The following is a 915258-nucleotide window of genomic DNA, read 5'->3' as shown; positions in this document are numbered from 1 at the left end:
ACTGCCGTCCCATCCCGGAAACGGTGGTGGCGGTGGTGGTGGGGTCGAGGTACTCCCAGTCGCGGGCGAGTACGGCGCCGATCAGCGCCCGGGTGTCGCGGTGGGCGTGTTCGGCCCAGATGGCGGCGAGGGTGGGCACGACGACGCCGGGGTGGCCGTCGAGGAGCACGAACCGGGCGTGTACGAGGTGGGGGTTGGCGGGGTCGGTGGTGCCGACGAAGCAGGGGGTGTTCACGAGACAGGACTCCTTACCGGGATGGGGTTTTCGGGGACGTCGGATGCGAGCTGGTGGCGGCGCCGGAGGGGGCCGTGACGGCCGGGGGCCGTGGCAGGCCGTGCGAGCGGCGGGTGCGGGATCGTGCCGTGGCCGCGGTGCAGGCACGGCTGTGGCAGCGCCGCGTCGTGGCAGGCGCTGCGGGCGTGCGGCGGTAGGCGCGGGGGCGCGTTCGGGGGCCCGTTCCTGGGCCCGTTGAGGGCGGGGCCTGCTGGCGGTGGCGACCGCCGTGGGTTGTTACGGCTGGTCGTGCTTTGTGGTGGGCGGCCAGGGGGCGGGCTTGGCGCGCCAGCCGAAGATCGGGTCGGTGGTTTCGACCGATCCGCAGCGGGTGCAGCGGACGTAGGTGTCCTCGCCGTAGCCGGCCATGGACGGCACCTCGTCGCCGACGACCTCGTCGACCGCCCCGCACACCCGGCAGCGGATCGACGCGCCGTCGGGCCCGCACACGCCGAAGATCGGCTCGTCGTCGGCGTCCGGCGGCGCCTGCGGGCCGGTCATGCCGTGTCCGGGCGGGCGCCGCCCTGCAGGTGCCCGGCGGTGGCGGCCAGCAGCGCGGTCAGCCCGCAGTAGGTGGCGGGGACGTCCTGCGTGTCTGGTCGGTCATCGACGAGCAGCACGGGGTGGTCCTCGCCGCGCGGGCGGGTGAGCTGGTAGACGCGGCCGTCGACGTCGACGGCGTCGATGCGGCGGGCCTGCCGTGGCTGACCGTCGGTGGTGAGGATGTCGTCGTAGCAGGTGGCCCAGGCCAGCAGACGCGCGTCGGGTGTGGTCGCCCGGATCAGCCGGAGGATGGTGTTGAGGGTGGTCCGGTAGGGCGTGGGTGTGTGTGGGTGGTGAAGGCCGGCGGCGAGGCGGTGCAGCAGCGCGGGCAGGCCGGTCGGTTCGGTGAGCAGGTCGTCGCGGCGCAGCGGGAACTCCAGGCTGCGCATCTCGCGCATGGGTGCCGGTCCGGCGGTGTGCAGGGGCCGGTCGTGGATGAGCAGCAGCGTCGCGGGCTGGCCCCAGCCCAGCGCGTCGGCGTCGGCGTCGACGGCCAGGAGGCAACCGGCGAGGGTGCGCACAGCGGGGATGGACAACACGGGGATCTCCCTTGTCAGGGGCAGGAAGGGGAAGGACCCCGCAGCCGGCGGCTGCGGGGTCCATCTGGGTCGGCTGGATCAGCGGTGGTCGCGCCGGTGGAGGCGCGGCGCAGTGGTCGGCACTGGCGGCCGGGGCGAACATGCACGCCGGCTACCTGCTGGTCGCCGCAGTCCATTGGTGTCGGAGCAGGCGAAGGGTGCTGGTCTGTCCGAAGGAAACTGCGGCGGTCGGCGGGGGCCGGTCAGCGGTAGTGGCGGTCGCGGCTGCGCCGCTGCGGCGGTGTGCCGCGGGGGCAGTAGGCGCATACGCCACCGCCTGAGCCTTTGGCCTGGTACATGGCGGTGTCGGCTTCGGCGAGCAGCTGTCGGGGGTTGGCGTGCGGGTCGCGGGTGTGGGTGTAGCCGACCGAGGCGGCGACGGGGATGTCGCCGGTGCCCACGCGGATCGGGGCGCCGACGATGACCTGCCAGGCGGCGTGGGCCGCGTCGGCGGTGTCGTCGTCATCGCCGGACACGAGCAGGGCGAACTCGTCGCCGGAGAGCCGTGCCGCGACCAGCACCGGGGTGGGCAGGTTGGCCAGGAGCCGGCCGACCTGCTCCAGCAGGACGTTGCCGGTGTCGTGGCCGAGGGTGTCGTTGACGGCCTTGAACCGGTCGAGGTCGAGCAGCACCACCCCGACCGGGGTGCGGTCGGCGAGGGCGGCGCGTAGGCGGGTGAGGAACAGCCGCCGGTTGGGCAGGCCGGTGATCTCGTCGTGGCTGGCCTCGTACCGGGCCGTCTGGAGGGCTTGCTGCTGCCACCAGAGCAGGGCGCCGGTGAGGGACAGGCCGGCGAGGATCCCGCCGGCGGCGATAGCGGTCGTGTGCAGGATGGGAGACACTCGAAACGCTCCTTGTATGCGAAGGAGCACCGGGGGCGGGCGTGAGGCGACCAAACTTCGACGCCCGCCCTCGGGCTGCCTGACAGGTGGAGTCACTGACCGCCGATGGCGGGGGCGAGTTGGTACGTGGCCGGGCGCTCGACGGTCTGCACGGCCTGGCCGTCGGCGACGAGCTTCGTTGCGGCGTTGGCGACGGCTCCTGCGCTGGCCTTGGCCGCGCCGGTGCCGACGTTCGCGGCGTCGATGAGCCGGCACAGCTCACCGGTCTTGTAGGCCCGGTCGGGGTGCGCCTCGAGGATGTCCAGGATCGCTCCGCGTAGCGACCCGCCGATGCGGCGCGACCCGCCCGAAGATTCGTTGCGCGGTGGGCGGGCAGCTTCGGGATCGTCCGGCGGCGTCGAGGGGGCGGGGCCGGCTGGCGGGTCACCGGCGAGGGCGCCGTCAGGCTCCGGCGTGGCCTGCGCGTCCGGATCGGTCTGCGGTGGTGCAGGCGGGCTGGGGTTGGCCGGGGTGTCTGCCGCCTGGGCGGCAGGGAGTGCGTCGCCGTCCTGGCTCGGCTCCTGCGCGACCTCCTGGGTGGCGGCCGGGTCGGGTGCGTTCGCTGCGGGTTGCGGCGTGGCGGTTGCGGCGCGGCCGGCGTCGGTGAGTCGCCACAGCGTGCGGCCGTCGTCGGTGCGGAACCGCTCGGCCTGTCCCGATCCTTCCCAGGCGCGCAGCTTGGGCGTGGTGGTGGAGTAGCCGAGTCCGGCGTGCTCGGCGACCGTCGCGGCGGTGGCCTCGCCGAGTTCGGCCAGCGCCGCCAGCACCTTGAACGCACTGTGCGCGGGGATGTTCTCCGATGGCGTGTCGGTCATGGGCGCGTTTCCTTTCGTCGTGTGGTTCCTGCGGGTTGAGGTCCGCGCACTGATCCACGCTTCGGCCGCCGCGGTGATCAAGTGCTCGGACCGGATCTCGGGACGATGGCCCTCCCGCGCCGCCAGCGACCGGCATCGGCCTGTCGGCCCGGCACGGGGCGGGCGCGCCGGCTGGGGGTGGCTACGGGCGGGCGCCGGTGAGGCGGTGGGTGGGGCAGACGAGGGCGTGTTTTGCCAGTGGCAGGACGTCCTCCAGCCGGAGCCACAAGCGGGTCGACATCAGTCGACATTTCCTGCCAAAAAGTGGCGGAAGAGGAATAGAGGGGCCTGTTGCAGGCCGGACTGGCGGGGGCGCCCCACGCCCGGGGCGCCCGGCGCAGGTGGTGTCGACACACCAGCGGTGGGAGTGGCCGGCGCGATGTGGCCACAGCATTGGGGGTGCGAGGTGCTGTCGCGCTCAGGCCCGGTCATGGCGGGGAGCGCCGCACGACGGCGGGACAACGCCTGGTGTTCCCCAGGGATGTGGGGAAGCGGAGGGCGCCGTCCCGCCGGCGAGCCGATCGTGGCCTTAGAGGGCGACGGCGATGAGCCGCTGGTCGGGTGCGAGGGTGGCGAGGTGGCGCAGGGCCTGCTCGATGTAGGTGGTGCGGTCGGCGAGGGCGTCGCTGGCGGGGGTGAGTTCACGGCCGTCGGCGGTGAGCATGGCGTCGCCGACCACGGCGGTGGCGGCGCTGTAGTGCTGGTACGCGAGGGCGCCCGCCTGGTACATCTCCAGCTCCCCGATACCGGGTTGGCCGGGTCCAGGGTTGGCGGCGGCGTGCAGGCGCATGGCCTGCACGCGGGGCTGGGCGTGGAAGTCCGCGACCGCGCTGCCGTGGGGGTAGCGGTCGGGGTTGGCGAGGTGGCGGGCCTCGAAGGCGGGCCATCCGGTGGCGGGTCGGGTGCCGTGGACGGCCTGTTGCCAGATCTGATGGCGGATGCCGGCGCCGACCGCGGCGGCGTGGCGCATACCGACCAGGTCGAGCAGGTCGACCCGACCGCCGGCGCAGAGCGCGGGTGCGCCCTTGCGCAGGCCGATGAGATGGTGGCGCTGCCAGCGCCGCAGGCCGGGCGCGGCCCAGAAGCGGGCGGTGAGGGCGCCGGGAACGCCGAAGTGCGTGGCGAGCTGCCCGGTGGCGAGGGCCTCCTGGGGGACGTCGTCGGGCAGGCACACGATCATCGTCTGGATGGTCGGGGCCGGCGTGGCGATCGGCTGTGGGGCGGGCCGTCGGGCAGCGGCTGCCGGCACCGGCTTGACGAGGGATGGGCCGGGCCGAACGGGGGTCGGCGTGGCCGGCACGCGGCTGCCGTGACGGGTCAGCGGGGTGCCGTTGACGGTCTGGGCCATGGGGGTTCCTCCTTGAGTCGGGCGCGTCAGAGCGCGCACAAGTGACCGGCCCACCAGGTGCATGGGTCGGTTCAGGGCAGACAAGGCAGAAGTGGCGCGGATGGTGCGGGTGGTTGGTGCGACCTGGGGGCCGCCGCGCGGGGCGCGTGCCGACCGGCCGTAGCGGGTGGGCGCAGCGAACCGCATTGGCGCGGCGAGGGATCCCTACAGGTGGGACCGAACCGGGTGAAGCGATTTGTGGGGTGTGGTGTTGTCGACGACGGTAGCGGCCGGTTCTGTCAGCGCGCATGGTGCCCGTGTCCGCCGGAAAGTGGCGCTGACCTGGGCTGTCAGACCCAAGGGAACCGCGTAGGCGAGGTGGGGCTTGCGGGAGTGTCAGACTCGGTCGGCCTGTCAGCCGGCTCTATCGCCTGTCAGATGCGGGTCTGCGCTTGCGGGGACGAGGCAGTGACCTCCGCTGTCAGGCCGTGAGCCGGTAGAGGGATTACTGGTCGGGGTTGTCGGCGAAGCGGTGGGGATTCGTCGCGGGGTTGTCGGGCCCGTGGTCGCAGGGCAGCTCGTGCAGCCAGCGGCGCGGGCCGGGGTCGGTGCTCAGCGTCCACGCCGGGCCGGCCGGGTGCTCGTCCTGCACGCCCGTGGCCACGGGCATGACGGTGGGCACACCGGCGAGCGCGCGCAGCAGGTTGGTCTCCCGGCGGCGGCTGGGCACCCGCAGCAGGACCGGGTAACGAGGTCCGAACTCGGCGAGGCGTTCGTAGCCGCGCAGCTTGCGCAACACCGTGCTCAGGGGTTCGGTGCCGTTGTCATGTTCGAGGAAAAACCCCACGGTGCGGCCGCCGGCGCACCAGATGCCGTGAGCGTCGGGGCGGATGCCGGCGATGGCGTAGGCGGCGGTGGCGTGCTGCTCGGACCACCACCGCGCCAGCCGGGCATGCGGGTCGGTGCGCGCGTAGGCGATGAGGTCGATGAACAGCTGGTTGGTGCCGAGCAGGTGGCGCAGTTTGCGGCTGCCGACGATGCGTTCGGTGCGCTCGATGCTGCTGCGTGGCGGCCGGGCGTTGGCCCGGTCCGGGTCGGTGTAGGTGGTGGGGTGCACGAGCAGGCCGAGCGGGCCGAGGGCGTAGAGGTGCTGCGTGTCGCCGGTGGTGATGTCGACGAACCGGCTGACCGCGTCGATCGCGTGCAGGGTGGCCAGCCGTAGCAGCGCTGAGCGGCGGGAGGTGAACAGGGCCTGGGCGATCTGGTCGGTGGACAGCACGTAGTGCTCGGCGAGCCAGGCGAGGAGCTGGCGGTCGCGGCTGGTCAGCCGGCGAAGGTTGTCCAAGCGGGCGCGCCGGCTGCCGAAGCTGGAGGCACGCCGACGGTGGGCCAGCGGGCCAGGGTCGAGCGACGGACGGTCGGAGAAAGCACGGTCGGAGGAAGCACGGTCGGGGTGAGAAGGCTGGGAGGGCATGAGTAGATGTCCTTCAAGGTCGAGGCGGTGGGAGCCGGATGGATCGCAGGCTGAAAGAGGTACGCGGAGATTCCCTCAGGGGATGAGGAGAGGTCCCCTCTGTGGAGGGGTGTCTGGGAACGGCGTCGGGCTGACGGGTGACTGCCAGCGGCCGTGTGCAGCACGGACAGACCCACACCCCGAGACCTGTCAGCGGTGATGAACGACCAGTGGTGAAGGGCGGGCGAAGGGCCGACGGAAGGGGTGAAGCAAGAGGCCATCGAGAAGGGCTGGCAGCTGCCGCAGTGGTTCTGACAGGTCGTGCAGCTTCGGGAGTTTGCCGGCGCCGCCATGACGGCCAGAACTGGCCCTACTAGCAAGTGGGAGCTACCTGCGCACCTGGTGATTGCCGTTACTGCCGGCCCACGCCGGCATCCACGATCAGTACGATCGCGCGGGTGAGCGAGAACCTGCACCCTGTCCGCCGGGTCAGCGTGGGCGACCTTAGCGCCGATATCGACGAGGAGCTTGCGCCGATTATCGAGGTCATCTGGCATCTGGGGCTGACGACGTGGAGCTGTTGCCAGAATGCGGGCGAGAGCAACGCCGACTGGCCGGAGCAATTGCCGCACATGGCCCCGGTCATCGCCGCGCAAGTGGGGTGGGCTTACATCGACTTTCCGATCGACGACGGCTTGGCGTTCCTGACTGCGCTCGCCCAAGCCGGCCCTCGCGACGCCTTCTACCTGCGGATGACGCACTGGGCAGCACCGGACTCATGGCACGTGTCCGCCCGGCCGATGGACCGGGCAACCTTCGACCAGTCGCGCGAGTCACAGTTCGAACTACGGCTCCTGTTGATCCGCTTTCCGAGCTGCGACCGCGAGGAGATGCTGCGTCGGCTGACCGCCTATGGGGCAGGCCGACTCACGCCGCCAGGGCCGATCGACCGGTCAAGCATGACTGCCAGACACTTAGCATGATCGCGCGCCTTCAGGCATCCGGACCCACGCCTGCTGTGCGTGGTTGACGAACAGTCCTGTGACCGCGCACGCGGTCTGCAGCAGATCCGCACCGGATCTTCGGGCCAGACCGGCCATTTTGTGATCTGATGCGCACCCAGCTCTCTCGCGGCTAACGGGTAGGTTGGCGCGGTGCGGATCGGTGCCTGCCAGACCCGGGAGATCCTCGGTGAGGTGGACGCGGCAGTGACGGTCGTCCAGGACTTCGCGGACCGGGCTGACGCGGCGGGGGTTGAACTGCTGCTGTTCCCGGAGTGCTTCCTGCAGGGCTATCTGGTCACGGGTCAGCATGTGCACCGCCACGCATTTGACGTGCGTTCGACGGAGTTCGCCGCGGTGTTGGCACGGCTGGCCGGCATCCGGCAGATGCTCGTGCTCGGCATGATCGAGCGGTGGCGGGGCCGGTACTACAACACGGCGCTGGTCGTCACGGGCGGTCGAGTGGTAGGCGAGTATCGCAAGACCTTCCTGACCGGCGGAGAGTCGGTGTTCACCGCGGGCGACACCTACCCGGTGTTCACCCACGAGGGTGTGCGATTCGGCATCAACATCTGCTACGACACGCAGTTCCCGGAAGCAGCGGCCGCGGTGGCGGCGGGTGGGGCGCAGGTGTTGCTGGTGCCGGCGCAGAACATGATGCGCCGCGAGAGGGCACTCTGGTGGCAGGCCCGGCACAACGAGATCCGCGCGCGACGGGTCCAGGAGACGGGCATGTGGCTGATCTCCGCCGACGTCACCGGCGAACGTGACGAGTCCCGGATCGGGCTGGGCCCGACCTGCGTCATTGACCCAGTCGGCCAAGTGGTGGCGCAAGTCCGCACGGGGACGACCGGAATGGCCACCATCGAGATCGACCCGCCGTAAGCCGCCCACCACCGACTTCGTTCCACTCGGCTCGCGGCACTTGAGGGCGCATCAATGGCTGGGCCGCCTCAGCCGTCCGGCTGGTAACACTTGCGCAACACCACAGTTTCTAGTCCACGCTCGACGCATGATGGTTGATGACTTTTCCGAGGTAAAGCGACGCATCCGGGACCACCAAGGCGAGAAGTTCTATACCCGGACCGGACTGCCTATGACCTACGCGGTCGATGGCGACCAGATCAAGGTCAGCCGGGCAAAGCCATGGTTGTCCATGGACGGAGCGAGGCGAATCTGGGCCATGGGCCCTGAAGCCACCCTTACTGACGTTGACCAGCGGATCACCGGACGTGCGTACCTATTCGCCATCCTCCGCGACCCTCGGATCCGGTCCGTTGGGTAACGTGGGCTCATAGCGTGCCGGCCTACGCGCAACGCGGCAATAGCGGATGTTGTCGATCCGATCGCGGCGGGTGATCCTCATCTGGATCGCCGGCTTGGCGTCCGCGGGCGCCGCCCATGTCAGGATCTCGCGTGTGCATACCCATGACTGGCTGAACACGGCGGATCGCTTCGCTCCCGGTCGTGAGCTGTTCCGGTCACGCCGCATGTTCCGGTTGTGGGCGCAGACGGTCAGCCATGGCCAACTCCTGCTGCGCTCGCCGCGGTCGTCTGACCATCCAACCCGCGTCGACGTGCTGTTCAAGCCGGTGTCAGCGCAGAAGGTCCGCTGGAGCTACGACGGGTTGGTGATCCGCTGTCCCAGCAGCGAGGAGCGGGAACGCATTCAGCAGCAGATGCCCGGTGGCTTGCTAGGCGTGGATGACCGGGTGTTCGCGCTGGAAACGGCGGACTCGCTGGATTGGGTCGTGGCGATGGCTGTCGGGTGGCACGAGGATGACGACCCCGGCGACATCAGCCGTTTCGTCTGGCTTGACCAAGGCCGCAAGCCGGTGGTGCAGCGGCCGTTGGATGGAGTCGACGGCGGCCTCAGTCGCGGCCTCGCCTCCTTGGAGGAGGTCCTCGCCGCGGTGCGGGCGGGCCACCGGCCAACGGACATCGCGGACCCGCAGCACGCCTACCTGCACGTCGTCATGGTCAGGATCAGTTGGCCTGGTCAGAGTGGCACCGTTGCGCCGGTTGGGGCGTTCCTCACCCGGCAGGCCGCCGACGCCTACCTAGCATCGCGGCATCCAGTCGAGGGTGCCGAGTTCTACGTGGAGGCCGTGCCGCTCAGCTTCTAGCCCGCCTCGCAGCTTGATCTGTGATCCAGCGGCAGTTGCCTGGCGATCGAACGCTCAGCGGCAAATGAGGATGGTCGGGCAGGACGGCAGCGGGGGAAAACCAAATGGTGGGCGGTCCGCGTCGGGCATGATGCGGCCGTGAACCACGACAGCGACCGCGCACCTCTCGGCGTTGATAACCCGGCATCTGCTCAGTTCGAGGAGCGGGTGTGGTCATGGGTGAGGTCCCGGGAAGAACAGGAAGAACGGGTGCGGCACGCCCGCATGCTTGTCGGTCTCCGGCTGGCAGCGGTGCGCTACTTCGACATCGACTACTTCCGCGAGGAGATCGCGGCGAACCAGGCCGGCCCACGGGAGATCACGGACGACGCGGAGTGGCGCGATCCGATCTGGAGCTGCCCTGGGTTCGACTCCGCCGACTACGGCATCGAGTTGGAGATGCTGGGTGGCCGGGTGTTCTCGGTGACGTGGGATCCACCGGGTATGCGTGAGGGCATTGGGATGCGCGAGGTGCCTCTGCGCGGTACGGGAGTGAGCGTCGACGCCGACGTCGCCGTCTGGGACGTCAGTCAGCGCAGCGAATGGCGGCGCTTCATCGGAGCGGAGGTCACCGATGTCGGGTTGCACTACCTGCCGTGGGAGGACGGCCACCTCAGCGGATTCTGGTGTCCTCGGATCAGCCTGCTGTTCGGCATCGCCCACGTTGAGCTGTTGCTGGGGGAAGGCGGACCGGAGGGACAGCTGCGCCCGTCGGCCGACAACGTTGCGGTGCTGTTCGACCCGGTTGAGCTTCCGGCGTGGGAGCAGTCGGCGCCCTGACCGGAGATGATCCGCTGACAACCCCAGTGCCCTCATCGCGGCTAGAACAGTGAGCCGCTAGAACGCCTACGGCAGGAATTCGCGGAAGTGCTCGGCCACCAGACTCGCCACGGCTTGAGCGGCACGGGATCCGTCGACCTCAATGACGCGAATGTTCAGCCGCCTAGCGTTGCGGACTGCGTCTTCGGCGATCAATCGGTCGCGCGCGATCCGGTTTTGCTGGGCGAGTTGGGGGTCGCTGACGTTGCGTTGGAGGGCGCCGGCGCGTGGTAGCTGACGGAGCTGGTACTGCCGAAACTCCTCCGTGGGCACCATGACGACCATGCGCTGCGTCGAGGACGTGAGGGGCGCGACGAGTTCCGGACGCAGTCCCCACCCGTCGACGATGATCGGGTGCGGCGACACGAGGGCGCGGAGGTCGTCCTGGACGTACTCAAAGCGCTCAACGAAGATCTTGAGGGCCTGGTCGACGGCCTGCTCGACTGTCGATCGGATCCTCATGCTTTCCGCGTCGGGCTCGGTGGGGGTCTCACCGCGGCGTAGTTGCCGGGCTGTCCGGCGGTCCTGATGGCCTCGGGCGTCGTGGTAGTCGTAGTGGTAGTGGGTAAGGCCGTACTGCTCGGCGAGGATCCCCGCGACAGTGGATTTGCCGGCCCACTGGCCACCTCCGATCCAGAGGGCACGTTGCAGGGTCGTGAAAGGGTCCCATTGCATGGTGAAAGCGTGAACCGGGCGTCAGTCAAGATCAAGTCTTGTTCTTCCTGACCAATACTGATTATCTATCTGTAGGCGACGAGAACACTCCGTTGGCTGCTACTGACGTCAGTTGGTGGAACTCACTCAACTCGGCAGATCCGGTCGTTGCCACCAGTCAAGGTCGACGCCCTGTCCGCGGCAGATCAGCGCACCCGGCGTCCGCCGCCGCTGGCGACCGAGCTGCCGACCGTTGTGACTGTGCGTTATGGAGATGGGCGTTGGCTCGACTTGCGGTTGGGTCACCTTAGCCGTTCGGGTTTGGTGGTCTGAAGTTGTTAGACCGATCCCCGCCCTGTCAGGGCTTGCCTGTGTCCCGTTTCGGCCGGGTCTTGCGGACGTCCTCTGGGTTGGTGGAGTAGCGGTCGACGAGCTTGTCGATGGCGCTGACGTCCTGCTGTTGAACAGCTGCTGCGGCCTGGTGACGGATGGCGGTTGCTTCGCCAGCGACGGGTCGGGGTGGGCGTGTCTTGAGGGTGAAGGCGGGAGTCTGTCGGCCGTTGACGACAAGCCGTGCGGCGGCGGTGTAGGCGTCGAGGTGGGTCAGGTCGTGCTCGTCGAGTTCGGGCAGGGTGTGACGGGCCAGGACGCGGGCGTCTTCGGGCGCGCATGAGAAGTAGATTTTGTTGCGGGCGTTGGCGGAGACGGCGGCGAGTAGGTCTTTCGGGAACTGGGCTAGGTCTTGGTGGGAGAGGACTAGTGACAGTCTGTACTTGCGGGCTTCGGCGAGCATCGTGTCGAGGCTGTTGGCGAGGGTGAGGAAGTTCTGCGCCTCGTCGATGATCAGCGTGGCGTCGCGGCGCTCGTCGGGGGCGATTCTGGCGCGGGCGGTGGCGGCCTGCCACACCTGCGCCAGGACGAGGGAGCCGAGCAGTTTGCTGGTGTCCTCGCCGAGTTGGCCCTTGGGGATGCGCACGAGCAGTGCTCCGCCGTCGAGGACCTTGCCCATGTCGAAGCTGGAGCGCGGGTAGCGCATGGTGCGTTTGACGAAGTCTCGTAGCAGGAACGCGCGCAGCCGGGCGAGGACGGGTCCGATGACCTGGGAGCGCAGGGCGGGGTTGAGCTCGTCGTACCACTGCCAGAAGCCGGACAGGCCGGCCGGGTCGTCGAGGTCGACGGTCATGGCCGAGCGGAACTGTTTGCTGTTGAGCAGGGGTGGGATGTGTTGCAGGGTGACGTTGGCGTGCCGCAGCAGGGTCAGGCAGGCCACCCGCATCACGTCGTCCATGCGGGGTCCCCACGCTTTGGAGAAGATGTTCCCGAAGATCGATACGAGGTTGTCCACGACGAGGTCGGGGTCGTCGCCGGACAGGGGGTTGAGGGTGGGCGGGTTGGGCTGGTCGGGGTCGAACAGCACCACCCGATCGGCGACGGAGGCGGGTAGCCGGTCCAGGATGTCCAGGACCAGGTCGCCGTGGGGGTCGATGACCACGGTGCCGCGGCCGGCGGTGATGTCGTCGACGGCCATGTTGACCAGCAGTGTGGTTTTCCCGCTGCCGGTAGAGCCGACGACGTGCAGGTGGTAGCGGGCGTCGGGGACCAGCAGGGCGACGCCGTGGCCGCCGACCTGCGCGTCGCCGATCATCTTCGTGCCGCGCCCGCCCGTGGGCACGGCGATCGGGGCGGGCATGGACTTGGCCCGTGCCCGGTCGAGGCCCGGCACGGCCAGGTCTCGGGGGAGGGCGGCGAGGGCGGCGAGTTCCGGGGTGGAGGTGAGGAACCCGGCGCCGAGGCGGCGCTGGGCGAGGACGGCGGCGGGTTGGGGCATGCGGGTGCGGTGAGTGAGGCGGTTGCGGCCGGAGTAGACCGCGAAGGATGAGGCGATGGTGTCGGCGATGCCGCGCAGCCGAGGCTGCTGGTCGGTGCTCGCGCGCTGGGTGTCCTTGCCGATGGCGTAGCGCACGGCGGTCTCCCACAGCGGGTGGGCGGTCTTGTCGAGGATGGCTCGCACGTCGCGTTCCACTGCTGGGTCCCGCCGCTGGCCTGCGGCGGCGGGTCGGGCGGGGCTGGAGGTGTGGCCGGGCAGGAACAGCTCGACGAGCCAGAGCAGGGGCTCGGCAGGGTTGATGGTGGGGATGGCGGTCTTGCCGTCGCGCAGCCTGGCGGCGGCCCGCCGGGCGCGCGACACGCGGCGGGGTGCGGCGGGGCGGGCGAGGACCTGCACGCAGGCGTACTCGTCGGCCCGCAGTTGGGAGCCGGCGGACATCAGCGCCCGCAGCGGGTCGTTGTCGTGGTCGGTGTGCAACGGCAGCCATTCGGCGGCGGTGGGCAGCAGGTGCCCGCCCACCGCCGCCGGCACGTCCACGGGCATTGGCGGTGGGGGTGTTTCGTCGGTGGTGCAGGCAGCGCCCGGCCAGGCGGCGCGGACGGCGGCCTCGACGGCGCCGGGCGGGACGGTGCCGGGCACCCACACGGAGATGAGCAGTCGCCGCCCGGTCCAGGTGTACTGCCACACCACGTGGGGGCTGCCGTAGAGCCAGCGGCGGCGCCGGGACGGGGTGAGGATTCCGGTCAGGTTCGCCCACAGGGCTTGTGCGCTGTGCGGATCCACCTCTGGCGGCGGAGCGATCGTCACCATGCGGGCGCCGTCGGCGTGCCGGCGGTGCCGCCACAGGGCGAGCAGGCTGCGGCCGGACACGTAGGCGACCAGCGCGCCGGCGGCCACGGCGAGCAGCCAGGGCCGCTGCGCGGCCCATCCCGCGCCGTCGATGACGTAACGGGTGGGCACAATCGGGGGTACCACGACAGCGGCGCCCGGCTCCGAAGGGCCGGGCGCTGGTACAGGCAACGTGGGTATGGGCAGGCACGATGAGTTCAACTTTTCTTCCTTTTGTCATCGAGACGTGCTGGCTGAGATGGGATCGACCGGAGGGCGCCCCTGCGTGGCGTCGAACCCGGCCTGCGACCATGCCGGCCTCCTCAGCGAGTTCTCGCTGCGGCCAGGTTGCTCACCGGTCGGCTGAGGGGCGGCTTCCGCCTCCGGTTGCTGGCATGCTGGCAGCCGTGCATGAGACGGTTCGATTGGCCGGGTCCATCGCCGCCCACGGCATCTGGAGCGTCTCCGACGGTGAGACATTGGTGCCGCTGTTCGGGTATGAACAGGCCGACGGCAGTCGAGGCATGGACCGCTTCGTCCTCGAGGACGGCACCGTTTACGCGCGAGCTGCCGAGGAGCGGTTGCAAGGGAACCAGCACGGGTCCGCGGCGTCTGCGCAGCACGCGAACGCCCCGGCACCGTACTTGCCGTCGTCAACGGTCGGTCATGGCCGCGTAAAGCGACAGGGGCGGGACCAGACCTCCGGGGGTCGGGGAGGGATTCGGTTGTCCCGCCCCTGTCCCCTTTGGACGCTCGCACCCGCATCCGCCGTATCTGCGCCGGCGGCCCGTGTGCCGTTACATTGGGGCGCGTTGGTCCTGGGCCGGCCGGGTCATGACGCGTAGTGCGTCCTGTGGTGCAGCTCGGTGTAGGTAGTCCCGTCGCATCTGGCGCCGCGTCCGCCGGCAGTGCCGGCAGGCCCATGGCAGCAGCCAGATCCTGCCGCAGCTCCAGCAGGGCCAGCGGGAGGTGGGTGCCATGACCTGCACCGTAGCTCTGTAATGTGAAGGCCACGATAAGTCACCCTGGTGGCGGCGGCAGGGGCGTTGGATCTGCTGGCCCTAATTTTTCCTGTCGTCGTCGTACCGGGTGCCCTGGGATTCCAACCGGGCCCGCACCTCGGCCTCGTGCGCGTTGGCCACAAGCATGTCGGCGCCGGCCGCCTTCAGCAGCTCCGCTGTCGGGCCGCTGATGTTGTGCGGGTCGGCCATCGCCACGCCGGCCTGTATGCCGAGCAGCCGCGGGTTGGTGGTCACCGCGCGAACCGCGGCGACGGCCTGGTCCCGGGGCGCATCCCGGTGGTGCCGTGCCCGTACCGGCCGGCGACCCCGGTCAGCTCGGCCATCATGATCCGCTGCCGTTGCCGCAGCCCAGGCACATGCACCATCCGACGACCGTACCCAGGGACGCGCACCATGCGCTCCTGATGCCCACGGTAGACCATCGTCTGGACGGCGGCGATGAGGCCGAAATACAGGACGACCGGGATCGCCACGAACACCGCGTGAAGCGGTTGGTGCTTGTCGCCGAACCGGGTGGTGTACGCCTCGGCCGTCAGCAGGATCAGCGGGATGAGCACGACGGCCGAGATCCAGATGAACGTGAAGAGCTGGGCGTCATAAATCGTTCTCCTCGTCGTCGAGGGCGGCCAGGTCAGCCGGGCGGGTGGTGCAGAGCTGGTGCTCGGTGTCGGAGGCGATGGCCTCGAAGCTGGTCCGGTTGGTGCCGGAGATCAGCAGACCGGTGCCGACGCGGGCCGCGAGCAGGAGCCGCCGTTCGCCGGCGGTGAGGCCGAACGCGTCGCCGATGGCGTCGATGGCCTGCGGGGCCTGCTTGAGCAGCACCTGGGTGGCGGCGTTCGCGACGACGGCCTGGCCGAGGTCGGTGCCGAGCACGTCGGCGACGTCCTGGGTGATGACGGTCAGGCCGGCGTGGCGCTTGCGGGCGGCTTTGGACATGCGGAACAGGAACCGGGCTCCTTCGCCGTCGCGCATGAGCAGCCACGCCTCGTCCACCACCACGAGGCGGCGGGCGGGCAGCCGGCTGGGGGCGTCGACCTGCCGCCAGATCGCGTCGAGGGCGATCAGGGTGCCGACGCCGCGCAGCTCGTCGGGAAGGTGCCGCAGCGACCACACCACGAGGTGCCCGTCGGGGCGGATGGTGCTCGGCCCGTCGAACAGGTCCGAGAACGACCCGTGCACCCACGGGGCGAGGCGGGCGGCGAGCTGCCGAGCGGCGGGGTCGGTGTCTGCGTGCAGCCGGTCGGCGAGGTCGCGCAGGAGCGGGGCGGGCCGGTGGTGGGTGGCGGGGTCGGCGGTGATGCCCGCCGCCCGGTAGACGGCCAGGATCGCCCGGTCCAGGGCGGCCCGCTCCGCCGGGGGCGGCTGCTGGCCGAGCAGCACCGCGATGAGGGTGTGCAGGAACAGGCCTCGGCGGGTGAGTACGTCGGGGCGGGTGTCCCCGGCGGGCAGGTCGAAGGGGTTGACCTTCACCCCGGCCACGCCGAGGCGGACCACGGTCCCGCCGACGGCGTCGGCGAGGCGCGGGTATTCGTCTTCGGGGTCGATGACGGCGACCTGCACCTGCTGGTAGAGGTTGCGCAGGATCTCCAGCTTCACGAAGTAGCTCTTGCCGGCACCCGAGCGGGCCAGGACCACGCAGTTGTGGTTCTCCTGCGCCCAGCGGTCCCACCAGACGATGCCGCCGGAGTCCGGGTTGACGCCGTAGAGGATGCCGCCCTCGGCGGGCGGGTCGCCGGGCAGCGGCGCGGGCAGGTCCGCCGACGCGAGGGGGAACGCGGCGGCGAGGGCTTGGGTGTCCATGGTGCGGCGCATCTGCAGTAGGTCCGTGGCCAGGGGCAGGGTGGTGGTCCAGCCGGCGAGGTGCCGCCAGGTGGCCGGCTGCACCTCGATCAGCGTCGACGCGGCGGCGGCTTTCACCTGCGCGCACGCGTCGCGCAGTTCGTCTTCGGTGCGGGCGTGCACGGTCAGGTACAGGCCGACGCGGAACAGCTTCGCCACGCCGCGGGCGAGTCGGTGGGCGAGGTCGGCGGCGTCGTCGGCGGCGGCGTCCACGTAGGGGTCGGACAGCTTGCCGGCCTCGGCGTCAGCTCGGCGCGAGGACTCGAAGCGGGCGCGCTGGTGGCGCAACCGGGACGCGGCGACCGGGGCGGGCAGCGGTTCGATGTGTAATGCCAGGTCGAGGCGGCCCGGCCAGGACAGCAGGGGCTCCAGCCAGGCCGGGCCGACCTCGGCGGGGTAGCCGGTGACGACGAGGGTCGCGGCGTAGCCGTCGCCGACGCGCAGCATCCGCGGGGTCACCTCGACCGAGGCGGGAGCGACGGTGGCCGCCAGCGTAGAGGGCTGGCGGCCACCGCTGGTGGGCGTGCGGGAACGGGTGCGGGCTTTCATCGGGGGCGCTTCTTTCTGTCGGTGTGGATGTCCGGCCCGGTGATGACGGTGTCGGGCGCGGCGAGACCCCCGGGTCGAGGCGGGCGGTAGGGGTCGGCGGCGGCGGCGATCGCCGCCGTCACCGCCGCCCCGTCGAGAGCCCGGGTGCTCACGCCGAGCCCGGACAGGGCGCGGACGGTGTCGTCGGCGCGGCGGCGCGCGGCGTGCTCGCCCCGCTCGCCCGCGCCGGTGCGGGTGACGATGAGGACCTGCCGGCGCAGCGGATCCCTGCCGGTGGCGAGGTCGTCGAGGAAACGGGCGTGGTCGGCTGCCGCGTCGGCCAGCGCCGGGTGCGCCCAGGCGTCCGCCGCGGTGGCGAGGGTGCGGGCGGCCGAGTGCAGGTCCACCGGCTGCGCGGACACGACGATCTGCGTGGGCGTGGACAGGCTGTTGAGCCAGCGGCCGAAGGTGTCGACCAGGGCGGCCTGCTCGTCGGGAGTGCGCAGGGCCAGGTTGACGTTGGTGGCGGCGACCATCGCCGCTCGCGTTGCGCCGAGGCGGATCTCCCCGCCGTCGTCGATGGCGTCGGCGGGCAGTTTCAGCGGCGCCGGCAGCATCACCGGCGTCTTCGGTGCCTGGACCCAGTCGGGGGTTTTCGACGTTGTGTCGGTGGTCGACAGCGCCCGAGGTGCCCGCCAGTGGCGGACGGCGGCGAGCAGCCACACGTCCAGGGACAGCCCGTCCCGGCGGCCGACCGCGACACCGAAGACCAGCCCGCCGACGACGACGGCGGCGCCGACGAGCACCGGCACCGGCACGACGGTGTGCAGGCTCTGCCAGGCGCCGTAGAAGACGACGGCGGCGACGGCGAGGATCGCCAGCTGCCGGAAGGTCAGCCCGTAGGCCACCTTGTCGGGGGCGTCCACGTCGGCGGGCATCCGCGTCCGACCGGTGTGCTCGTTCATCGGCCCACCGCCCGAAGGCCCCGGCCGAGGCCAGGAACCGCGCGGGTGACCTGCTGCACCAGGATCACCCGCACCGCGGCGCCGACGATGTTCGCACCACCGCCGCCGCTAGGCGTCGAGACGAAGCGGCGCATCAGGGCAGGCACCCGCAGGGTGGTCCACAGCATGACCATCACCACGAACAGGTTGATCACCCCGCCCGGGTCGACCGGCAGGCCGAGCACGGGCAGCAAATTGTCGGGGTCGGTGAGCATCCACTGCCCGGCGTACAGGGTGAAACCCTGCACCACCGGCACCGCCAGGACGCCGGCATACGACTTCCACCACAGGCGGGCGACCGGGTCGGTCTGCGGCAGCGCGTGACACGCCAGCGCCAGAGGGGCGAAGGCGGTCAGGACGAGCACGACGGCGAAGCGGACGATCACGCTGAACGCGGTGCCGGCCAGCAGCACGGCGATGATCGCCACGCAGATCACGAACAGCAGCACCGCGGTCTCGTCCTGCCCGGCGGCGATGTGCGTCTTGATCGCCCGCAGCGCGCCGTCGCTGTCACCCTCGCCGGTGGTGAGCGCGGCGGTGAGGGCGTTGGCGAGGTCGATGAGCATGCCGCACCACAGCTGGGAGAAGTGCGCGGCGACGAACCCCACGATCAGGCGCGGGAGAAGGTCTTTGATCGTGTAGCGGGATCGTTCGTCGCCGCCGGCGGTCATGGTGAGCACCCCGGCGGCGACGAAGGCCAGGACGAATACGGTGTCCACGACGAGCACCGAACGGCCGGTCAGGGCCTGCACCTGCGGCAGGGCGGTGACGTTCGGGGTGATCAGCAGCGCGCTGCTGATCACCCCGATCAGCGCGTCCAGGGCCGCGAGGATCGCCGCCGCCAGCCAGTCCAGGATCTGGTCCAGCAGGAAGCCCATGGTCAGCCCCCAACGATGCCCTGAACGACCTGCAACAGGACAGGCGCGAGGACGGCCAGGCCGTAGCCGACCAGGGCGTTGCGCAGCGCGCCCTTGGCCTTGTCGACCTGCGCGGGGTCACCCCCGGCGGTCGCCCAGTAAACGCCGGCCAGGACGAGGAACAGGGTGGCCAGCGCGGCGAGGATGCCGACCAGCCACACCCGCAGGTTGTTGATCACCACTGGCAGCGAGTTCGCCGCCAGCACGGCAACGCCAGAGTCGGCGTGAGCGGCGGTGGGCACCGACAGCAACAGCAGCACCGCGCCGGTGACCGCGGCGACGCGGCCGACCGGGCGGGCGGTACGGGAGCGGGTGAGGGCACGAAGACGTGCCGGAGTGTGGGACATGGGCGGTTTCACCTCCGGCCCCACCCCATGCCAGGGGTGGGGCGTCGAAACGGCGGTCAGGGGCCGCCGCCGGGCGCGAGAGGCAGGGACGTCATCGAGCCGCGACAGGTCCTCGGGAGGAGCACGTCCTCCCTGTCGGGTGTGGCGGGTATCGGTGAGGTGTCAGCGCACCAAGACGGCGCGGCACCCGAGGCGCCCGGCTCGCGCAGCCCCAACCTCGGGGCCCGGCGGCGGGCGAAACCCCCACGAGCGCCTCGTGCGGCGCCGCGGGAAAAGTTCCGCACCCTCAAACCGGCGTTTGTCAGCTCTGCCGGACACCCCTGGACCTGACACGGGTCTGGCAACGCCGCCGCACATCTCAAAAGACCAGCCCAGACGCCACCGCAGCACGGACGCGTCGCGCTGCTGACAGCCTGGGCCGCCGACTGTCAGTTCTGACGAACCGGCGGTGGCGTCCCATGCCAGACCTCGGCAAGGTCTTCAGGCTCTGACAACCCTTGACATCCGGGCCACCGGAGAGTGCGCCCGACGGCTGGGTAGGCATGCGTCGGATCACCGGGTCCCGCGCCGCATCCGCGATCTGGCTCGGCCGTACCGCCTCCCACAGCTCAACCCGGCCGCGGCCCAATCCGGCGGCTGCCTCGCAGCGTCGCAAGCTTCGCGGCAGCGGGATGAGATGACTGTCGGCGTACGGCTCATCCTGCCCAACCGGGTACGGCCGAACGTGCACAGGTCTGAAGCGACGCTCAACGATTGACTAAGGCGGTCCGGCACCTGTGCGATCGATCCGGCCATCGCCTTTTGCGGCGAACACTGTCCGAGCCAGGCCGAGATCGTGATTACTGAATGCAACTTACCTTGCACTGAAGTGGCTGCGAATCGCGGCAGAAGCGGACACTACAGGGGGGCAGGATAAGATCGACCGGTGCTGGATCGGGGTTCGCGAGGCGACACCGGTCACCTACATGGGGCGGCGGATGCTACCGAAGGGGCTATCCATGGCCATTGGTAGCGAGCAACGCCGTCGAGAACGCAAGCCCCGCGTCGAGGAGCTGTTCGCCAGCCAGCAGGTCGAAGCCGCGCTCGACCTATTGCACCTGATGGATATGGCGTGGCACGACTGCTACGGCCCGCGGGAACTGGAGGTGCCGCCTGCCGTGCTTGACGATGTTCTGCTGCTGGCAGATGGTGATCTCGCGGTCTTGATAAATGGCTCGTGAGGCCGTTATTGACTTCCGTGATGTCCGGATCGCCGCTGACGCGAAACGCGCGAAGAGCAAGTAGCGGTCTGCGACGCGGTCCGATCGAGGAAGTTGGGCTTTGTCCATCGGCGCATCTGCCCAAAGTGGGCGTCACATTCGATCAGCCGTCAGCTGCACGGTCTGCGGCATGTGCGGATGCCGGTAACGACATGATCCGGGAGATCGATCGCTGGGAGGCCGGCTGCGAATTGTCCCGCACCCGGTACTTCCCCATGCTTGCCGGGTGGCCGATCTTGATTTCTTCGTCGACATCGTGGTCGGGTGGTGCTGTGGTGGGCGTGGGCCCTGACAGGCTCCGGACGAGCGCCCGTAAACTCAGGGCGGCTATCGACGGTCACGACGACGCTCACACCTGCAGCGGTCTGGCCCCGCCCGGTCGGCGAAGTGACAGATGCATTGACATCTTGGGGCAGTAGGTCATGCTCGCGTACACGATGGAGAAGAACAGGGGCATGTCCCGGCGTCCAGAACGTGGGAGGGCGCGATGACGCGCTTTTCCGACAATGCGTCTGCAGGGGGCCGTTCCATAGCTGCCCATGCGATCAGCGGCGTCGTCTTCACCGGCGACCTGAGTTCTGTTGTATCCTCACGGCAGTTACCTCTTCCCGCGCCGGCCGATGTGGAGATCCCGTACGGTCTGAGCAATCTCCCGCAGTCGGCAGCCCGACTCTTTGTCGGTCGTTACGACGCCATGCGAGAGCTCACCGACGCCCTGCGCGGAGAGCCGGGGTCCACGGTCGCCATTCATTCCGTTCGAGGCCTCGACGGGGTCGGCAAGAGCGAGCTGGCGCTGCAGTACGCGCTCAGGTCACAGGACCGCTACCGCGTCACGTGGTGGATTTCGGCGAGATCCGCCGAAAGCGTCGAATTAGGGCTTGCGACGCTGGCACAACACCTCACCCTAGGATCGGTTAGCGGCCGAGCGACCAGTGAGGCTGCTGGCTGGGCAGTCGCCTGGCTGCGGTCACACGGTGGGTGGCTGCTGATCCTCGACGATGTGCAGCATCCAGAGGACATCGGATTGCTCCAAGGCTTGCTGAGCTCTAGCGGTGATCTCTTGATTACCTCGCGACGTGGTGACCTCGGCGTTGCCGATCGCACGCTGGAACTGGACGTGCTGCGGCCAGTGGATTCCAGGGACTTGCTGCGACATTCGGCCGACCAATCTGGCTCCGACGACGTAGATGAGTTGGCGGCGGCGCTGGGTCATCTTCCGCTGGCGTTGAACCAGGCGGCGGCGTACCTGGCCGGCACGGGAGTCTCCGTCGCGGCCTATCTGCGGCAGTTGCGCTCGCTCCCGTTGCGGGTTGAGGCCGGACCAGCGGCCTTCACGCCGGCTCTGTCGATCACGCTGGACACCGTCCGGTCGCAGGAACCCTTCGCTCTGGAAGTCCTTGGGCTGCTTGCCTGCCTCGCTCCCGAGAATCTGCCCCGGCTCGTCGTCTATGGGTACGGTGACGACCTCGACCGGGTCGATCGAGCATTGGATGTGCTCGCGTTCTTCTCGCTGCTGACCATCGACGCCGAGTTCGTCCGAGTGCATCCGGCCGTCCATGCCGTCATCAGGGACCTGGTACGCGAGGGCGCAATGTTCCCCGCGTCCTGGAACGAATGGGTAACACAAGCCGTGCGCCTGCTGCGGCGCATCGTGCCGTTCGGAGATCCCCGGGAAGAGCTCGCGTCCTGGCAACGGTGGAAGCAACTGATTCCCCACGTTGTCGCTGTCACTGATAGCTGGCCGCCGAATGCCGGCATCACCTCAGACTTAAGCGTTCTGCTCAGACGAGCCGCCCTGTTTGCGGCGACGCAGGGCTGGTACCGACAGGCCACCGCCCTCGCCCGCAAGTCGCTGAAGACGATCGCAACGGATGCCGAGGTGGCGGACGACGTCGCCGATCTCGCCTCCTACCTGCGGTCGCTGGGTCGTCACGATGAGCTTGCGGAGTTGCTACGCAAGACACCGAGCGTTTCCGTGGACCCGCCTGTTCAGGATCGCACGGATGTATTGGCGTCCTCTGTCCCTATAGGCGAGCCCGACCATGTATTCGGCCGGTCCGACGTCGCTGCCGAACTGAGTGACCGCGCCGACACGCTCCAAGAACTCGGCCACAACGATGAAGTGCTGTCGCTTCGGCAACGTGCCCTGGCCATCACCGAGGAGATCCTTGGATTTGACCACCCCGATGTCGCCAAGCGGCTCAGCGCGCTGGGGGCCACACTGCGAGAACTCGGCCGCGCCAGCGATGCACTCCCGCTGCTGCAACGGGCGCTGGTCATCACGGAGATGGCTTTCGGACCCGACCACCCACAGGTGGCGGCGCGACTGAATGATCTTGCGTCCGCCTTGACCGACCTGGGCCGGGTCGCGGAGGCCTTACCGCTACAGCAAAGGGCGCTGGTCATCGCCGAAGAGGCGTTCACCGACGACCACCCCGCCATCGCGGACGCCCTCGCCAATATCGCGGCCATCCTCACCGACCTCGGACGCCCCGCCGAGGCCATCCCGCTACAAAGCCGCGCCGTCGCGATCCTCGAAGGGGCGCTCGGCCCGACTCACCCGGACCTCGCGGCCGCTCTCAACAACCTCGCCACCGTGCTCCGAGCGACCGGTCGCATCGACGAGGCTCTGCCCCTGCAGCAGCGGGCACTGGCGCTCACGGCCGGAGCGCTTGGGCCCGATCATCCGCAGGTGGCCAGTCGACTCAGCAACCTGGCCTCCTCCCTGCGCGCCCTCGGCCGAATCGATGAAGCGATCTCTCTGCAGGAGCGGGCACTGGCGATCACGGAGCGGACCCTCGGTGCCGACCATCCCGACATGGCAGTACGCCTCGGCAACCTGGCCATCATGCTGCTCGATGCTGGTCAGGTTGAGAAGTCGCTGGCGTACCAGCAGCGGGCACTCGACATCACTGAACGCGCGCTGGGTCCAGACCATCCCGGTGTAGCGACGCGACTCGGCGGGCTCTCGGCCGCCTTGGCCGCGCAGGGCCGACATGCCGAGGCGCTGAGGCCCTTACGGCGAGCCCTAGGCATCATCGAGTCTTCGCTAGGCCCGGATCACCCAGAGGTCGCCGTCGCTCTGACCGACCTCGCCGGGACGCTCAACGCCTTGGGTCGCGACGTGGAAGCCACGCCGCTGCAACAGCGGGCATTGGAGATCGCTGAGGCGCAGCTCGGGCCGAACCATCCCTACGTCGCTACCCTCTCGGAGAACCTGGCGACGACCTTGATCCACTGTGGGCGGCTTGACGAGGGTCTCAGGTTGCGGCAACGAGTGCTGGCAATAACGGAGGCGACGCTCGGACCCAATCATTTGGAGGTCGCCCTGGCCCTGCACCGGCTCGGTATGACGCTGTCCGCGCTCGGCCGGCTCGAAGAGGGGATGGCCGCTGACGCGCGCGCGAACGGTATTCTGGAGCGGGGCGAGGCACGGCACGCCGGCGGCTCGGGAGCCCGCGGTGACGGATGACCCGAGCAACGAACTATTCCGCCTCTTCATGCGGCAGTTGGATCTCGCTGAGATCGCTATCCGGACGTGGCCGCAGAGCGCGGACGGGGGCATTCAGTCGGAGTTTCACCACCGCCTGATGCAGGTTCTCAACATTGAGCAGTTGAGGGTCACGGCCTCATCAATCAACCTACAGAGCGCACAGGAGGTCACCGTGGAGGGCGACAGCTTCAGCCACATCGGCTCGGGGGCCACAATCGTCAACCGCAGCACGCTGACGAATTCGCTAAATTCGGTCAAGGAATCGGCGGGCGAGGACGTCGCGGCGGCTCTGGCTGAGCTGGCCGACCTGGTCGAGAAGTCCGGCAACGCCGACGCGACCGACAACTTCAACGCGTTGTCCGCGGAGCTAGAGCGCCCAGAGCCGAAGAAGAGCTTACTCAAGAGCTTTTGGAACGGCATCACGTCGGCGCTGGGGCCAATCACCCAGCTGGTCGAGATTGGGGACAAGCTTTCCAAGGTGTTCGTCTAGCAGAATCCGTTGACAGTTGACGATCTTAGCCTGGAGCTCATCTGGCAGGCGAGAGCGGCCGCTGCTGGATCAGCGATGGTCTGTGACGAGCACGCTCATCGGCAAAAGCGGATGCATCGCCATGCCGATGGCGCATCTGCTTCGTCACGGAACGTCACGACGGCCACCGACACCGACACTACCCATGGGTCCCGCTGAAGCACGCTGGTCGGCTCGGGGGGCGGTTAGAGGTGGAGATTTCTCGCTCTCATCTTAACGTCCGTCTACACGACGCTGTGCATGTTCGTCTGTACCTGGCTGGGCACGTTGGCTCGTACCCCAACAATGACAGCAGTGGCGGGGTCCGACCGTCATGGTCGGACCCCGCCTTACGGATGTCATGCAGGTCAGGCAGCGGCGGCTGCCGGGGACGCCGTCCGCCTGAGCCGGGTGGTGACGCGGCCGGTGCGGGTCCGGATGCGGTGCACAGACTGGTTCTGCAGGTACTCGCGGGTCTTGGGGGACACGACGCTGGTGAGCAGTCCCTTGGCCAGGGCGTCGGCGAGGCGTTCGTCGATGCCGTTCATCCGCTTGCGTAGCGCGTCGACGGTGATGCCCAGACGCGCGGCGATGGGCTCGATCGCCCGCTGCCCGAGCCGCAGGTCGATGTAGGGGTCCAGGTCGGTGTGCTCGAGTAGGCCGAGGCGGGCGGCGCGGCGAACGAGCAGGTCGGGGTGGCCGTAGGGGACGTGCGGGATGCGGGGGCCGGTGAGGTGCTCCACGTGCTCCACCGGCACCGCGCTGCCCGTGCGGCGCAGCAGTTCGTGTCCGGCCCGCCAGCCGGCCATGCACAGCGCCGCGTGCGGGGCGGGCTTGGCCAGATCGACGCGGTCGCGCAGAGCGGTGAGGAACCCGGTGAGGATCTCCGCGTCGAGGTCGGCGGCGTCACCGGACCAACCGGCGTGCAGTCGGCCGGCGTGGCGGCGCAGCGCGGGCATCGCCATCGCCACCGCCGCGATGACCCAGGACGGTCCGTCCAGGCGGGCGCGGCGGACCAGATCCCGCCACACCGCGTCACGCGCGGTGTAGGCGCGGGGATGGCGCAGCAGCCAATCCCGCAGCGCCGGGAGTGTCATGACCCCGCCCGGCAAGCCGGTGTCAGGGCCGAGGGTGTCCAGGTCGAGTGTCATCGGGTCGGGGCCGGTGGTCAGCGCCGCGAAAGCGGCGTCGACGGCGTCCAGCGGCGAGTCGGGCCAGTCCGGGTTGGACACGGTCATGTCCACACACTCCCTGTAGAAGAAGGTCGTCGATGACGCGCCGAGGTGGTGCCACCCCCGGCGCGGAAGACATCGATTGCGCCACGGCGACCTCGCAGACCTCTGACAGCCCAGGCCAACGCCCCGATGACACCGTGTCCGCCCGCCCACGTGCCGACCTGGCAGACACCGGCGGCCACCGGCACCGACTCTGACAGCGGGCTAACAAACTGGCCTTGACCTGCGCGTTGACACCACCCAGTCCGGTGGTGACACCAGCCGCGCCGGCGGATCTGACAGCTGGCCGCGTCCGTCAGAGGGGTCTGAAGTGGTATGACAACCCCGCCGTGACGCCACGGCGGTGTCTGACAAGCCTGCCGCTGTCAGACGCCGCCAACCTGACGGCGGCACCGGTGTCTGTCACGGCGGCACTTCCGGCGGCGGACCGCGATCTGACAGTGGCACCGCCGGATGACACGACGTCGCGGCGCTGTCATCGACAACACTGCGTGACCGCGCCAGACCTGACACGCAGGCCCTGGCGCGACGCCGCGCCGGTCTGACAGCGCGGTCCACGCACCAATGTCATCGGCATCCGTCGTTGCGCCGGGCAGGGGATGCCCGTCACCTTCCGTCACAATGAGCGGCGACGACGGCCCCGGGGCCGGTCTGACCGCATCGCAGCGCCTGCGGGCGGGGCCGGCACGGTGGTGCTGTCAGACCTCTGTCAGGCCGGGGGGTGTCCGCCAGAGCTGACAAGTGCCGGTTTGAGGGGTGTCAGCGCATCACGGCGCGGCGTGGAGCCCACATCCAGATGAGCGAGCACACGCCGCAGCACCACCCCGACCCTGCCCAGCCCGTGGACCCGCACGACGTCGACCCGACCCTGATTGACCTTGTCGCCGGCGACCCGCCCGTGCCGGTCACCGTGTGGCGCACCGCCCGCGGCCCGGCCGACGCCGGCCGCACCATCGGCGCCCGACTGGCCTACCGGCTCGTCGCCGCCTACAGCCGCCCCGGCGAGGCCGTCGTCGACCTCACCGGCGACCACGCCCTGACCGCCGTCTGCGCGGCCGGCGCACGTCGGCACCACCCGGGCTGGTTCACCGACGCGTCCAGCCTGATCATCGGGCCGGCCACCCCACCGTCCCGCCCGGACCCGGCCGCCCTGCCCGACGACAGCAGGGGCGACCTGCCGGACATGCGCACGTGGTTCGGCGACGATCTCACCGACCCCGACCTGCCCGCAGACGAGGCCACCACCTATCCCGGTCGCACGTCGCTGGCGGAGGCGACCAGTCTGGTCGTGGCCTGCTGGCCCCTGGACGCGGCCGACGCGACCAACCGGGTCCGGCTGGCGTGGCTGCTGACCGCGTGCGCGCGCCTGCTGCGCCCCGGCGGCTGCCTCGTCCTCGTCGTCACCGTGCCGGCCAGCATGGTCGGGCCGGAGGACTTCACCCCGGTGGCCACCGCCGCCGCAGCTGCCGGCCTGGGCTACCTGCAGCACATCGTCGCCGTCGCCGCCGACACCGACGGCGACGCCTTCGTCTACCACGTCACCGCCGAGGAACTGCTCGCCCTCGCTCAGCAGACCGGCGAGCAGCAGTGGTCGGTGGCACACCTGCGGGTACACGCCGACCTGCTCGTGTTCAGCCAGCAGCCCGACCAGCCGCGGCGCCCGCGGCGGCAGGAAGGCGGCAACCGTGACTGAGCACGAGCACGTCCACCCGGAGCAGAACCCGTGCCACCCCAGCCCGCCCGGATGCCTGCGTTCCCATCGAACCGAGCCGGATCCCGACGGGCTGTCGGTGTGGGCGACCGCCCAACGCACCGGCCCGGTGCAGCGCCGCGGCCGGTACGTGGCCGAGTCGGTCAAGCACCCCGCCCGGATGCTCCCGGCCATCGCCGCGCACGCCGTGCACGCCTACACCCAGCCCGGGGACCTGGTCCTCGACCCGATGTGCGGGATCGGCACCACCCTCGTCGAGGCCGTCCACGCCGGCCGCGACGCCATCGGAGTGGAATACGAGTCCCGCTGGTCCGACATCGCGGACGCCAACATCACCCACGCCCACAGCCAGGGCGCTACCGGCCGCGCCTCGGTGATCCGCGGGGACGCCACCCGCATCCGGTCCCTGCTGCCCGCCGCACTCACCGGGCAGGTCACCCTCGTGGTCACCTCACCGCCGTACGGGCCAACCGTGCACGGCCTCGTCCGGCCAGGCGCGGACGGGGTGACGAAGTACGACAACGCCTACAACGACGGCACCGACCGCGGGAACCTCGCCTACCGGGACCTCACCGGGCTCACCGACGGCTTCGAACAGATCCTCACCGGCTGCGGGACCCTGCTGCGCCCCGGCGGCACCGTCGTGGTCACCGCCAGGCCGTGGCGCAAGAACGGCCAGCTTGTCGACCTGCCCTCCGCCGTGATCGCCGCCGGCACCCGCGCCGGCCTGATCCCCACCGAGCGGTGCGTCGCCCTCCTCGCGGCCGTCCGCGACGGGCACCTCGTCGCGCGCCCGTCGTTCTTCCAACTCCAAGCCGTGCGCAAGGCCCGCACCGCAGGCATCCCTTTGCACTTGATCACCCACGAAGACGTGCTCATCTTCCGACGACCGGCAACCTCCGTGAGTTCCGGCGAGCTGACGGGTGCCCCAGGCGAAACCAGAGGCCAGAGGGGCTCGTCCGGCCGAGCCGTTGCCAAGGATCCGGGGGAGGGAGGTTGAATACCGCCCCACCGGGCTGCTCATCGGATCCCTGTGCACCGGCTACGGCGGCCTCGACCTGGCCGCCGAGCTGGTGCTCAGCGGCCGGCTCGCGTGGTACGCCGAAACCGACCGACACGCCCGCACCGTCTGCGAACACCACTGGCCGCACGTACCCAACCTCGGCGACATCCGCACCATCCACTGGAAAACCGTCGCGCCCGTCGACGTCCTCACCGCGGGGTTCCCCTGCCAGGACATCTCCAACGCCGGCAAACGCGCCGGCATCACCGGACCCCACTCCAGCGTCTGGCACCACATCACCGCAGCCCATCGCCTACTTCGACCACCGCTCGTGTTCGTGGAGAACGTCGCCGCCCTGCGCCGGCGCGGACTCGACGTCGTCCACGCCGACCTGGCCGCGCTCGGGTACGACACGAGCTCGCAATGCCTACGCGCCTCCGACATCGGCGCACCCCACCAACGCGACCGACTGTTCCTCCTCGCCACCCACGGGGGAGAGGGTGCGAACACTGCCCACGCCGTGCGCCCGTGACGGCAAAGGCCCCGGCCACCAGCACGGCCTGCCCGACCTCATCGAACCCACCGGCACCCGCCACCACCTCCTGCCCACACCCCGGGCCACCGACACCGGCACACCAGGCCGCCGCCCCGGCAACGGCTTCCGCCCGCCGCTGTCCCACGTCCTCCTGCCCACCCCCAGAGCCAGCGACGGACAGAAAGGCTGCCCCGGACAACGCGGCTCCCACGGTGACCTCACCCTGCCGTCGGCCGCCGTCCGCCTCCCGCAGCGCCTCCTCCCCACGCCTCAGGCCTCCGATTCCCACGGATCCGGCCGCCACGGCGACGGCGGCACCGACCTGCGCACCACCATCACCGAACTGACCCCCCACCGCCTCGGCGTCGCCGACGAAACCCGATGGGGGATCTACGCCACCGCCATCGCCCGCTGGGAACTCCTGACCGGCCGGCCCGTACCCGCCCCTACCCAACCCGGTCAGCACGGCAAACCGGTGCTCGCACCGCCGTTCGTGGAGTGGCTCATGGGCCTACCCGACCGGTGGGTCACCGACCCCACGCTCGGCCTGCCCCGCACCGCCGCGCTGCGCGTCCTCGGCAACGGCGTCGTCCCCGCCCAAGCGGCGGCCGCCCTGCGCCTCCTGCTCCGCTACCACACCTAACCCCTGCTGGCCCGCGGTGGCTCGTCGCGGGCCCAGCCACACGCTGGCCGCGGCGAGCCACCCCACACCCGCGCCTCGACCGAGAAACCGACAACACCCCCGGGAGCCCACCGTTGCCTGCCAACTCGCCCCGAGCCCGACGCCAGATGCCGCCCGCCACCCCGGCGCCCAACCACCGAGCCGCCCATTACGACGACCCGGACCCTCGCCTGTACACCCCCGCCGAGGCCGCCGCGCTGCTGCGCGTCTCGGAATCCTGGCTTCGCCGCCGCGCCGGCCGCCGCCAAATCCCCTGCACCTTCCTCGGCAAACACCTGCGCTTCTCCGCCGCCGACCTCGCCGCCATCATCGCCGCCGCCGCAGAACCGGCCACCGGGCGCCGCCCCAACCGGCGACGCCGGCGACCGCCGACCACCACCGACTTGCCCCGCGCCGAAAGTCACGCGTCCATCACCGACGCATCGCACCCGCACCGAACGGAGTAACCCCATGGCCTGGGTGGAAAAACGCGGCACCACGTTCCGCGTCCGCCTCCGCATGCCCGACGGCACCGTCACCACCGACTCGGTCCACGACGTGCGCGCCGACGCCGTCATCCGCGCCAAAGAAATCGACGTCGAAGTCGCCCGCGACACCTTCATCGACCCCCGCGGCGGACGCATCCCCCTCGCAGAGTGGGTGCCCATCTGGGAGTCAACCCACCAGGCGTCTCCCGCCACCTGGGCCGCCTACCGCAGCCACCTGCGGCTGCACATCCTGCCCACCCTCGGCTCGCTGCCCCTGGTCGACATTCGTCGCCAGCACATCAAGACCCTCGCCGTCGTCCTCGGCAAACGCCTGTCACCTCGGTCCGTCACCGACGTGATCATGGTCCTGTCGATGATCCTGCAAGAAGCGGTCGAAGACCGACGGCTTCCCTTCAACCCCTGCCGAGGAATCCGCATCCCGAAAGGCATCCGCGCCGAACGCCCTCACGCCACCGCCGAACAGGTCGCCGCCATCGTCGCCCGCCAAGCCCGACCATCCGACGGCCTGATGATCCTCACCGCCGCCTACACCGGCATGCGCTGGGGCGAGATCGCCGGCCTGCACCGAGACAACGTCGACCTCACCCTCGGCAGCATCTACGTCCACCCCGACGTCGGCGCCCTGCACGAAGTGGAAGGCAAGCTCTACCTCGGCCCACCCAAGACCAACGACTCCGTCCGCCACATCCGGCTACCCCGCTTCCTCACCAACCTCCTCGCCACCCACCTCGCCGAACACCCCCACAACACCGTCTTCCCCGGCGCCCGCGGCTACCACCAACGCCGCTCCAACTTCAACCGCCGCGCCTGGACCCCAGCCGTCGCGGGCGATTCCAAGCAAGGTATCCCGCCGATCCTGCCCGGCATGCACTTCCACGACCTCCGCCACACCCACAAGACATGGCTCATCGAAGACGGCATCCCCGAAATCGCACAAGCCCGCCGCCTCGGACACCGCCTCGCCGGCGTAAGAGGCATCTACAGCCACGTCACCGAACCAATGATCACCAACCTGGTCGATGCGCTACAGCGCCGTTGGGAAACCACCCACCCCAAAAGCCCCGACACGACCGTCCGCTGGCTGCGCCTAGTCGCCTGAAGGTCAGCGAGGTCGAAGGCGGAGCCAGCGGACGCGCGCTCCATCCGCCGCGCCTGTTGCACGGCTGGTGGCGCCCGGGCGGCCCGTTACCATGATCGGCCTGTCATGCACGCCGAGGACGTGTCAGTCGGGGCTGCCTCACCGGCTCGAACTGCCCGCCCCCAGTCGCCGGCGGGCGCCACGGCCACTGCCACCTACTACAGCCCCGCCGGCGCTGGAGCCGACTTCGCGCCCGCGCAATGCGGCTCCTGTCACCGCTTCCTGGAGGCTGACCCCCTCGCCGTCGGCCAGGGCCCGGAACCAGTACATCTGACGTCGCCGTCGAAGGTCGCGGTCGTACAGCTGCTCGTGACTGCCTATCCAGGCGGTTCGACACCTTGCTGCATTCCGTCCCGGCGATTCGATCTCAAACACGCACGGTCGGCGGCAGGTGAGAACGCATGGACCGTGAGGCTGAGCAGCTAGCAGACCACCGTACGCGCGGTGATTCCCCTACCGATCCAACCGTCTGCGTACGGCTTGCTCAGCGTTGCGCGAAGGTGGTACCTGGTGTGACATGCAGGAAAATATCGAATGGGCGGAAGTAACCGACTCATCTTGGAAGGCCGAGTTTTCCCGGGAGGAGGACGACCTCCTGATTCGGTTCATCGGTCGCTGTCCACGCTGCGAGCACCTGACGTCGACCGATGTGCCGAAGCTGATACCTGGCACGCCAGCCCTGCGCGGCGATATCGAGGAGTTCACGATGTTCTGCGCGTGCGGCCATCCGCACCCGAACCGCCCTGACGGCGACAACAGTTGTGGCGCCTACTGGTTGTTCGAGGCCGAGCTGTGAGTACGTCGCCTCGGCTGCAGCGCCGCCTCAGTATCGATGACAAGCGGTGGGCGCAGCGGGCAAACAACCTGCAGTTCCAGGAGCTGGAGCACGTACGGGCGACGGCGCAGCAGTGGCGCGTCGGTTTGGGTGCACTGACGACACTGCTCTCGGTCAGCTCGGTGATCGCTGCGCCGAACTTGGCCGACCAACTGACCAGCGGCTGGCGCCTGCTCGTCGGCGCGCTGGCCTTCGCCGGCCTACTGGTCCTGCTGTATGGCACCTCGGAGGCGATGCGGGGTGCGTTCGGCCTGCCCGACTCCGCGACGGCCATGACTGGGGAACGGCTGCGCGCGTGGGAGTCCGCGCAAGCGCGGGCTGGCGTGCGCGCCCTGCGGAAGGCGCGCGCAGGCTGCCTGTGCGGCATCTTGCTGCTGATCGTGGCAGCGGTCGCCGGATTCGCGGCGGCGTCCGCCGCCGGCGGCCAGCTCGTCGAAGTGCAGTCCTCGTCGGCGACCTATTGTGGACGCCTTCGCGATGGCACCGCCGAAACGGTCACGGTGGTGGCCCGGAACGGGTCAGTGCACACCGTCGCGTTGGCCGACCTCATCGCAATCAAGCCGGCCTCAGCGTGCTGAGAGGCCTTTTCCGATAGACGCGAGTTGGAGTCTTCGGACCTTTCGGGGTGCTCCGGTGGGTTTCAGCGCGGGGTACGGTTCCCGCTGTGTGGCTCTACATCGCTGCCTGGACGATCATCGTTTTGGTCTCGTGGAGGCTCTTCGCGAAGCGCAAGCTGCTCTGGTTGCTGCTGGCCGGCGCTGCGCTCTACTTCCTTCACTGGGAACTCGTCCTGCTAGGCCCGGTCCTGCACCTGCTTTTGCGGCTTGTGCAGATGTCGCTTCGCACCGGCCGGATCGAGGCGCCGCAACCGAGACTGCGGCGCTGGCAGGCGATGCGCCATCCAAGAACGATCCGGCTGATCCGTCGAGGTGACCGGCTCCTGCAGCGCTTCAATCCGCAGGAGGCACTCGTCTGGTACCGGCGTGCGGTGGAGTCCGATCCGCCGATAGATTTGCTGGCGACCGCGACGGTGCGGTGCTCCGCGGCGCTCGAGGCGCAAGGCGATCTCCAAGAGGCACTCGATACTGCGATCAGGGCAGAACGACTCGCGCGAGAGTATCCGGAGCTCAAGTCTGCGGTCACGCCGGCTGCCAGGTTCCAGCAGGCCGTCGTGCTCGGGCAAATTGGACGGTCCGAGGAGTCCGTCACACACTTAGAGGCGGTCGAGTCGACGACGGGCGTGGACCCGTTCCTGAAGGCCCGCGCGACGATTCTTCGAAGTGAAAACCTTGTCCGGGCGGGGAAGGCCGCGGAGGCCACCCGGATGCTTGAGGCAGCCGGGAGAGCGGGAGACTTCCGCCGCTCCCGGCGCCTCACTACCACGTACTGGCTGGCGTTGTCGGCTGCCAAGGAGGCGGCCGGAGACTTCGGCGGCGCCGAAACGGCAGCCGACGAGGCCACCGAGGCGATCGAGTCCGAGTATCTCCTCCCAGCAAGTGCGACCAGCGTGGTAATCAGCAACGTCCACCGCCTTGTAGAGGCGGAGATCGAACTGTCGGCTCCGCTCGTCCGGCAGGCTCAGCTACGGATGGCCAAGGGGGACACCGACCTGATCGAGGACAAGATCGGTTTCCGCCATTCCCGATCCGCAGGTCGCGCCGCCCTCGCCGGTGGTGACCTGCTGGGCGGGGCACGGGCAGCATTGGTACTCAGCCAGGCCGCGCTGCAGGAGGGCCGGCCGGATGTGGCCGAGTGGTACAGCTCCCGCGCGCTGGTCGCGCTCCACCGGTCTCGCTATCTTCTCCGCTCGCAAGCACACCGCCACTCCTGGACCCGCGCTACGGGCGACGCGGCGGCCGTGCTGCTCGAGGCAACCGCTATGCGGGACCACGGCGCGCTGCTTGAGATCATCGAGTCGCTGCGCCTGCAGGCGCTGCCCGGTACCACGGCTGACAACGAGTACGCAGCGGGTGAGCTACCGCTGGCGACAGCGACCGCCGTGTCGCTCGGCCCAAGCCCGCGCACCACGCTCGGACGCCTCACCGCCGTGGACCGGCAGGTGATCAGCATCCGTGAGACGGGCGAGAAGATCGCGTCCGGCTCAGCCACCTGGTTTGGGTTGTGGGTTTCCGGCGACCGGCTGTACTGGGGCGTGAGCGAGCCGGCCGGCGACGGTTTCGGCGGGTGGATACCGTTCGATGCGAACGCGCCCGCCCGCGCGGCGCTTCGATTGCTCCACGACGCCCTGCCGATCGCCCGGCCGAGGGAGGCCCCCGTAATCAGCACCCGCCGTGCCGCCCAGGGACCGCTGAGTACGACATGGACAGCGGAGAGAGACTTGATCCGCCAGGTGAGCGACGCGCTCCTCCCGACACGGCTGCGCGAGCACCTGCGAACCGGAGCGCCGGGTAGCCGGCCCTGCCTTGTGATCGCACCGCCGGCCGAACTGGCGCATGTGCCGTGGGGCCTGCTACACGTCGCCGACGACGACCGACGGGTTGTCGAGGTGGCCGACTGGACGCTCGCACCGTCGGTATCCCTTCTGGACCGCGTGCTGACCCGCAGATCACCGCGCACCACGGGCCTTGGTGTCGCCGTCCTCGATCCCACGGGCGGCGAGACGTCCGTCCGTGGCCAGAAGGCACCGCTGACCGCCGCCCAAAAGCTGAAATCCGACATCCCCGCCACCGCAACGGTCCTCACCGGGCCGTGGGACGGCACCTCGCCGGCCGCCACCCGACAGAACCTCTCCGACGCGCTGCGGGCCCTCGGTTCCGATCGCGCCGCGTTCTTCGCATGCCACTGCAGTCGCGCGCCGGTCGGCCTGTCCGCCCAGAGCAGCCTCCTGCTCACCTCGACGCCCGAGGAGGCCGGCGACGCGACACTCTCCGCCCAGGATTTGCTCACCGACTCGGCCATGGATCCCGCGTTCCCCATCCCCAGCGAGGTAGTGCTTTCCACCTGCGACTCCGCAGGTGCCTCGACGGCCGCAGGCGGTGAGTGGTTGTCCGTCGGGCCGGCCGCGCTGTGGGCCGGCGCAAGCGCTGTCGTTGTATCGCTCTTCCCGGTCTTCGACAACCACCGGCTCGACGCGCATCTCGTACAGCAGGCCGCCGACCCCGGGCGCACCACGACGCTCGCCTGCCACCTCCTAGACTTCCAGCGCAAGGCTCTCGCCGCGTGGCGCGACGGCGACGGCGATGCCGCGCCGCTGTGGTGGGCCGGTTACGCGCCACTCGGTCACCTCTATATCTCCGACGAGCCCCCGGCCCGCCGAGCGCCTCGCGCCGCCAGCGCTACCGTGGCAGGGCCGCAACCTGCGATCACGCTGTCTGCGGAAGCGGTCCGGTTCATCGAGGAGGCCGGGTCGATCTACGAGATGATCCGGCCCAAGATCGTCACCACGCTAGACGTGGCGGCCGAGTGGATGAGCGACAACGACGAAGATGCGTGGAACGGCACCGTTGCCGCAACCATGCAGAACCTCTTTGCCGCAGACGTGCTTCCCGTCGATCTGCTGCGCGACGCGACGCTCGGGCCGATCCGCGCCTGGGAGGCGCGGCGGCCGCACCCGATGGCTGGCGCGCTGTCGGAGTCGTTCGTGAAGGTCATCGAGGAAACGGCGGCGGCAGTGTCGGCTCGGGGCCGTCTGGTCATCCAGCCGGAGGACCTTGTGCTCACGCTCCTCAATGCACCGACACCTGCCCGTGGGCTCTTCCGCGTGCTGCGGTACGGCCGACGGGCGCAGGTCGTCAACGGACTAACGGTGAGCGCCGACTGGTGTAGCCCGTACCGATGGACTTCCCTCGGCAAGATCATGTTCAGCAAACCTGAGCGGCTGGAGTCGATCGCAGCCCTCGGTCTCACGCCGCCCGAACCGGAGCACGGCACCAGGAATCCGGACGACCGCCAGCGCACATCATTCACATTTTCTACGGGCCGGTGGACGTAACCCGCCCCGCCATGCAATGAGTACGTTCGGCGAACAGTAGAGCTTGCCGTGTGTCGACGAGTTGGATGCCCGCCGAGGACCGGTACCCGGGCCAGGAGGCCCTACCGCCGCAGCGGCCCTGGCGAGGACGATCGAGCTGCGGCGGTGCGCCGTCGCCCGACTCTCGTCGTGCTGCGCCACTGATTAGCGGCGTGGCGCCGGCGCACTGTCGATGTCGATGCGTTCCCGCACGTCCGAGTCGGCGCAGCGTCCTGCGGACGGAAAGTCGTCAAGTGATTGCCGGCTCGGCGTTCAGGCGGGATCCCGCGACGACCTCGCTGACTTCTGCGCGATCGGGGCCTAGAATTTGGGTGTGGCCATCCTCATGCTCGATACCAACCTGTGGTCGTACCTGGCCACCGAGACCGCTGCGGATAAGCTTGACGCAACGCTCGCAAAGGCTGGCCACAAGGTTGTCGTTCCTCCCCTTATGCTCCGAGAAGTTCTCGACACTCCAGATGCGGCCAAGCGCGATGCGACAGTCCGGCTGATGTGCCATCGTGCGTGGAAGAAGCTGCCTAGCGAAATCGACCTCGAGGCTGAGCAACTGACAACCGAGATCAGGCGCCTAAGGCCCGAATGGCTTCGAGCCATTCCAAAAACTGACCGCTTGCACAGCTTCCGTGACTACTGGTCAAAGGTATATTGGCGCGAAGCAGTGCAGAAGACCAACGAGGTCATAGCGCGGAAGAATGCTTCCGAGCTCGGCGATAAGACGGCCGCAGAGATAGCGCGTGTTCAGGCGGCGAACAAGGCTGCGAATGCGTCCTGGCCATTCGCCCCGGTGGACTTCCGAGTTGCAGCTTTGTCGGCAGTCACAGCTGAGGACCATCCAAACCCCGACCCGGGCGCGAAGCTCGGCTGGCCGCCAGATACGCCGGTGCTACTGTGGCGTGTAAACACTCGCGATGTCTGGTGGTATCAGCTTATTCGGGAGACTGGAGTGGCTATAATGAGGGGCGAAGACACCACAGTCACCGACTTCCTTGGCGCTTATGTCGACGTGCGAGCGATGGTTTCTGACCGGGCGTCTTTCAATCGTTTTTTTCTCTTTGAGATGCAGCCGTGGCGGGTGTCCCGGCAATGGTGGCGTGGCACGCTTGAGATCCTGTAGCTCACAGGCAAACTGGGTCCCGGCAACCCTGCTGATGCCGCGCATGCCTCGAACCTACCTGACTGTGATTACTTTATGACCGCCGACCGCCGGCTTGCCAACATGCTGATCGGTGCTACCAAGTCTCCTGAGGCGCCAGCGGGTGGGGCAGCGGTACTGGTGCAGCATGCTCCGGACGGGTGGCTGGCGTCCCTTCAGCGCGCGTTGTCAAACCTGCCGCACCGCAGGCGGCCAACGCCTGCGGTGGTCGTGCCGCTTCAGAGAGAGCGAGGCGGCAGCCTGGAGAGCTGTGACGAGACGACAGGACAAAGGGAGGGGGTTGATTCAGCAGGCATCGGGCCGAAGCGATCTCCACTGCGGAAGGGAGCCTTCATCACGTCGGTTGACGGTGATGCAGCCTTGATGACTCGATCCGGCGTTCCGATAGTCGAGCGGGTTCACGTGCATCTAACCGACCGAACGCAGGGTAAACCAGCCTACGCTCGATCAGCTCCCTTCTATGGCGAAATGTGGCTGGATCAGGGTGAGCTATCGTCCGATGCGCTTAAGCGCGATCCTAGATGCAGCTTGCATTGGTTGGGACTCGAGGTGACAGCCCCGGATGAAGCGGCAGTGCTGGTGCGAGTCCATTCATGGAGCGAGAATGGCCGACGCGCGCAGTTGGTGGGCGAAGGGTCTCTCACCCCAAGTATAAAGTGACCATCTTGTCCCTGGAACCGTCCGGAACCCCGTGGTCAGTTTTCAGCCGGAGCCGACATGAATATGCACCGATACGCCCGGTGAGAACGCCGGCAAACATGTTCGTCCTGCGATGGCCTGGGCTGGGAAAAATGCCCGTTCGCGCGCGGTCGGGAACTTGGCTGAGGTGGTGCTGATGCCCACGAGCGATGTCTGCTGGGCGTCCTCCCGCGAGATGCCGCCGGGGACGCAGGTATACGGCGGTGCGGGACGGGGTCAAACGAACGGCACCTCTCTGTGTCAAGTCGTCGGCAACAGAGAGGTCTCCGTGTCCGTGATCATGGTGCGATAGACGACGTCGGCGAGACGTCGTTTGAGGCAGCGCATGGCTTCTTTGTGGGTCTTCCCGCCCGCGCGTTTGCGCTGGTAATACTCCTTGCCGGGGCTCGGCCGCTGGGTCTGGGTAATGGCCATGACGTGGAGGGCATAGTTCAGCTGACGATCACCGGCTCGCGAGAGCCGGTGCCGCTGGACGTCACCGGACGACACTTCTATCGGTGCAACGCCGCAGAACGAAGCAGACGCCGAGCTCGAACGGAACCGGTTTACGGCACCGGTTCGCGCGAGGATCTTCGCGGCGAGAACATCGCCGATGCCGTGCAGCTGTGTCAGGGTGGTGCCGCTGGCCGCGACCGCGGCACTGAGCGTGGCCGTGGCATCGGTGATGCGCCGGTCCAGCCGGCGTAGCTCACTGAGCAGCTCGACGGCGAGCTGCCGCAGCGTCCGCGCGAGGACTGTGCGGGGTCGGATGCTGCGCAGGGCGGCAGCCGCCGCATCCGCGGTCAGCCGGCGCGGCAGACCGGAGGAACGAGCTGGGCGAGCAGGGCATGCATCCTGTTGACCGTCTGGGTCCGGGCGCGGACCAGGTCGTCGCGGTGCTCAGTCAACGCTCGCAGAGCCGCGATGGCCTCGTCGATCACGGCGGTGTTCAACCGCGTAGCGGTCAAGACGGCGATGCCCACCGACAAGGCATCCGCCTCGTCAGTCTTGCGACCGTGGCCGGCGGACAGTAGGCGGACCCGGCGGGCAAGTTTCGCGGGCACGTTGACGGCCTCTACGCCGTCGACGGCCAGCCGCGTGGTCAACGGGGCGCCGAGTCCAGCGGCACCTTCGATCGCCCAGACCGCGTCCGGCCAGCGGCGGGAGAAGCGGCGTAGCTGCCGGTAGCCGTCTCGGTTGACCGCAACGCGGATCGACGCCAGCGGCTGGAGCCGAGCGTCTACCGCGACGGCGGTCCAGGACGCCTTGTGCGGATCGATCGCGATGACAACCTGAGCAGAGGCCAGGGTAGAGGTGGAGGTCACGCGTTCTCCTCATGAGAGCCGAAAATGGGGGGTGCTTGGCTCCGGCGAGGAGGACAGACCAACTTCGGGCTAAACAGACCTCTCTCGAGCCACTCTCGCCGGCGGCCGTGGCCGGGACGCAGGCCGTTCAGCAGCCAGCCCGTAGGCGGCAGGTGTAACTCGAGCGATCCCAACCACGACCTCGAAGATCATGGCTGCAGACCACGATCTCCATCAACGACCAAACAAGTTGGAGACCTCTCTGTTGCCGACGAACTTGACACAGAAAGGTGCCGTTCGTCTTACAGTCCCGCGTCCGGGACGACGGCGGTTGCCGGAGGACAGCGCGACACACGGTGAGGATGTCCGTGATGCGCTGCTGTGCCAATTGGGGAAGCCCCTGATGGTCCAGTCCGCTGACCGAGATGATCTCCTTGAGTTGAGTGGCGTGCGTCCCGTGGTCGTAGCGTCTTGTCCTTGCAGCCGGCCGGCAATGGGAGCCGTCTGGTGATCAGGCCAGTGATTTGGCATCACTTGAGGTCTTTGGCCCGGTGGGTGGCGACGAGGCGGATCGGGCCGGACTGTGGGGCCCCAGTGACCGCCCCGCGTTGGTGACCCCTCGGTCAGCGAGACGAGAACCGCCGGCCACCACGTGTCGATCGTGTGGGCCGGCCGGTTGGTTCTCACGTATGTTCGCCTGCGCGCAGGCGTCGTTAGAACCCGCCCCCTCCTTGACGGCGTACCGCAGCATAGACATCGCCCGCGGCGAGCACGGGATCGCCCGCGCGAGCGGTCTGAGTCAGCTGATGGCTCAACCACGTCGACGACCAGGTTGGACAAATTAGAAAAGACTTCCTCCAGGAGTCGCGGAACCACGGCGCAGATGATCACGACCGTCGATAGTCGCGACAAATTATGCGACAGACCGGTTCGTCCGTACCTACCTGGGCACCTCGTCCCTCGATTCGTGCAGCAGAACCCGCCGCTTGAATAGGTAAAACAGCTACGAAGGCCGGTCCGTTCGGACGGCGCTCGTACTTCCTTCTGCCCTCCATGCTTGAACCAGTTCCAATCTTAGCCAGAGAGGGTCTTGAGTGGCCTCTTCCGTTGGCGATGCCGCGAAGGCCGCGGCGGTGATTGCTGCTGTGGCAGTGGCCGGTGCGATGAACGGTTCTGCCGGTTCTGCCCTCTTGTCGCAGATCGACGACCCCGGGCTCGAGGCCGCGACGTCCTCCCTCATGGAGCTTACGGGCAACGCGATCGAGGCGCATGCGTCTGAGGTCCGTAGGCAGGACGAGGTCAGCGAGGACATTCAGGGCCTCGATGAGTCGAATTTGGCATTTTTGGGGCTTACGCCGCCGGGTTCTACCTCGACCGCCGGTGGCCGCTCGGAGGTTACGGAGGACTGTTGACAACGGGCACGGATCTGGACCGGTTCCGCCTGCTCGGCTACGGGCTGGTCGTCGGCGCCGTCGACTGGGCACTGATCCAGGTGGCGCCCCCGTTCGCACCCCGCCGCTGGCTCGCCGCATTGCTGACGGTCGGCGTGGCCTTCGGGCCTGTCATCGCGCTGATGGGAGTTTCAGGATGAGCGGTGTGCGGAGGCTCGGCACGCATCACGGAGGAGGCGTCGATGGTTGATCCCGGCTTCATCTTTTATCAGCAGCAGATCGCGGCTATGGCCGCGCAGGCGCAGGCGCGGGCGCAGGCCGATACGGAGGCAGGCTTACTTCTCCTGCAGCAGCAGTCGTCGATGACCATCCCACCGAGCGACGAGGAGAGCTGAACCGATGACGAAATTCGCGATATTCTACGTTACGCGTGCCAATTACAAAGCGGTCGAGCTTCCCAACGGCGAGGTGAAGAAGGCGCCTACTGGCCAAGCTGATTTGTTCATGCGCGAGTGGTGGGAAAAGAACGAGTCTGAGGTGCTACGTAAACACCTGCGCTCGGAGCTCGAGCAGTGGGAGTCTCAGTTGCGAGGCTGGAGAGCCGGCAGCCGCGTGGACGAGGGGAAGGGGCGCCTGTACCGAGGAGGTCCTCGGATGGAAGTCTCATTCATCACCCTTCCCAACGGGCAGCGTGAGACGGTCGAGCGAATGAGAGTCGACGAGGCAATCAAGGAAGCCTTCACAAAGCTTCATCCAAAGCCGACGCCGGTCGACGAAGAGCTGAATAAGGCATACAGACAGTGGGAGACCAAAGCTTCAGTGAATAATGTCCGCTCGTGGTCTGCGGGGTTCGTTGAGGACGGACGCGAGTCGGAGGTGGACATCGGTATGCCGACCGCCTGGTCGTGTGGTCTACCGGCAAAGGAGATCGTCCAACAGCTCGATTTGCTCGCCGCTGATGGATGGAAGCTCGTCCATGTCTCAGAGGACAGAGGCATCTACCGCGGAGCGGACGCCAGTACGGACTCCTCGCCGACGACGGTCAGGTACATGCTTCAGCGGACGACATAGCTTCGCGTCTGAGAGCGTTTCAGGCCAAGCGCAGTGATCCGCGCGTGTCCGGCCATCTCCGAGCCGCAGTCCCAGATCAGCGACCGCGCGATCTGCGGCGGTAGCTTCACGGCCGCCGCGATCACCGTGTCCCCGACGGTCAGCGCGTCCCGGCCGGTCAGCGCGAGAAGGACCACGAACCGGGAGGTGTGCTCGGCCAGGGCCGCCACCGCGGTCTTACCCGCCTTCCCAATGGACAGGCCCTCCCAGGGCCCGGGGACCTGCCGGCCTTCGACCTCGGCCGGGCGTTCATCGATGTAGCGGGGGCTCGCGGATCCGTGGCGCCGGCGCCGGACGGGCACGACCACGGCGGGGCGTGCCGCCGGTTCGCAGGCGGATCAGCTCTCGCCGTGCATGTCGCGCCGCTCGGCGAGCTACTGAGCCGGTGAAAGAATCATGCGGCCACACCACCATGAGCTACGGGCCAGAAGGTGTTGTGGCTTCCACTGACGAGCTTGGTTCACGCGTGGCTGAGGGCCAGCTCGACGGGTTGTTGACGGGGCCAGCCGAGGACCTGGGAGAAGCATTGAACAGGCGAACGATCAAAATCTATCTCGACGGCATCGAGCCGGACGACTATGCCCACGTGGCCAACGCTGTGTGGATGCTGCTCAGGGCGACATCTCACAGCTATGCAGTTGAACCAGATGACGAGACGCAGCCTGCGGAGCTCGACAAGGCTTGGGACAGCTACAGCGATGTCTCGTATGAGCACGGAGCGCTCCGCGGCACAGAACAGAACCTGCGTGGGCGACCGGGTTTGATTGCCTGCCAAGACCACGTCGAAAGCCAGACCGGCTAAATGGCCCCCTGGGCCAAGGACTCTTCCGACTGAGACATGGGAGCAAGAAATGGTGAAGCGCCGGCAGCGAGCACCCATGGCGTGATCCGACGACGGTCCTGGCCAGCACGGCGTTCCGGTCGCCGACTGCCGCCGGGCGGGACCACGTCCGGCGATGCGTCGAAGAGTGGCCCTCGCTGCTCGTGGCCTTCGACATCGACGGCCAAGAGACCGGTCGCTTGCTCCGCCCAGTCCGACCTTGGCTGTTCTGCAGGCAGGAAGCGCTCGACATCGAGCTGGTGCGCTGTCATCAAAGCCGGTGCCGAGCGCCAAAGGGTGTGAATCCGCACCTGCTTGCCAACGAGGGCTGGGCCTTGACCCTGGATCTTGGACACGTGGAATCCAGCGCCTGCTGGGGGAAGCGAGAATCCAAGCATGGCCGGCAAGAACTACACGGAGGTGAACCGCCCCGGGTTCTGTGGAGACCTCAGCTGTTGGCTCCAACCACCTCGCGGGGCTGGGGTTGAGCGTAGAACATCGATTCGTATTCGGCCGGTGGGACGTGCCCGGTGGCGGAGTGCAGGCGCTGGTTGTTGTACCAGTCGATCCACTCGGCGGTGGCCAGTTCGACTTGGGCGAGGCTGCGCCACGGGCCGCGGGGTTTGATCAGCTCGGTCTTGTAGAGGCCGATGGTGGACTCCATCAACGCGTTGTCCAGGGCATCGCCGACGCTGCCGATCGAGGCGTCGATACCGGCGTCGAGCAGGTGGGTGGTGAACCGGAACGACGTGTACTGGCTGCCCGCGTCGCTGTGATGGACCAGTCCCGCCCCGACCGGCTGGCCGGCGCGGTCGCGGCGCCACAGCCCCATGTCCACCGCTGCGAGGACCAGCGGGGCTCGTTTGTTCGTGGCCGCGGATCAACCCACGATCGCCCTGGAGTAGACGTCGACGACGAACGCCACATAGACCACGCCGGACCAGGCCGCGACGTGGGTGAAGTCCGCGACCCAGCACCGGTTCGGCCGGGCGGCGGTGAAGTCCCGGTTGAGTAGATCGGCGGCCCGTTCATGCCCCCGGATCGGGGGTGGTGGTGCGGATCTTCTGCCACGCACGACACCGGCCAGGCCGGCGTCACGCATCAACCGCTCGACCGTACACCGGGCCGTCGGAGGCCCCTGGCGGCGCAGCTCATGCCAGATCTTGCGGGCTCCGTAGACGCCGTAGTTCGCCGAGTGAACCTGGCCGATGACTTCCGTCAGCTGCGCATCGCGCACCTGCCGCTTCGACGGTCGACGCTTCTTGGCCGCCCAGTAACCGCTCGGGGTGATCTGCAGCCCGTGCCGGCGCAGCACGCGACAGATCGGCTCGACTCCACCGAAGCGGTCCCGATGCTCGTCAACGAAACTCACGAGCGTGTCGTAGGCCGGTCGAGCTCGGCCGCGAAGAAAGCCGACGCGGCCTTCAAAATCTCATTCGCCCGCCGCAACTCGGCGTTCTCCCGCCGCAGCCGCTTCAACTCCGCCGATTCCTCCGACGTCACCCCCGGCCGCTGGCTGTCGTCCACCTGCGCCTGACGGACTCACTTCCGCAACGTCTCGGCCGTGCCGATCCCCAACCGGGCCGCCACCGCCGTGATCGCCGCCCAGTCCGACTCGTAGTTTGGCCGCACCTCCGCGACCATCCGCACCGCCCGCTCCCGCAACTCCTGCGGATACGGCTTCGTTCCAGCCATCTCTCGATCCTTCCCAAGCGGGGAAGTCTCTACCAGATCCGGGGCGGTTCACCCGCCGCGCGTTGACACCGAAGGAGTTGGAGGAGATCAACGTGGTGGCCGGCAGCAGCGGCAATGACGTTGTCCTCAATGCCCTTTTGTTGCACGTGCACACCGAGACCGCTTGCCGGCGCGGCGGGCCCTCGCCCTACGACTCGTCGACCTGGACCGCACGAACGGGCTCGTGCGCTTGACCGAGAAGAACGGCGTCGTGCGGTGGCAGCCGATCACCCTCGACCTCGCCGAGCACCTGCACGAACACGCCCAGGCCCGCGGTGCCGCCCTGCCCATCGACCGGCTACCGCAACGGCCAGCCGATCAGCAGCCGCCGCTACGACCACCTTGGCGCGCGCTGTCCGAGCACCCATCTTGGGTCCGGGCCTCCTTCAGCCCTCGTATCCGCCGGCCATTACCGTTGATCACACCTCGGGGTCGAGTTGGCGTTCGAGGATGGTCTGGGTGATCGAGGGGCGGTCCCAGAGGGCGAGGAGTTCGTTAGCGATGGCCACGATCGGAAGTGGGTGTCGGTTGCCGTGCGCCTCGATGGCCGCCGCCGACAGGCTGCGCGGGACGGCGCCGGCATCGAGGAGAACGCGCCACTCCTCCGGCCCGAGTTCCAAATACTCCAGCCCGCTCAGCTTGGCGATCTCCAGCGGGTCGGCGAGCGTGCCGGGGTAGGCGGTGAGCGTCCGCAGGCGGGGCAGCCCGGTGATGGGGTTGAGGCTGAGCGGCTCACCGTCCCAGACGCCGATGCTCAGGACCTCCAGCGTGGGATGGGCGGCGGCCTGGACGCTTGTCAGGCTCCGGATGCTGACTCTGGCCACGGCCGGCGGCTGGTCCTCGCGGTGGCTGGCGTGCCAGTTACTGCGCCGATGCATCACCAGGTCGGTGAGGGAGTCGGCGAGCAGGCTGGCGCCGATGTTCTGCTCGTGGTCGAGCATGATGATCTGTCCCACGTGTCCGCGCGGGCCTGGTGTCAGGTCGACTGCGATCCGGTCGCCGCCGCCGTTGTCGCCGAAGGCGATCCAGCCGGGCGAGCCGACCACCCCCTGCACCGCGGCGTCGGGCGGGGTGACGACCGCCTCCGTTGCCGCGAACCGCCACGGGCATGGACGGGATGGCGCATCGACGATGCACAGCTCGTCGAGCGGGAAGAGTTCGCAGCCGACCGCACGCGCGACGCGCTCCGCTGCCGCGTAGTCGTCACCCCAGTCCTGCCACCGCCCCCTCGTCACCCGGTAGAGCGCCTTGAGCTCGTCGGGCAACGCAACGCCGAGGCGCGCTTCCGCAGCAGCGATCTCCGCCTCGGTGGCGCCGGTGGCGCCGGGGATCCGCTCGCGGAGCGTCTGCTCCAGTAACGCCGGATCCACGGACGGGGCCGGCGCCGCCCCGGGCGCCAGATTGGGAGAGCGGCGCCAGGGCTCTGGGACGGCGCCCTCGACCAGGAGGAGCGAACCCGGGTACGGCCCGATGCCGGCCTCTACGGCGGGGCCGAAAGTGAGCAGGTAGAGCACCGTCCGCCCGGTCGCCGACATCTCCACCACGAACGAGATGCTGTCGAGACCGACGTCGGCCAGCGCGCTCTGCACCCGCTCCACCGCGTCGACCTCGTCCTGCATGTCCTCGACCTGGAAGGCTCGACCGGGCGGCGGGAACCGCGCCGGCAGCGGCAGACTCCACGCACGGTGGCCGATCTGTCCCGCCAGGTAGCCGCCGGGGACGGCGAGGCCCTCCGCGTTACCCGCCCGCAAAAGCCTCAGCAGCGGCTCCCAAGTAGCGAAATCACGGATTGAGGGCAACGCTGGCCTCCCGCCGCTCAGGGATCGTGGTGAAGGTGAGTATCACGGAACCACCACCCTATGGGCGGCTCTCTGTGAGCCAAGCACACCGGCCCTGCACCGCCTGCTGGTCGCGGCGCCCGCCACGCCGGCATCACCGTGGTGCTGCTGTTCCCCCGAGCCACGCTGCCCGCGAGTTAACTCACCTCGATGTGCTGGGCGCGGTCCTAGCCGTTCGCCCATTCGGGGATCGATTAGCGGACCGTCCTCGCGGGTCCAGGTCCAGCCGTTGAACTCACGGGAAACGTGTTTACCAGCCCCCCTCTTGGCCGGTGAGTTCTTCGGGAAGACCGAAGGTGTCAACTCGAGGGTTCACTCGGCCGGCCCCTGGGCTTAGGGCTAGTTGTAGGAACCAGCACGGGTATGGCACGGGGTGGCAGCTGCTCCTGCGTCAGCGGGATGGACTCCCGGATCAGCTTGAACAGGTAGCTGTTCACCCCACCCTGCTCTGGTGCCGATCGTCCGCGACCTGCCATCCGTCATTCCTACATTGATCGGGAGCCGCTCACGACCCGTCTTCGTCAGTTGGCTTCGGGAGTGGGCATGCTGCTGGGTGGCGCGTTCTGCGGCGAGTCTGCGACGATGCGGCGCGGTGCGGGCGGTTCAGCAGATGGGGTCAGCGATGCAAAGCCGGGTGATGTGCTTCAGCTATGACGAGGCAACGCGTCTCTGCCGGTCGCCGGAAGGCCCTGTGGAGCTCAGTCTCCTGACGCATGGCGCAAGCAGCATCAAGCTGAGCCAGGTCACGGGCGCTGTGGTCGGCGGAGGCATGTGATGGACCCGCAGGCATCTCTCCGCTCCGAGTTCGAGCAGATGTTTCGTCAGCTCGCTGTCGACGTGGCCCGCGACGTTCTTGAAAATGCCAGGCCGCACATCGTGAGGTGGGTGAGTGAGCAGGCGATTCCGGCTGTGGCCTCGGCGATCCCGGCTGTCGGATCGGCTGTGGCATCGGCCATCCCGGCGGTGGGATCGGCGGTGGCGTCTGTCGCGACGTCAGCCTGGAGGACGCTGGCCAGCATCGGTAGCGCTGACGACCAGGTCGTCCGGGTAGAGGCGACGATTGGCCCGGTCGAAGCGGCGCGGCCAGTGGAGTCTGCGCCTGCAGAAGCGTCGTACGACGTGGTGGCCGTGCTCGAAGCACACCGGGCCGGGATGAGCAAGGCCGAAGCGCGGCGGCGCATCGTCGCAACCTTGGCGGCGAGACTGTTTGCGGATGATCAGCTGCAGCTGGTTCGTGACGTGGAGAGCGAGAATGGCAGCGACACGAGAGAGTTGACCAGCGCGGTGGTGACGCTCACGGAGCAGCAGCTTGGGCGGGGCGTCCAGTTGATGCTCGAAGCGACGCCGTCGTTGCTCAGCGAGCAGTCGTTGAGCGACCTTCGGAACATTCTCGAAGCCTGATGACCCTCGTCTTGTTCGTCTTGCATGCGGGACAGGTGTCGGGGCTTGGCGCTCTAGCAGCCTGCGTTCCCTGAGCGACCGTCGGCGAGGACGGTGGAGGTGGCGCGTTGTTGGTGTGCCGTCGGCCACGCTGGCCACGTCCTGAAAGCGCAAGCCCACCAGGGGGAGTCCGGACCGCCATTGCGGTCAGCGTCAGCGACGCGCAGCGGACCCACTTGCAGTCGGGCGGCTGGATTTGGGCTGCCATCATAGCCACGTGTTGTCCTGGACCCGGCCGTATGAGGATCCGATGCGGCTCTTCACCGGCACACTGGCGGTGCTCGGTACGTTGTTTTTCGCGTTCGTCGCCTTCCAGGTGGCCGCCCACTGGCAGCAGGTTCCGTTGGCTGCGGTGTTGGCCTTCGCTGGATTCGCGGCGGTATGGCTCACCTTCGCATGGCGGTTTCACCGCACTGCGCTCGTGGTCAGCCGATCGGGGGTTCGGGTGCGCTGGCTGTGGCGAACCCGCACGATCGTGTGGGAGCAGGTTCGAGGGTTCCACAGCGGTCCCGATTGGCTGGTGCCGGAGCGGCTCTGGTTGCAGCTCTGCGACGGAACCAAGGTTCGGACGCCGGTCCGGAGGCGCCGCGCCAGCGTAAACCGCCTTCGCGACGGCGGCACGGTTCTCGCATCAGAACGTTACGAGGAGCTGCTTGCCGACCTCGCGAGCCGGAAGGCGGGCGTACCTCGTTAAGCGCCCGTTGGTTGCACTGGCCGACCTTCGACAGCAACGGCTACAGCAACCGGCCCAGACGAGGATGGTCGCCAGCGGCCGGGCGCGGACAGTCGCCCGAGGTCGCGGACGGACCCGCTGGACGACGTGCTCAGAACTTGCAAGCGACGGGTCTAGCGCAACCGGCGACGGGGGTTCGGCAGAGCAGCGACACTCGGCGTGTGATCGACATGCGAGAGGTGGAGGCGCCGTTTTCGCGGGTGCGCCTGGCTGGCGGGTGCCCGGAGGGAGCGGTCTGGGAGCTGCGGGACCCGGTGCAAGCGAGGCGGCAACCGCGTCACAGCTGAGGACTCGGCACCGCCCGTCCAGCGTCAACCCAGGCACCGGCCTGCGCGACGGGGACCGCGACCGCCGATCGGATGCCGCAGGCCTCGGGCCCCGAGATTGGGGGAGCAGGTTGGGAGCAGGCGGATGCATTGAACGGCGTTGAACAGCCTCCAACCGCACTGAGCGGCGCTCAACTGCACCCACTATGACCTGCGGGTTCCCGTTCTCGCAGGTCATAGTCGGTGCGGCGTCCTGCTTCACACGGAGTGCTCAGCAACATTGGGCAGCAGACGACGGCAATCTATGTCGCCTGGTAGGTGAGTATCCGCAGCTCAGGGTGGTAAGGAGCTGCTGGATGGCGTGGCCTTGCATGTGGGTGCAGGTTGGGAGCAGCTTGGCGAAGTAGTCACCGCGTCCGAAGTGCTCACCGAGGCCGGACAAGGGGAGGCGCGCTGACCTGCGGCGATGTGGGCGAGCGGGCCGACTTGACCTCCCAGAGAAGACCGAAGTGGTCAGGCTTCACTGCTACTCGCCTGGCTGGTGCCGGCTGTCGTCCTAGGGCCGCTGACGCCACTCAAGAAGATCTTGCTGCATCGACGTGAGGCTCTGGGCGCTCACGTGCTGGCGCCGGCCTGGATCCCGACAAATGAGACTCGAATCTCACCGGCATCGCTTCTGATCAGGGCCTTTCTGCGCGGTGATCTCTTCGGCGGACTCGAAGGCGTCAACTCCGGTGCATTACACGACTGCTCCGGCAACGTCCTGATCTGCTGAGGACCGTGCATGACCCGGGTGGACGAAGACGTTCGACCGCGCCTTGGTTCAGGCCCTCCAGCAGGTGTCGGCTCGGCCACCGTATGACGAACGCCTTTGCTTGCTGCGTCACGGCGTTGAGGGAAAGATCAGCCGGCGTGAGCTTCCTCGATCGCTACCTGCGCGGTGAACATGATCAAGTTTGGGCCGACCTGCGGGGGCTGGGGCCAGAGGTCTGCGACGTGGCATACCTCGCCGACGCCCGGGGCGTGGCCGAGGAGACGATGCGCCGAGTGCGCCACAACGTCGAGGTGCTCCGGACACGCCTCGACCAAGCCGGCTACCGCTTCAAGGATCCGCCTCGTCACCGTCCGTTCCCACTGTCGTCGGGTGGCTCGCCTCGTACCCGTGGGCGGGCCTGCGTTAGGCAGACTGTCCCGGCTGACCGCATGAGGCGGGAATCGAGGGAGCGGGTTGGGAGCAGCCGGGTGCACTGAACGGTGTTGAACTGCACTCAACGGCACCGAAAGGCGCTCAACGGCGTACGCCGCGACCTGCTGTCTTGCGTTTTCGCAGGTCAGAGCGGGCTGAGCGTCCTGCTTCACACGGAGTGCTGCGCGGTTTCATGCAGTGGTCGGCGGTGATCTATGTTCCTGGTAGGGGAGTATGCGCAGGTCACGGCGGTAAGGAGTCGCTGGACGGGTCGGCCTTCCAAGTGGGAGCAGTTTGGGTGCAGGTTGGCGAAGTGGTCGCCGCGCCCGAAGTGGTCACCGAGGCCGGGCAGAGCGGAGGGCTTTGACCTGCGATGATGCGAGCGAGCGGTCCGGCGTGACCTCCCAGAGAAGAGCGAAGAGGTCAGCCTTCGCTGCTCCTCGCCTGGCCGGTGCCGGCTGTCGTCGTGGAGCCCGCTGACCTCATCAAGAGGGTCGTGCGGCATCGACGTACGGCTTTGGGCCGGCCGTGTTGCTGGGGGTATAGATCCCGGGGGCTGATACTCGAATCCCACCAGCAACCTCCTGGCCAGGGCTTCTTGCTTGGTGACCTCTTCGGCGTACCCGAAAGCGTCAGCACCGGCGGCTCCGCTCTGTAGCCCGGCGAGGTCCGCTCATGCCGATGTCAGGGCGCCGCACCCTCAAGCAGAATGCCTTGCCGATCACACGCCGCGCATCGCTGGCACGCCCACCACGCTTGGTCTTCGCCCTCTTCGACGTAGCACGCCTCTTGTAAATCGCTGCCGCATGAGCACTCCGTGCCAAGCGGCGTCCGGTGCAGGTGGTGGCCGACGTGCCCTGGACGGTCGCGCTCGAGTGACTGGTCCCTCCGGGTGATCCGCTCGTTTGCCCGACCGCGAGCGCGGGCCGCCATCCGCGCTTCCCATCCTTCGTCCACGTCTTCACCGTAGCCACCGCCAGCGGCCGGCATCTCACTCACCGCTCGGAAGGCGGCCGGTATCCGGATCTGCCGCAGATAGTGAGAGCTGCGCCGTGCCCGTGCCCGTGCGCGGTGCTGAGGTGAGTGAAGTGACCCCTATCGGCCGGACAGAGACTCCGAGAAACCCGGGAACATCATGGACACATCTTGCCTGGATGGGCCATTTGCCAGGCTATGCCCACCTCACTAGGTTGCTTGGGGTAGCGGTGGCGACACCGTTGGCCTCTGTACTGATAGCTGGCACCTGGATTGGGGTGGGTCGTGGAGGACGAGGCGATCATTCCCTCTCGAGACGACGACATGGTGCGGTCGGTCGGCCGCAGGCTCATCGATCTAGGGTTTGGTCACGGCGGCTCGCTACTTGTCCCTGGCAGACGGGCGTGGGCGCAGGAGACCGTGCAGCAGCTGTTCCGCGCCTACAACGAGCGCCCGGACGAGGGCTCTGATGCGTTCCTGGTCAAGTTGCAACGGCAGCTCGACGACGCCTCCGATGAGGTCAAGCTGCTGGTAGCGGAGTTGTTGACCCTGCAGGCGCTTCCACTGAGCAACCTCACCCCGGTAACCAAGCGCCGACGTGTCGAGGCAGTGCTGGCCTGGATGCGCACGCCTGCGATCGTCCCGGAGCCGGTCCTGGCCGCTTTCCAGCAGAGAACCTGGAACGGGGGGACCGGCGCCCACACGATGTTGTGGAAGTGGCTGGCCGACGCCGTCGAGTTTCTCCTGGCCTGGTGGGCCCTGCCTGAGCAACAGCGCGCTCTCGCTCTGAGCGACCCCTGGGTGTGGCAGGAGATTGTGTACCAGAGGAAGCTGATGCCCTCGTTGCGAGAGGCGCTGCTCTACCTCGCGTTCCCCACACACTTCTTGCCGATCGTCAACGTGGCCCACAAGCGGGCGATCCGCGACGCGTTCGCTCCGGGCGCCGCAGTGACGCCGACGCAAGACCTCAACAGAGACCTGTTCCACATCACCACACAGGTGCAGAAGCAGGTCGGTGAGCAGCGAGTCGACTTCTACCGGCCGCCGTTTGCGAGTCAGTGGAAGCCACCACCGCAGGGCCGGCGTGCCTGGCTCGTCCGGTCCCGGGCGAGTGAAGACGTGCTCAACCAGTGGAAGAGCAACCAGGTGGTCTCGCTGGCGGCCACCCGCATCGGCCAGGTGCCCGCGGGATCAGAGCGACCCGCTGTGCGGTCAGCCGTGGAGGCCGGGTTCGGTCATTTGGACTACGCCGGGCGGCTCGTGCTCGCCACCGAGTACCACGCGTTCCTGTCGATGATGAACGTCGAGGACATCGTGGCGACAGTGGTCAACGACGAGCTGCATCTCGGCGTGATCGATGGAGCGCCGGACTACGTCTTCGACGGAGACGATCTGCTGCTGGTCAGACCGGTGCAGTGGGTGGCGATTGACCCGGTTCCGGTGGACACCCTCCCAGCGCCCCTTCCAGCGGAGCTGGACCAACAGGGTCTCGTCGTTGACCTGACCGGTGCGCTGGAGGCGCTCACGGGTCTGATCGAGGAGGTGGTTGAGCCTGCCGGCGTCGAGGCGGATGGCATCAGCCGTGGCAGCCAGGCCCCGCACACTGTTTCTGCGTGGCCGCCGGCTACCGGCGACCTCGCCGATCGCCTGAACCTTCCTCAAGAGTGGTTGCAGAAGCTGCTCGATCTGTGGCAGGAGCGGTCCCAAGTCGTCCTCTTCGGCCCGCCTGGGACGGGCAAGACGTTCATTGCCCAGGCGGTGGCTAGACACATCGCAGAACGGGATGCGATCCGGCTGGTCCAATTCCATCCCTCGTACGCCTACGAGGACTTCTTCGAAGGCTTCCGGCCCGTTGAGGGCGCAGATGGCGCGGCGGTGGGCTTCGCCAAGGTTCCCGGACCGCTTCGGGAGATCGCCGCAGCAGCTAAGGAGAACCCGAGCAAGCCGCACGTCTTGATCATCGACGAGATCAATCGCGCCAACCTCGCGAAGGTCTTCGGAGAGCTGTACTTCCTCCTGGAGTATCGGCAGGCCACCGTCCGCCTTCAGTACTCGCCGGCGGAGGCGTTCAACCTGCCACCAAACGTCTTGCTCCTCGGCACGATGAACACCGCCGACCGGTCGATCGCGCTGGTGGATGCCGCCATTCGCCGCCGCTTCGCATTCGTCGAGTTACACCCGGACGAGGAACCGGTCTCGTCGGTGCTGCACGCGTGGCTGAAGAAGCAGGGCAAGGCCGATGACGAACGCCCTGCCCTGCTGGGTGCCCTCAACGCGGCGATCGGGACCGCTGACCACGACTTCAAGATCGGCCCTTCCTACTTCATGCGCCCCACTGCCGAGCATGTCGACGGCCTGACACGGATTTGGGACCACGACCTCCTGCCGCTACTCGAGGAGCACTACGCGGGACGGCTATCACGCACAGCGGTCCGCAGCCGGTTCGGGCTGTCAGCTATCCGCACGGCTATCGCCACACAAAGGGCCCCTATTCGACGGGTCGGCGACGACACCGAGGCTGCGCGCGTCACCGTCCCAGCCCAGAATGCCGACGTCTCCGGGAGCCCGGCGTGAACACCAGCACACCGGGGTCCATCGTCCTCACCGAGGTCGGATCCAAGGCGGTCGTGCTGGCACTGGACGACCACCAGGTCGCCGCTCTGCGTGCCGCGAACCTCGTTACCGTGAGCCCTGCCGCCGGCGGCCAATGGAAGATCAAGGCAGGCCGAAAGGTCGGGGCAATCCGTGTCGGCAATCTCGAGGTCGAAGTGACGCCGAAGGTCGGCCTTGCCAACATGCTCTTCTTCCTCGGCTATGCGACCAACCCCGGATTCCGCCCGGAAGACGTGGCCGGCGTCCCCACCACCGGACTCTGGCCGGCCCTGGCCACATCACTGATCCGCTACACCCGTCGCGCACTCGCCTCCGGTCCGCTGCACGGGTATGCCACCGTCGACGACGCCCTGCCGCTCGTACGCGGACGAATCCGGTTCGGCGACCACGCGGCCGCACGCCCCGGCGTGCCGCTTCCGGTCGAGGTGCGGTACGACGACTACAGCAATGACATCCCGGAGAACCGTCTCCTGCGCACCGCCGTACAACGCATGCTGACCGTGCCGCGGCTGCGCGACGCCGATCAGGCTGATCTGACCGAGCTGGATGCCCGCCTGGCCGGGGTGCGCGTACTACCGCAAGGAACTCCGCTGCCCGTGTGGCGCCCGAGCCGGCTCAACGCCCGATACGCCCCGGCGCTGCGCCTCAGCGAGCTGATTGTGCAGCACTGCTCTGCTGACCCCGGCGTCGGCCGCTATGCCATCGCAGCCTTCGTCGTCAACATGGAGAAGGTCTTCGAAGCGTTCATCGGCGTGGCCCTACGCGAGGCGCTGTCTACCTGCGGTGGCCACACCGAGACACCTGGTATATGGATGCTCGACGCAGGGCAGAGCATCCGGATCGAACCCGATGTCCTGCACATCATCGACGGACGACCGGTGGCCGTCTTCGACGCCAAGTACAAGATCGAGCCAGGGGCAGGGAAGCCGACCAACCCCGACGTCTACCAGATGCTCGCGTACTGCACTGCGTTGAACCTGCGCAGCGGTTGGATTCTTTACGCCCAAGGCACTGAACCGGCCACGACATGGCGTGTCCGCAACACCAACACCACCATCGGCTACCGACCACTCAACCTGCGCCAACCGCCGGAGCAACTCCTGCAGGACGTTAAGCATCTCGCCGACCTCGCCATGCGCGAGGCTGCTGTATCCGCATGATCACCGGCGCGTAAGTCGGGCCCTTCAGCCCGCCTCGGTGAAGTGTGCTGCTCATCGTTAACGACCGGGCGCAGCCCGGCCATGCGGGTGCCGACCAGCGCGATGGAGTGGGCGTCGGTGGCGTCGGTCCTGCGGCCCTGCCCGGTGGCGAACACCCGCGCCCAGGCGGCCAGCTTCGGCGAGACGTCCGCAATCTGCTCACCGTCGGGCAGTAGCCGGTTGGCGATGTGCGAGCCGATGCCCTGGCAGCCCTCGATTGCCCAGACCCGGTTCGGCCACTGCTTGGCGTACTTCCTCGTCGCTGTGTAGCCGTCCCGGCCGGTGTCGAACCGGCCGCCGACGACGGTCTCGTCGCCGACGATCACCACGATCGTGGCAGAGCGCTTGTGCGGGTTGCCTCTCCCCGCCCTTGGGGCGGCACTCGGGACTGCGCAGGCCGGTTGCAAGCCACACGACCAGCGTGGGCAGCCGATGTGAGAGCGACAGCCCGGGCGCCTCGACCCAAGCCTGACCGGGTAACGGTCGTAGGTCAAGGAAACAAGTAGCCGATGTGCGGTCACCGCTTGGTGTGGTCGCTTCGTATGGTGTGATCGCCTCCGTGATGGCGTGGAACCCGGCAGCGTACGAGATCCTTGGCGGTTCCGAGGGGCGGGTAGAGGCAAGTGTCGAACTGGCCGCGCTGGAAGGATGGATTGAAGGGCGGCTGCCAGAGGCGGTCCGTGAGTGGTACCTGCTCGGCGGTGACCGGCGCCTGGCCTCGATCAGCTGCAACCTGGTCACGCGGACACAAGACTTCACGAGCCAGACGACCATCCGGTTCCTTGCGTCTGGGTACCTGCTGTTGGAGACGGACAGTCAGCACTGCTGCAGGTGGGTGGTGGGAATTTCTGCTACTCACAGCAACCCACCTGTCTACCTGATCGATCCGGACGACGACGCTTGCGCATCGCGAAGCTGCTACGCCGGCACGTTCTCCGACTACACCTTCACCGCTGCCTGGGACGTGGCGCTCTGGAACGGCGAGGTTTCGGCCGACTTCGACCACCCACTGCCTGCAGGTGCGCTCGACGCCTTGAAGACTCGGCTCACCCTGCTTCCGACAACGCATGGTTGGGCTATGAACCAGAATTGCGACGCGGTGTACCGATTCGAAGGGTCGGCGAAAGTCGCCGTGGCCGTCCAGGGAGGTGCCGCCCTGTGGAGTGCGATTGCGGCTCCCTCCATCGCCACGCGCAGAGCCTTCGCATCGCTTGTCGGTGCCACGCTGGAAGGCTGAACCAGGGCTGGGGCGCGCCAGCGATGCGGCCGTGTCGTAGTTGTGCGCCTCTGCGTGTGTCCCTCTATCAGTCCGGAGCCGTCCTGCTCTCTGGAAGATCAATCTCAGCTGCGCCAAGCTGACCTGGGCCTCCTGCTTGGTGACCTCTTCGGCGCGCCCGAAGTGGCCTACGAGGTAGCTCAGGGGCTTGGGTCGCTGATAGCAGCTGGGCAGGCGGGCGCCGCGGTTGCAGCATGCCGGCCTACAGGCGTCTGCGCGGCCCGCCCGTCTGGCTGGGTTGCAATGCCACCTGCGGGGGTCTGTGCTGATCGCGGCCCGGTGCGGTGATGGGCACCGGAGCGATGGCCTCGTACGGGATGTGGGCTCCGAGTGGCCGGCCGAGCCATCTCGGTGGCAGTCCTGCGTTGATAGCGAGGCGGTCGTCCATCGCCGTCCACACGACCATGTCTAGCAGCCGGAGGTCGGCGATCAGAGGGCGCTGTTGTCCTGGCTGCTCTGCCGCTAGCTCGGGCACGGTCGCCGCAACCTCCGCTCGTAGTTGAGCCAGCGTGCCGGGGTGGTCGCGGAGGTACGCCGCCATCGCTCGCACGATCGCGGAGATCCGCTCTTGGCGATTGAGGCCGAACCGCTGAACCTTGAGGCTGAGGTCGTCACGCTGGTAGCCGAAGGCCATTCCGACGTAGCCGTCCAGCACGGGTATGGCCCTAGGTCGGTACAGCGCGGCGAGCTTGGTGATCCTCGGGGCCCACGCGCCGTCGAACCCGAACTGGCACGCGTGGATGACCGCGTTCAGCTGGTCGTCAGGGAGGTGATGCAGATCCTGTTCTGCTGGGATGCGACTGATTCGGTGGGCGAACTCGCGTCGGCGCATGAGGTCGAAGTCGGCGATCTGCTTGAGTTCGATCCGGCCGTTGAGGGCGTTGGCGAACAACAGCGACCAGGTGGAGACTTCGTCGAGTAGGCCCGCCGACCGGGCGCCGATGCCAGCCAGGTCGTAGACGGCCCACCCACTGTGTTGTGACGTGCAGTACGCCAGGATCCTGTTCGCCGCATCGTCGATCGGGACCGGAGGCAGGACGTCTCCGGGGAAGCCCGCCGTTACGTCGATGACCACCGCAGTTGTCATGGGCGGCACCGTACCGGCTAGGGAAGCGGTCAGTCAGCCCCCTGCCCGATCACGCTGCCGTCTCTGCCTGAGGATCTTCAGACGAAGCGACAGGCGATCTCTTCGGCAAGATGTCCGGCCGATAGGCGCCACTTCAAAGGCCCTGATACCGATCTGTCACGCAAGTACCAGGACCGGACAGGTACCGGTCTTCAGTCCCAGAAGTTGAACAGCAGCTCGCCGAGGGTGGTCGGCTTCCAGTAGCCGATCTGGTGGTGCTCGCCGGGGTCGAGAGAGTTCAGGTCGACCTGTGCCAGAGAGGTCTGTAGCTGGTCGACGGTGAGGACCTGGGCGTCGGTCAGGTTGGTGATGGCGGCGGCGAGGTCAGGGTGGTCGACGAACGTGACGGTGACGTCGCCGTTAGCGTGGGGACAGGCGAAGGCGATGAACGGCAGCGTGGTGTGCCGCAGCACCGCAATGTGGAGCGGCGGGTCGGTGATATCGACTGTGTGAAAGCTCGGCGTGACGCCAGCAGGAGCGACGCCGGCGACGGTGGCGTCGATGGCGCGGGCAGCGTGCTGACAGATGCCGGCGAAGACTCTGGGGTCCGCTTGGCCGCTGGGTGGCGGGTTGAAGCCGGTGGCTCCGGGCGGCAGCTTCATGGTCGGGCTCCGTGGTCGTCGCGGTCGGTGCAGGCTAGCCGACGCTGTCGTGGAGGTTGGGGCTTGCGGGCCTTGGACCGGGCGATGGGCTTGCTGGACGTGCCAGGCACTTCCGTGAGGGGCCGGTCGCCGTCGTGAACGCGGAAGGAGGAGTCGGCGTTTTCGACGGTGACGGTCCGACCGGCGTGGCCGCCGCAGACGGTAGCGCCGAGAGTGGTTGGGCGTTCGAGGGCCTGCAGCCGGCCGGGCGCTGCGGCTGCTGGCGCGTCGCTGTACTTGTTGTGGCTCGGGTGCCGGGGGTGAGTGGCGGTCTGGCGGGGCGGGCGTCACGGATACGGGACCTGCTTCGGGTGAAGTGAGCATCCCCATCTGGCCGCTGATCGTGCGGTCATGCGGGAGTCCCAATCACGTAGCCCATGTCTTTGCCGACTCGGCGGGATTGCCGGGGAGAGGAGCCTGGCAGGTCACCAAGTGTTGGCTGGTAGTGCCATCATGGCCCCGTGATCACCCTCGAAACGGAGCCTCGATGAGCACTTACACCGACCCACTTATCGACGGCGCAACCCCAATGAGCGCGTACGAGGGGCAGGTATGGGACACGCTCAACGAGCACTGGCAGCGCCGCAACAACCGCCGTGGTCTGCCGAACTGGGCGAGCACCGCGCTCGATCGCACGGGTGAGGTCACCCGAAACGCCGTAAGCCGAGCTACGGACGCTGTGCCAGAGGCGGTCATGGAACCGATACGTCGCGCAGGCGACGCGGTCGCAAGCAAGGCCATGCGGCCGGCTCTCGAAGCCACTGCAGCGATACTCGAGCTGGTCAACGACTGGGCCCTGGAACTCAACGACCCGAAGAGCATCGAGAAGCTCGCCCGCAAGCGTGGCCTCGAACTCAACAGTTTCACCGAACTGCGGCAGCAGGACCTCAAGGTCTGCGACCGGCTCCTGACCCTCAACAACCTCAAGTGGCGGACCGCCGGCGCGTTCGAAGGTGGCGCCATGGGCCTGCTGGCAATGGTGCCCGTCGCCGGAATCCCCGTCGCGATGACAGCGGATATCCTCGTCATCCAGGTCCTCAGCACGTCAATCGCATCGCGCATCGCGTACTCCTACGGCTACGACGCCAAGGACCCCGCCGAACAGGCCTTCATCCAACGCCTAGTGCGCCGGTCTTTCATGGCGCAGGCGGCCAAGGCCAAGCCGTTGCGTGAGACCGCACGGGCGGCGAACGCGGCCAAGGTACGCATAAACTGGTCATCCAAGCTTCGCGCGGACCATCGCCTCCTGGCCGCCCTTGAGAAGCTGATGCAGCAGCTGGGCCCGGCCGGCTCCACGGTCGCAGTTAAGGACGTCGCCAAGGTCGTGCCGTTTGTGGGTGTCCTCATTGGTGCTGGCATGAATTCCGCGATCCTCGGCAGCGTGGCGGCCGACGCCCAGCGGTACTGCCAGACTCGGTTCCTGTGCGACAAGTATGGGCTTCCGCTGCCGGCCGCGCTGGCGATCAACCAGGGCGACGCTGACCTCCGAGGCGACGCCACGTAAGTGATCGCCGCTGGGTCCAGGATGCCAGCGTCTGTGGGTCCCTACTTGCGGGCGACCAGCGGCGCCCCGTCCGGTCGTGCTTCGTCGTTCTGGGAGACGGGGCGTGAGGAGCATCGGAACCAACATGCGCTCAACTACCGCGAGCCGCGCAGGCTCCCCCGACGGCCTCGTTGAAATGTCTCTATGCTGCTGCGATGCAACCCCGCTTGATCAACCAGGTGTGGCTGCCCGGCATTCGGCAAGTTGCGCAGGCAACCGGCTTTGGCTGGGCGGTCACCGAGTCCGCCAGCTTCACCGTGAACCTGTTCGACCACGACCTGCGTCGCGTGGCGCGATTTCCGGTGCCTCTCGACGACCCGCGGATGAACGTCGGTGCCACTGGCCAGCTCGTCGCAGCGGGCGATAAGCACCAGATTGTTGTTCTTGACCACAACGGCGTAGTTCAATGGCGTAGCAGCTGGGATCGGCTCGGCGGCGGTGCCACCGTCGGCGCCGGCTTCGACCTGGACGGCGACGACATCCTCTGGGTCCGTCTGGCCGGCACCAAGGAACTTGTCGCCATCCACGCCGCGACCGGCAAGGAGATCCACCGCACGCCGCTGCCCGGCCCCGGAGCTGCCTGGTTCGTGCACGGTCCCACGAAGACCTGGACCGGCTTGACGCTGCCCCATCCCGAGTCGGCTGCCTCCATGCTCATCGGTCTTGACGCCGAACAAATCGTGTTGCGACCGCTGGCCGGTGACGACCTCGCCGGTTTCAGCCCAGCAGGCGACCGCTATCTGACCACGGCATTCGACGGTTTCCTGTCCGTCCGCAACGTCGCCACCGACAACGTGATCGCGGAGCGACACCTTGAGGACCTGCCGGACACGCCACCGGGCTGGCGATACGTGGATCGAGCCGTGTTCCTCACCGACGAACTGATCCTGATCGCTGTCAGCCCCGCAGATCCGCCGGACTACGCCGAAGGCCATCTACTGCTATCGGCGCGCAGGCTGAGATGCCGTTCTCAGATGCGATACCCGCACCCCCACAGATTCGGCTCCATCCACCCTGCACAGCAGCCAGGCCGATGGCTCACCCGCCATCATGAGGAGGACCTGCTTCGGCTGTGGCAGCTCGACGGTCGCCTCGACGATGAGCCGCTGCCGGGCCAAATCGCGCTGCTCTGACCGCACAACGCTGCGCCGGCCAGGCCCGTTCGTGGGGAACGCCGGACGCAAGGATCTACCGCTGAGTGCGCGCGGATCAGCCGATGTGCGGATGCGGAGGTCGGGCCTGGCTGGGGTCAGTCACAGCAGGCCGCGCTCGCGTAGCCGGGCGAGCCGGTCCGGCGGCAGGCAGTCGGCCAGGTTCCGCTCCAGGTCGACCAGCTCAAGGTCGACCGGGTACACCACGAAGTCGTCGGCGACTGGCAGTGTGTCCGACCAGTCGCGGAGGTTGAGCCGAGCCGCCACCGCGCACAACAGTCGCCGTCCCACCTCGGCTCCGGGGGCGGCATCGAGGTCGCCGGCGTCGAGCAGGGCGAGCTCTTGTCGTACCAGCCGCACCGGTCCTGCGTCGTCGAGGTCGACGTCGGTACTGGCCTCGAAGTCGGCCGGCGACCATGCTGCCCGGGCGTCCATCGCCGCCAGAGCGGCACGCTCGTCCTCAGCGGCCCCGTGGACCTCGAAGGACAGCACGTCCGATCGGTAGTAGCTCAGCGCGACGCAGGCGGCGGGGCCGCCGATCGCCAGCCGCGCCACGGCGTCCGGAATCAGCCTGACGAATGCATCTTCGATGGTGCGGCACGCCGCTTCGAGGTCGAATCCGGCCGGCGGCCGCTCATAGCGCACCTCGGACCGACGGCCCATGACCTCGACGACGCGGACCAGGCCGCGGTCGTCGTGCTCCGCCGTCAGTACCGAAAGTGCCCGGCCGTCGTGCTCGATCTCGACGCGGCTGATCCGCCCATCGGTGTATGCGTACGACTCCCGCCCCGAGCCGCCCCGCGCGACCGTGTCGGCCGAGCGCATCAACCCGTTCACGAAGCGGTACTCGTGCAGGTAGACGGGCCCGTCCGTATCGAAGTGCGCCGCCTCGACCACGTCGCCGTTGTGGCCGACGAACGTCTCGTAGTACAGGTGGCCGTGAAGAAAGCCGCTGTACTCCTCGATCACCACCGCGCGGCCCTCGGCGTCGAACCCGATGCGCAGAACATCCCGATCCAGCGGCGGTCTGGCATCCAATCGGCGGCCAGCCTTGAGCAGGTCCCGTTCGAAGTGCAACGGACGAAGATCAAGGCCCGGCCAGGTGTACCAGTCCCAACGCCCGACGAGCGCGGTCGCCGCTCTCTTCCGGGAGTCGTACTCGCCAGTGAGCCGGGCGAACCGCGCAGCAAGATCGGACACCTTCGGGATGCTACTGGTCGCCTCGCTGGACTGGCCGCCGCGCACATCCGGATCTGCCGCGGGGCCGTCCGCCGCGCAGCGTCACGATCGCTTGAGGCTGGCGCCGTCTGGTCACGTCGATGACAGGGCAGGGGACGCGCTGATTGCGGCCGTCGACGCGCGTCGGCCGTCTCGGATGGCTGCCGTCCGTGATGTGCGTCGTTGCCCTCTTTCCTCTGGCTCGGGCGTCGACGACCTGTCGAGCAGGGCGCCCAGTTGATTGGCGGATTCGTCGGTCAGGCGATAGACGCCTTGGAGGCTGACGGGGCGCTCGAGACGGCCGTCGACGACGTACTTCAGGGTGCGCTGCTCTCCGCGTCGGTTGCGCCAGGTCAGCGCGCTGAGCAGGTCGCCGGGGATGGCGACGTCGAAGCGAATTGGTGTCGCTTCGACGTGTATCGGGCTCGCCCCACATCCATTGGCGCCGAGCATCGACCAGGCGTCGTGACCCGGATAGGACGGGTCACGCCATGTTGTTGGAGCGGCGCCGCAACAGTCACGCCGCTGCTTGTCGACGACGCGCAGGCGGCTCACCAGGTAGACCACGCATCGGTTGACATGCAGTGCGAAGACGTCGTCGCCGACACCGACGCTGGTCCAGCTGGGAAGAGACTGGTGCACCCCGCTGAACGCCACCGGGGGCCGATCGCCGACTCGGTGCCGGCGTAGCTCCCGGCAGACGTCATGGGTCCACAAGGTGGTGAATGCAGTCGACATGGCCGTGATCATAAAAGCGGCGGCTGACAGTCCCGATCCATCGCGGCCACCCGCTGAGGCCGCTGTCCTGACCTTTTGCGCACTCGCCCTCGAACCCATCCGAATCTGCCGCTAACAAGGCACGGTGTCTGTGTGGACGACCGGTGACGGCCGGGGCCGGGGATCGGGGGAGCAGGTGGGGAGCGACGGGATGTACCAAACGGCATTGAACAGCGCACAACTGCAAAGAACGGCATCTGATCTCCTGAGCGCCCCTCGCAAGCAGTCCATCGTTCTGCGCGCGCCCGGCCTGGCGCCTGCCGTGATCCGTGATCAGAAGCCCATGAAGTTCGTTACGGAGAAGATTGATCCGGACTCCTCGCTGGCCGAGTACCTCGCGGCCATCAACTCCCGAGTCTTCTTCTGGGCCAACGCTGAGCGGCTGGACCGGCTGCGTCAAGCGAAGGAGTACCGCACCGAGGACCAAGTGGTCCTGCACGTCGACACCCGTGCCCTCGTCGAGCGACACGGCCCACGAATCGAACTCTGCCGGCTCAACTCCGGTGCCGTGACGCAGAAGAACCACCCCCTGCGGGGGCACCGATCCTGGCTGCCGATCGCCGACTACCCGTATGCCGATTACCGCCGCCGCTACGGCCGCCATGGCGCCCTGGTCGAGGTCACCGTATTGGACGCCGTCCCTGACATCGTCGACCTGACCGACAAAATCGAAGGCACTATCGGCTGAGGCCGACACCCATCGCGGCCACAGGACTGGATTGCGCTCTATCCGGCAGGCCGGTGCTCGTACACCTGCTCGGGCTCGGCCTTCACCAGCCCGCAGGAGCTTCCTCGTTGTCCGCGCCTCCATTGACCGGGACTGCGTCATCACTGCCGGTTGGCCAACATGACGGGGTGCCTGAGCTTGTGTGGGACGACGTCAAGAACTTCTTCGACCCGAACCTGATGGGTGCGTTGCCCGACGTGCGTGTCGAAGGTGCTTCGGTGGAGGACTGGCAGGCGGTGTTCGACCTGGTCCAGACGCAGGGCTGGAAGTGGGAGTACGCGATGAGTGATGTCGTCGTACCGCTCCCTTCAGCAACGGACGTGCTAGCGCGACTTACTGACGCTGAGCTGCCTATCTTGCGGGTGTGGCCGCTCCCTGGCGTCCTGGTCAACTTCTGGCCGTACTCTGCGGCCGAGATCGACTTCGACATTGACCTGCGGCAGTGGCAGGGCCAGGAGCGGCTGGACACGTTGTGTGGGTTCTTTGCGGCGATCGGGCGCAGGCTAGGCAAGCCGGTCTTGATGGCTCCCGAGGGCGATCGCCAGCACCCGATCCTCGGCTTCGACGTCGAGGCTGACCGGGTCATTCTGCTGGCCAGCCCTTGTGTACCCGAGTATGACTAAGGCGTTCCTGACGGGTGAGTATCTCCGTCAACAACCGTGCAGGTATTCGCCCATCAGCCCACCAGCCGGCCAGCAATCGTGGCTCGTGTCGTACTGGACGAAACTGGCCCAGCCACCGTGTTGCTCTGGCCGCAGGGCGCCGAGGACGGCCTCGAACGCAAACCCACGAGCAGCTGCTGGATGCGGTCGGTCAGGTTGGCGGGGAGATTGACTGTGACAAGCCGTTCCCGGCGCGTTCGCCTGCGGTGAAGGCTATCCGAACGTTGTGGGGACAACGGACGGCATGATCTGCACGGCTTTGAGGGCGGTACGGCCGTTGTCGTCCGCCCTCAGGCCGCGCAGGAGAGGGATGGCGCGCGCCAACCACTTGCAGGGCCGTTAGCCGAGCTACCTGCTCCCGTGGACTATCGAGGGCTATCGCGGCAGTACTGTGCGCGCCATGATCCGGAAAGCCATGACCGTAATGCCCCTTTGCCTGCTCTCCCTTACTGCTTGTAGCAGCAACGCCGACAAGCCGGAAGCCGCTCCGTCCTCGACATCGCCAGCTCCTGCCGCCAGCACGGCGTCGGATGCGGCGGCCAGCCCGATCGCTCAGGCCGCCGGCGAGGAGGCGGAGCTTCGCCAAGCGGTGGTGGCGTACTCGGACGCCTTCCTCGACGCGAAGCCTACGGTCGGCTACGAGCTGTTCTCGGCTAGGTGCAAGGAACGCGTGAGCCTCAGCGAGTTCACCGGCATGCTGACGGCCGCCAAGCAGATGTACGGCAAGGCGATGCCGATGCAAACCTTCGAGGCGCAGATCTCGGGTGATCTGGCCCGGGTGACGTACACCTACGACGTGCCTGCCCTGAACCAGAACAAGGAGCCGTGGGTGCGGGAAGACGGCAAGTGGAAGCAGGACGACTGCTGAGCCCTGCATCAAGTTCAGCGCGGTCAGCCGCGCCAGCCTGAGCGATAGTTGGCGAGGTTCCGGTGGTGGTCCATCGGCGAGGATTAACCGACCTCGATCTCCACTACCGGAACCGCAAACACCTCAGCGCCTGAGTGGCGGCGTCTCGGTCGGACTCGGCGACGGGGCTCCTCCCGTTGACCATGTCGCGTCAGATGACCCGAGCCGTTGTTGAAGGTCAGGTACCTGCCGCGGCTGACTGCTACCAGGCCTTTTCGCGGATCGGGGGCACGTCGAGGTCGCGCTCGCCGCCGTGGTGCTCGGCGAGGAGCCGCCGACAAACCGGACGCCAGGCGACGCGCTCCTACCGGTGGGGGAGTTGCGGTGGGACTGGAAGGTGCAGAGCTGGCAGCCGCAAAGGTTCGGGGCCTCAGCCGAGGGCTGCCGGTAGCAGCGAGTGCTGCATTTGGACCGAAACCCGCCCGTCGACTCGCGGAGTTGTCCACGCCGACCATCTAGCCATCTAAATCTGCCGCAGATACGGCGTGGCATTCGTGAGTTGGCGCGGGTGACAGCCGGGTCGCGGGAGCACATCGGGAACATGAGCCTGTCGGTCCGGCCATAGCCCTCAAGGTGCTCGGGCCAGCAGCCACGATAGGTTGCCGACAACCTGCAGGGCTCGGCCATCCCGGCTCGACGGCAGCAGCCCTGTGACGAGCCCGGGATCGGGGAGCAGGTTGGGAGCAACGGGGTCCACTGAACGGCCCTCAACCGCATTGAACGGCATACGATTGCAGGCAACTGCACCCACCCCTGCCTGCGGCTTCTCGTTTTCGCAGGTCAGAGTCGGTGCGGCGTCCTGCTTCACACGGAGTGCTCCGCGGTTTTGCGCAGCAGTCGCCAGCACTCTATGTCGCCTGGCAGGGGAGTATGCGCAGGTCCCGGCGGTAAGGAGCTGCTGGATGGCCTGGCCTTGCAAGTGGGAGCAGATTGGGTGCAGGTTGGCGAAGTGGTCACCACGCCCGAAGTGCTGCCCGGCACTGGACAGAGCCGAGGGCTTTGACCTGCGGTGATGTGGGCGAGCGGTCCCGCGTGACCTCCCAGAGAAGACCGAAGTGGTCAGTGTTGGCTGTTCCGCGCCTGGCTGCCGCAGCGTGTCGTCCTGGGCCCGCTGACCCGAGTCACCGGGGCCGTCCTCCATCGACGTGCGGCTCTAGCTCCGCCGTGGCAGAGCTGGTCAGGATTCCGGCAGCTGAGACTCGAATCCCACCGGCAACCCTCTGACCAGGGCTTTCTGCTCGGCGACCTCTTCGGCGAGCCCGAAGGTGCCAGCGTCCTTACGGTCGCTGGACATCTGCGCATCTCCTGATCTGCCGAGGGCGCGCCCGATCCTCAGCCCGTGGCCGTCCCCTGGTGCTGGCGGTGCTCGGCACGTTGCTTCAGGTTCAGTAACTGCCGTCGAGCCATGACCAGGTCACCGACGGACAGCCCGAGGGCGGCCCAGCGGGTCGTCTGCATGACGACCTTGAGCAGCAGGCGCGTGTTGTCCTGCTCCTGGGGCACGAGGCCGTAGGACATGAAGGCACCCATGATGGTGCCCGTCAGCTGTTTGCCGGGGTCGACCGAGACGATCAGCCGACGGCCCTGTTCGCTGTCATATCGCGCTGGTAGCCCGCGGGCCGGTCGGGATGGCCGCCTAGAGGTCGCCGGACGTGGCATCGCCGCAGCCGGTGAGGAGGCCGAGTTTTGCCCGTACGTCGGACGTCCTGGCTGGGTCGACAGTCTCCAGGATCGCCAGCGACTCGCTCCACGAGCGGCGGGCGTTTTCGGTCTCGCCGATGGCGGCGTGTGCGTCGCCCAGGTGATCCAGAACCTCCGCCTGGTCGAGGCGGGCGCCGACGGCGCGGAACAACCGGAGGGCACGCTGGTAGTGCGAGATCCCGCGCCGGTGGAGGTTGGCGCGGACGAGCGCGTAGCCGAGGCTGTCCCAGGTGTTCGCCTCACCCGCGGGATTGTCCAAACGGCGGTGCAGCGCCAGCGCGCGTCGGCAGTAGATCTGTGCGGCGACGATGTCGTCGAGCGTCGCATGGTACCAGCCGACCAGGTTCAGTGCCTCGGCGACACCGAGATCGTCACGCGCGGCGGCGGAGAGGACGAGCGCCTGCTCGGCATGGTGCAGCGACTCTCGGTGGTGATCGCGGGTCTCGTGCAGCCAGGCGATGTGTCGATGCGTCTGCGCCTGCCCCTCCCTGTCATCGACCTCAAGGTAGAGCGCGAAAGCCTTATTGAAGTGTCGTAACGCCTCGTCGTGGCGCCCGCCGCACGTGAAGGCGTGCGCGACGGACAGGTAGGCCCGGGCCTCTGCCGGGCGGTCGCCGAGGCGTTGCGTGGCGGCCAGCGCCGCCTGCTGGACGTGGACCTGCTCGTCGTGGAGCCCCTGTCGGTAGAGGTAGGTCTGCGCCGCTTGGGCCAGCAGCATGGCGTGGCGGTCGGATCCGAGCGCACCGGCGATGCTGACCGCCGTCATCAGCGTGGGCAGTTCGCTGGTGAACCAGGCGAACGCCTCTCCGATCGTCGTGATCAATTCGACCACTGTGCCCGGCCGCGCGACGGACAGCGGCAGCGGCTGCCGCTGCGGTCGCAGGACGGCCGCTGCCGCCGCCGCGGTGTGGAGGACGTGGTCGAGGGCCCGATGCACCGCCTCGATGCGTTCACTCTCGTCGAGGCGTTCGTGGGACAGCTCCGCGGCGTAGGCGGCGAGCAGGTCGTGCAGGAGGTATCGACCTTCGGCGCGCTCCGCCACCAGATGTGCCCGGACAAGCCGGGCCAGCAGCGACCCCACTCGGTCGGGTGGCAGCCCGGCCAGGCTGGCCGCGGCGGCAACCGTGATCTCCGGCGCCGGCCAGGCTCCGAGCAGGCAGAACAAGCGTGCCGACGCGGTGTCGAGGCCGGCATACGAGTCGGCAAGGACAGCGCGAAGGTTGGTGTCGGCGTCGTCGGCGGCGAGGAGGTCCAACCGCCTGCGGTCGTCAGCGAGCTGACTGGCAAAGGCGGACAGCGGGAAGGAGGGTTGTTGGACAGCGCGCGCTGCCACAAGCGCCAGCGCCAGCGGTAGCCGGGCACACCGCTGCGCGATGTGCGCGATGGCTTGTGGCTGCGCGTCGGCCCGCCCATCGTTCAGCCGCCGGCGGAGGAACTCGTGGCTCTCCTCGTCGCTGAAGGCGCCCAGACCCACCGGATGCGCCCCGTTGGCTGCGACGAGCCCGGTGAGCTGGTCACGGCTGGTCACGATCACCATGGTTGTGGGACTGCCCGGCAGTAGCGGACGTAGCTGGGCGACGTCGCGGGCGTTGTCCAACAGGACAAGAAGCCGCCGCCCGGCGAGCGTCATCCGGTAGAGGTCCCGCTGCGCGCCGGTGTCCGCCGGTATCCGCCCGGGCGGCACGCCGAGGGCATCCAGGAGACGGCGGATCGCATACGCGGGCTCGACCGCCGGCTGTCCCGCCGTGAAGCCGAGCAGGTCGATGTAGAGCTGACCGTCCGGGAAGCGCTGCCGGTTGCGGTGTGCCCAGTGCACCGCCAACGTCGTCTTGCCCACGCCGGGAGCACCGCTGACCAGGCAGATGGGTACCGCGGTAGGTTGCTCGACCGCCACCGTGGCGAGTAGGGCGTCCAGCCGGGCGAGCGGTTCGATGCGCCCGGTGAACCCGTACGCGTCCGGTGGAAGCAGCGCCGGCACGGATCGCCACGGCGCCGGCGTCGCCGGAAGGTGGTCATCCCGGTCCGGCTCTGGCGTACCGTTGGCGCCTTGCCGGACCTCGACATTGACGCTGTTTGCTGGTCGCGGCGCGTCCTGCCCGTCACCGTTCGCCTGGTGCCGTCCCGGGTGGACAGGATCCGACAGTTCGCCGACCATCTCGCGGGCGGCCCGCTGCCAGCGGTCCCGGTCCGGCTCGCTCAACCCCAGCGCGTCCGCCAGCGCACGCACCGTGCTGCCTCGGGGCGAGTGCACCCGGCCGGACTCGATCTCGCGTAGGTGTCGCACGCTCACACCGGCGCGGGCGGCGAGTTCCTCCTGAGTGAGGAGGGCTCGGGCCCGATGCGCCCGCAGCATCGAACCGAACATGACCTCCCCATCCGTCTGCGACGACCATACGGGAGCGAGGCACCGGCGAACCACCGCCAAAAAGCCGGTTAGCCGCCTGTCCCTGAATATCGATGGGTGTGAGAGTTGTGCCGACGGGCGGCGCGATCCGGGACACCAGCCGATCGCGGTGTGACCTGGTCTCCCGGAGGACCTCGACACGCAGATCGCAGGTCTTCTCCCGTCGAGCGAAGGGTGGCAGAGCCATCCGGAGAGGTGGCAAGTGTCCGAAGGGGACGCCGAATCAGGGACGCCCAATGGCGAGACCGCTCGACGGCTGCTCGGCATGGCGGCCGGCAGCCGGACCGGGTACGCCGGCCGCGCGCCGGAGAGCTGGACGGAGCCGACCCACGACAACGACAGGTGCAGGACGTCGTATCGGCCGAGCGACCGAGGGTCCCCGACTGGGGACGATCAAAAGGTGACGGGGGTGCTGGGACTGATGCCTGAGCCTGAACGACGAGGCAAGCAGCTGGGAGTTCATCATCGAGAGGTGGGCACGTGAAGCGCACAGGTAGGACGTTCATCGCGGCTGTGGCGGCGATGTTGTCGACCGCGGTAGGACTTGTCGCCACGCCGAGCGCGGCGCATGCAGAGGTGACCTGCACGTACTACCCCTACAAATGCGGGAAGGTGATCAACAATTCCGGCCGGACCATCCAGATTCGCTGGTACATCGACAACGTCGGATGGCACCAGGAATCGCTGGCCACCGGACATTTTCAAGGGGGATACGACGGCGATCCGAACACCAACGACATCGACGTCGATCAAGTGCAGGTCCCATCGGGCTGTGTGGCGAACGTCAGCGTCAGCAACAGCAACCTGAAGGTTTTCCCGATGGGCTGGGACAAGCTGAAAAGTGATCAAACTGTCACGGTGAACGGGTTCAGCTGTGGTGACGGGCGCGTCTACGCCTGGAACGAGCCCTGGAACGACTCCCTCGACCCGCCCACCAAGGCGTGCTCCTGGTTCGACGACGACCTCGACTGGGGGAACGACTGCGGCGTGTACGGTTTCCGGAACCTGGCCGGATCGGTCCAGAACAACAGTTCCCAGGGCAACAGTGTCAACTTCTACTTCCATGGCGGCTTCACCGGAGCCTGGGGATGCCTGGGCCCCGGCAGCGTCTGGCGCGACCTCAGGGCGAACCGCTTCAACCTCGGTCTCGGTCTCGACGGCTACAACAAGGCCATGTACCACGAGATCGCGTCGTCCAAGTGGGTCCGCGCCTGCGGGTAGGTGATGGACGGAGCCGGGCGGAAGCCTGGCTCCGTCATGCTTCCGACCGACCAGGTGAAGTTCGAGGTGAGCGCCCCGATCAGCGAGGTCCGGCTCAGGCACGCCGTTTCGACGGCGCGCGCTTGCACGGACACCAGCGCAGTCCGCACCAGCAGATGCCGACCGGGATGCGCAGGCTCTCGACATACCTGTAGTGGATGTGAAAGTTGTGCCGCTCCGGAGACAGGGCCAACGCGTGCGCCGTGGCGAGCGACGCCCGTTCCTTCTCGTCTGTGCAGCCACGCAGCGCCTTGGTGTGCCCGCGGGCCGTCTTCCGATGCCGAGGCTGCGCGAACGCCCGGTCGAGCGCGCGTAGCGCACCGCCCAGCGTGGTCCGGCTCGCGTAGATTCGATTGAGGCGCTCGCACGCCGGGTCGGGCAGCGTGTTGTACGGTGCGCGCTCCGGCTCGTCAGGGCCGTGCGGGAAGCCGTCCGCGATCTTGTGCACGTTGAGCAGGACGTCGCGCAGCGCAGCTTCCACCGTGGCTTCGCCGCCACCGAAGCGGACGGCGGTGCGGTCCGGTGGCCGCTCGGTCAGTGTGACCAGATGCGCCTGGTCGTACGGGTAGGCGACCGACGATCCCTCGTCTGCTATCCGCACACCCCAGTCGGTGAGCACCATGGTGGGAGTGCCGGATCGGGCGGCGTACCAAATGATCTCTTCGTTGGGAGGCATGTCGAACGACCTCCGCACGTTTCTCGACTCCCGGTGGGGTGCCGAGCGCGGCAGCCGCCGCAGCTGGGCGAAATTCTCCTGCCGGACGGCGTCGAGCAGGCTCTCCGGCGGCGGCGGGGAAACCGGCGGCAGGCGCTCGATCACCTCGGCCTGTAACGCCTGCACAGCCCGGCGCACGGCTGACGGCGAGTAGCCGCGCAGCATCAGGGTGAACCGCGGCTGTGCGGGCAGGTCGCCAGGCTCCAGGACCCGGGCGCCCGACTCCGCATCCGCCAAGGTCGCCTCGACGTCGGTCAGCCATTTGTCGACCTGGTCACAGGCATACCCGCGCAGGACGGGAGGCCCCAGCATCCGACCGGCCATGCGGACCGCGGACCGAGCCGACCCGGGCGGCTGTGCCTCAGGCTCCGCGATCACTCCCGGGTTGGGTGCGATCACGCACGCCGCGATCGTGTTGCTGTGCAGCTGCTGAGGCTCCTGGGTACTGCCCTGTCTGCGCAGCCGCCGACGGATCTCGTCGTAGACGGCCGGCAACGTCAGCACTTCCGACCGGGTAGGCGCACCGTGACGCAGCACATCGACGAGTTCCGCCGTGAACGCAGTGTTCCGCCCGTTGTGAGAGGTGGCGAGCGACGCTTGAGTCCAGCGCGACGAGGTGATGACGTAAATGCCCTCGATCTCGGTTTGCTGGGACAGGTCGGCGGGCGACATGGCCGGATCGGTCGCACGGCCGCTGAAGCAGGCGTCGAGGATCATCACCTGCTTCACGGATCCGGTGCTGTGCCGGCGCAGCACGCGGCCGACGTCCCGGTAACGGGTCGAGGTCAGCTCGGGGACAGCGGCTTGGGAGCCCTTGCTCGCCAGAAAGAGTTCGTCGTCACCGCGCAGGCCGTGCCCGGCAAAGTAGATCAGCAGCAGGTCCTCCGCCTGCTCGGCTGCATGCAGTAGCGCCTCGACGAACTTCTCCGGGTCAGGCTGGTGGAGCCGGCGGCACCGCTGCGGGCGGAACCCTGCGATGGCGGGATCGGTCAGTACCGCGAAGAGGTCATTGAGGTTGTTCTCCACGGCGGGCAGTGGCTCCAGGTGGTCGTATTCGCTCGTGCCGACGAGCAGCGCGTACGAGCGCCCGGGATCAAACGTGGCGCTCGGCATCGGCCGCGAGCTCCTTGGCTGCGAGTTCCATGCCCGCCCGCAGCAGCCGTTCGCCGTCGGCGGCCGTGGCCGTCTTCGCGTCGAAGGTCACGGTACGGGCCTCCAGGCTGATCTTCATGCTGACCTCGGTGCTGCCCTCTCGTGCGCGCTGAACCAAGTAGGCGGTGAGCGTCTGGGCCAGCGCCCCGATCATCGGTGCCACCGAGGTGACGACCATCACGACCTCGCCCGCGCTCATAGTGCCGGGCGGTGGCGGCGAGATCCGCCGGCTCAGGTATCCGCGAAGCGAGGGCTGGTCACGCAGCCAGTCCCAGAGCAGGTCAGCCTCGGACGGCTCGCCGTCAACGACTACCGAAGCATCCATGATCGACGGTTCCTTCCGCGCGAGATCGAGGACCGCAAAAACCCTAGTGGACATGCGCGGGCACCATCCGTCGGTGTCACCTTGCCGACACCCGGAGTGAGCAGTGTGTGGTGAGGGCGGCGAGGATGGCGGAGGCGGGCCATTGCTTGAGTCCGTCGCCGACGCGTAGGTGTTTGATGACTGCGCCGGTCATGAACCGGGTGAGTCCGAATCCGGCGGCGATCCCGAGCGGAGTGACGCCGAGGCCGAGCAGTAGGCCGGGGCCGCCGGCAGCTTCTACGAGGCCGATCAACTGGTATGTGCGCAGAGAGTGGCCGGTGCGCCGGGCTATGGCGGCGACCTGCGTGGAGCGGCCGAGGTGAAAGAGGCCGACGGCGGTGAACAAGGCGCTGGTTGAGCGATCACAACCCTCGAGGAGCAGATCGCCACCCGTTCGGAGCTGTTCCGCCGAGAGAATGCCGACGAATCACACGGGAAGCCCTCCGAGCAGGGCCTTCAGCTCGGTGAGCTCCTCGGCAGATCCGAAGGTGTCAGCCTTGGCGACCCCGGTTGCTAACCGTGCGGCGTCCGTTCAAGCCGATGAGCGGGCACTTGACCATGACCCGCAGCCAGCTGCGGTCCGACTTCCCCGACCGTACGCCGTGGGCCGTCACGGCGATCGAAGGGCTGCGCGGCCCCTGGCGGGCCGCCCTGATGCGCGGACGAGCTGGTGCGCCTCGAGGCGATCGTGATCGGCGGCTTCGCCGCGTCGATCCCAATCAGCTGTCCTTGCTGGCCGGGCCTGACCTGGCCTGGTCAGCCCCCCCGCGGCGGTACTACCCACCCGGCTCGGCGGTCGATCAGCCGCGCGCCGCGCGATGCTGGCCGCCGGGGCGCACTCGCCCGGTGAGTTGGGCCGTCGTCACTCGGCGTCGGACAGCTCCATTGCGACGTCGAGCTCGCGCAGCTTTGCCGGAGAGAGGACCCCGATCCGCTCGATCAGGTATTCCCCGCTGAGGGACAGCATCCAGGTGCAGAAAGTCTTCCCATCAATGGGGAGCGCCACTCGCACAACACCGTCCTCGGCGAGACCCTCCTGCGCCCCGAAGAAAACTTCGATGCCGATCGCCCGCACGTCCGGTCCAGCTGCCTCGACGACGCGGCGCCGCTCGTCGGCGTCGACCGCCTGCTCACCGGACATCAGCAGGAGCCCCTGCTTCTCGACCGGCGTGGCCGGGGCGACGATCTGCACCGCCCGGAACTCCGGCCCCGCACCATCCGACAGCAGCACGACGGGCCGCTCGTCATCGAGCTGTGCCCACCAGAGCTCGCCGCGTTCCATGCGCCGACGCTATCGCGCGAACGGGCTCCGTGAGACCGCAGCCGAGGTAGCGGGCGACGGTTCGTCCGACTGACGAGCGGGCTGTGGGAGCGGACCGGGAGCGAGTGAGTCTATCGGTCGCTGGCCGGGCGTCGACGCCAGCCAGGTCGGCTCGGGTAAGTGGCCACGATCTCTGACGAACGACCTGTAAGACGGCCCGTCTCAGCCTGGCTGCAGCAACCTGGTCACGGGCCCGGGATCGGGGGAGCAGGTTGGGAGCAACAGGGTGCACTGAACGGTCCCCAACCGCACCGCACGGCACCCGCCTGCACGCAACTGCACCCACCCCTGCCTGCGGCTTCGCGTTTTCGGAGGTCAGAGTTGGTGCAGCGTCCTGCTTCACACGGAGTGCTCCGCGGTTTTGTAGAGCGGTCGACCGGTCTCTATGCGACCTGGTAGGGGAGTATGCGCAGGTCACGACGGTAAGGAGCTGCTGGGCGGCCTGGCCTTGCAAGTGGGAGCAGATTGGGTGCAGGTTGGCGAAGTGGTCACCGCGCCCGAAGTGCTCACCGGCACTGGACAGAGCCGAGGCTTTGACCTGCGGTGATGTGGGCGAGCGGTCCGGTGTGACCTCCCAGAGAAGGCCGAAGTGGTCAGGGTTCGCTGCTCCCCGCCTGGTCGGTGCCGGCTGTCGACCTGAGGTTTGTCGGCGCTGATCACGAGGACCACGCTGCACCGATGTATGACTCTGGGTGCCGTCGTGGTGGCGTCGGTATGGATCCCGTGAGCTGAGATCCGAATCCCACCGGCAAACCTCTGAGCCGGGCTTCCTGAACGGTGACCACTTCAGGGCGCCCGAATACGTCCGGTGTACTTGGCGCCTGTGCCTCTGGGTCACCCGTTCGAAAGACCGGTGATTGGGCCAATGATCACATGGCTGCCCTGTCTTTGGCGTAGGGCCACGGGGGCATGTCGTCGAGGTCTTCGCCGGCTTCGGCTTTGATCCACCAGCCGGTGTTGTTGATGTAGTGGTCGAGCCACTCGGTAAGGCTGGGTGAGTCGGTCCACCAAGCGAGGTCAGGATCGCCGGGGTTAGGTTCGAACAGCAGCACGGTTCCTTCGTCGCTGCGGCAGTCGACACACGCGTACATGCCGCAGCCCCAGGTAAGGATCGGCAGGACGCCTTCTGGCCACGCCCACTCGGTGTCGGCGTGGTTGGTGCGGGCCTCGGTGTAGCAGTCGACTGCTTGCTCGGGTGTCGGCCCGTCGATCAGGCTGAGGAGTTGGTAGTCGGGGCCGAAGCCGCCGTTGGCGACATCCCGGTAGATCACCGCCAGCAGCGGGTGCAGCGGAAAGCCCAGGCGCTGTTCGGCTGCGGCGATCCTGGCTGGAGACAGCGGTGCGGGCAGGCCGGCCGGAAGCTGTAGCGCAGCCGCGTCCTCACTGGCGCGCTGGGTGAGGCGGGCCAGCAGCTGCGAGTAGGTCGTCACGGTGGCAGATCATGCCGCAGCGGTCCGACAGATCCTCGCAGGGTGCTGTCAGATCACCCTGGCAGGCCTTGGTCACGATCGTGACCAGCGATGCGGCGCCTGTCAGCCGCGTCAGGCCCTGACGGGTGAAAGACCGTCCCGGTTCGCCTATCCACCGCCGTAGGCGGTGTGAAGAACCGGAAGGGGAGGCCGGAGCCTCGCGGCTCCGTAGACTGCCGCGCCATGGGAGAGATCGTCACGCTCGGCGAAGTCCGGTGCCCGTCCGGCCAACTGATCATCGTCGACGGGGGAATGTTGGGCATGTGGTCAGGAAGCAGGCCTCCGAACGAGCTCGACCCACGCGGTCTGGGAATCACGGATCCGGACTTGCTGGCTGACGTTGCCGGGGCAGCGGACTACACGGTGGTCGGACCGGACGCGGAGCCAGCAGGGGCAACATTCCCGGTTCGGCCCGGAAGGTATCACTACGACATTCCCGCCTCGCGCGGCGAAAGTTGGGTAGAACGGTTCGGCAGTCACTGCTGGGAACATGGGTTGACGGCTGCGTGGGAGCGCTCCGAGCTGCAAGTGCCGCACCGTGAGCGGGCCCGCCGGTGCGCAGTCGAACGCCAGCCGGGGTTCAGAGTCTTCGGGATGCCCGCGGTGGCGGTGGACGGTCTTCCCGACAGCGCTGTCCTCGTGGAAGCGGAACGCTCTGACGGGCCGTGGGACGGCTGGTCACAGATGATTGTCCGGGTCCGCGACGCGCCCGTCGCCTCCACGGTCGACGTGGGCGCGGTCGGTGTTGACGCGGCCCGACTCGCCTTCGCCGACGCGGACGCCCTTGAGCTGTGGCGCCACGAGGAGCCGTTGGACGGCCTCGCCGACGTAGCGTTCTGGGGACTCGACGCGCCGGCGGCGGCCCAGGAATTCACCGGCGACCGACTGACCACACTGGGTGATGAGGGCAGCTACGGCTGGACAGACCTGCCGATCCGTTCGGCCCTGCGGCGGGCAATGACGGTGGAGGCCTGGCGCGACGCCGAGCCCGGCCGGAAGCTGGCGGTGGACTTCCGGCCACACTCCCACCACTGGCAGGTGATGCGCCAGGTACGGGCCAGCGACACGGAGAGCGGCACCCTGCCTCTCGGCGACGCGCAGATCCTGTACGCCATGACCAGCTGGGGCGATGGGATCTTCCCGGTCCAGGTCGACCGCGACGCTGACGGGCTCCTGCTCGCGGTCCGGGTTACCCTCGCCGAGAGCTGAACCGCGACGGCCAACAGCGCCGGGAGCGGATCGGGAGCAACCGAGCCTACCGGTCGCTGACCGAGCGTCGGCGCCAGCCAGGACGGCTCCGGCCAGCGCCCAGGGTCTCTGACGAACGACCTGCAGGACGGCGTGACGCGGCCTGGGGGCAGCAGCCCGGTCGCAAGCCCGTGGTTGGGGGAGCAGGTTGGGAGCAACAGGGTGCACTGAACGGCCCTGAACCGCACGGAACGGCAGCTGAGCGCACCCAACTGCACCCACCCCTGCCTGCGGCTTCGCGTTTTTGCAGGTCAGAGTCGGTGCAGCGTCCTGCTTCACACGGAGTGCTCAGCCGAATTGAGCAGCAGTCGACGGCACTCTATGTTGCCTGGAAGGGGGTATCCGCAGGTCAGGGCGGTAAGGGACCGCTGGGTGGCCTGGCCTTGCAGGTGGGTGCAGATTGGGTGCAGCACGGCGAAGTGGTCACCGCGCCCGAAGTGCTCAACGGAGCCAGGCAGGGCACAGCGTTCTGAGCTGCGGTGATGTGGGCGGACGGGTCGGTGTGACCTCCCAGAGGAGACCGAAGTGGTCAGGCTTCACTGCTACTCGCCTGGCTGGTGCCGGCTGTCGTCCTGGGGCCGCTGACGCCACTCAAGAAGATCTTGCCGCATCGACGTATGGCTCTGGGCGCTCCCGCGCTGGCGCCGGCATGGATCCCGACAAATGAGACTCGAATCTCACCAGCAACGCTCTGGACAGGGCTTCCTGCGCGGTGAGCTCTTCGGCGAACCCGAAGGCATCACATGTGGATGCCGGCTGCGGCGTGGCACCTTTGCGGCGTCGCTGTTCGCGTCGCGCGCCTGGGCCGTCTGCCGCGCAGCCATTGAGAGCCGTTCTAATCAGGGGAGTTTGTGACTCAGTGCGGGACAAGACCACCTACCGGGTCTTCGGGTGGTCTGGTCCCGGTCTCTTATCGTCAGGTGTGGCGCCGCTGAGCCGGTCGGCGAGGTACGCGCTGTGCTCGCTACGAAGGTCATCGGACGTATGCTGCCCGGATGAGGTTCACTTACAGCTCCCGGTTGTGATGGGACCGTACGGTGATTGATGGGGCAGAGCCACGGCGGCAAAGTGCCGAGGCCGTACTTAGCTGGCGGCTGCTGGAAGCGGTCCGGGGCATCGGCATCGAACGCGGCGCTGACCTGGTCTTGGAAGTCCTGTTCGTTCGATGGACAACGGCGGCGATGCGGCATCCTGCCAGAGGCGCGTGGTCTGAGCTGGCACTGGCTAGCCCGGAGCGGAAGGCCGAGCTGCTGCCGCGGCTGTTTCCGTTCGACGACACCGACGGGTGGCGGGTGGACCGGTCCGACTCGTTCTGCCTTGCCCTCGAAGAGTTGGTCAAGATCGTCGATCGGCTGGACGCCGCAGACCTCGATGGACTTCGCCGAACCGTGGCCGTGACCTTCGATGCGGTCCTCAACGCGCTGGAGGAACGAGGTGGCCACAGCAAAGCTGAGTTCGCCGAATTCACTACGCCGAGGTCCGTTGCCGAACTGCTCGCGGCACTGACGGTAGAGGCCGGCGACGACGTCCACGATCCAGCGTGCGGGTCGGGCAACATCCTGCTGGCGGCACACGCCAGCGCACCTGATGTCCGTGTAACCGGCAACGACGCGAACGCCCGCGCGGCGTTGAGAGCCCGGATGCGCCTCTACATCCATGACGTCTACCAGTGGGTCAACGTCGGGGACGCCTTCGAGGAGTTCGAACCCAGCAGCGCGGATGTGGTCCTTGCGCAGCCACCATGGGGCCTGCGCAAAGAGTACGACAGCAAGCGGCTGTTCGCTCGGTACCTCCAGGGAACCGAGACGGCCTCTCGCTCAGCCGTCACGCAACCAGGCGATCTGGCTTGGCTCGCTCTCGCCCTCGGCACCTTGAAAAGGGGTGGTCGGGCCGCGGTGGTCCTGACGCCCAACAGCGTCTTCCCGCCGCATACGGCGAGCCAAGAAGAACTTCTCGCCCGTGACGCCGTTGAGGCCATCATCTCGCTGCCTGGAGGGCTGTTCCGGCACACCGTCGTCCCCACGGTCATTTGGCTGCTGCGCAACGCCGCCACGAAGAAATGCCGGAACAAGGTGTTGTTCATCGATGCGGAGAGCACGATCGAGGCCACGGGCAAGGGGGAACTTGAGCTTCCGCCCCAGGCGATCGGAAAACTGGCCAGCCTTGTCCGTCGCTACCGGCAGACGGGCACTGTCGATGCTGATGGCTTCTTGGCACGCATCGTTCCGACGATTGACATCGACTGTCGTCAGGGGCTTCATCCTCGCCGGTTCCTCGACGACCCGCCTCCGGAAGCGGTCACTCACCCCGCGCCTGAGCGCACCATGCTCACCCAAATCCAGATCGCCAACTTCAAGGCGTTCGGGCCGAATGGGACCATCGACCTCGCACCACTGACCCTCCTGTACGGCGCAAACTCCGCCGGCAAGTCCAGCGTCATCCAGGCGATGTTGCTGCTCAAGCAGTCCATGGCACGTGACGGCCTCGTCACCCAAGGCCCGCTCGCCAATGCAGGAGGATTCCCGGCGGTGGTACACCAGCACGCTGCCGCCTGGGTTAGCTTGGGCCTGACCTATGGCGTGCTGCCCTCTTGGCTACCTCCTGAAGGGACGGTGGACCCGACCCTTTTGCGTACGGTCGCCTGGAGTTTCGCGACCGATACGCTGGCTTCGGGTGCTCTAAACACGACCAGGTTCGCTTTTGGCTCTCATGTATTGCAGTTTGATGCGGACGACAACCTTTTGCGTACCGATCTCGAGCACGCAGCGGAACTTTTTCGTGACATTGGCTTGGGCGCTCTGATCTACCCATTCAGCGAGGACCGTGCACGTGGTGACGTAGCCAAATGGCAGCGTAACCAGGAGAACAACGCCCGGCGTGCGCTACGGGCTCTCCGAACCGGAGGCTCCGATCTTCCACTTCGGCGCCATGGGCTTCTGCCCGGTCCGGAACCGCTCCTGTCACGATCCCTACAAGTGATGCCCGGTTTTCAGGACCACAACCTCGCCACCGCGTACGCCGGCAGGGTGGCCCGGATCGCCTCGGGGATCTCCTCAGAGGTCCAGCAACTGCTGGAAAGCCTGGTCTGGCTTGGACCGCTTCGTTCCGCGCCGAGACGCGTCTACGACCGCACGTCGACCGGCTCGGATCCCGGCGACGGGATGCATACCGCGATGTTCCTCTTCGACCACCTCAGCGCGGTCGAGCAGGTGAACGAGTGGATGGCTCGCCTCGAGGTGCCGTACTCGATGGAGGTGGTGCCGCTGAACAGCGGATACGCGGCAAATCTTGTGGGAGACCTCGTCACCATCGTACTGACCGACCAACGCTCCGGTGTTCGGGTTACCCCCGCCGACGTCGGTTTCGGCATCAGCCAGATTCTTCCGATCGTGGTGGAGCTACTGTCACGGCGGGAGTCGATTATCATGATTGAGCAGCCGGAGACCCATCTGCATCCCCGACTGCAGTCCCGGGTTGCCGACCTCTTCATCGAGACGGCACAGGCGGGCGGCCGCGGGAACCAGCTCATCATTGAGACCCACAGCGAGCACATCGTGCTGCGCCTGCAGCGGCGTATCCGTGAGGGGGTACTCGATGCAAGCGACGTGGCGGTCATCTACATCGACCAGGACGACCGGGGCCGCGCCGTCGTGCACCGGCTCCGGCTCGACTCCGAGGGAAACTTCGTGGACGAGTGGCCGCACGGATTTTTCGACGAGCGGCTCGATGACATGTTCGGAGCGTTCTAATGCACGCCCGCGTCGCTATCGCCTCGAACGCTCTGGACACCGCCGACCTGCCTCCCGCGGCAGCAGTGACCCTCCACCGCCTTCTACTCGATCGATTGCGGGCTTACGGGCGGCTTGCCTTCGCTAGCGATCCTGATGTCTCCGACCTGCTCTACGCGATCCGGAACGGTCCGGGGCTTCCTCCGGATGCTCGAAAACTGTGGAGTGAGGTGCTTGTGTCGTTTTACAAGCATAAGCGCATTTCCGTACAAAAGCCCAACACCACCCCGCTGGCCAATATCAAAGACATCGACGATCTTCGGGCACGGTGGAAGAGTGCCGCTGACGTCGCTGTTGTGGCCTCCGCATCCTGCTCGAAGCTTGGCGTGCCCGCGGACAAGGGTCTCCTGGCGATCCCCGGCCTAAGCCCCGATGTGGCCACCACGTACGGCGCCGCGTTCAGCCCAGCGATCGAGAGGTTTCGGAACCTTGCCGACGACGGATTCCTTCCTCACGGCAGCTCACGGAGCAGGTTCCAAACAGATGTGCTCGAGCCACTCGCCGCCGGGGCGCGCACGGCGACGATCGTCGACCGCTACTACTTCGCACGCCTTTGGCGAGCGACCACTGACCGCACCAGCAACGCGTCCGGGCACGTGGCTTGGATGCTCAGGCTTCTCGATGGAGTCATGGCCCCCGGCGCCGAGGTCCACATCATCGCTGACCGCTTCCTCCAAGCGCCATCGGTAGACGTCGACAACACCGCCGCGGCCCTGCTCGCAGCCTGGAGCCCCTCGCGCCCTGGCCGAATCTGCAAAGTGTCATTGAGCCTCACCAGAGGAACGTCTGCCCATCCATTCCCGCACGATCGACACATCAGGTTCAGCACCGGCGCCGCCATTCTACTCCCGTCGGGCTTCGACCGGTTCGAGCAACCGAACGTGACCGATGTCAACGGTGTCAACTGGGGCTATTGCTGGAAATCGGAGAAACTGGTTGCGCTGCAAGCGACGGAACAGCGAGCGGCAGCCCTGCCGCACAGCCGCGCCAAGGTCATCGAGCGGCCATGACTTTGAGCGGCGCCGAGAAAACCTTCAGGCCGGCGATTAGGCGTTCCGCCCAGACGACATCACTCTATGTCGCCTGGTAATGGACATCCTGATTGGGGGCATTCAGGTCTCGGGATGGCTCAGGACGGCGGTTGTCTCGACGGGCGTAGCGTAGCGCCGAGGAGCGCCAGCGCTGCGGGCCACCCGTCGACGAGGTGAGACCCATGATCAGCGTGTCGGAGCATCACGCTGCACGACTTATTGCCGATCGCGATGCGCCACGACCGCACGCAGGCGTTCTTGCGGCTGCTCGGCCGTGACGGCGAACGGTGGGGCCCTCATCCAGTACCTGCACACCTACCAGGGCGCGGAGCAGCCATCGATGAACGCCCGGTGGTCAGGTTGGGGGGTTGGCTGACAGAGGCCCTCCGGGAGCGGGTTGGAAGCTGCCGGATACGGTGACGCGGAGGCAGCGACCGCATGGCAGCTGATGGCTCGACACCGGCACATCCAGCAACCACATCGGTGCCGGCGTGGGCAGCAGCAGACCGTGTCCGCCGCTCAGCCGCCGGCGGTGTCGTAGGCTCCCCTCTGTGTCAAGACACCGTCGCGAGCGGGGTTCTAAGCTGGGTCGCGGCGGGTCCGGGAAGTGACTTCTCCGAAGAGCCGGCTTGGGGATGTGAGTTGGTCACGCTGGAGTCAGTAGTCGTTCCCCGGTGTCCTCCCGGGCCCGTCGCCACGGCTGCCGCGGCGTCGTTGATCATTCGCCGGTAGACGATGTCGGACAGGCGACGCTTCAGCGCGCGCATGGCTTCCATTGACGTCTTGCCGGAGGCTTTCTTCCGGTCGAAGTAGGCGCGTCCTTCGGTGGGGTTGCGCAGCTGGACGGTGGCCATGATGTGCAGCACCCGGTTGATCTGTCGGTTGCCGGCGCGGGAAAGCCGGTGGCGTACCTGCTCGCCGGAGGAGGCGTCGATGGGGGCGGTGCCGTTCCAGGAGGCGAAGTGGGCCCGGTTCGGGAACCGGGTGATGTCGCCGACCTCGACCAGCAGCCGGGCGGCGCCGGAGGGTCCGATGCCGTGCAGGTCCATCAACGTGGTGCCGGTGGAGGCCACCAGGTCCTTCAGTTCCTTGTCGGCTTCCTTGGAGCGTTGGTAGACCCGTTCGAGGTCACCGATCAGCTCCGCGGCGACCCGCCGGCGGGCCTTGCCGACCGCGTCACGGGGTCTGACCGTGGCCAGCAGTGCCTTGGCCTGGGCGGCGGACAGGCTCTTCTTCGCTCCGCCGGGGATCAGTTCCAGCAGCAGCTGGTGCAGCTGAGAGACCATCCGGGTGTGGTCCTCGCCGAGGGAGCGGCGCCGGTCGACCAGAATCCGTAGCAGAGCCAACTGCTCGTCGTTGACGACCGGGCGCAGTCCCGCCATCCGGGTGCCGACCAGCGCGACGGAGTGGGCGTCGGTGGCGTCGGTCTTGCGGCCCTGCCCGGTGGCGAACACCCGCGCCCGGGCCGACAACTTCGGTGGCACGTCGACGACCTGCTCGCCATCGGCCAGCAACCGGTTGGCGATATGCCGGCCGATACCCTGGCAGCCCTCGATCGCCCAAACCCGGTTCGGCCACTGCCTGGCGTACTTCCTCATCGCCGCATAGCCACCCCGGCCGGTGTCGAAGCGGCTCGCGCCGACGACGGTCTCGTCGCCGGCCATGACCTCGATCGTGGCGGAGCGCTTGTGCGGATCCATACCGATGACCACGCGATCCGACGTGACACTCAACAGGTCCTCCGATGCTCGATACCACCTGGTTCGTCGAGCCGGGAGGGCAACGCTACTTCGAGCAGAGCAAACCCCTCTTGAGCCTCTCCCCGCCCTGGCGGCGCCCGGGACTGCGCAGGCCAAATGAGAGCCACACCAGCGTGGGCAGCCGAAATGAGAGCGACAGCCCGGGCACCTCCACCGAAGCCTGGCCAGGCCACGGTCGTAGGTCAATGAAACAAGTAGCCGAATTGAGTGCACGTGACCATGCCGGCCAGGCGTGGCGCTTCACGCGAGGTTGAAGGTGGCCCCGGAAAGCGGCGAGGGTGGCCCCTAGGACGTTGAGCACGACGGCGTTGCGGACGTGTCCATGGCCGGACCATGCTTGAGGAAAGATCAGATTCCACCGTTCGATAAATCGGTGACCGGCCGATCGTCGCTTCCGATCAACGTGGTCAGCCCATTAGCGTCTGATGTCTCGATGGCGAGGAGCGGGGGCGCATGGCGGGGCAGTCCATCGATCCAGGCGAGCGGGCGGTGGCAGCGCGCCGGATCATCAAGCGCGGACGTAAGGAACGTGACCTCCCTAAAATCGAACAGGGCATTGCGGAGCTTCGCGCTCTCCTAAAGAACTACGGTTGGACCGACGGGGCCCGCCCGGTGCTGCTCGCGGATCTTGCCGAAGGCCTGATCGAACGGTCGGAGTTGACCCGTAGTCGAAAGGACGCGGCCGAGGCAGCGGGCATGATGCGCGAATCGCTCGACGGCGAGATGGACGACGAGATCCGCGCTCTCGGATTGTGGCAGCTGAATCTCGCGCACCGGCGCTGCTACGAGTTCGGCGGGCCGGTCTCGGAACTAGAGGCGGCCGACCTGGCCCTTCGAAAGCTGCAGGCCCTGGATGCGATGCCGCCGGCGATGGTCGCATCCGCCGTGGGTCTCCTGCGAGGGGAGTGGTACGCCGCAGTCCGGGACGTCAGCCTGCTGGATCCGGCGATCGACCTGCTTGCCGATTCGCTGCAGGAGGATCCGTCCAACGGCGCCATCCTCGCGCACCTCTTACAGTACCGAGTGGAACACTCAAGACGTCTGGAGGACGCGGACAGCCTGGTGGAGCTGTGCCAGAGCCTGCTGTCGGTCGACCGGCGCACGGCTTCGTTCTTCCTTGGATCAGCGTGCCGCCTGCGCTACGACATCACTCGACAGCCGGAGGACCTGGACGGCTCGGTGTCAGCCCTCCGCACCACGATCGACCTGTACCCGGAGCCTGAGGACGAGCAGGCCATGGCGATGTCTTTGCTGGTCCGGAGCCTGGTGGAGCGGTTCGATCACCGCGGGCAGCAGCACGATCTCACCGAGGCGCTAAGCGTCGCGGAGCGGGCCTGCACTATCCGCGTCGAGGATCCCGCGACCCGTGCCGGCGTGGAGACAAATCTGGCCCTCGCTTACACCGCCGCTCACGAGCGCACCGGCGACGTAAAGCATGCCCGGCAGGCCGAGCGGCTGCACCGCGCCGCGTTGACCGGCATCGGTGGGGGTGGACCCGAGCGGGCCGCGCTCACCATGAACATGGCCACCGAGATCGCAGACTCGGTTGCGGACACCAATGGCGAGGAAACCACCTCCGTGCTATGGGCCGGGCTACGGCAACGCCGGGCGAAGCGCCGGGATACCGGGCAGATCGATGAGGCAATCCGGCTGGCCCGGCAGGCGGTGGACATGCTGCCCGTGGGGCACCAGGAGCGCGCTGTCTACCAGTGCAACCTGTCGTCCATACTGCTGCGCCGCCATAAGCTCGCCGGCCGGACCGAGGACGTCACGGAGGCGGTACGACTGGCTCGGGAGGCCGCCGACGCGACCCGGGATCGCGGAGCCGCGAACGCCAGGGCACTCACCGCGCTGGGCTATGCCCTTCAGCGCGAAGGCCGGGCACCGCTGTCCGAGATCATCGCGTTGTGGCGGGCAGCGAGCGCCGAGACGAGCGCGCAGACGGAGGTGCGCCTGATGGCCTGCCGGATGTGGGCGCAAGCGCTGATGAAGTCGGACGATATCCCCGCTGCACTCGAGCCTTACACCGCTGCGGTCGACCTGTTCACCGAGCTGACCTGGGCCGGATCTGCGGCTGAGGACAGCGAGCACCGGATGGCGAACTGGCCCCACCTGGCGAACGACGCAGCAGCCTGCGCAGTCGCCGCCGACCAGCCGGAACGCGCGCTGGAGCTGCTGGAACGCGGCAGGGCGGTGCTCTGGTCGCAGACTTTGAACCTCAACGGCGACCTCGCCGACCTGCACGACCAGCGGCCCGCAGCGGCCATCAAGCTGGAACAGCTGTTCGGTCAACTGCGCGCGGACGGCGGCGACGTCGCCCGCCGGGCCGCCCTCTCAGACCAGATTACGGCCCTGGTCGGGGAGATCCGGACCGATCCGCGGTTCACTGATTTCCTCGGCACACCGTCGGCGAGCACGATCCGGGACGCGACAGCCGACGGCCCAATCGTGGTCATCAACGCGAGCATGTGGCGCTGCGACGCTCTTGTGGTGACCCCGGCCGGCGTCGAGGTCATCCCGCTGCCCGACGCCGGGCCGGCCGAGCTGGTCCGGCGGGCTCGGCAACACCTGGCGTCGGTGCTGGAGGAAGCTCGAAGCATGGAGCGGGACCTGACCGACCTGCTCGACTGGCTCTGGCACGCGGTTGGGCAGCCAGTCCTTGGCGCGCTGGGCGGCAGCCGACCGGGCCGGCTGTGGTGGTGCCCCACCGGGCTGTTTGCGATGCTGCCCCTGCACGCCGCGCAACCGCGCGACGGCTCGCCCGGCATGTTGGACCGCGTGGTCTCGTCGTACACCCCGACCGTGGCGGCGCTACGGCACAGCCGTGCGCCCCGGCCCGCGAAGCCGGCGTCACTAGTGGTGGTCTCGGTCGGCGACCTGCCCCGCCAAGAACTCAAGGGAGCGAAGGCCGAGGCGGCCGCGGTGGTGAGCGGGGCCGATCGCCCAGCGGAGTGGCTGGACTCCTCCGAGGCGACACCCGCCGCGGTGCTCGCCGCCCTGACCCACGCCTCTTGGAGCCACTTCTGCTGCCACGGCATTGTCCACCTGGAGAAACCGTCGCGCAGCGGCCTATTACTGGCAGGCGGCGAGCTGCTCTCCGTCGCCCGGCTGCGCGCCGCGCCAACCAGCGGCGAGTTCGCCTTCCTGTCGGCCTGCCACACCGCACTCGCCGGCGTCGCCAACACCGACGAGGCCATCACCCTGACCGCGGCACTCCAGTACGCCGGATGGCGGCAGGTCGTCGGCACCCTGTGGCCGCTCGACGACGCCGTCGCCGTCGACCTGGCCAAGCGCTTCTACGAGCAACTCGGCCAGCGGGCGGACGGTGCGCCGGACGCCGAGACCGCGCTGCACCGCTCGATCCGCTGGCTCCGCGAAACCCGTCCTGACGAGCCCAGCCTCTGGGCGAACCTGATCCACTTCGGTGCCTGACCCTAAGGAACACAGTGATCTCTGGACTTTGGCAAACTATCGCCCTCGGCGTCCTCGGCGCGTTCATCGCCGAGCTACTGCGGATCACCCCCGCCCTCAAGAAGAACAGGATCCCGACGGGCGGCGAGATAGCAGTCTCGGTCATCTACACGCTGCTCGGCGGCGGGGCCGCGCTGCTCGGTTGGGAGGAGCCGCAGCGCGCGTTCACCGTAGCGGTGTTGGGTGCTGCCTTCCCGCTGCTGTTCTCTAGCGCGGTCAGGGCGACCGCGCCCACCGGACGCACGCGCCGGGGAAACACCAGGCCGGCTGCCGAACTCGTGGACTACGCCGCCGGCCGGTTCTGAGTCCCTGGCGACTGCCTGACTGCTGCTACGTCGAGGTCAAGAATGGCCCGCCGTAACTACCTGCTGCCCCAGCGTTTCGCGATCCCGTGGACCAAGGGCGCCGAGAAGCGGGACCACCGGTCCTGAAGCCACCGCCCGGGCGCACGTCACCGCCGCGTTGGTGGCTGGGCTTACTGCCCTGCGGGAGCAGATCAACGTGCTGGAGGAGCAGATCGAGCTTCAGCTGCTGCAGCATCCCGACGCGGCAGTGTTCACGTCCCTGCCCCGTGCAGGGATTGTGCGAGCGGCGCGGCTCCTGGCGGAGATCGGTAGCGCCGCCTGTCATCCGCAGGATGCTGTGCTCCTGCCCGCCCCATTGCAGCGCAAGCCCGATCACCGGTCCATAATCGGACCCGCTCAGCGGCGGCTCGTGCTGCCACGGCGTCGCGGTCACTATAGTCGGCGGGCCGCCGACCAAGCCCTCGAACGGTCGAACACGTTCTTCGCCGTCGGCCGCGTCTTGGACACCGTACGGCTGTTGCACGGTGCCCTGGCGCGCCTGATCCGCGGCGATTCCGGGGTTCGGCTGGTCCACGCCACCCTCGCCACCGCCGAGGCGTACCAGCGGCTGCACCTGTACGCGGCGCCAACTCACCCTCCGGCAGCCGATCGACCTCGCAGCGGTCCGCCACCTGCTGACCGTCCGCTACCGGTGGAACGCCGACGATGTCGCCCACGAAGCGACTGGAGCACCTCATCGCCGACGACGTCGACCTCGCGCGGGAGAAGGTGACGATCGTCGACGACGAGCTGCCGGTCACCGTGCGGGACCTGCTGGCCCTACTGCGCGACAAGGCCACCGCCGCTGGCCCGACGACCCGCCGCCACGTGGCCACCACCGCGATCGGCAAGGCCGGCGGCGACACCGGCGTGCTCTGGATGGACCTGGTCGACCACGACGGCGCGACCCGGGGCGCCGTCACTGGTGTGAAAGGCAACGAAGACGCGGCCAGCTGCGGACCTTCGCCACCGGCGCCCGGGAGGCTGCCCGAAGTGCCCTCTACCTCGGTGACGGCGACGAGGCCGGGTACCTGGACTGGTCGGTGCGGACCTCCGGCGGCGGGCGGAACCTGGAGATCGGCGACGGCGCCGACGCGGTGGACTTCGACCTCAACCCCACCCAGATGCGGGAGCTGCACGACGCGCTCACCGTCACCATCACCGCCGACGACGTCGCCGACGCGCCCGGCGCCTACTGGCCCCAGGAGAACGACGAGCGGTACATCGACTGGTCGGACTACGAGTACGAGCGCGGCTTCAGCCTGGAGGCCGGCGACGGCACCCGCACGGTGAACCTGACCCTGACCATGAAGCAGTTGCGGGCATGGCGAGACCGGCTGGCCACCGAACTCAGCGACGGGTAACACGGTGGGCGTCACCAAAGCGGGGCGCAGCTGCTCATGGCGCGTCAGGTGACCCAAGGCTCGATTGTCCCTACCTACCCGCTCAGGTCCACGCCGGAAGCTCTGCCGCCCTGACTACCTTCGGTAGTGGCGCTTCGGTAAGGGTGCTTAAGGTCCTTGATGCTCACGCTTGAGGTCGGTTCTTTTCAGGCGCGCACGAACCCTCGCGAGTGCCTCGACGAGTAGCACGAATGGCCGTCCATATGAGATTCTCTGTGTGGCGGAAATACCGGTTAATCGGCCGCTACTCCCGAACCAATACCTCCTAAGGAGAGGCACTTGGCACTGCCGACCGCACCGACCAACCCTCAGGAACCCAACTCACGGGACGGTGAGCAGGAGGCTCTGCTGACGCTGACCATGGCGTCTGGCCTGCTGGAGCTTCTGAACAAGCTGGGTCCGGTTACGGGCTGGACCCCCATCCTGGCTGGAGTGGGGGCCCTGACCGTGGCGAGAACCTTGATCGTGCTCTGGCGGGAGCGTAACGATCGCTGATTCAGCCTAACTTCTAACTAGTTCCACTAGGGGGCCGCGATGCGGCCCCCTAGTTTTATATCATATGAGTTAGTGATTTCGGAAGAGCTGAGATGCGGCCACCGTGTCGCTGAACTTTTGTTGGCCGGCTCTAGATTAATTAGTTTTGAAAGTCCGGGGCGACGGTTCCTTTGCGGATCGCCTTTATTGATTTACGTGTGCAGTGAAAAGCTGCGCACGACAAGCGTTTAAAGCCTCCATTGCGTACGCCCGAAGACTCAGCGTCAGGCGAGGAAGGGCCGCGAGGCCGGGGGCCGGACGAGGCCGGGGTGAGGCCGGGGGCCGCGACGAGGCCGGGGTGAGGCCGGGGGCCGCGACGAGGCCGGGGTGAGGCCGGGGGCCGCGACGAGGCCGGGGTGAGGCCGGGGGCCGCGACGAGGCCGGGGTGAGGCCGGGGGCCGCGACGAGGCCGGGGTGAGGCCGGGGGCCGCGACGAGGCCGGGGTGAGGCCGAGTCGGGATGGGACCGGAGAGACAGGGACCGGGACCGGGACCGGAGAGATCGGGACCGGAGACCGCGGACCGGAGAGACCGGGACCGGAGACCGGAGGGACCGGAGACCGGAGGGACCGGAGACCGGAGGGACCGGAGACCGGAGGGACCGGAGACCGGAGCGGAGGTACCAGGACATGTCCATGGACACGTCCTCGCGGACACGTCCTCGCGGACATGTCCGTGCGGTCCGCGGTCCGCGGTCCGCGGTCCGCGGTCCAGGAGGACATGTCCGCGAGGACGTGTCCTCCTGGACCGTGTTCGCTCACGCGTCCACCGGTACCCCGACCGGCTCACTACCGCGGTACCGACCGGCTCACTACCGCGGTACCGACCGGCTCACTACCGCGGTACCGACCGGCTCACTACCGCGGTACCGACCGGCTCACTACTGCGGTACCGACCGACTCCCGGGGTACCGACCGACTTCCGGGGTACCGACCGACTTCCGTACCACCGGCACCGACCGACTCCCGGGGTATTGCTCGCCGCCTGGGCGTTCCGGCTGCTCGTTCCGCCTTGCTCCGGCTGCTCGTTCCGCCATTGCTCCGGCTGCTCGTTCCGCTCTGCTCCGGCTGCTCGTTCCGCCTTGCTCCGGCTGCTCGTTCCGCCTGTTCGTTCCGCCCTTCCGGCGCCAGCGGTACCCCGAGAGTCGGTCGGTACCGGTGGTACGGGAGTCGGTCGGTACCCCGGGAGTCGGTCGGTACCCCGGGAGTCGGTCGGTACCCCGGGAGTCGGTCGGTACCGCGGTAGTGAGCCGGTAGGTACCGCGGTAGTGAGCCGGTCGGGGTACCGGTGGACGCGTGAGCGAACACGGTCCAGGAGGACACGTCCTCGCGGACATGTCCTCCTGGACCGCGGACCGTGGACCGCGCGGACCGTGGACCGCGCGGACAGTGGACCGTGGACCGCGCGGACAGTGGACCGTGGACCGCGCGGACAGTGGACCGTGGACCGCGCGGACATGTCCGCGAGGACGTGTCCATGGACATGTCCTGGTACCTCCGCTCCGGTCTCCGGTCCCTCCGGTCTCCGGTCCCTCCGGTCTCCGGTCCCTCCGGTCTCCGGTCCCTCCGGTCTCCGGTCCCTCCGGTCTCCGGTCCCTCCGGTCTCCGGTCCCTCCGGTCCCGGTCCCGGTCTCTCCGGTCCGCGGTCTCCGGTCCCGATCTCTCCGGTCCCGGTCCCGGTCCCTGTCTCTCCGGTCCCATCCCGACTCGGCCTCACCCCGGCCTCGTCGCGGCCCCCGGCCTCACCCCGGCCTCGTCGCGGCCCCCGGCCTCACCCGGCCTCCCGGCCTCGCGGCCTCGCCTGGCCTCGCGGCCTCGCCTGGCCTCGCGGCCTCGCCTGGCCTCGCGGCCTCGCCTGGCCTCGCGGCCTCGCCTGGCCTCGCGGCCTCGCCCGGCCTCGCGGCCCCCGGCATGCGCCGCTTCCTCGCCTGACGCTGAATCTTCGGGCGCACGCGATCGAGCCCTAGACGCGTGGTGCACGAAGTTAATCGGCAAGCATGGTTACACGCACTACCACCAACTCCGGCATCGAGCACTCCAACGAGCCGCCGGCTTGCTCACCTTCATGACCATGACTCTTCTCTAGTCCTGACTTCGAGATCGATCGCAGGTGGCGGCGCGAAGCAGTAAGGCGGATCGGCTATCCCCCGGCATCGCTCTCAGTGTTAGGCCGGTGAGAGGCTTCAGGTGGAAGCCAGCCGGCTGCGCCGTCAGGTCGCCGCGACGACTGGGGCAGAGCATCTGCGGGCGCCCAGCGAGGCTGCCGTGCCGATGGCCCGACGCGGTGTGCTCCGACCCGGGCCGGCACTCCGATGGCTCGCCCCTGGGGCCGCCGCGCCGACACCGGCAGGAGTTGACCGCAGGCTGGGTGACAGGTGAGACGTCCTGAGGTCCCTCCCTCGACCGATCGCTAGGTGCCCTCTCGCCCCGACGGGCTAGGCCTGTTCGCCAAGAAGTGAGGATTCCTCATCTACACCTCGCAGGAGCTTATGTCCTTTTTGTATTCTTGGTCGAGTTTGCCCATCGCGGTATACGGATGTGACTTGCGTCACTGCCTCTCGCCGGTGGCTTGGGCTGGCTGAACCCTGAGGCGATGTGTCGCCGCTGTGACCCCAGCAGAAGTTACGGAGAGTGACCTCCGCCGCTTCCCCCCTCTTGTCCACCGCCTATCGCTCAGCACTCTGCGGTGGTTGCCGGTCATGCCCTCATAACTGATCTTATGCGCATCGATCCCGCGGACGTCGCCCTGGCTCTGGCGTGTCGGCATCCTGTTGATCGCTAGGGCTCTGACCACGAAGGTTCGCGGTGTTGGATGACACGCCGCCCGGGTTGGCTGACGGGCGGCGTCGCGGGCTTCAGGCTGTGGCGGCGGCAGAGCCCGTGCGGCGCTCGGCGGCTCAGGTAACCAGGAGGGATCGTGGCACCGCGATGAAAGTGGTCCAGCGCGATGGGGGAGCAGGTGTGAGGATGGGCGGGCCAAGCACCGTTGACCGGTCAGCAGAGCGGGTCTGCCCGGGGGCACCGCCGCTTAGGCGGCCCGCCGCGTAGGCCCTCTACTCACCAGGCGCGAGATCGCGCCGCAGCGACAAAAGATCTTGCACGACGGCAAGCAAGGAGTACCCGTGCACAAGATCCTCGGCCGTGACCCCGCGATCTTCCTCGCGGTCATCGCCGCGGCGATCAAGCTGATCGCCGCGTTCTTCATCGACCTGACCGCCGACCGGCAGGCAGTCCTCAACACCGTGGCGGCCGCTGCCGTCGGTGCTGCCGTCGCGTCCGTCGCCCGCAAGGAAGGCTAGCTCGCCGCCCTGCCGAGCTTCGCGCAGGCCGGACTCGCCGCGGGTGGTCGGCTTCGGCCTCGACATGAGTGCCGAGGACCAGGCCGTGCTCCTGAGCTCCGTCTCCGTCGTGCTCGCCATGTTCGAGCGGACGCAGATCACCGCGCCCGTGGCCCCTCACGGACACCGGGCCGACGCCGGCCGACCTCGACGTTCCGGCCGAGGGCACGGCGCTGCGCGAGTGACCGGAATGCGGCCGAATCCCGGCTAGTGGGCGGTTGATGTCGCGGGTACGGTGCCCCGCATGACCACACCTCCCCCCGCCGAGTTCCCTCCCCCCGCCGAGGTCCCACCGCCGGCCGCCGACGTGTCCACGCAGGCGCCGGCGACCGCGCCGAAGCGGAGCAAGCTGCCGATCGTCCTGGCCGCCGTCGCCGGTGCCATGGTGCTGATCGCCATCGCGATCGGCGGCACGTTGTGGTTCGTCGGCCGCGACGACCTCACCCAGGAGCAGGCTCAGCGGGAGTGCCGCACCGCGATGGAGCGGGAAGCCGACCAGCGCGCCGACCGCGTCGGCGGCGCCAGCGAGGGCGTGCTGATCTCGGTAACCGGGGTGGAGCTCCACGACACGTGGGAGACGGACAAGGGTTGGTCGGTCAACGGCACCGCCAGCATCACCATGACCACCGCGCTGATCGGTCAGACACCGACGTCGGTCGGCCTGACCTGCGAGGCCGTCGCGACGGACGACGGCGTACGCACCACCGTCAAAAACCGGCTCTGAAACCTACGCGAAGAGGCCGCCGCCTCCACCTGCTACGGGCGGGCGGAGGCGGCGGCCTCTTACGTTCATCCGATCTGACCCGGTGATCGGCCGGCCAACCGGGGGCGCTGTGACGGCGTGGGTCAGCTTGTCTGTTGTCAGCTGGCCTTGACGAGCGCCTCGGCGACTATCGAGCCGACAGCCAGTAGCCCGTTGGTGTTGGTCTTGCGGGTGCTGCCTCGGATGACCTCTGGCCCCAGGGACGAGTGCGGTCGGCTGGACCGGTCCGCGAGCGGCCCCTGCTGCGGGGGGCCGGTAGTGAACCGGCCGCTGGTCAGGGCGGCCGTGACTACGATCAAGGCGTGAGCAGGGGCGGCGAGGTGAGGTCCATTCTCCCGGCGCGGGACGGCCCGGCGCAGGAACAGTCAGAAGTCGAGCTGATCGGACGTATCGGGGAAGCGGCTCTGCTCGATGACTTCCTCGCCGGCAGCACGACCGGTGGTGCTGCCCTGCTGGTCTCGGGGGAGGCGGGTGCCGGTAAGACGGCGCTGTTGGACCTCGCCGCGCCGCGAGCGGCGACACGCGGATTCCGCGTCCTTCGCGCGGCGGGTGTTGAGTTCGAGTCGGAGATGAGTTACACCGGTCTGCTCCGGGTGCTCACCCCGCTGCTGGCCGGGCTCGATCGGCTGAGCCCGCCGCAGGAACAGGCGCTAAGTGTTGCGCTGGGGCTCACCGAGGGGCAGCCCCCGAGCCAGTTGGCGGTGGCGAACGCGACGCTGTCGCTGTTGCGGGACTCGGCGGTCGGCCAGCCACTGCTCCTGATCGTGGACGACCTGCCCTGGATCGACGCGGTCAGCGCCACGGTGCTCGCCTTCGTCGCCCGTCGACTCGCCGGTAGTCGGGTGGGTTTCCTCGCCGCCTTCAGGACGGGGGAAGGGGGCTGCTTCGAAGGCGCCGGACTCGACGAACTGGAGCTCAAGCCACTCGACGACGACGCCGCTGCCTGCCTGGTGACGATGCGATTCCCGGCCCTCAGCCGGCGGGCGCGTCAGATCGTCCTTGATCAGGCGGAGGGCAACCCGCTGGCGTTACTAGAGCTGCCCCGAGTGCTCAGCCAACCGCAGGGCGCGGAGGTGGCGCCAGGTCTTGCCGTCCTGCCGCTCAGCCAGCGCCTCAAGGGGACGTTCGCCGCACGGGTCAGCCAGCTCCCCGACAACACCCGCAAGGTGCTTCTGCTCGCCGCCCTCGAGGGCACCGGGGACATCGGCCTCCTCGATGCTGCCGCTGCTCGCGAAGGTGGGTTGAGCAGCCTCTCCCACGCCGAACGCGCCGAACTGGTGCATGTCGATATGAGCCGCTCGCGACTCGACTTCCGGCACCCCCTGGTCCGGTCTGCCGTCGTTCAGATGGCGAGCCCAGGCCAGCAACGCTCGGCACACGCGGCACTGGCGGAACACTTGCAGGACCAGCCGTACCGCCGGGCGATGCACCTGGCAGGGGCAACCGAGGGCAAGGACGAGTCCGTGGCGGGCCTCGTCGAAAGGGCCGCGGTGGAGATGCAGCGACGCGGCGACCCGGTGGGTGCGGTCACCGCACTACGCCGGGCTGCCGAGTTGAGCCCGCACGGCGGGGACGAGAGCCGGCGGCTTGCCCAGGCCGCCTATCTCCGCGCGGACGTGACCGGCGATCTGCGCGGAGTGCCCGAACTGCTGAACGACGCGCGGCGTGCCGACGCCGCCTCGACACAGTCCCTGGCCTCGGCTGTCGCGCTGTCCTCGCACCGACTTCACATCGACGGAGACGTTGATTCGGCGCACCGTACGGTGGTGGAGGCCATCGATGCACTTCCCGACCGTGACGCGCCGGACCAGACTCTCATCGAAGCTCTCTACTACCTGGTGGCAATCTCGTCGTTCGGTGCTCGTGACGAACTCTGGCGACCGGTCCACGTGGCGATCGACCGGCTCGGCCCGCGTGTCCCGGAATTCCTGGCGCTCCTCGCCACGACCTACGCTGACCCGGTTCGGCTCGCGGGGCCGATGCTCGGCCGACTCGACACGGCGGTCGCGCGTTTGACCAGCGACACCGACCCAGGTCACATCGTCCGGGTGGCGATCGCGGCGGGGTATGTCGATCGGTTGCCCGCCTGCCGCGGACCACTGTCCCGCGTGGTCGAGCACGGCCGGACCGGTGGGGCGATCACTGCCGCGATCCAAGCGCTCCTGCTGCTGGGCAATGACGCCTTCAGCGCCGGCGAGTGGGACAGGTCGACGCAGCTGTGCGGCGAGGGTCTCGAGCTGTGCGAGAGGCACGGCTACCGGCTGCTGGGCTGGCCGATCATGCACCAACGGGCGATGATCGCGGCCGCGCGAGGCGACACCGACGAAGCACTCGCCGTTGCCGACCAACTGGACACCTGGGCGACGCCGAGGCGGGTAGGCCTCGTCACCGCCTACGCATCGGGCATCAGAGCGCTGGCCGCCCTCGGGCGGGGCCAGGCCGACGAGGCGTTCCGGCACGCGAACGCCGTCAGCCCCGCGGGAACGCTCGCCTCGCACCTGCCGTACGCGATGTGGGCGATCCTCGACCTCGTCGACGCCGCCACCCTTGCCGGACGGCACCGCGAAGCGGCAGCGCACGCGGCCGCCGCCGAACGTGCCCGGCTCCGCGATATCTCGCCCCGCCTGGCGCTCATCGCCATCGGATCGTCAGCGATCGCCGCGCCCGACCACCGCAAGCGAGACCTGTTCGAGGAGGCACTCGCCGTGCCCGGCGCGGACCGCCATCCGTTCGAGTTCGCCCGGATCACGCTCTACCACGGCGAACACCTACGCAGGAGCAAGGCCGTCGAAGAGTCGCGAGAGCCCCTTGCCGCGGCCCGGCGCATCTTCCAGCGGCTAGGTGCCGAACCGTGGGCGCAGCGAGCAGGTCGTGAGATACGGGCGGCCGGACGCTCCACCGGCACCCAGCCGGCGGAGCGCGCCACGCTCACCGGGCAGCAGCGGGAGATCGCGCAACTCGCGGCGGCCGGACTCACCAACAAACAGATCGGTGAACGGCTGTTTCTCTCTTCCCGGACCGTGGGCACACACCTGTACCAGGTCTTTCCGAAGCTCGGCGTCACTTCTCGCGCCGAGCTTCGCGACGCACTGGCGAAGCTACCCTCGGATGACCGAGACAACTGACGGGACCGGATCGGCGAAGCTGCCGTCGGCCTCGTCGGACGTGACCGACAGCAGCCAGACGGCTGGTGTCAGGAGAGGCTGTGGTGACGGGTCCTGACGCCACCTCAGGTGGCGCCGGCAGCCGACTCATCGGGCGCGAGGCCGACGTCGGATCCCTTCGTGCGTTCGTCGACCGGGCCGTCTCCACCGGCAGTGCCCTCGTGCTGACGGGAGAGGCCGGGGTGGGTAAGACAGCGTTGCTGGAGTCGGCTTCCCAGCACGCGGCGGAAACCGGTACGAGAGTGTTGAGGGCGGCCGGGGCGCAGTTCGAGGCCGATCTGAGCTACGCGGGGCTCAACCAGCTCCTGTACCCCCTGCTCGACGACATCGGCCGGCTCGCCGCCGCGCACCGTGCGGCCCTGACCGTCGCCCTGGGTCTGAGCGGCGGATCACCCCCGGAGCCCCTGGCGCTGTCGAGAGCCGTGCTGGACCTGCTGCACCAGGCCGCCGGCGAGCGCGGACTGCTGATCGTGGTCGACGATCTTCCCTGGATCGACCGGGCGAGCTCGGTCACGCTCACGTCCATCGCTCACCGGCTGGCCGGCAGCAGGATCGCATTCCTCGCTGCGCGACGCTCCGGCGAGGAAGGGTTCTTCGATCGAACCGGCATCGACGAGTACGAGGTTGATCCACTGGACAACGCCGCGTCAGCCGCCCTGCTGACGGATCGGTTTCCCGCGCTGGCGGCCCCCGTTCGGCAACGCCTGGTAGCCGAGGCGCAGGGAAATCCGCTGGCACTTCTGGAGTTACCGGCATCGCTCACCGGCCCGCAACGCACCGCGCAGAATCGCCTGCCACCGCTCCTGCCCCTGAGCCGCCGACTCCAGAACATGTTCGCCTCAAGGATCGCGAACCTCCCAGCGCCAACCCGCCGCCTGCTGCTGACCGCCGTGCTCGACGGGACAGGAGACCTGGGCGTACTGGGCAGTGCTGCGGTCGGGCACCCTTCGGCGAATCTCGCGCCTGCCGAGCGGGCCCACCTGTTGCAGCTGGACCGCGACGAGAATCGACTGCTGTTCCGCCATCCGCTGACGCGATCCGCTGTTGTCCAACTCTCCACGAGCGAGGAGCGCCGAGAGGCGCACCGGTGGCTGGCAGACCACTACCAGGACCAGACTGATCGGCGGGCGTGGCATTTGGTGGAAGCTGCGGTGATGCCGGACCCGGAGGTCGCGTCCCTCCTGGAAGGAGTCGCAGACGCCACCCTCCAGCGTGGTGATGCGGTGGGCGCGGTCACCGCCCTGCTCCGCGCCGTCGACGTCAGTCCTCGCGGTCGCGAGCGGAGCCGCCGGACGGCCGAGGCCGCATATCTCGGGGCGAACATCACGGGTGACCTGCACCGGGCGACCCGACTGCTCGACGAGATTCGCCGCACCGACCCGGGGCGTGCGAGCTCAATGGCCTCAGCGATCGCTGCCTCGTCGCTACTGCTGAACGGTGACGGGGACGTCGACACGGCGCACCGGTTGCTCGTCGGCGCCCTGGAGATGGAGAGCGACGTCGATCTGGCTGAGGAGAAGAACCTCGTCGAGGCGTTGCACATGCTGCTACTGGTCTGCCTGTTCGGTGGCCGGCCGGAGTTGTACGCGCCCTTCGACGCCGCAGTCAGCCGACTCGGCTCCCGGACCCCCGAACTCCTCTGGATCACCAGCAGGACCGTCGCCGACCCGGCTCGTACCGCACCCGAAGCTCTTGACCGGCTCGACGCCATGCTCTCCGGCGTGGAGAGCGAGGTGAACCCGAGCCGGATCGTCCGGATCGGCATTGCCTGCGCCTACGTCGACCGGCTGGTCTCATGCCGCGCCGCATTGTGGCGAGTGGTGGAGAGCGGACGTACCGGTGGTGCGGTTGCCTCGGGGATCGAGGCATTGTTCCTGCTCGGCAACGATGGCTTCTTCGCGGGGGAGTGGGACCGGACCCTTGCCGCGATCGAGGAAGGTCTCGAACTGTGTGCCGACCACGGCTATCGGGTGCTGACCTGGCCCGGGGTTTTCCTGCGAGGGCTCATCCATGCTGCTCGGGGGCGGACGGACGTGGCGTCGTCGCTGGCCGACGAGATGACCGGCTGGGCCACCCCCCGGGGCGTTGCCCTGGTGCAGTGCTATGCCGCTCACGTGCGGGCGTTGGCGGCGTTCGGCGAAGGGGACGTCGAGGCCGCCTACCAGCACGCGGCTGCGGTCAGTCCCGCAGGAGTCCTGGCCTCCCACAACGCCCACGCGATGTGGCTCGTGCTGGACCTGACCGAGGCTGCCGCCCGGACGAACCGGCACCGGGAGGCCGCAGCGCACGCCGCCGCCGCACGCGAGGCGGGGATCGCCGCCATCTCCCCACGCCTGGCGCTGCTCGTGGCCGCCGCCGCGGCCGTCGCCGCTCCCGCTGGCCGGGATGTCGAGCTCTTCGAGGAGGCGCTCTCGGTGCCGGGCACGCAGCGCTGGCCCTTCGACCTGGCTCGGGTCCACCTGATCTACGGGGAACGTCTTCGTCGGATGAAGGCCACCACGGAAAGCCGACGGCATCTCACCCAGGCGCGCGAGACCTTCCAACGGCTGGAGGCAGAGCCATGGGTCGAGCGGGCCAGCGCCGAGCTGCGAGCCACCGGCCTGGCCATCCCCACTGGTGTGGCCACCCATCTCCCAGTGCTGACGCCCCAGCAACAGCAGATCGCCTTGCTCGCGGCGCGGGGCATGACGAACAAACAGATCGGCGCGCGGCTCGCTCTCTCCCCGCGCACCGTAGCCACCCATCTGTACCAGCTGTTCCCCAAGCTGGGTGTCACGTCTCGCGCCGGCCTGCGGGACGCCCTGACCGAGCTGTCGGCGAAAGAAATTGGCGAACGGCCGCGCGAGGGCGAATAGGCGGCCGAGCGCATACGGCTCAGACGAGCCCTGAAGTAGGACCGGTGCCTGCATGCGTAGGCGTGCGGCCGGCCGGGGGCCGGAAGTGTCTTCCCAGGGGGCCTGCCGAGATGCAAGTCAAATGACTGAATCGGCCATCACCACGCCGCCCTAGTGTCGTTGACGCGCCACGCGGTGGCGCTCAGAGACAGGAGAAACACAATGAGTGCAGATTCGACGGCGAAGAACGTCGTCCTCGTGCACGGTGGCTTCGTCGACGGGTCCGGCTGGCAGGGTGTGTACGACCAGCTCACCAAGGACGGCTTCAACGTCACCATCGTCCAGAACCCGACCATCTCACTTCAGGGGGACGTGGCCGCCACCCGCTGGGTCCTGGACTGCCAGGACGGCCCGGTCGTCCTCGTCGGCCACTCCTACGGGGGCGTCGTCATCAGTGAGGCCGGGAACCACCCCAACGTGGCCGCGCTGGTCTACATCGCGGCGTTCGCTCCCGACAAGGGGGAGTCGGTCCAGACCCTCATCGCCGACCCGCCGCCCGGCGCGCCGGTGCCGCCGATCCTGCCGCCCCGCGACGACTTCCTGCTGCTCGACCGAGAGAAGTTCGCCGGATCCTTCGCCGCCGACCTGCCCGCGCAGCAGGCCGCCTTCATGGCTGACTCACAGGTGCCGTGGGGCGTGGACGCCCTGAGCGGTCAGGTGACCGAGCCGGCCTGGCGCAACAAGCCGAGCTGGTACCTCGTCGCCACCGAGGACAAGATGATCCCGCCGCCCGCGCAGCGGGCCATGAGCGAGCGTACGGGCGCGACGGTGACGGAAGCCGCCGGAAGCCACTCGATCTACGTGTCCCAGCCCGCCGCGGTGGCCTCGCTGATCAAGGACGCGGCCAGCGGAGCGAACAGCCCGTCCTAGCTCGACGCCGGGGAGACCCTCGTCGCCCGATCTTGGATCGACGGCCCGACCAGGTCTCCCAGCCACCCCGGCACCTCGAGCCGGCTGAACAGCGGCTGCCGAGCCGGGGTCGATTCCTGCCCGCTCTGATTCTGCCCGTTCCGCGTACCTGATCAACTCGGCCGGTTCTCACTGGCCGGGGCGCCACGCTGCGCCCTCGCGTCGCCACCCCGATAAGAGAAAGATGGACAGACAATGAACCTTCGCCGTCTCCTGCGGCCTTCCGCCTGGATCGCAACCGCCGGTGCAGCCGTCGCTGTGGCAGGTGTACTCGCCTCGACGGCTTCCGCCGCGCCGATGCACCACTTCGGCTGGGGAAAGGACAAGCCCACGGTCGTGCTGGTGCACGGAGGCTTCGCCGACGCCACCAACAGTTGGAATGGGGTGGTGAAGCGGCTCCAGGACGAGGGCTACCCGGTCATGGCGCCGGCCAACCCCCTGCGCGGCCTTGCCACCGACGCGGCGTACCTCGCCAGCGTGCTGGACAGCATCGAGGGGCCGATCGTCCTGGTCGGCCACTCCTACGGCGGGGCCGTGATCACCAACGCGGCCGCCAACGACCCCGACGTCAAGGCCCTCGTCTACATCGCGGCCTTCGTGCCCGACAAGGGCGAGACGCTCGGAGAGTTGATCGGCAAGTACCCGGGTAGCGAGATCCAGCCCGCCCTGAACCACGTGCCCTTCCCCAACCCGGACGGCTCGACCGGCACGGACCTCTACATCCAGGCCGACAAGTTCCGCGACGTTTTCGCCGCCGACCTGCCGGAGTCGACCACCACGGTGATGTCCGCGACCCAGCGGCCGTTCAGCGCCCAGTCCTTCGCCGATCCGACGCAGGCGGCAGCGTGGCACACCATCCCGTCCTGGGGTCTGGTCGCCACCGCCGACAAGGCAATTCCGGCGGAGCTCGAGCGATTCGAGTACAAGCGGGCCGGCGCCCGCAAGGTGGTCGAGGTGAGCGGCGCATCGCACAGCGTCATGGCCAGCCAGCCCGGCGTGGTGACCAAGCTCATCGTCGAAGCGGCCAACGCCACCGACTGACCCGGCGGCATACGCCAGGTGCAGCTCAGGCGCTGCGACAGGTGCCGGCGGTCAGCCCAAGGACACCCTTGGGCTGACCGCCCCGCCGTCCGTTCACCGCCGCTGGTCGCTCACCCGCCGACCGCTCTCCTCAAAGGACGGGATGAGCCGGTCTGGTGCCGGCGGAAGGTCGTAACTCCCGGAATCGAGGTCGGTGAGGTCTCCGGCGGCGTTGATGAGGCCGATGTGTGAGAACGCCTGAGGGAAGTTGCCCAGGGCTTCCCCGCTGTACGGGTCGATCTGCTCGGCGAACAGGCCCAGGTCGTTGACCCGTTCGGCGAGCCGCTCAAAAAGCCGCCCGGCCCGGTCGCGCTCGCCGGTCAGCGCGAGGCAGCTGACCAGCCAGAACGAGCAGATCACGAAGCCGGCGGGGTCGCCCTCCCAGCGGCGTAGCAGCCCGTTGTGGGACAACCGATCCTCGATCAGCCGGATGGTGGAACGCATTCTCGGGTCATCGGCGGGAAGGAAGCCGACCAACGGCATCAGCAGCACCGACGCATCCAGCTCCTCGGTGTCGAACGCCGCGGTGAAGGCGGCGAGCCGGTCGCTCCAGCCCCGGGTCAGGACGGCTCGGCGTACCTCGTCCCGTGCCGCTGCCCACCTGGCGACGTCCGCCTCGGAGCCGAGGCGGGACCCGAAGCGTACGGCTCTGTCCAACGCCGTCCAGCACTGCACCTTCGAGGACACGTAGTGGCGTGCGGCGCCGCGTGCCTCCCACATCCCGGCGTCCGGCAGGTGCCAGTCCTGCTCGGCCCGCTCGATCATCGCGCGCAGCAGTTGGCGGACGTGCGGCGGCATCGGGTCGAGGTGCTCGCGCATCAGCCAGGCAGCGGCGAGCGCCTCACCGGGCACGTCGCTCTGACGCTGCTGCCAGGCGTCGTTGCCGACCATGACCGGGCGGCTGCCGGCGTAGCCGGCGAGGTGGTCGAGGTGGTGTTCGGTGAGGTCCCGTTCTCCCTCCACGCCGTACATGATCGGCACGATGCCCTCGTTGACGCCCATCGACCGCGCCAGCCACCCGATTTGCAGGTTGACCTCATCCGTGCACGCCACGCGCCAGAGCGCCTCCAGCGTGAAGCTGAAGTCGCGTACCCAGCCGTAGCGGTAGTCGTAGTTGCGCTCGCCGCCCAACTCCTCGGGCAGGGACATCGTCGGGGCGGCCACCATCGCGCCACTGGGCCGGTAGGTCATGCCCTGCACCACCAGCGCGCTGCGTAGTACCTGGTCCCGGTAGAGGCCACGGTAGTCGTGCAGACCCATGAAGGAGCGCCAGCCCGCGACGGCATTGTCGATCACCTGCTCGGCGTCGAGCATCGCCGGCGGGCCGGCACCGTAAGCCGGTGCGTACCCCACGGTGAAGCCACGCGTCTCGCCGGCCCGTACCGTGAACGACCCGGACGCCTCCCCGGCCTCGCACTCCAACGGGATGGTGGCGCGCAGATCCAGCCGGGCCGACGCGGCTATGGCGACCAGCGCGTCGTCCTGCCGCACCAGCTGGGCGGCCATCCGGCCGTACTCGAACCGTGGCCGATAGTGCAACCGGAGCCGAACCTCCCCGGAGAGCCCCCGCACCACCCGGGCCAGCACTCTCGGCGAGCGCAGGCCAACCTCGTGGCCCCGCGCGCCCGGTTCCAGGGCCAGCGCGTCGGTCACCGCCACGCTGCCGGTCGCGGTGGTGAAGACGGTACGGAGCACGAGCGTATCGGTCAGATAGGCACGCTCCGTGCTGAACCTACCGTCGGGACAGATCATCCAGTGCCCGGCGTCATCATCGAGCAGCCGGGCGAACACCGACGGAGCGTCGAACCGCGCCGGGCACCACCAGTTCACCGACCCATAGCGGTCCACCAGCACCGCACTGCGACCATCGGCCAGGAAGCCGTGGTCCGCGATCCGTCCGCACCCCATGGAACGGACTACCCGAGCGGAACGGAGTGACACCGCCATGCCGCGCCTCGAACCGCAGTCCAAGCGTGAGAGCACACCTGGCTTTGGCCGCCGGACCGGTCCTGCGGCCCATCGCCGGGTGGGGGCGTCGTGCTGGGCCGGTTCAACCGACGGGCGCCGGCACCCGGAACCCGGGGCCAGGACCGCAGGCCACCTGGCCATCGGGCCGATCGAGGTGACGAGCGTGACGGGGTCTGTCTCGACGCTGCCCCGGCGACCCCGAAGGCGGCGAAGGCGCCGTACGTGTCGCCGACGCGAGCCGCCGGGTCCACCACGGGTCCGCCGGGCACCACGCCGGCGAGGACGGCCACCTCGTCGTCGGCGGCCCCGAACGATCGTGGCGACGATCGTGGCGGAAATGGCCAGCGACCTGGAGGCGGTCAACGACCGCATCGCCGCAATCGAGCAGACCATCGCGGGCGTCGTCGCCGAGCACGAGCTGGGGGAGAACGTCACCAGCCTGCCCGGCATCGGCACCACCCTCGCCGCCGAGTTCCTCGCCCACGCCGGCACCCTCAGCATTTACCCCAGCGCTGCGGCACTCGCCGCGCACGCCGGGCTCGCACCCATCTCCCGGGACTCCGGCCGCCGGCAGGGCCACCAGGTACGACCCCACCGCTACCACCGCGGACTGCGCCGGGTGTTCAGCATGTCCAGCTCCGCCGCCCTGTCCCACTGCCCCAGATCACTTGCCTACTACGTAACAAATGGGATACGGGAAAGGGATCGAAGCTGCTGGTGTTGGTCTGATGCTGGAGCTGAGGGCAGCCGGTCCCCGCGCCCGGCTGGTTGACGCGGGGACCGGTGGTCGGTGGCCTGCGGCCGGGCTGCTCCACCTGCACGTGGCCGTGGCCAGCAGCCGGGCGGCGGCCTCGCCGACCACCTCAGCCTCCCCGCCGAGAGGTTGGCGCGCCGCAGCCGTCCATGTGGCTGTGGATAACTCTCGTGTCACCGTGGATAACGCCCTGATCATGTTCCGGTTGTGCTAGCGCCGGACTCGGCGCAAGGCTCCATGGAGTGGCGAATCTGCCGTCTTTGACTGGGTGGCAGTGTTGGCGGGGCATCAAATCCGGCTGTCGAGCGGTGGTACGTCGCCGAGGTCGAGGTCGAGGCGGGGGCGTCGGTAGCGGACGAGGTGGCGCCATCGGTGGTGCTCGTAGGCGGTGTCGACCTCGATCTCGGCGGCGACCGCGGGGAGGACCGGGGTGTAGGGGAGGGGTTGGGGCCGGTCGAGCTGCCCTGTCCAGGAGGCGGGCAGTGGTTGCGGCCACGGATGAGCGGTCCCGTCTGGTGTCGGGGTGTGAGGGGTGAGCAGGTCGATCAGTTCCGCGCGTTGGGCTGGCCGCAGGGGGTGAGTTCGGCCGGTGTAGCGGAGTCGTTCGTGCTCGTCGAGGCGGCCGAGCAGGAGGTTTCGGGATTTTGTCGTCGCGGTCAAACCCGCTTGACCAGGGCGGACGTCATTGGCGGCACCAGCAGGGTTGGTCCGAGTTCACCCTGGGCAGCGCCACGTCGGGCAGGTCATCGGCCTCGTCCGAGCCCGGGCGATCCTCCGCGCCATGCACGCGTGTCACGACCGGGTCCGAATTCGATGTCGTCGGTCGGCGGTTTGTCCTCCATGTCCGCCATCGCCAGTTCGATGCGTTCAGCGCGGATCCGTACATCGCGCCGTTCGCGTCGTTCCGCGACTTCGTCGCTCGGCTGACGTGGGCGCCCGTGTCCATTGCGGCTCATAGCGAGTGAGAGTCGCATCTCGGGGACAGTTCTTCAAGAGCCAACTGCTCGGCACGCCTCGCCACTCAGGGCGCCGGGCCTGGCGACCAGTCGACACCGCGGTACGTTCCATGTGTCAGCGCAGGGAAGGCGGGAACTACTAGAATCCGCGAGGATTGCGCCGTGACAAGGCGTATCCGCGATAGGAGCAGAGTTCCTGCCACGCCTCCTCATCTACCGCCGTGAAGTTTCTGCCTCTTGCTTGGCAGATTCTCCGCCAGCCACTGCTGCTCACCAGGCTTTCCGCATCGATAGAGCCGCTGTTGATCGCGTGCACGATCTCGCCGTCTGACGCCGACCCCAAATCCACTGATTTGTCCCTTCTATGCGCTTACCATTGGTGGGCCCGGTCTCCGTACGTGCTCAACGCGTGGTTCAAGAGGGCCGTGGCCAGCAGCTTCGGAGATTCTTCTATGGATCTCTTCAGCGGGCCATGGACGTCGTGGTCGGTCGTGCGTGACCGTCCGGCCGATGTGACGGGCAGCCGGACGATGGTCGCCCCGAGCCTGGCTACCTATCTAGGTGCCTTGTGTGAACCCGGAATTTGGCCACGTCGGAGGGTCGCCGCGACCCTCGTTGGACGCTGTACGGCCAATACAGCCGTGTTTTCGCCAACACGTAACGTGATTCGCCCGCTTTAACACCAGTCACCTAGAGTGGTGGCTCGACGGAATGATCGAGATCTGTCCCTGCATTCGGCTTGAACACACGCTTCTCGGCATGTCCGGGCACTCCGAGTGCTGCTGCTGGGTGGTCACGCTCCGCAGCGCGCGGATCGCGGCTACCTGTTAGCTGGTGGCACGACCGCAGCTCGGCCAGGCTTGGTCGAGGTGACCGGTGGGGTCGCTCTCATCGCGGCTGCCCACCGCAGGTTGGTGTGGCTCTCATCTGGCGTGCGCCCCCGCCGGTCACCGCGGCGGAGAGAGGCTCAAGAGGGGACTGCCCGGCCTGCTCAGGTCAAGCATCCGGCCACCATAAACCCCGGCTTCTGTCCGCGCTTCGCCCAGCGACAGCGCGACCAGCGGCATGTCCGGATGGTCGTCATGTCCCCTCACCGTCGCAGCCGGAGGCTGATCATTTGTAGTACCAAGATGCAGACGCTGTCGTCGCGTCAGGACCGGTTGGTGGACGTCCACCCCTGCTCGTGCAGCCTTTCGAACCCGTCGAGCAGCAGGTCGACCGCGAACTCGAACTCGAACTGGTCGTCACAGCTGTGGCCCACGACCGACGCTTCGTCGTGGGCGGCGGCCATGGCTATTTCCGCGATGTGGGGATACCTGCCTGCCATCTCGTGGAACATGGCTTCCTGCTTTTCCGGGTCGGCGGGTAGCGGTGAGGCGGGAAAGAGTTCCTGGGTGAATCCCCACACGCGGCTTCCTAGAACGTGCATCACATGGTGGGTGAGGTCGACGGAGAAGCCGCCGGCCCGGAACATCCCGACGATCGAGTTCAGGTAGTCCAGCACGACCGGGGTGGGCTGGGGACGCGACTCGATGACGCGCGACGCCCAGGGGTGTTGCAACAGAACTTTTCGGGCCGAAAGGATGCGCTGGCGGATCCCGACCTTCCAGTCGGTGCCGGAGACCGGTGGATCGATCTCGCCGACGACGACGTCGACCATCCCGTCGAGGAGCTGTTCCTTGTTGGCCACGTGCTTGTAGAGCGCCATCGGCACCACGCCCAACTCCTGGGCGAGGTTGCGCATACTCAGCGTTTCAATCCCGGCGTTGTCGGCGAGCGCGACGGCGGCGCGCAGCACGCGGTCCCGGTTGAGGGGGGCCCGGCGCGCCCCGTCCACCTGCTGGACCATCTCGACCGCCTTCCTTTTGGGCAGGTGTGGATCGACACCCCGCTCTTGACGGTGTACGGCGTACACTCTACTCTAACCGGTAGGTGTACGCCGTACACCTGCGTGTTTTGTCGAAGGGGCCGGCCTATCCATGGCCGGAATGAAGAAGGGACTCGTGGTGACCTCCTCTGCCCGAGAGTGGCTGGTGCCCGTAGGGCTGATCATGCTCAGCGCCGTTCCGGTGGTCGCCGGCGCCGCCCGGTTTGCGGAGCTCACCGGTGGTGCGACGATCACGCCGGACAACGCTCGGTTTTTCGCCTCGCCGGTACCCGTGCTGGTGCACATCGTCGGCGCCAGCCTGTACTGCATGCTGGGCGCGTTCCAGTTCGCCGGCGGCTTCCGCCGCCGCCGACCCGGCTGGCACCGCATGGCCGGGCGGGTGCTGATCCCCCTCGGGCTCGCCGCGGCACTGTCGGGCCTGTGGATGACGCTGTTCTATCCCCGCCCTCCCAGCGACGTCGAGCTCGTGACCGGCTTCCGGCTCCTATTCGGCTCGGCCATGGTCGGCTGTATCGTCCTCGGCTTCGCCGCCATCCGGCATCGGGACATCGCTGGTCACCGCGCCTGGATGGCCCGCGGCTACGCGATCGGCCTCGGGGCGGGTACTCAGGTCCTGACCCACCTGCCCTGGATTCTGCTGTTCGGTCAACCGGGTGGGCTCAGCCGGGCGCTGCTGATGCTCGCAGGCTGGGTGATCAACCTTGCCGTGATCGAATGGGCGCTCCGTAGGCGCCCGACCAAGCCAACCCGGACCGCGAAGGCATTACCGACTCGCGTGAGCGTTCTTGCCAACGAGTGAAGAAGAGACGCCTGGCTCTGAGCAACGCTCGGCCTTCAGCCAGCCAACTCATCGGCCCTCAGCCGACTACCGCCGACAATCATGAATGCGACAACGCCCGCTCATCGGCTACTTGTTTCATTGACCTACGACCGTGGCCTGGCCAGGCTTCGGTGGAGGTGCCCGGGCTGTCGCTCTCATTTCGGCTGCCCGCGCTGGTGTGGCTCTCATTTGGCCTGCGCAGTCCCGGGCGCCGCCAGGGCGGGGAGAGGCTCAAGAGGGGTTTGCTCTGCTCGAAGTAGCGTTGCCCTCCCGGCTCGACGAACCAGGTGGTATCGAGCATCGGAGGACCTGTTGAGTGCAACATCGGATCGCGTGGTCATCGGTATGGATCCGCACAAGCGCTCCGCCACGATCGAGGTCATGGCCGGCGACGAGACCGTCGTCGGCGCCGGCCGCTTCGACACCGGCCGGGGTGGCTATGCGGCGATGAGGAAGTACGCCATGCAGTGGCCGAACCGGGTTTGGGCGATCGAGGGCTGCCAGGGTATCGGCCGGCATATCGCCAACCGATTGCTGGCCGATGGCGAGCAGGTCGTCGACGTGCCACCGAAGTTGTCGGCCAGGGCGCGGGTGTTCGCCACCGGGCAGGGCCGCAAGACCGACGCCACCGACGCCCACTCCGTCGCGCTGGTCGGCACCCGGATGGCGGGACTGCGCCCGGTCGTCAACGACGAGCAGTTGGCTCTGCTACGGATTCTGGTCGACCGGCGCCGCTCCCTCGGCGAGGACCACACCCGGATGGTCTCTCAGCTGCACCAGCTGCTGCTGGAACTGATCCCCGGCGGAGCGAAGAACAACCGGGCCCACTTCGCCTCCTGGAACGGCACCGCCCCCATCGACGCCTCCTCCGGCGAGCAGGTACGCCACCGGCTTTCCCGCGCCGGCAACCGACAGATCAACCGGGTGCTGCACATCATGGCCACCGTCCAGCTGCGCAACCCCACCGAAGGACGCGCCTACTTCGACCGGAAGAAAGCCTCCGGCAAGACGTCAATGGAAGCCATGCGCGCGCTGAAGCGTCGCCTGTCCGACATCGTCTACCGGCGAATGATCAACGACGCCGCGGCAGCCGTGGCGGCGGGCCCGGGAGGACACCGGGGAACGACTACTGACTCCAGCGTGACCAACTCACATCCCCAAGCCGGCTCTTCGGAGAAGTCACTTCCCGGACCCGCCGCGACCCAGCTTAGAACCCCGCTCGCGACGGTGTCTTGACACAGAGGGGAGCCATGTCCGTGCGCTGACGGCGCCGACTTGCCGCAACTGCATAGCGCGCGGATCGCGGCATGAGCGTGTGGCGCGGGGGATCGAGCCGTGCCCGCCGCTCGGCGTTGGGATGCCGGCACGCTGTGGCCCTCAGCGTCCGGCGGTCAGTCCTCCGGGCCGCTGGGGCCAAACGCCTCCTCGATCATCTCCGCGTACTCGGTGTCGGTTGCGCCGCGCCACTCGCCGGTCGTCGGGTCCTGGACCAGCCACGGCTGGTACAGCGTGCCCTCGACCCACTTAGAGAACCAGTCAACGATCGTCATGTGCTGCGGGAACGTGCATGACACGCCGTCCGGGGCCGGGTTCGGGTCGTAGCCCCAGATCTGGCCGTCGGCGAGGTTGAGTTCACTGCTGATGCCGCAACCCCAGTCGCACAGAGTGAGGACACCGCCCTTGAGCCCGGTCAGCGCGTCCAAGCCGCCAGTTCGATGCCCGTCCCTAAGGCCGAGGAGACCGTAACCGGGGCCGAAGCCGCCGTTGCCGACCTCCAGGTAAAGCTGGCGCAGCAGCGATGGCAGCGACCGGCCGGCCAGTTCCTCGGCCTCCGCGACTGCGGCAGGCGGCGCGGGTCGGAGCGGCGCCAACCGGCTGGCTGGCACCTCGTCGATGTACCCGCCGACGGCGATCCGTCGGACCACCGCATCGAACACCTGGTCCTCTCTTGTCGACATGGCCCCGCAGCGTAGCCGCACGGTGTGCGATTCATCAGTCGGCCCGTCGGCTGGGCTCGCGCACTGCACTGAAATCGGCAGTTCCGGGCAGCGAGCAGCCAGCCCGATGTCACGTCGCGCGACGCACGGATCGCGGCATGAGCGGATGCTCAGGGTCAGGAATGCCTGAGCAGCTGCTCGCGACCGGTGCCTGGGTCGACAAGCATGAGTTGTGTCGGTCGGCCGTGGGAGACTCTCGCGCCATGAACGTTGACGAGTTTTGGGCGGTCGTGAAGTCGGCCGGGGCGGGACTCGATGGGCGGACCGGCGACGACGGTGAGGCCGTTGCCGCGGCACTGGTGACGCGCTTGGCCGCAACATCACCGGAGGGCATCCTCGAGTTCCAAGAGCTGTTCGATCAGCTCCATGGCGCCCTCTATCGCTGGGACGTGTGGGCGGCTGCGTACCTGATCGGCGGGGGATGCTCGGACGACAGCTTTATGGACTTCCGGGCGGGAGTCATCGCGCTCGGGCGTGAGTGGTACGAACGTGTGCTGGCCTCCCCTGACGGATTGGCTGACCATCCCGTGGTACGACAAGCGGCGGCCGAGGAAGACGACGGCGCGCTGTTCGCCGAGTCGGTGAACTACGTCGCCAGCGAGGCCTACGAGCAGGTCACGGGTGACGACCATGCCTTCTACGAAGCGATGAAGGCCCGCCAGCAAGTTGCGGTCGGCATCGACGAGGCCAGCGAGTCCGACATGGGTGAGGACTTCGACTTCGATGACGATGACGAGATGCGGCGTCGGCTGCCCCGGCTGGCCGAACTGTTCCTCGACCCCGCGGAGGATTGATTTCGGCGGCTGAGCCCGACGCTTGGGGACGGCGTGGCGAAGGCAGGACATAATCCTTTCGTGGTGAGTCGTTACTTTCGTCGCCGGTGGCATGAATCGCGGGGCGACGAGTTCGACATCTGGGGCTACGCGACGTACTACTTTGACGCCGCGGAGGATGGCTGGCCAGTGCGCCAGGTTGAGGTGTACGACTCGGGGCCTGTCCTGCGTTACGGGCCGGCTCACCGTGAGGACCGGTTCGGTGGCCTCGGGCAGGGGCAACTCGACGAGTTCGAAGAGTGGGCCGAGTGGGAAATTACGGCTGCGGAGTTCGAGCGGCAGTGGAACGAGTAGAGCACCTACTGTATGCGGGACAGCCCGTCTCGGCGCTCGCATCGCGGCAGATCCGGTCATTCATTTCGCGAGGCGGCCGCGTCGAGCACCCGCTGGATCAACTGGGTGGTTGAGATTCCTCCCGTGCGCCGAACGTAAGTGAGTTTCCCGGCTGCGGCAGCAGGCCCGTATACGAACTCGGCCCCCTCGGGCGACAAGTCGTCGCCGTGCACCACGGTGGTGATCCCGTGCTCGGCAAGAAACTCTTCGGTCAGTTGGAGCGGGGCGTCCTCAATCACCTCGTCGACGTACCTGCACGACTCGATCACGGCGACACGCTCGGCGAGGGTCATGATGGGACGACGCTTGTAGGAGGCTGCGGTGTCGTCGGACAGCACGCCGACGACCAGCCAGTCACCATGGCGGCGCGCCTGCCGGAGGAGCGACACGTGGCCCGCGTGGAACAGGTCTCCAACCATGTCGACGTAAACCCGCGATATGGCAGCCGCACCCACGTCTGGGTCCTCCACAACAACTCACCTGCTCCTTCGCCCACACCAGTCGCGGTCGCTCACCGTTCTACCGGACGAGACCGCCGAGGCGCGGACATCGGCAAGACCGAGTGCGTCTTGATCGACCGGCGGTGACTCTGCGTGACGCGCTGTCGGCGACATGTGCGGGCGCTGTCGGCCAGGCGCTGGCTGCTGACAGGGCGGCTGCACCGGTCATCCGGCCCGCGGTGGAGAATGACGTCCCGTGAGCGACTTCTACGTTTCGCTGATTCCGACCGACGTCAACTGGCAGCCGACCAGCGAAGCAGCCGCCGAGGCCGAAGCCTATGTCCGGCGAGTGTTTCCCGACCCGGACGGCGTCCAGCAGGACGTCACGGTCGAGTTCTACGACCGGATCACCGCGGTCGACGCGGGCGAGAACATCCAGCAGATCGCATGCCCGCGCTGCGATCGGGACATCCCGCTGGACTGGTACGAGGACCTTATCGAGCAGACCGAGGGCGAGTTCGACAGCCCGGATGTGACGGTTCCGTGCTGCGACACGGCAGTCGCGCTGGACACCCTGAAGTTCGACTGGCCCAGCGGCTTTGCTCGGTTCGAGATCGCAGTCGCCAACCCGGTTCGCGCAGAGTTCGCCGCCGATGAAGTCAGCGCGGTCGCAGCTATCCTGGGCCATCCGCTCCGGCAGGTCCTCGCGCACATCTAGCTGACGAGCCGCTTGCACTGCATGCCGCCTTGCACGGGCGGTCCGACTGGCATCGCCAGGATCGAACTGCTCCGTGCAAGCTGCGTTAATCAACTTGGTCGGGCTCGCAGTCGTCAGGACCGACGATCGCAGCCGGGAAGACTCCACCACTCGAGCTGAACGCCAACGCACTCAATTCGGCAGTTCCGGGCAGCGAGCAGCCAGCACCGATGTCACGTCGCGCGACGCACGGATCGCGGCATGAGCGTGCAGGTATCAGCGTCACCTCGTAGCGCTGATTGCCGCACTCGTCAGACCTCGGTGGCGGCGGGTGGAATGCTCCACCGCAGTACGGCCTTGCCGGCGACGTGCTCCAGAGTCAGCGGGTACACCTGCCCAAACGACCTGCCTGCTTTGAATCGCTGAAGTTCGCTCGGTGCCCAGCCGACACAAAGGATCGGGCAGCCGGCTACCTCGATCACTCCGGCGCCGAGGGGATCCTGCCAGCCGGCTCGCCATCCGAGATGGTGATGGCTGTGTAGGTCGACGGACGCCATGTGCTCGAAGTGCCCCCGCGCGGCCGCCCACCGGTTGATCGTCGCCGCTCGCTCGTGCGCGACTTCGACGGGTAGATCCAACCAGCCGTGCAGGCGGTTGGTGTGGAAGGCCGGAATCGGTTGCGCGCCGAAGTGCGCCCAGGCCTCCTCATCGCCTTTGCCCCAGATTCGCAGGTCGGCTAACCCGTCAACACTGCGCGCCGTCGGCAGGAAGCCGACCCATGAGTCGAGCGCAACCGCGTCGCCGATGACCATCCCGGACGGGTCCACGGGCAGATCACCCAGGACCACCGGTTCCTCTCCAGCTGACACCGCCGACCACGGCAGGTTTAGGTCGATTTCAATCGTGGCTATGGTGTCGATTGCCTCGTATGTACCGGGCCGGGTCCGCGCCGTCACCGTCAACGCTCCGGGTCCGGCGGGCACTGCGACCGCCTCGGCGAGCCAGTCCTGCAGGTGGGCGCCGCCCGCATCCGCCGCCCGCATCGCACGAGCCGACAACGGCTTCCCAAGGTCGGCCCACTGATCGAGAAACCCGCCGCAGGCCAGCACAACGGTCCGCGACGGCACCACCACCCGACGCAGTGCCACAGTCATCGACACGGAATCGTCACTGCTGTTCATCGCTCCCGATCATCACACCCCATGGGCCTTTGGGGCATCCGCTCATCGGCAGTTCCGGATGGCGAGCGGCAGCTCCAGCCGTCACGCTGCGTGCCGCGCGGATCGCGGCAAGAGAGTGCGCCGCGGGCGAAACGCCGCTGAAGATTCCCGTCGCCCTCTCTTCAGCCAGGTAGCGGAAAGAAATCACTGAGCGCGTCCCGAATGCTTTCCCCAGATCCGTGTGAGCGTCGCCGGCTTCCAAAGCTGCGACGATAAGCTTTCTGATCAGCATGGCGTCCGCGTCAGGGCCAGGTCTGACGGGCGGAACGCGGGTCGAAGGGATCGGCTGCGTCGCGGCGAGAGATTTCTCCGGGGCCGTGTCGATCCGCGGGCCGCTCGATCGACGTGTGGGTGCGAGGGCCGAGAGGCGGCCCCGCCGGACGAGGAGAACGCGATGCCAAAGTACATGCTGATCATGCGGGGCACCGATGAGTCGAACGCGGCCCTGATGGCCGGGTTCGAGGAGTTGGCGGCCTCGACTTACCAGTACATCGAGGACCTGGTCAAGGCCGGCGTGTTCGTCGCGGCCGAAGGGCTGGACGATGCGGGCCAGGGCGTCGTGGTCGACTTCAGCGGCGAGACCCCGGTGGTCACGGACGGGCCGTACGGAGAGACAAAGGAACTGTTCGGGGGCTACTTCCTGCTCGATGTCGCCTCGAAGCAGGAGGCGGTCGAGTGGGCCAAGCGGGTCCCGTCGGTCACCGGGTCGAAGATCGAGGTCCGGCGGGTGGCCGGCGACGACGAGATGCCGCAGGACACCGCGGGGTCCGTCGAGGAACGGGCCGGGAGCGAGAGCACCGGCCGGATCTGATGGGTACGGCCGACGTCGAGGCCGTCTGGCGGATCGAGTCGGCGCGGATCGTCGCCGCGCTGACCCGGTTCACCGGCGATTTCGGGCTGGCCGAGGACGCCGCCCAGGAGGCCGTGGCTGAGGCGCTGGTGTCGTGGCCGCTCGCCGCTCCTGCCAATCCGGCCGGCTGGCTGATGGCCACGGCCCGGCGGCGGGCGATCGACGCGATCCGCCGCCGGACCGCCCTGCAGGACCGATACGCCCTGCTGGCGACCGACCCGGTGGTCGACGAGGAAGTCGACCCCGACAGGATCGACGACGACATCCTGGCGCTGATGTTCGTCAGCTGCCACCCGGTGCTCTCCCCCGAGGCCCGGGTGGCGCTGACCCTGCGCGTGGTCGGCGGCCTGTCCACCGAACAGATCGCCCGCGCGTTCCTCGTACCCGTGCCGACCGTGCAGGCCCGCATCACCCGGGCGAAGAAGACGATCGCGGCGGCCGGGGTGCCGTTCGAGCTGCCGCCGGCCGGCGAGCGCCGGGAACGGCTGGGCGGCGTGCTCAGCGTTCTCTACGTGATCTTCACCGAGGGGTCGACGGCCACGTCGGGCCACCGGCTGCTAAGCCCCGGCGTCGCGTACGAGGCGATCCGGCTGGCCCGCACGCTGGCCGCGCTGCAGCCGGACGAGCCGGAGGTGCACGGCCTGCTCGCGCTGTGCGAGCTGACGGCCGCGCGCTTCCCGGCCCGGACCGGCCCGGATGGTTCGCCGATCCTGCTGGCGGACCAGGACCGGCGGCGGTGGGACTTCTCGGCGGTCCGCCGTGGGCTGGCCGCGCTGGCCAAGGCATCGGCTCGCGGGCTCGGCCCCTACGGCCTGCAGGCTGCGATCGCCGCCGCCCACGCGTCGGCGCCGTCGGTGGAGGCGACCGACTGGGACCGGATCGTGGTGCTCTACGAGGCGCTCGGCCGGGTCGCGCCCTCGCCGGTGGTCGAGCTCAACCGGGCCGTCGCCGTGGCCATGGCCTCGGGTCCGGCGCAAGCCCTGGCCATGGTGGACGAGCTGATCGCCTTGGACCGGCTCCCCGGTTCGCATCTGGTTCCGACCGTACGCGGTGAGCTGCTGGCCCGCCTCGGCCGGCGACCGGAGGCGCGCGCCGAGCTGGAGCTGGCGGCCCGGCTGTGCGCCAACCAGCGCGAACGCTCAGTGCTGCTGCGCAAGGCGGCCGCACTGGGCTGACTTCTCCAGCGCGGCCGGCCGGGATTCGAGCGCGGCCCGGATGCCGTCGATCGCGTCGGCCCCGACGGCCAGGCGCAGCGGCGGCTCCGCCATGCCGGCGACCGCGACGATCGCGTCGGCACAGGCAACACCCTTGCCGCCGCCTCAGGGGCCAGCACGCGAGAGCTGATGCACCGAATGGGCCACGGGAGTATGCGGGTGGCGTTTACCAGCACGCCACCCGCGAGCGGGATCGGGAGATCGCGGCGGCGATGGATCGCCGGATCGACAATCAACCTGGCCGACTGCGGGGCACGAAGCCCTCACGCCCTTCTCGGTGCGGGCCTACCGATCGGCCGAACGTCTTCGTGTCGCGTACCCGGCCTTGACCACTCGGCCGTACCGATCCAGCAGGAACCAAGGGTTGTTGTCCCGCACCCCGGAATTTGTCCAGACGCGGAATCCGGAGAGGGTGCGACTTACCCGTACCGGCTCTTGCCACGGCCAGCCCCTGCGGCTGCATTCCTGCTCCGCCGTCTGAAGTGACCCCCTGAGACCGGACACTTCCTGACTTGGCATCCTGCTGAGGGAGGAGGAAACCGCGTTGGCTCGACAGAGCAAGTACCCCGAGGAGTTCCGGCGTCAGGCCGCGGCGCTGGTGCTGGATTCCGGCCGCACGATCCGGGACGTGGGCCGGGAGTTGGGCGTCAACCACGAGACGCTGCGCAACTGGGTGGCCCAACTGCGCCAGGAACGCGACGGCGGCCAGTCGTCGTCGCCGCTCAGCGGCGATGAGCGTGCCGAGCTGCTGCGGTTGCGGCGGCAGGTGGCCCAGCTGGAGTTGGAGAAGGAGATCTTGAAAAAGCCGCGGTCTTCTTCGCACGCGAGACGGAGCGGTGAACCGGGCCGACGTGTATCGGTTCATCGACGCGGAGAAGACCACCTACCCGGTCCGTCTGCTCTGCCGGCTCCTCGGCGTCGGCCACAGCGCCTTCTACGACTGGCTTCGACAGGGACGCCAACGCGCCGCCGAGCGGAAACGTCACGACCTGCAGCGCGTCGAGGTCACCCGGCAGGCGTGGTCGGAGCACCGCGGCGTCTACGGCGCCCGACGGCTCACCGCCGAGCTGCACGAACGCGGCCACCGGTGGAACCGCAAGGCCGTGGCCCGGCTGATGCGTCTGGCCGGTATCGAAGGCGCCCATCGACGCCGGCGCGGAAAGCCCCGCCGCAAGGCCGCGTCGACCGCGACCGCGCCGGACCTGGTCCAGCGGCAGTTCACCGCGACCACACCCAACCGGTTGTGGGTCGCCGACATCTCCTACCTACGCACCTGGGAAGGATTCCTCTACCTGGCAGTGGTCGTCGACGCCTACTCCCGCCGCGTCGTCGGCTGGGCCATGGCCGATCACCTGCGCACCGAACTGATCCTCGACGCCGTCGGCATGGCCATCCAGCACCGCCGACCCGCCCGGGACCAGGTCATCCACCACTCGGACCGCGGGACGCAGTACACGTCGTTCGAGTTCGGCCGCACGTTGCGCTCCTGCGGCGTCCTCGCCTCGATGGGCTCCGTGGCCGACTGCTTCGATAACGCCCTGGCCGAGACGTTCTTCGCCACCTTGAAGACCGAGCTGGTCTACACCCGCGCCTGGCCCAGTCGCCACGAGCTGGAGATGGAGGTCTTCTCCTACATCGAGGGCTTCTACAACCCCCGCCGCCGGCACAGCCGTCTGGGTAACGTCAGCCCCGACACCTACGAAAAGATCCACCACGAGTCCCTAACAGACATCGAGGTGTCCGGCCGATAGGGGTCACTTCATGCCGCGATCCGCGCGTTGACCAGTCGCATGCCGGCGCACTCACCTGCCGTTCACCTTGGTGTCAGCAATACGGTCGCGCCTGCTGCGGTAAGCCGGTCGGCAAGCAGTTTCATCTCAGACGGTGTGCCAGTGATGCCGAGGCCGGTCAGCGCGGTGTATGCGCCGGCCGCTTCACTGATCGTGGCCCCGCCCTTCCGGAACGCCGCGAGGAGACGGACTCTCAGCCGGCCGCTGGCAGCCGGATCGGCTTGCAACCGGACCAGGCCGACACGGGCGATGAGCGCCTCCCGCACGATGCCGGGCATCTCACCCCAACCATCCACCTCCGCGGCTCTGCCGCACCCGCTACACCGAGTCGAGACTGCCCAGGCGAGCCTGTCCCCGTCGATCGTCTCTGTGACCTCACCAGCGGTCAGAGCGCCGCACTCCAGACACGACTCGATCAGTTCATGCCCGATCAACTCCACGTCGCCCACAGCCGTGACGGTAGCCGCAACGGCCGAGAGACAGATGCAGCGAAGGACGTAGAGCTCAGGCCGCGATGCGGCCCGCCGAAATGCTGAGCCTAGGTCCCTGGGACGGGCTGCTAGCTCTTCAGTGCAGCAGGTACGCGGTCAGCCGTTCGGCGAGTTGCTTCGGGTGGCTAGGCGCCATTGTGCGGCAATCGCCGATATCATCTGCGGCGATACCCGGCCGGCGGACACCCGACGCTGGATGTCCGCCAGGGAGAACTGGTCCTGGCGGGCGATGTGCACCGTCGTCGGCGCGTCCGGCCAGTCGTTCAGAGGCTACGGCTCGCTCCGATCGGCGCCGACCTGGTCCCGGCCGGCATGCCGCCTTCCGCTCCCCTGAAGGCGTGACTTCGTCGAGGGCTACGGGGTCGGACGGTGCACTGTAGGCATGTTGGGCGTCGGCAGGGCGCTGTCTGTGCGGTGCAGATAGCTGATGTCCGACGAACAACTCCCGGACGGCGGGCTTTGTTCGATGTATCGCTCGGTGCGAGGGAGTGGCACTTCGATGAGCTTGCCGTCGTACAGCATCCACAGGCCGAAGCAGTCGTCCTCCTCGTCGTGGATAAGCACCTGCACCGTCTCGGGGCGCGGCCAGGGGAGGGCCTGCAGGTACTCCAGTAGTTCAGCCCAGTGGTGTCGGTGGGTGAACTCGGCGGCCCAGCCGCGGCCGAACGTACCTGGCCATTGGCTCTCGATGGGTACGAAGGTGTTGTTCCACGGGCGTGTGCCGTCGTTGTCATGGGTTAGTGGGGCCATCACCTCATGGGCGTCGGCGGCCAGCACGACGACTTCCGCGAATCTGCTCACACCAGCATTCGATCTTGTGGGCGCGGTTACCGCAACTGCCTTGAGTCGGGTTGTGTGGCCCGCAGCGGCCGCGCCGAACGACTCCGTGCCACCCTCGTGCCAGTAGCCGGTGCGCTACAGGGGCATGAGCGGACACGAGCCGTGACCCACTCCTGCCGCCAGTGGCCGTTGCGGTCGTCCGCGACGCTGACCCTCGTCGTTGAGCGTTGGCGGTCAGCGGCACGAGTTCAGCGGTCCTGGCAGGGCGTACCAACGGCCGGCTTGCACTTCTCGCAGTTTGCCCAGCTGGGAAAGGTAGGAGCAGGCCGTCTGCAGGTCCTCAACGGAAGGGCGGGCGTCGGACTGTTCGTCCAGGAACCACTTGATGCGCCAGGCGTCGAACGCCTCGGCGTCGTCGACCAGGTCGACGTCGACCTGCTGGCCTTGCTCATCAGTCATGCGACAGCCTGCGCCGTGGACCGAGTACTCGATACCCGTGCTTGACTTGCCCTCCCGAGGCAGCGTTCGCGCGTGCCTGACTGCCGTCATCAGATCCAAGACGCAGTCGACGGCCGGGTAGGCGTCGAGCAAGCGCGACCGAATGCGCTCCAGGGCGGCGGCGTAGCGATGGACTGCCGCGATTGCTGCTTCAGTGCTCTCGTCCACATGATCAGTATGTCGGCACGTTGTGACTGAGCAGGGCCGTAGTGCCCCGTCGGGTATGTGGCGACCAGCGGTGGGCAGCCAACGATGTAGCGATGTCCTAGAGCGTGACCGGCATCCGCAGCCTCGGCGCTGAGCAACTTCAGATACCGAGTCGATGGCTGGGGCGCGCCAGCGATGGGACCGTGTCATAGGTGTGCGCCTCTGCGTGCGTCCCTCTATCAGTCCGGAGTCGTCCTGCTCTCTGGAAGATCAATCTCAGCTGCACCAGGTTGACCTGGGCCTCCTGCTTGGTGACCTCTTCGGCGCACCCAAAGTGGCCTCAGTTCCGCAGGGTTGTCAGGGTGGTTTGGAGGAACTCGGCGATGGTGGGTGCCAGTTCTTCGTCGACGAGGGGAGTTGGGTTGTCCGAGTAGCCGGTGATGTCGAGGTAGAGGTACAGGTTGCCCGCGAGGACGCGCAGGGTGTGCGTCCCGTCCTGGCCGTTGGCCGGTGGCTGGTGGGCCCAGTCGAGCGCGTCGACGTCGAGCGTCACCCCTGCCGGGCCGGTCGGAGTGAGGGAGGTGGGTTGGTGGGCTTGGTGGAAGTCGAGGGCCTGTTGGGCGGTGTCGTGACGTCGGATCCAGAGCGCGATGGTGCCACCCCGGCTCTTCTTTCCCGTACCAGCGGTGCGCAGGCTGCAGTAGGCGGTGCCGTTGTAAATCTGTTCGTCTGGGTAGCCGGGCAACAGATCACCCAGTCGGTCGTCGAACAGATCCAGCGGTAGCTTCCGGCAAAATCCCTCTCCCGGCGCCGGGTAGTCCGATTGTGCCGTCGCGGTGGTCGGCCGAGGCGTGGGGCGGGGCGGGTTGCCTCGCAGCCGGCGGATGCTTTCGGTCACGAAGGCGCTGGTGGCGGTGCGCAAGGTGGCGGCTGTCGGCGCTTCGGCGTTCTTGTCCCCGGCCCTGACCAGTACGGTCATCACGAGGTTCCGGTCGAGGACATGGGCGGTGAGTTCGGACGCGAAGCCGGAGTCGGCGTCCCGGTCCTGCCAGGCCAACTTGTCCACGTCGATGTCGGTGCCCGGTGACTCAGACGTGCTCTTGCCCTGGGTGCGAGTGCGGTGAGCGGCAGCGGCTGCCGCCGTGGTCGGGTAGGTGTACAACCACACCGCCACACCGCCGTACGGCGGGTCGTAATAGTCCGTGCCCTTCGTGGTGTCCAGATGGCACTCACCCATCAGCGTGTCGGTGAGACCGACCACCTCTACCGTCCCCCACGGGAGCTGCCAGGCACCGAAGTCCGTGTACCGATGGCCGACGTGCTGCTCCAGCAGTTGAAAGGGAAGAGTCCGGCAGATGCCATGCGACGGGTCGGCGTAGAGCGCCGGGGATTCCACCGATGGCGCGCCCGCGTCAGGAGTGGAACACGCGCCGGCGGCCAGCAGCGCGACCATTACCGCGGCCAGCGCGCGACGCCGCACATACACCTTCGTGCCACTCACCCGGGACCTCCGACGGTAGACGGTGAAGCGACACCCTACCGAGCGGGGCACCCGAAGTACGCCCGGCCTGCACCGTGGCGCGACCGACTGCCTAGTGGTGGGTGAGTTGGCGTTAGCGTGTCGCAGTCGGCGGGCGGCGGCCAGGACGCCGGCGGGATCTGTTCCCGGGTTGGCATCACCGTGCAGCAGCTGGCTGTCAGGATGTGACGGCCGGCGCGGCCACCGGCTGACGAGGTGAGGGAGGGCGTCGGCGTGGCGGTGGGGATCGGGGTCAGCGTCCTGGTCGGCGGCGAGCGTGTGGACCCGGCCGACGTGCTTGGTGCGGTGTCGCCGCTGGCGCACGGCGTCACCGTACGGAGGTCCGGGTCGGTCCTGCTGCTCACTGCCAACGAGGTTGGCTCGCTGGCGGCGCTCGCGGAGCCCCTTGCCGCCTGGTGGCAGGGTTACGGCCCGACCGAGGGCGACAGCGCTGTGGCTCTACGGTTCGCTGGCCAATACGGGGCGAGCGAAATGACGTACTGCCGCCCTGACCTGGCGGTAGAGATCGTGCGGGACACCATCCTCGTTGAAAGTGGTCCTGTTTACGGGCCTGGTGAGCGCCCAGGTGTGGTTCGCCGAGTGGGCGCCTGGCTGGTGCGACCGTTCCGGGTCGGCTTCACTGCGACGCAGGTGCAGGTGGTGGAGGAGCAGGGTGTTCTGACGGTGGCGCTGGCCGGCCGTGAATGGGACGACACACCGCGCTGCCTGGAGTTCCAGGCCTGCGATCCGACTTACGAGCATTACGACCCGGAGGACGACGAAGGCCTGTGCCTGGTCACCGAGGCACAGGCACCCGCTTGGAACGGACTGCGTGCGATTCGACTGGACCGGGGCTTACTACGCGTGCGGCTGACCCGAGAGGCGGCCACGGAACTGGGGCTGCGCTCGCCGGCGCTCAACGTTCGGCTTCGGCTCGAGCCGGCCGAACTGGCGGCACTGCGGGTAGGGCTCGGCAAATTCTTCGCGCTCACCGCGGCACACGCCAGCCCGAAGCTCAGCCTGGGCGATCCGAACGCGACCGACGACCTTTAGAGACCGACGACGCACGGTCGGCTCCGGGTAGCCAGGGCCTGCCGAGCGGCTGTAGGCAGCCGCGCTGGGAGCAACCGCGCCAGAGCAGTACCCTGCGCGGCGCTGCCCGGATCAGGTTTCGAGCCTGCGACCGTTCGCAGGCGGCTGCCAGATGTGGGGCGCTGGATTCCGGCTGCGATCATGGCCCTGTGACGTCCTGGACCCGGCCGTACAAGGACCCGATGCGGCTCTTCAGCGGCACATTCGCGATGGTGGGCACGCTGTTCTTCGCCTTCGTCGCGTTCCGGATGACCGCCGACCGGCAGAGGGTTCCGTTGGCTGCTGTGTCGGTATTCGTTGGATTCGCTGCGGTATGGCTCACTTTTGCGTGGCGGCTACACCGCACCGCGCTCGTGATCGATCAATGGAGGGTCCGGGTGCGCTGGCTGTGGCGAACGCGCACCCTTACGCGGGAGCAAGTCTGCGGGTTCCGCACCAAACCCGATTGGCTGGTCCCGGAGCGGCTCTGGTTACAGCTCTGCGACGGCACCATGGTCCGGACGCCTGTTCGGAGACGATGCGCCACCGCATACCGAGTTCACGACGGCGGCACCGTTCTCGCACATGAGCGCTACGAGGGGCTCCTTGCCGATCTGAAGAGGTGGATGGCACATGTTTCTCGCTGAGAGCTGACCGCGGCAGAATCAGCGCGGCGCCACGGTGTGCCGATCCGGAGGGTCGGCGAAAGTCGCCGTCACCGCCCTAGCGGTTGATCTGTCGTACCGTTCGCGTGTGACGGACGAGGACTTCACGATCAAGTTGACCAGAGACCAAGCGTTGGTGCTGTCGGACTGGCTCGATCGGATGATAGGCACGTCTGCGTTCGACGGCCTGGTGAATCAGGAGCGTGCGGTCTGGTCGCCGCTGTACAAGATCGCAGGGGCCCTCGAAAGCTCACTCGCCGAGATCTTCATGCCTGGTTACACCGATCGTCTCGATACTGCTCGGGAGCGGCTTCTGGACAGCCTCGGCGAGATTGGCAGGCCAGCGCCCTAGCAGGCATCGGCGGCACTCGCGCTCACGCATCCGTTTCCGCCGTTGGCCGAGACCGTGTCGTCACCTGACAAGGTTCGTAGTTGACCATAATCTAGCTTTCAGGTGACCAGTGTGTCCGTCGAGCGCGTAGGCAGGGTTCCATGACTATTCCGACAGGCCCGGGCGGTGAACCAGCGCGGAAGGTGGTCCCGCCGGCCAGCTTGCTCGCGGAGGCGGCACGGAACCCGGGGGGCTCGGTCGCCGAGATCGATCAGACGTTGATCAGCGACCCGAACGGCTACATCCCGGCGGAAGCCGTGCGGGGCGTGTGGAAGGTGGACGAAGAAGGCCAGCTCACCGGTGAGTTTCCGCCGAACCCGAAGTACGGGCCTGTGCGGGACGACTTCACCAGGCTCGTCAGCACTGGTCATTTCCTCGACTGGTTGGGAGACGATCCGGCCGAGACATTCCGGCAATCGGTCGCCGAGATCATCGATCAGCAGGTGCCGGGAGCGACGGTACGATGGATGAAGATCACCGACGAGCCACGATTCCTGACCGCCGGGCGGCGTGCTCCCGACGACCCGAGTAGCCTGATCTTGACCCGTGCCGCTCTGGCTGCGTCCTTCGCGATGGGAGTCGATTCTCCCTCTGGCCGCTACGAGCTCCTGTCGGGCGTCTACAGCATCGCAGTCGCAGGTCTTGACCGAGGCGAGCGGGCGCGCAGCCGAGTGTGGTTCGACCTGTGGGCGACGCTGGACGCGGCGGAACAACAACTACGTGACCGCATCGCCGAGGTCGCGTCACCGAGCTGATCCACCGAGACACCACGGGTCGGAGGGACAGCGAGACGACGTGAGCTGATCAGCCGCGACCATTCCGCCGCCGTGGGGCGCGGTGAGCCGTCGAGGGCATGTCACAGGAAGTGCCGCGGCGAGTTCATGCCAGCCGGAGCCAGCGGTTGTGAATGTCCTCGTAGCGCAGCGGGTCGACGGCGGCCGGGTCGTCGAGGAGGGTGACCAACAGGGCGCCGTTGGGGAGTCGGCGCGTGTGGGTGGCGACCTCGAGCAGCGGCGGTGGTGGCAGACGGTGGTCGGGGCCGAGGTAGGTCCACCAGCCGAGTTCAGCCGGCCACCCACCGGCCGGGTGCACGGCGTCGTGGATGCCCCGGTGCCAGATCTGATCACTGGACCATTCGTCGAGGACTCGGCCGACGTGGGCGTTGAGACGCTGCGCGACATCGAGCCACAAGCTGGTCAGGCGGCCGTGCAGCTCGCGGAAGGTGTCTGCCTCGGGCACCGGGCGGCGATAGGCAAAGCATGCGTCCAACGCCCAGACGAGGCGCCCGTCTTCCCAGTTGACGAAGATGTCGATGTCGTCGTTCGTCCACAACTGACCGTGCTCGGTGCCCGTCGCCATCGCGGCAAGCGCTATGTCGGGGTCCTTGACCGTGCGTAGGTCGGCGTCGGGCTTGGTGAACAGGTTGATGCGCCCATCGGGTCGCTGTGGGTGCAGGTTCCGCTCGGCCGCCAAGGCATACAACTGACGCATAGCCGATTCGGCCGCCACCGGTACGCGCAGTTCCCAGGTCCAGTCCGACCCCACGATCGCATAGTGTGCCGATCCGTCTCCAGCCGGAGCAAGCCGATCGCAAGATCCGGTCGTGCCGGCGCCCGCTGCCCTCGAAGCGACACCGGATGGCGCTACCGAGCAGCATCCTCATCTGCCGCCGACCGGGCGTCTCGCTGAGCAACCAGCTGCCGCGTCCGAGCCGAGCCGTGTAACAAACCCGGGTGCAGACCGAGGCCTCGACGTTGTTGCGTCCGGCGCGGCGGCTCAAGTCAGAGCGCTCGCAACGCCTGTGGGGCGACCTGACGTCCAGCGTCTGCGCGGCGCGTCTTTCAACGTGCCTACGGTGCTGTTCTTCAGTCTGAACGGCTATACACCCGCTGCCATCGAGTACGCCGATCAAGTTCGGATCGCGCTCTTCACGTTCGGCCCGGGTCTCGTGCCCTTTCCCGTCAACGACTTTGCGCAGCATCTGGCCCTTCTGGCCACTCCTGCCGCTGGGCCGAACACGTCGACGAGCATGGCCTTCGCTCCAGGGCTATGCAGAGCTGGATGGCGGGAGTGGAGCACGGCCGCCAAGATTGCCGCCGTGCTCGCCACCCCGGCTGTCGTCACTATCGCTGGTCCCGTGCTGTTCGCCGTCGGCCGGGAGGCGACGCGACGGTCAGCGCAAGAAGGGAGCGCCTTCGACGACGGTGTCGCTCAGCGACGAGCGATCGTCACGACCGCAGGAGTAGCCGGCACGATCATGCTGCTCTCGGTCGCAGTTCAGAACCTTGTTTGGGCCATCACGGGCGACGCACCAGCCGATGGATCACCCGGCTTCGGTGCGGTAGTCGGCGCCGGCGTTGGCCTCGCGATGGTCATTGCGCTGAACTTCGTAGCGCGTGCAGGGAAGCTGGCGTGGATTTGGGTTTCCCGGATGCTGTGGAATCCCCAACAGGAGACCGGCCCATCTGCGATGGGCTGAGCCGGCTGCCGGCCCAGATGCCCTCGCGAAGCGCGGGCGAGGCGGGTGCGTTGACCGAGGACGAGGCGTACGACGGACCCTGGGACGGCCCAGGTCCGTGTGTGGTTGGTTAGCATGCCCGGCGATGATGTTTCTCCTTCGCTCCCTGCGGCTACGCCGCGCCGCCCGTAGGCATTTCGGCTGGCAGAAGCTGCGCCCCACCCAGCTGCGCGCGATGCGCACGCTACTGGCCGGCCGCGACGCGCTGGTCGTGCTGCCCACTGGGGGCGGGAAGTCTGCTGTGTATCAGGTCCCCGCCACGCTGCTGCGCGGCCCCACGGTGGTGATCTCACCGCTGCTGGCATTGCAGCAGGATCAGGTCGGCAACCTCAATGACCGGGACGATCCGGCGTTGCGGGCGGTTCGGATCAGCTCAGCGGAGAGCCCGAGCAAGCAGGCGGCGGCGCTGGCCGAGCTGCGCTCGGGTGCTGCGAAGTTCCTGTTCATCACGCCGGAGCAGCTCACTTCGCCGGAGCGGCTGGCCGAGGTCCGCGCGCTGCGTCCGGCGCTGGTGGCGATTGACGAGGCGCACTGCATCTCGTCGTGGGGCCACGATTTTCGCCCTGACTACCTCACTCTCGGTCACCTTATCCGCGGCCTGGGCCGCCCGCCGGTGGTGGCGCTGACCGCCACGGCCTCGCCGCCGGTGCGCGAGGAAATCACCGCGCGGCTCGGCATGCGTAAGCCGCGGCTGGTGCTGTCCGGATTGGACCGTCCGAACCTTCTGGTGGCAGCGATGCACTGCCCCAGTGAGGACTACCGCTGGCGCAGGTTGCTCACCCTGCTCAAGGAGGCCGACCGGCCCGGCATCGTCTACGTGCCGACCCGGCGGGCCGCCGAGGAACTCGCCGAACGGCTGTCCGACGCGGGTTTTCCCGCGCAGGCCTATCACGGCGGCATGGCGGCCGGACTGCGGCACCGCCGTCACGAGGACTTCCTCGCCGACCGGGTGCCGATCATGGTCGCGACGTCGGCGTTCGGTATGGGCATCGACAAGCCGAACCTCCGCTGGGTGGCACATGTGGCGCTGCCCGACTCGCCGGACAGCTATCTGCAGGAGATCGGCCGGGCAGGGCGCGACGGTGAACCGGCCCGGGCGTTGCTGCTCTACCGAGCCGAGGACGTTGCCCTGCAACGCTTCTTCCACGGCGGCGCGCCTGAACCGGACGAGCTGCGAACGGTCGCCGCCGCCCTGCACAACGGCCCGTTGACGCGCACCGCGCTGGCAAAGGCCACCGGCCTGGGCCAGCGCAAGGTCGCCAGTCACATCAGTCTCCTCGAGCAGGTCGGCGCGGTGGCGACGGGGCCCCGGGGCGAACTCACGGTCGCGCCGTATGCGCCCCTGCCCGATCAGGCGGCTCGGGAGGCGCTGGCCGAGTACGCCCGCTATCAGGCCGGGCAGCGTTCGCGCACCGACATGATGCGCCGCTTCGCCGAGAGCCGGGGCTGCCGGATGCAGTCGCTGCTGGGCTATTTCGGAGAGCAGTTGAGCCGTCCGTGCGGGCACTGCGACAACTGCCACGGCGGCACATCGGAGGTGCTTCCGGACGACGGGCCGTACCCACTGCACAGCACCGTGCGGCACGCCACCTGGGGGTCAGGCATGGTCCTCGGGTACGAAAAGGACCGCATGACCGTGCTCTTCGACGACGTCGGCTACAAGACCCTGTCCGTCGCGGTCGTGCAGGCGCAGGGCCTGCTGGCACTCGACGCGAATGGCCGCTAACCGTGCAGCACGATGCCACCGCAGGTCCACGCCCCGCCCCCAGGCCCCAGCTGCCTGCGGACTCGCCGACGCTAACCAACACAGTTCAGACCACAACGACACGCGGTGCCATCAGCGGTTCCGAAAACAGCGGAGCACCACCGGAGCGCCACGTCCCCAAGTTTAGGAAGATCCGTCCCGGGGTCTGAAACCGACCAAGGTCGTGCCGCATTTCTGCTCGTCACGGCCTTGATCGTGAAATGCGCCCGAAGGGACTCGAACCCCTAACCTTCTGATCCTTAAAACGACGCCGATCAACCGCCTGCAGCGCCAGTATCCTGCTGCTTCCCTTCCTTCCGGGCCGAAGGCGGGTCGCAGTCGCGCAACCTCTGCTCGGTGGGTCGGTCATCGAATTCTGGCACCGCGTTCTGCAGTATTGCTTTTGCCTGAGTGGACGAGGGACGAACCAGGTCGCCACCGACTGGGCTGGCAGCGCAGGCTGGTTGCCGGGTCCATCAGCCGGCCGCGCGGATGTCGATGGGTTGAACCCGTAGCCCAGGCTGCGGGCGCCTACACCATAGGGCCACTTATGTCCGTACCCCTAGCCTGTGGCCAGCCGGCCCGGCCGGAGACTCTCGACCCCAAGTAAACCAATACGGAGGCCGGGAACCGCGCAATGAGCGCCCTCCCCGCCTCCGCATTGAGCAGAGCGTCTTTAGTTCAGAGCAGGCCCCCCAGGAGCTCGCCGTCCGCGCTGGCGTACGCGTCGCTGTGTACACCGACGTCACCCGTGACGCTGTCGAGGCCGTGCACGGTGCCGCCGAGGTCGCCGGTCACGTCGCTGACCAGGCCGGTGGCGCCGTACGCCGTGCCGCCGAGGTCGCCGGTCACGCCGCTGACGCCGAGTCCGCCGGCGGTGCTGTCGAGGGTGCCGCCCAGGTGGCCGGTCACACCGGTGAGGTCGAGTCCGCCGAGGGTGCTGGTCGCGCCGCTGAGCCCAAGTCCGTCGACGGTGGTGGCCGCGCTGACGCCGAGGCTGTCTTCGGAAAGCAAGGAGGTGATGCCCTGTACAGGAACGTAGTCGGAGACGAGCGGAACGATGTCCTGCACGTCGGCCGGGGTCACGTCGTTGAGGCCGGCGTTGTCCAGCGCCCCTTGCGGGTCCGCCTCGTACGCCGCTCGGGCGTCGACGTTCGTGAGCAGGCCGAGTACGAAGTCCTGCAGGCTCTGCGGCGACACCATGTCAGCGGCTGCGCCCATCTCGGCGGTCGACCCCGCGCTGGCGGTGGAGTCCACGTTGATGGTCGCGCTCGTATCGGCGGTTGCCTCCGTGTTGCCGGTCCAGTCGGCAGCAGAGGTCGGGTTCCCGTCGGCGGTCGAATTTGTGCTGGCGCTTGCACTCATGTTGCCGGTCTCCTCGATAGGTGTTGTTAGGACGTGTCAGACAACATCGCCCGGACCCGGGATCGACCGTAGGCCGAAGCGGCCGTATCGGACATCGGGGTTGCACCCCAGCCTTATCCGGCCGGGTTAGGGCATGGGTGGCGGTTGGCGTTAGGGGATTAAGGGCTCTTGCGACGAAATGCCGAGGGGTAGCGCCTGGATTAGGGCCGACAGCGGCTCGGCTTCCCATGACACTGGCGTTCGCCTGTCTCACGGGCGGCCCCGGGGCGATCGACTGACAGACGGTGACAGTCCGGAGGCCTTGCTACGAGGCCGTTGCGGCCATGCCGGCTCATGGAAACCGCTTCGTGGCATCCGCTGGTAGCTTCGCCACTGGCCCGACGCGGCACGCAGGGGTGAGCCTGTAAGCCCTGAGGGCTCGGCCCATCGGTCTGACCCGCCGTCCGCGCGGCCGATGCACCGGCTGTTCTTACCGAACGGCTGCTTGCTGGTCTACACCAGCCGCTGCTTCATCTGGTCCCAACGGGAGAGGGCTGCCGTCGTGCGCGGCAGCCGTGCGTGGATCTCGGCGACGTCGGAGCGCCACGCCCTCACGGTGACCATGTCTCGGTACAAGAAGGCGACGGTCGGATGCCATCGTGGCTCGTTACCGGTACCTGTGGGCCGGTTCGCGCCGGTTGCCGCGGTCGACTCGACCCAAGAGGTGCCGCGTATGCCTGCCTCGTTGATGTGCTGGTGATCGGCGGCGGGCTGGCGTTTGGCCGATGGCTGTTGCGCTTCAGCCGTCGGCGTCGATGTCCATTGGGAGGGGCTACTACCTCCGGCACGACGCAGGCATGACTCAATCCCCAGAGAGGGAGCTTCCATGCGTATCCGTCCACCGCTGGCCGTCGGGGCGGCCTTCGCCCTGGTCCTGACACTTACTCCATCGGTCGCTTCGGCCGTAGTCGATGTTGGGTCATCCGGTGTCGAGCGGCTCGATGTCCGCCGTACGTCGGACCCGGTGCGACCCACCGATGCCCAACTCGCCGCGGTAGGCAAGTTGAGCGCCGTCGCGGGCGCCGGTACCCGGGTCAGCTGGGACCGGCGGTTCGGGACGCCTCGGACGATCCGCAAGGACGGAGGCTGGCTCACCGGCCCGCGCTCCGGGAATGCGATCGCGGTGGCTCGGTCCTTCATTGACGCCAACCGCGACGCGTTCGGCCTCACGGCGGTGGACGTCGCGTCGCTGACCGTCGTGCGGGACCACGAACTCGTCGGCACCGGCACGCACGTGGTGAACTTCGCGCAGACGTACGCCGGCTTGCCGGCGGTGCGCGGCGGGCGCCTCGGCGTGGCCGTGACCAGCGACGGGAAGGTCCTCTCCTACGCCGGCAACTCCGCCCGCGGCGGGGCTCTCAACGCAGCGCACAAGCTGTCCGCCGGCCAGGCAGTAGAGGGGGTGGCCGGCAAGCTCGCCCCTGGGGTGGCCTACACGGCGCAGCCGACCGGTGACCGCGCAGGGTTCCAGGCCTTCGCCAAGGGCCCCTTCGCCGGTGAGTCCTACGTGCAGAAGGCGGCGTTCCCCACCCGCGACGGCGCCCGACCCGCCTACCGTGTCCTGTTCATCAAGGGCCTCGACGAGGCGTGGGACACGGTCGTGGACGCGGCGACCGGGGAGACGCTGTACCAGGCGTCCCTGGTGGCGCGCGACGCCGAAGGCACCGTCTACGAGAACTACCCGGGCGCGCCGGCCGGCGGGGCCCCGGTCATCAAGTCGTTCGGGCCGACCGCCCAGTCGCCGTCGGGATACGTCGACCCCACCGGCCTGGTGGGTATCGCCGGGCCGACGACCTTCGGCAACAACGCCAACACGTACGCGAACTACTCGAACTTCCTGGTCCCCGCCGACCAGGGGCCGCGCCCGGTGAGCCCCACCGCCCAGTTCAACTACGCCTACGCCGCCAACTGGGCGCGCAGCAACGGGCAGACGCTGCCGCCGAGCTACGTCCAGGACCTCGACTCGGCGGCGACGAACTTGTTCTGGCACCACAACCGCATCCACGATGAGTTCCGGGCGCTGGGCTTCACCGAGTCCGGTGGCAACTTCCAGGCCAACAACGGCGCCAGCGGCGGTCAGGGCGGCGATCCGGTCCTCGGGCTGGTGCATGCCGGCGCGGCCAGCGGCGGCGCACCCACCTACACCGGCCGGGACAACGCCTACATGCTCACCCTGCCCGACGGCATCCCGGCGTGGAGTGGCATGTTCCTGTGGGAGCCGATCAACGACACGTTTGAGGGGCCGTACTCGGACGGCAACTTCGACGCCTCCGTCATCGAGCACGAGTACGCGCACGGGCTGTCCAACCGGTACGTCAGCGGTGAGGACAACGCCCTCAACACCCACCAGTCCGGCTCCATGGGCGAGGGCTGGGGCGACTGGTACGCGCTGAACTACCTCTACGGCAAGAAACTCGCCACCACGGCAGTGGTCGGCCAGCACGCCACCGGCAACACCACACGCGGCATCCGCAACTGGAGCTACGACCAGAACCCCACCGGCTACGGCGACATCGGATACGACCTCGGTGGCGCCGAGGTCCACTCCGACGGCGAGATCTGGACGGCCACCCTGTGGGACCTGCGCAAGGCGCTGGTCGCCCGCTACGGCGAGGCGGCCGGTGGTGAGATGGCCGCGCGGCTGGTCACCGACGCGATGCCGCTGTCCCCGGCGGATCCGTCGTTCATCGACATGCGCGACGCGATCCGCACCGCGTTGGACAACCGCTACCACAGCAGGTCCGACTACGCCGCGCTCGTAGACGCGGTCTACGGTGCCTTCGCCAAGCGGGGTCTGGGCCTGCACGCCGCCACCGACGGCGGCGACGACACCGACCCCACCCCGTCGTACGAGCATCAGAACCCGGCCCGTAACGGCACCCTGAGCGGCACCGTCGTCAACGCCGCCACCGGCAAGCCGATCCCCGGCGCCCGGATCATTCTCGGCGCGTTCGAAGCGCGGGTCACTCCGCTGCGGACGTCGTCCGCCGATGGCGGGTTTTCCGCGCCGGTGTCCGCCGGCACCTACCCGGTGACCATCGCGGCCGAGGGTTTCGGCGCCCACACCTTCCCGAGCGTGAAGGTCACCGCCGGTCAGACCTCGGCGTTGCGGTTCGCGCTGGCACCCAACCTGGCCTCCGCCGCCAACGGCGCCACCATCGTCTCGGCCACCACGACCGGCGCCGCACGGCTGATCGACGACACCGAGGCCAGCAGCTGGAAGGCTGCCCGGGGCGCCGGCAACGCCGTGATCAAACTGGCCGCGCCGGCGCAGATCTCGTCGATCCAGGTCAGCGCCTTCACCACCTCCCGATTCGAGGGGCTGCGCGGATTCACCCTGCAGACCTCCACCGACGGAACGAACTGGCAGACCGCCCTGACCCGGGCCGAGGCGTTCGGCTACCAGGCGCCGCGCCCCACCGCGCCCGACCTGCACTACAAGCAGTTCACCCTGTCGAAGCCGGTGCAGGCGCAGTACGTGCGGTTCTGGGCCGACAGCGCGCTCGGCGAGACCAAGACGGACGTGCAGAGCGCCGAACTGCAGGTCTTCTCGAAGACCGTCACCGGGGTCGAGCCGCTGCCGCCGTCCCCGCCGGACGCGCCGGTGACCGACACCGGGATGATCGTCACGGGCAACCCGTCCACCGGCACGGCCGACGACGCCACCGGCGTGACCGCCACGGCGTTCAAGACGGCGTGTGCGGTGCCGCCGGCGCCGGCGCAGGGCGCGGACGGCTGGGTCACCAAGCTGCCGGACAGCTTCGGCGATGGGGCCCACGAGGCGCGCGTGCACAGCGACACCGCCACCGCGTACGACTTCGACCTGTACTTCTACGACGAGTCATGCACCCTGCTCGGCTCGGCGGCGTCCTCGGCCGCCGACGAGTCCGGCACGATCCCGAGCGGAACCCGGTACGTACTCACCCAGCTGTGGCTGGGCGCCGCGGTCCCGTTCACCCTCACCGCAACCGACACCAAATGAACTGACCACACCTCCGCCAGACCCCCGGGTACGGGATGGTGGCCGCCGGACAGCCGGCCGCCATCCCCCGGGCGGTCAGCGACAGAGGGCCCAGGCGAGGTTGCGCGCCGTTCCGCGCTGCCGCTTCACGAAGGGGGCTGGATGCTGTGACACCAACGCGTACGAGGTGGGTCGGGTCCGCACACGCCGGCGCCCTCGTCTTGCTGGCGGTGCTGTCCGGGGCGATGCCGCCGGCGGCGGCTGCATCGAGTGCCGCGGAAAGCGGATCACCGAATGCGGAGGCGCTGAGAGCAAACTGTGCCGCGTACCCGGGTGGAGCGACGACCTGCTCGGCGCAGGTTCCCAGCTTCGATGGCGCGCCGCTCGACGTGGATGTCACGCGGCCCATGTTCGGCACCGGTGACACCCATCCGTTGATCGTGCTGCTGCACGGCTTCGGCAACGACAAGCACGAGTGGGAGTCCACCTCGGATGTCGCCGACGGGGCGGACAAGTACCACTGGAACAACCACTGGCTGGCCGCGCACGGCTACTACGTGCTCACCTACACCGCCCGCGGCTTCCGCGACAACGGCCCGAGGGCCAGCTACCAGCCGTCAAGGGCTACCAGCCTTCCCGGACGGGGCCAAGGTCGTTCGTCCGGTAGGGCGCTCCACCTTGTCCCCGTCCGGGAAGGCTGGCAGGTCTACAACTGCCAGACGAGGAGATCCGCCCCGACAGCAGAGCGCCGTCGTCTCTCACATGCCGCCGCGCCGGATCATTTCGCTCCGAACAGCGCATCGACATCTACGAAGAGTCGCCTTGACGGAGAAGTGGGCTGGCCCTGGCCGGCATCAACTACCGCTCTGATCTCCTCAACCGTCTTACGGAGCTCTGTGGCTAAGGTCTGATCGAGCATCAGCGCAGGCAGGTCGGCAAGCAGTTCGTCGGCGTCCTTGACGAGTTCCGCCGCCGGGACGGGTACCTCATCTTGCAGGTCCTCGATCCATGCTTCCGGACCTCTGTACTCGATGAGGCGATGGCCCGTCGTGGCTTGATGGAGCCGCTCTGCGCGAAGTGCCAGCACGGCGTACCGACAGCCCCAGGAAAACACAGGTGCCCGAACGCCCATCATCATCGGCCTACTGTGCCACCTGGGGGACGGCGGCTGTACAGCCATCCGTACAGCCAAGCCCGCCCGCTGACGCCGACACTGCCGACAACAACGGACAGGCTGACCAGGAGCGAAGCCACCCGATCAGCCATCCGCGATCTTCTTCTGATTTCAAGGCCGGCGGCGCGCCTGATAGAACAGGCGGCGTGGAGATCGCCGAGTTGCGCCGAGCGCTGGACGACGTGTTCGACCAGGCCGTGGTGTACCACGCCTACACCAGCTACATGCGTGATTACGAGGTCATCGTTTACGCGACCGCCGACCCGATGACCGGCATCCAGCCGGCACACCTCCGATACCTCTTCAAGCACTGCGTGCAGGCCGAGGCGAGCACCGCCCTGAGCCCGGACGCCTGGCGCGAGTCGTTGGATGAACGGCTGACGGACCCAGAGATCGGGCCGGATCTCGACGGCTACGTGTGGGCAGTGAGATGGCAACCGCTCTATCCCGGGGCGGAACTGATCACCGACTCGCGGCGTGCGCAGGACTGGGCAGAACGAGTCGGGATCGACTTCCACGAGGTCCGCATCGAGATGAACGGCCACAACCTCACCCTGATCTTCAGCGAACTGGAGGTAACGGAGCTTCCCATCGGCTACACGCCCTATGTGGTTGCCGAGGACGACTAGCGAGATCTTGGGCAGGGTCAGGTGACCCCAGCTTGACCCCAGCGAAGCGCAACCGGCCGCCATCAAGAGAACATCGACGCAGAGGTGCGCCGAGGCGAGCGGGGGAGGAGCCGAGCTTGGACGCTCCTACGGATCAAATGCTCCCGATCGCGCAAACCTCCACCGATGCTCGGGACGACTTCGTGCCGGCGTTGGCACCGTGCTACCGCCATGGCTCAACGCCAGACATTAGGGGGAGGGCGGCTTCCCCGGTGGCCCCTCGCGACACGTTGTGCTCGGAAGTTGCCCGGCGAGTCGTCGGCACTGCTGGGCAGCGCCAACCATTGCGGGGGCACTGGTGGGCAGCGGATCCTGACGAGCGAGGATCGGATGCTCCGTGTGTGCTCCAGCGATCGGACCGACGGCGGCAGGTATCGGCGAGCACGGGAGGGCTCTCCTGAGCACTCGTGGGTATCCGCTGGCAGGTAAGCTATGGCCTCGCGCCCTCGTAGCTCAGGGGATAGAGCATCGGTTTCCTAAACCGAAGCCTATCGATCGGTGTGGCCGCGTGACCTGCTGTATCGACCGTCCTCTTTACTCATGTTGGGTCGCACCTGCCAAGTCTCTGCTCGGTCGGTCGATGTTCGTCGCTGTTGCCTTCTGCGTCGGGCCACGCACATCAATGCCGCTCATGGGGATATGGGATGTTCCTGGTCACCTCCTCCGCAGCCCAGTCGGAGAACTGACGTGCGACAGCCCGACGCGCGGTGTGCCAGACGTCGTCGTTGTCAGGTAGTTGTGCAACGTCATGCACACGTATTGCACGAGCCGCCGAGCCCGATGCTTTGTGGAAGATGTCACCTGCCTCGACCACGACCTGGAAAGCCCGGCTGCGATCGCTGACCGACTGCATGACCTGCCGGAGCGCCTTCGGGTCCCGAAGGAACAACTTCAAAGCCCGGGTCCCGGTCCCGTGGGTTCCCCCGACGCTAACGATCGTCTTGCCTTCGTCCAGCGCTTTGCGAGTGAAGAAGTTTGGCATCACGCTTATGAGCAGCCAATCGGTCGAAAGCCTGCCCTCGTTGTCAACTCGAGGGGCAAGGCGCCGTGTGGTCCGTACGTCCGTGCGAGCGACGAGTGGCCAGTTAGGCCTAGTCACCCATCCGTGGTCGGCAACTAGCCGCTGACAGGTGCCGTGCAGATCCCGTGGGTCCTCGTGCCATCTGTACGGCAGGTCGACTGTGTCTCCGACATATTCGAAGCCTGCGGCGCTGTGGATCCGGCGGTAGCCGAACGCCAGCCGGGCCAGCGGCGCCGCCTCGGGCGAGCCGATGACAACGAGATTACGTTCTAGCTGTGTTTCGAGTGTCTCAACCACTTCGAGGAGGTTGTGTTCCGCGCAGTAGGCAAGTGCCGGATCGGCGATGGCGCGGAACGCGGCTAGGTCGTCAGGGTGGTTGCCAGACAGCTCAAGCAGAGGATGCGAGTGCGGCATAACAAAGTCGTAGTCCTGCCGATAGTCGACGCGCAGTAGCTGGAGCGCCTCTTCCCGTTCCCTCCGCCGGCTTATCAACGTCCGGGCGAGTGGCTCGAGCTTGGGAAGCAGCAGACCGGCCGCCCGCCCTAACAGTGCTGAGCTGGCTACCTCCACCGTCTCTCCCTGCTTCGCTTCGTGGTGTCATGCGCAACGCGCTACTCGGACATCTGCCCTAGATCTTCCATTCCAGATCCGAAGCCCTCGCCAAAACTGTCGCGGGCCTTGGCTAGCGCGGTAGCGACCTCCTTGAATCGCCGCTCAGTCTTCGCCACGATCATGGGCGGGATTGACCGCGTATTCCGGGTAAGCGCAACCTTGTTGAACAGTTCTTCAAAGCCTCGATGGCCCAGGACAGTACCGTTTAGGGTGCCCACAACAGCGTCGGTTTTCGAACACATTAGGATGCCGATCGCGTCCCATGGGGCCTGTTCCCGAATGGTTACGGCGGCAGTTAGCCCCCCGGCAACAACGTAGGGCGTAACCGGATTGCCGCCGATCGTAAGAAACGACCATTGCGGCAGCTCGTGGACCAGCGATAACACTGAGCCTCTATCCTTGGGCTTGTAGCCGGTAAAGGCAATCGACGGAACGACCATCCCATTGTCAGGCTGACAGGACAGCAGGTAGGCGTCTTCGGACGACGTTCCGTACGTCGGACCAAAGGTCATGGGCTTGCCGTTTATCAGCGTGAACGTATGCGTTTGGTTTGCGATAATCGCGCTCTCGAGCTGGATCCGGCCAGCCGAGCGAGCTATAAACAGCATGGCGGCCACGCAGTAGCCTGCACGTATCATGGCCCACTGCGTTGAGCCGTCGAGCGGGTCGAGCACCAGCAGTCGCTCACCCGGATTCAGCTCCGGCGGAGGCTTCAAGCGCTCCTCGCCGATAATGTCAATGACCCTAAGGTCGCGGTAGGCCGGGTGGCGGCTAAAGGCGCGCCCGAACTCCACTTGGGCTTCCTCGTCGGCCTGGATTGGATCATCGCCCAGATGCAGTTCGCCCTCGGCGAGGAGCAGGCGCTTCCAGCCTCCGCTCGTCTCCAAGTGACGGAGAGTGCGCATCGCTGCTTGGCGCAGGGCGGACGCACCGATACGGGCGAGCTCGTCAGCCATCGATCACCCCCGAATGCTGGCGCTAAAGACTGTCGATTCCAGCCATCGTTAGGTCCAAATCAGCGTACAGCGCACCGGCCCCTTGGACGCAGACCCGAATGGTCACCGCTGATAATCATTCGACTCAAGCTCCAGTCCGGTTCGCGCGCGAACGTATCGCTTTACAGGCATTTACCCGAGTCGTGCGCGTGAAGTGTTAGCCGGCTGTCGCGGACGGAAGTGTTCGTTGTGTGACCTCCCGTCCTCTCGTCATCCTGACACTCACCCTGCTAGCGTAGAGACGCATGCTGAAGCCGAGAACGGAGGACGCCGATGGCATCGCGACTGACGAGTGTTCGCTTGGACGACGACACGTTGGACCGGCTACGCCTGGTCGCTGAGGTGAACGAAACCAACATCGCCGCCGAGGTACGAGAGGCCGTGCGACGGTACTTGGAGTCAGAGCTCGAGGCAGAGGACTTCCCCAGGCGCCTTGACGAGGCACATGCCCGGCAGCGTGCCGTGATGCGGAGGATTGTCTCGTCCATCGGCCGTCAGGATCCCTGAGAGCACCCTGGATCTACATGGATGACCAACGCGGGCTTGGCCCGTCGGGCTCGTAAATCTGGTTCTGGGCAGTGACGTCCGGATTTGGGGCGGCCGACGACGCCGGACGTGACCAGCCGTACCACGACGCCGACGCGTTCGCTGAAGGCGTGGCCCGCCAGCTTGACCTGGGAAACCACGTGCGGCGGCACGCCCAGCTCCATCAGCAGGGACACCCGGTCGAGGTCGAACAGGTCTGGTGCGTGGCTCAAGGGTCGGCGTTATGGCTCGGCCGTGGCGGGCGCGTCGGTGAGGTTGCGCTCCAGTTCGCGTGGCAGTAGCTGCCATGAGGTGTAGGTCGGGGTGCGGAAGTCCTTGTCGCCTGGTCGGGCGGTGGTGGGTCCAACACGCTCGAATCCAGCGGTGTCGTAGTCGATCCGCTTGAAGGTGGCGACGCGCCAACTGGCGCTGGCCCAGGGCGGCAGGGGAGTCCCGTCCAGCCGGAATGGCGTCTCGGGTTTGTCGGCGAGGGTGTCGAGTTCGGGTTGGGGCGGCAAGCGGGTGCCGGTGTAATCGAGGGCGACGAGGACGGGTGCGACGGAGTGCCGGTCGTCGTCGATGCGGGCAACCCGCAACAGCGTCAGATTGCCGTTGGCGGCGCGGTAGCTGAGCACATCGCCCGGTTGCAGGTCGGTGACGTGCCGGCTGGGACGGCGCACCTTCTTGCGCTGAGGCTGTGGGCCGGTCAGTTGTGCCCGTGCCTTGTTCAGGACGTCCCGGCGCTTGGCACTGAGGCGAGGGTTGTCCGACCACCTGGCCAAGTCGGCTCCGCTGTCGATGGCGGCGAGGGCGCGCTCGCGAACTCTGGGGTCGAGGCGGCCGAGCTTGGATTGAGTGACGGCCAAGGCCAGCCAGACTGAAGTGGCCTCGTCCGGGTCGTCGAGCGTGTCGGCGTAGGAGCCGAGCATGCGTTGGGTGGCCTCGTCGTCGTCCAGGCCGTCTTCGAGCATCTCTCGGTACTCGTCGCGCACGTCACATGCCGTGTCGTCGGAGAACAGGCCAGGCCCCCAGGCGCCCATGGTCACCCCCATTGCGTTCACGTGTCCGGCGCCTGGCCAACCTGCCACAGGTACGCCTTCCCGTCACCTGAGGCGGGCTGCCGGCGGTGCCGGCGGTGTCGGGCTCCACTTGATGCGTGACACATCGGCTTCACTTGACGCGTGACGGCTCCCGCATGATCGGTCGTCGCTGTTACATGGAGTTACTACTTGACCGGGCGGGAGCTCGATGGTCCGTCAGAGGACGCGGTCATTGGCATGTGCGTGTGTTGCAGTGTCAGGAGCCAATCCAGGTTGGTGTGCCGTTGTGGGTTGTTGTCGCTAGAACGGTGCAGCCCATCTCGTGTGCGGCGGCGGTGATGACGGCGCGGGCCGTGGCAGCGTCGTCCGGTGGGAACCCGACGCGGATCTGGTGGCCGTACGCGGTTTCGTAGGTCAATAGCCAGTCGCGGTCGACGGCCTTGAAGTGGTCCTGTCGCCCGTGTTCGCTCGTGAAGTTGCCACGGTCCGCCGTGGGGTGAGGGCAGTGCGGAGGATGCGCAGGCGTTCTTTGTACGGGGCGATTGCCGTCGGGTCGTGGTCGAGGGGCCAAACCGGCGGTGCGGGGACCAAAAACTTTTGGTGGTTTCCTACAAATGACGGGTGGGTGGTTCGGTGATAGCGCCATGGCGCTCCCGGTCGGCAGGCGGAAGGGTAACAACTACCGGGAGCCGTCGTCTCGTGGCGCGCACGCCATGGGTCTACCAAAAGGGGTCAATCGGGTGTTCAACCGTGTCGCCATCGTCAACCGTGGTGAGGCTGCCATGCGGCTCATCCACGCGGTCCGAGAGTTGGCTGCGGAGACCGGCGTCCCGATCGAGACCGTCGCCCTGTACACCGACGTCGACCGCACCGCGACCTTCGTGCGTGCGGCGGACATCGCCTACGATCTCGGTCCGGCGTCCGCCCGCCCGTACCTCAATCTGGTGGCGCTGGAGCGCGCGCTGACGGAGACCGGGGCCGACGCCGCGTGGGTCGGCTGGGGTTTCGTCGCCGAGGATCCGGCGTTCGCGGAGCTGTGCGAGAAGATCGGGGTCACCTTCGTCGGGCCGAGCGCGGAGGCCATGCGCCAGCTCGGCGACAAGATCGGCGCGAAGCTGATCGCCGAGGAGGTCGGTGTGCCGGTCGCGCCGTGGAGCCGCGGTGCCGTCGAGACTGTGGATGCCGCCCGGGCGGCGGCGGCCGAGATCGGCTACCCGCTGATGCTGAAGGCGACCGCGGGCGGTGGCGGGCGCGGCATCCGCGTGATCAGGAGCGAGGATGAGCTCGCCGACGCGTACGAGCGCACCAGTCAGGAGGCGGCGCGGGCGTTCGGCAGCGGCGTCGTGTTCCTGGAGCGCCTGGTCACCGGGGCCCGGCACGTTGAGGTCCAGGTGATCGCCGACGGGCAGGGCACCGCGTGGGCGCTCGGTGTCCGCGACTGCTCGGTGCAGCGACGCAACCAGAAGGTCATCGAGGAGTCGGCGTCGCCGGTGCTCAGCCCGGCGCAGGCGGCCGAGCTCAAGGCGTCGGCCGAACGGCTGGCCGTGGCGGTCGGTTACCGGGGTGCGGCGACCGTCGAGTTCCTGTACCACCCCGGCGACGGGGTGTTCGCGTTCCTCGAGGTCAACACCCGCCTGCAGGTCGAGCACCCGATCACCGAGTTGACCACCGGGTTCGATCTCGTCAAGGCGCAGCTGCACGTCGCCTCCGGTGGGCGACTCGACGGCGAGCCGCCGGCGGAGCGCGGGCACGCCATCGAGGCCCGGCTGAACGCCGAGGACCCCGACCGCGACTTCGCGCCGTCGCCGGGTCGGATCGCGCGGCTGGACCTGCCCACCGGCCCGGGGATCCGGGTGGACACCGGCGTCAGCGAGGGTGACACTATCCCGGCCAACTTCGACTCGATGATCGCCAAGATCATCGCGTACGGCCGCGACCGCCACGAGGCGCTCGGCAAGCTGCGCCGGGCGATGGCGAACACCACGGTGATCATCGAGGGTGGGGCGACGAACAAGAGCTTCGTCCTCGACCTGCTCGACCAGCCCGAGGTGATCGACGCCAGCGCGGACACCGGCTGGATCGACCGCGTCCGAGGCGAGGGCAGGCTCGTCGCGCACCGGCACTCCGCGGTCGCACTGGCCGCCGCCGCCATCGAGGCGTACGAGGAGGAGGAGCGCGTCGAGCGGCAGCGGCTGCTGTCGACGGCGTCCGGCGGCCGGCCGCAGGTGCAGCACCGCAGCGGCCGGCCGCTCGACCTCAAACTGCGCGGCGTCACCTACCGCATGCGCGTGGCGCGGGTCGGCGCGCACCGGTTCCGCGTCGGCATCGAAGCGGGCTCCGCCGTACGCACCGCCGACGTCGAACTTGACCGCTTCGACCGGCACACCGGCCACATCGTCGTCAACGGCTCCCGGTACCGCCTGCTCACCGGCACCCACGGGCCCACCCACCTGGTCGAGGTGGACGGCGTGACGCACCGGGTCAGCCGCGACGAGGGCGGCGTCGTCCGTTCCCCCATGCCCGCGCTGGTCGTCGCCACGCCACTGGAGGCCGGCGACGAGGTCGAGGCGGGCGCGCCGGTGCTGGTGCTCGAAGCCATGAAGATGGAGACGGTGCTGCGGGCGCCGTTCCGGGCGCGGCTGAAGGAGTGCGCCGTCTCCGTGGGCAGCCAGGTGGAGGCCGGTGCACCGCTGCTGCGGCTGGAGCCACTCACCGACGGCGCCGCCGAGACCGCGAGCGGCCCGGCCGCCGTTCCCGTCGAGCTGGACCTGCCCGCCGCGTCCGAGGACGTTCCGGCGTACCGGCGCAGCAGGCGCGGCCAGGAGGACCTGCGCGGCCTACTGCTCGGCTTCGACGTCGACCCGCACGACGACCGTCGAGTGCTCGACGATTACCTCACCGCGCGGCGGGCGGCCACCGAGGACGGCCACCGGCCCCTGGCCGAGGAGCTCGACCTGGTCACCGTGTTCGCCGACCTCACCGAACTGAGCCGCAACCGGCCGACGGGCGAGGACGGCGACGGCCACGTCTACAGCGCCCGCGAGTACTTCCACACATACCTGCAGAGCCTCGACATCGAACGGGCCGGCCTGCCCGGTTCGTTCCAGGCCAGGCTCGCCAAGGCGCTCGGGCACTACGGGGTCACCGACCTGGAGCGCTCTCCCGAGCTCGAAGCCGCCGTGTTCCGGATCTTCCTCGCCCAGCAACGGGCGTCCGCCGACGCCACGGTCGTCGCGACGCTGCTGCGCGCGTGGCTGCGGGAGCCGCCGCCGGACGAGACGCTGCGCGAGCCCGCCGGCCTCGCGCTGGAGCGGCTGGTGGCCGCGACGCAGGTCCGCTTCCCGGTGGTCGCCGACCTCGCCCGCGGCGTGGTGTTCGCCTGGTTCGCCCAGCCGCTGCTGCGCCGCAACCGCGCCCGCGTCTACGCCCAGGTCCGGGGCCACCTCCGGCACCTGGACGCGCACCCGGACGCGCCGGAGCGCGCCGAGCGCATCGCGGAGATGGTACGCAGCACCGAGCCGCTGGTCCGGCTGCTCGGCCAGCGGCTCGTGCGCGACCACCTCGACAACACGGTCATGCTCGAGGTGCTAACCCGGCGGTACTACGGCAACAAGGCGCTCACCAGCGTGCGTGCCCGCGAGGTCGCCGGCTGCAGGTTCGTGGTCGCCGAGCGCGCGGACTCCAGCGTGGTCTCCACCGCGGTGAGCTTCGACGCGCTGGGCAGCGCGCTGCGCGGGCTCGCCGAGCTCGCCAGTGACGAGGACGCCGTCGACGCCGACATCTACCTCGGCTGGGAGGACCAGCCGGAGGACTTCGACGCGATGGCTGCCGCGCTGCTCGAGGTCATCACCGCGCACCCGCTGCCGCGGGTCCGCAGGCTCACCACCACCGTCGCGGGTCGCGGCGGCGCGGTGATGCACCACCACTTCACCTTCCGCCCGTCGGGTACACAGATCACCGAGGACCGGCTGATCCGCGGCCTGCACCCGTACATCGCGCAGCGGATGCAGCTGGAGCGCTTGCACAAGTTCGACCTGACCCGGCTGTCGTCGTCGGACGAGGAGGTCTACCTCTTCCAGTGCGTGGCGCGGGAGAACCCGTCCGACGAGCGCCTCGTCGCGTTCGCCCAGGTGCGGGACCTGACCGAGCTGCGCGAGCAGGACGGTCGGCTGGTCGCGCTGCCGACCACCGAGGACGCCATCGCCGCCTGCCTCGACTCGATCCGCCGCGCCCAGTCGCGGCGACCGTCGAAGACGCGCTTCACCACCAACCGGATAGTGGTCTACGTCTGGCCGCCGAGTGAACTCACCCGCGAGGAGATGGAGATGATCGCCGGGCGCGTGCGCCCGACGACCGCGGGCGCCGGGCTGGAGGAGATCCTGTTCATCGCGCGGCAGCGCGACCGCCGGACCGGCGAGCTGACCAAGATCGCCGTACGGATCTCCTTCGACGCCGCGGGCGGCGCCGAGCTGACCGTCGGCGAACCGCCGGTCGAGCCCGTCGAGCCGCTCGACGAGTACCGGCTGAAGGTGCTGCGCGCGAGCAGCCGCAACACGATGTACCCGTACGAGCTGACCGGCCTGCTCGGGGACTTCGTCGAGCACGACCTCGACGACCACCACGCGCTGGTGCCGGTGGACCGGCCGAGGGGGCGCAACAGCGCCGCCATCGTCGCCGGGGTGGTCACCACGCCGACCGCACGGCATTCGCAGGGTGTCGCCCGCGTCGTGCTGCTCGGCGACCCAACGAAGTCGCTGGGCGCCCTGTCGGAGCCGGAGTGCCGGCGCGTGATCGCCGCGCTGAACCTGGCGGAGCGGATGCGGTTGCCGCTGGAGTGGTGGGCGCTGTCCGCCGGGGCCCGGATCTCCATGACCTCGGGCACCGAGAACATGGACTGGGTGGCCGCAGCACTCAAGCGGATCGTCGAGTTCACCCAGGACGGCGGTGAGATCAACATCGTCGTCGCGGGCATCAACGTCGGCGCGCAGCCGTACTGGAACGCCGAGGCGACGATGCTCATGCACACCCGAGGCGTCCTCGTGATGACGCCGGACTCGGCGATGGTGCTCACCGGCAAGCAGTCGCTCGACTTCTCCGGTGGGGTGTCCGCCGAGGACAACTTCGGCATCGGCGGCTACGACCGGGTGATGGGACCGAACGGGCAGGCGCAGTACTGGGCACCGAACCTGACCGCCGCGCGGGACGTGCTGATGTCGCACTACGACCACACGTACGTCGCGCCCGGCGAGGAAGCGCCGCGGCGGGCGAGCACCACCGACCCCGTGGACCGCGACATCTCCACCTTCCCGCACGACGTGCCGGGCAGCGCCTTCGGCACCGTCGGCGAGATCTTCTCCGCGGAGGCCAACCCGGAACGCAAGAAGCCGTTCGACATCCGGACCGTGATGCGGGCGCTCTCCGACCAGGACCACCCGGTGCTGGAGCGCTGGGCGGGCATGGCCGACGCGGAGACCGCGGTGGTGCAGGACGTACACCTCGGCGGCATCCCCGTGTGCCTGCTCGGCATCGAGTCACGAGCCGTGCCACGGCGCGGCTTCCCGCCCACCGACGGCCCGGACACCTACACGGCGGGAACGCTGTTCCCCCGGTCGTCGAAGAAGGCGGCGCGGGCGATCAACGCGGCCAGCGGCAACCGGCCGCTGGTGGTGCTGGCGAACCTGTCGGGCTTCGACGGCTCACCGGAGTCGATGCGCAAGCTGCAGTTGGAGTACGGCGCCGAGATCGGCCGGGCGATCGTAAACTTCCGCGGGCCCATCGTCTTCTGCGTGATCTCGCGGTACCACGGCGGCGCGTTCGTGGTGTTCTCGAAGGCGCTGAACCCGAACATGACCGTCCTCGCGCTGGAAGGCTCGTACGCCTCGGTCCTCGGCGGCGCCCCCGCCGCCGCCGTGGTGTTCTCCGCCGACGTCAACGCCCGCACGGCTGCCGACCCCCGGGTGCGGGACCTAGAGGCCCGCGCCGCGGCCGCGGCCGGCACCGCACGCGCCGCGTTGACCGCGGAACTCGACGAGCTGCGCTCCTCGGTGCGCGCGGAGAAGCTCGGCGAAGTCGCCACGGAGTTCGACCGCGTGCACAACATCCAGCGCGCCGTCGAGGTCGGCTCGGTGGACGCCGTCATCCGCGCCGCCGAGCTGCGTCCGCGCATCATCGACGCCATCGAGTCGCGGCTGCTTTGATGCCCTGCCCGGCCGGGGACCCACCAGGGAGTCCCCGGCCTGTAAGTCAATCATGAGCTGCGCCGCTCGGGCGTCCGCGAGGTGCTGGCCGCGGTGGGCCTGGCCGCATCCGCGGTCCGCTCGCTGGGGTCAGCCGCCTCCTGACGAGGACCTGGCAGAGCAACGGTTGCCTGAGACGCTGCTCGATCCGCGTCCGCAGGTTGACAACCTGCATCCCCTCTGATTCTGCCGCACGTGTGCCGCTCGCAACGGGTAGGCGCTGTGCTCGTCGGCCGGTAGATCAGCAGGCTGGCTGTAGGACCTGCTTGACCGCCTTTCGCGGTTGCCCTGCTCACGTGGCGGCCGCTCGTAACCTTCTGATTCGTAGCCTCGGCCGGACTGTCCGGCTCGGTGCGGAGGCTCGGTCGGCCCTGCGTCTGTCAACGGCGACGAAGCCTGTCCAACAGCGACCTTTGCCGCGGCGGTGGCGCGGGTGGTCCGCCAAGCGAGACGCTTCCATTGCCTGGCCACTCCTGGGATGCAGCGGTCAGATCCACTGCATGGTTAAGGGTCTCGTTTGGCATGCCTGGGGTTATGTAAACCAGCTGCGCCACGGAAACGCCAATTGTGAGTGGTCTGGTCTCGGCCGCTTCACGCATCATCAGGTATCTGGTCTCGACCAACCCGGCGACGTCTGAGCGGCATGCTGGGTCCACCCAAGCCGCGGTGATTAGCGCATAGAGCGCGGCTTCGGTAATCCAGTCCTCGACACCGTAGGCCAGCTCAATCAACATTTGTCGCCTGGTCGATGTCGGCCACGGTTGCTCCGGTCGATGATGCAGCAGGCCCAGGCAGCACCACGCCTGGATGTAGCGCTCCCACAACCCTGGCAGGCGACCCCATCGGCCTGCCGGCATCTGCGGCGGATGAACCATGCTAGCCAGCAGGTCCTCAGCCTCAATGTCTGCAAGCGGACCGGCCGCGTCATACATCATCGGCGGTGGCGCCCACGGCAGGCCGGCAAAGTGAGCTGCGATAGCGGCAGAACCAGCGGTGCTCGGCGGGTTCAACGCCGGCGACGCGTTGACACCGTCGAAGCGCCACTGCACGATGCCGGGCTTTGACGGTTTCCGCGGATCGGGCTGCCCGGGATCTCCCATAGCGATGACCGCCTTCGGCCACCAACGGCGGAAGGTGGTCAGGGCACTGGGCACCTCCATCGAGGAGATACCGAGCTCGCAAGGCATTGAGCGGGTCTTCGGGTCAGTCTGGGCGAGAATCTTGATGCACGACTCGGTGGCAGCCGGGACACGGCCGAGCCACGGCAAACCTTCGCAGCTGGTGACCAGCTTGAGACGTTCATGGCTTTGCGCTGGTTTGGCTCGTAGGCGATCAGCCAGAGCGATCAGGCTTGCCGCATTGATGTCTTCAGGCCTGTCGCCTCCCCCGTGAACGCGCAAGGCAACAGCTTAGGCCGCAGGCGGCCGGAGTGATCGACGTACAGGACAGAAGTACAGCAACGCGAGCGACCGCAGGAGCCGCGACGGGCCCGAACCGTGCCTTGCGATGTCGCACGGCACCGCACGAGACTGCGCCGCCGTGACCTACGGACCAGAAGGTGCCGCGTCAGCATAAAGTCAGCGAACGCTGTGCTGCGCGACCGACTCCAATGGTCACAGCCGGCATGACACCGAAGGCAGGACCACAGGGAACGACACCCGCTGGCACTGGCCGACAACGCCGACCAGGCTCCCCCCGACGGGGGTCGTCCCGTTGCTCGGCGGAGTCTCGCCGCAGGTTCCCGCGACTCTCTCAGGTTGACCTGGTGCGAAACAGGACCACCGCCGCAGCGAGGAGACAGCCCAGGTGGCAGGTCACGGTGGCAATGAGGAAGGGGAAGTACCACCACCCGTAGAGGTCGTGGGTGTACTGCTGGCGGGCGAGCTCGATTGGCGCGACGAGCGGCGTGCAGAAGACGATCACGATGATCAGCGCCGCGGCGGGTAGCGCCAGCCCGATGTGCTCGTTGTGGTGGGTCCACCCTCGGAGCAGGTAACCCAGCGCTGCGGTGGTGAGGAAGAGGGCGGCCAGGGCGTACCCGAGCAGGAACGGCAGCATGGACTGTTCACCGGCCCGCCGGTGAAGGGGAGCGCGCGGCCCTGCGACACCGCCGAGGCGAAGATCTCGTCCATCCGGGCGACGAGCACTCCGGTCACCACTACCGTCGTCCCGGCCAGAGCGGTCGCCAGCCAGACCAGTCCCAGGCCCAGCCGGCGGGCACGATGGGTGGGCGAAGGGGACACCGGTACGGTGGCGGGCACCGATCGACGCTAACAGGGCGGTGCGGGGTCCGCGATCACAAGCGCTCCGGGCCCGCCTCTTAGCTAGCTTGGCCTGCGTCCTGTGCTGGAGTGGGCCAGATTTGCACAAGCCATTCCTCGACCCCGCGGTAGTTGAGAGCCTTGCCGTGCAGAGCGGCGGCGCGGTCGCGGCCGCGGCGGTAGACCCTGGCCTGGTAGGTACCTGGACCGGGCAGGGGGATCTGTTCGCCGGCGAATACTGCCATAACCGACATAAACTGGAGGCTGCCGTCCTGGCTGTCGAAGTCGGACTCTTCGGCTTCCTCCCAACTCCCGGAGTCGGGAGGGGGTTCGCTTGGCCAAAGTTCCAGGACAACGGTGGGATAGAAGTCGGTGCCAGCAGAGCGGAAGAGTATCCCGCCTGCGGTGCCGACGAAGAGTCCACTGGTCAGTCGGTCGGCTTCTTGCAGTGGCGTGCCGACGTTGACGCTGTCGGACAGTTGGAACGTTCCAAACTCTACGTACGGTGAAACCTTGTAGCGTCTGGTGGGCTCGGCGGGCATACCACTCCTCAGGGTGGTGGTGGCGGCCGGTGGACGCCGGCCGCCACCACTCGGGTCGGTTAGCTCAGCCGGGCGGGTTGCCGCTGCGGTGGGCGGTGATCATCATGATCGCAGCGGTGGCGGCGGTCCCGGCGGCCAGCGTCGCCGGGTTGCCGGGGGCCATCGCGACGTTCTTCATGGTGGCGGGCGCGCTGCACTCCATGGTGGGGTGAGGGTGCAGGGGCCTGGCGCTGCCAGGCCCCTGCCGGTTGCCTGAGGACCATCCGCCGGGCCCATGACCCCCGTCGGGGGGAGCCGGATCCAACCTGCCGACCGTTGACGGTCGGTACCAAACCAGGTCGCCATGCAGGTCCCGGCCATCGCTCCTTGTCGTCAGAGACGGATCGTGATCGAGGATTTCGCTGCCTTCTTGCTGCCTCGCCCGACCCACGGCGAGATGGAGACGTATCCGGCGGGCGTCTGAGTGTTAGGAAGGGTCCCCTATACAAGGCCCAGCGTTAGCAGGGGACCCTTCCTTCACATCAGTCGCCGGCCGGCTCCTGTTCCTGCAGGTGGGTGCGCAGGTGTTCGCCCTCGATGTCGACCTTGGGCAGGGCCCGGTCGAGCCAGCGCGGTAGCCACCAGGCCTTGTCGCCGAGCAGGGACATGACGGCCGGGACGATCGTCATGCGGACCACGAACGCGTCGATCGCGACGCCGGTCGCGAGTGCGAAGCCCATCGACTTGATGGTCGGTTCGTCCATGAAGATGAAGCCGCTGAACACCGAGATCATGATGATCGCGGCGGCGGCGACCACCCGGGCGCCGTGGCCCATGCCGTTGATCGTCGCCTGCTGGGCGGTGTGGCCGTGGACGAAGTCTTCCCGCATCCGGGAGACCAGGAAGACCTCGTAGTCCATGGCGAGGCCGAACAGGATGCCGATCAGCAGGATCGGCAGGAAGCTGACCAGCGGACTGGGAGTGTCCAGGCCGACCAGGTCGGCGAGGTGGCCCTGCTGGAACACGGCCACGGTGAGCCCGAAGGTCGCGGTGGTGGTGAGCAGGAAGCCCAGCGCGGCCTTGACCGGCACCAGCAGCGAGCGGAACACCAGCATCAGCAGCAGCACCGACAGCCCGACCACCAGCAGCAGGTAGACCGGCAGCGCGTCGGAGAGCTTCTCGGAGACGTCGATGCCGATCGCGGTCCTGCCGGTGAGCAGCACGTCCGCGCCCTGGACGCCGCCGACCGCGTCCCGGATGTCGTGCACCAGGGTTTCGGTGGCAGGGTCAGTGGGCCCGGTCTTCGGCACCACACCGAGCAGCGCGGTACGGCCGTCGGGGCTGAACTGCGGCGGCGTCACCGCGAGGACGTTCTCGGTGCGCTGCACCAGGGCGGTGACCTGCGGGACGGCTGCCGCAGTGGCCTGCTGGTCGTCCCCGGCGACCACCACCGCGAGGCGGCCGGTGAAGCCCGGCCCGAAGCCCTCGCTGATCAGGTCGTTGGAGACCCGCGCCGGCGACCCGACCGGTTCGGTTCCGGCGTCCGGGAGCGCCAGCCGCATGTCGGACGCGGGCAGGGCGAGCGCGCCGAGCCCGACCAGGCTGACCAGGATGACGGGCAGCCGGAACCGGATCACCAGGCGCGCCCAGCGGAAGCCGAAGGTCGAGTGGTCCTGGGCCGGGGCCCCGCGATCCGCCGCGGCCGCGCTCTTCCCGCCGGCGGCCCGCTGCTTGCGGGAAAGCACGCGCCGGCCGGCGAAGCCGAGCAGGGCCGGCTGGAGGGTGAGCGCGACCAGGACGGCGACGGTGACCGTGCCGGCGGCGGCCAGACCCATGACGGTCAGGAACGGGACGCCCACCACCGCCAGGCCGGCCAGTGCGATGACCACCGTCATGCCGGCGAAGAGCACGGCCGAGCCGGCGGTACCCACCGCCCGGCCGACCGCCTCGTCCGGCGGCAGGCCGTCGAGCAGGTTCTGGCGGTAGCGGGAGGTGATGAAAAGCGAGTAGTCGATGCCGACCGCCAGGCCGAGCATCAGGGCGATGATCGGAGCGGTGGTGGTCAGCTCGACCACGCCGCTGAGCGCGAACAGGCCGGCCATGCCGACAGCGACGCCGATCAGCGCGTTCAGCATGGTCATTCCGGCCGCCACCAGCGATCCGAAGGTGATCACGAGGACGATCGCGGCTACCGCCACACCAATCGCCTCGGCCGAGCCGAACTCCGGCGCGGTGCGGATCACCTCACCGCCGGGGGCCACCTGCCAGCCCTGCGCCTCGGCCGCCGCGCCGACCTTCTCGAACGCGTCTCGCTGCTCGGCGGTGACCTGGTTGGCGCTCTCGGTGAACTGGACCTGGATCAGCGCGTACCGGCCGTCGGGGGTGACGGCCCGGGCGGTGAAGGGGTCCGTGGCGCCGACCACGCCGGGCAGCGTCGCGGCCTCCTGGGTGATCCCCTTGACCACCGCCTGGCCCTCCGGTGTGCCGAGCTGGCCGGCGGCCGGTGCCTTGACCGCGATCGTGCCGGTCGCGCCGCTGGCGGTGGGGAACTGTTCGGTGAGCAGGTCCTGCGCGCGCTGCGACTCGGTGCCGGGGATCGTGAGGTTGTTCGCCGTCGGGCCGCTCAGGGTCGCGGCGGCCAGGCCGAGACCGACGAGTAGGGCGAGCCAGAGCGCGACGACGAGCCGCCGCCGGCGCATCGAGCCCCGGCCGAGCCGGTAGAGCAGAGTCGCCATGATTTCGTGTCCTTCGTTATGGGTGGATGGTCAGTCGGCGGGCTCGAGCGCCCGGCGTAGCAGCGCCAGCAGTGCCTCGCGCAGTTCTCCGTCGGGTACGTCGATGAAAGTCGCCGGACGTCTCGGCGATCCCGGCGAGCACCACCCGCGCGGCGATGCGGGCGGCCGGGCGCTCGGGGTGCCCGGCCACCGCATCGATGAGCCGGTCGCCGATCCGTTGGATGGATCAGACGGCGCCCTGGGCAGTGCGGGTATGCGCCCGGTGGCGATAGGGGACTACGACGGCGGCGAGGAAGGCGAGCAGACATATCCCGCCGCCGACCCAGAGGGCGGTCACGTAGGCGTCCGCAGTGGGTAGTGTGGTGCCGGGAATGGTGGTGGCGGCGAGGACGGCGGTCGCGATGGCGGTGCCGATCGAGCCGCCGATCGAGCGCAGCGTCGAGTTGATGCTGTTGGCGACGCTGGTGCGCTCCGGGGTTACCGCGGTGTTCAGCAGTGCCGGCATCGCGCCGAACGACAGGCCGAGCCCGAGGCCGAGCAGGCCGGCGGCGACGTAGAACTGCCAATGCTGACCGTGGAAGCCCACTAGGAAGGCGAACGTGCCGGCCGCGACGACCATGCCGGCTGCCAGTGACCACTTCGGACCGACGCGCCGGATCAGCGTCGCCGCGAGCACGGCCGCGGTGAGCGTGCCGGCGGTGAGCGGCAGCAGCGTCAGCCCGGCCCCGAGCGCGTCGACACCGAAGCCGTACCCGAACCGGCTCGGCGTCTGCACGTACTGGAGCATCAGCACGAACGCACCGAACATGCCGGCACCGGCGAAGAAGCCGGTGACGTTGGCGCCCAGCACCACCGGGTTGCGCATCATGGTCATGTCGACCAACGGTTCACGGACCCGCCGCTCGACGAACACCCACGCGGCCAGCAGCACCAGGCCGCCGGCGAACAAGCCGAGCACCCTGCCGGAGCCCCAGCCCCAGATCGGGCCACGATTGATGCCGAGCACGACGCACACCAGACCGCCGGCCAGCGTCAGCGCGCCCCAGACGTCGACCGTGAACGACCTCGCTTTCTCCGGCAGCCTGATCAGCGCTGCGACGCCGAGCGCGCCGACGGCGGTGGCCGCCGCGGAGATCCAGAACATCCCCTGCGCGGTCACGCCCGCCTTCGTCATCAGCCCGGAGAACAGCAGGCCGGCGCCGGCGCCGATACCGCTCAGCGCGCTGAGCAACGCGAGGCTGGAGGACACCCGGTGAGCCGGGAAGATCGACCGCACGATCCCGATGGCCAGCGGCATCGCGGCGAAGCCCATGCCCTGCAGGGCCCGGCCGACCAGCACGATCGCCAGGGTGTGGGAGGAGGCCACCAGCACTGACCCGAGCGTGACCAGCCCGAGCGTTGCCAGCAGCACCCGCCTACGCCCCAGCGCGTCGCCGAGCGAGCCGAGGATCGGGGTAAACACGGCTGCGGACAGCAGGTTGACCGTAAGCACCCACGACACGCCAGACATGGACACATTCAGCGAGTCAGCCAGGCTCGGCAGGATCGGCATCACCAGGCTCTGCATCACAACGATGACGAACGTGGAGAGGGCAAGCACCAGCAGCACCGCAGCGGGGCGGCTGCCCGTGCGGGGCTGGTCGTCCGCGCGAGGGGGCAGCGCGAGCACGGTCCGGCTCTCGGTCATCTCGGAGCTCCTCTTGTAGTCACTTGACGACTTCGACGGTACGACCTAAGTCGTCAACTGACTACAAGACCTGCGGTGAGCAAGAGCACTTTCCTCTCACCTAATCCTGGGTAAAGTAGTCGTTTGACTACTTCGTTTCCTCGGGAGGCTGCCATGGACGCCGATCCCACGACCCGACACCGCCGCCGCGATGCTGCGGCGACCCGCGCAGCGCTGTTGCACGCGGCACGGTCGCTGATGGCCCGGCACGGTGTCGAAGGCACCAGCACGCGTGACGTGGCCGCTGCCGCCGGTGTCAACCAGACGCTGGTCTACCGCTACTTCGGCTCAAAGGAGAAGCTGTTCGCCGAGGCCGCCTGCGCTGGCGCGGAGTCACCCAACATCGTCACGAAAACCCCGCTGGCCGAGTTGCCACGCGCGCTGCTCGATCGTGCCCTCGACCTGACCCAGGCCGAGGAGTCCGGCGATCTGGCGGCACTCGTCGGCGCAGCCAACGACGAACACGTTCGCGCGGTCCTGCGGGACCGCATCGAAAAATCGTTCGGCGCGCTCGCCGCCCGCCTCGACGGCCCCGACGCGGACCTGCGCGCGGAACTGGTCGCCGCCATCCTGATAGGCGTCGGGCTCCTCCGCCACAAGATCGGGACCACCGCTACGTCGACCGCCGACCGCGAAACACTCGCCATCTACGTCGACCGCATGATGGCGACGCTCATACGGCCGTCACCCTGAGCCGCGCGGTTCACCCGAGGAATCGGCTGTCTGGAACAGTGGCAAGATCCGCCGCACATCACCCAGGCAATCGCGGGCCACTCTCGATGTCACCATGATGATCTGCGCAGGCCCGGGGCGTCGGCGTGGGCAGGGCAGGGTTGCGTCGACTGGTCAACGATGAACAGCTCGCCATGCGGCGGGTTCCGCAAGACCGCCGCCGGTCGCTCGGTGACGACCCCACTCAGATGAACCCAGCCGCGCCAGCTGCTGTTGAAGACCGAGCGTCACGGCGCATCGAGGCCCAGCGCGCACGGTCGGCGGCAGAAGCGCACACCTGGTCTCGGTCAGTGCGTGCAATCGAGCCGTCAGGCGTACGAGCGACGGCGCGGCTCCAGCAATTCGGTGACACGGCCACGGTCGAGCACTTCGATGAGTGCGTCTGTGCCGTGTTCGACCTTGACCGCTATCTCGTCCGGGTGCAGAGGGATCAGCGCGAGCAACGCGATTCGGATACCGCTGCGGACCGCGATCGTGCGAGCCTCGGGCGGTACCCGCAGCATCGGCGTAACGACGACTCCAGCGAACGGGGTGTCCGTAGCGTACGGCTGCGCGGGATCCCCGTTCGGCACGGAATGCCATTCGCCGATCCAGGTCCCGTACTCGTGCGGCAGCCGGGCCACCTGCTTGAGGACTCGCAGCGGCCAGCCGGCCGGGTCGTCGTCCAGCCCGGTCAGCCGAGTCAGCGGCCAGTCGGCCGGCAGGCAGAGCATCAGTTCGGCGTACGGGCTGACGCCATGGCCCTCGGGGACCGTCATCGGCAGCTCACTCATGCCAGACGTGATCAGCGTCCGATAGGGGCGTTCCTCGGTCGGTGCCACGACATAGACATGCACGCCGACCAGGTGCGCGCAATCTCGTGGTAGACGAACTCGACAGGCCCGAAGTGTTCCTCGATGTGCCGGTCGATGGCCTCGGCGAAGCCCTGCTGCGGCCCGTGCGCCGGTACGAACCCGTCATGCAACGGCTGATGGCGGAGGACTCCTGACCCGAGCGGCTCGTTCATGACGACGCAGCCTAGGCCACGATCCATCGAGGAGAAGACCTGAGTCACGCTCATCGGCCATGTCCGCACGGGAACCGCACCGAGGCTGACCGACGCAGCGTGACCGGTGTGCCGAGGCCCCAGTGCGCACGATCGGCGGCAGATCCGGATGTCGGGTGGGCGTTGAGTTCACCGTCGCATCAGGCGTTCGATCGTCCATTCGCCGAAAAGCGATCCCCACGGCAAGCCGCCGTCGCCATCATCAATGAAGGTCTCCGTCGGATCTGTGGCGCGCACTGACTGCCACAACGTCAGCACTGGGTCGTCGAGCACATCCAGCTCCAACTCGCCGACAAGTAAGGCCTGAAGCTGATCGAGATCGGGGTGACTCCGCCGCATTCCTTCCTCGAGCCAGGCTTGGGCTCTACGCATCTGGTCGAGGTCTCCGCCGCCGGAGAAACCGAGCAGGTCATGCCAGTTCGGCAACGCGACCATGGTGGCCAGAGTGATCGCCAAGCTCGATCCGATGAGGCCGGCGCTACCTTCCGAGTCCGCGTACAGGACGGGACGCGACGGCGCTTCCGTACCCACCAGAAAGAACCGCCCCGCCGTGCCGTCACATGCGATCACACACAGACTCACGCTCGAAGACAGCCGCGCCGTGGATCCGTCGACGGACGCCACATCCTCAACGTCAAACTCGACGAGCTCGCGCAAGACACCCGAGACCGATGGTGCTGCCGCAATCCTGCGGAGCAGCGAAATGTCGTCAAGCATCCGCAGAGGGTACAGCCGGCCGGCGAACTCAACTCGGCAGATCCGCTTGTCATGGTCGCTACGTTCCGGAGGCCATGTAGGCGGCGAGGATGTAGTTCGGGTGGCGGTCGAGGTTCTTGCGGGCGCGGTCGTAGCGCATGGTCGTGCGGGGATCGGCATGGCGGGCGGCGATCTGCACGTCGCGCAGGCTCACACCGGCGTAGGGCATGGTGGTGACGAAGGTGTGGCGAAGCATGTGCGGGTGCATCCTTGGCATCCGGATCCCGGCGCTGGCGGCGAGGTGCTTGAGCCGGCGGGTTGCGGCGTGCCGGTCCATTCGCGTCCCGAGGGTGTTGCGCAGGACCGGGCCGTCGAGGCGGCCGTCGACCGCGTGGTCTACGGCTCTGGCCACCGCGGGCGGGAGCGGGATGAGGACGACTTTGCCGCCCTTGCCGCGTACTCGCAGGACGCGGTGGCCGTGTTCCTCGCCGAGGTCGCTGATGTTGGCGCCGCAGGCTTCGAAGATCCGCAGCCCGAGCAGGCCGAGCATGGCGATCAGCGCGAAGTCGTTCGGGTTGGCCGACAGTCGTGCGGTGGTGATCAGGGCTTCGAACTGCAGGTGGCCGAGTCCGAGGGTGGGTGATTCGGGTGGCACCGTTGGTCTGCGGACGTAGTCGGCTGGTGAGTGCGGCAGGATGTCGTCGATGACGCAGACGCGGTAGAAGCCGACTACCACCGACAGTCGGCGGAAGACGGTCGAGGGCTGGAAGCGGCGTACGTCCTGCAGCCAGCGCACGTACCGCTCGATCTCCAAGCGCGCGGCCAACAGCGGATCCAGGTTCTGACTGGTGCACCAAGTTAGGAAGACGCGCAGGTCGGACTCGGTGTGTAGCCGCGTGTCACCACGGTACCGACCGAGGTAGGCAGAAACCGCCGCACGGAGAACGACACGATCAGGAGAGACGACACCGGGACCGGACGCGGGAAGGGTAGCCATACCTCACGGTGCGTTACCACTAACAGTCGCTGTCAACGCCCTCTGCGCGGCAGATCCGGTCATTCATTTCGCGAGGCGGCCGCGTCGAGCACCCGCTGGATCAACTGGGTGGTTGAGATTCCTCCCGTGCGCCGAACGTAAGTGAGTTTCCCGGCTGCTGCAGCGGGCCCGTATACGAACTCGGCCCCCTCGGGCGACAGGTCGTCGCCGTGCACCACGGTGGTGATCCCGTGCTCGGCAAGAAACTCTTCGGTCAGTTGGAGCGGGGCGTCCTCAATCACCTCGTCGACGTACCTGCACGACTCGATCACGGCGACACGCTCGGCGAGGGTCATGATGGGACGACGCTTGTAGGAGGCTGCGGTGTCGTCGGACAGCACGCCGACGACCAGCCAGTCACCATGGCGGCGCGCCTGCCGGAGGAGCGACACGTGGCCCGCGTGGAACAGGTCTCCAACCATGTCGACGTAAACCCGCGATATGGCAGCCGCACCCACGTCTGGGTCCTCCACAACAACTCACCTGCTCCTTCGCCCACACCAGTCGCGGTCGCTCACCGTTCTACCGGACGAGACCGCCGAGGCGCGGACATCGGCAAGACCGAGTGCGTCTTGATCGACCGGCGATGACTCTGCGTGACGCGCTGTCGGCGACATGTGCGGGCGCTGTCGGCCAGGCGCTGGCTGCTGACAGGGCGACTGCACCGGTCATCCGGCCCGCGGTCGAGAATGACGTCCCGTGAGCGACTTCTACGTTTCGCTGATTCCGACCGACGTCAACTGGCAGCCGACCAGCGAAGCAGCCGCCGAGGCCGAAGCCTATGTCCGGCGAGTGTTTCCCGACCCGGACGGCGTCCAGCAGGACGTCACGGTCGAGTTCTACGACCGGATCACCACGGCCGACGCGGGCGAGAACATCCAGCAGATCACATGCCCGCGCTGCGATCGGGACATCCCGCTGGACTGGTACGAGGACCTTATCGAGCAGACCGAGGGCGAGTTCGACAGCCCGGATGTGACGGTTCCGTGCTGCGACACGGCAGTCGCGCTGGACACCCTGAAGTTCGACTGGCCCAGTCGCAGCGCTGCCGGGTGGCGCAGATGTGGCTGGGGACGTGCCGGTGGTGGACCACGCCGAAGGAGGGGGCGGTGAAGGTGGCGAAGACGACCGGGTGCCGGCCTACCGATGCGGGGACGCCCTTGCCGCCGGTCAGGCCGCAGCGCACGACTTGGTAGGCGTCGCCCTGGTAGACCCAGGCGCAGTCGGGGCAGTGCGATTCGCGACGGTTGCCGCACGCCTTGTAGAGCGCCCGGTCGGGCAGGTCGTCGGTGTGCAGCCGGCTGGTGATGCGGCCGGTGTCTCTGTTGACGGCGGCGATGGTGCCGGTGAGGCGGATCGGGCGTGAGCAGCCACCGGCGGGGGCGGTGTGCTCCAGCCAGCCGGAGAACCCCGAGGTGGCGGCGCGGTGCAGGGCTTGGGCATCCCGGCCGACAGTGAGGTCGGGCCGGAACAGACTGAACGGGGTGGACACAACTTTCTCCTCACGCGGGGTGGCAGGGACGGGAGACGAAGCACCACCAGCTGTGGACGGCGGTCCGCTGGTGGTGTTCGTCGTGTCTCCTGGCACCGCCGAGAGGGCGGCTGACGCCGGAGGGCGGAATCGTGGTGGTGCCACTTCCCGCCGATCGTTTATGTCCTTTCGCATCGTGGACCTGATGAGTGGGCCGGCACGGGTGGGGAGCCTGGGATACCGGCATCCGGCGGGTTGCCGCAGGCCCCCACCCGTGGAAGCTCACGAATCCGGGCCATCGTGGACGGCAGTAGGCCGTCCTGGGCCACTCAACGGATTTGGGGGACCGGCGCAGCGGCCGGTGCGATCGAGAGCCGGCGGGACGTGGCCCGCGTCAGCGGCAGGAAGGCCGCTCGACATCTCCGACATCGAGTCCAGCGATCCGGCAGGAAGGCCGCGGTGGCGTGCTCGACGAGCGCCAGAGTAGCACCGGGTGTCGACACGTCAACCCGCCGTGACCCCGTCCGACGGAGGCGGACCGGCCGGCTGCCGGCCGATGTGGGAGGACTTTCTGTACATCTATCAAGGCGGCCCTGAACGGGCCGCACGCGCCGCCGCCAGGGCGCGCGGCCGGCTTGCTCGCTGGGGCTCGCGGCCGGCCGCGCCGAACGCCCGGCGGCTGGCGCGGACAGCGGGAAGCCCGTAGGGCCGCCGCAGAACGACAGACCGTTGATCGGTGGTGTGGTGGGCCGACAGCCGGCCGGGCCGCGCGGTTACGAGCCCGCGCGGCGTAGGGGAGCGCACGCCGACCGCGTCGGCGAGCTGGCGGCAATCGCGGGGGTGCGGTCACTGCGCCTCCGGCGGGGGCGCTCCGGCTCCAAGATGGCCGGGGCTCCGCCGGCGCGTCGCGGTCCGTGGGTGGTTGCGGTAGGCCATCCCGCCTGCCGTCGCCCCGGGGCAAGCCGAGCAGACCGCCGCCCGACCCGCCAGCGCCCTTACGAGCCGTCAAGGTCCGCTTGACGTGGCGGGCCGGGCGGTAGCCCGCTCCCCAGGAGGGCGGGTCGATGGCAGACAGTGAGGATGGTGGGGTGGGTCGCCGGGTTGGTCTGACTCACCGGCAGACCGACGTTGCTGTCCTGATCCCGATTCGTCGGCCGGCTCGGTGGCCCTCGGCAGCTGCATGTCACCGGTCAGGCGTCGTGACCTGATAGGAGCCTGTGCGAGAGGCGCCCCACCACTGTGTTGTCCGCATCGCCTGACCGGTGACGTGTCCACGTGTTCTCGACGCGACCGAGAAGGGCGGACCTCACCAGCATGGCAGCCAAGAAGCGATCTCTCATCGGTGGTGTCGACACCCACCGCGACACGCACCACGCCGCCGTCATCGACACCACCGGCGGGCTCCTGGCCGACGCCGAGTTCCCCGCGACCACCGCCGGCTACGCGGATCTGCTGGCCTGGATGCGCTCCTTCGGGCGGGTGACTGCCGTGGGCGTGGAGGGCACCGGCAGCTACGGCGCAGGCCTGGCCCGCTATCTGACCAGCAAGAAGATCGCCGTGATGGAGGTGGACCGGCCGGACCGCCGAGCCCGCCGCGCACAGGGCAAGTCCGACCCGATCGACGCTATCGCCGCCGCCCGGGCGACCCTTGCCGGCACCGCGATGGGCACGCCGAAGACCCGCACCGGACCGGTCGAGGCCATCCGCGCCTTGAGGGTCGCCCGCCGAGGAGCGGTCAAGGCCTGCACCGCCGCCTTGAATCAGATGCGCGGCCTGGTCGCCGCCGCCCCCGAACCTCTGCGAGCCCACCTGACCAGGATCAGCGCTGCCGTGCTGGTCAGCCGCTGCGCCGTACTTGCCTACGACCCGACCAAGCTCCACGACCCGCAGCACGCCACCGCCGCAGCCTTGGCCGGGCTCGCCCGCCGCGTCACCGCCCTCACCGAGGAGATCACCCTCCTCGACCGGCAGGTGACACCCATCGTCCGGAAAGCGGCACCCCGCACCACCGCCCTGTTCGGTGTCGGCCCCGATGTCGCCGCCCAGCTGCTCACCACCGCCGGCGACAACCCCGACCGGCTGCACTCCGAAGCCGCCCTCGCCCACCTCTGCGGCGCAGCACCCATCCCCGCCAGCTCCGGACGGGTGCGCCGCCACCGCCTGCACCGAGGAGGCGACCGCGGCGCCAACCACGCCCTGCACACCATCGCCCTCTGCCGCATGCGCTACGACCAGCGCACCCGCGCCTACCTGCACCGACGCATCACCGAAGGCCTCAGCAAGCAAGAGATCATCCGCTGCCTCAAGCGCTACATCGTCCGCGACGTCTACACCGCCCTACGCGCCGACTTCGCCGCCCTCGCCCCTTGACCTCCATAGGAGCATCGGGATGGAACACCTCACGGTGAATCACTGCCGTGTCGTATCTACTTCACCACCAGCTATGACCCGTGGGCGATCTACTCCTATAGGAGGGACGTGAGACCCAAACGAGTCGAAGTCCGGGCTTGGCCAGCGCGCCGGCCAAGCCGCCGCAGGTCACGCGGCCGGCCGTCTAAGTTTCGCTTCAACGTATGACCGTCTTGAAGGGGGATGGCCGACGGTAGGCACGGGTGCTTCTATGGCCGGCATGACCATGACTGACGGCCGGTCGACTGCGAAGCAGGTTGCTGGGATGGGCGTCTGGTCCCTGATCTTCGGCTTCGGTGACCTCCTGATTCAGCTTTGGACCGATGGCCATCATCCGTTTCAAGGGAAGCTCAGTTCGTGGGGGCTCGGCGAGGTCTTCTCGATGATGGGTGTCGCGCTTCTCTGCTGGGCCGTGTGGCTGCGTCGACAGCAACGCTGACAGCAATTGGCCGGGACGAGGACGACCACGGCCGGCGTCGCACGGACGATTGGCCGAGGCGGCAGACGGTCTGGCACGCAGGCAGACGAAGCGCCCAGAACTTACAAGCGAGAGGTCAGAGCCTGGCGGACGCGCCGGCTCCGGGCGGGGTCGACGAGGAGCAGGTCCAAGCCGTCACCAGGCCGTCGGAGGCCGAGCGTGAGCGACCAAGGACGACCACTGATGACGGCGTCTACCCAGGTGACAAGGCGTGATCGGCCCGATCACCAGGCCCGCCTGGCCTCGTTACCTGTAGTTGGTGAACCGCAGGGGCACCCAAGGCAGCGCCGCCCGCCATCCAACCAGTTCGAAGGCCCAAGCCGTGAGCACGGAGTGGACGAGCCGCTTGTCCTCGGTGAACGCTTGAAAATGGCTGTTTTCGTCACCCTCGCGGTACTCGACCTGGTATCCGTTTGCCGCGGTTCGGGCAACCTGCGCGAACGTCTGACCGGTGGCATCGGTGAGACGTTCCACGACGAGGAACTGTTCCTCGCCGCGCTCCATGTCCGACAGCAACTCGAACAGCAGATCCTCTGAGGGGTCGTGCCAGATCTGGCCGGACTCCATCGTGACGCGAAGCAGCGGAGCAGTCATGGCGGTAATGATCCAGGACCCCAGGTTGCCGGCGTGCCCGATTCGTGCCCGATGAAGGGGTGAACAGGGGCCAACAGCGGGCTCCAGCATGCCCGGCACCCGCAGCGCTGGAGCTTGTCGCGGGCAGCCACGCAGCTACTCGCTTTGCGGATCATGTGATTCCCAAGGTGAGGTTAGGCACCTGAGCTTCCCCCGGTAGCTTGGAGGACGATCTGCACGGCGGCTTGGGCGGGAGTCAGGTGCGTGGTGTCGACGACCTCGGCCTCGGCATGCAGCCACGTGCGCGCCGCCTCGGCGTAGGGCTCGAGGTACTTGAGACGGAACGGAGACGGAACAGGGTGTTCCCCCTCGATACGCCCGCGGAGGGTGTCTTCGTCAGCGTGGAGGACGAAGTGCCTTACCGGGATGGCATGTTGGGCGAGGCCCGTGCTGATTTCGCGCCAGTACTGCTCGACCAGGACAGTCATGGGTATCACCAGAGTGCCGCCGGTGTAGTCGAGCACGTGGCGGGCGGTCTCGACGACGAGCTGCCGCCACGGCGGCCAGTGCTGGAAGTTGTCCGTCTCGGGCAGCCCCGGCGTGATGGTCATGAGCGTCTCGCCGACCTTCTCGGCGTCGAATACCCGTGAATCCGGGATCAGTTGCTGCACGAGCGAGCTGGTCGTCGTCTTGCCCGCGCCGTGGGCGCCGTTGAGCCATACGATCACGGGACACATTAACGCGCGTGAGCAACCGGACGACCTGCCCAGGACTTGTAAGCGAGGCGTCAGGGTCCCGCCGGGCAGCCAAACGAACAGCCAAACCGGCGAGCATGAGCGGACGATCGCGAACCGGGGCGCCGTGTCGGGCACGAGGACCAAGCGGTGGACCAGCGCCGGGCCACACCGACTCGTAGATGAGTAGGTAGGAACGGCGTCCGCTCGCTCCTGCCATGGGGCACACAGGGGGCACAAGACACTGTCAAACGTCGTCAACCAGCCACCAACGATGGCGGCCCGAGTCGCCGTGTGAGCAGGGGTCGCCGGCCGTTGACGCGGGTGGCGGGACAACGGCTCTATGTTCCGCTTCAACGTCTGATTAGTGGCGCTGCCACGATCAACCGCTGCGTGGGGCGTACATGATGACGCCGACGCCGAGGAGGCAGATGGCTGCGCCGACGAGGTCGTAGCGGTCGGGGCGGAACTTGTCGACGACCATGCCCCATGCCAGGGAGCCGGCGACGAAGATGCCGCCGTAGGCGGCGAGGATGCGGCCGAAGTTCGGGTCGGGTTGGGAGGTGGCGACCTTGTCGAGCCGGGAACGTGGGCGACTGACGGGGGTACGGGCCTGACCGACTGCATGTGGGGTCTGTCCCTGCCGCCGGAGTACGGCTTGGATGACGGCGGCTACGCGACGTCCTACACGGAGGTCCAGGTGCCCAAGGGCGCCACTCGGATCGGCGGCGTGCCGGGCCGTGGATCAGCAGGGCGGCCCGATGGGCCCGGTCAGGGCACCAGCTTCGCCGTCAGGGTCGGTTCCAGGACGAGCATTTTCGAGAAGGCGCACCGGGCTCGGGCCTGTTCGGCCAGGTACTGGAAGACCTCCTGGGACATGCCCGGTGCCTTGGCCTCGACATCAAGATGTATCGCTGTGATCGCGGGGCGGCCGCGGTCGTCGTCGCCCATCGTCACCTCCGCGGTTGTGCTTATCGAGGCGACCTGCGAGCCCTCTTTGCCGGAGATGTTGGACAGCGCCTGGTTGTAGCAGGCGGCGTGCGCCGCCGCCAGTAGCTCTTCCGGGCATGCCCCGTCGGCCCCTTCGAACCGACTCGCGAAGGTGTACGGCACAGCGTTGAGTGTGTCGCTTGCGGTGGAGATCGTTCCGGAACCGCCGTGGAGTGTTCCATGCCAGTCCGACCGGCCGCTCACGATCGGCATCTCGTCATCCCTTCGCCTGGTGGGGCCGCCAGTGAGCCGAGCCGGTGGCGAACCTGCCGGCTGAGCGGTGCGGCTCTCGGCCAGCGTACGGTTGCTCGCGGCGGCGCCCGGTGGAAAGCGCGTCCGCGCTCCGGCTCGTACCGGCCACGTACGTGCGTCAGGGTGTTCCTCAGCCAATTCCCGGTATGGCGGCGCGGTGCCACGGTAGTTTTCTCGCGCGAGCGATCCGCCCGTGGCGCTTGGATCGACCCGCCTGCGGTGGCCTCGTGCTCCAGCCGCGGAGCGTCGGCAGAGTTTTAGGGCGAGATCCGGGGAGACACCGTGGCCTTCGAGGCGCTCACCGTACGCGATGAGGGTGCCGTGCTGTTCGCGGAGATCATGGCCCCACCCATGAATCTGCTCGGCCCTCCACTGGTTCGCGACCTGGTGTCGTTCATCCAACAGGCGGAGGCCGACGACAAGGTTCAGGTGCTCGTGTTCGCCAGCGCCGATCCCGACTACTTCATCCCGCACGTCGACGTCACCAAGATCAAGGAGTATCGGGACGAAGCGGCGAAGCTGGTCGGGGAGCCCTCGCTCGGGCTGATGTTCCGCCATCTCAGCGCCAGCCGGCTGGTCAGCATCGCCCAGATCGAAGGTCGCGTACGCGCTGCGGGCAGCGAGTTCGTGCTGGCCTGCGACATGCGCTTCGCCGCGCTGGAGTCGGCGGTCTTCGGTCAATTCGAGGCGTCGGTGGGAGCACCTCCCGGCGGAGGCGGAATGCAGCACCTGGCCCGTCTCCTGGGTCGTGGGCGGGCGCTTGAGGTCATGCTGAGCGCCGAGGACTACGACGCCGCGCTGGCCGAACGATACGGCTGGATCAACCGAGCGCTGCCCGCCGCCGAGCTGCGCGAATTCGTCAAGACGCTCGCCCACCGTATCGCCGCCTTCCCGCCGGCGGGCCGCGCCGCGGTCAAGGACCGGGTCAATGCGATCACGCTCGCGCCCGTCGATGAATTCCGCCGCGACTCCGATCTGTTCGGCGAAGGGATGCGAACACCCGAGGCGCAGCGCCAGGTCCAAGCCGCGGCGAAGGCAGGGTTCCAGACCCGGGACGCGGAGTTGGACTTGGCCCGCCTGCTGGGTCGGCTGGGCGGCTGATGCCGGGGCGGTGTTCCAGGGCAGGCCTGGGCAGATCGGCCTGGCTAACGGCCGGCGAACAGATAATCGACAAACGTGGGCGCCAGGTCGTCGTTGAGCGTCTCGGGCTGGAACACCACCCGGTGGACGATGGGCGTGAGGACGTGGTCGATCACGTCGTTGACGGCTAGCGTGCCGCCCGCCCGCTCGACCATCATGGTCACCTCGGCTTGGCGATTGCGCAGGGCAGTCCGAGTCGCGGCCACCCGCTGTAGCGATGCCGCCGCGCAGCAGGGCCGCGGCGCCCGGGTTGCGGAAGCACTCGATGAGTTCGTGCGCCCAGCGGGTCAGATCCTCGCGCAGGTCGCCGGGATCTGCGGCGTGCACACCGCTCGCAGGAGTCGAACGACCGGCGGCTCAGTATTCGTCGGTCAGCGCGTCCTACGCGGCGAGGCTGGCCTGTTGCACGACTGAACATATGCCGACATGCGGAACCAATCTGTGACTCATCATGCCAATACGACAGGCCGGCTGCCGGCGTTGTCGAGCCTCAGGACCTCAGTGATAGAACGGTCTCAAGACGTGAGTGACACTTCCGGCTAGCCGGGTGGTGACGGCGGTTCGGGTGGGCGTGCGCGGGCGCGCGCCGCGTCGGCAACGGCGATCCCGGTGAGGACTGCGATAGCGGCGATGGCAGTCACTAGCGGCGGCACGAGGAGCATCGGCGGTGCCAGGGCGGCCAGCGCGAGGACGCCGATCCACCGATCTCGGGACACACGGGCGAAGGTGGCGTATTCGAAGCCGGCACGACCGACCAGAAACAGCGCGGGTCCGCCGAGGATGACGGCGACCCAGGCTGGTTGGGTGTGTTCGGTTGGATGAGCGATGACGAGTTTGTCGCCGACGGCGGTGGCGACGATCCCGGCCAGCATGATCAGATGAGCGCCCGCCGCCGTTTGGGCAACGCGGTCCGGATTGCGGGCCGCTTCGATGGTGGCGGGCAACAGCTCCCCGGCCCGATGGATGTAGATCCGCCAGAACAGGGCCGTGCCGACGAACGACACCACGAACGCCGCCGTCCGATCGGCCGCGAAGCCGGTGCCACCGAGGGTCATCGTGGTGACCAGGATCAGCTCGCCGAGCGCGATGATGAAAACTTGCTGGTACCGCTCACCCAGGTGCTCAGCCACAATCGGAAACTGCGATATGGGCGAGCGACGCCGCCCCGGGGTCGAGTAGCGGAGGGCGGCGCCCGTGTAGTCCATGGCAACCGCCAGCGTCCACAGGACCGCGCGCCCCGTATCGGGCACGAGTGCGCCCGCGATCCACGGCACCGCCGAGACACCGAACCAGGACAGCACCTGGATGCTTCTGCCCTGCAACTCGTGACCACGCAAGGCGAGGACCAGGAAGAGTTGGCGGCCGACATGGATAGCGACGTACAGGCCAGCGAAGACCAAACCTCGCTCGCCGAACGCGTCAGGCAGCGCGACCACCATCACCAGGCTGCCGAGCATGGTCGCGGTGACCACCAGCTGAACTGCCGGCTGTTGCGGGGCGTACAGGTCGGTGACCCACACGGTGATGCTCCATATCCACCACATGGCCAACAGCAGCACCAGCGTCCGGAAGGCGCCGCTCCACCCGAGATCCTGGATCAGCCCTTGCGACAGCTCGGCGAGCGCGACGACGAACACCAGGTCGAAGAACAGCTCCAGGAAGTTCGCCCGCCGCGGATCCTCCGGCATCCGCAGGAACCTGACACTGCTCGTCATCATCCCGCCCGTTCTGCCGGCTTTATCCCAGGCCGCGACTGGCTGGACAAGATCTGGCCCCTGGTCACACATGCGGTACGGGCATGTTGGCACGAGGAGGTGTACCAGCTAGACGAGCGGTTCCGCGCTGCGACAGTCGATGACGGCGGCGCGGCCGTTGGCAGGTACCACCGGACCGGACCGGACGGTGGTTGGTGGTGGCAACGGCGGCCGCGGCTCTTGGTTGGCCACCGGACTGACGCTCTAGCGGATATCACTGGCCAGCCCGGTCGCTGATGCAAGATTTGGCCGGCGCCCGAACTGTCAGCTTGGGAATTGGACAAGATCAGGCCCCGGCGACCGCCGCGATCGCGGACGGCACTAGGCGGTAGTAGGCCCAGACGCCGCGCTTCTCGCGCTCGAGCAGGCCGGCCTCGGTGAGGATCCGAAGGTGATGACTCACGGTCGGCTGGGAGAGACCAAGCGGCGCGGTGAGGTCACTCACGGAGGCCTCGCCCTCCGGAGCGGACTGGATCAGACTGAGCAGTCGTAGCCGGGCCGGGTCGGCGAATGCCTTCAGCACTCCGGCGAGCCGCTCGGCATCGGCACGCTTGATCGGCTCGCCAGCAAGAGGCGAGGTAACAGGCGTAGCAGTTTTCGCAGCTCCCACGTCTTGCATCGTTTCACCAACACCATCAATAGGCCGGTGGAACCAGGACCGGGTCACCGTCCGTTCGCGGGTAGGGAGCAGTGTTAACTCGTCCCGGCCGTGTCCGCGCCGGGACGGGCCAGTGCCTGCGTCGGCCAGCGTGTCGGGATCTTGGGCCACTCGGCATGATGATCGGCGGACGGCCGGAGGTGCGAGCAGGCCCGGATCGTGTGACCTGGTGGTCGTCGGAGGTGGCCAGGCGGGCTTGGCGGCGCGCTACTACCTACGCTTCGGTTCCGGGCCCGACGGGCGGGCCGGCCAGTTCGTCGCGCATCGCGTGGAGGAGGCGGCGGTATTCGCCCTCCGTGCCGATCGCTGCCCGACGATCGGGGTGCGTCACGTAGTGCCGGATAGCGTCCGCGATGAACCAGGCGTGGACATTGTCGATGCGAAGCAGTCGCCGGCTCAGCACCAGGCCGCGGCGACGCACCAACTCGGGGCGGCCATAAGTAAGAGTCAGAGTGCCTGCCCGTACCGCAGGCCGATACGGATGACCAGGTGCTATTGCTTCCCACGGCACGCTCACCGATCCGGTCGGCTCCCGCCACCGTAGGCCCTCAGGGCGCAAGTGGACACCCAGTCCACGCCAGGCCCCAGTCAGGAGCAGGCCAGCCCCAGCCATCCAGAGGACGGCGAGAGCGGCCTTCTCGAGCAGATTGTCGTGCGACTTGGCCGAGACGACCAGCGAGCCAACGTGCCCTGAGGCCGCAAACGTAAACAGAAGGGCGGTAGCAACTACCGGGAAGCTAGGCGGCGTGCTGAAGGAGGACTCTTCCGGCCGCACGATGAAGACCGCCGGTCGCTGCGCCAGAGAAGTGACGATCAGCAGCACCAGCGAAATCACGACGGCTGCCAGGAGCCCGAAGAACGACAAATCACTTAGGGCTCCATCGCCCGGCGATGCGAACCATTGCCCTACCGGGTAGCCAGCAGACAGGGCCAGGGCAACCGCGAGGACTACCCGGTGGTGCCGGGTCACGGCGGCGAGGGATGCAGACACGCCGGCCAGAGTACGAGTGCCTCACTACAAAGTCTCCAGCCCCAATCGGCCAAGGTGTGCGCGGCGCCGACCGGCTCGGACGGCAGCATCAGAAGGGCGGTGCCGCTGCCTCGGCGGTGTCGCCGCGTGCGCGGCGGGTGTCGGCGACGCCCACCGTGGCCAGCACGACCAGGGCGCCCGCGGCGGCCAGCAGTGCGGGAACGTGGGGCAGGACCGGGGTCAGGGCGAGCAGGACCAGGATGGCGATCCAGCGGGACGGGGAAACCCGGGCGAAGACTTCGTATTCGAGGCGGGCCCGTCCGGCGAGGAACAGGACGGGTCCACCGATCACCACCGCGACCCAGGCGGGTCCGGGGTGCCCGCCGGGGTGCTCGATGACCAGTTCGTAGCCGATCGCCGTGGCGGTCAGACCGATCACCATGACGGCGTGGGTGTCGGCGGCGGAGCGGCCGATGGTTGCCGGGTGTCGGGCCTTGGCGACGGCCTCGCCGAGGATCTGCCCGGCCCGCTGGACGTAGATGCGCCACATGGCGATCGTGGTTGCCAGGGCCAGCGCGAAGGCGGTGGTGCGGCCGGGTCCGTGCGGGTCCATGCTGTAGGCGAAGCCGGCGACCAGGATCGTCTCGCCGAGAGCGACGAGGAAGAACTGTTGGTAGCGTTCGGCCAGGTGTTCGCCGGCGATGTCCCACTTCGACGTGGTGGAGCGGCCCAGCCCGGGCACCGGCCAGCCGGTCCGTACCGCCGCGTACTCGACGGCGAGCGCGCCGGCCCAGCAGATCACTCGTGGGGTGGTCGGCAGCAATGCCCCAACGATCCAGAGCACGCCGGTGGCGGTGAAGGTGATGGCCATGCGCAGTTTCAGCCGACGGTACGGATGCCGGCCGAGGGCGACGAGCAGGATCAGCGGCCGGGACAGCTGGCCGACCACATAGGCGATGGCGAACATCAAACCGGTCTGGCTGAACGCCCGCGGGATCGCCACGCCCATCACCATGCTGGCCACCAGCGCGGTGATCACTATCGCCTGCAGCCAGATGTGGTGCGGGTCGTAGCGGCTGGTGGTCCACGCCGTGCCCTGCCACACGCCCCAGAGTGCGAGCAGCAGCAGAAGTGTCTTCCCGCCGCCGGTGACGGCCATCCAGGCATGGCTGCCGCCGGGTTCCAGCGCGAGGTCCTCGAACGCACGCGCGGAGATGCGGGTCAGCGCGAACACGAAGACCAGGTCGAAGAACAACTCCAGGAACGTCGCGCCGCCGTATTCGCCGGCCATGGGCTCCAAGCGTCTTGTCGCCTTCGCCGCCACGATCAGCGCGTCGTTCCGTCGATGCAGCTCACAGAGCAGTCCTAGCACCATCGGCGGGCGTTCACGGGGTAAATGTGTGCCACCAGGTAGGAGTGCTTTCGTGCGTTACGAGCTGTATGCACGTTTCAACCGGTTAGGGTAATAGCGCGGTAGGTGAGGTGAGTTGGGGAGGGCTTGGGTGGACTCGTACCCCGCGGTGGAGGCCCACGGCCTGATTGGTGATCTTCAGACCGCGGCGCTGGTGGCGATGGACGGGACGCTGGACTGGTTCTGCGCCCCTCGGTTCGACTCGCCGAGCCTGTTCGGCGGGCTGCTTGATCGGCGCAAGGGCGGGCATTTCCAGGTGTCGCCGGATGGCGTCGAGTACGTGAGCAAGCAGTTGTACCTGCCCGGCACGGCGATCCTGATCACCCGCTTTCTCAGCGCGGACGGCGTGGGTGAGCTGGTGGATTTCATGCCGGTCGCGGGGGATCAGCCCACTGACCGCCACCGCCTGGTGCGGATGCTGCGGGTGGTCCGGGGCACGATGCGGTTCCGGGTCGACTGCCAACCCCGCTTCAACTACGGGCGGGATCCGCACGAGCTCGACGATTACCCCGAGGGGCACGTGTTCCGCAGCTCTGCGCTCTCCCTCACCACGAACATGGTTCGATACCCCGAAACCCGGCCGGGCGAGCAGGGAGTCCGGCGTGAGGAGGGGGGCTGGTGGGCGATCGCCACGCTGCGCGAGGGCGAGTCCGGGGGTGTCGTTCTGGAGACAGGAGTGTCGCCTGACCGGCCGCGCTTCTACACACCGGGCGAGGTGCAGGAGCTGCTGGAGCAGACCCGCGACTTCTGGCGGCGCTGGCTGGCCCGCTCCCGTTACACCGGCCGCTGGCGGGAAATGGTCGAGCGCTCCGCGATCACGCTCAAACTCATGACGTACGCGCCGACCGGCGCGCTGATCGCCGCCCCCACCGCCGGGCTGCCCGAGCAGATCGGCGGGGAACGCAACTGGGACTACCGCTACACCTGGATCCGCGACGCGACAATCTCGCTACACGCCCTGCTCGCCCTGGGCTTCACCGACGAAACGTGGCAGTACATGCACTGGGTCGACGACCGGGTCCGGGAGGCCAGGGTACGGGAGGTGCCGCTGCAGATCATGTACCGCGTCGACGGGTCACCCGATCTCAGCGAGGAGATGCTCGACCACCTCGAGGGATACCGGGGATCAGCACCCGTGCGGGTGGGCAACGGCGCCGCGAACCAGCTGCAACTCGACATTTACGGCGACCTACTCAACGGCCTCCACGAGGCCGACAGCCATGGTCTGCAGCTCTCTCGCCAATTGTGGCTGGACACCGTGCGACTGGTGGACTGGCTCTGCGAGCACTGGGACCAGCCCGAAGACGGGATCTGGGAAACCCGCGGTGGCCGCCGGGACTTCACCTACGGGCGCCTGATGTCCTGGGTAGCCCTGGACCGGGCGGTTCGCCTCGCGCAGGGACGCGGACGGCCGGCCGACACCGACCGGTGGGTGCGTGACCGGAACCAGATCTATGAACAGATCATGACGCGTGGCTTCCACCCCGGCCGCGGTGCCTTCGTGCAGCACTACGCGACCGACGTCCTGGACGCGTCGCTGCTCACCATGCCCTCGGTCGGATTCATCGCGCCGACCGACCCCATGTGGCAGTCAACGTTGCGAGCCATGGACGCCGAACTGGTCTCCGACAGCCTCGTCTACCGGTACGACCCGAAGGCCTCGCCCGACGGCCTGCCCGGCCAGGAGAGCACCTTCACCATGTGCACCTTCTGGTACGTCCGGGCTCTCGCGCAGTCCGGACGGCTCGAAGACGCCACGCTGACCCTAGAAAAAATGCTCACCTACAGCAGCCCCCTCGGCCTCTACTCAGAGGAAATCGCCCCCACCGGCGAGCAGACCGGCAACTTCCCGCAGGCGTTCAGCCACCTCTCTCTGATTGGCACCGCCGTGGACCTCGACCGCCTACTCGACGCCGCCCCCTGAGCCCGACGTAGCGATATCCGGGCGGAGACCGCAGCCAGCTCAGGCACCGACACCAACTTCGACACAGGCCCCGAGCGGTCCTGGTTGCAACTCGCAACCGCTTCAGACGGAGGAGTCCGGCCAATGGCCTTTACCTACTCGACCCTGAGGACGGAACTCAGCAGCGGCGTGCTGTGGGCCACGATCGACAACCCCGGCGTCTGAGCGAGGCGCGCCCCGTGACCATCGCACTTCTCGAAGGTCGTGCCCGGGGAGCGGGCGGCGAGTTCCTCTACGCCTGCGACATGCGCTTTGCATCGCTGGAGCGCGCCGTTATCGGACAGCCCGAGGTGGGAACAGGGGTCTTCCCCGGTGCCGGAGCGGTCCAGCACATCGTGCGGCTCGCAGGGCTGGGGCAGGCGATGCAGGTCATCCTGGCTGGCGAGGACGTCGACGCGCGAGAGGCGGAGCGGATCGGTCTGGTCAACCGGGCGCTCCCGGACGACGAGCTCATCGCGTATGTGAAGGCTCTCGCTGAGCGCATCGGCAGTTTCCCAGAGGCTGCGGTCCGCCTCGCCAAGCGCCGCATCAACGCCGCAGCACTGCCGGCGAAGGAGGACGTGCAGGTCGACTCGGGGTTCTTCCAGATCCTCGCCCGCGATGGCTCGAGCACGTCGCGCCTGGCGGCGCTCATGGAGCGAGGACTGCAGCAGCGCTCCCGCACGGAACTCGAGTTCGGCGCCGCGCTGGGCGAGCTCTGATCGCCATGAGTCCTTCCCCAGAGCCAACCAAGGGTCGGCCAGCTCCTCGATCAACTCCGCCAGGTGCTGACGGGAGATGCCCGGGAACACAGGCTGCCAGACAGCCGGTCGGGCCCAGCCAGGCGAGGGAACCACAACGTGCTCGCGCGTATCTCCCGACAATGCCGCCATCAATGCGCGCAGGAGTCGTCGCCATAACTGCCGGCGGCCCAGAGGGCTTATCGCGGGGCGTCAGCGCAGTGCAACCTCGCCCGCGTGGACGGCACGCATGGCGCGCTCGACGGTCTCCTGGTTTTCGCCGACCGGAGCCACGTAGCCGATGACCTCGCGTGCAGCGTCCTGCCCGAGCATTCGGGTGATCACCCACGTCGCGAGATACTGGGACGCCAGGCAGCCGCCCGCCGTAGCGATGTTCCCCTCGGCGTGGAACGGCGCGTCCAGCACGGTGACGTCGCAGGCTTCGACAAAGGGCCGGCTCGTCATGTCCGTGCAGGCGGGCATGCCATCGAGCAGCCCGAGCCGGGCGAGCACCAGGGCGCCGGAGCACTGCGCACCGATCAGCTGTCGCGACGGGTCGAGCAGCAGTCTGGAGATCAGCTGGTCGTCGGCGACCACCTCGCGTGCCTTCACCCCGCTACCGATCAGCACGACGTCGGCTTCGGTCACGAACTCCATCGGGCGCTGCCCGGTCACCTCGACGCCGTTCATCGACGTGACCACCGGCGTCGGCGTCGTGATGAAGGCCTCCAAGCCGTCCTTGCGGCACCGGTTGATCAGCGCGGAAGCGATGAAGCTGTCGAGCTCGTTGAACCCGTCGAAGGTCACCACGGCTACCTGCATCACAACTCCCTCACGTACGGCATCAGATGCCAGTCTGCCTGGCGCACCGGTTCAGGTCGGGAGCCAATCAGCGGCTGGTGGCATGCCTACCGCGCTCTGCGTTTCGAGTTCCGAGCCTGGGTGCCGTACGTACCGTCCAGCCGTTCGGTGAAGCATCACGGTGACGGTTGCGCGAACGGAACGCCTGGTGACTGTGTGGCTGCTGCGACGGGAGATCCGGGAGCTTGATCAATCTCAAGTTGGTGGTGACCAACATGGCCCACGGCTCGCTGCTACGAGGCTACCGAGCCCAGCGGTCCGCAGGGATTAGAACAGGCACTCACCGAGAGCGCAATCGTGCTCGCCCTCGTTAGACTTCGGGGCATGCCTGAACAGCCTCCACGCCCGAACGATCAGCCGCGCTGGCTGACTCCGGCGGAGCTGGAGACATGGCAGCAATTCGCCCTGATGTTGCACAAACTGCCCATTGCCCTGGAAGCGCAGCTGCAGCAGGACGCGGACCTTAGTTACGTCGAGTACTACGTCCTCGCTGGACTGGCCGACCAGCCGGGACACCGCATGCGCATGAGCGACCTGGCCGTCCTCGCCAACGCCGAGCTGTCCCGTCTCTCCCACATGATCAGCAGGCTGGAGCGCCGGGGTTTCGTCCGCCGCGAACCAGACCCCACCAATGGCCGCTACACCCACGCGATCCTGACCGAAGCCGGCTACGCCCGTCTCGTCGAGGCCGCCCCGGGGCACGTGGCCCGGGTACGCGACCTGGTCGTCGACGTTCTCGACCCCGCCGAGCTGGACAGCCTGCGCACCGCTGCCGAGAAGATCAGCGAGAGGATCGACCGCTGGGAGCAGCAGAACTGCCGCCGCACGGACACCGCCCCTCAGCTGCCACAGCGCAACGCCACGCCACGATGAGCTTCGATGGGAGCGAGGCCGGGCATCCGGGGTCCCGCATGCCATCGCCGCCGTGTCGCGACCCTGGCGTGGCATCTGCGGAAGCGGTCGCCTCGCAGGGACACTGACGCCGCGGCGCCTTTGGTCCCCGGCACCGACGGTCCGGAACGGAGCTTCGTCCCTGACAATGTCGCCGGTGAAGCTACCCGCATCAGCAAACAGACTGAGGGCCTGCTCACCCAGACCCATCCGTTGCTGGCACGGGCTCTGCGCCCACGCGTCCAGCATCCGGCAGGGCTGCTGATGCTCCAGCAGTTCAGCAGCCCTGCCAGGTGACCGCTTTGCGCCAGGCGCTGTTCGAGCGGCTATCTGCTCCGAGCAGCAGAGCCTCGGCGAGATCATGGAGATCGTCGCCGAGGGTCTTCAGCCGAACGAACTGCGGACCTGCCCTGACTCCGCTGAGCCACTCACTCAGGGAGCCGTGGGTGCGCGGCGTCCCGCCACGCTCCCACGACAGGTTTCGTCAGGGGGACCTGGTGCCTCAGTGGGTGACCACCGGCACCGCCACCTCGTCCTCGGCGCCCTCGCGGCCCGTACGGCCGACGTTGACCAGGGACAGGACGATCAGCGTGGCGAGCACCAGCATGCCGATGGCGAACCAGATGGCGGTGGTGTAGCCGTGCACCACGCCCTGCAGCTGGACCAGTCGCTGCTGCGGCCTCGTCGCGGGGCTGGCGATGTGGTCCTGGACGTACGAGGTCGTCACGGAGGCGGCGATCGTGTTCAGCAGGGCCGTGCCGATCGCGCCGCCCACCTGCTGCGAGGTGTTGATCATCGCGGAGGCGACACCGGCGTCCCGGGGCTCGACGCCCAGAGTGGCCAGGGACATGGCGGGCATGAACGTCATACCCATGCCGAGACCGAGCAGCGCCAGGGCCGGCAGGACGGTCGAGGCGTAGGACGAGCCGATCTCCAGCTGCGTCAGCAGGAACATGCCGGCCGCGGCTACCAGGAAGCCGGAGCCCATCAGGAACTGGGCCGGAAGGCGGGTCATCAGACGCGGCCCGATCTGCGTCGAGCCGACCGTCATGCCCGCCACCATCGGCAGGAAGCAGAACCCGCTCTTGACCGGCGAGTAGCCCTTCACGACCTGCAGGTAGTAGGTCAGGAACAGGAAAGTGCCGAAGATCGCGATAACCGCGATGCCGAGGGAGAGGTAGACGCCGCCGCGGTTGCGGTCGGTGACCACGCGCAGGGGCAGCAGCGGTGCCTTGACCCTGGCTTCGGTGACGACGAAGGCGAGTAGCAGGACCAGCGCCCCGCCGAACAGGGAGATGGTTGTGGTGTCGCCCCAGCCGTGGGACTCGGCGCGAGTGAAGCCGTAGACCAGCGAGACCAGGCCCAGGGTGGACAGGACGACGCCGGGGATGTCGAGCGGGGAGCGGTTGCGGCTACCCTCGGGCTCGCGGACGACGACGTAGGCGCCGGCCGCCGCGACGATCGCGAACGGGATGTTGACGAAGAACGTCCAGCGCCAGTCCAGGTACTCGGTGAGCACACCACCGAGGATGAAGCCGACGGCGCTGCCGCCGCCGGCGATCGCGCCGTAGATGCCGAACGCCCTGGCGCGCTCTTTGGCGTCCGTGAACATCACGGCGAGCAGCGAGAGCGCGGCGGGGGCGAGCAGGGCGCCGAAGACGCCCTGGAGGGCGCGGGCGCCGAACATCGTCGTGCCGGTGGTCGCCGCGCCGCCGAGCGCGGAGGCGGCGGCGAAACCGATCAGGCCTATGACGAAGGCGCGCTTGCGGCCCCACAGGTCGGCCATCCGGCCGCCGAACAGGAGCAGGCCGCCGAAGGCCAGGGCGTAGGCCGTGACGACCCACTGCCGGTCGCCGTCGGAGATGCCCAGGTCCTGCTGGGCGGAGGGCAGGGCGATGTTCACGATGGTGGCGTCGAGGACGACGATCAGCTGGGCGAGCGCGATGAAGACGAGTGCTTTCCACCGCTCGGCGTGCGCGTCGCCCGGAGCCTTGAAGGCTGTTCGAGACATAGAGGTATCCACTTCGGAACTTCGTGAGGAATGGGCTGGCTGAGGGTGACTGAGGACGTGCTTCGAAGGCTCGCCGCATCCGCGAAGGCCTCCTCCGCGGAGAAGGTGACATCTTTCCGGCGATACCCGCTCGCGTCGTCAGCACGCTAGGCGGCGCTCCGCCCCGGACCCCCACCCCGTACCTGGTCAGGGCGTGAGGTCGATGATGCGCACCGGCTGGTCTCGCTGACGGGCTGCCGCGTGGACAGGCATCCGCTGGGCCGACCGTCCTCGATCGGGGAGTTGGCGAAGGCTGCTACCTGGACGGGCCGACTCGGTGGGCGAGTTGTCAGCGGTAGCGATAGCCGGGGGAACTGTGCTCAGGCGGGCCAGTCCTGAAGCACCCACCGTACGTGCACATACGCTTCCGCTTCTCTGGGCTCAGACCTTCCGCAGATAGTGGGCTCGGTGCGGTCCCGGAACCTGAACCTGTCCGTTCCGTTCCGGGACACGCCCGCTCCGCCTGTCGCCGTGCCGTCGCCGTACAAGCCCGCACGGTGGCGATCCGACCTGCGTGGTGGCTCAGCGGCGACCGGCATCGCGGTTCCGCTGACCGGTGGTCAGGGCTTCCGGCGGCTGAAAGCTGAGATCAACACAGCGGCGACCGCGATGTGCATCAGCGCCAGGATCGTCTTGGCTGCCCCGGTTGCCTCGAAGCTGAACAGGGGCAGGAAAGATACCAACAACACCAACACGGCAAGGACGGTCCACACGACCGGTGCGCTGCGGGTGAACCGGTCCAGCAGCGCCCGCGCACCCCAGCCGAGCAGGCTGACGGCGAGCGTGAACGTGACGGTGAGCGGCAGGCCAACCACTGAGGGGGCCTGGCCGTTACGGGGATCGACACGCAGCTCGATACCCAGAATCTGGGCGGCCGTCCAGAGCAGCGCGGCGGCCAGGACGGCACCGCCGACCGTGAGAGCGCCGACGCGCAGCCGCGTGGTTGTCGGGGAGACGGAGGTGCTGGTCATCAGGGACTCCTTCATGGAACAAAGATGATCTTGCCGCGGGTGCGGTCGGACTCGGCGTCGCGGTGCACGGCGGCCAGGTCGGTGAGCGGACGGGACGCGGTGATGTCGACCCGGACGGTGCCGGCGTCGACGAGCGCGATCAGTGCGGCGAGGTGGCTGGTGTCGTTGCGGGCCGCGAAGTGCACCGCGTTGACCGGGGAGCCGGTGGGCACCTCGACCGCGATGGTGACGGACACGACGACGCCATCTGCCCGAGGATGAACGGTCCCGTCGCCTGCCTTTTGGTGGGCGAAGGCGTCAGACCCGGACCGTCTTGAGGGCGCGGGCCCAGGATTCCAGTTGGTCGAACAGGGTGGTCGCGGCGGCGTCGTGCTGCTCTCCCGGCTTGAAGGCGGAGAAGTTCTCGAAGTCCGTGAACAGCGAGAAGGACAGCTGCTGACGTACGTGGGCCAGCTGCAGTTCGCTGGCCACGCCCCGCAGGTGCTCGATGGCGCGAGTGCCGCCGAGAGAACCGTAGGAGACGAAGGCGGCGGCCTTGTTGTTCCACTCGCCGTACAGGTAGTCGATCGCGTTCTTGAGTACGGCGGAGGTGGAGTGGTTGTACTCGGGGGTCACGAAGATGTACCCGTCGAACTCGGCGATCTTGGTCGCCCATGCCTTGGTGTGCTCACCCTGGTACTGACCCATGGCCGGCGGAATGGCCTCGTCAAGGTGGGGCAGCGGGTAGTCGGCGAGGTCGACCAGCTCGTACTCGACGCCGGTGCGGGTGCCGGACCGGTCCACCACCCAGTCCGCGACCGCCTTGCCGTTGCGGCCGGGCCGGGTGCTGCCGAGGATGACGGCGATCTTCAGGTCGCTCATGCGGTTCTCTCCTTGATGGGCCGGCCGGTGCGAGGCCGAGCCGGCGGATGCGCGGCGGGCGCGGATGGTGGCGCTGAGCCACAGGTGCCGGCCTGCCATTACCCTTCACTTGAACGTTCAAGTCCTACCCTACCGCATCACTTGAACGTTCAAGTGTGAGCTGCGACTCGTGAGCGTTTGAGACGTTGCTTGTGCGAAGTGCCCAACACGGCGGGATTCGGGCAGGCTGAAGGGATGCACGTGGGCTCACGCGACTGCAACCGGGTCCGACGCCGGCCGATGTTCGACCGGATCGTCCCCGACGGCGTCCAGTGGCGCGACGGCACGGCACAGCACGTCGACGTCATCCTCTGGTGCACCGGCTTCCGGCCGGCGCTCGACCACCTGGCCCCGCTGCGGCTGCGCGGGCCCCGCGGCGGCATCGTCGCGGACGGCACCCGGGTGGTCGCAGATCCCCGGGTCCACCTGGTCGGCTACGGGCCGTCTGCGAGCACGGTCGGCGCGAACCGGGCCGGGCGGGCAGCGGTCCGCGAGCTGCGCGCGCTTCTGGCGGCGCCCGCCCCTGCCTGACCGGGTGGCGACGGTGGGTCCGTCTGTGGCGAGGGTCGGCGTCCGCCGAGGCGCCGCAGGGTCGCCCCGGCACGACCTGCTCGGCCGATCAGCGCCGTCCCTCGGCGCAGCACGACCGGTTCGACCGCACCAGAGCCCACCGCCACATCAGGGCCTGCGGGTACCCACCGGGCGGACTCCAGGGATGCAGCCTCAGGCCCACGCAGAGGGAGGCTGGCGCGCGTCAACTGCCTGCATGGCGTTAGTCGAGTTGACCGCCATGATCCCGTGGACGCGCGACGCCGCCGAGCGCGGCGGTCGACCCACGTCTGAGTCGCATGACATAGCATTTCATCAATGCGCCGGCCTAGCAGTTAACTTTGTTAAATGTGAACGCGCAGTAGTCTGTCAGCACTTGGTTCACCGCGTGAAGCAGGCTGCCGGGGGCGGCCGGGAGAGGATGGCGGCGGACGTGGACGCCAAACGCACCACCGTGCGCGACATGCGTCGTGCCAACCGGTCGGTCCTGCTCACCCGGATCTGGCTGGACGGCCCGCTGAGCCGGCACGAGCTGGGGCAGTCCACCGCGCTGAGCCTGGCCAGCGTGAGCAACCTGGTCGGCGAGATGATCGCCGAGGGCCTGGTCGAGGAGGCCGGCTTGGTCGAGTCCGACGGCGGGCGCCCGCGGGTGCTGCTGCGGGTCGCCCCCGGCTACGGCTACCTGGTCGGCGCCGACGTCGGCGAGACCCGGGTGCAGGTCGAACTCTTCGACCTGGCGATGACCGCCCTCGCCAAGGCGGAGTACCCGATCGCCGCCGCCGAGCCCGACCCCCGGCAGGTCACCGACCACCTGCTGCACGGTCTCACCGCGGTGATCGAGCAGGCCGGCATCGACCCGGCGGCGGTGCTCGGCTTCGGCGTCGCCGTCTCCGGCACCGTCGAGCGCGCCGCCGACGCCGTGGTGCACGCGCAGACCCTCGGCTGGGACGGCGTGCCACTCGGCGCCATGCTGCGCGCCGGCACCGACATCCCGGTGCACATTGACAACGGCGCGAAGACCCTCGGCCAGGCCGAGATGTGGTTCGGCGCCGGCCGCGGCGTCCAGCACGCGGTCGTTGCCCTGGTCGGCTCCGGCGTCGGGGCCTGCGTGGTGGCCGACGGCGTGGGCTACCGCGGCGCGCACAGCAGCGCCGGCGAGTGGGGGCACACCACCATCGTGTACGGGGGCCGCCGCTGCCGCTGCGGCAACCTCGGCTGCCTCGAGGCGTACGTCGGGGCGGAAGGGGTGCTTGACCGGTTCCGCCAGGCCAACCGTGGTCGCCCGGCGACCGGCGGCGACGAGGAGACCGCCTTCGGCGAGCTGCTGCGCGCCACCAGCCGCACCGCCGCCAAGGTGCTCGACGAGACGGTCGGCTACCTCGGCGCCGGGGTGGCGAACCTGGTGAACCTGTTCAACCCCGACCGGGTGGTGCTGGGCGGCTGGGCCGGCCTGGCCCTGGGCGAGCGCTACCTGCCGCAGATCCGCGAGGTCACCGCGCGGCACGCGCTGCGCCAGCCGTACGCCCAGACCTCGATCGAGCTGTGCCGGCTCGGACCGGACGCGGTCGCGATGGGCGCGGCCACCCTGCCGATGGCCCGGCTGCTGCGCCACGGCGGCGTGCCGCGCGAACCCGTCGCCCGGGTGGTCCCGGCGCAGGCGGCGCGGCGGCCCCGGACGCGGACCCGCTGAGCCACCGGGCCGGCGGCGGAGCGCCGCCGGCCCGGCCCCGGCTCAGGACGGGAGGTTCCACTTCTGGTTGGCCCCGCCGGTGCAGCTCCAGATCTGCGTCTTGGTGCCGTCGGCGGAGGTGTTGCCGGTGACGTCCAGGCACTTGTTCGCCTGCGGGTTCACCAGGTCCCGCGCGGCCGTCCAGGTCCACCGCTGGGCGGCGCTGCCGTTGCAGGTCCACAACTGCACCTTCGTGCCGTCGGCGGTGCCGCCCCCGGCCACGTCGAGGCACTTGCCCAGCGAGCGGAGGGTGCCGTCGGCGGCCCGGGTCCACTGCTGGTTCGCGCCGCCGGTGCAGCTCCAGATCTGCGCCGGCGTGCCGTCGGCGCTGGTGTTGTCGGTGACGTCGAGGCACTTGCCGCCGATGCCGGTGATCGGGCCGGTCGGCGTGCCGCCCCCGCCCGACTGGCTGCCGGACCAGGTGAACGTGGCGGTGGTGCGGGCCGGCAGGGTGTAGGTGAAGGACTGCCCGCCCCAGACCACCTTCACCGACTGGGCGGAGCTGCCGCCGTTGTGCGCCAGCAGCGCCTTGGTCCCGTCCGGGTTGCGGTACGCGACGTTCTGCACGGTGCCGTTGGCGGTGGAGTCGATCCGCACCGCCCCCGGCCGGACGAACTTGGTCAGGTGCCCGGTGGTGTAGTACTCGATCGTGTAGTCGACCTGGCCGGCGCGGGCGCCGCCCTCCTGCACGGTGATGAGGCCGGTGCAGGTGCCGCAGCCGCCGTTGTGCGGGCCCATGAACTGGTTGACCGCGAGGCTCCACTTCACCACGCTCCGGCTCCAGTTCCGGGCGTAGTTCACGATGTCGGCCATGTCCTCGTTGTGCTGGTTGGCGATCCAGGTGCCGCCGGAGTGCTCGGTGCTGAACTGCGGCACCGCCGGGTACTGGCTGTGCACCTGGCTGCCGACCGCCGGGTCACCCCAGTAGCCGTGCCAGGCGATGCCGCCGAAGAGCGGGTCGGTGCGGACCGCGCCGTCGGCGAGCAACCCGGAGCCGATGGTGCCGTAGTCGCCGTAGTTCCAGTCGTGCACGAGCACCTTGGTGGTGATGCCGGCGGCGCGGAACGCCGGGTAGACGAAGTTCTTGGTCAGCTCGACCAGGCCGGAGGAGTTCCAGCTCATCCCCGGGTAGTCCATCGCGGTGGGGTTGCCGGCCTGGCAGCAGTTCGGCTCGTTCTGCACCGAGAGGTAGTCGACCTTCACGCCCCGGGCCGCGTACGCCTGGATGGTCTTGACGAAGTACTGGGCGTAGGTGGCGTAGTACTCCCACTTGAGCCAGCCCATCTGGTCCATCCGGCCGTTGTCCTTCATCCAGCCGGGCGCGCTCCACGGCACCACCATCACCCGCAGCGCCGGATTGAGCTGCCGGGCCTGGGCGGTGAGCAGCTCGACATTCGTGTCGTAGCCGTTGGCCCCGAAGTCGTTCAGGTCGCAGCAGGTGTCGTCGAGCGAGACGTTGCCGGGCCGGGACAGGTCGGAGGCACCGATCGGGTTGCGCACGTAGGACAGGCCGATGCCGTCGGTGGGGCTGAACAGTTTGCGCATCACCTCGTCCCGGGTGGCCGCGCTCACCGGCCCGCCGCGTAGCAGGTACGCGGTGGTGTCGGTGATGGACGCCCCGGCGCCCTCGAACGGCTGGTACCGGGTGTTCTCGTCGACGGTGACGGTGTGCGCGGCGGCGGGGCTGCTGGCGGCGAAACTCAGCGGGCTCTGCTGCTGCAGGCCCCGGGTGACGGTCCGCCCGCCGGAGTCGGAGGTGGTGGTCAGCCAGACGTTGACGGTCTCGCCGGCGGCCTGCGCGGCCGGCGGCGGGGTGAGGGCGAGGGTGCTGGCCGCGAGGCAGAGCGCCAGGACGGCGCGGCCGGCGACCCGGGGAACGGTGGTGGGGGACACGGATGCTCCTTCCGGATAAATCGACATCCGTGAATGAGAAAACCCCTCGCACCTGCTTATGTCAAGACATGAAAAAGGTGGCCGGCGAGGCGCCCGGGCGCGGCGAGGCAGCCGCCCGGGAGGATCCCGCGCGGCCGCCCCGAGCGGCCGGTCAGCGCTCCCCGCGCACCCGCCGGACGGTGTCGCGGTACCACTGCGCGCTGCGCTTCGGCGTACGCCGCTGGGTGTCGTAGTCCACCCGGACTATGCCGAACCGCTTGTCGTAGCCGTACGCCCACTCGAAGTTGTCCAGCAGCGACCAGGCGAAGTAGCCACGCACGTCCGCGCCGGCCTGCCGGGCCCGGGCCACCGCCCGCAGGTGCTCGGTCAGGTACGCCACCCGGTCGTCATCGGCCACGAACCCGTCGGCGTCCGGCTTGTCGTCGAAGGCCGCCCCGTTCTCGGTGATCACCATGGGCACGCCCGGATAGTCCCGGTGCAGCCGGACCAGCAGCTCGGTGAAGGAGTCCGGCACGATCTCCCAGTCCATCGCGGTACGCGGCAGCTCCCGGCGGACGACCCGGCGCACCGGCCGGCCGTCGTCCTCCCGCTCCCGGCCCTGCTCGTCCACTCCCGAGTGCGCCTGCCCGAAGTAGTAGTTCACCCCGAGCACGTCGATCGGGGACGAGATGACCGCCAGGTCGCCGTCCTCGACCGGGATGCGCACCCCCTCGGCGGCCAGGTCTGCCACCACGTCCTCCGGATAGCGGCCGTGGAAGAGCGGGTCCAGGTAGATCCGGTGGCCCAGGCCGTCCGCCGCCCGAGCGGCGTCCCGGTCGGCGGGGCTGTCGGTGGCCGGGTCGGCGGTGGCCATGTTGAGGGTGATGCCCAGCTCGATCGGGCTGCCCGCCGCCGCGCGCAGCCGCTGCGTCGCCAGCCCGTGCCCGAGCAGCAGGTGGTGCGCGGCCGCGATCCCGGCGCCGAGGTCTCGCCGGCCCGGGGCGTGCAGGCCGTACGCGTACCCGAGCATCGCCGAGCACCACGGCTCGTTCAGCGTGGTCCAGGTCTTCACCCGGTCGCCGAGGGCGGCGAAGACCAGCTCCGCGTAGTCGGCGAAGCGGTGGGCGGTGTCCCGGTTCGGCCAGCCGCCCGCGTCCTCCAGCTCCTGCGGCAGGTCCCAGTGGTAGAGCGTCACCCACGGGTCGATCCCGCGGCCGAGCAGCTCGTCCACCAGGCGGTCGTAGAAGGCCAGCCCGGCCGGGTTCGCCGGCCCGCGCCCGCCCGGCTGCACCCGCGGCCAGGCCACCGAGAACCGGTAGGTGTCCAGGCCCAGGTCCGCGATGAGCGCGACGTCCTGCGGCATCCGGTGGTAGTGGTCGCAGGCCACGTCGCCGTGGTCACCGTTGGCCACCGCGCCCGGCACCCGGCAGAAGGTGTCCCAGATCGACGGCGTCCGGCCGTCCTCGGCCACCGCGCCCTCGATCTGGTACGACGAGGTCGCCACCCCCCACCGGAAGGCCGGCGGGAGGGTGTCGATCGGGTCGGCCTGCCCGTGCGACGACTCCAGCTCAGCGCGTCTGACGCCGCGCGGCGACCTGGAGCCGTCGGTGGTCGGGCTGGTGAGGTGGGTGTCCATGGTTCTCCTCGCGGTAGCGGGTCGTTCTGTCGGGCGGAGAGCGGGGGTCAGCGGGGTACCGGCGCGGCGACCGGGTGCAGCCAGCAGGCGACGTCCCGGCCCGGGTGGTCGTCGACGGGCGGGCCCAGCGCCGGCACCTTCTTGTCGCACGGGTCGAAGGCTTTCGGACAGCGCGGGTGGAACGCGCAGCCCTCCGGCATGGCCCGCAGGTCCGGCGGCGAGCCGGGGATGCCGGTCAGCTCGCGGCGCGGGCCGCGCAGCGCCGGGAAGGAGTGCAGCAACCCCTCCGTGTACGGGTGCAGGGCCCGCCGGTAGAGCTGCGCGGCGGGCGCCTCCTCGACGATCCGGCCGCCGTACATGATGGCGATCCGGTCGGAGAACTCGACCAGCAGCGACAGGTCGTGGGTGATGAAGAGCACCGCGAAGCCCAGCCGCTCCCGCAGCTCGGCGAGCTGGCCGAGGATCTGCCGCTGCATCACCACGTCCAGCGCGGTGGTCGGCTCGTCCATGATGACCACCTGCGGCTCCAGCGCCAGCGCCATGGCGATCATCACGCGTTGCCGCATGCCGCCGGAGAGTTGGTGCGGGTAGCTGTCCAGCCGGTCGGCGGCGATGCCGACCAGGCGGAGCAGGTCCCGCGCCCGGGCCAGCCGGCCCGCCGCGGTGCTCGTCGGGTCGTGCGCCTTGATGACGTCGAGCAGCTGGGTGGAGACCTTGTGCACCGGGTTGAGCGAGTTCATCGCGCCCTGGAACACGATCGAGGTCTCCGCCCAGCGGAACTTCCGCAGCTGCGCCGGAGTGAGGGTCAGCACGTCCACCGGCGGGCCGTCGACCGGGTGGTAGACCACCTGGCCGCCGCTGACCACCCCGGGCGGCGGCAGCAGCCGGGTCAGCCCGTACGCCAGGGTGGACTTGCCGCTGCCGCTCTCGCCGGCCAGCCCCAGCACCTCGCCCCGGTGCAGGGTCAGGTCGACGTCGCGGACGGCGTGCACCGCCGCGTCGCCGAGCCCGTAGTCGACCCGCAGTCCGCGGATCTCCAGCACCGGATCGCTCATCGCACAACGTCCTCTCGGGTGGTGGCAGCCCGTGGCGTCGGGACGGACGGGGTAGGGGCCAGCACGGGGGTGAAGCCGACCCGCATCCGCAAGGTGCGGCCGTCGGCGGTGCGGATCCGGGTCTTGCCGGCGCTGCGCAGCCGGGGGCTGACGAACTCGTCGATCCCGAAGTTGATCAGGGCGAGGGCGGTGCCGAGCAGCGCGATGGCCAGCCCGGCCGGGACGAACCACCACCAGGCGCCCTGCGCGAGGGCCTGCTGGCCCTGGGCCCAGAACAGGATGGTGCCCCAGTTCCAGGACGAGATCGACGAGATGCCGATGAAGGCCAGGGTGATCTCCGACATGACCGCGAAGATGACCGTGCCGACGAAGCCGGACGCGATGATGGCGGTGAGGTTGGGCAGGATCTCGAACAGGATGATCCGCCAGGTCCGCTCGCCGGTGGCCCGGGCCGCCTCGACGTAGTCACGGCGCCGCAGCGACAAAGTCTGGGCGCGTAGCACCCGGGCGCCCCAGGCCCACGAGGTGAAACCGATGATGAGCGCCACCAGCGTGTCGCTGGCCTGCTCGACGATCGACGTCACGATGATGATCAGCGGCAGCGCGGGGATGACCAGGAACACGTTGGACAGCGCCGACAGGCCCTCGTCGGCCGCCCCACCGATGTAGCCGGCCGTCACGCCGATGAGGATGGACAGGATCGTGGCCAGCACGCCGGCGACCAGGCCCACCACCATGACGCTGCGTGCGCCGACCAGGATCTGGCTGAAGATGTCCTGCCCGAGATGCGTGGTGCCGAACCAGTGCGTGGCCGACGGCGCCTGGAGCACGTCGCTGCTGCGCGCGTCCGGGTCGTACGGCGCCACCCACGGCCCGATCACCGCGAAGAGGCAGTAGACGCCCAGGATTACCAGCCCGGTGGCGGCCTTGGCGTTGGCGATGAACCGGAACCGGCGCCGCTTCGCCCGGCCCGGCGCGGCCGACGGCTGGGCCATCGCCCCCTGACCGGGGATGACCTGCTCGATGCTCGACGGTGAGATGGTCATCGCTCAGCTCTTTCGGGTCCGCGGGTCGAGAAGCAGGTACGCGACGTCGGCAAGCAGGTTCGCCACCAGCACGGATATCGTGATGATCAGGAAGATGCCCTGCATCAGCGGGTAGTCCTTCGCGCCGACGGCCTGGAACAGCTGGTAGCCGAGCCCGGGGTAGGAGAAGACGATCTCCACCAGCAGCGTGCCGCCGACGATGAACCCGAGCGACAGGGCGAAGCCCGAGACGTTGGGCAGCAGCGCGTTGCGGGCCGCGTAGCTGAGGGCGACCCGGCGCTCGGACAGCCCCTTCGCGTGGGCGACCGTGATGTAGTCCTCCGAGGAGACGGTGACCATCATGTTGCGCATGCTGAGGATCCACCCGCTCATCGAAGAGACCAGGATGGTGGCGGCGGGCAGGATGCTGTGCTGGATCGCGCTCGGGATGAAGTACTGGTCAAACGCCGGCACGAGGCCCGGCTCGTAGCCGCCGGAGGACGGGAAGAAGCTCCCCGGGCCGGCGAAGACGGCGATGGCGACGAGGCCCAACCAGAAGTACGGAATCGAGGACAGGAACGTGGTGGCCGGCAGCAGCCCGTCGACCCAGGAGCCGCGCCGCCAGCCGGCGCCGACGCCGAGCGCGGTGCCGAGGAGGAAGCTGATGATCGTGGTGATGCCGACCAGGCCGACCGTCCACGGCAGGCTGTCGCCGATCACCGTCGACACCGGCGCCGGGAAGAAGGTGAACGACAGCCCCAGGTCGCCGTGGAGGAGCTGTCCCCAGTAGTGCAGGTACTGCTCCCAGACGTTCTCGTTCGCGTCCAGCCCGAACAGCACGCGCAGCGACTCGATGGCGTCGGCGCTGATCCGGCCCTGGTTGCGCGAGATGAGGGACTGCACCGGGTCGCCCGGGACCAACCGCGGGATGAAGAAGTTGAGCGTGATGGCCGCCCATGCGGTGAACAGGTAGAAGGCCGTGCGCTGCAGGAGGAATCTCATCGGGTCTCCTCCAGGGTGGCGGTGTCGCCCCGCTCGAGCGCCGCCGGGGGCGGTGGCACGGCCGGGTCGGCGTCCGGCGCGGCGGAGCCGGGAGTGTCGGCGGCGACGGTGGCCGGGTCGTAGAGCCAGCAGGCCGCCCAGTGGCCGGGCCGGTCGCCGATGGTCAGCCGTGGCGGCAGGTCCGCCGTGCAGCGCCGCATGGCGTGCGGGCACCGGGGGTGGAACCGGCAGCCGGCGGGCGGGCTGATCAGGCTCGGCGGCTCGCCCTGACCACGGTCCTCCCCGGCCGCCGCGTCGACGCCGGCGCCGTCGCCGGTGATCCGCTCGGGGTCCGGCGCCGAATCGGTGAGCAGCCGGGTGTACGGGTGGGCCGGGTTCTGGGTGACGGTCTCGCTGTCGCCTCCCTCGACCATCCGGCCGGCGTACATCACGATCGTCTCGTCGGCGAAGTAGCGGGCCGAGGCGATGTCGTGCGTGATGTAGAGGATGGCGATGTTGAGCCGCTGCTTGAGGTCCTGCAGCAGGTTGAGCACGCCGAGGCGGATCGAGACGTCGAGCATGGAGACCGGCTCGTCGGCGAGGAGCACCTCCGGGTCGGCGCCGAGCGCCCGGGCGATGGCGACCCGCTGCCGCTGGCCGCCGGAGAGCTCGTGCGGGAAGGCGTCCAGGTAGCGCTCGGGCGGGGTGAGGCTGACCCGGGTGAGCAGCTTGCCGAGGGCCGCCTCCAGGTCCTCGGCGCTGCGCCCGGCGTTGCCGTGGATCCGCAGCGATCGGGTGAGGTGGTAGCGGACGGTGTGCACCGGGTTCAACGACGCGAACGGGTCCTGCAGGATCAGCTGGACCCGCCGCACGTACGACCGGAACGGACGACCGCCGCGCACCCTGGTCGACGTGCCGTGCAGGCGGAGGTCGCCGGCGGTGCGGGGGTAGAGCTGGGCCAGTAGCCGGGCCACTGTGGACTTGCCGGAGCCGGACTCCCCGACCAGCGCGGTCACCCGGCCGCGACGCAGCGCGAACGATACGTCGTCGACGGCGTGCACGACTGCCGGCGTCCGGGAGAAGAGGTCACGCAGCCGCCTGCGGACGGGGAAGTGCTTGGTCAGGCCGACGGCCTCCAGCACCACCTCGTCGGCCGGCGCCGCCGCGCTCTCGCTCAACGTCATGCCGAGTTCCTGTCTGGGATCGCGATGTCACGAACATCTGGTGCCGCCTCCCCGGCTGGCCGGGGCCGACCGGGGAGGCGGTGCCGGGGGTCAGCTACCGGCGGGCTTCAGGTGCAGGACCACGTCCAGCGCGTTGGGCTGCGTGGGCTGCATGGCGCCGTACGGGTCCGAGTCGTCGGGCCAGCCGGTCCAGTTCTTCGTGCTGTACGCGCCGCCGATGTTGTCCGCGCCGACCGGGATCATCGGCATCTGGTCGACGAAGACCTTCTGCAGCGTGCTCATCGCGGCGGTGCGGGCCGCCTCGTCGGTGGCGTTCGCGTAGGCGACCAGGGCGTCGGTCGCCTGCTTGTTGTTGAAGCGGCCGAAATTGCCCGCCGGGGAGGCGGTGCCGATCGGCTTGAGCTGCCGGCCGTCCATGATCGTCCGGTAGATGTCGTACGGCGTGGCGCCGCCCTCGGTCCACCGGAAGGTCGCCTCGAAGTTGCCCTGCTCGACGTTGCGGAACCAGGCGTCCTGGTTGGCCTTGTCGACCGTCGCGGCGATGCCGATCTTCGACAGGTTGTCCTTCACGATCTCGAGGCTGGTCTGGTAGTCGGACCACCCGGCCGGGTCGGTCAGCTTGATCGTGACGGCCTTGCCGGTCTTGTCCTTGAGGGTGTTGCCGTCGAGCTTGTAGCCGGCGCCGGTGAGCAGCGCCTTGGCGCCCTCGACGTCGACCTTGTGCTCCTGGCCCTTGAACTCCGAGGCGATGAACGCGTCACCAGCCGGGCTGGGCAGGCCGGTCACGCTCTTGACCAGCGGGTGGAAGTACCCGGCCTCGGCCGTGGTGAAGATGTCCTGGCGGTCGATGACCATGTTCATGGCCCGGCGCAGCGTCGGGTCGTCGAACGGCTTCTTCGTGGTGTTGAGGTAGAGGCCGTGGATGCCCAGGATCGCGGGCGCCCACATCTTGTGGTGCTCCTGGTCCTTGGCCACGAAGACGGTCTGGTAGTTGGGGATGAAGACGAAGCTCCACTCCGACTCGCCGTTGGCCAGCGCGGTGGTCTGCGCGCTGTTGTCGGTGTACGAGGTGTAGCGCAGCTCCTTGACCTTCGGCAGGTCCTGCCAGTAGCCACTGTCGCGCACCGCCAGGGTCATGCTGGCCGGGGTGAACGACTTCAGGGTGTACGGGCCGCTGCCGACCGGCTGCTTGACGGTGTCGGTCGTCGGGTCGCTGATCTTCTCCCAGATGTGCTTGGGCACGATCGGCACCCGCCACAGCACCTTCTGCTGGTTCACGAACTGCGGGCTGGCCATCTTGATGGTGACCTCGTTGCCGCTGGCGGTCGCGTCCGTGTAGGGCACGCCCTGGTCGTTGAGCGCCGGGTACTTCTTGACCAGGTTGTAGGTGAAGGCGACGTCCTCGGCGGTGACCTTCTGCCCGTCCGACCAGGTGGCGTTGTCTCGGATAGTGACCTTGACCGAGGTGTAGTCCGACGACCACTCGGCCTTGGTCGCCAGCCACGGCTTGAACGGGTCGGCCGGCTTCACCGGGTTCCACATCATCAGCGGCTCGAAGATCTGCCAGCGGTAGCCCAGCGAGGCTGCGGCGGACGTGGTGAGGAACGGGTTGTTGTTCTCGGCCTGCGGGCCGTTCGGCATGCCGACGTTCAGCACCGTGGCCGCCTGGCCGTTCTTCTTGTTCGCGTTCGGGCTGTCGCCGCACGCGGCGACGCCGGTGGCCATCGCGCCGGCCAGCGCGACGGCGAGGAACTGCCTTCTTCTCATGGAGGTCTCCCTCGGTGCTCCCGCAATCCTCGAGCGGGATGTGGTGGATGGAGGGTGTGCGGTGTTGCCACCGGTGGGCGCGGTGCTCCCGCCGGTGTGGGTGGTGGATACGGCGGTGGAGAGGTCAGGTGGCGCCGGTCGAGGCGCGGACGGTGAAGCTGGTGGGAATGACGGTCGGGGTGTCGGGCAGCGGCGTGCCGGCGAGGTGGGCGATGAGGGTGCGGGCGGCGGCCGCGCCCATCTCCCGCAACGGCTGGCGGACCGAGCTCAGCGGGGGGTGGGTGTGCCCGGCCAGGGGCAGGTCGTCGAAGCCGACCACCGCTACGTCGTCCGGGACCCGCCGGCCGGCGTCGCGCAGCGCCTGGAGCGCCCCGGCGGCGGAGAGGTCGTTGTGCGCGAAGACGGCGTCGAACGGCACGCCGTCGGCGAGCAGGCGTTCCACCGCGACCCGCCCGCACTCGAAGGTGAAGTCACCCTCCACGACGAGGGCGGGGTCGATGGGCAGGCCGGCGTCGGCGTAGCCATCCGCGAAGCCGGCCAGCCGCTCCCGGGTGCAGCCGAAGCGGCTCAGGCCGGTGACCACCAGCGGCCGGTTCCGCCCGTGCGCCAGCAGGTGCGCCGCCGCGGCTCGCGCGCCGGACTCGTTGGTGGTGCGCACCGACGGGAAGCCGGGCTGGTGGCCGCGGTCGTCGATGAGGATGACCGGCAGTCCGCGCTCGTGCAGCTCGGTGATGTAGTCGAGGGTGCCCTCCGGCTCGACCACGAGCAGGCCGTCGAAGGACTTCGCGGAGACCTGGGAGGCGAACCGCCGCATCGACTCGTCGCCGTGGGTGCAGGTGAACAGCAGCATGCCATACCCCTCGGCCTCGACCACGTCGGCCGCGCCCTGGAGCACCTCGCCCATCCAGGGCCAGGTCAGGGCGGGCACCAGCATGCCGACCACCCGGGTACGCCCGCGGGCCAGGCCGACCGCGCGGGCGCTCGGCACGTACCCGAGGGCGTTGATGACCGCGCGGACCCGGTCGGCGGTGCGGACGTGCACCTCGCCCTTGCCGTTGAGCACGCGCGACACCGTCGTCTTGCTCACCCCCGCGCGGGTGGCGACGTCGGCGATGGTGATCTGCACGTGACGCTCCCGGGTCGAAGGGTGAGGCGTTGTTCCGGAACCGGTTGCGGAAGCGGTTCCGTCGCAGTCAACCGAAGTGGCGCCGGTCACGTCAATAACGGGCGGATAACGAAACATAGCTAAGTTCGAAACCTGAAAAAAGTGCCTCTGTGCAGCGCGGTCGATCCGGGTTGTGGCCAGCGTCGATGCGAGGAAACCGGGTCGTCCGGGGCGTGCCGGCGCCTACCGTGATCCGATGACCGAACCGGCCGGCCTGGACCGGCTCGCCGCCTTCGCCGCTGCCTGACGTCCGCCAGGCGGGTCAGGTGGGCCGGGCGCGGGCGTAGACGTCGCCCGAGTTGGCCTCGTGGGGCAGCGCCCGTCCCGCTCCTGGCTCTGACCCTGCTCACCGCGGGTGCGGCGACCGCCGCGCCGGCCAGCGGACCACCCCAAACCGTGATCGTCGAGTTCGAGGCAACCCCGACGATCGCCGCCGCGCCCGGGCGCCGCACCGTTGACGCGCAGTCGGCCGACCGGGTACGCCAAGCCCGCGAGGCGGTCGGCAGCGCCGAGCGCGGCGTGACCGAAGCGGCCAAGCGCGCGCCGTTGACCGATCTGAGCGGGTACGCGAAGAAGTCCACTGCGAACGGTGACACAAGTTCGGGCCTCCGGCTGCGTTTGCGCATCGCTGCCCCGGGACCGACGCGCCAGCCAACATCCAGCCAGCGATTACCCCCTCAACTGTGAAGAGCCGGTAATGGTTCGTATCGCCCCGGTGACACGTACCCCAGCCTGCGGTACCCGATTACGAGGTTGGCCCCGATGCCTCGGGACGCACCGGTGATCACGGCGACCCGATTCACGAACGACGAAGCGGCACATCCCCCGCGATGTCCGAGATGTTCAAAGCATTCAGTAGCGGCGAGCCGAACCGGCACGATTGACGGATGAAGGCCCGGACCACCCTCGGCCGAGGTCATGCCAGAACGAGGAGCCCCATGACCAGCAATCCGATGGACGAGGTGCTCGGCCGGTGGAAGGCAGCATTTGACGACCATGATGTCGAGGCCATGGCCGACCTGTTCCACCCGGATGCCCTCTTCCTCGGCTTCGGCCCCGAGGTGCTCGTCGGCCGGCAGATGGTACGTGCCTACTACGACGCCGTACCCGACGATCGCAGCGCGGACGTGACCGTGTTGCACACCTACTCGATCGGCCAGGGGGCGGCTGGTGGTTTCGCCCACGTCGTTCTCCGCGATCCCACCGGCTGGGAAGCCCGGTGTACCTGTCCCTGGCCCTTCAGCTCAGCGCGGGTTCCTGGCGGATCCGTCAATACCACGTGTGCAGGATCGGCCCACAGCGCCGAAAACCGGAGGCGGGGCTTCAACGCCGGCGGCGTGCGTTCAGGCAACCGCCTCGATGATGCGCAGGTCGCGTTCGGCTCCGTCGTCGAGCACCCGGAGCGCCTGCTGGTAGGCGGGGCTGTTGTAGGCCGCGACCGCGGCGTCGACACTGTCGAACTCGATCAGCGTGGTGCGCTCCATGATTCCGGACTCGAACGCTCGAGCCGGAAGTCCCCGCGCCAGGAACCTGCCACCCGCGGCGCGCATCGCCGGCCCGGCCAGCTCAACGTAGGCGACCAGCTTCTTCTCGTCTCTGATCGACCGAAAGGTGTTGATCCAGTATGCCTTCGCCATCTTCTCTGTCTCCTGCTCGAGTACGGGGCAAGTAGAACCTGGGCCTTACTTGGCATGTAACACCAGGTGGGATCTGCTGCCTTCCCGGTTGCAGGTAACCGAACCGTAGGTTCGGTTGTGGGGACTGCGATTCGCCCTGCCGATCATGTCGCGGGCACCGGTGCTTCGGGCATGGGGCGAGGCGGCGCGTCACCCCGGCGCCGGAGCACCGCCGTCAACTGGGAAGTCGCGTGTTCCAGCCACAGCGACGCAAGCACCTGGTGACCGCGATGACTCGGGTGTACGCCGTCGGGCGCGACGCCGGCTGCGTCGCCGAGGGCGTTGAGGGCCGTGTCCGCCGGCACGAGCGCGGCGTCGTACTCCCGCGCGAGGCTCCGTACGATCGCGATCTTCGGTTCGAGATCGTTGCGCCAGGCGATCTGCTCCGCCCGAACCGGGAGCAGGAACGGCTCGATGAGCACGAGTCCGACCTGGTCGGCCGCGAGTGGCTCGAGCAGCGCGCGACAGTTCGTCTCGAAGTCCGCCGCCGGGGTGGGGTCGTCGCTGTCGTAGCGTCGCCAGGTGTCGTTGACGCCGACGAGAATGCTCACGAGCGTCGGCCGCGCCGCCAGCACATCTCGGTCCCACCTTTCGCGGAGATCGCGGCTCCGATCGCCGCTGATGCCGCGGTTGACCCAGTGCGCCTCGCTGCCCAGCGTCTCGGCGATCCGGCGCACGTATCCGTCGCCGAGCCCGGCCGGGTCTTCACGCCGCCCGCAGTCGGTGACGCTGTCGCCGGCGAAGAGGATGGTCGGCTTGTTCATGGAATCCTTTCGATGTCGATGAGCATCGCCTGCTGTGGGTTGAGCGTCGGCATGGGAACGCCGGCGCCCGCGAGCACGGCGCCGGAGAGTTCGATCGGGTGTTCGGCGGCGCGGGCCACCCACTCGGGGTCTCGCCCCTGGTGCCGGCTCGCCGCGCCGAGTTCCTCCCGGATGGCGACCCGGTAGCGGGCGGTGCGGTCGAGTCCGGGGAAGCGGACCCGGCCGGATTGACCGGCCGCGGAGCTCTGGAACCGCACCCAGGTGAACACGGCCCTCGAGCCGTCGCGGGCGACGGTGCCGTAGAGCGCGGTCGCGTCGTCAGCGAGGTCGGCGTTGACCACCCGTCCCGTGTGCAGGAGCGGCCGGATCTCCCGGTACAGCCGCGACCACGCGGCGATGGCCGCGAGTTCGCTGTCGCTGGCGGCGGTGAGGTCCTGCTCGATACCCGGGTGCGCCGTGAGCGACGCGACGAGCCGGAACGACAGGTCGGTCGTGCGGGAGGTGGTGTGGGCCCGGGCCGATCCGAGGTGCGAGCCGATCAGTTCCGGCGGCACGAGTGCCCGCGTCCACCGCTCGATCTGCACGCGTTCCACCGGGTCGTTGCAGTCCGAGGCCCACACCCGGTCGGTGCGGTCGAGGATGCCGAGATCGACCCGCCCGCCGCCGCCGGAACACGTCTCGATCTCCAGGCCCGGATGCCGTTCGCGCAGTTCGTCGAGGAGCCGGTAGAGCGCGAGCGTCTGCCGGCGGACGCCGGGCCGGTCGCCGCTCGCCTCGCGGCTGACCGCCTCGATCAGGTCGCGGTTGTGGTCCCACTTGAGGTAGTCGATCGAGTGCTCACGGACGAGAGCGTCGATGCGGGTGAGAAGGTATCCGTACGCCTCGGGGCGGGCGATGTCGAGCACGTACTGCTGCCTGGAGCTCGGCCCGAGACCGGCGCTCGGCCCGAGGATCCAGTCCGGATGCCGTTCAGCGAGCTCCGAGTCCAGGTTGACCATCTCGGGCTCGAACCAGAGCCCGAACTGCATGCCGTGGGAACGCACGACCTCGACGAACGGGCCGAGGCCGTCCGGCCACACGTCGCGGTCGACGAACCAGTCGCCGAGGCCGGCGTCGGCCTGGCGGCGGCGGTGGAACCAGCCGTCGTCGAGCACGATCCGCTCGACACCCACCTCGGCGGCTCGTTTCACGAGCTGGGTGAGCCGGTCGAGATCGTGGTCGAAGTAGACGGCCTCCCAGGTGTTCAGCACCAGCGGCCGGGGCGTCGAGGGGTGGTTCGGCCGGCTGCGCAGTCGGCGGTGCAGGCGATCCGCGAGGCCGTCGGTGCCGGCATCGGACCAGATGAACAGCACCGTCGGCGCCTCGTAGCGGTCGCCGTCGGCGAGCAGGACCTCACCCGAGCGCAGGCACTCACCCGCGCCGATGACGGCGGAGAACGCACCGGCTCCCTCGGGAAGGCGTTCGGCGAGGTAGCGCTGCTCGCCGCTCCACGCCAGGTGCATCGCCCAGACCTCGCCGTGGCCGAAACCGAACGACGGCGTGCCGGCGACGAGGAGATAGGGCGAGTCGTGTCCGGGCTTGCCGCGACGGGTGGCGCGGGCGTGCGTGCCGAACCCGAACGGCGTGCGCTGCGGGGCGCGCTCACGGCACCACTTCCCGGTGAAGTCGAGCAGCTCGGTGGCCCGTTCGGGCACGGGCATGAGGGCGAGGAGGCCGTCGAGCGTGTACGGGGCGCTGCCGGTCGACGGGTGGAGAGCGGCGTCGCGTTCGATGCTCATCCGCACGGCGAGCACGCCGAAGCGGTCCAGTTCGTAGACGAGCGAGGACCGGATGGCCGTCACCCGGTCGACGAATCCGAACTCGATCCTGCCGCCGACTCCGTCGTCGGGGACATCGATGTGATGCGATTCGAGCAGGGGCCGCGGGGTCGTCGCGTACCCCGCCGCGTTCCCCGACTGCGCGGCCGTGCCCGACCAGCCGTCGTACTCGCTCGGCCACACGGACAGGACCCGGGGTTCGTCGGGAGAGTTGTTGAGGATCGCGGGTTCCGCGGTGAGCCGAAGATCGTCCCCGTGGGCCTCCGTCGGGTCTCCGAGATCCGCCCCCCAGTGCAGGACTCGGGGGGTGGGATGACGCACCTCGACGATGAGGGCGGTGCCTCCGGCACGGAGGGCGAGTACGGCTTCGGCGCCGGAAAGCATGGGTCACGGCCTCCGTGGACGGTTACAAGTGAGTTACTTGACGCCGTAAATTAATCATGTTTAGTCTGGCGCGGCAAGCGCAGGACGAGATCGGGCACCTCGCCGCCGAGTCGGCACGACAGGTCGAACATGCGGGAGCAGGAAGACCAATGGCGCTCTTGGAATCAACGGCTCGCGACACGCGGCCACCGCAACAGGCGGCGCGGCGCCGTAGGGCGTTCCGCCGCCCGATCAACGCGAACTCCCCGGCCCACCGGGGCGACGCACGGCTCGCGTGGGTGCTCATCGCGCCCTCGTTCATCGGATTCGCCGTCTTCGCGGTCTACCCGACGCTCCGCGGCCTCTACCTGAGCTTCACCGACTTCCAGGTCCTCACCCCGCCCACCTGGGTCGGCCTGAACAACTACGTGAAGCTTGCGGACGACGAGGTCTTCTGGTCCTCGCTCGGCGTGACCGTCTACTTCGTCCTGCTCTCGGTGACCCTCAGCATGGCCGTGTCGGTCGTCACCGCGGCGGTGCTGCACCGCCTCACGTCCTCGACCGTCGTCCGCGGCCTCATCATTTTGCCCTTCCTCATCTCCGCGGTCGTCGCCGCGACCGTGTGGTCGTGGCTGCTCGACACCCAGCTCGGGATCGTCAACATCCTCATCGAGGCGCTCGGCGGCGACGGCGTACAGTTCCTGACCTCCCGCGGATGGGCGATCCCGTCGATCGCGCTCATCAACGTGTGGAAGCAGATGGGCTACACCTCGATCATCATCTTCGCCGGCCTGCAGACCATTCCGGCCACGGTCTACGAGGCCGGACGTATCGACGGGGCGAGCGAGCTGCAGATGTTCCGCCGACTCACGCTCCCCCTGCTGCGCCCGATCCTCGCCCTCGTGCTCGTGCTCAACGTCATCGGTGCGTTCCAGGTCTTCGACATCGTCCAGGTCACGACGAAGGGCGGCCCGGCCAACGCCTCGAACGTCCTGCAGATGTACATCTACAGCAAGGCGTTCGGCCAGTTCGACTTCGGCTACGCCTCCGCGATGTCCTTCGCCCTCTTCGCGATCCTCATCGTCATCACCTTCCTGCAGATGCGCCTGCTGCGCGCGAGCGAATCGGACACCAGCGAATGAGCACCTCCGCCACCCGTCGACGCCGCCTCACCACCGGTCGCGCCCTCGCCTGGGCGTACCTCATCGCCATCCTCTTCGTGACGATCTTCCCGTTCTACTGGATCCTGCGCACCGCGCTCTCCGACAACTACGCGCTCATGGCCAACCCGGCCTCGATCCTGCCCGTCGGCTTCACCTGGGGACCCTTCAAGCGGGTGCTGGGGCTCGCGACGACCGAGGAGTCCATCGCCGAGGGCGGCTCGGGCGCATCGGTCGAGATCGGCCACTTCCTCGTCAACTCCCTCATCTACGCCACGGTCTCGACGGCGCTCATCGTGTTCTTCTCCACGATCGCCGCGTACGCCTTCGCGCGCCTGCAATGGCGGGGCCGCGACTTCATGTTCAGCCTCTTCCTCACCGCGCTCATGGTTCCCGGCATCCTCACCCTGCTGCCGAACTTCGTGCTCGTGAAGGAACTCGGCCTGCTCAACACCTTCGCCGGGATGATCCTGCCCGGGGCGCTCTTCTCGGCCTTCAACATCTTCTTCCTCCGGCAGTTCATGCTCGGCCTGCCGACCGAGACCGAGGAGGCGGCCCTGCTCGACGGTGCCGGCCGGATCAGGATCCTCTTCGGCATCACCCTCCCGATGACCAGCGGACCCATGATCACCCTGTCGATCCTCGGGTTCATCGGGATGTGGAACGACTACTTCTGGCCGCTGCTCGTGACGAGCGACGAGTCGGTGCAACCGCTCACCCTCGCGCTGGCCGTGTTCAAGCAGTCGTCGCCGCAGGCCCAACCCGACTGGGCCGGACTGATGGCGGCGACGCTCGTCGCGGCCCTGCCGATGCTCGGGCTGTTCATGGTCTTCGGCAGGCGCATCGTCAACTCCATCGGCTTCTCGGGGATCAAGTGACAGCCGGGACCCTCCGCGTCGCCTGGCGGCAACCCGCACGCGACTGGGTCGAGGCCACGCCGCTGGGCAACGGCCGTCTCGGCGCGATGGTCTTCGGCGGCGCCCGCACCCGCATCCAGGTCAACGACGCGACCATCTGGTCGGGTCACCCCGACGGGCCGGCCCACGTGCTCGCCGACCTCGTCGCGCGCGGAGCCGGACCCGAACGCCTCGCCGAGATCCGCTCGGCGATCGACGCCGGGGACCTCCGACGCGCCGAAGCGCTCCTGATGAGTTTCGAGGGCCCGTACTCCCAGGAGTTCCTGCCCTTCGTCGACCTGGAACTCGAGACGCGCGGCGCGGCCGTCGCGGAAGGCCGGCCCGCCCGCGTCCTCGACCTCGACGAGGCGTACGTGACCGAACCGCTCGTGATCGACGGCGCTGCCGTCACGCGCCGCACCTTCGCCTCCGCGCCCGCCGGCTGCCTCTTCGTCGAGTACCTCGCCGACCGGCCGGTGCTCGACGTCGACCTGCGCCTGTCGACGCGCCTGCGCGAGGCGGGCCGCGACACCACCGCCACCGGCCTCACCCTCGACGTGCTCGCGCCGATCGACGGTGCCCCCCTGCACGAGCCCGCGGTGCAGCCGGCTCATCGCTACCTGTCCCCGCAAGCCGACGGCTTCGACCACTTCGCGACCGCGGCGCTCGCGCTGCGAAGCGACGGAACCCAGGGTTGCGCCGGCGACACCCTGCGGATCCGCGGGGCCAGCCGGCTGCTGATCGCACTGTCGACGTCGAGCAGGGCCGGACTGTGGTGGGCCGACCCCGACGGCGCCGACTGGCGGAGCTCCTCGCCGGAGGAGATCCGGGAGCGCGCCCGCTCGAACGTCACGGCCGCCCTGCGGCAGACGGCGCACGAGCGGTTCGCCGAGCATCTCGCCGACGTGCGCGAGCATGCCTCGGGGGCGCGCTTCGCGATCGGCGGCCGGCGCGCCGGCACCTGGGACGTCGAGCGCGACATCCTGCACGGCGACGACGAAGGCCTCCGGGCGACCGTGCTCGCCGAGTACGGCCGCTACCTGCTCGCCGCGTCGTCGCGCTCGGGCAGCCCCGCCGCGAACCTGCAGGGGATCTGGAACGACGAGCTCAGACCGCCGTGGTCGGCCAACTACACGATCAACATCAACACCCAGATGAACTACTGGGCCGCACCGATCGTCGGACTCGACGATTCGACCGAGCCGCTGACCGCGCTCGTGCGGCGCATCGCGAGCACCGGCTCCGACGTCGCGGCCCGCCTCTACGGTGCCCGTGGCTGGGTCGCCCACCACAACAGCGACCTCTGGGGCTGGAGCCTGCCGGTCGGCATGGGTCACGGCGCCCCGAGCTGGGCGATCTGGATGATGGGCGGCGTCTGGCTCACCCACAACCTCTGGGACCGCTACGAGTTCGCCGGCGACCGCGAGCTGCTGGAGCACACCGTCTGGCCGCTGATGCGCGGGGCGGCGCTGTTCTGCCTCGACTGGCTCGTCGACGACCCCGCGAGCGGCCAGCTGCGCACCATCCCCTCGACCTCGCCCGAGAACCTGTTCCTCGGCTCCGACGGACGGCCCGAAGCGCTCAGCGTCTCGACGACGACGGACCTCGCCCTCATCCGAGCGCTGTTCGCGCGCGCCCGATCGGCCATCGCCGTACTCGGCCTCGAAGACCCGCTCGACCGCGACCTCGCCGCCGCCCTCGAACGTCTCCCGGAGCTCAGGGTCGGCCCCGACGGCCGGCTGTGCGAGTGGTCGACCGATGTTGCGGAGGCGGACCCGCACCACCGGCACCTGTCTCCGCTCGTCGCGCTCTACCCGCTCGATCTCATCGATCCCGTCCGCACGCCTGAACTCGCCGAGGCGGCGCGCCGCTTCCTCGACGCCCGCGGACCCGGGGCGATGGGCTGGTCGTGGGCGTGGAAGATCGCGCTCCGAGCCCGGCTCGGCGACGCTGCCGAAGCCCGAGCGCTACTGCTCGAGGCGAGCACCGCGTTCGACCGCGACCACCGCCGGCTCGCCCCCGTCGACGGATCCGAGTGGGGCGGGCTCCTGCCGAACCTGTTCAGCACGCACCCGCCCTTCCAGATCGACGGCAACTACGGGTTCACGGCGGCGATCGCCGAGCTGCTCGTGCAGAGCCACCACGGCCGCATCCGGCTGCTGCCCGCACTGCCCGCGCAGTGGCCGAGCGGTCGGGTAGCCGGGTTGCGGGCACGCGGCGGGCTCGAGGTCGACCTCGTCTGGGCCGGCGGCGCCGTCGACAGCGCCGTGATCCGCGACGTTCGCGGCGCCCCCCACCGGGTCGTCGTCGAGCACGGCGACCGGCTGCTCGAACTCGACGTCCCGGCACACGGCGAGGTCTCGCTGCGGCCCGCCGAGCATCCCGCGCCCGACCTGACACCGCCGGCGGCAGCAGCGCAGCCGGCGCCGCAGACCCACCACACCCACCCCCACCCAACCGGGCGTCAGTGACGGCGCCCCGCCACCCATAGTGAGGAACTCGTGAAACCGAAGCGGATCGCGGCGGTGCTGGCGCTCGTCGCCTTGACCGTCACACTCACCGCCTGCTCGAAGGGCGAAGACTCCGGCAGCAGCAGCAGCGGCGGCACGGTCAACTGGTGGACCTGGGACGAGCGCCAGGCCGCCTCGTACCAGAAGTGCCTGCCCGGCTTCCAGCAGGCCAACCCCGGCATCACCGTCAAGATCTCCCAGTACGGCGTGGAGGACTACTTCACCAAGCTCACCGCCGGCTTCGTCTCGGGCGCGGCGCCCGACGCGTTCCAGAACAGCGTCCCCCTGCTGGGCGCCTACGCCGGGCAGAAGCAGATCCTGGCCCTCGACGACCAGATCAAGAAGACCGGGTACGACCTGTCGGTCTTCGACATCGGCGTCGACTCGTGGAAGTACACCGACGGCAAGCAGTACGGCATCCCGCTGGACTGGGCGGCCGCCGCGATCTACTTCAACAAGGACAAGGTCGCTGCGGCGGGCCTCACCGACGCCGACATCACGGGCATGACGTGGAACCCCGACGACGGCGGCACCTTCGACGACGTCGTCGCGCGCCTCACCGTCGACAAGAACGGCGTCCGCGGCGACCAACCCGGATTCGACAAGACCAAGGTGGCCACCTACGGCATCGGCAGCCTCGCCGCCGCTGACTTCAACGGGCAGACCTCGTGGAACCCGTTCGTGTCGACCCTCGGCTGGCGGCTCGGTGACAAGCCGGCCTGGCCGACCCGGTTCCCGTACGACAACCCCGACTTCGTCAAGACCCTGGAGTACGTGCGCGGTCTCGGCGAGCGCGGCCTGATGCCCAAGTTCGGGCAGCTGACGGTCGCGGGCAGCCAGCAGATCGGCTCGGGGTCGGTCGCCATGGTGCAGGGCGGCACGTGGGACGCCACCTCGATCACGAAGATCCCGGGCGCCAAGGTGGGCATCGCGCCGACGGTCAAGGGCCCCAAGGGGCGCTCGATGATCAGCAACTCGAACGCCAACAACATCTACGCCGGCACGAAGAACCTCGACGCGACCTGGAAGTGGGTCACGTACATGGGCTCGGAGGCCTGCCAGTCGGCCGCCGGCGCGGACGCGACGTTCCTGCCGTCGATCGCCAAGTCGCTCCAGGTCGCGGTCGACGCCCAGAAGGCGCAGGGGCTCGACCTGTCGGGCTTCGTCGCCGCACTCAACAACGGCGAGCTGTACCCGGCGCCGCCGACGGCCAACGGCCAGGAGCTCTCGGACACGATCCAGCCGATGTTCGAGGCGTACTTCAGCGGCGAACGCGACAAGGATGTGTTCACCGAGATGGCCACGAAGACCGAGAAGATCCTCGCCGAGTAACACCGATGCCGGGGCGGAGTCGACGCATGCCGGCTCCGCCCCGTTCGCTGACTACGATGGTGCCCGGACGACGCGCTACCACGCCCTGACCGGCGTCCGACCAAGAGGAATCCCGCAATGAACGACGCAGACGCCGCGGTCTCGCTGCTCCGAGGGGCGTCCGCGGCGGCGGCCGAGGTCTTCAGGAGCATCCTCACACGGGGCCCGATCAGCCGCATCGACATCGCCCGGCTCACCGGACTCTCGCAGGCGGCGGTCACCAAGGCGGTCGCACCACTCATCGAGGTCGGCCTCGTCTCCAACCAGCTCGACTCGCAGCGCGACGGGCAGCCGGGGCGGCCGGCGAACCCCCTCATGGTCGTCGCCGACTCACTGGTCTTCATCGGCATCAAGGTCAATGCCGACGAGATCGTCGGCGTCGCGACCGATCTGCCGACGAGCATCCTCGCCAGCGACCGGCGGCCACTGCACTCCACGGAGCTCGACGCCGTCGTCGAGGCCATCGAGGCGACCACGACCACACTCGTGGACACGCTCGGCGGGCGAGCCGAACGCATCTGCGCCGTCGGGGTCACCGTCTCCGGCGACGTCGACGCGCACAGCGGCGTCGTCCGCGAATCCGCGATCATGGGCTGGACCGAGGTGCCCCTCGCGAAGATCCTGACCGGCCGCCTCGACCGCGACGTCCTGGTCGAGAACGACGTCCGGGCCCTCACGATCGGCGAGCACTGGTTCGGCGTGGGCGTCGGCACCGCCTCGTTCGCGATCGTCACGATCGGTCGTGGCATCGGCAGCGGACTGCACGTCAACGGCGAGGTCGTCGAAGGCGCCTACGGCGTCGCGGGCGAGATCGGACACCTCCCGCTGACCTCACCTGACCGGATCTGCCCCTGCGGCCGCCGCGGCTGCGTCGAGGCTGTCGCCGGCACCCCCGCCATCGTCGCCGAGGTCGCGCGCGGACACGGCAGGGAACTGTCGATCGACGAGGTCCTCGACCTGGCGCACCGCGGTGACCCCGTCGCCGTACGGACGTTCGAGCAGGCGGCGACCGTGATCGGCACCGCGATCGCGACACTGGTCAACCTCGCCGGGCCCGAACTCGTCATCATCGGTGGCGAGGCGGTGAGCGACTTCGACCTCTTCGAGGCGCACCTGCGGGCCGCCTTCGCCGAGCACGCCTTCGGCGCGGCGGGCCGCTGCCGGATCGTCACGCGCCCGCACACCTTCGAGGACTGGGCGCGCGGCGCCGCGGCCTCGGCCATCGAGCGGCTGGTGGAGAACCGGATCTGAAACGCGGCCGGGTCCCGATCGGTGGGTCCGGCGCCGCCGCCGTCGTCAGCGGCCGGTTGCGATGGTGGCGTCCTCGGGGACCAGGACGACATCCAGTCGGCGGGGCCCGTGCACCCCCTCCACCCGGTTCAGCTCGATGTCGCTGGTCGCCGACGGGCCGGAGATCCAGGTCTGCGGTGCGCGTGGGTCGAGCCGGGCGACGGCCTCGGGCACCAGGCCCACGATCTGGCCGGTTCGGACCACGCAGATGTGCCGGTCGGGGACGAGCGTCAGCATCCGGCGCCCCTGGGTGGAACCGGCGTCCAGCACGATGGTGCCGGTGTCGGCCACCGCCACCGCGCAGCCGGTCAGCACGGCGTCCATGCCGTCGAGCTCGGCCGGCGACAGCGGGGGTGTGTCCCGGCGGACCTGCCCGGCGAAGCCGGTCAGCCAGTGCCCGGGGACGTCGGCGGGCACCGCGAGCCGGTCGACGCCGGCCAGCAGACGCGGAAGGGCATCAAGACCGTGGTGGACGACCGCGCGGTAGTCCACCAGCCGGTCGACGAACAGCTCGATCAGATCGACGGACTCGGCGACCCGGCGATAGCGGCGCGGCACGTCGACCGGCGTGGGCGCGTCGACCAGCGCCGCCCGCAGGCGGGCGAGGATGTCGTCTCGGGCGTTCACTGCTTCTCCCACCATTCCCGGAAGGTCTGCGGCGCGGGTAGCGGTGCGTCGCGCGACCGCGTCCACGCCGACGCCGGCCACGGCAGCCGGCGCAGGGTGCGGGCCCCGGCCCGCCGCTGCCGCCAGGTGCCCAGGGGGCCGGCGGCGCGGCGGGCGACCCGCAACGCGAGGGCCCACCGTCGTGGGCTGCGCATGAGCCACGAGAGGGTACGCATGGCCGTCTGTTCCGCCGCCGCGTGCGGTGCCTGTTGGCGCAGGTGGACGAGGATCTCCGGGATGTCGATCCTGACCGGGCAGACGTCGGCGCAGGCGCCGCAGAGCGTGGACGCGTACGGCAGCGAGGCGTTGTCGGCGACCCCGGTCAACTGCGGAGAGAGGATCGCCCCGATCGGACCCGGATACACCGACCCGTACGCGTGCCCACCGGCCCGCTCGTAGACCGGGCAGACGTTGAGGCAGGCGGAGCAGCGGATGCAGGACAGTGCCGATCGGCCGACCGGATCCGCCAGCACCGCCGACCGTCCGTTGTCGACGAGCACCACGTGCACCTCCTGCGGGCCGTCGCCCGGCGTGACCCCCGTCCACATCGACGTGTAGGGGTTCATCCGCTCCCCGGTCGAGGAGCGCGGGAGCAGTTGCAGGAAGACCTCCAGGTCGGCGAAGCTCGGCACCAGCTTCTCCACCCCGACGACGCTGATCAGGGTCTGCGGCAGGGTGAGGCACATCCGCCCGTTGCCCTCGGACTCCACCACCACCAGCGTGCCCGTGTCGGCGACCGCGAAGTTCGCCCCGGACACCGCGACCTTCGCCTCCAGGAACCGGCGCCGCAGGTGCTGGCGGGCCGCCTCGGCCAGCTCCCGCGGCTCCGCGCCGAGGTCGGCAGGGGCGTCGGCCATCCGGCGGCGGAAGATGTCCCGGATCTGCGCCCGGTTGTAGTGGATCGCGGGCACCAGGATGTGCGAGGGGGTGTCGTCGCCGAGCTGCACGATCAACTCGGCGAGGTCGGTCTCGTGGGCGGTGATGCCGGCCGCCGCCAGGGCCTCGTTGAGCTCGATCTCCTGGGTGGCCATGGACTTGACCTTCACCACCTCGTCGGCGCCGGCCGCGCGGGTCAGCTCGACCACGATCCGGCATGCCTCGACGGCGTCCCGCGCCCAGTGCACCCGGGCGCCGGCGGCCGTGGCCGCCGCCTCGAACCGTTCCAGCAGCTCGGGCAGCCGCCGCTGGACATCGGCCTTGATCGCCGCCCCGGCGTCGCGCAACGCCGCCCAGTCCGGGACCTCGTCGACGACCCGGGCCCGTTTGTCGCGGATCGTGCGGGTGGCCCGGTGCAGGTTGGCGCGCAGCTGGTCGTCGGCGAGGGCGCTCCGGGCGGCGGTCGGGAACGGCAACGGGGTGCGGATGCGGCCACCGCCGGTGGCCGGAACTCCGGCGGGGGTGGCGTGGTGGCTCACGCGTCGTCTCCCGTCATGGCGAGGATCTCGGCGTAGTGCATCGCCCGTACGCCGGAGCGGGCGCGGTCCAGGCCGCCGCCGATGTGGGCCAGGCACGAGTTGTCCGCCGCCGCGAGCACCGCCGCGCCGGTCTCGCGTACCCGGGCGCACTTGTCGGCCAGCATCGCGGTGGACACGGCTTCGTTCTTCACCGCGAAGGTGCCGCCGAAGCCGCAGCACTCGGTGGCGTCATCGAGTTCGACGAGGCGGATCTGCCGGACGTGGCGCAACAGGGTGAGCGGCTTGTCGCCCAGCCGCAGCATCCGCAGGCCGTGACAGGTCGGATGGTAGGTGACCGTCTGTGCGAACGCGGCGCCGACGTCGGTGACGCCGAGGACGTCCACCAGCAGCTCGGACAGTTCGTAGGTGCGGCCGGCGACGGAGGCCGCGGCCGGGTGCAGGCGCGGGTACTGCTCGCGGATCATGGCGGTGCACGAGCCGGACGGCACGACGACGGCGTCGTAGCCGTCGAAGGTGTCGGCGAAGCCGCGGACCAAGGGCACCGCGTCGTTCCGGTACCCGGTGTTGGCGTGCAGCTGACCGCAGCAGGTCTGCGCGGCCGGGAACTCGACGGTGTGACCGAGCCGCCGCAGGATGCGGGTGACGGCGATGCCGGTCTGCGGATAGGCGAGGTCGTTGACGCAGGTGATGAAGAGGGCGATGCGCACGGCGGGTCCTCGGGAAGTTCGGGGGTGGTCAGGGTGCGCTGCCCGCACCCGAGGCCGGCAGCCGGTCGAACGCGGGCAGGTGGCGCTCGCGGGCCGCGGTCAGGTGGGCCCGCATCGCCTCGGTGGCGCCGTCGGGGTCGCCAGCGGCGATGGCGGCGGCGATGCGCTGGTGCTCGGCGGCCGTCTTCGACGCGGTCGCGGCGGGGAAGTAGAGGCGGTGCAGGTGCAGGTGCGCGTGCAGGCGGGTGATCGCGTCGCGCAGCAGGGGACTGCCGGCAGCGTCCGCGACGAGGTCGTGGAACCGTGCGTCGAGGGCGGTGAAGGCGGCGTGGCGGCGGTAGTCCTCGCCGGCCTCCACGCCGACCGTCGCACCGGCCTCCGTGGAGATCCGCTCGCGGTCCGTGGCGCGCGCGTGCACCGCCGCCCGGCCGGCCGACGCGCCCTCGAGCAGGATGCGCATGTCGAACAGATCGTCGAACTCGGCCCTGCTCAACAGCGGGGTAGTGGTGTATCCGGACAGCGGCCGCTTGCGGACCAGCCCGTCGGACTCGAGACGGGCCAGGGCCTCCCGGACGGGGGTGGGGGAGACGTCGAGCTGCCGAGCGAGGACGTCGATGGTCACCCGTTCGCCCGGAGGCATCGTGTGGTCCATGATCAGCCCTTTGACGGCCTCGTAGACGTCCTCGGACAGGGTGAGCCGCCGGGCGGGGCGGATCCGGTCTCCGGCCTGGTGCGCCATCGCTTCTTCCGGCCCCCTTGACTTGGCTCGCGTTGAACGAGTAGACACTCTAACCGCGCAATATCCTATAGGAAATAGCCCGGGGAGGTCGGCGCGTGCAAGCCACCGAGAGAGTTCCTCTGGGGCGTACCGGCGTGACGGTGACCCGGTTGGGACTCGGGCTGGCACCGATCGGCGGGCTGTTCACCGCCGTCGGCGACGATATCGGCCGGGCCACCGTGGAGGCGGCCTGGGACCTCGGGCTGCGGTACTTCGACACCGCCCCGCTGTACGGGTGCGGGCTGTCGGAGCGCCGGGCCGGGACGGTGCTCGCCGGCCGGCCGCGCGACGAGTTCACCCTCTCCACCAAGGTCGGTCGCCTGCTCGTGCCCGACGGCCGCGACCGGCAGGAGTTCTGGGCGGAGTCGACCGACCTCGCCCCGGTCTTCGACTTCTCCGCGGCCGGGGTCCGCCGCTCCCACGCCGAGAGCCTGGAACGGCTGACGCTCGACCGGATCGACATCGCGCACATCCACGACCCGGACGACCACCTCACCGAGGCGATGACCGGCGCCTACCCGGCCCTCGCCGAGCTGCGCGACGCCGGCGAGATCGGTGCGGTCAGCGCCGGCATGAATCAGGCTCCTGGCCTGGTCACGCTGGTCCGGGAGGGCGACTTCGACTGCGTCATGCTCGCCGGCCGGTACACGCTTCTCGACCAGTCCGGCCTGGCGGAGCTGCTGCCGCTGTGCGCACGGCGGGGCGTCGCCGTCCTCGCCGCGGGCGTCTACAACTCCGGTCTCCTGGCCGACCCGCGCCCGGGCGCCCACTACGACTACGCCCCGGCCGACCGCACGCTCCTGGACCGGGCCGCCGCCATCCGCGCGGTGTGCGACCGGCACGGGGTACCGCTGCGGGCCGCGGCCATCCAGTTCCCGCTCGGACACCCGGCCGTCGCCAGCGTGGTGATCGGCGCCCGCGACCCGGGGCAGATCGCCGACAACGTGGCGATGTTCCAGTGGGACGTCCCCGGTGCGCTGTGGGCGGACCTGAAGGCCGAGGGGCTGCTGGCGGAGGAGGTGCCGACGCCGTGATCGTCGATGCCCACCACCACGTGTGGACCGCCGACTACCCCTGGCTCGCGGCACCCGGGCTGGAGCCGCTGCGCCGCGACTACACCCTCGGTGACCTCGCGCCCAGCCTGGCCGAGGCGGGTGTGACGGCGACGGTCCTGGTCGAGGCGGGCCGCTGCGACAGCGCCGAGACCGCCGAGTTCCTGGCCCTCGCCGCCGGCACGCCGTGGATCGCCGGCGTCGTCGGTTGGGCGTCGCTGACCGACCCCGCTCTCACCGCCACCCTGGCCGGCTACCGCGCCCTACCCGGCGGCGCCAAGCTGGTCGGCGTCCGCGACCAGGTGCAGGCCGTCACCGACCCGGACCATCTGGCCCGCTCCGACGTCCGGGCCGCCCTCACCGCCGTCGGCGCCGCCGGACTGACCGTCGACCTCATCGTCCACGTCGGACAGCTGCCCGGCTGCGCCGAGGCGGCCAGGGCCACCCCGGGCACCACCTTCGTCCTGGACCACCTCGGCAAGCCACCCGTCGCCGCGGGCGCCCACGCCCGCTGGCGGGCGGCCATCGCCCCGCTGGCCGCCTGCCCCAACGTCGTCGCCAAGCTGTCCGGCCTGCTCACCGAGGGCGGGCCCGGGTCCGGCCCGGACACCATCCGGCCCTACGTCGACACCGCGCTGGAGCTCTTCGGCCCCGAGCGGCTGATGCTCGGCTCCGACTGGCCGGTGTGCGAGCTGGTCACCACGTACGCGGGTGCCCTGGCGGCGCTCGACGCCTGCCTGGCGGAGCTGTCGCCGCACGAGCGGTCGGCGGTCAGGGCCGGCACCGCGATTCGCACCTACGCACTGGAGGTTGGTTCGTGAGAATCATGCGCGTCGGACCGGTGGGCCGGGAACGGCCGGTACGGTACGACGACGGTCACTACCTCGACCTGTCGCCGCTGACGGCCGACATCGACGCGACCTTTCTCGCCGGCGACGGACTGCGGCGGGCCCGCGAGGCCACCGACCTTCCGGAGATCGACGTCACCGGCCAGCGGATCGGCCCCCCGGTCGCCCGCCCCGGCGCGATCCTCTGCGTCGGGCAGAACTACGCGGCCCACGCCGCGGAATCCGGCTCGGTGCCACCGGAGCTGCCGATCGTGTTCTACAAGGCCCCCAACACGGTGGTCGGCCCGTACGACGACGTGCTGATTCCACGTGGGTCGACGAAGACCGACTGGGAGGTCGAACTGGCCGTGGTGATCGGCCGTCGGGCCCGCTATCTGTCCTCGCCCGACGAGGCGCTGGCCCACGTCGCCGGGTACGTGCTCTCCAACGACGTCTCCGAACGCGACTTCCAGCTCACCGTCTCCGGCGGGCAGTGGTCCAAGGGCAAGTCGTGCGAGACGTTCCAGCCGCTCGGGCCGTGGCTGGTCACCACCGACGAGGTGCCCGACCCGCAGGCGTTGCGCCTGCGCTCCTGGGTCAACGGCGAGCCCCGCCAGGACTCCACCACCAAAGACATGATCTTCGACGTCGCGTACCTGGTGTGGCACCTGTCCCAGTACACCGTGCTCGACCCGGGCGACGTGATCAATACCGGAACACCGCAGGGGGTGGCGCTGTCCGGCCGGTTCCCGTATCTGTCAGCCGGGGACGTGATGGAGGTCGAGATCGACGGTCTGGGCCGGCAGCGCAGCACTGTGCGGAGCGCCTGATGGCCCGGATCACCCGCGTCGACACGTACGACGTCCGGTTCCCCACCTCGCGGGAGCTCGACGGATCCGACGCCATGAACCCCGATCCCGACTACTCGGCGGCATACCTGGTGCTGCGCACCGACGACGGCCCGGACGGCCACGGCTTCACCTTCACCATCGGCCGCGGCAACGACATCTGCCGGGCGGCGATCGACGCTCTCGTCCCGTTCGTGGTGGGCCTGGACCCGGACGCCGTCGACCTGGGCGTGTTCGCCCGTTCCCTCACCCACGACTCGCAGCTGCGCTGGCTTGGCCCCGAGAAGGGAGTGGTGCACCTCGCCGCCGGCGCGGTCATCAACGCCATGTGGGACCTGGTCGCCAAGCGGGCCGGCAAGCCCGTCTGGCGGTACCTGGCCGAGCTCAGCCCCGAGCAGATCGTCGACCTGGTCGACTGGCGGTACCTCACCGACGCGCTGACCCCGGCGGAAGCCCTGCGGATCCTGCGTGCCGCCGAACCGGGCCGAGCCGGACGCGCGGCGATCCTGACCGAGCGCGGCTACCCCGCGTACACCACCTCGCCGGGCTGGCTCGGCTACGACGACGACAAGGTGGTACGGCTGGCCGGGCAGGCCGTCGCCGACGGGTTCACCCAGATCAAGCTCAAGGTGGGCGCCGACCGGGCCGACGACCTCCGGCGGCTCCGGGCGGCCCGGGCGGCGGTCGGGCCGGACATCCGCATCGCCGTGGACGCCAACCAGCGATGGGACGTGCCCGACGCGATCGCGTGGATGCGCGACTTGGCGCCCTACGACCCCTGGTGGATCGAGGAGCCCACGAGCCCCGACGACGTGCTCGGGCACGCCGCGATCCGGGCCGCGCTGGCCACCGCCGCGCCGTCGGGCGGGGCCATCCGGGTGGCCACCGGCGAGCACGTGCAGAACCGGGTGGTGTTCAAGCAACTGCTCCAGGCCGGGGCGGTGGACGTGGTGCAGATCGACGCCGCCCGGGTGGGTGGGGTGAACGAGAACGTGGCGATCCTGCTGCTCGCCGCGAAGTACGGCGTACCGGTCTGCCCGCACGCCGGGGGAGTCGGCCTGTGCGAACTGGTGCAGCACCTTTCGATGTTCGACTTCGTGGCCGTCTCCGGCAGCACCGACGACCGGGTCATCGAGCACGTCGGTCACCTGCACGAGCACTTCCGCACCCCGGTGGTGGTGCGCGACGGCCACTACCACGCGCCGACCGCACCCGGCTTCTCCGCCGAGATGCACCCCGACAGCCTCGCCCGGTACGCCTACCCGGACGGACCCGCGTGGGCCTGACCGACCTCGACCTCGCCACTGGCCGGGCGGCGGCGGGTCCGGCCGTCCACCGCGGAGACCCTGCCGGACCACTACTTCGAGCGGCTGGACCGTGACCGCTTCACCGCGGCGGTGCGGCGGCTCCGACGACTGCTGGGATGAGAAGGAGACGTTCATGACCTGTGACGGACTGGTCGCCGTGGTGACCGGGGGTGGTTCGGGGATCGGCCGCGCCTGCGCCGATGCGCTGCTCGCCGCGGGGGCCCGGGTGGTCGTGCTGGACCTGGACCCGTCAGGTGCGCCGTCCGGACCGGCGGTCCGCGCCGTGCGGGCCGACGTGGCGGACCGTGCCTCCCTGGCGGCCGGCATCGCCGCCGCCGTAAACGCCTTCGGCCGCCTGGACATCCTCGTCAACAACGCCGGCATCTCAGCGGTCGGCGCCGTCGAGGACAACGACGACGCCCAGTGGGCCCGCGTGCTGGACGTCAACGTCGCCGGCGTGGCCCGCACCAGCGCGGTCGCGCTGCCCCACCTTCGCCGGTCACCGGCGGCGGCCATCGTCAACGTGTCCTCCATCGCGGCGACCGCCGGCCTACCCCGCCGGGCGCTGTACTCCGCGTCCAAGGGCGCCGTGCACGCCCTCACCCTGGCCATGGCCGCAGATCTGATCGGCGACGGCGTACGGGTGAACTGCGTGGCGCCCGGCACGGTGGACACCCCCTGGGTCACCCGGCTGCTCGCCGGCGCGGATGACCCGGCCGCGGAGCGGCGGCTGCTCGCCGCGCGCCAGCCGACCGGCCGCCTGGTCAGCGCCGCGGAGGTCGCCGCGGCGGTGGTGTACCTCGCCTCACCCGCCGCGGGGGCGGTCACCGGGACGTCGCTCGCCGTCGACGGCGGCATGGCCGGTCTGCGGCTCCCGGCACGGCCCAGCTGAGCGGCCGGCGCCGGCGATCGGGGGTTCAGGCCGCCAGCAGGTCGCGCAGCCAGCGCAGGTGGATCGGTGGCTGGAACGTCGCCCCGCCCTCGTGCCCGTTGTACGGCCAGATCTGCAACTCCTTCGGGCCGGCGTAGTGGTTGTACGCGGCGAACACCGTGGACGGTGGGCACACGTCGTCCATCAGCGCGACCGAGTAGAGCGCCGGTGCGCTGGCCCGCGCCGCGAAGTGCACGCCGTCGAAGTAGCTCAGCGTGTGGAAGACCTGCTCGACCCGGTCGCGGTGCGTCGCGCAGAAGTCGGCCAGCTCCTGGTACGGGTGCGCGTCGGTGATCTCGGTGGCCCGCCGGAAGTGGGTCAGGAACGGCAGGTCGATGAGCGCGCCTCGTACCTGGGCGTGCAGGCCGGCCACCGCCTGCGCGATCCCACCGCCCTGGCTGGCACCGGCGACGATGATCCGGCTGCCGTCCACCTCCGGATGGCTGGCCGCCGCGTCCACCGCCCGTACCGCGTCGGTGAACAACCGGCGGTAGTAGTACTGCTCGGGGTCCAGCACGCCGCGGGTCAGTACCCCGCCGTGCTGCGGCGAGTCGCTGCCCGGCAGATCCACGGTGTCGCCGTCGCCCTGGCCGCGGGAGTCCATGACGAACACCGCGTACCCGGCCGCCGGCCACAGCAGCCACTCGTGGGGCCGGCCCCGGCCGCCGCCGTAGCCGATGAACTGCACGACGCACGGCAGTGGCCCGGCCACCTCCGCCGGGGTGAGGAACCAGCCGGCTACCCGCTGCCCGCCGGAGCCGCTGAACCGTACGTCGTGGACGTGCACCCGGGGTAGCAGGGCGTCGTACGGGGTGAACTCCGTCGCCAGGTCGTGCTCGGCGGCGGCGGAAAGCGTGGCGTGCCAGAACGCCTCGAAGTCCTCCGGCTCGGCGCGGTGCGGGAGGTAGGCGCGCAGCTCGGCGAGGGGCAGATCGAACAGGGCCACGGCGACGCCTTTCCTGCTGCTCGCTGCCGGGTACGTGCGCCCGGCAACCCGCACCGCCTCGGTCAGCGCCGGCGCGACTCCCCAGTGGACCGCACGGTGTCGTCCCTGGCGAGCGTGCGTGACGGGCTGGCTGAGCGTAGGACCCCCGCTGAACCGAAATCAATACTTGACGAAGTTAATTAATGAACCTAGGTTTCGGCTATGTTTCCCGAGACCGGCTTGGGCTCGCTCGCCGTCGCCCCGGCGGCAACGGCGGTGTTCACCGCCGTACTGACCGAAGGTCCATTGAGCCGGGTCAGTCTCGCGCGCCGGCTCGGGCTGTCCTCCGCCGCCGTCACCAAGGCCGCGCGCCCGCTCATCGACACGGGTTACCTGCATGAGTTGGCCGCGACCGAACGCACCGGTCCGGGCGCCGGACGCCCGGCCAGCCCGCTGGCCGTACGCGCGGACCGCGAATTCTTCGTCGGGGTGAAGATCACCGCCGACGAGCTGATCGGCGTCGTCTGCGACCTCCGTGCGGCGGTACGGGCCACGGCCCGCCGGCCGCTGGCCGCCCCCGACGTCGAGGCTGTCCTCACCGACCTCGGCCAGCTCGTCGACGGGCTGCTCGACGGCCCCGGCGACTACCGGGTCCGCACCCGCCGGCTGGGGCTCGCCATCTCCGGCGACGTGGACCGCACCACCGGGCTGGTCCGGTACTCACCGTTCCTGCAGTGGCGCAACGTCCCGCTCGGCCAACGCGTGGCCCGGATCACCGGACTCGCCGCCACGGTGGAGAACGACGTGAAGGCGCTGACCGCCGCTGAGCACTGGTTCGGCGAGGGAGTGGGCGCCGAGTCCTTCGCCCTCGTCACCGTGGGCACCGGCATCGGCTGCGGCCTGGTCGTCCACGGCCGACTGGTCTCCGGCTCGCACGGCGTGGCCGGCGAGATCGGCCACCTCGCCGTCGACGCCAACGGCCCGAGCTGCCACTGCGGTGGTCGCGGCTGCGTGGAGGCCATCGCCGGCACCCAGGCCATCGTCCGGCAGGCCCGGGAACGCACCGGTCGGCCCGAACTCACCATCGACGCCGCGGTGGCCCTGGCCCGCGCCGGTGACGAGCAGGTCGGTGCCGTCTTCGCCCGTGCCGGCAACGCGATCGGCTCCGGCATCGCGGCCGTGGCGAACCTCGTCGGCCCTGCCCGGATCGTCGTGTCTGGCGAGGGGCTGGCCGCCTACGACCTCTTCGAGGCGCACATCCGTACCGGCTTCGAACGCCAGGCGTTCGGCGCCGCCGCCCAGTGCCCGCTCTCCATCCGCCCGCTGCCCTTCGAGGAGTGGGCGCGCGGAGCGGCTGCCGTGAGCATCCAGTCGCTCGTCGTTCCCTGAACCATCGGCGTCAATCCGGCCCCCGGCCGGCCATATCGCAACAGGCACCACCCTCGGCCCCCACAACCAGGAGGTGTGACTGTGAAGTCACCGTTACGCACCACCGCGCAGCGAGTCGAACCGCCCACCCGGCGCGAGAGCCGGGTCCGCACCGGCGTGGCCCTCGCCGCCACCCTCGCGGTGGCCATCGGCGCGGGCGCGATCCCGGCGCAGGCTGCCGCACCCGGCGCGAAGACGCAGGCTGCCGCACCCGGTCCGAAGCCGAGCCCAGCGCCGAACAGCGCGGGGGCCGGCGCCACCACGAAGGACCCGTCGCCCGCCGACCGGGCGGCCGCGCAGAAGGCGGCCGCCGAGGCGGCGGCGCAGGGCGTCGCGGACCGCCCCTACCTGGGGTGGAGCAGTTGGAGCCTGCAGGCCACCAAGTACCCGGGGGTCAACCCGAACGGCCCCGCGAGCTGGCTGAACGAGGCCAACGTCCTCCAGCAGGCCGACGTGCTCGCCACGAAGCTCAAGCCCTACGGCTACGAGTACGTCAACATCGACGCCGGCTGGTCCACCAACTACCAATGGGAGCCCAACTTCGACGGGTACGCGCGCGAGATCGCCTCACCCGAGCGGTTCCCGCACGGCATGAAGTACGTCGCCGACGCCATCCACGCCAAGGGCCTCAAGGCCGGCATCTACCTGACCGTCGGGCTGAACAAGCCCCTGTACGGCGGCGGCACGGTGCCGATCTGGAACGCCCCCGGCTGCACCACCGCCGACATCGTCTACCCGGACCTGCGTACGACGAACGGCTGGGACGGGGCGTACAAGATCGATTTCTCGAAGCCCTGCGCCCAGAAGTACGTCGACTCGCAGGCACAGCTGATCGCCGACTGGGGCTATGACTTCCTCAAGTTCGACGGCGTCGGGCCGGGCTCGTTCCGCAGCGGCGACAACTACAACAACGTCGCGGACGTCGCCGCCTGGCACGCGGCCATCGCCAGGACCGGACGCCCGATCGAGTTCCTCCTGTCCTGGTCGCTCGACCGCAACTACGCCGCCGACTGGAAGCGGTACTCCAACGGCTGGCGGATCGACACCGACGTGGAGTGCTACTGCGACACCCTGGTGACCTGGAACAACTCCGTCAAGGTCCGGTGGGACAACGTACCCGGCTGGACGCCCTGGGCTGGCCCCGGCGGCTGGAACAACCTCGACTCCCTCAACGTCGGCAACGGCGAGATGGACGGCATCACCGAGGACGAGCGGCAGAGCTACATGACGCTGTGGGCGATCTCGGCGGCCCCGCTCTACATCGGTGACGACCTCACCAAGCTCGACGCGTACGGCCTCTCCCTGCTCACCAACCGCGAGGTGATCGCGATCGACCAGCAGGGCATCCCGGCCCGGCCGGTCACACCGACCGGCCCCGCGCAGGTCTGGGGAATGAAGAACGCCGACAACTCGTACACCGTCGCGCTGTTCAACATGGGCAGTCTCCCGGCTCAGGTCACCGCCAACTGGAGCAGCTTCGGCTTCGGTGGCACCGCCACTGTGCGTGATCTGTGGCGGCACGAGGAACTGGGCGTGCACAACGGCGCCATCTCGGCGACCCTACCGTCGCACGGCTCCCGGCTGTTCAAGGTCACCCCGACGGGTGTTGCCCCCAAGGTGGCCAGCTACGAGGCGGAGGCCAGCACGAACACCCTCGTTCGGGGCGCCTCGGTCGGCGGCTGTGCCAACTGCTCCGGCGGCGCGAAGGTCGGCAACCTCTACAACGGCGGCGCCCTGCGCATCAACGGCGTCACCGTGCCGAAGACGGGCACCTACCAGGTGAACATCCGCTACACCACGAACGACCCGCGCTCGGCGACCGTCTCGGCCAACGGCCAGAACGCCGTCACCCTGGCCTTCCCGCCCAGCGGTGGTTGGGACATCCCGGCCACCCTGACCGTAGCGATGCAGTTGCGTGCCGGTGCCAACACGATCGAGATCGACAGCACGACGCCGGTCTACTCACCCGACATCGACAAGATCGAGGTGCCGCTGACCGTTCGGTAGGCGCGGCTCGTCGTGGGGGCCGAAGCGGCAGTGCCGCCCCGGCCCCCACGCCATGTGTCGTGGTCCTGGCCGCCGCCGGCAGCCCATCCGGGGCATAACCGGGCGCCACGCTCTGTGACCGTGCCCATACGGGTAATGCTTGCCCGATCGGGCCACCGACGATTAACTTTGCTTCGTCAAGCAAGTAAACCAAGGGTAGACGTGGGCCTGGCTCCGGCAGTCTTGCGATCTCCGTGCGGCCGGACCCACGGCTTCCTCACCGTTCCGCCCATCCAGATGCCTATCGCGCCCCGTGTCGTTCAGGAGTCGGACATGATTTTTGGGCCAGCTCACCGCAGCTACCGCGACGAGCAGCACTGTCGATCGGCCCGGCGGCGGATCCGGGAGACGCTCGCGGTCCGCCGGGCCGCCGCAGCGGCCGGGCAGCGGAGCGTCGAACTACCCGACGAGGCGAAGCCGGCCGCATGACAAGGCGCGGCGTCAGGCTGCCGGCGCCGGATCGGTCGACCGGGCCGGCGGGCCGAACAGCGGCAGCAGCCGGTCCGCGTCGAGGTAGGTGGTGATGCCCCGCACCCGGTCGCCGGCCAGGTCCAGGATCACCAGCCCGAAGGCCCGGTGGACACCGTCGGGCCCCGGCCGGGTCTGCCAGTACGCCGGCGCGCCGTTCGCCGCGGTGGGCACCAGCCGCGAGCCCGCGCACGAGGCCGCCGGATCGGACAGCGCCTGCGCGATCCGGTCCCGGCCGTGCAGCCACCAGCGCAACGGCGGCATCGACATGGTCGCGTCGGCGTGCAGCAGCGCCACCAGAGCCGATACGTCGTGACGTTCGAACGCGGTGCAGTACCGGGTCAGCAGCTCGCGCTGGGCCGCGTCGGCGGGCCGGACCGGCTCCCCGGGGTCGGGGGCGACCGTGCGCAGGGTCGACCGGGCCCGCTGGAGCGCGCTGTTCACCGACGCGACGCTGGCCTCCAGCAGGTGCGCGACCTCGTCGGCCCGCCAGCAGAGCACGTCGCGCAGGATCAGCACGGCCCGCTGCCGCGGCGGCAGGTGTTGCAGCGCGGCCACGAACGCCAGCCGGATGCTCTCCCGCCGCAGCGCCTGCTCCGCCGGGTCGCCGTACCCGGGCAGCACCCGGTCGTCCGGGACCGGCTGGACCCACACGTGCTCCGGCGCCGGCGCCCCGAGCGCCGCACCGGCCTCGGCGGCGGGGCCGAGGTCCATCGCCCGCGCCCGGCGTTGCGCGCCGCGCAGCATGTCCAGGCAGACGTTCGTCGCGATCCGATAGGCCCAGGTCCGCAGCGACCCGCGGGCCGGGTCGTAGCGGTCGGCGGCCCGCCAGATGCGGGTCAACGTCTCCTGCACGGCGTCCTCGGCCTCGAAGCCGGAGCCGAGCATCCGGTAGCAGAAGCCGGTCAGCTCGGTGCGCAGCAGCTCGACCGCGACGTCGTCGGCGACCGTTCTCTCCCGCACCCGGCGACCATACGCCCACCGACCGATGAGTTTCGCGGGTCCGGCCCGTATCAGTGGCGAGGGCCCCGGCGGAGGGTGCCCCGCACTGGACGGGAGGAATCCGGATGACCGACGACGAAGTCCGCGCCGCGGTGGTGGCGGAACGGGCGGAACAGGTCGACCTGCTGGCGGCGCTGCCCGCCGACCGGTGGGACGCGCCGACGCTGTGCGAGGGGTGGCGGGTGCGGGAGGTCGTCGCGCACACCACGATGCCGTTCCGGACCTCGCTCGGGCGGGCCCTGATGGAGTTGGCGAGGGCGCGCGGGAACGTCAACCGGATGGCCGACCGCACCGCCCGCCGCGACGCCGCCGCGTTGTCGCCCGCGCAGTTGCTCGCGGCGCTGCGCGACAACGTCGCGCACCGGTGGACGCCGCCGGGCGGGGGCGTGCGCGGGGCGCTCTCCCACGACGTCATCCACGGCCTGGACATCACCGTCGGCCTCGGGCTGGACCGCCGCGTCCCACCGGAGCGGGTCGCCATGGTGCTGACCGGGATGTCGCCCCGCAACGTGGCGTTCTTCGGCACCGACCTGACCGGCGTCCAGCTCCGGGCGACCGACCTCGACTGGTGCCACGGCGAGGGCACACCCGTGCGCGGGCTCGCCCAGGATCTGTTGCTGGTCGTCTGCGGGCGCCGGCTCCCGGCCGGCCGGCTCGACGGCCCGACGGCGACCCGGTTCAGTCGGCGGGACCCGTAGCGGGCAGCGGCGCCTCGCCCCGCCCCGGCGCGTGCGGGGCGGGGCGTATCCCGTCGCCACCACGTCCGGCCATGGTCGACAATGGTGCGATGGACGATCGGGCGCTGGTGCGGCTGAGCAAGCGGATGTCACTGGTACTGCGCCACCAGCCCGGGAAGTTCGGCCTGGCGCCGGACCGGGCCGGCTGGGTCACCGTGGACGACCTGCTCGCCGCTCTGCGGATCGACCGCGCCGACCTCGACGCCGTCGTGGCCGGTAACGACAAGCAGCGCTTCGCCGTCGAGCGGGGCGCCGACGGGGTGGACCGGATCCGGGCCAGCCAGGGGCATTCCATCCCGGTCGACCTCCAGTTGGCGCCCACCGCGCCGCCGGAGCGCCTCTACCACGGCACCGGCGCGGCCGCGCTCGACTCGATCCGGGCCGGTGGCCTGCACCGGGGCGGGCGGCACCACGTACACCTCTCGCCGGACGTGGCGACGGCCCGGCGGGTCGGTGCCCGCCGCAGCGGGGCGGTGGTGGTGCTCACCGTCGACGCGGCGGCGATGGCCCGCGACGGGCACGTCTTCTACCGCAGCGCGAACGGGGTGTGGCTGACCGACGCGGTGCCCCCGGCCTACCTGGTCGCCTGACGCGCGTTCCGGGCCCGATCGGCCGCGACGCCCGCCGCGCCGGAATACCCTCGGAGGACGACCCGGAGGGAGCGGCATGAGCGGTCAGACCAGCCCGGGCACGATGCCCGCCGCCTTCTTCGGCCACGGCAACCCGATGAACGCTTTGGTGGTCAACCGGTACACCTCGGCCTGGCGGGCGTTCGGGCGAGCGGTGCCGCGCCCCCGGGCGATCCTGGTGGTCTCGGCGCACTGGTACATCGGCGCGACCGCCGTCACCGCGATGCCCCGCCCCCGCACGATCCACGACTTCTACGGCTTCCCCCCGCAGCTCTTCGACGTCGAGTACCCGGCCCCGGGCCTGCCCGAGCTGGCCGAGGAGATCAGCGACCTGGTGCATCCCACCTGGGTGGGCGCCGACGTGGACTCGTGGGGCATCGACCACGGCACCTGGTCGGTGCTGACCCACGCCTTTCCGGCGGCGGACATCCCGGTGGTGCAGCTGAGCATCAACGCGTTCAAGGGGCTGGACTACCACCTCGGGCTGGGCGCCCAGCTCGCGCCGCTGCGCGAGCGCGGGGTGCTCATCGTGGCCAGCGGCAACGTGGTGCACAACCTCGGCGGGGTGGATCCGCAGCGCGTCGACCAGGGCTTCGACTGGGCGCGGCGCTTCGACGACGCGGCCCGCGAGGTGATGCGGACCGAGCCCACCGAGGCGGCCCGGCTGGACGCCCACCGCGACTTCGGGTCGGCGGTGCCGACGCCGGACCACTTCATTCCGCTGCTCTATCTCGCCGGCATCGCCGGTGCGACCAGAACCCGGCCCGAGGTGCTGGTGGACGGGTACGCGTACGGGTCGCTGTCGATGACCGCGTACACGCTGGGGTTGGCCTGCCGGGGTGGCGACCAGCCGGCGGGCGCGCCGTCGCTGCCGGCCGACGTGCCGGCCGACTCGGCGAACATCTGACCCCGGCCGGCGTCAGCCCCGCGCCGGGCCCCCGGCCGGCGCGGACTCCGCCGGGGCGCGCACGCCGTCGACGAACAGCGCGACGAGCTGGTGGCCGACCTCGGTGAAGGTCAGCGGCCCGTCCGGGTGGAACCAGGTGTGGATGTTGCCCAGGGCGCTGAGGAAGGTGTGGGTGACCACGGTGGCGGAGACGTCGGCGCGGACCACGCCGGCCAGCTGGGCCTCGTGCACGAGGTCGCGGAACAGGTCGTGGTAGCGCCGGCGCTCCCGGCGGGTGGCCTCGGCGTGCTCGTCGTCGAGCAGGTGTGCCGAGCGGGCCCAGACGGTCAGCTCGGCCAGGTGTTCGGCGGTGTGCTCGACCACGTCGAGGGCCGCGGCGCGCAGCCGCTCCCCGACCGGCCCGTCGCCGGCCGCGATCTCGGCCAGCCGCCGGGTCTGCTCCGCGAGCAGTTCCCGGTAGATGCTCGTCAGCAGCTCGGACTTCGACCCGAACCAGTGGTACAGCGCCCCCTTGGTCACCTCCGCCGCCGCCACGATCTCCTGGACGCTGGTCGCCTCGTAGCCGCGCCGGGCGAACAGCTCGGTGGCGGCCGCGACGATGCTCTGCCGGGCCGACCCGCGGGGCGCCCGCCGCCGCTCGGGAGTGACGGCGGGCTCGGTCGCCACGGTCACCGCGACTCCAGCTGACGGCGGATCTCCCGGCGGGCCACGTCGCGTACGTGCACCTCGTCGGGGCCGTCGGCGATGCGCAGGGTACGGGCGCCCGCGTACATCGACGCGAGCGGGAAGTCGTCGGAGACGCCGGCCCCGCCGTGCACCTGGATGGCCCGGTCGAGCACCTCCAGCGCGACGCGGGGGGCGATCACCTTGATCGCGGCGATCTCGGTGCGGGCGGCCTTGGCGCCGTACCGGTCGATCATCCACGCCGCCTTGAGGGTGAGCAGCCGCGCCTGCTCGATCGCCATCCGCGACTCGGCGATCTGCTGCTGCACCACGCCCTGGCGGGCCAGTTCCTGACCGAAGGCGACCCGGGTGGTGGCGCGGCGCACCATCAGGCTCAGCGCCCGCTCGGCAAGGCCGATGGCGCGCATGCAGTGGTGGATGCGGCCGGGGCCGAGCCGGGCCTGGGCGAGGGCGAAGCCGCCGCCCTCCTCGCCGAGCAGGTGCGACGCCGGCACCCGGACGTCGGTGAAGACGACCTCGCCGTGGCCGTGCTGGTCGTGGTAGCCGAAGACGGGCAGCGAGCGCACCACCTCGACGCCGGGGGTGTCCACCGGGACCAGGATCATCGACTGCTGCCGGTGGGTGTCCGCCGACGGGTCGGTCTTGCCCATCACGATCATGACGGCGCAGCGCGGGTCGGCGATGCCGGTGGTCCACCACTTGCGGCCGTTGATGACGTACGAGTCGCCGTCGCGCTCGATGCGGGTGCGGACGTTGGTGGCGTCGCTGGAGGCCACGTCCGGCTCGGTCATCGCGAAGGCCGACCGGATCTCGCCGTCGAGCAGCGGGCGCAGCCAGCGCTCCTTCTGCTCGTCCGTGCCGAACATGTGCAGGATCTCCATGTTGCCGGTGTCCGGGGCGGCGCAGTTGACGGCCTCGGGGGCGAGCTCGATGGAGCGGCCGGTCAGCTCCGCGAGGGGGGCGTACTCCAGGTTGGTGAGTCCGGAGACGTCGGGCAGGAACAGGTTCCACAGCCCCCGGCGGCGCGCCTCGGCCTTGAGTTCCTCGACGATCGCGGGCAGGTGGTGGCGGCGGCCGGCCTCGGTGAGTTCGGCGCGCTGGGCCGCGTAGACCGGTTCGGCGGGGTAGACGTGGTCGTCCATGAACTCCTGGAGCCGCTTGAGGTACTCGGCGGACCGTGCGCTCGGTTCGAAGTCCATGGCTGTCTCCCCATTGACGGCTGTGTCGGCGGCTCGCTACCGTCGCCGGACGCCGAACATACCGGCTGGTCGGTATGGCGTCCAGAGCACCGTGACCGTGAGGAGCCCCAGGGTGAGCGTGATGGACCGGTTCCGCCTCGACGGGAAGGTCGCCGTCGTCACCGGCGCCTCCTCCGGCCTGGGGGTGTCGTTCGCCCGGGCACTCGCCGAGGCCGGCGCCGACGTCGTGCTCGGCGCCCGCCGCGTCGAGCGCCTGCCGGAGACGGGCAAGCTGGTCGAGGCGGCCGGCCGGCGGTACGCGTTCCGCGCCACCGACGTCAGCCGGCCCGAGGACTGCCAGGCGCTGGTCGCCACCGCCATCGAGCAGTTCGGTCGGGTGGACGTGCTGGTCAACAACGCCGGGGTCGGCACCGCCGTGCCCGCCTCCCGGGAGACCCCGGAGCAGTTCCGCTCGGTCGTCGACGTCAATTTGATGGGCAGCTACTGGATGGCCCAGGCGTTCGCCCGGGCGGCCACCGGCGGCGGTGCCATCGTCAACATCTCCAGCGTCATCGGCCTGCGCCCGGGCGGCATCCCGCAGGCCGCGTACGCCGCCAGCAAGGCCGGTGTCATCGGCCTGACCCGCGACCTGGCGGCACAGTGGACCGGCCGCAAGGGCATCCGGGTCAACTGCATCGCCCCCGGCTTCTTCGCCTCGGAGATGAGCGACCAGCTCGATCCGGGCACCTTCGAGATGGTCAAGGCGCTCGCCCCGGCCGGGCGGCTCGGCGAGCACGAGGAGCTCGCCGCCACGCTGATCTGGCTGGCCAGCGACGCCTCGTCGTACGTGACCGGAGTGACCGTGCCGGTCGACGGCGGCCTCGTCATGCCTTGACGCCCGAGGGCGGAGGGCGTAGACCGGCTGTCACGTTGCTCGATGTCCCAGCGACTCGCCGCACAGGAGGAGCACCGATGAGCTTCAACCTCGCGACCATCCTCCGGGAGCCCCGCCGGGCGCATCCCGACAAGCCGCTCTGCCACCTCGACCACCTGACCTTCAGCTACCGACAGGTGGACGAGATCTCCGGGCGGGTGGCCACGGCCCTGCTCGGGCTGGGCCTGCGCCGGGGCGACAAGGTGGCGGTGCAGCTGCCGAACGTGCCGCAGTTCCTCTTCGCCTACTTCGCCGTCCTCAAGGCGGGCCTGGTCATGGTGCCGCTGAATCCGCTGCTGCGCGCCGGTGAGGTCGCGTACCACCTGGCGGACTCCGACACCAAGGTCTTCATCACCTTCGAGCTGTTCGCGCAGGAGGCGGCCAAGGGGGCCGCCGAGGTCGAGGGCGTGACGACGTACGTGGTCAACCTGCCGGGCAGTGACCGGCGGCCCGACGGCACCCGGCACTTCGACGAGCTGTACGCGGCCGAGGACACCGGCGAGATCGCGCCGACGGACGCCGACGACACGGCCGTGCTGCTCTACACCAGCGGCACCACCGGCCGGCCCAAGGGCGCTGAGCTGACCCACTTCCAGCTCTACATGAACTGCACCGTCGGCGGCGAGCTGTTCGGCTTCCGCGACGACGACATCGGCCTGGCGGTCCTGCCGCTGTTCCACGTCTTCGGCCTCTCCAGCGTGCTCAACGTGGCCGTGCGCTACGGCGGCACCGTCGTGCTCGTGCCGCGCTTCGAGGTGGGGCCGGTGGTCGACGCCGTCGAGCGGCACCGGTGCACGATCTTCTCCGGCGTACCCACCATGTACTTCGCCCTGTTGCAGGCCGACCTCACCGGTCGGGACCTCTCCTCGCTGCGGGTCGGCGTCTCCGGCGGGGCGGCGATCCCCGGCGAGGTGATCCGGTCCTTCGAGGAGCGGTTCCCGGGCGTGGTGATCCTGGAGGGGTACGGGCTGTCGGAGACGGCCAGCACGACTACGTTCAACATCAGCGCAGAGCAGCGCAAGGTGCTCTCCATCGGCAAGCCGATCTGGGGCGTGGAGACCCGCATCGTCGACGACGCCGACCGGCCGCTGCCGCCCGGGCCCGAGCACGTCGGCGAGATCGTGGTCCGCGGCCACAACGTGATGAAGGGCTACTACAAGAACCCCGAGGCGACCGCCGAGGCGTTCCGTGGCGGCTGGTTCCACACCGGAGACCTGGCGTACGCCGACTCGGACGGCTACCTGTTCATCGTCGACCGCAAGAAGGACATGATCATCCGGGGTGGGTACAACGTCTACCCCCGGGAGGTCGAGGAGGTCCTGTACGCCCACCCGGCGGTCGTCGAGGCCGCGGTGCTCGGCCGCCCCGACGCCAAGCTGGGGGAGGAGGTCGTGGCGGTGCTCAGCCTCACGCCGGACGCCGAGGTGACGCCCGACGACCTGGTGGCGTACTGCCGGGAGCGGCTCGCCGCGTACAAGTACCCGCGGCAGGTCCGTATCGTCACCGAACTGCCGAAGGGCCCGACCGGCAAGCTGCTCAAGCGGGAACTGAAGAAGGACCTGCTGGAAACCCCTGCACAGCAAGTGCAATAGCTGCCCTCACCCGGGTCGGCAGCGACCCGGGCCGACCGACATTGTCCTGGTACGACCCGTCCACATCACAGCGTCGTAACGAGCCATTGACGGTCTCCGTGCTAAAAGTACACTCCCGGTGTAATAACCTCCGATGCTTCGCCCGAGTCGCACCGCGTTTTCCCCCGTCGCCGCGTCCCGTAAGAGGTGAAGATGAGCCCACCACCCACCGACACTGCCGCCGGCACGGACCTGGTCCTGCGCGACGTCGGCGTCCGGTTCGGCGGCCTGGTCGCACTGGACGGCGTCTCCCTGCGGGTGCCGCCCGGCCGGATCGTCGGCGTGATCGGTCCGAACGGCGCCGGGAAGACCACCCTGTTCAACGTGGTCTGCGGCTTCGTCCCGCCGACCAGCGGTTCGCTCACCCTCGACGGCCGGCCGTTCCGGCCGCGTCCGCACCGACTCACCCGCCTCGGCATCGCCCGCACGTTGCAGGGCGTCGGCCTCTTCCCCGGCCTCACCGTCGTCGAGAACGTTATGGCCGGCGCCAACCACGCCGCCCGGGCCGGCTTCACCACCGCCCTGTTCGGCCTGCCCCGCAGCGACCGCGACGAACGGCGGCTGCGCGAACAGGCCCTCGACCTGCTCACCGAGCTGGGCGTCGGGCGGCACGCCGCCGCCGCGCCCGGCACCCTGCCGTACGCGGTGCGCAAGCGGGTCGCCCTCGCCCGCGCCCTGATCGCCCGGCCCCGCCTGCTGCTGCTCGACGAGCCGGCCGGCGGGCTCGGCGCCGAGGACATCGACGAGCTGGCCGAGCTGATCACCGCGCTGCCCGGCCGGGCCGACGCCGCCTGCTCGATCATGCTCGTCGAGCACCACATGGATCTGGTCATGTCCGTGTGCCACGAGATCGTGGTGCTGGACTTCGGCAAGGTCATCGCCGCCGGCACCCCGGAGCAGGTCCGCGACGACCCGCTGGTGACCGAGGCGTACCTCGGCGCCGACGTCCCGGCCGGTGTCACCGGCACCGCCGAGGGTCCGGTGGTCGCGCCGTGAGCGCCATCCTGGCGGTCGACGGGCTCAGCTCCGGCTACGGCCCGGTGCCGGTGCTGCGCGACGTCACCTTCGAGGTGCCGACCGGGACCATCGCCGCCGTCCTGGGTGCCAACGGCGCCGGCAAGACCACCCTGCTGCGTACCCTGTCCGGCCTGCTGCGGCCCACCGCCGGCCAGGTCCGGTTCGACGGCGCGGACCTGCGCGGCGTCCGCGTCGAGGCGCTGGTGCGTCGCGGCCTGGCGCACGTACCGGAGGGCCGCGGCATCGTCGCCGAGCTGACCGTCGAGGAGAACCTGCGCCTCGGCGGGCTGTGGCGCCGCGACCGCGCCGACGCCCGGCGCGCCCAGGACGAGGTGTACGAGCTGTTCGAGCCGTTGGCCCGGCGGCGACGGCACGCCGGGCACCAGCTCTCCGGCGGGGAGCGGCAGATGCTCGCTCTCGGCCGGGCGCTGATCGCCCGGCCCCGGCTGCTGCTGCTCGACGAGCCGTCGCTCGGCCTGGCACCCCGGGTCACCGCGCAGATCATGGCGCTGCTGCGCCGGCTCTGCGACGACACCGGGCTGACCGTCCTGCTCGTTGAGCAGAACGTGCGCAGTGCCCTCTCCGTCGCCGACCAGGGCGTGGTCATGTCCCTGGGCCGCGTCGTCATGGCCACCCCGGCGGCACAGCTGCGCGAGGACGAGACGCTACGTCACGCGTACCTCGGGTTCTGACCCCCCACCCGTAGGAAGGATCCGCGCTTGGACCGGTTCTTGTTCCTCACCTTCGACGGACTGTCCACCGGCGCCGTCTACGCGGCGTTCGCCCTCGCCCTGGTGCTCATCTGGCGGGCCGCCCGTCTGGTCAACTTCGCGCAGGGCGCGATGGCGGTGACGACGGCCTACGTCGGCTACGCGGTCGCCTCCGCCACCGGTTCGTACTGGCTCGGCCTCGGCGCGGCCGTCCTCGCCGGCCTGGCGTTGGGTGCGCTCGTCGAGCGGGTGCTGATGCGTTTCGTCGGCCACGCCAATCCGCTCAACGACGTCATCGTCGCCCTCGGCCTGGTGCTGCTGATCCAGGCGGTGCTCGGCATGGTCTTCGGCAACGAGTACCGGCCGGCGGCCGCGCCGTTCGACACCGACGCCCTGTCGATCGGTGGGATCGCCGCGCTGTCCCCGTACGACCTGTGGGTCCTCGGCGCCGTCCTGGTGGTCGTGGTGCTGCTCGCGCTGCTGTTCACCCGTACGCCGATCGGCCTGCGGATGCGGGCCAGCGCCTTCGCACCCGAGGTGTCCCGGCTGCTCGGGGTGAACGTCAACCGGATGCTCACGGTCGGCTGGGCGCTGGCCGCCGCGGTCGGCGCCCTCGCCGGCATGCTGGTCATCCCCACCGGGCTGGGGCTGCACCCGCACGCGATGGACCTGGTCTTCGTCGTCGCGTTCACCGCCGCCGTCGTCGGCGGCCTGGACAGCCCGGTCGGGGCGGTGGTCGGCGGCCTGCTGGTCGGCCTGATCCTGTCCTACGTCACCGGCTACCTCGGCCCGGACACCACGCCGCTGGCCGTCCTCGTCCTGCTGCTGGCGGTCCTGCTGGTCCGCCCCGGCGGGCTCTTCTCCAGCGCGAGAGCGAGGCACGTGTGACCACCACCCAGCCCGACGTGTCCACGGCCGAACCGCCACCCGGCCGGCCGTCACCGCTGCGCCGGCTGCTGCCCGGCCCGCCGGACGCCGCCCCGGCGGGCGGCTCGACGCTGCTGCGCCATCTGGTCCCGGTCGTGCTCGCCGGCACGCTCGTCGTGCTGCTGACCAACCAGTTGCCGCCGTACCAGAACCTTCAGGTGGCCCGGGTCTGCGCGTTCCTCTGCGTCACCGCCGGCTACACCGTCCTGGTCGGCCTCAACGGCCAGCTCTCGCTCGGGCACGGCGCCCTGATGGCGACCGGCGCGTACACCGTCGCGCTGGTCCAGCGGGCCTTCGAGGCGCGTACGGTGCAGGGCCGGTGGATCCTGCCGCTGTCCCTGCTGGCCGCGGTCGCGGTGACCGCGGCGGCCGGGCTGGTCATCGGGCTGGCCGCCGCCCGGCTGCGCGGGCCGTACCTGGCCGGCGTGACCCTCACCGTCGCCACCCTGGTCCCGGCGATCACCACGATCTTCACCGGCGTCTTCAACGGCGAGCAGGGGCTGCGCTTCCCGGCGGAGACGCCACCGGCGTTCCTCGGCGCGTACTTCCAGCCGGAACGGTGGCTGGCCTGGATCGCGCTGCTCGCCGCGCTGCTGACCATGCTGCTGATGGCGAACCTGGTGCGCAGCCGGTTCGGCCGGTCGCTGCGCGCCGTCCGCGACGACGAGGTGGCCGCCCGGCTCTCCGGCATCCACGTCGCCCGCAACCAGGTGCTCGCCTTCGTGGTGAGCGCCGCCTGCGCCGGCCTGGGCGGGGGCGTGTACGCGGTGCTGACCGCCACCGTGGCCCCCGGCAAGTTCGCCCTCGACCTGTCGCTGTTCCTGCTGATGGCCATCGTGATCGGTGGGCTCGGCAGCCTCGCCGGGGCGGTCTGGGGAGCGGTCCTGCTGGTGGCCCTGCAGGACCTGCCGAGCCTCGTCAACGACACCTTCACGCTGCCGGCGGGCCTCGCCCAGCGGCTGGAGGGCAACCTGGCCCTCGCCGTGTTCGGTCTGATCCTCATCGTCGTCATGCTCGCGGCCCCGGGCGGCCTCCAGGGCGCCGCCCGCACGCTCACCGCACGTCTCCGGCCGGGCCGCCGGACCCCGCACCCCTGACTCCCTCGGTTCCACCCACCCCGCTTCGCACCCGCACCGGAATGGAGAACCATGCATCTGACCACACGCCGCGTACTCGCGGCCGCTGCCGGCCTCGCGCTCTTGGTCGGCGCGTCGGCCTGCGCCAACGACGAGCAGCAGGCGGCCGAGAACGTCCCGGGCGTCACCGACACCGAGGTCGTGATCGGCACCCACCAGCCACTCACCGGCCCCGCCGCGGCCGGCTACTCGAAGATCTCCGCCGCCACCAAGGCGTACTTCGAGCACGTCAACAGCAAGGGCGGCGTCAACGGCCGGAAGATCGTCTACAAGGTGATGGACGACGGCTACAACCCGGCGAACACCGACAACGTCGTCCGCAAGCTCGTCCTCGACGACAAGGTCTTCGCGCTCCTCGGCGGCCTTGGCACCCCCACCCACACCAACGTGCTGGAGTTCGTCAAGACGCAGAAGGTGCCCGACCTCTTCGTCTCCTCCGGCAGCCGCAACTGGAACCAGCCCGAGAAGTACCCGACCACCTTCGGCTGGCAGCCCGACTACACCGTCGAGGGCAAGATCCTCGCCACCTTCGTCAAGCAGCAGTTCCCCGGCCAGAAGGTGTGCCACTTCGGGCAGAACGACGACTTCGGCCGCGACTCCCTCGCCGGGGTGGAGAAGATCCTCGGGCCGGTGACCGCCAAGCAGACCTACACGCCCACCAATCCGCAGGTCGGGCCGGCGATCGGCGCGCTGAAGGCGGCCGGCTGCCAGGTGGTGATCTCGGCGAGCATCCCCGGCTTCACCGCGCTGGCCATGGGCCAGGCCGCCGGGCAGGGTTTCCGGGCGCAGTGGGTGGTGTCCAACGTGGGCGCCGACTACACCACGCTCTCCGGCCAGCTCGGCGACAAGAAGGTGATCCTCGAGGGCATGATCGCCGACAACTACCTGCCGATGGCCAACGACCAGAACGACCCGTGGATCCAGGCGTACACCAAGATCCACCAGCAGTACAACGCCGCCAACCCGATCGACGGCAACGCCGTCTACGGCTACTCGATGGCGTACACCTTCGTGCAGGCGCTGCTCGCGGCCGGCAAGGACCTGACCCGCGAGAAGCTCATCGAGGCGGTGCGCAAGGGCGGCTTCACCGGGCCGGGCCTCACCCCGTTCCGGTACAGCAAGGACGTCCACGCCGGCTACAGCGGCGTCCGGATGAACAAGGTGCAGAACGGCGTCCAGTCGTACTTCGGGCCGACCTACACCACCGACGACGGTGACGGCGCCGTCACCGAGCTGAGCGGTGCGCCGGCCGCGCCGCCGGCGGACGCGATCCCGACGACCTGATCCGCGACGCCACCGGCCACCGCGCCGGTCCGGCCCGGGCCGCCACCTGACGGTGGCGGCCCGGTTGTCGTCGCGGCGAACGCGGCACCCGGGCCTGGTCGACCACGTGCCGGTCGCTGTGGCCAACAGCTCGCACGTAGGGTGCGGATTGTCGCGCTGCGGGGTATCGGATCGGGGGTGGGGACGCCGTCCGAGTCCGGTTTGGCAGATGTCGATACACTGCCGGTGCAGATTTCTCCGCAACGGACAGGGGACGATCACATGATCGACGTGGCCGCCGACGGGCCGGCGCGGGTGGACGGGCGGTCGGCGCGCGCCGAGCGTACCCGCACCGCCATCGTCGACGCGCACCTGGCGCTGATCGACGAGGGGGACCTCCGGCCCACCGGGGAGCGCATCGCGGAACGCGCGGGGGTGTCGCTGCGTACCTTGTGGACCAACTTCAAGGACATGGAGACGCTGTTCGCCGCGACCGGCCGGCGGGTCAGCGAGCGGCAGGAGTCGATGGTCCGGCCGATCTCGCCGGAGCTGCCGCTCACCCGGCGGATCGGGGAGTTCAGCGCCCAGCGCGCCCGGATGCTGGAGGTGCTGGCGCCCTCGGCCCGCGCCTCCGCGCTGCGCGAGCCGTTCTCGCCGCAGCTGCGCCGCAACCGCGAGGGCAACATCGACCGGGTACGCGGCGAGATCGAGACCGTCTTCGGCCCGGAACTGGCGCACGCCGGGCCGGGACGCGAGCAGCTGCTCGACGCGCTGACCGTGGCGAGCACCTGGTCGGCCTGGTCGATGATGCGTGACGCGATGGGGCTGGACGTCGAGGCGGCGCGGGCCACCCTGACGCGGATCGTGGGCGCGCTGCTCGTCGACGCCATCGCCGCCGGGCTGCGGTGACCCACCGCGGCGTCTCCTCCTGGGTTGTCTGTCGAGATCGGGATGGTCCCCGGCCGGCGCCGCAGCCGTGCGGTGGAGACGTTGCGGCAGCGGTTGGCCGCCGTGGTGGTTGATCGCTACTGTGCCTCGGTGGCCCGTGCGCAGCTCTCCGCCGAGTTGGTGGTTGACGGTCGGGTTCCGCAGGCGTTGGCGCTGTCGCCGGACGGCAGGTGGGTCGCCTTCGTGGTCGCCCCGGTCGGGCGGGGCGGTGTTCACCCGGTCAGCGAACTCTGGGTCGCCGCCGTCGACGGGACCGGGTTGCCGCGACGATTGACCTCGGGTGAGGCGTACGATTCGGCGCCGCGGTGGGCTGCGGATTCGCTGTCGATCTACTTTCTCTCCGACCGGGCCGAGCGTGGCGCGGCGCAACTGCACCGGGTGGGGCTGGTCAACGGTGTCGTGGAGGCGGTCACGTCCTGGGCCGGTGGGGTGTCCGGTCACCTCCCGCTCGCCGATCCGGACCGTGTCGTGGTGATCGCAGCCGATGAACCGTCCGCCGAGGACGAACGTCGGGACCGGGAGCGGGACGACGCTCGGGTGTGGGGTGAACGCCTACTCCCGGACCGGCTGCGGCTGCTCGACGTACGGAGCCGGGAGGTTCGGACGCCGGACACGTTCGGCGATCGCCATGTCGTCGAGGTGGCCCAGCGGCCCGACGATGGACTGCTGGCGGTACTGACCTGGTCGACTCCCGACGTGGACCCGGGTCTGGTGGAGCCCGGGCTCCACCTGCTCGACCCGGACAGCGGCGTGACCCGGGACCTCGGCCCGGCTGCGGCCGGCGCGTCGTCGCTCGTCTGGTGGCCCGCCGACGATGGTTGGCACCTGGCATACGTCGCGACGACTCCGCCCGCTCTGGTGGGCGGACACGCGGTACTCGATGTCGCCGTGCCGGTGCGCGGGCCGGTGGGCGAACACCGAAACCTCACCGCCGGCATGACCGCCTGCCCGAGCAACCTGGTCCAGGTCGACGCCGGTCTGCCGCTGGTGCTGGTTGCCGACGGGCTCGACACCGCGATCCACCGGCTCGATCCAGCCGGGCCCACCCTCGTCGAGGTGTCCCGGGTCGACGGCCTCGCGACGTCGTTGACCACGAACCGGCACGGTGCCGTCGTCGCGGCGGTCGTCAGCACGTCCTACCAGCCCGGGAACGTCCACGCCGGCCCCACGGGCGAGCCGCTGACGCGGCTGACCGATCTCAGGCCCGAACTCCACGACATCCCCTGGGGTGTCCAGGAACGCCTGTCATACGCGGTGTCCGACGGGCTGGCCCTCGACGGCCTGCTGATCCTGCCCGCCGGCCGGTCCCACGAGGACGGGCCCTTTCCACTCGTGACACTCGTCCACGGCGGCCCGTACCACCGGCACGCCGACCGGCTCATGCTCGGCTGGGACCCGTCCGGCCAGTGGCTGGCGACCGCCGGCTACGCCGTGTTTCTGCCCAACCCGCGCGGCGGCCAAGGGCACGGCCACGACTTCGCCGTGCGCGTCGCCGGTGCGGTCGGCCTCGATGAGTGGACCGACATCTGCGCCGGCATCGACCTGCTCATCGCCGACGGCGTCGCGGACCCGGACCGCCTGGGGATCGGCGGCTGGAGCCACGGCGGGTTCATGGCCGCCTGGGCGGTCGGGCAGACCGACCGGTTCAAGGCCGCCGTGATGGGCGCCGGCATCAGCGACTGGGGAATGCTCGCCGCCACCGGAGAACTGGGCCGGTTCGAGTCGGCCCTCGGTGGTAGCAGCGGCTGGGAAGGAACGGGTCCACACCGTCACGACCGGCTCAGCCCGATCTCGTACGCCGCCAAGGTCCGCACGCCGGTGCTGATCCTGCACGGCGAGAACGACACGAACGTCCCGGTGTCACAGGCGGAGTTCTTCCACCGCGCGCTACGCAGGTTCGGAGTCGAGCACGAGTACGTCGTCTATCCCCGGGAGAACCACTCGATCCGCGAACGCAGCCATCAACTCGACGTGCTCCGCCGTACCCGCGCCTGGTTCGACCGGTGGCTCGGATGACCGACGTGTGGTCGCCTAGTGCTGTGACCACCTAGGTTCGCCGAGTTGGCGGCGTGCTGGGTGACGCTCGGCGGGTTCCAGCGGCGGAGACCCGCACCCGTTCCCAGCCGGCGTGGCTTGTAGGGCCCGGCCCCGTAGGTGAGGGTGGGGCCCGGGCCGGTGGGTTGATCGGTCCGCGAGTCTTGATCGCTGCCGCGTCTGTTGATTTGCTGGCCGACATGACTGAGCTCGGACCCGTCGCGTGGCCGCCTGAGCCGATCCGGACCGAGCGGCTCGTGCTCCGTGCGTCCGAGGCCGGGGACCGTTCGGCGTTCATCGAGCTGCTGGCGTCGCCGGAGGTGCACACCTACCTCGGCGGCCCCCGGCCGCGTGCCGAGCTTGAGCGCGAGATGCCCGGGGCGCCCGAGCGCTGGCCCGGGAGTTTCGTCGTCGATCTCGACGGGGCGATGATCGGCCAGATCCTGCTCAGGAGAGCAACCGGGCACCGCCGCCCGGCTGCCGCGGGAAAGGTCGATCTCGGCTACCTGTTCCTGCCGCGGGCGTGGGGATTCGGGTACGCCGCCGAGGCGTGCGCGGCAGCTCTCGACTGGTTCGACGGCGTCCTTCCCGGCGAGCCGGTGGTGCTCACCACCCAGACCGCCAACCTCGGCTCGATGCGCCTCGCGGCAAAGCTGGGGTTCACCGAGGTAGAGCGGTTCCGGGCCTGGGACGCCGAGCAGTGGCTCGGCCTGCGGTCCCCGGGCGAGCACGGGATGCCTGTCCGCCATGGGTGCCCTCCCACGCCGGTCCCGACGGAACCGCTGTCCACGGTACCGCCGGGACCGCCGGCTGATGCGCGATGAAGCCCCGCTGTCAGCCGCGCGCCGGGACCGCCTCGCGGGGCCCGGCCGGCCGCTGGTGGGCGCGGATCAGCTCGGCGTAGCGCAGCCCGCTGGCCTTGACCGTGCGCCGCTGGGTGGCGTAGTCGACGTGCACCAGACCGAAGCGCTTGTCGTAGCCGTACGCCCACTCGAAGTTGTCCAGCAGGGACCAGGCGAAGTAGCCGTCCAGCGGCACGCCACGCTCGCGCGCCGCCGCGCAGGCCGCCAGGTGCCCCTCCAGGTACGCGGTCCGCTCCGGGTCCTCGACCGTGCCCACGGCGGTGACCCGGTCGGGCCAGGCCGCGCCGCTCTCGGTGACCATGATCCGCGACGGGGCGTACTCCTCGCTGACCGCGACCAGCAGCTCCTCCAGCCCGGCCGGGTACGCCTCTCCAGGGCCGTCAAGCATGGCGACGTACAGTCGCCCGGGCGGCCGAGGAGGATGCGAGGTGGGGAGTGGAGCTGGTGCGAGCGACGAACCGGGGGCTCCGGCTGCGCAACCGGTCCACCCTGCTGACGAAGGTGTTCCTCGACGGCCCGCTGACCCGGCAGGACCTGGTGCGCAGCAGCGGGCTGAGTCAGCCCGCGGTGAGCAACGTCGTCGGTGACCTGATCGACGAGGGGCTGGTCGTCGAGGCGGGCGCCGCCTCCTCGGACGGGGGGCGGCCGAGCATGATGCTCCGGGTCGCGCCGGGATTCGCCGCCGTGATCGGCGTCGACGTGGGGGAGACCCGGGCCCGCGTCGAGCTCTTCGACCTGGCGATGACGCTGCTGGCCAGTAGCGAGTACCCACTGGACCCGGCCCGCACCGAGCCGGCCGCGGTGGCCGGTCACGTGCTGGCCGGCATCGAGGCGGTGACCACCCGGGCGGGGGTCGCGGCGGCCGACGTGCTCGGCGTCGGCATCGGCGTCTCCGGAGTGGTCGAGCAGGGCGCCCAGGCGGTCGTGCACGCCCAGGCCCTCGGGTGGGACCGGGTCCCGCTGCAACGACTGATCGCCGACGGCACCGACCTGCCGCTGCACCTCGACAACGGGGCCAAGACCCTCGGCCAGGCGGAGATGTGGTTCGGCGCCGGCCGGGGCGCCCGACACGCCGTGTTCGCGCTCGTCGGCTCCGGCGTCGGCGCGGCCGTGGTGACCAACGGGATCACCTACCGGGGGGCGTCCAGCAGCGCCGGCGAGTGGGGGCACACCACCCTGATGTACGGCGGCCGGAACTGTCGCTGCGGCGCCCGGGGCTGCCTGGAGGCGTACGTCGGGGCCGAGGCGATCATCGACCGTTACCGGGAGGCCCGCCGGGGCCGGCCGGTGCCCGGCGACGACGAGGAGTCCCAGCTCGCCGCGCTGGTCGACGCGGCGGCCACCTCGGCCACCGCCCGGCGGGTGCTCGACGAGACCGCCGGCTACCTCGGTGCCGGGGTGGCCAACCTGATCAACCTGTTCAATCCGGAGCGGGTGGTGCTCGGCGGCTGGGCCGCCGTGGCCCTCGGCGACCTGCTGCCGGCCATCCGGGCGGCCGCCGGCCGGCAGGCGCTGCGCCAGCCGTACGAGCAGGCGTCGATCCAGCTCGGTCGGCTGGGGGTGGACGCGGTGGCGTTGGGCGCGGCGACTCTGCCGATCGCCCGGCTGCTCGCCTCGGGCGGCGTACGGGACTGACCGTCACCGGGCCCGCTGGAGGGCGCGGCCAACCTCAGGTGTGGTACCAGCCCGCGCCGGACTCGTTGCGGGCCACCGCTGGTCCGCCGAGCGACGACGGGGGACCGGGGCGGCCTCGGGGGCCGCCCCGGTTCATCGACGCGCCCGGGACGGTGCGGTGGCGCGCCCGGTCATCTCGGGACCCACTCCCGCGCCCGATTCTGCTCCGGTCGGGGCGGTCGCGCGCTCGGCCAGCGGGCGACGTTGGCGCCCCGTCGCCCCGGCTGCGACGCCGGACGCCACATCGGGTGCACCAGCATTCCGTTCAACAGGGGGAAGCTGTCGCGCTCCAGGTACCCGTGCCGACCGTGCAGGGCGCGGTGGCCGTCGCTGAAGGTCTCCGCGTACGTCGGCAGGCCGAGCGTGTCCATCCACCGCTGACTGCCGGCGAGGATGCCGTCGGCCCGCGCGGCACGGTCCGGGCCGGGCGGCACCGCCAGGATCGCCAGGTGGTGGTGCGCCTCGGTGGGTCGGTGCGCGGCAAGGGCCTGTTCGAGGAGGAGGAAGCGTTCGTGGTCCCCGCCGCAGGCCAGCGCGAGCCGTTCCTCGTAGCGCGCGGGCGACGGGATGGGGCGGTAGCGGTGGAACCAGACGGTGGCCGCCGTGCCGCCGCGCAGCAGGAACACGTCGCCGACCAGCAGCGCGTGTTCGGTCCAGATCCGGGCCACGTCGGCCAGCACGACCGGCCTGCGCTGCTCGTCGGGGACCAGCCAGGCACCGAGCACGGTGGTGGCGAGACTGGCGGTGACAAGGTCGACGGTTCGGCCGACGTCGCACCAGCGGGCGCGAGCGACGGGCATGGGGTAGCTCATGGTGTGACTCCTGATCAAGATCATGATCGGGGTACGGCAGGCGCGACCGGCCGGTGGCCCGGTGTCACCAGGCGACGGTGTGGTCGGCGACGCGGGGCCCGCGTAGGGCCGTCAGTCCGGCGGACGCCGGAGCGGTGGGGGACAGGGACGCGCGGCCGGCGGCGACGGGCGGGAACGGGGTGGCGACGGCCGTCGCGGTCGGACCCGATCCGAGGCGACGGCGGCGCCGCCACGACGAGGTGAACCACGTCGCGTCGGCGGACGCCGTCAGGCGGGTCTGCTCCCCGGCCGGGGACAGCGGGACGGCAGCGGAACGGGAGTGTCCGGCCGGCAGAGCCGCCGCCCGGTGGCGGGCGGCGTCCAGGCGACCGTCGAGGCGTCGCCGGCGGGCTGGTGGACACCGCCGCCGGACACCACGCCGCTGGTGTCGGTGGCGGGCGCGCCGCGGTGCGGGATGAGGTCGGGTCGGACCGGGTGGCGCAGCGGATCGGTGCCGGCTTCCGCCGGCGCCCACGCGGCCGCCCTGGTCGGTGCCGGGCCGGCCAGGGCCGCGCCGGTCCGGGGTTGGCCGGTGGGCGGCGTCGTAGCGGATGGTGTCGGCGGGGCGGTCGTGGCGGATGGTCGCTCGACCGTGCCCGGCGCCCCGGGCGGCTGCCTGGCCGTGCCGTCCGCCCCGGGTGCCCGCTCGGCCGGCGGGGCGATCTCGGCCGGACGCAGCGCCCCCAGCACCGGCTCCAGCGGCCGAAGCACGGGCTCCAGCGGGTGGAGCACCGGCTTCAGCGGGTGGAGCACCGGCTTCAGCGGCTTGAGGACCGGGTGGGGGCCGCGCAGCAGCGGGTGGACCACGGGGGCCACGCCGCCGACGATGGGACCGGCGATCGGGTCGACCACCGGGGGTAGGGCGCCGAGGACGGGGCCGGCGACCGGGTCGAGTACGGCGGGCAGAGCGCCCACGACGGGGGTCGCCACCCGGTCGACGGCGTTGGTCGGCGGTGCCGCCACCCGGTCCCGCGGCGGCCGGCTCGTGCGCGCGGCCACGGTCTCCGGCGTTCCCGGGCGCGGCGGGACGGCTCGGGTCGGGCGGCCGGCGGGCGGCGATGTCCGGCGTTTCGGCGGCGGCGTCGCGTGGCGGGTGTCGGTCGCCGGGGACGACCCGGCCCGGGACGGCGGCGTGCCGCCCGGGTCGCCGCCGTCGTCGCCGGACCCGGTCCGGCGCGGGGGATCCGGGGTGTCGGCCGCCACCGAGGGCGGGATCCCCACCGGAGCGAGGGTGGCCTGGAGCAGGCCGGTCACGCCTCCGACGACCGCGTCCACCGTGACGACGGGCGGCGCGTCGGCGGCACGCGCGGACCGGTCGTCGCCCGCCTCGTAGCCGATCCAGGCGCAGGCGGCGGCGCCGAGCACGAGCCCGAGGCGCAGCGCGAGAGGCCCCAGCCGCCCGCTCCGCACGCCCATCGCCGCACCCCCGACCTCAGCCGTCCCCGAGGGCCGGCACCGGGCACTCTACCGAAAGCGCCGGTGCGGTGACAGAGAGCGTGCGGCGCGGCGCACAGGTTTGTGCCGCTGGTCAGGCCGACACCTCCCGGCCGCTGGGCAGGGGCGGCCGACCGGCGTCCATTTGGGAGTGGGGCGCCGGCAGGGCGCCGGTGGCTCGCCTCGGCGGGATGCGGTCGCCGGTGACGGCCGGCCCGGCCCACGGCGCGTCACCGGGGATCGGACCGTCGTCCACTGCGAACAGGTGTGCCGTCGCGGTGAGGTGCAGCAGGCGGGAGACGCAGCGGGGCGGTCGTCGCAGCGCCAGGCCGCCCGCCGCCTCGCGCAGCAGGCGGTCCGCCTCGACGAGGGCGCGTACCGCGTGCAGGTCGACGAAGCGGACCCCGGAGAGGTCCAGGACGACCCGGGGGGCGGGGCGGCGGGCGAGCTCCGCCACGAGGTCGACGAGCAGGTGCGCGTTGCTCATGTCCACCTCGCCGTGGACCGAGACCACCGTCAGCGGTCCCTCGTGCTCCCAGTCGAGCGACATCACCGGCGCGTCCGGCGCGGGGATGTCGCCGTCCGGGCGCCGGCTTCGGCCGTACGGCAGTTCCGTGGACATCGCGCCCCCTCGCGGGATTGGTCGGACTTCACGGCAGCGCGGTGCGGTGCCGGTCCTGGGCGCGTGTCTCGACCCGGCTCCGACGCTACCCCTCGCGGCCGATTTCCACACGTCACGGTGGGCGACCGCCCCCGGTGCCTGCGCCGACTCGGGCGACGGGACGTCGGCGCGGCGGGTAGGGTGCGAGGTGCCACGCCGCCCCGGTGCGAGGCCGCCACCGCGGCCCCGGGCACACGGCCGCCGCGCGCGGTCCGGGGACGGTCCGACCGAAGACCGACGCGGCGCGCGCCCGCCGCACCCGTGGGGTACGCCCCGTCGTGAAGGGCCCGTTCCATGGCACAGACTCCGCTGTCCCCGCAGGACGCCCTGGCCGAGCTCGGTCGGATCCGGCTCGACGAGGCCGGCGTCGACGAGGTGCTGCGCTCCGTCGCCGGGCTGGCCCGGCGCAGCATCCCCGGCGCCGCCGAGGTCTCCGTGACGCTGTTGCGGGACACCACCGCGCAGAGTGTGGCCACCACGGGCACACTCGCCCTCGAACTCGACGAAGTTCAGTACGAGCAGGGCCGGGGCCCGTGCCTGGACGCCTCGGTCAGCGGCGACGCGATCTCCGTGCCGGACACCGCCGACGAGGACCGGTGGCCGGTCTGGGCCGGCCGGGCCCGGGACGCCGGCGTCGGCAGCTCGCTGTCGATCGGGCTGCCCATCCAGGAGGCGGTGGTGGGCACCCTCAACGTCTACGGGCTGGCGACGCGCGCCTTCGACCGGGACGCGCAGGAGCTGGCGAAGACCTTCGCCGCGTACGCCGCCGTGGCCGTGGCCAACGCCCACCTGTACGAGAACGCCGCGACGCTGGCCGAGCAGATGCGCGCGGCGATGGAGAGCCGGGCGGTCATCGAGCAGGCCAAGGGCATCATCATGGGCGAACGGCGCTGCTCGGCCGACGAGGCGTTCGGGATCCTGGCGAAGCTGTCCCAGGACACCAACCGGCGGGTACGCGACGTCGCCGCGGTGCTCGTGGCGCGGGCCGAGGGACGCCCGGCTGAGCGGTGACTCAGCCCTCCGGGCGGGTCGACTGCCGGGGCGCCGCGCCACCCGCGGTGACCTGACGCACCAACGACTCGGCCACGTCGCGCACCTTGCGGTTGGAGTTCTGCGACACCTTGGCCAGGATCGCGAACGCCTCGTCCGCCGAGCACCGCCGCTGCCCCATGATGATCCCCTTCGCCTGCTCGATGACCGCCCGGCTGTGCATCGCCGACTGCATCTGCTGGGCGAGGGTGGCGGTGCTGTCGTAGAGGTGGGCGTTGGCCAGGGCGACCGCGGCGTGGTCGGCGAAGGTCTGCGCGGCCTCCGCCACCTCGTCGAACGCGCCCGGCCGGGTGCCGTAGACGTTCAACGCCCCGACCACCGCCTCCTGGATGGGCAGGCCGATCGACATCGAGCTGCCCGCGCCGGCCTCGCGCGCCCGCCGCGCCCACTCCGGCCACCGGCGCTCCGTCGCCATGTCCGCCACGATCATCACCGTGCCGGTCGTCGCCGCGTCCAGGCACGGGCCCCGACCCTGCTCGTACTGCCACTCGTCGAGGCGCAGCGCCAGGTCGCCGGTGTAGGCGGCGGTGGTGGCCTCGGTGCCGTGCACCAGCGTCACCGACACCTCCGCGGCCCCCGGGATGCCGTCCCGGGCGACCTGGGCGATCCGGGTCAGGACGGCGTCCAGCCCGGTCTCGTCGTAGCGGATCGTGCCCAGCTGGATGAAGGCCTCGGTCAGGTCGAGGGGGAACTGCGGCATGGCGTCTGACGTCCTTGCGAACCGGCGCAATCGTTCCGGCGGAGCCGGGGCAGCGCATGACGGGAACGGCCCACTCCCATCGGCCGCGGGTGCGGCTCCGCGGGGGCGGACCGGGGACCAGCGCCGCTGCTTGACGCTCGCTCGCGACGCCTGGCGGGGCGTCGGCTGCAGTGGTCCACTGTACCGCCCCCTCCGGTCGCGGCGACCCCCGGACCGTCCGGGCGTCGCTCGCCGGGCCGGCCGCCCGGACCTGCCCGCCGGGCGCTACCGCGCGGGCGGCGGGATGACCTGATCCCGTACGCCACGCGGTGCCGGCTGCGGGCGGTCACCCCCGACACCCGGGCGCGCGGCCCGTACCGCCCGGTCAGGCCAGCCGGATGCTGTTGCCCTCGACCGAGACGGCCGCCTCCGGCAGCGGCTGACCGGCCGGTCCGCTGCGCACCGAGCCGTCGGCGATGTCGAAGACGCTGTTGTGGCACGCGCAGACGATGGTGCGGTCGCGGACGGCGGTGACGGTGCAGCCCTGGTGGGTGCACTTCGCGGAGAACGCCTTGATGGTGCCCTCGGCGGGCTGGGTGACCACCACCCCCTGGGCGGCGAAGATCTTCCCGCCGCCGACGGGAATGTCCGCCACCGTGGCCAGCGGCGTCGCCGCTCCGCCCGCCGCGCCGGTCGCCTCGGGCGCCGGGGCCGCGGCCTCGCCGTACGTCTGGCAGCCGGTCAGCACGGCGGTGAGCCCCGCCGCGCCGGCCCCGGCCAGCATCGCCCGCCGGGACGGGCAGCCGGGATCGCGGTCGTCGACCATGTCCTCGCCTTCCTCTCGTACCTCAGGTGCCGACGCCGACCGTGGTGAAGTACCACAGCGACGAGGTCAGCCAGATGCCCATCAGGACGGTGAAGACCACCCCGCCGATCGCCGGCAGCACCCAGCCGGCCAGGCCCGGCCGGGGCAGGGCGAGCATCTTGGTGGTGAAGGCGCCGAAGAACAGACAGCCCAGCAGCGAGTGCAGCAGGGTGCGCGGGTCGTGGTCGGCGAAGCCCAGCGCGTAGAGGCAGTGCACCGCCACCGGCACGGTCAGCAGGAACGCGATCCGGCCCGACCAGCGGTGCGCGGTGCCCGCCCAGGACGGGGAGAACCCGCCCAGCCGGCCCCACATGGCCAGCGCGGAGAGCAACTGGAGGACGGCGAAGAACGCCGCGCCGCTGCCCAGCCACACCTTCACCGCCTGCGGGCCGGAGAAGCCGGCCAGGTTGACGGCGATGCCGGTCGGGGTGTGCAGCCGACCGTAGACGCCCGTGGCCACCGCGATGGCCGCGCCGACCAGCAACGGAACGAGCAGCGACGGCCGGGGCGCGCCGAAGGTGGCGGGCCGGTCCGGCGCGGGAACCGGGTCGAACCGTACGTGCACGACCGGCGTGGTGTCGTCGGCGGAGTCCGCGTCGACGCCGTGCCGGGGACCGATCCTCACTCCGCCGTCTCCGGATCGCCGGCCACCGGCTCGGCGGCGACGGTGCTGCCGTCGACGATGGTGGTGCCGAACGCCGGGTCGAGCGGCGGGGCCGGCGCCGGGGAGCCGTCGCGGGTGAGCACGCCGATCTGGGAGCCGTCCGGCAGCATGATCCAACCCCCGTCGACGCCGGCCCTGCGGGCCTGCGCGGTGGCCCGGTAGAGCACGGGCGCGGGCGTGGCGGCGGCCTTGGCGGTGAACCTCCACCGCTTGTCGCCGACGACCAGTTCGCCGGTGACGTCGCCGTCGCCGATCGTGCCGGTGAGGGTGGCGCCCTTCTTGCCGGTCAGCTTCAGCCGGCCGTCCGCGGCGGTGCCCCGCAGCCAGATCTCCAGCCGGCGGCCGTCGCAGACGTAGGCCACGGCCGTGCCCTTGGTGGCGGTGATGGCGATGGTGGCGCCGCTGTCGAGCCGGCCGGTCCAGTTCGCGGTGACCGGCGCGGCCGGGGCGGTGGTGGGAGCGCCGGGGCGGCCGCGCTGCTCGGACGGCTGCGCGGGCGGTTGCCCGGTCGGGTCGACCGGTGGTGTCGAGGGCGCGTCGGGCGGCGCCGTGGCGCTGGCCGAGGGGGTGATGGCGGCCGTCGGCTGGACCGTACGCGGCGCCGCCTGGGCGCTCATCGCGAACAGCACGGCGGCCGTCCCGGCCCCGGTCAGCAGGGTCAGCAACGGGGTGATGCGCTTCATGAGCAGCTCCCTTCACCCGGTCGTACGGTCCCGGGGCGCCGGTCGTTCAATCCGCGCGCCGATCCGTGGAGGCAATTCCGCGGGCACGGCCGGGAGCAGCCGCAGCGCCGGGTCCGCGGACCCGGGAGGGTGGGGCCGCGCTCAGGCCGGCCGGCGGGTGCTCTGCCGGACGATCAGCGGGGTGGCCAGCTCGATGCGGTGGCTGTCCAGCTCCTCGCCGGCGATCAGCGCGAGCAGCATCCGGGTCGCCATCCCGGCCATCTCGGTCAGCGGCTGGCGGACGGTGGTCAGCGGCGGGGCCGACCAGCGGGCGGCGTCCAGGTCGTCGAAGCCGACGATGCTCACGTCGTCGGGGACCCGCGCGCCGCGCTCGTAGAGCGCCTCGTAGGCGCCGAGGGCCATCTGGTCGGCGCAGGCGAAGACGGCGGTGGGCGGGCGGGAGAGGTCGAGCAGGGCGTTCATCTCCCGGTACCCGGACGGCGCGTTGAAGTCGCCGTGTCGGACGTAACCGGCGGGGATCTTGCGGCCCGCCGCGTTCATCGCGGCCCGGTAGCCGTCGACGCGGGCCCGGCTGCACGGCACGGTGGGCTGGCCGCCGATCACGGCGATCCGGTCGTGGCCGAGGCCGAGCAGATGCTCGGTGGCGGCGACGCCACCGGCCCAGTTCGTCGCGCCGACGGACGGGATGCCCGCGCCGGGCTGCCCGGCCGGATCGATGATGACCACCGGGATGCCCAGCTCGTCGAGTTGGCTCTGCTGGCTCGGGGAGAGGTCGGAGAGCACCAGCAGCACCCCGTCGCAGCGGCGGGCGGAGAGCTGCTCGATCCAGCGCCGGTCGGGGCGGGTGCGGTGCCGGCCGTGCACGGCGGAGACCACCACGCCCATGCCGGCCCGGTAGGCCAGCTCCTCGACGCCGTCGAGGATCTGCATCGCCCAGGGGCTGCCGAGGTCGCGGAAGACCAGGTCGATGAGGCCGGCGCCACCGGAGGAGGTGGCCCGCCGGGCCGTGTAGCCGCGCCGGTCGAGCAGGTCCTGCACCTTCTGCCGGGTGGTGGGCGCGACGTCCGGCCGGCCGTTGAGCACCTTCGAGACGGTGGGCACGGACACGCCGGCGGCGGCCGCGATCTCCGACAGGGTCGCCCGCTGGTCCGGCATGCCACTCTCCTCGGCGATCGATGTGCCCTGCCCTCGATCGTATCCCGAAAGTTTCGAAAACTGCGCACCGGCGTGTCCGATCCGTTAGATTCCGCTGCCGTTCCATCGACAGCCACCCCTTGACCCGATCTCGCGGCGCTGCCTAGTCTGCCTCGAAATCGAAACTTTCCCGAAACTTATCGAGGCATCCGGTCGGGCGCGGCCGGGTCGTGGAGAGGACGGTGATCGGCCATGCGTCGGCGCGATTTCCTGGGTGGTACGGCCGCAGCCCTGCTCAGCACCGGCGTGCTGGGCTCGCTCGCCGCGTGCGGCAACTCCGGACCGCGCGGGGGTGACCAGCTTCAGCTCTGGGCTCTGCAGGACGCCGAATACCAGAAGGTGGTCAAGCCCGCCATCGACGCCTACAACTCCGGCGCCGAGAACAAGATCCAGTTCACCACGTACGTCAACGACGCCTACAAGCAGAAGCTCCAGGTGGCGATGGGGTCGCCGCAGGCGCCGGACGTCTTCTTCAACTGGGGCGGCGGCAACCTCGCCCAGTTCGTCAAGGCCGGCCAGGTGGTCGACCTGACCGACCGGACGGCCGACCTGTCCGCCGCGTTCCTGCCGAGCGTGCTGTCGGTGGGGCAGGTCGACGGCCGGCAGTACGCCCTGCCGATGAACGGGATCCAGCCGGTGATCCTCTACTACCACAAGGGCGTCTTCGCCGCCGCCGGGCTCGAGCCGCCGAAGACGTACGACCAGCTGCTGGCCGTCATCGACGCGCTGAAGGCCAAGGGGGTCACCCCGATCGCGCTGCCCGGCTCGCAGGGCTGGACCGAACTGATGTACCTGGAGTACCTGCTGGACCGGGTGGGCGGGCCCGGCAAGTTCGCCGCGATCGCCGCCGGCACGGCCGGCGCCTGGTCGGACCCGGCGGTGGTGCGGGCCGCCACGATGTGCCAGGAGCTGGCGAAGCGGGGCGCGTTCGGCGCGAACTTCGCCTCGATCAACTACGACAACTCCGGCGCCTCCAAGCTCTTCGCCACCGGCAAGGCGGCCATGTTCCTCATGGGCAGCTGGGAGTACTCCACCCAGCTGACCAACAACCCGGCCTTCGTCAAGGACGGCAAGCTGGGCTGGCTGCCCTTCCCGACGGTCGCCGACGGCGCCGGCGACCCGACGGCGGTGGTCGGCAACCCGAGCAACTACTACTCGGTGTCGGCCAGCTCCAAGCACCCCGACACGGCGGTCGACTTCCTGAAGCGGACCCTGACCTCCGAGTCGTACGTCCAGGGGCTGATCGCCGCCGGGCAGGTGCCGGCGGTCAAGGGCGTGGAGACGAAGCTGGCCGGCACCCCGGGCGCCGAGTTCACCACCTTCACCTACCAGCTGGTGTCCGGCGCGTCGTCGTTCACCCAGTCCTGGGACCAGGCGCTGCCACCCTCGGTCGGCAGCGAACTGCTGACCAACCTGCAGAAGCTCTTCCTCTCCCAGCTCACCCCCGCCGACTTCGTCGCCGCGATGGGGAAGGCGCGGTGACCGCGGCCGTGCCGGCCCTCGGCCGGGCCCCGGCGGACCGGCGCCGGCACGGCCGGCCGGGCGCGCTCTGGGCGGTCCCCGCCGGGCTGTTCTTCACCGCCTTCGGGCTGGCGCCGATCCTGGTCGTGGCCTACCTCAGCCTGACCCGCTGGAACGGGCTCGGCGATCCGGTGTGGACCGGCCTGGACAACTGGCGGGCGCTGCGCGACGACGCCGACCTGACCCACGGGATCTGGACCACGCTGCTGCTGACGGCGCTGTGCTGGGTGGTGCAGACCCCGCTGGCGCTGCTGCTGGGCGTCTGGGCGGCGGCGCCGCAGCGCAACCGGGCGATCCTCTCGGCGGCCTTCTTCCTGCCCCTGCTGCTCTCCACCGCCGCGATCGCGCTCGCCTGGCTGTCCCTGCTGGACCCCAACTTCGGCGCCGCCGCGACGCTGGGGCCCTGGCTGGGCGCGCCCGACGGCAACCTGATCGGCGACCCGGACCGCGCGCTGTACGTGGTCGCCCTTGTCATCGCCTGGCAGTTCGTCCCGTTCCACACGCTGATCTACCAGGCCGCCGTCCGGCAGATCCCCGCGAGCCTCTACGAGGCCGCGGCCATCGACGGCGCCGACCGGGTACGCCAGTTCCGGTCGATCACCCTGCCGCTGCTGCGCCACACGATCGTCGCCTCCTCGGTGCTGATGATCGTCGGGTCGCTCACCTACTTCGAGACGATCCTGCTGCTCACCGGTGGCGGGCCGGGCACCGAGACCCGGGTGCTGCCGCTGCACATGTACATCAAGGGCTTCGTCGGTTTCGACATGGGCTACGCCAGCACGCTGTCGGTGCTGCTGGTGGCCGTCGGCACCGTGCTGTCGGTGCTGATCGTCCGCGCCACCGGCTACCACCGGATGGCCAGCGACCGGGAGGGCCTGTGAGACACCCGCAGTCCGTGCGGCCGGCGCCGCCGCCGACGCGCGGCACGCCCGCGCCGGCCACCACGGGGGTACGCGCCGACGAGCAGCCCGCCCCGGGCCGGGCGCGGGTCCGCGGGCCGGTGAACCTGCCGGCCGGGGTCGGGGCGACCCTGTGGCTGCTCGTGGTGGTGCTGCCGCTCTACTACATCCTGGTCACCAGCCTGCGCACCCCCGACGGCTACCTCAACGACGGCGCGCTGGCCCTGCCCGGGACGCTGACCCTCGACAACTACGGCCGGGTGCTGGGGCAGGGCTTCGCCCGGCTGCTGCTCAACAGCGCGGTGGTGACCGCCGCGACGATCGCGCTGGTGCTCGCGCTCGCGCTGCCCGCGGCGTACGCGATCGTGCGCGGCACGAGTCGGGCCGTGCGGGTCGGGTTCTCGCTCTTCCTGCTCGGCCTGGCCATCCCCGCCCAGGCCGTGGTCGTCCCGATCTACCTGATCATCACCCGGCTCCAGCTCTACGACTCGCTGCTGGCGATCATCCTGCCCACCGTGGCGTTCTCCCTGCCCATGTCGGTCGTCGTGCTCACCAGCACACTGCGCGACATCCCCGACGAGCTGTACGAGGCGATGACGGTCGATGGGGCCGGCCCGGCGCGCACCTTCACCCGGCTCGTCGTGCCGCTGGCCCGGCCCGGCCTGGTCAGCATCGGCATCTTCAGCGGGTTGGGCGCCTGGAACGGCTTCCTCTTCCCCCTCGTGCTCACCCAGAGCCCCGAGCAGCGGGTGCTGCCGCTCGGGCTGTGGAACTTCCAGAACCAGTTCGGCACCGACGTGCCCGGCCTGATGGCGCTGGTGGTGTTCTCCGCCCTGCCGGTGCTCACCCTCTACCTGTTCGGCCGGCGTCACCTGCTCGGCGGCCTCACCGCCGGCTTCGGCAAGTGACCCGCCCCCCACGAGGAGACTTCCCCATGACCAGCGGGGTAACCACGCCCACCACCACCCGTGTGATCCACAACCCGGTGCTGCCGGGCTTCCACCCCGACCCGTCCATCCTGCGGGTGGGGGAGGACTACTACCTGGCCACCTCGACGTTCGAGTGGTACCCAGGGGTGCGGCTGCACCACTCCCGGGACCTGGTCCACTGGCGACCGCTCGGCGGCATCCTCACCGAGCGCCGCCTGCTCGACCTCACCGGCGTCGGCGACTCCTGCGGCGTCTGGGCGCCCTGCCTGTCGTACGCGCACGGGCGGTTCCACCTCGTCTACACCGACGTGGCCAGCTTCGCCAGCGGCTACTGGGACCCGCAGAACTACGTGGTCACCGCGCCCGACATCACCGGCCCCTGGTCGGACCCGGTGGCCGTGCACGCGCACGGCTTCGACCCGTCGCTCTTTCACGACGACGACGGCAGCACCTGGCTGCTGGCCATGCGCGCGGACTGGCGTCCCGGGCGGGACTCGTTCGGCGGCATCGAGATCCAGCGGTACGACCCGGTGGCCGGGCGGCTCGTCGGCCCGCCCCGGCTGATCTTCGAGGGCACCACCGCCGGGGTCACCGAGGGGCCGCACCTCTACCGCCGCGACGGCTGGTACTACCTGCTCACCGCAGAGGGCGGCACGAGCTGGGAGCACCAGGCGACGGTGGCCCGCTCACGGTCGCTGTTCGGGCCGTACCGGCCGGACCCGGCGGGCCCGCTGATCAGCTCGTACGGCCGGCCCGAGCTGCGGTTGCAGAAGGCCGGCCACGGCAGCCTGGTCGAGACCGGCGACGGCCGGTGGTACCTGGCCCACCTCACCGGCCGCCCCTACACCCCGCTGGGCAACTGCGTGCTGGGCCGGGAGACCGCCCTGCAACCGGTCGAGTGGACCGCCGACGGGTGGCCCCGGGTGCGCGGGGGCGTACCGGCCGATGTGGTGGCCGCCCCCGACCTGCCGCCGGCGCTGTGGCCGGCGGAGCCGGCGACCGACCACTTCGACGCCCCCACCCTCGGGCCGGCCTGGTCCACCCTGCGCCGCCCGGCCACCCCGGACTGGGTCGACCTCGCCGCCCGCCCCTCCCACCTGCGGATCGTCGGCGGCCAGTCACCGGTCGGGCGGCACCGGCCCAGCCTGGTCGCCCGCCGGGTCACCGACCCGCGCTGCGCCCTGTCCACCGTGCTGGAGTTCCGGCCGGAGACGTTCCGCCAGCTGGCCGGGATCACCGGCTACTACAACAGCCGCAACTGGCACTACGCCTACGTGGGCCTCGACGACGCGGGGGAGCCGGTGCTGGAGGTGCTCAGCTGCGACTCCGGCCGGCGCACGGCGTACCCGGAGGCGACCGTGCGGCTGGGGCGGCGCGCGCGGATCGGGCTGCGGGTGGTCTTCGACGGGCCGGTCCTGCGGTTCTGGTACGACCTCGGCGACGGGTGGCGGCCCCTGTCACCCGTGCTCGACGCCACGATCCTCTCCGACGAGCACGCCGCCCGCGCGGTGGACGGCGAGCCGACGGGCTGGGGCTTCACCGGGGCGTTCGCCGGTCTCTGGGTGCAGGACATCGGCGCCGACGGCGGGTACGCCGACTTCGACTCGGCAACCTGGCACACCGGCGCGGCCGTCGACTGACCGAGGGACGCCCGCCACCGGGACACCCGGTCGGCGTGCCGGGTGCGGGCCGGCGCGCCGACCGGGGCGGGGCACCGTGCGGCGACGCCGGGCTCCGTGGTGGCTCAGCCGACGGGGACGGTGGCGGTGACGGTGGCCTGGTCGACGTCGCTGGTCCGGGCGGTGAACCGTAGCGTCCACTCGCCCCGGACCGGGAAGGTCACCTCCGCGCTGGCGTGGTGCGGTTCCGGCGTGTCGACCGGCACCCGGACCGGCTCCACGCCGGCCGCCGGCAGCGCCAGACTGACCGTCCACTCGACGACCGGCAGCGCCTGGCCCTGCGGGGTGTAGACGTAGGCGTGCAGTGAGTTCGGCCTCCCGACCCGCACCGGGTAGACGTCGAACTGCAAGGTGTACAGGCCGCTGGTCAGCGTCTGGGCGACCCCCTCCCGGCTGGCCCGGGCGGCCTCGGTGCCGTCCGTGCGGCCCGGCGGAGTCTGCACCAGCACGGCGCTGAGCGCCAGCACCAGCGCGGTGGCGACCAGTTCGACCCCCGCCGCCCGGCTGACCCGGCCCGGCCGGCCCGCCGCCAGCCCTCGGCGCACCAGGCGTCGCTGCCCGGCGGCGACCGCCAGCACCACGGCGAGCAGGGCGGCCTTGCCGCAGAGCAGCCGCCCGTACGTCGTGTCGAGCAGCGCGGCGGGCCGGCCGAGCTCCACCGCGGCCTGGGCGACGCCGCTGGCCACGAGCCAGCACACCGCGAGGGTGGCCAGCCGGGACCAGGCGGGCAGGACCCGGGCGCGCACCCGCTCGTGCAGGCCGGGCAGCAGGAACGCCACCAGGGTGAGCAGCCCGCCCGCCCAGACCGCCATCGCGGCCAGGTGCACCACGCCGACGGCGACACTGACCGGCGGCAGCGGCGCGGCCACCGGGTGCCCGGCCAACGGCCAGGTGGTCAGCGCGGCGACGCCGACCACCGCCAGCGTGACCCGCCGCCCCCGACCCGACCGGCCGGCCACGACGGCGGGCAGCAGCGCCGCGGCGACGCCGACCAGGGCCAGCCGGGCGCCCAGCACCGGGCCGACGTCGCTCGCACCCACCGCCCGCAGGTCGGCCGGGGACAGCTCACCGACCGGCGCTCCCACCATGTCCGCGGCCTGGGCCACCCACTGCCCGGCGGTGGCCACCACGACCAGGCCGAGCCCCGCCCAGGCGGCGACCACGACCGGGCGGCGGGAGCGCCGGCGCGGCCACATCCCGACGCCCAGCAGCACCGGACCGACGGCCAGCACCAGTCCCAGGTAGCCGACGTACCGGGCGGCCGGCGCCAGCGCGCCGCTGGTCCGGGTCCGACCGTCGGGCGGCGGGGGAGTCGCCGACGGGGCGCCGGCGGAGTAGGTGAAGCTGCCGGCCACCGGATGGCTGTCGGCCGAGATCACCCGGTAGCTGACCAGGTAGGTGCCGAGCGGCCGGTCGGGCACCCGGACCGGGATACGCAGGGTGCCGCCGCGCACCACCGGCTCACCCGTGTGGACCTTCCGCCCGTCCGGGCCGAGGACCTGCACCCGCCCCGCGACGGGGGACACCGGCTCGCTGAAGGTCACCATCACCTCCCGCGGCGGGGAACCGATCACCGCGTCGCGTACCGGGCTGGTGGCGACCAGCACGGCGTGGGCGGCGGCGGGCACGGGCGGCGTCAGCGGTACGGACAGCAGGGCGAGCAGCAGCCCCAGCAGCGCGGCGGTTCGGGTACGCACGACCAGTGGTTCGGATCGGACGGCCGTACGGTTCAACGCGGGCGCGTGCACCGGGGCCGGATCACCGGCCGTCGGCCCCGGCCGGCCGGCTCAACCGGTGCCGGAGGGCGAGTTGCAGGGCGAGCCGGGCGTCGGGATCGTCCAGCGCCGGGCCGAACAGCTCCCGCAGCCGGCGCATCCGGTACCGCACGGTCTGCGGGTGGGTGTGCAGCTCCTCGGCGACGGCGACCACCTGCCCCTGCCGGCGCAGCCAGCTGTGCAGCGTCTCGGCCAGCGCCTGCCAAGCGGCGGGCCGGACGCCGTCCAACGCGGCCAGCCCGACGGCGGACAGCCGGTCGGCGAGGCCCGGCTCCCACGCCATCAGCAGGGTCAGCAGGTGCTCGTCGCAACCGAGCGGCCCCGGTGGGAGCACGCCGTCGTGTTGCAGCGCCAGCGCCCGTCGGGAGAGCCGGTACGACAGCCGGGCCCGGCCCAGCTCGACGGTCGGCCCGAGCGCCGCCCGCCGGCCGGACAGCGCCTGCCGGGCGCTGGCCAGCCGTCCGGGCGTGCCCGGGTCGGGCAGGACGAGCCGTACCGCGTCGTCGATGACGGTGGCGATCGCGCCCCCGCCGATGGACCGCGCCAGGTGCTCGGCGTCGGTGCCGTCGACGCTGACCACGGCGACGCTGCGGGGCAGCGGCCAGCGGGCCGCGTCGGCCGCCGCGTGCAGCGCGCTCTCGGCCGGGGCCTCGGGCTGCACCAGCAGGGTGATCAGCCGGCGTCGGGTGGTTGCCCAGTCCTGCGCGGCGTCGCGCTGCTCGTCGAGGAACCCCTCCGCCGCCGCGCCGGCGAGGGCGTCGGCGAAGCCGAAGAGCGCACCGGCGATGACGTACAGGTCGCTCGGTGCCGGGCCGGACGGGCCGGCGTTCTCCACCAGGAAGGCCCAGATGTCCCGGGCGCCGAGGGTGAGGACGGTGCGCAGCGCGTCCACCCGGTGGCCCTCCCGGTACTCGGTGCGGCCGAGGGCGTGGAACACCGCCCGGGTGGCGGCGAGGTCGCGGCCCGGATCGGCGACCGCCTCGACGAACGCGTCGACGGCCGTCTCGACGCCGAGGGTGAGGCCCTGCCCCTGCCCGCCGGTGAGCGACCGGCCCTGCGCCCGCATCGCCGCGCGGACGGTCGCGAGGATCCGCCCGTGCAGGGGTGCCCGCAGCCCGCAGAGGTGCTCGCCGACCGTCGGCGGGAGGGCGGCGAGCCCCGGCTCGATGTCGATGAGCGCGTCGGACACGCTTCCGCCCCTCACTTTTGTCATCCGGGTTACAAAACCTACCCTGGATCTTGCGCGTGGACCGCCACCATCTTGGCAACCCCGTACGTAGCGTCGGTGGCATGGATACGGATGTCATCGTGATCGGCGCCGGGCTGGCCGGGCTGGTCGCCGCCGCCGAGGCCGCCGACGCGGGTCGGCGGGTGCTGCTGCTCGACCAGGAGCCCGCGCAGAACCTCGGCGGGCAGGCGTTCTGGTCGTTCGGCGGCCTCTTCCTGGTGGACTCGCCCGAGCAACGGCGGATGGGCATCCGCGACTCGGTCGAGCTGGCCTGGCAGGACTGGACGGGCAGCGCGGCCTTCGACCGGCCCGAGGACCACTGGCCGCGCCGCTGGGCCGAGGCGTACGTGAACTTCGCGGCCGGGGAGAAGCGGGCCTGGCTGCGGGAGATGGGCCACCGGGTCTTCCCGGTGGTCAGCTGGGCCGAGCGGGGCGGGGGAGCGGCCGACGGCCACGGCAACTCCGTACCCCGGTTCCACGTCACCTGGGGCACCGGCCCAGGCCTGGTCGAGCCGTTCGCCCGGCGCGTCCAGGACGCCGTCGCGCGCGGCCGGGTACGGCTGCTGTTCCGGCACCGGGTCGACGAACTCGTCACCGCCGGCGGCGTGGTCACCGGGGTACGCGGGACAGTCCTCGAACCCGACGACGCCCCGCGCGGCCACAGCACCTCGCGGGTGGCCGTCGGCGACTTCGCGTACGGCGCGCAGGCCGTGATCATCACCTCGGGCGGCATCGGCGGCAACCACGACCTCGTCCGGCGGGCCTGGCCAGCGCGGCTCGGCACGCCGCCGACCAGGATGGTCGCCGGGGTGCCCGCCCACGTCGACGGCCGGATGCTGGGCATCACCGAGGCCGCCGGCGGGCAGGTGATCAACCCGGACCGGATGTGGCACTACACCGAGGGCCTGCGCAACTGGGACCCGGTCTGGCCGGACCACGGCATCCGGATCCTGCCCGGCCCGTCGTCGCTGTGGCTCGACGCGACCGGCCGGCGCCTGCCTGCGCCGCTGTTCCCCGGCTTCGACACCCTCGCCACCCTGCGGCACCTGCGCGGAACGGGCCACGACTACAGCTGGTTCCTGCTCACCCAGAAGATCATCGAGAAGGAGTTCGCGCTGTCGGGCTCCGAGCAGAACCCGGACCTGACCAACCGCAGCGTCCGGCAGGTCCTGCAACGGGTCCGTCCCGGCGCGCCCGGCCCGGTCGAGGCGTTCAAGCGCCACGGCGCGGACTTCGTGGTCGCCGACACCCTGGAGGAGCTGGTCGACGGGATGAACGCGTTGGCGGCCGAGACCGGCGGCCCGCAGCTGGACGTCACGCCGCTGCGCCGGCTGGTCGAGGCGCGCGACCGCGACATCGCGCACCCGTACGGCAAGGACGCCCAGCTGCACGCCGTCCGGGGCGCCCGCCGGTACCGGGGCGACCGGCTGATCCGGGTCGCCACGCCGCACCGCCTGCTCGACCCGGCGGCGGGCCCGCTGATCGCCGTCCAGCTGCACGTGCTGACCCGCAAGACCCTCGGCGGGCTGCACACCGACCTCGCCGGCCGGGTGCTGCGCCCCGACGGCGAGCCGCTCGGCGGGGTGTACGCCGCCGGCGAGGTCGCCGGGTTCGGTGGCGGCGGCATGCACGGCTACAACGCCCTGGAGGGCACCTTCCTCGGTGGTTGCCTCTTCTCCGGGCGGACGGCCGGGCGGGCCGCCGCGGCTGCCGTCGCCTGACGAGTCACGCCGGTCGCGGGGCGGCCCGCCCCGCGAACGGCCGGCCGGCGCAACGCCGGGCGGAACGGACGGCGCCCGCCCCGGCCGGGACGGGCGCCGCGCGGTGTCGCTCCGGTCAGCTGGTGGGGAAGTTGTCCGGGGTACGGATCCGGTTGCGCATGAAGACGCCGGACTCGGTGAGCACGCCGGTGCCGGCGTACGTGCCGCCGTAGCAGGTGCCCGGCTTGAAGGCGGCGCTGCCCTCGTCGGCGTCGGAGTACGTCCAGTTGGCGTAGCTGATCTTCAGCCGGTCCAGCAGGTCCAGCCAGGCGGTGCTGCTGCCCGCGTCGACGGCCCCGCCGCCGGTGTAGGTGACCGTGCCGAACTCGGTGACGAACAGCGGCAGCCGGGCGGCGGCGCGCTCGACCTCGGCCCGGTAGTTGTCCCTGTGCGACGCGGCGTAGAAGTGGAACGCGTACATGACGTTGCTGGCGTTCACCGGGTTGTTGATCACCTCGGTGGAGTTGCCGCCCTCCGACACGCCCAGCGAGGACCAGGCCCGGGTGCCGACGATGACGATCGCGTCCGGGTCGTTGGCCCGGATCACCGGGATGACCTGTTCGGCGTAGTTCTTGATGGTCTGCCAGCTGACCCCGTTGGGCTCGTTGGCGATCTCGTAGATGACGTTGTTGCGGTTGGCGTTGCGGGCCGAGACGGCGGCGAAGAAGGTCTTGGCCCGGTCCAGGTTGTACATCGGGTCGCCGGGGGTCAGCGTATGGAAGTCGATCAGCGCGTACAGGCCCCGCTCACCGGCCTCGTCGACCAGCGTGTTGACCCGGTCGGTGAAGCCGCTCGGGTTGGTCTCGTAGCCGCCCTCCTGCACGTACATCGAGATCCGCAGCAGGTCCGCGCGCCAGTCGGTGGCGAGCGCGTCGAGGGACGCGTCGTTGTAGCACCGGGCGAACCACTGCAGGCCGTGGGTGCTCATGCCCCGTAGCTGGATCGGCCGGCCGTACTGGTTGCAGAGGTTCACCCCGCAGACCCGGAGCTGACCGTTGATCGCCACCGGCGTCTGGCCGACGGGCGGCGGCGTCGTCGGCGGGGGCGTGGTGGGCGGCGGCGTGGTCGGGGACGGCGGCGGGGTGGTGGGGGTCGTCGCGCCGGTGCAGACCGTGCCGTTGAGGGTGAACGACGTGGGCGCCGGGTTGCTGCCGGCCCAGCTGCCGTTGAAGCCGATGGTGGTGGACGCCCCGCTGGCCAGGGCGCCGTTCCAGCTCAGGCTCTGGGCGGTGACGGCCTGGCCGCTCTGCTGGTACGTCGCCGACCAGCCCTGCCCCACCCGCTGCCCGGCGTCCGGGAAGTTGAAGCCGAGGGTCCAGCCGTTGACCGCGTCCCCGAGGTTCTTGATCGTGATGTTGGCGGTGAACCCGCCGGTCCAGGAGCTGGTGGTGTAGGTGACGGCGCAGCCGGGTGCGGCCATCGCGTTGGCGACCGGCAGGAACGCCGACGCGCCGATGGTCAGTGCGGCCGCGGCACCGGCGGCGAGCAGGTGCCGCCGCGTCGGGCGGGGAATCTTCTGCATGGGACCGTCTCAATCTGTGCGGGGGTCGGGTGCGAGGTGGTGGTGCCCGGGTCGGCCGTGGACCGGATGGATGTGGTGCCCACACATCACCCACCGGTCGCAGGCGGTGCCCGGTGTCGCCTCGATGCCCGGACGAGGCTCGGGAGCGCTCCCATGGCAGCCTAGAGGCGTCCGCAACATCCTCGCAACATGTCGATACGTCGAAGTGTCCGGCGCGGGTCCGGCCGCCCGGCCGCCGGGTGCCGGCGCAGGCCGGCCCCGCACCCCGGTGAGCGGGGGAGCGGGGCCGGGGGAGCCGACCTCAGCGGCCCTGCAGGGACCGGACGTTGTCGCCGAAGGTCCAGCCCTTCGCGCCGTCCCAGTTCAGCGACCAGGTCATCAGCCCCTTCAGCCCGCCGCGGTAGGTGTTCCACGCCTGCGCCACCGACGACGGCGGCAGGTGGCCGCCGCCGGCACCGGGCTGCGCCGGCAGGCCGGGGACCTGCTTGTCGTACGGGACGCGGATCGTGGTGCCCTGGACGACCAGTCCGGTGTGGAGGCAGTCGGTCTGCGCGGTGAAGCCCTGCACGGTGCCCGCCGGGTAGGAGTCGCCGGAGCAGCCGTACATGCTGCCGTTGTAGTACTGCATGTTCAGCCACCAGAGCCGGCCGTTGTCGGCGTATCGCCTCACGATCGGCAGGTAAGCGCCCCAGATGGAGCCGTAGGTGACGCTGCCGCCGGTGACGTACGCGGTCTCCGGGGCCATGGTGAGGCCGAAGCCGGCCGGCATCTGGGCCAGCACCCCGTCGATGATCCGGATCAGGTTCGCCTGGGAGGGGGAGAGCCGGTTGATGTCGCCGCTGCCGGTCAGGCCGGTCTCGATGTCGATGTCGATGCCGTCGAAGTTGTACTTCTTCAGGATCGGCACCACCGTGGCGACGAACCGGTCGGCGACCGTCGTCGAGCTGAGGTCGATGCCGGCGGTGGCGCCGCCGATCGACAGCAGGATGGTCAGGCCGGCCGCCTTCGCCTGGCACATCTCGGCGGGGGTGGGCACCTTGACGGTGGTGTCCATGCCGTCCTCCCAGAGCACCGTGCCGTCGGCGCGGATCACCGGGAAGGCGGCGTTGACCACGTTGTAGCCGTGTCCGATGATCCGCGGGTCGGTGATCGGGATCCAGCCCAGCGGCGGGTGGACGCCGTTGGCGGCGCCGTCCCAGTTCTCCCAGTAGCCCTGCAGCACCTTGCCTGCCGGCCGGGGCTTGACCGCGCAGGTCGGCGTGCCGGGCGGCGGGGTGGTGGTCGGCGTCGCGGTCGGCGTCGGCGTCGGCGTCGGTGTGGGCGACGAGGTGCGGGTGGGCGTCGGCGTCGGTGTGGGCGTGCCGCCGCCGTCACAGGCACCGAGGTCCCGCCACAGCGCCGGCGTGGCGGCCGGGTTCCAGCCGGCGCCCGGCGGTGGCGTGTGGGTCACCAGGGCCTCGTAGCGCCGGCCCGCGTAGCTGACCTGGCTGCCTGCCGGGTAGGTGGTGCCTTCGGCCCAGGCGGGCGCGGTGCAGGCGACGGCCGCGACGTCGGTGGTGGCCGCGGCGAGCCCCTGCGTCGTCGGCAGGGCGGCGGCGGCCGTGGCCAGCGCCAGGCCGGTGGCCAGGGCGGTGAGTGCGGGTCGGAGTCGCATGACATACCTCCTCGTCGATGCGCGGGAGGCTATCAGTTAACTTTGTTAAATGTAAATGCCGCGATGTCTCGGCCCGTCAGGCGCGGCTGCGGACGAAGGTCTCCTCGCCCCACGACCCGTCGTCGGCCGTCAGCCGGATCACCAGCCGGTCACCGGCGCAGCGGTACGAGCCCTCCGAGTCCGCCATCACCGAGCTGATGTCCAGCTCCCGGCCGTCGACCCGCAGCAGGTTCACGTCGCCCGCGGTCACCCCGTCGCGCTGCCGGTACCGCCCGGCCCCGGCGGTCCACCGGTACGTCTGCGTGCCCCGCCGGACGTTGCGCACGGTGTGCCCGTTGAGGGAACCCTCGGCCACGGTCAGGTCGAACAGGTCCGTCGCGGTGCCGTCCACCCGGTACGCGCTGGCGAAGCCGGTCTCCGGGCCGCTGGCGAGATCCACGCTCGCGTCCTGTCGCAGTCCGGCCAGCGTGCCCAGCGGCGAGTCGGCGGCGACCGGGACGTGGTAGCGGCCGGCGGTGAGCCGCCACACCCCGACCAGGCAACCGTCCTGTCCGGTCACCGCCGCCCGCCCCGGCCCCCGGTACCCGCCGGCGACCGCCCCGGACGCGCCGAGCAGCACCACGACGGCGGCGCCGGCCAGCAGCCAGCGCCGGTGCCGGGTGCGCGCCGCCACGGCGAGCGCCGCCGTCACCGCGGCGCCGAGCGCCGCGGCCAGCGTCGCGAAGACCGGTGCGACGAGGAGGGCGTGACTGACCGCCCGGACGACGAGAACCCGCTCCGGAGGTCGGACACAGCTGAGGTCGGCGGCCGTGTCGAGGCAGGGCAACGCCGCCGTCACCGCCACCAGCACCGGCGCCAGCAGCAGCCCCGCCGTGCCGGCGGCGAGCAGGGCGTGCCAGACCGACAGCCGCCGGCCGGCCACGGCCGCGACCGCCACGGTCATCTCCACCAGCGTCACCGGCAGCAGGGTGTGACCCTCGACCAGCCCCCGCAGCGCCGCCGGCCCGAGGCCCGGGTCCCGGACCGCGACCGCGACGCCGGCCACCACCACTGGCAGCGCCGCCGCGCCGACGACTCCCGCGACCAAACCGAGCCGGATCGCCCGCCGGGTGGCGTGCCGGTTCGCCAGGACCGGGTACAGCGCGGCGGCCAGCGGCAGCGCCAGCAGGTACGGCGCCTGGTCGGCCAGCACGCGGACGTACCAGCCGAGGGTGTCCAGCAGGGTGAGCGCGGTGACCTGGTCGGGGTGGCCCTCCCGCGCCGCGAGCACCCGGGGCATGCTCAGCTCGGAGTCCGCCGACCACGCGCCCAGGACCAGGAACGACGCCACGAGGGCGGCGGTCAGCACGGTCGTGGCCACGGCGGCGCCGGCCCACGCCAGGCGGGTGCGGGTCGCGTCGTCCACGGGGACCCGGCGCAGGTGCGTGCGAGCGCCGAGGGCGACCCAGCGGCCGAGCAGGACGCCACCGGCGATCCCGAGCACGGCCCAGGTCAGCTCGACCCACCAGGCCGGCCGGTCGCTGGCGTACCCGGCCGACCAGGCCAGCCGGCGGCCGACGAGCAGCCCGGCGGCGAGCGCCGCGCCGAACAGGCCACCCCGGGACGCCCGGCCGCCACCGTGCCGCGCCCACCAGGCCGACCGCCACAGCGCGCCGGTGGTGACCAGGGCCAGCGGCGCGCCGAGCAGCAGGCCGACGAGGAACGCGCCGCCGGTGAGCGGATCGGGGCCGCCCAGGGTGCGCGGCAGGTGCGACATCAGGTCCAGCAGCGGCGGTGCGGCGATCCCGGCCGCCAGGCCGGCCCCCAGCGCCTCGACCGGGCGGGCGGCGACCCGGCGCGCCGGCCGGGCCAGCTCGTCGGCGCGGGCCCCGGCCAGCGGCTGGAACCGGAACACCGCGGCGAGGCGGGACCAGCGTCCGGCGCGGGTGCGGTCGGCCGCGAGCATCGCCCGGGCGGTCGCCGCGTCCACTCTGCTCAGCCGGGCGTCGGCGGCGAACTCCCGGGCCCGCAGCACCGACCAGGCCGACACCTGCACCACCAGCGCGAACACCGCCAACCGCCAGGCGTCCCCGAGCAGGTGCGTGGCCGGTACGGCGCCGGCGTAGTTGACCGCGACGGGGGCGAGCACGCCCAGCGGGAAGGCCCACGCCAACGCGATCGTCAACCGGGTCAGGTCCACGTCCGCGTTGCGCAGGTGGGCGAGTTCGTGCAGTACGACCGCCCGGAACACGCCGGGCGCCGTCCGGTGGGCGTGCACGAGCCCCAGGTCGAGCCGGACGTACCGGACGCCGAACGTGCCGAAGGTGTTGCCGCTGACCCGTGCCGACCTCGACACCACGAACGTCGGCGGCCGACGCAACCCCGCCTCGCGGACCAGGGCGGCCAGGTCCGCCCGCAACGCCTCGGTGCCCGGCATCCGGTCCAGCCGGCGCAGGTCGCGCCACCGGCGTTCGCACCACGGCGCGGCCAGGTAGATCGCCGCCGTCACGGCCGCCAGCACCGCCAGGCCGACGAGCATCTGGCGCACCACGTCGGCGTGCAGGGTGCCGAGGCACCGTTGCACCGCCGCGGCCGACTCCTCGTTGACCGTGCCCGCGCGCACGTCGATCGGCGGCGGAAACCGGCGCAGCCCGGTGACGCACTCGGCCCGTTCCCGGGTGAGCGCCGCGTCGATGAGCACCGTCTGCCAGCCGAACATGCTCGTCCCGACGACCGCGGTCACCACGGCGACGAAGCGGCCCAGGGCCGGTGAGGGCAGTGGCGGGGTCACCGCGGCGCGGCCGGCGCGGTGCGGCGTCGCCTCACTCACCGTCGGCGTTTCCGCCGTCCACCCCGAACCGCGCCACGAACGCGTCCCGCACTGCGGCGCGCAGCAGCGCCACCTGGTCCTCGGTGAGCGCCCAGCGCGGGTCGCGGGCGGCGGCGGTGACCGCCTCCTCGATGCGCAGCACCTGACCGGGGCGCAGCCGCACCGCCGGCAGCGCCGGCGCCTCGGCACCCGAGCGGCGGGCCCGCCACCGCCGGCCGAGCCGGCGCAGGCCGCCGCGCACCGCGTCGGTGGCGTGGCCCTGCGCCGCGTCGCGCAGCGCGGTGAGCGCGACACCGGTCAGCACCATGACGTACGGCAGCAGCGGCTCGACGGTCTCGTGGAACCCGCCGCCCCCGGCCTCACCGCCGCCCACCCGCACCAGGTCGCGCGGGTCGTCGCGCCAGCGGTCGGGGCGCCGCCGGTACGCCGGTTGCAGGAACACCAGCAGTGGCTCCTCCTCGGGGGCCACCGCCCGGATCGCCAGCCGGACGAGGTCCTCCTCCGTCCCGCCGCCCGAGACCTGGCTGGTCGGGTTCATGGTGATCGTGCCTCCCGGCCTGTCGGGTCGCCGCGCGCTCCGCCGGTCACGTTAGGAGCCACCCCCGCCGACCGCGATCAGCAATCAGACAGTCACCACCCGTCACCTCCCCCTCCTCGCCGCACCCGCCGTCCCCGCCGTGATCAAGAAGTTTGCGTCGGAATCAGCTCCGGACCCTGACGCAAACTTCTTGATCACCGAGGCGGGCGAGGCGCCTTTCGATCGCGCTGGGTGCGGGGTGAGGCCGGCCACGCCGGCCCGGCACCGCGTGGGGCGCGCTCGGGGTGCCGGTACGGTCGTCCGGGCGCGTCGCCCGCCCGCTCCGGTGGCGGCGGTGCCGCCGATCACTGTCGATCCCCGAAGGACGGTCACATGCGCGCCACCGTGATCCACGGCCCGAACGACATTCGCGTCGAGGAGGTCCCCGACGCCGGCGTGCGCCACCGGACCGACGCGGTCGTCCGGGTGGTCACCGCCTGCATCTGCGGCAGCGACCTGTGGGCGTACCGGGGGGTGGCCAGCCGCCAGCCGGGGCAGCGCATCGGCCACGAGTTCCTGGGCGTGGTGGAGGCCACCGGTGCCGAGGTGTCCTCGGTGCGCGTGGGTGACCTGGTGGTGGCCCCGTTCGTCTGGTCCGACGGCGTCTGCGACTTCTGCCGCGAGGGCCTGCCCACCTCCTGCCCGCACGGCGGGTTCTGGGGCGAGCCCGGCTCCGACGGCGGGCAGGGCGAGGCCGTCCGCGTCCCGTACGCCGACGGCACGCTGGTGCGGCTCCCCGCCGAGGCCGCCGGCGACGAGCAGCTGCTCACCGCGCTGCTGGCGCTGTCGGACGTGATGTCCACCGGTCACCACGCGGCGCTCGCCGCCCGGGTCCGCCCCGGCGCCACCGTCGCGGTCGTCGGCGACGGCGCGGTGGGGCTCTGCGGGGTGCTGGCCGCCCGGCGGCTCGGTGCCGAGCAGATCATCGCGCTGGGCCGGCACACCGCCCGCACCGACATCGCCCGAGCGTTCGGCGCCACCGACGTGGTCGCCGAGCGCGGCGACGCGGCGGTCGCCGCCGTCCGGGAGCTGACCAAGGGCCAGGGCGCGCACGCCGTGCTGGAGGCCGTCGGCACCGAGGAGTCCATGCGTACGGCGATCTCCATCGCCCGCGACGGTGGCGCGGTCGGCTACGTCGGGGTGCCGCACGGGGGCAGCGCCGGCGTGGACATCCGCCAGATGTTCGGCCGCAACGTCGCCCTCGGCGGCGGGGTCGCCCCGGCCCGCACCTACATCCCGGAGCTGCTCGCCGACGTGCTCGACGGCACCATCGACCCGTCGCCGGTCTTCGACCGGACCGTCACCCTCGACGGGGTGCCCGACGGCTACCGGGCGATGGACGAGCGCACCGCGCTGAAGGTCCGCATCACCTTCTGACCGCCACTACCGCCGGTGACGACGCCGCCTCTGGTGGGCGGCGTCCGCCGTACCGTACGGTGCTCGCCGTGACCGCAGACGATCACTCCTCGACCGGCCCCGTGGCCGTGCTCGCCAACCCGACCGCGGGCCGGGGCCGGCACCGTGGCCTGCTGCCCGCACTGCTGGAGCGGCTGGCCACCGCCGGCCGCCCGGTCGAGCTCCTGACGGCGGGTACCCCGGCCGAGGCGGAGGCGGCGTGCCACGCCGCGGTCGCCTGCGGCGCGGGCGCGCTGATCGCTGTGGGTGGCGACGGCACGGTCCACCGGGCGTTGCAGGCGGTCGCCGGTACGGCGGTGCCGTTCGGCCCGGTCCCGGCCGGCACCGGCAACGACTTCGCGGCCGACAGCGGCTTCCCGGCCGACCCGCTGGGCGCCGTCGAGGTGATCGCCGCCGCGCTGCGCGAGGGACGCACCCGGCCGGTCGACCTGGCCCGGATGACCGGAACGGACGGCGGCGACCGCTGGTACGGGGCGGTGCTCGCGGCGGGCTTCGACGCGATCGTCAACGAGCGGGCCAATCGGATGCGCTGGCCGCGCGGTCCCCGCCGCTACGACCTGGCGATCCTGATCGAGCTGGCCCGGCTGCGCCCGCGCCGCTACACGCTGCGCCTGGACGGCGAGGTGCACGAGCTGGACGCGGTGCTGGTGGCGGTCGGCAACGGCGCCAGCTACGGCGGCGGGATGCGGATCTGCCCGGACGCCGACCCCACCGACGGACTGCTGGACGTGGTGGTCGGCGGGCGGTTCGACCGGCGCACCCTGATGCGGGTCAAGCCGCGTATCTACCAGGGCACCCACGTGACGCACCCGCTGGTGCGCAGCTACCGGGCCCGCACGGTGGAGCTGGCCGCCGAGGGCATCACCACGTACGCCGACGGGGAACGCTCGCTCGACCTGCCGGTGCGGATCACCGCCGTGCCGGGGGCGGTGCGGTTGCTGCGCTGAGCTGTTCGTCCGTGCCGGTGTCCACCGGGCCGGCCGGTGCGGCGTCGGGGTGCTCCGGTCGGTCGGCGGTACGCGTCGCGCCGGCCCGCACGGCTCCGATGCTGGCGGCGACCACCAGGGCGATGGCGAGCACCTCCGTCACGTGCAGGTCCTGCCCGAGGACCAGCCAGCCGGCGAGCGCGGCGAGCGCCGGGCCGAGGCTCATCAGCACCGCGAAGGTCGAGGTGGCCAGCCGGCGCAGCGCCAGCAGTTCGAGGGTGTAGGGCAGCACCGAGGCGAGCAGCGCCAGCCCGGCGCCGAGCGCCAGCACGGCCGGGTGCCACAGCCGCGTCCCGGCGTCGGCCAGCCCGAACGGCAGGGTGAGCAGGGCCGCGACCGTCATGGCCAGGGCCAGCCCGTCGGCCCGGGGGAACCGGCCGCCGACCCGGGCCGAGCAGACGATGTACGCCGCCCAGAGCGCCCCCGCGCCCAGCGCCAGGCCGGCGCCGACCGGGTTCAGTCGGTCGAACCCGCCCTGGCCGAGCAGCGCCACCCCGGCCAGCGCCAGACCGGCCCAGCACCACGCGGTCCACCGGTGGGCGGTCAGCACCGACAGGGTGAGCGGCCCGAGCACCTCCAGGGTCACCGCCGGCCCCAGCGGGATCCGCTCGATGGCCTGGTAGAACACCGAGTTCATGCCGGCCAGGGCGAGCCCGAACAGGACCACCGACGCCCAGTCGCCCCGGCCGTAGCCCCGCAGCCGGGGCCGGCACACCAGCAGCATGAGCAGCGCGCCGACGGCCAGCCGCAGCGTGACCGTGCCGGCCACCCCGGCCCGGGGGAAGAGCAGCGCCGCGACCGCCGAGCCGAAGTGCACCGACAGCGCGCCGCCGAGCACCAGCCCGACCGCCCCCACCTGGCCGGTTCCCCAGCGTCGCAGGATGCGGGCGGGCGTCGACGGGCGGGCGTGGGAGTCCATTCCCGCGACGCTAGTGCGCCCACCGGACCGGCCCGCAGCCGGTGGCCGGTCGCGTGCAGGCCCCCACACCGGCGACGGCGCTCGCCGCCGCCCGGCCGGCTCACCATTTCGCCGACCTGGCGGTGTCCCGCGCCCTCGGAGACCGCGATGCCGGCGGCCGGCTCTCCATCTCGCCGACCTGGCGGTGTCCCGCGCCCTCGGGCACCGCCATGGCGGCGGCCGGCTCTCCATCTCGCCGACCTGGCGGTGTCCCGCGCCCTCGGGCACCGCCATGGCGGCTGCCGGCTCACCATTTCGCCGACCTGGCGGTGTCCCGCGCCCTCGGGCACCGCCATGGCGGCGGCCGGCTCACCATTTCGCCGACCTGGCGGCGTCCCGCGCCCTCGGACACCGCCATGCCGCCGTAGCGGGGTGGATCATGCCCGCGATCGGCGCCTGCCGCCTCGCTGACCCGGCGGTTGCCGCGCGCCTGAATCCCGCCACGCCGCCGGGGCGGAGTGCATCACGCTTGGCGGTCGGCGCCGGCGAGCCGGTCCAGCCATTCGGCGAGCAGCGCCCGCTCGGCCGGGGTGAGGTCGCCGGCCAGTTGCGGCAGCGCCGCCCGCAGCGCGACGGCGTGGCGGACCGGCCGGTCCGGTGGGCGGACGGCGCGGGCGGCGGGACTGTCGGCGCAGATCGCGGTGACGACCGCCTCCCGGGTGGCGACCGACAGGCCCGGGTCGCCGCCCTGGATCAGGGTGAGGGTGACGCCGCAGCTCGCCGCGTGGACCATCTCGGCCGCCCGGTCCACGTCGACGCGCAGCCGGCCCGCCTCGGCCACCCGCACGACGAGCTGGCGGAAGATGTCGGCCGCCACCCTGGCGGCAGTGGGGCGCGCGCCGGGGCGCGGGTCGCCGTACATCAGGGTGTGGAAGGCCGGGTTGGCGACGCCGAACCCGACGTGCATGTCCCAGCCCCGGCGCAGGTCGTCCACCGGGTCGTCGGCGGGTTCGTGGGCGGCCTGCGCGTGCAGGTGCGCGGCGAAGCCGTAGCTGGCGGCGGCGTCGAGCAGGCCGCGCAGGTCGCCGAACTGGCGGTAGATGGTGGGGGCCTGCACCCCGGCGGCGCGGCTCACCGCGCGGGTGGAGACCGCCGCCCGGCCGCCCTCGGCGAGCAGCGCGGCGGCGGCCCGCACGATCCGGTCCCGGGCCGACGTCTCGGTCACGATAGCGACGATAACCTCTCGGTGTTAGCGGCCGACGCTAACGTGATTATCAAGATCCTGTTAGCGCTGATATATCACCGCAGGTCAGTCGCGCAGCGCCAGGTCGAGCACCGCGCCGAGGCCGTTCTCCCGGCCCGGATCGGCGCAGGGCAGCACCAGCACCGCGCAGCCGGCGTTCACCGCGCCGGCGTCGGCCGGGGTGTCGCCCACCATCAGCGTCCGCTCCGGGTCCGCGCCCAGCATTCCGCAGGCGCGCAGGAAGATCCCCGGGTCCGGCTTGCAGCGCCCCACCTCGTACGACAGGGCGTACGCGTCGACCAGCCCGTCGAGACCCCAGGCGGCGAAGAGCGGCCGGATGTCGAAGCCGATGTTGCTCACCACCGCCACCTTCACCCCCGCCTTGTGCAGAGCGCCCAGGGTGGCCTCGACGCCCGGATAGGGCACCCAGCCCTCCGGGACCAGCAGCCGCTCGTAGAGCGCCTCGGCGAAGCCCTCGATGCCGGCGTCCACCGTCTCGGCCAGCCCGGTGTAGGCCCCCCGGTGCGCGTACGGGTAGAGGTCCCGGTCGGCCCAGAGCTCGGCCAGCCGCGGCGGCACCCGCGCCGGCAGCGGCCCGCCCGCCCGACCCGCGGTGAGCAGCCGGTCGGCCAGCGCGGTGGCGCGCATCCGCTCCAGCGTCACCCCGCAGGCGGCAGCCGCCTGGAGTACCCACTCGTGGGGTTCCTCCACCTGGGCCAGGGTGCCGTGGAAGTCGAACAGGACCGCCTCCACGGCGCGGCGGGGCGGACCCGGGCGGACGGCGTCGTCGGCGCCGCTCGGGACATGGGGCGGTTGGGCATGATCCGGCACGTCGTGCACCCTACCGACCCCCGCCGACCACCCCGGCGGACGGCCTTGGCGGGTAGCCGTGCGGAGTACGCACTAATCTTGAGGACATGTCGAGCCCCGCCGAGCGGTACGCCGCGGCGCGCCGCCGGGCCGCGCAGGCCTCCCAGTTCCCGGCGCTGGACGAGTTCGCCCTCGATCTGGGGTTCGATCTCGACGACTTCCAGCGTGAGGCGTGCCAGGCCCTGGAGCGGGGCAGCGGCGTGCTGGTCTGCGCTCCCACCGGCGCCGGCAAGACCGTCGTCGGCGAGTTCGCCGTACACCTGGCCCTGCAGGGGACGCCCGCGCGGCCGGCGGCGGCCGGCGGCGGCGAGCAGCCGCCCGCCCGGCGCAAGTGCTTCTACACCACGCCGATCAAGGCACTGTCCAACCAGAAGTACCACGACCTCGTCGACCGGTACGGCGCCGAACAGGTCGGCCTGCTCACCGGCGACAACGCGATCAACGGCGACGCCCCCGTGGTGGTGATGACCACCGAGGTGCTGCGCAACATGCTCTACGCCGGCTCGGCCACTCTGGAAGGCCTGGCCTACGTGGTGATGGACGAGGTGCACTACCTCGCCGACCGGTTCCGCGGCGGGGTCTGGGAAGAGGTGATCATCCACCTGCCCGCCTCGGTCACCCTGGTCTCGCTGTCGGCCACCGTCTCCAACGCCGAGGAGTTCGCCGACTGGCTGGTCACCGTGCGCGGTGAGACCGCGGTGGTGGTCAGCGAGCACCGGCCGGTGCCGCTGTGGCAGCACATGCTGGTCGGCAAGCGGATGTTCGACCTGTTCCACGACGCGGACGCGGCCCGCAAGCACGACGTGCACCCGGAGCTGCTGCGCTACACCCGCGACACGGTGCGCCGCCTGGAGCTGGGCGAGGGGCGCAGCGCCGGCCCCGGCGCCGGGCGGCGCGGTCCCCGCTGGCGCGGCCCGATGCGTCCGGACATCGTCGACCGGCTCGACCGCGAGGGGCTGCTCCCGGCGATCCTGTTCATCTTCAGCCGCGCCGGCTGCGCCGCCGCCGTGCAGCAGTGCCTCGCCGCCGGGCTGCGCCTCACCTCGCCCGAGGAGCGCGCCGAGATCCGCCGGGTGGTCGAGTCCCGGGTCACCGCCATCCCCGGCGAGGACCTGACGGTGCTGGGCTACTGGGAGTGGCTCGACGGGCTGGAGCGCGGCCTGGCCGCGCACCACGCCGGCATGCTGCCGGTGTTCAAGGAGGTCGTCGAGGAGCTGTTCGTCCGCGGCCTGGTCAAGGCGGTCTTCGCCACCGAGACCCTCGCGCTGGGCATCAACATGCCGGCCCGCTGCGTGGTGCTGGAACGGCTGGTCAAGTTCAACGGCGAGGCGCACGTCGACCTGACGCCGGGGGAGTACACGCAGCTCACCGGCCGGGCCGGCCGGCGCGGCATCGACGTCGAGGGGCACGCCGTCGTGGTGTGGTCCCCGGAGACCGACCCGCGGCACGTCGCCGGGCTCGCCTCCACCCGGACGTACCCGCTGCGCTCCAGCTTCCGGCCGTCGTACAACATGGCGGTCAACCTGGTCGGCACGGTGGGCGCGGAGCCCGCCCGGGCGCTGCTGGAGTCGTCGTTCGCGCAGTTCCAGGCGGACCGGTCGGTGGTCGGCCTGGCGCGGCAGGTGCAGCGCAACACCGAGACCATCGAGGCGTACGGCGTGGAGGCCGCCTGCCACCACGGCGACTTCGACGAGTACTTCGCGCTGCGGGTGGCGATCGCCGACCGCGAGCGGGCCATCGCCCGGCAGGGGCAGACCCAGCGCAAGGCGACGGCGGTCGCCTCGCTGGAGCGGCTGCGGGTCGGCGACGTGATCCGGGTGCCGTCGGGTCGGCGGGCCGGGCTGGCTGTCGTGCTCGACCCGGCCACCGGCGGCTTCGGCGAGCCGCGCCCGCTGGTGCTCACCCAGGACCGCTGGGCCGGCCGGGTCAGCCCCGGCGACTTCACGACTCCGGCGGAGGTGCTGGCCCGCATCCGGGTGCCCAAGCACTTCAACCACCGCTCCCCGGGTGCCCGGCGCGACCTCGCCGCCGAGGTCAGCGGCACCGGCCTGGACCGGCACGGCGGTCGCCGCGGCGGTCGCTCCCGGGAGGCCGCCGGCGAGGACCACCGGCTCAGCCAGCTCCGCACCGAGCTGCGCCACCACCCCTGCCACGCCTGCCCGGACCGGGAGGAGCACGCCCGCTGGGCGGAGCGGCGCCGCCGGCTGGAGAAGGACACCGAGGAGCTGCGCCAGCGGGTGGCCGGCCGGACCGGCTCGCTGGCCCGGACGTTCGACCGGATCGTCGCGCTGCTCACCGCCCGGGGCTACCTCTCCGCCGACGGCGGGGTCACCGACGCCGGTCGGATGCTCGGCCGGATCTGGACCGAGGCGGACCTGCTGGTCGCCGAGTGCCTGCGCCGGGGAGTCTGGGACGGGCTCTCCCCGGCCGAGCTGGCCGCCGCCGTCTCGGTGGTGGTCTTCGAGGCCCGCCGCGACGTCGACGAGCGGGCCTCACTGCCCCGCGGCCCGGTCGCCGACGCGGTCGACGAGACGCTCAAGCTGTGGGGGGAGATCGAGGCCGACGAGGCCGGCCGAGGTCTCACCGTCACCCGCGAGCCGGACCTCGGCTTCGCCTGGCCGATCTACCGCTGGGCCCGGGGCGAGGCGTTGGCCAAGGTGCTGGCCAGCGGGCACGAGATCGACGGGGAGATGCCCGCCGGCGACTTCGTGCGCTGGTCCCGGCAGGTCGTCGACCTGCTCGGTCAGCTCGCCGACTCCGGTGGCGCCTCGGCCGACCTGCGGTCCACCGCGCGGCAGGCGATCGCCGCCGTCAACCGAGGCGTGCTGGCGTACCACTTCTCCACATGAGACCCACCCCGCGGCGTCCGTCGCTCGTCCCGGCCCGCCCCGGCCGGTGGTCAGGGCCGGTCGGCGAGGGCGTCGACCAGCCGCCGGCAGGAGCCGGCCAGGTTCCACCGCTGCGCCAGCTCCAGCAGCCGCTCCGGCTGCGCGGGCGCCGTCGGCAACGCGGTGGGCAGCGCCGGCAGCGGTACGTCCCGGGCCACCTCCACCACCTTCGGCGCGACGGCCAGGTAGCCCCGGGCCGCGTCCAGCTTGGCGCGCAGCCCCGGCGCGAAGCCGGAACCGGGCTCGTCCAGCGCGGCGAGGATGCCGGCGAGGCCGCCGTACCGGTCGATCAGTCGGGCGGCCGTCTTCTCGCCCACCCCGGGCACGCCGGGCAGCCCGTCGCTCGGGTCGCCGCGCAGCGCGGCGAAGTCGGCGTACCGGTCGGCGGGCACCCCGTAGCGGGCGCGGACCGCCGCGTCGTCGCAGTCCTCCAGCTTGGCCACGCCCCGCCCGATGTAGAGCAGCCGCACCGGGCGCCCGTCGTCGACGAGCTGGAACAGGTCGCGGTCGCCGGAGACCACCTCCACCGGCGCGTCCTGGGTCACCGACAGCGTGCCGAGCACGTCGTCGGCCTCGTAGCCGGTCGCGCCGACCGCGGTGATGCCGATCGCCTCCAGCACGTCCAGGATCATCGGCACCTGCGGGGAGAGGGTGTCCGGCACCACCTCGCCGCCCTGCGGCGCGACCCGGTGCGCCTTGTACGACGGCAGCAGTTCCACCCGCCAGGCTGGCCGCCAGTCGTGGTCCAGCGCGCAGACCATCCGGTCGGGGCGGCGGGTGCGCACCAGTTGGGCGAGCATGTCGAGGAAGCCGCGGACGGCGTTGACCGGCTGGCCGTCCTCGGTCTTCGCGGCCGACTCGGGAATGCCGAAGTAGGCCCGGAAGTAGAGACTCGGCGCGTCGATCAGCAGGATCGGGGGTCGCTGTGCCACGCCCGACAGCCTGTCACAGCCCTACGACGGTGTGGGGACGTGGCGGGCCGCGCCGACCTGGTCGGCTCCGGTCCGGGCCCTTGCCGTCCCGCCGTGGCTCACCGCTCGTCGTCGTGGCGGTAGAGCGTCTCGCGGCGGGCCACGTACTGCAGGGCGTAGCTGGACAGCAGCAGCACGATCGCCAGCACCACCTCGACGCCGGCGAGGACGCCGTCGGCGACGGTCAGGCCGAGCCCGAGCAGCGCCAGCCCGAGCACGGCGAGGATGCCGGCGAGGAGCAACCGGCGACGCCGCCTGACCGCGCGCTCCTGCGCCACCGCGCCCCCTTCCGCCGACCGACTCCGGTCCAGGCTATCGGCGGTGATCGGCGGGCGGACCGATATTCGCCGCTGGCCGGGGCCGCAGCCGGCAGACAGGCGAACGACGAGAGTGTCGCCCTCCCGGGCGCTCAGCGGACGCCGACGACGTCCCGGTCCCCGGCCCGGTCGACCGGCAGGTCGGCGAAGTCGCGCAGCCGGCGTACGGGCGAGCGGAGCAGGGCCAGCGGCGCGCCCACCGCGGCGGCGGCGAAGACGAACAGGGTGCCCCGCGCGCCGACGACACCGGCGAGGGCGCCGGCGACCAGCCCGCCGACGGGGATCGCGCCCCAGGAGACGAAGCGGACGGTGGCCATCACCCGGGAGAGCAGCTCGGGCGGGCTGGCCGTCTGCCGGTAGGTGCGGGTGGTCACGCTGAGCACCACCACGCTGCCGGCGAAGACCACGTTGCCGACGGCGAACGCCAGGTACGCCGGCCAGCCCAGCCCGAGCGGGACGACGAACGCGCCGGCGACGGAAACCACGCAGGCGACCAGGACCGACCGGGCGGTGCCCCACCGGCTGGTGATCCACGGGGTCAGCGCGGCGCCCACCAGCGACCCGACGCCCTCCACGGCGAGCAGCACGCCGACCAGCACGGCCGGGGCGTGCAGCTCGCGGACGAGGTAGAGCGGGTAGATCGCGAGCTGCGCCCCGCAGACGAAGTTCACCGCGGTGGCGGTCCACATGGTCGGGCCCATCACCGGGTGACGGGTCACGTAGCGCCAGCCCTCGCCGATCATCTGGCGGATCGGGGGCCACCGGTCGGGGGCGTCCGCGCGGCGGGCCGGCAGCGAGCGCAGCAGCGCCGCGGAGACGAGGTAGCTTGCCGCGTCGACCAGCACCGTCGGCACCGCGCCGAGGGCCTGCACCGCGAGCCCGCCCAGCGCGGGGCCGCTGAGCTGGGTGGCGGCGTGGGTGGCCGAGGTCAGGCTGTTGCGGGCGTGCAGCTGCTCGCGGCCGACGATGGCCGGCAGGAAGGTGGAGTTGGCGACGTCGAAGAGCACGTTGGCGAAGCTGACCACCAGCGCCACCACGACCAGCTGGGCGACGGTCAGCCACCCCCACCACCAGGCCAGCGGGATGGACGCCACCGCGACGGCGCGGGCCAGGTCGGCGCCGACCTGCGCGCCGCGCAGCGGCAGCCGTTGCACGATGACCCCGGCGGGCAGCCCGATCACCAGCCAGGCCACGTAGCCGGCGGCGGCGACCAGGCCCATCTCGAAGGCGGTCGCGTCCAGCACGGTCAGCGCGGTCAGCGGCAGCGCCACCCCGCCGACCGCCGACCCGACCAGGCTGGTCGTGCCGGCGGCCCACCAGCGCCAGAACACCCCGGCTCCCTGCTCGACGGTCATGACCGTCAACCCCCGTCCCCGAGCCAGTGAGTTCCAATCTGGAACGGACTATAGTCGACGGCGGACCGAGCGAGGAGGTGGGTGGATGAGGCGGGCGGACCTCGCCGACGCCGACTGCGGCATCGCCCAGGCCCTCGGCGTGCTGGGCGACTGGTGGACCTTCCTGATCGTGCGCGACGTCGCCGGCGGCACCACCCGCTTCGACGCGCTCCAGCGCGAGCTGGGCGTCAGCCGCCGGGCACTGACCGAACGACTCGCCGCGCTGGTCGAGCACGGGGTGCTGCGCCGGGAGGCGTACTCGCACCACCCGCCGCGCTACGACTACCTGCTCACGCCGAAGGGGGAGGGGCTGCTGCCGGTCCTGGTCGCCCTGCAGGACTGGGGCAGCCGGCACGTGATGGGCGACGGGGCCCTCACCGCGACCGCGCGCGCCGACTCCGCCGAGGCCCGCCGGGTACGCCAGCTCGTCGGCCGCCGGCTGCCGGCGGGCACGCTGCCCCGGCACGACGGCGGCGACGAGCCGCCGGCCGTACCGGGCCGCTGGACGGTGCTCTACCTCTTCCCCGGCGCGTTCGCCCCCGGCGATCAGGGACTTCCGCCGGGCTGGGGGGACATCCCCGGCGCCATCGGGTGCACGCTGGAGGCCCGCACGTACGCCGACCGCCACGAGGTCATCCGGACCGCCGGCGCCGAGGTGCGCGGCGTGAGCACCCAGCGCCCCGACCAGTTGCGGGCCTTCGCCGAGTACGCCCGGCTGCCGTACCCGCTCCTGTCCGACCAGGACGGGCGGCTCGCGGCGGGGTTGCTGCTGCCGACGTTCCGGGTCGGTGGGGTGGACCGGTTCAAGCGGCTCACCCTGCTGGTCGACCCCGACGCCGTGGTCCGCGCGGTGCAGTACCCGGTGACCGACCCGGCCGGCTCGGTGGCGGAGATGGTGGAGCTGGTCCGGCGGTCGTGCGGCCACCCGTCGCCGCCGTGACCCGAGGCACACCCGACCAGCCGCAGCGCTCACTACGGCCCCGCCACGCCGACGCAGCTCACCCCGGTTCGCCGTCCGGTGCGGGCGGCTCGGGCAGTGTGCATACTTGCGCGGTTAATGTTGTCGCCAGGCAAGGGTTTCCCCCATGCCCGGCGGCTCGGCGATGGGGGCGAGTGGTGGTCGAACAGACGGTGCCGCGGCGACGCGAGACGGCGGGCAGTGCCGGCGGGCCGATGGCCGATCCGGGCCTGCGGCAGCTGCTGGCGGGCCTGACGGCGGTGCGGGACGGCGACTTCGGCACCCGGCTGCCCGAGGACGCCGACGGGCTGCTCGGCGAGATCGCCACCGTCTTCAACGGCATGGTGGACCAGTTGTCGCTGTTCACCTCCGAGGTGACCCGGGTGGCCCGGGAGGTCGGCACCGAGGGCCAGCTCGGCGGTCAGGCCGAGGTGCCCGGCGTCTCCGGCACCTGGAAGGACCTCACCGACTCGGTCAACGCGATGGCCGGCAACCTCACCGACCAGGTCCGCGACATCGCCGAGGTGGCCACGGCGGTGGCCCGGGGTGACCTGTCGCAGAAGATCACCGTCGACGTGCGCGGCGAGATCCTCGAACTGAAGATCACCATCAACACGATGGTGGACCAGTTGTCGTCGTTCGCCGACGAGGTCACCCGGGTCGCCCGGGAGGTGGGCAGCGAGGGCCGTCTCGGCGGTCAGGCCGAGGTGCCCGGTGTCGCCGGTACCTGGCGCGACCTCACCGACTCGGTGAACTTCATGGCCGGCAACCTGACCAGCCAGGTCCGCAACATCGCCCAGGTCACCACCGCCGTGGCCCGGGGTGACCTGTCGCAGAAGATCACCGTCGACGCCCGCGGTGAGATCCTGGAGCTCAAGAGCACCATCAACACGATGGTGGACCAGCTGTCGTCGTTCGCCGACGAGGTCACCCGGGTCGCCCGGGAGGTCGGCACCGACGGGCGGCTCGGCGGCCAGGCCCAGGTCAGCGGCGTCGCCGGCACCTGGCGCGACCTGACCGACTCGGTCAACTCGATGGCCGGCAACCTCACCGACCAGGTGCGTAGCATCGCCCAGGTGGCCACGGCGGTGGCCCGGGGTGACCTGTCGCAGAAGATCACCGTCACCGCGCACGGCGAGATCCTGGAGCTGAAGAGCACCATCAACACGATGGTGGACCAGCTGTCGTCGTTCGCGGACGAGGTCACCCGGGTCGCCCGGGAGGTGGGCACCGAGGGCCGCCTCGGCGGCCAGGCCGACGTGAAGGGCGTCTCCGGCACCTGGAAGGACCTCACCGAGTCGGTCAACGTGATGGCCGACAACCTCACCGCGCAGGTGCGCAGCATCGCGGAGGTCACCACCGCGGTCGCCAAGGGCGACCTGACGCAGAAGATCCGGGTCGACGCGCGGGGGGAGATCCTGGCGCTGAAGGAGACCATCAACACGATGGTCGACCAGCTCTCCGCGTTCGCCGACGAGGTGACCCGGGTGGCGCGCGAGGTCGGCACCGAGGGGCGGCTCGGCGGTCAGGCCCGGGTCTCCAACGTGGGCGGCACCTGGAAGGACCTGACCGACAACGTCAACGAGATGGCCAACAACCTCACCAACCAGGTGCGCTCGATCGCGCTGGTCGCCACCGCCGTCGCCCAGGGCGACCTGAGCCGGCAGATCACCGTCGAGGCCAAGGGTGAGGTCGCGGTCCTGGCCCAGACCATCAACACGATGGTCGGCACGCTGAGCGCGTTCGCCGACGAGGTGACCCGGGTGGCGCGCGAGGTGGGCACCGAGGGACGCCTCGGCGGTCAGGCCCGGGTGCCCAACGTCGCGGGCACCTGGAAGGACCTGACCGACAACGTCAACTCGATGGCGAACAACCTCACCGGCCAGGTTCGCAACATCGCCCAGGTCACCACGGCGGTGGCGCAGGGCGACCTGACCAAGAAGATCGACGTCGACGCCCGCGGCGAGATCCTGGAGCTGAAGACCACCATCAACACGATGGTCGACCAGCTCTCCAGCTTCGCCGCCGAGGTCACCCGGGTGGCCCGGGAGGTGGGCAGCGAGGGCCGCCTCGGCGGTCAGGCGGAGGTCGAGGGCGTCTCCGGCACCTGGAAGCGGCTCACCGAGAACGTCAACGAGCTGGCCGGCAACCTGACCCGCCAGGTGCGGGCGATCGCCGAGGTGACCAGCGCCGTCGCCACCGGCGACCTGACCCGGTCCATCACGGTGGACGCCCCGGGCGAGGTCGGCGAGCTGAAGGACAACATCAACTCGATGGTGGAGTCGCTGCGCGAGACCACCCGCACCAACCAGGAACAGGACTGGCTCAAGACCAACCTGGCCCGCATCTCCGGGCTCATGCAGGGCCACCGCGACCTCGAGGTGGTCGCCGGTCTGGTGATGAACGAGCTGGCGCCCCTGGTCTCCGCGCAGCTCGGCACGTTCCTGCTGGTCGATGACCTGTCCGAGGGCAAGGCGCTGCGGGTGGTCGGCGGCTACGGGCACGACGCCACCCGGCGCCGCTACGCCCTCGGCGACTCCCTCGTCGGGCAGGTGGCGGTGAGCAAGCGGGCCATCGTGGTCGACGCGGTGCCGGCCGACTACGTGACCGTCTCGTCCAGCCTGGGGGCCGCCGCCCCGCTGCACCTGGTGGTGCTGCCGGTGCTCTTCGAGGACCAGGTGCTCGGCGTCATCGAGCTGGCCAGCATGAGCCGGTTCACCGACACCCAGCGCGACTTCCTCGACCAGCTCACCGAGACCATCGGGGTGAACGTCAACACCATCGTGGCCAACGCCCGTACCGACATCCTGCTCACCGAGTCCCAGCGCCTCGCGGCCGAGCTGCGGACCCGGTCGGAGGAGCTGCAGGCCCGCTCCGAGGAGCTGCAGCGCTCCAACGCCGAACTGGAGGACAAGGCGGCGCTGCTCGCCCGGCAGAACCACGACATCGAGACGAAGAACTCCGAGATCGAGCAGGCCCGCCAGGAGCTGGAGGCGCGTGCCCAGCAGCTCGCGCTCGCCTCGAAGTACAAGTCCGAGTTCCTGGCCAACATGAGCCACGAGCTGCGTACCCCGCTGAACTCGCTGCTCATCCTGGCCCAGCTGCTCGCGCAGAACCCGAACCGCAACCTGACCAGCAAGCAGGTCGAGTACGCGACGGTGATCCACTCCGCCGGCACCGACCTGTTGCAGCTGATCAACGACATCCTCGACCTGTCGAAGGTCGAGGCCGGCAAGATGGACATCAACCCGGAGACGTTCGACCTGTCGGTCCTGCGCGACTACGTCGATGCCACCTTCCGCCCGTTGACCACGCCGCGCGGGCTGGAGCTGGACATCGTCACCGGCCCGGACGTGCCCACCACCCTGCACACCGACGAGCAGCGGCTGCGCCAGGTGCTGCGCAACCTGGTCTCCAACGCGGTCAAGTTCACCGAGCAGGGCAGCGTGCAGCTGCGCATCGAGCGGGCCCGGCCGGACGAGCTGCCCGGCGGCGTCGAGCCGGCGGAGACCGTCATCGCGTTCCGGGTCATCGACACCGGCATCGGCATCGCCGAGCAGCACCTGACCGCGATCTTCGACGCCTTCCAGCAGGCCGACGGCACCACCAGCCGCCGGTACGGGGGCACCGGCCTCGGTCTCTCCATCAGCCGCGAGATCGCCCACCTGCTGGGCGGCCGGATCACCGCGCAGAGCGTCCTGGGTCAGGGCAGCACCTTCACCCTCTACCTGCCGGCCACCGTCGTCGGACCGTACGGCGTCGAGGCCGTCGGCCCGGTCGGCGGCCACCTGGCCGGGCCGGCGGAGCCGGACACCTACCGGCGTACCGAGCAGCGGCGCCTGCTGGTGCTCGAGGGCCACGACAAGGGCCTGCTCACCATGCTGGCCCAGGGCGTCGCGGCGGGGCCGGCGGAGCACGCGGTCGACGTGTCCACGGCGGTGGACACGACGTCGGCGATCGAGGCGCTCAGCGCGCACCGGTACCACCTGCTGGTGCTGCACCTGGACATGTCCGTCGAGGGGACGGCCCTGCTCAAGGCGCTCGACGACCACCCGGACCTGCACCGCCTGCCGGTGCTGGCCTACCACGGGCAGCCGCTGACCGCCGGCCAGGAGACGTTGCTGCAGGCCATCGCCAAGGACCGGCCGCTGGAGGTGCTGCGCAGCCTGGACGACCTGCGCGAGCGGATCGCCCTGCACCTGTCGGCGGAGAGCCCCGACCGGGTCGTGCCGCTCACGCCCCCCACCGCCGACGCCACGCTGGCCGGGGACGCGTTCGCCGCGGCGCTGACCGGGCGTAAGGTCCTGGTCGTCGACGACGACGCCCGCAACGTCTTCGCGCTGACCAACATCCTGGAACTGCACGGCATCGACGTCGTCTACGCCGAGAACGGCCGCAAGGGCATCGAGACGCTGATGCGCCACGACGACATCGACCTGGTGCTGATGGACGTGATGATGCCGGAGATGGACGGGTACGCCGCCACGGCGGCGATCCGGGCCATGCCCCGCTACGCCGAGCTGCCGATCATCGCCGTCACCGCCAAGGCGATGCACGGCGACCGGGAGAAGAGCATCTCCTCGGGCGCCAGCGACTACGTCACCAAGCCGGTCGACGCCGACGACCTGCTGCACTGCATCCACCGCTGGCTCAGCAGCTGACGTCGCCGTCCGCCTCCCGGGACCCGGTGCCCCGGGAGGCGGACGTTTCCCCGACGCACCCGTCCGGCCCCGCGACCAGCGGTGACCCGGCCGCCGGTGCTGGGTGCGGCGCTGGTCGGGCTCGCGGTGACCGTCTGCCTGTGGTGGCTCTACTTCGACCACGTCGCGCCCGCCGCCGAGCGGACCCTCGACCGGTCGACGGGGGACCGCCGGGACCGGATCGCCAGCGACGCCTACAGCCTCTCCCACCTGCTGCTGGTCGTCGGCGTCATCTACGTCGCGCTCGGCGTCGAGGAGGTGCTGACCGTCGTGCACGGCGCGCCGCGGCCGCCGGGTCGATGAGCTGGTCCGGCGTCACCGCCCTGTACGGCGGGACGGCGCTGTTCCTGGTCGGGCGGCTGCTCTTCCTGCGGTTCTCCGCCTACCCGGTGCGCCGGGCCCAGGTGGCCCTCGTCGGCGTCATCCTGGCGCTGCTGCCGCTCGGTCGGGCCCTGCCCGCGGTGGCGGCGCTCGGCCTGCTCGCCGTGGTCCTCCTGGTCGCCGCCGTGTAGGAGCGGCGGCATCGGGCCCGGCCCGGGGCGGGTGGCTGGCGAACCGGCGACCGACTCCCGGGAGCGCCCAAACGACCGTTAAGCTGACGGGGTGGGAACCGCCGAACTGTATCCGCCCGACCGGCTGGTCGCCGCGCGCCGCGCCACCGCCGCCGCCGGCCTGGACGCGCTGCTTCTCACCCCCGGTTCCGACCTGCGCTACCTGACCGGCTACGACGCGCACGCGGGGGAGCGGCTGACCTGCCTGGTGCTCCCCGCCGAGGGCGAGCCGACCCTGATCGTCCCCACCCTGGAACGTCCGGCCGCCGAGGCGTCCCCGGCGCCGGCCACCGGCGTGCGCATCGTCGACCACGCCGACGGCACCGACCCGTACCCGCTGGTCACCGCCGCCCTCGGCGGACCGGTCGCGGCGGTCGGGCTGGCCGACCGGATGTGGGCCGAGCAGGTCCTCGGGCTGCGCGCCGCGCTGCCGGGGGCGACCCAGCGGCTCGCCGGGGAGGTGCTGCGCGAGTTGCGGGTGCGCAAGTCGCCCGCCGAGATCGCCGCCCTGGCGGAGGCGGGTGCCGCGATCGACGCGGTGCACGCCCGGATGGGTGAGTGGCTGCGGTCGGGGCGGACCGAGGCCGAGGTGGCCACCGACATCGCCGCGGCGATCCGCGCCGCCGGCCACGCGACCGTGGACTTCGTCATCGTCGCCGCCGGCCCGAACGGCGCCAGCCCGCACCACGGCACCTCGGACCGCCCGATCCAGGCCGGCGAACCCGTCGTCGTCGACATCGGCGGGACCATGCCCTCGGGTTACTGCTCCGACTCGACCCGCACCTACCTCGCCGGCGGACGCGCCCCGGCCGAGTTCACCGACTACTACCAGGTGCTGCAGACGGCGCAGCGCGCCGCCGTGGCCGCGGTCCGGCCCGGCGTCACCGCCGAGGCGGTCGACGCGGCCGCCCGCGAGCCGATCACCGCCGCCGGGTACGGCGACGCCTTCCTGCACCGCACCGGCCACGGCATCGGCCTGGACGGGCACGAGGAGCCGTACGTCGTCGCCGGCAACTCCCGGCCGTTGGAGCCCGGCATGGCGTTCTCCATCGAACCCGGCATCTACCTCGCGGGCCGACACGGCGCCCGCATCGAGGACATCGTCGTCTGCACAACGGACGGCGTGCACCGGCTCAACACCACCCCCACGGAGCTCATCGCGCTATGACTGTCGACCGGATCCTCCCCACCGACGAGGCCCACGACCTGCTCGACCTCGCCACCGAACTCGCCGACCGCGAGCTGGCCCCCCGGGCCGCCGGGTTCGAGGAGCGCGCCGAGTTCCCCCGGGAGGTGCTGCGCACCCTGGGCCGGGTCGGCCTGCTCGGCCTGCCCTACGCCGAGGAGTACGGCGGCGCCGCCCAGCCGTACGAGGTCTATCTCCAGGTGCTGGAGATCCTGGCCAGCCGCTGGCTCGCCGTGGCCGAGGCGGTCAGCGTGCACACCCTGTCCTGCTACCCGGTGGCCCAGTTCGGCAACGACGCCCAGCGCAAGCTGCTGCCCGACATGATCGGCGGGGAGCTGCTCGGGGCGTACTGCCTCTCCGAGCCGCAGGGTGGCTCGGACGCGGCGGCGATGACCACGAAGGCCGTCCGCGACGGTGACTCGTACGTCGTCTCCGGCACCAAGGCGTGGATCACGCACGCCCGGGTGGCGGACTTCTACAACATCTTCTGCCGCACCGGCGGCCCCGGCCCGAAGGGCATCTCCTGCCTGCTGGCCGACCGGAACACCCCGGGCCTGCACCCGCAGGCCGCCGAACGGACCATGGGCCTGCACGCCTCCCCGGTCGCGCAGATCGCCTTCGACGACGCCCGGGTGCCCGCCGACCGGCTGATCGGCGGCGAGGGCATGGGCTTCACCATCGCCATGTCGGCCCTGGACTCCGGCCGGCTCGGCATCGCCGCCTGCGCGGTCGGGCTGGCCCAGGCCGCCCTCGACTACGCGGTCGGCTACGCGAAGGAACGGCGGCAGTTCGGCCAGGCGATCATCGACTTCCAGGGGCTCGGCTTCAACCTCGCCGACCTGGCCACGCAGATCTCCGCCGCCCGGGCGCTGACGCTGGCCGCCGCCCGGCTGCGCGACGCCGGCCGGCCGTACTCGATCGAGGCGGCGAAGGCGAAGCTCTTCGCCACCGACGTGGCGATGCGGGTGACCACCGACGCGGTGCAGGTGCTCGGCGGCGCCGGCTACGTCGCCGACCACCCGGTGGAGCGGTACATGCGGGAGGCGAAGGTGCTCCAGATCGTCGAGGGCACCAACCAGATCCAGCGGCTGGTGATCTCCCGGGCGCTGGCGAAGGGCTAGCCTGTCCCGGTGACCTTCCCCCGGATCACCGTCGACCCCGAGGTGATGGGTGGCGCGCCCTGCGTGCGGCAGTCCCGGATCCCGGTGGCCACCCTGCTGGCCATGATGGCGGAGGGGATGTCCGTCACCGACATCCTCACCGACCTGCCCTTCCTCGACGAGGAGGACATGGCCGAGGTGCTGAACTACGCGGCCGATGCGGTGCGCGACCGGACGGCCCGCCCAGCGTGACCGCGGGCGGCCGGTCGTCGCACCCCGGGCTTCCACCCGGTAGGTTGCACGCCGTGGAGGAGATCGACCGCGCCATCGTCGCCGCGCTGACCGTTGACGGTCGGCTGTCGTACACGGATCTGGCGGAGAAGGTGGGGCTGTCGGTCTCCGCGGTGCACCAGCGGGTCCGCCGGCTGGAGCAGCGCGGGGTGATCAACGGCTACGCCGCCCGGGTCTCGTTCGAGGCGCTGGACCTGCCGCTGACCGCGTTCGTGGCGATCCGCCCGTTCGATCCGTCGCAGCCGGACGACGCGCCGGAGCGGCTGGCCCACCTGCCCGAGATCGACTCCTGCTACTCGGTGGCGGGGGAGGACTTCTACCTGCTGCTGGTGCGGGTGGCCGGCCCGGCCGACCTGGAGCGGGTGCTCCAGGAGATCCGCACCGCGGCCAACGTCACCACCCGCACCACGGTGGTGCTCTCCACCCCGTACGAGGGGCGACCGCCGAAGATCGACCTCGACCCGCGGACCCGGGTGCGGCCCCGCGCCAACGGCGAGGCCGGCTGAGCGGGCCGGTCAGCCGCCGTTCCAGCGGAGGATGACACGACGCCCGTGCTCGTGCCCGAGCACGGAGACCGTGGCGGTGTCCAGCCGGAGCTTCCCGCCGCCGGACGGGGGCAGCCCGATCCAGCGCGCGCCCACGACGCGCAGGCTGTGCGCGTGCCCGACCAGGGCGACGCTGCCCTGGTCGAGCAGGGGAACGACCCGGTCGAGCAACCGGTCGACCCGCTCGCCGATCTGTTCCGGCGTCTCTCCGCCGGGACAGCCGTCGGTCCAGATGTTCCACCGCGGGTCGTCCTGGTGGATGTCCACCGTGGTGCGGCCCTCGTACTCGCCGTAGTTCCACTCGACCAGGTCCTCGTCCACCTCGTCCACGGTGAGGCCGGCGAGCTGCGCGGTGGTCCGGGCGCGGGCCCGAGGGCTGGACAGCACCCGGGCGAACCGGCGGCCGACGAGCACCCCGCCGAGGGCGCGGGCCTGCCGCTCGCCGTCGGGGGTCAGCTCCAGATCGGTGTACGAGGTGTGTTGACGGCTGGCGCTCCAGGTGGTCTCGCCGTGCCGGACGAGGAGGATCTCGCTCATGCCCCCCAGTCAACCAGTACCGGACGCCGCCGGCCGGACAGTGACGAACCCACCTATTGTCCTAGGACGGCCTAGCGGGGGTGGCGTGACCGGCCGGGCCTCTGTAGCGGCGGCCGTTCGCTCGCGTCAGGCCGTTGCGGGCGGTCGAGCCAGTAGACAGAAGGCGGCCACAGCAGGTCGGCACGGGTGCCGCCTCCTGGCCGTCGCAGCGTGGGCTACGCGCGTCCGCTCCCGTTGCCCTGGGGTGGGGGACCGGCGGGCCAGGCCGATGCCGTGGCAGGGCTCGTGACCGCCGGCGGTGGCCTCTCGAGCGCATATCGGCGAGGTGGCGGTAACCGCCCTCCCGCAACACCCCCGTGTCGCCGACACGGAGTCGACCATGCCGATTCCAGCGGGCCGGCAGCCGTGCCCCCGGGCGGCCCAAGCCCACCTGGTGCGCCCGGCACGTTCATCGCGCCCCGCGACGCGCGCCAGGATGGCGCCGCGTAGGGCATCCCTCAAACCAGTATCCTAGGATGCCCTACGCGGCGCGACCCTGGTCACAGCCCAGCAGAGCCGCGACCAGGAGACGCACGGTTTCGGGCCCTGGTGACCGGGGAGGCACCGGGGAAGCGGGGCGGAGCGTCCCGCACACCGCCGGAGCAGCAGGAGGCGACATGAGCTTCACGGAGAAGGCGAAGAACAAGGCCCAGCAGCTCACCGGCGTCGCGAAGGAGCGGATCGGCGACATCACCGACAACGAGCCGTTGCGGGGCGAGGGCGCCACCGAGCAGAGCACCGCCCGGGCCCGGCAGACGGGCGGGGACCCCAGGGACGCCCGTCGCCGGGCGCGCGACACGTTCCGCTGACCCAGCACCTGACGAGCGGTCTCCGGGGGTGCCCCGGGGGCCGCTCGGTTAGCGTGGCGGGCGTGACGGTCGCCCGGTCCCTGCTGCTGTTCGCCCTGGCCGCGCTCGCCGAGATCGGCGGGGCGTGGCTGGTCTGGCAGGGCTGGCGGGAGCACCGCGGCCTGTGGTGGATCGCGGCCGGGGTGATCGCGCTGGGCTGCTACGGCTTCGTGGCCACCTTCCAGCCGGATCCGCACTTCGGCCGGATCCTGGCCGCGTACGGGGGTGTGTTCGTGGCGGGGTCGCTGGCCTGGGGAATGCTCGTGGACGGCTTCCGGCCGGACCGGTGGGACCTGGTCGGCGCGGCGATCTGCCTGGTCGGCGTCGCGGTCATCATGTACGCGCCCCGCGCCGGCTGACCCCTCCGCCCGTTGAACGATCCGCGAACGCCATCGCCCGGCACCCCGTGGCGCGGGTGCCGGGCGATGGCGGGGTCGGGTCAGTCGTCGCGGTGGGCGGACCACCACTGCTGGCCGGCCTCGGGCAGCGTGTCGATCGGGTCGTAGTAGGCGTAGCGCTTGTTGAGCGCCTCCAGGTCGGCGGACTCGATCGAGGTGCGGTAGTTCTTGGTCCAGTACGAGATGCCGCGTTCGCGGTCGTACTCGGTGAGCATGTGTACCCAGCGCTTGCCGACGAAGGGGACGTCGCAGACGATCCGCGGGGTGGCGTAGCCGGGCAGGTAGCCCATGATGTCGTGCTGGAGCTGCTGGGCGTGCCAGACGGGGACCCGCCAGTGCTCGGCGTTGGGGATCATGTCGCACATGTAGAAGTAGTACGGCAGGATGCCCGCCTCGCCCTGCAGGGCGAAGCAGAGGTCGAGCAGGTCGGGGGCGGTGGCGTTGACGCCGCGCATGAGCACGCCCTGGTTGCGTACGTCGCGGACGCCGACGTCGAGGGCGGTCTGGGCGGCCTTGGCGACCAGCGGGGTGATCGACTGGGCGTGGTTGACGTGGGTGTGGATGGCCAGGTTGACGCCGCGTCGGGCGGCGGTGCGGGCGACCCGCTCCAGGCCCTCGACGACGTCGTGCTGCAGCCAGTGCTGCGGCAGGCCCATCAGCGCCTTGGTGGCGAGCCGGATGTCGCGGACGGTCTCCAGTTCCAGCAGCCGCATCAGGTACGACTCGAGGTTGCGCCACGGCACGTTGGCCACGTCGCCGCCGGAGACCACGACGTCGCGGACGCCGGGGTGGGCCTTGAGGTAGGCGATGTGGGCGTCGTAGCGGTCGACGGGCTTGAGGGTGAGCTTGAGCTTGTCGACGGCGGGGGTGGAGTTGCCGACCAGGTCCATCCGGGTGCAGTGCCCGCAGTACTGCGGGCAGGTGGAGAGCAGCTCGGCGAGGACCTTGGTGGGGTAGCGGTGGGTGAGGCCCTCGGCGACCCACATGTCGTGCTCGTGCAGCGAGTCGCGGCTGGCGTACGGGTGTGACGGCCAGTCGGTGCGCCGGTCGGAGGCGACGGGGATCATGTAGCGCCGCACCGGGTCGGCGAGGAACGCCTCGGTGGTCATCGGGGCGAACGGGACCATGGTGTTGAGCATCTGCGGCGGCACCAGCATGGACATGGTCGCCAGGGCGCTCTGGTCGGCGGCGAGGTCGTCGTAGAAGGTCTCGTCGACGAGGTCGCCGAGGACGGTGCGCAGCTGCTTGATGTTCTTGACGCAGTTGACGCGCTGCCACTGGGCGTTCTCCCACTGGTCGCGGGTGACGTGGCGCCAGCCGGGGAAGCGGGTCCAGTCGGGTTCGACCAGGGGGCTGCGGCGGTATTCGTACGGCTGCCCGGCGGTCGGCGTCGCGACCGGGGCGTGACGGGGTTGAGGGATGGTCTCAACCGGTTGGGTCTGGGTCACGGCCCCTCCTCGGTGCGTGGTGGTGCAGATGATCAGCGGCCCGTAGGCTACTGGAAAATATCCGGTGAAGAAATTAGTCTGCCGGAAGTTTTCCCGCGATGCGAGCCCAGGCCGGGGCTTCACGCGGCTGACAGGGGAGGTCGGCGTGACGTCACCGGTGGGTCTGCACCGCGTTGTGGAACCGGCGGGGGTGCTGCCGCAGGCGGCGTGGCGGCTGGACGCCGACCCGCGGATCGCGCCGAACGAGGTGCGGATCCGGGTCGAGCGGCTGAACCTGGACGCGGCGAGCTTCCGGCAGTTGTCGGAGAAGCACGGCGGCGACGGGGAGAAGGTCCGCGCCGAGGTGCTGGAGATCATCGCCGCCCGGGGCAAGATGCAGAACCCGGTGACCGGGTCGGGCGGCATGCTGATCGGCACCGTGGAGGAGGTCGGCCGGCGGTCGCCGCTGGAGCTGACGGCCGGTGACCGGGTGGCGACGCTGGTGTCGCTGACCCTGACCCCGCTGACCATCCTCGACGGGCTGGCCCGCTGGGACGGGCGCAGCGAGCAGGTGCCGTGCGACGGGTACGCGATCCTGTTCGCCCGGTCGATCGCGGCGGTCCTCCCGGCGGACCTGCACCCGGAGCTGTCCCTGGCGGTGCTGGACGTGTGCGGGGCGCCGGCGCTGACCGGGCGGGTGGTTGCCGGGTACGTCGAGCAGCGGCGGAGTGCCGGTGACCCGACGCCGGTGACCGTGGCGGTGATCGGTGGGGCCGGCAAGAGCGGGTCGCTGTCCCTGGCGGCGGCGCGGCGGGCGGGCGCGGGTCGTACCGTCGGGGTGGTGCCGGTGGCGGCGGAGCGCGACGCGCTGACCGACGCCGGGCTGGCCTCGGTGGTCGCGTTGGCCGACGCCCGGGATCCGGTGGCGTTGTCGACGGCGGTGACGACGGCGCTGGGGGTGCCGGCGGACGTGACGGTGGTCTGCGTGGACGTGCCGGGTTGCGAGCACGGGGCGGTGCTGGCCACGGCGGACGGCGGCACGGTGATCTTCTTCTCGATGGCGACGAGCTTCGCGGCGGCGGCGTTGGGCGCGGAGGGCCTGGCGGCGGACGTGACGATGCTGGTGGGCAACGGCTACGTGCCGGGTCACGCCGAGCTGGCGCTGGGTCTGCTGCGGTCGGAGCCGGGGGTCCGCGCTCTGTTCGAGTCCCGGCTGACGGCAGACTGAGTGTCATGACGAACCCCTCGACTCTGTACCGCGGTGGCGTGCTGCACTGTCCGGCCGATCCGCGCGCGACGGCCCTGCTGGTGGCCGACGGCCGGATCGCCTGGTTGGGCGCGGACCGGGACGCGCCGGCCGCCGACCGGGTGGTGGAGCTGGACGGTGCGCTGGTGACGCCGGCGTTCGTGGACGCGCACGTGCACGCCACGGACACGGGGTTGGCGTTGTCGGGGTTGGACCTGTCCGGGGTGCGGTCGGCGGCGGGGCTGCTGGAGGCGGTGGCGGCGTTCGCGGCGGGGTTGCCGTCGGACGCGGTGGTGCTGGGGCACGGTTGGGACGAGTCGAACTGGCCGGTGCCGCAGTTGCCGGACGCGGCGGCGCTGGACCGGGCGGCCGGGGGTCGGCGGGTGTACCTGTCGCAGGCGTCGATCCATTCGGCGCTGGTGTCGGCGGCGCTGCTGGCGGCGTGTCCCGAGGCGGAGCGGGCGGCCGGGTACGACGCGTCGGGGTGGTTGCGTCGGGACGCGCACCACGTGGTGCGGGCGGCGGCGTTCGCGTCGGTGACGCGCCCGCAGCGGGTGGCGGCGCAGCGGACGGCGTTGGCGCACGCGGCGTCGTTGGGCATCGCGGCGGTGCACGAGTGCGGTGGTCCGGAGATCTCCGACGAGGAGGACTTCACCGGTCTGCTGGCGGTGTCGGGCGACGGGGTGCCGGAGGTGTACGGCTACTGGGGTGAGCTGCTGGGTGCGGCGCGGGCCCGGGAGTTGGGCGCGGTGGGTGCCGGTGGTGACCTGTTCGCCGACGGCGCGTTGGGGTCGCGGACGGCGCACGTGTCGTCGGCGTACCTGGACGGTGACGCGGGTTCGTGCGGGCACGGGTACGTCTCCGCGGACGAGGTGCGTGACCACCTGCTGGACTGTGCGGCGCACGGGATGCAGGGCGGGTTCCACGCGATCGGGGACGCGGCGATCTCGACGGTGTTGCAGGGGTTCGCGGCGGCGGCGGAGAAGCTGGGCACGGACCGGGTGCGGGCGGCGCGGCACCGGGTGGAGCACGCGGAGATCATGAACAAGCGGCTGATCGCCGGGTTCGTGGAGTACGGGATCGTGGCGAGCATGCAGCCGGCGTTCGACCGGTTGTGGGGTGGCGCGGGTCGGATGTACGAGTCGCGGTTGGGGTTGGACCGGTCGTTGGAGTCGAACCCGATGGGGGCGATGCACGCGGTCGGGGTGGCGTTGGCGTTCGGGTCGGATTCGCCGGTGACGCCGCTGGACCCGTGGGGTTCGGTGCGGGCGGCGGCGGCGCATCACAACCCGGTGCAGCGGATGAGTGCGCGGGCGGCGTTCGCGGCGCACACCCGGGGTGGCTGGCGGGCGGTGCACCTGGACAACGAGGGTGTGCTGGCGTTGGGGGCGCCGGCGACGTTCGCGGTGTGGTCGACGCCGGCGGGGGTGGAGCGGGGTCTGCCGGTGTTGCAGGCCGACGACCCGGAGCTGCGGGGTCCGCAGGATCCGACGCCGTTGCCGGTGTGCCGGCGCACGGTGCTGCGCGGTGAGGTCATCTATGAGGAAGGGTCTGCGTGAGCGAGCGAACCATCGAGGCGGCACGGGCGCGGGTCGCGCCGGCGAGTGGGGCCGGGGTGACGGCGTGACGGGCAAGCTCGACCTGGATCCGGTGCTGGTGGCGCGGGCGCGGGAGTTGGCGCGCCGGGCCGGGCAGCCGGTGGTGGATCTGGCGCGTAGCCACACGACGGTGTCGGTGGAGCGGGCGGTGTTGCGGCTGGCCGGGGTGACCGGCGCGGACCCGGACGGCATTCCGTGGGTGAACCGGCTGGTCGACGCGGTGGTCGCCGACGTCGGGTTGGGGCACGGGGTGGCGGCGCCGGTGTTCGACGCGCTGGCCCGGGAGCAGATCAGCGACGTGACGTTGCTGGCGCAGAAGGCGGCGGCCGGGTCGGTGCGGTTCCAGCAGCCTTCCGGGAAGGCGGCCACCGCCGCCCGGAAGGCGGCGCGCCGGGCGGTCGGGGCGGGCGTCCGGTTGATCGACCGGCGGCGCGCGGAGCGGGACCGGCTGGTGAAGCGGTACGGGGATCCGGCGCAGCGGCCGTGGATCTACCTGATCGTCGCGACCGGTGACATCTACGAGGACATCCCGCAGGCGCAGGCCGCGGCGCGGGCCGGCGCGGACGTCATCGCGGTGATCCGGTCGACGGGGCAGTCGCTGCTGGACTACGTGCCGGAGGGGGCGACCCGGGAGGGTTTCGCCGGCACGTACGCCACGCAGGAGAACTTCCGGTTGATGCGGGCGGCGTTGGACGAGACGTCGAAGGAGTTGGGCCGGTACGTGCGGCTGACGAACTACGCGTCGGGTCTGTGCATGCCGGAGATGGCGACCCTGGCCGGCCTGGAGCGGCTGGACATGATGCTCAACGACTCGATGTACGGGATCCTGTTCCGCGACATCAACCCGATCCGCACGTTCGTGGACCAGCGGTTCTCCCGGCAGGTGCACGCCCGGGCGGGGATCATCATCAATACCGGTGAGGACAACTACCTGACCACCGCCGACGCGGTGGACGAGGCGCACACGGTGACGGTGTCGCAGCTGCTCAACGAGTTCTTCGCGCACGAGGCGGGGTTGGCCGACTGGCAGTTGGGGCTGGGGCACGCGTTCGAGATCAACCCGGATCTGCCGGAGTCGTTCCGGCTGGAGTTGGCGCACGCGCTGTTGGCGCGGGAGTTGTTCCCGGACGCGCCGTTGAAGTGGATGCCGCCGACGAAGCACATGACCGGGGACGTGTTCCGCGGCAATCTGCTCGACGGGTTCTTCAACCTGGTGGGCACCATGACCGGGCAGGGCATCCTGCTGGTGGGGATGATGACCGAGGCGGTGGTGACGCCGTGGCTGTCGGACCGGGACATCGCCCTGCAGAACGTGCGGTACGTGCTGGGCGCGGCCGGTGGGTTGCACGAGGACTTCGTGCCGGCGCCGGGCGGGTTCATCCAGCAGCGCGCCAACCGGGTGCTGGGTGAGGCGCTGGACCTGCTGGAGCGCATCGGTGACCAGTCGCTGTTGACGGCGATCGCCGAGGGCACGTTCGGGATCATGAAGCGGCCCGCGGACCGGGGCAAGGGCCTGGCCGGGGTGGCCGCGCACGACGCCGACTACTACAACCCGGCCACCGAGATCCTGGAAGGGGACCGCGCGTGACGGCCGCGGCGGAGAAGAAGATCGTCCGGCCGTACGGGGACACCACCGGTGACGGCATGGTGCAGGTGTCGTTCACGTTGCCGGTGCCGCACGACAAGCGGGCCGAGGGCGCGGCGATCCAGCTGGCCAACAAGATGGGCATCGACCCGGCGATGCTGGTGCACGCCAAGCCGATGAGCGAGGGGTTCACCTTCTTCGTGGTGTACGGGCGGGTGAACCATCTGGTGGACCTTTCCGCGGTGCAGGTGGTGGAGCGGGACTTCCCGCTGCTGAGCGCCAAGGAGGTCAACGCGGTGGTGAAGCAGCGGTTGCGGCGCAAGCTGTCGGTGGTGGGGGCGTGCATCGGCACGGACGCGCACACCGTGGGCATCGACGCGATCCTCAACGTGAAGGGCATCGCGGGGGAGAAGGGCCTGGAGTACTACCGGGAGCTGAAGGTCACCAACCTCGGTGCGCAGGTCAGCGTGCCGGAGCTGGTGGAGGCGGCCCGGGTGGAGAAGGCCGACGCGGTGCTGGTGTCGCAGGTGGTGACGCAGCGCGACGCGCACCTGCACAACACGCGGGAGATGTCCGCGGCGTTCCGGGAGGCGATGCCGGCGGGGAAGCGGCCGCTGCTGATCGTGGGCGGGCCGCGGTTCGACGAGACGATGACCGGCGAGTTGGGCGTGGACCGGATCTTCGGCCGGGGCACCACCCCGGGTGAGGTGGCCAGCTACCTGGTGCACGCGCTGATCACGAACAAGAAGGCGAAGGCATGAGTGATTCCCGGGTCGGGCTGACCGTCACCCACCGGCGGTATGTGCCGTACTCGCACGCCCACTACGCGGGGAACCTGGTCGACGGGGCGTACGCGTTGGGGTTGTTCGGGGACGTGGCGACGGAGGTGTGCATCCGCACCGACGGCGACGAGGGGTTGTTCGCGTCGTATTCGGATGTGCAGTTCCGCAGCGCCATGCGGGCGGGGGACGTGTTGGAGGTGACGGCGACGGTGACCCGGGTGGGTACCCGCAGCCGCACGATCGACTTCGAGGCGCGGGTGGTGTGCCGGGGTCGTCCGGACCGGTCGGAGTCGGCGGCGGAGGTGCTGGACACGCCGATCGTGGCGGTCACCGCGACCGGCACCGTGGTCGTCCCGCCGCCGGCGTGACCCTCGCCGTCTGCGCCGACGTCGGGTCCACGTACACGAAGGTCGCGGTGGTGGACCTCGACGGCGCGGCGCTGGTCGCGGCGGCGTCCGCGCCGACCACGGTCGGCACGGACGTGCTGCACGGCCTGGACGCCGCGGTCGGCGCGGCCACCGCCGGGCTCAATGCCCGGGACCTGCCGTGGTACGTGTGCTCGTCGGCCGGTGGTGGGCTGCGCCTGGCGGTGGTGGGCTACGAGCCGCTGGTCACCGCGCAGGCCGGCCGGCGGGTGGGGTTGTCGGCGGGCGCGAACGTGGTGCATGTGGCCGCGGGCCGGCTCGGCGCGGCGGAGCTGACGGCGTTGCGGGCGGCCCGCCCGGACGTGGTGCTGCTGGTCGGTGGCACCGACGGTGGGGACGCCGAGGTGTTGACGCACAACGCGACCCGGTTGGCGAAGGCCCGCTGGCGGGTGCCGGTGGTGCTGGCCGGCAACGTCGCGGTCCGCGACGAGCTGTCCGCGGTGCTGGCCGGGGCGGGGGTCCCGGTGACGGCGGCGGACAACGTGCTGCCGCGCATCGGGGTGCTGGCCCCGGCGTCGGCGCGGGCGGCGATCCGCGAGGTGTTCCTGCGGCACGTCATCGGCGGCAAGCGGCTGTCGCGGGGCACCCGGTTCGCGCGGCTGGTGCGCGCGGCCACCCCGGACGCGGTGCTGACCGGGGTGGAGGTGCTCGCCGACACCCTGGGCGGTGACCTGGCGGTGGTGGACGTCGGTGGGGCCACCACCGACGTGTACTCGGTGCTCACCCCGGACGAGCGGGCCGACGGGCCGGGCCGGGAGGTCGCCGGGACGCTGTGGCGGGCCCGCACCGTCGAGGGGGACCTGGGGATGCGGTGGAGCGCGCCGGGGGTGGTGCGCGCCGCCGCGGAGGAACGCCTGCTCGCGGTGGGGGAGCAGGACGTTCTGCAGCGGGCGGCGGCGGTGCGGGCCGCCGACCCGGGGTTCCTGGCCGAATCCGGCGCGGAGCGGGCCGCCGACCGGCGGATCGCGGCGCTGGCCGCGACGGTGGCGCTGCGCCGGCACGCCCGGGGCGCGGCCACCGGGGAACGCGCCGGCCGGGACCTGCGGGACGTGCGGCTGATGGTGGGTTCCGGTGGGGTGCTGCGGCATGCGCCCGCCGCGGACGCCGCCGGGGTCCTCGCCGCGGTGCTGGCCGACCACGCCGGCGGGTGGCCGCTGCCCCGGGAGGCGCGCGCGGTGGTCGATGTGGACTATGTGCTGGCCGCCGGCGGGCTGCTCGCCGAGGACCATTCGGGGGCGGCGCGGGCGTTGCTGCGCCGGCATCTCGGCACGGATTGAGACGCGCCGACGCGACACGCCGTGTTGCAACACACGACTGGCCGGGGGTGGGTTGACAGCGGCGGGGGTGCAAGCCGTACCGTCTTTGAGTCCTACTACGGGAAGCGGCTGTTGTTCGCTTCGTCCCTTCGTCCGCTGGCCGAGCGACACGGTGCAACTCGTCGCGGCGGCCAGGTCCAGCGGGCGGGGGTCGGCGGGGCGGCGCGAACCGGCCGCGGTTACCGGTGTACGGGCAGGGTGAGAGGCACGGCCAGTAGACAACGGCCCGGCGGGGGCAGCCAGTCCGCGTCCGGTCGGTCCGAAGGTCGGCGCACCTCACTCTCGCCCCACCGGCCGGGGAGGGCCTGGGAGCATCGGGGCGCGGCGTATGCCGCGCCCCGATTTCTGTTCCCGCCCGTTCAGTTGTCCCGGGTGTAGGACTCCAGCAGGTCGGCCAGCCGGCGTGGCTGGCTCAACGCCAGCAGGTGCCCGCCGGGCAGCTCGTCGGGGCGCACACCGAGACGCTCGACGGCCAGGCGGCGCTGGAAGTCCGCCGGGAAGAACCGGTCGTCGCGGCCGGTCACCACCCGCGTCGGCACGTCCGGCCAGCGGCGCAGCGGGTTCGGCCCGACGAACACCGCCTCCGACTCCGGCTCGCCCGCGCCGTCGAGCAGCCGGGCGGTCACCTCGGCGGGCACGTCGTGGAAGAAGTCCACCGCCAGGTCGACGCCGGCGTGCGGGTCGCGGCCCTGCGCGGCGGCGTACGCGGCGCGGGCCGGGCCGTGGCCGGTGGCCGCCCACCAGTCCCCGGCGGTCTCACCCGGCGCGGGCACCATCGGGTTGAGCAGCACCAGCAGCCGCACCGCCGGATGGTCGGCGACCAGCGGGGCGGTGAACGCGCCCAGCGACTGCGCCACCAGCACCACCCGCGGGTGGGGGTCGACGGCGGCGCGGACCACGGCCGCGTACTCGGGCAGCGCGGCGTGCGGGTCGGCGGCGGGCAGCGCCACCGCCACCGCCTCCCGGCCCCGCCGGCGCAGCTCGTCGACCAGCAGGTGCCAGTAGTCGGCGCTGCCGCCGGCGCCGGGTATCAGCACGTACGTCACGGTCGGGGCGCTGTCATGCCGGTCACCCTGCCAGCCGGGTACGACACGACCCGGTCCGGCCGGCGGCAACCCCCTCCGCCGGCCGGGTAGCCTTCGGCGCGTGATCGTGGTGAGGTGCCGGTGACGACGCTCGACCGGGATGAGACCCGGGCCGCCGAGGTGGCCGGCCGCGCGGACGTACCGCGCGCGCTGCCGGTGCGGCTGGCCGTGCCCGCCGCCGTGCTCGCCGGCCTGGCGATGCTGCTGGCGTTCCCCCCGTACGGGGTGTGGCCGCTGGCCCCGGTGGGGGTGGCGCTGCTGGGCGCGGCGGCGCATCGGCGGCGGCTGCGCGCCGGCGCCGGCCTGGGCTTCCTGACCGGGGTGGCGCTGTTCGCGCCGATGCTGGAGTGGACCAACCTGCACACCGGCTACCTGCCGTGGGTGCTGCTGTCGCTGCTGCAGGCCGGCTACCTGGCGCTGCTCGGCGCCGCGACCGCGTGGGTGTCGCCGCTGGTCGACCGGCGCCGCTGGTCGTGGCCGGTGGTGACCGGGCTGCTCTGGGTGGCGCAGGAGGCGCTGCGCGACCGCACCCCGTTCGGCGGGTTCCCGTGGGGGCGGCTGGCGTTCAGCCAGGACACCTCCCCGCTGCTGCGGCTGGCCTGGCTCGGTGGCGCGCCGCTGGTGACGTTCGCCGTGGCGCTGACCGGTGGGCTGCTGCTCGCCGCCGGGTGGCGACGCTGGCCGGGCCGTGACCGGCGCGGCTGGGCGCCGGTGGCGCTGCTGGTGGCGTCGGCCCTGGCGCTGACCGGCGGGGCGCTGCTGGTGCCCACCGGCGCCGCCGGCACCGGCCGGACCGTCACCGTCGCGGTCGTGCAGGGCAACGTGCCCCGCCTCGGGTTGGACTTCAACGCCCAACGCCAGGCGGTGCTCAACAACCACGTCGACGCCACCCTGGAACTGGCCGCCGGGGTCGACGCCGGCACGCGGCCCCGCCCCGACCTGGTGGTGTGGCCGGAGAACTCCTCCGACATCGACCCGCTGCGCAACGCCGCCGCCGGGGAGCGGATCTCCCAGGCCGCCGACGCGATCGGCGCGCCGATCCTGGTCGGCGCGGTGCTGCTCGGCCCCGACCGGGGACAGGTGCGCAACGCGGGGATCCTGTGGCGCCCGGGCACCGGGGCGGACCTGTCCCAGCTGTACACCAAACGGCACCCCGTCCCGTTCGCCGAGTACGTGCCGCTGCGCACGATCGCCCGGATGGTCAGCAAGCAGGTCGACCTCGTCCGCAACGACTTCGTGCCCGGTGAGCGTCCCGGCGTGGTCCGGTCCGGGCCGGCGGTGCTCGGCGACGTGATCTGCTTCGAGGTCGCCTACGACGGCCTGGTGCGCGACACCGTCGACGGTGGGGCGCAGCTGCTGGTGGTGCAGACCAACAACGCCACCTTCGACGTCGCCGAGGCCCGCCAGCAGCTGGCGATGGTGCGGCTGCGGGCCGTCGAGCACGGCCGGGGCGCGTTGATGGCCTCCACGGTCGGGGTGTCCGGGTTCGTGACCCCCGACGGGCGGGTAAGCGGCGCCACCGGGTTCAACACCCGCGCGGTGGTGCTGCGTCAGATGGCGCTCGCCGACGGGCGTACCCCGGCCACCCGGGCGGGTGTGTGGCCGGAGCTGGCCCTGGCCGGGCTCGCGGTGGCGGTCCTGGTGGCCGCCGGCGGGCTGCGCCGCCGCCGGGAGGTCGACGCCGGTCGGTGAGGCCGGGGCAGCTGCGGAAGGGGTGCGGTGAGCGAGCCAGTGCCGGTGGGCCACCCCGGGGTGGGGCGCGTGCTGGTGGTGATCCCCACCTACAACGAGGCGGAGAACCTCCCCGACGTCGTCGCCCGGGTCCGCGTCGCCGCGCCGGCGGTGGACATCCTCGTCGCCGACGACAACAGCCCCGACGGCACCGGCGCCCTCGCCGAGGCGATGGCGGCCACCGACCCGCACGTCAACGTGCTGCACCGTCCCGGCAAGGAGGGTCTCGGCGCGGCGTACCTGGCCGGGTTCGGGTGGGCGCGCCGGCGCGGCTACGACGCGGTGGTGGAGATGGACGCCGACGGCTCGCACGCCCCGGAGGACCTGCCCGCCCTGCTGGCCGCCGCCCGTGACGCCGACGTGGTCATCGGCTCCCGGTGGACTCGCGGGGCGCGGGTGCTGAACTGGCCGCTGCGGCGGCTGCTGCTGTCGCGCTGCGGCAACCTGTACGCGCGGTTGGCGCTGGGCATGCCGGTCTCCGACGCCACCGGCGGCTACCGGGTGTACCGGTCGACGGCGCTGACGGCGATGGAGCTGGAGTCGGTCTGCTCGCAGGGCTACTCGTTCCAGGTGGAGCTGTCGCGGCTGGCGCACCGGGCCGGGGTGCGGATCGTGGAGGTGCCGATCACGTTCGCCGAACGGGAGCGCGGCGCGAGCAAGATGAGCCCGCTGATCGTGGCGGAGGCGCTGTGGCGGATCACCACCTGGGGGCTGCGGGACCGGCGGGCGGCGGCGTGGCCCGGCCGGCGGGTCGCGGGCCGGTGGCCGTGACGCCCGGGCGTGTCATGCTGGAGGGGCGGGGTTTCCGCCCCGTGTCCGGTTCACGGCGGCGTCGTCGACCGGGCGCCGCGCGACGCGGATGAGGTGAGATGCGCCGATACGTGAGGTTCGTGCCACCGGCCCTGCTGCTGGCGGTGGTGCTGGAGCTGGCGGTCTTCGTCGGGGTGGGCCGGGCGATCGGGTTCGGCTCGGCGGTGCTGCTGGTGTTCGCGGCGTCACTGCTCGGGCTGGTACTGCTGCGCCGGGAGGGGATGCGCGCCTGGCGCGGGTTCCGCTCGTCGGTGGAGGCCCGGCAGCCGCCCGGTCGGCAGGTCACCGACGGCCTGGTGGGGCTGCTGGGGGCGCTGCTGCTGGCCACCCCGGGCCTGGTCAGCGGCGTGGTGGGGCTGTTGCTGCTGGTGCCGCCGGTGCGCCGGCTGGCCCGCGCCGGGGTGCAACGTGCCGCCGAGCGCCGGGTGTCGTCGATGGTCGCCGGTGACCTGTTCGGCCCGCGCACCGTGCGGGTGCGCCGCGGCGCCAGCCGGCCCGCGTCGGAGCCGACGGTCGACGGGCAGGTCGTCGACGCGGGCCCGCCGCAGGTCGTCGACGGGGGTCGGGCCATCGAGGGTGAGATCGTCGAGCCACGCCGCCCCTGACACACATACGACGGCGCCCCCGGGAGATATCTCCCGGGGGCGCCGTTCGTCGTCAGGTGGAGCGCTCAGGCGCGGCCGCGGCGGGTACGGACCTCCTGCAGCCGCTCGGCGAGGATGTCCTCCAGCTCGGCGATGGAGCGCCGCTCCAGCAGCATGTCCCAGTGGGTACGCGGCGGCTTGGCCTTCTTCTGCTCCGGCTCGGTGCCGTCGACCAGCCGGGCGACGCTGCCGTCGAACTTGCACTCCCAGGTCGTGGGGACCTCGGCGTCGACAGCGAACGGCACCTCGAACTGGTGACCCTTGGCGCACAGGTACTCGCGGGTCTGACGCGGCGCGAGCTCCGTGTTGCGGTCGGATTCGTAGCTGACCGCGCCCAGCCGGCTACCGCGCAGCATACGCTCGCCCATGATCGACTTCCCCTCGTTCGTGGTGCTGGTCTACTCGTGTAACGGCCCGTCGCCCCCGCGGCATTCCCGCCCGGCTGGGTGATCCGGCCGGTGGCCCCTGCAAGGGTAACCGGCCACGGGCGAGACCCGGCGGGGTCGTCCCCGGCCGGGTCGAATCGGTGGAGTGTTTCGGCGCTCACCGGGGATGTTAGCCGCCCCATGTTGGGAGGAGGTGACGATGACCAGTGACACGCCGGTCGACGCCCGACCGCCGGGCGGGAAGACCTTCTTCGGCCATCCCCGCGCGCTGTCGACGCTGTTCCTCACCGAGATGTGGGAGCGGTTCAGCTTCTACGGCATGCGCGCCATCCTGGTGCTCTACCTGACCGCCGCGGTCGCCGAGGACGGCCTGGGCATGCGGGAGTCCACCGCCAACGCCGTCTATGGCACCTACAACGCCATGGTCTACCTAATGGCGCTGCCCGGCGGCTGGGTCGCCGACCGGTTGATCGGGGCCCGCCGCAGCGTGCTGTGGGGCGGCGTGGTCATCGCCGTCGGGCACTACGTGATGGCGATCCCCGCCCGGTGGAGCGTGTTCGCCGGGATGACCCTGATCGTGCTCGGCACCGGGCTGCTCAAACCCAACATCTCGACCATGGTCGGCTCGCTCTACGACCGCGACTCGCCCCGCCGCGACGCCGGCTTCTCCATCTTCTACATGGGCATCAACCTGGGCGCGTTCATCGCCCCGCTGGTCACCGGCTTCCTCGGCGAGAAGATCAACTGGCATTTGGGGTTCGGTGCCGCCGCGATCGGCATGACCTTCGGCGTGCTCCAGTACGTGCTGGGCCGGCGCAACCTCGGCGACGCCGGCGAGCGCCCCGCCGACCCGCTGCTGGGCGCCGACCGGCGCCGCGCGCTGACCCGCGTCGGAATCGGCGTCGTGGTGCTGCTGGTGGTGCTCGCCGCGCTCGCCCTGGCCGACCTGTTCACCGTCAACACCGTGGTCAACACCCTCACCGTCGCCACCGTGCTGATCACCATCGGCTATTTTGCGCGGATCATCACCGACCGGGAGATCAGCAACACCGAACGCAGCCGGATGAAGGCGTACCTGTGGCTGTTCGTCTTCGCCGCCGCCTTCTGGCTGATCTACGACCAGGCCGGATCGGTGCTGAACATCTTCGCCGCCGACCGGACCGACCGGGACGTGCTCGGCTTCACCTTCCCCGCCTCGTGGCTCCAGTCGGTCAACCCGATCCTGATCATCATCGGGGCGCCGCTGTTCGCCTGGCTCTGGCTGCGCCTGGGCCACCGGGTGTCCACGCCGGTGAAGTTCGCCGTCGGCCTGGTCCTCAACGGCCTGTCGTTCGTGCTGATGGCCGCCGCCGCGCAGGCCGCCGTCGGTGGGGACCTGGTCTCCCCGTGGTGGCTGGTCGCCGTGTACGCCATCCAGGTCGCCGGTGAGCTCTCGCTGAGCCCGGTGGGCCTGTCCGCCACCACCAAGCTCGCCCCGGTCAAGTACGCCAGCCAGATGATGGGCCTGTGGTTCCTCGCCACCGCCGTCGGCGACGCCATCGGCGGGCAGGTGGCCCGGCTCGCCGAGACCTGGCCCGAGCCGACCTACTTCCTCACCTTCGGCCTGGCCTCGGTCCTGCTCGGCCTCGGCGCGGTGATGTTCACCCGGCACATCTCCCGGCTGATGGCCGGCATCCACTGACCACGTCCGGCCGGCGCCCGGCGCCGCGCGGGGCCGCCCCGCGGCGCGTGGTGGGGATACGATCCGCGCCATGGCCCGCACCACAATCCACCCCGGCGCCTGCCCGCTGGACTGCCCGGACACCTGCACCTGGCAGCTCACCGTCACCGACGGCAGGGCGGTGGCGCTGCGCGGCGACCGGGACCACCCGTTCACCCGGGGCGCGCTGTGCGGCAAGGTCAACCGCTACCTCGACGCGGTCAACGGGCCCGACCGGCTCACCCGGCCGCTGGTGCGGGTCGGGCCCAAGGGCGTCGGGCCGGTGTCGTACCGGCCGGCGAGCTGGGACGAGGCGCTGCAACGGGTGGCGGCCGGGCTGCGTGCCACCATCGACGCCGACGGGCCGCAGGCGATCCTGCCGTACTACTTCGCCGGCACGATGGGCCTGGTGCAGGGCTGGACGATGGGGCCTCGGCTCTTCGCCCACCTGGGCGCGTCGCGGCTGCGCACCACCATCTGCACCGCCGCCGCCCGCGCCGCCCTCCAGTCGATCTACGGCGGGTCGGTCGGCTTCGAACCGGAGTCGATCGTGGACGCCCGGCTGATCGTGCTGTGGGGCGCGAACCTGCTCTCGACGAACCTGCACCACTGGCCGTTCGTGCAGGAGGCGCAGCGGCGCGGCGCGTATGTCGTGACGATCGACCCGCTGCGCACCGACACCGCCGCGCGCAGCGACGAGCACGTCGCGCCGCTGCCCGGCACCGACGCCGCCCTCGCGCTGGGGCTGATGCGCCACATCCGCGACCTCGGTGGCGTCGACCGGGAGTGGCGGGACGCGCACACCACCGGCGGGGAACGGCTCGACGCCCGCCTCGACGAGTGGCCGGTGGAACGCGCCGCCGCCGAGTGCGGTCTCGACGCCGACGTGCTGCGCCGGCTCGGCGCGCGGATCGCCGGCACCCGGCCCACCGCCATCCGGGTCGGGTTGGGCCTGCAACGGCACGCCGGCGCCGGCCAGGCCGTCCGGGCCATCGCCGCGATCCCGCTGCTGACCGGCGACTTCCGCTACCCGGGCGGCGGGGCGCTGGTCACCACCTCCGGGCACCACCGGATCGACCCCGACCGGGTGGCCCGCCCGGCCGACCTGCCCACCCCGCCGGCCCGCTCGATCAACATGAGCCGGCTCGCCGCCGCGCTGACCGGCGAGGCCGACCCGCCGGTCACCTCGCTGGTGGTGTTCGACGCCAACCCGGCCGCCACCGTCCCCGACCAGAACCGGCTGCGCGCCGGGCTGGGCCGGGCCGACCTGTTCACCGTGGTGCTGGAACAGCGCTGGACGGACACCTGCGACTGGGCCGACGTGGTGCTGCCGGCCACCATGCAGCCCGAACACCTCGACCTGCACACCTCCTACGGGCACCACTACGCGACGCTGAACCTGCCGGCGAGCACCCCGCCGGGGGAGGCGCTGCCGAACACGGAGATCTTCCGCCGCATCGCCGCCGCCCTCGGCCTGACCCATCCCCGGCTGCGCGACACCGACGAGGACCTGGCCCGGCAGCTGCTCGACGGCGCCGGGGTCGGCTTCGAGGAGTTGCGCGAGCACACCTACGCGCGGGCCACCGGCGTCGACGTCGGCGCCGCCCCGTACGCCAAGGGCGGCTTCCCCACCCGCGACGGGCGGGCCCGGTTCTACGACCCGCAGCTCACCGGGCAGGGCGTCGACCCGCTGATCGGCTACACCCCGCCGGTGGAGGCCGCCGACCCGCAGCTGGCGCGCCGGTTCCCGCTGGCGCTGATCTCCCCGGCCGGCCGGTTCCTGATGAACTCCACCTTCGCCTCGCTGCCGTGGCACCTCGACCGCACCGGCCCGCCCCGCATCCACCTGCACCCCGTCGACGCGGCGGCCCGGGGCCTGGCCGACGGCGACGCGGCGCGGGTGCACAACGACCGGGGCGCGTTCCTGGCCACCGTCGCGGTGGACGAGGCCACCCGGCCGGGGCTGGCGTTCACCTACAAGGCGTACTGGGCGCGGCTGAGCCCCGGCGGCAGCACCGTCAACGCGGTCACCGCCGTCCGCGACACCGACCTGGGTGGCGGGCCGACGTTCCACGACACCAGGGTGCAGGTCGAGGCCGCACCGGCCGAGGCACCGGCTCAGCCTGCCTGAGGCGGCGCGCCGAGCCGGGCCAGCGCGGCAGCCAGGTCGCTGACCTGGTCGGCGAGCTGCGCGGCCCGCCGCTGGGCGGCGTCCCGGTCGGCCTCGGCGGCGCGCAGCCGTACCTCGATCCCGGTCAGCTTGGCCTGCGCGGCGTCGCCGCCGCGGCGGGCCTCGGCCAGCTCGGCCGCCAGCGCGTCGCGCTGCGCGGCGGCCCCGGCGGCCTCCTCGCGGGCGCGGGCCGACACCGCGGCGGCCTCCTCGCGGGCGGCGTCGGCCGCCGCCCGCGCGGCGTCCCGGTCAGCGGCCGCGGCGGCGGCCTCCGCGTGCGCTCGCCGGGCCTGCTCGGCGTGCCGGTCGGCCTCGGTACGCGCCCGCTCCGCCTCGGTACGAGCCCGCGCCGCCTCGGCCGCGGCCCGCTCGGCCTGCCGCACCGCCTCTGCGGCGGCGGCGGTGGCCCGCTGGGCGTCGGCGCAAGCGGCGTCGCGTTCGACGGTCAGGTCGGCGGCGCGCTGCCGGTCGGTGTCCCGCTCGGCGCGCAGGCCGCGCAGCTCGTGGCGGGCGGCGTCGCGGTCCCGTTCGGCCTGGGCGCGCAGCGCCTCCGCGGCGCTGGCCTCGCGGCGGGCGACGTCCCGGTCCGCCTCGGCGCGGTCGGCGCGCTCCCGCGCGGCGGCGGTCCGCGCGTCGGCCTGCTCGGCGCGGGCCAAGGCGGCGTCACGGTCGGCGGCGGCGGCCCGGGCCTCCTGCCGGGCGCGGGTGGCCTCGGCGGCCGCGGTCTCGGCGTCCGTGCGGGCCTCGTCGCGCTCGGTGTGCGCCCGGGCGACGTCGGCGGCGGTCTCGGCGCGCAGCTGGGCGAGCTGGCGTTCCACCCCGGCCGGGGAGAGCTCGGCGTGCAGCGCCTCGGTCAGCGTCTCGACGATCTGGTCGAGCCGGTCCACCGCCTCCCAGGTGCGGGCCACCTGCCCCGGCAGGCCGGGGGCGGTGCGGTGCCGCATCCGGGAGTTACGGGAGGCCCGCTGGCAGGCGCCGTCGTTGTCCCGGCAGTAGCGGAACGGCCGGCCGGCGCCGACGCGCTGCGGCACGTCCCGTCCACAGTGGGCGCAGGGGCGGGTGTCGGCGGGGGCGGGCTGGGCGTCCATCGAGGCGGAAGTCTAGTGCCGGCGCCGGGACGGTCAGTTTCCGGCGCGGGCGGTGCGGTCCAGGGTGTAGCGGCGTTGCAGCAGCAGCGCCGCGAGCATCGCGGCGGCGGGCAGCAGCCCGAAGCCCCAGCGGATCGCGTCCAGCGCCGCGTCGGGCTGGGTGACGCTCTGCCCGGCGGTGGAGGCGACGAACCCGCCGGCGGCCAGGCAGAGCGCGTACGCCCAGGGGCCCAGCGCCGCGCCGGTGGCCTCGGTGGCCGTCCACACCCCGGTGTAGGTGCCGGCGGCGCCGGTGCCGGCGCGGATCACGTCGGGCACCATCGAGAACGGCAGCAGCTGCATGCCGGCGAAGGCCACCCCGAGCACCGCCACCGCGGCCACCAGCACCGGCAGCCCCGCCGGCCGGCCCACCGCCAGCACCAGCGACCCGGCGGCGAACGCGCCCTGCGCGCCCAGCAGCGCCCGCTGCTTGCCGACCCGACGGGCCACCGCCAGCCAGCCGGGGGTGACCAGCAGCGCCGGGGCGACGAACGCGGCCACCAGCACCGTGGTCAGGCCCGGGCGGCCCAGCTCGTACTCGGCGTAGTAGGGCACCCCGGCCAGCACCAGGTGGGTGGTGGTGGACATGGCCAGGTAGGCGGCGACCAGCCAGCGGAACTGCCGGTCGCGCAGGGCGGCGGCGAGCGCCCGCCAGCCGCCGGCGTGCGGGGCGGCGCTCGCGGCGGCGGCCCGGCGCAACCGGGCGATGCCGGCGACGCCGACCAGCATGGCGGCCAGCATCCCGGCGGCGAGCAGCACGCCCATCCGCTGGTAGCCGCCCCGGGTGGCGGCGTCCCCGCCGGCCAGCAGCGGGGCCAGCAGGCCGGAGACGAGGATGCCGAGCGTCAGCACCACCATCCGGAAGGCCATCAGCCGGGTCCGCTCGTGGTAGCCGATCCGCAGGTCGGCGGGGGTGGCCAGGTAGGGGACCTGGTAGGCGGCGAAGAGCAGGTTGCCGGCGACGAAGAGGACCGCGACCCAGGCGGCGGCGGGCGCGCCGGTCAGCCCGCCGGGCACCGCGAAGAGCGCCGCGAAGGCCACCGGCAGGGCGCAGCCGAGCAGCAGCAGCCGCCGCCGGTCGCCGCGGCGGGCCTGTTCGACGTCGCAGCGGTGCCCGACCCACGGGTGCAGCAGCACGTCGGCGACCTTGGGCAGCAGCAGCGCCAACCCGGCCAGCCAGGGGGCGACGGCCAGCACGTCGGTGAGGAAGTAGAGCAGCAGCAGGCCGGGCACGGTGACCCAGATGCCCATGCCGAGCGAGCCGGCGGCGAAGCCGAGCAGCGGACCGCGGGGCAGGGCCGCCGCGTCCGCGCTGGTCGGCTGCTGGTCGAGCCCGGTCATGCCGCGTCTCCTCCCGGCCAATCCAACGGATGCTGGATTGTAGGGGCACAATGGCCGGCATGACCATGCCCCGACGCCGCCCGGGCCGTCCCCGCCGTGACGAGACCCGGCAGACCCGTGAGGTGGTGCTCGCCGCGGCGACTGAGCTGTTCGCCCGACGGGGCTTCGATGCCGTCGGGCTCCGGGAGGTCGCCGCCGCCGCCGGCGTCGACGTGGCCACGGTCTCGCACCACACGGGTACGAAGGCGCAGCTCTACGACGCCTGCTTCGCGCGGGTGTTCGCCGCCGAGCGGGCGGCCCTGGAGGAGGCGACGGCGCGGGCCCGGGCGGCTCTGGACGCGGGGCCGGGCGAGGCGTTGCGGGCGCTGCACGAGCTGGTCGACGTGTTCGTGGACTTCCTGGAGGACCGGCCGGAGACCACCGCGCTGTGGCTGCGCCGCTGGTTGGAGCCGCAGCGTCACGCCGAGCTGGACGAGCGGTACGCGGCGCCGCTGTACCGGCTGGTCGCCGAGCTGCTCACCGCCGCCGCGGCGACCGGCGCGCTGGCCGAACCCACCCCGCACGTCACCGTGCGCAGCCTGGTCTGGGCGGTGCACGGGCACGTGGTGGCCCTGGCCGCCGGCGGCGGATCGCAGGCCCGCGAGCGCCGCGAGTTCCGCGCCTTCGTGCACCGCTTCCTCGACGGCCTGTACGGCTCTTGACGCGCGGCCCCACCCACGACCATTATCCGACAGTCGTTGGATTTGGCGGGGGAGGGGAGGCGGGGATGGGCGCACCACCGTCCGTAGCGGTGATCGGGGCGGGCGCGGCCGGGCTGGCCACCCTCAAGGCCCTCGCCGACGCCGGCGTGCCCGCGGTCTGCTTCGAGGCCGGCGACCGGGTCGGCGGCCTGTGGGTCTACGGGTCGCCCGGCTCACCGGCGTACCGGACGCTGCACCTGAACACCAGCAGGAGGCGGACCGAGTTCGCCGACCACCCGATGCCGGCGCACTGGCCCGACTATCCCGACCACACCCGGGTCGCCGACTGGCTCGCCGACTACGCCGACCGGTTCGGCCTGCACGAGGCGGTACGGCTGCGGCACACCGTCGACCGGGCCGTCCCCGAGGTCGGCGGCCGGTGGACCGTGCACGCCGACGGACCCGACGGGCCGGTCAGCGTCACCGTGGCCGCCGTGGTCGTCGCCAACGGGCACAACCGGGTGCCCAAGTCCCCGGGCCCGCCGCCACCGGGCACCTGCACCGCCCGGCAGCTGCACAGCCACGCCTACCGGGGGCCGGAACAGCTCGCCGGCCGCCGGGTGCTGGTCGTCGGCGGCGGCAACTCCGCGATGGACATCGCCGTCGACGCCTCGTACGCCGCCGCGCGCACCCTGCTGTCGCTGCGCCGCGGCGTGTGGGTGGTGCCCAAGCACCTGCTGGGCCGCCCGTCGGACACCCTCAACGGGGCGCTGGCCCGCCGGCTGCCGTGGCGGCTGCGCCAACGGATCAGCCAGACCATGCTCACCGCCACCGTCGGACCCCCGACCCGCTACGGCCTGCCCGCCCCCGCCCACGGCTTCCTCCAGGACCACCCCACCCTCTCCGACGGGCTGCTGTCCCGCCTCACCCACGGCGAGATCGAGGTACGCCCCGGCATCGCCGGCTTCGACGGCGACCGGGCCACCTTCACCGACGGCCGCGCCGACGAGGTCGACCTGGTGATCTGGTGCACCGGCTACCGGGTGGACCTCCCGTTCCTGGACCCGGCGCTGCTCGGCGACCGGCCGGACGCCCTGCCGCTGTACCGGCACGTCTTTCACCCCGACGTGCCCGGCCTGGCCTTCGTCGGGCTGATGCAGTCCACCGGGGCGGCGTTCCCGCTCGTCGAGGCGCAGGCCCGGCTGGTCGCCGCCCAGCTCGCCGGCACGTACGCGCTGCCCGACCCGGCCCGGCAGCACGCCGACATCCGGGCGGAGCTGCGCGCGGCGACCGACCGCTGGGGCGACCGCCGCCCGGCGATGCGCGTCGACTTCGACGCCTACCTCGCCCAGCTCGCCCGGGAACTCGACGAGGGCGCCCGCCGGGCCGCCGCCACCACCCGGGTGCCGGCGTGAGCGCGCTGGCCGGCCGCCGGGCGGTCGTCACCGGCGCGCACGGCACCTTCGGCCGGCAACTCTGCGCCGCGCTGCACGCCGCCGGGGCGCGGGTCGTCGGCGTCGACCGCTACCCGGGGGTTGCCGCCGGCGTGCCCGTCCTCGGCTGCGACCTGACCGACCCGGCCGCCGTGCCGCCCGCCGTACGCGCCGTCGTCGACCGCCTCGGCGGGCTGGACCTGCTGGTCAACAACGCCGGCGTCGGCGGCCCCGCCCCGGCGGAGCTGCCTCCCGACGAGACGGTCCGCCAGCAGCTGGAGGTGAACCTGCTCGCCGCCTGGCGGACCACCGCCGCCGCGCTGCCCGACCTGGTCGCCGCCCGCGGCCGGGTGATCTTCGTGGCCAGCCGGATGGCGGTGCTGCCGCTGCCCCTCGCCGCCGCGTACGGGGTGAGTAAGCGGGCCCTGGTCGCCTACGCCGACGCGCTGCGCCACGAGGTCGGCACCCACGTCGGTGTCAGCGTCGTCTACCCGAGCATGGTCGCCTCACCGATCCACGACAGCACCGCCGAGGCCGGTCTGTCGCTGGGCGGGGTGTCCCGGATGGAACCCGTCGAGGGCGTGGTGGCGGCGATCCTGCGGGCGGCCACCGCCCGCCGGGCGCCCCGCGACGTGGCCACCACGACCCGGGGTCGGCTGGAGATGGCCCTCGCCCGGCACGCGCCCGCGCTGGCCGACCGGATGGTGCGCCGTACCGTCGCGCGCCGGATCGCCGCCGGTGACCTCGATGCGGCGCCGCTGGCCGCCGGGATGGTCCGCCGGCACCGCGACGCCACCGGCTAGCGTGTGCCGGTGCCCGTCCCCTCGTACGTGACCCGGCTGCGCGCCCACATCGGCCACGACCTGCTCCTGCTGCCCGGGGTCAGCGGCGTGGTGCGCGACGCCGCCGGGCGGGTGCTGCTGGCCCGACGGGGCGACAACGGCCGCTGGTCGGTGCCCGCCGGCATCGTCGACCCGGGCGAGCAGCCGGCTGACGCCGTCGTACGGGAGGTCTTCGAGGAGACCGGCGTGCGGGTCCGGGTCGAGCGGGTCGGCGGCGTCGCCACCCACCCGGTGGTCTATCCCAACGGCGACGTCTGCGAGTACCTCAACGTGTGGTTCCGCTGCGCGCCGGTGGGCGGCGAGCCGCGCGCCGACGGCGACGAGTCGACCGAGGTGGGCTGGTTCGCCCCGGACGACCTGCCGGAGCTGGACGAGTGGGCGCGGCTGCGCATCGACACCGCGCTGCGCGAGGACGCCCCGACCTGGCACGCGCGGCCCGGCGAGCGGCACCCGGCGCTGCGCCGACCCGACGCCCTTTGAGGCTCAGGGCCAACCGTGCGGTTGGGGCGGGTCAGCCGGTGGCGACGGCGGCCCGGGAGCGGTCGGCGGCGATGCGCACCGCGAGGCCGGCCAGCACGGTGCCCATCACGTACCGCTGCGCCCGCGCCCAACCCGGCCGGCGGACCAGGAACGCCGACACCGAACCGGCGGTCAGCACGATCAGCGCGTTGACCGTCAGCGCGATCACGATCTGGGTCAGCCCGAGCAGCAGGCTCTGCACCGCCACGTGGCCGCGCGCCGGGTCGACGAACTGCGGCAGCAGCGACACGTACAGGATGGCGATCTTCGGGTTGAGCAGGTTGGTGACCAGGCCCATGGTGAACAGCCGGCGCGGCCGGTCCGGCGGCAGCGGCGTCGGGGTGAACGCCGATTGCCCGCCCGGGCGCAGCGTCCGCCAGGCCAGCCACAGCAGGTACGCCGCGCCGGCCAGCTTCACCGCCGTGTACAGCGGCGGCACCAGCACGAAGACCGTGGCGATGCCGGCCACCGCGGCGGCCAGGTAGACCAGGAAACCGACCGCCACCCCGAGCAGGGAGACCAACCCGGCGCGGCGGCCCTGGGTCACCGACCGGGACACCAGGTAGACCATGTTCGGCCCGGGCGTCAGCACCAGGCCGAGCGCCACCAGGCCGATCCCCACCAGCGCGCCCACCGTCACCATCGCCGCACCGCCCCTTTCGTGCCCGCCCCGACCCTACGCCGGGAACCGCTGCGCCGGGCGGACCGCATCTTTGCGCCGGCCCGTTCAGCGGTGACACTGCTGTGATGTCCGTCGTCCTGCGGGTGCCCGCCACCACGTCCACCGCCGAGCTGGTCCTGCGCCCGTGGCGCGACGACGACGTCGACGCGCTGCTCGAGATCTACCGCGATCCGGAACTGCGGGCGCGCACCCGGCACCCGCTGCACACCGCCGCCGACGCCCGCCGCTGGGTGGCGCGGCACCGACAGGGCTGGGCGGCCGGCCGCCGCTTCTGCTTCGCCGTCTGCGAGACGGACCCGGTCGACGGCGGGCAGCGGCTCGTCGCCTGCGTGCTGCTCAAGGACGTCACGCCGGGACGGCCGGACGCCGAGGTGGGCTACTGGACGGCCGCGGCGGCCCGGGGCCGCGGGGTGGCCTCGCGCGCGGTGGACGCGGTGAGCCGTTGGGCGTTCACCCGCTTCGCCGCCATCGGACTGACCCGGCTGGAGCTGCTGCACGAGGTCGACAACCCGGCGTCCTGCCGGGTGGCGGAGAAGAGCGGGTACCCGTTCGTGGAGGTGCTGCCCGCCCGGCCGCCGTACCCGGGTGACGGGCACCGCCACGTGCGCCGGCGGGACTGACCGTCTCGACGGTGCTCAGGCCGGCGGCGAGGCGGGCGGGCCGAGCAGCCGCAGCAGCAGGCGCGGCTCCCCGGGCCAGGCGGCGAGGAGCACCTCACGCGGCACCTGCCGGCCCGCGTAGCGCAGCGCGAGCGCGACCACCACGATGTCGTCCAGCGGGCCGATCACCGGCAGGAACTCCGGGATCAGGTCGATCGGGCTGGCCAGCCAAAGGCCCGCCACCACGATGGCGATCTTCGCCTTGCGGGGGACCCGGGGGTCGGCGCGCAGCCGTCGTACCGTGGTCAGACAGTCGGGGATGAACGCGGCCAGATCGCGCAGGATGCCCGGCGGCAACCGCCGGGCCAGCAGCACCAGCAGCGCCCAGCTGGCCAGCAGGCAGGTCACCGCCACAGCGAGCCCGATCAGCCAGTCCCGCACGCTGCCCTCCTCCGCCCCGCGTCGGCCCTGCCGGGAATCTACGCCCCGCCGCCGCCACCACCCGTCGGCGGGGAATGCCCGGCCGCGTCGGGGCGCTGAACCTCGGCGGTACGGGCGGATACGGTGGTTCGGGGAGGTGGGTGACGTGAGCAACGCGTGGGAAGCGGCGGTCGAGGCGCAGATCCGCACCGCCGTGGAGCGCGGCGACTTCGACAACCTGCCCGGCATGGGCAAGCCGATCCCGGGCCGCGGCGCCCCCTACGACGAGTCGTGGTGGATCAAGAGTTTCCTGGAGCGGGAGGCCCTGCCCAGCGATCTGCTGCTGCCGACGCCGCTGCAACTGCGCCGCCGGGTCGAGCAGGTCCCCGACGAGGTGCGTGACCTGCCCACCGAGGAGTCCGTCCGGGCGTACGTGGCGGCGCTGAACACCGAGATCGTGGCCTGGCTGCGCACCCCGACCGGCCCGCGGGTGGTGGTCCGGCCGGTCAACGTCGACGAGACGGTACGACGCTGGCGGGCCGACCGGGAACAGCGGTCGGCGGCTGTCGTGGCCGCTGCCACCGAACCGGCGACCACCGCCGGCCGGCCGGCCCGGCGCCGGCGCTGGCGTTTTCCGTGGCGGCGCTCGCGCTGACCCGGCCGCCGCTGCAGACGCTGCGCTGACCGGACTGCCGTCGCGGGCGCCCCCCGAGCCGCTGGTGGCCCGGGGGATCGCCCGGGCGGCCAGGCCTCCGTACGGGCTGGCCAGCACCGGCACGATGGTGGCGCCCATGCGGCGGTTCGGACGTCCGCTCCCGTCATGGTTTTCGTTGGGCTGACGGTGCCAGGAACCTCTGCAGCTCGCCAGCCAAGGAGCCTTGGCGGTTTATTGGATAACCGGTAATGACAATCCGGTAATTAGCCTGGACATAACGGGCAAAGCTGCGATGCATCATAATGTCTGTTCTGTTGATTCCTACCGACACGGTGGGTTTTTGGCACGCGGCGGAGCAGAATCACGCCAGCGACGTTCCAGGCCGGTCCACGGAGCTGGGTACGAGCCGGGCCACTGCTCGCCTCGCCGCGGTGGCAGACTGCACCGATGATCGACGAGGCAGGTGACGAGGACGCCCTGGACCGCAGCGGTTTCGTCCCGGCCGAGGGCGGTGAGTGGTGGGGGCTGTTGTTCGAGAACCCGACGCTAGGACTGGCACCGCAGCTGACCTGGGGCTTTCACTTCCCCTTTCAGCCGGTGTCCCGCGATCATGGGAGCAGCCCACTCACCCTGGACCTCGAGTGGCTGCCGATCCAGGCGGACGGGTGGCGCAGCATGGCAGGCCGGAGCGCCAGCAGCTCACGATTCGCCGAGCCGGGCGAGGCCAGCGTCTACTACTTCGCGCACCACCGCTATGAGGCGATCCACCTGCAGATACTGGAGCAGCGCGACCTGGCCATCCATGTCCGGGCGAACGTGTCCGGTGATCTGGACAGCCTGGGAGTCGAATCGGTCGCCGCGGACGCGTGGTTGCAGTTTGCCGGCATCACCGTGTCGCTGAGCGACACGGTGACCGCCGACGCGGCCCTCGCTCGGCTCAGCGAATTCAGCGACATCACCGGGCTGGCGCCTGCCGCCGTTCCCGGCGGGATCCACTTCCGGTTCGCTCCCTCTGCCCCAGTGGGATAGGTACGGCGGTGCGCAACGCGGAGTTCACCGACCCCCGCCTCGTCGCGGTCTACGACGTCGAGTGCCCGTGGGGCCCCGACGACGACTTCTTCCTCACCGAGGTCGGCGCCGACCCGACCGCCCGGGTGCTGGACCTCGGCTGCGGCACCGGCCGGCTGGCCCTGGCCCTGGCCGCCGCCGGACACACCGTCACCGGCGTCGACCCGGCCCGCGCCTCACTGGACGCGGCGCGCGCCAAGCCCGGCGCGGACCGGGTCACCTGGATCGAGGGCGGCGCGGAGGTACTGCCCGGCGGGGCGTACGACGTGGCGGTGATGACCAGCCACGTGGCGCAGTTCGTGGTGGACGACGACGAGTGGCGGCGGGTCCTCGCCGCGCTGCGTCGGGCGCTGCGTACGGGTGGCCGGCTGCTCTTCGACTCCCGGGATCCGGCCGACCGGCGCTGGGAGCGGTGGAACCCGGTCGACTCGCGCCGGTCGGTGCGCCTGCCGGACGGTTCCGTCGTGGTGACCTGGACCGAGGTGACCGACGCCGGGGACGGCGTCGTGCGGTTCACCCGGCACTTCGGCTTCTCCGACGGTGAGCTGCGCGGCGAGGCGGTGCTGCGGTTCCGCACCGAGGGGGAGTTGCGGGAGTCGCTGGCCGAGGCGGGTTTCCGGGTGCAGCGCATCCACGGTGGCTGGCAGGGGGAACCGGTGGGCGCGGGGAACGACGGCGAGTTCGTGGTGGCGGCGACGGCGATCTGACGCTCGGCTCAGCCGGCGTGGCGTACCTCCTGGTCCCAGATCTGGTCCCACGGGCGCCGCAGGCCCTGACAGAGCCAGATCGGGCCGCCGTTCTCGTCGTTGTCCACGTCGATGCACTGGTCGACCCGGCCGGCGAGGCTGACCTGCTCGAACCAGCCGCGTAGCTGGTCGGGGCGGTCCCAGCCGACCGCGATCACCACGTCGGCGTCGGCCGGTGGCCGCCCGAATTCGGCCATGCTGTTGTGCCCGGAGTAGGCGCGGGGCAGGTCGCGTGCGGGGCCGTAGCGGGCGACGGCGCCGGCCTCGCCGTAGTTGCCGGTGAGGATCACCGCGCGCTGCCGCTGCTCCGGCGGCAGGCCGCGGTGCACGGCGGCGAGCGAGTCGGCGAACGCCGGCCAGCCGATGGTCTCCCCGGCGTCGTAGTTGACCTCGACGACGAAGCCGGGCAGCCGGTCGGCGGGCAGCGTGGGCAGCAGCAGCACCGCGCTGCCGGTGACCGCGACGACAGCGGCGGCGGCCAGCAGGACCCGACGCGGCACGGTACGCACCCAGTCGGCGGTGACGACCGCACCGGCGGCGGCGAGCACCAGCAGCAGCGGCGCGTCGTAATAGCCCTTGCCGCCGGCCACCAGCACGATGCCGAACACCACCAGCCAGGCCCAGCCCAACGCCCGGTAGGCCCGCCACCGGGGGTGGCGCAGCAGGGCGACCAGCCCGGCGACCCAGATCGGCACCGCCATCGGGCTGATGATGAGCAGTTGCAGCACGACGGCGTCGAGGCGGCCGCTGTAGGAGCTGTCCCCGTCGGCGATCGACGAGGCGACCGCGAGTTGCGGGAAGTCGTGCGCGGCCTGCCAGGAGAGGTTCGGCGCGGCGAGCAGCGCGGCCAGCGCCACGCCGGCGAGCACCCACCGGTCGCGTAGCAGCCGGCGCGGCCCGGCGATCGCCACCCCGGCGAGCAGGCCCACGCCCAGCAGCGCGGGTAGCAGCTTGTTGAGCATCCCGACGCCGAGTACCGCGCCGAGGCCGAGCGCCCAGCGCGGGTCGCCGCGCAGCACCCGGACCGCGCAGTACGCCGCGGCCAGCCAGACCAGCAGGTCGACGGTGGTGGTGCTGAGCAGGTGCCCGGTGGCGAGGACGACGCCGGCCACCGCGGCGGTGCCCGCGGCGAGGAGCTGCCCGCCGCGTCCGGCGCCGAACTGGCGGGCCAGCGCCGCCACCAGCAGCACCGCGGCCCCGGCGATCAGCGCCGACGGGGTACGCAGCACGACGAGGTCGCCCGGGGCGAGGGTGTCCATCGCCCGGGCCAGGGCCGGGACGAGCGGCCCCTGGTCGACGTAGCCCCAGTCGAGGTGCCGGCCGCAGAGCAGGAAGTACAGCTCGTCGCGGTGGTAGCCGTACCGGTGGGCGAGCGCCGCCAGCACGACGGTGACGGCGCCGGCGACCAGCCACGGTCCCTTCGTGCGGGGTCCGGGTGGTGGCGGCCCGGCGGGAGTTGCCGCGTCCGGGCGGTCGGTGACGGGTACGGCCACGCTCCCATGGTGACGGCTCGGGTGCGTACCGCGCTGTCCCGGACCGGTCACGGTTCGGTGCCGTCGAACCCGGTTGGCGTCGCGGCGGGGCTGCGGTTAGCTTTGCCCCGATGCTGATCAGAGAGTTCACCGACGCCGACTGGCCGCAGGTGTGGTCGATCGTGCGGGAGGTCGTCGTCGCGGCCGACACCTTCGTCTACGACCCGGGGCTGACCGAGGAGTCGGCACGCGCCATGTGGGTGGAGGCACCGCCGGGGGTGACGGTGGTCGCCCTGGACGGGGACCGGGTCCTCGGCACGGCGAAGATCGGCCCGAACAAGCCGGGGCCGGGCGCGCACGTCGCCACGGCCAGTTTCATGGTGTCCGCCGCCGCGCGGGGTCGGGGCGTCGGCCGGGCGATGGTCGAGTACGCCCTGGACTGGGCGCGCCGGCAGGGGTACGCGGCGATGCAGTTCAACGCGGTGGCCGAGTCCAACACATGGGCGGTGGAGCTGTACCGGCGGCTCGGGTTCACGGTGATCGGCACCGTGCCGGAGGCGTTCGCGCTGCCGGACGGCAAGCGGGTCGGCCTGCACATCATGCACCGCTTCCTCTGAGCCCTGCGGCGGACGCCCGCGCGCCCTGCGGGGACACCCGCGCGGGCGCGGCGGTGCCAGGATGGGCCGATGAGCGATGAGCCGATCGACCTGGCGGTGGCGCTGGCCGGTTTCGACCAGCTGTGGAGCCCGCGAATCGTCACCCGGGTCAACGACTACGACGTACGGATCGCCAAGGTGGCCGGGGAGCACGTCTGGCACGTCCACGACCACACCGACGAGTTCTTCCTGGTCCTCGACGGCGAGCTGCGCATCGCGCTGCGCGACGGCGACGGCGAGCGGACGGTGGTGCTGCCCCGCGGCGCGGTGTACGTGGTGCCGCGCGGGACGTCGCACCGGCCGTCCTCGGTGGACGGGGCGTCCATCCTGATGTTCGAGCCGTCCGGCACGTCCAGTGTCGGGGACCGGCACGACGAGATCCCCGAGCACGTGGACGCCACCACCGGCCACGCGCTCTGACCGGTCAGCCCACCGTCGCCTCGGCCCGCTCCGGCGTCGGGGCGGCGGGCCAGGCCAGTCGCCGTACGCCCGGCACGGCGGCGGTGCCGGCGCAGGCGAGCGCGACCAGCAGCGCCGCCCCGGCCAGCGGCGCGGACGCGCCCCAGGCGCCGGCGGCGAGCGGGGCGACCGCGTAGCCGATCGGCATCGCGCCCAGCGACATCAGCCAGTCGTACGAGGTGACCCGGGCGAGCACCTCGGGCGCGAACTGCCCCTGCACGACGGTCTCCCAGATCGGGTTGAGGAAGCCGAGCGCGGTCAGCGCGAGGCAGTACGCGGCGATCACCGCCGGGGCGGGCGCCGCGGCGGCCAGCAACGCCAGCGGGACCGCGTACGTGGCCAGGGCGAGGTTGCCGACCAGGACGGGCCGGCGGGGCTGGAACCGGCCGGCCGCCAGCGAACCGGCCAGCATGCCGACGGCCCCGCCCTGGAGCATGAGCACCCACACGCCCTCGCCGCCGAGGCGGTCGACGGCGACCGCGGGGCCGAGGGTCATCAGCACGGCCGCGGCGCCGTTCCACACGCCGTGCCCGACCAGGCTGGTCCAGTACCAGTCGCGGGCACGCACCTCCCGCCAGCCGCGCACCAGGTCGGTGCCGAGGGAGCGGTGCGGCACCGGCACGTGCCGGACCCGGATCGCGGCCACCAGCAGGGCGCTGACGGCGAAGGAGATCCCGTCGAGGACGAACGCCCAGCCGGGGCCGGCCGCCCAGATCAGCAGGCCGGCCAAGGCGGGGCCGGCGAGCCGGCTGGCGTTGGCAGTCACCCCCAGCAGGGCGTTGGCGCGTTGCCGCCCGTCGGCCTCGACGGTGCCGGCGACCAGCGGCGCGGCGGTGGGGATGGCGAAGGCGGAGGCGGCGCCGCCGACCGCGGCGGCCACCGCCACATGGGTCAGCGACGGGGCGTCGGCGAGCAGTTGCACCCCGACCACGAGTTGGGCGGCGCAGCGCACCAGGTCGGTGGTCACGGCCACCCGTTGGGCGTGGAACCGGTCGGCCACCACGCCGCCCAGGGGCAGCAGGAGCAGCCGGGGGACCAGCGCGCAGGCCAGCACCAGGGCCAGCGAGCCGGTGGAGCCGGTCGCGCGGAGCACCGCCAGGGCTAGGGCGACCGGTACGACCGCGTCGCCCAGGCCGGAGACGGTACGGCTGAGGAACAGCAGCCGGAAGGAGCGTACGCGGAGGGGATGAGTCACGCCGACAACTTATTTCGACACCGAACATTTCGTCAACGAATATTTAGCTGTCGACGTACAGTGGCCGGCATGACGGCACGCGATCGCACCGATCGGCACATCGAGCGCTGGTTGCCCGTGCTGCCGGAACTCGACCCCGACGTCGAGGGGGCGGTCACCCGGATGTCCGTTCTCACCCGGCACCTGCGCACGGTGAAGGACCGCTCCCTCGCCGAGCTCGGCCTGCCCGCCCACGAGTACGACACCCTGCACGCCCTCGCCGGGCGGCGCGGCCGGGCCACCCCCGGCGAGCTGGCCGACGACATGGCGATGGCCCCCGCCTCGGTGACCGCCCGGCTCGACGCCCTGGAGCGACGCGGCTTCGTGCGGCGCATCCCGTCGACGGTGGACCGGCGCCGGGTCGACGTGGAGCTGACCGAGGCCGGGCACGCGGCCTGGCACGCGGCGATCGAGGTGATCGGCCAGGAGGAGCATCGCCTGCTCGGCGTGCTCACCCCGGACGAGCGCCGACTCCTGGCCGACCTGCTGCGGCGGGTCTCCCTGCACGCGGAACGCACCACCGGCTGAGCCGGAAAACGCCTGGCGTCGCCGGTGAGCCGGCTGGCAGGGTGGCCGGCATGACGGCCCAGGCTCTGGCGGGCGCCCTCGCCGACGACGTACGGCGACAGGTCTTCGCGGCGATCGTGCTCGGCGCCGCCGACGCGACGGTGGTGGCGGACCGCACCGGTCTGCCGACCCGGCAGGTGGTCACCGCGCTGCGGCGGCTGGTCGAGGCCGGGGTGATCGCCGACGCGGGCGGTGACCTGCGGGTCGACGTCGACCGGTTCCGCGAGGCCGCGCGGACGCCGGCGCCGGACCCCGCCGCGGAGGAACCGGCGGACCGGGTGCTGCGCACCTTCCTGCGCGACGGGGTGGTGGTGCGGCTGCCGGCGCAGCGCGGCCGGCGGCGGGTGCTGCTGGCCCACGTCGTGGTCGCGTTCGAGCCGGGCGTGCGCTACCCGGAACGGGCGGTCGACGAGATCCTGCGGCGCTGGTGCGACGGCGGCGGCTCGGATCACGTGACCCTGCGTCGCCACCTGGTGGACGAGCAGTTGCTCGCCCGTGAGCAGGGGATCTACTGGCGCATCGGGCCGTGACCGTCCGGGGCGCAAACCATCTGGTGCCGGACGGTGTTGTTAGCCTCGGGGCATGACCTCGCGCTCGCCCGGTGGCTCACCCGACCTGATGTTCCTGCTCTCCTGGGCGAGTCACGCGCTGATGGCGGAGCACGCCGCCGGCCTGGCCCGGCTGGGCATCTCCCCGCGCGCGCACTGCGTGCTGCTCAAGGCGCGGCCCGGGGGGCTCACCCAGCGGCAGATCGGCGAGCTGTGCGGGATCGACAAGACCACCATGGTGGTGACCCTGGACCAGTTGGAGGGCGCGGGCCTGGCCCGACGCCTGCCCTCGCCGAGCGACCGGCGGGCGCGGCTGGTCGAGGTGACCCCGGAGGGGGAGAAGGTCCTCGACGAGGCGCAGGAGATCGCCGGCCGGATCCAGCAGGACGTGCTGGCCACCCTGCCCGAGGCCGACCGCGCGGTGTTTCTGCGCTCGATCAGCGCCCTGGTCGGCGGTCGACTCGCCGGCGGCGGGGCCTGCGGCGTCCGCCCCGCCTGCTAGTCCCGAGTAGGATAGTTCCGAACGGAACTATCTGGTACGGTCGCACCTGTCTGGTTCCCGAGGAGCACGCATGACCGCGACCGCGCATCCCACCGCCACGACCCCGTCCCTGCGCCGCCGCGCCCTGGGCGTGGCCGTCACCGTCCTGACCTGCGTCGTGCTCTGGATCGTGGGCGCGGTCGCCGGGGTCGACTACACCGTCGAGAATCCCGGGCAGCCGGCGTTCGTCGTCGGCGTCGTGCCGGTCATCGTCTTCTCCCTCGGCTCGGCGCTGGTGGGCTGGGCCGGGCTGGTCCTGCTGGAGCGCTTCGCCGGCCGGCGGGCCACCGTCATCTGGATCGCGCTCGCGGTGCTGATCGCCCTGCTCTCCCTCGTCCCCGTCGTCGCCACCGAGGCGACCACCGGCGCCAAGGTGATGCTGGGGGCGATGCACCTGGCGGTCGCCGCGGTGCTGATCGCCTTTCTGCCCCGACGCGCCCGCTGACGATCGACGCATGGCGGCGGCGTCCCCACTTCGGGGACGCCGCCGCCGCGTCCCCGGCCAGGTTCCGTCGACGGAATTGCGTTGACCTCGGCGCGAGGATCGACGGGTGCGCACCACTGACCCGATGACCTGGACGGTGATGCCGGCCCGGCCCGCCGACCCCGACGCGGCGGAACTGCTGTGGCGGTACTTCGAGGAGATCGTCCGCCGCTACCACCGCCGGCCCGTCCGGCCCGGCGAGGTCGAGGCGGCGATGGTCGACTCACCCAGCGATGACCTCGTCCCGCCGACCGGGCTGCTGCTGGTGGCGTACCGCGCCGGCCGGCCCGCCGGCTGTGCCGGGTTGCGGCGGCGGCCCGGCTGGGCGGAACTGACCCGGGTCTTCGTCCACCCCGCCCACCGGGGCCACGGCGGCGGCGCCGCGCTGCTGGCCGGCGCCGAGCGGCACGCCCGGACGTTCGGCGCCGACCGGATCCGGCTGGACACCCGCGCCGACCTCGTCGAGGCCCGCGCCCTGTACGCCCGGCACGGCTACCGCGAGATCCCCGCCTACAACGACGACGTGTACGCCGAGCACTGGTTCGAGAAGGTCCTCTTGCGAGTTGACGCCGGGCGCGCGGCGCGCTAAATAGAGAAGAGGAAGTTGAGTCGTGCGGACTCAACTACGACACCTTCGGCCAGGAGAACCGAGGAGGCACGACAATGCTGATGCGTACCGACCCGTTCCGTGAGATCGACCGGCTCGCCGAGCAGCTGTTCGGCAGCACCAGCCGCCCCGCCGTCATGCACATGGACGCCTACCGCGACGGCGACCACTTCTACGCCGCGTTCGACCTGCCCGGCGTCGACCCCGACAGCATCGACTGCACCGTCGAGCGCAACGTGCTGACCGTCCGCGCCGAGCGGCGCCGCCCCACCGGCGACAACGTCGAGCTGGTCGCCGCCGAACGTCCGATGGGCACCTTCACCCGGCAGCTGTTCCTCGGCGACACCCTCGACGCCGACCGCCTCGATGCCGGGTACGACAACGGCGTGCTGACGCTGCGCATCCCGATCGCGGAGCGCGCCAAGCCGCGCCGGGTCACCGTCACCGCCGGCAGCAGCGGCAACGGACACAAGCAGCTCACCTCGTGACGGTGGATTCGCCGGTGGACGCGTGCGGCGCGTCCGCCGGCGCCGGATAGATGGCGGCCATCGCGTGGGCGCTGGCCGCCATCAGCTCCCGCAGCTCCGCCGGGGCGAGCACCTCCACCTGCGCACCCAGCTTCAGCAACTCGGTGTGCCCGTGCCGCACCGACTCGATCGGCACCGTCGTGTGCAGCCAGCCGTGCGCGTCCGGTGCGCCCGCCGCCGCCCGGGCCGCCCGGCTCATCGCCGGCGGGAAGACGTACGCCATGAACTCCAGCGCCGCGGCCGTGACCCGCACCCGGGCCTCGTCGCGGTAGACGCCGCGCTCGTACCGGTCGGTCCACTCCCGCCAGAAGGCGACCAGGTCGAAGTCGGCGGGCCGGTCGAACCGTTCGTCGCGCACGGTCAGCGCCAGGATGGCCGCGACCCGGTAGGTGCGGACCTGCTCCCCGGCCCGGGCCACCAGGTACCAGCGGCCGGCCTTGAGCACCACGCCCAGCGGCGCCAGCACCCGGCTCACCTCCCGGGGGCGCTTCCACCGCTGGTAGCGGAGATCGACCAGGCGTTCCTCCCAGATCGCCTCCGCCAGCGCGGTCAGGTGCGGGGTGGGTTCCGGGTCCCGGAACCAGCCGGGCGCGTCCAGGTGGAACCGCTGCCGGATCCGGTCACCCTGCTCGGCCAGGTCCGGCGGCAGGGCGGCGCGCAGCTTCAACTCCGCCGCCGTGAGGACCGCGCCGAGGCCCAGCTCCGCGGCCGGCCCGGGGACCCCGGCCAGGAACAGCGCCGCCGCCTCGTCGGAGGTCATCCCGGTCAGCCGGGTGCGGTAGCCGCCGAGCAGCCGGTAACCGCCGGCCGGGCCCCGGTCGGCGTACACCGGGACGCCGGAGGCGCCGAGCGCCTCGACGTCGCGGTAGACGGTACGCACCGAGACCTCCAGCGCCTCGGCGAGTTCCTGGGCGGTCATCCGCCCCCGGGCCTGCAGGAGCAGCAGCAGGGAGACCAGCCGGCTGGCGCGCACCCGACGACGGTAGCGCGCGCCACGGATCCGCTCGGGCGCGCCTCGTGGTCATTGGCCGCCGAGGCTGAGAGCCTTTTTCACATGCTGCGTTCTGACGTCCCGGTCCTGCCCCGCGCCTCGGCCCGGCCCGCCCTGCCGAGCGGGCCGGTCGACTTCACCGAGGCGTGGCTGCGCAACCGGCGGCTGTCGGAGCACACCCGCACCGCGTACCGGCGGGACATCGCCGGCTGGCTGGCCTGGTGCGCCGCCCGTGACCTGGACCCGCTGCACGCCAACTTCCTCGACGTCAACTCCTACGGCCGCGACCTGGAGGCCACCCTGGGCGCGCGGACCGGCCGGCCGCTGACCCCGGCGACCGTGGCCCGCAAGCTCTCCGCGCTCTCCAGCTGGTACGAGTTCCTGGTCAAGCTGCGGGCGGTGGAGGCGAACCCGGTCTCCGGCGCCGACCGGCCGCGCGTCGACCGGGACCACTCGGCCACCGTCGGGCTCACCCCGGAAGAGGTGGACGCGTTGCTGGCCGCCGCCGACACCGACACCGGCCCGACCGCCGCCCGCAACCGGGCCGCCATCGCCCTGCTCGCCGACCTCGGGCTGCGGGTGGGGGAGCTGGTCTCGCTGAACCTCGACGACCTGGGCGCCGAGCGGGGGCACCGCAGCGTGCGGTTCGTCGGCAAGGGCGGCAAGCCACGCCGTCGGGCGCTGACCCCCGGCACCGCGTACGCCGTGGACGCCTACCTGGCCGACCGGGCGGCGGCGCAGGGGGTGGGCGTGGAGCAGCTCACCGGCCCGCTGCTGGCCACGGCCACCGGCGGTCGACTCGACCGGCACTCGGTGTTCCGGCTGGTCCGCCGCCTGGCCCTGGCGGCCGGGATCCCGGCGGCGGCGAAGTTGTCGCCGCACTCGCTGCGGCACGCCTTCGCCACCACCGCCCGCGCCGAGGGCGTGCCGCTGGAGGACGTGCAGGACGCCATGGGTCACGCCGACCCGCGCACCACCCGCCGCTACGACCGGGACCGGCACAACCTCGACCGGGACCCGGCGTACGCGATCTGGGCGGCGCGGGCCCGCCGCCGCGGCTGACCGGTCCGTCCGCGCCGAGCGCGTGTCGGTCCCCGCTCGTACGGTGCGGGGATGCGACACGGACTGGAGATCTGCTGCGGCGGGCCGGACCTGACCGCATCCCTGCTGGTCGAGCTCGGCGAGCTGGCCGAACGCTCCGGCTGGGACGGGGTGTTCCTGGAGGACTACCTGATCCACCACGCCGGCGACGACCCGCCCACCTACGATCCGTGGCTGCTGCTGGCGGCGATCGCCGGGCGGACCGGGCGGATCCGGTTGGGCACCACGGTGACCGGGCTGCCCCGGCGGCGGCCGGCGAAGCTGGCCCGGGAGGTCCTCACCCTCGACCACCTCTCCGGCGGCCGGGCCGGTGTGGCGGTCGGCGTCGGTGACCCGGCCGACCGGGGGTGGGCGGCGTTCGGCGAGCCGACCGATCTGCGCCTGCGGGCCGCGATGCTCGACGAGGGCCTGGAGGTGCTGGTCGGGCTGCTGGGCGGGGAGCGGGTCGAGCACGTGGGGCCGCACTACCGGGCCGACGGGGTGACGCTGCGGCCGCCGCCGGTGCAGTCACCGAGGGTGCCGGTGTGGGTCGGCGGCAGCACCCAGGCCAAGGCGGTGCTGCGCCGGGCGGCCCGGGCGGACGGAATCGTGCCCTACAAGCTCACCGACACCGACGGCTGGTCCGACTTCACCCCCGACGAGGTGCGCGACCTGGTCGCCGCGCTGCCGGCGACGCGGGCCGACGGCGCGCCCTTCGACGTGGCGATCGGTGGCCGGCGACGCCGGGCCGACGAACGGGCCGAGCGCGCCTACCTGGCCGAGCTGGCCAACGCCGGCGCCACCTGGTGGCTGGAGTACGTCCCGGCCGGTGATCCCGCCCGGATGCGGGCGGCGGTCGCCCGTGGCCCACTGCGCTGAGCACGCGACGGGAAAGGACGCCCCGGCCGGGCCCCCGGACCCGGCCGGGACGGTGCGTCAGCCCTGCGGGCGAGGGCAGATGCAGAACGGCTGGCCCACCGGGTCGAGCAGCACCACCCAGCGCCCGTCACCCGGCTGGAACTCGGGCTTCGTCGCGCCCGCCGCCACGAACTCCTTCTCCGCGACGGTCAGGTCGTCGACGTACAGGTCGAGGTGGTAGCGCTTGGCGGAGGTCTCGTCGGGCCAGCGCGGCGGCTGGTAGCCGTCGACCCGGCCGAACCCGATCGAGACGCCGTCGGGCCTGTTGATCATGGCGTAGTCGGCTTCGCTGTGGGTGATCTCCCAGCCGAGGACGCGGTGGTAGAAGTCGGCGTGCGCGGCCGGGTCGGAGCTGTCCAGGTTGACCATGGCGAGGTCGGCGGTGACTGTCATGACCGCAAGGCTGCCGCAGGTACCTGACATCTTCTGGCAGGTTCAGTCGGCGTGCCGGCGACGGCGCTGGTTGTCGTGCTTGCGGACGGCGAAGTCGTACGCGTCGGCGAGCAGTTCCGAGACCAGTGCCCGGGTCGCCGGGCCGGGGTCGACCACGCACACCCAGTGCTGCGGGGCGTAGACCGGGTGCGGCAGCAGCGTGTCGGCGCGGGTGTGGTCGACGCCGGTCGGCGGCGTCGGGAACAACGACAGGTACCGCGCCCGGGTCAGCCCGATGTTGAGCCGCCACGCCCCCGGCCGGTCCAACGCCGAGGCGGCGTCGTAGTGGTCGCCGGTCACGATCGTGGCGAACGGCAGCCACCGGTCGGCGGGCAGGTCACCGAGCGGGTCGTAGACGAGGAACGCGTCGCCGCCGCCGTCGACGGCGGTGACTCCCTCGTACGAGTCGCAGATGTGTCGCTTCATCTCGTCGGCGTCCATAGCTTCAATTTTTTCATTGAAGCTCCTTGTGAAAGTTGAGCCGGACTTCGCGCTCGAAGCCCGGCTCAACCCTCAACTGCGGCGGCAACTCCTCAGCAGGCGGCCGGTACGACTCATCCGTGGCTCCTCCGAGGGGTGGGCGCCGACCGTAGACGGTGCCGTGGCGAATGCGACAGGGGGCGATGTTCCTGCGCGGACCGGACGGTGCGCATACGGTCGCAGGTGATGGGCGGTGAGCAGGCGTGGACCCGACCGGCCCGGCCCCGCCGGCCGGTACGCACCGGTCTGCTGCTGGGGGGTCTGACGATGGCGCTGTGCCTGGTCGGCGTGGCCGGGCTGGGCGCCTGGAACGTGCAGGTGGTGATGCAGGCCGGCGGCCCGGTGCGGGAGACCGCCGACGGCTTCTTCCGGGAGTTGTCCGCCGGGGAGGTCGACCGGGCGTACGACCGGCTCTGCGACCAGGCGCGCGGCCGGTGGAGCGAGGTCGGCTTCGCCGGCTGGGTGAAGACCCCGCCGGTGGTCAGCGGCTACGAGATCCTGGACGTGTCGGTGCGCACCAAGGCGGGCCGCCCGATCGGTGAGGTGACCGTCCGGGTCACCCGTGAGGGTGGGGCCGCCGAGGAACGCCGGCTGCCGGTGGTGAAGGAGGACGGCGAGTGGCGGGTCTGCGGGGACCCGTTCTAGCTCAGTTGTCGTCCACGGCACCCGGGTGGAGCCCGTCGGCCGAAGCTCGGCCGGGGAGATCCACCTCGACGGGCATGTCGACGCCGCCAGCGGGCTCGACACCATCGGCGGGCTCAGCTGCCCGGTCCACCGCCGGCGACGGCACCGCCGGCAGCTCGCCCTCCCGGTCCGGCGGCAGTTGCTCCTGTGGGTCGACAACCCGGTTGGGTTCCTCGACCGCATCCTCGCGGTTCTTTCTCTCCCTGGCATCTGACGCCACTTCTTCGACGGTCTCCGCGGCTGTCGTCGCGGTCCGTACGGCCTCCGGCAGCTTGTCGTCCGTCTTCTGCCAACCGAAGATGCTGGCCGCCGAGACCAGCAGTGCCCCGGCGGAGGCCGCCGCGACCTCGCCCGCCCGCTGCGCCCCGGCCTGCAACCGCTCCCGCAGCGACGCGTCGGCGGTCGCCGCCCGCTCCTCGGCCCGGTCCAGCGTCTCCGCCGTCTCCACCCGCGTGCCCGGACCTCTGGCCTCCCCCTCATCGCCCCGCTCGGGCGTCCGTTCCGCCCGGTCACGATCCTCGCCCCGCTCGTTGCCCTCGGAGCGTCGCTGGTCGCGGCGGTCGTCGTCGTCCGGCCCGTCGCCCACGTGCAGCGGGTCGTCCCAGCGTGGACCCATCTGTCACACCCTTCCGGCGTACCGGCCGGTGGCGAGGACCCGCATCGGCCATCGGCAGGCGGCGAAATGAGTGTCGACGGCCTCGGCGAGCCGGCCAGGCCAGGACGGGGTGTCGTACCCCGCCCCCACGGCCGTCTCGAGCACCGAGGGCGTGCGAGACCCGAAGGCAACGACCCGGCAGGCTGCCCGATCCCGCTGGTCGCTGTCGAACAACTCCGAGACGGCGGCGAACTGCTCGGTCACGGTACGGCCCGGGATCTCCACGCCGTACCGTCGCGCCCACTCGGGGCTTCGCGCGGAGCGTCCGGCTCCGGCCGCCGCTCCGGCCACCTCGGCCCGCAGGTCGTCGCGCAGCACCGCCCAGCGGTACGGGCGCGCCAGGAAGTCGGTCTCCTGCTCCGCGCAGTGCCCGCCGCCGAACACCGTCCAGTGCAGCGAGTCGACGACGTGCTTCACCAGCTCGTCAGGGTCGCACCGGCCCGACAGTTGCGCGGACCGCGCGGCGACCGCACCGTCGACCGCGTGCGACAGGGCGCACTCGCGCAGCCGTGCCGGCATCATGCGCAGGATCTGGATCAGCTCCGCGCGGAGGGCCGGGGTGGGCCAGCCGGTGAGGTGCCCCAGTACCGCCAGTTCGCCCCACAGCCCCAACCAGGGCAGGTCCGCCAGCAGCAGTTGCGCCCGGCGCATGTCGCGCAGGGTGCAGGGCTGGGCCAGGCAGGCAGCGCCGCAGCTGGCGCTGCGACGGCCGATGATCTCCGACGGGTCGGCGGTGACGGCCGGCGCGGCCGTCTCACGATCGGTTCCGTCCGGCACGCGTACGAGCACCGGGTGGTCCATGCCGTCGGTGAAGACCGCGCCGACACCGGGCGGCAGCGTCACGACGAACTCCGACTGACGTTCGGTGAGGTTGACCGTCGCGCCGACGGCGTCCCGGTCGTCCCGCGCGGGCAACCTGTGGATGACCTTCACGGCGGTGTTCTTGACGACGTCCGGGGCGAGCTTCTCCGGGATCTGCTCAGCGATCACCAGGCCCTCCCCGTACGCGCGGATCTCCGCCAGCAGGCCGGCGAACAGCTCCACCGCGTGCGCGGCCGGGCCCGGGCGGTCAGCGCGCCGCAGCAGCCGATGCGCCTCCTCGAAGACGCTCAGGTGTCGCAGGGTCACGGCGGCGGGGTGATCCTCCCGGCGTACCCGCACCCGCAGGTACTCGGTCAGCTGGATGAGCAGGACCCCCATGAGGAACGCCTTGTCCCGGTCGTCACCGACGTCCTCGATCTCGAAGACGACGTTCGAGTCCAGCAGGCGCGCGACGTCGATGGGGTGACCGCCCTCGAAGAAGCCGCCCGTCGTACCCAGCCGCAGGCTGGCCAACCTGACCCGGATGAAGCCGCGGACATTGTCGGCGACCTCGCGGCCGTACCCGATCTGGTCCACCACCTCCTCCGCCACCTGTTGCAGGTCACCCAGGGTCGGATAGCGCGGCCGGTGCCCGGGCAGCCGCGGCTCACCCAGGGCCAGGTCCCACCCGAGCTGTTCATACGAACGTGCCAGGGCGGCGCCGAGTACCTGGGGGAAGGGCTCGTCCGCGTCGAAGGCGGCGAGGAACAGGGCACGGACGAGGTCCGCGTGCGTCTGCAGCGGGAAGCCGGGCACCGGCCGCAGCGGGTTGAACCCCGCCGGCGGCGCCGTACCCTCGCCCGGACGGACCACGACGACGCTCGCCCGCCGCAGCCGGTTGGCCATCCGCCGGTACTCGGCCTTCGCCGGCTCGAGCACCAGCCAGGGCAGCCCCACCGCGGCGGCCTGTTCGAGCAGGTGCCGTACGGTCTGCGACTTGCCCGCCCCGGTCGCGCCGCAGACGAAGGTGTGCCGGTTGAGACTGCTCATCGGTACCCGCAACTCGTCGCCCACGTTGCCGTGCCGGTCGAGCACCACACCGATCGCCATCGACTCACCGCGGATTCGACGGTCCGTCCCGGCGTCGCCCACCGCCCGGGCGGCCACGGGCTGCCGTACCTCGACGGCGGTGGTCTCCGGGGTGACGTCGAACTCCGATCGGACGGTCAGGCGCACTCCGGGCACCTCCTCCGTCGGGGGGACCGCCAGCGCGGCGACCAGCGACGAGCTGCCGAGGAACGAGCCACCCGGGACCACGGGCCGTGGCCCCGGGGACCGGGCCGGTTCGCCGGTCACGGTGGCCAGTTCCGCCCGCCCGAGCAGGTCGGTCAGGTCGCCGGAGGCTCGGGTGGGCGCCAGGGCGTACGGCAGACCGTGCAGGTCGACCGACGCGCAGAGCAGGCCCGCCACGGCCGCGGCGGCCCCCGGCGTCGTACCGGCGGCCAACAGGTCGATCCGCCACCACCCGAGCGTCTCGGCGGCGGCCAGCTCCCGGTGCCGGCGCCCGAGTCGCAGGGCGCGTACCGCCTGGGTGGGCGACGAGCCCCGGGCCTTGGCGTCGCGTTCCTGAGCGGCGAGCTGCCGGGCCTGCTCCGCGACCTCCTCGGCGGGGACCGGGTCGGCGAGCAGCAGCCAGGCGAACGCGCCCTGCCAGACGCCGAGCAGGCAGTCGTCGAGCCGGGGGCGCAGGTCGGTGGCCGGATCCCGGTCGTCCCGCTCCTCGACCAAGCCGTCCGTCATCCCGACGAGCCGCGTCCAGCAGGGCAGCGCGTCGAGCACCGCTGTCAAGCCTCCCGCGGGGTAGGCCAGGCCGACCGAGCCGGCGAAGAGGCTGGACCGGTGCCGACCGGCAGCACCCGCGGCCACGGCAGCACCCGCGGCCTCGACACCGCCGCCGGTGAAGACGTGCACGCCGCTCTGCTCGTCCGGCCGGCACCAGCCGACGACGACGCGGCCACCGCCTCCGGTCGCGGCAGCCGCATGGTACGCCGCGACGACGGCGGCCAGCCGCTGCCGGCGCCCCGGATCACCGCGTGCCTGGCCCGTCAGCGGGGGCACCCGAGGCAGCTCCACGATCCGGTACGCCGTCACGTGGTCGAGCCAGCCGCGTATGTCCGACCGGGGCTCGGTCGGGGACGTCACCGCCAGTCCTCCGGGTAGTGCTCCTCGGCCCACTCGGACTCGTCGTCGTCGTCGTAGTCGGGGTGCGGTTGTCCGGGTATGTTCCGCGGCGGTGTGCCCGGCTCACCGGACAGGTAGACCGTCGCCTGCGCCGGGTCCGGGAGAGGCAGGTCCGGCAGTGGACCGGTGGTGACCCGAGGGAGGGAAATGATGTCCGGGTTGCACTCCACACTGCGTACCGACAGTTTTCCCGTGCCCTGCGTGACCTCGATCAGCGCATAGTCCGGCAGGTCCTGGAGGGTGCGTGGCTCGACCACGTACTCGTACGCCCGTTGCTCACTCTGGGACTCGTTCCAGTTCACACTGTCGGCGACCGTCCTGGTGTGGGTCCAGCTCCGGCCGACGCTGACCTGCTTTTTCCACAGGGCACCGCTGGTCTGGTCCGAGAATCCGACGCTGTTGCCCTGGGAGTGGGTCTGGCTGCCGCCGAGCGTACGGGTGAGCTGGCTGAGGACGAACGTGTGTTGCCGGCCGATGAAGTCGGCCGCTCGCGCGGCCTCCTCGTGGTTGCTCAGGCGCATGAACGCGACCACGTCCGCGCCCACGGCGCGGACCGCGGAGTCCCGCAGGTGACGGAACATCAGCACGAGTCGGACCCCGCGACGTGTGCACAGGTCGGTCAGCCGCTCGACGTGCCGGTGGCTGAGGTCGTCCGCGCCGGCGACGACCAACGGGCCGACGAACGGCTCTGCCGAGGTGAGCCGCTGGACCAACCCCTGCAACACCAGTTCCTTGAGCAGCTCGTCCCGGACGTTGTGCGCGGCGTTCTCGTAGACGAGGCAGGTCAACCCGGGTTTCCCCAGATCGTGCCGGCCCTGTCGCCGGTCGGTCGCGGCGAACAGTTCGCGCAACGGGTACAGATGTGACTCGATCCGTCGCAGGTTCGGGTGGGCCTGGCGCCGGACCTCGTCGGAGAAGAGCGAGTCGGTGATGTGCTCCCGCTCGACCTCGCTCAGCTCGGGGAAGTCGCCTGGCTCGTCGAGCAGGACGCTGACCGCCGCGGCGATCCGGTGGATCGTGACATCCTCGCCGAGCGCCCGGCAGACGGTCGACAGGATGCGGTCGTCCTGGGCCCGGTCGGCCCGTCGGCCGGCGGGGGCGTCGCCGTGCATCGCCTCGACGAGGCTGTCGACCAGAGCCCGTCCGTCCATCTGGGAGAAGAGCGTGGTCTCGCCCACCTGGTCGGGCAGTCGGACGGCGGTGACGTCGACGGAGGCCGCCCTGGCCAGCCAGACCAGCTCGTGGCAGGCGGCCTCGCCGGAGAAGTCCACGAGGGTCATCGCACCCCGGGTACGCAGCATCGAGGCGCCCATCACGGTCAGCACCGCCTCCCAGCCCCAGACGCTGCCGCCGACGATGTCGACCCGGCGAGTCGTCGGCGGCAGAAGCGCGGCCCCCCATTCGAGATAGCCGCTGACCCGCTCCCGCTCTTCGGCGTCGAACTGCTCGCGCAGCTCCTCCCACCACGCGCAATGGGCCTCGTAGCGCCGCAGCTGCTTCTCACGCTCCCGCTCCGGCCCAGCTTCCGCGTAGCGACTGTTGGACCAGCTGTGCCACGCGCCACCCACCATCACCGCGAGCCCTATCGCGAGGATGACGCGCAGGTCGGTGGACGGTCCCTGGCCCACGATCCCGAGACAGAGGAGAACCACCGTCACGCCGACGCCGATGCCGACCCATCGCCGCATCCGGTACCACTTGTCCACACCCGCCGCCGCGGCGTCGAAGAAGACCTCGTCCCGCACGGGTTCGAGGGTCGGGTACGGCTCGGGGAAGTGGTAGCGGTAGAGGTTCCGGTCGCGGAAGATCCAGCCGAGGCGTTCCCCCTCGACGAAGAGGAAGTCCAGGTACTTCGATCCGCCCGCGGAATCGGTCATCATTCACCTCGTGTGGTGAAGTGGGATTCGAAGCAGTATCCCGAATCGATGAATCGATGACCATAGTTCTCGCGGGCGCACCCTCAGCCCGTAATCGACGGGGGCAGCTGATCTGACCCCCGGGCCGGCCGTCGTCGGCGCGGCTAGGAGCGCGGGCCCAGGTCACCCGAGCGGTAGTGCCGCCGGCAGAGCACCTGGTAGCGCACGTCGGCGCTATCCGCGGTGTCGCCGATGACGACCTGCGCGCCCTCGCGGACCACCCGCCCGTCGACCACCCGGGCGTTGAGCAGCCCCTCCCGGCCGCACCAGCAGAGCACCTCGATCTGGATCCGGGCCACCTCGTCGGCCAGCTCGAACAGCCGCTGGGCGGCGGGGAAGAGGCAGGACCGGAAGTCGGTGGCCAGGCCGAAGGCGTACACGTCGACGTCGTAGCCGTCGACCAGCTCGGCCATCTGCTCGACGTGCTCGACGTTGTAGAAGGACGCCTCGTCGCAGATCAGGTAGTCGACGCGTACCCCCTCGGCCCAGGTGTCGCGGACCAGCTTCCGCAGGTCGAGGGAGTCGGTGACCTCGACGGCGGAGTGGGCCAGGCCGATGCGGCTGGTGACCTGCGGGCCCAGCGACCGGTCGATGCGGGTGGTGACCAGGCCGCGGCGGCCCTGCCGGGCGTGGTTGTAGTTCATCTGCAACGCCATGGTGGACTTGCCGCAGTCCATCGGCCCCCAGAAGAACTTCAGCGCGGCGGCGTGCAACGGCCGCCCGTCGACACCGCGGGCGGCGGCACAGCCGATGCCGTTCTCGTCCGGGCCCGGGAGCGGTCGGGCCAGGCAGGTGGGGGCGGCAGCGGCGTCGTCGGTCACGTCGGGGCAGCCTAGTCCATCGAGCCGCCCCGATCGGTTCGGCTCAGAGCACCTTCGGCGGGGTGTTGCCGGCCGCGAGGATGGCCCGGCGGATCGGCACGGCGGCCAGCAGCGCGAAGCCCAGCACGAAGAAGATCAGCAGGGAGACCAGGCCCACCCGGTAGGAGGCGGTGAGCTGGAACACCAGCCCGAAGGCGAGCGGCCCGAGCCAGCTGGTGCCCTTGTCGCTGATCTCGTAGAAGCCGTAGTACTCGCCCTCCTTGCCGGTGGGGATGAGCTGGCTGAACAGTGACCGGCTCAGCGCCTGGCTGCCGCCGAGGACCAGACCGATCGCCCCGCCGAGCGCCATGAACGGCAGCGGCGACTCGGCGGGCAGCCGGAACGCGGCGATGATCACGCCGATCCACAGCACCAGGGACAGCAGCACCGTCTTCCACGCGCCGATGCGCCGGGCCAGCGCGCCCAGGGCGAGCGCCCCGCCGAAGGCGAGGAACTGCACCAGCAGGATCGTCACGATCAGGGTGCTCTGCTCCAGCTTCAGCTCCTCGGTGCCGTACTGGCTGGCGAGGGTGATCACGGTCTGGATGCCGTCGTTGTAGACCAGGAAGGCGAGCAGGAAGAACAGCGTCAGCGGGTACGCCTTGACCTCGCGCAGGGTGCGGCCGAGCTGCCGGAAGCCGTCGGTGAGCACGTTGCCGCCGCCGGCCAGCGCCGCGGCGGTGGGGTGTTCGCGCAGCCAGCGCAGCGGCACCAGGGTGAACACCGCCCACCACACGCCGGCGGACACGATGGACCAGCGGGCCAGGTCCAGGGTGCGCTGCGGGTTGCCCTCCTCGCTGAGCACGGTCACCGCGACCAGGTTCAGCGCGAGCAGCAGCCCGCCGCCGAGGTAGCCGATGGCCCAGCCCCGGCTGGAGATGGCGTCGCGTTCGTCCGGGCCGCCGAGCTGCGGCAGGAACGAGTTGTAGACGACCACGGCCGCGCCGAAGGCGATGTTGGCGATGAGGAACAGCGCGCCGCCGAGCAGGTACCGCTCGCCGGTGACGAAGGCCATCGCGATGGTGGCCCCCGCGCCGGTGAACGCCGCGCCGGCGAGCAGCCGCTTCTTGTGCGTCGACCGGTCGGCGATCGCCCCGATGACCGGCAGCACGAAGACGGTGAGGAACACCGACAGCGAGATCAGGTACGGGTAGTAGGAGCCGGCGGCGACCCGGATGCCCAGCGGGTGCACGTACCCCTCGCAGCTGTCCGCGCCGAGTTCGCAGCCGGCGGCCAGCTCGGTGACGGTGGTGAGGAACGGGCCGAGGAAGACCGTGATGACGGTGGTCTGGAACGCCGAGTTGGCCCAGTCGTAGAGGTACCAGCCGCGGCGTTCGCGGCGGGTGCTCGCCGGCGGTGGGTCCTGCACCGCGGGGGTGACGGTCTCGGCCATGGGGTTCCTCGGTGTTCAGGCGGCCCAGTGGCCGCGGCTGCGGTAGACGTCGCGCAGCACGCCGACGTGATCGGTCATGATGCCATCCACCCCAAGATCAAGTAAGTCGTGCATCTCGGCAGGTTCGTCGATCGTCCAGACGTGCACCTGCAGCCCCAACCGGTGGCAGTAGGCGAGGAACCGCCGGTCCACCACCGGCACCCGCCCGTAGCGCGGCGGCACCTGGGCGGCCACCACCGACGGCGGCAGCCGCAGCCGCCACCCGTGCAGCGACGCCACCCGCAGCCGGGCCACCCCGCGCATGCCGAGGCTGGTCGCGATCCGACCCTCGGTCAGCGCCCGCAGCCGGATCAGCCGGGCGTCGCTGAACGAGGCCAGCAGCACCCGGCCGGCCGCGCCCGCCCGGGTCACCGTCTCGACCGTCGGCGTCACCCCGCCGTCGGACTTCACGTCGATGTTGAACCGCACCCGCGGCCACGCGGCCAGCACCTCGTCGAGCCGGGGTACGACCGCCGCCCCGCCGACGCGTACCGACGCCAGGTCCGCCCAGCGCAGGTCGGCGATGCGTCCCCGCTCGCCGGTGACCCGTTCCAGGGTGGCGTCGTGGAAGACCACGGCCACCCCGTCGGCGGTGCCGTGCACGTCGGTCTCGACGTACCGGTAGCCGAGGCCGACGGCCCGGGCGAACGCCTCGACGGTGTTCTCGTCGCCCTCGGCGGCCCCGCCGCGGTGGGCGAAGGCCAGCGGCGCGGGCGCGTCGAGGTAGCCGGATCGGGTCAGCACGCAGCGCAGTATGCCTCGCCCCGGTGGCCCGCGGACGACCGGCCGGCGAGCACCCCGTGTCGCCGGTCCGGCCACCCGGTACGGTGCCCTGCGACGTCGCGGCGCGCCCGCCGCGACCGGCGTGAGGCGGGGGAGACGCGTGCGGCCCAGCATCCTGTTCGTCACCGACCTGGCCTACCCGGCGCAGGGCCGCCGCTACGGCGACGAGGACGTCTTCCTGACCTCCCGGCTGCGCGAGGACTTCGACCTGGCGCTGTGCCATCCCCGCGACGCCGCCGCCCTGATGGACCGCTTCGACGCGGTGGTGGTCCGCAACAGCGGCCCGGTCCTGGCCTACCGGGAGGCGTACCAGGCGTTCCGCGCCGCCGCGCTGGCCGGGGGCGTGCGGGTGTACAACCCGCTGACCGGCCGGGGCGACATGGCGGGCAAGCGGTACCTGGTGGAGCTGACCGCCGCCGGCGAGCCGGTGATCCCGACCGTCGACCGGCTCGCCGACGTCGACCGGCTGCCGCCGACCGACGAGTACGTGGTCAAGCCGGTCGCCGGGGCGGACTCCGTCGGCCTGCGGTTCGTCGCGCGCGACCGGCTCGCCGAGGCGGTCGACGGGCAGTCGCTGATCCAGCCGCGGGTGCCCTTCCGGTACGAGGTGTCCTTCTACTTCGTCGACGACGCCTTCCAGTACGCCCTGCACGCCCCCGACCCGCGACGGCGCTGGGACCTGGCCCCGTACGCGCCGACCGGGGCGGACCTGGACTTCGCCCGCCGCTTCGTGCGCTGGAACACCCTCGCCCACGGCGTGCAGCGGGTGGACGCCTGCCGCACCGTCGACGGGGCGCTGCTGCTGGTGGAGCTGGAGGACCTCAACCCGTACCTGTCGCTGGACCTGGTCTCCGCCGACGTGCGGGACGGGTTCGTGGCGGCGCTGAGCGCCTCGCTGCGCCGCTTCCTGGCCGCCGGCTAGGGCGGGTCAGCGCAGCCAGCCGGAGGTCAGGTCGGTGACCGCCGTCCCGGCGAGGTCGGCCAGTTTCACCCGGACGAACTCCCGCGCCGTCGTGGAGGTCTGCGTGCGTGGCGACGGGGTCGGGCCGGTGACGGCCGCGACGACGACGGCGGCGGCGTCCGCCGGGGACTGCGCCGCCGCGAAAACCCTGGAGCTGCGGTCGAGGTACGTCCGCAGCGCCGGCCCGTACACCCCGGCCCGCTCGATGGCCCGGTCCCGGTCGACGCCGACGTTGGCGACGAACTCGCTGGCCACCGCGCCCGGTTCGATCACGGCGACGGTCACCCCGACGCCCGCCGCGACCGGCGCCAGGGACTCCATGAACCCCTCCACCGCGAACTTCGCCGCGCAGTACGCCTCGTTGAACGGCTGACCGACCACCCCGCCGACGCTGGTGACGGTCACCAGCCGACCCCGACAGGCCCGCAGGTGCGGCAGCGCGGCCCGGCTGACGTGCAGCACCCCGAAGAAGTTGACCTCCATGACGGCCCGTACGTCGTCGACGGTCTCCTGTTCCAGGGTGCCGACGTGCCCGGCTCCGGCGTTGTTGACCACGGCGTCGAGCCGCCCGTACGCGGCCACGGTCTCGGCCACGGCGGCGGCGGCCGCGTCGGCGTCGGTGACGTCGAGCCGGCGTACGTCGATCAGGTCGGCGACCCCGGCGGCGTCGGCGGCTTCGCGCAGCCGGTCGGCGCGACCCGGGTCGCGCATGGTGGCCACGGTGCGCCAGCCGGCGCGCGCGCAGCCCAGCGCGATCTCCAGCCCGATCCCGGTGGAGGTGCCGGTGACCAGCACCGTCTGCTCGCTCATGTCTGCCCTGCCTCTCCTGGTGGAACCCTGCGGGCAGGGTCTCACCGTTCGGGGCCGCGCGAGGGCAACTCCGGGTTGCCCGGCGCGGGGAGCGGACACTAGGGTCGATGTCGTGACTGCCGGGTCGGCCATGGGCCACGAGCGGACAGGGCACCCGGCCGGCGCGTGAGCCCCGGGTGGGCCCGAGGCCCGCCACGCGTGTGCTCCGCCCGTCGCCCTCGCCGCGACGGCTCCGCGATCCGCACCCACCACGGCTCGGGCCGTCGGTGCTGTCTGCTGCGCGTGCCGTCCGTCGACGTCCGCGTTCCCCGCTCTCTTCGCACCCACCGCGCCGCCGCGCGGCGCGCCCATCTGCCCGGAGTAGCCACACCGCATGCCGAACGACGTCAACACCCAGGTCATCGAGGAGTTCCGCGCCAACGCCGGCCGTGTCGGCGGCTGGTTCGAGGGCGCCCGACTGCTGTTGCTCACCACCAGCGGGGCGCGTACCGGCGCCCCGCACACCACCCCGCTGGGCTATCTGCCCGACGGCGACCGGGTCCTGGTGATCGCCTCCGCCGGGGGCGCGCCGCGGCACCCGCAGTGGTTCCGCAACCTGGTGGCCGACCCGCTGGTCACCGTGGAGGACGGGGTCTTCACCTACCGGGCCCGCGCCGAGGTGCTCCCCGACGCCGACCGGGACCGCGCCTTCGCCCGGGCCGCCGAGGCCGACCCGGGGTGGGCCGACTACCAGGACCGGGCGGGCCGTCGGCTGCCGGTGGTGGCGCTGGAGCCGCTGCCCGGCCCGCCGAGCCCGCCGCCCGGCCCCCCGGGCGCGGCGCTGATCGCCGTGCACGACGCGTTTCGCCACGAACTCGCCCTGATCCGGCAGGAGGTGGCGGCGGCAGGGCCGACGATCGGCGCGCAGCTGCGGGTGAACTGCCTGACCCTCTGCGAGGGGCTGCACGGGCACCACCAGCGCGAGGACGGGGGCCTCTTCGCCTGGCTGGCCAACGAGCGGCCGGATCTCGCCCCGGTGCTCGACCGCCTCGCCGCCGAGCACCGGGCGATGGCGGCGTTGCTGGACGAGTTGCGTGCCGTCCTGGCCACTCCCGCCGCCGACCGCGACGCGCTGGGCCAGGAGGTGGACCGCCTGACCGACCAGGTGCAGGCGCACCTGGCGTACGAGGAGGAGCAGCTGGTGCCGATCCTGAACGCCGCCGTCGGGTGACGTCGTCGCCGCCCGGCGGGGTCAGCCCGGCGGGCGGCGGCGGTGGGCGCGGCTGGTGTCGACGGGGCGGCCCGGGTCGACGTGGCGGGGGCGGTCCGGCTCGTCGAGGCGCAGCGGCACCAGGGTGTCGGTGATCGCGTCGATGATCCGGTCGGTGCCCCGGCGGGCGGCGCCGGGCGCGCCGTGGGCCAGGTCGTGCAGGTCCAGCGGGTCGCCGAAGCGCACCCGGATCACCGGTCGGCGCAGCAGCGACCGGGCGATGCCGGGCAGCATGCCCTGCGGCGTCCGGTAGGGCAGCACCTCGTGCGAGCCCCACTGGGCGACGGGAATGATCGGGGCGCCGCAGGCCAGGGCGAGCCGGGCGGCGCCGGTCTTGCCGCGTTCGGGCCACAGGCCCGGGTCCAGGCCGATGCGGCCCTCCGGGTAGACCAGCACCACCGAGCCGCGCGCCACCGCCACGGCGGCGTCGTCGAGGGCCCGGTGCACCCCGGCGGTGCCCCGGTCGACGCGCAGGTGCCCGGAGTGGCGCATCAGGGCCCCGATCACCGGGGCGCGGAAGAGCCCGCCGGTGGCCATGATCCGCGGGGCGACGCCGCGCACCTGGCAGGCCGCGGCGAGGACGACCGGGTCGAACGGGCTGATGTGGTTGGCGGCCAGGATCAGCGGGCCGCGGCGCAGCGCGGCCGGCACGTCGCCGCTGACCTCCAGCCGGGCCAGCAGGGCGACGAGGAGGCGGGCGAAGACCTGCGCGGCACGCCAGAACCGTGGCGGGCGCCAGGTGGCGGTCGGGGTGTCCATCAGTGCTGGATGGTCGCACGCCGGTGGGTGACGGTGGGCACCGATCCCGGGCCCTGCGGCAGAGGTGATCAGGGTCATTGGTCCCGGGGCGGGTCGGGACCCCCGGCCCTGCCCCAATCTCTACGACGCGCAGTAGTATTTACTACGTCTCGTAGTATGAACAGCTGGGGGTTACTGGTGGACGCGTTGGACGTCGCCCGCTGGCAGTTCGGTGTCACCACCGTCTACCACTTCCTATTCGTGCCGCTGACCATCGGCCTGTCGGTGCTGGTGGCCATCCTCCAGACGCTGTGGCACCGCACCGGCAACGAGCGCTACCTCAAGCTCACCAAGTTCTACGGCAAGCTCTTCCTGATCAACTTCGCGATGGGCGTGGTCACCGGCATCGTGCAGGAGTTCCAGTTCGGCATGAACTGGAGCGACTACTCCCGCTTCGTCGGCGACATCTTCGGCGCCCCCCTCGCGATCGAGGCGCTGGTCGCGTTCTTCCTGGAGTCGACCTTCATCGGCCTGTGGATCTTCGGCTGGGACCGGCTGCCCAAGCGGGCACACCTGGCCAGCATCTGGATCGCCGCGATCGGCACCAACCTCAGCGCCTACTTCATCCTCGCCGCGAACTCGTTCATGCAGAACCCGGTCGGCTACCGGATCAACCCCGACACCGGCCGCGCCGAACTCACCGACTTCGTCGCCGTGCTCACCAACAAGGTCGCGCTGATCACCTTCCCGCACACCCTGGCCGGCTCGTTCCTGGTCGCCGGCTCGCTGGTGGTCACCGTCGGGCTGTGGCACATGATGCGCAACCGCGACAGCGCCGACACCGGGGCGTACCGGTTCGCCACGAAGTTCGGCTCGTGGGTGGTGCTGGTCTCCGCCACCCTGGTCGTGATCACCGGCGACATCCAGGGCAAGATCATGACGCAGGTGCAGCCGATGAAGATGGCCGCCGCCGAGGGCCTCTACACCACCGAGAGCCCCGCCTCGTTCTCCGTGCTCACCGTCGGCAGCCTCGACGGCAGCCGCGAGCTCTTCGCCATCAAGATCCCGTACCTGCTGTCGTACCTGGGCACCGGCGACCCCAACGGCACCGTGCACGGCATCAACGACCTGCAGGCCCAGTACGCCAGCCAGTACGGCGCCGGCAGCTACACCCCGATCATCCCGGTCACCTACTGGAGCTTCCGCTTCATGATCGCCTTCGGGTTGGCCGCCGCCGCGATCGCCCTGCTGGTGCTCTGGTCGCAGCGCAAGGGCCGCACCCCCACCAGCCGCTGGCTGCTGCGCGCCGGCCTGGTCATGCCGGTGCTGCCCCTGCTCGCCAACTCCTTCGGCTGGATCTTCACCGAGATGGGCCGCCAGCCCTGGATCGTCTTCGGCGAGATGCTCACCCGCGACGGCGTGTCCCGCAGCGTCTCGCTGACCGAGGTGCTCACCTCGTTCACCGCCTTCACCCTGATCTACGCCACCCTCGCCGTCATCGAGTTCAAGCTGCTCGTCCGCTACGCCCGCGCCGGGGTGCCCGACCTCACCCCCGATCCCGCGATCGACGACAGCCGCGACGACGCCGAGCGCCCGCTCGCCTTCGCCTACTGACCCGGAGCCCACCGTGGAACTGACGACCGTCTGGTTTCTCCTCGTCGCCGTGCTCTTCACCGGCTACTTCATCCTCGAAGGCTTCGACTTCGGCGTCGGCATGCTGCTGCCCGTCCTCGGCCGCGACGACCGGGAACGCCGCGTCCTGATCAACACCATCGGCCCGGTCTGGGACGGCAACGAGGTCTGGCTGATCACCGCCGGCGGCGCCATGTTCGCCGCCTTCCCCGAGTGGTACGCCACCCTCTTCTCCGGCTTCTACCTGCCGCTGCTGCTGATCCTGCTCGCCCTGATCGCCCGGGGCGTGGCCTTCGAGTACCGGCACAAGCGCCCCGAGGCGTCCTGGAAGCGCCGCTGGGACACGGCGATCTTCGTCGGCTCCGTCGTACCGGCGGTGCTGTGGGGTGTCGCCTTCGCCAACATCCTGCGCGGCGTGCCGCTGGACGCCGACCACGAGTACGTCGGCGGCCTGGTCGACCTGCTGCACCCGTACGCGCTGCTCGGCGGGGTGACCACCGCGGCGCTGTTCCTCACCCACGGCGCGGTGTTCCTCGCCCTGAAGACCACCGGCGAGATCCGGCAGCGGGCCGGCGCGCTCGCCGTGCGCCTGGGCGTGGGCACCGCGGTCGCCGCGGTGGGGTTCCTGACCTGGACGCTGAGCATCCGCTCCAGCACCGCGGCCGTCGTGTTCGCCGTCGGCGCGGCCCTGGCCCTGCTCGGCGCGCTCGCCGCCGCCCGGGTGCGCCGGGAGGGCTGGGCGTTCACCGGCACCGCCGTGGCGATCGGCCTGGCCGTGGCGACCCTGTTCGCGGCGCTGTTCCCGAACGTGCTGCCCTCCACCCTGGACGCCGCCGGCACGCTCACCGCCACCAACGCCGCCTCCACCCCCTACACCCTCAAGATCATGACCTGGGTGGCGGTGGTCTTCACCCCGATCGTGCTGGCCTACCAGGGTTGGACGTACTGGGTGTTCCGCAAGCGGATCGGGGTAGTGAACATCCCGCAGCACTGAGAACCTGCGGGGGCGCGGGACGCGGGGCCGGGCGAGGGGGTCGCACCGGCCCCGCGGGCTGTTCCCCGCCGGAAAATCCGCCCACCCTCAAGATCCGCGCCGCTATGGTGGGCCGATGGCCAGCCCCCCGCACGTGCGTGAGCTCACCGTCGACGACCTCACCGACGCCTGGCACCTCGGTCGGCGCGCCTTCGGCTCCGACCCGCAACCGGCGCCGCACGCCACCGTCGCGGTGCCCGGCCTGACCCGCTACGGCGCCTTCGACGACACCGGCCGGCTCCTCGGCAAGGCCGTCGACCTGCACCACGAGCAGTGGTGGTCCGGGCGGGCCGTGCCCGCCGCCGACGTAGCCGGGGTCGCCGTCGCCCCCGAGGCCCGCGGCCGTGGCGTGGCCCGCGCCCTGCTCACCGGCCTGCTGCGCGGCGCCCACGACCGCGGCGCCGCCGTCAGCGCGCTGTTCCCCACCGTCACCGCCCCCTACCGCGCCTGCGGCTGGGACGTCGCCGGGGTGATGCGCACCGTCGACGTGCCCACGGTGGCGCTGCCCCGGCACCGCCCGGCCCCGCACCTGAACGTCCGCGCGGGCACGCCCGACGACATGCCGGCCGTCGTCGCCCTCTACGAACGCCTCGCCCGGGACCGGCGCGGGCTGCTCACCCGCCGCGGTGACCTCTTCGACCCGCACACCACCGCCGACACCCTGCCCTTCGACGGACTCACCCTCGTCGAGGACGACGGGCACCTGGTCGGCTACGCCAGCTGGGACCGCGGCCGCGGCTACGGCGACGACGCCGTGCTCACCGTCCACGACGTCCTGGCCACCACCGCCGACGCCGCCCGGGAACTCGTCGGCGTCCTCGCCAGCTGGCACAGCGTCACCCCGACCGTGCGGCTGCGCCTGCTCGACGGCGACGCCGTCAGCGCCCACCTGCCGCTGGAAGCCGTCCGCGAACACGAGCAGGAACCGTGGATGCACCGGCCCGTCGACGTCACCCGCGCCATCGCCGCCCGGGGCTGGCCCGCCCACACCCGCGGCACCGTCGAGTTCACCCTCACCGACGGGCTCGCCGAGTGGAACACCGGCACCTGGCGACTGGTGGTCGCCGACGGCGCCGCCGAGCTCACCCGCGTCACCGCCGAGGTCGACCTGCACCTGTCCGTACGCGGCTTCGCCCTGCTCTACAGCGGCGCCAGCACCGCCGCGTCCGTCGCCGACGCCGGCCTGCTGCACGCCACCGGCACCGACCCGCGCGCGCTGGACCTGCTGGCCGCCGGGGGAGCGGCGCACCTGCTCGACTACTTTTGAGCCCGACGGGCATCCCGGACGGCGCGAACGACGGCCGGGCCGCCCGCTGGGGGTGGCCCGGCCGCCGTGGTGTGGCGTCAGTGCGCGTGGTGGTAGGCGTGGACGACCGCGTGGCCCTTGCCGCGCGAGATCAGCCACCGGTTGACCGGGGTGGTCAGCACGAACGCCACCAGCAGCGCGAACGCCAGCGACGCCCAGAACACCCAGCTGGTCAGCCCCGCCTCCATGGCGCCGGGCACGGCGAGCATCACCGCGTTGTCGAGGATCTCCATCACCGCGATCGACACGGTGTCGGCGGCCAGCGCCACCTTCAGCGCGGTCCGCCCGTCCACGCCGGCGCGCAGCACGCCGCGCATGGTCAGCGCGTAGCCGAAGACGAACGCCAACGCGACCGCGAGGACGACGGTGGGCAGGGCGGACCAGCCCAGCGCCGTGCCGATGACCATCCCGAGCACCTCGCCGATCGCGCAGCCGGTCAGGCAGTGCAGGGTGGCCTGCGCGGCCATCGTCCATGACGTCGCCGCCGCCGCTGAGGCGGGCGGGTGGTGGCCGTGGCCGGCGGCGGCGGGCGGGTGGTGATGGGTTGCGTGGTCCATGACGGGACCTCCCTTCGATGCCACCGACCATACCCCCCAGGGGTATCAGTGGGAAGGGTCGGGTGAGTGAGCCCGGTGACAACACCACCGCTCGGCGACCGGCGGCCCTCGCCGCCTACTACCGGCGGCGCCGCACCCTCGCCGATGTGGGCCAGGATGCGGCGCGCCGCCGGTACCGGTCAGCGCGCCTCGCGCAACTCCGCCAGCCGTGCCTCGATCTCCGCCAGCTCCGCGCGCAGCTTCTCCGCCTGCTGCTCCGCCTCGGCCCGCTCCGCGGCCATGATCTGCTCCACCGCCTCGTGCACCCCGGGCACGTCGACCAGCGCCACCATCTTCAGCGCCTCCGCCGGCTTCACCACGTACGGCTTCGCCAGCGCCTTGGCGCCCTGCTGCGCCGCCACCGTCCACTCGCCGTCGGCGTACGCCAGGGTCACCGTCAGGCCCGCCGGGCCCTTCGGCTTCGCCGCCTTCACCGCCCGCCGGGCCGGCTTCGCCTCCACCTGCTGCTCCACCTTCGACTCCTCCCGACGCGGCGCCGGCACCCGGTCCAACACGAACTCCGGCTCCGCCGGCGCGGCCGGCGGCTGCTCCATCTGCGGCTCCGGCTTCGGCTCGGCCACCTTCCGCCCCGTGCCCCGGGGCGCCACCGCCACGTCGGCGGGGGAGAAGGGCAACTCGTCGCGGCCGAAGCGCACCACCACGAACTCCTCGGACACCTCGGGGTCGGTCAGCTCGACCACCTGGCCCACCTGCCCGGCGATCTGCCCCGCCGACGCCGTGAACACCACCTTGGGCTTCCGTCCGGCGGCCAACGCCTCCCGGATGCCGTGCACCTCGTCCTCGGACAAACCCTGGCCCGCCATGACAGCCCTCTTCCGTACATGTGTTTGACAGCTGTCTTGATACCAGCCGGCCCCGACAACCGGAAGATCAACCCCCCAGCGCGCGCAACGCCCCGTCCGCGTGCTCGTTCATCCCCAACTCGTTGTGGATCACCGCGAGCACCCGCCGGTCCGGTCCGATCACGAACGTCATCCGGCGCATGCTCAACGGCCCCAACGGCAACCGCCGCCGTACCCCGAATTGCTGCGCCACCACACCGTCGACATCCGACAGCAGCGGATAGTCGAACCCGTGCCGCCGGGCGAACTCCGCCTGCTTCTCCACCGGATCGCGGCTGATGCCCACCCGCTGCGCGCCCACCGCCGCGAACTCCGCCGCCAGATCCCGGAAGTGGCAGCTCTCCGCCGTGCAGCCCCGCGTCATCGCCGCCGGGTAGAAGAACAGCACCACCGGCCCCGCCGCGACCAGCTCCGACAGCCGCCGCGGCGTACCCGTCTGGTCGGGCAGCTCGAAATCCTCCACCAGGTCACCGACACCCACACCCACCGCGCACCTCCACCGATCGACCGACGACGCGCGGTGAGCCTAAGCGATCAGCCCCACACCCCGGCCACGTCGGCGGCAACCGCCTCGGCCTGCGCGAACCCCGCCCGCGCCGCGGCCGCCCGCCGCGCCGGATCCAGCACGTTGCGGCCGATCGCCGCCCGCGCCGCCCGATTCGGTGACACCACCGCCACCCGCGCCACCGACCGCAACGCCGCCACCTGCGCCGACAACCGCGGCATCGGCCCGAACCCCGACGTCACCGGCGCCAGCACCACCACCCGCTCCGCGCCCGCCGCCAGATCCGCGTTCACCACCGACCGCACCCCACCGTCGACGTACCGGCGATCCCCGATCGTCACCGGCGGCCACACCCCCGGCACCGCGCAGCTGGCCCCCACCGCGTCCACCAGCGACACCCCACTGGCCGCGTTGAACACCACGAACTCACCCGAGGTCGCGTCGACCGCCGTGACCAGCAACCGCCGCGCCGGCCACTGCCGCGCCGGCAACCGGGCCTCGATCACCGCCCGCCGCGACGCCTCCGACGGGGTACGCGCCGCCACCGCCATCGCCCCCACCCGCGCCCGGGCCCGCACCGCGTCCCGGGTACGACCACCCGCCCACACCAGCCGCGCCACCGCCGGCCACCCGAACCGCGCCGCCACCTCACCCGTCGGCGCCGCCAACTGCGCCTCGTACGACTCGCGCACCGGCCGCCCCGAACACAACTGCGCGCCCACCACCGACCCGGCCGACGTCCCCACCACCAGGTCCGCGTCCGCCAGCACCACCCCCCGCTGCGCCAGCCCCGCCAGCAGCCCCCACTCCCAGGCCACCCCGGTCACCCCGCCGCCACCCAGCACCAACGCCCGCGTCATGTGTGACCACCCTCTCCGTGACCGGCCCGTGCCCGAAACGGTAGCGTCGCCACCACACGGGGGCAGGGGAGCGGTCCATTGAATCCGGTCACGGTCATCACCGGCGGCAGCCGCGGCATCGGCGCCGCCGTCGCCCGCCGCCTCGCCCACGACGGCCACCACATCGCCATCGGCTACCGACGCGACCACGACGCCGCCGCCGCGGTGCTGGCCGACGTCCGCGCCCTCGGCCGCCAGGCCGTCGCCGTACCCGCCGACACCACCGACCCCGACCAGGTCGCCGGGCTCTTCGACGCCGCCGCCGACCTCGGCCCGCTCACCGGCCTGGTCAACAACGCCGGCGTCACCAGCCCCATCGGAGCCTTCACCGACCTGCGCCCCGACGACCTGCGCCACGTCGTCGACGTCAACCTCATCGGCTACGTCCTCTGCGCGCAGCAGGCCGCCCGCCGCCTCGACACCGGCGGCGCCATCGTCAACATCTCCTCCGCCGCCGCCACCCTCGGCAGCCCGGGGGAGTACATCCACTACGCCGCCGTCAAGGCCGCCACCGACACCCTCACCATCGGCCTGGCCAAGGAACTCGCCCCGCAGGGCATCCGGGTCAACGCCGTCGCCCCCGGCCTCATCCGCACCGACATCCACGCCCTGTCCGGCATGCCGGACCGCCCCGACCGCAACGCCGGCCGGGTGCCGATGGGCCGACCCGGCGAACCCGACGAGGTCGCCGGCGCCGTCGCCTGGCTGCTCGGCCCCGACGCCTCGTACACCACCGGCGCGGTGCTGCGGGTCGCCGGCGGCATGTGAGCCGAGCCCCGGAGCGACGTTCCCGGGCTTCGACGGTGCGGCGGTGTGCCGACGTCGAGTGCGGAAGGCATGCTGCCTCCTCTCCGAAGGAGGGGGAGGGGTAAAGCCGATTCGTGCCCCCACGCACGCTGCGCCCACACCCACGCGGCGTCCGACGGTCCATCCGCTGAGCCGAACGGCCACCCGGGACCAGTGCCTTCACCCTCATCCCGGGCCGCTGAGCGCCCGTCGTTGACTTAGGCAGGCATATGCCTGCATGATGGCCGGGTGAGTACCGACGCGAGCGGGATGGACTCGGCCTTCAAGGCACTGGCCGACCCCACCCGACGGCTCCTGCTCGACCGGCTGCGGGAGCAGAACGGCCAGACGCTGCGCGAGCTGTGCGAACACCTCGACATGGCACGCCAGTCAGCGACGCAGCACCTGGACATCCTGCAGCGGGCCAACCTCGTCACCGTCGTCCGACGCGGACGCGAACGACTGCACTACCTCAACCCCACCCCGATCCACGAAATCGAGCAGCGGTGGATCTCCTCGTTCGACAAACCCCGCCTGCAAGCGATCAGCGCCATCAAGAACCAGGCAGAGGAGTACGCCATGACCACCGAACCCACACCCGTGCCGACCTACGTCTACACCACCTACATCCGCGCCAGCGCCGAGCAGGTGTGGCAGGCCCTGACCGACGCAGACCTGACGGCGCGCTACTGGGGGCACGCCAACGTCTCGGACTGGCAGCCGGGCTCGGCCTGGGAGCACCGACGCGTCGACGGCTCAGGCGCCGTTGACGTCGTCGGTCAAGTGCTCAAGGTCGACCCCCCGACCCGCCTCGTCATCACCTTCGACGACGCCCCGGACGCCGAGGCGCCACGAGAACCGTCGGTCGTCACCTTTCTGGTCGAACCGCACCACGACATCGTCCGCCTCACCGTGACCCACGAGAACCTCGCCAACCTGGAGATGCTCGGCGGGATCTCCCGCGGCTGGCCGGCTGTGCTGGCGAACCTCAAGTCGCTGCTCGAGACCGGCGACGTCCTCCCACAGGCGCCGTGGGAGATGTCCCCGGCGCACACCTGAGCCGGCAGCCCAGCCACGCCAAGTAAGGAGACACATGGACACCACGCCGCTCCGGGACGCCTACCGCGCGCTGCTGGACGCCGCGGCGACAGTCGCCGGCTCCGGCGGTACGAGCCCCGTACCGCCGGCCGGCGAGTGGAACGCCGACCAGATCCTGGCGCACGTCGCCCTCGTCAACGCCGCCACCATCGCCGCCGCCTCCGCCGTCGCGGCGGGAGCGAACACGACGTACGACAACCGCATGGCGCTCGACACCTGGACCATCGAGCGCGTCATCACCCTCGCCCGCGGCAACGCAGGGCTCCGCGAGCGCATCCGCTGCCAAGGGGACGCCCTCTGCGCACTCGGCGGGCCGGGGCTGAGCGAGGCCGAACTCGACACCCCGGTGCCCACCCTGCTGCTGTCCAACGGCACCGTCCTGGTCGATCAGCCCCTACCGCTGAGGGACCTCATCGCCGGGCTCGCCGACGTGGAACTCCCCGGCCACACGCAACAGCTCCTGGCCCTCCTGCCGGCCGGCGTCGGGGCCGACGTCACGACGTAACATTCCCGCCGGACAGCCCAGCCACCGACCGGCGTCACGCCAACCCTCTGTCGCTCGTGACGGTGCGGCTGTCACCGGTGGCCGGGCGATCAGACGAGCTGTGGCGCGCGAGACTCGTGGGTCGGTTCGAGCGAGATGTGCGTGGACAGCGCGCGGAGGAAGTCGGGCGCGTCGAAGATCTGGCCGGCGGAGGCGACGCCGCTCGTCCTCGTTTGACCGCCGAGAATGCGACGGACCGCTTCGACCGCCAGCGGTGCGCTGATGGCGTAGATGTCCTGGCCGCTGGCGACGACCCGTCGCTGCGTGTCACCGGAGCGCACGATGACGTCGACGGTGAACGTCTGCGCGGACCGGCCGAGCTCGTCGACAGCGGTGGGTGCGGGTGTGCCCGGAGCGGCCAGGTCCCGGGCTGCGTCGGTGGTCATGTACGTGCGCACCTCGGGGATGGACAGGTGGCTGGGGACGGTGACGACGTCGGCCATCGTGAACTCGCCGAGGACGCTCCGGCGGCCCACCGGAGCGGGAAAGTCCCACTCCATCCTCGGCAGGTCGCGCTCGTCGACGTAGTACTCCAGCCGGCTACCGGTGTAGCGGACACGCTGGCCAGCGCGCCGTTCCCGCGAGACGGTGCCGGAGACGAGGGTCCCGGCCGTGGGGTGCCAACTGCTCAGCCCGTACGCGACGTGCGCCTCGTCGGCCGCCGTCCAGTCGCCCATCGCCGTCGTGACCAGCAGATCGCCGAGTCCGCCGAAGAAGGCCATCGCCGGGACCACCGCGACGCCCGCGGTCCGCGCGCGGTCGGTGAAGTGCGTGAACGTGTCGAGGTTCGCCTCGATCTCGGCCGCCACATCCACGTACGGGACCCCGGTGCGCAGGGCGGCCTCGATCACGGGGCCCGCGGTCGAGGCGAACGGGCCGGCGCAGTTGATGACGGCGGCTGCGCCCTTCAATGCGCGGTCGAGCGAGGCTGGATCGTCGACCGACGCCACCCGGTACTCGAGCCCCGGATGCGACGCCGCCAGCGCCTCGAGCTTGCCCGCGTCGCGGCCGAGGAGAAGCGGGACGAACCCGCGGTCGCGCAACTCCGTCACCACGAACCGCCCGGTGTGTCCGTACGCACCGAACACCGCCACCATCTGACTCGAACCCATCTGCAGTTCCCCTCAAAAGATCGACTGAGAAGATCCTCTCAGCGCGGCCACCCCCGCAGTAGTGTCTGGAACGCCATGCCCCATACAATTCCGGACATGGCCACTGTCGCGCTCGCCGCCACCGACGCGATGCTGCACTTCGAGCTCGCCATGGCCTGCGAAGTCTTCGTCCGCGACCCCTCCGGCCTGGCAGACCCGTGGTACGACCTCGTGGTCTGCGGCCCGGGCCCGGTCCGGATCGGCCGATTCCACATGGAACCCGACGACGGGTTGGACCGACTCGCCCGCGCCGACACCGTGATCATCCCGGCCGTGGAAGACATCGACGCCGACGTGCCACCCGACCTGCTCGACGCCGTCCGCGCGGCCCACGAGGCGGGCGCTCGGCTGGTCTCGCTGTGCACCGGCGCGTTCGTGCTGGCCGCCGCCGGGGTGCTGGACGGGCTGCGCGCGACCACCCACTGGGCCCACACCGAGGCGCTGGCCGCCCGCTATCCCCGGGTGAAGGTCGACCCGGACGTGCTCTACGTCGACAACGGCAACGTGCTCGCCTCGGCCGGCAAAGCCGCCGCGATCGACCTGTGCCTGCACCTGATCCGCCGCGACCACGGCTCGACGGTCGCCAACGCCGTCGCCCGCCGCCTGGTCGTGCCGCCGCATCGCGCCGGCGGCCAGGCCCAGTTCGTCACCACCCCGGTGCCCGCCCGCGACGACCATCCCCTTGCCAACCTGTTCCCCTGGGCGATGGAACGGCTCAACCGTCCGCTGACCGTGGAGGACCTGGCTCGCCAGGCGAACATGAGCTCGCGCAACCTGGCCCGCCACTTCAGGTCGGCGACAGGCACCACCCCGCTGCAGTGGCTGTCGACGCAGCGGATCCGCCGGGCCCAGGAGCTGCTGGAGAACACCGACAACAGCATCGACGTCATCGCCGAGGCGGCTGGCATGGGAACCGCCACGACGTTGCGCCGACACTTCCACCGCACCGTCGGTGTACCTCCGGACGCCTACCGTCGCACCTTCCGCAGCGCCGGGCCATCGTCACGATCGTGATCACCGTCCGGTCGGCGGCCTGACAGGGGGAGCGGTGCTCTCCTGCGCATTCACCCGGGTGGGAGCGGTGAGAACCCTGTGTGGACGGTGCCGACTCGCGGTCATGCTCCGGCGCATGGTGGGAGCTCGGTCTGTCTTCCGGCCGAACTCGTCGCAGAAGCACTGCGCGGTCTGCGATCTCTGACGACATGGCCACTCGGCGCCAGAACCGTGAAGGCAGCTCGACCCGACGCCGGCCAGGTCACTGCCACTGTGTGTCCTGATTCGATAATGTACATTATGTCAAGTAGTACTGGTGGGGGCCTCCTCCGGTAGGGCGGGCGGTGCTGTCGTAGGCCGTGGCGTCCCATGATCGGGTAGCAATTTCCGACGGGACACGCCGATGTGGCAGTCGGAAATTGCTATCCGATCATGAGAGCGGCAAAGGTCGGCCGGCTCAGCCCCGACGGAGAACCCCGGCATGTGCGCACGCGTCCACCAATGAGGGTCGCGTTGGGCGCGACATCATCGGCACTGCGCGTGCAGTGCGGCGGTGAGCCGAGCTGGTGTCCCCGAGTGCGCCACCCCCTTGGCTGGGACGGCCGCCTTGCGTCCGTGGTCATGCGCGGCTCCACCTCGGCCCGCCTTGCCTCGCAAGCTGCTCGCCGGTTACCGCGCCACCCGAGGGCCATCCGGTGCGCATCTCCCTGCGCCTGCGCCGCTCCCCTCTCTTCGCGGGCTAGCCGCAAACGCGAAAAGCCTGCATAATATGCCTTATGCATCATAAACAGGACGAATCGGTAGGGCAGCTCATCGAGGAGTTCCTGACAGCGCGGGCCACCCGCAAGCCCTCCCCCCACACGCTGGAGGCGTACCGGCGGGACCTGCGGGCGGTCGCCGCCCTGGTCGAGGGCGCCACTCCCCTCCCCCTCGACCAGGTGATGATCTCGGACCTCTCCCCCCGCGTCATGCGTGCCGCGTTCGCCCGGTTCGCTGCTCCCCGGGCGGCGTCCTCGGTGCACCGCGCCTGGTCCAGTTGGAACAGCTTCTTCACGTTCCTGGTGGCCGAGGGGGTGGTGGCCGGCAACCCGATGCCGGCGGTGGGCCGGCCGCGCGCCGCGCTCCCCCAGCCCAAGCCGTTGCGGGGCGAGGACACCCCGGAGGAGTTGCTCGCCTCGGTCGCTCGGGAGGACGGTCGGCAGCGGGACCCGTGGCCGGAGCGGGACGTGGCGGTGCTGGCGCTGGCGCTCTGCGCCGGGCTGCGCCTGTCTGAGCTGCTGGCGCTGCGGGTGTCGTCGCTGACCGGGCGGGCCGGCGAGCGGCGGGTCGACGTGGCCGGCAAGGGCGGCCGGCCGCGGGTGGTACCGGTCGAGCCGGAGCTGGACCGGGTGCTGGCGGCCTACCTGGACAGTCGGGCGCGGCGGTTCGGGTCGCGCAGCGTACGGCCGGATTCGCCGTTGCTGGTGGACCGGCGGGGTGAGCCGCTGCGCCGGGGTGGGCTGCAGTACCTGGTGGACTCCTGCTATCGGCGGGCGGGCATCGGTGACCGGGTGCCGCGCGGCGCGCGGCTGCACGCGTTGCGGCACACGTTCGCGACGCGGTTGGCCGAGGACGGGGCGAGCGCCGCGGAGATCATGCGGTTGCTGGGGCACGCGTCGTTGGCGTCGTCGCAGACGTACATCGAGGTGACGGCGGGTCAGCAGCGGGCGGCGGTGCGGTCGAACCGCACCAACCGCGCGCTGGCGGGGCTGGTGCCGCTGTCGTTCGATCCCGCGGGTTGACCGGGGCGTCGGGTCACAGGCCGGTGCAGGGGGTGCCGTCGATCGTGCAGCCTTCGGGTGCCTTGGTGCGCGGGTCCGGGTTGCGGACGTCGAAGGTGATGGTCTGCGACTGCCCGGCCGGCACGGGTGCGCCGGTGAAGGTGACGGCCTGACCGTCCTGCTGCCAGTTGGCCCCCTGGGCGTTGGTGACGGTGCCGCCCTCGGCCAGGGTGACGACGAGGGTCCAGCTCTTCGCCGCCGGGCCGTCCGGGTTGTCGAGCACCACCTGGCCGGAGTAGCCGAAGATTCGGGTGGCGGTGGTCTCGTAGCGGGCGGTCATGGCGGCGGCGCTCGGGGCGGCGGAGGTGGGTGTGCGCGACGGGGTGGCCGTGGGCGTCCGGCTGGGGCGCGCGGTGCTGCGAGCGGCGGCGGCGGACGAGGGCCGGGAGCTGCGGGTGGTCCGGGGCGCGGCGTTGTCGCTGGTGGCGCCGGCGGTGGGTGGTGGGGGCAGCGGGGCCGGTGCGGCGGTCTGGTCCGCGTCGCCGGGCAGCAGGGCCCAGAGGGCCGCGCCGGTGGCGAGGGTCGCCGCGGTGACCGCCGCGGCGATCGCCAGCCGGCGTCGGCGGTCGGCCGGTGCGGGTACGCGGCCGGACAGGACGATGGCGGGCAGCTCGGCGGTCGGCGGGTCCTCGCCGCGGCGCAGGTCGACCTGCTGGAAGGCGAGCCAGTCGAGGATGGCGGGGAGCCGTCCGGTCAGGGTCTGCTGGTAGTACCGCTCGCGGTGGTCGCGGTCCTCGGCGGGCCAGGTGCCGTGTTCCATGGTTTCCTCAACCGACAGTCGGCAGCCGTCGGCGGTGCGGGTGATGGTGCAGGTGAGCTGGGTGCGGCGGTCGCCTTCCTGGCACTGCAGGACGAGCAGCTCGGGTGCCCGCTGGTCGGTCACCTCGGCGTCGACGGCGGCGTGGAAGCCGGGCAGCCCCGCGGTGTGCAGCAGCAGCCGTTGCGGTGCCTGGGCGACCGTCTCGGTCTCGGTGAACCAGCGGCTGAGCAGCTGCGGGTTGGTCAATGCCTGCCAGACCCGGTCGCTGGGGTGCGACAGGTCGACCTGGGCGCTGATCTCGATCACGGCGAGACTGTACGGGTTGTGGTGGGTGGCCGCTGGGCGGGTGCCCGTCCTGACAGGATCGCCGGCGTACGGGTGGGTGCGGCGCGGGCGGATCTGGGGGTGGTGTCGGCGGTGGACCGGCGGCGGGCGGACGCGGTGCTGGCCTGGCTGCCCGGGTGGTGGGCGGTGGCGGATGCGATCCGCGCGGGCGGTGTGGCAGGCTGAGGGTGGACGCGACTGGCGGCACGGGGATGGGTGAACCATCGGGGAGCTCGTCGCGGGGGTCGACCGCCTGGGCCTCCGCGGACGAGGTGAGCCATGTCTGTTTCCGTTTCCCCGACGACTGCGACGGCCCGGCTGCTGCCCGGTAAGCCGGTGGCGGAGAAGATCCTGACCGAGGTCGCCGAGCAGGTGGCGGCGTTGCGCGCGGCGGGGGTGACGCCGGCGTTGGCGACGGTGCTGGTGGGTGACGACGACGCGAGCGCCGGGTACATCCGGATCAAGCAGCGGCAGGCGGCGGAGTTGGGTTTCGCGTCGCCGCACGTGCACCTGCCGGCGTCGGCCTCGCAGCAGGATCTGCACCGGGTGCTGGCGGATTTCAACGCCGACGCGGGGGTGCACGGGGTGCTGGTGCAGCATCCGATCCCCGGTCATCTGGACTACGACCGGGCGTTGGACGTCCTCGACCCGGACAAGGACGTCGACGGCATGCATCCGGTGAACATGGGCCGGTTGGCGTTGGGTCTGCCGGGGCCGTTGCCGTGTACGCCGGCGGGGATCGAGGCGTTGCTGGCGTACCACGGGGTGCCGGTGTCGGGTCGTGAGGTGGTGATCCTGGGTCGGGGGGCGACGCTGGGGCGGCCGTTGGCGATGCTGCTGGCGCAGAAGCGGCCGACGGCGAACGCGGCGGTGACGGTGGTGCACACCGGGGTGGCGGACTGGCCGCGGTACACGCGGCGGGCGGAGATCCTGGTGGCCGCGGCGGGGGTGCCGGGGATCGTGCGGCCGGAGCATGTGCGTCCGGGTGCGGTGGTCGTCGGTGGTGGGGTGCGCTACGAGGGGCGGCGGTTGCTGCCGGACGTGGACGAGTCGTGTGCCGAGGTGGCGGGGGCGATCACGCCGCGGGTCGGCGGGGTGGGTCCGACGACGGTGGCGATGTTGTTCCGCAACGCGGTGCGGGCGGCGCAGCGGGCCGTCGGGCAGGGCTGAGGCTGCGCGGCCGGGGCGGGGTCGGGTCGCCGCCGGGTCAGCCGAGGTCGACGACGAGGGGCCGGTGGTCGGAGATCGTCGACAGCGGTGTGTCGACGGCGGTGACCGGGGGCAGCCGGTCCAGGCCGTGCCGGTCGGCGAGGATGTGGTCGAGTTGCACGCGGGGCGCGGCGGCCGGGTAGGTGGGGCGGCGGCCCAGCGGCCGCCAGCCGCTGAGCAGCCGGGCGGCGCCGGCGGGCAGGTTGAGGTCGCCGAGCAGGATCCGCGGGGCGGGCAGGGTGCGCAGCGCGCGTACGACGCGGCGCAGCTGGTGGGCGTTCCAGCCGGGGACGAACGACAGGTGGGTGGCGGCGACGGTGAGCGGCCCGTGCGGGGTGTCGAGGATCGCGGCGAGCACGACGCGGGGTTCGTCGCGCAGCAGGACGAGGCCGCCGCCGGGGCCGGGTACGTAGATCGGGGACCGTACCGGGGCGGGGCGCAGCCGGGTGACCTGCCAGGAGCGGACGGGGTGTCGGCTGACCAGGCCGACGCCGTAGCAGGGTTCGCCGTGGCCGTCGTCGTCGTGGCGCAGGGGGCGGAACTGTTCGCCGGGGGTGCCGACGACGGCGGCGGCGAAGCGGTGTTCGGGGGCGTCGAGGGCGCGGGCGGCGATGGCGGTGAGGTCGAGGTTGCCGCTGCGGGACTGGTCCCGGTCGACCTCCTGCAGGGCGAGGATGTCGGCGTCGAGGGTCTGCACCGCGGCGGTGAGCCGGTCGGGGTCGACCAGGCCGTCGGTCAGGGAGCGGCCGTGCAGCAGGTTGAACGTCGCCAGGCGCACTCCTGCACCCTACGTCGCCGTGGCACAGTTGCCCGATGGTCAAGGCGTTGCTGTGTTCGATGCTGGTGTTCGTGGCGGTGGCCGCGGTGGGGCTGTGGTTGCGCCGCCGGCGCGGTCGGTGAGGGGGTCGCCGGCCGGTGAGGTCGGCCACAGGGTGACGCGGCGGGTCGGGGCGGGTGGGCAGAATGGCCGGCCGTGGATCCCCTGTCGCTGACCACCCTGCTCGCCGCGGCCGCGATGGCCGGTTGGGTCGACGCGGTCGTCGGTGGTGGCGGTCTGCTGCTGCTGCCGGCGCTGCTGGTGGCCGCGCCGGGGGTGCCGGTGGCGACGGCGTTGGGCACGAACAAGCTGGCCGCGATCTTCGGTACGTCGACGGCGGCGGTGACGTACGCCCGGCGTACGAAGATCGACTGGATGGTGGCGGGGCCGTCGGCGGGGCTGGCGGTGTGCTGCGCGGGTGTCGGGGCGGCGCTGGCGGGCGCGGTGCCGGCGGGGGCGTACCGGCCGGTGGTGCTGGCGGTGCTGGTGTCGGTGGCGTTGTTCGTGGTGTTCCGGCCCCGGTTGGGGGTGGTGGCGGTGCCGGCGCGGCGGACCCGGCTGCGGGTGGTCGCGGCGGTGGCGGTGGCCGGGGTGGGCATCGCCCTGTACGACGGTCTGATCGGCCCGGGTACGGGCACGTTCCTGGTGGTGGCGTTCACGGCGCTGGTGGGCGCGGACTTCGTGCACGGTTCGGCAATGGCGAAGGTGGTCAACGCGGGCACGAACCTGGGCGCGCTGGTGGTGTTCGCGGCCACCGGTCACGTGTGGTGGCTGCTGGGCGCGGCGATGGCGGTGTGCAACGTCGCCGGGGCGGCGGTGGGGGCGCGGATGGCGTTGCGCCGGGGCGCCGGGTTCGTGCGGATCGTGCTGCTGGTGGTGGTGTTGGCGCTGGTGGCGAAGCTCGGCTACGACCAGTGGCGGGCGGGTTGAGCGCCGTGACGGGAGGCTGACCCGATGCCGGTACGGGCCGAACACGACCGCGCCGCCCTGGCCGCGCTGCTGCGCCGCGATCCGGTGCTGCACGCCTACCAGCTGGGCGACCTGGACGACTTCTTCTGGCCGTACACGTCGTGGTTTCGTCGTGGCGACCAGGTGGCGCTGCTCTACCACGGGGTGACCCCGCCGGTGCTGCTCGCCTTCGCCGGGCCCGACGGCCGGCCGGAGCTGGCGGCGCTGCTGGCCGACCTGGCGCCGATGCTGCCCGCCCGCCTGTACGCGCACCTGTCCCCCGGCCTGGCGGAGGTGCTGGGCGGCTGGTTCGCCTTCGACCCGGCCGGGGCGCACCTGCGGATGGCGCTGACCGACCCGGCCCGGCTGGCCACGGTCACCCCGGCGGGCGAGGTGCTCGGTGAGGCCGACCTGCCGGCCCTGCGCGCGCTCTACGAGGTGGCGTATCCGGGCAACTGGTTCGATCCGCGGATGCTCGCCACCGGCCAGTACGTGGGGATCCGGCAGGCGGGTGAGCTGGTCGCGGTGGCCGGGGTGCACGTCTGGTCGCCCACCTACCGGGTGGCCGCGCTGGGCAACGTCACCACCCATCCCCGGGTACGCGGGCAGGGCCTGGCCGCCGCAGTGGTCGCCGCGCTGTGCGGGCGGCTGCGCGCCCACGTCGACCACGTCGCCCTCAACGTCAGGGCCGACAACGTCGCCGCCGTGCGGCTCTACCGACGGCTCGGCTTCACTCGGGTCGCCGAATACGGCGAGTACACGCTGACTGCGGCGACAGACAGCATGTCCAGCCGCCACGCCGGGTCAATAACCCGACCCTGACCTGGACCTGTGTCGGACGGGCCGGTGCCCCTCGGACCCCTAGCGTCTCCTGGCAGAGGCCGCGTCGTGACGCGGCGGAGCCGAAGGAGCACAGATGGCACTGACATCAGTACGGGGTCGAAGTCGGTTGGCGGTCCTCACCGCCGCCGTGGCGGCCCTGGTGACCGTGGCGGGCGCGCCGGCGCTCGCGGCGCCGGGCGTCGACCCGGCCGTCGTGGACCGCGACGCCGACCCGGGCACGAGCATCGACATCGCCAAGGTGGTCGCCACCCCGCCGATCCCGCCGAAGCCGGACGTGGTCCTGCTGGTCGACACGACCGGCAGCATGGGCACCGTCATCGGCGACGTGCAGGCCAACCTTCAGCAGGTCATCAACAACGTGCGGTCGGTGCAGCCGAGCGCGCAGTTCGCGGTGGCCTCCTACCGGGACGAGGGCGACGGCGCGGAGCTGTTCCGGGTCCGGCAGAACCTCACCGACGACGCGACCGCGCTGCAGAACGCGGTCAATGGGCTGTCGGCCGGCGGCGGCGGGGACACCCCCGAGGCGTGGGTGAACGGGCTGTTCCAGGTCTCCGACGGCGGGATCGCCTACCGCTCCGGCAGCAGCCGGATCGTGGTGCTCGTCGGCGACGCCCCCAGCCACGACCCGAGCGCCGGGCACACCCTGGCGCAGGCCACCGCGGCCCTGCAGGCCGACGAGGCGAAGGTGCTGGCGGTCAGCGTCAGCGGCGGAGGTGGTGGCCTGGACGTCAGCGGGCAGGCCAGCGCGGTGGTCGCCGCGACCGGCGGTCAGCTGGTCGGCAGCGCCCCGGAGACCGTCACCGACGCCATCCTCAGCGGGCTGCGGGACCTCGACGTCACCGTCACCCCGACGGTGACGTCCTGCGACCCGGGGCTGACCGTCACCTTCGACGCGGCCTCGCGTACCCAGCAGAGCGGCACGAACGTGCCGTTCGCCGAGACCATCGCGGTGGCCGGGAACGCCCCGCAGGGCGCCACCCTGCACTGCACGGTGGACTTCCTGCTCAACGGGCTTTCCGGTGGGCCGGCGTTCGTCGAGCAGATCAGCGTCACGGTCAACGACGTCACCCCGCCGGTGGTGGTCGTGGACGACCGGACCGTCGAGGCGACCAGCCCCGCCGGCGCGGTCATCACCTACCCGGCCTCGGCGACCGACAACGTCGACGGGCCGCTCACGCCGACGTGCGTGCCGCCGTCGGGCAGCACCTTCCCGCTCGGCGCCACCACGGTGACCTGCACCGCCACCGACGCGGCCGGCAACACCGGCAGCGACACCGCGACGATGCGGGTGGTCGACACCACCGCGCCGGCCACGGCGTGCGTGCCGACGAACAACCCGAGCGGGGAGAACATCCCCGGCTCGTACAACCCGGACGGCTTCTACCAGCTCACCTCGACCGACATCGTCGACACGGCGGTGGACGTCTACATCGGTGACAGCGCCGACCCGACGGTGAAGTTCGGTCCGTTCCCCGCCGGCACCAAGATCAAGCTGGTGCAGGCGCCGGGTGCCCAGTCCCGGGTCAAGGACGGCACCGGCGACGTCGACTACAAGGTGACCCTGCGCGGCGACGCGGTGATCACCGGCGTGGACAACTTCGGCAACAGCTCCACGGCGATCTGCCTGGTGGCCCCGCCGCCGAAGTGACCTGCGGCTGATCGGGTGCGGGGGCGGCCGTCGGCCGCCCCCGCGTCGTCAGCGGTGCCGGCTGGGCGAGTCGAACCGGCCGGCGCGGATCTCCCGCAGCGCCCGGCGGCGGACGTCCCCGGACAGGGTGTCGACGTAGAGGCGGCCGCGCAGGTGGTCGGTCTCGTGCTGCAACGCGCGGGCCAGGAAGCCGCTGCCGGAGATGGTCAGTGGTTCGCCGTGCCGGTCGGAGCCGTGCACGGTGGCGTGCATCGCCCGCCGGGTCGGGAAGTACAGCCCGGGGATGGACAGGCAGCCCTCGTCGTCGTCCTGCGACTCGTCGGACAGCTCGATCCGCGGGTTGATCATGTGTCCGCGGTGGCCGTCGGCGTCGTAGACGAACACCTGGGCGCTCACGCCGATCTGCGGCGCGGCCACGCCGGCCCGGCCGGGTGCGCCCAGCAGGGTGTCCATCAGGTCGTCGACCAGTTGCTGCAACTCGGCGTCGAAGCTGGTCACCGGTTCGCAGGCGGTGCGCAGGACGGGATCACCGATGATCCTGATGGGGCGTACGGTCATGCCGGAAAGGCTATCCGTGCGTCACGGCCGGCGGTGGCGCACCCCGGTTAGCGCTCGCCGACCAGGACGGCGACGCCGTCGAGGATGCGCGCCAGGCCGAACTCGAAGGCCCGCACGGGGTCGCCTGCCGCCTGGTACTCCTGTCCGGCGGCGGTGCCCACCCGGGCGGCGGTGGGGAACCGTCGCGGGTCCATCACCTTCTCCAGGTACGGCGCGTGCGCCCGCCACCACTGCTCGTCGGTCATGCCGGTGCGCTGCGCCGCCTGGGCGGCCTCCACCGCGCCGCGCACCGCGCCGTGGACGTACCCGTCGACGAGGGTGACCACGGCGTCCATCTCCAGGTCGGTCAGGCCGATGCCCTCGACCGCGCGCAGTTCGTACTCGTACTTGGCGGTGACGTTGGGGCCCAGGGGTGGGCGGGTGGTGGCGACCTGCAGCAGCCAGGGGTGGCGCAGGTAGAGCGCCCAGTTCTCCCGGGCGATCTGCTCCAGCCGGCCGCGCCAGCCGCCGGGGACCTCGGCGGGGCGGGCGGTCTCGCCGTAGACGGTGTCGAGCATGACGTCGAGCAGCTCGCCCTTGCCGGGCACGTGGGTGTAGAGCGACATGGTGCCGACCCCCAGGCGCTCGGCGACGCGGCGCATGGAGAGCGCGGCCAGTCCCTCGGTGTCGGCCACCTCGATGGCGGCTCGCACGATCCGGTCCACGCTCAGGTCGCCGCCCCGGCGGCTGGCCTTCTCGCTGGTGCGCCAGAGCAGGGCGAGGCTGCGCGCGGGGTCCCCGGTGCCGCTGTACTCGACGCTCATGCCGCCACCCTACCGACCCTCGTACCGTATGGTGTACGGTACGGCGCACGGTAACGGGGAGAGGGGCGTGCTCATGCGACGCGACGGACCGGTCATCGAGGCGGAGGGACTCCGCAAGCGCTACGGCGACACCGAGGCCCTGGCCGGGGTCGACCTGACCGTGGCCGGTGGCACGATCTGCGCGGTCCTCGGGCCCAACGGCGCCGGCAAGACCACCCTGGTGCGGATCCTGACCACCCTGCTGCGCGCCGACGCCGGCACCGCCCGGGTGGCCGGCCACGACGTGCGCCACCACCCCGACCGGGTCCGCGCCCACATCGGCCTGGTCGGCCAGCAGACCGCCGTCGACGAGGTGCTCGGCGGCCGGCAGAACCTGGTGCTCTTCGGCCGGCTGCACCACCTCTCCCCCGCCCGGGCCCGCGCCCGCGCCGACGAGCTGCTGGCCCGCTTCGGCCTCACCGACGCCGGCGACAAGCCGGTCGGGGCGTACTCCGGGGGGATGCGCCGCCGGCTGGACCTGGCCGCCGCGCTGATCCTCGACCCGCCCGTGCTGTTCCTCGACGAACCCACCACCGGCCTCGACCCGCGCGCCCGCGGCGACGTGCGCGACGCCGTCCGCGCGCTCGTCGCCGCCGGCACCACCGTCCTGCTCACCACCCAGTACCTGGAGGAGGCCGACCAGTTGGCCGACACGATCAGGGTCGTCGACCACGGCCGGGTCATCGCCGCCGGCAGCCCCGACGAACTCAAGTCCGACCTCGGCGGCGACCGGGTCGACGTGGTGCTGCACCACCCCGGCGACCTCGCCCGCGCCGCCGAGGTCATCGGTGCGGCCGCCGCCACCGCACCCCGCGTCGCCCCGGACGAGCTGCGGGTCAGCGTCACCACCACCGACCGGGTGAGCACCCTGGCGGCCGTGCTGCGCGCCCTGGCCGACGGGCGGCTGGAGGCGGCCGACGTGGCCGTGCGCCGACCCACCCTCGACGAGGTGTTCCTGCACCTCACCGCCGACCGGAACGAGGTGAGCGCGTGAGCACGCCGACCCTGGCGCTGCGCCGGGCCCGCTGGGCGCTCACCGACGCGGCCACCCTGACCGGGCGGGCCCTGGCCCACTGGGCGCGGCAACCCGGCCCGGTGATCGTCGCCCTGCTCTTCCCGGTGCTGCTGGTGCTGATGTTCGGCTACCTGCTCGGCGGGGCGATGGTGGTGCCCGGCGGTGGTGACTACAAGGAGTTCCTGCTGCCCGGCATGTTCGCCATGACCATGCTCTTTGGGGTGGAGGCCACCTACACGGCGGTGGCCACCGACGCCGCCCGCGGCGTCACCGACCGGTTCCGCTCCCTGCCGATGGCCCGCTCCGCGGTGGTCACCGGGCGGGCCGTCGCCGATCTGCTGCACGCCGTCGTCGCGCTGGCCGTCATGCTCGGCTGTGGCGCGCTGGTCGGCTGGCAGTGGCACCTCGGCGCCGGCCGGGCCCTCGCCGCCGTCGGGCTCCTGCTGCTGCTGCGCGCCGCGATGATCGTCCTCGGCATCCACCTGGCGCTGCTGCTGCGCGCGCCGGAGTCGGTGGCGGTACTGCAGATCCTGGTCTGGCCGCTGGGTTTCGCCTCCAACGTCTTCGTCGCCCCGGACACCATGCCCGGCTGGCTGGCCGCCGTCGCCCGGTGGAACCCGCTGTCGGCCACCGCGGCGGCCTGCCGGGAGCTGTTCGGCAACCCCGGCTGGGGCGGCGAGTCCTTCGCCGCGCAGCACGCCGTCGCCCTGGCGGTCGCCTGGCCACTGTTGCTGATCGCCGTCTGCGCACCGCTGGCCGTGCGCCGCTGGCGGAACCTGAGCAGGTGAGCACGCCGCCGCCGTGACCGGGACCGACCATCCGTGGTCGCGCGGTTCGACGGTGGTCGCCCCGCGCCCGTGCCCGGCGGCGACGACCGTGTGCGCCGGTCTCGTGCGCGTGGACCTGAATCGGCGCGGAGGACCGGGTGACCTCTCGCGACGCTGTCGAGCTGATGACGCCACCGGATCGCCCTGCCGGCGTGAGTCGTCCACGTCATCAGCTCGACAGCGTGCGCAGCTGCCCCCATGGGCGAGGTCTACGGCGTCCGCGCGCGCCCCCTGGGCGGCGGAGGCCGGCCACGGGCGGGGACCGGAGGCGCTCAGCCGGTGGCGAGCAGGGCGCGTACCGGGGCGGCCTTGGCCGCCGCCTCGGCGACCTCGGCGTCCGGGTCGCTGTCCCAGGTGATGCCCCCGCCGGCCCAGACGTGCAGCCGGTCGGCGTCGGCGGCCACGGTGCGGATGGTCAGACCCAGGTCGAGGCGACCCGGGCCGACCCAGCCCAACGCCCCCATGCTGGCGCCGCGCCCAACGGGCTCCAGGGCGGCGATCTCGGCCAGGGCGGCGAGCTTCGGCGCGCCGGTGACCGACCCGCCGGGGCAGGTCGCGCGCAGCAGGTCGGCCAGGCCCAGCCCGTCAGCCACCGCCGCGGACACGGTCGACTCGGCCTGCCACAGGTCGCACCAGCGGCGCACCGCGAACAGCTCGTCCACCCGCACCGACCCGGTGCGCGCCACCCGGGCCAGGTCGTTGCGTTCCAGGTCGACGATCATCACGTGCTCGGCGCGTTCCTTGGCCGAGGCGAGCAGTTCGCGACGTCCGGCCGCGGTGGCCGGGCGGGTGCCCTTGATCGGTCGGGTGATCACCCGACCGTCGGTCACCTCGACCAGGGTCTCCGGGGAGGCGCAGCCGATCGCCCAGCCGTCGCCGTGCAGGGTGCCGCCGTAGCGGGCGCCGGGCAGCGCGCCGAGCCGGGACAGCGCCGGTCGCGGGTCGCCGAGGTAGCGGGCGGCGGCGTGCCCGACGACGTTGACCTGGTACACGTCGCCGCGGGCGATGGCGGCGCGGACCGCGGTGACGGCGTCGGCGTGCTGCCGGGGGGTCCAGCTCTCCCGCCAGTCGCCCAGCCACCAGGCGGGGCCGGGCCGGGCGGTGCGCGCCGGGGCGGGCGGGGCGGTTGGGGACGGGTGGTGACCGTAAACGACCACGGCCAGCTCCGGCAGGGCCGGCGCCGGGGTGGGCGCGCCGCCTGCGGCGCCGATCATGCGGGCGCCGGCGGCGGCGGAGACGTACAGGGCGGCGCCGCAGACGCCGGTCGGCTGGTGGGTGGCGGGCCGGGCCAGGTCGGTCAGGTCGAGCCCGTGCGCGGCGAGGAACTGCTCGGCCAGCGTGGCTGGGTCGCCGCCGTCGGCCGGGCGCCACTCGTACCGGGCGCGTTCGACGAGCAGGCCGCGGCACGACGGCGGCGCGCCGGGTACGTCGATCAGCGGCCGTGGGAGCGTTTCCACGCCGGTCGGCCCATTCTTCCTCATCCGTTCAGTGGATTTCGGGTAAACATGACGGATGCCTGCTCGATTCCGCGCGCTCGACCTTGGTACTGTGCGTCACTGGTCATGTGAACCATGACACAGTGCCCCCACAGTCCGGAGAACCCGATGTGCCAGCACCAACCCACCTGCCCCTCCGCCGAGGCGACCGATCGCGAAGCCGCCCGCGTCATCGCCTGCTTCCGTGAGCAGGGCTGGAGCCTGCTCTGCAACGGTGTCATCGTCTTCGAGGACACCGGCGAACTGCTCCCCGACGGCAGCACCATCGCCCCGCACCGCGGGCCCGCCCGCCACGCTCTCGTCGCCTGATTCGACCACGCTCCGTCACAGGAGCAGGTCAACGGCACCAGGCTAGTCCCCCGGCCCGGGACCGCCCTCCCCAGGACCCACCGGCCGGGGCGGCACGACGTCCGCCCCGGCGCAGCGTACGGGTCACTCCTCGAAGGCCTCCGGCGACGGGCACGAGCAGACCAGGTTCCGGTCGCCGTACGCCCCGTCGATCCGCCGCACCGGCGGCCAGTACTTGCCCGCCCGGTCCACCCCGGCCGGGTACGCCCCGACCGACCGCGGGTACGGGTGCGGCCACGAGTCCCCGGCGACCATCGCCGCGGTGTGCGGGGCGTTGGCGAGCGGGTTGTCCCCCGCCGGCCACTCCCCGGCGCCCACCTTGTCGATCTCCGCGCGGATGGCGATCATCGCGTCGCAGAACCGGTCCAGCTCGGCCAGGTCCTCGCTCTCGGTCGGCTCGACCATCAGCGTCCCGGCCACCGGGAACGACATCGTCGGCGCGTGGAAGCCGTAGTCGATCAGCCGCTTGGCCACGTCGTCCACGCTCACCCCGGTGGCCTTCGTCAGCGGCCGCAGGTCCAGGATGCACTCGTGCGCCACCAGGCCCTTGTTGCCGGCGTACAGCACCGGGAAGTGGTTGCGCAGCCGCGCCGCCACGTAGTTCGCCGCCAGCACCGCCACCCCGGTCGCCCGGCTCAGCCCTTCGGCGCCCATCATCCGCAGGTACGCCCACGGGATCGGCAGGATCCCCGCCGAGCCGTACTTCGCGGCCGAGATCGCCGGCCGGCTGCCGACGTGCGCGCCCAGCGGGTCGCCGGGCAGGAACGGCGCCAGGTGCGCCCGCACCGCCACCGGACCCACCCCGGGGCCGCCACCGCCGTGCGGGATGCAGAACGTCTTGTGCAGGTTCAGGTGCGACACGTCCGCCCCGAACTTGCCGGGCTTGGCGAACCCGACCAGGGCGTTGAGGTTCGCCCCGTCGACGTACACCTGGCCGCCGGCGTCGTGCACCTTGGCGCACAGCGACGCGATGCCCGTCTCGTACACGCCGTGCGTCGACGGGTACGTCACCATGATCGCCGCCAGGGCGTCCCGGTGCTTGTCGATCTTCGCGTCGAGGTCGACCAGGTCGACGTTGCCGTCCGCGTCGCAGGCCACCACGACCACCCGCATGCCGGCCATCACCGCGCTCGCCGCGTTGGTGCCGTGCGCCGACGACGGGATCAGGCACACGTCGCGGTGCCCCGCGCCCCGGGAGGCGTGGTAGGAGCGGATGGCCAGCAGCCCCGCCAGCTCACCCTGCGAGCCGGCGTTGGGCTGCACGCTGACCGCGTCGTAGCCGGTCACCTCCGCCAGCCACGACTCCAACTGGCCGATCATGTCCCGGTAACCGGCGGTCTGCTCGTCCGGCGCGAACGGGTGCATGTGCGCGAACTCGGGCCAGGTGATCGCCTCCATCTCGGTGGTGGCGTTCAGCTTCATGGTGCACGAGCCCAGCGGGATCATGCCCCGGTCCAGCGCGTAGTCGAAGTCCGACAGCCGCCGCAGGTAGCGCAGCATCGCCGTCTCGGAGTGGTGGGTGCGGAACACCGGGTGGGTGAGGAAGTCGCTGGTGCGGGCCAGGGCCTCCGGCAGCGCCGCGTCGACGTCACCGTCGACCCCGTCGACGCCGAACGCCGCCCACACCGCCGCGAGGTGCTCGGCGGTGGTGGTCTCATCGCAGGAGATCCCCACCCGGTCGGCGTCGACCAGCCGCAGGTTGACCCGCCGCTCGGCGGCCGCCGCGACCACCTCGGCCGCCCGGCCCGGCACGGTCGCGGTGACGGTGTCGAAGAACGCGACGTCCGCGACCGGCACCCCGCCGGCGCGCAGCCCGGCCGCGAGCCGCGCCGCCATGTCGTGGGTACGCCGGGCGATCGCCCGCAGCCCGTCCGGGCCGTGGTACACGGCGTACATGCCGGCCATCACCGCCAGCAGCACCTGCGCGGTGCAGATGTTGCTGGTCGCCTTCTCCCGCCGGATGTGCTGCTCGCGGGTCTGCAACGCCAGCCGGTACGCCGGGTTGCCGTCGGCGTCGCGGGACACCCCGACCAGCCGGCCGGGCAGCATCCGCTCCAGACCCGAGCGGACGGCCAGGTAGCCGGCGTGCGGGCCGCCGAAGCCCATCGGCACCCCGAACCGCTGGGTGGTGCCCGCGGCGATGTCCACGCCGATCTCCCCCGGCGGGCGCAGCAGCGTCAACGCCAGCAGGTCCGCCGCGACGGTGACCAGCGCCCCCGCCGCGTGCGCCGCCGCCACCAGGGCGGCGTGGTCACGCACCGCGCCGGACGCGCCCGGGTACTGCAGGTGCAGGCCGAAGAACTCCGCCGGCAGCTCGTCGTGCTCGACGTCGAGCACCCGCACCTCGATGCCCAGCGGCTCGGCGCGGCTGGTGATCACCGCGATGGTCTGCGGCAGGGTGTCGGCGTCGACGACGTACACCGGGCTCTTGCTCTTGGACGCGCGGCGGGCGAGGGTCATCGCCTCGGCCGCGGCGGTGCCCTCGTCGAGCATCGAGGCGTTCGCGGTGGCCAGCCCGGTCAGGTCGGTGACCATGGTCTGGAAGTTCAGCAGCGCCTCCAGCCGGCCCTGGCTGATCTCCGGCTGGTACGGCGTGTACGCCGTGTACCAGGCCGGGTCCTCCAGCACGTTGCGGCGGATCACGGCGGGGGTGTGGGTGCCGTGGTAGCCCAGGCCGATCATCGACACGGCGACGGTGTTGCGGGCGGCCAGGGCGCGCAGCTCGGCGATCGCCTCCCGCTCGCTGGCCGGGTCGGGCAGGTCCAGGGTGCCGTGCCAGCGGATCACCTCGGGGATCGCCGCGTCCATCAGCTCGTCGATCGAGCCGTAGCCGACGGCCTCCAACATCCGGCGCTCGTCACCCGGATCGGGGCCGATGTGCCGGTCGGCGAACTTCTCTACGGTCATGCGCGGCGCTCCTGCGGGGGCGAGGTCGACAGGTCGGCCTCCCCCTGAGTCGCACCCGAAGGCGCTCCACAGTGCCTGCCCCCGCGGTCCTTTTGCCTGAGAGGTTCCGGGGAGGATATGCCCCTTCGGCGCCGCCCAATTGCCGTTTGGGCGGTCTCTCCCGCGTGGGTGGTACCGGCATGGTCAACGCTACCAGCGCCGGTGTTTCCCGCAGATGTCGTACCCCCCCGGGCAGCATCACCGGCACAGGGAGGTGTCATCGTGCACGAGCCAGCGACCCGACCGGAGGACCGGCCGCAGCCCACCCTGCGCAGCGGGGAGCTGGCGCTCACCTCCACCCGGCTCGACGACGGCGCCACCACCGCCGAGGTGGCCCGCCGCCAACCCGACGGCACCTGGCGTTGGGTGCTCGACCAGCCCCGCTTCGCCGTGCCACCGACGAGCTGACCGCCACCGGCGGCGGCACCGCCCGGGCTGAGCGCGGCACCGACGCGGCGCCCCGGGCTCGACGCGCCGCCGAGGCAGCGGCCCGGGTTCAGCGGCCCGCCGGCGTGGCGGCCGCCGGCACCGCACCGCCGGCCGGGCCGGCTGCCGGCACCCGCTCCGACAGGGGCGCGCCGGTGACCCGGTCGGCCAGCGCGGGCAGTAGCCGCCCCAGCGGCGCGTCGACGGTGATCGCCGCGTACCCGTCGCCGCGGGTCGGGCCCTGGTTGGCGATCACCACCGGGATGCCCAGTTTCGCCGCCCGCAGCACGAACCGCCGCCCCGACATCACCGTCAACGACGAGCCGAGCACCAGCAGCAGCCGCGCCGCGCCCACCATCGCGAAGCAGTGCGACACGCGCGGCGCCGGGACCGTCTCCCCGAAGAACACCACGTCCGGTTTCAGCATCCCGGTGCCGCAGAACGTGCAGTCGACCGTGCGGAACCCGGCCACCTGCTCGTCGGCGAGCTCCACGTCACCGTCGGGGTTGACCGCCCCGGCCGCCGCGTCGAACCCCGGGTTCGCCTCCCGCAGCCGGCGGTCCAGTTCCTCCCGCGAGGTGCGGTTGCCGCAGTCCAGGCACACCACCTCGTCGAGGCGGCCGTGCAGCTCCACCACCTGCGGGCTGCCCGCCGCCGTGTGCAGCCCGTCGACGTTCTGGGTGATCACCCCGTGGACCAGCCCGGCGTCCTGCAACCGGGCCACCGCCCGGTGCCCGTCGTTCGGCGCCGCCCGGGCGATCATCCGCCACCCCAGGTGGCTGCGCGCCCAGTACCGCCGCCGCGCCAGCGGGTCGCGGGTGAACGTCTGATAGGTCATCGGGCTGTGCCGGCGGGCCGCGCCGCTGGGCCCCCGGTAGTCGGGGATGCCCGACTCGGTGGACAGCCCCGCCCCGCTCAGCACCACGACACCACCACCGGCGACCAGGCCGGCCAGCGCGTCGATCGTCTCCGTCACCCGTCCATGCTGCCTCAGCGCCACCCCGGGCGGCGAGCGTAAGCCGGTGACCCTCGTCGCCGGCGGCTAGGTTGGCAGGTATGCGCGTCGTCATCGCCGGAGGCCACGGCAAGATCGCCCTCCTGCTGGAGCGGGAACTGGCCGGCAGGGGCGACCGCGCCGTCGGGCTGATCCGCAACCCCGACCACGCCGCCGCGCTGCGGGCCGTCGGCGCCCACCCCGTCCTGGCGGACCTGGAACACGCCGGCGTCGACGAGATCGCCGGGCACCTCGCCGGCGCCGACGCCGTGGTCTTCGCCGCCGGCGCCGGCCCCGGCAGCGGCGCCGCCCGCAAGGACACCGTCGACCGGGCCGCCGCCGTCCTGCTCGCCGACGCCGCCCAGGCTGCCGGGGTACGCCGCTACCTGCTCGTCTCCTCCATGGGGGTGGAGGACCCGCCGGCGCCCGGCAGGGACGAGGTGTGGGCGGCGTACCTGCGCGCCAAGAAGGCCGCCGAGGACGACCTGACCCGCCGCGACCTGGACTGGACGGTGCTGCGACCCGGCCGGCTCACCGACGACGCGCCCACCGGCCGCATCCACCTCGACCGGCGTGTCCCGCGCGGCGCGGTCACCCGCACCGACGTGGCCCGGGTCCTCGTCGCGCTGCTCTACCACCCGGGCAGCGCCGGCCGGATCCTGGAACTCGTCGACGGGGAGACCCCGATCGGCGAGGCCGTCGCCGCCGCCGGGCCGCCGCATCAGCCCCCTGCGTAACCGTCACCGGGAAGCCACGGCCCGGGCGGTGTCGCCGGCCCCGCCGCGCGGCTGGTCAGTCGAGGCAGAACTCGTTGCCCTCGGGGTCGGCCATCACGATGTGACCGGCACCGAGCGGGGGCGCCGGCTCGTGGCGCCTGAGCCGGGTGGCGCCGTGGCCGGTGAGCCGCTCGGCCTCCGCCTCCAGGGCCGCCATCCGCGCGTCGCCCTCGAGCCCGGGCGCGGCGCGCACATCGAGGTGCACGCGGTTCTTGGCCTGCTTGCCCTCCGGCACCCGCTGGAAGTACAGCCGCGGCCCGGAGCCCTCGGGGTCGACCACCGCGGAGGCGTCGTTGCGCCGCTCGGGCGGCACGCCCATCGCCTCCAGTGCCTGCTCCCACGACTGAAAGCCCCCGGGTGGGTCCTGCAACCGGTAGCCGAGGGTCTCGGCCCAGAAGGCCGCCAACGCGGCCGGGTCGGCGCAGTCGAAAGTGATCTGTACGTCGCGGGCCATCTCAGCTCGCCTCCTGTCGGGTCTGCCGGTAAGTGTGCCGGTAGAGGTCGCGGAGCAGGCACACCTCGGCCAGATGGTGGATCAGCTCGCGGTTGATGTGCAGCACCAGCGCTGCGAGCGGACGGTCGGCGTACGGTCCCTCCGCCTCACCGCACGGGCGGGCGAGGCCGGTTTCGCCGAGGGACTCCACCCCGGCCAGCCACGTGGCGTACTCCGTGTCGAGCTGGGCCAGCGCCGCGGCCGCGGTCGGGGCGTACGCGAACGACTGGTAGTCGGTGGGCGCGCGACCGAAGTGCGCGGCGTTGCGCACCGCGAGCACGCCGACGATGACGTGCCCGAGTCGCCAGGCGATCGTCGTGAACGGCGGCGGGTCGGGCTCCGGCATCGCGAAGTCGATGGTCATCGCGCCGGACCCGGCCTGCACCGGTGCGGCGCCGGTGCCGCGCGGGCGCACGCTCCAGCAGCCGGGTGTCGGCTCCCAGAAGTACTCGTCGTCCGTGAGCCCGTCGAGGCGATCGCGCAGCTGGGTGGTCCAGTGCCAGGCGAGCTGGTCCCGGAGCAGGGGATTCCAGTTCTGGTCGGTCATGGTGCCAGCCTCCCGCAGATAGCGGACAGGATCGTTCCGTGATTCATGCGACGATGGTCGGGTGACCGTCGAGGCGACGACCGAGCGGGTGCTGCGGTTACTGGCGATGCTGCAGCGGCGGCCGTCCTGGACCGCCGCCGAACTCGCCGCCGAGCTGAAGGTCACCGACCGCTCGGTGCGCCGCGACGTGGAGCGACTGCGCGCCCTGGGCTACCCCGTGCACGCGACGGCGGGCGTCGGCGGCGGCTACCAGCTCGGCGCGGGCACCCGGCTGCCGCCGCTGCTCCTCGACGACGAGGAGGCGATCGCGACGGCGGTCTCCCTGCGGATGGCGTCGGGCGGCACGGTCGCCGGGGCGGGCGAGGCGGCACTGCGGGCGCTCGCGAAGCTCGACCAGGTGATGCCGGCGCGGCTGCGCGCCGAGGTGCGGGCGGTGCACGGCGCCACCGACACCCTCGTCGGCCCCGGCGTGGAGATCGACGCGGAGCTGCTGGTGACGCTCGCGCGGGCCTGTCGCGACGCCGTGCGGGTGCGGTTCCGGTACGCCGGCCGCGACGGCGGGGAACGCGAGCGCACGGTCGAGCCGGTGCGGATGGTCACCACCGGCCGCCGCTGGTACCTGATGGCCCGGGACGTCGACCGCGACGACTGGCGCACCTTCCGGCTGGACCGGATGCACGAGGTGGTGGCGACGACCTGGCGCTTCCGGGCGAGGGAACATCCGGACCCGGTGGCCTACGTGCAGCGGTCCGTGACCGAGGCGCCGTACCGGTATCTCGCCCGGGTGCGGGTGCACGCCCGGCCCGACCGGGTGCGGGAGCTGGTGCCGCCCCAGGTGGGGCGCGTCGAGGACGACCGCGACGGGTGGTGCGTGCTCGTCGTCGGCGGGGACAACCTCGACTGGCTCGCCGCGCAGGTGGCCCGGCTGGGCTTCGAGGCGCAGGTGCTGGAGCCACCGGAGCTGCGGGAGGCCGCCGCCCTGCTCGCCCGCCGCCTCGCGGCGATGGCCGGGACCGGCTGACCGACCCCTGCGCGACAGCCCCGCGACAGCTAGCCGCCGAGGACGGCGCGCAGCTGGGCGCTCGCCCCGCCGGCCGCCGCCGCGTCGGCCCGCAGCTGCTCCGACTGCGCCGACAGGTGCGCCTGCCACCGGTCCAGCTGCTGCTGCGCCGCCGCCACCGCCGCCAGCGCCGCGGCGTGCCGCTCCTCCAGCTCCTGCAGCCGGCGCTGCACCTCCGGCGACGGCATACCCGCCGGCCCGACCGGCCCCACCGGCCCCGACGTGCTCAGGTCACCGGCGCGCCGGTGCGCCTCGGCGAGGATCTCGTCGGCCTGCCGGCGCGCGTCGGCGATGATCTCCGCGCCCTCGGCGCTGGCCTCACCGATCGTGCGGTTCGCCTCGTCCTGCGCCCGCATCGCCAGCTCCACCGCCATCGGATCCGGACCCTGCGGGGCGTTGCTCGGCAACGTGCCGTGCCGCAGCATCTCCACCTGGCTGAGCAGCCCGTGGTTCTCCCGCCGCTGCCGCTCCAACTCGTTGACCAGCAACGCGATCCGGTCGTCCGCCGTACGGATCACCACGGCGACCTCGTCGGCCGACAACCAGTGACTGCCCCGGAACCGCCGCGCCTCCAACATGGACAACTGGCGGGCCAGCTCTCCCTGGTCGGGCATGCCGGGCAAGGCGAGGCGGTCGGAGTGGTCGATGCTCATCGGGCACCTGTCCAGCTGAAGTCGCGCGGGGCAGCGTCGTCGGCCTCGGCGAGGGGCGGGTAGAGGGAGTGATCGTAACTCTCGGTCAGGATCTGCTCGGGCTGGACACCCGAGCGGGCCAGAATCGTGATCGTGTCCCGGGTCATCTCCGGGCTCCCGCAGACCAGCACCTCCGTGTCGGTCCACGGTCCCAACCGCACCGCCGTGTCGGCGGCCTTGCCGATCGCCCCCTGCCAACCCCACCCGATCTCCACCGTCGGCACGTACCGCAACCAGCTCGAGCCGCCGTTCTGCCACGCCGCCGCCGGAGGCATCGACGCCAACTGCGCCAACGCCTTGTCGTCGTACAGGTCGTCCGGGGTGCGACCCCCCACCACCAGCGTGGTGCGCCGCCCCTTGCCCTGCTGCAACGCCTCCACCACCGCCCGCAGCGGCGCCAGACCGGTGCCCCCCGCGATCAGCAGCAACGGCAGGTGCGGCGAACGGTCGTACGACGACAACGCCGTACCCGTCGGATGCCCCAACAGCAGCCGGTCCCCCGTGCGCAGCTTGCGCACCAGGTGGGTGGAGAACCGACCGGCGGCCCGCACGTGGAACTCGATCGTCCCGTCCGCCCGCGGCGCGTTCGCCGGCGACAGGTACCGCCAGGTCCGCAACTGCGGCACCTGCACCGGCAGCGACTGCCCCGGCAGGTAGTTGCACAGGTAGTTCGGACGGACCGTGAACACCGCGATGTCCGAGCGGCGCCGCTCCGCGCCCAGCACCTCCGCCTCCCAGTACGGCGGGGACGTCCGCTCCGCCTCCGCCGCCCCGGCGAGCATCAGCTTCGCCACCAGCTCGTACGCCGCCGCCCACTCCGCCTGCAACGCCGGCGTCCAGTACGGCCCGAGGAACCGCTCCAACGTCGCCAGCAGCGCCTGACCCACCCAGATGTAGTGCCGCTCCCCCAGCGCCACCGGGTTGCCCCGCTGGTCCTGGCCGTGGAACCGCCGGTGGTCCGCGCCCAACCGCTGCGCGAACGCCGTCAACGCCTGCGGGTCGTCCAGGTTGGTGATGATGTGGCCCAGCGCCTTGAGGAGCTTGTCCTCCTGGTACTGCATGTTCGTGGGGAACATCGACCGCGCCTCCGGCGCCACCACGAACAGCGTCGCGTAGAAGTACTTCGCCGCCTCCACACCGGCGGCCGAGAACTGCGTCCAACTCTGGCGCAGCGCCACGTTGTCCATGTTCCTCAGTCCTCCTGCACGCGGGCCGTGTCGTGACGCTCCCGAAGCGTCGTCTTCACCACGCCACTGGGGTCGTACACCCGGTCCGTTGGCCAGATGTTCGGGTTCGGCACCGCGGTGTCGTAGTAGCGGTGGTGCACCGCGTGCAACGCCGCCCACCCGACACTGCCGTTGAGCCACGACCAGTCACCGTGCACCGGCCGCCCCGCCCGCTCCTCCTGCGCACAGAACTTCATGAACAGCTCCGACTCGGTGTGCGGGTCCGACACCCGCACCCCCGCCAGCTTGAACGAGTGCAGCACCGCCTGGTTGATCACCAGCACCGCGTGCTCCCGCCACAGGGTGTCCTCGCGGCTGGTGTCCAAACCCAACCCGGCCGCCACCACCCGCAGCTGGTCGTACCGGTCCCGGTCGCCCATGTTGCGGGTGCCGATCTCGTCACCCAGGTAGTGGCCGTTGAACGGGGCGCAGCTGTAGTCCACCCCACCGATGCGCAGCCGCATGTTGCTGATCACCGGCAGGGCGTGCCACCGCAACATCAGATCCGCGAACCACGGATGCTCCGGATGCGACAGCGCGACCTCCCGCACCAGCTCCCGGGGCACGCTCACCACCGTCGGCTGCTCCTGCGCCGTCTCGATCACCCACGGCAGCAGGTCGAAGCGGCCCGGCACCGGCGGCGGCCGCCAACCCAACCGCCGCGCCGCCTCCGTCATCCCCACCTGCGCCGGGTCGCCCAGCACCGAACCGTCGTCGCGCCGGTGTCCGCAGTAGCGGATCAACTGGTCGTTCCAGATCCGCGCCCGCGGCCCCACCCCCGGCCGGTCCGGTGCGAACACCGTGACCACCGACTGGATCCGGCCGCCGTTGTCCCCCGCCGCCAGGTGCGCCGCCAACTCCTGCGCGATGCCCGCCACCGTCGTCACGTGCCGCCGGTCGCGGACCTTCAAGCCCGCCCACCGGATCCGGCCCACACAGCGCACCGACTGCCGCCACGCCACCTTCGCCCCGTACACCAGCTCGTCGCGGGTGTGCCGGTACGACCCGGTCAACGCGATCTCCTCGCGGGCCTCCGCCAACCGCGCCGCCAACCCCGGCAGCCGCCGCTCACCGTGGTACAGCTCCAGGAACTCCGCCGCCTCCGCGGCGATGTCCTCCGCGCGCTCCACGGCGGCACCGGCGCCCGCCGGCGCCCGGTGCGCCGGCGTACCGGTGACCGGACAGGAGGGTGCGGCATGGTCGGCGACAGCACTGCCGGCCCGTACGGAGCGGAGGCCGACATGGTGGTCAGTGTGCACTTCGGCTCGTTTCCCCGTCCTCTGGCAGGCCACGGCGCGACTCTCGCGCCGCCCCCACACATCAGCTCGGCACCACCCCACCAGCGGTCACTCACAGTGACGAGCCGGTGCCCTTGGTGATTGCCCTGGACAGGATTCCTGGGAACACCACAACTGTCAACAACACGACTCCAGGCGCGAGTGTGCACACCGGACAGTCGCCGCCGCCCGGCCTTACCGGCCAACGAAACCGGCCCGCCGGCACCCGACGATCAGAATCGATACGCCGTGTCGCAGGCGCGCAGCGGCGAACCGCCGCGCACCGCCACCGGCCGCGACACCACCTCAGGAAGGCAGACTCAGCCGGCCCGACGACGCGCCCGACGCGCCGCCAACTCGTCGCCCACCACATCCGACGCCGGCTCCGCGGGCTCCCCGCCACCGGGCGTCGCCGGCTCCGCCGGCAGGTGCGACAACGACCCCTGGATCTCCTTGAACGCGCCGCCGATCGCGATGCCGAACACGCCCTGGCCGCCCTGCAACAGGTCGACGACCTCCTCCGGCGACCGGCACTCGTACACCGTCGTGCCGTCCGAGATCAGCGTGATCCCCGCCAGGTCCTCCACGCCGCGCGACCGCAACGCCTCGATCGCCTTGCGAATGTTCTGCAGGGACACCCCGGCGTCCAGCAACCGCTTCACGACCTTCAACACCACCAGGTCGCGGAACGAGTACAACCGCTGCGTCCCCGAACCCGACGCGTCGCGCACGCTCGGCACCACCAGCGCCGTCCGCGCCCAGTAGTCCAACTGCCGGTAGCTGATCCCCACCGCGTGGCAGGCCGTCACACCCCGGTAACCAACCGAACCGTCACCGTCCGTGCCCACCGGCGACGACACCACACCCGGCTCGCCCCGCTCCACACCTGGCTCAGGATCCCGCGGCTCGTGCATCCCGACAACCTCCCCGTCAGTGCGGTGACACGTCGTTTCCGGGACGTGCACCCCTCGACACGGCAACCCTAGCGCCGCGCGCAGGGGTTACCGCGGAGGAACGGTCGCGACACGCCGCGCAGCGGCACGACGCACACCACACACACCCGGGACGTCACCCACAGTGACGCCCCGACAGAAAATGACCGGGGCTCGACCCTCAGCCGGCGAAATCCTCCGGACGCACCTGCTCCAGGAACTCGCGGAACTTCTCCACCTCGTCCTCCTGCTCGTCGGGAATCACGATCCCCGCCTCGCTGAGGACCTGCTCGGCACAACGAATCGGAGCACCCACCCGCAACGCCAACGCGATCGAATCGCTCGGCCGGGCCGACACCCGCACGCCGTCCCCGATCAGCAGATCGGCGTAGAAGACGTTCTCCTTCAACTCGGTGATCTCCACCGCCCGCAACGGCGCCTTCAACGCCGCCAGCACGTCCCGCAACAGATCATGCGTCAACGGCCGGGCCGGCTTGACCCCCTGCTGCTCGTAGGCGATCGCCGTCGCCTCCACCGCACCGATCCAGATCGGCAGGTAGCGGTCCCCCTCGACCTCCCTGAGCAGGACGATCGGCTGGTTGCTGGGCAGCTCCACCCGAACTCCGACCACGCTCAGCTCGCGCACCGCCGCCTCCGTGTCGTTGTCACCTACGCCCGCACCGCGCCCTTCCCTGCACGGTACACGGACCGCGACACGGTCGTCCCATGCGCACCAGCACCACGCCCCGGGCCGGAAAAGGGTTACCCCGGCAAGCCTACGACACGCTTCCCGGGGCAGATCTTTCCGCACGACACCTCGACGACCGGCTCACCGACCCAACGTCGAGCGCAACCCCACCCGCACCAACGCGGCATGCAACTGCTGCGACAGCGCCATCAACTCCCGCGCCGTCTCCGCCGCCCGCGCCCGCGCCGCCGGATCACTCTGCCGCGCCAACGGCGCCACCAACTGAGCGAACAGACCGACCTCACGATCCGCCGCCGACCGGTACGCCCGCAGGTGCCGCGGCTCCAACCCGTACGCCGCCAGACCCGCCACCGCCCGCGCGATGATCAACGCGTCCGCGTCGTACCAGCCCGGCGGATCCGACACCAGCACACCGAGGCGCTCCAACTCGGCCAACGTCGACTCGTCGACCCCGCTGTGCGCCACCAGATCCGCCCGCCCGAGTCGCACCTGCGACGACTCGGGCTCCTCCACCGCACGGCCCGGCACCTCACCACCCGGACCCACCGCCACCAACGTCGGCCGCTGCCGGCCCGGGCCGTCAGCACCGGCGTCCCACTCGGCCAACTGGTCACGGATCACCCGCAACGGCAGATACTGATCCCGCTGCGCGGTCAACACGAACCGCAGCCGGGCCACGTCGTCCCAGCTGTACTTCCGGTAACCCGCCGCCGTCCGCTGCGGCTCCACCAGACCCTCGGCCTCGAGGAACCGCAACTTCGAGATGGTGACGTCCGGGAACTCCGCCCGCAACTGCCCCAGCACCTCGCCGATGCTCATCAGCGGATGCGCACGGGCCGCACCGGGCGGCGAGGAAGCCGCAGGCTCGTTCACCCCCGGCCGGCCTCCTCCTCCGGGCGCGGACCGGCGATGAACACCACCCGGAACTTACCGATCTGCACCTCGTCACCATTGCTCAACGTGGCCGCCTCGACCCGCTCCCGGTTCACGTACGTGCCGTTGAGGCTGCCCACGTCCCGCACCGTGAACGTGCCACCGTCCCGGTGGAACTCCGCGTGCCGCCGCGACACCGTCACGTCGTCGAGGAAGATGTCACTGTCCGGGTGCCGGCCACTCGTGGTCACGTCATGGTCCAGCAGGAACCGGGCACCCGCGTTCGGGCCACGACGAACCACCAGCAGCGCCATTCCCGGCGGCAACGAGCCGGACATCCGGCTCGGCACCACATCGGTGTCCGGACCTTCCAGCACTTCGTCCAACGAACCGAGATTGAGCGTCGAAGTGACGTCGAGCGGGGGGAACTCGTCGCCTGGGCGCGTCATGGGACCACCTCACGGATCTGTTCGGTCAGCGTCGGGGTAATGGCGGGTCTGGCCGCCGGGCAGTCGCACACCCGGCGGCTGGCTCCCCGTGCCCGGGAAGGCAATTACACAACGCTCAACTATTGGGGTTCTCGGTCGACTGGGCGAGCCTAGCCAGCGCCGAAATGCAGGGCAACCGGACGCGCGGACAACACCCCCGCGCCCGGGCAGGGCAACACTCAGCTCTCGGTCAGCTCGCGGTACGCACCGGCGGTCAGCAAACCGTCCAGCGCCGACGGATCGTCCGGCGTGATCTCCAACAGCCAACCCGCACCGTACGGGTCCGTGTTGATCACCTCGGGCGTGTCGCCCAGCGCCTCGTTCCGCGCCGCCACCGTCCCGCTCACCGGGGCGTAGATCTCCGACACGCTCTTGGTCGACTCGATCTCACCCAGCGGCTCACCGGCCGCCACCACCGCACCCTCGTCGGGCAACTGGACGAACACGATGTCACCCAACGCGTCCTGCGCGAAGTGGGTGATGCCGACGCGGAGCGTGCCGCCGTCGGCGCCGACCACCCACTCGTGCTCGGCGGTGTAACGCAGATCCTCAGGAATCACCAGACGCGTCCTTCATCCATCGGTGCGCCGGAGGTGATCCGACGCGGCCGCGCCGGTCAGGAGACCGGACGGGCGTGTTCCAGCTTCATCGGCGCGTGCAGCGCCGAAACCTCGGCAACCCCACGCTCATCAACGTTCACGGTACCGCCGTCACCCGCGACCGATGCGGCCACCCCGCCCGGAATCTTCAGCGCCGTCTCCATCGTCTTCGGATCACCGATCACCGTGATCGTGAACGGACCCGACAACGACCGCCCGTCCACCACCAACGAGCCGCCCGGCCCGTCCAGGAAGTACGTCGACGCGATGATCCGCACCGGCGACCCGCCACTGCCGGAGATCTGCATCGCCTCCGCGCCCGCGCCCCGCAACTCCTGCACCGCGTCCAGGATCCGGTCCGCCCGGATCGGCTTGCCCGCACCCGGCCGGAACTCCACACTCAGCCCCGGACCCCGCGCCGGCAACGTCCCCGCCAGGATCCCCAGCTCGTCCGCCCGCCGCCGCGCCTCGTCCAACGCCGCCTGCCGACCCTGCTCACCCGAGCGCAACTGCCGCTGGCTCTCCTCCAGCGCCTCGATGTCCTGCTGGAGCCGTTTCTCCCGGGAATCCAGATCCGAGAAGATCCGGACCAGGTCCTCCTGCCGGGTCGCCGCCAGCGTCGGATCCGTCGACGTCGTCTTGAACTGCACCACCAGGGTGAACCCGAGCAACGCCAGCAACACCGTGATCATCACGCCCGCGGAGGTCCACCGGCGACCCGCCGGCACCGGGGCCACGGCCACCCGCTCAGCCTCGACGGGCTCCGGGTCGACGCGCTCCGGGTCGGCCTCGGGCCGTTCCGGGTCCACCTCGGCGGGGTCGGCCTCGATGCGCTGCGTCTCGGCCTCCTCCGCCGGCGGCGACGCCGGCGACTCCTGCCGCGCCGGCTCCTGCGCCGGCGGCACCAACGGACTCAACTCGTCCGGATCCGGGGCGTCCGGCCGGGGATCCGGCTCACCCGCCGGCCCCGACGGCCGGCGCGGCTCCGCCGGCTGCGGCCATCCCGTCCCGGTGTCGCGCTGCTCGTCGCTCATCGCCACAAACCTACGCCCGGAACAGGTGACGACGGATGGCAGCCACGTTGCCGAAGATCCGCACCCCGAGCACGACCACCACACCGGTGGAGAGCTGACCGCCCACCCCCAGCTGGTCACCCAGGTACACGATCAGACCCGCCACCAGCACGTTCGAGATGAACGACACCACGAACTGCTTGTCGTCGAAGATCCGGTCCAGCTTCGCCCGCACCCCGCCGAACACCGCGTCCAGCGCCGCCACCACCGCGATCGGCAGATACGGCTGCAACGCGGCGGGCACGGTCGGGTCCAGGTAGATCCCGAGAACCACACCGGCGAGCAGCGCCAGCACCGCGATCATCGGACACCTCCGGAGGGGCGGGGGGACGTACCCGAACCGGACGGCCCGGGACTCGCCGAACGGTCGCCCGAACCCGACGGCGACGGGCTCGGACTGACCGAAGGCTGCGCGTAGCGTAGCCGCGGCTCCGGCGCGGCCGGCAGGGTGAGGTCGTCCGCGTCCCGGACCTGGAAAGACAGGCCGGTCTCCTTCGCCACCCGCCGCATCAGGTACGCCGCCCGGCTCTCCTCGAACTTGTCGCGCATCGACCCCGGCCCGATCGCCGTCACCTCGTACGGGCTCGTCACCGGGCGGAAGTCCACCAGGATCGCCGCACCCGCCGACCGGATCGTCGACGTCGCCGTCAACCGCTGACCGTTGATCGCCACCGCCTCCGCACCGGAGGCCCACAGGTCGTTGGCCACCTTCTGCAGGTCGGTGTAGATCACCCGGGGCGGACCCGCGTCCGAGTCACCGGAGACCGCGTCGTCGTCCTTCGGCTCCGCGTCGGCCAGCCGGACCACCACCCCGTCGCCCCGTACCCGGCCCAGACCGGTCCCCGCCTCCAGGTTGCGCAACCGGGCCGCCTGCGAACCGCTCAGCGCGGCGTCACGCTGCCGACCCACCTCCTCGCGCAGCCGGTCCGCGCGGGCGGTCATCTCGTCGGTCTCGCTCTCCCGCTGCTTGATCTGCGCGATCAGGCCGGCGCGGGCCTGGCTGCGGCTCGGCTCCTCCGCCATCGTCTCCCGGTAGGCCACCGCGAACAGGAAACCGACCACCGCGATCACCACGACGCTCACCGCGCGCGCGGAGACGCCCCGCCACCCCGCCGGGGCCGGCGACTCCCGGCGCCGGGCGGCCGCGTCGGCGTAGCCCGGATCCAGCGGATTGCGGAACAGCTCGGTCAGGAAGTCAGGGGTGAAGGCCCGGGTGGTACGCCCACCGGAGTCCGGCGGCGCGCTCATGCCGCCGCTCCCCCGGAGCGGGCCCGCACGGACCGGACCAGCCGGGCCGCCTGCACCACGTACATGGCGCCGGCCACCCAGTAGAGCACCAGGCCCCACCAGGCCAGGCCCCAGCCGATCGCCCCGGCGGCGGTGGCCACCGACTCCGACGCGGTGCCCAGCAGCAGGATCGGGAAGGCGGCCAGCAGCAGGAAGGTGGCCGTCTTACCCACGTAGTGCACCGGCGGCGGGCCGTACCCGTGTCGGCGCAGCACCGCCAGCGAACCGACCAGCAACAGCTCCCGGGCCAGCAGCGCGGCGGTGAACTGCCACGGCACCACCTCGCGGGCGGTGAAGGCGAGCAGCGTCGCGAGGATGTAGAGCCGGTCGGCGAACGGGTCGAGCAGCTCGCCGAGGCGGCTGACCTGGCGGAGGCGCCGGGCGATCCACCCGTCGACCCAGTCGGTGGTGCCGCCGACGGCCAGCACCACGATCGCCGCCACGTCGGCCTCCACCACCAGGAACAGATAGAGGAACAGCGGGACGCCGAGCAGCCGGACGAAGCTGATCAGGTTCGGCAGGGTCAGCACCCGGTCGCCGACGGCGGTGCCGTCCGTGCCCTGCGGGTGCTCTGCCCGAGCCGGCCGACGCGACACCGAACCTCCTCCGCAGCACGGACCGGACGCCTCCTGGGCGCCTCGGCGGGACGTGCGCGCTGACGGGCCGGCCAGCGCCGGCGCCTCGGCGGCCCCGGGCTGGGGCCTCCCCTGATGCCGTCCCGGACGTGGTGGTCGTGGGCCGGCGAGTTGCCACTATATCGGGCTCACGTATCAGCCCTCGGGGGCTGCGCTCCCGTCGTTTCCGGCTGTTCGGTGTGTGGTGCGTCACCACGCGTAAGGCATCCTAGGACACTAGTGGAGCGCCGCTGTCTCCGTGCTCGGGTGAAGCGGGGTCAGGCGGTGCGTGCGGTGGTGGTGGTGTCGGGCTGCGTCGCCGCACCGGCCTCCACGGCCTGCGCGAAGGCCAGCAACGACAGCAGCAGGTCGTTCTGCGCCCGCGCCGGCATCCGGTCGAGGATCGCCTGCACGGCCTGGTGGCGCCGCTCCTTCAGCTCGCGCAGCAGGGTCTGGGCCGCGGCGGTGGGAACCAGCCGGACCTCCCGCCGGTCGCGCGGGTCGGCCACCCGGCGCAGCAGCCCGGTGGCCTCCAGCCGGTCGCAGAGCCGGCTGGCCGAGGAGGGTACGACGTCGAGCAGCTCCGCCAGCCGGTTCACGTTGGTGTCCGGCCGCGCGCTGATCAGGGCGAGCACCCGCAGCTGCGTCGGCGGGACGGTGACGTGGTGCCGCGAGGTGGCGGAGTCGAGCACACCGATCAGCGCCTCGGCGGCAGCATCGATCGCCGCGGCGAGATTCGGAGGTCGCTCCACCCGGTGCCCCCTGCGATTGTTCCGCTCGTACCCGGCTGCCGGCCTGCTACCGCTCGCCCTGACCGCTGACACCGACCCAGTCCAGACAGACGACGACGGCGTCGTCGCGCAGGTCCGCTTCGGCGTGATAGGCGAACAGTTCGCGCATCACGGTACCAACCGCCTCGGTCGCCGGCTGCAACCGCGTGGACCGCATCGACCGCGCCATCGCCCGCTCCCCGTACGCCTCCTGGCCGCCCGGCTGCGCGTCGTAGACGCCGTCGCTGACCACGAAGAGCCGGTCCCCCGGCTCCAGGTCGAACTCCTGCACGTCGTAGCGCGTCTCGGCGAACATGCCCAGCGGCAGCTGGCGGTCCAGTTCGATCGGCGTCACCGTGGCGCCGCGGACCCGCAGCAGGTGTGGCGAACCGGCGTCCACCGCGCGTACCCGACCGGTGACGGTGTCGACGGCGAGCAGCAAGGTGGCCACGTGCCGCCGGCCGCGGTGCTGGTAGTGGATGGTGTCCGAGGCCAGCTCGGCCTGCTCCACCAGCCCGCCGCCGGAGCGCCGGGCGTTGCGCATCGCGTTGACGGTCAACGTGGTCAGCAGGGCGGCGGACATGCCCGTGCCGGTCCCGTTGAGCACGGTGACGGTGAGCCGGTCCCCGTCGACGGACCAGTCGAAGTGGTCCCCGCCCACGCCGTACGCCGGCTCCAACTGGCCGGCCAGCAGGAACGCGTGGTGCCGCACGCTGCGTCCGGGCAGCAGGTCCCACTGCATCTCGGCGGCCATGCTGAGCCGTTCCCGGCGGCGGGCCCGACGGTACCGGTCGGTCTCCCGGTCGGCGGCGCGTAGCGCGGTGGCCAGCTCGTCGGCGACCTCGCCGATCGACGCCACCGTCTGCGCGTCCGCCGGCCCGGTCAGCTCGACCAGCAGCACCCCGAGCCGCTCCCCCCAGGCCGTCAGCGGCACCCAGACGCGGCAGTGCCCGTCGTCCCGGGCGTCCAGCACCGGCTGCTGGCTGCTGAAGCAGCGCTGCGCGACCCCCTGACAGGCCAGGAAGCCGGCGTCCGGCAGGTCGGGGTCGAGCACCGGCCAGAGCCCGGTGATCCGGTAGTCGGCCAGGAACACGTCGGTGCGTGCGGCGGCGAGGCGCGACCGGACGACCCGGTCCGCGGCCTCCACCAGCTGGTCCGGCGGGGCTGCGCGCAGCGCACGGGACACCGCTGCGGGCACGTCCGGCATGTTCGTCCTCCAGATATTCTTGCTGTAGGGCAAGCATCATACGGACGCGCGGCCGGACGCCGCACCGGCCGGGTCAGTCGGTGGGCTTGCCGGCCAGCCCGCCGTGGAACGCGTCCGGGACCGCGGCCGGCTCGCCCCGGGGCCGCCAGCGGGCGACCGGCACGACGCCCTCGGCCGTCGGCACCCATCGCCCGAGCAGCGGGGCGAACGACGCCGGGGTCCGCATCCGGAACTGCGGCCCCATCATCGCCAGCGCCTGCGGATACCCGGCCAGCTCCTCGCTGTCGAAGTCGAACGCCAGGAAGCTGCCCGGGGCCACCGCGTCGTAGAGCTCGTCGAGGGTCCGGGCCAGCGTCTCGTCGTCCAGGAACGCGGCCAGGCCGAGGAAGACCACGCCGACCGGTCTCCTCCCCCAGCCGGGCACGAAGCGGTGCAGCTGGGCCGGGTCGACGGTGCCGATGTCGGTGGCGTCGCCGTAGCCGTAGCCGGCGCGGTCGCTGCCGGCCAGGATGCGCTGCCCGAGCCGGATGGTGACCGGGTCGACGTCGGTGTAGAGGACGGTGGCGGCGGTGGCCACCTCGTGCACGTTGCCCTGGGTGGGCAGGCCGGCCCCGAAGACGAGGAAGCCGTCGACGCCGGCCTCGGCGACCGCCCCGACCGCCCGGCCGAGGAAGTCCCGCAGGTCCCGGAAGATCGCCGCGCACGGCCCGTACGCCTCCTCGAAGGCACGGGCCGCCGCCGCGTCCACCGGGAAGTGGTGCTCACCGCCCAACCAGAAGTCGATCATGCGCGCGGTGCTCGGCTGCTCCGGCTCAACCATCGACGGCGCTCCCTTCCGACGGGTGGGCGACAGCGTAGCGAGGCGACCGCCCTCGCGGTATCGCCCCGGCGACAGTCCCCGGGCCGCGATACTGGCCGCGGGCAGGAGGTGCGCGGCGGTGAACTCGGCGAACGGCGCGGCGGTGGTGGTGGGCGTGGACGGCTCGGAGCCGGCGCTGCGCGCCGTCCGGCTCGCCGCGGCGGAGGCGGCCCGCCGGCACCGGCCGCTGCGGGTGGTGCACGGGTTCATCTGGCCGCTGCTGCGGGTGCCCGTGGACCCGCTCGCCGGCGCCCCGCCCGGCGCCGGCCTGCGCCACCAGGCGGAGGAACTCGTCGCGCGGGCGGTCGCCGAGGCGGAGGCGGCCGTACCGGGGATCCGGGTGACCGGCGAGATCATCGACGGCGAGGCGTCGGCGGTGCTGCTCGGCGAGACACCCACCGCCGCACTGGTCGTACTCGGTGACCGCGGGCTGGGCGGCTTCGGGGCGCTGATCATCGGCTCGGTGGCGGTGCAGGTCGCCACGTACGCGCAGTGCCCGGTGCTGGTGGCGCGCGGCGAGGAACACGGCGGCGGCCCGGTGGTGGTCGGGGTGGACGGCTCCCCGGCGGCCCGGGAGGCCGTGGAGTTCGCCGCCGAGCAGGCCGACATCCGGGGCGCCGCGCTGCACGCGGTGCACGCCTACCGCCACCCGGCCTCCGGCGGCCCCGGCGACATGCAGCCGCTGGTCTACGACGAGTCCCAACTGCGCGCCGAGGAGAACCGGGTGCTCGTCGAGGCCCTCGCCGGCATCGGCGAGCGGTACCCCGACCTGCCGATCACCCGCGAGGTGGTGCGGGACCGGGCGGTCGCCGCGCTCACCGCCGCGTCCCGCCGGGCGCTGCTGGTGGTGGTCGGCGGTCGGGGGCGCGGCGAGCTGGCCGGGCTGCTGCTCGGCTCGGTGAGCCACGGGGTGCTGCACCACAGCGCCTGCCCGGTGGCCGTGGTGCGTACCCCGGACTGAGCGGTTGACCCGCCGGCAGACGGGTAGACGGCGCGGGTACGGCACGCGGTGACAGCGACCGAGGAGGCGGCGATGCCAGGACCACGGCCGGGAAGCAACGCGTACGACAAGGAACGCGCGCGCCTGCGCGACCTGATCGAGCAGTCGGGGCGGGCGGCGGACCAGGAGGCCAACCAGGTCGCCAACCGGATTCTGCAGGAGGATCGCGGCCAACGGGGCGTGGTCCGGGGGGAACGGACGTTCGGCCCGAAGGGTGAGCGCGAACCCGGCGATCCGAAGTGAGGACGTCGGGTGTGGTCGACGGGGCGATCGCCGGTGCGGTCGGCAGCGCCGCGTTGAACGTGGTCAGCTACCTGGACGTGGCGGTCCGGGCCCGACCGACGAGCAGCACCCCGGAGGAGACGGTCGGACGGCTCGCCGGTCTCGCGCACGTGGACCTGGGCCCCGAGGACCGGGCGGCAAACCGCCGCTCGGGCCTCGGGGCCGTCCTCGGCTACGCCGTGGGTATCGGGGCCGGCGCCGTGTTGGGGGCGCTCGCCGGGACCCGCCGGATGCCGCTGGCGGTGGGGACCGCGCTGCTCGGCGGCGCGACGATGGCCACCACGGACGCCTCGCTGGCCGTCCTGCGGATCAGCGACCCGCGCACCTGGCGCCGGTCCGACTGGATGGCCGACCTCGTGCCGCATCTGGCGTACGGAATGGCGGCCGCAGCCACCTTGAACCGGCTACGGCCGCCCTCCGCGCGGTGCGGTTAGCCCCGGTCGTCGCTCTCGTCGTCGGCGATCGGCTCACCGGCCGGGCCGTACGGCGAGACCTGCCCCTTCGGCACCGTCCGCCCCACGTCCGCGTTGGACGTGCCCTTGTTCAGCGGATGCCCGCCCGCGTGCGTGGCGGTCTTCCGGCTGTCCTGACTGGTGGAGCCCTTGGCGTTGCGGCGGAACTCCATCTGCTGCGGGTTCACCACGGGTCTCTCCTTCCGACGGGGTGCACGACCAGCAGGCCGCGCACCCCGCGGCTTACCCGCCGCCGTGGCGCACATTCGACCGGCGGCGGCCCGGCTGATCCGCCACAGGGTGGGTACTGCACGGTGATGGGGGACGACCGACGGGTGGCCCGGGCCCTGCTGGACCGACAGGGACGCACCTACGCCGAGGAGGCCGGCATCCGGCTGACCGACCGGCCGGGGCCGCTGTACCAACTGCTGGTGCTGGCCACCCTGTTGAGCACCCGGATCCGGGCGGGGGTGGCGCTCGCCGCCGCGCGGGAACTCTTCGCCGCCGGCTGGCGCACCCCGCAGGCGATGGAGGCGGCGAGCTGGCAGGAGCGGGTAGACGCGCTGGGGCGCGGGCACTACCGCCGCTACGACGAGCGGACCGCCACGATGCTCGGCACCGGCGCCCGGCTCTGCCTGGACCGCTGGCACGGCGACCTGCGCCGGCTGCACCGGGAGGCCGACGGCCAGCCGACCGCGCTGCGCCGGCTGCTCACCGAGTTCCCCGGCATCGGTCCGACCGGCGCGGACATCTTCCTGCGGGAGGCGCAGGAGGTCTGGCCGGACGTGCGCCCGTACGCCGACCGGCGGACCCTGACCGGGGCGAAGCGGCTCGGGCTGCCGGCGAACCCGCGCGGACTGGCCGGCCTGGTCGGCGAGGCGGACTTCGGCCGGCTCGCCTCGGCGCTGGTCCGGGTGGCCCTGGGCGAGGAGTCCGCGAGCGAGGTCAACCGGACGGCGGCGGCCCGGTGAGCGTCACTTGACCGGCTTGTCCCCCGGCTTGGTCAGGTTCCACACCAGCAGCGCGGCGGCCAGGGCGAGCAGCACCACCCCGCCGGAGATCCCGCCGCCCTCATCGGCGCTGCGCCCGGTGGCGCCGAAGTAGATCACCGCCAGTCCGGCGAGCACCGCCAGGAACGTCCGCATTCCTCGGTCCTTCACGTTCCGCACGGTACGGCGCGTTCCACCCCGGTACGGCGGTTTTCGCGACCGGTAACCCGTCCGGGTCACTCGGCCCGGCCGCCGGACGCCGGGCCGCGCAGCCGGACCCGCCGTACCGCCCGGTCGGCCACCTCGACCACCTCGACGGTGAGCCCGGGCAGCCGCACCGACTCCCCCGGCCCGTCTGGCAGCCGGCCCAGTCCGGCCAGGACCAGCCCGGCGACGGTGGTGTAGTCGCGCGGCAGCGGAAAGGCCAGCCGCACCCCCACGTCGGCCAGGTCGTGCAGCGGGAAGTCACCGGGGAGCACCAGTGCCCCGTCCGGCTCCCGCAGCACCCCGGAGACGTCCCGGTCGGTCTCGTCGTACAGCTCGCCGACGACCTCCTCCAGCAGGTCCTCCATGGTGATCAGGCCGTCGATGCCGCCGTACTCGTCGACCACCAGGGCGAGCTGTTCGTGGCGTTGCCGCAGCTGGCGCATGGCGTCGGCGACCGGCAGCGTGCCGGGCAGCAGCAGCGGCCGGCGGGCCCGCTGGCCGGCCGTGTCGCCGTGGCCGTCGACCAGGTCGCGGATGTGCACCATGCCCCGGACGTCGTCCAGCCCGCCCGGCCCCACGACCGGGGCGCGGGAGCGCCCGGTGGCGGCCATCCGGCGCATCGCCTCGGCCGCCGACAGCGAGGCGGGCAGCACCGTCACGTCCCGTCGGGGGACCAGGATCTCCCGCAGGGTACGGCCGGCGATGTCGAACGCCCCGGACAGGATCTCCCGCTGCTGCGCCGACAGCCCCCGTTGGCTGACCAGCATCTCCCGCAGCTCCTCCTCGGTCACCTCCTGCCGCTGTGCCCGCGGGTCCCCGCCGGCGAGCCGGACCAGCAGGTCGGTGGCGCGGCTGAGCAGCCAGATCGCCGGCCGGGACAGCCGGGCCAGCACGTCCAGCGGGGGTGCGCTCAGCAACGCCCACCGCTCCGCCCACTGCATCGCCAGCCGTTTCGGGGCCAGCTCTCCGACGACCAGGGTGACGAAGGTCAGCACCACGGTCACCAGCACCACGGCCACCGGCCGGGCCGCGCCGCCGAGGAAACCGAGCGGGCCGATCAGCGGCTGCGCCAGCGAGACGGCGGCGGCCGCCGAGGCGAGGAACCCGGCGAGGGTGATGCCGAGCTGGATGGTGGCCAGGTAGCGGTTCGGTTCCCGGGCCAGCCGGGCCAGCCGCGCTCCGGCCCGACCGGAGCGGCCCAGCTGGCGCAGCTGCGCCTCGCGCAGCGTCACCAGCGCCATCTCGCTGCCGGACAGGGCGGCGTTGATCAGCACCAGCACGGCGACCAGCGCGAGCTGCCCGAGCATGCCACCCCCTCCCAACCTGGCCCCTACTCAACCGCAGTGGCGTCGCCGGGGAGGCCGGGTCAGTCGTTTTCCAGGTCGTCGAGGGAGATGGCGTGGGTCATCAGCCAGCGGGCCAGCGCCGACATGCCGAACAGCCACAGCGGGGCCGACTCGGTGGTGCCGTTGGTGGCGAAGATCGCGAACCGCAGGTCCGGGGCCCGGTACGCCTCGATCCGCCAGCGGTGGTTCTTGTCCCGCCAGACCGCCGATGGGTCCATGGCGTCACGGTAGGCGACGCGGCGCCCGTCCCGGTGCGGCTTCGGGCCAGCCCGTGGCACCACCGCTGCCCCGCCGGGCCTGGTGGAGGTCAGGACGGGCGGCCGACCACCTCGCGGGCGTCGTCGGGCAGCCGGCGGGTGGCGCCGCGCCGGTCCAGCAGCTCGAGCAGCGGTACGGCGACCCGGCGGGTGGTGTCCAGCGCCTGCCGGGCGGCGCTGAGCGTGAACGGCTGCGGCAGCCCGGCCAGCACCCGGACCGCGTCGTCGAGCGCGCCGGGCAGCAGCACCACGTTCTCGGCCAGCCGCAGCAGCGCCCCGGCACGCACGGCAGCGCCGATCTCCCGGGGGCCCAGGCCGAGGGTGGCGAGGCGGTCCGCCTCGGGGGCGCGGAACGGGTGGTCGGCGTACTCGGCACGGACCCGCTGCACGGCCCGGGCCACCGGTGCGGGCAGCGCGTCGACCCCGGCGGCGGTGACCCGGCCGGCGCGCAGCGCCAGCGGCGGGCGGACCAGGGCCTCGACCAGCGCGCGGTCGGGCAGGTCGAGACGCCGGCGCAGCACCTCCACCGGGACGCCCGGGTCGAGCGGATGCTCGCGCGCGTACCGGGTGGTCTCCTCGGCCAGCCGGGTGGCCAGCCGCCGCCAGTGCTCGGGGTCGGCGAGCCAGTCGCCGGCGACCGGGGCGACGGTGGCCGGCACCCCCATCCGGGTCAGCTCCCCGGCGCGGACCAGCGCCCGGCGGCGCAGCTCCCCGGCGAGGTCGGGCCGCCCGTCGAGGTCGGCGAGGACGGCCGCCCGGGCCGCGGCGGCGCCGCGCCGGCGCAGCGGCGGTGGCGCCACGTCCAGCACCGTCACCCCGCCGCTGACGTGGTGCCGTCCGGGGTCGCGCAGCAGCGCCCGGTCGCCGACGAGCAGCGGCAGCGGCCGGGCCAGCCGCAGCCGGACGGTGTCGTGCCCGAGCGGGCGGACCCGGGCCGGCACGGCCGCCGAGCCCACGTGCACGGTGAGGGTGGCGGGCAGGTCGGCGGCCGGGTCGCCGACCAGCCGGACGTCGAGCAGGTCGGTGAGCCGGAAACGGCCGGGGGTGAGCAGCGCGTCGCCCCGGCCCAGCCGGTCCTTCGGCACGCCCCGCAGGTTGACCGCGACCCGGGCCACCGCGTCCACCCGGTCGTGGGCGGCGCCGAGGGAGTGCAGGCCGCGTACCCGGACCGGCTCGCCGGTGGCGGCCAGCTCCAGCTGGTCGCCGACCCGCAGCCGGCCGCCGCCGAGGGTGCCGGTCACCACGGTGCCGCTGCCCCGGATGGTGAAGGACCGGTCCACCCAGAGCCGCACCGGCACGTCCGGCGCGGGCGCCGGCAGGCGGGCGACCAGCCGGTCCAGGGCGGCGCGCAGCTCGGGCAGGCCCGCGCCGGTGACCGCGCTGACCGGTACCGCCTCCACCGCGCCGAGGCTGGTGGCGGCGAGCTCCGCCCGGGCCCGGGCCAGCGCCGGCGCCGGGTCGGCCAGGTCCGCGCGGGTCACCGCCAGCAGCCCGTACGACACCCCGAGCGCGTGCAGCGCGGCCAGGTGCTCGGCGGACTGCGGCATCCAGCCCTCGTCGGCGGCGACGATGACCAGCGCGGCCGGGACGGGCCCGACGCCGGCGAGCATGTTCGGCACGAAACGCTCGTGGCCGGGCACGTCGACGAAGGCGATGGTGCCGCCGGCGGGCAGCGTGGTCCAGGCGAAGCCGAGGTCGATGGTCATGCCCCGGCGGCGTTCCTCGGCCCACCGGTCGGGTTCCATCCCGGTCAATGCCCGGACCAGGGTCGACTTGCCGTGGTCGACGTGGCCGGCGGTGGCGACGACGTACATGTCAGCAGGCCGCCGGGACCCGCAGCACGGCGGCGCGCAGGGTGTCGTCGGCGGCCGGGGGGACGCAGCGCAGGTCCAGCAGGAGCCGGCCCCGCAGCACCCGGCCGAGCACCGGCGGCGCGCCGAGGCGCAGCGGCCCGGCGTACGCCTCGGGCAGGCTCAGCGCCCACGAGTCCAGCGTCACGCCGGGTGCGCCGCCACCGCCGACCACGGCGCTGCTCGGCACCACCTCGGCCTTGCAGCCGTCGGCGCCGAGCGCGTCGCGCAGCCGTTCGGCCCGCTCCCGCAGCCCGGCGGGGTCAGCGTGCAGGGCGGCCCGGGTGGGGGTGTCCGGGCCGTGCAGGGTGGCCGCCAGGGCGGCGAGGGTGAGCTTGTCGACCCGCAGCGCGCGGGCGAGGGGGTGCCGGCGCAGCCGCTCGACCAGCGCGGCGTCGCCGAGCAGCAACCCGGCCTGCGGCCCGCCGAGGAGCTTGTCGCCGCTGGCGGTGACCAGCGCCGCGCCGGCCCGCAGGGTGCTGGCGGCGTCCGGCTCGTCGGGCAGCAACGGGTCCGGCGCGAGCAGCCCGGAGCCGATGTCGGCCACCACCGGCACGCCGAGGGTGGCCAGCGCGCGGACCGGCACGGCCGAGGTGAAGCCGGTGACCAGGAAGTTCGACGGGTGCACCTTCAGCACGAAGCCGGTCGCCGGGCCGATCGCCGCCGCGTAGTCGGCCAGCGTGGTGCGGTTGGTGGTGCCGACCTCCCGCAGCCGGGCGCCGGTGCTCTCCAGCAGGTCCGGCAGGCGGAACCCGTCGCCGATCTCCACCAGTTCGCCCCGGCTCACCACGATCTCCGCGCCGGCGGCCAGGGCGGTGGCGGCGAGCACCAGCGCGGCGGCGCCGTTGTTCACCACGTGCACGGCCGCCGCGTCCGGCACCGCGGCGGCGAGCGCGTCCAGGGCGTCGCGTCCCCGCCGGGCGCGCCGTCCGGTGTGCAGGTCCAGCTCCACGTCCGTGTGCCCGGCGGCGGCGACGACCGCCTCGACGGCGGCGGCCGACAGTGGCGCCCGGCCGAGGTTGGTGTGCAGCACGACGCCGGTGGCGTTGAGCACCGCGCGGGGCGCCGGCGCGGGCAGCGCGGCGAGGACCTCGTCGGGTACCTGTTCGGGGGTGATGTCGCCGCGGCGGGCGCGCTCCTGGGCGCGACCCACGGCGGCCTTGACCCGGTCGCGGCCGAGGGTGGCGACCGCCGCGGCCAGGCGCGGGTCGGCGAGCAGGGTGTCGGTGCGCGGCACCCGCCGTCGTGGGTCGGCCGGCGCCTCGCCCATGCGCGTCATCTCTCCCCAGCGGTTTGGCGGAGACGGACGGGAATCGAACCCGCCTGACCCGGGTCCCGGGCCACACCGGTTTTGAAGACCGGGAGGGGCACCAGCCTCCTGAACGCCTCCGTTGAGGAGTCAACCACAGCCCTCGGCCCGTCGTGCGGCGAGCCTCAGCCTTCGCCGGCCTCCCGGCGGCGCACCCGCTCCCGCTGCGGCACGACCGTGTACTTCGGATCCCGCGCCGAGGCGACGCCGCCGTGGAAGATGCCGAACCGGGTGGCCACCGACGCGGCGAGCAGCGTCCCGCCGGAGAGCGCGGAGATCACCCGGCTGCGCCGGCCGACCAGCGCCCCAGCCACCCCGGCGGCGGTCAGCGCCCGCCCGGCGCGCAGCAACCGGCCCGCCCGGCCCGTGCGGTACGGCTCGCTGAGCAACCCGAGCCGGGTCTCCACCGAGTGCGAGCCGAGCAGTTCCAGCGCCGCGCCGGCCACGGCCATCCGCCGCGCCGGGCCGGCCTGCGCGCACGGCGCGGCGATCAGCCCCACGGCGGCGCCGCTGGCCAGTGCGCTGCCCGCGAAGATGGTCGGCAGTTCCGGGTACGCCTCGTGCCAGGACGGCACCGCCGTCCCGGCCAGCAGCACCCCGGTGTACGTGGCCAGGGCCGGCGCGGTGGCGGCGGCCGCCAGCCCGGCGGCCTGCCCGACCGGGGGCAGCACCTGGCGGGCCAGCCCGAGCACGCCCCGCTCGGGGAGCCAGGGCGCCGCCTCGGCGATCGCGGCCACGCCGGCGGCCGGCCCGAAGGCGCTCAGGATCCAGGTGCCCACCGACATCGGCGAGGTCGGCTTCGCGACCCGCAGCATGTGGTGGAAGCGGGACGGCCGCCCCAGGTCGTGGATCAGGAAGTACGCGCTGGCGGTGACCGCGCCCAGCGCGGTGATCCGGCCGGCGCGGCGCAACGCCGGGCGGCCGGTGAGCTGCCCGCCGGCGGCCAGCAGCGACGAGCCGGCGGCCAAGCCCCCGGTGAACAGGTACGCGGCGATGTCCCACCGCCACACCGGCACCTTGAGGATCGGCCGGCCGTAGTACGAGGTGAACTCGGCCTCCGGCACGCGCAGCTCCTCGCCGCCGCGCCCGGCCCGCCTGCGGCGAGCGCTGCGGGCGGTGTCCACCGGGGCCTGGTCAGGCCCTGCTGCCCGGCGGGCGTCCACGGCGGCCTGGTCCGGTGCGGGGGCGGGTCCGGACGTCATGGCGCCCGCACCGACCCGCCGCTGGTCGTCGCCCGGACCGCCGGGTTCCCCGGCGTTCGCCGCCAGCGGCTCGGAGCCGGCGGGCCCCACGCCGATCTTCGGCCCGTGGCCGCCCCGGTGGCCGGGACCGCCGAGGCGGCCGGGCCCCTGCGTCTCCAGCCGGTCGCGGAAGCGACGGAACAGCGAGCCGACGGGCGCGCGGTCCGGACTCACGACGAACCTCCGATGAACGCGGCGACGGCGGCCGCCGTCATGGCCAGCGCGGCCAGCCCGGCCCGCCTCCACATCTTCGGCAGGTCGCGGGTGGTCACCACCGGGTCCGGCGGCAGGCCGTACACCTCGGGCTCGTCGAGCAGCAGGAAGAACGCGCCGTCACCGCCGACGCCGTCGGTGGGGTCGTTGCCGTAGAGCCGCGCCTCCGGCACTCCCCGCTCGTGGAGTTGGGCCACCCGCCGCGCCGCCCGCTCCCGCAGCTCGTCCAGCGGTCCGAACTGGATCGACTCGGTGGGACAGGCCTGCGCGCAGGCGGGCGTCATGCCCGCGCCGAGGCGGTCGTAGCAGAGCGTGCACTTCCACGCCCGGCCGTCTCCCTTACGCTGGTCGATCACCCCGTACGGGCAGGCCGAGATGCAGTAGCCGCAGCCGTTGCAGATGTCCTCCTGGACCACCACCGTGCCGAACTCGGTGCGGAACAGCGAGCCGGTCGGGCAGACGTCCAGGCAGGCGGCGTGGGTGCAGTGCTTGCAGACGTCCGACATCATCAGCCAGCGGAAGTCGGTGCGCTCCTCGACGCCGGTGGACCGGCCGGGCGGCTGCGAACCGGGCATGCCGAGGAACTGGCCGACCGCACCTGTGCCGGTGCCGCGATCGGCGACGGTGGCCGGTGCCGCGGCGCCGTCGGCGGCCATCCGGGCGGCGGCGGAGGCCGAGCCCGGCGGCACGCCCGGGTCGGTGCCGGTCGGGTTGCCGGTGCCGGCGGCGACGGCCGCCGAGGACGCGCTGGCCGACCCGTCGGTCGGGGTGCCGGCGAACGGCGGGGTGCGGTGCCCGGCCGGGACGGGCTGCTCGATGAAGGCGACGTGCCGCCAGGAGTTGGCGGTCAGCGCGCCGGTGTTGTCGTACGACATGCCGAGCAGGTCGAACCCGGAGTCCGGTACTCCGTTCCACTCCTTGCAGGCCACCTCGCACGCCTTGCAGCCGATGCAGACGCTGGTGTCGGTGAAGAAACCCACCCGCGGGCCGGCGTCGACCCAGCCGGCGTCCGGGGCGGGGTCGAGGGGGCCGTAGAGGCTGTTGGCGTCAGGCATCGTCGACATCCTCCCCCTCGGCGGACGCCGGCGCCGGGGGGCGTACCCCGTCGGTCACGGTGGGCACCGACCGTCCCGGCACGATCCCGGCCCGCCGCTGGTAGTCGGCGACCAGGTCCCGCAGGGCCGGCCCGGTCGGCCGCCGCCCGGGCCGCACGTCGCAGGTGCCGACCTTGCTCTCCTGGATCAGTACGTTCGGGTCCAGGGTGATGCCGAACAGGTCGTTGGCCGAGTCGCCGGTCACCAGGCCCTCGAAGCCGAAGTGGTACGGCAGCCAGACCTGGTGGATCACCCGGCCGTCCACCCGCAGCGGGGTGAGCCGGTCGGTGACCAGCACCTTCGCCTCGATCACCGCCCGACCGCTGACCAGGTGCGCCCAGCCCAGGTGGGTCACCCCGACCTCGGCGGCCAGCTCCGGCGACACCTCGACGAACATCTCCGGCTGCAACTCGGCCAGCGGCCGCACCGTCCGGCTCATCCCGCCGGCCGTGTGGTGCTCGGTCAGCCGGCTCACCGTGAACACGTACGGGAAGACCTGGCTGTGCTCCTCGGGCGGACTCGGGTTCACCGAGTTCACCGGGTGGGCGTAGACCTTCCGGGTCGGGTTGGCCTGCTGGCCGTAGAGCGGGTTGCGCAGCGGCGACTCGGCCGGCTCGAAGTGCGTCGGCAGCGGACCGTCGAGCACCCCGCTCGGCGCGTACAGCCAGCCCTTGCCGTCGGGCTGCATGACGAACGGGTCGTCACCGGCGATCCCCGCCGGCCCGGACGCGCCCTCCGGCGGCCGGTACGTCGGCGGCTTGGTCTTCTCGAAGTCCGGCACGTCGTGGCCGGTCCACTCGCCCGCGTCCGGGTCCCACCAGACGTAGCGCTTGCGTTCGCTCCACGGGCGGCCCTGCGGATCGGCCGAGGCACGGTTGTACAGGGTGCGGCGGTTCGCCGGCCAGGCCCACCCCCACTCGGCGGCCACCCAGTCCTGCTCGTGCCGGGACTTCCGCCGGGCGGCCTGGTTGACCCCGTCGGCGTAGACGCCGGTGTAGATCCAGCAGCCGATGGCGGTGGACCCGTCGTCCCTGGCCTCGGCGAACGCGGACAGCGGGCGGCCGGTCGCCACGTCGTACCCGTTGATCTCGCGCAGCACCGCCTCGGCGCTGGGCTCGGCGTGCGGACCGTGCGTGGGATAGTCCCAGGTCAGGTCGAGCAGCGCCCGGTCCCGCGGCTGGTCCGAGTCGGCCAGCTTCTCCCGCAGCCGGCGGCCCAGGTGGTAGAAGAACCACAGCTCGGAGCGGGCGTCGCCCGGCGGGTCGAGCGCCTTCTCCCGCCACTGCAACAGTCGCTGCGTCTGGGTGAAGGTGCCCTCCTTCTCCACGTGCGAGGCGGCGGGCAGGAAGAACACCTCGGTGCGGCACTCCTGCGGCACGATCTCGCCGGTGGCGACCTCCGGGCCGTTCTTCCAGAAGGTCGCGCTTTCGATCATGAACAGGTCGCGGACGACCAGCCAGTCGAGGTTGGCCATGCCCAGGCGCTGGGCGCGGCCGTGCGCGGAGCCGACCGCCGGGTTCTGGCCGAGCAGGAAGTAGCCCTTGACCTTGCCGTCGATCATGTTCAGCACCTGCTGGTAGGTGCCGTGGTCGCCGGTCATCCGGGGCAGGTACCCGTAGCAGAAGTCGTTCTCCGGGGTCGCCGCGTCACCCCAGTACGCCTTGAGCAGGCTCGCCCCGAAGGCGCGCGCGTTGCCCCAGAAACCCTTCTGGCCGGGGTGCCGGATCCTGTCCACCCACTGGTCGAAGGTCGGGTGGGTGGCGTGGTGCGGCATCGGCAGGTAGCCGGGGAGCAGGTTGAACAGCGTCGGGATGTCGGTGGACCCCTGAATGCTGGCGTGCCCACGCAGCGCCAGGATCCCGCCGCCGGGCCGACCCATGTTGCCCAGCAGGAGCTGGATGATCGCGCCGGTGCGGATGTACTGCACGCCGACGCTGTGCTGGGTCCAGCCCACCGAGTAGATGAGCACCCCGGTGCGCTCCCGCCCGGAGTTCTCCGTCCAGGCGCGGGCCAGCTCCAGGAACTTCTCCTGCGGGATACCGCAGACCCGCTCCACCATCTCCGGCGTGTAGCGGGCGAAGTGCCGCTTGAGGATCTGGTAGACGCAGCGCGGGTGCTGCAACGTCTCGTCGCGCGGCACCTGACCGGCGACCTGCGCGCCGTGCGACTCGTGCCGCAGCCCGGCCGCGCTGTCCCGCTCCTTGGCGGTGTGCCCGCTGCCGGAGGAACTTTCGTGGCCCTCGTACTGCCAGCTGTCCTGCACGTAGCTGCTGGTCTCCGGATCGAACCCGGAGAAGAAGCCGTCACCGTCCTCGGCGTCGACGTACCGCTCGCTGACGATGGTGGCGGCGTTCGTGTACGCCAGCACGTACTCCCGGAAGTCGAGCTCGTTCTCCAGGATGTAGCGCACCACCCCGCCGAGCAGCGCGATGTCGGTGCCCGCGCGGATCGGCAGGTACGTGTCGGCCACGGCGCTGGTCCGGGTGAACCGGGGATCGACGTGGAACACCTTGGCGCCGCGTCGCTTGGCCTCCATCACCCACTGGAAGCCCACCGGGTGGGCCTCGGCCATGTTCGAGCCCTGGATGACGATGACGTCAGCGTTGGCGACGTCCTGCTGGAAGTCCGTCGCGCCACCGCGACCGAAGCTGGTCCCCAGACCGGGGACGGTGGCGGAGTGTCAAATCCGCGCCTGGTTCTCGATCTGGAGCGCCCCCATCGCCGTGAACAGCTTCTTGATGAGGTAGTTCTCCTCGTTGTCCAGCGTCGCCCCGCCCAGGCTGGAGATGCCCAGCGTCCGGTTGAGCGGCCGGCCCTCGCTGTCGACGTCCTCCCAGGTCTCCTCGCGGGCGGCGAGGATCCGGTCGGCGATCATGTCGAGCGCGGTGTCGAGCTCCAGGTCCTCCCACTCGGTGGCGTACGGCCGGCGGTAGCGGACCTTGGTCTGGCGCAGCGGGCTGGTCACCAGGCTCCTGCTGGCCGAACCCTTCGGGCAGAGCCGGCCGCGGGAGATCGGGCTGTCCGGGTCGCCCTCGATCTGGGTGACCCGACCGTCGGTGACGAACACCCGCTGCCCGCAGCCCACCGCGCAGTACGGGCAGACCGAGCGGGCCATGCTGTCCGCCGTCTCGGTGCGCGCGGTCAGCTCGGCGGAGCGGCCGGACTGCGCGGCGGCGCCCCGGCCCAGCGGGTCGGTGCCGGTGAGCTGCCGGTAGACCGGCCAGCCCTGGAGGAAGGTACGCACGCCCACGCTCGGCACCTCCTCCCCGACGCCGCGGAAGCTGACCTTCTGAACATAGGGCAGGACGGCAGGGTGCGCGAGCGATCCCCTCCGTGGGTACGAAACAGCGCCGCCCCCGGCCCTGGTGGGTCGGGGGCGGCGCTGGGGTGTCGGTATGCAGGTCGCCTCTCGGCGAGTGGCACATCGCGGCTCCAGCCGAACGGTATTCCGCGAAGGCAATTTAGGTGAGGCCCGGGGACACTGGACACACCGACACCTGACTCAACAGGCTACCCGGTCCGGGTCTTCCACCGGCTCTGGTGACGCGTGCCACTGCTTGCTGTTGCCTCGGTTCGTGGGTTGCGCTGGTCGGTGGGTGGGGGTGTGGCCCGCCGTGCCCGGCTCCGGGCGGTCAGGCTTGATCCCTGCGCCGGGCACGGCGGGCCACACCCCCGCCGCGGGCAACCTCCGCCCGGGCCTCGCCGCCCCCGAACCCGCACACCCCTCGACCACCCGCCGCCGCCTACCGCGCCGCGCTTCCCCGACCGATGCGTTCATCATGAGGTTGGCAGTGCTGAAGGAGATCAACTCCGCTGCCAACCTCATGGTCATCGCGGGTGGGTGTGGGTCTGGAAATGCCGCTGGCCGGCACCCCGGGTTCGGGGTGCCGGCCAGCGCGTCGTTCACGTGGTTCAGCTGTTCCAGTGCTTGGCGACCAGGTCGGCGGCCTGCTTCTCCCACTGGGCGTAGTGGTCCGGGTAGGCCGACACCTGCACGGTCTGCGCGGCCTCGGTCAGCGGCATGTCCTTCCAACCGTCGACCTGCTTCAGACCCTTCAGGAACGCCATCGTCGAGTACTCCGGGTCGGTGATCTGCTCAACCGTGCCCCAACCGCTGGACGGACGCTGCTGGAACAGGCCCTGCGAGTCGTGGTCGTTACGGGCACCCAGGTGACCCAGGTTCTCCAGCTTCGACTCCTGCAGGGCGGTGGCGATCGCGACCACGGCGGCCCGCTCGTCCATGCCCGACTTCTTCGTCGCCGCGATGATCGCCTTCACGTTGGCGGTCTGCTCGCTGTCCAGGGTGATGTGCGACTGCTTGCCCTGCACACCGTGCGGGATCAGCTTGCTCTTGTCCACACCCGGCTTGTCCGCCTGCACCACAGCAACCGGCTTGGCGTCGACCGGGTTGGCGTGGGCCTCGGTGACGGGGCCGGCGAAGACGCCACCGGCGAAAGCCAGACCAGCAATACCCAGAACGCTCTTACGCAGAATGGTGGTGTTCATCAGGATGGCTCCATTCGGGGGTCGGCGACGTGTCCAAGGGGGGTCGGACACGCGCAAGCACCACGACGGCGCTCAAAGAACTCAGGGGAACGTCTTCGTCCCGGCAGGCTTCGCGAGCGGGGGGCTCGGCGCCGGGTCCATGTGTAACGACCGGCGGCCCACCATCATTCCGGGGGCCCGCATCCCGGGCCGGCCACGCGTTCGGGCCAGGCCAGCGTGCTGCGGTCGTGCAGGTGATGTAACGACCCCGGGCCCGCCATCATTCCGGCGCCCCACACCCCGGGCGACCCAAGCGTTCGGGCCAGGCCAGCAGGGTGCTGCTGCGATCGTCCAGGTGATGTAACGACACCGGCCCGGCCACCATTCCACCGTCAGCGTGCCCCCGGTCACGGGACGCCCCACCACTTGCCGGCCCAGAGCCGGACATCCAGACACACCGAGCCGAGCCTGTAACCGGACATCCGGCACGCCGCGACCAGTCCGGTGCGCGACATCCGGGAACGCCGAGCCGGCCGGAACCGGACATCCCGACACGGCGAGCCACCGAACGGGCCAACCCCGCGCCTTGCCGCCCTCAATCCGCGGCCGCCCGCACTCACGGCACCGGCACCGGGCCAGCCCGCGAGGCGCACGGTTTGCGGCGTGTCGCGCGATCCCGCGCCCACGTTCCCCCGACACACCGCAAATCGCGGGGGCGGCGGCGTGGACCACGGGCAAAGCCGGGGCGACTCGCGTACCCGGCAGAGGTCACCGGGCGGCGCGGACCGTGCGGGACGGACGCGTCAGTAGGCGCGGGCACGGACCGTGCGGGACGAACGCGTCAGGCAGGTGCCGGCGGGGACCTTGGCCGCGCACTTGGGCGACCACCGACGGGGCGGCCAGCCCGAGGCGGTCGAGGCCGGCCTGCGTGGGCGGGTGTGATCGGTGCCGGAACGGGCGTGAGCGACCGGAGCGGGGGTGGTGGGATTCGGGGGCGCGAGGACGGGGGAAATGGGCGGAGGGCGGAATGCGGGCGGCCTGGTCGGCTGCGCGGGGCGGAGTCGGCGTTACCCTGACACCATGCAGGCCGTCGTCAGCACCGCGCCCCACCTGGCCCGCCCGGGCCGTCCCGCCGTGGTGGCGCGCACCCTGGCGGAGCTGGCCGGCCCCACCCGGGGCGTGGTGGAGCTGCCGGTGCGGTTGATGTGGAACGCCGACCGGACGTTCGACCTGGGTGACCCGGACCAGCTGCTCTGGATGTACGAGAACGTGCTGCGGGAGACCACCCGCGCCGAGGACCTGCGGCACCTGATCAACGGCCGGACGCTGCGGCGGGTGTGGCGGCGGCTGAACCTGCCCCGGGGTGTCCGGCAGGCGTGGGAGAGCCGGCACCGGGGTCTGCGTACCGCGTGAGCGGCCCCCACCTGCACGAGTTCTACCGGGAGGTTGCCCGGGTGGCGCTCACGGCGGCCGGGCCGCACCGGTTCGTGCTCGGCGGCGGAGTGGCCTGGGCCGCGCACGGGCTGGTCACCCGCCCCACCGAGGACGTCGACCTGTTCGCCGACGTGGAGGGCGCGGCGGCGGCCGCCGCCGCGGAGGTACGGGCGGCGCTGGAGCGCGCCGGGTTCGAGGTGGCCGACGCCGACCCGGACAATGACCTGGGCGGGCTGTTCGACGGCTTCGACCGGGACATGAAGGACTTCGTGGTCACCCGCGGCCCGAGGCGGATCCGGCTGAGCCTCGCCCGGCTCGACCGGTACCGCTCCCCCGTGGTGATGGACTTCGGCCCGGTGATGGACGTCCGCGACCTGGTGGCGAACAAGACCGCCGCGCTGGTCAACCGGCGCGAGGTCCGCGACTACATCGACGTGTCATCAGCCCTGGACCACTATCCGGTGGCCGAGCTGCTGGCGCTGGCCCGGCAGGTCGACCCGGCGCTGGACGACGACGACGTCCGGGAGGCGGGCCGCTACCTGGACCGGGTGCCGGACCAGCGGTTCACCCGCTACGGCCTGGACGCGGCGCGGATCGCCGAGGTCCGTCGCCGGCTGGCCGCCTGGCCCCGCTGACCGCGGCGACGGCCAGCGGGGCGCGCCGCGCTCACTTGGTGAAGCGGCCGCCGGTCACGCCGAGGATCTCGCCGGTGACGTAGCTGGACTCCTGCGAGGCGAAGAAGACGTACGCGGGGGCGAGCTCCGCCGGCTGGCCGGGTCGTCCCATCGGGGTGTCCGTGCCGAACTGCTTGACCTTCTCCTGCGGCATGGTGGCCGGGATGAGCGGCGTCCAGATCGGGCCGGGGGCCACCGCGTTGACCCGGATGCCCTTCTCGGCCAGCTGCGCGGCGAGCCCCTTGGTGAAGTTGGCGATTCCCGCCTTGGTGGTGGCGTAGTCGAGCAGCTGCGGTGACGGGTCGAAGGCCTGGATCGACGTGGTGTTGATGATCGTGGCGCCGTCGTCCATGTGCGGGATCGCCTCCTGGCACAGCCAGAACATGGCGTACAGGTTGGTCTTCAGGACCCGGTCGAACTGCGCGGTGCTGATGCCGGCGATGCCGTCGTCCTGGGACATCTGGTAGGCGGCGTTGTTCACCAGGATGTCGATGCCGCCCAGGTCGGCCAGGGTCCGCTTCACCAGCTCCCGGCAGTGGCCCTCGTCGGTGAGGTCGGTGCGCACCGCCATGCCCCGGCGGCCGGCCTCCTCGACCAGCCGCACCGTCTCCCGGGCGTCGGCGTCCTCCTCCTCGCTCAGGTAGGAGATGACCACGTCGGCACCCTCCCGGGCGAAGGCGATCGCCACCGCGCGGCCGATGCCGGAGTCACCGCCGGTGATCAGGGCCCGCTTGCCGGTCAGCCGGTCGCTGCCCCGGTACGACTCCTCGCCGTGGTCGGGCTTCGGGCCCATCTCGCCGGTCGCGCCGGGCGCGGACTGCTGCTGGGCGGGCTGGCCCTGCTGCTGGCCGTACTGCTCGGTGGGGTCCTGCTGGGTGTACTGGTCCTCGCTCACCGGTGCTCCTCGGGGTAGTTCGTCCGGCCTTCTGCTCGTCTGCCCTACCCGGCGGACCGGGCCGGAAACGAGAGCGACCGGCGCCCGGATGACCTCGGTGTTACGCGAGGGTGGCCGGCGGCGCTGATGGGGTGGAACACCTCGAGCCGCTGTGGCGGGAGTGACAGCGGCTCGTTATGGTGCGCAACGGCGCCCACGAGGCGCCTCACCCCCATTGGAAGGGCACCGCATGACCTCCTCCTCCGGCGCCTCGCGGCGCCAGGTGCTGGCCGTCGCCGCCGCCGCGGCGACCACCCCCCTGATCGCCGGCGCCCCCGCCCGGGCCGCCGAAGCGACGGGACCGAAGACCTGGGACCTGACCGTGCTCGGCACGTCGGACACGCACGGCAACGTCTACAACTGGGACTACTACAAGGACGCCGAGTACGACGACAGCAAGCACAACGACGTCGGCGTCGCCAAGCTGGCCACCCTGGTCAACCAGATCCGCGCCGAGCGCAAGGGCAAGGCCACCCTGGTCCTCGACGCCGGCGACACCATCCAGGGCACGCCGCTGGCCACCTACTACGCCAAGCAGGAGCCGATCACCACCAGCGGTGAGACGCACCCGATGGCGAACGCGATGAACATCCTGAAGTACGACGCGGTGACGCTGGGCAACCACGAGTTCAACTACGGCCTGCCGCTGCTGGCCACCTGGATCTCGCAGCTGGGCTTCCCGGCGCTCGCCGCCAACGCGGTCAACGCGGCCACCGGCAAGCCAGCCTACCTGCCGTACGTGATCAAGAAGGTCCGCCTCGGCGGCTGGGACTCCCCGACCATCAACGTCGGCATCCTCGGCCTCACCAACCCGGGCGTGGCGATCTGGGACAAGGGCAACGTCGAGGGCAAGCTGCTCTTCCCGGGCATGGTCGAGACCGCCGCCAAGTGGGTGCCGATCATGCGCGAGCGCGGCGCCGACCTGGTCATCATCTCGGCGCACGGCGGCGACAGCGGCACCTCCAGCTACGGCCCGGAGCTGCCGAACGAGAACCCGGTCACGCTGATCGCCCAGCAGGTCCCCGGCATCGACGCGATCCTCTTCGGCCACGCCCACGCCGAGGTGGTGGAGAAGTTCGTCACCAACACGGCGACCGGCGAGCAGGTGCTCACCGCCGAGCCGTCGAAGTGGGGCCAGCGGCTGACCCGGATGGACTTCACCGTCCAGAAGGTGCGCGGCACCTGGAAGGTGGTCACCAAGCGCGCCACCATGCTCAACACCAACACGGTGGTCGAGGACCCGGCGGTGCTCGCGGCCGTGCGCGGCCAGCACAGCAAGACCGTCGACTACGTCAACACGGTCGTCGCCCAGTCCTCCGAGGAGCTGTCGGCCGCCGAGTCCCGGTACAAGGACACCCCGATCCTGGACTTCATCAACCACGTCCAGACCGAGGTCGTCACCGCGGCGCTGGCCGGCACCTCGTACGCGTCGCTGCCGGTGCTGTCGATCGCCGCCCCGTTCAGCCGCACCGCGGTCTTCCCGCAGGGCGACGTGCGGATCCGCGACGTGGCCGGCCTCTACGTCTTCGACAACACCCTCGAGGCCGTGGTGCTCACCGGCGCCGAGGTGAAGGCGTACCTGGAGTTCTCGGCGAAGTACTTCCGCACCCTGCCGGTGGGCGCGGCCGTCGACCCGGCCACCATCAGCGACCCGGCCGTGCCGGACTACAACTACGACGTGATCTCGGGCGTCGACTACGACATCGACATCAGCAAGCCGGTCGGCCAGCGGATCACCCGCCTGGTGCTGGCGGGCACCGACACCCCGGTCGCCGACACCGCGCAGTTCGTCATCGCGGTGAACAACTACCGGCGCAGCGGTGGCGGCAACTTCCCCGGCATCGTCAAGACCCAGGTCTACAACGAGCAGCAGGAGATCCGCCAGCTGCTGATCGACTGGGCGCAGGCGAAGGGGACCATCGACCCGGCCGACTTCTACGTCCCGAACTGGAAGCTGGTGCGCGAGGGCGTGCCGGTCTTCTGAGCCGTACCACCGACACACGCGAACGGGCCGCGGGGATCGACCCCCGCGGCCCGTTCGCGTCCGGCCCCGCCCGCCGGTCGGGTCAGCCGCCCGGCCCGAGCCGGAGGTGCCACTCGTCGTCGTTGGTCGACTCGGGTCGGTCGCGGCGCGGATCGGTCTCGGTGAGCTCCACCCGCTCGTCGGGGCGGACCGCCGGCGGCAGCTCGCCGAAGCGCACGTGGCGGAGGAAGGCGTACTCCTCGTCGTCGAACGAGGTGGGCTCCGGGTCGCTCATGCCCGCATTGTGCCGCAGCCGGTCCAGCACCGCCGTCGCATCAATGACGCCCGCGCGGGTAAGCGCGCCGCCACTGGCGCCGGCGACGAGGTGGGGACGACATGCGCGCGGTACGGATGACCGCTCCGGGGGTGCTCGAACAGGTGGCGGTGCCCACCCCCACGCCGGGGCCGGGCGAGGTGCTGCTCGCCGTCGGCGCCGTCGGCGCCTGCCACTCCGACCTGCACGTCCTCGACGCGCCCGCCGGGTTCTTTCCCACGCCGATCACCCTGGGCCACGAGATCGCCGGCACGGTGGAGGCGCCCGGCGCGGGCGTCACCGGTTGGTCGCCCGGGGACCGGGCGGCGGTCTACGGGATCATCGGCTGCGGCCGCTGCCGGGCCTGCCTGCGCGGGCGGGAGAACCAGTGCCGCCAAGTGCCTCCCGGTGGCATCGGGCTCAGCCGGGACGGCGGGCTGGCCGAGTACGTGGTGGTACCCGCCTCCCGCCTGCTGCCCGTGGGCGGACTGGACCTGATCCAGGCCGCGCCGCTGACCGACGCCGGGCTGACCCCGTACCACGCCGTCGAACTGGCCCGCCCGGCGCTGCGACCGGGCACCTGCTGCGTGGTGATCGGCGTCGGCGGCCTCGGCCACATGGCGGTGCAGATCCTGGCGGCCACCACCGCGGTACAAATCGTCGCGGTGGACACCGACCTGGCCGCGCTGGACCTGGCCACCCGGATGGGGGCGCACCACGTGGTGCGGGCCGACCCGGACGCGGTCGACCGGATCCGGGAGATCGTCGGGTTCCCGCCGGACGGCGCCGACGTGGTGATCGACTGTGTCGGTGTCGACGCCACCCTGACCACCGCCCGCACCGTCGTAGCCACCGGCGGCCGGCTGCTGCTGGTCGGCCTCGGCGGCGGCACCCTGCCGGTGCGGCCCGTCGTCGACGCGCCACCCACCCTGCCGCTGGAGGTCAGCGTCGACATCCCGTTCTGGGGCACCCGCGCCGAACTCCAGGAGGTGATCGCCCTGGGTCAGCTCGGGCTGATCAGCGCCGAAGTGCAGACGTTCCCGCTGGATCGGGCGCCGGAGGCGTACGACCTGCTGCGCCGGGGCGAGATCCAGGGCCGGGCGGTCGTGGTGCCCTGACCGGGGGTGTCAGCCGGATCGGGTGGTCATCGGCTGGGCGGGGGCCGACGGCGTGCGCTGCCGTACCGGCGGGAGGCGGTCCAGCAGCGCCAGCCCGGCCCGGACGGGAGCCCGGGTCAGCGTCTGGTCGAAGCTGGCCCGGCCCTGGCAGAACCGGACGAACATCCCCCAGCCGGCCGGCGTCGCCAGCAGGGCGTGGAAGACGTCGGGCCGGCGTTCGAACACCTCCAGCAGCCGGTGCCCGGCCCGCATCGACGGGACCAGCTGCTCGGTCACGTCCCGCTCGTAGCCGGCCAGGTCACCGGCGGCGACCGCCGCGCCGGCCAGCGCCCCGGAGCGCAACGCGTAGCTGATCCCCTCCCGGCTCCACGGCTCCAGCAGGCCGGCCGCGTCGCCGGCGACCAGCACCCGGCCGTGCCGCAACGGCGATCCCTCCGCCCGGCAGCGGGTCAGGTGCCCGGAGTCGTGCTCGGCCGCCACCCCGGACAGGCCGAGCCGGTCCACGAAGCGGCGCAGGTACTCGCGGGTCCGCTCCCCCTCGCCGCGGGCGGCGATCACCCCCACCGTCAGGCTCGACCCCTTCGGGAACACCCAGGCGTACGAGCCGGGCACCGCTCCCCAGTCGAGCAGCAGCCGGCCGCGCCAGCGCCGCTGCTCGGCCGGCGGCACCGGCAGCTCCCGCTCCAGACCCAGATCCACCTGTCGGAAACGGACACCCACGTGCCGGGAGCTGACCCCCGAGGAACCGTCCGCGCCGACCACCGTCCGGGCGTGCACGGTCTGACCGTCGGCCAACCGTACGCGTACCCCGTCGGGGTCCTGGTCGATGCCGCGCACCGCGACGCCCTCGCGCAGCTCGGCCCCGGCGGCGACCGCCGCCGCGCGCAGCCGGTCGTCGAACTCGTCCCGGCGGACCATGGCCACCAGCGGGGTGCGGTGCCGGCGGGTGAAGGCGCGTCGCCCGTCCCGGGTGAAGGTCACCCGGTCGACCCGGTCGTGCGCGGGCACCTCGATGCGGCCCGCGACCGCCGTCAGCGAGGTGCCGATCAGGCCGCCGCCGCACGTCTTGTACCGGGGGTGCACGGCCCGGTCCAGCACCAGCGTGCGCACCCCCGCGCCGGCTGCGGCGTGGGCGGCGGAGAGCCCGGCGGGGCCGGCGCCGACGACGACGAGATCCCAGGTGATCACGGGCTCCACCCTAGGGCACCCCGGCGCGGCCGGCCGCTCACGACCGACCGATCGGGTGGGCATTGTCGGTCACCCGGCGGGTAAGCCGCGGTACCCAGACCGCCCGTGCGACGGGCGGGTCACGGCAAGGAGGTCACCATGCAGCAGGTACGTCTGTCGGATGCCGAGGTACGGGTGTACGACGCGGTCGCCACGCTGGAGGCGCGCGGCCAGGTGCCGTACCCCGACTCGATCGCCCAGGAGGCGGGGATGGCGGAGGAGGAGGTGCACGGGCCGTTGCACCTGCTCACCGAGAAGGACCTGCTGCACCGGGAGGACTCCCCGATGGCCGGGCTGGACTTCGGCCCACGGTGGTGTGCCCGCCAGATGGCGTGACCGGTTTGCCCGTCGGGGCGCCGGGTAGCGGTCGGTCATGGCTGATCGCCGGGCCGCCGTGACGGACGCGGGTGACCGACGCCGCTGGCAGGCCCTCGGCGTCGGGCTGGTCGCGGCGTTCATGACGCTGCTGGACGTCAGCATCGTCAACGTGGCCGTCCCGTCGATGGACCGGGCGCTGCACGCGAGCCCGAGCGACCTGCAGTGGGTGCTCTCCGGGTACGCGCTGACGTTCGGACTGATCCTGGTGCCCGCCGGTCGGTTCGGCGACGCCCGCGGGCGACGCACCGCCTTCGTGGTGGGCGTCGCCCTCTTCACGCTCACCAGCGCCCTCGCCGGCCTGGCCACCTCGCCCGCCTGGCTGGTCACCACCCGACTGCTCCAGGGCGCCGCCGCCGGGGTGGTCAACCCCCAGGTGACCGGCCTGATCCAGCAGCTGTTCCGGGGCGCCGAACGGGGTCGGGCCTTCGGTCTGCTCGGCGCGACCATCGGCATCTCCACCGCGGTCGGCCCGCTGCTCGGCGGGCTGCTCATCCAGCTCGGCGGCGAGGAGCACGGCTGGCGTTGGGTGTTCTTCGTCAACGTGCCGGTGGGCATCCTCGCGGTGGTGCTCGGCTGGCGGCTGCTGCCCGCCCGACCGGCCGGGCAGCCCGACCGGCACCGACTCGACCCGGTCGGTGTCCTGCTGCTCGGCGTCGGCGTGCTGCTCCTGCTGCTGCCGCTGGTGCAACGCGAGCAGTGGCAGAGCCCGTGGAAGTGGGCGCTCGTCCCGGCCGGCCTGGCGGTCCTGGTCGGCTTCGGCCTCTGGGAGCGCCGGTACGCCCGCCACCAGACGCCCCTGTTCGACCTGCGGCTGTTCCGGCTGCGCTCGTACACCCTCGGCGCGTTGATCGCGCTGGTCTACTTCGGCGGGTTCACCGCCATCTTCTTCATCTTCACGCTCTACCTGCAGAACGGTCTCGGCTACAGCCCGCTGATCGCCGGCCTGGCGATCACGCCGTTCGCCCTCGGCTCCGCACTCGCCTCGACGCTCGGCGGCCGGATCGTCAACCGCTTCGGCCGCCCGCTGGTCGGCATCGGGCTGGTCGTCGTGGTGATCGGCCTCGGCACGGTGGTGCTCGTGCTGCGCGGCTCGCCGCAGCACTCCGTACCGCTGCTGACCGCAGTGCCGCTGCTGGTGGCCGGACTGGGCAGCGGGCTGGTCATCACGCCGAACCAGACCCTCACCCTCGCCCAGGTGCCGGTGCCGCAGGCGGGCAGCGCGGCCGGGATGCTCCAGACCGGCCAGCGGATCGGCTCGGCGGCCGGGATCGCGGCGGTCGGGGCGATGTTCTTCTCCTCGCTCGCGAGCACGGGTGGGGACTGGGCCGCGGCGTTCCGGCACTCGTTGTTGCTGGCGGTGGGGGTGGTCGTGCTGGCGTTGGTGGCGGCGGGGGTGGACATCTGGCTGGGGCATCGGCGGGGTGACTCCGCCGGCTGATCGGTGGGTGATTTCGCTCCGCCGGATTGTCGGTGGGATTTCGCTGCCGCCGGCTGGTCGGTGGGTGGGGGTGTGGCCCGCCGTGCCCGGCTCCGGGCGGTCAGGCTTGATCCCTGCGCCGGTCACGGCGGGCCACACCCCCGCCGCGGGCAGCCTCCGCCCGGCCCTCGCCGCCCCGCACCCCCCGCCCGTCCGCCGTCGCCTACCTCACCGCGCCCCGCCGACCGGGATGCGTTGACCATGAGATTGGCAGCGGAGTGAATCTCCTCTACCGCTGCCAATTTCATGATCAACGCTCCGGTCGGGTCCGGTCCGGATCCGGTCGGACGGGTTCCGAGGGCGGAAACGCCGCTGGCCGGCACCCCGCTCGGGGGTGCCGGCCAGCGCGTCGTTCAGATGGGGTCAGCTGTTCCAGTGCTTGGCGACCAGGTCGGCGGCCTGCTTCTCCCACTGGGCGTAGTGGTCGGGGTAGGCCGAGACCTGCACGGTCTGCGCGGCCTTGGTCAGCGGCATGTCCTTCCAGCCGTCGACCTGCTTCAGACCCTTGAGGAACGCCATCGTGGAGTACTCGGGGTCGGTGATCTGCTCAACCGTGCCCCAACCCGACGACGGGCGCTGCTGGAACAGGCCCTGCGAGTCGTGGTCGTTACGGGCACCCAGGTGACCCAGGTTCTCCAGCTTCGACTCCTGCAGGCTGGTCGCGATCGCGACCACGGCGGCCCGCTCGTCCATGCCCGACTTCTTCGTCGCCGCGATGATCGCCTTCACGTTCTTCGTCTGCTCGCTGTCCAGGTCGATGTGCGACTGCTTGCCCTGCACACCGTGCGGGATCAGCTTGCCCTTGTCCACACCCGGCTTGTCCGCCTGCACCACCGCAACCGACTTCGCCTCAGCCGGGGCGGCGTGGGCCTCGGTCACCGGGCCGGCGAAGACGCCACCGGCGAAAGCCAGACCAGCAATACCCAGAACGCTCTTACGCAGAATGGTCGTGTTCATCAGGATGGCTCCATTCGGGGGTCGGCGACGTGTCCAAGGGGGGTCGGACACGCGCAAGCACCACGACGGCGCTCAAAGAACTCAGGGGGAAAGTCTCTGCCCGGCAGGCTTCGCGAGCGGGGGGCTCACGGCGCCGGGTCCATGTGTAACGACCGGCGGCCCACCATCATTCCGGGGCCCGGCATCCCGGGCCGGCCACGCGTTCGGGCCAGGCCAGCGGGGTGCTGCTGCGATCGTCCAGGTGATGTAACGACCCCGGCCCGGCCACCATTCCACCGCCAGGGTGCCCCCGAGCACCCGACTTGCGGAGCGATTCGCGCATAACCGGACGCCAAGCGCTCCGAAGATCGGACGCGCGGGGCGGCGAGGATCGGCCACCACATCGACCTGGGACACGGCGCGACGCGGACATCCGGCACAGACCCCAGCAATCGGGGATTCGCCGCAGCGCTGCACGAGCCGACGCCACGCGATTCGGACAGACGGCCCAGCCCGAACACTCGGCCCAGACCGCCCCAGCGGACCGCCCGGGGTTGCCAAGCCCAAACGGTCGGGCCACGCCGCCCCAGCCGACCACCCGGCCCAGACGTCGCGACCAGCCAGGATCTGGGCGGCAGGCACACGCGTCGCGACCGCCTATTTCCGGGCGGCCGCACCCTCCCCCACCGACGAGCGGAACACCATGGCCTGTCTCCAGAGGCGGGAGACAAGGTGACGTTCCACGGGTCGGCGGCGGGAGGTTGGTGGCCGGCGGTGACACCACCAGGCAGCGGATTTGTCGGTGCCGGCGGGCAAGCGGACGGGACGCGGCCAATTGGTCCACAAAGGATGCCGTTAACAAAGTGATCGTCGAACGGGAAAGCGAAACACAATGGAAAGACTGGCGAACAGTCGCCGCAGGGGGCAGCGGGAACGCGGTGGGTACCGGTAAACACATAGACCATGACCAACACCCTCGACCGCCGCACCCTCCTGCGCATGGCCGGCGCATCCGCCGGCACGGCCGTCCTCGCCGGCGCCACCCTTGCCGGCGCCGGTGCCGCCCACGCCTCCGGTGGCGCCTTCCTGCACGGCGTCGCCTCGGGCGATCCGCTGCCGGACGGCATCCTGCTTTGGACCCGGATCACCCCGACCCCCGACGCGACGCCCGGCTCCGGCGTGGGCCCCGACGTGGAGGTGAGCTGGCAGGTCGCCACCGACCCCGACTTCGTCACGGTGACCGCACAGGGCCAGCTGATGACCGGCCCCGCCCGCGACCACACGGTGAAGGTGGCGGTCTCCGGTCTGGCGCCGGCGACGACGTACTGGTACCGGTTCGGGTACGCCGGCGGATGGTCGCCGACGGGCCGGACCATGACCGCCCCGCCCACCGACGCGGCCATCGACCGGTTGCGGATGGGCGTGGTGTCCTGCGCGAACTGGGAGGCCGGCTACTTCGCGGCGTACCGGCGGCTGGCCGACCGGGGCGACCTGAACCTGGTGGTGCACCTCGGCGACTACCTGTACGAGTACGGCACCGGCCAGTTCGACGCGGGGGGCACGGTGATCCGCAAGGTCGAGCCGGCGCACGAGGTGCTGACCCTGGCGGACTACCGGATCCGGCACGGGCTCTACAAGTCCGACCCTGACCTGGCGGCGCTGCACGCCGCGCTGCCGTGGGTGATCACCTGGGACGACCACGAGGTGGCCAACGACGCCTGGTCGGGCGGGGCGGAGAACCACACCCCGTCCACGGAGGGCGCCTGGGCGGACCGGGTGGCCGCCGCGCGGCGGGCGTACCAGGAGTGGATGCCGGTGCGGATGGGCGAGGACGGCGCGATCTACCGGCGGTTCCGGTACGGGCAGCTCGCCGAGCTGTCCATGCTGGACCTGCGGACGTACCGCTCGCAGCAGGCCTCGGGCACGGCGGTGGACGACCCGCGGCGCACCGTCACCGGCGACGCCCAGATGACCTGGCTCAAGGCCGGCCTGGCCGCGTCGACGGCGCGCTGGAAGCTGGTCGGCAACCCGGTGATGATGGCGCGGGTCGACGTCGGCTCGCTGCCGGCGTGGCTGCTCGGGCCGCTCGGCACGCTGCTCGGCATCCCGCAGAACGGCGCGGTGCTCAACGCCGACCAGTGGGACGGCTACAACGCCGACCGCAACGAGCTGGTCGACCACCTGCGGGCGACCGGGACCCGCGACGTCGTCTTCCTCACCGGTGACATCCACACCTCGTGGGCGAACGAGGTGACCACGAAATCGACGGGGTTGTCCAACCCGGCCGCGGCCGAGTTCGTGGTGCCGTCGGTGACCAGCGACAACGTCAACGACTTCCTCAAGCTGCCGGCCGGCAATCCGCTGAGCGCCCTCGGCGCCGGGCTGATCCGGTCGACGAATCCGCACGTCAGGTGGACGGAGCTGGACGGGCACGGGTACGGCGTGCTGGAGGTGACGCCGCAGCACTGCCGGATGGACTGGTACCACCTGGCCGACCGGACCCGGGCCGGCAGCGCGAGCCGGTGGGTGGCCGGGTTCTCGGTGGGCGCGGGGTCGGCGAAGCTGCGCCGGGAGACCGCCCCGACGCTCTGAGCCGAAGGTACGCCCGCGAACGACGACCGGCCGGCCCCCGTGACGGGGACCGGCCGGTCGTGCTGCTCGTTCAGGAGGTCACCAGAGCTGCTGGACGATGTCCGCAGCCTGCTCCTCCCACTGCGCGTACGCGTACGGGAAGGCCGAGATCTGGACGGTCTGCGCCGCGGTGGTCAGCGGCAGGTCCTCCCAGCCGTGCACGTTCTTCAGTGCCTCGAAGAACGCCCGCGACGAGTACTCGGGGTCGGTGATCTCCTCCGGCGTACCCCAACCCGACGACGGGCGCTGCTGGAACAGCCCCTGCGAGTCGTGGTCGTTGTACGCGCCGAGGTGCCCCAGGTTGTAGAGCTTCGACTCCTGCAGCGAGGTGGCGATCCCGATCACCGCGCCGCGCTCCCCCACGCCGGTCTTCTTGGCCGTCTTGACGATGGCCTTGGCGTTGGCGAGCTGCTCGTCGTCCAGCGGGATGCGGGACTGCGCGCCCTCCACGCCGTGCGGGATGAGCTTGTCCTTGCCCGGCTTGCCGGTCGGGACCTTGCCGGTCGTGCTGCCGGTGGTCAGGCCCGACTCGACCGTGGCGCCCTGCCGGCTCTTGCCGGTGGCGAGGTCGATGGCGGCCACGGCCCCGGCGTGCGGTCCGCTGGTGACGGGGGCGGCCACAGCGGCGGGCCCGAACGCCAGGCCGCCGAGACAGGCGACGCCGGCGACCTTCAGTGCGGTGGTGCGGTTCTTCGCGATGGCGGGGAGCCATCGAGTGAAGTCGGCCTTCACGATGGTTGCCCTTTCGTCGTGTCGACGCGCTCGCTCAATGAGCGCCCCTCGGGGGGAACTACCTGGCCCGCCGGGGTTTGCCTACCGGCGGTTCTGGGGACACAACCAGGTTGACCTGTCGGGCATTCCGGAAATGCCAGGGGTCGCGGGGGCTGCGGCGCGGGTCACGCCGAGGATCGGAAGGCCGGCACCGAACCGGACGCCGGTCGCGAACGCGCTCGAACCGGACGCCAGCCCCAGGCGCGCGCCGAACCGGACACCACCCGCGAGCGCGCGCCGAACCGGACGTCAGACGCGGGGCCCGCCGAAACGGACGAGGACGTGCCAGAGCTGCTTGAGGTGCTGGAAGGTGTCGGCGGTCGGCCCCCGGTCCGCCCAGCGCTGCGGCTCGCGGACCACCGAGGCCGCCGCCCGGCCGATCAGCGCGGCGTCGACCGGCGCTCCCGGCGTACCGAACTCGGCGTGCACCCGGGCGGCCAGCACCGGGATGGCCGGTCCCCGGAAGTCCGGGTCGACGTCCTCGACGGGCAGCGCGAAGCCGGGGTGGAAGAGCAGCTCGATACCGCACCGGTGGGCGATCCGGGCCAGGACGCGCCCGGTGTCCGTGTCCTGGAACGAGGGGTCGACGACGATGGCCTCGACGTCCCGGGCCAGTTCGACGCCGCCGTGGACCTGCGCCTCGACGTAGTCGTCCAGGGCGCGGCCGGCGGACCCGGGCGCCCACGCCAGCCGCTCCCGTCGGCGCAGCAGCGTCGCGACGAGGCGCGCGGTGTCCATGCCGGCGACGCCCAGGCTGACCCCGGTGCCGGCGGTCGCCTCCAGCAGGGCGGCCAGCACCGGCTCGGCGACGTCGACCGTGCCGAAGTCCTTCGGCCCCAGGTGGCTGTCGCCGAAGCAGAACGTGGTCCGGGCCAGCACCTCGGGACGCAGCCGCAGGTGGCAGGAGCCGAAGCGGGGGCAGGCGCCGTCGGGGTGATCGAGCAGGTTCAACCCGCCGTAGACCGGTCGCTCGGCGGGGCGTACGCCGGGGGCCTGGTACGCACCGCCGAACATCGCCTCCTCCCAGCGGTCCCGGTCCCCGCCCGGGTACGCGGTGAGCCCGCCGTTGGAGATGCCGGTGACGAACTGGCTGCGGTAGCTCCCCTCCTCGGCGAGCACCTCGGCCACGGTGCGGCCATCGGCGATCAGTCGGTCGGGGTGGAAGTTGACGGTCAGCCCTCCCCCGGCGGCGATCGCCGCGATCAGCTGCTCGGGGTGGTGGCCGGCGCCGGACCCGGCGAGGTGCCGGGCGATGGTGGCCAGCGCGGTCGAGCGGTCCCGCAGCGCGACGGTGCGGACGTGGCGCAGCGCGGCGGACTGCGCCGGGGTGAGGGCGACGGGGCGGGTGGCGGCCGGCATGGGCAGCAGTATCGGCAGCGGCCGACGACCCGTCGACCCGTTTCGGGCCGCGTCAGCGCTCGCGATCGATGCCGAAGCCGTCGAGGGTGGCGCGGTCGTCGAGGTCCCGCAGCTCCTCAAAGAGGGTGAGCTGCAACCCGGCCGGCGCGTCGAGGCGCGAGTTGAGCGAGTGCCAGGGCGTCACGGTCGGCGGGGCGATCTCGATCGCGCCGGCGGCCACCAGCCGGGCGGTGGCGGCCGACGCGTCGTCCACCTCGAACGCCACCCGGATCTTCGGGGCCACCTGCCGGCCCACCTCGACCTCGTCGATCATGCGCTTCTGGGCCGGGTTGGCGATCTCGAGGGTGGCCCGGCCGGCGTCGAGGATCACCACGCGGGCGTCGCCGGCACCGGAGAACGCGGCCTGCTCCGGCAGGCCCAGGGCGTCGCGGAAGAAGGCGACCGCGGCCTCGTAGTCCTCGGCCTCCACCACCAGGCGCAGCTGTCGTACGGTCGGCGTTCGGTCGTCGGTGCTCACCCGGTCGATCCTAGAACCGCGGCTGTCCGGTCGTCGGCAGGGCCGGTCGCAGCGTCTAAACCATCTACATAGGACGCGTGGAGAGGTTCGGCGGCAGCGTGAACGGGGGCGGACCGTCGGCGTTGGGCGGTGCCGGGGCGCGGGCTAGAGTGGGGGCGCGCGGCGACCGGAAGGCGATGAGGGTGACTGCAAGCGCGGTGGTCGACCAGCTGCACCTGGGTGACCACATCTGCTGGGTGGACGACGACGAGACAGGCAGCCTGCACGCCGCCGGCCGCTTCGTCGCCAGCGGTCTCCGCCTCGGTCACAAGGTCGTCTGGTTCACCGACGGGGTTTCCCCGGCCGCCGTTCGCGCCCACCTCGACGGTGCGGGCGTGCCCACCGAGACCGCGCTGGCCGACGGCCAGCTGCGGATCGCGCCGGCGGTGGAGGGCTACGTCGCCGGGGGTCGGTTCACCCCGGACGAGATGATCGGCAACCTCACCACGGAGATCCTGCGGGCCCGTCGCGAGGACCGGGCGGGGGTACGCGTCGTCGGCGACATGGGCTGGGCGATCCGCCAGGGCATCTCCGTCGCCGACCTGGTCCGGTACGAGGCCGAGGTCAACCAGCTCTTCCTCGACGGCGAGGCCGCCGCGATGTGCCTGTACGACCGGCGGCTCTTCCCCGCCGAGTATCTGCTGCCGGCCACCGCCGCCCACCCCGCCACCGTGGGGCGCAACGCCGGCCGGGCCTGGGCGCCGATGCTGCGGGCGTACCGGACGCGGGACCCGCACGGACTACGCCTGGTGGGCGAGGTCGATCAGAGCAACCGGGGAGCCTTCGCCGCCATGCTCGACCACGTCACCGGTCCGGGCACCAACCAGCGGACGGCGGTGCTCGACGTCTCCGAGCTGCGCTTCGCCGACGTCGGCGCCGCGAGCGCGCTGGCCCGCGTCCGCCGCAACGCCCCCTCGCAGGTACGCCTGGTCGGCTGCCGCCCGGCGTTGACGCGGCTGCTCGACCTGGTCGACGGCGCCGCCCCCCGGCCACCGGCGTGACGGCCGCGGCGGCGACCGGGCCGATACCGGGGGGCCTGGTCCACGAGGGAGCGTTCTACCGGGACGCCGCGGAGTTGCTGGCGCTGACGGTGCCCTTCGTCCGGGACGGTCTGACCCGGGGGGAACCGGTGCTGGTGGCCGCCCCGGAGGACCGGCTGGCGCTGATCCGGGCCACCGTCGGCGCGGACGACGACCGGATCCGGTACGCCGACCTGGCCGTGCAGGGGCGCAACCCGGGGCGGATCATCCCGTGGGTGTTGCAGGCCTTCGTCGACCGGCATCCCGACCGCCGCGTGCGGATCGTCGGCGAGCCGGTGTGGGCGGAGCGTACCGAGCTGGAACAGCCGGCCTGCGCGCAGCACGACGCCTTGATCAACCTGGCGTTCGCCGAACGGGACGTCGCGATCCTCTGCCCGTACGACGTGTCGCGGCTCGCCCCCGCGGTGCTCGCGGACGCGTACCGCACCCACCCGGTGCTGGTCGACGGGGCCGGCCGGCGGCCCAGCCCCACCTTCGCGCCGGAGCAGGTCGTCGCCGGGCACAACAAGCCGCTGCCGGTCCCGGCCGAACCGGTCGCCGCGCTGCGCTACGACCTCGACACGCTGGCCGACGTGCGCCGCTTCGTCACCGGGCACGCGCAGGCCGCCGACCTGCACCCGGACCGGGTGGCCGACCTGCAGATCGCGGTGACCGAGCTGGCCACCAACAGCATCGCCCACGCCGGTGGCGGCGGTGTGGTCCACGTGTGGCGCACCGGTGAACACCTGGTGTGCGAGATCCACGACGGCGGCTGGCTGACCGATCCGCTCGCCGGCCGGCTGGCGCCCCGGCACGACGGCATCGGCGGGCGTGGTCTGGTCATCGTGCAGGCGCTCTGCGACCTGGTGCTGGTGCACACGACGCCGGCCGGCACCACCGTACGGCTGCACCTGCGCCTGGCGGGCGCGTGAGCGAGGCGTACGAGCTGCGGCCGGTCGGGCGGGTGGAGTCCCCGCTGACCGAGGCGGATCTCGCGCCGAAGCAGGGAGACGAGGGCGCGCCGGAGGCGTGGCTGGTCTTCTCCCCCGCCGTCGGCGCGGCCGTGCGCGACCTGCGGCCGGGCGCGGAGGTGCTGGTGCTGACCTGGCTGGACCGGGCCCGGCGGGACGTGCTGACCGTGCACCCGCGCGGCGACCGGAGCCGGCCGGAGACCGGGGTGTTCAGCACCCGCTCCCCGCACCGGCCCAACCCGATCGGGCTGCACCGGGTGCGGGTGCTGGCGGTCGACGGCCTGCGGGTGCGGGTCGCCGACCTGGAGGCCCTGGACGGCACGCCGGTGCTGGACGTCAAGCCGGTGCTGGCAGGGCCCGGGGAACGCTGAGCCGACCCCGGTGCCGGCGTCGGTCAGTGCCCCCGGGCCAGCCAGTCCGGCAGGTGCGGGGCCTCCGCGCCGATGGTGGTGTCGGCGCCGTGCCCGGTGTGCACCACGGTCTCCGGCGGCAGGGTGAGCAACCGGTCGCGGATCGACGCGACGATGGTGCCGAAGTCGCTGTACGAGCGGCCGGTGGCCCCGGGACCGCCGGCGAACAGGGTGTCGCCGGTGAAGACCGCGCCGAGGTCGGGGGCGTGGAAGCTGCACGCGCCGGGGCTGTGGCCGGGGGTGTGCAGGACCCGCAGGGTGGTGCCGGCGACGTCGATCCCCTGCCCGTCGGCGAGTGTCCCGTCGGGCGGCAGGTCGGGGTGGACCAGGTCCCACAGCACCCGGTCGGCGGGGTGCAGCAGCACCGGCGCTCCGGTGGCCTTCGCCAGCTCGGGAGCGACCCGTACGTGGTCGTCGTGGGCGTGGGTGGCCAGGACGGCGACGACCCGGCGGCCGGCGACCGCGCGCCGGATGGCGTCCACGTCGTGCGGGGCGTCGATCACCACGCACTCGGCGTCGTCACCGACCACCCAGACGTTGTTGTCGACGTCGAAGGTCTGGCCGTCGAGGGAGAAGGTGCCGGAGGTGACGGCATGGTCGACGCGGGCGGTCACGGGAACACCACCACCGAGCGCAGCACGTCGCCGTGGTGCATCCGGCGGAACGCCTCCTCGACCTGGTCCAGGGCGATCTCCTCGGTGACGAAGGCGTCCAGGTCGAGGCGGCCCTGCAGGTAGAGCTCGGTGAGCAGGGGGAAGTCCCGGCTGGGCAGGCAGTCGCCGTACCAGCTGGACTTGAGGGCGCCGCCCCGGCCGAAGACGTCCAGCAGGGGCAGCTCGACGGTCATCTCCGGGGTGGGCACCCCGACCAGCACCACCGTGCCGGCCAGGTCGCGGGCGTAGAACGCCTGCTTCCAGGTTCCCGGGCGGCCGACCGCGTCGATCACCACGTCGGCGCCGAACCCACCGGTGGCGGCGCGGATCGCCTCGACCGGGTCGTCCGCCGAGGCGTTGACGGTGTGGGTGGCGCCGAACCTGCGCGCCCACTCGAGCTTGCGGGCGTCGGTGTCCACCGCGATGATCGTCGTCGCGCCGGCGAGGGCCGCGCCGGCCACCGCGGCGTCGCCGACCCCGCCACAGCCGATCACGGCGACCGAGTCGCCCCGGGTGACCTGGCCGGTGTTCATCGCCGCGCCGAGCCCGGCCATCACTCCGCAGCCGAGCAGCCCGACGGCGGCGGGCCGGGCGGCGGGGTCGACCTTGGTGCACTGCCCGGCGTGGACCAGCGTCTTCTCCGCGAAGGCGCCGATGCCCAGCGCCGGGGCGAGCTCGGTGCCGTCGGTGAGGGTCATCTTCTGGGCGGCGTTGTGGGTGTTGAAGCAGTACCAGGGCCGCCCACGCCGGCAGGCCCGGCACACGCCGCAGACCGCCCGCCAGTTGAGCACCACGAAGTCGCCCGGCGCGACACCGGTGACCCCTTCTCCCACCTGCTCGACCACGCCGGCCGCCTCGTGGCCGAGCAGGAACGGGTACTCGTCGGTGATCCCGCCCTCCCGGTAGTGCAGGTCGGTGTGGCAGACCCCGCAGGAGCGCACCTTCACCACCGCCTCGCCGGGCCCCGGGTCGGGCACCACGATGGTGGTGACCTCGACCGGCGCGCCCTTGCGCCGCGACACGACTCCCCGGACTTCCTGGCTCACGGTGTCCTCCCGGCTGCGCGCACGATCATGCCTCTCGCGAACCTACCGCCGCGCAGGCTCGGGGACACAGCCCCACGCGGCGGGTTATCGCGGCCGATGCGGGGTAGGCGGGGGCACGATTCTCCGCGGGACGGGAGTGCACATGAAGCTCACGCATGCGCCGTTGCGGCTCATCATCGGCGCGTTCTTCCTCAATTCGGGGCTCGGCAAGCGGACGCTGGAGGGCGAGGCCGCCGAACAGCTGCACGGCATGGCCGCCGGGGCGCTCCCCCAGCTACGGCAGATCGACGCGGCCCGCTTCGCCCGGCTGCTGTCCGCCAGCGAGATCGCGCTGGGCGCCGCCCTGCTCACCCCGTTCGTGCCGTCCCTGCTGGGCGGGCTGGGACTGACCGCGTTCGGGGCCGGGCTGGTGCAGCTCTACGTGCGTACGCCCGGCCTGCGCGAGCCGGGCAGCCTCAAACCCACCCAGGCGGGCATCGGCATCGCCAAGGACTCGTGGCTGGTCGGCGCCGGCCTCACCCTCGTCCTGGACTCGCTCACCCACCGCCGGTTGGTCCGCTGACCGCCGCGCGCGGTCAGCGGCCGGCCACGCGCCCGACGGGTACGCCCTCGGCGGCCCGTTCGGCGGCGTGCCGGCGGCGGGCGGCGTTGCGGTAGCGCAGCACCTGGACCGCGCCGAGCGCCCAGAGCAGGTACTGCACGGCGAAGGCCCAGCGGTAGGCGTCCAGCGTCGGGGTCGCCTGTCCGGGCGGGCCGGCCAGGTCCAGCACGACGCCGACCGCGAGGATCAGCATGATCGAGGCGACGAACCCGCCGACGTTGACGATGCCGGTGGCGCTGCCGATCCGGTGCACCGGGTTGAAGGTGCGCGCGTAGTCGAACCCGATCACCGATCCGGGGCCGTTCACCGCCAGGACCAGCACCAGGACCACCAGCAGCCAGTGCGGCGCGCGCCCCGGCCAGGCCAGCACCACGGCCCAGACCGCGGCGGTGCCGGCGGTGATGGCGAAGACCACGACCGACCGGCGGAACGGGTGCCGCGCGCACAGGTGCGCGACGACCGGGCCGCTGAGCAGCGTTGCCACGGTCATCAGGGTGAGCAGGCCGGCCGCGGCGGTGGGTGACAGGCCCTGCCCCTGCACCAGGAACGGGTAGCCCCAGAGCAGCGCGAAGACCGCCCCGGAGAACTGGGTGACGAAGTGGGTCCACAGGCCCAGCCGGGTACCCGGCTGCGCCCAGGCGGCGGCGAGCTGCCGGCGTACGGTGGCGAGGTCGGGGGCGAGGGCGCCGGCGTGTTCGCGGTGCGGGGTGTCCCGGACGGCGGCGGCCACCATCAGCAGCACCGTCGCGCCGAGCGCGGCGGCGGTGAGGAAGGCCGGGGTCCAGCCGGCGTGGTGCAGCAGCGCCACCAGCGGCACCGCGCCGAGGATCGCCCCGAGCTGGCCGAGGGTGCCGGTGAGCTGCACCATCAGCGGGTTGCGCCGGCCGGGGAACCAGAACGCGACGATCCGCAGCACGCTGATGAAGGTCATCGCGTCACCGAGGCCGACCAGCACCCGGGCGGCCACGGCCAGCCGTACGTCGGTGGCGACGGCGAAGCAGAGCTGCCCGGCGACCATCAGCGCGCCGCCGACGAGCAGCAGCCGGCGGGAGCCGTACCGGTCCAGCAGCACCCCGACCGGCACCTGCATGGCCGCGTACACGGCCAGCTGCGCCACCGAGAAGGTGGCCAGGGCGGCGGCGTTGATGTCGAACCGGTGCGCGGCGTCGACGCCGGTCACCCCGAGCGAGCTGCGGTGGAACACGGCGGCCACGTACGCGCAGAGCGCGACCGCCCAGACCAGCGCGGCGGACCGGCGCGGGATGGCCGGGGCGGCGCTCACCGCAGGGACCGGAAGACGGTGGCGGCGCTGTCGATGTGCGCGCCGACGGCGTCGAGCCAGGCGTGCGGGTCGTCGCCGTCGAGGGCGGCGAGCTGGCCGGCGTGCTCGGTGAGCGCCACCCGGGCCCAGCCGGGCGAGAGCCGGAAGCTGGCCTCCCCCATCCGCAGCTGGCGGTCGCGCAGCCGGTGGTACAGCTCGGCGAGGATCTCGTTGCCGGCCGCCTCCACCACGCTGGCGTGGAAGGCCCGGTCGGCCTCCATCAGCGCGCGCAGGTCACCGGCGGCGTGGGCCGCGCGCATCCGGTCGAGCCAGTCGGCGAGCACCGGCCGCAGGGCGTGCCGCTGCGGCCAGACCCGCTCGGCGGCGTGCAGCTCGACCAGCCGCCGGGCCTCGACGACGTCGGTGATCTCGCGGGCGGAGACCGGCCGGACCAGCGCGCCGCGCTTGGGGTAGAGCGCGACCAGACCCTCGGCCTCGAGCCGCAGCAGCGCCTCGCGGACCGGGGTGCGGGAGACCCCGGCCGCCTCGGCGATCTCGCCCTCGCTGATCAGCGATCCGCCCGGATGGACCTGCTCCAGGATGGCCCGCTTGAGGTGGCGGTAGGCCCGTTCCGCGGCCGACGGCACGGCGGCGCGCGCCGGCGAGCTGGGATGCGTCATGTATCTATGATGCGTCCCTGTCCGGTGGGGTCGCTGTGGCGGGAGGGTCGCCGGTGGGGCGGGCCACAACCGGCCGGCAGGGCCGGCCGGATCAGGCGGTGTCGCCGCCGGCCGGGTCGAGCGCGATCAGGCCGTCGTCGCCGAGGCGGAACCGCGTCCGGTACGGCGCGCCGAGGCGGTCGGCCAACTCGGCGAGCCAGCGCGCCTCGTCGGGGGCCGCCGGCTCCAGCCGCATCCGGCGGACCCGCACCGGCACCAGGCGCAGCCCGGCCAGGCCGTCCGCGTCGAACGTGGGCAGGTACAGCGTCCGCAGTTCCGGACGGAACGACTCCTGCCCGCCGATCCCCTCGTAGTCGTCGATCAGGTCACCGCAGCCGTACAGGATCAGCCCACCCCGGTACGCCTCGATCGGCCGCGGGTGGTGCGAGGAGTGGCCGTGCACCAGGTGCACCCCGGCCGCCACCAGCCGGCGGGCGAAGCTCACCTGCTCCGCCGGCACCTGGTAACCCCAGTTCGATCCCCAGTGCACGGAGACCACCACCAGGTCACCCGGCCCGGCCTCGCCGGCCACCCGCTCGGCGAGCGCGTCGGCGGAGGCCTCGGTCGTCTCCGGCAGGTACGCCACCCCGGGCCGCCCCTCGGCCGCCGCCCACTGTGGCGGGACCCCGGCGGACGGGGCGCCCACCGACCAGAGCAGCAGCCGGCGGCCGCCCCCCAGGTCGATCCGGGCCGGCCGCCAGGCCTCCGCCGCGTCCCGGCCCGCGCCCGCCGGCGTGATGCCGACCCGGCGCAGCCCGTCGACGGTGTCGGTGAGCCCGTCCGGGCCGAAGTCGAGCACGTGGTTGTTGGCCAGTGCGCAGACGTCCAGCCGGGCGGCGCTGAGGCAGGCCAGGTTGTCCGGGTGCATCCGGTAGTGGATCTCCTTGCCGGGGGCGAACTCGCCCCGGCCGGTCACCGAGGTCTCCAGGTTGACGATCCGCACGTCCGGTCGCAGGTCGTCGAGCAGCCGCAACGCCTCCCCCCAGGGCCAGTCCGGCGGGACCGGGCGCGGGATGGGCCCGGCCGCCCGCTCGGCCAGCTCGACGTACCCGCGGGCGTCGCCCATCATCGGCTCCCGCAGCTCGGGCGGTCCCGGTCGTGGCAGGATCTGGTCGACGCCGCGACCGGTCATCACGTCGCCGCTGAGAAACAGGGTCACCTGGTCGCCGGGCATGACGCCAGCTTCCCCGCACCGGCGGCGTCGTACCCCGACCATGATGGGAATTGCACCCACGATTGCGTGAGTCACCCGGATCGGGGTACCAGGGCCGCCATGACGGCGGACGTGACAGTGGTGGTGGCCACCCGGAACCGGCGCGAGCAGCTGCTCGACGTGCTGCGCCGGCACTCCGGGCCGGTGATCGTGGTGGATAACAACTCCGACGACGGCACCCCGGAGGCGGTCTCGGCGGCCTTCCCCGAGGTACGGGTGGTACCGCTCGGCACCAACCTGGGCGCCGGCGCCGCCCGCAACGCCGGGGTGGCGCTGGCCCGTACCCCGTTCGTGGCCTTCGCCGACGACGACTCCTACTGGGTGCCGGAGGCGCTGGACCGGGCGGCGGAGATCCTGCGGGCGCACCCGCGTATCGGGCTGCTGACCGCCCAGGTGCGGGTCGGCGCGCAGTGTCGGCTCGACCCGGTCTCCGCCGCGATGGCGCGGGCGCCGCTGGGCACCCCGCCGGGCGCGCCGGGTCCGGCGGTGCTGGGCTTCCTGGCCTGCGCGGTGGTGCTGCGCCGCGCCGCGTTCACCCAGGTCGGCGGGTTCGCTAACCGGCTGGGGACGTATGGCGAGGAGGCGCTGCTGGCGATGGACCTGGCCGCCGCCGGCTGGCACCTGGCGTACGTGGACGAGCTGGTCGTGCACCACCTGCCGCTGCCGGCCGGTCGGGACCGGCGGGCCCGGCACCGGCAGGAGGCGCGCAACCGGGTGCTGACCGCGGCGCTGCGCCGGCCGTCCCGGGTGGTCGCCGGGGTGGTCCGCGAGACCTGGCGGGATCCGGAGCGCCGGGCCGGCCTGCTCGACGCGGCGCGACAGCTGGGCTGGGTGCTGCGGGAGCGCCGGCGGTTGCCGGCCGCCGTCGAGGCGGACCTGGCGGTGCTCGAAGGCGCCGCCGCGCCGCGGGTGCCCGCCCAGGGCGCACCGGTGGCGCGCGCGGTGCCGGCGCCGGCCGGCACGGAGGTCGGGTAACCCCCGCTCGGGCCGGCGCCGGTCCCGGTCAACCGGCCTCGGTCACCGCCGGCCGCTGCGAGGCGGCCTCGTCGGTGGGGTCGCCGGCCTCGGCCGCGGCCCAGAAGTCGACCAGCAGTCGGTGGAACTCCTCGGCCCGCTCGATCTGCGGCATGTGCCCGCAGTCGGTGAACAGGTGGGTCCGGGCCCGGGGCAGCCGGGCCCGCGCGGCGTCGAGGTGCCCGGCGGGGAGGATGAGATCCCGGTCGCCCCAGACGATCAGGGTCGGCACGTGGAGCCGGGAGACCTCGGTCAGCAGCTCCTCGCGCCACTGCGGGCGGACGCCCCGGAAGGTGCCCAGGTCGCGGCACGTCTCCAGCATCACCCGGGCGGTGTACGGCTGACGGGCCACCTCCAGGGCGTACGCGATCCGCTCCTCGGTGGCGAACGACGCGTCGTGGAAGAGGGCGCGCTCGACACGGCGGGCGAAGGACCGGTTGGGGCGCAGCAGCAGCCGGCCGAACGGGCGCAGGGAGAGCACCCGCAGGACGGCGGCGACCTCCTGGCCGAACCCGGCGCTGTTGATCAGCACGAGGCTGGCCACCCGGGCCGGCTCGGTCACGGCGAAGCGCATCGCGACGGCCCCGCCGAGCGAGTTGCCGACCAGATGCGCCGGCTGGTCGACGCCGACCGCGTCGAGGTAGTGCCCGACGAAGCGGCCCAGCGCCGGCAGGGTGCACGGCTCGGCCATCGGCAGCGAACCGCCGTACCCGGGCAGGTCGACGCTGTGCACCCGGAAGCCGCGGGCGAGCAGCTCGTGCTGCTCGGTGAAGTCGCGCAGGGTGCGGCCGATGCCGTGCAGCAGCACCACCGGCGGCCCGTCGCCGTCGACCCGGTGGCGCACCCGGCGCCCGTTCACCGTGACGTGCCGGGGGCGTGGGTCGGTCGTGGCGGTCATGCCCGCTCCCCCGTGGACAGCTCCGGCGTGGTCGCCGTCGGCGTTCGGCCGGCCTGGCGCGCCGGATCGGCGGCACCCCGGTTGAGCCCGGCCACCAGCACCCGGTGGTACGACGCGGGGGCGACCCGGGCCAGCAGGTCGGGCAGCTTCGCCGACCAGCCGATCAGCACCCGGCCGCGCCGCCGCTCGACGCCGCGCAGGATCACCTCGGCGGCCTTCGCGGGCGGGATGGAGAGCAGCTTCTCGAACTGCCGCAGCCCGGCCTCGTACTCCTCGGGTGCCACGCCGCTGCCGATCCGGGCGTTGCGGGCGATCCGGGTGGCGATGCCGCCGGGGTGCACCGAGGTCACCCCGATGCCGTCGTCGGCCAGCTCGTGGCGCAGCGCCTCGGTGAAGCCGCGCACGGCGAACTTGCTGGCCGAGTAGGCGGCCTGGCCGGCGGGGGCGATCAGTCCGAAGAGGCTGGAGACGTTGACCAGGTGGGCGCCGGGCTCGGCCTTGAGCGCCGGCAGCAGGGCGTGGGTCAACCGCACCACCGCCCGGAAGTTGATGTCGACCACCCAGTTGAACTCGTCGAGGGTGACCTGGTCGAACCGCCCGCCGAGGGCGACCCCGGCGTTGTTGACCAGCAGCCGGATCCGGGGGTGCCGGGCCCGGATCTCCTCGGCGACCCGGTCGGTGGCGGCCGGGTCGGCCAGGTCGACCAGGTGCGTGTCGACCTGGCGGTCGAGGTGCGCGGCGCGGATCGCCGCCGCCACCGTGTCGAGCCGGTCGGCGTCCCGGTCGAGCAGCACCAGGTCGGTGCCGCGCCGGGCCAGCCCGTGGGCGAGCGCCTCACCGATCCCGCTGGCGGCGCCGGTGACCACGGCGGTTCCGGCGGGGAAGACGAACCTTCGCACGGCGTTCTCCTTCTGCGGTGCGGGTGGTGGACCCCGGGTCAGGCGACCGGGGCGTCGGCGGTACGGGCGCCGGCGGCGACCGGCGTGGCGCGGGAGAACCGGATGCCCTCGTCGACCAGCCGCCCGCGCTTCATCAGCAGCACGTCGCGGGCGTAGTTCTGGTGCAGCCGCCAGGGGGCTCGGGCACCCTGCTTCGGCAGCGCGTCGACGCTGCGCAGCACGTACCCGGACTTCAGGTCGATCAGCGGCACCAGCGCGCCGGAGCCCGGCGCGACCGGGGTGACGACCTGCTGGCCGGTGCCGTCGAGGTGGCGCAGCAGCCGGCAGACGTAGGTGGCGACCAGGTCGGCCTTCAGGGTCCAGGAGGCGTTGGTGTAGCCGATCGTCATCGCGAAGTTCGGCACGCCGGAGAGCATCATCCCCTTGTACGCGACGGTCTGCGCGAGGTCGACGTCGACGCCGTCCACGGCGAGGGTCATCCCGCCGAGGGCGAGCAGGTTGAGCCCGGTGGCGGTGACGACGATGTCGGCGGGCAGCTCCTCGCCGGAGCCGAGCCGGACGCCGCGCTCGGTGAAGGTGTCGACGGTGTCGGTGACCACGGATGCCCGCCCGTCCCGCACCGCGTCGAACAGGTCACCGTCGGGAACCACGCAGAGCCGCTGGTCCCAGGGGTCGTAACGGGGCGAGAAGTGCCGGTCGACGTCGTAACCGGCCGGCAGGCGACCCTTGGCGGCCCGCAGCAGCAACGACCTGACCAGCTTGGGAGCGCGCCGGCTGAGCTGGAAGTTGACCGTGCCGAGCAGCACGTTCTTCCAGCGCACCACCGGGTACGCGGCCTTCGCCGGCAGCCAGCGCCGCAGCGCGTCGGCGACCACGTCGCGCGACGGCAGCGAGATGACGTACGTGGGTGAGCGCTGGAGCATGGTGACGTGTGCGGCGCGTTCGGCCATCGCGGGGACCAGGGTGACCGCCGTGGCGCCGCTACCGATCACCACCACCCGCTTGCCGGTGTAGTCCAGATCTTCCGGCCAGTGCTGCGGGTGCACCCGCTCCCCGCTGAACCGCTCGGCCCCGGGGAACTCGGGTGTGTAGCCGGCGTCGTAGCGGTAGTAGCCGGAGCAGGCGAAGAGGAACGCGCAGGTGAGGACGACGTCCTCGCCGGTGTCGTCGCGGTGCGCGTGGACGGTCCACCGGGCGCTCGCGCTGTCCCACTCGGAGCGCAGGACCCGGTGGTGGAAGCGGACGTGCTCCTCGACGCCGTACTCGCGGGCGGTCTCGCGCACGTAGCGGCGGATGGCGTCGCCGTCGGCGATGGCCTTCGGGTCGGTCCACGGCTTGAAGGAGTAGCCGAGGGTGAACATGTCCGAATCGGAGCGGATGCCCGGGTAGCGGAACAGGTCCCAGGTGCCGCCGATCGCGTCGCGGGCCTCGAGCACCGCGTACGTCTTGTCCGGACAGTTGCGCCGCAGATGGCAGGCCGCGCCGACGCCGGACAGGCCGGCTCCGACGATGAGCACGTCGACGTGGTCGGAGGCCATGGCAACTCCCTGGCTGAGGCGGTGGACGGACACTATCCACCACCGTCGACGCCCGTCAACACTCTGTCGAGAGCAATCGACACCCTGTCGAGCGCGTGTAACATCGGCGTTCATGACGACCGTCCGTACCTCCACCGGCGCCGCAGCCGGGCGCGGGCGGCGGGCCGGACGGTCCGCGGGCGACGACCGCGAGCTGGCCATCCTGGCCACCGCCGAGCGGCTGCTGGAGCAGCGCGCGTTCGGCGAGATCTCCATCGACGACCTGGCCCGCGGCGCGGGCATCTCCCGGCCGACCTTCTACTTCTACTTCCCCTCCAAGGACGCGGTGCTGCTCACCCTGCTGGACCGGGTCACCGAGGAGGCCGACACCGCCGCTGGTGACGTGCTGGTCCACCTCGCCGAGAACCCCCGGGCCCGGTGGCGGGAACTGATCAGCCGGTTCCACGCCACCTTCGGTGGCCACCGGGCCGTGGTGCTGGCCTGCGCCGAGGTACGCGGCACCAACGCCGAGGTGCGTCGGCTCTGGGCCCGGGTGCTGGAGCGCTGGGTGCAGGCGGTCGAGGCCGCCATCGAGGCGGAACGCCGCCGCGGCGCCGCCCCACCGGGCCTGCCCGCGCGGGACCTGGCGATCGCGCTGAACTCGATGAACGAGCGGGTCTGGTACGCGACCTTCGCCGGCGACGGGCCGGCCGTGGCCGAGCGGGACGTGGTGGACGTGCTGCTCGACGTCTGGCTCACCGGCATCTACCGCACGACGAGCCCCGCCGCCGGCTGACCCCGCGCCCGTTTGCGGCGGGTCGGGGTGTCCCCGCCGGCCGTCATCCCCACCCGCCGCAACCTGCGCCCACCCGGCCGGGCGGCACTCACGCCGGTCCGGGTCAGCGGCGCCGCCTGCGGGATCGGCGGGTGGCCGGGCGGGCCGGGCGCGGGCGGGGCACCCCGGCCGGGGCGGGCCTGGCCGGAACCGGCGGTGCGGCGTCGGCGAGGCCCTCCGACGAGGCGGCGTCGGCGGGCACTGCCGCGCGCCGGTCCTCGGTGATGTGTCGCCACCAGCCGCGCAGCCCGTCGCCGGTGCTCCCCTCGGTCAGGGTGCGGCCGATTCTCGCGGCGATGGCGGCCCCGCTGCCGACGCCGCCCATGCCGAGCAGCACGTCACCGTTGCCGATGTTGGCCAGTCCGGCGCCCGCGACGGCCAGCCCGGCGCCGACCAGCGCGACCCGGGACAGCAGGTCGCGGCGGGCGATGACGGCGACCCCGGAGACCGCGAGCATGACCGCCAGGACGATGAGCGCCGCCCCGACGAGGACGTCGTCGATGGCGATGTGGGCGACGCCCCACCCGGCCATGCCCGGCGCGCCGGCGACGAGCGTCAACCCGACCAGCACCTCGCGGCGGGCGAGGAAGGCCAGCAGGGCGGCGGTGCCGGCCAGCCCCACCAGTGTGACGGTCAGCCCGAGCAGCAGGTGCCCGTTGAACACGATGAGCAGACCCAGCCCGGTGATCATCAGGCCGACCCCCAGGCCGGCCGTCGCCAGCAGGGCATCGAGGTCGGCGATCAGGGCCAGCCCGATCGCCGCCGCGCCCACGCCGAAGCAGAGGCGGGCGACGGAGAGCGGCACGTCGGCCGACGTGGCGAGGCCCGCCACGCCCGGTGCCGCCAGCGCGACCCCGGTGGCGACGAAGGCGGCCCCCGCCAGCAGCCGCAGGGCGTCCTGCCGCGCGGGGATGAGCAGGGTGGCGGCGGTCACCGCGGCGGCGGCGAGGGTGGCCGGGGCGGCCCACCGGGGTTGGACGACGGCCACCAACGTGCCGGCGAAGGCCAGCGCGAGCCCCGTCCAGAGGGTCGCCCCGGCGAGCAGCGAGCCGGGTCGCTGACGCAGCCAGAGCGCGGCCAGCGCGAGCGCGACGACCAGCCCGGCGAGCGCGGCGACGAGGGCCACCCCGCGCAACTGCAGGGACCCGGCGAAGACGTCCTCGAACATGCCGAGCACGAAGGCGACCAGCGCGACGGCGCCCTGCCGGATCCGCCGGACCCAGGTGGGCGGGGTGGCGTCGGTGGAGTTGACCACGGCGTCCAGGATGGTCGACGGCCGCCGGCCCCGGTGGGCGGCACGCCGCCAGGCCGGCTGTCGTGCTCCGGACACCGGTCCGGCCGGGGTCTCAGCTCCCGCGCAGCGCCTGGCCGATGGTGGCGACGCCCTCGTCGATCTCGCTCGCGGTGTTCGCCGCGTAGCCGAGGACCAGGCCGGGCGAGTACGGGCGCTGCGCGTGCCAGGACAGCGGCTGGGTCTTGACGCCCCGGCGCAGCGTGGCGGCGGCGAGGTCGGCGTCGGGCAGGTCGCCGGCGAAGGTGACGGTCAGGTGCAGCCCGGCCGCCGCGCCGTGCACCGTGGCCCCCGGCAGGTACGCGGCGATCGCGCGGATCATCGCGTCCCGGCGGCGCACGTGCCGGCGGCGCAGCAGCCGCAGGTGCCGGTCCAGGTCGCCGGAGGTCATCAGCTCGGCCAGCACCAGTTGCGGCAGGACGGCGTTGCCGAGGTCCGCCATCCGCTTCGCCGCCACCAGGGCGTCGAAATGGCGCGGGGGCACCAGCACCCAGCCCACCCGCAGGGCGGGGGCCAACAGCTTGGAGACGCTGCCGGTGTAGCAGACCCGTTCGGGCAGCGCGCCGCGCAGGGCGGGCACGGGTGGGCGGTCGTACCGGTGCTCGGCGTCGTAGTCGTCCTCGAGGACCAGCCCGCCGCGCCGCGCCCAGTCGAGGAGCTGGCGCCGGCGGTCGCCGTGCAGCACCACGCCCGTCGGGAACTGGTGGGCCGGGGTGAGCAGGACGGCGGGATGACCGGCGGCGGCCAGTTCCCCGACCCGTAGCCCGTGCGCGTCGACCGCGACCGGCGGGGTGTCCAGCCGCCAGTTGCGCAGGTGCTGGCGGACGCCGAGCGAGCCCGGGTCCTCGACCGCGACGGTGTGCACGCCGTCGGCGTGCAGGACCTGGGCGAGCAGGCCGAGGGCCTGGGACACCCCGGCCACCACGACGACCTCCTCAGGTTCGGCGCGGATGCCCCGGGTCCGGGCCAGCCGCTGCGCCACCGCGAGCCGCAGCGCGGGAGCGCCGCGCGGGTCGCCGTACCCGAGGGCGGCGGCGTCGAGGCGGCGCAGCACCGCCCGTTCGGCGCGCAGCCAGGCCGCGCGGGGGAAGGCCGCCAGATCGGGTACGCCGGGCGTCAGGTCGATACGGGCGGGGGCGGCACGCAGCGCCTCGAAGATCTCGGTGCCGGGGGCCGGCCCGAACAGCGCCTCGGGCGGTGGCACTGCCGCCCTGGCCGGTGCCGCCGACGGGGTGGCCGGGGTGGCCACCACGACCGTGCCGGCGCGCCCCCGCCCGGCGACCTGCCCCTCCTCGGCCAGCCGCTGGTACGCCTCGGTGACCACGCCCCGGGACACGCCGAGCTCGTCGGCGAGCACCCGGCTGGCCGGCAGTCGCCCGCCCAGTGGGAGGCGGCCGTCGGCGATGGCGGCGCGCAGCCGCCCGGCCAGCCAGTCGGCCCGGCCGCCGGGTGGGGCGGCGCCGACGTCGAGCTGGAGGAAGTCCGATCCGGCGGTTATGGACTCGTCGGATGCTCTGGCTTTGGCCCTGTCCACCGGACCATTGTGGCCCCAGGGTGGAACCCGTGAGCATCGCGTTCCTGCTGGCCACGCTGGTCGTGGTCGCCACCCCGGGCACCGGGGTCGTCTACACCCTCTCCGCCGGACTGTCCCGGGGACGCCGCGCCGGGGTGATCGCCGCGTTCGGCTGCACGGTGGCCGTCGTGCCGCACCTGGCCGCGGCGTGCACCGGTCTCGCCGCGCTGCTGCACGCCAGCGCACCGGCGTTCCGCCTGGTCCAGTACCTCGGCGTCGGCTACCTGTTGTACCTGGCCTGGGCGACCTGGCGGGACCGCTCCGGCTTCGCGGCCGGCGACGCCGCCGCCCGCCCGGCGCATCGGGTGATCCTGTCGGCGGTACTGGTCAACCTGCTCAACCCCAAGCCGACCCTCTTCTTCGTGGCGTTCCTGCCGCAGTTCGTACCGGCCGGCGGGCCCGGCGCGACCGGCCGGATGCTGGCCCACGGGGCGGTGTTCATGCTGGTCACCTTCGGGGTGTTCGCCGCCTACGGCGGCTTCGCCGGCACGGTCCGCGACCGGGTGCTGGCCCGGCCCCGGCTGACCGACTGGCTGCGCCGCGCCTTCGCCGGGTCGTTCGTCGCGCTCGGCGTCTCCCTGCTGCTCGCCGAGAGATAGGAGTTCCATGCGTTTCCACCACGCCCCCGGCGTCCGGTCGGCGCATCCGACGCTGGTCGCCGGCGTACTGGCCGCCGACGGCGTCACCCCGGACGTCGCGGTGGACGAGCGGGTCGCGCACTTCGCCGGCCTGGCGCGGCAGCGGTTGGCCGGCGGCGCCGAGAGCGGATTCCCCGAGATCCGGGCCTGGCGGCGCGCCTTCGCCGCGATGGGACTGCCGCCGACCCGCTACCGGTGCGCCGCCGAGTCGCTGCTGCGCCGGTTCCGCCGGGACGGGGAACTGCCCCGGCTCCACCCGCTGGTCGACCTCTGCAACGCGGTGTCGCTCGCGTACGCGATTCCCGTCGCGGTGCTGGACGTGACGCGGATCGACGGTGACCTGGCCGTCCGGCCCGCCACCGGCGAGGAGGAGTACGTGACCCTCAGCGGGGACGTCGAGCGCCCGGAGCCCGGCGAGGTGGTCTTCGCCGACGGGGCGGGGCGGGCGCACTCCCGGCGGTGGACCCACCGGCAGAGCGGCTGGTCGGCGGTGCGCGACACGACCGGGACCGTACTCATCGTGGCCGAGGCGCTGCACGATTCGGCCGGCCGGGACGTGCCGGCGCTGCTGGACACCCTGACCGCGGAGCTGGCCGCCGGCTGGCAGGTCGACACGCGGGGCGCGGTGCTCACAGCCGCCGCACCGGCCGTCGACGTACCCGGCTGAGCGGGCCCCGGCCCGGACCAGGACGGCACGTCATCCGACGGCGGCGCCGATCGCTGCCCCGCCGCTTGCGGCGTGTCGCGGTATCCGGCCCTTGCGACGCCGCAATCCGCGTAGAGCCGGGTCAGCGACACCGCGACACACCGCGACACTCGGGCAGGGCCGGATGGGGACCCGGCAGCATGGTGGGGGCGCACCGACGCGGGGAGCCGGCCGCGACGCCGCGAGGACGCCACGGCCGGCCGCGCCCGGGTCAGGCCGTCTCGCCTGGCGCGAGGTAGCGGTAGCCGTCGCCGAGCGTCTCGGCGAACCAGCCGTTCACGCTGGCCAGGCCCCGCTCGTTGATCTGCGCGTCGTGGATCGGGTGGGTGCGTGCCGCCCCGACCGCACGGGCGAACCCGATCGCCTCGGTCAGCTTCAGCCAGGACGCCTGGGCCGGCACGAGCAGCGTCCGCACCGGCTGCCCGGGCAGGTGCAGGGAGTCACCCGGGTGGTAGACCTCGTCGTCCACGACGTACCCGAGGTTGGCGCAGTCGGGCTGGCCGTCGTGGATGGTGGCGTGCCGGCCACCCACCGCGGTGACCGCGAAGCCGGCGGCGGTGAACCGCTGTCCGGCCCGTACCCGCTGGACCGGCAGCGTGGGCAGGGCGGGCAGCTCGGCGCCCTCGGGCGCGAAGACCGGTACGCCGAGGCCGGCCAGCCGCAGCACGTCGATGTGGTCGGCGTGTTCGTGGGTGACCAGGACGGCGTCCGCGCCCACGAGAGCGGCCGGCTCGCTCCAGGTGCCGGGGTCGACGACGAGCACGCGACCGTCGTGTTCCAGGCGTACGCAGGCGTGAGTGTACTTCGTGATCCGCATCGGACGGACGCTACCGCAGCCCTGCTCGACGTCGCTGTCCGTGCCCCCAGCAGCACAGATTGATGTATTGACATCAAAAGGCAACCCGTCAGTAACATGCGTCACATCGGAGTACCGAGACCCCCGTCGACCGACGTCCGACCACCAGTTGGGCGTCGGTCCGCGCACACCCCCCTTCCCGCGCGGGCACCGAGAAAGACAGACGACCATGAGGACGTACATCAGCAGGTGGCTGTTCGCGGTGGCCGTGGCGGTCGCCGCCGTCGCCGTCGCACCCACCCCCGCCCAGGCCGCCGCGTACACCGCGTCGAGCAACCCGATCCTGTTCGTGCACGGCTGGAACAGCAGTGCCAGCACCTGGAACACGATGATCAGTCGGTTCCAGGCCGACGGCTGGCCGTCGAGCCGGCTGCGCGCCTTCTCCTACAACACCAGCCAGTCCAACGCCACCACCGCGCAGCAGGTCGGCCAGGAGGTCGACAAGCTGCTCGCCGGCACCGGCGCGACAAAGGTGGACATCGTCACCCACTCGATGGGCGGGCTCTCCTCCCGCTACTACCTGAAGAACCTCGGCGGCGGGGGCAAGGTGGACCGCTGGGTCTCCCTCGGCGGCCCGAACCACGGCACCAGCTCCGCCAACGCCTGCTACAGCACCGCCTGCACGGAGATGCGGGTCGGCTCGACCTTCCTGGCCACCCTCAACTCGGTGGACGAGACACCCGGCGTCCCGACGTACGGGACCTGGCGGTCGAACTGCGACGGCGTGATCAACCCCGTGGACAGCACGGTGCTCTCCGGGGCGAGCAACACGCTGGCGGGCTGCGTGGCACACAACAGCCTGCAGAGCAACGCCAGCATCTACGGCCAGGTGCGCGACTTCGTCAACCCGTGACGGCGGTGGCGGGGCTCTGCTCCGCAAGCCGGCGGCCCCCCGGGGTCAGCCTCGCTGCGGGCCGCCCTCGTCGTCCATGATCTCGTGGAACTCGGCCGGGGTGATCTCCCCCTCGCGCAGCCGCCGGGCGTTGGCGGCGAACTTCCCGATCGCCGCGCCCCGGGCGGACTCCCGCGTCGTCGGGGCTTCGTCGGGCTCGCCGTGCAGGCGGCGCAGCCCGTCGGCGAGCCGGGCGTCGGCGGCCGGACCGGTGCCCCAGTCGCGGGCCAGCTCGACGGTGCGGCCGAGGGTGTCGGCGCCGGGCCGTTCGGCGGCGAGAACGGCCCGCATCATGCGGTGGAACGTGACGGCCAGGGCGTCCGCGTCATCGGCGATCATGGGAGCACCGTAGCGTCCCGGTGCGACAGTTCCGGCCGCCGGACAGCCGTGGCGGGGGCATGATCGGGGGCATGGACCGAGGGCACCGCGCCGTCCCGCACACCGCCGACGTGCGGATCGAGGCGTGGGCGCCGGACCGGGAGGGCTGCCTGGCCGAGGCGGTCGCCGCGCTGGTGCAGACCTTCGTCGACACCACCGGCGCCCACCCGGACGGCGAGACGACGGTCGAGCTGCCGGCCGACCGGGACGAGGACCTGCTGGTGGGGATCCTCGACGAGGTGATCTTTCGGTTGGAGACCGAGGGCACGGTGCCGCTGGCCACCGAGGCGCAGCCGAGCGCCGACGGCCTGCGGGTGCGCTGGCACACCGTCGACACCGACGCGGTGGAGCTCGTCGGCGCGGTGCCGAAGGCGGTCTCGCTGCACGAGCTGCGGTTCGCCGGCACCGACTCCGGCTGGCGCTGCGCGGTGACGGTGGACGTCTGACCGGCTCAGCCCTTCACCACGCCGAGCGGCACCAGCCGGGCCACCTTCCGGCACAGGCCGGCACCCTCGGCCGCCGCCACCACGGCGGTGACGTCCTTGTATGCGGCCGGCATCTCCTCGCTGAGCCCGCGCCGGCTGGCGCCCCGCACCGCGATGTCCTGTGCCTCCAGCTCCCGGCGCGGGTCGTGCCCGCGGACCGCCTTGGTGGCCTGCTTGCGGCTCTGCACCCGGCCAGCGCCGTGGCAGGTTGACGCCCAGGCCGGCGAGCCGGCCACGCCGGTGAGCACGTACGAGCCGGTGCCCATCGAGCCGGGGATGAGCACTGGCTGGCCGACCGGGCGCAGGTCGTCGGGGAGGTCGGCGTGGCCCGGGGGCAGCGCCCGGGTGGCGCCCTTGCGGTGCACGCAGAGCGGCCGGGGCGTCCCGTCCACCTCGTGCGTCTCGATCTTGGCGAGGTTGTGCGAGATGTCGTACACCAGGCCGAGGTCGCAGCCGGTGACCCGGGCGAAGACCTGCCGGGCGGCGTGGGCGAGCAGTTGCCGGTTGGCCCGGGCGTAGTTGGCCGCGGCGGCCATCGCCCCCAGGTAGGCCCGGCCCTCGTGGGACGAGACCGGCGCGCAGGCCAGCTGCCGGTCGGGCACGTGGATGCCGTGCCCGGGCATCACCTTCTCCATCTCCCGGACGTAGTCCGTGCAGATCTGGTGGCCCAGCCCGCGCGAGCCGGAGTGGATCATGACGCAGACCTGGCCGGCGCGCAGCCCGAAGGCCCCCGCCACGGCCTCGTCGTAGACCTCCTCCACCGCCTGCACCTCGAGGAAGTGGTTGCCGGAGCCGAGGCTGCCCACCTGGCGGGCGCCGCGCTCCACCGCCCGCTCGCTCACCTGGGCCGGGTTCGCGTCGCCCACCGCGCCGTAGTCCTCGCAGCGGTCCAGGTCCCGCTGGACGCCGAAGCCGCGCTCGACGGCGTACCGGGAGCCGCCGCGGAGCACGGCGTCGAGCTCGGCCCGGTCGGTCAGGTGCCACACGGCGCCCTTGCCCATGCCGCGCGGGGTGGACTCGCTCAGGCCGTCCATCACGGCGTCCAGCCGCGGGCGCAGCGCGGCCCGGTCCAGGTCGGCGGCGAGCAGCCGCACCCCGCAGGAGATGTCGAAGCCGACCCCGCCGGGCGAGACCACTCCCCCGTCCTCGACGGCGGTGGCGGCGACCCCGCCGATCGGGAAGCCGTAGCCCCAGTGCACGTCCGGCATGGCGTAGGAGGCGCCGACGATGCCGGGCAGGGTGGCCACGTTCGCCACCTGCTCCAGCGACTTGTCCGCCCCGGCGTCCGGGAGCAGATCCCGGGACGCGAACACCACCCCCGGCACCCGCATCGGGTCATGCCGGTCGATGCGGAACCGGTACGGCGACTCCTCGACCAGGTCCATGACCCGCCGCCTACCCGGCGCGCGGCGCGGCACACCTGCCGGGATTGGGCCGACCCGGGCGGGGTAGTGCGCGAGCATGCCGCAGCGATACGAGAACTACCCGAAGGTCGCCATCGTCACCGGCGCGGACTCCGGCATCGGCAAGGCCTGCGCCGTCGCCCTCGCCCTCGCCGAGGCCGGCTACGACATCGGCATCACCTGGCACCGCGACCACGCGGGCGCGCAGCGCACCGCCGCAGAGGTCGGCGCCCTGGGCCGCCGCTGCGAGATCGCCGAGCTGGACCTGACCAGGCTGCCGGAGGCCGCCGCCGTCGTCGACGAGCTGGCCGACCGGCTCGACGGGATCGGCGTGCTGGTGAACAACGCCGGCACCGGGGCGTCCGCCCCGTTCGTCGACACCGGCTGGGAGCAGTGGCGCGAGGTGCTCGCGGTGGACCTGGACGGCCCGTTCCTCTGCTCGCAGCGGGCGGCCTGGCGGATGCGCGCCGCCGGGCGGGGCGGCCGGATCGTCAACATCACCAGCGTGCACGAGCACGCGCCCCGGGTCGGGTCGGCCGCGTACTGCGCGGCGAAGGGCGGGCTGGGCCTGCTCACCCGCGTCATGGCGCAGGAACTGGCCGCCGACGGGATCACCGTCAACGCGGTGGCCCCCGGCGAGATCTCCACCCCGATGACCGGCCAGGAGGACGTCGACCCGTTCACCGAGGACCGTCCGGGCGTACCGGTGGGCCGGCCCGGCGACGCGCGGGAGGTCGCCGCGGTGGTGGTGCTGCTCGCCTCGCCCGCCGCGGCGTACGTGACCGGCGCGTCCTGGCCGGTGGACGGCGGCATGCTGCTGATGGGCCCGCAGGCCGGCTCGCACCTGCGCTCGGACGACTGGCGCTCGGTCTGAATCATCCCTGCGGCCGGCCGGCCGGCCGGGCGGGCGGGCGACATGCGGCCGGCGCGGGCGGGTGGTCGGCAACACCGCGGCAACTCATGGGTCGGGCCGGAGACCATGTCGCGGCGGGCGGGCGCCCTCCCGGCGCGCGCCGACGCAGGTTGTCACACCTGACGTGCTCCGGGAGGCAGGTGGTGTAACAAATCGTGACGCTTCGCGTTCACACCGTCCACCTAGGGTTCTCGACGGCCCGGCCACACGACGGACGGGCCGTCCACCGACCCCGACCCGGGGTCCCGCAACGGAAGGACGTCACGATGCCCTTCGCCCGACGCGCCGCCGCCACGGCGGCCGCCCTCGCCGTCGCCCTACTGACCGCGCAGGCGGCCCTGCTCCCCCAGGCCGCCCAGGCCGCACCCCGATCCGGCCCGGAGACCCCGTCGGTGCTGCTGCTCGACATCGACCGGCCGGGCACCGCCGAGGACCGCTCGGCCGTGCTGGTCTGCGGACCGACCGGCGGCACCCACCCCGACGCGGCCGCCGCCTGCCGCACGCTGGCCCGCGTCGACGGCGACCTGTCCGCCCTGGCAGCCGACCCGGGCCCCTGCACCTTCGACTACGCGCCGGTCACGGTCCACGCCTGGGGGTTCTGGCAGGACCGGCCGGTGACCTGGTCGAAGTCGTACGAGAACCGGTGCCTGCTGCTGCGCGGCACCGGCGCCTTGTTCGCCTTCTGACCGGATCGGCGCGGCGCCCGTCCCTGGGGAACGGGCGTCGCGCCTTTCGGTCACGACACGAAGCCGAGACCGATCAGAGCCTCCCCCGGACGGCCCGGGCAGCCCGCTGGCGGACAATGGGGTACGCCGGCCCGGGCGACCCCGGTCCGGAGACGAACCAACCCCTGGGAGACCGGTCAGCGTGTCCGAAACACCCCGAGGCGGCACCGAGCTGCGCGCCGACTGCGCCCGCTGCGTCGGGTTGTGCTGCGTCGCCCCGGCCTTCGCCGCCTCGGCGGACTTCGCGCTGGACAAGCCCGCCGGCCAGCCCTGCCCGAACCTGGGCGCCGACTCGCGCTGCGGCATCCACCCCCAGCTGCGCGAGCGGGGCTTCCCCGGCTGCACCGTGTTCGACTGCTTCGGCGCCGGCCAGCACGTCACCCAGGTCACCTTCGGCGGGCGGGACTGGCGGGACGACCCGGCGACGGCGTCGGCCATGTTCGCCACCTTCGCCGTGGTGCGCCCGCTGCACGAGTTGCTCTGGTATCTCACCGAGGCGCTGGCGCTGACTCCGGCGGGGGCACTGCGCGACGAGCTGCGGGCGGCGGTGGAGGAGACCCGAGACCTCACCGGCGGCGGCGCCGACGCGCTGCGCGACCTGGACGTCGACGCGTACCGGGGGCGGATGAACCCGCTGCTGGTCCGGGCCAGCGAGCTGGCCCGGGCCGGCCACGACGGCGTCGACCGGCGGGGCGCGACGCTGCTCGGCGTCGACCTGCGCGGGGCGGACCTGGTGGCGGCGAACCTGCGCGGCGCGTGCCTGATCGGCGCGGACCTGCGCGGGGTGCGGCTGCGGCTGGCCGACCTCACGGGCGCGGACCTGCGCGGCGCCGACCTGCGCGGCACGGACCTGTCCGGCGCGTTGTTCCTGCACCAGTCGCAGCTCGACGCGGCCCGCGGCGACCGGCGCACCGTGCTGCCGCCCGCGCTGCGCCACCCGCCGCACTGGTCGGGGCTGGGCATCACCCCGGTCGGCCGTCCCCGCCCGGGCGGGGCCCGCGCCGCGGCCCGCCCGACCGGCCGGCGCAAGCGCGATCCCCGCCGCTGACCGGCGTGTTTGCCGGCCGGCCAGACGGGCAGGTAGGTCGGTATGACGGATGAACAGCGTTTCGACCGGGCCGACTCCGACGAACCGGACGGCACCCCCGCGTACGAGGCGTCGCTGCGCCCGCCGGGCGACTCGCTGCGCAGCACCGACGACACCGGCGACGACTTCGCGGACCTGCCCGCCGAGGAGCACCTCTCGGCTCGGGACACCAGCCGCGCCGGCTACGACGTGGACGCGGTGTCCGGCACGACCGACCCCTCCCAGGAGGAGGCGGTCAATCCCCCCACCGAGCGGTGACGGCGCCCCGACCCGGGTCGGGCCCGGCCGGCGGCGTCCGGCCGGGCTCGACGACGTAGCGGGACGGCGCGAGACGCCCGCGCGGATCATCGAGCTCTTCCTGGCCGACCTGACCGCCGCGCACGGCTCGGTACGCGGCTACGCCCGCGACGCGCTCGGCGTCGACGACGCCCTGGTCAGCGCCCTGCGCGAGCGCCTGCCGGAGCGCTGAGCGGCGCCGCCGCCCGCGCCTCGGTCATCCCCTTGTTGGCCAGCGCGTCGGCCCGCTCGTTCTCCGGGTGGCCGTTGTGCCCCTTGACCCACAGCCAGGTCACCTCGTGCCGGGCGCAGGCCGCCTCCAGCCGCTGCCACAGGTCGGCGTTCTTGACCGGCTGCTTCGCCGCTGTCAGCCAGCCGTTGCGCTTCCACGACGCCAGCCACCCGGTGATGCCGTTGCGCACGTAGGTGCTGTCGGTGTGCAGCCGCACGGTGACCGGTCGGGTCAGGCTCTCCAGCGCCCGGATGGCCGCGGTCAGCTCCATCCGGTTGTTGGTGGTCGGCGTCGCCTCGCCGCCGCACAGCTCCCGCTCGTGGCCGCCGTAGCGCAGCAGCGCGCCCCAGCCGCCCGGGCCGGGGTTGCCGCTGCACGCCCCGTCGGTCCAGATCTCCACGACCCTGCCGTCCGCCGCCTCCACCATGGCGCCGAACCTACCGGTGCCGCCCGTGGCCGGTCGGCGCGGGCGTCCCGGCGCGCCGCACCCGGTGCTCGACCGGCTCACCAAGTAGGTCGCCTCCACCACCCTGACCGCGCCGCTGCCGTGGGCGAACTCGGTGCTGCTCGACGGGGACGCCGTCGAGCAGCACCGGCGGCCGGACGGCCCGGACATCGCCGTGCTCGGCAGCGGCGAGCTGGTGCGGTCGCCGGCCCGCCCGCTGCGCGGCCGGGTGGTCGTGGCGACCTACGAGCCGGCCTGACCCGCCCGGTCCGGGGCCACGCCGACGGGCGCGGGGGCCGGCCCGGGGCGCAGCCGGGCGCGCAGCCGGCCGACGGCGTCACCGACCACCGCCGAGGTCATCGGCAGCAGCGGACTGGACCGCATCACCGCCAGGTCCTCCGCCGGGGTGGTGGCGCCGTCGAGGAAACGCAGCACCCGCTGCGCCGGGTTGCGGTCGAAGAGCCGGTCGAAGAACTCCGGGCCGCCGACCGCCCCACGGTCCAGCGCCCGCAGCGCGACGGCGTCCATCCACAGGTGCCGACGGGGGTACGCCGGCCGGGGCACGGGGGCCCGGCCGGCGGCCAGCGCCCGGGCCACGTCGTCGGCCTGCCGGTGCATGGCGGAGAAGGTGAACCCGGTTGACGGCCGGGTGGCCCCGCCGGCGGTGCCCAGCCGCACCACCCTCGGCGACGGCCGGCCCTCGAACGGGGCGTCGGTCATCGGGATCACCCCGTCCTCCACCTCCCGCACCCTCAACGCGGTCAGGTCGAGGCCGAGCAGGTCGGCGTAGCCGCGCAGCGCGGTGTCGTAGCCGGCGTCGGTCAGCCGGCGCGGGGAGAACTCGGTGTACTCGACCAGGGCGTACCGGTCGCTGACCGGCAGCACGTAGCCGAAGGAGACACCCCGGGCCGGTTGCGGGGTGCGGAAGTCCATCAGCACCGCCCGGCCCGGGTCGAACACCGGCCCGGGCGACTCCAGCCACCAGCCCCGGAAGTGCTGCAACCAGCTCGTCCGCCCCGCCCGCCGGGGCGGCCGGGGGCGGGAGTCCAGCACCCACCGGGCTTGCAGCAACGCCGCGCCGTCGGCGTCCCGGACGGTCACCGGCCCGCCGTCGTCGTCGAGGGCGCCGACCGCCGCGTCGACGCGGGTGGCGCCGAGGCGCCGCTCCGCCTCGGCGGCCCGCTCGTAGACCGGGGCGGAGCGCAGCATCGCGTACCGCAGCGGGGCGAGGTCGAGCCGGCGCCGCCCGGCCGGCGTGGTCACCTCCACCTGCCGCCAGCTCGCGCTGAGCATCGGCTCCAGGTCGGTGCCGGGCGTACCCCAGAACGCCCAGGTGCGGTCCTGGCCGCGCTTGCGCACCGGGTCCACCACGGCGATCCGCAGCCCACGCAGGTCGTGCCGGTCCAGCGCGGCGAGGACCAGGGAACCGGCGCCGCCACCGCCGACGACGGCCAGGTCGACGTTGTCCACCCGACCACGCTGTCACACCCCCGGCCCCCGCCGGGCGGAGCCCCCACGGCGCGCCACCCGGCCGGTACGGTGCCACGGCATGAGCAGCACCCCCGCCAACGCCCTCACCGCCCGCTGGGCCGCCCTGATCGACGACCGGCAGACCGTCCTGTCCGGCGCCGGGGCGTACCCGCTGCTGGCCCTGCTCGCCCGGCACGCGGCTGGTCCGGCCCGCGACGAGCTGTCCGCCGTCGCCCCCGACGCCACCCCCTACGACCTGGCCGCCTCCCCCACCACCCGGCTGGCGCTGGGCTTCTGGGCCCGACGCGAGCTGCGACTGAACCCGGCCTGGCTGCGCGCGGTCCCCGCGTCGATGCGGGGTGAGCTGACCGGCGACCGGGCCGTGGACCAGCCCGTGCTGGACCGCTGGGCGTCCACCCACACCGACGGGCAGATCCAGCAGATGCCGATCACGGTCACCCCGGACACGGCGCTGGTGCTGGCCAGCGCCCTGTCGGTGCTGACCGGCTGGGCGGCGCCCTTCCAGGAGGGCTGGTGCGAGCCCCGGCAGGGCCCCTGGCAGGGGCGGCGGCTGATCGGCCTGCACCGGTACGGCGGCGACCCCCGGGCGCTGCGGGTGGCCGACACCCCGGCCGGACCGGTGAGTCTGCTGACCGTCGCCGGTGAGGCGGACGTCGACGTGGTGCTGGCCCTCGGCGCCCCCGGACGCCCGGCCGGCGCCGTGCTGCCAGCCGCGATCCGCGCCCTCGCCGACGGCCCGACGCTCCCCGACACCGCCGGGCCGGGCGTCACCGAGGAGACCGTCGAGGCGTTCGACGACCGGCCGCAACTGGCCGTGCACACCGTCGCGTTCCGCGTCGACGCCGACCACGACCTGCTCGACCGCGCCGAGCTGTACGGGCTCGCCGCCGCCACCCGCCGCGACGCGGACAACTTCCCCGGCATCGCCCCGCTGCTCTACGTCTCCCAGGCCCGGCAGACCGTCACGGCCGAGTTCAGCGCCAACGGCTTCCGCGCCGCCGCCGTCACCGCCATCGCCATGGAACCCGGCTCCGCGCCACCCCGGCACCGCGTACGGGCACGGCGGGTCAGCCTCGACGTCGACCGCCCGTTCGGTTTCCTGGCCGTGCACCGCCACACCGGTCTGGTCCTCGTCGCCGGCTGGGTGACCGAGCCGACTCCCCGCTGACCGGACGGCACACCGGTCCGGGCCGGCGCGTAGGTTCGTACCGGCACAACCTGGAACCACCAGGGCACGGACGGGAAACCGGGGGGACACCATGGCGAACACACCGGCACCACTGCGGGTCGGACTGCTCGGCTACGGGCTGGCGGGCCAGGTCTTCCACGCCCCGCTGATCGCCGCGACCCCCGGGCTGCGGCTGGACGCCGTCGTCACCGGCAACCCGCAGCGGCAGGAGCAGGCCCGCAAGGACCACCCGGACGCCCGCGTCCTCGACGACGCCGACCGGCTGTGGGAGTCGGCGGACAGCCTCGACCTGGTCGTGGTGGCGACGCCGAACCGCACGCACGTGCCGATGGCCCGGGCCGCCGTCACGGCCGGGCTGGCCGTCGTGGTGGACAAGCCGCTGGCCGCCACCGCGGCGGAGGGCCGCGCCCTCATCGACGAGGCCGACCGGCGTGGCGTGCCGCTGACGGTGTTCCAGAACCGCCGCTGGGACGGCGACTTCCTGACCGCTCGCCGGCTGATCGCCGAGGGTGAGCTGGGCCGGGTCCTCCGCTTCGAGTCGCGGTTCGAGCGGTGGCGGCCGGCGATCAAGGAGGGCTGGCGGGAGAGCGCGGCCCCCGGCGAGGCCGGCGGCGCCCTCTTCGACCTCGGCGCCCACCTCGTCGACCAGGCGGTGCAGCTGTTCGGGCCGGTGCGCAGCGTGTACGCCGAGGTGAACCGGCGGCGGCCCGAGGCCCAGGTCGACGACGACGCCTTCGTGGCACTGACCCACACCGGGGGCGTCCACTCCCACCTCTGGATGAGCGCCGTGACCGCGCAGCTCGGGCCACGAATGCGCGTCCTCGGCGACCGCGCCGGCTGGACCAGCTACGGCCTGGACGTGCAGGAGGACGCACTGCGCGCCGGGGGCCGCCCGGACGCGCCGGGCTGGGGCGAGGTCCCCGCCGAGCGGTACGGCCGGCTCGGTGTCGACGGCGACCTGCGCCCGGTGCCCACCGAAGCGGGCCGCTACCAGGACTTCTACGCCCAGGTGGCGGCGGCGCTGCGGGACGGCACCCCGATGCCGGTCGACCCGCGCGACGCCGTCGCCACGGTGGAGCTGATCGAGCTGGCGCACCGCTCCGCGGAGCGCGGCGAGGTGCTGCCCGTCCCGGCCCGCTGACCGCTCAACCGATCCGGACGACCGGCTGCCGGTCGTCCGGGTCGGCGTACGCGGCGGCGACGGTGGCCCGGTCGAACACCCGCCAGGTGGCCGCGGACACCGCCACCGCCACCACGAACCCCACCCAGTAGGGCGCGGTCAGCCCGAACGTCGTGGCGATCACCCCGCCGAGCAGGGCACCCGCGCAGTTGCCGCCGGCGGCGATGAACAACGTCGTGCCGCCGACCCGCCCCTGCAACGCCGCCGGGGTCAGCCGCTGGCGCAGCGAGTTCGCGACCATGTTCCACAGGGCGCCGTGCACCCCGAAGGCGAACAGCGCCCCGCCGATCAGCCAGGCGCTCGTCGACGCCGCCAGGGCCAGGTGCAGGCCCGCCTCGACCAGCAGCCCGACCCGGATGGTCCAGGTGGCGCCGATCGCCGCGACCAGCCGGTCGCCGACCACCGCGCCGAGCAGCCCACCCACCGCCATGCAGGTGAACAGCAGCCCGTAGCCGACCGAGTCCAGACCCAGCCGCTCGGTGGCGAGCAGCACCAGCACCGCCAGCGCCGCGGTGAGGGTCAGGTTGAGCAGCCCGATCAGCACCGCCATGGTGCGCAGCAGCCGCTGCCCCAGCAGCCAGCGGAACCCCTCCCCGATCTCCGCCCGCACCGACCGCGCCGGCCGGCGCCCCGCGTCCTCCCCACCCCGGTACGTCCCGGCGACCAGCGCGACGAGCACCGCGCTGAGCGCGTACGTGCCGGCGTTGACCAGGAACGGGATGCTCTCGGCGACGAGGAAGAGGAACCCGCCGAGCGGACCGGCCAGCATCCCGTTCATCAGCGTGGTGCCGCCGCCCAGCCAGCCGTTGGCCCGCTCCAACCGGGCCCGGGGCACCACCGCCGGCAGCATCGCCTGGCTGGCCGAACGGAACACGATCTCGCCCGTGTTGATCACGAAGAGGACGACGTACAGCAGCACCACCCCGGCCCGGCCGGTCACCATCGCGCCGGTCAGCACCGCCAGGGCGGCCACCCGTACCCAGTCGATGACCACCATCAGCCGCCGCCGGTCGACCCGGTCCGCCAACACCCCGCCCGGCAGCGCGAACAGCAGCCAGGGCAGCCACGCCACCCCGGACGCCGCCGACACCACCAGCGGGTCGTCGGTGCGCGCCGCCACGTACAGCGGCGCCGCCACCGTGGCCATGCCACTGCCCAGCGCCGACATGGTGCTCGCCGCCCACAGCTTCGCGAACCGCCCGTCCCACCGCACCCCCGTCACGGCGAGGCAACCTACCAGCCCCGCGGGCGACGAATCCCCGTTGAGCGGCGGCGGTGGGATGTGCGACGGTTCGCCGGTGACCGACTACCGCACCCTCAACCGGGCCAACTGGGACGAGCGCGCCCCCGCCCACGCCGCGTCGCCCGACTACGCGGTGGAGCGCTTCGCCGCCGACCCGGCGTACCTGAGCGAGGTGGTCCGCTTCGACCTGCCCCGCCTCGGCGACGTGACCGGCCTGCGTGGCGTGCACCTGCAGTGCCACATCGGCACCGACACCGTCTCACTGCACCGGCTCGGCGCGCGGATGACCGGGCTGGACTTCTCCGGCGTCTCGCTGGCCCAGGCCCGCGCCCTGGCCGAGCGGGCCGACGCCGCCGTCGACTTCGTCGAGGCCGACGTCTACGACGCCCCCGCGGTGCTCGGTGTGGGCGGCTTCGACCTGGTGTACACCGGCGTCGGCGCGCTGTGCTGGCTGCCCGACATCCGCCGCTGGGCGGGCGTGGTCGCCGCGCTGCTGCGCCCCGGCGGCCGGCTCTTCCTGCGCGAGGGCCACCCGATGCTGTGGGCGCTGGACGAGACCCACCCGGACGGCCTGCTCGTGGTGGAGCACCCGTACTTCGAGCGGCCGGAACCGCTGGTCTGGGAGGAGCCGGGCACCTACGTCAGCACCGACGCCACGTTCCGGCACAACACCACCCACGAGTGGAACCACGGCCTCGGCGAGGTGGTCACCGCCCTGCTCGACGCCGGCCTCGACCTCACCATGCTCCAGGAGCACGACAGCGCGCCCTGGGACGCGCTGCCCGGCCGGCAGACCAAGGACGCCGACGGCGAGTGGCGGTTGGCCGACCGGCCGTGGCGGCTGGCGCAGACGTACACGCTCCAGGCGCGCAAGCGGTGACTCGCCCCGCACCGGGGCGGGTCCGCGACCGGCTCTGAGGACCCGGGGCGGGCATGGGACGATCCACCATGCCCGTCACCAACCCCTGGCTCGCCGGCCCCGCCCCCACCGCCCGCCTGGACCCCGAGCGCCTCGGCGAGCGGATCCTCAACCTGCTGTCGTCGCAGAACATGTGCGTGCTCGCCACCGCCGGTCCGGACGGCCCGCTGGCCACTCCGGTCCGCTACTTCCACCTCGATTTCGCGGTCATGTTCACCGCCGCGGCCACCTCGCCGAAGATGCGCAACATCGCGGCCGACCCACGGGTGTCGGTCGGGGTGTTCGCCCCGCTCGTCGGGCAGGCCAGCAGCCGCGGCGCGCAACTGTTCGGCCGGGCCCGGGTGCTGCACGAGGGCGACGCGGACTTCGCGCACTGGTGGCCAGCGGTGCGCTGGCAGTCCGACCACGCGGAGCGTGGACGGTCGTTGGACGAGCCACCGAGCGGGCCGCTGGTCGTCATCGAGGCCGACCGGATCGTCTACACCGAACACTGGCTGCGCCGCGACGGGTACGCCCCACGCCAGTTCTGGCGACGCGCACCTCGGTAGTTCCCGCAACGCCGGCCGGGCAGCTCGACCGGCCACGCCACGCTGGTCCCCCGCAGCATTTCTGTGGTCGGACCGGTCCGTCTGCCCGTCGCGTGATGCCTCACCACCCGTAGAGCATCCTAGGAGGCTAGCTGAATGGCATCGGTCGACGCGCAGACTGCTCGACGGCATCGCTGTCCGCAAGGGACGGACCCTGGGCAGCCGCTGCGACCGGACATCCACCCTCGCCGCCCCGAAGACCGCACTGGAGCGTCAACGGATGCGAAGCCCAACTTTGTCCACATCGCTACATCCACACCACGCCGCCTTCCTCGGGGCCGAGTTGCTGGTCGGCATCAGGTCGCTGTTGACACGGGCGAGCGGGTGGCTGCCAGACCCGGCTGCGGCACACGTCTGCCGCCATCCGGCCTCACCGAATCGTCGACCACAGTGGAGCGGCATGGGCCTGGACGTCAGCAACAGGGCCCGACCGTCCGGTAATACACCCTTGGCTCCGCCGTGCACCCGAAGGACCGCTTTCCGCGCCGCGACCGCCGCCCGCCGAGAAACCGGGCGACCCGGACAGCCCTTCCCACAAAGGGACGGGCCGCGCGGAAGGACGCTTCCCGCCGCAACGGGACGACCGGCACGAGCGGGTATGACCGGAAGGGCGTTGTGGGCGGTCCTGTGCGGGCATTTCCGCAGCTCCCCGGCGCGAGGGAAAACTCGTGACGGCAACGAAGATTTCTCATTTACGTCGGGCGCGACGCCCAACCCTCCTAGTGTTGGCCACACCGGTGCTAGTTACGGAGTTGGCCACCCGAACGACGTCCCACGCAGACAGCGGACGAAAAGTGAGGGAAGACGCGTATGAAGGCACAGTCAGTTCTCGTATCGACGGCGCTCGGCGTGGGACTCGGCACGCTTCTGCTCCCGACCGCCGCGCTCGCGCAGACCATCGTGTCACCGGCCACCACACCGGTCGGCGGGACGGTCGTACTCACCGCGACCACCTGCAACCCGAAGGCGGGCGACGCGATCTTCCGTGTCACCGGCCCGAACCGGGACCAGAACGTCCGCTCCACCACCGCCGCCGCCGGCGGCGGGCTGAGCGCGGAACTCTTCACCGCCGGCTTCACGCTCGGCACCTACACGGTGACCACCACGTGCGGTGACGGCAGTTCCGGCGGCAGCGCCACCTTCACCGTCACCCCGATCGGCGCGGCGCCGGCCGGTGGTGGTGGCGACGACGGCACCACCGGCCTGCTGGCCGCGGGCGGCGCGCTCGCCGGAGCCGCCGCGATCGGGGCGACCATCATGGTCCGCCGCCGACGCCGAGCGGCCGCGCCCGTCGCCTGACCCGTACCTCACACCATCCCTAGGACGGGGTGCCCGCACCGGCGCGACCGGGACGGGCACCCCGACCGCATCGCCGTGTCGCGGGAGGTGAGGCGATGGCCTTCGGCAGGTGGTTCACGCGTACCCGGGCGTCGGTGGCGGCGGTGACGGTGGCCGGCGCCGCCGGACTCAGCCTGATCACGGTGGGACTCACCGCGTCGCCGGCGGGGCCGCCACAGCCCGGCGTGGGCGCGCGCGGCGCCGACCGCAGCGGCTCCCCCGGGCCGGTGCTGCCCCGCTCGGAACCGGTCCGCATCGACATCCCGGCCATCGGCGTCCACGCCGACCTGGTGTCCGTCGCCGGCGACCCGAACGGCACCCTGGAGGTGCCGCCGCTGGACCGCCCCGCCGTCGCCGGCTGGTACCGGCCCGGGGTCAGCCCCGGTGAGGCCGGCAACGCCGTGATCGTCGGCCACGTCGACACCCGCGACGGCCCGGCGGTCTTCTTCAACCTGGGGCGGCTGCGGCCCGGTGACACCGTACGGGTCACCCGCGCCGACGGCCGGGCGGTGACGTTCGCGGTGGACGGCGTCGGGGCGTACCCGAAGCGGAGCTTTCCGACCGCGCTGGTCTACGGACCGGGCGGACCGGGCGCAGGGCTGCGGCTGGTGACCTGCGGCGGACGCTTCGACGAGCGCTCCCGCGACTACTCCGACAACATCGTCGTGCGGGCCACCGCCGTGGCCTGACCCACCACCACCGGCGGGAGCACCGCCGTACTACGGTGGGCCCCCAGATCGAGGGCGGCGGAGGTGGACGGTGGCGGCACGGCTCATTCCGCGACTGGGGTCGTTGGTCGACCGGGTGCTCGGCCGCGAGGCCGAGGCGTCCGCGCCGGCCCCGCGGCGGTCCAATCCGGACGCCGTGGTCGACTGCGCGGTGTACGTCAACGGTCGCCGGGAGCCCGGCCGCCCGCACTACGCCGAGGCGTACGCCCGCTCCCGGCGCGGCCGCAACGCCTTCGTCTGGCTGGGGCTGCACGACCCGGGCGCGGCGGTGATGGCGGCGGTCGGGCGCACCTTCGGCCTCGACGAACTCGTCGTGGAGCAGGCGCTCGCCGACGGGCACCGGCCCACCGTGCAGCGGCACGACGAGGTGACCCTGCTGGTGCTGCGCACCGCCAGCTACGTCGAGCACGCCGAGCTGACCGCGACCTCCGAGGTGATCGACACCGGGGACGTGATGGTCTTCCTGGGCGACCGGTTCGTCATCACCGTTCGGCACGGCGCCTCCGGCGCCCTGACCCCGGTCCGGCACGACATCGAGAGCCGCCCGACGATGCTGGCCGAGGGGCCGTGGGCGGTGGCGTACGCGGTGGCCGCCCGGATGGTCGACCTGTACCTGGAGGTCGCCGCCCACCTGGAGAAGGACCTGGAACGCGTCGAGGAGAGCGTGTTCGCCCGCGACCGGGGCGCCGACATCCAGCACATCTACCAGCTCAAGCGGGAGGTGGTGGAGTTCAAGCGGGCGGTGCTGCCGTTGCAGGAGCCGGTGCGCGCGCTGGTCTCCGACCGGGCCGGCGGGCCGCCGCCGGGGCTGCGCCGCTGGTTCGTCGACGTCGAGGGCCGGCTGAGCCGCGCGGTGGAGCGGGTCGCCGCGTACGACGAGCTGCTCAACTCGGTGCTCCAGTCCCGGCTCGCGCAGCTCGCCGTCGACCAGAACAACGACATGCGCAAGATCGCCGCGTGGGCCGCGATCGCCGCCACCCAGACCGCCGTGGCCGGCGTGTACGGCATGAACTTCACCCACATGCCCGAGCTGACCTGGCGGTACGGCTACGCCGGTGCCCTGCTGCTGATGGCGACCGCCGCGGTGGTCCTGCACCGGCTCTTCCGCCGCTCCGGCTGGCTCTGAGCCCTGCGCCCGCCCCGGCGGACGGGACGAGCGGGATCCGGGCCGGCTGAGGGCCGGCTCACGGCTCGGTGAGCGCGGCCAACTCCCGGTCCAGCAGCTCGGCGAGCCGGGCGACGCGGCCCGGGTCGCTGTCGACGGTGATGGCCCGGCTGGGCATCTCGACGGTCATCAGCAGGTACAGGTGCAGCCGGTAGAGCCCGAGCCGGCGGCGCACGCCCGGGTCGTCGAGGGGCACCGGCCCGCCCGCCGCCTGGTAGCCGCGCAGGAACGCGTCGTCCGGCTCGTCCTCGGCCCGGCGGAAGATCAGCGGTGAGACCAGGTCCAGCAAGGAGCCGCAGGTAGCGCGCCTCGGCGGCGGCGATCAGCCCCCGCTCTTGACGATCTCTTCGCCATAATGGACGGAGATTCCCTCCACGTTGCGCGCGGAACACGCGACGTCCGGGCGGATTCCTGCTTCCTCGCGCGGTGCCGGCACGAGTGCCGGTCTTACCTGCGCTCCACAGGCGCTTGAGTTGTCCCAGCGTCCCTGGGCCAACACGTTGATCGCCGCGTTGACGTCCCGGTCGTGGACGGCCCCGCATGGGCAGGTCCACGATCGGACGTTCAGCGGCTTGGGACCGTCGAGCCGGCCGCACGCCGAGCACGTCTGCGACGTGGGCGCGAACCGGTCGATCTTCGCGAAGGTGCGCCCGTACCGGGCGGCTTTGTACTCCAACATGCCCGTGAACGCTGCCCAACCGGCGTCGTGCACGGACTTCGCCAGCCTGGTCCGGCCGAGACCGACGACGCACAGGTCCTCGACGTACACCGCTTGGTTGTCGCGGATGATCCGTGTCGAGAGCTTGTGCTGCCAGTCGCGCCGGGTGTCAGCCAACCGGGCGTGCGCCTTCGCCACCTTGACGACGGCCTTCTTGCGGTTCTGACTGCCACGCTGTTTGCGGGACAGGTCTCGCTGCAACCGCTTGAGCTTGCGTGCGGCCCGGCGCAGGAACTTCGGGGCGGCCACCTTCGTACCGTCCGACAGCACCGCGAAGTGGGTCAGGCCCAAGTCGATGCCGATCTCGGAGTCCGCGACCGGAAGCGGCTCGTCGTTGCTCTGCACGACGAACGAGGCGAAGTACCGCCCGGCCGCGTCCCGGATCACTGTCACGGACGACGGGTCCGACGGGAGGTTGCGTGACCAGCGCACCTCGACGTCGCCGATCTTCGGCAGCCGCAGCCGGCCGTTGTCCAGCACCTTGAACCGGGCGTTGGCGGTGAACCGGATCGCCTGCCGGTTGTCCTTGCGCGAGCGGAACCGCGGCGGTGCCACCTTGCGACCCTTGCGCTTGCCCGACAGCGAGGCGAAGAAGTTGCGGTACGCCACATTCAGATCCGCGAGGGCCTGCTGCAGCACGACCGAGGAAACCTCACCCAGCCAGGCTCGCTCGGGCGTGGCCTTGGCCGCGGTGACCCGCTTGGACAACTCGGCGTCCGACAGATACGGCAGGCCCTCGGCCCGCGCGTCCTGCCGTGCGCGCAGGCCGTCGTTGAAAACCACCCGAGCGCACCCGAACGCCCGAGCCAGCGCTTGCCGCTGACTCGACGTCGGATAGACGCGGTAGTTGTAACGGAGCCGCACCCGCGCACCGTACCGTTGGTATGGCTGAACTCGAAGGTATCCGCACTGGTAGCCACTGCGTGTTCGCTCTGCACGCTCACTTGGTCTTCGTGACGAAGTACCGGCACAAGGTGTTCAGCGACGCGCACCTCGCCCGAATGCAGGAAATCATGCGGGCGGTGTGCGGCGACTTCGCAACTGGGCTGGTCGAGTTCAACGGCGAGAACAACCAGGCACGCGCCCCGTACCGGCCGCGCCCGGCGGACAGCGGCGGCACCGCCGCCCATAGGCTGTCCACCGTGATGTGGCAGCGGTACGTCGCGATCGGCGACAGCACGACCGAAGGGCTCGACGACCCGGACGACGCCGGCGGCTACCGGGGCTGGGCGGACCGGTTCGCCGAGGCGGTGGCCCGGGAGCAGGGCGGCCTGGAGTACGCCAACCTGGCCATCCGGGGGCGGACCACGGCCCGCATCCTCGCCGAGCAGCTGCCGGTGGCCCTCGACCTGGCGCCGGACCTGTGCACGGTGGTGGCCGGCATGAACGACGTGCTGCGTCCCTCGTTCGACGCGCGGCGGATCGCCGCGGACGTGGCGACGATGCAGCGGGCGCTGGTCGGCCAGGGCGCCACCGTGCTGACCTTCACGCTGCCCGATCCGGTGCCGGTGATGCCGCTGGCCCGCCCGCTGCGCGGCCGGGTGGTCATGCTCAACGCGGCGCTGCGGCGGGTCACCGCCGAGACCGGGGCAACCCTGCTGGACTTCGCCGCGCACCCGGTCGCCTCCGACCCCCGGCTGTGGAGCGAGGACCGGCTGCACGCCAACAGCGCCGGCCACGAGCGGATCGCCGCGGCGCTCGCGCACACCGCCGGCCTGTCCGGGTACGACGACTCGTGGACCCGACCCCTGGCGGTCGCACCCCGGCGACGCGGGCACGAGGTGCTCCGCACCGAGCTGGCCTGGACCCGGCGGCACCTGCTGCCGTGGCTGGCCCGGCACCTGCGCGGCCGCTCCTCGGGCGACAACCGGGTGGCGAAGCGCCCGGTGCCGCTGCCGGTCGAGCTGACCTGAGCGGACGGTCGGGGCGGCCGGGGTCGGCCCGCGCCGGCATGATGGGCCGGTGGACCGTAGCGAACGGGCGGCGCTGGCCGCCGAGACCGACCGGCTCGTCGCCGAGGGCCGGTACGGGCCGGTGCCGGCCGCCACCCTGCACCTGCCCGACGAGCCGCTGCCCGAGCCCGGCCCGGCGGGACCGTCCACGGTGGAGGTGACTGACGAGACGAGCCTCGCCGCCACCCGCCGGCTCGCCGGCACCGCCGACGGTCTGGTTGCCTGCCTCAACTTCGCCTCCGCGAAGAAACCCGGCGGCGGGTACGCCACCGGCGCGCACGCCCAGGAGGAGAGCCTGGCCCGATCCTCCGCCCTGGCCGCCAGCCTGCGGACGGCGCCGGAGTTCTACGCGTACCACCGGGCCCGGCCAGACCCGGTCTACTCCGACCGGGTCATCCACTCCCCCGACGTTCCGGTGTTCCGGGACGACTCGGGGCGGCTGATCGCGCCGTACCGGGTGGCCTTCCTGACCGCGGCGGCGCCGAACGCCGGCGCGCTGCGCGAGCCGGTCGACCTGCCCGGGGTGCTGCGACGCCGCGCCGGGCGGGTGCTCGGGGTGACGCTGGCGCACGGACACCGGCGGCTGGTGCTCGGCGCCTGGGGCTGCGGGGTGTTCCGCAACGACCCGCGCCAGGTCGCCGCCGCTTTCGCCGACCTGCTCGGGCCCGGCCGCCCGTACGCGGGCCGGTTCGACCTGGTGGTGTTCGCGGTGCCGGACCCGACGAACCGGGGCCCCTTCGCCGCGGCGTTCGGCTGACCGGTCAGCGGTCGATCGGCGGCCGGGTCCGGGCCCGCTTCAGCTCGAAGAACCCGTCGGTGCCGGCGACCAGCACCACCCCGTCCCAGAGCCGGCCGGCGTCCTCGCCACGCGGGATCGGCGCGACCACCGGCCCGAAGAACGCGGTACGCCGGCCGGCGTCGTCGGTGACATGGATGGTCGGGGTGCCGAGATCCTCGCCGACCGGCTCCAGGCCGGCGTGGTGGCTGGCCAGCAGCGCCTCGTCGTACGCGGTCGAGTCGGCCGCGTCGGCCAGCTCGACGGGCAGCCCCACCTCGGCCAGCGCCGCCCGGTAGAGGTCGAGCCCGATCGGCGCCCGGTCGTGGTGGATCCGGTTGCCCAGCGCGGTGTAGACGTCCCGCAGCACCTCCGGGCCGGCCTTCAGCTCCGCCGCCACCGCCACCCGCACCGGGCCCATGCCGGGCTTCAACCACTCCCGGTACCACTCCTCCAACCCCTCGCGGCCCTCGTTGAGCACGCTGAGGCTCATCACGTGGAAGCGCACCTCGACCGCGCGGACCCGTTCCACCTCCAGCAGCCAGCGGGAGGCGTTCCAGGCCCAGGGGCAGCGCGGGTCGAACCACATGTCGGCCGTCGTCATCGTCGTTCCGGTCCTTCCAGGATCTGGTCGTCCTTCGATCCTGGCCGGTGGACCGGCCCAGTGTGAGGGCCGATTTCCGGGTGATCGGCTGGGCCAATTGCGGCCAGCACGCCTATGGCCGCCGACCGGCCGCGGCAGCATGCCGCCTGAGCCCGGGGTGTCGGTTGCCGACGGCAGGCGCCCGGGCTGAGGTGGTCACCCGGCCGGCCGGTTCGATCCCGGATGTCCGGATTGAGTTCGGTGGTCGCCACCCGAATGTCCGGTCTGGCCTGCGGTGTCGGGTGGCCGGGGCCGGCCGGGGGTGGAATGGCCGGCGGGGCCGGGTCGTTGTACATGGCAGACCGCGGTGGCCCCCCGGCCCGGACGGTGAACCGGAGTGTCAGGCCCGGCGGAATGCCGGCCCGCACCGGTTGGTTACATCCCCCGGCACCACCCGAGCAGGCCCCCGGGCCTGTGGAATGCGGAGCCACCCGGGTTGGTTACATCCCCCGGCACCATGGGCCTCGGGCCTGTGGAATGCGCAGCCCGCCGGGCTGGTTACATCCTCCCGGACACCCGAGCAGAGCCCCTTTGTGCGGCCGCCGGGCAGATCCTCTTCTTTGACTTCCTTTCACGCGCAGCCGTCCCCCGGCGGTGTGTGCGTGTCCCCCGATCGAAAGGTGCACCCTCATGCGTACCGATCTGATCCGTAAGACCGTTCTGACCGCTGCCGGTGTTGCCGCGACCGCCGGTGGGATCGCCGGCCCGGCCCTCGCCGCGCACGCCGCCCCCACCCAGGGCGCCACCGCCTCGATGCAGACCGACCGGGGCAACGACCGTAAGCCGCACGGCGAGCGGGAGCTCAACGTGCGCTACGAGGCCCAGCCGAACTTCTACTACTGCGGCCCCTCGGCCACCCGCAACGCCCTGTCCGTGCAGGGCAAGGACATCGACGTCGACGCCGTGGCCAAGGAAATGGGCACCACCGAGGCCGGCACCAACAGCATCAACGACATCACCCCGGTACTGAACAAGGAGACCGGCAAGAAGGTCTACCGCTCGGTCGAGATCCGCGACAGCAAGGCCGACCGCAAGCAGACCGACAAGCTGCGCGCCGACGTCATCCGCACCATCGACGACGGCCGGGCCGTGGTCGCCAACATCGCCGGCACCGCCACCGACACCGACGGCACCACCCACTCCTTCGAAGGCGGGCACTACATCAGCGTCATCGGCTACCGCGACGGCGGCAAGACCGTCACCATCGCCGACTCGGCCAACCCCGACCAGGCCTCCTACCGGATGAGCATCGACAACCTCGCCGACTGGATCGCCACCCGCGGCTACTCCACCGCCTCCTGACCCACCGCACCACCGACAAGGGCCGGCCCCACCCGGGGCCGGCCCTTTCGTCGTCTCCGAGACGGCGCACCGGCAGCCGTCGACCGCGTGCCCCGGCTGCCGCTCTGCGCACCCGACCGGTGCGGCAGGATGGGTGCCGTGGCGAAACGTGGGGCCCGCCGGAGCGCGGCCGACGACCAGGACCGGCCGTGCCCGTGTGGCTCCGGCCTGCCGTACGCCGACTGCTGCGGCCCGGTGCACAGCGGCGAGGGCACGGCCGGGACGGCCGAGGCGCTGATGCGCTCCCGGTTCAGCGCCTTCGCCGTCGGTGACGCCGGGTACCTGCTGCGCAGCTGGCACTCCTCCACCCGGCCGGCCCGGCTGCGGCTGGACCCGGGCGAGCAGTGGACCCGCCTGGAGATCGTCGACACCGACCGGGGTGGCCTGTTCGACAGCACCGGCACCGTCGAGTTCCGCGCCCACTACCGCGAGGCCGGCCGGCCCGGGACGCTGCACGAGCGCAGCCGCTTCGTCCGGGAGGACGGTCAGTGGGTCTACCTCGACGCCCTGCCCGACTGAGCCGGCGCGACCTGCTCGCCCGCCGTGGCGCGGCTTGTTAACATGGCGTCGGCGCCGTCCCGCGCCTCACCTCCTTACCGGTGCTCACGCCACCGGCGTCGCGGAGGCAAAGGAGACCTCGAGTCTTCGGGGCGCCGTGCCACATGCCCGGGCAACGGCGGGTCGACGGGAGCGTGAGTCCCCACGACCGCGCCGTCGACAGGGAGCATGTGATGACGCGCCAGAAATCCTTCAAGTCCCGGGTCCGCACCCGGATGGACAAGACCGGCGAGAGCTACACCGCGGCCCGCCGGCACCTGCTGGCCGACGCCGTTGCGGCTGAACCGCCGACCGCGGCGCCCGCCGAAGCCACTCCCCCGGCCCCCGGATCGGGGGCGGCACAGGCCGACCGGATCTCCGACGCGTTGCTCCGGGAGCGCACCGGCCGCGGCTGGGACGAGTGGTTCGTTCTGCTGGACGAGTGGGGGGCGGTGCAGCGGACGCACACCGAGACGGCTCGCTGGCTGGTGACCGCCCACGAGGTGCCGGGCTGGTGGGCGCAGACCGTCACCGTCGGGTACGAGCAGGCGCGTGGCCTGCGCGCCCCCGGGCAGCGGCGCGGCGGCGGCTGGGAGGCGGGCGGCAGCCGGACGGTCGCCGTACCGGTGGACCGGCTGTTCGAGGCGTTCAGCGACGAGGGGCTGCGCCGGCGGTGGCTGCCCGACGTGGCGATCCGGGTACGCACGGCGACCCGGCCGAAGACCTTCCGCGCCGACTGGGAGGGCGGCCCGACCCGGATCGTGGTCGGTTTCGCGCCCAAGGGCGACACGAAGGCCACGGTGACCGTGGTGCACGAGAAACTCACCGACGCCGAGCAGGCGGCCGCGCTCAAGGCGTACTGGCGGGAACGGCTGGCCGCGCTCAAGCAGTTGCTGGAGTCCGGCGAGGCGGGGCGCTGAGCACCACGACCTCCGTCCACCTGCCGGGCTGACCGCAGGCCCGGTGACGGTCGTCCCCGTCACCGGGCCGGCCCGGTCAGCCGAAGGCCACCCGTTCCAGCCAGCGGTCGAGCAGCTTCGCGTCCCCGATCACCTCGACGCCCGCCGTGTCGACGGAGAGCCGGCCGTAGACCAGCAACAGCAGGTTGGTCAGCGGCCCGCGTACGGCCACGGCGGCCTTCTCGTGCGCCCGCCGCCAGGCGATCAGGTCGCCGGTGAGGTCCACCACCCACTCGGCGCCCAGCTCGGCCGGCGTATCGGTGGCGTGCAGGTGCAGCGTCCGGCCCGGGCCGAGCAGCTCCCGGCGGTGCGGGTGGAAGTCGAACATCTGCGGCAGCGCGCCCAGCTCCATCCACTCGTCGAGGGCGTCGACGGCGACCTCCTGCGGGACCGCCACGTCGACGCCGAGGGCGAGCGCGGCGTCGGCCCGGTGCACGAGCGTCTCGTGGGCGAACCGGCGCGCGAAGAACGCCGGGCTGCCCGGCCCGAGCGGGGTCCACACCCGCGCCGCCGGGCCGGCGTCGCGCAGCACCCCGGCCAGCTCGGCGGCTCCCTCGACCAGCCACGGCCCGACCACCGCCGGGTCCTCGTCGGCGTACGGCGACAGGTCACGGAAGTGGGTGTCCGACGGTGGCGTGGACGGCCGGGTACGGACGATCTCCGCGGCCCACCGCTGCCCGCCGCCGAGGTGCCGCACCAGCTGGCCCACGTTCCAGCCCGGGCAGGACGGGACGGCGACGGTCAGGTCGGCGCCGTCCAGATGCGACCGGAGCAGGTCGCTCTGCTGCACGATCTCCGCGCACCAACGGTCGTAGCTCACACCGGTCATCCGGCCACGCTAACCGCCGGCACCGACACGAGCCGCCCGCCGGGCCGTGCAGCGCGCCCGCTTTCCCGAGGCGCCCGACGGGTCGCGGACACCGCCCTTCCGCCCGGCCGAAGGCGCCCGCCGGCGCCGGCCACCCCGCCCTTCCGGCTTTGCCGCAGAGGCCCGCCAGGCAGTGGACGCCGCCGGCCTGGCCGCCTGGCCGAACCACCCGCCGGACGGTGGGCGCCGCCCGCTCCCCACGGCCGGAGGCGACCGCCAGGCCACCGGCGCGGCTGAAGGTGCAGGCGCGGTTCACGTCGGCGCGCCGCTGCGGCCGGCCACCGGCTCCCGCCGCAAACCGCCACGGCGGCCGTCGCGTGAGGCCACCAGCACGACCGCCACCAGCAGGTACGGCACGGCCGCCACCACGAAGGCGGCCCGGTTGCCGCCCACGGCGGCGACCAGGGCGTACCCGCCGTAGACGGCGATGATGGTTAGGTCGGTGGCCATGCCGGCGACCGAGGTGACGGTGGCCCGGCCCGGCCCGGTGATCCGCGCCTGGAGCCGGGCGTCGGCCAGCACCGTGGCCAGTTGGAAGGCGCAGAACGCGACACCGACCAGCACGAACCCCACCGGGTGGCGCAGTCCCGCCCCGGTGGCGAGCACGACGGCGGCCACGGCCAGCAGCGCGGCGTAGCCCCGGGTGCCCAGCCGCTCGGCCGGCGCCGCGAGCAGGCCACCCACGGTCACCCCGGCCCAGACGAGCAGGAGCAGCAGCGGCACGGTCGACTCGGCGACGCCGGTGTCCCGGGCCAGCAGCGGCGTGTACTCGTCGAGGGCGCCCCACACGGCGGCCACCGCCGGGACCAGCAGCAGCGCCCCGCGTACCCGTGGGTCGGCCCGGGCCTCGGCGAGACCGGCGCGCAGGGTCGCCGCCCAGCCCAGGTCGTCGCCCTCCTCCGCCGGCTCCGACGCGGCCGACCGGGCCGGACGGTGTTCGGGGAAGCGGGTGGCGACGGCGGCGGCGAGCAGGGTGGCCAGCACGCTGGCCGCGCCGACGGCCGGGTAGCCGCCGACGGCGAGCACCGGGCCGGCCAGGCCGATCGAGGCGAGCACGCCGAGCACCGCCGCGGTGCGCGCCCGGCCCATGGTGCGGGCGTAGCGGCCGGCGGCGCCGAGCCGGTCGAGTTCGGTGAAGACCAGCGCCTCCAGGGCGCCGGAGCCGAGCGCGCCGCCGGCTCCCCAGAGGACGAAGCCGAGGGCGAACGCCGGGTAGGACGGGGCCAGCACCCACAGGGCGTAGCCGGCGCCGGCGAGCAGCGGCGCGAGGCAGAGCAGCAGCCGGCGGGAGACCGCGTCGGCCCAGGCGCCGGAGGGCACCTCGAGCAGGATGCTGGTCGCCGACCAGACGACGAAGAGCGAGGAGATCTCGCCGATCGACAGGCCGGTGTCGCTGAACAGCAGCGCGTACACCGGGTAGAGCAGGACCATGTCCTGGAGGAACGCGTACCCGTAGAGGGTGGCCGCCAGGCGGCGGACGCCGGGCGGTGCTGCGGTGGTGACGATCATGAGGGCCTTTCCACGGGACCGGACGGACGCGGGACGTGCGGCGTCCGGGGTGGTCCGCGGTTGCGGCCCTCAGTTACGGATCAACATCGCCAGGTCATGGGCCGATGCTAGCGGCCACCGGCGGGCCTGGCGATCCCGTTTCGCGAGCGCACACGAACCGGGGTGGGACCCGTGCGGGTCCCACCCCGGTCGGTGGTCGTGCGGTCAGCGGCGCGTCGGGCCGCCGTCGACCGGCGGGATGACCATGGTGGCCTCGCTGTCGGCCGGCGCCGGCTCGTCGTGGGTGGCCGTCGCCTGCCGGGGCGGGGTGGCCGGCCGGGTCGCCTCCGACCCGCTGTACGGGGCGATCGGCTGGGTCAGGTCCGTCTCGTCGTAGCGGGACACCGCCTGGGTCCGGTCCGCGTCGGCGTCCCGGGGCACCACCTGGGTCCGGTCGGCGTCGTCGTCCCGGGGCACCGGCTGGGTCTGCTCCGACTCGCCGTACGGGGTGACCGGCGTGGCGAGGTGGGCCTGCACGTCCCGCTTGCCGGCCTGGTACGCCCGGGCGTGCGTGGCGATGAGCCGCGACTCCTCCTCGGCGCGGCTGAGCCAGGACTCCCAGCGGCTCTGCATCGGCCGGACCAGTCCGCCGCCGACCCCGACGACCAGGATGCCGCCGACGGTGGCGAGGACGGCGATCAGCACCGGGGTGGTGACGGCGGTGGCGACGCCGATCTGGTTGAGCGCGGCGATGATGCCCAGGCCGAGGATGAACACCGAGGCGATGGTGGCCAGCACCCGGCCGTAGGACAGGCCGCCGAGGGCGCTGCTGATGATGTCCTTCACGGCGTTGGCGATGGCCGCGGCGACCACCACGATGACGATCGCGACGAAGGCGCGGGGCAGCCAGGCGATGACCCCGGCGATCAGGTCGGAGATCGGGTTCGGTCCCCAGATGCCGAAGGCCAGTTGCAGGGTGACCAGCAGGATCCCGTAGTAGGCGAGCTTGGCGACGATGTCGCTGGCGTCGTACTTGGACCGGGCGAGCGCGGTCTTGATGCCACCCCGCTCGACGGCCTTGTCGAAGTGCACCCGCTCCAGGACCTTGTCCACGATCTTCAGTACGGCCTTGGCGATCAGCCAACCCACCACGAGGATCGCCACGAAGGCGACCGCCTTCGGCAGGAAGAGCATCACCGCGCGGAGGGCGTCACCCACCGCGTCGCCGAAGTTGTCTTTCATAGCTGCCCTCCACACGGAACGTCAGGTCGTCGGCCCCGACCTACCCGAACCCGCCGGTGGGGAAACTTTCACGCACCGCGACAGGCGTAGCTCACCTCCGCGCGGGCCTGATGCGGCGACGGGGAGACGATGTTGACGGTGGCCGTCTCGGTGGTGCTGCCGACCCCGTTGAACGCCCACTTCAACGACAGCGTGACGGTGCGCTGGCCCCAGCCGACCCGCTCGCTGAGCAGGGCACCGGGCGGGGAGCCGGAGCGCAGCCACTGGTACTCGATCACGCCGCTGCGGCCGTTGGTCCGCACGGTGGCGACCACGTCGACGGTGACGTCGCACCGGTCCCCGGCCGGCTGCGGCACCGCCACGGTCACCTCCCCGATCTCCAACGGGTCGAGCCGCTGCCACAGGTAGAAGCCGACGACGGCGACCAGCGCCACGGTGAGCAGGCCGGAGAGCACCGCCACCACCCGCCGCCAGAGGGGCCGCCGACGGCGCGGCGGGGACGCCGTCGGCCAAGCCGGCGCGGCGGGCGGCGTCGTGGGCACGCCGGGCCCGAACCGCACCTCACCGCCCGCCCCGGTCGGTCCGGCCGGCGAGGGTACGCCCCGACCCGTGGCCAGCGTGGCCGCGCTGGCCGGGGTGGTGCTGGCGTACGTCGCCTCGGTCGCGCCGAGCCGCACGGTCGAGTCGAGCGCGCCGGCGTCCACCGCTGGCCCGGTCGCGCCGAGGCGCGCGGTCCGGTCGGCGGCCCCGAGGTGCACGGTGGCGTCCGTGCCGCCGAGGTACGTGGTCTGGTCGGCGGTGCCGAGGTGCACGGTTGCGTCCGTGCCGCCGAGGTGCACGGTCCGGTCGCTCGCTCCCAGGTGGACGGTCTGGTCCACGACGCTGCGCGGGCTGCCGTGGCCCTCGCCGCCCAGGTGCACCGTCCGGTCCACCGATCCGAGCTGGACCGTCTCGGCGGCGCCCCCGAGCTGCACCGTCCGGTCCAGGTTCACGGTCCGGTCCAGGTTCACGGTGCCGTCCAGGTTCACGGTCCGGTCCAGGTTGACCGTGCCGTCCAGGTCGACGGTCCGGTCGGCCGGGCCGGGACGCCCGGTCGCGGCCAGGTGGACGGTGGGCTCGTCGTCGCCGGGCGGCGTCGCGCCCCGCTCCCCCGGCCTGGTCATCGGAGGTCACCTTTCGTCGGGAACTGTCGCACCGGCCGGCTCCTAGCCGGGGGTGCAGTACGAGGAGAGCGACACGTACACCGGCCCGGCCGGGTCGGCGGCGTTGCCGGCGACGTCGACGGCGACCACCTGGATCGGGATGCGGGTGCTGGACTTCGGCGCCGGCAGGTCACCGAGGGTGCCCCGGTAGACGCCCCGCCCGACGTGGGTCATGCCGATGGCGCGGGTGACGCCGCCGAGGGTGTAGCGGAAGCTCACCCGCAGGTCCTCGGCGCTGGTCCGGTCGTCGCTGGCGGTCGCGGTGACCGTGCTCGACCGGTTGCCGTAGGGACAGCCTCCGGGTTCGAGGAGGGTGGGGCTGGCGTCGAGCTTCCCGACGACGGGTGCCGTGGCGTCCGGTGGCGGCGGCGGGCTGGTCGACGCGCTGGGCGTCGGGCTCGCGCTGCGGGACCGGGTGGGCGTCGCGGTGGCCGACCGGGTCGGCGACGTCGTGGCGGTGGCCGACGCCGGGGCCGTCGGGGTCGGGCTGGGCGACACGGCGTCGATGGCGGGCGCGGCGGCCAACGGGCTGGGGCCGAGCGAGGTGAGGGCGGAGGCGCGCGGCGCGGCCGGGCCGTCGGCGAGGGTCAGCGCCGGCGCGTGCCGGGCGGCGTAGCTCAGGCCGGCGCCGCCGAGCAGCAGGGCGGCGACGAGGCCGGCACCGAGCAGTACGGCGCGGCCGGTCCCGCGCCGGGCGGCCGACCCCGTCTCGCCGAACGTGGTGCTGGCCAGGCTGGTGGCGCCGGCGGTGCCGTCGGGGAACGGGAAGAGCGCGGCGAGCAGCGCGGCCCGGCGGGCCAGCTCGGCCAGGCCCCGCTCCTCCCAGTCCGCGCCGTAGGCGTCCGCGGCGGTGCGTTCCAGCTCGGCGAGGAAGACCTCCGCCGGCTGCGGCCGGTCGGCGGGCTGCTTGGCCATGCCGTGGCGGAGCAGGTCGTGCACGGGTGGCGGGGCCGCCTCGGTGGGGATCGGCGCCTGCGCGTGCTGGGTCCGCAGGGTGATCAGGTTGCGCCCGTCGTACGGGGGGCGGCCGGTGAGGCACTCGTAGAAGGTGGCGGTGGCGGCGTAGATGTCGCAGGCCGGGCTGGCCGGCGCGCCGGTCCACTGTTCGGGGGCCATGTAGCGGGGGGTGCCGCTGACCGAGCCGCCGCCGTCCCGGCCGACCGGTACGGCGATGCCGAAGTCGGCCAGCTTGCTCTGCCCGTCGATGTCGACCAGCACGTTCTCGGGCTTGTAGTCGCGGTGCACGACGCCCCGGGCGTGCGCGGCGGCCAGCCCGGCGAGGGAGCCCTTGAGCACGCAGAGGGCCGCCTCGGGCTCGGTGGGGCCGTGGGCGCGCAGCATCTGCCGCAGGGACACCCCGTTGACCAGCTCCATCACAATGGCGGCGCCGTGCGGGGACTCGACGTACTCGTAGAGCCGGGAGATGTGCGGGTCCTCCACCTCGACGAGCAGCTGGGCCTCGTCGCGGAACGCGGTCCGGGTCGGGTCGTCGTCCACCGCGCTGGTCAGGTACTTGATGGCGACGGGGGTGCCGCTGGCGTCGTGGGTGGCCAGCAGGACGCGGCCGGACGCGCCGGCGCCGAGCTGCCGTACCGCCGTGTAGCCGGACAGCTGCCAGTCGGCGCTCACGCGGCGGCCTCCCCGGCCTGCGGGGAGCGGTCACGGGTCAGGGCCACGCTGATCATTCTCGTCACGGGGGGCGTCCGGTCCATCGGCGCAACGGTTGCTCCACCGCGTCCGGATGTCCGTGATGATGGATGGGTTTCGGTCAGAGGATTTGACGCGGGCCGTTCAGCGGTGCCCTTCCCGGCGGTGGCCGTCGCCGGGGACGCTCGGCACCGCCTCCGGCGCGTCGATCTGCTCCCCGGCGCCGCGGGCCAGCTTGTCGAAGAACCGGAGCAGTTCCACCGGGAACGGCATGACCAGGGTGCTGTTCTTCTCGGCCGCCACGTCCACCACCGTCTGCAACAGTCGCAGCTGGTAGGCGCCCGGGGTGTCGGCCATCGCCCGGGAGGCGTCGGCGAGCCGGCGGGACGCCTGGAACTCGCCGTCGGCGGCGATCACCCGGGCGCGACGTTCGCGTTCCGCCTCGGCCTGCCGCGACATGGACCGCTTCATCCCCTCCGGCAGCGAGACGTCCTTGACCTCGACCCGTTCGATGAGCAGTCCCCACGGCTTCTCGGTGGGCGCGTCGATCACCGCCTTCAACTCGGCGTTGATCCGGTCCCGGTCCCGCAGCAGGGTGTCGAGGTCGGCCTTGCCGATCACCGACCGCAGCGCGGTCTGGGCCACCTGGAGCACCGCCGATGGGTAGTCCCGCACGTTGACCAGCACCTTCACCGGGTCGACCACCCGGTAGTAGACGACCGCGTCGACCGTGAGGGTGACGTTGTCCCGGGTGATGACGCCCTGCGCGGGCACCCCGATCACCGTGGTCTGCATGCTGACCCGGACCATCCGGTCGGCGACCGGGATGATCAGGTGGAGACCGGGCTGCCGGATGCGGTCCAGCACCCGGCCGAAGCGGAAGACGACACCGCGCTGGTACTGCTGCACCATCCGGACGCTGAGCGCGAGCAGCAGCACGACGAGCGCGACGACGATGACCAGAGCGACGAACCCGGCGGCGGCTCCCATGACCCCCTCGTTCCCGGAGGCGCCCGCCTCCGGCGCCGCGCATACCCGATTCGGCGGGCGGCAGTCCTGCGCTGCGACCGTCCGCCACCGGCGCGCGCATCCGCCCGGTGGCGCGTGCGGTCCTGCGGATGTGGAGTACCCCGAGCCCGCCCTCGTCGTCGTGGATCTGCACGTGGTGGTGACCTGTGCGCCGTGCGCCGTGCCCGGTGCCCGGGTGCGGGGCTGCCTGGTGATCCGGGGAGTCGAACCCCGCGCTGCCCTCCGCGCGCCAGAAGGGGTGACCAGCTTGCAGCCGGTCGGGTGTGCACGCCTTCGCGACGACTACCTGCTCCACATCGGCCCGCCTACTCGCGCAGGTCGGCCTCCCAGTTGGTGCGCTGGATCAGCACGTCCAGCTCGCGCAGCTCCCGGGCCAGGCCGTCCGCGCGGCCGCGCAGGTCGGCCACCGGCAGCGCGGCGAGCATCTTCAGCTCCGACCGGAGCTGGCGTACCGCGTGGCCGCGCCCGCTACCGGCGGCGGCGTCGGCCGCGGCGGTGACGGCGGCGTGCCGCATCCGCAGTACGTCCCGGCGCGCCAGCGCGTCGGTCAGGGTGCCCACCCCGGGCACCTCGACGGCCGCGTTGGTGCGGTTGATCCGGCGGATCAGCGTCTCCAGCCGGCCGAGCACCTCGTCCAGTTCGTCGAGGAGCGCCCCGGCGTCCTCGGCGGGCGTCTCACCCTCCTGGAACCGGGCGTTGGCCGTGATCCGGCCGCGCAGCTGCTCGACCCGGCGGGTCCCGTCGGCGCGATCCGCCAGCGCCTCACCGAGCTTCACGTCGTACCTCCCCCGTCGACTGGATCAGCAGGATAGATGATCTAGCTGGCGCCGGCCGACCGGTTTTCCGGCCGGGGGGCGAACGGGCCCCGGCCGAGCCGCCGGCGGCCGATCGCAGCGATTGCCGGAACGGGCGCTGGCCTGCGGGGACGGGCACTAGCGTGAGGACGGAAGGGGAGCTGCAGGCTGGTGGCCGTCGAGCGACCGTCGGGACGTCGAGGAGTTGGTGTCGAGGTGGCGAAGTTCCTGTTGAAGTCGACCTACTCCGCCGCGGGGCTCAAGGGGCTGGTCGACGACGGTGGCACGAAGCGCGCCGAGGTCGTCCGGAAGATGATCGAGGAGGCCGGCGGGCGGATGGAGTCGATGCACTTCGCGTTCGCGGAGGACGACACCTACGTGTTGTGTGAGCTGCCGGACCACAAGACGGTGGCCGGGCTGGCAATCGCGATCGGCGCGACGGGCGGCCTGAGCGTCCAGATCACTCCGGTGCTGACTCCCGCCGAGGTCGACGAGGTGACCCGGATGAAGACCACGTACACACCCCCGGGTCAGTGACCGGCGGACAATGAGCTAGTCGGCGGACGGGCTTTCCCGCGGTACGAGGTCGGGCGCGACGTCGGCGATCCGCTGCCGCATCGACCTGCGGCCCAGGGCGGCCAGCGCCTCGTCGACGAGCCGGCTCAGCGGGTACGGCAGCTCCGCCTCGAACTGGCGGGCGGCGGCCGTGGTGGCGACCGATTCGGCGTCCAGCACGGGCAGCAGCGACTCGGCCCTCGGGGTGAGGTGGGCGATGCGCTGCCGGGCGTCCGCGCCGGGGCTGAGCGTGACCAGGCCCGCCTTCGCCAGCTGCGCGACGGTCTGGCTGGCGGCGGAGTGGGTCACCCCGGTCGCCTCGGCCAGCGCGCGGATCGACGCGGGGCCGTGCGCCGCCAACGTCCGGATCACCGGGGTGAACCGCGGCCGGAACCCGGGCAGCCCGAGGTCGGCGTAGACGGCGGCGACCTCGCCGTCGAGCAGGTCGAGCAGATGGCGCAGCCGGGTGCCGAGGAGTTCGGGGCCGGGCGGTCGGGCGGGCATGTGGGCTAATGTAACAGCGCTGTTGCATCTAGTCCCTGGGGAGGGCCCACGCATGGACGCGCGCTATCCGCCGATCGAGCCGTACGACCACGGCATGCTCGACGTCGGCGACGGCAACGCCGTGTACTGGGAGGTCTGTGGCAATCCCGACGGCAAGCCCGCGCTCGTCGTGCACGGCGGACCGGGCTCGGGGTGCGGCACCGGGGTCCGCCGGTTCTTCGACCCGGCGCGCTACCGGATCGTGCTGTTCGACCAGCGCGGCTGCGGGCGCAGCACCCCGCACGCCAGCGACCCGGCCACCGACCTGCGGCACAACACCACCCACCACCTGGTCGCCGACATGGAACGCCTGCGCGAGCACCTGGGCGTGCGGCGCTGGCTGCTGCACGGCGGGTCGTGGGGCTCGACCCTCATCCTGGCGTACGCGCAGCGGCACCCCGAGCGGGTGTCCGAGATCGTCATCAACGCGGTCACCAGCACCCGCCGCTCGGAGATCGACTGGCTCTACCGGGGCGTCGGCCGGTTCTTCCCCCAGCAGTGGGACCGCTTCCTCGCCGGCGCGCCCGGCACCCCACGCGACGGCGACGTCGTCGGCGCGTACGCCCGGCTGATGGCCGACCCGGACCCGGCGGTACGCGAGCGGGCCACCGTCGACTGGTGCGCCTGGGAGGACGCGGTCGTCTCCGGAGAGGCGGCCGTGACCAACCCGTACAGCGACCGCCCCTCGGCGGCCCGGACGGCAATGGTCCGCATCTGCTCGCACTACTTCGCCCACGGCGCCTGGCTGGAGGAGGGCGTCCTGCTGCGCGACGCGCACCGGCTCGCCGGGATTCCCGGGGTGCTGGTCCACGGCCGGCTCGACCTGAGCAGCCCGCTGGACACCGCCTGGCAGCTGCACCGGGCCTGGCCGGACTCCGAGCTGATCGTCGTCGAGCAGGCGGGGCACTTCGGCACCGACGAGACCCGGGGCCACGTGGTGCGCGCCCTCGACCGCTTCGCCACCGCCGGCTGACGCCGCCGGGCCCGCGCCACGGATCCACTCCCCGACGGCCTCCGGGGCCGCGGGCCACCTCGGGCACGTCGCGCCGGGCGGCCCACCGCAACGCCACGTCCGATCGCCGCCAGCGATCGGCGTCGCCCGCGCGCAGAGTCGGGTACGGCCGGGTGGACCGCACCGGCCGTGAGCGTTCGCGAAGGGCAGGACCATGCACGTCGTACCCGATCTGAAGGTGCTCTACTTCGGCACCCCTGTGGTGTTGATCAGCTCCCGGAACCCGGACGGGAGCGCCAACCTCGCGCCGATGTCGTCGGCGTGGTGGCTGAACCGGTCGGCCATGCTCGGCCTGGGCGACAGCGGCCAGACGACGGCCAACCTGCGGCGCGAGGGCGAGTGCGTGCTGAACCTGCCGTCCTCGGCGATGGTCGACGCGGTGGACCGGATCGCGCTGACCACCGGCCGGCCCGACGTACCGGAGCACAAGGCCGCCCAGGGCTACCGGTACGAGCCGGACAAGTTCGCCCTCGCCGGGCTGACCCGCCAGCCGTCGGACCTGGTCGCGCCGCCCCGGGTGGCGCAGTGCCCGATCCAGTTGGAGTGCCGGGTGGTCGCCTCGTACCCGTTCGGCGGGACGCCGTCGTCCGCCACCGCCTTCCAGGTGGAGGTGCTGCGCGCGCACGTCGAAGAGGACCTGGTCATCCCGGGCACGTCGTACGTGGACCCGCTGGGCTGGGATCCGCTGATCATGAAGTTCTGCGAGTTCTTCGGCGGTGGGCGCAACGTGCACCCGTCCCGGCTGGCCGAGGGCTGGCGGATGCCGCACGGGGGCCGGGTCGTGGCCCCGACGTCCTGACCTGCCGTCGTGACACGCCCGGATCATCCTGCGCGAGAGACCTCGCCGACCGGCTCGACGCCCCGGCGCTGCACGCCGCGCAGGTGACCGGGCTGGGCGCCACCCTGGACGGTTGTCGGCGGCGGTACATCGTGACGCCGCCGGCGCGCCGTCCGGGCACATCGGATCGACGCGGGGCTCTAGCGCCCGGGCCGGTCATGGCAATATCCTCCACTTCACGCGCGCACTTTGGAGTTCTCTTTCATCGCTGCCCCCTGGGCCACCGCCGGCCCGCCGAGGAGATGCCATGCACTTCGACCACCCTGAACTCGACCGTCGTACCCTGCTGCGGGCCGGCCTGGGCGCGGCGGCCGTCGCGGTCGTCGGGTCCGAACTGGCCTTTCCGGTCGCCGCGCAGGCCGATCCCGGCGCGGACCTCGACTGGATCTACAGCTGCGAGGAGTGGGGGGCCCGCCCGCCCGCCGACCCGCTGGTGATCAGCGCCATCCCCACCAACAAGATCATCGTGCACCACATGGCGTTCCCCAACGTCACGGACTACTCCGAGGCGCAGGCGATCAAGCTGGCTCGGGACTGCCAGAACCTGCACATGGACGGCAACCGCTGGTCCGACACCGGCCAGCACTTCACCATCAGCCGCGGCGGCTACGTGATGGAGGGGCGGCACGGCAGCCTGGAGCGGCTCCAGGCCGGCGACCGGCAGATGGTCTCGGCGCACTGCCCCGGCGAGAACGGCCGGTCGATCGGCATCGAGAACGAGGGCACCTACGTCACCGACACCCCGCCGGACGAGCTGCTCGACTCGCTGGTGAAGCTCTGCACCACCATCTGCCGCCAGTACGGCCTGCACGCCCACGACATCTTCGGTCACTGGGACTTCCGCACCACCCTCTGCCCGGGCGCGACGTTCTACCGGCTCTTCCCCGACGTGCGCCGCCGGGTGTTCGAGAAGCTCGGCACCGACCTCGCCGACGTGCCGGCCCGCCGCTGGCCGGACCTGTGGCGCTTCGTCGGCTCCCCGTCCGTCCGGGTCGCGCAGTACCTGTTGGCGTACCGCGGCTACGCCGTCACGCCGAACAGCGCCTTCGACGCCGCCACCGTGGCGGCCGTGCAGGACTGGCAGGCCCGCAACGGCATTCCGGTCGACATCGACGCCACCATCACCGGCCCCACCTGGGAGACCCTGGCGCCGGAGCTGGAGAAGGACGCGACCGGCCTGCCGGTCCAGGCGGTGCAGTTCATCCTCAACGTGAAGGGCTACGCCGACGTCGCCGTCACCGGCGAGTACGACCACGCGACGAAACTGGCCGTCCAGGACATCCAGCAGCTGCACGGGCTGCCGGACAACGGGAAGGTCAGCACCAGCACGTGGTGCGCGCTGGTCGGCGGGGTGGTGCGCCAGTCGTTCCGCCAGGACTGAGTACGCGACGGGGCGCATGCGGCGGCGACGGCAGCCGACCTAGTCTTGCTCGGGTGACCGCCGCCGCCCTGCACCGCGCTCTCACCGACCCCGGCCCACCACCGCTGCGAGCCCTGCCCGCCCCGGTCGCCGAACTCCTGTCCACCCTCGACGCGCCGCCGCGGCTCGCCGCGCACCTGCGCGCCGTGCACGATGTCGCCTGGCACCTGACCGCCGCCCTGGCAGACTGGTCCCCGCTGCTGGAGTTCGACCGGGCAGCCGTTCTCTTCGGCGCGGCCACCCACGACATCGGCAAGGTCGTCCACCCCGAGGAACTCTGCGGGCCCGGGTCGGCCCACGAGCCCGCCGGTCGGGAACTGCTGCTGCGCCACGGTGTCGACGCCGCGCTGGCCCGGTTCGCCGCGACCCACGCCGCCTGGCGGGGCGGCGACGTCGATCTCGACGACCTGCTGGTCAGCCTCGCCGACAAGGTCTGGAAGGGCAAGCGGGTGGCCGAGCTGGAACAGCTGGTGGTCAACCGGCTGGCCCGGGCCACCGGCAGCGAGCCGTGGCAGGCCTTCATGGACCTCGACGACATCCTGACCCGCCTCGCCGCCGACGCGGACCGACGGCTCGCCTTCCAGGCGAGTCACCCGGTGTAGGTACGAGCCCGTCGGTCCCTGTCGGGGCGGCGCCTGCTCCCCCGCGTCCATGCCGGTCCGCGTCCCGATCGGCGTGTACGCCGCCATCGCACCCCGGACGGGTGGGACGATGCGCTGGTCACCAAGTCACGGAGGGGTGCCATGGCTACCCAGCTCAACCCGTACCTCAACTTCGCCGGCAACGCACGCGAGGCGATGGAGTTCTACCAGCAGGTTTTCGGTGGGGACCTGTCGCTGACCACGTTCCGCGAGTTCGGCACCGAGGACCCGGCGATCGCCGACCAGGTCATGCACGCCCTGCTCCGGACGGCCCACGGCCACGTGCTGATGGCCTCCGACATGCCACCCGGCATGGAGATCCGACGCGGCAACGCCAACACGGTCAGCCTCAGCGGCGACGACGCCGACGAGCTGCGCCGCTGGTGGGAGCAGCTCTCCTCCGGCGGCGTGGTGAGCGTGCCGCTGGAGAAGCAGATGTGGGGCGACGAGTTCGGCCAGTGCGAGGACCGGTTCGGCACCCCGTGGATGGTCAACATCACCCAGGCGCAGGCCTGACCCGCAGCGCCGGGCCGAGGTAGCGCGCCCACCGGCTGTTTGGGCGGCAGCGGGATCGGAAAGTGTGGCGGGCATGAAGTGGGCCAGTCGAGCCGTACCCGTCGTCGCCGCCGCTCTCGCGGGCCTCGCCGCACGCGACGTCCTCCAGCGCGACCACGCGCTGCTGCGCAACTTCCCGGTGGTAGGCCGGGCGCGCTACCTGCTGGAGTCGATCGGGCCGGAGCTGCGGCAGTACATCGTCGCCGGCAACAACGAGGAGCGGCCGTTCACCCGCGACCAGCGGCGCTGGATCTACGCCTCGGCCAAGCAGGAGAACAACTACTTCGGCTTCGGCACGGACAACGACATCGAGTACACCCCCGGCTATCCGATCATCAAGCACCGCACCTTCGGCCGGGCCGTGCCGCCGTCGTCGCCGACGGCCGGGCACGACGTACGGCTGCCGGCGGCGAAGGTGCTCGGCGGGGCGCGGGGGCGGGCGCGGGCGTTCCGCCCGGAGTCGGTCGTCAACATTTCCGGGATGAGCTTCGGCTCGCTCTCCGGCAACGCGGTCACCGCGCTGAACAAGGGCGCGGCGCTGGCCGGTTGCCTGCAGAACACCGGCGAGGGTGGGCTGTCGCCGTACCACCGCAACGGCGGGGACCTGGTGTTCCAGATCGGCACGGCGTACTTCGGCTGCCGCGACGAACGCGGCCGGTTCAGCCTCGACAGGCTCAAGGACCTGGTGGCCGGCGCCCCCGTGCGGGCGTTGGAGGTCAAGCTCAGCCAGGGCGCCAAGCCCAGCCTGGGCGGGCTGCTGCCCGGGGCGAAGGTGTCCGCCGAGATCGCCGAGACCCGGGGCATCCCGCAGGGGCGGGACTGCGTCAGCCCGTCCCGGCACGCCGAGTTCTCCGACTGCGACAGCCTGCTGGACTGGGTGGAGCTGCTCGCCGCCGAGACCGGCCTGCCGGTGGGCATCAAGTCCGCCGTCGGTGACCTCGGCTTCTGGGAGGAGCTGACCACGCTGATGCGCGACACGGGGCGCGGCGTGGACTTCGTGACCGTGGACGGCGGCGAGGGCGGCACCGGCGCCGCGCCGCTGATCTTCACCGACTCGGTGTCGCTGCCGTTCCAGCAGGGCTTCGCCCGCGTCTACCGCACCTTCGCCGAGAAGGACCTGCACGAGCGGACGGTCTTCGTCGGGGCCGGCAAGCTGGGCCTGCCGGACAACGCCGTCGTCGCGTTCGCGCTCGGCTGCGACATGGTCAACGTCGGCCGGGAGGCGATGCTGGCGATCGGCTGCATCCAGGCGCAGAAGTGCCACACCGACACCTGCCCGACCGGCGTCGCCACCCAGAACCCGTGGCTCGCCCGGGGCCTGGATCCCACGTCGAAGTCGGTCCGCGCCGCCAACTACATCCGCACGCTGCGGCGGGACCTGGTGAAGGTGGCCGAGGCGTGCGGTGTCGAGCACCCCGGCCTGATCGACACCGACGCGGTGGAGATCCTGGACGGCCGGACCTCCTCCACCCCGCTGCGCGAGGTGTACGGCTACCGGCCCGAATGGGGGCGGCCATCGGCGGCCGACCGGGCGGAGATCGTCGCGCTGATGACCGGGGAGGCGCCGCAGGGCGGCAGCGCCCCGCCCTCGGCGACCGCGATGGGCTGACCGCTCACTCCTCGATCGCGCCGCCCACCGCCCGCAGGTGCTCGCGGAAGGTCAGCGACGGGTCCTCCGCCCGCCGGGCCAGGTACGCGCCGAAGCCCACCTGCGCCCGCAACGGCACACCGGCGCGGATCAGGTCGGCCTGCCGCCGCTCGGTGTCCCGGATCGACTCGGCCAGGTCGAACAGCTCCCCGACCCGCTCGGCCGGCACGAAGAGCACCCCGTCGTCGTCGCCGAGGACGACGTCGCCGGCGTCGACCGTCTGCTGCCCCACCTCGGCCGACGCCAGCGCCCCCGGGGGCCGGGCGTCGAGGCGCTGCGGGCCGGTGGGGATCGCGCCCAGGCTGAACACCGGCAGCCCGACGGCGCGGATGTCGGCGGTGTCCCGGTGCAGGCCCCAGACCACCACGCCGGCCAGGCCCGCGGCCTGCGCCTCCAGCACCACCAGGTCGCCGACGCAGCTCTCGTCGGCGCGCCCGCCGTTGTCGACGACGAGCACGTCGCCGGGCGACGCCCGGTCGATCGCCTCGAGGAAGATGTCGACGCTGCCGACGTGCCGGGCGGGCGTCACCCGGCCGGCGAGCCGCCCACCGGGCAGGACGGGTCGCACGGCAGCCGGCGCGCAGCGTACCGGCACCCCGGCGCGCAGGCAGGCGTCGGCGACGTGGGCGGTGGTCAGCACCGCGAACCGCCGGCGCAGGTCTGGGGCATCGACGTTCATTCCCCGACCGTAGTGCGCCCGGCCCGGCCCGGTGGCCGGCCACTTCCGTACTCGTGGACTGCTTCCGGCGGCCCTGGCGTCAGCGGCGGAAGGTCCGGTCGAGCAGGTCGAACAGGGCCGCCCAGTGCCGCTCGGTGGCCCGCTCGTCGTACGCCGGGGTGTCGGCCATCGTGTAGCCGTGGTGTGCGCCGGGGTAGACCTCGGAGCGGTGCCGGACGCCGGCCGTCGCCAGGGCCTTCGCCAGCGTCTCGATCTGCTCCGCGGTCATCGACCGGTCGTTGTCGGCGTGCCCGAAATACAGCTCGCCGATGACCGCGCCGACGGCCAGGTGCGGGCTGTCCGCCGCGTCGGTGACGATCCGGCCTGCGTGGAAGCTGGCCGCGGCGGCGAGCCGGTCCGGGTGCGCCTCGATCGCGCGCAGCGCAGTCGTCCCACCCATGCAGTACCCGGTGACGGCGGCCGGGCCGGGCGTCACGCCCGGCTGGGCGGCCAGGAAGTCGAGGTAGGCGGCGGTGTCCCGGGCCACCACGTCCGGGGTCAGCGCCGTGATCAGCGGCATCAGCCGGCCGAGGAGCGCGCCGCGCCGCTCCGGGTCGCCGAGGCCGGTCAGGTCGACCAGGGGTGCCCGGCCGGCGCGGTGGAACAGGTTCGGCACCAGCAGCACGTACCCCGCGGCGGCGATCCGCTGCGCCATCTCGGCCAGCCGGGGCCGCAGCCCGAACGCGTCCATGAAGAGCAGGACCGGCGGGAACGGGCCGTCCCCGTCCGGTCGGACCAGGTACGCGTCGGCGCCACCGCCGCTGGTCGGAACGTCCACGGTCGTCGTCCGCACGGGCAGCCTGTTCGTCGTCACGTCCCGACGCTACCCAAGGTGGCGCGTCGCCCGACGAAATAAGGTGGCCCGTCCCGTGCCACTCCGGCAGGATCCGGACCGATGCTGATCAGACGTGAGACCCCCGCCGACATCGCCGCCATCCACGCGGTGCACACCGCCGCGTTCGCCTCGGCGGACGCCCCGGACGCCGTACCCGTCGAGGCCCCGCTGGTCGACGCGCTGCGCGCCGACGACGGTTGGCTGCCCGCCCTCTCGCTGGTCGCCACCGACGCCGACGGGCAGGTCGTCGGGCACGTCGTCTGCACCCGGGGCACGGTGGCCGGCGCGCCGGTGGCGCTCGGCCTGGGCCCGCTCGGGGTGCTGCCCGGCTGGCAGCGCCGGGGCGTGGGGTCGGCGCTGATGCACGCGGTGCTCGGTGCGGCCGACGCGCTGGACGAGCCGCTGGTCGTGCTGCTCGGGCACCCGGAGTACTACCCGCGGTTCGGGTTCCGGCCGGCGGTCGACCTGGGCGTGACACCGCCCGGCCCGTGGGGTCCGCAGTACTTCATGGCCCGGCCGTTGAGCGCCTGGCGGCCCGACATCCAGGGCCCCTTCGCGTACGCGAAGCCCTTCGCCGACCTGTAGCGGCCTTCCCGCGCGCCCGCCGCTCGGGCATGCTGGGGTGATGGGAGAGGTGCTACCGATGCCCAGCTTCGGTGACCTGTTCACCGACACGCGGGGCGACGAGCGGACGATGCGGGTCAGCTACCACCCGGAACGCGGTGCCGTGGTGCTCTCACTGTGGAGCGGGCCCGTCTGCCGAGGCTCCTTCCGGCTGGCCGCCGACGACGTGGGCCGGCTGCGGGCCCTGCTCACCGCCATCGACGCGGACGCCGCGCGCCCGGCCGCCGGCTCGGGCGGCACGACGGCCACCGCCGGGGGCGAGGCCGCGGCGGAGGCCACGGAGGTCATCCAGACCGGCGACGTCTCGGGTACGGCTCACCGGGCGGCGCTGCCGATCCTGCCGGCGCCGCGGGTCGCCTAGCCCGAGGACAAGGGCGGCGTCCTCGACGTGGGGTGACTAGCATCCGCGGGATGTCGATCACGCCGAGGACGGTCCGGCTGCTCATGCCGGTGGCGGCGGCGCTCTTCCTCGGCGTGGCCCTGGCCATCCGAGCCGTCGACGACGGCGCGTTGCGGCAGTACTCCGGCACCGCCCTGTACGCGTCGATGGTGTGGGCGGGGGTGCTGTTCCTGTGGCCGCGAATGGCACCGGTGCCGGTCGGGGTGATCGCGATGCTGTTCTGCTGGATGGTGGAATGTGCGCAGCTGACCGGGGTGCCGGCGGAGTTGTCGGCGCGGAGTCTGGTCGCGCGGCTGGCGCTCGGGATCCAGTTCGATCCGGTCGATCTGCTCTGGTACCCGATCGGGGTGATCCCGCTGGCGGCACTGCACCGACTGGTGGCCGGTGGCGTCCCGCTCACGCCTCGCGGGCAGCGGGAGGGCTCTGCTCAAGGCGGTGCCAGGTCTGACTGATTGCCTGCCGGGACCGCACATCGGGTCGTCGGGAAGCTCAGGCCGGCCGAGCACCTGGCACAGCCGGCGGACCTGGCCGTCGTTCGACGAACAGGGCCGGCGGATGTCGGACCACGTACATACGCTGCCGGCCCGTGAGCATGAACGGGAACTGGTTGCGGGTCACCCCGGCCGAGCTGGCGCGCGCGAAGGACGATCTGGGCTGGGCGTACGACGTCGCGCAGGCGGCCATGGACGGTGCGGGCGAGCGCGTCGACGGCACCGGCAAGGCGTGGCACGCCTTCGACTTCCTGCTCGACCGGCAGGGCGTCGAGCTGCCGATCGTGTACGGGGCCGAGGCGTTCGTCGAGACGCCGGAGGCGGAGGACGAGGACGACGTCACGGAGGATTCCGAGCACGACTGGGGTTACGGGCCGCCCCGCTACCTGACCCCGGAGCAGGTGGCGGAGGCCGCCGCGACGCTCGGCGGTCTCACCGAGGACGACCTGAGCCGCGGCGTCGACCAGGCCGAGCTGGCGCGCGCCGACATCTACCCGCAGGTCTGGGACCGGCCGGACCAGCTGTCGTGGGTGACGCACCACCTGCCGTACGCGCAGCGTTTCTTCGCGGCGGCGGCGCGGGAGGGCGACGCCGTCATCTGCTGGCTCGATTAGGGACGGTCGCCGAACGTGCCGGACCGACGGTCAGGCCGGTCGGGTGGACCGTGCGGTCTCGTCGTGCTCCGTCGCCCCGGTGGTGGCGGTCAGCCAGGCGCGGATGTCGTCGCCGTGCTCGTCGAGGCCAGGCGGTGGCAGGTCGTAGCGGGGCGGGGTTTCGGAGAAGCCGATCGGGTGCCGGGCGCCGGGCACGCCGTTGACCGTGACCACCGGGTCGAGCCCGAGCTGCTCGGCCAGGGCGACGCCGCCGTCGACGGTGGTGATCGGGGCACACGGTACGCCTGCGGCGGTGAGGTCACGGAACCACTCGTCCCGGGTCCGCCGGGCCAACCGCGCCACCAGGAGCGGGCGCAGGGCGTCCCGGTGCACGGTGCGGTCCTGGTTGCGCCCGAACCGGGGGTCGTCGGCCAGCTGGGGCAGGCCGAGCACCTGGCACAGCCGGCGGAACTGGCCGTCGTTCCCGGCGATGACGACGAGGTCGCCGTCGGCGGTGGGCAACGGCTCGTACGGGAACAGGCTCGGGTGGGCGTTGCCCATCCGGTACGGGGCCGCGCCGCCGGCGACGTACCCGCTGGTGTGGTTGACCAGACCGGACAGCGCCGAGGAGAGCAGGTTTACCTCGACGTGCTGGCCGACGCCGGTGCGGGCCCGGTGGTGCAGGGCGGCGAGGATGCCGACCGCCGCATGCAGGCCGGCGATCACGTCGAACACGGCGACGCCGGCCTTGTACGGCGGACCGTCGGCGTCACCGGTGAGGCTCATCAGGCCCGACGCCGCCTGGACCATCAGGTCGTAGCCCGGCAGGTGCGCACCGGCGTCGGCGCCGAAGCCGCTGACGGAGGCGTAGACGATCCGGTCGTTGCCGGCCGCGACGCTGTCGTAGTCCAGGCCGAAGCGGCGCAGGCCACCGGGGCGGAAGTTCTCGATCATGACGTCGGCGCGGCGGGCGAGTTCCCGCGCGACGGCCAGGTCGTCGGGGTCGGCGAGGTCCAGCGCGATCGAGCGCTTGTTGCGGTTCACGCCGAGGTAGTAGGTGGAGACGCCCTCGCGCGCCGGCGGCGTCCAGGCCCGGGTGTCGTCCCCACCAGGCCCCTCCACCTTGATCACCTCGGCGCCGAGGTCGGCCAGGAGCATGGTCGCGTACGGCCCGGCGAGGATGCGCGAGAAGTCCGCGACGAGGACGCCGTCGAGCGGTCCGGCCCGCTGCTCCGCCATCACCACTCCCCTCCCCCGCCGTGGATGCCGCGCCCACGGCCTGGGTGCGCACCGGTGCCGCCCGTCGACCGGATGGAGGACACGATGGCACACCGAGGGTCCGTGCCGGCAGCGGAGCAGGACCAAGCCCAGTACGTCCAGCTCAAGCCGCTCGGGCTGCGCGGCGTCTTCGCCGGCGGACTGCTGGAACGCATCCCGGCCGCCTGCCCCCGGTACGCCCGACCGCCCCCGTGCCACCGCCGCCGGCCTGATCCGGACGCCGCGCTGAGCGGCGTGGACGGCAGCGTCGGCCGTCCGGCAGGGCGAATCCGGGGGGCGGCGGCCGGCGGGGTGCCGGCGACGCCGACCGGCCGGCGGCGTCAGGAGAGGGCGCGGGCCAGCTCGGTGCGGGAGCGGATGCCGAGCCGGTGGAAGATGTTGCGCAGGTGGTGGTCGACGGTGCGGGTGGAGAGGAACATCCGCGCGGCGATCTCCCGGTTCGTGGCGCCCTCGGCGACCAGTTGGGCGATCCGCAGCTGCTGCCCGGTCAGCAGTCGGGCCGCCGACGGGTCCGGCGCGCCGACCGACTCCCCGGCCGCCCGCAGCTCGGCGGCCGCCTGCTCCGCCCAGGTGCTCGCCCCGATCAGGGTGAACGCCTCCCGGGCGTCGTGCAGGTGCTCCCGCGCGTCCCGGGGTCGCCGGCTGCGCCGCAGCTCGCGGCCGAGCAGCAGCTCGGTGCGGGCCCGCTCGAACGCGCCGGCGTCGGCGGGGTGCAGCCGCAGCGCGGCCCGGAACTCGCGCTCGGCCTCGGCGCTGCCCCGGGGCGCGAGCAGGGCGTGGCAGCGCGCGGAGAGGGCCCGGCGGGACGGGCTCGCCGTGCTGCTGGCCCACCGGTCGAAGACCGCGAGCGCGGCGCCGGCCGCCGCCCGGTCTCCGCCGGCGGCGGCCGCCTCGACCAGGTACGGGGTGGCCATCACCTGGACGAGCACCTGCCCCCGGCCGGTGCCGGGTCGGGCCAGCGCGGTCAGCCGCGCCGCGGCGGCGGCGTGCCGACCGGCGGCCAGGTCGAGCACGGCCAGCGCCCACTGGGCGAGGGCGCGCGGCCGGCTGTGTCCGCCCGGGTTCTCGCCGATTTCGCGGATCCGGCGCAGGCTGGTGTCCCGGTCGGCGCGGACCGCGGCGAGCACCGCCAGCATGCCCAGGTGCACCCCGGCCCAGTTGTCCTGACCGGTGTCGCGGGCGATCCGCAGTCCCTCCCGCGAGGTGTCCGCCGCGGCGTCGTGCCGACCCAGCCAGTACTCGGCGGCCGCCCGCAGCTCCAGGGCGCGCGGCAGGGCGGACAGCTCCCCACGGTGGTGGGCCAGCTCGACGGCGCGCTCGGCGAGCCGGTGCGCCGCGGCGTCCACGGCCACCAGCAGGCCGGCCGCCGCCGCGCAGGTCAGCGCCGCCGGGGTGAGCGCCGGCCCGGCCAGATGTCCACCGAGGACCACCGCGCGGCGCAGCGCCGGCCCGGCCCGCTCGTGATCGCCGCGCAGCGTCGCCGCCACCCCGGCGACGTAGTCGCTCAGCAGTTCCGTCGCGGGTGGGTCGTCGGGGCGGCGCAGCTGCTCCGCCCGCCGGGCCACCTCGGCGTAGCGGTACTGGTCGCCGGAGAAGCAGACCGCCTCGCCGGCGCGGACCAGCGCGCCGAGGGCCAGCGCGCGGTCGGTGCCCGCCAGCGTGTCCGCGGCGGCCAGCAGCGCGGTCAGCGCGGACCGGGCGCGACCGCCGCGCAGGTCCAGCTCCCCGCGCAGCAGTGCGGCCCGCCCGGTCACGGTCGGCTCGGCGACGGCGGGAAGGTTTCTCAGCAGCAGGCGGGCGCGGTGGGACCGGCCGGCCGACCAGGCGTACCGTGCGGCGGCCACCAGCCGGGCGGCGGCGCGGGCCGGGTCGTCGGTGAGCTCGGCGGCGCGTTGCAGGGCCGCCGAGGCGGCGTCGCCGCCAACCCCGTCGTCCGCCGCGGCCTGCTCCAGCTCCGTGGCCAGGGCCGGGTCCTGGCCCTCCGCGGCGGCGGCGAGGTGCAGGGCCCGGCGCAGCCGCTGACCGGGACCGTCGAGCGCCCCGGCGAGCAGCAGGTGCGCGGCGCGCCGCTCGGCGAGTGGCGCGGCGCCGCGCACCATGGCGCGGGCCAGGGGCTGCGGGAAGGTGACCCGGCCCGGTTCGACGCGGAGCAGGCCGGCGAGTTCGGCCGGGGCGAGCGCCTCGACGCTCGTGCCGGCGGCCCGCGCCGCGCGGAGCAGGGTGCCCGGCTCGCCCTCCTCGTCGAGCGCGGCGAGCAGCAGGACGCGCCGGGTCTCGGCCGGCAGGTGCTCCAGGCGGCTCCGGTAGGCGCGGCCCAGCCCGCCGTCGGTCGGCGGCGCCGCGGGCGCCGGCTCCTCGCCCCGGCACTGGCCGGGGGTGAGCACGCCGGCGAGGTCGACCAGGGCCTGCGGGTTGCCCCCGGCGACCGCGCCGAGCACCGCCGCCACCGGCGGGGCCACCGGCTGTCCGGCCAGCCGGTCGGCGAGCAGCGCGGCGCTGGCGCGGTCGTCGAGCGGGCGGAGCCGGTGACCGGGTATTCCCCCGACGAAGGCGTCCGTCGCCGTGGTGAGCAGGACGGCCACCCGCAGGTGGCGCAGGCGCCGGGCGACGAACGCCAACACCTCCGCGGTCGGCTGGTCGCCCCGGTCGACGTCGTCCATCGTGCACAGCACGGGACGGTCCCGCGCGGCGGCGGCGAGCAGCCCGAGCACGGCCATGGACAGCGCCAGGCGCCGGTGGGCCGGGCATCCCGCGCCGGCCAGCGCGCGCCGCAGCACCCGTCGTTGCTGCTCGGGCAGCGTGCGGGCCCGGTCCAGCACCGGTTCCAGCAGCCGTTGCAGTCCCGCGTACGGCAGCGCCGCCTCCTCGGCGAGCCCGACGCCGGCCAGGACGGTGCACCCGTCGGCGTGCCGACGCGCGTAGTCGACCAGGGCGGTCCGGCCGGAGCCGGGCTCGCCCTGCAGCAGCAGCGCTCCCCCGCCGGCGGGCAGGTCGTTCAGCAGCCGCCGGATCGCGGCGCACTCGTCGTCGCGGCCCCGCAGTACGGTTAATTGCACTGTTGATGCAGTAACCATCCATCGAGTGTCACTTATCGGAAACCTGTTGGAAAGAGTTGACTGGTGCGCGCCTGTCCACTGGGCGGCGTCGTTCCCTTGGCCAGCAGGGATGCGCCCATCGCGAAATCACGACGGGCGGATGCACGCCGAGCGCCCGAGGCGAGTGAAGCGCACCTCCCGCCGGAATGACGGCGGATGTCGGCACTGCGAGTGCGTCTTCTGAGGTCTGCCGTTCACCGTCGAGCCGTTCCGACGTATCGGAACGGCGGCCGGCCGACGGGGAAGACCCAGCCGACTCGGCACCGGCGGGCAGGTCGGCTGGGGCCGGACATGGCGGGGCGGCCGCCGGTCGGCGGCCGCCCCGGGGAACGTCAGGCGCTCGGGCAGGTGTTGCGGTACTCCTCGATCGCCAGGCCGCTCGGGCCCGGGCAGAGGAACTGCTCGTAGCGGGTGTCGTTGTCGACGAACCGCTTCAACCAGGCCACCATCTGCCGGGCGGTGGGGGTGTTCACCGTCTGCGGGAAGAAGTGGCTCGCCCCGTTGAGCTCCAGGTAGGCCTTCTCCGACGAGGCCGGGATGCTGCTGTAGAACGGTTCCGAGTGCGATGAGACCGGCGCGACGGTGTCGCTCTCGCCGCCGATGATCAGCGTCGGCACCCGGACGTCGGTCCAGCTCTTGTCCAGGTTCCACGGGGCGAGCGGCACGGTGGCCTGCAGCGACGGCCGGGAGACGGCGGCCTCCAGGCTGCCCCCGCCGCCCATCGAGTGGCCGGCGACGGCCAGCCGGGTGCCGTCGATCCGGCTCCGCACCGAACTGCGCTGCACCAGGTAGTCGAGCGCGGCGAGCAGTTGCCGGCCCCGGCTGTCCGGCTGGTCGAGGCGGCTGTTGGTCTCGATGCCGATCACCACGAAGCCGTGCGAGGCGATCCGCGGACCGAGCCAGCTGATGCTGGACCAGGCGGCGGTGTAGCCGGGCGAGATCGCGATGGCCCCGAAGGTGCCCTCGCTGGTGCTGGTCGGGTAGTAGATGACTCCCCCGCCGAAGCCGGTCACGCTGAGCGAGGAGACGCTCTGCGACGCGGTGGCGAAGGGACCGCGGCTGGCCTCCAGGAGGGCGACGGTCGGGACGGGACCGCGCTCGTACGGGTTGTCGGCGGCCTGCGCGGCCGGCGCCGCGACCAGGCCGCCCACGGCGGCCAGGACGGCCGCCACGGCCAGACCGGCGGCGCGGACGGCGGAACGGGGACGGGTGGTGGTTGGTGATGACACGTCGGGCACTCCCTGCAGTCGGGGCATATCGACGTGGATCAGTGTTCGGTGGAGCGGGCGGCCCCCGCATCGGTGAAATCACCAGTCCCGTGGGCGGCGGAGAAGCTCCGGCGGCGCAACCCGGGGGCAGCTCGCGCCCGTGCGGGCGGCAGGCCGGTGACCGGCCGGGGAGACGGCCGATCCCGCCGGCGAGCCGGCCGGCCTACGCGGCGAGCGGGGCGGCCCCGGGGGCGGCTCCCGGTCGGAGCCACCCCCGGCGCGCGGTGGATCAGTTGTCCTGCCAGTGCTGCTGGGAGTTCGCGCCGAGGTAGCCGGCGACGATCCAGGTGCCGATGGCCGCGAGCGGACGGGCGGGAAGGCGCTGTTGCCCGCCGGGGGCGCCGGACGGCGAGGCGGTCAGCGCTCCTCGGCGTAGTGGGAGTGGACCGCCGGTTGGCCGGTGTAGTTAGGGCCCGCGCGGTCGTCGGCGCCGAGGAAACGGTACGGGAGGCGGACCTCGCGGCGGCCGGTGCGGCTGATCCGGCGGCGGCGGGAGTCGTAGGCGAAGCCGGCGTCGCGCAGCAGCGCGGTGAGGCGTCGCCCGGCGGGGCGCCCGTCGGCGAGCCGGATGCTGGACAGGTCCAGGTCGGCCACGAACCGGCCCTCGGGCGTCAGCCAGTCGGCGGCGCGGGCCAGGACGGCGAGCTTGTCCCCGACGTAGTGCAGTCCGTGCAGGCAGGTGATCAGGTCGAACGGCTGGTCCGGCGCCCAGGTGGCAACGGAGGCGCAGACCAGCCGCAGGTTCGCCGACGGTGTCGGCGCCGGGTCGAAGGCGTCCACCAGGTCGACCCCGACGAGGGTGCTGCGCTCGGTCAACCCGACCCGGCGCAGCTGCCCGGCCGCCTGGGTCAGCGCCCGGCCCGTACCGCAGCAGAGGTCCAGCCAGCCGGCGCTGGCGGCGGCGCCGGCGAGCCGGTCGGTGAGCACGTCGACGGGGTTGAAGCCCAGCTCCCGGGCGTAGCTGTTGACCCCGGCGAGCTGCCGTTCGCGGTTCATCGCGTTGTTGGCCACCACCGCCGACCGTTCCAGCGCCGCGGTGTCCAGCAGCGCGACGCCCGGCCGACGACCGACCGTCACGCCGTCATCCTCGGCTGGTCGGGCCCCACCGACGACCGGCGGGGATCGGCGGGCGGCGGCGGGAGTTGGCGGTCGTGCAGGCGGCTCAGCAGGGCCAGCGAGGTGATCGCGCCGACCAGCGCCAGGAACATGTCCCACTGGGTGTCCCAGACGTCGCCCTGGGTGGCGAGGAAGTCGTCCGCCGCCGAGCCCGCGACCACCGCCGACCACCACTCGAACATCTCGAACAGGGCGCTGAAGGCCAGGCAGGCGCAGACCGCGAGCGGCGCGAGCCACCGGCTGCCCCGCAACGGCGAGCGGCGGACCAGGATCTCGCGGACCAGGATGGCCGGCACAAAGCCCTGCGCGAAGTGGCCGAGCCGGTCGTACGGGTTGCGGGACACGTCGAACAGGTCCCGCACCCAGTTGCCCACCGGGGTACGCGCGTAGGTGTGGTGACCACCGACGATGAGGACGATCGCGTGCGCCGCGAGCAGGCAGCACAGCAGTGTGGTCAGTGGGAAGCGGCGCCAGGTGAGCAGCAGCACCGGGATCCCGACGATCACCCACACCGTCTCCAGCAGCCAGGTCAGCCGGTCGTACGGCCGGATGCCGGAGACGACCAGCGCGACGAGGACGACGCCCAGCAGCGCCGGCGGGAGGAGGGCACGTGCTCGGGTCACCGGCGACCGCCTGTTCGTGGCTGGCCGGGCCGGCCGGTCGCCGCCCGGGACGCCGACGATAGCAGCGGCCCGGCCGATCCGATCGGCCCCGAACCGTTCCCCGGCCCCACCTCGAACGGCCGGCCCGGGGCGCCGGACTCCCGCCCGGCCGGGTGGGTGATGGCCAGTTCGGCGGCCACCACCCCCCGCGATCAGGACCAGGTACCGCTCGGGTTCACGACAGCGGCCTCACCGCCGGTCGTCGCCCGCCGGCTGGTGCCGGTGCGGCCGGTTGCGGACGACGGCGAGCGCCAGGACGGCGGCGGCGAGGAAGACGACGCCGTTGACCCGCAGCCCGGCCTGCACGCCGGCGTTCAGGGACTCGGCGAGCGCCTGCCGCACCGGCCCGGGCGGCGTCGCGGTGTCGCTGGTGCCGGCGCGCACGGCCGCCTGCACGGCCGTCCGCGTGGACTCGGGTACGCCGTGGGCGGCGAGCCGGCCCGGCAGGTCGGCGATCAGCGTGGTGCTGAGCAGGGTACCCAGCAGCGACGCGCCCATCACGGCGCCGAACTGGCGGGCGGTGTTGACCGCCGCGGCGGCCATGCTCGCCTGCGGGGGCGCGACGCTGGCCAGCGCCGCCGCGGTGGCCGGCGCGGCGACCAGGCCGCAGGCGGCGCCGAAGAGCGCGAGCAGCGGCCAGCTCTGGCTGAACGGGGTGTCCGGGGTGTGGGTGGACAGGCCCAGGCTGGCCAGGCCGCCGAGCAGCAGGCCGAGGGTGAGCGGCGCCTTGAAGCCGGTGCGGCGGATCGCCTGACCGGCGGCGAAGGCGGTGACCGCGTAGAGGCCGAACAGCACCAGCATCCGCCAGCCGGTGTCGAGCGGGCTGAGCGCCTGGGCGCGTTCGTGGAAGAGCACCAGCAGGATCGACACGCCGGTGAAGCCGAACAGCGACACGGCGGCGACGAGCATGACGGCGCTGAAGGACGGCGACCGGAACAGCCGGACGTCCAGCATCGGCGCGGCGGTACGCAGCTCGACCACGACGAAGGCGACGAGCGCGGCGCCGGCGGTGAGCCACGCGGCCGCCACCGTCGGGCTGGTGTAGCCGTTACGACCGCCCTCGATCAGCCCGTAGACGGCGGCGGTGACGGCGAGCGTGCCCAGCAGCAGGCCGGGCAGGTCGACGCGGCTGGTGGCCTGGCGCGACTCGGCCACCCAGCGGGTGGTGACGGCGAGGGTGAGCAGACCGAGCACCACGCTGGACAGGAAGACGCCGTGCCAGTGGACGTGCGCCAGCAGCGTCCCGGCGATGAGCGGGCCCACCGACAGGCCGACGCCGGACGCCGCCGCCCAGGCGGTGATGACCTCGGTACGGCGGTGCGGGTCGGTGAACGTCACGCCGAGGATCGCCAGGCTGTTCGACAGGATCAGCGCCCCGCCCGCACCGGCCACGAGCTGTCCCGCGACGACCCAGCCGGGAGCGGTGGCCAGAGCGACCACGGCAGCTCCGGCCATCATGGCGCCGAGGCCGGCGCTGAACATCCGCTTGCGGCCGTACCGGCTGCCGAGCGTGCCGGCGGAGAGCACCAGGGCGGCCAGCACGAGGGTGTAGGCGCTGGGGATCCAGACCACGCTGGTCGGGTCGACCCGCAGGTCCCGCTGGATCGTGGTCAGCGCGGAGACGGTCGCGGTGAGGTGCAGGAACGTGACCATCGCACCCAGGCACATGGCGACGAGGGTCGCCGCGTGCGAACCACGGACGGTCGTCCGCCCGGTGGGCGCGGCGGCGGGCGTGGCGGGCGCCCGCCGACCCGTCGTGGCGGTCTGCTCTTCGGGCACAGCTACTCCTCGCAGAGGTGGAAGGGGTCGGCCGGACGGAGCCCGCCGGCGCGGGGTGGAGGGCGGTGTCCGGCTACGGCAGCTGCGGGTAGAGGGCCGCCACCCCGCCCGAGAGCCGGGCGAGCACGCCCCGGCTGACGTCGTCGGCGACGATCTCGTAGGCGTCCGCGGCCAGGTGGTCGACGGCGTACGCCGCCACGTCGGCCGGGTCGGCCTTGGGGGCGGTGACCGCCCGGGCCATGTCGGTGTCCATGAACCCCACGTGCAGGCCCGCGACGCGGATCTTCGCCGGGGCGAGCGTGAGTCGCAGCGAGTTGGTCAGGCCCCACTCGGCGGCCTTCGCCGCGACGTAGGCGCCATCGGTGGGCAGCGCGAACCAGGACAGCACGGACAACACGTTGAGGACGGTGCCGCCGCCGTTGCGCTCGATGACGGGGGCGAAGGCCCGCACCACGGAGAGGGTGCCGAGGTAGTGCGTCTCCATCTCCAGCCGGATCTGGTCCAGGTCGCCGGTGAGCAGGTCGGCACCGGTCGACGAGCCGGCGTTGTTCACCAGCAGGGTGACGTCGCCGGCGGTCGCCGCGGCCGCCGCCACGGACGCGGGGTCGGTGATGTCCAGTGCCAGCGGCCGGGCGCCCGGGAGGTCGATCAGGGCCGGGTTGCGGGCCGCCGCGTACACGGTGGCGCCCCGGGCGAGCAGCTCGCCGGCCAGGGCGCGGCCGAAGCCCCGGTTGGCGCCGGTGACCAGTGCCGTAGTGGTCGAGATGTCCATGAGGATCCTGTCTGTGAGATTCGCTGCGAGCGTCTGGCTTCTCCGTGGAAAAGTCAGCTCGCCCAGTGAAGCACTCTGACTAGCGTCAACGCAAGTCAGCCCGTACGCTGGGGCCATGCAGGATCTGCGGGACGATCGGGAGGCGTGGTCGATGACGAACTGCTCGATCGCGCGGGCCATGGACATCGTGGGCAGCAGATCGGCGATGCTGATCATGCGGGACGCGTTCCTCGGCACGCGCCGTTTCGACGACTTCGTCCGCCGGGTGGGCATCGGCGAGCCGGCGATGGCCGCCCGCCTACGGGAACTGGTCGGCGCCGGCCTGCTGGAACGGACGCCCTACCGCGAGCAGGGGCAGCGCACCCGGTACGAGTACCAGCTCACCCGCAAGGGGCGCGAGCTGCTGCCGGTGATCACCGCGCTCCGTCAGTGGGGGGACACCTGGGCAGCCGACGAGGCCGGCCCGCCGGTGCTGGCCACCCACCGCGACTGCGGCTGCCGGGTCCGCACCGTGCTCCGCTGCGAGCAGGGCCACGAGGTGGACCACGGCGACATCGCCCTCCTCGCCGGGCCGGGCCTGATCCCCCGGGACTAGACCCGCTGCGGGCGCGCACAGTCGGTGGTGCGCACCCGGGTCAGCCCTGGTCGTCGGTGAGGCGACGCTCGATGGTCACCGTCGTGCCGGAGGCGGTCGACATCAGCCGCACGTCGCCGAAGGCGTTCATCAGGGTGGCGCCGCGGCCGCGGTCCATCGCCGACCGCCGGTCCCGCCAGGTGCCGAAGTCGCGGACGGTGAGCCGGGCCGTGCCGGCGCCGACCTGGAGCTGGACCCGCACCTCGGGTCGGGTCGGCTGCTGCGCGTGCTCGACGGCGTTGTTGAACGCCTCGGACGCGGCCAGCAGGAGGTCCTGCACGACGTCGGGGTGCACGTGCAGCGCCTCCAGCGAGGTCCGCACGTCCCGCCGCATCGCCGAGGCGGAGGTGGCCTCCGAGGGGTAGCTCCATCCGGTGTCCACGACGGACGCCGTCCCGTGGCCGTTCGGAACTTGCACGGTGGTCGGCGCTCCGGCGGGGGCAGCGGCCCGCCGGGGGCCCGCTACCGGCTGACCGGGGACGGCCGGGGCCACGTCGGACATGGCCCCGTCCATCGTCCTGGCCGCCGCGGCCGCAGGATCCGCGGCCGCCCCCGCCTCGGCGGTATCGGTCAACGACGGCGAGGAGCCCGTGGCCGCCCCGGCGGGGGTCGCCTCGGCGGTACCGGTCAACGACGGCGTGGAGTCCATGGCCGCCCCGGCGGAGGAGGCCTCGACCGGGCCGGTGGCCGGCGGAGCAGGGCTCGGGGCCGCACTGATGGGACGGGTCGACCGCGGCGGCTCCGGACGGCCGTCCTCGGCGTCCGGTGTCCGCAGGCGCCGTCGCGCACCCTCCAGGGTGGCCCGTACCCGGGCGACGAGGTCGGCCGCGGTGAAGGGCTTGACCACGTAGTCGTCGGCGCCGAGGTCGAGGCCCTCGACGGCGGCGTCCGCGCCGGCGCGGGCGGAGAGCACCACCACCGGCAGCGCCCGGGTGTCCGGCTGTCCCCGCAGGGTGCGCACCAGGGCGAAGCCGTCGACCTCGGGCATCATCACGTCGGTCAGCACCAGGTCCGGCGGGTCCCGGCGGATCGCGTCGAGGGCCTGCCGACCGTTGCCGACCGTGTCCACCCGCCAGCCCTGTGCGGTCAGCAACCGGGCCAGGTACGCGCGCATGTCGGCGTTGTCGTCGGCCACCAGGATCCGCACGCCCCGCCCGTCGTCGGGCAGCGTCCCGGGCGACCCCTCCTCGGCCGACTCGGGCCGGACGGGGTCGGCCAGCCAACCGCTCGCCTCCTGTGCCACGGCGCGGGCGGTGTCACCGAGGTCGCTCGCCGCCACGGTGTCGTCCGTGCCGCGGTGCAGCGCCGACCAGGGCAGCGCGACGGTGAAGGTGCTGCCGCGCCCGAGCCGGCTGTCCACCCGGACGTCGCCGCCCTCGAGCCGGGCCAGCTCGCCGACCAGGGCCAACCCGATGCCGGTGCCCTCGTGGCTGCGGGAGCGGGCCCCGTCCACCCGGTGGAAGCGCTCGAACAGCCGGGGCATCTCCTCCTCGGCGATGCCCATGCCGGTGTCGGCGACGGTCAGCCGCAGCTCCGTGGGGTGGGCGTGCAGCCCGACGCTGATCCGCCCCACGAACGTGTGCTTCAGCGCGTTGGACAGCAGGTTGGTGACGATGCGCTCCCAGTTGGCCGGGTCGAGCGCCACCGGCCGGGGCAGCGGCGGGCAGTCCACCTCCAGGCGCAGCCCGGCGCGCTCCACCGCCGAGCGGAAGACACCGGCCAGCTCGGCGGTCAGCTCCGGCAGGTCCACCTGTTGCGCCCGGCTGCGGGCGCGCCCGGCCTCCAGGCTGGAGAAGGTCAGCAGGCTGTTGACGAGGGTGAGCAGCCGGGTGGCGTTGCGCCGGGCGGTGTCCACCCGTTCCCGCTGTTCCGGTGGCAGCGGGTGCCGTTCGTCGGCGAGAGCGTCGGTCAGCGGGCCGAGCATCAGCGTCAGCGGCGTACGGAACTCGTGGCTGACGTTGGTGAAGAAGCTGGTCTTGACGCGGTCGAGCTCGGCCAGGGCCTCGGCCCGGCGACGTTCCTCCTCGTACGCCCGGGCGTTGCGCATTGCGACGGCCACCTGCTGCGCCAGCAGGTGGAAGAACGACCGGTACGCCTCGTCCAGGGCGCGGCTGGGGCTGACCCCGGCCACCAGCACCCCGAGGGGCTGATCGGCCTCCGCAGAGGGCAGTGGCAGCGCCACGGCGGTGGCCACCGGCTCGTCGAACGCCCCGGCCGGCAGCGTCATCCACTGGGCGACCCCGTGGACCTCGGTGGTCGCTCCCCCGCCGGCGGCCCACAGCCCCCAGGCCGGGTCGCCGTCGACCACGACGTCGGGCAGCACCGCCGCCACCGGACCGTCACCGGTGCAGGCCACCCGGTGCAGCGCCGAGCCCTCCCGCAGGTAGATCGCGGCGAACGGTACGTCCAGCCGGTGCCCGCCGATCGCCTCGACCAGCCGGGCGCAGGTGCTGGTGACGTCCACCGTGCGACCGTCGCCGCGCACCGAGAGGTCCCGCAGCAGTCCCAACCGCCGTTCCCCGACCACCTGCTCGGTGACCTCGCTGCACACCGTGAAAACGCCGACGGTACGGCCGTCGTCGTCACGGGCCGGGGCGTGGGAGACGCTGAAGTAGGCCTCCTCCCGGTAGCCGGACCGGTCGAGGAGCAGCTGGAGGGCGGGCACCCAACTGGCCACGCCCGTCGCCATCGCGTCGTGGATCAGCGGCGCGAGCACGTCCCAGCCCTCGGCCAGGGTGGTCCGGACGTCGTCTCCGAGCGCACCCGGATGCTTGTCGCCGATCAGGGCCGAGTAGGCGTCGTTGTACAGCTGGGTGAACTGTTCGCCCCAGAGCAGCAGCATCGGGTACCGGGAGGACAGGACGATCCGCACGGCGGCGCGCAGGCTCTGCGGCCAGGACTGGACGGGGCCGAGCGGGGTGGCCGCCCAGTCGAGCCGGGCCATCAACCGCCCGGTGGCGCTGCCGCTGCCGAACAGCTCCTCGGTGGGGCTGGTCACGTTCGAATACACCTCATCGCCGTGCCCGTACCCCGTCGCCGGGCCCGCCGAACCTCGGTGCCCGGGACGGGGATCGCGCGCCCGGTCGCAGCGCGGCGCCCTCGGTCGGACGGCGCGCCGCCCGGCCGTTCGCCGCCGACCGCCAGCCGCCCCGCTCCGGCACTCACGCCCCCTCGATCGCCCGATCCTGATGCCACCGCGCGAGCAGGGGAAACGACCCCCCGAGCCGGAGCAAGGCCCCAGGTTACCGCCGCCCCGGGTCCCCGGCGAGCGGGCGACCGGGTGTCGCGACGGCGGCTTGGGGACGCGGGCGCGGTCCGGGTGACCGAGTGACGAAAGCCACGTCCTCGGGGTGACCGATCGGCGGCACCTGTCGTACCCGGCTGCGAGGCTCCCGCCGTGGAGATGACACTGCAGGTGACGATCGACTGCGCCGACCCCCGCCGGATGGTGGCGTTCTGGGCCGAGGCGCTGGGCTACGTGCCGGAGCCACCGCCGGGCGGCCACCGCACCTGGCGGGACTACTGGGCGGCGACGGGCGTGCCGGCGGAGGAGCTGCCCGAGGGGGCCGGTGACACCCCGGAGTCGGTCGTCGACCCGACCGGCCGGGGGCCACGCATCTGGTTCCAGCAGGTGCCCGAGCCCAAGGTGACCAAGAACCGGGTCCACCTCGATCTCAAGGTCGGCGGCGGCCGCACGGTCGACCTGAAGCTGCGCACCGAGCGGGTCGACGCGGTGGTCGACCGGGTCGTCCGGGCGGGGGCCACGATCCTGCGGACGATGGACGAGCCGGCGATGGACTACTACGCCGTGGTCCTGGGCGATCCCGAGGGCAACGAGTTCTGCGTCGTCTGACGGGTGTCGCGGCGGGAGGGCCGCCGGCCCGCCACCGTCGCGGCCCGTCCGCGTGCCGGAACGGGCGCCGCGGGTCAGGGCCGGCCGGGTCAGTCCCGGCGGTCCTCGTCGCCCGGCCCGACCACCTGGCGCTGCTCCAGGGCGTCCGCGGCGGTGGCGTCCTCGGGCAGGGAGGTCGACGGCAGCGCGTGCTCCCCCGGCACCGAGGCGCCCTGCTCGGCCAGGTCGGCCTCGGTGGCGTCCAGCGGTTGCGGTTCCGGCGGCTCGTCGGGCTGCCCCTCGTCGAGCAGCGGCTGGCGCTGCTCGACCGCGTCGGCCTCCGGCGGCACGTCGAACGGTCCATCGGTCATGCCGACGCTCCTCTCCCCCGCCGGTCCCTCGCGGGGCCGGCCTCGTGACGGCGGATCAGTCCGGCAACAGCCGCCGGAGGACGCCCTTTCCGGTGGCGCCCAGCCGGTACGACTGCACGAGGTACGAGCCGCAGACGATGTTCGCGCCGGCCAGCGCCGGCACGACGAACTGCGCCAGGCGCTGGCGCCGCTGCCACGTCGCGATCTCCGCCGGCGTCCCCGCGGCCGGCACCGTGGCGTCGTGCACCTCGAGGCGGTCGCCCCGCTGGTGCGCCGCCTCGGCCAGCTGACCGATCCGGTTGCCGCAGTAGGCCGAGTAGGCGGTGGCCAGGGCACCGGCGACCGTGATCCCCGCCTTCAACGCGCCCACCGTGCCGAATCCCTTCTGCAACGCGATGCGCCGTCCGCCGACCTGGGTCAGCCGCAACCCGGCGAGCAGGGTCGCGCCGATGCCGAGCCACTGCACCGGGCTGAACCGGTTCCAGGCGGACTCTGCGACCCGGATCCGGTCGATGCCCTGCTGCAGATCGCTCCCGGACTTGTTGACCCCGGCGACGCCCATGACGGTGCCGCCGAACCACAGCGCGGAGCCGACGTCGTGGACGGCCTGGGCGACGGCATGGTTGTCGGTCGCGGTCATCGTCATCCCGCACTCCTCCGCTCAACGGGCACGTTGCCCTTCGTCCCGATTGAAGCACTTTCGCCGGGGTCGCCATGCCGTGTTCCCCGACCACCGACCTCCGGGACAGCTCGCCCACGCGGGGCTGCCGGCGAGCGGTCAGCGCCCGGTCAGGCGGCGGGCCAGCGTTCGGCGCAGTTCGTCGATGCCGGCGCCGGTCAGCGCGGACGCCGGCACCGCGTCCGGGTACGCGCGGCACAGCGCGTCGACCCACTCCGGCGGCGCGATGTCGATCTTGTTGAGCACCAGCAGTTCCGGCACCTGGCCCGCGCCGATCTCGTGCAGCACGCCGTGCACGGTGGTGATCTGGCCGAACGCGTCGGGCGCGGACGCGTCCACCACGTGCATCGCCAGGTCGCTGCGGGTGACCTCGTCCAGAGTCGAGCGGAACGCGTCGACCAGTTGGTGCGGCAGGTGCCGGACGAACCCCACGGTGTCGGTGACGGTGTAGGTCAGCTCGCCGGTGCTGATCCGCCGTACCGTCGGGTCGAGGGTGGCGAAGAGGACGTCCTGCACCTGGGCGTCCGCACCGGTCATGCGGTTGAGCAGGGCGGACTTCCCGGCGTTGGTGTACCCGGTGATCGACACCGAGGGGATCTGGTTGCGCGCCCGCCGGCCCCGGGTGCGTTCCCGCCGCCGGGCCAGCTCGCCGGCGTTGCGCCGCAGCCGGGTGGCCCGCTGGCGCAGCGTCCGACGCTGGGTCTCCAGCCGCATCTCACCCGGTCCACGCACACCGATGCCGGCGCCGCCGGCGACCCGGCCGCCACCGACGCGGGACATCGACCGGCCGTCGCCGCGCAGCCGGGGCAACTGGTATGCGATCTGCGCCAGCTCCACCTGCACCCGGCCCTCGCTGGTGCGGGCGTGCTCGGCGAAGATGTCCAGGATCAGCGCGGTACGGTCCACCACCCGTACCCCGACCCGTTCCTCCAGGTTCCGCACCTGGCCGGGGCTCAGCTCACCGTCGGCGATGACCAGCTCGGCACCGGCGCGTTCGGTGGCGGCGGCCAGCTCGTCGACCTTGCCGGAGCCCAGGAAGGTGGCCGGATCCGGCTTCGGCCGGTGCTGCACCACCGCGTCGGCGACGTTGAGGCCGTCGGTGTCGGCGAGCCGTCGCAGCTCCGCCAGGGACACCTCACTGCCGGGGCCGTTGCCGCCGGCGCCGTCGTCCTCGCGCACCGCGACCAGCACCGCCGTCGGCCGTTGCCGGGCGGTCTCGGCTCCCGCACCGAGCAACCACGTACCCGCCATCGTCCACCTCACCTCGCCTCGCCTCGCGCCGGACTGCGGCCTACCCTGGCCGCCGCCGACCATGCCGCCGACGCCGCGCCCACCCCGGCCGTCAGGTCGCACCGAGGTCCGAATCCACCCAGGCCAGGACATCCGGCCGCACCCGCAGGTCAGCGAGCGGCCCAGGGAGCGGCCCGGGACGGAGCCGACCCGGGAAGAAGCCGCCCGGCACCCGGAGCGGCCGCGACCGGAGCGGTCCGGGAAGCTGGCGGGCTCCGGGCGGCGCCACGCGCCCGGAGCCCGCGCCGGTCATCGGGTCAGCAGCGCCCGGAGGGCCTTGACGACCTCGGCGGGCGCCTCCTCGGCCATGAAGTGCCCGCAGGAGACGGTGCGGTGGTGCAGGTCCGGCGCCCAGGCGCGCCACCGGCCGGCGGCGTCGAAGCCCAGCGCGGCGCCCCAGTCCTGCTGCAGGACGGTCACCGGCATGCGCAACTGCCGGCCGGCGGCGCGGTCGGCGGTGTCGTGCTCCACGTCGATGCCGGCGGACGCGCGGTAGTCGGCCACGATGGACGGGACGGCATCCCGGGACGCCGTCAGGTAGGCCGCCCGAACCTCGGCGGGGATGGCGTCGGGGTCCCGGGTCCAGATGTCGAGGAAGTGGCCGAAGAAGGCGTCCGGGCTGGCGGCGATGAGCTGCTCGGGCAGGCCGGGCGGCTGGGCCATCAGGTACAGGTGGAAGCCGACGGCGGCGGAGGTGCCGCGCAGGACGTCCCACATGTCCAGGGTCGGCAGGACGTCGAGCGCGGCCAGATGGGTGACCGCCTCGGGGTGGTCGAGGCCGGCCCGCACGGCGACCAGGGCACCGCGGTCGTGGCCGGCCAGGGCGAAGCGGTCGTGGCCCAGGGCGCGGGCGAGCGCGACGATGTCGTCGGCCATGGTGCGCTTGGCGTACACGTCCGGGCCGGTCGCCGCGGGCTTGTCGCTGGCGCCGTAGCCGCGCAGGTCGGGGCAGATGACGGTGTGGTCGGCGGCGAGGTCGGCGGCGACGTGCCGCCACATGAGGTGGGTCTGCGGGAAGCCGTGCACCAGCACGATCGGGCTGCCCGAGCCGCCGACCGCGGCGTGCAGGGCCACACCGTCGGCGACGGTGACGCGCTGATGATCGAATCCGTTGATCCTGGGGTTCACCGGGAACTCTCCTGCTCGTTCGGGTGTCCGTCGACCGGCCGGGGGCGGCGCCCCGTGACCGGTCCTCGGGATCGAGCCTGACCGGCGGCGATGAGCAGCGGATCAGCAGCGGATGAGTGCCCGGCCGCCGACCGGGGCCCGGCTCGGCGGTGCCTAGAGTGGGTGCCATGAGCTGGCGGGCGGGGGCACCGGCGGTGACGTTCGGCGTGCTGGGGCCCGTGCAGGCGATCGGCGCGGCCGGGCCCGTACCGCTGCGGGGTCCGCGCCATCGGGCCGTGCTGGCCCGCCTGCTGGTCGCGCGGGGCCAGGTGGTGTCGGTGGACCGGCTCGTCGGTGACCTCTGGGAGACGCCACCGGAGCAGGCGGTGGCGGCGGTCCGTACCTTCGTCGCCGATCTGCGCCGGGCCCTGGAGCCGGAACGGGCACCCCGCCAGCCGGCCCGGCTGCTGGTCACCGCGCCCCCCGGTTACGCGTTGCGCGCCGCCCCCGAGGCGGTGGACGCGTGGCGGTTCGAGGCGGCGGTCGCCGAGGCGGGCCGGCTGATCGGGGACGGCGACGCCGGCTCGGCGCTGGCCCGGCTGACCGACGCGCTCGCCTGCTGGCGCGGCCCGGCGTACGTGGAGTTCGCCGACCAGGGCTGGGCGCGCGCCGAGGTCACCCGGCTCGACGAGCTGCGGATGCTGGCGGTGGAACGCCGGGGTGAGGCGCTGCTGGCGCTGGGGCGGGCCGCCGAGGCCGCCGTCGAGCTGGAACAGCACGCCGCCGCGCAGCCGCTGCGCGAGGACGCCTGGCGGTTGTGGGCCACCGCCCTGTACCGGTCCGGTCGGCAGGGCGAGGCGCTGGCCGCGCTGCGCCGGGCCCGCGAGACCCTGGTGGCCGAGCTCGGCCTGGACCCCGGCCCCGGGCTGCGTCGCCTGGAGGCCGACATCCTCGCCCAGGCGCCGCACCTCGACCCGGCGCCGGCGGTGAGCAGGGCCGACGACGTCCCGGCGGCGGCGCCCGGCGGCGGCGGGGTGACGGCGGAGGCGCCGCGTACGTTCGTGGGCCGGCAGGAGGAGCAGGAGCTGCTGGGGGCCGCGGCCGCAACGGTGGCCCGGCACCGCCGGCCGGCCCTCGCCCTGGTCTCGGGCGGGGCGGGGGCGGGCAAGACGGCACTGGCCGAGGCGCTCACCCGGCGGCTGGCCGGCGACGGCTGGGCCACCGCCTGGGGACGCAGCCCGGAGTACGAGGGCGCGCCGGTGGCCTGGCCGTGGACCCAGATCACCCGGGCGCTGGCCGTCGCGGACCCGTCATCGGGCGGCCCGACGGAGGAGCCGGCGGTGGCCCGGTTCCGCCGGCACCGGGCCGCCGTCGACCTGCTCACCGCGTCGGCCGGCCGAGGACCGGTGCTGGTGGTCCTCGACGACCTGCACCGGGCCGACGAGGACACCCTCGACCTGCTGGCCGCGCTGTTCGCGGAACCGGAGCCGGTCACCGGTCCCGTCCTCGTCGTGGGTGCCTTCCGGTCCACCGGGATCGGCCCCGAGCTGACGGCCGCCCTGGCCCGCCTCGCCCGCAGCGAACCGGTCCGGGTCTACCTCGACGGTCTGGACGCACCGGCCACCGGCGAACTCGCCCGGGCGGTCGCCGGCCGGGACCTCGACCCGCCGACCGCCGACCTGATCCACCGCCGCAGCGGCGGCAACCCGTTCTACGTCCGGGAGCTGGCCCGGCTGCTCGCCGCGGAGGGCCCGGCGGCGCTGGAGACCGTCCCGCCCGGGGTCCGCGACGTCATCCGCCACCGCCTGGCACAGCTGCCCGGCCCCGCCCGCACGGTGGTGCAGCAGGCGGCCGTGCTCGGGCGCGACGTCGACCCGGACCTCCTGGCCGCGATGACCGGCGACGAGGCGGCCGTCCTGGACGCGCTGGACGACGCGGTGCGCGCCGGCGTCCTGACCGAGCAGGGCCCGACGGCGCGGTTGCGGTTCGCGCACATCCTGGTCCGGGACACGGTGTACGGCGACCTGTCGGCACCGCGCCGCAGCCGCTGGCACACCGCCGCCGGTGCCGCCCTCGAACGGCTGCACCCCGACGACGTCACCGCCCTCGCCCACCACTTCTCCCGAGCCGGGACGCGGACCGCCGCGCCGCGCGCCGCCCGGTACGCCACCGCCGCCGCCGAGCAGGCCGAACACCGCTCCCTGCCGCACCGGGCCGCCCGGCTGTGGCAGCAGGCGCTCGACGCCCACGAGCTCGCCGACGACGATCCGCACGGCCGGCTGCGGGCGCTGATGGGGCTGGGCCGCGCGCTCGCCGTCACCGGACACCTGGACCAGGCGCGCCGGCACCGGGGCGCGGCGCTCACCGCGGCCGAGCGGCTGGACGACCCCCGGGCGACCGCGGACGTCCTCGCGGCCTTCGAGGTGCCCGCGATCTGGACGCGCAACGACGACGACCGCCTCGCCCACCGCATCGTCGAGGCCGCCGGGCGCACCCTGGCCGCCCTGGGCGGGGACCGGCCGGCGGATCGCAGCCGCCTGTTGAGCACACTGGCGCTGGAGCTGCGCGGCGACACCACGGACCGGGGACACCGGGCCGCCGTGGAGGCGGAGGCGATCGCCCGGCGCCTGGCCGATCCGGCGCTGCTGGCGTTCGCCCTCAACGCCCGCTTCATGCACGCCTTCGCCCGCGCCGGCCTGGCCCCGCAGCGGGCGCGCATCGGCGCGGAACTGGTCGAGCTGGCCCGCGAGCACGAGCTGGTGACCTTCGAGGTGCTCGGGCACCTGGTCCTGCTCCAGGCCCGCTGCGCGCTCGCCGATTTCGACGCCGCCGACGCCCACGCCGCGGCCGCCGACCGCCTCGCCGAGCGGTACGAGCTGCCGCTGGTGGGCGTCTTCACCCGCTGGTACGCGGCGCTGCGCCTGGCCGTCGGCGGGCAGGTCGCCGCGGCCGAGGCCGCGTACCGGGCGGCCCACGCCCCACTTCCCGCTGCCGGGATGCCCGGCATGGAGAACGGGCTGCTCCCGCTCGCGCTGCTGTCGTTGCGCCTGCCGGAACCGGCCCCCGGCGACCGGCCGGCCGACATGCACGGGCCCGCCGACGAGGGGCAGCGCGCGGCCTGGGGACCGCACGAGCCCTGGGTCCGGCCGCTGGTCCTGCTCGCCGCCGGCCGCCGGGACGAGGCCGGCGCGGCGCTGGATGCCCTCCCGGAGTCGCCGCACGACCTGCTCCGCGAGGCGCGGCTGTGCCTCGCCGCCCGCGCCGCGCTCGCCCTCGGCGACCGCACCACCATGCGGTACGCGTACGCGGAGCTGCTGCCCGCCGCCGACGAGCTGGCCGGCGCGGGCAGCGGGGTCCTCACCCTCGGGCCGGTGGCCGGGCATCTCGCCGACCTCGCCACCGCGCTGGGCCGTCCCGACGAGGCCGCCGCCCATCGCCGCAAGGCCGCGGAGGTGGCCGCCCGAGCCCAACCACGAGCGATGACCGTCGATGGGGCGACCATCGACAGATATTGACGTTCTTGATACCGTGGCTGGCAATTATCTTCCCAGCGACGGGAGGTGGGCATGTCCCGACGAATCCTGCACGGAGTCGCCGTCCTGACCATCGGCACCGCGGTGGCCACGCTCGGCGCCGTGCCGGCGCAGGCCGATCCGGTGGTGCCCCGGCACGCCGTGGTCATCTGCCAGAGCGCCAGCTTCTACGACAACTACGACTCGGTCAGCGGCCCCTACGGCCTGAAGCGGGTCCTGCCCTACGGCAACAAGATCGGCCACACGCCCGGGGCGCACCCGGTCTACAACGGCTGGGCCGCGACCTTCGACTTCGGCCCCAACGACTGGGGCTACCTGCGTATCGAGTGCATCGGGGGGTACGACTCATGGTGAGCCGATCCGTCGCCCGCGCGGTGGCGACCGTGCTGGCGGGAACCGTCGCCCTCGTCGCCGCACCGGCCGCGGCGCACGCCGACACCGGCACGATCGGGCAGCGCGAGACGGTCTGCGCCGCCGACCTGTTCGTCCGCACCCAGCCCAACGGCGCCTGGATGGGCACCCTCTACCAGGGCCAGACCTTCCTCGTCGAGGGCCCGCGCAGCGGCGGCTACGTCTACGGCTTCGCCTACGGGCACATCAACCGCCGCGGCTGGGTCCAGGACGGCTGGTTCTGCTGATCCGGCGGAAAGTCCGCCCGGCGCGGCGCCCGTCGCCCGTACCGGCGTTCAGGTTCTCGTCGGTCGGCATGGTGGCAGCCGGAACGGGAAGGCCACGGTCGCCAGCAGGACACACAGGGTCCCGAGGTACGAGCGCGAGCACCCGCACCGGAGGGCGGAGCGATGAGCGAGACGACGGAGAAGGCGATCCTGGCCGGCGGCTGCTTCTGGGGGATGCAGGATCTCATCCGGAAACGCCCTGGCGTGCTCGCCACCAGGGTCGGTTACACCGGCGGGGACGTGCCGAACGCCACGTACTACAACCACGGTACGCATGCCGAGGCGATCGAGATCATCTACGACCCCGAGAAGCTGTCCTACCGGGATCTTCTCGAGTTCTTCTTCCAGGTGCACGACCCGACCACGAAGAATCGTCAGGGCGGCGACGTGGGAGTCAGCTACCGGTCGGCGATCTTCTACACCGACGAGCAGCAGCGGCAGGTCGCGGAGGACACGATCGCCGACGTCGACGCCTCCGGCCTGTGGCCGGGCAAGGTGGTCACCGAAGTCACTCCCGCCGGCCCGTTCTGGGAGGCCGAGCCGGAACACCAGGACTACCTGGAGCGCAATCCCGGTGGTTACACCTGCCACTTCGTCCGGCCGGACTGGAAGCTCCCCCGTCGAGGGGAGAAGGCCGCTTGACGATCTCTCCGCCCTAAAGGGCGAAGATTCCCTCCACGCTGCGCGTGGACCGCACAGCGTCGGGGCGGATTCCTGCTTCTCGGCGCGGTGCCGGCAGGGGTGCCGGTCTTACCTGCGCTCCACAGGCGTTTAGGCTCTCGGCGCGTCCCGCCGCGAGTATGTTTCTGGCCGCGTTGACGTCCCGGTCGTGGACGGCCCCGCACGGGCAGGTCCACGACCGGACGGACAGCGGCTTGGACCCGTCGATCCGGCCGCACGTCGAGCATGTCTGCGACGTGGGCAGGAACCGGTTGGTCTTCGCGAACGTCCGCCCGCGCCGGGCGGCCTTGTACTCCAACATCTGCACGAACTGCGCCCAGCCCGCGTCGTGCACCGATTTGGCCAGCCGGGTCCGGCCGAGACCGACGACGCACAGGTCCTCGACGTACACCGCTTGGTTGTCGCGGATGATCCGTGTCGAGAGCTGGTGCTGCCAGTCCCGCCGGCTGTCGGCCACCCGAGCGTGCGCGCGGGCGACCTTGACGACGGCCTTCTTGCGGTTGTTGCTGCCCCGCTGCTTTCGGGACAGGTCCTGCTGCAACCGGCGCAGCTTGCGGGCCGCCCGACGCAAGAACTTCGGGGCGGCGACCTTCTTGCCGTTGGACAGGACGGCGAAGTGGGTCAACCCGAGGTCGATGCCCACCTCGGCGTCGACCGCAGGCAGCGGGTCGTCGGCGGCGACCACAACGAACGAGGCGAAGTACCGACCAGCCGCGTCCCGGATGACCGTGACCGAGGTTGGTGCGGCCGGCAGAGGCCGGGACCAACGCACCGCAAGATCGCCGATCTTCGGCAACCTGAGCCGGCCGTTGTCGAGCATCTTGAACCGGGCATTCGCGGTGAACCGGATCGCCTGCCGGTTGTCCTTGCGGGACCGGAACCTCGGCGGGGCGACCTTGCGGCCCTGGCGCTTGCCACTGATCGAGGTGAAGAAGTTCCGGTACGCGACGTTAAGGTCCGCGAGGGCCTGCTGGAGCACCACCGCCGACACCTCTCCCAGCCAGTCCCGCTCAGGCGTCTGCTTGGCCTGGGTGATGACCCGCTTCGACAGGTCACCATCCGACAGGAACGCCTCGCCTGCCTCACGCGCCCGCTGGCGCGCACGCGCACCCTTGACCGTCCTGCGCCAGTACATCGAGCAGCAAGACCGTCCCGGTTAGAGCACGCTCGGGCCCGGCGGCCCTCCCGCGCGGGCCTTCACCCCGGCCCTAAAGGGCGGAGCACTGGCCCGCATCTTGGTAGCGGTCGGCTCTGCTCGCGCGGCTGGCCGGCGAACGACGGGCGCGGCCACCAGCGGCGCGGCTCGACGGGTGCGACCGGCCCGCCAACGCACCGTCACCGGGACGGCCGCGGGTCGGCTGGCGGGTCCGGGCGCAGCGAGGAGAGCAGCAGGTCGGCGAAGTGCGCGCCGACCTGCTCGCCGGTGAGCCGACCGTCGCCGCGGAACCACGCGCCGAGGTGGTGCACCGCGCCGAAGAAGTAGTCGACGGCCAGGTCGGCCGGCACGTCGGCGCGGAACGTCCCGGCGCGCTGGCCCTCCTCCACCAGCTCGCGGAAGCGTTCGTGGTACTCCCGGCGGGCCGCCCGCACCGCGCGCCGGCGGTCGGCCGACAGCAGATGCATCGACTGGAGGAAGATCGTGGCGTCGTCCAGGTTGGCGATCGCGGTGACCACCACGTCGGCGGCGGCCGCCCGCAGCCGCAGCGCCACCGGCTGGTCGCGGGCCATGATGGCCTCCAGGCGCTCGCGCTGCATGCGCAGCAGCCGCTGGTAGATCTCCTGGAGCAGGTCGTCCTTGGCGGCGAAGTAGTGGTACATCGCGCCCTTGGTGACCCCGGCGGCCTCGACGATCTCCTGCACCGAGGTCTTCTCGAAACCCTTCTCCGCGAACAGCCTGGTGGCGACCGCCAGCAGCCGCTGCGGCAGCGCCTCCCCGTCGCCCGTCCGACCCACCGGTGCCCCCGCCCTTCCGGGCCGCCCGCCGGCCCGGTGCGCCAGCGTACGCAAGGCGCCGCCGATCAGGCCGGCTGGACGCGCACCGGGATGCCGTTGAGCACGACGTTTCCGGAGAGCGGGTCGACGGCCGTCTCGTCGGTGAGCACGTTGGCGTTGACGCCGGCGTGGGCGCGGGCCACCGCCTGCCGGGTGCCGGGCACGTCGTGGCCCCACCCGTGCGGCAGGCTGACCACGCCCGGCATGGTGTCTGCGGTGACCTCCACGGCCACGACGAGCGAGCCGACCCGCGAGGTGACGCGGGCGTCCTCCCCCGTGGCCAGCCCGAGCTTCGCCGCGTCCTCGGGGTGCACCTGCAGGGTGCAGCGGTCGCGGCCCTTCACCAACGCCGGCACGTTGTGCATCCAGCTGTTGTTGGAGCGCAGGTGCCGGCGTCCGACCAGGACGAAGCCCTCCGGGGGCGCGTCGCGGGCGTCGCGCAGCCGGGCCACGTCGGCGGCGATCGGTGGCGGGCACAGCTCGACGGTGCCGCTCGGGGTGCGCAGCACCTCCGGCAGCCGCGGTCGCAGCGCCCCGAGGTCGACGCCGTGCGGGTGCTCCAGCAGCCGGGTCAGGGACAGCCCGTCCGGTCGCTGTCCGAACCGGTCGCCGTACGCGCCGAGCCGCAGCCGCGCGTCGAGCAGGCGTTCGGCCGGCCGGTTCCCGGCGACCAGCGCCCGCAGCTCCTCCGCCGGCCGGTCCAGTGCCTCGGCGGCGTCGGCGAGCACCTGGCCGAGCAGCTGTTCGTGCAGCCCCGCCGGGTCGGCGTCGGCGCCCTGCCCGGCGGCGATCAGCGTGAGTCGGGCGAGGATGTCGCACTCGTCGAGGCTGTCGGGCGCCAGCGGCAGGACGGGCGGCGAGTAGCTCGCGACGTTGCGCACGGAGAGGGTGAGGAACGCGAAGTCGTAGTGGCCGGCGCGGGCGGGGTCGGGTGGCGGCAGCACCACGTCCGCGTGCCGGGTGGTCTCGTTCAGGTACGGGTCGACGCTGACCATGAAGTCGAGCGAGGCGAGCGCGCGGTCCAGCCGGTCACTGTTGGCGGTGGAGAGCACCGGGTTGCCGGCGACGGTGATCAACGCCCGGATCCGGCCCTCCCCCGGCGTCTCGATCTCGTCGGCGAGGGTGGCGACCGGCAGCTCGCCCTTGACCTCGGGCAGGCCCCGCACCCGGCTGGCCCAGCGCCCGGTGCGGAACCCCTTGCCGGGGCCGGCGGCCCGGGTTCGCTGGTGGGCGGCGAGCGGGAACATCGCCCCGCCGGGCCGGTCCAGGTTGCCGGTCAGCACGTTGACCACGTCGACCAGCCAGCTGGTCAGCGTGCCGAACGCGACCGTGCAGGTGCCGACGCGGCCGTAGACGGCAGCGGTGGGGGCGGCCGCCAGTTCCCGGGCGAGCCGCCGGATGCGCGGCGCGGGCACCGCGCACCGGTCGGCCACCCGCTCGGGCGCGAACGCGGTGGCCAGCTCCCGGACGTCGGCCAGGCCGGTGACGTGTTCCGCCAGCCGGCCGAGCCGGACCAGGTTCTCGTCGAAGAGCGTGTGCACGAGGGCGAAGAGCAGCAGCGCGTCGGTGCCGGGCCGGATGGGCAGGTGCTCGTCGGCGGCCGCGGCGGTGCGGGTGCGCCGGGGGTCGACGACCAGGAACCGGCCGCCGCGGGCCTGCAACGCCCGCAGCCGGCCCGGGAAGTCGGGCGCGGTGCAGAGGCTGCCGTTGGACTCCCAGGGGTTGGCGCCGAGCAGCACCAGCAGGTCGGTGCGGTCGAGATCGGGTACCGGGATGGTGTTGGGGTCGCCGTACAGGTAGCCGGAGGAGACGTGCTTGGGCATCTGGTCGACGGTGCTGGCGGTGAAGACGTTGCGGGTGCCGAGCGCCCGCAGGAGCGGGCCGGCGTAGAGCCCGCCGGCCATCGTGTGCACGGTGGGGTTGCCGAGGTAGGCGGCGACCGCGTCGCGGCCGCCGGCCCGGGCGGCGGTCAGGCCGGCCTCGACGGCGGCGAACGCCTCGTCCCAGCCCACCTCGCGCAGCGTGCCGTCGACCCGCAGCAGTGGTCGGCGCAGGCGGTCCGGGTCGGCGAGGAGCTGCGGGAACGCGGCCCCCTTCGGGCAGACGAAGCCGTGGCTGAAGACGTGCTCGCGGTCGCCCCGGGCGTGCGTGACCCGGTCGTCGGCGATGGTCAGGGTCAGCCCGCAGGTCGCCTCGCAGAGCGGACAGGTGCGGTACGCGGTACGCGTCGCGGTCGTTCCCGGCATCGCGGGCCCCCTCGGGATGGAATACCGACTGGTCGGTATGGTGGCACGCCGGCGGATGGCTGTCATCCCCCGTGACCGGCCAGCGCGGGGCGCAGCGGGACAGGCACGCAGAGTGCGGCGGGCGGCCGAATTCGGCCACCTGCGCGCTGGCCAGGGCAGATGCGCCGTTTCGGGTATTGACGGTGATGTAACACACATCATTGAATGGCGGCGTGGCAGGGCCCCTCCGCGCAGCGGCCTCGACACGTACCACCGACATGGCCACCCCGACCGTTCGTGCTGCTGCCTCCTCAGGAGCCGTCGTCAGGGTGCGGTGGGCGGAGTGAACGAGCGCCGGCGAAGGATGCTGCTCACCGCGGCCTTGCACGTGGTCTCGCACGGCATCGCCGTCCTCTACTGCGTGATGACGCCCGGCGAGCCGCATCGGCCCCTGATGCTCGCCGCCTACAGCTGCGGGATGGCGTCCGGCGCCGTCGGCATCTGGGCGGCACGGACGGTGACCACGAAGGCCGCCGGCTACCGGGTCTCGTTCACCATCCTGCTGGTCACCATCGCCATGGCGGCGCTCGGCGCGTACTGCGACGGCGGGGCCGCCTCACCGGCCGCCCTGGGGTTCGTGACCACCACGGTGTTCGTGGCCACCTACACCCCGCACCTGCGGCTGATGATGGCGCTGGAGGCGCTCCTGCTCGCGTCGTACCTCGCCGTGGCCGCCCTCGGGCAACCGCCACGGCCCGGCCACGTCTTCCTCTACATGGCGGGCATGCTGGTCCTGATCTCGGTCTGCGGCGCGCAGACCCGGAAGCTGGCGCGGCAGCGGTCCCAGCTGCGCGCCCTGGCGGCGCTGGACCCGTTGACCGGCGCCCTGAACCGGCGCGGCCTGGCGGACTTCACCCAGCACCTGTTCCGCAGGTGCGGTCGCGCCGGCCCGGCCATGCTCTGCCTGGATCTCGACGACTTCAAGAGCGTCAACGACCGCCTCGGGCACGCCGCCGGCGACGAGTTGCTGAAGCAAACGGTGGCGGCGACGCGGGAGGTGCTGCGCCCCGAGGACGCTGTCGCCCGGGTCGGCGGCGACGAGTTCGTGGTCGTCCTCAGCGACGCCGACGAGGCGACGGTACGGACGGTGGCGGCCCGGATCGAGGCGGCGGTACGCCGGCACACCGGCGTCAGCATCGGCGCGGCGACCGCCCCGCACGACGGCGACACGCTGGAGACCCTGCTGCACGTGGCCGACCAGCGCCTCTACCGGGTGAAGCAGCGGCGCCGCGGCGGCGACCGGCCGCTCGACGGCCACGGACTGCTGTCCACCGACACCGTCGGCGCGTGACGCCGCCGGCCGGCCATCGCCGGGCCGGCTGACCGGGCGGGCTCGGGCGGGTCCGGGCGGGGTCCGGGCGCACAATAGGCAACCTTCTTGACAGATTTGTTAACCATCGACAAACTTCATCGCGAGAGCGCTCTCTCGCCCGCTCCGCCCGCCGCCCTCGCCGTACCCCGGGAGGACCCCCATGTCCCCATACCCGCGCGTGCTCGGCTCGTTCGCCGCCGCCCTCCTGCTCGTCGGCGCGGCGCCGGCGGCGGGCGTCGCCGGCCCGCCGGCCACCACCGCCCCCACCCACCGCGCCGCCCCGGCGGACCTCTCTCCGGGGCTGGTCGACGCGATGCGCCGCGACCTGGGTCTCACCGCCGCACAGGTGGGCGACCGCCTGCGCACCGAGGCCGCCGCCCCGGCGGTCGAGCGGCGCCTGCGCGCGAAGCTCGGCTCCACCTTCGCCGGCGCGTGGCTGCCCGCCGACGGGAAGCGCCTCACCGTGGCCGTCACCGATCCCGCGCTCGCCCCGGTGGTCCGCGCCGAGGGCGCCGACGTCACCGTCGCCGGCCGCAGCGAGAGCACGCTCGACGCGGTCAAACGGGCGCTGGACAGGCGACGCGCCAGGGCCGACTTCCGGGACATCCACGGCTGGCACGTCGACGTGGTCAGCAACAGCGTCGTCGTGACGGCCCGACCCGGCGCCACCGCCGCGGCCACCGCGTACGTCCGGGCCAGCGGCGTTCCCGCCGATGCCGTCCGGGTGGTCGCCTCCCCGGCCGCCCCGCGCCCGCTCTACGACATCCGCGGCGGCGACCAGTACGTCATCAACGGCAACACCCTGTGCTCGGTCGGCTTCGCGGTCGTCGGCGGGTTCGTCACGGCGGGCCACTGTGGACGCGCCGGCAGCCCGACCCTCGGCTTCAACAACGTCTCGCAGGGCACGTTCGCCGGCTCGTCGTTCCCCGGCGACGACTACGCCTGGGTACGCACCAACAGTTCCTGGACACCGCAGCCGTGGGTCAACAGCTACTCCGGCGGCAACGTGACCGTGGCCGGGTCGCAGGACGCGGCCATCGGCAGCTCGGTCTGCCGCTCCGGGCGCACCACCGGCTGGCGCTGCGGCACCATCCTCGGCCGCAACGAGACCGTCGTCTACCCGCAGGGAGCCGTGTCGGGGCTGAGCCGCAGCAACGCCTGCGCCGAGGGCGGCGACTCGGGCGGCGCGTGGATCTCGGGCAACCAGGCCCAGGGGGTGACCTCCGGCGGCTCCGGCAACTGCTCGTCCGGCGGCACCACCTGGTTCCAGCCGGTGAACGAGATCCTCGGGGTCTACGGGCTGTCGCTCGTCACCACCGGCGGCGGGCAGCGGATCGTCAGCAACTGGAACAACCGGTGCATCGACGTGCCGAACTCCAACTTCTCCGACGGCGTACCCCTGCAGACCTGGACCTGCAACGGCACCAGCGCGCAGGCCTGGACCTTCACCGGCGGGACGCTGCGGACCCAGAACAACAAGTGCATGGACGTGGCCTGGGGCTCCACCGCCAACGGCGCCACCATCCAGATCGCCAACTGCAGCGGCAACCCCGCCCAGCAGTTCGTCCTCTCCGCCGCCGGCGACCTGGTCAACCCCCAGGCCAACAAGTGCGTCGACATCACCGACTGGAACAACTCCGACGGCGCCCGCCTCCAACTGTGGGACTGCGCGGGCACCGCCAACCAGAAGTGGCGTCGCGGCTGACACCACCGCTCCCCCGGCGCGGCGGACACCCCCGACACCCCACCGATCCCGCCGCCGCGCCGGTCGCTTCTCCCCCCGGCGAACCCCCGACAGGTTCGCGCCCGTCCCGCAGGAGGTCCCATGTTCCCCATCCGCATCCGCCGCCGGCCACGCGCGCTCGCCCTCGCCGGCGCCGCGCTCGTCGCGGCCACGGTGGCCCTCGCCGTACCGGTCGACTCCCGCCCCGCCGAGGCGGCGATCGGCGGAATCACCTGGCAGGACGAATTCAACGCCGGGGCCGGCACCCCGGTCGACCAGAGCAGGTGGCGCTTCGACATCGGCGGCAGCGGCTGGGGCAACAACGAACGGCAGTACTACACCAACAGCACCAGCAACGCGGTGCACGACGGTCAGGGCAACCTGGTCATCACCGCGCGCCGGGAGAACCCGGCCAACTACCAGTGCCACTACGGCCGGTGCGAGTACACCTCGGCCCGGCTGCTCACCGCCGCCACCTTCACCCAGGCGTACGGCCGCTTCGAGGCCCGCATCAAGATCCCTCGGGGGCAGGGCATCTGGCCGGCGTTCTGGATGCTCGGCAACGACATGGGCAGCGTCGGCTGGCCGAACGCCGGCGAGATCGACATCATGGAGAACATCGGCCGGGAGCCCAACACCGTCTACGGCACCATCCACGGCCCGGGCTACTCCGGCGGGGGCGGGATCACCGGCAGCCGGACCATCGCCGCACCGCTCGCCGACGCCTTCCACACCTACCGGGTGGACTGGGAGCCGAACTCCATCATCTGGTACCTCGACGGCGTCGAGTACCACCGCGTCGACCCCGCCCGGCTCGGCGGCAACCGCTGGGTGTTCGACCACCCGTTCTTCATGATCCTGAACGTGGCGGTCGGCGGCAACTGGCCGGGCTACCCGGACGCGTCGACCCAGTTCCCGCAGCAGATGCTGGTGGACTACGTCCGGGTCTCCGGCTACACCTCCGGTGGCGGCCAGCCGGCGCCGGGGACCAGCCGGATCCGGGGCGCGGCGAGCGGTCGGTGCATCGACATCCCCGGCGCGAACCCGGTCGACGGGGCCAAGCTGCAGATCTGGGACTGCAACACCACCGCCGCGCAGGCGTGGACCTTCGCCGCCGACGGCACCCTGCGCGCCATGGGCAAGTGCATGGACCCGGCCTGGGCCGGCACGGCCAACGGCACCGAGGTCAACCTGGTGAGCTGCAACGGCAACCCGGCCCAACGCTTCACCCTCACCGCCGCGGGTGACCTGGTCAACCTCAGCGCCAACCGCTGCGTCGACGTACGCGACCGGGTCACCGCCAACGGCGGCAAGCTCCAACTGTGGGACTGCACCGGCGCCGCCAACCAGAAGTGGTCCCGCGCCTAGACCCGTCCCGCGCGACGTACCCCCATCCCCCACGCCCTTCGTCGGCCGGCCGCAACCCAGGTCGACGAGATGGTGCCCCGTCCCCACCATCGAGGAGTTTCCCGTGACCAACAGACGCTCGTGCCGGGCACGACTCGCCGCCGCCATCGGCGCGCTGGCGGCGCTCGTGCTCGCCGTACCCGTCACGCTCACCGCCACCCAGACCCGGGCGCTCGCCGTCGGCCCCGACCTGCTCCCCGTCACCGTCGCCAACAACACCGGCCGCAGCGAGGCGGTCCACCTCTACATCCTGGGCACCGACATCCGCCCCGGCGGCGGCCTCGGCTACGTCAACGCCGCCGGCGCGTTCACCCGCTGGCCCGCCGGCGGCATCCCACCGACCCCGGCGCCGGACGTGTCGATCGCCGGCCCGCCCAACGGCGGCAGCGTCACCGTCCGGATCCCGCGCTTCATCTCCGGGCGCATGTACTTCTCGTTCGGCCGCAAGCTCGACTTCCGCCTCACCCCGGACGGGGTCGTCCAGCCCGCGCCGTGGGCCGCCGGCGACCCGAACCGGGACATCCTCTTCGACTGGTCCGAGTTCACCTACAACGACGCCGGCCTCTGGTTGAACAGTTCGCAGGTGGACCAGTTCGCCGTGCCGCACGCCGTCGCCGTCACCAGCGGCAGCGGCGTCACCACGAAGACCGGCGAACTGCTGAACAACGGCCGGAACAACGTCATCAACGCCGTCAAGGCACAGCCGGCCTTCGCCCGGTCGGTCGTCACCCGCGCCGACGGCACCGTGCTGCGCGTACTCGCGCCGGGCAAAGCCATGGACGCCGGCCTGATGGACCCCGCCTACCTCGACTCGTACATCAGCTCGGCGTGGAACGCGTACACCAGCCGTACCCTCACGGTCGTGCCGCGCACCAACGAGCCGAACCGCCGGTTCTTCGGCCGCACCGTCGGCACCACCATGGTCTTCACCGACTCGTCCGGCGCCCAGGTGGCGACGGTCGCCAGGCCGACCACCGGCAACGTGTGGGGCTGCGACGGCGTCTTCAACGCCCCGAACACCCCGCCGTTCATCGAGCCGGAGATCAAGCGCACCCTCTGCACCGCGCTGAACCGCGGCACCCTCGGCCAGTTCGACACCGAGCCCCGGCTCGACGCCACCACCTTCTACAAGAACAGCGCCCCGAACCACTACTCCCGGATCATCCACGCCAACATGGCCGACGGTAAGGCGTACGGCTTCGCCTACGACGACGTCGGCGGCTTCGAGTCGCTGGTGCACAGCGGCGATCCCCGTTCGGCCGCCGTCACCCTGACGCCGTTCGGCGCCGGCGGCCCGACCGGGCCGCCGCCGACCACCCCGCCGGCCACCGGCGACCTGGTGGTCAGCAACTGGCACCAGAAGTGCGTCGACGTGCCCAACTGGAACTTCGCCGACGGCCAGCGGCTCATCGTCTGGGACTGCCACGGCGGCACCAACCAGCGCTGGGAGTTCGTCAGCGGCACCCTGCGCACCCAGAACAACAAGTGCATGGACGTCGCCTGGGGTTCCACCGCCAACGGCGCCGCCATCCAGATCGCGACCTGCTCCGGCAACCCGGCCCAGCAGTTCGTGCTCAGCGCGGCGGGTGACCTGGTCAACCCGCAGGCGAACAAGTGCGTGGACATCGCCGGCTGGAACCCGAACAACGACGCGGTGCTCCAGCTCTGGGAGTGCACCGGCGGCGCGAACCAGAAGTGGCGTCGCGGCTGACGGCGGCCTCCCGCGATCCGGCGGCGGCGGCCGACCCCTGGCCGCCGCCGCCACCTCTGCGCGACCGGCCGGGCGTCGACCGCCCCGGCCGGTCCGCTCCGATGTGGGCCCCGGTCGCGGGTCAGAGGGACTTCGCGACGTCCACCAGCTGGTCGAGCGCCGCGCCCCAGCCCTCGGTGAAGCCCATGTCCTCGTGCTGCTTGCGGGCCGAGGCGTCGGCGTGGATCGCCGTGGCGGTGTACCGCGTACCGGCGCCGTCCGGCGCGATGCGGACCACCGCGGTGAACGGGAAACCGTCCTCGGCGACCTGCGGGCGGAACCCCGGGCCCAGGGCGGAGGTGAACACCAGCGTCGAGCCCTCCTCGACCACCAGGATGCAGCCGTCGCTGGGGAACTCCTCACCCTCCGGCGAGCGCATGACGGTGTGGAACCGGCCGCCGGGCTGGAGGTCGATCTCGCAGGACGAGGTCGACCAGGGCTTCGGGGCGAACCAGCGCACGATCAGCTCGGGCGTGGTCCAGCACTTCCAGACCAGTTCCGGGGCGACGTCGACGGTGCGCTCCAGGACGAGGTCGAGCTCGGGGTTCGTGGTGTAGGCGGTCATGTCTGCTGCTCCTTCAGGTCGTAGAGAAGCGAATCGAGTTGATCGAGGCGGCGGGTCCAGAGCGCACGTTGCGCGGCCAGCCAGCTGTCGGCCAGCTCCAGCGACCGGGGCGCCAGGCGGTAGGTCCGCACCCGTCCCTTCTTCTCCGAGGTCACCAGGCCCGAGCGCTCGAGAACGCTCAGATGCTGGGTGAACGACGGCAGTGCCATCTCGAACGGACGCGCGAGGTCGCTGGTCGTGGCGGGGCCCCGGCCCAGGAGTTCGACGACGCGCCGGCGGGTGGGGTCCGACAACGCGTGGAACACGTCGTCCAGCGACGCGTCGACCGCGCCGCCACCGTCGCCGGAATACTTAGCCATCCACCTAAGTATGCGGGTGGAGGACGGCCAGGTCCATACCCGGGCGGAAGTCTGACCCTGATCGGTCCCACGGCATCGGTCACAGAGCTGCCGCGGCGGGCAGAGCGGTCGTACCGCCCGCTCCCGGCGCGGACACCACGTAGCGTCGATCGGGTGGAGGTGCTGCTGCGCGGCGGGCCGGGTGACGGCCAGGTCGTCCCCGGCGGCGGGGAGACCGTCCGGTGGCAGGCCTGCCTGTACGAGATCACCTCCGAGCGGGCCCACCGGCGTGGGCGTGACCTGCGGGTGTACCGGCACCGCGTCGACTGCTGCGAACCGTACGGCCGGGGCTCCGAGGACAGGTGCGAGTAGCGATCGGGCGAAGGGACCGGCTTCCAATTCGGCCCCCGGCCGGTCCTCGGCTGGCACAGTGGGTTGGTGGGAAACCGGTGGCGCGGACGACTGGGGCCGGCCGTCGGGATCGCTCCGGGCGCCCGGGTGGACCGGTTCGAGGTCTTCTTCGACCTGGTCTTCGTCTTCTCCTTCTTCATCATCACCCGGGCCACCGCCGCCAACATCACCGACCGGCAACTGCTGCACGCCATGCTCGTGCTGGCCGTGCTGTGGTGGTGCTGGGTGGTGCACAGCGTGGTGGCCACCCGGGTGCGGTTGGGCGAAGGCTTCGTCCCGGTGCTGATGGTCGCCGGGATGGCGGCGGTGTTCTGCTTCGCGTTGTCGCTGCCGCAGGCGTTCGACGACCCGAAACAGACGGCCGCCGGGCCGATCGTGGTGGCGATCAGTTACGTGGTGATCCGCGGGGTGCACCTGCTGCTGTACTGGCACGTCGCCAAGGAGCGGCCGGGCGAACGGCGACTGCTGTTGAAGTACTTCCCGGAGCTGCTGGCCAGCACCCTGCTGCTGCTGGGCGCCGCGCTGATCCCGCCGCAGATCGAGGACGCGGGCCGGGCCGCGATGGTACGGGACGGGCTCTGGATCAGCGTCGTCCTGCTCCAGTACGGCGGCGGCCTGGTCGCCGTCGCCTGGGGCTGGATGGTCACCTCCGCCGAACACTGGACGGAGCGCTACGACCTCATCCTGATCATCGCGCTGGGTGAGTCGATCATCTCCGTCGGCGTCGGCGGCAACCTCCTCGGCCAGCCGGTCACCTGGCCGGCGATCGCCGCGGCCGTGCTGGGCATCGTCTTCACCGCCGCCCTGTGGTGGGCGCACTACGACGTGGTCGCACCGGCCGCCCGGATCGCGCAGCACGTCGCGCAGGGGCGCGCCCGCGTGTCGATGGCCCGCGACGCGTACGCCTACCTGCACCTGGTGATGATCGCCGGGGTGATCCTGTTCGCCCTGGGGGCCGAGGAGATCGTGCGGCAGATCGCCGACCCGTCGATCCACCTCGCCGAGCCGACGCACGGTCCCGGCGTACCGCTGCTGTTCGGCGGGGTGATCTGCTACCTGTGCGCGGACATGCTGTTCCAGCTGCGCACCCTGCGCACCCTGTCCTGGAGCCGGGTCGGCACCGTGCTCGTGCTCACCGCCGCCATCCCGGTCGCGACGCACCTGCCGGGGTTGGCCGCCTTCGCCCTGCTGACCGCGATCTGCGTGGCGTTGGTGGCCGTCGAGGTGGTGGTGATGGCGGACGCGCGGCGGGCCCTGCGGCAGGCCGCCCTCAACGAGCGGGCGACCTACGAGAAGCACGAGGCCGACTGGCGCGCCCGCTGGCACGAACAGGCCGCCGACGAGCCACCGGCCTAGCGGGTGCGTCGCGGTCGGTGACCCGGCCGACGGCGTGCTCGACGAGGCGTCAGGTGGCGACGGCCACGGCGTGTTGCGGACGACGGTGTCTCCGCACCCGCCGGCCTGGCATGATCCAGCCATGCCGGTCAACCGTCGCTCGCTGCTCGGACTCGGGCTCTCCGCCGCCACCGCGGCGCTCGCCGGCTGCCGGGCGGCACCGCCGGCGGGCCACGCCGGCTCGTGGCGGACGCCGGGCGCGGCGGCCCCGGGCCAGGGCGCCGCCGCGGTCACCGGGCCGGTCGTCCGCACCTCCCCGGTCAGCCGGCGGCTGACCACCGTGCTCACCGGCTACCTGAAGCCGACCAGCCAGAACCCCGCCCACCCGATGTACGCCGGGGCGGTCGCGCTCGCGCTCAACGGCGGGCAGCCGTACGCCGAGGCGGCCGTCGGCGAGGCCCTGCGTTTCGGTGCCGGGCCGGTCCTCCTGCCCGCCGGCGAGCGGGTCCGGATGCGCACCGACTCCATCTTCGACCTCGCCTCGATCACCAAGGTCTACACGGCCATCCTCGCCCTGCGGCAGGTCGACAAGGGCCGACTCGACCTCGACGCGCCGGTGGTGAGCTACCTGCCGGAGTTCACCGGCGCCGGCAAGTCGGCCGTCACGGTGGCGATGCTGCTCGCGCACACCAGCGGGCTCCCGGTGGGTGCCTCGGTGACCGGCTACGCCACGCTGGCCGAGAAGTGGCGGGCCGTCCTGGCCACCCCGCTGGTCAGCGGGGCGATCCCGGGCCGGGTGTTCCGCTATTCGAGCGTCGGGCTGATGGTCGTGGGCAAGCTGGTGGAGAAGGTGACCGGCCAACGGCTCGACCAGGCGCTGAAGACCGAGCTGACCGAACCGCTCGGCCTGCGCTGGACCGGCTTCAACCCGAACACCTGGCTCAGCGCCACCGACCGGGCCACCCGGCTGGTCGCCACCGACGCGCGCTCCTCGCGGGGGCTGCTCCGGGGCGTGGTGCACGACGACGTGGCCAACCACCTGGGCGGCATCGCCGGGCACGCCGGCATCTTCAGCACCGCCCGGGAGGTCGCCGTCATCGGCCAGTTGCTGCTCGACGGCGGCACGTACGGCGGACAGCGGATCCTGGCCGAGAGCACCGTCCGCCGGATGCTGACCAACGCCAACGCCGGGCTGCCCGCCGTCGACCCGGAACGCCCGAACCGGACCGCCGACCACGGGCTCGGCGTGGTGCTGCACCAGCCGTGGTTCATGGGTCGGCTCAGCACCCCCACCACCTTCGGGCACACCGGCTTCACCGGCACGTCGCTGCTGGTGAGCCCCGCCCGCCGGACCGTCTTCGTGCTCCTCACCAACCGGGCCCACCCGAACTGGAGCTGGGCCAACCCCGATCCGGTGCGGGTCGCGACCGCCAGCGTCCTGGCCCGCCTGCCCATCCTGTCGGCCACCGGCACCAGATGACGGCGGCGCGCCGGTCCCGTCCCACCTCGCCGAGCGACGGGCGCCGCGGTCACTCGGGCAGGGTGACCGGCGGACCGAACCGGACCGGGACGCCGGGCGAATAGAGCACGCTGGCCGGCGGTCCCGCCGGCGGCGGCAACCCGGCGGCGGCGACCAGTTCGTCGTCCAGGCGCAGCAGCTCGGCCCGGTGCAGCGGCCAGCGGGGATGCCAGTTCGGCAGGTGCAGCGTGCGCCCGTACGCGCGGGTGTGCAGCCCCCAGCGGGCGGTGACGAAGTGCTCCAGCGGGGTCGGCTCGGCGATCGGCTCCCTCACCCGTACCACCATCCGGCTCGACGCTCCGACCGGGCCGGGCCAGCGCCGCCGGCACCGGTAGGTGTAGCGGTCACCGTCGCGGTCCAGCCGCATCGCCGACCACAGGTACGGCAGTCGCAGGGTCGCCCGGGCGACCAGCACCGGCACCAGCCGGGACGCGTCGAGCGAACGGAACACCACGGCCCGCCGGCCGGTGTGGTCGACCGAGTAGAGCCGGACGTTGGTCTCGGCGAAGCTGCCGAAGTACGGCACCCCCGGCCCGGTGCCGAGGCCCAGCCCCACCATCCGGAAACCGATCAGGCCGACGTAGCTGAGCCCGTCGAGCGTGTCCGGACGGGTGCCGGCGGGCAGCAGGGGCGCGACCAGCTCCGGCGCGACCGCCCAGTGCAGGAAGGTGAGGTGCTCCCAGCGCTGCCCCAGGATCGCCCGCCGGAACCGCTGCTGCGGGGCGCAGTCGACCGGCTCGATGTTCACCCACCCATCCTGCCCCGTCCCTCGGCCGGCGTAGCCTCCCCCGCCCGGCCGAGGATCGCCTGACTGTTGTCGATTGCCGGCGTTTCCGGGCCCGGTCCGGGCTACGGTCTTCCGGTGAGGGCTCGTACCCGCGCGGTGGAGGCACTCAAGGCTGATCCGGCCATGTCGTCGCTGCGCCGGTCGCTGGAGTCCTACTACGGCGATCCGGCGCGCGAGGCGGCGATGGACGAGTTCTACGCCCGCTTCGTCCGGCCCGGCGACGTGGTCTTCGACATCGGGGCCCACGTGGGCGACCGGACCGGCAGCTTCCGTCGCCTCGGGGCGCGCGTCGTGGCCGTGGAGCCGCAACAGCTGTGCGCGCGCGCCATCCGGCGCATCTACGCCGGGGAGGACGACGTCGTCGTCGTCGAGGCGGCCTGCGGAGCGGACGAGGGCAGCGTCCGGCTGCACGTCAACTCCCGCAATCCCACGGTGACCACGGCGTCCTCGCACTTCCTCCAGGCGGCGCACGGCGCGGGCGGCTGGGAGGACGAGGTGTGGGACGCCACGGTCGAGGTGGCCGCCACGACGCTCGACTCTTTGATCCGCCGTCACGGCACGCCGGCCTTCGTCAAGATCGATGTGGAGGGCTTCGAGGAGGCGGTGCTGGCGGGGCTGAGCCGCCCGCTGCCCGCGCTGTCCTTCGAGTTCACCACGATCGAGCGGGCCGTGGCGCGGCGCTGCGTCGCCCGCCTCACCGCGCTCGGCTTCGAGGCGTTCAACGTCGCGTTCGGCGACGAGATGGCCCTGGCCTTCGGGGAGTGGCTGTCGGCGCCGGAGCTGGCGGAGCGGCTCCGGTCGCTGCCCCACGAGGTCAACTCCGGGGACGTCTACTGCGTGGCGCCGACCGCCGGGTAGCGCCCGTGCGCCGCCTCCTCCCGAGGGAGGAGACCGGGCTCCGACCGCCGGCCGCAACCGGGGCCCGAGGTCGGGCGCGGCCCGACGACCGGTTCACGAGCATCTACAGGTATGACTACCTCGTTGCGCCGGGCGGCACACTGGCACCGCCCCATGATGGTCTTCGTCGCGGGGATGGCGGTGCTCGCCGTCGTCGCCGCGATCGGCATCGTCGCCGATTCCCGCGTCCTCACCGGCGTCCCGATCTGGCTCAAGCCGTTCAAGTTCGCCGTGTCTTTCGTGCTGTACGGCACCACCCTCGCCTGGATGCTCTCCCTGCTGCCGCGACGCAGCCGGACCGCGGAGCGGGCGGGCACGGTCACCGTCGCGATGTCGCTGGCCGAGATGGCGGTGATCGTCGGGCAGGTGCTGCGCGGCACGACCAGCCACTACAACGAGACGACCCCGCTGAACGCCGCGCTGTGGCAGGTGATGGGCGCGTCGATCATGGTGCTCTTCGTCGCGCACCTCGTCATCGGCATCGTGGTCCTGCGGCAGCCGATGGCGAACCGGGTCGCCCGGTACGCGGTCGGGTGGGGGCTCGGCCTGTCCCTGCTCGGCATGCTGGCGGCGATACCGATGGTGGTGCCCGGCCAGGACGTGGCGGCCGAGGGGATCGCCGGAGCGCACAGCGTGGGCCTACCGGACGGCGGACCCGGGCTCCCGCTGGTCGGCTGGAGCACCACCGGCGGGGACCTGCGGATCGGGCACTTCGTGGGGCTGCACGCCCTGCAGGCGCTGCCGATCCTGGCGATCCTGCTGAGCCGGCTCCTCGGGACGTGGCTGGACGAGCGCAGCCAGGTGCGGCTGGTGGTCGTCGCGGGCGCCGCCTACGGCGTACTCACGATGCTGTTGACCTGGCAGGCGCTGCGCGGACAGCCGCTGCTGCGGCCGGACGCCCTCACGCTGGCCGCCGCCGCGGCGCTGGTGGCCGCGACCGCGACCGCCGCCGCGTTGGTCCTCGTCCGCCGACGCCGCCCGGAACTGGCGCTGGCCGCATGACCGCGACGCTGTTCACCCTGACCTTCGCGCTGGCCGCGCCGTTCTGGGCGCTGATGCTGCTGCTGCCGCGCTGGTCCGGGACCGCCCGGATCATCTCGTCCCCGCTGATCGTGCTGCCGGTCCTGGTGAGCTACGCGCTGCTGGTGCTCCCGGCGCTCGCCGACGTGCTACCGGCCGTGACGGCGCCGACCCTGCCGGGGGTACGCGACCTGCTCGGCAGCGCCGACGGCGCGGCGGCGGCCTGGGCGCACATGGTCGGGTTCGACCTGTTCGTCGGCCGGTGGGCCTGGCTGGACGGTCGGGACCGGGGGGTGCCGGCGCTGGTGATGGCTCCGGTGCTGGTGCTGACGATCCTGCTCGGGCCGCTCGGGCTGGCCGCCTACCTCGCCGTCCGGGCGAGGTGGGCCCGGCCGGCGGTCGTTCCGGCCCGCGAGCCGCAGCGCCTAGGCTGACCCGGTGGGGTGGGTGGGACGGCTCTTCGACGCGCGCGACACGTTCGCGCGGATGCTGCTGCTCGACCTCAGCGGCGTCGGCTACCTGGTCTTCGGCGCCCACGCCGGACGCTCGCCGACGACCACACAGTGGAGCCTCGCGCTGGTCGCGTTCGCCGTCGGGCTGGTGTGCCACCGCCGGGCGCTGGTCAACCTGGTGGCGCAGGCCGCGCTGCTGGCGGTCGCCATCCAGCTCGTCGACGACACCACGATCAACCAGGTCGGTGCCAGCTGGGCCCTGTTGGAGCTGACCATGCGGGCGGACCGGCCGCGGATCATCTGGCTGGCCGCCGGGCTGCTGGCCGTGGTGGACCTGACCGACTCGATCGGCGACCCGTTCCGGCGGTTCCTCTCCGGCGTCTTCGGGCTGACCGTGGAGGTCGGCGTGCCGCTGCTGCTCGGCCTGGTCATCCGCACCACCCGAGAGCTCGGCCGGCAGGCCGAGGAGCGGGCGGCGGCCGAGCAGCGCCGGCGCGAGTCGGAGAGCCGCGCCGCCCGCGCGGACGAACGCAGCGCCATCGCCCGCGAGCTGCACGACGTGGTCGCGCATCACGTGGCGTCGATGGTGCTGCGGGTGGGCGTGGCCCGGCACGTGCTGACGGAGCTGGATCCGCGGGTGGGCGAGGTCTTCGACGACGTGCACGGCACGGGGACCGCCGCCCTGGCGGACCTGCGCCGGCTGGTCGCGGTCCTGCGCGACCCCGACGGGGTACGCGGTGACGCGGCGCTGACCGCGATCGAGCCGGCGGCGCTTCCGGCGGCACTCGGTGCGGCGGTCGACCGGGCCCGCCAGGCCGGTGTCACCGTGGAGGCCGACATCGACCCGGCGGTCGGTTCGCTCGACGCCGTCCGGGGCCTGGCGGTGTTGCGGCTGACCCAGGAGGCACTGACCAACGTGGCCAAACACGTCGGCACGTCCGCCCGGGCGCGCCTGGCGGTGTCGGTGGTCGACGGGGCCGTGCACTGGGAGGTCCGCGACGACGGGCGCGGCCGGGTGCCGGCGGCGGTACCGCCTGGCGGCGGCCACGGCATCACCGGCATGCGCGAGCGCGTCGAGGTCCTCGGCGGCCGGCTGGAGGCCGGCCCGACCGGCGCGGGCTGGCGGGTACGCACCGTGCTCCCGACCGCCGCGTCGACCGCTCCCCCCGGCCCGCCGATCCCCCGCGCCGGCTCGGCCGCACCGCACGAGACGGAGCTCGCATGATCCGCGTCCTGCTGGTCGACGACCAGCACCTCATCCGCGCGGGCCTGCGCATGCTCTGCGACGCCCAGCCCGACATCGAGGTCGTCGGCGAGGCCGACAACGGTCGCGACGCGATCACCCTCGCCGCGCGGCTGGTGCCCGACGTCGTCGTGATGGACCTGCGGATGCCGGGCGTCGACGGGATCACCGCGACCAGCCGGATCCTCGCCGACCGCCCCGCGACCCGCGTGCTGGTGCTCACCACCTTCGGCGACGACGACCACCTCTATCCGGCGCTGACCGCCGGCGCCTGCGGGTTCCTGCTCAAGGACGCGCCCCCGGCCGACCTGCTCGACGGCGTCCGCCGCGCCGCCGTGGGCGACAACCCGTTCAGCCAGGAGGTGCTGCAACGCCTGGTCCAGCGCGCGGTGCACGCCCGCCCCGAGACGCCGCAGCCGGCCCAGGGGCTGACGGCGCGCGAGCAGGACGTGCTGAACCTGGTCGCCGAGGGGTTGTCCAACACGGAGATCGCCGACCGGCTGCACATCGGCGTCACCACGGTGAAGACCCACATCACCAGCCTGATGACCAAGACCAACAGCCCCAACCGGGTACGCCTGGCCCTGTTCGCCCGCGGCGGCTGAGTGACGCCTGCGCAGGCTGGAAGCGCGCGCTGATCAGGCCAGGCGAGGAGGTGCCAAAGGATCTCCGGGTCGCTTTCCCGCTGGCCCGCGCGGTCGAAAGTCGCTTGCCGCGCACGGTGGGCTCCGGGATGGTGGTGTCCATGACGTTCTGACGGACAGCACCCCCTGCTCCAGGCCACCGCGGCGCCGACCGGCGCCGTCATGCCGCCCGTCCGTACCCTTCCGCGAGAAGCGAGCGTCCTTGTCTCAGCACCACTCCCGGCGGGAGTCCCTGCCGCCGTCCACCCCGGCCACCGTCACCGTGTTCGCCTCCCCCACGAGCTGGATCGAGTCGAATGCCCTCGCGCAGTGCCAGCAGGTGGCCGCCCTCGACGGCATGATCCACGTCGCCGGCATGCCGGACCTGCACCCGGGCAAGGGCGCCCCCATCGGCGCCGCCATGGCGTCGACCGTGTTGTATCCGTTCCTGGTGGGCTCCGACATCGGTTGCGGCATTGCCGTGTTTCCCATGAAGCTCAAGCGCGCCGCACCCGAGAAGCTCGCCGCCCGATTCCCCGACCTCGACCGCCCGCTGGACCCCGAGCGGGATGCCGACGACCCGGCCTGGGCCGTCGTGGAGGGCGACGTTCCCGCCGGTCACGTGGAGGGCCTCGGAACGGTCGGCCGGGGTAACCACTTCGTCGAGCTGGCGCGGATCGAGACCGTCTTCGAGCCGGGCCACGCGAGCCGTCTCGGGCTCGCCGCCGGCGACCTCGTTCTCATCGTCCACAGCGGTTCCCGAGGGCTGGGCGAGCGGATCCTGCGGGCGCACACCGAGGTCCACGGCGCGGGCGGCGCCCCTGATGCCGCGGCCTACCTGGCGATGCATGACGACGCCGTGCGCTGGGGTTCGCTCAACCGGCGGCTGATGGCGGCCCGGGTCGCCCACGCCCTGGGAGCGGAACCCACCGAGCCGATCGTCGATCAGTGCCACAACCTGGTCGAGGTCCGCGACGGGGTCTACCTGCACCGCAAGGGCGCGGCGCCGGGTGACGGCCGCGACGTGCTCATCGCCGGTACGCGAGGCACTTGCTCCTACCTCGTGGCCGCCCACGCCGGCCCGGATGCCAACCACTCAGTCGCCCACGGAGCGGGCCGCAAGATGTCCCGGGCGGACGCCCTGCGCCGGGGCCGGGCCAAGCACACCGTCGAGGAACTGCGCCGTACCCCGGTGGGGTCGCTGGTGGTGTGCGGGGACCGTCAACTGCTCTTCGAGGAGGCACCCACTGCCTACAAACGCATCGAGCAGGTGATCAGCGACCTCGTCGACCACGACCTGGCCACCCCCGTGGCCACCACGGTCCCCCTGGTCACCTACAAGACGCCCGACATCGGGTCCACGTCCCGACCGGACCGCCGGAACCACCGCCGTAAGCGGGGCCGGCCATGAGCGTCCACCTGCTCCTGTCCGCCGGGCGTGGCCCGCAGGAGTGCGCCTGGGCGCTAGCCCAGCTGCTGGGCCGTCTGACGGCCGACGCCACCCGGCAGAATCTGGTGACCCATCGGGTCCAGACCGTACCCGGGGACCGGCCCGGCACCTACCGGTCGGCAATGGTCGAGATCTCCGGCGCCGGCGCCGAGGCGTTCGCCGCCTCGTGGAGCGGAACCCTGTGCTGGCAGGCCCCCAGCCCCTACCGCGCGGACGCCGGCCGGAAGAACTGGTACGTCACCGTCCGACCGTGCCGGGTCGACAGCCCGGTCACGCCCTTCACGGAAGCAGATGTCGACATCGTCGCCTGCCGTACCGGCGGCCCCGGCGGTCAGCACCGCAACAAGGCCAGCACGGCGGTACGGGCGACCCACCGTCCCTCCGGCCTCGTCGTCGTGGTCGACACCGAGCGGCAGTTCAGCCTCAACCGCCGCATCGCCATCCAGCTGCTGCGCCAGCGCATCGAGCACGGCGACGAGACAGCGCGACGCGCCGCCACCACCGCCCGATGGCGCATCCACGACGAGCTCGTACGGGGCAACCCCACTCGCATCGAACGTCCGCATCCGTCCGGACAGGACACGGCCACACCGCATCGGCCACGCCAGCGACGGCGGCAGTCCGCACAGCCGCGCTCACCGCGGTAGGAACATCGCATCCGCCACCAACGGGATCGACAGAGCGGGAGCGGCGGTCAGGAGAAGCTGATGCGGGGCGGGTAAATGCAGCGGCGTGCCCATGCCCGCCCTCCGGGCCGGTTCCGGCACCGGAGGTCAGGATGAGCGGCTGTCACAGGTTGTGGCGGTCGTCGGCCGGCAGGCGAGGCGGTTCCGGCGGCTCGGGCGACTGGTCAGGCTGGCCAAGCTGCGCGACATGGGTCGGATCGAGGACCCGGGAGAGGAAGGAGCGGGTCCGTTCGTGCCGAGGCGCACCAAGCACCTCCTGCGGCGGCCCCTGCTCGACCACCACGCCGCCGTCCATGAACACGACCCGGTCGGCGACGTCCCGGGCGAACGCCATCTCGTGGGTGACCACCATCATCGTCATGCCGTCCTCGGCCAGCTTGCGCATGACGGTGAGCACGTCGCCGACCAGCTCCGGATCGAGCGCGGAGGTCGGCTCGTCGAAGAGCATCAGCTTGGGGTCCATCGACAGCGAGCGGGCGATCGCCGCCCGCTGCTGCTGCCCGCCGGAGAGCTGCGCCGGGAACGCGTCGGCCTTGTCGGTCAGGCCGACCCGCTCCAGGTTGTCCCGCGCGATCCGCTCGGCCTCGGCGCGACCGCGCCGGAGCACCCGGCGCTGGGCGATGGTGAGGTTGTTCAGCACGGTCAGATGCGGGAAGAGGTTGAACGACTGGAAGACCATGCCGATGCCGCGGCGGACCGAGTCGATCTCGACATCCGGGTCGGTCATCTCGACCCCGTTCACCCAGATCTTGCCGGCGGTCGGCTCCTCCAGCAGGTTGACGCACCGCAGCAGCGTCGACTTGCCGGACCCGGACGGCCCGATGACGCAGACCACCTCGCCGTGGCCGACCTCGAAGTCGATGCCCTTGAGCACTTCGAGCGGCCCGAAGGATTTGTGCAGGTCGCGGATCTCGACGGCGGGCCGGGGTTGGATAGTCGTCATGTGGGTCACCGAGCCTTGGCGTAGCGGAGTTCGAGGCGTCGTACCACCTGGGAGAGGGGCAGCGTGATGACCAGGTAGGCGAGGCCGGCCACCAGCAGCGGGGTGGCGTTCACCCGGTCGTTCAGCGTGTCCCGACCGAACTTGGTGACCTCGATGGTCTGCGCGGTCACACCGAGCACGTAGGCGAGCGACGAGTCCTTGGTCAGCAGGATGAGTTCGTTCGTGAGCGGCGGGATGACCACCCGGAACGCCTGCGGGATGACGATGGTGCGCATCGCCGTGAAGTGCGACATGCCGAGGGTGCGCGCCGCCTCCATCTGCCCCTTCGGCACGGCCTGGATGCCCGCCCGGATGGTCTCGGCCATGTACGCCGCAGCGGTCAGTCCGAGACCGATCGCGATCGAACCGAACACCCCGCCCGGAATCTCGCGCTCCGGGAAGGCGATGGGAATGCCGTACCCGACGAGAAAGAGCACCAGCAGCGCGGGCAGACCCCGGAACAGCTCGATGTACGCCGTCGCCACCCAGCGGTACGGAGCGATCCGGGACAACCGCATCAATGCGAGGACGGTGCCGAACACGAGGCCGAAGGCGAACGCACCCAACGTGTAGAGGATCGTGTTGCGCAGCGCGACGGTGATGATCGTCGGGAACATCGACTTGATGATGTCGACCCGGAAGAAGGCCTCCCGCAACCTGTCCCAGTCGGCGGCAAGAATCACCACCGCGATGATGGCGATGAAGGCCAGGTACTGGAGCCAGAGGGACAGCCGCTCTCGCTGGCGGCGTCGCAGCTTCACCGTTCGACGCTCCTTGACTGTGCGGGGGTTGCCGAGGCGGAGGGCGCGCGCCAGGCGCGCGCCCTCCTGCCGGGTGCTTGAATCACGCGTTCGGCAGCTTGCCGATCCACTTCTCGTAGATCTTGTCGTAGGTGCCGTCCTGCTTGGCCTTGGCGAGCACCTCGTTGATCTTCTTGAGCAGTTCCGGGTTGCCGTCCTTCTTCACCGAGAACCCGTACTGCTCGCCGGTGTCGAACTCGGCCGCCACCTCGAAGCCGCCGGCGTGCTCCTTGATGTACTCGGTCCAGACCGGCAGGTCGTTGATGGCGGCCTCGATCTGACCGTTGGCGAGGGCCTGCTGCAGGGCCGCGAGATCCTCGAACTCGACGAGCTGCAGGCCCTTCTCCGCCTCGAACTTGCGGGCGTAGTCGCGGCCCGTGGTCGCCGCCTGGACGCCTAGCTTCTTGCCCTTCAGGTCGTCGAGAGACTTGTACGACTTGCCGGTCTTGACCAGCATCGCCTGAGTTGCGTCGAAGTAGGGATCGGAGAAGTTCATCACCTTCTGCCGTTCCTCGGTGATCGTCATGCCGGCGGCGGCCGCGTCGCACTTGCCCGTGTTCAGGTCCTGGCCGGACTTGATCCCCTCGAACGGCGTGTCGACGATCGCCTGCTCGACGCCAAGTTCCTTGGCGACCAGGTCCATCACGTCGACGTCGAACCCGATCACCTTGCCGCTGCCATCCTTCGACTGGAAGGGCGCGTACGGCAGGTGGGTGCAGACGGTCAGCTTGCCCTTCTCGACGAGCTTGACCCCGCCTGCCTGGACCTCGCCCTCGTCCTTCTTGGCACATCCCGCGCTCACCGCGAGGGCGGCGATCGCCACGATCAAGCCAGCCTTACGGACTGCGCTGTGGAAAGTCACGCTGTGTCCCTCCGGTTCGGCGCCCGTATGACAGGCAGCCAGTGTTGGTGCAAAGACGATGTGACAGGCGACGGTACCTGATTCGGCAGGACGTACCTAGATCACGCCGGCTCTTGAGCCGATCCTGCAGTCGTCACGGTCAGTAAACCCCGGCATTAGGTATGAAACCGGGTGCCAGTGGGCGGCGCCAGCAGACCCGGTCATGCTCGGCCGGCACTTTCGCCTGCCCCGGTCAGGCCGCGTACCGGGCGGCGGGCGGCGGGCGGCGGGCGGCGGGCGCCATCGCCCGGTCCGCGGAGCGCCGCCACCGCCCCCGTCCCGCGTCTGCGCCGACCGCGGCGAGCACTTGCGCGGCCCGGGCCACCGGTGCCGCTGCGGTAACCCGCGCGAGGCCGCGGTGGGCTACCGGGCGGTCGCGCAGCTGCCGTCGGAGTCGGTGTTGCCGCCGAGGTCGACGATGCGCGCCCGGACGGCCCGGCAGTTGCCGGGACCACTTCGGCTGGTGTTTCCGCTGATCACGGAACCCTTCAGCTCCACCGCGCCGGGTCCGGACCGGTCCTCGGTACTCCCCGGCAGGTAGGCCAGGGAGATGTTGATACCGCCCCCGCCGTCCTCGGCGTAGTTCTCGGTCACCTCGGAGTCGACCACGGTGACGGTACGTACGCCGCGGACGTCAATGCCACCGCCCAGCCCGGCCAGTTCCCCCGGGCGGGTGGGGTCGTGCGGATTGCTGACCCTGTTGCGGGTGATCGTCGACCGCTCGACCAAGCCGACCGAGTCGAACCGCAGCCCGCCGGCCTCACCCGCCTCGTTGTCGTCCACCAGGCTGTCGCGCAGGGTGAAGGAGGTGAACGGGATGCTCTGGACCGCGCCTCCGAAGCGGGCGCTGTTGCCGGTGAGCCGGACCCGCTCCATCGTGAGGTCGGATGCGTTCAGCGCGGCGCCCCCGCCGTAGTAGTTGTAGACCGAGGCGACCGGGGCCGACACGCCGCCGGTAATGGTGAGGTCCGAGATGGTGGCCGGTCGCAGGACGGTGAAGACCCGGTCGAGCCGACCGCCGTCGATCACCGTTCGGTCCCGGCCGGCGCCCACGATGGTGGTGGGCTTGAAGATCTTCAGGTTGCCGTGCGCGGTGTCGGCGAGGGTGTAGTCGGTGAAGGCGCGGCCGGCCAGCGGCGGGATGCGCAGGGTGTACCGCCCGGCGGGGACCACGATGGTCGAGTCCGACTGTGCGTTGGCCTCCATCACCGCAGCGCGCAGCGTGCAGACGCCATCGGCGGTGCGGCACCGCCCGTCCCCGGGCGTCGGATCAGGAGCGTCGGAGGTGCTGTCCACTTCGAACCTCCCCGGCGGCGGGGTTACCGCGCTGCCCCAGGCGGGGGCGCCGGGGACGACGACGACGGTCAACGACAGGGTCAGTGCGCCCGCGGCCAACCGCGGCGCATTCATCAGGTTCTTCATGCGCCAATAGCTACCGCCGGGCAAGCCCGGTAAACGAGCGGAGAACCCCAAAGGGTGTGAAGCATCGCATCCGACCCGTTAACCATCGGTTCATCACGGTCCGCTATCCAGGCGACGTGGACCGCCGGGCACGGCTGCTCGCTGCCGTCGAGTGCAGTGGTGTGCACGCTGGGCTGGTGGCGTACCGCTGTCAACCGGTGGACGGGTCAACGGGCGGCGTCCGGGTGCCCCCGCATGCCGGAGCCGCCGGCGCTGCCACCGGAGGAGCCACCGGCCACGCCCGACCCGTCGTCCTCGGTGACCAGGTCCGGGCGTACGTCGGTGTCGTCCGGGGCCGGGACCTCGGTGTCCGCCTCCACCTGGACGAGGCGGGCCTGGCCGGCCTCGTTCTCGGCGTGCTCCGGATCGACCGGCAGCTCACCGTCCCGCGCCCTGTACCCCACGGCCGTCTCCCGTCGGTGGTGGATCTGTCCGGCGACGGCTACCCGCCGCCGTCGGGGCGAAACCTCACCCGCGGGGCTCCTGCCCGGATCCAGGCCCACCGGGCCGAGATCGAGGGGGCCGACGTCCCCGCCGAGCTGGTGCGGGTGCACCTTCGGAGAAAGAGTGGCCTTGGAAGCCGGAATGACCACTCATTCTCTGAAAGAGGGCGCCGGGAAGCGGCGGGTGTACGGGCGGCGCGAGCGGGTAGGCAGGCCCGCCCGACCGGCGGTACCCGTGCCCGGGGCGAATCGCGGATCAGGGGGTGGGCGCCGGTGAGCCGGGTCCGGAACCTGCGCGTCCGCCCCGACCTGCTGTACGTGGCGAGCGGGTGGAGCACCCTGGTCACCGACGTGCGCGGCCGGATCACCGGCGCCGACCCGCAGGGCTTCTTCGCGCGCAACACCCGGGTGCTCAGCGTCGAGCGGCTCACGATCGACGGCCGGGAACCGGTCGCGTTCAGCACCGCGAACGTGGGAGGTCACGCGCAACTGTCGTACGCCGAACTCGGCGACGGCGAGGCGCTGCCCGCGCAGGCGGCCTACCTGCTGACGGAACGCTTCGTCGGCGACGGGCTGCGCACCCGGCTGACCGTGGTCAGCTACGCCGCCCGGCCAATCACCCTGCCGGTGCGGATCCACCCCGCCGCCGACTTCGCGGACACCGGCGAGGCCGAAACGGGACGCCGCCGGCAGTTCGGCGACGTCGACCGGACGTGGGACCCGGCGCAGCGGGAACTGCTCCTGACCTACCTGCGCGACGACCTGGACCGGGCGGTGGCGATCCGGGTACGCGCCGACGCCCCCGTCCGGTACGTCGACGGCGCGCTCGCCGTCGAGGTCACGGTGCCGCCGGGTGGCAGCAGCCGGGTGGATCTCCTCGTCGAGCCGGTCTTCGACGGCGAGCGCCTGGTCGCTCCGCCACCGACGTTCACCGGCCCCACCGACGCCGCCACGGCCGCCGGCGCCCGCCTCGCCCGCGAGTTCACCCGGCTGAGCAGCAGCAACTTCGACGTCACGGCGGCCTGGCGGTGCGCGGTCGACGATCTGACCGTGCTGCCGCTCGGCGAACCGGCCGGGCCGACGGCGCCGATGGCCGGGTTGCCGATCTACCAGGAGATCTTCGGCCGGGACACGATGACCGCGTCGTGGCAGGCGCTGCTGGCCGGGCCGACGATGTTGGCGGACAGCCTGCGGCTCAACGCCCGCCACGTCGGGCAGCGCGTCGACGACCGGCGCGACGAGGAGCCGGGCAAACCGCTGCACGAGGCCCGCCTCGGCCCGGTGTCGGTGCTCGGGCTCGACCCGTTCACCCACTACCACGGCGACTGGTCCACGGCGCCGGACTTCCTGGTCTTCCTCGGGCAGTACCTGGCCTGGACCGGGGATCTGGACACGGTGCGGGAACTCCTGCCGACGGCGCACCGCGCCCTGGACTGGCTCGACCGGTACGGCGACCTGGACCGCGACGGCTTCCTGGAGTACCACTGCCGCGCCCCGTCCGGCCTGAAAAACCAGGGGTGGAAGGACTCGGACACCGCCATCGTCGACGAGCACGGGCAGGTGGTGCCGAACCCGATCGCGAGCAGCGAACTCCAGGCGTACTGGTACGCCGCGCTGCGGCACGCCGCCGTGGTGTTCGCCACGACGGGCCGGCCCGCCCTCGGCGCCAAGCTGGTGGCCCGGGCCCGCGCGTTGCGCCGCCGCTTCCACCGGGCCTACTGGATGCCCGATCAGGGCTGCTACGCGATGGCGCTCGGGCCGGACGGGCGGCAGGTGCGGTCGGTCAACTCCAACGACGGCCACCTGCTGACCACCGGCATCGTGCCGACCCGGGTCGCCGGCCTGGTCGCCCGCCGGCTGCTGGCGCCCGACATGTTCAGCGGCTGGGGGGTGCGCACCCTGTCGGCGGCGCATCCGGCGTACAACCCGTTCAGCTACCACCGGGGCAGCGTGTGGCCGGTGGAGGCGGGCACGATCGGTCTCGGCCTGGCCCGGTACGGCTGCTGGGCGCAGCTGCACCGGTTGGCGGAGGGGATGTTCGCCGCGGCGGCGCTCTTCGACGAGCACCGCCTGCCCGAGGTGCTCAGCGGCCTGCCCCGCGACGACGCCCATCCACATCCCGGCGTCTATCCCGACTCCTGCTCGCCCCAGGCGTGGTCCGCCAGCTCGGTGGTCGCGCTGGTCCAGGCGCTGCTGGCGCTGCGCCCGGCCGCACCACTGCGGACGATCTTCGTGGACCCCCACCTGCCGGAGTGGCTGCCGGACCTGACGCTGGAGGGCGTACAGGTGGGACGGGCCACCGTCGACCTCAGGGTGCGCCGCCGGCGCGGCGGACGCACGTCGATCCGGGTACGGGGCGATCGGCTGGCGGTGGTCCGCCGCCCGACGGTGCAGGCGACGGCCACCCGCCACCCCCGCTGTTGACCGCCGGTCCGCCGTCCACCCCCGTGAGTCGCGGGCCGCCGACGCCGGCTCAGATGGCGGTGGCCCTGGCGACCTTCCACTCGCCGTCGACCGGGACCAGGGTGAGCACCACCCGGTTCTGGTCGACCTTCTCCCCCGCCGTGTTCACGTTGCGCCGGTACTGGTTGAGGTACACCAGCAACTCGACCCGCTCGGTGGTCGCGGTCACCACACCCGTCGAGGACACCTCGGCCGCCACGACCGCCTGCTGCGCGGTGGCGGTCTGCTTCAACGCCGCGGTGGTCTGCGCGTACTCCTGCGCGAACGGGCCGGTGGCGAAGGTGCGGCCGTTGGCCACGCTGTCGTCGAACGCCCGGTAGTCGTAGGAGAAGATCGCCTTGGCGGCGGCGGGCGCGGTGGCCAGCGCCTGCCGTACGGCGGTGTCCCGCCGCTCGGCGCGGTGGTCACCCCACCAGGCGAGGCCGGTGACCGTGGCCGCCAGCGCGATCGCGACGGCCAGCGCCGGGACGAGCCGGAGCCGGGCGGGGCGCCACCGCCGGGCGCGCAGCCGCCGCGGAAATTCGACCAGGGTACGCACGGTTCCTCCCTCTCTCATCCGACGAACTGCAGGCGGGACACCAGCCACCGGCCGGAGTCCTGGTCGCGGACCATGTCCAGCTGGATGCGGTAGTGCGACAGCCGCCCCTGCGGGGCCTTGACGTTCTTGACGGTGGCGTCGACGGCCACCAGCACCACCGCGCGGCGGCGGTCCCCGGAGACGAGGCCGGCCCGCAGCACCGACCCGCGCGAGTCGACCTTGTTCTCCACCACCGCGGTACGCACCTGCGACTGGCCCCGGACGAACTCCTCCTTGAAGTCCCCGGTGGCCCCGGCCGTGATCCGTTGGGTGTCCCGGTCGACGCTGGCCGCGCTGACCGAGACGAAGTTGACGCTGGCCTGCTTCGCGGCGGCGAGGGCCTCCTGCCGGGCCTGGTCCGTGGCCTGGTGGACGTACCACCGGTGACCGGTGGTGCCGGCGGCGGCGAGCGTCGCGGCGAGCACGGCCACGAGCAGGCCGACCAGCAGCCGTCGGCGTCCCGTCGGCGCGTCCCCGGCCGCCTTCGCGGCACCGGCGTCCCCGGCTCCCTGCGGCGGGCCGTCCACGCTCGCCGGGTCGTCCCCGCCGGCCGGGTCCTCGAACTCCGCCGGGTCGTCGACCTCGGCCGGGTCCTCGACCGGCTCCCGGTCGAGGCGTTCCAGCAGGTCCTCGATCGGCGCCACCGATGTGGGCAGCTGGCGCGGGACGACCCGGCGCCGCGAGGCCCGACCCGGCACCCCGGGCTTCGCCCCCTTGATCACTTTCAACGTGTGGTCCCTCCGGGCCTGCATCGCCACCTCCTCCTTCGCGCCGGTCACGGGGTCACCCCGGCGAGCAGCAACTGCTTCCACGACTGGTCCCCGGCCATCCGGGACTGCCCGCCGGTCCCGCCGAACTGCAACGGTCGCCCGTCGGAGCCGAGCACCAGGCCGGTCGCCGGGTCGTACCCGCTCGTCTCGGCCGGTCCGGACGCCCCGGGCGCCGGTGCGGGTTCCCGACCCCCGGGTCGGGGCGCGTTGGCGGCACCGCGCACGCTGGCGCCGGCCGCCCGCTCCGCCGCGCTGCACCTGGTGCCGCCGCCCCGGTACACGCAGGACGGCGGGTCGTCGAGGTTGACGACCAGGCCGAGGTGGGCGGTGCCGTCGCCTGGGGTGACGGTGAAGCCGCCGGCGACGGCGATCGGGTACACCACCAGCAGGTGCTCGATGCCGGGCAGCCGCCGGGCCGCGATGCCGTTGACGGTCACCAGGTTGCCGAGCAGGGTGCCGACCGCCGGTTCCAGACCGCGCAGCAGAGCGACCAGCTCTTTCCCGGCGGGCGGTCCGGCGGCCAGCAGCCGGCGCAGGTCGGGGTCGGCGGCGCGGACGGTGGCCGCCAACTGGGCCAGGCCGGCCGCCCAGCGGCGCAGCGCCTCGGCCGACTCGGCCTGGGTGGTGAGCACGGTCCGCCCGTCCTCGATCAGCGCGAGCGTCTCCGGCAGCCGGGCGGACGCCTCGGCGAGCAGCAGGTCCCCGGCGTCGAGGATCCGGGCCAGCGCCTGCTCGTTGCCCTCGAAGGCGGTGCCCAGCTCGGTGATCAGCACGGTGAGGTCGTCGGGGTCGAGGGAGCGGACCAGGGCGTCGAGGTTGGTCAGCAGCGTCTCCGGGGCGAGCGGGAGACCCGTCCGGTTCGCCGGGATCACCGAGCCGCCGGCGAGGTACGGCCCGGTGTCGCGCTCCGGGCGCAGGTCGACGTACTGCTCGCCGACGGCGGAGCGCTGGGCCACCACGGCCCGCAGGTCGTCGGGCACCCGGACGTCGCGGCGCAGCCGCAGGTCGGCGCGGACCCCGTCGCCGCGCAGGGCGACCGCGGTGACCCGGCCGATCGGCACCCCCCGGTAGGTGACCGGGGCGTTCGGGAAGATGCCGCCGGCGCGGGCGAGGTCCAGGTGGACCAGGTAGCTGCCGCCGAACAGCCGGTCACCCAGCCCGACGTACTTGATCCCCACGTAGCCGACACCGAGGACGCTCACCAGCACGAAGGCCAGGACCTGCAACTTCGCGGTACGTCCGATCATGGCCGCAGTCCCCCTCCGAGCAGGTCCGGCAGGTCGCCGAGCTGTCCGGTCACCGCGCCGGTCACCGGCAGCACGCACGGCGCCGACAGGACGGTGCCGGCGGGCAGTTCGGTGCCGGCGGGGAAGGCCGTTCCCGGCGGCACCAGTCCCTTGGGCAGGATCAGCCCGCCGAGGGGCACCGTCGAGCCGGGCTTGAGCAGCACGCAGCCCTCGGGCAGCAGGCAGTCCTTCGGCGGTGTCCAGGTCGCCGGGAAGTCCTTCGGGTCCGGCAGGCACTCGGTGAGCGGCAGCCCCGGGAGCGGGCCCGTCCCGTCGCCGGGACGCGGGACGGTGGTCGAGCCGCCGGCGCTGGGCCGCCCCGGCGGGCGGGGCGCCGTCGGCGACGCGGCCCCCCGGGCCGGTGCCGGCGCGGCGGCGACCAGGTTCGCCAGGATCGAGGCCGAGTCCAGGTCGGCGGTGACGGAGAGGTTGACGAAGTCGCCGACGATCGCGCCGGTGACGTTCGGCGGGAACGGGAACGACAGCATGAAGTCCAGCGACTTCGGCAGGTCGTCGCCGGCGCGGACCAGCTGCTCCAGGATCGGTTGCAGCGCCCGGACGTCGGCCAGGGTGTCGTCGCGGCTGCGGTTGACCACCCGGGTGCCGACCTCGCCGAGTTCACCGAGGGCGGTCAGCGCCTCGGTCAGCTGGGCCCGCTGGCGGGCCAGGACGGTGATGCCGGGAGCGAGCGAATCCACCGCCTCGCCGAGCGTCTGCTTCTGGCGGGCGAGCCGGCCGCTGAGCCGGTCGAGGGCGTCGAGGGCGCGCACCAGGTCGGCCTTCTGCTTGTCCAGCCCGCCGATGAAGGTGTCGAGCTGACTCAGCGCGTCCCGGACGGCGGGTTCGCGCCCGTCGAGCGCGGCGCCGAGCTCCTGGTTGATGGTCCGCAGCTGCGCCAGCCCGCCACCGTTGAGCAGCAGCCCGAGAGCGGCGAGGACCTCCTCCACCTCGGCGCCGCGGGCGGTGCGGGACAACGGGATGACGTCGCCGTCGACGAGGCGGGCGCCGGCCGGGGCGGTGGGTGGCGCCGCGAGGGTCACGTACTTCTCACCCAGCAGGCTGCTCTGCCGCACGGCCGCGGTGGCGTTGGCGGGCAGGCGTACATCGGCGTCGACGCGCAGGGTGACCCGGGCGGTCCAGCCGGCGAGGGAGATCTTCTCGACGCTGCCGACGGTCACGTCGTCGACCTTGACGGCGGCCTGCGGCACCAGGTCGAGCACGTCGCTGAACTCGGCGGTGACGGCGTACCCGTCGCCCCTCGGGGCGCCGCCGGGCAGCGGCAGGTCGGCGAGCTCGGGCAGGCCGCACCCGGCCGGGAGCAGTGCCGCCAGCACCGCCCCGGCCAGGACGCGCAGCGTCCGGGCGGTCATGACACGCCCCGCAGGATGCCGCCCAGGGTCGGGTCGCTGGTGATGGTGGAGCCGCCCGGCGCCTGGTCGGGGTTCGGCGCACCGGGGGAGCTGATGGGAGGTCCCGGTGAGGACCCGCCGATCTCCGGGGCGCCGGGCGGCAGCTTGAGCAGCTTGCGCAGCTGGTCGGTCATGGGCAGCCCGCGGGAGTGCAGGGTCTGCGCCAGGGCGAGGCACTTCGCGGGCACCTCGGCCGCGGGGAGCTGGTCGACCATCAGCGAGCAGGCGAAGCTCGCCGGGTCGTACGGGCCCATCGCGTTGTCGCGGGTGTCCAGGGTGCCGGAACGGGGGTTGTAGGCGAGGTTCAGGTTGCTCAGGGCGAGCGGGGCGACGTCGAGGATGTCGATGACCGCCTGCTGCTGGCGGACCAGCACGCCGGTGATCTCCGTCAGCGCGGTGACGTTCGAGGTCAACGCGGTCTTGTTCTCCTTCACGAACGCGGTGACGTCGTCCAGCGCGGTGGCGAGGTTGCGCAGCGCGGCGGCCAGTTCGTCGCGGTCGCCGGCGAGCTGTTCGGCGACGTCGGCCAGCTGCCGGTTGAAGGCGCGCACCTGCTGGTCGCTGCGGGCCAGGGCGGTGGTGAAGCGTTGCAGGTTGGCCACCGAGCCGAACAGGTCCTGCCGGCCGTCGGCGAGGGTGGTCAGCGCCCGGGACAGGCCGTCGAGCGTGTCGTGCAGCTCCTGGCCGTTGCCCTCCAGGTTGGCGCGGCCGGTGGCGACCAGGTCGGACAGCGCCCCGTCGCGGTTGGCGCCGGTCGGGCCGAGGGTGCGGTTGAAGTCGTCGAGCGCCTGGTAGATGTCGTCGATCTCCATCGGCGCGGCGGTCCGCTCCAGCGGGATCTCCGCGCCGTCGGTGAGCGCGGCGCCGCCGGCGTAGGCGGGGGTGAGCTGCACGTACCGGTCGCTGACCACGCTGGGCGGGACGATCAGCGCCTGCGCGTCGGCGGGTACGGAGACCTCCGGGTCGTAGCGCATGGTGACCTTGACCGCGCGGCCCTGCGGGGTCACCGCGACCACCTCGCCGACCCGTACGCCCAGCACCCGCACGTCGGATCCCGGGTACACCCCGACGGCTCTGGTGAACCAGGCGACCACCTGCCGTGGGGGTGTGCCGTCGCGGAGGACGACCACGCCGGCGGCGACGGCGACCAGCAGGGCGGTGGCGACGGCGAGAGGGCGTCGCCAGCGTCGGATCGGACCGGGCATCAGCGGCCTCCCGTCGTCGGCACGTACGGCTGGAGCAGCCCGGAGACGTACGAGTCGAACCAGCGGCCGTTGCCGACCACGTTGGCGAACGCGGTGACGAACGGGCCCATCCGCTGGATGGTCCGTTCGAGGTCGTCCCGGTTGCGCTGCAGGATCGCGACGACCTCCCGCAGCTTCCGCAGCGCCGGGGCCAGCCGGGCGCGGTTGTCGGTGACCAGTCCGGAGAGCTGGGTGGCGAGGTCGTCGGTGCCGACGAGCAGCTTGTGGATGGCGTCGCGGCGCTTGCTCACCTCGCCCAGCAGCGCCTCGCCGTCGGCGACCAGCTTGCGGAACTCCTCGTCGCGGGTGGCGAGCACGGCGGTGACGTCGCGGGCCCGGGCGAGCAGCGCCCGCAGCTCGGCGTCGCGGTCGGCGACGGTGCGGGAGAGCCGGGAGAGCCCGACCAGGGAGGCGTTGACGCTGCCGGGGGTCTCGGCGAAGGTCTGCGACAGGGTGGTGAACGCGGCGGCGAGCTGGTCGGTGTCGACCTTGTCCAGGGTGTCGGCGAGCCCGGTGACCGCCTGCACCACGTCGAACGGCGCGGCGGTGCGGGCCAGCGGGATCTGGCTGCCCTCGCGCAGCCGTCCCGGCCCGGCCGGGGACAGCGCCAGGTACTTCTGGCCGAGCACCGTCTTGATCCGGATGGTGGCGCCGGTGTCGGTGCCGAGGCGGACGCTGTCGTCGTCCACCCGGAACCGGACCCGGACGTAGGGCGCCGTGTCGCGGGCCAGTTCCACGGCGGTCACCTTGCCCACCCGCACGCCGGCGACCCGCACCTCGCTGCCGGTGGCCAGGCCGCTGGCGTCGTGGAAGGCGGCCTGGTACGCCCGTCCGGTCAGCGCGGCCAGCCGGTCGAGCTGGAAGGCGCCCAGCAGCGCGGCGACGACCAGGGTCAGCCCGACGGCGCCGACGACGACGGGGTTGCGTTCGCGGAACGGTGTCACTGGCTGCCTCCGGTGGCACAGCGGGCGGCCGGGGCGCTGAAGGTGGGCAGGTCGAGGGGCGCCCGGCCGGTCACCGCCACGTTGCCGTCGAAGTCGCAGAGGTAGAAGTTGAACCACGAGCCGGTGGAGGCGACGCGGGTCAACTTCTCGTACCGCTCGGGCAGCCGCCCGAGGGTGCCGTCGATGACGGCGGCGTTGCGGTTGAGGTTGCCGGCGAGGTCGTCCAGGGCGCGGACGTCCGCGGCCAGCGGTGGTCGGACCTCCTCGAGCAGCGAGGCCGTGGCCGTGGTGAGCTCACCGAGGCTGACCAGCGACTCGCCGATGGCCTTGCGGTCGCCGGAGAGGCCGGAGACGAACTGCTGCAACTGGCTGATGCTCTGGTCGAGGTTGCGGTCGCGTTCGGCGAGCGTGGCCAGGACGCTGTTGAGGTTGGTGATCACCCGTCCGATGACGGCGTCCCGGTCGGCGAGGGTGTTGGTCAGCGAGGCGGTGCGTTGCAGCAGGCTGCTCACCGTGCCGCCCTCGCCCTGCAGCACCTGGATGATCTCGTAGGCGAGCTTGTTGACGTCCTCCGGGTTCAGCGCGGTGAACAGCGGCCGGAAGCCGTTGAACAGCACGGTGAGGTCCAGCGCGGGCGTGGTCTGGTCGAGCGGGATGAGCCCGTCGGCGCGCAGTGGCCGCCCCTCCCCCGGCCCCTCGCTCAGCGCCACGTACCGCTGGCCGACCAGGTTGCGGTAGCGGATCTTGGCACGGACGCTGGTGGCCACCGGTACGTCGGGGGTGACGGTGAGGGCCACCTCGGCGATGGTGTCGTCGACGACCCGGATGGTCCTGACCCGGCCGACCTTCACCCCGGCCACGCGGACGTCGTCGCCGGGGAGCAGCCCGGTGACGTCGGTGAACCGGGCGCGGTAGGTGACGCCGCCGGGTGGGAAGGCGCCGAGGGTCTGCGCGAGCAGGGCGGTCAGCGTCAGCGTCACAGCGGCGAAGACCAGCAGCTTCAGCAGGGGCGCGATCGTGCGGCCGCTCATCGGGCGTTCACCACCCCGCCGCGCAGCAGCGGTCCCCAGAGCAGGACCGCGATGTCGGGGACCTCCGCCGGCGGGGTGCCGGTGACGGCACCGACGAGCGGCTTGACCAGCGCGCGCTCCTCGGCGGTGGCGGCCCGGCCCATGGCCGGCGAGCCGATCCCGGGCAGGGCCGCGGCCGTGCCGACGGGCAGGGGGGTACGCGGGCGGGCGCCCTGGCGGTCGTACCCGTCGTTGACGGCCACCTCGGGCGCCGGCTGCGCCGGTCGGGGCAGACCGTGGCACCGCGGGCCGTCGTGCGCGCCGTAGACCGGCTCGTCGCGTCCCCGCTGGAACTTGCCGCCGTCGCGGGTGACCTCGAGGGTGATGTGCATCCGCCCGCCGGCGAAGACCTCCTCGACGCGGGGTTGCAGGGCGACCAGCCCGCGCATCAGGCAGGGGTACTCGGGGGCGTAGGTGGCGAGCAGCTCCAGCACCGGTCGGCTCACCTCGCCGAGCGCGATGAGCTGGTCGCCGTGCCGGTCCAGGAAGCCCCGGGTGACGTCGGCGGTGGCGGTGGTCTCGGCGAGGAACGCCGCCAGTTGGTCGCGCTGGTCGACGACGGTGCGGGCGGTGACGGTCACGTCGCGCAGCAGGGCGAGCAGGTCGGGCAGCGCGACGTCGTAGCTGTCCAGCACGACGGCCAGCTTCCGGACGTCCTCGGCGATGGTCGGCATGGCCGGGTTGAGTTCCCGCAGGTAGGCGTCGAGCCGGGTGATGTTCGCGCCGAGCTGCTCGCCGCGCCCCTCGAGCGCGGTCGAAAGGGCACCCAGCGTCACGGCGAGCTGTTCCGGTCGCACCGCCTGCAGCAGCGGCAGCGCCTGGTCGAGGACCCGTTCCAGCTCCACCGCGGTACGGCTGCGGTCCTGCTGGATGACGGCGCCGTCGCGGATCGGCGGCGCGGTGCCGCCGGTGGGCGGGACGAGTTCGACGTACCGCTCGCCGAAGAGGGTCTTCGGCAGCAGCCGCGCGCTGACGTCGGCGGGGATCAGCGGCGTGGTACGCGGGTCCAGCGCGAGCCGGATGGCCGCGCCGGCGCCGGTGCTGCCGACCGAGCGCACCTCGCCGACGACGACTCCGCGTACCTTGACGTCGGCGCCCTCGTTGAGCTGGAGCCCGGCCCGGTCGGCCCGCAGCGTGACCCAGGCGACCGGGGTGAACGCCTTGCGGTACTGCAGCACGGAGCCGGTCAGCGCCGCGGTCAGCACGGCGATGAAGACGATGCCGAGAATGCGATGTCTCATGCTCACCCCGCGATCCGGACGGTGGTGGTCGCGCCCCAGATGGCCAGCGACAGGAAGAAGTCGACGATGTTGACCGCGACGATCGCGAGCCGGACGGCTCGCCCGACGGCGACGCCGACGCCGGCGGGTCCGCCGCTCGCGGTGTAGCCGTAGTAGCAGTGCACCAGCACCACGATCACGCTGAAGACCAGCACCTTGCCGAAGGACCAGAGCACGTCGACCGGGGGCAGGAACAGGTGGAAGTAGTAGTCGTAGGTGCCGGCGGACTGTCCGAAGTAGCCGACGGCGATGGTGCGGGTGGCGAGGTAGCTGGAGAGCAGGCCGATGACGTACAGCGGGATCACCGCGATGAAGCCGGCGATCATGCGGGTGGTGACCAGGAAGGGCAGGGAGGGCACGCCCATCACCTCCAGGGCGTCCACCTCCTCGGAGATCCGCATGGCGCCGAGCTGGGCGGTGAATCCGCAGCCGACGGTGGCCGACAGCGCCAGCGCCGCCACCAGCGGCGAGATCTCCCGGGTGTTGAAGTACGCCGAGACGAAGCCGGTGAACGCGCTGCTGCCGATCTGGTTGAGCGCCTGGTAGCCCTGGAGTCCGACCTCGGTGCCGGTGAAGAAGGTCAGGAAGCAGATGACGCCGACGGTGCCGCCGACCACAGCCAGGGCGCCGGAGCCGAAGCTGACCTCGGCCAGCAGCCGGATCACCTCCCGCTTGTACCGGCGGACGGTCCGGGGCGCCCACGCCACGGCACGCAGGTAGAAGGCGAGCTGGCCGCCCAGGTCGTCGAGGTACCGCAGCACCGCCATGTCAGCTCCCCTTCTGCGGTACGACCTGGAAGTACACGGCCGTGACGAGGAAGTTCAGCGCGAACAGCAGCATGAAGGTGATCACCACGCTCTGGTTGACCGCGTCGCCGACCCCCTTCGGCCCGCCCCGCGCGGTCATGCCCTTGTAGCAGGCGACGAGCGCGGCGGCGGCGCCGAAGAGCAGCGCCTTGACCTCGCCCACCAGCAGGTCCGGCAGCTGCCCGAGGGCCTGGAAGCTGGCCAGGTACGCGCCGGGCGTGCCGCCCTGCATGACCACGTTGAACAGGTAGCCGCCGGTCACGCCGACCACGCTGACCAGGCCGTTGAGCAGGACGGCGACCAGCATCGAGGCGAGCACGCGCGGCACCACCAGGCGCTGGATCGGGTCGATGCCGAGCACCTGCATCGCGTCGAGTTCCTCGCGGATCTTGCGGGAGCCGAGGTCGGCGCAGATGGCCGAGCCCCCGGCGCCGGCGATGATCAGCGCGGTGACGATCGGGCCGGCCTCGCGGACCACCGCGAGCACCGACGCGGCCCCGGTGAACGACTGCGCGCCGAGCTGCCGGACCAGCGAGCCGAGTTGCAGGGCGATGACCGCGCCGAAGGGGATGGAGACCAGCGCCGCCGGCAGGATCGACACCGAGCTGATGAACCAGGCCTGCTGCACGAACTCGCGGACCTGCACCGGCCGGCGCCCCAGGCTGCGCAGGGTGTCCAGGCAGAACGCGAAGAACTCGCCGGTGGCGCGGACGGCGGTGACGGGGGCGCTCATCCGGCCACCTCCCGGTGCCGCCGCCTGTCGGCGGCGAGCTCCCGGCCCAGCTCGATGGTCGGCTGCGCGGCGTCACGACGGCCCTCGAAGGAGCCGGGTGGCGGGATGACGCCGTTGTCCCGGCACCACTGCCCCGGTGGCCGCTCGGCCTGGCGGGGCAGCCCGTCCGAGGGGGGCAGCTGCAACGGGATGGGCGGCAACGGGGGCAGTTCGGCGCCGGCGTCCGCCTCGGCCTGCAACTCCTCGGCGTCCTTCTCCTCGGCCATCCCGATCGGGCCGACGCGCTGGGCGTTGAGGAACTGCCGGACCACCGGCTCGGTGCTGGACAGCAGCATCTCCCGCGGCCCGAACATGGCCAGGTGCCCGTGATAGATCAGGCCGATGTTGTCCGGCACCGTACGCGCGGTGTTGATGTCGTGCGTGACGATCAGGAACGTCGCCCTGGTGCGCTGGTTGAGGTCGACGATGAGCTGATTGAGGTACGCGGTGCGCACCGGGTCCAGCCCGGAGTCGGGCTCGTCGAACAGGACGATGCGGGGGTCGAGCACCAGCGCCCGGGCCAGCCCGGCCCGCTTGCGCATGCCGCCGGAGATCTCCCCGGGGAGCTTCTTCTCGGCGCCGACCAGGCCGACCATGTCGAGCTTCTCGTTGACCACGTCGCGAATCTGCGACTCGGACTTGCGGGTGTGCTCCCGCAGCGGGAACGCCACGTTGTCGTAGATGGTCATCGAGCCGAACAGCGCGCCGTCCTGGAACAGCACGCCGAACAGCTTGCGCACCTCGTACAACGCGCGTTCGGAGAGCCGGGGCAGGTCCTTGCCCTCGATCCAGATCGAACCGGCGTCGGGCCGCAGCAGCCCCACCAGGGTCTTGAGGAACACCGACTTGCCGGTGCCGGACGGACCCAGCAGCACGGAGATCTCGCCCGCCGGCAGGGTCAGGCTGATGTCCGACCAGACCGGCTGGCCACCGAAGGACTTGGTCAGTCCCTGCACGGCCACTTCGACACCCATGCGCCCTCCCTCCGTCGACATCAGTGACATCGGGCCGGCCGAACAGAACGCAACACACTTCTTTCCGCACGCCGGCAGCGACAGAGGGTGACCTATGCAAAGTGGCCCGCGTCTGGATAGCGTGCCGTTAACCCACCGGTAACGAAGGTGCCTCGCAATCCATGACCACAGCGATCGAGCCAGAGCTCGTCCGCCGGGCCGCCGATGGCGACCCGAGGGCGGTGTCGGCCCTGCTCACCGACGTACGGCCGGGGCTCGTCCGCTACTGCCGGGCTCGGCTGGGCCGCGTCGGCGGGGCGTACACCACCGCCGACGACGTCGCGCAGGAGGTCTGCCTGGCGGTGCTGAAGGCCCTGCCCCGCTACCGGGAGCAGGGCAAGCCGTTCTCGGCGTTCGTCTTCGCCGTCGCCGCGCACAAGGTCGCCGACGCCCAGCGGGCGGCGGTGCGCGACTCCGCCGTCACCATGACCGACACCCCGGTGGAGCACCCGGACGCGGCGCCGGGTCCGGAGCAGCAGGCCGTCGCCACCGACCTGGCCCGCCGGCTGTCGGTGCTGTTGCAGCGGCTGCCCGACGTCCAGCGGGAGATCATCACGCTCCGGGTGGCGGTCGGCCTGACCGCCGAGGAGGTGGGCACCATCCTCGGCATGTCGGCGGCGGCCGTCCGGGTGGCCCAGTCCCGGGCCCTCGCCCGGCTCCGTACCCTTGCGGGCAGCGGACTTGACGAGGTGGCGGCATGACCAGGCACGAGCCGGACAGCGGCGAGCAACTGGACCTCGGCACGGTCACCCGCGACGACCTGCTCCTCGACGCTCTCGGGCGGGGCGAGGAGGGCACCGACGGCGACGACCTCGCGGCCCTGCTCGCCGCCTGGCGGGCCGACGTCACCGCCGACGTCGACGAGACCGGAACGAGCAGCGGGCTGCTCGTGGCCGGGACGGACGCCGGCCGGCGGGCCGGGGCCGACCTCCCCACCGGGCCGGTCCGCGTCGGCAGCACTCGGTCACGCCGACCCCGGCCGTGGGCGCTGCGGCTGGCGGCCGCCGTGGCCGCCGTCCTCGTGCTGGCGACGGGACTGGGGGTGGGCAGCAAGAACGCCGGGCCGACGAGCCCGCTGTGGTCGTTGACCAAGGTCCTGCATCCCGAGCAGGCTGCGGTGCGCACCGTCGAGCAGAGCATCGCCCGCGCCCGCGACGCCGTCGCCGCCGGCCGGCTCGACGACGCCCGACACTGGGTCGACCAGGCCCAACAGGACCTGACCTCGGTCACCGACCCCGCCGACGCGGCCCGGCTGCGCGCCGAGATCGACGCTGTCCTGCGCGACCTGGCGGCGGCGAGCTGCCCCGGCTGGCCCCGGTGTGCCCCGCCTGCGCCGCCCGCGCCGGCCGCCTCGACGACCGGTAGTTCCCCGAGCGCTCCGGCCCCGGCTCCACCCCCGACCGCCCCGGCGTCGCCGCCGTCGGCGCGGCCCTCGCCGCGGCCCAGCTCCGGATCCGGGCTCCTGCCGTCGCTGCCGTCACTGCCGAAGCTTCCCCTGCCGCCGGCGCCGAGCCCGCCGGCGCCGAGCCCGTCGCTGCTGCCGCCACTGCCGGGGCTGCCGCTGCCCACCGGGGACCTGCTCGGCTGACCGTCCGGGACGGCGCGGGCCGGCGCGGCGTCGTGCCACCCGGCCGGGTCGGTCGGTCACGGCAACGGATCGGCGCTGCACACCGGCCGGCCACCGCCCCGGCCGACCCGACCGGCTTCCGCAGCCACCACCTCGTGCGCCGGCGGCGCCGGCCGCCGGGCGGGGGCCCTCGTGCGCACGTGCGGGGCGCGGTCCGTGACCTGGTACCGGCCGGTGACTCCGCCGCCCGACGTCCGCACCTGACACCGCCTCGTCGCGGAGGCCAGCGGGGACGGTGGACGGCACCTGACCAGCCGAGCGCGGTGGTCACCCAGAAAATGATGTTGCGCTCTGACCGTTGCACGCGATCTACAGACATGGCATCGACGCGACCGGCCCGGAACCGGCACGACAGGCATGCGGTGGCACGACCACCGGCTGATCGACCACGGTCGACCCGTACGCCTGCCGTCATCGCGCAGGCCCCCCGGTCCTGCGCGGCCTCGGACAGGGTGGTGGCGCGGTGCGAAAAGCCTCAGATCGGTCGTACGGCGTTGCCACCATCAGGGAACGGTGGTTGACTGCTGCACCGTGTCAGAAACCCTGATTACCGATAGGTCTGCTATTTCGTGAAAGACGACGAGATGTCCACAGTGACGGCACCGCATCGTCGACGCATGACGTGGCGGCAGCGAGCGGCCCGGTGGCTCGATCCCGCGCTCGCGCAGGCGGACACCGCCGCGGCGAGCCCACCCCCACCCGAGAACCACGCGGAGGACCTCTGGCCGGCGATCTGCGACCAGTTCGCGCTGCGCATCCTCGCCTCGGCGTACCAGATGGGCAGCCACCTCGAAGCCGTGGAGACCGACGAGCAGGACCCGGAACGGCTCGAACGGCTCTACCGCATCGACCACGCGAACACCCGCATCCGCCGCCACGCGGAGAACCTCCAGGTGCTGCTGGGCCGCCGGGTCGAAGACGCCAGCCCGCAGACCGTCACCCTGGTCGACGTGGTCCGGGCCGCCTCCTCGGCCATCGAGCACTACCCCCGGGTCCGGGTCGGACACGTCGTGGGCCTGGGCGTCGTCGAGTTCGCCGCCGACGACGTCATCCGGGTGCTCACCGAACTGCTCGACAACGCGACCCGCTTCTCGCCGCCCACGTCGTCGGTGGTCGTCTCCGCCTACGTCACCGAGGACGGCAGCGTGCTGCTCCGGGCCGAGGACGCCGGCGTGGGCATCGACCCGGGCCAGCTACCGCAGCTCAACGCCATGCTGGCCGGCACCGCGCCGGCACCGGCCACCGGTAACCCCGCGGCCCACCTGGGCCTGCTTGTCGTCGCGCACCTGTCGCGCGCCCACCAGCTGCGGGTCAACCTCACCGCCCGCCCCTCGGGCGGCACCACCGCGACGGTGCTGATCCCCGGATTCCTGCTCTGCGAGGTGGCGCCCCCCGCCCGGCCGGGGCCCGCCGGCACCGCGCCGACGACGGCGGGCGGCCGGCCACCCGTCTGGGCCGGGATCCCGCAAGGGAGCGCGCAGATGTCCAGGTCCGACGACAGCAGGCATGCCCCGACGGTGCGCCTGGCCACCCTCCTCGATGCCGCGCCGACCGGCGACGGCCCGGCCCCGGACACCCGCCCGGCGGAGCCGGCCGGCGGCCTGCCCCGCCGGGTACGCGAGAGCGTACGTGGGCAGACTCCCTCGCCCGGGGCGCACCGCCCGCCGCCACCGGGTACGGCACCCCAGCCCTCGGCTCCAGCGCCCGGCGGGTCTGCCTGGCCCGATGAGACAGCCGACTTCGCCGCCGGGGTCGGCGACGCCCGACCAGCCACCCTCGACGAAGGACATCCCTGATGACCGCACCGCTCGACGCACGCCACCAGCAGGTCGCCGGCCAGAGCCCGCCGGACTGCGCCTGGCTGGTCCGCCAGTTCGCCGACGACGTACCCGGCGTCACCCACGCAGTGCTCGTCTCCCTCGACGGACTCCAGCTCGCCGCGTCCGGTCGGGTGCCCCGCGACCTCGGCGACCAGCTCGCCGCCCTGACCTCCGGCCTGCTCAGCATCGCCGACCGCAGCGCCGCCCTGCTCGACCTGGGGCCGTCGGAGTACCTGACGGTCCGGCTGCCCCACGGGCACCTGCTGTTCATGCGGGTGGGCGAGTCGGCGGGCCTGGCCGTGGCCGCCACGGCCGGCTGCGACCTCCGCGTCGTCGCCTACCGGATGACGCAGTTCGTCGGAGCCGTCCGGCACGCGCTCACCCCGCAGGTCCGTAGCGAGTTGCACCGCCACACCGCCGGCCGGCCGGCCCGCTGACCGTCCCGGAGCCCAAGGAGGTCTCCACCATGCCCACCCCGTACTGGAAGGTGCGGCCCTACGTCCTCACCGGCGGGCGCACCCGCACCCGGCAGCACCTGCTGGTGCACACCCTGGTGTCGGTGCCGTACTACGACGCCGTGTTCGCCTCGGGCCTGCTGCCGGAGCCCCGTTCGCTCTACGAGCACGCCCGCACGACCCGGTCGGTCGCCGAGCTGTCCGCCGTCTGCGGCATGTCGCTGGGGGTGACCCGGGTGGTCGTCGACGACCTCGCCGCGACCGACCGACTGTGCATCCACGGCGACACCGCCGCCTCCCCGTTCGACCACCGCCTTCTGGAGAGACTCCGCGATGGCCTCCGTCAGCTCGCCTGAGCACCCCCTGCCGACCTCGGCGAAGATCGTCATTGCCGGCGGCTTCGGGGTCGGCAAGACGACGTGCGTGCAGTCCATCTCGGAGATTCCGCCGATCAACACCGAGGCGTGGATGACGGCGGCGAGCGAGACCGTGGACCGGCTCGATCCGGGGATCGACAAGACGACCACCACCGTGGCGATGGACTTCGGCCGGCTGACGATCGGCGGGGACCTGGTGCTGTACCTGTTCGGCACGCCCGGCCAGCCCCGGTTCTGGCCGATGTGGGACGACCTGTGTCGCGGCGCGGTGGGCGCCCTCGTCCTGGCCGACACCCGACGCCTGGAGGCGTCCTTCCCCGCGGTCAACTACTTCGAGCAGGACACCGACCTGCCGTTCGTGGTCTGCGTCAACCTGTTCGACGGCGTGCTCACCCACCGCCTGGACGACGTCCGGGAGGCCCTCGGACTGTCCGCCCACGTTCCCCTGGTCGCCTGCGACGTCCGGGACCCCTCGTCGGTCGCGCGGGCCCTGGTGACGGTCGTGGAACACACCATGGCCAGCACCGCCGGCGCGGTCCGGTAGCTCACCCACCTGGAGGTACAGATGCGCAGAATCCTGATCGTCGGGGCCGGTCAGTCCGGGCTGCAGCTCGGACTCGGCCTGCTCGCCGAGGGCTACGACGTGACCATCATGTCGGCCCGTACGCCCGAGGAGATCCGCCGTGGCTGGGTGATGAGCACACAGGCCATGTTCGCCGCCGCCCTGCACACCGAACGCCGGTACGGCCTGGATCTCTGGACGGAGCAGACGCCGCAGATCCAGGGGCTGCACGTGTCGCTGTCCGCGCCGCCCGGCGAGCGGGCCCTGCGCGTCCCCTGCCCGCTGGACGACCCCGCGCAGAGCACCGACCAGCGGCTGAAGATGGCCGCCTGGCTGGAGCTGTTCGAGCAGCGGGGCGGCACCGTGCACTACCAGGGCGTGACCACGGCCGACCTGGACGGGCTGACCCGGCTCGGCCGCTACGACCTGACCGTCGTGGCGGCCGGCAAGGGCGATCTGGTGGGTGTCTTCGACCGTGACCCGCAGCGGTCGGTCTACGCGACGCCGCAGCGCGGGTTGGCCGTCGCGTACGTGCACGGTATGACGCCGGACCCGCTGTGGCCGCAGCCGCACGTCAGCTTCAACGCGGTGCCCGGGCTCGGGGAACTCTTCGTCATTCCCGCGCTCACCCTGTCCGGACCGTGCGACATCCTGTTCTGGGAGGCGGTGCCGGGCGGGCCGCTGGACCTGTGGCAGGAGCGGCGGGATCCGGCCGAGCACCTCAGGCTGACCTTGGAGCTGACCCGGCAGTACACGCCGTGGATCCACGAGCGGTGCGCCCGGGTGGAGTTGACCGACGGGCGGGCCACCCTGTCCGGCCGGTACACCCCCACGGTGCGCCACCCGGTCGGCGAACTCCCCTCGGGCGGCGCCGTCCTCGGCATGGCCGACGTGGTGATCGCCAACGACCCCATCACCGGCCAGGGCAGCAACACCGCCGCGAAGTGCGCCGACGCGTACCTGCGGTCGATCCTGGAGCGCGCCGACCAGCCCTTCGACACGCAGTGGATGGAGCGGACGTTCGAGCGGTTCTGGGCCGACACCGGCCAGGCGGTCACCCACTGGACGAACGCCATGCTTCAGCCGCTGCCCCCACACGTGCAGCAGATCCTCGCCACCGCCGCGACCAGTCCGGCGATCGCCCGCCGGTTCGCCTACGGCTTCTGCGACCCCAACGACCTGGACGACTGGTTCATGGCGCCGGACCGCGCGGAGCAGTACCTGGCCGCGGTGGCCGTCGGCTGACCCGCCCCCACGCCCGGCCGGCGCCGGTCGGCCGCGCGGCGGCGCGCCGAGGGGATCCACCGTCGCCGGCCGGCCCGGGTACGACCGGGGGCCGGCGTCGGTCAGGGCCCGTGTGGCAGGGGCTCGGCCAGGGCCCGGAGGTCCGCCGGCAGTTGCACCATGGCGTCCTCGAACTCCCGGTGTCCGACCACCCGGTGCAGGGTCTGCAGGACTGCCCGCACGCCCCGTTCGGCGACTCCGCGGTCCACCCCGGCGCGGTCGGCCACCCGACGCAGGAACTCGTCGTAGCCGAACGCCTCCGGATCCTCCGTGCCCTTGATCAGCAACGGGCTCAGCTCGTCGGCGAGGTGGCCGGCCAGGGCCCCGGCCTGGCCGCCACTGATCCGCTGCGTGAGGGTGCCGAGGGTGGCCTCGGTCAGGGATCGCGCCGTGTCCGGCGGTACGCCCGCCCGTGCGGCGACCTTCTCGACGAACTTCAGCTCAGCCATGCGACGTCCTTCCCCGTGGCGAGGCAGCGTGGCTACCCGCGGCCACCGTCGGCAAACGCTCCGCCGCCGGCGCCCGGTGGCCGGGCTCGATTGGTGTTTTTGCTCCTTTTCTGTCATTTGCTCGGAAGGTGTCTTGTTCCTGAACAGCGGCGAAGCCGCCTCCTCGACAGTCGAGAGGGGACATCCGGACGTCGCTCGACTCGCCCTTCAGCCTCCGGCGGCTGCCCGTCCGAGGCCGCTCGCACCACGTCTGACCAGCACTTATGTCAGATCCCATCAGTTGGGGCGACCGGAAACGGGTGGTATGACTAGAGGTGTCGACCACCGATGGCGCTCGTCGTCACACCCCCGGCACAGCAGCGGGTGCCACCCGGGCAGCGTGGTCGTACGCCTCCGACGACCGCTCCCGACGGGGTACCCGCATCGACCTCAGGGAGTTGCCGTGCAGAGCATGCGAATCTGGCGCAACCGGCGACCGTTCGAGAACGCCGTCCTGGTCACCGCGCCCGTGTGCGGGCTCCTGCTGATCATCCTCAACGTGCGCCCACCCTCGGTGGAGATGGCGATGCCGCGACCGATCCGGATCGGCTGGGAACTGGGCCTGATCGTCGTCGGGCTGGGCGGCCTGCTCGGCCTGACCTGGCCGGGACGGGTCTCCACCGCTCTCGGCATCGAACTGGCGGCGATGCTCCTGCTGGGCACCCTCGCCGGGATGTACTCCGTCGCCCTGATGGTGATGTCCGGCCGGATGGCGATCGCCGCGACGTCGTTCATCACCGCGGTCGCGGTGGGTTCGTGGTGGCGCGCCACGGAGATCCTGCTCGACCTGCGGAGGCTGATCCGCAAGATCGACGTGGACAGCGGCAACTGTCCCACCGGTGGCCGACGATGACACCGCCGGCCGACACCAGCACCGCCCCGCAGTGGGTGCAGGTCGTCCTGTCCGTGCTCGGCGTGCTCGGCGGCGCCAGCGGCCTGGCCGCCATCGCCGCCGTCGTGGCTCAACGCGGCAAGTTCAAGGCGGAGGCGGCGGACATGCTCACCGACGCGGCACTGACCCTCGTGCAACCGATGCGCGTGCGGGTTGCGGAGCTGGAGGCGGAGGCACAGGCGGCCCGCGAGCAGCTGAGGACGGCCCGGGAACAGACGGAGCGGGCGACGGCCACGCTCAGCGACCTGCACGCGATGCTCGACCGCTGGTACGCGCTCATCTTCGCCCCCGACGCCACGCTGCGGTCGATCCGCAGCGCCGTCCGGGAGGACCGCCGCCGGCGTGGCGCACAGTGGGACCGGGGGCCCGACCCGACGCGCCGCCGACCCTGAGGGCGACCGCCGACGGGGCCGGCCGGAGTCCAGAGTCGACCGGCGCCGTCGATCCGGGGCCGACGCTGATCCGGTGCCGTCAGCCCGGCCGCGGCGTCATCGCGGGTCGTCCTCGGCGGGCGGGTGCGGCTCGGCGGTCGCGCCGCCGACGACGGGTGGGCCGGCGACGGCGTCCAGGCACGCGGTCACGGTGGCGGTGACGCCGTCGACCCCTCGGGTGAGCAGCAGGCCCTCGCTCAGCCGGTGGGCCAGCCACAGGCCCCGTCCCCCGGCGACGTCGACGGGGGGCAGCCGCACCGGCAGACCTGACGCGGTCGCCCCGTGGTCGCTGACCTCGCAGATCAGCACGTCGTCCTGACGCCGCAGGTCGAGGTGGCCGTGGCCGCCGCCGTGGCGCACCGCGTTGGTGGCCAGTTCGTGCACGGCGAGAACGAAGTCGTAGCCCTCGTCGCCGACGAGTCCGGCGCCACTGACCGCCGTTCGCAACCGGTGCCGCAGGGCGGTCACGGTGGCGGCGGTGAAGTCCTCGGACATGAGCACGGACGCCGCGGTCGGCCGGGGGCTCACCAGCCCCGGGTCGAAAGCCGCAGCATCGTCGTTCACGCTCGCAGGTTACCCACGGTGGAAATTTCCGCGACCGTTGCGAGAAGGCAACTACCCGGGGTGATCCTCGTCCAGGAACTCGTCGATCATCGGGGCCAGCCAGTCGGCGCGGTGCGGGATGGTGGTGTGGGTGGTGCCGGGCAGGATGGCCAGGCGGCAGGCCGGCAGGCCGGTCAGGTCCCCGGCCACCGCCCCGCCGAGCAGCCGGAACATCCGCACGGCGTGCTCGGGCTGGACGATGTCCGAGTCGGCCAGCACGATCATGGTGGGCGCGGCCAGCGCGCGGATCTGCTCGGGCGTCCACTGCGGCAGGTTCGCGTCCAGGACCTTCATCTTGGTGACCAGGTTGGCCCAGCCGGCCGGGTCGGGCGCGGTGCGCAGGTACTCCTCGTGGAACTCCGAGCCGTGCAGGTGTTCCGGTTGCAGGTCCTGGATGCCGTCCAGCAGTCCCGGGTGCAGGCCGGCGTCGTCGAAGCTCACCGAGGCGAGCACCAGCCGCCCGACCCGGTCGGCGTGGTCGGTGCCGAGGCGCAGCGCGACCGCCGCGCCCATGCTCCAGCCGAACAGGTCCGCCCGTTCGACACCGAGGCGGTCGAGCAGTTCGACCACGTCGGCGGCGAAGTTCTCCACCGTCAGCGGACGGTCGATGTCCGGGGTGCGACCGTGTGCCTGCAGCTCGATCGCGATCACCCGCCGGCTCTTCGCCAGCAGCGGCAGGATCCTGCCGAACGAGGTGTCGATGCCGGAGAGCGCGCCGTGGACGAGGACGACCGGGCGGCCCTCGCCGGTGCCGTGTTCTTCGTGGTGGATGTCCATGTGCCCACGGTGGACCACGGCGCTTACGGTCCCCTTCAGATCGCCTTCGCGTCGATAGGATGGCCGCCGTGCAGTTCGGGGTGCTCGGGCCGCTCGCCGTCAGCACCGATACCGGCGAGCCGGTCGTCGTACCCGGCACCAAGGTGCGGGTGCTGCTGGCCGACCTGCTGGCCCACCGTAACCAGGTGGTCTCGGCGGATCGCCTGATCGACGACCTGTGGGGTGAGGACGTCCCGGCCAATCCGGCCGGCGCCCTCCAGGTGCGGGTGTCCCAGCTGCGTAAGGCGCTCAACGACGCCGAGCCGGGCGCGCGCGAGCTGGTCGAGTCACGGCCGCCCGGTTACCTGCTGCGGACCGGCGCGGTGGACGCCGACCGGTTCGCCGAGCTGGCCACCGCCACCGACGTGGACCGGCTGACCGCCGCCCTCGCGCTGTGGCGCGGCGACGCGTACGCCGACGTGGCCGACGCCGAGTTCGCCCGCGCCGAGGCCACCCGCCTGGCCGAGCAGCGCCTCGTGGTGCACGAACGGCTCGCCGACGCCCGGATGGCCCGCGGCGAACACGACCTGGTCGCCGCCGACCTGGCCGAGCTGGTCGCCCGGCACCCGCTGCGCGAGGGGCTGCGGGCGTTGCAGATGCGCGCGCTCTACGCGGCCGGTCGCACCTCCGAGGCCCTGGACAGCTACGCCGACCTGCGCGACCGGCTCGTTGACGAGCTGGGCCTCGACCCGGGGCCGGAGCTGGTCGCCCTGCACCGCAGGATCCTCGAACAGGACGCCGGCCTGAGCGCGCCGCCGAAGGCCGCGATCATCCGGAACAGCCTGCCGGCCCGGCTCGACGGGCTGGTCGGACGGGCCGAGGCGCTGACCGAGCTGCGCGCCCTGCTCCCACAACAGCGGCTGGTCACGCTGGTCGGGCCGGGCGGGGTCGGCAAGACCCGGCTGGCCACCGAGGCCGCCCGCGAGCTGGTCCTCCCGGACGGCGCCCACCTGGTGGAGCTGGCGCCGCTGCCGGTCGGCGACCCGCGCGTCGCCGACGAGGTGCTCGGGGCGTTGGACCTGCGCGAGGCGGCGGGCGCCAGCGTGTCCGCCGTCGACCGGCTGTCCGCGGTGCTCCGGCACCGGCAGCTGCTGCTCGTGCTGGACAACTGCGAGCACGTCATCGAGCCGGTCGCCGCGCTGGTCGCCCGGCTGCTGCGGGACGCGCCGGGCGTCACCGTGCTGGCCACCAGCCGGGAACCGCTCGGTCTCACCGGTGAGCTGCTCTGGGAGGTGCCGCCGCTGGCCGTACCCGAGCACGACCGGGACCTCGACGCGGTCCGGCGCTCGGCCGCGGCCCGGCTGTTCGCCGCCCGCGCCGCCGCGCAGCACCGCGGCTTCCACCTCGACGAGCGGACCGCGCCGGCGGTGGCGCAGCTCTGCCGCCGGCTGGACGGCCTGCCGCTGGCCCTCGAACTGGCCGCGACCCGGGTACGCGCGCTCGGCGTGCAGGGCGTGGTGGACCGGCTCGACGACCGGTTCCGGCTGCTCGCCACCGCGCAGCGGGACATGCCACCACGGCAGCGCACGCTGACCGCGGTGATCGGCTGGAGCTGGGACCTGCTGGCCGAGGCCGACCGCCGGGTGCTGGCCCGGCTCGCGGTGTTCAGCGACGGCTGCACGCCCGACGCGGCCGAGCAGGTGTGCCGGACCGACCTCGACGCGCTGGCCCGGCTGGTGGACCGGTCGCTGGTGGTGGTGGTGGACGACTCGGGCGCGAGCCCCCGCTACCGGCTGCTGGAGTCGGTCGCCGCGTTCTGCCTGGAACGTCTGGAGGACGCCGACGACGTCCGGGCGCGGCACGCGGCGTACTACACCGACCTGGCCGAACGCGCCGACCCGGAGCTGCGCGGCGCCGACCAGCAGGAGTGGCTGGCCCGGCTCGACGCCGAGACGGCGAACCTGCGCTCGGCGCTTGCCCACGGCGGCGGGCTGCGCCTGGCGGTCGCGCTGAGCTGGTACTGGTTCCTGCGCGGCCGGCTCACCGAGGCGCGGCGGGCGCTGGCGATGCGGGGCGACCCGGCCGAGGAGGCGCGCGCCGCGCCGTGGCGGGCCGGGTTCGCGGTGTTGCAGGGCGAACCGTTCGCGCCGGACGACCTGCGCGCCGCCCTGGCCGGCGACCCCGACGGCCGGGCGACGTGGTTCGTCGCGAACGCGGTCATCGATCGCAGCGACCTGACCCTGGCGGCGGAGCTGCTGCCCGCCACGGTCGACGACCCCTGGACCGAGGCGGCGGTGCTCAGCTCGCGGGCCAAGCTCGCCCACGCCACCGGCGACCTGGCCACACTGGAGCACGCCGGTACCCGCAGTGCGGCGTTGTTCGCGCAGGTCGGCGACCGCTGGGGCCGGTTGCAGGCGACCGACTGGGTGGGCGGCCTGGCCGAGATGCGCGGCGAGCACGAGCGCGCCGCGGCCCTGCACCGGGAGGGGCTGCGCTGGGCCGAGGAGCTGTCGCTCTGGCCCGAGGTAGGCAGCAAGCTGTCCTGGCTGGCCTGGCTGGCGGTGCAGACCCGCGACTACGCGCAGGGCCGGGAGCTGGCCGAACGCGCGTACCAGCTGGCGGTGGAGCAGGACGCGCCGAACGCGATGATCTTCGCGGAGATCGGCCTCGGCCTGGCCGCCCGCCGCGACGGCAAGCTCGACGTGGCCGTCACGCACCTGACGCGCCTCGCCGAGCAGGGCCGCCGCGAGACGCAGCCCGCGCTGTACCTGCCGATGGTCCTGGTGGAGCTGGGCCACGCGGCCGAGCAGAACGGCGACCCGGCCGCCGCTTTGGCCCTGCACGTCGAAGCGTTCGACGCCGCGCAGGCGATGGAGTCACCGCGCGACGCCGTCAACGCGCTGGAGGGGATGGCCTCGGCGGTGCGTCCGCCCGAGGTCGCGGCCCGCCTGCTGGGCGCCGCGGCCGCCGCGCGGGAGGCCGCCCGGTCCCCGGCCGCGCCGGCGGAGCGCGACGAGACCGACCGGGTGACGGTACGGCTGGTCGCCGCCCTCGGCCGGGAGCGCTTCGACGCGCTGGTCACCGAGGGCGGCAAGCTGGGCCCGGGCGAGGCCCGGGCCCAGCTGAAGAGCGCGTCCGTCAGTGGGCCACCTTCGGCCGGTACGAGGCGATGATCACGCCGCTGCGCTGGACCTTCGTGTCGACCAGCTCGAACGACGCCTTGAAGTCCTTCAGCGGTGCGGTCACGCTGTCGCCGCCCTCCAGCACCGGGTGGATCCAGAACCGGACCTCGTCCAGCAGGCCGGCCGCGATCAGCTGGGTGGTGACCGAGCCGAAGCCGTACTGGAGGATGGCCTTGCCCTCCTGCGCCTTGAGCCGGGTCACCTCCTCGATCAGGTCGCCCTGCAGCACCTCGCTGTTCTTCCAGGTCGGGTCGGTCAGGGTGGTCGAGGCGACGTACTTCTTGACGTTGTTGAAGTAGGCGGCGCCGGTGCTCGGGTCGCTCTCGTCCCGGGTCGGCCAGGCGGCGGACATGCCGTCGTACGTGATCCGACCCATCAGCAGCGCGTCGGCCTCGTTGGTCTGCCCGGCGGCGAAGGCGGCGGCCTCCTCGTCGAAGTACGGCATGGTCCACATGGGGTTCTCGATGACGCCGTCGAGGGTGATGTAGGTCGAGTTGATGAGCTTGCGCATCGGGATCTCCTGGCTGTCGTTGGTGCTCTCCGGTGACACCCAGAACATTGCCGGATCCCGCTTACGATTCGCTTCAGGCGCCCTTACGCACGCCCGACGACTTCCCCCGCCGGGGCGGGATTGCTTCGCGCCGGACCGGGTAGCCCGCCGGACAGTCCCGCCGAAGCGGAGGCACCCATGCCGATCACCCCGGAGACCGCCCGACCGCACGAGCAGCCGGAGGAGAACTCCCGGCACGGCCGGCTGAGCGTACGACCGGGTCCACCGGTCGCCGCCACGGGCCGCACCGGCCTGGTGTCGTTCGACGCACCGGACGGTGAGCTGGTCGCCCAGGCCTACGTGCCGGCGCCGGCGGACGGCTGCCCGTACCGGCTGGCCCTGCTGCTGCACGGCGCCGGCGGGTCACCCCGGCAGGCCCTGGAGCTGATGCTGCCGGTCGCCGACGACCAACGCCTGCTGCTCGTCGCGCCGCAGTCCGCCGCGGCGACCTGGGACATGATCGGGGTCGGCTTCGGCCCCGACGTACGGCGGATCGACCGGGTGCTCCAGGAGATCGTCACCGGCTACCCGATCGCCGGCATGCTGATCGGCGGGTTCTCCGACGGCGCGTCGTACGCGCTGTCGATCGGACTCATCAACGGCGACGTCTTCGACGCCGTCCTGGCCTTCTCCCCCGGCTTCGCCGCCCCGCTGATCACCCACGGCACGCCGCGCGTCTACATCTCGCACGGCACCGCCGACCGGGTGCTGCCGATCGACCGGTGCAGCCGGACCCTCGTGCCGCGCCTGCAGACCCTCGGCTACGACGTCACCTACGACGAGTTCGACGGTGGGCACGACGTACCCGAGGCCACCGTGCGCCGGGCGGTGGCCTGGCTGGAGCCGGCCGCCTGACGCGCCGGCGGTCGCCACCCGCCCCCACCTGCGTCGGGACCACGCCGGCGGCGGTCAGCAGCGGCCAGGTCGCCGCCCGGTTTCCCGGCGCCGAACATCGGGCTGTCGCGCCGGGCGCGACGTTCGCCGGCGAGGTGGCATCATGTGCGCGAACCGGCCGACTGCTCCGCGCGGGGAAGGATGAGCTGCCCTATGGCGCGCTTCGAGGCGACGACGTCCACCGAACCCGGGCGGGCGGTGGTGCGGCTCGCCGGTGAGTGCGATCTCGCCGCCCGGGAGGAGCTCACGGCCGCGCTGCTGGGCGCCGTGGCCGGTGCCCAGGTCGTGCTGGTCGACGCGGGGGCGCTCGACTTCCTCGACTCCACCGGCATCCACGGCCTGGTCACCGCCCACCACGCGGCCCGCGCGGCCGGCGGCCGGCTGTACGTGGTCAACGCCCGCGGGCACGTCGCGAACGTCCTGGCGATCACCGGCGTCGCCGACCTGCTGCGACCGCCCACCGACGACGGTGTGGACCCGCGGTGACGGCCCGCCGGCCGGTGGAGGACGACGATGTCTGACCGTCCCGCCACCCCGTCCTCCGCCGTCGCCACAATGCCGTACGCGCACGCCGACGACCTGGCGCACGTCCGCGAGTTCGTCTGTTCCCGGGCCCTGGCCCGGGGGTTGCCGGCCGCCCGGGTGGAGCTGCTCGCGCTGGCGGTCAGCGAACTGGCGACCAACACGTTGCAGCACACCCACGGGGGCGGCCTGGTGCGGGTGTGGGCCGAGGCGGGCCAGCTCGTCTGTGACGTCGTCGATCAGGGCGGACCGCGCACGGTGGCCCGCGAGATGCCCACCGCCGAGGCGATCCGTGGTCGGGGGCTGGCGATCGTCGCCCGGATCTGCGACGAGATCGCCGTCGAGCCGACCCCGGCCGGGACGGTGGTGCGGCTCCGGTTCCGCCTCTGAGGACGGGTCAGCGCAGTACGCGCACGGCCAGGGTGCAGATGTCGTCCTCCGGGCTGGGCTGGTGCAGCACCTCGCGCAGCCGCGGCAGGGTCTGTGCGTCGGGGTCACGGGAGAGGTCGGACAGTGTCCGCATCACCGGGCCGAGCAGGTCGACCGTGTCGCCGACCCGGCGTTCCACCAGCCCGTCGGTGTAGAAGAGCAGCAGGTCGTCGCCGCGCAGCCGTGGGGTGACGACCGGGTAGGTCGAGTCGGCGTCGGCGCCCAGCAGCATGCCCGCGGGCCGGTCGAGTTCGGCGGTCGTCCCGCCGCGCGCCAGCAACGGGGGCAGGTGGCCCGCCTGCGCCCAGGACAGCGACCGGGTCGCCGGGTCGTAGACGGCGACCACCGCGGTCGCGGTGATCTTCAGCTGACCACAGAGCCGGTTCATGTGCCCGAGCAGCGCCCCGGGGTCCCGGATGCCGATCGAGAGCCAGGCGACCAGCGCGAACCGCAGGTGCGCCATCCCGCTGGCCGCCTCCAGGCCGTGCCCGGCGACGTCGCCGACGGCGAGCGCGACCAGCCCGTCGGGCAACGTCTGCGCGTGGTACCAGTCACCGCCGACCTGCACGGCGCTCTCCGCCGGCAGGTAGCCGACCAGCACCTCGAGGCCGGCCAACGGGACCGGCTCACGGGGCACCGGCTGGATCAGGTTCTGCAACTGCCGGGCCAGGCGGTGCTCCGCCAGCGCCGTCAGCTCCCGGGTGTGCAGCTGGTCGCTGAGCCGCTCGATGGCGGTACGCGAGTCCACCCGGGCCGTCACGTCCTGCACCACGGCGTAGATCTTCACCGGCGCGCCGTCGGCGTCCCGGGCGACGTCGGAGAGGATGCGCAGGTACTTCACCGACGAGCCCGCCCGGAAGCGCACCGTCACGTCCGACGCCGCACCGCTGTCCAACGTCTGCCAGGCGGCCTCCCGCAACCCGTGGTCGTCGGGGACGATCGCCGCGGACTGCTCGGCCCGCGACAGCGGTCCCAGCGAAGGATCACGCTCGAAGATCCGGTACATGCCGGGCGACCACTCGCTGAGCCCGGTGATCAGGTCGTACTCCGCCCAGCCGAGGCTGCCCAGCAGCTCGGTACGCTCCATCCGACGCTGGTGCTCGTCGAGCCGCTCCCACCACACCAGCAGGCCGCCCAGCACCCGCTGCACGCTGATGTCGAACAGCGAGTCGGCGACCACACCGGCCTGCTTGCCCTCGTACCGGAAGTCCGGCACCCGGGCCGGCACGCCGCTGGCCAGCACCTGGTGGTACGTCTGCCACAGCACGCCGCCGACCATGCCGGGATAGAGCGCGCTGAGCAGCCCGCCCACCCGCCCGGCCCCCCGGCCGTAGACGTCGCGACCCTGTTCGCTGGTGGCGGCCACGCGGAAGTCGACGACCTCACCGTCCTGGGTCACCGGCAGCAGCCAGCTGCACCCGGACGGCATCGCCGCCAGCACCTGCCGCACCGCCGCCACGATCGGGTCGTCCACCGACCACGTCACCACCTCGGCATGCCCGGCCCGCACGCCCTCGTCCGCCATGCGAGCAGCGTAACGATCCCTTCCCGGGGACAGCGGTCCCGGCGACCCTTGGCCGGCGCGGGTCGCGGCAGGTCGTCCCGGCCCCACGGCGATCCGCCTGAGCGGTGTGCATCCCGCTATTTGCTGCCCGCTGCAATTGCCAGTCTTTGGCAACAAGTTCGCCTCAGCTCTCGACAGCCCCTCTCTCGGTAACTAACGTCTGGGTCATGACTCCTTACCAACTTGACGTGCGGGCATGGCAGGAGAGCTGGGACCGGCAGCAGGAGGCGTACCTGCCGGACCGGGAACACCGCTTCGCCGCGCTGCTCGACGCCGCCGACGCCGTCGCCGGCGATGGACCGCTGCGACTGCTGGATCTCGCCGGCGGCACCGGCTCGATCAGCCTGCGCGCCCTCGCCCGCCACCCGGACGCGCAGGTCACCCTGGTCGACCTCGACCCGGTCCTGCTCACGATCGCCGAGGCCTCCCTGGCCGGCCGCGCCACCGTCGTCACCGCCGACCTCAACCATCCCGACTGGACGGCCGCGCTCCCCCACCACGGGTACGACGCGGTGCTCACCGCCACCGCCCTGCACTGGCTCGACGGCCCCCGCCTGGCCACCCTGTACGGCGAGATCCGCGCCGCGCTGCGCCCCGGCGGCGTGTTCGTCAACGCCGACCACATGCCCGACGACGCCCTGCCCACGCTGACCGCCCGGCTGGCCGACCGCGCCCGGCAGCGGCGGACGGCCCGCCATGCCGCCGGGGCGGCCCAGTCGTGGAGCGGGTGGTGGGAGCAGGCCGCCGAGGATCCGGCCCTCGGGCCACTGGTGGAGAAGCGGCGACAGGTCTACCCGACCGGGCACAGTCCGGAGTGGAACCCGCCGGTGGACTGGCACCTGGCGGCGTTGCGCGCCGCCGGCTTCAGCGAGGTCGGCGTGCTCTGGCGCAACGGCGCGGACGCCGCCGTGGCCGCCCTGGCCTGACCGGCCGCTTTTGGGGCCCGGGCCACCTCACCTGGCACCGATGACGACCACCCGCGCCCAGTCCGGCGGCGAGTCCGGCACGTAGTCGGGATTCTCCTCGTCCACCGGCCGGGCGCGGGGAAACAACCCCACCACCGTCCGGCACGACGGCCGCGAGGTCGGCCAGGGCGTCTGACCGTCGGTCAGCACCACGACGACGTCCGGTCGGGGCCGGCTCCGCAGGGCCCGGGCGAAACCCGTCCGCAGGTCCGTTCCCCCGCCGCCCACCAGCGGGATGTCCTCGGCGCGGCACAGCGGATGCACGACCCGGGCCGCCGCGTCGCAGGGCAGCACGCTGACCAGGTCCCGCCGCCCGCCCACGGCCCGGGAGATCGCGGCGACCTCCAGCAGCGCGCTGCCCAGTTCGGCGTCACTGACCGACCCCGACGTGTCGATCACCACGCAGACCCGAGGGGGCGTGCGCCGCAGGCTCGGCAGGATGGCGCCGGGCGCGCCACCGTCACCCTGTCCGGCGTCGCCGCCCGCATCCGGCCGACTTTTATTGCGCCGTAATATTGACGTGCCCTGATGGGATTGGGAAGGATTCCTTACCGGGACGAGGGCGGTCCCGCACCGAGAGGGTGCGGGCGGCCGACTCCCGTAGGGAGGCACCACATGAGTTCATGCTGGCGCAGCCGCGTCGCACTCGTCGGAACCGTCGCCCTGGCCGCATCGCTGCTGCCGGCGTCGTCCGCTTCGGCCGCGAGCACCCAGACCGTCACCGTCGCCGCGGACCGGTCGGTCCAGACCGTCGGCGAGGGTGGCCGGGCGGAGGTCACCGTCGCGGTGACCACGTCGGACGGACGCCCGTTGGCGGCCCCGACGACCGTCCGCTACACCACGGGCAGCGGCACTGCCACCGCCGGTGCCGACTACGCCCCCGTCGCCGGCGCACTGACCTTTCCGGCCGGCAGCCGGCCCGGCACCGCCCGGCCGATCACCGTCACCGTCCACGGCGACCGGACCGCCGAGACGGCCGAGACCATCCCACTGACGCTCGCCACGGGCTCCACCGGCGCCACCGTCGGCGGTCAGCCGGTCCTGGTGGTCAACGCGCACGGCCTGCCGTACCTCGACCGGAGGCTGCCGGTCGACCGGCGCGTCGCCGACCTGCTCGGCCGGATGACGGTCGAGGAGAAGATCGGCCAGATGACCCAGGCCGAGCGGGCCGCCGTCGCCGCCGATCCCACGCTGGTCGCGCAGTGGCGGCTCGGTTCCGTGCTCTCCGGCGGCGGCTCGACGCCCGCCACCAACACCCCCGCCGCCTGGGTCGACATGGTCAACGAGTTCCAGGCCCAGGCGCTGAGCACCCGACTGCAGATCCCGATGATCTACGGCATCGACGCCGTGCACGGGCACGGCAACGTGCACGGAGCCACCGTCTTCCCGCACAACGTCGGCCTCGGGGCCACCCGCGACCCCGCCCTGGTGGAGCGGATCGGCCACGCCACCGCAACCGAGGTGCGGGCGACCGGCATCCCGTGGAACTTCGCTCCGTGCGTGTGCGTCTCCCGCGACGAGCGGTGGGGGCGCAGCTACGAGAGCGTCGGCGAGGACCCCGCGCTGGTCATCCCGATGGAAACCGTCATCGACGGCCTGCAGGGGCGCCGCGCCGGCCAGCTCGACGACGCCGACCGGGTGCTGGCCACCGCCAAGCACTACGCCGGCGACGGCGACACCGACTACGACGAGGCCACCGCGGCCGCCAACGAGGGCAAGCCGTGGTGGGAGCAGCGGTACCCCATCGACCAGGGCGTGACCGTGACCGACCGCGCCCACTTCGCCCGGACCGACCTCTCGCCCTACGGTCCCGCCCTCTGGCGACACGACGTCGGCAGCGTGATGCCCTCCTTCTCCAGCGTGGACTGGACCGAGGACGGCCTCGGCAACCCGACCAAGATGCACGCCAACCGGGAGCTGATCACCGACGTCCTGAAGGGCCGGATGGGCTTCGACGGGTTCCTGATCTCCGACTGGGAGGGCATCCACCAGATTCCCGACCCGGCCGAGCCGACCAACACCGGCCTGACCGCGTACAAGGTCCGGGTCGGCGTGAATGCCGGCACCGACATGTTCATGGAACCGAACACCGCCCCGCAGTTCGAAGAGCTGCTCCTGGCCGAGGTGACCGCCGGCCGGGTCAGCACGGCCCGCCTCGACGACGCCGTGCGGCGCATCCTGCGCAAGAAGTTCGAGCTCGGGCTCTTCGAGCAGCCGTACGCCTCGGCGGCGAACGTCGACCAGGTCGGCAGCGCGAAGCACCGGGCGATCGGTCGGGACGCGGTGGCGAAGTCACAGGTGCTGCTGAAGAACGCCGGGCGGGCGCTGCCGCTGCGCCGCGACGCCAACCTGTACGTCGCCGGTCGCAACGCCGACGACATCGGCAACCAGGCCGGCGGCTGGACGATCACCTGGCAGGGCCAGTCGGGCGACCTCATCCCCGGCACCACGATCCTGGAGGGCATCCGGCAGGTGGCGCCGCAGGCCCGGGTCACCTACAGCGCGGACGCCTCCGCGCCCACCGCCGGCGCCGACGTGGGCGTGGTGGTGGTCGGCGAGACGCCGTACGCCGAGGGGTACGGCGACGTCGGCGGCCCGGAGTGCGGCTGGTGCTCGACGCCCCAGCAGGAGGAGAAGTCGCTGCGCCTGCAGCCCGCCGACCAGGCCGTGATCGACAAGGTCTGCGCCGAGATCGAGACGTGCGTCGTCCTCGTGGTCTCCGGACGGCCGCAGATCGTGACGGACCAGCTCGGCAAGATCGACGCCCTGGTGGCGTCGTGGCTGCCCGGCAGCGAGGGTGCCGGTGTCGCCGACGTCCTCTTCGGCCGGCGGCCCTTCACCGGCCGCCTCCCGGTGACGTGGCCGCGCAGCGAGGCCCAGGTGCCGATCAACGTCGGCGACCGGGACTACCAGCCGCTGTACCCGTTCGGCTGGGGACTGCGCACCGACCACGGCCGGTCGGGGCTGGCGGCCGTGGCCGACCAGCGGCCGGAGCTGCGCGCGGCACTGGCGCCGGGCAACTGGAACGCCGACGGCTCACTGCGCAACGCGCCGGAGGTGCTGCGGCCGCTCGGCCGGCAGCTCGGCACGGGTCAGGGCTCCGCCGCGCGGAACGACGCGATCCTCGCGGTGGCCCGCGAGGCCGCCCAGTCCGCGGTCGTCCGGGGAAGTGCGCCGGCGGACTGGGCGACGCTGATCGCCGAGGCCGACCGCGCCCAGCTCGCCGACGATCCGGTCCGGGCGTTCACGCTGTTGGCCCGCGTCGCCACCTGACCGGGCGACCGCGCCGGTGACCGGCGCGACCCCGGGTGCCGCCCCACGCGGCACCCGGGGTTCCCGGGCGGCGCGGGTGCCCGGACGTGCAGCCCCGCCGGGGACGGCGCAGCGCTTCAGCGCGCGGGCGGGTACGACGCGGCTGCCCGCCCCTCGGGGCGGGCCCGCCTGGCCAGCCGCGCCCGGCGCCGGGTGCCGGTGATCCTGGTACGCCGCGGCCGGCGCACCTCCCGGTGCAGCGGCGGACGGATCTCGGCCGCCCCGGCCAGCGCCGCCTGGCGCACCATCCGGTTGGCGTCCTCCGGATCGCACCCCGTGCCCCGCAGCAGGTCGCTGGCGGCGGTACGAAGATCGGTGACGAGGGCGTCCCCGTACGACCGCACGCCCTCCGCCCAGGCCCGGCCGGCGAGGTGGGCGCTTTCCCGGACCAGCTGCCGGGTCCGCTCGGGCTCCTGATCGGCCCGGCTCTCCCGGCGCAGCTCCGCCACGCCGTCACCCAACCGACGAACCGCCCGGGGCAGGCACACCGGGACGGGTTCGCCGTACTGGAGGGCGGTCGCGCTCCAGCGGGCCAACGCCCGGCTCATGAGGATCAGGCGCTCCAGGTGTTCGGCGCTCCGGGCGTAGCGGTGGAACCGCGCCCGACGGTGCCAGCGGGCCGGCGCCAGCGTCACCACCTCCTCTGCCCCGCTGAGCGACTCGTTCAGCCGCCCGATGTCCGCGTCCAGCCCCCGCAGCCGGTCCAGCGCCCGGATCGCGGCGTCGGCGTCCCGACGGGACAGGGCGTCCGCCACCGCGTGCAGCTGCTCGGTGACGGCGGCGAAGAGCGGCGCGGCCGCCCGGTCCAGCACCCGCAGCGGATTGATCGGCAGCAGCAGCGCCACCACCAGCAGGCCGACCGCACCGCCGACCAGCGCGTCGAAGACGCGGGGCAGCTCCAGGCCCCGTTCCATCGGGGCGAGCGTCGCGATCAGGACGGCGGTACCGCCGGCCTGCCCGACCAGGGCCCCGCCCCGGCCGGCCACCAGCAACGCGCTGGCGATCGCCAGCGCGACCACCGCCCCGGTCTGCCAGGGGCCGGAGCCGAGCAGGAACCGCAGCCCGTCACCGATCATGATGCCGATCCCGACCCCGGCCAGCAGTTCGAAGGTACGGCGGGCCCGCTGCCCGATGGCGGTGGCGATGGTGCCGACCGCCGCGGCCGGGGCGAAGACGTGCGCACCGGGGCCGAGCAGGTTCTGGGCGATCAGGGCCGCCAGCGCCGCGGCCAGTCCGGCCTGCACCGCGATCACGACGGTCACCTCGAGCTGGCGCAGCCGCACCCGGCCGCCCGCGCCGCCGCGCCGGCGGGCCTCGGCCACCGACCGGACGGTCCGCTCGGCGACCGCGTCGAGCGCTGAGCGCACGGGACCGTCGCCCGGACGACGATGGGCCATGGCGGCGTTTACCCGGCAGGCACCCGTCCAACCTCCCACCACAGCAGGCGCCCGTGACGAGGGCGGGGCGTCCCGATCGGGTCGGTGTGGGCGATGTCGCCGCTCGGGGTTCAGGCCCCGGGATCACCGCTCAGGCGGGTACGGCGGGCCTTGGACCCGGCCTCGTACGCGGCCCGGGCGGCCCGCGTACGCGCGGTGGTCGAGACGGCGGCGACCGGCACGTCCCACCAGGCGCCGCCGTCCGGACCGGCCTCGAACGGGTCGGTCTCGACGTGGACGACCGTGGTGCGCTCCGCCGCCCGGGCGGTGGTCAGCGCGGCCCGCAGCTGCGCCGTGGTGGTCACCCGGATCAGGTCCGCGCCGAGGCTCGCCGCGTTCGCGCCCAGGTCGACCGGGAGCCGGCCGCCGGCCCGGTCGCGGTAGGCGGTGCCGAGCCGCTGCGCGCCGACGCTCTCCGAGAGCCGGCCGATCGAGGCGAACCCCTGGTTGTCCACCAGCACGACGACCAGCTTCACCCCTTCCGCCACCGCGGTGGCCAGCTCGCTGGGCAGCATGAGGTAGGAGCCGTCACCGATGAGCACGAAGACCTCGCGGTCCGGCGCGGCCAGCCGGACCCCGATCCCGCCGGGGATCTCGTAGCCCATGCAGGAGTAGCCGTACTCGACGTGGTAGCTCTTCGGGTCGGCGCTGCGCCACAGCCGGTGCAGGTCGCCGGGCATGGACCCGGCCGCGCAGACCACCACGTCGCGCGGCCCGGCGGCGTCGTTGACCGCGCCGATCACGGCGGTCTGGGTGGGCCGCGCCTCGGGGTCGGCGTGCCGGGCCCGGTCCGCCACGGCCGCCCACCGCTCGGTCAGCTCCGCCACCGACGCCCGGTACGCGGGCTCGGTGCCCCAGCCCGCGCACGCCGCGTCCAGCGCCGCCAGGCTCTCCCGGGCGTCGCCGACGACCTGCACGCCGGAGAGCTTCGCGGCGTCGAAGCCGGTGATGTTGACGTTGACGAACCGGGCGTCGTCGCCGAAGAGGGTGCCGGAGGCGGTGGTGAAGTCGCTGTAGCGGGTGCCCACCCCGATCACGAGGTCCGCGCCCGCCGCGATCTCGTTGGCGGCGGTGGTGCCGGTGACGCCGACCGCGCCGAGCGCGAGCGGGTGACCGTACGGCAGGGCACCGGTGCCGGCCTGCGTCTCGGCGACCGGCACCCCGTGCTCCTCGGCGAATCGGCGCAGCGCCTCGCACGCCCCGCTGTAGATCACCCCGCCGCCGGCCACCACCAGCGGCCGCCGCGCCGCGGTGACGACCCGGGCGGCCCGGGTGACGGCGGACGAGTCCGGGCGGGGACGCGGCACGTGCCAGACCCGTTCGGCGAACAGCTCCGCCGGCCAGTCGTACGCCTCCGCCTGCACGTCCTGCGGCAGCGCGAGGGTGACCGCGCCGGTCTCCACCGGATCGGTCAACACCCGCATCGCGGCCAGCAGCGCCGCCGGCAACTGTTCCGGCCGGTTGATCCGGTCCCAGTAGCGGGAGACCGGCCGCAGCGCGTCGGTGACGCTGACCTCGTAGGACCGGGGATCCTCCAGCTCCTGCAGCACCGGGTTGGCGACTCGGGTGGCGAAGATGTCGCCGGGCAGCAGCAGCACCGGCAGCCGGTTGACGGTGGCCCCGGCGGCGCCGGTGACCAGGTTCGTCGCGCCCGGACCGATCGAGGTGGTGCAGGCCAGGGTGCTGAGCCGGTCGGTCATCCGGGCGTACGCGGCGGCGGTGTGCACCATGCCCTGCTCGGTGCGGCACAGGTGGTACGGCAGCTCCGCGCCCGCCGGCCCGGCCAGCGCCTCCCCGATCCCGGCGACGTTGCCGTGGCCGAAGATGCCGAAGCAGGCCGGGATCAGCCGCCGCCGCGCCCCGTCGCGTTCGGACCACTGCCGGGCCAGGAACGTCACCAGCGCCTGCGCCACCGTCAGTCTGGGCATCACGCCTCCCGCGTCGTCGGGCCGGTCAGCGGCAACCGCGGGTCGACCGGCTGGTCCGCCCAGCTGCCGCGGACCCAGTGGTGCCGGGGGTCGTCCACACAGGCCATGCTCCGCTCCGGGCCGGGCCCGGCCAGCACGTTGAGGTAGTAGAGGTGGTAGCCGGGCGCGGCCATCGACGGCCCGTGGTAGCCGTACGGGACGAGCACCACGTCCCCGCCGCGCACCTCGGCCAGCACCTCGATCGGCCGTCGGGCGGTGCCGTAGACGCGCTGGTAGCCGACCGGTCCCCCGGGGTCGCCGGGCGCGCCGCCGGCCACCTCGAAGTAGTAGATCTCCTCCAGCTCCGCCTCGACCCGGCCGTCGTCGTGGGTCCGGTTCTCCTCGTGCTTGTGCGGCGGGTAGGACGACCAGTTGCCGCCCGGAGTGAGCACCTCCACGGCGACCAGCCGGTCGCAGTCGAACGCCTCCGGGGAGCAGAAGTTGTTGACCTGGCGGCTGGCCGGGCCCGCGCCGCGCAGCTCGACCGGCACGTCCCGGGCGGCGCCGTAGCGGGGCGACAGCCGGCGGGTGGCGCGTGCCGACGGCAGGGCGAACCGGCCCTCGCCCCGCACCGTCACCGTGGCGTCGCGCGGCAGGTACGCGAAGTCGGTGACCGCCGCGAAGACCGAGGCGCGGCCCGCCAGGTCGAGACTCAGCCCGTCGCAGTGCACCGTCGCCGCGCCGGCCAGCGGCAGGACCAGCATCTCCTCGTCGCCGGTGTCGAAGGTGACCGTGCCACCGGGAGGCAGGGTGAGCACCCGCAGGCCGGCGTAGCGCCAGCCGGCCCGCTCGGGGGTGACCTCCAGCGCCCAGGGCGACCGGGTGGTCGTGCCCCAGGGCAGGTGCGCCTCGACGGCGCTCACGCCTGCTGCCCGGTGGGGAGCAGCGATCCGGCCAGGTCCACGGCGGCGGCCACGTCGTCGTCCGGCGGGTAGAGCAACGCCCGGCCGACCACCAGGCCGCGCACCCCGGGCAGCCGCAACGCCCGTGCCCACCGCGCGTACACCACGTCCGGCGCCTCCACCGGGTCACCGCCGAGCAGCAGGACCGGCAGGGTGGTCGCGGCGATCACCCGTTCCATCTCGTCGATCGCCGGCAGCTTCAACCAGGTGTACGCGGAGGTGGCGCCGAGGGCCTGGCCGACGCTGACGCCCTTGATGACCGCCTCGGGGCGCAGGTCGGCGTGCACCCGGCCGTCGGTGCGCGCCACCCAGAGCGGCTCGACGAGGGCCACCGTCCGGTGGGCCGCGAGGGCGGTGACCGCCCGGGCGCAGGCCTGCAGGGTGGGGGCGGTGCCCGGGTCGTCCGGGTCGATGCGGCAGAGCATCTTGCCGCCGTCGTAGCGCATCGCGGCGATGCTGTCGGCGTCGTACGCGGTGAACCGGTCGTCGAGTTCGAAGGTGGCGCCGGAGAGCCCGCCGCGGTTCATCGAGCCGATGGCCAGGCGATCCTCCAGCGCGCCGAGCAGCAGCAGGTCCTCCAGGACGTCCGGGGTGCCGAGCACGCCGTCGACGCCCGGTCGGGACAGCGCCAGGCGCAACCGGTCGAGCAGGTCGGCGCGCCCGGCCATCGCCATCGGTCGGTCCCGCACGCCGAGGGCGCCGCGGGCGGGGTGGTCGGCGGCGATGATGAACAGCGGCCGGCCGTGGTCGGGCCACGGTCGGCGGGTCCGGCGGGCGGCGGCCTCGGCGATTGCCTGTGGCCGGTGGGCGCGGGTGAGGGTCAGCGCGTCGTACTCGGTGCTCACCGGTCTTCTCCTCCCCCGGCGGCGGTCGACGACGCCGGTTCCGACTGGACGGCACGGGCCAGCGCCGCGGTCTCGGCGTGATCGGGCATGGCTGCGGAGCAGGCCAGGCGGGAGGCGACGATGGCGCCGGCGGCGTTGGCGAAGCGCAGCGTCCGCTCCAGCGGCCAGTCGCGCAGCAGGCCCAGACAGAGCGCGCCGCCGAACGCGTCGCCGGCGCCGAGCCCGTTGACCACCGTCACCGGCACCGGCGGCACCCGGACGGTCTCGGTGCGGGTACGGGCCAGCACCCCGGCCGGCCCGAGCTTCACCACCGCCAGGCCGGGCCCGCGGTCGAGCAGCAGCCCGGCGGCCCGCTCGGGGTCGCGGGTGCCGACGGCGATCTCCACCTCGTCGAGGTTGCCGACGGCCACGGTGACCCGCGGCAGCACCTCGGCGACCGCGGCGGTGGCCGCCGCCGGGTCGGACCAGAACATCGGCCGGTAGTCCAGGTCGAGCACCGTGTGCGGGCGCCCGTCGCGGGCGACCAGCGCGGCCGCGTGCGCGTCCCGGCTCGGCTGCTGGCACAGGCCGGTGCCGGTGAGCCAGAAGACCCGGGCCGCGGCGATCGCGTCGGTGTCGAGTTCCTCGGCGCGGATCTGCAGGTCCGGGGCGGTCGGGGTGCGGTAGAACCAGAGCGGGAAGTCGTCCGGCGGGAAGATCTCGCAGAAGGTCACCGGGGTGGGCAGCCCGTCGACCGGGTGGACCTGACTGTCGTCGACGCCGAAGTCGCGCAGCGCCCGGTGCACGTAGTCGCCGAACGCGTCGGCGCCGGTACGGGTGATCACGCCGGCGCGCAGCCCCTGGCGGCTGGCGGCGACGGCCACATTGGTGGGACTGCCGCCGAGGAACTTGCCGAACGTCTCGACCTCGGCCAGCGGCGTGCCGATCTGCAACGGATAGATGTCCACCCCGACCCGGCCGATGGTGAGCACATCGAGCATGCGGCGTCCTTCCCCGGCCGGCGATGCCGTGCCCGCCGGCCCTGCCCCTGATTGGTAACAGCGCTCTACGAGTTCTGTCAATGTGTTGTCATGACATCCGCCCTCTGCGTTCGGTGACCGCTTCGGTACAGTGGCGCCCATCATCGTGCCCCGAGATCCCGCGCGTGCCCAGCGAGGAGGTGCCGTGACCGGCCCCGAGATCGCGGTCGACCGGAGCAGCCCGGTCCCGCTCTACTTCCAGGTCGCGGAGCAGTTCGCCGCGGCCATCCAGCGCGGCGAGCTGGCGCCCGGCGACCGGCTGGACAGCGAGTTGCAGCTCGCCGACCGGCTCGGGTTGTCCCGCCCGACCGTGCGACAGGCGATCCAGCATCTGGTCGACAAGGGACTGATCGTGCGCCGCCGCGGGGTGGGCACCCAGGTGGTGCGCGGCGAGGTGCGCCGGGCGGTGGAGCTGACCAGTCTCCACGACGACCTGCTGCGCGCCGGCCAGCAGCCGTCCACCTCGGTGCTCGAACTGGCCACCGTGGCCTGCCCGGCCGACGTCGCCGCCGCGCTCGGCGTACCGGCCGGCAGCGAGGTGCAGCACCTGCGCCGGCTGCGGTTCTCCGACTCCGAACCCCTCGCGGTGATGGAGAACTGGCTGCCGCCCGACCTGGTCCGGCTCAGCATGGACGCGTTGCAGGCCAAGGGCCTGTACGCGATCCTGCGCGCCGGCGGCATGCGCATCCGCGGCGCCCACCAGCGGATCGGCGCGCGGTCGGCGACCGCCGCCGAGGCGCAGATGCTCGGCGAGCGGCGCGGCGCGCCCCTGCTCACCATGACCCGCACCGCCTACGACGACCAGGGCCGGTACGTGGAACACGGCGCGCACCTCTACCGGGCCAGCCGCTACTCCCTCGAGGTGACCGTCGCCGAGCGGTGACGGTGGATGTTTCGGGCTCATTTCAGTGACAGGTATTTACGTCGTCAGGCTGTCATGACATTGTGGCCGCAAACACCGCCGGCGGCGGACGTGCGGCCGGCGGGCGACCCGCGAGTCTCTTCGAAGTCTCCTTGCGAAGGGAAGCAGCCCATGACATCCAAGCCGAGACGCGCAGCGGGCGTGCTCGCCGCGTTCACCACCCTTGCCCTGGGCCTCACGGCCTGCGGCGACTCGTCCGAGCCCGCTGGCAAGGACGCCAAGAACATCACCCTCACGATCTCCGCCAACTCCATCGTGGGCGGCAAGAACTCCGCCGGCGCGGAGTGGATCGAGAAGTGGGTCATCCCCCGGTTCGTCGAGGCGCAGAAGGCCAAGGGCGTCACCGCCAAGGTGACGTTCGTGCCCAGCGGCGTCGACGACGAGCAGTACAAGACCAAGCTGGCCCTGGACCTGCGCTCCAAGGGCGGCGCCGACGTCATCGCGGTGGACGGCATCTGGGTGGGCGAGTTCGTCCAGGCCGGCTACCTCAAGCCGCTGTCCGAGGTGGCCGGCGACCAGGCCAACTCGTGGGAGGGCTGGTCGCAGATCCCCGAGACCGTGCAGGGCCTCGGCAGCTTCGAGGACAAGCGCTACGGCATCCCGCTCGGCACCGACGGCCGGGTCCTCTACTACAACAAGAAGCTCTTCGCCCAGGCCGGCCTGCCGGCCGACTGGCAACCGAAGAGCTGGCAGGAGATCCTCGACGCCGGCGCCAAGCTCAAGGCGCTGCCTGGGGTGACCCCGATCCAGATCAACGCCGGCACCGCGATGGGCGAGGCGACCTCCATGCAGGGCGCGCTGCCGCTGCTGGTCGGCGCCGGCGGCGAGATCTACAAGGACGGCAAGTGGGCCGGGGCCAGCCAGCCGGTCAAGGACATGCTCGACTTCTACACGAAGATCTACGGCGGCGGCCTGGGCGATCCCAAGCTGCAACAGGAGGCGAAGGGGCGCGACAAGTCCTTCGCGGAGTTCGCCGCCGGCAAGATCGGCATCCTGGCCGAGGGCGACTACTTCTGGCGCAGCGTCATCAACCCGAGCACCGGCATCGCCAAGATGGCCGACCGGAACACCACCGTCGGGTTCGCGATGATCCCCGCCAAGCAGCCCGGCGCGGGCATCCGCGGGCAGGACTTCGTCAGCATGTCCGGCGGCGGCGTACGGGTGCTGAACCCGAACTCCAAGTTCCCGTCCCAGGCCTGGGAGCTGCTGTCGTTCATGCACTCGGCGGAGGCGGTCAAGGCCGAACTCGCCGGCGAGGCACGGATCACCGCGCGGATGGACGTCAACAAGGAGGTCCTCGCGGGCGACCCGATGCTGAGCTTCGTCACCGAGAAGGTGCTGCCGGTCACCGCGTACCGGCCGCCGCTGGCGGTGTACCCGCAGGTGTCGGTGGCGCTGCAGGAGGCGACCGCCGCCGCCGCGTCGGGCCGGAGCGCCGACGAGGCCGCCGGGGCGTACCAGAAGAAGCTGGAAGGGATCGTCGGTGGCGCAGGTAACGTCACCTCCTGACCAGGTGGTGGAGGGGAGGCGCCCGGAGACGGGCGCCTCCCCGGCCCCCGACGCCGCCGGCCTGGGCCGGGCCCGGGCCACCGGGTTCCTCGTGCCCAGCATGGTGCTGATCCTGCTCTTCCTCGTGGTGCCGGCCGCCTGGACGATCTACCTGGGCGTCACCAACTACCGGCTGACCGGCCTCGCCGCCGCCAACCCGGAGCTCGTCGGCCTGGACAACTACACCCGGGCCCTGGGCGACGAAAGGTTCCGCTCCTCGCTGGTGCTGACCCTGCAGTTCGTGCTCGGCTCGGCGGTCATCGGCCAGGCCGGGCTCGGCTTCGCCATCGCCTTCGCCCTGCGCGACCGGCGCGGCCCGCTGCGCCGGGTGGTCGAGGCGTTCGTCCTGCTCTCCTGGATCCTGCCCAGCTCGGTGGTGGCCTTCCTCTGGATCGCCCTGCTCGACCGGGACGGCGGCACCCTGAACACGCTGCTCGGCATCCCGGGCACGGCCTGGCTGCTCGACCACCCGATGCTGTCGATCATCGTGTTCAACACCTGGCGCGGCACCGCGTTCTCGATGATGCTCTACGCCGCCGCCCTGGAGAACGTGCCCCGCTCCCACCTGGAGACCGCCCGGCTGGCCGGCGCGTCCACCTGGCAGCAACTGCGCGACGTGGTCTTCCCCCGCATCCGCGGGCACGTGCTGACCAACCTGCTGCTGATCAGCCTCTGGACGTTCAACGACTTCGCGCCGTTCCTCATCACCGCAGGCGGCCCCGAGCAGCGCTCGGAGATCCTCCCGGTCTACGTCTACAAGGTGGCGCTCTCCGGCGGTGAACTCGGCTTCGGCGCCGCGATCTCGTTCGTCATGCTGCTGATCAACCTGGTCATCGCGCTGGTCTACCTGCGCATGCTGGGCCGGCGGAAGGAGACGGCGTGAGCAGCGCGACCAGCACGGCGCCCGCGCCGACCACCGACCCGAAGGCCGGCACGGAAGCCGTCCGGCACCTGCTCGGCCGGGTCGCCCGCTACACCTTCCTCTGCGCCGTCCTCGGGTTCTTCGCGCTGCCGCTGCTCTGGCTGGCCACCGCCCCGTTCGACGACACTCCGACGATCACCGCCTCGCTGCCGCGGTTCACCCTGGACAACTTCCGGGCGCTGCTCGACAACCCGTACGCGCTCAGCTCGCTGCTCAACTCCGTCTACCTGGCCGGCGGCACCGCGGCGCTGGTGGTGACATTCGGGGCGCTGGCCGCGTACGCGCTGAGCCGGGTCCGGGTGCCCGGCCGAGACGCGCTGCTCTACGGGCTGCTGCTGCTCTCCTCGATCGTCACCGGCACGGCCACCATGGTGCCGCTGTTCGAGTTGGCGTTCCGGCTGAACCTGATCGACTCCCGGCTCGGGGTCATCCTGATCCTCACCGGCGGGCTGCTGCCCGCGGCGATCTTCATCCTCAAGGACTTCATGGACGCCACTCCGACGTCCTACGAGGAGTCCGCCCGGGTCTTCGGCGCCAGCCCGTTGCAGATCATGCGGCACATCGTGGTGCCGCTGGTCCGCCCCGGCCTGGCCACCGTCGGGGTGTGGGCGGTCGCCAACGTCTGGGGCAACTTCCTGGTGCCGTTCCTGCTGCTGCGCGGGCCGGAGAAGGCCCCCGCCGCGGTGATCATGTACACCCTCTACACCGAGGGCGGCCAGGCCGACCTGCGGCTGCTCTCCACGTTCTCGCTGCTCTACTCGCTGCCGGTGGCGCTCATGTTCGTCTTCGTCAGCAGTCGGTACGGATTCCGCTTCCACGGAGGGATCAAGCGCTGATGTCCGCCATCACCATGCGCGACCTGACCAAGGTCTACCCCAACGGGGTGCGGGCCCTGGACGCCCTCGACCTGGAGATCGCCGACGGCGAGTTCTTCGCGCTGCTCGGGCCGTCCGGCTGCGGCAAGACCACCCTGCTGCGCACCATCGCCGGGCTGGAGGTCGCCTCCGGCGGCGACGTGCACATCGGCGACCGCGCCGTGACCAACCTGCCGCCCGGCAAGCGGGACGTGGCGATGGTCTTCCAGGACTACGCGCTCTTCCCGCACATGACCGTGCAGGAGAACATCGCCTACCCGCTGCGGATCAAGAAGATGGACCGTCGCGGCCGCGCGGAGAAGGCGGCGGAGACCGCCGACGAGCTGGGCCTGTCCGCGCTGCTGCAACGCCGCCCGGGGCAACTCTCCGGCGGGCAGCAGCAGCGGGTCGCGCTCGCCCGGGCGATGGCCTGCCACCCGCAGGTGTTCCTCCTCGACGAACCGCTGTCCAACCTCGACGCCCGGCTGCGGCTGGAGGCGCGCACCTTCCTCAAGCGGCTGCAGCGCGAACTGGGCGTCACCACCGTCTTCGTCACCCACGACCAGGCCGAGGCGCTCGCCCTCGCCGACCGGATCGCCGTCATGGAGGGCGGCCGGATCCGGCAGGTCGGCACCCCGACCGAGGTGTTCCGCCGCCCGGCCAACACCTTCGTCGCCGGCTTCATCGGCTCCACCCCGATGAACCTCATCGACGCCGAGGCGCAGGACGGCGAACTGGCCGTCGCCGGCACCCGGCTGCCGATGCCGGAGGACGTCCGGGACCGGGTGAGCGCCGGCGAGAAGCTCGTGTACGGGGTACGCCCGGAGTACCTGGACTACTCCGCCGAACCGGTGCCGGGGGCGCTGAGCGGGCAGGTGGTCGTGGTGGAGAACCTGGGCAGCTTCTCGCTGGTCTCCCTCGACGTGGCCGGCGGGGACGTCGCCGGGGCCGCGGGGACCAGCGTCCAGGTCGTCGTGCCGGAGGGACGCGAGCCCGAACCCGGCGACACCGGCTGGGTGGTGCCCCGGCCCGGCCGGTCACTGCTCTACCGGGACGGGGAGCTGGTGAGGGGGACGGCGGCGGCCGTGCCCGCGGCGCGTACCGGCGCGGAGCGGTGAGGCATGGCGGTGCACCGGGGCAGCTGGACGCTGGCGGACCGCGCCGAGAGCGTGCTGCGGACGCTGCCGGTCACCGTGCCGCCGGGCACCGCCGCGCTCACCGTACGACTCGACTATCCCCGGCAGGCCGGGGTGCTCGACCTGGGCTGCCTCGGGCCGGCCGGCTTCCGGGGCTGGTCCGGCGGCGCCCGCGACGGCTACACCGTGGCCGCCCACTGGGCCACCCCCGGCTACCTGCCCGGTGAGCTGGAACCCGGCGAATGGCAGGTGCTGCTCCGGTTGCACCGCATCCCACCGGAGGGCCTGAGCTACGAGGTCACCGCCACCACCAGCACCACCGGGCCGGACGCCCCGACGCCGCCGACGGCGCCACCGCGCCCGGACCGCCCGCCGCGCCGCGCGCTGCCCGGGGCGGATGGCCGGCGCTGGATCGCCGGGGACCTGCACGCGCACACCGTGCACAGCGACGGCGCGGCCACCATCGACGAGCTGGCCGCCCTCGCCGCCGCCCGGGGCCTGGACTTCCTCGCCGTCACCGACCACAACACCGTCAGCCACCACCCGTGGCTGCCCGCCGCCTCGGCCCGGTACGGCCTCACCCTGCTGCCCGGGCAGGAGGTGACCACCGACCGGGGACACGCCAACGTGTTCGGCCCGGTCGGCTGGGTCGACTTCCGGCAGCCGCCCGACGAGTGGCTGGCCGGCGCGGAGCGGGCCGGCGGGCTGATGTCGGTCAACCACCCCCTCGGCGGCGACTGCGCCTGGCGGCAGCCGCTGACCACGCGTACCCGGCTGGCCGAGGTGTGGCACTCCGGCTGGTGGGACCGCACCTGGGGCGCCCCGCTGGCGTGGGCGCGGGCCTGGCGCCCGGACGTGGTGCCCGTCGGGGGCAGCGACTTCCACCGCCCCGGCGACGACGCGCCGCCCGGCTCCCCCACCACCTGGCTGCTGGTCGACGACGACCGCGAGCCGCAGGCCGCCGTGCTCGACGCGCTGCGGGCCGGTCGTACCGCCGTGTCCGCCGGCCCCGACGCGCCGCTGCTGCTGCGCGTCGGTGACGAACTGCTCGCCCTCGACGCGGACGGCATGCTGCTCGGCTACCCCGACGGCAGCCACCGCGTCGTCCACGGTGACCGGTGCCGGCTCCCGGCCGGCGACGGCCTGCACGTCCTGGAATCGCACCGCATGGAGGTGATCGCACTGTGCAGCTGAGCGGACGAACCCGGGTGGCCGGCGCACCGGTCAACCACGGCATCTACCAGCACGACGACACACTCCTCGACCCGGACGACCTGCTCGCGGCCCTGTCCCGCGACGGGTACGACGGGGTGGACTCCGGCCCGATCGGCTACCTCGGCACCGGCGAGGCGCTGGCCGGCCGGCTCGCGGCGACCGGCATCGGGCTCGCCGGCGGCTGGGTCGACCTGCGCTACGCCGACCCGGACGGCTTCGGCGCGGACCTGGTCCAGCTCGACGCGGCGCTCGACGCGTTCACCGCCGTACCGGCCGACGACCCCCGGTTCGCCCCCCGGCCCACGCTGGCCTGCCCCGGCAACCCCGGCCGGATGGCCCGGCCCGGCACGCCACCCGACCTCACCTCGGCGCTGCCGGCCACCGCCTGGCCGGAGTTCGCCGCCCGGGTGCAGCAGGCCGCCGACCGGTGCCGGGACCGGGGTCTGGAACCGGTGTTCCACTACCACCTCGGCACCGACGTGGAGACCGAGGCCGAGGCCGACCGGCTGCTCGAACTCACCGACATCGCGGTCTGCCTGGACACCGGGCACCTGCTGCTGGCCGGCGGAGACCCGGTCGCGGCGGTCCGCCGATGGGCCGGCCGGATCGGGCAGGTGCACCTCAAGGACGCCGACCTGGCCGTCCACGAGCGGGTCCGGGCGGCCGGCGGTGGCCTCGCCGACGTGGTCGCCGCCGGTGGCTTCTGCGCCCTGGGAGCCGGCGACGTCGACTTCGCCGGGGTGCTCGCCGGCCTCGACGCCATCGGCTACACCGGCTGGCTGGTGATCGAACAGGACGCGCCGGCGGAGGGACGGGACCTCGACCGGACGCTGGCCGACCAGCGCGCCAACCGGCGCTGGCTCGAGGAGGCGCTGCGATGACCGAACCGGGCAAGCGGATCCGGATCGCCGTCGCCGGGCTGGGCATCATCGCCCGTACGGTGCACCTGCCGCTGCTGCAACGCCGCGGCGACCTGTTCGAGATCGTCGCGCTCGGCGACCTCTCCCCCACCCGGGTGGTCGAGCTGGGCGGCCGGTACGGCGTCGAGCCGGGCCGCCGCTACACCGACGCCGCCGCGATGCTGGCCGACGGCGGGTACGACGCGCTGCTGCTGGCGACCTCCGGCTCGCACGGTGAGCTGGCCGCGGCGGCGCTGCGCGCGGGCCTGCCGGTGCTCTCCGAGAAGCCGCTGGCCTACACCCTGGCGGAGGCGGCCCGGCTGACCGAGCTGAGCGGCGGCGCGCCGGCGCTGATGGTCGGCTACATGAAGCAGTACGACCCGGCGGTGGCCGAGGCCGCCCGGCTGCTCGACGAGTGGGGCGGGGCCGAGCGGGTCCACGCCGTGGAGGTGAGCGTGCTGCACGCCGGCGGCGACCGGCAGCTCGCCTTCGCCAACCTGCCACCGGCCCCCGCCGACGTGCCGCCCGCCGAGGTGGCCCGGCTGCGCGCCGCCGACGCCGCGCTGCTCGACGCCGCGGTCGGCGCCGACCCGGGCGCGCGCACCCTCTACCAGATCCTGATCAACAGCATCTCGCACGACCTGTCCCTGCTACGGCTCTTCACCGGCGCGCCGGCCACCGTGGAGCACGTCGCGACCTGGCCGCTGACGCCCGACGGGCCGGCGGAGCCGTCGGTGGAGATCAGCGGGCGGCTGCCGGGCGGGGCCCGCTACGGCATCCGCTGGCTCAACCTGCCCGACTACCCGGCCTACCGGGAGACGGTGACCCTGCATCACGCCCGGGGCTCGCTGGAACTGGTCTTCCCGTCGCCGTACCTGCTCAACGCGCCCACCACGCTGACCCTGGTGGAGTCGCACGGCGGCGGTGAGCGGCGGGCGGCGTTCCGGTCGGTGACCGAGGCGTTCGAGCAGGAGCTGGTCGCCTTCCACGCGATGGTCACCGCGGGCGCGCCGCCGCTGACCGGGATCGCCGAGGGCGCGACCGACGTACGGACCAGCCAACAGGTGGTACGCCGCTTCGGTGAGCTGACCGGGGCGGCGATCGGCGGAGAGGCGGCCAGCTCATGACACGACCGACCGACATCATCGTCGTGCCGCACACCCACTGGGACCGGGAGTGGTACGAGCCGTTCCAGCGGTTCCGGCTGCGGCTGGTGGCGTTGCTGGACGACGTGTTCGACCGGATGGAACGCGACGAGCGGCAGCGGTTCACCCTCGACGGGCAGCTCGCCGCGGTGGACGACTACCTGGAGGTGCGCCCGGAGCGGCGCGAGCAGGTGATCGCCCTGGTCCGCGCCGGACGGCTGGCGGTCGGGCCGTGGCAGATCCTGCTCGACGAGTTCCTCTGCTCCGGCGAGAACATCGTCCGCAACCTGGAGCGCGGGCTGACCCGCAGCGCCGAGCTGGGCGGGGCCATGCCGGTGGGCTATCTGCCCGACATGTTCGGCCACATCGCCCAGATGCCGCAGCTGCTGGCCAATGCCGGGCTGGCCCACGCCTGCGTGTTCCGCGGCGTACCCGACCGGGTCCGCACCCACGCGTTCGCCTGGCAGGCGCCGGACGGCACCACGGTGCGCACCGAGTACCTGCCCGGCGGGTACGGCAACGCGGCCGGCCTGATGGACGACGCCGCCCTGGTCACCCGCCGGGCCACCGACCTGGCCGACCGGCTCGGCGGCTGGCGACCCGACGGCGCGGACGGACCGACCCTGGCCATGTACGGCACCGACCACGCGGCGCCGGCCCCGGACGCCCCCGACCTGCTCGCCGCCGCCGACGTCGACGGCATCCGGTTCCGGCTCGGCACGCTCGCCGAGTACTTCGCCGCCCAGCCGACCACCGTGGACGGGCTGCCCACCGTACGTGGGGAGCTGCGCTCGCACGCCCGGGCGAACATCCTGCCCGGCGTGATCTCCGTGCGCGCCCACCTGAAGCAGGCGATGGGTCGCGCCGAGCGCCGGGTGGAGCGGTACGCCGAACCGCTCGCCGCGCTCTGGCACGACCCCTCCGTGCAGCGCTTCCTGGACATGGCGTGGACCCGGCTGATCGACGCGAGCTGCCACGACTCGGTGACCGGGTGCGGCTGCGACGAGACCGCCGAGCAGGTGGCCGCCCGGCTGGCCGAGGCCGATCAGCTCGGCCGGGCGGTCTGCGACCTGGTCGGGGCCCGGCTGGCCGCCGCCGTACCGCGCGACGGGTACCTGGTGTTCAACCCCAGCCCGACCGCCCGGACCGCGCTGGTGCGCCTGGACGTCGAGGTGCCCGACGGCGCGGCGGTGGGGCTGGCCGGCGCGGCCGGTACGACGGTGGCCGCGCAGGTCCTCGACCGGGCCCGGACGCTGCTCGCCGACGACCTGGTGCCGGCCGTCGACCTGCCCGGGGTGCTCACCCGGGTGCACGGCCGGGAGCTCTACGGTCAGGAGGTCACCCGCTGGTCGGTGTCGCCGGCCGACGCCACCCTCACCTTCGAGGTGGCCCGGCACGGCGACCCCGCCTTCGACGTGGAGGACGTCCGGCTGGCGCTGGCCGACGCCGGCCGGCCGGACCACTGGCGGGTCCGCATCGTCGCCGCGCCCCGGCTGACCGTCGCCGCGCTGGTCGACGTGCCCGCGCTCGGCCACGCCGCGGTACGGCCGGTGCCGCTGCCGGCCGGCGCGGCGCCCGGCCCCGAGGCGGTCACTCCGTTGCCGGCCGGCGCCGCCCCGGTGCCCGGACCGGTCACCGTCGCCGACCGGAGCCTGGACAACGGACTGCTGCGCGTCGACGTCGCCGAGGACGGCACGCTGCGGCTGTCCACCCCGGACGGCGTCACGGTGGACGGGGTGGGCCGGATCGTCGACGGCGGCGACGTGGGCGACAGCTACAACTACGCCCCGCCGGCCGCCGACGAGCTGGTCGACAAGCCCCGCGCGGTACGCACGGTGGTGCGGCACAAGGGTCCGCTGGTGGCCGTCGTGGACGTGGTGCGCGAGTACCGCTGGCCGGTGGCGGCCGACGTGGACGCCGGCTCCCGAACGGTGGACCGGGAGGCCGTGGCGGTTACCACCCGGGTCGAGCTGCGCTCCGGCGAGCGGTTCGCCCGGCTGCGGATCGAGTTCGACAACCGCTGCGACGACCACCGGGTGCGGCTGCACCTGCCGCTGCCGTCCCCGGCCCGCGCGTCGTACGCCGAGGGCCAGTTCGCGGTGGTGGAGCGCGGGCTGACCGCCGAGGGCGGCGGCGGTGAGGTGCCGCTGCCGACGTTCCCGGCGTCCGGGTTCGTGGCCGCCGGCGGACGGGACGGCGCGCTGGCGGTGCTGCTGACCCAGCCCACCGAGTACGAGCTGACCGACTCCGGGCGCGAGCTGGCGGTGACGGTGCTGCGGTCGATCGGGATGCTGTCGCGCAACCGGCACGCGCTGCGGGACGAGCCGGCCGGCCCGCAGCTGCCCACCCCGTCGGCGCAGTGCCGGGGCGAGCGGACCGTCGAGCTGGCGGTGCTGCCGTTCCGGGGCGAGTGGCACGGGGCCGGGGTGACCGAGGCGGCCGAGGCGTACCGGCACGAGCCGCTGGCCTTCGCCGGCACGGCGCAGCCGTCCGTCCCGCTGCCGGCCCCGGCCACCGGACTGTCGGTGACCGGCCCGGGGGTGGCGCTCACCAGCGTCCGGGACCGGCAGGGCCGGGTCGAGGTGCGGGTGGTGGCCGAGACCCCGACCGACACCGGGGCGGTCATCGGGGCCGGGCGGGGTGTCCGGGGGGCGTGGCGGGCCGACCTGCTCGGCCGGCCGGGCGAGCGGCTGACCGTCGACGCCGACGGTCTGGTCCGGCTGCCGTTGCGCGCCTGGGAGATCGCCACGGTGCAGCTCGAGCTCGCCTGAGCGGCGGGCCCGACCCGGACGGGTGCCCCCGGGGGTGGGGGCACCCGTCACCGCTCGCCCCGCCGCGCCGTCACCCGGCGGGCGACGGCCAGCAGGTACTCCTTGCGGTCGGTCGGGTCGTGGTCGGTGCGGGGGCGGGTGGGCGGCGCGCCGTGGACCGGGCGATGGTGGTCGAAGGTGGACTCGAAGATCCCCTCACCCCGGGGCAGCGTCGGCAGCCGCTGCTGCACGGCGTGCACCCGCCGCGCCGGGACGTCGCCCTCGACCACGTACGACGAGCCCCGCGCCAGCGTCGCCTGGGGCACCGCGTCCAGCCTGGCCAGCACGGGCAGGACGGCGCTGAGCGCGTCGCCCGGGAGCTCCAGCCGGAATCGGTGCATCGGCTCCTCCACCCGGGTGCCGGCGCGCCGCAGCGCCTCGACCAGCACCAGCGGGGTGAGGTTGCGGAAGTCCCCGGCGGTGCTGGACATGCTCTTGTCGAAGGTGCCGTGCGAGTGGCTCTGCCGGGCCCAGTAGCCGGCGTGGGTCATCGTCACCTCGCAGTCGAGGACCTGCCAGCCGCGCAGTCCCTGCCGCAGCGTCGCCCGGACGGTCTCCTCGACCGCGGTGAAGAAGGCGGGCGGCATCGAGCCGAGTTCGACGCCGAGCCGGAAGCGGAACCCGCTGCCGGTCGCCGTGGGCGCCACACGCAGACCCACGGCGGCCAGGAACGGGTTGGGCGCCACCCCGATCAACTCGACCGCCGCCCCGGTGCCGACCAGCCGTTCCACGTAGACCGTCGTCGTCTCCCGGAAGCCGACCGCCACGCCGTACTCCTCGGCGAGCGTCGCCTGGATGACCTCCTTCTGGACCTCGCCGTAGAGCGAGACGGTGATCTCCCGCCGGATCTCGTCCACCCGGACGTTGATCAACGGGTCCTGTTCGGCGAGCTGGCTGAGCGCGGCGTGCAGGGCGCCCCGGTCCGCCTCCCGCTCCGGGACGACGACGGTCTCCAGGGTGGGCAGGGCGAAGTGGCGGCCGCCGGTGGCTCCGGTGCGCGGCGCCGCCCCGACCGGGTCGCCGATCCGGACGTCGCCGAGGCCGCGCAGCAGCGCGATCCGGCCGGCGCCGACGGCGTCGTCGCGGACGGTCGAGCCGCGGTCGAAGACCTCGATCCCGGTGACCGTGGCGAGGCGTCCCGCACCGACGGGCAGCCGGTCCCGCACCCGTACGGTGCCGCCGAACAGCCGGACGTAGGCGATCCGCTCGCCCGAGGGGCCCCGCTGCACCTTGAAGACGGTGCCGGAGGGCGGACCGTCGGCGCCGTCCTCGGCCACCGGCAACAGCTCGGTGAGGCCGGCGATCAGGGCTGCCACGCCCGCGCCGGTGATCGCGGAGCCGGCGAACACCGGGTGGACCAACGCCTGCCGGGTCTGCGCCGCGAGGACCTCGCGCAGCCGCCGTCCGGACAGTCGCCGCTCGTCCTCGACGTACTCGGTCAGCAGCGCGTCGTCGTGCGCGGTGAGCAGGTCGAGCAGCCGCCGGGTGAAGCCCGGGTCGGTGTCGGGGTGGGGTACGCAGCGGGCGGCCGGCGTACCGGCGCCGTGCACCGCGCCCGTCGCCACCACGGCGGGGGTGAGCCGGGCGGCGAGGTCGCGCAGCACCCGGTCGGGATCGGCGCCGGCCCGGTCGACCTTGTTGATGAAGATCAGGGTCGGCAGGCGCAGCCGCTGGAGCGTGCGCATCAGCGCCCGGGTCTGGGCCTGCACGCCCTCGACGGCGGAGACCACGAGCACCACACCGTCGAGCAGGTCGAGGACCCGTTCCACCTCGGCGATGAAGTCCGGGTGGCCGGGGGTGTCGATGAGGTTGACCGTGACGCCGTCGACGACGAAGGAGGCCACTGCGGATCGGATGGTGATGCCGCGTTGTCGTTCCAGCGCCATCGAGTCGGTCCGGGTGGTGCCGTCGTCCACGCTGCCCAGGTCGTCGATGACGCCGACGGCGTGCAGCAGGCGTTCGGTCAGGCTGGTCTTGCCGGCGTCAACATGCGCGAGGATGCCGATGTTCAAGGTCTTCACGGAGCGTCATGTCCTTCGGGTTGATGATCATTCCCAGGCGGTTGGACATGAACGCAGCGCGCATCTTTGATCCTTCGCGGTCGGTTGTAGTGACCCACCCAGTCGACCAGCGCGTCCGTCGGCGGGCAACCGAATTCCATCGCGGGCCCCGACCCAGGGCCGGCGCTCGTGGCCCGCGAGCCAAATCTCTCCTTTCGGAGCTAAAGGTACGCATCGATTCCCGGCGCGTGTCCTGGCGCGGCGCGAGTGGTTGTACTCGACGTGACGGCACACTCACCCACCACCAGGCCGGCTCGGGCGCCCCGATGGCGGGTCACCTGGGCGGAGCGCGAGAACGCGCGCCGGCGGCACGCGTTCGACAGCGCGACCGCGGCCTGGCACCGGCGCAACGACCACCTGGTCCGGCTGCGGATCGAGGCCGCCGGCTTCCACGGGTACGCGCACCCGCGGGACAGCCTGCCGATGGACCTGGGTCGCGACGAGGTCGTCTACCGGGTGCTGCCGACCGCGGAGCTGGCCGAGGCCGGGGCGCGGCACATCGCCGGACTGCCCGCGCCGGAGCTGACCGTCACGGCGCCGGGCGCCCACCCGCCCCGGCGCGGGCTGCCGACGGGCCTGCGGGTCGTCGACGCGGGGATGGCCGTCGTGACCAACCACCGGGTCGTCTTCTCCGGCGGCGCGAGCTGCCGGGAGTGGACGTACGCGGACATGGTGGGGCCGGCACACCACCCCGAGGTCCCACTGACCCTGCTGCACACCGCCGACGGGAGTCCGCTCGCCGGGCTGCGCGTACCGGCCAACGCCACCGTGAACTTCCGCTTCTACCTGACCCTCGCCTTCGCCGCCGCCACCGGGCAGCGGCCCGCCGTCGCCGCGCAGGTCGACGCCCTGCTGGCCGGGCACCGGCACACGCGGCCGACGCCACCGGCACCGGCCGACCCGGCCCGGGCCCCACTGACCGCGGTGCGCCCCGACCGCCCGGCGGTCGCCGCCGCCGCCGTCGTCACGCTGGCGTTCGCGACGCTCTCCGCCGGCACGTCCGCGACCGAGCAGGCCGGCCCGCCGTACCGGGCGGCTCTTGGCGGCAGCAGCACCGCCGACACCGACCCGCCGGCCGCCGAGTACGGCACCACCCCGAGCACCCCCGCCACGCCCGAAGCCCCGGACAGCGCTCCGGCCCCCGCGCCGACCGGCCCCGCGACAACGGTGCTCCCCGACGGCGACACCCCACGGGTGGTGGGACCGATGCCGCGCCGACCCCGGACGAGCGTGGCCGCCGCCGCGGCAGCGGACGCGCCGACGGACCGAGTTCCCGGCCCCGCCCCGACCACCGTGCCGGCCCCGACCACCACGCCGCCCTCGACCACCACGCCGCCCCCGGCCACGACGCCGCCGCCGACCACCGCGCCCAGCCCGACCACGGCGCCACCGGCGCCCGAGGCCCCCATGCTCGATCTCTGCCTCGAACCCCTGAAGCTGCCACTGGTGCAGCGGCTGCTGTGCCCACCGACCAGCCGCTGAGCGGGCGGTGACCGCGTCCGCGTCGCCCCGTCCGTCCACCGGCAACCGCCACCGGCGACAGGCGCGGACGCCTTCCTGATCGCCGGCTCAGCGGGCCGCAGTCGCGTCGGCCTACAGTGTGCCCATGTGGGAGTCGATCGCCGCGCCGGCGGCGGGCCTGATGGCCGCCATGGCAGCGGCTCTTCCGACGCCGCCGCCGTCGGTGGACGCCGCGCCGGTGTTGACGTCGACACCGTTCGGCGCGCTGCCCGGGCAACAGGTGACCCACACGGTCACGATCTCCGGCAGCGGCACCCTCACGACGACGCGGGTCACGTTCACCACGACGGTCGATCTCGACGGTGTCACCGCCCGGGCCGAGCCGGGCCGGTGCGCGGCGTCCCCGCGTACCGTCGTCTGCGACCTCGGTGACCTGCGCCTGGGCCCCGCCGGGGCGGCGCCGCGGATCACGATCTCCGGGCGGGTCCGCCCGGGTGCGCCGCCGGGCACGGTGGTCCGCAACCGGGTCGATGTCACCTCGGTGGAGACCACCGCGACGGGCGCCCGGACCACCAGCAACGCCTACCTGCTCCCGGGGTCGACGGCCACGCCCACCGATCCGCGATCGACGGCCCTGGCGAGCGAGGTCCCGCCGCCCGGACGGTCGATGCGGCTGCCGGCCCTCGCGGCGGCGGCGGTGGCCGGTGCGGTCGCGGCGGCGGCCCTGCTGACCCGACGGCGGCTGCGGCGGCGCCCGGGTTCGCCGCCCGCCGACCGGCTGTAACGACCAGGCAGCCGGATCCGATGTAGCAGGTGGACGGAACACGGGCCGGCGGCAGGAGTACGACATGGAGCAACGCTCGTGGAGGCAGGCCACGCTGGCGACCGTCGCCGGGGCCGCCACGCTGATGATGACGGCCCTCTGCCTGGATGCCGGAACGGCGAGCGCCGGGGCGCAGAGCGCGCCGCAGGGACCACTGCCCCTGCCGACCCTGCTGCCCCTGCCGAGCCCATCACTGCCCGTGTCGCTGCCGCCGATAGAACCGCCGAAGGTGACGCTGCCGCCCCTGAAGCCGCCCCCGGTCAAGCTGCCGACCCGCCCGCCGGCCACCGCGTCGCCGACGGCGCCGCCCGCGACCAGCCCGCCGACCGGCGGCACGCCACCGCAGGTGGGCGTCCCGGGCCCGCCGGGCAGCGGCGGGTCGATGGTGGACCCCGGATCGGCCCCCGCGCTCATCGCCGGCGACCCCGGCGCCGACCTCTACCCGCAGCCCCCGGTGGACCCGGCCGGCACGCCCCAGGCCCGCCAGGTCGCCGCGCTCGGCGACGTCCAGCACCGGATCCAGTACCTGGAGAACACCCTCACCCGGACCCGCGCCGACCTCGCCAAGGTGCGGCGCGGACCGGATCCGGTGCTGCACCTGCTGACCACCCTGACCGCCGGCGGGGACGCGGACGCGGCCGCGCCGTTGACCGTGGCGGACTCCGCGGACGTCGCGGACACCCCCACCGGCCGCGCCGTCGCCCTCTCCGGAGCGATCACCTCCGGCCAGGCCGAACTCGTCCGCCGCCGGCAGGAGGAGACGCGGCTCCGGCAGGAGATCGACCGTCGGGTACGCGCCGCGCCCGCCGTGGCGGCACCGACCCGCACCGCCGCCGCCGTCGGTCGCGGCCGGCTCGGCCAACCACTGGCGGGCCGACTCACCAGCCGGTTCGGCACCCGGTTCGACCCGTACTACAAGGTCTGGCAGTTGCACCCCGGTGTGGATCTCGCCGCCCCGACCGGCACCCCCATCCTGGCGGCCGCCGACGGCCGCGTCTCGCGCGTCGGCTGGTACGGCGGCTACGGCAACTACACCTGCATCGCGCACGGCCGGGCCGACGGGCAGCGACTGTCCACCTGCTACGGCCACCAGTCCCGGCTGCTGGTGTCGCCCGGCCAGCGGGTCCGCGCCGGCCAGGTGATCGGGCTGGTCGGGTCCACCGGCGCCTCCACCGGCCCGCACCTGCACTTCGAGGTTCGTCTCGGCGGCCGTCCGGTCGACCCGCTGCCCTGGCTCTGAGCCGCGCCCGTCCTTCCGGTGGAACGGGCGCGATCAGAAGAAGCCGTGCGGGGCGGCTCGGAATCCCGCTCGCCGGTACCGGCTCCCGCCCCTAGCATCGGCGGTCATGAACGACATGAGCTGGGCGGACGGCGCGACCCGGGTGGCGGTGCTCACCGGGGCCGGCACCTCGACCGACTCCGGCATCCCCGACTACCGGGGCCCGTCCGGGGTGTGGACCCGCGACCCGGCCCTGGCCGACGCGTTCACCCACCGCTCGTTCCTGGCCGACCCGGCGGTGCGGGCCCGGTTCTGGCAGACCTATCTCGGGCACGCCGCGTGGCAGGCCGAGCCCAACCCGGCGCACCGCGCGCTCGCCGAGCTGGAGCAGTCCGGGGTGGCGGTCCGCGTCCTCACCCAGAACGTCGACGGACTGCACCAGAAGGCCGGCTCCAGCCCGCGCAAGGTGCTCGAACTGCACGGCACGATGCACGAGGTGGTCTGCACCGGCTGCGGCACGCGCACGCCCAGCGAGCAGACCCTGGCCCGGGTGGCGGCCGGCGACGGGGATCCCCGGTGCCTCGACTGCGGCGCCATCCTCAAGCTGGCCGTGGTGCTCTTCGGGCAGCACCTCGACGCGGCGACGATCGGCCACGCCGAGCGGATCGCCGCCCACAGCCAGCTCATGCTCGCGGTCGGCAGCTCGCTGCAGGTCGAGCCGGTCGCCTCGCTGTGCGCGGTGGCTGTGAACGCGGGTAACCGCCTCGTCATCGTCAACCGCGACCCGACCCCGTACGACGACCTCGCCGTCGAGGTGATCCGCGAACCGATCGGCACGGCACTCCCCCAAATCTGCGCGGCGCTCGCCGCCCAGGTCGACTCCGGCGCGCCGACGTCGCCGTAGCCGGCGGGGTGGCGAGCGGCGGTCGGATGGTCAGTGGCCGCGGTAGAGGGCCTCGATGTCGGCGGCGTAGCGCTCCTGGACCGCCTCGCGTTTGATCTTCAGGGTGGGGGTGAGCTCCCCGTCGGCTTCGGTGAGGTCGCGGGGCAGGATCCGGAACTGCTTGACCTGTTCCGCCTTGGACACCGTCTGGTTGGCGCGGTCGACCGCAGTCTGGATCTCCTGGCGCAGCTCGGGGTCGTCCCGCAGGTCGGCCACGTCGGCGTCCGGGTGGCCGTGGGCGGCCCGCCACCGCTGCCAGGCCGGTGGATCGATGGTGACCAGGGCGGTCACGTAGGGGCGGTCGTTGCCGACGAGCATGCACTGGCCGACCAGCGGGTGCGCGCGGACCTGCTCCTCGATCGGAGCGGGGGCGAGGTTCTTCCCCGCCGCCGTCACGATGATCTCCTTGATGCGGCCGGTGATGCGCAGGTAGCCGTCGGGGTCGAGACTGCCGAGGTCACCGGTGCGCAGCCAGCCGTCGTCGGTGAGGGTCGCCCGGGTGGCGTCGGGGTTGTTCCAGTAACCGGAGAACACCATCTCGCCGCGGACGAGGACCTCCCCGCCGTCGGCGATCCGGACCTCCGCACCGGGCAGCGGGCGGCCGACGGTGCCGATCCGCATCGCCGACGGCACGTTCGCCGTCACCGCCGGAGAGGTCTCGGTCAGCCCGTACCCCTCCAGGACGGTGATGCCGGCGCCGCGGAAGAAGTGCGCCAGCCGCGGTTCCAGCGGCGCACCGCCGGCGATCGCGAGCCGGCACCGTCCGCCGAGGGCGGCGCGCAACGTCCGGTACGCCAGCACGTCACACCCGGCGCGCGCCAGCCGCAGCAGGATGTTCGGACCTCGCTCGGTGTCCAGGGCGCGGCTGTACCGCACGGCGACGGCGTCCGCGACGGCGAACAGCCGTCCCCGGTGGGAGCCCTCGGCGCGCCGTCGGGCCTTGGCGTACATCTTCTCGAACACCCGCGGCACCGCGAGGATGAACGTCGGGCGGCACTTGCGCAGCTGCTCGAAGACTCGGCCCGGGTCGGCGCTGTGCACCATCGTCGCGCGGGTGCGCACCACACCCACCTGGACCAGTCGGGCGAACGCGTGCGCCAGCGGCAGGAACAGCACGGTCGACGCGCCCGGATGCAACAGTTCCGGCATCACCGAGGTCGCGTTCGTGACATCGCAGTAGATGTTGCGATGGGTCAGCGCGCAGCCCTTCGGCCGGCCGGTCGTGCCGCTGGTGTAGACGATCGTGGCCAGGTCCTCGCCCGACACCGCCCGCCGCCGCGCCTCGACCTGCCCGTCGTCGACGGTGCGGCCCTGCCCCGCCAGGGCGATCAGCCCGCCGCCGTCGATCTGCCACGTCTGGCGCAGCGCCGGCAGGCCATCGCGCAGGCCGGCCAGCATCGCGTCGTGCGCGGCGGTCTCCACCACACACCCCACCGCACCCGAGTCCGCCAGGATCCACCCCAACTGGTCGGCGCTGGAGGTCTCGTAGACGGGAACGGTCACCGCGCCGACGGACCAGAGGGCGTAGTCGACGAGGCTCCACTCGTAGCGGGTGCGGCTCATCAGACCGACCCGGTCGCCGTGCGCGACACCGGCGGCGATGAACCCGCGCGCGAGGGTGAGCACGTCGTCGCGGAACTGCTCGCACGTCACCGGCAGCGCCCGGCCCTGCACGGACCGGCGCGCCGGCCACGACCGGGAAACCGGATCCGGACGGACGAACTGCACCACGTCGGGCACCTGTCGGGCGTTGTCCCACACCATTTCGGCCAGGCCGGGCACCTGTGCGCCGGTGACCACCGGTTCGACCGTTACGTCCTGCACGACCGCTCCCCCGTTCACCGCACCGCCGCCAGCGGGGCACCCGGTCATCATGACCTGACCGGCGGATCAAGCGGCCCGGAACGGGAGAACTCGCGGTGGGCCGGTCAAGATTCGGCAGGCCGGCCGCGGGGTACCGGGTGCGGGTGTCTCCCACCGGTAACAACGACAGCGCTGGCACCGTATCCGGATCGACCGCCGCTCCGACGGCGCGGAAACGGCGGCGTCGGCGCCTGCTGATCGTCCTGGCCGTGCTCGCGCTGCTGGCCGGCACCGGTCTCAGCGCCGGGGCGTACTACGTCGACAGCGTGCCCACGCCCAGCGACCTGGAGCTGCCGGAGTCGACCACGGTCTACTTCGCCGACGGTCGCACGCCGATGGCGAAGCTCGGCACGGAGAACCGCACGATCGTGCCCTACCCGGAGATGAACGACGCCGCCAAGCAGGCGATCGTGGCGACGGAGGACCGCACGTTCTGGACCAACGAGGGCATCGACTTCAGCGGGGTGCTGCGCGCCGCCTGGTCGAACGTCACCGGCGGCCAGCGCCAGGGCGCGTCGACGATCACCCAGCAGTACGCCCGGGTGGCCGCCGACCTCAAGGGCGTCTCCTACTCGCGCAAGCTGCGCGAGGCGGTCATCGCGTGGAAACTCGACGACAAGTACAGCAAGGAGGAGATCCTCGGCTTCTACCTGAACACCGTGCCGTTCGGGCGGGGCTCCTACGGCATCGAGGCGGCCGCGCAGGCGTACTTCGGCAAGACGGTGCGCCGCGACGCGCCGGCGGCGAACCAGCTGACCACGGCGGAGGCGATGGTGCTCTGCGCCATGGTGAAGCAGCCGGAGGCCGACCCGGACGACCCCGAGGGCCACCCCGGCTACGATCCGCGGCGCAGTCCGCTGGCGCGGCAGAACTCGATCGACCGGTGGAACTACATCCGCGACGGCATGGTGAAGCTGGGCTACCTGTCGGCGGACGAGGCGGCCAACCTGGCGTACCCGGACACGGTGAAGCCGCTCGATCCCGCCGCCGGCCGGTCCAACCTCGACCGGCCGACCGGCCTGGTGGTCAACCACGTGCTCAGCGAGCTGCGGCAGACCGAGCCGTTCCAGGGCAAGCCCGCCGACTACATCCGCAACGGCGGCTTCAAGATCGTCACCACCATCGACAAGCGGGTCCAGGACGCCGCCGACGCGGCCGCCGACCTCCGGCGCGACACCGCCCCCGAGGCGGTCCGCGGCCAACCGAAGAACTGGCAGGCCGCGCTCGTGGCGGTGGAACCCGGCACCGGCCGGGTGCTCGGCTACCACGGCGGCAGCGACGGCTCCGGCGCCGACTACGCCGGCTGGTACCAGGACGAGAACGGCGAGGCCCGCGGCTTCGGCCAGCACCCGCCGGGGTCGTCGTTCAAGGTGTACGACCTGGCCACCGCCGTCCAGGAGAAGATCTCGGTGAAGCAGCACTTCGACTCGCCGGAGACCAAGGAGTTCCCCGCCTCCGGCCGGACCAAGGGCAGCCCCGCCGGGCCGATCCGCAACGCCGAGCGGGCACCGTGCCAGCCGGACTGCGCGCTGTGGGAGGCCACCGTCGCCTCGCTCAACGTCACCTACTTCGCACTCACCGAGCAGCTCGGCACGGCCAAGGTGATCGACATGGCCACCAAGGCCGGCGTCGACTCGATGTGGGCCAACGAGAAGGGCAACCCGCGGCCGAAGCGGATCGAACTGCGCGGCCACTCGGGTGAGGAGCTGGCGCGGCACTTCTCCACCGAGGTCGGCATCGGCCAGTACGGCATCACGGTGCAGGACCACGCCAACGGGATGGCGACCTTCGCCGCCGGCGGGAAGCGGGCCGACGCGCACTTCGTCCGCTCGGTCACCAAGGGCGACGAGAAGATCCTCGACGAACAGCTGGTGCAGACCGACATCGGGCTCGACCGGGAGGCGGTCAACCAGCTCAACTGGACGCTGAGCCGGGTGAAGGCGGCCAAGCTGGACAACGGCTGGGACTCCGCCGGCAAGACCGGCACCTGGCAGGCCGGAACGAGCACCACCCAGAACGTGCACACCTGGATGGTCGGCTACACCGGTGCGCTCGCCGCCGCGGTCTGGCTCGGCACCGTCGACGGCAAGCCGCTGAAGACCTCCGACGGCAGCTACGACGTCTACGGGTCCACCGGCCCGGGGCCGATCTGGCGGCAGTTCATGGAACAGGCCACCGCCGCACTCAAGCTCGACCCGGACAAGTACCGGTTCCAGGAGCCGGCGTTCCCGGACGACACCCCGTCGCCCACCGCCCCAGCGACGCCGAAGCCGACCTCGGCGCAGCCGACGGCGACCGCGACCCGGCCGACCTGTGACCCGGGAACGTGCGTCACCGCGAGCCCGACCAGGAAGCCGACGCCGACGCCGACCGGATCGCCCAAGCCGAGCCCGTCGCGGAGCCCGAAGCCGTCGCGGAGCGCGGAGCCGTCGCTCACCCCGCCGCCGAGGTGACGGCCGGTGTCAGCCGCCCGGCTCAGCCCCCTGCCGGGCCGGGCGCCGGCGGGCACCAGATCGTCCATCGACCACCGGTCGACGCTGCCGATGCGAGCGGGCGACAGCCCCGCTGAGGATAGGGTCGGGGGTCATGCGGACGAAGCAGGAGCTGACCGCGGCCATCCGGCGGGACCGGAGGGCGGCGCTGGTCATCAACGCCGGCTCCCGCCGCGGCCGGGAACACTGCGAGCGAGCCCGGGCCAGGTTGGTCGCCGCCGGCTTCGACCTGCTCGGCACGTACCGGACCGACCGGCCCGGGCAGCTGGAGGAGAGCGTCGCCGCGGCCGCCGACCTGAAGCCGGACGTCCTGGTCGTCGGCGGCGGCGACGGTACGCTCAGCACCGCCGGGCGGCTGCTCGCCCACCGGGACATCGCGCTCGGCCTGCTGCCGCTGGGCACCACCAACAACTTCGCCCGCACCGTCAGCGTCCCGCTGGACCTGGACGACGCCATCGCGGTCCTCACCCAGGGCAAGGTCATCGACGTCGACCTGGGCATCGCCGGCGAAAGGCGGTTCACCAACCACGTCGGGGTGGGCCTCTCCGCCGACATCATGCTCCGGACGCCGCCGCGCCTGAAGCGGGTCTCCGGTCGGATCGCGTACCCGCTGACCGCCTTGGCGCTGCTCGGCCGGCACCGGCCGCTGCGCGCCACCGTCCGCGCCGGTGACACCACGCACGAACTCGTCACCCACCAGCTCTACGTGGCCAACGGCGGCTTCCACGCCGGCCGGCCGATCACCGCGGACGCCGACGCCGACGACCGGCTGCTGGTCGCGTACCCGGTCGGCGGGGCCTCGCGGCGGGGGCTGATCCGCGCCACCGTCCGCAATGCCGCCACCGGCCATCGGCGGACCCTGCGCGACGAGCCCTTCCTCGCGGTGGGCGAGCTGTGGCTGGAGACCGACCGGCCGGCGCGGGTCGAGGTGGACGGCGAGTTGTGCGGGACGACGCCGATCCGGGTCGGGGTGGATGCGAACGCGTTGCGGGTGATGGCGCCGGCGGACAGTCCGGACCGCTGACGTCGGGCTCAGGCCCACTCGCCGGAGAACAGCGGAGCGACCGGACGCTCCCGGCGCCCGATCCGCAGATCCCCGAAGATGGTGCTCCGGGCGGCTCGCTCGACCTCCGCGTCCAGGTCGATCTCCAGCTCCTCGGACGCGTCGTGGGCAGCGCCGATGAGCACGAGTTCGGTCCCGGGATGGTCGAGGAAGCCGGGCGGGTCGAGCGGGGCGAAGCGACGACCGTGAAACTTCTTCTGCAGCGCGGCGGGCAGCGTGACCTTCCGGGAGCCGCGCAGGCCCACCCCGGGCGGGGAGGGCGCCTGCGGGTTCTTCACCGTGACGATGTAGCTCGGCTCCGGCTCGATGCTCAGCTCGTGCTGCGCCTCGCCGAGCCGCAGCGGAAGTTCGAGTTCGTACGCGAGATGGGTGTGGTCGTCGTGCCGGGCGATCACGTACGCGCCCTCCGCCACGGGCCGGGCCGGCGGCTGCTCCCGCTCGCCACGGGTCCTCGTCCGGTACGTGCGCGCCTGCAGCGCCTCGTGCAGCTGCTCGGGCCGGTCCACCACCGCGTCGACGAACGCCCAGAACCGGTCGTGCTCCTCGATCCCGGGCAGACGTTTACGCCCGACCACCAGCAGTCGCAGGTGCCGCCCCTGCCACGGGTGCATCACCACCAGCAGCCGCTGCACCTCCTCCAGGGAGTCGACGTGCTCCTCCTCGACCCGGGGACGGTAGAGGAAGTAGATGTCGCCGTCCTCGAGCAGCTCCGCCATCCGCCCCGGGTACCCGAAACCACCGGCGAGGAACGGGCGAGCCGGCCCCGGGAGCTGGATGTCCGCGAACCCGCCCTCGCCGCGGTCCGGGCCTACCCCCCGGCCATCGCGCCGAGGATGATGAACGGTTCCTCGCCGGCGACGACCCGCTCCGGCAGTGGTGCGTCGGGCGAGTCGTTGGAGAGGTCCTCCTCGCAGGCGTAGAAGCGGACGAACGCGCGGCGCTTGCCGCTGTGCCGGTCGCGGATGGTGCCGAGCAGCATGGGGTATCGCGCCTCGAGGGTGTCCAACACCAGGCGCTGGGTGACCCGCCCGGCACCCGGACCGGGCACCTCGAGACGTACCTCGCCGGTGACGTGAGCCAGGTTCTTCAGGTGGGCCGGGAGGACGACCCGGATCACGGCAGCACCTGGGCTTCCACGGAGAGCACGGCCGGCAGGTCCCGGACGATCGGCGCCCAGCTGTCGCCTCCGTCCGCCGAGTGGTAGACCTGACCACCGGTGGTGCCGAAGTAGATCCCGCACGGGTCGAGCGTGTCGACCGCCATCGCGTCGCGGTACACGTTGACGTAGCAGTCGGACTGGGGCAGTCCCCTCGTCAACGGCTCCCAGTCGTCGCCACCGGTGCGGCTGCGGTAGACGCGCAGCTTGCCCTCCGGCGGGAAGTGCTCGGAGTCGCTCTTGATCGGCACGACGTAGATCGTCTCCGGCTCGTGCGCGTGCACCGCGATCGGGAACCCGAAGTCCGACGGCAGGTTTCCGCTGACCTCGCGCCAGTTCGCCCCTGCGTCGTCGCTGCGCATGACGTCCCAGTGCTTCTGCATGAACAGGGTGTCCGGCCGGGTCGGGTGCTGGGTGATGTGGTGCACGCAGTGGCCGACCTCGGCGTCCTGGTCGGGGATCTCACCGGAACGCAGACCCTTGTTGATCGGCAGCCAACTGGCGCCGGCGTCGTCGCTGCGGAACGCGCCCGCCGCCGAGATGGCGACGTAGATCCGGTCCTTGTTCGCCGGGTCCAGGATGATCGTGTGCAGACACATGCCGCCGGCGCCGGGCTGCCAGGTCGGTCCGGTCGGGTGGGTACGAAGGGCGGTGAGCTCCTTCCACTTCAGACCGCCGTCGGTGGAGACGTAGAGGGCGGCATCCTCCGCACCGGCGTACACGGTGTCGGGGTCGTCGCGGGACGGCTCGAGGTGCCAGATGCGCTTGAACTCCCACGGGCGCGGGGTGCCGTCGAACCACAGGTGCTCACCGACCTCGCCGGAATAGGCGAAGTCGTTGCCGACCGGGTTCCAGGTCCTGCCGCCGTCGTCGGAGCGCTGGATCAGCTGCCCGAACCAGCCGCCGGACTGGGACGCGTAGAGCCGGTTCGAGTCGACCGGCGACCCGTTCAGGTGGTAGATCTCCCAGCCGCCGAAATGAGGTCCGTCGACCGTCCAGTCGCCGCGCCTGCCGTCCGACGTCAACGTGAACGCGCCCTTGCGCGTGCCCACCAGCACCCGTACGCCGCTCATATCCTCTTCCTTCCCACTCGATTCCCTTGGGTAGACCGTCCACCGGGCCGAAAATCATCGGTCTTCGTCAGTCGTACTCCCCGGCTACGACGAATCGCCGGCTCCGGCCTGTCGGAGGGGCCGGCTAGCGTCGGGCACATGACCGGCCCTGGCGACGTCGCACCCGAGATACTCGACCGGCTCCGGCCCATCTGCCTCGCGCTGCCGGAGACCTACGAGGAGCCGGCGTGGGTGGGCACGCGCTGGCGGATCCGCAAACGCACGTTCGCCCACGTGGTCACGGTCGACCCCGACCACCAGGCGGCCTACGCCCGAGCTGCCGCGACCGACCAGCCGACCTGCGTGCTGACGTTCCGGTCGCCCGGCGACGAGATCGCCGGGCTGATCGGCGGCGGTCACCCGTTCTTCAAGCCGGACTGGGGCGCCGATGTCGTCGGCATGGTGCTCGACGACGGGGTGGACTGGGACGAGGTCGCCGAGTTGCTCACCGAGAGCTACTGCGTCCTGGCGCCGAAGCGGCTGGCCGCCCTGGTCGACCGGCCGGTCGATCTCGAGTAGCCGAACTCCGGGCGTCCGACGCCCACGGGTCGCCAGCATCATCGGTTACCGCCGTAGGCTCTCCACATCTCGCCACGCCGTCGACAACGGTGCTGGGCATGACGCTAGCCCTCGGCGTAGACGAGGTCCATGGTGTCGGTGCGTCCCGACCAGTGGAGTTCGAGGTGCCAGCAACCGGCCCGCGGCAGGTCGATGATCGACGGGCCGGGACCGCCGGCGACCTCCCGGGTCACCCGCGTGTCGGTGCCGTCCAGCGTCGCGGTGATCACCAGAGTGGCGGGCGACGCCGGGTCGGACGACGTCGCCGCAGGCTTGGAGACCCAGAGAATCTTGTTGGTGGGCCCCTCGTCCCGGCCCAGCGCCAGCGGGTGGCCGAACAGCACCGCGACGATCTCGCCCTTCGCGCCGAAGACGTGCGGGATCCGGGCCTCCCCACTGAACCCGGCGTCCGCCCAGTCCGGCAGGACACCCGTCTCGACCCGTGAGCCGCAGCCCGACGCGGCGCTCGCCGGAGGATTCGCCGGGGCCGTGGCGGCCGGAGCGCCGACCGGCGTGGCTGACCGCCCCGTGGTCGTGCAGGCCGCCAGCAGGACCGCCGACCCCAGCAACACCCTGCCCCAGGAACCCATCTCGCGCCCTCCGGACACACGTCGTACCCGCTGACCCCGTTCGTGCCTCGCACCATTCAGGACACCGCTCGGGCCCTCGGGGTTCCCCACCCGATCTGCGGGCTCGACTGTCACCACGAGAGCGACCGCCGTCCCTCGCTCAATTCAGCGAGTTGGCGATCTCGATCGCCTCGCTTTCGGTCAGGTCGCCTTCGAGCCGGTAGCTCACGCCGGCCTCCTCCCAGATCAGGGTCGAGGCGGCGAGCCGCGCGCTCTCCACCCGGACCGTGCCCGCACGATCCACGTAGGCCAGCGCGTGTGGGCCGCCGATCCAGACCGCGAAGCCAGCGTCGACCTGAACCCATTCCACTCCCGGCCCGGCGGCCTGCTTCTGAAACACCGGGTCGAGGCGACCGTCGAAGGCATCGACGCGCAACGCACCCCCGCGGTAGAGCAGGGTGACCACCCGGTAGGAGCCGGTGTCGTCGACGTCGGCGACCAGCACCTGCTCGGGCGGGCCCAGCTTCGCCGGCAGGCGGATCGGGAAGCGGAGCTTCCCCTGCGCCTCGTGGAGGGAGGCGGGCCGCTGCGACGGCAGCGGCGACGGACTGCCGGTGGGCGAGATCGGCGCCGACGACGTGTCGATGATGATTCCGGAGAAGCGCAGCAGCCCCGCCACGGCGTCGGCGAGGGCGGCCCGCCCCGGCGGCAGCACCACGACGAGCAGGGCGACGAGCGCCACGGCGAGGTAGTAGCGCCACCGGCGTCGCCTTCGCGCGGGCGCGGCCAGTCGGGCGCGTACGCGGTCGGCCACGTCGGGCGGGGCGGGTGTGTCCAGCCAGTCGACGAGGTCACGCAACTCCCGTTCGAGGTCATCCACGGCGCACCTCCTCGCGGTCGAGCAGGGCGCGGAGCTTCGCCAGCGCTCGGGACGTCCGCGACTTCACCGTGCCTCTGGGCCAGCCCAGCATCGTCACGGTCTCCTCCTCGCTGAGATCGAGGAGGAACCGGCACACGATCACCTCACGGTCCTTCACCGGCAGCAGCCGCAGAGCCCGCACCAGCGTGGCCCGGCGCTCGGCGGCGAGGACGCCGCCCACCGCGCCGTCCTCGGCGATCTGCGACTCCGGGTTCGCCACCGCGGCCCGCAGGATGAGTCCGTCCCGCCGGCTGCGTGAGCGGTGCATGTTGCGGGTCTCGTTGGCGACGATCGCGAGAAGCCACGCGCGAAAGGACGACTCTCCCCGATAGCGGGACAGCTTGCGGTACGCCTTCACGAACGCCTCCTGGATGACGTCCTCCGCGTCCGAACCCGCGCCGAGCAGCACCGCCGTCCGGTAGGCGGACGCGGTGTGCCGCGCGACCAGGAGGTCGTACGCCCCCAGGTCACCTGCCCGAGCGCCGGTGACGAGCTCTTCGTCGTCCAGTGGAAACCTCCAGTTGGATCACACTCATGACACCGCCCGCACCGGATGGGTTCCAGGGACGGGGATGGAACCTCGGCGGGTGTGGCGGTGTCACCGGAGCATGCTGGCAACGACAAGGATCTCGCGTCGCACCCTTCTGACCGTGCTCACCGGTGCGGGCACCGCGGCGTTGGTCGGCTGCGATCGAGCTCGGCACCGGAATCAGGCCCGTGCCGTCACGATCCCTGACCCACTGCTCGTCGAGGTCGACGACGGGCTCGGCCTACTGCGTGGTGCGGACCGGCAGACGATCCCGGGTTCTCTCGCCACCGCCGACGGGCGGGCGATCTACGCGACCGCACCCGAGGGCGCCGACACCGCCCTGTGGCGGATCGACACCGCCACGGGCGGCACCTCCACCCGGGTCAAGCTGCCCGGACGCTGGGTACCGCAGGCCGTCTCGGCCAACGGTACGGTGGCGCTCACGTCGAACGAGGTGAGTGCCACCAAGGGGCGCCCGGAGGGGCGGGACGTGACCCCCGTACTGATCGCCGACGTCACCGGCGTCCGACACCGGCTGCAGTTGCGGGGCAACTTCGTACCGGAGACGTTCACCGCGGATCTCGCCGGGCTCTTCGTCCTCGAGTGGCTCCCGGCGACGGCGCCGGACCGCTACCGGGTCCGCGTCGTCGATCTCGCCACCGGGACACCCGGTCCGCTGCACACCCGCGCCAAGGCGCCGGTGCCGCCCGGCGCCGAGGAGGAGATGCGCGGCGACGGACGCCAGGCCGTGCTCTCGCCGGATCGCACCACCCTCTACACGCTCTACACCCACCAGCCCGACCACCAGCACACCCGTGACCTGGTCAGCGGGCGGCCGGGCAACGTGCACGCATTCGTCCACACGCTGCACCTCAGCGAGCGATGGGCGTACTGCATCGACCTGCCACATCCGTTCGGTGCGGCGGCCGCGATCGGCCACGCCATGACGATCAGCCCCGACGGCGGTCGGCTCTTCGTCGCCGACGTCACGTCGGGCACCATCGCCGAGATCGACACCGCGGAGCTGACCGTACGCCGGACAGATACGCAGCCCAGGGGCGTCGGGACCGCACACGCCGCCGCCGACGGCGACTGCCTCTTCATCGGCGCCGGCACGGTGGTCCGGACGACGGATCTCAGGCGCCCCGGCCGCGCGGCTGAGTGGCGGGTCAGCGAACCCGTTTCCGGCCTCGTGCTGAGCCGCGACGGCAGCCGCCTCTACGTGGGCCAGAACGATGGCGTGAGCTGGCACGATCCCGGCACCGGCACCGAACTGGGCCGCGTCGCTGTCCCCCGCCTCGTCGGCGTGCACGGTCTGGCCGGACCCGCCTGACAGCGCGGATGCCGCCGGTTGTCAGCCGGCGCGGTTCAAGGCACGCCTGTTGTTGCGCACGCGCCCGTGCTCGGGGACGCGGTAACCGTCGTCGCCGAGCATCCGGCGCGCCGCGTCGAGTCCGGTCAGCGCCGCCCCGTAGGCGGTCACCTCCCGCTGGAAGTGCTCGACCTTGGCGTACCAGAACTTCAGCTCGGGGTTCATCCCCTTCGCGTTGATGTAGTTGACGATGTCTTCCTCGGGGGTGATGCCGTGGCGGGCGTAGCAGCGATCGAAGCGGGCCTTCGTCCGCTCGTACTTCTCGCTCATCGCGGTCAGGGCGGCCTCGGCCTCCAGCAGCTTGGCCTGCAGGTACTCCACGTAACCGCGAGGCACCGACAGGGCGGTTCGCGCCGGCCGGGGCACGGACACGGTGGACATGGCGATCACCCGACCCGGCGGACGACACGTCCGCGCCACGTGCGGGAACCGGCCCACGCGAACGGCCGCCGGCTCCGGGCGCCAGGGCCGGGCAGCCACCCGGCCGGCGCCTGCGATCGACGAACGGATCCATTCTGGAACGACATGGTCGGCCGCCTTCCTGGGAACGCGATGATGGGGTCATCCCGCACCGCCGACGGGTCAGGCGGCACCTCAGCGGCATCGCCGAGGGCCGGGGTACCAGCCGGCGCGGATCGACGCGGGAAACCGCTCGGGGCAGGCCGCCCCTGACACGCTGCACTGCGGTGACGTGCTTCTACCCGCACTCGCGGCTGACTATGCATACCCGTCACTTGAGGTGGACGCCCAAGTTGCCGGTTACACCTTGTGGCCAAGGACTGAATGCTGGTTCAATCCTTGCGTGGCCTACCGGAGCACCGACCGCGTGCGGGCTCGGCTGACCGCGTCCCGGGAACGGATCATCGCCGCGGCCCTGGGAATCATGGCCGAGCACGGGTATGCCGGCTGCTCCGTCGCCGCCGTCGCCGAGCGGGCCGGCCTGGCGACGGGCAGCGTCTACCGCCACTTCCCGACCAAGGCCGACCTGTTCGCCGAGGTGTTCCGCACGGCCTCGCAGCGTGAGGTCGACGCGGTCGCGCGCGCCGCGGCGCTGGAGGCCACCGCCGCCGAGCAGATGTCCGCCGTCGTGGAGACGTTCGCCGGGCGCGCGCTGCAGTCCCCGCGGTTGGCGTACGCCCTGCTCGCCGAGCCGGTCGACCCGGCGGTCGACGCCCAGCGGCTCGTCTTCCGTCGGGCGTACGCCGAACTGATCGCCGGCCACGTCGCGGCCGGTGTGGCGAGCGGTGAACTGCCCCCACAGAACCCCGACCTGACCGCGACCGCGCTGGTCGGCGCCCTGGCCGAAGCCATGGTCGGTCCGCTGGCCGCCGGGGTCGCCGGCCCGGACACCATCCCCGCCCTGATCGCCTTCATCCACCGCGCGCTGGGAGTATCGCCGTGACGACGCACGAGGTGTTCAACCAGGTCCCACCGCTGGCCGGCTACGACGCGGCGGACGACCCGGCACTGCTCGACGGGCTCGAGCGGGAGGGCGCCGGCTGGGCCGCCGCCGAGCTGCACGAGCTCGGCCGGCTGGGCGGCAGCGAGCAGGCCATCGAGTACGGGCAGCTGGCCAACGAGCATCCGCCGACCCTGCGCACCCACGACCGCTACGGCCATCGGATCGACGAGGTCGAGTTCCACCCCGCCTGGCACGAGCTGATGCGCACCGCGGTCACGCACGGCCTGCACGCCGCGCCCTGGGCGGACGACCGACCGGGCGCCCACGTGGCCAGGGCCGCCAAGTTCTACACGTGGCGCCCCGACGCCGGCCACGGCTGCCCGATCTCGATGACCTACGCGGCCGTGCCGGCGCTGCGGCACAATCCGGAGCTGGCCGCGCAGTACGAGCCGCTGCTCACCGCCACGACGTACGACTTCGGGCTGCGCTCGCCGCTGACGAAGCGAGGGCTGTTGGCGGGCATGTCGATGACGGAGAAGCAGGGCGGCTCGGACGTACGCGCCAACACCACCACCGCCCGCCCGACGCCGGACGGCACCTACCGGCTCGTCGGGCACAAGTGGTTCACCTCCGCACCGATGTGCGACGTCTTCCTCACCCTCGCCCAGGCGCCGGGCGGGCTCACCTGCTTCCTGGTCCCACGCGTCCTTCCGGACGGCACGCGCAACCCGATGCGGCTGATGCGCCTGAAGGACAAGCTCGGCAACCGATCCAACGCCTCGGCGGAGGTCGAATACGAGCACGCGCTCGCCTGGCGCGTCGGCGACGAGGGGCGTGGCGTCCGTACGATCATCGACATGGTCAACCTGACCCGCCTCGACTGCGTCATCGGCGCGGCGGCCGGGATGCGCCAGGGGGTGATCACCGCCGCCCATCACGTCGCTCACCGGCAGGCCTTCGGCCGGTACCTCGTCGACCAGCCACTGATGCGCAACGTGCTGGCGGACCTCGCGGTCGAGTCCGAGGCCGCCACCATTCTCATGATGCGCCTCGCCGCAGCGACCGACCGATCCGCGCGCGGCGACGCCGGCGAGACCGCGTTCAAGCGGCTCGCCCTCGCGGTCGGCAAGTACTGGGTCTGCAAGCGCTGGCCGGCACACGCCGCCGAGGCCCTGGAGTGCCTGGGCGGCAACGGCTACGTCGAGGAGTCGGGCATGCCGCGGCTGTTCCGCGAGTCGCCGCTGAACTCGATCTGGGAAGGCTCCGGCAACGTCGCCGCCCTGGACGTCCTGCGTGCTGTCGTCAAGGAACCCCAGGTCATGGAGGCGTTCCAGGCCGAGGTGAGCGCCGCGGCCGGGGCCGACGCACGGCTCGACGCCGCGGTCCGCAAGGTGCAGGCGGACCTGTCCGACCCGGCCGACCTCGAGCTGCGGGCCCGCCGGGTCGTCGAACGGCTCGCGCTGATCCTGCAGGGCTCGCTGCTGGTGCGGCACGGCCACCCCGCCGTCGCCGACGCCTTCTGCGCGTCGCGGCTCGGCGGCGATCACGGCCAGGCGTACGGCACCCTGCCGACCGGCGTCGACTTCGCCGCGATCATCTCCCGGGCCACCCCGAAGGTGAGCTGACCGGAGGTTGCGTCAGGTCGCCGGTCGAACGATGGCAAGGAACAGGGCCAGGGCGACGACCTGGATGCCGGCCACGGTGACGATCACGGCGGTGATCGAGTAGTCGTAGAGGGCGCCGGTGAGCAGCCCACCGACCAGGGTCGCCCCGCCCAACCCGGCGGCGAAGATGCCGTAGGCGGTGCCTCGCCGAGCGGCGGGGACGATGTCGGCGATGGTCGCCCGCATGGTGGATTCCTGGATGCCGAGCACGGCGCCCCAGGCCAGGACCCCGGCGACCGCGGTCGCCGGGGTGGTGGTGAAGGCAGCCAGCGGGATCAGGGCGGTCAGCACGGGTACGGCGGCGAGGACCCGGACGCCGGCCCGGTCGTACAGCCACCCGGAGGCCAGCGCGGCGAGCGCGTCGACGCCCATCGCGGCGGCGTACACGACCGGGATCACCGCCACGGGTACGACGTGCCGGGTGGCGAGGTGGAAGCTGAGCACCCCGAAGGTGGCGTAGCCGGCCGTGGTCACCGCCGTGAACGCCAGATAGGTCCAGAACACGCGGGGCAGCTGGCCGCCCGGCGGGGCGGGCGCCGCGCCGGGTCGAGGACCCGGTTCGAAGCGGCGCGGGTCGGGCACGCCGGCGCGTAGCCACAGCAGCAGGAGCATCGCCGCCACGGCGGGTACGGCCAGGGCGAGGAACGCGGGCCGGTAGTTCTGGGCGGTGGCGGCCAGAACGGCGGCGACCAGCAGCGGACCCGCCACGCCGCCGGCCTGGTCGAGCGCCTCGTGGACGGCGAAGCCCTTGCCGCGGCCGACTGCCGCAGCGGCGTGCGAGAGCATGACGTCCCTCGCCGGGCCGCGGATCGCCTTGCCGGCGCGCTCCGCGACGAACAGCGCCGCCGCCAGCCACAGCGCGGTGGTCAGCCCGAGGGCGGGCACGGCGATCATGGTCACGGCGTACCCGACCAGGACGAGCGGCCAGTAGGCGCGGGTCCGGTCCGCGAGGGGTCCGGTGGCCAGCCGCCCGGCCAGGGCGGTCGCCTCGCCGGCGCCGGTGACCAGCCCGACGACGGTCGCGGATGCGCCGAAGGTGGCCAGATAGGGGCCGATGACCGACCGGGCGCCCTCGTACACCACGTCCGACAGCAGGCTGACGACACCGAAGGCGGTCACGAACCGCCACGGCGTCCACCTGGTGGTGAGCGCGGTGACTCTCACCCGTGCAGTCTGGCCCACCGGCAAGCTGGTCGGGCGTGGATCGCCCGACTACCGTTCGCCGGGGAGAACCGAGGAGCCGAGCCATGCAGGCAACCACAGTCGTCAACCTGAAGGGCCACCGCGACGACCCGGCGTACGCCGACGTGGTCTACGTCGGGCGCGCCATGTATCGCGGCGGCTGGCAGCTCCCCCGCTCCCCGTTGTCCAGCCCGTACCGCCCCGGCCCGGACGGCACCCGGGACGAGGTCGTCGAGAAGTACCGCGCGTACCTGCTCGACAGCCCCGAACTCCTCGCCCTCCTCCCGGAACTGCGCGGGCGCAGGCTCGGCTGCTGGTGTGCGCCGGAGCGCTGTCACGCCGAGGTGATCGCGGAACTCGCCGACTCGCCGCCGGCGTAGAGCCGCTCAGCTGTTCTGGGGGAAGCCGAGGTTCACGCCGCCGTGGGACGGATCGAGCCACCTGCTGGTGACCACCTTGGCCCTGGTGAAGAAGTGCACGCCGTGCGGCCCGTACGCGTGCGAGTCACCGAACAGTGAGTCCTTCCAACCCCCGAACGAGTAGTACGAGACCGGAACCGGGATCGCCACGTTGACGCCGACCATGCCGACCTCGATCTCGTTCTGGTACCGCCGCGCGGCGCCGCCGTCGTTGGTGAAGATGGCGGTGCCGTTCCCGTACGGGTTGGCGTTGACCACGTCGACCGCCGCGTCGTAGCTGGGGACCCGCACCACCGAGAGCACCGGACCGAAGATCTCGTCGGTGTAGATGGACATGTCCACGTCGACGTGGTCGAAGAGGGTCGGCCCCAGCCAGAAGCCGGCGTCGTCACCGTCGATCGCATGACCGCGTCCGTCGACCACCAGCTTCGCGCCCGCGGACCGCCCGGCGTCCAGATATGACCGCACCCGGTCGCGGTGCGCCCCGGTGACCAACGGTCCCATCTCGCAGCCCGGGCGGCGACCGTCGCCGACATGCAGTCCGGCGATCCGGTCGCTGATCTTGCCGACCAGCTCGTCGCCGACCGGATCCACCGCCACGACGACGGAAATCGCCATGCAGCGCTCACCGGCCGAGCCGAAACCGGCCGAGACGGCGGCGTCCGCGGCGAGGTCGAGGTCGGCGTCGGGCAGCACGACCATGTGGTTCTTCGCGCCGCCGAGCGCCTGCACCCGCTTGCCGTGACGCGTTCCGGTCTCGTAGACGTACCGGGCGATCGGCGTCGACCCGACGAACGAGACCGCCTTGACCTCGGGATGCTCGAGGATCCGGTCGACCGCCTCCTTGTCGCCGTGCACGACGTTGAACACGCCGTCCGGCAGCCCGGCCTCGGCGAAGAGCTCCGCCAGGAAATTCGCCGCGGAGGGGTCCTTCTCGCTCGGCTTCAGCACCACGGTGTTGCCGCAGGCGATGGCGTTGGGCACGAACCACAGCGGCACCATCGCCGGGAAGTTGAACGGGGAGATCACCCCGACCACGCCGAGCGGCTGCTGGATCGAGTACACGTCCACGTTGGTCGAGGCGTTCTCGCTGAACCCGCCCTTGAGCAACTGCGGGATGCCGCAGGCGAACTCCACCGCCTCCAGCGCACGCTGGATCTCGCCCGCCGCGTCGGAGAGCACCTTGCCGTGCTCGGCGGTGATGATCTCGGCGAGGTCGGACTTCCGGGCGTTGAGCAGTTCGCGGAACGCGAACATCACGTTCGCGCGTTGGGCGAGGGAGGCGTGGCGCCACCGGGAGAAGGCCTCGCGGGCGGCGGTGACCGCCTCGTCGACGTCCGCGGCGCTGGCGAAATCGACCTGCCCGCCGACCCGACCCGTCGCGGGGTCGTACACGTCACCCGTGCGCTGGGCGATGCCGGTCCATGCCTTGCCGCCGATCCAGTGCGTGATCCTCATGCCGACACCGCCTCGATCGCCTCGGCGAGGATGCCCAGCGCCTCGTCGGCCTCGCCCTCGGTGAGCGTCATCGGCGGCGCCAGCCGGATCACGTTGCCGTGCAGGCCGCCCTTGCCGACCAGCAGTCCGCGACGGCGCGTTTCCTCCAACAGGGCGGTTGCGGCCGCGGGGTGGGGTTCGCCGGCCGGGCCGACGAGCTCGAGGGCGAGCATCAGACCCTTGCCGCGTACGTCGCCGACCACCGGATGCGTCGCGGCGACCGAGCGAAGGCCCTGGATCAGGCGGTTTCCCAGCTTTGCGGCGTTCGCCTGCAGGTCGTGGTCGAGGAGGTAGTTGAGGGTGGCGAGGGCCCCCGCGGTGGAGATCGGGTTGCCACCGAAGGTGGAGATCGAGTTGGCCTGCAGGCAGTCCATCAGTTCCGCGCGGGCGACGACACCGCCGATCGCCAGGCCATTGCCGAGTCCTTTGGCGAAGGTCATCGCGTCCGGCACGACGTCGTGCGCCTGGATGCCCCAGAAGTGCTCGCCGGTACGGCCCCAACCGGTCTGGACCTCGTCGGAGACGAGCAGGATGCCGTACTCGTCGAGCACCTTCTTGAACTCGCGGAACAGGCCGTCGGGCGGGGAGGCGAACCCGCCCACGCCCTGGATCGGCTCGACGATCATGCACGCCACGTCGCCGGCGGTCGCGGTCTCGATCACCTCGCGCAGGTCGGCGACGCACGCCTTGACGTAGTCGGCGTCCGACAGGTCCTTGAAGGGGCTGCGGTACCGGTAGCCACCGTGCACCCAGCTCACCCTGATCGGGCTGAGCTCACTGGCCGACCAGCCGCGGATGCCGGTGATCGCGACGGTGGCGAACGCGCGCCCGTGGTACGAGTTGCGCAGCGCGAGCACCTGCCCGCTGCGCCGGTACTGCGTGGCGAGCATCAACGCGGTCTCGTTGGCCTCCGTACCCGAGTTCGTGAAGAACACCTTCGCGTCCGGGATCCCGGACCGGTGCGCGATCTTCTCGGCGAGCTCGACCTGCGACTCGATCAGGTACAGCGTCGAGGAGTGCAGCACGCCGGTGTCGATCTGCGCGCGGACCGCGTCGCTGATCTCGGCCACGTCGTAGCCGACCGAGTTGGTGAGAATGCCGCCGAAGAAGTCGAGGTACGTGCGGCCCTCGCGATCGGTCACCCGGCGACCGTGCGCGCTGGCGATCTCGATCGGCTCCTCGTAGTAGAGGGCCAGCCACTTCGGCAGCACGGACCGGTGTCGATGCAGCAACTCCCGATGCGCCATCGCGTCCTCCGTATCTCGTACCTCAGCCGAGTGTCCCGAGACTTCGGTGTTCGCCGCCACCGACAACCTGTACGGGTCGGCATCGATGGCACTACGTTGTGTGCAACCCTCGCAGGGGAGGCGGCATGTACCCGACGGTCGCAGAAGCGGTGGCGCTGCCCGTGATCCGGCGCGGTCGGCCACGCGTCGTCGCGGGGTCCACCGGCATGCAGCGGCCCGTCCGCTGGGTCCACGCGGCGGAGGTCGCCGACATCGCTCATCTGCTGCGCGGCGGCGAGCTCGTGCTGACCACCGGCATCGCGCTGCCGGACGAGGAAACGGCACTGACGGCGTACGTGGACGACCTGGCCGCGGTCGGCGCGGCGGGGCTCGTGGTGGAGCTGGTCCGGCGCTGGAGCGACCACGTGCCGGACGCGCTGGTGGCGGCCGCGGAACGACACGGGCTTCCCTTGATCACGCTGGCGCGGGAGACCCAGTTCGTGTCCGTCACCGAGGCGGTCGTGGCGTTGATCGTGGACGCGCAGCTCGCCGAGCTGCGGGCGGCTGAGCAGGTGCACGAGACGTTCACCGCGCTGACGGTCGCCGGGGCGGAGCCGGCCGAGGTGTTGCGCGAGGTCGCGAGGATCTCCGGGCTGCCGGTCGTCCTGGAGACGCTCGGGCACGACGTGCTCGCGTACGACGCGGCCGGGCAGGACCCGATCGAGCTGCTGACCGACTGGGGGCAGCGATCCCGGTCCGTGGCGGTGTCCCAACGGACCGCCTACGACGAGGAAGCCGGCTGGCTGATCACCGCGGTCGGCGCGCAGGGCGCCGACTGGGGACGACTGGTTCTGCTCTCGCCGGCCCCTCCCCCGCACCGGCACGTGGTGGTCGCGGAGCGGGCCGCGTCGGCACTGGCGGTGCACCGGCTCGTGGCGCGGGATCGGGAGAGCCTGGAGCGGCAGACGCACCGGATGTTGCTCGCGCAACTGCTCGGCCAGGCCCTGCCTCCTCCTGATCTGACCACCCGGGCGGCCGCGTTGGGCGTGGCGCTGGAGCGGCGGAAACTGGTCGGGGTGGCGATCCGACCGGGGAGCATCACGCCGCGCGCCCCCGCACTGGCCACACAGGAGGTGTTGCGGGACCTCGCGGAGGCCACCGCGTTGGCCGCGCGACGGGTGAGCGTGCCGGCGTTGGTGGGCGTCGTGGACGACACCAGCGTGCGCGCGTTGTTGTCGTTGCCGGCGCAGGCGGAGGTCGACGCGATCCTGCGGCGGTTGGCCAGAGAAGTTCACCGCTCGGCGGCCGGTGCCGTGGTGGTGGCCGTCGGCACGACGGTGTCGCAGGTGTCCGATGTGCGGCGCAGTCTTGGCGAGGCCGCGCACGTCGCCGGCGCCGCCCTACGCTCCCGCGGCGCCCAGGTCTACCACCGGCTGGACGACGTGCGACTGCGTGGCCTGCTGCACCTGCTGCGCGAGGACGAGCGCGTCCGGGCCTTCGCGCACCGGGAGCTCGGACCCCTGTTGGCGCGCGACGACAGCCAGGGCAGCCGGCTGGTGGAGTTGCTGCGCTGCTTCTGCGAGCAGGGCGGGAACAAGTCGGCGGCGGCCTCCGTGGCGCACCTGTCACGGACGGCCTACTACCAGCAGCTGTCGCGGATCGCGCAGGTGCTCGGGGTGTCGCTGGAGGACCCGGAGTCGATGTTGTCGTTGTACGTGGCGCTGCTGGTGCACGAACTCGACGACGCGTGACGGGTCAAGGGCCGGCAGGAGGCTCGAATCCAGCCACCGCGGCGATTGACAGCGCCGTGCGGGCATGCCCGTGGACAGAGTGTGCCCCGATCATGGCAAGCGTGGACACTTTGCCGCTGCCCGTGGCGGGTCCGGGACACCCACCATTCCGGTAAAGATCGTGCTGATCCGCCCCCACCCGCAGCACGCGCCGGTTGGCCGGCCGCTGTTGCGGCAGCGTGACAGGGAGGTGACCGATGGCCGTTGAACCCCTGCCCCCCGCCGAAACCACCGCGGCCGAGCCGGGCACACAGATCACCCATCCGGATGGCCGAGTCGAGTTGCGTGACTTCTCGACGATCGCCGACAGCCGCTACTTCAACGAGGAACTCGCCCCGGTTCCCATCGAGAAGCGCACCTGGAACACGTACAACTTCGCGGCGCTGTGGATCGGCATGGCGCACAACATCCCCACCTACCTGCTCGCCGCCGGGCTCATCCAGCTCGGCATGAACTGGCTGCAGGCATTCCTCACGATCACGCTGGGCAATCTGCTCGTCCTGATCCCGATGCTGTTGAACAGCCACGCGGGCACGAAGTACGGGATCCCCTTCCCGGTCTTCGCCCGCGCGTTCTACGGAGTCCGCGGCGCGAACCTCCCGGCCCTGCTCCGCGCCTTCATCGCGTGCGGCTGGTTCGGCATCCAGACCTGGATCGGCGGCGAGGCGATCTACGCGATCGCCGGCAAGCTGCTGGGCTCCTGGTGGGTCGACGCGGCGACGGTGATGGACTACCCGTGGACGCTGTGGGCGTCGTTCTTCCTGTTCTGGGCGATCGAGATGGCGATCATCTGGCGGGGCATGGACACCCTGCGGCGCTTCGAGAACTGGGCCGCCCCGTTCGTCATCGTGGTCGCCGTCGCCCTGCTGATCTGGGTGCTGGTCGAGGCGGGCGGGCTCGGCCCGATCCTGTCCGAGCCGTCGAAGCTGGGCTGGGGCGCCGACTTCTGGAAGCTGTTCGCGCCGTCCCTGATGGGGATGATCGCCTTCTGGGCGACGCTGTCGCTGAACATCCCCGACTTCACCCGGTTCGGCGGCAGTCAGCGGCAGCAGGCGTACGGCCAGATCCTCGGCCTGCCGACCACGATGTCGTTCTTCGCCATCCTGTCGATCATGATCACCTCGGGCACGGCCGTCATCTACGGTGAGGCGATCTGGGACCCCATCCAGCTCGCGGCCAAGTTCGAGAACCCGGTGGTCGTGGCGCTCGGCCTGTTCACCGTCGTGGTCGCCACGCTGTCGGTGAACGTCGCGGCGAACACGGTCAGCCCGGCGTACGACTTCTCCAACGCCGCGCCCCGACTGGTGAGCTTCCGGACCGGGGGCCTGATCACCGGCGTGCTCGGCATCCTGATCCAGCCGTGGCGCCTGGTGCAGGACCCCAACATCTACATCTTCGTCTGGCTCGGGTTCTACGGCGGTCTGCTCGGCGCGGTCGCCGGCGTGCTCATCGCCGGGTACTGGGTCCGCTACCGCACCAGCCTCCAACTGCCGGCCCTCTACCGCCCCGAGGGCAGGTACTGGTTCTCCGGCGGGTGGAACTGGGCCGCCATCGTCGCCACCGTCGTCGGCGCGGTCCTCGCGGTGGGTGGCGCCTACTCCGCACCCGGCAAGGGGCCGTTCCCGGAGGACGGGCTGATCCCGTTCCTCAAGCCGTTCTACGACTACAGCTGGGTGGTGGGCCTGATCGGCGGGTTCCTCGTCTACCTGGCGCTGTCGATGCCGCGCACCGCGAAGGGGGAGAAATGAGCAACATCATCCGAGCCGGGCTGGTGCAGCAGAAGTGGACCGGCGACAAGGAGTCGATGATCGCCAACGCGGTCGAGGCCATCCGCAGCGCCGCCTCGCAGGGCGCACAGGTGGTCTGCCTGCAGGAGCTGTTCTACGGCCCGTACTTCTGCCAGATCCAGGACGCGGACTACTACTCGTACACGGAGGCCATCCCGGACGGGCCGACGACCGCGCTGATGCGCGAGGTCGCCGAGCAGCACGGCGTGGTGCTGATCGTGCCGATGTACGAGCAGGAGCAGCCCGGGGTCTACTACAACACCGCCGCGGTGATCGACGCCGACGGCACCTACCTCGGCAAGCACCGGAAGAACCACATTCCGCAGGTGAAGGGGTTCTGGGAGAAGTTCTACTTCCGGCCGGGAAACCTCGGCTATCCGGTGTTCGACACCGCCGTGGGGCGCATCGGCGTCTACATCTGCTACGAGCGGCACTTCCCCGAGGGCTGGCGGGCGCTCGGCCTGGCCGGTGCGAAGATCGTTTTCAACCCGTCGGCGACCAGCCGCGGCCTGTCGGAGTACCTGTGGCGGCTGGAGCAGCCGGCGGCGGCGGTGGCGAACGAGTACTACGTCGGCGCCATCAACCGGGTCGGTGTCGAGCCGCTGGGCGACAACGACTTCTACGGCCAGTCCTACTTCGTCGACCCGCGGGGCCAGTTGGTCGGCGACGCCGCCTCGGACACCGAGGATGAGGTCGTCGTCCGCGACCTCGACATGGACAAGCTGGCCGAGGTCCGCGACCTGTGGGCCTTCTACCGCGACCGCCGTCCCGACACGTACGAATCGCTGGTGAAGCCGTGAGCATCGTCATCCGCAACGGAACAATCGTCAACGCCACCGGGGCGTACCCGGCGGACGTGCTGGTCGAGGGCGAGCGGATAGCGGCGCTCGCCGCACCCGACTCGGGTCTGGCCGAGCAGTGGGCGGCTGGTGCCGAGCGCGTGATCGACGCCGCCGGGAAGTACGTGGTGCCGGGCGGCATCGACGGCCACACCCACATGGAGATGCCGTTCGGCGGCACGTTCTCGGCGGACAATTTCGAGACCGGGACGATCGCCGCAGCCTGGGGCGGCACGACGACCATCGTCGACTTCGCCGTACAGGGCAAGGGCACGTCCGTGCTGTCCGCGCTGGACAAGTGGCACAGCAAGGCCGACGGCAACTGCGCGATCGACTACGGGTTCCACATGATCATCTCTGACGTGAACGACACGTCGCTGAAGGAGATGGAGGCCTGCATCGACGCGGGCGTCAACACGTTCAAGATGTTCATGGCCTATCCGGGGGTCTTCTACGCCACCGACGGGGAGATCCTGCGGGCGATGCAGAAGGCCCGGGACACCGGGTCGATGATCATGATGCACGCGGAGAACGGCATCGCCATCGACCAGCTCGTCCTCCAGGCGCTGGCCAACGGTCAGACGGACCCGGTGCAGCACGGCCTGACCCGGCCGCCCGAGCTGGAGGGCGAGGCCACCTCGCGGGCGATCGCGCTGGCCAAGGTCACCGGCGCGCCGCTGTACATCGTGCACCTGTCCGCCGCGCACGCCCTGGACGCGGTCACCCAGGCCCGCGACACCGGGCAGAACGTGTTCGCCGAGACCTGCCCGCAGTACCTGTTCCTGTCGCTGGAGGATCTGGCCAGGCCCGACTTCGAGGGCGCGAAGTACGTCGCCTCTCCCCCGCTGCGCCCCAGGGAGCACCAGGCGGAACTGTGGCGGGGCCTGCGCACCAACGACCTGTCGCTGGTGTCCACCGACCACTGCCCCTTCTGCTTCAAGGACCAGAAGGAGCTGGGCCGGGGAGACTTCTCCAAGATTCCGAACGGGATGCCCGGCGTCGAGCACCGGATGGACCTGCTCTATCAGGGCGTCGTGCGAGGCGAGATCACCCTGCCGCGCTGGGTGGAGATCAGCTCGACCACGCCCGCCAGGATGTTCGGCCTCTACCCGCGTAAGGGCGTCATCGCGCCGGGCGCCGACGCGGACATCACGGTGTACGACCCCACGGCCCGGCAGACCATCTCGGCCAGCACGCACCACATGAACGTGGACTATTCCGCGTACGAGGGCATGGAGCTGACCGGGAAGGTCTCCACCGTGCTGTCCCGTGGTCGGGTCGTGGTCGACGACAACGCCTTCCACGGCGCGGCCGGGCACGGCAGGTTCCTGAAGCGCGACCTCAGTCAGTACCTGATTTGAAAAGGAGAAGCCGTGGACTTCGGTGTCGTACTGCAGACCGACCCGCCGGCTCGCGACGTCGTGGCCGGCCTCACCGCCGCCGAGGACAACGGGTTTCGCTACGGGTGGACGTTCGACTCCTGCGTGCTGTGGCAGGAGCCGTTCGTCATCTACTCGCAGGTCCTCGCCGCAACCAAGCACCTGATCGTCGGTCCGATGGTGACCAACCCGAGCACCCGCGACTGGTCGGTCACCGCGTCGCTCTTCGCCACGCTCAACGACATGTTCGGCAACCGCACGGTGTGCGGGATCGGCCGCGGCGACTCGGCCCGGCGGGTCATCGGCCAGCCGCCGGCGAGCCTGGCCACGCTGAAAGAAGCGATGCACGTGATCAAAGAGCTGGCCGAAGGCAACGAGGTCGCACACCACGGCACGCCGGTGCGCATCCCGTGGGTGCGTGACGGCCGGCTGGAGATCTGGATGGCCGCCTACGGCCCGAAAGCGCTGCGGCTGGTCGGCGAGCAGGCCGACGGCTTCATCCTGCAGACGGCCGATCCCGACATCGCCCGCTGGACGATCGGCTCGGTACGCGATGCGGCCACCGCGGCGGGTCGAGACCCGGACTCGATCACGATGTGCGTGGCCGCGCCGGCCTACGTGGGCACGAACCTCGCGCACCAACGGGATCAGCTGCGCTGGTTCGGCGGCATGGTCGGCAACCACGTGGCCGACCTGGTCGCGCGCTACGGCGACTCCGGGGTCGTGCCGAAGGCGCTCACCGACTACATCACGGGCCGCGAGGGCTACGACTACGCACACCACGGCCGCGCCGGCAATCCGTCCACCGACTTCGTGCCCGATGAGATCGTCGACCGGTTCTGCCTCGTCGGCCCTGAGTCAGCCCATGTCGACCGGCTGCAGGAGCTCAAGGAGATCGGGGTGCACAACTTCGCCCTCTACCTCATGCACGACGACAAGGAGAAGACGCTCTCCTCGTACGGCAAGAACGTGATCACGCAGGTCTGACCCGCCGGCCGTGCCACCGCACGTGTCAGCGGCACGGACCAGACCGTCATGGTCCCTGGCTGGCCGTGGTCGATGGTCGTGGCGTTGGAGTCGGGCCCTGGTTCGTGGGCCGCGCCGTTTGGAGGCTGTGCGGTTGGCGCCGGGTGATGACGCGGCGGCAGTCACCGCCGGGCACTGCGGGACATCGTGGGGCGGCTGATCGGCCGGCCAGTGGCAGGCGGGTGATTCGAACATCCCAGGTCCGCCGCCGGGACTCCTGGCACCGCCACGCCACCCTCGCCCTGGCCGCCCTCGCCGTCCTGGCGATCTGCGCCGCTGACGCCGCCACCGACGGAGCCGACGATCCCACCGACACCAAATTGATCAAGCTGACCGTCAACGAAGTCCGCCGTCTGATCAACACCTTCATCATCCAGCCGATCCGCGACCTCGCTCACCGTCTGCGCTGGTCACAGTGGCGCCACCAAGTCGACATCCAACACATGCTCGCGGTCGAACAGAGCCGGCAACAACTCAGGCTTCCGCCGGCAGCATTTGATCCTGCTGCCGGCCCCGGTAGGTCTCCAGCAGCCTCAGCCAGACCTCACTGATCGTCGGGAACGCGGGCACGGCATGCCAGAGCCGTTCCACCGGCACTTCGCCTGCAACCGTGACGGTGGCCGAGTGCAGCAGTTCCCCGACGCCGGGCCCGACGAAGGTGACTCCCGCCACCGTGCCGCGGTCCACATCCACCAGCATGCGGGCCTGGCCGCGATAGCCCTCGCCGTACTGGTGCGCGCCCGCGACGCGTGCGATGTCGTAGTCGACCACTTCGACCCGGCGTCCGGCCCGATCCGCCTCGAGCGTGGTCAGGCCGACGGACGCGACCTCCGGATCGGTGAAGACGACCTGCGGCACGGCCGCGCCGTCGGCGGTCGTGGCGTGCACGCCCCACCTGGCGTCGTCGACCGGCTCTCCCTTGGCGCGGGCGCCGATGGCGGCACCGACGATCCGGGCCTGGTACTTCCCCTGATGGGTCAGCAGTGCCCGGTGGTTGACATCGCCGGCGGCGTAGAGCCAGCCGTCGGCGACGGCGGTCACCCGGCCGGTGTCGTCCACGGTCAGCCAGTCGCCCGCGGTGAGACCGACGGTCTCCAGGCCGAGGTCTGCCGTCCGCGGGGCTCGGCCCGTGGCGAACAGGATCTCGTCGGCGACCAGTTCTGCGCCGTCGGCAAGCGTCATCCGCACCTCGCCGTCCTCGCGCGCCACGGCTGTCAACGAGGCCCCGAACCGGATGTCAACGCCGGCTTCGCGAAGCCCGTCCGCGACCAGCTCGCCGGCGAACGGCTCCATCCTCGGCAGCAGTCCGGCGTCGCCGCGGACCAGCATGGTCACCTGGGCGCCGAGCGCCTGCCAGGCGGTTGCCATCTCGACGGCCACGACGCCGCCGCCGACGATGGCGAGACGGCCTGGTACGTGGTCGGCGCTGGTGGCCTCACGGCTGGTCCAGGGGCGTACGGTGTCGAGTCCGGGTGTGTCGGGCAGGGCCGCGCTGGTGCCGGTGCAGATGGCGACGGCGTGCCGTGCGTTCAGCCGGACGGTGTCGCCGTCAGGGGTCTGCACCGCCACCTGGCGGGGGCCGTCGAGCCGGCCGTGGCCGCGTATCAGGTCGACGGAAACCGCGTCCAGCCAGTCGACCTGGTTCTCGTCGTTCCAGTACGCGGACATCTTGTCACGATGCGCGAGGACCGCCTCGACGTCCAGCGGCCCGGCCACCGCCTGGCGCAGCCCGGGGACGCGGCGGGCGTCGGCGCGTGCCAGCACCGGCCGCAGCAGCGCCTTGCTGGGCTCGCAGGCCCAGTACGAGCACTCGCCGCCGAGCAGTTCGCGCTCCACGATCACTGTGCTGAGCCCGGCGGCGCTGGCCCGGTCGGCCACGTTCTCACCGACCGGGCCAGCGCCGATGACGACCACGTCGTAGGTGCGGGGTGCCTCGTTCGTCACTGCCACCTCCATCACTGCGTCTGAAACTCCGTGAAGCTCGCGGCTTCCGCCAGAAGCGGGGCTACCGGGCCGAGGCGTCCTGGTCGTGTCTGCGGTACGCCGGCTCGCCGCCGAAGCGCCCGCTGATGCCGCTGCATGCCGGCGATGGTCCAATGCGCACCGAGGGCGGAGCGGGCCGGCCGCCACGTAGGCTGGTCCCGTCCCGTCGTGCCCTCGGCGACTGAGGTGGTGTCAGCGACCGGGGGCCCGCTTCTTGACCTCCTGGAGTACCCAGCCGTTGCCGTCCGGGTCGCTGAAGGTGGCGAAGGAGCCGTAGTCGGCACGGGCGGGTTGCGGGCCGGCGATCCGCGCCTGGCCGGCGGCGCGGTGGACGATGTCTCCGCCGTCGTGGCCGTGGTACATCAGTCCGCCGGCATCGTGGAACACCTCGCTCACCTCGATGCCGCGACCCACGAGCTCCGCGCGGGCCTCCTCGATGTCCGAGACGACGAGGTACAGGCCCTGGGCCGAGCCGGGTGCGGCGGAAGTGATCCCAGTGCCGAACATGATCGAGCCCTCGGAACCGGGCGGCGTGAAGTGCACCGCCCGCCACTCCTCGCTGACGGCCTTGTCGACATCCAGGCGGAATCCCGCCGCCTCGTAGAAAGCCTTGGCCCGATCGACGTCGGACACCGGCAGCATGATGAGTTCGAGCTTCAGATCCACGGGATGTCCTTCCATCGCCTCGGTTACATAGCGGACCGTCAGGGCACCTCTGCAGTCGCGGAGTTGAAGCATATCGTCCTAGATGTACACCTATTGGCGAATCGTCAGGCGGTCCGGACTGAGCCCCTTCACGCATGGGAGCAGTTGCTCCTACTCCGGGTTGGGGAAGCTTGGAGGGCCACGATGAGTACTGCGGTGACGAGAGTCATCGACCCGTGCAACAACCTGGCGCGGCGCAAGGCGGCCCCTCGGCGCGACCCAAGACAAGGCGCTGGCCTCGTCCGGTCTTCGTGCGACGCAGTTCAGCACCCGGCAGAAGCTCGGTGCTCACGGAGACATAACATCGGCAGCCTCGCTGACATGATCGCCATGGACCGCACGACGATGGCCTCGGACCTCAAGCCGCTCGCGAGGGAAACCTTGACCGACGGCGTACGCGCCGGGAGTCCTCGCCCCGGACGATCAGCAGGTCAGCGCGGCGGGGGCGACGAGGAGCCGAAACCGGTGTCGAGGTCCGGCTGGTCAGGCATGGGTGGGCCTTCCTGCCCGTCGTGGGCGAGGCGACTGCGACGACGGCCGTAGAGGAAGTAGACGACGATACCCAGCGCCATCCAGGCGAAGAACCGCAGCCAGGTCTCGACGGTGAGGAACAGCATCAGCACGGCGCAGGCAACCATCGCGAGAACCGGAATCACCGGTCCCCAGGGGACGCGGAAGCCGCGAGGCAGGTCCGGCCGGGTACGGCGCAACAGGATGACCGCCGCCGCGACGAGGACGAACGCGAACAGGGTGCCGATGTTGACCAGTTCCGCGAGTTCCTCCAGCGGGATGAACCCGGCGAGCACGGCCACCACCACGCCCACGATGACGGTGATGCGGTGCGGGGTGCCGAAGCGCGGATGCACCCGCGCCAACCAGCGCGGCAGCAACCCGTCACGACTCATGGCGAACGCGACCCGGCTCTGCCCCAGCATCAGGATCATGACCACCGTGGTCAGCCCGGCGAGAGCGCCGACGGTGATCAGGTTGGCGATGAACGGCTGCCCGACGGCCTGGAACGCCGCGGCCAGCGGTGCCGCCGTGTCCAGCTCGGCGTAGTTCTGCATTCCCACCACCACCAGTGAGACGGCGACGTAGAGCGTGGTGCAGACAGCCAGCGAACCGAGGATCCCGCGCGGCACGTCGCGATGCGGCACCCGGGTCTCCTCGGCCGCGGTGGCCACGATGTCGAAGCCGATGAACGCGAAGAACACCAGCGCACCCGCGGCGAAGATGCCGCTGATCCCGAAGTTGGCGGGGGCCTGCCCGAAGACGGCCTCCAGCAGGGTCGCATCGGCGCCGGAACCGCCCGCCGCCGGCTCGGCCGGCGGGACGAACGGCGTGTAGTTCTCGCGCTTGACGAAGAACAGTCCGGCGACGATCACGAAGAGGACCACCGCCACCTTGATGGTGACCACCACGGCGTTCAGCCGCGACGAGACCTTGATGCCGGCGACCAGGACCGCGGTGAGGATCAACACGATCAAAGCGGCGGGCAGGTTGAACGCGCCGCCCTCGCCCCCGGTGATGGCGGGCGGCAGCGTCACCCCGAGCGTCTCCAGGAGCACCGCGAAGTACTGCGACCAGCCCACGGCCACCACCGCAGCGGCGAGGACGAACTCCAGGATGAGGTCCCAGCCGATGATCCACGCGATCAGCTCGCCGAGCGCCGCGTACGAATAGGTGTAGGCGCTGCCGGCGACCGGCACGGTGGACGCGAACTCCGCGTAGCACAGCGCCGCCAGCGCGCAGGCGATACCGGCCACGACGAAGGACAGCGCGACCGCCGGCCCGGCAGTCTGGTTCGCGGCCACCCCGGTCAGCACGAAGATACCCGTCCCGATGATGACCCCGATGCCGAACACGGTGAGATCCAGGCCGGACAGGTCCTTGCGAAGCCGGTGCTCCGGCTGCTCCGTGTCGCGCATCGACTGCTCGACCGACTTCCTGCGCAAGAGGCTCACAACCAGTCACCTCACCGTCTCCCCGACCTGATGTTGCCCACGAATGACCCGAATCAGGACGAACAAACCTGGTGCGGCTGCCTGCCGTGCCTTCTTGCGCAGGCCGGGCGGGAAAGGACCCGCCGTGCCGGTCACGCCGTACGCAGCCAGCCGAGGGTCTTCATGGTGGTGAGGCTGGTCGCCTTGAGGCCGGCGTCGGAAACGGTCCAGAGGACTCCGTCGACGACCAGTGAGCGGCGGATCGGCGCCAGATCCTCGGGACGCCCCGTGCCCGGCGTGTGGTCGACCGTGCCGGCCTCGGTGAACCCGCCGTCGCCGACTCGCAGCGCCAGCGCCACGTTGCTCGGCAGGCCCGTGCCGTGGACGGTCAGTGGGACCACGACCAGGCGTTCGGCCGGCCAGTAGAGGAACGCGTGCGGGTCGAACTCCGCCTCGGAGTGCCCCTGCTTGACGTGATACTGGGCGATCCGGGTCGGCTTGGCCGGATCGGAGACGTCGAAGAGCGAGAGCTGGGTGCCCTGGACCCGGCCCTGGTCGGACGCCTCCTGCCCGACCCCGAGCAGCCGTCCTTCGCCGGCCGGGTGCAGGTATGCCGAATACCCGTTGATCTTCAGTTCGCCGCTCACCTTCGGCGCTCCCGGATCACGCAGATCGACGGTGTAGAGCGGGTCGGTCTGCCGGAAGGTGACGACGTACCCGGTGCCGCCGACGAACCGTACCGCGTAGATCCGCTCCCCCTTGCCCAGTCCGGTGACCTTGCCGACCTGGGTCAGCGCCGTGCCGTCGACGCGCAGGACGTACACGCTCGACGTCGAGTTCGGCTTGTCGCCCCAGGTACGGCCCCTGGTGGTGGCCACTCGCAGGTGCCCGTCCCACTCGGACATGGCGTACTGGTTGACGAGCCAGCCCGGTACGGACGCGGTGGCGACGTACCGCGGGGCACCCGCGCCCGAGGTGTCGAACTGGTAGATCTCGGTGGTCTCGTCCTTGGGATCGGGTGCGATGTTCCGCGCGGTCAGCATCGGCAGCACCCGCCAGCGCTGGTCGTTGGCGACGTACAGCCGGGGTCCGTTGCTGTAGACGGTGTCGCCGTCGGCGACCACGGTGACCGGGTCGCCGGCGCCGAGCGTGGCCGCACCGAGGTCGAAGCTGAGCACGGTCACCAGCGACGTGCCGGAGTAGGCGGCCGGCCGGCTCACCCGTTCGCAGCCGATGCGTCCCGCGCTGGTTCGCCCGCCGGAGGTGACCTCGTACCGGGGCAGCCAGTCGTCGGCGGTGGCGTTGTCGATGATCTCGCGGTTCGCGGTGGTGCGCTGCCCGTCGGTGGCCCGTTCCCGGTACGGGAAGTTCAGCCGGGGCGCGGAGCGGACCACGACCCGGACCCTCGTGCCCACCTGGCGGGCGTCCACCAGGTTGCCGTCGATCCGGTATTCGCCGATGATCTTCGGCTCGTCGGACAGGTCGACCATGATCAGCCGGGGGCCGACGATGCCGTCGGGCACCGGGGCGCCTGCGACGCGCCCGCCTCCCTCGGGGACGGCCGGTTTCGCCATCCCGGCCCACCCGTCGCGGCGCAGCACCAGCGCCCGGTCACCCTGCAGCAGCAGGGCGTCCTCGGCCCCGCCGTACCCATCGGCACCCGGTGCCAGTTCCAGCTCTCCGGTCAGCCGGCGGGTGGCCGGGTCGACCACGTACAGCTTGCCGCGGCTCACCGTGACGATCCGCTTGCCGTCGGTCTTGACCAGGTCCGGTTCATCGGCCCCGGCCTCGTGCGTGTTGGTGCCCGAGTAGCCCCCGGCCGCCGCGTCGGCCGACCCCGCCGCGGCGGGCGCCGCAGCCTTCTCGGCGCGGCCGAAGGTACGGATGTCCCCGTTCGGCCCGAACCCCCAGGGCCCGACGTACGCCCTGGCCGCCGTCTTCAGCTGCCGCAGCGCCTCCGGGCAGGAGTCGAACGCGACGAGCTGGAACCCGCCGGCCGGCACTCCCCGGTCCCGTGGCGGCACGGGTACCGGCTCCGCCGTACAGCCGGTGACCAGCGCCAGGCCGGCGACCAGGGCCAGTCCCATGACGCGAGCGGGAGTCATGACTCGGGGGACGCCGGTGGCGGCCGTTGGCTGGGGGGCGCTGCTACCCGTCATGCCCCCTACGACGTGGCTGCCCCGGGCTGGGTTCCCGGCCGCTGGTTCATCAGCTCGGTAGAGGTACGGATCTCGCCGTAGGACACGCCGGTCGACGCAGATCGGCGGGTTCAGCGGGGTCGACTCAGCCGCTGCCAGGCGCGGCGCAGGTCCGCCTGCACAGGGTGGTGAGCCGCTTCCTCGACCACTCCGGCCGGCGGGTCCTCGCCCGGCTCGTGCATCTCGGCACCGGGTACCGACAGCACGACCCCCCGCTCGTACAGGGCGGCGATCTGCTCCCGGTGGGCGAAGCGGTGGGACTGGTCCGATCCCGGCGGTGCCACGATGATGCCGTGGAAGATGTCCTTCGGTTCGTCGGTCAGCACGTGCTCGACCACGCCGACGGGTGCCGAGTCGACGTCGTAGACCCGGGTGCCGACGGGGAGCGCGAGATACGAGACCTTCGCGCCGAGATCCTCCACGACGTTCACCGTACCCGCCGCCTGATCACCACGGGCCCGATCACGATGGCTGGTCCGGCCGTGACCGGGGCTGCCGGCGGCGCCGATCGACAGGCTCAGGCGGAGGTGGCGCGACCCATCTCGGCGAGGATCCCGGTGCCCTGACCGAGCTCGATCAGATAGCCGTCCGGGTCGCGCAGGTAGCACCGGATCTCGACGCCATGATCCTTGGGCTCGGTCAGGAACTCCCCACCCCGTGACCGCCACTGCTCGTAGACCGCTCGGACGTCGGTGACCCGGATGTTCATCGCGCTGCTGAGCGTCCGCGAATCCGGCGGCGCCTTCGCCTGCACATCCGGCTTGTCGTCGGTCGGACCACCTTCGTTGTTGATCACGATGTAGCTGTTGTGGAACCGCAGGATCGCCGGCTGGCGTTCCCGCACCACGGTCGCGCCCAGCACCCGCTGGTAGAACTCCCGAGAACGGTCCACGTCCCGCACGATCAGCAGGTGCGTGAGCACCAGCCCGCCCTCAGGCTGGAAGTAGTCGGGCGCCTCGCTCGCCATCACGCCTCCCCCGGGTCCGCTCGGCAGGGCCTACCCGCGTGCGGCGCCGGCACACCCACCGGCCACAACGAGTCACCCAGGACGGGTGTCGGCTGTTACGGTCGGGCCTGTGCCCGCCGACGAGATCCGGCACCGGGTCCGGTCGGCCAGGGTGGCCCGGCTGACCACCGTCCGACCGGACGGGCGTCCCCACCTGGTGCCCGTGTGCTTCGTCCTGCTCGACGATGTCGTCTACCACGCGGTGGACGAGAAGCCCAAGCGCCACCGGCGGCTACGCCGGCTGGAGAACATCCGGGCGACCGGGCATGCCTGCCTGCTGGTCGACGAGTACGACGAGGACTGGTCGCGGCTGTGGTGGGTCCGGCTGGACGGGCACGGCCGGCTGGTGGAGGACCGCGCGGAGGAGGCCGCGGCCCGCGCGGCGCTGGCCGACAAGTACCCGCAGTACGTCCAGCGACCACCAGCCGGGCCGGTGATCGCGGTAGCGGTGACCGGCTGGTCGGCGTGGTCCGCGGCGGACGCGGCAGCCGACCCGGCCGGGTGAGCGCCGGTCGGCGGGTGTCAGCGGCTCGGAGCCAGGGCGTCGAGCACCTCGTCGGCCCGGCACAGCGACGCCTGCGCGTCGGCGCGGGGTGAGCCGATCTCCGGATCGAAGTTGAGGTCGACGAAAACTTCCGTGATGCCGGCTTCGGCAAGCCTGCCGAGATCCGACCGGATCTGCTCCAGCGTGCCGGTGAGCGGCTCGCGCTCGGGCGGGCCCGCCGGCCGTACGCGGACCGCGCCGCGGCAGACGAATCGCAGTGAGCGGGGATCGCGGCCGGCCTCCGCAGCGGCGGCCTTGACGGTCGCGACCGCCTCGCCGATGCCCGTCAGGTCCGCCTGGCTGCCACTGACCCAGCCGTCGGCGAGCCGGCCGGCCCGGCGCAACGCGGCGGGCGCCTGGCCGCCGAGCAGAATCGGCGGGTGTGGCCGCTGCACGGGCTTCGGTTCCAGACGCGTCGGCGGGACCTGGTAGAACTCGCCGCGATGCGCGGCGACGTCGTCCTGCCAGAGGGCGCGGAGGACGGCGAGGAACTCCTCGGCCCGACGGCCCCGCCGATGCTTGCTCACCCCCGTCGCCTGATACTCCTCGTCCGCCCAGCCGAGGCCGAGTCCCACGTCGAGCCGTCCGCCGGCGAGGATGTCGAGAGTCGCGGTCTGCTTGGCCAGCAGCACCGGAGAGATGAACGGCATGTTGAGCACCGCGACGCCGAGCCGTACCCGCGTGGTGTGGGCCGCCAGGAACGCCAGCGTGGTCAGCGGGTCCTGGACGCTGTGGTAGGTCTCGCTCCAGCCGAGGTCGGCGGGGACCAGGAGCCGCTGGAACGTCCAGAGCGAGTGGTATCCGAGCTGCTCGGCGCGGCGGGCGACGTGGACCATGTTCTCCGGGGTGGCCCACGAGCCGGAGACGGGCGGGGCGAATCCAACCTCCACCCGCGCACCGTACCCGGATCGGGTCAGAACGTGGCTCGGTTCAGCCCCCGATGCCGCGGTCCAACGGATGAAGCAGCCGCCGGATGTCCTTCGGCAGCTCGGATTCCAGGCCCTTGAGGTCTTCGGCGCTCACCGCCTCGCGCAGGGTCGTCAGCACGGCGCGGGCAACCTCAGCGCTCCGGTCGCCATCCGTTCCCGCGCGGACCCCTACCTCATTGAGGAACTCCACGAGGTCGAGCTGTTCGGCGAAGTCCACTTCCTTGCGCAGGTACCCTCGCAACTCCTCGGGGAGCTGCGTCGCCAGGTGCCGCGCCTCGCCGCCACTGACCCGTTCCGCCAAGGTCGTCAGCGTGGCTCCGACGACGTTCGTCGCCTCCGCCGCCGGCATGTCGGCCCGCTTCCCGACCGCTTCGAGAAATTCGGCGTAGTTCACACGTGCTCCCTTCCGAACCAGTCGGGGGGGCGTCGCGGCGTCCGCGAGTTGTTCTCCCTCGCGCAACTGTGCGTGCTACGAGCCGTAAACGTGCCTGCCACCGGCACCCACCGGTTCGATCACCTGCCGGAACTCCTTCGGAAGCTGGGCCACCGCGTTCTCGAACTCGTCACGGGAAACAGCCTCACGGAGCGTGGTGAGCACCGCGCTGACCCCGGCACCGGCGATCGCACGGTCGATGGCCGGGCGGTCGGCCACCCGCCGCACGAACTCTCCGAGCCCGAACGACTTGGCATGTTCCCCTCTACCGCTGAGCGGTGGCGGTTTGCGCAGGTGATCGTCAAGCCCTTCGGGAAGCTGATAGGCAAGGTCCTCAGCCTGGCCGGCGCTGATCCGATCTGCCAATGTCTCCAACGTCGCGCGGGTGAGCGTCGCCGCCTGATCGGTCGACACCTTTGCCCGCGTGGCCACCGCGTTGATGAAATCCTCGTATTCCACCTGATGCTCCTCTCCGGCTCGAGCGCCGTCGAACCGCCAGTTACGAGCCCCTGACCTCAATACGCCGATCGCACACTTCACCTCTCGGGTGCCGAGCGAGCTGGCACCTCGACAGCCTGCTGGGACGGCGGGTGACCCTGCCTCATCCCCATCGGGCGAATCACGGCAGCGGCCGGTGCCCGACGGCACCGGCCGCTGCACCCCAGTCGCCACAGAACCGACAAGGCAGGAGTGCCTTCAGGCGATCCCGTAGCGCTTGCGGGCCTCCTGAACGGTCTCGGGCTTGACCTCGCCGCGCCGGGCCAGGGCTGCCAGCGCCGCGACCACGACCGACTGCGCGTCGACCCCGAAGTGGCGACGGACGGCCGCACGGGTGTCGGAAAGGCCGAAGCCGTCCGTGCCGATCGAGTGCCAGTCCTGCGGCACCCACTGGCTGATCTGGTCCGGAACCGCGCGCATCCAGTCGCTGACGGCGAGCACCGGGCCGGGAGCGTCGTTCAGCACCCGGGTCACGTACGGGATCCGGTCCTCACCCTCGAGCCGCGCCGCGTCACAGTCCAGAGCGTCGCGGCGCAGCTCGCTCCAGGAGGTGGCCGACCACACGTCGGCCGCCACACCCCAGTCGACGGCGAGGAGCCGCTGGGCCTCCAGGGCCCAGTGGATCGCGGTGCCGGAGGCGAGCAGCTGCAGGCGCGGGGCATCCGCCGCCAACTCCGTGGCATCGGCTTCCCGGTACCGGTAGAGGCCCTTGCGGATGCCCTCCTCGATGTCCGCGCCGGACGGCATGGGCGGCTGGACCTTCGCCTCGTTGTAGACCGTGAGGTAGTAGAAGACGTCCTCGGCGTCCGGGCCGTACATCCGGCGCAGCCCGTCGCGGACGATCACGGCGACCTCGTACGCGAAGGCCGGGTCGTAGGCGATCGCCGCCGGGTTGGTGGATGCGATCAGGTGGGAGTGGCCGTCCGCGTGTTGCAGGCCCTCGCCGGTCATCGTCGTACGGCCGGCGGTGGCACCGATGAGGAAGCCACGGCCGAGCTGGTCGGCGAGCGCCCACATCTGGTCGGCCGTCCGCTGCCAGCCGAACATCGAGTAGAAGATGTAGAAGGGGATCATCGGCTCGCCGTGCGTGGCGTACGACGTTGCGGCGGCCGTGAAGTCGGCCATCGAACCGGCCTCGGTGATGCCCTCGTTGAGGATCTGGCCGTTCGTGGCCTCCTTGTAGTACAGGAGCGTGTCGCGGTCGACCGGGTCGTAGGTCTGGCCGTGCGGCGAGTAGATCCCGGCGGTGGGAAAGAGCGACTCCATGCCGAAGGTACGCGCCTCGTCCGGAACGATCGGCACCCAACGCCTGCCGGTCTCCGGGTCCCGCATCAGGTCCTTGACCAGGCGGACGAAGGCCATGGTCGTCGCGATCTCCTGACTACCGGACCCCTTGGCCAACGCTTCGAAGGGCTTGGCGGACGGCGCGGGCAGCACCACCGGGTGGACACGGCGAGCCGGGGCGGGCCCGCCCAGCGCGGCCCTGCGCTCGTGGAGGTAACGGACCTCCGGCGAATCGGCGCCGGGGTGGGCGTACGGCACCACCTCACCGGTGAGCTTGCTGTCGGGGATGGGAAGTTCGAGGAGGTCGCGCAGCGCGCGGAACTCGTCGCCGGTCAGCTTCTTCATCTGGTGGTTGGCGTTGCGCGACTCGAAGGCGGGGCCGAGCGTGTGGCCCTTGACCGTCTGGGCGAGGATCACGGTCGGCGCGCCCCGGTGCGCGACGGCGGCCCGATAGGCGGCGTACACCTTGCGGGGTTCGTGGCCCGCCCGCGAGGCGTGGAAGCACTCGGCGATCTTCGCGTCGGTCAGCACCTTCGCCATCTCGACGAGCGCCGGGTCGGCGCCGAAGAAGTGCTCGCGGATGTAGCCGACATCCCGGGCCGCGTACGTCTGGAACTGCCCGTCGGGGACCTCGCGCAGCCGGCGGACGAGCGCGCCCGTGGTGTCGAGCGCAAACAGGTCGTCCCAGGCCGAGCCCCACAGCGACTTGACGACGTTCCAGCCTGCCGCGCGGAACCGCGCCTCCAACTCCTGGACGATCTTGAAGTTGGAGCGCACCGGCCCGTCGAGCCGCTGCAGGTTGCAGTTGACCACGAAGGTGAGATTGTCGAGGCCTTCGCGACCGGCAAGAGCGAGCGCGGCGGTCGACTCGGGCTCGTCCATCTCGCCGTCGCCGAGGAACGCCCACACCCGCGAGGCTGAGGTGTCCTTGATGCCACGGTGCTGCAGGTAGCGGTTGAACCGCGCCTGGTAGATCGCCGACAGCGGGCCCAGGCCCATCGACACGGTGGGGAACTCCCACAGCCACGGCAGCCGGCGCGGGTGCGGGTAGGAGGGCAGGCCATCGCCGCCCGCCTCCTGCCGGAACCGATCGAGCTGGCCCTCGGTGAGCCGACCGTCGAGGAAGGCGCGGGCGTAGATGCCGGGGGCGGCATGGCCCTGGAGGTAGAGCTGGTCGCCGGAGCCGTCGGCCTCCTTACCCCGGAAGAAGTGCTGGAAGCCGGTCTCGTAGAGCCAGGCGGCGGAGGCGTAGGTGGCGATGTGACCGCCCAGGCCGTAGCGGCTGCCGCGGGTCACCATCGCGGCGGCGTTCCAGCGGTTCCACGCGGTGATGCGCCGTTCCATCTCCTCGTCACCGGGGAACTCCGGCTCGGCGGCGGTGGGGATGGTGTTGAGGTATTCGGTCTCGAGCAGCTTCGGCAGCGCAAGGCCGACGCCCTCAGCGTGTTCGAGAGTGCGGCGCAGGAGGTACGAGGCGCGCTGCGGCCCGGCCGCGGCGGTGACGGCGTCGAGAGAGGCCGCCCACTCGGCGGTCTCCTCGGGGTCGCGGTCCGGGATCTGATCGAGTGCGCTTGGGTTGTTTCGCCCGATGTCAGTCATGGTGGCCGCCTTTCGACGGTTCCGGACCTCTCGTCCGCAGGGCGGGAGGTCGACACGGTGAGACAGGAAAGCTGCCTGCCGGGGATGCGCCGGCCGCAGCTACCAGCGAAGTGGCTGGGAAGCAGCAAGGCCCGCAGCCGCCCACCTCCTGGGCGTCGCGGTACCGGGCCAGGAATGCGGTCAGTGCCGGCAGCATCTCCTCGGAGGCCCGCTAGGCGAGTCAGGCGCCCGCGAGACGGCGAACCGGCTGAACGATGAACTCACGACACCCTCCGTTTCACCACACCTCGAGGAATCGGCACGGAACCGATGCTTCGTCCCGCGCCTTCCGGTTTCGTCGACGAGCCGCCTCGCCGATTCACCACCAAGGACCAGGTGAGGCAGGGATTCGTGACAACCGACCCGCGACCGGCCGCCCGCGCTGACACGGTCAGCGATTCGAATCACGGAACGGGTATGCCGGCACCAGACGCGGCAACCGGCAAGCTGAAATCAGGTGGACGAAGACCTCGGCAACAGCGACAGGCGGCCACCAACGGGAGGAAAGAGACGGCATGTCCCACCGCGGGGTCCCGATGGATGCCGTGCGGACCTTCGACGCGGTCCGGCCCCGACTGTTCGGCATCGCCTACCGGATGCTGGGCAGCGTTCACGACGCCGAGGACATCGTCCAGGACACGTGGCTACGGTGGCAGCGCGCGGACCGCAGCGTAGTACGGGACCCCACAGCGTTCCTCGTCACCGCGACGACCAGACTCGCCCTGAACGCGGCGACATCGGCACGCGCCCGGCGAGAGACCTACGTCGGCCCATGGCTGCCCGAGCCGGTCCAGACGTCGGTCGACCCGGCAACCCGAGCCGAGCAGGGCGAAGCTCTCGGACTTGCGTTGCTCCTCCTGCTGCAACGACTGACTCCGCACGAGCGCGCCGTGTACGTGCTACACGAGGCCTTCAACTACCCCTTCCGGCAGATCGCCGAGGTCCTCGACATCACCGAGGCGAACGCGCGACAGCTCGGGCGCCGGGCGCGCACGCACCTCGCCGAAGAACGGCACGCGCCGGTCGCCCCCGCCGAGCACGGCCGGCTGCTCCACGCCTTCCTCGCCGCCGCACGCTCCGGTGATCTCGGTCAGCTGGAAAAACTGCTCGCGAACGACGTCGTCTCCTACGCCGACGGCGGCGGCATGGTCAGCGCGGCGCGGGTACCGGTCACCGGCCGGGCCGACGTCGCCCGCTACATCGCCGGCCTCATGAGAAAGTTCGGCACGGTCGTCTCGCTGGACTTCGTCGAGTCCAACGGGCAGGAAGCCGTCCTCGTCCGCCGGGCAGGATCCGTCGTCGCACTGTGCGCGATCGATGCCTCTCCCGAGGGGATCACCCGAGTGCTGATCACCCTCAACCCGACCAAACTCGCGCGGTTTGGTCCACGGGAAATCCGCTGATCGGGCGGCGATCCCAGGCAGGTTGATCGGGCGACCCGCCTGGGGCCAAGCCTGACGCGACAGCGGCACCAGCCAGTAGGCAGGCCATCAACTTCCCGAGCCCACCCGACACGCTCCCCCTCACCCACCGGCCGCCGCCCGCGCGGCGCGGAACCCCTCATGCGTCCACGACTCCGCCCGCGCCCGCTCGGCTGAGCCGCCCTTGCTCAGCGGCGCAAGCGGCGGAAGCAGGCGCCGTCGTGGTCGGCGCGGAGCAGGCAGCGCCGACCGCCGGGCATCAGCAGGTCGCAGAAGACCCGATGACGTACGTTCTGGTGGTCCTCGGCGGAGACGGTGGTCTCCCCCGGGTCGGTCTGCGGCAGCACCAGCAGCCACCGGCCGATCACCCGGGCCAGGCGCTGCGCGGCGGGCAGGTCGGCGGCGGCCACCGGCAGGTGGATGACGTACCGCTGGGTCATGCCTCGGATCCCCGATCGGCGCCGTCGCTCTGCTGGCGACGCAGCGCCTCCGTGGCGGAGGCGGCTTCCCGCCGGCTGGCGGCCAGGGCCGCGTAGACGGCGGCCATGTCCGTGGCGACCCGGTCGAGGAAGGCGTACACGTGGTCGGGCTCGAGGCCGCGGCGTCCGAGGCCGACCAGCTTGAAGCGGCGCTCGCGCACCTGCCACGGCAGCAGCGGGGTGTACGGCAACGCGCCGTAGCTCGACCGTTGATTGCGGACGCTCATCTGCTGCCTGCCTCTCGTGTCGGATGGAAGGGGTGGGGCCACTCGTCCTCCCCGCACGCGCGGACCCACCCCGCCCTGCCACCGCAGCTTGCGATCAGCGGTACGGCACCAGGGCCTTGTAGTCATGGTGTGACAGTGCGCAGTGGAGACGCAACGTTCCACAGCAGGATTCTTGGCTCAGGCATTGACTTCTTTTACTGCAACCGATATGAGTTACGTGGTGGCGTTACGCAGTGTTGCGGGATGGAATCAGGGAGTGTTCGGGTGACAGAGGATGTCGGATCGACCGTGCCGCGTCGGCAGCTCGGTCGACTGCTGCGCCAGTTCCGCACTGAGGCCGGGGTGACCCTGGACGCCGCCGCCGAAGCGCTTGAGTACAGCCGGCAGAAGATCTGGCGGATCGAGAGCGGGCTGGGGCCGGTGCGGGTGCTCGACGTCAAGGCGATGTGCGAGCTGTACCACGTGTCGGCGGAGATGACGGAGGCGATGCGGGGGCTGGCGGCGGAGACGAAGTCGAAGGGGTGGTGGCACGCGTACGGAGACGCGGTGCCGAGCTGGTTCGAGCTGTACGTCGGCCTGGAAGCCGCCGCCGCTTCCCTTCGGCAGTATCAGGAGACCGTTATCCCGGGCCTGCTGCAGACCCGGGACTACATCCGTGCGCTTGCGCGGGTCGATCAGCCGACCGCAACCGACGAGGAACGCGAGCACGCCGTCCAGGTGCGGCTACAGCGGCAGAACCTGCTCACGCGACGGTTGCCGCAGCCACCTCGCTTGGATGCGGTCATTTCCGAAGCAGTGCTGCGGCGTCGAGTCGGCGGACAGGCCGTCATGGTCGGTCAGCTCACCGGCCTTCTCGAAGCCTCGGAGCGGCCCAACGTCTCGGTGCGAGTGGTGCCGCTCGCGGCCGGGCCCCACATCGGTGCCGTAGCCGGCTCCTTCGTGATCCTGGACTTCCCTGCAACCAAAGGCGGCCGAGCTGCACCCGAGCCCTCTATCGTCTACAGCGAATCGTTGACCGGGGCGCTCTACCTCGACAAGCCTGGGGAGCTACAAGCGTATGGGGCGGCGTTTGCGAGCGCGGCTCGGCTAGCGCAAGCTGAGGCAGAATCGAGGGACACGATTAAGAGGATCATCGGGGAGATTCGACATGACTGACCTCAGCGGCGCCGTATGGCGCAAGAGCACCAAGAGCGGCGGCAACGGTGGTGAGTGCGTCGAGGTCGCCGACAACCTTCCCGGCATCGTCGCGGTCCGCGACTCGAAGGACCCGACCGGTCCCGCCTTGACCTTCACACCGGTCGCGTGGTCCGCGTTCATCACACCGCTCGCAGCCGCCAGCTGCGGCCGGAAGGGACCTCGACTGACGGGCCAGCGACACCCCTGACTGCCGAACCACCGTCAGATCGGCGGGGAGTTCCCGCTGTCTTCCGCCGTGCGGCGACAGCATGCTGCGGCCTTCAGACTCACTCCTGCGCTTGCTTGAGGCTTTGCCGGTATTCCAAAGCCTCAGCGACCTCCTCGTAGTGGAGCAGATTGCCGGTCAGCTCGACCAAGTGCTCCTTCGCCTCCTGAGGGGTCACGTAGAAGAACTCACGCCGCTGGTTGACGAGGTTCACCCTCCGATCCGCGAGTCTGGCGTGCATCTTGGCCTCGATGCTGACCGCGTCCTCCGAAAAGTGGAGTGCGTGGACATCGAAGTTGAAGGGCACGGAGGCGTCGCTGAGTTCGCGCACCCGGTCCAGCGGCTCAAGGCGGCGGGTCATACCGACCTTGACCATCTTCTCGCCGAAGGCGCCAAGGTTGGAGATGACATACACGTAGCCCGCACGTACGTTCGCAGCGCGGTAGTCAACGTCCTCCATGGCGACGTCAATCTGAGCCAGCCGCTCCTGCATCTGCGCCGCACCGTCCACGTCCCCCTTCGCCTGTAGGGTGGCCAGGGCGTTGGCGTAGTGTTGGCGCTCCTTGTCCAGCCGAGCGCGCTCGCGCTCGATCTCCTGCTGGACGCGACGCTCCTCACGCAGTCGCGCCTTCTCCTCACGCTCGCGCTCCTTCTCCTCCGCGACCCTCTGTTGGTAGTCAGCCGTGAGTTCCAACTCGTGAACGCGTAGCCGGTGGTAGTCCTCCGAGATGCGGATGTGCATCGTCTTGCCGAGTTTGGCGATGGTTCCCGCCACCTTGCTGAGGCGATCGACGGCGGAGGCGAGCTTGTACGGCTTCAGGCCACGCACGAGTGTGTCCGCTTCCGCGTTGTACGCCCGCAGCATCAGCTTCGAGAAGTCCCGCACCATGGCGCGCCCTTCGGCCAGGGATCCGTTCACCTGCCACTCGGACGTCGCCAGCACGGCACCCCCGTCTTTCTTGACCATCTCCTTGATCTGGGCCTGCACGCGGGCAAGCCGGGCCTGGTACGCGACCGCATCGGATAGCGGATGCCGGTACTGGTAGACGGCCGCCTCTTGAAGCAGCACCGTCTCCTCGGTCACGACGACCTGCTGATGGAGCTGTCCGAGGCGTCTTTCCAGATCCGACTGCTGCGCATGCCCCGCGGCCGTGCGGTCGGCGATATCGCGGGTCAGCTGGTCACGGTACTGCTCGAGTTCGACCGCCGACAGCACCCCGAGGCGAGCCATGTCCGCCCGGAGTCGCTCCAACTCCACCCGCAACTGTTCCGCCTCGGCCGCCAACTCGCGCGCCTTGCCACGAGCACCGAACAGCGGGATGTCCGCGTTGCTAGCTGGTGATGACGGAGGGGGTAGCGGTGCCTGCAGAGTAGGAACCGGCGGAACGGGCACAGCTACCGGCTGCGGTACCGGCACCGCCGGCGGAACGTCGGCAATCCAGAGCTGCCACCCAGGAGGCGGCGGACCCCACGCCGGGTCAGGATGCCAGCCCGAGGGCGGCACCCAACCGACGGGAGGAGTTGGCCAGTTCGGCGGCGCGTTGAAGCGGTATCCCACAGCATCTCCCCCATGTGTCACTACTGAAACGCCGGCGGCAGCCCCGCCACGAAGCCCGTCGCATCCGACAATGGCGCTGTCCCGCTGCAGGGTCCGAACCTTCTCCGACACCGTTGGATGATCAAGCAGGCAAGGCCGAACGTATCCTCGTCCAGGTCCGCTCTGTATCCTCTGAACAGCCTGCCCTTCCCCACCGCTGTGATATCAGCGGCTGCCGCCCCGACGGCTACGCGGGCTCGTGTGTGGGTGGTACAGACGGCGAATGAGGCTCCTCCTACAAGAAGGAACAACGCAAAGTGGATCCGCTTGCCGCTCGCCTACGGACCTTCGCGGAGGAGCGCGACTGGCAGCAGTTCCACACGCCGAAGAACCTCGCCATGGCCTTGGCCGGTGAGGTAGGCGAACTGCTCGCCGAGTTCCAATGGCTCACCCCCGAGCAATCGGCCCAGGTCATGTGCGAGCCCGAGGCCGGGGCCCGCGTCAAGGCCGAGATCGGTGACGTCATGATCTACCTGACCCGCCTCGCCGACGTCCTCGGCATCGACCTGGTTGAGGCCGCCCTCGCCAAGCTGGACGAGGTGGCCACGCGCTACCCCGTTGAACAGGCCAAGGGCTCCGCCGCCAAGCGGTGAGGCGGGCAGCGAAAAGTTGATCTCTTAGCTACAGTCCTGGGCATCAGAGCGCGTTCCGACGGGCTTCCGGCCACCGCCGGACACGCCCCCCATGCGCACGATCACTTCGTGCTGCCCGGGGGCAAGTGTTGTCAGCGTTTCGCACGTCCGCCGACGGTCTCCTACGCCTGGCCACCAGCGGCACTCTTGCCGACCGGATCGCCGACGGCATCGGGCACAACGTGAGCCCGAACGAGCGTCGCTCCTGGGAGCGGAGTCTCCCCATGCTGGGGCAGGACCTGGTCGACGCAGGTCTCGGCCAGGTGGAGATGTTGATCGAGTACCAGCTCCCGCTGACCAGCAAGCGCGTCGACGTGGTACTCGCCGGCAGTCACCCGACGACCGGCGACGACTCGTACGTGGTCATCGAGCTGAAGCAGTGGTCGCAGGCCGAGTCCTACGAGGGCTCCGACCGTCTCGTCCTGGTCGAGCATGCCCGGGGACCTCGACTGCACCCCGGCGTCCAGGTCGGCGACTACTGCGAATACCTGACCGACTTCCTCGGCATCCTGACCAACCAGCGCAATCCGGTGCGCGGCGCCGCGTACCTGCACAACGCCGTGGACCGCGATGTCAACGACCTCTTCGCCCGGCGGCCCACCGAGCAGAGCCGGATCTTCACCAAGCAACGCCGGGGTCAGTTCCTCGACTACCTTCGTACTCACTTGGCGCCGGCGCCGGGCGCGGCCGCAGCGGACCGCTTCCTCACCAGCGCCGTCCGTCCCAGCAAGCACCTGCTGACGTACGCGGCGAGTGAGCTGAAGGAGCGCGCGCACTTCACACTGCTGGACGAGCAGCGTCTGGCGTACGAACTGGTGTTGCACGCCGTGGAGCGCGCACGTGCCGCGGACCGCAAGTCGGTCGTGGTCGTCTCCGGTGGGCCTGGCAGCGGCAAGAGCGTGATCGCGCTGTCGGTGCTCGGTGAGTTGGCCCGGCAGCAGCGGTCGGTCATGCACGCCACCGGTTCGCGCTCGTTCACCCAGACCCTGCGCCGGTACGCCGGAAAGGGCTCCACCCGGCTGAAGAACCTGTTCGGCTACTTCAACAGCTTCATGTCGGCCGAGCGCAACGGCTTCGACGTGCTGATCTGCGACGAGGCGCACCGCATCCGGGAGACGTCGGTCAACCGGTTCACGCCGAAGGCCAAGCGGGACAAGGCGCGGCCGCAGATCGACGAGCTGATCGCCGCCGCCCGCGTGCCAGTGTTCCTGCTCGACGAGCACCAGGTGGTCAAGCCGGGCGAGCTGGGCAGCGTCGACGTGATCTCGGCGTACGCCAAGCAGCTGAAGCTGGATGTCGAGGTGGTGTCCCTGCACGACCAGTTCCGGTGCGGTGGCAGCGAGGCTTACGAGCAGTGGGTTCTCGATCTGCTCGGCCTCGACGGCGGCGAGCCCTCGGTCTGGGTGGGCGACGGACGGTTCGACCTCCGGTTGGCCGGATCCCCCGCGGAGCTGGAGACGTTTCTGGCCGTCAAGCAGGCCGCCGGTGAGACCGCGCGGATGTCGGCGGGCTACTGCTGGTCGTGGAGCGATCCCCGGCCGGACGACTCGCTGGTGGCGGACGTGCGAATCGGCGACTGGGCCCGGCCGTGGAACGTCAAGAGCGACCGCAGCGTCGGTGACGCCCCGGGCAGCGCCTTCTGGGCAACCGCCCCCGAGGGCTTCGGCCAGGTGGGCTGCGTCTACACGGCCCAGGGCTTTGAGTACGAGTGGTCCGGTGTCATCATCGGGCCGGACCTCGTCGCTCGGAACGGACGACTGGTGACCCGCCGCGAAGAGTCGAAGGACCCGGCGTTCCGCAGCCGGAAATCGGTCACCGACGAGGAGGCGGACAGGCTGATCCGCAACACCTACAAGGTCCTCATGACCCGTGGGATGCGCGGCACCATCGTCTACTCGACGGACGCCGAGACGCGCGCCTGGCTGGCGGGACTGGTAGCGGTGCGACAGCCGGTCGAGGTCGTGTACGGGCAACCCGTGGCAGGGATGATCGAATAGGGCGCGTCCGGCTGGTGGCGGAGGATCGGGCCACTGACTAGTGTCGTGATTTCCAACTGGGCGGTACGACAGGCTTTCGATTCCGAACATGCCTCCACCGCACGAGATTCTCGTGCAATCGGAGGCAGGGGCCTTGCCGGAACACTTCTACGTGTATGTCGCAAAGGATTCGCGGCGAAACCTCGAGATCGGCCGATCCCGTGGAGTCTGGGGATGGCGATCCGAGGCACTCGACCGCCGCAACACGCTCGACCACGGCACGGGCCGTGATGTCGCGCGAAGCATGTCGATCGGGGACTACTTCCTTCTGGTGTCCGGCGGACCTGGCGGTCCGCGGAAACCTGAGGCTGAATTCGTGACGACACCTCTCGACGAACTCGTCATCTGCCGCGTCACGCGCCCTCTCTACTACTCGACCCGACAGGTCTGGCCCGATGACGTCTATCCCGAACGGATCGGTCTCGACGTGATCGACACTGTCGGACCGGTCCAGCCGGCCCGGTTGGGCGTCAGCACGATGCGAAATCTGCACCGATCGGGCAACAACCGGGGCATCCCGGTGACCGGAGATGACGTAAGGCCGCAGAGCTGATCCGCTACGGCCTGGTGGCGGTCGCCGTGACGCCACGGCGACCGCCACCGAAGGCTCAGTCCTCGGCCTGCCAGCGGTAGAACTCCTTGGCCACCGAGTCCTCCGGCCCACGCCACGTCTCCGGGTTGTACGGGCTGATGTACGGACTCAACTCCGCCATGATCTTGGCGAACACCGGCTGCTCGTGGTCCTGCCCCGCGCCGTCGGCGGCCGCCGCGTCGGTGCGTTCCAACAGGTGCACGTAGACGTCGTCGATCGAGTACAGCCAGCGGCCGGTGACGCCGAGCTGGACCGGCAGCGACCCGGCGTCGGACTCGCCGAAGACGCGCGCGACGTCGGGCTCCGCGCCGGGCTTGATCCGTCCGATGATGACGGTGAGGTTCCGGCCGGCCGACTCCGGCGCCGAGTCCTCCTCCGGAACCCAGCTGTAGAACTCCTTGGCGACGGAGTCGGAGGGGTTCTTCCAGTACTTCGGGTACGGCGTCACGTACGGGGCGATGGCCTCGGCGATCTTCTGGAACGCCGGCAGTCCCCGGGTCTGGCCCGAGATCCTCGGGTCCTCCCTGCGTTCGATCACGTGGATGTAGAGGTCGTGGAAGGACAGCAGCCGGCGCCCGATCACGCCGAGGTCCTGCGGTCGGGTCGACTTGTCGTAGTAGCCGAAGACATCGCCGACGATGTCGTCACTGCCCGGAACCATGTGGCAGACGATCACGTTTCGGAAGACCATTACCGCTCCTCGGGTGTGTGGACGCGTGCTTGCGTGGACGGTGATCTCTGGTGGCCGATCGGGGACGGCGCTTCCGCGCCCCCGCCGATCGGGGGCGGCGATCCGGCGTCCCAGGCCGTGAACTCGACCGGAAGCTCCAGCAGGCCACGGAACGGCGACCCTGCCGGCAGCCGGCGCAGCTGGGAGACCGGCACCCCGAGCCGCAGGTCCGGCAGCCGGCGCAGCAGCGCCTCGATGGCGATCTGTGCCTCCATCCGGGCCAGCGAGACCCCGAGGCAGTAGTGGACGCCGTGGCCGAAGCCGATGTGCGGGCCCCGCACCCGGCGCAGGTCCAGCCGGTCCGGGTCGGCGAAGTGGGCCGGGTCGTGGTTCGCCGCGTTGATCACCACGCCGACGATCGACCCGCGCGGGATGCGGACGCCCTGGTACTCGACGTCCTCGGTGGCGATCCGGGGACTGGCAACCGGCAGCGGGCCGTCGAACCTCAGCAGCTCCTCGATGGCCGAGGGCAGCAGTTCCGGCTTGGCGCGCAGCAGGTCGAGCTGGTCGGGATTGGTCAGCAGCGCCACGGTGGCGTTGCCGAGGAAGTCCGCGGTGGTCTGGTGTCCGGCGAACAGCAGCAGGAACGTGGTGGTGACAAGTTCGGGTTCGGACAGCTGTCGGCCGTGTTCGCAGGCGTCGATCAGCGCGCTGATCATGTCGTCGCCGGGGTGCGCGCGTTTGGCCTGGATCAGGTCGACGAGATAGTGGTGCAGCCGGAGTTGGGCCTCCTGCACGGCCGCCCGGTCCTCCTCCGGACTACGGCCGGACGACCCGGACGTCCTGATCACCTGGGTCCAGTCGAGGACCCGCTCGTGGTCGGTCTCCGGGATGCCGAGCAGGTGGCTGATCACCATCATCGGCAGCGGGATCGCGAAGTCGTGCATCAGCTCGGCCTGACCCTGCGGGATGATCTTGTCGAGCAGGTTGTCGACGATCTCCGCCACCCGGGGCCGCAGGGCCTCGACCCGGCGCGGCGCGAACGCCTGCGACACGATCCGGCGCAGCCGGGTGTGCTCGGGCGGGTCCGCGTTGAGCATGTTCTTGTTCAACGCCTCGGAGTTCCGCCCGAAGATCCGCAGGTACTCCTGGCCCGGCCCGTAGAGGTCCTTGGACAGCCGGGGGTCGATCAGCGCGGCCTTGGCGTCGTCGAACCGGGTGATCAGGTACGAGTCGAACCGCGGCGAGCTGATCGGGCACACCGGCTTCTCCGCCCGCAGCCGGGCGAAGGCGGGATAGGGATTGGCGGCGAACTCGGGGGTGTAGAGCTCCGACGCGGGTACGGCATCCTCGGTCATCGCGACTCCTCGGGCTCGCTGCGTACGCTGTGCAGAACCTGGTAGGTGTGCCGCTGCGCGGATTCGCGAAGCTCGCGGATCATCTGCAGCAGCCGGTCCCGGTGCTCGCTGCGGCCGAAGGCGTCCAGCCGTTCGCGGTCCGCCCAGTCGCTGATGATCAGATAACTGCGCGGGTCGTCGGCGTCGCGGACCAGGTCCTGGTTCAGGCACCCGTCCAGCGCGCGGATCTGCTCCGCCGCGGAGCGCCACTCCGCCTCGAACCGTTCCTCGCAGCCCTCCTTGGTACGCATGGCGAGCACGGTGCGTACCGTCGTCATCGCGCGCCTCCGAAGACCAGTTGCAGGTGCTTGCCGAGCGCGTCGGCGTCGATCGGCTGGCTGCGGAACCCGACGTGCCCGTCCGGGCGGATCAGGTAGAGGCCGCTGCCGTTGACGCCGTAGGTGGCGCGGAAGCCGCCTTCGGCGTCGTGCACCACCGGCGGATCGAGCAGCGACGGCACCGGGGCGTCCGGGCTGAGCAGCAGGTAGATGTCGACCTGCCCGGACGTCTGCCGGCGGACGTCGGCGCAGAGCTTGCCGAGGTCGGTCGACGCCGCCAGGTCGACGGATTTGTCGGCGTAGAGCAGCAGCGTGTGCCGGGTGCCGTGGGTCAGCTCGTGCAGGCGCAGCGGGTGCCCGACGCCCCGCCGCTGCAGGCCACCGACGTCGGGAGCGCGGTCGCCGGGCCCGGGGCCGGCGCGCAGGGCGTCGGGAGCGGACAGCGACTCGCCGACCAGCGGGCTGTCCGCGTAGCTGAGCAGCATGGACATCTCCTGGAGGAACTGCCGCTTGAGGTCGTCGCGGTCCAGCTCGTCGGTGAAGGCCAGCCGCACCGCGCGCCCGACGATCTCCTCGCCCTCCGGGCGCCGTTCGGTCTCGTAGCTGTCCAGCAGCCCGGGGGCGGCGATCCCGCGTACCGCCAGGGCCAGTTTCCACGCCAGGTTCCAGGCGTCCTGGATGCCGGTGTTCATGCCCTGACCGCCCGCGGGCGGGTGCAGGTGGGCCGCGTCGCCGGCCACGAACACCCGGCCGTCGCCGTACCGGTCCACGATGCCGTGGCTGATCCGGAACACCGACGACCAGCGCAGGTTGGACGCGCGGGTGCCGGGCGGGGCCAGCCGGTCCAGCGCGACCTGCAGGTCGGCGAGGGTGGGTTCGGCGAGTTCCTCGCTGAATCCCGGCGGGGCGTCCTGCCCGCCGGTCTGCGCGAAGAACCGGGGCGGCGCGAGGGTGGCGATCCGGTACCGGGACTCGCCGCGCAGCGGCACGCAGACGAGCATCCCGTCCATCTGGCCGTCGGTCTCATGCATGAACCGGAGCAGGTGGCCCTCCGGCATGTCCCAGTCCACGTCCACGTCGCAGAGCATGAACAGCTGCGGGAACCGGCCCAACCCGCCGGAGAACGTCAACCCGAGCAGCTCGCGGACCTTGCTGTGCGCGCCGTCGCAGCCGACGAGGTACTTGGCGCGTACCGTCTCCTCGCCGGCGGCGGTCGCGAGCGTGGCCAGCACGCCCTCGTCGTCCTGGGTGAACGCGACCAGCTCGGCACCGCGCTGCGGCCGTACGCCGAGGGTGGCCAGCCGTTCGGTGAGGATGCGCTCGGTCTCGTACTGGGGCAGGCCGAGGTGTGCGTAGGGCAGCTCGGGAAGCTCCCAGCTCATCTGGTGGGTCTGCACCCCGTTGACGAACACCATGTTGCCGGTCAGCCAGATGCCGGCGTCCATCGCGTCGCGCACGATGCCCTGGCTCTCCCAGATCTCCATCGTGCGGCAGTGCACGCCGATCGCCTTGTCGGCCTGCCCCGGCGGGGTGGCCCGCTTCTCGACCACCCGGCACTCGATGCCGCGCCGGGCCAGCTCGACGGCGGCGGTCAGCCCGGTGGGCCCCGCTCCGACGATGAGTACGTCCGTTGTCGTGTGCACGTCGATCTCCTTGCCCGTACTCGGTTCTCGCCTGGTGTCGGAATGAGCCGCGCTGTGGAACAGGCGGCGCCGGAAGTCGAGGAGGAACGGCGCGATCGGCCCGGCCTCCTCCTGCGCGTGTGCGGGGTTGCCGATCCAGCGGAAGAACTCCGCTTCGCTGCGCCATTCGGCGAAGATGTGGTGGACGTCCGAGTCGGGCTCGCGCAGCAGGTCCTCGCGCAGGTAGCCGGGCACGTCCGCCATCCGTGCCTTCACCTCGGCGTAGCCGCGGGTGAACTCGGCGAGCCGGGCGGCCGGCACGGTGACCTCGACGTCCACGAAGATGCTCCGCCCCGGCCCGCCGGGGTCACGCATCACCTGGTAGCTGTCGGCCGAGGGCGGCTCCCGCAGCGGGCGGACGGCGGCGGAGAAGCGCGCGGCGACGGGGCCGTTCTCGTAGCCGCGCAGCGCCGACTCGTCGGTCCACTCGGTGACGACGACGAACGAGCGCGGGTCGTCGGCGTCGCGGAGCAGGGCCTGCACGAGGTTGCCGGGCAGCTCGCCGACCTGCCCGGCGACCGCTCGCCACGCGGCTGCCACGGCGTCCTCGCAGCCCGGCCGCGCGCGTATGCGGCACATCGCTCTGATCATGGAAGCTCCTTCGACGGCCGGTGCGCGACGGTGCGGCGGTGGCACCTACTTCGCCGGCGCGCGTCGGCCGTTGCCGGGCGGGAGTCGCGAGCGGTGAGCGTTCTGCGGATCATCACGGATTCCTTCCTGGGCCCCGCGGAGGTGGTTCCTCGGCCGGTCCGCCGGCCTCACGGTCGGGACGACGGCCGGCGCGCGTCCTTTCTCGACCGGTCGCCCGGACCGAACGGCGGCACTCCCGGCTGCGCCGGGTGACAGGTCCCGGCCAGCGGCGCCCGGACCGCGACGCCGTCGTCCTGCGACCTTGCCGGACCTCGCGTCACCCCGCCGTCACCGGCGACCGGCGCCGGGTCCGGCCGCGTTGACGGGGCGGGGACGGGCCCGCGGAGCAGTGGCGCCCGCGCCGGCGGGTGGCCCGCCGTGGGCGCGGGGAGGAGGTTCGGCGGGCCGGGGTGGGCGCGCACGGTGGCCCGGTCGCCGGGCGGGCCGGGGACGAGTCGCGGGACGCCGCGCGCCGGCTGGGCGGGGGCCTGCCTCGGCCGGTCGTGGGACGCGAGCACCTCGCTGATCAGCGCGCGCATCGCCGCGGACGGTTCCAGTTGCAACTCGCGCCGCAGCAGGTCGCGGTAGACGAAGTAGGCGTGCAGCGCCTCGTACGCGTTGCCCTCCGCCAGGTGCGTCTGGACCACCAGCCGGTGCGGGGTCTCCCGCAACGGTTCGGCCGTCATCGCCTCGAGCGCGGCCTGCAACGCCTCCCCGTGCTCGCCGGCGCGCAGGTGGGCCCGGGCCATCTCGTCGAGCAGGTGCAGCCGCAACTGTCTGAGCCGTTCCCGCTCCAGCAGGACCCAGTCGTCGTACCAGCCGGGCAGCAGATCGTGGCGCCCGGCGGCGAGGACCGCCGCCGCCGGCCGGGGATCGCCACCCTGGCTCACCCGGGCGTCGGCCCGGGCCAGCTCGTCGACGTCCACATCGACCATCGGGTGCAGCCGGACCGTGTCGCCGTCGGTGATTACCGGGCAGGACGGGTCCCGGCGCAGCCGCCACAGCGCGGTCCGCAACGAGGACAGGGCGCGCTCCTCCGGCACCTCCGGCCAGAGCAGGCCGGCCAGTTGGGCGCGGGTCGCGCCCGGGCGCAGCCCGATCAGCGCGATGGTGCGTTGCAGGCCGCGGGGCACCACCACCGGCCGCCTGCTGTGCAGCAGCCGGAAGCCGCCGAGCAGTAGGAGGCGGACCGTCGGCTCGGCGTCGGACACCGGCTGTGGTGTGCCGCCCTCTGCCGTGGACAACCGGATGCTCTTGTCACAGTTCACGATCGACTCCCTGCACCGGGGGACCATGGGCGGCGAAGGCCTTGTCGGAGCCGACCGACCGCCCGGCTGGACCGGTGAAGGGGGGCCTCGGGTGGCCCGTGGATCGCTCGCCTCAGCTGGAAGTTTCCGCAATCGGCGTCACCCCAGCGTCACCGCGCGCCAGAATCTGTGCGTTTCCTGTGACAGTCCGGTGACACGGCACCTGCCCCGGCACGCCGGCGGCCCGGCTGGTCGTCAGCCGGGCCGCGAGGGGTCGTACGGTCAGCCGCCGAGAGCGGCGGCGCCCGCTCAGCCGCCGAGACTGGCGGCGGCCGAGGCGATGGACGAGGAGAAGTAGCTCACCTGGGTGTAGACGCCGGGGTAGTTGGGCCGGGCGCAGCCGTTGCCCCAGCTGACGATGCCGACCTGGATCCACGCGTTGGCGGCGTCGCGGCGGAACATCGGGCCGCCCGAGTCGCCCTGGCAGGTGTCCGTGCCGCCGCCGGCGTACCCGGCGCAGATCTCCTCGGCGACGATGATCTGGCCGCCGTAGTTGGCGTCGCAGGTGGAGTCGCTCACGAACGGCACGGTCGCCTTGAGCAGGTACCGCTGCTGGGAGCCGCCCTCTCGGGCCGCGCCCCAGCCGGCGACGGTGAACGTGCCGTTGTCGTAGGCGGTCGTCGTGGCGATCGGCAGGGTGCTCAGCCCGGTGACCGGGGTGGCCAGCCGGATCAGCGCCCAGTCCTTGCCGCTGCCGTTGTAGCCGGGCGCGCGGTAGACGTAGTTCGACCGGACGGTGATCCGGCTGGACGACTGCAGGTCGACCACCCCGAGCGTCGCGGTGATGCTGGTGTTGGTGCCCGTGCGGCCCACGCAGTGCGCGGCCGTGAGCACCAGTCGCGGGCTGTACAGGGCGCCGCCGCAGCCCATCGAGAGTCGCACCATGAACGGGAACTCCCCCTGGGCGGCACGGGTGCCGCCGACGACGTACGGGGTCGGGGTGGGCTCGGCCGCGGCGGCGGGCGCGGCGAGGGTGAGGCTGCCCGCGGTCACCGCGGTCAACGCGGCGGCCAGCAGGCCGGTGAGGGTACGCCAACGAAGCATGTGGTCCTCCGCATTCCGACCGGCACGCCTGGTGAGGAGCGCACCTGATTCAGGGTTGCGGACATCATATTGATGCCAATCGATCGGGCTGCCCTATCCGCTGGGTCATACCCCCGGCGATATGGACGCCACGGCTCAGCGGAGTCAGCCCTGGCCGGGCTCGCCGGCCTGCTCCCACATCGACTTCATCTCGTCGAACGCCTGCTCCATGATCCGCACCATGGCGTCCCGGGCCCGTTCGCCGTCGCGTCGCTGGATCGCCTGGGCGACGTCGGCGTGCAGTTGCAGCGCCTGCTCGTCCGGGTAGTGCGGCATCAGGTGGTAGTGGTGCCGGCCGGTGAGCACCTCGGCGACCAGTTCCTGGAGTTTCACGAACATCTCGTTGCCGGAGGCGACCAGCACCCGCCGGTGGAACTCGATGTCCAGGCTGAGGAAGCGCTCCTCGTCACCGGCCTTCCCGGCGGCCCACATCTTGGCGGCGAGCCCGACCAGGTCGCTCGCCTCGTCGTGGTCGACGCGGCCGGCGGCCAGCCACGCGGCGTGTGGCTCGACGGCGGTCCGCAGCTCGGTGATCGAGCGCATCTGCGCCATGCGACCGGCCGAGGCGAGCCGCCAGCGGATCACCTGCGGATCGAAGACGTTCCACGCCTCGGCCGGTCGGATCATGACCCCGACCCGGCGCCGGGTCTCGACGAATCCCATGGACGCGAGCACCCGCAGGACCTCGCGGATCACCGAGCGGGACACGCCGTACCGCTCGACGAGGTCGTCGATGTTGAGGACGGATCCGGCGGCCACCTCGCCGCCGCAGATGGCGGTGCCGAGGTGGTCGAGAACGCGGGCGTGCAGGCCGGCCTCGGCAGGGGCGGGCGGGACGGGTGCGACCCCTGGGGAGGACTGATCCACGGCTCGGAGCATATCAGTTGGAGATCACCTCTTGAATAAGTCAGCTTTTTCGGCCTAGCATCCGGTCGTTAAGCGGACGTTACAACGATGTGGCGCTCCTCCCCCGGGCGGCGGCCACCACACAGAAGGAGAGATGGACGTGCGGCGTCGATCGATAATCGGAACTTCTCTGGCCGTGGTTGCCGCCATGGGCCTGAGCGCGTGCGGCGGCGGTGAGGACAGCGGCGCTTCCAAGACCGTCCGGGTGACCCTGGCCAACCACGTGTGGACGGAGAACATCAAGAAGGCCCTGCCCGAGTTCGAGAAGCAGACCGGACTCAAGGTCGAGCTCACCCAGCTCGGCGAGGACCAACTCTCCGACCAGTACAACGTCAAGCTGAACGCCGGCTCCAGCGATATCGACGTGATGATGTACCGCCCCCTGCAGGAGGGGAAGCTGTTCGCCAAGAACAAGTACCTCGCCGACCTGTCCGACGAGGTCAAGTCCAACAAGGACTGGGACTTCAGCGACTTCCAGGCCGGCCCGGTGCAGGCCACCTCGTACGAGGGCAAGGCGGTCGGGGTTCCGATCATCACCGAGCAGGAGGTCCTGTACTACCGCAAGGACCTGCTGGCCAAGGCCGGGCTGACCGCCCCGCCGAAGACGCTCGACGAGCTCAAGGCGGCGGCCACGAAGATCAAGGCAGCCGATCCGAGCGTCGCCGGCTTCGTCGCCCGTACCGGCAAGTCGCCGGCGGTCACCCAGTTCTCCAGCTTCCTCTACAGCTTCGGCGGTGACTTCGTCGACAGCAGCGGCAAGGCCACCGTCAACACCGAGCAGGCCAAGCAGGCGTACGCGTACTACGGCGGGCTCATCAAGGACCAGGGCCCGGCGAACGTCAGCACCGACATGAGCTGGCCGGAGGCGATGGCCATCTTCACCCAGGGCAAGGCCGCCTTCTACACCGAGGCGAACTCGCTCTACAAGAACGCCACCGACCCGGCCAAGTCGAAGGTCGCCGACACCGTCGGCTTCGCGCCGTTCCCGGCCGGCCCCGCCGGGTCGAAGCCCTACAACATCCCCTCCTGGGCGCTGGGCGTCAACGACAGCTCGAAGAACCAGAGCAACGCCTGGAAGTTCGTCGAGTGGGCGACCGGCAAGGAGCAGACGCTCGCGCAGCAGAAATTGGGCGTGCCGAGCGCGCGTACCTCGGTGTGGGCCAACCCGGAGGGCACCGCGTCCTACCCGAAGGACCTCGTCGAGGCCATCGCGGCCAGCACCAAGGACGGCGTCGGTCACGACCGCCCGCTGGTCAACAAGGTCGCCCAGGCCCGGGAGATCGTCGGCCAGCCGATCGTCGACGCCATCGCCGGCAAGGACGCGGCGGCCGCGGCCGAGACCGCCAACACGGCGTTCCAGAAGTTCCTGGACGACGAGGCCAAGTAAGCCGAGCGCGGGGTGGCGGCGCCCTCCGGCTCCGCCACCCCGCTCCCCCGTCCGGCCCGCCCACCCCGGAGATCTCATGGCAACAGTCACCACCCGCACCAGACCCCACGACGCCTCCGCCACGCCCGACACGCCCGGCTGGGCCCGCTGGGCCAATGACCATCGCAAGTGGCTCTTCGCGGCGCCCGCCATGGTGTTCGTCGCCGCGCTGATCATCTTCCCGCTGGCCTGGACCGGCTATCTGAGCCTGACCGACGCCGAGGGTTCGGTGCGGGCCGAGTCGGAGTTCGTGGGCTTCCATAACTACGTCGAGGTGCTCTCGGACACCGACCGGTTCTGGCCCGCCGTCGGGCGGACCGCCGCGTTCACCGTCGTCGCGCTGCTGTTCGAGGTCGTCCTCGGCATGGCCGTCGCGCTGTTGCTGTGGCGGCCGTTCCGGGGCCAGAAGTGGGTCCGGGTCGCCATCCTGATGCCGCTGGTCGCCACCCCGGTCGCGGTCGGCATGATGTGGCGGCTCATCTTCGACCCGAACATCGGTATGGCCAACCAGGTGCTCGGCTGGTTCGGCATCGGACCCCAGCCGTGGCTCGCCGGCCAGCACTCGGCGCTGCCCACGACGATCTTCATCGACGTCTGGCAGTGGACGCCGATGGTCGTGCTGATCCTGCTCGCCGGCCTGACCTCCCTCTCCGACGAGCCCCAGGAGGCGGCGCGCATCGACGGGGCCAGCAGCTGGCAGCGGTTCCGGCACGTCACCCTGCCGCTGGTGATGCCCACCGTGATCGTCGCGATCCTGCTGCGCGGCATCGACGCGCTGAAGACCTTCGACATCCTCTACGCCACCAAGGGCCGCGGCGGCGGCTCGTTCCACGAGGTCGAGACGCTCAACGTGTACGCCTACGGCCTGAGCTTCGACTACAACGAGTACGGAATTTCATCGACGGTCCTCATCATCTTCTTCCTGATCATCATCGGGTCGATGTGGGCCCTGACGTCCCGCAGGAAGGAGGCGCAGCGATGAAGGCCCGCTCCGCCTACCGGATCTTCCGCTTCGTGGCGCTCACCGTCGTGGTGATCGCGCTGCTCGCACCGCTGTTCTGGATGATCGCCGCGTCGTTCAAGACCAACGTCGACATCTACGACACGGGCAAGGCGGTCGTCTTCTCGCCCACCGTGGACAACTACGCCAACGTCCTGCAGCAGGCGAACTACGTCCAGTTCATCGGCAACAGCCTCTGGGTGGCCTTCGCGGCCACCGCGCTCTCCCTGCTGCTCGGCGTGCCGGCGGCCTACTCGATGAGCCGCTTCAACATGCGCAAGTCGGCGCTGGTGGTGCTCATGGCGCGGGTCATCCCCGGTGTCTCGCTGCTGGTGCCCTGGTACTACGTCTTCTCCAACCTGCAGATGGTCGGCGGGTTCGGCGTGCTCATCCTCAGCCACATGTTCGTGTCGCTGCCGCTGGTGGTCTACATCATGATGGGCTACTTCGACGGCCTCCCCCTCGAACTCGAGGAGGCGGCGCTCGTGGACGGGCTGACCCACATCGGCGCGTTCCGCCGGATCACGCTGCCGCTCTCGGTGCCGGGCGTGGCCACCGCCGGCATCCTGTCCTTCATCTTCTCCTGGAACAACTTCATGTTCGCCCTGGTGCTCTCCGGCGCCGACACCAAGACCCTGCCCGTCGCGATCTTCGACTTCGTCGGCTACGCCAGCATCGACTGGGGTGGCCTGATGGCGGCGGCCACCGTCGTCACCCTGCCGATCATGCTGATCGCCCTGTTCGTCCAGAAGTACGTCGTCTCCGGGCTCACCGCCGGCGCGACGAAGGGCTGAGGACACCATGACGACAATCGCCCGCATCGAGACGTTCCTCGTCGCCCCCCGCTGGCTCTTCGTCCGCGTCGAGACCGAATCCGGGATCGTCGGCTGGGGCGAGGCGACCTGCGAGGGGCGCTCCGAAACCGTCCGGGCCGCCGTCGAGCAGCTCGGTGAACTCCTGATCGGCCGGGACGCGCTGCGGATCGAGGACCACTGGCAGGTCATGACCAAGGGCTCGTTCTACCGGGGCGGCCCGATCCTGGCCAGCGCCGTGGCCGGCCTCGACCAGGCGCTCTGGGACATCGCCGGCAAGCGGTACGGCGCACCGGTGCACCAACTGCTCGGTGGGCCCGTCCGCGACCGGATCCGGGTCTACGGCTGGGTCGGCGGCGACGAGCCGAACGAGGTCCGCGACCACATCGCCGCGCAGGTGGCGGCGGGCCTGACCGCCGTCAAGATGAACGCCTCCGGGCGGATGAGCCCGATCGCGTCGGTCGCCGAACTGGACGGGGTGGTCCAGCGGGTGGCCGCCGCCCGCGAGGTGCTCGGCGACGAGCGTGACGTCGCCGTCGACTTCCACGGCCGGTTCACCCTCGCCAACGCCCGCCGCGTCGCCCCGCTGCTGGAGCCGTACCGGCCGCTGTTCCTCGAGGAGCCGGTCGTGCCGGAGAACTCCCACCTCATCGGCGACTTCGTCCGGTCGACCACCACCCCGGTGTCGACCGGCGAGCGGCTCTACAGCCGGCAGGAGTTCCTGCCCGTCCTCCAAGCCGGCATCGCGGTCGCCCAACCGGACCTCTCGCACGCCGGCGGCATCACCGAGGTACGCAAGATCGCCGCGCTCGCCGAGGTCTACGACGTGCAGCTCGCCCCGCACTGCCCGCTCGGGCCGATCGCCCTGGCGGCCTGCCTGCAGGTCGGCTTCGCCACGCCCAACTACCTGATTCAGGAACAGAGCATCGGCATCCACTACAACCTCGGCGCCGAGGTGCTCGACTACTGCCTGGACAAGACGCCGCTGACCTTCGTCGACGGGCACGTCGAGCGGCTCACCGCGCCGGGGCTGGGCATCGAGATCGACGAGCAGGCGGTACGGGCGGCCGACAAGCGCGGCCACGCCTGGCGCAGCCCGATGTGGCGGCACCGCGACGGCTCCTACGCGGAATGGTGACCATGACCCTCGACCTGACCAAAGAACTCGCCGCGGCCCGCGTTCTGGCGGTCATCCGCGGCACCGACACCGCCGCCGCGGTCGCCACCGGCATCGCGCTGCTGAAGGAGGGGGTCCGCGTCGTCGAGGTGGCTCTCACGACGCCCGGCGCACTGCACGCGATCGAGGCCATCCGCTCGGCCGCGCCCGCCGAAGCGCTGGTCGGCGCGGGAACGGTGCTGACCACCGCCGACGTCGCCGACGTGATCGCCGCCGGCGCGCAGTTCATCGTCACCCCGGCCGTCGTCGAGTCCATCCCCGAGGCGGTGCGCCGCGGACTACCGGTCGCCGCCGGGGCGTTCACCCCGACCGAGGCGTACACGGCCGTGCGGATGGGGGCGTCCGCCGTGAAACTCTTCCCGGCGTCCGTCGGCGGCCCGGCGTACCTGAAGGCGCTGCGCGACCCGTTCCCGGACATTCCCTTCGTCGCGGTCGGCGGGGTTGGCCTGGCCGAGATGCCCGGCTATCTGAGCGCCGGGGCGATCGCCGTCGGCGTCGGCGGCCCGCTGGTCGGAGACGCCGCCTCCGGCGGTGACCTCGACGGGCTGCGCCACCGGGCGCGGGCCTACCTGGCGGCGGCTGCCCGCCCGCCGGCCTCATGACCGCGGTCGACCTGCTCACCTTCGGCGAGGCCCTGGTGTCGCTGCGGGCGCCCGGCCCGCTGGCCGCCGGGGGCGCGCTGACCATGCACCTGGCCGGGGCGGAGTCCAACGTCGCGATCGGTCTGGCCCGGCTCGGGCACCGGGTCGCCTGGGTGGGCCGGGTCAGCGAAGACGAACTGGGCGAGTACGTGCTGCGGCAGTTGCGCGCCGAGGGCGTCGGCGTGGACGACGTGACCAGGGATGCCGACCGGCCCGCCGGTCTGCTGTTCCTGGAACGGCGCACCGCCGACCTGACCCGGGTGCGGTACCACCGGGCGGGCTCGGCCGGCTCGGCCTTGCGCGTGGCAGACCTGCGCAGGCCGATCGGCGACGGTGCCCGGGTGCTGCACCTGACCGGGATCACCCCGGCACTGTCCGACAGCGCCCGCGAGGCCACCCGGTGGGCGGCCGAGACCGGCTCCCGGTCCGGGATGCTCGTCAGCCTCGACGTCAACCACCGGAGCCGGCTCTGGACGCGGGAAGCCGCCCGCGCCGTGCTGGCCCCGCTGGCCGCCCACGCGTCGGTCGTCATCGCCTCCGCCGACGAACTGGACCTCGTCGGCGAACCGGGGTCGGACGAGTCCACGGCCGTGGCGGGCCTGCTGGCGCGCGGAGTGGAGACCGTACTGGTCAAGCTGGGCGCCGACGGCGCCCGGGCGTACACCCGCGACGGCGTGCGGCAGGTCGCGGCGGTACGCGTGACCGCGGTGGACACCGTCGGCGCGGGCGACGCGTTCACCGCCGGCTACCTCTCCGGGCACCTCGACGGACTCGACCTGGCCGGCCGCCTGCGCCGCGCGGTGACCCTCGGCGCGTTCGCCGTCGCCGGTCACGGCGACTGGGAGGGACTGCCCCGCCGCGACGAACTGTCCCTTCTCGACGGCCACGAGACCGGAAACACCCTTCGCTGAGCACCACCTGAGAAAGGCACCCCGTGAAGATTGTCGCAGCGGACGTCATCGTCACCAGCCCCGACCGCAACTTCGTCACCCTGAAGATCACCACAGACGACGGGCTCACCGGCCTGGGCGACGGCACCCTCAACGGGCGGGAACTGGCGGTCGCCTCGTACCTGGCCGACCACGTCGTCCCGCTGCTGATCGGGCGGGACCCGCACCGCATCGAGGACACCTGGCAGTTCCTGTACCGCTCGGCGTACTGGCGGCGCGGACCGGTGACCATGGCGGCGATCGCGGCCGTCGACGTCGCGCTCTGGGACATCAAGGCGAAGGCCGCCGGAATGCCCCTCTACCAGTTGCTCGGCGGCGCGTCGCGGACCGGCGTCATGGCGTACGGGCACGCCTCCGGGCGGGACATCCCCGAGCTGTTCGACTCGATCCGCAACCACCTCGAGCTCGGCTACCGGTCGATCCGGGTGCAGACCTCCGTGCCGGGGATCAACGCCGTCTACGGGGTCGCCGCGCAGCCCGGCCCCGACGGCAAGCGGTACGACTACGAACCGGCGCAGCGCACCCCGCTGCCGGCCGAGGAGGACTGGGACACCCGGGCCTACCTGCGCCACCTCCCCGGCGTCTTCGAGGCGGTACGCAACGAGTTCGGCCCCGAGCTGCCGCTGCTGCACGACGGCCATCACCGGATGACCCCGATCCAGGCCGCCCGGCTCGGCAAGGACCTCGAACCGTACGACCTGTTCTGGCTGGAGGACTGCACCCCGGCGGAGAACCAGGAGGCGCTGCGGCTGGTCCGCCAGCACACCACCACGCCGCTGGCCATCGGCGAGGTCTTCAACACGGTCTGGGACTACCAGACGCTCATCCGGGAACAGCTCATCGACTACGTACGGTCCGCCGTCACCCACACCGGGGGCATCACGGCCATGCGCAAGCTCCTCGACTTCGCCGCGCAGTACCAGATCAAGTCCGGTATCCACGGTCCGACGGACATCTCACCGGTCGGCATGGCGGCCGCGCTCCACCTCGACCTCGCCATCCACAACTTCGGCATCCAGGAGTACATGCAGCACGGGCCACTGACCAACGAGGTGTTCCGGCAGTCGTTCACCTTCGCCGACGGCTACCTCCACCCAGGCGAGCAGCCGGGTCTCGGCGTGGAGCTCGACGAGCAGGCCGCCGCACGGTTCCCGTACACGGCGGCGTACCTGCCGTTCAACCGGCTCAAGGACGGCACCGTCCATGACTGGTGACGGGCGTCGCACCCACGGCAACCCGCGGCCGACCCGGCACGTCGTCGTGATGGGCGTGTCCGGTGCCGGCAAGACGACCGTGGCCAGGGGAATCAGCGAGCTGACCGGGCTGACGTTCGCCGAGGCGGACGAGTTCCACTCCGAGGCCAACGTGGCGCGGATGCGCTCGGGCGTACCGCTGGACGACGCGGCCCGCTGGCCCTGGCTGCGCGACCTCGCCGCGTGGATGGCCGCCCGCCACGCCGAAGGAGTGTCGACGGTGCTGGCCTGCTCCGCGCTGAAGCGGTCCTACCGGGACCTGCTGCGGCAGGGGCCGCCGGACCTGGACTTCGTCCACCTGGACGGGCCGGCGCAGGTGATCCGGGACCGGATGTCCCGGCGCGCCGGGCACTACATGCCGACGAGCCTGCTGGACTCCCAGACGGCGATCCTGGAGCCGCTGCGCCCGGACGAGTCCGGCGTGGTCCTCGACGTCTCGCTGCCGCCGGACGAGCTCGTCACGGCGGCGGTCGCCCGGCTCGGCCTCGCCGGCACCGGAGCACCTGTCCCGCAGCTCGGGTAGGTCCGGATACCGCACGAGATCAAGGCCGTTACCCGCGTCTGCGCGGGTAACGGCCTTGATCGTGCCGGGAACGGCTACTGTGGCGCGCCCACCGCGGCGGGCAGGACGAGGACGTCGTCCAGGTTCGCGTACATCACCCGGTGGCCGAACTGGATCTGCACGTACCGGTTCGCGCCGCGGACCACCGTCCGGTCACCCGGCGCCGAGCCGTCGAAGGAGACGGCGCGGTAGTACTCGCCCGGCAGGACCCCACCGAAGGCGTAGCGCTGGCCCGCCGCGAAGGTGTACTGCAACGGCGAGATCGTCTGGTACGGGATGGTGGCCGGGTACGCCGCCTTCTCGGGGTAGGCCCGCCCGTACACCGGGATGGTGGCCCGGCCCGGCCTGGGCGTCACCACGAAGCCGGACGCCCACTTCGCCGTGGGGGCCGACGGCGGGTTGAGGAACCACGCCTTCTGGCCGAGGTACCAGATGGCGGTCCAGTCGCCCTGGACGCCGGCGAGGGCGTACGTCTGGCCGGCCGAGGCGCGGGCGCCGTGATCGGAGATGTACATGGTGTCCGGCGTGCCGTTCGGCCGCAGACCCCGGTCGTTGACCAGCGGCGCGTCGAGGCTGGGGGCGGTGCGCAGGATGACCGAGGACGAGCCGCGCAGCGGGCAGGGCACGGCCGGCGGCACCGGCTTCGGCACGCCCGGCGGCTGCTGGTTGCAGCCGATGAAGGCCGGCTGGTTGCTGGCGTAGTCCGGGTCGATGGTGACCAGGCCGGTGTGCGGGGTGCCGGTGGCGTGGAACGGCGCCTTCATCAGCTCGAAGTAGTGCGACCAGTCCCAGTAGGGGCCCGGGTCCCAGTGCATGCCGGCCACGTTCCCGGCCACCGTGCCGGAGACGTTGTCGTGGCCGAGGATGTGCTGGCGGTCCAGCGGGATCTGGAACCGCAGCGCCAGGTGCCGGACCAGCTTGGCCGAGGTCCGGTACATCGCCTCGGTGTACCAGGTGCCGTGGCCGGCGAAGCCCTCGTGCTCGACGCCGATGGACTTGGCGTTGACGTACCAGTTGCCCGCGTGCCAGCCGACGTTCTCGGCCTTGATGTGCTGGGCGACGTAGCCGTCCACCGAACGCAGCGTGTAGTGCCAGCCCAGGTAGGTCTTCGTCTGGACCAGCTTCACACTCGGGCCGAAGTAGCCCTCGGTGTCGTGGATGACGATGTACTCGATCTTCTGCTGCGCCGGCCGGTCACCGAGGTCGTGGTTGCCGTAGTCGCCCGGGTTCGGGCCGTACTTCTCGTAGGGGGCGGGGAGCCACTCGCAGGCGAGGCGGACCGGGCACTCCAGGCCGTCCGGCCGCTCGGCGCGGCGCAGCCCGAGCCGGTGCAGCCCGGACTCGTCCGGCGTCACCGCCCGGGCGGCGAGGGTCACCCGGTGGCCGTCGTCGGTCGTCCGGCTGGCGCCGAGGCCGAGCTGGTCGTACACCTCGTCGGCGAAGGCCGCCGCCGCGTCCGCGGTGTCCGCGCCGGAGTACCGGGCCACCGCGCCGTACCAGGCCGCCGGGTCGCTGCCGGCACCGTCGGGCCCGCCGAGCTCCTGCTGGTACGACGCGAGCAGCGCCGCGCCACCACGGATGTTGGCGGCGGCGTCGGTGCGCAGCGCCTCCTCGGGTACGCCGGTGAGGGTGGCCGCCGCGTCGAGCGTCTGCAGGGACGCCTGCGGCAGGGTGTCCCCGCTGGGGGCGGCCCCCAGCGCCGGGTCGACGGCCAGCGGGCGGGACTCGTCGCCCCGAGGGTCCTCGTCCTCGTCGACGTGGCCGCTGGCCGGGGTCGACGCGACCTGCGCGGCGTCGGTCAGGTGCATCGGCCCGTAGCCGCCGCTGGTGCTCGGCTGTCCGGCGTGGGTGTCCCAGCGGGATTCCAGGTAGGACACGGCGAGCAGGACGCTCTCCGGCACGCCGTACTCGGCGGCCGCGGCGGCGTACTGCTGCTGCCGGTCGTCGGCTGCGGAGGTCCCCGCGGGGAGCGGATCGGCGGCGACCGGCCCGGTGGCGAGCAGGGCGGTGGCTGCGGCGACGGCGGCAGCCAGCAGGACACGTCTGCGTGGCACGGCGATGGGGCGCATCGAACCTCCAGGTGGGGCGGGGGCCACTGCACGCACACCCTCGCCCCGGGAAACGGCCGCTGTCAATAGCCTTCCTGCTAATCACAATGCATGAAAAAATCCTTCACCGGCTGGTGCGCGCGGGATCGTTCGTCGCGTCAGGATCAGCGGCGGTTGTACCGGTACATCGTCAGGGTGCCGAAGACCACGACGAACCCGGCGCTCCACAGCAGCGTCCACATCATGCTCGACGCGTCGGAGGACCCCGACATCGCCGCACGCACCGAGGCCACCAGCTGCGTGACCGGGTTGACCTTGACGAACGCCTGGAGCCAGCCGGGCATCGTGGCCGGTTCGACGAAGACGTTGCTCAGGAACGTCAGCGGGAACAGCACCATCATGCTGACGCCCATCACGGACTTCTCGCTGCGCAGGATCAGGCCGAAGAACGTCCACACCCAGGAGAACGCGAACGAGAAGACCACCAGCAGGCCGATCCCGGCCAGCACCCCGAGCAGCCCGCCGCCGGGCCGGAACCCCAGCGCCAGCCCCACACCGAGGATGACCAGGGCCGCCAGGACGTAGCGCAGCACGTCGCCGAAGATCATGCCGACCAGCGCGGCCGGCCGCCAGACGGGCAGCGTACGGAAGCGGTCGAAGACGCCCTTCTCGATGTCGGTGTTGAGGCCGACGCCGGTGTACATGGTGATCATCACGACGCTGGTCACCATGATCCCGGGCAGGAAGAACTGCAGGTAGTCCCGCGGGCTGTCGGCGAGGGCGCCGCCGAACAGGTAGGTGAACATCAGCACCATGATGATCGGGAACGCCGTCACGTCGAACAACTGCTCCGGCACGTGCTTGATCTTCAACATGGCGCGCCAGCCGAAGGTGAGCGACGCCGACAGCGCCGTCGGCCGGGGCGGTCGCGCGCCCGGCGCGAGCACGGTGCCCAGCGCCTCGGCGGACGGTACGTAGACGGCCGGGGCGGGCCCGGTCGTGGTGGTGGCGGTCTCGCTCATCGGGCTGCCTCCAGCTCGTTGTTCTGCTCGTCCACCGTGGCGGCGGGATGGTCGGTCAGGGCCAGGAAGACCTCGTCCAGGCTCGGCTGGCCGACGGAGAAGTCGTCCACGACGATGCCGGCGCCGGCCAGGTCACCGAGGGCGCGGGCCGCGTGCCGGGTCGCGTCGAGGTCGCTGCCGCCCCCGCCGACCCGGGCCGTCAGCGCGACCGGGTCGGCGTCGAGCTGCACCGGAACGCCCAGCGCCGCCTGCAGCACCTTCTCGGCCTCGGGCCGCTGCCCCGGGTCGCGCAGCCGCAGATGGACGGTGCCGGAGCCGACCGACGACTTCAGCTCCCCCGGGGTGCCCTCCGCGATCACCCGGCCGTGGTCGATCACCGCGATCCGGCCGGCGAGGTGGTCCGCCTCGTCCAGGTACTGGGTGGTCAGCAGCACCGTCGTGCCGTGCGCCACGACGGCCCGGATGATCTCCCAGACCTGGTTGCGGCTGCGGGGGTCCAGCCCGGTCGTCGGCTCGTCCAGGAACAGCAGGTCGGGAGTGTTCAGGATGCTCGCCGCGATGTCGATGCGCCGTCGCATGCCGCCCGAGTACTTCTTCACCTGGCGGTCGCCCGCCTCGGTCAGGCCGAACGCGGCGAGCAGGCTCTCGGCACGGTCGCGGGCCGCCGGCTTCTTCAGGCCCAGCAGGCGACCGAGCAGCACGAGGTTCTCCGTGCCGGTCAGATCCTCGTCCACCGAGGCGTACTGGCCGGTCAGGCTGACCCGGGCGCGGACCGCGTCGGCGTCGGCGACCACGTCGTGACCGAAGACCCTCGCCGTGCCGCCATCGGGACGCAGCAGCGTCGCCAGCACCCGTACCGCCGTGGTCTTGCCGGCGCCGTTCGGGCCGAGCAGGCCGTAGACCGTACCGGCGGGGACCTGGAGATCGATGCCGTTGAGCGCTCGGGTCTCCCCGAACGCTTTGGTCAGGCCCTCGGCCTCGACGGCCGGGCCGGTGGTACGTCTACTCATGATCTCAACCCTTCTCTCATCCATTCCAGGTAGCGCCTCCCGTCGCACCGCGCGGACCTGACCAGCGGGGCCGCACGCCGGGACGCCGAGCGGCACCGTCACCGTGCTGAAGACCTGCGGAACCGGCCCGACCGCGTGCAGGCCGATTGAACGGCACCCGTACGACACGAAATCGACCGGCGTGGCCGGCCACTCCGTCATACGCCTGGTGGATCGCCTTTTCAACGAGGCCGGGAGAGTGTGGTGGTGCTCGGGGAATCAGCCGGAAAGCGTCGGGGCCGCGTCGCCGGGTGGTGTCGCGAGGGTGCGCACCCACTCGGCGAGGGCGCTCTGGCCGGTGACGTGGTCGAGCCCGACGATGGCGGCGCCGCGCAGCGAACCCTCGTCCCCGTGTGCGGCGTCCACGACCGACGGCGGGCGGGCGCGGTGCAGGGTCATCAGACCGTCGGTGTAGGCGGTGTCGAAGGCGTCGGCGGCGGCGTGCCGCAGGGCGGGGCCGAGTCCACCGAGCGTGATCAGGTCGGGGTCGTGGAGGTTGGTCAGACCCGCGATGCCGCTGCCGAGGGAGATCGCGACGGCCCGGACCGCCTGGCGGGCGCGCGGGTCCACGGCGCACCGGTCGAGGACCTGCCCGGCGTAGCGCCGCGGATCGGCGGGTGGGGATTCGCCGAGGTGGCGGGCCAGGCCACGGCCGTCGACGTCGAGGTCCCAGCAGCCGCGGGCGCCACAGGGGCAGCGCTGTTCCCGGTCGCCGAAGGGCAGGTGGCCGTACTCGCCGGCGGCGCCGTGCGCGCCCGTCACCGGTACCCCGGCGATGGTGAGCGTGCCGCCGATGCCGACCCCCACGATCAGGTGCAGGGCGGTGCCGGCCGCGACGGCGGCGCCGGTACGGGCCTCGGCGACGCCGGCGAGGGTCGCGTCGTTGCCGAGCAGCAGCGGCAGGTCCGTGCCGGCGGTGACGGCGGTGAGGTCGACCGAGCGCCAGCCGAGGGTGGCGGCCTGTACGAGGTGGCCGTCATGGATGGTGCCGGCGACCGCCAGCGACACCGCGCGAAGGCGCGCGCCGTACCGCTGGCGGGTCGCCTCGACACTCTGCCGCACGGCGGCCAGCACGGTGGCCGGCTCGCGGGTCCGGTGGGACCGCTGCCGGACCTCGTGCAACTGCCCGTCGATGGTCGCGACGGCGTGTCGCCAGTCCTCCTGCCGCAGGTCGACGGCGAGTACCACCGGCCCCTCGGGATGCGGTCGCAGGACGGTCGTGGGCCGCCCCCGTCCCCGCGCCGGCGCGGGTGTCTCGGTGAGCAGGCGCAGGTCACGCAGCCGGGCGGTGATCTCGGTGGCGAAACCGCTGGTCAGCTGCAACTCGGCGGCCATGGCGGCCCGGGTGATGCCCGGACGCCGGTGCAGCGTGGCCAGCACCTGCGACGCGGTGAGCCAGCGCGCCGTCTCGGCGCGGTGCCGGGAAGGACTTGCCATGAGCGGGCCTCACCACCTTATCCTCGCCGTGCGAGTATATTAGGGGAGGTGACCATGGACGTGTCGTCGGTCGGTGCAGTGCTGTTGGACATGGACGGCACTCTGGTGGACTCCGACGCCGCGGTCGAGCGGGCGTGGCGGGTGTGGGCGGCCGAGTACGGCGTCGACCCGGAGGCGGTGCTGGCGATCGCGCACGGCAGTCCCGCCGACCGCACGGTGCGTCGACTGCTGCCGGGCCTGGACGACGCCGCGGTGGCCGCGGCAGCGGACTGGCAGCTGGCGTTGCAGTACGACGACCTGTCCGACGTCACCGCCACCCGTGGTGCGCCGGCGCTGCTGGAGACGCTGGCGAGGCTCGGGCTGCCGTGGGCGGTGGTGACCAGCGCCGACAGCCGGCTGGCGAAGGCCCGGCTCGGCGCGGCGGGAATCGACGCGCCGGTGCTGGTCACGGTGGAGGACGTCACGGTGGGGAAGCCGGACCCGCAGGGCTACCTGCGCGCCGCCGAGCTGCTCGACGTGCCGCCGGCGCGGTGCCTGGTCGTGGAGGATGCCGACGTCGGCCTGCGGGCCGGACGGGCCGCCGGCGCGATGACCGCCGCACTCAAGGGGCTGGACGGCGACCTTCGCCTCGATGACCTGGGCCAACTGGCGGAGCTGCTGGCCGCGGCGGGTCCGCGTCCGTAGTGGCGTGGCCGGTGGGGCGCACGCCGCTCGGACGGCTGCGCCAGGCCTTCGAGCGGGCACGGGGTCGCCGCCGGCGTCACGAGGGAAGCCAGCGGTCCAGGTAGGCCGTCAACCCCGTCAGGTCCGTGCCGCCCGACCGGTAGCCGACATGGCCGTCGGGGCGGACCAGGTACGCAGCGCTGGCACCGGGCGCGAGGCCGAGCCGGCGCAGCGCGCGGGCGGCGGGGACCGCTCCCCCGGCGCTGTCGGATTCGGTCAGCCGGTGCACGGTGAGCCGGCCGGGATACCGCTGCGCCAGTCCGGCCGCCTCGCCCGTCGACCAGGCGGCCGGGGGGCCGCAGAGCAGCAGGTGCCACCCGGGCGCCGCGGTGAGCCGGTGGAGCGTGCCACCGTCGGCGCCGGAAACCGGCGTGTCGGGCAGCCGGTCACCGGCCCGGGGACCCTTGCGCGGCGGGCGAGGGCCGTCGGTCGACAGCGGGCTCCGCCGGTAGCCGATGCCCAGCTGCGACACCGTGCGGAAGGCGGTGGCCCGCACGAACCGGGGGGCGAGCACGGCGGGGATCAGCGCGGGGGCGAGGCGGCCGCGGACGAACCGGACGACCGGGTTGGTGGAGGTGGCCGCGACGAAGGCCCGGTCGGTGAAGCGCAGCACCATCCGGCCGACCGGCGCCCGCTCGGCCTGGTAGGTGTCCAGCAGGCTCGGATCGGCGCCGCCGTGCAGGGCGTGGGCGAGTTTCCAACCGAGGTTGACCGCGTCCTGGATGCCGGTGTTCATGCCCTGCGCGCCGGCCGGGCTGTGGATGTGCGCCGCGTCGCCGGCCAGGAACACCCGCCCGGCGCGGTAGCGGGTGGCGGCGCGGTGGTGCAACCGGAAGTTGGTCATCCAGATCGGGTCGTGCAGCCGCACGGTCGCGCCGGTGTAGGTGTCGGCGAGCGCCTGCACCTCGTCGAGGGTGACCGGGGACTCGGGCGGGGGCGCGTCGGCGGGTGGACGCATCACCAGCAGCCGCCAGCTGGCCGGGTGCCGCAGCGGGAAGAGGAACAACGTCCCCCGTCCGGACACGAACGCGTGCGCCGCGCCGCCGGCGACGCCGTCGGCCTCCAGGTCGGCCAGGACGAACGTCTGCGGGTACGCGCCGCCCTCGAATCCGATTCCGGCGAGGTGGCGCACGGTGCTGTGCGCGCCGTCGCAGCCCACCACGTACCGTGCCGACACCGGTTCCTCGCGACCGTCGGCGTGCCGCAGGGTCGCCGCCACGCCGTCTTCGGTCTGGTTCATCCCCACCAGCTCGACGCCCCGCTCGACGCCGAGCCCCACCGCCGCCAGGTGCTCGCCCAGGATGCGTTCGGTCTCCGCCTGGGACAGGAACAGCAGATAGGGGTAGGCCGTGTCCCCCAGCCCCAGGTCGAACAGCCGCACCGCCCGCACCCGGCCGTGGGCGTGCAGGCACAGTTGGACCGCGGGGTTGCCGCCGGCCAGCAGCTCGTCCGTCACCCCGAGGCCGGCGAGGACCTCCAGGGTGCGCGGTTGAATCGCCAACGCCCGCGACTCGTGGGCCCGGTCGACCGCGCGGTCGACCACGCGGGCCCGCACGCCGAAGGCGGCCAGCTGCGCCGCCATGGCCAGCCCGGTGGGCCCCGCCCCGACCACGAGCACGTCGACGGCGCTCACGGGACGACGACCCGTCGGCGGTTGACGATCACGGTCGATGGCGGCACGCGGTCGGTGGGGGCCCGGAGCCCGATCGCGTACGCGACGGCGATCACCTCAGACCCTGACGAATCCGGACTGCCCACGCCTCGCTCCGATCTCGGGCGCGCCGGCGCCGGTCGGGAACATCACTTCACAGAATAAAAACTTGCAGGCTCCGCAAGTTGACTCGTAGCGTCGCCGGAGTGACCGTAACCGAACAGGCCGCCACCGGGCGCCGGGACCGCAAGAAGCGGCAGACGCGGGCGGCGTTGACCGCCGCCGCGCTGCGGCTGGTCGCGGAACGCGGCCTGGAGCACGTGACGGTGGAGGAGATCAGCGAGGCGGCGGACGTCTCCTCGCGTACCTTCTTCAACTACTTCACCTGCAAGGACGACGCGCTCATCGCCGACCTGGCGGTCGACCGCGACCGCGTCGTGGCGCGGCTGGCGGCCGCCCCACCGCAGGTGCCGGCGGTGCCGGCCGTCCGGATCGCCCTCGACGAGGCGATCGACACGATGGAGTCCGAGCGCGAGCTGTGGCGGCTGCGCCTGGCGGTCATCGCCCAGAATCCCGCGCTGCTGCCCCGCCTGATGGCCGGCAACATCGAGACCGAGCGGGCCATGATCCAGGCGATCGGCGCGCGCCTCGGTGTCGATCCCGACCACGGCCACCCGGCGCTGGTCACCGCGGTGGCCGGCGCCGCCTTCCGCACGGCGATGCTGCGCTGGGCCGCCGACACCGACGGCCGGCCGCTGCGCGACTTCGTGGACGAGGCGTTCGCCGCGGTCGTCGCCGGCCTGCCGGATCCGTCGCCCACCTCCTGACCCACCAGTTCCCCGCCCCGGCGCAGCCGTTCCGGGGCCAGCCAATCCGGATCCACCCCGAAAGGGAGCGTCAATGACCACAACCGCCCCGCCCGCCGACCCGGCCGAGGTCGTCGGCACGCGCATGTCGCGTCGGGAGGTTCTCCAGGCCCTCTCCGGCCTGATGGTGGGCATGTTCGTGTCCATCCTCGCCTCCACGGTGGTGGCGAACGCGCTGCCGCGGATCATCGCCGATCTGCAGGGCAGCCAGACCGTCTACACCTGGATCGTCACCAGCGAACTGCTCGCCATGACGGCGACCGTGCCGCTGTGGGGCAAGATGGCCGACCTGTACAGCAAGAAGCTGCTGATCCAGCTGTCGCTGGGGCTGTTCGTGGTGGGTTCGCTGATCGCGGGCTTCACGCCGAACGTGGAGGTGCTGCTGGTCAGCCGGGTCGTGCAGGGCATCGGCGCCGGTGGCATGACCGCGCTGGCCACGATCGTCATGGCGGCGATGATCCCGCCGCGCGAGCTGGGCCGCTACGCCGGCATCTTCGGCGCGGTCTTCGGTGTCGGCACCATCGCCGGTCCGCTGATCGGCGGCCTGCTCGTCGACACGTCGTGGCTGGGCTGGCGGTGGTGCTTCCTGATCGGGGTGCCGTTCACCATCCTGTCCATCGTCCTGCTGCAGCGCACCCTGCACCTGCCGGTCGTCCGCCGGACGGTGAAGATCGACTGGTTGGGCGCGGTGCTGATCACCTCGGGCGTCTCCACGCTGCTGATCTGGTCGTCCCTGGCGGGCAACAAGTTCGCCTGGGCCTCGGGCTGGACGGCCGCGATGGTCACCGGCGGGGTGGTCCTGCTGGCGCTGGCGGTCCTCGTCGAGTCGCGGGCGGCGGAGCCGATCGTCCCGCTGGACATCTTCCGCAACCGCACCGTCTCGCTGGCCACCGTCGCCAGCGTGCTGGTCGGCGTCGCGATGTTCGGCGGCACCGTCTTCCTGTCCCAGTACTTCCAGATCTCGCTGGGCAAGTCGCCGACCGTCGCGGGCCTGATGAGTCTCCCGATGATCTTCGGTCTGCTCGTCTCGTCGACGATCGCCGGCCAGCTCATCACGAAGTTCGGCCGGTGGAAGGCCTACCTGGTGGCCGGCGCGGCGGTGATGACCGTCGGGATGCTGCTCCTGGGCACCATCGACGCCCGCACCAGCGTGGTCGTCCTGTCGATCTACATGGCCGTGCTGGGCATCGGCGTCGGCATGCTCATGCAGAACCTCGTGCTCGCCGCGCAGAACGACGTGCCGGCCCACGAGCTCGGCGCGGCCACCTCCGTGCTGACCTTCTTCCGCAGCATGGGCGGGGCCATCGGGGTCAGCGCGCTCGGCGCCGTCCTGGCCAACCGGGTGACCTCGCTGATGACCGAGAAGCTCGGCCCGGCCGCGGCGACCGGCGGCGGCTCCGCGGAGGTGCCGGACCTGTCCACCCTGCCCGAGCCGGTGCTGCGCATCGTGCAGGACGTGTACGGCACCGCCACCGCCGACCTGTTCCTGGTCGGCGCGCCGTTCGCGCTGCTCGCGCTGGTCGTCGTGCTGTTCATCAAGGAGAAGCCGCTGCACACCCTCAGCGGCGACGAGCGACGCGCCCAGGAGGAGGCGGCCGCGCAGGTGCCGGTGCACTGAGCGGTACGACGGTGACGGGGGCGGGGCCGGTCGGCCCGCCCCCGTTCCGTGTCCGCCGGCCCGTCCGGCCGGAACCGGGCGTGACCCATCCGCCCGGCGGCACCCGCTCCCCCGGGGCTAGAACGCCGCCAGGTCGGCCGGGGTGTCCACGTCGGCCGGCGAGCCGACACCGTCGCACGGCACCGGGACGACCAGGTCCGACCGGGCGCGCAGGAAGTCCCGGGCGCCCCGGTCGCCCACCGCGTGCCGGGCGACCATCGGCCAGGTCGCCCGGGCCAGCAGGACCGGGTGCCCGGCCCGCCCGGCGTAGGTGGCCACCGCGACCGACGCTCCGGCCGCGTACGCCGCCCGGACCCGGCGGACCGCCCCCGGTGCGAGCGACGGCTGGTCCACCAGCACCACCACCACCGCGGCGGCGTACCCGGGCAGGGACGTCAGGCCGCAGCGCAGCGACGCCCCGAGTCCCGCTCGCCACCGCCGGTTCAGCACCGGCACCGCCCCGGGCAGCGCCGGCAGTTCGTCCGCGCCCGCGCCGATCACGGCGTGCACCGGCGTGCATCCCCCGGCCCGCAGCAGGCGCACCGCCCGCCGCACCAGCGGCTCCCCGTCGACCTCGACCAGCGCCTTCGGCCGACCGAAGCGGCTACCGGCCCCGGCGGCGAGCACCAGCCCGGCGACCGTCATCGCGCCTCCACCGCCCGCCGGGGTGTGGCGGGCAGGCCGGTCCGGTGGATCGGGCCGGTCAGCCCGGTCAGCGGCCGCCCGCTCCCCCCGCGCCGGAAGGCCACCAGCTCCGCCGCGATCGCCAGCGCGATCTCCACGGGGGTCCGGCCGTTGAGGTCCAGCCCGGCCGGCGCGGCCAGCCGGTTCAGCTGCGCCTCGGACACACCCTCGGCGCGCAGCCGGTCGACCCGCGCGGCGTGGGCGGCGCGGCTGCCCAGCACGCCGATGTAGCCGGCCGGGGTGTCCAGCGCCGCGCGCAGCAGTGCGAGTTCGTGGCGGGGGTCGTGGCCGAGCAGACAGAGCACCGTGCTGGTGTCCACTCCGACGGTGGGCAGCCATCGGTGTGGCCAGGCGCGGTGGACCTCGTGGGCGGCCGGGAAACGTCCGGCGCTGGCGAACGCCGGGCGCGGGTCGCAGACCGTGACCCGGTAGCCGAGGTCCACCCCGATCCGACTCAGCGCCGCGGCCACCGCGGTCGCGCCCACGAGCAGCATCCCCGGGGTCGCCGGGACGGCCTGGAGCAGCACCCGTACCGGCGGACGCCCGGCCCGCCGGAGCAGAACGGTCCCGCCCGTACCGAACAGGTCGGCGGCCTGCCCGGCCACCCAGTCGTCCAGGACGGGGTCACCCAGCGTGCCCTCGCGGCGGTCGGGCCGGATCACCAGCTGGGCGGCGAACGGCGCCGGACCGCCGGTGACCGTGGCGACGCCGACCGGGCCGGCGCCGGCCAAAGCGCACAGCACCCGCCCCGCCGGGTCGCCCGGGGCCACCCGCCGCACCAGCACCGACAGGCTGCCCGTGCAGCCCGGCCGGGACGGCCACGGGCCGTCCGCGCCCACGGCGTACCGGGCCAGCCGGGGTCGGCCGGTGCGCAGCGCCTCCGCCGCCGCGTCGAGCACCGCCGACTCGACGCAGCCGGCCGGGATCCCGCCACGCACCTCCCCGACCGGGTCGACGGCCAGCAGGTCGCCCGGCGCCGGCATTCCGGCGGTGCTGGACACCACGGTCGCCAGCCCGAACGGCACACCCCGTCGGTGCAGGTCGCAGAGCGAGGCGAGCAGATCCCGCATGCGCCGGTCACCCCTTCCACCGAGGAGCCATCTGCCCCGATTTGAAGGCTTATCCTACGGTTGTCGGTACGATGACCCGGTGCAGAACGGGCGCGCGGGCGTGGACCCGACCGACGGCGGGTGGTCGTCCCCGGTCACCCTCACCGTCAACGGCACCACCCACGAGGTCACGCTCGACAACCGCACCACCCTGCTCGACGCGCTGCGCGAGCGGCTGGGGCTGACCGGGTCCAAGAAGGGCTGCGACCACGGCCAGTGCGGTACGTGCACAGTGCTGCTCGACGGCCGGCGGGCGAAGAGCTGCCTGCTCCTGGCGGTCACTCTCGACGGCCGGGACGTGTGGACCGTGGAGGGGCTGGCCACCGGCGGGGAGCTCTCCCCGCTCCAGGCGGCGTTCATCGCGCACGACGCGTTCCAGTGCGGATACTGCACCCCCGGGCAGCTCTGCTCCGCCCGGGCCATGCTCGACGAGGTCGCCGCCGGCTGGCCCAGCGCGGTCACCGCCGACCTGACGGGACCGGTGGAGCTCACCGACGCCGAGATCCGGGAGCGGATGAGCGGCAACCTGTGCCGCTGCGCTGCGTATCCCCACATCGTCGCCGCGGTCCGCGAAGCGGCGGCGTCGGGATGAGACCGTTCCGCTACCACCGTCCGGCTGGCGTCGCAGAGGCGGTCGCCCTGCTCGACGCGGCCCCGGACGGGGCGTACCTCGCCGGCGGGACCAACCTGGTGGACCTGATGAGGCTCGGCGTGCAGCGGCCGGACCTGCTGGTGGACGTCAACCGGCTGGCGCTGGACACGGTGGACCCGCTGCCGGACGGCGGACTGCGGATCGGCGCGACCGTCCGCAACAGCGACCTCGCCGCCCACCCGCTGGTCCGGCAGCACCATCCGATGCTCAGCCGTGCGCTGCTCGCCGGGGCCTCGGGACAGCTGCGCAACATGGCCACCACGGCGGGAAACCTGCTGCAACGCACCCGCTGCGTGTACTTCCAGGACACCGGCCGGGCGTGCAACAAGCGGGAGCCGGGCACCGGGTGCGCCGCCCTGCACGGGCAGAACCGGGACCTGGCGATCCTCGACTGGTCCGAGGCGTGCGTGGCCACCCATCCGTCCGACCTGGCGGTCGCCCTGGTCGCGCTGGACGCGGTGGTCGAGGCGTACGAGCCGGACGGGCCCCGCGAGGTCCCGGTCACCGAACTGCACCGGTCACCCGGCGCGCATCCCGAGCGGGAGACCACGCTCGCCCGGGGGACGCTGATCACCGCCGTGCGGGTTCCACCGCTGCCGTTCGCGACGCGGTCGACGTATGTGAAGGTCCGGGACCGGGCGTCGTTCGCGTTCGCGGTCGGTTCGGTGGCTGCGGCACTGGACCTGGAGGGGGACATCGTCCGCGATGTCCGGCTGGCGTACGGGGCGGTGGCGCACCGGCCCTGGCGGGCGTACCGGGCGGAGGACGCGCTGCGCGGCCGGCCGTTCACCGCCGAGTTGGCCGCGCAGGCCGCGGACGCCGAACTGGCCGCGGCCCGACCGCTGCACCACAACGCGTTCAAGGTCCCGCTGATCCGCAACATCACGGTCCGCGCACTCACCGACCTGGCCGGCCCGGTGAACCGATGACCGCCACCTCAACCGGCGCAGTGGGGCGCGAGCACCCACGGCTGGAGGGCCGGGACAAGGTGACCGGCGCTGCCCGCTACGCGGTCGAGTACCCGGCCGAGGCGGTGACCTACGGGTGGGCCGTACCCGCCGCGGCGACCCGCGGCCGGATCAGCCGGATCGACCCCGCCCCCGCGCTGGCCGTCCCGGGAGTGCTCGACGTGCTGCACCACGGCAACGCCCCCCGGCTCACCCCCGACGTGGACCCGGAGCTGTTCCTGCTGCAGGAGCCGACCGTGCACTACCGCGGCCAGTTCGTCGCGGTGGTGGTCGCGGAGAGCATCGAGGCGGCGCGGGAGGGAGCCGGGCTGGTCCGGATCGACTACGACACCGTCGCGCACAGCACGGTGCTCTCCGAGCACCACCCCGGGCTGTACCGGCCGGACAAGGTCAATCCGAGCTACCCGACGGACACCGCGAGCGGTGACTTCGACGCCGGGTACTCGGCCGCCGAGGTCCAGCTGGATGCCACCTACCGCACCCCGGCCCACCACAACAACCCGATGGAGCCGCACGCCACCACAGCGCGGTGGCAGGACGGCCGGCTGCTGGTCCAGGACTCCACCCAGGGTTCGTCGCCGGTGCAGGCGACCCTCGCCCAGCTCTTCGGGCTGCCCCGGGAGGCCGTCCGGGTGGTGGCCGAGCACGTCGGCGGCGGTTTCGGCAGCAAGGGGTACCCGAAGGCCGCCGTGGTGCTCGCCGCGCTGGCGGCCCGACAGGTGGACCGGCCGGTCCGGCTCGCCCTGACCCGGCAGCAGCTGTTCGGCCCGATCGGCTACCGCACACCCACCATCCAACGGGTCCGGCTCGGCGCGGACGCCGAGGGCCGGATCGCCGCGATCTGCCACGACGCGATCAGCCAGACCTCGACGCTGACCGAGTTCGCCGAGCAGACCGCCGTCTACACCCGCAGCATGTACGCGGCGCCGCACCGACGCACCACCCACCGACTGGTCCGGCTGGACGTGCCCACGCCGTTCTGGATGCGGGCGCCGGGCGAGTGCCCCGGCGCGTACGCGCTGGAGTCCGCGATGGACGAGCTGGCGATCGCCTGCGGCGTCGACCCGGTGGAGTTGCGCATCCGTAACGACCCGGCGGTCGACCCCGACAGCGGGCAGCCGTTCAGCAGCCGGAACCTGGTCGCCTGCCTGCGGGAGGGGGCCCACCGGTTCGGCTGGGCCGGACGTGACCCGACGCCACGGGCCCGACGCGACGGGCGGTGGCTGATCGGCACCGGGGTGGCCGGCGCCAGCTACCCGGCACGGGGCCTGGCCGCCGCCGCCGCGGTCACCGCCGCGCCGGACGGCAGCTTCGAGGTCCGGATCAACGCCACCGACATCGGCACCGGCGCCCGTACCGCGCTCTGGCTGGTGGCCGCCGACGCGCTGGCGGTCCCGCCGGAACGGGTCCGGATCCGGATCGGCGACAGCGATCTGCCACCGGCCGGCGTCGCCGGCGGCTCGATGGGCACTGCCTCGTGGAGCTGGGCGGTGATCCGGGCCTGCGAGACGCTGCGCGAGCGGCTCCGCGACACTCCCGGCGGGACGCTGCCGCCGGACGGGCTGACCGCCGAGGTGAGCACCGCCGACGAGGTACGGGCGCAACGCCCACTGGCCCGCTACGCGTACGGCGCGCACTTCGCGGAGGTCCGGGTCGACACGGACACCGGCGAGGTGCGGGTGGGGCGCCTGCTCGGGGTCTTCGCCGCCGGGCGGATCGTCAACCCGACCACCGCCCGCAGCCAGCTGATCGGCGGCATGACGATGGGACTGTCGATGGCGCTGCACGAGGAGGGCGTGCTCGACGAGCGGTACGGCGACTGGGTGAACCACGACCTGGCGACCTATCACGTCACCGGCTGCGCGGACGTCGAGCGGATCGAGGCGTACTGGGTGGCCGAGGAGGACGCCGAGCTGAACCCGGCCGGGGTCAAGGGGATCGGCGAGATCGGGATCGTCGGTAGCGCCGCCGCCATCGCCAACGCCGTGCACCACGCCACGGGCGTCCGGGTACGCGACCTGCCGATCCGGCTGGAGAAGCTGCTCGGCCGGTGAGTCAGCCCGGACACCTCGATTCTCATCGGTGAGCGGGTAGACGATCTCAGCTCCGGCCGGCGTCCCCACTGGTCACGCGGTATTCGCGAGTTCAAACTCCGCCGTTGTCACGACTTCGGGGTGGGAAACTCACCGCCGATCGATGACTCATCGCACTTCGCACGCCTCTCGGCCGTCCGCAGGATGGACCTCAACCGATCAGGCGGTGGAGGCAGGCGACATGGATGAACGGTACGACTCGTACTGCGCGGTCGATCCGCTCTTCTACGACTCGTTGGCCAGCGCGAGCACGGTGGTCGCCGGCTACGCGACGGACCGCCCGGTGCCGGACGGCTGGGAGTGCGAGGTCAAGGACGACTGGCTGATCCACGGCCCGGTCGACGGCTCGCTCCCCCAGCAGGGTTGGAAGATCCACGTGTCGGCCCGGCTGGACAACGCCGAACGGGTGCTGACCCGGGTGATGGACTACTGCCAGCCGCGCGGCATCCCGTTCAAGCACCTGCGCGGGCCGCGGATGCTGCTCATGCGCAACAGCAAGTACGCTCGCCGCGCCGGCAGCGGCAAGTTCATCACGGTCTACCCGCGCGACGACGCCGAGCTGGAGCTGACCGCCAAGGAACTGGCGGCGCTGCTCGACGGCGAGCAGGGGCCGTACATCCTCAGCGACCTGCGCTACGGCGACGGCCCGGTCTTCCTGCGCTACGGCGGCTTCGCCGCCCGGTACTGCCTCTCCCCGGACGGGCAGGTGGTGCCGGCCATCGAGGACGCGAGCGGCACCCTGGTGCCGGACCGCCGCGACCCGGTCTTCCACGTGCCGGAGTGGGTCACCCTGCCCGACTTCCTCGCCCCGCACCTGGCCGCCCGCAACGCGGCGAGCACCACCGAGCTGCCGTACCGGATCGAGAAGGTGATCCACTTCTCCAACGGCGGCGGCCTGTACGAGGCCCGGGACACCCGTACCGGGGACCGGGTCGTGTTGAAGGAGGCCCGGCCGTACGCGGGACTGGACGCCACCGGCGCGGACGCGGTGACCCGGCTGCGGCGGGAGGCCGAGGTGCTGCGGCAGCTCGCGGACGTGCCGCACCTGGTGCGGGTGCACGACGAGTTCAGCTTCGGCGGGCACGAGTTCCTGGCCCTGGGGTTCGTCGAGGGTCGCCCGCTCAATCAGTTGGTGGTGGAGCGCTACCCGCTGGTCCACCTCGACGCCGACCGGGCCGCGTACACCGGCTGGGCGTTGGACGTGCACCGGCAGGTGACCGAGGCGGTGGACGCCATCCACGCACACGGGATCGTCTACGGCGACCTGCACATGTTCAACGTCATGGTCGGCGACGACGGGACCGCCACGCTGGTCGACTTCGAGGTCGCCGCGCCCGCCGACGCGGCGGGCCGGCCGGCGCTGCGCAACCAGGCCTTCGCCGCCCCGCGCGACCGCACCGGATTCGACGTCGACCGGTACGCCCTGGCCTGCCTGCGGCTGGCGCTCTTCCTGCCGCTGACGGCGATGCTGCGGCTCGCCCCGGAGAAGGCGGCGCACCTGGCCGACGTGGTGGCCGAGAACTTCCCCGTGCCCCGCGACCTGCTCGACGAGACCGTCGCCGTGATCGTCGGTGGCCGGGCCGAGCCGCCGGACGGCCACGTTGGGGCGCCGGACGAACAGGCCGCGTCGCCGGCGGGCACCAGCGGTGCCGTCCGGGTCGACCCGGACGACTGGCCGGGGCTGCGCGACCGCCTCGCCGCCGCGATCGCCGCCAGCGCCACCCCGCACCGCGACGACCGACTATTTCCCGGCGACATCCGGCAGTTCACGGGCAGCGACGGCGGGCTGAACCTCGCCCACGGCGCGGCCGGGGTGCTGTGGGCGTTGCACGCGAGCGGCGCGCCCACCGAGCCGGAGCACGAGCGGTGGCTGATCGACCGGGTACGCGAACCCGCCTCCGGCAGCCGGCTCGGCTTCTACGACGGGCTGCACGGCATCGCGTACGTGCTGGACCGGCTCGGGCACCGCGACGAGGCGCTGCGACTGCTGGACCTCTGCCTGGACCAGCCGTGGACGGACCTGGGCAACGACCTGATCGGCGGCCTCTCGGGCGTCGCGCTGAACCTGACCCACTTCGCCGGGGTCACCGGCGAGCGACGGTACGCCGACGCCGCGCGGCAGGCGGTCGACCTGGTCGTCGAGCGGCTCGGCGACGTCGACTCGGTCGCCGAAATCAGCGGCGGCCGGCACCCGTACGCGGGACTGACCCGTGGCGGGGCCGGGGTGGCGCTGATGCTGCTGCGCAGGTACGAACTCGACCCCGACCCGGTGCTGCTCGACCACGCCGCCACCGCGCTCCGCCAGGACCTGCGCCGATGCGTGCAGCGCGACGCCGGCCACCTGGAGGTCAACGAGGGCTGGCGGACCATGCCGTACCTCGCCGAGGGCAGCGTCGGCATCGGCCTCGTGCTCGACCAGTACCTGCGCCACCGCCCGGACCAGCGGTTCGAGACCGCTGCGGCGGCGATCCGGCGCTGCGCCGACTCCCCGTTCTACGCCCAGTCCGGCCTCTTCGCCGGCCGGGCGGGGATCGTCACCTACCTGGCCGGGCGGGGCGAGTACGACCCGGCACGGCAGCAGACCCGACTGCTGAGCTGGCACGCCCTGCCGTACCGGGGGCTGACCGCCTTCCCTGGCGACCAGCTGCTGCGGCTCTCCATGGACCTGGCCACCGGCACCGCCGGCGTACTCACCGCCCTCGCGGCGACCCGACCGGCGGAGGCGGCCAGGCTGCCGTTCCTGACGCCGCTGCCCGAGGCGAATCCGCCGTCGGAGGCGAGGCCGCTGCCGGACCTGAGGCCGCTGCCGGACGCGACGCCGGCGGGATCGGCCGGCTGACCGGCCACCGAAGCTCCCCGGGTCACCCCGGGGCCGACCGACCCGACTCATGTGGAAGGAGGTGCAACGACATGGCTCTGCTCGACCTCCAGGGGATGGAGCTGCCGGCCGCCGAGCGTACCGGTGGCGGCAGCCGCGCCAGCCTGCTGCTCTGCGGCGACAGCTCGCTGAGCGTCACGACCTGCAACTGAGGTGGCGGTCGTCGACCCGACGACCACCCGACCAGCCCAATCCGCACCACGAGAGAAAGAGGAACCGACATGGCTCTGCTCGACCTCCAGGGAATGGAACTGCCGGCCGCCGAGCGCACCGGTGGCGGCAGCCAGGCCAGCCTGCTGCTCTGCGGTGACAGCTCGCTGAGCGTCACCACCTGCCACTGACGATCAGTTCGCCTGGCCCCGGGCCGGTTCACGCCGGTCCGGGGCCGCGGCGTGAAGGAGGTGCGATGACCCCGGCCGCCCGGCTCCTGCTGCGCGCCGTCGGGTCCGCCGGCTGGTGGACCCCGGTGCTGGCCGTGGTCGCGGTGGTCGGCGTGGCGGCCGAGCTGGCGCTGCCCGCGATCCTGGGCCGCGCCGTCGACGCCGCCGTCGGTACGGCGCCGGGCGCCTCGTCCGGCCACTGGCTCGCCGGGGTGGTCGGGCTGATCGCCGTGCTGGTCGCCACCGACGCGGTACGGGACTACGGCACGGGCGCGGCCACCGCCCGTTCGGTGGCCGGGCTGCGGCACACGCTGGCCCGGCACCTCTTCGCCCTCGATCCGCGGATCGCGGCCCGCCGTCCGGTGGGCGACCTGGTGGGCCGGCTGGTGGGCCAGGTGGCCGACGCCGGGCAGGCCGCCCCGACCGTCGTACTGGCCGGCACGGTGCTGCTGCCGCCGCTGGGCAGCCTGGTGGCGCTCACCCTGATCGACCCGTGGCTCGGCCTCACCTTCGTGGTGGGGCTCCTGCTGCTCGGCGTGCTGCTGCGCAGCTTCGTCGCCGACGCCTCGGCCGCCGTCGCCGGCTACCAGCAGGCCCAGGGGGAACTCGCCGGCCGGATGGTGGAGGCCCTCGCCGGGGCGCGGACCATCGCCGCCGCCGGCACCGCCGACCGGGAGGTCGCGCGGGTGCTGACTCCGGTCGCGGCGCTGCGCGCGCACGGCGCGCGGACCTGGACCGTGCTGGCCGGCGCGGCGACCCGCGGCGCGGTGGTCAACCCGTTGCTGCAACTGGCCGTCGTCGCCGTGGGCGGGCTGTCGCTGGCCGCCGGGCGGATGACCCCCGGCGAGCTGCTGGCCGCCCTCCAGTACGCGGCGCTCGGCGCCGGCCTGGGCACCGTGGTCGGCGCCCTGAACAAGGCGGTCCGGGTACGGGCCGGCTGCCGGCGCGCGGCCGACGTGCTCGGTGAACCGGCCCGCCGGTACGGCACCCGGACGCTGCCCCCCGGGCCGGGCGAGCTGGAGCTGCGGAAGGTGAGCGTGCGGGGCGACGACGGCCGTCCGCTGCTCGACCGGGTCGACCTGCGGGTCCCCGGTGGGACGCTGCTCGTCGTCGTCGGGCGGTCCGGGGCGGGCAAGTCGCTGCTCGCCGCCGTCGCCGGTCGACTGCGGGACCCGGACTCCGGCGAGGTACGCCTGGACGGCGTGCCGCTGCCCGAACTGGCCCCGGCGGCGCTGCACGCGGCGGTGGGCTACGGGTTCGAGCGGCCGGTGCTGGTCGGTGACACGGTCGGCGAGGCGGTCGGGTGCGGCGCCGACCCGGTGCCGGTGAGCAGGGCGGCGGCCATCCACGACTTCGTCGAGCGACTGCCCGGACGCTGGCGCACGCCGCTGGCCGAGGTCGCCATGTCGGGCGGGGAACGGCAGCGGCTCGGGCTGGCCCGCGCGCTGCGCGCGGAACGGCTGCTGGTCCTCGACGACGCCACGTCCAGCCTGGACACCGTCACCGAGTACCGGGTGACCCGGACGCTGACCGGGCCGGGCGACCGGCGTACCCGGATCGTGGTCAGCCACCGGGTCGGGATGGCCGCGCGGGCGGACCTGGTGGCCTGGGTGGACGGTGGGCGGGTCCGCGCGGTCGGCCCGCACCGGGTGCTGTGGGACGACCCCGACTACCGGGCGGTGTTCCGGGCGTGAGCGCGGTCGGCGAGGTGACCCGGGCCGCGCTGCGGGCGCGCCGCGCCGAGCTGTGCCGGTTGGCGGGCTGGTCGGTGGCCGAGGCGTTGCCGGCGGGGCTGGCCGGGCTGCTCACCGCGCGGGCCGTCGACGACGGCTTCCTGGCCGGGCGCCCGGCGACCGGGCTGCTCTGGCTGGGCCTGCTCGCGGCCGCCGTCCTCGTCGGCGCGGTGGGCACCAACCGTGCGTACGCGCTGCTCGGCGACGTGGTGGAGCCGTTCCGCGACGACCTGCTGCGCCGGGTGGTCGCCGGCGCGCTGGCCGGCGCGACGGGTGGTCGCGGCGACGACGCGGCGGTGGCCCGGCTGACCCACCAGGTGGAGATGGTGCGGGACACCTACGCGGGCCTGCTGATGGTGGTGCGCGGCTTCCTGTTCGCCGCCGGCGCCGCCGTCGTCGGCCTGTTCTCCCTGGCCGCGCCGGTCGCGTTGCTGGTGACGGTGCCGGTGCTGGCCGGCCTGGGGCTGTTCGCGGCGGCCCTGCCGGCGATGATCGCCCGGCAGCGGCAGTACGTGCTGGCCGACGAGCGGCTGGGCCGGGCCGCGGTCACCGCCGTGGCCGGCCACCGCGACGTCACGGTCAGCGGCGCGCGGGACCGGACCACCCGCTGGGTCGGCGGGTACGTCGACGACCAGGCGCGGGTGGAGCGACGGTTGGCCACCATGGCGGCCACCCGCGGGTTGACCCTGGCCGTGGGCGGGTGGGTGCCGGTGCCGGTGGTGCTGCTGGCCACCCCGTGGCTGGTCCGGCAAGGCCTCGGGCCGGGTGCGGTGCTCGGCGCCCTGATCTACGTCGTGCGTGGGGTGCAACCCGCCCTGCACACCCTCGTGCAGGGCGTGGCCGCCGGCGGGCTGCGGTTCGCCGTCACCCTCGACCGGCTGCTGCGCGCGGATGTGCCGGTACGCACCCCGGCGCCGGCCACCGCCCGGATTCCGCGGCAGACCGCGCCGGCGCTCTCCCTGCGCGGGGTGACCTTCCGGTACGGTCCGCACGCCGACCCGGTGCTCGACGGACTCGACCTCGACGTGCCGGCCGGGGACCACCTGGTGATCGTGGGCGCGAGCGGGATCGGCAAGTCGACCCTGGCCGGGCTGATGGCCGGGGTGCTGTCGCCGCAGGCCGGCACGGTACGCGTCGGTGGGGTGCCGGTGGCCGGGGCCACGCCGGCGGAACTGGCCGACCGGCGCGTCCTGATCCCGCAGGAGGCGTACGTCTTCACCGGCACCGTGCGGGAGAACCTCACGTACCTCCGGCCCGACCTGCCCGACCCGGCGATCACCCGGGCGGCGACCCGGCTCGGGCTGACCGGGTTGGTGGACCGGCTCGGCGGCTACGACGCAACGCTGCGCCCGGCGGACCTCTCCGCCGGGGAACGTCAGCAGCTGGCCCTGCTGCGGGCCTGGCTCTCCCCCGCGCCCCTGATGATCCTCGACGAGGCGACCTGCCACCTGGACCCGGCGACCGAGGCGCGGCTGGAGGAAGCCTTCGCCGACCGGCCCGGCACGCTGGTGGTCATCGCGCACCGGGTCAGCTCGGCGTTGCGCGCCCGCCGGGTGCTGCTGCTCGACGGGCGGGCCGCGCTGCTCGACAGCCACCGGGGCCTGCTGGACCGCTCGGCCGCGTACCGGGAACTGGTCGGCTACGGGGAGGCGGACCTGCTCAGATCCAGCCCGACTCCCGGGCGATCCGCACCGCTTCCAGCCGGGTACGGGCGCCGGTCTTCGCCATGATCCGGGACAGGTGGTTGCGGACCGTCCCGGCGGACAGGACCAGGCGCTCCGCGATGTCCCGCACCGGGTGGCCCTCGGCCGCCACGTCGAGCACCTCCCGCTCGCGCGGGGTCAGCGGGCTGTCGGCCACCTCCAGCGCCGCGACCACCAGATGGGGGTCGAGCACCACCTGACCGTCGGCGAGCTGCCGGACGCCCTCGACGATCCGCCCGGGGGCCACGTCGTGGCTGAGGAAGCCGATCCGTCGACAGTGTTCGGCGAGCACCGGACCGAGCCGGGCCGCACGGCGCTGCTGGACCAGGACCAGCAGCCGCCCGGTCGGGCCGCCGTCCGGGCCGTCGGCGGGCCGGTCGGACGCCAGGTCGCAGAGCTGGTCCGCGGTCACCAGGTCGCCGTCGACGACGGTGACGTCGGGACGCTCGGCTCGCAGGGCGGACCGCAGCTCGTCCGGCGTGTCCGCCTCACCGACGACGTCGATGTCGTCCTCGGCGTCGAGCAGCTGGGCGAGCGCGCCGCGGACGAGTGCGCCCTTGAGCGCGAGCAGGGTGCGGACCATGCAGACTCCCCGTCATCAACCCCCGTTGTTGACGTGACGTGCGCGAACGATGACGCACGGTCAGGAATCCTATTGAAATCACCTCGGGCGCGACACCCCGGTCCGCGTGTCGTCAGATCCAGCCGGCGTCCTGGGCGCGCTGGATCGCGTCCCACCGGCTCCGCCCGCCCGTCTTGCGCAACAGGGTCGACACGTGGTTCCGGACGGTGCCCGGGGCCAGGTGGAGCCGGGCGGCGATCTCCTTCGTGCGCAGCCCGCGGGCGGCGGCGGCAGCGACCTCCCGTTCCCGCTCGCTGAGCGGGTTCACCGCCGCGTCGAGCGCGGCCAGCGCGGTCAACGGATCGATCATCAGCTGCCCGTCGGCGATCGCGCGGAGCTGGTCGATCAGCTCGTCGGGCGGCACGTCCTTGGCGATGACCCCGCGCACCCGGGCACCGAGCGCCCGGCGCAGCACCCGCGCGGTGCGCCGGGCGGTCAGCACGACCACGGCGCATTCCGGCAACCGGGCGTGCAGGCGTCCGGTCAGGGCCGACGGGTCCCGCACCGCGTCGAGGTCGACCAGGGCCAGGTCGGGCCGCCCGGCGGCGACCGCCTCCGCGACGCCGTCAGCCGGGTCGCACTCCCCCGCCAGCTCGAACCCGGGGGTGCCGGCCAGGACCGCGGCCACGGCGGTACGCAGCAGCCCCGGCTCCCCGACCACCACGACCCGGACCGTCGCCCGCTCCCCGACGTCCGCCGCCCAGGGCGTTGTCTCGTCCAGTACGTCGTCCACCGGGTCACTGTGCCCCCGGCGCCGCCCACTCATGCGTCCTTGACGGATCGCGGCGGACTGACGTTCGCTCGCCCAGGCGACTGACGCGGAACCCGCGCCTACGTGCCGATCCGGCGTGGTTCGAGCCGGGTGGCCGCCGGCCCGGTGAGCTGCCAGAACTCCTTCGGCAGTTGGGAGACGAAGTCCCCGTACTCCTTCTCGCTGACCGCCGCACGCAGCGTGTCCAGCACCGCGCGCGCACCGTCGGTCGCCGCCTGAAGATCCACCGCGGCCCGCGCCTGGATCCGCTCGAAGAATTCGGCGAGCCCGAACGGTACGGGGTCGTCGTCGGGTGCGGACACGTAGACCCGCAGCTCCTCGGGAAGCTGCGAGGCGAGGTCCCGCGCCTGGCCGCCACTGATCCGTTCCGCCAACGCCTCCAGCGTGGCACGGGTGACGGGCTCGGCCTGCGACGGCAACACCCCAGGTCGCGACGCCACCGCCTGGATGAACTCCGCGTGGTTCACCTCGGACCCCCTCTCGCACCGGACCGTGCGGGTACCCGCGAGCGGATGGCTGAAACGGCCCCCGCGCGAGGCCGCCCGCCACCAGCGCCGCATCGCGGGCGGGGAAGCCCCTCAGACCGAGGCGCGCGCCGCCGCCACGATGGCGCTGACCCCGATCCCCGCCTGGTCCATCAGCTCGGTCGGCGTCCCGGAGGTGGGCAGCCCGCGTACCGCCAGGTGGGTCAGCCGGATCGGCTCGGCGAGGTCGGCCAGCGATTCGAGGACGGCCGACCCGAGGCCACCCTCGGGGTAGTGGTCCTCGACGACCACCAGCCGCCCGCCGGTGTCCCGGACGGCGGCGAGCAACCGCTCCCGGTCCAGCGGCTTGACCGAGTAGAGGTCGATGACCCGGGCGTTGATCCCGGCGGAGGCCAGCTCGTCGGCGGCGGCCAGGCAGTTGTGCACGGTCACCCCGGCCCCGATAAGCGCGACCCGGTCGTCGTCGCCGCCGCGCAGCAGCTTGCTGCCGCCCACCGGGAAGGGTTCGTCGTTGTCGTAGAGCACGGGGTGCGCGCCTCGGGTGGTGCGCAGGTAGTTGACGCCCTTGCGGTCGACCATCTGGGCGACGAGAGCGGCGCAGGAGACGGCGTCGCTGGGATAGAGCACCGTTGACCCCTGGACGGCGCGCATGGCGGCCAGGTCCTCCAGCCCCATCTGGGAGGGACCGTCCGCCCCGATCTCCACGCCCGCGTGCGACCCGGACAGGGCGATGTCGGCCCGGGAGACGCCGGCCATCCGGACGAAGTCGTAGGCGCGGGAGAAGAACGCCGCGAACGTCGAGGCGAAGGGGCGGTACCCGCGCACCTGCAACCCGACCGCCGCGGCGACCATCTGCTGCTCCGAAATGAACATCTCGAAGTAGCGGTCGGGGTAGGCGTCGGTGAACCGGTCGGCGCGGGTGGAGTCGCTGACCTCACCGTCGAGGACGACCACGTTCGGCCGCACGCCCACCGCGCGCAGCGCGTCCCCGTACGCGTTACGGGTGGCGACCTTCGCGCCCCGGTCGTAGCGCGGCAGCTGGAGCGGCTGAGCGGCGGGGGCGCCGGTGGGCGGGGCGGGCTCGGGCTGCGGCCCGGTGATGCGGATCTGGCGTACCCCGCCGAGAGCGTCGATGGCCCGCTCCGCGAGATCGGGCTTCAGCGGCTTGCCGTGCCAGTCCACCTTGTTCTCGATCTCGGGTACGCCCTTGCCCTTGACCGTGCGGGCGATCACGACGGTGGGACCGGTCGCCTGCCGGGCCCGGCCGAGCGCATCGTCGATCGCGGCCAGGTCGTGGCCGTCGACGACGATCGCCTGGCAGCCGAACGCCTCGACCCGCCGCCGGTAGGTGTCCAGATCCCACTCCAGCTCGGTCGGCCCCCGCTGCCCCAACCGGTTCACGTCGACCAGCACGGTGAGGTTGCGCAGCCCGTAGTGGCCGGCCTTGTCCAGCGCCTCCCAGACGGAGCCCTCGGCCGTCTCGCTGTCGCCGCAGAGCACCCACACGTGGTACGGCAGCTGATCGAGGTACCGGCCGGCCAGCGCGATACCGACGCCGACCGGCAGCCCCTGACCGAGCGAACCGGTGGCGACGTCGACCCAGGGCAACGCCGGGGTGGGATGCCCCTGCAGACGCGACCCGAACCGGCGGTAGGTGTCGACCAACTCCTGGTCGCTGATCGCACCCACCGCCTTGAAGACCGCGTACAGCAGCGGCGAGGCGTGGCCCTTGGAGAAGATCAGGTGGTCGTTGGCGCGATTGCTCGGCTCTGCCCAGTCGTAGCGGACGTGCCGGGAGATCAGCACCGCCAGCAGGTCGGCGGCGGAAAGGCTGGACGTCGGATGCCCGGACGCGGCCTTGGTGCTGCACCGGATCGAATCCACCCGCAGTTGGGCGGCGACCTCAGCCAGCTGGGTGAGCTGCTCCTCGCCGAGAGTGCGCTCTGCTTCCATCGTCACCGCTGTCGCCTCCAGCGATCGGCTTCTTCGGCCAGCCCTCGACGCGGGGGCCGTCCGGCCGATCGACCGGGCCGCTCGCCGCTGACCGGCTCCGCACCTACGGTAGCCAGGAAACCCGGTCGCCATCCGGTAACCACCGATATGCGGCCTGAGTCCCGAAGCTCACCTCGCGACCAGGGCGGCGCGGGGCCGCCGGGGTGTGCGCGCGCGCACCGCCGTTTGCCGTGGTGGTGCACGGGTAGAAGCCGCCATCGGCCAAGAGGAAGGCTCCGAACGTGGACAGCAACGACTTCATCGGCATGGTGGCGAAGCGGGCGAACACGTCATCGGCGCGAGCGACCGCCCTCACCCGGGCCACGCTGCGGACCTTGGCGGAACGGATAGACGGGGGCGAGGCCCGTGACCTCGCCACCCAGCTTCCCGAGGACCTCAAGGCGTACGCGTTCGCCTCCAGCGAGACCGGCGAGCGGTTCGGCCTCGACGTCTTCGTGCAACGGGTCAGTGGACGCGCCGAGGTGGAGCCGGCGCTGGCCGAGATCGGCATGCGGGCGGTGTTCGACACCCTCCGCGAGACCATCCCGCCCGGCGACTACGACGACGTCGTAGCCCAACTCCCGGCGGAACTCGAACAGGTCGCCGACCCGGTGGCGCCCTTCGACGGGCGGCGCGGCCGCAGTTAGGTGTGCCGTCCGGCGCGCACCCGCGGCACCGTCGGTGACGCGGCGGCTCAGCCGTCCAGTCGGCGGACCATGTTCATGATGGTCTCCACCTGGGCGCCACCCTTGATCGGGTAGTTGGTCGCGCCGAGGTAGCCCCACCAGTCCCAACAGCCGTTCGGGTTGCTGGAGCTGGTGCTCGCCTGCGGGTAGAGCACGATCAGGTTGTTGGTGTCGGCGTACTGGTTCAGGTTGGCCCGGTCCACGAAGGCGGTGCCGATCTTGCCGTACCCCTGGAGACAGCCGTGCAGGGCGACCAGCAGCCGGCACGACTGCCCGGCCGCGCACGACGACGGCACGTAGGCGAAGCCGTTGTCGTCCATGCTCAGGCCGGGAGCCCAGCCGTTGACCGCGTGGGTGTTCTGGCTGAACCGGATGAGGCTGCCGCCGAGCGGGCCGGTGTTCGGCGCGGAGACGCTGCCCAGGAGCTTGCGCAGCAGGCTGTTCTGCGGGTCGGTCCCACAGTTGTTGAGGAACGGCGACGCGGTCGCGGTGCACCCCACCGTCCCGTACGGCGACACCCAGGCGTGCCCGGCCGACGAGGCGCTGTCGTACTGCACGCTGGCGCCGAAGTGCTGGTAGTAGCGGACCAGGTCGTCGGTGACCGACTTCTTGACGGTGTTGTCGTTGTTGCCGTGGAAGACGTACACGGGATCGCCGGAGAGGTTGCCCACCGGGTCGACCCAGCCGTAGGACGCCCACGTCCGGGTGTACGTCTGGAGGGCGGACAGGTTGGTCGGGTACTGGTTGTCGCCGCAGCCGTAGATCGCCTGGGAGACGTTGTTCTGCGCGCAGTAGTACGGCCCGGCGGCGAAGATCGCCGCGCCCCGGATCCGGGACGAGTAGGCGACGTGCAGCTGGGTGGCCATATAGCCACCGGAGGAGACGCCGGCGACGTAGACGCCGGAGACGTTGTAGGCCCGCAGCGACCCGGAGATCGGAGCTTTCGTGGACGGGGTGGCGGCCTGGGCGGGGGCGGCGGTGGTCAGGACCAGCAGCAGGACGGCGGCGAGGACGGTGGTGGTGGCCTTCAGCGGTGTCTTCAAGACGCTCTCCTCGTCCGGGAGCGCCGGCGGTGGTGTCGGCGTGCGCAGACGCTAACGTGATATAGAACTCACTGGATATGAGCGGGGCCGACACGTCGGGCGGCGCCGGTGTGTAGCCCTCGCCCATTCGGGAGCACGCCGATGCCGCCAGGCCGGGCCCGTTCCTAGCGCGCCGCGCAACCCCGCGGCAAGGCGCGCGTCGGGTCCCCGTCAGCAGAAGGACCTGAGTGGACGCTCAGCCCGTCCGCTCGGCGCACCACCCCACACCGTCGGCCCGATGGTTGTCAAACCGCCGGCCGGAACCTTCCCCCTGATGCGCCGGTGTCCGAACCGACCCCCGACGACTTGAATTCGAGGGGGAGATCGTCTCCTCGGCATACCACCGGCCGACCCGCCGCGCAGGTGGCACCGAGGGCGAAGGGACCACCATGACCGTTCCGTCCAGCCTGCCCCTGGTGCTCTGCGGCCCCATCGTGCGCCGGGTCGACCCGACCAGTGCCACCGTCTTCGTCGCCCTGAAGGCGGACTGCACGGTGACGCTGACCGTCTTCGCGGTGGGCCCGGGCCCGGGTTTCGCCAGGGGCGCGACCGTGGGTACGGCCAGCCGCACGACCGTACGCCTCGCCGACCGGCTGCACGTCGTCGCGGTGACCGTCGCCGGGGTGACCCTCCAGCCCGGCACCCTCTACGGCTACGACCTGTCCTTCTCCGGCGGCGCGAGTGCCGGCAGCCTCTTCGACACCGAAGTCGTGGCGGCCGACGCGGCCACCGCGCGGAAGGCGATGACGTACCAGGGGCACCCGCAGGCGCCCGGCGCGGTGCCGGCGTTCCCCACCTTCGCCACCCCGCCGGCCGACCCGAACCGCCTGCGGATCTTCCACGGGTCGTGCCGCAAGCCGCACGGCGAGGGGTACGACGCGTTCCCCGCCCTCGACCCGATCATCGCGACGGCCGGCGGTGACCCGCTGCTCCGGCCGCACCAGCTGGTGCTCGGCGGCGACCAGATCTACGCCGACGACGTGGCCGACCCGCTGATCGCGCTGGTCCACGGCCACCCCGCGGTCCCCGCCAGCGGCAGCGAGCCGGAGGTGCCCGCGTACCTCGGGGTGGCGGCGCGGCTCGGCCTGGCGCCGGAGACGCTGCCGATCGGGACCAGCGCACAGCCCACCGACGCGGCGTACCTACCGGGGAAGCGGGCCACCACGATCGAGCGGGACGCGAAGTTCACCTCCGGCGCAGCCGACAGCCACCTGATGTCGCTGCGCGAGTACCTGTGCATGTACCTGATGGTCTGGTCGGACGTGCTGTGGCCGGAGAGCTGGCCGGCGTTCGAGCACGTGCTGCCCGCCGACACCCGGATCCTGAAGGACCCGCAGGACCGCCGGCCGGGCGAGACGGTGTACGACCTGATGCGCGCCGGCCGGGCGTACACGCCGAGCGCCCAGCAGAAGGAGATCATCGGCCGGTACGAGCGGTGGCAGCGGCAGGCGCTGGGGCTGCGGACGTTCCGGACCGGACTGGCGGCGGTGCGCCGGCAACTGGCGAACGTGCCCACGCTGATGGTCGCCGACGACCACGAGGTCACCGACGACTGGAACATGACCCGCTCCTGGGTGACCGACGCGGTGGTGAACGCCCCGCTGGGCCGGCGGATCGTGCGCAACGCGATGGCCGCGTTCGCGGTGTTCCAGGCCTGGGGCAACACCCCGGACCGGTTCGCGGAGGCGGGCGCGGCGGGTGAGCCGGGGCGGGCAACGCTGGCGGCGCTGCGCGGCTGGTCGGCGACCCCGGGCGACGCCGACGACCAGGCGATGCGGACCCGGCTCGGCCTGCCCACGGGCGTGACGCCCGAGGGACGACTGGTCCGGCCGGCGGGCGCGCTGACCTACCACTACACGGTCACCTGGCCGCGCTACCAGCTCGTCGCGCTGGACACCCGCACCTGGCGGCAGTTCCCGGGCGGGGCCGGCCACCCGGGCGGGCTGCTGCTGGACGACGCACCCCTCGACGAAATGATCACCGGTGGCGGGGTGCTCGGCGACGACGCGGTGACCGTGGTCGCGCAACCGGTGGCGCTGTTCGGGGTGCCGATCCTGGAGCAGGTGGCGCAGCCGTTGGCCCGGGCGACCGCCGGCCGGTGGACGGCGGACGCCGAGGACGCGTGGGTGTCCAGCGACGCGGCCGTCCACAAGATTCTCGGGCGGTTGTTCGCCGCCGCGCCGGCCGGCCCCGACGGGGTACGCCGACGCCGGCTGGTGCTGCTCGGCGGCGACATCCACTTCGGCTCGGCCGAGCGGATCCGCTACTCGGCCGTCCTGCCGTACGGGTGCGGACCCGACCGGGCGAAGCCGTACGAGGGGGTCAACCGCACCGAGGGGGTGATCGCCGGCTTCGTCGCCAGCGCCTTGCGCAACGAGGACTGGAAGACCCGGGCGCTGCACAACGTCGGCTACGTGCCGCTGCTCGACGTCACCGGGTGGATCGACCTGGTGGGCTGGGCCAACGAACTGCCCGACAAGGAGGGGCAGCGGATGCAGGCCGGCCTGCAGGTGACCGTCGCCGCCGACGACGTCACCGGCTGGTGGGTGTCGGGGCGTCCGGCCGTCAGCGACACCGACGCGCTGCGCCGACTGATCCGGCAGCCGGAGTGGAACGTGCACGTCGAGTTCGTCCGCCACGACGAGGCCGACCCGACGGTACGCCGCGACGGCACCCCCGAGTCGGTGGTGGACCCGGCAGGTCTGCCCCGCGACCAGGCCCTGGCCCAGTACCTGGCGGCGGCCCGCAACCTGGACCGCTACAAGGGATCGTGGGAGAGCGGCAAGGAGATCGTCGGCTACAACAACCTCGGCGAGATCACGTTCGACTGGCCCGCCGGCGAGTGCAAGTCGGCCACCCAGCGGCTCTGGTGGCACCTGCCGGGCGAAGAGCGCGCCGCCGCGCTGAGCACGTTCACCGTCGACCTCTCCTACGGCTGCTCGCTCACCGAGACCGCGCCCTACGGCGGCTGGCTGCTGCGCCCCGACGACCGGGACGCCACCGCCACCGCCAAGGCCCGCTACGACGGGGTGGAGCGCCCGGCCGCGCTGGTCACCGAGCGCTGGGTGAGCCGGTTGCAGCACGACCTGGCCACGCTGGGGTTCCTCACCCCGGGCGAGATCGACGGGGTGTACGGCATCGTCACCTACTGGGCGGTGCGCGAGTTCCAGACGTACGCCCGCGCCGCCCGTACCGCCGTCGAGGCGGCCGGGTCGACCGCGCCGCGCTGGTCGGACCGGCTGCAGCCGGTGGACGTGCCGGAGGCCGAGCGCTACCTCGGCCCGGTCAGCGGGGTGGCCGACCTGGCCACCCAGGTGGCGATGAAGCGGTGGCTGCAGAAGCGGTGGCGCTGCCCGGTGGTGGTGGAGTCCTGGCAGGTGGCCGGCGACAGCCCGCAGCGGTTGGCCGCGCCCAACGTGTGGATCTTCGACGAGGTGACCGCCGCCGACCAGCGGCTGTACTCGCGGGTGGTGACCGGCCGCCCGCCCGGCGCGGGCAGCGCCCCCGAGGGCCACCCGGAGCTGATCCGGCTGGGCTCCCACCGGCCGCACGTCACCGCCCCCGAGTGGTCCGGCCCGGTGCTCGCCGCCGAGTCGGAGCTGCTGCCCGAGGCCATCCTGCCCCGCCCGCAGGGGCACACCGCCGGCCCCACGCTGGGCGACCTGGCCGCCGCCATCGCGGCGGGCGGTGATCCGGGGGTACGCGCCGCGCGGCAACTCTCCACCTTCAAGGTGCTGCGCGCAGTGGCGGAGAACCGGGTGCCGGACGCCGCCGGCGGCTGGCTCGACTCGGTGGAGGCCTGCGACCCGGCGGTGATCCGGTTCGGTCCGTTCGGCTGGCGCGCGCACGGGCCGCTGGTCGCCCCGACCACGTTGCCGCCGGCGCTGGACATCGCCGCCGACCCCGGAGAGCTGTGGGCGTACCTGGCGTTCCTGCGCGGAACCGACCGCGACGCGTACGACGCCCTGGGCGGGCAGGGCGGCGTGACCGCCGTGCCGGGCTGGGGTCGAGACGGCGCGGGACTGCTCTTCACCGACCTGCGGGTCCTGCGGGCCCGAGCCGCGCAGGCCGACCCCACCGGGGCGGCCCGCGAGGGCATCGGCACCACCCTGGAGCTGCTCGGCCTGCGCTCCTGGCACTGGATGCACCGGTACGCCCTCGCGCTGCGCGGGCACGACGGCGTGCGGCGCGGGCTGTGGACGTTCGCCCGGCAGCGGCTGCACGACCTGCTCGCCACCGACTGGGACTCCCCCGACCCGGCGGTCACCCCGACGGTGGCGGACGTGCCCGCCGCCGACGGCACACCTCGCCGGGCGCGGATCGGCGACCTGTTCACCTCGGAGCGGTCGGTGGCGGTGCTGGCCTGCTGGCAGCAGTACCGGGCGCACCAACTGGTCGCCCTCGGCCCACCCGCCTCGGCGGCGGAGAAACCCGAGTTCCGGACCCGTCCCCGCGCCGCCACCGAGCTGCACCAGGTGCTGGTGCGGGCGAAGACGCTCGGGCCGGACTTCGCCGGCGCGCCCACCGGCTGGACCGACGCGCACGAGACGGCGCTGGTCACCGCGGTCCGGCAGGTCGTCGCCGCCGACGGCGAGGTCGCCGCCGCGCTGGCCTCGGTGATCGGCTGGCCGTCCTGGCCGACCGGGCGGCGCTACACGCTGCCGGTGCCGGCGCTGCCCGCCGCCGAGCAGGGCCTCTCGGCGACCCGCGGCTCACTGCGACTGGACCTGGCTGACCTGCCGCGGGTGACGGCGTGACCGGGGCTGCGGCAGCCGCCGAGGACAGTGGCGTGACCCGGGCCGCGGCGGCCGACGGCCGGGCCGCCGGAGCGGCGGCCGGCAGCGGGACCGGCGGAGCGGACGGACAGGGGGACCGATGAGCGACCAGAAGAACGCCCTCGCGCTGCTGTGGGACGAGGTCCTGCTGCTGGCCGAGCCGCTGCTGTCGGCGTACGACCCGTGGCGGCGGGCCCGGCTGCTGCGCGCGCTGGGCTGGGATCTGGAGGCGGCCAGCGGGTTCGACGCCGCCCGGTTCGAGCAGTGGCTGGGCACCATCGGCGCGGCGCTGGACACCCTGTCCGCTGCCCGCGACGACCTGAAGCTGAGCAGCCTCGACGGGCTGCGCGCGCTCGGCGAGGCCGGCGGGAAGGCGTTCGGCCAGATCGGCGCGCTGCCGCCGGGGCTGCCCGAAGGGCTGCCCCCCGGCCTGCCCACGGAACTCGCAGACGACCTGGTCGACCTGCTGGTGCTGACCTACCTGCTGCGCCGGGTGCCCTGGTCGATCCCGTTGCTGGACCTGCTCGGCCTGGTCACCCCCGCCGCCGAGGCGCCGCCGAGCCCGCCGATGCCGCCCGGGGACGCCCCGATCCGGCTCCCCCGCCGCCGCGACGAACTGCACCTGGAACGCGTCGTCGACCTGGTCGCCGACCCCGGCGGCTACCTGCGCACGCTGTACGCCCCGGACGGCGTGACCACCCCGGAGGCGGTCGCCGAGCTCTCCGCCCGGCTGCTGCCCCGGCTCGCCCGGGCCCTGCGCGCGCTCGGCCTCGACGCCGACCAGGGCGTCCGCCCCGACGTCGGGCCCCACCAGGGCGAGGTGGGCCGACGGCTCGCCGACAACCTGCTGCGGCTGCGCTTCGGCGGGCTGCGCACGCCCGGCGGGCAGCCGCCGCCCGGAGCCGGTCTGGCCCCCTGGACCCCGACCTTCGGCATCGGGGCCACCCTCGGCCTCGCCAGCTGGGACGGACTGCTCACGGTGATCCTGGTCCCGACCGGCGAGGCACACCTGGAGGGCGCGATCGGCGACTGGAACGTGGCCACCGACCTCGCCGGCGCCGGACCGGCCATCGCCGTCAACACGGCCGGGGTGACCGTCAGCGGCGGCGCCGCCGCCGTGAAGTGGGTTGCGGAGATCGCCCGGATCGCCCCTGCCGGCCAGCCCGGCTGGGTGCTCGGCGCCCCGGACGGCACCCACCTCGCCATCGGACAGGTCGTCGTCACCGGCCGGGCCAGCCTCGGCGCCGGCCGCGACGACGTCGAACTGGGCGTCCGCGCCGGCCGCGCCGAGCTGGTGGTCCGCCCCGGCGACGGCGACGGGTTGCTGGCCAAGCTGCTGCCCGCCGACGGGCTCCGGGTCGGGCTCGACCTCGGTGTGGCCTGGTCGATGCGGACCGGCGCGCACCTGGCCGGGGCCGCCGCGCTGGCCGCCGAGTACCCGGTCCACCTGTCCTGGCACGGCATCGGGGTGCAGGGGCTGCGGATCGCCCTGGAGGCGTCCACCGCCACCCGGGCGGTCAGCGTCGTCATCAGCACCACCGTCCGCGCGGCGCTCGGACCGCTGCACGCCGTGGTGCAGAACATCGGCGTCCGTGCCGACCTGGCCTTCCCGCCCGCCCTGCCCGCCGGCGACGGCACGCAGGCCCGCGGCGGCAACCTCGGGCCGGTCGACCTCACCCCCCGGTTCAAGGGGCCCGACGGGGTCGCGCTACGGATGGACAACGGCATCGTCTCCGGTGGCGGCTATCTCTTCGTCGACGAGGCCCGCGGCATGTACGCCGGCGCCCTGCAACTGGGCATGACCTCCACGACGCCCCTCGCGCCGATGAAGGGGTTCCGGCTCCAGGCCACCGCGATCCTCAACACCCGCAACCCGGACGGCAGCCGGCTCGCCGAGGCCGACGGCCGGCACACCTTCTCCCTGCTGCTCGCCGGCACCTACGAGTGGTTCCCCGGGCTGGTGCTGTTCTGGGGCATCTCCATCACCGGCCTCGGCCTGATCGTGGGCTGGAACCGGCGCACCAACCCGGAGGAGGTGCGCACCGCCGCCCGCGCCGGCACCCTCGACGCGCTGCTCTTCCCCCAGGATCCGGTCGGCAACGCCCCCGCCGTCATCGCCACCCTGAGTCGGATCTTCCCGGTCGACACCACCGGCACCGTGCTCGGCGCGATGGTCCGGCTGAACTTCCTCGGCGGCCAGGTCGTCGCCGACCTGGCCGTGCTGGTGGAGTTCCCCGACCCGGTCCGCATCCTGCTGCTCGGCCGGCTGGTCATCGACTTCAAGGCCGCCGGGAAGTTCCGCCTCGACTCCGCCGGCATCGTCGACGTGGCCCGCCGGGAGATCAGCGTCGACGCGGCCCTGATCGACTCGAAGCTGTTCGGCCGCCCAGTCTCCGGGGAGATGGCGCTGCGCGCCCGATGGGGCTCCGGCGGCACGTTCGCCGTGTCCATCGGCGGTTTCCACCCCCGCTTCACCGCCCCGCCCGGCTTCCCCACCGTCAAACGGTTCACCATCGCGCTGCAGAAGTCCGGCAAGGGCATCGACCTGCAGGCGTACCTGGCCGTCACCAGCAACACCGCCCAGTTCGGCGCGGAGCTGAAGCTGCACTTCGAGGGCGGCGGCTTCGTCATCGACGGCCGGGCGTGGCTGGACGTGAGGTTCCAGTTCAAGCCGTTCTGGTTCACCGCCGAGATCGGCGCCACCGTGTCGCTGAAGTACCACGACACGGAGCTGCTGGCGATCAATTTGATCATCGGCGTCAGCGGCCCGGGCCCCTGGAAGGCCTGGGGTGAGGCCAGGATCAAGTTCCTGTGCTGGGAGGTGTCCGGCCGCTTCTCCTGGACCGACGGGGACACCACCCACCCCCACGAACCCACCTACGTCAACGCCGGGGACACGCTCCAGGCGGCCCTGTCCACCCCCGACGCCTGGGAGATCCGGGCGATCGGCGCCGGCGAACCGGTCACGCTGCGGAACCTGACCGGCTGGACCGGGCCGATGCTGCTGCAACCCGGCGCGCTGCTGGGCGTCCGGGAGAACGTGCTGCCGCTGGACACGGACCTGCAACGCATCGGCACCTCCCGGATCACCGGGGCCAACCGGTTCACCCTGACCGGGGTTCGCGTCGGCACCGGCGAGGACGCCCTCGCCGGTCGGCTCGGCGAGACGATCGTCGATGACTTCGCCCCCGGGCAGTTCCGCGACCTGTCGCCCGAGGAGCAGCTCACCACGCCCGGCGTCGTACCGCTGGCCGCCGGACGCACGGTGGCACTGCCGGAGGGCACCTCGCTGCCGCCGGCCACGCTGACCACCTTCGCCGACCTGAGCGGCGACGCGGCGTACGACCGGGTCGTCATCGACGACCCCGACGCGGCCGGCCGACCGCTGCCCGCGCCGCGACCCACCGCGCGCGTGGCCACCGGGGGCGGCGACCCGTTGGCCCGGTTCGCGGCGACCGCCCCGGCGGCCTTCGCGAAAAGCCGCCGCGCCGGCGCGGCCCGCTTCACCGGGCCCGCCCTGGACCTTGCCGCCACCCGTCCGAGACCCGGCGCCACGACCGCCGACGGGCCGAAGGCTGCCGCGGCGACCCTCGACGACCCGAGGCCGGGCGCCGCCACCGGCGACGACCCGACGGCCGGAGGCCGCGCGGTCGTCGGAGGTCAAGAGCGGGCAGCGGGCGTGCCGACGCCCCGGCGGGCCGACCACGACCACCGGGGCGGCGGGGTACGCCGCCCCCGGGTCCGGGTGCCCCATCCCCGGATCGCCCCCGTCGAGCTGGAGGTGCGCTGACATGGGTGGCCTGCGTTTCCTGCCGTGGGTCCGCGACGGGGTGGCCCGGGTCATCTCCGACACCGACCCGCTCAGCGGCGCGCTGCCCCGCCCGCGCGCCCAGGTGGACCTGAACGTCACCGCGCTGGGCACGGACACCGCCACCGGCGACACCCGGGAGATCGCCGGCACCACCACCGCCCTCCTGCACGGGCCCGGCGACGTCGTCGGCGTCGATCCGCAGGAGGTCATCCGCAGCTTCCCGGCGCCCGGAGCGGAGAACGTCGAGACGACCATGCTCGCGGCGGTCGAGTTCGACAGCCCCGAGCTGCCCTGGCTGTACACCCCGGCCCGCCCCGACGACCGGGGCGCGCTGCGCCCGTGGCTGGTGCTGGTCGTGGTGCCGGCCGGCGCGGGCGGCCGGCTGCGCACCGAGGCCGGGCAGGCACTGGCCCGCCTCGCCACCACCGTGCGCCACCTGCCCGACCTGGCCGCGTCCTGGGCCTGGGCGCACGCACAGGTGCTGGTGACCGCCGACGACGAGGACGTCGCCACGGTGATCGCCCTCGCCCCCGAGCGCACCCTGTCCCGGCTGCTCTGCCCCCGCCGGCTCGCCGGCGGCACCGACTACCTGGCCGCCGTCGTCCCGGCCTTCGCCGCCGGCGTCCGCGCCGGCCTCGGCGAACCGGTCGACGACACCGGCCCGCTCGCTCCGGCCTGGGGACCCGGCTCACCGCACCCCGGCGCCGACGATCCGCTGCTGCTGCCCGTCTACCACCACTGGACCTTCCGCACCGGCCCCGACGGCGACTTCGAGTCGCTGGCCCGCCGGCTGCGCCCCCGCGTCCTGCCCGCCGGTGTCGGCCGGCAGCCGGTCGACATCGCCGCCCCCGGCGGCGGCCTGCCCACCGCCGACGAGGAGGGCGTCGAGGGCCGTTCGGTGCTCGGCTTCGAGGGTGCCCTCGCCTCCCCCGCGATGACCCCCACCGAGTGGGCCGCCGACGTCCGCGACGCCTGGCGGGACACCCTCACCGCGCTGCTGCGCCACTCCGCCGACCGGCTCACCCCGCCGCTGTACGGCGACATCCACAGCCAGGAGCAGCGGCTGCCCGCCCCCGGCGCGGAACCGCAATGGCTGGCGGGGCTCAACCTCGACCCCCGGCAGCGGGCCGCCGCCGCGCTCGGCACCCAGGTGGTGCAGCGCCACCAGGAGGACCTGGCGGCCGCCGCCTGGGCCCGGGCCGCCGCGCTGCGCGACACCAACGACCGGCTGCGCCGGGGCCAGGCCGCCCGGGACACCGCCACCGCCCTGTTCACCCGGCGGCTGGATCCCGACACCCCCGGCGCGGCGGTCGCCGACGACCAGCTCGTCGCGCTCACCCAGCCGGTGCACGACCTGGTGCGGGTGCCGCAGGCCGGCCTGGCCGCCGGGGACGGTGACCCGCTGGACGCACGGCTCGCCGGGAATCCGGGCGCGCGGGCCGCCGCCTCGGCCCCGATGCGCCGGCTGCTGCGCCCGCGCGGGCCGCTGGCCCGCCGGGTGGACCCGGACACCCCGCCCGCCGCGCTGACCCGGCTCGCCGACGGGGACAGCGCGGTGCCCGCCGCTCGCGTACCGACCGGCGGCACGGTGCTGGACACCCTGGTCGCCGACGGGAGCGGCCTCGGCGCGTTGACCCGCCAGGTGATCGAGCAGGCCGCCCGGAACCCGTGGTGGCACACCGGCCCGGCCACCCCCACCCTGCGCGCCGCCGCCGCGACGCTCGCCGACGACCCGGTCACCCGGGTCACCACCAACGGCGGCGACCTGCTCGGCGGCGACCGGTTCTTCGTCGGCACCGCCGACGGGCGGCTGTTCGAACGCCGCCGCCTGAGCGGCCAGTGGGTGTGGCGGGACCACGGCGCGCCGCCCGGCACCGCCGTGGCGACCTCCGGCGCCGCCGTGCCCCCGGGCCGGGTGTACGTGCGCACCCGCGACAGCCGGCTGTTCGAGCGGCGCTGGGACGGCGACCGGTGGGTGTGGACCGACTGCGGCGCCCCCACCCTCGGCGTGCACAGCCGGCCGGTGAGCGACGGCACCCGGCTGCACATGCTGGGCGGGGACGGCAACCTGCACCGATACGACCCCGCCGGCCGGACCTGGACGTCACTGGGCGCTCCGGCGCTGCGCAGCGGGGAGCGGCTGTGGGGATCGCCCCGCCCGTCCGTGGCCGGGGTGCTCGTCGCCACCAGCCAGAACCGGCTGTTCGGCCACAACGGACAGTGGCGACAGGTCGGCCCCGACACCCTGCCGACCTGGGGGTCGCCGGCCGCCCAGCACGCCTACCCGGACCGGGACCGGCGCACCGGCTACTCGTGGGTCACCCCGGACGGGCGGCTGGTCTCCCAGTTCGCCGACGGGGCCACCATCCTGCACGGCACGCCGGACGGCTGGCGGGTGGTGTCCCTGGCCCAGGAGGCCGCCCCGGTGGGCCACGAGGAGGAACTGGCGATCGTGGTGCTCGCCGCGAGCACCACCACCGGCGAGGTACGGCTGAAGCGCCGCTACCTGTGGTACCACGACGGACAGGAACGGTTCCTGTGGGCGTGGGGCCCGGTCACCGACACCGTGCCCACCGGCGGGCTCGGGGCGCACCGCCCCCACCCGCTGCTCGGCGACTCCCGCGACGGCGAACTCTTCGCCGTCACCGGCGACGGCCGGCTCACCTCCTACCGCTGGACGTACGGGTCGCCCGGCTGGATCGACCACGGCACCCCGCTCGATTCGCGCGGCGTCGGACCGCTGGACGACGCCGCCCCGGCGCACCTGCGCCACGCGCCCCGGGTCGGGCTGCTCGGCTCGCTGCTGTTCACCCACACCATCACCCAGGGCACCGGCAGCCGGGCCCGGATGCAGGCCGCCCACCACGTCGGCGACGACGCGGCGGTCCACGAACCGGCGCTCACCCCCGCCGTGGACGCCCCCGCCATCCCGGTGGCGGCCCGGGCCGCCGCCACCACGCTCGGCACGGTCGCCCCGACCGGCCGACCGACCCTGGTCACCGCCGCCCTGCTGCCCGGCACCGTCGCCGGCACCTGCCGGATCGCGTACTGGGTGGGCCGGGAGGCCGACTCCGGGGGCGCGGCGGCCGGCGGCTGGAGCGGCCCGTACGAGCTGCCCGACCCGGTCAGCGGCGACGCGGCCGGCCTGGACGTCGCCCTGGCCGACCTCGACGGCGACGGCCGCCCCGAACTCCTCGTCGCGTACGGGGTCAGCCGCTCCGGCGGCACCGACAACCGGGTGTACTACCGGGTCGGCTGGCGGCTCGACGAGTCCGGCGTGGTCACCCGGGGCTGGACCGACTCGCTGCCCACCCCGCAGCAGCTCGACCGAATCACCGCCGTCGGCGTCGACGTGGTCGACATGACCGGCGACCAGACGCCCGACCTGGTGGTTTTCGCGGCCGGCACCCTCGGCGGCGCACCGTGCGCCCGCCACCTCACCGGACGCGCCGTCAACCGGCGCGGCCGGGTGGTCGGCGGGTGGACCGCCCCGCGCGCGGTCGTCGACGAGGCCGCCGTCGCCGACGCCGACGGGGCGGGCATCGCCGTGGCCGACGTGACCGGCACCCGCCGACCCGACCTGGTCGTGGCCCGCCGCACCGGCGCCACGGTCACCTACCGCGCCGCGTTCGACCTGGACCCGGACGGAGTGCCGGTCACGTGGAGCCCCGCGTTCACCCTCACCGGCGCCGCCGACGCGGGCGCCGCCCGGGGCTGCGCCGTCGTGCTGGCGGACCTGCGCGCCGACCTGGTCGCCGACCGCGCCGCCATGGGTGACGCGTTCATGGCCGCCGCCGCCCGCCACCAGGACCGGCTCGCCCCGGCGCAGTCGCTGGCCCGCGACCACCAACCGGCACCCGTCGACCTGGCCACCGCCGCGGCCGCCGTCCGCGAGACCGTACGCCCCGAGACGGCCGTCGCCGGGGAGGTGCTCGCCGGGCTCACCCTCGGCGACGGTGACCTGGTCGACGCCCTGCCCGACACCGGCGACCCGCTGCGCCGACTGCTCGCCGGCGTCACCTTCGACGTGCCCGCCTACGAGCTGCTGCGCGGGCTCTCCCAGGAGCACGTGGTGCCGAACCTGCCGGCGGTCGCGCCGGAGACGATGACCGCGCTGACGGCGAACCCGCGCTTCATCGAGGCGTACCTGGTCGGCCTCAACCACGAGATGAGCCGGGAGATGCTCTGGCGGGAGTTCCCGGCCGACCCGCGACAGACCTGGTTCCGGCAGTTCTGGGACGTGCGCGGGGCGATGTCCGCCGGCGACCCGCTCACCGACATCCCGCCGCTGACCGACCCGGCCTGGCGCGGCGGGCCGCTGGGCAGCCACCTCACCGCCGTCGGCGCGCCCGGCGAGGAGTCCCTGGTGCTGGTCGTCCGGGGTGAGCTGCTGCGCCGCTACCCCTCCACCGTGGTCACCATGCGGGAGGCCACCTGGACCGGCGACGAGGAGCGCAGTCCCACCGGGCCCGACCTGCTGCCCATCTTCAACGCCTGGCTCTCCCCGGACCTGCTGCTCTTCGGCTTTCCCCGCACGGCGCAGGTGGCCCGCGGCGCCAGCCGGAAGCTCGACGGCCCGGCCGGCTGGTTCTTCCTGCTGCGGGAGCAGCCGGCCGCACCCCGCTTCGGCGTCGACGCCGAACCCCCACCCCCGGACGCGGTCGTCTTCGCCGACCACCGGCCCGGCAACGCCGCCGACACCGCCGCCGCCCTGCTGCAACGCCCCGTCCTGCTCGCCCGCCACGCCAGCGACCTGCTACCGGAGAACCGATGAGCACCGTGAACCGACCGCCGCTGGCCAGCGTGCTCACCGGCACCCCGTGGACGCTGCCCGCGACCGTGCCCGCCGTCCTGCTGCCGGTACGCCTGGAGACCCGGTTCACCGGCGCCACCCTGAAAATCCGGGTCTACCCGGACCAGATCCACGTCGACGACCACGAGCCGGGGCTGACCGCCGAGGAGCTCACCGCCGGGCGGGCGTACTGGGGCCACGGCCGCCCCGACGGGCCGTACCCGGTACCCGGGGAGGCCGCCTGGACGGATCTGACCCGCCGCTTCGGCGCTGCCCGGGCGGCCTGGATCGCCCGGGTCACCGAACCCGTCGCCGGGGTCTTCCCGGACCCGCTGCCCCGCGACGCCCCGTGGTGCGAACCGGCCCGGGCCCGGCTGCTGCCCAGCCTCTGGTACGCCGTCGGCCGTACCAGCGACGGCCGGCTCTTCACCGGCGTCTCCGGCCCGGTCACCCCCGACCTACCGGTCGGCCCCACCCCGGTGCTGCCCGGCCGGCCCCCCACCGGCACACCGATCGACGAACTGCCCGCCGAGTCGCCACCGGTCGACGCGGGGATGCGCTGGACCGTCGACTTCGACGCCGCCCTCGCCGCCGGCATGGCCCTGACCGTCACCGTCCCCACCGACGCCACAGGCAGGCCCGTACCGGTGGAGCGGCTGCTGGTGTTCGGGCTGGACACCGCCACCGGCCCGGCCGGCTCCGCCCGCGCCCTGGCCCGCCTGCTGGAGGCGCACGCCGCCACCGACGGGCTGGCGTTCCTGCCCCCGGACACCCCGACCAACAACACCGCCACCGTCACCCCGGCGGCGACCCCGACCGCCGGCCCGGTCACCGCCGACGACCGGGCCGACACGGCACCGGAGTCCGCCGCCGCCCTGGTCGCCGCCGCGCTGGGGGTGCCGCTGACCGCCGCGGCCGACGACGCGCTCACCGCCGCCCGCCGGCGCCCGGCCCGCACCGGCGCGCCGACCGCGCTCGCCCGGGGCACCGGCGCCGCCACCGTGGACCGGCCCACCGGACGACAGGTACGCCGGGCGCTCTGGCCGGCCAGCGTCGGTGCCCTGCTGCGGCACCTGCTGCCCGTGGCCACCCCCGCCGAGCAGGCCGCCGTACGCGAGCACTTCGTCGCCCACGTCCACGCCGAGGGGCCGCTGCCCACGCTGCGCGTCGGCCGCCAGCCGTACGGGCTGCTGCCGGTGACCAGCCTGCGCGACTGGCACCCGGCGAACCCGGCCGAGGCGCGGGCGGTGGGGCTGCTCGACGCCCTGCTGCGCAAGGTGTGGCTGACCTCGCCGGTCCCCCGGATCACGCCCGGGCTGGCCGACCCGGAGGCGACCCTGCTGGAGATCCTCGCCACGGACGCCCGGGTGCTGGAGGTCCGCGCCCGCAGCATGCTCGGCAACGAGTACGTCAGCTGGCTGTGGCGTTTCGCCCGGCTCGGCCTCGGCCCCGGCTGGCGCGAACAGGTCGTCGAACCGGCCCGGGACCTGCTCGCCGCGCTCGGGCTGGGCGGTCCGACCGACCCGCGGCTGTCGCTGGCCGTGTTCGCCAAGGAGGCGTACGCCCTCGGCACACCGCTGCTGGACGGGCCCGGTGAGCCTCGCGCTGGCCGGATCCGCTCCTATCTCGACGCCCTGGCCACGGTCGGCCTGCGCGGCGACGAGGTGCCGGCGCGCCCCGGCGACGGGCCGGTGCCGCTGTTCCACCGGCTGCTACGCGCCGCGCTGATCGCCGAGCACTCCGCCGCCGCGGACGCGTTCGCCGCCGAGGCGGCTCTGCCCCGGGCGGCGGAGATCCCCGAACCGGAACTGGTCGACGTCCGCCCGCACGAGACCACCGCGGTGCTGCGCCGCCGGCTCGCCGTGCCCGTCCCTGGCGCGGGCGGGCAGCAGCTCGGCGCCTACCTCGCCGGCACCGTCGCCGACCCACGGCAGGTCCGGGCCACCGCCGGGCTGCGCGACTTCCGGGCCGCGCTGACCGACCTGCGCGACGCCCTCGACGACGACCTGTCCCCCACCGACCTGGACCGCCACGTCGCCGGCACGCTGGGCCTGGCCGCGCACCGGCTGGACGCCTGGATCACCTCGCTGGCCACCCGCCGGCTCGCCGCGCTCACCGCCGGCCCGCCGCCCGGGGTGCACGTCGGCGGGTACGGCTGGCTGGTCGACCTGCGCCCGGCCCTGCCGCCCCGGATGGTCACCCGACCCGCCGACGTACCCCCGGAGGCGGCCCCACCGACGCTGGTGGCGGCGCCGAACGGCGCCGGGCACGTGCTCGCCCCGTCACCGGCGCAGGCGGTGACCGCCGCGGTGCTGCGCAGCGCCTGGCGCGCGCACGGCGGTGCGGACAGCCCGCTGGCGGTCGACCTGTCGTCGCGCCGGGTACGCCTCGCCGCGCAGCTCCTCGACGGCGTCCGCGCCGGCCAGAGCCTCGGCGCGCTGCTCGGCTATCGCTTCGAACGCGGCCTGCACGACCACCCCGACGGCCCGCTGGACCACCTGCTGCCGCAGTTCCGCCGGCTCGCCCCGGCCCGCGCGCACCGCGTCGACCCGACCGACGACGGCGGCTCCACGATCACCGCCACCGTCGAGTCGACCGCCGGTGTGGACGGCCTGGAGCTGCACCGGCTGCACCAGGCCGGGGCGGTCGACGGGCAGCTCGCGGCGCTGCCACCGACCGCCCGGGACGCCGTCCGGCAGGTGCTCGCCGACCTGGCCGACGCCACCGACGCGGTCGCCGACGCGCTGCTCGCCGAGAGCGTCCACCAGCTCTCCCTCGGCGACATGAACCGGGCGGCCGCCGCCGTCGACGCCGCCTCCGGCGCGGCCACCGACCCGCCGGAGCTGCATGTCACCCGCACCCCGGTCACCGGCGCCGCCCTCACCCACCGGGTGCTGCTGCTGGTCAACGTCGACGACCGGTTCGGCCGGCTGCGCCAGGACTGGCCCGCCGCCCGCGGCCACCATCCACGGATCATGGCCGCGGCCACCGACGCGCTGGTCTCCGTGCTGCTGCCGCCGTCCTGGCGGGTCCGGTGGCGGCTGCGCTGGCACTCCCCGGACGGGGTCACCGCCACCACCTGGCGGGAGGCCACCCTGGACCGGCTGCAGATCCCGGCGATCGACCTGGTCGCCGCGCCACCGCACCCCGGCCGCCCCGATGACGCCGAGCTGGACCGGCGCATCGCCCTGGACGCCTGGGGATCGCCGCTGCCCGCCGGGGTGACCCGGGACTGGCGGCTGGAGCTGGACTACGACCGCGACCCCGCCTGGCCGCTGGAGCGGCTGAGCCTCGCCGAGTTCCTGCACGCCGTGACGGTGCTGCGCGACCTGATCGGCCGGGCCCGCCCGGTCGTCGCCGCCGACCTGCGCCTCGAACGGGACGCCCCGCCGCAGGTCGACCCCGTCACCAAGGCGCAGGCCGACGAGATGTGGCACCTCGCCCGGCAGCACAGCAGCGCGCTGCGGGCGGTCCCGGAGCCGGACGCGCCGGGCTGGGACGAACCGGCCGCCCGGCAGCTGCTCGACGCCGCCGCCGGGTTCGGCGTCATCGGCGCGGTGCCCCCACCGCCGGCGCCGGAGGGTGCCCGCGCCGTCGCCGACGCGGTGCTCGTCGCCCGCGCCGAACTGGCCCGCCGGCTGGTCGCGCACTGCGCGGTCGTCGGCGAGCTGTGGGACCGGGCGCCCTGCCCACCCGCGAGCTGCCGCTGCGACCCGGCGACCGACTTCGACCGACCGGACGCGCCACCGGACCGCCGCCGCGAGGCCCAGATCGCCCGGATCCGGGCGCTGCTCGGCCCGGACATGCCGGTGCTCACCCGCGCCGACGCCCCGGCGGAGCTGGCCGCCGCGCTGGCCGCCAGCGACGCCCTCCAGGGCGGCTCACCCCATCCGGTACGCCGCTGGCTGTCCCGGTACGCCCGGGTCCGCCCGGCGGTGGGCCGACTCCAGGAGGTGCTGACCACCGCCGACGCGGCCGGCGCCGGCGGCGTGGTACGGCTGCCCGCCACGGTACGGGTGGCCCAGCTTCCCTACGCCCCCGGCGACCGGTGGGTCGGCGAGGCCCCACCCCGGGCCGACACCGAGCCGGTGTCCCTGGTGGTGGTCGCCCCCGGCGGGCTGGACGTGACCCGACCGGTGCACGGGCTGCTGGTCGACGAGTGGACCGAGGTCGTCCCCGCCGGGCAGGTGCAGACCGGCCTCACCTTCGAGTACGACGCCCCGGGCGCCGCCGCTCCGCAGGCGGTGCTGCTCGGACTCGCCCCCGACGGCGCGGCGAACTGGCAACCGGCCACCCTCGCCCAGGTGCTGGAGGAGACCCTCGACCTCGCCGTGGCCCGCGCGGTCGACCTGGACTCCCTCGGCGCGGCCGGGCAGTTCCTGCCCGCCCTCTACTTCCCCACCAACGTGACCGAGACCGCCACCACCACAGACTTCGTCCCGGACGCGACGCTCACGCCGCAGGGCGGACAGGAGGGCCAGTGACCAGCACCGAGCCGACGACCAGCGCACCGTCACCGGCGAGCACCGAAGTGCCGGCCACCCTGCCGTCGGTGACCACCTGGACCCGGCTGGAGCCGCGTACCCGGCGGGCCGACCTGGCGCCCGCCGTGCAGGCGCGCACCGCCGACCCGCTGTGGCTGTTGGCCCGCCAGTGGCAGCTCGGCGAGTTCACCGGGGAGGACACCGGCTCGCCGGTCGCCGCCCGGGTGCACGCCCGGACCGCCGCGTTCACCCGCTACCGGCCGGGCCCCACCGCCGGCGCCGTCCGGCTGCCCGCCGGCACGCCGCTGGAGGCGGTGGTGGAACGCGAAACGGCGGCCACCGCCACCGACCTGCGCTTCGCCGTGGACAGCGGCCAGCAGCTGCTACGCCTGCTCGCTGCGGCCGGCGCCGGGGAGCTGGCCGGGCGGCTGTGCACCACGTACCCGGTGCCGGCCAGCCCGCCCGACGCCGCCTCCGCCGCCGACCCGGAGACCGTCGGGTACCTGCGGATCGTCGCCGGCCGGGTGCCGCACGGCGACCTGGCGCTGCGGGCCTGGGCCGAGGGCCGGTTCCTCACCGAGGCGCAGGTCCCGGCCGCGCTGGTCGGCGCGGTCACCGGCGCGGTCACCCAGTGGCTGACCTGGCTGGGGGTGCCGCCCCGCCCGGCCGGCCCACCGCCGGGCTACCTGCTGCAACTGCCGGCCGTGCTGGCGCCCGGGGCGTCCCGACCGGCCGCGCCGCCCTGGCCGCCGGCCGACTTCACCCCGCTGTTCAGCACCCCCGGGCTGGAGGGCCCGGCCTGGCGGCGCGAGCGGATGGAGTACGACGCTGCCGTCGCCGCGCACGACGGCGACGACGAACTGGTACTCACCGCCCACGAGTACGACGGGGACCGGCTGGACTGGTACCACTTCGACCACGAGCCCGGCGCCACCCTGGACGCCCACAAGTCGACAAAGGACCTGGTCAAGGTCCTGCTGCCGGCCCCCGTGTCGTACGCGGGCATGCCCTCCACCCGGTTCTGGGAGCTGGAGGACGCCCGGGTCAACCTGGCCGGCGTCGGGGCCGGCGCCGGCGACCTGGCCCGCCTGTTCGTCCTGGAGTACGGCCTGGTCTACGGCAACGACCATTTCGTGCTGCCCCTGGAGCTGCCCGTCGGCACCGCCACCCGGATCCGGTCGCTGATCGTCACCGACACCTTCGGCGTACGGACGCTGGTGCCGGCCGCCCCCGAACGGACCGCGCTGTTCCGCCCCTCCGGCCCCGACGGCCCCGCCGACGTGCTGGTGCTGCCCGCCACCGCGGCCACCACCCTCGACTCCGCCCCGGTGGAGGAGGTCCGCCTCGGCCGCGACGAGATGGCCAACCTGGCCTGGGCGGTGGAGCGCACCGTCACCGGGGCGACCGGCCGCCCCGTCGACCGCACCGCCCAGGTCGCCCGCGCCGCCGTGCCACCTCGCCCCACCCCGGCCAGCACGGACGTGCCATCGCTGTCGTACGCCTTCGCCACCACCGTCCCGGAGAACTGGGTGCCGCTGATCCCCGGGCCCACCGACGGCCGCCCCGACGTGGTCCGGCTACGCCGGGTGCCGCTGCAACAACCCTCCCGGGAGGGACCGCCGGTGGCGGTGACCGGCCACAGCCGACTGCTCGACTGGCGCTGGCGCGACGACAACCTGGTCGAGCTGGCCTTCCCCGAGGAGGAGGTGCCCCGCGCCGGTGCCCGGGTGCTGCGCCGCTGGCAGCTCGCCCGGTGGACCGACGGCTCGGTGCACCTGTGGCTGGGCAGCACCCGCCGCGCCGGCACCGGCGAACTCTCCAGCGGCCTGCGCTACGACACCGTCCAGCCGCGCTGAACCACCCGTCGACCCGAACGCGGAGAACCCGATGACGATCACCTGGAAGAACGACCTGCCCCTGCCGATGGCGCGGCCCCGCTACTACGACTACCAGTACCTGCGCGCGGGCGACCTCACCCAGGCCCTGGACTACCTGCTGGCCCGGCAGAACCTCACCGCCCGCCTGCTGCGCCCGATGGGCGTGGTCAGCGGCCTGGATCTGTCCGCCACCGGCAGCGACGTGACGGTCAGCCAGGGCGTGGCCGTCGACGGCGACGGCCTGGTGGTCGTGCTGCCGGAGAACACCCGCCGGCCGCTGCCCGCCGACGGCACCTCCTGGTTCGTGGTGATCCGCTACCACGAGTACCTCGCCGAGCCGCGCGACGAGGGCGGCGTGGTCGCCGAGACCCGGTGGACCGAGGAGGGGCGCATCGAGTTCAGCGCCACCGCGCCCACCGACACCACGCACGCCGTGGTGCTCGGCAAGGTCACCCGCGCCGGCGGCACGGTGAGCACGCAGACCTCCGGACGGATGGTCGCCGGACTGCGGGTACCGGTGGGGGCGATCGTGCCGTCGGTGGGAGCCGGCTCACAGTCCGGCATCACCTTCCCCGCCGATCCCGGCGGCGGCCTCGGCGACGAGGCGTACATCCGCTACTGGCCGTACGCCGGCGAGAACACCATCCTGCGCATCGCCAACAACAATGACCCCGATGACCTGATCGCCTTCACCCAGAGCGGCGCCGACCGGCTGCGCATCGGCGGCTCCATGCTGCACCTGGGCAGCATGGAGGGAGCCCCGGTCAGCGCCGGCCAGGTGGTGACCGCGCTGGGCTTCTGGGGCCCCGGCGTGCAGCACGCGCAGCTCTCCTTCCGCGCCGGCAAGGGCTTCGAGCTGGTCGACCGCAGCGCCGACGGGCCGGCGCTCGGCTACCCCGAGGGCAGCAAACCCTACGCCGACCTCGCGGTGAAGGAGCTGCGCGCGGCGAGCCTGCGCGGACGCGGTGGGCTGTCGCTCAGCGCGGAGGGAGCCTTCGCCGTACGAGCCACCGGCGGCGTCACCGTCGTCAAGGACGCCAACGGCAACGGCGACCTGGCGGTGCAGGGCAACCTCGCCCTCGGTGGGAACGTGTCGTTGCCCGCAGCCACCTGGCTCAACGCCGCCGGCCGGATGCACCTCAACGGCTCGGAGCGGCTGTACCTGCTCAACACCAACGGCGTATACATCGGCTACGGCGGCGGCACCGGCCCCGAAACCGGCTGCGTGTGGGTCGAGAAGCGCGGCTTCTTCGGCGGTGACGTGCAAATCAACGGCCGCCTCGGGGTGGCGGTCAGCCCGAACTCCCTGCCGTCGTGGAGCGGGGGCGGCATCGGCACCTTCGACCTGTTCGCCCGGGGCGCCATCTACTGCGGCAACGAGTCCACCGGGTACACCATCAGCCTGGACGCCGGCAGCGGCATCATCAGGGGCAAGTCGAAGCAGTTCGCCATCGACCACCCGCTGGACGCCCCTGACGCGACCGACCGCCGCCAGCTGATCCACGCCGCCCTGGAGGGTGCCGAGAACGGCGTGTACTACCGCGGCGAGGGGCGGCTGCGCGGCGGGATGGCCACCGTGAAGCTGCCCGACTACTTCGAGGCGCTGACCCGGCCGGACGACCGGACCGTCCAGCTCACCCCGGTCTTCGACGACGACAAGCCGGTCTCGGCACTGACCGCCTCCCGGGTACGCGACGGCGCGTTCCGGGTGCGCACGGTGGACGGTTCGCCGGCCGAGCACGGCTTCTACTGGGAGGTGAAGGCGGTCCGCGCCGACCTCGAGCCGCTGGCCGTGGAGGTCCCCGCGCCTCGCTGACCCCGGCGCCCGGGCCTCTCGCGGTGGGCGGAACCAGCGCGTGGCTCGGCCTGGTCATCCTCCTCGGCTCCCCGGCCCTTCCGGCGAGGCGCGGTCGCGGCTGTTCGCGGCGAGGCCGGCCGCCACGACGGGATGTCGCTCTGTGCAGCAGCCGCACCGCCGGATCTGGTCAGGTGAGTCGGTCTGCTCGCCCTCGCTGATCCGTCAGCGCAGGAATTCCGCCAGGGCCTGCACGAACCACTCGGGATCGTCGAGCCAGGGGTAGTGTCCGCCGCCCGGTTGCACGGCCGGTTCGCCATGCGGGAACAGGCCGGCGTACTCGGCGGCGCGCTTCGGGGGGAGCCCCACGTCGTGCTCGCCGGTGAGGAGGAGGACCGGCGCCTCGAGGCGGGCCAGGGCGGACCTGGTGGCATCCGGGTCAGGCCCGCCGGCGGCGTAGTACCCGGCCGCCGCGTCCGGGTTCCTGCCCTCTTCCTCCCGGGCCAGCTGGGCCTGCCGGGCGGCATCCCACCGACCGTGGCTGAACGGGGTGATCGCCGCCCAGTCCTCGGCGGTAGGCGCACCCGACCAGATCCGCTCGAAGGCGGCGAACGCCTCCGGGAACCAGGGCTGCCCGCGGCGCAACTCGGCGACCTCACGGCGATCCAGGTCGGTGATCTCCAGACCGACCGGCCGGGGGCTCGGGTTGACCAGCGCGAGTCGGGCCACCCGGTCCGGGTGGCGGGCGGCGTACAGCACCGCGAGGCTGCCGCCGGCCGAGTGCCCGAGCAGGTCGACCCGGTCCCGGCCCAAATGCACACGCAGCGCTTCGACGTCGTCGACCAGCCGGTCGTACCGGTAGGTCGCCGGGTCCGCCGGCACGGCCGACTCCCCGGTCCCCCGCAGGTCGAGGCGGACCAGCGACCGGTGCGCCGACAGTCCACCCAGGTCACCGAGGTACGCCGAGGCCAGCATCGGACCGCCGGGCAGACAGATCAGCGGATCGCCCGCGCCGACCCGGTGGTACGCCAGTCGGGTGCCGTCAGCAGTGTCGAATGTGGCCATGCGGAGATCGTATCCGCGGGCGGTCCTGTGCAATAGGGACAGTTTCCGGGGGTGGATATGCCAATCAGGGCCACCCCTTGAAAGGGGTGGCCCTGATTGAATGGTTGTCCGGCGGTGTCCTACTCTCCCACACCCTCCCGAGTGCAGTACCATCGGCGCTGGAGGGCTTAGCTTCCGGGTTCGGAATGTGACCGGGCGTTTCCCCTCCGCCATGACCGCCGTAACTCTATCGACATGTCAAACAACTCAACCAGCCAAGTGCTGGGTGTTGTTCGTTTGCCGGGAGTTGCACAGTGGACGCGTAGCAGCTTTGTAGTCAAGTCCTCGGCCTATTAGTACCGGTCAACTGAACCCGTTACCGGGCTTACATTTCCGGCCTATCAACCCAGTCGTCTAGCTGGGGGCCTTACCCATCCAAAGGATGGTGGGATACCTCATCTTGAAGCGAGCTTCCCGCTTAGATGCTTTCAGCGGTTATCCCTTCCGAACGTAGCTAACCAGCCGTGCCCCTGGCGGGACAACTGGCACACCAGAGGTTCGTCCGTCCCGGTCCTCTCGTACTAGGGACAGCCCTTCTCAAGTATCCTACGCGCACGGCGGATAGGGACCGAACTGTCTCACGACGTTCTAAACCCAGCTCGCGTACCGCTTTAATGGGCGAACAGCCCAACCCTTGGGACCTGCTACAGCCCCAGGATGCGACGAGCCGACATCGAGGTGCCAAACCATCCCGTCGATATGGACTCTTGGGGAAGATCAGCCTGTTATCCCCGGGGTACCTTTTATCCGTTGAGCGACACCGCTTCCACTCGCAAGTGCCGGATCACTAGTCCCGACTTTCGTCCCTGCTCGACCTGTCAGTCTCACAGTCAAGCTCCCTTGTGTACTTGCACTCAACACCTGATTGCCAACCAGGCTGAGGGAACCTTTGGGCGCCTCCGTTACCCTTTAGGAGGCAACCGCCCCAGTTAAACTACCCACCAGACACTGTCCCTGAACCGGATAACGGTCCGAAGTTAGATACCCAAATCAACCAGAGTGGTATTTCAAGATTGCCTCCACCCATACTGGCGTATGGACTTCACCGGCTCCCACCTATCCTACACAAGCTAATTCGGATACCAATGTCAAGCTATAGTAAAGGTCCCGGGGTCTTTCCGTCCTGCCGCGCGTAACGAGCATCTTTACTCGTAATGCAATTTCGCCGGGCCTGTGGTTGAGACAGTGGGGAAGTCGTTACGCCATTCGTGCAGGTCGGAACTTACCCGACAAGGAATTTCGCTACCTTAGGATGGTTATAGTTACCACCGCCGTTTACTGGCGCTTAAGTTCTCCGCTTCGCCCCGAAGAGCTAACAGGTCCCCTTAACGTTCCAGCACCGGGCAGGCGTCAGTCCATATACATCGAATTACTTCTTCGCATGGACCTGTGTTTTTAGTAAACAGTCGCTTCCCCCTGCTCTCTGCGGCCATACAACGCTCCACCCGCGTGGGGCTTCACGTCTCCGGCCCCCCTTCTCCCTAAGTTACGGGGGCAATTTGCCGAGTTCCTTAACCACAGTTCGCCCGATCGCCTCGGTATTCTCTACCTGACCACCTGTGTCGGTTTGGGGTACGGGCCGCTAAGAACTCGCTAGAGGCTTTTCTCGGCAGCATAGGATCACTGACTTCACCTGAATCGGCTCGGCATCACGTCTCAGCCTTCATGCACCACGGATTTGCCTATGGTGCGGCCTACACGCTTACCCCGGCACAACCACCGGCCGGGCTCAGCTACCTTCCTGCGTCACCCCATCGCTTGACTACTACCCGCCAGGTTCCCACGCTCCCCAACATTGACCCGAAGGTCGCCGCCGGTTTGGGTGGTTAGCACAGCGAGGTTCGTCAGGGTCGCTCTTTCGCGGGTACGGGAATATCAACCCGTTGTCCATCGACTACGCCTCTCGGCCTCGCCTTAGGTCCCGACTCACCCAGGGCGGATTAGCCTGGCCCTGGAACCCTTGGTCATCCGGCGGAAGGGTTTCTCACCCTTCTTTCGCTACTCATGCCTGCATTCTCACTCGTGCCGCGTCCACAACTGGGTCACCCCGTTGCTTCACCCGCGGCACGACGCTCCCCTACCCATCCACACACCTGCACAAGGAATCAAGTCCAAGCGAGGTTGAAATGTGAATGCCACAGCTTCGGCGGTGTGCTTGAGCCCCGCTACATTGTCGGCGCGGAACCACTTGACCAGTGAGCTATTACGCACTCTTTAAAGGGTGGCTGCTTCTAAGCCAACCTCCTGGTTGTCTATGCGACCCCACATCCTTTTCCACTTAGCACACGCTTAGGGGCCTTAGCTGGTGATCTGGGCTGTTTCCCTCTCGACTACGAAGCTTATCCCCCGCAGTCTCACTGCCGCGCTCTCACTTACCGGCATTCGGAGTTTGGCTGATTTCGGTAAGCTTGTGGGCCCCCTAGACCATCCAGTGCTCTACCTCCGGCAAGAAACACGCGACGCTGCACCTAAATGCATTTCGGGGAGAACCAGCTATCACGGAGTTTGATTGGCCTTTCACCCCTAACCACAGGTCATCCCCCAACTTTTCAACGTTGGTGGGTTCGGCCCTCCACGCGGTCTTACCCGCGCTTCAGCCTGCCCATGGCTAGATCACTCCGCTTCGGGTCTAGAGCATGCGACTGAATCGCCCTATTCAGACTCGCTTTCGCTACGGCTCCCCCACACGGGTTAACCTCGCCACATGCCACTAACTCGCAGGCTCATTCTTCAAAAGGCACGCCGTCACCCCGCAAGGCTCCGACGGATTGTAGGCGAACGGTTTCAGGTACTATTTCACTCCCCTCCCGGGGTACTTTTCACCATTCCCTCACGGTACTCGTCCGCTATCGGTCACCAGGAAGTATTTAGGCTTACCAGGTGGTCCTGGCAGATTCACGGCAGATTTCAGGGGTCCGCCGCTACTCGGGAACACCCACAGAAGGTCAGCAACTTTCACGTACCGGACTATCACCGTCTACGGTTGGCTTTTCCACACCATTCGGCTAGCCACTGACTTTGTAACTCCTCGAACAAGTGTCAGCTTGTTCAGCGGGGTCCCACAACCCCGACCACGCAACCCCTGACAGGTATCACACGCAGCCGGTTTAGCCTCAATCCGCTTTCGCTCGCCACTACTCACGGAATCACTATTTGTTTTCTCTTCCTACGGGTACTGAGATGTTTCACTTCCCCGCGTTCCCTCCATACACCCTATGTGTTCAGGTGCAGGTGACACCACATGACTGGTGCCGGGTTTCCCCATTCGGACACCCTGGGATCACAGCTTGGTTGACAGCTCCCCCAGGCCTATCGCGGCCTCCCACGTCCTTCATCGGCTCCTGGTGCCAAGGCATCCACCGTTCGCCCTTGACAACTTGACCACAAAGATGCTCGCGTCCACTGTGCAATTCTCAACAAACGACCAACCCACAACCAGATCCACCCCACACCAGCCCGACCAACGCCGGCGGTATGCGAGGCCAGGTCATGCCTGGCAACCGTCCCCCACCAAGGTGGGGTCATGGTTCTGAAAGACAACCGAGGTTGTTCCTTCAGGACCCAACAGGGTGCTCTACATCCGTGCCCAGCCGCACCAGGACCCCGTTCCCTACCACCAAGGTGGTCGTACTAGGAGGAACCCGGCCGTTGCCAGGACCAGACTCGCCAGTGTCTCCGCCATTGAGCACCCCGCCACCACATTCGGATGGCGCGGGCTCCTTGCACCCTTTCGGGTGAAGGTGCTCCTTAGAAAGGAGGTGATCCAGCCGCACCTTCCGGTACGGCTACCTTGTTACGACTTCGTCCCAATCGCCAGCCCCACCTTCGACGGCTCCCTCCCACAAGGGGTTGGGCCACCGGCTTCGGGTGTTGCCGACTTTCGTGACGTGACGGGCGGTGTGTACAAGGCCCGGGAACGTATTCACCGCAGCGTTGCTGATCTGCGATTACTAGCGACTCCGACTTCACGGGGTCGAGTTGCAGACCCCGATCCGAACTGAGACCGGCTTTTTGGGATTCGCTCCACCTCACGGTATCGCAGCCCATTGTACCGGCCATTGTAGCATGCGTGAAGCCCTGGACATAAGGGGCATGATGACTTGACGTCATCCCCACCTTCCTCCGAGTTGACCCCGGCAGTCTTCGATGAGTCCCCGCCATAACGCGCTGGCAACATCGAACGAGGGTTGCGCTCGTTGCGGGACTTAACCCAACATCTCACGACACGAGCTGACGACAGCCATGCACCACCTGTGACCGCCCCCGAAGGACCTCACATCTCTGTGAGTTTTGCGGCCATGTCAAACCCAGGTAAGGTTCTTCGCGTTGCATCGAATTAATCCGCATGCTCCGCCGCTTGTGCGGGCCCCCGTCAATTCCTTTGAGTTTTAGCCTTGCGGCCGTACTCCCCAGGCGGGGCGCTTAATGCGTTAGCTGCGGCACAGGGAACCGGAGAGGCCCCCCACACCTAGCGCCCAACGTTTACAGCGTGGACTACCAGGGTATCTAATCCTGTTCGCTCCCCACGCTTTCGCTCCTCAGCGTCAGTATCGGCCCAGAGACCCGCCTTCGCCACCGGTGTTCCTCCTGATATCTGCGCATTTCACCGCTACACCAGGAATTCCAGTCTCCCCTACCGAACTCTAGCCTGCCCGTATCGACCGCAGGCTTGGGGTTGAGCCCCAAGTTTTCACGGTCGACGTGACAAGCCGCCTACGAGCTCTTTACGCCCAATAAATCCGGACAACGCTCGCGCCCTACGTCTTACCGCGGCTGCTGGCACGTAGTTGGCCGGCGCTTCTTCTGCAGGTACCGTCACTTACGCTTCGTCCCTGCTGAAAGAGGTTTACAACCCGAAGGCCGTCATCCCTCACGCGGCGTCGCTGCATCAGGCTTCCGCCCATTGTGCAATATTCCCCACTGCTGCCTCCCGTAGGAGTCTGGGCCGTGTCTCAGTCCCAGTGTGGCCGGTCGCCCTCTCAGGCCGGCTACCCGTCGTCGCCTTGGTAGGCCATCACCCCACCAACAAGCTGATAGGCCGCGAGCCCATCCCAGGCCGAAAAACTTTCCACCAAGCCTCATGCGAGGCCAGGTCATATTCGGTATTAGCCCCGGTTTCCCGGGGTTATCCCAAAGCCTAGGGCAGGTTGCTCACGTGTTACTCACCCGTTCGCCGCTCGAGTACCCCGAAGGGCCTTTCCGCTCGACTTGCATGTGTTAAGCACGCCGCCAGCGTTCGTCCTGAGCCAGGATCAAACTCTCCAACAAAAACTTGTCGAAAAACTGTCCTGACAACAAAAGTGTTGCCAAAGGAATCCCAACCAACAGCACTCCCGAAGAAGAACTGCCAGTCCGGGGTATAAATCATAATTGGCACTGGCTTATCAAGCACCCTGTTGAGTTCTCAAAGAACAACCACACACCGCCCGGAAACCCCCCGAAGAGGACCCCCGACCCGGGGCAATTCTCGCTCTGTCGTGACCGGCGCTTCCGCGCCGGGCACTTTTACTACGTTACCCGCTGATATCCGCCGTGTCAAACCGCTCTGTCGCGATCCGCACCACTTCCACCACAATTACGGGCACCACAATTACCACCGACTCTCACCGCTGTCCTCATGGCTTCCGACAGGCCGGCCGCTGCGGTCTCCCACAAGCACGCCCGGTTCCCTACCGGCGATGAACCATACCCGGTCGGCTCCGCCCCACCAAATCCGCCTCGCAGCGTCTTCGGGGCACCGCCCGGTCCCGGGTTCCGAGGATTACCACCCCCAGATCCGGAAGCTCATTCCCGCGCCCGGCCTAGCAGGTCTTTCGCCTGTTTCGTCCGTTCCGCGCTGGCAGAGAGAAAGTTACGCGGACCGCGAGTTGATCGTCAAATTGGCGGCGTGCGTCCCCCGTCACATCGGGGCCGTCAGGCGTTTCCGCCCCTCCCCCGATCCCGGGCGGGCCCGTCCTCCCAGAAAACCAGACCCTGACTGGCACCGCTCAGTCGAGGTCGAGGTCGAGGCCGAGGCCGCGTCGGCCGGTGGAGTTGAGGCTCTCGGCCGGGAAACGGTCGGGCCAGTTGCGCTCGTAGTGCTCCTCCGGGAAGTCGGCGGGGCTGGACCCGGAGTGGAAGGCGTCCCGGACGCTGGCCGCGTAGCGCTCGTTGCGCGGGCACCAGGGCGCCGCGGGGATGTACATGACGTTGCCCCAGCCCTGCTGGTTCTGCACCGGCGCCACGCTGTGGATCATGTCGCAGTGCCACCAGACGGAGTCGCCGGCCCGAACGTCGGGGATGCCGACGAGGGCCCGCATCAGCAGCGGGTGCCAGGTCTGGTTGGCGGGGAAGACCTGGTTGACCGTCACCCCGCACATGTCGTCCTCGGGCACGTCGGCCAGCAGCGGCCGGAGCATCAGGTACGCCATGGCCCCGGGGATCGGCACGGTGTGCAGCACCCCCTGGTCGTGGTCCATGTCGGACAGCGCCGTCCAGCCCTGGAAGGTGCGGAAGGCGGAGCACATGGTGGTGCCCGGGTACTGCGGCCCGGCGGTGCGGTAGGCGGCGTCCCAGGGGTCGTACTGCTCGACGGTGCCGTCGAAGAGGTGGCGGAAGGTCTGCTGGTACGCCTCGGTCATCCACAGGTCGAGGGTGCCGGGGTCGAGGTGGGTGCCGAGGCCCTGGGAGTCGGCGCCCGGCGGCCGGCGGCGGATCCGGTCGGGGTAGAGCGAGTCGCGGTCCGGATCGAACCACCGCACGCCCTCGGACTCGTGCTTCCACTGGCTGTTGAGGAACGCCTGCACCCGGGCCATCCGGTCGCTCTGGCGGGCCTGCATCTGCGCCGGCGACCAGTAGATCGGGTAGATCTCGGGCTTGGAACCCACGCTGCCGAAGAAGTCGTCGCCGGGGCCGCGGTAGGCGTCGAAGAAGCCGTTGCCCTCCACGTAGTCGACGATGTCGCGGTCCCAGCCGAGGGCCTGCTCCCGGTCGAAGTGTCCGCGCACGACGAGGCAGCCGCGCCGGCGCACCGCCCGCAGGGTCTCGGTCGACACCGTGCCGGCCTCGATGTCGGCGTACTCGATGACCGGCCAGACCGGCTCGCCGCGGCCGCGCGCCGCGACGATCTCGTCGACCTCCGCCTGGATCTGCTGCTCGACGACGGCGAACACCTCCTCGACCGTCCGACCGGACGCCTCGATGCGGGCGCGCAGCGCCGCCTTGATCTCCCGGATCGCGCCGGGCAGGTCGGTCGGGGTCGACTCCCAGTGCGGCAGCGGTGGGAGCGGGGCGGTGGTGAGGGCGGGTTGGGCGGTCACGGCAGGACTCCTTCTAGTTAAGGCTCCTTCTTTGAAAGGACTGTAGGTGGCGGGACACTTTCTAGGCAAGACTCCTGACTAGAATCGTGACGTGACCGCCGCCAAGCCCTCGCTGGAGCTGCTCCGCACGCTGACCGACGAGCACGTGCTCCGCGAGTTGATGCAGGCCCGGCGCCTGACCCGGGCCGACCTGGCGGCCCGCAGCGGCCTGTCCAAGCCGACGGTGGGCGAGAGCGTGCGCCGGCTGACCGAGGCGGGACTGGTCGTGGACACGGGCGAGCGGACCCCCGGCGGACGCGGCCGGGGGCGCGTCGGCTCGTACTACGCGCTCGCCGACACGGTCGGCACCGCCTTGGTGATCGGCATCGCGCCCGACGGGGTGGTGGCCGAGTGCGTCGACGCCTACGGAGACACCCTGGCCCGGAGGCACCACGAGATCAGCCGCCCGGCCCGGCCCGAGCAGGTGGCAGCCGCGCTGCGTACCGCCGCCATCCAGGCCCAGCGGAGCACGGGACGGGCCACCCGACTGGCGGTCGTCAGCGCCGCCGACCCGGTGCAGCGCACCACCGGTCGGCTGATCCGGCTCCCCGACGCGCCGTTCCTGCTCGGCGAACTGGACCCGGTCGACGTGCTCGCGCCGCAGGTCCAGGGGCCGGTCGTCGTCGACAACGACGTCAACTGGGCGGCACAGGCCGAGCGCGACACCGATCCGACCACCCTGACCGACTTCGCGTACCTCTACCTCGGCGAGGGACTGGGCTGCGCGGTGGTCAGCGACGGCCAGGTACGCCGGGGGCACGCCGGCCTCGCCGGCGAGATCGCGCACCTGATCACCATCGGCCCGGACGGTCGGGCGACCCGGTTCATCGAGGTCTTCGGTGACCTGGGGCTGCGCCGGCCCGCCAGCACGGCGATCGACGTCGACCGGCTCCGCGAGCTGGCCGACGCGTCGTCGGCCACCCGCGAGGCGATCGGAGCGGCGGTGAGCGGCGTCCTGGCCGCCATCGTCGCGCTCACCGACCCGCAGCTGGTCGTCCTCGGCGGGCCGTGGGGCCCGGCGGTCCTCGACGCCGTCACCGCCGCCTTCGGCCGCCTGCCCCGGCACGTCGACCTCCGCGCGGCCCGACTGACCCGGGAACCGTCCCTGACCGGCGCGCGCACCGACGCCCTCGCCCGGCTCCGCTCGGCCATCGTCGCGACCCCGCGGCGACCACCCGCCTGACCCGGCCGCCGAACCCGCACCCCGACCCAAGGGACGAGCACCGTCGCCGAGCGGACGACGGTCCGATCGAGGCACCGCACTGTCGACGCGGGAGCCACCGCATCGACAGGCCATGACCCCGCGGGGGCCACCGACGCAACAGGGCCCCCTCACCGCGTCCCGATCACCGGGGCAGGCCTATTGTGCGGGGCCGGACGACGGTAGCGTTGCGCCACATCATGGCCCGTGGGCGTCCATCCGCGTGGCGTTCACACAGTACGGAGGGTGCGGCATGTCCAACGGCGAGGAGCCGTTCGCGCTGCGTGACGACGCGGCCGGACGGCCGCATTTCGAGACCGCCCTGCGCGGGTACGACAAGCGGCAGGTGGACCGGTACATCGAGCAGACCGACGGTCAGCTCGCGACGCTGTCTACCGAGCGTGACCAGGCGGCGAGCCAGGTGCACGGCCTCACCACGCACATCCAGCGCCTCCAGGCGGAGCTGACCGAGCTGCGGCAGCGCCCCGCCCAGGTGGACCGGGCGTCCTTCCGCGACCTGGGCCCGATGGTGGACCAGATCCTGGCGCTGGCCGAGAAGCAGGCCGGGGTGATCACCGAGACGGCGACTCAGCGGGCGACCAGCCTGCAGGCCGAGGCCGAGAAGGTGCTGACCGAGGCGCGGGAGCGGACCGTCCAGTCGCTGCGGGACCTTGACGAGGAACTGTCCGCGCGCCGGGCCGAGCAGGACAAGGTGTACGAGGAGCGGCGGTCGGCGGCCGAGCGGGAGCTGGCCGAGATCCACGAGCGGGCCGAGAAGCTGCGGGCGGAGGGTGAGGCCGCGCACGAGCGCGCCCAGCAGGAGGCGAAGCGGATCAGCGAGCAGACCGCCAAGCAGATCACCCAGACCCGGACGGCGGCGGAGGCGCTGACCAAGGCGGCCCGTACCCAGATCCAGCAGGAGATCCAGGCGGCGCGGGCGCAGAGCCAGCAGGAGCTGGCCCAGTGGCACGCCACCGCCGAGAAGGAGATCGCCGAGCGGCGGGCCGCCGCCGAGCAGGAGCTGGCCGAGCACCGGGCGGCGGCCGAGCAGGAGCTGACCAACCAGCACAGCGCCGCGGAGCAGCAGATCCAGGCGCTGATCGCCGAGGCGCAGCAGTACGCCACCGAGGTGCGCCAGCGTGCCGACGAGCAGATGGCGGCGCAGCAGGAGCAGCTCACCGCGGTGCAGGAGGAGATCGCGGAGCGGCAGCAGGCGCTGACGCAGGTGAGCGAGGAGTTGGAGACCGCCCGGCAGCAGCTCGCCGAGATCCAGCAGGAGGGCGACACGACCGAGCGGGACCTCGTGCAGACGCAGCGTCGGCTGGAGGAGACCCGCCGCAGCCTGGTTGTCGAAACCCGGCGGCTGGAGGAGGCGCGGCAGGCGGCCGAGTCGGTCGAGCGGCACGCCAAGGACGTCCGGGCGCGGGTGCAGCGGGAGGCCAAGCGGGTGGCGGACCTGGCGGCCGCCGCGGTGATGGCGGCCGCGGCCGGTGGCGGGGAGACCGCCGAGTACCCGATGCTGGCCGTCCGCCCCGGCGGGGAGCGGTCGGCGACCGGGACGCCGGAGGAGCCGGAGACCGAGCAGCCGGCCGGCGAACCGCCGGTGGCGGTGCGGCCGGCGGCCGAGCGGCCGGCCCCCGAGCCGTACGTGCCGCCGGCGGCGCACCGGCCCGAGGTGGTCCCGAGCAGTTGAGCGGTGGCGCGCCGGCGGTCGCGTCGGTCAGGGCAGGACGACGTTCTTGCCCCGGGCGTGGCCGCCGCGCAGGTGCCGGATCGCGTCGGCCGTCTCGGCCAGCGGCCAGCTCCGGTCGAGGACGGGCCGGAGCCGGCCGGCGTCGACCAGCGCGGTGAGGGCGTCGAGGTTCTCGCTGCTCTCCTTGGCCACCAGGGGGATCAGCCGCTGGCCGACCAGCGGGGAGAGCAGCAGCGCGCGCAGCTGCCGGTCGAAGCCCTGCAGCAGCCTGCCGGTGGCGGCCTCACCGCCGACGAGGACCAGCGTGCCGGTCGGGGTGAGGGCGCGGCGCAGGTGGGTCAGGGTGCGGTTGCCGGCGGTGTCGACGATGACGTCGTATCGCACGCCCCGGTCGGTGATGTCCTCGCGGGTGTGGTCGATGACGTCGGTCGCGCCGAGGGACCTCACGAGGTCGGGTTTGGTGGGTCCGCAGACGCCGGTGACGTGGGCGCCGGCCGCCGCGGCGAGCTGCACGGCGTACGAGCCGACGCCGCCGCCGGCGCCGATGACGAGCACCCGCTGGTCGGGGCGGACCGTCGCGGCGTCCCGCACGGCGGTGAGCGCCGTCTGACCGGAGACCGGGATGGCGGCGGCCTCGGCGAAGGTGAGCGCGGCGGGCTTGCGGGCGAGCTTGTGCTCCGGCGCGAGGGCGTACTCTGCGTAGCTGCCGGCGCCGGTGCCGTAGACCTCGTCGCCGGGGGCGAAGCGGGTGACGTGGCGGCCGACGGCCTCGACGACGCCGGCGAGGTCCATGCCGGGGACGCGGTGGCGGGGGCGGCGCAGCCCGTAGCCGAGGCGGACCGGGTACGGCAGGCCGGTCATCAGGTGCCAGACGCCGGGGTCGACGCCGGCGGCGTGGACCCGGACGAGCACGTCGTCGTCGCCGACCCGGGGCGGGTCGATGTCCCGCAGTTCCAACACGTCAGCGGGGCCGTAGCGGTCCTGGACGATGGCTTTCACGAGCCCTCCCGGGGGTACTGGAAAACGTCGGTGACGGGGACGTCGAACACGGCGGCGATCTGGAAGGCCATCTCCAGCGACGGCGAGTAGCGGCCCTGTTCGATGGCGATGACGGTCTGCCGGGTCACGCCGACGCGGCGGGCCAGCTCGGCCTGGGTCATGTCGCCGTGCGCGGCGCGCAGGGCGCGGATGGAGTTGGTGATCCGGGTCGGTTTCACCACGACTGGAAGCCCCGCCGGTAGGCGACGATCTTGGCGGTGGAGCCGACCACGGCGGAGAGCACGAAGCACAGGTAGATGACGTTGGCGATCCAGAAGTGGTCCCAGCGGGCCAGTGCCATGCCGAGCGCGGCGACCGCGCCGACGACGACGAACGACTGGCCGATGTGCTCGCCGGTGCGGTGGATCTCCCGGTCGCGCTGGTCGGACTGGTTGGCGCCCTCGGGCGAGACGATCGAGACGACGATGTGCAGGAGGATCGACGCCACGATGGCGCCACCGATGCTCCAGAGCAGGGCGCCGGCGTACGACACGTCGGGCAACGGCACGCCGTCGGCGCGGCCGAGGACGATGGCCGCGTACGTGGCGTAGGCGATGACCGCGACCACGGCCAACATCCAGGCGCGTTTTTCCTCGAAGGCCACGGACCCTCCCGGGGGTGTAAAGAATTTTTGACACCCGAACGGTATGCCCCGCCGGGCAGGTGTGTCAAGAATTCTTTACACGGCGGGACGGGCGCACACGCAGACAAGGCGGGCCCGTGAGGACCCGCCTTGCCTTTGTTGAGCGACTACCAGAGGACTTGAACCCCTAGACCACATCTGCAATCCGCAACCGTGCTAAGTGGCAGTCACCGAAAGCGTAGGGCGGCGCGGAAGCCCTCGCAGTCACCCATGTGACAGCTCAGCTCACGTTGCCCGAGTTGCGGGCCCCGCCGCCCACCGTGATCTGCCCGTCCATCGACACGTTGTCGGTCACCGACCAGAGGCGCTTCGCCGGGGCGCCCGACCAGAGCGGGTTGACCATGATGCCGGGGTTGCAGTTCTGCACCAGGTTGTCCCGCACGGCCAGGATCGGCCCCCCGGCCGCGAACGCCCAGATCCCCAGGCCGGTGCCGCCGGAGACGGAGATCCGGTTGTCCGAGACGAAGACGTTGCGCATGCTGCCGATCTTGATGCCGCGGATCGTGCCCTCCCCCCGCCACCAGGCCTTGACCAGGTGGATGTCGTTGCCGGTCACCCGGATCGTCCGGCCCTGGATGGGCGGACCGGGGTGGTACGACACCCCGATGTGGACGCCCTCGGCCACCTGGTCGAAGCGGCAGTCGGAGACCTCCACGTCACCGACGGCCGTGCCGCCGCCGATCACCACCCCGCAGGCCCCGATCGACGCCTCGGCCGCGGCCGCCAGTTCCTTGCGGTACCCGGCGGCGTACCGGTCGCCGAACGCCGGCTCCAGCAGGATCCGGTCGGCGACCGAACGCAGGTGCTTGGCCGCCGCCGACGGCGTCTGCACCGGGCGCGACGGCGGCGACGCGGCCAGCGCCGTCTCCCAGGCGCCCTGGGCCAGGGCGGAGTCGAAGCGCAGGCTGGCCCCGGGCGCCGGCAGGGCGACGTTCCGCCGGTCCCGGGCGATGTCGTCGGCCCGGCGCACGTTGACGCCCTCGCCGACCAGGTAGTCCCGCAGCGCCTTGCGGCCCTCGTCGGTGTCGAAGATCCGCCCGGCGGCATCGCCGAGGCGGCCCTTGAGCGAGGTGAGCTGCCGCTTGTAGCTGGGCAGCCGGCCCGGGTCCGCGGCGGCCAGGTCCGCCAGCCGGTGCAGGTACGCCCCGGCGCTCTGGTCCGAGCGCAGGTCCTCCGGCGTCGGCGGGTGCAGGGCGGCCAGGGTCTTCCACTCGCTCTCCGGCACCGTCGAGTTCATCCGCACGCCCCACTGCCCGACCCGGACCACGGTGTTGAAGTCGCCGCGTTCCAGCCGGTCCGCCCGGTCCAGCGCCAGCCGGCCGACCAGCTGGGTGGCCAGCTCGCCGCGGAACTTCTCGTCCTTGACCAGCTCCTGCAGGGTCAGCGAGAGCGGTCGGGGCGGGGTGCTGAACCGGCACCGGGTGACGATGGCGTGGTCCGGGTTGACCAGGAGCACGCCCTGCTGGCCGTGACCGATCAGGAAGTCCGAGTCGAGCACCCGGACCCGGCCGGGCGGGGTGCCCTGGTCGTTGCGCACGGTCAGGCAGGTGCTGCGCGGCGCGGCGCCGGCGACCCCGGCCAGCCGGACGTGCTCGACGGTCACCTCCTTGCAGTTGATCGCGCTGACCGGACCGAGCCGCCCCGAGCTGTCGGCCGGCCCCGGGGTCTCCACGAACAGGTGCGACACCGACACCGAGCCGCAGTTGGCGAAGAGCAGCGCGTACTCGTGGCCCTGCACCTGGATGCGGCTCGCCGGCCCGCTGCCGAGCAGCCGGATGTTCGCCCGGTTGCTGAAGGTCACCGGCGTGTTGCTGGTGTAGAGCCCGGGCGCGAAGCAGATCAGCGCGTCCTCGGCGGGCAGCGTGTTCAACGCCTGCACCCAGTCGATGCCCGGCCGCAGCGTCAGCGTCGCCCAGCCGCCCGTGCTGGCCGCGGCGAGCTGGTTGATGGCGGCCTGCACGGTGGTCGCCCCGGCCAGCGACGGCCGCCCGGTCGGGTCGTACGACACCCGGTCGGCGCGGGAGAGGCTTGCGGTGAAGGTGAGCGGCAGGTGCGCCGGCTGCGTCGCCTCGTCGAGGAACTGGGCGGTCACCACCTGGGTGGCGGTGCCCGAGTCGAGCTGCCAGGCGCAGCGGGCCCGGCCGTCCGTACCGGTCTCCACGGTGACCGTGCTCGCGGTGGTCGCGCCGGCGGTCAGCTTCCCCTGGCCGGTGGTGACGGTGAACCGCACGCGCGCCTTCGCCACCGGTTGGCCGCCCGTGGAGACGCCCGCCACCAGGTCGTGCCCGAGCGGCACCAGCGTCGCCGGGCTGTTCGGCACCGGCACCGCCTCCTGGCCGTCCCCGCCGAGCAAACTCAGGGTCACCTGACCGGTCAGCGGGGCGAAGACCGGCCGGCAGTCGCGCAGCACGCTCCACTGGCTGCCGTCGTACCCGAGGACACCCAGCCGGCCGTGAGCCCGGCGCGGGCCGTGCGGGGTCTGCGGCACCGGCGTCGTGCCGGTCCTCGGCCACTCCACGTCGTGCACCGCCGAGCGGGCGGGAAAGGACCACCAGTCCCCCGTCCGGTAGCCGCCCGCCGCGCCGAACCGGATCTTGATGCCGAGTTCCAGGTCCAGCTCGGCGCCGCCGGCGGGGACGGTGCCCCGGCCGTCCCAGCGGCGCACCCGCGGCCGCCGGGGGAAGTCGGCCCGGTTCAGGCTGCCGGTGGCGGTGGCCGGGCGGATCACGATCCGGTCGCCCTCCACCCGGTCGACCTGCACCAGCGTGCCCGGCGTCGCGTTCTGCTCCCGGGTGTCGTCGGTCAGCTCCACCCAGGACCCGTTGGCGAAGCCCGCGCTGCCGTCGCGGCCGGGCACCTTCACCGTGAGCACGTCGACGTCGATGCTCTCCCAGGTCGCCACCGTGGAGCCGTTGTCCCGCGACCACACGTAGGTCGCCGCGCCGGGAGCGCCACCGGCGAGGATCTCCACCCGGTAGCACTGGTTGTCCAGCCCGGTGTACGGGGAACCGGTCGGGATGACGCAGTCGCCGCCCGGAGCGCCGGTGGGATCGGCGCGGACCGCGAGGGTGCCGGTCGAGGCGGCGGTCAGCTCCGCCCAGCCGGGCGGGGTGTCGGCGCACCCCACCGGGGTGTTCGGCGGACCGGCCTGCACCAGCCGGACCTGCCAGACGGTGCGCAGCCGGGTGGCGGTGTCCGGGCCGCCCAGGGCCACCTCGCGCAGGCTGGCGTCCTCGATGGCGGTGACGTGCTGCGACCAGGCCTGGAGCCAGGCCACGTAGACCCCGGCGGGGACGGCGGCGCCGGCGGCCAGCCAGGTGCCGTCGAGCTTGCGCACGAACGGGCCGGCGGCCGGCAGGTCGGGCTGGGCGAAGACGGAGACCTGCGCGTCGTTCTCGCAGAGCACCCCGTCGAGGTAGTAGCGGCCGGCCGACAGCTTCAGGTCGCCGCCGCCCCCGGTCAGCGCGAACGCCCCGTTGGCCAGCGGCGCGCCGGCCGGGCCGACCAGGTCGGCCAGCGCGGTCGCCCGCAGGTGCGCCTGGATGTCCTGCTGCTCGTTCCAGTCCGCGTCCAGGTCCACCCGGCCCTGCTGTTTGCGCACGCTCGTCGCGTGCCGCCGCTGGTCGAACGTCGAGCGGCTGATGTCGCCCTTCATGGTGTGGTTCCTCCGGTCGGCAGCACGGGCAAGGGAGATGCCACCCGCCCCAGCGGCAGGTACTCCCGCAGGGCGAGGGCCAGGTTGTTGAGGCGTTGCGGGGTCAGCGCGCGTCGGAACGCGCCCATCTCGGCACCGGACTCCGCGCCGGTGCGCAGCTCGGCGGCGGCGGTCTCGGCGAGCCGGCCGTACGTCGCGTCCCCGTACCGGGTGCTGGCGAAGGCCGGCCCGACGCGGGTGGCCACGTCCGGGTCGCCGGGGTGGGCCTGCACGGCCAGGTCCGGCTGGCAGCGGTAGCGGCGCGGAGTGACCGAACCGGGCCGCAGGTAGCTGAACCGCACGTACCCCTGCTGCCGGCGGGCCACCGTGACCACCCCGTCGAGCAGGCAGTCCGTGGCGGTCAGCACCCGCGCGCCGGTCGCGCCGAGCACGGTCACCCCGGCCAGCTCGACCTCCGCGTCCGCGGCGCCGATCCCGCCGTGCACCAGGGTGTCGGTGACGGTGAGCGGGCCGTCGCCGACGGCCAGCGACCCGGTGACGCACCGGTGCAGCGCCACCTCGACCCCCTCGTTGCCGGCCGCCACGGACAGCCCGGTCGCGCCGGGCCCGACGGTGCAGTGCCGCAGCTCCAGCCGGCCCAGCCCCGGGCCGCCGGCGGACGGCGCGGCCACCGTCACCGGGCCGGCCACCAGCAGGCCGTCGACGACCAGCTCGCCGGGGCGGTCCCCCGCGCCGGCGCCGGTGACCGACAGGCCGCCCAGCAGGCAGGGCCGCACGCCGACCGGGTCCAGGTCGGTCTGCCGGCGGGGCCGGTCCGGCGGCCGGGGCCACTGGGCGGCCAGCAGGGTGAGCCGGCTGCCCTGCCCGACGCGCACCGCGACGGTCTCGGCGTAGCGGTGGCTGTCCAGCAGCACGATCCGGCCGGCGGTACCGGGATGGGCCGCCTGCCAGTCGTGCCAGGCGGTGACCGCCTCGCCGAGCGAGGCGACCACCTCGCCCGCGCGGGGCAGCTCCGTCGCGCTCACCCCGAGCTGCCAGTCCACCGGGCCGTCGGCCGCGCCGAGGTCCCCCCGGCGGGGGTACGGGCCGGCGCCGACGTCGGCGCTGAACGCGTACCACCAGGAGAGCGCCAGGCGGTGCACCGGCCGCCCGGCGGCGACGGTGACCCGGCCGAGCACCGGGTCGACCCGGACCAGGCTGCCGGCGGGCAGCTCCCACCCGGTCAGGTCGCAGATCCGCAGGTGTTCCAGGGATACGGCGCGCAACTCGTCCGCCGCGGTCGGCTGGATCCACACCACGAAGGAGGGGTCGTCCTCGCGGAACCAGCGCAGCTCCTCGGGGGCGGGCGGCGCGGCGGAGCCCAGCGCGGCCAGCTCGTCGCGCAGCGGGCGGCGGCGCAACGGGCCCGGCACGTTCGCCTCGTCGGCGCGGTGGTCGATGTCCGGCTCGGTCACGGTCGGCCCGGTCAGCTGCCGGCCCACCCCGACCGGCTCGATCCACCACCGGCCGTCCGGCGGGTCGGCCGCCGGGGCGGCGGTGGCCCGGTCCAGCCGGTACGACGGCAGCGGCCACACGTACATGCCGATGTTGGGGATGTTCGGACGGCCCTGGCCGGCGCCCATCGCCCGCACGTCGACCGTGCGGCAGACCGGTTCGAACGGCCCGCCGACCAGTTCCAGCGGCCCGGCGTCCCGGATCGCCGCGGTGGCCGGCGCGGTCTTCGGGTGGTTGACGTGCTGGGTGATCACCAGCCGCTCGAAGAACTCGACGGCGGCGGTGCTCCAGCCGGTGTTCGCCCGGGTCAGCTCCTCCAGCGCGGCGGCGGTGCCCTTGCGGCGCCGGAACCGGATGGTGTCGGCCACCCGGGCCCGGTCGGAGAAGGCGGCCGCGTCGGGCAGCGGGTGCAGCCGGCCCGCGCCCACCAGCTCGCCCAGGTAGGGCACCACCCACTCGGCGCAGGTCTCCACGAACCAGTCGTCGGAGAGCTGGTCGACGTCGGCGCCGAGCAGGGCGGCCTGCTCGGCCATCACCTCGACCAGGGCGCGCAGCACGCCCCCGGCGGCCTCGTCCTCGCTGCGCAGCGCGGCGGGCAGCAGCCCCCAGATCTCCTCGGCCCTCACGATGCCTCCAGCAGGGTGACGTCGCCGGCGTCGGCGGTGAGCAGGTCGGCGGGGAGCAGCAGGTCGCCGGCGCGGCGGGCCGGCGCGGCCCCGATCACGTCCGCCCGGCCCGGGGGCAGCTCCGCGTCGTGCAGGAGTTCCAGCACCACGCCAGCCACCCCGGGCACCCGGTGCAGCAGGGCCTGCACCTCGCTGGCGCGTACCGGTTGGGCGTAGTCGCGGGCGTCGAAGGACAGGCCGGCGACCAGGGCCGCCCGGGCCGCGGCGGCGACCGCGACGAAGCGGTGCCCGGGGGCGACCAGCAGCCGGGCGGTCACCGCGACCCGGCGGCGGCGGTGGCCGAGGATCCGGACCGGCACGGCGGGTTGCCGGGCGGCGTCCAGCGCGCGGAGCAGGTCCGTGCGCAGCTGCGCGCCGTCCGGGATCGCGGCGCCGTCCGGCCCGGCGACGGTGAGCAGGACGATCTGCCGCTCGCCGTCCCAGACCAGGTCGGCGCGGGCCTTCCCGACGCCGGCGAAGGCCCGCGCGAAGTCCGCGTGGTCGTCGAGGGAGACGACCCGGCCGAGGGTACGCACCGCCAGCGGCGCGTTGCGCCGCGCCCGGTCCACGTTCTCCGGGTCGTCGGCGCCGGCCGCCGGGACCGGGTTGGTGACCTCCATCAGGCCCAGCGGGCGGGACAGCGGGATGGTCAGCCGCCCCGCCGCCAGGTCGGCCGACCGGCCGATGCCGGACCGGTAGGTGGCCACCACGTTGTCCTGCCCGGTGGGCAGCCGGGCGCCGGTGCTGCCGTCGCCGAAGGTGACGGTGACGGTGCCGTCGTCGGCCCGGCGGACGGTGTAGACCCGGGCGGTGGGCGCCTGGCCGAGCAGCGCGGGGACCTCCTGCCAGCGGACCCCGTCCACCCAGACGGCCAGGGTGGTGCGCGCCCCGCTGGCGGTGGCGGCGGGTACGTGGGTCAGTGGCGCGTGCCGGAGGGTGAACCGCTGGAACGCCTGCCGGGCGTCGCCGCCGCCGAGCACCTCGGCCCGGCTCTCGCCGTGCGTCGCCTTCGCCACGTTGCCGAGCACCCGGACGCTGTCCCGCCGGTAGGTGTGGGCGACGGTGCTGTCCAGGTCCACCGTGGACGGGCCGCGTACCCGCAGCACGGTGACCACCTCGGAGATTGCCGCGCCGGTCGGGTCGACGCCGCTGAGCACCAGCCGGCGGCCGGGTTCCAGGCCGGGCGTCGGGCGGGCCAGCTCCAGGGTGGCCACCTTCGCCAGCGGGGCGGTCTCCGGTCGCGGGGCGACGGCGAGCTGCCGGCTGTCGCCGAGCACGGTGGTACTCCGCCGGGAGAACGTGTTCGAGTCGCCGCCCGTGACGGTGAGCCGGGTGGTCCGGGCGGCGATGCCGAAGTCCGCCACCGGCACCTCGGCCACCGCGCTCACCCACCGCACCTGCGCCGCCCCGGCGGTCTCCAGCACCACCCAGGAGCCGGCCAGGATCGCCGGGTACGACTGGTCCAGGTGCAGGTTGCGGTCCGCGGCGGCGAGCGGGGCGTCCGCCCAGCTGTCCTTGCGGGCGGCGTACGCGCCGGGCAGCACCTGGTTGCTGGTGCCCGGGTTCAGCTCGCCGACCCGCAGCGCCACCGGCAGCGCCGACCACGGCTGGGCGTTGAAGCCGAACAGCGCGGCCCGCTGAGCGAGCAGGTGCACCTGCACCCCGGTGACCCGGGGGCGCAGCTCGACCGGGAGGACCTGCCCGACCAGCGGCGCGTCCAGCGTCACCACCGTGTACGCGGGCACCACCTGCCGGCCGTCCCCGCCGGCCTGCGGCGCGGGCAGCACCGCCGTGGCGGCCCGGACCCGCCGCACGTCGAACCAGTCCGGGCCGAGCACCAGCAGCACGCCGCCGGCCGGCAGGACGGTGTCGGCGCCGGCCAGCGTCAGCGTCTCGTCGCCGGGGCGGGGCGGCCGGGGCTCGGTGACCCGCAGCCCCACCGCGTTGAGCTCCGGCCGGGCGACCAGCGGTTCGACGGTCTCGAACACCTGCGGCAGCTCGCCGGGGCCGGGCACGCTCTGCGCCTGGCTGCCCGCCGGGATCGGCACCCCGTCCGGCGCGCCCGGGGTGGCGGTGACGGTGAACGACAACCAGGTCGTCGCGGCGACACCGGGCCGCAGCTCGTAGCCGATGGCCCGGGCCAGCAGCAGCACCGAGCCGCGCTCGGTGGCGGTGCCGAGGAAACCCTCGTTGGCGATCCGCTCCTGATAGAAGGCGAGCACGTCCAGGGTGGTCGCCCAGGCGTGCAGCAGGGCCACGGCGGGGTCGTCGACCTCGCGGGTGGTCAGCCCGGCCAGCTCGGGGCGGGCCCCGAGCCGGGCGAGCATGTCGGCGGCGAAGTCCGCCTGCCGGCCCAGCCGGTAGCTCACGCCGGCCCGGCCGGGCGGGTTGGGCTCACGGCCCGCTCGTGTCGTCACAGTCCACCCACCAGGTCGAGGTGCAGGATGCCGTGCTCGGGCACGCTGGGATCGTTGTCGAGGCGGATCACCTCGGTGTCGCCCGCGCGGAGCACCCGCGCGGTCAGCTCGCCGCCGGGCGCCACCCCGACCGGGTGCACCTCGGTGACCCGTACGTCGGTGACGCCCGGGACGGTGACGGCGGCGGCGAGGAGCTGGCTGAGGTAGAGCGGCGTGCCGAAGCTGAACCGGTCCGGGTGGAAGAAGCCCCGGCTCCCGTCGGGCAGGTCCCGGTCGGAGAAGAGGTCCAGCAGGGCCCGCCGCACGTCGGAGCGGAACGCCCCGGGCGTGACGCACACCCACAGCCGCAGCTCGACCGGCAGGTCGACCGGGTCGCGCAGTTGCAGGTCGTACCCGGCCACCCGGAACCGGTCCAGCCGCCCGGCCAGCCGGCGGGCCAGCCCGGGCTCGCCGTCCAGCCGCTGCCCGCCGCGCAGGTCGAGGGTGAGGAACACCGTCCACCAGGAACCGGTCCAGCGGATCCGGGCGGTGGCGTTGTCCACCTCCGGCAGGCGCAGCGCCGCGGCCACCCAGTCGGCGGTGGTCACCGCCCGTTCCTGGGTGAGGAAGGCGACCGGGGCGTGCTGGCGGGCGTGCTCGGTGTCCTCCGGGTCGGTGCCGCCGACGGCGGGCAGCGGGTTGGTCACGGCGAGCACGCCGGAGCGGTCCGTGACCAGGGTGGTCAGGGCGTCGTGGCCGAGGTTGCCGGCCGCACCGCCGCCGCGCCACCAGGTCACCTCGAACACCGTGCCGGCCGGCGGGCGGCGACCGGACACGTCGTCGCCGAAGCGCAGGACGACCCGGCCGTCGCCCTCGCGTTCGGGCACGAACCCCTGGTCGAACCGGTCGGCGTTGAGCAGGTCCCGGCGGGGCCGCCAACTGCCCTCGGTGGTCTCCAGCCGGATCAGCGGCAGCGCGGCGCGCGGGTCCTGGGTCAGCGCCTGGCTGGCCGGGGTGTCGGCGGGGAACGGGGTGGCGGCGGCCACCGGCTCGGCGGTCAGCAGCGGTCGCCAGCGGGTCTCCTGCGCGGGCGGGAGCTGGCCGCGCACCTGGATGGCGTGCTGGGCGGCCACCACGTTGGCCCGGGCGACCGCGCAGGTGACCAGGTGGTCGGTGCCGGAGCCGGCCACCGGGGCGGTCACGGTGAGCGGGAAGGCCAGCCGGTCGGCGGCGCTCCACCCGACCTCCAGCACGTTCACCCGCGCCACCGGGTCGGTGCCGGGGCGTACCGAGGTCAGGCGGACCACCTGCCGCCGCGTCGGGTCGGCGTCCGCCCGGCGCCCGGTCTCCGGCGAGACCACCTCCTCCAGCAGCAGCAGGTCGCCGGGGGCCAGGCCGGTGGCCGGCTGGTCGAGCAGGGTCGCCCCGACCGCGCCGGCGGGTAGGCAGCAGTCCCGGCCGCCCCAGACGTGCAGGGCGATCTCGTTGCGGCTGGCCCGCGGGGTGAGGGCGGTCAGCGTCTCGAACCCGGTGGCACCGCCGGCCAGCAGCGCCACCGCGTCGGCGGCCGGCACCGCCGGGGTGGCCCGGTCGGCGGCCAGGACCGGGGTGCCCGCCGGGATGCCCTGGGTCTCGGCGTCCGAACCGGCGGTGACCCGCACGCTGAGCCAGGCGCGGGCGGCGCAGCCGTCGTGCACGGCGTAGTCGAGCAGCCGGGCGTGCCGGCGGGCCGAGATCCGGCTGCGGGCGGTACCCAGGTACGCCTCGGTGCCGGCGGCGTCCTGCCGGTAGGAGAGCCGGTCGGCGACGTGCGCCAGCGCCTCCACCACCGTGATCAGTGGGTCGGCCGGGTTGCGTTCCGCCCAGCCGGGCAGGGCCGCCACCCGGTCCAGCATCAGCCGCCGGAACCCCGCGTAGTCCTTGGCGAGGTAGTCCGCCGGCGCGCCGGCCGGGCGGGGCGCCGGCCCGGCCGGGGCCGCCGGGGCCGGGTCCAGGTCGCTCGGGCAGTTCGCCTTGAAGGAGAACGTCGCCTCGGCCAGCACCGGGTCGAAGCCGGCCGGCACCCGGTCGTCCACCGCGGAGCGCACCAGCCGCAGCGTGTACGGGGAGAAGTCGCCGGCCCGGTCCACCCGGACGGTCAGCTCCGCGCCGGCGGCGGAGACGCTGACCACCCGGACGCCGGTGATCCGCACCCCGCCGTCGACGACCACGTTGCCGGCGGCCAGCGCGGCGCCGGTGGGCACCCCGTCGGGCTGGCCCGGCAGCGGGTGCAGGAACCCCACCCGCAGCAGCTTCTGGTCGGCCGCGTCCACCTCGACCCAGTCGATGCCGTTGAACCCGCTGCCCGGGCGGGCCACCTCGGCCCGGCGCTCGTCGTCGGTGCACCGTACGGTCATCTGCTCCCCCTCACGATGGCGACCTCGGCCGGCCGGCCGGTGGCGCGCAGCCGGTAGCCGACGTGCACCCGGACCGTGGCCTCCGCCAGGTCGACCCGGACGTCGTCGACCTCGATCAGCTCGCCGAGCCAGCGCTGCAACGCGCTGCGGGCCTGCAACTCGGCCGCGCCGACCACCGCCTCGTCGACCGGGGCGAAGAGCAGCTGGCCCAGGCCGGCGCCGAAGTCCGGCCGGTTCACCCGCTCGCCGGGCGAGGTGAACAGCACCGCCTCGACCAGGTCGGCGACGTGCCGCTGCGGGCTCGCCAGCCCGGAGCGGCCCCGGTTGTCGGGGCGCCAGGGAAAGGCCGGGTAGGTCACGACGCCACCGCCCTGATCTGGAAGCCGGCCACCGTCGGTGGCCCCTGCGGGATGCCCTCGGCGCTCACGCCCAGCCCGACGCTGACGGCGAGCATCGCCGGCTGGCCGTTGACCAGCACCCGCGCCGCCGGGGTGGTCCACTGGATCCGGACGCAGGGCTGGGGTTTGGTGCCCGCGCCGACCGGCACCTGGAACGGGCAGCCGGTCACCGGGTACGCGTCGGCGGCGGTCACCACCGGCAGGCCGCCCACCAGCACCCGGGAGTTGCCGGTCTGCGGGGTGACCGGCCCGGCGTGCGGGCAGGAGAGCACGGCGCCGACGTGCAGCAGCGGGCCGGGCATCAGGTCACCGTCAGCGCGGTCTGGTTGACGGCCACGGTCGGCCCGACCAGGGTGATCGAGGCGCCCTTGCCGTTGGAGATGACGATCCCGGTGTCGTTGATCGAGATCATCGCCCCGGTGAGCGTCTTGAGCAGGATGCCGCCCGCCGGGCCCGGGGCGTCGGAGACCATCACCGTGGCCTGCCCGGGGGTCTGCAGCACGATCGGCGGGGTGGGTGGCGGGGCGGCGGACACCAGGGCGGGGATCTCCGCCTTCGAGCCGTACCAGCAGCCGGTCCAGATCGGATGGTCGGAGTCGCCCTGCTCGAACTCCACCCAGACCCCGGTGCCGGGCAGCGGCACCGCGAACATGCCGGACTGGATGCCGGCCAGCGGGAAGCAGGGCATCGCCCAGGTGGACGGCGGCAGGGTGACGTCGGGGACGGTCACCTGGATCCGGCCCTGCTGCAACGGGTCGATGTGGTTGACCACCGTGCCGCGATACTTGCCGTAGTACCTGGTCATGCGTCGACCCTTCCCGAGGTGGAGATCTGGGCGTTGCGGCTGAGGTTGAACCGCTGCTTGACCTCGCCGGCCTTGACCGTGGTGGTCACGCTCTTCACCACGTACTCGCCGTCGTAGGCGCGTCCGGCGCCGCGCACCCCGACCAGCCGGCGGCACTGCAGCAGGCGGCCGTAGCGCAGCACGTCCAGCGAGCCCGAGCCGGTGATCACGTTCGCCGACTGGGCGGCGCGGGCCAGGCCCCGGGCGAGGGTCTGCACCACGTCCATCCGGGCGGTGGCGTCGTCGGTGCGGCTCGGGTCCGCCCGGCCGATGTTCATCCGCCGGTACGACAGCGGAATCGGGATCTTGCGGCCCAGCGGCGGGTTCAGTGGGCTGACGTCGGGCACCGGCAGCGGGATCGGCACCCGGACCTGCTCCGGGAACGCGGTGAGCAGGTAGACGGTCTTCTGCACGCCGTCGAACGAGAAGGACAGCGACTCCACGTTGGAGAAGGCGTCGGCGTTGACGGTCAGCGCCGGCTGCGCCTGCCCGGCCCGGACCTCCGGCCCCCAGTACGCGGTGTTCATCCCGGGCGTGGGACCCGGCTCCACGTAGAAGGTGTAGCCGACCTCGTCGGCCAGCTGCGACACGTACGCGAAGGTGGTGCCGCGCACGGCCGGGACCCGCTGGATCGGGTTCGGGGCGAACACCAGCACGCTGGGCACCAGCATCGGCACCACGCCGTACGCGGCGAACGGCGCCAGCAGGGTGAGCACCCGCGCCTCGGCGGGCATCGGCATGGGCAGTCCCGACAGGTCGATCAGGTCCATCATCTGGCTCACGTCGACCCCGGTCAGGGTCAGCGTGGACGCGCCGGCCTCGTTGCTGCGGGCCACGTCGTGGCGGGTCACCACGCCGTCGGAGAGCACCTGCGGGCGGCCGTCCAGGTGCAGGACCAGCAGCACCCGGGTCGGCGGGTCGAGGCTGCCGTCGGCGAGCATCCGCTCCACCAGCGAGCCCCGGCCGAGGGCGAACCGCAGCTGGAAGCCGGAACGCTGGCCGGCGTTCTGGGTCACCTGCGCCTCCTGCAACGCCTCGACGAGCTGGTACGGGGCCGGCCCGAAGGTCAGCGGCCCGACCAGCAGTTGCAGCCGCACTCCCCTAGGCATCGCCGGCTCCGGGGAACCCCTCGGGCAGCGCGACCCGGACCACCCGGCCCGGCTGCTCCAGCTCGGCCGGGTCGAAGGCGCCGTTGGCGTCGCAGAGCTGCCAGAACGCGGTCGGGTCGCCGACCGTACGGGCGGCCAGCAGGTCGACCCGGTCGCCGTCGGCCACCTGCTCCCAGCCGGCGGTGGCGAGCCGGTCGGCGGGTGGCACGAACCGGCGGCGCAGGTGGACGACCTCCTGCCCGGTGTCCGGGTCCACGGTCACCGCGGTGCCCACCGTGGCGTACCGGCTCTCCGGCGCGAGCGTGCCCGCCACCGGTACGCCGGCGGTGCTGCCGCCGGTCGCGGCGAGCAGCGTCTCGGCGACCCGGCTACGGGCGGCGACCAGGGCCGGGTCGGTCTCGGGTGGCTGCGGCGCGGTCACGGCAGCCGGTCGATTCCGAGGTCGGTCAGCCGGCCGCCGCGCGCCCGGCCGGCGAGCTGTTCGAGTTGCTGGTGGGCTGCCATGGCGAGGCCACCGGCCCGGCCGGCGGTGCCGACGTCGTTGACCGTCAGCACCCGCAGGCCCAGCCGGATCTTCGCGCGGATGGGGTTCAGCATCGGGTCGAACGCCTCCTCGGTGATGGTCAGCTCGGTGATCCGTACCGGCCAGAGCCGGCGCCGCCCGAAGGCGAGCAGCACCAGCGGTGCCGGTGGCGGCACCACCTCCAGGGTTCCGGCGGCCAGCAGCGCCGCGGCGTCCTGCACGGCGGTCAGGCTGGGGTAGGCCAGCGACTCCAGGGCGGCCAGCTGCGCGGTCAGGCCGAGCTCCACCGCGTCGGCGTTGGACCGCGGTTCGGCGAGCTGGTCGGCGGCGTCCAGCTCGGCCTCCAGGGTGAGCGTCTGCACCGGCGGTCCGGTGATCCGCAGCGCCTCGCCCTTCGCGCCGCCCTCGGCGCCGCCGGTCTTGAGCTGGAAGCCCCGGGTCAGCGCGTCCGGGTTGTACTGCAGGGTGATCACCCGCCGGGTCCGGCCGCTGTCCGGGTCGAGGACCACCAGGCCGGCGCGGAGCAGGCGGGGGCTGAGCGGACTGGTCACGGGGTGCCTCCTGTCGAGGGTCGGCGCCAGCGGATCCGTTCCGCGACGGCCCGGGTGATCCGCCCCTGCAACTGCCGGGGGTTGAGCCCGTCGAAGGTCAGCGAGCAGTTGGTCAGGTCGGTGACCCGGATCTGACCGGTCTGCAGTTCCAGACCGGTGAAGAGCAGGTTCACCCGCGCCACGGTCGCGCTGCTCAGGGAGATGGGCCGCAGCGCACCCGGCTGGTCGCTGCCGTCGGCCGCCCGGCTGATCCCGCCGCCGATCCGCAGGCCGAGCAGGGCGTCGGGGGCCAGGACGATCTCGTTGGCGCCGCCGAGCGGGAGGGTGATCTCCCGGGGGTTGTTGACCGACAGGTCGGCGTCGATGTTGCGGATCGCCAGCCGTCCGGGCGGCGACGGTTGGTCGCTCTGGACGTCGGCGATGGTGTGCAGCAGTTCGTCCCGGGACTCCGGCGTGGGCCGCAGCAGCCGGTTCAACCGGATCAGGTGCTCTTCCCGGGCCGGTCGGACCTCGCCGGTGGGCAGCCGCCAGCGCAGCAGGTCGACGGTGTTCGGCTCCTGCGGGCCGAGCCCGGACGGGTCCGCCACGGCGGGCATGGTCACCTGGTAGACGAGTTCCTCGCCCTCCATGGTGAACCGCCCCGGTGTCCACCACGGCAGCGCGCCCGTCATCCGCCGGTAGTCCAGCGCCCCGTCGTGGAAGGCCAGCCGGGCCTCCCAGGTCCGCTCGCCCCAGACGAACCCGGAGTGCACCACGTCGAAGTCCAGCCGGCCGTTGAGGCTGTCGAGGACCTCGCCCAGGTGGTACTTGTTTAGCACGCGCAGCAGCCCGTCCCAGGCCGCGGCCATCTCCCGGCGGCGCTGCTGACTGGTGGTCGGGGCGGGGGTCGGGCTCGGCCCGCCGCCCAGCAGCATGCCGAGGTCGAGCGCGAAGGTGGCGTCGCGGATGTCGAGGGAGGGCAGCTCGCCCGCGCCGGAGGTGATCTCGTGGGTGAGGTCGGGGAGCAGTCCGCGCTGCACGAACACGTACAGGCCGATGCCGTGGTCGACGAAGGTCAGGCCGCTGATCTCGCCGCCGGTGGCGGTGATCCGGCGCTCGGGCGCCGGCGGCGGGGTGGCGCTCGGGCCGACGCCCTCCGGGGTCGGGCCCTGCTCGTAGCCGATGGAGGTGAAGCGCAGGCCGTACTCCGGCCGGCCGGCGGGCGCGCCGAGCAGGCGCAGCTCCCGCCGGGCGTCGGCGGTGACCTGGGCCCGGATCGCGGTGAGGGTGGGCTGGCGCAGGTTGAGCCGCAGGCCGCCGTGGTCGAGGAAGTCCACGGCCAACCCCGCCGCGCCGAAGTCGGCGGTGCCGCCGGAGAGGAAGGTGCCGATGTCGAAGCCGACCCGGGGTGCGCTGATCGCGCCCAGGTCCAGCCCGCCGATGATGCGCATGCCCTGCGCGGTGTGGGTCGGTTCGACCAGGAAGCCGTCCAGTGGTGGGGTGGGGCGCAGCCGCAGCTCGCCGAGGACCGTCTCCCGGTCGGCGGCCAGCCGGATGGTGGTGCCGTCGCCGAGGTCGACCAGCAGGCCGCTGGCCCGGGTCTGCCCGACCACCAGCTCGCGCAGCAGCAGCCGGCGGAACCGGCCGCCGGGCGTGCCCGGCGGGTGCAGGTCGATCCGGGCCCGGGCCCGGATGTCGAGCAGCGTGATGGCGCCCTCGCCCGGCCGGATGCGCAGGCCAATGGACTGGCCCTGCCAGTTGAGCGCGTCCACCGACACGGTCGCCAGCCGCAGCCCCGGGCCGCCGTTGGCGCCGATGTCGATCCCGTCCGGGCGGATGCTGACCAGTCCGGTGTCCAGGCCCTCGAAGTGGACGTGCTGGGTGTGCTCGCCGGGGGTCGGGCCGGTGCCCAGGTGCCCTTCCGCGCCGGTGACCCGGGCCTCGACGTGGCCGCCCCGGCCGAAGGCCAGGGTGATCTGGGCGGCCGACAGCGCGGCGTCGACCCGCAGCGCCGCGTCGACCCGCCCGGCGATCTCCAGCCGGGTGGCGCCGGTGGTGATCCGGCCGGCGACCAGCCCCGCCGCCCGCGACCAGCGCAGGCCGCGCACGTTCACGTCGAGGATCTCCAGCGGCGGCAGGTTCGGCTGCCCGGCCGGGGTGGGCACCGGGCGGCCCAGGCCGACGTCCAGCACGCCGCTGCGGTAGCGCAGGTCCCGGCTGGTGATCCGGTCGATGTGCAGGCGCTCGACGAGCAGTTCGGCGTCGCCGGGCGGCCGGACCTGCCCGTCGGGACCGGTCCGCTCCGGGGCGCTGTCCCAGCGGCCGGTGACGGTGAGACCGTCCAGCACGGTGGGGCCGTGGGAGACGATCCGGCCGTCGCCGGCCCGCCAGTCGATGCCGGACAGTTCGATCCGGGACGGGCCGATGTCCTCGAACCGCAGCCCGCCGGCCTGCTCGGTGACGATCCGGCCGCCCAGCCCGGCCCGGCGGACGGTGACCGAGCCGTCGGGGGTGCGCAGGGTGGTGTCGGCGAGGGTGACCCCGCTGAGCGTGATCTGCTGGCTGTCCGTGGGGTCGCTGAGGATCCGGCCGGTGGCCGGGTCGACCCGGTGCGCGCCGGCCCGGATCAGGTCCACCGTGACGGCGGCGGCGGCCGGGCCGACGGGCTGGCCGCCGACCGTGCCGGTGATGGTGGTCGGGCCGCCCTGCAGCGCCCGGGACAGCACACTGAACCGGAGCTGGTCGAGCTGACCGATGCTCAGCCGGCCCGAGTAGGTCATCTCCTCGCCGGACAGGTCCAGCTCCAGGTCCTGCACCCGGACGCCGACCAGCGCGCCGGAGACGACCTCCACGCTGTAGCCGGGCGCCGGGTCGGTGACGTCCATGCCGATCCGGTCGGCGTCGATCCGGTCGATCACCATGGTGCGGATCAGCGCGCCCCGGACCTGCCGGCCGGTGGCGGCGGGCGCGGTGCGGACCAGCACGTCGAGGCTCATCCGGCCGATCCGGGTGCTGCCCCGGGAGTAGAGGCTGCGGGTGGCCGACCGCATGGTGACCCCGGTCAGCTCGGTGCGTTCCACGACCAGGTCGGGCAGGCGCAGGTCGTCGCCCTGCGGCACCACCCGGCCGTGGATCGCCTCGCCGGGGCTGCCGTCGGCGCGGGCGGGCGCGGTGAAGGCGATCCGTCCGGCCGTCGTACCCGGGCCGGACAGCCCGGTGACGGTGAGGTCGCCGACGCCGAATCCCACGGCGGCCCGGCCGGTGGGCAGGCCGGCCTCGGTGGCCGGGCCGCTCAGCTCGGCGGGGAGCAGGCCGCCGCCGGCGACGTCCAGGTCGGCGCGGGCCCGCAGCCGGTGGGCCTCGATCCGGTCCACGGTGGTCGCGCCGCTGCGGACGTCGGTGGCGGTCACCTCGGCCACCCGGATCTCGGCGCCCAGGGTGGCCGGGTCCAGGCCCGCGCTCAGCCCGCTGACGGTCAGCCCGCCGACCGACAGGCCGAAGTACCGCCGGGCCCGGTCCCGCAGCTCCTGGAACTCGCGTTCCTCGGCCGCGCTGCGGTGACCCGGGACGTACCGGCCCGCCGCGTCCACCGGCTCGGCGGGGCGGGCCGCCAGGACGCGCAGCCGGTCGAGGTCGGTCAGCCAGCGGGTCAGCTCGGCGCGGCGGGCCGCCCACTGCGGCTCGTCGGGCAGCGCGCCGAGCTGGGCGGCGACCTGCTCCCGGGTGGGCAGCTCGGCGGCGGTGACCCGGAGCGCGGGCTGCCCGTCCGCACCGGGCAGCAGCCGTACGCCGGCGGCGGTGACCGACGCGGTGCTGCCCCGGGCGAGGGTGGCGGCGTCCGGGGCGGTGCGGTCCCGGCGGAACCGGGCGATCAGCTCGTCGTCGGGCAGGTACTCGCCCGACCGGGAGGGCACCGAGCCCTCGGCGTGGATCGGGTCGATCTCCAGACCGGCGGCCTCGACCCGGCCGGTCAGCCCGGTCACCCGGATCCCGCCGATGTCCAGGGTGCCGCCCGCCGTCTGGCGGAGCTGGTCCGAGAGCGCGACCAGGCGACGCCGTTCGGGCTCGGTCAGCGACTCGGCGTTCCAGCGGTGTCGGGCCTCCAGCCGGTGCAGCTCCCGCTCCAGCGGCTCCAGCTCGGTCAGCTGCCTGGTCACCCGGCTCAGCCGGTCCTGCAACGCGGCCCGTTCGGCGACCGTCGCCCGGCCGAGCCGTTCCCGCAGCGACTCCTGCTCGGCGCGCAGCCGGGCCGGCAGGCTGTTGCCCAGCCCGATCAGGGTCCGGCCGACCTCGATCCGGCCGACCTGCTGCATCCCGGCGAAGGAGAGCCCCTCGGCGGTGGCGCCGGCGAAGCTGACCCGCAGCGAGTGCAGCATGGCGACCGCGTCGGTGGCGCGCTCCCCCACCGTGCGCGGCGGGCGCATCACCCCGTCGGTGAGCAGGCCGATGGTGGCGTTGGCCAGCGGCGTGAAGATCTCCCCGGCGCTCAGCGAGGCGAACTGGCGGGCCAGGAAGGGCGCCCCCGCCGTGTACGGGGCGAGCAGCGCGTCGCTGATCTTCGACAGGAACGGCAGGCCGCCGTAGAACGAGATCACGTTGTGCAGCAGGTGGATCAGCGGGTCGATCAGCGGGATGCCGATCCACCCCCGCCGGCTGGGCTCGGTGACGTCCTCCCGACCGGTCGCCCCGGCCCGGAAGGCCAGGCTGGACAGGCCGAAGCGGGTCAGCCCGAGGATCCCGCCCGGCAGCGAGTCGCTGGCGTAGACCACGTCGGAGACGCTGAGCCCGGTCATCCCGGCCTGCGCGCCGACCGGCCGCTCGTAGCCCCGGTCGGAGAAGGAGGCCACGATGTCCAGGCCGGTGAGGACGACCCGGCCGGTGCGCAGGGAGCTGCCGGTGAACGTCCGGTTGAACCCGTCGAGCTCCAGCCGGGGCAGCCGGACGCGGAGGATGCCCTGCCGGGCGTCGACCGACGCGGACAGGTGGTTGGTCTGCGCGCGGTCGGTGTCACTCAGCCGGGCGCCGCCGAGGTCGCCGCTGATCCACTGGGCGTCGTGCAGGTCGAGCTCGCGGAGGGTGACCTCCTGGGTGAACATGCTCAGCCCGGTCCGGCTGAGGAAGAGCAGCTTCAGCCCGACCGCGACCAGCCGGGCCAGGTCGCCGACCACGGTGGGCGCGTCGTCGGTGCGCAGCGTCTCGGGTTCGAACGAGGGCCGCAGCCGGGCGTGGTAGAGCCGCAGCTGGTCGACCAGCTCGCGCAGGCCGGGGACCTGGTCGGCCCGGACGTCGCGGGAGCGCAGGAACACCCAGCGGCGGTCGTCGAGGGCGTACAGCTGGACGATCAGCGAGCGCAGCTCGGTGGCCCGGTCCGCCCGCCACAGCCGGTCGTCGCGCAGCCGGTCGCGAAGCTGGTCGCGGGCCTCGATCCGGCGCGGGCCGGAGATCGCGGTGACCGCCAGGGAGGCCCGCATCTCCGGGGTCATCGCCGAGCGCATCCGGGCCCAGCGGTCCGGGTCCTCGGCCTCCAGCCGGGCCTGGTCGGCCACCGGCAGGTTCCGCACCAGCTGGAAGGCGAGCCACGCCTCGCGCGGGTTGACCGCCCAGTCGGTCAGGCCGACGGCGAGCAGCTGGCGGGCCTGCCGTTCCAGGTGGGCGGGGTCCCGCAGGGCCAGCAGGTCCAGCACCTCGGTCCGCCACATCTCGTGGGTGAGGTGGGCGTCGGGCAGCGCGTCGAGGATCCGGTCCAGGTCGCGCAGCGCGTCGAGCCGGTGGACGGCGGTGCGCAGCGTCTCCCGGCCCCGGGCGGCCGCCCCGCCGGTCACCGCGCCGGTCGGCTGGTCGAGGCCGATCAGCCGGCGGACCAGCGCGACCGCCCGCACGCCGTCCAACCCGGCCTGCACCTCCCGGTGGATCTCCTCGACGACCCGACCGGCGTCGACCTGCCCGGCGCTGCGGCGGGCCGGGTCGAGCGGTTCGGCGAGGCTGCCCACCCCGGTGTACCGGCCGCCGAGGATGTCCTCGGCGGGGATGTTCTCCTCCAGCCGGGCGAACCACCGGCCCTGCTCCAGCCGCCGCCACCGGTCCTGCGCGGCCAGCGGCAGGCTGCGCACCAGCAGGTACGCGAAGCGAGCCTCGTGGTCGCGGATCGCCCAGTCGAAGACCCCGTACGACAGCAGCCCCTCGATCCGGGTCAGGTTCTGGTGCTCCTCCCGGGCGGCCAGGACGACGAGCAGCCGGGGGCCGAGGGTCGCGCCGATCCGCTTCTCCTCCCACGGCAGATCGTCGAGGAGCGCGTCGAGCCGGCCGGCCTCGTCGAGCCGGCGTACCACGTGGCGCAGCCGCGCACCGGGTTCCGGCGGGCCGGCGGTGGCCGTACCCGCGCCGGCCGCGCCGCCGCTCGGCGCGGTGGCGGCCGCGCCGCCGGCGGTGGGCGGCGCGGTGGCGAGCGCGGCGAGCAGGTCCAGCGCCTCGGCGGCCCGGTGCTCGCCGATCAGCCGCTCGGCCCGCCGCGACACCGTCCGCAGGTCGGCGTCCCCGTCCAGCCGCCGGCTCTCGTCGTCGACCCCGCCGAGCGCGGTGAGCTGCGCCCGCAGCGCGACGGCGTCGGTGCCGCGCGGCGTCCGCTCGGCCATCAGGGCGTGGAAGAAGACCTTGCGGTCGCCGTTGAGCAGTTCCCGCAGGACGCTGTCGCGCAGCGCGCGCACCACGTTCAGCGCGGTGCGCCGCTCGACCGGGCCGAGCCCCTCGGTGCTCAGGCCGTGCACGTTGCCGGCTTCGAGGACCCGCAGCAGGTAGGGCGTCTGGCCGCCGAGCGCGGCGAGGGCGGCGCCCGGGTAGAGCCGGTGGTGGTCGTCGTCGAGGTTGCGGGCCAGGTCGGTGCGGCGGTTCGCGGGCAGGCTGTGCACCAGGTTACGGGCGACCAGGAAGGGCATCGTGTCGAGCACCCGCAGGCAGCCCCGCACGTCGTCGCCGGAGACCCACAACCCGTCGAGCAGGTCGATCAGCCGGGCCCGTTCCGCGCGGTAGCGCCGGTCGACGATCTCGCTGAGCTGCGACTCCAGCAGCCCGGTCTCGGTCTCGCTCGCCGCCGCCGTGCTGGCCGGGGGCGACGGGGCGGTGGCGACGGCGCCGGTGTCGGCGGCGACCGCGCCGGTGGGCAGCCGCGCCGCCGGCGCCCACAGCGGCCGGCCGGCCGCGGCCGCCTCGGCGAGCTGCCGGGCCTCGGCCTCCGGGTCGGTTCGGTTCGGGTACGCCCCGGGCGCCGCGCTCGCCTGCGCCAGGTGCCCGAGTTCATGGGCCAGCAGGGCCCGCCCGGCGGCCCGTTGCGGGTCGAAGCCGGGGGCCAGGTAGAGCGCCCCGTCGGCGAAGAGGCCCCGGGCGCCGTGGTTGCCGGCCCGGCGCCCGGCGTCGCCGAGGTGCACCCGCACGGCGTCCGGCCGCAGGCCCAGCGCGGGAGCCCACCGGCCGACCAGGTCACTGGTCAGCGCGGCCAGCGCCTCGTCCCGCGCCGGGGCGTCGTCCCGGTCCGGGCCCGGCGCGGCGTGGACCGCCGCCTCGCGCTCGGTCATCGGCCCGGCTCCGGGTGTCCGGGGCGGCCCAACCCGGCCCAGATCGCCTCGGCCAGGGCGGCCGGCAGGTCGGCGTCCGGGCGGGCGCGCAGCGGCCCGGGCGCGGGGCCGCTTCTCGGCAGGCCCCGGTCGGTGAGCAGCCTGGTGAGCGCCGCGGTCACGGCGGTCGCGAGCGCGGCCGGGTCGGGCACCTCGACCCCGGTGAGGACCAGCTCGCGGACGTCCACCTCGATGTTCATGTCCACAGCCCCGGGTCCGCGGGCCGGTCGTGCTTGGCGTACTCGGCGGCGACCGCGTCGAGGACGTGTCGCATCCCGACCGGGGCGCCGTCGCCGGACGCGACGAGCGCGGCGCGCAGGGCGATGGTGTGGATGTCCCCGCCGGTGAGGTCCAGCTCGGCGAGCCGGGCCCGGTCGAGGCCGTCGGTGGCCAGCCCGGGCGGGAAGGCCCGCCGCCACAGGTCGGCCCGCTCGGCCGGGCCGGGGTGTCCGAACGGGACCACCACCCGCAGCCGGCGCAGGAACGCCGGGTCGATCGCGGTGCGCATGTTGGTGGTCAGCACCGCCACGCCCCGGTACTGCTCCATCCGTTGCAGCAGGTACGACACCTCGATGTTGGCGTACCGGTCGTGGCTGTCCTTCACCTCCGAGCGCCGGCCGAACAGCGCGTCGGCCTCGTCGAAGAGCAGCACGGTGCCGCCGCGTTCGGCGGCGTCGAAGATCCGGCGCAGCTGCTTCTCGGTCTCCCCGATCCACTTGCTCACCACGGTGGCCAGGTCGATGCGGTGCAGGTCCAGGCCGAGCGCGCCGGCCACCACCTCGGCGGCGAGGGTCTTGCCGGTGCCGCTCGGCCCGGCGAACAGCGCGGTGACGCCCAGCCCCCGGGCGGTGCGCAGCCCGAAGCCCCGCTCGGCGAGCAGCACCCGGCCCGCGGCGGCGGCGGTGAGCTGGCGCAGCTGCTCGCGCGCCGGCGCGGGCAGCACCAGGTCGTCCCAGCCGGCCCGGACTTCAATCCGCTCGGCGAGGCCGTCGAGGTCCCGGCGTACCCCGGCGCGGACCAGGTCGCGGGCGGCGGTGACCGGATCGGCGCCGGGCCGCCCGGCGGTGGCGAGGATGTCGCTGTGCGCCAGGTCGAACTCGCGGGCGAGTGCGGCGGCCGGCCCGCCGGCGCGGCCCGGCAGCACCCGCCGCCACAGCTCCCGCTGCTCGTCACGGGTCGGCCGGTCCACGACCGGCCCGACGCCGACCCCGTGCAGCGGCACGGCCCGCGGGGTGGAGACCAGGACGTCACCGACGATCCGGGCCAGCAGGTACTCCACGGTGGTCACCAGCTCGGGCGGCTCGTCGCCGGTCAGCTCGACCACCAGGACCGGGTCGGCCAGAACCACCTCCCGGTTCCACAGCCGGGCGAAGGCGTCCCGGTCGGTGACGGCGCGGGGCAGGTCGACGGCGGACACCCGGTGACCGGTACGCCGCACGGTGGTGACGGCCAGCGCGACCACGTCGGTCCGGTCGGCCCGGTCCGGCCCGCAGATCCGCAGCGCGCGGCGGCCGGCCTGCCACGCCTCGGCCAGCTCGGTCGCGGCTCGTCGCCGGCTCGCCGGCAGGGTGGCCGGTGGGGCGGGCAGGTCCGCCAGGTACGGCCGAAGCCGCTCGTCGAGGCGGCCGGCGCCGCGCACCTCGTGCAGGATCCGCTCGTCGGGGCGGACCGGGGCGTGCGGCAGCGGCCCCTCGCCCAGCTCGACCAGCCGGGCGGCGCGCAGCGGCCGGGCGGCGGCCAGCGCGTCCCAGTGCGGGCCGGGCAGGGTGTCCAGGCACCAGGCGAAGCTGGGCGGACGGTCCAGCAGCCCGAGCTCCCCGGCGATCGCGGCGACCAGGACGTCGCGTTCGAACCCGCTGAGCCCGAAGCCGGCGGCGATCCGGTCCAGCGCGGGGCAGCCGGCGGACGGCGGGTCCGCCGGTTCGCCCTTGAGCAGCAGCCGGATCCGGTCCACCTCGGCGGGCAGCCCGTCGTCGGCGGTGGCGGCGACCGGCGGGGCGGGCCAGCGGGCGGCGGGGCGCGGGGCGGGCATCACAGCACCACCGACGGTCCGGTGTACCGGCCGGAGGGGTCGGCGGTCAGTGGGCTGTCCACCCCGTCCACCCGCAGCCGGGCCAGGTACGTGCCGGCGGGCAGGTCGCGGAAGCCGAACCGGATCCGGTCGGTGCTGTCGGCGCCCGGCGCGACGCCGTTGCCGGCCGGTGCGGGCAGCACGGTGCCGGTGCCGCCGGTCAGCGAGAGGGTCACCTGCTGGGTCGCGCCGACGCGCGGGTCGACGGTGACGGTGACCGCGCCGGTGCGCAGCGGCACGCCGTCGACGGTGCGGGTGGAATCGACCACCACGTCGCCGGACGCGACGGTGATCAGCGGGCGGTAGGTGACCGGCACCGCGTCGGAGCTGAGCGCCGGCCGGGGGCTGGGCGGGTCGCCGAGGTCGACCGCGTGCGTGACGACCAGTCCGGAGATCCCGGCCGGCACCGGCCGGTCGAAGGCGGCCAGCGGCACCCGCAGCTCCCCGGCGGTGGCGGACGCCGGGCTGGCGCTGGCCGCGCCGATCCGGATCCGGGTGTCCCGGCCGGACAGGTTGCGGCCGGTGACCACCAGGGTCGCCCCGGCGGTGACCGGGGTGCCGGTCGGGCCGTCCGCCCGCACCTGGTCGACCTCGGGCCCGGCGACGTCGACGGTGCCGGCCGTGACCGCGCGGACCGGCAGCGGTTCCCGGGCGCCGCGCACCGGGTCGATCAGCACCACCGAGACGTCGAAGAAGACGCTGGTCCGGTACGGCGCGCTGAACGCGGACCAGAGCCGGAAGGTCTCCTCCCCGCCCGGGCTGTTGGTGGTGGCGATCCGCAGCTGCTCGAACTGCTCTGCGAGGCGGGAGTCGGCGACCGGTGCGGGCAGGGTCGGGTCCGGCGGGTCGGGCGCGAGGGACCGGCGGATCGCCGTACGGGTGAGCACCGGCGTCTCGTGCAGCATCGCCAGCAGGTGCCCGAGCAGGATCTCGCTGGTCAGCGGATCGTGGCCGTAGACGCTCGCGACGTAGTGCAGGTCCACGCCGAGCGGCGGAGCGGCGACGTCGTCGCCGGCCGCGTCGCGCGGCGGCGGGCCGAGGTTGGCCCAGGACGGGTTGCGGGTGACCCGGTTCAGGAACAGGTTGACCTGGTTGCCCTCCTGGTTGCCCACGGTCACCCGGTCGGGCGGGCCGGCGGACACGGTGACCCCACCCACGGCCGAGGAGGCGCCGGTGGCGCGCAGGTAGGCCATCAGCTGGCCGCGCAGCACCGCGGTGACCGCGGCGAGGGCGTACGCGGTGCTCATCGTGGCCCTCCCGGGTCGCGCAGGTAGGCCTCCAGCTCGGGGGCCGGCCCCGGCTCGGCGGCGGGTGGCGGGGCGGCGGGCGGGACCGGCGGCCCGGCGGCGGCGACCGGGCGCTGGCCGGGGGCGAGCCGGACGTCGATCCGACCGATGTGGACATGCACGGTGGGCCGCTCCGGCGCCCTGACGGCGGCCCGGGTCACCGGTGCGACGCGGGTCGGCGGGGCGGGCGGCGCCGGGCGTACCACGGTCGCCGTGACCGGGGGCGGTGCCGGCTGCGGCGGTGGGGCCGGTGCGGCGGGCGGGGGCGGCGGGGCCGCCGGCCCGGCCGGCGGGGGCCCGGTCACCACCCGGTCGAGGGTGACCTCCCGCACCACCCGCGTCGTCTCCTCCCGGGTGACCGGCTCGGGCGCGGCCGGACGCGGCGACGCCTCCTGGCTCGGCGCGGCGGCGAGGGCGGCGGGTCCGACCGCCGCGACGGGATCACCCGCGGGCGCGGCGATCGCCGCCGGCCGGGGCGCCGCCGGGGATGCTGCCGGCGGTGCGGCGGCGACGGTGGGGCCGGCGGGCGGCGCCGGCGGCGCGGCCACCGGACGGGTCGCGGGGCGCGGTGGGACCGGGGCGTCCCGCTCGAGGTCGTACGCCTCGAACCCGCCGCCCGGCTCGGGCTGCTCGGGTTCGAACCGGCCGAGGGTGCGCGGCTGGAGCCGGTGCGCGCTGCCCACGGCCAGGGCGGCCAGCGCGGCCAGGTAGCCCGTCATGGCACCTGCTCCAGGTACGCGGCCCGGCGGTGCGGGCCCAGGCCGAGCACCTCCGCCTCCGACCAGCCGTACGCGCGGGCCAGCCGGTGCACCTCGCCGAGCAGCCGCCGGACCCGGGCGTCGGCGGCCTGCCACGCCCAGGCGGGCAGGTCCAGCAGGGCCTCGGCTCCGGTGCCGCAGGCCGGGCAGGTCAGCGCCACGGCGACCACCCCGAGCGGGTCCCGTTCGGCCATCGCGGCCGACACGGCGGGCAGCAGCTCGGCCGGCTCGGCCACCGGCGGTTCGGCGGCGACCAGGCAGCGCTGGAGCAGCCGGCGCTCGGCGGCCGCCGGGTCACCCGCGCGTGCCGCCTCGGCCAGGTCGGCCGGGGTGGGCAGGCGCAGCGTCAGCCGGTGCCCCCGCCAGTCGAGGGTGAACGTGCCGGTGGCCGGTTCCGGCCCGGCGGCCAGCAGCTCGGCCACGGTGAAGCCCACCTCGAGGCGTTCCGGGCAGGCCGGACAGTCCATGATGGTCTCGACCCGCCCGCCGGTCCAGTCCCCCGCGGTCCGCAGCAGCAGGGCCGCCACCGCGCCCACCGGCAGCCGGTCGGCGTCGGGGCGGTCGAGCAGCAGCAGCGGACGGTCTGCCGCCGGCCGGTCGAGCGCGTGATCCCAGGCGGAGACCAGCTCCGCCTCGCTCAGCCGCCGCCCTCCGGTCACGACCCGAGCCGGGGCTCGGCCGGCTCGGCGACCGCCTCGTCGCGCTCCCAGCCCTCGTTCTCCAGCTTGATGTGCTCGATCGCCACCGCGTTGGCGTTGGCGTCCAGCTCCGGCAGCGCCTGGTACTCCGACACCCAGCACCGGAACAGCCGGTACGACTGGGCGACCTGGCCGGCCTCGTTGAGCAGCTCGATGGTGATGTCCCGGCGGAAGTCGGCCAGCGACACCTCGGAGCCGAGCCCGGCGTGCAGCGCCCAGATCTTCCCGGCCCACGCGGCGAACTCCGCGTCGTGGGTCAGTCCCCGCTCCAGCGTCACCGCCTCGAACTCGCTGCGCCCCGGCGACTTGCGGCTGGTGGACGGGTCGCCGCCGTCGCGGTGCTTGACCACCTCGGTGGTCCGCTTCAACGCGCTGACCTTGCTCACCCCGGCCACGTACCTGCCGTCCCACTTGACCCGGAACTTGAAGTTCTTGTACGGGTCGAACCGGGTCGGGTTGACGGCGAACTGCACCATGACTCACACCTCTCAGGACGGGTTCTGGCCGGCGAGCTGCTGGATCCGGATGATCACGAACTCGGCGGGTTTGAGCGGGGCGAACCCGACGACCACGTTCACCACGCCGCGGTCCCGGTCGTCGCTGGTGGTCGTCTCCGCGTCGCAGCGCACCAGGTACGCCTCGCGCGGGGTCCGCCCGGCGAACGCGCCCTTGCGGAACAGGTCCTGCATGAACGACGTCAGGTTGAGCCGCAGCTGCGACCAGAGCGGCTCGTCGTTCGGCTCGAAGACGGCCCACTGGGTGCCCCGGAACACGCTCTCCTCGATGTAGAGCGCCAGCCGGCGGACCGGGGTGTACTTCCACTGACTGGCCAGCACGTCCGCGCCGGCCGTCGTCCGGGCGCCCCAGTTGACCGTGCCGACCACCGGGAAGGTGCGCAGGCAGTTGAGCCCGAGCGGGTTGAGCACGCCGTTCTCGGCGTCGGTCAGCGGGTACGCCAGGGTGGTCACGCCGCGCAGCTGTGCCTCGGTGCCGGCCGGGGCCTTCCACACGCCCCGCTCGGCGTCCTGGCGGGCGTACAGGCCGGCGAGGGTGCCGCCGGGCGCCACGGTGCGCGGCTGGAAACCGTCGGAGGGGTCGGGGATCCGCAGCCGGGGGAAGTGCGCGACCGCGTTCGGCCCCTTGACCCCGAGCTGGTTGATCCAGTCCAGGGCGCGGTCCGGGTCGTCCACCCCGGGTGGCGGGTCGACCAGCAGCATCGCCCGGCGCCGCTCGCACAGCTCGTACGCCGCGGACCAGATCGCCTCCGGGTCCACTCCACTGTCGACGCTACTCGGGTCGCCGGCCCGGGCCCGGGTGGCGTCGGGGATGCAGAGCAGGTTGAACAGGTCGGTCTTCAGCAGGGCGTAGAGGCCCGAGTAGGCGGCCTCGGAACCGACCAGCGCCCCGGTGCCGGGCAGCGTGCTGCCGTCGGCGCCGGTGACCAGGTCACCCTGGCCGAGCCGCTTCGCACCGACCGGCGTGTACCGGCCCACGTTGGCCGTCGCCCCGCCCAGGCCGAGCAGGGCGGCGCCGTCGGCGACGTCGCCGGAGGCGGTCACCCCGCCGACGGTGAACGCGGCGTCCACGGCGGCCGGGGCGACCAGCGGGTCGACGTCGCCGAGGAGGCGTACCCCGCCGGCGGCGGTGGGCACGACCCGGACCCGCAGGCCGGCGGCCCCGTCGGCGGCGCCGAGCGCGGCGTTGACCTTGCGCTGGACCAGGGCGGCCACCCCGGCGGGCGAGGACGGCAGCCGCTCGCCCTTCTCCAGCACCGTCACCGTCACCGCCGCCACGGCGGGCACCGTCTTGGTGGCGTCGGCCGGGTCCGGCTTGGTGGGCCGGTCGGGCTGGACGGTGAGCCGGTAGTTCTTGCCGGCGTCGACGGTGGGGGTGCCGATCGCGGCCCCGACCGTGCCGCTGGGGACCGGCCGACCGGCGCCGCTCGCGCCGGGGCGGGCCCGCACCAGGGAGGAGCCGCGGTCGGGATCGTTGAGCAGGGTGACGGCGTAGGCGGCGCTGGTCGGGTCGACGGAGAGGCCGGTGAACCGCTCGGTGACACCGGTGGACCCGTCGCGCACGCTGAGGTTGAAGATTTTCGGCTCGGCGGCGTCGTCGTGGTCGACGTCGACCAGCAGGTTGCTGCCCCACTGGCCGGTGCTGGCGGCTTCCAGCACGAGCGCCGACTTCGGGCCGGTGCCGACCTTGTCCAGCAGCGTCACCGACGCCGCCCGGGCGTCGCTCTTCGGCACCCGGACGACCAGGGCGGCCGAGCCGCCGTTGCGGAAGAACTGCTGCACGGCCAGGCTCAGCTCGGAGTCCCGGTCCACCCCGCCGAAGCGGCGCTCGAACTCGCCGAAGCTGTTCACCCGGACGGCGCGGTTCTCCGGCCCGGTGCGGACGTATCCCACGAACGCGGTCACGCCGGTCGCCACACCGATCACGGGACGGACGCCGCTCGGGACTTCCTCGATGTAGACGCCGGGGTAGCTCGGAGTCACGGGCATGACTACCTCGTCTCGGAGTGCGGGGTGGGCTGGTCACACCCTCCGCCCCCCGGGCCGGGCCGCTCTAGCGCGGAACCGACTGCGCCGAGACGCGTACCCGACACGCGGTGTCCGTCCGGTCACTCCCCACCGACCACACCGGCCGGCGTCGGACGCCGATCGCCGCGCGCCCCGGCACCGCCGGGTGATGCGCCGGCGTCGCGCTACCCGTGGTCGTAGACGGTCACCGCGATGTCGCGCGCGCAGAGGGCGCCGATGACCAGCGGCTCGACCCGGCTCCAGGTGCCGCCGGCCAGCCCGCAGCCGATGCGCGGCAGGTGCACCGACGCCCCCAGCGCCTGGACCTCGTCGCCGAGGGCGGTCAGGCAGCGCCGCACCGCGTCGTAGCGGATCGGCGGACCACCGACAGCCCGTCTTCCCGCCGGGTCAGCCCCCGGCGGCGATCTCCGCCAGCACCCGCCGCTGGAAGGCCCGGGCCTCGGCGCCGCTGGGCGGGACGCCACCGGCGCGCGCGGCGACGCAGCGCCCGATCAGCTCGCTCTCGTAGCCGGCGTCGGCCAGCCGGCTGCCGGCGGCGACCTTCGACAGCCACACCCCGTCCCGGGCCTTCACCAGCGACCGGCAGGCGCCGAGCACCGCGTCCTCGGCGCCCGGGGCGGGCGCGTCGTCGGCGGGGGTGGGCAGGGCGAGCCACCAGCGCAGCGCCTCGACGAGCAGCCGGCGCAGGTCGGCCGGGGCCAGGGCGGCGAAGACGTCGGCGGCGGGCGGGCCGAGCAGGGCGTACCCGTGCTCGTGCAGGATGTCGCGGTCCAGGCCGTACCAGAAGCGGCCGTCGGCGGCGGGCCGCTCGGCCGGGTCCCAGGTGGCGCGGAACGGCATCTGCGTGCCGGTGTTCAGCTCGACCTCGAAACCCGGTTCGGGGGTGCCGGAGCCGGCGACCGCGCGGGTGTAGGCGACCAGTTCCAGGCCGCGCGCCGGGCAGGGCAGCGCCTCGTGCCGCAGCCGGGCCACCAGGTCGCGCTTGCGTCGGGCGTCCAGCGGTCCGGCGACGACCAGCGCCACGTCCACGTCGCTGCGGCCCGGCTGGTACGCGCCCATGCCCACCGAGCCGGCCGCGTACGCCCCCACGAGGTCGTCGTCGAGGACGTCGCGGGCCGCGTCGACCAGGTCGTCGAGATAGCGCCGTACGGTCGGGTCCATGGCCGCCATCCTGCCTCGGCCCGGTCGCCGGGCCGCATGCCACCCCCCGACGGGCACGGCGGACCGCTCAGCTCGGGTCCGCGCCCCAGCCGCTCCCGTCCCGGATGATCGCCTCGCCCTTGACCAGCCACGCGACGCCGAAGGCCAGCACGGCGACGGTCTCGCACCAGAAGACCGGCTTCACCGCCTCCTGCACCGTCTCCGGCAGCAGGGTGCTCGCCGGCGCGAGCGCCACCGCCACGACGATGATCGTGCCGCAGACCCGGTAGACGCGGTTGCGGACCAGCTTCTCCGGGGTGACCGGGCCGGCGGCCGGGTCGGTCCGGGTGAACAGGAACAGGCAGAAGCCGGCCAGCAGCAGGAACAGCGCGGCGGCGCAGACCTGGTGCACCCGGCCGACCAGAACGTCGCTGGCGCTGACCGGGTCGTCCCGGGCGCCGGCGGCGGTGGGGAAGAGCGCGACGGTGACCGACAGCGCGCCGGCGACGCTGCTCAGCACGTCGTCGAGGGGTCGGTAGCGGTAGCAGACGAGGAAGACGCCGATGGCGCACATGCTGCCGACGAAGACGTCCCGCATGGCCGTGTGGTACGCCCCGCTGATCGACTCGAGCAGCGTCAACCGGCCGGCGAACAGGGCGTTGCCGGCGGTCAGCACGATCGGCATCGCGATGCCGACGACGCCGATGCCCAGGCGCAGCCGACGGACGGTCAGGACGTCCTGTGCCGGGCCCATCGCCCCTCCCCCGGGTCGCCGTCAACTGTCCGTCGCGGGGCAGCACACCGTCAACGCCCCCGGCACCACCCTGACCTTCAGCCGGGTCGTCTCGCCCCGCGCGCCGCCGTCCAGCTCGTACGTCTTCGGCACCGCGAAGCGGACCTTGATCCGGCGACCGCGGGTGATCCGGACGAACGGCGAGTCCTCGGAGCGGCCGGCGGCCATCCGGCCCAGGGTGCGCGCCCAGTCGATCGCGCCGCTGGCCGTGGAGACACCGATCTCCAGGGCGCCGTCGTCGGGGCGGGCGTCGTCGAAGGCGGGTACTCCCCCGGTGATCGTGCCGACGTTGCCGAAGAGCACGCAGCTCGCCTCGCCGTCGAACCAGTCGGACCCGTCTACCCGGATCCGGGTGCGCACCAGCTCGCCCCGGACGTGGCGCAGGCCGGTCCACAGGTACGCGGCCCGGCCGAGTCGGCCCTTGAGGGTGCGGTCGGCCTCCCGGATCAGGTCCCCGTCGAAGCCGGCGCCGGCCATCACCGCGAAGTGCTCGCCGTTGAGCCGGCCCAGGTCCAGCCGGCGGCGGTGACCGTGCAGGCCGACCCGGACCGCCTCGGCGAGGTCGCTGGGAATGCCGAGGTTGGCGGCGAAGAGGTTGGCGGTGCCGGCGGGCAGGATCGCCATGGCGGCGTCCGATCCGGCGAGGGCGTCGGCGCAGCGCTGCACCATGCCGTCGCCGCCCCAGACGAAGACCAGCTCGGCGCCCTTCTTCAGCGCCTTCCGGGCCTTCTTGGGCGCCTTGCGGCTCTTGGGCACCTCGTACCAGAGCAGGTCCTGCACCCCGGCGGCGACGAGGGTCGCGCGCAGTTCGTCGAGGCCGCCGCCGAGGGTCTTCTTCCGGTGGGCGACGACCGCGACCGTGCCCACGTTCGCGCTGGTCGCGGGGCGCTCGTCGGTGGCCGTGCTGCGCGTGCTCATGACCGGAGGTGATACCCAGGCGGCCGGAGTCCCACGCGTCGCGCACGAGCCGGTGGCCGACGGTCGCGCGGGGGCGATGTTGGTCGCTCGGTAACGCCCCGTTCACAGTTTCGACGCCGGCCGGCAAGACCTGCTGCCGGTCGGCGAATCACCGCTGGCGTGGCCGCAACACCTGGGACACACTTGAGGCCCGACACCCAGGGACGGGGGCATGGACGGCTCCATACAGGACGATGCTGCCGCGGCTTTCGTACGGGAGCTCACACACTGGCGACACCAGCGCCGACTGTCCAAGAAGGAACTGGCGGAGCGGACCGGCTTCGACCCCTCGTACGTCAGCCACATCGAGAACGGCCGACACCAGCCGACCGAGGAGTTCGCCCGCCGCGTCGAACTGGTGCTCGACAGCGGCAACCGGATCTGGCAGCGGTACGTCGAGTTCGCCGGCGCGCGCGGCGACGACCGGCTGCCCGCCCTGGGCCCCACCGCCGTGCCGCCGCCCGCCGGGCCGCACCTGGTGATCGACGACGAGCAGGCCAGCCTCTCCCTCGTCGACGGCTGGTACGAGTGCCGGTTCCGGCGCGTCCTGCACAGCGTCGGCACCGAGCCGATCACCCGGCACACCGTGCAGATCGACATCGACCGGTTCCCCGACGACCCGGCCCGCTCCACGGACTTCCACAGCCGCCATCCGCTCACCCTGGACGAGGTCGACTTCACCGCCACCATCGGCGCCGACCGCCCCGAACCGATGCGCTGGCGGGTGACCCGCAGCCGGGACGCCTTCCTGAAGATCGCCCTGATGTTCGACACCGGCGGCGCGCCCGTGCCGCTCTACCCCGGGCAGCGCACCGTGCTCGCCTACGCCTACCGGGTGCCGGCGTGGAAGTTCGGCGACTGGTTGCAGCGCGACATCCGGCTGCCCACCCGCCGCCTCGCCATCCGGCTGGACCTGCCCGCCGCCGCACGTCCCACGGTCTGGGGCAGCGAGACGTCGTTCACCTCCGAGACGACCGCCGACGTGGTCCCGCGCCGCCAGAAACGGGAGGGCGTCGTCGCGTACGAGTGGCAGGTGCCCCGGCCCCGGCTGCGCGCCCAGTACCGGCTGCACTGGCGCTACGGCGACCCGAGCGCCGCCGGCGCCGACCCGGACACGGCCGGCGGGTGGGCCACCGACGCGTGGCCGCAGGCGTGCGGCGCGGGCCGCCCGGGTGCCGACCGGTGACCCGCCGGGCACCCGTAACGGCCGGTCAGGGCGTCGGGCGGAAGTTGCAGGATAAGGGACCGGACAGGTGTCGTTTCCGACAGATCCGGCCCCTTGTCGATGCTCTCCGTAGCGACGCGACCGGCCCGACCGTTAGGCTCGACTGCTGAGTGGGGTTGTCGCAGCCGGATCAGCTTCCTCACCCGCCGGGTTACGCACGTTGGCTGAACGCAGCACCGGAAGGCAGGCTGGAGTGACCCGAGATGGCGAGCCAGGGGCCGAATTCGCCCACCGCGCGGACAACAAGCGCGTGGCGTACGAGGTCACCGGCGCGCCCGACGGGTTTCCGGTCTTCCTGCTCCACGGTACCCCCGGCAGCCGCCGTGGCCCCAAGCCACGCGGCATCGTTCTCTACCGGCTCGGCGTCCGGCTCATCGCGCACGACCGTCCCGGGTACGGCGACTCCGACCGGCGGGAGGGCCGCGACGTCGCCGACGCCGCCCGCGACGTCGAGGCGATCGCCGACCAGCTCGGCCTGGAGCACTTCGCCGTCGCCGGCCGTTCCGGCGGCGGCCCGCACGCGCTGGCCTGCGCCGCCGACGGCGCGTTACGCGGCCGGGTGACCCGAGTCGCGGTGCTGGTCAGCTTCGCCCCGTCCGACGCCACCCAGCTCGACTGGTTCGCCGGGATGAACAGCGACAACGTGCGCGGCTTCGGCGGCGACGGCAACCGCGACACCGCCTCGGTGATCGAGCAGATCCGGCGCCGCGCCGCGCGGGCGATCGAGGATCCACGGTTCCTGCTGGAGGAGCTGATGGTGGAGATGAGCGCGGCGGACCGGCGGGCGGTCAACGACGCGGCGCTGCGCCGGCTCATCACCGACACCTACGAGGAGGCGCTGCGCGCCGGCCCGTACGGGTGGATCGACGACGTGCTGGCGCTGCGGCGGAGCTGGAAGTTCGACCTCGGGGCGATCGACACGGCGGTGACCCCGGTGCGGCTGTGGCACGGCGCGGAAGACACCTTCGCCCCGGCCAGCCACGCACGGTGGCTGGCCGGTCAGATTCCGGGCGCCGAGGTGGAGGTCCAGCCCGGCGCGGCGCACTTCGACGCCGTCGAGGAGCTGCCGCGCATGCTGCGCTGGCTCACCGACGTCGGCGCGCCGGTGGGCCGGGACGTGCTGATCGGCAGCCGGCCCGATCAGTAGGGGTGCGGGTCGACGACCCGGCGCACCAGCCGGCCGTCGCGCAGCACCACCACGCTCGGATGCCGCTGACCGATCCGGTCGGCCAGCCGGTCGGCGATCCGGGTCCGGCCGATGCTCACCAGCCCGCCCGAGGCCATCTGGTGGACGACCTCCAGGTTGCCCAGGCCGCGCAGGGTGTCGGGGTGTTCGGGGCCGAGCACCTCGACCATCCGCTCCACGACGGTCCGCAGCCGCGCCCGGCCCTCCTCCAGCTCGCCGGAGTAGATGTCGAAGACCGCGGCGTTGTTCGCCGCCGCCATCGCGAACGGGTGCCGCTCCTCCAGCGCCGCGCGCAGCGCCTCGGCCGCGGACTCGGCGAGCGTGCGGGCCGTGGCGTGCTCCCCCGCGTCCCAGGTCGCCACCGCGAGGTTGTTGCGGCAGACCAGCGCGTACGGGTGCTCGGCGCCGAACACCTGGGCGAACATCTGCCCGACCTCGGCCAGCTCGGCCCGGGCCCGGGCGCCCTGCCCCTGCAGCATCATGTTCGCCGTGCGGCTCAGCCAGCTGAACAGGGTGTCCGGGCTGGTCGGGCCGAAGCTGGTCCGCAGCCGCTCGTAGGCGACGTCGAGCAGCTCGGCCGCCTCGTCGATCTCCCCGGTGCTGCGCAGCGAGACGGCGAGGTTGGCCTGGGCGACGAGCGCGTCGCGGGAGTGCTCGCCGAAGAGCCGGCGGTAGCCCTCCACCACGCCCCGCAGCAGCGACACCGACCGCTCGTACTCGCCGACCTCGCGCAGGTCCCGGGCCAGGTTGCTGGCGGAGAAGAGGGTCCGCGGGTGCTCGGCGCCCAGCACCAGCCGCAGCCGGCGGTAGGTGCTCTCGTCCAGCTCCCGGGACCGGGCGAACTGGCCCATCAGCTGGTAGGAGGCGGCCAGGTTGTTGGCGGCGACCAGGGTGCGGCGGTTGTCCTCGCCGAACACCTCCACCGAGGCGGAGTAGGTGCGCAGGTCCCGCTCCAGCGCCTCCCGGTAGCGGCCGAGGGCGCGCAGGTCGCCGGCGTAGCTGCCGGCCGTCATCAGCGTGTACGGGTGGCTGGCGCCGATCAGCTCCTCCTGCTGGCGCAGGGTGTCCTCGTCGAGCTGGCGGGCCTCCTCGAACCGGCCCAGGCCGCGCAGCAGGTTCGCCCAGTTGAACCGCAGGTGCAGCAGCTGCACCCGCAGCGCCCGGTGCGGCGGCGAGTCCGGGGACAGCTCCTCCAGCCGCGTCGACCAGGTCTTGTCGGCCTGCCGCGCGTACTGCTCGCCCTGCTCGAAGCCGCCGTTGAGGTAGATGTACCGGATCCGGTCGATCACCAGCTGGCGGACGTTGTCGTCCTGGCAGGAGACGGCGTCGGAGCCGTCCAGGTGCGGCCAGAGAATGCGGAACCGGTCCTGCACGGCCGGGTCCTCCACCTCGCCCGACGGGCGCGACCCGGCGAGGATCCGGTGCACGTCGTGCTTGATCTCGTTCAGCTCGGTGTCGGACATGCGGACCCGCAGCGCGGCCTGGAGCAGGCGGTGCACCTGCACCCGCTGGGCGTGCAGGTCCACCTTGATCAACGCGAGCCGGTTGATCCGCTGCACCAGGGCCGCCGCGATGTCCCGCTCGGACACCCGGTCGGCGACCCGGGCCGCCACCACCGGGTCGTGCGGCGCGATGACCCGGGCCACCTGATCGCCGTAGAGCAGGTCCAGGGATATCTCCGGCGCCAGCACCGAGGAGAGCTGCAGCAGCCGGTACGCGCCGGCGGACTGCTCCTTGAGCCGCTGCAGGGAGTGGCCCCACACGTCGGTCTCCGGGCCGGTGCGCTCCAGCCCGGCCAGGTAGTCGCCCACCGGGGTGCCGGTGTCGGCCAGCCAGGCGCCGGCCATCGCGACCAGGATCGGGATGTTCTCCACCGCCTCGGCGACCTGCTCGGCCTCGGCGACGCTCATCAGCTGCTCGCCGATGCGGGCGCGCAGGTGCGACACGCTCTCCGTCCGCTGGAACGCCTCCACGTCCACGGCCCGGGCCAGGTCCCCCCAGTCCGGGTTGCGGGTGGTGACCAGGACGTGCCCGTTGCCCTGCGGCAGGAAGTCCTTGACGTGCTCGTACTGGTCGGCGTTGTCGAACACCAGCAGCCATCGGGGTGGCTGGCCGCCGTCCTCGTGGCGCTCCGCGCGGCTGAGCCACTGCCGCACGGCCCGGGTCTTCTCCGGGATGGTCGGCAGCTCCGGCAGGCCGAGTTCGCGGCCGAGGTCGGACACCTGCACGTCGACGAACTGCGGCGGGTCCGCGTCGATCCACCAGACGATGTCGTACGCGCCGCGGAAGCGGTGCGCGTACTCGATGGCCAGCTGGGTCTTGCCGATGCCGGCGCCGCCGAGCAGCGCCACCGGGGTGCGCTCGTTACCGCCGGCCTTCAGCTCCTCGCGCAGCCGGCGCAGCAGCTGCTCGCGGCCGGTGAAGCGGACGTTGCGGCCGGGCGGGTTGAACACCTCCGCCCCGACGGCCGGGAAGCGGGCACCCGCCAGGCCCCGCCCGCCGTCGCCGGTGGGCCGCCCGACAAGCTTGAGCAGTTGCTCGGTGGCGGCCTCGACGCTCCGGTTGTGCACCGAGGTCCAGCTGCCGACGGGGACGTCCGGGGCGGGCGGGGTGTCGTCGAGGTGCACGGCCAGGGTGGCGCCGCCGCGCCCGACGACGTCCGGGCCGAGCCGGTCCCGCGCGGCGACGTACGCCCGGGAGACCAGCCGCAGCTCGCGCGAGGCGGTGTCGGCCTTCACCGGCGCGACGGCGCCCGGCGCGACGGTCAGCACCCGCAGGTCCGCGCCGGTGAGCACCGCCTGCACCCACTCCGCCCAGGCCTGGTCCTCGGCGGCGTGCCGCAGCACGATCAGCTCGTCGGGCACGGCCGGCTTGCGCTCGAAACGCTGGACGGTCTGCCGGCGCAGCGCCTCGTCGAGCCGGGGCAGCGAGCCGATCCGGCCGTTGGTGATGTGGCTGGTCAACGTCTCGTACGCGGACAGCAGGGTGGTCCGGCCGCCCGGCTCGTCGCCGAAGGTCGCCAGCGTCTCCTCGTAGGCGTAGTACGCCCGGTAGGGCACCTCGACGGTCAGCCAGTACTCCTGGCGTTCGGCGTCGGTCATGCCGCTGGGCAGGCCGGCGAAGCGCTGCATCGCCAGCGTCCGGCCGGCGTCCCGCTTGCCCTTCTCCCCGTCGTCGACCCGCATCGGCACCGGCAGCACGCGCCGCGCGCGGCGTCCCTCGTAGCCCCGGACCCGGCGGGCGACCGCCGAGGCGCCGTCGATGCCCTGGTCGCTGAGGGTGAAGCAGTCCACCAGCACGTCCGGCAGGTGAATGGTGCAGATCTCGGCGACGTCGCTGATGCCGGTGCGGCTGTCGATCAGCGTGTAGTCGTAGTGCCGCTTCATGTCCTCGCGCAGGGCGTCGAAGAACTGCGCGCCGCCGAGGCGGTTGTAGAAGTTGTCCCAGTTCAGGCCGGTGACGCTGGTGGCGTAGTCGGGGTTGTGCCGGCCGGCGAGCAGCAGGTCGAGGCTGCCGCCGCCGGGGAACTCCCAGTTCACCGAGAAGGCGTACTTGTGCACCCGGGCGAACTGGCGGTGCCAGTCACCGGGGCGGGCGGCGGCGTCGGACTCGGCGCGCCGCCGGGCGTTCTCCCACTCGTACTCCAGGATCAGGTCCATCACCCCGCCGGTGGAGGCGACCTGCTCGGGGTCGAGGAACGGCGCGTAAAACCGGTGCAGGCCGGGGGATTCCAGGTCCCAGTCGGCGACGAGCACCCGCTGCCCGTTCGCGGCCAGGATCCAGGCCGTGTTGGCCAGCGCCATCGTGCGGCCGGTGCCACCCTTGTATGAGTAGAAGGTGACGACCTGGCCATCGCGCGGTCGCGTCATCGGTCTTCCTTCCCTCGCCCTACGTCTGATGCGCCGGCCGGACGCAGGCTCGGCCGGGGCACGGCCGGGCCGTCGGGCGGATCGACCGGACCGTGTCGGAGGAACTGCTTACGGGCTTCGATCACCAGCTGCGGCGCGCAGCGCTCGAACTCCGCGATGTCCCGCACCGGCAGCACCTGCGGAAAGTGCGCGTCCTGCAACGTACCGGCGATCGCCTCGGGCGTCGTCTCGCCACGCTCACCGTCGGCGGCGATGACCAGCGGCACCGCCCAGCGGGGCAGCCCGTCGACCGCGTCGCGCGCGGCCTCGGCGCCGATGGCGGCGTCCACCAGCACGACGGTGGGGCACTGCGGCGCCTGGACGCGGGCGTCGGCGAAGGCGACCACCCGGGTGGACAGGCCCAGCCGCTCGGCGGTGGCCGCGACGTAGTCGGCGACGGCCAGCTCGTGCTGGTCGCCGTACGGCCGCCAGCGCGGGTCGTGCCGGGTGAGCGTGGTGACCACCAGCGCGGTCTCCCCACTGTCGGTCACCGGGTTGCTGGTCACCGTCGCGGCACGGGACGGGGCGAGCGGCTCGCTCTCGGCCACCGTGATGATCCGTTCGGCGAGCACGGACAGGATGCTCTCGTACTGCCGGCGGTAGGCGCTGAGCTTGCACAGCGCCCGCAGCCCGTTCTCGGCGTAGTCGGCCCGCTCAAGGCCGTCGCCGACCAGCTCCAGCGCCTGCGCCGTCTCGGGCCGCTCCTCCCAGGGCGACAGGGGCAGCCAGAGCACCGGCAGGATGTGCCGCGCGGCCCGGCCGGGCGCCAGCCGGGTGAGCCGGCTGCGGAACGAGTCCCGCTCGCCGACCGCCCAGGCGTTGCTGAAGTACTTGGGCGAGTAGAGCGGCACGAAGACGTGGGCGACGCTGAGCGCGTCGGTGAGCGTCTGCTTGAGGTCGGCGCCGGGGCTGACCAGCCCGTCGAAGAACCCCACGTCCAGCTCGCCGGTGCGGCGGGCGCCGCGTCGCACGGCGGCGCCGAGGTCCTGGAAGAACCGGTTGACCCAGAAGTCGGTGTCGGGGCGGGCCGACGCGGACAGCGGCACCGAGTGGGCGTAGCTGAGGAAGAAGTACGTCTGCCGGCCCGGCGGGGCGCCGGACGAGGAAGCGTCAGACCAGGTCATGCCCGACCTCCTCGAACGTCGCGCGGAGCTGCTGCATGTCGGCGGGGACCTGGGCCTGCACCCAGTGCGTGTGGTACGCCTTGGCGACCCGTTGCGCCAGGCGCCACACCACCGCGTCGTAGGCGTCCTTGCCGTTCTTGCCGAGGCTGAGCAGGCCGTAGATGCCCTCGTCGTGGTACTGCGGGGCGATGTCCGAGGGTAACCGGGTGGGGGTGAACATCTGCCGCTGCGACACGACCGGCGGCACCCGGTGCCGCTCCACCACCGACCAGTTGACCGGGATGATCGGGGTCTCCCCCGGTGTGGCCGCCGCGCCGGGGCGCAGGGTGAACCGGCGGCGGGCGAAGGCGTCCCACTCGCGGGCGCACCAGGCGCTGTTGAGGTACTGCGGTGAGATCAGCGGGATGAAGACCTGGCTGTGCCCGGCGGCGAAGGCCAGGTCCTCCGTCCAGAGCTGGCCGCCGTCGATCATCCGGTCCATGAAGCCGGCCGGGCGCCCCGGCGGCAGGCCGAGCAGCTCGACCACGTGGTCGGAGAGGTCGACGAAGAGTTGGAACACCTTGCTGTTGGTGTCCCGCGGGGGTGCGGCAACCCGGTTCTTCGTCCGGGCGTAGCTGAGGAAGAACACGGGCGCCCCTGGGTCGACCCGGAACTCTTCCTCGGTCACGTGCCGCTCCCGCCCGACGTGGGACATCCTGAACCGTCCACAGTATCGGCGTACGCAATACCGGGTGTCCCCGTCACCCGCACCGGGGCCGATCGGTGCCCGGAGCAGTGACCGCGGCGGCATCGGGGGTCACGACCAGCTGTCCAGCGTGTCGCGCATCCGGTGCGCGAACCGCTCGCCGGCGGCGGTCAGCGCACCGAGGTCGAGCAGCGCGTCGAGGGCGCCGTCGGTCCAGTCGCGGTAGCGGCGGAAGGTGGTCGCCGCCGCTCCGCCGGGCCGGCGACGCCACACGTCGGCGACGGCCAGGTGGGCGTACGTGCCGTGCAGGACGCCCTCCACCGGTCGCGGGTCCGCCCGCCAGGGCACGGTCAGCCGGCGCCGGTCGTACCGGTCGAACAGGTCGCAGACGTCCAGCACCGCGTGCATCTTGAGGTGCTGGACCTCGTGCACCAGCAGCACCGCGAGCGCCGCGTCGTCGGGGACCGGCGCCACGGCCACCGCGCCGAAGGCGGCCCCGGCGGCGGCGCTGCGCTGCATCCCGCCCTCGTCGGCCCGCAGCGGCACCACCGCGCGCAGCAGCGTCCGCAGGCCCGGGGCGTACCCGCCGGCCTCGACGTCGACGCGGCGCAGCGCCCGGGTCAGCTGCCGGGTCCATCCGTCGGCGGTGGCCGCCGGCAGCCGGGCCGCGACCGGCAGCGCGAAACAGTCCCGGTACGGGTCGGTGTCCTCCAGCAGGACGTGGTGCCCGTCGGCGACCGCCGCCCGCACCGGCCGCCACCCGTCCGGGAGGTCCGGCCGGCCGGGCCGCACGGTGAGCCGGCGGCCGCCGGCCCGCGCGGTGAACCCCCCGTCGTGGACGGACAGGAGCACCGCCTCCTCGTCGGCATCGACGGCCAGCGCGCCGAGCGTGGGCAGGCTCAGCGCCCCGTCGCGGGCCGGCACGGTGAGCTCGGCGTCGGCTCCGGCGCGGATCGCGGCGGCGGCCGCCACGCACGCCAGGTACGCCAGGTCGGCGGTCGCGTCGTCGCGGCACTGCTGCGCCCAGCGACGGACGAACGGGTGCTCCAGCACGGCGCGGACGGCCTCGGGGGCGGTGAGGTCGAGGTCGACCAGCAGCTGCCAGCCGGCCGCGGCCCGCTCGTCGTGCGCCGCGCGGGGGCTGAGGTCGACCAGCAGCGCGCGGACCAGCCCGAGATGGACCGAGGCGAGGTGGCGGGCCGACTCCACGGTGCCGTAGCCGGTGCCGAGGTCGTCGAGCACCGTCGGGCTCAGCGCGTCGGTGGGCTGCCGCTGGGCGGGTACGTCGGCGGTCGTCATCGCGTGGATCAGTTCCTTGAGGTCTGCGCAGTAGGCCGAGGGATTGTCGAAGCCGGTGTCGGGGCGGTACCGGTGGGCGAAGAGCCCGCCGCCGCACTGCCGCACGACCTCGCACTCACGGCAGGTGGCGCAGAGGCCGGCGAGGCCGGTCTGCCGGATGGCGATCATGGGGTGGGCGGCGGCGTCGTCGACCCGGTGGCGGAAGATGTCCAGCCCGGTGGCCGGGGCGCCGTCGTAGGCCGACTTGAGGGAGTCGACCTGCTCGAAGGTCCCGTCCGTCTCGATGACGACCAGGTCGGCGAAGCCCAGCCCGACCGCCTCGGTGCGGGTGGCCCCGCCGGACGCGGTGGAGAGCAGGGATTCCAGCAGCCGGATCGGCACCGGCCGCCCGTCGGCCAGCCACCGCCGGTGGATCGCCAGCAGCCAGTCGGCGTACGGGGTGGGCACCCCCTCGGGGCGCGCCGGCGGGCGCTCCCAGTTGGCGTGCGGGAGCAGGAAGTCGATCTGCGGCGGCTCCTGGGCCAGCAGCGCCTCGTAGACCGCGACCGGGTCGTTGGCCAGGTCGATGGTGCACAGGATGCCGGCGTAGCTGGACCGGTATTCGGGGCGGCGCAGCAGCGCCAGCCCGCGCAGCACGGCGGCGTGGCTGCTCTGGCCGCTGGCGTAGCGGCGGTGCAGGTCGTTGGCCGCCAGGTCGCCGTCGAGCGAGATGCCGACCTTCACGTCGTACGCGACGAGCACCTCGCAGATGCGCGGCGTGAGCAGCACGCCGTTGGACTGCATCCGCAGGTCGAGCCGCGCCACCGGGTCGATCCGGCGGCGCAGCTCGGCGGCGGCGGCGGCCAGCCCGCCCGCGCCGGCCAGCAGCGGCTCGCCGCCGTGCAGCACGACGCGGACGGTGTCGAGCCCGTGCGCGACGGCGTGTTCGGCGATCCGGCGCGCCGCCTGTTCCAGTGTGGACGCCGCCATCACGTGGGGCTGGTGGCGCCAGGACTGGTCGGGATGCTGGTAGACGTAGCAGTGGTCGCAGGCGAGGTCGCAGCGGCTGGTCAGCTTGAGCACGTACTGACTCAGCGGGCTGACCCGGCCCGGCGGCTTCCTGCCCGGCCCGCCAGCGTCAGATCGAAGAGCCGAAGCCTGCGACATCGACGCCGGTCGGGCGGTCGACCCTGCGGTCGTGGACACGGGCGACGGCACGCGCCCGGGAGAGGGAGATCTGGCCGAGCGGTGTGTGCCGCAGGTCGTCCAGTGGCGGCGGGCTCGGGGTCGGGGTCGGGTCGGGACGGACTGCGATGCGATCCACGTCGGTTCCCCCATATGCGGTTGATGGCCGGTCGACATCCACGGTCGACGACACCATCGAAGATAATATATTGCACTCGCTGTGATGTCACTGCTGCGCTGTGCCATCTTCTTCGATCATCTTCGCCATCCAGCCCTCGTTGGAGAGCGAGATGATCCGCTCGGCCTCGGCGACGAACGCGTCGTCGCCGGTCCAGCCGTGCCCGGTCTCGCGGGTCACGCACAGCCGGGTCAGCTGGTCGGCCGTCCGGGCGAACTCGATCTGCTGGGCCTCGTACTGCTGCGCGGCCCCGTAGCCGACCAGGGCGGTCGTCACGGTCGCCGCGACCCCCAGCCACGCGGTCAGGCCCAGCCCGTCGCCGAGCACCCCGACGGTCGCGGCGAGCAGGGCGCTGGCCACGGTCACCGCCGTCGCGGCCCACCGGACGCGCGCGGCCAGCCGGGCCATCCGCCGCGCCATCGGCGTGTAGTAGCCGGTCACCTGCCCCCGCACCCGGGCGGTGAGATAGCTCGGCACGTCCTGGACGTCGGGCAGCGGCCGGGCGACCGGCGCGAGGCCGACGGTCCGCCCGACCAGGTCACCCGAGTCGTCGAGCAGGGTGTCGGCGCGCCGCAGCAGCACCCGGTCGCGGTCGGCGCCGGCGAACGGCGCCACCCCGGCCAGGTAGCGGTGGACGTCGGCCTTCAACGCCTCGGAGACCGACCGCAGCCGGGTCCACGCGTGCACCGTGTCCCGCGAGGTCCACCGCGCGGCCACCGGCACCAGCAGCAACGCGGCGGCGGCGAGGATGGCCAGCGCCCGGCCGGCCGTCCGGTGCGGCTCGCCGAGCTGGGTGGCGAGGGAGCCGGCGACGGCGGCGCCGATGGTGAGGCCGGCGACCGTACGCCGCGCGCGCACGACGCGCCGTTTCTCGGCCACCGCGGCCTGCGACCAGACACTCTGCCGCTGCCAGACCATCGTGACCGCCGCCGACGCATCGAAGTTCGCCACGCCCGCATGGTAGGTCAACCGCGCCCACGGCCCCCGGACGCCGGGCGGCGGACGGGGCTAGCCGCGGGTCAACCGCTCGAGGTGCTCCGCCTCCCGGGGCGACGGCTCACTCGGCCCGCTCAGCCGCAGCCGCCACCGGGTCGTCCCGCCGTCGGGGCCGCGCAGCTCGCCGCGCGCCAGGGCACGGTCGATGTCCTGCCGCACCCGCTCCTCCAGGTGCGGTTCGGTGGCGAAGAGGATGTGCAGGCGTACCTCGTCGCCGGACCGCTCGGCCCGGGTGTGGTGGGACGCGACCGGACAGGGCGGCTCGTGTTCCCAGTGGCCGCACAGGGCCGTGGTGATGGCCGCTCCGGGCGCGCCCGGATCGGCGTCCGGCGCCATGTCGAGAACCGCCTGGTGAGCGAACCCCTGCCGCATGGCCACATTGTGCCCCTGCGGGACGTCTCCTTCCGGGCGGACCGGATCGCGTCGGCGTCGGCGCCCACCGGGCGGACGGCCGCACCTGCAGATGCGGCCGTCCAACCGCCACCACCCTCGGGTACGCGAGGCAGGTCGCCGCTTCCGCCACGCAGACGCGAGCCGCTAGGGTGACCCGGTGACCGTGTTCCGGATCAGCGAGGCCGCCGAGCTGTTGGGCGTCAGCACCGACACCGTGCGGCGCTGGGTGGACGCCGGACGCCTGCCGGCGACCCGGGACGAGCACGGCCACCGGCTGGTCGACGGCGTCGAGCTGGCCGGCTTCGTCCGGGCCCAGGCCGCCGAGCCGGACGGGCGCGCCGAGTTCTCCTCGGCCCGCAACCGGCTGCGCGGGATCGTCACCGCCGTCGTCCGGGACACGGTGATGGCGCAGGTCGACATCCAGGCCGGCCCGTTCCGGGTGGTCTCGCTGATGAGCCGCGAGGCGGTCGACGAGCTGGGCCTGACGGTCGGCTCGGTCGCGGTCGCCGTGATCAAGTCCACCACGGTCGTGGTCGAGCGGGCCGCGTCGCTGCGCGGGAGGAACAGCTGATGACGAGGATCCGCGCCGCGCTGGCCGTCCTGCCGATGGTGGCCACGCTCGGCCTGGCCGGCTGCGGCGGCGACGCCGGCGACGGCGACACGAGCGGGGTCACCGGCACGGTGACCGTCTTCGCCGCCGCGTCGCTGACCGAGTCCTTCACCACGCTGGGCAGGCAGTTCGAGGACGCGCACCCGGGCGTGCGGGTCACCTTCAACTTCGCCGGCAGCTCCGCCCTGGCCACCCAGATCACCCAGGGCGCCCCGGCGGACGTGTTCGCCTCGGCCGCCCCGAGGAACATGGCCACCGTCACCGACGCGGGCGCCGCCGTCGGCTCGCCCACCGTCTTCGCCCGCAACCAGCTCGTCATCGCCGTGCCCAAGGGCAACCCCGCCGGGGTCGGCGGGTTGACCGACCTGTCCAGGCCGGGCGTCAAGGTGGCGCTCTGCGCCGAGCAGGTGCCCTGCGGCGCGGCCGCCACCAGGGTGCTCGGCGCGGCGGGCGTGCAGCTGACACCGGTGACGCTGGAGCAGGACGTCAAGGGCGCGCTGTCCAAGGTGACCCTCGGCGAGGTCGACGCCGCGCTGGTCTACCGCACCGACGTCAGGTCCGCCGCCGCGAAGGTGGACGGGGTCGAGTTCCCCGAGTCCGCCCACGCGGTCAACGACTACCCCGTGGTGGTGCTGAAGGACGCGCCGAACCCGACCGCCGCGCGCGCCTTCGTCGACCACGTCCGCTCCGACCAGGGCCGGGCCGTGCTCACCGACGCCGGCTTCCAGCCGCCCACCGGGTCGTGACCGCCGCACCGGAGGCCACCGCGCCGCGTACCCGGCGGCGGCCCGGCAGGCGGGTGCCGGTCGCGCTGCTCGTACCCGCCGGGCTGGGGCTGCTCTTCCTGGTGCTGCCGCTGGCCGGGCTGCTGGCGCGTACCCCGTGGGCGACGCTGCCGCAGCGGCTGACCGCGCCGGGCGTGCTCACCGCGCTACGGCTGTCGGTGCAGTGCGCCACCCTGGCCACCCTGCTCTGCCTGGCCTGCGGCGTACCCCTGGCGTGGCTGCTGGCGCGGGTGGAGTTTCCCGGCCGCCGAGTGGTGCGGGCCCTGGTCACCGTGCCGCTGGTGCTGCCCCCGGTGGTCGGCGGCGTGGCGTTGCTGCTGGTGTTCGGCCGCAACGGGCTGCTCGGGCGGTGGCTGGACGGCGCCTTCGGCCTCACCCTGCCGTTCACCACCACCGGCGTGGTGCTCGCCGAGGCGTTCGTGGCGATGCCGTTCCTGATCATCGCCGTCGAGGGCGCGCTGCGTGGCGCGGACAGCCGCTACGAGGAGGCGGCGGCCACCCTCGGCGCGGGCCGGTGGACCACCTTCACCCACGTCACCCTGCCGCTGATCGCTCCCGGCGTGGCCGCCGGCGCGGTGCTCTGCTGGGCCCGGGCGCTGGGCGAGTTCGGGGCGACGATCACCTTCGCCGGCAACTATCCCGGCCGCACCCAGACCATGCCGCTCGCCGTCTACCTGGCCCTCGAGACCGACCTGGACGCGGCGATCGTACTCAGCCTGATCCTGCTCACCGTCTCGGTGGCGATCCTCGCCGGCCTGCGCGACCGCTGGATCACCAGCCCGTGAGCGCCCCGCTGCTGGACAGCCACCTGGTCGTCGACCGGGGCGCCTTCCGACTCGACGTCCGGCTGACCGTCGGCGCCGGCGAGGTGGTCGCGCTGCTCGGCCCGAACGGCGCCGGCAAGACCACCGCCCTGCGCGCCCTCGCCGGGCTCCAGCCGCTCACCGCCGGTCACCTCCTGCTCGACGGCGTCGACCTGGACCGGCCCGACCGGGCCCGCTGGATCCCGCCCGAGCGGCGCCGGGTCGGCGTGGTGTTCCAGGACTACCTGCTCTTCCCGCACCTGAGCGCGCTGGACAACGTCGCGTTCGGCCCCCGCCGGCAGGGCCTCGACCGGCGGGCCGCCCGCGTGCAGGCGGCCGGCTGGCTGGACCGGGTCGGGCTGTCCGGGCACGCCCGCAGCCGGCCGCGGCAGCTCTCCGGCGGACAGGCCCAGCGGGTCGCCCTGGCCCGCGCGCTCGCCGTACGCCCGCGGTTGCTCCTGCTCGACGAGCCGCTGGCGGCGCTGGACGCCCGGACCCGCCTGGACACCCGGGCCCACCTGCACCGGCACCTGGCCGACCACGACGGCGCGACGCTGCTGGTCACCCACGATCCGCTGGACGCGCTCGCCCTGGCCGACCGGCTGGTCATCGTCGAGGACGGCCGGGTGGTGCAGGAGGGGGACGCCGCCACCGTCACCGCCCGGCCGCGCACCGACTACGTCGCCCGCCTCGTCGGGCTGAACCTCTACCGGGGCCACGCCGACGGGCACCGGGTACGCCTCGGCGACGGCTTCGCCCTGGCCACCGCCGACCGGCTGGACGGCGACGCCTTCGTGGTCTTCCGACCCGCCGCCGTGGCGCTGCACCCGCGGCAGCCCGACGGCAGCCCCCGCAACACCTGGCCGGCCACGGTCGCCGGGGTGCAGCGGCACGGGGACAACCTGCGGGTGCAGCTCGCCGGCCCGGTCGCGGCCGCCGCCGACGTCACCCCGGCCGCCGCCGCCCAGCTTCGACTGGAGCCCGGGCAGCGGGTGTGGGCGGCGGTCAAGGCCAGCGAGACCCGGGCGTACCCGGCCGGGCCGGCGGAGCCGGACGGCTAGCTTCACTGAAGTTCGCAGGTCCCCGGTATCGAGGCCCAACCGGCCTCGCCGGTGTCGGTGTGACCACCAGAGACAATAACGCTGCGTAAGGGCCAAGACGGCCTGCGCCTGCGCGTGGCCGTGCGCGGATCTGCCGAGATTGGTGCATCAGGATATGCGAGGGATGTGGCACATTTCGAGGCTTCGACAATTCGTCGCTCGCTTGTTGGAGACGGCCGTCCCGGCATGCACCCAGCGCGACGGGTGCGCGTCCGGCCTGCAGCACTGGGCAAACGGGATAAATGGCTTGCACCGGCGCCGGTCCGAGAGCTTGACTGCTCGCCATGCCTTCCCCCTCACCGATCTTCGTTGCGGGTACGGGTCGTTCGGGAACGTCACGGATCGCCGACATCATCGGCGAACATCCGCTGATCCATCGGATTCCCATGGAGACCCGGTTTCTCATCGACCCGGGTGGCCTGCGGGACCTGGCCGACGCGCTCACCGATCGATACGACCCCACCGTCGGTGAGGACGCCCTGCACCGGCTGAGCGACTTCCTCACCGTGCGGGTGCCCGGCCGGCGCGACGATCGCGGCAAAACCGTTCCCGAGCTGGTCGGCGAGCGCCGCTACCGGGACGCGGTGCAACAGCTCTGGCCGCAGCTGGTCGCGTACACATACGACGAACCTGCGCCCGCGGAAGGCTTCGGGAACGCCGACCGGCCTGCCGGGCCGTTCGAGCCGCTGAGCCGCCGGCGGGTACTTCCCAGGTATTTCAGCGACCGGGGCGAACTGCTCGGAATCTTGCGGGGCCTGATCGACACCATGTTCGGCGGAGCAGCCGCTGACGCGGGCAAGCCGACCTGGTGCGAGAAGACACCGTTCAACCTGCTGTGCATGGACTTCCTCTGGGAACTGGTCCCCGAAGCGACCATCGTGCACATCAAGCGCCACCCGGTCTCAGTGCTCGCATCCCACCTGGCCCAGCCATGGGCACCGCCCACCGTCGACGGCGCGCTCGCCTACCTCAAACCGGTCTACCACCGATGGCTCACCTGGAAGAACACGGTCGACCTGACGGGCAGGCGATACATCGAGGTGAAAGCAGAAGATCTCGCAGCCGACTGGCCCGAGCAGCGCCGCGCCCTGTTCGAACGGCTCGACGTCGACGACTTCGCTACCCCTTCGACGTTTCAGTCGCACAAGCTGACGAACCGCAACGACCAATTCGACGACGAAACCCGCGAGTTCATCGAAGAAGCACTCGGCAAGGTCATCCCGGCCATGGGATATGAGTGACGGCTCTGGCTCTCCACCTCGAAGACGCCGCGTCGCGCCCTCGAACGCCCGGTAGAAGGAAGCTGCCATGGAGGCGGCCGCAGGGGCGATCGGACCGTGGTCGGCGCCCCAGCTCGCCGGCCCCGCCCCTCAGTGCTCGGTACCGGGACAAAAATGGGTGGCCTCGCCAGCCCGTCCCGCCCTACCTTGTAACTGGATCTTCTGCTCCGACCCACTCACGAGAGGACTTCACCCCGCGTGACGCCGCCTGCTCTTTAGACCTGACACCTTCCCCATGCATCGGTCGCCGACGTCGCCGTCGGCCTTTTTCCCATGCCTCCCGTCAGGTCTTCAGAGAGATCATGTCTACGCGTCCTCATATCGTTCTGTCCTGGACCGTTCGGCGCACCCGCCTTCCCCTGCTCGCGCTCGGCTGCGTCCATTGCCATTCCGGCCTCGCCAGCACCGGCGACGGGAAGTTCCGCGGCAAACTCCTCGACATCTGGCTCCCGGTCGCCTGCGTTTCCTGCGACCGCACCAGCAAAATCACCGTGCACGATCGCGTCCCGGTCCGGTACCTGGACCCGATCCGTCTAAAGGGCTGCTCCGGCAACTCCTTCGCCGCTGAATCGCAGAACCCACCGGGACTACTCGTTCATCCTGCTATGAGCCGCCGCCGTGGGCCTGAGCCGGGGCGAGAGGCAAGGTGGCCTTGCCCCGGACTACATCACGCGGCGGTCCGCGCGGGGTCGCTCATGACCGGGCGCGAACGAAGGTCAGGGTCGGCCCGATACCGACGACAAAGGTGAACGCCCGGGTGCATACATCCGGACGTGCCGATGGGCGCACGCTCGCCGCGATGGGCGCTGCCGCTCCACTGGGTGCTCAGTGGTTGCGGGATCCGACCAGGCCCGGGGATTGGGCTTCGCCCCGCGCCCGATCCCCGGGGTCGGCGCAGCCGTTAACCTCACCGTCATGGCGAGCGCCGAATTGGATGAGTTGATCGTCGCGGACGCCGACGCGCTGCGCGCGTGGTTGTCGGCCAACCACGCCACGTCGCCCGGCGTCTGGCTCGCCCTGACCAAGAAGGGCGGCACAGTCACGACGCTGACCTGGCAGCAGGCGGTCGACGAGGCCCTGTGTTTCGGCTGGATCGACGGGCAGGCCCGTAAACGGGATCAGGAAACCTCCTGGATCCGGTTCACCCCTCGCAGGCCCCGCAGTTCCTGGTCACAACGCAACGTCGCCCACGTGGCCCGGCTCGAGGCGCAGGGGCGAATGCTGCCCCCAGGCCGCGCCGCGGTAGAAGCCGCGAAGGCGGACGGGCGGTGGGCGGCCGCCTACGCCCCGCCGTCGGAAGCCGAGGTACCGGCCGACCTCCTCGCCGCCATCGCCGCCGACCCCGCCGCCCAGGCCATGTTCGACGTACTCACCAAAACCAACCGGTTCGCCCTCATCCACCGCGTCAACGCCGTCAAACGGGCGCAGACCCGCGAGCGGAAGATCGGCGAGTTCGTTGCCATGCTGGCCCGTCACGAGACGATCTACCCGCAGAAGGCCAAGCCTCCGAACTCACACGGGTGATCGCCTGCTCGACGGTGGAACCAGTCACGGCGCCAGGAGCGCTCGGACGGATTCCCTGGTTCGGAAGGGACGCACCTCGGCCGTGCCGGGGCACGCTTTCGACCCCTCGGCGGTGAAGGCCGGCTTCTTGCCCGGCTTGATCCGGATCTACCGCCGACAGCCGGCTCGGTTCAGTCGACATGGCCGTCCGCCTTCGGCTCGAAGACGTCCGGGACGCCGTCGTGGTCCTCGTCGAGCGTCTCGATCTCGTGCACCCGCCGGTAGACCCGGGTGCGGGCGCGCAGGATCACCGTCGCCAGCAGCGCGGAGAGCAGCGACCCGGTGAGCACCGCGACCTTGACGTGGTCGTCACGCGCGCTGCCCAGGCCGAAGGCCAGCTCGCCGATCAGCAGCGACACGGTGAACCCGATCCCGCCGAGCAGCGCCAGGCCGAGCACGTCGACCCAGTTCAGCCCCTCGTCGAGGTTGGCCCGGGTGAACCGGGACACCAGCCAGGTGGCGGCCAGGATGCCCACCGGCTTGCCGACCACCAGGCCGACCACGATGCCGGCCGCGACCCGGTCGGTCAGCGCGGTGGCCAGCCCGGCCAGGCCGCCGACCGTGACACCGGCGGAGAGGAACGCGAAGATCGGCACCGCCACCCCGGCGGAGATCGGCCGGAACCGGTGCTCGAAGTGCTCGGCCAGGCCCGGCCCGGCGTCCGGCCCGCCGGCGGCCTCGCTGCGCAGCACCGGGACGGTGAAGGCGAGCAGCACGCCCGCCACCGTGGCGTGCACCCCCGAGGCGTGCACCAGCGTCCAGGTCACGGCGGCCAGCGGCAGCAGCAGCCACCAGGACCGGACCCGGCGCTGCACCAGCACGGCGAAGAGCGCGAGCGGCACCAGGGCGGCCAGCAGCGGCGGCACGGCGAGGCTGGAGGTGTAGAAGACGGCGATGATGACGATGGCGAGCAGGTCGTCGACGACCGCCAGGGTGAGCAGGAAGGTACGCAGCGCCGAGGGCAGCAGCCGTCCCACCACCGCGAGCACCGCCAGGGCGAATGCGATGTCGGTGGCCGTCGGGATTGCCCACCCCCGGGCGCCGTCGACCCCGGCGATGAGGACGAACAGCACGGCGGGTACGGCCACCCCGCCGACCGCCGCCGCCACCGGCACCGCGGCCCGGCGCGGGTCGCGCAGGTCGCCGGCGACGAACTCGCGCTTGAGTTCCAGCCCGGCGACGAAGAAGAAGATCGCCAGCAGCCCGTCGGCGGCCCAGGTGGCGAGGGTGAGATCGAGGTGCAGCGACGCCGGGCCGACGGTGAGGTCACGCAGCGCCCGGTAGCCGTCCGCCCAGGGTGAGTTCGACCAGAGCAGCGCGAGCAGCGCCCCGACGAGCAGGAGCGCCCCGCCCACGGTCTCCTTGCGCAGGATGGCGGAGATGCGGCTGGTCTCGCCCCAGGAGCGGCGGGCGAACAGGCTGGTACGGCGCCGGGGGGCGTCGGTCACGGGGTCTCCTCGTCGGCAGGGGTCGCGTCATCCATCGCCGACCAGACTTCCCGGCACACCAGGGCCAACCCTATCCCCCGCCCCCGGCCGACGGCCCGACGACCGGCGACGCGGACGCGCCGGCGGGCCGGTCCACGCGCGCCGGGTACCCCGTCGGCAGCGGCCCGAACCACGACGTCGCCGTGGACGCGGCGACGCCCGGCCGGTCGTCCGGCCGGGCGTCGTCACAGTGCCCGGGTGCTGGGGTCAGAGGCTGAGCTTCTGACCGGGGAAGATCAGCCCCGGGTCGGCGCCGACCACGCGCTTGTTGCGCTCGTACAGCGCCTGCCAGCCACCGGCCAGGTCCCGGGCGTCGGCGATCTGCGACAGGGTGTCACCCGGCCGCACCACGTACACGTCGCCGGTCCCGGCCGGCGCGCTGCGCCGCTGGCTGCGGGTGCTGTGCTGCTCCCGCGAGGACCGCTCGGTGGAGGTGGCCTTCGACGAGCCGGAGCGCCGCTGCTTCTGCGACTTCTCCGACTTCTCCGAGGGGGTGGAGTAGCTCTTGGTGGAGCCACCCTTCCGGCCGCAGGTCGGCCAGGCGCCGATGCCCTGACCGTCGAGCACCTTCTCGGCGATCGCGATCTGCTCGCCACGGCTGGCCAGGTCGGCGCGGGAGGCGTACTTCTTGCCGCCGTAGCCGGACCAGGTGCTCTGCGAGAACTGCAGGCCGCCGTAGTAGCCGTTGCCGGTGTTGATGTGCCAGTTGCCGCCGGACTCGCACTGGGCGATCGCGTCCCAGTTGACGCTGGCGGCGCTCGCCGGCGACGCCGGCGCCAGGACGGCGGCGACCCCGGTGACCGCACCGACGGCGAGCGTGCCGACGGCGATGCGGCGCGAGCTGACCCGTCGGTGACGGGCGGTGTATTCAGTTGCCATGTGGATTCCTCCACGCCGACGAGGTGAGCTGTCGGGTTCGGGCCGAGGAGCCCGGCCGCCCGTGGGCGGCTTCACCCCGAGGTGACGTGCACCGAGGAACGTGTGGGTCCCCCGCTCCATGCCCGCTGAAAAGGTCCCACCGGCCGGCGGCATGGATTAGGCGTTACCGGCCGTGGTGTCCGCGATCGCGAACACGAACGACGTTAGGAACTGTTTCGGGCGATTGCCCACCTCTTGTGAAGTTCTTCACCCGGCTGAGCGACGGCTTCGTCCTTCGAGTTGCGGGTTGGTCGGCGGTGCTCTACAAGGGCCGGTCGGGAACCTGTCAGGACTGGGCCGAAAGCCTCGCTCCGAGCGGCGGATCAGGTGCCGTCGTCTCGCCGTCTTCGCTGGTCAGGCGGCCTCGATCGGCGGCCCGCGCCGCCGGACGGTCAGCGTTGCCGCTGATTGGCGACTCATGTCTGGGCAGCCCGGCCGCCGACTCGGACGGTAGGGAGCAGAGCGCGGCCGCGGCGCCGACGGGTCGGACCCGCCGGATGCCGGGCGCCGTCGCCCTGGCCGGCACGGTCCGCCCCGGTTCGCGGCGGCCGACCATCCGCGAGAGGAAGGACGCTCCATGGACACCGTCAGCATCGACACCGACTACCTCGTCGCCACCTTGGACGAGGACGACGACCCGGAGAGCCTGGCCGGCGACGAGGTCGACTTCGACCTGGCCGCCGCGCTGGAAGAGGAGGAGTGAGATGGGCGTGCACCTGGCGCCCGCGCTGCGGGTGCTGCGCGAGGAGATAGACACCCGGTGGCCGCAGCGGGACCGCAAGTCCGACGGCTGGTTGGGCGACGCCAGTCACCAGGCGCGCCGCTCGGACCACAATCCGGACAGTGACGACCAGTCGGTCAACGCGGTGGACGTGGACGTCGACGGGATCGACCCGCTGCTGGTCGTCCGGCAGGCCGTCAGCCATCCGTCCACCCAGTACGTCATCTACGACCGGAAGATCTGGAGCCGTACCCGCAGCTTCCGGCCGGCCCGGTACACCGGGCCGAACCCGCACGACAAGCACCTGCACGTCAGCGTCAGCCACCAGCGGAGCCTGGAGGACAGCCGCCACCCGTGGGGCATCGCCACCGCCACGACGGCTCGGCTCGGCGACCGGGTGCTGCGCGCCGGCTGCCGGGGCGGCGACGTCCGGGAGTTGCAGGCCGTCGCCAACCGCCTCGGGGCCCGGCTGACGGCCGACGGGGTGTTCGGGCCGGCCGTGGCCGCCTGGGTACGGTCGTTCCAGACCGCCCGGAAGCTCACCGCCGACGGGGTGGTCGGTCCGCGTACCGTGGCGGCCCTGCGCGCGGCCGTCAAGCCGGCCCCTTCGGTGCCCAGCGGGCGACCGGCGACGCCGGTGTCCGGGGGCAGACCGGGCTCGCGGACGCTGCGGCGCGGCAGCAAGGGCGGGGACGTGGCCTTCGTACAGCGGTTCGTCGGCGCGAAGCGGTGCGGCCCCGCGAGCGGCGCCTTCGACGCGAAGACCGAGGCCGGGGTGCGCTGGTACCAGGGCATGCGGGGGCTGACCGTGGACGGGGTGGTCGGCCCGGCCACCTGGGCGGCGATGGGCGTGCGGGTCGGTTCCTGAGCAGGCGGCCCCGGCCCGGCGCTGCACCGGGCCGGGGCCGTCGTCGCGTCAGAGGGTGCGGGCCAGCCGGTCGGCGAGGACCCGGGCAAACCGGGCCGGGTCGGCCAGGTCGCCGCCCTCGGCGAGCAGCGCCATGCCGTACAGCAGCTCGGCGGTCTCGGTGAGGGCACCCTCGTCGCCGCCGCGCTCGTGCGCCGCGCGCAGGCCGGTGACCAGTGGGTGGGTCGGGTTGAGTTCGAGGATGCGCTTCACCTTCGGCACCTCCTGCCCCATCGCGCGGTACATCTTCTCCAGCGTGGGCGTGATGTCGTGCGCGTCGCCGACGATGCAGGCCGGCGAGGTGGTCAGGCGGGAGGAGAGCCGGACCTCCTTGACGTTGTCGGCCAGCGCGCCGCCGAGGAAGGCGAGCAGGGCGGCGTACTCCTTGGTCTGCCGCTCCCGTTCCGTTTCGGCCTCCTCGCGCTCCTGCTCGGTGTCCAGGTCCACCTGGCCCTTGGCGATCGAGCGCAGCGGCCGGCCGTCGAACTGCGCGACCCGCTCCACCCACACCTCGTCGACCGGGTCGGTGAGCAGCAGCACCTCGTAGCCCTTGGCGCGGAAGGCCTCCATGTGCGGCGAGTTCTCCAGCATGGCCCGGGTCTCGCCGGTGGCGTAGTAGATCTCCTCCTGGCCGTCCTTCATCCGCTCGACGTACTCGCGCAGCGTGGTGGGCTCGGTGGCGTCGTGGGTGGAGGCGACCGAGACGATGTCGAGGATCGCCTGCTGGTTGTCCGGGTCCTCCAGCAGCCCCTCCTTGACCACCCGGCCGAACTCCGACCAGAAGGTCCGATACCGGTCGGCGTGCTCGGTGCGCATCTCCTTGACGGTGGCGAGCACCTTGCGGACCAGTCGGCGGCGCACGATCTGGATCTGCCGGTCCTGCTGGAGGATCTCCCGGGAGATGTTCAGCGACAGGTCGTGCGCATCCACCACGCCCTTGACGAAGCGCAGGTAGTTGGGCATGAGCGCGGCGCAGTCGTCCATCACGAACACCCGCTTGACGTACAGCTGCACCCCGCGCCGGCCGTCGGCCATGAACAGGTCGAACGGGGCGTGCGTGGGGATGAAGAGCAGCGCCTCGTACTCGAAGACGCCCTCACCCCGCATGTGGATGGTCTCCAGCGGGTCGGCCCAGTCGTGGCTGACGTGCCGGTAGAAGTCGCGGTACTCCTCCTCGGCGACCTCGTCGCGCGGCCGCGCCCAGAGCGCCTTCATCGAGTTGAGGGTGACCGGCTCGGCGTCCGGCGTGACGAGCCGGATCGGCCAGGCGATGAAGTCGGAGTACCGCTTGACGATCTCGCGGATCTTCCCGTGGTCGCTGTAGTCGGCGAGGTTGTCCTCGCTGTCGGCCGGCTTCAGGTGCACGGTGACCGAGGTGCCCTGCGGGGCGTCGTCGACCGTCTCCACGACATAGGTGCCCTCGCCGGTGGACTCCCAGCGGGTGCCCTCGGTCTGGCCGGCCCGACGGGTCAGCAGGGTCACGGTGTCGGCCACCATGAACGTCGAGTAGAAGCCGACGCCGAACTGGCCGATCAGGTCCTGAGCGGCCGCCTCCCGGGACTCCTTCAGCTTGCGCAGCAGCTCGGCCGTGCCCGAGCGGGCGATGGTGCCGATCAGGGAGACGACGTCCTCGCGGGACATGCCGATGCCGTTGTCGCGCACGGTGAGGGTGCGGGCCGCCGGGTCGGTCTCGATCTCGATGTGCAGGTCGGCGGTGTCGACGTCGAGGTCGCCGTCGACCAGCGACTCCAGCCGCAGCTTGTCCAGCGCGTCGGAGGCGTTGGAGACCAGCTCCCGCAGGAAGACGTCCTTGTGCGAGTAGATCGAGTGCACCATCAACTGCAGCAGTTGACGCGTCTCGGCCTGGAACTCCAACGTCTCGGTCCGGCTGCTCACACCAACCTCCTCATCGGCTCGTTTCGGTCCACGGGACAGGATCCGGGGAGAAGGATACGAGCCGTCGTGGTCGTCCGGTCACCGCCGGTCGCCACTGGGGCGGCGGGCCAGCAGGCACGCCTGCGGCGTGGATTCCAGCCGCCCGTCCACCCCCTGCGGCTCGCGGCACAGCCGGGCGTGCACGTCCAGCCCGGCAGCGTGCAGCAGCAGCGCCACCTCCTCGGGCCGGCGGCGATGGAAGGTGAGGGAGACCGGGCGCCCCCACATGTCGGTGCGGTGCATCGGCTCGTCGCCGACCTGGAAGGCCAGCAGCAGGTGCCCACCGGGAGCGAGGACCCGGTGAAACTCGGCGAAGGCGGCCGGCAGCCGGTCGTCGGGCAGGTGGATGACCGAGTACCAGGCGACCAGGCCGGCGAGCGCGCCGTCGGCCAGGTCGAGCTCCAGCATGGACCCCTCGGTGAAGCGCAGGTCGGGATACGCCCGTCGGGCCTGCGCGATCATGCCCGGCGACAGGTCCAGGCCGGCGGCGTCGAGCCCGAGGTCGTGCAGGTGCCGGGTGATCCGTCCGGGGCCGCAGCCCACCTCCAGCACCGGCCCGCCCCCGTCGGACAGCACCAGCTCGGCGAAGGCCGCCAGCATGGCCCGCTCGAGTGGCAGGGCGGCCAGCTCGCCGCGGATGAACTCGGTGTAGTCGGCGGCCATCGTGTCGTACGAGGTGCGGGTGGCGGTGAGAAAGTCCGGCTCGGTCACGACCGCCGACCCTACCGGCGGGCGGGTGGCGACCGGGTCCGGCTGGAGCTGCCGGCCGTACCCGCCGCGCCCCGCCGACCGGGGCGGTGCAGGCGGGTATTCTGCACCCGGTCCGCAGCCCACCCGCAGGAGGTCGTCGTGTCCAGGGACACGGAGCGCAAGCTCATCGCCTCCAACAAGAAGGCCCGGCACGACTACACCGTCCTGAAGACGTACGAGGCGGGAATCGTGCTGGCCGGCACCGAGGTGAAGTCGCTGCGGGAGGGGCGGGTGTCCCTGGTCGACGCCTTCGCCCAGGAACGCGACGGCGAGATCATGCTCTACGGCCTGCACATCGCCGAGTACGGCTACGGCACCTGGACCAACCACCAGCCCCGCCGGACCCGGAAGCTGCTGCTGCACCGGGTGGAGATCGCCCGGATCCTGGAGAAGCTGCGCGACGGGGGCGTGACGCTGGTGCCGCTGTCGATGTACTTCAGCAACGGCTGGGCCAAGGTCGAGCTGGGCCTGGCCCGCGGCCGCAAGTCGTACGACAAGCGGCAGGCGCTGGCCGAACGCGACGCCAACCGGGAGATCGCCCGCGAGCTGGGCCGCCGTCTCAAGGGCCGCCGCCCCGCCTGAGCCACCCGCAGGGCTCATCCCGACAACGTTCAACAAGACTTCTTGTACATCGCATCTTGTACGTCTAGCCTGTCCCCATGTCCGAGGACGACTCGACCCTGCACCTGACCGACCCGCGCGCCATGCGCGCGCTGGCCCACCCCACCCGCCTGCGGCTCCTCGGCGAGCTGCGGGTACGCGGCCCGCAGAGCGTCGGCATGCTCAGCGAGCTCGTCGACGAGGCCGTCGGGTCGGTCAGCTACCACCTCGGCAAGCTCGCCGAGCACGGCTTCATCCGGGAGGCGCCCGAGCACGCCCGCAACCGCCGGGAGCGGTGGTGGCGGGCGGCGCACGACCGCACCAACTGGGAACCGGTCGAGGTGCTGCACGACCCGGAGCGCAAGCTCGCCTCGGACCTGCTGCGCCGGGCCGCCTTCCAGCGCTACGTGGAGCGGTTCCAGGCCTACCTCGACAGCGAGGCCACCCTCGACCCGGAGTGGGTCCGCGGCACCACCAGCAGCGACCAGATCATGCACCTGACCCCCGACGAGCTGCTGGAGTTGCGTGGCGAGCTGGCGGAGCTGGGTGCCCGCTGGCGGGCCCGCAGCGACCCCGACCGGCCCGGCGCCCGCACCGTCACGCTGATCTGGCAGGCCTACCGGGGGCCGCAGTGAACGCCGCGCCACGCCGCTGGAGCCCGCTGCTCGGCCTGCTCATCGGCCACACGGTCTCGCTCACCGGCAACATGCTCACCTTCATCGCCCTGCCGCTCTACGTGCTGGCCGAGACCGGCTCACCGGCGGCGACCGGCCTGACCGGGGCGTTCGCCGCCGCACCGGTGGTGCTCGGCGGCGCCCTCGGCGGCGTGGTGGTCGACCGGATCGGCTACCGCCGGGCCAGCGTCGTGGCCGACCTGGTGTCCTGCGTGACGGTCGCCGCCATCCCGCTGCTCGACGCGACCGTCGGCCTGCCGTTCTGGGCGCTGCTCGCGCTGGTCTTCGCCAGTGGGCTGCTCGACACGCCCGGGCAGACCGCCCGGACCGCGCTGCTGCCCGAGGCGGCGACCGCCGCCCGGGTGCCGATCGAACGGGCGATCGGCTGGTTCGAGGCCACCGAACGTGGCTCCCGACTGCTCGGCGCGCCCGTGGCCGGACTGCTGGTCGCGGCCGTCGGCGCGCTGCCGGTGCTGGCCGTGGATGCCGCCACCTTCGCCGTCTCCGCGCTGGTGGTGGCGCTACTGGTGCCCCGCGGCATGCGTCCGGCCGAGGAGGCGCCGGAGGAGGCCGGCGGATACTGGCGGAACTTCGCCGCCGGGGTGCGGTTCCTGGTCCGGGAACCGCTGCTGCGCGCGGTGGTGCTGCTGGTGCTGATCACCAACTGCTTCGACGCGACGAAGAGCAGCGTCCTGCTGCCGGTGGTGGCGACCCGCGAGCTCGGCGGGGCCACCGCGTTCGGCCTGCTGGTCGGCGCGATGGGGGGCGGCGCGCTGGTCGGCTCGCTGCTGTTCAGCGCCGTCGGCCACCGGCTGCCCCGCCGCGCCACCTTCGTCACCACCTTCGCGGTCGCCGGCGGCCCACCCTTCTGGGCCCTGGCCGCCGCGCCGCCGCTGCCGGTGGTGGTCGCGATCTTCGCGGTCTCCGGTCTCGCCGCGGGTGCGATCAACCCGCTGATCGGCGCGGTCAAGCTGGAGCGGGTGCCCGCGCACATGCGGGCCCGGGTCTACGGGGTGGTGGGCGCGGGCGCCTGGGCCGCCATGCCGCTCGGCGCTCTCGGCGCCGGCCTGGCCGCCGACCGGTTCGGCACCACCGCCACCCTGGTCACGGTCGGCACCGCCTACGTCCTGGTCGTGCTCACCCCGCTGCTGGGCGGCCCGTGGCGCCGAATGGGCCGGCCGGCGACCGTAAAGGAGCGGCCCGCCGACCTGGCCAGCACACCCGGCTGAGCCCCCGGCCTGCCGGCGGGGGCCGGCGCGGGGGCGGTCAGCCGGCCAGCGCGACGCTGATCGCGCGGACCTGCTCCGGCGCGACAGACGTCCAGAACCGGCCGTCGTGACAGCCGGTGGAGATTCGTACCACCTCCGGGTCGGGCAGCCGGTCCCGCCAGGCGCGCACCGCCGGGGTGAACGGGTCGGCCGCGCCGATCGCCACCCGCAGCGGCAGCCCGGCGAACTCCCGCGCCCGGGCCAGGACGTCGTAGCGGTCCCACTCCCCCGCCGAGTCGTACGCGCCGGGGTTGACCGCGCGGGCGTCGGCGTAGGAGTGGAAGATCGCCGGGGACGTGGCGACGACGGCCCGGAACAGCTCGGGGCGGGTCAGCGCGCAGAGCAGCGCGCCGTAGCCGCCCATCGACCAGCCGGCCACCGCGACCCGGTCGGTGCGCAGCCCACGGCTGGCCAGCAGGGGCAGGAACTCCCCGGTCAGCATCGTCAACGGATCGTCGTCCGGATGCGGGTGCCAGTAGCCGTCACCGCCGTCCACGGCGGCCAGCACGAACGGGGCGGCGCCGGCCCGGACCGCCCCGGCGATGAACGCCGGATAGTCGCCGTTGCGCACCGCAGCCGCGGCGTCGCTGGCGTACCCGTGCAGGGCGAGGCAGACCGGCAGCCGCGCGCCCGGCGCGTACCCCGGCGGGTAGGACAGCGCGAAGGCGACCTCCCGGCGGCGCGCCGGCGAGCGGAAGGTGCCGCTCACCGACGGTCCCGGCGTGGCTCGCAGCTCCCGCGCCGGGTCGGCGGCGGCGCACCGGCCGAGGGCCTGGTTCAGCACGGACCGGCCGGGCAGCACCGCCGCGTCGACCAGGGCAGCTCCGCCGGCGCAGGTGGCGGCGGCGCCGAACGCGACGCCGAGCCAGGCGAGCGCGCGGCGTCGGGTGATCGGCATCGGGTCACGGTAGACGGCGGCGCTCGGGCGTGGGACCCGTGCGCGGCGGCCGGCTGCGCGCACCCCGCCGCTTGGGGTCCCGTGCGCGGCGGCCAGGCTGCGCGCACCCCGCCGCTGCGGCTTAGACTCCGGACGTGAGGCGTAGAGCTTGACCAGCGAATCAGTGCGTTCCGTGCCGCCCGGACACGTCTGCTGGACCTTCGACGACACCGCGGTCTTCGAAGACCGGGCACAGCGGTTCCTCCTCGCCGGCCTCGACGCCGGGGAACGGGTCCGCTACGTCACCGCCGAGCCCGGGGACGTCGCCGTGGCCCGGTGGCAGGGCGTCCCGCGCCTGCGCGAGGCGCTGCGCGGTGGGGCGGCGGAGGTGGTGTCGGTGCGCGACACCTACGGCGAGCGGCACATCGTCGACCCGGCCGCCCAGGTCGCCACCTACGCCGCGTTGACCGAAGCGGCCCTGGCCGACGGTCACGCCGGCCTGCGGGTGGCCGCCGACGCGACGACGCTCGTGGTCACCGCGGAGCAGCGCGCCGCCTTCACCCGCTACGAACACCTGGTCGACCGCTTCATGCGGGTCCGGCCGATGTCCGCCGTCTGCGGGTACGACCGGCGGGTGCTGGACGGCCGGGCGATCGAGGAGCTGGCCTGCCTGCACCCGGCGTCCGATCCGGGGACCACCCTGTTCCACCTGTACGCCGGGCGCGACGAGCTGGTCCTGGCCGGGGAGCTGGACACCTCCAACCACGACCTCTTCGACACCGCGCTCACCCGCGCGAACGTCGACGACCCCACCGGCCAGCTGGTGGTCCGCGCCGACGAGCTGCGCTTCATCGACCACCGGAACCTGATCCACCTGCACCGGCACGCCGCCCGGCGCGGCGGCACGGTGGTCCTGCACACCCCGCTGACCTCCGCCGCCCGGTTGGTCGAGCTGCTGGGGCTGTCCCGCGTCCGGGTCGCGGTGGTGGCGCGATGAGGACCGGTGCGGCCGCCGGGCATCGCGGCTACTTCCACGAGGCCGTCTGCTACGGCTCCGACGACGATCTGCTCGCCGTCGTGGTGCCCTTCCTCACCGGCGGGGTCGCCGCCGGAGAGCCGACACTGGTCGCCTTCGGCGAGCGCAACACCGCGCTGGTGCGCGCGGCGCTCGGCCCGGACTCCGGGGTGTCGTACCTCGGCGGCGGCGACGTGTACGCGCGGCCGACCGCGGCGATCAGGTCGTACCGCCAACTGCTGGCCGACCACGTCGCCGCGGGGGCGGGGCAGATCCGCATCATCGGCGAGCTGCCCCCGTCGGCGTTCGGCGCGACCTGGGACTGGTGGGCCCGCTACGAGTCGGCGATCAACCACGCGTACGACGACTTTCCGCTGTGGAGCATGTGCGCGTACGACACCCGCACCACCCCGACCCCGATGCTGGCGGACGTGCTCCGCACCCACCCGCGCACGGCGATGCCGGACGGGCGGCACGTGCCGAACGAGGGCTACACCCCGCCGGAGGTGTACCTGCTGGAGAACCGGCCGATCGCGCCCGACCCGTTGCAGGCGGGCGCTCCGGCCGTCGAGCTGCACGACCCGACACCGGCACGGGCCCGCGAGGCGGTGCACGAGGCCGGTCGTGGCCGGCTGAAGGTGGACGACGTCGACGACCTGGCCGTGGCGGTGAGCGAGGTGGTGACCAACGCGCTGCGACACGGGCGGCCACCGGTGCGGTTCCGGCTCTGGACCGGTCCGGACCGGATCGTGGTGAGCGTCGACGACTGCGGTGCCGGGCCGAGCGACCCGTACGCCGGTCTGCTGCCCGCGGGGGGCGCGGCGCCGGGCGGGCTCGGGCTGTGGATCACCCATCAGTCGTGCAACTACGTCGCGATGCACCGCGGCACGGACGCCTTCACGCTGCGCCTGACCGCCGGCAACCCGCACGTCACGCCCTGACGGCGGCGGCCGGCCCGGCGGGGGCCGGCCAGTCGGGAGCGGGGCCGGTCAGTCGCGGAGCAGGTCGGCGTGGACGGCGCGCAGCCGGTCGAGGGCGCGGTCGGTGCCCGGTGGGACGCGCTGGTCCAGCTCGGCCCAGAGCTCGGCGAGGGCGGCGGTGACGGCGCGCAGCTCGGCGGCGTGCCGGCGGGCGCCCTGCCGGTGCGCCTCCTCCAGACGGCGGGCCCAACCGGCGGTGACGGCGGCGAGGCGCTCACCGTCGGCGCGGGCCTGGGCGGCGGTGCGGGCCGCGGCGGCGGGCACGATCGCGGCGACCGGGCGGGAATCGCCGTCGCGGGTGACCAGGGTGACCGTGTCGGTCAGCTCGGCCATGGCAATCAGCTGGGTCAGCCGGGTGCGCAGCTCGCGCAGCGGCAGGGAACGGGGTCGACCACTGTGGTCGGTCAGCGCGGGGGCAGCCATGCCGTCATGCTCAGCCGGGGGTACGACATTTATCGTCGTGACGCTCCGGCGGGCCGTTCGGGCGCGTGCCGTGGGGGGCGGGGCGGGCGGCGGCCCGCCCCGCCCCCGGTCGGTCAGCTCGCCTGCAGGGTCACGTCGTCGATGACGAAGCTGGTCTGCAGCGACGAGTCCTCGGTCCCGGTGAACTTGAGGGTGACGGTCTGGCCGGCGTACGCGCCCACGTTGAACGAGCGCAGCACGTAGCCGCTGGCGGCGTTGAGGTTGGAGTACGTCGCCAGGGTGGCGGTGCCGACCTGCACGGTCAGCCTGTCGTACGCGGTGCCGGTGGTGGTCTCGGCGGTGTCGATGTGCAGGTAGAAGGCGAGGGTGTACGTCGAGCACCCGGCCGGCACGGTCACCGACTGCGACAGCGTGTCGGTGTGGGTGCTGCCGTAGCCGTCGAGCCACGCCTTGTACGACCCGGTGCGGGCCGGCTGGCTGGCCGAGTTGGTGATCACGCCCGAGGTGGCGGTCCACGGGGTGGTGCCGGACTCGAAGCCACCGTTGCCGATCACCTGGCCGCCGGCGCACCCGCCGGTGCCGGTCACGGTGAGGCTGTAGGTGGCGGTGCGGGTGACCGATCCGGTGCCGGTGACCGTGATGGTGAAGGTGCCGGTGGTCGCGGTCGACGAGGCGCTGACGGTCATCGTGGCGGAGCCGCCGGAGGTGACCGACGAGGGGCTGAACGACACGGTCACGCCGCTGGGCGCGCCGCTGGCGGACAGCGCCACCGTCTGCGGGCTGCCGCTGGTGGTGGCGGTGCTGACGGTGGCGGTGGTGGACGCGCCCCGGGCCACGCTGCCGGCGGTCGGGCTCACCGACACCGAGAAGTTGTTGGTCGGGGTGCCGGTGCCGACCGCGAGCTGCCAGATGGCGTACGCGACGCCGTCGGCGCTGCGGTTGAGCACGGTCGCGCTGATGTTGCTGGTGGTGTCGCAGGAGCGGTGGTAGCAGGGGTCGTACGCGGCGTTGGCGGTGCCGCCCCACTTGGTCGCCTGGGCGCTGGTCTTGCGGGCGCTGGCGCCGGCGGCGTACCCGGAGGTGGGGATGCCGCCCTGCTGGAACGAGTAGTCGTCGGAGCGGCCCTGTCCCTCGACGTTCTCCTCCGGCTGCAGGCCCAGCGAGTCCCAGTACGCCTTGAGCGGCGCGGCGGTGGTGGAGGTGATCCGGTTGATGAAGTAGCCGCCGTTGGTCGAGCCGACCATGTCGAAGTTGTAGTAGCCCTTGATGTAGCCGCGCTGGGTGGCGTTGAGCGAGTTGACGTAGAACTCCGAGCCGTTGAGGCCCTGCTCCTCGTCGGTCCACCAGGCGAAGCGGACCCGCTTGGTCATCGACGGGTTCTGACTCGCCAGCACCAGCGCGTTCTCGAGCAGGGCGGCCGAGCCGGAGGCGTTGTCGTTGATGCCCGGGCCGGCGGAGACGCTGTCCAGGTGCGCGCCGAACATGACGACCTGATCCGCGGGGCCCTGCGGCCACTCGGCGATCAGGTTGTTCGACGGGTACGTGCAGGAGGAGCAGTACTGTTCGCTGACCGTGTAGCCGGCGGCCTGGAGTCTGGTCTTCAGGTAGTTGACCGACGCGGTGTAGCCGGCCGACCCGGCCCGCCGGGTGCCGCCGTTGTTGGTGGCGATGGTCTGGAACTGGGTCAGGTGGGCCTGGACATTGGTGATCGAGATGTCCGGCGCCGCGAGGGCGGCGAGCGGGGCGGCGGCCGGTGCGGCGGCCGGCGGGGTCGCCGTGGCCGGCGGGGCGGCCAGCGTCATCGTCACGGCGGCGAAGACGGCGAGGGCGAGGCCCTTCGTCGGCGTGCTGCGTCTCATGCGAACTCCTCGTGGGGGTCGGCGGGCGTGGCCGGATCCCTGGCGGGGGTCAGGTCGGGGTGGACGGGATCTCGCGGCCCGGGGGTGAGGTCGCGGCGGTCACGCCGGGGAATGAAACACTGACATGTATCAATCCCCCGGTCAACCGGCCGAACGGTGTCACAATCCCGGCCCGTCGACAGGCACGCCCATCCCCCGCGTCAGGAAAGGCCGGGCGACCTGCGGCGACGTCACTGCCGGCGGAGTAGCCACCCCGCGTACACATCGCGCGTATACACGGTGTGTATAGTCCCCGGCATGTCCATCGGTCAGACCTTCCTCGGCCTGCTGGAGGAGACTCCCCGGCACGGCTACGACATCAAACGCCTCTACGACGAGCGCTTCGGCCACGCCCGCCCGCTGGCCTACGGCCAGGTCTACGCGACCCTCTCCCGGCTGCTGCGCAGCGGCCTGGTCCAGGTGGAGGCGGTCGAGCCCGGCGAGGGCCCCGATCGCAAGCGGTACGCGATCACCGAGGCGGGCGTGACCGACGTCCAGCGTTGGCTGGCCACGCCGGAGAAGCCCGAGCCCTACCTGCAGAGCACCCTCTACACCAAGGTGGTGCTGGCGCTGCTGACCGACCGCGGCGCGGCCGACCTGCTCGACGTGCAGCGCGCCGAGCACCTGCGGCTGATGCGGGAGCTCACCCGCCGCAAGCGCGACGGCGACCTCGCCGAGCAGCTGATCTGCGACCACGCCCTGTTCCACCTGGAGGCGGACCTGCGCTGGCTGGAGCTGACCGCCGCCCGCCTCGACGAGCTGGCCGCGGAGGTGCGCAGGTGAACCCCACCCCGCTGCTGGCCGCCGAGGACCTGCACCGTCGCTTCGGCGCCACCGTGGCACTGGCCGGCGCGTCGCTGCGCGTCGACCCCGGCGAGGTGGTGGCCGTGATGGGCTCCTCCGGTTCCGGCAAGTCGACCCTGCTGCACTGCCTCGCCGGCATCGTCCGCCCGGACGGCGGTCGGGTCCGCTACGACGGGCGGGACCTGGCCGAGCTGTCCGACGCCGAGCGCAGCGCCCTGCGCCGGGAGAGCTTCGGGTTCGTGTTCCAGTTCGGCCAGCTGGTGCCCGAGCTGACCTGCCTGGAGAACGTGGCACTGCCGCTGCGGCTGGCCCGGGTCGGCCGCCGGGAGGCCGAGCGTCGGGCGCTGGACTGGCTCACCCGGGTCGAGGTGGCCGAGGTGGCGGGCAAGCGGCCCGCCGAGGTCTCCGGCGGCCAGGGGCAGCGGGTCGCGGTGGCCCGGGCGCTGGTCGGCCGGCCCCGGGTGGTCTTCGCCGACGAGCCGACCGGCGCGCTGGACTCGCTCAACGGCGAACGGGTGATGCGGCTGCTCACCGGGGCCGCCCGGGAGACCGGCGCGGCCGTGGTGCTGGTGACCCACGAGGCGCGGGTGGCCGCGTACTCGGATCGGGAGGTCGTGGTGCGCGACGGCCGCACCCGGGATCTCGAGGCGGTCGCGTGAGCGCCGGCGGACGCTTGCGGGGCGCGGCGGCCGACCTGGCGATGGGCGCCCGGATGGCGGTCGGCGGTGGCCGCGACGGGTGGGCCCGGGCGGTGCTCACCGCGCTCGGCGTCGGCATCGGTGTGGCGCTGCTGCTGCTCGCCGCGTCGGTGCCCGGCGCGCTGGACGCCCGCCAGGCGCGCGGCGACGCCCGCGACGACCTGCGGATGGGCCAGGAGCTGGCGCCGGCGGCGAACACGCTGCTGGTGTCGATGGTGGAGACCGAGTTCCGGGGCCGCCCGGTGCGCGGCCGGCTGGTGCGTCCGGAGGGACCGGACGCGCCCGTCCCGCCGGGGTTGACCCGGTTGCCCGCGCCCGGCGAGGCGGTGGTCTCCCCCGCCCTGCGGGACCTGCTCGACTCCCCCGACGGCGCGCTCTTCGCGCCCCGCCTGGGCGGGGCCCGGGTCACCGGCACCATCGCCGACGACGGTCTGGCCGGCCCCGGCGAGTTCGCCTTCTTCGCCGGCGACGACCGGCTGAGCACCGAGCGGGGCGCCACCCGGCTGGACCGCTTCGGCGGCGGGCTGCCCGGGGAGGGCTTCGGGCCGGTGCTGCTGCTGCTCGTCGCGGTCATCTTCGTGGTGCTCCTGCTGCCCATCGCGGTCTTCCTCGGCGCCGCGGTGCGCTTCGGCGGCGAGCGCCGCGACCGGCGCCTGGCCGCGCTGCGCCTGGTCGGCGCCGACGCGGTGATGATCCGGCGGATCGCCGCCGGCGAGGCCGCCGCCGGCGCGCTGCTCGGGGTCGCCGTCGGGGGCGCGCTGTTCGCCCTGGGCCGCCAGCTCGTGCCGCTGGTCACCCTCTTCGACCTCAGCGTGTACGCCTCGGACGTCCGCCCGCCCCTGCCGCTGGTGGCGGTCGTCGCCGTCGCCGTGCCGGCGCTGGCCGTGCTGGTGTCCATGGTGGCGCTGCGCGCGGTCGTGGTGGAGCCGCTCGGGGTGACCCGGCGCGGCGTGCCGGCGCGCCGGCGGCTGTGGTGGCGGCTGCTGCTGCCCGTCGTGGGGCTCGCCCTGCTGTATCCGCTCACCGGCATCCGGGACGACGGCTCCGCCACCACCCGCTACCAGGTGGCGGCCGGCGCCGTGCTGCTGCTCGTCGGCACGGTCACCCTGCTGCCCTGGGCGACGGAGCTGCTGGTCCGCCGGCTCCGCGGCGGGCCGGTCGGCTGGCAGCTCGCGGTACGGCGGATGCAGCTGGACAGCGCCACCTCCGCCCGGCTGGTCAACGGCATCGCCGTGGCGGTGGCCGGCACCATCGGGCTGCAGATGCTCTTCGCCGGGGTGGCCCGGGAGTTCACCACCGCGACCGGGCAGGACACCTCCCGGGCGCAGGTCCAGGTGCAGCTGCCCGCCGGCCCGGACACCGCCGGAGCGGTCCACCGGCTGGTCACCGCCGCCGGGGTCACCGGCGCGAACAGCACCCTCATCACCACCGCGGCCGCCGATGGCGTGGAAAACGCCCTGGTGGAGGTGCGGGTCGGCGACTGCGCCGCGCTGGCCGAGTTCGCCCGGCTCGACCGCTGCGCCGACGGCGACACCTTCCTGTCGCGCGCGCCGGATGGAGCCACCGTCGCGCCCCGCGCGACGCTGATCGTCGACGGGACGACGCGGTGGCGGGTACCGGCCGACGCCCGCAGCGTCCCGTCCCGGCCCACCCCGGCCGGATGGGAGCAGAGCGGGGTGCTCATCACCCCGGCCGCGCTGGGCGGGGCGACGCTGGCCGAGCTGCGCGGCGAGGTGTTCCTCCGGCTCGACCCGGACGCGCCGGACGCGGTGGAACACGTCCGCAACGCCGCCGCGACGATCGACCCCACCCTGGCGGTCACCACGCTCACCGAGGTCAGGGAGAGCGACCGGTTCGCCGACGTCCGGCGCGGCCTCTACATCGGCGTGGTGGTCACCCTGCTGCTGATCGCCGCGAGCATGCTCGTCGGCACCCTGGAGCAGCTACGGGAACGCCGCCGGCTGCTGGCCATGCTGGTCGCCGTCGGCACCCGCCGTACCACCCTCGGCTGGTCGGTGCTCTGGCAGACCGCGGTGCCCGTGCTGGTCGGGCTGGCGCTCGCGGTGGTCTTCGGGCTCGGCCTCGGCGCCGCGCTGCTGCGCATGGTGCAGGCCCCGGTGACGGTGGCGTGGCCCGTCGTCGGGCTCTCCGTCGCGCTCGGCGCGCTGACCGTGCTGCTGGTCACCGGGCTGAGCCTGCCCATGCTGCTCCGGCTGACCCGGCCGGACGGGCTGCGTACCGAGTGACCGCCTCCCCCGGGGCCGCACCGCGCCGCGCGGGCGGCCCCGGGCAGGATGGGGCCATGCGCCTGGTCTCCCTGCTGCCCTCCGCGACCGAGATCGTCTACGCCCTCGGCCTCGGCGGGGACCTGGTCGGGGTGACCTTCGAATGCGAGGTGCCGGCCGCCGACCGGGCCGGCAAGACCGTGGTCGTCGGCGGCACGGACACCCGGGGCATGACCCCGGGCGAGATCGACGCGCACGTCCGGGCCCGGCTCGCCGCCGGCGCCGACCTCTACACCCTGCACGCCGACGCGCTCGCCGGGCTGGACCCCGAGCTGATCCTCACCCAGGACCTGTGCCGGGTCTGCGCCCTGCCCTCCGGACACGTCGCCGACGCCCTCGACCACCTCGGCTGCCGCGCCGACGTGCTCTCGCTCGACCCGTACACCCTGGACGAGGTGCTGGCGAGCATCCTCGCGGTGGGCGACGCCGCCGGCGTACCGCAGCGGGCGCGGGCGCTGGTGGACGGTCTGCGCGACCGGCTCGCGGCGGTCGCGGCGGCGGTCGGTGACCGGCCCCGGCCCCGGGTGGCGGTGGTGGAGTGGACCGACCCGCCGTTCACCGCCGGGCACTGGATCCCCGACCTGGTACGCGCCGCCGGCGGCGAGCCGGTGGCCACCCGCCCCGGCGCCCGCTCGGTGCAGGTGCCCTGGTCCGAGCTGCGTGCCGCGGCACCGCAGGTCGTGCTGGTCACGCCCTGCGGCTTCCGCCTCGACGGCGCGGTCGGCCAGGCCCGGGCGGTGGCGGAGCACTTCCCGGGCACGCCGGTCTGGGCGGTCGACGCCGACGGACTGGTCGTCCGCCCCGGCCCGCGGCTGGTCGACGGCGTCGAGGCGATCGCCGCCGTCCTGCACCCGGACGCGGTGCCCGCCCCGCCCGCCGGCACCGTGGCCCGGGTGGCCTGACGGCCCGGCCGGCGCGACCCCCGGTCAGCCCGCCCCCGCGAGCAGCGCCTCCGCCGAGGTGGTCCGCGCGTAGAGCAGGAACCGGCCGACCCGGTGCGTGCCCACCAGACCCGCGTCGCGCAGCGCGGTGAGGTGCTGCGAGACCGTGCCGGGGGCCAGCCCGCAGCGGCGCGCCAGCTCGGTCGTCGAGGACGGCACGGCCAGCTCGTGCAGCAGCGTGGCCCGGGTGCGGCCCAGCACCCGGCTCAGCGCCTCCCCCGGCGGCAGCGCGGCGCGTTCCCAGAGCGTCGCCACCGCCCCCGCCGGGTAGCGCAGGGTCGGCTGCCCGGATGCCTCCACCAGGTTCGAGAACGGCCGCGGCCAGGTGAAGACCGACGGCACCAGCAGCACCCCGCGACCGTCCAGCCGCACCGACCCGGAGGTCGTCAGGTGCTCGACCAGGAGCGTGCCGTCGTCCCAGGAGACGTAGCGGTCGAGGTGGTTGAGCAGGCCCCGCACCCCGTCGACGGCCATCCGGCGGGCGCCGAGCAGCACCTCCCGCTCCAGCAGGGTCCGCATCCGCGGCCAGTACGGGGCGAGCGCGACGTCGGCGTAGGCGCGGATCTGCGCGGCGAGGTCGGCCAGCCCGGCCTCCGGGTCCGCGCGCAGGGCGGCCGTGCGGGGCGTGGGCGGCACCGGATCGCGGTCGAGGCAGGCGCGGACCACCTCCGGCGGGGTCGCGGCCAGTGCGGCCAGCTCCAGGTCGAGGGTGGGCCCGGTGGTGGTCGGCGGTGGGCAGATGAACGACGGGATCACCACGGTGGGGACCGGCACCAGGTCGGCCAGGAGCCCCCACCGCACCGCCGCCAGCCGGGGCACCACCTGGCGCGCCCAGGGCAGGTGCGCGGGAAAGCCGGCCGGGTTCTTGACGATCCGTACGCTGGCCACCACCTCCCACAGCGGTGACACGGCGAACCTGGTGTTGGCCAGGTCCGCCACCGACAGCGCGGCGCGCAGCATCCCTCGTCCCCCGTCCCTTGCGTTGCCCGCGGATTTGCCCTGGGCCGAATTCATCGACCCCGGACCGGGCGTCCGGGCACCGTGACCGGCATGATCACCGACCCGCGCCCGACCGCCCGCTGGTCCCGCGCCTTCCGTCAGTTGTACGCCGTCAGTGTCGTCGGTGGCATCGGCCAGCAGGTGGCCCTGCTGGCCGTCCCGGTGCTCGCCGTCGACGTCCTGCGCGCCACCCCCGGGCAGGTGGGGCTGCTGGGCGTGCTCGGCACCGCGGCCTTCCTGCTGATCGGCCTGCCCGCCGGGGTGTGGGTGGACCGGGCCGACCGCCGCACCGTCATGATCTTCGCGGATCTCGTCCGGTCCGTGCTGTTCGCCTCGGTCCCGGTGGCCTGGTGGGCCGGTTGGCTGACCATCGGGCAGCTCTACCTCGTGGTGCTGCTCGCCGGGGCCGGCACGGTCTTCTTCGACGTCGCCGAGCAGAGCTACCTGCCGGCGGTGGTCGGCCGGGAGCGGCTGGTGGCGGCGAACTCGCTGCTGGTGAGCACCGGCGCGACGATCCAGATCGGCGGGCGGGCCCTCGGCGGATTCCTGGTGCAGCTGCTCAGCGCGCCGGTGGCCCTGGTGCTCAACGCCCTCGCGTACCTGGTCTCCGCGCTGGTCCTGGCCCGGCTGCGACCGGACGCCGCGCCGGCGCGGCAGGCCGGCCGGCGTGACGGCTTCGGCCGCCAGCTCGCCGAGGGGGTACGGCACGTGCTGGGCAACCCGCTGCTGCGGCCGCTGGTGCTCTCGCTGGCGAGCATCAACCTCACGGTCAACCTGATGACCACCATGCTGCCGGTGGTCTTCCTCCGCGAGCTGGGGCTCGGCGCCGGGGCGCTCGGGCTGTTCCTCGGCGCCGGCGGTGTCGGGGCGCTGCTCGGGGCGGTGACCGCCCGGCCGCTGGCGGACCGGATCGGCCACGGACGGGCGCTCTGGCTGCCCGGGCTGATCGTGGCGCCGCTGGGCGCGCTGGTGCCGCTGCTGGACACCGGTCCGGCGCTCTGGCTGGCCGGATTCGGCTGGCTGGCCACCGCCTGGCGCACCGGGATCGGCAACGTCATCGGGGTGAGCCTGCGCCAGCGCTGCACCCCGGACGCGCTGCTCGGGCGGATGAACGCGGTGTTCCGCTTCCTGCTGTTCGGCGCGATCGCGGTCGGCGCCGCCCTCTCCGGCCTGCTCGGCCAGTACGCCGGTGTCCGCACGGCGCTCTGGCTCGGCGCCGCGGGTGCCGCGCTGACCTGGCTGCCCATCTTCTGCTCCCCGCTGCGCGCCCTCGCCGAGCCACCGACGGCGCCGTCACCGCAAGGGCCGGCGACCGTCGCGGACGCCTGCGCACCGCCGGCCCGGACCGGCCGTTGAGGACTGTTACCCCGCTGTTACGCCCCGGTGGGACGGCTGTGGCGGATCGGCCCGACTGTCGAACTCGAACCGGCTCGACGGGCCGGACGGAACAGGCAGGAGGACACCATGCGATCCACGAAGACACTGGGGGCGGTGGCGGCGGTCATGCTCGCCGTCCTGCTCACCGCCGCCACGGCGGCCACCGCGGGAGCGCGGCCCACGACCACCGGCACGCAGGTCGCGCCCCGGGCGGTCACCGGCGCGCCGTACTGCGGGATCACCTGGGGCAGCGCGGAGAAGACGACCGGCCCGCTCAGCAGCGCCCCGCTGACCCAGGTGCGTACCGGTCGGCACGCCTGCTTCGACCGGGTGGTGTTCGAGTTCGCCGGCCCGGTGAGCGGCTACTCGGTCGCCTACGGCGAGACCTGGACCGAGGGCGAGGGGCTGGCGCTGTCGCCGTACACCGCCGGGGACGCGCTGCTGCGGGTGTCGCTGCGGGCGCCGGCGTACGACGACGAGCACGTCGCCACCGTCCCGTACCGGGTCGGCGAGCACGCCGCGAACGTGCTGCGCTACTCGACGCTGCGGGACGTCGTCTTCGGCGGCAGCTTCGAGGGCTACACCACCTTCGCCGTCGGGGTGCGGGCCCGGCTGCCGTTCCGGGTGTTCGTGCTCGCCGGCCCCGGCACGCACAGCCGGATCGTGCTCGACGTCGCGCACCAGTGGCAGGAATGACCAGCCGTCGGGGCGGGGGGCCGGCGTCGACCGGCCCCCCGTCACCGGCCGTTGCGGCAGGACCGTCCGATGACCTCCCGGGGCTACCCTGAGGACGTCATGGACGGCCGCGTGCTGCTGGTCGAGGACGATGCCTCCATCAGGGAGGTCACCGCCCTCGGTCTGCGGCGGGCCGGCTTCCGGGTCAGCACCGCGGTCGACGGCCGCGCCGCGCTGGCCGCCTGGCGGGCCCAGCCGGTCGACCTGGTGGTCCTCGACGTGATGCTGCCCGGCCTCGACGGGCTGGAGGTGTGCCGGGAGATCCGGCGCACCAGCGCGGTGCCGATCCTGATGCTCACCGCCCGCACCGACACCATCGACGTGGTCGTCGGGCTGGAGTGCGGCGCGGACGACTACCTGCGCAAGCCGTTCGACCTGCCGGAACTCGTCGCGCGGGTACGCGCCGGGCTACGCCGGGCCAGCGCCGTCGTCGAGGAGACCATCCTGACCGTCGGCGGGCTGGAGATCGACCCGAACCGGTTCGTCGTCCGCAAGGCCGGCCGGGAGCTGACCCTGACCGCCACCGAGTTCCGACTGCTGCTGGAGCTGGCCCGCCGGCCCGGCCAGGTGTTCACCCGCGAGCTGCTGCTGGACCGGGTGTGGAACCACTCCCACCTCGGCGACTCCCGACTGGTCGACGTGGCGGTGCAGCGGCTGCGCGCCAAGGTGGAGGACGATCCCGCCGAGCCCCGGCTGGTCCGCACGGTGCGCGGTGTCGGCTACAAGCTCGCCACGACATGACGGGAGGATGGCGCGATGGCCACGGGCGCCGTACCGCCGGGTCGGCTCCGCCGCCGGTTGACGGTGGCGTTCGTGCTCGTCGCCGGGGTCTCCGCCGGGGTCCTCGCCGGCGGTTCGTACCTGATGCTGCGGCAGGCCCGGCTGGACGGCTCGGTGCAGCGGGCGGCGGCCGACGCCCGCTACCAGCTCGTCCTGGCCGGGCAGTTCGTGCCGCTGACCGACACCCGCCGCGCCGAGCTGCTGACCAGCTTCGAGGGCAGCGGCCGGCACGTGTTGCTGGTCGCCGGTGACACCCGCGCCTCCCACCCCTCGTACGCCCCCACCCCCGGCCCGCAACTGCGGGCCGCCGTCGCCGACGGGCAGCTCGGCTACGAGCGGCTGGACGGCGCCGGCGGACGGCACCTGCTGGTGGTCGGCGGACGGATCCCCGGCTCGACCGCCGAGCTGTACGCCGTCACCGACGAGAGCGACCTGGTGGGCGGGCTGGACCAGCTGCGCACCGCGCTGGCGGTCGGCTGGCTGGCGGTGGTGGCGCTCGCCGCGGGCGTCGGGCACTCCCTGGCCCGGCGCACCCTTGAACCGGTGGGCCGGGCCAGCCGGGCCGCCCGGGCCGTGGCGGAGGGGCTGCTGGCGACCCGGCTGCCGGTGCGCGGCCGGGACGAGTTCAGCGACTGGGCCGCCGCGTTCAACGAGATGGCGCAGGCGCTCCAGACGAAGATCGACGACCTGTCCCGGGCCGAGGCCCGGGAGCGGCGGTTCACCGCCGACGTCGCGCACGAGCTGCGTACCCCGGTCACCGCCCTGGTGGCGGCGGCCTCGCTGCTGGCCGACCGGCTCGACACGCTGCCCGACGACTCCCGCCGTGCCGCCGAGCTGCTGGTCGCCGACGTGGTCCGGCTGCGCACGCTGGTCGAGGAGCTGATGGAGATCTCCCGGCTGGACGCCGGCCGGGAGGCGGTCAGCCTGACGTCGGTGACCGCCCTCGCTCCGCTGCGCGACCTGGTCGCGGCGCACGGCTGGGCCGGCCGGGTCGTCGTCACCGGCGACGAGGCCGTCCTGCGCACCGACCCGCGCCGGCTGGAACGGGTGCTGGCCAACCTGGTCGGCAACGCCGTCACGCACGGCCAGGGCGAGGTCCGCGCGAGCGTGTCCCGCGCCGGCCCGCTGCTCGTGTACGAGGTGAGCGACCAGGGGCCGGGGATCGCCGCCGAGCACCTGCCGCACGTGTTCGACCGCTTCTACAAGGCCGACTCGGCGCGCTCCGGTCGGGGCAGCGGGCTCGGCCTGGCCATCGCCCGGGAGAACGCCCGGCTGCTCGGCGGCCGGCTCACGGTCGGCAGCACCCCCGGCGTCGGCACCACGTTCCAGCTGGCCCTGCCGGTGACCCCGCCCGACGCCGACCCGGGAGGCGAACCGTGAACCGGCTGCCCGCCCTGCTCGCCGCGCTCGCGCTGCTGCTCGCCGGCTGCGCCGACGCCCGCTCGGGCACCCTCGGACCGGCCCCCCGCGCCGCCGCGCCCGGCACCGCCAGCGCCCCGGTGACCGGCCCCACCTCCCCGCCGGGCACCCCGACCGCCGGCACCCCCGGGCCCGCCGCCACCCGGTCGATCGCGCCGGTGACGCCGCCCCGGACCGGGACGCCGTCGCCGGCCGGCACCGGCAGCGTGACCGTGCAGCTCTGGTTCGCCCGGGCCGGGGTGGTGGTGCCGACCCGGCGTACCCGACCCACCACCGTCGCCACCTCGCGGCTGGCGCTGGCGGAACTGGCCGCCGGGCCCACTTCCGCCGAGGCCGCCGCCGGCCTGGCCACCCTGGTCCCCGCCGGCGTCGAGATGGTCCGGATAGCCGAGGGCACCGCCACCGTCGCCCCGCCACCGTCCTTCGCCGACACCGACGCCCGGACGCTGCGGCTGCGGCGGGCGCAGGTGGTGTGGACGCTCACCCAGTTCCCCACCGTGCGCCGGGTGGCCTTCGCCGGTAGCGGCGTCGTGCTGGCCCGCACCGACCTCGCCGACCTGCTGGCGCCGATCGTGGTCACCGAGCCGGCGATCGGCCAGCGGGTCGCCGGGTCGGTCACCGTCGCCGGCACCGCCGACGTGTACGAGGCGACCGTCTCGATCCGGATCCTCGACGGCACCGGCCGGGTGGTCGGCACCGGCTTCACCACCGCCACCTGCGGCAGCGGCTGCCGCGGCGACTACCGCGGCGGGGTCGCCTACCGGTTGGCGACCGCCGGCCCCGGCACCATCGAGGTGTACGAGGTGTCGCCCCGCGACGGGTCCCGGACCCACGTGGTGGCCGTGCCGGTCCTGCTGGCCGCCACCGGCTGACCGACCGGCACTGCGGATGAGTCGCCGGACTCGGGGTCGAACCGGGCGGGCCACCGTTATGAGCAGCGGCTGGGCCCACGCCCTCCGGCGAGGACCACAGTGGATGGCATCCGTGGAGACCAAGGCGGGAATCAAACCCACGTGTACGTTTTCGCGGATCGCCCCATGGCCACTCGGGCACCCGGTCTGCCGCAGCACCGACCGAGCGCGCAACATCGCCGTCTGGCCTCCGGACGGCGGGTGTCCTTGCCCTGCTCGCAGCACTGGCGAGTGCCGGCCACAAGGGCGGTGCTCTGGCTGCTGAGCTACGCCGGCAAGACGCAACTACTGACTACACCCGAAACTCCTCGTACCTCTCGCCCATGTTGGCCGTGCTGCGCCGTCCAATCACTTCGTACGGCAGCACATACATCGAGCCGTCGCCAAGGACGACGAAGAAGTAGTCGATCTCGTCGGGTTCGTATGGTGCCGACCGGAAGTAACCGGTGGATGTCCGTCCCGGCTGCTGGTTGTCGTAGACAGTCCGGGTGAACTTCACGGTACGGCTCGTTGTCGTCGACGACTTCACCTGGATCCGATCGAGGCCGTTCGGCGAGTCGACGATGAGGTCGTAGATCGCAGGCTCTACCGGCAGCGAAACGACGTAGCCCCGCTCCGAGAACCAAGCGATTGCCTTACCTGTCGCTGCGACCCGCAACCGCTCGGGAGTTGGGTCGGCCGTAAACGTGGGCTCGTTCGTGAACGGTGTCAAGCCGTTGAACCCGCGTCCTCGGAAGTGCTTGACCGATAGACCTAGCGCGTCGATGCGGGCCGCCAGTCGCGGCCTCCACCCGCCTTGGCGGGAGTTCGCGTACCCGATCTCTAGTGCGAGGTGGTTCCACGACCGGCACTGCGGCACCAACTCCCGTAGTCGGTCATCACTCACGGCCTCAATCACCGGCTGCCGCTGCCCGTTTCCGTAGAGGTGGCTGTAGTCCAACCCAAGGGCTTCGGCACGGTCGCGCAGGCTCTTGAAGGTCTTGCCTCCGATGGGAACGGACAGCGTTTCGCATACGTCCTTCCAGGATCGCGCGCCAGGAAGGGCATTGCGAAGCCCTTCGTCTGTCCATGTGCGCGGTCTTGGCATAGCCCAATGATATCCCAAACCGCCTAAACAAGAGGCGGAATGGGCTACGAGGGTTCGTGCTGCGAGCGGAGGACTCGAACCTCCATCGACCGATCCAGAGTCGGCTGTGCTGCCGATTGCACCAGCTCGCAAGGGTTCCGTTCCGCCGATGCGGATACGGACCGTGCCCCGACCAGGATTCGAACCTGGGATCTCCGGCTTCGTAGACCGGCGCTCTCTCCGCTGAGCCATCGGGGCGTACGACCGGCGCCTCCCCCCAGGGGCGCCGGCCGGCCTAACCCTTCACGCAGACCACCTGCTTGAGGTGCGCCACCACCTCGACCAGGTCGTCCTGCTGCGCCATCACCTTGGTGATGTCCTTGTACGCGCCGGGGATCTCGTCGACCACCCCGGCGTCCTTGCGGCACTCCACCCCGGCGGTCTGCCGGACCAGGTCGGCGGTGCTGTACGTCCGCTTCGCCTGCCCCCGCGACATCCGCCGCCCGGCGCCGTGCGACGCCGAGCAGTACGCGTCCGGGTTCCCCTTGCCGCGCACGATGTACGAGCCGGTGCCCATCGACCCCGGGATGATGCCCAGGTCCCCCCGACCGGCCCGGATCGCGCCCTTGCGGGTCACCAGCACGTCCACCCCGTCGTAGCTCTCCTCCGCCACGTAGTTGTGGTGGCAGCTGATCGGCTCGCCGTAGGCGACCTGCGGGAACTGCTCCCGAACCACGCCGCAGAGCAGCGCCAGCATGACCGCGCGGTTGCGCCGCGCGTACTCCTGCGCCCACCAGAGGTCCCGACGGTAGGCGTCCATCTCCGGCGTGCCGGCGAGGAACACGGCCAGGTCGCGGTCGGGCAGGTCGGTGTTGTGCGGCAGCTTCCGCGCCACCCCGATGTGCCGCTCGGCGAGTTCCTTGCCGATGTTGCGGGAGCCGGAGTGCAGCATCAGCCAGACCTGGCCGGCGTCCGGCCCGCCCTGCTCGACGCAGACCTCGATGAAGTGGTTGCCCCCACCGAGGGTGCCCATCTGGTGCTGGGCCCGGCTCTCCAGCTGTGCCACCCGGCGGTCCAGCTCGCCGAACCGCTTCCAGAAGGCGTCCCAGCCGGCCTGCTCCAGGCCCCGGATCCGGCGCGGGTCGACCGGGTCGGCCCGCTTGGCGAAGCCGACCGGGACGGCCGCCTCGATCGCCGCGCGCAGCGGCGCCAGGTCGTCCGGCAGGTCGGCCGCGGTGAGCGAGGTACGCACCGCGGACATCCCGCAGCCGATGTCCACGCCGACCGCGGCCGGCGATACGGCCTGCCGCATGGCGATGACGGAGCCGACCGTGGCGCCCTTGCCGAAGTGCACGTCGGGCATGACCGCGACGCCCTGCACCCAGGGCAGCGCGCCGATGTTGCGCAGCTGCTGCGCGGCCTGCGGCTCGATGCCGTACGGGTCGGTCCAGACCCGTACCGGCGCCCGGGTGCCCGGCAGCGGGGTGAATGCCATCGTCTTCTCCTGGTGTCGTGGGGTGCCGCCCCGGGTGGGGCGACGGAAAGGCTCGTGGACCGCCCGGGAATCGAACCCGGCGGGAGTGGCTTGCAAGGCCTCTCTGCGCCCCAGCGCGCAGCCCGTGGGATGGGAGTGTTCCGAGCGGCTGGCCGGATTCGAACCGGCGATCTTCGCCATGGCGAGGCGACGCGCTACCACTGCGCCACAACCGCGTGTCGTCACTACGTAGGCCGTACGGGGCTCGAACCCGTAACCTCCCGGCTGAGAACCGGGTGAGCTGCCAACTTGCTCCAACGGCCCGTGCGGGGTCGCACCCCGTGTCGTACCCCCGGCCGACGCGCTCGCGCCGGCCGGGGTTCATACTCATGCCATCCACTGTGGAGTTAAGAAGAAGCGACGTCGCCGGCGGTGCCGGGACATGAGGCAGGGGTGACAGGACTCGAACCTGCAACCGTCGGGTTTGGAATCCGGTGCTCTTCCGGTTGAGCTACACCCCTCGGACCGGTGCCGGGTGACGAAAAAGCCGCCCGGTCCCCGGTGGGGTGGGCGGCTGCGCTGTCGCGCTGGCGCTATCCGCGCCGCCACCCTCGTCGCCAGCCACACCGGCCCTGGAGCAGGCCCCGGGCTCGTTCGCCCGCGGGCAGCATGGCACCGCCGCGCGGCATGGACCGCGTGGTCTCGGTGCTGGTCTGCTGCTGCACGGCGGGCTCCTCGGAGTGATCGGTGTGACGTTGCGGCATTGACGGTAGGCGAGGCTTCCGGGCCCCCGCAACGGATATTCCGAGAATCGTTCGGCAGTCGCCGAAGGATTCCGCCGTTACCGTCGCAGCCCGAGGCGAGGAAGGGGACGTAGATGGGGCTGGCGGAGCAGGTGGCGCAACGCTTTCGGGAGGTCAACGGGGACCATCCGATGACGGCAGCCGACGACGCGTACGTCGACGCGCAGTTCGTCGTCCTCGAGAAGCTCTGCGCGGCGCACGGGCGCGACGTCGACGACGTACGCCGGCTGATGCTGGACCGGCGGTTGCCGCTGCCGGGCTACCTGCGCTCGGACGGCGCGCAGATGGTGCCGGCGGACCTGTTCTCGCTGGCCGACCGGGCGGGCGGGCCGGCGGCGCTGCGGGCCTGGTTCACCGCGCACTGGGCTGACCCGGGACAGGGCGCGGCGGAGTGGGACGCCTACCTCAGCGGCCGGTACGTGTGCCTGCGGTCGGTGACGCCGGAGACGATCCGGCGCAAGGACGAGCTGATTGCGGCGATCCGGGCGGCGGTGGACCGGCCGGAGCCCGGCGCGGGGTGGGCGCGACGGTTGCACGCGCTGGTGGACGATTTGGACGGGCTGGAGCCGGCCTTCACCGGCTACGACCGGCTGCGCTTCGGCGGCCCGACCTCCCGGGACAGCTACGTCGACGCGGTGCGGGCGCGCTTTCCCCGGCCGCCGAGCGGCGGACGCGTGCCCGAGAGGGCCGGATCAGCGGGGTGATCGCAGGACCTCGTCGCGGACGAGCTGGACGAGGCCGGGCTTCACGGCGGTGGTGGCCACCCCCATCGCCCGGCGCGGGAAACGCCGCTCGTCCAACTCGCGGAGCATGGCGGCGGCAAGGTCGGCCCGGGCGGTGAACACGCCGTCCGCGCTGCCGTCGGCGACGAGATGGTCAGTGACCGTGGGATGTTCGAAGAGGCCGGACGGGCGGACGACGGTCCAGTCCAGGTCGCTGGCCCGGATTACCTCCTCCATCCGCCGCATGTCCTGGTGCACCTGCCGGACCAGCACCCGGTTTACGTACGGGTCGAGGACGTGGTTGAAGAAGAACGCGTTGCTGGGTCGCCAAGCGGGGTCCAGCACGCTGGAGCTGACCACCATCAGCCGCCGTACGCCGTGGCGTCGCATCGCGGTGACGACGGCGGTGGCCGCCGCCGAGTAGGTCGTGACCGGTTTCCGGCTGGGCGTGACGCCGAGCGCGGAGAGCACGGCGTCGGCGCCGGCGACCGCCGGTTCGATCGCGGCGGGGTCGGTGGCGTCGGCGGCCACCACGGTGAGGTCGTCGTGCCGGGGCAGTCCCCGGGGGCGGCGGCTCACCGCCGTGACGTGATGGCCGGCGGCGAGGGCCTGGCCGGTGAGCTGCCGGCCGGTGGGTCCGCTGGCGCCGATGACGACGATGCGCATGTGTCCACTCCTCCTCCGGGACCCGGGCGGTCCGGGTCGCTCGGTACGCGTTGACACTGCGGGTCCCGGGCGGCATGTTCAACGGTGATGAATAAATCCCGAGGACGTCCACGCGGCAATCCGCCGACCCGCGCGCGCATCGCGGAGGCGGCGCGGACGCTGTTCCTGGAACGGGGCTACCAGGGCACCACGCTGCGGGCGGTGGCCGCCGCGAGCGGCGTCGACCAGGCCCTCGTCAGTTACCACTTCGGCTCCAAGCAGGGCCTGTTCGGCGAGGTGATGCGGGTGCACTGCGCGCAGTCCCGGGCGCTGGCCGAGGCGCTGCCGGGCGACCCGGCCGGGCTGGCCGACCGGCTGCTGCAGGCGGTGGTGACCCTGTGGGACGACGCCTCCGCCACGGACGAGCCGGCGCCGGACGACCAGCTGCTCGGCCTGGTGCGCGAGTACCTGGACCGGGAGGTGCTGGTCCGGCTCGCTGAATTCCTCGGCGGCCCCGACGCGACCGAACGCGCCACCGCGGCGGTCACCGTGATCGGCGGGCTGATCTACACGCGGTACCTCAATCCGCTCCCGGCCGCGTCCGGCCTGGCCGCCGCCGACGTCCGGCGGATCCTCGGTCCGGCACTGCGCGCGGCGCTGGCGCCCCGGCACCGGTCCGGCCGTCTCCGGCCGCCCGCGCGCGGCGCAACGGGGCACCCGCTCAGCCGGGAATCGCGTTCCCTGCCGGTGGGGTGAGCAGGCGGCGCATCACCGACGCCGGCAGCGCCGGGTTGGCCGCCGCGGCCTCCACCACCGCCGGGTGGTGGACGAGCAGGCCCGCGGCCCGGCGGGGAGGGCCGGGTTACGGGCCAGCCCGGCCAGCGCCTCGTCCGTCACCCGTCACCCCCCCCGGTCATGATCGCTTCGCGAGCATCTCAAGGTAGTGCGGGTTGGTCATCACGCCCAGCACGTTGCCGAACGGGTCCACCACGGACGCCGTGACGAACCCGGCACCGCGCTCCCGGATCGGGTCGTGCTCGCGGGCGCCGGCCGCCAGCAACCGGGCCACGGTGGCCGGCAGGTCGTCGACGTGCCAGTAGACGACCGCCCCGCCCGGGCCGGTCGTCGCGCCGGGCGGGGCGTACCGGCTGTCGATCAGACCGAGTTCGTGCTGGTGGTCACCGAGGCGGAACTCGTAGTACCCGGGCCGTCCGTCGGCGCCGGCCCGCTCGAAGTACGGCTCGACGCCGAGCAGGTCGGCGTACCAGGTCTTCGCGGCCGGCAGGTCGTCGGCCCAGAAGCTGACGGTGGCGATGCCTCGCAGCATGGTGGTTCCTCTCCTCGATCGGTTCCTCGCCACGAACGCTACGACCGATTGCGGAAGGTGCGGTTCCGCAATGGCGGGCAGACTGTCCGGCATGGTGGAGACGTCGGTGCGGTTGCTGCGGCTGCTGTCGCTGCTGCAGTCCGGGCGGGACTGGCCCGGTGGCGAACTGGCCGCCCGGCTGGGCGTGACCACGCGGACGGTCCGCGCCGACATGGAGCGGCTGCGCGCCCTCGGTTACTGGGTGGACTCCCGCCCGGGGGCGGCGGGCGGCTACCGGCTCGGGCGGGGCAGCGCCCTGCCGCCGCTGCTGCTCGACGACGAGGAGGCGGTGGCGGTCGCCGTCGGCCTGCGGGCCGCCGCGGCGGGCTCGGTCACCGGCATCGAGGAGACCTCGCTGCGGGCGTTGGCCAAGCTGGAGCAGTCGCTGCCGTCCCGGCTGCGGCACCGGGTGGACGCGTTGCGGACGGCCACGGTGTCGGCGGCCGGGGGCGGTCCGACGGTGCCGGCGGCGACGCTGACCGAGGTCGCCGCGGCGATCCACCGGCGGGAGCGGCTGCGCTTCGACTACGTGCGCCGCGACGGCGCCGACAGCCGGCGGGAGGTGGAGCCGCACCGGCTGGTCTACACCGGACACCGCTGGTACCTGTTGGCCTGGGACCCGCAGCGGGCGGACTGGCGGACGTTCCGCGCGGACCGGATCCGCCCGCGATCGCCGAACGGCCCGCGCTTCGCGCCCCGGGAGGTGCCCGAGGCCGAGGTCGACTGGCGGGTGCGGCGGGGCGTCGGCTCCGTCGCGTGGCGGCATCCCGCACGGGTACGGCTGCACGCGCCGGCGGCCGTGGTCGCCGCGCTGCTCACCCCTGCGGCCGGCCTGCTGGAGCCGTTGGACGAGGGCACCTGTCTGCTGGAGACGGGCGGCAATACGCTGCACGACCTGGCCGGCTTCCTGGGCAGCCTGGACGTCGGGTTCGAGGTGCTCGACCCGCCGGAGCTGCGGGAACTGCTCGCCACGCTGGCCGCCCGCTACGCGGCGGCGGCCACCGGCGCCGGGCCGTCCCACGGCACCGGCGACGCGGCCCCAGCCGGGCACAGCACCGGCGACGCGGCCCCAGCCGGGCACAGCACCGGCCACGCGGCCCCACCCGCACAGAGCACCGGCGACGCGGCCTCACCCGATCGCGCCACCGGCGACGCGGGGACGCGCGGGCCGAGGCCCCGGCCCGCGCCGGACCGGTCGGCAGAGCCGCCGTCGGTTCCGCCCGGAACGGGTAACCACCGGTCGGCGGAGCCGCCGTTGGTTCCGCCCCGGAACGGGTAACCGGCCCGGATGCAGCCGGACAGCGTGGACGTCGACGAGCCGCTGGCGGTGGACGTACCCCCGGCTCCGCACGACGCGAGCGGCGAGCGGGTGCCGATCCGCGACCTGGCCGGGCTGGCCCCGCCGCCCCGGCCGGCGCGGCGGTGGACGCCCCGGCGGGTGGTGGCCACCCCCGCGGCGCTGGACCATCCGCACGGGCGGCGGATCGTCGGGCGGGTCGAGGCGCTGGGCATCGAGGTCGAGCGGTTGCGCGCGAACCGGTTGACCGGGCTGCGCGGGGAGACCGAGCGGGAGACGTACGCGCGGGCGAAGTCGACCCTGGCGATCGTGGTGAGCCCGCCGTCGCGCCGCCGGCTGCAACCGATCGCGCCCAGCGCGGACTGGCGGGTCGACCTGGCGGAGGGCTGCCCGGCGCACTGCCAGTACTGCTACCTGGCCGGGTCGCTCTCCGGTCCGCCGGTGACCCGGGTGTACGCGGACCTCGACGAGATCCTCGACGGCCTCGCCGAGTACGCCGGGCGGGGCACGGTGACCAGCCGGGACGCCCGGCGCGCCGAGGAGGGCACCACCTTCGAGGCGTCCTGCTACACCGATCCGCTGGCCCTGGAGCACCTGACCGGGAGCTGGCGGCGGGCGGTGGAGCACTTCGCCGGCTGGGACGCCCCGGTGCAGCTGCGTTGGACCACCAAGTACGACGACGTGGGGACCTTCGTCGGGCTGGCGCACGCGGGGCGTACGCGGGTGCGGTTCAGCGTGAACTGCCTGCCGGTGAGCACCCGCTTCGAGGGCGGTACGAGTCCGGTGCCGGCCCGGCTGGCCGCGCTGCGCCGGCTCGCGCTCGACGGCTACCCGGTGGGGCTGACCATCGCGCCGATCATCGCGCTGCCGGACTGGCGGACGCACTACGGCGAGCTGCTGGACCTGGTCGCCGCCGCGGTGGACGGGGTGCCGGGGCTGGACCTGACCGCGGAGCTGATCACGCACCGGTTCACCCCGGGCAGCCGCGAGGTGCTGCTCGGCTGGTACCCGCGCACCCGGCTGGAGATGGACGAGACGCGGCGCAGCCGCAAGCACGGGAAGTTCGGGGCGGTGAAGTTCGTCTACCCGCGCGAGACGATGACAGAGCTGCGCTCCTGGTTCACCGCCGAGCTGACCGCCCGGGTGCCGGCCTGCCGGATCCTCTACTGGACCTGACGGCCCGGCACCAGCGACGGCCCCGGCACGCCGGGCGACGGCGGTGGAACGGCCGGCGGCGGCGCGTAGCATCCACGCCCATGGCGCGGATCCGCTGTGACTTCTTCTCCGAGGCGCTGGGCATGGGGACGTCGATGACGGTGCTCCTGCCGGAGCGCACCTCGACGCAGATCGGCATGGCCGGCGCCGCCCCGGCCGGCGATCCGCCGGTGCTCTACCTGCTGCACGGCCTGACCGACGACGACACCATCTGGACCCGGCGCACCGCGATCGAGCGGTACGTCGCGCCGCTGGGCCTGGCCGTGGTGATGCCCCAGGCGGGGCGGAGCTTCTACGCCGACGAGGCACACGGCAACCGCTACTGGACGTTTCTCAGCGAGGAACTGCCGCAGGTGTGCCGGTCGTTCTTCCGGCTCTCCGAGCGCCGGGAGGACACCTTCGTCGCCGGCCTGTCGATGGGCGGGTACGGCGCGGTGAAGTGGGCGCTGCGCCGGCCGGACCGGTTCGCCGCCGCAGCCAGCCTCTCCGGGGCGCTGAACGTGGCCCACCGACGGGACCACCCGACCCGGCCGGTCGATCCGGCCGTGTGGCACACCGTCTGGGGTGACCGGGACGTGCCGGACGGCGACGACGACACGGTGGCGCTGCTCGGCCGGGCCGGCGCCGACCTGCCGGCGCTCTACGTCGCCTGCGGCACCGAGGACTTCCTCCACGAGGACAACGTGCGCTTCGTCGAGGCGGCACGGGCCCGGGACGTGCCGGTCACCGTGGACTTCTCCCCCGGCGACCACGACTGGGCGTACTGGGACGACAAGATCCGCGACGTGCTGGCCTGGCTGCCGCTGCCCGGCGCGGGACCGACCGGTGCCGAGGCCCCGCCGGCGGGCAGCGCCCGGCACTGAGCCGGGACGCCGCACCGGCGACGCGGGGCGGCAGGACGGTCACGCCCCGACGGAGCCGTCGATGCCCTCGCGGAGGAAGTCGGCGTGGCCGTTGTGCCGGGCGTACTCGTGGATCATGTGCAGCATCACCAGCCGCAGCGAGACGTCCTCACCCCACCGCGCCTGGTGCCCGGTGACGTCGAGCGACTCGGCCTCCCGCTCGATCCGGCGGGCGTGCTCCACCTCCCGCTGCCACACCTCGAACGCGTCCGCGCCGGTCGAGCCGGTCGGGTCGTACGCCTCCTGGAAGTCGCCGGTCGCCGACCAGATCAGCGGCACGTCCTCGGCGTCGATCACCCGCCGGAACCAGGTCCGCTCCACTTCGGCCATGTGCCGCAGCAGGCCGAGCAGGGTCAGCGTCGAGGGCGGCATGGATCGACGCCGCAGTTCCTCGTCGGACAGCCCCTGGCACTTCAGCACCAGGGTCGCCCGGTGGAAGTCGAGGAACGCGCGCAGCGTCTCCCGCTCCCCGGCGCGCAGCGGCGGGCCGATCCGGTCCATCTCCACAACGGCTCCTCGGACGCGGTCGACGGGCCGGCGGTGACCGGCCCGTCGAGGGTTGGCAGGGGTCGGCGGGAAAGCCTAGTCCCGGCGGATCGATCCGCCCGCGAAGGGATCATGGGAGGCCGCCCCTCCTCGAGGTGCGGCGCGTCCGCCGCCGCCGCGACCCGCGCGGCCCGCGGCATCCGCTGAGCCGACCGCGCCCGTCGAGACGACCCGGCCCGGGCTCAGCGCGGTCGCAGCGACGACACCGCCACCGGGAAGTCGAAGTACGTGTCCGGGTACGGCTCGTCGGCGTACCGGTAGTGCCACCACTCCCGGTCGTAGTTGACGAACCCGGCCTGCTCCATCAGCCGGCGCAGCAGCTGCCGGTTCTGGCGGGGCGTGCCGGTGACGCGCGGGTCGTCGGTGTGGGCCCGAGGGTCGAAGCAGTCGAAGCCGGTGCCCATGTCGACGCCGCCGTCGGCGAAGCGTTGACCGGCCGGCGCGGTGCAGGCCACCAGCGGCTGCCCCGGCCGGTACGTGGCCCCGGGCGACGCCGGCACCGGCTCCAGGGTCAGGTCGAGGGTGCTGCCGCTGCTGTGCGAGGTGGGCGAGCCGATGTAGCCGTCGTCGAAGAGCTTCGACTTGGCGACGTGGGGATAGAACTCGGCCTTCGTCTTCTCATCGGCGGGGTCCTTCGCCCAGCGGACGAAGTCGTCGGCCGCCCGCTGGGGTCGGTAGCAGTCGTACACCCGCAGGCTGCGGCCCTGGGCACGGGCGGCGGCCTGCACCCGGCGCAACGCCTCGGCCGCTTTGCGGGTGAGCAGGCAGAGCGGTTCGGGGTAGCCGTCGATCGGTCGGCCCACGAAGTTGTGCGCGGTGGCGTACCGGATGTCCACCGTGATGCTCGGGTCGACCTCGGAGAGCAGCACGAAGTCGGCCGGGGCGGGTGAGCCGCTCGGCGACGGTGTGACCGCGCTGGGCCGTGGTGCCGGGCCGGGTGGTCGCTGGCAGCCGGCGACCGCCGCCACCGCCAGCAGCAGGGCCAGCGCCCGGGCGACCCGCCGCACGCCGGACGGCGGCACCGCGCCGGGCCGCTCCCGGCACGCGGGTGTCACCGCGCGGGTGCGGGCCCGGGCGGGGATCACGCCCGGCGCCCCGCGGCCGCGCGTCGGCGACGCCGCCCGGCCAGCGCGCCGACGACCGTCGCCCCGAGCAGCAGCAGTGCCGCCCCGGCGAGCGGCCCGGGCTGCGCCCACCGGTGTCCGAGCGGGTCCACCCGCGTCGGTCCGCCCGCCGCGGCCAGCGGCGGTGGGGTGCCGGTGACCGTGGGCAGCGGCGAGGCCAGCTCACCGGGGCGTACCAGCCGGCCGACGGCGGCGGCGCGGGGCAGCGCGAAGCCCCAGTCCAGCAGCGCGGCGCCCTGCTCCCAGCCGCGCCGGTCGGTCGCCTCCGCGCCGAGCAGCGTCACCACCAGCCGCCGTCCGTTGCGCTCCGCGGCGCCGACATAGGTGTGCCGGGCCAGGTCGGTGTAGCCGGTCTTGCCGCCGAGCGCGCCCGGATAGCGGTAGAGCAGCTGGTTGTCGTTCTGAATCTGGAACGCCTTCTCCCGCAGCGCCGGCTGCGCGGGCACGACCGCCTCGCGGGTGGCGTCGTAGCGGCGGAAGTTGGCGTCGGCGAAGCAGGCCCGGGCGATCAGGGCCAGGTCGTAGGCGCTGGTGAACTGGCCGGGCCCGTCCAGCCCGGAGGGGGTCACCGCGTGGGTCTGCAACGCGCCCAGGCGGTGGGCCTCCGCGTTCATCGCCCGGATGCCGCCGGCCTGTCCGTCGGGCCCGCCGCCGAGCCGGGCGAGCGCGTTGGCCGCCTCGTTGCCGGACTTCAGCAGCAGCCCCAGCCAGATCGTTTCGATCCGGTAGCGACCGCCCTCGACCAGCCCCACCGCGGAGCTGCCCGGTTCGATGTCGAGGTCCCCGGCGGTGATGGTGACGACCTGCCGGGGGTCGAGTCGGGGCAGCATGGTGGCGGCGAGCAGCAGCTTCTGCACGCTCGCCGGGGTGGCGTACTCGTGGGGCCCGCAGCCGCCGAGCACCGCGCCGCTGTCCAGGTCCGCGACCAGCCAGGAGGTCGCCGGCACGGCCGGCGGTGCGGGCGACCCGGCCGGCGTCACCAGGCCCGGGGTGGCCAGGGCGGCCCCGCCGACGGCCCGCTGCGCCGGGTCCGCCCGGGGTGGCGCCGGCCGGGGCGGCCGGGACACCGAGGGCACGGGCGGGCACGGGCCGGTCGTGACGGCGCCGGTCCCGGTGGTGGCGGGGGCGGTACGGGCGGGGGCGGCCACGGCCGGGGTGCCCGCCGGCGACAGCAGGACGGCGGCGACGGCGGCGACGATCCGACTGGTGACTCTCACTCTGTCGCACGGTAGTGAGGCGCGGCGGTCCGCTCCCCGCTTCCGCGGAATCACCGCCGGCGGGCGGGGCCGGGCCGCTAGGATCCCGGCCCCGCCGCGTCCGGGTCAGTGCCGCCGGGCGACCTTGCAGATCTCCAGCGGCTGGGCGGGCGCGCCGTCGACCGGCGCCGGGTTCTCCGGGGTGGGTGCGATCCCGCCGGCGGCGATCCGGTCGAGCGTGGCGAGACCGGCCGCGTCGACCGAGCCGAAGACCGTGTAGTTGGGGCGCAGCGCCGAGTCGGCCTGCACCAGGAAGAACTGGCTGCCGTTGGTGTCCGGCCCGGCGTTGGCCATGGCGAGGGTGCCGCGGGCGTAGAGCCGGCGGACGCCGGTCGGGTCGGTCGGCGCCGGCGGCAGGTCGGTGGGCAGTTCGTCGGCGTACCGGTAGCCGGGGCCGCCCTCGCCGGTGCCGGACGGGTCACCGCACTGGAGCACCTTGAGCGTCGGGTACGCGGTCAGCCGGTGGCAGGGCGTGCGGTCGTAGAACCGGTGCCGGGCCAGGTGCAGGAAGCTCTGCACGGTGCACGGGGCCTGCTCCCGGTCCAGGGTCAGCCCGATCGGGCCCTGGTTGGTGCGCAGGGTGACCCGCACGGTGCCCCGGTCCGGCGTACGCCGGGGGTCCGGGGGCAACGGCACCGGCCGGGCCGCGGGCTCGTCGGGCGTCTCGGTGTACGCGCACGGTCCGTTGGTCGTCCGCGGCGGCGCGGACGCGTCGGTGCCCGGCGCGGCGACCGCGGCGGTGCCGCCGGCGACGACCAGCGCGGCCGAGGCCAGCGTCACGCCGGCGAGGCGGCGCAGCGTCGGGGCCACGGACAGCTGCGGCGGGGTGGCGGGCGGTCGGGGTTCGCTCGACACGTGGGGTCCTCCCTGGACTCGTGGTACCAGAAAGACCGGAGTCTATGGAGGTGTCGGCCGGTTGTCGACGCCGGTCAATCCCACTGGACCGCGCGCCGCCGGGGCCGGCGACGGCGTCGCCCGACCGCCAGCAGGGCGGCGAGCAGCCCGACCAGCCCCGCCGAGCCGCCGACCACCGCCCCGCCGAGCCACTCCGGGGCGCCACCGGACGACCGGCGGGCGGCCACGGCCGCCCCGGCGTCCGGGGCCGCCGACGGGGTCGCAGCGGCGCCGTCCTCGCTGACCTCCCCCGGCTCCACCAGCCGGCCGACCGAGGAGTCCGGCGGCAGCGAGAAGCCCCAGTCGAGCAGTCGGGCGCCCTGCTCCCAGGCCCGTACCGGCCGTCGTTCGGCGTTGAGCAGGGTGACCACCAGCCGCCGGCCGTTCCGCTCGGCCGCGCCGACGTAGGTGTGCCGGGCCAGGTCGGTGAAGCCGGTCTTGCCACCGAGCGCACCCGGGTAGTCGTAGATCAGCGGGTTCTCGTTCTGGATCTGGAAGCCGCGCTTGCGCAGGGCGGGCTGGGCGGGGATCTGGGCGCGTTCGGTCAGCGCGTACCGCCGGAAGGTGGGGTTGGCGAAGCAGACCCGGGCGATCAGCGCCAGGTCGTAGGCGCTGGTGAACTGGCCCGGGCCGTCCAGGCCGGACGGGGTCACCGCGTGGGTCTGCAACGCGCCCAGCCGGCGCGCCTCGGCGTTCATCTCCCGCACCCCGGCCTCCGTGCTGCCGGCGCCGAGCCGGGCCAGCAGGTTCGCCGCCTCGTTGCCGGACTGGAGCAGCAGCCCGAGCCAGACCGTCTCCACCGCGTACCGGCCGCCCACCAGCAGGCCCACCGCGGAGCTGCCGGGCTCGATGTCCAGGTCCTCGCGGGTCACCGTGGCCACCTGCTTCGGGTCCAGCTTCGGCAGCATGGTGGCGGCCAGCAGCAGTTTCTGCACGCTCGCCGGGGTGGCGTACTCGTGCGGGCCGCAGCCGCCGAGCACCGCGCCGCTGTCCAGGTCAGCGACCAGCCAGGAGGTCGCGGTGACCGGCGGCGGCGCCGGCGTGCCGGGCGGCACGACCAGGCCGGGGGTGGCCAGCGCCTCCCCGCCCACCGCGCGCTGCGCGGGCACCGGTTCCGGCGGGGTCGGGCGGGGCGGGCGGGTCACCGCCGGCGTCGGCAGCTTCGGGCAGGGCGCGGTCACGCCGGGAGCCAGGGCCGTCGGCGGCGCGGCGTCCGCCGGCACGGCGGTCCCGGTGCTGAGGAGTACGGCGACGGTGGCGGCGGCCAGGACCCGGGCTCTCATGGTCAGGCACCATACCGAGGCCGGCCGGCGGGCCCGGCACGCCTCACCCGGGCAGCCCGGAGCCGGCCAGCCCGATCTCGGCGAGGTAGTCGTACAGGGTGGCCGAGGCGCGCAGTCGCCGCAGGCTGCGCCGGTGCAGGTCCTGCTCGCGCCGGGCCAGCTCGGCGTGCACCCGTTGGGGCCGGCCGCTGGTGCGCATCTCGTCGAGGACCGCCGTCACGATCTCGAAGGGGTAGCCGCCCCGGCGCAGCAACGCGACGACCTGCGCGGCGCGCAGCTCCGCCGCGTCGTACAGCCGGTAGCTCGTGCCCGGTTCGCGCGCCGGCCGCAGCAGCCCCCGCTCCTCCCACAGCCGGAGCTGCGAGGTGCGGACGCCGACCAGGTCCGCGACCTCGCCGATCCGGGCGCCGCGCCGGGGCGCGGGCACCACGACCGGCGGGCTGACCACCACCGTCTCGAAGGCGCCCAGGACGCGGCGGATCTCGGTCCGCTCGCGGTCCAGTTCGGCGTGGCCGGCGTCCAGCGCCGTCAGCGCCGCCGCCAGGTCGCCCCGGTGGACCGCGAGCATCACCTCCCGGGTACGCGCCCAGCCGTGCCCCTCGGCCATCCGGCGCAGCACGGCGAGCGCGCGCACGTGCGCGACGGTGAACACCCGGTAGCCGCTCGGGGTGCGCTCGACCGGTGGCAGGACCCCCTCGTCGAGATAGTTGCGCACCTGCTGGGTGGAGATCCCGGCGGTGGCCGCGACGTCGACCACCCGCAACCGCCCGTCCTTCACCGGGTCACCCTATCGCCTGCCACGTCGTTTGAGACTTTCCCTCCCACATCGCACTGCGCTGCTCGGCGGGTTGGCACCGGACTTTACATAGGAACATCAATGAGACGATCGAACCCATGCAGCAGCCAGCGCGGAACGCCGCCGACAGCCACGACGTCATCGAGGTACGAGGTGCCCGGGAGAACAACCTCATCGGGGTCTCGGTCGACATCCCCAAGCGCCGACTCACCGTCTTCACCGGGGTCTCCGGATCCGGGAAGTCGTCCCTGGTCTTCGGCACCATCGCCGCCGAGTCGCAGCGCCTGATCAACGAGACGTACAGCGCCTTCCTGCAGAGCTTCATGCCGAGCCTGAGCCGGCCGGACGTGGACGCGCTGCGCAACCTGAGCGCGGCGATCGTCGTCGACCAGGAGCGGATGGGCGCCAACTCCCGCTCGACGGTCGGCACGGCGACCGACGCGTACGCGATGCTGCGGATCGTGTTCAGCCGGCTCGGGCAGCCGCACGTCGGGCCGGCCGGCGCGTTCAGCTTCAACCTCCCCGAGGGGATGTGCCCGACCTGCGAGGGGCTGGGCCGGGTCTCCGACCTCGACGTGCACGCGATGGTCGACGTGGAGCGGTCGCTCAACGACGGCGCGATCCTGGTGCCGAACTTCGCCGTCGACTCCTGGTACTGGCAGACCATCGTCGGCTCCGGCCTCTTCGACCCCGACGCCAAGCTGCAGGACTACAGCGCGCAGCAGTGGCAGGACTTCCTGCACAAGCCGGCCACGAAGATCAAGGTGGGCAGCAACAACTGGACGTACGAGGGGCTGGCGGTGAAGGTGCGCCGGATCTACCTGACCAAGGACCGCGAGTCGATGCAACCGCACATCCGGGCGTTCGTGGACCGGGCGGTCACCTTCACCACCTGCGCCGACTGCGGCGGCGCCCGGCTCAACCCGGCGGCGCTCTCCTCGCGGATCGCCGGGCGCAACATCGCCGAGTGCTCCGCCATGCAGATCAGCGACCTCGCGGAGTTCATCCGCGCCGTGGACGACCCGTCGGTGGCTCCGCTGGTGGCCACGCTGCGCGAGACGCTGGACTCGCTGGTGGAGATCGGCCTCGGCTACCTCAGCCTCGACCGGGAGTCGGCGACCCTCTCCGGGGGCGAGGCGCAGCGGGTCAAGATGGTCCGGCACCTGGGCTCCAGCCTCTCCGACGTGACGTACGTCTTCGACGAGCCGACCGTCGGGCTGCACCCGCACGACATCGCCCGGATGAACGACCTGCTGCTGCGCCTGCGCGACAAGGGCAACACGGTGCTGGTCGTGGAGCACAAGCCGGAGACCATCGCGATCGCCGACCACGTCGTCGACCTCGGGCCCGGCGCCGGGGCGGCCGGCGGCCGCATCTGCTACACCGGCGACGTCGCCGGCCTGCGCCGCTCCGACACCCTCACCGGGCGCCACCTCGACCACCGGGTCACCCTGCGCGACCCGGTACGCCGTCCGACCGGGCAGCTGCCGATCCGCGGCGCCGACCTGCACAACCTGCGCGACGTCGACGTCGACATCCCGCTCGGGGTGCTCACCGTGGTCACCGGGGTCGCCGGCTCGGGCAAGAGCTCGCTGATCCACGGCTCGCTGCCGCGCCGCGGCGGGGTGGTCGTGGTGGACCAGTCCCCCATCCGCGGTTCCCGACGCAGCAACCCGGCCACCTACACCGGGCTGCTCGACCCGATCCGCACCGCCTTCGCCAAGGCCAACGGGGTCAAGGCGGCCCTGTTCAGCGCCAACTCCGAGGGCGCCTGCCCGACCTGCAAGGGCATCGGGCTGGTCTACACCGACCTGGCGATGATGGCCGGCGTCGCCTCGGTGTGCGAGAGCTGCGAGGGGCGCCGCTACACCGACGAGGTGCTGACGTACACGCTGCGCGGGAAGAACATCAGCGACGTCCTCGCGATGTCGGTCACCGAGGCCCGGGAGTTCTTCCCCGGCGGCCAGGCCCGCGCCGTGCTGGACCGGCTGGCCGACGTCGGCCTGGGCTACCTCAGCCTCGGTCAGCCGCTGACCACCCTCTCCGGGGGCGAGCGGCAGCGGTTGAAGCTGGCCATCCGCATGGCGGAGAAGTCGAGCACGTACGTGCTGGACGAGCCCACCACCGGCCTGCACCTGGCCGACGTCGACCAGCTGCTGGCCCTGCTGGACCGGCTCGTCGACGACGGCAACACGGTGATCGTCATCGAGCACCACCAGGCGGTGATGGCGCACGCCGACTGGATCATCGACCTCGGCCCCGGGGCCGGGCACGACGGCGGCCGGATCGTGTTCACCGGCACCCCCGCCGAGCTGGTCGCGCAGGGCGACACCCTCACCGCTCGCCACCTGCGCGAGTACGTCGGCGGGTAGCGCCGCGGCCGGACCGGCTCAGCCGGTGGTCACCGACTCCTCGGCGCCGGCCCGGTCCCGCCACCGCTGCACGACCAGCACCACCGGGCCGACCATCAGCATGGACAGCGCGGCGGTCACCAGGAAGACGTCCAGGAAGAGCGTCGCCAGCACGCTGAGCACCGCCAGCGAGAGGGTGAGCCGTCCGAGGTGGCCGGGGGTGGGCAGCGGGCGGCGGTGCGTACCCCGGTAGTGGGAGTCGGCTGCGGCCATGGTGGTACCTGCCTTGCGTGGAGAGCGACCAGGGACGGCGACCGTCGCCCGTCGCCGGCCCTGGTGCCGCGCCGACCGGCGGCGCGGCTGATCATCGTGGCCGGGTTGTACCCGCCCTGAGCTGCGGGAACCGCCGAGGTAACCAGTACCACAGCCGGTGCACCGCCCGCCGGGTCACGCGCCGACGTCATCCAGCCGGCGCAGCCAGCGCCGCTGCCAGGGGGTCTCCACCGCCCGCGGGTGGTACCGCTCGCGTACCCAGCCCACCGCCCCGTCCGGCGGAAGGCCGTCCAGAATCGCCAGGGCGGCCAGCGCCGTCCCGGTCCGGCCGACGCCGCCCCGGCACGCCACCTCGACCCGCGCGCCGTCGTGCGCCCGGCGCAGGGCCTCGGCCAGCGCGTCGAGGGCGTCGGCGCGGTCGAGCGGCAACCAGAAGTCGGGCCACCGGATCCGGCGGTGCGGCCAGGCCGGTGCCGGGCCCGGGGCCAGGAGCAGGGCGAAGTCGGCGGGCGAGGCGGGATCGCCGACGCGGCGACCGCGCACGGTCGCGCCGCTGGGCAGTACGACCACCCCGGTCGTCTCGGACCAGTCCACCCGGTGATTGTGCCGCCCGGGCGTACGAAACAGCGCCGCCCCCGGCCCTGGTGGGTCGGGGGCGGCGCTGGGGTGTCGGTGTGCAGGTCGCCTCTCGGCGAGTGGCACATCGCGGCTCCAGCCGAACGGTATTCCGCGAAGGCAATTTAGGTGAGGCCCGGGGACACTGGACACACCGACACCTGACTCAACAGGCTACCCGGTCCGGGTCTTCCACCGGCTCTGGTGACGCGTGCCACTGCTTGCTGTTGCTTTCGTGGGTTGCGGTGGTCGGTGGGTGGGGTGTGGCCCGCCGTGCCCGGCTCCGGGCGGTCAGGCTTGATCCCTGCGCCGGGCACGGCGGGCCACACCCCCGTCGCGGGCAACCTCCGCCCGGGCCTCGCCGCCCCAAACCCCACACCCCCTCCTCGTTGATCATGAGGTTAGCGGCGGAGCTGATCTCCCCACCACTGTCAACCTCATGATCAACCCGAGGTGTTCGCCGGTGAGGATCGGGTGCGGACACGCCGCTGGCCGGCACACCCCGTTCGGGGGTGCCGGCCAGCGCGTCGTTCACGTGTCAGCTGTTCCAGTGCTCGGCGACCAGGTCGGCAGCCTGCCGCTCCCACTGGGCGTAGTGGAACGGGTAGGCCGACACCTGCACGGTCTGCGCGGCCTCGGTCAGCGGCATGTCCTTCCAACCGTCGACCTGCTTCAGACCCTTCAGGAACGCCATCGTCGAGTACTCCGGGTCGGTGATCTGCTCAACGGTGCCCCAACCCGACGACGGACGCTGCTGGAACAGGCCCTGCGAGTCGTGGTCGTTGCGCTCACCCAGGTGACCCAGGTTCTCCAGCTTCGACTCCTGCAGGCTGGTCGCGATGGCCACCACGGCGGCCCGCTCGTCCATGCCCGACTTCTTCGTCGCGGCGATGATCGCCTTCACGTTGGCGGTCTGCTCGTCGCCCAGGTCGATGCGCGACTGCTTGCCCTGCACGCCGTGCGGGATCAGCTTGCTCTTGTCCACACCGGGCTTGTCCGCCTGCACCACCGCAACCGGCTTGGCGTCGACCGGGTTGGCGTGGGCCTCGGTCACGGGGCCGGCGAAGACGCCACCGGCGAAAGCCAGACCAGCAATACCCAGAACGCTCTTACGCAGAATGGTGGTGTTCATCAGAGTGGCTCCATTCGGGGGTTGGCGACGTGTCCAAGGGGGGTCGGACACGCGCAAGCACCACGACGGCGCTCAAAGAACTCAGGGGAAAGTCTCTGCCCGGCAGGCTTCGCGAGCGGGGGGCTCACGGCGCCGGGTCCATGTGTAACGACCGGCGGCCCACCATCATTCCGGGGGCCCGCATCCCGGGCCGGTCACGCGTTCGGGCCAGGCCAGCGGGGGTGCTGCGGTCGTGCAGGTGATGTAACGACCCCGGGCCCGCCATCATTCCGGCGCCCCACACCGCGGGCGACCTACGCCCCACACCGCGGGCGACCCAAGCGTTCGGGCCAGGCCAGCAGGGTGCTGCTGCGATCGTCCAGGTGATGTAACGACACCGGCCCGGCCACCATTCCACCGCCAGGGTGCCGCCGGTCACGGGACGGCTCGGCACTGGCTGGCCCAGACCCGGACATCCAGGCACGCCCTGCGGACCCGGTAACCGGACATCCGGCACGCCGAGGTCAATCCGGCGCGCGACATCCGGGCACGCTGATCCGGCCGGAACCGGCCATCCCGGCACGGCGAGCGGCCGGGCGGCGCGGGCCGTGCGGGGTGGGCGGGTCAGGAGGTGCGGGCGCGGACCTTGGCGGCGCACTCGGCGACCACCGACCGGGCGTCCAGGCCGAGGCTCTCGATGGCGACCAGCGCGGTGAAGACCACGTCGGCGAGTTCGGCGGCGACGTCCTCGCGGGTGTGGGTGACCCCCTTGCGCGGGTTCTGGCCGAGCACGCCGATCCAGGCGCCGGCCGCCTCGCCGGCCTCCTCGGTGAGCTTGAGGATGCGGCAGGTCAGCTCCGCCTGCCCGGTGCCGTTGGCGGCGTCCAGCCAGCCCCGCGAGGCCCGTACGGCGTTCCAGATCGACTCGTCCATCGGATCAGTGAACCGGACAGGGGTGACGATCCGTATCCGGGGACGGTCGGCGGGATGACGCCGGCCCGGTGGTGGCGACGAGGCCGCCAACTGGACCGGAAGGGACGTGCGGTGTGATGCCGGAGGCCGTCGAGTCGGTGTTCGCCAGTGTGGTCAGCCGGAACCCGGGCGAACCGGAGTTCCACCAGGCGGTACGGGAGGTGCTGGAGAGCATCGGCCCCGCCCTGGCCCGTCACCCCGAGTACGCGCGGGCGCGGATCATCGAGCGGATCTGCGAGCCGGAGCGGCAGATCATCTTCCGGGTGCCGTGGGAGGACGACCACGGCCGGGTCCGGGTCAACCGGGGATTCCGGGTGGAGTTCAACAGCGCGCTCGGCCCGTTCAAGGGTGGCCTGCGCTTCCACCCGTCGGTCTACCTGGGGATCGTCAAGTTCCTCGGGTTCGAGCAGATCTTCAAGAACGCGCTGACCGGCCTGCCGATCGGCGGCGGCAAGGGCGGCGCGGACTTCGACCCGAAGGGCCGCTCGGACCGCGAGGTGATGCGCTTCTGTCAGAGCTTCATGACGGAGCTGTACCGGCACATCGGCGAGCAGACCGATGTGCCCGCCGGGGACATCGGGGTGGGCAGCCGGGAGATCGGCTACCTGTTCGGGCAGTACAAACGGATCACCAACCGGTACGAGTCGGGGGTGCTGACCGGCAAGGGCCTGTCGTACGGGGGCGCGCAGGTGCGCACCGAGGCGACCGGGTACGGCGCGGTGTTCTTCGCCGAGGAGATGCTCGCGCAGACCGGGGACAGCCTGGACGGCAAGCGGGTGGTCGTCTCCGGGTCGGGCAACGTGGCGACGTACGCGATCGAGAAGGTGCACCAGCTCGGCGGGACGGTGGTGGCCTGCTCCGACTCGGACGGCTACGTGCTGGACGAGAAGGGCATCGACCTGGACCTGCTGCGGGAGTTGAAGGAGCAGCGCCGGGTCCGGCTGGACGACTACGTGCGGCACGTGCCGCACGCGGTGGCGGTCTCCGGCCGTACCGTCTGGGAGGTGCCCTGCGACCTGGCCCTGCCCTGCGCGACGCAGAACGAGATCGGCGGCGCGGAGGCCGCGGCGCTGGTCGCCGGCGGCTGCGTGGCGGTGGTCGAGGGGGCGAACATGCCGACCACCCCGGAGGCGGTGCGCATCCTCGGCCGGGCCGGGGTGAGGTTCGCCCCGGGCAAGGCGGCCAACGCCGGGGGCGTGGCGGTGAGCGCGCTGGAGATGCAGCAGAACGCCAGCCGGGACTCGTGGACGTTCGCCCAGTCGGAGCAGCGGTTGCGGGAGACCATGCGGGACATCCACGCCCGCTGCTGGGCCACCGCCGAGGAGTACGGCCTGCCGGGCGACTACGTGGCCGGCGCCAACATCAACGGCTTCCGCCGGGTCGCCGAGGCGATGCTCGCGCACGGCCTGGTCTGAGCCGATCGCGTTGACCGGACGGTCAGTCCACATCGGCTGACCGTTCGGTCAGGAGGGCATTGACAGCGTTCGACGGCGGGGCCTAGCTTCAGGGCGCTACCGGTCGGTAGGCACCGTCCCGCCTGGCCGCCCGCACACTGGGGCGGCACCGTCCCCGGGGGAGCATCGATGCTGTCCTCATCCACCCGACTCGTCCGCCGCCTGCTCGCCGCCGGCGCCACCCTCGCCCTGACCGTCGGGCTGGCCGGCGCGGCGCCCGCCGTCGCCGCCGACCGTGACGGCGACGGCTCCCAGCCACTGCCCGGCTACACCATCAGCAACCCGCCGCTCGCGCCGCTCGACGTGCGGGGCACCCCGTCGACCGTCCGGCAGGGCGTGCACCGGCACGCCGGCTACATCATCGAGATCCCGCCGACGTGGAACGGCGAGCTGGTCATGTGGGCGCACGGCTACCGGGGCCAGACCACCGTGCTCTCCCCAGAGACCCCCAACTACGGCCTGCGGCAACGCCTGCTGGACCAGGGGTACGCCTGGGCGGCGTCGTCGTACACCACCAACGGCTTCGACATCCGCTCCGGCGTGGTCAGCACCCGGGAACTGGCCGACCTCTTCGCCGGCACCGTGCGACGGCCACACCGGACGTATATCACCGGGGTGTCGATGGGCGGCTACATCATCGGCCGCTCGCTGGAGCAGTACCCCGGCTACTACGACGGGGCGCTGCCGATGTGCGGCGTCCTGGGCGACCACCAGCTGCTCGACTTCTTCCTCGACTACAACCTGGTCGCGCAGGCCCTCGCCGGGGTGCGCGCCTACCCCACGCCGCCGGACTACCTGACCAACGCGGTGCCGCGGATCCAGGTCGCGCTCGGCCTCGCCGGGCTCACCCCGACCGGGCCGGACACCACCAACGAGCGCGGCAAGCAGTTCCGGGAGATCGTCATCAACCGTTCCGGCGGCCCGCGCCCGGGCGCGGATCGGGCCTTCGCGGTCTGGAAGGACTTCCTCTTCGGGATCAGCACCACCAACGGTGGCGACTCCCCCGCGCAGCGGCCGGGGCAGCTCGCCACCAACCTGCTCACCCGCTACAGCCCGAACACGCCGGTGAACGTCAACGCCGCCGTCCAGCGGGTCGCGCCGGAGAACGTCTGGCAGCGGCTCTCCCCCACGCTGACCGAGGTGCCGCGGATCGCCGGGCGCCCCACCGCCCCGGTGCTCAGCCTGCACGACCTGGGTGACCTGTTCGTGCCGTTCTCGATGGAGCAGGCGTACGCCCGGGACGCGGCGTGGCACGGCCGCAGCCGGCTGGTCGTGCAGCGGGCCATCCGGGCCAGCCAGCACTGCGAGTTCACCCCGGCCGAGGCCGGCGCCGCCTGGGACGACCTGGTGTCCTGGGTACGCACCGGCGCCCGACCCGGCGGTGATGCGGTTGCCGACCCGAAGGCGGTCGCGGCGGCGGACTTCGGCTGCCGGTTCAGCGACCGGGCCGCGTACGCCGCCAGCGTGGGCACCCGTCGGCTCTACTCCGCGTGCCCCTGACCGGACCCGGACACGCCGCTGGCCGGCACCCCGCTCGGGGGTGCCGGCCAGCGTGTCGTTCACGTGTCAGCTGTTCCAGTGCTCGGCGACCAGGTCGGCAGCCTGCCGCTCCCACTGGGCGTAGTGGAACGGGTAGGCCGACACCTGCACGGTCTGCGCGGCCTCGGTCAGCGGCATGTCCTTCCAACCGTCGACCTGCTTCAGACCCTTCAGGAACGCCATCGTCGAGTACTCCGGGTCGGTGATCTGCTCAACGGTGCCCCAACCCGACGACGGACGCTGCTGGAACAGGCCCTGCGAGTCGTGGTCGTTGCGCTCACCCAGGTGACCCAGGTTCTCCAGCTTCGACTCCTGCAGGCTGGTCGCGATGGCCACCACGGCGGCCCGCTCGTCCATCCCCGACTTCTTCGTCGCGGCGATGATCGCCTTCACGTTGGCGGTCTGCTCGTCGCCCAGGTCGATGCGCGACTGCTTGCCCTGCACACCGTGCGGGATCAGCTTGCCCTTGTCCACGGCCGGCTTGTCCGCCCGCACCGCGACGGCGGCGGCCCGGGTGTCGACCGTGTCGGTGGTGCCGTGGTTCAGCGGACCGGCGGCGAGACCACCGGCGACGGCCAGACCAGCGATACCGAGAACGCTCTTCCGCATCATCGTGTTCATGGAGTAGCTCCTTCGGGGGTTGGCGCCACGACTCGACGGGGATCGAGCACGGGCGCAAGCACCACGACAGGGCGCTCAAAAGACCACAAGGGGGAAAGTCTCTGCCCGGCAGGTCATCGCGAGCGGGGGGCTCGTGGCGCCGGGACCATGTGTAACGACCGGCGGCCCACCATCATTCCGGGGGCCCGCATCCCGCGCCGGCCACATCATCGGGCCAGGCCAGCGGGGTTCCTGCTGCGGTCGTACGGAGGATGTAACGACGCCGGCCCCGCCACCATTCCGCCGCCGGGGTGCCGCCGGTCACGGACACCGCGCACGGCCACCCCCGATACCGGACATCGCCCGCGAGCGGATCCGGACATCCTGCACCTGACCGGACGTCCCGCCCCGCGACGACGAGGCCGCACGCGACGCCCACCCGTCCCGAACGCGCCCGGTAAGGGACAGGCGGCAGCGGCTACCGCTCGTGCTGCCCGTGACCGCCCAGGCCCGTGGCTGGGTTCTGCGAACCGCCCGTCGTCGGGGATACCGGGGCAAGCTCGGCCACGTCGGTGCCCACCGCCGCGTCCGGCGATCGGTCGTCGGGCGGCTGCGGCGGCGAGATCCAGGTGACCAGCACCACCGAGATGATCATGAGGAGGAACCACGACGCGAGCTTCGTCGCCGAGACCGGGTGCCAACCGCCCACCTGGCTGGGATACAGCCAGGCATGCGACCAGGTGGCGATGTTCTCCGCGAGCCAGATGAAGACGGCGACGAGGAAGAAGGCCAGCAGGAGCGGCATGCGCCACCGGAGCCGGAAGATGCGGAACTGCATGGCACAGCGCCCGAACACCAGAGCGACGACGGCGATGAGCAGCCATCGCACGTCCTGGACGTAGTGGTTGGTGAAGAAGTTGGCATAGATCGCGGCGGCCACGACAGCCGTCACCCAGCGCCTCGGGTAGCGCACGAACCGCAGGTCGAACAGCCGGTTGACCCGGACCATGTAGGAGCCGACCGCGGCATACATGAAGCCGCTGAACAGCGGCACCGCTCCGAGCCGCAGGACGCCGTCGGGCGCGTAGGACCAGGAGCCGATGTGCGTCTTGAACAGCTCCATCGCCGTGCCGACGAGGTGGAACAGCACCACCACCCGCAGTTCGCGCAGGGTTTCCAGCCGTCCGGCCACCATCGCGATCTGGATGACCACCGCGGCGAGGGTCAGGAAGTCGTTGCGGGCGATCGGCGCGTCCTCCGGGTACCACAGGCGCGCCGCGAAGATGACCGCCAGCATCGCCCCACCGAACACGCACGCCCAGGCCTGTTTGAGCCCGAAGACCGCGAACTCGGTCAGCCAGCCGGCCGGTCCGCGCCGGGGCAGCCGGGCCAGGATCGCGCGGAAGCGGGCATCGATCGCGCGCTCGGCCGTGGTCAGAGTGGCCGGTCCGGAAGGGGTACGCATCGCGGCGACGCTATCGTGCCGGCGCAGCTCGACCGGCGCCGGCGGGGTGCAGCGGAGGAATCACGCCGGGCACGGTCGGCCGGAGCCACGGGGAACCCGGTGGAGAAGGCGCCCATCTCGCCACTACGGTGCGGGGATGCCGCTGCACCCCGACCCCGGAGCATCCAACGGACACCTGCTGAGCACCGACGACGGCACGCCGCTGGCCCGGCTGCGGCTGCGCGACGACGACGGTGAACGCGTGGCCGGGGAGGTGACACCGCTGCCGGGAGCGGACGTGCGGGTGCTCGTCGCCCAGGCGCGCCGGGACCTCGTAGGTGTTTCGGGACCTGCTGGACAGCATCGCCACCGCCACCTACGGAGACCTGGTCGGCCTGAAGCTCCGCGACACGGCAGCGGTGCGGCTGGCGATGATCCCCGAGGACGAGCTCCCCGTCTGGAGAGCGTACGCAGGCACGTACATGCGCGATGATGGCAAAGCCCTGCTCGACCAGGCGCTGGAGGAGATCGGCGCTGTGAACGACACGAGGCGCGGGTACGAGTCCCTGTTCTGGGGGTTGCTTGAGGACCTACGCCGGGCGCTTGAGCGTAGGGGCCAGGCAACGGCAGCCGTTCCGCTGTTCCAGGATCCGCCTACCGCCGGCGATACGCTCGATGCATGACTTGGCCGCCAGGCGGGAGTACGGCCCCGACCTGACGAAGCCACTACCCTCGACGCATGCCGGCCGTGACCCTCATAGAGTTCTACGAGAAGTTCCCCGAGACCGACCTCGAGCGCAAAGCGATCGCCCGCGAGTGGGTTCCCCGTCTCACCGAAGCGTGGTTCAGCCACGAGCTGCCGGCACCCAACATCTTCCACGTCCTGGTCCACCGTCCCGGGGAAGTCACCGCCGACAGCGCCCACGCCGTCCACGTGATTGACCAGGCGACCGCCGAGGCGCGCGAGTCCGGCACGGTCGCCGTCGCCATCTCACTGACGGACTTCATCAAGGGATTCGAGAGCATCGAAGCCTGGCGGATCAGGCGGAACCCCCGCCCATAATCTGGCGCGACGGCACCCACTGGGGCACGGCCAAGGAGATCGCCGCCGCCCTCGGCCCCGATGTCTCCGAGGCGCACGTGCGCGACTGGGCCCGCCGCTCCCGCAACGCCCCAGGCCGCCACATCGGCGACACAGGTCGCACCGCCGTGCCACCGGCGGTCACCCGCCGACGGTGGCGGGCCGGTAGCCTCCGTCGCGTGCGAGCGACGATGATCATCACGCGGAAGATGACCGCGGTCCACCTGGCAGTCCTGTTCGGCGTCCCACTCGTCGGGTGCACGGCCGACGAGGACCGGGGGGCGTACGACCTGGGCGCGGACATCTGCACCTCGCAGATCGTCGCGCTGGCGGGCGTACCCGCCGGCGACCCTCGCCGCGCCAGGGAAGAGGACGACGAGGGCCGCGCGACCCAGAGCTGCACCTTCAGCGTGCGGGTGGGCGGGAAGCTCGGCCGCGACCAGCCGATGACCGTCACCGCCACCAGGCACGGGAGCAGCAAGGAGGCCGCCGAGGACTACCGGACGTGGCGCGACGGTGGCGAATCCGACGCCTCGGGCGTGCACGACCTTGGGGGGCTCCCCGCGGCTGCCACCTCGTACCGGATGGTCGGCGACCACCAGGTGACCAGCCACGACGACAACCTGCTGGTGCGGGTCAGCTCGCCCGATCACGAGACCGGCAACCCGCCCGACCTGGTGACCCGCCTGCGGAAGGTCGCCGCGGCGGTACTGACGGCACTACGCCGACCGGACGCCCCGTCGCCGCAGGCCCCCTCGGATGCGGACCCGTCGCCGGATCCGGTGCTGACCCCCTCGTCCACCGGTGCCGGTCACGGGGCGGTGAAGGACCTCTGCGAAATCCTCGACCTGTCGGCGGTGAGCACGGCGAAGCCAGTGGAGGTGCGCCCGAGCACCCCGAAGCCCGGCCGTCTGCGCGGAATGATGTGCTCCGCGGTGTTCCCCGGAGAGGGCGGGCGCAGCTCGCAGTTGCTCGTCTCGGCCAGCTTCCCCGTCGGCGGCGACGGCCCGGCACAGGTAGCCCGGATGTACGCGCACGAACGGCACCGGATGCGGGAGGCCCGGGACGTGACAGGCCTCGGCACGGCCACCTTCATCGACACGAGGACGCCGACGATGCCGAAGGTGCTGGCCTACGACCAGAACCTTCGCGTGGAGGTGATGTGGATGGGCACCGGAGCCGAGGACCCGGACGACCTTCAGCGACGCCTGGTGGCGGTCGCCGACTCCGTCATCGCCGGACTCTGACCAAAACCTTCGGCAGACCTGAGGCTCTCAGCGCGCACATTGGCCGACGTGTCCGAACCAAAAGAGGCGCCGGCGCTGCCGGGCGGAGCATGCCCACGACGAGGTGCGCCACCGGGGAACCCGTTGGAGGAGATGCCCATCTCGCCACTACGGTGCGGGGATGCCGCTGCACCCCGACCCCGGAGCATCCACCGGACACCTGCTGAGCACCGACGACGGCACGCCGCTGGCCCGGCTGCGGCTGCGCGACGACGACGGTGAACGCGTCGCCGGGGAGGTGACACCGCTGCCGGGAGCGGACGTGCGGGTGCTCGCCGCCCAGGCGCGCCGGGACCTCGCCGGCGCGCGGCTGGAGACGCCGGACGACGACCTGGCCGCCGCGCTGGTCGCCGGGGGCCTGACGCTGCGCCGGGCCGCCACGGACATGCGGCACGACCTGACCGACGTACCGGAGCCGGTGCCGCTGCCCGCCGGTTGGTCCTGGGCACCCGCCGGGTGGGACGACGATCTGGCCGAAGGGCTGGCGGCGGCGTACGGGCCGGACCACCCGGACGGGCGGTGGCAACCGAGCGACACCGCCGAGGTGCGCGGGATGTTCGAGCGGGCCGAGCCGGTCCCACCGCTGCTGCCGGCCTCGGCGCGGGTGGTCGGTCCGGACGGGCGCAGCGCCGGTCACGTCCTCGCCGCCGGGCCGGTGCCGTGGACCGAGGACGTCTGCGCCTGGATCCTCAACCTCGGGGTGGCGCCGGCGGCGCAGCGGCGCGGACTGGGGCGCGCGCTGCTCGGCCACGCGTTGCGCGGGGCGCGTGCGGCCGGGCTGCCCCGGGTGGGGCTGTCGGTGGCCGACGGCAATCCGGCCCGCCGGATGTACGACGAGGCTGGGTTCCGCCCGGTGGCCCGGGTGCTCACGGTGCCGCTGCCGGCCGACGACGCGTCGCCGGACGTCCGGTCCTGACCGGGCGCACCGGCCTGCGCCCGTGAGCGGCGGAACACGTGCGGGCGCCCGCCGGAATCCTCCGACGGGCGCCCGTCCTCACTGTGCCGGGCCCTGCCCGGCGTGCGGGATCAGCGTGTCGACCCCATGCCGAAGCGGTTGCGCCGGCGCCACACCAGGCTGCCCAGCATCAGGACCGCCCCGGCGCCGACGAGACCGCCGCCGACCTTGAGCGGGGTGCCCATGCTGTCACCGGTCACGGGGAGGTGCTTCCCGTCGTCCTTCCCGTCGTGCCCCCCGTCGTGCTTCTTCTTCGGCAGCACCTTGAGGAAGGCGCTGAACCTGCAGCCGGCCGCGGTGAAGGTGTAATTGCCGATTTCGGTCGGCCGGAAGGACACGGTGAACTGGCCCGCCGCGTTGGTCTCCGCGGTGAGGTGCCCCGGGGCTCGGCTCACGTCGATGTCGACCGTCTGGTTGGGACCGAAGCCGGTGCCCCTGAGCACCACGGTCTCGCCGATCTTGATCGTGGTCCGGTTCACCTTCAGGCAGCCCGGCTTCGGCACGTAGTCGTCGGGCGGTGGCTGGGGCGCGCCAAGGGCCGGCTGCGGCTGCGCCGCCCCCGCCGCCGTCGGCGCCAGCACGACGGCCAGGCCGGCCGTGAGCGCCATGATGATGCGGGATAGCCGCATGGTGGTCTCCTCCTACTGGTTGCAGCTTGGTGCGGAAACAACTTGGGTGGTCCATGGGGTGGCTGTGGGGGTGAGCCAGAGCTCGGGCGTACCGGCGGTGTTCCTGCCGGTCAGCAGGTCGACGTCGAGCGTCCGGGTGGCCCCGGGCGGGACCTCGACGTTCGCCACGCCCACCTGCCGGCGCCGCTCGGTGCCGCTGCCCAGGGCAGCGTCCGCCCCGTCGATCCGGGCGCCCACCACGGCACCGCCGGCGGGGCTGAAGACGTACACCAACGTGCGGATGGTGTACGGGTCGCCGGCCTTCCCAGCACCGAGCACCGACCTGTTCAGGCCGGACGTCGGCGCCGAGGAACGCAGGCTGAACCGCAGGCGCAGCTGACGGCGGCCCTCGCCCTGGCACTCACCGACGGTCAGTTGCGCCGTCGGCTTCAGGTAGTAGCCGAGCTTCGCGCCGCTGCCGTCGTTGAGGAACACCCCCACGCTGGGCACCGTCTCGTGCTCGGGCAGGATCCCGCTCACCCGGCTTTCGCCGAAGATGCGCTGTTCTCCTGACCGGGCACTCCAGAACAATATCCTTCTTTCCGCTATAGAGCGGTCAAAAGCGGACAAAACAGCCTTTGGGTTGACTTTCGCGGCAAGAAACGCGTCGAAGACGGCGGCGGCGGCCGCCGCGTAGTAGGCGTCCTGCTCCTTCAGGCCCATGCTCTGGTAGGTCTCGGAGAGCAACGTGCGGACGACCGTGTCGGCGGCGAGCTTCGGCCCGCCCGGCACCGCGACCGGGCCGGTCGCGGCCAGCAGGTACGACAGCGCCACCGGATCGACCGCCAACACACCGTCCACGGTGGTGCCGGTACGTAGCCGGACCATTTCCCGGTAGAGCTTCGCCGCGGTCGGGAAGTGCGGGGTCAGGTTGACGTCCGCCGGATAGATCGCGGGCAGGTCGGTGTAGAGCCGGCGCATCTCGTCCGGGAGCGTGGCGACCGGCGGATCGAACCGCCTCAGGTCCACCCCCGCGCTGCCCTGGGTGACGATCTCCACCCGACCGCCGTCGGCACGGATCACCGCGTACGCTCCCCACATGCCGCCGGTGGCGCGCAGCTCCGCCGGGTTCTGCGAGACGAGCAGGTAGGTGCGGGGCCCGTCGGCCCCGAGCAGCGCCGGGAGCACCTTCGCCCCCTGGTCGGCCGCTCCGGTCAGGCCGGCCAGCCGGTCGATCTCCGCCCGCAGGTCGGTCAGCGCCGTGCGTACCTGTCCGACCAGGTCGGTGGTCGGCACCGCGTCGAGGCGGGTACGGGTCTCCCGCACGGCGGCGTTCACGTCGGCCAACTCGGTCGAGACGGCCCGCAGCCGCGCCACGTCCAGCCGCCCCTGCTTCGGCACCAGGGTGGCGAGGTCGGCACGCACCAGCGTGGGGAACGCGCGTCGGGCGAGGTCGTCGATAGCGACCGCGATCTGGCGTACCGCTCCCAGGTCGTCACCCGCGTACGGGGAGCGCTGCCCCAGCCACCAGCCCGGGTCGCCGGTGGCGTCCCGGGCGGCCCCGGCCTGCTCCTGGAGCGCGGCGAGGGTGCGCTGGGCCCGCGCGGCGTCCCCGCCGACGATCTGGGCGCTCAACTCCCGGGCGAGACCGGCGGCGTTGAGCAGGTGGGCCCGCGCCTGCCAGCCCCGGAAGGCGACCCATCCGGAGCCGGCCAGGAGCAGGGACCCGACCACGAGTCCGACGAGCAGCGCCCGCCGGATGCGTGCCCTGGTTCGTCGCCGCAGGCGCCTGCGGCCGCGACGCGACACACCGCTCTCGGTCACACGAGTCTCCACTCCGAAACGGACACTAATGACGATTCGTCCATTTTCTAGCATGAATAACGACGCGGGCCTGCGGGTTTCGCCGCTTTACTGCCGTAGAAGTGTTATGCGAGGATCGTTCGAGTGCTCAGCGGCTGCGGCGGCCCAGGGCCACCTGGTTGAGCAGGTCCTCGACCCGGTCCACACCCGCCCGCAGCGACATTTCCCGCAGGTACGCCTCGCGCCCCCGCCGCCCCATTTCCGAGCGCGCGGCGGCCGGGATGGTCGAGGCGAGCCAGAACCGGTCGGCCAGCGTGGCCCAGTCCTCGGGCGGGCAGGACAACCCGGCCCGGGCCCGCTCCACCAGCTCCGCGGTGTCCCCGCCGGCCGAGGCGATCACCGGCGCGGCGCAGGCCAAGGCGGCCTGCAACTTGCCGGGCACCGTGCCGCGCAGCTCGGGCAGGTCGCGGAGCATGACCAGCTGGTAGTCGGCGGCCGCGTACAGCTCGGGCATGTCCACCGGCGACCGGCGCTCCACGAAGCGGACGTTGTCCGCCCGAAGTTCGGCGGCGAGCCCCCGCACCCGCCGCTCCTCCGCGCCCGAGCCCACCAGCACCAGGTCCGTCCGGCCGTCCAGCGCCGCCGCCGCGCGCACCGCCGTCTCCAGCCCCTGCCGTACCCCGATCGTGCCAGCGTGCATCACCACGCACCGGCCGTCACGTCGGACGAATCCCTGCGCGGCGCGGCTGGGCCGGACCGGCTGGAAGATCCGCTCGTCGGTCCAGTTGAGCACCACCCGCACCCGGTCGGGGTCGACGCCGTCGGCGAGCACCAGGTCCCGCATGGACGGCGCGGTGACCGCCAGGGCGTCCGCCTCGCGCAGCACCCGGCGCATCGTGGTCGCGAGCCGTCCCGGCCCGCGTTGCCGCTGTGCGCCGTCCCCGGCCACCTCCTCCTCCGGCCAGAGGTCCTGCACGTGCAGCACGGTCGGCACCCGGCCGAGCATCCGCAGCAACGCGGCGGTGGCGAACGTCGTCGCGGGCAGCTGGAAGACGTAGAGCACGTCCACGTCGGCCAGGTAGCGGCGCCCGACCATCGCCACGCTGCCGGCGAAGGAGAGGTGACTGGCCATCCGGGCGCCGGTGGAGCCGTCCCCGCCGGCGTAGCGGGGCACCCGTCGTACGGTCAGTCGCTCGCTGCGGGTCAGGTGCCGCCAGCGCTGCCGCCAGCCCGGATAGACGTGCCCGCCGGGATAGTCCGGGAAGCCGGTCAGCACCCGCACCTCGTGCCCCCGGGCCGCCAGCTCCTCGGCGAGGCTGCCCGGGATGAAGGCCGGTTCGGGCGGGAAGTGGTACGACAGGATGCCCACCCTCATCAGCGGGTCCCCCTCGGCGGTGAACTCGGCAGGGCGGCCGACCCGCTGCCGGAGCGGGTCGACACGCCGCGGCGCGCCGTGCTGCGGGCCGCCGCCCGCGCCCGGGGACGGCGGCAACCCGCCGCCCCCGGCGCGGACGATCCCGGTGCTCCCAGCCGCGGCCGGCCGGCCGTACGACCAGCGGTGGCGCTCATCGGCGCAGCCGGGTGAGTTCCTGCGTGCGATCGGTGACCCCGTCGACCCCGTTCGACTCGCCGTGGCGGGCCGCCGGTGCCCGGTCCGCGGGAACCTTGGTCTTGCCGGTGGTGGCGAGCCGGTACGCCTCGTACTGATAGGCGTCGGCCTTGGCCACCTTGGTCATGTTCAGCACGCAACCGAGCAGGCGCACCGAGACCGAGTGCAGCGAGCGGGCCGCCGCGGCGACCTGGGTCCGCGAGGTCCGCCCCTGCTGGGTGACCAGCAGCGCACCGTCGGCCTGCACGGCCACGACCACGCCGTCGGTGACGGCCAGCAGCGGCGCCGTGTCGATGACCACGATGTCCGCCGACTCGCGCAGCGCGAGCAGCAGGTCCGCCATCGCCTTGGAGCCGAGCAGTTCGCTCGGGTTCGGCGGCGCTGATCCGCTCGGGAGCACCAGCAGTGACTTGTCGCCCCAGCGCTGCACCACGTCACCGACCTGCACGTCGCCGACCAGCACGTCGGTCAGGCCGACACCGCCGTCGAGGCCCAGGTAGTCGGCGACCTTCGGCCGGCGCAGGTCGGCGTCGACCAGCAGCACCCGCCAGCCCGCCTCGGCCAGCGCGATGGCCAGGTTGCAGGAGAGGGTCGTCTTGCCCTCGCCCTGCAGCGCGCTGGTGACCGCGATGACCCGGGCGGGCTCGTGCACGTCCACGAACCGCAGGTTGGTCCGCAGCTTGCGGACCGCCTCGGCCCGGGCGGAGGTCGCCGCGTCGCCGACGATCAACGGCGCCGCCTTCGCGCCGGCCTCGAACGGGATCTCCCCCAGCAGCGGGCTGCCGGTGACCCGTTGCAGCCCGGCGGCGTCGCGCATCCGGACGTCGAGCAGCCCGCGCAGCACGGCCAGCGCGGCGCCGAGCAGCAGACCGACCAGGCCGCCGACGATCAGGTTGCGGGTGGGCTGCGGCGAGACCGGGCTCGAACTCACCCGGGGACCACTGACCACCTCGATCTTGATGGGAGCGGCCCGCCCCTCGGCCGGCGTCTCGACCTGCTGCACCAGCTCCACGAACTTCGCCGCGAGCGTCTCGGTCACCCTCATCGCCCGGGTCTGATCCGTGTCGGTGACGGTGGCGCGCAACAGCACGGTGCCGGTCTCGGTGGAGGTGCTGAGGCGGCGCTGCACGTCGTCGGCGGTGAGGCCGACCTGCGTCTCGGCCACCACGCTCTGCGCCAGGCGGTCGCTGCGCAGCAGGTCCGCGTAGGACTTCACCCGTTGCTGGAGGAAGAGCCCGCCCTGGTAGGCGTCGGTGACGCCCTGGCTCGGCGTGGTCACGAAGAAGGTCACGGAGGCCACGTACCGGGGTGGCGTGCGAACGGTGATGAGAGCGGCCGAACCGACCGCAACCATCAGCGTGACCAGGACGATCCACCAGTGTCGGCGGATAAGGCGCAGGCAGGTGCGTACGTCCATCACGCTCTCCGTTCCGCCGGGACAACTAGCCGGTGAAACTGCACGAAATCCCCCAATACTTCCCAAACGGCATGACAGGATCTATTCGCCGCAAGCTTGTCGAGAACGACCAAACGAATGTAAGCCATCGAACATCCCTAGAGACCTGAATCCTCGCAATCAGGCAACAAACGCAGAGGACACCAATGGACGATGCAGCCTCTCCGGCCGGCACGAACATCCCGCGACGTGACTGGGTCACCCGCCGTGCGAAGACCCTGTCTCTGCTAACGCTCGACACCGGCGCATGGTGCGCCGGATTTCTGGTCGCCGCCTGGGCCAGGTACGAATTCGGCCTCACGCCCGGACAGTGCGCCCTCGCGCTGGGCACCGCCGGGGTGTGTACGGTCGTCCACGCCGCCATCGAGCAGGTGCGCTCCACCGCCCGTGGCCGCCACCCGATCGGCAGCATCGGCGAGGCCCGTGACCTGGCCCTGACCACCCTCCTCGCCGCCGCCGTGATGCTGGCCGCCCTGGCGACGCTCACCGAACGGCCAGTGCCGGCCAGCGTCCCGGTGACCGGCGGGGCGGTGGCCCTGCTGGTGATGGCCGGTGGGCGGGCCGGCTACCGGTGGCGGCGCGACCGCGACGACCGCCCGGTCCGGGGCGCGGAGCGGGCCCTGATCTACGGCGTCGACGCCGCGAGCGAACGCCTCGTACGGGTGCTGGTCGGCGACCCGGGCGGCAGCTACCTGCCGGTCGGCCTGCTCGACGACGACCGCGAACGGCAGGGGCTGCGCCTGGAGGGACTCCGGGTGCTGGGCGGCCGCGAGCAGATCGAGCAGGCGGTACGCCGCACCGGCGCCACCACGGTCATCTTCTCCATCGACGGCTCGGACGCCGAACTGATGCGCGACGTACGCCGCCGGACCTTGCAGGCCGGCGCCGCCTTCAAGGTGCTCCCCCCGGTCCGGGAACTGCTCGACCGGCCGGTGCGGGCCACCGACGTACGGGACCTGCAACTCACCGACCTGCTGGGGCGGGCGCAGCGGGTGGCCGAGTTGATGATCGAGCGCAACGGCCTGGCCGGCCGGCGGGTGCTGGTCACCGGGGCGGGCGGTTCGATCGGCTCGGAGCTGTGCCGGCAGATCGCCCGCTGCGAGCCGGGCGAGCTGATGATGCTGGACCGAGACGAGTCGGCCCTGCACGCCCTGCAGATGTCGCTGCACGGCCGGGCGCTGCTGGACGGGCCGGAGCTCATCCTCGCCGACATCCGCGACGCCGACGGCATCGCCCGGATCGTCGCCGACCGGCAGCCGGACATCGTCTTCCACGCCGCCGCCCTCAAGCACCTGACGCTGCTGCAACGGCACCCGGGGGAAGCGGTCAAGACCAACGTCTGCGGCACCCTTAACGTGCTGGAGGCGTGCCGGGACGTGAGCGAGTTCGTCAACATCTCCACCGACAAGGCGGCCAACCCGGTCAGCGTGCTCGGCTACTCGAAGCGGATCACCGAACGGCTGACCGCCCACTACGCCGAGCAGGTCGGCAGGGCGTTCCTCAGCGTGCGCTTCGGCAACGTGCTCAGCAGCCGCGGTTCCGTGCTGACCGCGTTCCAGGCGCAGGTCGAGGCGGGGTTGCCGATCACGGTCACCCATCCCGAGGTGACCCGCTACTTCATGACCGTGCAGGAGGCGGTGCACCTGGTCCTCCAGGCGGCGACCATCGGGCGCGGCGGGGAGGCGCTGGTGCTCGACATGGGCGAGCCGGTGCGCATCGCCGACGTGGCGCGCCGGCTCGCCGCCGAGGCGGACCGCCCGACGGAGATCCTCTTCACCGGGCTGCGTCCCGGCGAGAAGCTGCACGAGGACCTGTTCGGCGTCGACGAGGTCGACAGCCGGCCGCTGCACCCGCTCATCTCGCACGTGCGGGTGCCCTCGCTGAGCCCGGAGGACGTCCGCGGGCTCGACCCGTACGCCGACGCGGACGAGCTGATCAAGTGGATGGCGGCGTACTGCGAGGACCTGCCGGTGCGGTCCTCGATGCTGCCCTCACCCCGCTGACGAGGACGCCGCGGCGGCGGAGCCCGGTGGGGCCCGCCGCCGCGGCGTCGTCAGGAACGTACGGCGAGGTCAGCGCCGCTCGCGGGCCCGCTCCCCGTCTTCGCCCTCGGTCTCCTCCAGCGCGTCGGCGAACGGCTCGGTCAGGTCGTCGCCCGGCACGGCGACCGCCTCGGCGCGGTCCTGCTCGTCGATCCGGCCACCCGGCGGCGGCTCGGGAGCGGTGGCACCACCGGCGAAGCCGTACTCGTTGGGCTCGTCATGCCTGCTCATGGGGTTATCCTCCCGCTATGTTCGCTTTGCGTCCTGCCGCTCACGGTAGGCCGTGATCGCCTTACCCGCAGCGCGGCGCCGATAGTCGGTGCCCTGGCGGGCGGTCCGGCGGCGATCCCGGCCCAGAGGAGCTGGCGCAGCAGGATGATCGCCGCGGCGGTCGCCAGCGCGGTCCAGCCGCTGCCCACGGCGAGCCGGAGCAGGCCGGCGGCGACGAGCAGGTCCAGCAGCACCCGCAGCGCGGTACGCCAGGAACGGACGGTGAGCAGGACGACCGCACCGCTGCCCAGCGCGAGGGCGGTCGCCACGTCGGCGAGCCCCTCCCTCATGTGCGGCTCCCCTGCTCCGTCCCGGCCTCGCCGACCTGCCGCTGCTCCTGGGCGATCTCGCGGCGCAGGAAGAAGTTCAGCGCGGTCCGGATGGTGGCGATGGCCGCCAGCTGCCCGATCTGGTCGAACGTCGGTGACACGGCGGTGCGCAGGATGTCCGCGGCGAGCTGGAACTCGAGTCCGAGGGTGAGGAACCGGCCGAGGGAGAGCCGGATCGGGTTGAAGACGGCGGCGCTGCGGTATCGCAGTCCCTCGACCACGATCCGCAGCGCCGCCCAGAGCGCACCGACGAAGATCACGGCCGCCCCGGCGATCTCCACCAAGGTGACCGCGATGCGGTCGCCCTCGCGCAGGAGCTCGTCCAGGTCCACCCGGGGGCGTTACCCGCCCCCGCCCGCGCTAGTCGGCGCCGGGTCAGAGCTGGTCGACCGCCTCCAGGATCAGCCAGAGACCGCAGATGGCGAAGAGCACGGCGGCGCCGTACCGGATGGCCTTCTCCGGCAGGTGCCGGCCCAGCATCCGGCCCACCAGGATGGCCAGCGCGTCGGCGGCCACCATGCCCAGCGTCGAGCCGAGCCAGGTGCCGAACCAGCCGTACTTGGTGGCCAGCGTGATGGTGGCGAGCATCGTCTTGTCGCCCAGCTCGGCCAGGAAGAACGCGACACCGACCGCGATGACCGCCGACTTGCCGGTCTTCTCCGCCTTGCGCTTCTCCTCCTCGGTGAGCTTGTCCCCGCGCAGCGTCCAGACGCCGAAGCCGAGGAACGCCAGGCCGGCGATCAGCGAGATCCAGCCGGTGGGCAGGGCCGCGTTGAGCCCGTAGCCGATGGCCACCGAGGCCAGGTGGACGATCGCCGTGGCGATGGTGATGCCGATCAGCACCGGCACCGGCTTGAAGCGGGTGGCGAAGGTCAACGCCATCAGTTGGGACTTGTCCCCCAGCTCGGCGACGAAGATGACGCCGAAACTGATCACCAATGCGGCAAGAAAACCGTCCATGAGAACCTTCCCGATCATGCCGGGAGGAGGTACGGGGGCGCCCTCGACCCGGCTTCTACAGCCTGGGTCGAAGGTCTCGCCCGCCCCACCGGGGTGGGGCCGCGTGGCCGGATGCGGAACGCACCAGTGTGTCGACCACGACATTGGGGGCTACTCCCCTTCGCGCCCCCACCCTAACCGATCACGTCGGCCGCCGGCCCGGACGGGTGCCGCAGGTCACCGCCCGCCGGGCCGCCGAGGTCGCCCGGCGGGCCGGCGCGGCGGCCGCCGGTCAGTCGGCCCGGGCCAGACTCACCCCGAACAGGCCGTCCGGGTCGGTCCAGAACTCGCGTACGGTGAAGCCGGCCGCCGCCAGCTCCCGGGCGATCCCCTCCGGCCGGAACTTCGCCGACACCTCCGTGCGCAGCTCCTCGCCCGCGGCGAAGTCCACCGTCAGGTCCAGCACCCGGACCCGCATCGCCCGCTCGGCCCGCAGCCGCATCTCGATCCACTCCCGGTCGGGGTCCCAGCGCGCCACGTGGGTGAACGCCGCCGGGTCGAAGTCCGCGCCCAGCTCCCGGTTGACCACCCGCAGCACGTTGCGGTTGAACTCGGCGGTGACCCCGGCCGCGTCGTCGTACGCCGGCACGATCACCGCCGGGTCCTTGACCAGGTCGGTGCCGATCAGCAGCCAGTCGCCCGCCTCCAACGTCGCGCGCATCGCGGACAGGAACGCGGCCCGTTCGGGCGGCAGCAGGTTGCCGATGGTGCCGCCGAGGAAGACCACCAGCCGCCGCCCGCCCGTGGGCAGCCGGTCGAGCTGGCGGGTGAAGTCGCCGACGATGCCGCGTACCCGCAGCCCCGGGTAGTCGGTGGCGATCTGCTCGGTGGACTGGCGCAGCGCGCTGACCGACACGTCCAGCGGCACGAAGGTGCCGAGCCCGCCCCGGCGGGTGAAGGCGTCCAACAGCAGCCGGGTCTTCTCCGACGAACCGGAGCCCAGCTCGATCAGCGTCTTCGCGCCGGTCAGCTCGGCGATGTCGGCGGCCCGCTCGGCCAGCACGGCCCGCTCCGCCCGGGTCGGGTAGTACTCGGGCAGCCGGGTGATCTCCTCGAACAGCTCGCTGCCCCGGGCGTCGTAGAACCACTTCGGTGGCAGCCACTTCTCCTCGGCGGTCAGCCCGACCCGTACGTCCTCCCGCAGGCTGCGCCCCAGGTCCTGGTCTTCGAGGTAGATCTCCAACGGCTCCGCGCTCATGAGGTGTCCCTTCTCCTTCGGCGAACGTCCCTGTCTCCACCCGCGACCCTGCGGCGGCGTCACGCTCCCGCCAGGGCGCGCACGCGCACCGAGGTCGAGGTCGCCACCACCAGGTGCCGGTCCGGCAACGACCGCCAGCCCGGGTCGTCGTCGTGCGGCTCGGAGGCCAGCAGCACCGAGTCCGGCGTCGCGAGGACGGACATCGCGTGCCCCGCCACGGTGGCCACCATCGTCCGGCCGTCGGTGAGCAGCAGGTTCAGCCGCGACCCGGGCGCGGCCTCCGACACCTCCGCGACCGTCTCCGCGACCGCCTCCGCCGGGTCGGCGCCGGCCCGCAACCGGTGCCGGACCAGCGCCCAGAGCAGGGCGGAGTCGGTCGGGGCGTCGAGGGTGAGCAGGTCACGGACGGGCAGGGTGTCGGCGAGCGGCACCAGCGCGTCGGGCCAGCCCCGCACGACACCGTTGTGGCTGAACAACCACCGGCCCTCGGTGAACGGCGCGGCGGCGGTCTCCTGCACCGGCATGCCGACGGTGCCGGAGCGGACGGCGGCCAGCACCGCGCCGGCGAGGGTGACCCCGGCCAGCGCCGGCAGCGTCACGTCGCTCCAGATGGGCTGGGCCCGCCGGTAGCGCACCGGATCGCCCTCGCCGGGGTACCACCCGACGCCGAAGCCGTCGGCGTTGACGGTGCCGCCGCCGCGCATGTCCCGGGGTGCCCAGGACTGCCGGACCAGCGAATCCGGCGGGTCGTACAGCAGGGCGCGCAGGCTCAGCGGCGGCCCCAGGTAGGCCAGGTGCCGACACATCAGGCGGCGCCGCCGATCACCCGTGCGCCTCCTCGGGCCGGGCGTCGCGGGCGCAGCGGAAGCCGCTGAAGATCTGCCGCCGGATGGGGTAGTCCCAGTTGCGGAACGTGCCCCGGCAGGCCGCCCGGTCGGTGCCGAACGAGCCGCCCCGCAGCACCCGGTAGTCGTCGCCGAAGAACACCTCGGAGTACTCCCGGTAGGGGAAGGCCGTGAACCCGGGGTGGCCCCGGAAGGTGCTCGACGTCCATTCCCAGACTTCGCCGATCAGCTGGTGCACGCCCAGCGGCGAGGCGCCCGCCGGGTACGCGCCCACCGGCGCCGGCCACAGGTGCCGCTGCCCCAGGTTGGCGTGCTCGCCGGTCGGGTCGTCGTCGCCCCACGGGTACCGGCGGGAGCGGCCGGTGCCCGGGTCCCAGCGGGCCGCCTTCTCCCACTCCGCCTCGGTGGGCAGCCGCCGGCCCGCCCAGGCCGCGAAGGCCTCCGCCTCGTACCAGCAGACATGCACCACCGGCTCGTCGTCGCGGACCGGTGACCAGCGCCCGAACCGCCGGTACGCCCAGCCGTCGCCGTCGCGCCGCCAGTGAATCGGCGCGCTCAGTCCCGCCTCGGTGCGGTGCCGCCAGCCGGGCCCGCTCCACCAGCGCGGGTCGTCGTACCCGCCGGCGGCGATGAACTCGCGGTACCGGCCGTTGGTGACCGGCGCGGCGTCGATGACGTACGCGGGCAGCGCGACGGTGTGCGCGGGGCGCTCGTTGTCCAGCGCCCACGGGTCGGTGGAGGTGCCCATGGTGAACGGGCCCGCCGGCACCAGCACCTCGTCGGCGACCCGTACCCGGGGCTCGGGCGGCGGGGGCGCGTCCAGGACCGCGGGCCCGGCGCGCAGCTGGTGGGTGGCGAGCATCGTCTCGTCGTGCTGCTGCTCGTGCTGCACGATCATCCCGAAGGCGAAGCCCTCCGCGACCAGCGGACGGTCGGTGAACCGGATGCCGTCCAGCAGGTCGAACACCTTGTCCCGGACCGTCGACACGTAGGCCCGCGCCTCGGCGGGCGGCAGCAGCGGCAGCGACGGGCGGTCCTTGCGGGGCTGCTTGAACGCGTCGTACAGGTCGTCGATGTCGTGGCGGACCGGCTCGCGCCCGCCGACGTCGCGCACCAGCCAGAGCTCCTCCTGGTTGCCCACGTGGGCGAGGTCCCAGACCAGCGGGGACATCAGCGGGGAGTGTTGGCGGGTCAGGTCGTCGTCGTCCACCGCCTCGGTGAGCAGCGCCGTACGGGCCCGGGTCCGCTCCAGCTCCGCCGCGATCCGGCTGCGCAGCACCTCCGCCTGCGTGTCCGGCTGTTCGGTGGTGGTCACCGGTGCCCCCTCTCCGCGGCGGCCCGTCGCCGCCCGATTCCTCGGCTCGTCTCGTCGTGGGTGCCCGGCGGCAGGTCGAGCCGGGGCAGCGCCTCCAGCGCCAGGTCGAGCAGGGCGGCGGCCGCCGCGGCCAGCGGCGGGTCGGCCAGGCCGTACCGGGCGGCGGCGTGCCAGCGGTCGGCCACCGGCGCGGCGATCGCGCGGGCGGACCGCGCGGTGTCGGCGCGGTCGAGCAACGCGGTCAGCACGGCGAGCGGGAGGATCCAGCCCGGACCGGGCTGGGCGTCCAGGTAGCGCACCTCCAGGTAGCCCCTCGGGCGGACCGGCGGGAACAGGGTGCTGACGTGGTATTCCAGGTCGTCGGTGGTGGGCGGGCGGGGCAGCGCCCCGTCGATCCAGTCGGCGAAGGTGATCCCCGGTGGCGGGGTCCAGTCCGGGCCGTCGTGGCGCAGGCAGAGCAGCGGCGCGGCCAGCGCGTACTCCGTCCAGGCGGCGACCGGGTCCTCGTCGGGCCGCCGCGGCGACCAGACCGGCCGGGTGCGGGCCGGGTCGATACCCAGCCAGGCGGCCATCCGCGCGGACGCCCAGCCGGTCCGTCGGCCGGCGTGCCGGTCGGCGGTGGCGAACGCGGCCACCAGCGGCGGCCCGACCATGTGCACGGTGGCCCAGCGGGCCGCCAGCTCCGCCGGTTCGCCCGCGTCCAGGCAGACCTGGAGGCCGGCGGTGCTGTACATCATGGTCCGCCCGGCGGGCCCCCGGCGGTCGAAGACGCAGCGCATCGCGCGGTAGCGGGAGGTCTCGACCACCGGCTGCGGAACCCGCCACGGATCGATGCCGCTGCGGCCGAGCACCAGCCCGGCGCGCTCCAGCAGCGCGCTCAACTCGGCGATGTCGGCCTCGGTGGCCAGGATCAGCGCGGCGACCGACGGTCGGGGCGCGGTGGACACCTCCACCTGCCCGCCGGGCTCCACGGTCACGCTGCTGCCGTGCCCGAGCGGCTGGGCGGGGCTGGTGTCGTCCAGGGTGACGGGGCTGTGCCGCCCCAGCGCCGCCCGCAGCCGCTCCCGGTCAACCGGTCGGGCGGGGTCGGCGGCGTCGTGCACGGTCCATTCCAGTTCGACGCCGGTGAAGACCGGTGGCCCGGTCTTGAAGCAGATCCGGCCGAGGTGGGCCGCGGCGGCGGCCTTTTCGCCCAGCACGGTCGTCCGCTCGAGTTTCGGGGACGTCACCACGAGATGGTCTCCTCCCGACCGGGGACCCGGCGACACTGCCGGCGCGGGCGGCATCGACCGTCACCGGCCGGCCGCCGCGTCTCACCATCTTCTGTCTAGCAGACGGAATCCGCGGCCCCGGGCGGGAAGAAATTTCTGTGAAGCCTTTTCGACTACTTCTTCCGACTTGGGCGGGCGTCCGGCGTGGGCGCCGCCGGGGCCGCGGGCGAGCGCGACGGCTTCGCCGTCGGCGATTCGTCCGCCTCCGGGGCCCGCTCAGGAAGCAGCTCCCGGCAGTACGCCTCGACCTTGCCCGCGCCGCCGGCGGCGGCCACCAGATCGGCGAACGCGGGACTCCGCAGCGCCTTCTCACGCTGCGCCGCCGGCTTCGCCCGGTACGCCCGGCACTGCCCCGCCAGCTTCCCCTCGGAGGCCGGCTTGCCGGAGCCGCCGGGCCGGCCGGAGGGGGACACGGCGGAGGGGCCGGCACCCGGGGTGGGCGCGCCGGTCGTCGGCCCGTCACCGGACGAGGACGGCGCCGCCGGATCGGAACCGGATCCGCCCGGCACGGAGGCGGACGGCCGGGGCGCCGGCTCGTCGCCGCGGTCGAGGGTGACGGCGGCGAAGGCGGCGCCGGCCGTGGCGGTGGCGGCGATGCCGGCGACCCAGGCGACCACGCCCGTGGTCACCCGTCGCCGGCGCCGGGACGGCGCGAGCGCCGGGGCGGACGCGCCCGTCACGCGGGCGGCCCGGAACGCGGCCAGCGCGGCCTCCTCGCCGGCCAGCTCACCCGGGCGGGCCGGGGCGGCCGCGGCGGAGAGCAGCCGGGCGAGCGGGTCGTCGCCCGCGGGCGGCGCGTCGGCGGTCCGGGCGGCGTCGAGCAGCCGCTCGGCCTCGGCCCGGTCGGCGGGCCGCTCGGCGCCGTCAGAGCGGCGGAAGTTCATCCAGTTTCCCCTCACGTCATCCGTCCGCCGGCTCGGCGTGGGAGGTGCTCGGCGTCTGCCGGCCCCGCCGCGGGTGGGGCGGGCCGGTCCGCTCGTCGCCACCGGACGGTTGGGGCAGGTCCTGACGTTCCAGCAGCGCGGCGAGCCGGCGCAGGCCGCGGTGCGCGGCGGTGCGGACGGCACCCGGGCGACGCCCGAGCACCCGGCCGGCGGTCTCGGCGTCCAGCCCGATCACCGCCCGCAGCAGCACCGCCTCGGCCTCCCGGGGCGGCAGCGTCGAGATCAGGGCCAGCGCGGCCTCCGTACCGATGGTCTCGCCGGCCCGTTCGGCCGTGTCCGCGTCCCCGGCCAGCTCGCTCAACGCCTGCACCGGCACCGGCAGGGAGGGACGGCGACGCAGGCGGCGCAGGTGGTCCATCGCCCGGTTCCGGGCGATCGTCACCGTCCAGGCCCGGAACTCCCCGCCGGTGAAGCTGGGCAGGTCCCGGGAGATCTGCAACCAGGTCTCCGAGGCGACGTCCTCGGCGTCGGCGCCGACGAGGGCGGTGAGATACCGCAACAGGCCCGGCTGGAGGCTGCGGTACAGGAAGCGGAAGGCCTCCTCGTCGCCGGCCTGCGCCGCGGCCACCGCCTCGCTCAGCTCACCGGTCATGCGTCCGCCGCCCCCGCCGTGACCGGCAGGCCGTGCGTGACGCACCCCCGGTGCGGCAGCCGGACCCCCTCGCGCACCAACAGCCCCCCGCTGACCCCATCGCACCCTGCCGAGCGGCCGGGCGGCATGTCTGACACACGCCGCGACAATACGGCGGTCGGCCGAATGCCGCACCGGCACCATGGGCTGGCCCGAGTCGCGCTAACGGTAGGAGTCAATGGACGGGTGGACAAGTCGCCACCTGGCAGGGAAAGAGTGAGAAATATCTAGCTGAACAACGGCGAGTCCGCGTGACGGAAAACGGCTGCGGGACGCTCTCGGCCAGGTCATCCCGGTACGGGCGTCCCCGGTGGGCCCGTACGCCCGGCTTGCTCCCGCCATCCGCGGCCATTGTGACAGTGGGTCCGGGTCTCGTCACCCCCCGTTCGCGGGGCCGTCGTGGCGCCGGTACCGGTGCCGCCCCGGCGCCGGACCCGACGGGGAGATCGCGATGAGTTCTTTTCTGCTCCTCTGGGTACGGTATTCGGGTGTTGTCATCGGAGGTCGTGCTCAGCGGTCGCTACCGCCTGGACGAACGTGTCGCCACCGGCGGCATGGGCGACGTCTGGCGTGCCACGGACCTGGTCCTGGGCCGCCAGGTCGCGGTCAAGGTGCTGCTGCCGGCGCTGGTCTCCGACCCCGACTTCATCGCCCGGTTCCGCGCCGAGGCGCGGATCATGGCCGCCCTGCGCAACCCGGGCATCGTGCAGGTCTTCGACTGCGGTGAGGACCGGCTCGCCGACGGCGGGCGCGCCGACTACCTGGTCATGGAGTTCGTCGAGGGCGAGCCGCTGTCCCGGCGGATCGAGGCCGCCGGCCACCTGGACGTCGCCGAGACGATGTCGATCGTCGCGCAGGCCGCCCAGGCGCTGCACGCCGCGCACGCCGGCGGGATCGTGCACCGCGACGTGAAGCCGAGCAACCTGCTGGTGCAGGAGGACGGCACCGTGGTGCTGGTCGACTTCGGTGTCGCCCGGTCCACCAACGTCACCAGCATCACCAGCACCAACGCGGTGCCGGGGACGGCGCTCTACATGGCGCCGGAGCAGGCCTCCGGCCGTCCCGTATCCGCCGCCACCGACATCTACGCGCTCGGCGCGGTCGCGTACTGCTGCCTCACCGGCGGGCCGCCCTTCACCGGCGACAACCCGCTCCAGGTCGCGGTACGGCACCTGGACGACGAGCCGCCGGCGCTGCCGGAGGAGATCCCGGCGACGGTGCACGCGCTGGTGTCGCGGGCCCTGGCCAAGGACCCGGCCGACCGGTTCGCCACCGGGGCCGAGATGGCCGCCGCGGCCCGGGCCGCGCTGAGCGACGGCGCCGCGGCGACCGCGTTCGTCCCCCCGGCGCTGCGGGGCGCGGCAGGCCCGGCCACCACCACCCGGGGCGACGTGCCGGTGCTCCCGACGGCCGCCACCGTGGCGCCCACGCGGGGCCGCGGTCGGCGCGGCTCGCTGGTCGGCGCGCTCGCGGCGGTGCTGGTGGCACTCACCGCGCTGGGCGCGGCGCTCGGCGCGGCCAAGGAGACCGGCGACGGGGCGACCAACATCAAGAGCACCTCGCCGGCCGTGGCCCCGAGCGACCAGGAGGAGCTGCCGGCGAGCCCCGAGGAGACCGTGGACCAGCCGCGCCGGCCGAACCGCACCTGGAACCCGGGCAACCGGCCCTCGGCCACCGTCACGGTGACGCCGTCGCCGGGGCCGAGCGGGTCGGCCGAGCCGCAGCCGACCTCGGCGCCGACGACCACGCCGGCGAACCCGCCGACCACCACCACGGCGCCGGCCGACCCGCCGACCACCACCACGGCGCCGGCGGACCCGCCGACCACCACCACGGCGCCTCCGGACCAGGACCCGCCGCCGGCCGGCACCTGACCGGATCCGACACCGCCGCTGCCATTAGCCGCAAAATCGGACTTTAAACCCCATACAAGCCCTAAGCTCCCGGGCAGGAGTCACTTACTGCCACGGGAGCGAACGTGCGCGTTGAGAAGCTGGTCGTCATCGGTCAGGGGTACGTCGGTCTGCCACTGGCGATGCGTGCCGTCGAGGCGGGGCTGGACGTGGTCGGCCTCGACGTCGACGCCGACCGGGTCAAGCGGCTCGCCACCGGTGAGTCGTTCGTCGAGGACATCACCGCCGAACGGCTCGGCCGGGCGCTGGGCAGCGGGCGCTACCGGCCGAGCACGGAGTACACCGACGCCGAGGGCTTCGACATCTGCGTGATCACCGTCCCGACCCCGCTGCGCGACGGCGCTCCCGACCTCAGCTACGTCGAGCAGGCCGGCCACGGCATCGGCCGGTACGTCCGGGCCGGCTGCACGGTGGTCCTGGAGTCGACCACCTACCCCGGCACCACCGAGGACGTGCTCCGGCCGCTGCTGGAGTCGGCCAGCGGCCTGCGCAGTCCCGGCGACTTCCACCTCGGCTACAGCCCGGAGCGGATCGACCCGGGCAACCGCACCTGGCGGCTGGAGAACACCCCCAAGGTGGTCTCCGGCGTCGACGGCGCCTCGCTGCGCCGCGTCGACGACTTCTACCGGCGCCTGGTGGAGCGGACCGTGCCGGTGGACTCGACCCGGATCGCCGAGCTGACCAAGCTGATCGAGAACACCTTCCGGCAGGTCAACATCGCGCTGATCAACGAGCTGGCGATCGCCTCGCACCACCTGGGGATCGACGTCTGGCAGGCGATCGACGCCGCCTCCTCCAAGCCGTTCGGCTTCATGCCGTTCCGGCCCGGCCCGGGGGTGGGCGGGCACTGCCTGCCGATCGACCCGTGCTACCTGTCCTGGCAGGTGAAGCGGACGATGGGCCGGCAGTTCCGGTTCATCGAACTGGCCGACGACATCAACCACCAGATGCCCGAGCACGTGGCCCAGCGGGTGATGGCCGGGCTGAATCGGGTGGGCCGCTCGGTGAACGGGGCCCGGCTGCTGCTGCTGGGCCTGGCGTACAAGAAGAACACCGGCGACATGCGCGACTCCCCCGCCGTGGACGTGGCCCGGCGGCTCAACGACCTCGGGGCCGACGTGCGCGCGGTCGAGCCGTACGCCGAGCCGCAGCACATCCCCGGCGGGGTGACGGTGGTCGACCTGACCGAGCGGGAGGTCGCCGAGGCCGACGCCGTGGTCGTGGTGACCGACCACGACAGCTTCGACTACGACCTGGTGGCCCGGCACGCCCGGTACGTCTTCGACACCCGGGACCGCTGTCGGGGCGCGGTGGTGGAGCGGCTCTGACCCAGTGGTGGCCGATCCCGCCCGGGACCGGCCACCACGGGGTCACTCCGCGCCGAGTGCCTCGACCACCGGCCGGCCCAACGCCCGCCGGGCCGGCAGCACGGAGGCGAGCAGGGCGGCCAGCACCGCCACCGCGAGCATCAGCCCGAGCCGCCCCCAGGGCAGCACCAGGGTGAACTCCCCGCCGATCTTCGCCACGAAGGCCATCGCCCCGGCGCTGACCCCGGCGCCCAACGCCATCCCGAGCACCGCCCCGACCAGCGCCATCAGCACCGCCTCGACGGCCAGCATGGCCCGCATCCGGCCCCGGGTGAGGCCGACCGCCCGCAGCACGGCGTTCTCCCGGGTCCGCTCCACCACCGAGAGGCTCAGCGTGTTCGCCACGCCGACCAGGGCGATCACCACGGCCAGGCCGAGCAGCGCGGTGACGAAGGCCAGCAGCATGTCGACCGTGCCGGTGAGCATCTTCTTGTAGGCGGCCTGGTCCATCAGGTTGACCGTCGGGTACCGCGCGACGACGGTCTCGACCGCCGCCCGGGCCCGCTCGGCGGGGACCCCGGCGGCGGGATCCACCTCGGCGAGGAAGCCGCGCTGGGTCGGGAAGAGCCGGGCGAAGTCGACGTCGACCATGTCGACCACGTGTCCCTCGGCCACCCCGGGGTCGGCCTGGGCGTCGGCGGTCACCACCGCGGCCACCCGGAAGGACCGGCCGGCGAGGGTCACCGGGGCGCCGACGGTCCAGCCGCGCGCCTCGGCGAGCTGCCGGTGCACCAGCACCGCGCCCGGGCCGAGCTCGCCGTCGTCGCCGGCCACCGTGCCGGTCAGGGTACGGCCGACCAGCGCCGGATGCGCGGCGCGGATCTCCACCCCGTCGACGACCTGGCTGCGCCGCTCGTGCACCACCCCCAGCTCCGGCCGGGCGGCCAGCTCGTCGGCGAGTGCCGCCGGCAGGTCGCTGCCGACGCCGGTGACCAGGTAGTCGACGCCGATCTGGGCGTCGACGGCGCGTTCGATGCCCACCTTCACGCTGCCGGCGCCGACCACGAACGCCGACACCAGACCGATCCCGATCACCAGCGCGGTGGCGGTCGCCGAGACCCGGCGCGGATTGCGGACGGCGTTGGCCACGGCCAGCCCGGCGGTGGCGCCGAGGAGCAGCCGGGCGGGCGCGCCGAAAAGCCGGACCAGGGCGGGCACCAGCACCGGGCCGTAGAGCACGATGCCGAAGAAGGTCAGCATCCCGCCGAGGGCGACCAGCGCGATCTGGCCGACGGTGGCGGCCACCGCGAGGGCGGCGACCCCGGCGGCGAAGACCAGCGCGCCGATCGTCAGCCGGACCCGGCCGGCGCGGCGGGTCACCTGCACGGCGGCGTCGGTCAGCGCGGCCACCGGGGCGACCCGGGTGCCCTGCCACGCGGGTACGCAGGCGGCGGCCACGGTGATCGCCGTGCCCAGCGCCACGCAGAGCAGTACGGTCGACCGGGTCAGCAGGACCTCGCCGGTGAACGGCAGGTCCAGCGTGGACAGCCCCGCCGCCAGGCCGGCGGCCAGGCCGGCGCCGGCCAGCACCCCCAGCGCCGAGGCGCTCAGCCCGAGCACCGCCGACTCCAGCAGGGTGGCCCGGAAGACCTGCCCCCGGGTGGCGCCGACCAGCCGGAGCAGGGCGGTACGCCGGGTCCGCTGGGCGAGCACGATGGCGAAGGTGTTGGCGATGACGAACCCGGCCACCACCACGGCGACCCCGGCGAAGGTCAGCAGGATCATGCCGAACTGCTTCAGGTCGCGGACGGCGTCGTTGACCGCGTCGTCGAGGATCTGCTGACGGGACTTCACGGTGGCGCCGGTGGCGGCCAGCCCGGCCAGCCGCTCGGCCACCGCCTCGCGGGACGTGCCCGGGGCGACGGCCACCATGATCCGGCCGTACCCCCGCTCCCCGGTCACCGCCAGGGCGTCGGCGCCGACCAGGCCGATGAAGGGTCCGCCGACGTCGCGGGCGGTGCCGGCCACATCGACGGCGCCGACCAGGGTGTACGCCCGGGCGGCCCCGGTGGAGCCGCCCACCTGGACCGGCGCGCCGAGGGTGAAGCCCTCCTCGCGCACGGTGGACGCGTCGAGGACGACCTCGCCGGCACGGTCCGGCAACCGGCCGGCGGTCAGGTCGTACGAGCGCAGGGCCGGGTCGGTGGGGATCGCGGCGAGCACCCCGTAGCCGAGCACCGGACGGCCGTCGGAGCCGACCACCCCGCCGGAACCGGTCAGCTCCCCCTCGGCGGCCGCCACCCCGTCGACCGCGCGCACCCGGTCGACCAAGGCGGGCGGGAGGGGGTCCGTGCCGGCGTACACGCCGAGGTCGGTGTGCCGGTCGAAGGCGCCGGCCCGGTCGTACGCGCCGGCCCGCATGCCGTCGGTGAGCATCAGGGTGCCGGCGACGAAGGCCACGCCGAGCACGATCGCCAGGGAGGAGAGCAGCAGCCGCAGCGCGTCGGCGCGCAACGAGCGCAGGGTCAACCGGATCATCGCGGTCACCGCCCCCGCGCCGGGGCGACCGGGTCGAGGCCGGCGAGCGCGTCCAGGATCCGCTCGGCGGTCGGCGCGGCCAGCTCGCGGACCAGCCGGCCGTCGGAGAGGAAGACCACCCGGTCGGCGTACGCGGCGGCCACCGGGTCGTGGGTCACCATGACCACCGTCTGGCCGAGGGTGTCCACGGCCTCCCTGAGCAGCCCCAGCACCTCGGCACCGGAGCGGGAGTCCAGGTTGCCGGTCGGCTCGTCGGCGAAGACCACCCAGGGGCGGGTGACCAGAGCCCGGGCGACGGCCACCCGCTGCTGCTGCCCGCCGGAGAGCTCCGCCGGCCGGTGCCCGAGCCGGTCGGCCAGGCCGACCGCCGCCACCACCTGCCGCAGCCAGGCCGGATCCGCCCGCCGGCCCGCGATGGCCAGCGGCAGGAGGATGTTCTCCTCGGCGGTCAGCGCCGGCAGCAGGTTGAACTTCTGGAAGACGAAGCCGATCCGGTCCCGGCGCAGCAGGGTGAGCCGCTTGTCGTCGAGGCGGGCGGTCTCGGTGTCGCCGAGCCGGACGATGCCCGCCGAGGGGCTGTCGAGGCCGGCCAGGCAGTGCATCAGCGTCGACTTGCCCGAGCCGGACGGGCCCATGATGGCGGTGAACCGGCCGGCGGCGAAGTCGACGTCGACGCCGTCGAGGGCGACGACGCGGGCGGCGCCGCGCCCGTACTCCTTGCGCAGGCCGCGGGCGGTGACCGCGACACCGGTACGGGCCGGGACGGGTGGGGCGAGGGACATGCGGAGACTCCCCGTGCAGTCGGTGACCAGGACGTCTCCGACGCTATGCAGCGCCGCCCGCGGTGGCGTCCGCCCGCGCGGTCGAGGTCGGTACGCCCCGGGTCGCCCCCCATCGGGTGGACCCGTACGACCCAGGTCGTAGCGCCGGTCAGCCTCCCGGCGTGACCAGCCCGCTCTCGTAGGCCAGCACCACCGCCTGCACCCGGTCGCGGAGCTGGAGCTTGGCCAGGATCCGCCCGACGTGGGTCTTCACAGTCGCCTCGGCGACGTGCACCCGGCCGGCGATCTCGGCGTTCGACAGTCCCTGCGCGACGAGCAGCAGGATCTCCCGCTCCCGGTCGGTGAGCTGGGCCAGCCGGGGGTCCTCGGTGGGCCCCGGTCCCAACCGGTCGGCGAACCGGTCCAGCAGCCGGCGGGTGATCGACGGCGCGACCACCGAGTCACCGGCGGCGACCACCCGGATCGCGGCGAGCAGCTCCTCCGGGGGCACGTTCTTGAGCAGGAAGCCGCTCGCCCCGGCGCGCAGCGCGGCGAACGCGTCGGCCTCGGTGTCGAAGGTGGTGAGCACCAGCACCCGGGGCGGGCCGGCCGGGCGGTCCCGGCAGATCCGGCGGGTCGCCTCCACCCCGTCCATGGTGGGCATCCGGACGTCCATCACCACCACGTCCGCCTCGGTGCGGGCGAGCAGCCGCAGCGCGTCCGCGCCGTCGATGGCCTCGCCGACCACCTCCAGGTCCGGCTGGGAGTCCAGCACCATCCGGAACCCGGCGCGCACCAGCGCCTGGTCGTCCACGATCACCACGCGGACCGTCATGCCGCCACCACCTCCGTCCCGGGGGTCGACGGTAGCGGCAGCCGCGCCTCGACCCGCCAGCCCCCGGCCAGCCGGGGGCCGGCGACGAGGCTGCCGTCGTACACGCCGACCCGCTCGCGCATGCCGACCAGGCCGTGCCCGCCGGACGGCGCGGGACCGACCGGCGGGCGGCCGTGCCCGTCGTCGACCACCCGGACCACGACGGCGTCCGGGACGTGCTCCAGGGTGACGGTGACGCTCGCGCCGACCCCGGCGTGCTTGAGCGCGTTGGTCAGCGCTTCCTGCACCACCCGGTAGACGGTGAGGTCCAGGCCCGGGGGCAGCGCGGCCGGTTCGCCGGTGACCGTGTGCCGGACCCGCAGCCCGGCGTCGCGGAACCGGTCCAGCAGCGCGGGCAGTTCGGCGACCGCCGCCCGCCGGTGCTCCGGGTCGGCGGCGACGGCGGCGTCGTCCGGCGGCTCCGCCGTGGCCGGCGGCTCCGCCGGGCTGGGCTCCCGCAGGACGTCCACCAGCCGGCGCATCTCCTCCAGCGCCTGCCGGCCGGTGTCCGCGACCACCTTGACCGCGGCGCGGGCGGTCTCCGGGTCCTGGTCGAGCATGTACCGGGCCCCGTCGGCCTGGACGATCATCACGGCCATGCTGTGCGCCACCACGTCGTGCAGCTCACGGGCGATCCGGGCCCGCTCCCCCGCCACCGCGGCGCGGGCCTCGGCCTCCCGCTCGCGCTCCAGGGTGGCGGCGCGCTCCTCCAGGCTGAGCACGTAGAGGCGGCGGGTCCGCACGTTCAGGGCGGCGAGCCACACCCCGCCGGTGACCAGCGCGAAGTAGATGGCGATGGCCCAGCGGGCGGCGTTGCCGACGGTCTGCGAGGCGGCCAGCACCACCCCGATCGCCGCGACGATCCCGGCCAGCACGCCGTCGCGCAGCCGCTCGGCGTACTTGACGACGCTGTAGAGGGCGATCAGCACGCCGACGTCGTAGGCCAGCGGCCCCCAGCCGGCGATCACCTGCACCATGGCGAGCCCGGCCACCACGGCGGCCACCGCCGACGGGTGGGCCCGGCGCCACAGCAGGGCGACCGCCATGGCGCAACCGACCAGCGTGGCGGGCACCCCGCCGGGCTGGCTCACCACGGCGGCCACGGCGAGCAGCGCCACCACGCCGGAGACGAGAACGTCGAAGGCGAGCGAGCGCAGCGGGCGGCCGAAGACGGTGCGGTTCACGGTCACCCAGCGTACGGGGCAGGTCGCCGTCGATGGCGCCCGCGGACGGCCGGTCGCGGCCGGGGTCGCGCGGTGCCGGGGCGGGTCAGGCGGGCGGCCGGACCAGCTCGCGCATGCGGTCGATCTCGACGGACTGCTCGGTGGCGACGGAGTTGGCGAACTCGTCGAGCTGTTGGTCGACGCCGACCTTCAGCAGGTCGGTCGCCATGGTGACGGCACCCTGGTGGTGCGCGGTCATCAGCTGCACGAACAGCCGGTCGAAGTCGGCGCCCCGGGCGTCCGCGAGCCGCCGGATCGCCTCCGGCGACTGCATGCCGCGCATGGTGCCGTGGTCGTGGCCGGGCACCTCGGCCGGCAGGCCGCGGGCGCTCAACCAGCCGCGCATCATGCCGATCTCCGGCCGCTGCGTGCCCCTGATCCGGTCGGCCACCGCCCGGATCTGCGGGCTGGCGGCCCGGCCCTCGGCCAGCTCCGCCATCTCCAGGGCCTGCTCGTGGTGCGGGATCATCATCCGCACGAACCAGACGTCCAGGGAGTTGTAGCTGGGCGAGGCGGTGTCGCGGACCTCGGCGGCCGGGCGGGCGACGGCGGACTCGCCGGGGCGGCCGGGGACGATGACGGAGGGGCCGTCAGTCGGGGCCGGGGTCGGTGACGCGACTCCGGTCGATCCGACGGCCACCGGGGCGGGACGGTCGGTGGGCCGCAGCGCGAGCCCGAGCGCCACCAGCACCACGGCCGCGACTGTGACGACGAGCAGGGTCCGTCCACGTAGGGCGGTCATGCGACTCCCCCTCCGGTCGAGGTCGCAGCGATCGTATCCATTGACGACGACCCTTTCATGTGACGCAGATCACATCGACGCCCTTCGCCGGAAGGTAAGGTGTCCACAATCATCAACCCCTGTCGAAGGGCTCTGCCGATGATCAGATTTCCCCTCCCCCGACGACGCCAGCTGAGGATCGTGAGCCTGGCCGCGGCCGGCCTCTTGGTGGCGAGCGTGGCCACCGCCCCGGCCGGCAACGCCGCCGTGACGCCCGACGCGGAGGCGGTCGCCACGGCCACCACCGCACAGGCCGCCACGGCCACCCCCACGCTCGGCGTGGACGAGATCTCCAGCAGCCCCAACCTGCGACAGATCGCCAACCTGCCGAAGCAGGCCCCGTTCAACACGTCGGCGGCCTTCAACAGCGACATGGCCTTCCAGGGCCGGTACGCCTTCGTCGGCAACTACGAGGGCTTCGTCATCTACGACATCGCCCGTCCCAGCGCACCGAAGATCGTGTCCCAGGTGCTCTGCCCGGGGTCGCAGAACGACATCTCGGTCTACGGCGACCTGCTCTTCCTCTCCACCGACCAGGGCCGCAGCAACGACTCCTGCACGAGTGAGCGCCTGACCGAGACCAAGCCGGAGTCCTGGGAGGGCATCAAGGTCTTCGACATCAGCGACAAGGCCAACCCGCGCTACATCAAGGCGGTCGAGACCGACTGCGGCTCGCACACCCACACGCTGGTGCCGGCCAAGGACAAGAAGTCCGTCTACCTGTACGTCTCGTCGTACCGCCCCTTGGTGGAGCTGCCGGACTGCCAGCCCCCGCACGATTCCATCTCGATCGTCAAGGTGCCGCTGAAGAAGCCGACCGACGCGGCCGTGGTGGCCATGCCGAACCTCTTCCCGGACGGCGGGTACGAGGGCAGCCCGGGTCACTCGGCGACGAGCGGCTGCCACGACATCACCGCGTACCCGTCGAAGGACATCGCCGCCGGCGCCTGCATGGGCGACGGCATCCTGATGGACATCTCGAACCGGGAGGCGCCCCGGGTCATCAACCGGGTGCGTGACACGGTGAACTTCGCCTTCTGGCACTCGGCGACGTTCAACAACGCCGGCACCAAGGTCGTCTTCACCGACGAGCTGGGCGGCGGCGGCGCGGCCACCTGCAACGAGGTCGTCGGGCCGAACCGTGGCGCGGACGCCATCTACGACATCACCGGTCGCGGTGACGCCCGGACGATGGTCTTCCGCAGCTACTACAAGATCCCGCGGGCCAACACGGACACCGAGAACTGCGTGGCGCACAACGGCTCGCTGATCCCGGTGTTCGGCCGGGACATCATGGTCCAGGCGTGGTACCAGGGCGGCATCTCGGTCTGGGACTTCACCGATTCGGCCAAGCCGAAGGAGATCGGGTTCTGGGAGCGCGGTCCGCTCTCGGCCACCCAGCTCACCACCGGTGGCGCCTGGTCGACGTACTACTACAACGGGCACATCTACTCCAGCGACATCCAGAAGGGCCTGGACGTGCTGGAGCTGAACGACTGGCGGACCTGGACGGCCAACCTGGTCCGGTTCCGCGAGCTGAACGTGCAGACCCAGGCCGGCTACCTGAGCTGGTAGGGCCACGTCGGAAGGGCCCGGTCCCCGTCGGGGGGCCGGGCCCTTCCGCGTACGGCGGGGTCAGTCCATCGGCAGCTGGTAGCGCCGCTCCTTGCCGGTCGCGGTGACCAGGCGCACCTCGCCGCTGCGCAGCCCGTACGTCACCGACCAGCGGGTGTGGCCCTGCCGCACCTGGTCGAGGATCCGCAGCGCCGCCGGGGCGTCCACCCGGGCGCCGGAGCTCTCCAACGCGGCCGCGATGGCCCCGTACCGGCGGTCGGCGCGCCGCTCCTTCTCGGACACCCCGACCACCGGCACGTTGGTCAGCGCCTGCCAGCGGCCCTCGCCGCGCTGGACCCGCATCGTCCCGTCCACGAACTCGACCACGGCCGAGCGGCCGGTCGCGTCGGCGAGCAGGTAGTGCAGCGGCGGCCCGCCGTCGAAGTCCAGGTTATACCGGCCGAAGACGGCCACCGCCTCGTCCACCGTGGCGGCCCGGTCGAGCACCAGCCGCAGGATGCGTACCGAGCCGACCGTGGGGCGGCCCGGCACCGGCGTGACCTTCGCGTGGTCGTCGGCGGCCAGGCCGACCGCGAGCCCGCGCTCGTTCATCCCGTCGAAGGGCAGCAGCGGCGCGTCCAGCAGCCGCCGATCCCCCGTCGGGTCCGCGTCGATCCCGAGGTACGACAGGTCCACCAGGGACACCGAGGCGTAGCCGTCCGGCGGGTCGGTCCGCAGCACCATCGCCGGGTTGGCTTCCCAGTCGAAGTTGCGGGCGAACAGCGGCCGGGCCGGGTCGCCGCTGGCGGCGAAGAGCGAGCAGCCGAACGGGCTCGCCTCGGGCTCCGCGTCGGTGCCGACCGTCGCGTCGTACCGGCCGACGTAGGTCATCTCGTACAACGGCAGTTTGTCGACCCGGCGCACGCTGGCCAGGGTGCGCCCGACCTCGTCGGCGTCCTGTCGGGAGGCGGCCGGCACCCGGTCGCCGGCCGGCGCGGGCGGCGTGTCGTCGGTGCCGGCGCAGCCGGTGGTTGCGAGCAACAGGGCGAGCCCGGCGCCCAGGAGAGTCCTCCGCATATCTCCGGAACGCTATGGGAGACCCCGGGGGTTGTCCACCGACCGAAGGCGACACCGGTTTTCCGTTTCGGGCATCCGGGTACCTGGATCCGGACGGACGAGAGGAGAGCGCCCATGAAGCGCAACGAATACCACGTGGTGCCGAACGACGGCTCCTGGAAGGTCGAGCAGGGCAGCCGGAGCCTCGGCTCGTACGACACCAAGCACCGCGCGGTCGAGGAGGGCCGCAAGGTGGCGCACGCCAACGAGCCCAGCCAGCTCGTCGTGCACACCGCCGACGGGAAGATCGAGACCGAGTACACGTACCAGAACGACCCGTTCCCGCCCGCCGGCTGACCGGCACTCCCCTCCGGCGGCCTGCCGGGACCACCTGGTCACAGGCGGTTTCGGCAGGCCGCCGTCGGCTGTCCGCGACCGGCATCGTCACCACCGGCCCGGACTGCTCGCCTCAGGCCCGGACCACCGGGATCTGCAACTCGGTGACGCCCTTCTCCGGCTCGTCCTGGCAGTACTCCAGATAGACCTCGCGGGCGTGGCCGGCGGCCCGCCAGCCGTTCTCCTCGATCCAGCCGGCGAGGACCTGCATGCTCGCCTCCACCTCGTCCATCGATCCCTGGTGGACGATCGTCGCGGCGGCGGGCACCGCGGGCAGGTCCACGATGGCGAAGTCCGCCGCCCGGGCCGGGTCCGCGTCGACGGTCACCCCGGCGTGCACCACGACGGCCTCCCCGTCGCCGTCCGCCGGCTGGTAGTAGGCCAGGCCGGGGCCGCTCGGGGCGACGTCCGCCGCCGCCAACCGCTGGAACAGCTGCGGGTAGAGCGGCTGGATCACCGGGCCGATGTCCCGGGTCTGGTAGCTGGGTGCCACCCCGGTCAGCTCCGCAACCCGTACCGGCGGGATCTCCTTGAGTACGACGTCCTGGCTGGTCATCCGACCCTCCGTCTCGATCATCCGGAGCCTCGCCTCGATGCCGGCCAGCCGGGCGGTGTCCGCCGCCACCTGCGCCTCCAGCTGCGCGCGACGCAACCGCAGCATGCCGCGCAGCTCGGCGACGTCGACCGCGTCGTCGATGATCGCCTGCACCTGGGCCAGGGTGAGGCCCAGCTCCTTGAGGGCGATCACCCGGTTCAGCCGGCGCAGCTGGTCGGCGCGGTAGAAGCGGTAACCGGTGTGCGGGTCGACCGCGGCCGGACGGAGCAGGCCGATGCTGTCGTAGTGGCGCAGCATCCGCACCGACACCCGGCCCAGGCTGGCGAAGTCTCCGATGGTGAACATGGTCCCCCCACGGTCGGCCCTGACACGGTGTCAGAGTCAAGCGCGCGGGTCACCTCCACCACGCGTCGCGGCGGGCGGCGGGTTGGCTCGGCCGGGCTCAGCGGACCGGCGCCCCGCGGGTGGGACGCGGCCCGACCAGCCGGCGGACCAGCGGGGCGGCGTTCCACCTCGCCGCCCCGACCAGGTCCCGGGCGTGCTCCAGCATGGTGTAGTCGGGTCGGGCCAGCCCGTCGGCGATGGCCCGGTCCAGGTCGTTGCCGCAGCGGGTGAGCACGCTGTCGAAGTCGCGGCGAACCGGCTCCAGCAGGTCGTAGCCGAACCGGCGGTGCAGCCGGGAGAAGAACGGCTTGTAGAGCCGGGCCCGCTCGTGCAGACCCGAGGAGTACGACATCGGGTTCTTCGGCCGCCGCCGGATGTAGTCGGGCAGCACGTCGGCGAACGCCCGCCGGACGATCCACTTCTCCTGGCCGTCGCGCATCTTGAGCGCCAGCGGCAGCCGCATCGCCAACTCCACCACGCTGAGGTCGAGGAAGGGCACCCGGGCCTCCACCCCGTGGCCCATGCTGGCCCGGTCGACCCGCTGCAACTCCGTACGGCAGAGGTTGCGGATCTTGTGGAGGAAGAGCCGGCGGGCCCGGTCGGGGCCGACCTGGTGGTACATCGGGTAGCCGCCGAACAGCTCGTCGGAGCCGTCGCCGGTGAGCACCACCTTGACCCCCATCTCGTGCAGTCGCCGGAAGATCGGCACGGAGACCACCGCGTTGATGATGTCGCCGTACTCGGTCAGCTCGGAGATCCGGATCGCCTCCCGGACGTCGGCCAGCCGGATGTCGCGCGGGCGCAGCTGGACCACCTCGTGCGGCACGCCGAGGTCGGCGGCGAGCCGCCGCGCGTACGCCACGTCGGGGCTGTCCGGCACCCCGACGGTCACCGCCACGCAGTCCGGGTGCAGCTCGCGGACGTGCAGCAGCGCCAGCGAGCTGTCCAGGCCGCCGGAGAGCACCACCCCGACGGTGAGGTCGGTGTCCACCCGCATCCGGATGCTGTCGCTGATCGCGGCCCGCACGAGCAGGGCGGCCTCGTCCGGGTCGTCCACCTCGGGCAGTCCCTCACCGAGGGCGAGCAGGTCGAGGTACGCCGCCAGCTCCACCCGCCCGTCCGGGTCGGCCCAGCCGTGGTGCCCGGGCGGCACCTCGTCCACCGGGGCGTGCAGCCCGACCAGCGCCTTGACCTCCGAGGCGACGTGCAGGCAGCCGGGCGTGCGGGCCCAGTAGAGCGGCTTGACCCCGAGCGGGTCCCGGGCCAGGTAGATCCGGCCGGTGGCGCGTTCGGCGACGGCGAAGGCCCACTCGCCGCGTAGCCGGTGCACCGCTTGCTCGCCCCAGCGCAGGAACGCGGCGAGCACCACCTCGGTGTCGCTCGCGGTGCGGAACAGGTGCCCGGCCCGGGTCAGCTCGGCGCGCAGCTCGTGGTGGTTGAAGACCTCGCCGTTGTAGCAGAGGACGTACCGGCTGTCGGCGGAGGTGAACGGCTGCACGGCCCGGTCCCGGTCGACGATTCGCAGCCGCCGTACGCCGGCGAGCAGGCCGGCCTCCTGCCGGGTCTCGGTGACCTCGCCCCGGGGGGCGAGGACGGCGAGCATGCGGCGGAAGATCGCCGGGTCGGCCTCGGGGCCGGCGCTGAGCGCGATGCCGCACATCCGCCTCAGGCCCCCATCTCCGCCTCGTAGGCCGAGCGCAGCCGGGCGCGGGCGCCCGGCGCCACGCACACGTGCCAGGCCTGCCCCTCGTCGATCACGTTGATCTCACCGGCGGCCTGCCGGGCGAGCAGGATCTCGGCGAGGGTGTCCCGGACGCCGAAGCGCGTGAACCAGGCCATCTCCACGTCCACCGCCCAGCCGAGGCAGTGCCCGCTGGGCACCATCGCGGCGTACCCGAGACGGCGCAGCTGGTACTGGTGCTCGGCGCTGCGCACCAGGCTGGTCACCCAGAGCGGCGGGGTGGCCGGCGGGGTGGCCCGGGCCAGCTCGCGCGCCAGGTCGTTGAGGAGCGCCACCACCTCGCGCCGGGTGCGCCGGAACTTCACCCCGGCGGTGCGCGGGGTGGCGTCCGGGCGGAGCTTGCGGCGCACCGCCCGTACGCCCCGGCCGAGCATGGTGGCCGGCTGCTCCTGGTAACGGAAGGCGAGCAGCCCGCGCCGGCGCAGCCACTCCAGGTCGACCAGGTCCGGATGGGTGTCGACCTGGTCGTCGGTGAGGAAGGTGGTGGTGTCGCGCCACCACATCACGTCGATGCGGGAGAGCAGGTAGATCCGGACCAGCGCGGTGAGGTCGCTCGCCGAGGTCCGCTCGTTGGGCTGATAGCGGGCCATCTCCAGCAGCAGCGTCTCGCGGGCGCCGATGAACCCCTGCGGGGTCGCGTCGAGCACCGCGGCGATCGCCGGCTCCCGCAACCGCTGGTCGAGCAGCACCTGGCGGGCCCTGCTGGAACTGGCGTCGGCGAGCGCCCCCACCTCCACCAGCAGCTCCGCCACGGCGTCGCGGTACGCGTCGAGGTCCGGCGGGGCGGTCGGCACCACGCGGGCCCGGCCCGACGCGGGCGACCGGCGTGCCGGGGCGGGCGAGGAGACGGACGGGCCGGGCTGGGGGCCGGAACTTCGGCTGGGCACGCGCATGGTCGGGTCCTCTCCCGGTACGACACGGTGCGGATGAACCTGAAACACACCGTAAGCACCCGGAACAGGGAAAGTACGAGCAATCCTCCCATCCACCCCTAAGGGCGACGACCAATCGCTGTCATCCGCTGCACCTCCGCGTACGACGGCAGCGCCGGATCCGGCTCCATAACCCCTGTCCGGACGGCGTCGGCGGTGCGGACCACGGCGGCCAGCGCCGCCCGGAACAGCAGCGAGCCGGTGCTGATCCGGGCGACCCCCAGGCGGCCGAGCGCCGCCGGCGACGGCCCGCCGGGCTGGGCCAGGACGTTCAGCGGCGCGTCGACCGCGTCGGCCAGCCGCCGGACGACGGCCGGGTCGCCGACCCCCGGGACGAAGACGCCGTCCGCCCCGGCCTGCCGGTAGGCCCGCGCCCGCGGCAGCGCCTGCTCCATCGGGTCGGGCAGGCCGAGCCACCAGGCGTCGGTGCGGGCGTTGACGAAGAGCCCGGGCACCCGGGCCCGGACCGCCTCGATCTTCGCCACCACCAGGGCCGGATCGGCGAGGCTGCCGTCGGGCCGCCCGTCCTCCAGGTTGATCCCGACCACGCCGAGGGCCGCCAGCTCGGCGGCGTACCCGGCGACGGCCGACGGGTCGTCGCTGAAGCCGGCCTCGACGTCCACGGTCACCAGCACCGGCAACCGGACCAGCAGCTCGGCGAGGCGAAGGGTCTCCTCGGCGGTGGCCGCCAGCCCGTCCGGCCGGCCGGCGGCCGCGGCCACGCCGAGGCTGGTGGTGCCGACCGCCGGGTGGCCGGCGGCGGCCAGGGCGGCGCCGGAGGCGTGGTCCCAGGCGTTGGGCAGCACCAGCGGCCGACCGGGGCGGTGCAGGGCGCGGAAGGCGGCGTGGCGGTCGCTCATCGGGACACCGCCGGTCGGGTGCGCGCGGGTCCGGATTCCGGTCGGGTCGCCGGGCCGGCCCGGCGTTCGCGCAGCACGTCCACCACCCCGGTGGCCAGGGCCAGCGCGTGCCGTTCGCCCGGGCAGCCGTGCGCGCCAGCGCCGAAGGTCAGCACCGACCGGCCCGGCGCGAACCGGTCCGGCGCGGTGACCGCCGCCGGGTCCCGGTTCGCCGCGTCGAAGCGCAGCACCAGCTCCGCGCCGGACGGGACCGCCTGCCCGCCCACCCGGGCCGGGCGGGCGGCGATCCGGCGGGTGGCGCGTACCGGTGGGTCGAGGCGCAGCACCTCGGCCAGCAGCGCCGCGGTGGGCACCGACGGGGGCACCGCCGGGGCGTACCGGGCGGCGGCGCCGATCAGCGCGGCGGTGGCGTCGCAGGCCTGCACCAGCAGCCCGATCCGGTTGGCCAGCGCCTCGGGCGGCCCCGCCGGGGAGATCGCCACCAGCGTCGCCACCGCCCAATCCGCGCGGCGCACCGCGGCCGGCGCGGCACCGGGCTGGTAGGCGGCGGCCACCACGGCCACCGCCGGCACCGCCGCCGCCGGATCGGCCAGGCCGAGCCGGGCCGCCAGCACCCGCACCGGTACGCCCCGAGCCAGTCGCGCCGACCCGGCGAGCGGGTCGCGGTCGAGTTCCTCGGCGGTCAGCCGGGCGGCGTCGCGCCGCAGCCCGTCCGGCGGGCAGTCGGCGAGCGCGGCGACGGCGGCGGCCCGCCGGGCGGGATGCCGGTCCGGCCCGCTGAACCGGGCGACGGTGCCGCGCAGCCAGGCGAGGGTGTTGGGCGGTCCCGGCGCCGCCTCGGGCACCCGGAAGTCCGGATCGGTGAGCACCGCGCAGACGTCCGCGTGGCGGGTCACCGACCAGACGCCGCCGTCGAGGGTCGGCGGGCCGCAGGCCGGGGTGTCGGGGCCGGGTGGGATCAGGGGCGTCGGGTCGCTCATCCACCCGACGCTAGGGGCGGATCGCTTCGGCGCCGACCGAACTCTGCCGGCATCGGCGGCACCTCCGGGGGGCGGTGATGTCGGCCTCGCCGGTCAGGCGCGTCGGGCCTGCCCCGGTTCGGGCGGGACGATCGCCGGGGCGGGCCGGCTGCGGTGGTCAGGCGCGCCGCCAGCGGGACGACCGCCTCGGTGAGGCCGATCTCGACCATCTTCCGTTTCACGGCCTGGGCGACTTTCCGGCTTCCGTTTCACGGCTTGGGCGACTTTCCGGCCGACTTCGGCTTCGACGGCGACGGGTCGCAGGTCGGGCCGGCCGGGCCGGTCAGGCGCGCCCGCCGCCACCGTCGCGGCGGGGCGGCACCAGCTCGCCGGCCTCGATCCCCAGCGCCTCGGGCAGCGCCGCCACGCCGGCCGGGGTGACCCGCACGCTGCGCCCGGTGCCGCGCGTCGTCCAGCCCAGCTCGGCGAAGCGACGGCACAGCGCGGCGCCGAGCGCGCCGGCCAGGTGGGGACGGCGCTCCGTCCAGTCCAGGCAGTCCCGCACCAGGGGCCGCCGGCCGCCGCGCAACGGCGCGACGCCGAGGTCGGCCAGCCAGTCCCGGCCGGTCGGGGTGACCGCGAGACCGTCCGCGCCGTCGAGCAGACCGCGGGTCAGCAGGGCGTCGCGCAGCCGGACGCCGAGCCGCCCGGCGAGGTGGTCGTAGCAGGTCCGGGCGTGGGCCAGGGCGGCGTCGGCGGTGGCCACCCGCAGCGAGCCGGCCGGGCGCGGGTCCGGCGACGCGTGCCCGGCCAGGTCCTCGATCAGCTGGGCCACCGCCGGGTCGGCCAGCCGCAGGTAGCGGTGCCGTCCCTGGCGCTCCTCCACGAGCAGGCCGCCCCGGACCAGTCGGGTGAGGTGTTCGCTGGCGGTGGAGGGGGCCACCCCGGCACCGCGCGCCAGCTCGCCGGCCGTCCACGCCCGTCCGTCGAGCAGGGCCAGGCAGATGCCGGCCCGGGTCTCGTCGGCGAGCAGGGCGGCCAGCTCGGCGAGGCGGCGGCCGTCGGTGGGCGCAGCGGTCATCCGCCGATGGTGCCACGGCGACGGTTCGGTCGGCGCCGCACCCGTGCCGACACCTTTACAACGTTGTATTCATCGTTGTAGAACTGGACGGAATGACGCACCGACCACCATTCACCCCAACCGAGGCAGGTCTGATGGGTCAACTCCGCCGCGGCGGCGCGCTCGCCGCCGTACTCGGTCTGCTCCTGGCTGCGGTCGCCTCCGCGCCCGCCACCGCCGGAGCCGACACCCCCGACCGCTACCGCAACCCGCTCTCCGCCGGATTCGCCGACACCTTCGCCGACCCCGTCGTCGTCCGCGGCGACGACGGCTTCTGGTACGCCTACGGCACCACCGACCCGCTGCGCGAGGGCGAGAAGCGGTTCCACCGGGTGCCCACCGCCCGCTCCGCCGACCTGGTCGACTGGACCTACCTCGGCGATGCCTTCGGCCCCGACCAACGCCCGCCGTACGCCACGGCCGGCGCCGGCTTCTGGGCGCCCGACGTGCGCCGGGTCGGCGACCGGTGGGTCATGTACGTGACCGTCACCGACACCACCGTCTCCCCCGACGGCGGCGACTTCGCCGTCGGCGCGGCGACCGCTCCCACCCCGACCGGCCCGTGGACCTTCGCCGACCAGCCGGTGGTGGCGCCCCGTCCCGGCGGCGGCGGTGGCTGGCTCTGGACCATCGACCCGTCGCAGTTCACCGACGTCGACGGGAAGCACTACCTCTACTACGGCAGCTACTACGGCGGTATCTCGGTCACCGAGCTCTCCGCCGACGGGCTGCGCGCGGTCGGCGCGCCCACCCTGGTCGCCATCGACAACAAGTTCGAGGGCAGCTACGTGCTGCGCCACGACGGCTGGTACTACCTCTTCGCCTCCACCGCCAACTGCTGCGCCGGCCCGGCCACCGGCTACTCGGTCCAGGTGGGCCGCGCGACGAGCCCACGCGGGCCGTTCGTCGACCGCGACGGCATCCCGCTGACCGCCTCCCGGGCCGGCGGCACGCCGGTGCTCACCCAGAACGGCAACCGCTGGATCGGCACCGGGCACAACGGGTTCCTCACCGACCTGTCCGGGCAGGACTGGATCGTCTACCACGCCATCGACCGGGCCGACCCGTACCTGGACGAGCCGTTCGGCATCAACGAGCGGCCGATGCTGATCGACCGCCTCGACTGGATCGACGGCTGGCCCCGGGTCAACGCCGGCGCCGGCCCGTCCGACGGCGACCGCCGGGCGCCGGTGACCACCGCCCGACTCGACGCCCGCTTCGACTCCCCGGCGCTGAGCGACTGGACCGGCAGCGGCACCTGGCGGGTCACCGACGGCCACCTCGCCGGCACCGGCGCGCTGACCAGCCGCACGGTGACCGGCGGCGACCTGCGCGCGGAGGCCGACCTGCGGCTCACCGGCGCGGCGGCGGCCGGACTGACCGTCGGCCGGGTCGAGGTACGCCTCGACGCCGCCGCCGGCCGGCTCGTCGCCCGGGAGGCGGGCGGCGTGACGGCGAGCGCGCCCCTGCCCGCCGCTCTCGACCCCGCCGACCCGCACCACCTCGCCGTCGAGGTGCGCGGCCGGCAGCTCGTCGCCGAGCTGAGCCCGGCCCGGCTCGGTGACCAGCTCGCCGTGGTGTCGCTGCGGCTGACCCGGCCGACGGTCGGCCGGCTCACCGTCACCGCGACCGGCGGCGCGGCGGAGTTCGACAACGTCAGCGTCGCCCGGCTGCACCGGCCCGCCCCACGGGCGGTGCCGGAGCCCCGCGCCGGCGGGGTGCTGCCGGCGTACTCCGACGAGTTCGCCGACGGCCTGGACCCGGCCTGGCGGTGGGTCCGCGAGGACCCGGCGGCGACCGTCTCCGGTGGCGCGCTGCGCTGGCCGGTGCAGGCGGCGGACCTCACCGGCACCGGCAACACCGCCGGGGTGCTGCTGCGCGACGCGCCAACCGGCGACTACGTGGTCGAGACGAAGGTGACCCTCGACCTGGGCGAGGAGACGGTCCGCAACTACCAGCAGGCCGGCCTGGTCGCGTACGTCGACGACGACCGGTTCGCCCGGCTGGCCCAGGTGGCGATCTGGAACACCCGTCAGGTCGAGTACGGCTACGAGCTGCCCTTCGCCGGCCAGCCCGTCTACGGCGGGAACATCGTCGGCACCCCGGCCACCACCACCTGGCTGCGGCTGGCCCACCGGGTCGACCCGGCCACCGGCGAGCACGAGTTCCGGGCCGGGTCCAGCCGGGACGGGACGAGCTGGACGTGGGGCGGGGTGTGGACGTTCCCGGCGGGCACGACGCCACGGATCGGCCTGGTCGCGCACGGCGGGGCGGAGCCCCCGGTGACCGCCGTCTTCGACTACGTCCGCTTCCACGGATGAGTCCGCGGGCGGGTGCGCGCCGACGTCGCGCCGCACCCGCCCGGCCGGCCCCGCCCGGAGGCGGGCGCGCTTCGAGTCGGATTCGAGTCCGGTCTGGAATCCTGCATCGCGCCACAGCCGGTCCCGACTCGGCTAGAACGGAAGATGTCCACCGGCCCCGTGGGCCCGGCCATCCGCGCCCCGGGCAGGCGTCGACCGGTGCCGTGATCCGGAGCGCGCCGACGCATCCGACCCGGCCGCCGCGACGGCTCGACATCCAGGACTCTCGAGGTGAACATGACGCAGGACTCCACCGGCACGATCCGGACGGCACCGACGCCCGACGAGGAACTCGGCGCGCTCCGGCGTGAGCTCCGGGCACTCACCGACCACCGCGAGATCTCCGAGCTGGTGGCCCGGCTCGGCAGGTGGCTGGACGGCCGCTGCCTCGGCGACGCGGACGCGCTGTTCACGCCGGAAGCGGTCGCCGTGACGCCGGGCGGCACCGACGAGGGCCGTACCCGCCTGGTCGAGCAGGCGCAGCAGCACCACGCCCACTACCACCGGCTCCAGCACTCGATGGCGCACCTGCTCGTCGAGCAGGACGGCGACCGGGCGTCGGGGCAGGCGAACCTGACCGCGGTCTTCGTCGAGAACGACCCGCCCGCCGTCCGGGTCCTCGCCGGCGACTACCGCTTCGGCTTCGTCCGCACCGCCGACGGCTGGCGGTTCTCCCGCATCGAGATCCGACCCACGTGGATGTCGACCGCATCGCAGGTCGTGCTCATCCCCCAGCCCGCCGGGGCCTGACCGGTCAGGCCGCCCGGGCGATGGCGCGTACCGCGCCGTCGCCCGGCGGCATGGCCGTCCCGCCGGGGCTGAGTGCGCCGCCGGGCGACCGGCACGTCGCCGGTTCAGAAGAGCTGGTCGTGCTCGACTGTGCGGGAGCGCAGCAGCAGACCGCCATCCTCGCCGCGCACGATCACGTCCCGGACGACGCAGCTCGGCGCGATGTCCGGCTTACCACCCGGGCGCGTCGTGATCACCAGCGCGTAGCAGGTCGAGCGGATGCTCCCGTCGTCCTGCGGTTCGAGGTCGATCATGTTGAACCAGTGCCGGCGCTGCACCGGGTCGTTCTCGAACCGCTTGTGGAACTCGTGCAGGTCGGCGGCGATGCCGGCCCGGGTCCGGGCGGGTTCGCGTCCGGGCGTGTGACCGAACTCCGCGTCCTCGGTGAACGTCTCGGCGTAGGCCTCCAACTTGCGTTCGTCGAGCTGGCGCATCTGCCGCGCGTAGAACTGCTGGACCTCCGTGTACAGCTCGGCGAACGAGGTGGACGTCGGCATGGGTGACCTCCGGGATGGCTGGCCTGGACGGGGGCACCGGACGGCGGGCCCCGGCGGCACCACGATGACCGTCCGGACTCGAATCCGGCTCGAAGACCGGGCGCGCGGCCCGGCCTTCGACGCCCGGCCCTCCAGGCACCCTCGACCGGTGTTCGAGGACGGAGGGTGATCCTCGGCGGCGTCACAGTCAGCCGTGCGGTGAAGGGGAGCCAATGTCGGAGCAGAGCCAGCGGGTGGCGATCGTGTCTGGGGCCACCAGCGGAATTGGGCTGGCGGTCGCCCGGTCGATCGCTCGCAGCGGGACACGGGTCTACATCTGTTCCCGTCGCGAGTCGGCGGTCGCGGACACCGTCAAGAGCCTCCAGTCGGAGGGGCTCGACGTCGACGGCCGTAGCTGCGACGTGCGGTCCGCGGAGGACGTCGCCCGGTTCGTGGGCGCGGCGGTGGAGCGGTACGGGCCGATCGACATCCTGGTCAACAACGCCGGACGCCCGGGCGGCGGCGCCACCGCCGAGATCGACGACGAACTCTGGTTCGACGTCATCAACACCAACCTCAACAGCGTGTTCCTGATGACCAAGCAGGTCCTCACCACCGGCGGCATGTTGGCGCGGGGCTGGGGTCGCGTCATCAACATCGCCTCCACCGGCGGCAAGCAGGGTGTGGTCCACGCCGCTCCCTACTCGGCCTCGAAGCACGGCGTGGTGGGTTTCAGCAAGGCCCTCGGCCTGGAGCTGGCGAAGACCGGCATCACCGTCAACGCGGTGTGCCCCGGTTTCGTGGAGACCCCCATGGCCGAACGGGTGCGGGAGCACTACGCGGACATCTGGGGCGTCGACGAGGCCGAGACCCACGCCCGGATCACCGGACGGGTCCCGATCGGCCGCTACGTCGAGGTGGAGGAGGTCGCCGCGATGGTGTCGTACCTGATGGGTGACGGCGCCGCCGCGGTGACCGCGCAGGCGATGAACGTCTGCGGTGGGCTCGGCAACTACTGATGGGTCACGGGACACCGGCCCGGCCGGAGCCGGGTCGAACAGCCGGAGCCGGCACGGTTTCGAGGAGAGGCACCGTCATGACGAGTGACACCACCCGGGCGCCGCACCGGGCGCCGGAGGAGACGCCCGACGACCACGACCCCCGGGCGATGCGGGACGTGCAGGCCGCGCTGGAACTGGTCCGCAGCAGCACACTGGAACTGCTGACGGGTTTCGGCCGTACCCCGAGCGCCCTGCGCGTGCGGGCCGGCGGCGTGACGGTCGAGGCCGAATGGCCGGTGGAACCGGCGACCGTCCACGCCGTCACCGACGCGCCCGTGGCGGTGGCGACCGCCCGTGGCGCCACACCCGTCGCCGTCGAGCCGGACGGCCACCAGGTCCGCTCACCGGCGGTCGGGATCCTGTTCCACGCGCCGTCACCCGGCGCCCCGCCGTTCGTCTCGGTGGGCGACACGGTGACCCCGGGCCAGCAGCTGGCGATCGTGGAGGTGATGAAGCTGATGATCCCGGTCGAGTCCACGGTGCACGGCACGGTCAGCGCGGTGCTGCACGACAACGGCGAGCCGGTGGAGTACGACGACCCGCTCTTCCTCATCACCGTCACCGAGAGCTCCTGACCGGCCCGGCCCGCCCGGTCGTCGCCATCGCTGACGACCGGGCGGGCCGGCTGGTCACCGGGAGGCCAGTCCGGCCAGCCGGCTGTCCTCCCCCTGCAGGACGGTCAGCTGCAGGCGTTGCACCCGGACGGTCGGCTCGACCCCGAGCTCACGGGCAAGGATGCCGCGCAGGTTCTGATATGCCTGCAACGCCTCCGCCCGGCGGCCCGACTCGTAGAGCACTTCGATCAACTGAGCGTGGAAGGACTCGTTGAGCGGATGGGCGGCGACGAGGGCACGCAGTTCCGCCACGAGCTCCAGGTGGCGGCCGAGCCGGCGCTCCGCGGTGATCCGCAGGTGGGTCGCCTGGAGTCGCACCTCGTCGAGGTGCGCGATGTGCGCGGCCAGCACCTCCCCGACCGCCAGACCGGCGAACGCCGGGCCCCGCCAGAGGTCGAGTGCCGTGCGGAGTTCACGCAGCGCTGCCTCCGGCTCGTCGTCAACCAACAATTCACGCGCCCGCTGCACGAGTCGTTCGAAGACGTTAACGTCCACGTCCTGCGCCGCGATCCGCATGGCATAACCGGGCGCCCTGGTCGATACCAGCTCCTGACCGAGCGGTGACAACTCGCGCGCCAACAACCGCCGGCCGTGGTAGATGTACGTCTGAAGGGTGGTGACCGCGCTGCGCGGCGGCTTCTCGCCCCACAATTCCCTAATGAGGGTGTCGACCGCCACCGCATCGGGGCACCGGGCGATCAGCAACGCCAGCACCTGGCCTGTTTTCGACGGGCTCACATCGATCGGCCTGTCGTCATCCGTGATGATTTCCAGTGGGCCCAGAACGTTGAACCTCATACGTACTCCCCCGTCGCTCACGGTGATTCTTCCGCCGGTCTCGACAGACCGGAAGGACAGCCGGAAAGCGGTCTGATCCGCACCGCTCCGACGCCGGTGAGAAGTCGGTACGCGCGGCCGAACCCCTTGTCACGGCCATGGCCACCCCCTCGTACCAGCAAAGTGGAGGACCCTCCACTTCCCGCCACTGGGCGCCAGTTTACACATGCTCGCCACTCCTCAGCGCCATCTGTTTTCCCGGTCGCCGAAGGCTCGGCAGGGACCGTTTCCGCAGGAAGAGGCGCGATTTCTGGACCGCGGACGGGGTGCTTGCCCAACTGTGACGAACCGCACTGTCACATCGATGTCTGTATCCATCAGATATCGCGTCCCGACATACGTAAAGAAGGTGAGGATTCGGACACCAACATTCTTTCATCGTCAGCTATTCACCACGTCAACGAAGTGGTGACGGAAAATCAACAGGACTCCTCCATTCGGGTGATCACATCGGACCTTCCGACGCTGTTTAGGAATTGCCGTCGCGAATACCGTATTGATTGCGGCTCAGTGTTCCAACAGCACCCGATGCACATGGGACCGGGCGAGCATCCACGGGGGGTGGAATTCGGCACTCGCTCTCGGCCCGATCGGGCCGACGGGCCTCACGTGCGCCGGAAATCACACGCGAAATCCGCGTCTCTTCCCGAACGGTCCGCCCCGACGTGATCTTCCGGTCCCGCCGGACACGTCCGCGCACCCGAGAATGCGAATGGGAAGGAACGGCATGGCACACATCAGCAGGAGAAGCCTGCTCAGCGGGACCGCCGCGGTCGCGGGTACCGCCGTGGCGGGCATGGCCACGGGAGCATCCGCGCAGGCCGCCACGACCACCACGACGCCCGCGCTGACCGTCACCCCGGGCGACCCGCGCTACCCCGACCTCGTCGTCGGCAACAACCAGCGGTGGGTCGCGACGCCCGACGCCGTACGGCTGGTCACCTCGTCGGCCCAGGTGCTGCAGGCGGTGCAGGAGGCGGTCGACGCCGGCAAGCGGGTCTCCGTGCGCAGTGGCGGGCACTGCTACGCGGACTTCGTCTACCACTCCGCCAGCAAGGTCGTCATCGACATGTCGGCGATGAACCGGGTCTCCTACGACCAGAACCGCCAAGCCTTCGCGGTGGAGCCCGGGGCCCTGCTCATCGCCGTGTACGAGACGCTGCAGAAGGGCTGGAACGTCACCCTGCCCGCCGGTGTCTGCCCGACCGTGGGCATCGGCGGACACGCCACCGGCGGCGGCTACGGACTGCTCTCCCGCAGCCACGGCGTCGTCGCCGACCACATCGAGGCGGTCGAGATGGTCGTCGTCGACGCGAACCGGGTCGCCCGGCTCGTGGTCGCCTCCCGCGCCTCCACCGACCCGAACCGGGACCTGTGGTGGGCGTGCGCGGGCGGCGGAGGCGGCAACTTCGGCATCATCACCCGCTACTGGTTCCGCTCGCCGAACGCCTCCGGCACCATCCCCGGTCAGCAGTTGCCCCGTCCGCCACGCGAGGTGCTCGTCAGCAACGTGCCGGTGCCCTGGGTGGCCCTCGACCAGGCCAGGTTCACCACCCTCGTGCGCAACTTCGGCACCTGGTACGCGCAGAACGCCGGCGCCGACTCCCCGTACACCGCGCTGTCCGGGGTGGCGTTCATCCCGCACCGGTCCGCCGGGGGCATGGGGCTGCTGACCCAGATCGACGCGGCCGTACCCGACGCCGAGAAGCTGCTCGCCGACTACCTCGCCGCCGTCACCCGGGACACCGGTATCACCGCCCCGTACCCGCCCCGGCGGCTGCGGTGGCTGGCGGCCACCCGGCTCATCGGCACCAGCAACCCGGCCACCATGCTGGACCCGACGATGCGCAGCGCGGTGAAGTCGGCGTACCTGCGGCGCAGCTTCACCGACACCCAGATCGCGGCCCTCTGGCGGAACCTGACCCGCCAGGACTACGCGAACCCCAACGCGACCCTCCAGCTCACCGGGGTCGCCGGCGGCAAGGTCAACAAGGTGCCCACCACCGCCACCGCTTACCCGCACCGCAACTCGGCGTTCCTGGCCCTCTACGAGAACTTCTGGATCAACCCGGCGGAGGACGCCCAGCACGTCGGCTGGCTCCGCGACATCTACGGCCAGACGTTCGCCGCCACCGGCGGTTACCCGGTGCCGAACGACCAGACCGACGGCTGCTACATCAACTCGCCGGACATGGACATCCGCGACCCCGAGATCAACCGCTCCGGCGTACCGTGGTCGACCCTGTACTACAAGGAGAACTACCCCCGGTTGCAGCAGGTGAAGGCCCGCTGGGATCCGACGAACTTCTTCCGGCACTCGCAGTCGATCACGCTGCCCTGACGCGATCGGCGCCGGCCCCGAGAGGGGCCGGCGCCGAGAGCCGCGCCACGAGACGGCGGCGCCGGACGGGGTCCGGCGCCGCCGTTACCGTCGGTCCATCAGCTGGTCGACAAGGGCCGTGGTGTGCGTGGCGGTCCGGAACCGGGGATCGTCGAGCACCTGACGCAGGAAGTCCACCGTGGTGTGCAGGCGGGGCCCGGAGATGCGGAACTCGGCCAGGGACCGGAGCATCCGCGCGATGGCCTCGTCGCGGTGCGGCGCCCAGACCACCAGCTTGGCCAGGAGCGAGTCGTAGTTCGGCGGCACCTCGTAGCCGGCGTGCACATGGGAGTCGACCCGGACGAACGGGCCGCCGGGTGGCACGAACTCCGTCACCAGGCCGGGCGCCGGGGCGAAGTCCCGCGCCGGGTCCTCCGCGTTGATCCGGCACTCGATCGCCACCCCGCGGGGCCGGACGTCGTCCTGCGTGAACGCGAGCGGCTCACCCGCGGCGATTTTGATCTGCTCCCGCACCAGGTCGATGCCGGTCGCCATCTCCGTCACCGGGTGCTCCACCTGGATGCGGCAGTTGACCTCCATGAAGTAGTAGTTGCCGTCCGGGTCGACCAGGAACTCGAAGGTGCCGGCGCCGACGTAGCCGGCCGCGAGCGCGCCGTCGACGGCGGACCGTCCCATCCGCTCGGTGAGGTCGACGGGCAGCTCCGGCGCCGGCGTCTCCTCCACCAGTTTCTGGTGGCGTCGCTGCACGGTGCAGTCCCGCTCCCCCAGGTGCACGGCGCGACCGTACCGGTCGCAGAGCACCTGGATCTCCACGTGCCGGGCGTCGCGGAGGTACTTCTCGACATACACCCGGCCGTCGCCGAAGAGCATCTGGGCCGTGGCCTGGGTCCTGCGGTAGTCGTCGAGGAAGCTGTCCCGGTCGTGGACGACCTGCATGCCGCGGCCGCCACCGCCCGCGGCGGCCTTGACGATGACGGGGAATCCGATCGTCGCCGCCAGTTCCTCGGCGGCCTCGGGGCTCAGCGGGTGGACGCTGCCCGGCAGCAGCGGCAGGCCGGCGCGGGTCATCAGGGCCCGGGCCGAGGTCTTGTCGCCCAGCTCCGCCATCACGGAGGCGGGCGGACCGATCAGGGTGACGCCGAGCGATTCGCACGCGTCGGCGAAGTCTGGTGACTCGGACAGGAACCCGTACCCGGGATGGATGGCGTCGGCGCCCGACTGCTCGGCGGCCTGAAGCACGGCGGCCGCGTTCAGGTAGCTGCGGGTGGGCGGCGCCGGACCGATCTGCACCGCCTGGTCGGCGACCTGAACGACGGCCGAGTCACGGTCCCGGGTGGAGTGCACGGCGACCGTCGGGATCCCGAGCTCCCGGCAGCAACGGGCGATCCGCAGGGCGATCTCGCCCCGGTTGGCGATCAGGATCTTCTTGAACATGCTCAGTGCACCTCTCCGCTGATCGTCAACAGCTCCGCTTCCACGGTCACGGCCGAGCCGAACTGGCGGAAGCGGGCCCGCCGGTCGGCGCCGAGCTGGTCGGGGGCGAGCGCGCCCAGCTCGTGCAGGCTCGCCCGCAGGGCTGCGCCGAGCAGCTCGGCCGCACGCAGCGGGTCCGCCCCCGTGCCGCCCTCCGGCTCGACCAGTACGCCGTCGACCACACCGAGGCGCAGCAGCTCCCGGGCGTCCAGCCCGAGCGCCGCGGCGGCACGCGGGGCCGCGGCGGGGTCCTTCCAGACGATCGCGGCGCAGCCCTCCGGGCTGATCACCGAGTAGACACTGCTCGAGAACATCAGCACCCGGTTGGCCACCGCGAGGCCGAGCGCGCCACCGCTGCCACCCTCCCCGATGATCACCGTCACCACCGGCACCGACAGGAAGGCCATGAGGCGCAGGTTCTCGGCGATCGCCACCGCCTGGCCCTGCTCCTCGGCGTCCGCTCCGGGATAGGCGCCGGGGGTGTCCACGAGCGTGACGATCGGCAGGTCCAGCTTCTCGGCCAGCCGCATCAGCCGGGCCGCCTTCCGGTAGCCGGCCGGCACCGGCATGCCGAAGTTGCGGCGCATCAGCTCGGCCGGATCGTGCCCCTTCTGCTGGCCGAGCACCAGCACCGGCCGGCCGTCCAACCACGCGGTTCCACCCACCACCGCTGGACAGTCGCCGGAGATCCGGTCCCCGTGCAGTTCCTGAAAGTCGGTGAAGGCGAGGGACAGGTAGTCCAGCGTCGTCGGCCGGGTGAGGTCCCGCGCCTGGGAGACGTGCCGCCACGGGTCCGGCTCGGGCAGCGCACGGTGGTCACGGACGACCGGGTCCGCCGGCGCGGGGCCTGCGGACCGTACGCCGGTGAAGGTGGCCGCGCGCAGCAGCCGGCCCAGTTCCTGGCGCAGTCGCCCCCGCTCGACGATCATGTCGATCATCCCGCGGGCCAGCAGGAACTCGGCCGTCTGGAACCCCTCGGGCAGGACCTGGCGGATGGTCTGCTCGATGACCCGGCGACCGGCGAAGCCCAGCCGGGCCCCCGGCTCGGCGACGATCACGTCGGCGAGCGTCGCGAAGGAGGCGGCCACCCCGCCGTACGTCGGGTCGGTGATCACCGAGACGGTCAGCACGCCAGCCCGGTCCAGGGCGCCCAGCGCGGCGCTGGTCTTGGCCATCTGCATGAGCGACAGCGCCCCCTCCTGCATCCGCGCGCCGCCCGAGGCCGTCACGATGATCAGCGGCGTGTGCTCGGCCAGCGCCGTCTCGGCGGCGATGGTGATCAGCTCGCCGACGGCGCTGCCGAGGCTGCCGCCGAGGAAGCGGAAGTCCATCACCGCCATGATCGCCGGGACACCCTCCACCGTGGCCCGGGCGCAGAGCACCGCCTCGTTCAGTCCGGTGCGGGCGCGGGCGTCGGCGAGCCGGTCGGCGTAGGGCACCCGGTCGACGAAGCGCAGCGGGTCACTGCTGGTCACCGTGACGGCCAGCGGCTCGTAGCGCCCGTCGTCGGCCAGCATCCCGAGCCGCTGCTCGGCGGTGAGCGGCAGGTGCAGGCCGCATTCGGGGCAGACCCGGTGGTTGCGGATCAGGCGCTTGCCGTAGACCGGGGTGCGGCAACCCCGGCACAGCAGCCAGTCGGTGTCGGTGGAAACAGCTGTGGTGCGGGACATGGGGTTCTCCTCGCGACGGAAGCCGATCGGCGGACGCAGGGCTCAGATCTTGAACACCTGGTCCGCGTAGGCGCTGGCGGCGGGCGGGAACTGCAGCGCCACGTGACTGCTGGCGGTGTTGACTTCACGCCAGGCGCGCTGCATCGGGCTGCTGGTCGCGTGCCCGGACGTGCCGGCCGCCCGGAACAGCCGGTTGACCGCCTCGACGAGCAGGTCCATGGCGAGCGAGCAGTCCCGCAGGTTGCGGCTGGTCTCCAGCGGGGTGATGCCGGCGCCCTGGTCGGCGGCGGCGGCCGCCCGTTCCAGCAGCAGTTCCGCGGCGTCGATCTCGCCGGCGGTCCGGGCGAGGGTGACGTCCTGCTCGACGCGCCGGGGCGGCACCGGGCCGGAGCCGGCGGCGGCGGAGCGGATCTTCTCGGTGACGTGGGCGGTCCAGGCCCGTTCCATCCCGCGCGCCGCGCCGAGCACGGGGGCGACGAACGACAGCCCGTTGACCGCCGGCAGCGGCACCACGTGACAGGGCTCGGTGGAGGCGGCCGCGGCGCCGGTGAACAGGTGCGCGCGGTCGAAGGACCGGGCGTCCGGGACGAGGACGTCCCGCACGACGACGGTGTTGCTCCCGGTCGCGCCCATCCCCACGTTGAACCAGGTGTCGGTGATCTCGTAGGCGGCGCGCGGCACGGCGAACACCCGCGCCGCCGGCGGGCCGTCGGAGGGGACCTGGCCGCAGAGCAGCGCCCAGTCCGCGAAACCCACGGCACTGATGTAGGCCCACCGCCCGGAGAGCCGCCAGCCACCGGAGACCGGCTCGGCGCGGCCGGTCGGGCTCAGCGACCCCACCACCACCGCGTCGGGACCGTCCGCCCACACCTCCGCCTGGCCCTCGGCCGGGAGCAGCCCCGCCATCCGGCCCAGGTTCGCCACCAGGGAGGCGCACCAGGCCGTCGCCGTGCAGGCCTCGCCGACCCGGGCGACGGCGCGGGTCAGGTCGGTGAAGGTGCCGGCGTTGCCGCCGTGCCGGGTCGGCGCGAAGTGACGCGCGAACCCGGCGTCGATCAGGGCGTGCACGACGTCCGGGTCGAGCCGGCGGTCGGCCTCGGACGCGGCGGCGCAGCGCGCCGCCACCGCGGCGAGGTCCGCCACCGCGGTGGGCGTGAGACGCGTGGCCGGTGAACGCTGCTCGCGCATGGTGGATGCCTCCTCGGTCCGGGCGGGACATCCGACGGCACGATCGGCGGCGGTGGTTGGTCCCGCCGCCGTGCCGTGTCCCGCTCCGGACCATCGCCCGGGTCGGTCGAAGACGACTCGACCCCGGCTGGAGCACCGACTACAGGCCCAGGCCCAGAAGGTCGTCGAGGCCGGCCTTGATCGCGTCGACCGCGAACCCGCGCTCCCGCCGCTGGAAGGTCAGGAACGTGGCGGAGAGGGGGGCCAGCAGCGCCGCGGCCACGAAGTGGGCGTCCACCCCGGGCCGGGCGAGGCCGAGCAGCGTGACCAGGTGGATGTGGTAGATGGTGTACGGGCCACTGGTGAACCGGGCCGTCGGCGAGCTGGTCTCGGCGGCGACCAGCAGTTCCCGCTGTGCCTCGACCCGGTCGACGAGCGCGTGCAGGAACGCGCGGACGCGTTCGGCGGGCGGGCCGCCGGGGCCCAGCGGCGGCGGGCCCTGCATGAAGGCGGACTGGAACTGCCGCTCCTCCTCGTCCAGCAGCGCGAAGATCAGCCCGGCCCGGTCACCGAACCTGCGGTAGACCGTGCCCACGCCCACCCCGGCCACCCGGGCCACCTCGTCGAGCGACAGGGCGGTGATGCCGGCCCGGGACACGATCCCCGCCGCCGCCACCAGGATCTTGCGCCGGTTCCGCGCGGCGTCGGCGCGCTCGACCGGTCGACCGGCGATCGGCAGGCTGAGCGCCACGGGCGTCCGCTCGGCCGGAGGTTGTTCGGCCACCTTTGGCCCCTCCCTCGGTCGGCGCCGACCGGTGCCACCCGGGGCGCGGGTTGCTCCATTGTGCCGGTGCTGCGGGAAAACCACCCGCAGGACCCGACCACCGCCGATCGGAGGATGCCCGATCGGGCGACGGACCGGACGGGAGGACGAGGGTCGTTGCACGGACGCGCCACGCCGGTTACTCTCAGCGCAAACGGAGGGGGTTCCGCTTAGCTTCGCGTGCTCCCCGCCGTCCTCTCCCCTCGCGTCGACAGCGGAAGGACGCCCATGACCACGAAGGTCGCCGTCATCTACTACTCCTCCACCGGCAACGTGCACGCCCTCGCGCAGGCCCTCGCCGAGGGCGCCGCCAAGGCCGGTGCGGAGGTACGCCTCCGTCGGGTCCCCGAGCTGGCTCCGGACGCCGCGATCGACAGCAACCCGGCGTGGCGGGCGCACCTCACCGCCACCGCCGACGTCGAGGTCGCCACCCACGACGACCTGCGCTGGGCGGACGCCTACGCCTTCGGCACCCCGACCCGTTACGGCAACGTCTCCGCGCAGCTCAAGCAGTTCCTGGACGGCACCGGTCAGCTCTGGGCCGCCGGTGAGCTGTCCGGGAAGGCCGCGACGGCCTTCACCAGCGCGGGCAACATGCAGGGCGGCAACGAGTCGACCCTGCTCGCGCTCTACAACACGATGTACCACTGGGGCTGCCTGATCGTCCCGCCCGGCTACACCGACCCGAGCGTCTACGCCGCCCACGGCAACCCGTACGGCACGGGCCACGCCGGCGGCAGCGGCCTGCCGGGCGAGCAGGTGCTCGCCGCCGCCAACTACCAAGGGCACCGGCTGGCCACGGTCAGCGCCCGGCTGCTCGGCTCCGCCGTCTGACCCACGCCGCCCGCACGTCGCACGGTCCACCGTCGACGGACACCCCCGGCACGAGGGAGCACCCATGACAGACGTGGCACCGGCCCGGTCCATCGCGGAGGTTCCGCCTGGCCGCCTCTTCCACGACGAGTTCCACGACGGATTCCGCACCACCGGGCCGGACGCGCGGTGGTTGCACACCACCGCCGGCCCGCACGTCGCCGACGACGGCACGGTGCACACCTCGGCCGAGGGGCTGCGGGTGGTCTCCGGGGGGCCCGAGGGGCGCCCGGTCTTCACCCGCACCGTCGCCCAGGACACCACGCCGGGCGCGGTCCCCGGCGTCCTCGACCACGTCAAGTGGCTCGTCTACACGACCCACCGGACGGCGGACGGCACCCCGGGCTTCGAGGTACCGGCCGGACAGGTCCTCACCGGCACGGCCGTGGTGTCCGGACGCACCCACGGCACCACCGGGCACCCCTTCGGTGACCAGGTCACCGACCCGGAGGACGACCTCCGGCTCGCCTCGACGGGGATCAACGCCGTCGACCCGGAGACGTACGTCATCTTCGACTTCCTGCTGACCAACCGGCGGGTGTACGCCTTCTACGAACGCCTCCCGTTCGCCCGCGCCGAGCTGGGCCGCTACGCGGCGTTCTCGTACGGCGTGCCGGTGGCCGACCGGTCACCGGAGGACGAGCACGAGCTCGTCCTCTCGTACGACCGGGACGCGGGCGTCGTCCGCTGGCTCCTCGACGGGCGGGAGGTGTTCCGGGTCGACCGGATCGGTCACCACCTGCCCGGCCGGGAGCACCTGATGCTCGACCACGGCGGCACCGAGGCCCTGGTCGTGCCCCGTCAGCTGAACTTCGGCATGGGGATGCTCACCCTGCTCGACGGCGCCCTGCCTGGGCACTCCCCCGTCGGCCTGGTCCGGCTCGTGGGTGACCCCGGCTTCTACGTCGATCCGGTGGCCGGCGAGCCGACCCCGCAGCGCTTCGTCGACGAGGCGAGCCGCCCGGGCAGTCGACTCTTCGGTCAGGGGGCGGAGCTGTCGGTCCGTCGCTACACGGTGCAGCGCGGTCCGGCCCGATGACCGGGGCCGACACCGCCTCCCGGCCCGCGACGCCGGTCCCGGTGGGGAGGTTGGCGGGCGTGTGGCATCTCGTCTCCTACTTCGACCTGGACGACGAGGGCCGCCGGTCGCCGGGCCCGCTGGGCGCGGCGCCGACCGGCGTCCTCGTCTACACCGCTGACGGGCACATGTCGGTCAGCATGATGCGCACCGACCGTCGCCCCGCCGGTCCCCCGTCCGGGGTGCCCGGGCGGGACGAGACGTTCATGGGGTACGCCGGCAGCTGGCGGCTGGTGGGCGACGAGATCCGCCACACCGTCCTGGTCAGCGCCCACCCGCACCTGGTCGGCACCGAACTCGTCCGCGAGGCGGCCCTGGAGGGCGACCTGCTCGTCCTGCACGGCACGTCGCTGATCTCGGGACGCGCGCAGCGACGCGTACTCACCTGGCGGCGCGCCGCGCCGCCGCACCCGCCCGCCCCGCCGGTGCGGGCGACAACCACCGGTGCCACCGGCACCTCGGAAGGAAGCCGATCGACATGAAGGCCCTCATCGCACAGTCCTACGGACCCGTCGACCAGCTCGTGGTCGCCGAACTGCCGAAGCCCGACCCCGCACCGGGCCAGATCCTGATCCGGTTGCGGGCGGCGGCGCTCAACCCCCTCGACGTCAAGCTCGCCACCGGCGTCATGAAGGACATCATGCCGGTCCGGCACCCTTTCGTGCTCGGCCTGGACGCGGCCGGCACCGTCGAGGCGGTCGGCGACGGGGTGACCCGTTTCCGCCCCGGCGACGAGGTGATCGCCTTCACCCACCCGGTCGGCGGCGCCGTCGCGGAGTACGCGTTGGCGCTGGACGGGCCCGAGGTGGTGGCCCGACCGCAGGCGCTGAGCCCGGTCGCCGCCGCGGCGCTGCCGGTCGCCGCGATGACCGCGGCGAACATCGTCGAACTGGCCGATCCGGCACCGGATTCCACGATGCTCGTCGTCGGCGCCACCGGCGGGGTGGGTTCGTTCGTCGTGCAGCTCGCCGCGCAGGCCGGCGTCCGGGTGCTGGCCACCGCCCAGCCGGACGAGGTCGACTACGTCCGCGGTCTCGGCGCCGCGGAGGCGATCGACTACACCGCCGCGGACACCGTGGAGGAGACCCTCCGGGCGCAGCCCGGCGGGGTGGACGTCGTGGTCGACCTGATCAACGCCGGGCCGGGGCTCGCCGCCACGGCGGCGGCGGTCCGGCCGGGCGGGCGCCTGGTCTCGCCGGCCGGCGGCCCGCCCGCCTTCGAGCGGGACGTCACGGCCGCCTACGCGCACATCGAGGCGAGCGAGGGGCTGCTGCAGCGCCTCGTCGACCGGGCGGCCGACGGCGGGCTCGCGGTGGAAATCGGCGCGACGTACCCGTTCACCGAGGCGCAGCAGGCGGTGGCCGACTTCGTCGGCAAGCACACCCGGGGCAAGGTCGTCGTCACCTTCTGAGCGACCCCGCTCCCCACGCCGTCCACCGGCCCCACCCGGGTGCCGGTGGACGGCACTTCCGGAACCGACCCGAGAGGCGGTATGACGTGTACGCCTTCGATCCCGAGCTGACCGAGCCGGCCAGCCGGTTGCCGAGAGTCGACTACGCCGACCTCGGGACGGCGCGGGCGGCCGCCCGCGCCATCGCGGCCCACCAGCAGCCGTACCTGTCGGCGGCGCCGGTGCGGGTCACCGACACCCGGGCACCAGGTCCACCGGACGCCCCCGACGTGCCCGTACGGCTCTACCGCCCCGCCGTCGCCGGGCCGGTCCCGGCGCTGCTCTACCTGCACTGGGGCGGCTTCGTCATCGGTGGCGTGGACGGCGTGCACCACACCTGTGTCCGGATCGCCGACCAGGTGGGGGCGCTCGTCGTCTCGGTCGACTACCGGCTGGCCCCGGAACACCCGTTCCCGGCCGCGCTGGACGACTGTCACGCGGTACTGGAATGGGTGGCCAAGGAGGCCACCGAGCTGGGTGTCGACGCCGACCGGATCGGCGTCGGCGGGGAAAGCGCCGGCGGCGGCCTCGCCGCCGCGCTCTGCCTGGCCGTACGCGACCGTGGCAGCCCGGCCCTGCGGCACCAGTGCCTGCTCTTCCCCGCCCTGGACGACCGGCTCGACACCGTGTCGGCGCGGGCCTTCACCGACACCCCGATGTGGGACCGGGCCAACGCCCTGGTGAGCTGGGGTCACTACCTTCGGGGGCGGGCCGGCGCCGCCGACGTGCCGGCGCTCGCCGCGCCCGCCCGCGCCACCGACCTGTCCGGACTTCCCCCGGCCTTCGTGGTGGCCTGCGAGTTCGACCCGCTGCGCGACGAGACGATCGACTACGCGCACCGGCTCATCCAGGCGGGGGTCCGCACGGAGCTGCGTTACTACCCCGGCACCTTCCACGCCTCGATCGCGGTCGCCGAGGCGGCCGTCTCCCGGCGGATTCTCGCCGACCAGGTGGCCGCCCTTCGTGCGGGCCTGGCCGCCTGACCGCGACGCCCCTGTCGGTCGTCCCGGCCTCCACCCCTCCCTCGGTCCCACCGGTCGCGCGCCGACCGGGGTTAGGAGCACATCCGTGACCACCGTGTCCAACGCCGGCGTCCAGACCGTCGGCGAGGAGCCGTACCGGATCGTCTGGGACGACTTCCGGGACGGGTTCCACTGCACCGGGCCGGACGCCCGGTGGAGCCTCTACGGTTTCGGCCCGCACATCGGCGACGACGCGGAGGTCACCACCTCCGCCGACGGCCTGCGGGCGATTTCCTCCGGCGTGCACCCGACCACCGCGGAGCCGGCCTTCGTCCGCACCCTCGGACAGGAGGCGCAGCACGGGCCGGTGGTGCCCGGCGCGCTGGACCATGTCAAGTGGCTGGCCTACCCGCAGCACCTGGCCGGTACGGGCGTGCAGGGCTTCGACGCCGTACCGGGGCGGGTGCTGTCGTTCGAGACGTGGCTCTCGGGGCGCACCTACGGCACGTCCGGCCACCCCTTCGGTGACCAGGTCACGGACCCCGAGGACGACCTGCGGCTGGCCTCCGTCGCGATGCCGGTCCTCGACCACGAGACCGCGATGGTCTTCGACTTCTTCCTCACCAACAAGCGGGTGTACGTGTTCTACGAGCGGCTGCCGCACGCGCGCGGTCAGCTCGGCGACTACGCCGCCTTCCTGCACACCGTGCCGGTGGCCGACCGGACCGTCGACGACGAGCACCACGCGGTGATCTCCTACGACCGGGCGGCCGGCACGGTGCGCTGGTTCCTCGACGGGGAGGAGGTCTTCTCCGTGGACCGCATCGGCCATCCCCTGCCATCCCGCGAGCACCTGATGCTCGACCACGGCGGCGAACCGACGACCGTCGCCCCCCGGCAGCTCGCCGGCGGGATGGGCATGTTCACCATCCTCGACGGCGCGCTCCCGGGCCGCAGCGCCAGCGGACTGGTCCGACTCACCACCGCGGACGCCCACTACTTCGACCCGATCGTCGGCGCGCCGCGTCCGCAGGCCTTCGTCGACGGGAGCAGCCGGCCCGGCAGCCGGCTGTTCGGCCAGGGCGCCGAACTGCGGCTGCGCCGCTACGTGATCTCCAGCCAGCCGTCACGACCGTGACGGTCACCGGAACCGAAGGGAAGACCCTGATGCAGAGCAGGACGCTCGGCGAACGCCTCGTCACCTCCGCGCTCGGCCTCGGCTGCATGGGCATGAGCGAGTTCTACGGCGGCCGCGACGACGCCGAGTCGGTCGCCACCATCCGCCGGGCCCTGGACCTCGGCGTGACCATGCTGGACACCTCCGACATGTACGGACCGTTCACCAACGAGGAGTTGCTCGGGAAGGCCATCGCCGGGCGCCGGGGCGAGGTGGTGGTGGCCACCAAGTTCGGGGTGGAGCGCCGCCCGGACGACGGCTACTTCGGCCTGAACAGCCGCCCGGAGTACGTGCGGCGGGCCTGCGACGCGTCGCTGCGCCGGCTGGGGGTCGACCACATCGACCTCTACTACCAGCACCGGGTGGACCCGACGGTGCCGGTCGAGGAGACCTGGGGGGCGCTGGCCGAGCTGGTGGCGGCGGGCAAGGTGCGGCACCTCGGAATCTCGGAGGCGCCGGCCGACGTGGTGCGCCGCGCCCACGCCGTGCACCCCGTCACCGCGGGCCAGTACGAGTACTCGCTGTTCAGCCGGGAGCCGGAGGCGGACCTGCTGCCGACACTGCGGGAGTTGAACATCGGTCTGGTCGCGTACAGCCCGCTGGGCCGGGGAATGCTGACCGGGTCGATCGCGAGCCTCGACCAGCTCGAGCAGGACGACTACCGGCGCGGGACCCCGCGCTTCCAGGGCGACAACCTCGACCACAACCTCGCCCTGGTGGCTCGGGTGCGAAAGCTGGCCGCCGAGCGGGAGGTGACCCCGGGTCAGCTCGCGCTGGCCTGGGTGCTGGCGCAGGGGCCGGACGTCGTGCCGATCCCGGGCACCAAGCGCCGCCGGTACCTGGAGGAGAACGTCGCCGCCCTGGACGTCCGGCTCTCCCCCGCCGACCTCGCCGCGATCGACGCGTCGACCCCGCCCGGCGCCGCCGCCGGCGAGCGTTACCCGTCCCGCCCGCCGGTCGGTCACCGCTGACCCCGCGGCGGCGGCCGACCGGCCGCCGCCGCGCGGGGCGGTCAGCGGATCAGGTACTCCGACGGGTCGAACCGGCGGGTGCGACGCCAGTACTCCTGGGCCGGGAAGGGCCAGTTCTGGGCAGAGCGCCCGGCCCGGTTGACGAACCAGCTGCTCACCTTCGACCAGCCCCAGGCCCGCAGCGCGTTGGCCTCGTCGACCCAGGCGTTGTGCCGCTCGAAGACCTCCGGCCGGACCTCCACGGCGCGGTGTCCGCCGGCGAGCAGCTGACGGACCGCGTCCACCAGGTAGGTCACGCCGCACTCGGAGAAGTAGATGATGCTGCCGCCCTGCCCCGACAGGTTGGTGTTCGGCCCGTACAGGCTGAACAGGTTGGGAAACCCGGGCACGGTCAGACCGAGGTAGGCCCGGGCGTCGCCGTTCCACGTCTCGTGCAGGTCCCGACCGTTCCGGCCGGTGACCCGCATCGGGGCGAGGAACTGCGACGCCTGGAAGCCGGTGCCGTAGATGAGGACGTCGACGGAGTGCTCCGTGCCGTCCGCCGTGCGGACGCCCCGCGGCGTCAGCCGCTCGATCGGGTCGGTGGCCAGGCGCACGTGGTCCTGCTTGAGCGTCGACAGCCAGGCGCCGTTGTCCCGCAGCACCCGCTTCGCGCCGACGGGGTAGCGCGGGATCACCCGGTCGCGCAGGTCCGGCCGGTCGGCGAGCTGGCCCTCCAGGTACGTCGCCAGGGTGGCCCGCAACTCCTCGTTGACCGCGGAGATCGCCCGCTCGGTGGGCGGGTAGTCCGGGTCGACGACCCACCCCTCCAGCACCCCGTGCAACCCCGGCGCCAGCAGCCAGAACCGTTGCCAGGCGGCGTAGTACGGCAGGTGCTCGTAGAGCCAGCGGGCGCCTTCGGGCACCGCGTGGTGGTAGTGCGGCGTGGGCCGCAACCATGGCGCGTTGCGCTGGAAGACGACCAGTTCCCGGGCCTGCGCGGCCACCTCGGGGATGAACTGGAAGGCGCTGGCGCCGGTGCCGATCACCCCGACCCGCTGACCGGTGAGGTCCACCGAGTGGTCCCAGCGCGCGGAGTGGAAGGCCGGGCCGGTGAAGTCGGTCCGCCCCGGAAGGTCGGGCACGTTCGGCCGGTTCAGTTGCCCCACCGCGGTGACCAGCACGGCGCATTCGGTGGTACGCGGACCGTCGGGGGTGTCGAGGTGGAGCCGCCAGCGGCCGGTCGCCTCGTCCCACTCGGCGCCGCGCACCTCGGTGTCGAACCGGATGCGCTCGTGCACCCCGGTCTGCTTCGCGAAGTCCCGGAAGTAGTCCAGCACCGCCTCGTGGCTGGCGAAGTGGTCCGTCCAGTCGAGCCGGGGCGCGAAGGAGTAGCTGTAGAGATGGCTCGGCACGTCGACCCGGCAGCCCGGGTAGTGGTTCTCGAACCAGGTGCCGCCGACGTCGCTGTTCTTCTCGTAGACGGTGACCGGCACCCCGACCTGGCTGAGCCGGTACGCGGCGAGCAGGCCGCTCATGCCGGCGCCGACGACGGCGACCTCGACGTCGTGCCCGGGTGCCAGCTCGTCGCCGTGCCATCGCGGCGCCTTCGGGTCCTCCCCGGGCAGGACGACCTCCTGGGCGAGCAGGGGAAGCAGGTCGCTGGTGTCCCGGCCCATCGCCCAGCTGGTGATGTGCCGCAGGGCGGCCGGGTCGAGCGGCGGCACGGGCGCGCCGTCGCGCAGGCGGCGCAACGCCGCGAACGCCAGCTCCCGGGCATGCGCCTGCTGCTCGGCGGAGAGCCCGCCCTGCGGCAGGAAGAGCCAGCCGTTGGGGCGCAGGTCGTCGCGGAGCACGGACAGGTCGCCGGTCAGGTGGGCCACGGTCATCAGCAGCGCGGGCGCCTCCCCGTCGCGCAGGTGGGCCCGCAACGTCTCGTCGTCGACGGTGACGGGTTTGATCGCCGAGGTGAACGTCATGGCAGGCGCCTTCCGGAAGAAGTTGGGAGCGGATGAGGTCAGGGCCGGCTCGCCCCGTCGGCCGGACGGCCGGCGCCGGGCTCCGCCGGGTGGGGGCACTCGCCGTCGCAGAGCGCGCGGAAGCCGCGGTCGAAGTAGACGACCGGCGACCCCTCGTCGGGCAGGACGACCCGCCGGACACCGCCGACCAGGATCACGTGGTCCCCGGCCACGTGGCGGCTGTCGATGACGCACTCGACGGCGGCGAGCGCCTCGCGCAGCACCCTCGCCCCGCCGGCGGTGCGGACGAAGCCGCCGGCGCCGAACTTGTCCGGGCTCTTGCTGGCGAACCGCTTGGCCAGGTCGACGTGGTGGGAACGCAGGAAGCTCACCGCGAAGTGGCGGCTGCGCTGGAAGACGGGGTACGAGTTGGCGGACCGGTCCAGGCAGACCAGCACCAGGGGCGGATCGAGGGACACCGAGCAGAACGAGCTCGCCGTGAAGCCGTACGGGGTGCCGTCCTCGTCGTGCGTGGTCACGATCGCCACGCCGGTCGGGAAGCGCGCCATCGCCTCCCGGTAGGCCGCCGGATCGACCGGGCGGACTCCGTTGTCGCTGATGGTGGAATCAGTTGAGCGCATCGGAATCTCCCGGTCGTCCGCAGGGTGGAGGGGTCAGGAGGCGGGCCGCGACACGAAGTCGGTCAGCGAGACGGTGATCTCCTGCCGGTTGGCCCGGTACGACATGCAGTAGCTGGTCGGGTACCAGCCGGCCTCCTTCCAGGCCGCGGGGAGCTTGAGCGGCCGGCAGGACGGTTCCACCCGCCCGGCGGCGAGGTCCGCCAGCCAAGCCCTCGTGATCATCGGCTCGTAGAAGGTGATGTCGCCGCCGTAGGCGCCGTACATGAAGGTGTGGGTGAACGGCTGGCCGTTGAACTCGGGGGCCGTGGGGTCACCGAGATGGTTGCCCATGCCCGGCACCACGGCGTCGATGTCGAGGTAGTCGGCGGGCAGGTAGCGGGCCGGCACGGGCAGCCGCGCCTCGGCGTAGTCCGCGCAGTCGACCAGGTTGCCGCCGCCGCACGGGCCGGTGCCGATGGCCGCCGTCTCCGCCCGGTCCTGGAGGTAGAAGTGCAGGTCGAAGTGGGGGACGCCGTAGATCTCGGCCGGGGCGTGCCCACGCGGGTCCCAGTTCAGCATGGCCCACTGGAACGGACCGCCGACCACGTCCCGGAAGCGCTGCGGCAGGTCGAGCAGGTACTCGTGCTCGTGGACGCACTCGGTGGCCGGGTCGGTCGTACCGTCGCCGTCGACGTCGTAGCAGTGCGCGCCGTCGGTCGGCTCGGTCGGCAGGCCGCCGAGCGCCCGACGGTCGAGGACGAAGCCGAGGCTCACCGGCCGGTCACCGGCGAGCTGGGAGTAGATCCGCACCGTCCCGTCGCCGAGCCGCTTCGGCGGCCCGTAGTCGGCGCACGGACCAGGGTAGGAGCGGGTGGCACGGTAGAGGCGCTCGGCCGCGGCGGGCGGCAGCTTCACCGTCCGTTCCTTCTCCGGTCGCCCGAGGACCAGGCAGACGTCCAGCGGAGCGTCTCCCTTCGCGCCGGACCGCTGCGGGCCGGCGACGAACGCGACCGGCACGGTCCGCGGGTCCAGCGGTGGCGGGGCGACCGTCGTCCGGGCCGGCTCCCCGACGGCGTGGTGGTGGTCGGCGCGGGCGGGCGCCGCTGCGGGGGCGGGGGACGATCCGCCGTCCGGCAGTTGGGCGGCGAGGGTGAGCAGACCGGCGACGGCTGCGGCTGCCGCGAACACCCGGCGGGCGCGCGGTGCGGTTGTGATGGACACAGCGACCGTTCCTAACGTGAGGGGTGCGGGGTGGCGTGGGCGCCGGGTCAGGCCCGGCAGGTCGGCAACCGGCCGTCGTTGTAGGCGACCATCTCGCCGAAGATCGCGACGACGTCCAGCGGCCGGCCCGGCGGGCCACCGGCGATCTCGGCGTACGCGCGGTGCAGGTTGCCCACGATGCGCTCGCCGTCGAGCAGGTGCGCGAACGGCGCGAGGTCCGCCGACCGCGCGGCCGCCAACGGGGTGAGGCCCTCCGCGTGTGCCGTCGCGGCCAGGTCCCGGACCCAGCGCAGGTAGGCGATGTTGTCCTCGATGGCCTGCGGCCCCGTCACGGGCCCGTGTCCGCAGACCACGGTGCGCGGCTCCAGCTTCCGGAGCCGTTCGAGTGCGGTGAGCGCCCCGGAGACCGAGCCCATGAGGTTGAACGGGGCGGCCCCGGAGAGGACCACGTCCCCGGCGAACAGGACGCGCTCGTCGGGCAGCCACACCACCACGTCGTTGGTGGTGTGCGCCGGCCCGACGTGGACCAGCTCGGCGCGCCGGTCACCGACGTGCACGGTGAGCCGGTCGGCGAACGTCACCCCGGGCAGGGTGACCCGCACGTCGCCCCAGTCGACGTCGGGCCAGAGGCCGGTCAGGGCGAGCCCGGTGTCGGCCATCTCGGTACGGGCCAGTTCGTGCGCGACGACGGTGGCGCCCGGGCCGAAGACGTGGTTGCCGAAGTTGTGGTCGCCGTGATGGTGGGTGTTGACCACCAGGCGTCCGGGTCCCCCACCGATCCCGTCGACGGCCGCCCGGAGGCGCCGGGCGCGTCGCTCGGTGGCCAGGGTGTCGATCACCAGGACACCGTCGGACCCGACGACGACGCCGGCGTTGCTGACGCACCAGCCGCCGGGCAGCTGGGTGTACGCGAAGACGCCGTCGGCCACCTCGGTCAGCGCGCCGTCCGCGTCACCGGTCGCGGCGGCGGGGACCACCGAGGGGACGCTCACCGGGACACACCCGCCCCGGTGTGCGGGGCCGGCTGCTCCCGCGCGTACCGGCCGGCGTGCTCGAGCGTGGCCCGGCTGTTGCGGCCGAGCACGTCCCGCAGGTGGCGGCGGGCGTCCGCCGGGGTGCTGCCGGCGCCGAGGACGGCGTCGATCGCCTCCGGGTCGACCGCCACGCTGTGTCGGGCGTGGACCTCCGCGCCGCCCGGACCGTCGGCGAACTCCCACGACCCGGCGTGCCCGAGGAGCATTCCCGGCGGGACGACCTGCTTGTAGACGATCTGCCCGGGCAGGCAGAGCCGGATCGAGCGGGTGGTGTGCGACCGGCCCTCGGCGGTCACCGTGTCCATCTCCATGTCCTGCACGTCCGGCTGCGGTTCGCTCAGCGACACCCGGCCGACGTGCGGCAGCCGCTGCGGCCACAGGTCGCTGCGCCGCACGAAGGCGTACACGTCGGCGGCGCTGACACCGGGCAGCACGACCCGGTCGGTGAAGGAGAAGACCAGGTCGTCCACCGGGTGCCCGAGTTCGGCGACGCGGGCCAGCGCGGCCAGTTCCCGGGCGCTGTTGGTGTCCAGCGCCTGGTTCATCCACGCCAGCTGCTCCTCGCCGCCGTCGACGGTGAACCGGTGGGTCAGCACGACCTCGGTCCGCCCGCCGCCTACCGGCCGGAACGTCCAGTCGCCGCCCATCGAGGTCAACGGTGCCTGGCTGCGCTCCTGCCGGAAGGTGACCCGCAGGCCGGCCGGATCGAGGTCGCGCCGGGACGCCCAGGTGTTCACCCGGCCGTTGACCTGCGCCCAGAGCTCGAACCGTTCGGCGCCCGAGGTGCGCTCCAGGTGCCGTACGTGCACGGTCGGCTCGAAGATCACGGGCCACCGGCGTACGTCGGCGACCAGCTCGTAGACCACCTCCGGGGGCGCGGCCACGACGTGGGTGTGGACGGTCTGGTGCGGCCGGGACGGGCTCATCGGCTCTCCGACGGCCGGGGTCATGACGTCCGGGCCGCGGCGCCGTTGACGAGGTCGACCAGCTCGCGGGGGGTACGCAGGTCGGCGACCCGCTCGTCGGGGATGCGCACCCCGTACTCCTGCTCGATCCGCGCGGCGGTCTCCATCAGCGCCAGCGAGTCGTACCCCAGCTCCTCGAATTCGACGCTGTCGATGTCGCCGTCGAAGGCCGCCGCGTCCGTCTCGCCGGCGCAGGCGACGAGGATGCGGCGCACGTCGTCGATGGTCATCGTGCTCATGGATGGCTCCTTTGTGGTCGGGGTGTGCGAAAGCGGGCCGGTCATCCGGCGGCGCGGACGACGACGGCGGAGTTGAACCCCCACCGGCCCCGGGCGAGCACGAGGGCGGTGGATACCGGGGCCGGTCGGGGCTGGTCCAGGACCAGGTCGAGGGCGTACCGCTCGGGCACCTGGCCGGTGCCGGTGGTCGGCGGGATCACCCCGTCACGGATGGCGAGCAGGGCGGCGACCAGGTCGGTGGGGCCACCCCCGGCGTAGAGCCGGCCGAACATCGCCTTGGGCGCGGTCACCGGCACGCCGCGCGGGCCGAACAGAGCGCTGATCGCCTCGGCCTCCACCCGGTCCAGCTCGGGCACGCCCGCGGCGTCGGCGAACACGACGTCGACGGCATCCGGGGCGATCCCCGCGTCGGCGAGGGCGAGCTCGGCGGCCCGGCGCAGGGCGGGCGGGCGCGGCGACCCGGGGGGCGGGTCGAAGGTGGAGGCGTAGCCGGCGATCTCCCCGTACCGCTGCGGCACGCCGCGTTCGCGCGCCGCCGCGAGGTCCTCCAGCACCATGATCGCGCCGCCCTCGCCGGGAACGTAACCGGCGGCCCGCCCGTCGAAGGGCAGGTAGGCCCGGTCCGGATCGGTGGCGGCGGTGACCCGTCCGCTGGACACCTGAGACGTCCAACCCCACGGGTCGAGCGCTGAGTCCACCCCGCCGGTGACCACGAGCGAGGTGCCGCGGCGTACGGTCCGCCGCGCGTGCCCCACCGCGTCGAGGCCACCGGCCTGCTCGGCCACCAGGGCGCTGCTCGGGCCGCGCATCCTGTTGCGGATGGAGATCTGACCGGTGTTCACCGCGTAGAACCAGGCGAACGACTCGTAGACGCTGACCGCCTGCGGTCCCTGCGACCAGAGCTTGTGGAACTCGCGGTGGGTGAACTCGAAGCCGCCGGAGGCGTTCGAGGTGACCACGCCCATGTCGTAGTCGGTCAGCGTGGCCGGGTCGACCTTCGCGTCGGCGATCGCCCAGTCGGCGGTGGCCAGGGCGAGCCGGGTGGAGACGTCGGTCTGCGGCAGCAGCCGGCTCGGCAGGTGCTCCTCCGGCCGGAAGTCGAGGATCTGCCCGGCCAGCGCGGCCGGGTACGCGGAGACGTCGAAGCGGGTGATCCGGCTGATCCCGTTCCGGCCGGCGAGGACGTTGGCCCAGAACCCTTCGAGCCCCAGCCCGACCGGGGTCGCCACGCTCATGCCGGTGACCACCACCGTGCCCGTCATGCCCGCACCTCCGGCCGTCGCAGCACCATCGCGCTCTGGAAACCGCCGAAACCGCTGCCGACCGTCAGCACGGCGTCGACGTCCTGCTCCCGGGCGACCAGCGGCACGTAGTCGAGGTCGCACTCCGGGTCGGCCTCGTGCAGGTTGGCCGTGGGCGGTACGACACCGTGCTCGATCGCCAGGAGCGAGGCGGCGATCTCGACGGACCCGATGGCGCCGAGCGAGTGCCCGACCATCGACTTGATCGAGCTGACCGGCACCGCGTACGCGTGCTGGCCGAGGCTGCGCTTGTAGGCAGCCGTCTCGTGCCGGTCGTTCTGCCGGGTGCCCGAGCCGTGCGCGTTGACGTAGTCGATCGCGGTGGGGTCCAGCCGCGACTCGTCCAGCGCCACCCGGATCGCCTCGGCCATCTCCCGGCCGTCGGCCTTGAGCCCCGTCATGTGGTACGCGTTGCACCGGGTGGCGTACCCGGAGACCTCGGCGTAGACGTGCGCGCCGCGGCGGCGGGCGCTCGCGTACTCCTCGAGCACGAACATCGCCGACCCCTCAGCGAGGACGAACCCGTTGCGGGAGCCGTCGAAGGGCCGGGACGCGTGCTCCGGGTCGTCGTTGCGGGAGGTGGTGGCCTTGATGGCGTCGAAGCAGGCCGCCACGATCGGCGTGACCGGCGCGTCCGAGGCGCCGGCCAGCATCACGTCCGCGCTGCCCTCACGGATCAGCTGGACGGCGTGGCCCACCGAGTCCAGGCCGGAGGTGCAGCCGTTGGAGACCATCGCCACCGGCCCCTCGGCCGCCACCGTCCAGGCCACCTCCGCCGGCATGACGCTGGGGATCAGGTAGTCGAACATGTGCGGCGAGACGTAGTCGGCGTCGACCTCCCACCGCCGTCCGCTGTCGGAGAGCACCAGGTACTCCCGCTCCAGGCTGGTGGCCGCGGCGACCGCGCTGCCCAGGCTCACGCCGACCCGGTGCGGGTCCAGCGCGCCGAAGTCCAGGCCGCTGTCGGCGACCGCCTCCCGGGCGCAGACCACGGCGAACTGCGACGCCCGGTCCATCCGCCGGACCTCGCGGGGCGTCAGCCCCTCCCGGGCCGGGTCGAAGTCGGCCTCCCCGGCGACCTGGGACCGGTACGGCGACGGGTCGAAGAAGGAGATCCGCCGGGTCGCCGTCCGGCCCGCGGTCAACAGGTCCCAGAATTCCTTGGTGCCGTTGCCACCGGGGGCGCGTACGCCTATCCCGGTGATGACGACGCGCCGCGTCACCGGACACCGTCCGGGCACGTGCAGGCCCTCGAACTCAACATCGCAGTACGTCCCTCACTGCCGGTCGACTACTACCGCGTCCGTGTTCAGCCGCGATGACGAGGGACAGCGTGCGTGGGCGTACTTGAGGTCGGCTTGAAGATCGATGGGGGTCGGGGCGCCGGGCGGCGACGGCCCGGCGCCCCACCCGGTCGGTCAGTCGAAGGACGGGCCGAGGTCGCGGCTGCGCTTGAGCTCGTAGAAGCCGGACGTGCCGGCGACGAGGAGCACCCCGTCCCAGAGGCGACCGGCCGCCTCGCCGCGCGGCGCCGGCGTGACCACCGGGCCGAAGAACGCCACGGTCTCCCCGGCCACCGGACCCGGGGCGTGGATGACCGGGGTGCCGACGTCCGTGCCGACCGGCTTCATCCCCGCGTCGTGGCTGGCCCGGACCGCGTCGTCGTGCGTGGTGCTCTCCGCCGCGGCGGCGAGGGCCGGGTCGAGGCCGGCGTCGGCCAGCGCCGCCCGGTTGAGCGCGTCGCCGAGCGGCTGCCCGCCCGGGTGGATCCGGGTGCCGAAGGCGGTGTAGAGGTCGCGGAGCACGCCCTGTCCGTGGGCCTGGGCGGCGGCGACGCAGATCCGCACCGGCCCCCAGGAGCGGCGGCGCAGTTCGAAGTACTCGTCGGGTCGGTCCCGGTACGGCTCGGGCACATCGTCGTTGCCCTCGTTGAGCACCGCGAGGCTCATCACGTTGAACCGGACGTCGACCGGGCGGACCCGCTCCACCTCCAGCAGCCAGCGGGAGGTCACCCACGCCCAGGGGCAGACCGGGTCGAACCACATGTCCACGGTTCCGCGGTCGTTCATGCTGATCCTTCCTGCACCGTCGCGGGCCCTTCAGCCCGTCCCTGTGGTGATCCTCCCCCGCCGGGTCGATCGGGCCGGACCCTCGCGGACCGCACGGCGGGTGACATCGATCACCACGCTCGGTCATCGGCGACCGCGGGCCCGGCCCGCCGTCGGCGCCGTCGCCGGGCGGGTACGCGCGCTGGCCGAGGGCTGCCCGCCGGTCGCGGCGGGTCCAGGCCGGCGGGAGCGCGGGGGCAGCCACGGACCGGCGTCAGTTTGCCGGCGAGCCCCTGCCCAGCGGGCTGACCGTCCGGGTGTCGCCGTCGTAGCTGCGGGCGGCCACGAACTCCCCCGCCGGCCGGTCGACGCAGGCCAGGGCCCGGGCCAGCCGCCGGTCGTTGTCGCGGAAGCGCAGCGCGAGACTCAGGTGGGGGATCCACCGCCCCGGGGCGTGCCACGGGTTCTGCCCGTCGGCGCCGGCGAGCACGTCCCAGACCGCGGCGTGCAGGGCGGTCAGCTCGGGGGTGGGGCGGACCAGCCAGACCAGCGGGGCGCTGCCGTCGAGCACCTCGACCCGGTCCAGGCGGACCGGCTGGGGCAGCGCGGCGTCGAAGAGGTCGGCGAGGCGTTCGGCGCCGCCGGGCGGGAACGCCTCGACCGAGGCCAGGGTCAGGTGCGGCCGGTTGCTGGGGTGGGTGTTGCGGGCCAGGCTGGGCAGCCCGGCGGCGGCGAGCCGGTCCCAGGCGGCGCGCACCGCCTGCTCCAGGGGCGGGGAGCAGAGCAGTTCGACGGTACGCACGCCCGCCAGGTTAGTGGGCGTGTGACGGCCGCCCCGGCGGGGAACCCGGCCGGGATGAGCGTGCTGACCGAGACCGACGAACGACACCTGCGCCGCGCGATCGAGCTGGCCGACACGGCCCGGGCGGCCGGGGACGGCCCGTTCGGGTCGCTGCTGGTCGCCGCCGACGGGCGGGTGCTGGTTGAGGAGGTCAACACCGAGCGGACCGACGACGACATCACCGCCCACCCGGAGTTGAAGCTGGCCCGCTGGGCGGCCCGGCGGCTGGCCGCCGACGAGGCGGGCCGCGCCACCATGTACACCAGCTGCCAGCCGTGCGGGATGTGCGCCACCGCCATCGAACGCTCCGGGCTGGGCCGGGTGGTCTACGCGCTCAGCGCCGAGCAGCTGGCCGGGCTGCGACCGGCGGACGCGGCGCCGCCGGTGGCGTACGCCGGGCCGGCGCTGTTCGACGAGGCGCGGGCACCGGTCGAGCCGGCCTAGAGCCAGCCGGCCTCGCGGGCGATCCGCACCGCCTCGGCCCGGTCCGCCGCGCCGAGCTTCTGCACGCTCGCGGACAGGTGGTTGCGGACCGTCCCGGCGGCCAGCCCGGTACGCCGGGCGATCACCGCGACCGGGGCGCCGTACTCGGCCAGCCGCAGCGTCTCCAGCTCCCGTGGGGTCAGCGGGCAGGGCGGCAGGGTGAGCGCGTCGGCCGCCAGCGCCGGGTCGACGTACCGGGAGCCGGCGTGGACCCGGCGGATCACGTCGGCGAGCGCGCCGCCCGGGGCGCCCTTGGCCAGGAAGCCGCGGGCCCCGGCGGTGAGCGCCTGCCGCAGGTGGCCGGGGCGGCCGTGCCCGGTGAGGATCACCACCGCGCACGAGGGCAGGGCGCGGCCCAGTTCCGCCGCGAGTGCGATTCCGCCCGGCGCCGGCATCTCCAGGTCGACCACGGCGACGTCCGGCCGGTGCGCCCGCGCCGCGTCGAGCGCGGTACGCCCGTCGGCGGCCTGCGCCACCACCTCGAGGTCGTCCTCCAGGCCGAGCAGGGCGGCGAGGGCCTGCCGGATCAGCTCCTCGTCGTCGGCGAGCAGGACCCGGATCACGCGGTCACCGGCACGGTCGCCCGGAGGGTGAAGACGCCGTCCGCCCGGTCGGTACGCAGCCCGCCACCGACCGCCGCCAGCCGCTCGGTCAGGCCGCGCAGCCCGTGGCTGTGCCGGTCCGGCCCGGCGTCCGCGCCGACCCCGTCGTTGCGCACCGTCATCGTGGCCACGTCGCCCTCCCGGGTGATCTCGATCCGGCACCAACCGGCCCGGCTGTGCCGCAGCACGTTGGTGCCCGCCTCGCGCAGCACTGCGGCCAGCTCGGCGGCGGCGCCCGGCGGCAGGTCGGCCGGCGGCGGCACGACGTCGCACCGCACCCCGCAGGAGCGCAGCACCTCGGCCACCGCGGCGAGCTGTTCGGCGAGGTCGACCGCCCGGTAGCCGTGCACCGCCGCGCGGACCCGGTGCAGCGCCGTACCGGCGAGCCGCTGCACCTCGGCGGCCTCCCGGCCGGCCCGGCCGGCGTCGACCGGGGCGAGTCGGGCGGCCAGTTCGGCCTTGAGCGCGATGACCGTCAGGTCGTGCCCGAGCAGGTCGTGCACGTCCCGGGCGAAGCGCAGCCGCTCCTCGGCGGCGGCGAGCCGGGCCCGGGCCGCCTGCCCCTGCCGGGCCTCGACGAGCAGGTCCCAGAACCAGACCTGCACCCGGTTGACGGCGGCGGTGCCGCCGCCGACCAGGCCGGTGACGAGCAGCGTGGTGCCGAGCGCGCCGCCGGTCCAGGCGGCCACGCCCAGCGCGACCGCCACGGTGGACGCGGCGGCGGCCAGCGCGGCGACCGGCCGCAGCAGCAGCGGCGTCATGCCGATCAGCGAGGCGCCGAGCCAGGCCCAGGTCGGCCAGGCCCCGGCCGCCACCGGGCCGACCAGCGGCACGCTGAGCGCCGCCACGACGGCGAACGCGACCTCGGCGCGGCGGCGCCGCCGCTGGTGCAGCCAGGGGGTGACCGCCGCGTGCAGCACCGCGCCCTGCGCGAGGGCGAACGCGACCAGGCCCACCGCGCCGCACGCCAGCCGGACCGGGTCGGGCTCGCGGGCGAGCCCGATCCCGGGCAGCAGCAGGCTGGTCCAGAGGCTGGTGGCCAGCGACCCGAGGGTCACGACGCGGGCCCGGCGCAGTCGCCGGTCCGTCACCGCCGCGCCGACCGTCATGTCCGCCGATCCTAGGGCGTGGTCGGCCCCGGCCACCCCTGCGGAACGTCACGGTCCGGCCGTGCGCCCCGCACGGGTTTTCCGTGCCGGTCGCGCCTGTCGGCCGGGCGCCGGTCGGCGGCAGGGTCGAGGCATGTCCGAGACGCTCGCCGTACCCTCGTCCCCGCCGACCCCCACCGACCGCCCCGGCCGCCGCCTGCTGCGGCACCTGGTCGAGATGACCGTCGCCATGGTGGTCGGAATGCTGCTGCTCGGTCCGCTCTGGCGCACGGCCGGCGCCGCGCTGGGCGTCGCCGGCACGCTGGCCCGGCCCGAGGTCGCCGCCCTGGTGATGGCCACCGACATGTCGATCGGGATGGCCGCGTGGATGTGGCACCGGGGCCACCCGGCGCGGGCCACCGCGGAGATGGTCGCCGCCATGTACCTGCCGTTCCTGCTGCTGCTGGTGCCCTTCGCCGCCGGGCTGGTCGGCGCGGACGCGCTGATGCTCGGCGGGCACCTGCTCATGCTCCCGGCGATGGTGCTGGTGGCGGTGCGGCACCGGCACGAGCACCCGGCGCCGGCGCCCCGGCACCCGGTGGTCGCCGCGCTGGTGCGCCGCTGGCCGACCTGGCTGGCGCTGCTGATGACGGTCGACAACTGGGTCTCCCCCACGGTGCCGCCGCCGGTGCTGCTGCTCGTGCTGCCAGCCGGCTACCTGCTGATCGGCACCGCCCGCCGGCAGTGGCGCACCCCCGGCACGCTGCCGGTGCAGCTCGCCGGCCTGGCCGGCTGGACCGCGCTGGCCGGGCTCGCGGCGGTCGCGGACGACGGCCCGGCGCGCTGGCTGGTGGCCGCCGGCTGGCTCGGGCACGCCGCCTGGGACGTCGTGCACCACCGGGCCGGGCGGGTGGTGCCGCGCGGGTACGCCGAGTGGTGCGCCGTCCTCGACACCGTCGTCGGGGTCACCGTGGTGCTGAGCATCCTCTGAGTGGCCCGCACGACGGTTGTGCCGGTCGCCGGAGCGGACCGGGGCCGGTGATGAAAAGCTTTGCCCATGAGTTCCGCACCCGCACCGACCGACCCGACCAACCCTGACAGCACCGACGAGGCGATCGCCTTCGCGGATCTCGGGCTGCGCGCCGAACTGCTCGGCGCGCTCTCGGCCCTCGGCTACGAGGAGCCGACCCCGATCCAGCGGGAGGCGATCCCGCCGCTGCTGGCCGGTCAGGACCTGCTCGGTCAGGCGGCGACCGGCACGGGCAAGACGGCCGCGTTCGCGCTGCCGCTGTTGCAGCGGATGCCGGACGGGCGCGGCGGCGGCGACCCGGTGTCGCTGGTGCTGGTGCCCACCCGGGAGCTGGCGGTGCAGGTGTCGGAGGCGTTCCACCGCTACGGCAAGGACCTGGGCACCCGGGTGCTGCCGATCTACGGCGGCCAGCCGATCGGCCGGCAGCTGCGGGCGCTGGACGCCGGCGTGGACGTGGTGGTGGCCACCCCGGGCCGGGCCCTGGACCACATCGCCCGGGGCACCCTGCGCCTGGGTGAGCTGGCCACGGTGGTGCTGGACGAGGCGGACGAGATGCTCGACATGGGCTTCGCCGAGGACATCGAGGCGATCCTGGAGCACGCCCCGGCGCAGCGGCAGACGGTGCTCTTCTCGGCCACCATGCCGTCCCGGATCGACGGGATGGCCCGCCAGCACCTGACCGACCCGGTACGCATCCAGATCGGCCGGGAGCCGCAGGTCGCCGGCGAGGCGCCCCGGGTGCGGCAGAGCGCGTACATCGTCGCCCGGGGGCACAAGCCGGCCGCGCTGGGCCGGGTGCTCGACGTGGAGTCCCCCACCGCGGCGATCGTCTTCTGTCGCAGCCGCGAGGAGGTGGACCGGCTCACCGAGACGATGAACGGTCGCGGTTACCGGGCCGAGGCGCTGCACGGCGGGATGAGCCAGGAGCAGCGCGACCGGGTGATGGGCCGGCTGCGCGCGGGCACGGCGGACCTGCTGGTCGCCACGGACGTGGCCGCCCGGGGCCTGGACGTGGAGCAGCTCACCCACGTGGTCAACTACGACGTGCCGTCGGCGCCGGAGTCGTACGTGCACCGGATTGGCCGGGTGGGCCGGGCCGGGCGGGAGGGCGTGGCGATCACCCTCGCCGAGCCGCGCGAGCACCGGATGCTCAAGACCATCGAGCGGGTGACCGGTCAGCGGATCGGCATCGACAAGATCCCGACGGTGGCTGACCTGCGCACCCGCCGGCTGGAGCTGACCCAGGCCGCGCTGCGCGAGTCGCTGCTCGAGGACGACCTGGACCCGTTCCGGGTGATCGTCGAGACGCTCAGCGACGAGTTCGACCTGATGGAGGTCGCGCTGGCGGCGGTGAAGCTGGCGCACGAGGCGGCCGGCCCGACCAGCGAGGACGAGGAGGAGATCCCGCAGGTCGCGGTCCGGGCCCCGCGCGAGGGTCGGCCGGAGACCGGGGGCCGGGGTGAGCGGCGTGGCGGCGCCCGGCCGCGCACCGGCGGCACCACGCAGGTCTTCATCGGGCTGGGCCGGCGCGCCGGCGTCCGGCCGCAGGACCTGGTGGGGGCGATCACCGGGGAGACCGGGCTGAACGGTCGGGACATCGGCTCGATCGAGATCGCGGACCGGTTCTCGCTGGTGGAGATCCCGGTCGGCGTCGCCGACGACGTGATCGCGGGGCTGCGCGGCAGCACCATCAAGGGCCGCAAGGCCACCGTACGGCGGGATCGTGACGGCGGCGAGGGCGGCGGCGAGCGCCGCTTCGACGGCGGTGACCGGCGCGAGCGCCGCGACTTCGGCGGTGAGCGCCGCCGCGACCGGCACTGAGGTACGCCGAGGCCCCCGGTCGGTCGGACCGGGGGCCTCGTCGTGTCCCGCCGCCTCGGGCGGCGCCGGTCAGGCGGCGGCGAGCGCCGGACCGGTGAGGGTGTCGGCGTCGGCCGGGCGCAGCGCCAGGGCGAGCACGTCGGCGACGTCGGCGAGGGTGTGCACGGTCAGCGCCTCGCGGACCTCGGTGGGCAGGTCGTCCAGGTCCGGCTCGTTGCGGGCCGGGATGATCACCTCGGTCAGGCCGGCCCGGTGGGCGGCGAGCAGCTTCTGCTTCACGCCGCCGATGGGCAGCACCCGGCCGGAGAGGGTCACCTCGCCGGTCATCCCGAACTCGGGCCGCACCGGCCGGCCGGTCACCAGGGACGCCAGCGCGGTGACCATGGTGATGCCGGCGCTGGGGCCGTCCTTGGGCACCGCGCCCGCCGGCACGTGCAGGTGGATCCGCCGCCCGGCCAGGGCGTTCGGGTCCAGCCCGTACCGGCGCCCGTTGGAGCGCAGGTACGACCAGGCGATGTGCGCGGACTCCTTCATCACGTCGCCGAGCTGGCCGGTGAGGGTCAGCCCAGGCTCGCCCTCCATGCTGGTCGCCTCGATGAAGAGCACGTCCCCGCCGGCGCCGGTGACCGCCAGGCCGGTGGCCACGCCGGGCACCGCCGTGCGCTCGGCCGACTCCGGGGTGAACTTCGGCCGGCCCAGGTAGCGGGCCAGGTTGCCGGTGTCCACCCGGACCGGGGCCGGGTCGGTGGCCAGCTCGACGGCGACCTTGCGCAGGATCTTCGCCAGGGCGCGTTCGAGCTGCCGCACGCCGGCCTCCCGGGTGTGCTCCCCGGCGATCCGGGCGAGGGCCTCGTCGGCCACGGTGACCTCGTCGGCGGTCAGGCCGGCCCGCTCCCGCTGCCGGGGCAGCAGGTGGTCCCGGGCGATGGCCACCTTCTCGTCCTCGGTGTAGCCGTCCAGGGTGACCAGCTCCATCCGGTCCAGCAGCGGGCCGGGGATGGTCTCCACCACGTTGGCGGTGGCCAGGAAGAGCACGTCGGACAGGTCGAGGTCGACCTCCAGGTAGTGGTCCCGGAAGGTGTGGTTCTGCGCCGGGTCGAGCACCTCCAGCAGCGCGGCGGCGGGGTCGCCCGCGTAGCCGGCGGCCAGCTTGTCGACCTCGTCGAGGAGCACGACCGGGTTCATCGAGCCGGCCTCCCGCAGCGCGCGGACGATCCGGCCGGGCAGCGCGCCGACGTAGGTGCGCCGGTGACCGCGGATCTCCGCCTCGTCGCGGACGCCGCCGAGCGACACCCGGACGAAGTTGCGCCCGAGCGCCCGGGCGATCGACTCGCCGAGGCTGGTCTTGCCGACGCCGGGCGGGCCGGCGAGGGCGAGGACCGCGCCGGAGCCGCGGCCGCCGACCACGCCGAGGTTGCGCTCGGCCCGCCGGTTGCGCACCGCCAGGTACTCCAGGATGCGGTCCTTCACGTCGGCCAGGCCGGCGTGGTCGGCGTCGAGCACGGCGCGGGCCGCGGCCAGGTCGGTGTTGTCCTGGGTACGCGTGGTCCACGGCATCTCCAGCACCGTGTCCAGCCAGGTACGGATCCAGCCCGCCTCCGGGGAGGCGTCGCTGGCCCGCTCCAGCTTGCCGACCTCGCGCAGCGCCGCCTCGCGTACCTTCTCGGGCAGCTCGGCGGTCTCGACCCGGGCCCGGTAGTCGGCGGAGCCGTCGGGCTCGTCCTCGCCCAGCTCCTTGCGGATGGCGGCGAGCTGCTGGCGGAGCAGGAACTCCCGCTGGGACTTCTCCAGCCCCTCGCGGACGTCGCTGTTGATCCGCTCGGTGACCTCCTGCTCGGCCAGGTGGTCCTTGACCCAGCCGACGAGCAGTTCCAGCCGGGCGACGACGTCCGGCGCGGCGAGCAGTTCGGTCTTCTGCGCCAGGGTGAGCCAGGGCGCGTAGCCGGCCGCGTCGGCCAGCTCGGAGACGTCGGTCATCCGCTCCATGGCGTCGATGACCTGCCAGGCGCCGCGCTGCTGGAGGACCGAGGTCATCAGCGCGCGGTACTCGCGGGCGAGTTCCCGGGCCCGGCCGGCCGGGGCGGGTTCGTCGAGTTCGGTCGCCTCGACCCAGAGGGCGGCGCCGGGTCCGGGCACGCCGGAGCCGATCCGGGCCCGGGCGAGGCCGCGGATCACGGCGGCGGGCTCGCCGTCGGGCAGCCGGCCCACCTTCTCGATGGTGGCGATCGTGCCGACGGAGCCGTACTCGCCGTCGATGCGGGGCACGGCGAGAAGCTGCTTGTCGCCGGTGGCGCGGGCCGCGTCGACCGCGGCCTGGGTGGTCGGGTCGAGGGTCACCGGGATGACCATGCCGGGCAGCAGGACGGCGTCGGTCAGCGGAAGTACCGGAAGAGTTGCCATCGAACACCTGCTATCGCGTTGAGTTGAGCGTGTCAGGCTCAAGTCACAAAGCGTTCCCCTTGTTCCTGGGTGTGACCCAGGCCACCCCGCCGGGCGGGACGGGACGGGAGCAGGTCGCGGGGTCGCCCACCGGCGAGGGCGACGGCCACCGGCACGGCGAGGCCGGTCAGCGCCAGCGCGACGACGGTCGGGGCGGGCAGTCCGAACAGCAGCGCGACGGCGGCCAGGCCGACGAGGACGGCGAGCTTGCGCCGGGCCGCGCGAACGGAGCGGGGTGACACGGTGACCTCCTTCGTCCGCCTGGTCGGAGCGGGTCGACGCCCGCCCCGACCGGGCGGGTCAGAGCACGACGAGCAGGGCGGCGCCGACCGCCGCCGCGGGGATGGTGGTTATCACGGTGGCCAACGCGGCCGAGTGGCGGCGTAGTGCGGCGAGCGGGATCAGGGCGTCCCCGTCCTGGCTGATCGCGTTCGCCACCAGGGTCGGCAGCGGCAGCCCACCGCTGACGTAGAGGCCGGTGAAGACGATCTGGACGGCACACCCGGGGATCAGTCCGATGGCCGCGCCGACGAGCACGCCGAGCAGGCCGGTCAGCGCCAACTGCGAGCCGTCGAACCCGGTGACGGTGGTGATCACCTGCCAGCCGAGGTACGCCACCGCCACCCAGACGGTGACGAAGGACGCCTCGTGCGCGCTGTGCCGCAACGTCTCGCGCAGCGACTGCGGGTACGCCGTCTCCAGGCTGTCGTCCGCCAGCCGACCCCGCCCGGCGGCGAAGATCAGCACCGCGACCAGCGTGCCGAGCACCCCCAGCGCCAGGTACGGGTCGACCCCGCCGAGCGCGCGGGTCAGCACGGTGGGGTCGACCATCTGGAACACCACCGGCACCGACACCGCGAACGCCGGTGTGGTCAGCCCCCAGAACGCGGTGGCCGGGTCGGGCCGGCGCAGCCCGTCGAGCAGCCCGGTCCGCCCGGCGACCGTGCCGCGGGATCGCGGACCGGCGGAGCCGCCCGGGCCGACCGGCTGGGTCGGAACCGCGCCGACCGGCCCGGCCAGGGCCGAAGCGACCGGGGCGGCCGGGGCGGCGCCGGTGGCCGCGGCCGGCACGGCGCGGCCGACCACGGCGCGGCCGACCACGGCGGGGACGGCACGGGTGGTCGGTGCCCCGACGGCCCCGACGACGGCCGGGATGCCGGGGCGAGCGCGCCGGCGAGCCGGGTCGATCCCGAGCGCGTCGACGACGTACCCGGTGACCAGCCCCACCGCGAAGAGCAACGTGTGGATCTTGAGGGCGAAGAGCGGATTCCAGGCCAGCACCACCCAGGACGAGTCCCCCATGGTGGCGGCCAGCGCGGCCACCACCGTGCCGAAGGAGACCTTGCCCCGGGCGTAGAGCGGCATCAGCACGATCGCGCCGCCGCAGCCGGGGCTGACCCCGAGCAGCGCGCCGACCAGCGGGCCGAGCCGGGGTCGGCGGGTCAGCCCGTCGGTGATCCGGTCCCCGTACCGCCAGCGCAGCCAGCCGAAGAGCGCCACCATGACGGCGACGTACACACCCACCTGCATGAAGGCGTCCGCCAACGGACGCACGACGAGTTCGGTCACAGCGCACCTCCTGCGCGTACGGGTGCCGCCGGGCCGTCCACGCGGGGACGGCCCGGCGCGGCGACCTCAGGTGAGCTTGCTCTTGACCTTGGTGACCATGCCGCCGGCGACGCCCGGGTTGGTGCCGTACAGGCGCGGGTCGCCGGGAGCCAGCACCGGCTCGGGGGCGTGGGCGCGCGGGCTGTGGTCGTAGCGGAACTCGCCCTTGCCGTCGGGCGTCGGCCCGGAGGCCCACCGCCCCTCGGCGGCGTCGTTGCCCGGCGAGAAGTCCAGGTAGGTGTAGCTGAACTGCTCGGTGAACTCCGTGGAGTCGGGGAAGGCGTCCGGGACCGGCATCTCCTCCAGCCCGTCCTCCTTGAGCTGCTCGATCGCCGCCATCCACATGTTCTGGTGCATGGTGTCCCGGGCCAGCAGGAAGCGCAGCATCTGCTTGACGCCCGGGTCGTCGGTCATGTGGAACAGCCGGGAGACCTGGAGCCGGCCCTGCGCCTCGGCGGTGACGTTGAGCTGGAAGTCGGCCATCAGGTTGCCGCTGGCGGTGATGAAGGCCGCGTTCCACGGCACGCCGTTGCTGTCCGTCGGCAGGGCCCCGCCGCCGCCGTGGATGAAGTGCGCCGGGTTCGACCCGCCGTAGATCGCCCCGACCATCGGGTTGTCGTCGGCCGCCTCCTGCAACGACAGGGGTGCGTTCTCCAGCAGCCGCGTGATCATCGTGGCGATCATCTCGACGTGGCCCATCTCCTCGGTGCCCACGTCCAACAGCAGGTCCTTGTACTTGCCGGGCAGCCGGCAGTTCCAGCCCTGGTAGAGGTACTGGTTGGCGACCGTCATCTCGCCCCACTTGCCGCCCAGGATCTCCTGGAGCCGGCGGGCGAACGCGGCGTCGGGGCCGTCCGGCTTGGCCTCGAACTGCAGGTCCTTGATGTGGCTGAACATTATTTTTCCTCCTCGGTCGGTCGGGGTGGCACCGAGCAGGGTTCCCGTCGCGCCGACCCGTCGGGGCCATCCGGCGGCCCCGGGGGGTCAACCCGGTCGGCGGCCGTCCCGGGGCAGCAGCACCTCCACCGCGACCCCGCGCGGACGCAGCCGGTGCGCCCGCACCGACCCGCCGTCGGCGGTGACCAGTTGGCGCGTGATCCACAGGCCGAGTCCGTGCATTCCGCCGCCGGGTGTGGGCCGGCGCAGCGCCTCGGCGAGACCGTCGGTCGATCGGCCCTGATCGGTGACGAGGATGCTCAGCCCGGCCGGGCGCACCGCGGCGTAGAGCCCGACCTCCCCGCCGGCCGGTCCGTGCCCCAGCGCGTTCTGCACCAGGTTCACCAATACCTGGCGGGTCCGTCGCGCCGGCACCGGGCATCCGCCGGCCCGGCGGGTGACCCGGGTACGCAGCCGGTGCGGCGGGACGAGGGCGGCCACCACGGGCAGGAGATCGGCCAGCGGCGCGTCCGGCTCCCGGCGGACGGCCGGGGCCAGCGCGCCTCCGCCGGCGGTGACCGCACGCAGCAACCCGTCGAGGTGGGCGGCCTGTTGGCGGGCCAGCTCGCTGATCGCCCGGCGTTCCTCGGCGGCCAGCCGCCCGGTGTCCTCGGCGAGCGCCCGGGTGAGCGAGGCCAGCGAGCTGACCGGGGTGCGCAGCTCGTGGCAGAGCACCCGCAGCATCAGCCCCGGGTCGTCGGGTTCGCCGACGGATCCACCCTGGTCGGGACCGGCGGGCCGCCACCGCCGCACCAGCGTCCTCTTTCCGTGTCGCGCCCGCACCCGCCCAACTCCCCTCTTTCCACACAAATCCGCATGATCCGTACCCGTTCGGGAAGGAAACAGGCATGCTCGACGCCCCCATCCGGATGGTCGTCGTGGACGACCATCCGCTCTTCGTCCGCGGCCTGGAGCTGCTGCTGCCCGCCAGCACCGACGGACGCGCCCGGGTCGTCGACTCCACCGGCGACGCCTCCGCCGCCGCCTCGCTGGTCGGTCGCACCCAGCCCGACCTCGCCCTGGTCGACCTGCACATGCCGCCACCCGGCGGGATCCGCGCGATCGCCGCCATCCGCCGCACCACCCCGCGGGTACGGGTGGTGGCGATGTCCGGCGGGGACGACCCGACGCCCGCGCTGGAGGCGCTACGCGCCGGGGCGGAGGGATTCCTGCCCAAGAGCAGCGAGCCGGAGGAACTGCTCCCCCCGATCATGGCCGTCCTCGACGGCTGGGCGGTGCTGCCCGGTCCCCTGCTGCGTGGCCTGCTCCGGCCGGCCCGCAGCAGCTCGGTCGACCTGGACTCCGAGGAGCGGCGGCTGCTGCGGTCCATCGCGGCCGGACGCAGCACCGTGGAAATCGCCGAGCAGTTGCACGTCTCGGAGCGGACGGTGAAACGGATGACCGCCGCGCTGCTGCGCAAGCTGCGGGTGTCCAGCCGCGCGGAGGCCGCCGCGCTGGCCGGACACGCCGGACTGCTCACCGACTGACGCCGCCCACCCATTGGCCGCGCGGATTTTCCACGATTGGCGCGACTCGTCAAATGAAAGCGACGCATATTGTTGCGGATTAGCCGGCCGATACGTCAAACTCTTGACCACACCCCGCCCGACACAGGGAGCAATGGCGATGGCAAGGAAAGTAATCACCGTTCTGACCGACGACCTGGACGGCGGAAAGGCCGACCGGACCGTCGAGTTCAGCCTGGACGGGGTGGCGTACACCATCGACCTCTCCGACGAGAACGCGGGGGTGCTGCGCAAGGCGCTCGACCCGTACATCAGCGCTGGCAGGCGAATGGGGCGGGGCAACGTGGAGGCCGGCCGCCCGGTCCGCCGCCCGGCTCGCGCCGCGGTCTCGGGAATGGACCGCGAGCAGAACCGGGCCATCCGGGAATGGGCCGCCAAGAACGGCTACGAGATTTCCGAGCGCGGCCGCATCCCGGTCAACGTCGTGGAGGCGTGGAAGAACCGCTGACCGGCATCGCCGGGGCATCACGATCCGCCGCGCAGGGGTCACGCTGAGAAATCAGCGTGACCCCTACGCTTTTCGCCGCGTTCACAATTTCCACCCGGTGGCGCTCCCCGGTCGGTACGCGACGCCCGGTCACTCGCCGGTGACCCCGTCGAGCAACTGTCGAGCCACGTCGAGCTGACCCAGGTGCCGGGCGTACTCCTGGAGCAGGTGGAACAGGATCCGGCCCAGCGACGGCGCGTCCGCGGCGGCGTGGAACCGGCCGCCGAGCGCGGCCCGCCGCGACAGCGGCACCCCGGCGACGATCCCGCGGGTGTGCGCCACCTCCGCCCGGTACGCCCGCCACACCTGCTCCGTCGACAGGGCGCCCACCCGCCACTCGGCGTCGTCCTCGCCCGGCGGGCACGGGGCGACCTGCTCCGCGGCGAAGCCCCACCGGATCCAGCGCCGCTCCACCCAGCCCAGGTGCCGCACCAGCCCGAGCGGCGCCCAGCCGAGCCCGTCGACGGGAGAGCGCAACTGCTCCTCCGACAGGCCGGCGGTCTTGCGCACCAGCGCCTCCCGGTACCAGTCGAGATAGCCGACCAGCAGCTCTCGGGGGTCGTCGACGTGGTTGCCCGGGCCGTCGAGCAGGACCGGGAAACGGGTGTCCGACATCCACCGACCCTACGGCCGGGCCGCGCCCCTCGCCACGGTCACGATCGGCCGGTGGAACGGGCCCGCCGGCAACATGGCCGCCGGCCCGGCTCGGCGACGCCGGTGCACCGCGCTACGCGCCTCGGCGGCGGCGCTGGTCCGGACATACGGCGGCGGGCCGCCCGGATCTCTCCGGACGGCCCGTGACGGTGTCGTACGACAGGTCAGTTGACCTCGATCCGCACCACGTCGAAGGCGGGGGTCTGGTTGGCCCGCTCCATCATCGGCACCCGGTGCGAGCCGTCACCGGCCCAGACCGCGCACTGCGCCGTGCCCGACTGCGGCAGGCCCGGGATCTGGATGGTCACCTCGTCGGCCTCGTTGCCGCCGCGACCGTCCTCGGTGGCGACGAAGAACGCCGGCACGTCCTGCGGGTTCGACGGGGCCTCGTCGGTGCTCTGCAGCATCCGGCAGGCGGTGTGGAAGTGACCGCGGGTCAGCCCCTGGTCGTTGAGGACCGAGCTCTCCAGGTAGTAGCCGCCCTGGCCGGCGGCGAGGAACCGGTCGCGGATCAGGTTCCGGGTGGAGACCCGCAGCGCGAACGCCTGGTTGCGCTGCACCTGCTCCGGGAACTGGGTGATCAGCAGGGACGGGTTGTTGGCGGCCGCGCCGACCTCACCGAAGGCCGTGCTGACGCACCGGTTGCCGTTCTGGAAACCGTCGTGCGGCTGGAGGTCGCTGTTGGTGCAGTCCTTGGCCAGTACGCCGAGCGCATTGCCACCGTTGTTGTTACCGCCATTGTTCTGGCCGCCGTTCTGACCACCGTTCTGGCCGCCATTGGTGGGGCTGGCGGTCGGAGCACCGGTCTGGCCGCCGTTCTGACCGCCGTTCTGGCCGCCATTGGCGCCGCCGTTGTTGTTGTTCGCGGCGACGGTGCATCTCGCGAGCTGGTCCAGGCCCTGCGGGCGCGGCCCCACCCGGTCGATGGCGGTCGCTATCCGGTTCAACGTCGCGCGCCGCTTGTCCTCGAGCGGACGCAGGATGGCGTTGTTGATGAAGGTCTGCCCGTTGCGGCCCTCGGCGGCCAGCCGCCGGTCGGCCTCGGCGATCTGGTTCTGCAACAGGGCGAGGTTCCGGTCGACCTCGGCCCGGGCGCGGTCCGGGACCCGGGGCAGCTTGCCGGCGACGTCCGGGCAGGTCACGCCGGACGCGACGGTGTTCACCGGAGCGTTGCCGTCCTTGACGGCCTGGCACTCGGCGACGGACATCTGGCCGTCGCCCCAGTGGTTGCGGACCCAGCGCCCGTTCTGCCACGTCTGCGTGGTGCTGCCGCGACCGCTCGGCGAGGTGGCGCCGGGACTCGGCGCCACGCAGGCGGACGAGACGTTGCGGGTCGTCGTCCGCCGGTTCTCGTGGGCCGACGAGATCTGGGTCACCGCGGCGATACCGCCGAAGACCGCGAGCGCGCCGACCGCCGCCAGCAGCCGCTTGCTCCGCGCGTTACCGGATGACCGGCGCGCCCCTGTGGACCTGCGCATCGAATTGCTCTCCTTCTCGATCCGGTACCTGACTCGTGACCCGTCGGGCGAACGGAATTCGGGGTGGGACGCCCGTCGGGATCACTGCGACGTTCCGGTCGCGCGTCGATGGCCGACGATGCCCTTTCCGCACCGTCCGCCGCGTCGGGTGGCGCGGCTGGGAAGAACTGTGTCCATTCCCGCTTAGGTACGGAGCGCCGCGGGCGATGGTTCAACGCGGATCGAGGAATTCGGAACGGGCCGGTGAAGACGGCCCGATCGGGGTTCTGCGAAAGACGCGGAGTCACCGCGCGGCGACGCTGCGGTCGGATGTCAGTCGACGCAGAGGTGGTCGAAGGCGAAGCCGCCGACCAGCTCGTCCCGGCGGGCGCGCAGCCCCCGGATCTCCCGCCGCAGCTCGGCCCGGTCCACCAGTGGCGGTTCGTCGGTCTCCAGCGCCCGCAGCCGCTCCCCCACCGCGACGGTGGCCAGATCCTCGGCCAGCCGGGCGGCGTCCACTCCGCACCAGAAGCGGTGCTCGCGGACGGTCACCCGCTCGACCAGGCAGCGACCGGGCCGCACCTCGACCCAGCTCCAGCCCTCGGCCGCCCCGTCCCGCCACCGCACATGCAGCCCGCGCACGATGGGGTCGGCCAGCCGCCGGGACACGTACGCGTCGACGGCGGCGGCGCGGGTCAGCGCCCCGAGGTCGTTGACCGGGCCGGTGCGGCCGTCGGGCAGCCGACCGACGATGTCGCGGAAGGCCACCGCGGTGTCGTACCCGTCGCCGTCCTGGCCGGCGGACGGGCCCGGACCGGCGTACGCGCGGGCGTCGATGACGTACCCGACGATCCGCGGGCCGTGTGCGGCGGACCGCAACGTCGGCGACTCGATCCGCAGCACGGGCAGCTCGACCGCGGCGCAGACGGCGTCGCGCATTCGCTCGGCGCGCTGCCGGGCCGAGCCGGGCGGCGCCGGCGCGCCGAGCACGACGGCGAAGAGCGGCCGACCGGTGTCGGCGGCGCAGACCACGTGGTCGAACTCCTCGCGGGTCGCCGCACTCCACTGGTGCCCGGTGATGCCCTCCGGGCGCCGGGTCACCAGGTCGCCGAGCCGGCGACCGGCGTGCACCACCTGACCGGCCCGGACGGGCAGCGCGGCACCGTCGAGCGGCAGCGGCCGCAGCCGGGAACCGTCGTCGGTGGCGGTACGCGTCATGGTGGTGCCGGATCCTCACGTGGTCGGTCGACCGGCCGAGTCTAGGGCGTCGATCCCGCTCGTCGCCTCGCCGGTGCGGTCGGATCCGGGCCGGCGGCTCAGGCGGCCCCCATCACCAGGCCCTCGATGGTGTGCTTCTGCCGGATCGGGGTCAGCCGCTCCACCACCGGGCACGGCAGGTGGGCGCGGGCCAGCTCGGGCAGCCCGTCCCGGTACTCCCGGGTGACCGCCATGTCGTGCCGCTCGGCGTTGCCGGCGCCGGGGGCGTCCACGCCGAGCACCAGCACCGGTCGGGCCAGCGTCGAGACGTTCGGGGTGCCCCGGTGCACGGTGAGCGCCGAGCGGGCCGAGATGTCGCCGCGCCGCGGGTACTTGCGCACCGCCCGCTGCGCGTAGCGGGGGTACCGCTCCTTCGGCGGGAACATCCCGTGGTCGAAGTCGGCGCCGTCGTCCCACTGGGTGCCGGGGGCGATCTCGAACGGGCCCATCTCCTCGACCGTGTCCACGGTGGTCAGGTTGAACGCGAGCGAGGTGAGTCGCCGTTGGCGTCGGGTCTCCTCGGGCATCGGGAAGTCCCGGTGCCAGGGCTGCATGACGGCCCCCGGGAACGGGATGTCGAAGCCGAGCTCGACGATCTCGTAGTCGGGGCCGAGCGCCGCGCGGCAGACCGCCACCACCCAGGGGTGGGTGACCAGGTCGGCGAAGCCGCGCAGCTGTTCGGGGTGGATCTCGACGTACCAGCGGTGCGGGCCGCGGCCGACCGCGCCGTCGGGGCGGGAGCGGGCCTCCCGGAAGGCCGCGTCGATGTCCTCGCCGACCTGGTCGACCCAGTCGACGGCGAACGCGCCCCGGCAGGCGGTGATGCCGTCGCGGTAGAGGTCGCCGAGCGCCTCCACCGGGGTCTCGTCCTGAATGGTCGGGGTGGGGTGGGCGGTCATCGGTCCTCCTCGGGGTGCCGGCCACCCGAGTATTACAACGTTGTAGAAGACCGGCAAGGGGGCCGGTCCGACGGGTCCGGCCCCCGCGGGGACGATGGGTCGGACCGGCGTCGTCCGCGCCGGGGAGGGAGGTACGCCGTGCGGGTGGTCTCGCTGGTGCCGTCGCTGACCGAGGCGGTGGCGGTGACCTTGCCGGAGGTGCTGGTCGGCGCGACCGACTGGTGCACGCACCCCGCCGGGCTCGACGTGGCGCGGGTGGGCGGCAGCAAGTACCCCGACCTGGACCGGGTGCTCGCCCTGCGCCCGGACCTGGTGCTGCTCAACGTGGAGGAGAACCGGCGCGCCGACGCCGACGCGCTGGTCGCGGCCGGGGTGCCGGTCCGGGTCACCTACCCGCGTACCGTGCCGCAGGCGCTGACCGAGCTGGCCGACCTGCTCGCCGCGCTCGGCGTGACCGCCGAACCGGAGTGGCTCGCCGCCGCCCGCCGCGCCTGGGCCACTCCGGCCACGCCGCCGCCGGTGCCGCGCCGGGCCGTCGTACCGGTGTGGCGCCGGCCCTGGGTGGTACTCGGCGGCGACACCTTCGCCGGGGACGTGCTGCGCCGGCTCGGCATGGCGAACCTGTACGCCGACGACGCCGAGCGGTACCCGCGCCCCGACCTCGACGCGCTGCGCGCCCGGGAACCCGACCTGGTCGTGCTCCCCGACGAGCCGTACGCGTTCACCGCCGCCGACGGCCCGGAGGCGTTCCCCGGCACGCCCTGCGCGCTGGTCTCCGGCCGCCACCTCACCTGGTACGGCCCGTCGCTGGCGGAGGCGCCCGGGCTGCTGGCCGCCCAGCTCGCCGACCCGGTGACCCACCCGGCCTAGACCCGGGGCGCGGCACCGGGTCCAGGCCGCGATTCAGGCGACCGGGGTGACCCGGCCCGGGGGCAGCTCGACCAAACGGTGTCGTCCACGTCGTACCCCATGAGGTCGACCACCCGGACCACCCCGCTGACCTGCCCGGCGAGCCGGACCGCAAGGTCGGCGGCGCTGCGCCGGTCCAGCCGGCCGTCCAGGGTCACCTCACCGTCGCGGACCCGCACGCTGACCAGCCCGTCCCGGACGGTATGGCGGCGCCGACCAGCGGGGGCAGAGGCGGTGGACCGGGTCGGACGGGGGCCGAAGGTCCCGCCGGCGGGGCCGCGTTCGGGGTCCAAGGTCCCGGTCCGGGACGGCCCGACCGGCCCTGCCCGCGACCGCCGCGTGGCGGTGCAATGAATGTGCCACCGGAAAGCGCGGTGCCAGGCAGAGAAGGGACGTGGACACCATGACCGCGACGATCGAGCGGACCACCACCGCCACCACCATCGCTCCGGCGGCCGAGACCCCCCGTGAGCGCGCCGCCCGGTTCGTCTGGGCCGGCACCCGGATCGCCCTCGGCTGGATCTTCCTCTGGGCGTTCCTGGACAAGGCCTTCGGCCTCGGCCACGAGACCGCGGCGAAGAACGCCTGGATCAACGGCGGCAGCCCGACCAAGGGGTTCCTGACCTTCGGCGCGACCGGCCCGTTCAAGGGCGTCTACCAGGACATCGCCGGCGCGACCTGGGCCGACTGGCTGTTCATGGCCGGTCTCGCCGGGATCGGCGTGGCACTGCTGCTCGGCATCGGGATGCGACTGGCCGCCACGACCGGCGCACTGCTGATGGTGCTCATGTGGACCGCCGTCCTGCCTCCCGAGAACAACCTCTTCATGGACGATCACATGATCTACGCCGCGGTGCTCGCCGGGTTGGCCCTGGTCAGCGCGGGCAACACCCTTGGCCTCGGTCGGGTCTGGGCGAACCTCCCCGTCGTCCGGAGGTACGGCTGGCTGAAGTGACCGCACCGACCCGCAGGGGGCGCCACCGACCGGTGGCGCCCCCTGCGGCGTGTCCGGGTCCGCGACGGCGCGCCCGGCGCGTCGTCGTCGGGACTGCCGGGGATCGGTGGGTCACGATCCGGCAGGATCGGAACCGACCGGACGATCGAGCCAGAACGGCAGGAGATCAGCAGATGAACATGCCCCAGGCAGGCAAGCCCGAGATCGGCCCGATCGAGGGCGCGCCCCCGGCCGACCTCGTTATCGAGGACATCACCGTGGGCGACGGCCCGGAGGCCCGGCCCGGCCAGCTCGCCAACGTCCACTACGTCGGGGTGTCCCACTCCACCGGGCGCGAGTTCGACGCCTCGTGGAACCGGGGCGAGGCGTTCGAGTTCCCGCTCGGCGGCGGCCAGGTCATCGCCGGCTGGGACCAGGGCGTGGTGGGCATGAAGGTCGGCGGCCGTCGCCGGCTGACCATCCCGCCGCACCTGGGCTACGGCAGCCGTGGCGCCGGCGGCGTCATCAAGCCGAACGAGACGCTGGTCTTCGTCGTCGACCTGCTCGGCGTCCGCTGACCGGAGGCGGGGTCGTCGGCGCCGTGTCGACGGCCCCGCGCCATCGGCGTGCAGGGTCGGCGGCGGCGCGTCTCAGGCACAGGCGACCAGCTCGCCGCGGGGGCAGGGCGGAGTGGGCAGGCTCTGCACGACGGGGACGACCCGGTGCAGGCCGGTGGCCCGCAGCACCCGGGCGACCACCGGATCCGGGTCGGCCAGCACCAGCTCGCCGCCCCGGGCCCGCAGCCGCAGGTGCGCGGCGACCAGCGCGCGGACCCCGGCGGCGGAGAGCAGCCGGACACCGGAGAGGTCGACCCGCAGCACCGGCCGCGCCGGCGCGGCCCACAGCGCGGCGCGCAGCACACCGACCGAGGCGACGTCGACCTCGCCGACCACACGCACCCCGACCACGTCGTCACCCACGCTGAGCTGCACGTGGAGCCGGTCACCCCGCTGTCCCATACGGACGAATCTAGCCCCGACCACCGACATTTCCGCCGTCCGACGGGCCGAATCCGGGTACGCCCAGGGTCGCCCCCGGGGGAGTCCCCGATCCGCCTCAGGGACGATGCGCCGCCGGCGCGACACGCCCGGCGGGGGCACGGGACCGGGATCGGCGGGTGACAATGACCCGATGGTCGTCCCGCGCCAGCGCCCCCGCCCGCCCCGCCTGATCCGGCCCGTCCGCGAGCCGGCCACCGTCCCGCCCCCGTTGACCGGGGTCTGGGCGGCCACCGACCGGCGGCTCGACGCGGTCGAGCTGCTGCCCCTGCCACCCGGCGCGCACGGGCCGGAGGACGTGCTGGTGGACCCGGACGGGCGGGTGGTCAGCGGCGACGAGGACGGCCGGCTCTGGTGGTGGCCCGCCGACGCGACCGCCGGCACCACGCCCCGGCTGCTCGCCGAGACCGGCGGGCGACCGCTCGGCATCGAGCTCGACCCGCGCGACGGCAGCCTGGTGGTCTGCGACGCGTACCGGGGGTTGCTGCGGGTCACCCCCGACGGCGCGGTGCGCGAGCTGACCGGCACCGCGCCGCCGGTGCACCTGGCCGACAACGCCACGGTGGCCCGCGACGGCACGGTCTACTTCACCGACTCCTCCGACCGCTACCCGCTCTCGCACTGGAAGCACGACCTGCTGGAACACCGCCCCAACGGGCGGGTGCTGGCCTACGACCCGCGCTCGGGGCGCACCGAGGTGGTGACCGACGGGCTCTACTTCCCCAACGGGATCGCGCTGAACCCCGACGAGTCGGCGCTGATGCTGGCGGAGACCAGCACCCACCGGCTGGTGCGGGTGGCCCTGCCCGACGGGGCGGTCACCGTGCTCACCGACCTGCCGGCGTACCCGGACAACCTCACGGCGGTCGGCGACGGGACGTACTGGATCGCGTTGCCCAGCCCCCGGCTGCCGGTCGTCGAGCGGCTACTGCCGCACCCCCGGCTGCGCCAGCTGGTGGCGCTGCTGCCCGACGCGGTACGACCGCAGCCGCAGAAGTACGGGCTGGTCGCCCTGGTCGACGGCGAGGGGACGGTGCTGCGCACGCTGCACGGCCCCGACGGCGCCTACTGGATGATCACCGGGGTCCGGCAGCACGGCGACCGGCTCTGGCTGGGCAGCCTGATCGGCACCGCCATCGCCCGCGTCGACCTCACCTGACGTCCGCCTCACCGGCCCCGACCGTCGCCGGCCGCGACGGCGCGCGCACGGCAGGGGGGCTCGGGAACGCTACGGATCTGATGACGTCGATGACTCACGGGCGCACCGGTGAGTCGGTGACGACATCAGATCCGTAGCGTCTCTCGGGAGCCCTTCCGGGAGGCCATCGAAACTGCCGGCTGCTCGATCTCGACCGGGCACCGGCCCCGAGCCTGCCCGGGCCGACGTACGACCGGCTCGCCGCGCGGTGAGCCGGTCGTACCCCGGTCGTTCCTCCCCCTGGTCTCAGCCGCCGCTGGCGGACGGCGCGGGTGCGGGCGACGATCCCCCCGCCACCGCCCCCGGGTGCCCCGGGCTCAGGGTGGGCGCCGGCTTCAGGCCGGGCGGCACGGGCAGCGCGCTGCCCTTGGCGAACTCGTCCCAGCTGACGTTCCAGGCGGTGAAGCCGTTGCCCTGGTCCAACTGCACCTCGGTGCCCTTGATGGTCACCAGGTCGCCGACCTTGGTGATGCCCATCAGCCAGTCCGCCGCCGTCACCGACACGTTGGTGCAGCCGTGCGAGACGTTGATGTGGCCCTGATCGCCCTCCGACCACGGCGCGGCGTGGATGAACTCGCCGCCCCAGGTGAGCCGCTGGGCGTCCTCGACGTCGACCACGTAAGGGTCGGCCGAACCCCGGGTGTCGAACGTGGTGAAGTCGTGCTTCTCCATGATCACCATCTTGCCGCTCGAGGTCGGGGTGCTCGGCTTGCCCATACTCACCGGGATCTTGCGGACCAGCTTACCGTCCTGGAGGACCGACATCTGCTTGGTGGCGTTGTCGATCTCGAGGGCCACCTGCCGGCCGATCTTCGAGGTGGACCGGCGGTCGTCGTCACCGATGAACTCCTTGCCGATCGGGAGTCCCGCCAGTCCCGACCGCACGCTGATCTTCGTGCCGGGCTTCCAGAAATCCGGCGCCCGGTATTCGACCTGCTTGCCGTCCCCCACCCATGACCAGGTACCCGGCTGCGGCGGGTCGGTCTTCACGAACAATCGCCGTTGCACGGTCGCCCGGGCCTCTTTGGGAATTGGCGGATCGAATGCGACGGTCACCGGCATCGCGGTGCCGTACGTCTGATTTCCGGTGAAATACAACGTGCTCTTTATCGCCTGTCTGGTCGATTTGGGCGACGTGGTGAAGGTCGTCCGCCCGACGGCGGTCCGCCCCTTCTTCCCCGTGGCGGTCACCTCCGCGGTGTAGGTCCGGCCGTTCTCCAGCGGGGTGCTCGGCACCCAGCTCGACCCGTCCTCGCGCGGCTCCCCCGCGACCTGCTTCCCCTTGTCGTCGGTGAGCTTGACGCCGGTTACCTTCCCGTGGCTCACGCTCGTGCCGACCTCCGCGCTGACCGGGACGTCCTTCGCCCGGTCGGCGGGGGTCACCGTGACCGCGGGATCCGGGGCCCTGCCCGACGCCGAGCCGGTGGCGTCCTTCCGGTCCGCCGTGCACCCGCCGAGGATCAACGGTGTGGCTGCGATGGTCACCGCCAATAGCGTCAGTCGCCGCCTCACATCCATATTCAGCCCCCCGTTTCCATTTCCCTTGGCCACATTCTGTACGGCGCTTCTCGGGCCGCGGCGCACTTTCGCGGGAAATGCTCGGAAACGGCTGGGCTTTTGGACGCCGATGTGCTCGGCCGCGAATTCGCGGCCCGGCCGTCCCGGAACAGGAAGCCTGGGTGGTCCGTGTCCCCGGCGTACCGACTCGGGGCGTTCAGTCCCAGTCCCGGTCGCCGTGGTTGCGGTCCCACCGGCCGCCGACCGGCGGGGTGTCCCACCGGGTGGCGCTCGCGGCGTTGCCGGCGAGGTCGTTGTCCTCGACCCGGCAGGCCACGCAACTGCCCCGCTCGGTGATCCACAGCCCGTGGGTCTGGGTGCTCGGGTCGTGGTTGTCCCAGACGCGGTTGCCCCGGATCGTCGCCGAGTCGACCGGCGCGTTGATGGTGATCCCGGCCCAGGTACCCGGCGCGGCGGGCAGCTCGTACGCGGTCCCGGGCAGCGGGGTGTCACCGCTCCAGGCGGTGGAGGAGTCCGGGCGTACCGGGGCGAGGGTGAGTTCGGAGGCGGTGTTGGCGGCCACCATGGCCACCCGCTCGCCCACCCGCAGCACCTTGCCCCGGTGCCCGTCCGACGGCCAGTTCGCCGAGCGGTCCACCAGCGCCTTGTCGCTGTACCGGACCGTCTCGCCACCGCCGGCGCAGGCGCCGCCGCACTGCCGCCCGTTGTTGCGGATCCGGTTGTTGAGCAGCACCGGGTCGGTCATCGGGCGGTCGACGCGGATGCCGTCCAGGCCGTTGCCCCAGAACTCGTTGCTCTCGATCACCACGTCCATCGCCGGGTCCTGGTAGCCCCGGCCCAGGTTGTGCTCGTGGTAGCCGTACGCCCCGTTGCCGCTGATCCGGTTGCCCCGCACCGTGTACGGGCCGGGGGTGTTGCCCATGCTGATCCCGTCGCGGAGGTTGCCGTCGATCACGCAGTCGGTCAGCAGCCCACCCCGGCCGGCCACCCCCGAGGTGCCGTTGGCCGAGACGTCGAAGCCCGCCTCCAGGTTGCCGGTCATCGTGCAGCCGGTGACGATCAGCCCGTCGGCGCCCCAGTCCGAGATGCCGAACCGGTTGCCCTGGCTGTGGCAGCCGACGATCCGGTAGCCGCGCGGCGGCGGCCAGTAGTCCTTCTGCAACTCCAGGAAAATGCCGTTGGTGCCGTTGCCCAGCGCGGTGCAGTTGGCGATGGTGAGCCGCTCGACGGTGCCCCAACCGCCGATCCCGATGCCGATACCGGCCCCGCCCATCTCCTCGCCGTTGTCCAGCCGGCCGCAGCCGACCACCACCACGCCGTCGATGATGCCGTCCTGGAGGAAGTCGCAGCCGAGCCCGCTCGCCGCGGTGTGGTGGATGTAGAGGTTGCGGAACACCCCGCGCACCACGTACTGCAGGCCCAGCCCCTTGGCCAGGTAGTTGTACTCGGCCATGGCCACGCCGGAGCCGTCGATCTCGAAGTCGGCGAAGGTGCAGTCGGCGATGTGCCGGTCCCGGTCCGCGCCGTGCTGCAGGGTGGTCCAGAAGGCCAGTGGCGTCGGGTCGGCGCGGTTGCCCTCGTTGCTGAGCAGGAACCGGGTCGCCGCCGAGCCGGCCCCGATCAGCGAGACCCCGCTGCGCCACACCGTGCCGGCGTCGCGGATCGAGTAGATCCCCGGTGGGCAGTAGATCACCCGGGCCCGTCCGTCGGCGGCGTACCCGTCGCCGAGCCGGTCCACCAGGGCGGCGAGCGCCGGCTGGTCGTTGGTCACCCCGTCGCCGGTCAGCCCGTACTCGTGCGCGTCGCACCACAACGGCGCACCGGCCACGGACGGACGCCGGTCCCGCACGGTGGCGGGCAGACCCTGGTACGGCACGGGTGCTCCTCTCGGCGGGCCGGTCGTTCCCCCGGCCGCCGATTTCCCGGCCCACCGACCGGAAAACGCCGTGCCCACGCCCCCACCGCCCGCACCGATGGGCGGACGAAGCGGACACCACGCCGTCCGGCGGCGGAGCCGGCCAGCGCGGCCGGCTCCGCCCGTACCGCTCAGACGTTGGCGACCAGCAGCGCCGGCTGCTCGACGCAGTCGGCGACGTGCCGCAGGAAGCCGCCCGCCACGCCACCGTCACAGACCCGGTGGTCGAAGGTGAGGCTGAGCTGGGTCACCTTGCGCACCGCGAGCTGCCCGTCGACCACCCAGGGCTTGTCCACGATCCGGCCCACCCCGAGCAGGGCCGCCTCCGGGTGGTTGATGATCGGCGTCGAGCCGTCCACGCCGAACACCCCGTAGTTGTTCAGGGTGAAGGTGCCGCCGGTCAGCCGGGCCGGCGGCAGCGTGCCGGCCCGGGCCGCGGCGGTGGTCTCCGCCAGCGCGGCGGCCAGCTCCCGGGTGGTGAGCCGCTGGGCGTCGCGCAGCACCGGGACGACCAGGCCCCGGTCGGTCTGCGCGGCGATGCCCAGGTGCACCCCGGCCGACTGGACGATCCGCTGCCCCTCGGTGTCGACGTGCGAGTTGAGCTGCGGGAACCGCCGCAGTCCGCTGAGGCAGATCCGGGCCAGCAGGGCCAGGATGCTCACCGGCGCGTCCGGGGTGGCGGCGTTGATGGCCGCCCGGGTCTCCAGCAGCCCGGTGGCGTCCACGTCCACCCAGATGGTCACCTCGGGGATCTCCCGCCGGCTGCGGGAGAGCTTGTCGGCGATCACCTTGCGGATGCCGGTGAGCGGGATGACCACGTCCTGCCCGTCGGCCGGCGCGAGCCCGACGTGCGCGGCGGGCTGCTCCGGCACCGCCGCGAGCCGGCTGGCCGGCGCGGCGGCGGCCGCCTCCACGTCGGCGCGGCGGATCACGCCGCCGGTGCCGGTGCCCCGCACCGCGGTCAGGTCCACCCCGCGTTCCCTGGCCAGCCGCCGCACGATCGGCGAGATGACCAGGGCCGCCGTCGGCGTCCGCCCGGCCGGGAGGTCGGTCGGTGCCGCGGCCGGCTCCGGCGTGTCCTTCCCCTCGGGGGCGTCGGTCGCGCCGGCGGTGGGCTCGGGCGCCAGCGTCAACCGGGGGCGGCGCCGACGCCGGCCGGCGCCGGCGTGCCCGGTGCCGTACCCGATCAGCACGTTGCCGGAGCCGGCCCGCTCCTCCTCGCGGTAGGTGGCGTGCCCGGCCGGCTCGCCGCCGCCGTCGCCGTCCAGCGGCGCGATGGTGATCAGGGGTTGGCCGACCGGGCGCACCTCACCCGCCGCGCCGTGCAGGGCGACCACCCGGCCGGCGTACGGGCAGGGCACGTCGACGACCGCCTTGGCGGTCTCCACCTCGACCACGCTCTGGTCCACCGTGACCACGTCGCCCACGGCGACCCGCCACTCCACGATCTCGGCCTCGCTCAGCCCCTCGCCCAGGTCGGGCAGGAGGAAGACCTGCGTCCGCTCCACCGTGGTCACGCCGCACTCCCCTGAGGCAGCCAGCGCGGGTCGGGCTGGTCGTCCCACTGGAGGCGGGCCACCGTGTCCAGCACCCGGTCCACCGAGGGCAGGTGGGTGTGCTCCAGCATCGGCGCCGGGTACGGGATGTCCAGGCCGGACACCCGCAGCACCGGGGCGTGCAGGGCGTGGAAGCAGCGCTCCTGCACCCGGGCGGCGATCTCCGCGCCGACGCCGGCGAAGCCCTGCGCCTCCTGGATCACCACGCACCGGCCGGTCCGGCGGACCGAGGCGGCGATCGTCTCGTCGTCGAACGGCACGATGGTGCGCACGTCGACGACCTCCAGGTCCCAGCCCTCCTCACGGGCGGCCTCGGCGGCCTCCAGCGCGACCGGCACCGCCGGACCGTACGCGACCAGGGTGGCGTCGGTGCCGGGCCGGCGCACGACCGCCCGGCCGAACGGCGCGGTGGTCGCGGGCAGTTGCGCCTCGGCGCTGGAGAAGTAGAGCTTCTTGGGCTCCATGAACACGACCGGGTCGGGGTCGTCGATCGCCTGGCGCAGCAGCGAGTACGCGTCCTCGACGGTGGCCGGGGTGACCACCTTCAGGCCCGGGGTGTGCGCGTAGTACGCCTCGGACGAGTCGCAGTGGTGCTCCACCCCGCCGATGCCGCCGGCGTAGGGCACCCGGATCACGATCGGCACGCTCAGCGCGCCGCGGGTGCGGTTGCGCAGCTTCGCCACGTGCGAGGCGATCTGCTCGAAGGCCGGGTACGCGAACGCGTCGAACTGCATCTCCACCACCGGGCGCAGCCCGGACATGGCCAGCCCGACGGCGAAGCCGACGATGCCGGCCTCGGCCAGCGGGGTGTCGAAGCAGCGCTTGTCGCCGAAGCGGGCCTGGAGCCCGTCGGTGATCCGGAAGACGCCGCCGAGCTGCCCGACGTCCTCGCCGAAGACGACCACGCGGTCGTCGTCGAGCATCGCGTCGGCGAGCGCGGCGTTGAGCGCCTTCGCCATGGTCATGGTGGCCATCAGGCGTCCCCCTCCTCGTCGCGGGCGGCGGCCAGCTCGGCGCGGACCTGCTCGCGCTGCTCGACCAGCTGCGGGGTCGGCTCGGCGTAGACGTGGTCGAAGAGGCTGAGCGGGTCGACCGTGGGCTGGGCGTTCATCCGGTCGCGCAGGTCGGCGGCGTACGCCTCGGCCTCCTCGGCGATCGCGGCCACCGCCGCGTCGTCGAGCGCGCCCCGGTTGCGCAGGTACGTCTCCAGCCGGGCCACCGGGTCGCGGTCGCGCCAGGCCTCGACCTCGTCGGCGTCGCGGTAGCGGGTGGCGTCGTCGGCGTTGGTGTGCGGCTCCATCCGGTAGGTGTGCGCCTCGACCAGGAACGGGCCGTGACCGGCCCGGGCGTGCGCCACCGCGCGGGTGAGCACCGCCAGCACCGCCACCGGGTCGTTGCCGTCGACCTGCTCGCTGGGCACGCCGTAGCCGACGCCCTTGTACGCCAGGCTCGGCGCGGCGGTCTGCCGGGACAGCGGCACGCTGATCGCGTACTTGTTGTTCTGCACGAAGTAGACGACCGGGGCCTTGAACACGGCGGCGAAGTTGACCCCCTCGTGGAAGTCGCCCTCGCTGGTCGCCCCGTCGCCGATGAAGGCCAGCGCCACGGTGTCCCGGCCCTGGTACGACTCGCCGTAGGCCAGCCCGGCGGCGTGCACGCATTGGGTCGCCAGCGGGGTGCACTGCGGCGCGGTGTGCACCCGCGTCGGGTCGTACCCGCAGTGCCAGTCGCCGCGCAGCAGGGTGAGCACCTCGACCGGGTCGATACCCCGGCTGACCAGCGCCATCGACTCGCGGTAGGTGGGGAAGACCCAGTCGGTGTCGCGCACCGCGAGGGTCGCCCCGACCTGGCAGGCCTCCTGGCCGCGCGAGGACGGGTAGACGGCGAGCCGGCCCTGCTTGGTCAGGGCGGTGGCCTGGGTGTCGAAGCGGCGACCGACCACCATCCGGCGGTACATCTCGCGCAGCGCCTCGACGGGCGGCTCGGGGTAGTCGGCGCGGGACGGCAGCGGCGTGCCGTCCGGGTCGAGCAGTCGGACCGGCTCGGCCTGCGGGAGCAGGCCGGCGGACGGGTCGGGCGCGGCCGGGGTGGCCGGCCGGCGGGTGCGCGGGGATGCCCTGCGGACCGCCTGGGGTGTGGTCGTCACGGCGGGGACCTCCTGGACGTGTGGTGGCCTTATGCTCCTGCTGTCGGATGATTGACTCAAGATGCGCGGTGAACGTGGGATGAATGGCATCCCGAGGGGGCTGATGTGAGCCAGGAGACCAGTCCGGAGGCGGGCCTGCCCGGTGGAACGGGACGTTCGGTCGGTCCGCTGGACGAGGTGGACCGGCGCATCCTCGACGAGCTGGTCCGCGACGGCCGGCTCTCCGTCCGTACGCTCGCCGAACGCGTCCACGTCTCCCGCACCAACGCGTACGCCCGGGTGGAGCGGCTGCTGCGCGACGGGGTGATCACCGGGTTCCGGGCGCAGGTGGCGCCCGAGCCGGCCGGGCTGGGCACCTCGGCGTACATCGCCCTGACGATCCAGCAGAACACCTGGCGGGAGGTGTCGGCGGAGCTGGCCCGGGTGCGCTACGTCGAGCACGTGGCGCTGCTCAGCGGCGAACACGACGTGCTCGCCCTGGTCCGCGCGCCGGACAACGCCACCCTGCGCGACGTGGTGCTGGAGCGGGTGCAGGGCATCGCCGGGGTGCTGTCCACCCGCAGTTGGCTGGTCTTCGAGGAGTTCACCGGCGCGCAGAGCCCCTTCCAGTGACCCCTCAACGCCCCGGGCGGTGACCCGTCAGCGCTCCGGTGGGGCCGCCAACCCCTCCCGGTCGGCCAACTCGAGCAGCGGCTCCAGCGAGAAGCGCCGCTCGTCCAGGCCGGCGTGCGGGTCGCCGCGCCCGGCGAACCGGGCCGGCATGCTCACCACGTCGAAGTCCTCGGGCCGGGCGTCGTCCAGCTCCGACCAGTCCAGCGGCGCGGAGACCAGCGCCGCCGGCGTCGGCCGGATCGAGTACGCCGAGGTCATGGTGTGGTCGCGGGCCATCTGGTTGTAGTCGACGAAGACGGGCCGGTCCCGCTGCTCGCGCCACCAGGTGGTGGTGACCAGGTCGGGGCGGCGGCGCTGCATCTGGAGGCCCAGCGCCAGCACCGCGCGCCGGCACTCGCCGAAACTCCACCTCGGCTCGATCGACAGGTAGACGTGCAGGCCCCGCCCGCCGGTGGTCTTCGGGTAACCCACCAGGCCCAGCTCGTCGAGGAAGGCACGGACCTCGTGCGCCACCGGCACCACCTGGTCGAAGCCGACGCCCGGCATCGGGTCGAGGTCGATGCGGAGCTGGTCGGGGCGTTCCACGTCCGCCGCCGAGACCGGCCAGGGGTGGAACCGCAGGGTGCCCAGGTTGGCCGCCCAGATGACCACGGCCAGCTCGCTCGGCGCGACCTCGTCGGCCGTCCGCCCGCTGGGGAAAGTGATGTGCGCGGTGCGGACCCAGTCGGGCGCGCCGGCCGGCAGCCGCTTCTGGTAGAAGGCGTCGCCGCGGTTGTCCTGCCGGGTGGCGATCTTCGCGCCCTCGAAGACACCGCGCGGCCAGCGTTCCAGCATGGTCGGCCGGTCCCGCAGCGCCCGCAGGATGCCGTCGCCGACGGCGAGGAAGTAGCGCACCACGTCCAGCTTGGTCAGGCCTCGCTCCGGGAAGTAGGGCTTGTCCGGGCTGGAGACCCGGACCACCCGCTCCCCGATCCGGATCTCCTCCGCCGCCGTCGCCACGCTCACACCGTAACGGCAGCGGCCGACTCCCGCGCCCGGCTCACCAGCACGCCCGGTGGGATGGTGGACACGCCCGACGAGAGGCCGGCGGTTCCGGGTGGCGGGGGCCCGGCCTAGGCTGCCGCCATGGCGACGTACCTCGACGTGCACCCGGACAACCCGCAACCACGGACGATCAGCCGGGTGGTGGACGTCGTCCGCGGCAACGGACTGATCGCCTACCCGACGGACTCGTGCTTCGCCCTCGGCTGCCAGCTGGGCAACCGGGAGGGCATCGACCGTATCCGGGACATCCGCCAGCTCGACAGCCGGCACCACTTCACCCTGGTGTGCCGGGACTTCGCGCAGCTCGGCCAGTTCGTCCAGATCAACAACGCGCTGTTCCGGTCGCTGAAGGCGGCGACCCCGGGCAGCTACACCTTCATCCTGCCGGCGACGAAGGAGGTGCCGCGCCGGCTGCTGCACCCGAAGAAGAAGACGGTGGGGGTCCGCATCCCCGATCACGTCGTGACGCAGGCGTTGCTGGCCGAGCTGGGCGAGCCGCTGGTGTCGAGCACCCTGCTGATGCCCGGCGACACCGAACCGATGACGCAGGGCTGGGAGATCAAGGAGCGACTCGACCACGTGGTCGACGCGGTGATCGACTCCGGCGAGTGCGGCACCCTGCCCACCACGGTGATCGACTTCTCCGAGGGCGAAGCGGAGATCCTCCGTCGCGGCGCCGGCGACCCGTCCCGCTTCGAGTAGCTCCGGGTCCTGCGGCGCGGCGACGGACGGGGTGGGTCAGGGCGTCTCGTCGTCCAACGACGGCAGCGGCAGCAGCACGGCGGTGCTGCCAGCGCCCCGCTCGGAGTGCGCGGGTGGCGGCAGGTCACCGCCCGGCGCCCGGCTGTGCAGCCGGCCCGCCCCGGCCGGTCCGGCACGGCGGGAGACCTCGCAGGTCACCTGATGGATCGGCGCGGGCGCGGTGCCGAACCGCCCCGGTCCCCAGCGCACCCAGATCGCGACGCGGCCGGCCGCCGCCTCCGCCGCCAGCTTCTCCCAGGTACGACGCCGGTCCGTGTGGTCGACCTCGATGACCACGGGCGGCCCGTCCGGCCGGGCACACGCGACGTCGAGTACCGACTGCTGACGGGAGAGCGGCGGCGGTAGGGGCAGCACGCTCGGCGCCCGACGGTAGACCCGCCAGCCCTGGTCACCCGCCCAGGCGACCACGGATTCGATGATCCGCGCCGTCACCGCGTCCGTGGTCAGGTCGACGAAGGTGAGCCGGGCGAGCGCGCGCCCGAGCGACGCCGCCAGCCGTTCGCCGTCCGCCACGCCGTCCATGGGCGCAGGGTAGCGGCTCGCCGGGCCTCCGCCGTGACCGGCGGCCGCGGCCGGGCGTCCCGCCGGCCGCCGGACCGCCGCGTCGGCCGGTGGTGCCGGCGCCATGACCCGCCGCCGCCCCGCAAGGCGGCGGCGGGCCGGTCGACAGCCGCCGTCAGGAGCGGCCCGGCAACTGACGGTTGTCGGGCGGGGCGGCGCGGCCGTCCGACGGGGCGGCGGGAGCGGTGACCACGTCCGGCGCGACCGGGGCCGACGGCAGGGTGGCCCGGCCGGTGACGGGCATGGTCAGCGTGCTGCGCCCGAGGTCCACCGAGACGGTGGCGTCCCGGTCGTCGGTCTCGGTGAAGCCCGGGTCGCTCTGGGCGAGGACGAGACCGAGCACGTGGCCGGCCGGCAGCACCGCGTCGTACGCGTTGAGCGGCAGGGTGACCGTGTACCAGCGGTCCGGGCGCAGCGGGCTGGTGAACCGCAGGGACCGGTGGTGCGCCGCGTCGAGCCAGCCGCGGGTGAGGACGCCGTGGTCGGTGACCGCGGTGATCTCGGCCGTGTCCCGGTAGCAGGCGTCATCGGCCACGGTGGACTCCCCCCAGCACGACTCGGTGGCCAGCGTCCGGACCCCCTCCGAGCTGCGGTACTGGATCCGTTCCGCGGTGCCGTAGTCGACGAGTCGCGCGCTCAGCGCGGTGGTCGGCCGGTCGACCCTGATCCGCAGGCGCACCGACGGCGTCCCGGAGATCCGCAGCGGCGCGGTCAGCGCGCCGGAGAGGAACACCAGCCGTCCGGCGCGGGCGGTCGTCGGCTCGGTGACCACCTGCGGCTCGGTCAGCGACTCGTCGGTGTACGCCCGCACCACGCCCGGACGGGCGCCAGGACCGCCGAGCGTGCCGGTCGTGCCGTCGCCGGCGCCCAGGGCCACCGGGACGTTCCGGGTGCCCGGAGCCGGCCAGTCGCGCTGCTCGGTCCACACCCCGGGGGCGGTCTCCAGGGTGGCCCGGGGCTCCCGCATGACCCCGTTGGGCAGGCCCTGCAGCCAGTAGTCGAACCAGCGGTGCAGGGTGGCCACCCACTCGGCCCGGCGGACGTCGAACGGGTCCTCGTGCCCGGCCTGGTAGAGCCAGAGCCTGCGCGGCACCTGCCGGTCGGCGAGCGCGTCCCACCAGCGGGCGAACTGGCCGGTGGTGACGTTCAGGTCGTTGACGCCGTGCGCGACCAGCACGCTCGCCCGGACCTGCTCGACCGAACGGCGGTAGTCCCGCTCCGCCCAGTACGCGTTGTAGTCGCCGGTGTCCTCCGCGCTGTCCGCGCGCAGCCGGGCGAGCACGGCGGCGCACGCCTCGGCGGGCCGACCGTTGACCACCTGGTGCAGGTAGGCGGGATAGTCCGACGCCCGCAGCAGGCCCCGGTAACGCTGGTAGTCGTACCAACTGGAGATCGCGGAGATCGGCACGATGGTCTCCAGGCCCCGGACGCCGGTGGCCGCCACGCCGTTGGCGACCGAGCCGTCCCACGACTTGCCGATCATGCCGACCCGGCCGGTGCTCCACGACGCGGTGACCGGCTCGCCGTCCAGCGTGAAGCCGCGGGCCCGGCCGTTCAGCCAGTCCACCACCGCCTTCGCCCCGGCCACCTCGGCCCGGCCGCCGACGTCCTCGCAGCCGGTGGCGCGGGCGGTGCCGCTGAGGTCGACCGCGGCGAAGGCGTACCCGCGGGGGACGAACCAGTTGTCGTAGAAGAGCGGGGCCTTGGCGATCACGCCGTTCGCGTCGTACGTCTTGCGTTCGCTCTCGTTGCCCCGGCCGCAGCAGTGGTAGTACGGCGAGGCGTCCATGATGACCGGCACCCGGACGCCGGCCTGCGCCGTCTCCCGGGGCCGGACCAGGTCGACCATGACCCGGTCCCGCACGCCGTCGCCGTCGGCGTCGGTCGGCGTCTCGACCTGGACGCTCTCCCGGACGGCGTCGGCGTAGGAGTAGACCGGCACGGTGTGGTCGCCGGCGAGGTGCGGTGGGGCGGCCGGCCGGCCGGGCGCGGCGTGGGTGGGGGCGGCGGGGGCGGCCGTGAGCAGCAGCGCCGTGAGGGTGGCGGCGGCCAGCGCCCGGCTCCGGGCAGGCGTCATCGTGGTCCTTCCGACGGGTACGGCAGGTCAGGCCATTCCACCCCATCGATATGGCTCCTGCCTAGTGTCCGGTGTCGACCCGGTCACTTTCGGCGACGCCGGAGGGTTGACCATCGACATCCGTCTTCGTAACGTTCGGCGGGACCGTCGACCCTCCCTCCACCGGCGAAGGGACCTCCGTGGCACGACGACGTACCCTCTCCCTGATCCTGGCCGCGACGCTGCTCTCCGGCGGCACCGTGGCCCTCTCCCCCACCGGCGCCGGCGCCTCACCGCCGCGTCCCGAGGACGAGTACCGGCCGGTGCGCGGGCCCTCCGCCCCCGCCGAGTACCGCTACCTGCAGAGGACCGTGCGCGGCGAGGCGCTGCCCCGGCACGCCTACGACACGGCGGCGAAGGCCGGGGCCCGGCTGCCCGCGGTCGGCGGCCGGTGGACCTCGGTCGGGCCGACCAACATCGGCGGCCGGATCACCTCGCTCGCGCTGGACCCGCACCGCCCCGACACCGTCTACGCCGCCGCGGCCAGCGGCGGGGTCTGGGTGAGCCGGGACGCCGGCAACCGCTTCGAGCCGGCCTGGCCGGACGGCTGGACCCAGGCGATGGGCGCGGTGGCGACCGGCCCGGACGGCACCCTGTACGCCGGCACCGGCGAGGCCAATCCCGGTGGTGGCAGCATCACCTACGAGGGCACCGGCCTGTACGCCTCCCGCGACGGCGGCCGGAACTGGCGGTCGCTGGGCCTGCGTGACTCGGGCGCGATCGGCGCGATCACCGTCGACCCGGCCGACCCGACGCGGATCTTCGTGGCCGCCGCCGGTTCGCTCTACAGCGGCGGCGGCGACCGGGGCGTCTACCGGTCCACCGACGGCGGTGCGACCTGGCAGCGGATCCTCGCCGGGGCCAACGAGTTCACCGGCGCGACCGAGGTGCTGATCGACCCGCGCGACGCCGACCGGCTCTACGCCGTGCTCTGGGACCACCGCCGCACCCCGGACCTGCGCACCTACGGCGGTGTCGGCTCAGGGGTCTACCGCTCGGTCGACGGCGGAGCGACCTGGGCGCGCCTGGCGGGTGGGCTGCCGGCGGCCGGGCCGGAGGTGGGCCGGATCGGCCTGGGGCAGTCCGTCTCGGACCCGGACCGGCTCTACGCCATCGTCAACTCCACCGCCGGCCCGTTCGCCGGGTTCTACGGCAGCAGCGACGGCGGCGACGCCTGGACCCGGCTGCCGGACACCCCGGAGCTGACCACCTCGCAGTCCACCTTCGGCTGGTGGTTCGGCAAGGTCTGGGTCGACCCCGACGAGCCCCAGCACGTGCACGTCGCGGGCGTGCCGCTGCTGACCACCAAGGACGGCGGGCGGACCTGGACGGCGGACAGCAGTTCCACCCACGTCGACCACCACGCGATGATCTGGGACCCGCGTTATCCGCAGCGGGTCTACCTCGGCAACGACGGTGGGACGTACCGCTCGGACGCCGACGGGGACGGCGGCTGGGTGAAGGCCACCCACGAGCCGTACACGCAGTTCTACAGCGTGGCGATCACGCCGCAGGACGTCAGCCGGATCTCCGGCGGCACCCAGGACAACGGCTCGCTGCGCTCGTGGGGCGGCCCGGCCTTCAACGAGTACCTCGGCGGGGACGGCGAGGAGAACCTGATCAACCCGACCGACAAGGAGAACGTCTACGCCTGCTACCAGTACGGCAACTGCTTCTGGTCGGTCGACGGCGGCGAGACGATGACGTACTTCGGAAACAAGGTCACCGCCGCCCGGCGCAACTGGTTCACCCCGGTGGTCTTCGACCCGCGCGACCCGGCGGTGATGTACTACGGCGCCAACGTGCTCAACCGCTCGACCGACGGCGGCCGGACCTGGACGGCGATCAGCGGCGACCTGACCGGCGGACCGGGCCGCGACCCGATCTACACCAACTACGGCACCATCACCACGGTCGCCCCGGCCGGGGACGGCCGGACCGTCTACGTCGGCACCGACGACGGGCGGGTCTGGGTGACCCGGGACCTGGGCGGTTCCTGGCAGCTGCTGCTCTCCGGGCAGCCGTGGGTCACCCGCGTCGTGGTCGACCCGCGGCGGGCCGACCGGGTGTACGTGACGCTGTCCGCGTACCGGTCGGGCTCCCAGCGGCCGTACGTGCTCGGCTCGCTCGACGGGGGCCGGCACTTCCACGACCTCAGCGGCACCCTGCCCAAGGCGCCGGTCAACGACCTGGCCATCGGCAAGGGGCTGACCCTCTACGTCGGCACCGACCAGGGCGTGTTCGTCAGCCCGACCGGCGGCGGGGTCTGGCTGCGCCAGGGCCGGGGCCTGCCGCTGGTCCCGGTCGACGACATCGAGTACGACGGCACCAACCACCGCCTCGTGGCGGGGACCTTCGGCCGGGGCATCTACGCCGTCCAGGTCCCCTGAGCGGCTGCCGGGGCCGGACGCGACGAGACCGCCGCGTCCGGCCCCGGCAGCGCGGGTGTCAGCGCCCTTCCTGCTGCAGGCGCGTCATGAGCATCTGCTTGGCCTGGTCACCCGCCTTGCGGTTGTTCTCCTGAATCTTGCTGAACCAGGTGACCAGTTCCGAATCGCCCCGCTGCTCCGCATCCGCGATGTAGGTGTCCATCCGGTAGATGTTGTCCAGCGACATCTGCAGGACGTGGATCAGGTCGTAGTTCTTGTCCCGTACCGGGCTCTTCTGTTCCTTCACTGCGGTCGCCACGGCGTACCTCCCCTGTCTCGGCTTCCGAACGCGCCAGCGCTTACCCGGCCTCGGTCCGTTCACGCCGCAGGCCCGCCGGGAGCTGCCCGCCGGCCGGAACGGTTACCGGGCGGCCCGCTCGGGTACGGGTGGCCGCATGGCGGAACTGGCAGCCCTCTGGATCGTCCGGCACGGCGAGAGCACGGCGAACGTCGCGGCGACGGCCGCGGAGACGTCCGGCGCCGAGCTGATCGACCTGACCCACCGGGACGCCGACGTGCCGCTGTCGGAGACCGGCGAGGAGCAGGCCCGGGCCACCGCCCGCTGGCTCGCCGGCCTGCCGGCCGAACGCCGGCCCGACGTGGCGGTGGTCTCGCCGTACCTGCGGGCGGTGCGCACGGCCGAGCTGGCGCTGGCCGGCACGGGCATCCCGGCCAGCCGGGACGAGCGGCTGCGCGACCGGGAACTGGGCATCCTCGACGGCCTGACCGGGCACGGCGTGCAGCGCCGCTTCCCCGAGGAGGCCACCCGCCGCCGGCGGCTCGGCAAGTTCTACTACCGCCCGCCGGGCGGCGAGTCCTGGACCGACCTGGCGCTGCGGCTGCGGACGCTCCTGGGCGACCTGCGCCGCGACCACGAGGGACAGCGGGTGCTGCTGTTCGGCCACGACGCGCTGGTCTTCATGCTCCGCTACCTGGTGGACGGGCTGACCGAGGCGGAGCTGATGGCGCTCACCCGGGAGCACGTGATCGCCAACTGCTCGGTGACCGGCTGGTCGGCCGACCCCGAGGGCCGCCTCGTTTTGGACACCTTCAACGACGTGACGCACCTGCGCCGGCAGGGCGCCCGACCGACCAGGGAGGACGAGGTCCATGCCGAACCGGTCTGAGACGCGGGTGATCACCCCGGCGCTGCTGCGCGACTGGGCGCTACCGGTGCCGACCGGCGGCAAGGAGCATCGGGGCACCGTGCTGGTGGTCGGGGGTTCCCGCTTCACCCCCGGCGCGGTGCTGCTGGCCGGCGTGGCCGCGCTGCGCGCCGGCGCCGGGGTGCTCCAGCTCGCCGCCGCCGAGTCGACCGCCGCCGCGCTGAGCATCCAGGTGCCGGAGGCGCTGGTGATCGGCCTGCCCGAGACCGGGGACGGGGCGGTCGCCGGCGATCCGGGCGACCGGCTCGGCGAGCTGGTCGGGCAGGCCGACGTGGTGGCGCTCGGTCCCGGCCTCAACGACATCGACGAGACCCGGGCGCTGCTGCGCCTGGTCCTGGACGCCGCCGCGCCGGAGACGCCGCTGGTGCTGGACGCGTACGCGCTCGGCGCGCTCAGCCACCAGCCGGACCTGCTGGTCGGCGCGGGCCGGCCGGTGGTGCTCACCCCCAACGTGACCGAGGCGCGGCACCTGCTGGGCCGCGAGCCCGGCCACGACCTGGACGCCGAGGCGCGCGAGCTCGCCCGCCGGTACGACGCGGTGGTCTCGCTCTACGGCCACATCGCCACCCCCGCCGGCGAGTGCTGGCGGGAGGAGAGCGGCGACGCGGGCCTGGGCACCTCGGGCAGCGGCGACGTCCGCTCCGGGCTGCTGGCCGGGCTGCTGTCCCGGGGTGCGACGCCGGCGCAGGGCGCCTGCTGGGCCGCCTGGGCGCACGCGGTCAGCGGCCAGCGGCTGGTCCCCCGGTTCGGGCGGATCGGCTTCCTCGCCCGCGAGTTGCTGGACGAGATCCCGCACACCCTGGCCACCGTGTGACGGTGGCCGACCGGCCGCACAGATGTGTGTAACGCCACAGAACCCGAGGACGCTGTAGTCACCGGAGGCGGGCACCCTGCCCTCCTCCCGCCGGCCGCTCCCCACCAGGGAGCGCAACCCGGCTGGAAACAGCCCCTGGGAGTCTGTGTGAAGAACCTTCGTCGCAAGACACTGGCTGCCGCGTCCGCCGTGACCCTCGGTGTCGGCCTCGCCGTCACCGGCGGGCTGGCCCCGGCGACGGCCGCCGGCCCGGACACCACGTTCCTGGTCCTGGCCCCGCAGGGCGCCACCACCGGGAAGGCGGCGGCCCGGGTGGCCGCGGCCAAGGGCACCGTGGTGGCCAAGTACGACCAGATCGGCGTGCTCGTCGTCCGCTCGACCAACCCCGACTTCGTCACCGACGTGGCGGGTGCGGGCGTCGAGTCGGTCGCGTCCACCGCCGGCCTGGGCACCGCGCTCGAAGAGAGCGAGACCGTCGAGGTCTCCGCGGCGGAGGCGGCGAACATCACCGCCGACCCGACCAAGGAGCCCCTCTACGGTCAGCAGTGGGACATGCCGATGATCGACCTCCCGCAGGCCCACGCCGTCAACGCCGGCAACTCCGGCGTGGTGGTGGGCGTGCTGGACAGCGGCATCTCCAGCAGCCACCCCGACCTGGCCACCCAGATCGCCAAGGACAAGAGCACGTCCTGCCTCGGCGGCACGGTGGACACGGCCGAGGCGGCCTGGAACCCGACCACCTCCGACCACGGCACCCACGTGGCCGGCACCATCGCCGCCGCCGTCAACGGCGTCGGCGTGGCGGGCATCGCGCCGGGCGTCAAGCTCGCCGCGGTGAAGGTGGTCAACGACGACGGCTACATCTTCCCGGAGGCCGCGGTCTGCGGGTTCATCTGGGCGGCCGAGCACGGGTTCCAGCTGACCAACAACAGCTACTACATCGACCCGTGGGAGCTGAACTGCCGCAACGACGCACGCCAGCGTCCGGTGTGGCAGGCGGTCCAGCGGGCCATCCGTTACTCGGCGAACAAGGGCGTGCTGAACGTGGCGTCCGCGGGTAACTCGAACTACGACCTCGCGCACAAGCTCGACGACTTCGGCAGCCCGAACAACGGGACGCCGGAGGAGCGCGAGAACCTCACCAACGCCTGCCTCGACCTGCCGGCCGAGGCGCCGGGCGTGGTGACCGTCTCGGCGGTCGGCCCGACCGGGCAGAAGAGCTACTACTCCTCGTACGGCCAGGGGGTCATCGACGTGACGGCGCCGGGTGGCGACACCCGCTTCCGCACGCAGGGTGTCCGCTCCACGCTCACCGACGGAATTCTGTCGACCACCTTCAACACGGCGACGAAGACCAACGGTTACGGCTACAAGCAGGGCACCTCGATGTCCGGCCCGCACGCCACCGGCGTGGCGGCGCTGGCGGCGTCGGCGCACCCGGGCATGAGCCCGGGCCAGCTGGCGGCGTTGCTGGAGACCACGTCGGTGGCGCAGTCCTGCCCGGACGGCGTCTACAACCCGGTTCCGCTGATCCCGGCCGGCCCGCACGCCTACGACGCGACCTGCTCCGGCGGTGAGCGCAACGGCTTCTACGGCGCCGGCATGGTCAACGCGTACAACGCGGTGAAGTAGCAGCACGGCACGACCAGTGGTGGGGCCCGGCGGAACACGCCGGGCCCCATCCGTTTTCGCAGCTCACCCTCGGGGTACCGGGGCAGACGTCAGTCGAAACAAGGAGGTCTGCCGGTGTCCACCGATGCCATCGTCCTGCTCAAAGACGACCACAAGGAGATGCGCCGCCTCTTCAAGGAGTTCCAGAAGGCCGAGGAGGGCCCGGCCAGCAAGCGCCAGCAGCTGGTGAACCAGATCCTCGAAGCCCTGACGGTGCACACCTACCTGGAGAACGAGGTGATGTACCCGGAGGTCCGCAAGCTCCTGCCCGATCTGGAGGACGACATCCTCGAGTCGTACGAGGAGCACCACGTGGCCGACCTGCTCTGCGCGGAGCTGGCCGCGATGGACGCCTCCGACGAGCGCTTCGTCGCCAAGACCACGGTGCTGATCGAGAACGTCGAGCACCACGTCGAGGAGGAGGAGCAGGAGTGGTTCCCGAAGGTGCGCGAGGCCCTCGGCCGCAACCAGCTCCAGGAGATCGGTGAGCGGATGATCGCGATGCGCAAGGACGCGCCGCGTACCCCCACCGCCCCCAAGGCGATCAAGAAGGCCGTCGACGCGGTCACGGCCTGAGCGCTACCCCCGCACGGGGCCCGGCCGACGGCCGGGCCCCGGCGCGCGTCACCAGGCGGTCGGCGGCACCCCGTCCGGCGCCGGCAGGATCTGCCGCACCCGCCCCGGGGGTACGCCCCGACGCCGCCACTCGCGGGGATAGCCCACCGAGACCTCCTCGAAGCGGACCCCGTCGTGCCAGGTGGTCCGGGGGATGTGCAGGTGCCCGTAGACCACGGCGGCGGCGTCGAAGCGGCGGTGCCAGTCGGCGGTGGCCTCGGTGCCGCACCACTGGGCGAAGATCGGGTAGCGCAGCACCCGGGTCGGTTCCCGCACCAGCGGCCAGTGGTTGACCAGCACGGTCGGCAGGGCCGGATCCCGCTCGGCGAGGCGGCGGGCGGTCTCGGCGACCCGGGCCGCGGACCACTCGTGGCGGCTCGGGTACGGGTCGGGGTGCAGCAGGAACTCGTCGGTGCAGACGATTCCCGTCCGGTACGCCTCGGCCAGTGCCGCCTCGCGGGTGTCGAAGCCCTCCGGCCGCCAGCTGTAGTCGTAGAGCAGGAACAGCGGCGCCACCAGCACCGGCCCGCCCGGCCCCCGCCACACCGGGTACGGATCCTCCGGGGTGAGCACGCCCAACTCCCGGCACCGTCGCACCAGGTGCTCATAGCGGGCCACGCCCCGCAGGGTGACCGGGTCGCCCTGCGGGGTCCACAGCTCGTGGTTGCCGGGCGCCCACACCACCGTGTCGAACCGCTCGGCCAGCAGGGCCAGCGCCCACTCGACGTCGGCGGCAGTGTCGCCCACGTCCCCGGCGACGATCAGCCAGTCGCGGGGCGAGGACGGGCGCAACGCCTCGACCAGCGCCCGGTTCTCCGCGTACCCGACGTGCAGGTCGCTGATGGCGACCAGGCTGCCGCCGGCGTCCTCGGATGGCATCCGCCGATCGTACGCAGACCGTGCCGCGGGCGTGGGGCCGCGCGGCGGCGGCGCGTCAGTCCGCCGAGCCCGGCCCGGCCGCCGCCTCCCGCCCAACCACCTCCGTCCGGCGAGGTCGGGCGGGCCCCGCCACGGCGACCCGGTAGGATCGGCGCGGGCCGTGACTGGCGCGTGGGGATGGAGCACCATCGGGAAGCGGTCCCGTCATGAGGACGCACGCCGAGCGCCTGGGCCTTCCGCACGTCTGTAGGAGGTCGCATGTCGCTGAACGCCGAATCCACCGCATTCCGCAGCGCGCTCGAGGTGATCCGCGCCGTCGAGCCCCGGGTGGCCGACGCCATCGGCGCCGAGCTGGCCGACCAGCGCGAGTCGCTCAAGCTCATCGCCAGCGAGAACTACGCCTCCCCGGCCACCCTGCTGGCCATGGGCAACTGGTTCAGCGACAAGTACGCCGAGGGCACCGTCGGCCGCCGCTTCTACGCCGGCTGCCAGAACGTGGACACCGTCGAGGCGCTCGCCGCCGAGCACGCCCGGGAGCTGTTCGGCGCCGCGCACGCGTACGTGCAGCCGCACTCCGGCATCGACGCCAACCTGGTGGCGTTCTGGGCGATCCTGGCCGACCGGGTGGAGTCCCCGGCGTTGAAGAAGGCCCAGGTACGCCAGGTCAACGACCTCACCGAGGCGGACTGGTTCGCGCTGCGGCGGGAGCTGGGCAACCAGCGAATGCTCGGCATGTCGCTGGACGCCGGCGGCCACCTCACTCACGGTTTTCGGCCGAACATCTCCGGCAAGATGTTCGACCAGCGCAGCTACGGCACCGACCCGGCCACCGGCCTGATCGACTACGACCGGGTGGCCGAGGCGGCCCGGGAGTTCAAGCCGCTGATCCTGGTCGCCGGCTACTCGGCGTACCCGCGGAAGGTGAACTTCCGGATCATGCGGGAGATCGCCGACTCGGTCGGCGCCACCTTCATGGTCGACATGGCGCACTTCGCCGGCCTGGTCGCGGGCAAGGTCTTCACCGCCGACTTCGACCCGGTGCCGCACGCGCACATCGTCACCACCACCACCCACAAGTCGCTGCGCGGCCCGCGCGGCGGCATGGTGCTCTGCGGACCGGAGCTGGCCGACCAGGTGGACCGGGGCTGCCCGATGGTGCTCGGCGGTCCGCTGCCGCACGTGATGGGGGCCAAGGCCGTCGCCCTGGCCGAGGCCCGCCGCCCCGACTTCGCCGACTACGCCCAACGCATCGTCGACAACGCCCAGGCGCTCGCCGAGGGTCTGCTGCGCCGGGGTACGAAGCTGGTCACCGGCGGCACCGACAACCACCTGGTGCTGCTCGACGTCTCCGGTTACGGCCTGACCGGCCGGCAGGCCGAGCAGGCGCTGCTGGACTCGGGCATCGTCACCAACCGCAACGCGGTCCCGCAGGACCCGAACGGCGCCTGGTACACCTCGGGCATCCGGATCGGCACCCCGGCGCTGACCACCCGGGGCCTCGGCGTCGCCGAGATGGACGCCACCGCCGAGCTGATCCACACCGTGCTCAGCCAGACCAAGGCCGGCGCCAACGCGGACGGCACCCCGTCGAAGGCCAAGTACGTCCTCGACCCGGCGCTGGCCGACAAGATCAGCAAGCAGGCCACCGAGCTGCTGACCGGCTTCCCCCTCTACCCCGCCGTCGACCTGGCCTGACCCCACCCGCACCCCCGACGCCCCGCCCGGCCCCAGCTGGGCGGGGCGTCGCCGTTCCCTCCCCTGTCCCCGGTGATCAAGAAGTTTCGGTCACGGGAATGCGCTCTCCCCGACGCAAACCTCTTGATCACCGAGGTCGCCCGGCGGAGTGCGGGCCTGGCCGGGTCAGGGGGTGGGGTGGGCGCGGTTGCGGAGGGCGCGGAGGCGGTGCAGGACGTCGGTGCCGCCCCGGCCGAAGTGGTCGTGCAGGGCCCGGTACTCGGCGTACAGCTCGTCGTAGGCGGCGGCGCGGGCCGGGTCCGGGTGAAACGTCTCGCGGTGCGGCGCACCCATCGCCTCCGACGCGGTCAGCACGTCCGGGTACGCCCCGCCGGCCACCGCCGCGTGGATGGCCGCGCCCAGCGCCGCCGGTTGTGCCGCGTCCAGCACGTGCAGCGGCCGGCCGAGCACGTCGGCGTAGATCCGCAGCAGCAGCCGGTTGGCGGTGAGGCCACCGGCGGCGGTCAGCTCGCGCACCGGCACCCCGGCGACGGTGAACGCCTCGACCACGGTCCGCGCCCCGAAGGCGGTCGCCTCCAGCAGCGCCCGCCAGATCTCCTCCGGCCGGGTGGCCAGGGTCAGCCCGACCAGCACCCCGCTCAGCTCGTGGTCCATCAGCACCGAGCGGTTGCCGCTGTGCCAGTCCAGCGCGAGCAGCCCGTGCCCGCCGACCGGCTGTTCGGCGGCGAGCGAGTCCAGCAGCTCGTACGGGCTGACGCCCCGCCGTCGCGCCTGTTCGGCGTACGACGCGGGCAGCGCCCGGTCGACGTACCAGGCGAAGATGTCGCCCACCCCGCTCTGCCCGGCCTCGTACCCCCAACTGCCGGCGCTCACCCCGCCGTCGACCACCCCGCACACGCCGGGCACCTCGTGGCAGTCGTCCGCGTTCATGATCAGGCAGGTGGAGGTGCCCAGCACCGCGAGCATCCGCCCGGGCGCGACGCAGCGGGCGGCCGCCGCGGTGACGTGCGCGTCGATGGCGCCGACCGCCACCGGCGTTCCCTCCGGCAGGCCGGTCCAGCCGGCCGCCTCGGCGGTGAGCGTCCCCGCCCGGGCGCCCAGCGCGGCCAGCGGCCCGTCGACCTTGGCCAGCAGCCCGGGCAGCGCCGGGTGCAGCGCGGCGAGGAACTCCGGGGACGGCCCGCGGCCGTCCTGGCGCAGCCCCTTGAAGCCGGCGGCGGAGACGTTGCGGGTTTCCCGCCCGCAGAGCCGCCACACGATCCAGTCGGCGGCCTCGATCCAGCGTTCCGCCGCGTCGAAGACCTCCGGGTCGGCCTCCAGCAGCTCCAGCGCCTTGGCCAGCTGCCACTCGGCCGAGACCCGGCCGCCGTAGCGGCCCAGCCAGGTCTCGCCGCGTTCCCGGGCGACGGCGTTGATCCGGTCGGCCTGGGACTGGGCGGCGTGGTGCTTCCACAGCTTGGGCCAGGCGTGCGGCCGGTCCCGCAGCCCGGGCAGCGTGCAGAGCGGGGTGCCGTCGGCGAGCGTCGGCAGCACCGTGCAGGAGGTGGCGTCCACGCCGATACCGACCACGTCACGCGGGTCGACCCCGGCTGCGGCCAGCGCGGCGGGCACCGCGATCCGCAGCACGTCGAGGTGGTCCTCCGGATCCTGGAGCGCCCAGTCCGGCGGCAGCGGGACGCCCTCGGGCAGCCGTTCGGTGAGCACCCCGTGCCGGTACGGGTGCACCGCGCTGCCCAGCTCGGCGCCGTCGTCGACGGCGACCACCACCGCACGGCCGGACAGCGTGCCGAAGTCCACGCCGACGGCGTACCGCTGCCTCACCCTCGCCCTCCCGTCCCCGCCGACGGACCCTCCCGCGCCGGAAGGTCACGCTAGCAACCGCGCGGGATCAGGGGATCGGACGCTTCAGGTGGTAGCGGTGCACCTCGGTGCTGCCCTGCACGTTGTTCACGTCCTCGCCGGCGGAGACCAGCTCCCAGCCCTCCCGGCCGGCGCGGTTGAGGTGCGCGATCGCGGTGTCGCCGTACGCCGTGATGTCGGTACGCGACCCGTCCGGGCCGTACCAGACGAACGAGACGTGGAAATTGCGTCCCTGCCCCTGGTAGCGGCGGACCAGCAGGGCATACTCCCAAGCGACCATGGCGTCCATTATGGTCGCTACGGGCCGGCCACCGGAACCGCGACCGCCCCCTTGCGCCGCCGGCGTCAGCCGGCCACCGGGGATCCCGCCACCGCGGAGGAGTCGGCCGTCAGGTCGGCACGGGTGGGTGGATCGGCGCCCCGTCGGCCGCAGGTCCACGCGGCGACGCGAGCGGCTTGGCGGAGCACGGCGGTGAGGGCGTCCGGCCCGACGGCGCGCAGGGCCGCCCGCCGCACCGCGCCGAGCAGCTCCCGGTCGTCCAGCGCCGCCAGCAGCCCGGCCGTGAACGCGTCACCCGCCCCAACGGTGTCCACCACGGTCACCGGCAGCGCGGCCACCCGTACGGCACATCGACGGGTGACCGCCCACGCCCCACCGTCTCCCTGGGTCACCACCACGAGGGACGCCCCCGCCGCCAGCCAGTCGTGTCCCGCCCGCTCGTACCGGCGGCCCGGGTAGAGCCAGGCCAGGTCCTCCAGGCTCACCTTGACGATGTCGCTCGCCGCCACCAGATCCTCGACCCGCTGCCGGGCCGCCACTGGGTCGCCCATCAGCGACGGCCGGCAGTTCGGGTCGTAGCTGATCGTCGCGGTGTCCCGCCGGGCCCGCACCAGCGCCAGCACGTCGTCGGCGCCCGGGCGCAGCACGGTGGCGAGGGAGCCGGTGTGCAGGCAGACGTCGGCCGGGCCCGGACGCGCGGTGAGCGCGCCGTCGGGGAAGGACCACCACGCGATGTCGAAGTCGTAGGCCGCCTGTCCGTCCGGGCCCACCCGGGTCCGGGCCACGCTGGTGCCCGGCAGGTCGACCACCGAGGCCGGATCCAGCCGTACGCCGCTGCCGCTCAGATGAGCGCGCAGCGTCCGCCCGTACGCGTCGTCGCCGAGCTGGGTCAGCAGGCTGGTGGGCTGACCGAGCCGGGCGAGCGCGACGGCGACGTTCGCGGGGCTGCCCCCGGGACGGGCCACCGTCTCCCCCGGCCCATGCTCGATCAGGTCCACCAGGGCCTCGCCGACTACCGTGATCACGTCGTTCCTCTCCTGCCGGGGCATCCTGGCGCCCCGTCCACCGCTGCCACCGACTCAGCCCGCCGCCCGGCCCGGTGTCTCCTCGAGGGTGGTCGCACCGGTCATGATCGCCACCGCCTCGGGCATCGTGTGCGACCGTGGGGTCACCACGCCGGCGCAGCGGCCCAGCCGCTGGATGTGGATGCGGTCGGCGACCTCGAACACGTGCGGCATGTTGTGGCTGATCAGGATCACCGGCAGGCCCCGCGAGCGGACCTCCTCGATCATCCTGAGCACCTGGTTGGACTCCTTCACACCGAGCGCCGCGGTCGGCTCGTCCAGCACGATCACCTTGCTGCCGAAGGCTGCGGCCCGGGCCACCGAGACCGCCTGCCGCTGGCCACCCGAGAGGGTCTCCACCGCCTGCGTCACGTTCTGCAGCGTGCCGATCCCGAGGTCGGTGAGGGCCTGGCTGGCCTCCCGCCGCATGCCCTTCTGGTCGAGCATCCGGAACACCGACCCCAGCACCCCGCGTCGGCGCTTCTCCCGGCCCAGGAAGAGGTTGCTCGCGATGTCCAGCGCCGGCGCCACGGCCAACGTCTGGTAGACGGTCTCGATACCGGCCTCGCGCGCGTCCTGCGGGCGCTTGAACTGCGCCGGCCTGCCCTCGAGGAAGAGCTCCCCGGAGTCGGGGGTCAACGCTCCGGTCAGGCACTTGATCAGCGTGGACTTGCCCGCGCCGTTGTCGCCGATGACGGCGAGCACCTCACCGGGGTACAGGTCGAGGTCCACCCCGTCGAGCCCGACGACCTTGCCGAACGTCTTGACCAGGCCCCGGGCCGAGAGCACCGGGGACCGCTGCGCGCTGTCCGGCGGACCCGACCGGTCGGTCGGGGTGTGCGTGGTGGTGGCGGTCATGACCTCACCTTCCTGATCCACTGGTCCACGGCCACGGCGAGGATCACCAGCAGGCCGACCGCCAGTACCCGGTACTGGTCGTCGACCCCGGCGAGGGAGAGGCCGCTGCGGAAGAACCCGACGATCAGCGCGCCGAGCAGGGTGCCGAGCACCGCACCCCGGCCGCCGAAGAGGCTGGTGCCGCCGATGACCACGGCCGTGATGCTCTCCAGGTTGGCGTCGGTGATGGCGTTCGGACTGGCCGCACCGGCACGTCCGATCAGGATCCAGGCGGTGATGCCGTAGATGGCGCCGGCGACGACGTAGACGCTGAGCAGGACCCGGTCGACCCGGATGCCGGCGAGCCGGGCGGCCTCCTTGTCGTCGCCGACGGCGTAGACGTGCCGGCCCCAGGCGGTCTTCGCCAGGGCGAAGCCGACCGCGAGGTAGAGGACGACGACCGCGACGACACCGGCGGTGATCCGGAATCGCCCCACCGGGAAGGACTCGCCGGTCCAGCTCAGCAGCGCCGGCAGGTCGGTGGCCTGGACGCTCTGGCCGCCGGAGTAGAGCAGCCCGATGGCGGTGAAGACGCTGAGCGTGCCGAGCGTGACGATGAAGGGCGGCAGCTTCAACCGCGTCACCAGCGTCCCGTTGAGCGCTCCCGCGCCGGCGCCGACCGCGACGGCGAGGACGACGGCGAGGAGGCC

The 915258-nt window shown here is 72.5% G+C and carries 805 protein-coding genes, 7 tRNA genes, 3 rRNA genes, 16 pseudogenes and 4 riboswitches (2 of these 835 cut by a window edge); of the genes and pseudogenes, 393 read left to right on the top strand and 438 right to left on the bottom strand.

Annotation, left to right across the window (positions count from 1 at the left end):
- From FHX75_RS06690 to FHX75_RS06660, 7 genes are all read right to left on the bottom strand, one after another.
- A protein-coding gene (locus FHX75_RS06690) for a hypothetical protein (protein WP_246157737.1) crosses the window boundary here: on the bottom strand, positions 1–235 show its 5' end (the start). The gene continues 305 nt to the left of window position 1, outside the view; the window shows 235 of its 540 coding nt (coding positions 1–235); the start codon lies at positions 233–235; its stop codon lies off the left edge, out of view.
- A 276-nt stretch (positions 236–511) separates the two neighbouring features.
- Positions 512–775: a hypothetical protein gene (locus FHX75_RS06685; protein WP_154937145.1), complete on the bottom strand. Its 264-nt coding sequence runs from the start codon at positions 773–775 to the stop codon at positions 512–514.
- Positions 772–1356, bottom strand: coding sequence for a hypothetical protein (locus FHX75_RS06680; RefSeq protein ID WP_154937144.1), 585 nt, complete (start codon positions 1354–1356; stop codon positions 772–774). Before FHX75_RS06680 ends, FHX75_RS06685 begins: the two co-directional genes overlap by 4 nt.
- A 242-nt stretch (positions 1357–1598) precedes the next feature.
- A complete protein-coding gene (locus FHX75_RS06675) occupies positions 1599–2237 on the bottom strand; it encodes a GGDEF domain-containing protein (protein ID WP_154937143.1) in 639 nt (212 codons plus the stop codon).
- A gap of 92 nt (positions 2238–2329) precedes the next feature.
- Positions 2330–3091, bottom strand: coding sequence for a MarR family winged helix-turn-helix transcriptional regulator (locus FHX75_RS06670; RefSeq protein ID WP_154937142.1), 762 nt, complete (start codon positions 3089–3091; stop codon positions 2330–2332).
- A gap of 568 nt (positions 3092–3659) precedes the next feature.
- Positions 3660–4478: a hypothetical protein gene (locus FHX75_RS06665; protein WP_246157736.1), complete on the bottom strand. Its 819-nt coding sequence runs from the start codon at positions 4476–4478 to the stop codon at positions 3660–3662.
- Between the two features lie 484 nt (positions 4479–4962).
- Positions 4963–5802, bottom strand: a complete 840-nt coding sequence (locus FHX75_RS06660; protein WP_246157733.1) for a replication-relaxation family protein — start codon at positions 5800–5802, stop codon at positions 4963–4965.
- 566 nt (positions 5803–6368) lie between these two features.
- Here FHX75_RS06660 and FHX75_RS06655 point away from each other — a divergent pair.
- The 4 genes from FHX75_RS06655 to FHX75_RS06640 all read left to right on the top strand — a co-directional run bounded on the left by FHX75_RS06655 (position 6369) and on the right by FHX75_RS06640 (position 9856).
- The gene (locus FHX75_RS06655; RefSeq protein ID WP_154937140.1) at positions 6369–6893 is read left to right on the top strand and encodes a hypothetical protein; all 525 of its coding nucleotides are present in this window, start codon (positions 6369–6371) and stop codon (positions 6891–6893) included.
- Between the two features lie 171 nt (positions 6894–7064).
- Positions 7065–7796: a carbon-nitrogen hydrolase family protein gene (locus tag FHX75_RS06650; RefSeq protein WP_154937139.1), complete on the top strand. Its 732-nt coding sequence runs from the start codon at positions 7065–7067 to the stop codon at positions 7794–7796.
- A 470-nt stretch (positions 7797–8266) separates the two neighbouring features.
- Positions 8267–9037: a hypothetical protein gene (locus tag FHX75_RS06645; protein WP_154937138.1), complete on the top strand. Its 771-nt coding sequence runs from the start codon at positions 8267–8269 to the stop codon at positions 9035–9037.
- Between the two features lie 138 nt (positions 9038–9175).
- On the top strand, positions 9176–9856 hold the full coding sequence (locus tag FHX75_RS06640; protein ID WP_154937137.1) for a hypothetical protein: 681 nt from the start codon (positions 9176–9178) through the stop codon (positions 9854–9856).
- 66 nt (positions 9857–9922) lie between these two features.
- Here the strand turns inward: FHX75_RS06640 and FHX75_RS06635 are convergent, their stop codons facing one another.
- The 7 genes and pseudogenes from FHX75_RS06635 to FHX75_RS06605 all read right to left on the bottom strand — a co-directional run bounded on the left by FHX75_RS06635 (position 9923) and on the right by FHX75_RS06605 (position 18862).
- Positions 9923–10570: a hypothetical protein gene (locus FHX75_RS06635; protein WP_246157732.1), complete on the bottom strand. Its 648-nt coding sequence runs from the start codon at positions 10568–10570 to the stop codon at positions 9923–9925.
- 337 nt (positions 10571–10907) lie between these two features.
- On the bottom strand, positions 10908–13337 hold the full coding sequence (locus FHX75_RS06630; RefSeq protein ID WP_246157730.1) for a helicase HerA domain-containing protein: 2430 nt from the start codon (positions 13335–13337) through the stop codon (positions 10908–10910).
- A gap of 929 nt (positions 13338–14266) precedes the next feature.
- Positions 14267–14592, bottom strand: a pseudogene (locus FHX75_RS06625) (hypothetical protein).
- 229 nt (positions 14593–14821) lie between these two features.
- Positions 14822–16615: a VirB4 family type IV secretion system protein gene (locus tag FHX75_RS06620; RefSeq protein WP_154937135.1), complete on the bottom strand. Its 1794-nt coding sequence runs from the start codon at positions 16613–16615 to the stop codon at positions 14822–14824.
- Complete coding sequence (locus FHX75_RS06615) at positions 16612–17532, bottom strand: PrgI family protein (RefSeq protein WP_425463485.1); 921 nt, start codon at positions 17530–17532, stop codon at positions 16612–16614. Before FHX75_RS06615 ends, FHX75_RS06620 begins: the two co-directional genes overlap by 4 nt.
- Positions 17533–17555: 23 nt before the next feature.
- Positions 17556–18476 carry a TrbL/VirB6 family protein gene (locus tag FHX75_RS06610; protein ID WP_154937133.1) on the bottom strand — a complete coding sequence of 307 codons (921 nt, stop codon included), beginning with the start codon at positions 18474–18476 and terminating at the stop codon, positions 17556–17558.
- A gap of 2 nt (positions 18477–18478) precedes the next feature.
- Positions 18479–18862 (bottom strand): pilin, encoded by a 384-nt coding sequence (locus FHX75_RS06605; RefSeq protein ID WP_154937132.1) that lies wholly within the window; start codon positions 18860–18862, stop codon positions 18479–18481.
- Between the two features lie 998 nt (positions 18863–19860).
- Here FHX75_RS06605 and FHX75_RS06600 point away from each other — a divergent pair.
- The 3 genes from FHX75_RS06600 (at position 19861) to FHX75_RS06590 (ending at position 24104) form a co-directional block, all read left to right on the top strand.
- The gene (locus tag FHX75_RS06600; protein ID WP_154937131.1) at positions 19861–20082 is read left to right on the top strand and encodes a hypothetical protein; all 222 of its coding nucleotides are present in this window, start codon (positions 19861–19863) and stop codon (positions 20080–20082) included.
- Positions 20083–20608: 526 nt separating this feature from the next.
- Positions 20609–23593 carry a tetratricopeptide repeat protein gene (locus FHX75_RS06595; RefSeq protein ID WP_154937130.1) on the top strand — a complete coding sequence of 995 codons (2985 nt, stop codon included), beginning with the start codon at positions 20609–20611 and terminating at the stop codon, positions 23591–23593.
- Complete coding sequence (locus FHX75_RS06590; RefSeq protein ID WP_154937129.1) at positions 23583–24104, top strand: hypothetical protein; 522 nt, start codon at positions 23583–23585, stop codon at positions 24102–24104. The genes FHX75_RS06595 and FHX75_RS06590 overlap by 11 nt, the downstream gene beginning before the upstream one ends.
- Before the next feature lie 386 nt (positions 24105–24490).
- On the opposite strand, the gene FHX75_RS06585 is transcribed toward FHX75_RS06590, so the two are convergent.
- Complete coding sequence (locus FHX75_RS06585) at positions 24491–25360, bottom strand: hypothetical protein (protein ID WP_154937128.1); 870 nt, start codon at positions 25358–25360, stop codon at positions 24491–24493.
- Between the two features lie 793 nt (positions 25361–26153).
- On the opposite strand from FHX75_RS06585, the gene FHX75_RS06580 reads away from it, so the two are divergent.
- From FHX75_RS06580 to FHX75_RS06535, 10 genes are all read left to right on the top strand, one after another.
- Complete coding sequence (locus FHX75_RS06580; protein WP_154937127.1) at positions 26154–27050, top strand: hypothetical protein; 897 nt, start codon at positions 26154–26156, stop codon at positions 27048–27050.
- A gap of 55 nt (positions 27051–27105) precedes the next feature.
- Positions 27106–28068 carry a TRM11 family SAM-dependent methyltransferase gene (locus FHX75_RS06575; protein WP_246157866.1) on the top strand — a complete coding sequence of 321 codons (963 nt, stop codon included), beginning with the start codon at positions 27106–27108 and terminating at the stop codon, positions 28066–28068.
- Positions 28040–28603, top strand: coding sequence for a DNA cytosine methyltransferase (locus FHX75_RS06570; protein ID WP_246157728.1), 564 nt, complete (start codon positions 28040–28042; stop codon positions 28601–28603). The genes FHX75_RS06575 and FHX75_RS06570 overlap by 29 nt, the downstream gene beginning before the upstream one ends.
- Complete coding sequence (locus FHX75_RS06565) at positions 28572–29249, top strand: hypothetical protein (RefSeq protein ID WP_154937125.1); 678 nt, start codon at positions 28572–28574, stop codon at positions 29247–29249. The genes FHX75_RS06570 and FHX75_RS06565 overlap by 32 nt, the downstream gene beginning before the upstream one ends.
- 146 nt (positions 29250–29395) lie before the next feature.
- The gene (locus FHX75_RS06560) at positions 29396–29734 is read left to right on the top strand and encodes a helix-turn-helix domain-containing protein (RefSeq protein ID WP_154937124.1); all 339 of its coding nucleotides are present in this window, start codon (positions 29396–29398) and stop codon (positions 29732–29734) included.
- 4 nt (positions 29735–29738) lie between these two features.
- Complete coding sequence (locus tag FHX75_RS06555; protein WP_154937123.1) at positions 29739–30875, top strand: tyrosine-type recombinase/integrase; 1137 nt, start codon at positions 29739–29741, stop codon at positions 30873–30875.
- Positions 30876–31431: 556 nt separating this feature from the next.
- On the top strand, positions 31432–31710 hold the full coding sequence (locus tag FHX75_RS06550; RefSeq protein WP_154937122.1) for a hypothetical protein: 279 nt from the start codon (positions 31432–31434) through the stop codon (positions 31708–31710).
- Positions 31707–32327 carry a hypothetical protein gene (locus tag FHX75_RS06545; protein ID WP_154937121.1) on the top strand — a complete coding sequence of 207 codons (621 nt, stop codon included), beginning with the start codon at positions 31707–31709 and terminating at the stop codon, positions 32325–32327. The genes FHX75_RS06550 and FHX75_RS06545 overlap by 4 nt, the downstream gene beginning before the upstream one ends.
- 86 nt (positions 32328–32413) lie before the next feature.
- On the top strand, positions 32414–35701 hold the full coding sequence (locus FHX75_RS06540) for a CHAT domain-containing protein (protein WP_154937120.1): 3288 nt from the start codon (positions 32414–32416) through the stop codon (positions 35699–35701).
- Between the two features lie 352 nt (positions 35702–36053).
- The gene (locus tag FHX75_RS06535) at positions 36054–36854 is read left to right on the top strand and encodes a hypothetical protein (protein WP_154937119.1); all 801 of its coding nucleotides are present in this window, start codon (positions 36054–36056) and stop codon (positions 36852–36854) included.
- 978 nt (positions 36855–37832) lie between these two features.
- On the opposite strand, the gene FHX75_RS31475 is transcribed toward FHX75_RS06535, so the two are convergent.
- From FHX75_RS31475 to FHX75_RS31120, 3 genes and pseudogenes are all read right to left on the bottom strand, one after another.
- Entirely contained in the window at positions 37833–38006 is a 174-nt protein-coding gene (locus tag FHX75_RS31475; protein WP_246157727.1) for a hypothetical protein, read from the bottom strand.
- A gap of 9 nt (positions 38007–38015) precedes the next feature.
- Positions 38016–38162 (bottom strand): annotated as a pseudogene (locus FHX75_RS32190) (transposase); the annotation flags it as partial.
- 212 nt (positions 38163–38374) lie between these two features.
- Positions 38375–38896 carry an IS110 family transposase gene (locus tag FHX75_RS31120; protein WP_211364350.1) on the bottom strand — a complete coding sequence of 174 codons (522 nt, stop codon included), beginning with the start codon at positions 38894–38896 and terminating at the stop codon, positions 38375–38377.
- A gap of 1073 nt (positions 38897–39969) precedes the next feature.
- Between FHX75_RS31120 and FHX75_RS06520 the strand changes: the two genes are divergently transcribed.
- From FHX75_RS06520 to FHX75_RS06510, 4 genes are read left to right on the top strand one after another with little or no spacing between them, the layout of a single operon-like run.
- Positions 39970–40287 (top strand): hypothetical protein, encoded by a 318-nt coding sequence (locus tag FHX75_RS06520; RefSeq protein ID WP_154937117.1) that lies wholly within the window; start codon positions 39970–39972, stop codon positions 40285–40287.
- A complete protein-coding gene (locus tag FHX75_RS06515) occupies positions 40284–40466 on the top strand; it encodes a hypothetical protein (protein WP_154937116.1) in 183 nt (60 codons plus the stop codon). The genes FHX75_RS06520 and FHX75_RS06515 overlap by 4 nt, the downstream gene beginning before the upstream one ends.
- A 42-nt stretch (positions 40467–40508) precedes the next feature.
- Positions 40509–40661: a hypothetical protein gene (locus tag FHX75_RS30605; protein ID WP_170285299.1), complete on the top strand. Its 153-nt coding sequence runs from the start codon at positions 40509–40511 to the stop codon at positions 40659–40661.
- 4 nt (positions 40662–40665) lie between these two features.
- Positions 40666–41337: a hypothetical protein gene (locus FHX75_RS06510; RefSeq protein WP_154937115.1), complete on the top strand. Its 672-nt coding sequence runs from the start codon at positions 40666–40668 to the stop codon at positions 41335–41337.
- Positions 41338–41357: 20 nt separating this feature from the next.
- Here FHX75_RS06510 and FHX75_RS06505 read toward each other — a convergent pair.
- Positions 41358–41724: pseudogene (locus FHX75_RS06505) on the bottom strand (transposase); the annotation flags it as partial.
- A gap of 64 nt (positions 41725–41788) precedes the next feature.
- Between FHX75_RS06505 and FHX75_RS06500 the strand changes: the two are divergent.
- Positions 41789–42178, top strand: a complete 390-nt coding sequence (locus FHX75_RS06500; protein ID WP_154937113.1) for a hypothetical protein — start codon at positions 41789–41791, stop codon at positions 42176–42178.
- Between the two features lie 466 nt (positions 42179–42644).
- On the opposite strand, the pseudogene FHX75_RS06495 reads toward FHX75_RS06500, so the two are convergent.
- A pseudogene (locus tag FHX75_RS06495) lies at positions 42645–43891 on the bottom strand (IS3 family transposase).
- Between the two features lie 458 nt (positions 43892–44349).
- Entirely contained in the window at positions 44350–45729 is a 1380-nt protein-coding gene (locus tag FHX75_RS06490) for an SMI1/KNR4 family protein (RefSeq protein WP_154937112.1), read from the bottom strand.
- Positions 45730–46542: 813 nt separating this feature from the next.
- On the opposite strand from FHX75_RS06490, the gene FHX75_RS06485 reads away from it, so the two are divergent.
- The 5 genes from FHX75_RS06485 (at position 46543) to FHX75_RS06460 (ending at position 55417) form a co-directional block, all read left to right on the top strand.
- Positions 46543–47169 (top strand): hypothetical protein, encoded by a 627-nt coding sequence (locus FHX75_RS06485; RefSeq protein ID WP_154937111.1) that lies wholly within the window; start codon positions 46543–46545, stop codon positions 47167–47169.
- Between the two features lie 289 nt (positions 47170–47458).
- Entirely contained in the window at positions 47459–47902 is a 444-nt protein-coding gene (locus FHX75_RS06480; protein ID WP_246157726.1) for a hypothetical protein, read from the top strand.
- A gap of 2751 nt (positions 47903–50653) precedes the next feature.
- Positions 50654–52942: an AAA family ATPase gene (locus FHX75_RS06475; RefSeq protein ID WP_246157725.1), complete on the top strand. Its 2289-nt coding sequence runs from the start codon at positions 50654–50656 to the stop codon at positions 52940–52942.
- On the top strand, positions 52939–54141 hold the full coding sequence (locus FHX75_RS06470; RefSeq protein ID WP_246157724.1) for an McrC family protein: 1203 nt from the start codon (positions 52939–52941) through the stop codon (positions 54139–54141). The genes FHX75_RS06475 and FHX75_RS06470 overlap by 4 nt, the downstream gene beginning before the upstream one ends.
- Before the next feature lie 586 nt (positions 54142–54727).
- A complete protein-coding gene (locus FHX75_RS06460; RefSeq protein ID WP_154937110.1) occupies positions 54728–55417 on the top strand; it encodes a hypothetical protein in 690 nt (229 codons plus the stop codon).
- Positions 55418–55658: 241 nt separating this feature from the next.
- On the opposite strand, the gene FHX75_RS06455 is transcribed toward FHX75_RS06460, so the two are convergent.
- Positions 55659–56543 carry a DUF6308 family protein gene (locus FHX75_RS06455; RefSeq protein ID WP_154937109.1) on the bottom strand — a complete coding sequence of 295 codons (885 nt, stop codon included), beginning with the start codon at positions 56541–56543 and terminating at the stop codon, positions 55659–55661.
- 191 nt (positions 56544–56734) lie between these two features.
- Positions 56735–57184: a type 1 periplasmic-binding domain-containing protein gene (locus FHX75_RS06450; protein WP_154937108.1), complete on the bottom strand. Its 450-nt coding sequence runs from the start codon at positions 57182–57184 to the stop codon at positions 56735–56737.
- 526 nt (positions 57185–57710) lie between these two features.
- On the opposite strand from FHX75_RS06450, the gene FHX75_RS06445 reads away from it, so the two are divergent.
- Both FHX75_RS06445 and FHX75_RS06440 read left to right on the top strand, forming a co-directional pair.
- Positions 57711–58727 carry an EcsC family protein gene (locus FHX75_RS06445; RefSeq protein ID WP_154937107.1) on the top strand — a complete coding sequence of 339 codons (1017 nt, stop codon included), beginning with the start codon at positions 57711–57713 and terminating at the stop codon, positions 58725–58727.
- A 194-nt stretch (positions 58728–58921) separates the two neighbouring features.
- Positions 58922–59899: a PQQ-binding-like beta-propeller repeat protein gene (locus FHX75_RS06440; protein WP_154937106.1), complete on the top strand. Its 978-nt coding sequence runs from the start codon at positions 58922–58924 to the stop codon at positions 59897–59899.
- Positions 59900–60019: 120 nt separating this feature from the next.
- On the opposite strand, the gene FHX75_RS06435 is transcribed toward FHX75_RS06440, so the two are convergent.
- Complete coding sequence (locus FHX75_RS06435; protein ID WP_154937105.1) at positions 60020–61117, bottom strand: hypothetical protein; 1098 nt, start codon at positions 61115–61117, stop codon at positions 60020–60022.
- A 111-nt stretch (positions 61118–61228) separates the two neighbouring features.
- A complete protein-coding gene (locus FHX75_RS06430; protein ID WP_211364349.1) occupies positions 61229–61873 on the bottom strand; it encodes a hypothetical protein in 645 nt (214 codons plus the stop codon).
- A 205-nt stretch (positions 61874–62078) separates the two neighbouring features.
- Here FHX75_RS06430 and FHX75_RS06425 point away from each other — a divergent pair, with 205 nt between their 5' ends.
- The 3 genes from FHX75_RS06425 to FHX75_RS06415 all read left to right on the top strand — a co-directional run bounded on the left by FHX75_RS06425 (position 62079) and on the right by FHX75_RS06415 (position 64169).
- On the top strand, positions 62079–62600 hold the full coding sequence (locus tag FHX75_RS06425) for a DUF7002 family protein (protein WP_154937104.1): 522 nt from the start codon (positions 62079–62081) through the stop codon (positions 62598–62600).
- 167 nt (positions 62601–62767) lie between these two features.
- The gene (locus tag FHX75_RS06420) at positions 62768–63262 is read left to right on the top strand and encodes a hypothetical protein (RefSeq protein WP_154937103.1); all 495 of its coding nucleotides are present in this window, start codon (positions 62768–62770) and stop codon (positions 63260–63262) included.
- 439 nt (positions 63263–63701) lie between these two features.
- Positions 63702–64169 (top strand): nuclear transport factor 2 family protein, encoded by a 468-nt coding sequence (locus tag FHX75_RS06415; protein ID WP_154937102.1) that lies wholly within the window; start codon positions 63702–63704, stop codon positions 64167–64169.
- Between the two features lie 1371 nt (positions 64170–65540).
- Here the strand turns inward: FHX75_RS06415 and FHX75_RS06410 are convergent.
- On the bottom strand, positions 65541–65726 hold the full coding sequence (locus tag FHX75_RS06410; RefSeq protein ID WP_211364348.1) for a hypothetical protein: 186 nt from the start codon (positions 65724–65726) through the stop codon (positions 65541–65543).
- Positions 65727–65844: 118 nt separating this feature from the next.
- The gene (locus FHX75_RS06405; RefSeq protein WP_170285298.1) at positions 65845–68274 is read right to left on the bottom strand and encodes a tetratricopeptide repeat protein; all 2430 of its coding nucleotides are present in this window, start codon (positions 68272–68274) and stop codon (positions 65845–65847) included.
- 519 nt (positions 68275–68793) lie between these two features.
- On the opposite strand from FHX75_RS06405, the gene FHX75_RS06400 reads away from it, so the two are divergent.
- Positions 68794–69534 (top strand): hypothetical protein, encoded by a 741-nt coding sequence (locus tag FHX75_RS06400; protein ID WP_154937100.1) that lies wholly within the window; start codon positions 68794–68796, stop codon positions 69532–69534.
- Positions 69535–69628: 94 nt separating this feature from the next.
- Here FHX75_RS06400 and FHX75_RS06395 read toward each other — a convergent pair whose 3' ends face one another.
- From FHX75_RS06395 to FHX75_RS06375, 5 genes are all read right to left on the bottom strand, one after another.
- Positions 69629–71401, bottom strand: a complete 1773-nt coding sequence (locus FHX75_RS06395) for a caspase family protein (RefSeq protein WP_154937099.1) — start codon at positions 71399–71401, stop codon at positions 69629–69631.
- Entirely contained in the window at positions 71382–71819 is a 438-nt protein-coding gene (locus FHX75_RS06390; protein WP_154937098.1) for an effector-associated constant component EACC1, read from the bottom strand. Before FHX75_RS06390 ends, FHX75_RS06395 begins: the two co-directional genes overlap by 20 nt.
- A 22-nt stretch (positions 71820–71841) precedes the next feature.
- Positions 71842–72150, bottom strand: coding sequence for a DoxX family protein (locus FHX75_RS06385; RefSeq protein ID WP_170285297.1), 309 nt, complete (start codon positions 72148–72150; stop codon positions 71842–71844).
- A gap of 516 nt (positions 72151–72666) precedes the next feature.
- Positions 72667–73086 (bottom strand): type II toxin-antitoxin system PemK/MazF family toxin, encoded by a 420-nt coding sequence (locus FHX75_RS06380; protein ID WP_154937096.1) that lies wholly within the window; start codon positions 73084–73086, stop codon positions 72667–72669.
- Between the two features lie 908 nt (positions 73087–73994).
- The gene (locus FHX75_RS06375) at positions 73995–74555 is read right to left on the bottom strand and encodes an SMI1/KNR4 family protein (protein ID WP_154937095.1); all 561 of its coding nucleotides are present in this window, start codon (positions 74553–74555) and stop codon (positions 73995–73997) included.
- Between the two features lie 222 nt (positions 74556–74777).
- On the opposite strand from FHX75_RS06375, the gene FHX75_RS06370 reads away from it, so the two are divergent.
- The 3 genes from FHX75_RS06370 to FHX75_RS06360 all read left to right on the top strand — a co-directional run bounded on the left by FHX75_RS06370 (position 74778) and on the right by FHX75_RS06360 (position 80640).
- Positions 74778–75803 carry a hypothetical protein gene (locus tag FHX75_RS06370; protein ID WP_154937094.1) on the top strand — a complete coding sequence of 342 codons (1026 nt, stop codon included), beginning with the start codon at positions 74778–74780 and terminating at the stop codon, positions 75801–75803.
- Positions 75804–76879: 1076 nt separating this feature from the next.
- The gene (locus FHX75_RS06365; RefSeq protein ID WP_154937093.1) at positions 76880–79591 is read left to right on the top strand and encodes a DUF3696 domain-containing protein; all 2712 of its coding nucleotides are present in this window, start codon (positions 76880–76882) and stop codon (positions 79589–79591) included.
- The gene (locus FHX75_RS06360; RefSeq protein ID WP_154937092.1) at positions 79591–80640 is read left to right on the top strand and encodes a hypothetical protein; all 1050 of its coding nucleotides are present in this window, start codon (positions 79591–79593) and stop codon (positions 80638–80640) included. The genes FHX75_RS06365 and FHX75_RS06360 overlap by 1 nt, the downstream gene beginning before the upstream one ends.
- Before the next feature lie 575 nt (positions 80641–81215).
- Here FHX75_RS06360 and FHX75_RS06355 read toward each other — a convergent pair.
- Positions 81216–82361 carry an IS110 family RNA-guided transposase gene (locus FHX75_RS06355; RefSeq protein WP_154937091.1) on the bottom strand — a complete coding sequence of 382 codons (1146 nt, stop codon included), beginning with the start codon at positions 82359–82361 and terminating at the stop codon, positions 81216–81218.
- Positions 82362–82874: 513 nt separating this feature from the next.
- Between FHX75_RS06355 and FHX75_RS06350 the strand changes: the two genes are divergently transcribed.
- The 11 genes from FHX75_RS06350 to FHX75_RS06300 all read left to right on the top strand — a co-directional run bounded on the left by FHX75_RS06350 (position 82875) and on the right by FHX75_RS06300 (position 100280).
- Positions 82875–85853 carry a CHAT domain-containing protein gene (locus FHX75_RS06350; protein WP_154937090.1) on the top strand — a complete coding sequence of 993 codons (2979 nt, stop codon included), beginning with the start codon at positions 82875–82877 and terminating at the stop codon, positions 85851–85853.
- 14 nt (positions 85854–85867) lie between these two features.
- Complete coding sequence (locus tag FHX75_RS06345; RefSeq protein ID WP_154937089.1) at positions 85868–86197, top strand: hypothetical protein; 330 nt, start codon at positions 85868–85870, stop codon at positions 86195–86197.
- Positions 86198–86239: 42 nt separating this feature from the next.
- Positions 86240–86323, top strand: a complete 84-nt coding sequence (locus FHX75_RS32185) for a hypothetical protein (protein ID WP_154938871.1) — start codon at positions 86240–86242, stop codon at positions 86321–86323.
- 956 nt (positions 86324–87279) lie between these two features.
- Entirely contained in the window at positions 87280–87600 is a 321-nt protein-coding gene (locus FHX75_RS06335; protein WP_154937088.1) for a hypothetical protein, read from the top strand.
- Between the two features lie 318 nt (positions 87601–87918).
- Positions 87919–88134, top strand: a complete 216-nt coding sequence (locus FHX75_RS06330) for a hypothetical protein (protein WP_154937087.1) — start codon at positions 87919–87921, stop codon at positions 88132–88134.
- Between the two features lie 3159 nt (positions 88135–91293).
- On the top strand, positions 91294–91470 hold the full coding sequence (locus FHX75_RS30600; protein ID WP_170285296.1) for a hypothetical protein: 177 nt from the start codon (positions 91294–91296) through the stop codon (positions 91468–91470).
- A gap of 283 nt (positions 91471–91753) precedes the next feature.
- A complete protein-coding gene (locus FHX75_RS06320; RefSeq protein ID WP_154937085.1) occupies positions 91754–92233 on the top strand; it encodes a hypothetical protein in 480 nt (159 codons plus the stop codon).
- A gap of 341 nt (positions 92234–92574) precedes the next feature.
- Positions 92575–95397 (top strand): helix-turn-helix transcriptional regulator, encoded by a 2823-nt coding sequence (locus FHX75_RS06315; RefSeq protein WP_211364347.1) that lies wholly within the window; start codon positions 92575–92577, stop codon positions 95395–95397.
- A gap of 83 nt (positions 95398–95480) precedes the next feature.
- On the top strand, positions 95481–98291 hold the full coding sequence (locus tag FHX75_RS06310; RefSeq protein WP_154937084.1) for an ATP-binding protein: 2811 nt from the start codon (positions 95481–95483) through the stop codon (positions 98289–98291).
- 201 nt (positions 98292–98492) lie between these two features.
- Positions 98493–99200 carry an alpha/beta hydrolase gene (locus FHX75_RS06305; RefSeq protein WP_154937083.1) on the top strand — a complete coding sequence of 236 codons (708 nt, stop codon included), beginning with the start codon at positions 98493–98495 and terminating at the stop codon, positions 99198–99200.
- 297 nt (positions 99201–99497) lie between these two features.
- Positions 99498–100280 carry an alpha/beta fold hydrolase gene (locus tag FHX75_RS06300; RefSeq protein ID WP_246157722.1) on the top strand — a complete coding sequence of 261 codons (783 nt, stop codon included), beginning with the start codon at positions 99498–99500 and terminating at the stop codon, positions 100278–100280.
- 93 nt (positions 100281–100373) lie between these two features.
- Here the strand turns inward: FHX75_RS06300 and FHX75_RS06295 are convergent, their stop codons facing one another.
- Complete coding sequence (locus FHX75_RS06295) at positions 100374–102227, bottom strand: glycoside hydrolase family 15 protein (protein ID WP_154937081.1); 1854 nt, start codon at positions 102225–102227, stop codon at positions 100374–100376.
- Positions 102228–102624: 397 nt separating this feature from the next.
- On the opposite strand from FHX75_RS06295, the gene FHX75_RS06290 reads away from it, so the two are divergent.
- Positions 102625–103059, top strand: coding sequence for a transposase (locus tag FHX75_RS06290; protein WP_246157720.1), 435 nt, complete (start codon positions 102625–102627; stop codon positions 103057–103059).
- A 2088-nt stretch (positions 103060–105147) separates the two neighbouring features.
- Here the strand turns inward: FHX75_RS06290 and FHX75_RS06285 are convergent.
- A complete protein-coding gene (locus FHX75_RS06285) occupies positions 105148–105846 on the bottom strand; it encodes a TetR/AcrR family transcriptional regulator (protein ID WP_154937080.1) in 699 nt (232 codons plus the stop codon).
- 184 nt (positions 105847–106030) lie between these two features.
- Between FHX75_RS06285 and FHX75_RS06280 the strand changes: the two genes are divergently transcribed.
- Entirely contained in the window at positions 106031–106684 is a 654-nt protein-coding gene (locus FHX75_RS06280) for a DUF2306 domain-containing protein (RefSeq protein WP_211364418.1), read from the top strand.
- A gap of 366 nt (positions 106685–107050) precedes the next feature.
- On the top strand, positions 107051–107941 hold the full coding sequence (locus FHX75_RS06275) for an IS110 family transposase (RefSeq protein ID WP_154938867.1): 891 nt from the start codon (positions 107051–107053) through the stop codon (positions 107939–107941).
- A 155-nt stretch (positions 107942–108096) separates the two neighbouring features.
- Here FHX75_RS06275 and FHX75_RS06270 read toward each other — a convergent pair whose 3' ends face one another.
- Positions 108097–108642, bottom strand: coding sequence for a hypothetical protein (locus FHX75_RS06270; RefSeq protein WP_154937078.1), 546 nt, complete (start codon positions 108640–108642; stop codon positions 108097–108099).
- A gap of 263 nt (positions 108643–108905) precedes the next feature.
- Here FHX75_RS06270 and FHX75_RS06265 point away from each other — a divergent pair, with 263 nt between their 5' ends.
- Positions 108906–109496, top strand: coding sequence for a DUF4240 domain-containing protein (locus tag FHX75_RS06265; protein WP_154938865.1), 591 nt, complete (start codon positions 108906–108908; stop codon positions 109494–109496).
- 60 nt (positions 109497–109556) lie between these two features.
- Complete coding sequence (locus FHX75_RS06260) at positions 109557–109829, top strand: hypothetical protein (protein ID WP_154937077.1); 273 nt, start codon at positions 109557–109559, stop codon at positions 109827–109829.
- Positions 109830–109885: 56 nt separating this feature from the next.
- Here FHX75_RS06260 and FHX75_RS06255 read toward each other — a convergent pair whose 3' ends face one another.
- Complete coding sequence (locus FHX75_RS06255; protein WP_154937044.1) at positions 109886–110338, bottom strand: adenylyltransferase/cytidyltransferase family protein; 453 nt, start codon at positions 110336–110338, stop codon at positions 109886–109888.
- 226 nt (positions 110339–110564) lie between these two features.
- On the opposite strand from FHX75_RS06255, the gene FHX75_RS06250 reads away from it, so the two are divergent.
- A complete protein-coding gene (locus FHX75_RS06250; protein WP_154937076.1) occupies positions 110565–111026 on the top strand; it encodes a hypothetical protein in 462 nt (153 codons plus the stop codon).
- Between the two features lie 290 nt (positions 111027–111316).
- Here FHX75_RS06250 and FHX75_RS31115 read toward each other — a convergent pair whose 3' ends face one another.
- Positions 111317–112186 carry a hypothetical protein gene (locus FHX75_RS31115; protein ID WP_211364346.1) on the bottom strand — a complete coding sequence of 290 codons (870 nt, stop codon included), beginning with the start codon at positions 112184–112186 and terminating at the stop codon, positions 111317–111319.
- Positions 112173–112457 (bottom strand): hypothetical protein, encoded by a 285-nt coding sequence (locus FHX75_RS06240; RefSeq protein ID WP_154937075.1) that lies wholly within the window; start codon positions 112455–112457, stop codon positions 112173–112175. Before FHX75_RS06240 ends, FHX75_RS31115 begins: the two co-directional genes overlap by 14 nt.
- A 162-nt stretch (positions 112458–112619) precedes the next feature.
- On the opposite strand from FHX75_RS06240, the gene FHX75_RS06235 reads away from it, so the two are divergent.
- The 4 genes and pseudogenes from FHX75_RS06235 to FHX75_RS06215 form a co-directional block, all read left to right on the top strand.
- Positions 112620–113036: a YciI family protein gene (locus FHX75_RS06235; RefSeq protein ID WP_154937074.1), complete on the top strand. Its 417-nt coding sequence runs from the start codon at positions 112620–112622 to the stop codon at positions 113034–113036.
- A complete protein-coding gene (locus tag FHX75_RS06230; RefSeq protein ID WP_154937073.1) occupies positions 113036–114250 on the top strand; it encodes an RNA polymerase sigma factor in 1215 nt (404 codons plus the stop codon). The genes FHX75_RS06235 and FHX75_RS06230 overlap by 1 nt, the downstream gene beginning before the upstream one ends.
- Positions 114251–114833: 583 nt before the next feature.
- Positions 114834–115049, top strand: a pseudogene (locus FHX75_RS32180) (transposase); the annotation flags it as partial.
- A 70-nt stretch (positions 115050–115119) separates the two neighbouring features.
- Positions 115120–116040, top strand: a pseudogene (locus tag FHX75_RS06215) (IS3 family transposase); the annotation flags it as partial.
- A 62-nt stretch (positions 116041–116102) separates the two neighbouring features.
- On the opposite strand, the gene FHX75_RS06210 reads toward FHX75_RS06215, so the two are convergent.
- The 4 genes from FHX75_RS06210 to FHX75_RS06195 all read right to left on the bottom strand — a co-directional run bounded on the left by FHX75_RS06210 (position 116103) and on the right by FHX75_RS06195 (position 119496).
- Entirely contained in the window at positions 116103–116528 is a 426-nt protein-coding gene (locus FHX75_RS06210; RefSeq protein ID WP_154937071.1) for a hypothetical protein, read from the bottom strand.
- 396 nt (positions 116529–116924) lie between these two features.
- Positions 116925–117371: a hypothetical protein gene (locus FHX75_RS31110; protein ID WP_211364345.1), complete on the bottom strand. Its 447-nt coding sequence runs from the start codon at positions 117369–117371 to the stop codon at positions 116925–116927.
- A gap of 213 nt (positions 117372–117584) precedes the next feature.
- Positions 117585–118016, bottom strand: coding sequence for a DUF6896 domain-containing protein (locus FHX75_RS06200; protein WP_154937070.1), 432 nt, complete (start codon positions 118014–118016; stop codon positions 117585–117587).
- A 319-nt stretch (positions 118017–118335) separates the two neighbouring features.
- Complete coding sequence (locus FHX75_RS06195) at positions 118336–119496, bottom strand: hypothetical protein (protein ID WP_154937069.1); 1161 nt, start codon at positions 119494–119496, stop codon at positions 118336–118338.
- Between the two features lie 252 nt (positions 119497–119748).
- Between FHX75_RS06195 and FHX75_RS06190 the strand changes: the two genes are divergently transcribed.
- From FHX75_RS06190 to FHX75_RS06175, 4 genes are all read left to right on the top strand, one after another.
- Positions 119749–120567 carry a hypothetical protein gene (locus tag FHX75_RS06190; RefSeq protein ID WP_154937068.1) on the top strand — a complete coding sequence of 273 codons (819 nt, stop codon included), beginning with the start codon at positions 119749–119751 and terminating at the stop codon, positions 120565–120567.
- A 221-nt stretch (positions 120568–120788) separates the two neighbouring features.
- Entirely contained in the window at positions 120789–121232 is a 444-nt protein-coding gene (locus FHX75_RS06185) for a hypothetical protein (RefSeq protein WP_154937067.1), read from the top strand.
- 106 nt (positions 121233–121338) lie between these two features.
- Positions 121339–121602 carry a hypothetical protein gene (locus tag FHX75_RS06180; protein ID WP_154937066.1) on the top strand — a complete coding sequence of 88 codons (264 nt, stop codon included), beginning with the start codon at positions 121339–121341 and terminating at the stop codon, positions 121600–121602.
- Positions 121603–121742: 140 nt separating this feature from the next.
- Positions 121743–122396, top strand: coding sequence for a hypothetical protein (locus FHX75_RS06175; RefSeq protein ID WP_154937065.1), 654 nt, complete (start codon positions 121743–121745; stop codon positions 122394–122396).
- Positions 122397–122520: 124 nt separating this feature from the next.
- Here FHX75_RS06175 and FHX75_RS06170 read toward each other — a convergent pair whose 3' ends face one another.
- A complete protein-coding gene (locus FHX75_RS06170) occupies positions 122521–123186 on the bottom strand; it encodes a hypothetical protein (protein WP_154937064.1) in 666 nt (221 codons plus the stop codon).
- Between the two features lie 58 nt (positions 123187–123244).
- Between FHX75_RS06170 and FHX75_RS06165 the strand changes: the two genes are divergently transcribed.
- Positions 123245–124120 (top strand): restriction endonuclease, encoded by an 876-nt coding sequence (locus FHX75_RS06165; RefSeq protein ID WP_154937063.1) that lies wholly within the window; start codon positions 123245–123247, stop codon positions 124118–124120.
- A 124-nt stretch (positions 124121–124244) separates the two neighbouring features.
- On the top strand, positions 124245–125885 hold the full coding sequence (locus FHX75_RS06160) for a RecQ family ATP-dependent DNA helicase (RefSeq protein WP_154937062.1): 1641 nt from the start codon (positions 124245–124247) through the stop codon (positions 125883–125885).
- A 699-nt stretch (positions 125886–126584) separates the two neighbouring features.
- Here the strand turns inward: FHX75_RS06160 and FHX75_RS06155 are convergent.
- Complete coding sequence (locus tag FHX75_RS06155) at positions 126585–127268, bottom strand: IniB N-terminal domain-containing protein (protein WP_154937061.1); 684 nt, start codon at positions 127266–127268, stop codon at positions 126585–126587.
- Positions 127269–128310: 1042 nt separating this feature from the next.
- On the opposite strand from FHX75_RS06155, the gene FHX75_RS06150 reads away from it, so the two are divergent.
- Entirely contained in the window at positions 128311–131289 is a 2979-nt protein-coding gene (locus tag FHX75_RS06150; RefSeq protein WP_211364344.1) for a M36 family metallopeptidase, read from the top strand.
- Between the two features lie 757 nt (positions 131290–132046).
- Here FHX75_RS06150 and FHX75_RS06145 read toward each other — a convergent pair.
- Positions 132047–132406 carry a hypothetical protein gene (locus FHX75_RS06145; protein WP_154937059.1) on the bottom strand — a complete coding sequence of 120 codons (360 nt, stop codon included), beginning with the start codon at positions 132404–132406 and terminating at the stop codon, positions 132047–132049.
- Between the two features lie 182 nt (positions 132407–132588).
- Here FHX75_RS06145 and FHX75_RS06140 point away from each other — a divergent pair, with 182 nt between their 5' ends.
- On the top strand, positions 132589–133071 hold the full coding sequence (locus FHX75_RS06140) for a YxiG-like protein (protein ID WP_154937058.1): 483 nt from the start codon (positions 132589–132591) through the stop codon (positions 133069–133071).
- Between the two features lie 658 nt (positions 133072–133729).
- Here the strand turns inward: FHX75_RS06140 and FHX75_RS06135 are convergent.
- Together FHX75_RS06135 and FHX75_RS06130 are read right to left on the bottom strand one after the other, a co-directional pair.
- A complete protein-coding gene (locus tag FHX75_RS06135; protein ID WP_154937057.1) occupies positions 133730–134701 on the bottom strand; it encodes a hypothetical protein in 972 nt (323 codons plus the stop codon).
- 41 nt (positions 134702–134742) lie between these two features.
- The gene (locus FHX75_RS06130) at positions 134743–135699 is read right to left on the bottom strand and encodes a hypothetical protein (RefSeq protein ID WP_154937056.1); all 957 of its coding nucleotides are present in this window, start codon (positions 135697–135699) and stop codon (positions 134743–134745) included.
- Between the two features lie 312 nt (positions 135700–136011).
- On the opposite strand from FHX75_RS06130, the gene FHX75_RS32175 reads away from it, so the two are divergent.
- Positions 136012–136245, top strand: a complete 234-nt coding sequence (locus FHX75_RS32175; RefSeq protein ID WP_154937055.1) for a ribbon-helix-helix protein, CopG family — start codon at positions 136012–136014, stop codon at positions 136243–136245.
- Between the two features lie 260 nt (positions 136246–136505).
- Here FHX75_RS32175 and FHX75_RS06120 read toward each other — a convergent pair whose 3' ends face one another.
- Positions 136506–137315 (bottom strand): DUF4259 domain-containing protein, encoded by an 810-nt coding sequence (locus FHX75_RS06120; RefSeq protein WP_154937054.1) that lies wholly within the window; start codon positions 137313–137315, stop codon positions 136506–136508.
- A 728-nt stretch (positions 137316–138043) separates the two neighbouring features.
- Here FHX75_RS06120 and FHX75_RS06115 point away from each other — a divergent pair.
- Positions 138044–143500 carry an ATP-binding protein gene (locus tag FHX75_RS06115; RefSeq protein ID WP_154937053.1) on the top strand — a complete coding sequence of 1819 codons (5457 nt, stop codon included), beginning with the start codon at positions 138044–138046 and terminating at the stop codon, positions 143498–143500.
- A 419-nt stretch (positions 143501–143919) separates the two neighbouring features.
- On the opposite strand, the gene FHX75_RS06110 is transcribed toward FHX75_RS06115, so the two are convergent.
- The 7 genes and pseudogenes from FHX75_RS06110 to FHX75_RS06085 form a co-directional block, all read right to left on the bottom strand.
- Positions 143920–144939 (bottom strand): hypothetical protein, encoded by a 1020-nt coding sequence (locus tag FHX75_RS06110; protein WP_154937052.1) that lies wholly within the window; start codon positions 144937–144939, stop codon positions 143920–143922.
- A gap of 352 nt (positions 144940–145291) precedes the next feature.
- Positions 145292–145597 carry a hypothetical protein gene (locus FHX75_RS06105; RefSeq protein WP_154937051.1) on the bottom strand — a complete coding sequence of 102 codons (306 nt, stop codon included), beginning with the start codon at positions 145595–145597 and terminating at the stop codon, positions 145292–145294.
- A gap of 262 nt (positions 145598–145859) precedes the next feature.
- Positions 145860–146342, bottom strand: coding sequence for a hypothetical protein (locus tag FHX75_RS06100; protein ID WP_154937050.1), 483 nt, complete (start codon positions 146340–146342; stop codon positions 145860–145862).
- Between the two features lie 64 nt (positions 146343–146406).
- Positions 146407–146544 carry a hypothetical protein gene (locus FHX75_RS30595; RefSeq protein WP_170285294.1) on the bottom strand — a complete coding sequence of 46 codons (138 nt, stop codon included), beginning with the start codon at positions 146542–146544 and terminating at the stop codon, positions 146407–146409.
- A 319-nt stretch (positions 146545–146863) separates the two neighbouring features.
- Complete coding sequence (locus FHX75_RS06095; protein WP_154937049.1) at positions 146864–149056, bottom strand: MMPL family transporter; 2193 nt, start codon at positions 149054–149056, stop codon at positions 146864–146866.
- A 30-nt stretch (positions 149057–149086) separates the two neighbouring features.
- A pseudogene (locus FHX75_RS31465) lies at positions 149087–149279 on the bottom strand (TetR/AcrR family transcriptional regulator); the annotation flags it as partial.
- A 3-nt stretch (positions 149280–149282) separates the two neighbouring features.
- Positions 149283–150743: an MFS transporter gene (locus FHX75_RS06085; RefSeq protein ID WP_154937048.1), complete on the bottom strand. Its 1461-nt coding sequence runs from the start codon at positions 150741–150743 to the stop codon at positions 149283–149285.
- 153 nt (positions 150744–150896) lie between these two features.
- Here FHX75_RS06085 and FHX75_RS06080 point away from each other — a divergent pair, with 153 nt between their 5' ends.
- Positions 150897–151475, top strand: coding sequence for a TetR/AcrR family transcriptional regulator (locus tag FHX75_RS06080; RefSeq protein WP_154937047.1), 579 nt, complete (start codon positions 150897–150899; stop codon positions 151473–151475).
- Between the two features lie 347 nt (positions 151476–151822).
- Here the strand turns inward: FHX75_RS06080 and FHX75_RS06075 are convergent, their stop codons facing one another.
- Positions 151823–152335, bottom strand: coding sequence for a suppressor of fused domain protein (locus FHX75_RS06075; RefSeq protein WP_246157712.1), 513 nt, complete (start codon positions 152333–152335; stop codon positions 151823–151825).
- A 38-nt stretch (positions 152336–152373) separates the two neighbouring features.
- Here FHX75_RS06075 and FHX75_RS31930 point away from each other — a divergent pair, with 38 nt between their 5' ends.
- A complete protein-coding gene (locus FHX75_RS31930; RefSeq protein WP_281290799.1) occupies positions 152374–152502 on the top strand; it encodes a hypothetical protein in 129 nt (42 codons plus the stop codon).
- Between the two features lie 186 nt (positions 152503–152688).
- Here FHX75_RS31930 and FHX75_RS06070 read toward each other — a convergent pair whose 3' ends face one another.
- The 4 genes and pseudogenes from FHX75_RS06070 to FHX75_RS31460 form a co-directional block, all read right to left on the bottom strand.
- Positions 152689–153276, bottom strand: coding sequence for a hypothetical protein (locus FHX75_RS06070; protein WP_154937046.1), 588 nt, complete (start codon positions 153274–153276; stop codon positions 152689–152691).
- 58 nt (positions 153277–153334) lie between these two features.
- Positions 153335–154252 (bottom strand): tyrosine-type recombinase/integrase, encoded by a 918-nt coding sequence (locus FHX75_RS06065; protein ID WP_154937045.1) that lies wholly within the window; start codon positions 154250–154252, stop codon positions 153335–153337.
- A 59-nt stretch (positions 154253–154311) separates the two neighbouring features.
- Positions 154312–154764: an adenylyltransferase/cytidyltransferase family protein gene (locus tag FHX75_RS06060; RefSeq protein ID WP_154937044.1), complete on the bottom strand. Its 453-nt coding sequence runs from the start codon at positions 154762–154764 to the stop codon at positions 154312–154314.
- A 497-nt stretch (positions 154765–155261) separates the two neighbouring features.
- A pseudogene (locus FHX75_RS31460) lies at positions 155262–155783 on the bottom strand (replication initiator); the annotation flags it as partial.
- Positions 155784–157076: 1293 nt separating this feature from the next.
- Between FHX75_RS31460 and FHX75_RS06050 the strand changes: the two are divergent.
- A complete protein-coding gene (locus FHX75_RS06050) occupies positions 157077–158132 on the top strand; it encodes an IS110 family RNA-guided transposase (RefSeq protein WP_154937043.1) in 1056 nt (351 codons plus the stop codon).
- A 259-nt stretch (positions 158133–158391) separates the two neighbouring features.
- Positions 158392–158610 (top strand): hypothetical protein, encoded by a 219-nt coding sequence (locus tag FHX75_RS06045; protein ID WP_154937042.1) that lies wholly within the window; start codon positions 158392–158394, stop codon positions 158608–158610.
- A 285-nt stretch (positions 158611–158895) separates the two neighbouring features.
- Here the strand turns inward: FHX75_RS06045 and FHX75_RS06040 are convergent, their stop codons facing one another.
- The 4 genes and pseudogenes from FHX75_RS06040 to FHX75_RS06025 form a co-directional block, all read right to left on the bottom strand.
- The gene (locus FHX75_RS06040; RefSeq protein ID WP_154937041.1) at positions 158896–159243 is read right to left on the bottom strand and encodes a hypothetical protein; all 348 of its coding nucleotides are present in this window, start codon (positions 159241–159243) and stop codon (positions 158896–158898) included.
- Positions 159244–159416: 173 nt separating this feature from the next.
- Positions 159417–159950 carry an AAA family ATPase gene (locus FHX75_RS06035; protein ID WP_154937040.1) on the bottom strand — a complete coding sequence of 178 codons (534 nt, stop codon included), beginning with the start codon at positions 159948–159950 and terminating at the stop codon, positions 159417–159419.
- Positions 159951–160338: 388 nt separating this feature from the next.
- A pseudogene (locus tag FHX75_RS06030) lies at positions 160339–160527 on the bottom strand (YnfA family protein); the annotation flags it as partial.
- A gap of 200 nt (positions 160528–160727) precedes the next feature.
- The gene (locus tag FHX75_RS06025) at positions 160728–161159 is read right to left on the bottom strand and encodes an OsmC family peroxiredoxin (protein ID WP_154937039.1); all 432 of its coding nucleotides are present in this window, start codon (positions 161157–161159) and stop codon (positions 160728–160730) included.
- A gap of 321 nt (positions 161160–161480) precedes the next feature.
- Between FHX75_RS06025 and FHX75_RS06020 the strand changes: the two genes are divergently transcribed.
- Positions 161481–162299, top strand: coding sequence for an enoyl-CoA hydratase/isomerase family protein (locus tag FHX75_RS06020; RefSeq protein WP_154937038.1), 819 nt, complete (start codon positions 161481–161483; stop codon positions 162297–162299).
- A gap of 44 nt (positions 162300–162343) precedes the next feature.
- Here the strand turns inward: FHX75_RS06020 and FHX75_RS30585 are convergent, their stop codons facing one another.
- From FHX75_RS30585 to FHX75_RS06000, 5 genes are all read right to left on the bottom strand, one after another.
- The gene (locus tag FHX75_RS30585; RefSeq protein WP_170285292.1) at positions 162344–162502 is read right to left on the bottom strand and encodes a hypothetical protein; all 159 of its coding nucleotides are present in this window, start codon (positions 162500–162502) and stop codon (positions 162344–162346) included.
- 375 nt (positions 162503–162877) lie between these two features.
- The gene (locus FHX75_RS06015) at positions 162878–164026 is read right to left on the bottom strand and encodes a low temperature requirement protein A (protein WP_246157710.1); all 1149 of its coding nucleotides are present in this window, start codon (positions 164024–164026) and stop codon (positions 162878–162880) included.
- 352 nt (positions 164027–164378) lie between these two features.
- Positions 164379–164711, bottom strand: coding sequence for an ArsR/SmtB family transcription factor (locus FHX75_RS06010; protein ID WP_154937037.1), 333 nt, complete (start codon positions 164709–164711; stop codon positions 164379–164381).
- 253 nt (positions 164712–164964) lie between these two features.
- Positions 164965–165741, bottom strand: coding sequence for a hypothetical protein (locus FHX75_RS06005; RefSeq protein WP_154937036.1), 777 nt, complete (start codon positions 165739–165741; stop codon positions 164965–164967).
- Between the two features lie 88 nt (positions 165742–165829).
- Positions 165830–167011 (bottom strand): low temperature requirement protein A, encoded by a 1182-nt coding sequence (locus FHX75_RS06000; protein ID WP_154937035.1) that lies wholly within the window; start codon positions 167009–167011, stop codon positions 165830–165832.
- 211 nt (positions 167012–167222) lie between these two features.
- On the opposite strand from FHX75_RS06000, the gene FHX75_RS05995 reads away from it, so the two are divergent.
- Both FHX75_RS05995 and FHX75_RS05990 read left to right on the top strand, forming a co-directional pair.
- On the top strand, positions 167223–169055 hold the full coding sequence (locus FHX75_RS05995) for a glycoside hydrolase family 15 protein (protein ID WP_154937034.1): 1833 nt from the start codon (positions 167223–167225) through the stop codon (positions 169053–169055).
- A 173-nt stretch (positions 169056–169228) separates the two neighbouring features.
- Positions 169229–169795: an enoyl-CoA hydratase/isomerase family protein gene (locus FHX75_RS05990; protein WP_281290797.1), complete on the top strand. Its 567-nt coding sequence runs from the start codon at positions 169229–169231 to the stop codon at positions 169793–169795.
- A 231-nt stretch (positions 169796–170026) separates the two neighbouring features.
- Here FHX75_RS05990 and FHX75_RS05985 read toward each other — a convergent pair whose 3' ends face one another.
- Positions 170027–170635 (bottom strand): DJ-1/PfpI family protein, encoded by a 609-nt coding sequence (locus FHX75_RS05985; RefSeq protein WP_154937032.1) that lies wholly within the window; start codon positions 170633–170635, stop codon positions 170027–170029.
- Positions 170636–170998: 363 nt separating this feature from the next.
- Between FHX75_RS05985 and FHX75_RS05980 the strand changes: the two genes are divergently transcribed.
- Positions 170999–171547 (top strand): MarR family winged helix-turn-helix transcriptional regulator, encoded by a 549-nt coding sequence (locus FHX75_RS05980; RefSeq protein ID WP_154937031.1) that lies wholly within the window; start codon positions 170999–171001, stop codon positions 171545–171547.
- 520 nt (positions 171548–172067) lie between these two features.
- On the opposite strand, the gene FHX75_RS05970 is transcribed toward FHX75_RS05980, so the two are convergent.
- From FHX75_RS05970 to FHX75_RS05950, 4 genes are all read right to left on the bottom strand, one after another.
- A complete protein-coding gene (locus FHX75_RS05970) occupies positions 172068–173576 on the bottom strand; it encodes an MFS transporter (RefSeq protein ID WP_154937030.1) in 1509 nt (502 codons plus the stop codon).
- A 599-nt stretch (positions 173577–174175) separates the two neighbouring features.
- Positions 174176–174586, bottom strand: a complete 411-nt coding sequence (locus FHX75_RS05960; RefSeq protein WP_154937029.1) for a DUF6069 family protein — start codon at positions 174584–174586, stop codon at positions 174176–174178.
- A gap of 11 nt (positions 174587–174597) precedes the next feature.
- Positions 174598–174822 (bottom strand): zinc-binding dehydrogenase, encoded by a 225-nt coding sequence (locus tag FHX75_RS05955; RefSeq protein WP_154937028.1) that lies wholly within the window; start codon positions 174820–174822, stop codon positions 174598–174600.
- A gap of 61 nt (positions 174823–174883) precedes the next feature.
- Entirely contained in the window at positions 174884–175447 is a 564-nt protein-coding gene (locus FHX75_RS05950; protein ID WP_154937027.1) for an NADPH-dependent FMN reductase, read from the bottom strand.
- A gap of 234 nt (positions 175448–175681) precedes the next feature.
- Here FHX75_RS05950 and FHX75_RS05945 point away from each other — a divergent pair, with 234 nt between their 5' ends.
- Together FHX75_RS05945 and FHX75_RS05940 are read left to right on the top strand one after the other, a co-directional pair.
- The gene (locus FHX75_RS05945) at positions 175682–176017 is read left to right on the top strand and encodes a hypothetical protein (protein ID WP_211364343.1); all 336 of its coding nucleotides are present in this window, start codon (positions 175682–175684) and stop codon (positions 176015–176017) included.
- A gap of 451 nt (positions 176018–176468) precedes the next feature.
- Positions 176469–177725 (top strand): ROK family transcriptional regulator, encoded by a 1257-nt coding sequence (locus tag FHX75_RS05940; protein ID WP_154937026.1) that lies wholly within the window; start codon positions 176469–176471, stop codon positions 177723–177725.
- A gap of 42 nt (positions 177726–177767) precedes the next feature.
- On the opposite strand, the gene FHX75_RS05935 is transcribed toward FHX75_RS05940, so the two are convergent.
- The 8 genes from FHX75_RS05935 to FHX75_RS05900 form a co-directional block, all read right to left on the bottom strand.
- On the bottom strand, positions 177768–179657 hold the full coding sequence (locus tag FHX75_RS05935; RefSeq protein ID WP_246157708.1) for a ricin-type beta-trefoil lectin domain protein: 1890 nt from the start codon (positions 179655–179657) through the stop codon (positions 177768–177770).
- Between the two features lie 151 nt (positions 179658–179808).
- Positions 179809–181272: a GH1 family beta-glucosidase gene (locus tag FHX75_RS05930; protein WP_246157707.1), complete on the bottom strand. Its 1464-nt coding sequence runs from the start codon at positions 181270–181272 to the stop codon at positions 179809–179811.
- 47 nt (positions 181273–181319) lie between these two features.
- Positions 181320–182327, bottom strand: coding sequence for an ABC transporter ATP-binding protein (locus tag FHX75_RS05925; protein WP_154937024.1), 1008 nt, complete (start codon positions 182325–182327; stop codon positions 181320–181322).
- Positions 182324–183373: an ABC transporter permease gene (locus FHX75_RS05920; RefSeq protein WP_211364342.1), complete on the bottom strand. Its 1050-nt coding sequence runs from the start codon at positions 183371–183373 to the stop codon at positions 182324–182326. Before FHX75_RS05920 ends, FHX75_RS05925 begins: the two co-directional genes overlap by 4 nt.
- 3 nt (positions 183374–183376) lie before the next feature.
- Positions 183377–184354 (bottom strand): ABC transporter permease, encoded by a 978-nt coding sequence (locus FHX75_RS05915; protein ID WP_154937023.1) that lies wholly within the window; start codon positions 184352–184354, stop codon positions 183377–183379.
- Positions 184351–185517: an ABC transporter ATP-binding protein gene (locus FHX75_RS32165; RefSeq protein ID WP_154937022.1), complete on the bottom strand. Its 1167-nt coding sequence runs from the start codon at positions 185515–185517 to the stop codon at positions 184351–184353. Before FHX75_RS32165 ends, FHX75_RS05915 begins: the two co-directional genes overlap by 4 nt.
- A 90-nt stretch (positions 185518–185607) precedes the next feature.
- Positions 185608–187284: an ABC transporter substrate-binding protein gene (locus FHX75_RS05905; protein ID WP_154937021.1), complete on the bottom strand. Its 1677-nt coding sequence runs from the start codon at positions 187282–187284 to the stop codon at positions 185608–185610.
- A 124-nt stretch (positions 187285–187408) separates the two neighbouring features.
- Positions 187409–188410, bottom strand: coding sequence for a LacI family DNA-binding transcriptional regulator (locus tag FHX75_RS05900; RefSeq protein ID WP_154937020.1), 1002 nt, complete (start codon positions 188408–188410; stop codon positions 187409–187411).
- 435 nt (positions 188411–188845) lie between these two features.
- Between FHX75_RS05900 and FHX75_RS05895 the strand changes: the two genes are divergently transcribed.
- Positions 188846–189136 carry a hypothetical protein gene (locus FHX75_RS05895; RefSeq protein WP_154937019.1) on the top strand — a complete coding sequence of 97 codons (291 nt, stop codon included), beginning with the start codon at positions 188846–188848 and terminating at the stop codon, positions 189134–189136.
- A gap of 200 nt (positions 189137–189336) precedes the next feature.
- Positions 189337–189612 (top strand): annotated as a pseudogene (locus tag FHX75_RS32160) (YybH family protein); the annotation flags it as partial.
- A 180-nt stretch (positions 189613–189792) separates the two neighbouring features.
- On the opposite strand, the gene FHX75_RS05880 reads toward FHX75_RS32160, so the two are convergent.
- The 3 genes from FHX75_RS05880 to FHX75_RS05870 form a co-directional block, all read right to left on the bottom strand.
- The gene (locus FHX75_RS05880) at positions 189793–190086 is read right to left on the bottom strand and encodes a DUF1330 domain-containing protein (RefSeq protein WP_154937018.1); all 294 of its coding nucleotides are present in this window, start codon (positions 190084–190086) and stop codon (positions 189793–189795) included.
- A 143-nt stretch (positions 190087–190229) separates the two neighbouring features.
- The gene (locus tag FHX75_RS05875) at positions 190230–190889 is read right to left on the bottom strand and encodes an SGNH/GDSL hydrolase family protein (protein WP_154937017.1); all 660 of its coding nucleotides are present in this window, start codon (positions 190887–190889) and stop codon (positions 190230–190232) included.
- On the bottom strand, positions 190886–193027 hold the full coding sequence (locus tag FHX75_RS05870; RefSeq protein WP_246157704.1) for an alpha-galactosidase: 2142 nt from the start codon (positions 193025–193027) through the stop codon (positions 190886–190888). Before FHX75_RS05870 ends, FHX75_RS05875 begins: the two co-directional genes overlap by 4 nt.
- Positions 193028–193368: 341 nt before the next feature.
- Here FHX75_RS05870 and FHX75_RS05865 point away from each other — a divergent pair, with 341 nt between their 5' ends.
- From FHX75_RS05865 to FHX75_RS05845, 5 genes are all read left to right on the top strand, one after another.
- Complete coding sequence (locus FHX75_RS05865; RefSeq protein WP_246157702.1) at positions 193369–194211, top strand: carbohydrate ABC transporter permease; 843 nt, start codon at positions 193369–193371, stop codon at positions 194209–194211.
- Positions 194208–195107, top strand: a complete 900-nt coding sequence (locus FHX75_RS05860) for a carbohydrate ABC transporter permease (RefSeq protein WP_154937014.1) — start codon at positions 194208–194210, stop codon at positions 195105–195107. The genes FHX75_RS05865 and FHX75_RS05860 overlap by 4 nt, the downstream gene beginning before the upstream one ends.
- Positions 195104–197596, top strand: a complete 2493-nt coding sequence (locus FHX75_RS05855; protein ID WP_154938857.1) for a glycosyl hydrolase family 95 catalytic domain-containing protein — start codon at positions 195104–195106, stop codon at positions 197594–197596. The genes FHX75_RS05860 and FHX75_RS05855 overlap by 4 nt, the downstream gene beginning before the upstream one ends.
- Positions 197597–197626: 30 nt before the next feature.
- On the top strand, positions 197627–198967 hold the full coding sequence (locus FHX75_RS05850; RefSeq protein WP_211364341.1) for an ABC transporter substrate-binding protein: 1341 nt from the start codon (positions 197627–197629) through the stop codon (positions 198965–198967).
- A 117-nt stretch (positions 198968–199084) separates the two neighbouring features.
- Positions 199085–200257 carry an ROK family transcriptional regulator gene (locus FHX75_RS05845; protein ID WP_154937013.1) on the top strand — a complete coding sequence of 391 codons (1173 nt, stop codon included), beginning with the start codon at positions 199085–199087 and terminating at the stop codon, positions 200255–200257.
- A gap of 45 nt (positions 200258–200302) precedes the next feature.
- Here the strand turns inward: FHX75_RS05845 and FHX75_RS05840 are convergent, their stop codons facing one another.
- From FHX75_RS05840 to FHX75_RS05825, 4 genes are read right to left on the bottom strand one after another with little or no spacing between them, the layout of a single operon-like run.
- Positions 200303–200923: a LutC/YkgG family protein gene (locus FHX75_RS05840; RefSeq protein WP_246157700.1), complete on the bottom strand. Its 621-nt coding sequence runs from the start codon at positions 200921–200923 to the stop codon at positions 200303–200305.
- Entirely contained in the window at positions 200920–202377 is a 1458-nt protein-coding gene (locus FHX75_RS05835) for a LutB/LldF family L-lactate oxidation iron-sulfur protein (RefSeq protein WP_154937012.1), read from the bottom strand. The genes FHX75_RS05840 and FHX75_RS05835 overlap by 4 nt, the downstream gene beginning before the upstream one ends.
- Positions 202374–203084, bottom strand: a complete 711-nt coding sequence (locus FHX75_RS05830) for a (Fe-S)-binding protein (RefSeq protein ID WP_154937011.1) — start codon at positions 203082–203084, stop codon at positions 202374–202376. The genes FHX75_RS05835 and FHX75_RS05830 overlap by 4 nt, the downstream gene beginning before the upstream one ends.
- Before the next feature lie 28 nt (positions 203085–203112).
- Entirely contained in the window at positions 203113–203823 is a 711-nt protein-coding gene (locus tag FHX75_RS05825; protein ID WP_154937010.1) for a GntR family transcriptional regulator, read from the bottom strand.
- Between the two features lie 140 nt (positions 203824–203963).
- Here FHX75_RS05825 and FHX75_RS05820 point away from each other — a divergent pair, with 140 nt between their 5' ends.
- The 5 genes from FHX75_RS05820 to FHX75_RS05800 all read left to right on the top strand — a co-directional run bounded on the left by FHX75_RS05820 (position 203964) and on the right by FHX75_RS05800 (position 208788).
- Positions 203964–204896 (top strand): aldo/keto reductase, encoded by a 933-nt coding sequence (locus tag FHX75_RS05820; protein ID WP_246157690.1) that lies wholly within the window; start codon positions 203964–203966, stop codon positions 204894–204896.
- Positions 204893–205735 carry an amidohydrolase family protein gene (locus tag FHX75_RS05815; RefSeq protein WP_154937008.1) on the top strand — a complete coding sequence of 281 codons (843 nt, stop codon included), beginning with the start codon at positions 204893–204895 and terminating at the stop codon, positions 205733–205735. Before FHX75_RS05820 ends, FHX75_RS05815 begins: the two co-directional genes overlap by 4 nt.
- Entirely contained in the window at positions 205732–206571 is an 840-nt protein-coding gene (locus FHX75_RS05810; protein WP_154937007.1) for a fumarylacetoacetate hydrolase family protein, read from the top strand. The genes FHX75_RS05815 and FHX75_RS05810 overlap by 4 nt, the downstream gene beginning before the upstream one ends.
- Entirely contained in the window at positions 206571–207875 is a 1305-nt protein-coding gene (locus FHX75_RS05805) for an enolase C-terminal domain-like protein (RefSeq protein ID WP_154937006.1), read from the top strand. Before FHX75_RS05810 ends, FHX75_RS05805 begins: the two co-directional genes overlap by 1 nt.
- A gap of 154 nt (positions 207876–208029) precedes the next feature.
- Positions 208030–208788 carry an SDR family NAD(P)-dependent oxidoreductase gene (locus FHX75_RS05800; RefSeq protein ID WP_154937005.1) on the top strand — a complete coding sequence of 253 codons (759 nt, stop codon included), beginning with the start codon at positions 208030–208032 and terminating at the stop codon, positions 208786–208788.
- Positions 208789–208813: 25 nt separating this feature from the next.
- Here FHX75_RS05800 and FHX75_RS05795 read toward each other — a convergent pair whose 3' ends face one another.
- The gene (locus FHX75_RS05795) at positions 208814–209773 is read right to left on the bottom strand and encodes an acetylxylan esterase (RefSeq protein ID WP_154937004.1); all 960 of its coding nucleotides are present in this window, start codon (positions 209771–209773) and stop codon (positions 208814–208816) included.
- A gap of 201 nt (positions 209774–209974) precedes the next feature.
- On the opposite strand from FHX75_RS05795, the gene FHX75_RS05790 reads away from it, so the two are divergent.
- The 3 genes from FHX75_RS05790 (at position 209975) to FHX75_RS30580 (ending at position 213655) form a co-directional block, all read left to right on the top strand.
- The gene (locus FHX75_RS05790; RefSeq protein WP_154937003.1) at positions 209975–211141 is read left to right on the top strand and encodes an ROK family transcriptional regulator; all 1167 of its coding nucleotides are present in this window, start codon (positions 209975–209977) and stop codon (positions 211139–211141) included.
- Between the two features lie 81 nt (positions 211142–211222).
- Positions 211223–213187: an alpha-galactosidase D gene (locus FHX75_RS05785; protein WP_211364339.1), complete on the top strand. Its 1965-nt coding sequence runs from the start codon at positions 211223–211225 to the stop codon at positions 213185–213187.
- A gap of 312 nt (positions 213188–213499) precedes the next feature.
- Positions 213500–213655 carry a hypothetical protein gene (locus FHX75_RS30580; RefSeq protein WP_170285290.1) on the top strand — a complete coding sequence of 52 codons (156 nt, stop codon included), beginning with the start codon at positions 213500–213502 and terminating at the stop codon, positions 213653–213655.
- A gap of 12 nt (positions 213656–213667) precedes the next feature.
- Here the strand turns inward: FHX75_RS30580 and FHX75_RS05780 are convergent, their stop codons facing one another.
- Positions 213668–214657 (bottom strand): RNA polymerase subunit sigma-70, encoded by a 990-nt coding sequence (locus FHX75_RS05780; protein WP_154937002.1) that lies wholly within the window; start codon positions 214655–214657, stop codon positions 213668–213670.
- A 104-nt stretch (positions 214658–214761) separates the two neighbouring features.
- Here FHX75_RS05780 and FHX75_RS05775 point away from each other — a divergent pair, with 104 nt between their 5' ends.
- The 3 genes from FHX75_RS05775 (at position 214762) to ygiD (ending at position 216969) form a co-directional block, all read left to right on the top strand.
- Entirely contained in the window at positions 214762–215394 is a 633-nt protein-coding gene (locus tag FHX75_RS05775; protein ID WP_154937001.1) for a maleylpyruvate isomerase family mycothiol-dependent enzyme, read from the top strand.
- Between the two features lie 89 nt (positions 215395–215483).
- Complete coding sequence (locus FHX75_RS05770) at positions 215484–216023, top strand: RNA 2'-phosphotransferase (RefSeq protein WP_154937000.1); 540 nt, start codon at positions 215484–215486, stop codon at positions 216021–216023.
- Positions 216024–216099: 76 nt separating this feature from the next.
- Positions 216100–216969, top strand: coding sequence for a 4,5-DOPA-extradiol-dioxygenase (gene ygiD / locus FHX75_RS05765; RefSeq protein ID WP_246157688.1), 870 nt, complete (start codon positions 216100–216102; stop codon positions 216967–216969).
- 12 nt (positions 216970–216981) lie between these two features.
- Here the strand turns inward: ygiD and FHX75_RS05760 are convergent, their stop codons facing one another.
- Together FHX75_RS05760 and FHX75_RS05755 are read right to left on the bottom strand one after the other, a co-directional pair.
- Positions 216982–217641: a TetR/AcrR family transcriptional regulator gene (locus tag FHX75_RS05760; RefSeq protein ID WP_211364338.1), complete on the bottom strand. Its 660-nt coding sequence runs from the start codon at positions 217639–217641 to the stop codon at positions 216982–216984.
- The gene (locus FHX75_RS05755; RefSeq protein ID WP_154936999.1) at positions 217638–218852 is read right to left on the bottom strand and encodes an acyl-CoA dehydrogenase family protein; all 1215 of its coding nucleotides are present in this window, start codon (positions 218850–218852) and stop codon (positions 217638–217640) included. Before FHX75_RS05755 ends, FHX75_RS05760 begins: the two co-directional genes overlap by 4 nt.
- Positions 218853–218973: 121 nt before the next feature.
- Between FHX75_RS05755 and FHX75_RS05750 the strand changes: the two genes are divergently transcribed.
- The 10 genes from FHX75_RS05750 (at position 218974) to FHX75_RS05705 (ending at position 230255) form a co-directional block, all read left to right on the top strand.
- Complete coding sequence (locus tag FHX75_RS05750; RefSeq protein WP_246157860.1) at positions 218974–219726, top strand: SDR family NAD(P)-dependent oxidoreductase; 753 nt, start codon at positions 218974–218976, stop codon at positions 219724–219726.
- A 77-nt stretch (positions 219727–219803) separates the two neighbouring features.
- Complete coding sequence (locus FHX75_RS05745) at positions 219804–221357, top strand: long-chain-fatty-acid--CoA ligase (RefSeq protein ID WP_154936997.1); 1554 nt, start codon at positions 219804–219806, stop codon at positions 221355–221357.
- 192 nt (positions 221358–221549) lie between these two features.
- A complete protein-coding gene (locus FHX75_RS05740) occupies positions 221550–222392 on the top strand; it encodes an ABC transporter ATP-binding protein (RefSeq protein ID WP_154936996.1) in 843 nt (280 codons plus the stop codon).
- The gene (locus tag FHX75_RS05735) at positions 222389–223105 is read left to right on the top strand and encodes an ABC transporter ATP-binding protein (RefSeq protein WP_154936995.1); all 717 of its coding nucleotides are present in this window, start codon (positions 222389–222391) and stop codon (positions 223103–223105) included. Before FHX75_RS05740 ends, FHX75_RS05735 begins: the two co-directional genes overlap by 4 nt.
- A gap of 27 nt (positions 223106–223132) precedes the next feature.
- Positions 223133–224011 (top strand): branched-chain amino acid ABC transporter permease, encoded by an 879-nt coding sequence (locus tag FHX75_RS05730; RefSeq protein WP_154936994.1) that lies wholly within the window; start codon positions 223133–223135, stop codon positions 224009–224011.
- Positions 224008–225147 (top strand): branched-chain amino acid ABC transporter permease, encoded by a 1140-nt coding sequence (locus FHX75_RS05725; protein WP_246157687.1) that lies wholly within the window; start codon positions 224008–224010, stop codon positions 225145–225147. The genes FHX75_RS05730 and FHX75_RS05725 overlap by 4 nt, the downstream gene beginning before the upstream one ends.
- Positions 225148–225198: 51 nt before the next feature.
- Positions 225199–226470 carry an ABC transporter substrate-binding protein gene (locus tag FHX75_RS05720; RefSeq protein WP_154936993.1) on the top strand — a complete coding sequence of 424 codons (1272 nt, stop codon included), beginning with the start codon at positions 225199–225201 and terminating at the stop codon, positions 226468–226470.
- Positions 226471–226731: 261 nt separating this feature from the next.
- A complete protein-coding gene (locus FHX75_RS05715) occupies positions 226732–227358 on the top strand; it encodes a TetR/AcrR family transcriptional regulator (RefSeq protein WP_154936992.1) in 627 nt (208 codons plus the stop codon).
- Positions 227359–227487: 129 nt separating this feature from the next.
- Positions 227488–229413, top strand: a complete 1926-nt coding sequence (locus tag FHX75_RS05710; protein WP_246157686.1) for a S9 family peptidase — start codon at positions 227488–227490, stop codon at positions 229411–229413.
- A gap of 182 nt (positions 229414–229595) precedes the next feature.
- A complete protein-coding gene (locus tag FHX75_RS05705; RefSeq protein WP_211364337.1) occupies positions 229596–230255 on the top strand; it encodes a GNAT family N-acetyltransferase in 660 nt (219 codons plus the stop codon).
- A gap of 10 nt (positions 230256–230265) precedes the next feature.
- Here FHX75_RS05705 and FHX75_RS05700 read toward each other — a convergent pair whose 3' ends face one another.
- Positions 230266–230682 (bottom strand): family 1 glycosylhydrolase, encoded by a 417-nt coding sequence (locus tag FHX75_RS05700; protein WP_246157685.1) that lies wholly within the window; start codon positions 230680–230682, stop codon positions 230266–230268.
- A gap of 56 nt (positions 230683–230738) precedes the next feature.
- On the opposite strand from FHX75_RS05700, the gene FHX75_RS05695 reads away from it, so the two are divergent.
- The gene (locus tag FHX75_RS05695) at positions 230739–231929 is read left to right on the top strand and encodes an ROK family transcriptional regulator (protein ID WP_246157684.1); all 1191 of its coding nucleotides are present in this window, start codon (positions 230739–230741) and stop codon (positions 231927–231929) included.
- Positions 231930–232099: 170 nt separating this feature from the next.
- Here FHX75_RS05695 and FHX75_RS05690 read toward each other — a convergent pair whose 3' ends face one another.
- The 3 genes from FHX75_RS05690 to FHX75_RS05685 all read right to left on the bottom strand — a co-directional run bounded on the left by FHX75_RS05690 (position 232100) and on the right by FHX75_RS05685 (position 234875).
- Entirely contained in the window at positions 232100–232780 is a 681-nt protein-coding gene (locus FHX75_RS05690; protein ID WP_154936990.1) for a hypothetical protein, read from the bottom strand.
- Positions 232781–233047: 267 nt separating this feature from the next.
- A complete protein-coding gene (locus FHX75_RS30575) occupies positions 233048–234235 on the bottom strand; it encodes a hypothetical protein (protein WP_170285289.1) in 1188 nt (395 codons plus the stop codon).
- Between the two features lie 112 nt (positions 234236–234347).
- On the bottom strand, positions 234348–234875 hold the full coding sequence (locus FHX75_RS05685) for an STAS domain-containing protein (RefSeq protein WP_154936989.1): 528 nt from the start codon (positions 234873–234875) through the stop codon (positions 234348–234350).
- Between the two features lie 333 nt (positions 234876–235208).
- On the opposite strand from FHX75_RS05685, the gene FHX75_RS05680 reads away from it, so the two are divergent.
- On the top strand, positions 235209–235925 hold the full coding sequence (locus tag FHX75_RS05680; protein WP_154936988.1) for a GAF and ANTAR domain-containing protein: 717 nt from the start codon (positions 235209–235211) through the stop codon (positions 235923–235925).
- A gap of 1 nt (position 235926) precedes the next feature.
- On the opposite strand, the gene FHX75_RS05675 is transcribed toward FHX75_RS05680, so the two are convergent.
- From FHX75_RS05675 to FHX75_RS05655, 5 genes are all read right to left on the bottom strand, one after another.
- The gene (locus FHX75_RS05675; protein ID WP_154936987.1) at positions 235927–236664 is read right to left on the bottom strand and encodes a GAF and ANTAR domain-containing protein; all 738 of its coding nucleotides are present in this window, start codon (positions 236662–236664) and stop codon (positions 235927–235929) included.
- Between the two features lie 364 nt (positions 236665–237028).
- Entirely contained in the window at positions 237029–237469 is a 441-nt protein-coding gene (locus FHX75_RS05670; protein WP_154936986.1) for a Rieske (2Fe-2S) protein, read from the bottom strand.
- Positions 237470–237491: 22 nt separating this feature from the next.
- Positions 237492–238004, bottom strand: a complete 513-nt coding sequence (locus tag FHX75_RS05665) for a DUF6529 family protein (protein WP_154938841.1) — start codon at positions 238002–238004, stop codon at positions 237492–237494.
- Between the two features lie 125 nt (positions 238005–238129).
- Positions 238130–238855, bottom strand: a complete 726-nt coding sequence (locus tag FHX75_RS05660; protein WP_154936985.1) for a hypothetical protein — start codon at positions 238853–238855, stop codon at positions 238130–238132.
- A 141-nt stretch (positions 238856–238996) separates the two neighbouring features.
- Positions 238997–240010 (bottom strand): LacI family DNA-binding transcriptional regulator, encoded by a 1014-nt coding sequence (locus FHX75_RS05655; RefSeq protein ID WP_154936984.1) that lies wholly within the window; start codon positions 240008–240010, stop codon positions 238997–238999.
- Positions 240011–240241: 231 nt separating this feature from the next.
- Here FHX75_RS05655 and FHX75_RS05650 point away from each other — a divergent pair, with 231 nt between their 5' ends.
- The 4 genes from FHX75_RS05650 to FHX75_RS05635 are packed head-to-tail and all read left to right on the top strand — an operon-like array spanning position 240242 to position 245038.
- Positions 240242–241531 carry an ABC transporter substrate-binding protein gene (locus FHX75_RS05650; protein ID WP_154936983.1) on the top strand — a complete coding sequence of 430 codons (1290 nt, stop codon included), beginning with the start codon at positions 240242–240244 and terminating at the stop codon, positions 241529–241531.
- Positions 241528–242451 carry a carbohydrate ABC transporter permease gene (locus FHX75_RS05645; protein WP_246157683.1) on the top strand — a complete coding sequence of 308 codons (924 nt, stop codon included), beginning with the start codon at positions 241528–241530 and terminating at the stop codon, positions 242449–242451. Before FHX75_RS05650 ends, FHX75_RS05645 begins: the two co-directional genes overlap by 4 nt.
- Positions 242448–243377, top strand: coding sequence for a carbohydrate ABC transporter permease (locus FHX75_RS05640; protein WP_246157681.1), 930 nt, complete (start codon positions 242448–242450; stop codon positions 243375–243377). The genes FHX75_RS05645 and FHX75_RS05640 overlap by 4 nt, the downstream gene beginning before the upstream one ends.
- A gap of 26 nt (positions 243378–243403) precedes the next feature.
- Positions 243404–245038 carry a glycoside hydrolase family 43 protein gene (locus FHX75_RS05635; protein ID WP_211364336.1) on the top strand — a complete coding sequence of 545 codons (1635 nt, stop codon included), beginning with the start codon at positions 243404–243406 and terminating at the stop codon, positions 245036–245038.
- Positions 245039–245142: 104 nt separating this feature from the next.
- Here FHX75_RS05635 and FHX75_RS05630 read toward each other — a convergent pair whose 3' ends face one another.
- Together FHX75_RS05630 and FHX75_RS05625 are read right to left on the bottom strand one after the other, a co-directional pair.
- A complete protein-coding gene (locus FHX75_RS05630) occupies positions 245143–246774 on the bottom strand; it encodes a copper resistance CopC/CopD family protein (RefSeq protein WP_246157679.1) in 1632 nt (543 codons plus the stop codon).
- Positions 246775–246835: 61 nt separating this feature from the next.
- Positions 246836–248041, bottom strand: a complete 1206-nt coding sequence (locus FHX75_RS05625; RefSeq protein WP_170285288.1) for a PucR family transcriptional regulator — start codon at positions 248039–248041, stop codon at positions 246836–246838.
- Positions 248042–248142: 101 nt separating this feature from the next.
- Between FHX75_RS05625 and FHX75_RS05620 the strand changes: the two genes are divergently transcribed.
- Positions 248143–249801 carry an FAD-binding dehydrogenase gene (locus FHX75_RS05620; protein ID WP_154936981.1) on the top strand — a complete coding sequence of 553 codons (1659 nt, stop codon included), beginning with the start codon at positions 248143–248145 and terminating at the stop codon, positions 249799–249801.
- A gap of 115 nt (positions 249802–249916) precedes the next feature.
- Here the strand turns inward: FHX75_RS05620 and FHX75_RS05615 are convergent, their stop codons facing one another.
- The 4 genes from FHX75_RS05615 to FHX75_RS05595 form a co-directional block, all read right to left on the bottom strand.
- A complete protein-coding gene (locus tag FHX75_RS05615) occupies positions 249917–251362 on the bottom strand; it encodes a cellulase family glycosylhydrolase (protein WP_154936980.1) in 1446 nt (481 codons plus the stop codon).
- 301 nt (positions 251363–251663) lie between these two features.
- Entirely contained in the window at positions 251664–253016 is a 1353-nt protein-coding gene (locus FHX75_RS05610; RefSeq protein WP_154936979.1) for a carbohydrate-binding protein, read from the bottom strand.
- A gap of 76 nt (positions 253017–253092) precedes the next feature.
- On the bottom strand, positions 253093–255825 hold the full coding sequence (locus FHX75_RS30570; RefSeq protein ID WP_170285287.1) for a M48 family metalloprotease: 2733 nt from the start codon (positions 255823–255825) through the stop codon (positions 253093–253095).
- Complete coding sequence (locus FHX75_RS05595; RefSeq protein ID WP_154936978.1) at positions 255818–256363, bottom strand: hypothetical protein; 546 nt, start codon at positions 256361–256363, stop codon at positions 255818–255820. The genes FHX75_RS30570 and FHX75_RS05595 overlap by 8 nt, the downstream gene beginning before the upstream one ends.
- Positions 256364–256735: 372 nt before the next feature.
- Here FHX75_RS05595 and FHX75_RS05590 point away from each other — a divergent pair, with 372 nt between their 5' ends.
- Together FHX75_RS05590 and FHX75_RS05585 are read left to right on the top strand one after the other, a co-directional pair.
- Positions 256736–257779, top strand: coding sequence for a zinc-dependent alcohol dehydrogenase family protein (locus FHX75_RS05590; RefSeq protein ID WP_154936977.1), 1044 nt, complete (start codon positions 256736–256738; stop codon positions 257777–257779).
- 59 nt (positions 257780–257838) lie between these two features.
- Entirely contained in the window at positions 257839–258765 is a 927-nt protein-coding gene (locus tag FHX75_RS05585; RefSeq protein ID WP_154936976.1) for a diacylglycerol kinase family protein, read from the top strand.
- On the opposite strand, the gene FHX75_RS05580 is transcribed toward FHX75_RS05585, so the two are convergent.
- From FHX75_RS05580 to FHX75_RS05570, 3 genes are all read right to left on the bottom strand, one after another.
- A complete protein-coding gene (locus FHX75_RS05580) occupies positions 258728–259723 on the bottom strand; it encodes an EamA family transporter (protein WP_154936975.1) in 996 nt (331 codons plus the stop codon). The genes FHX75_RS05585 and FHX75_RS05580 overlap by 38 nt on opposite strands.
- Before the next feature lie 502 nt (positions 259724–260225).
- Positions 260226–260927: a TetR/AcrR family transcriptional regulator gene (locus FHX75_RS05575; protein WP_211364335.1), complete on the bottom strand. Its 702-nt coding sequence runs from the start codon at positions 260925–260927 to the stop codon at positions 260226–260228.
- 84 nt (positions 260928–261011) lie between these two features.
- A complete protein-coding gene (locus FHX75_RS05570; protein ID WP_211364414.1) occupies positions 261012–261698 on the bottom strand; it encodes an HAD family hydrolase in 687 nt (228 codons plus the stop codon).
- Between the two features lie 164 nt (positions 261699–261862).
- On the opposite strand from FHX75_RS05570, the gene FHX75_RS05565 reads away from it, so the two are divergent.
- Positions 261863–264664: a DEAD/DEAH box helicase gene (locus FHX75_RS05565; protein ID WP_154936973.1), complete on the top strand. Its 2802-nt coding sequence runs from the start codon at positions 261863–261865 to the stop codon at positions 264662–264664.
- A gap of 50 nt (positions 264665–264714) precedes the next feature.
- Here FHX75_RS05565 and FHX75_RS05560 read toward each other — a convergent pair whose 3' ends face one another.
- The 3 genes from FHX75_RS05560 to FHX75_RS05550 form a co-directional block, all read right to left on the bottom strand.
- Positions 264715–265635, bottom strand: coding sequence for a 5'-3' exonuclease (locus tag FHX75_RS05560; RefSeq protein ID WP_154936972.1), 921 nt, complete (start codon positions 265633–265635; stop codon positions 264715–264717).
- Positions 265636–265733: 98 nt separating this feature from the next.
- Complete coding sequence (locus tag FHX75_RS05555; RefSeq protein WP_154936971.1) at positions 265734–265952, bottom strand: hypothetical protein; 219 nt, start codon at positions 265950–265952, stop codon at positions 265734–265736.
- Positions 265953–266083: 131 nt separating this feature from the next.
- Positions 266084–267346, bottom strand: a complete 1263-nt coding sequence (locus FHX75_RS05550) for an MFS transporter (protein ID WP_154936970.1) — start codon at positions 267344–267346, stop codon at positions 266084–266086.
- A gap of 85 nt (positions 267347–267431) precedes the next feature.
- On the opposite strand from FHX75_RS05550, the gene FHX75_RS05545 reads away from it, so the two are divergent.
- The 8 genes from FHX75_RS05545 to FHX75_RS05510 all read left to right on the top strand — a co-directional run bounded on the left by FHX75_RS05545 (position 267432) and on the right by FHX75_RS05510 (position 276677).
- Complete coding sequence (locus FHX75_RS05545) at positions 267432–268325, top strand: winged helix-turn-helix transcriptional regulator (RefSeq protein ID WP_154936969.1); 894 nt, start codon at positions 267432–267434, stop codon at positions 268323–268325.
- A gap of 233 nt (positions 268326–268558) precedes the next feature.
- A complete protein-coding gene (locus tag FHX75_RS05540) occupies positions 268559–273004 on the top strand; it encodes a HAMP domain-containing protein (protein ID WP_154938829.1) in 4446 nt (1481 codons plus the stop codon).
- An 81-nt stretch (positions 273005–273085) separates the two neighbouring features.
- The gene (locus FHX75_RS05535) at positions 273086–273346 is read left to right on the top strand and encodes a low temperature requirement protein A (RefSeq protein WP_154936968.1); all 261 of its coding nucleotides are present in this window, start codon (positions 273086–273088) and stop codon (positions 273344–273346) included.
- The gene (locus FHX75_RS05530) at positions 273343–273555 is read left to right on the top strand and encodes a hypothetical protein (RefSeq protein ID WP_154936967.1); all 213 of its coding nucleotides are present in this window, start codon (positions 273343–273345) and stop codon (positions 273553–273555) included. Before FHX75_RS05535 ends, FHX75_RS05530 begins: the two co-directional genes overlap by 4 nt.
- Before the next feature lie 91 nt (positions 273556–273646).
- The gene (locus FHX75_RS05525) at positions 273647–274762 is read left to right on the top strand and encodes a M24 family metallopeptidase (protein ID WP_154936966.1); all 1116 of its coding nucleotides are present in this window, start codon (positions 273647–273649) and stop codon (positions 274760–274762) included.
- Positions 274759–275901: an acyl-CoA dehydrogenase family protein gene (locus FHX75_RS05520; protein ID WP_154936965.1), complete on the top strand. Its 1143-nt coding sequence runs from the start codon at positions 274759–274761 to the stop codon at positions 275899–275901. The genes FHX75_RS05525 and FHX75_RS05520 overlap by 4 nt, the downstream gene beginning before the upstream one ends.
- Positions 275902–275910: 9 nt before the next feature.
- Positions 275911–276132, top strand: a complete 222-nt coding sequence (locus tag FHX75_RS05515; protein WP_154936964.1) for a DUF433 domain-containing protein — start codon at positions 275911–275913, stop codon at positions 276130–276132.
- Between the two features lie 53 nt (positions 276133–276185).
- Positions 276186–276677 (top strand): Lrp/AsnC family transcriptional regulator, encoded by a 492-nt coding sequence (locus tag FHX75_RS05510; RefSeq protein WP_154936963.1) that lies wholly within the window; start codon positions 276186–276188, stop codon positions 276675–276677.
- Between the two features lie 9 nt (positions 276678–276686).
- Here FHX75_RS05510 and FHX75_RS05505 read toward each other — a convergent pair whose 3' ends face one another.
- Complete coding sequence (locus tag FHX75_RS05505; RefSeq protein WP_154936962.1) at positions 276687–277253, bottom strand: histidine phosphatase family protein; 567 nt, start codon at positions 277251–277253, stop codon at positions 276687–276689.
- A gap of 656 nt (positions 277254–277909) precedes the next feature.
- Between FHX75_RS05505 and FHX75_RS05500 the strand changes: the two genes are divergently transcribed.
- Positions 277910–278101 carry a CsbD family protein gene (locus FHX75_RS05500; protein WP_154936961.1) on the top strand — a complete coding sequence of 64 codons (192 nt, stop codon included), beginning with the start codon at positions 277910–277912 and terminating at the stop codon, positions 278099–278101.
- Positions 278102–278163: 62 nt separating this feature from the next.
- Positions 278164–278499: a YnfA family protein gene (locus tag FHX75_RS05495; RefSeq protein ID WP_154936960.1), complete on the top strand. Its 336-nt coding sequence runs from the start codon at positions 278164–278166 to the stop codon at positions 278497–278499.
- An 80-nt stretch (positions 278500–278579) separates the two neighbouring features.
- Here the strand turns inward: FHX75_RS05495 and FHX75_RS05490 are convergent, their stop codons facing one another.
- Positions 278580–279986 (bottom strand): KamA family radical SAM protein, encoded by a 1407-nt coding sequence (locus tag FHX75_RS05490; protein ID WP_154936959.1) that lies wholly within the window; start codon positions 279984–279986, stop codon positions 278580–278582.
- 145 nt (positions 279987–280131) lie between these two features.
- Between FHX75_RS05490 and kdd the strand changes: the two genes are divergently transcribed.
- The 6 genes from kdd to FHX75_RS05460 all read left to right on the top strand — a co-directional run bounded on the left by kdd (position 280132) and on the right by FHX75_RS05460 (position 286878).
- Positions 280132–281193: an L-erythro-3,5-diaminohexanoate dehydrogenase gene (kdd, locus tag FHX75_RS05485; protein ID WP_154936958.1), complete on the top strand. Its 1062-nt coding sequence runs from the start codon at positions 280132–280134 to the stop codon at positions 281191–281193.
- A gap of 5 nt (positions 281194–281198) precedes the next feature.
- Positions 281199–282770 carry an amidohydrolase gene (locus tag FHX75_RS05480; RefSeq protein ID WP_154936957.1) on the top strand — a complete coding sequence of 524 codons (1572 nt, stop codon included), beginning with the start codon at positions 281199–281201 and terminating at the stop codon, positions 282768–282770.
- 64 nt (positions 282771–282834) lie between these two features.
- Positions 282835–284397 carry a lysine 5,6-aminomutase subunit alpha gene (kamD, locus tag FHX75_RS05475; protein WP_154936956.1) on the top strand — a complete coding sequence of 521 codons (1563 nt, stop codon included), beginning with the start codon at positions 282835–282837 and terminating at the stop codon, positions 284395–284397.
- Positions 284394–285155: a lysine 5,6-aminomutase subunit beta gene (kamE, locus tag FHX75_RS05470; protein WP_154936955.1), complete on the top strand. Its 762-nt coding sequence runs from the start codon at positions 284394–284396 to the stop codon at positions 285153–285155. The genes kamD and kamE overlap by 4 nt, the downstream gene beginning before the upstream one ends.
- Positions 285152–285544: a 3-aminobutyryl-CoA ammonia lyase gene (gene kal / locus FHX75_RS05465; protein WP_154936954.1), complete on the top strand. Its 393-nt coding sequence runs from the start codon at positions 285152–285154 to the stop codon at positions 285542–285544. Before kamE ends, kal begins: the two co-directional genes overlap by 4 nt.
- Complete coding sequence (locus FHX75_RS05460) at positions 285541–286878, top strand: glutamate mutase L (protein ID WP_154936953.1); 1338 nt, start codon at positions 285541–285543, stop codon at positions 286876–286878. The genes kal and FHX75_RS05460 overlap by 4 nt, the downstream gene beginning before the upstream one ends.
- Before the next feature lie 398 nt (positions 286879–287276).
- Here FHX75_RS05460 and FHX75_RS05455 read toward each other — a convergent pair whose 3' ends face one another.
- Positions 287277–287963, bottom strand: a complete 687-nt coding sequence (locus FHX75_RS05455) for an alpha/beta fold hydrolase (RefSeq protein WP_154936952.1) — start codon at positions 287961–287963, stop codon at positions 287277–287279.
- Positions 287964–288122: 159 nt separating this feature from the next.
- Between FHX75_RS05455 and lnt the strand changes: the two genes are divergently transcribed.
- From lnt to FHX75_RS05440, 3 genes are all read left to right on the top strand, one after another.
- Positions 288123–289694 (top strand): apolipoprotein N-acyltransferase, encoded by a 1572-nt coding sequence (gene lnt, locus FHX75_RS05450; protein WP_246157856.1) that lies wholly within the window; start codon positions 288123–288125, stop codon positions 289692–289694.
- 27 nt (positions 289695–289721) lie between these two features.
- Complete coding sequence (locus tag FHX75_RS05445) at positions 289722–290504, top strand: polyprenol monophosphomannose synthase (protein WP_246157677.1); 783 nt, start codon at positions 289722–289724, stop codon at positions 290502–290504.
- Between the two features lie 98 nt (positions 290505–290602).
- Positions 290603–291148 (top strand): FxsA family protein, encoded by a 546-nt coding sequence (locus FHX75_RS05440; RefSeq protein WP_154936950.1) that lies wholly within the window; start codon positions 290603–290605, stop codon positions 291146–291148.
- Positions 291149–291213: 65 nt separating this feature from the next.
- Here the strand turns inward: FHX75_RS05440 and FHX75_RS05435 are convergent, their stop codons facing one another.
- A complete protein-coding gene (locus FHX75_RS05435) occupies positions 291214–291555 on the bottom strand; it encodes an RNA polymerase-binding protein RbpA (RefSeq protein WP_007070998.1) in 342 nt (113 codons plus the stop codon).
- Between the two features lie 217 nt (positions 291556–291772).
- Between FHX75_RS05435 and FHX75_RS05430 the strand changes: the two genes are divergently transcribed.
- Positions 291773–293254 carry a peptide MFS transporter gene (locus tag FHX75_RS05430; protein ID WP_154936949.1) on the top strand — a complete coding sequence of 494 codons (1482 nt, stop codon included), beginning with the start codon at positions 291773–291775 and terminating at the stop codon, positions 293252–293254.
- Positions 293255–293324: 70 nt separating this feature from the next.
- The gene (locus FHX75_RS05425; RefSeq protein WP_154936948.1) at positions 293325–295403 is read left to right on the top strand and encodes a molybdopterin-containing oxidoreductase family protein; all 2079 of its coding nucleotides are present in this window, start codon (positions 293325–293327) and stop codon (positions 295401–295403) included.
- On the opposite strand, the gene FHX75_RS05420 is transcribed toward FHX75_RS05425, so the two are convergent.
- Together FHX75_RS05420 and FHX75_RS05415 are read right to left on the bottom strand one after the other, a co-directional pair.
- Entirely contained in the window at positions 295391–296530 is a 1140-nt protein-coding gene (locus tag FHX75_RS05420; protein WP_154936947.1) for a hypothetical protein, read from the bottom strand. The two genes, FHX75_RS05425 and FHX75_RS05420, sit on opposite strands and share 13 nt — an antisense overlap.
- 33 nt (positions 296531–296563) lie before the next feature.
- On the bottom strand, positions 296564–297910 hold the full coding sequence (locus FHX75_RS05415) for an MFS transporter (RefSeq protein WP_154936946.1): 1347 nt from the start codon (positions 297908–297910) through the stop codon (positions 296564–296566).
- 65 nt (positions 297911–297975) lie between these two features.
- Between FHX75_RS05415 and FHX75_RS05410 the strand changes: the two genes are divergently transcribed.
- From FHX75_RS05410 to FHX75_RS05395, 4 genes are all read left to right on the top strand, one after another.
- Entirely contained in the window at positions 297976–298611 is a 636-nt protein-coding gene (locus FHX75_RS05410) for a TetR/AcrR family transcriptional regulator (protein ID WP_154938826.1), read from the top strand.
- A 65-nt stretch (positions 298612–298676) separates the two neighbouring features.
- On the top strand, positions 298677–300005 hold the full coding sequence (locus tag FHX75_RS05405; RefSeq protein ID WP_154936945.1) for a flavin-containing monooxygenase: 1329 nt from the start codon (positions 298677–298679) through the stop codon (positions 300003–300005).
- Positions 300002–300826, top strand: coding sequence for an SDR family NAD(P)-dependent oxidoreductase (locus FHX75_RS05400; RefSeq protein ID WP_154936944.1), 825 nt, complete (start codon positions 300002–300004; stop codon positions 300824–300826). Before FHX75_RS05405 ends, FHX75_RS05400 begins: the two co-directional genes overlap by 4 nt.
- A 9-nt stretch (positions 300827–300835) precedes the next feature.
- Positions 300836–301345 (top strand): NUDIX hydrolase, encoded by a 510-nt coding sequence (locus tag FHX75_RS05395; RefSeq protein WP_154936943.1) that lies wholly within the window; start codon positions 300836–300838, stop codon positions 301343–301345.
- Positions 301346–301376: 31 nt separating this feature from the next.
- Here the strand turns inward: FHX75_RS05395 and FHX75_RS05390 are convergent, their stop codons facing one another.
- Complete coding sequence (locus tag FHX75_RS05390) at positions 301377–302027, bottom strand: LysE family translocator (protein WP_154936942.1); 651 nt, start codon at positions 302025–302027, stop codon at positions 301377–301379.
- Positions 302028–302131: 104 nt separating this feature from the next.
- Between FHX75_RS05390 and FHX75_RS05385 the strand changes: the two genes are divergently transcribed.
- Positions 302132–302686 carry a GNAT family N-acetyltransferase gene (locus FHX75_RS05385; protein WP_154936941.1) on the top strand — a complete coding sequence of 185 codons (555 nt, stop codon included), beginning with the start codon at positions 302132–302134 and terminating at the stop codon, positions 302684–302686.
- Positions 302687–302701: 15 nt separating this feature from the next.
- Here FHX75_RS05385 and FHX75_RS05380 read toward each other — a convergent pair whose 3' ends face one another.
- Positions 302702–303106 carry a YkvA family protein gene (locus tag FHX75_RS05380; RefSeq protein ID WP_154936940.1) on the bottom strand — a complete coding sequence of 135 codons (405 nt, stop codon included), beginning with the start codon at positions 303104–303106 and terminating at the stop codon, positions 302702–302704.
- 145 nt (positions 303107–303251) lie between these two features.
- Between FHX75_RS05380 and FHX75_RS05375 the strand changes: the two genes are divergently transcribed.
- From FHX75_RS05375 to FHX75_RS05365, 3 genes are all read left to right on the top strand, one after another.
- Positions 303252–303740, top strand: a complete 489-nt coding sequence (locus FHX75_RS05375; protein ID WP_154936939.1) for a DnaJ family domain-containing protein — start codon at positions 303252–303254, stop codon at positions 303738–303740.
- 447 nt (positions 303741–304187) lie between these two features.
- Positions 304188–304769, top strand: a complete 582-nt coding sequence (locus tag FHX75_RS05370; protein ID WP_154936938.1) for a hypothetical protein — start codon at positions 304188–304190, stop codon at positions 304767–304769.
- Between the two features lie 8 nt (positions 304770–304777).
- The gene (locus FHX75_RS05365) at positions 304778–305515 is read left to right on the top strand and encodes a class I SAM-dependent methyltransferase (RefSeq protein WP_154936937.1); all 738 of its coding nucleotides are present in this window, start codon (positions 304778–304780) and stop codon (positions 305513–305515) included.
- 8 nt (positions 305516–305523) lie between these two features.
- On the opposite strand, the gene FHX75_RS05360 is transcribed toward FHX75_RS05365, so the two are convergent.
- On the bottom strand, positions 305524–307047 hold the full coding sequence (locus FHX75_RS05360) for a glycosyltransferase family 39 protein (protein WP_154936936.1): 1524 nt from the start codon (positions 307045–307047) through the stop codon (positions 305524–305526).
- A gap of 110 nt (positions 307048–307157) precedes the next feature.
- Between FHX75_RS05360 and FHX75_RS05355 the strand changes: the two genes are divergently transcribed.
- Both FHX75_RS05355 and FHX75_RS05350 read left to right on the top strand, forming a co-directional pair.
- A complete protein-coding gene (locus FHX75_RS05355) occupies positions 307158–307643 on the top strand; it encodes a GNAT family N-acetyltransferase (protein WP_154936935.1) in 486 nt (161 codons plus the stop codon).
- A 69-nt stretch (positions 307644–307712) separates the two neighbouring features.
- Positions 307713–308102, top strand: coding sequence for a cupin domain-containing protein (locus FHX75_RS05350; RefSeq protein WP_154936934.1), 390 nt, complete (start codon positions 307713–307715; stop codon positions 308100–308102).
- Between the two features lie 4 nt (positions 308103–308106).
- On the opposite strand, the gene FHX75_RS05345 is transcribed toward FHX75_RS05350, so the two are convergent.
- The gene (locus tag FHX75_RS05345) at positions 308107–309336 is read right to left on the bottom strand and encodes an MFS transporter (RefSeq protein WP_154936933.1); all 1230 of its coding nucleotides are present in this window, start codon (positions 309334–309336) and stop codon (positions 308107–308109) included.
- A 69-nt stretch (positions 309337–309405) separates the two neighbouring features.
- On the opposite strand from FHX75_RS05345, the gene FHX75_RS05340 reads away from it, so the two are divergent.
- From FHX75_RS05340 to FHX75_RS05315, 6 genes are all read left to right on the top strand, one after another.
- Positions 309406–309903, top strand: coding sequence for a MarR family winged helix-turn-helix transcriptional regulator (locus tag FHX75_RS05340; RefSeq protein WP_154936932.1), 498 nt, complete (start codon positions 309406–309408; stop codon positions 309901–309903).
- A 50-nt stretch (positions 309904–309953) separates the two neighbouring features.
- Positions 309954–310472: a DUF2087 domain-containing protein gene (locus FHX75_RS05335; protein WP_154936931.1), complete on the top strand. Its 519-nt coding sequence runs from the start codon at positions 309954–309956 to the stop codon at positions 310470–310472.
- A 52-nt stretch (positions 310473–310524) separates the two neighbouring features.
- Positions 310525–310992 (top strand): MarR family winged helix-turn-helix transcriptional regulator, encoded by a 468-nt coding sequence (locus FHX75_RS31925; protein WP_154936930.1) that lies wholly within the window; start codon positions 310525–310527, stop codon positions 310990–310992.
- A gap of 70 nt (positions 310993–311062) precedes the next feature.
- Entirely contained in the window at positions 311063–311476 is a 414-nt protein-coding gene (locus tag FHX75_RS05325) for a DUF6069 family protein (protein WP_154936929.1), read from the top strand.
- Between the two features lie 106 nt (positions 311477–311582).
- A complete protein-coding gene (locus FHX75_RS05320) occupies positions 311583–312104 on the top strand; it encodes a GNAT family N-acetyltransferase (protein ID WP_246157675.1) in 522 nt (173 codons plus the stop codon).
- 74 nt (positions 312105–312178) lie between these two features.
- On the top strand, positions 312179–312610 hold the full coding sequence (locus tag FHX75_RS05315) for an Hsp20/alpha crystallin family protein (protein ID WP_154936928.1): 432 nt from the start codon (positions 312179–312181) through the stop codon (positions 312608–312610).
- Here FHX75_RS05315 and FHX75_RS05310 read toward each other — a convergent pair.
- Complete coding sequence (locus FHX75_RS05310; protein ID WP_154936927.1) at positions 312600–313622, bottom strand: helix-turn-helix transcriptional regulator; 1023 nt, start codon at positions 313620–313622, stop codon at positions 312600–312602. The two genes, FHX75_RS05315 and FHX75_RS05310, sit on opposite strands and share 11 nt — an antisense overlap.
- Before the next feature lie 81 nt (positions 313623–313703).
- Between FHX75_RS05310 and FHX75_RS05305 the strand changes: the two genes are divergently transcribed.
- Together FHX75_RS05305 and FHX75_RS05300 are read left to right on the top strand one after the other, a co-directional pair.
- Positions 313704–314702: a tyrosine-type recombinase/integrase gene (locus FHX75_RS05305; RefSeq protein WP_154936926.1), complete on the top strand. Its 999-nt coding sequence runs from the start codon at positions 313704–313706 to the stop codon at positions 314700–314702.
- 51 nt (positions 314703–314753) lie between these two features.
- Positions 314754–315599, top strand: a complete 846-nt coding sequence (locus FHX75_RS05300; protein ID WP_154936925.1) for an LLM class flavin-dependent oxidoreductase — start codon at positions 314754–314756, stop codon at positions 315597–315599.
- A 57-nt stretch (positions 315600–315656) separates the two neighbouring features.
- On the opposite strand, the gene FHX75_RS05295 is transcribed toward FHX75_RS05300, so the two are convergent.
- Both FHX75_RS05295 and FHX75_RS05290 read right to left on the bottom strand, forming a co-directional pair.
- Positions 315657–316031: a VOC family protein gene (locus FHX75_RS05295; protein WP_154936924.1), complete on the bottom strand. Its 375-nt coding sequence runs from the start codon at positions 316029–316031 to the stop codon at positions 315657–315659.
- Positions 316032–316073: 42 nt separating this feature from the next.
- Positions 316074–316511 carry a DUF6194 family protein gene (locus FHX75_RS05290; RefSeq protein WP_154936923.1) on the bottom strand — a complete coding sequence of 146 codons (438 nt, stop codon included), beginning with the start codon at positions 316509–316511 and terminating at the stop codon, positions 316074–316076.
- Between the two features lie 225 nt (positions 316512–316736).
- On the opposite strand from FHX75_RS05290, the gene FHX75_RS05285 reads away from it, so the two are divergent.
- Entirely contained in the window at positions 316737–317195 is a 459-nt protein-coding gene (locus FHX75_RS05285) for an Rv0361 family membrane protein (RefSeq protein ID WP_154936922.1), read from the top strand.
- Between the two features lies 1 nt (position 317196).
- On the opposite strand, the gene FHX75_RS05280 is transcribed toward FHX75_RS05285, so the two are convergent.
- The 6 genes from FHX75_RS05280 to FHX75_RS05255 form a co-directional block, all read right to left on the bottom strand.
- On the bottom strand, positions 317197–317850 hold the full coding sequence (locus tag FHX75_RS05280) for a hypothetical protein (RefSeq protein ID WP_154936921.1): 654 nt from the start codon (positions 317848–317850) through the stop codon (positions 317197–317199).
- A gap of 3 nt (positions 317851–317853) precedes the next feature.
- Positions 317854–320892 carry an ATP-binding protein gene (locus FHX75_RS05275; RefSeq protein WP_154936920.1) on the bottom strand — a complete coding sequence of 1013 codons (3039 nt, stop codon included), beginning with the start codon at positions 320890–320892 and terminating at the stop codon, positions 317854–317856.
- Positions 320889–322808 carry a hypothetical protein gene (locus FHX75_RS05270; RefSeq protein WP_154936919.1) on the bottom strand — a complete coding sequence of 640 codons (1920 nt, stop codon included), beginning with the start codon at positions 322806–322808 and terminating at the stop codon, positions 320889–320891. Before FHX75_RS05270 ends, FHX75_RS05275 begins: the two co-directional genes overlap by 4 nt.
- A 143-nt stretch (positions 322809–322951) precedes the next feature.
- The gene (locus FHX75_RS05265; protein ID WP_154936918.1) at positions 322952–323668 is read right to left on the bottom strand and encodes a thymidine kinase; all 717 of its coding nucleotides are present in this window, start codon (positions 323666–323668) and stop codon (positions 322952–322954) included.
- Between the two features lie 43 nt (positions 323669–323711).
- Positions 323712–325100 (bottom strand): MFS transporter, encoded by a 1389-nt coding sequence (locus FHX75_RS05260; protein ID WP_154936917.1) that lies wholly within the window; start codon positions 325098–325100, stop codon positions 323712–323714.
- Between the two features lie 15 nt (positions 325101–325115).
- Entirely contained in the window at positions 325116–325883 is a 768-nt protein-coding gene (locus FHX75_RS05255) for a glycerophosphodiester phosphodiesterase family protein (RefSeq protein WP_154936916.1), read from the bottom strand.
- A gap of 139 nt (positions 325884–326022) precedes the next feature.
- Between FHX75_RS05255 and FHX75_RS05250 the strand changes: the two genes are divergently transcribed.
- The gene (locus FHX75_RS05250; RefSeq protein ID WP_154936915.1) at positions 326023–326844 is read left to right on the top strand and encodes an ATP-grasp domain-containing protein; all 822 of its coding nucleotides are present in this window, start codon (positions 326023–326025) and stop codon (positions 326842–326844) included.
- 6 nt (positions 326845–326850) lie between these two features.
- Here FHX75_RS05250 and FHX75_RS05245 read toward each other — a convergent pair whose 3' ends face one another.
- Complete coding sequence (locus FHX75_RS05245) at positions 326851–327693, bottom strand: SDR family NAD(P)-dependent oxidoreductase (RefSeq protein ID WP_154936914.1); 843 nt, start codon at positions 327691–327693, stop codon at positions 326851–326853.
- A gap of 373 nt (positions 327694–328066) precedes the next feature.
- Here FHX75_RS05245 and FHX75_RS05240 point away from each other — a divergent pair, with 373 nt between their 5' ends.
- Positions 328067–328903, top strand: coding sequence for a nitroreductase/quinone reductase family protein (locus FHX75_RS05240; protein WP_154936913.1), 837 nt, complete (start codon positions 328067–328069; stop codon positions 328901–328903).
- 21 nt (positions 328904–328924) lie between these two features.
- Here FHX75_RS05240 and FHX75_RS05235 read toward each other — a convergent pair whose 3' ends face one another.
- On the bottom strand, positions 328925–329701 hold the full coding sequence (locus FHX75_RS05235; RefSeq protein ID WP_154936912.1) for a lysophospholipid acyltransferase family protein: 777 nt from the start codon (positions 329699–329701) through the stop codon (positions 328925–328927).
- A 177-nt stretch (positions 329702–329878) separates the two neighbouring features.
- On the opposite strand from FHX75_RS05235, the gene FHX75_RS05230 reads away from it, so the two are divergent.
- The 3 genes from FHX75_RS05230 (at position 329879) to FHX75_RS05220 (ending at position 333612) form a co-directional block, all read left to right on the top strand.
- Positions 329879–331294 carry a cytochrome ubiquinol oxidase subunit I gene (locus FHX75_RS05230; protein WP_211364412.1) on the top strand — a complete coding sequence of 472 codons (1416 nt, stop codon included), beginning with the start codon at positions 329879–329881 and terminating at the stop codon, positions 331292–331294.
- Between the two features lie 13 nt (positions 331295–331307).
- Positions 331308–332306, top strand: a complete 999-nt coding sequence (gene cydB / locus FHX75_RS05225; protein WP_154936910.1) for a cytochrome d ubiquinol oxidase subunit II — start codon at positions 331308–331310, stop codon at positions 332304–332306.
- A gap of 115 nt (positions 332307–332421) precedes the next feature.
- Positions 332422–333612, top strand: coding sequence for a GNAT family N-acetyltransferase (locus FHX75_RS05220; protein ID WP_154936909.1), 1191 nt, complete (start codon positions 332422–332424; stop codon positions 333610–333612).
- A gap of 77 nt (positions 333613–333689) precedes the next feature.
- Here FHX75_RS05220 and FHX75_RS05215 read toward each other — a convergent pair whose 3' ends face one another.
- The 4 genes from FHX75_RS05215 to FHX75_RS05200 form a co-directional block, all read right to left on the bottom strand.
- A complete protein-coding gene (locus tag FHX75_RS05215) occupies positions 333690–334208 on the bottom strand; it encodes a DUF4396 domain-containing protein (protein ID WP_154936908.1) in 519 nt (172 codons plus the stop codon).
- Positions 334209–334387: 179 nt separating this feature from the next.
- Complete coding sequence (locus FHX75_RS05210; RefSeq protein WP_154936907.1) at positions 334388–335071, bottom strand: hypothetical protein; 684 nt, start codon at positions 335069–335071, stop codon at positions 334388–334390.
- A gap of 67 nt (positions 335072–335138) precedes the next feature.
- Entirely contained in the window at positions 335139–335597 is a 459-nt protein-coding gene (locus FHX75_RS05205) for a peroxiredoxin (protein ID WP_154936906.1), read from the bottom strand.
- Between the two features lie 47 nt (positions 335598–335644).
- Positions 335645–336475 (bottom strand): patatin-like phospholipase family protein, encoded by an 831-nt coding sequence (locus tag FHX75_RS05200; protein ID WP_154936905.1) that lies wholly within the window; start codon positions 336473–336475, stop codon positions 335645–335647.
- Between the two features lie 78 nt (positions 336476–336553).
- Between FHX75_RS05200 and FHX75_RS05195 the strand changes: the two genes are divergently transcribed.
- From FHX75_RS05195 to FHX75_RS05185, 3 genes are all read left to right on the top strand, one after another.
- Positions 336554–337282: an SDR family oxidoreductase gene (locus tag FHX75_RS05195; protein ID WP_154936904.1), complete on the top strand. Its 729-nt coding sequence runs from the start codon at positions 336554–336556 to the stop codon at positions 337280–337282.
- 267 nt (positions 337283–337549) lie between these two features.
- Positions 337550–338359 (top strand): ArsR/SmtB family transcription factor, encoded by an 810-nt coding sequence (locus tag FHX75_RS05190; protein ID WP_246157674.1) that lies wholly within the window; start codon positions 337550–337552, stop codon positions 338357–338359.
- A gap of 34 nt (positions 338360–338393) precedes the next feature.
- The gene (locus tag FHX75_RS05185) at positions 338394–338903 is read left to right on the top strand and encodes a hypothetical protein (protein ID WP_211364334.1); all 510 of its coding nucleotides are present in this window, start codon (positions 338394–338396) and stop codon (positions 338901–338903) included.
- 89 nt (positions 338904–338992) lie between these two features.
- Here FHX75_RS05185 and FHX75_RS05180 read toward each other — a convergent pair whose 3' ends face one another.
- Positions 338993–340054: a saccharopine dehydrogenase family protein gene (locus tag FHX75_RS05180; RefSeq protein WP_154936902.1), complete on the bottom strand. Its 1062-nt coding sequence runs from the start codon at positions 340052–340054 to the stop codon at positions 338993–338995.
- Between the two features lie 96 nt (positions 340055–340150).
- Here FHX75_RS05180 and FHX75_RS05175 point away from each other — a divergent pair, with 96 nt between their 5' ends.
- Together FHX75_RS05175 and FHX75_RS05170 are read left to right on the top strand one after the other, a co-directional pair.
- On the top strand, positions 340151–341107 hold the full coding sequence (locus FHX75_RS05175) for a helix-turn-helix domain-containing protein (RefSeq protein WP_154936901.1): 957 nt from the start codon (positions 340151–340153) through the stop codon (positions 341105–341107).
- Between the two features lie 755 nt (positions 341108–341862).
- On the top strand, positions 341863–342867 hold the full coding sequence (locus FHX75_RS05170) for a tyrosine-type recombinase/integrase (RefSeq protein WP_154936900.1): 1005 nt from the start codon (positions 341863–341865) through the stop codon (positions 342865–342867).
- A 13-nt stretch (positions 342868–342880) separates the two neighbouring features.
- Here the strand turns inward: FHX75_RS05170 and FHX75_RS05165 are convergent, their stop codons facing one another.
- Entirely contained in the window at positions 342881–343972 is a 1092-nt protein-coding gene (locus FHX75_RS05165) for a cellulose binding domain-containing protein (RefSeq protein WP_154936899.1), read from the bottom strand.
- A 207-nt stretch (positions 343973–344179) separates the two neighbouring features.
- A riboswitch (ZMP/ZTP riboswitch) is annotated at positions 344180–344256 on the top strand.
- 13 nt (positions 344257–344269) lie between these two features.
- Between FHX75_RS05165 and FHX75_RS05160 the strand changes: the two genes are divergently transcribed.
- Complete coding sequence (locus FHX75_RS05160; RefSeq protein ID WP_154936898.1) at positions 344270–345160, top strand: bifunctional 5,10-methylenetetrahydrofolate dehydrogenase/5,10-methenyltetrahydrofolate cyclohydrolase; 891 nt, start codon at positions 344270–344272, stop codon at positions 345158–345160.
- Between the two features lie 37 nt (positions 345161–345197).
- Here the strand turns inward: FHX75_RS05160 and FHX75_RS05155 are convergent, their stop codons facing one another.
- Complete coding sequence (locus tag FHX75_RS05155) at positions 345198–345977, bottom strand: endonuclease/exonuclease/phosphatase family protein (protein WP_154936897.1); 780 nt, start codon at positions 345975–345977, stop codon at positions 345198–345200.
- Positions 345978–346172: 195 nt separating this feature from the next.
- On the opposite strand from FHX75_RS05155, the gene FHX75_RS05150 reads away from it, so the two are divergent.
- The 3 genes from FHX75_RS05150 to FHX75_RS05140 all read left to right on the top strand — a co-directional run bounded on the left by FHX75_RS05150 (position 346173) and on the right by FHX75_RS05140 (position 349455).
- Positions 346173–346946: a sulfite exporter TauE/SafE family protein gene (locus FHX75_RS05150; protein WP_425463469.1), complete on the top strand. Its 774-nt coding sequence runs from the start codon at positions 346173–346175 to the stop codon at positions 346944–346946.
- A 24-nt stretch (positions 346947–346970) separates the two neighbouring features.
- Complete coding sequence (locus tag FHX75_RS05145; protein ID WP_154936896.1) at positions 346971–347786, top strand: GNAT family N-acetyltransferase; 816 nt, start codon at positions 346971–346973, stop codon at positions 347784–347786.
- 94 nt (positions 347787–347880) lie between these two features.
- On the top strand, positions 347881–349455 hold the full coding sequence (locus FHX75_RS05140) for a VWA domain-containing protein (protein WP_154936895.1): 1575 nt from the start codon (positions 347881–347883) through the stop codon (positions 349453–349455).
- A 48-nt stretch (positions 349456–349503) separates the two neighbouring features.
- Here FHX75_RS05140 and def read toward each other — a convergent pair whose 3' ends face one another.
- Both def and FHX75_RS05130 read right to left on the bottom strand, forming a co-directional pair.
- Entirely contained in the window at positions 349504–350013 is a 510-nt protein-coding gene (gene def / locus FHX75_RS05135; protein WP_154936894.1) for a peptide deformylase, read from the bottom strand.
- A 47-nt stretch (positions 350014–350060) separates the two neighbouring features.
- Positions 350061–350816 (bottom strand): TetR/AcrR family transcriptional regulator, encoded by a 756-nt coding sequence (locus FHX75_RS05130; RefSeq protein WP_154936893.1) that lies wholly within the window; start codon positions 350814–350816, stop codon positions 350061–350063.
- Between the two features lie 73 nt (positions 350817–350889).
- On the opposite strand from FHX75_RS05130, the gene FHX75_RS05125 reads away from it, so the two are divergent.
- Both FHX75_RS05125 and FHX75_RS05120 read left to right on the top strand, forming a co-directional pair.
- Positions 350890–351849, top strand: a complete 960-nt coding sequence (locus FHX75_RS05125) for an ATP-binding cassette domain-containing protein (RefSeq protein WP_154938818.1) — start codon at positions 350890–350892, stop codon at positions 351847–351849.
- Entirely contained in the window at positions 351846–352658 is an 813-nt protein-coding gene (locus FHX75_RS05120) for an ABC transporter permease (RefSeq protein WP_246157660.1), read from the top strand. The genes FHX75_RS05125 and FHX75_RS05120 overlap by 4 nt, the downstream gene beginning before the upstream one ends.
- Positions 352659–352969: 311 nt before the next feature.
- Here the strand turns inward: FHX75_RS05120 and FHX75_RS05115 are convergent, their stop codons facing one another.
- On the bottom strand, positions 352970–354178 hold the full coding sequence (locus FHX75_RS05115) for a chorismate-binding protein (RefSeq protein WP_154936892.1): 1209 nt from the start codon (positions 354176–354178) through the stop codon (positions 352970–352972).
- A 123-nt stretch (positions 354179–354301) separates the two neighbouring features.
- Here FHX75_RS05115 and FHX75_RS05110 point away from each other — a divergent pair, with 123 nt between their 5' ends.
- On the top strand, positions 354302–354502 hold the full coding sequence (locus tag FHX75_RS05110) for a DUF5999 family protein (RefSeq protein ID WP_088962150.1): 201 nt from the start codon (positions 354302–354304) through the stop codon (positions 354500–354502).
- Positions 354503–354625: 123 nt separating this feature from the next.
- On the opposite strand, the gene gcvP is transcribed toward FHX75_RS05110, so the two are convergent.
- Positions 354626–357448, bottom strand: coding sequence for an aminomethyl-transferring glycine dehydrogenase (gene gcvP / locus FHX75_RS05105; RefSeq protein ID WP_154936891.1), 2823 nt, complete (start codon positions 357446–357448; stop codon positions 354626–354628).
- A 74-nt stretch (positions 357449–357522) separates the two neighbouring features.
- Positions 357523–357621: riboswitch (glycine riboswitch) on the bottom strand.
- An 88-nt stretch (positions 357622–357709) separates the two neighbouring features.
- On the opposite strand from gcvP, the gene FHX75_RS05100 reads away from it, so the two are divergent.
- Positions 357710–357895: a hypothetical protein gene (locus tag FHX75_RS05100; protein WP_211364333.1), complete on the top strand. Its 186-nt coding sequence runs from the start codon at positions 357710–357712 to the stop codon at positions 357893–357895.
- An 88-nt stretch (positions 357896–357983) separates the two neighbouring features.
- Here the strand turns inward: FHX75_RS05100 and FHX75_RS05095 are convergent, their stop codons facing one another.
- Positions 357984–358889: an NAD-dependent protein deacetylase gene (locus tag FHX75_RS05095; protein ID WP_154936890.1), complete on the bottom strand. Its 906-nt coding sequence runs from the start codon at positions 358887–358889 to the stop codon at positions 357984–357986.
- Positions 358890–358969: 80 nt separating this feature from the next.
- Between FHX75_RS05095 and FHX75_RS05090 the strand changes: the two genes are divergently transcribed.
- Positions 358970–359644, top strand: coding sequence for an NAD(P)H-binding protein (locus tag FHX75_RS05090; RefSeq protein ID WP_154936889.1), 675 nt, complete (start codon positions 358970–358972; stop codon positions 359642–359644).
- A gap of 55 nt (positions 359645–359699) precedes the next feature.
- Here FHX75_RS05090 and FHX75_RS05085 read toward each other — a convergent pair whose 3' ends face one another.
- A complete protein-coding gene (locus FHX75_RS05085) occupies positions 359700–360137 on the bottom strand; it encodes a VOC family protein (protein WP_154936888.1) in 438 nt (145 codons plus the stop codon).
- Position 360138: 1 nt separating this feature from the next.
- Positions 360139–360723, bottom strand: a complete 585-nt coding sequence (locus FHX75_RS05080) for a DinB family protein (RefSeq protein WP_154936887.1) — start codon at positions 360721–360723, stop codon at positions 360139–360141.
- A gap of 61 nt (positions 360724–360784) precedes the next feature.
- Here FHX75_RS05080 and FHX75_RS05075 point away from each other — a divergent pair, with 61 nt between their 5' ends.
- The gene (locus FHX75_RS05075) at positions 360785–361744 is read left to right on the top strand and encodes a helix-turn-helix transcriptional regulator (RefSeq protein WP_154936886.1); all 960 of its coding nucleotides are present in this window, start codon (positions 360785–360787) and stop codon (positions 361742–361744) included.
- Positions 361745–361773: 29 nt separating this feature from the next.
- Here FHX75_RS05075 and FHX75_RS30565 read toward each other — a convergent pair whose 3' ends face one another.
- The 15 genes from FHX75_RS30565 to FHX75_RS05000 form a co-directional block, all read right to left on the bottom strand.
- The gene (locus FHX75_RS30565; protein ID WP_170285286.1) at positions 361774–362436 is read right to left on the bottom strand and encodes a DivIVA domain-containing protein; all 663 of its coding nucleotides are present in this window, start codon (positions 362434–362436) and stop codon (positions 361774–361776) included.
- Positions 362433–363662: a globin domain-containing protein gene (locus FHX75_RS05065; protein WP_154936885.1), complete on the bottom strand. Its 1230-nt coding sequence runs from the start codon at positions 363660–363662 to the stop codon at positions 362433–362435. Before FHX75_RS05065 ends, FHX75_RS30565 begins: the two co-directional genes overlap by 4 nt.
- Before the next feature lie 5 nt (positions 363663–363667).
- On the bottom strand, positions 363668–364831 hold the full coding sequence (locus FHX75_RS05060; RefSeq protein WP_154936884.1) for a nitric oxide synthase oxygenase: 1164 nt from the start codon (positions 364829–364831) through the stop codon (positions 363668–363670).
- A 467-nt stretch (positions 364832–365298) separates the two neighbouring features.
- Positions 365299–365892 (bottom strand): MerR family transcriptional regulator, encoded by a 594-nt coding sequence (locus FHX75_RS05055; RefSeq protein WP_211364332.1) that lies wholly within the window; start codon positions 365890–365892, stop codon positions 365299–365301.
- A 199-nt stretch (positions 365893–366091) separates the two neighbouring features.
- A complete protein-coding gene (locus tag FHX75_RS05050) occupies positions 366092–366556 on the bottom strand; it encodes a bifunctional nuclease family protein (protein ID WP_088962140.1) in 465 nt (154 codons plus the stop codon).
- A gap of 183 nt (positions 366557–366739) precedes the next feature.
- Positions 366740–367438, bottom strand: a complete 699-nt coding sequence (gene ftsR / locus FHX75_RS05045) for a transcriptional regulator FtsR (RefSeq protein ID WP_211364331.1) — start codon at positions 367436–367438, stop codon at positions 366740–366742.
- A gap of 50 nt (positions 367439–367488) precedes the next feature.
- Positions 367489–367941 carry an oxoglutarate dehydrogenase inhibitor Odhl gene (gene odhI / locus FHX75_RS05040; protein ID WP_088962138.1) on the bottom strand — a complete coding sequence of 151 codons (453 nt, stop codon included), beginning with the start codon at positions 367939–367941 and terminating at the stop codon, positions 367489–367491.
- Between the two features lie 218 nt (positions 367942–368159).
- The gene (gene gcvH, locus FHX75_RS05035) at positions 368160–368540 is read right to left on the bottom strand and encodes a glycine cleavage system protein GcvH (protein ID WP_088962137.1); all 381 of its coding nucleotides are present in this window, start codon (positions 368538–368540) and stop codon (positions 368160–368162) included.
- Positions 368541–368596: 56 nt separating this feature from the next.
- Entirely contained in the window at positions 368597–369613 is a 1017-nt protein-coding gene (locus FHX75_RS05030) for a DUF881 domain-containing protein (RefSeq protein WP_154936882.1), read from the bottom strand.
- A gap of 10 nt (positions 369614–369623) precedes the next feature.
- A complete protein-coding gene (locus FHX75_RS05025; RefSeq protein WP_067311500.1) occupies positions 369624–369956 on the bottom strand; it encodes a small basic family protein in 333 nt (110 codons plus the stop codon).
- Positions 369953–370900, bottom strand: a complete 948-nt coding sequence (locus FHX75_RS05020) for a DUF881 domain-containing protein (RefSeq protein WP_154936881.1) — start codon at positions 370898–370900, stop codon at positions 369953–369955. The genes FHX75_RS05025 and FHX75_RS05020 overlap by 4 nt, the downstream gene beginning before the upstream one ends.
- Entirely contained in the window at positions 370897–371535 is a 639-nt protein-coding gene (gene clsA / locus FHX75_RS05015; RefSeq protein WP_154936880.1) for a cardiolipin synthase ClsA, read from the bottom strand. The genes FHX75_RS05020 and clsA overlap by 4 nt, the downstream gene beginning before the upstream one ends.
- Positions 371536–371831: 296 nt before the next feature.
- Complete coding sequence (locus tag FHX75_RS05010) at positions 371832–372305, bottom strand: MarR family transcriptional regulator (RefSeq protein ID WP_154936879.1); 474 nt, start codon at positions 372303–372305, stop codon at positions 371832–371834.
- A 46-nt stretch (positions 372306–372351) separates the two neighbouring features.
- The gene (locus tag FHX75_RS05005; protein WP_154936878.1) at positions 372352–373530 is read right to left on the bottom strand and encodes a PP2C family protein-serine/threonine phosphatase; all 1179 of its coding nucleotides are present in this window, start codon (positions 373528–373530) and stop codon (positions 372352–372354) included.
- A 73-nt stretch (positions 373531–373603) separates the two neighbouring features.
- Positions 373604–374350 (bottom strand): SAM-dependent methyltransferase, encoded by a 747-nt coding sequence (locus FHX75_RS05000; RefSeq protein ID WP_154936877.1) that lies wholly within the window; start codon positions 374348–374350, stop codon positions 373604–373606.
- A 118-nt stretch (positions 374351–374468) separates the two neighbouring features.
- On the opposite strand from FHX75_RS05000, the gene FHX75_RS04995 reads away from it, so the two are divergent.
- The 3 genes from FHX75_RS04995 to FHX75_RS04985 all read left to right on the top strand — a co-directional run bounded on the left by FHX75_RS04995 (position 374469) and on the right by FHX75_RS04985 (position 376105).
- Complete coding sequence (locus FHX75_RS04995) at positions 374469–375350, top strand: universal stress protein (RefSeq protein ID WP_154936876.1); 882 nt, start codon at positions 374469–374471, stop codon at positions 375348–375350.
- 72 nt (positions 375351–375422) lie between these two features.
- Positions 375423–375632, top strand: a complete 210-nt coding sequence (locus FHX75_RS04990; RefSeq protein WP_154936875.1) for a phosphatidylethanolamine-binding protein — start codon at positions 375423–375425, stop codon at positions 375630–375632.
- Entirely contained in the window at positions 375629–376105 is a 477-nt protein-coding gene (locus FHX75_RS04985) for a hypothetical protein (RefSeq protein WP_154936874.1), read from the top strand. Before FHX75_RS04990 ends, FHX75_RS04985 begins: the two co-directional genes overlap by 4 nt.
- On the opposite strand, the gene FHX75_RS04980 is transcribed toward FHX75_RS04985, so the two are convergent.
- On the bottom strand, positions 376102–376314 hold the full coding sequence (locus tag FHX75_RS04980; protein ID WP_154936873.1) for a hypothetical protein: 213 nt from the start codon (positions 376312–376314) through the stop codon (positions 376102–376104). The two genes, FHX75_RS04985 and FHX75_RS04980, sit on opposite strands and share 4 nt — an antisense overlap.
- Positions 376315–376440: 126 nt before the next feature.
- On the opposite strand from FHX75_RS04980, the gene FHX75_RS04975 reads away from it, so the two are divergent.
- Positions 376441–377094, top strand: a complete 654-nt coding sequence (locus FHX75_RS04975; protein WP_154936872.1) for a hypothetical protein — start codon at positions 376441–376443, stop codon at positions 377092–377094.
- Between the two features lie 3 nt (positions 377095–377097).
- Here the strand turns inward: FHX75_RS04975 and FHX75_RS04970 are convergent, their stop codons facing one another.
- The 10 genes and pseudogenes from FHX75_RS04970 to FHX75_RS04925 all read right to left on the bottom strand — a co-directional run bounded on the left by FHX75_RS04970 (position 377098) and on the right by FHX75_RS04925 (position 389135).
- Positions 377098–377283, bottom strand: coding sequence for a hypothetical protein (locus FHX75_RS04970; RefSeq protein ID WP_154936871.1), 186 nt, complete (start codon positions 377281–377283; stop codon positions 377098–377100).
- A 65-nt stretch (positions 377284–377348) separates the two neighbouring features.
- Entirely contained in the window at positions 377349–378626 is a 1278-nt protein-coding gene (locus FHX75_RS04965) for a hemolysin family protein (RefSeq protein ID WP_154936870.1), read from the bottom strand.
- 59 nt (positions 378627–378685) lie between these two features.
- Positions 378686–378883 carry a hypothetical protein gene (locus FHX75_RS04960; RefSeq protein ID WP_088962125.1) on the bottom strand — a complete coding sequence of 66 codons (198 nt, stop codon included), beginning with the start codon at positions 378881–378883 and terminating at the stop codon, positions 378686–378688.
- Between the two features lie 89 nt (positions 378884–378972).
- Complete coding sequence (gene selB / locus FHX75_RS04955) at positions 378973–380736, bottom strand: selenocysteine-specific translation elongation factor (RefSeq protein WP_154936869.1); 1764 nt, start codon at positions 380734–380736, stop codon at positions 378973–378975.
- 1 nt (position 380737) lies between these two features.
- Positions 380738–382042: an L-seryl-tRNA(Sec) selenium transferase gene (gene selA / locus FHX75_RS04950; RefSeq protein ID WP_154936868.1), complete on the bottom strand. Its 1305-nt coding sequence runs from the start codon at positions 382040–382042 to the stop codon at positions 380738–380740.
- Positions 382043–382066: 24 nt separating this feature from the next.
- Positions 382067–382162 (bottom strand) — tRNA-Sec (locus FHX75_RS30560).
- A gap of 44 nt (positions 382163–382206) precedes the next feature.
- Positions 382207–383496: an NrfD/PsrC family molybdoenzyme membrane anchor subunit gene (gene nrfD, locus FHX75_RS04945; RefSeq protein WP_246157657.1), complete on the bottom strand. Its 1290-nt coding sequence runs from the start codon at positions 383494–383496 to the stop codon at positions 382207–382209.
- Positions 383493–384590: a 4Fe-4S dicluster domain-containing protein gene (locus FHX75_RS04940; RefSeq protein ID WP_154936867.1), complete on the bottom strand. Its 1098-nt coding sequence runs from the start codon at positions 384588–384590 to the stop codon at positions 383493–383495. The genes nrfD and FHX75_RS04940 overlap by 4 nt, the downstream gene beginning before the upstream one ends.
- 52 nt (positions 384591–384642) lie before the next feature.
- Positions 384643–387879 (bottom strand): annotated as a pseudogene (gene fdh, locus FHX75_RS04935) (formate dehydrogenase); the annotation flags it as partial.
- A 662-nt stretch (positions 387880–388541) separates the two neighbouring features.
- Positions 388542–389135: a hypothetical protein gene (locus FHX75_RS04925; RefSeq protein ID WP_154936864.1), complete on the bottom strand. Its 594-nt coding sequence runs from the start codon at positions 389133–389135 to the stop codon at positions 388542–388544.
- A gap of 1059 nt (positions 389136–390194) precedes the next feature.
- On the opposite strand from FHX75_RS04925, the gene FHX75_RS04920 reads away from it, so the two are divergent.
- Together FHX75_RS04920 and FHX75_RS04915 are read left to right on the top strand one after the other, a co-directional pair.
- Positions 390195–390527, top strand: a complete 333-nt coding sequence (locus tag FHX75_RS04920; RefSeq protein WP_154936863.1) for a hypothetical protein — start codon at positions 390195–390197, stop codon at positions 390525–390527.
- The gene (locus FHX75_RS04915; protein WP_246157655.1) at positions 390524–391183 is read left to right on the top strand and encodes a nucleotidyl transferase AbiEii/AbiGii toxin family protein; all 660 of its coding nucleotides are present in this window, start codon (positions 390524–390526) and stop codon (positions 391181–391183) included. The genes FHX75_RS04920 and FHX75_RS04915 overlap by 4 nt, the downstream gene beginning before the upstream one ends.
- A 31-nt stretch (positions 391184–391214) precedes the next feature.
- On the opposite strand, the gene FHX75_RS04910 is transcribed toward FHX75_RS04915, so the two are convergent.
- Entirely contained in the window at positions 391215–392117 is a 903-nt protein-coding gene (locus tag FHX75_RS04910) for an SDR family oxidoreductase (protein WP_154936861.1), read from the bottom strand.
- A 229-nt stretch (positions 392118–392346) separates the two neighbouring features.
- Between FHX75_RS04910 and FHX75_RS04905 the strand changes: the two genes are divergently transcribed.
- The gene (locus FHX75_RS04905; RefSeq protein ID WP_154936860.1) at positions 392347–394140 is read left to right on the top strand and encodes a bifunctional metallophosphatase/5'-nucleotidase; all 1794 of its coding nucleotides are present in this window, start codon (positions 392347–392349) and stop codon (positions 394138–394140) included.
- Positions 394141–394222: 82 nt separating this feature from the next.
- Here FHX75_RS04905 and FHX75_RS04900 read toward each other — a convergent pair whose 3' ends face one another.
- Positions 394223–394414: a hypothetical protein gene (locus tag FHX75_RS04900; RefSeq protein ID WP_154936859.1), complete on the bottom strand. Its 192-nt coding sequence runs from the start codon at positions 394412–394414 to the stop codon at positions 394223–394225.
- Positions 394415–394515: 101 nt separating this feature from the next.
- Between FHX75_RS04900 and FHX75_RS04895 the strand changes: the two genes are divergently transcribed.
- Positions 394516–395550, top strand: a complete 1035-nt coding sequence (locus tag FHX75_RS04895) for an NAD(P)-dependent alcohol dehydrogenase (protein ID WP_154936858.1) — start codon at positions 394516–394518, stop codon at positions 395548–395550.
- A 9-nt stretch (positions 395551–395559) separates the two neighbouring features.
- On the opposite strand, the gene FHX75_RS04890 is transcribed toward FHX75_RS04895, so the two are convergent.
- Positions 395560–396738, bottom strand: a complete 1179-nt coding sequence (locus FHX75_RS04890) for a geranylgeranyl reductase family protein (protein ID WP_154936857.1) — start codon at positions 396736–396738, stop codon at positions 395560–395562.
- A 138-nt stretch (positions 396739–396876) separates the two neighbouring features.
- Between FHX75_RS04890 and FHX75_RS04885 the strand changes: the two genes are divergently transcribed.
- Together FHX75_RS04885 and FHX75_RS04880 are read left to right on the top strand one after the other, a co-directional pair.
- Complete coding sequence (locus tag FHX75_RS04885; protein WP_154936856.1) at positions 396877–397113, top strand: hypothetical protein; 237 nt, start codon at positions 396877–396879, stop codon at positions 397111–397113.
- Positions 397114–397150: 37 nt separating this feature from the next.
- On the top strand, positions 397151–398593 hold the full coding sequence (locus FHX75_RS04880) for an MFS transporter (RefSeq protein ID WP_154936855.1): 1443 nt from the start codon (positions 397151–397153) through the stop codon (positions 398591–398593).
- Positions 398594–398995: 402 nt separating this feature from the next.
- Here FHX75_RS04880 and FHX75_RS04875 read toward each other — a convergent pair whose 3' ends face one another.
- Positions 398996–399589, bottom strand: a complete 594-nt coding sequence (locus FHX75_RS04875) for a hypothetical protein (RefSeq protein ID WP_154936854.1) — start codon at positions 399587–399589, stop codon at positions 398996–398998.
- Positions 399590–400531: 942 nt separating this feature from the next.
- Here FHX75_RS04875 and FHX75_RS04870 point away from each other — a divergent pair.
- On the top strand, positions 400532–402160 hold the full coding sequence (locus FHX75_RS04870) for an alkaline phosphatase D family protein (protein WP_154936853.1): 1629 nt from the start codon (positions 400532–400534) through the stop codon (positions 402158–402160).
- Between the two features lie 78 nt (positions 402161–402238).
- Here the strand turns inward: FHX75_RS04870 and FHX75_RS04865 are convergent, their stop codons facing one another.
- The 3 genes from FHX75_RS04865 to FHX75_RS04855 form a co-directional block, all read right to left on the bottom strand.
- Positions 402239–402931, bottom strand: coding sequence for a hypothetical protein (locus FHX75_RS04865; RefSeq protein WP_154936852.1), 693 nt, complete (start codon positions 402929–402931; stop codon positions 402239–402241).
- A gap of 288 nt (positions 402932–403219) precedes the next feature.
- Entirely contained in the window at positions 403220–404329 is a 1110-nt protein-coding gene (locus FHX75_RS04860) for a DUF3626 domain-containing protein (protein ID WP_154936851.1), read from the bottom strand.
- A 52-nt stretch (positions 404330–404381) separates the two neighbouring features.
- The gene (locus FHX75_RS04855) at positions 404382–404846 is read right to left on the bottom strand and encodes a VOC family protein (RefSeq protein ID WP_246157653.1); all 465 of its coding nucleotides are present in this window, start codon (positions 404844–404846) and stop codon (positions 404382–404384) included.
- A gap of 182 nt (positions 404847–405028) precedes the next feature.
- Between FHX75_RS04855 and FHX75_RS04850 the strand changes: the two genes are divergently transcribed.
- The 3 genes from FHX75_RS04850 to tsaA are packed head-to-tail and all read left to right on the top strand — an operon-like array spanning position 405029 to position 407246.
- Positions 405029–405886, top strand: a complete 858-nt coding sequence (locus FHX75_RS04850) for an MEDS domain-containing protein (protein ID WP_170285285.1) — start codon at positions 405029–405031, stop codon at positions 405884–405886.
- Positions 405883–406836: a sensor histidine kinase gene (locus FHX75_RS04845; protein WP_246157651.1), complete on the top strand. Its 954-nt coding sequence runs from the start codon at positions 405883–405885 to the stop codon at positions 406834–406836. Before FHX75_RS04850 ends, FHX75_RS04845 begins: the two co-directional genes overlap by 4 nt.
- On the top strand, positions 406833–407246 hold the full coding sequence (tsaA, locus tag FHX75_RS04840) for a tRNA (N6-threonylcarbamoyladenosine(37)-N6)-methyltransferase TrmO (protein ID WP_154936849.1): 414 nt from the start codon (positions 406833–406835) through the stop codon (positions 407244–407246). Before FHX75_RS04845 ends, tsaA begins: the two co-directional genes overlap by 4 nt.
- 23 nt (positions 407247–407269) lie before the next feature.
- On the opposite strand, the gene FHX75_RS04835 is transcribed toward tsaA, so the two are convergent.
- Both FHX75_RS04835 and FHX75_RS04830 read right to left on the bottom strand, forming a co-directional pair.
- Positions 407270–407899: an MBL fold metallo-hydrolase gene (locus tag FHX75_RS04835; RefSeq protein WP_154936848.1), complete on the bottom strand. Its 630-nt coding sequence runs from the start codon at positions 407897–407899 to the stop codon at positions 407270–407272.
- Positions 407896–408984, bottom strand: coding sequence for an S-(hydroxymethyl)mycothiol dehydrogenase (locus tag FHX75_RS04830; RefSeq protein WP_154936847.1), 1089 nt, complete (start codon positions 408982–408984; stop codon positions 407896–407898). Before FHX75_RS04830 ends, FHX75_RS04835 begins: the two co-directional genes overlap by 4 nt.
- A 142-nt stretch (positions 408985–409126) precedes the next feature.
- Between FHX75_RS04830 and FHX75_RS04825 the strand changes: the two genes are divergently transcribed.
- The gene (locus FHX75_RS04825) at positions 409127–409546 is read left to right on the top strand and encodes a hypothetical protein (protein ID WP_154936846.1); all 420 of its coding nucleotides are present in this window, start codon (positions 409127–409129) and stop codon (positions 409544–409546) included.
- Between the two features lie 13 nt (positions 409547–409559).
- Here the strand turns inward: FHX75_RS04825 and FHX75_RS04820 are convergent, their stop codons facing one another.
- The 3 genes from FHX75_RS04820 to FHX75_RS04810 form a co-directional block, all read right to left on the bottom strand.
- Complete coding sequence (locus FHX75_RS04820) at positions 409560–410867, bottom strand: MFS transporter (RefSeq protein ID WP_246157649.1); 1308 nt, start codon at positions 410865–410867, stop codon at positions 409560–409562.
- Positions 410864–411526: a GntR family transcriptional regulator gene (locus tag FHX75_RS04815; protein ID WP_154936845.1), complete on the bottom strand. Its 663-nt coding sequence runs from the start codon at positions 411524–411526 to the stop codon at positions 410864–410866. The genes FHX75_RS04820 and FHX75_RS04815 overlap by 4 nt, the downstream gene beginning before the upstream one ends.
- Positions 411527–411617: 91 nt before the next feature.
- Positions 411618–412739 (bottom strand): CapA family protein, encoded by a 1122-nt coding sequence (locus FHX75_RS04810; RefSeq protein ID WP_154936844.1) that lies wholly within the window; start codon positions 412737–412739, stop codon positions 411618–411620.
- A gap of 99 nt (positions 412740–412838) precedes the next feature.
- Here FHX75_RS04810 and FHX75_RS04805 point away from each other — a divergent pair, with 99 nt between their 5' ends.
- A complete protein-coding gene (locus tag FHX75_RS04805; protein ID WP_154936843.1) occupies positions 412839–413753 on the top strand; it encodes a glycosyltransferase family 2 protein in 915 nt (304 codons plus the stop codon).
- A gap of 28 nt (positions 413754–413781) precedes the next feature.
- Here the strand turns inward: FHX75_RS04805 and FHX75_RS04800 are convergent, their stop codons facing one another.
- The 3 genes from FHX75_RS04800 to FHX75_RS04790 are packed head-to-tail and all read right to left on the bottom strand — an operon-like array spanning position 413782 to position 417127.
- Positions 413782–414690, bottom strand: coding sequence for an alpha/beta fold hydrolase (locus FHX75_RS04800; RefSeq protein ID WP_154936842.1), 909 nt, complete (start codon positions 414688–414690; stop codon positions 413782–413784).
- On the bottom strand, positions 414687–415589 hold the full coding sequence (locus FHX75_RS04795; protein ID WP_154936841.1) for an SDR family NAD(P)-dependent oxidoreductase: 903 nt from the start codon (positions 415587–415589) through the stop codon (positions 414687–414689). Before FHX75_RS04795 ends, FHX75_RS04800 begins: the two co-directional genes overlap by 4 nt.
- Positions 415590–415627: 38 nt before the next feature.
- Positions 415628–417127, bottom strand: coding sequence for a flavin-containing monooxygenase (locus FHX75_RS04790; RefSeq protein ID WP_154936840.1), 1500 nt, complete (start codon positions 417125–417127; stop codon positions 415628–415630).
- Between the two features lie 112 nt (positions 417128–417239).
- Between FHX75_RS04790 and FHX75_RS04785 the strand changes: the two genes are divergently transcribed.
- Entirely contained in the window at positions 417240–417902 is a 663-nt protein-coding gene (locus FHX75_RS04785) for a TetR/AcrR family transcriptional regulator (RefSeq protein ID WP_154936839.1), read from the top strand.
- A 103-nt stretch (positions 417903–418005) separates the two neighbouring features.
- On the opposite strand, the gene FHX75_RS04780 is transcribed toward FHX75_RS04785, so the two are convergent.
- Together FHX75_RS04780 and pdxR are read right to left on the bottom strand one after the other, a co-directional pair.
- Positions 418006–419271 carry a hypothetical protein gene (locus tag FHX75_RS04780; RefSeq protein WP_170285284.1) on the bottom strand — a complete coding sequence of 422 codons (1266 nt, stop codon included), beginning with the start codon at positions 419269–419271 and terminating at the stop codon, positions 418006–418008.
- A 16-nt stretch (positions 419272–419287) separates the two neighbouring features.
- On the bottom strand, positions 419288–420766 hold the full coding sequence (gene pdxR / locus FHX75_RS04775) for a MocR-like pyridoxine biosynthesis transcription factor PdxR (RefSeq protein WP_170285283.1): 1479 nt from the start codon (positions 420764–420766) through the stop codon (positions 419288–419290).
- Positions 420767–420795: 29 nt separating this feature from the next.
- Between pdxR and FHX75_RS04770 the strand changes: the two genes are divergently transcribed.
- Both FHX75_RS04770 and FHX75_RS04765 read left to right on the top strand, forming a co-directional pair.
- Positions 420796–421404 carry a LysE family translocator gene (locus FHX75_RS04770; RefSeq protein ID WP_154936837.1) on the top strand — a complete coding sequence of 203 codons (609 nt, stop codon included), beginning with the start codon at positions 420796–420798 and terminating at the stop codon, positions 421402–421404.
- Between the two features lie 7 nt (positions 421405–421411).
- Positions 421412–422110, top strand: coding sequence for a B3/B4 domain-containing protein (locus FHX75_RS04765; protein WP_154936836.1), 699 nt, complete (start codon positions 421412–421414; stop codon positions 422108–422110).
- 250 nt (positions 422111–422360) lie between these two features.
- On the opposite strand, the gene FHX75_RS04760 is transcribed toward FHX75_RS04765, so the two are convergent.
- Entirely contained in the window at positions 422361–422966 is a 606-nt protein-coding gene (locus tag FHX75_RS04760) for an MBL fold metallo-hydrolase (RefSeq protein WP_154936835.1), read from the bottom strand.
- A gap of 208 nt (positions 422967–423174) precedes the next feature.
- Between FHX75_RS04760 and FHX75_RS04755 the strand changes: the two genes are divergently transcribed.
- Positions 423175–423858, top strand: coding sequence for an esterase/lipase family protein (locus FHX75_RS04755; RefSeq protein WP_154936834.1), 684 nt, complete (start codon positions 423175–423177; stop codon positions 423856–423858).
- Positions 423859–423903: 45 nt separating this feature from the next.
- On the opposite strand, the gene FHX75_RS04750 is transcribed toward FHX75_RS04755, so the two are convergent.
- The gene (locus FHX75_RS04750) at positions 423904–424236 is read right to left on the bottom strand and encodes a hypothetical protein (protein ID WP_154936833.1); all 333 of its coding nucleotides are present in this window, start codon (positions 424234–424236) and stop codon (positions 423904–423906) included.
- Between the two features lie 59 nt (positions 424237–424295).
- Between FHX75_RS04750 and FHX75_RS04745 the strand changes: the two genes are divergently transcribed.
- The gene (locus FHX75_RS04745) at positions 424296–424721 is read left to right on the top strand and encodes an archease (protein ID WP_154938802.1); all 426 of its coding nucleotides are present in this window, start codon (positions 424296–424298) and stop codon (positions 424719–424721) included.
- A 5-nt stretch (positions 424722–424726) separates the two neighbouring features.
- Here the strand turns inward: FHX75_RS04745 and FHX75_RS04740 are convergent, their stop codons facing one another.
- Positions 424727–426145 carry an RtcB family protein gene (locus FHX75_RS04740; RefSeq protein WP_154936832.1) on the bottom strand — a complete coding sequence of 473 codons (1419 nt, stop codon included), beginning with the start codon at positions 426143–426145 and terminating at the stop codon, positions 424727–424729.
- Between the two features lie 76 nt (positions 426146–426221).
- On the opposite strand from FHX75_RS04740, the gene FHX75_RS04735 reads away from it, so the two are divergent.
- The 5 genes from FHX75_RS04735 to FHX75_RS04715 all read left to right on the top strand — a co-directional run bounded on the left by FHX75_RS04735 (position 426222) and on the right by FHX75_RS04715 (position 429357).
- Complete coding sequence (locus FHX75_RS04735) at positions 426222–427037, top strand: SDR family oxidoreductase (protein ID WP_154936831.1); 816 nt, start codon at positions 426222–426224, stop codon at positions 427035–427037.
- 305 nt (positions 427038–427342) lie between these two features.
- Positions 427343–427762, top strand: coding sequence for an SSI family serine proteinase inhibitor (locus tag FHX75_RS04730; RefSeq protein WP_154936830.1), 420 nt, complete (start codon positions 427343–427345; stop codon positions 427760–427762).
- Positions 427763–427943: 181 nt separating this feature from the next.
- The gene (locus FHX75_RS04725; protein WP_154936829.1) at positions 427944–428849 is read left to right on the top strand and encodes a pentapeptide repeat-containing protein; all 906 of its coding nucleotides are present in this window, start codon (positions 427944–427946) and stop codon (positions 428847–428849) included.
- A 42-nt stretch (positions 428850–428891) separates the two neighbouring features.
- Positions 428892–429146, top strand: a complete 255-nt coding sequence (locus tag FHX75_RS04720; RefSeq protein ID WP_154936828.1) for a hypothetical protein — start codon at positions 428892–428894, stop codon at positions 429144–429146.
- Positions 429127–429357: a tyrosine-protein phosphatase gene (locus tag FHX75_RS04715; RefSeq protein ID WP_154938800.1), complete on the top strand. Its 231-nt coding sequence runs from the start codon at positions 429127–429129 to the stop codon at positions 429355–429357. Before FHX75_RS04720 ends, FHX75_RS04715 begins: the two co-directional genes overlap by 20 nt.
- Here FHX75_RS04715 and rnhA read toward each other — a convergent pair.
- The gene (gene rnhA / locus FHX75_RS04710; protein WP_154936827.1) at positions 429323–429823 is read right to left on the bottom strand and encodes a ribonuclease HI; all 501 of its coding nucleotides are present in this window, start codon (positions 429821–429823) and stop codon (positions 429323–429325) included. The two genes, FHX75_RS04715 and rnhA, sit on opposite strands and share 35 nt — an antisense overlap.
- Positions 429824–429956: 133 nt before the next feature.
- Here rnhA and FHX75_RS30555 point away from each other — a divergent pair, with 133 nt between their 5' ends.
- Positions 429957–430100 carry a hypothetical protein gene (locus FHX75_RS30555; protein WP_170285282.1) on the top strand — a complete coding sequence of 48 codons (144 nt, stop codon included), beginning with the start codon at positions 429957–429959 and terminating at the stop codon, positions 430098–430100.
- On the opposite strand, the gene FHX75_RS04705 is transcribed toward FHX75_RS30555, so the two are convergent.
- Positions 430085–431311, bottom strand: a complete 1227-nt coding sequence (locus FHX75_RS04705) for a lycopene cyclase family protein (RefSeq protein WP_154936826.1) — start codon at positions 431309–431311, stop codon at positions 430085–430087. The two genes, FHX75_RS30555 and FHX75_RS04705, sit on opposite strands and share 16 nt — an antisense overlap.
- 79 nt (positions 431312–431390) lie before the next feature.
- Here FHX75_RS04705 and FHX75_RS04700 point away from each other — a divergent pair, with 79 nt between their 5' ends.
- Together FHX75_RS04700 and FHX75_RS04695 are read left to right on the top strand one after the other, a co-directional pair.
- Complete coding sequence (locus tag FHX75_RS04700; RefSeq protein WP_154936825.1) at positions 431391–432500, top strand: serpin family protein; 1110 nt, start codon at positions 431391–431393, stop codon at positions 432498–432500.
- A 91-nt stretch (positions 432501–432591) separates the two neighbouring features.
- On the top strand, positions 432592–433662 hold the full coding sequence (locus tag FHX75_RS04695) for a Gfo/Idh/MocA family protein (RefSeq protein WP_154936824.1): 1071 nt from the start codon (positions 432592–432594) through the stop codon (positions 433660–433662).
- Between the two features lie 4 nt (positions 433663–433666).
- Here the strand turns inward: FHX75_RS04695 and FHX75_RS04690 are convergent, their stop codons facing one another.
- Positions 433667–434923, bottom strand: a complete 1257-nt coding sequence (locus FHX75_RS04690; protein ID WP_154936823.1) for an MFS transporter — start codon at positions 434921–434923, stop codon at positions 433667–433669.
- 76 nt (positions 434924–434999) lie between these two features.
- Here FHX75_RS04690 and FHX75_RS04685 point away from each other — a divergent pair, with 76 nt between their 5' ends.
- From FHX75_RS04685 to FHX75_RS04665, 5 genes are all read left to right on the top strand, one after another.
- Positions 435000–435824: a class I SAM-dependent methyltransferase gene (locus FHX75_RS04685; RefSeq protein WP_154936822.1), complete on the top strand. Its 825-nt coding sequence runs from the start codon at positions 435000–435002 to the stop codon at positions 435822–435824.
- A 68-nt stretch (positions 435825–435892) separates the two neighbouring features.
- The gene (locus FHX75_RS04680; protein ID WP_154936821.1) at positions 435893–436411 is read left to right on the top strand and encodes a pyridoxamine 5'-phosphate oxidase family protein; all 519 of its coding nucleotides are present in this window, start codon (positions 435893–435895) and stop codon (positions 436409–436411) included.
- A gap of 849 nt (positions 436412–437260) precedes the next feature.
- The gene (locus FHX75_RS04675) at positions 437261–437749 is read left to right on the top strand and encodes a hypothetical protein (protein ID WP_154936820.1); all 489 of its coding nucleotides are present in this window, start codon (positions 437261–437263) and stop codon (positions 437747–437749) included.
- 95 nt (positions 437750–437844) lie between these two features.
- Entirely contained in the window at positions 437845–438477 is a 633-nt protein-coding gene (locus FHX75_RS04670; RefSeq protein ID WP_154936819.1) for a class F sortase, read from the top strand.
- A 70-nt stretch (positions 438478–438547) separates the two neighbouring features.
- The gene (locus FHX75_RS04665; RefSeq protein ID WP_154936818.1) at positions 438548–439642 is read left to right on the top strand and encodes a magnesium and cobalt transport protein CorA; all 1095 of its coding nucleotides are present in this window, start codon (positions 438548–438550) and stop codon (positions 439640–439642) included.
- A 58-nt stretch (positions 439643–439700) separates the two neighbouring features.
- On the opposite strand, the gene FHX75_RS04660 is transcribed toward FHX75_RS04665, so the two are convergent.
- Positions 439701–439970, bottom strand: coding sequence for a hypothetical protein (locus FHX75_RS04660; protein ID WP_246157647.1), 270 nt, complete (start codon positions 439968–439970; stop codon positions 439701–439703).
- 33 nt (positions 439971–440003) lie between these two features.
- A complete protein-coding gene (locus tag FHX75_RS04655; protein ID WP_211364328.1) occupies positions 440004–441263 on the bottom strand; it encodes an RNA-guided endonuclease InsQ/TnpB family protein in 1260 nt (419 codons plus the stop codon).
- Positions 441264–441283: 20 nt separating this feature from the next.
- Here FHX75_RS04655 and FHX75_RS04650 point away from each other — a divergent pair, with 20 nt between their 5' ends.
- Positions 441284–442312 (top strand): GDSL-type esterase/lipase family protein, encoded by a 1029-nt coding sequence (locus FHX75_RS04650; RefSeq protein WP_154936817.1) that lies wholly within the window; start codon positions 441284–441286, stop codon positions 442310–442312.
- A 49-nt stretch (positions 442313–442361) separates the two neighbouring features.
- Positions 442362–443108: a TIGR02452 family protein gene (locus FHX75_RS04645; protein ID WP_211364326.1), complete on the top strand. Its 747-nt coding sequence runs from the start codon at positions 442362–442364 to the stop codon at positions 443106–443108.
- A 4-nt stretch (positions 443109–443112) separates the two neighbouring features.
- On the opposite strand, the gene FHX75_RS04640 is transcribed toward FHX75_RS04645, so the two are convergent.
- The gene (locus FHX75_RS04640) at positions 443113–443730 is read right to left on the bottom strand and encodes a mycothiol-dependent nitroreductase Rv2466c family protein (protein WP_154936816.1); all 618 of its coding nucleotides are present in this window, start codon (positions 443728–443730) and stop codon (positions 443113–443115) included.
- Positions 443731–444399: 669 nt separating this feature from the next.
- Here FHX75_RS04640 and FHX75_RS04635 point away from each other — a divergent pair.
- The 3 genes from FHX75_RS04635 to FHX75_RS04625 all read left to right on the top strand — a co-directional run bounded on the left by FHX75_RS04635 (position 444400) and on the right by FHX75_RS04625 (position 446567).
- Entirely contained in the window at positions 444400–445071 is a 672-nt protein-coding gene (locus tag FHX75_RS04635; RefSeq protein ID WP_154936815.1) for a C39 family peptidase, read from the top strand.
- A 138-nt stretch (positions 445072–445209) separates the two neighbouring features.
- Positions 445210–445629, top strand: coding sequence for a YchJ family protein (locus FHX75_RS04630; RefSeq protein WP_246157645.1), 420 nt, complete (start codon positions 445210–445212; stop codon positions 445627–445629).
- 212 nt (positions 445630–445841) lie between these two features.
- Positions 445842–446567 (top strand): SRPBCC family protein, encoded by a 726-nt coding sequence (locus FHX75_RS04625; protein WP_170285281.1) that lies wholly within the window; start codon positions 445842–445844, stop codon positions 446565–446567.
- Positions 446568–446643: 76 nt separating this feature from the next.
- On the opposite strand, the gene FHX75_RS04620 is transcribed toward FHX75_RS04625, so the two are convergent.
- The 7 genes and pseudogenes from FHX75_RS04620 to FHX75_RS04590 form a co-directional block, all read right to left on the bottom strand.
- The gene (locus FHX75_RS04620; RefSeq protein ID WP_154936813.1) at positions 446644–447435 is read right to left on the bottom strand and encodes a maleylpyruvate isomerase family mycothiol-dependent enzyme; all 792 of its coding nucleotides are present in this window, start codon (positions 447433–447435) and stop codon (positions 446644–446646) included.
- A 291-nt stretch (positions 447436–447726) separates the two neighbouring features.
- On the bottom strand, positions 447727–448983 hold the full coding sequence (locus tag FHX75_RS04615; RefSeq protein ID WP_154936812.1) for an MFS transporter: 1257 nt from the start codon (positions 448981–448983) through the stop codon (positions 447727–447729).
- Between the two features lie 498 nt (positions 448984–449481).
- Positions 449482–450204, bottom strand: a pseudogene (locus FHX75_RS04610) (membrane protein); the annotation flags it as partial.
- Between the two features lie 68 nt (positions 450205–450272).
- Complete coding sequence (locus FHX75_RS31105; protein WP_211364325.1) at positions 450273–451367, bottom strand: hypothetical protein; 1095 nt, start codon at positions 451365–451367, stop codon at positions 450273–450275.
- 42 nt (positions 451368–451409) lie between these two features.
- Complete coding sequence (locus FHX75_RS04600) at positions 451410–453035, bottom strand: serine/threonine-protein kinase (RefSeq protein WP_154936810.1); 1626 nt, start codon at positions 453033–453035, stop codon at positions 451410–451412.
- 162 nt (positions 453036–453197) lie between these two features.
- Positions 453198–454043: an SPFH domain-containing protein gene (locus tag FHX75_RS04595; RefSeq protein WP_154936809.1), complete on the bottom strand. Its 846-nt coding sequence runs from the start codon at positions 454041–454043 to the stop codon at positions 453198–453200.
- Between the two features lie 344 nt (positions 454044–454387).
- On the bottom strand, positions 454388–454858 hold the full coding sequence (locus tag FHX75_RS04590; RefSeq protein ID WP_154936808.1) for a DIP1984 family protein: 471 nt from the start codon (positions 454856–454858) through the stop codon (positions 454388–454390).
- A gap of 234 nt (positions 454859–455092) precedes the next feature.
- Here FHX75_RS04590 and FHX75_RS04585 point away from each other — a divergent pair, with 234 nt between their 5' ends.
- Positions 455093–455413: a GYD domain-containing protein gene (locus tag FHX75_RS04585; protein ID WP_154936807.1), complete on the top strand. Its 321-nt coding sequence runs from the start codon at positions 455093–455095 to the stop codon at positions 455411–455413.
- 15 nt (positions 455414–455428) lie between these two features.
- On the opposite strand, the gene FHX75_RS04580 is transcribed toward FHX75_RS04585, so the two are convergent.
- Positions 455429–455935: a MarR family winged helix-turn-helix transcriptional regulator gene (locus tag FHX75_RS04580; protein WP_154936806.1), complete on the bottom strand. Its 507-nt coding sequence runs from the start codon at positions 455933–455935 to the stop codon at positions 455429–455431.
- A gap of 52 nt (positions 455936–455987) precedes the next feature.
- Between FHX75_RS04580 and pip the strand changes: the two genes are divergently transcribed.
- The 6 genes from pip to FHX75_RS04550 all read left to right on the top strand — a co-directional run bounded on the left by pip (position 455988) and on the right by FHX75_RS04550 (position 462049).
- Positions 455988–456947, top strand: coding sequence for a prolyl aminopeptidase (gene pip / locus FHX75_RS04575; protein WP_154936805.1), 960 nt, complete (start codon positions 455988–455990; stop codon positions 456945–456947).
- 193 nt (positions 456948–457140) lie between these two features.
- Positions 457141–457785: a flavin reductase family protein gene (locus FHX75_RS04570; protein ID WP_154936804.1), complete on the top strand. Its 645-nt coding sequence runs from the start codon at positions 457141–457143 to the stop codon at positions 457783–457785.
- A 286-nt stretch (positions 457786–458071) separates the two neighbouring features.
- Entirely contained in the window at positions 458072–459205 is a 1134-nt protein-coding gene (locus FHX75_RS04565) for a peptidoglycan recognition protein family protein (RefSeq protein ID WP_154936803.1), read from the top strand.
- A gap of 53 nt (positions 459206–459258) precedes the next feature.
- Positions 459259–459846 carry an HD domain-containing protein gene (locus FHX75_RS04560; RefSeq protein WP_154936802.1) on the top strand — a complete coding sequence of 196 codons (588 nt, stop codon included), beginning with the start codon at positions 459259–459261 and terminating at the stop codon, positions 459844–459846.
- A gap of 141 nt (positions 459847–459987) precedes the next feature.
- Positions 459988–460401 carry a VOC family protein gene (locus tag FHX75_RS04555; protein ID WP_154936801.1) on the top strand — a complete coding sequence of 138 codons (414 nt, stop codon included), beginning with the start codon at positions 459988–459990 and terminating at the stop codon, positions 460399–460401.
- Positions 460402–460474: 73 nt separating this feature from the next.
- Complete coding sequence (locus FHX75_RS04550) at positions 460475–462049, top strand: FMN-binding glutamate synthase family protein (protein WP_154936800.1); 1575 nt, start codon at positions 460475–460477, stop codon at positions 462047–462049.
- 4 nt (positions 462050–462053) lie between these two features.
- Here FHX75_RS04550 and FHX75_RS04545 read toward each other — a convergent pair whose 3' ends face one another.
- On the bottom strand, positions 462054–462767 hold the full coding sequence (locus FHX75_RS04545) for an RraA family protein (protein ID WP_154936799.1): 714 nt from the start codon (positions 462765–462767) through the stop codon (positions 462054–462056).
- Between the two features lie 79 nt (positions 462768–462846).
- The gene (locus FHX75_RS04540; protein ID WP_425463468.1) at positions 462847–463620 is read right to left on the bottom strand and encodes a dienelactone hydrolase family protein; all 774 of its coding nucleotides are present in this window, start codon (positions 463618–463620) and stop codon (positions 462847–462849) included.
- Between the two features lie 81 nt (positions 463621–463701).
- On the opposite strand from FHX75_RS04540, the gene FHX75_RS04535 reads away from it, so the two are divergent.
- The 4 genes from FHX75_RS04535 (at position 463702) to FHX75_RS04520 (ending at position 465770) form a co-directional block, all read left to right on the top strand.
- A complete protein-coding gene (locus FHX75_RS04535) occupies positions 463702–464226 on the top strand; it encodes a GNAT family N-acetyltransferase (RefSeq protein WP_154936798.1) in 525 nt (174 codons plus the stop codon).
- 58 nt (positions 464227–464284) lie between these two features.
- Positions 464285–464626: a hypothetical protein gene (locus FHX75_RS04530; protein WP_154936797.1), complete on the top strand. Its 342-nt coding sequence runs from the start codon at positions 464285–464287 to the stop codon at positions 464624–464626.
- A 50-nt stretch (positions 464627–464676) separates the two neighbouring features.
- A complete protein-coding gene (locus FHX75_RS04525) occupies positions 464677–465117 on the top strand; it encodes a ribosomal maturation YjgA family protein (protein ID WP_154936796.1) in 441 nt (146 codons plus the stop codon).
- Positions 465118–465257: 140 nt separating this feature from the next.
- On the top strand, positions 465258–465770 hold the full coding sequence (locus FHX75_RS04520; RefSeq protein ID WP_154938792.1) for a DUF1877 family protein: 513 nt from the start codon (positions 465258–465260) through the stop codon (positions 465768–465770).
- A gap of 30 nt (positions 465771–465800) precedes the next feature.
- Here the strand turns inward: FHX75_RS04520 and FHX75_RS04515 are convergent, their stop codons facing one another.
- The 7 genes from FHX75_RS04515 to FHX75_RS04485 all read right to left on the bottom strand — a co-directional run bounded on the left by FHX75_RS04515 (position 465801) and on the right by FHX75_RS04485 (position 475719).
- Positions 465801–466988: a CaiB/BaiF CoA transferase family protein gene (locus tag FHX75_RS04515; protein ID WP_154936795.1), complete on the bottom strand. Its 1188-nt coding sequence runs from the start codon at positions 466986–466988 to the stop codon at positions 465801–465803.
- A gap of 359 nt (positions 466989–467347) precedes the next feature.
- Positions 467348–470083: a helix-turn-helix transcriptional regulator gene (locus tag FHX75_RS04510; protein ID WP_246157640.1), complete on the bottom strand. Its 2736-nt coding sequence runs from the start codon at positions 470081–470083 to the stop codon at positions 467348–467350.
- Positions 470084–470454: 371 nt separating this feature from the next.
- A complete protein-coding gene (locus FHX75_RS04505) occupies positions 470455–471378 on the bottom strand; it encodes an alpha/beta hydrolase family protein (protein WP_154936793.1) in 924 nt (307 codons plus the stop codon).
- 369 nt (positions 471379–471747) lie between these two features.
- Entirely contained in the window at positions 471748–472467 is a 720-nt protein-coding gene (locus tag FHX75_RS04500) for a class I SAM-dependent methyltransferase (protein ID WP_246157637.1), read from the bottom strand.
- A complete protein-coding gene (locus tag FHX75_RS04495; RefSeq protein ID WP_154936792.1) occupies positions 472464–473129 on the bottom strand; it encodes a DUF2238 domain-containing protein in 666 nt (221 codons plus the stop codon). Before FHX75_RS04495 ends, FHX75_RS04500 begins: the two co-directional genes overlap by 4 nt.
- A 228-nt stretch (positions 473130–473357) precedes the next feature.
- The gene (locus FHX75_RS04490; RefSeq protein ID WP_246157635.1) at positions 473358–474947 is read right to left on the bottom strand and encodes an MFS transporter; all 1590 of its coding nucleotides are present in this window, start codon (positions 474945–474947) and stop codon (positions 473358–473360) included.
- A gap of 73 nt (positions 474948–475020) precedes the next feature.
- Positions 475021–475719: an SDR family oxidoreductase gene (locus FHX75_RS04485; RefSeq protein WP_154936791.1), complete on the bottom strand. Its 699-nt coding sequence runs from the start codon at positions 475717–475719 to the stop codon at positions 475021–475023.
- 115 nt (positions 475720–475834) lie between these two features.
- On the opposite strand from FHX75_RS04485, the gene FHX75_RS04480 reads away from it, so the two are divergent.
- Entirely contained in the window at positions 475835–476314 is a 480-nt protein-coding gene (locus FHX75_RS04480) for a winged helix-turn-helix transcriptional regulator (protein WP_154936790.1), read from the top strand.
- 40 nt (positions 476315–476354) lie between these two features.
- Here the strand turns inward: FHX75_RS04480 and FHX75_RS04475 are convergent, their stop codons facing one another.
- Entirely contained in the window at positions 476355–479351 is a 2997-nt protein-coding gene (locus tag FHX75_RS04475; protein ID WP_246157633.1) for an ATP-binding protein, read from the bottom strand.
- A gap of 405 nt (positions 479352–479756) precedes the next feature.
- Here FHX75_RS04475 and FHX75_RS04470 point away from each other — a divergent pair, with 405 nt between their 5' ends.
- Positions 479757–480206: a VOC family protein gene (locus FHX75_RS04470; protein ID WP_211364408.1), complete on the top strand. Its 450-nt coding sequence runs from the start codon at positions 479757–479759 to the stop codon at positions 480204–480206.
- 89 nt (positions 480207–480295) lie between these two features.
- Here the strand turns inward: FHX75_RS04470 and FHX75_RS04465 are convergent, their stop codons facing one another.
- The 4 genes from FHX75_RS04465 to FHX75_RS04450 form a co-directional block, all read right to left on the bottom strand.
- Positions 480296–480556 (bottom strand): hypothetical protein, encoded by a 261-nt coding sequence (locus tag FHX75_RS04465; protein WP_154936788.1) that lies wholly within the window; start codon positions 480554–480556, stop codon positions 480296–480298.
- Positions 480557–480611: 55 nt separating this feature from the next.
- Positions 480612–481202: a hypothetical protein gene (locus tag FHX75_RS04460; RefSeq protein WP_211364324.1), complete on the bottom strand. Its 591-nt coding sequence runs from the start codon at positions 481200–481202 to the stop codon at positions 480612–480614.
- A gap of 132 nt (positions 481203–481334) precedes the next feature.
- On the bottom strand, positions 481335–482486 hold the full coding sequence (gene hflX / locus FHX75_RS04455; RefSeq protein ID WP_154936787.1) for a GTPase HflX: 1152 nt from the start codon (positions 482484–482486) through the stop codon (positions 481335–481337).
- Between the two features lie 288 nt (positions 482487–482774).
- Positions 482775–483653, bottom strand: coding sequence for an alpha/beta fold hydrolase (locus tag FHX75_RS04450; RefSeq protein WP_154936786.1), 879 nt, complete (start codon positions 483651–483653; stop codon positions 482775–482777).
- A 167-nt stretch (positions 483654–483820) separates the two neighbouring features.
- On the opposite strand from FHX75_RS04450, the gene FHX75_RS04445 reads away from it, so the two are divergent.
- The 4 genes from FHX75_RS04445 to msrA all read left to right on the top strand — a co-directional run bounded on the left by FHX75_RS04445 (position 483821) and on the right by msrA (position 488484).
- On the top strand, positions 483821–487147 hold the full coding sequence (locus tag FHX75_RS04445) for an ATP-binding protein (RefSeq protein ID WP_154936785.1): 3327 nt from the start codon (positions 483821–483823) through the stop codon (positions 487145–487147).
- A 51-nt stretch (positions 487148–487198) separates the two neighbouring features.
- On the top strand, positions 487199–487519 hold the full coding sequence (locus FHX75_RS04440) for a hypothetical protein (RefSeq protein WP_154936784.1): 321 nt from the start codon (positions 487199–487201) through the stop codon (positions 487517–487519).
- Complete coding sequence (locus FHX75_RS04435; RefSeq protein WP_154936783.1) at positions 487513–487803, top strand: hypothetical protein; 291 nt, start codon at positions 487513–487515, stop codon at positions 487801–487803. The genes FHX75_RS04440 and FHX75_RS04435 overlap by 7 nt, the downstream gene beginning before the upstream one ends.
- A gap of 162 nt (positions 487804–487965) precedes the next feature.
- Positions 487966–488484, top strand: coding sequence for a peptide-methionine (S)-S-oxide reductase MsrA (gene msrA / locus FHX75_RS04430; RefSeq protein ID WP_154936782.1), 519 nt, complete (start codon positions 487966–487968; stop codon positions 488482–488484).
- A 13-nt stretch (positions 488485–488497) separates the two neighbouring features.
- Here the strand turns inward: msrA and FHX75_RS04425 are convergent, their stop codons facing one another.
- The 3 genes from FHX75_RS04425 to FHX75_RS04415 all read right to left on the bottom strand — a co-directional run bounded on the left by FHX75_RS04425 (position 488498) and on the right by FHX75_RS04415 (position 492761).
- On the bottom strand, positions 488498–489658 hold the full coding sequence (locus tag FHX75_RS04425; RefSeq protein WP_211364323.1) for an RNA-guided endonuclease InsQ/TnpB family protein: 1161 nt from the start codon (positions 489656–489658) through the stop codon (positions 488498–488500).
- A 200-nt stretch (positions 489659–489858) separates the two neighbouring features.
- Entirely contained in the window at positions 489859–490476 is a 618-nt protein-coding gene (locus FHX75_RS31920) for a TetR/AcrR family transcriptional regulator (RefSeq protein ID WP_211364322.1), read from the bottom strand.
- A gap of 65 nt (positions 490477–490541) precedes the next feature.
- The gene (locus FHX75_RS04415) at positions 490542–492761 is read right to left on the bottom strand and encodes a molybdopterin oxidoreductase family protein (protein ID WP_154936781.1); all 2220 of its coding nucleotides are present in this window, start codon (positions 492759–492761) and stop codon (positions 490542–490544) included.
- 343 nt (positions 492762–493104) lie between these two features.
- Here FHX75_RS04415 and FHX75_RS04410 point away from each other — a divergent pair, with 343 nt between their 5' ends.
- The 4 genes from FHX75_RS04410 (at position 493105) to FHX75_RS04395 (ending at position 498953) form a co-directional block, all read left to right on the top strand.
- Positions 493105–494091, top strand: coding sequence for a GGDEF domain-containing protein (locus FHX75_RS04410; RefSeq protein WP_170285280.1), 987 nt, complete (start codon positions 493105–493107; stop codon positions 494089–494091).
- A 181-nt stretch (positions 494092–494272) separates the two neighbouring features.
- Positions 494273–495817, top strand: a complete 1545-nt coding sequence (locus tag FHX75_RS04405; RefSeq protein ID WP_154936779.1) for a ricin-type beta-trefoil lectin domain protein — start codon at positions 494273–494275, stop codon at positions 495815–495817.
- A gap of 120 nt (positions 495818–495937) precedes the next feature.
- Positions 495938–497203: a glycoside hydrolase family 16 protein gene (locus FHX75_RS04400; protein ID WP_154936778.1), complete on the top strand. Its 1266-nt coding sequence runs from the start codon at positions 495938–495940 to the stop codon at positions 497201–497203.
- 103 nt (positions 497204–497306) lie between these two features.
- Positions 497307–498953: a beta-1,3-glucanase family protein gene (locus tag FHX75_RS04395; RefSeq protein WP_246157630.1), complete on the top strand. Its 1647-nt coding sequence runs from the start codon at positions 497307–497309 to the stop codon at positions 498951–498953.
- Between the two features lie 121 nt (positions 498954–499074).
- On the opposite strand, the gene FHX75_RS04390 is transcribed toward FHX75_RS04395, so the two are convergent.
- Together FHX75_RS04390 and FHX75_RS04385 are read right to left on the bottom strand one after the other, a co-directional pair.
- Entirely contained in the window at positions 499075–499557 is a 483-nt protein-coding gene (locus FHX75_RS04390; protein ID WP_154936777.1) for an SRPBCC family protein, read from the bottom strand.
- A complete protein-coding gene (locus FHX75_RS04385) occupies positions 499554–499916 on the bottom strand; it encodes an ArsR/SmtB family transcription factor (RefSeq protein ID WP_154936776.1) in 363 nt (120 codons plus the stop codon). Before FHX75_RS04385 ends, FHX75_RS04390 begins: the two co-directional genes overlap by 4 nt.
- A 153-nt stretch (positions 499917–500069) precedes the next feature.
- Between FHX75_RS04385 and FHX75_RS04380 the strand changes: the two genes are divergently transcribed.
- From FHX75_RS04380 to FHX75_RS04370, 3 genes are all read left to right on the top strand, one after another.
- Positions 500070–500267: a hypothetical protein gene (locus tag FHX75_RS04380; protein ID WP_154936775.1), complete on the top strand. Its 198-nt coding sequence runs from the start codon at positions 500070–500072 to the stop codon at positions 500265–500267.
- 63 nt (positions 500268–500330) lie between these two features.
- Positions 500331–501662 (top strand): low temperature requirement protein A, encoded by a 1332-nt coding sequence (locus tag FHX75_RS04375; protein WP_154936774.1) that lies wholly within the window; start codon positions 500331–500333, stop codon positions 501660–501662.
- Between the two features lie 121 nt (positions 501663–501783).
- Positions 501784–503121 (top strand): serine hydrolase domain-containing protein, encoded by a 1338-nt coding sequence (locus FHX75_RS04370; protein WP_154936773.1) that lies wholly within the window; start codon positions 501784–501786, stop codon positions 503119–503121.
- Positions 503122–503170: 49 nt separating this feature from the next.
- Here FHX75_RS04370 and FHX75_RS04365 read toward each other — a convergent pair whose 3' ends face one another.
- Positions 503171–503908 (bottom strand): YqjF family protein, encoded by a 738-nt coding sequence (locus FHX75_RS04365; RefSeq protein WP_154936772.1) that lies wholly within the window; start codon positions 503906–503908, stop codon positions 503171–503173.
- Between the two features lie 162 nt (positions 503909–504070).
- Here FHX75_RS04365 and FHX75_RS04360 point away from each other — a divergent pair, with 162 nt between their 5' ends.
- The 7 genes from FHX75_RS04360 to prfH all read left to right on the top strand — a co-directional run bounded on the left by FHX75_RS04360 (position 504071) and on the right by prfH (position 510279).
- Positions 504071–504805, top strand: coding sequence for an FkbM family methyltransferase (locus tag FHX75_RS04360; protein WP_154938779.1), 735 nt, complete (start codon positions 504071–504073; stop codon positions 504803–504805).
- Positions 504806–504916: 111 nt separating this feature from the next.
- Positions 504917–505846, top strand: a complete 930-nt coding sequence (locus FHX75_RS04355) for a hypothetical protein (protein WP_154936771.1) — start codon at positions 504917–504919, stop codon at positions 505844–505846.
- The gene (locus FHX75_RS04350) at positions 505843–506298 is read left to right on the top strand and encodes an ABA4-like family protein (protein WP_154936770.1); all 456 of its coding nucleotides are present in this window, start codon (positions 505843–505845) and stop codon (positions 506296–506298) included. Before FHX75_RS04355 ends, FHX75_RS04350 begins: the two co-directional genes overlap by 4 nt.
- Positions 506299–506302: 4 nt before the next feature.
- Positions 506303–507541, top strand: coding sequence for a sensor histidine kinase (locus FHX75_RS04345; protein WP_154936769.1), 1239 nt, complete (start codon positions 506303–506305; stop codon positions 507539–507541).
- Positions 507538–508164 (top strand): response regulator transcription factor, encoded by a 627-nt coding sequence (locus FHX75_RS04340; RefSeq protein ID WP_154936768.1) that lies wholly within the window; start codon positions 507538–507540, stop codon positions 508162–508164. The genes FHX75_RS04345 and FHX75_RS04340 overlap by 4 nt, the downstream gene beginning before the upstream one ends.
- 241 nt (positions 508165–508405) lie before the next feature.
- On the top strand, positions 508406–509593 hold the full coding sequence (locus tag FHX75_RS04335) for an RNA ligase RtcB family protein (protein WP_154936767.1): 1188 nt from the start codon (positions 508406–508408) through the stop codon (positions 509591–509593).
- A complete protein-coding gene (prfH, locus tag FHX75_RS04330) occupies positions 509590–510279 on the top strand; it encodes a peptide chain release factor H (RefSeq protein ID WP_154936766.1) in 690 nt (229 codons plus the stop codon). Before FHX75_RS04335 ends, prfH begins: the two co-directional genes overlap by 4 nt.
- Positions 510280–510421: 142 nt before the next feature.
- Here the strand turns inward: prfH and FHX75_RS04325 are convergent, their stop codons facing one another.
- The 5 genes from FHX75_RS04325 to FHX75_RS04305 all read right to left on the bottom strand — a co-directional run bounded on the left by FHX75_RS04325 (position 510422) and on the right by FHX75_RS04305 (position 514866).
- Positions 510422–511261, bottom strand: coding sequence for an amino acid ABC transporter ATP-binding protein (locus FHX75_RS04325; RefSeq protein WP_154936765.1), 840 nt, complete (start codon positions 511259–511261; stop codon positions 510422–510424).
- Between the two features lie 5 nt (positions 511262–511266).
- Positions 511267–512061 (bottom strand): amino acid ABC transporter permease, encoded by a 795-nt coding sequence (locus FHX75_RS04320; protein WP_154936764.1) that lies wholly within the window; start codon positions 512059–512061, stop codon positions 511267–511269.
- 82 nt (positions 512062–512143) lie between these two features.
- On the bottom strand, positions 512144–512923 hold the full coding sequence (locus FHX75_RS04315; protein ID WP_246157628.1) for a basic amino acid ABC transporter substrate-binding protein: 780 nt from the start codon (positions 512921–512923) through the stop codon (positions 512144–512146).
- 441 nt (positions 512924–513364) lie between these two features.
- A complete protein-coding gene (locus tag FHX75_RS04310) occupies positions 513365–514423 on the bottom strand; it encodes a right-handed parallel beta-helix repeat-containing protein (protein ID WP_154936762.1) in 1059 nt (352 codons plus the stop codon).
- Between the two features lie 206 nt (positions 514424–514629).
- Entirely contained in the window at positions 514630–514866 is a 237-nt protein-coding gene (locus FHX75_RS04305) for a preprotein translocase YidC (RefSeq protein WP_154936761.1), read from the bottom strand.
- Positions 514867–515178: 312 nt separating this feature from the next.
- On the opposite strand from FHX75_RS04305, the gene FHX75_RS04300 reads away from it, so the two are divergent.
- Positions 515179–517329 carry an amylo-alpha-1,6-glucosidase gene (locus FHX75_RS04300; RefSeq protein ID WP_170285279.1) on the top strand — a complete coding sequence of 717 codons (2151 nt, stop codon included), beginning with the start codon at positions 515179–515181 and terminating at the stop codon, positions 517327–517329.
- Positions 517330–517378: 49 nt separating this feature from the next.
- Here the strand turns inward: FHX75_RS04300 and FHX75_RS04295 are convergent, their stop codons facing one another.
- The 11 genes from FHX75_RS04295 to FHX75_RS04245 are packed head-to-tail and all read right to left on the bottom strand — an operon-like array spanning position 517379 to position 528500.
- Positions 517379–517906: a hypothetical protein gene (locus tag FHX75_RS04295; RefSeq protein WP_154936759.1), complete on the bottom strand. Its 528-nt coding sequence runs from the start codon at positions 517904–517906 to the stop codon at positions 517379–517381.
- A gap of 14 nt (positions 517907–517920) precedes the next feature.
- The gene (locus FHX75_RS04290; protein WP_154936758.1) at positions 517921–518724 is read right to left on the bottom strand and encodes a hypothetical protein; all 804 of its coding nucleotides are present in this window, start codon (positions 518722–518724) and stop codon (positions 517921–517923) included.
- Entirely contained in the window at positions 518721–519962 is a 1242-nt protein-coding gene (locus FHX75_RS04285; protein WP_154936757.1) for an MCE family protein, read from the bottom strand. The genes FHX75_RS04290 and FHX75_RS04285 overlap by 4 nt, the downstream gene beginning before the upstream one ends.
- Positions 519959–521371 (bottom strand): MCE family protein, encoded by a 1413-nt coding sequence (locus tag FHX75_RS04280; protein ID WP_154936756.1) that lies wholly within the window; start codon positions 521369–521371, stop codon positions 519959–519961. Before FHX75_RS04280 ends, FHX75_RS04285 begins: the two co-directional genes overlap by 4 nt.
- Positions 521368–522615, bottom strand: coding sequence for an MCE family protein (locus tag FHX75_RS04275; protein WP_154936755.1), 1248 nt, complete (start codon positions 522613–522615; stop codon positions 521368–521370). The genes FHX75_RS04280 and FHX75_RS04275 overlap by 4 nt, the downstream gene beginning before the upstream one ends.
- Positions 522615–523598 carry an MCE family protein gene (locus tag FHX75_RS04270; protein WP_154936754.1) on the bottom strand — a complete coding sequence of 328 codons (984 nt, stop codon included), beginning with the start codon at positions 523596–523598 and terminating at the stop codon, positions 522615–522617. Before FHX75_RS04270 ends, FHX75_RS04275 begins: the two co-directional genes overlap by 1 nt.
- On the bottom strand, positions 523595–524629 hold the full coding sequence (locus tag FHX75_RS04265; RefSeq protein WP_154936753.1) for an MCE family protein: 1035 nt from the start codon (positions 524627–524629) through the stop codon (positions 523595–523597). Before FHX75_RS04265 ends, FHX75_RS04270 begins: the two co-directional genes overlap by 4 nt.
- Positions 524626–525909 carry an MCE family protein gene (locus FHX75_RS04260; RefSeq protein WP_154936752.1) on the bottom strand — a complete coding sequence of 428 codons (1284 nt, stop codon included), beginning with the start codon at positions 525907–525909 and terminating at the stop codon, positions 524626–524628. The genes FHX75_RS04265 and FHX75_RS04260 overlap by 4 nt, the downstream gene beginning before the upstream one ends.
- Positions 525910–525911: 2 nt before the next feature.
- Positions 525912–526715 (bottom strand): MlaE family ABC transporter permease, encoded by an 804-nt coding sequence (locus FHX75_RS04255; protein ID WP_154936751.1) that lies wholly within the window; start codon positions 526713–526715, stop codon positions 525912–525914.
- Between the two features lies 1 nt (position 526716).
- Entirely contained in the window at positions 526717–527487 is a 771-nt protein-coding gene (locus FHX75_RS04250) for an MlaE family ABC transporter permease (RefSeq protein WP_154936750.1), read from the bottom strand.
- A complete protein-coding gene (locus tag FHX75_RS04245) occupies positions 527484–528500 on the bottom strand; it encodes an ABC transporter ATP-binding protein (protein WP_154936749.1) in 1017 nt (338 codons plus the stop codon). The genes FHX75_RS04250 and FHX75_RS04245 overlap by 4 nt, the downstream gene beginning before the upstream one ends.
- Before the next feature lie 161 nt (positions 528501–528661).
- Between FHX75_RS04245 and shbA the strand changes: the two genes are divergently transcribed.
- From shbA to FHX75_RS04210, 7 genes are all read left to right on the top strand, one after another.
- The gene (gene shbA, locus FHX75_RS04240; RefSeq protein ID WP_154936748.1) at positions 528662–529240 is read left to right on the top strand and encodes an RNA polymerase sigma factor ShbA; all 579 of its coding nucleotides are present in this window, start codon (positions 528662–528664) and stop codon (positions 529238–529240) included.
- Complete coding sequence (locus tag FHX75_RS04235; RefSeq protein ID WP_154936747.1) at positions 529237–530127, top strand: anti-sigma-D factor RsdA; 891 nt, start codon at positions 529237–529239, stop codon at positions 530125–530127. The genes shbA and FHX75_RS04235 overlap by 4 nt, the downstream gene beginning before the upstream one ends.
- A 656-nt stretch (positions 530128–530783) precedes the next feature.
- Positions 530784–531962 carry a sensor histidine kinase gene (locus FHX75_RS04230; RefSeq protein ID WP_154936746.1) on the top strand — a complete coding sequence of 393 codons (1179 nt, stop codon included), beginning with the start codon at positions 530784–530786 and terminating at the stop codon, positions 531960–531962.
- Positions 531962–532423: a roadblock/LC7 domain-containing protein gene (locus tag FHX75_RS04225; RefSeq protein ID WP_154936745.1), complete on the top strand. Its 462-nt coding sequence runs from the start codon at positions 531962–531964 to the stop codon at positions 532421–532423. The genes FHX75_RS04230 and FHX75_RS04225 overlap by 1 nt, the downstream gene beginning before the upstream one ends.
- Positions 532424–532452: 29 nt before the next feature.
- A complete protein-coding gene (locus tag FHX75_RS04220) occupies positions 532453–532797 on the top strand; it encodes a DUF742 domain-containing protein (protein ID WP_154936744.1) in 345 nt (114 codons plus the stop codon).
- Complete coding sequence (locus tag FHX75_RS04215) at positions 532775–533362, top strand: GTP-binding protein (RefSeq protein WP_154936743.1); 588 nt, start codon at positions 532775–532777, stop codon at positions 533360–533362. Before FHX75_RS04220 ends, FHX75_RS04215 begins: the two co-directional genes overlap by 23 nt.
- Positions 533363–533383: 21 nt before the next feature.
- Entirely contained in the window at positions 533384–534625 is a 1242-nt protein-coding gene (locus FHX75_RS04210; protein WP_154936742.1) for a styrene monooxygenase/indole monooxygenase family protein, read from the top strand.
- 101 nt (positions 534626–534726) lie between these two features.
- Here the strand turns inward: FHX75_RS04210 and FHX75_RS04200 are convergent, their stop codons facing one another.
- Positions 534727–535113: a DUF2267 domain-containing protein gene (locus FHX75_RS04200; protein WP_154936741.1), complete on the bottom strand. Its 387-nt coding sequence runs from the start codon at positions 535111–535113 to the stop codon at positions 534727–534729.
- Between the two features lie 451 nt (positions 535114–535564).
- Here FHX75_RS04200 and FHX75_RS04195 point away from each other — a divergent pair, with 451 nt between their 5' ends.
- Together FHX75_RS04195 and FHX75_RS04190 are read left to right on the top strand one after the other, a co-directional pair.
- Positions 535565–536005, top strand: a complete 441-nt coding sequence (locus FHX75_RS04195) for a hypothetical protein (protein ID WP_154938777.1) — start codon at positions 535565–535567, stop codon at positions 536003–536005.
- The gene (locus FHX75_RS04190; protein WP_154936740.1) at positions 536002–536436 is read left to right on the top strand and encodes a hypothetical protein; all 435 of its coding nucleotides are present in this window, start codon (positions 536002–536004) and stop codon (positions 536434–536436) included. Before FHX75_RS04195 ends, FHX75_RS04190 begins: the two co-directional genes overlap by 4 nt.
- Before the next feature lie 96 nt (positions 536437–536532).
- On the opposite strand, the gene FHX75_RS04185 is transcribed toward FHX75_RS04190, so the two are convergent.
- Together FHX75_RS04185 and FHX75_RS04180 are read right to left on the bottom strand one after the other, a co-directional pair.
- Positions 536533–537039, bottom strand: a complete 507-nt coding sequence (locus FHX75_RS04185; RefSeq protein ID WP_246157626.1) for an ATP-binding protein — start codon at positions 537037–537039, stop codon at positions 536533–536535.
- A gap of 51 nt (positions 537040–537090) precedes the next feature.
- On the bottom strand, positions 537091–537855 hold the full coding sequence (locus FHX75_RS04180) for an alpha/beta fold hydrolase (RefSeq protein ID WP_154936739.1): 765 nt from the start codon (positions 537853–537855) through the stop codon (positions 537091–537093).
- A gap of 68 nt (positions 537856–537923) precedes the next feature.
- On the opposite strand from FHX75_RS04180, the gene FHX75_RS04175 reads away from it, so the two are divergent.
- Complete coding sequence (locus tag FHX75_RS04175; RefSeq protein ID WP_154938773.1) at positions 537924–541007, top strand: AfsR/SARP family transcriptional regulator; 3084 nt, start codon at positions 537924–537926, stop codon at positions 541005–541007.
- Here FHX75_RS04175 and FHX75_RS04170 read toward each other — a convergent pair.
- Positions 540973–541575: a dihydrofolate reductase family protein gene (locus FHX75_RS04170; RefSeq protein ID WP_246157623.1), complete on the bottom strand. Its 603-nt coding sequence runs from the start codon at positions 541573–541575 to the stop codon at positions 540973–540975. The genes FHX75_RS04175 and FHX75_RS04170 overlap by 35 nt on opposite strands.
- A gap of 129 nt (positions 541576–541704) precedes the next feature.
- On the opposite strand from FHX75_RS04170, the gene FHX75_RS04165 reads away from it, so the two are divergent.
- The 3 genes from FHX75_RS04165 to FHX75_RS04155 all read left to right on the top strand — a co-directional run bounded on the left by FHX75_RS04165 (position 541705) and on the right by FHX75_RS04155 (position 543372).
- A complete protein-coding gene (locus tag FHX75_RS04165; protein WP_154936738.1) occupies positions 541705–542421 on the top strand; it encodes an alpha/beta hydrolase in 717 nt (238 codons plus the stop codon).
- A gap of 192 nt (positions 542422–542613) precedes the next feature.
- The gene (locus FHX75_RS04160) at positions 542614–542946 is read left to right on the top strand and encodes an STAS domain-containing protein (RefSeq protein WP_154936737.1); all 333 of its coding nucleotides are present in this window, start codon (positions 542614–542616) and stop codon (positions 542944–542946) included.
- Positions 542947–542973: 27 nt separating this feature from the next.
- Complete coding sequence (locus FHX75_RS04155) at positions 542974–543372, top strand: ATP-binding protein (RefSeq protein WP_154936736.1); 399 nt, start codon at positions 542974–542976, stop codon at positions 543370–543372.
- Positions 543373–543379: 7 nt separating this feature from the next.
- On the opposite strand, the gene FHX75_RS04150 is transcribed toward FHX75_RS04155, so the two are convergent.
- The gene (locus FHX75_RS04150; RefSeq protein WP_154936735.1) at positions 543380–544936 is read right to left on the bottom strand and encodes a PP2C family protein-serine/threonine phosphatase; all 1557 of its coding nucleotides are present in this window, start codon (positions 544934–544936) and stop codon (positions 543380–543382) included.
- 206 nt (positions 544937–545142) lie between these two features.
- Between FHX75_RS04150 and FHX75_RS04145 the strand changes: the two genes are divergently transcribed.
- Entirely contained in the window at positions 545143–545901 is a 759-nt protein-coding gene (locus FHX75_RS04145; protein WP_154936734.1) for a class I SAM-dependent methyltransferase, read from the top strand.
- Between the two features lie 27 nt (positions 545902–545928).
- Here FHX75_RS04145 and FHX75_RS04140 read toward each other — a convergent pair.
- A pseudogene (locus tag FHX75_RS04140) lies at positions 545929–546396 on the bottom strand (VWA-like domain-containing protein); the annotation flags it as partial.
- Positions 546397–546555: 159 nt separating this feature from the next.
- On the opposite strand from FHX75_RS04140, the gene FHX75_RS04135 reads away from it, so the two are divergent.
- Complete coding sequence (locus FHX75_RS04135) at positions 546556–549213, top strand: glycoside hydrolase family 3 N-terminal domain-containing protein (RefSeq protein ID WP_246157621.1); 2658 nt, start codon at positions 546556–546558, stop codon at positions 549211–549213.
- Between the two features lie 116 nt (positions 549214–549329).
- Here FHX75_RS04135 and FHX75_RS04130 read toward each other — a convergent pair whose 3' ends face one another.
- The 5 genes from FHX75_RS04130 to iolC form a co-directional block, all read right to left on the bottom strand.
- Positions 549330–550619, bottom strand: a complete 1290-nt coding sequence (locus FHX75_RS04130) for an FUSC family protein (RefSeq protein WP_246157618.1) — start codon at positions 550617–550619, stop codon at positions 549330–549332.
- A gap of 140 nt (positions 550620–550759) precedes the next feature.
- On the bottom strand, positions 550760–552616 hold the full coding sequence (gene iolD / locus FHX75_RS04125; RefSeq protein ID WP_154936731.1) for a 3D-(3,5/4)-trihydroxycyclohexane-1,2-dione acylhydrolase (decyclizing): 1857 nt from the start codon (positions 552614–552616) through the stop codon (positions 550760–550762).
- Complete coding sequence (gene iolB, locus FHX75_RS04120; RefSeq protein WP_154936730.1) at positions 552616–553518, bottom strand: 5-deoxy-glucuronate isomerase; 903 nt, start codon at positions 553516–553518, stop codon at positions 552616–552618. Before iolB ends, iolD begins: the two co-directional genes overlap by 1 nt.
- The gene (locus FHX75_RS04115; RefSeq protein WP_088961981.1) at positions 553515–554402 is read right to left on the bottom strand and encodes a Cgl0159 family (beta/alpha)8-fold protein; all 888 of its coding nucleotides are present in this window, start codon (positions 554400–554402) and stop codon (positions 553515–553517) included. Before FHX75_RS04115 ends, iolB begins: the two co-directional genes overlap by 4 nt.
- A complete protein-coding gene (gene iolC, locus FHX75_RS04110) occupies positions 554399–555382 on the bottom strand; it encodes a 5-dehydro-2-deoxygluconokinase (RefSeq protein WP_154936729.1) in 984 nt (327 codons plus the stop codon). Before iolC ends, FHX75_RS04115 begins: the two co-directional genes overlap by 4 nt.
- 184 nt (positions 555383–555566) lie before the next feature.
- On the opposite strand from iolC, the gene FHX75_RS04105 reads away from it, so the two are divergent.
- From FHX75_RS04105 to FHX75_RS04065, 9 genes are all read left to right on the top strand, one after another.
- The gene (locus FHX75_RS04105; protein ID WP_154936728.1) at positions 555567–556304 is read left to right on the top strand and encodes a GntR family transcriptional regulator; all 738 of its coding nucleotides are present in this window, start codon (positions 555567–555569) and stop codon (positions 556302–556304) included.
- Between the two features lie 150 nt (positions 556305–556454).
- A complete protein-coding gene (locus FHX75_RS04100) occupies positions 556455–557852 on the top strand; it encodes an extracellular solute-binding protein (RefSeq protein ID WP_154936727.1) in 1398 nt (465 codons plus the stop codon).
- Positions 557827–558774, top strand: coding sequence for a carbohydrate ABC transporter permease (locus tag FHX75_RS04095; protein ID WP_211364318.1), 948 nt, complete (start codon positions 557827–557829; stop codon positions 558772–558774). Before FHX75_RS04100 ends, FHX75_RS04095 begins: the two co-directional genes overlap by 26 nt.
- Positions 558771–559649 carry a carbohydrate ABC transporter permease gene (locus FHX75_RS04090; RefSeq protein ID WP_211364317.1) on the top strand — a complete coding sequence of 293 codons (879 nt, stop codon included), beginning with the start codon at positions 558771–558773 and terminating at the stop codon, positions 559647–559649. Before FHX75_RS04095 ends, FHX75_RS04090 begins: the two co-directional genes overlap by 4 nt.
- A complete protein-coding gene (locus FHX75_RS04085; protein ID WP_154936726.1) occupies positions 559649–560785 on the top strand; it encodes an ABC transporter ATP-binding protein in 1137 nt (378 codons plus the stop codon). Before FHX75_RS04090 ends, FHX75_RS04085 begins: the two co-directional genes overlap by 1 nt.
- Positions 560786–560788: 3 nt before the next feature.
- Entirely contained in the window at positions 560789–561997 is a 1209-nt protein-coding gene (locus FHX75_RS04080) for a CehA/McbA family metallohydrolase (protein WP_154936725.1), read from the top strand.
- Positions 561988–562899, top strand: coding sequence for a sugar phosphate isomerase/epimerase family protein (locus FHX75_RS04075; RefSeq protein ID WP_211364316.1), 912 nt, complete (start codon positions 561988–561990; stop codon positions 562897–562899). Before FHX75_RS04080 ends, FHX75_RS04075 begins: the two co-directional genes overlap by 10 nt.
- Positions 562896–564044: a Gfo/Idh/MocA family protein gene (locus FHX75_RS04070; protein ID WP_154936724.1), complete on the top strand. Its 1149-nt coding sequence runs from the start codon at positions 562896–562898 to the stop codon at positions 564042–564044. The genes FHX75_RS04075 and FHX75_RS04070 overlap by 4 nt, the downstream gene beginning before the upstream one ends.
- Positions 564041–566833: a glycoside hydrolase family 38 N-terminal domain-containing protein gene (locus FHX75_RS04065; protein WP_154936723.1), complete on the top strand. Its 2793-nt coding sequence runs from the start codon at positions 564041–564043 to the stop codon at positions 566831–566833. Before FHX75_RS04070 ends, FHX75_RS04065 begins: the two co-directional genes overlap by 4 nt.
- A 47-nt stretch (positions 566834–566880) precedes the next feature.
- On the opposite strand, the gene FHX75_RS04060 is transcribed toward FHX75_RS04065, so the two are convergent.
- On the bottom strand, positions 566881–568893 hold the full coding sequence (locus tag FHX75_RS04060; RefSeq protein ID WP_154936722.1) for an elongation factor G: 2013 nt from the start codon (positions 568891–568893) through the stop codon (positions 566881–566883).
- A 261-nt stretch (positions 568894–569154) separates the two neighbouring features.
- Here FHX75_RS04060 and FHX75_RS04055 point away from each other — a divergent pair, with 261 nt between their 5' ends.
- From FHX75_RS04055 to FHX75_RS04040, 4 genes are all read left to right on the top strand, one after another.
- Positions 569155–570414, top strand: a complete 1260-nt coding sequence (locus FHX75_RS04055) for a hypothetical protein (protein WP_154936721.1) — start codon at positions 569155–569157, stop codon at positions 570412–570414.
- Positions 570415–570538: 124 nt separating this feature from the next.
- Positions 570539–571177, top strand: a complete 639-nt coding sequence (locus FHX75_RS04050; RefSeq protein ID WP_154936720.1) for a hypothetical protein — start codon at positions 570539–570541, stop codon at positions 571175–571177.
- Between the two features lie 64 nt (positions 571178–571241).
- Positions 571242–572456 carry a M23 family metallopeptidase gene (locus FHX75_RS31100; RefSeq protein WP_246157616.1) on the top strand — a complete coding sequence of 405 codons (1215 nt, stop codon included), beginning with the start codon at positions 571242–571244 and terminating at the stop codon, positions 572454–572456.
- A gap of 106 nt (positions 572457–572562) precedes the next feature.
- Positions 572563–573339, top strand: a complete 777-nt coding sequence (locus FHX75_RS04040; RefSeq protein WP_246157615.1) for an SIR2 family NAD-dependent protein deacylase — start codon at positions 572563–572565, stop codon at positions 573337–573339.
- Positions 573340–573369: 30 nt separating this feature from the next.
- Here the strand turns inward: FHX75_RS04040 and FHX75_RS04035 are convergent, their stop codons facing one another.
- Positions 573370–575202 (bottom strand): AMP-dependent synthetase/ligase, encoded by a 1833-nt coding sequence (locus tag FHX75_RS04035; protein ID WP_154936719.1) that lies wholly within the window; start codon positions 575200–575202, stop codon positions 573370–573372.
- Positions 575203–575450: 248 nt separating this feature from the next.
- Here FHX75_RS04035 and FHX75_RS04030 point away from each other — a divergent pair, with 248 nt between their 5' ends.
- Both FHX75_RS04030 and FHX75_RS04025 read left to right on the top strand, forming a co-directional pair.
- Complete coding sequence (locus FHX75_RS04030) at positions 575451–577694, top strand: transglycosylase domain-containing protein (protein WP_246157613.1); 2244 nt, start codon at positions 575451–575453, stop codon at positions 577692–577694.
- Positions 577695–577827: 133 nt separating this feature from the next.
- Complete coding sequence (locus FHX75_RS04025) at positions 577828–578757, top strand: diacylglycerol/lipid kinase family protein (protein WP_154936718.1); 930 nt, start codon at positions 577828–577830, stop codon at positions 578755–578757.
- Between the two features lie 8 nt (positions 578758–578765).
- Here FHX75_RS04025 and FHX75_RS04020 read toward each other — a convergent pair whose 3' ends face one another.
- The 3 genes from FHX75_RS04020 to FHX75_RS04010 form a co-directional block, all read right to left on the bottom strand.
- Entirely contained in the window at positions 578766–579512 is a 747-nt protein-coding gene (locus tag FHX75_RS04020; RefSeq protein WP_154936717.1) for a hypothetical protein, read from the bottom strand.
- 92 nt (positions 579513–579604) lie between these two features.
- Positions 579605–579913 (bottom strand): MoaD/ThiS family protein, encoded by a 309-nt coding sequence (locus FHX75_RS04015; RefSeq protein WP_154936716.1) that lies wholly within the window; start codon positions 579911–579913, stop codon positions 579605–579607.
- Positions 579910–581025 carry a WD40/YVTN/BNR-like repeat-containing protein gene (locus FHX75_RS04010; protein ID WP_154936715.1) on the bottom strand — a complete coding sequence of 372 codons (1116 nt, stop codon included), beginning with the start codon at positions 581023–581025 and terminating at the stop codon, positions 579910–579912. The genes FHX75_RS04015 and FHX75_RS04010 overlap by 4 nt, the downstream gene beginning before the upstream one ends.
- A 138-nt stretch (positions 581026–581163) precedes the next feature.
- Between FHX75_RS04010 and FHX75_RS04005 the strand changes: the two genes are divergently transcribed.
- Positions 581164–581583: an MmcQ/YjbR family DNA-binding protein gene (locus FHX75_RS04005; protein ID WP_154936714.1), complete on the top strand. Its 420-nt coding sequence runs from the start codon at positions 581164–581166 to the stop codon at positions 581581–581583.
- Between the two features lie 104 nt (positions 581584–581687).
- Here FHX75_RS04005 and FHX75_RS04000 read toward each other — a convergent pair whose 3' ends face one another.
- The 3 genes from FHX75_RS04000 to FHX75_RS03990 all read right to left on the bottom strand — a co-directional run bounded on the left by FHX75_RS04000 (position 581688) and on the right by FHX75_RS03990 (position 583519).
- Positions 581688–582212, bottom strand: a complete 525-nt coding sequence (locus FHX75_RS04000) for a hypothetical protein (protein ID WP_154936713.1) — start codon at positions 582210–582212, stop codon at positions 581688–581690.
- 139 nt (positions 582213–582351) lie between these two features.
- Positions 582352–583071: a hypothetical protein gene (locus FHX75_RS03995; RefSeq protein ID WP_154936712.1), complete on the bottom strand. Its 720-nt coding sequence runs from the start codon at positions 583069–583071 to the stop codon at positions 582352–582354.
- Complete coding sequence (locus FHX75_RS03990) at positions 583064–583519, bottom strand: RNA polymerase sigma factor (RefSeq protein WP_246157610.1); 456 nt, start codon at positions 583517–583519, stop codon at positions 583064–583066. The genes FHX75_RS03995 and FHX75_RS03990 overlap by 8 nt, the downstream gene beginning before the upstream one ends.
- Positions 583520–583760: 241 nt before the next feature.
- On the opposite strand from FHX75_RS03990, the gene FHX75_RS03985 reads away from it, so the two are divergent.
- Positions 583761–584972 carry a YncE family protein gene (locus FHX75_RS03985; protein WP_246157608.1) on the top strand — a complete coding sequence of 404 codons (1212 nt, stop codon included), beginning with the start codon at positions 583761–583763 and terminating at the stop codon, positions 584970–584972.
- A 21-nt stretch (positions 584973–584993) separates the two neighbouring features.
- Here FHX75_RS03985 and FHX75_RS03980 read toward each other — a convergent pair whose 3' ends face one another.
- Positions 584994–585392 carry a hypothetical protein gene (locus FHX75_RS03980; protein ID WP_154936709.1) on the bottom strand — a complete coding sequence of 133 codons (399 nt, stop codon included), beginning with the start codon at positions 585390–585392 and terminating at the stop codon, positions 584994–584996.
- Between the two features lie 421 nt (positions 585393–585813).
- On the opposite strand from FHX75_RS03980, the gene FHX75_RS03975 reads away from it, so the two are divergent.
- Together FHX75_RS03975 and FHX75_RS03970 are read left to right on the top strand one after the other, a co-directional pair.
- On the top strand, positions 585814–586413 hold the full coding sequence (locus tag FHX75_RS03975) for a TetR/AcrR family transcriptional regulator (RefSeq protein WP_154936708.1): 600 nt from the start codon (positions 585814–585816) through the stop codon (positions 586411–586413).
- A complete protein-coding gene (locus FHX75_RS03970) occupies positions 586410–588038 on the top strand; it encodes an isovaleryl-CoA dehydrogenase (protein WP_154936707.1) in 1629 nt (542 codons plus the stop codon). The genes FHX75_RS03975 and FHX75_RS03970 overlap by 4 nt, the downstream gene beginning before the upstream one ends.
- A gap of 12 nt (positions 588039–588050) precedes the next feature.
- Here the strand turns inward: FHX75_RS03970 and FHX75_RS03965 are convergent, their stop codons facing one another.
- On the bottom strand, positions 588051–589241 hold the full coding sequence (locus FHX75_RS03965) for an MFS transporter (RefSeq protein WP_154936706.1): 1191 nt from the start codon (positions 589239–589241) through the stop codon (positions 588051–588053).
- An 83-nt stretch (positions 589242–589324) separates the two neighbouring features.
- Here FHX75_RS03965 and FHX75_RS03960 point away from each other — a divergent pair, with 83 nt between their 5' ends.
- Positions 589325–589639, top strand: coding sequence for a DUF4326 domain-containing protein (locus FHX75_RS03960; protein WP_154936705.1), 315 nt, complete (start codon positions 589325–589327; stop codon positions 589637–589639).
- Positions 589640–589645: 6 nt separating this feature from the next.
- On the opposite strand, the gene FHX75_RS03955 is transcribed toward FHX75_RS03960, so the two are convergent.
- A complete protein-coding gene (locus FHX75_RS03955) occupies positions 589646–591136 on the bottom strand; it encodes a CoA-acylating methylmalonate-semialdehyde dehydrogenase (RefSeq protein WP_154936704.1) in 1491 nt (496 codons plus the stop codon).
- On the bottom strand, positions 591133–592422 hold the full coding sequence (locus FHX75_RS03950; RefSeq protein WP_154936703.1) for an aspartate aminotransferase family protein: 1290 nt from the start codon (positions 592420–592422) through the stop codon (positions 591133–591135). The genes FHX75_RS03955 and FHX75_RS03950 overlap by 4 nt, the downstream gene beginning before the upstream one ends.
- A 125-nt stretch (positions 592423–592547) precedes the next feature.
- Between FHX75_RS03950 and FHX75_RS03945 the strand changes: the two genes are divergently transcribed.
- The 6 genes and pseudogenes from FHX75_RS03945 to FHX75_RS32155 form a co-directional block, all read left to right on the top strand.
- On the top strand, positions 592548–594152 hold the full coding sequence (locus FHX75_RS03945) for a PucR family transcriptional regulator (RefSeq protein WP_154936702.1): 1605 nt from the start codon (positions 592548–592550) through the stop codon (positions 594150–594152).
- A 236-nt stretch (positions 594153–594388) separates the two neighbouring features.
- A complete protein-coding gene (locus tag FHX75_RS03940; protein ID WP_154936701.1) occupies positions 594389–595939 on the top strand; it encodes an NCS1 family nucleobase:cation symporter-1 in 1551 nt (516 codons plus the stop codon).
- The gene (locus tag FHX75_RS03935; RefSeq protein WP_154936700.1) at positions 595936–596778 is read left to right on the top strand and encodes a nitrilase-related carbon-nitrogen hydrolase; all 843 of its coding nucleotides are present in this window, start codon (positions 595936–595938) and stop codon (positions 596776–596778) included. The genes FHX75_RS03940 and FHX75_RS03935 overlap by 4 nt, the downstream gene beginning before the upstream one ends.
- Positions 596775–598178, top strand: coding sequence for a dihydropyrimidinase (hydA, locus tag FHX75_RS03930; protein WP_154936699.1), 1404 nt, complete (start codon positions 596775–596777; stop codon positions 598176–598178). Before FHX75_RS03935 ends, hydA begins: the two co-directional genes overlap by 4 nt.
- A 12-nt stretch (positions 598179–598190) precedes the next feature.
- A complete protein-coding gene (locus FHX75_RS03925; RefSeq protein WP_154936698.1) occupies positions 598191–599183 on the top strand; it encodes a TIGR03842 family LLM class F420-dependent oxidoreductase in 993 nt (330 codons plus the stop codon).
- A 30-nt stretch (positions 599184–599213) separates the two neighbouring features.
- Positions 599214–599400, top strand: a pseudogene (locus FHX75_RS32155) (NF041680 family putative transposase); the annotation flags it as partial.
- Between the two features lie 296 nt (positions 599401–599696).
- Here FHX75_RS32155 and FHX75_RS03920 read toward each other — a convergent pair.
- The 6 genes from FHX75_RS03920 to FHX75_RS03895 form a co-directional block, all read right to left on the bottom strand.
- A complete protein-coding gene (locus tag FHX75_RS03920; protein ID WP_246157606.1) occupies positions 599697–601166 on the bottom strand; it encodes a dihydrolipoyl dehydrogenase family protein in 1470 nt (489 codons plus the stop codon).
- Between the two features lie 231 nt (positions 601167–601397).
- Positions 601398–601871 carry a VOC family protein gene (locus FHX75_RS03915; RefSeq protein WP_246157604.1) on the bottom strand — a complete coding sequence of 158 codons (474 nt, stop codon included), beginning with the start codon at positions 601869–601871 and terminating at the stop codon, positions 601398–601400.
- 470 nt (positions 601872–602341) lie between these two features.
- Positions 602342–603874, bottom strand: a complete 1533-nt coding sequence (locus FHX75_RS03910) for an amino acid permease (RefSeq protein ID WP_246157596.1) — start codon at positions 603872–603874, stop codon at positions 602342–602344.
- 131 nt (positions 603875–604005) lie between these two features.
- Positions 604006–605940 carry a beta-propeller domain-containing protein gene (locus FHX75_RS03905; RefSeq protein ID WP_246157594.1) on the bottom strand — a complete coding sequence of 645 codons (1935 nt, stop codon included), beginning with the start codon at positions 605938–605940 and terminating at the stop codon, positions 604006–604008.
- 182 nt (positions 605941–606122) lie between these two features.
- Complete coding sequence (locus tag FHX75_RS03900; RefSeq protein WP_246157592.1) at positions 606123–606473, bottom strand: hypothetical protein; 351 nt, start codon at positions 606471–606473, stop codon at positions 606123–606125.
- A 95-nt stretch (positions 606474–606568) separates the two neighbouring features.
- The gene (locus FHX75_RS03895) at positions 606569–607018 is read right to left on the bottom strand and encodes a VOC family protein (RefSeq protein WP_154936695.1); all 450 of its coding nucleotides are present in this window, start codon (positions 607016–607018) and stop codon (positions 606569–606571) included.
- A 109-nt stretch (positions 607019–607127) separates the two neighbouring features.
- Between FHX75_RS03895 and FHX75_RS03890 the strand changes: the two genes are divergently transcribed.
- On the top strand, positions 607128–607562 hold the full coding sequence (locus FHX75_RS03890) for a TIGR03668 family PPOX class F420-dependent oxidoreductase (RefSeq protein WP_154936694.1): 435 nt from the start codon (positions 607128–607130) through the stop codon (positions 607560–607562).
- Positions 607563–607579: 17 nt separating this feature from the next.
- Here the strand turns inward: FHX75_RS03890 and FHX75_RS03885 are convergent, their stop codons facing one another.
- From FHX75_RS03885 to aceE, 4 genes are all read right to left on the bottom strand, one after another.
- Positions 607580–608491: a TIGR03619 family F420-dependent LLM class oxidoreductase gene (locus FHX75_RS03885; protein WP_154936693.1), complete on the bottom strand. Its 912-nt coding sequence runs from the start codon at positions 608489–608491 to the stop codon at positions 607580–607582.
- Positions 608492–608531: 40 nt separating this feature from the next.
- Complete coding sequence (locus FHX75_RS03880) at positions 608532–608924, bottom strand: DUF2267 domain-containing protein (RefSeq protein WP_154936692.1); 393 nt, start codon at positions 608922–608924, stop codon at positions 608532–608534.
- A gap of 75 nt (positions 608925–608999) precedes the next feature.
- Positions 609000–609422: a DUF2267 domain-containing protein gene (locus tag FHX75_RS03875; RefSeq protein ID WP_154936691.1), complete on the bottom strand. Its 423-nt coding sequence runs from the start codon at positions 609420–609422 to the stop codon at positions 609000–609002.
- Positions 609423–609659: 237 nt separating this feature from the next.
- On the bottom strand, positions 609660–612344 hold the full coding sequence (aceE, locus tag FHX75_RS03870) for a pyruvate dehydrogenase (acetyl-transferring), homodimeric type (protein ID WP_154936690.1): 2685 nt from the start codon (positions 612342–612344) through the stop codon (positions 609660–609662).
- A 575-nt stretch (positions 612345–612919) separates the two neighbouring features.
- Here aceE and FHX75_RS03865 point away from each other — a divergent pair.
- On the top strand, positions 612920–613786 hold the full coding sequence (locus FHX75_RS03865) for an RNA polymerase sigma-70 factor (RefSeq protein WP_154936689.1): 867 nt from the start codon (positions 612920–612922) through the stop codon (positions 613784–613786).
- Positions 613787–613992: 206 nt separating this feature from the next.
- On the opposite strand, the gene FHX75_RS03860 is transcribed toward FHX75_RS03865, so the two are convergent.
- Entirely contained in the window at positions 613993–614244 is a 252-nt protein-coding gene (locus FHX75_RS03860; protein ID WP_154936688.1) for a hypothetical protein, read from the bottom strand.
- On the bottom strand, positions 614241–614510 hold the full coding sequence (locus FHX75_RS03855) for a DivIVA domain-containing protein (RefSeq protein WP_154936687.1): 270 nt from the start codon (positions 614508–614510) through the stop codon (positions 614241–614243). The genes FHX75_RS03860 and FHX75_RS03855 overlap by 4 nt, the downstream gene beginning before the upstream one ends.
- 264 nt (positions 614511–614774) lie before the next feature.
- Here FHX75_RS03855 and FHX75_RS03850 point away from each other — a divergent pair, with 264 nt between their 5' ends.
- The gene (locus FHX75_RS03850; protein ID WP_154936686.1) at positions 614775–615665 is read left to right on the top strand and encodes a helix-turn-helix domain-containing protein; all 891 of its coding nucleotides are present in this window, start codon (positions 614775–614777) and stop codon (positions 615663–615665) included.
- Positions 615658–615894, top strand: a complete 237-nt coding sequence (locus FHX75_RS03845; RefSeq protein WP_154936685.1) for a DUF397 domain-containing protein — start codon at positions 615658–615660, stop codon at positions 615892–615894. Before FHX75_RS03850 ends, FHX75_RS03845 begins: the two co-directional genes overlap by 8 nt.
- Before the next feature lie 79 nt (positions 615895–615973).
- On the opposite strand, the gene FHX75_RS03840 is transcribed toward FHX75_RS03845, so the two are convergent.
- Positions 615974–617470, bottom strand: coding sequence for an SNIPE associated domain-containing protein (locus FHX75_RS03840; protein WP_246157590.1), 1497 nt, complete (start codon positions 617468–617470; stop codon positions 615974–615976).
- A 296-nt stretch (positions 617471–617766) separates the two neighbouring features.
- Here FHX75_RS03840 and FHX75_RS03835 point away from each other — a divergent pair, with 296 nt between their 5' ends.
- The 3 genes from FHX75_RS03835 (at position 617767) to FHX75_RS03825 (ending at position 620730) form a co-directional block, all read left to right on the top strand.
- Positions 617767–618102, top strand: a complete 336-nt coding sequence (locus FHX75_RS03835; RefSeq protein ID WP_154936684.1) for a nucleotide pyrophosphohydrolase — start codon at positions 617767–617769, stop codon at positions 618100–618102.
- Positions 618103–618230: 128 nt separating this feature from the next.
- Positions 618231–620138 (top strand): DUF2075 domain-containing protein, encoded by a 1908-nt coding sequence (locus FHX75_RS03830; RefSeq protein ID WP_154936683.1) that lies wholly within the window; start codon positions 618231–618233, stop codon positions 620136–620138.
- Between the two features lie 88 nt (positions 620139–620226).
- Positions 620227–620730: a hypothetical protein gene (locus FHX75_RS03825; protein ID WP_154936682.1), complete on the top strand. Its 504-nt coding sequence runs from the start codon at positions 620227–620229 to the stop codon at positions 620728–620730.
- A 55-nt stretch (positions 620731–620785) separates the two neighbouring features.
- On the opposite strand, the gene FHX75_RS03820 is transcribed toward FHX75_RS03825, so the two are convergent.
- The 7 genes and pseudogenes from FHX75_RS03820 to FHX75_RS03790 form a co-directional block, all read right to left on the bottom strand.
- Positions 620786–621460 (bottom strand): TcmI family type II polyketide cyclase, encoded by a 675-nt coding sequence (locus FHX75_RS03820; protein WP_154936681.1) that lies wholly within the window; start codon positions 621458–621460, stop codon positions 620786–620788.
- Entirely contained in the window at positions 621460–622797 is a 1338-nt protein-coding gene (locus FHX75_RS03815; protein ID WP_154936680.1) for a cytochrome P450 family protein, read from the bottom strand. The genes FHX75_RS03820 and FHX75_RS03815 overlap by 1 nt, the downstream gene beginning before the upstream one ends.
- A complete protein-coding gene (locus tag FHX75_RS03810; protein ID WP_154936679.1) occupies positions 622794–623114 on the bottom strand; it encodes a putative quinol monooxygenase in 321 nt (106 codons plus the stop codon). Before FHX75_RS03810 ends, FHX75_RS03815 begins: the two co-directional genes overlap by 4 nt.
- Positions 623111–625387 (bottom strand): FAD-dependent oxidoreductase, encoded by a 2277-nt coding sequence (locus FHX75_RS03805; protein ID WP_154936678.1) that lies wholly within the window; start codon positions 625385–625387, stop codon positions 623111–623113. The genes FHX75_RS03810 and FHX75_RS03805 overlap by 4 nt, the downstream gene beginning before the upstream one ends.
- Positions 625388–625899: 512 nt before the next feature.
- Positions 625900–626721: pseudogene (locus tag FHX75_RS31430) on the bottom strand (AfsR/SARP family transcriptional regulator); the annotation flags it as partial.
- 261 nt (positions 626722–626982) lie between these two features.
- Positions 626983–627777, bottom strand: a complete 795-nt coding sequence (locus tag FHX75_RS03795; RefSeq protein WP_154936676.1) for a serine protease — start codon at positions 627775–627777, stop codon at positions 626983–626985.
- A gap of 144 nt (positions 627778–627921) precedes the next feature.
- Entirely contained in the window at positions 627922–628683 is a 762-nt protein-coding gene (locus FHX75_RS03790) for a FadR/GntR family transcriptional regulator (RefSeq protein WP_246157588.1), read from the bottom strand.
- A gap of 187 nt (positions 628684–628870) precedes the next feature.
- On the opposite strand from FHX75_RS03790, the gene FHX75_RS03785 reads away from it, so the two are divergent.
- From FHX75_RS03785 to FHX75_RS03750, 8 genes are all read left to right on the top strand, one after another.
- A complete protein-coding gene (locus FHX75_RS03785; protein ID WP_246157586.1) occupies positions 628871–630109 on the top strand; it encodes an ABC transporter substrate-binding protein in 1239 nt (412 codons plus the stop codon).
- A gap of 76 nt (positions 630110–630185) precedes the next feature.
- Positions 630186–631130: a carbohydrate ABC transporter permease gene (locus tag FHX75_RS03780; protein WP_211364313.1), complete on the top strand. Its 945-nt coding sequence runs from the start codon at positions 630186–630188 to the stop codon at positions 631128–631130.
- The gene (locus FHX75_RS03775; protein ID WP_154936673.1) at positions 631127–631942 is read left to right on the top strand and encodes a carbohydrate ABC transporter permease; all 816 of its coding nucleotides are present in this window, start codon (positions 631127–631129) and stop codon (positions 631940–631942) included. Before FHX75_RS03780 ends, FHX75_RS03775 begins: the two co-directional genes overlap by 4 nt.
- A gap of 7 nt (positions 631943–631949) precedes the next feature.
- A complete protein-coding gene (gene dgoD, locus FHX75_RS03770) occupies positions 631950–633098 on the top strand; it encodes a galactonate dehydratase (protein WP_154936672.1) in 1149 nt (382 codons plus the stop codon).
- A 2-nt stretch (positions 633099–633100) separates the two neighbouring features.
- Positions 633101–633739 (top strand): bifunctional 4-hydroxy-2-oxoglutarate aldolase/2-dehydro-3-deoxy-phosphogluconate aldolase, encoded by a 639-nt coding sequence (locus tag FHX75_RS03765; RefSeq protein ID WP_246157585.1) that lies wholly within the window; start codon positions 633101–633103, stop codon positions 633737–633739.
- Positions 633736–634689 (top strand): sugar kinase, encoded by a 954-nt coding sequence (locus FHX75_RS03760; protein WP_154936670.1) that lies wholly within the window; start codon positions 633736–633738, stop codon positions 634687–634689. Before FHX75_RS03765 ends, FHX75_RS03760 begins: the two co-directional genes overlap by 4 nt.
- A gap of 23 nt (positions 634690–634712) precedes the next feature.
- On the top strand, positions 634713–635942 hold the full coding sequence (gene manD / locus FHX75_RS03755) for a D-mannonate dehydratase ManD (protein ID WP_154936669.1): 1230 nt from the start codon (positions 634713–634715) through the stop codon (positions 635940–635942).
- Positions 635932–636504 (top strand): gluconokinase, encoded by a 573-nt coding sequence (locus FHX75_RS03750; RefSeq protein WP_154936668.1) that lies wholly within the window; start codon positions 635932–635934, stop codon positions 636502–636504. The genes manD and FHX75_RS03750 overlap by 11 nt, the downstream gene beginning before the upstream one ends.
- 74 nt (positions 636505–636578) lie before the next feature.
- On the opposite strand, the gene FHX75_RS03745 is transcribed toward FHX75_RS03750, so the two are convergent.
- The 4 genes from FHX75_RS03745 to FHX75_RS03730 form a co-directional block, all read right to left on the bottom strand.
- Complete coding sequence (locus FHX75_RS03745) at positions 636579–638612, bottom strand: N-acetylmuramoyl-L-alanine amidase (RefSeq protein ID WP_154936667.1); 2034 nt, start codon at positions 638610–638612, stop codon at positions 636579–636581.
- A gap of 143 nt (positions 638613–638755) precedes the next feature.
- A complete protein-coding gene (locus FHX75_RS03740) occupies positions 638756–639613 on the bottom strand; it encodes an ABC transporter permease (RefSeq protein WP_154936666.1) in 858 nt (285 codons plus the stop codon).
- Positions 639610–640623, bottom strand: a complete 1014-nt coding sequence (locus FHX75_RS03735) for an ATP-binding cassette domain-containing protein (protein WP_154936665.1) — start codon at positions 640621–640623, stop codon at positions 639610–639612. Before FHX75_RS03735 ends, FHX75_RS03740 begins: the two co-directional genes overlap by 4 nt.
- Before the next feature lie 258 nt (positions 640624–640881).
- On the bottom strand, positions 640882–642099 hold the full coding sequence (locus FHX75_RS03730) for an ROK family transcriptional regulator (RefSeq protein ID WP_154936664.1): 1218 nt from the start codon (positions 642097–642099) through the stop codon (positions 640882–640884).
- 54 nt (positions 642100–642153) lie between these two features.
- Between FHX75_RS03730 and FHX75_RS03725 the strand changes: the two genes are divergently transcribed.
- Complete coding sequence (locus tag FHX75_RS03725) at positions 642154–642783, top strand: HAD-IA family hydrolase (protein ID WP_154938747.1); 630 nt, start codon at positions 642154–642156, stop codon at positions 642781–642783.
- Positions 642784–642859: 76 nt separating this feature from the next.
- On the opposite strand, the gene FHX75_RS03720 is transcribed toward FHX75_RS03725, so the two are convergent.
- Positions 642860–644455, bottom strand: a complete 1596-nt coding sequence (locus FHX75_RS03720) for an FAD-dependent monooxygenase (protein ID WP_211364312.1) — start codon at positions 644453–644455, stop codon at positions 642860–642862.
- A gap of 224 nt (positions 644456–644679) precedes the next feature.
- Here FHX75_RS03720 and FHX75_RS03715 point away from each other — a divergent pair, with 224 nt between their 5' ends.
- On the top strand, positions 644680–645300 hold the full coding sequence (locus tag FHX75_RS03715; RefSeq protein WP_154936663.1) for an acyl-CoA-like ligand-binding transcription factor: 621 nt from the start codon (positions 644680–644682) through the stop codon (positions 645298–645300).
- Positions 645301–645373: 73 nt separating this feature from the next.
- Positions 645374–646957: an MDR family MFS transporter gene (locus tag FHX75_RS03710; protein ID WP_154936662.1), complete on the top strand. Its 1584-nt coding sequence runs from the start codon at positions 645374–645376 to the stop codon at positions 646955–646957.
- A 117-nt stretch (positions 646958–647074) separates the two neighbouring features.
- Here FHX75_RS03710 and FHX75_RS03705 read toward each other — a convergent pair whose 3' ends face one another.
- Together FHX75_RS03705 and FHX75_RS03700 are read right to left on the bottom strand one after the other, a co-directional pair.
- On the bottom strand, positions 647075–647641 hold the full coding sequence (locus FHX75_RS03705) for a nucleotidyltransferase family protein (RefSeq protein ID WP_154936661.1): 567 nt from the start codon (positions 647639–647641) through the stop codon (positions 647075–647077).
- Entirely contained in the window at positions 647638–648750 is a 1113-nt protein-coding gene (locus FHX75_RS03700) for an XdhC family protein (protein ID WP_154936660.1), read from the bottom strand. The genes FHX75_RS03705 and FHX75_RS03700 overlap by 4 nt, the downstream gene beginning before the upstream one ends.
- A 79-nt stretch (positions 648751–648829) precedes the next feature.
- On the opposite strand from FHX75_RS03700, the gene FHX75_RS03695 reads away from it, so the two are divergent.
- The 8 genes from FHX75_RS03695 (at position 648830) to FHX75_RS31915 (ending at position 659223) form a co-directional block, all read left to right on the top strand.
- A complete protein-coding gene (locus tag FHX75_RS03695) occupies positions 648830–649381 on the top strand; it encodes a 2Fe-2S iron-sulfur cluster-binding protein (protein ID WP_281290794.1) in 552 nt (183 codons plus the stop codon).
- A complete protein-coding gene (locus FHX75_RS03690) occupies positions 649378–650370 on the top strand; it encodes an FAD binding domain-containing protein (RefSeq protein WP_154936658.1) in 993 nt (330 codons plus the stop codon). The genes FHX75_RS03695 and FHX75_RS03690 overlap by 4 nt, the downstream gene beginning before the upstream one ends.
- Entirely contained in the window at positions 650367–652463 is a 2097-nt protein-coding gene (locus tag FHX75_RS03685; RefSeq protein ID WP_154936657.1) for a xanthine dehydrogenase family protein molybdopterin-binding subunit, read from the top strand. Before FHX75_RS03690 ends, FHX75_RS03685 begins: the two co-directional genes overlap by 4 nt.
- 220 nt (positions 652464–652683) lie before the next feature.
- The gene (lanKC, locus tag FHX75_RS03680) at positions 652684–655341 is read left to right on the top strand and encodes a class III lanthionine synthetase LanKC (RefSeq protein WP_154936656.1); all 2658 of its coding nucleotides are present in this window, start codon (positions 652684–652686) and stop codon (positions 655339–655341) included.
- Positions 655342–655412: 71 nt separating this feature from the next.
- Entirely contained in the window at positions 655413–655532 is a 120-nt protein-coding gene (locus FHX75_RS03675; protein WP_088647629.1) for a SapB/AmfS family lanthipeptide, read from the top strand.
- Positions 655533–655601: 69 nt separating this feature from the next.
- Complete coding sequence (locus tag FHX75_RS03670; protein ID WP_091302793.1) at positions 655602–655721, top strand: SapB/AmfS family lanthipeptide; 120 nt, start codon at positions 655602–655604, stop codon at positions 655719–655721.
- A gap of 65 nt (positions 655722–655786) precedes the next feature.
- Positions 655787–657454 (top strand): ABC transporter ATP-binding protein, encoded by a 1668-nt coding sequence (locus FHX75_RS03665; RefSeq protein ID WP_154936655.1) that lies wholly within the window; start codon positions 655787–655789, stop codon positions 657452–657454.
- On the top strand, positions 657451–659223 hold the full coding sequence (locus FHX75_RS31915; RefSeq protein WP_154936654.1) for an ATP-binding cassette domain-containing protein: 1773 nt from the start codon (positions 657451–657453) through the stop codon (positions 659221–659223). Before FHX75_RS03665 ends, FHX75_RS31915 begins: the two co-directional genes overlap by 4 nt.
- On the opposite strand, the gene FHX75_RS03655 is transcribed toward FHX75_RS31915, so the two are convergent.
- The 4 genes from FHX75_RS03655 to FHX75_RS03640 form a co-directional block, all read right to left on the bottom strand.
- Positions 659153–659779, bottom strand: coding sequence for a response regulator transcription factor (locus FHX75_RS03655; protein ID WP_154936653.1), 627 nt, complete (start codon positions 659777–659779; stop codon positions 659153–659155). The two genes, FHX75_RS31915 and FHX75_RS03655, sit on opposite strands and share 71 nt — an antisense overlap.
- Positions 659780–659891: 112 nt before the next feature.
- Positions 659892–660551 carry a response regulator transcription factor gene (locus FHX75_RS03650; protein WP_170285277.1) on the bottom strand — a complete coding sequence of 220 codons (660 nt, stop codon included), beginning with the start codon at positions 660549–660551 and terminating at the stop codon, positions 659892–659894.
- A 98-nt stretch (positions 660552–660649) separates the two neighbouring features.
- Positions 660650–661057, bottom strand: coding sequence for a DUF2267 domain-containing protein (locus FHX75_RS03645; protein WP_246157584.1), 408 nt, complete (start codon positions 661055–661057; stop codon positions 660650–660652).
- Positions 661058–661168: 111 nt separating this feature from the next.
- Positions 661169–663028, bottom strand: coding sequence for a transketolase (locus FHX75_RS03640; protein WP_154938743.1), 1860 nt, complete (start codon positions 663026–663028; stop codon positions 661169–661171).
- A 281-nt stretch (positions 663029–663309) separates the two neighbouring features.
- Here FHX75_RS03640 and FHX75_RS03635 point away from each other — a divergent pair, with 281 nt between their 5' ends.
- Complete coding sequence (locus FHX75_RS03635) at positions 663310–663714, top strand: DUF2267 domain-containing protein (protein WP_154936650.1); 405 nt, start codon at positions 663310–663312, stop codon at positions 663712–663714.
- Between the two features lie 47 nt (positions 663715–663761).
- Here FHX75_RS03635 and FHX75_RS03630 read toward each other — a convergent pair whose 3' ends face one another.
- Positions 663762–664796, bottom strand: a complete 1035-nt coding sequence (locus FHX75_RS03630; RefSeq protein WP_154936649.1) for an extracellular catalytic domain type 2 short-chain-length polyhydroxyalkanoate depolymerase — start codon at positions 664794–664796, stop codon at positions 663762–663764.
- A gap of 428 nt (positions 664797–665224) precedes the next feature.
- Here FHX75_RS03630 and FHX75_RS03625 point away from each other — a divergent pair, with 428 nt between their 5' ends.
- The 6 genes from FHX75_RS03625 to FHX75_RS03600 all read left to right on the top strand — a co-directional run bounded on the left by FHX75_RS03625 (position 665225) and on the right by FHX75_RS03600 (position 686390).
- Positions 665225–669592: a peptidoglycan-binding domain-containing protein gene (locus tag FHX75_RS03625; RefSeq protein ID WP_154936648.1), complete on the top strand. Its 4368-nt coding sequence runs from the start codon at positions 665225–665227 to the stop codon at positions 669590–669592.
- A 118-nt stretch (positions 669593–669710) separates the two neighbouring features.
- Positions 669711–673400 (top strand): DUF6603 domain-containing protein, encoded by a 3690-nt coding sequence (locus FHX75_RS03620; RefSeq protein WP_154936647.1) that lies wholly within the window; start codon positions 669711–669713, stop codon positions 673398–673400.
- Between the two features lies 1 nt (position 673401).
- Positions 673402–678195, top strand: a complete 4794-nt coding sequence (locus FHX75_RS03615) for a VCBS repeat-containing protein (protein ID WP_154936646.1) — start codon at positions 673402–673404, stop codon at positions 678193–678195.
- Positions 678192–682697, top strand: a complete 4506-nt coding sequence (locus FHX75_RS31910; protein WP_154936645.1) for a hypothetical protein — start codon at positions 678192–678194, stop codon at positions 682695–682697. Before FHX75_RS03615 ends, FHX75_RS31910 begins: the two co-directional genes overlap by 4 nt.
- Positions 682694–684553 (top strand): hypothetical protein, encoded by a 1860-nt coding sequence (locus tag FHX75_RS03605; protein WP_154936644.1) that lies wholly within the window; start codon positions 682694–682696, stop codon positions 684551–684553. The genes FHX75_RS31910 and FHX75_RS03605 overlap by 4 nt, the downstream gene beginning before the upstream one ends.
- 31 nt (positions 684554–684584) lie before the next feature.
- A complete protein-coding gene (locus tag FHX75_RS03600) occupies positions 684585–686390 on the top strand; it encodes a hypothetical protein (protein ID WP_154936643.1) in 1806 nt (601 codons plus the stop codon).
- 204 nt (positions 686391–686594) lie between these two features.
- Here FHX75_RS03600 and FHX75_RS03595 read toward each other — a convergent pair whose 3' ends face one another.
- The 5 genes from FHX75_RS03595 to FHX75_RS03575 form a co-directional block, all read right to left on the bottom strand.
- Positions 686595–687434: an alpha/beta fold hydrolase gene (locus tag FHX75_RS03595; RefSeq protein ID WP_154936642.1), complete on the bottom strand. Its 840-nt coding sequence runs from the start codon at positions 687432–687434 to the stop codon at positions 686595–686597.
- A gap of 106 nt (positions 687435–687540) precedes the next feature.
- Positions 687541–687657 (bottom strand): 5S ribosomal RNA (rrf, locus tag FHX75_RS03590).
- 89 nt (positions 687658–687746) lie between these two features.
- Positions 687747–690856 (bottom strand): 23S ribosomal RNA (locus FHX75_RS03585).
- A 368-nt stretch (positions 690857–691224) separates the two neighbouring features.
- A 16S ribosomal RNA gene (locus FHX75_RS03580) occupies positions 691225–692741 on the bottom strand.
- Together the 16S, 23S and 5S rRNA genes form the textbook arrangement of a ribosomal RNA operon.
- A 719-nt stretch (positions 692742–693460) precedes the next feature.
- Positions 693461–694771, bottom strand: coding sequence for a DUF1479 domain-containing protein (locus FHX75_RS03575; RefSeq protein WP_154936641.1), 1311 nt, complete (start codon positions 694769–694771; stop codon positions 693461–693463).
- Between the two features lie 91 nt (positions 694772–694862).
- Here FHX75_RS03575 and FHX75_RS03570 point away from each other — a divergent pair, with 91 nt between their 5' ends.
- Together FHX75_RS03570 and FHX75_RS03565 are read left to right on the top strand one after the other, a co-directional pair.
- The gene (locus tag FHX75_RS03570; RefSeq protein WP_154936640.1) at positions 694863–695993 is read left to right on the top strand and encodes an ROK family transcriptional regulator; all 1131 of its coding nucleotides are present in this window, start codon (positions 694863–694865) and stop codon (positions 695991–695993) included.
- 271 nt (positions 695994–696264) lie between these two features.
- Positions 696265–697704, top strand: coding sequence for a DivIVA domain-containing protein (locus tag FHX75_RS03565; RefSeq protein WP_154936639.1), 1440 nt, complete (start codon positions 696265–696267; stop codon positions 697702–697704).
- 27 nt (positions 697705–697731) lie between these two features.
- Here the strand turns inward: FHX75_RS03565 and FHX75_RS03560 are convergent, their stop codons facing one another.
- From FHX75_RS03560 to FHX75_RS03440, 25 genes are all read right to left on the bottom strand, one after another.
- Positions 697732–698703 carry an NAD(P)-dependent alcohol dehydrogenase gene (locus FHX75_RS03560; RefSeq protein WP_154936638.1) on the bottom strand — a complete coding sequence of 324 codons (972 nt, stop codon included), beginning with the start codon at positions 698701–698703 and terminating at the stop codon, positions 697732–697734.
- Positions 698700–698924, bottom strand: coding sequence for a helix-turn-helix transcriptional regulator (locus FHX75_RS03555; RefSeq protein ID WP_088961880.1), 225 nt, complete (start codon positions 698922–698924; stop codon positions 698700–698702). The genes FHX75_RS03560 and FHX75_RS03555 overlap by 4 nt, the downstream gene beginning before the upstream one ends.
- On the bottom strand, positions 698918–699346 hold the full coding sequence (locus FHX75_RS03550; RefSeq protein ID WP_154936637.1) for a hypothetical protein: 429 nt from the start codon (positions 699344–699346) through the stop codon (positions 698918–698920). Before FHX75_RS03550 ends, FHX75_RS03555 begins: the two co-directional genes overlap by 7 nt.
- A 259-nt stretch (positions 699347–699605) precedes the next feature.
- Positions 699606–703040 (bottom strand): DUF6519 domain-containing protein, encoded by a 3435-nt coding sequence (locus FHX75_RS03545; RefSeq protein WP_154936636.1) that lies wholly within the window; start codon positions 703038–703040, stop codon positions 699606–699608.
- Positions 703037–705160 carry a phage tail protein gene (locus FHX75_RS03540; RefSeq protein ID WP_154936635.1) on the bottom strand — a complete coding sequence of 708 codons (2124 nt, stop codon included), beginning with the start codon at positions 705158–705160 and terminating at the stop codon, positions 703037–703039. The genes FHX75_RS03545 and FHX75_RS03540 overlap by 4 nt, the downstream gene beginning before the upstream one ends.
- The gene (locus FHX75_RS03535) at positions 705157–707616 is read right to left on the bottom strand and encodes a putative baseplate assembly protein (protein WP_154936634.1); all 2460 of its coding nucleotides are present in this window, start codon (positions 707614–707616) and stop codon (positions 705157–705159) included. Before FHX75_RS03535 ends, FHX75_RS03540 begins: the two co-directional genes overlap by 4 nt.
- Positions 707613–709991: a baseplate J/gp47 family protein gene (locus FHX75_RS03530; protein WP_154936633.1), complete on the bottom strand. Its 2379-nt coding sequence runs from the start codon at positions 709989–709991 to the stop codon at positions 707613–707615. The genes FHX75_RS03535 and FHX75_RS03530 overlap by 4 nt, the downstream gene beginning before the upstream one ends.
- Positions 709988–710350: a GPW/gp25 family protein gene (locus FHX75_RS03525; protein ID WP_088961874.1), complete on the bottom strand. Its 363-nt coding sequence runs from the start codon at positions 710348–710350 to the stop codon at positions 709988–709990. The genes FHX75_RS03530 and FHX75_RS03525 overlap by 4 nt, the downstream gene beginning before the upstream one ends.
- The gene (locus FHX75_RS03520) at positions 710347–710691 is read right to left on the bottom strand and encodes a hypothetical protein (RefSeq protein ID WP_088961873.1); all 345 of its coding nucleotides are present in this window, start codon (positions 710689–710691) and stop codon (positions 710347–710349) included. The genes FHX75_RS03525 and FHX75_RS03520 overlap by 4 nt, the downstream gene beginning before the upstream one ends.
- Entirely contained in the window at positions 710691–711194 is a 504-nt protein-coding gene (locus FHX75_RS03515; RefSeq protein WP_154936632.1) for a phage baseplate assembly protein V, read from the bottom strand. The genes FHX75_RS03520 and FHX75_RS03515 overlap by 1 nt, the downstream gene beginning before the upstream one ends.
- On the bottom strand, positions 711191–712342 hold the full coding sequence (locus FHX75_RS03510) for a hypothetical protein (RefSeq protein ID WP_154936631.1): 1152 nt from the start codon (positions 712340–712342) through the stop codon (positions 711191–711193). The genes FHX75_RS03515 and FHX75_RS03510 overlap by 4 nt, the downstream gene beginning before the upstream one ends.
- Positions 712335–712763 (bottom strand): hypothetical protein, encoded by a 429-nt coding sequence (locus FHX75_RS03505; RefSeq protein WP_211364310.1) that lies wholly within the window; start codon positions 712761–712763, stop codon positions 712335–712337. Before FHX75_RS03505 ends, FHX75_RS03510 begins: the two co-directional genes overlap by 8 nt.
- Positions 712760–713416 (bottom strand): hypothetical protein, encoded by a 657-nt coding sequence (locus FHX75_RS03500; RefSeq protein ID WP_154936630.1) that lies wholly within the window; start codon positions 713414–713416, stop codon positions 712760–712762. The genes FHX75_RS03505 and FHX75_RS03500 overlap by 4 nt, the downstream gene beginning before the upstream one ends.
- A complete protein-coding gene (locus FHX75_RS03495; RefSeq protein ID WP_154936629.1) occupies positions 713413–720963 on the bottom strand; it encodes an eCIS core domain-containing protein in 7551 nt (2516 codons plus the stop codon). Before FHX75_RS03495 ends, FHX75_RS03500 begins: the two co-directional genes overlap by 4 nt.
- Positions 720960–721202, bottom strand: a complete 243-nt coding sequence (locus FHX75_RS03490) for a hypothetical protein (RefSeq protein WP_154936628.1) — start codon at positions 721200–721202, stop codon at positions 720960–720962. The genes FHX75_RS03495 and FHX75_RS03490 overlap by 4 nt, the downstream gene beginning before the upstream one ends.
- The gene (locus tag FHX75_RS03485; protein WP_154936627.1) at positions 721199–723034 is read right to left on the bottom strand and encodes an ATP-binding protein; all 1836 of its coding nucleotides are present in this window, start codon (positions 723032–723034) and stop codon (positions 721199–721201) included. Before FHX75_RS03485 ends, FHX75_RS03490 begins: the two co-directional genes overlap by 4 nt.
- Positions 723034–724320 (bottom strand): Pvc16 family protein, encoded by a 1287-nt coding sequence (locus FHX75_RS03480; protein WP_154936626.1) that lies wholly within the window; start codon positions 724318–724320, stop codon positions 723034–723036. The genes FHX75_RS03485 and FHX75_RS03480 overlap by 1 nt, the downstream gene beginning before the upstream one ends.
- On the bottom strand, positions 724317–725078 hold the full coding sequence (locus tag FHX75_RS03475) for a hypothetical protein (RefSeq protein WP_154936625.1): 762 nt from the start codon (positions 725076–725078) through the stop codon (positions 724317–724319). Before FHX75_RS03475 ends, FHX75_RS03480 begins: the two co-directional genes overlap by 4 nt.
- Positions 725075–725776, bottom strand: a complete 702-nt coding sequence (locus FHX75_RS03470) for a hypothetical protein (RefSeq protein ID WP_154936624.1) — start codon at positions 725774–725776, stop codon at positions 725075–725077. The genes FHX75_RS03475 and FHX75_RS03470 overlap by 4 nt, the downstream gene beginning before the upstream one ends.
- Positions 725773–726291 carry a phage tail protein gene (locus tag FHX75_RS03465; protein ID WP_088961863.1) on the bottom strand — a complete coding sequence of 173 codons (519 nt, stop codon included), beginning with the start codon at positions 726289–726291 and terminating at the stop codon, positions 725773–725775. The genes FHX75_RS03470 and FHX75_RS03465 overlap by 4 nt, the downstream gene beginning before the upstream one ends.
- Before the next feature lie 12 nt (positions 726292–726303).
- The gene (locus FHX75_RS03460) at positions 726304–728319 is read right to left on the bottom strand and encodes a phage tail sheath family protein (RefSeq protein ID WP_154936623.1); all 2016 of its coding nucleotides are present in this window, start codon (positions 728317–728319) and stop codon (positions 726304–726306) included.
- 203 nt (positions 728320–728522) lie between these two features.
- Positions 728523–728696, bottom strand: a complete 174-nt coding sequence (locus FHX75_RS03455; RefSeq protein ID WP_211364309.1) for a macro domain-containing protein — start codon at positions 728694–728696, stop codon at positions 728523–728525.
- A 49-nt stretch (positions 728697–728745) separates the two neighbouring features.
- The gene (locus tag FHX75_RS03450; RefSeq protein WP_154936622.1) at positions 728746–729519 is read right to left on the bottom strand and encodes a nucleotidyltransferase family protein; all 774 of its coding nucleotides are present in this window, start codon (positions 729517–729519) and stop codon (positions 728746–728748) included.
- A gap of 67 nt (positions 729520–729586) precedes the next feature.
- Positions 729587–730252: a DUF998 domain-containing protein gene (locus tag FHX75_RS03445; protein ID WP_154936621.1), complete on the bottom strand. Its 666-nt coding sequence runs from the start codon at positions 730250–730252 to the stop codon at positions 729587–729589.
- Between the two features lie 21 nt (positions 730253–730273).
- Positions 730274–731209 carry a diacylglycerol/lipid kinase family protein gene (locus FHX75_RS03440; protein WP_154936620.1) on the bottom strand — a complete coding sequence of 312 codons (936 nt, stop codon included), beginning with the start codon at positions 731207–731209 and terminating at the stop codon, positions 730274–730276.
- A 211-nt stretch (positions 731210–731420) separates the two neighbouring features.
- Here FHX75_RS03440 and FHX75_RS03435 point away from each other — a divergent pair, with 211 nt between their 5' ends.
- Both FHX75_RS03435 and FHX75_RS03430 read left to right on the top strand, forming a co-directional pair.
- Positions 731421–732434, top strand: a complete 1014-nt coding sequence (locus FHX75_RS03435) for a helix-turn-helix domain-containing protein (protein WP_154936619.1) — start codon at positions 731421–731423, stop codon at positions 732432–732434.
- A 232-nt stretch (positions 732435–732666) separates the two neighbouring features.
- Positions 732667–733620, top strand: a complete 954-nt coding sequence (locus tag FHX75_RS03430) for an alpha/beta fold hydrolase (RefSeq protein WP_154936618.1) — start codon at positions 732667–732669, stop codon at positions 733618–733620.
- Here FHX75_RS03430 and fxsT read toward each other — a convergent pair.
- The 7 genes from fxsT to FHX75_RS03395 form a co-directional block, all read right to left on the bottom strand.
- Positions 733614–737528 (bottom strand): FxSxx-COOH system tetratricopeptide repeat protein, encoded by a 3915-nt coding sequence (fxsT, locus tag FHX75_RS03425; RefSeq protein WP_154936617.1) that lies wholly within the window; start codon positions 737526–737528, stop codon positions 733614–733616. The genes FHX75_RS03430 and fxsT overlap by 7 nt on opposite strands.
- Entirely contained in the window at positions 737525–738691 is a 1167-nt protein-coding gene (locus FHX75_RS03420) for a TIR-like protein FxsC (protein ID WP_154936616.1), read from the bottom strand. The genes fxsT and FHX75_RS03420 overlap by 4 nt, the downstream gene beginning before the upstream one ends.
- Positions 738678–739358: a TIR-like protein FxsC gene (locus FHX75_RS03415; protein WP_154936615.1), complete on the bottom strand. Its 681-nt coding sequence runs from the start codon at positions 739356–739358 to the stop codon at positions 738678–738680. The genes FHX75_RS03420 and FHX75_RS03415 overlap by 14 nt, the downstream gene beginning before the upstream one ends.
- A gap of 129 nt (positions 739359–739487) precedes the next feature.
- The gene (locus FHX75_RS03410) at positions 739488–741821 is read right to left on the bottom strand and encodes an FxsB family cyclophane-forming radical SAM/SPASM peptide maturase (RefSeq protein ID WP_154936614.1); all 2334 of its coding nucleotides are present in this window, start codon (positions 741819–741821) and stop codon (positions 739488–739490) included.
- Entirely contained in the window at positions 741793–742035 is a 243-nt protein-coding gene (gene fxsA / locus FHX75_RS31415) for an FxSxx-COOH cyclophane-containing RiPP peptide (protein ID WP_246157581.1), read from the bottom strand. The genes FHX75_RS03410 and fxsA overlap by 29 nt, the downstream gene beginning before the upstream one ends.
- Before the next feature lie 30 nt (positions 742036–742065).
- A complete protein-coding gene (locus FHX75_RS03400) occupies positions 742066–742968 on the bottom strand; it encodes a DUF4231 domain-containing protein (RefSeq protein ID WP_154936613.1) in 903 nt (300 codons plus the stop codon).
- Positions 742969–743025: 57 nt separating this feature from the next.
- The gene (locus tag FHX75_RS03395) at positions 743026–743385 is read right to left on the bottom strand and encodes a hypothetical protein (protein ID WP_154936612.1); all 360 of its coding nucleotides are present in this window, start codon (positions 743383–743385) and stop codon (positions 743026–743028) included.
- A 178-nt stretch (positions 743386–743563) separates the two neighbouring features.
- On the opposite strand from FHX75_RS03395, the gene FHX75_RS03390 reads away from it, so the two are divergent.
- The 7 genes from FHX75_RS03390 (at position 743564) to FHX75_RS03355 (ending at position 749508) form a co-directional block, all read left to right on the top strand.
- The gene (locus tag FHX75_RS03390; RefSeq protein ID WP_154936611.1) at positions 743564–743977 is read left to right on the top strand and encodes a TOBE domain-containing protein; all 414 of its coding nucleotides are present in this window, start codon (positions 743564–743566) and stop codon (positions 743975–743977) included.
- Between the two features lie 8 nt (positions 743978–743985).
- Positions 743986–744762 (top strand): molybdate ABC transporter substrate-binding protein, encoded by a 777-nt coding sequence (modA, locus tag FHX75_RS03385; RefSeq protein WP_425463484.1) that lies wholly within the window; start codon positions 743986–743988, stop codon positions 744760–744762.
- Entirely contained in the window at positions 744759–745586 is an 828-nt protein-coding gene (locus tag FHX75_RS03380; RefSeq protein ID WP_154936609.1) for an ABC transporter permease, read from the top strand. The genes modA and FHX75_RS03380 overlap by 4 nt, the downstream gene beginning before the upstream one ends.
- Positions 745583–746665, top strand: coding sequence for an ABC transporter ATP-binding protein (locus FHX75_RS03375; protein ID WP_154936608.1), 1083 nt, complete (start codon positions 745583–745585; stop codon positions 746663–746665). Before FHX75_RS03380 ends, FHX75_RS03375 begins: the two co-directional genes overlap by 4 nt.
- 323 nt (positions 746666–746988) lie before the next feature.
- Positions 746989–747945, top strand: coding sequence for a sulfotransferase family protein (locus tag FHX75_RS03365; protein ID WP_246157580.1), 957 nt, complete (start codon positions 746989–746991; stop codon positions 747943–747945).
- A gap of 341 nt (positions 747946–748286) precedes the next feature.
- Positions 748287–748733 (top strand): DUF1062 domain-containing protein, encoded by a 447-nt coding sequence (locus tag FHX75_RS03360; RefSeq protein WP_154936605.1) that lies wholly within the window; start codon positions 748287–748289, stop codon positions 748731–748733.
- A gap of 166 nt (positions 748734–748899) precedes the next feature.
- Complete coding sequence (locus FHX75_RS03355) at positions 748900–749508, top strand: YdeI/OmpD-associated family protein (protein WP_154936604.1); 609 nt, start codon at positions 748900–748902, stop codon at positions 749506–749508.
- Between the two features lie 170 nt (positions 749509–749678).
- Here the strand turns inward: FHX75_RS03355 and nhaA are convergent, their stop codons facing one another.
- Together nhaA and FHX75_RS03345 are read right to left on the bottom strand one after the other, a co-directional pair.
- On the bottom strand, positions 749679–750995 hold the full coding sequence (nhaA, locus tag FHX75_RS03350; protein WP_154936603.1) for a Na+/H+ antiporter NhaA: 1317 nt from the start codon (positions 750993–750995) through the stop codon (positions 749679–749681).
- Between the two features lie 246 nt (positions 750996–751241).
- Positions 751242–751913 carry a LysM peptidoglycan-binding domain-containing protein gene (locus tag FHX75_RS03345; protein ID WP_154936602.1) on the bottom strand — a complete coding sequence of 224 codons (672 nt, stop codon included), beginning with the start codon at positions 751911–751913 and terminating at the stop codon, positions 751242–751244.
- Positions 751912–752086: riboswitch (cyclic di-AMP (ydaO/yuaA leader) on the bottom strand. It overlaps the preceding gene by 2 nt.
- 443 nt (positions 752087–752529) lie before the next feature.
- Here FHX75_RS03345 and FHX75_RS31905 point away from each other — a divergent pair.
- Positions 752530–752655, top strand: a complete 126-nt coding sequence (locus FHX75_RS31905) for a hypothetical protein (protein ID WP_255540690.1) — start codon at positions 752530–752532, stop codon at positions 752653–752655.
- A 1-nt stretch (position 752656) separates the two neighbouring features.
- Positions 752657–753541, top strand: coding sequence for a peptidoglycan-binding domain-containing protein (locus tag FHX75_RS03340; RefSeq protein ID WP_154936601.1), 885 nt, complete (start codon positions 752657–752659; stop codon positions 753539–753541).
- A 48-nt stretch (positions 753542–753589) separates the two neighbouring features.
- Here the strand turns inward: FHX75_RS03340 and htpG are convergent, their stop codons facing one another.
- Positions 753590–755476 (bottom strand): molecular chaperone HtpG, encoded by a 1887-nt coding sequence (gene htpG, locus FHX75_RS03335; RefSeq protein WP_154936600.1) that lies wholly within the window; start codon positions 755474–755476, stop codon positions 753590–753592.
- A gap of 78 nt (positions 755477–755554) precedes the next feature.
- Positions 755555–756226: a class I SAM-dependent DNA methyltransferase gene (locus tag FHX75_RS03330; protein WP_154936599.1), complete on the bottom strand. Its 672-nt coding sequence runs from the start codon at positions 756224–756226 to the stop codon at positions 755555–755557.
- A gap of 138 nt (positions 756227–756364) precedes the next feature.
- Here FHX75_RS03330 and smpB point away from each other — a divergent pair, with 138 nt between their 5' ends.
- The 3 genes from smpB to FHX75_RS03315 all read left to right on the top strand — a co-directional run bounded on the left by smpB (position 756365) and on the right by FHX75_RS03315 (position 758768).
- Complete coding sequence (smpB, locus tag FHX75_RS03325) at positions 756365–756847, top strand: SsrA-binding protein SmpB (RefSeq protein ID WP_088961840.1); 483 nt, start codon at positions 756365–756367, stop codon at positions 756845–756847.
- A 77-nt stretch (positions 756848–756924) separates the two neighbouring features.
- Entirely contained in the window at positions 756925–757500 is a 576-nt protein-coding gene (locus FHX75_RS03320; protein ID WP_154936598.1) for an ArsR/SmtB family transcription factor, read from the top strand.
- A complete protein-coding gene (locus tag FHX75_RS03315) occupies positions 757497–758768 on the top strand; it encodes an MFS transporter (RefSeq protein WP_246157578.1) in 1272 nt (423 codons plus the stop codon). The genes FHX75_RS03320 and FHX75_RS03315 overlap by 4 nt, the downstream gene beginning before the upstream one ends.
- Positions 758769–758805: 37 nt before the next feature.
- Here the strand turns inward: FHX75_RS03315 and FHX75_RS03310 are convergent, their stop codons facing one another.
- On the bottom strand, positions 758806–759705 hold the full coding sequence (locus FHX75_RS03310) for an alpha/beta hydrolase (RefSeq protein ID WP_154936597.1): 900 nt from the start codon (positions 759703–759705) through the stop codon (positions 758806–758808).
- 148 nt (positions 759706–759853) lie between these two features.
- Here FHX75_RS03310 and FHX75_RS03305 point away from each other — a divergent pair, with 148 nt between their 5' ends.
- A complete protein-coding gene (locus FHX75_RS03305) occupies positions 759854–760681 on the top strand; it encodes an MEDS domain-containing protein (protein WP_211364308.1) in 828 nt (275 codons plus the stop codon).
- On the top strand, positions 760678–761640 hold the full coding sequence (locus FHX75_RS03300; RefSeq protein WP_154936596.1) for a sensor histidine kinase: 963 nt from the start codon (positions 760678–760680) through the stop codon (positions 761638–761640). Before FHX75_RS03305 ends, FHX75_RS03300 begins: the two co-directional genes overlap by 4 nt.
- 48 nt (positions 761641–761688) lie before the next feature.
- Here the strand turns inward: FHX75_RS03300 and FHX75_RS03295 are convergent, their stop codons facing one another.
- On the bottom strand, positions 761689–762102 hold the full coding sequence (locus FHX75_RS03295) for a type II toxin-antitoxin system Phd/YefM family antitoxin (protein ID WP_154936595.1): 414 nt from the start codon (positions 762100–762102) through the stop codon (positions 761689–761691).
- A 113-nt stretch (positions 762103–762215) separates the two neighbouring features.
- A complete protein-coding gene (locus FHX75_RS03290) occupies positions 762216–763961 on the bottom strand; it encodes a M28 family peptidase (RefSeq protein ID WP_154936594.1) in 1746 nt (581 codons plus the stop codon).
- Positions 763962–764258: 297 nt separating this feature from the next.
- Between FHX75_RS03290 and FHX75_RS03285 the strand changes: the two genes are divergently transcribed.
- The 4 genes from FHX75_RS03285 to FHX75_RS03270 are packed head-to-tail and all read left to right on the top strand — an operon-like array spanning position 764259 to position 768689.
- Positions 764259–764783 (top strand): PadR family transcriptional regulator, encoded by a 525-nt coding sequence (locus tag FHX75_RS03285; RefSeq protein WP_154936593.1) that lies wholly within the window; start codon positions 764259–764261, stop codon positions 764781–764783.
- Complete coding sequence (locus FHX75_RS03280; RefSeq protein ID WP_154936592.1) at positions 764780–765463, top strand: ABC transporter ATP-binding protein; 684 nt, start codon at positions 764780–764782, stop codon at positions 765461–765463. Before FHX75_RS03285 ends, FHX75_RS03280 begins: the two co-directional genes overlap by 4 nt.
- A complete protein-coding gene (locus FHX75_RS03275; RefSeq protein WP_211364307.1) occupies positions 765460–767748 on the top strand; it encodes an ABC transporter permease in 2289 nt (762 codons plus the stop codon). The genes FHX75_RS03280 and FHX75_RS03275 overlap by 4 nt, the downstream gene beginning before the upstream one ends.
- Before the next feature lie 56 nt (positions 767749–767804).
- The gene (locus tag FHX75_RS03270) at positions 767805–768689 is read left to right on the top strand and encodes an ABC transporter substrate-binding protein (protein ID WP_154936591.1); all 885 of its coding nucleotides are present in this window, start codon (positions 767805–767807) and stop codon (positions 768687–768689) included.
- Between the two features lie 24 nt (positions 768690–768713).
- Here FHX75_RS03270 and FHX75_RS03265 read toward each other — a convergent pair whose 3' ends face one another.
- Positions 768714–769688, bottom strand: coding sequence for a DUF5937 family protein (locus tag FHX75_RS03265; protein ID WP_154936590.1), 975 nt, complete (start codon positions 769686–769688; stop codon positions 768714–768716).
- A 90-nt stretch (positions 769689–769778) separates the two neighbouring features.
- On the opposite strand from FHX75_RS03265, the gene FHX75_RS03260 reads away from it, so the two are divergent.
- The 5 genes from FHX75_RS03260 (at position 769779) to FHX75_RS03240 (ending at position 774910) form a co-directional block, all read left to right on the top strand.
- Positions 769779–771083, top strand: a complete 1305-nt coding sequence (locus FHX75_RS03260) for an MFS transporter (RefSeq protein WP_154936589.1) — start codon at positions 769779–769781, stop codon at positions 771081–771083.
- 108 nt (positions 771084–771191) lie between these two features.
- The gene (locus FHX75_RS03255; RefSeq protein WP_154936588.1) at positions 771192–771800 is read left to right on the top strand and encodes an AMIN-like domain-containing (lipo)protein; all 609 of its coding nucleotides are present in this window, start codon (positions 771192–771194) and stop codon (positions 771798–771800) included.
- A 99-nt stretch (positions 771801–771899) separates the two neighbouring features.
- Positions 771900–772580, top strand: a complete 681-nt coding sequence (locus FHX75_RS03250) for a response regulator transcription factor (RefSeq protein WP_154936587.1) — start codon at positions 771900–771902, stop codon at positions 772578–772580.
- A 15-nt stretch (positions 772581–772595) separates the two neighbouring features.
- Positions 772596–773999: a sensor histidine kinase gene (locus tag FHX75_RS03245; RefSeq protein ID WP_154936586.1), complete on the top strand. Its 1404-nt coding sequence runs from the start codon at positions 772596–772598 to the stop codon at positions 773997–773999.
- The gene (locus tag FHX75_RS03240; protein WP_246157576.1) at positions 773996–774910 is read left to right on the top strand and encodes a Gmad2 immunoglobulin-like domain-containing protein; all 915 of its coding nucleotides are present in this window, start codon (positions 773996–773998) and stop codon (positions 774908–774910) included. The genes FHX75_RS03245 and FHX75_RS03240 overlap by 4 nt, the downstream gene beginning before the upstream one ends.
- Positions 774911–775023: 113 nt before the next feature.
- Here FHX75_RS03240 and FHX75_RS30545 read toward each other — a convergent pair.
- The 8 genes from FHX75_RS30545 to FHX75_RS03205 all read right to left on the bottom strand — a co-directional run bounded on the left by FHX75_RS30545 (position 775024) and on the right by FHX75_RS03205 (position 778010).
- A tRNA-OTHER gene (locus FHX75_RS30545) sits at positions 775024–775097 on the bottom strand.
- A 144-nt stretch (positions 775098–775241) separates the two neighbouring features.
- On the bottom strand, positions 775242–776036 hold the full coding sequence (locus tag FHX75_RS03235) for a group I intron-associated PD-(D/E)XK endonuclease (RefSeq protein ID WP_154936585.1): 795 nt from the start codon (positions 776034–776036) through the stop codon (positions 775242–775244).
- Between the two features lie 59 nt (positions 776037–776095).
- A tRNA-Gln gene (locus FHX75_RS03230) sits at positions 776096–776167 on the bottom strand.
- A 33-nt stretch (positions 776168–776200) separates the two neighbouring features.
- A tRNA-Arg gene (locus tag FHX75_RS03225) sits at positions 776201–776273 on the bottom strand.
- A gap of 37 nt (positions 776274–776310) precedes the next feature.
- Positions 776311–777510 carry an RtcB family protein gene (locus FHX75_RS03220; protein WP_154936584.1) on the bottom strand — a complete coding sequence of 400 codons (1200 nt, stop codon included), beginning with the start codon at positions 777508–777510 and terminating at the stop codon, positions 776311–776313.
- A gap of 143 nt (positions 777511–777653) precedes the next feature.
- Positions 777654–777725, bottom strand: a tRNA-Gly gene (locus tag FHX75_RS03215).
- Between the two features lie 14 nt (positions 777726–777739).
- Positions 777740–777813 (bottom strand) — tRNA-Glu (locus tag FHX75_RS03210).
- Between the two features lie 124 nt (positions 777814–777937).
- A tRNA-Trp gene (locus FHX75_RS03205) sits at positions 777938–778010 on the bottom strand.
- 413 nt (positions 778011–778423) lie between these two features.
- Between FHX75_RS03205 and FHX75_RS03200 the strand changes: the two genes are divergently transcribed.
- Positions 778424–778996 (top strand): DUF6058 family natural product biosynthesis protein, encoded by a 573-nt coding sequence (locus FHX75_RS03200; RefSeq protein WP_211364306.1) that lies wholly within the window; start codon positions 778424–778426, stop codon positions 778994–778996.
- Here the strand turns inward: FHX75_RS03200 and FHX75_RS03195 are convergent.
- Positions 778985–779680, bottom strand: coding sequence for an NAD(P)-dependent oxidoreductase (locus FHX75_RS03195; RefSeq protein WP_154936582.1), 696 nt, complete (start codon positions 779678–779680; stop codon positions 778985–778987). The genes FHX75_RS03200 and FHX75_RS03195 overlap by 12 nt on opposite strands.
- An 87-nt stretch (positions 779681–779767) precedes the next feature.
- Between FHX75_RS03195 and FHX75_RS03190 the strand changes: the two genes are divergently transcribed.
- Complete coding sequence (locus tag FHX75_RS03190; protein WP_154936581.1) at positions 779768–780415, top strand: TetR/AcrR family transcriptional regulator; 648 nt, start codon at positions 779768–779770, stop codon at positions 780413–780415.
- Positions 780416–780572: 157 nt separating this feature from the next.
- On the opposite strand, the gene FHX75_RS03185 is transcribed toward FHX75_RS03190, so the two are convergent.
- Positions 780573–780986 carry a VOC family protein gene (locus FHX75_RS03185; protein WP_154936580.1) on the bottom strand — a complete coding sequence of 138 codons (414 nt, stop codon included), beginning with the start codon at positions 780984–780986 and terminating at the stop codon, positions 780573–780575.
- A 91-nt stretch (positions 780987–781077) separates the two neighbouring features.
- Between FHX75_RS03185 and FHX75_RS03180 the strand changes: the two are divergent.
- The 3 genes and pseudogenes from FHX75_RS03180 to FHX75_RS03170 all read left to right on the top strand — a co-directional run.
- Positions 781078–782037 (top strand): annotated as a pseudogene (locus tag FHX75_RS03180) (helix-turn-helix transcriptional regulator); the annotation flags it as partial.
- Between the two features lie 276 nt (positions 782038–782313).
- Entirely contained in the window at positions 782314–783498 is a 1185-nt protein-coding gene (locus tag FHX75_RS03175) for an SPL family radical SAM protein (protein WP_211364304.1), read from the top strand.
- 80 nt (positions 783499–783578) lie between these two features.
- Positions 783579–784400: an alpha/beta hydrolase gene (locus FHX75_RS03170; protein ID WP_154936579.1), complete on the top strand. Its 822-nt coding sequence runs from the start codon at positions 783579–783581 to the stop codon at positions 784398–784400.
- A 39-nt stretch (positions 784401–784439) separates the two neighbouring features.
- On the opposite strand, the gene FHX75_RS03165 is transcribed toward FHX75_RS03170, so the two are convergent.
- The 6 genes from FHX75_RS03165 to FHX75_RS03140 form a co-directional block, all read right to left on the bottom strand.
- Complete coding sequence (locus FHX75_RS03165; RefSeq protein ID WP_246157848.1) at positions 784440–784940, bottom strand: DinB family protein; 501 nt, start codon at positions 784938–784940, stop codon at positions 784440–784442.
- A gap of 227 nt (positions 784941–785167) precedes the next feature.
- Positions 785168–786070 (bottom strand): M15 family metallopeptidase, encoded by a 903-nt coding sequence (locus tag FHX75_RS03160; RefSeq protein WP_425463467.1) that lies wholly within the window; start codon positions 786068–786070, stop codon positions 785168–785170.
- Entirely contained in the window at positions 786067–787326 is a 1260-nt protein-coding gene (locus FHX75_RS03155; RefSeq protein ID WP_246157574.1) for a D-alanyl-D-alanine carboxypeptidase family protein, read from the bottom strand. Before FHX75_RS03155 ends, FHX75_RS03160 begins: the two co-directional genes overlap by 4 nt.
- 105 nt (positions 787327–787431) lie before the next feature.
- Entirely contained in the window at positions 787432–788220 is a 789-nt protein-coding gene (locus FHX75_RS03150; RefSeq protein WP_246157572.1) for a peptidylprolyl isomerase, read from the bottom strand.
- A gap of 74 nt (positions 788221–788294) precedes the next feature.
- Entirely contained in the window at positions 788295–789542 is a 1248-nt protein-coding gene (locus FHX75_RS03145; RefSeq protein ID WP_154936577.1) for a D-alanyl-D-alanine carboxypeptidase family protein, read from the bottom strand.
- 43 nt (positions 789543–789585) lie between these two features.
- Positions 789586–790320, bottom strand: a complete 735-nt coding sequence (locus FHX75_RS03140; RefSeq protein ID WP_154936576.1) for a MerR family transcriptional regulator — start codon at positions 790318–790320, stop codon at positions 789586–789588.
- Between the two features lie 116 nt (positions 790321–790436).
- Here FHX75_RS03140 and FHX75_RS03135 point away from each other — a divergent pair, with 116 nt between their 5' ends.
- Entirely contained in the window at positions 790437–792710 is a 2274-nt protein-coding gene (locus FHX75_RS03135; RefSeq protein WP_154936575.1) for an ATP-binding cassette domain-containing protein, read from the top strand.
- 18 nt (positions 792711–792728) lie between these two features.
- Here the strand turns inward: FHX75_RS03135 and FHX75_RS03130 are convergent, their stop codons facing one another.
- The 4 genes from FHX75_RS03130 to FHX75_RS03115 form a co-directional block, all read right to left on the bottom strand.
- Positions 792729–792962 (bottom strand): hypothetical protein, encoded by a 234-nt coding sequence (locus tag FHX75_RS03130; RefSeq protein ID WP_154936574.1) that lies wholly within the window; start codon positions 792960–792962, stop codon positions 792729–792731.
- Between the two features lie 174 nt (positions 792963–793136).
- Positions 793137–793556 carry a protein-tyrosine phosphatase family protein gene (locus FHX75_RS03125; RefSeq protein ID WP_154936573.1) on the bottom strand — a complete coding sequence of 140 codons (420 nt, stop codon included), beginning with the start codon at positions 793554–793556 and terminating at the stop codon, positions 793137–793139.
- Positions 793557–794115: 559 nt separating this feature from the next.
- Complete coding sequence (locus tag FHX75_RS03120) at positions 794116–794709, bottom strand: hypothetical protein (RefSeq protein WP_154936572.1); 594 nt, start codon at positions 794707–794709, stop codon at positions 794116–794118.
- A 603-nt stretch (positions 794710–795312) separates the two neighbouring features.
- Positions 795313–795621 carry a MazG-like family protein gene (locus FHX75_RS03115; protein ID WP_088961804.1) on the bottom strand — a complete coding sequence of 103 codons (309 nt, stop codon included), beginning with the start codon at positions 795619–795621 and terminating at the stop codon, positions 795313–795315.
- 116 nt (positions 795622–795737) lie between these two features.
- Here FHX75_RS03115 and gdhA point away from each other — a divergent pair, with 116 nt between their 5' ends.
- Both gdhA and FHX75_RS03105 read left to right on the top strand, forming a co-directional pair.
- Positions 795738–797075: an NADP-specific glutamate dehydrogenase gene (gdhA, locus tag FHX75_RS03110; protein ID WP_154936571.1), complete on the top strand. Its 1338-nt coding sequence runs from the start codon at positions 795738–795740 to the stop codon at positions 797073–797075.
- A gap of 168 nt (positions 797076–797243) precedes the next feature.
- Positions 797244–798614: an alpha/beta hydrolase family protein gene (locus FHX75_RS03105; RefSeq protein WP_154936570.1), complete on the top strand. Its 1371-nt coding sequence runs from the start codon at positions 797244–797246 to the stop codon at positions 798612–798614.
- Positions 798615–798680: 66 nt separating this feature from the next.
- On the opposite strand, the gene FHX75_RS03100 is transcribed toward FHX75_RS03105, so the two are convergent.
- Positions 798681–799274, bottom strand: a complete 594-nt coding sequence (locus FHX75_RS03100) for a hypothetical protein (RefSeq protein WP_154936569.1) — start codon at positions 799272–799274, stop codon at positions 798681–798683.
- 457 nt (positions 799275–799731) lie between these two features.
- A complete protein-coding gene (locus tag FHX75_RS03095) occupies positions 799732–800718 on the bottom strand; it encodes a DUF817 domain-containing protein (RefSeq protein WP_154936568.1) in 987 nt (328 codons plus the stop codon).
- A 317-nt stretch (positions 800719–801035) separates the two neighbouring features.
- On the opposite strand from FHX75_RS03095, the gene FHX75_RS03090 reads away from it, so the two are divergent.
- The 4 genes from FHX75_RS03090 (at position 801036) to FHX75_RS03075 (ending at position 803980) form a co-directional block, all read left to right on the top strand.
- On the top strand, positions 801036–801380 hold the full coding sequence (locus tag FHX75_RS03090) for a hypothetical protein (protein ID WP_154936567.1): 345 nt from the start codon (positions 801036–801038) through the stop codon (positions 801378–801380).
- Positions 801381–801436: 56 nt separating this feature from the next.
- Positions 801437–801760, top strand: a complete 324-nt coding sequence (locus FHX75_RS03085; protein WP_154936566.1) for a hypothetical protein — start codon at positions 801437–801439, stop codon at positions 801758–801760.
- 197 nt (positions 801761–801957) lie between these two features.
- Complete coding sequence (locus tag FHX75_RS03080) at positions 801958–803025, top strand: hypothetical protein (protein WP_154936565.1); 1068 nt, start codon at positions 801958–801960, stop codon at positions 803023–803025.
- Positions 803026–803185: 160 nt separating this feature from the next.
- A complete protein-coding gene (locus FHX75_RS03075; RefSeq protein ID WP_154936564.1) occupies positions 803186–803980 on the top strand; it encodes a GNAT family N-acetyltransferase in 795 nt (264 codons plus the stop codon).
- A gap of 110 nt (positions 803981–804090) precedes the next feature.
- On the opposite strand, the gene FHX75_RS03070 is transcribed toward FHX75_RS03075, so the two are convergent.
- The 4 genes from FHX75_RS03070 to FHX75_RS03055 form a co-directional block, all read right to left on the bottom strand.
- The gene (locus FHX75_RS03070) at positions 804091–804648 is read right to left on the bottom strand and encodes a hypothetical protein (protein ID WP_154936563.1); all 558 of its coding nucleotides are present in this window, start codon (positions 804646–804648) and stop codon (positions 804091–804093) included.
- 12 nt (positions 804649–804660) lie between these two features.
- On the bottom strand, positions 804661–806361 hold the full coding sequence (locus tag FHX75_RS03065; RefSeq protein WP_246157569.1) for a DUF4012 domain-containing protein: 1701 nt from the start codon (positions 806359–806361) through the stop codon (positions 804661–804663).
- Positions 806362–806578: 217 nt separating this feature from the next.
- Positions 806579–807805 (bottom strand): glycosyltransferase family 4 protein, encoded by a 1227-nt coding sequence (locus FHX75_RS03060; RefSeq protein ID WP_154936561.1) that lies wholly within the window; start codon positions 807803–807805, stop codon positions 806579–806581.
- A gap of 190 nt (positions 807806–807995) precedes the next feature.
- Positions 807996–809456: a tyrosine-protein kinase domain-containing protein gene (locus FHX75_RS03055; RefSeq protein WP_154936560.1), complete on the bottom strand. Its 1461-nt coding sequence runs from the start codon at positions 809454–809456 to the stop codon at positions 807996–807998.
- Positions 809457–809641: 185 nt separating this feature from the next.
- Between FHX75_RS03055 and FHX75_RS03050 the strand changes: the two genes are divergently transcribed.
- Positions 809642–811498: a polysaccharide biosynthesis protein gene (locus FHX75_RS03050; RefSeq protein WP_154936559.1), complete on the top strand. Its 1857-nt coding sequence runs from the start codon at positions 809642–809644 to the stop codon at positions 811496–811498.
- 69 nt (positions 811499–811567) lie between these two features.
- On the opposite strand, the gene FHX75_RS03045 is transcribed toward FHX75_RS03050, so the two are convergent.
- The 10 genes from FHX75_RS03045 to FHX75_RS03000 all read right to left on the bottom strand — a co-directional run bounded on the left by FHX75_RS03045 (position 811568) and on the right by FHX75_RS03000 (position 819300).
- Positions 811568–811768: a hypothetical protein gene (locus FHX75_RS03045; protein WP_154936558.1), complete on the bottom strand. Its 201-nt coding sequence runs from the start codon at positions 811766–811768 to the stop codon at positions 811568–811570.
- The gene (locus FHX75_RS31095) at positions 811765–812097 is read right to left on the bottom strand and encodes a hypothetical protein (RefSeq protein ID WP_211364303.1); all 333 of its coding nucleotides are present in this window, start codon (positions 812095–812097) and stop codon (positions 811765–811767) included. Before FHX75_RS31095 ends, FHX75_RS03045 begins: the two co-directional genes overlap by 4 nt.
- Positions 812094–812468, bottom strand: a complete 375-nt coding sequence (locus tag FHX75_RS03035) for a DUF1622 domain-containing protein (protein ID WP_154936557.1) — start codon at positions 812466–812468, stop codon at positions 812094–812096. Before FHX75_RS03035 ends, FHX75_RS31095 begins: the two co-directional genes overlap by 4 nt.
- Before the next feature lie 43 nt (positions 812469–812511).
- Complete coding sequence (locus tag FHX75_RS03030) at positions 812512–813096, bottom strand: TMEM165/GDT1 family protein (RefSeq protein WP_154936556.1); 585 nt, start codon at positions 813094–813096, stop codon at positions 812512–812514.
- Between the two features lie 271 nt (positions 813097–813367).
- Positions 813368–814333, bottom strand: a complete 966-nt coding sequence (egtD, locus tag FHX75_RS03025) for an L-histidine N(alpha)-methyltransferase (RefSeq protein ID WP_154936555.1) — start codon at positions 814331–814333, stop codon at positions 813368–813370.
- A 59-nt stretch (positions 814334–814392) separates the two neighbouring features.
- Positions 814393–815139 carry an ergothioneine biosynthesis protein EgtC gene (egtC, locus tag FHX75_RS03020; RefSeq protein WP_154936554.1) on the bottom strand — a complete coding sequence of 249 codons (747 nt, stop codon included), beginning with the start codon at positions 815137–815139 and terminating at the stop codon, positions 814393–814395.
- Between the two features lie 16 nt (positions 815140–815155).
- Positions 815156–816493 (bottom strand): ergothioneine biosynthesis protein EgtB, encoded by a 1338-nt coding sequence (egtB, locus tag FHX75_RS03015; RefSeq protein ID WP_154936553.1) that lies wholly within the window; start codon positions 816491–816493, stop codon positions 815156–815158.
- Positions 816490–817725 carry an ergothioneine biosynthesis glutamate--cysteine ligase EgtA gene (gene egtA, locus FHX75_RS03010; protein WP_154936552.1) on the bottom strand — a complete coding sequence of 412 codons (1236 nt, stop codon included), beginning with the start codon at positions 817723–817725 and terminating at the stop codon, positions 816490–816492. Before egtA ends, egtB begins: the two co-directional genes overlap by 4 nt.
- Positions 817726–817877: 152 nt before the next feature.
- Positions 817878–818648, bottom strand: coding sequence for a hypothetical protein (locus FHX75_RS03005; protein ID WP_154936551.1), 771 nt, complete (start codon positions 818646–818648; stop codon positions 817878–817880).
- 16 nt (positions 818649–818664) lie between these two features.
- The gene (locus tag FHX75_RS03000) at positions 818665–819300 is read right to left on the bottom strand and encodes an RNA polymerase sigma factor (protein ID WP_154936550.1); all 636 of its coding nucleotides are present in this window, start codon (positions 819298–819300) and stop codon (positions 818665–818667) included.
- 521 nt (positions 819301–819821) lie between these two features.
- On the opposite strand from FHX75_RS03000, the gene FHX75_RS02995 reads away from it, so the two are divergent.
- Positions 819822–821213 (top strand): serine/threonine-protein kinase, encoded by a 1392-nt coding sequence (locus tag FHX75_RS02995; RefSeq protein ID WP_170285340.1) that lies wholly within the window; start codon positions 819822–819824, stop codon positions 821211–821213.
- Positions 821214–821317: 104 nt separating this feature from the next.
- Positions 821318–822580, top strand: a complete 1263-nt coding sequence (locus tag FHX75_RS02990; protein ID WP_154936549.1) for a nucleotide sugar dehydrogenase — start codon at positions 821318–821320, stop codon at positions 822578–822580.
- Between the two features lie 42 nt (positions 822581–822622).
- Here FHX75_RS02990 and FHX75_RS02985 read toward each other — a convergent pair whose 3' ends face one another.
- The 5 genes from FHX75_RS02985 to FHX75_RS02965 all read right to left on the bottom strand — a co-directional run bounded on the left by FHX75_RS02985 (position 822623) and on the right by FHX75_RS02965 (position 828697).
- The gene (locus FHX75_RS02985) at positions 822623–825097 is read right to left on the bottom strand and encodes an ABC transporter permease (protein WP_154936548.1); all 2475 of its coding nucleotides are present in this window, start codon (positions 825095–825097) and stop codon (positions 822623–822625) included.
- Between the two features lie 5 nt (positions 825098–825102).
- On the bottom strand, positions 825103–825879 hold the full coding sequence (locus FHX75_RS02980; RefSeq protein WP_154936547.1) for an ABC transporter ATP-binding protein: 777 nt from the start codon (positions 825877–825879) through the stop codon (positions 825103–825105).
- A gap of 148 nt (positions 825880–826027) precedes the next feature.
- On the bottom strand, positions 826028–826693 hold the full coding sequence (locus FHX75_RS02975; RefSeq protein WP_154936546.1) for a response regulator: 666 nt from the start codon (positions 826691–826693) through the stop codon (positions 826028–826030).
- Positions 826690–827922: a sensor histidine kinase gene (locus FHX75_RS02970; protein WP_154936545.1), complete on the bottom strand. Its 1233-nt coding sequence runs from the start codon at positions 827920–827922 to the stop codon at positions 826690–826692. Before FHX75_RS02970 ends, FHX75_RS02975 begins: the two co-directional genes overlap by 4 nt.
- A gap of 79 nt (positions 827923–828001) precedes the next feature.
- Positions 828002–828697: a DUF305 domain-containing protein gene (locus FHX75_RS02965; RefSeq protein WP_154936544.1), complete on the bottom strand. Its 696-nt coding sequence runs from the start codon at positions 828695–828697 to the stop codon at positions 828002–828004.
- Positions 828698–828835: 138 nt separating this feature from the next.
- On the opposite strand from FHX75_RS02965, the gene FHX75_RS02960 reads away from it, so the two are divergent.
- Positions 828836–830311, top strand: coding sequence for an LVIVD repeat-containing protein (locus tag FHX75_RS02960; protein ID WP_154936543.1), 1476 nt, complete (start codon positions 828836–828838; stop codon positions 830309–830311).
- Between the two features lie 60 nt (positions 830312–830371).
- Here FHX75_RS02960 and FHX75_RS02955 read toward each other — a convergent pair whose 3' ends face one another.
- Positions 830372–831367 carry a linear amide C-N hydrolase gene (locus FHX75_RS02955; protein WP_154936542.1) on the bottom strand — a complete coding sequence of 332 codons (996 nt, stop codon included), beginning with the start codon at positions 831365–831367 and terminating at the stop codon, positions 830372–830374.
- Positions 831368–831481: 114 nt separating this feature from the next.
- On the opposite strand from FHX75_RS02955, the gene FHX75_RS02950 reads away from it, so the two are divergent.
- On the top strand, positions 831482–831703 hold the full coding sequence (locus FHX75_RS02950; RefSeq protein WP_154936541.1) for a DUF2188 domain-containing protein: 222 nt from the start codon (positions 831482–831484) through the stop codon (positions 831701–831703).
- Between the two features lie 112 nt (positions 831704–831815).
- Here FHX75_RS02950 and FHX75_RS02945 read toward each other — a convergent pair whose 3' ends face one another.
- The 6 genes from FHX75_RS02945 to FHX75_RS02920 form a co-directional block, all read right to left on the bottom strand.
- Positions 831816–832643 carry a MerR family transcriptional regulator gene (locus tag FHX75_RS02945; protein WP_154936540.1) on the bottom strand — a complete coding sequence of 276 codons (828 nt, stop codon included), beginning with the start codon at positions 832641–832643 and terminating at the stop codon, positions 831816–831818.
- 97 nt (positions 832644–832740) lie between these two features.
- Positions 832741–834342, bottom strand: coding sequence for an asparagine synthetase B family protein (locus tag FHX75_RS02940; protein ID WP_154936539.1), 1602 nt, complete (start codon positions 834340–834342; stop codon positions 832741–832743).
- Positions 834343–834347: 5 nt separating this feature from the next.
- Positions 834348–835316 carry a hypothetical protein gene (locus FHX75_RS02935; protein ID WP_154936538.1) on the bottom strand — a complete coding sequence of 323 codons (969 nt, stop codon included), beginning with the start codon at positions 835314–835316 and terminating at the stop codon, positions 834348–834350.
- Between the two features lie 98 nt (positions 835317–835414).
- Positions 835415–836215, bottom strand: coding sequence for an isocitrate lyase/PEP mutase family protein (locus FHX75_RS02930; protein ID WP_154936537.1), 801 nt, complete (start codon positions 836213–836215; stop codon positions 835415–835417).
- Positions 836212–837195: a cytochrome P450 gene (locus FHX75_RS02925; protein WP_154936536.1), complete on the bottom strand. Its 984-nt coding sequence runs from the start codon at positions 837193–837195 to the stop codon at positions 836212–836214. The genes FHX75_RS02930 and FHX75_RS02925 overlap by 4 nt, the downstream gene beginning before the upstream one ends.
- Before the next feature lie 322 nt (positions 837196–837517).
- Positions 837518–838255 carry an ArsR/SmtB family transcription factor gene (locus FHX75_RS02920; RefSeq protein WP_154936535.1) on the bottom strand — a complete coding sequence of 246 codons (738 nt, stop codon included), beginning with the start codon at positions 838253–838255 and terminating at the stop codon, positions 837518–837520.
- Between the two features lie 134 nt (positions 838256–838389).
- On the opposite strand from FHX75_RS02920, the gene FHX75_RS02915 reads away from it, so the two are divergent.
- Both FHX75_RS02915 and FHX75_RS02910 read left to right on the top strand, forming a co-directional pair.
- Entirely contained in the window at positions 838390–840615 is a 2226-nt protein-coding gene (locus tag FHX75_RS02915) for a glycoside hydrolase family 43 protein (RefSeq protein WP_154936534.1), read from the top strand.
- Between the two features lie 276 nt (positions 840616–840891).
- Positions 840892–841404: a nuclear transport factor 2 family protein gene (locus tag FHX75_RS02910; RefSeq protein WP_246157847.1), complete on the top strand. Its 513-nt coding sequence runs from the start codon at positions 840892–840894 to the stop codon at positions 841402–841404.
- Positions 841405–841508: 104 nt separating this feature from the next.
- Here FHX75_RS02910 and FHX75_RS02905 read toward each other — a convergent pair whose 3' ends face one another.
- A complete protein-coding gene (locus FHX75_RS02905; protein WP_154936532.1) occupies positions 841509–841940 on the bottom strand; it encodes a nuclear transport factor 2 family protein in 432 nt (143 codons plus the stop codon).
- Positions 841941–842152: 212 nt separating this feature from the next.
- Between FHX75_RS02905 and FHX75_RS02900 the strand changes: the two genes are divergently transcribed.
- Both FHX75_RS02900 and FHX75_RS02895 read left to right on the top strand, forming a co-directional pair.
- Positions 842153–842938, top strand: coding sequence for an SDR family NAD(P)-dependent oxidoreductase (locus FHX75_RS02900; RefSeq protein WP_154936531.1), 786 nt, complete (start codon positions 842153–842155; stop codon positions 842936–842938).
- Between the two features lie 77 nt (positions 842939–843015).
- Positions 843016–843555, top strand: a complete 540-nt coding sequence (locus tag FHX75_RS02895; protein ID WP_170285276.1) for an acetyl-CoA carboxylase biotin carboxyl carrier protein — start codon at positions 843016–843018, stop codon at positions 843553–843555.
- Positions 843556–843609: 54 nt separating this feature from the next.
- On the opposite strand, the gene FHX75_RS02890 is transcribed toward FHX75_RS02895, so the two are convergent.
- A complete protein-coding gene (locus FHX75_RS02890; RefSeq protein WP_154936529.1) occupies positions 843610–844392 on the bottom strand; it encodes an AfsR/SARP family transcriptional regulator in 783 nt (260 codons plus the stop codon).
- Between the two features lie 766 nt (positions 844393–845158).
- Here FHX75_RS02890 and FHX75_RS02885 point away from each other — a divergent pair.
- Entirely contained in the window at positions 845159–846772 is a 1614-nt protein-coding gene (locus FHX75_RS02885) for an FAD-binding oxidoreductase (protein ID WP_154936528.1), read from the top strand.
- An 84-nt stretch (positions 846773–846856) separates the two neighbouring features.
- Here FHX75_RS02885 and FHX75_RS02880 read toward each other — a convergent pair whose 3' ends face one another.
- From FHX75_RS02880 to FHX75_RS02865, 4 genes are all read right to left on the bottom strand, one after another.
- Entirely contained in the window at positions 846857–848206 is a 1350-nt protein-coding gene (locus FHX75_RS02880) for an acetyl-CoA carboxylase biotin carboxylase subunit (protein WP_154936527.1), read from the bottom strand.
- Between the two features lie 2 nt (positions 848207–848208).
- Positions 848209–849915, bottom strand: a complete 1707-nt coding sequence (accD, locus tag FHX75_RS02875) for an acetyl-CoA carboxylase, carboxyltransferase subunit beta (protein ID WP_154936526.1) — start codon at positions 849913–849915, stop codon at positions 848209–848211.
- A gap of 42 nt (positions 849916–849957) precedes the next feature.
- The gene (locus FHX75_RS02870; RefSeq protein ID WP_154936525.1) at positions 849958–851103 is read right to left on the bottom strand and encodes an acyl-CoA dehydrogenase family protein; all 1146 of its coding nucleotides are present in this window, start codon (positions 851101–851103) and stop codon (positions 849958–849960) included.
- 139 nt (positions 851104–851242) lie between these two features.
- Positions 851243–851866, bottom strand: coding sequence for a TetR/AcrR family transcriptional regulator (locus tag FHX75_RS02865; protein ID WP_154936524.1), 624 nt, complete (start codon positions 851864–851866; stop codon positions 851243–851245).
- 267 nt (positions 851867–852133) lie between these two features.
- On the opposite strand from FHX75_RS02865, the gene wrbA reads away from it, so the two are divergent.
- The 7 genes from wrbA (at position 852134) to FHX75_RS02830 (ending at position 858416) form a co-directional block, all read left to right on the top strand.
- Positions 852134–852739 carry an NAD(P)H:quinone oxidoreductase gene (gene wrbA / locus FHX75_RS02860; RefSeq protein ID WP_154936523.1) on the top strand — a complete coding sequence of 202 codons (606 nt, stop codon included), beginning with the start codon at positions 852134–852136 and terminating at the stop codon, positions 852737–852739.
- A gap of 64 nt (positions 852740–852803) precedes the next feature.
- Positions 852804–853817: a DUF6081 family protein gene (locus tag FHX75_RS02855; protein ID WP_154936522.1), complete on the top strand. Its 1014-nt coding sequence runs from the start codon at positions 852804–852806 to the stop codon at positions 853815–853817.
- 59 nt (positions 853818–853876) lie between these two features.
- Positions 853877–854338, top strand: coding sequence for a lipocalin-like domain-containing protein (locus FHX75_RS02850; RefSeq protein WP_211364302.1), 462 nt, complete (start codon positions 853877–853879; stop codon positions 854336–854338).
- Positions 854335–855267, top strand: coding sequence for an NADP-dependent oxidoreductase (locus tag FHX75_RS02845; protein WP_154936521.1), 933 nt, complete (start codon positions 854335–854337; stop codon positions 855265–855267). The genes FHX75_RS02850 and FHX75_RS02845 overlap by 4 nt, the downstream gene beginning before the upstream one ends.
- An 86-nt stretch (positions 855268–855353) precedes the next feature.
- Positions 855354–856289, top strand: a complete 936-nt coding sequence (locus FHX75_RS02840; RefSeq protein WP_154936520.1) for an alpha/beta hydrolase — start codon at positions 855354–855356, stop codon at positions 856287–856289.
- 85 nt (positions 856290–856374) lie between these two features.
- Positions 856375–857406, top strand: a complete 1032-nt coding sequence (locus FHX75_RS02835; protein WP_154936519.1) for a DUF6081 family protein — start codon at positions 856375–856377, stop codon at positions 857404–857406.
- Positions 857407–857435: 29 nt separating this feature from the next.
- A complete protein-coding gene (locus FHX75_RS02830) occupies positions 857436–858416 on the top strand; it encodes an aldo/keto reductase (protein WP_154936518.1) in 981 nt (326 codons plus the stop codon).
- Between the two features lie 41 nt (positions 858417–858457).
- Here the strand turns inward: FHX75_RS02830 and FHX75_RS02825 are convergent, their stop codons facing one another.
- From FHX75_RS02825 to FHX75_RS02780, 10 genes are all read right to left on the bottom strand, one after another.
- On the bottom strand, positions 858458–860374 hold the full coding sequence (locus FHX75_RS02825) for a flavin-containing monooxygenase (RefSeq protein WP_154936517.1): 1917 nt from the start codon (positions 860372–860374) through the stop codon (positions 858458–858460).
- 38 nt (positions 860375–860412) lie between these two features.
- A complete protein-coding gene (locus FHX75_RS02820; protein ID WP_154936516.1) occupies positions 860413–860994 on the bottom strand; it encodes a flavin reductase family protein in 582 nt (193 codons plus the stop codon).
- A 33-nt stretch (positions 860995–861027) separates the two neighbouring features.
- Positions 861028–862194 (bottom strand): hypothetical protein, encoded by a 1167-nt coding sequence (locus FHX75_RS02815; RefSeq protein WP_154936515.1) that lies wholly within the window; start codon positions 862192–862194, stop codon positions 861028–861030.
- A 47-nt stretch (positions 862195–862241) separates the two neighbouring features.
- The gene (locus FHX75_RS02810; RefSeq protein WP_246157563.1) at positions 862242–863186 is read right to left on the bottom strand and encodes an MBL fold metallo-hydrolase; all 945 of its coding nucleotides are present in this window, start codon (positions 863184–863186) and stop codon (positions 862242–862244) included.
- Entirely contained in the window at positions 863183–864154 is a 972-nt protein-coding gene (locus FHX75_RS02805; RefSeq protein WP_154936514.1) for an aromatase/cyclase, read from the bottom strand. The genes FHX75_RS02810 and FHX75_RS02805 overlap by 4 nt, the downstream gene beginning before the upstream one ends.
- A gap of 20 nt (positions 864155–864174) precedes the next feature.
- Positions 864175–864432: an acyl carrier protein gene (locus FHX75_RS02800; RefSeq protein ID WP_154936513.1), complete on the bottom strand. Its 258-nt coding sequence runs from the start codon at positions 864430–864432 to the stop codon at positions 864175–864177.
- 41 nt (positions 864433–864473) lie between these two features.
- Positions 864474–865694 (bottom strand): ketosynthase chain-length factor, encoded by a 1221-nt coding sequence (locus FHX75_RS02795; RefSeq protein ID WP_154936512.1) that lies wholly within the window; start codon positions 865692–865694, stop codon positions 864474–864476.
- On the bottom strand, positions 865691–866956 hold the full coding sequence (locus tag FHX75_RS02790; RefSeq protein ID WP_170285275.1) for a beta-ketoacyl-[acyl-carrier-protein] synthase family protein: 1266 nt from the start codon (positions 866954–866956) through the stop codon (positions 865691–865693). Before FHX75_RS02790 ends, FHX75_RS02795 begins: the two co-directional genes overlap by 4 nt.
- Before the next feature lie 195 nt (positions 866957–867151).
- Positions 867152–867802, bottom strand: coding sequence for a mycothiol-dependent nitroreductase Rv2466c family protein (locus tag FHX75_RS02785; protein ID WP_154936510.1), 651 nt, complete (start codon positions 867800–867802; stop codon positions 867152–867154).
- A gap of 253 nt (positions 867803–868055) precedes the next feature.
- Positions 868056–868583: a 2'-5' RNA ligase family protein gene (locus FHX75_RS02780; RefSeq protein ID WP_154936509.1), complete on the bottom strand. Its 528-nt coding sequence runs from the start codon at positions 868581–868583 to the stop codon at positions 868056–868058.
- Between the two features lie 54 nt (positions 868584–868637).
- On the opposite strand from FHX75_RS02780, the gene FHX75_RS02775 reads away from it, so the two are divergent.
- The gene (locus FHX75_RS02775) at positions 868638–869066 is read left to right on the top strand and encodes a nucleoside deaminase (RefSeq protein WP_246157562.1); all 429 of its coding nucleotides are present in this window, start codon (positions 868638–868640) and stop codon (positions 869064–869066) included.
- Here the strand turns inward: FHX75_RS02775 and FHX75_RS02770 are convergent.
- Positions 869063–869668 (bottom strand): response regulator transcription factor, encoded by a 606-nt coding sequence (locus FHX75_RS02770; RefSeq protein ID WP_154936508.1) that lies wholly within the window; start codon positions 869666–869668, stop codon positions 869063–869065. The genes FHX75_RS02775 and FHX75_RS02770 overlap by 4 nt on opposite strands.
- Positions 869665–870816 (bottom strand): sensor histidine kinase, encoded by a 1152-nt coding sequence (locus FHX75_RS02765; RefSeq protein ID WP_154936507.1) that lies wholly within the window; start codon positions 870814–870816, stop codon positions 869665–869667. The genes FHX75_RS02770 and FHX75_RS02765 overlap by 4 nt, the downstream gene beginning before the upstream one ends.
- A 133-nt stretch (positions 870817–870949) precedes the next feature.
- Between FHX75_RS02765 and FHX75_RS02760 the strand changes: the two genes are divergently transcribed.
- The gene (locus FHX75_RS02760; RefSeq protein WP_246157560.1) at positions 870950–871786 is read left to right on the top strand and encodes a hypothetical protein; all 837 of its coding nucleotides are present in this window, start codon (positions 870950–870952) and stop codon (positions 871784–871786) included.
- A 66-nt stretch (positions 871787–871852) separates the two neighbouring features.
- Complete coding sequence (locus FHX75_RS02755; protein WP_154936506.1) at positions 871853–873646, top strand: DEAD/DEAH box helicase; 1794 nt, start codon at positions 871853–871855, stop codon at positions 873644–873646.
- 69 nt (positions 873647–873715) lie between these two features.
- Here the strand turns inward: FHX75_RS02755 and lon are convergent, their stop codons facing one another.
- The 5 genes from lon to FHX75_RS02730 all read right to left on the bottom strand — a co-directional run bounded on the left by lon (position 873716) and on the right by FHX75_RS02730 (position 879382).
- Positions 873716–876046: an endopeptidase La gene (lon, locus tag FHX75_RS02750; protein ID WP_154936505.1), complete on the bottom strand. Its 2331-nt coding sequence runs from the start codon at positions 876044–876046 to the stop codon at positions 873716–873718.
- A 38-nt stretch (positions 876047–876084) separates the two neighbouring features.
- On the bottom strand, positions 876085–876327 hold the full coding sequence (locus FHX75_RS02745) for a hypothetical protein (protein WP_154936504.1): 243 nt from the start codon (positions 876325–876327) through the stop codon (positions 876085–876087).
- A 58-nt stretch (positions 876328–876385) separates the two neighbouring features.
- On the bottom strand, positions 876386–877654 hold the full coding sequence (locus tag FHX75_RS02740; RefSeq protein ID WP_154936503.1) for a putative manganese transporter: 1269 nt from the start codon (positions 877652–877654) through the stop codon (positions 876386–876388).
- 66 nt (positions 877655–877720) lie between these two features.
- Positions 877721–878590, bottom strand: a complete 870-nt coding sequence (locus tag FHX75_RS02735; protein ID WP_154936502.1) for a manganese catalase — start codon at positions 878588–878590, stop codon at positions 877721–877723.
- Positions 878591–878677: 87 nt separating this feature from the next.
- Entirely contained in the window at positions 878678–879382 is a 705-nt protein-coding gene (locus tag FHX75_RS02730) for a sensor histidine kinase (protein WP_154936501.1), read from the bottom strand.
- A 95-nt stretch (positions 879383–879477) separates the two neighbouring features.
- On the opposite strand from FHX75_RS02730, the gene FHX75_RS02725 reads away from it, so the two are divergent.
- Together FHX75_RS02725 and FHX75_RS02720 are read left to right on the top strand one after the other, a co-directional pair.
- Positions 879478–880116: a response regulator gene (locus FHX75_RS02725; protein WP_154936500.1), complete on the top strand. Its 639-nt coding sequence runs from the start codon at positions 879478–879480 to the stop codon at positions 880114–880116.
- Positions 880117–880255: 139 nt separating this feature from the next.
- Positions 880256–880603, top strand: a complete 348-nt coding sequence (locus FHX75_RS02720) for a histone-like nucleoid-structuring protein Lsr2 (RefSeq protein WP_154936499.1) — start codon at positions 880256–880258, stop codon at positions 880601–880603.
- Positions 880604–880732: 129 nt separating this feature from the next.
- Here the strand turns inward: FHX75_RS02720 and FHX75_RS02715 are convergent, their stop codons facing one another.
- The 4 genes from FHX75_RS02715 to FHX75_RS02700 form a co-directional block, all read right to left on the bottom strand.
- A complete protein-coding gene (locus tag FHX75_RS02715) occupies positions 880733–881257 on the bottom strand; it encodes a DinB family protein (protein ID WP_154936498.1) in 525 nt (174 codons plus the stop codon).
- Positions 881258–881460: 203 nt separating this feature from the next.
- Positions 881461–882774 carry a hypothetical protein gene (locus FHX75_RS02710; RefSeq protein ID WP_154936497.1) on the bottom strand — a complete coding sequence of 438 codons (1314 nt, stop codon included), beginning with the start codon at positions 882772–882774 and terminating at the stop codon, positions 881461–881463.
- A gap of 312 nt (positions 882775–883086) precedes the next feature.
- The gene (locus FHX75_RS02705; RefSeq protein ID WP_154936496.1) at positions 883087–883971 is read right to left on the bottom strand and encodes a hypothetical protein; all 885 of its coding nucleotides are present in this window, start codon (positions 883969–883971) and stop codon (positions 883087–883089) included.
- Between the two features lie 98 nt (positions 883972–884069).
- Positions 884070–884909, bottom strand: a complete 840-nt coding sequence (locus FHX75_RS02700) for a phytanoyl-CoA dioxygenase family protein (protein ID WP_154936495.1) — start codon at positions 884907–884909, stop codon at positions 884070–884072.
- A gap of 138 nt (positions 884910–885047) precedes the next feature.
- Here FHX75_RS02700 and FHX75_RS02695 point away from each other — a divergent pair, with 138 nt between their 5' ends.
- A complete protein-coding gene (locus FHX75_RS02695) occupies positions 885048–885779 on the top strand; it encodes a helical backbone metal receptor (protein ID WP_154936494.1) in 732 nt (243 codons plus the stop codon).
- Here the strand turns inward: FHX75_RS02695 and FHX75_RS31410 are convergent.
- Positions 885776–885997: a BON domain-containing protein gene (locus tag FHX75_RS31410; protein WP_246157559.1), complete on the bottom strand. Its 222-nt coding sequence runs from the start codon at positions 885995–885997 to the stop codon at positions 885776–885778. The two genes, FHX75_RS02695 and FHX75_RS31410, sit on opposite strands and share 4 nt — an antisense overlap.
- Positions 885998–886221: 224 nt before the next feature.
- Here FHX75_RS31410 and FHX75_RS02685 point away from each other — a divergent pair, with 224 nt between their 5' ends.
- Together FHX75_RS02685 and FHX75_RS02680 are read left to right on the top strand one after the other, a co-directional pair.
- Positions 886222–886773: a DoxX family membrane protein gene (locus FHX75_RS02685; RefSeq protein WP_154936493.1), complete on the top strand. Its 552-nt coding sequence runs from the start codon at positions 886222–886224 to the stop codon at positions 886771–886773.
- Positions 886774–886952: 179 nt separating this feature from the next.
- Positions 886953–887330 carry an FKBP-type peptidyl-prolyl cis-trans isomerase gene (locus tag FHX75_RS02680; protein WP_154938713.1) on the top strand — a complete coding sequence of 126 codons (378 nt, stop codon included), beginning with the start codon at positions 886953–886955 and terminating at the stop codon, positions 887328–887330.
- A gap of 72 nt (positions 887331–887402) precedes the next feature.
- Here the strand turns inward: FHX75_RS02680 and FHX75_RS02675 are convergent, their stop codons facing one another.
- Positions 887403–887771 (bottom strand): STAS domain-containing protein, encoded by a 369-nt coding sequence (locus FHX75_RS02675; protein WP_154936492.1) that lies wholly within the window; start codon positions 887769–887771, stop codon positions 887403–887405.
- Positions 887772–887943: 172 nt separating this feature from the next.
- Between FHX75_RS02675 and FHX75_RS02670 the strand changes: the two genes are divergently transcribed.
- Positions 887944–888969: an SMP-30/gluconolactonase/LRE family protein gene (locus FHX75_RS02670; RefSeq protein WP_154936491.1), complete on the top strand. Its 1026-nt coding sequence runs from the start codon at positions 887944–887946 to the stop codon at positions 888967–888969.
- 285 nt (positions 888970–889254) lie between these two features.
- Here FHX75_RS02670 and FHX75_RS02665 read toward each other — a convergent pair whose 3' ends face one another.
- The 5 genes from FHX75_RS02665 to pdhA form a co-directional block, all read right to left on the bottom strand.
- Positions 889255–890526, bottom strand: a complete 1272-nt coding sequence (locus FHX75_RS02665) for a L,D-transpeptidase (protein WP_154936490.1) — start codon at positions 890524–890526, stop codon at positions 889255–889257.
- Between the two features lie 196 nt (positions 890527–890722).
- On the bottom strand, positions 890723–892402 hold the full coding sequence (locus FHX75_RS02660) for a right-handed parallel beta-helix repeat-containing protein (protein WP_154936489.1): 1680 nt from the start codon (positions 892400–892402) through the stop codon (positions 890723–890725).
- Positions 892403–892572: 170 nt separating this feature from the next.
- Positions 892573–893958 carry a dihydrolipoamide acetyltransferase family protein gene (locus FHX75_RS02655; protein ID WP_154936488.1) on the bottom strand — a complete coding sequence of 462 codons (1386 nt, stop codon included), beginning with the start codon at positions 893956–893958 and terminating at the stop codon, positions 892573–892575.
- A complete protein-coding gene (locus FHX75_RS02650) occupies positions 893955–894971 on the bottom strand; it encodes an alpha-ketoacid dehydrogenase subunit beta (protein ID WP_154936487.1) in 1017 nt (338 codons plus the stop codon). The genes FHX75_RS02655 and FHX75_RS02650 overlap by 4 nt, the downstream gene beginning before the upstream one ends.
- The gene (gene pdhA / locus FHX75_RS02645; RefSeq protein WP_154938711.1) at positions 894971–896176 is read right to left on the bottom strand and encodes a pyruvate dehydrogenase (acetyl-transferring) E1 component subunit alpha; all 1206 of its coding nucleotides are present in this window, start codon (positions 896174–896176) and stop codon (positions 894971–894973) included. The genes FHX75_RS02650 and pdhA overlap by 1 nt, the downstream gene beginning before the upstream one ends.
- A 72-nt stretch (positions 896177–896248) precedes the next feature.
- Here pdhA and FHX75_RS02640 point away from each other — a divergent pair, with 72 nt between their 5' ends.
- Positions 896249–896755 (top strand): Lrp/AsnC family transcriptional regulator, encoded by a 507-nt coding sequence (locus FHX75_RS02640; protein WP_154936486.1) that lies wholly within the window; start codon positions 896249–896251, stop codon positions 896753–896755.
- A 27-nt stretch (positions 896756–896782) separates the two neighbouring features.
- On the opposite strand, the gene FHX75_RS02635 is transcribed toward FHX75_RS02640, so the two are convergent.
- Entirely contained in the window at positions 896783–897754 is a 972-nt protein-coding gene (locus FHX75_RS02635) for a DNA polymerase domain-containing protein (protein WP_154936485.1), read from the bottom strand.
- Between the two features lie 126 nt (positions 897755–897880).
- On the opposite strand from FHX75_RS02635, the gene FHX75_RS02630 reads away from it, so the two are divergent.
- Positions 897881–898501: an L-threonylcarbamoyladenylate synthase gene (locus tag FHX75_RS02630; RefSeq protein WP_154936484.1), complete on the top strand. Its 621-nt coding sequence runs from the start codon at positions 897881–897883 to the stop codon at positions 898499–898501.
- A 36-nt stretch (positions 898502–898537) separates the two neighbouring features.
- Here FHX75_RS02630 and FHX75_RS02625 read toward each other — a convergent pair whose 3' ends face one another.
- Both FHX75_RS02625 and FHX75_RS02620 read right to left on the bottom strand, forming a co-directional pair.
- Complete coding sequence (locus FHX75_RS02625; protein ID WP_211364301.1) at positions 898538–899083, bottom strand: hypothetical protein; 546 nt, start codon at positions 899081–899083, stop codon at positions 898538–898540.
- A gap of 154 nt (positions 899084–899237) precedes the next feature.
- Entirely contained in the window at positions 899238–901199 is a 1962-nt protein-coding gene (locus FHX75_RS02620) for a Xaa-Pro dipeptidyl-peptidase (protein WP_154936483.1), read from the bottom strand.
- Positions 901200–901378: 179 nt separating this feature from the next.
- Between FHX75_RS02620 and FHX75_RS02615 the strand changes: the two genes are divergently transcribed.
- The gene (locus FHX75_RS02615; RefSeq protein ID WP_154936482.1) at positions 901379–903628 is read left to right on the top strand and encodes a WD40/YVTN/BNR-like repeat-containing protein; all 2250 of its coding nucleotides are present in this window, start codon (positions 901379–901381) and stop codon (positions 903626–903628) included.
- Between the two features lie 58 nt (positions 903629–903686).
- Here FHX75_RS02615 and FHX75_RS02610 read toward each other — a convergent pair whose 3' ends face one another.
- Positions 903687–903926 (bottom strand): hypothetical protein, encoded by a 240-nt coding sequence (locus tag FHX75_RS02610; RefSeq protein WP_211364300.1) that lies wholly within the window; start codon positions 903924–903926, stop codon positions 903687–903689.
- A gap of 136 nt (positions 903927–904062) precedes the next feature.
- On the opposite strand from FHX75_RS02610, the gene FHX75_RS02605 reads away from it, so the two are divergent.
- The 4 genes from FHX75_RS02605 to FHX75_RS02590 all read left to right on the top strand — a co-directional run bounded on the left by FHX75_RS02605 (position 904063) and on the right by FHX75_RS02590 (position 907894).
- On the top strand, positions 904063–904794 hold the full coding sequence (locus FHX75_RS02605; protein ID WP_154936481.1) for a histidine phosphatase family protein: 732 nt from the start codon (positions 904063–904065) through the stop codon (positions 904792–904794).
- Positions 904778–905647, top strand: coding sequence for an NAD(P)H-hydrate dehydratase (locus FHX75_RS02600; RefSeq protein ID WP_154936480.1), 870 nt, complete (start codon positions 904778–904780; stop codon positions 905645–905647). Before FHX75_RS02605 ends, FHX75_RS02600 begins: the two co-directional genes overlap by 17 nt.
- A 147-nt stretch (positions 905648–905794) precedes the next feature.
- Positions 905795–907279 (top strand): S8 family peptidase, encoded by a 1485-nt coding sequence (locus FHX75_RS02595; RefSeq protein ID WP_154936479.1) that lies wholly within the window; start codon positions 905795–905797, stop codon positions 907277–907279.
- 114 nt (positions 907280–907393) lie between these two features.
- Entirely contained in the window at positions 907394–907894 is a 501-nt protein-coding gene (locus FHX75_RS02590) for a hemerythrin domain-containing protein (protein WP_154936478.1), read from the top strand.
- Positions 907895–907942: 48 nt separating this feature from the next.
- On the opposite strand, the gene FHX75_RS02585 is transcribed toward FHX75_RS02590, so the two are convergent.
- Positions 907943–908812 (bottom strand): metallophosphoesterase family protein, encoded by an 870-nt coding sequence (locus FHX75_RS02585; protein ID WP_154936477.1) that lies wholly within the window; start codon positions 908810–908812, stop codon positions 907943–907945.
- Positions 908813–908962: 150 nt separating this feature from the next.
- A riboswitch (ZMP/ZTP riboswitch) is annotated at positions 908963–909052 on the top strand.
- A gap of 18 nt (positions 909053–909070) precedes the next feature.
- Here FHX75_RS02585 and FHX75_RS02580 point away from each other — a divergent pair.
- Complete coding sequence (locus FHX75_RS02580; protein WP_154936476.1) at positions 909071–910507, top strand: glycine hydroxymethyltransferase; 1437 nt, start codon at positions 909071–909073, stop codon at positions 910505–910507.
- Between the two features lie 165 nt (positions 910508–910672).
- On the opposite strand, the gene araB is transcribed toward FHX75_RS02580, so the two are convergent.
- From araB to FHX75_RS02555, 5 genes are all read right to left on the bottom strand, one after another.
- Complete coding sequence (araB, locus tag FHX75_RS02575) at positions 910673–912328, bottom strand: ribulokinase (protein ID WP_154936475.1); 1656 nt, start codon at positions 912326–912328, stop codon at positions 910673–910675.
- Between the two features lie 67 nt (positions 912329–912395).
- Complete coding sequence (locus tag FHX75_RS02570) at positions 912396–912656, bottom strand: hypothetical protein (protein WP_154936474.1); 261 nt, start codon at positions 912654–912656, stop codon at positions 912396–912398.
- A 56-nt stretch (positions 912657–912712) separates the two neighbouring features.
- Positions 912713–913672 (bottom strand): carbohydrate kinase family protein, encoded by a 960-nt coding sequence (locus tag FHX75_RS02565; RefSeq protein ID WP_246157557.1) that lies wholly within the window; start codon positions 913670–913672, stop codon positions 912713–912715.
- A gap of 54 nt (positions 913673–913726) precedes the next feature.
- Entirely contained in the window at positions 913727–914569 is an 843-nt protein-coding gene (locus tag FHX75_RS02560) for an ATP-binding cassette domain-containing protein (RefSeq protein ID WP_246157554.1), read from the bottom strand.
- A protein-coding gene (locus FHX75_RS02555) for an ABC transporter permease (RefSeq protein WP_154936472.1) crosses the window boundary here: on the bottom strand, positions 914566–915258 show its 3' portion. Its footprint extends 336 nt past the window's final position; 693 of the gene's 1029 nt are visible here — the last part of the coding sequence; its start codon lies beyond the right edge, outside the window; its stop codon occupies positions 914566–914568. The genes FHX75_RS02560 and FHX75_RS02555 overlap by 4 nt, the downstream gene beginning before the upstream one ends.

It is taken from the genome of Micromonospora palomenae (assembly GCF_007829925.1).
Classification (GTDB): domain Bacteria; phylum Actinomycetota; class Actinomycetes; order Mycobacteriales; family Micromonosporaceae; genus Micromonospora; species Micromonospora purpureochromogenes.
Note: the sequence above shows the minus strand (reverse complement) of the source record. Positions and strands in the feature narration are given on the sequence as shown.

Excerpts from the sequence above, each read along its gene's own strand:
- FHX75_RS06685 (WP_154937145.1), bottom strand. The coding sequence starts at position 775 with ATGACCGGCCCGCAGGCGCCGCCGGACGCCGACGACGAGCCGATCTTC.
- FHX75_RS06670 (WP_154937142.1), bottom strand. The coding sequence starts at position 3,091 with ATGACCGACACGCCATCGGAGAACATCCCCGCGCACAGTGCGTTCAAG.
- FHX75_RS06665 (WP_246157736.1), bottom strand. The coding sequence starts at position 4,478 with ATGGCCCAGACCGTCAACGGCACCCCGCTGACCCGTCACGGCAGCCGC.
- FHX75_RS06635 (WP_246157732.1), bottom strand. The coding sequence starts at position 10,570 with ATGCAATGGGACCCTTTCACGACCCTGCAACGTGCCCTCTGGATCGGA.
- FHX75_RS06620 (WP_154937135.1), bottom strand. The coding sequence starts at position 16,615 with ATGAAAGCCCGCACCCGTTCCCGCACGCCCACCAGCGGTGGCCGCCAG.
- FHX75_RS06615 (WP_425463485.1), bottom strand. The coding sequence starts at position 17,532 with ATGCCCGCCGACGTGGACGCCCCCGACAAGGTGGCCTACGGGCTGACC.
- FHX75_RS06610 (WP_154937133.1), bottom strand. The coding sequence starts at position 18,476 with ATGGGCTTCCTGCTGGACCAGATCCTGGACTGGCTGGCGGCGGCGATC.
- FHX75_RS06605 (WP_154937132.1), bottom strand. The coding sequence starts at position 18,862 with ATGTCCCACACTCCGGCACGTCTTCGTGCCCTCACCCGCTCCCGTACC.
- FHX75_RS06600 (WP_154937131.1), top strand. The coding sequence starts at position 19,861 with ATGGCCATTGGTAGCGAGCAACGCCGTCGAGAACGCAAGCCCCGCGTC.
- FHX75_RS06595 (WP_154937130.1), top strand. The coding sequence starts at position 20,609 with ATGACGCGCTTTTCCGACAATGCGTCTGCAGGGGGCCGTTCCATAGCT.
- FHX75_RS06585 (WP_154937128.1), bottom strand. The coding sequence starts at position 25,360 with ATGACCGTGTCCAACCCGGACTGGCCCGACTCGCCGCTGGACGCCGTC.
- FHX75_RS06580 (WP_154937127.1), top strand. The coding sequence starts at position 26,154 with ATGAGCGAGCACACGCCGCAGCACCACCCCGACCCTGCCCAGCCCGTG.
- FHX75_RS06560 (WP_154937124.1), top strand. The coding sequence starts at position 29,396 with ATGCCGCCCGCCACCCCGGCGCCCAACCACCGAGCCGCCCATTACGAC.
- FHX75_RS06555 (WP_154937123.1), top strand. The coding sequence starts at position 29,739 with ATGGCCTGGGTGGAAAAACGCGGCACCACGTTCCGCGTCCGCCTCCGC.
- FHX75_RS06550 (WP_154937122.1), top strand. The coding sequence starts at position 31,432 with ATGCAGGAAAATATCGAATGGGCGGAAGTAACCGACTCATCTTGGAAG.
- FHX75_RS31475 (WP_246157727.1), bottom strand. The coding sequence starts at position 38,006 with ATGGCCATTACCCAGACCCAGCGGCCGAGCCCCGGCAAGGAGTATTAC.
- FHX75_RS30605 (WP_170285299.1), top strand. The coding sequence starts at position 40,509 with ATGGTTGATCCCGGCTTCATCTTTTATCAGCAGCAGATCGCGGCTATG.
- FHX75_RS06510 (WP_154937115.1), top strand. The coding sequence starts at position 40,666 with ATGACGAAATTCGCGATATTCTACGTTACGCGTGCCAATTACAAAGCG.
- FHX75_RS06500 (WP_154937113.1), top strand. The coding sequence starts at position 41,789 with ATGAGCTACGGGCCAGAAGGTGTTGTGGCTTCCACTGACGAGCTTGGT.
- FHX75_RS06485 (WP_154937111.1), top strand. The coding sequence starts at position 46,543 with ATGGACCCGCAGGCATCTCTCCGCTCCGAGTTCGAGCAGATGTTTCGT.
- FHX75_RS06480 (WP_246157726.1), top strand. The coding sequence starts at position 47,459 with ATGCGGCTCTTCACCGGCACACTGGCGGTGCTCGGTACGTTGTTTTTC.
- FHX75_RS06455 (WP_154937109.1), bottom strand. The coding sequence starts at position 56,543 with ATGACAACTGCGGTGGTCATCGACGTAACGGCGGGCTTCCCCGGAGAC.
- FHX75_RS06450 (WP_154937108.1), bottom strand. The coding sequence starts at position 57,184 with ATGAAGCTGCCGCCCGGAGCCACCGGCTTCAACCCGCCACCCAGCGGC.
- FHX75_RS06445 (WP_154937107.1), top strand. The coding sequence starts at position 57,711 with ATGAGCACTTACACCGACCCACTTATCGACGGCGCAACCCCAATGAGC.
- FHX75_RS06440 (WP_154937106.1), top strand. The coding sequence starts at position 58,922 with ATGCAACCCCGCTTGATCAACCAGGTGTGGCTGCCCGGCATTCGGCAA.
- FHX75_RS06430 (WP_211364349.1), bottom strand. The coding sequence starts at position 61,873 with ATGTCGACTGCATTCACCACCTTGTGGACCCATGACGTCTGCCGGGAG.
- FHX75_RS06415 (WP_154937102.1), top strand. The coding sequence starts at position 63,702 with ATGATCCGGAAAGCCATGACCGTAATGCCCCTTTGCCTGCTCTCCCTT.
- FHX75_RS06410 (WP_211364348.1), bottom strand. The coding sequence starts at position 65,726 with ATGTCCTACGGCCTCGTGCCCCAGGAGCAGGACAACACGCGCCTGCTG.
- FHX75_RS06405 (WP_170285298.1), bottom strand. The coding sequence starts at position 68,274 with ATGTTCGGTTCGATGCTGCGGGCGCATCGGGCCCGAGCCCTCCTCACT.
- FHX75_RS06395 (WP_154937099.1), bottom strand. The coding sequence starts at position 71,401 with ATGCCGAGCGCCACGTTTGATCCCGGGCGCTCGTACGCGCTGCTCGTC.
- FHX75_RS06390 (WP_154937098.1), bottom strand. The coding sequence starts at position 71,819 with ATGTCCACTAGGGTTTTTGCGGTCCTCGATCTCGCGCGGAAGGAACCG.
- FHX75_RS06380 (WP_154937096.1), bottom strand. The coding sequence starts at position 73,086 with ATGGAACGCGGCGAGCTCTGGTGGGCACAGCTCGATGACGAGCGGCCC.
- FHX75_RS06370 (WP_154937094.1), top strand. The coding sequence starts at position 74,778 with ATGGGAGAGATCGTCACGCTCGGCGAAGTCCGGTGCCCGTCCGGCCAA.
- FHX75_RS06360 (WP_154937092.1), top strand. The coding sequence starts at position 79,591 with ATGCACGCCCGCGTCGCTATCGCCTCGAACGCTCTGGACACCGCCGAC.
- FHX75_RS06355 (WP_154937091.1), bottom strand. The coding sequence starts at position 82,361 with ATGGATCCGCACAAGCGCTCCGCCACGATCGAGGTCATGGCCGGCGAC.
- FHX75_RS06350 (WP_154937090.1), top strand. The coding sequence starts at position 82,875 with ATGGCGGGGCAGTCCATCGATCCAGGCGAGCGGGCGGTGGCAGCGCGC.
- FHX75_RS32185 (WP_154938871.1), top strand. The coding sequence starts at position 86,240 with ATGGCCCGCCGTAACTACCTGCTGCCCCAGCGTTTCGCGATCCCGTGG.
- FHX75_RS06320 (WP_154937085.1), top strand. The coding sequence starts at position 91,754 with ATGACCACACCTCCCCCCGCCGAGTTCCCTCCCCCCGCCGAGGTCCCA.
- FHX75_RS06305 (WP_154937083.1), top strand. The coding sequence starts at position 98,493 with ATGAGTGCAGATTCGACGGCGAAGAACGTCGTCCTCGTGCACGGTGGC.
- FHX75_RS06295 (WP_154937081.1), bottom strand. The coding sequence starts at position 102,227 with ATGGGGTGCGGACGGATCGCGGACCACGGCTTCCTGGCCGATGGTCGC.
- FHX75_RS06290 (WP_246157720.1), top strand. The coding sequence starts at position 102,625 with ATGGCCAGCGACCTGGAGGCGGTCAACGACCGCATCGCCGCAATCGAG.
- FHX75_RS06285 (WP_154937080.1), bottom strand. The coding sequence starts at position 105,846 with ATGGTCCAGCAGGTGGACGGGGCGCGCCGGGCCCCCCTCAACCGGGAC.
- FHX75_RS06275 (WP_154938867.1), top strand. The coding sequence starts at position 107,051 with ATGGATCCGCACAAGCGCTCCGCCACGATCGAGGTCATGGCCGGCGAC.
- FHX75_RS06265 (WP_154938865.1), top strand. The coding sequence starts at position 108,906 with ATGAACGTTGACGAGTTTTGGGCGGTCGTGAAGTCGGCCGGGGCGGGA.
- FHX75_RS31115 (WP_211364346.1), bottom strand. The coding sequence starts at position 112,186 with ATGAACAGCAGTGACGATTCCGTGTCGATGACTGTGGCACTGCGTCGG.
- FHX75_RS06240 (WP_154937075.1), bottom strand. The coding sequence starts at position 112,457 with ATGCTGATCAGAAAGCTTATCGTCGCAGCTTTGGAAGCCGGCGACGCT.
- FHX75_RS06235 (WP_154937074.1), top strand. The coding sequence starts at position 112,620 with ATGCCAAAGTACATGCTGATCATGCGGGGCACCGATGAGTCGAACGCG.
- FHX75_RS06230 (WP_154937073.1), top strand. The coding sequence starts at position 113,036 with ATGGGTACGGCCGACGTCGAGGCCGTCTGGCGGATCGAGTCGGCGCGG.
- FHX75_RS06185 (WP_154937067.1), top strand. The coding sequence starts at position 120,789 with ATGCGGCTCTTCAGCGGCACATTCGCGATGGTGGGCACGCTGTTCTTC.
- FHX75_RS06175 (WP_154937065.1), top strand. The coding sequence starts at position 121,743 with ATGACTATTCCGACAGGCCCGGGCGGTGAACCAGCGCGGAAGGTGGTC.
- FHX75_RS06160 (WP_154937062.1), top strand. The coding sequence starts at position 124,245 with ATGATGTTTCTCCTTCGCTCCCTGCGGCTACGCCGCGCCGCCCGTAGG.
- FHX75_RS06155 (WP_154937061.1), bottom strand. The coding sequence starts at position 127,268 with ATGAGTGCAAGCGCCAGCACAAATTCGACCGCCGACGGGAACCCGACC.
- FHX75_RS06145 (WP_154937059.1), bottom strand. The coding sequence starts at position 132,406 with ATGATGATGGGCGTTCGGGCACCTGTGTTTTCCTGGGGCTGTCGGTAC.
- FHX75_RS06130 (WP_154937056.1), bottom strand. The coding sequence starts at position 135,699 with ATGGCTGACGAGCTCGCCCGTATCGGTGCGTCCGCCCTGCGCCAAGCA.
- FHX75_RS32175 (WP_154937055.1), top strand. The coding sequence starts at position 136,012 with ATGGCATCGCGACTGACGAGTGTTCGCTTGGACGACGACACGTTGGAC.
- FHX75_RS06120 (WP_154937054.1), bottom strand. The coding sequence starts at position 137,315 with ATGGGGGTGACCATGGGCGCCTGGGGGCCTGGCCTGTTCTCCGACGAC.
- FHX75_RS06105 (WP_154937051.1), bottom strand. The coding sequence starts at position 145,597 with ATGCTGCCGTTCCTGCTCGGGTACGCCCTGGCCGCCCTCTTCCTCACC.
- FHX75_RS06100 (WP_154937050.1), bottom strand. The coding sequence starts at position 146,342 with ATGCCCGCCGAGCCCACCAGACGCTACAAGGTTTCACCGTACGTAGAG.
- FHX75_RS30595 (WP_170285294.1), bottom strand. The coding sequence starts at position 146,544 with ATGGAGTGCAGCGCGCCCGCCACCATGAAGAACGTCGCGATGGCCCCC.
- FHX75_RS06095 (WP_154937049.1), bottom strand. The coding sequence starts at position 149,056 with ATGGCGACTCTGCTCTACCGGCTCGGCCGGGGCTCGATGCGCCGGCGG.
- FHX75_RS06085 (WP_154937048.1), bottom strand. The coding sequence starts at position 150,743 with ATGACCGAGAGCCGGACCGTGCTCGCGCTGCCCCCTCGCGCGGACGAC.
- FHX75_RS06080 (WP_154937047.1), top strand. The coding sequence starts at position 150,897 with ATGGACGCCGATCCCACGACCCGACACCGCCGCCGCGATGCTGCGGCG.
- FHX75_RS06070 (WP_154937046.1), bottom strand. The coding sequence starts at position 153,276 with ATGCTTGACGACATTTCGCTGCTCCGCAGGATTGCGGCAGCACCATCG.
- FHX75_RS06065 (WP_154937045.1), bottom strand. The coding sequence starts at position 154,252 with ATGGCTACCCTTCCCGCGTCCGGTCCCGGTGTCGTCTCTCCTGATCGT.
- FHX75_RS06050 (WP_154937043.1), top strand. The coding sequence starts at position 157,077 with ATGGCAGCCAAGAAGCGATCTCTCATCGGTGGTGTCGACACCCACCGC.
- FHX75_RS06045 (WP_154937042.1), top strand. The coding sequence starts at position 158,392 with ATGACCATGACTGACGGCCGGTCGACTGCGAAGCAGGTTGCTGGGATG.
- FHX75_RS06040 (WP_154937041.1), bottom strand. The coding sequence starts at position 159,243 with ATGACTGCTCCGCTGCTTCGCGTCACGATGGAGTCCGGCCAGATCTGG.
- FHX75_RS06025 (WP_154937039.1), bottom strand. The coding sequence starts at position 161,159 with ATGCCGATCGTGAGCGGCCGGTCGGACTGGCATGGAACACTCCACGGC.
- FHX75_RS06015 (WP_246157710.1), bottom strand. The coding sequence starts at position 164,026 with ATGCCGGAGGATCCGCGGCGGGCGAACTTCCTGGAGCTGTTCTTCGAC.
- FHX75_RS06010 (WP_154937037.1), bottom strand. The coding sequence starts at position 164,711 with ATGCAAGACGTGGGAGCTGCGAAAACTGCTACGCCTGTTACCTCGCCT.
- FHX75_RS06000 (WP_154937035.1), bottom strand. The coding sequence starts at position 167,011 with ATGGCCGGCGAATACGGCGGCGCGACGTTCCTGGAGTTGTTCTTCGAC.
- FHX75_RS05985 (WP_154937032.1), bottom strand. The coding sequence starts at position 170,635 with ATGCAGGTAGCCGTGGTGACCTTCGACGGGTTCAACGAGCTCGACAGC.
- FHX75_RS05980 (WP_154937031.1), top strand. The coding sequence starts at position 170,999 with ATGCCTGAACAGCCTCCACGCCCGAACGATCAGCCGCGCTGGCTGACT.
- FHX75_RS05970 (WP_154937030.1), bottom strand. The coding sequence starts at position 173,576 with ATGTCTCGAACAGCCTTCAAGGCTCCGGGCGACGCGCACGCCGAGCGG.
- FHX75_RS05960 (WP_154937029.1), bottom strand. The coding sequence starts at position 174,586 with ATGACCAGCACCTCCGTCTCCCCGACAACCACGCGGCTGCGCGTCGGC.
- FHX75_RS05950 (WP_154937027.1), bottom strand. The coding sequence starts at position 175,447 with ATGAGCGACCTGAAGATCGCCGTCATCCTCGGCAGCACCCGGCCCGGC.
- FHX75_RS05945 (WP_211364343.1), top strand. The coding sequence starts at position 175,682 with ATGCACGTGGGCTCACGCGACTGCAACCGGGTCCGACGCCGGCCGATG.
- FHX75_RS05930 (WP_246157707.1), bottom strand. The coding sequence starts at position 181,272 with ATGGACACCCACCTCACCAGCCCGACCACCGACGGCTCCAGGTCGCCG.
- FHX75_RS05925 (WP_154937024.1), bottom strand. The coding sequence starts at position 182,327 with ATGAGCGATCCGGTGCTGGAGATCCGCGGACTGCGGGTCGACTACGGG.
- FHX75_RS05920 (WP_211364342.1), bottom strand. The coding sequence starts at position 183,373 with ATGACCATCTCACCGTCGAGCATCGAGCAGGTCATCCCCGGTCAGGGG.
- FHX75_RS05915 (WP_154937023.1), bottom strand. The coding sequence starts at position 184,354 with ATGAGATTCCTCCTGCAGCGCACGGCCTTCTACCTGTTCACCGCATGG.
- FHX75_RS32165 (WP_154937022.1), bottom strand. The coding sequence starts at position 185,517 with ATGACGTTGAGCGAGAGCGCGGCGGCGCCGGCCGACGAGGTGGTGCTG.
- FHX75_RS05905 (WP_154937021.1), bottom strand. The coding sequence starts at position 187,284 with ATGAGAAGAAGGCAGTTCCTCGCCGTCGCGCTGGCCGGCGCGATGGCC.
- FHX75_RS05880 (WP_154937018.1), bottom strand. The coding sequence starts at position 190,086 with ATGGCGAAGGCATACTGGATCAACACCTTTCGGTCGATCAGAGACGAG.
- FHX75_RS05875 (WP_154937017.1), bottom strand. The coding sequence starts at position 190,889 with ATGAACAAGCCGACCATCCTCTTCGCCGGCGACAGCGTCACCGACTGC.
- FHX75_RS05860 (WP_154937014.1), top strand. The coding sequence starts at position 194,208 with ATGAGCACCTCCGCCACCCGTCGACGCCGCCTCACCACCGGTCGCGCC.
- FHX75_RS05845 (WP_154937013.1), top strand. The coding sequence starts at position 199,085 with ATGAACGACGCAGACGCCGCGGTCTCGCTGCTCCGAGGGGCGTCCGCG.
- FHX75_RS05825 (WP_154937010.1), bottom strand. The coding sequence starts at position 203,823 with ATGGCGCACCAGGCCGGAGACCGGATCCGCCCCGCCCGGCGGCTCACC.
- FHX75_RS05805 (WP_154937006.1), top strand. The coding sequence starts at position 206,571 with ATGGCCCGGATCACCCGCGTCGACACGTACGACGTCCGGTTCCCCACC.
- FHX75_RS05800 (WP_154937005.1), top strand. The coding sequence starts at position 208,030 with ATGACCTGTGACGGACTGGTCGCCGTGGTGACCGGGGGTGGTTCGGGG.
- FHX75_RS05790 (WP_154937003.1), top strand. The coding sequence starts at position 209,975 with ATGTTTCCCGAGACCGGCTTGGGCTCGCTCGCCGTCGCCCCGGCGGCA.
- FHX75_RS30580 (WP_170285290.1), top strand. The coding sequence starts at position 213,500 with ATGATTTTTGGGCCAGCTCACCGCAGCTACCGCGACGAGCAGCACTGT.
- FHX75_RS05775 (WP_154937001.1), top strand. The coding sequence starts at position 214,762 with ATGACCGACGACGAAGTCCGCGCCGCGGTGGTGGCGGAACGGGCGGAA.
- FHX75_RS05770 (WP_154937000.1), top strand. The coding sequence starts at position 215,484 with ATGGACGATCGGGCGCTGGTGCGGCTGAGCAAGCGGATGTCACTGGTA.
- ygiD (WP_246157688.1), top strand. The coding sequence starts at position 216,100 with ATGAGCGGTCAGACCAGCCCGGGCACGATGCCCGCCGCCTTCTTCGGC.
- FHX75_RS05755 (WP_154936999.1), bottom strand. The coding sequence starts at position 218,852 with ATGGACTTCGAACCGAGCGCACGGTCCGCCGAGTACCTCAAGCGGCTC.
- FHX75_RS05750 (WP_246157860.1), top strand. The coding sequence starts at position 218,974 with ATGGACCGGTTCCGCCTCGACGGGAAGGTCGCCGTCGTCACCGGCGCC.
- FHX75_RS05745 (WP_154936997.1), top strand. The coding sequence starts at position 219,804 with ATGAGCTTCAACCTCGCGACCATCCTCCGGGAGCCCCGCCGGGCGCAT.
- FHX75_RS05740 (WP_154936996.1), top strand. The coding sequence starts at position 221,550 with ATGAGCCCACCACCCACCGACACTGCCGCCGGCACGGACCTGGTCCTG.
- FHX75_RS05720 (WP_154936993.1), top strand. The coding sequence starts at position 225,199 with ATGCATCTGACCACACGCCGCGTACTCGCGGCCGCTGCCGGCCTCGCG.
- FHX75_RS05715 (WP_154936992.1), top strand. The coding sequence starts at position 226,732 with ATGATCGACGTGGCCGCCGACGGGCCGGCGCGGGTGGACGGGCGGTCG.
- FHX75_RS05700 (WP_246157685.1), bottom strand. The coding sequence starts at position 230,682 with ATGCTTGACGGCCCTGGAGAGGCGTACCCGGCCGGGCTGGAGGAGCTG.
- FHX75_RS05690 (WP_154936990.1), bottom strand. The coding sequence starts at position 232,780 with ATGAGCTACCCCATGCCCGTCGCTCGCGCCCGCTGGTGCGACGTCGGC.
- FHX75_RS30575 (WP_170285289.1), bottom strand. The coding sequence starts at position 234,235 with ATGGGCGTGCGGAGCGGGCGGCTGGGGCCTCTCGCGCTGCGCCTCGGG.
- FHX75_RS05685 (WP_154936989.1), bottom strand. The coding sequence starts at position 234,875 with ATGTCCACGGAACTGCCGTACGGCCGAAGCCGGCGCCCGGACGGCGAC.
- FHX75_RS05680 (WP_154936988.1), top strand. The coding sequence starts at position 235,209 with ATGGCACAGACTCCGCTGTCCCCGCAGGACGCCCTGGCCGAGCTCGGT.
- FHX75_RS05675 (WP_154936987.1), bottom strand. The coding sequence starts at position 236,664 with ATGCCGCAGTTCCCCCTCGACCTGACCGAGGCCTTCATCCAGCTGGGC.
- FHX75_RS05670 (WP_154936986.1), bottom strand. The coding sequence starts at position 237,469 with ATGGTCGACGACCGCGATCCCGGCTGCCCGTCCCGGCGGGCGATGCTG.
- FHX75_RS05660 (WP_154936985.1), bottom strand. The coding sequence starts at position 238,855 with ATGAAGCGCATCACCCCGTTGCTGACCCTGCTGACCGGGGCCGGGACG.
- FHX75_RS05655 (WP_154936984.1), bottom strand. The coding sequence starts at position 240,010 with ATGCCGGACCAGCGGGCGACCCTGTCGGAGATCGCGGCCGCCGCCGGC.
- FHX75_RS05650 (WP_154936983.1), top strand. The coding sequence starts at position 240,242 with ATGCGTCGGCGCGATTTCCTGGGTGGTACGGCCGCAGCCCTGCTCAGC.
- FHX75_RS05635 (WP_211364336.1), top strand. The coding sequence starts at position 243,404 with ATGACCAGCGGGGTAACCACGCCCACCACCACCCGTGTGATCCACAAC.
- FHX75_RS05620 (WP_154936981.1), top strand. The coding sequence starts at position 248,143 with ATGGATACGGATGTCATCGTGATCGGCGCCGGGCTGGCCGGGCTGGTC.
- FHX75_RS05615 (WP_154936980.1), bottom strand. The coding sequence starts at position 251,362 with ATGCAGAAGATTCCCCGCCCGACGCGGCGGCACCTGCTCGCCGCCGGT.
- FHX75_RS05610 (WP_154936979.1), bottom strand. The coding sequence starts at position 253,016 with ATGCGACTCCGACCCGCACTCACCGCCCTGGCCACCGGCCTGGCGCTG.
- FHX75_RS05595 (WP_154936978.1), bottom strand. The coding sequence starts at position 256,363 with ATGAACCCGACCAGCCAGGTCTCGGGCGGCGGGACGGAGGAGGACCTC.
- FHX75_RS05590 (WP_154936977.1), top strand. The coding sequence starts at position 256,736 with ATGCGCGCCACCGTGATCCACGGCCCGAACGACATTCGCGTCGAGGAG.
- FHX75_RS05580 (WP_154936975.1), bottom strand. The coding sequence starts at position 259,723 with ATGGACTCCCACGCCCGCCCGTCGACGCCCGCCCGCATCCTGCGACGC.
- FHX75_RS05565 (WP_154936973.1), top strand. The coding sequence starts at position 261,863 with ATGTCGAGCCCCGCCGAGCGGTACGCCGCGGCGCGCCGCCGGGCCGCG.
- FHX75_RS05550 (WP_154936970.1), bottom strand. The coding sequence starts at position 267,346 with ATGACCGTCGAGCAGGGAGCCGGGGTGTTCTGGCGCTGGTGGGCCGCC.
- FHX75_RS05545 (WP_154936969.1), top strand. The coding sequence starts at position 267,432 with ATGAGGCGGGCGGACCTCGCCGACGCCGACTGCGGCATCGCCCAGGCC.
- FHX75_RS05540 (WP_154938829.1), top strand. The coding sequence starts at position 268,559 with ATGGCCGATCCGGGCCTGCGGCAGCTGCTGGCGGGCCTGACGGCGGTG.
- FHX75_RS05530 (WP_154936967.1), top strand. The coding sequence starts at position 273,343 with ATGAGCTGGTCCGGCGTCACCGCCCTGTACGGCGGGACGGCGCTGTTC.
- FHX75_RS05520 (WP_154936965.1), top strand. The coding sequence starts at position 274,759 with ATGACTGTCGACCGGATCCTCCCCACCGACGAGGCCCACGACCTGCTC.
- FHX75_RS05505 (WP_154936962.1), bottom strand. The coding sequence starts at position 277,253 with ATGAGCGAGATCCTCCTCGTCCGGCACGGCGAGACCACCTGGAGCGCC.
- FHX75_RS05500 (WP_154936961.1), top strand. The coding sequence starts at position 277,910 with ATGAGCTTCACGGAGAAGGCGAAGAACAAGGCCCAGCAGCTCACCGGC.
- FHX75_RS05480 (WP_154936957.1), top strand. The coding sequence starts at position 281,199 with ATGACGAACCCCTCGACTCTGTACCGCGGTGGCGTGCTGCACTGTCCG.
- kal (WP_154936954.1), top strand. The coding sequence starts at position 285,152 with ATGAGTGATTCCCGGGTCGGGCTGACCGTCACCCACCGGCGGTATGTG.
- FHX75_RS05440 (WP_154936950.1), top strand. The coding sequence starts at position 290,603 with ATGCGCCGATACGTGAGGTTCGTGCCACCGGCCCTGCTGCTGGCGGTG.
- FHX75_RS05435 (WP_007070998.1), bottom strand. The coding sequence starts at position 291,555 with ATGGGCGAGCGTATGCTGCGCGGTAGCCGGCTGGGCGCGGTCAGCTAC.
- FHX75_RS05430 (WP_154936949.1), top strand. The coding sequence starts at position 291,773 with ATGACCAGTGACACGCCGGTCGACGCCCGACCGCCGGGCGGGAAGACC.
- FHX75_RS05425 (WP_154936948.1), top strand. The coding sequence starts at position 293,325 with ATGGCCCGCACCACAATCCACCCCGGCGCCTGCCCGCTGGACTGCCCG.
- FHX75_RS05420 (WP_154936947.1), bottom strand. The coding sequence starts at position 296,530 with ATGGACGCCCAGCCCGCCCCCGCCGACACCCGCCCCTGCGCCCACTGT.
- FHX75_RS05415 (WP_154936946.1), bottom strand. The coding sequence starts at position 297,910 with ATGACCGGGCTCGACCAGCAGCCGACCAGCGCGGACGCGGCGGCCCTG.
- FHX75_RS05410 (WP_154938826.1), top strand. The coding sequence starts at position 297,976 with ATGCCCCGACGCCGCCCGGGCCGTCCCCGCCGTGACGAGACCCGGCAG.
- FHX75_RS05405 (WP_154936945.1), top strand. The coding sequence starts at position 298,677 with ATGGGCGCACCACCGTCCGTAGCGGTGATCGGGGCGGGCGCGGCCGGG.
- FHX75_RS05390 (WP_154936942.1), bottom strand. The coding sequence starts at position 302,027 with ATGGTGACGGTGGGCGCGCTGGTGGGGATCGGCCTGGTGGCGCTCGGC.
- FHX75_RS05385 (WP_154936941.1), top strand. The coding sequence starts at position 302,132 with ATGTCCGTCGTCCTGCGGGTGCCCGCCACCACGTCCACCGCCGAGCTG.
- FHX75_RS05370 (WP_154936938.1), top strand. The coding sequence starts at position 304,188 with ATGATCGACGAGGCAGGTGACGAGGACGCCCTGGACCGCAGCGGTTTC.
- FHX75_RS05355 (WP_154936935.1), top strand. The coding sequence starts at position 307,158 with ATGCTGATCAGAGAGTTCACCGACGCCGACTGGCCGCAGGTGTGGTCG.
- FHX75_RS05350 (WP_154936934.1), top strand. The coding sequence starts at position 307,713 with ATGAGCGATGAGCCGATCGACCTGGCGGTGGCGCTGGCCGGTTTCGAC.
- FHX75_RS05340 (WP_154936932.1), top strand. The coding sequence starts at position 309,406 with ATGACGGCACGCGATCGCACCGATCGGCACATCGAGCGCTGGTTGCCC.
- FHX75_RS05335 (WP_154936931.1), top strand. The coding sequence starts at position 309,954 with ATGACGGCCCAGGCTCTGGCGGGCGCCCTCGCCGACGACGTACGGCGA.
- FHX75_RS31925 (WP_154936930.1), top strand. The coding sequence starts at position 310,525 with ATGACCTCGCGCTCGCCCGGTGGCTCACCCGACCTGATGTTCCTGCTC.
- FHX75_RS05325 (WP_154936929.1), top strand. The coding sequence starts at position 311,063 with ATGACCGCGACCGCGCATCCCACCGCCACGACCCCGTCCCTGCGCCGC.
- FHX75_RS05315 (WP_154936928.1), top strand. The coding sequence starts at position 312,179 with ATGCTGATGCGTACCGACCCGTTCCGTGAGATCGACCGGCTCGCCGAG.
- FHX75_RS05305 (WP_154936926.1), top strand. The coding sequence starts at position 313,704 with ATGCTGCGTTCTGACGTCCCGGTCCTGCCCCGCGCCTCGGCCCGGCCC.
- FHX75_RS05300 (WP_154936925.1), top strand. The coding sequence starts at position 314,754 with ATGCGACACGGACTGGAGATCTGCTGCGGCGGGCCGGACCTGACCGCA.
- FHX75_RS05295 (WP_154936924.1), bottom strand. The coding sequence starts at position 316,031 with ATGACAGTCACCGCCGACCTCGCCATGGTCAACCTGGACAGCTCCGAC.
- FHX75_RS05290 (WP_154936923.1), bottom strand. The coding sequence starts at position 316,511 with ATGGACGCCGACGAGATGAAGCGACACATCTGCGACTCGTACGAGGGA.
- FHX75_RS05285 (WP_154936922.1), top strand. The coding sequence starts at position 316,737 with ATGGGCGGTGAGCAGGCGTGGACCCGACCGGCCCGGCCCCGCCGGCCG.
- FHX75_RS05280 (WP_154936921.1), bottom strand. The coding sequence starts at position 317,850 with ATGGGTCCACGCTGGGACGACCCGCTGCACGTGGGCGACGGGCCGGAC.
- FHX75_RS05270 (WP_154936919.1), bottom strand. The coding sequence starts at position 322,808 with ATGACCGATTCCGCGGGCGGATCGAAGTACCTGGACTTCCTCTTCGTC.
- FHX75_RS05260 (WP_154936917.1), bottom strand. The coding sequence starts at position 325,100 with ATGGCCGAGACCGTCACCCCCGCGGTGCAGGACCCACCGCCGGCGAGC.
- FHX75_RS05245 (WP_154936914.1), bottom strand. The coding sequence starts at position 327,693 with ATGAGCGAGCAGACGGTGCTGGTCACCGGCACCTCCACCGGGATCGGG.
- FHX75_RS05240 (WP_154936913.1), top strand. The coding sequence starts at position 328,067 with ATGCCGAACGACGTCAACACCCAGGTCATCGAGGAGTTCCGCGCCAAC.
- FHX75_RS05235 (WP_154936912.1), bottom strand. The coding sequence starts at position 329,701 with ATGGACACCCCGACCGCCACCTGGCGCCCGCCACGGTTCTGGCGTGCC.
- FHX75_RS05220 (WP_154936909.1), top strand. The coding sequence starts at position 332,422 with ATGGCCAGCCCCCCGCACGTGCGTGAGCTCACCGTCGACGACCTCACC.
- FHX75_RS05215 (WP_154936908.1), bottom strand. The coding sequence starts at position 334,208 with ATGGACCACGCAACCCATCACCACCCGCCCGCCGCCGCCGGCCACGGC.
- FHX75_RS05210 (WP_154936907.1), bottom strand. The coding sequence starts at position 335,071 with ATGGCGGGCCAGGGTTTGTCCGAGGACGAGGTGCACGGCATCCGGGAG.
- FHX75_RS05200 (WP_154936905.1), bottom strand. The coding sequence starts at position 336,475 with ATGACGCGGGCGTTGGTGCTGGGTGGCGGCGGGGTGACCGGGGTGGCC.
- FHX75_RS05185 (WP_211364334.1), top strand. The coding sequence starts at position 338,394 with ATGGACACCACGCCGCTCCGGGACGCCTACCGCGCGCTGCTGGACGCC.
- FHX75_RS05180 (WP_154936902.1), bottom strand. The coding sequence starts at position 340,054 with ATGGGTTCGAGTCAGATGGTGGCGGTGTTCGGTGCGTACGGACACACC.
- FHX75_RS05175 (WP_154936901.1), top strand. The coding sequence starts at position 340,151 with ATGGCCACTGTCGCGCTCGCCGCCACCGACGCGATGCTGCACTTCGAG.
- FHX75_RS05170 (WP_154936900.1), top strand. The coding sequence starts at position 341,863 with ATGCATCATAAACAGGACGAATCGGTAGGGCAGCTCATCGAGGAGTTC.
- FHX75_RS05160 (WP_154936898.1), top strand. The coding sequence starts at position 344,270 with ATGTCTGTTTCCGTTTCCCCGACGACTGCGACGGCCCGGCTGCTGCCC.
- FHX75_RS05145 (WP_154936896.1), top strand. The coding sequence starts at position 346,971 with ATGCCGGTACGGGCCGAACACGACCGCGCCGCCCTGGCCGCGCTGCTG.
- FHX75_RS05140 (WP_154936895.1), top strand. The coding sequence starts at position 347,881 with ATGGCACTGACATCAGTACGGGGTCGAAGTCGGTTGGCGGTCCTCACC.
- def (WP_154936894.1), bottom strand. The coding sequence starts at position 350,013 with ATGACCGTACGCCCCATCAGGATCATCGGTGATCCCGTCCTGCGCACC.
- FHX75_RS05130 (WP_154936893.1), bottom strand. The coding sequence starts at position 350,816 with ATGAGCGTCGAGTACAGCGGCACCGGGGACCCCGCGCGCAGCCTCGCC.
- FHX75_RS05125 (WP_154938818.1), top strand. The coding sequence starts at position 350,890 with ATGCGACGCGACGGACCGGTCATCGAGGCGGAGGGACTCCGCAAGCGC.
- FHX75_RS05115 (WP_154936892.1), bottom strand. The coding sequence starts at position 354,178 with ATGAGGAAGAATGGGCCGACCGGCGTGGAAACGCTCCCACGGCCGCTG.
- FHX75_RS05110 (WP_088962150.1), top strand. The coding sequence starts at position 354,302 with ATGTGCCAGCACCAACCCACCTGCCCCTCCGCCGAGGCGACCGATCGC.
- gcvP (WP_154936891.1), bottom strand. The coding sequence starts at position 357,448 with ATGACCGTAGAGAAGTTCGCCGACCGGCACATCGGCCCCGATCCGGGT.
- FHX75_RS05090 (WP_154936889.1), top strand. The coding sequence starts at position 358,970 with ATGCGCGTCGTCATCGCCGGAGGCCACGGCAAGATCGCCCTCCTGCTG.
- FHX75_RS05085 (WP_154936888.1), bottom strand. The coding sequence starts at position 360,137 with ATGGCCCGCGACGTACAGATCACTTTCGACTGCGCCGACCCGGCCGCG.
- FHX75_RS05080 (WP_154936887.1), bottom strand. The coding sequence starts at position 360,723 with ATGACCGACCAGAACTGGAATCCCCTGCTCCGGGACCAGCTCGCCTGG.
- FHX75_RS30565 (WP_170285286.1), bottom strand. The coding sequence starts at position 362,436 with ATGAGCATCGACCACTCCGACCGCCTCGCCTTGCCCGGCATGCCCGAC.
- FHX75_RS05065 (WP_154936885.1), bottom strand. The coding sequence starts at position 363,662 with ATGGACAACGTGGCGCTGCGCCAGAGTTGGACGCAGTTCTCGGCCGCC.
- FHX75_RS05055 (WP_211364332.1), bottom strand. The coding sequence starts at position 365,892 with ATGCACGAGCCGCGGGATCCTGAGCCAGGTGTGGAGCGGGGCGAGCCG.
- ftsR (WP_211364331.1), bottom strand. The coding sequence starts at position 367,438 with ATGAGCATCGGCGAGGTGCTGGGGCAGTTGCGGGCGGAGTTCCCGGAC.
- odhI (WP_088962138.1), bottom strand. The coding sequence starts at position 367,941 with ATGACGCGCCCAGGCGACGAGTTCCCCCCGCTCGACGTCACTTCGACG.
- FHX75_RS05030 (WP_154936882.1), bottom strand. The coding sequence starts at position 369,613 with ATGAGCGACGAGCAGCGCGACACCGGGACGGGATGGCCGCAGCCGGCG.
- FHX75_RS05025 (WP_067311500.1), bottom strand. The coding sequence starts at position 369,956 with ATGATCGCGGTGCTGGCGCTGCTCGCCGGTGTGGTTCTCGGGATCTAC.
- FHX75_RS05020 (WP_154936881.1), bottom strand. The coding sequence starts at position 370,900 with ATGAGCGCGCCGCCGGACTCCGGTGGGCGTACCACCCGGGCCTTCACC.
- FHX75_RS05005 (WP_154936878.1), bottom strand. The coding sequence starts at position 373,530 with ATGCCGGACGTGCCCGCAGCGGTGTCCCGTGCGCTGCGCGCAGCCCCG.
- FHX75_RS05000 (WP_154936877.1), bottom strand. The coding sequence starts at position 374,350 with ATGGTTGAGCCGGAGCAGCCGAGCACCGCGCGCATGATCGACTTCTGG.
- FHX75_RS04990 (WP_154936875.1), top strand. The coding sequence starts at position 375,423 with ATGCCAGGACCACGGCCGGGAAGCAACGCGTACGACAAGGAACGCGCG.
- FHX75_RS04975 (WP_154936872.1), top strand. The coding sequence starts at position 376,441 with ATGGGGGACGACCGACGGGTGGCCCGGGCCCTGCTGGACCGACAGGGA.
- FHX75_RS04965 (WP_154936870.1), bottom strand. The coding sequence starts at position 378,626 with ATGCTCGGGCAGCTCGCGCTGGTCGCCGTGCTGGTGCTGATCAACGCC.
- FHX75_RS04960 (WP_088962125.1), bottom strand. The coding sequence starts at position 378,883 with ATGGACCCATCGGCGGTCTGGCGGGACAAGAACCACCGCTGGCGGATC.
- selB (WP_154936869.1), bottom strand. The coding sequence starts at position 380,736 with ATGTACGTCGTCGCCACCGCCGGCCACGTCGACCACGGCAAGTCGACC.
- selA (WP_154936868.1), bottom strand. The coding sequence starts at position 382,042 with ATGGGCGAGGCGCCGGCCGACCCACGACGGCGGGTGCCGCGCACCGAC.
- FHX75_RS04940 (WP_154936867.1), bottom strand. The coding sequence starts at position 384,590 with ATGCCTGACGCCAACAGCCTCTACGGCCCCCTCGACCCCGCCCCGGAC.
- FHX75_RS04925 (WP_154936864.1), bottom strand. The coding sequence starts at position 389,135 with ATGAACACCACCATTCTGCGTAAGAGCGTTCTGGGTATTGCTGGTCTG.
- FHX75_RS04920 (WP_154936863.1), top strand. The coding sequence starts at position 390,195 with ATGCAGGCCGTCGTCAGCACCGCGCCCCACCTGGCCCGCCCGGGCCGT.
- FHX75_RS04905 (WP_154936860.1), top strand. The coding sequence starts at position 392,347 with ATGACCTCCTCCTCCGGCGCCTCGCGGCGCCAGGTGCTGGCCGTCGCC.
- FHX75_RS04900 (WP_154936859.1), bottom strand. The coding sequence starts at position 394,414 with ATGAGCGACCCGGAGCCCACCTCGTTCGACGACGAGGAGTACGCCTTC.
- FHX75_RS04895 (WP_154936858.1), top strand. The coding sequence starts at position 394,516 with ATGCGCGCGGTACGGATGACCGCTCCGGGGGTGCTCGAACAGGTGGCG.
- FHX75_RS04885 (WP_154936856.1), top strand. The coding sequence starts at position 396,877 with ATGCAGCAGGTACGTCTGTCGGATGCCGAGGTACGGGTGTACGACGCG.
- FHX75_RS04880 (WP_154936855.1), top strand. The coding sequence starts at position 397,151 with ATGGCTGATCGCCGGGCCGCCGTGACGGACGCGGGTGACCGACGCCGC.
- FHX75_RS04875 (WP_154936854.1), bottom strand. The coding sequence starts at position 399,589 with ATGAACACGACCATTCTGCGTAAGAGCGTTCTGGGTATTGCTGGTCTG.
- FHX75_RS04870 (WP_154936853.1), top strand. The coding sequence starts at position 400,532 with ATGACCAACACCCTCGACCGCCGCACCCTCCTGCGCATGGCCGGCGCA.
- FHX75_RS04860 (WP_154936851.1), bottom strand. The coding sequence starts at position 404,329 with ATGCCGGCCGCCACCCGCCCCGTCGCCCTCACCCCGGCGCAGTCCGCC.
- FHX75_RS04825 (WP_154936846.1), top strand. The coding sequence starts at position 409,127 with ATGAAGCTCACGCATGCGCCGTTGCGGCTCATCATCGGCGCGTTCTTC.
- FHX75_RS04815 (WP_154936845.1), bottom strand. The coding sequence starts at position 411,526 with ATGACGCATCCCAGCTCGCCGGCGCGCGCCGCCGTGCCGTCGGCCGCG.
- FHX75_RS04810 (WP_154936844.1), bottom strand. The coding sequence starts at position 412,739 with ATGCCCGGCGACCAGGTGACCCTGTTTCTCAGCGGCGACGTGATGACC.
- FHX75_RS04805 (WP_154936843.1), top strand. The coding sequence starts at position 412,839 with ATGACGGCGGACGTGACAGTGGTGGTGGCCACCCGGAACCGGCGCGAG.
- FHX75_RS04800 (WP_154936842.1), bottom strand. The coding sequence starts at position 414,690 with ATGACCGCCACGACCGACCCACGCCCCCGGCACGTCACGGTGAACGGG.
- FHX75_RS04790 (WP_154936840.1), bottom strand. The coding sequence starts at position 417,127 with ATGGCCTCCGACCACGTCGACGTGCTCATCGTCGGAGCCGGCCTGTCC.
- FHX75_RS04785 (WP_154936839.1), top strand. The coding sequence starts at position 417,240 with ATGACGACCGTCCGTACCTCCACCGGCGCCGCAGCCGGGCGCGGGCGG.
- FHX75_RS04765 (WP_154936836.1), top strand. The coding sequence starts at position 421,412 with ATGCGTTTCCACCACGCCCCCGGCGTCCGGTCGGCGCATCCGACGCTG.
- FHX75_RS04760 (WP_154936835.1), bottom strand. The coding sequence starts at position 422,966 with ATGCGGATCACGAAGTACACTCACGCCTGCGTACGCCTGGAACACGAC.
- FHX75_RS04755 (WP_154936834.1), top strand. The coding sequence starts at position 423,175 with ATGAGGACGTACATCAGCAGGTGGCTGTTCGCGGTGGCCGTGGCGGTC.
- FHX75_RS04750 (WP_154936833.1), bottom strand. The coding sequence starts at position 424,236 with ATGATCGCCGATGACGCGGACGCCCTGGCCGTCACGTTCCACCGCATG.
- FHX75_RS04745 (WP_154938802.1), top strand. The coding sequence starts at position 424,296 with ATGATCGGGGGCATGGACCGAGGGCACCGCGCCGTCCCGCACACCGCC.
- FHX75_RS04740 (WP_154936832.1), bottom strand. The coding sequence starts at position 426,145 with ATGGACCTGGTCGAGGAGTCGCCGTACCGGTTCCGCATCGACCGGCAT.
- FHX75_RS04735 (WP_154936831.1), top strand. The coding sequence starts at position 426,222 with ATGCCGCAGCGATACGAGAACTACCCGAAGGTCGCCATCGTCACCGGC.
- FHX75_RS04730 (WP_154936830.1), top strand. The coding sequence starts at position 427,343 with ATGCCCTTCGCCCGACGCGCCGCCGCCACGGCGGCCGCCCTCGCCGTC.
- FHX75_RS04720 (WP_154936828.1), top strand. The coding sequence starts at position 428,892 with ATGACGGATGAACAGCGTTTCGACCGGGCCGACTCCGACGAACCGGAC.
- rnhA (WP_154936827.1), bottom strand. The coding sequence starts at position 429,823 with ATGGTGGAGGCGGCGGACGGCAGGGTCGTGGAGATCTGGACCGACGGG.
- FHX75_RS04700 (WP_154936825.1), top strand. The coding sequence starts at position 431,391 with ATGAGCAGCACCCCCGCCAACGCCCTCACCGCCCGCTGGGCCGCCCTG.
- FHX75_RS04695 (WP_154936824.1), top strand. The coding sequence starts at position 432,592 with ATGGCGAACACACCGGCACCACTGCGGGTCGGACTGCTCGGCTACGGG.
- FHX75_RS04680 (WP_154936821.1), top strand. The coding sequence starts at position 435,893 with ATGCCCGTCACCAACCCCTGGCTCGCCGGCCCCGCCCCCACCGCCCGC.
- FHX75_RS04675 (WP_154936820.1), top strand. The coding sequence starts at position 437,261 with ATGAAGGCACAGTCAGTTCTCGTATCGACGGCGCTCGGCGTGGGACTC.
- FHX75_RS04670 (WP_154936819.1), top strand. The coding sequence starts at position 437,845 with ATGGCCTTCGGCAGGTGGTTCACGCGTACCCGGGCGTCGGTGGCGGCG.
- FHX75_RS04650 (WP_154936817.1), top strand. The coding sequence starts at position 441,284 with ATGGCTGAACTCGAAGGTATCCGCACTGGTAGCCACTGCGTGTTCGCT.
- FHX75_RS04640 (WP_154936816.1), bottom strand. The coding sequence starts at position 443,730 with ATGACGACGGCCGACATGTGGTTCGACCCGCGCTGCCCCTGGGCCTGG.
- FHX75_RS04635 (WP_154936815.1), top strand. The coding sequence starts at position 444,400 with ATGCGTACCGATCTGATCCGTAAGACCGTTCTGACCGCTGCCGGTGTT.
- FHX75_RS04625 (WP_170285281.1), top strand. The coding sequence starts at position 445,842 with ATGACGCGCCAGAAATCCTTCAAGTCCCGGGTCCGCACCCGGATGGAC.
- FHX75_RS04620 (WP_154936813.1), bottom strand. The coding sequence starts at position 447,435 with ATGACCGGTGTGAGCTACGACCGTTGGTGCGCGGAGATCGTGCAGCAG.
- FHX75_RS04615 (WP_154936812.1), bottom strand. The coding sequence starts at position 448,983 with ATGATCGTCACCACCGCAGCACCGCCCGGCGTCCGCCGCCTGGCGGCC.
- FHX75_RS31105 (WP_211364325.1), bottom strand. The coding sequence starts at position 451,367 with ATGACCAGGCCGGGGGAGCGGGGCGCGACGCCGCCCGGCGACGACGAG.
- FHX75_RS04595 (WP_154936809.1), bottom strand. The coding sequence starts at position 454,043 with ATGGGAGCCGCCGCCGGGTTCGTCGCTCTGGTCATCGTCGTCGCGCTC.
- FHX75_RS04580 (WP_154936806.1), bottom strand. The coding sequence starts at position 455,935 with ATGCCCGCCCGACCGCCCGGCCCCGAACTCCTCGGCACCCGGCTGCGC.
- pip (WP_154936805.1), top strand. The coding sequence starts at position 455,988 with ATGGACGCGCGCTATCCGCCGATCGAGCCGTACGACCACGGCATGCTC.
- FHX75_RS04570 (WP_154936804.1), top strand. The coding sequence starts at position 457,141 with ATGCACGTCGTACCCGATCTGAAGGTGCTCTACTTCGGCACCCCTGTG.
- FHX75_RS04565 (WP_154936803.1), top strand. The coding sequence starts at position 458,072 with ATGCACTTCGACCACCCTGAACTCGACCGTCGTACCCTGCTGCGGGCC.
- FHX75_RS04555 (WP_154936801.1), top strand. The coding sequence starts at position 459,988 with ATGGCTACCCAGCTCAACCCGTACCTCAACTTCGCCGGCAACGCACGC.
- FHX75_RS04550 (WP_154936800.1), top strand. The coding sequence starts at position 460,475 with ATGAAGTGGGCCAGTCGAGCCGTACCCGTCGTCGCCGCCGCTCTCGCG.
- FHX75_RS04545 (WP_154936799.1), bottom strand. The coding sequence starts at position 462,767 with ATGAACGTCGATGCCCCAGACCTGCGCCGGCGGTTCGCGGTGCTGACC.
- FHX75_RS04535 (WP_154936798.1), top strand. The coding sequence starts at position 463,702 with ATGCTGATCAGACGTGAGACCCCCGCCGACATCGCCGCCATCCACGCG.
- FHX75_RS04530 (WP_154936797.1), top strand. The coding sequence starts at position 464,285 with ATGCCCAGCTTCGGTGACCTGTTCACCGACACGCGGGGCGACGAGCGG.
- FHX75_RS04525 (WP_154936796.1), top strand. The coding sequence starts at position 464,677 with ATGTCGATCACGCCGAGGACGGTCCGGCTGCTCATGCCGGTGGCGGCG.
- FHX75_RS04520 (WP_154938792.1), top strand. The coding sequence starts at position 465,258 with ATGAACGGGAACTGGTTGCGGGTCACCCCGGCCGAGCTGGCGCGCGCG.
- FHX75_RS04515 (WP_154936795.1), bottom strand. The coding sequence starts at position 466,988 with ATGGCGGAGCAGCGGGCCGGACCGCTCGACGGCGTCCTCGTCGCGGAC.
- FHX75_RS04505 (WP_154936793.1), bottom strand. The coding sequence starts at position 471,378 with ATGCCCCGACTGCAGGGAGTGCCCGACGTGTCATCACCAACCACCACC.
- FHX75_RS04485 (WP_154936791.1), bottom strand. The coding sequence starts at position 475,719 with ATGGACATCTCGACCACTACGGCACTGGTCACCGGCGCCAACCGGGGC.
- FHX75_RS04480 (WP_154936790.1), top strand. The coding sequence starts at position 475,835 with ATGCAGGATCTGCGGGACGATCGGGAGGCGTGGTCGATGACGAACTGC.
- FHX75_RS04470 (WP_211364408.1), top strand. The coding sequence starts at position 479,757 with ATGACACTGCAGGTGACGATCGACTGCGCCGACCCCCGCCGGATGGTG.
- FHX75_RS04465 (WP_154936788.1), bottom strand. The coding sequence starts at position 480,556 with ATGACCGATGGACCGTTCGACGTGCCGCCGGAGGCCGACGCGGTCGAG.
- FHX75_RS04460 (WP_211364324.1), bottom strand. The coding sequence starts at position 481,202 with ATGACGATGACCGCGACCGACAACCATGCCGTCGCCCAGGCCGTCCAC.
- hflX (WP_154936787.1), bottom strand. The coding sequence starts at position 482,486 with ATGGCGGGTACGTGGTTGCTCGGTGCGGGAGCCGAGACCGCCCGGCAA.
- FHX75_RS04445 (WP_154936785.1), top strand. The coding sequence starts at position 483,821 with ATGAGCTGGCGGGCGGGGGCACCGGCGGTGACGTTCGGCGTGCTGGGG.
- FHX75_RS04440 (WP_154936784.1), top strand. The coding sequence starts at position 487,199 with ATGTCCCGACGAATCCTGCACGGAGTCGCCGTCCTGACCATCGGCACC.
- FHX75_RS04435 (WP_154936783.1), top strand. The coding sequence starts at position 487,513 with ATGGTGAGCCGATCCGTCGCCCGCGCGGTGGCGACCGTGCTGGCGGGA.
- msrA (WP_154936782.1), top strand. The coding sequence starts at position 487,966 with ATGAGCGAGACGACGGAGAAGGCGATCCTGGCCGGCGGCTGCTTCTGG.
- FHX75_RS04425 (WP_211364323.1), bottom strand. The coding sequence starts at position 489,658 with ATGTACTGGCGCAGGACGGTCAAGGGTGCGCGTGCGCGCCAGCGGGCG.
- FHX75_RS04415 (WP_154936781.1), bottom strand. The coding sequence starts at position 492,761 with ATGCCGGGAACGACCGCGACGCGTACCGCGTACCGCACCTGTCCGCTC.
- FHX75_RS04410 (WP_170285280.1), top strand. The coding sequence starts at position 493,105 with ATGCTGCTCACCGCGGCCTTGCACGTGGTCTCGCACGGCATCGCCGTC.
- FHX75_RS04405 (WP_154936779.1), top strand. The coding sequence starts at position 494,273 with ATGTCCCCATACCCGCGCGTGCTCGGCTCGTTCGCCGCCGCCCTCCTG.
- FHX75_RS04400 (WP_154936778.1), top strand. The coding sequence starts at position 495,938 with ATGTTCCCCATCCGCATCCGCCGCCGGCCACGCGCGCTCGCCCTCGCC.
- FHX75_RS04390 (WP_154936777.1), bottom strand. The coding sequence starts at position 499,557 with ATGACCGCCTACACCACGAACCCCGAGCTCGACCTCGTCCTGGAGCGC.
- FHX75_RS04385 (WP_154936776.1), bottom strand. The coding sequence starts at position 499,916 with ATGGCTAAGTATTCCGGCGACGGTGGCGGCGCGGTCGACGCGTCGCTG.
- FHX75_RS04370 (WP_154936773.1), top strand. The coding sequence starts at position 501,784 with ATGCCGGTCAACCGTCGCTCGCTGCTCGGACTCGGGCTCTCCGCCGCC.
- FHX75_RS04360 (WP_154938779.1), top strand. The coding sequence starts at position 504,071 with ATGTCGTCGCTGCGCCGGTCGCTGGAGTCCTACTACGGCGATCCGGCG.
- FHX75_RS04355 (WP_154936771.1), top strand. The coding sequence starts at position 504,917 with ATGACTACCTCGTTGCGCCGGGCGGCACACTGGCACCGCCCCATGATG.
- FHX75_RS04350 (WP_154936770.1), top strand. The coding sequence starts at position 505,843 with ATGACCGCGACGCTGTTCACCCTGACCTTCGCGCTGGCCGCGCCGTTC.
- FHX75_RS04340 (WP_154936768.1), top strand. The coding sequence starts at position 507,538 with ATGATCCGCGTCCTGCTGGTCGACGACCAGCACCTCATCCGCGCGGGC.
- prfH (WP_154936766.1), top strand. The coding sequence starts at position 509,590 with ATGAGCGTCCACCTGCTCCTGTCCGCCGGGCGTGGCCCGCAGGAGTGC.
- FHX75_RS04325 (WP_154936765.1), bottom strand. The coding sequence starts at position 511,261 with ATGACGACTATCCAACCCCGGCCCGCCGTCGAGATCCGCGACCTGCAC.
- FHX75_RS04310 (WP_154936762.1), bottom strand. The coding sequence starts at position 514,423 with ATGAAGAACCTGATGAATGCGCCGCGGTTGGCCGCGGGCGCACTGACC.
- FHX75_RS04285 (WP_154936757.1), bottom strand. The coding sequence starts at position 519,962 with ATGATCGGACGTACCGCGAAGTTGCAGGTCCTGGCCTTCGTGCTGGTG.
- FHX75_RS04280 (WP_154936756.1), bottom strand. The coding sequence starts at position 521,371 with ATGACCGCCCGGACGCTGCGCGTCCTGGCCGGGGCGGTGCTGGCGGCA.
- FHX75_RS04275 (WP_154936755.1), bottom strand. The coding sequence starts at position 522,615 with ATGCCCGGTCCGATCCGACGCTGGCGACGCCCTCTCGCCGTCGCCACC.
- FHX75_RS04265 (WP_154936753.1), bottom strand. The coding sequence starts at position 524,629 with ATGAGCGGCCGCACGATCGCGCCCCTGCTGAAGCTGCTGGTCTTCGCC.
- FHX75_RS04260 (WP_154936752.1), bottom strand. The coding sequence starts at position 525,909 with ATGAGACATCGCATTCTCGGCATCGTCTTCATCGCCGTGCTGACCGCG.
- FHX75_RS04255 (WP_154936751.1), bottom strand. The coding sequence starts at position 526,715 with ATGGCGGTGCTGCGGTACCTCGACGACCTGGGCGGCCAGCTCGCCTTC.
- FHX75_RS04250 (WP_154936750.1), bottom strand. The coding sequence starts at position 527,487 with ATGAGCGCCCCCGTCACCGCCGTCCGCGCCACCGGCGAGTTCTTCGCG.
- FHX75_RS04245 (WP_154936749.1), bottom strand. The coding sequence starts at position 528,500 with ATGGGTGTCGAAGTGGCCGTGCAGGGACTGACCAAGTCCTTCGGTGGC.
- shbA (WP_154936748.1), top strand. The coding sequence starts at position 528,662 with ATGACCACAGCGATCGAGCCAGAGCTCGTCCGCCGGGCCGCCGATGGC.
- FHX75_RS04235 (WP_154936747.1), top strand. The coding sequence starts at position 529,237 with ATGACCAGGCACGAGCCGGACAGCGGCGAGCAACTGGACCTCGGCACG.
- FHX75_RS04230 (WP_154936746.1), top strand. The coding sequence starts at position 530,784 with ATGACGTGGCGGCAGCGAGCGGCCCGGTGGCTCGATCCCGCGCTCGCG.
- FHX75_RS04225 (WP_154936745.1), top strand. The coding sequence starts at position 531,962 with ATGACCGCACCGCTCGACGCACGCCACCAGCAGGTCGCCGGCCAGAGC.
- FHX75_RS04220 (WP_154936744.1), top strand. The coding sequence starts at position 532,453 with ATGCCCACCCCGTACTGGAAGGTGCGGCCCTACGTCCTCACCGGCGGG.
- FHX75_RS04215 (WP_154936743.1), top strand. The coding sequence starts at position 532,775 with ATGGCCTCCGTCAGCTCGCCTGAGCACCCCCTGCCGACCTCGGCGAAG.
- FHX75_RS04210 (WP_154936742.1), top strand. The coding sequence starts at position 533,384 with ATGCGCAGAATCCTGATCGTCGGGGCCGGTCAGTCCGGGCTGCAGCTC.
- FHX75_RS04200 (WP_154936741.1), bottom strand. The coding sequence starts at position 535,113 with ATGGCTGAGCTGAAGTTCGTCGAGAAGGTCGCCGCACGGGCGGGCGTA.
- FHX75_RS04195 (WP_154938777.1), top strand. The coding sequence starts at position 535,565 with ATGCGAATCTGGCGCAACCGGCGACCGTTCGAGAACGCCGTCCTGGTC.
- FHX75_RS04190 (WP_154936740.1), top strand. The coding sequence starts at position 536,002 with ATGACACCGCCGGCCGACACCAGCACCGCCCCGCAGTGGGTGCAGGTC.
- FHX75_RS04180 (WP_154936739.1), bottom strand. The coding sequence starts at position 537,855 with ATGGACATCCACCACGAAGAACACGGCACCGGCGAGGGCCGCCCGGTC.
- FHX75_RS04170 (WP_246157623.1), bottom strand. The coding sequence starts at position 541,575 with ATGTTCTGGGTGTCACCGGAGAGCACCAACGACAGCCAGGAGATCCCG.
- FHX75_RS04165 (WP_154936738.1), top strand. The coding sequence starts at position 541,705 with ATGCCGATCACCCCGGAGACCGCCCGACCGCACGAGCAGCCGGAGGAG.
- FHX75_RS04160 (WP_154936737.1), top strand. The coding sequence starts at position 542,614 with ATGGCGCGCTTCGAGGCGACGACGTCCACCGAACCCGGGCGGGCGGTG.
- FHX75_RS04155 (WP_154936736.1), top strand. The coding sequence starts at position 542,974 with ATGTCTGACCGTCCCGCCACCCCGTCCTCCGCCGTCGCCACAATGCCG.
- FHX75_RS04150 (WP_154936735.1), bottom strand. The coding sequence starts at position 544,936 with ATGGCGGACGAGGGCGTGCGGGCCGGGCATGCCGAGGTGGTGACGTGG.
- FHX75_RS04145 (WP_154936734.1), top strand. The coding sequence starts at position 545,143 with ATGACTCCTTACCAACTTGACGTGCGGGCATGGCAGGAGAGCTGGGAC.
- FHX75_RS04135 (WP_246157621.1), top strand. The coding sequence starts at position 546,556 with ATGAGTTCATGCTGGCGCAGCCGCGTCGCACTCGTCGGAACCGTCGCC.
- iolD (WP_154936731.1), bottom strand. The coding sequence starts at position 552,616 with ATGCCCAGACTGACGGTGGCGCAGGCGCTGGTGACGTTCCTGGCCCGG.
- iolC (WP_154936729.1), bottom strand. The coding sequence starts at position 555,382 with ATGCTCGATGTGCTCACCATCGGCCGGGTCGGGGTGGACATCTATCCG.
- FHX75_RS04100 (WP_154936727.1), top strand. The coding sequence starts at position 556,455 with ATGACATCCAAGCCGAGACGCGCAGCGGGCGTGCTCGCCGCGTTCACC.
- FHX75_RS04085 (WP_154936726.1), top strand. The coding sequence starts at position 559,649 with ATGTCCGCCATCACCATGCGCGACCTGACCAAGGTCTACCCCAACGGG.
- FHX75_RS04080 (WP_154936725.1), top strand. The coding sequence starts at position 560,789 with ATGGCGGTGCACCGGGGCAGCTGGACGCTGGCGGACCGCGCCGAGAGC.
- FHX75_RS04070 (WP_154936724.1), top strand. The coding sequence starts at position 562,896 with ATGACCGAACCGGGCAAGCGGATCCGGATCGCCGTCGCCGGGCTGGGC.
- FHX75_RS04065 (WP_154936723.1), top strand. The coding sequence starts at position 564,041 with ATGACACGACCGACCGACATCATCGTCGTGCCGCACACCCACTGGGAC.
- FHX75_RS04050 (WP_154936720.1), top strand. The coding sequence starts at position 570,539 with ATGTGGGAGTCGATCGCCGCGCCGGCGGCGGGCCTGATGGCCGCCATG.
- FHX75_RS31100 (WP_246157616.1), top strand. The coding sequence starts at position 571,242 with ATGGAGCAACGCTCGTGGAGGCAGGCCACGCTGGCGACCGTCGCCGGG.
- FHX75_RS04040 (WP_246157615.1), top strand. The coding sequence starts at position 572,563 with ATGAACGACATGAGCTGGGCGGACGGCGCGACCCGGGTGGCGGTGCTC.
- FHX75_RS04025 (WP_154936718.1), top strand. The coding sequence starts at position 577,828 with ATGCGGACGAAGCAGGAGCTGACCGCGGCCATCCGGCGGGACCGGAGG.
- FHX75_RS04020 (WP_154936717.1), bottom strand. The coding sequence starts at position 579,512 with ATGGCGGAGCTGCTCGAGGACGGCGACATCTACTTCCTCTACCGTCCC.
- FHX75_RS04010 (WP_154936715.1), bottom strand. The coding sequence starts at position 581,025 with ATGAGCGGCGTACGGGTGCTGGTGGGCACGCGCAAGGGCGCGTTCACG.
- FHX75_RS04005 (WP_154936714.1), top strand. The coding sequence starts at position 581,164 with ATGACCGGCCCTGGCGACGTCGCACCCGAGATACTCGACCGGCTCCGG.
- FHX75_RS04000 (WP_154936713.1), bottom strand. The coding sequence starts at position 582,212 with ATGGGTTCCTGGGGCAGGGTGTTGCTGGGGTCGGCGGTCCTGCTGGCG.
- FHX75_RS03980 (WP_154936709.1), bottom strand. The coding sequence starts at position 585,392 with ATGTCCACCGTGTCCGTGCCCCGGCCGGCGCGAACCGCCCTGTCGGTG.
- FHX75_RS03960 (WP_154936705.1), top strand. The coding sequence starts at position 589,325 with ATGCAGGCAACCACAGTCGTCAACCTGAAGGGCCACCGCGACGACCCG.
- FHX75_RS03955 (WP_154936704.1), bottom strand. The coding sequence starts at position 591,136 with ATGAGGATCACGCACTGGATCGGCGGCAAGGCATGGACCGGCATCGCC.
- FHX75_RS03950 (WP_154936703.1), bottom strand. The coding sequence starts at position 592,422 with ATGGCGCATCGGGAGTTGCTGCATCGACACCGGTCCGTGCTGCCGAAG.
- FHX75_RS03945 (WP_154936702.1), top strand. The coding sequence starts at position 592,548 with ATGTACCCGACGGTCGCAGAAGCGGTGGCGCTGCCCGTGATCCGGCGC.
- FHX75_RS03940 (WP_154936701.1), top strand. The coding sequence starts at position 594,389 with ATGGCCGTTGAACCCCTGCCCCCCGCCGAAACCACCGCGGCCGAGCCG.
- FHX75_RS03935 (WP_154936700.1), top strand. The coding sequence starts at position 595,936 with ATGAGCAACATCATCCGAGCCGGGCTGGTGCAGCAGAAGTGGACCGGC.
- FHX75_RS03905 (WP_246157594.1), bottom strand. The coding sequence starts at position 605,940 with ATGGGACTGGCCCTGGTCGCCGGCCTGGCGCTGGTCACCGGCTGTACG.
- FHX75_RS03895 (WP_154936695.1), bottom strand. The coding sequence starts at position 607,018 with ATGGCGAGCGAGGCGCCCGACTACTTCCAGCCTGAGGGCGGGCTGGTG.
- aceE (WP_154936690.1), bottom strand. The coding sequence starts at position 612,344 with ATGACTGACATCGGGCGAAACAACCCAAGCGCACTCGATCAGATCCCG.
- FHX75_RS03865 (WP_154936689.1), top strand. The coding sequence starts at position 612,920 with ATGGATGCCGTGCGGACCTTCGACGCGGTCCGGCCCCGACTGTTCGGC.
- FHX75_RS03860 (WP_154936688.1), bottom strand. The coding sequence starts at position 614,244 with ATGACCCAGCGGTACGTCATCCACCTGCCGGTGGCCGCCGCCGACCTG.
- FHX75_RS03855 (WP_154936687.1), bottom strand. The coding sequence starts at position 614,510 with ATGAGCGTCCGCAATCAACGGTCGAGCTACGGCGCGTTGCCGTACACC.
- FHX75_RS03845 (WP_154936685.1), top strand. The coding sequence starts at position 615,658 with ATGACTGACCTCAGCGGCGCCGTATGGCGCAAGAGCACCAAGAGCGGC.
- FHX75_RS03825 (WP_154936682.1), top strand. The coding sequence starts at position 620,227 with ATGCCTCCACCGCACGAGATTCTCGTGCAATCGGAGGCAGGGGCCTTG.
- FHX75_RS03820 (WP_154936681.1), bottom strand. The coding sequence starts at position 621,460 with ATGGTCTTCCGAAACGTGATCGTCTGCCACATGGTTCCGGGCAGTGAC.
- FHX75_RS03815 (WP_154936680.1), bottom strand. The coding sequence starts at position 622,797 with ATGACCGAGGATGCCGTACCCGCGTCGGAGCTCTACACCCCCGAGTTC.
- FHX75_RS03810 (WP_154936679.1), bottom strand. The coding sequence starts at position 623,114 with ATGACGACGGTACGCACCGTGCTCGCCATGCGTACCAAGGAGGGCTGC.
- FHX75_RS03805 (WP_154936678.1), bottom strand. The coding sequence starts at position 625,387 with ATGATCAGAGCGATGTGCCGCATACGCGCGCGGCCGGGCTGCGAGGAC.
- FHX75_RS03795 (WP_154936676.1), bottom strand. The coding sequence starts at position 627,777 with ATGCTTCGTTGGCGTACCCTCACCGGCCTGCTGGCCGCCGCGTTGACC.
- FHX75_RS03785 (WP_246157586.1), top strand. The coding sequence starts at position 628,871 with ATGGGCCTGAGCGCGTGCGGCGGCGGTGAGGACAGCGGCGCTTCCAAG.
- FHX75_RS03780 (WP_211364313.1), top strand. The coding sequence starts at position 630,186 with ATGGCAACAGTCACCACCCGCACCAGACCCCACGACGCCTCCGCCACG.
- FHX75_RS03775 (WP_154936673.1), top strand. The coding sequence starts at position 631,127 with ATGAAGGCCCGCTCCGCCTACCGGATCTTCCGCTTCGTGGCGCTCACC.
- dgoD (WP_154936672.1), top strand. The coding sequence starts at position 631,950 with ATGACGACAATCGCCCGCATCGAGACGTTCCTCGTCGCCCCCCGCTGG.
- FHX75_RS03765 (WP_246157585.1), top strand. The coding sequence starts at position 633,101 with ATGACCCTCGACCTGACCAAAGAACTCGCCGCGGCCCGCGTTCTGGCG.
- FHX75_RS03760 (WP_154936670.1), top strand. The coding sequence starts at position 633,736 with ATGACCGCGGTCGACCTGCTCACCTTCGGCGAGGCCCTGGTGTCGCTG.
- FHX75_RS03750 (WP_154936668.1), top strand. The coding sequence starts at position 635,932 with ATGACTGGTGACGGGCGTCGCACCCACGGCAACCCGCGGCCGACCCGG.
- FHX75_RS03745 (WP_154936667.1), bottom strand. The coding sequence starts at position 638,612 with ATGCGCCCCATCGCCGTGCCACGCAGACGTGTCCTGCTGGCTGCCGCC.
- FHX75_RS03740 (WP_154936666.1), bottom strand. The coding sequence starts at position 639,613 with ATGAGCGAGACCGCCACCACCACGACCGGGCCCGCCCCGGCCGTCTAC.
- FHX75_RS03735 (WP_154936665.1), bottom strand. The coding sequence starts at position 640,623 with ATGAGTAGACGTACCACCGGCCCGGCCGTCGAGGCCGAGGGCCTGACC.
- FHX75_RS03730 (WP_154936664.1), bottom strand. The coding sequence starts at position 642,099 with ATGGCAAGTCCTTCCCGGCACCGCGCCGAGACGGCGCGCTGGCTCACC.
- FHX75_RS03725 (WP_154938747.1), top strand. The coding sequence starts at position 642,154 with ATGGACGTGTCGTCGGTCGGTGCAGTGCTGTTGGACATGGACGGCACT.
- FHX75_RS03710 (WP_154936662.1), top strand. The coding sequence starts at position 645,374 with ATGACCACAACCGCCCCGCCCGCCGACCCGGCCGAGGTCGTCGGCACG.
- FHX75_RS03705 (WP_154936661.1), bottom strand. The coding sequence starts at position 647,641 with ATGACGGTCGCCGGGCTGGTGCTCGCCGCCGGGGCCGGTAGCCGCTTC.
- FHX75_RS03700 (WP_154936660.1), bottom strand. The coding sequence starts at position 648,750 with ATGCGGGATCTGCTCGCCTCGCTCTGCGACCTGCACCGACGGGGTGTG.
- FHX75_RS03690 (WP_154936658.1), top strand. The coding sequence starts at position 649,378 with ATGAGACCGTTCCGCTACCACCGTCCGGCTGGCGTCGCAGAGGCGGTC.
- FHX75_RS03685 (WP_154936657.1), top strand. The coding sequence starts at position 650,367 with ATGACCGCCACCTCAACCGGCGCAGTGGGGCGCGAGCACCCACGGCTG.
- lanKC (WP_154936656.1), top strand. The coding sequence starts at position 652,684 with ATGGATGAACGGTACGACTCGTACTGCGCGGTCGATCCGCTCTTCTAC.
- FHX75_RS03675 (WP_088647629.1), top strand. The coding sequence starts at position 655,413 with ATGGCTCTGCTCGACCTCCAGGGGATGGAGCTGCCGGCCGCCGAGCGT.
- FHX75_RS03670 (WP_091302793.1), top strand. The coding sequence starts at position 655,602 with ATGGCTCTGCTCGACCTCCAGGGAATGGAACTGCCGGCCGCCGAGCGC.
- FHX75_RS03665 (WP_154936655.1), top strand. The coding sequence starts at position 655,787 with ATGACCCCGGCCGCCCGGCTCCTGCTGCGCGCCGTCGGGTCCGCCGGC.
- FHX75_RS03655 (WP_154936653.1), bottom strand. The coding sequence starts at position 659,779 with ATGGTCCGCACCCTGCTCGCGCTCAAGGGCGCACTCGTCCGCGGCGCG.
- FHX75_RS03640 (WP_154938743.1), bottom strand. The coding sequence starts at position 663,028 with ATGGAAGCAGAGCGCACTCTCGGCGAGGAGCAGCTCACCCAGCTGGCT.
- FHX75_RS03625 (WP_154936648.1), top strand. The coding sequence starts at position 665,225 with ATGACCGTTCCGTCCAGCCTGCCCCTGGTGCTCTGCGGCCCCATCGTG.
- FHX75_RS03620 (WP_154936647.1), top strand. The coding sequence starts at position 669,711 with ATGAGCGACCAGAAGAACGCCCTCGCGCTGCTGTGGGACGAGGTCCTG.
- FHX75_RS03615 (WP_154936646.1), top strand. The coding sequence starts at position 673,402 with ATGGGTGGCCTGCGTTTCCTGCCGTGGGTCCGCGACGGGGTGGCCCGG.
- FHX75_RS31910 (WP_154936645.1), top strand. The coding sequence starts at position 678,192 with ATGAGCACCGTGAACCGACCGCCGCTGGCCAGCGTGCTCACCGGCACC.
- FHX75_RS03600 (WP_154936643.1), top strand. The coding sequence starts at position 684,585 with ATGACGATCACCTGGAAGAACGACCTGCCCCTGCCGATGGCGCGGCCC.
- FHX75_RS03595 (WP_154936642.1), bottom strand. The coding sequence starts at position 687,434 with ATGGCCACATTCGACACTGCTGACGGCACCCGACTGGCGTACCACCGG.
- FHX75_RS03565 (WP_154936639.1), top strand. The coding sequence starts at position 696,265 with ATGTCCAACGGCGAGGAGCCGTTCGCGCTGCGTGACGACGCGGCCGGA.
- FHX75_RS03545 (WP_154936636.1), bottom strand. The coding sequence starts at position 703,040 with ATGAAGGGCGACATCAGCCGCTCGACGTTCGACCAGCGGCGGCACGCG.
- FHX75_RS03530 (WP_154936633.1), bottom strand. The coding sequence starts at position 709,991 with ATGACCGTACGGTGCACCGACGACGAGCGCCGGGCCGAGGTGGCCCGC.
- FHX75_RS03520 (WP_088961873.1), bottom strand. The coding sequence starts at position 710,691 with ATGCCCGGCCCGCTGCTGCACGTCGGCGCCGTGCTCTCCTGCCCGCAC.
- FHX75_RS03515 (WP_154936632.1), bottom strand. The coding sequence starts at position 711,194 with ATGACCAGGTACTACGGCAAGTATCGCGGCACGGTGGTCAACCACATC.
- FHX75_RS03510 (WP_154936631.1), bottom strand. The coding sequence starts at position 712,342 with ATGCCTAGGGGAGTGCGGCTGCAACTGCTGGTCGGGCCGCTGACCTTC.
- FHX75_RS03495 (WP_154936629.1), bottom strand. The coding sequence starts at position 720,963 with ATGACCGAGCGCGAGGCGGCGGTCCACGCCGCGCCGGGCCCGGACCGG.
- FHX75_RS03490 (WP_154936628.1), bottom strand. The coding sequence starts at position 721,202 with ATGAACATCGAGGTGGACGTCCGCGAGCTGGTCCTCACCGGGGTCGAG.
- FHX75_RS03485 (WP_154936627.1), bottom strand. The coding sequence starts at position 723,034 with ATGCCCGCCCCGCGCCCCGCCGCCCGCTGGCCCGCCCCGCCGGTCGCC.
- FHX75_RS03480 (WP_154936626.1), bottom strand. The coding sequence starts at position 724,320 with ATGAGCACCGCGTACGCCCTCGCCGCGGTCACCGCGGTGCTGCGCGGC.
- FHX75_RS03475 (WP_154936625.1), bottom strand. The coding sequence starts at position 725,078 with ATGACGGGCTACCTGGCCGCGCTGGCCGCCCTGGCCGTGGGCAGCGCG.
- FHX75_RS03465 (WP_088961863.1), bottom strand. The coding sequence starts at position 726,291 with ATGGTGCAGTTCGCCGTCAACCCGACCCGGTTCGACCCGTACAAGAAC.
- FHX75_RS03460 (WP_154936623.1), bottom strand. The coding sequence starts at position 728,319 with ATGCCCGTGACTCCGAGCTACCCCGGCGTCTACATCGAGGAAGTCCCG.
- FHX75_RS03450 (WP_154936622.1), bottom strand. The coding sequence starts at position 729,519 with ATGGACCCGACCGTACGGCGCTATCTCGACGACCTGGTCGACGCGGCC.
- FHX75_RS03445 (WP_154936621.1), bottom strand. The coding sequence starts at position 730,252 with ATGGGCCCGGCACAGGACGTCCTGACCGTCCGTCGGCTGCGCCTGGGC.
- FHX75_RS03440 (WP_154936620.1), bottom strand. The coding sequence starts at position 731,209 with ATGAGCACGCGCAGCACGGCCACCGACGAGCGCCCCGCGACCAGCGCG.
- FHX75_RS03435 (WP_154936619.1), top strand. The coding sequence starts at position 731,421 with ATGGACGGCTCCATACAGGACGATGCTGCCGCGGCTTTCGTACGGGAG.
- fxsT (WP_154936617.1), bottom strand. The coding sequence starts at position 737,528 with ATGACGCGACCGCGCGATGGCCAGGTCGTCACCTTCTACTCATACAAG.
- FHX75_RS03420 (WP_154936616.1), bottom strand. The coding sequence starts at position 738,691 with ATGACCTGGTCTGACGCTTCCTCGTCCGGCGCCCCGCCGGGCCGGCAG.
- FHX75_RS03410 (WP_154936614.1), bottom strand. The coding sequence starts at position 741,821 with ATGTCGCAGGCTTCGGCTCTTCGATCTGACGCTGGCGGGCCGGGCAGG.
- fxsA (WP_246157581.1), bottom strand. The coding sequence starts at position 742,035 with ATGGTGTCGTCGACCGTGGATGTCGACCGGCCATCAACCGCATATGGG.
- FHX75_RS03395 (WP_154936612.1), bottom strand. The coding sequence starts at position 743,385 with ATGCGGCAGGGGTTCGCTCACCAGGCGGTTCTCGACATGGCGCCGGAC.
- FHX75_RS03365 (WP_246157580.1), top strand. The coding sequence starts at position 746,989 with ATGCCTTCCCCCTCACCGATCTTCGTTGCGGGTACGGGTCGTTCGGGA.
- FHX75_RS03360 (WP_154936605.1), top strand. The coding sequence starts at position 748,287 with ATGTCTACGCGTCCTCATATCGTTCTGTCCTGGACCGTTCGGCGCACC.
- FHX75_RS03355 (WP_154936604.1), top strand. The coding sequence starts at position 748,900 with ATGGCGAGCGCCGAATTGGATGAGTTGATCGTCGCGGACGCCGACGCG.
- FHX75_RS03345 (WP_154936602.1), bottom strand. The coding sequence starts at position 751,913 with ATGGCAACTGAATACACCGCCCGTCACCGACGGGTCAGCTCGCGCCGC.
- FHX75_RS31905 (WP_255540690.1), top strand. The coding sequence starts at position 752,530 with ATGGACACCGTCAGCATCGACACCGACTACCTCGTCGCCACCTTGGAC.
- FHX75_RS03340 (WP_154936601.1), top strand. The coding sequence starts at position 752,657 with ATGGGCGTGCACCTGGCGCCCGCGCTGCGGGTGCTGCGCGAGGAGATA.
- FHX75_RS03320 (WP_154936598.1), top strand. The coding sequence starts at position 756,925 with ATGTCCGAGGACGACTCGACCCTGCACCTGACCGACCCGCGCGCCATG.
- FHX75_RS03310 (WP_154936597.1), bottom strand. The coding sequence starts at position 759,705 with ATGCCGATCACCCGACGCCGCGCGCTCGCCTGGCTCGGCGTCGCGTTC.
- FHX75_RS03300 (WP_154936596.1), top strand. The coding sequence starts at position 760,678 with ATGAGGACCGGTGCGGCCGCCGGGCATCGCGGCTACTTCCACGAGGCC.
- FHX75_RS03295 (WP_154936595.1), bottom strand. The coding sequence starts at position 762,102 with ATGGCTGCCCCCGCGCTGACCGACCACAGTGGTCGACCCCGTTCCCTG.
- FHX75_RS03290 (WP_154936594.1), bottom strand. The coding sequence starts at position 763,961 with ATGAGACGCAGCACGCCGACGAAGGGCCTCGCCCTCGCCGTCTTCGCC.
- FHX75_RS03285 (WP_154936593.1), top strand. The coding sequence starts at position 764,259 with ATGTCCATCGGTCAGACCTTCCTCGGCCTGCTGGAGGAGACTCCCCGG.
- FHX75_RS03270 (WP_154936591.1), top strand. The coding sequence starts at position 767,805 with ATGCGCCTGGTCTCCCTGCTGCCCTCCGCGACCGAGATCGTCTACGCC.
- FHX75_RS03265 (WP_154936590.1), bottom strand. The coding sequence starts at position 769,688 with ATGCTGCGCGCCGCGCTGTCGGTGGCGGACCTGGCCAACACCAGGTTC.
- FHX75_RS03260 (WP_154936589.1), top strand. The coding sequence starts at position 769,779 with ATGATCACCGACCCGCGCCCGACCGCCCGCTGGTCCCGCGCCTTCCGT.
- FHX75_RS03255 (WP_154936588.1), top strand. The coding sequence starts at position 771,192 with ATGCGATCCACGAAGACACTGGGGGCGGTGGCGGCGGTCATGCTCGCC.
- FHX75_RS03250 (WP_154936587.1), top strand. The coding sequence starts at position 771,900 with ATGGACGGCCGCGTGCTGCTGGTCGAGGACGATGCCTCCATCAGGGAG.
- FHX75_RS03245 (WP_154936586.1), top strand. The coding sequence starts at position 772,596 with ATGGCCACGGGCGCCGTACCGCCGGGTCGGCTCCGCCGCCGGTTGACG.
- FHX75_RS03235 (WP_154936585.1), bottom strand. The coding sequence starts at position 776,036 with ATGCCAAGACCGCGCACATGGACAGACGAAGGGCTTCGCAATGCCCTT.
- FHX75_RS03220 (WP_154936584.1), bottom strand. The coding sequence starts at position 777,510 with ATGGCATTCACCCCGCTGCCGGGCACCCGGGCGCCGGTACGGGTCTGG.
- FHX75_RS03200 (WP_211364306.1), top strand. The coding sequence starts at position 778,424 with ATGACGGCAGCCGACGACGCGTACGTCGACGCGCAGTTCGTCGTCCTC.
- FHX75_RS03195 (WP_154936582.1), bottom strand. The coding sequence starts at position 779,680 with ATGCGCATCGTCGTCATCGGCGCCAGCGGACCCACCGGCCGGCAGCTC.
- FHX75_RS03190 (WP_154936581.1), top strand. The coding sequence starts at position 779,768 with ATGAATAAATCCCGAGGACGTCCACGCGGCAATCCGCCGACCCGCGCG.
- FHX75_RS03185 (WP_154936580.1), bottom strand. The coding sequence starts at position 780,986 with ATGCTGCGAGGCATCGCCACCGTCAGCTTCTGGGCCGACGACCTGCCG.
- FHX75_RS03175 (WP_211364304.1), top strand. The coding sequence starts at position 782,314 with ATGCAGCCGGACAGCGTGGACGTCGACGAGCCGCTGGCGGTGGACGTA.
- FHX75_RS03170 (WP_154936579.1), top strand. The coding sequence starts at position 783,579 with ATGGCGCGGATCCGCTGTGACTTCTTCTCCGAGGCGCTGGGCATGGGG.
- FHX75_RS03165 (WP_246157848.1), bottom strand. The coding sequence starts at position 784,940 with ATGGACCGGATCGGCCCGCCGCTGCGCGCCGGGGAGCGGGAGACGCTG.
- FHX75_RS03145 (WP_154936577.1), bottom strand. The coding sequence starts at position 789,542 with ATGAGAGCCCGGGTCCTGGCCGCCGCCACCGTCGCCGTACTCCTCAGC.
- FHX75_RS03135 (WP_154936575.1), top strand. The coding sequence starts at position 790,437 with ATGCAGCAGCCAGCGCGGAACGCCGCCGACAGCCACGACGTCATCGAG.
- FHX75_RS03130 (WP_154936574.1), bottom strand. The coding sequence starts at position 792,962 with ATGGCCGCAGCCGACTCCCACTACCGGGGTACGCACCGCCGCCCGCTG.
- FHX75_RS03120 (WP_154936572.1), bottom strand. The coding sequence starts at position 794,709 with ATGAACACCACCATTCTGCGTAAGAGCGTTCTGGGTATTGCTGGTCTG.
- FHX75_RS03115 (WP_088961804.1), bottom strand. The coding sequence starts at position 795,621 with ATGGACGAGTCGATCTGGAACGCCGTACGGGCCTCGCGGGGCTGGCTG.
- gdhA (WP_154936571.1), top strand. The coding sequence starts at position 795,738 with ATGCCGGAGGCCGTCGAGTCGGTGTTCGCCAGTGTGGTCAGCCGGAAC.
- FHX75_RS03105 (WP_154936570.1), top strand. The coding sequence starts at position 797,244 with ATGCTGTCCTCATCCACCCGACTCGTCCGCCGCCTGCTCGCCGCCGGC.
- FHX75_RS03100 (WP_154936569.1), bottom strand. The coding sequence starts at position 799,274 with ATGAACACGATGATGCGGAAGAGCGTTCTCGGTATCGCTGGTCTGGCC.
- FHX75_RS03095 (WP_154936568.1), bottom strand. The coding sequence starts at position 800,718 with ATGCGTACCCCTTCCGGACCGGCCACTCTGACCACGGCCGAGCGCGCG.
- FHX75_RS03085 (WP_154936566.1), top strand. The coding sequence starts at position 801,437 with ATGCCGGCCGTGACCCTCATAGAGTTCTACGAGAAGTTCCCCGAGACC.
- FHX75_RS03075 (WP_154936564.1), top strand. The coding sequence starts at position 803,186 with ATGCCGCTGCACCCCGACCCCGGAGCATCCACCGGACACCTGCTGAGC.
- FHX75_RS03070 (WP_154936563.1), bottom strand. The coding sequence starts at position 804,648 with ATGCGGCTATCCCGCATCATCATGGCGCTCACGGCCGGCCTGGCCGTC.
- FHX75_RS03060 (WP_154936561.1), bottom strand. The coding sequence starts at position 807,805 with ATGAGGGTGGGCATCCTGTCGTACCACTTCCCGCCCGAACCGGCCTTC.
- FHX75_RS03055 (WP_154936560.1), bottom strand. The coding sequence starts at position 809,456 with ATGGACGTACGCACCTGCCTGCGCCTTATCCGCCGACACTGGTGGATC.
- FHX75_RS03050 (WP_154936559.1), top strand. The coding sequence starts at position 809,642 with ATGGACGATGCAGCCTCTCCGGCCGGCACGAACATCCCGCGACGTGAC.
- FHX75_RS03045 (WP_154936558.1), bottom strand. The coding sequence starts at position 811,768 with ATGAGCAGGCATGACGAGCCCAACGAGTACGGCTTCGCCGGTGGTGCC.
- FHX75_RS31095 (WP_211364303.1), bottom strand. The coding sequence starts at position 812,097 with ATGAGGGAGGGGCTCGCCGACGTGGCGACCGCCCTCGCGCTGGGCAGC.
- FHX75_RS03030 (WP_154936556.1), bottom strand. The coding sequence starts at position 813,096 with ATGGACGGTTTTCTTGCCGCATTGGTGATCAGTTTCGGCGTCATCTTC.
- egtD (WP_154936555.1), bottom strand. The coding sequence starts at position 814,333 with ATGAGCGCGGAGCCGTTGGAGATCTACCTCGAAGACCAGGACCTGGGG.
- egtC (WP_154936554.1), bottom strand. The coding sequence starts at position 815,139 with ATGTGTCGGCACCTGGCCTACCTGGGGCCGCCGCTGAGCCTGCGCGCC.
- FHX75_RS03005 (WP_154936551.1), bottom strand. The coding sequence starts at position 818,648 with ATGAACTTCCGCCGCTCTGACGGCGCCGAGCGGCCCGCCGACCGGGCC.
- FHX75_RS03000 (WP_154936550.1), bottom strand. The coding sequence starts at position 819,300 with ATGACCGGTGAGCTGAGCGAGGCGGTGGCCGCGGCGCAGGCCGGCGAC.
- FHX75_RS02985 (WP_154936548.1), bottom strand. The coding sequence starts at position 825,097 with ATGATCCGGTTGACCCTGCGCTCGTTGCGCGCCGACGCGCTGCGGCTG.
- FHX75_RS02980 (WP_154936547.1), bottom strand. The coding sequence starts at position 825,879 with ATGTCCCTCGCCCCACCCGTCCCGGCCCGTACCGGTGTCGCGGTCACC.
- FHX75_RS02975 (WP_154936546.1), bottom strand. The coding sequence starts at position 826,693 with ATGACGGTCCGCGTGGTGATCGTGGACGACCAGGCGCTGGTGCGCGCC.
- FHX75_RS02965 (WP_154936544.1), bottom strand. The coding sequence starts at position 828,697 with ATGACCGCCCTACGTGGACGGACCCTGCTCGTCGTCACAGTCGCGGCC.
- FHX75_RS02960 (WP_154936543.1), top strand. The coding sequence starts at position 828,836 with ATGATCAGATTTCCCCTCCCCCGACGACGCCAGCTGAGGATCGTGAGC.
- FHX75_RS02955 (WP_154936542.1), bottom strand. The coding sequence starts at position 831,367 with ATGCGGAGGACTCTCCTGGGCGCCGGGCTCGCCCTGTTGCTCGCAACC.
- FHX75_RS02950 (WP_154936541.1), top strand. The coding sequence starts at position 831,482 with ATGAAGCGCAACGAATACCACGTGGTGCCGAACGACGGCTCCTGGAAG.
- FHX75_RS02945 (WP_154936540.1), bottom strand. The coding sequence starts at position 832,643 with ATGTTCACCATCGGAGACTTCGCCAGCCTGGGCCGGGTGTCGGTGCGG.
- FHX75_RS02940 (WP_154936539.1), bottom strand. The coding sequence starts at position 834,342 with ATGTGCGGCATCGCGCTCAGCGCCGGCCCCGAGGCCGACCCGGCGATC.
- FHX75_RS02935 (WP_154936538.1), bottom strand. The coding sequence starts at position 835,316 with ATGCGCGTGCCCAGCCGAAGTTCCGGCCCCCAGCCCGGCCCGTCCGTC.
- FHX75_RS02930 (WP_154936537.1), bottom strand. The coding sequence starts at position 836,215 with ATGAGCGACCGCCACGCCGCCTTCCGCGCCCTGCACCGCCCCGGTCGG.
- FHX75_RS02925 (WP_154936536.1), bottom strand. The coding sequence starts at position 837,195 with ATGAGCGACCCGACGCCCCTGATCCCACCCGGCCCCGACACCCCGGCC.
- FHX75_RS02920 (WP_154936535.1), bottom strand. The coding sequence starts at position 838,255 with ATGACCGCTGCGCCCACCGACGGCCGCCGCCTCGCCGAGCTGGCCGCC.
- FHX75_RS02915 (WP_154936534.1), top strand. The coding sequence starts at position 838,390 with ATGGGTCAACTCCGCCGCGGCGGCGCGCTCGCCGCCGTACTCGGTCTG.
- FHX75_RS02910 (WP_246157847.1), top strand. The coding sequence starts at position 840,892 with ATGACGCAGGACTCCACCGGCACGATCCGGACGGCACCGACGCCCGAC.
- FHX75_RS02905 (WP_154936532.1), bottom strand. The coding sequence starts at position 841,940 with ATGCCGACGTCCACCTCGTTCGCCGAGCTGTACACGGAGGTCCAGCAG.
- FHX75_RS02900 (WP_154936531.1), top strand. The coding sequence starts at position 842,153 with ATGTCGGAGCAGAGCCAGCGGGTGGCGATCGTGTCTGGGGCCACCAGC.
- FHX75_RS02895 (WP_170285276.1), top strand. The coding sequence starts at position 843,016 with ATGACGAGTGACACCACCCGGGCGCCGCACCGGGCGCCGGAGGAGACG.
- FHX75_RS02890 (WP_154936529.1), bottom strand. The coding sequence starts at position 844,392 with ATGAGGTTCAACGTTCTGGGCCCACTGGAAATCATCACGGATGACGAC.
- FHX75_RS02885 (WP_154936528.1), top strand. The coding sequence starts at position 845,159 with ATGGCACACATCAGCAGGAGAAGCCTGCTCAGCGGGACCGCCGCGGTC.
- FHX75_RS02880 (WP_154936527.1), bottom strand. The coding sequence starts at position 848,206 with ATGTTCAAGAAGATCCTGATCGCCAACCGGGGCGAGATCGCCCTGCGG.
- accD (WP_154936526.1), bottom strand. The coding sequence starts at position 849,915 with ATGTCCCGCACCACAGCTGTTTCCACCGACACCGACTGGCTGCTGTGC.
- FHX75_RS02870 (WP_154936525.1), bottom strand. The coding sequence starts at position 851,103 with ATGCGCGAGCAGCGTTCACCGGCCACGCGTCTCACGCCCACCGCGGTG.
- wrbA (WP_154936523.1), top strand. The coding sequence starts at position 852,134 with ATGACCACGAAGGTCGCCGTCATCTACTACTCCTCCACCGGCAACGTG.
- FHX75_RS02855 (WP_154936522.1), top strand. The coding sequence starts at position 852,804 with ATGACAGACGTGGCACCGGCCCGGTCCATCGCGGAGGTTCCGCCTGGC.
- FHX75_RS02845 (WP_154936521.1), top strand. The coding sequence starts at position 854,335 with ATGAAGGCCCTCATCGCACAGTCCTACGGACCCGTCGACCAGCTCGTG.
- FHX75_RS02830 (WP_154936518.1), top strand. The coding sequence starts at position 857,436 with ATGCAGAGCAGGACGCTCGGCGAACGCCTCGTCACCTCCGCGCTCGGC.
- FHX75_RS02825 (WP_154936517.1), bottom strand. The coding sequence starts at position 860,374 with ATGACGTTCACCTCGGCGATCAAACCCGTCACCGTCGACGACGAGACG.
- FHX75_RS02820 (WP_154936516.1), bottom strand. The coding sequence starts at position 860,994 with ATGCGCTCAACTGATTCCACCATCAGCGACAACGGAGTCCGCCCGGTC.
- FHX75_RS02805 (WP_154936514.1), bottom strand. The coding sequence starts at position 864,154 with ATGAGCCCGTCCCGGCCGCACCAGACCGTCCACACCCACGTCGTGGCC.
- FHX75_RS02800 (WP_154936513.1), bottom strand. The coding sequence starts at position 864,432 with ATGAGCACGATGACCATCGACGACGTGCGCCGCATCCTCGTCGCCTGC.
- FHX75_RS02795 (WP_154936512.1), bottom strand. The coding sequence starts at position 865,694 with ATGACGGGCACGGTGGTGGTCACCGGCATGAGCGTGGCGACCCCGGTC.
- FHX75_RS02785 (WP_154936510.1), bottom strand. The coding sequence starts at position 867,802 with ATGAACGACCGCGGAACCGTGGACATGTGGTTCGACCCGGTCTGCCCC.
- FHX75_RS02775 (WP_246157562.1), top strand. The coding sequence starts at position 868,638 with ATGAGCGTGCTGACCGAGACCGACGAACGACACCTGCGCCGCGCGATC.
- FHX75_RS02765 (WP_154936507.1), bottom strand. The coding sequence starts at position 870,816 with ATGACGGTCGGCGCGGCGGTGACGGACCGGCGACTGCGCCGGGCCCGC.
- FHX75_RS02760 (WP_246157560.1), top strand. The coding sequence starts at position 870,950 with ATGTCCGAGACGCTCGCCGTACCCTCGTCCCCGCCGACCCCCACCGAC.
- FHX75_RS02755 (WP_154936506.1), top strand. The coding sequence starts at position 871,853 with ATGAGTTCCGCACCCGCACCGACCGACCCGACCAACCCTGACAGCACC.
- lon (WP_154936505.1), bottom strand. The coding sequence starts at position 876,046 with ATGGCAACTCTTCCGGTACTTCCGCTGACCGACGCCGTCCTGCTGCCC.
- FHX75_RS02735 (WP_154936502.1), bottom strand. The coding sequence starts at position 878,590 with ATGTTCAGCCACATCAAGGACCTGCAGTTCGAGGCCAAGCCGGACGGC.
- FHX75_RS02725 (WP_154936500.1), top strand. The coding sequence starts at position 879,478 with ATGCTCGACGCCCCCATCCGGATGGTCGTCGTGGACGACCATCCGCTC.
- FHX75_RS02720 (WP_154936499.1), top strand. The coding sequence starts at position 880,256 with ATGGCAAGGAAAGTAATCACCGTTCTGACCGACGACCTGGACGGCGGA.
- FHX75_RS02715 (WP_154936498.1), bottom strand. The coding sequence starts at position 881,257 with ATGTCGGACACCCGTTTCCCGGTCCTGCTCGACGGCCCGGGCAACCAC.
- FHX75_RS02710 (WP_154936497.1), bottom strand. The coding sequence starts at position 882,774 with ATGCGCAGGTCCACAGGGGCGCGCCGGTCATCCGGTAACGCGCGGAGC.
- FHX75_RS02705 (WP_154936496.1), bottom strand. The coding sequence starts at position 883,971 with ATGACGCGTACCGCCACCGACGACGGTTCCCGGCTGCGGCCGCTGCCG.
- FHX75_RS02700 (WP_154936495.1), bottom strand. The coding sequence starts at position 884,909 with ATGACCGCCCACCCCACCCCGACCATTCAGGACGAGACCCCGGTGGAG.
- FHX75_RS02685 (WP_154936493.1), top strand. The coding sequence starts at position 886,222 with ATGACCGCGACGATCGAGCGGACCACCACCGCCACCACCATCGCTCCG.
- FHX75_RS02680 (WP_154938713.1), top strand. The coding sequence starts at position 886,953 with ATGCCCCAGGCAGGCAAGCCCGAGATCGGCCCGATCGAGGGCGCGCCC.
- FHX75_RS02675 (WP_154936492.1), bottom strand. The coding sequence starts at position 887,771 with ATGGGACAGCGGGGTGACCGGCTCCACGTGCAGCTCAGCGTGGGTGAC.
- FHX75_RS02670 (WP_154936491.1), top strand. The coding sequence starts at position 887,944 with ATGGTCGTCCCGCGCCAGCGCCCCCGCCCGCCCCGCCTGATCCGGCCC.
- FHX75_RS02665 (WP_154936490.1), bottom strand. The coding sequence starts at position 890,526 with ATGGATGTGAGGCGGCGACTGACGCTATTGGCGGTGACCATCGCAGCC.
- FHX75_RS02650 (WP_154936487.1), bottom strand. The coding sequence starts at position 894,971 with ATGGCCACCATGACCATGGCGAAGGCGCTCAACGCCGCGCTCGCCGAC.
- FHX75_RS02630 (WP_154936484.1), top strand. The coding sequence starts at position 897,881 with ATGGCGACGTACCTCGACGTGCACCCGGACAACCCGCAACCACGGACG.
- FHX75_RS02625 (WP_211364301.1), bottom strand. The coding sequence starts at position 899,083 with ATGGACGGCGTGGCGGACGGCGAACGGCTGGCGGCGTCGCTCGGGCGC.
- FHX75_RS02620 (WP_154936483.1), bottom strand. The coding sequence starts at position 901,199 with ATGACGCCTGCCCGGAGCCGGGCGCTGGCCGCCGCCACCCTCACGGCG.
- FHX75_RS02605 (WP_154936481.1), top strand. The coding sequence starts at position 904,063 with ATGGCGGAACTGGCAGCCCTCTGGATCGTCCGGCACGGCGAGAGCACG.
- FHX75_RS02600 (WP_154936480.1), top strand. The coding sequence starts at position 904,778 with ATGCCGAACCGGTCTGAGACGCGGGTGATCACCCCGGCGCTGCTGCGC.
- FHX75_RS02585 (WP_154936477.1), bottom strand. The coding sequence starts at position 908,812 with ATGCCATCCGAGGACGCCGGCGGCAGCCTGGTCGCCATCAGCGACCTG.
- FHX75_RS02580 (WP_154936476.1), top strand. The coding sequence starts at position 909,071 with ATGTCGCTGAACGCCGAATCCACCGCATTCCGCAGCGCGCTCGAGGTG.
- FHX75_RS02570 (WP_154936474.1), bottom strand. The coding sequence starts at position 912,656 with ATGGACGCCATGGTCGCTTGGGAGTATGCCCTGCTGGTCCGCCGCTAC.
- FHX75_RS02560 (WP_246157554.1), bottom strand. The coding sequence starts at position 914,569 with ATGACCGCCACCACCACGCACACCCCGACCGACCGGTCGGGTCCGCCG.